820 protein-coding genes, 2 pseudogenes, 4 riboswitches and 3 other annotated features (2 of these 829 only partly in view) are annotated in these 922,746 nt (G+C 45.5%); of the genes and pseudogenes, 298 read left to right on the forward strand and 524 right to left on the reverse strand.

Going from position 1 to position 922,746, the window contains the following annotated elements; all coding sequences use genetic code 11:
- The 9 genes from MKZ12_RS15415 to MKZ12_RS15455 form a co-directional block, all read left to right on the forward strand.
- A protein-coding gene (locus tag MKZ12_RS15415) for an ABC transporter permease subunit (RefSeq protein ID WP_091018885.1) crosses the window boundary here: on the forward strand, nt 1–739 show its 3' portion. The gene continues 209 nt to the left of window position 1, outside the view; the window shows 739 of its 948 coding nt (coding positions 210–948); its start codon lies beyond the left edge, outside the window; it ends in the stop codon at nt 737–739.
- A 13-nt stretch (nt 740–752) separates the two neighbouring features.
- Nucleotides 753–1,622, forward strand: a complete 870-nt coding sequence (locus MKZ12_RS15420; protein WP_339255251.1) for a carbohydrate ABC transporter permease — start codon at nt 753–755, stop codon at nt 1,620–1,622.
- A 65-nt stretch (nt 1,623–1,687) separates the two neighbouring features.
- The gene (locus MKZ12_RS15425) at nt 1,688–3,274 is read left to right on the forward strand and encodes an extracellular solute-binding protein (RefSeq protein WP_339255252.1); all 1,587 of its coding nucleotides are present in this window, start codon (nt 1,688–1,690) and stop codon (nt 3,272–3,274) included.
- A gap of 93 nt (nt 3,275–3,367) precedes the next feature.
- Complete coding sequence (locus tag MKZ12_RS15430; RefSeq protein ID WP_339242842.1) at nt 3,368–5,107, forward strand: histidine kinase; 1,740 nt, start codon at nt 3,368–3,370, stop codon at nt 5,105–5,107.
- Entirely contained in the window at nt 5,107–6,717 is a 1,611-nt protein-coding gene (locus MKZ12_RS15435) for a response regulator (protein WP_339255254.1), read from the forward strand. Before MKZ12_RS15430 ends, MKZ12_RS15435 begins: the two co-directional genes overlap by 1 nt.
- Nucleotides 6,718–6,828: 111 nt before the next feature.
- Nucleotides 6,829–9,045 carry an FAD-dependent oxidoreductase gene (locus MKZ12_RS15440; RefSeq protein ID WP_339255256.1) on the forward strand — a complete coding sequence of 739 codons (2,217 nt, stop codon included), beginning with the start codon at nt 6,829–6,831 and terminating at the stop codon, nt 9,043–9,045.
- Nucleotides 9,046–9,062: 17 nt separating this feature from the next.
- A complete protein-coding gene (locus MKZ12_RS15445) occupies nt 9,063–10,271 on the forward strand; it encodes a GDSL-type esterase/lipase family protein (RefSeq protein ID WP_339255258.1) in 1,209 nt (402 codons plus the stop codon).
- A gap of 264 nt (nt 10,272–10,535) precedes the next feature.
- Nucleotides 10,536–15,611: a hypothetical protein gene (locus MKZ12_RS15450; RefSeq protein ID WP_339255259.1), complete on the forward strand. Its 5,076-nt coding sequence runs from the start codon at nt 10,536–10,538 to the stop codon at nt 15,609–15,611.
- A gap of 333 nt (nt 15,612–15,944) precedes the next feature.
- The gene (locus MKZ12_RS15455; protein ID WP_339255261.1) at nt 15,945–16,832 is read left to right on the forward strand and encodes a cation diffusion facilitator family transporter; all 888 of its coding nucleotides are present in this window, start codon (nt 15,945–15,947) and stop codon (nt 16,830–16,832) included.
- 128 nt (nt 16,833–16,960) lie between these two features.
- On the opposite strand, the gene MKZ12_RS15460 is transcribed toward MKZ12_RS15455, so the two are convergent.
- The 3 genes from MKZ12_RS15460 to MKZ12_RS15470 form a co-directional block, all read right to left on the reverse strand.
- Nucleotides 16,961–17,431, reverse strand: a complete 471-nt coding sequence (locus tag MKZ12_RS15460; protein ID WP_339255263.1) for a ferritin-like domain-containing protein — start codon at nt 17,429–17,431, stop codon at nt 16,961–16,963.
- A 93-nt stretch (nt 17,432–17,524) separates the two neighbouring features.
- Nucleotides 17,525–17,983 (reverse strand): hypothetical protein, encoded by a 459-nt coding sequence (locus tag MKZ12_RS15465; RefSeq protein ID WP_339255265.1) that lies wholly within the window; start codon nt 17,981–17,983, stop codon nt 17,525–17,527.
- A 53-nt stretch (nt 17,984–18,036) separates the two neighbouring features.
- A complete protein-coding gene (locus tag MKZ12_RS15470; RefSeq protein WP_124114832.1) occupies nt 18,037–18,222 on the reverse strand; it encodes a hypothetical protein in 186 nt (61 codons plus the stop codon).
- Between the two features lie 288 nt (nt 18,223–18,510).
- Between MKZ12_RS15470 and MKZ12_RS15475 the strand changes: the two genes are divergently transcribed.
- Nucleotides 18,511–19,233, forward strand: a complete 723-nt coding sequence (locus tag MKZ12_RS15475; protein ID WP_339243087.1) for a DUF421 domain-containing protein — start codon at nt 18,511–18,513, stop codon at nt 19,231–19,233.
- An 83-nt stretch (nt 19,234–19,316) separates the two neighbouring features.
- Here MKZ12_RS15475 and MKZ12_RS15480 read toward each other — a convergent pair whose 3' ends face one another.
- Nucleotides 19,317–20,678, reverse strand: coding sequence for an alkaline phosphatase (locus MKZ12_RS15480; RefSeq protein ID WP_339261431.1), 1,362 nt, complete (start codon nt 20,676–20,678; stop codon nt 19,317–19,319).
- A gap of 316 nt (nt 20,679–20,994) precedes the next feature.
- Between MKZ12_RS15480 and MKZ12_RS15485 the strand changes: the two genes are divergently transcribed.
- The 6 genes from MKZ12_RS15485 (at nt 20,995) to MKZ12_RS15510 (ending at nt 27,493) form a co-directional block, all read left to right on the forward strand.
- Nucleotides 20,995–22,809: a family 43 glycosylhydrolase gene (locus tag MKZ12_RS15485; protein WP_339255266.1), complete on the forward strand. Its 1,815-nt coding sequence runs from the start codon at nt 20,995–20,997 to the stop codon at nt 22,807–22,809.
- 265 nt (nt 22,810–23,074) lie between these two features.
- Entirely contained in the window at nt 23,075–23,401 is a 327-nt protein-coding gene (locus tag MKZ12_RS15490) for a metalloregulator ArsR/SmtB family transcription factor (protein WP_339255268.1), read from the forward strand.
- 75 nt (nt 23,402–23,476) lie between these two features.
- Nucleotides 23,477–24,772, forward strand: coding sequence for an arsenic transporter (locus MKZ12_RS15495; protein WP_339255270.1), 1,296 nt, complete (start codon nt 23,477–23,479; stop codon nt 24,770–24,772).
- Nucleotides 24,773–24,797: 25 nt separating this feature from the next.
- Entirely contained in the window at nt 24,798–25,217 is a 420-nt protein-coding gene (gene arsC, locus MKZ12_RS15500) for an arsenate reductase (thioredoxin) (protein WP_339255272.1), read from the forward strand.
- Between the two features lie 260 nt (nt 25,218–25,477).
- Complete coding sequence (locus MKZ12_RS15505; protein WP_339261434.1) at nt 25,478–26,296, forward strand: helix-turn-helix domain-containing protein; 819 nt, start codon at nt 25,478–25,480, stop codon at nt 26,294–26,296.
- A 24-nt stretch (nt 26,297–26,320) separates the two neighbouring features.
- Nucleotides 26,321–27,493, forward strand: a complete 1,173-nt coding sequence (locus tag MKZ12_RS15510) for an MFS transporter (protein WP_339255274.1) — start codon at nt 26,321–26,323, stop codon at nt 27,491–27,493.
- 202 nt (nt 27,494–27,695) lie between these two features.
- On the opposite strand, the gene MKZ12_RS15515 is transcribed toward MKZ12_RS15510, so the two are convergent.
- Nucleotides 27,696–28,181, reverse strand: a complete 486-nt coding sequence (locus MKZ12_RS15515; protein ID WP_339255276.1) for a hypothetical protein — start codon at nt 28,179–28,181, stop codon at nt 27,696–27,698.
- Nucleotides 28,182–28,334: 153 nt separating this feature from the next.
- On the opposite strand from MKZ12_RS15515, the gene MKZ12_RS15520 reads away from it, so the two are divergent.
- The 5 genes from MKZ12_RS15520 (at nt 28,335) to MKZ12_RS15540 (ending at nt 33,273) form a co-directional block, all read left to right on the forward strand.
- Complete coding sequence (locus MKZ12_RS15520; RefSeq protein WP_339255279.1) at nt 28,335–28,919, forward strand: TetR/AcrR family transcriptional regulator; 585 nt, start codon at nt 28,335–28,337, stop codon at nt 28,917–28,919.
- A 150-nt stretch (nt 28,920–29,069) separates the two neighbouring features.
- Nucleotides 29,070–29,948, forward strand: coding sequence for an NAD(P)-dependent oxidoreductase (locus MKZ12_RS15525; RefSeq protein WP_339261436.1), 879 nt, complete (start codon nt 29,070–29,072; stop codon nt 29,946–29,948).
- 29 nt (nt 29,949–29,977) lie between these two features.
- A complete protein-coding gene (locus MKZ12_RS15530) occupies nt 29,978–31,030 on the forward strand; it encodes an LLM class flavin-dependent oxidoreductase (protein ID WP_339255281.1) in 1,053 nt (350 codons plus the stop codon).
- Between the two features lie 62 nt (nt 31,031–31,092).
- The gene (locus MKZ12_RS15535) at nt 31,093–32,046 is read left to right on the forward strand and encodes an alpha/beta hydrolase (RefSeq protein ID WP_339255282.1); all 954 of its coding nucleotides are present in this window, start codon (nt 31,093–31,095) and stop codon (nt 32,044–32,046) included.
- Nucleotides 32,047–32,304: 258 nt separating this feature from the next.
- Nucleotides 32,305–33,273 (forward strand): ROK family protein, encoded by a 969-nt coding sequence (locus MKZ12_RS15540; protein WP_339255284.1) that lies wholly within the window; start codon nt 32,305–32,307, stop codon nt 33,271–33,273.
- A 184-nt stretch (nt 33,274–33,457) separates the two neighbouring features.
- Here the strand turns inward: MKZ12_RS15540 and MKZ12_RS15545 are convergent, their stop codons facing one another.
- Nucleotides 33,458–34,243, reverse strand: coding sequence for an AraC family transcriptional regulator (locus MKZ12_RS15545; protein WP_339255286.1), 786 nt, complete (start codon nt 34,241–34,243; stop codon nt 33,458–33,460).
- A 135-nt stretch (nt 34,244–34,378) separates the two neighbouring features.
- On the opposite strand from MKZ12_RS15545, the gene MKZ12_RS15550 reads away from it, so the two are divergent.
- Nucleotides 34,379–35,800: a family 43 glycosylhydrolase gene (locus MKZ12_RS15550; RefSeq protein ID WP_339255289.1), complete on the forward strand. Its 1,422-nt coding sequence runs from the start codon at nt 34,379–34,381 to the stop codon at nt 35,798–35,800.
- Nucleotides 35,801–35,908: 108 nt separating this feature from the next.
- Here the strand turns inward: MKZ12_RS15550 and MKZ12_RS15555 are convergent, their stop codons facing one another.
- Entirely contained in the window at nt 35,909–36,823 is a 915-nt protein-coding gene (locus MKZ12_RS15555) for an AraC family transcriptional regulator (RefSeq protein ID WP_339255292.1), read from the reverse strand.
- Nucleotides 36,824–37,073: 250 nt separating this feature from the next.
- On the opposite strand from MKZ12_RS15555, the gene MKZ12_RS15560 reads away from it, so the two are divergent.
- From MKZ12_RS15560 to MKZ12_RS15580, 5 genes are all read left to right on the forward strand, one after another.
- Nucleotides 37,074–37,949 carry a fumarylacetoacetate hydrolase family protein gene (locus MKZ12_RS15560; protein ID WP_339255294.1) on the forward strand — a complete coding sequence of 292 codons (876 nt, stop codon included), beginning with the start codon at nt 37,074–37,076 and terminating at the stop codon, nt 37,947–37,949.
- Between the two features lie 20 nt (nt 37,950–37,969).
- Nucleotides 37,970–39,436, forward strand: coding sequence for an alpha-ketoglutaric semialdehyde dehydrogenase GucD (gene gucD, locus MKZ12_RS15565; RefSeq protein ID WP_339255296.1), 1,467 nt, complete (start codon nt 37,970–37,972; stop codon nt 39,434–39,436).
- Between the two features lie 17 nt (nt 39,437–39,453).
- Entirely contained in the window at nt 39,454–41,430 is a 1,977-nt protein-coding gene (locus MKZ12_RS15570; RefSeq protein ID WP_339255297.1) for a YjhG/YagF family D-xylonate dehydratase, read from the forward strand.
- 62 nt (nt 41,431–41,492) lie between these two features.
- Nucleotides 41,493–43,148, forward strand: coding sequence for a glycoside hydrolase family 43 protein (locus tag MKZ12_RS15575; RefSeq protein ID WP_339255299.1), 1,656 nt, complete (start codon nt 41,493–41,495; stop codon nt 43,146–43,148).
- A gap of 182 nt (nt 43,149–43,330) precedes the next feature.
- On the forward strand, nt 43,331–43,681 hold the full coding sequence (locus MKZ12_RS15580) for an SH3 domain-containing protein (protein ID WP_339255301.1): 351 nt from the start codon (nt 43,331–43,333) through the stop codon (nt 43,679–43,681).
- Here MKZ12_RS15580 and MKZ12_RS15585 read toward each other — a convergent pair.
- Together MKZ12_RS15585 and MKZ12_RS15590 are read right to left on the reverse strand one after the other, a co-directional pair.
- The gene (locus MKZ12_RS15585) at nt 43,649–43,918 is read right to left on the reverse strand and encodes a hypothetical protein (RefSeq protein ID WP_339255304.1); all 270 of its coding nucleotides are present in this window, start codon (nt 43,916–43,918) and stop codon (nt 43,649–43,651) included. The two genes, MKZ12_RS15580 and MKZ12_RS15585, sit on opposite strands and share 33 nt — an antisense overlap.
- A gap of 333 nt (nt 43,919–44,251) precedes the next feature.
- The gene (locus tag MKZ12_RS15590; protein WP_339233600.1) at nt 44,252–44,866 is read right to left on the reverse strand and encodes a TetR/AcrR family transcriptional regulator; all 615 of its coding nucleotides are present in this window, start codon (nt 44,864–44,866) and stop codon (nt 44,252–44,254) included.
- A gap of 176 nt (nt 44,867–45,042) precedes the next feature.
- Between MKZ12_RS15590 and MKZ12_RS15595 the strand changes: the two genes are divergently transcribed.
- Nucleotides 45,043–45,780: an SDR family NAD(P)-dependent oxidoreductase gene (locus MKZ12_RS15595; RefSeq protein ID WP_339255306.1), complete on the forward strand. Its 738-nt coding sequence runs from the start codon at nt 45,043–45,045 to the stop codon at nt 45,778–45,780.
- 131 nt (nt 45,781–45,911) lie between these two features.
- Here the strand turns inward: MKZ12_RS15595 and MKZ12_RS15600 are convergent, their stop codons facing one another.
- Nucleotides 45,912–46,784 carry an AraC family transcriptional regulator gene (locus MKZ12_RS15600; protein WP_339255308.1) on the reverse strand — a complete coding sequence of 291 codons (873 nt, stop codon included), beginning with the start codon at nt 46,782–46,784 and terminating at the stop codon, nt 45,912–45,914.
- 208 nt (nt 46,785–46,992) lie between these two features.
- Here MKZ12_RS15600 and MKZ12_RS15605 point away from each other — a divergent pair, with 208 nt between their 5' ends.
- From MKZ12_RS15605 to MKZ12_RS15645, 9 genes are all read left to right on the forward strand, one after another.
- A complete protein-coding gene (locus MKZ12_RS15605) occupies nt 46,993–53,379 on the forward strand; it encodes a GDSL-type esterase/lipase family protein (RefSeq protein WP_339255309.1) in 6,387 nt (2,128 codons plus the stop codon).
- A gap of 155 nt (nt 53,380–53,534) precedes the next feature.
- Complete coding sequence (locus tag MKZ12_RS15610; protein ID WP_339255311.1) at nt 53,535–54,032, forward strand: SMI1/KNR4 family protein; 498 nt, start codon at nt 53,535–53,537, stop codon at nt 54,030–54,032.
- Between the two features lie 179 nt (nt 54,033–54,211).
- Nucleotides 54,212–55,924, forward strand: a complete 1,713-nt coding sequence (locus MKZ12_RS15615; RefSeq protein WP_339233611.1) for a histidine kinase — start codon at nt 54,212–54,214, stop codon at nt 55,922–55,924.
- Nucleotides 55,921–57,327, forward strand: coding sequence for a response regulator (locus MKZ12_RS15620; RefSeq protein WP_339255313.1), 1,407 nt, complete (start codon nt 55,921–55,923; stop codon nt 57,325–57,327). The genes MKZ12_RS15615 and MKZ12_RS15620 overlap by 4 nt, the downstream gene beginning before the upstream one ends.
- Before the next feature lie 252 nt (nt 57,328–57,579).
- Nucleotides 57,580–59,316 carry an extracellular solute-binding protein gene (locus tag MKZ12_RS15625; RefSeq protein WP_339255315.1) on the forward strand — a complete coding sequence of 579 codons (1,737 nt, stop codon included), beginning with the start codon at nt 57,580–57,582 and terminating at the stop codon, nt 59,314–59,316.
- Nucleotides 59,317–59,377: 61 nt separating this feature from the next.
- Nucleotides 59,378–60,292 (forward strand): ABC transporter permease subunit, encoded by a 915-nt coding sequence (locus MKZ12_RS15630; protein WP_339233618.1) that lies wholly within the window; start codon nt 59,378–59,380, stop codon nt 60,290–60,292.
- Nucleotides 60,293–60,368: 76 nt separating this feature from the next.
- Nucleotides 60,369–61,199 (forward strand): carbohydrate ABC transporter permease, encoded by an 831-nt coding sequence (locus tag MKZ12_RS15635; protein ID WP_339261438.1) that lies wholly within the window; start codon nt 60,369–60,371, stop codon nt 61,197–61,199.
- 21 nt (nt 61,200–61,220) lie between these two features.
- Nucleotides 61,221–62,849, forward strand: coding sequence for an alpha-glucosidase (locus MKZ12_RS15640; RefSeq protein WP_339255317.1), 1,629 nt, complete (start codon nt 61,221–61,223; stop codon nt 62,847–62,849).
- 59 nt (nt 62,850–62,908) lie between these two features.
- Complete coding sequence (locus MKZ12_RS15645) at nt 62,909–64,576, forward strand: alpha-glucosidase (protein ID WP_339255318.1); 1,668 nt, start codon at nt 62,909–62,911, stop codon at nt 64,574–64,576.
- 142 nt (nt 64,577–64,718) lie between these two features.
- Here MKZ12_RS15645 and MKZ12_RS15650 read toward each other — a convergent pair whose 3' ends face one another.
- The 3 genes from MKZ12_RS15650 to MKZ12_RS15660 all read right to left on the reverse strand — a co-directional run bounded on the left by MKZ12_RS15650 (nt 64,719) and on the right by MKZ12_RS15660 (nt 67,154).
- Complete coding sequence (locus MKZ12_RS15650; protein WP_339255320.1) at nt 64,719–65,000, reverse strand: GNAT family N-acetyltransferase; 282 nt, start codon at nt 64,998–65,000, stop codon at nt 64,719–64,721.
- Entirely contained in the window at nt 64,993–65,244 is a 252-nt protein-coding gene (locus MKZ12_RS15655) for a (4Fe-4S)-binding protein (RefSeq protein ID WP_339255322.1), read from the reverse strand. The genes MKZ12_RS15650 and MKZ12_RS15655 overlap by 8 nt, the downstream gene beginning before the upstream one ends.
- Before the next feature lie 140 nt (nt 65,245–65,384).
- Nucleotides 65,385–67,154, reverse strand: a complete 1,770-nt coding sequence (locus tag MKZ12_RS15660) for a methyl-accepting chemotaxis protein (RefSeq protein WP_339255323.1) — start codon at nt 67,152–67,154, stop codon at nt 65,385–65,387.
- Nucleotides 67,155–67,475: 321 nt separating this feature from the next.
- On the opposite strand from MKZ12_RS15660, the gene MKZ12_RS15665 reads away from it, so the two are divergent.
- Nucleotides 67,476–69,215: an ATP-binding cassette domain-containing protein gene (locus MKZ12_RS15665; RefSeq protein ID WP_339261440.1), complete on the forward strand. Its 1,740-nt coding sequence runs from the start codon at nt 67,476–67,478 to the stop codon at nt 69,213–69,215.
- 67 nt (nt 69,216–69,282) lie between these two features.
- On the opposite strand, the gene MKZ12_RS15670 is transcribed toward MKZ12_RS15665, so the two are convergent.
- Together MKZ12_RS15670 and MKZ12_RS15675 are read right to left on the reverse strand one after the other, a co-directional pair.
- On the reverse strand, nt 69,283–69,675 hold the full coding sequence (locus MKZ12_RS15670) for a collagen-like protein (RefSeq protein ID WP_339233633.1): 393 nt from the start codon (nt 69,673–69,675) through the stop codon (nt 69,283–69,285).
- 129 nt (nt 69,676–69,804) lie between these two features.
- The gene (locus tag MKZ12_RS15675) at nt 69,805–70,686 is read right to left on the reverse strand and encodes an alpha/beta hydrolase (RefSeq protein WP_339255325.1); all 882 of its coding nucleotides are present in this window, start codon (nt 70,684–70,686) and stop codon (nt 69,805–69,807) included.
- A gap of 102 nt (nt 70,687–70,788) precedes the next feature.
- Between MKZ12_RS15675 and MKZ12_RS15680 the strand changes: the two genes are divergently transcribed.
- The 14 genes from MKZ12_RS15680 (at nt 70,789) to MKZ12_RS15745 (ending at nt 80,215) form a co-directional block, all read left to right on the forward strand.
- Nucleotides 70,789–71,703 carry a LysR family transcriptional regulator gene (locus tag MKZ12_RS15680; protein ID WP_339255326.1) on the forward strand — a complete coding sequence of 305 codons (915 nt, stop codon included), beginning with the start codon at nt 70,789–70,791 and terminating at the stop codon, nt 71,701–71,703.
- 152 nt (nt 71,704–71,855) lie between these two features.
- Nucleotides 71,856–72,707 (forward strand): DegV family protein, encoded by an 852-nt coding sequence (locus tag MKZ12_RS15685; protein WP_339255328.1) that lies wholly within the window; start codon nt 71,856–71,858, stop codon nt 72,705–72,707.
- A 251-nt stretch (nt 72,708–72,958) separates the two neighbouring features.
- Nucleotides 72,959–73,570, forward strand: coding sequence for a sulfurtransferase TusA family protein (locus tag MKZ12_RS15690; RefSeq protein ID WP_339255329.1), 612 nt, complete (start codon nt 72,959–72,961; stop codon nt 73,568–73,570).
- Between the two features lie 30 nt (nt 73,571–73,600).
- On the forward strand, nt 73,601–73,996 hold the full coding sequence (locus tag MKZ12_RS15695; protein WP_339233646.1) for a DsrE/DsrF/DrsH-like family protein: 396 nt from the start codon (nt 73,601–73,603) through the stop codon (nt 73,994–73,996).
- Between the two features lie 31 nt (nt 73,997–74,027).
- Nucleotides 74,028–75,164, forward strand: a complete 1,137-nt coding sequence (locus MKZ12_RS15700) for an MBL fold metallo-hydrolase (RefSeq protein ID WP_339255331.1) — start codon at nt 74,028–74,030, stop codon at nt 75,162–75,164.
- A gap of 15 nt (nt 75,165–75,179) precedes the next feature.
- Nucleotides 75,180–75,407 (forward strand): sulfurtransferase TusA family protein, encoded by a 228-nt coding sequence (locus MKZ12_RS15705; RefSeq protein ID WP_339233650.1) that lies wholly within the window; start codon nt 75,180–75,182, stop codon nt 75,405–75,407.
- A gap of 98 nt (nt 75,408–75,505) precedes the next feature.
- Nucleotides 75,506–76,300 carry a sulfite exporter TauE/SafE family protein gene (locus MKZ12_RS15710; protein ID WP_339233652.1) on the forward strand — a complete coding sequence of 265 codons (795 nt, stop codon included), beginning with the start codon at nt 75,506–75,508 and terminating at the stop codon, nt 76,298–76,300.
- 64 nt (nt 76,301–76,364) lie between these two features.
- On the forward strand, nt 76,365–76,838 hold the full coding sequence (locus MKZ12_RS15715) for a DsrE/DsrF/DrsH-like family protein (RefSeq protein ID WP_339255333.1): 474 nt from the start codon (nt 76,365–76,367) through the stop codon (nt 76,836–76,838).
- A gap of 71 nt (nt 76,839–76,909) precedes the next feature.
- On the forward strand, nt 76,910–77,179 hold the full coding sequence (locus MKZ12_RS15720) for a metal-sensitive transcriptional regulator (protein WP_339233656.1): 270 nt from the start codon (nt 76,910–76,912) through the stop codon (nt 77,177–77,179).
- 198 nt (nt 77,180–77,377) lie between these two features.
- Nucleotides 77,378–77,698, forward strand: a complete 321-nt coding sequence (locus MKZ12_RS15725) for a rhodanese-like domain-containing protein (RefSeq protein WP_339233658.1) — start codon at nt 77,378–77,380, stop codon at nt 77,696–77,698.
- A gap of 49 nt (nt 77,699–77,747) precedes the next feature.
- Nucleotides 77,748–78,146, forward strand: a complete 399-nt coding sequence (locus tag MKZ12_RS15730) for a rhodanese-like domain-containing protein (protein WP_339233660.1) — start codon at nt 77,748–77,750, stop codon at nt 78,144–78,146.
- Nucleotides 78,124–78,516 carry a rhodanese-like domain-containing protein gene (locus MKZ12_RS15735; protein WP_339255334.1) on the forward strand — a complete coding sequence of 131 codons (393 nt, stop codon included), beginning with the start codon at nt 78,124–78,126 and terminating at the stop codon, nt 78,514–78,516. The genes MKZ12_RS15730 and MKZ12_RS15735 overlap by 23 nt, the downstream gene beginning before the upstream one ends.
- A gap of 158 nt (nt 78,517–78,674) precedes the next feature.
- On the forward strand, nt 78,675–79,295 hold the full coding sequence (locus tag MKZ12_RS15740) for a DUF2239 family protein (RefSeq protein WP_339255336.1): 621 nt from the start codon (nt 78,675–78,677) through the stop codon (nt 79,293–79,295).
- 20 nt (nt 79,296–79,315) lie between these two features.
- Nucleotides 79,316–80,215 (forward strand): alpha/beta hydrolase, encoded by a 900-nt coding sequence (locus MKZ12_RS15745; protein WP_339255338.1) that lies wholly within the window; start codon nt 79,316–79,318, stop codon nt 80,213–80,215.
- Between the two features lie 65 nt (nt 80,216–80,280).
- Here MKZ12_RS15745 and MKZ12_RS15750 read toward each other — a convergent pair whose 3' ends face one another.
- Nucleotides 80,281–80,622, reverse strand: coding sequence for a nuclear transport factor 2 family protein (locus MKZ12_RS15750; protein WP_339233669.1), 342 nt, complete (start codon nt 80,620–80,622; stop codon nt 80,281–80,283).
- Nucleotides 80,623–80,648: 26 nt separating this feature from the next.
- Nucleotides 80,649–81,443, reverse strand: coding sequence for an SDR family oxidoreductase (locus MKZ12_RS15755; protein ID WP_339255339.1), 795 nt, complete (start codon nt 81,441–81,443; stop codon nt 80,649–80,651).
- Between the two features lie 167 nt (nt 81,444–81,610).
- Here MKZ12_RS15755 and MKZ12_RS15760 point away from each other — a divergent pair, with 167 nt between their 5' ends.
- From MKZ12_RS15760 to MKZ12_RS15770, 3 genes are all read left to right on the forward strand, one after another.
- A complete protein-coding gene (locus MKZ12_RS15760; RefSeq protein ID WP_339233673.1) occupies nt 81,611–82,492 on the forward strand; it encodes a LysR family transcriptional regulator in 882 nt (293 codons plus the stop codon).
- A 199-nt stretch (nt 82,493–82,691) separates the two neighbouring features.
- On the forward strand, nt 82,692–83,441 hold the full coding sequence (locus MKZ12_RS15765) for a pentapeptide repeat-containing protein (RefSeq protein ID WP_339255340.1): 750 nt from the start codon (nt 82,692–82,694) through the stop codon (nt 83,439–83,441).
- Between the two features lie 323 nt (nt 83,442–83,764).
- Nucleotides 83,765–83,926: a hypothetical protein gene (locus MKZ12_RS15770; RefSeq protein ID WP_339233675.1), complete on the forward strand. Its 162-nt coding sequence runs from the start codon at nt 83,765–83,767 to the stop codon at nt 83,924–83,926.
- Nucleotides 83,927–84,050: 124 nt separating this feature from the next.
- Here MKZ12_RS15770 and MKZ12_RS15775 read toward each other — a convergent pair whose 3' ends face one another.
- Nucleotides 84,051–85,607 carry a BCCT family transporter gene (locus tag MKZ12_RS15775; protein ID WP_339233677.1) on the reverse strand — a complete coding sequence of 519 codons (1,557 nt, stop codon included), beginning with the start codon at nt 85,605–85,607 and terminating at the stop codon, nt 84,051–84,053.
- A 247-nt stretch (nt 85,608–85,854) separates the two neighbouring features.
- Here MKZ12_RS15775 and MKZ12_RS15780 point away from each other — a divergent pair, with 247 nt between their 5' ends.
- The 6 genes from MKZ12_RS15780 to MKZ12_RS15805 all read left to right on the forward strand — a co-directional run bounded on the left by MKZ12_RS15780 (nt 85,855) and on the right by MKZ12_RS15805 (nt 91,817).
- On the forward strand, nt 85,855–86,484 hold the full coding sequence (locus tag MKZ12_RS15780; protein ID WP_339255342.1) for a histidine phosphatase family protein: 630 nt from the start codon (nt 85,855–85,857) through the stop codon (nt 86,482–86,484).
- A 242-nt stretch (nt 86,485–86,726) separates the two neighbouring features.
- The gene (locus MKZ12_RS15785) at nt 86,727–86,885 is read left to right on the forward strand and encodes a hypothetical protein (RefSeq protein WP_339255343.1); all 159 of its coding nucleotides are present in this window, start codon (nt 86,727–86,729) and stop codon (nt 86,883–86,885) included.
- Complete coding sequence (locus MKZ12_RS15790; RefSeq protein ID WP_339255345.1) at nt 86,845–87,627, forward strand: ABC transporter ATP-binding protein; 783 nt, start codon at nt 86,845–86,847, stop codon at nt 87,625–87,627. Before MKZ12_RS15785 ends, MKZ12_RS15790 begins: the two co-directional genes overlap by 41 nt.
- On the forward strand, nt 87,611–89,239 hold the full coding sequence (locus MKZ12_RS15795) for a hypothetical protein (RefSeq protein WP_339255347.1): 1,629 nt from the start codon (nt 87,611–87,613) through the stop codon (nt 89,237–89,239). Before MKZ12_RS15790 ends, MKZ12_RS15795 begins: the two co-directional genes overlap by 17 nt.
- A 154-nt stretch (nt 89,240–89,393) precedes the next feature.
- Nucleotides 89,394–89,798 carry a VOC family protein gene (locus tag MKZ12_RS15800; protein WP_339233681.1) on the forward strand — a complete coding sequence of 135 codons (405 nt, stop codon included), beginning with the start codon at nt 89,394–89,396 and terminating at the stop codon, nt 89,796–89,798.
- 87 nt (nt 89,799–89,885) lie between these two features.
- Nucleotides 89,886–91,817 carry a fructose-1,6-bisphosphatase gene (locus MKZ12_RS15805; RefSeq protein ID WP_339255349.1) on the forward strand — a complete coding sequence of 644 codons (1,932 nt, stop codon included), beginning with the start codon at nt 89,886–89,888 and terminating at the stop codon, nt 91,815–91,817.
- Between the two features lie 321 nt (nt 91,818–92,138).
- On the opposite strand, the gene MKZ12_RS15810 is transcribed toward MKZ12_RS15805, so the two are convergent.
- On the reverse strand, nt 92,139–92,348 hold the full coding sequence (locus tag MKZ12_RS15810; RefSeq protein WP_339255351.1) for a TetR/AcrR family transcriptional regulator: 210 nt from the start codon (nt 92,346–92,348) through the stop codon (nt 92,139–92,141).
- A 147-nt stretch (nt 92,349–92,495) separates the two neighbouring features.
- Between MKZ12_RS15810 and MKZ12_RS15815 the strand changes: the two genes are divergently transcribed.
- Together MKZ12_RS15815 and MKZ12_RS15820 are read left to right on the forward strand one after the other, a co-directional pair.
- Nucleotides 92,496–93,437, forward strand: coding sequence for a 2-dehydropantoate 2-reductase N-terminal domain-containing protein (locus MKZ12_RS15815; protein WP_339255353.1), 942 nt, complete (start codon nt 92,496–92,498; stop codon nt 93,435–93,437).
- Between the two features lie 266 nt (nt 93,438–93,703).
- Complete coding sequence (locus tag MKZ12_RS15820; protein WP_339255355.1) at nt 93,704–94,504, forward strand: Cof-type HAD-IIB family hydrolase; 801 nt, start codon at nt 93,704–93,706, stop codon at nt 94,502–94,504.
- Nucleotides 94,505–94,583: 79 nt separating this feature from the next.
- Here MKZ12_RS15820 and MKZ12_RS15825 read toward each other — a convergent pair whose 3' ends face one another.
- Complete coding sequence (locus tag MKZ12_RS15825) at nt 94,584–95,480, reverse strand: AraC family transcriptional regulator (protein WP_339255356.1); 897 nt, start codon at nt 95,478–95,480, stop codon at nt 94,584–94,586.
- A 123-nt stretch (nt 95,481–95,603) separates the two neighbouring features.
- Between MKZ12_RS15825 and MKZ12_RS15830 the strand changes: the two genes are divergently transcribed.
- Nucleotides 95,604–96,980 (forward strand): MATE family efflux transporter, encoded by a 1,377-nt coding sequence (locus MKZ12_RS15830; RefSeq protein ID WP_339255358.1) that lies wholly within the window; start codon nt 95,604–95,606, stop codon nt 96,978–96,980.
- A 69-nt stretch (nt 96,981–97,049) separates the two neighbouring features.
- The gene (locus MKZ12_RS15835; protein ID WP_339255359.1) at nt 97,050–97,679 is read left to right on the forward strand and encodes a sugar O-acetyltransferase; all 630 of its coding nucleotides are present in this window, start codon (nt 97,050–97,052) and stop codon (nt 97,677–97,679) included.
- Nucleotides 97,680–98,230: 551 nt separating this feature from the next.
- Here MKZ12_RS15835 and MKZ12_RS15840 read toward each other — a convergent pair.
- Nucleotides 98,231–99,805: an FAD-dependent monooxygenase gene (locus tag MKZ12_RS15840; protein ID WP_339255361.1), complete on the reverse strand. Its 1,575-nt coding sequence runs from the start codon at nt 99,803–99,805 to the stop codon at nt 98,231–98,233.
- A 128-nt stretch (nt 99,806–99,933) separates the two neighbouring features.
- Between MKZ12_RS15840 and MKZ12_RS15845 the strand changes: the two genes are divergently transcribed.
- A complete protein-coding gene (locus tag MKZ12_RS15845) occupies nt 99,934–100,569 on the forward strand; it encodes a TetR/AcrR family transcriptional regulator (RefSeq protein WP_339255363.1) in 636 nt (211 codons plus the stop codon).
- A gap of 157 nt (nt 100,570–100,726) precedes the next feature.
- On the opposite strand, the gene MKZ12_RS15850 is transcribed toward MKZ12_RS15845, so the two are convergent.
- Nucleotides 100,727–101,701 (reverse strand): NAD(P)-dependent oxidoreductase, encoded by a 975-nt coding sequence (locus MKZ12_RS15850; RefSeq protein ID WP_339255365.1) that lies wholly within the window; start codon nt 101,699–101,701, stop codon nt 100,727–100,729.
- Nucleotides 101,702–101,849: 148 nt separating this feature from the next.
- On the opposite strand from MKZ12_RS15850, the gene MKZ12_RS15855 reads away from it, so the two are divergent.
- The 4 genes from MKZ12_RS15855 to MKZ12_RS15870 all read left to right on the forward strand — a co-directional run bounded on the left by MKZ12_RS15855 (nt 101,850) and on the right by MKZ12_RS15870 (nt 105,427).
- Nucleotides 101,850–102,410, forward strand: a complete 561-nt coding sequence (locus tag MKZ12_RS15855; RefSeq protein ID WP_339255367.1) for an XRE family transcriptional regulator — start codon at nt 101,850–101,852, stop codon at nt 102,408–102,410.
- Between the two features lie 215 nt (nt 102,411–102,625).
- Nucleotides 102,626–103,858 (forward strand): MFS transporter, encoded by a 1,233-nt coding sequence (locus MKZ12_RS15860; RefSeq protein ID WP_339255369.1) that lies wholly within the window; start codon nt 102,626–102,628, stop codon nt 103,856–103,858.
- Between the two features lie 5 nt (nt 103,859–103,863).
- A complete protein-coding gene (locus tag MKZ12_RS15865) occupies nt 103,864–104,295 on the forward strand; it encodes a universal stress protein (RefSeq protein WP_339233773.1) in 432 nt (143 codons plus the stop codon).
- A 190-nt stretch (nt 104,296–104,485) separates the two neighbouring features.
- Nucleotides 104,486–105,427 (forward strand): VanZ family protein, encoded by a 942-nt coding sequence (locus MKZ12_RS15870; RefSeq protein WP_339261442.1) that lies wholly within the window; start codon nt 104,486–104,488, stop codon nt 105,425–105,427.
- A 143-nt stretch (nt 105,428–105,570) separates the two neighbouring features.
- Here the strand turns inward: MKZ12_RS15870 and MKZ12_RS15875 are convergent, their stop codons facing one another.
- Nucleotides 105,571–105,828, reverse strand: coding sequence for a GlsB/YeaQ/YmgE family stress response membrane protein (locus MKZ12_RS15875; RefSeq protein ID WP_091029919.1), 258 nt, complete (start codon nt 105,826–105,828; stop codon nt 105,571–105,573).
- 154 nt (nt 105,829–105,982) lie between these two features.
- Here MKZ12_RS15875 and MKZ12_RS15880 point away from each other — a divergent pair, with 154 nt between their 5' ends.
- The 3 genes from MKZ12_RS15880 (at nt 105,983) to MKZ12_RS15890 (ending at nt 108,954) form a co-directional block, all read left to right on the forward strand.
- Complete coding sequence (locus MKZ12_RS15880) at nt 105,983–106,699, forward strand: response regulator transcription factor (protein ID WP_253436246.1); 717 nt, start codon at nt 105,983–105,985, stop codon at nt 106,697–106,699.
- Between the two features lie 71 nt (nt 106,700–106,770).
- A complete protein-coding gene (locus tag MKZ12_RS15885; protein ID WP_339255370.1) occupies nt 106,771–108,123 on the forward strand; it encodes a HAMP domain-containing sensor histidine kinase in 1,353 nt (450 codons plus the stop codon).
- Nucleotides 108,124–108,249: 126 nt separating this feature from the next.
- Nucleotides 108,250–108,954: a hypothetical protein gene (locus MKZ12_RS15890; protein WP_339255371.1), complete on the forward strand. Its 705-nt coding sequence runs from the start codon at nt 108,250–108,252 to the stop codon at nt 108,952–108,954.
- Nucleotides 108,955–109,078: 124 nt separating this feature from the next.
- Here MKZ12_RS15890 and MKZ12_RS15895 read toward each other — a convergent pair whose 3' ends face one another.
- From MKZ12_RS15895 to MKZ12_RS15930, 8 genes are all read right to left on the reverse strand, one after another.
- Nucleotides 109,079–110,395 (reverse strand): HAMP domain-containing sensor histidine kinase, encoded by a 1,317-nt coding sequence (locus MKZ12_RS15895; protein ID WP_339255372.1) that lies wholly within the window; start codon nt 110,393–110,395, stop codon nt 109,079–109,081.
- Nucleotides 110,370–111,068, reverse strand: coding sequence for a response regulator transcription factor (locus tag MKZ12_RS15900; protein ID WP_339255373.1), 699 nt, complete (start codon nt 111,066–111,068; stop codon nt 110,370–110,372). Before MKZ12_RS15900 ends, MKZ12_RS15895 begins: the two co-directional genes overlap by 26 nt.
- Nucleotides 111,055–112,017 (reverse strand): phosphatidylinositol-specific phospholipase C/glycerophosphodiester phosphodiesterase family protein, encoded by a 963-nt coding sequence (locus tag MKZ12_RS15905; protein WP_339255375.1) that lies wholly within the window; start codon nt 112,015–112,017, stop codon nt 111,055–111,057. The genes MKZ12_RS15900 and MKZ12_RS15905 overlap by 14 nt, the downstream gene beginning before the upstream one ends.
- Before the next feature lie 375 nt (nt 112,018–112,392).
- The gene (locus MKZ12_RS15910) at nt 112,393–112,689 is read right to left on the reverse strand and encodes a spore coat protein (RefSeq protein WP_339255376.1); all 297 of its coding nucleotides are present in this window, start codon (nt 112,687–112,689) and stop codon (nt 112,393–112,395) included.
- An 11-nt stretch (nt 112,690–112,700) separates the two neighbouring features.
- Nucleotides 112,701–112,901, reverse strand: coding sequence for a hypothetical protein (locus tag MKZ12_RS15915; RefSeq protein WP_253436282.1), 201 nt, complete (start codon nt 112,899–112,901; stop codon nt 112,701–112,703).
- A gap of 31 nt (nt 112,902–112,932) precedes the next feature.
- Complete coding sequence (locus MKZ12_RS15920) at nt 112,933–114,069, reverse strand: zinc-dependent alcohol dehydrogenase (RefSeq protein WP_339255379.1); 1,137 nt, start codon at nt 114,067–114,069, stop codon at nt 112,933–112,935.
- Entirely contained in the window at nt 114,066–114,452 is a 387-nt protein-coding gene (locus tag MKZ12_RS15925; RefSeq protein ID WP_339255381.1) for a spore coat protein, read from the reverse strand. The genes MKZ12_RS15920 and MKZ12_RS15925 overlap by 4 nt, the downstream gene beginning before the upstream one ends.
- A gap of 11 nt (nt 114,453–114,463) precedes the next feature.
- Nucleotides 114,464–114,706 carry a spore gernimation protein GerQ gene (locus MKZ12_RS15930; protein ID WP_253436288.1) on the reverse strand — a complete coding sequence of 81 codons (243 nt, stop codon included), beginning with the start codon at nt 114,704–114,706 and terminating at the stop codon, nt 114,464–114,466.
- An 82-nt stretch (nt 114,707–114,788) separates the two neighbouring features.
- Here MKZ12_RS15930 and MKZ12_RS15935 point away from each other — a divergent pair, with 82 nt between their 5' ends.
- From MKZ12_RS15935 to MKZ12_RS15965, 7 genes are all read left to right on the forward strand, one after another.
- On the forward strand, nt 114,789–115,175 hold the full coding sequence (locus MKZ12_RS15935) for a hypothetical protein (RefSeq protein ID WP_339255383.1): 387 nt from the start codon (nt 114,789–114,791) through the stop codon (nt 115,173–115,175).
- Between the two features lie 291 nt (nt 115,176–115,466).
- Complete coding sequence (locus MKZ12_RS15940; protein ID WP_339261444.1) at nt 115,467–116,567, forward strand: L-dopachrome tautomerase-related protein; 1,101 nt, start codon at nt 115,467–115,469, stop codon at nt 116,565–116,567.
- A gap of 121 nt (nt 116,568–116,688) precedes the next feature.
- Nucleotides 116,689–117,264, forward strand: a complete 576-nt coding sequence (locus MKZ12_RS15945; RefSeq protein ID WP_339255385.1) for a TetR/AcrR family transcriptional regulator — start codon at nt 116,689–116,691, stop codon at nt 117,262–117,264.
- A gap of 359 nt (nt 117,265–117,623) precedes the next feature.
- On the forward strand, nt 117,624–118,475 hold the full coding sequence (locus MKZ12_RS15950) for an SDR family oxidoreductase (protein WP_339255386.1): 852 nt from the start codon (nt 117,624–117,626) through the stop codon (nt 118,473–118,475).
- A gap of 67 nt (nt 118,476–118,542) precedes the next feature.
- Nucleotides 118,543–118,866: a putative quinol monooxygenase gene (locus MKZ12_RS15955; protein ID WP_339255388.1), complete on the forward strand. Its 324-nt coding sequence runs from the start codon at nt 118,543–118,545 to the stop codon at nt 118,864–118,866.
- Nucleotides 118,867–118,891: 25 nt separating this feature from the next.
- Nucleotides 118,892–119,224: a chaperone CsaA gene (gene csaA / locus MKZ12_RS15960; protein ID WP_339255390.1), complete on the forward strand. Its 333-nt coding sequence runs from the start codon at nt 118,892–118,894 to the stop codon at nt 119,222–119,224.
- A 334-nt stretch (nt 119,225–119,558) separates the two neighbouring features.
- Nucleotides 119,559–121,805 carry a glycoside hydrolase family 3 C-terminal domain-containing protein gene (locus MKZ12_RS15965; RefSeq protein WP_339255392.1) on the forward strand — a complete coding sequence of 749 codons (2,247 nt, stop codon included), beginning with the start codon at nt 119,559–119,561 and terminating at the stop codon, nt 121,803–121,805.
- A gap of 38 nt (nt 121,806–121,843) precedes the next feature.
- Here the strand turns inward: MKZ12_RS15965 and MKZ12_RS15970 are convergent, their stop codons facing one another.
- The gene (locus MKZ12_RS15970; protein ID WP_339255394.1) at nt 121,844–123,067 is read right to left on the reverse strand and encodes a helix-turn-helix domain-containing protein; all 1,224 of its coding nucleotides are present in this window, start codon (nt 123,065–123,067) and stop codon (nt 121,844–121,846) included.
- A gap of 153 nt (nt 123,068–123,220) precedes the next feature.
- Between MKZ12_RS15970 and MKZ12_RS15975 the strand changes: the two genes are divergently transcribed.
- The 7 genes from MKZ12_RS15975 to MKZ12_RS16005 all read left to right on the forward strand — a co-directional run bounded on the left by MKZ12_RS15975 (nt 123,221) and on the right by MKZ12_RS16005 (nt 134,540).
- Nucleotides 123,221–125,950, forward strand: a complete 2,730-nt coding sequence (locus MKZ12_RS15975; RefSeq protein WP_339255396.1) for a glycoside hydrolase family 78 protein — start codon at nt 123,221–123,223, stop codon at nt 125,948–125,950.
- 229 nt (nt 125,951–126,179) lie between these two features.
- The gene (locus tag MKZ12_RS15980; RefSeq protein WP_339255398.1) at nt 126,180–127,607 is read left to right on the forward strand and encodes a glycoside-pentoside-hexuronide (GPH):cation symporter; all 1,428 of its coding nucleotides are present in this window, start codon (nt 126,180–126,182) and stop codon (nt 127,605–127,607) included.
- A gap of 119 nt (nt 127,608–127,726) precedes the next feature.
- Entirely contained in the window at nt 127,727–128,959 is a 1,233-nt protein-coding gene (locus MKZ12_RS15985) for a cytochrome P450 (protein ID WP_339255400.1), read from the forward strand.
- Nucleotides 128,960–129,247: 288 nt separating this feature from the next.
- Nucleotides 129,248–130,006, forward strand: coding sequence for a glucose 1-dehydrogenase (locus MKZ12_RS15990; protein ID WP_339261446.1), 759 nt, complete (start codon nt 129,248–129,250; stop codon nt 130,004–130,006).
- 217 nt (nt 130,007–130,223) lie between these two features.
- Entirely contained in the window at nt 130,224–131,435 is a 1,212-nt protein-coding gene (locus MKZ12_RS15995) for a sensor histidine kinase (RefSeq protein WP_339255402.1), read from the forward strand.
- Nucleotides 131,436–132,107 (forward strand): response regulator transcription factor, encoded by a 672-nt coding sequence (locus MKZ12_RS16000; RefSeq protein ID WP_339255404.1) that lies wholly within the window; start codon nt 131,436–131,438, stop codon nt 132,105–132,107.
- Nucleotides 132,108–132,314: 207 nt separating this feature from the next.
- Nucleotides 132,315–134,540 carry an MMPL family transporter gene (locus tag MKZ12_RS16005; protein WP_339255406.1) on the forward strand — a complete coding sequence of 742 codons (2,226 nt, stop codon included), beginning with the start codon at nt 132,315–132,317 and terminating at the stop codon, nt 134,538–134,540.
- Nucleotides 134,541–134,615: 75 nt separating this feature from the next.
- Here the strand turns inward: MKZ12_RS16005 and MKZ12_RS16010 are convergent, their stop codons facing one another.
- On the reverse strand, nt 134,616–135,272 hold the full coding sequence (locus MKZ12_RS16010) for a TetR/AcrR family transcriptional regulator (protein WP_339261447.1): 657 nt from the start codon (nt 135,270–135,272) through the stop codon (nt 134,616–134,618).
- Between the two features lie 438 nt (nt 135,273–135,710).
- Between MKZ12_RS16010 and MKZ12_RS16015 the strand changes: the two genes are divergently transcribed.
- The 4 genes from MKZ12_RS16015 to MKZ12_RS16030 all read left to right on the forward strand — a co-directional run bounded on the left by MKZ12_RS16015 (nt 135,711) and on the right by MKZ12_RS16030 (nt 142,205).
- The gene (locus MKZ12_RS16015; RefSeq protein WP_339255407.1) at nt 135,711–138,377 is read left to right on the forward strand and encodes an endo-1,4-beta-xylanase; all 2,667 of its coding nucleotides are present in this window, start codon (nt 135,711–135,713) and stop codon (nt 138,375–138,377) included.
- Nucleotides 138,378–138,719: 342 nt separating this feature from the next.
- The gene (locus tag MKZ12_RS16020) at nt 138,720–139,577 is read left to right on the forward strand and encodes an ABC transporter permease subunit (protein ID WP_339261449.1); all 858 of its coding nucleotides are present in this window, start codon (nt 138,720–138,722) and stop codon (nt 139,575–139,577) included.
- A 17-nt stretch (nt 139,578–139,594) separates the two neighbouring features.
- Nucleotides 139,595–140,473: a carbohydrate ABC transporter permease gene (locus MKZ12_RS16025; RefSeq protein ID WP_339255409.1), complete on the forward strand. Its 879-nt coding sequence runs from the start codon at nt 139,595–139,597 to the stop codon at nt 140,471–140,473.
- A gap of 46 nt (nt 140,474–140,519) precedes the next feature.
- On the forward strand, nt 140,520–142,205 hold the full coding sequence (locus MKZ12_RS16030) for an extracellular solute-binding protein (RefSeq protein ID WP_339255411.1): 1,686 nt from the start codon (nt 140,520–140,522) through the stop codon (nt 142,203–142,205).
- A 103-nt stretch (nt 142,206–142,308) separates the two neighbouring features.
- On the opposite strand, the gene MKZ12_RS16035 is transcribed toward MKZ12_RS16030, so the two are convergent.
- The 6 genes from MKZ12_RS16035 to lpdA (MKZ12_RS16060) all read right to left on the reverse strand — a co-directional run bounded on the left by MKZ12_RS16035 (nt 142,309) and on the right by lpdA (MKZ12_RS16060) (nt 149,386).
- Entirely contained in the window at nt 142,309–143,925 is a 1,617-nt protein-coding gene (locus tag MKZ12_RS16035; RefSeq protein ID WP_339255413.1) for a response regulator, read from the reverse strand.
- Nucleotides 143,903–145,633, reverse strand: a complete 1,731-nt coding sequence (locus MKZ12_RS16040; protein ID WP_339255416.1) for a histidine kinase — start codon at nt 145,631–145,633, stop codon at nt 143,903–143,905. Before MKZ12_RS16040 ends, MKZ12_RS16035 begins: the two co-directional genes overlap by 23 nt.
- 43 nt (nt 145,634–145,676) lie before the next feature.
- Entirely contained in the window at nt 145,677–146,237 is a 561-nt protein-coding gene (locus MKZ12_RS16045; protein WP_339255418.1) for a GNAT family protein, read from the reverse strand.
- A gap of 124 nt (nt 146,238–146,361) precedes the next feature.
- A complete protein-coding gene (locus tag MKZ12_RS16050) occupies nt 146,362–147,510 on the reverse strand; it encodes an ABC transporter permease (RefSeq protein ID WP_339255420.1) in 1,149 nt (382 codons plus the stop codon).
- On the reverse strand, nt 147,494–147,916 hold the full coding sequence (locus tag MKZ12_RS16055; protein ID WP_339255422.1) for an HlyD family efflux transporter periplasmic adaptor subunit: 423 nt from the start codon (nt 147,914–147,916) through the stop codon (nt 147,494–147,496). Before MKZ12_RS16055 ends, MKZ12_RS16050 begins: the two co-directional genes overlap by 17 nt.
- 84 nt (nt 147,917–148,000) lie before the next feature.
- Complete coding sequence (gene lpdA / locus MKZ12_RS16060) at nt 148,001–149,386, reverse strand: dihydrolipoyl dehydrogenase (RefSeq protein ID WP_339255424.1); 1,386 nt, start codon at nt 149,384–149,386, stop codon at nt 148,001–148,003.
- Between the two features lie 199 nt (nt 149,387–149,585).
- Here lpdA (MKZ12_RS16060) and MKZ12_RS16065 point away from each other — a divergent pair, with 199 nt between their 5' ends.
- The 8 genes from MKZ12_RS16065 (at nt 149,586) to MKZ12_RS16100 (ending at nt 155,112) form a co-directional block, all read left to right on the forward strand.
- Nucleotides 149,586–150,167 carry a TetR/AcrR family transcriptional regulator gene (locus tag MKZ12_RS16065; protein ID WP_339233814.1) on the forward strand — a complete coding sequence of 194 codons (582 nt, stop codon included), beginning with the start codon at nt 149,586–149,588 and terminating at the stop codon, nt 150,165–150,167.
- 41 nt (nt 150,168–150,208) lie between these two features.
- A complete protein-coding gene (locus MKZ12_RS16070) occupies nt 150,209–150,631 on the forward strand; it encodes a GNAT family N-acetyltransferase (protein ID WP_339255426.1) in 423 nt (140 codons plus the stop codon).
- Nucleotides 150,632–150,644: 13 nt separating this feature from the next.
- Nucleotides 150,645–151,013, forward strand: a complete 369-nt coding sequence (locus MKZ12_RS16075; protein ID WP_339255428.1) for a DUF4180 domain-containing protein — start codon at nt 150,645–150,647, stop codon at nt 151,011–151,013.
- Between the two features lie 191 nt (nt 151,014–151,204).
- Nucleotides 151,205–151,651: an acetyltransferase gene (locus tag MKZ12_RS16080; RefSeq protein ID WP_339261451.1), complete on the forward strand. Its 447-nt coding sequence runs from the start codon at nt 151,205–151,207 to the stop codon at nt 151,649–151,651.
- A 209-nt stretch (nt 151,652–151,860) separates the two neighbouring features.
- Complete coding sequence (locus MKZ12_RS16085; protein ID WP_253442607.1) at nt 151,861–153,078, forward strand: DNA polymerase IV; 1,218 nt, start codon at nt 151,861–151,863, stop codon at nt 153,076–153,078.
- A complete protein-coding gene (locus MKZ12_RS16090; protein WP_339255430.1) occupies nt 153,075–153,443 on the forward strand; it encodes a YolD-like family protein in 369 nt (122 codons plus the stop codon). The genes MKZ12_RS16085 and MKZ12_RS16090 overlap by 4 nt, the downstream gene beginning before the upstream one ends.
- On the forward strand, nt 153,427–153,795 hold the full coding sequence (locus tag MKZ12_RS16095) for a hypothetical protein (protein ID WP_339255432.1): 369 nt from the start codon (nt 153,427–153,429) through the stop codon (nt 153,793–153,795). The genes MKZ12_RS16090 and MKZ12_RS16095 overlap by 17 nt, the downstream gene beginning before the upstream one ends.
- Nucleotides 153,796–154,200: 405 nt before the next feature.
- Nucleotides 154,201–155,112: a chromosome condensation regulator gene (locus MKZ12_RS16100; protein ID WP_339261453.1), complete on the forward strand. Its 912-nt coding sequence runs from the start codon at nt 154,201–154,203 to the stop codon at nt 155,110–155,112.
- 225 nt (nt 155,113–155,337) lie between these two features.
- Here the strand turns inward: MKZ12_RS16100 and MKZ12_RS16105 are convergent, their stop codons facing one another.
- The gene (locus tag MKZ12_RS16105; protein ID WP_339243099.1) at nt 155,338–156,648 is read right to left on the reverse strand and encodes an amidohydrolase family protein; all 1,311 of its coding nucleotides are present in this window, start codon (nt 156,646–156,648) and stop codon (nt 155,338–155,340) included.
- A 166-nt stretch (nt 156,649–156,814) separates the two neighbouring features.
- Between MKZ12_RS16105 and MKZ12_RS16110 the strand changes: the two genes are divergently transcribed.
- From MKZ12_RS16110 to MKZ12_RS16125, 4 genes are all read left to right on the forward strand, one after another.
- Nucleotides 156,815–157,243 (forward strand): MarR family transcriptional regulator, encoded by a 429-nt coding sequence (locus MKZ12_RS16110; protein WP_047843226.1) that lies wholly within the window; start codon nt 156,815–156,817, stop codon nt 157,241–157,243.
- Nucleotides 157,244–157,748: 505 nt separating this feature from the next.
- Nucleotides 157,749–158,195, forward strand: a complete 447-nt coding sequence (locus tag MKZ12_RS16115) for a GNAT family N-acetyltransferase (protein ID WP_339255434.1) — start codon at nt 157,749–157,751, stop codon at nt 158,193–158,195.
- Between the two features lie 409 nt (nt 158,196–158,604).
- Nucleotides 158,605–159,399 carry an SDR family oxidoreductase gene (locus MKZ12_RS16120; protein ID WP_339255436.1) on the forward strand — a complete coding sequence of 265 codons (795 nt, stop codon included), beginning with the start codon at nt 158,605–158,607 and terminating at the stop codon, nt 159,397–159,399.
- Between the two features lie 190 nt (nt 159,400–159,589).
- Nucleotides 159,590–160,564 (forward strand): phosphotransferase, encoded by a 975-nt coding sequence (locus tag MKZ12_RS16125; protein ID WP_339255438.1) that lies wholly within the window; start codon nt 159,590–159,592, stop codon nt 160,562–160,564.
- Between the two features lie 368 nt (nt 160,565–160,932).
- On the opposite strand, the gene MKZ12_RS16130 is transcribed toward MKZ12_RS16125, so the two are convergent.
- Complete coding sequence (locus MKZ12_RS16130) at nt 160,933–161,190, reverse strand: GlsB/YeaQ/YmgE family stress response membrane protein (RefSeq protein ID WP_074095306.1); 258 nt, start codon at nt 161,188–161,190, stop codon at nt 160,933–160,935.
- 194 nt (nt 161,191–161,384) lie between these two features.
- Here MKZ12_RS16130 and MKZ12_RS16135 point away from each other — a divergent pair, with 194 nt between their 5' ends.
- The 8 genes from MKZ12_RS16135 to MKZ12_RS16170 all read left to right on the forward strand — a co-directional run bounded on the left by MKZ12_RS16135 (nt 161,385) and on the right by MKZ12_RS16170 (nt 171,120).
- On the forward strand, nt 161,385–163,043 hold the full coding sequence (locus tag MKZ12_RS16135; protein WP_339255440.1) for an extracellular solute-binding protein: 1,659 nt from the start codon (nt 161,385–161,387) through the stop codon (nt 163,041–163,043).
- A gap of 74 nt (nt 163,044–163,117) precedes the next feature.
- Nucleotides 163,118–164,956, forward strand: a complete 1,839-nt coding sequence (locus MKZ12_RS16140; RefSeq protein ID WP_339255442.1) for a histidine kinase — start codon at nt 163,118–163,120, stop codon at nt 164,954–164,956.
- 3 nt (nt 164,957–164,959) lie between these two features.
- On the forward strand, nt 164,960–166,501 hold the full coding sequence (locus MKZ12_RS16145; RefSeq protein ID WP_339255444.1) for a response regulator: 1,542 nt from the start codon (nt 164,960–164,962) through the stop codon (nt 166,499–166,501).
- Between the two features lie 152 nt (nt 166,502–166,653).
- A complete protein-coding gene (locus MKZ12_RS16150) occupies nt 166,654–168,702 on the forward strand; it encodes a glycoside hydrolase family 16 protein (RefSeq protein WP_339255446.1) in 2,049 nt (682 codons plus the stop codon).
- Nucleotides 168,703–169,005: 303 nt separating this feature from the next.
- The gene (locus tag MKZ12_RS16155) at nt 169,006–169,503 is read left to right on the forward strand and encodes a MarR family transcriptional regulator (protein WP_339255448.1); all 498 of its coding nucleotides are present in this window, start codon (nt 169,006–169,008) and stop codon (nt 169,501–169,503) included.
- Nucleotides 169,500–170,084, forward strand: coding sequence for a nitroreductase (locus tag MKZ12_RS16160; RefSeq protein WP_339255450.1), 585 nt, complete (start codon nt 169,500–169,502; stop codon nt 170,082–170,084). Before MKZ12_RS16155 ends, MKZ12_RS16160 begins: the two co-directional genes overlap by 4 nt.
- 19 nt (nt 170,085–170,103) lie before the next feature.
- Nucleotides 170,104–170,589, forward strand: a complete 486-nt coding sequence (locus tag MKZ12_RS16165) for a nitroreductase family protein (RefSeq protein WP_339255452.1) — start codon at nt 170,104–170,106, stop codon at nt 170,587–170,589.
- A gap of 168 nt (nt 170,590–170,757) precedes the next feature.
- A complete protein-coding gene (locus tag MKZ12_RS16170; protein WP_339255454.1) occupies nt 170,758–171,120 on the forward strand; it encodes a VOC family protein in 363 nt (120 codons plus the stop codon).
- A gap of 53 nt (nt 171,121–171,173) precedes the next feature.
- On the opposite strand, the gene MKZ12_RS16175 is transcribed toward MKZ12_RS16170, so the two are convergent.
- The 3 genes from MKZ12_RS16175 to MKZ12_RS16185 form a co-directional block, all read right to left on the reverse strand.
- Nucleotides 171,174–171,617: an Rrf2 family transcriptional regulator gene (locus MKZ12_RS16175; RefSeq protein WP_339233881.1), complete on the reverse strand. Its 444-nt coding sequence runs from the start codon at nt 171,615–171,617 to the stop codon at nt 171,174–171,176.
- Nucleotides 171,618–171,837: 220 nt separating this feature from the next.
- Nucleotides 171,838–172,746, reverse strand: a complete 909-nt coding sequence (locus MKZ12_RS16180; RefSeq protein ID WP_339255456.1) for a carbohydrate-binding protein — start codon at nt 172,744–172,746, stop codon at nt 171,838–171,840.
- Nucleotides 172,719–175,439: a chitobiase/beta-hexosaminidase C-terminal domain-containing protein gene (locus tag MKZ12_RS16185; RefSeq protein ID WP_339255458.1), complete on the reverse strand. Its 2,721-nt coding sequence runs from the start codon at nt 175,437–175,439 to the stop codon at nt 172,719–172,721. Before MKZ12_RS16185 ends, MKZ12_RS16180 begins: the two co-directional genes overlap by 28 nt.
- 312 nt (nt 175,440–175,751) lie before the next feature.
- On the opposite strand from MKZ12_RS16185, the gene MKZ12_RS16190 reads away from it, so the two are divergent.
- The 12 genes and pseudogenes from MKZ12_RS16190 to MKZ12_RS16245 form a co-directional block, all read left to right on the forward strand.
- Complete coding sequence (locus MKZ12_RS16190; RefSeq protein WP_339255460.1) at nt 175,752–177,104, forward strand: glycoside hydrolase family 140 protein; 1,353 nt, start codon at nt 175,752–175,754, stop codon at nt 177,102–177,104.
- A 3-nt stretch (nt 177,105–177,107) separates the two neighbouring features.
- Entirely contained in the window at nt 177,108–178,718 is a 1,611-nt protein-coding gene (locus MKZ12_RS16195; RefSeq protein WP_339255462.1) for a response regulator, read from the forward strand.
- Between the two features lie 5 nt (nt 178,719–178,723).
- Nucleotides 178,724–180,544 (forward strand): sensor histidine kinase, encoded by a 1,821-nt coding sequence (locus MKZ12_RS16200; protein WP_339255464.1) that lies wholly within the window; start codon nt 178,724–178,726, stop codon nt 180,542–180,544.
- Between the two features lie 254 nt (nt 180,545–180,798).
- A complete protein-coding gene (locus tag MKZ12_RS16205; RefSeq protein WP_253436441.1) occupies nt 180,799–181,740 on the forward strand; it encodes an ABC transporter permease subunit in 942 nt (313 codons plus the stop codon).
- A 25-nt stretch (nt 181,741–181,765) separates the two neighbouring features.
- Nucleotides 181,766–182,686, forward strand: coding sequence for a carbohydrate ABC transporter permease (locus MKZ12_RS16210; protein WP_253436444.1), 921 nt, complete (start codon nt 181,766–181,768; stop codon nt 182,684–182,686).
- 78 nt (nt 182,687–182,764) lie between these two features.
- The gene (locus MKZ12_RS16215; protein ID WP_339255466.1) at nt 182,765–184,510 is read left to right on the forward strand and encodes an extracellular solute-binding protein; all 1,746 of its coding nucleotides are present in this window, start codon (nt 182,765–182,767) and stop codon (nt 184,508–184,510) included.
- Between the two features lie 105 nt (nt 184,511–184,615).
- On the forward strand, nt 184,616–187,666 hold the full coding sequence (locus tag MKZ12_RS16220) for a family 78 glycoside hydrolase catalytic domain (RefSeq protein ID WP_339255468.1): 3,051 nt from the start codon (nt 184,616–184,618) through the stop codon (nt 187,664–187,666).
- Nucleotides 187,667–187,711: 45 nt separating this feature from the next.
- Nucleotides 187,712–190,696: a sugar-binding domain-containing protein gene (locus MKZ12_RS16225; RefSeq protein WP_339255470.1), complete on the forward strand. Its 2,985-nt coding sequence runs from the start codon at nt 187,712–187,714 to the stop codon at nt 190,694–190,696.
- Nucleotides 190,697–190,717: 21 nt separating this feature from the next.
- Nucleotides 190,718–193,435, forward strand: coding sequence for a family 78 glycoside hydrolase catalytic domain (locus tag MKZ12_RS16230; protein WP_339255472.1), 2,718 nt, complete (start codon nt 190,718–190,720; stop codon nt 193,433–193,435).
- Between the two features lie 25 nt (nt 193,436–193,460).
- A complete protein-coding gene (locus MKZ12_RS16235) occupies nt 193,461–195,251 on the forward strand; it encodes an L-fucose isomerase (protein WP_339255474.1) in 1,791 nt (596 codons plus the stop codon).
- 698 nt (nt 195,252–195,949) lie between these two features.
- Nucleotides 195,950–197,233, forward strand: coding sequence for a DUF2961 domain-containing protein (locus MKZ12_RS16240; RefSeq protein ID WP_339261455.1), 1,284 nt, complete (start codon nt 195,950–195,952; stop codon nt 197,231–197,233).
- Nucleotides 197,227–197,382, forward strand: a pseudogene (locus tag MKZ12_RS16245) (LysR family transcriptional regulator); the annotation flags it as partial. The gene MKZ12_RS16240 and the pseudogene MKZ12_RS16245, both read left to right, overlap by 7 nt.
- 94 nt (nt 197,383–197,476) lie before the next feature.
- Here the strand turns inward: MKZ12_RS16245 and MKZ12_RS16250 are convergent.
- A pseudogene (locus MKZ12_RS16250) lies at nt 197,477–197,680 on the reverse strand (amidohydrolase family protein); the annotation flags it as partial.
- A 706-nt stretch (nt 197,681–198,386) separates the two neighbouring features.
- Between MKZ12_RS16250 and MKZ12_RS16255 the strand changes: the two are divergent.
- From MKZ12_RS16255 to MKZ12_RS16280, 6 genes are all read left to right on the forward strand, one after another.
- Nucleotides 198,387–200,762: a glycoside hydrolase family 95 protein gene (locus MKZ12_RS16255; RefSeq protein WP_339255476.1), complete on the forward strand. Its 2,376-nt coding sequence runs from the start codon at nt 198,387–198,389 to the stop codon at nt 200,760–200,762.
- A gap of 132 nt (nt 200,763–200,894) precedes the next feature.
- Nucleotides 200,895–202,949: an alpha-galactosidase gene (locus MKZ12_RS16260; RefSeq protein WP_339255478.1), complete on the forward strand. Its 2,055-nt coding sequence runs from the start codon at nt 200,895–200,897 to the stop codon at nt 202,947–202,949.
- A gap of 152 nt (nt 202,950–203,101) precedes the next feature.
- Entirely contained in the window at nt 203,102–205,432 is a 2,331-nt protein-coding gene (locus MKZ12_RS16265) for a glycoside hydrolase family 95 protein (RefSeq protein WP_339255480.1), read from the forward strand.
- 100 nt (nt 205,433–205,532) lie between these two features.
- Nucleotides 205,533–207,065, forward strand: coding sequence for a response regulator (locus MKZ12_RS16270; protein WP_339255482.1), 1,533 nt, complete (start codon nt 205,533–205,535; stop codon nt 207,063–207,065).
- Nucleotides 207,066–207,302: 237 nt separating this feature from the next.
- Nucleotides 207,303–211,883, forward strand: coding sequence for an S-layer homology domain-containing protein (locus MKZ12_RS16275; RefSeq protein ID WP_339255484.1), 4,581 nt, complete (start codon nt 207,303–207,305; stop codon nt 211,881–211,883).
- Nucleotides 211,884–212,050: 167 nt separating this feature from the next.
- Complete coding sequence (locus MKZ12_RS16280) at nt 212,051–214,171, forward strand: alpha-galactosidase (RefSeq protein WP_339255486.1); 2,121 nt, start codon at nt 212,051–212,053, stop codon at nt 214,169–214,171.
- Between the two features lie 65 nt (nt 214,172–214,236).
- Here MKZ12_RS16280 and MKZ12_RS16285 read toward each other — a convergent pair whose 3' ends face one another.
- Nucleotides 214,237–215,994, reverse strand: coding sequence for a sensor histidine kinase (locus tag MKZ12_RS16285; protein ID WP_339255488.1), 1,758 nt, complete (start codon nt 215,992–215,994; stop codon nt 214,237–214,239).
- 223 nt (nt 215,995–216,217) lie between these two features.
- On the opposite strand from MKZ12_RS16285, the gene MKZ12_RS16290 reads away from it, so the two are divergent.
- The 6 genes from MKZ12_RS16290 to MKZ12_RS16315 all read left to right on the forward strand — a co-directional run bounded on the left by MKZ12_RS16290 (nt 216,218) and on the right by MKZ12_RS16315 (nt 224,235).
- Nucleotides 216,218–217,174 (forward strand): ABC transporter permease subunit, encoded by a 957-nt coding sequence (locus MKZ12_RS16290; protein ID WP_339255490.1) that lies wholly within the window; start codon nt 216,218–216,220, stop codon nt 217,172–217,174.
- 28 nt (nt 217,175–217,202) lie between these two features.
- Nucleotides 217,203–218,093, forward strand: coding sequence for a carbohydrate ABC transporter permease (locus tag MKZ12_RS16295; RefSeq protein WP_339255492.1), 891 nt, complete (start codon nt 217,203–217,205; stop codon nt 218,091–218,093).
- A gap of 133 nt (nt 218,094–218,226) precedes the next feature.
- Nucleotides 218,227–219,831: an extracellular solute-binding protein gene (locus tag MKZ12_RS16300; RefSeq protein ID WP_339255494.1), complete on the forward strand. Its 1,605-nt coding sequence runs from the start codon at nt 218,227–218,229 to the stop codon at nt 219,829–219,831.
- A 466-nt stretch (nt 219,832–220,297) separates the two neighbouring features.
- Complete coding sequence (locus MKZ12_RS16305; protein ID WP_339255496.1) at nt 220,298–221,461, forward strand: monovalent cation:proton antiporter-2 (CPA2) family protein; 1,164 nt, start codon at nt 220,298–220,300, stop codon at nt 221,459–221,461.
- A 586-nt stretch (nt 221,462–222,047) separates the two neighbouring features.
- Nucleotides 222,048–223,238: a glycine C-acetyltransferase gene (locus MKZ12_RS16310; RefSeq protein ID WP_339255498.1), complete on the forward strand. Its 1,191-nt coding sequence runs from the start codon at nt 222,048–222,050 to the stop codon at nt 223,236–223,238.
- Nucleotides 223,239–223,275: 37 nt separating this feature from the next.
- Nucleotides 223,276–224,235 (forward strand): L-threonine 3-dehydrogenase, encoded by a 960-nt coding sequence (locus MKZ12_RS16315; protein WP_339255500.1) that lies wholly within the window; start codon nt 223,276–223,278, stop codon nt 224,233–224,235.
- 253 nt (nt 224,236–224,488) lie between these two features.
- On the opposite strand, the gene MKZ12_RS16320 is transcribed toward MKZ12_RS16315, so the two are convergent.
- Nucleotides 224,489–225,085, reverse strand: a complete 597-nt coding sequence (locus MKZ12_RS16320; RefSeq protein ID WP_339233937.1) for a TetR/AcrR family transcriptional regulator — start codon at nt 225,083–225,085, stop codon at nt 224,489–224,491.
- Between the two features lie 197 nt (nt 225,086–225,282).
- On the opposite strand from MKZ12_RS16320, the gene MKZ12_RS16325 reads away from it, so the two are divergent.
- The 6 genes from MKZ12_RS16325 (at nt 225,283) to MKZ12_RS16350 (ending at nt 231,240) form a co-directional block, all read left to right on the forward strand.
- Complete coding sequence (locus MKZ12_RS16325) at nt 225,283–225,942, forward strand: SDR family oxidoreductase (protein WP_339255502.1); 660 nt, start codon at nt 225,283–225,285, stop codon at nt 225,940–225,942.
- A 38-nt stretch (nt 225,943–225,980) separates the two neighbouring features.
- Nucleotides 225,981–226,625 carry an NAD(P)H-binding protein gene (locus MKZ12_RS16330; RefSeq protein WP_339233942.1) on the forward strand — a complete coding sequence of 215 codons (645 nt, stop codon included), beginning with the start codon at nt 225,981–225,983 and terminating at the stop codon, nt 226,623–226,625.
- A gap of 56 nt (nt 226,626–226,681) precedes the next feature.
- Nucleotides 226,682–227,314: a DsbA family oxidoreductase gene (locus MKZ12_RS16335; RefSeq protein ID WP_339233945.1), complete on the forward strand. Its 633-nt coding sequence runs from the start codon at nt 226,682–226,684 to the stop codon at nt 227,312–227,314.
- 239 nt (nt 227,315–227,553) lie between these two features.
- Complete coding sequence (locus tag MKZ12_RS16340) at nt 227,554–228,219, forward strand: GntR family transcriptional regulator (protein ID WP_339255503.1); 666 nt, start codon at nt 227,554–227,556, stop codon at nt 228,217–228,219.
- A 17-nt stretch (nt 228,220–228,236) separates the two neighbouring features.
- On the forward strand, nt 228,237–229,928 hold the full coding sequence (ilvD, locus tag MKZ12_RS16345) for a dihydroxy-acid dehydratase (RefSeq protein ID WP_339255505.1): 1,692 nt from the start codon (nt 228,237–228,239) through the stop codon (nt 229,926–229,928).
- Nucleotides 229,929–230,244: 316 nt separating this feature from the next.
- A complete protein-coding gene (locus tag MKZ12_RS16350) occupies nt 230,245–231,240 on the forward strand; it encodes a glycoside hydrolase family 43 protein (protein WP_339233951.1) in 996 nt (331 codons plus the stop codon).
- Nucleotides 231,241–231,511: 271 nt separating this feature from the next.
- Here MKZ12_RS16350 and MKZ12_RS16355 read toward each other — a convergent pair whose 3' ends face one another.
- The 5 genes from MKZ12_RS16355 to MKZ12_RS16375 all read right to left on the reverse strand — a co-directional run bounded on the left by MKZ12_RS16355 (nt 231,512) and on the right by MKZ12_RS16375 (nt 235,246).
- Nucleotides 231,512–231,982 (reverse strand): DinB family protein, encoded by a 471-nt coding sequence (locus MKZ12_RS16355; RefSeq protein WP_339255506.1) that lies wholly within the window; start codon nt 231,980–231,982, stop codon nt 231,512–231,514.
- A 30-nt stretch (nt 231,983–232,012) separates the two neighbouring features.
- A complete protein-coding gene (locus tag MKZ12_RS16360) occupies nt 232,013–232,594 on the reverse strand; it encodes a TetR/AcrR family transcriptional regulator (RefSeq protein WP_339255509.1) in 582 nt (193 codons plus the stop codon).
- Nucleotides 232,591–233,052, reverse strand: coding sequence for a nuclear transport factor 2 family protein (locus MKZ12_RS16365; RefSeq protein ID WP_339255511.1), 462 nt, complete (start codon nt 233,050–233,052; stop codon nt 232,591–232,593). Before MKZ12_RS16365 ends, MKZ12_RS16360 begins: the two co-directional genes overlap by 4 nt.
- Nucleotides 233,053–233,351: 299 nt before the next feature.
- The gene (locus tag MKZ12_RS16370) at nt 233,352–234,188 is read right to left on the reverse strand and encodes an alpha/beta hydrolase (protein WP_339255513.1); all 837 of its coding nucleotides are present in this window, start codon (nt 234,186–234,188) and stop codon (nt 233,352–233,354) included.
- Between the two features lie 482 nt (nt 234,189–234,670).
- Nucleotides 234,671–235,246: a TetR/AcrR family transcriptional regulator gene (locus tag MKZ12_RS16375; protein WP_339255515.1), complete on the reverse strand. Its 576-nt coding sequence runs from the start codon at nt 235,244–235,246 to the stop codon at nt 234,671–234,673.
- A 260-nt stretch (nt 235,247–235,506) separates the two neighbouring features.
- Here MKZ12_RS16375 and MKZ12_RS16380 point away from each other — a divergent pair, with 260 nt between their 5' ends.
- From MKZ12_RS16380 to MKZ12_RS16390, 3 genes are all read left to right on the forward strand, one after another.
- Nucleotides 235,507–236,139, forward strand: coding sequence for an FMN-dependent NADH-azoreductase (locus MKZ12_RS16380; protein ID WP_339233964.1), 633 nt, complete (start codon nt 235,507–235,509; stop codon nt 236,137–236,139).
- 128 nt (nt 236,140–236,267) lie between these two features.
- Complete coding sequence (locus MKZ12_RS16385; protein ID WP_339255517.1) at nt 236,268–236,738, forward strand: VOC family protein; 471 nt, start codon at nt 236,268–236,270, stop codon at nt 236,736–236,738.
- 372 nt (nt 236,739–237,110) lie between these two features.
- Nucleotides 237,111–238,058 (forward strand): oxidoreductase, encoded by a 948-nt coding sequence (locus tag MKZ12_RS16390; protein WP_339255519.1) that lies wholly within the window; start codon nt 237,111–237,113, stop codon nt 238,056–238,058.
- A gap of 734 nt (nt 238,059–238,792) precedes the next feature.
- Here the strand turns inward: MKZ12_RS16390 and MKZ12_RS16395 are convergent.
- Complete coding sequence (locus MKZ12_RS16395) at nt 238,793–240,382, reverse strand: PucR family transcriptional regulator (RefSeq protein WP_339255521.1); 1,590 nt, start codon at nt 240,380–240,382, stop codon at nt 238,793–238,795.
- A 273-nt stretch (nt 240,383–240,655) separates the two neighbouring features.
- Between MKZ12_RS16395 and MKZ12_RS16400 the strand changes: the two genes are divergently transcribed.
- The 13 genes from MKZ12_RS16400 to ggt (MKZ12_RS16460) all read left to right on the forward strand — a co-directional run bounded on the left by MKZ12_RS16400 (nt 240,656) and on the right by ggt (MKZ12_RS16460) (nt 254,960).
- Nucleotides 240,656–241,453 (forward strand): ABC transporter ATP-binding protein, encoded by a 798-nt coding sequence (locus MKZ12_RS16400; RefSeq protein ID WP_339255523.1) that lies wholly within the window; start codon nt 240,656–240,658, stop codon nt 241,451–241,453.
- 43 nt (nt 241,454–241,496) lie between these two features.
- Nucleotides 241,497–242,375, forward strand: a complete 879-nt coding sequence (locus tag MKZ12_RS16405; RefSeq protein ID WP_339233977.1) for an ABC transporter permease — start codon at nt 241,497–241,499, stop codon at nt 242,373–242,375.
- Nucleotides 242,376–242,402: 27 nt separating this feature from the next.
- Entirely contained in the window at nt 242,403–243,431 is a 1,029-nt protein-coding gene (locus tag MKZ12_RS16410) for an ABC transporter substrate-binding protein (RefSeq protein ID WP_339255525.1), read from the forward strand.
- Between the two features lie 64 nt (nt 243,432–243,495).
- Nucleotides 243,496–244,308, forward strand: a complete 813-nt coding sequence (locus tag MKZ12_RS16415; protein ID WP_339255527.1) for a cysteine hydrolase family protein — start codon at nt 243,496–243,498, stop codon at nt 244,306–244,308.
- 21 nt (nt 244,309–244,329) lie between these two features.
- On the forward strand, nt 244,330–245,517 hold the full coding sequence (locus MKZ12_RS16420) for an amidase (protein WP_339255529.1): 1,188 nt from the start codon (nt 244,330–244,332) through the stop codon (nt 245,515–245,517).
- Nucleotides 245,518–245,589: 72 nt separating this feature from the next.
- Entirely contained in the window at nt 245,590–246,432 is an 843-nt protein-coding gene (locus tag MKZ12_RS16425; RefSeq protein WP_339255531.1) for a creatininase family protein, read from the forward strand.
- Nucleotides 246,429–247,295, forward strand: coding sequence for a fumarylacetoacetate hydrolase family protein (locus tag MKZ12_RS16430; protein WP_339255533.1), 867 nt, complete (start codon nt 246,429–246,431; stop codon nt 247,293–247,295). The genes MKZ12_RS16425 and MKZ12_RS16430 overlap by 4 nt, the downstream gene beginning before the upstream one ends.
- A gap of 35 nt (nt 247,296–247,330) precedes the next feature.
- A complete protein-coding gene (locus MKZ12_RS16435) occupies nt 247,331–248,347 on the forward strand; it encodes an ABC transporter substrate-binding protein (RefSeq protein WP_339255535.1) in 1,017 nt (338 codons plus the stop codon).
- Between the two features lie 49 nt (nt 248,348–248,396).
- A complete protein-coding gene (locus MKZ12_RS16440; protein WP_339255537.1) occupies nt 248,397–249,731 on the forward strand; it encodes an FAD-binding oxidoreductase in 1,335 nt (444 codons plus the stop codon).
- Nucleotides 249,732–249,827: 96 nt separating this feature from the next.
- Entirely contained in the window at nt 249,828–251,510 is a 1,683-nt protein-coding gene (locus MKZ12_RS16445) for a CocE/NonD family hydrolase (protein ID WP_339255539.1), read from the forward strand.
- A 46-nt stretch (nt 251,511–251,556) separates the two neighbouring features.
- Nucleotides 251,557–251,997 (forward strand): cupin domain-containing protein, encoded by a 441-nt coding sequence (locus MKZ12_RS16450; protein ID WP_339255541.1) that lies wholly within the window; start codon nt 251,557–251,559, stop codon nt 251,995–251,997.
- The gene (locus tag MKZ12_RS16455; protein WP_339255543.1) at nt 251,994–253,322 is read left to right on the forward strand and encodes an amidohydrolase family protein; all 1,329 of its coding nucleotides are present in this window, start codon (nt 251,994–251,996) and stop codon (nt 253,320–253,322) included. The genes MKZ12_RS16450 and MKZ12_RS16455 overlap by 4 nt, the downstream gene beginning before the upstream one ends.
- Before the next feature lie 57 nt (nt 253,323–253,379).
- Entirely contained in the window at nt 253,380–254,960 is a 1,581-nt protein-coding gene (ggt, locus tag MKZ12_RS16460) for a gamma-glutamyltransferase (RefSeq protein WP_339261456.1), read from the forward strand.
- 332 nt (nt 254,961–255,292) lie between these two features.
- On the opposite strand, the gene MKZ12_RS16465 is transcribed toward ggt (MKZ12_RS16460), so the two are convergent.
- Entirely contained in the window at nt 255,293–256,021 is a 729-nt protein-coding gene (locus tag MKZ12_RS16465; RefSeq protein WP_339255545.1) for an SDR family oxidoreductase, read from the reverse strand.
- Nucleotides 256,022–256,219: 198 nt separating this feature from the next.
- Here MKZ12_RS16465 and MKZ12_RS16470 point away from each other — a divergent pair, with 198 nt between their 5' ends.
- From MKZ12_RS16470 to MKZ12_RS16525, 12 genes are all read left to right on the forward strand, one after another.
- Nucleotides 256,220–256,564 carry a helix-turn-helix domain-containing protein gene (locus MKZ12_RS16470; RefSeq protein ID WP_307534208.1) on the forward strand — a complete coding sequence of 115 codons (345 nt, stop codon included), beginning with the start codon at nt 256,220–256,222 and terminating at the stop codon, nt 256,562–256,564.
- 391 nt (nt 256,565–256,955) lie between these two features.
- Nucleotides 256,956–258,092 (forward strand): GntR family transcriptional regulator, encoded by a 1,137-nt coding sequence (locus MKZ12_RS16475; RefSeq protein WP_339255547.1) that lies wholly within the window; start codon nt 256,956–256,958, stop codon nt 258,090–258,092.
- Nucleotides 258,093–258,261: 169 nt separating this feature from the next.
- Entirely contained in the window at nt 258,262–260,487 is a 2,226-nt protein-coding gene (locus MKZ12_RS16480; RefSeq protein WP_339255549.1) for a hypothetical protein, read from the forward strand.
- Nucleotides 260,488–260,514: 27 nt separating this feature from the next.
- Nucleotides 260,515–263,589, forward strand: a complete 3,075-nt coding sequence (locus MKZ12_RS16485) for a glycoside hydrolase family 38 C-terminal domain-containing protein (protein WP_339255551.1) — start codon at nt 260,515–260,517, stop codon at nt 263,587–263,589.
- A 25-nt stretch (nt 263,590–263,614) separates the two neighbouring features.
- The gene (locus tag MKZ12_RS16490; RefSeq protein WP_339255553.1) at nt 263,615–264,529 is read left to right on the forward strand and encodes an ABC transporter permease subunit; all 915 of its coding nucleotides are present in this window, start codon (nt 263,615–263,617) and stop codon (nt 264,527–264,529) included.
- A gap of 12 nt (nt 264,530–264,541) precedes the next feature.
- Entirely contained in the window at nt 264,542–265,438 is an 897-nt protein-coding gene (locus tag MKZ12_RS16495; protein WP_091020055.1) for a carbohydrate ABC transporter permease, read from the forward strand.
- A gap of 80 nt (nt 265,439–265,518) precedes the next feature.
- A complete protein-coding gene (locus tag MKZ12_RS16500) occupies nt 265,519–267,174 on the forward strand; it encodes an extracellular solute-binding protein (RefSeq protein ID WP_339255555.1) in 1,656 nt (551 codons plus the stop codon).
- Between the two features lie 47 nt (nt 267,175–267,221).
- Nucleotides 267,222–269,228: a DUF4965 domain-containing protein gene (locus MKZ12_RS16505; protein ID WP_339255557.1), complete on the forward strand. Its 2,007-nt coding sequence runs from the start codon at nt 267,222–267,224 to the stop codon at nt 269,226–269,228.
- Nucleotides 269,229–269,252: 24 nt separating this feature from the next.
- On the forward strand, nt 269,253–272,534 hold the full coding sequence (locus MKZ12_RS16510; protein ID WP_339255559.1) for a glycosyl hydrolase: 3,282 nt from the start codon (nt 269,253–269,255) through the stop codon (nt 272,532–272,534).
- A gap of 280 nt (nt 272,535–272,814) precedes the next feature.
- Nucleotides 272,815–274,851: a GxGYxYP domain-containing protein gene (locus tag MKZ12_RS16515; RefSeq protein ID WP_339255561.1), complete on the forward strand. Its 2,037-nt coding sequence runs from the start codon at nt 272,815–272,817 to the stop codon at nt 274,849–274,851.
- 289 nt (nt 274,852–275,140) lie between these two features.
- Entirely contained in the window at nt 275,141–275,872 is a 732-nt protein-coding gene (locus MKZ12_RS16520; RefSeq protein WP_339255563.1) for a hypothetical protein, read from the forward strand.
- A gap of 171 nt (nt 275,873–276,043) precedes the next feature.
- The gene (locus tag MKZ12_RS16525; RefSeq protein ID WP_339255565.1) at nt 276,044–276,328 is read left to right on the forward strand and encodes an immunity 53 family protein; all 285 of its coding nucleotides are present in this window, start codon (nt 276,044–276,046) and stop codon (nt 276,326–276,328) included.
- A gap of 663 nt (nt 276,329–276,991) precedes the next feature.
- Here MKZ12_RS16525 and MKZ12_RS16530 read toward each other — a convergent pair.
- Entirely contained in the window at nt 276,992–277,951 is a 960-nt protein-coding gene (locus tag MKZ12_RS16530; protein ID WP_339255566.1) for a carotenoid biosynthesis protein, read from the reverse strand.
- Nucleotides 277,952–278,106: 155 nt separating this feature from the next.
- Here MKZ12_RS16530 and MKZ12_RS16535 point away from each other — a divergent pair, with 155 nt between their 5' ends.
- From MKZ12_RS16535 to MKZ12_RS16550, 4 genes are all read left to right on the forward strand, one after another.
- Complete coding sequence (locus MKZ12_RS16535) at nt 278,107–278,676, forward strand: TetR/AcrR family transcriptional regulator (protein ID WP_339255568.1); 570 nt, start codon at nt 278,107–278,109, stop codon at nt 278,674–278,676.
- 271 nt (nt 278,677–278,947) lie between these two features.
- Nucleotides 278,948–279,118 carry a hypothetical protein gene (locus tag MKZ12_RS16540; RefSeq protein WP_339255570.1) on the forward strand — a complete coding sequence of 57 codons (171 nt, stop codon included), beginning with the start codon at nt 278,948–278,950 and terminating at the stop codon, nt 279,116–279,118.
- A gap of 509 nt (nt 279,119–279,627) precedes the next feature.
- A complete protein-coding gene (locus MKZ12_RS16545) occupies nt 279,628–279,957 on the forward strand; it encodes a hypothetical protein (RefSeq protein WP_339255572.1) in 330 nt (109 codons plus the stop codon).
- A complete protein-coding gene (locus tag MKZ12_RS16550; protein ID WP_339255574.1) occupies nt 279,917–280,396 on the forward strand; it encodes a hypothetical protein in 480 nt (159 codons plus the stop codon). The genes MKZ12_RS16545 and MKZ12_RS16550 overlap by 41 nt, the downstream gene beginning before the upstream one ends.
- Nucleotides 280,397–280,987: 591 nt before the next feature.
- Here MKZ12_RS16550 and MKZ12_RS16555 read toward each other — a convergent pair.
- Nucleotides 280,988–281,977: a YhdH/YhfP family quinone oxidoreductase gene (locus MKZ12_RS16555; RefSeq protein WP_339255576.1), complete on the reverse strand. Its 990-nt coding sequence runs from the start codon at nt 281,975–281,977 to the stop codon at nt 280,988–280,990.
- A 112-nt stretch (nt 281,978–282,089) separates the two neighbouring features.
- Here MKZ12_RS16555 and MKZ12_RS16560 point away from each other — a divergent pair, with 112 nt between their 5' ends.
- From MKZ12_RS16560 to MKZ12_RS16595, 8 genes are all read left to right on the forward strand, one after another.
- Nucleotides 282,090–282,509, forward strand: coding sequence for a MarR family transcriptional regulator (locus MKZ12_RS16560; RefSeq protein WP_105598965.1), 420 nt, complete (start codon nt 282,090–282,092; stop codon nt 282,507–282,509).
- Between the two features lie 671 nt (nt 282,510–283,180).
- A complete protein-coding gene (locus MKZ12_RS16565) occupies nt 283,181–283,849 on the forward strand; it encodes a Type 1 glutamine amidotransferase-like domain-containing protein (RefSeq protein WP_339255578.1) in 669 nt (222 codons plus the stop codon).
- 521 nt (nt 283,850–284,370) lie between these two features.
- Nucleotides 284,371–285,708, forward strand: coding sequence for an extracellular solute-binding protein (locus tag MKZ12_RS16570; protein WP_339255580.1), 1,338 nt, complete (start codon nt 284,371–284,373; stop codon nt 285,706–285,708).
- A gap of 83 nt (nt 285,709–285,791) precedes the next feature.
- Nucleotides 285,792–286,688 carry a sugar ABC transporter permease gene (locus MKZ12_RS16575; protein WP_339255582.1) on the forward strand — a complete coding sequence of 299 codons (897 nt, stop codon included), beginning with the start codon at nt 285,792–285,794 and terminating at the stop codon, nt 286,686–286,688.
- A gap of 1 nt (nt 286,689) precedes the next feature.
- Nucleotides 286,690–287,538 carry a carbohydrate ABC transporter permease gene (locus tag MKZ12_RS16580; RefSeq protein WP_278294900.1) on the forward strand — a complete coding sequence of 283 codons (849 nt, stop codon included), beginning with the start codon at nt 286,690–286,692 and terminating at the stop codon, nt 287,536–287,538.
- A gap of 208 nt (nt 287,539–287,746) precedes the next feature.
- The gene (locus tag MKZ12_RS16585) at nt 287,747–287,893 is read left to right on the forward strand and encodes a paeninodin family lasso peptide (protein ID WP_278299214.1); all 147 of its coding nucleotides are present in this window, start codon (nt 287,747–287,749) and stop codon (nt 287,891–287,893) included.
- Between the two features lie 402 nt (nt 287,894–288,295).
- Complete coding sequence (locus MKZ12_RS16590) at nt 288,296–289,132, forward strand: class I SAM-dependent methyltransferase (protein ID WP_339255584.1); 837 nt, start codon at nt 288,296–288,298, stop codon at nt 289,130–289,132.
- A 497-nt stretch (nt 289,133–289,629) separates the two neighbouring features.
- Nucleotides 289,630–290,568: a VanZ family protein gene (locus tag MKZ12_RS16595; RefSeq protein WP_339255586.1), complete on the forward strand. Its 939-nt coding sequence runs from the start codon at nt 289,630–289,632 to the stop codon at nt 290,566–290,568.
- Between the two features lie 266 nt (nt 290,569–290,834).
- Here the strand turns inward: MKZ12_RS16595 and MKZ12_RS16600 are convergent, their stop codons facing one another.
- Nucleotides 290,835–291,413 carry an isochorismatase family protein gene (locus MKZ12_RS16600; RefSeq protein WP_339255587.1) on the reverse strand — a complete coding sequence of 193 codons (579 nt, stop codon included), beginning with the start codon at nt 291,411–291,413 and terminating at the stop codon, nt 290,835–290,837.
- Between the two features lie 130 nt (nt 291,414–291,543).
- On the opposite strand from MKZ12_RS16600, the gene MKZ12_RS16605 reads away from it, so the two are divergent.
- Complete coding sequence (locus tag MKZ12_RS16605; RefSeq protein ID WP_339255589.1) at nt 291,544–292,425, forward strand: TetR/AcrR family transcriptional regulator; 882 nt, start codon at nt 291,544–291,546, stop codon at nt 292,423–292,425.
- A gap of 222 nt (nt 292,426–292,647) precedes the next feature.
- Here the strand turns inward: MKZ12_RS16605 and MKZ12_RS16610 are convergent, their stop codons facing one another.
- The 3 genes from MKZ12_RS16610 to MKZ12_RS16620 form a co-directional block, all read right to left on the reverse strand.
- A complete protein-coding gene (locus MKZ12_RS16610; RefSeq protein WP_339255590.1) occupies nt 292,648–293,538 on the reverse strand; it encodes an alpha/beta hydrolase in 891 nt (296 codons plus the stop codon).
- A gap of 274 nt (nt 293,539–293,812) precedes the next feature.
- Nucleotides 293,813–294,424, reverse strand: a complete 612-nt coding sequence (locus MKZ12_RS16615) for a DUF2239 family protein (protein WP_339255592.1) — start codon at nt 294,422–294,424, stop codon at nt 293,813–293,815.
- Nucleotides 294,425–295,791: 1,367 nt separating this feature from the next.
- Complete coding sequence (locus tag MKZ12_RS16620; protein WP_339255594.1) at nt 295,792–296,391, reverse strand: TetR/AcrR family transcriptional regulator; 600 nt, start codon at nt 296,389–296,391, stop codon at nt 295,792–295,794.
- Between the two features lie 205 nt (nt 296,392–296,596).
- Here MKZ12_RS16620 and MKZ12_RS16625 point away from each other — a divergent pair, with 205 nt between their 5' ends.
- Nucleotides 296,597–297,283, forward strand: a complete 687-nt coding sequence (locus MKZ12_RS16625; protein WP_339255596.1) for an NAD(P)-binding oxidoreductase — start codon at nt 296,597–296,599, stop codon at nt 297,281–297,283.
- 736 nt (nt 297,284–298,019) lie between these two features.
- Here MKZ12_RS16625 and MKZ12_RS16630 read toward each other — a convergent pair.
- Entirely contained in the window at nt 298,020–298,715 is a 696-nt protein-coding gene (locus tag MKZ12_RS16630) for an ABC transporter permease (RefSeq protein ID WP_339255598.1), read from the reverse strand.
- Between the two features lie 277 nt (nt 298,716–298,992).
- Between MKZ12_RS16630 and MKZ12_RS16635 the strand changes: the two genes are divergently transcribed.
- Nucleotides 298,993–300,462 carry an amidohydrolase family protein gene (locus tag MKZ12_RS16635; RefSeq protein WP_339255600.1) on the forward strand — a complete coding sequence of 490 codons (1,470 nt, stop codon included), beginning with the start codon at nt 298,993–298,995 and terminating at the stop codon, nt 300,460–300,462.
- 163 nt (nt 300,463–300,625) lie between these two features.
- Here the strand turns inward: MKZ12_RS16635 and MKZ12_RS16640 are convergent, their stop codons facing one another.
- The gene (locus MKZ12_RS16640; protein ID WP_339255602.1) at nt 300,626–301,519 is read right to left on the reverse strand and encodes a LysR family transcriptional regulator; all 894 of its coding nucleotides are present in this window, start codon (nt 301,517–301,519) and stop codon (nt 300,626–300,628) included.
- Nucleotides 301,520–301,620: 101 nt separating this feature from the next.
- Here MKZ12_RS16640 and MKZ12_RS16645 point away from each other — a divergent pair, with 101 nt between their 5' ends.
- Complete coding sequence (locus MKZ12_RS16645) at nt 301,621–302,520, forward strand: DMT family transporter (protein WP_339255604.1); 900 nt, start codon at nt 301,621–301,623, stop codon at nt 302,518–302,520.
- 86 nt (nt 302,521–302,606) lie between these two features.
- Here the strand turns inward: MKZ12_RS16645 and MKZ12_RS16650 are convergent, their stop codons facing one another.
- Nucleotides 302,607–303,143, reverse strand: a complete 537-nt coding sequence (locus tag MKZ12_RS16650; protein ID WP_339255605.1) for a galactosyltransferase-related protein — start codon at nt 303,141–303,143, stop codon at nt 302,607–302,609.
- A 392-nt stretch (nt 303,144–303,535) separates the two neighbouring features.
- Between MKZ12_RS16650 and MKZ12_RS16655 the strand changes: the two genes are divergently transcribed.
- Entirely contained in the window at nt 303,536–303,775 is a 240-nt protein-coding gene (locus MKZ12_RS16655; protein WP_339255608.1) for an EthD domain-containing protein, read from the forward strand.
- Between the two features lie 879 nt (nt 303,776–304,654).
- Entirely contained in the window at nt 304,655–305,638 is a 984-nt protein-coding gene (locus tag MKZ12_RS16660) for an LLM class flavin-dependent oxidoreductase (protein WP_339255610.1), read from the forward strand.
- A 1,654-nt stretch (nt 305,639–307,292) separates the two neighbouring features.
- On the opposite strand, the gene MKZ12_RS16665 is transcribed toward MKZ12_RS16660, so the two are convergent.
- Nucleotides 307,293–308,033, reverse strand: coding sequence for an SDR family NAD(P)-dependent oxidoreductase (locus MKZ12_RS16665; RefSeq protein WP_339255612.1), 741 nt, complete (start codon nt 308,031–308,033; stop codon nt 307,293–307,295).
- 142 nt (nt 308,034–308,175) lie between these two features.
- Here MKZ12_RS16665 and MKZ12_RS16670 point away from each other — a divergent pair, with 142 nt between their 5' ends.
- The 3 genes from MKZ12_RS16670 (at nt 308,176) to MKZ12_RS16680 (ending at nt 310,981) form a co-directional block, all read left to right on the forward strand.
- Nucleotides 308,176–309,072 (forward strand): helix-turn-helix transcriptional regulator, encoded by an 897-nt coding sequence (locus MKZ12_RS16670; RefSeq protein ID WP_339255614.1) that lies wholly within the window; start codon nt 308,176–308,178, stop codon nt 309,070–309,072.
- Nucleotides 309,073–309,495: 423 nt separating this feature from the next.
- The gene (locus MKZ12_RS16675; protein WP_339255616.1) at nt 309,496–309,987 is read left to right on the forward strand and encodes a MarR family transcriptional regulator; all 492 of its coding nucleotides are present in this window, start codon (nt 309,496–309,498) and stop codon (nt 309,985–309,987) included.
- Nucleotides 309,988–310,162: 175 nt separating this feature from the next.
- The gene (locus MKZ12_RS16680) at nt 310,163–310,981 is read left to right on the forward strand and encodes an NAD(P)H-binding protein (protein WP_339255618.1); all 819 of its coding nucleotides are present in this window, start codon (nt 310,163–310,165) and stop codon (nt 310,979–310,981) included.
- Between the two features lie 435 nt (nt 310,982–311,416).
- On the opposite strand, the gene MKZ12_RS16685 is transcribed toward MKZ12_RS16680, so the two are convergent.
- Entirely contained in the window at nt 311,417–311,872 is a 456-nt protein-coding gene (locus MKZ12_RS16685; RefSeq protein ID WP_339261458.1) for an arsinothricin resistance N-acetyltransferase ArsN1 family A, read from the reverse strand.
- 627 nt (nt 311,873–312,499) lie between these two features.
- Here MKZ12_RS16685 and MKZ12_RS16690 point away from each other — a divergent pair.
- Genes MKZ12_RS16690 through MKZ12_RS16705 form a run of 4 tightly spaced genes read left to right on the forward strand, consistent with a single transcriptional unit; the run spans nt 312,500 to nt 315,133 of the window.
- Entirely contained in the window at nt 312,500–312,829 is a 330-nt protein-coding gene (locus MKZ12_RS16690; RefSeq protein ID WP_339255620.1) for a metalloregulator ArsR/SmtB family transcription factor, read from the forward strand.
- Entirely contained in the window at nt 312,826–314,253 is a 1,428-nt protein-coding gene (locus MKZ12_RS16695) for an arsenic transporter (RefSeq protein ID WP_339255622.1), read from the forward strand. Before MKZ12_RS16690 ends, MKZ12_RS16695 begins: the two co-directional genes overlap by 4 nt.
- 15 nt (nt 314,254–314,268) lie before the next feature.
- The gene (arsC, locus tag MKZ12_RS16700) at nt 314,269–314,694 is read left to right on the forward strand and encodes an arsenate reductase (thioredoxin) (protein ID WP_339255624.1); all 426 of its coding nucleotides are present in this window, start codon (nt 314,269–314,271) and stop codon (nt 314,692–314,694) included.
- Between the two features lies 1 nt (nt 314,695).
- Nucleotides 314,696–315,133, forward strand: a complete 438-nt coding sequence (locus tag MKZ12_RS16705) for a dual specificity protein phosphatase family protein (RefSeq protein WP_339255626.1) — start codon at nt 314,696–314,698, stop codon at nt 315,131–315,133.
- 334 nt (nt 315,134–315,467) lie between these two features.
- Here the strand turns inward: MKZ12_RS16705 and MKZ12_RS16710 are convergent, their stop codons facing one another.
- From MKZ12_RS16710 to MKZ12_RS16720, 3 genes are all read right to left on the reverse strand, one after another.
- On the reverse strand, nt 315,468–315,866 hold the full coding sequence (locus tag MKZ12_RS16710) for an RDD family protein (RefSeq protein ID WP_339255628.1): 399 nt from the start codon (nt 315,864–315,866) through the stop codon (nt 315,468–315,470).
- 300 nt (nt 315,867–316,166) lie between these two features.
- Nucleotides 316,167–316,376 carry a hypothetical protein gene (locus MKZ12_RS16715; protein ID WP_339255630.1) on the reverse strand — a complete coding sequence of 70 codons (210 nt, stop codon included), beginning with the start codon at nt 316,374–316,376 and terminating at the stop codon, nt 316,167–316,169.
- 745 nt (nt 316,377–317,121) lie between these two features.
- Nucleotides 317,122–317,268, reverse strand: coding sequence for a hypothetical protein (locus MKZ12_RS16720; RefSeq protein ID WP_339255633.1), 147 nt, complete (start codon nt 317,266–317,268; stop codon nt 317,122–317,124).
- A gap of 304 nt (nt 317,269–317,572) precedes the next feature.
- Here MKZ12_RS16720 and MKZ12_RS16725 point away from each other — a divergent pair, with 304 nt between their 5' ends.
- A complete protein-coding gene (locus MKZ12_RS16725; RefSeq protein ID WP_339255634.1) occupies nt 317,573–318,130 on the forward strand; it encodes an XRE family transcriptional regulator in 558 nt (185 codons plus the stop codon).
- A gap of 53 nt (nt 318,131–318,183) precedes the next feature.
- Complete coding sequence (locus MKZ12_RS16730) at nt 318,184–318,657, forward strand: YbaK/EbsC family protein (protein WP_339255635.1); 474 nt, start codon at nt 318,184–318,186, stop codon at nt 318,655–318,657.
- Between the two features lie 154 nt (nt 318,658–318,811).
- Here MKZ12_RS16730 and MKZ12_RS16735 read toward each other — a convergent pair whose 3' ends face one another.
- The 10 genes from MKZ12_RS16735 to MKZ12_RS16780 form a co-directional block, all read right to left on the reverse strand.
- Nucleotides 318,812–321,319 carry a WG repeat-containing protein gene (locus MKZ12_RS16735; protein ID WP_339255637.1) on the reverse strand — a complete coding sequence of 836 codons (2,508 nt, stop codon included), beginning with the start codon at nt 321,317–321,319 and terminating at the stop codon, nt 318,812–318,814.
- Nucleotides 321,320–321,480: 161 nt separating this feature from the next.
- Entirely contained in the window at nt 321,481–322,881 is a 1,401-nt protein-coding gene (locus MKZ12_RS16740) for a hypothetical protein (RefSeq protein WP_339255639.1), read from the reverse strand.
- A 13-nt stretch (nt 322,882–322,894) separates the two neighbouring features.
- Nucleotides 322,895–323,437 carry a sigma-70 family RNA polymerase sigma factor gene (locus MKZ12_RS16745; protein WP_339255640.1) on the reverse strand — a complete coding sequence of 181 codons (543 nt, stop codon included), beginning with the start codon at nt 323,435–323,437 and terminating at the stop codon, nt 322,895–322,897.
- Between the two features lie 225 nt (nt 323,438–323,662).
- Nucleotides 323,663–323,941, reverse strand: a complete 279-nt coding sequence (locus MKZ12_RS16750; protein WP_339255642.1) for a hypothetical protein — start codon at nt 323,939–323,941, stop codon at nt 323,663–323,665.
- Nucleotides 323,928–325,760 (reverse strand): hypothetical protein, encoded by a 1,833-nt coding sequence (locus MKZ12_RS16755; RefSeq protein ID WP_339255644.1) that lies wholly within the window; start codon nt 325,758–325,760, stop codon nt 323,928–323,930. Before MKZ12_RS16755 ends, MKZ12_RS16750 begins: the two co-directional genes overlap by 14 nt.
- A 4-nt stretch (nt 325,761–325,764) precedes the next feature.
- The gene (locus MKZ12_RS16760) at nt 325,765–329,319 is read right to left on the reverse strand and encodes a DUF4132 domain-containing protein (protein WP_339255646.1); all 3,555 of its coding nucleotides are present in this window, start codon (nt 329,317–329,319) and stop codon (nt 325,765–325,767) included.
- Between the two features lie 19 nt (nt 329,320–329,338).
- Nucleotides 329,339–330,562: a VWA domain-containing protein gene (locus MKZ12_RS16765; protein ID WP_339255648.1), complete on the reverse strand. Its 1,224-nt coding sequence runs from the start codon at nt 330,560–330,562 to the stop codon at nt 329,339–329,341.
- Nucleotides 330,547–333,015 carry a DUF5682 family protein gene (locus MKZ12_RS16770; protein ID WP_339255650.1) on the reverse strand — a complete coding sequence of 823 codons (2,469 nt, stop codon included), beginning with the start codon at nt 333,013–333,015 and terminating at the stop codon, nt 330,547–330,549. Before MKZ12_RS16770 ends, MKZ12_RS16765 begins: the two co-directional genes overlap by 16 nt.
- Nucleotides 333,003–334,103, reverse strand: coding sequence for an AAA family ATPase (locus MKZ12_RS16775; protein ID WP_339234181.1), 1,101 nt, complete (start codon nt 334,101–334,103; stop codon nt 333,003–333,005). Before MKZ12_RS16775 ends, MKZ12_RS16770 begins: the two co-directional genes overlap by 13 nt.
- A gap of 417 nt (nt 334,104–334,520) precedes the next feature.
- Nucleotides 334,521–335,498, reverse strand: a complete 978-nt coding sequence (locus tag MKZ12_RS16780) for an aldo/keto reductase (protein ID WP_339255652.1) — start codon at nt 335,496–335,498, stop codon at nt 334,521–334,523.
- A gap of 188 nt (nt 335,499–335,686) precedes the next feature.
- On the opposite strand from MKZ12_RS16780, the gene MKZ12_RS16785 reads away from it, so the two are divergent.
- From MKZ12_RS16785 to MKZ12_RS16800, 4 genes are all read left to right on the forward strand, one after another.
- The gene (locus tag MKZ12_RS16785) at nt 335,687–336,886 is read left to right on the forward strand and encodes a cytochrome P450 (RefSeq protein WP_339255654.1); all 1,200 of its coding nucleotides are present in this window, start codon (nt 335,687–335,689) and stop codon (nt 336,884–336,886) included.
- A 40-nt stretch (nt 336,887–336,926) separates the two neighbouring features.
- On the forward strand, nt 336,927–337,274 hold the full coding sequence (locus MKZ12_RS16790) for a ribosomal protein L7/L12 (RefSeq protein WP_339255656.1): 348 nt from the start codon (nt 336,927–336,929) through the stop codon (nt 337,272–337,274).
- A 140-nt stretch (nt 337,275–337,414) separates the two neighbouring features.
- The gene (locus MKZ12_RS16795; protein ID WP_339261460.1) at nt 337,415–337,702 is read left to right on the forward strand and encodes a metalloregulator ArsR/SmtB family transcription factor; all 288 of its coding nucleotides are present in this window, start codon (nt 337,415–337,417) and stop codon (nt 337,700–337,702) included.
- 245 nt (nt 337,703–337,947) lie between these two features.
- Entirely contained in the window at nt 337,948–339,132 is a 1,185-nt protein-coding gene (locus MKZ12_RS16800; protein ID WP_339255658.1) for an MFS transporter, read from the forward strand.
- A 120-nt stretch (nt 339,133–339,252) separates the two neighbouring features.
- Here the strand turns inward: MKZ12_RS16800 and MKZ12_RS16805 are convergent, their stop codons facing one another.
- From MKZ12_RS16805 to MKZ12_RS16845, 9 genes are all read right to left on the reverse strand, one after another.
- A complete protein-coding gene (locus MKZ12_RS16805) occupies nt 339,253–340,008 on the reverse strand; it encodes an SDR family NAD(P)-dependent oxidoreductase (protein ID WP_278294762.1) in 756 nt (251 codons plus the stop codon).
- Between the two features lie 322 nt (nt 340,009–340,330).
- Entirely contained in the window at nt 340,331–342,058 is a 1,728-nt protein-coding gene (gene poxB, locus MKZ12_RS16810; RefSeq protein WP_339255660.1) for a ubiquinone-dependent pyruvate dehydrogenase, read from the reverse strand.
- Nucleotides 342,059–342,556: 498 nt separating this feature from the next.
- On the reverse strand, nt 342,557–343,318 hold the full coding sequence (locus tag MKZ12_RS16815; RefSeq protein ID WP_339234201.1) for an SDR family oxidoreductase: 762 nt from the start codon (nt 343,316–343,318) through the stop codon (nt 342,557–342,559).
- 151 nt (nt 343,319–343,469) lie between these two features.
- The gene (locus tag MKZ12_RS16820; protein ID WP_339234203.1) at nt 343,470–343,775 is read right to left on the reverse strand and encodes a Dabb family protein; all 306 of its coding nucleotides are present in this window, start codon (nt 343,773–343,775) and stop codon (nt 343,470–343,472) included.
- Nucleotides 343,776–343,925: 150 nt separating this feature from the next.
- A complete protein-coding gene (locus tag MKZ12_RS16825; RefSeq protein WP_278294759.1) occupies nt 343,926–344,177 on the reverse strand; it encodes a type B 50S ribosomal protein L31 in 252 nt (83 codons plus the stop codon).
- 144 nt (nt 344,178–344,321) lie between these two features.
- The gene (locus MKZ12_RS16830) at nt 344,322–344,597 is read right to left on the reverse strand and encodes an HPr family phosphocarrier protein (protein ID WP_339234207.1); all 276 of its coding nucleotides are present in this window, start codon (nt 344,595–344,597) and stop codon (nt 344,322–344,324) included.
- A gap of 171 nt (nt 344,598–344,768) precedes the next feature.
- Nucleotides 344,769–345,842, reverse strand: coding sequence for an NAD(P)-dependent alcohol dehydrogenase (locus tag MKZ12_RS16835; RefSeq protein ID WP_339255662.1), 1,074 nt, complete (start codon nt 345,840–345,842; stop codon nt 344,769–344,771).
- Nucleotides 345,843–345,917: 75 nt separating this feature from the next.
- A complete protein-coding gene (locus MKZ12_RS16840; RefSeq protein ID WP_339255664.1) occupies nt 345,918–348,059 on the reverse strand; it encodes an alpha-glucuronidase family glycosyl hydrolase in 2,142 nt (713 codons plus the stop codon).
- Entirely contained in the window at nt 348,056–350,245 is a 2,190-nt protein-coding gene (locus MKZ12_RS16845; protein WP_339255665.1) for a glycoside hydrolase family 52 protein, read from the reverse strand. The genes MKZ12_RS16840 and MKZ12_RS16845 overlap by 4 nt, the downstream gene beginning before the upstream one ends.
- A gap of 219 nt (nt 350,246–350,464) precedes the next feature.
- On the opposite strand from MKZ12_RS16845, the gene MKZ12_RS16850 reads away from it, so the two are divergent.
- Entirely contained in the window at nt 350,465–351,376 is a 912-nt protein-coding gene (locus MKZ12_RS16850; RefSeq protein WP_339234216.1) for an AraC family transcriptional regulator, read from the forward strand.
- A gap of 41 nt (nt 351,377–351,417) precedes the next feature.
- Here the strand turns inward: MKZ12_RS16850 and MKZ12_RS16855 are convergent, their stop codons facing one another.
- Together MKZ12_RS16855 and MKZ12_RS16860 are read right to left on the reverse strand one after the other, a co-directional pair.
- Complete coding sequence (locus MKZ12_RS16855) at nt 351,418–352,821, reverse strand: aldehyde dehydrogenase (RefSeq protein ID WP_339255668.1); 1,404 nt, start codon at nt 352,819–352,821, stop codon at nt 351,418–351,420.
- A 90-nt stretch (nt 352,822–352,911) separates the two neighbouring features.
- Complete coding sequence (locus tag MKZ12_RS16860; protein WP_076331658.1) at nt 352,912–353,214, reverse strand: metalloregulator ArsR/SmtB family transcription factor; 303 nt, start codon at nt 353,212–353,214, stop codon at nt 352,912–352,914.
- A gap of 285 nt (nt 353,215–353,499) precedes the next feature.
- Between MKZ12_RS16860 and MKZ12_RS16865 the strand changes: the two genes are divergently transcribed.
- The 5 genes from MKZ12_RS16865 to MKZ12_RS16885 all read left to right on the forward strand — a co-directional run bounded on the left by MKZ12_RS16865 (nt 353,500) and on the right by MKZ12_RS16885 (nt 357,482).
- Nucleotides 353,500–354,174, forward strand: a complete 675-nt coding sequence (locus MKZ12_RS16865; protein ID WP_339261461.1) for a GntR family transcriptional regulator — start codon at nt 353,500–353,502, stop codon at nt 354,172–354,174.
- Between the two features lie 40 nt (nt 354,175–354,214).
- The gene (gene uxuA / locus MKZ12_RS16870) at nt 354,215–355,282 is read left to right on the forward strand and encodes a mannonate dehydratase (RefSeq protein WP_339234221.1); all 1,068 of its coding nucleotides are present in this window, start codon (nt 354,215–354,217) and stop codon (nt 355,280–355,282) included.
- Entirely contained in the window at nt 355,279–356,142 is an 864-nt protein-coding gene (locus MKZ12_RS16875; RefSeq protein WP_339255670.1) for an SDR family oxidoreductase, read from the forward strand. The genes uxuA and MKZ12_RS16875 overlap by 4 nt, the downstream gene beginning before the upstream one ends.
- A 213-nt stretch (nt 356,143–356,355) precedes the next feature.
- The gene (locus MKZ12_RS16880) at nt 356,356–357,084 is read left to right on the forward strand and encodes a DUF421 domain-containing protein (RefSeq protein ID WP_339234224.1); all 729 of its coding nucleotides are present in this window, start codon (nt 356,356–356,358) and stop codon (nt 357,082–357,084) included.
- A 26-nt stretch (nt 357,085–357,110) separates the two neighbouring features.
- A complete protein-coding gene (locus MKZ12_RS16885; RefSeq protein WP_339234225.1) occupies nt 357,111–357,482 on the forward strand; it encodes a DUF4363 family protein in 372 nt (123 codons plus the stop codon).
- Nucleotides 357,483–357,583: 101 nt separating this feature from the next.
- Here the strand turns inward: MKZ12_RS16885 and MKZ12_RS16890 are convergent, their stop codons facing one another.
- The 7 genes from MKZ12_RS16890 to MKZ12_RS16920 all read right to left on the reverse strand — a co-directional run bounded on the left by MKZ12_RS16890 (nt 357,584) and on the right by MKZ12_RS16920 (nt 363,100).
- On the reverse strand, nt 357,584–358,285 hold the full coding sequence (locus MKZ12_RS16890; RefSeq protein ID WP_339234226.1) for a M50 family metallopeptidase: 702 nt from the start codon (nt 358,283–358,285) through the stop codon (nt 357,584–357,586).
- A gap of 43 nt (nt 358,286–358,328) precedes the next feature.
- Nucleotides 358,329–358,811: a hypothetical protein gene (locus MKZ12_RS16895; protein WP_339234228.1), complete on the reverse strand. Its 483-nt coding sequence runs from the start codon at nt 358,809–358,811 to the stop codon at nt 358,329–358,331.
- 165 nt (nt 358,812–358,976) lie between these two features.
- Entirely contained in the window at nt 358,977–360,098 is a 1,122-nt protein-coding gene (locus MKZ12_RS16900) for a zinc ABC transporter substrate-binding protein (protein WP_339255672.1), read from the reverse strand.
- On the reverse strand, nt 360,085–360,978 hold the full coding sequence (locus tag MKZ12_RS16905) for a metal ABC transporter permease (RefSeq protein ID WP_339255675.1): 894 nt from the start codon (nt 360,976–360,978) through the stop codon (nt 360,085–360,087). The genes MKZ12_RS16900 and MKZ12_RS16905 overlap by 14 nt, the downstream gene beginning before the upstream one ends.
- Complete coding sequence (locus MKZ12_RS16910) at nt 360,924–361,631, reverse strand: metal ABC transporter ATP-binding protein (protein WP_339255676.1); 708 nt, start codon at nt 361,629–361,631, stop codon at nt 360,924–360,926. The genes MKZ12_RS16905 and MKZ12_RS16910 overlap by 55 nt, the downstream gene beginning before the upstream one ends.
- 49 nt (nt 361,632–361,680) lie before the next feature.
- Nucleotides 361,681–361,830: a 50S ribosomal protein L33 gene (rpmG, locus tag MKZ12_RS16915; protein WP_339255678.1), complete on the reverse strand. Its 150-nt coding sequence runs from the start codon at nt 361,828–361,830 to the stop codon at nt 361,681–361,683.
- A 70-nt stretch (nt 361,831–361,900) separates the two neighbouring features.
- Entirely contained in the window at nt 361,901–363,100 is a 1,200-nt protein-coding gene (locus MKZ12_RS16920; protein ID WP_339255679.1) for a GTP-binding protein, read from the reverse strand.
- 223 nt (nt 363,101–363,323) lie between these two features.
- On the opposite strand from MKZ12_RS16920, the gene MKZ12_RS16925 reads away from it, so the two are divergent.
- Both MKZ12_RS16925 and MKZ12_RS16930 read left to right on the forward strand, forming a co-directional pair.
- Nucleotides 363,324–364,358 (forward strand): permease, encoded by a 1,035-nt coding sequence (locus MKZ12_RS16925; protein WP_339255682.1) that lies wholly within the window; start codon nt 363,324–363,326, stop codon nt 364,356–364,358.
- Nucleotides 364,359–364,441: 83 nt separating this feature from the next.
- A complete protein-coding gene (locus MKZ12_RS16930; protein ID WP_339255684.1) occupies nt 364,442–365,431 on the forward strand; it encodes a TIGR03943 family protein in 990 nt (329 codons plus the stop codon).
- Between the two features lie 122 nt (nt 365,432–365,553).
- Here MKZ12_RS16930 and MKZ12_RS16935 read toward each other — a convergent pair whose 3' ends face one another.
- The 6 genes from MKZ12_RS16935 to MKZ12_RS16960 form a co-directional block, all read right to left on the reverse strand.
- The gene (locus MKZ12_RS16935; RefSeq protein WP_339255686.1) at nt 365,554–366,855 is read right to left on the reverse strand and encodes a pyrimidine-nucleoside phosphorylase; all 1,302 of its coding nucleotides are present in this window, start codon (nt 366,853–366,855) and stop codon (nt 365,554–365,556) included.
- A gap of 245 nt (nt 366,856–367,100) precedes the next feature.
- Nucleotides 367,101–367,808, reverse strand: coding sequence for a purine-nucleoside phosphorylase (gene deoD / locus MKZ12_RS16940; protein ID WP_017688193.1), 708 nt, complete (start codon nt 367,806–367,808; stop codon nt 367,101–367,103).
- Nucleotides 367,809–367,906: 98 nt separating this feature from the next.
- A complete protein-coding gene (gene deoB / locus MKZ12_RS16945; RefSeq protein WP_339255688.1) occupies nt 367,907–369,085 on the reverse strand; it encodes a phosphopentomutase in 1,179 nt (392 codons plus the stop codon).
- Between the two features lie 30 nt (nt 369,086–369,115).
- Complete coding sequence (locus MKZ12_RS16950; protein ID WP_339255690.1) at nt 369,116–370,303, reverse strand: nucleoside transporter C-terminal domain-containing protein; 1,188 nt, start codon at nt 370,301–370,303, stop codon at nt 369,116–369,118.
- A 228-nt stretch (nt 370,304–370,531) separates the two neighbouring features.
- Nucleotides 370,532–371,182 carry a deoxyribose-phosphate aldolase gene (gene deoC, locus MKZ12_RS16955; RefSeq protein ID WP_339243108.1) on the reverse strand — a complete coding sequence of 217 codons (651 nt, stop codon included), beginning with the start codon at nt 371,180–371,182 and terminating at the stop codon, nt 370,532–370,534.
- Nucleotides 371,183–371,396: 214 nt separating this feature from the next.
- A complete protein-coding gene (locus tag MKZ12_RS16960) occupies nt 371,397–372,335 on the reverse strand; it encodes a sugar-binding transcriptional regulator (RefSeq protein WP_062836066.1) in 939 nt (312 codons plus the stop codon).
- A gap of 234 nt (nt 372,336–372,569) precedes the next feature.
- On the opposite strand from MKZ12_RS16960, the gene MKZ12_RS16965 reads away from it, so the two are divergent.
- Nucleotides 372,570–373,196 carry an FMN-dependent NADH-azoreductase gene (locus MKZ12_RS16965; protein ID WP_339255692.1) on the forward strand — a complete coding sequence of 209 codons (627 nt, stop codon included), beginning with the start codon at nt 372,570–372,572 and terminating at the stop codon, nt 373,194–373,196.
- Between the two features lie 160 nt (nt 373,197–373,356).
- On the opposite strand, the gene MKZ12_RS16970 is transcribed toward MKZ12_RS16965, so the two are convergent.
- From MKZ12_RS16970 to MKZ12_RS16985, 4 genes are all read right to left on the reverse strand, one after another.
- Complete coding sequence (locus MKZ12_RS16970; protein ID WP_339255693.1) at nt 373,357–373,707, reverse strand: hypothetical protein; 351 nt, start codon at nt 373,705–373,707, stop codon at nt 373,357–373,359.
- A 358-nt stretch (nt 373,708–374,065) separates the two neighbouring features.
- On the reverse strand, nt 374,066–374,728 hold the full coding sequence (locus MKZ12_RS16975) for a class II aldolase/adducin family protein (protein ID WP_339255695.1): 663 nt from the start codon (nt 374,726–374,728) through the stop codon (nt 374,066–374,068).
- Between the two features lie 71 nt (nt 374,729–374,799).
- Entirely contained in the window at nt 374,800–376,290 is a 1,491-nt protein-coding gene (locus MKZ12_RS16980; RefSeq protein WP_339255697.1) for a rhamnulokinase family protein, read from the reverse strand.
- 125 nt (nt 376,291–376,415) lie between these two features.
- Nucleotides 376,416–378,206: an L-fucose isomerase gene (locus tag MKZ12_RS16985; protein WP_339255699.1), complete on the reverse strand. Its 1,791-nt coding sequence runs from the start codon at nt 378,204–378,206 to the stop codon at nt 376,416–376,418.
- A gap of 410 nt (nt 378,207–378,616) precedes the next feature.
- Here MKZ12_RS16985 and MKZ12_RS16990 point away from each other — a divergent pair, with 410 nt between their 5' ends.
- Nucleotides 378,617–379,633 carry a LacI family DNA-binding transcriptional regulator gene (locus tag MKZ12_RS16990; protein WP_339255701.1) on the forward strand — a complete coding sequence of 339 codons (1,017 nt, stop codon included), beginning with the start codon at nt 378,617–378,619 and terminating at the stop codon, nt 379,631–379,633.
- 185 nt (nt 379,634–379,818) lie between these two features.
- Here MKZ12_RS16990 and MKZ12_RS16995 read toward each other — a convergent pair whose 3' ends face one another.
- Genes MKZ12_RS16995 through MKZ12_RS17005 form a run of 3 tightly spaced genes read right to left on the reverse strand, consistent with a single transcriptional unit; the run spans nt 379,819 to nt 382,485 of the window.
- Nucleotides 379,819–380,712: an NAD-dependent epimerase/dehydratase family protein gene (locus tag MKZ12_RS16995; RefSeq protein ID WP_339234262.1), complete on the reverse strand. Its 894-nt coding sequence runs from the start codon at nt 380,710–380,712 to the stop codon at nt 379,819–379,821.
- Between the two features lie 27 nt (nt 380,713–380,739).
- Complete coding sequence (locus MKZ12_RS17000; RefSeq protein ID WP_339255703.1) at nt 380,740–381,474, reverse strand: SAM-dependent methyltransferase; 735 nt, start codon at nt 381,472–381,474, stop codon at nt 380,740–380,742.
- Nucleotides 381,475–381,504: 30 nt separating this feature from the next.
- On the reverse strand, nt 381,505–382,485 hold the full coding sequence (locus tag MKZ12_RS17005; RefSeq protein ID WP_339255705.1) for a Gfo/Idh/MocA family oxidoreductase: 981 nt from the start codon (nt 382,483–382,485) through the stop codon (nt 381,505–381,507).
- Nucleotides 382,486–382,866: 381 nt separating this feature from the next.
- Between MKZ12_RS17005 and MKZ12_RS17010 the strand changes: the two genes are divergently transcribed.
- Both MKZ12_RS17010 and MKZ12_RS17015 read left to right on the forward strand, forming a co-directional pair.
- Nucleotides 382,867–383,451, forward strand: a complete 585-nt coding sequence (locus tag MKZ12_RS17010; RefSeq protein WP_339255707.1) for a bifunctional transcriptional activator/DNA repair enzyme AdaA — start codon at nt 382,867–382,869, stop codon at nt 383,449–383,451.
- On the forward strand, nt 383,448–384,266 hold the full coding sequence (locus tag MKZ12_RS17015; RefSeq protein WP_339234271.1) for a radical SAM protein: 819 nt from the start codon (nt 383,448–383,450) through the stop codon (nt 384,264–384,266). The genes MKZ12_RS17010 and MKZ12_RS17015 overlap by 4 nt, the downstream gene beginning before the upstream one ends.
- Before the next feature lie 167 nt (nt 384,267–384,433).
- On the opposite strand, the gene MKZ12_RS17020 is transcribed toward MKZ12_RS17015, so the two are convergent.
- From MKZ12_RS17020 to MKZ12_RS17045, 6 genes are all read right to left on the reverse strand, one after another.
- On the reverse strand, nt 384,434–385,540 hold the full coding sequence (locus MKZ12_RS17020) for a Gfo/Idh/MocA family oxidoreductase (protein WP_339255710.1): 1,107 nt from the start codon (nt 385,538–385,540) through the stop codon (nt 384,434–384,436).
- Between the two features lie 96 nt (nt 385,541–385,636).
- Nucleotides 385,637–386,362 (reverse strand): ThuA domain-containing protein, encoded by a 726-nt coding sequence (locus MKZ12_RS17025; protein ID WP_339255712.1) that lies wholly within the window; start codon nt 386,360–386,362, stop codon nt 385,637–385,639.
- A gap of 79 nt (nt 386,363–386,441) precedes the next feature.
- Nucleotides 386,442–387,614 (reverse strand): Gfo/Idh/MocA family oxidoreductase, encoded by a 1,173-nt coding sequence (locus MKZ12_RS17030; RefSeq protein ID WP_339234277.1) that lies wholly within the window; start codon nt 387,612–387,614, stop codon nt 386,442–386,444.
- Nucleotides 387,615–387,669: 55 nt separating this feature from the next.
- Nucleotides 387,670–388,719, reverse strand: a complete 1,050-nt coding sequence (locus tag MKZ12_RS17035; protein WP_339255714.1) for a LacI family DNA-binding transcriptional regulator — start codon at nt 388,717–388,719, stop codon at nt 387,670–387,672.
- A gap of 280 nt (nt 388,720–388,999) precedes the next feature.
- Nucleotides 389,000–390,082, reverse strand: a complete 1,083-nt coding sequence (glpX, locus tag MKZ12_RS17040) for a class II fructose-bisphosphatase (RefSeq protein WP_339255716.1) — start codon at nt 390,080–390,082, stop codon at nt 389,000–389,002.
- A 693-nt stretch (nt 390,083–390,775) separates the two neighbouring features.
- Nucleotides 390,776–391,294, reverse strand: coding sequence for a GNAT family N-acetyltransferase (locus tag MKZ12_RS17045; RefSeq protein ID WP_339255718.1), 519 nt, complete (start codon nt 391,292–391,294; stop codon nt 390,776–390,778).
- A gap of 131 nt (nt 391,295–391,425) precedes the next feature.
- On the opposite strand from MKZ12_RS17045, the gene MKZ12_RS17050 reads away from it, so the two are divergent.
- A complete protein-coding gene (locus MKZ12_RS17050) occupies nt 391,426–392,016 on the forward strand; it encodes a YitT family protein (RefSeq protein ID WP_339255719.1) in 591 nt (196 codons plus the stop codon).
- Between the two features lie 133 nt (nt 392,017–392,149).
- Here the strand turns inward: MKZ12_RS17050 and MKZ12_RS17055 are convergent, their stop codons facing one another.
- From MKZ12_RS17055 to MKZ12_RS17145, 19 genes are all read right to left on the reverse strand, one after another.
- Nucleotides 392,150–394,729, reverse strand: a complete 2,580-nt coding sequence (locus MKZ12_RS17055) for a X2-like carbohydrate binding domain-containing protein (protein WP_339255721.1) — start codon at nt 394,727–394,729, stop codon at nt 392,150–392,152.
- 382 nt (nt 394,730–395,111) lie between these two features.
- Complete coding sequence (locus MKZ12_RS17060) at nt 395,112–395,630, reverse strand: (2Fe-2S)-binding protein (RefSeq protein WP_339255723.1); 519 nt, start codon at nt 395,628–395,630, stop codon at nt 395,112–395,114.
- Nucleotides 395,627–398,152 carry a molybdopterin cofactor-binding domain-containing protein gene (locus MKZ12_RS17065; protein WP_339255725.1) on the reverse strand — a complete coding sequence of 842 codons (2,526 nt, stop codon included), beginning with the start codon at nt 398,150–398,152 and terminating at the stop codon, nt 395,627–395,629. Before MKZ12_RS17065 ends, MKZ12_RS17060 begins: the two co-directional genes overlap by 4 nt.
- 32 nt (nt 398,153–398,184) lie before the next feature.
- Entirely contained in the window at nt 398,185–399,099 is a 915-nt protein-coding gene (locus MKZ12_RS17070) for an FAD binding domain-containing protein (RefSeq protein WP_339255727.1), read from the reverse strand.
- A 286-nt stretch (nt 399,100–399,385) separates the two neighbouring features.
- On the reverse strand, nt 399,386–400,036 hold the full coding sequence (locus tag MKZ12_RS17075; protein WP_339255729.1) for a nucleotidyltransferase family protein: 651 nt from the start codon (nt 400,034–400,036) through the stop codon (nt 399,386–399,388).
- On the reverse strand, nt 400,002–401,276 hold the full coding sequence (locus MKZ12_RS17080) for an XdhC family protein (protein WP_339255731.1): 1,275 nt from the start codon (nt 401,274–401,276) through the stop codon (nt 400,002–400,004). Before MKZ12_RS17080 ends, MKZ12_RS17075 begins: the two co-directional genes overlap by 35 nt.
- Before the next feature lie 41 nt (nt 401,277–401,317).
- Nucleotides 401,318–402,640, reverse strand: a complete 1,323-nt coding sequence (locus tag MKZ12_RS17085; protein ID WP_339255733.1) for a 5'-deoxyadenosine deaminase — start codon at nt 402,638–402,640, stop codon at nt 401,318–401,320.
- A 95-nt stretch (nt 402,641–402,735) separates the two neighbouring features.
- A complete protein-coding gene (gene ggt, locus MKZ12_RS17090) occupies nt 402,736–404,331 on the reverse strand; it encodes a gamma-glutamyltransferase (RefSeq protein ID WP_339255735.1) in 1,596 nt (531 codons plus the stop codon).
- The gene (locus MKZ12_RS17095) at nt 404,325–405,566 is read right to left on the reverse strand and encodes an alanine--glyoxylate aminotransferase family protein (RefSeq protein WP_339255737.1); all 1,242 of its coding nucleotides are present in this window, start codon (nt 405,564–405,566) and stop codon (nt 404,325–404,327) included. Before MKZ12_RS17095 ends, ggt (MKZ12_RS17090) begins: the two co-directional genes overlap by 7 nt.
- A 6-nt stretch (nt 405,567–405,572) precedes the next feature.
- The gene (locus tag MKZ12_RS17100) at nt 405,573–406,880 is read right to left on the reverse strand and encodes a M20 family metallo-hydrolase (RefSeq protein ID WP_339255739.1); all 1,308 of its coding nucleotides are present in this window, start codon (nt 406,878–406,880) and stop codon (nt 405,573–405,575) included.
- Nucleotides 406,877–408,280: an allantoinase AllB gene (allB, locus tag MKZ12_RS17105; protein WP_339255741.1), complete on the reverse strand. Its 1,404-nt coding sequence runs from the start codon at nt 408,278–408,280 to the stop codon at nt 406,877–406,879. The genes MKZ12_RS17100 and allB overlap by 4 nt, the downstream gene beginning before the upstream one ends.
- A gap of 43 nt (nt 408,281–408,323) precedes the next feature.
- A complete protein-coding gene (gene uraH, locus MKZ12_RS17110) occupies nt 408,324–408,701 on the reverse strand; it encodes a hydroxyisourate hydrolase (protein ID WP_091019526.1) in 378 nt (125 codons plus the stop codon).
- Nucleotides 408,701–410,206, reverse strand: coding sequence for a factor-independent urate hydroxylase (pucL, locus tag MKZ12_RS17115; protein ID WP_339255743.1), 1,506 nt, complete (start codon nt 410,204–410,206; stop codon nt 408,701–408,703). Before pucL ends, uraH begins: the two co-directional genes overlap by 1 nt.
- Before the next feature lie 238 nt (nt 410,207–410,444).
- Nucleotides 410,445–412,067 carry a PucR family transcriptional regulator gene (locus tag MKZ12_RS17120; protein WP_091019529.1) on the reverse strand — a complete coding sequence of 541 codons (1,623 nt, stop codon included), beginning with the start codon at nt 412,065–412,067 and terminating at the stop codon, nt 410,445–410,447.
- A gap of 427 nt (nt 412,068–412,494) precedes the next feature.
- Entirely contained in the window at nt 412,495–415,239 is a 2,745-nt protein-coding gene (locus MKZ12_RS17125; protein WP_339255746.1) for a CHASE3 domain-containing protein, read from the reverse strand.
- Between the two features lie 178 nt (nt 415,240–415,417).
- Nucleotides 415,418–416,806 carry a class II fumarate hydratase gene (gene fumC / locus MKZ12_RS17130; RefSeq protein ID WP_074095411.1) on the reverse strand — a complete coding sequence of 463 codons (1,389 nt, stop codon included), beginning with the start codon at nt 416,804–416,806 and terminating at the stop codon, nt 415,418–415,420.
- 132 nt (nt 416,807–416,938) lie between these two features.
- On the reverse strand, nt 416,939–417,949 hold the full coding sequence (locus MKZ12_RS17135) for an aldose 1-epimerase (protein ID WP_339255748.1): 1,011 nt from the start codon (nt 417,947–417,949) through the stop codon (nt 416,939–416,941).
- Nucleotides 417,950–418,128: 179 nt separating this feature from the next.
- Nucleotides 418,129–418,938 (reverse strand): MBL fold metallo-hydrolase, encoded by an 810-nt coding sequence (locus MKZ12_RS17140; protein WP_339255750.1) that lies wholly within the window; start codon nt 418,936–418,938, stop codon nt 418,129–418,131.
- Nucleotides 418,939–419,118: 180 nt separating this feature from the next.
- Nucleotides 419,119–419,391, reverse strand: coding sequence for a hypothetical protein (locus MKZ12_RS17145; RefSeq protein ID WP_339255752.1), 273 nt, complete (start codon nt 419,389–419,391; stop codon nt 419,119–419,121).
- A 233-nt stretch (nt 419,392–419,624) separates the two neighbouring features.
- Between MKZ12_RS17145 and MKZ12_RS17150 the strand changes: the two genes are divergently transcribed.
- The 4 genes from MKZ12_RS17150 to MKZ12_RS17165 all read left to right on the forward strand — a co-directional run bounded on the left by MKZ12_RS17150 (nt 419,625) and on the right by MKZ12_RS17165 (nt 423,941).
- A complete protein-coding gene (locus MKZ12_RS17150) occupies nt 419,625–420,857 on the forward strand; it encodes an aminopeptidase (protein ID WP_339255754.1) in 1,233 nt (410 codons plus the stop codon).
- Between the two features lie 85 nt (nt 420,858–420,942).
- Nucleotides 420,943–422,175: an aminopeptidase gene (locus MKZ12_RS17155; protein WP_339255756.1), complete on the forward strand. Its 1,233-nt coding sequence runs from the start codon at nt 420,943–420,945 to the stop codon at nt 422,173–422,175.
- 244 nt (nt 422,176–422,419) lie between these two features.
- Entirely contained in the window at nt 422,420–423,010 is a 591-nt protein-coding gene (locus tag MKZ12_RS17160) for a sigma-70 family RNA polymerase sigma factor (protein WP_339255758.1), read from the forward strand.
- Nucleotides 422,988–423,941 (forward strand): hypothetical protein, encoded by a 954-nt coding sequence (locus MKZ12_RS17165; RefSeq protein ID WP_339255760.1) that lies wholly within the window; start codon nt 422,988–422,990, stop codon nt 423,939–423,941. Before MKZ12_RS17160 ends, MKZ12_RS17165 begins: the two co-directional genes overlap by 23 nt.
- A gap of 2 nt (nt 423,942–423,943) precedes the next feature.
- Here MKZ12_RS17165 and MKZ12_RS17170 read toward each other — a convergent pair whose 3' ends face one another.
- From MKZ12_RS17170 to MKZ12_RS17250, 17 genes are all read right to left on the reverse strand, one after another.
- Nucleotides 423,944–424,456 carry a hypothetical protein gene (locus MKZ12_RS17170; protein ID WP_339255762.1) on the reverse strand — a complete coding sequence of 171 codons (513 nt, stop codon included), beginning with the start codon at nt 424,454–424,456 and terminating at the stop codon, nt 423,944–423,946.
- 283 nt (nt 424,457–424,739) lie between these two features.
- The gene (locus MKZ12_RS17175) at nt 424,740–426,056 is read right to left on the reverse strand and encodes a hemolysin family protein (protein WP_339234336.1); all 1,317 of its coding nucleotides are present in this window, start codon (nt 426,054–426,056) and stop codon (nt 424,740–424,742) included.
- A 372-nt stretch (nt 426,057–426,428) separates the two neighbouring features.
- On the reverse strand, nt 426,429–428,012 hold the full coding sequence (locus MKZ12_RS17180) for a sigma-70 family RNA polymerase sigma factor (RefSeq protein ID WP_339255764.1): 1,584 nt from the start codon (nt 428,010–428,012) through the stop codon (nt 426,429–426,431).
- Between the two features lie 223 nt (nt 428,013–428,235).
- A complete protein-coding gene (gene gerQ / locus MKZ12_RS17185) occupies nt 428,236–428,637 on the reverse strand; it encodes a spore coat protein GerQ (RefSeq protein WP_339243111.1) in 402 nt (133 codons plus the stop codon).
- Nucleotides 428,638–428,796: 159 nt separating this feature from the next.
- Nucleotides 428,797–429,219 (reverse strand): cell wall hydrolase, encoded by a 423-nt coding sequence (locus MKZ12_RS17190; protein WP_278294688.1) that lies wholly within the window; start codon nt 429,217–429,219, stop codon nt 428,797–428,799.
- Nucleotides 429,220–429,379: 160 nt separating this feature from the next.
- Nucleotides 429,380–431,065: a hypothetical protein gene (locus tag MKZ12_RS17195; protein WP_339255766.1), complete on the reverse strand. Its 1,686-nt coding sequence runs from the start codon at nt 431,063–431,065 to the stop codon at nt 429,380–429,382.
- Between the two features lie 204 nt (nt 431,066–431,269).
- Nucleotides 431,270–432,019: a glucose 1-dehydrogenase gene (locus MKZ12_RS17200; RefSeq protein ID WP_339234343.1), complete on the reverse strand. Its 750-nt coding sequence runs from the start codon at nt 432,017–432,019 to the stop codon at nt 431,270–431,272.
- A gap of 147 nt (nt 432,020–432,166) precedes the next feature.
- Nucleotides 432,167–432,559: a DUF2500 domain-containing protein gene (locus MKZ12_RS17205; protein WP_339255769.1), complete on the reverse strand. Its 393-nt coding sequence runs from the start codon at nt 432,557–432,559 to the stop codon at nt 432,167–432,169.
- 355 nt (nt 432,560–432,914) lie between these two features.
- A complete protein-coding gene (locus MKZ12_RS17210) occupies nt 432,915–434,054 on the reverse strand; it encodes a collagen-like protein (RefSeq protein ID WP_339255771.1) in 1,140 nt (379 codons plus the stop codon).
- A 313-nt stretch (nt 434,055–434,367) separates the two neighbouring features.
- Nucleotides 434,368–434,961 carry a C39 family peptidase gene (locus tag MKZ12_RS17215; protein WP_339255773.1) on the reverse strand — a complete coding sequence of 198 codons (594 nt, stop codon included), beginning with the start codon at nt 434,959–434,961 and terminating at the stop codon, nt 434,368–434,370.
- Between the two features lie 41 nt (nt 434,962–435,002).
- Complete coding sequence (locus MKZ12_RS17220; RefSeq protein WP_339255775.1) at nt 435,003–435,545, reverse strand: GNAT family protein; 543 nt, start codon at nt 435,543–435,545, stop codon at nt 435,003–435,005.
- A gap of 43 nt (nt 435,546–435,588) precedes the next feature.
- On the reverse strand, nt 435,589–436,083 hold the full coding sequence (locus MKZ12_RS17225; RefSeq protein ID WP_339255776.1) for an AAA family ATPase: 495 nt from the start codon (nt 436,081–436,083) through the stop codon (nt 435,589–435,591).
- A 29-nt stretch (nt 436,084–436,112) separates the two neighbouring features.
- Complete coding sequence (locus MKZ12_RS17230; protein WP_339255778.1) at nt 436,113–436,859, reverse strand: class I SAM-dependent methyltransferase; 747 nt, start codon at nt 436,857–436,859, stop codon at nt 436,113–436,115.
- A gap of 36 nt (nt 436,860–436,895) precedes the next feature.
- On the reverse strand, nt 436,896–437,318 hold the full coding sequence (locus tag MKZ12_RS17235) for an NUDIX hydrolase (RefSeq protein WP_339255779.1): 423 nt from the start codon (nt 437,316–437,318) through the stop codon (nt 436,896–436,898).
- Between the two features lie 24 nt (nt 437,319–437,342).
- Nucleotides 437,343–437,768, reverse strand: coding sequence for an NUDIX hydrolase (locus MKZ12_RS17240; RefSeq protein WP_339255782.1), 426 nt, complete (start codon nt 437,766–437,768; stop codon nt 437,343–437,345).
- A gap of 59 nt (nt 437,769–437,827) precedes the next feature.
- Nucleotides 437,828–438,607 carry a phosphotransferase gene (locus MKZ12_RS17245; protein ID WP_339255784.1) on the reverse strand — a complete coding sequence of 260 codons (780 nt, stop codon included), beginning with the start codon at nt 438,605–438,607 and terminating at the stop codon, nt 437,828–437,830.
- Nucleotides 438,608–438,666: 59 nt separating this feature from the next.
- Nucleotides 438,667–440,460: a serine hydrolase domain-containing protein gene (locus MKZ12_RS17250; protein ID WP_339255785.1), complete on the reverse strand. Its 1,794-nt coding sequence runs from the start codon at nt 440,458–440,460 to the stop codon at nt 438,667–438,669.
- A 448-nt stretch (nt 440,461–440,908) separates the two neighbouring features.
- Between MKZ12_RS17250 and MKZ12_RS17255 the strand changes: the two genes are divergently transcribed.
- Nucleotides 440,909–441,754, forward strand: a complete 846-nt coding sequence (locus MKZ12_RS17255; RefSeq protein ID WP_339255787.1) for an MBL fold metallo-hydrolase — start codon at nt 440,909–440,911, stop codon at nt 441,752–441,754.
- A gap of 66 nt (nt 441,755–441,820) precedes the next feature.
- On the opposite strand, the gene MKZ12_RS17260 is transcribed toward MKZ12_RS17255, so the two are convergent.
- Complete coding sequence (locus tag MKZ12_RS17260) at nt 441,821–442,030, reverse strand: hypothetical protein (protein ID WP_339234377.1); 210 nt, start codon at nt 442,028–442,030, stop codon at nt 441,821–441,823.
- Nucleotides 442,031–442,178: 148 nt separating this feature from the next.
- Nucleotides 442,179–443,456 carry a YCF48-related protein gene (locus tag MKZ12_RS17265; RefSeq protein WP_339255788.1) on the reverse strand — a complete coding sequence of 426 codons (1,278 nt, stop codon included), beginning with the start codon at nt 443,454–443,456 and terminating at the stop codon, nt 442,179–442,181.
- A gap of 336 nt (nt 443,457–443,792) precedes the next feature.
- Between MKZ12_RS17265 and MKZ12_RS17270 the strand changes: the two genes are divergently transcribed.
- A complete protein-coding gene (locus MKZ12_RS17270; RefSeq protein ID WP_253437053.1) occupies nt 443,793–444,722 on the forward strand; it encodes an L-lactate dehydrogenase in 930 nt (309 codons plus the stop codon).
- Nucleotides 444,723–445,006: 284 nt separating this feature from the next.
- On the opposite strand, the gene MKZ12_RS17275 is transcribed toward MKZ12_RS17270, so the two are convergent.
- From MKZ12_RS17275 to MKZ12_RS17295, 5 genes are all read right to left on the reverse strand, one after another.
- Nucleotides 445,007–445,927 carry a tyrosine-type recombinase/integrase gene (locus MKZ12_RS17275; RefSeq protein ID WP_339255789.1) on the reverse strand — a complete coding sequence of 307 codons (921 nt, stop codon included), beginning with the start codon at nt 445,925–445,927 and terminating at the stop codon, nt 445,007–445,009.
- Between the two features lie 51 nt (nt 445,928–445,978).
- Entirely contained in the window at nt 445,979–447,058 is a 1,080-nt protein-coding gene (locus MKZ12_RS17280) for a hypothetical protein (RefSeq protein WP_339255791.1), read from the reverse strand.
- A 261-nt stretch (nt 447,059–447,319) separates the two neighbouring features.
- The gene (locus MKZ12_RS17285) at nt 447,320–448,756 is read right to left on the reverse strand and encodes an amino acid permease (protein WP_339255793.1); all 1,437 of its coding nucleotides are present in this window, start codon (nt 448,754–448,756) and stop codon (nt 447,320–447,322) included.
- Nucleotides 448,757–449,278: 522 nt separating this feature from the next.
- Nucleotides 449,279–450,655 (reverse strand): amidohydrolase family protein, encoded by a 1,377-nt coding sequence (locus MKZ12_RS17290; protein WP_339234388.1) that lies wholly within the window; start codon nt 450,653–450,655, stop codon nt 449,279–449,281.
- A 111-nt stretch (nt 450,656–450,766) separates the two neighbouring features.
- Entirely contained in the window at nt 450,767–451,318 is a 552-nt protein-coding gene (locus MKZ12_RS17295) for a CGNR zinc finger domain-containing protein (protein ID WP_339255795.1), read from the reverse strand.
- Nucleotides 451,319–451,462: 144 nt separating this feature from the next.
- On the opposite strand from MKZ12_RS17295, the gene MKZ12_RS17300 reads away from it, so the two are divergent.
- The 6 genes from MKZ12_RS17300 (at nt 451,463) to MKZ12_RS17325 (ending at nt 457,425) form a co-directional block, all read left to right on the forward strand.
- The gene (locus MKZ12_RS17300) at nt 451,463–451,963 is read left to right on the forward strand and encodes a DinB family protein (protein ID WP_339255797.1); all 501 of its coding nucleotides are present in this window, start codon (nt 451,463–451,465) and stop codon (nt 451,961–451,963) included.
- 84 nt (nt 451,964–452,047) lie between these two features.
- Nucleotides 452,048–452,201, forward strand: a riboswitch (FMN riboswitch).
- A 144-nt stretch (nt 452,202–452,345) separates the two neighbouring features.
- On the forward strand, nt 452,346–453,326 hold the full coding sequence (locus tag MKZ12_RS17305; RefSeq protein WP_339255799.1) for a DMT family transporter: 981 nt from the start codon (nt 452,346–452,348) through the stop codon (nt 453,324–453,326).
- 330 nt (nt 453,327–453,656) lie between these two features.
- A complete protein-coding gene (locus MKZ12_RS17310; protein WP_339255800.1) occupies nt 453,657–455,153 on the forward strand; it encodes an amidase in 1,497 nt (498 codons plus the stop codon).
- Between the two features lie 54 nt (nt 455,154–455,207).
- On the forward strand, nt 455,208–455,816 hold the full coding sequence (locus MKZ12_RS17315; RefSeq protein ID WP_339255802.1) for an urea carboxylase-associated family protein: 609 nt from the start codon (nt 455,208–455,210) through the stop codon (nt 455,814–455,816).
- Between the two features lie 138 nt (nt 455,817–455,954).
- The gene (locus MKZ12_RS17320) at nt 455,955–456,581 is read left to right on the forward strand and encodes a LysE family transporter (RefSeq protein WP_339255804.1); all 627 of its coding nucleotides are present in this window, start codon (nt 455,955–455,957) and stop codon (nt 456,579–456,581) included.
- 82 nt (nt 456,582–456,663) lie between these two features.
- Nucleotides 456,664–457,425 (forward strand): YqcI/YcgG family protein, encoded by a 762-nt coding sequence (locus MKZ12_RS17325; RefSeq protein ID WP_339255806.1) that lies wholly within the window; start codon nt 456,664–456,666, stop codon nt 457,423–457,425.
- 2 nt (nt 457,426–457,427) lie between these two features.
- Here the strand turns inward: MKZ12_RS17325 and MKZ12_RS17330 are convergent, their stop codons facing one another.
- From MKZ12_RS17330 to MKZ12_RS17345, 4 genes are all read right to left on the reverse strand, one after another.
- Nucleotides 457,428–458,774: an amino acid permease gene (locus tag MKZ12_RS17330; protein ID WP_339255808.1), complete on the reverse strand. Its 1,347-nt coding sequence runs from the start codon at nt 458,772–458,774 to the stop codon at nt 457,428–457,430.
- Between the two features lie 635 nt (nt 458,775–459,409).
- Complete coding sequence (locus MKZ12_RS17335) at nt 459,410–460,300, reverse strand: aldo/keto reductase (RefSeq protein WP_339255810.1); 891 nt, start codon at nt 460,298–460,300, stop codon at nt 459,410–459,412.
- A gap of 128 nt (nt 460,301–460,428) precedes the next feature.
- Nucleotides 460,429–461,202 carry a glucose 1-dehydrogenase gene (locus MKZ12_RS17340; RefSeq protein ID WP_339255812.1) on the reverse strand — a complete coding sequence of 258 codons (774 nt, stop codon included), beginning with the start codon at nt 461,200–461,202 and terminating at the stop codon, nt 460,429–460,431.
- A 70-nt stretch (nt 461,203–461,272) separates the two neighbouring features.
- Nucleotides 461,273–461,761, reverse strand: a complete 489-nt coding sequence (locus tag MKZ12_RS17345; RefSeq protein WP_017688107.1) for a GNAT family N-acetyltransferase — start codon at nt 461,759–461,761, stop codon at nt 461,273–461,275.
- A gap of 177 nt (nt 461,762–461,938) precedes the next feature.
- Here MKZ12_RS17345 and xerS point away from each other — a divergent pair, with 177 nt between their 5' ends.
- Nucleotides 461,939–463,045, forward strand: a complete 1,107-nt coding sequence (gene xerS, locus MKZ12_RS17350; RefSeq protein ID WP_339234415.1) for a tyrosine recombinase XerS — start codon at nt 461,939–461,941, stop codon at nt 463,043–463,045.
- Between the two features lie 189 nt (nt 463,046–463,234).
- Here xerS and mobB read toward each other — a convergent pair whose 3' ends face one another.
- Together mobB and glp are read right to left on the reverse strand one after the other, a co-directional pair.
- Nucleotides 463,235–463,768 carry a molybdopterin-guanine dinucleotide biosynthesis protein B gene (mobB, locus tag MKZ12_RS17355; RefSeq protein WP_339255814.1) on the reverse strand — a complete coding sequence of 178 codons (534 nt, stop codon included), beginning with the start codon at nt 463,766–463,768 and terminating at the stop codon, nt 463,235–463,237.
- A gap of 7 nt (nt 463,769–463,775) precedes the next feature.
- Nucleotides 463,776–465,044: a gephyrin-like molybdotransferase Glp gene (gene glp / locus MKZ12_RS17360; RefSeq protein WP_339243112.1), complete on the reverse strand. Its 1,269-nt coding sequence runs from the start codon at nt 465,042–465,044 to the stop codon at nt 463,776–463,778.
- 225 nt (nt 465,045–465,269) lie between these two features.
- On the opposite strand from glp, the gene MKZ12_RS17365 reads away from it, so the two are divergent.
- On the forward strand, nt 465,270–465,560 hold the full coding sequence (locus MKZ12_RS17365) for an HNH endonuclease (RefSeq protein WP_339234420.1): 291 nt from the start codon (nt 465,270–465,272) through the stop codon (nt 465,558–465,560).
- A 117-nt stretch (nt 465,561–465,677) separates the two neighbouring features.
- On the opposite strand, the gene MKZ12_RS17370 is transcribed toward MKZ12_RS17365, so the two are convergent.
- The 5 genes from MKZ12_RS17370 to MKZ12_RS17390 form a co-directional block, all read right to left on the reverse strand.
- Entirely contained in the window at nt 465,678–466,424 is a 747-nt protein-coding gene (locus MKZ12_RS17370) for a DUF4247 domain-containing protein (RefSeq protein ID WP_253437105.1), read from the reverse strand.
- Nucleotides 466,425–466,435: 11 nt separating this feature from the next.
- Nucleotides 466,436–466,942, reverse strand: coding sequence for a DUF4178 domain-containing protein (locus tag MKZ12_RS17375; protein WP_076317633.1), 507 nt, complete (start codon nt 466,940–466,942; stop codon nt 466,436–466,438).
- 23 nt (nt 466,943–466,965) lie between these two features.
- Complete coding sequence (locus MKZ12_RS17380; RefSeq protein ID WP_017688100.1) at nt 466,966–467,367, reverse strand: DUF350 domain-containing protein; 402 nt, start codon at nt 467,365–467,367, stop codon at nt 466,966–466,968.
- A 95-nt stretch (nt 467,368–467,462) separates the two neighbouring features.
- A complete protein-coding gene (locus tag MKZ12_RS17385; protein WP_124115240.1) occupies nt 467,463–468,134 on the reverse strand; it encodes a PspA/IM30 family protein in 672 nt (223 codons plus the stop codon).
- A 112-nt stretch (nt 468,135–468,246) separates the two neighbouring features.
- The gene (locus MKZ12_RS17390) at nt 468,247–468,588 is read right to left on the reverse strand and encodes a hypothetical protein (protein WP_339234425.1); all 342 of its coding nucleotides are present in this window, start codon (nt 468,586–468,588) and stop codon (nt 468,247–468,249) included.
- 154 nt (nt 468,589–468,742) lie between these two features.
- Between MKZ12_RS17390 and MKZ12_RS17395 the strand changes: the two genes are divergently transcribed.
- Nucleotides 468,743–469,537 carry a polysaccharide deacetylase family protein gene (locus MKZ12_RS17395; RefSeq protein WP_339234428.1) on the forward strand — a complete coding sequence of 265 codons (795 nt, stop codon included), beginning with the start codon at nt 468,743–468,745 and terminating at the stop codon, nt 469,535–469,537.
- Between the two features lie 107 nt (nt 469,538–469,644).
- On the opposite strand, the gene MKZ12_RS17400 is transcribed toward MKZ12_RS17395, so the two are convergent.
- The 3 genes from MKZ12_RS17400 to MKZ12_RS17410 form a co-directional block, all read right to left on the reverse strand.
- A complete protein-coding gene (locus MKZ12_RS17400; protein ID WP_339234429.1) occupies nt 469,645–470,316 on the reverse strand; it encodes a 3D domain-containing protein in 672 nt (223 codons plus the stop codon).
- A gap of 2 nt (nt 470,317–470,318) precedes the next feature.
- Nucleotides 470,319–470,515: riboswitch (cyclic di-AMP (ydaO/yuaA leader) on the reverse strand.
- Nucleotides 470,516–470,736: 221 nt separating this feature from the next.
- The gene (locus MKZ12_RS17405) at nt 470,737–471,459 is read right to left on the reverse strand and encodes an amino acid ABC transporter ATP-binding protein (protein ID WP_339234430.1); all 723 of its coding nucleotides are present in this window, start codon (nt 471,457–471,459) and stop codon (nt 470,737–470,739) included.
- Nucleotides 471,446–472,909 carry an ABC transporter substrate-binding protein/permease gene (locus MKZ12_RS17410; protein WP_339255816.1) on the reverse strand — a complete coding sequence of 488 codons (1,464 nt, stop codon included), beginning with the start codon at nt 472,907–472,909 and terminating at the stop codon, nt 471,446–471,448. Before MKZ12_RS17410 ends, MKZ12_RS17405 begins: the two co-directional genes overlap by 14 nt.
- A 180-nt stretch (nt 472,910–473,089) precedes the next feature.
- Here MKZ12_RS17410 and MKZ12_RS17415 point away from each other — a divergent pair, with 180 nt between their 5' ends.
- Both MKZ12_RS17415 and MKZ12_RS17420 read left to right on the forward strand, forming a co-directional pair.
- Nucleotides 473,090–474,265 carry a M20 family metallopeptidase gene (locus MKZ12_RS17415; RefSeq protein ID WP_339255818.1) on the forward strand — a complete coding sequence of 392 codons (1,176 nt, stop codon included), beginning with the start codon at nt 473,090–473,092 and terminating at the stop codon, nt 474,263–474,265.
- Nucleotides 474,266–474,529: 264 nt separating this feature from the next.
- Nucleotides 474,530–476,296 carry an alpha-glycosidase gene (locus tag MKZ12_RS17420; protein WP_339255819.1) on the forward strand — a complete coding sequence of 589 codons (1,767 nt, stop codon included), beginning with the start codon at nt 474,530–474,532 and terminating at the stop codon, nt 476,294–476,296.
- A gap of 147 nt (nt 476,297–476,443) precedes the next feature.
- On the opposite strand, the gene glgA is transcribed toward MKZ12_RS17420, so the two are convergent.
- Together glgA and glgB are read right to left on the reverse strand one after the other, a co-directional pair.
- Nucleotides 476,444–477,886 (reverse strand): glycogen synthase GlgA, encoded by a 1,443-nt coding sequence (gene glgA, locus MKZ12_RS17425; RefSeq protein WP_339255821.1) that lies wholly within the window; start codon nt 477,884–477,886, stop codon nt 476,444–476,446.
- Nucleotides 477,883–479,889: a 1,4-alpha-glucan branching protein GlgB gene (gene glgB / locus MKZ12_RS17430; RefSeq protein WP_339234439.1), complete on the reverse strand. Its 2,007-nt coding sequence runs from the start codon at nt 479,887–479,889 to the stop codon at nt 477,883–477,885. Before glgB ends, glgA begins: the two co-directional genes overlap by 4 nt.
- Nucleotides 479,890–480,082: 193 nt before the next feature.
- Between glgB and MKZ12_RS17435 the strand changes: the two genes are divergently transcribed.
- On the forward strand, nt 480,083–481,309 hold the full coding sequence (locus MKZ12_RS17435; protein ID WP_339234441.1) for a glucose-1-phosphate adenylyltransferase: 1,227 nt from the start codon (nt 480,083–480,085) through the stop codon (nt 481,307–481,309).
- A 108-nt stretch (nt 481,310–481,417) separates the two neighbouring features.
- Here MKZ12_RS17435 and MKZ12_RS17440 read toward each other — a convergent pair whose 3' ends face one another.
- From MKZ12_RS17440 to MKZ12_RS17460, 5 genes are all read right to left on the reverse strand, one after another.
- Nucleotides 481,418–482,917, reverse strand: coding sequence for a HAMP domain-containing sensor histidine kinase (locus MKZ12_RS17440; protein WP_339234443.1), 1,500 nt, complete (start codon nt 482,915–482,917; stop codon nt 481,418–481,420).
- Nucleotides 482,914–483,612: a response regulator transcription factor gene (locus MKZ12_RS17445; RefSeq protein WP_017688086.1), complete on the reverse strand. Its 699-nt coding sequence runs from the start codon at nt 483,610–483,612 to the stop codon at nt 482,914–482,916. Before MKZ12_RS17445 ends, MKZ12_RS17440 begins: the two co-directional genes overlap by 4 nt.
- The gene (locus tag MKZ12_RS17450; RefSeq protein ID WP_339234445.1) at nt 483,605–484,807 is read right to left on the reverse strand and encodes a hypothetical protein; all 1,203 of its coding nucleotides are present in this window, start codon (nt 484,805–484,807) and stop codon (nt 483,605–483,607) included. Before MKZ12_RS17450 ends, MKZ12_RS17445 begins: the two co-directional genes overlap by 8 nt.
- A 139-nt stretch (nt 484,808–484,946) precedes the next feature.
- A complete protein-coding gene (locus tag MKZ12_RS17455) occupies nt 484,947–485,672 on the reverse strand; it encodes an ATP-binding cassette domain-containing protein (protein ID WP_036613671.1) in 726 nt (241 codons plus the stop codon).
- Between the two features lie 83 nt (nt 485,673–485,755).
- A complete protein-coding gene (locus MKZ12_RS17460; RefSeq protein ID WP_339234451.1) occupies nt 485,756–486,946 on the reverse strand; it encodes an MFS transporter in 1,191 nt (396 codons plus the stop codon).
- A 208-nt stretch (nt 486,947–487,154) separates the two neighbouring features.
- On the opposite strand from MKZ12_RS17460, the gene MKZ12_RS17465 reads away from it, so the two are divergent.
- Both MKZ12_RS17465 and MKZ12_RS17470 read left to right on the forward strand, forming a co-directional pair.
- The gene (locus tag MKZ12_RS17465) at nt 487,155–488,075 is read left to right on the forward strand and encodes a helix-turn-helix domain-containing protein (protein WP_315935822.1); all 921 of its coding nucleotides are present in this window, start codon (nt 487,155–487,157) and stop codon (nt 488,073–488,075) included.
- A 49-nt stretch (nt 488,076–488,124) separates the two neighbouring features.
- Nucleotides 488,125–488,889: an HAD family hydrolase gene (locus MKZ12_RS17470; protein WP_339234454.1), complete on the forward strand. Its 765-nt coding sequence runs from the start codon at nt 488,125–488,127 to the stop codon at nt 488,887–488,889.
- Between the two features lie 28 nt (nt 488,890–488,917).
- Here MKZ12_RS17470 and MKZ12_RS17475 read toward each other — a convergent pair whose 3' ends face one another.
- The 9 genes from MKZ12_RS17475 to pdhA form a co-directional block, all read right to left on the reverse strand.
- Entirely contained in the window at nt 488,918–491,257 is a 2,340-nt protein-coding gene (locus MKZ12_RS17475; protein WP_339255822.1) for a DNA topoisomerase 3, read from the reverse strand.
- A 125-nt stretch (nt 491,258–491,382) separates the two neighbouring features.
- Nucleotides 491,383–491,874: a Fur family transcriptional regulator gene (locus MKZ12_RS17480; RefSeq protein WP_339255825.1), complete on the reverse strand. Its 492-nt coding sequence runs from the start codon at nt 491,872–491,874 to the stop codon at nt 491,383–491,385.
- 232 nt (nt 491,875–492,106) lie between these two features.
- Nucleotides 492,107–493,594, reverse strand: a complete 1,488-nt coding sequence (locus MKZ12_RS17485) for a glutamate synthase subunit beta (RefSeq protein ID WP_339255827.1) — start codon at nt 493,592–493,594, stop codon at nt 492,107–492,109.
- 615 nt (nt 493,595–494,209) lie between these two features.
- Nucleotides 494,210–494,698, reverse strand: a complete 489-nt coding sequence (locus MKZ12_RS17490; RefSeq protein ID WP_339255829.1) for a dihydrofolate reductase — start codon at nt 494,696–494,698, stop codon at nt 494,210–494,212.
- Nucleotides 494,699–494,931: 233 nt separating this feature from the next.
- Complete coding sequence (thyA, locus tag MKZ12_RS17495; RefSeq protein WP_076328531.1) at nt 494,932–495,726, reverse strand: thymidylate synthase; 795 nt, start codon at nt 495,724–495,726, stop codon at nt 494,932–494,934.
- A gap of 274 nt (nt 495,727–496,000) precedes the next feature.
- On the reverse strand, nt 496,001–497,416 hold the full coding sequence (lpdA, locus tag MKZ12_RS17500; RefSeq protein ID WP_024630356.1) for a dihydrolipoyl dehydrogenase: 1,416 nt from the start codon (nt 497,414–497,416) through the stop codon (nt 496,001–496,003).
- A gap of 3 nt (nt 497,417–497,419) precedes the next feature.
- Nucleotides 497,420–498,742 (reverse strand): dihydrolipoamide acetyltransferase family protein, encoded by a 1,323-nt coding sequence (locus tag MKZ12_RS17505; protein WP_339234468.1) that lies wholly within the window; start codon nt 498,740–498,742, stop codon nt 497,420–497,422.
- Nucleotides 498,743–498,918: 176 nt separating this feature from the next.
- Nucleotides 498,919–499,896 carry an alpha-ketoacid dehydrogenase subunit beta gene (locus tag MKZ12_RS17510; protein ID WP_339234470.1) on the reverse strand — a complete coding sequence of 326 codons (978 nt, stop codon included), beginning with the start codon at nt 499,894–499,896 and terminating at the stop codon, nt 498,919–498,921.
- Nucleotides 499,897–499,997: 101 nt separating this feature from the next.
- A complete protein-coding gene (gene pdhA, locus MKZ12_RS17515; RefSeq protein ID WP_017688072.1) occupies nt 499,998–501,065 on the reverse strand; it encodes a pyruvate dehydrogenase (acetyl-transferring) E1 component subunit alpha in 1,068 nt (355 codons plus the stop codon).
- Nucleotides 501,066–501,321: 256 nt separating this feature from the next.
- On the opposite strand from pdhA, the gene MKZ12_RS17520 reads away from it, so the two are divergent.
- The gene (locus MKZ12_RS17520) at nt 501,322–502,056 is read left to right on the forward strand and encodes an alpha/beta hydrolase-fold protein (RefSeq protein ID WP_253437164.1); all 735 of its coding nucleotides are present in this window, start codon (nt 501,322–501,324) and stop codon (nt 502,054–502,056) included.
- A 171-nt stretch (nt 502,057–502,227) separates the two neighbouring features.
- Here MKZ12_RS17520 and MKZ12_RS17525 read toward each other — a convergent pair whose 3' ends face one another.
- Both MKZ12_RS17525 and MKZ12_RS17530 read right to left on the reverse strand, forming a co-directional pair.
- A complete protein-coding gene (locus MKZ12_RS17525) occupies nt 502,228–502,698 on the reverse strand; it encodes a low molecular weight protein-tyrosine-phosphatase (RefSeq protein ID WP_339255831.1) in 471 nt (156 codons plus the stop codon).
- Nucleotide 502,699: 1 nt separating this feature from the next.
- Nucleotides 502,700–503,401 carry a trimeric intracellular cation channel family protein gene (locus MKZ12_RS17530; protein ID WP_339255833.1) on the reverse strand — a complete coding sequence of 234 codons (702 nt, stop codon included), beginning with the start codon at nt 503,399–503,401 and terminating at the stop codon, nt 502,700–502,702.
- A 182-nt stretch (nt 503,402–503,583) separates the two neighbouring features.
- Here MKZ12_RS17530 and MKZ12_RS17535 point away from each other — a divergent pair, with 182 nt between their 5' ends.
- Complete coding sequence (locus MKZ12_RS17535) at nt 503,584–504,225, forward strand: thiamine diphosphokinase (protein ID WP_339255835.1); 642 nt, start codon at nt 503,584–503,586, stop codon at nt 504,223–504,225.
- 293 nt (nt 504,226–504,518) lie between these two features.
- Nucleotides 504,519–505,019, forward strand: a complete 501-nt coding sequence (locus MKZ12_RS17540; RefSeq protein WP_339234482.1) for a C40 family peptidase — start codon at nt 504,519–504,521, stop codon at nt 505,017–505,019.
- 114 nt (nt 505,020–505,133) lie between these two features.
- Here the strand turns inward: MKZ12_RS17540 and MKZ12_RS17545 are convergent, their stop codons facing one another.
- From MKZ12_RS17545 to metH, 26 genes are all read right to left on the reverse strand, one after another.
- On the reverse strand, nt 505,134–505,838 hold the full coding sequence (locus MKZ12_RS17545) for a response regulator transcription factor (RefSeq protein WP_339255837.1): 705 nt from the start codon (nt 505,836–505,838) through the stop codon (nt 505,134–505,136).
- 119 nt (nt 505,839–505,957) lie between these two features.
- The gene (locus tag MKZ12_RS17550; RefSeq protein ID WP_339255839.1) at nt 505,958–507,013 is read right to left on the reverse strand and encodes a ThiF family adenylyltransferase; all 1,056 of its coding nucleotides are present in this window, start codon (nt 507,011–507,013) and stop codon (nt 505,958–505,960) included.
- Nucleotides 507,010–507,777: a thiazole synthase gene (locus MKZ12_RS17555; RefSeq protein ID WP_339261462.1), complete on the reverse strand. Its 768-nt coding sequence runs from the start codon at nt 507,775–507,777 to the stop codon at nt 507,010–507,012. Before MKZ12_RS17555 ends, MKZ12_RS17550 begins: the two co-directional genes overlap by 4 nt.
- 2 nt (nt 507,778–507,779) lie before the next feature.
- Nucleotides 507,780–507,983, reverse strand: a complete 204-nt coding sequence (gene thiS / locus MKZ12_RS17560; protein WP_339255841.1) for a sulfur carrier protein ThiS — start codon at nt 507,981–507,983, stop codon at nt 507,780–507,782.
- Entirely contained in the window at nt 507,980–509,215 is a 1,236-nt protein-coding gene (gene thiO / locus MKZ12_RS17565; protein ID WP_339255843.1) for a glycine oxidase ThiO, read from the reverse strand. The genes thiS and thiO overlap by 4 nt, the downstream gene beginning before the upstream one ends.
- A gap of 14 nt (nt 509,216–509,229) precedes the next feature.
- The gene (locus MKZ12_RS17570; RefSeq protein ID WP_339255845.1) at nt 509,230–509,925 is read right to left on the reverse strand and encodes a thiamine phosphate synthase; all 696 of its coding nucleotides are present in this window, start codon (nt 509,923–509,925) and stop codon (nt 509,230–509,232) included.
- A 193-nt stretch (nt 509,926–510,118) separates the two neighbouring features.
- Nucleotides 510,119–510,228, reverse strand: a riboswitch (TPP riboswitch).
- An 86-nt stretch (nt 510,229–510,314) separates the two neighbouring features.
- Complete coding sequence (locus MKZ12_RS17575; protein ID WP_339255847.1) at nt 510,315–511,865, reverse strand: ABC-F family ATP-binding cassette domain-containing protein; 1,551 nt, start codon at nt 511,863–511,865, stop codon at nt 510,315–510,317.
- A 137-nt stretch (nt 511,866–512,002) separates the two neighbouring features.
- The gene (locus MKZ12_RS17580) at nt 512,003–512,986 is read right to left on the reverse strand and encodes a hypothetical protein (RefSeq protein WP_339255849.1); all 984 of its coding nucleotides are present in this window, start codon (nt 512,984–512,986) and stop codon (nt 512,003–512,005) included.
- On the reverse strand, nt 512,973–513,524 hold the full coding sequence (locus MKZ12_RS17585; RefSeq protein WP_339255850.1) for a hypothetical protein: 552 nt from the start codon (nt 513,522–513,524) through the stop codon (nt 512,973–512,975). The genes MKZ12_RS17580 and MKZ12_RS17585 overlap by 14 nt, the downstream gene beginning before the upstream one ends.
- On the reverse strand, nt 513,521–513,919 hold the full coding sequence (locus MKZ12_RS17590) for a hypothetical protein (protein ID WP_339255852.1): 399 nt from the start codon (nt 513,917–513,919) through the stop codon (nt 513,521–513,523). The genes MKZ12_RS17585 and MKZ12_RS17590 overlap by 4 nt, the downstream gene beginning before the upstream one ends.
- 16 nt (nt 513,920–513,935) lie before the next feature.
- Nucleotides 513,936–514,421, reverse strand: a complete 486-nt coding sequence (locus tag MKZ12_RS17595; RefSeq protein ID WP_062834890.1) for a hypothetical protein — start codon at nt 514,419–514,421, stop codon at nt 513,936–513,938.
- Between the two features lie 60 nt (nt 514,422–514,481).
- On the reverse strand, nt 514,482–516,548 hold the full coding sequence (locus tag MKZ12_RS17600; RefSeq protein ID WP_339255853.1) for a hypothetical protein: 2,067 nt from the start codon (nt 516,546–516,548) through the stop codon (nt 514,482–514,484).
- Nucleotides 516,538–518,364 carry an ATPase, T2SS/T4P/T4SS family gene (locus MKZ12_RS17605; RefSeq protein ID WP_339255854.1) on the reverse strand — a complete coding sequence of 609 codons (1,827 nt, stop codon included), beginning with the start codon at nt 518,362–518,364 and terminating at the stop codon, nt 516,538–516,540. The genes MKZ12_RS17600 and MKZ12_RS17605 overlap by 11 nt, the downstream gene beginning before the upstream one ends.
- Before the next feature lie 7 nt (nt 518,365–518,371).
- Nucleotides 518,372–519,202 (reverse strand): hypothetical protein, encoded by an 831-nt coding sequence (locus tag MKZ12_RS17610; protein ID WP_339234506.1) that lies wholly within the window; start codon nt 519,200–519,202, stop codon nt 518,372–518,374.
- Complete coding sequence (locus MKZ12_RS17615; protein ID WP_339234509.1) at nt 519,199–519,912, reverse strand: hypothetical protein; 714 nt, start codon at nt 519,910–519,912, stop codon at nt 519,199–519,201. The genes MKZ12_RS17610 and MKZ12_RS17615 overlap by 4 nt, the downstream gene beginning before the upstream one ends.
- Before the next feature lie 84 nt (nt 519,913–519,996).
- A complete protein-coding gene (locus tag MKZ12_RS17620; protein WP_339255856.1) occupies nt 519,997–521,016 on the reverse strand; it encodes an SAF domain-containing protein in 1,020 nt (339 codons plus the stop codon).
- A gap of 26 nt (nt 521,017–521,042) precedes the next feature.
- Nucleotides 521,043–522,521 (reverse strand): serine/threonine protein kinase, encoded by a 1,479-nt coding sequence (locus MKZ12_RS17625; protein WP_339255858.1) that lies wholly within the window; start codon nt 522,519–522,521, stop codon nt 521,043–521,045.
- A gap of 226 nt (nt 522,522–522,747) precedes the next feature.
- Entirely contained in the window at nt 522,748–523,797 is a 1,050-nt protein-coding gene (locus tag MKZ12_RS17630) for an SAM-dependent methyltransferase (RefSeq protein ID WP_339234513.1), read from the reverse strand.
- 6 nt (nt 523,798–523,803) lie between these two features.
- Nucleotides 523,804–524,577 (reverse strand): ATP-binding cassette domain-containing protein, encoded by a 774-nt coding sequence (locus tag MKZ12_RS17635; RefSeq protein WP_338594986.1) that lies wholly within the window; start codon nt 524,575–524,577, stop codon nt 523,804–523,806.
- Between the two features lie 2 nt (nt 524,578–524,579).
- Nucleotides 524,580–524,897 (reverse strand): thioredoxin family protein, encoded by a 318-nt coding sequence (locus MKZ12_RS17640; RefSeq protein WP_062834898.1) that lies wholly within the window; start codon nt 524,895–524,897, stop codon nt 524,580–524,582.
- On the reverse strand, nt 524,894–525,235 hold the full coding sequence (locus MKZ12_RS17645; protein WP_339234516.1) for a cyclic-phosphate processing receiver domain-containing protein: 342 nt from the start codon (nt 525,233–525,235) through the stop codon (nt 524,894–524,896). The genes MKZ12_RS17640 and MKZ12_RS17645 overlap by 4 nt, the downstream gene beginning before the upstream one ends.
- 19 nt (nt 525,236–525,254) lie before the next feature.
- Nucleotides 525,255–526,103 carry a deoxyribonuclease IV gene (locus MKZ12_RS17650; protein WP_339261463.1) on the reverse strand — a complete coding sequence of 283 codons (849 nt, stop codon included), beginning with the start codon at nt 526,101–526,103 and terminating at the stop codon, nt 525,255–525,257.
- A complete protein-coding gene (locus MKZ12_RS17655) occupies nt 526,093–526,914 on the reverse strand; it encodes a DNA-formamidopyrimidine glycosylase family protein (protein WP_339234519.1) in 822 nt (273 codons plus the stop codon). The genes MKZ12_RS17650 and MKZ12_RS17655 overlap by 11 nt, the downstream gene beginning before the upstream one ends.
- 6 nt (nt 526,915–526,920) lie before the next feature.
- A complete protein-coding gene (locus tag MKZ12_RS17660; protein WP_339234521.1) occupies nt 526,921–527,730 on the reverse strand; it encodes a TIGR01457 family HAD-type hydrolase in 810 nt (269 codons plus the stop codon).
- 356 nt (nt 527,731–528,086) lie between these two features.
- The gene (gene rnz, locus MKZ12_RS17665) at nt 528,087–529,025 is read right to left on the reverse strand and encodes a ribonuclease Z (protein WP_339255860.1); all 939 of its coding nucleotides are present in this window, start codon (nt 529,023–529,025) and stop codon (nt 528,087–528,089) included.
- Nucleotides 529,026–529,101: 76 nt separating this feature from the next.
- Nucleotides 529,102–532,542: a methionine synthase gene (gene metH / locus MKZ12_RS17670; RefSeq protein WP_339255862.1), complete on the reverse strand. Its 3,441-nt coding sequence runs from the start codon at nt 532,540–532,542 to the stop codon at nt 529,102–529,104.
- A gap of 180 nt (nt 532,543–532,722) precedes the next feature.
- On the opposite strand from metH, the gene MKZ12_RS17675 reads away from it, so the two are divergent.
- On the forward strand, nt 532,723–533,268 hold the full coding sequence (locus MKZ12_RS17675) for a cupin domain-containing protein (protein WP_036613600.1): 546 nt from the start codon (nt 532,723–532,725) through the stop codon (nt 533,266–533,268).
- Nucleotides 533,269–533,364: 96 nt separating this feature from the next.
- On the opposite strand, the gene MKZ12_RS17680 is transcribed toward MKZ12_RS17675, so the two are convergent.
- The 8 genes from MKZ12_RS17680 to MKZ12_RS17715 all read right to left on the reverse strand — a co-directional run bounded on the left by MKZ12_RS17680 (nt 533,365) and on the right by MKZ12_RS17715 (nt 540,411).
- The gene (locus MKZ12_RS17680; protein ID WP_339234531.1) at nt 533,365–534,039 is read right to left on the reverse strand and encodes a GntR family transcriptional regulator; all 675 of its coding nucleotides are present in this window, start codon (nt 534,037–534,039) and stop codon (nt 533,365–533,367) included.
- Nucleotides 534,040–534,141: 102 nt separating this feature from the next.
- A complete protein-coding gene (locus MKZ12_RS17685; protein ID WP_339255864.1) occupies nt 534,142–535,776 on the reverse strand; it encodes an extracellular solute-binding protein in 1,635 nt (544 codons plus the stop codon).
- A gap of 97 nt (nt 535,777–535,873) precedes the next feature.
- Nucleotides 535,874–536,746, reverse strand: a complete 873-nt coding sequence (locus tag MKZ12_RS17690) for a carbohydrate ABC transporter permease (RefSeq protein ID WP_339255866.1) — start codon at nt 536,744–536,746, stop codon at nt 535,874–535,876.
- 12 nt (nt 536,747–536,758) lie between these two features.
- On the reverse strand, nt 536,759–537,721 hold the full coding sequence (locus MKZ12_RS17695; RefSeq protein WP_091029317.1) for an ABC transporter permease subunit: 963 nt from the start codon (nt 537,719–537,721) through the stop codon (nt 536,759–536,761).
- A 553-nt stretch (nt 537,722–538,274) separates the two neighbouring features.
- Nucleotides 538,275–539,066: an HAD family hydrolase gene (locus MKZ12_RS17700; RefSeq protein WP_339255868.1), complete on the reverse strand. Its 792-nt coding sequence runs from the start codon at nt 539,064–539,066 to the stop codon at nt 538,275–538,277.
- A 28-nt stretch (nt 539,067–539,094) separates the two neighbouring features.
- Nucleotides 539,095–539,604 carry a hypothetical protein gene (locus MKZ12_RS17705; RefSeq protein ID WP_339234540.1) on the reverse strand — a complete coding sequence of 170 codons (510 nt, stop codon included), beginning with the start codon at nt 539,602–539,604 and terminating at the stop codon, nt 539,095–539,097.
- 125 nt (nt 539,605–539,729) lie between these two features.
- Entirely contained in the window at nt 539,730–539,939 is a 210-nt protein-coding gene (locus MKZ12_RS17710; protein WP_017688036.1) for a DUF896 domain-containing protein, read from the reverse strand.
- A 94-nt stretch (nt 539,940–540,033) separates the two neighbouring features.
- Complete coding sequence (locus MKZ12_RS17715) at nt 540,034–540,411, reverse strand: LysM peptidoglycan-binding domain-containing protein (protein WP_339234545.1); 378 nt, start codon at nt 540,409–540,411, stop codon at nt 540,034–540,036.
- A 296-nt stretch (nt 540,412–540,707) separates the two neighbouring features.
- Between MKZ12_RS17715 and lexA the strand changes: the two genes are divergently transcribed.
- Complete coding sequence (gene lexA / locus MKZ12_RS17720) at nt 540,708–541,334, forward strand: transcriptional repressor LexA (RefSeq protein WP_017688034.1); 627 nt, start codon at nt 540,708–540,710, stop codon at nt 541,332–541,334.
- Nucleotides 541,335–541,441: 107 nt separating this feature from the next.
- On the opposite strand, the gene MKZ12_RS17725 is transcribed toward lexA, so the two are convergent.
- Nucleotides 541,442–542,743: an aldehyde dehydrogenase gene (locus MKZ12_RS17725; protein ID WP_339255870.1), complete on the reverse strand. Its 1,302-nt coding sequence runs from the start codon at nt 542,741–542,743 to the stop codon at nt 541,442–541,444.
- An 860-nt stretch (nt 542,744–543,603) separates the two neighbouring features.
- Here MKZ12_RS17725 and MKZ12_RS17730 point away from each other — a divergent pair.
- Nucleotides 543,604–544,071 (forward strand): hypothetical protein, encoded by a 468-nt coding sequence (locus tag MKZ12_RS17730; protein ID WP_339255872.1) that lies wholly within the window; start codon nt 543,604–543,606, stop codon nt 544,069–544,071.
- Nucleotides 544,072–544,505: 434 nt separating this feature from the next.
- Here MKZ12_RS17730 and glnA read toward each other — a convergent pair whose 3' ends face one another.
- From glnA to MKZ12_RS17825, 19 genes are all read right to left on the reverse strand, one after another.
- Nucleotides 544,506–545,834 carry a type I glutamate--ammonia ligase gene (gene glnA, locus MKZ12_RS17735; RefSeq protein ID WP_091029299.1) on the reverse strand — a complete coding sequence of 443 codons (1,329 nt, stop codon included), beginning with the start codon at nt 545,832–545,834 and terminating at the stop codon, nt 544,506–544,508.
- Between the two features lie 129 nt (nt 545,835–545,963).
- The gene (locus tag MKZ12_RS17740) at nt 545,964–546,377 is read right to left on the reverse strand and encodes a MerR family transcriptional regulator (protein WP_056689944.1); all 414 of its coding nucleotides are present in this window, start codon (nt 546,375–546,377) and stop codon (nt 545,964–545,966) included.
- An 82-nt stretch (nt 546,378–546,459) separates the two neighbouring features.
- A complete protein-coding gene (locus MKZ12_RS17745; protein WP_339255874.1) occupies nt 546,460–547,713 on the reverse strand; it encodes a methionine gamma-lyase family protein in 1,254 nt (417 codons plus the stop codon).
- Nucleotides 547,714–547,796: 83 nt separating this feature from the next.
- Complete coding sequence (gene hflX / locus MKZ12_RS17750) at nt 547,797–549,083, reverse strand: GTPase HflX (RefSeq protein ID WP_339234679.1); 1,287 nt, start codon at nt 549,081–549,083, stop codon at nt 547,797–547,799.
- Between the two features lie 119 nt (nt 549,084–549,202).
- Nucleotides 549,203–550,174 (reverse strand): AAA family ATPase, encoded by a 972-nt coding sequence (locus tag MKZ12_RS17755; protein WP_062834999.1) that lies wholly within the window; start codon nt 550,172–550,174, stop codon nt 549,203–549,205.
- A 110-nt stretch (nt 550,175–550,284) separates the two neighbouring features.
- Nucleotides 550,285–550,848 (reverse strand): DUF402 domain-containing protein, encoded by a 564-nt coding sequence (locus MKZ12_RS17760; RefSeq protein WP_062835000.1) that lies wholly within the window; start codon nt 550,846–550,848, stop codon nt 550,285–550,287.
- A gap of 287 nt (nt 550,849–551,135) precedes the next feature.
- Complete coding sequence (locus tag MKZ12_RS17765; RefSeq protein WP_339255877.1) at nt 551,136–553,808, reverse strand: PBP1A family penicillin-binding protein; 2,673 nt, start codon at nt 553,806–553,808, stop codon at nt 551,136–551,138.
- A gap of 170 nt (nt 553,809–553,978) precedes the next feature.
- Nucleotides 553,979–554,221, reverse strand: coding sequence for an RNA chaperone Hfq (hfq, locus tag MKZ12_RS17770; protein ID WP_017687918.1), 243 nt, complete (start codon nt 554,219–554,221; stop codon nt 553,979–553,981).
- 373 nt (nt 554,222–554,594) lie between these two features.
- Complete coding sequence (gene miaA, locus MKZ12_RS17775; protein WP_339255879.1) at nt 554,595–555,551, reverse strand: tRNA (adenosine(37)-N6)-dimethylallyltransferase MiaA; 957 nt, start codon at nt 555,549–555,551, stop codon at nt 554,595–554,597.
- Nucleotides 555,532–556,317 carry a class I SAM-dependent methyltransferase gene (locus tag MKZ12_RS17780; protein WP_339255881.1) on the reverse strand — a complete coding sequence of 262 codons (786 nt, stop codon included), beginning with the start codon at nt 556,315–556,317 and terminating at the stop codon, nt 555,532–555,534. Before MKZ12_RS17780 ends, miaA begins: the two co-directional genes overlap by 20 nt.
- 17 nt (nt 556,318–556,334) lie before the next feature.
- A complete protein-coding gene (gene mutL, locus MKZ12_RS17785; protein ID WP_339255882.1) occupies nt 556,335–558,536 on the reverse strand; it encodes a DNA mismatch repair endonuclease MutL in 2,202 nt (733 codons plus the stop codon).
- Between the two features lie 21 nt (nt 558,537–558,557).
- Nucleotides 558,558–561,368: a DNA mismatch repair protein MutS gene (mutS, locus tag MKZ12_RS17790; protein WP_339255884.1), complete on the reverse strand. Its 2,811-nt coding sequence runs from the start codon at nt 561,366–561,368 to the stop codon at nt 558,558–558,560.
- A 203-nt stretch (nt 561,369–561,571) separates the two neighbouring features.
- Nucleotides 561,572–562,822 carry a hypothetical protein gene (locus tag MKZ12_RS17795; protein WP_339255886.1) on the reverse strand — a complete coding sequence of 417 codons (1,251 nt, stop codon included), beginning with the start codon at nt 562,820–562,822 and terminating at the stop codon, nt 561,572–561,574.
- Between the two features lie 201 nt (nt 562,823–563,023).
- Complete coding sequence (locus MKZ12_RS17800; RefSeq protein ID WP_339234691.1) at nt 563,024–563,584, reverse strand: outer spore coat protein CotE; 561 nt, start codon at nt 563,582–563,584, stop codon at nt 563,024–563,026.
- 75 nt (nt 563,585–563,659) lie between these two features.
- On the reverse strand, nt 563,660–564,637 hold the full coding sequence (locus MKZ12_RS17805) for an aromatic acid exporter family protein (protein WP_124116373.1): 978 nt from the start codon (nt 564,635–564,637) through the stop codon (nt 563,660–563,662).
- 347 nt (nt 564,638–564,984) lie between these two features.
- Complete coding sequence (locus MKZ12_RS17810; RefSeq protein ID WP_278299201.1) at nt 564,985–565,776, reverse strand: ABC transporter permease; 792 nt, start codon at nt 565,774–565,776, stop codon at nt 564,985–564,987.
- 38 nt (nt 565,777–565,814) lie between these two features.
- Nucleotides 565,815–566,609 (reverse strand): ABC transporter ATP-binding protein, encoded by a 795-nt coding sequence (locus MKZ12_RS17815; protein WP_339234693.1) that lies wholly within the window; start codon nt 566,607–566,609, stop codon nt 565,815–565,817.
- Nucleotides 566,610–566,637: 28 nt separating this feature from the next.
- Complete coding sequence (locus tag MKZ12_RS17820) at nt 566,638–567,642, reverse strand: ABC transporter substrate-binding protein (RefSeq protein WP_339255888.1); 1,005 nt, start codon at nt 567,640–567,642, stop codon at nt 566,638–566,640.
- Nucleotides 567,643–567,802: 160 nt separating this feature from the next.
- The gene (locus MKZ12_RS17825) at nt 567,803–569,317 is read right to left on the reverse strand and encodes a carboxypeptidase M32 (protein WP_339255890.1); all 1,515 of its coding nucleotides are present in this window, start codon (nt 569,315–569,317) and stop codon (nt 567,803–567,805) included.
- 352 nt (nt 569,318–569,669) lie between these two features.
- Here MKZ12_RS17825 and MKZ12_RS17830 point away from each other — a divergent pair, with 352 nt between their 5' ends.
- From MKZ12_RS17830 to MKZ12_RS17845, 4 genes are all read left to right on the forward strand, one after another.
- A complete protein-coding gene (locus tag MKZ12_RS17830) occupies nt 569,670–570,245 on the forward strand; it encodes a carbonic anhydrase (RefSeq protein WP_339234698.1) in 576 nt (191 codons plus the stop codon).
- A 172-nt stretch (nt 570,246–570,417) separates the two neighbouring features.
- Nucleotides 570,418–570,984: a PadR family transcriptional regulator gene (locus MKZ12_RS17835; protein ID WP_253437997.1), complete on the forward strand. Its 567-nt coding sequence runs from the start codon at nt 570,418–570,420 to the stop codon at nt 570,982–570,984.
- Between the two features lie 98 nt (nt 570,985–571,082).
- On the forward strand, nt 571,083–571,586 hold the full coding sequence (locus MKZ12_RS17840; RefSeq protein ID WP_339234702.1) for a hypothetical protein: 504 nt from the start codon (nt 571,083–571,085) through the stop codon (nt 571,584–571,586).
- 5 nt (nt 571,587–571,591) lie between these two features.
- Nucleotides 571,592–571,870 (forward strand): YxcD family protein, encoded by a 279-nt coding sequence (locus MKZ12_RS17845; RefSeq protein WP_017687903.1) that lies wholly within the window; start codon nt 571,592–571,594, stop codon nt 571,868–571,870.
- A gap of 156 nt (nt 571,871–572,026) precedes the next feature.
- On the opposite strand, the gene tyrS is transcribed toward MKZ12_RS17845, so the two are convergent.
- The 8 genes from tyrS to MKZ12_RS17885 form a co-directional block, all read right to left on the reverse strand.
- Nucleotides 572,027–573,289 (reverse strand): tyrosine--tRNA ligase, encoded by a 1,263-nt coding sequence (gene tyrS / locus MKZ12_RS17850; protein ID WP_091011938.1) that lies wholly within the window; start codon nt 573,287–573,289, stop codon nt 572,027–572,029.
- Between the two features lie 116 nt (nt 573,290–573,405).
- Nucleotides 573,406–573,633 (reverse strand) — a binding site (T-box leader).
- Between the two features lie 99 nt (nt 573,634–573,732).
- Nucleotides 573,733–574,182, reverse strand: a complete 450-nt coding sequence (locus MKZ12_RS17855; RefSeq protein WP_339255894.1) for a DUF4375 domain-containing protein — start codon at nt 574,180–574,182, stop codon at nt 573,733–573,735.
- 20 nt (nt 574,183–574,202) lie between these two features.
- Entirely contained in the window at nt 574,203–574,646 is a 444-nt protein-coding gene (locus MKZ12_RS17860) for an Imm63 family immunity protein (protein ID WP_339255896.1), read from the reverse strand.
- Nucleotides 574,647–574,718: 72 nt separating this feature from the next.
- Nucleotides 574,719–576,188 (reverse strand): YdiU family protein, encoded by a 1,470-nt coding sequence (locus tag MKZ12_RS17865; RefSeq protein WP_339255898.1) that lies wholly within the window; start codon nt 576,186–576,188, stop codon nt 574,719–574,721.
- Between the two features lie 344 nt (nt 576,189–576,532).
- On the reverse strand, nt 576,533–577,846 hold the full coding sequence (locus MKZ12_RS17870; protein ID WP_339255900.1) for a nucleobase:cation symporter-2 family protein: 1,314 nt from the start codon (nt 577,844–577,846) through the stop codon (nt 576,533–576,535).
- A 322-nt stretch (nt 577,847–578,168) separates the two neighbouring features.
- Complete coding sequence (locus tag MKZ12_RS17875; protein ID WP_339255902.1) at nt 578,169–578,945, reverse strand: NRDE family protein; 777 nt, start codon at nt 578,943–578,945, stop codon at nt 578,169–578,171.
- 46 nt (nt 578,946–578,991) lie between these two features.
- A complete protein-coding gene (locus MKZ12_RS17880; RefSeq protein WP_339255904.1) occupies nt 578,992–579,291 on the reverse strand; it encodes a Dabb family protein in 300 nt (99 codons plus the stop codon).
- A 67-nt stretch (nt 579,292–579,358) separates the two neighbouring features.
- A complete protein-coding gene (locus MKZ12_RS17885; protein ID WP_339255906.1) occupies nt 579,359–579,967 on the reverse strand; it encodes a TetR/AcrR family transcriptional regulator in 609 nt (202 codons plus the stop codon).
- Nucleotides 579,968–580,160: 193 nt separating this feature from the next.
- Between MKZ12_RS17885 and MKZ12_RS17890 the strand changes: the two genes are divergently transcribed.
- The 3 genes from MKZ12_RS17890 (at nt 580,161) to MKZ12_RS17900 (ending at nt 583,280) form a co-directional block, all read left to right on the forward strand.
- Nucleotides 580,161–581,279 (forward strand): NADH:flavin oxidoreductase, encoded by a 1,119-nt coding sequence (locus MKZ12_RS17890; RefSeq protein ID WP_339255908.1) that lies wholly within the window; start codon nt 580,161–580,163, stop codon nt 581,277–581,279.
- Nucleotides 581,280–581,502: 223 nt separating this feature from the next.
- A complete protein-coding gene (locus tag MKZ12_RS17895) occupies nt 581,503–582,354 on the forward strand; it encodes an AraC family transcriptional regulator (protein WP_339255910.1) in 852 nt (283 codons plus the stop codon).
- Nucleotides 582,351–583,280: a DMT family transporter gene (locus MKZ12_RS17900; protein ID WP_339255911.1), complete on the forward strand. Its 930-nt coding sequence runs from the start codon at nt 582,351–582,353 to the stop codon at nt 583,278–583,280. Before MKZ12_RS17895 ends, MKZ12_RS17900 begins: the two co-directional genes overlap by 4 nt.
- Nucleotides 583,281–583,350: 70 nt before the next feature.
- On the opposite strand, the gene MKZ12_RS17905 is transcribed toward MKZ12_RS17900, so the two are convergent.
- Nucleotides 583,351–584,052: a pseudouridine synthase gene (locus MKZ12_RS17905; protein WP_339255912.1), complete on the reverse strand. Its 702-nt coding sequence runs from the start codon at nt 584,050–584,052 to the stop codon at nt 583,351–583,353.
- 202 nt (nt 584,053–584,254) lie between these two features.
- Here MKZ12_RS17905 and MKZ12_RS17910 point away from each other — a divergent pair, with 202 nt between their 5' ends.
- From MKZ12_RS17910 to MKZ12_RS17930, 5 genes are all read left to right on the forward strand, one after another.
- Nucleotides 584,255–584,887 carry a DUF1963 domain-containing protein gene (locus tag MKZ12_RS17910; protein ID WP_339255914.1) on the forward strand — a complete coding sequence of 211 codons (633 nt, stop codon included), beginning with the start codon at nt 584,255–584,257 and terminating at the stop codon, nt 584,885–584,887.
- A gap of 330 nt (nt 584,888–585,217) precedes the next feature.
- Nucleotides 585,218–586,426 carry an MFS transporter gene (locus MKZ12_RS17915; RefSeq protein ID WP_339234734.1) on the forward strand — a complete coding sequence of 403 codons (1,209 nt, stop codon included), beginning with the start codon at nt 585,218–585,220 and terminating at the stop codon, nt 586,424–586,426.
- A gap of 93 nt (nt 586,427–586,519) precedes the next feature.
- A complete protein-coding gene (locus MKZ12_RS17920) occupies nt 586,520–587,758 on the forward strand; it encodes an aspartate aminotransferase family protein (RefSeq protein WP_339234737.1) in 1,239 nt (412 codons plus the stop codon).
- A gap of 238 nt (nt 587,759–587,996) precedes the next feature.
- A complete protein-coding gene (locus tag MKZ12_RS17925; protein WP_253438041.1) occupies nt 587,997–589,046 on the forward strand; it encodes an alcohol dehydrogenase catalytic domain-containing protein in 1,050 nt (349 codons plus the stop codon).
- Between the two features lie 75 nt (nt 589,047–589,121).
- Nucleotides 589,122–589,859 (forward strand): HAD family hydrolase, encoded by a 738-nt coding sequence (locus MKZ12_RS17930; protein ID WP_339255916.1) that lies wholly within the window; start codon nt 589,122–589,124, stop codon nt 589,857–589,859.
- Between the two features lie 141 nt (nt 589,860–590,000).
- On the opposite strand, the gene MKZ12_RS17935 is transcribed toward MKZ12_RS17930, so the two are convergent.
- The 4 genes from MKZ12_RS17935 to MKZ12_RS17950 all read right to left on the reverse strand — a co-directional run bounded on the left by MKZ12_RS17935 (nt 590,001) and on the right by MKZ12_RS17950 (nt 592,352).
- The gene (locus MKZ12_RS17935) at nt 590,001–590,183 is read right to left on the reverse strand and encodes a YjfB family protein (RefSeq protein WP_105599263.1); all 183 of its coding nucleotides are present in this window, start codon (nt 590,181–590,183) and stop codon (nt 590,001–590,003) included.
- A 198-nt stretch (nt 590,184–590,381) separates the two neighbouring features.
- Entirely contained in the window at nt 590,382–591,242 is an 861-nt protein-coding gene (locus MKZ12_RS17940; RefSeq protein ID WP_339255918.1) for a Cof-type HAD-IIB family hydrolase, read from the reverse strand.
- Between the two features lie 76 nt (nt 591,243–591,318).
- Nucleotides 591,319–591,777 (reverse strand): SMI1/KNR4 family protein, encoded by a 459-nt coding sequence (locus MKZ12_RS17945; RefSeq protein ID WP_339255920.1) that lies wholly within the window; start codon nt 591,775–591,777, stop codon nt 591,319–591,321.
- Between the two features lie 50 nt (nt 591,778–591,827).
- Entirely contained in the window at nt 591,828–592,352 is a 525-nt protein-coding gene (locus MKZ12_RS17950) for a GNAT family N-acetyltransferase (RefSeq protein WP_339255921.1), read from the reverse strand.
- A 216-nt stretch (nt 592,353–592,568) separates the two neighbouring features.
- Between MKZ12_RS17950 and MKZ12_RS17955 the strand changes: the two genes are divergently transcribed.
- Nucleotides 592,569–593,729, forward strand: coding sequence for a S8 family peptidase (locus MKZ12_RS17955; RefSeq protein ID WP_339255923.1), 1,161 nt, complete (start codon nt 592,569–592,571; stop codon nt 593,727–593,729).
- 228 nt (nt 593,730–593,957) lie between these two features.
- On the opposite strand, the gene MKZ12_RS17960 is transcribed toward MKZ12_RS17955, so the two are convergent.
- The 6 genes from MKZ12_RS17960 to MKZ12_RS17985 form a co-directional block, all read right to left on the reverse strand.
- Entirely contained in the window at nt 593,958–595,400 is a 1,443-nt protein-coding gene (locus MKZ12_RS17960; RefSeq protein ID WP_339255924.1) for a 6-phospho-beta-glucosidase, read from the reverse strand.
- A 34-nt stretch (nt 595,401–595,434) separates the two neighbouring features.
- Nucleotides 595,435–597,348, reverse strand: coding sequence for a beta-glucoside-specific PTS transporter subunit IIABC (locus tag MKZ12_RS17965; protein WP_339255925.1), 1,914 nt, complete (start codon nt 597,346–597,348; stop codon nt 595,435–595,437).
- Between the two features lie 502 nt (nt 597,349–597,850).
- On the reverse strand, nt 597,851–599,791 hold the full coding sequence (locus tag MKZ12_RS17970) for a beta-glucoside-specific PTS transporter subunit IIABC (protein WP_339255926.1): 1,941 nt from the start codon (nt 599,789–599,791) through the stop codon (nt 597,851–597,853).
- A 168-nt stretch (nt 599,792–599,959) separates the two neighbouring features.
- Nucleotides 599,960–600,802 (reverse strand): PRD domain-containing protein, encoded by an 843-nt coding sequence (locus MKZ12_RS17975; RefSeq protein ID WP_253438078.1) that lies wholly within the window; start codon nt 600,800–600,802, stop codon nt 599,960–599,962.
- A 224-nt stretch (nt 600,803–601,026) separates the two neighbouring features.
- Nucleotides 601,027–601,332, reverse strand: coding sequence for a hypothetical protein (locus tag MKZ12_RS17980; protein ID WP_339255928.1), 306 nt, complete (start codon nt 601,330–601,332; stop codon nt 601,027–601,029).
- Between the two features lie 94 nt (nt 601,333–601,426).
- The gene (locus MKZ12_RS17985; RefSeq protein ID WP_339255930.1) at nt 601,427–602,404 is read right to left on the reverse strand and encodes a hypothetical protein; all 978 of its coding nucleotides are present in this window, start codon (nt 602,402–602,404) and stop codon (nt 601,427–601,429) included.
- 358 nt (nt 602,405–602,762) lie between these two features.
- Between MKZ12_RS17985 and MKZ12_RS17990 the strand changes: the two genes are divergently transcribed.
- A complete protein-coding gene (locus tag MKZ12_RS17990) occupies nt 602,763–603,824 on the forward strand; it encodes a hypothetical protein (protein WP_339255932.1) in 1,062 nt (353 codons plus the stop codon).
- On the opposite strand, the gene MKZ12_RS17995 is transcribed toward MKZ12_RS17990, so the two are convergent.
- The 24 genes from MKZ12_RS17995 to MKZ12_RS18110 all read right to left on the reverse strand — a co-directional run bounded on the left by MKZ12_RS17995 (nt 603,810) and on the right by MKZ12_RS18110 (nt 630,078).
- A complete protein-coding gene (locus MKZ12_RS17995) occupies nt 603,810–605,600 on the reverse strand; it encodes an ABC transporter ATP-binding protein (protein ID WP_339255934.1) in 1,791 nt (596 codons plus the stop codon). The two genes, MKZ12_RS17990 and MKZ12_RS17995, sit on opposite strands and share 15 nt — an antisense overlap.
- Nucleotides 605,601–605,602: 2 nt before the next feature.
- Nucleotides 605,603–607,291, reverse strand: coding sequence for an ABC transporter ATP-binding protein (locus tag MKZ12_RS18000; RefSeq protein WP_339255936.1), 1,689 nt, complete (start codon nt 607,289–607,291; stop codon nt 605,603–605,605).
- A 119-nt stretch (nt 607,292–607,410) separates the two neighbouring features.
- Nucleotides 607,411–608,604, reverse strand: a complete 1,194-nt coding sequence (locus MKZ12_RS18005) for an acyl-CoA dehydrogenase family protein (RefSeq protein ID WP_339255938.1) — start codon at nt 608,602–608,604, stop codon at nt 607,411–607,413.
- A gap of 42 nt (nt 608,605–608,646) precedes the next feature.
- A complete protein-coding gene (locus tag MKZ12_RS18010; protein WP_339255940.1) occupies nt 608,647–609,801 on the reverse strand; it encodes a nucleotidyltransferase family protein in 1,155 nt (384 codons plus the stop codon).
- A 31-nt stretch (nt 609,802–609,832) separates the two neighbouring features.
- Entirely contained in the window at nt 609,833–610,666 is an 834-nt protein-coding gene (locus tag MKZ12_RS18015) for a methyltransferase domain-containing protein (RefSeq protein ID WP_339255942.1), read from the reverse strand.
- Entirely contained in the window at nt 610,663–611,175 is a 513-nt protein-coding gene (locus MKZ12_RS18020; protein WP_339255944.1) for an NUDIX domain-containing protein, read from the reverse strand. Before MKZ12_RS18020 ends, MKZ12_RS18015 begins: the two co-directional genes overlap by 4 nt.
- Nucleotides 611,165–611,965 (reverse strand): hypothetical protein, encoded by an 801-nt coding sequence (locus MKZ12_RS18025; protein WP_339255946.1) that lies wholly within the window; start codon nt 611,963–611,965, stop codon nt 611,165–611,167. The genes MKZ12_RS18020 and MKZ12_RS18025 overlap by 11 nt, the downstream gene beginning before the upstream one ends.
- Before the next feature lie 115 nt (nt 611,966–612,080).
- The gene (locus tag MKZ12_RS18030; RefSeq protein WP_339255948.1) at nt 612,081–613,547 is read right to left on the reverse strand and encodes a class I adenylate-forming enzyme family protein; all 1,467 of its coding nucleotides are present in this window, start codon (nt 613,545–613,547) and stop codon (nt 612,081–612,083) included.
- Between the two features lie 28 nt (nt 613,548–613,575).
- Nucleotides 613,576–614,307: an SDR family oxidoreductase gene (locus tag MKZ12_RS18035; protein ID WP_339234790.1), complete on the reverse strand. Its 732-nt coding sequence runs from the start codon at nt 614,305–614,307 to the stop codon at nt 613,576–613,578.
- 13 nt (nt 614,308–614,320) lie between these two features.
- Nucleotides 614,321–614,569, reverse strand: coding sequence for a phosphopantetheine-binding protein (locus MKZ12_RS18040; RefSeq protein WP_253438113.1), 249 nt, complete (start codon nt 614,567–614,569; stop codon nt 614,321–614,323).
- A gap of 44 nt (nt 614,570–614,613) precedes the next feature.
- Entirely contained in the window at nt 614,614–615,831 is a 1,218-nt protein-coding gene (locus tag MKZ12_RS18045; protein WP_339255949.1) for a hypothetical protein, read from the reverse strand.
- 15 nt (nt 615,832–615,846) lie between these two features.
- The gene (locus tag MKZ12_RS18050) at nt 615,847–616,980 is read right to left on the reverse strand and encodes an amino acid--tRNA ligase-related protein (protein WP_339234796.1); all 1,134 of its coding nucleotides are present in this window, start codon (nt 616,978–616,980) and stop codon (nt 615,847–615,849) included.
- A gap of 41 nt (nt 616,981–617,021) precedes the next feature.
- Nucleotides 617,022–617,867, reverse strand: coding sequence for a phytanoyl-CoA dioxygenase family protein (locus tag MKZ12_RS18055; RefSeq protein WP_339234798.1), 846 nt, complete (start codon nt 617,865–617,867; stop codon nt 617,022–617,024).
- Between the two features lie 30 nt (nt 617,868–617,897).
- Nucleotides 617,898–618,854, reverse strand: coding sequence for an aldo/keto reductase (locus MKZ12_RS18060; RefSeq protein ID WP_339255950.1), 957 nt, complete (start codon nt 618,852–618,854; stop codon nt 617,898–617,900).
- A 25-nt stretch (nt 618,855–618,879) separates the two neighbouring features.
- Entirely contained in the window at nt 618,880–619,959 is a 1,080-nt protein-coding gene (locus MKZ12_RS18065) for a phosphotransferase (RefSeq protein WP_339255951.1), read from the reverse strand.
- A gap of 31 nt (nt 619,960–619,990) precedes the next feature.
- Complete coding sequence (locus MKZ12_RS18070) at nt 619,991–620,752, reverse strand: P-loop NTPase (protein WP_339255953.1); 762 nt, start codon at nt 620,750–620,752, stop codon at nt 619,991–619,993.
- Between the two features lie 29 nt (nt 620,753–620,781).
- Nucleotides 620,782–621,024, reverse strand: a complete 243-nt coding sequence (locus MKZ12_RS18075; RefSeq protein WP_339255955.1) for a phosphopantetheine-binding protein — start codon at nt 621,022–621,024, stop codon at nt 620,782–620,784.
- A complete protein-coding gene (locus MKZ12_RS18080; RefSeq protein WP_339255956.1) occupies nt 621,005–622,273 on the reverse strand; it encodes a decarboxylase in 1,269 nt (422 codons plus the stop codon). Before MKZ12_RS18080 ends, MKZ12_RS18075 begins: the two co-directional genes overlap by 20 nt.
- A gap of 5 nt (nt 622,274–622,278) precedes the next feature.
- Entirely contained in the window at nt 622,279–623,769 is a 1,491-nt protein-coding gene (locus MKZ12_RS18085) for an AMP-binding protein (RefSeq protein ID WP_339255958.1), read from the reverse strand.
- A 156-nt stretch (nt 623,770–623,925) separates the two neighbouring features.
- On the reverse strand, nt 623,926–624,183 hold the full coding sequence (locus MKZ12_RS18090) for an acyl carrier protein (protein WP_339255960.1): 258 nt from the start codon (nt 624,181–624,183) through the stop codon (nt 623,926–623,928).
- The gene (locus MKZ12_RS18095) at nt 624,167–624,964 is read right to left on the reverse strand and encodes an AraC family transcriptional regulator (protein ID WP_339255962.1); all 798 of its coding nucleotides are present in this window, start codon (nt 624,962–624,964) and stop codon (nt 624,167–624,169) included. Before MKZ12_RS18095 ends, MKZ12_RS18090 begins: the two co-directional genes overlap by 17 nt.
- A 482-nt stretch (nt 624,965–625,446) precedes the next feature.
- Nucleotides 625,447–626,535 (reverse strand): acyltransferase, encoded by a 1,089-nt coding sequence (locus MKZ12_RS18100; RefSeq protein WP_339255964.1) that lies wholly within the window; start codon nt 626,533–626,535, stop codon nt 625,447–625,449.
- Nucleotides 626,536–626,674: 139 nt separating this feature from the next.
- A complete protein-coding gene (locus MKZ12_RS18105) occupies nt 626,675–627,214 on the reverse strand; it encodes a GNAT family N-acetyltransferase (protein WP_339255966.1) in 540 nt (179 codons plus the stop codon).
- 143 nt (nt 627,215–627,357) lie between these two features.
- Nucleotides 627,358–630,078: a family 78 glycoside hydrolase catalytic domain gene (locus tag MKZ12_RS18110; protein ID WP_339255967.1), complete on the reverse strand. Its 2,721-nt coding sequence runs from the start codon at nt 630,076–630,078 to the stop codon at nt 627,358–627,360.
- Nucleotides 630,079–630,212: 134 nt separating this feature from the next.
- On the opposite strand from MKZ12_RS18110, the gene MKZ12_RS18115 reads away from it, so the two are divergent.
- On the forward strand, nt 630,213–631,097 hold the full coding sequence (locus tag MKZ12_RS18115) for an AraC family transcriptional regulator (protein ID WP_339255968.1): 885 nt from the start codon (nt 630,213–630,215) through the stop codon (nt 631,095–631,097).
- A gap of 13 nt (nt 631,098–631,110) precedes the next feature.
- Here MKZ12_RS18115 and MKZ12_RS18120 read toward each other — a convergent pair whose 3' ends face one another.
- The 4 genes from MKZ12_RS18120 to MKZ12_RS18135 form a co-directional block, all read right to left on the reverse strand.
- Nucleotides 631,111–631,677 carry a hypothetical protein gene (locus MKZ12_RS18120; protein ID WP_339234829.1) on the reverse strand — a complete coding sequence of 189 codons (567 nt, stop codon included), beginning with the start codon at nt 631,675–631,677 and terminating at the stop codon, nt 631,111–631,113.
- Nucleotides 631,678–631,845: 168 nt separating this feature from the next.
- Nucleotides 631,846–633,309 carry a 6-phospho-beta-glucosidase gene (ascB, locus tag MKZ12_RS18125; protein WP_339255970.1) on the reverse strand — a complete coding sequence of 488 codons (1,464 nt, stop codon included), beginning with the start codon at nt 633,307–633,309 and terminating at the stop codon, nt 631,846–631,848.
- A 49-nt stretch (nt 633,310–633,358) separates the two neighbouring features.
- Entirely contained in the window at nt 633,359–635,278 is a 1,920-nt protein-coding gene (locus MKZ12_RS18130; protein WP_339255972.1) for a beta-glucoside-specific PTS transporter subunit IIABC, read from the reverse strand.
- Between the two features lie 146 nt (nt 635,279–635,424).
- A complete protein-coding gene (locus MKZ12_RS18135; RefSeq protein ID WP_339255973.1) occupies nt 635,425–636,267 on the reverse strand; it encodes a PRD domain-containing protein in 843 nt (280 codons plus the stop codon).
- A 261-nt stretch (nt 636,268–636,528) separates the two neighbouring features.
- On the opposite strand from MKZ12_RS18135, the gene MKZ12_RS18140 reads away from it, so the two are divergent.
- Nucleotides 636,529–637,551 carry a hypothetical protein gene (locus MKZ12_RS18140; protein WP_339255974.1) on the forward strand — a complete coding sequence of 341 codons (1,023 nt, stop codon included), beginning with the start codon at nt 636,529–636,531 and terminating at the stop codon, nt 637,549–637,551.
- Between the two features lie 229 nt (nt 637,552–637,780).
- On the opposite strand, the gene MKZ12_RS18145 is transcribed toward MKZ12_RS18140, so the two are convergent.
- The 4 genes from MKZ12_RS18145 to zwf form a co-directional block, all read right to left on the reverse strand.
- A complete protein-coding gene (locus tag MKZ12_RS18145) occupies nt 637,781–638,881 on the reverse strand; it encodes a metallophosphoesterase (RefSeq protein ID WP_339255975.1) in 1,101 nt (366 codons plus the stop codon).
- A gap of 244 nt (nt 638,882–639,125) precedes the next feature.
- Nucleotides 639,126–640,544: an NADP-dependent phosphogluconate dehydrogenase gene (gene gndA / locus MKZ12_RS18150; RefSeq protein ID WP_339255977.1), complete on the reverse strand. Its 1,419-nt coding sequence runs from the start codon at nt 640,542–640,544 to the stop codon at nt 639,126–639,128.
- 68 nt (nt 640,545–640,612) lie between these two features.
- The gene (gene fsa, locus MKZ12_RS18155; RefSeq protein WP_091020607.1) at nt 640,613–641,278 is read right to left on the reverse strand and encodes a fructose-6-phosphate aldolase; all 666 of its coding nucleotides are present in this window, start codon (nt 641,276–641,278) and stop codon (nt 640,613–640,615) included.
- A gap of 36 nt (nt 641,279–641,314) precedes the next feature.
- A complete protein-coding gene (gene zwf / locus MKZ12_RS18160) occupies nt 641,315–642,838 on the reverse strand; it encodes a glucose-6-phosphate dehydrogenase (RefSeq protein WP_339255979.1) in 1,524 nt (507 codons plus the stop codon).
- A gap of 112 nt (nt 642,839–642,950) precedes the next feature.
- On the opposite strand from zwf, the gene MKZ12_RS18165 reads away from it, so the two are divergent.
- Complete coding sequence (locus MKZ12_RS18165) at nt 642,951–643,835, forward strand: LysR family transcriptional regulator (protein ID WP_253438181.1); 885 nt, start codon at nt 642,951–642,953, stop codon at nt 643,833–643,835.
- Nucleotides 643,836–643,931: 96 nt separating this feature from the next.
- Here MKZ12_RS18165 and MKZ12_RS18170 read toward each other — a convergent pair whose 3' ends face one another.
- The 12 genes from MKZ12_RS18170 to MKZ12_RS18225 form a co-directional block, all read right to left on the reverse strand.
- Entirely contained in the window at nt 643,932–645,947 is a 2,016-nt protein-coding gene (locus tag MKZ12_RS18170; RefSeq protein WP_339255981.1) for a chemotaxis protein CheA, read from the reverse strand.
- Between the two features lie 14 nt (nt 645,948–645,961).
- Nucleotides 645,962–646,387 (reverse strand): chemotaxis protein CheW, encoded by a 426-nt coding sequence (locus tag MKZ12_RS18175; RefSeq protein WP_339234855.1) that lies wholly within the window; start codon nt 646,385–646,387, stop codon nt 645,962–645,964.
- Nucleotides 646,388–646,412: 25 nt separating this feature from the next.
- The gene (locus MKZ12_RS18180) at nt 646,413–648,002 is read right to left on the reverse strand and encodes a methyl-accepting chemotaxis protein (protein ID WP_339255983.1); all 1,590 of its coding nucleotides are present in this window, start codon (nt 648,000–648,002) and stop codon (nt 646,413–646,415) included.
- A 547-nt stretch (nt 648,003–648,549) separates the two neighbouring features.
- Nucleotides 648,550–649,230, reverse strand: coding sequence for a hypothetical protein (locus MKZ12_RS18185; RefSeq protein WP_339255985.1), 681 nt, complete (start codon nt 649,228–649,230; stop codon nt 648,550–648,552).
- Nucleotides 649,231–649,446: 216 nt separating this feature from the next.
- Entirely contained in the window at nt 649,447–650,043 is a 597-nt protein-coding gene (locus tag MKZ12_RS18190) for a cupin domain-containing protein (protein ID WP_339255987.1), read from the reverse strand.
- 134 nt (nt 650,044–650,177) lie between these two features.
- Nucleotides 650,178–651,134, reverse strand: a complete 957-nt coding sequence (locus MKZ12_RS18195) for an aldo/keto reductase (protein WP_339255989.1) — start codon at nt 651,132–651,134, stop codon at nt 650,178–650,180.
- 135 nt (nt 651,135–651,269) lie between these two features.
- The gene (locus tag MKZ12_RS18200; protein WP_339255991.1) at nt 651,270–652,064 is read right to left on the reverse strand and encodes a helix-turn-helix transcriptional regulator; all 795 of its coding nucleotides are present in this window, start codon (nt 652,062–652,064) and stop codon (nt 651,270–651,272) included.
- A 412-nt stretch (nt 652,065–652,476) separates the two neighbouring features.
- Complete coding sequence (locus MKZ12_RS18205; protein WP_339234869.1) at nt 652,477–653,199, reverse strand: GntR family transcriptional regulator; 723 nt, start codon at nt 653,197–653,199, stop codon at nt 652,477–652,479.
- Between the two features lie 10 nt (nt 653,200–653,209).
- On the reverse strand, nt 653,210–654,223 hold the full coding sequence (locus MKZ12_RS18210; RefSeq protein WP_339234871.1) for a sugar kinase: 1,014 nt from the start codon (nt 654,221–654,223) through the stop codon (nt 653,210–653,212).
- Nucleotides 654,216–654,971: a KDGP aldolase gene (locus tag MKZ12_RS18215; protein ID WP_339255993.1), complete on the reverse strand. Its 756-nt coding sequence runs from the start codon at nt 654,969–654,971 to the stop codon at nt 654,216–654,218. Before MKZ12_RS18215 ends, MKZ12_RS18210 begins: the two co-directional genes overlap by 8 nt.
- Nucleotides 654,968–656,077 carry a DgaE family pyridoxal phosphate-dependent ammonia lyase gene (locus MKZ12_RS18220; protein WP_339255996.1) on the reverse strand — a complete coding sequence of 370 codons (1,110 nt, stop codon included), beginning with the start codon at nt 656,075–656,077 and terminating at the stop codon, nt 654,968–654,970. Before MKZ12_RS18220 ends, MKZ12_RS18215 begins: the two co-directional genes overlap by 4 nt.
- The gene (locus MKZ12_RS18225) at nt 656,055–657,155 is read right to left on the reverse strand and encodes an amidohydrolase/deacetylase family metallohydrolase (RefSeq protein WP_339255998.1); all 1,101 of its coding nucleotides are present in this window, start codon (nt 657,153–657,155) and stop codon (nt 656,055–656,057) included. The genes MKZ12_RS18220 and MKZ12_RS18225 overlap by 23 nt, the downstream gene beginning before the upstream one ends.
- Nucleotides 657,156–657,376: 221 nt before the next feature.
- Here MKZ12_RS18225 and MKZ12_RS18230 point away from each other — a divergent pair, with 221 nt between their 5' ends.
- Nucleotides 657,377–659,707, forward strand: coding sequence for a helix-turn-helix domain-containing protein (locus MKZ12_RS18230; RefSeq protein ID WP_339255999.1), 2,331 nt, complete (start codon nt 657,377–657,379; stop codon nt 659,705–659,707).
- A gap of 74 nt (nt 659,708–659,781) precedes the next feature.
- Here the strand turns inward: MKZ12_RS18230 and MKZ12_RS18235 are convergent, their stop codons facing one another.
- From MKZ12_RS18235 to MKZ12_RS18250, 4 genes are read right to left on the reverse strand one after another with little or no spacing between them, the layout of a single operon-like run.
- Nucleotides 659,782–660,801, reverse strand: a complete 1,020-nt coding sequence (locus MKZ12_RS18235; protein WP_339256000.1) for a glycosidase — start codon at nt 660,799–660,801, stop codon at nt 659,782–659,784.
- Nucleotides 660,802–660,858: 57 nt separating this feature from the next.
- Complete coding sequence (locus tag MKZ12_RS18240; RefSeq protein ID WP_339256001.1) at nt 660,859–662,469, reverse strand: extracellular solute-binding protein; 1,611 nt, start codon at nt 662,467–662,469, stop codon at nt 660,859–660,861.
- A gap of 38 nt (nt 662,470–662,507) precedes the next feature.
- Nucleotides 662,508–663,419 (reverse strand): carbohydrate ABC transporter permease, encoded by a 912-nt coding sequence (locus tag MKZ12_RS18245; RefSeq protein ID WP_091017811.1) that lies wholly within the window; start codon nt 663,417–663,419, stop codon nt 662,508–662,510.
- Between the two features lie 16 nt (nt 663,420–663,435).
- The gene (locus MKZ12_RS18250) at nt 663,436–664,413 is read right to left on the reverse strand and encodes an ABC transporter permease subunit (protein ID WP_339256002.1); all 978 of its coding nucleotides are present in this window, start codon (nt 664,411–664,413) and stop codon (nt 663,436–663,438) included.
- A 371-nt stretch (nt 664,414–664,784) separates the two neighbouring features.
- On the opposite strand from MKZ12_RS18250, the gene MKZ12_RS18255 reads away from it, so the two are divergent.
- Both MKZ12_RS18255 and MKZ12_RS18260 read left to right on the forward strand, forming a co-directional pair.
- Nucleotides 664,785–665,393, forward strand: coding sequence for a type II CAAX endopeptidase family protein (locus MKZ12_RS18255; RefSeq protein ID WP_339256004.1), 609 nt, complete (start codon nt 664,785–664,787; stop codon nt 665,391–665,393).
- Nucleotides 665,394–665,416: 23 nt separating this feature from the next.
- On the forward strand, nt 665,417–666,163 hold the full coding sequence (locus MKZ12_RS18260; RefSeq protein WP_339256005.1) for a MerR family transcriptional regulator: 747 nt from the start codon (nt 665,417–665,419) through the stop codon (nt 666,161–666,163).
- A 185-nt stretch (nt 666,164–666,348) separates the two neighbouring features.
- On the opposite strand, the gene MKZ12_RS18265 is transcribed toward MKZ12_RS18260, so the two are convergent.
- The 7 genes from MKZ12_RS18265 to MKZ12_RS18295 form a co-directional block, all read right to left on the reverse strand.
- On the reverse strand, nt 666,349–667,701 hold the full coding sequence (locus MKZ12_RS18265) for a glucoamylase family protein (RefSeq protein ID WP_339256006.1): 1,353 nt from the start codon (nt 667,699–667,701) through the stop codon (nt 666,349–666,351).
- Nucleotides 667,702–667,989: 288 nt separating this feature from the next.
- Nucleotides 667,990–668,481, reverse strand: coding sequence for a hypothetical protein (locus MKZ12_RS18270; RefSeq protein ID WP_339256008.1), 492 nt, complete (start codon nt 668,479–668,481; stop codon nt 667,990–667,992).
- A gap of 20 nt (nt 668,482–668,501) precedes the next feature.
- Entirely contained in the window at nt 668,502–668,882 is a 381-nt protein-coding gene (locus MKZ12_RS18275) for a hypothetical protein (protein WP_339256010.1), read from the reverse strand.
- A gap of 18 nt (nt 668,883–668,900) precedes the next feature.
- Complete coding sequence (locus MKZ12_RS18280; protein WP_339256012.1) at nt 668,901–669,644, reverse strand: hypothetical protein; 744 nt, start codon at nt 669,642–669,644, stop codon at nt 668,901–668,903.
- The gene (locus MKZ12_RS18285; protein WP_339256014.1) at nt 669,644–670,951 is read right to left on the reverse strand and encodes an SPFH domain-containing protein; all 1,308 of its coding nucleotides are present in this window, start codon (nt 670,949–670,951) and stop codon (nt 669,644–669,646) included. Before MKZ12_RS18285 ends, MKZ12_RS18280 begins: the two co-directional genes overlap by 1 nt.
- Before the next feature lie 285 nt (nt 670,952–671,236).
- On the reverse strand, nt 671,237–672,304 hold the full coding sequence (locus MKZ12_RS18290) for an ankyrin repeat domain-containing protein (protein WP_339256016.1): 1,068 nt from the start codon (nt 672,302–672,304) through the stop codon (nt 671,237–671,239).
- Between the two features lie 69 nt (nt 672,305–672,373).
- Nucleotides 672,374–672,643 (reverse strand): DUF6809 family protein, encoded by a 270-nt coding sequence (locus MKZ12_RS18295; protein ID WP_339256018.1) that lies wholly within the window; start codon nt 672,641–672,643, stop codon nt 672,374–672,376.
- A gap of 260 nt (nt 672,644–672,903) precedes the next feature.
- On the opposite strand from MKZ12_RS18295, the gene MKZ12_RS18300 reads away from it, so the two are divergent.
- On the forward strand, nt 672,904–673,884 hold the full coding sequence (locus MKZ12_RS18300; RefSeq protein WP_339256020.1) for a serine hydrolase: 981 nt from the start codon (nt 672,904–672,906) through the stop codon (nt 673,882–673,884).
- 97 nt (nt 673,885–673,981) lie between these two features.
- Here MKZ12_RS18300 and MKZ12_RS18305 read toward each other — a convergent pair whose 3' ends face one another.
- Together MKZ12_RS18305 and MKZ12_RS18310 are read right to left on the reverse strand one after the other, a co-directional pair.
- Nucleotides 673,982–675,004: a serine hydrolase gene (locus MKZ12_RS18305; RefSeq protein ID WP_339256022.1), complete on the reverse strand. Its 1,023-nt coding sequence runs from the start codon at nt 675,002–675,004 to the stop codon at nt 673,982–673,984.
- Between the two features lie 179 nt (nt 675,005–675,183).
- The gene (locus MKZ12_RS18310) at nt 675,184–675,915 is read right to left on the reverse strand and encodes a DUF1361 domain-containing protein (RefSeq protein WP_339256024.1); all 732 of its coding nucleotides are present in this window, start codon (nt 675,913–675,915) and stop codon (nt 675,184–675,186) included.
- A 281-nt stretch (nt 675,916–676,196) separates the two neighbouring features.
- Here MKZ12_RS18310 and MKZ12_RS18315 point away from each other — a divergent pair, with 281 nt between their 5' ends.
- Nucleotides 676,197–676,820, forward strand: a complete 624-nt coding sequence (locus MKZ12_RS18315) for a spore coat protein (RefSeq protein ID WP_339261464.1) — start codon at nt 676,197–676,199, stop codon at nt 676,818–676,820.
- Nucleotides 676,821–677,062: 242 nt separating this feature from the next.
- A complete protein-coding gene (locus tag MKZ12_RS18320) occupies nt 677,063–678,016 on the forward strand; it encodes a hypothetical protein (protein WP_339256026.1) in 954 nt (317 codons plus the stop codon).
- Between the two features lie 99 nt (nt 678,017–678,115).
- Here MKZ12_RS18320 and MKZ12_RS18325 read toward each other — a convergent pair whose 3' ends face one another.
- A complete protein-coding gene (locus MKZ12_RS18325; RefSeq protein WP_339256028.1) occupies nt 678,116–679,051 on the reverse strand; it encodes a sigma-70 family RNA polymerase sigma factor in 936 nt (311 codons plus the stop codon).
- Nucleotides 679,052–679,084: 33 nt separating this feature from the next.
- On the reverse strand, nt 679,085–679,531 hold the full coding sequence (locus MKZ12_RS18330; protein WP_339256030.1) for a carboxymuconolactone decarboxylase family protein: 447 nt from the start codon (nt 679,529–679,531) through the stop codon (nt 679,085–679,087).
- Between the two features lie 400 nt (nt 679,532–679,931).
- Here MKZ12_RS18330 and MKZ12_RS18335 point away from each other — a divergent pair, with 400 nt between their 5' ends.
- Nucleotides 679,932–680,975: an aromatic ring-hydroxylating dioxygenase subunit alpha gene (locus MKZ12_RS18335; RefSeq protein ID WP_339256032.1), complete on the forward strand. Its 1,044-nt coding sequence runs from the start codon at nt 679,932–679,934 to the stop codon at nt 680,973–680,975.
- A 223-nt stretch (nt 680,976–681,198) separates the two neighbouring features.
- Here the strand turns inward: MKZ12_RS18335 and MKZ12_RS18340 are convergent, their stop codons facing one another.
- The 3 genes from MKZ12_RS18340 to MKZ12_RS18350 all read right to left on the reverse strand — a co-directional run bounded on the left by MKZ12_RS18340 (nt 681,199) and on the right by MKZ12_RS18350 (nt 683,229).
- On the reverse strand, nt 681,199–682,032 hold the full coding sequence (locus MKZ12_RS18340) for a cupin domain-containing protein (RefSeq protein ID WP_339234934.1): 834 nt from the start codon (nt 682,030–682,032) through the stop codon (nt 681,199–681,201).
- Between the two features lie 151 nt (nt 682,033–682,183).
- Entirely contained in the window at nt 682,184–683,092 is a 909-nt protein-coding gene (locus MKZ12_RS18345; RefSeq protein ID WP_339256033.1) for a leucine-rich repeat domain-containing protein, read from the reverse strand.
- Nucleotides 683,065–683,229 (reverse strand): hypothetical protein, encoded by a 165-nt coding sequence (locus tag MKZ12_RS18350; protein ID WP_339256035.1) that lies wholly within the window; start codon nt 683,227–683,229, stop codon nt 683,065–683,067. The genes MKZ12_RS18345 and MKZ12_RS18350 overlap by 28 nt, the downstream gene beginning before the upstream one ends.
- Before the next feature lie 108 nt (nt 683,230–683,337).
- Between MKZ12_RS18350 and MKZ12_RS18355 the strand changes: the two genes are divergently transcribed.
- Nucleotides 683,338–683,655: a hypothetical protein gene (locus MKZ12_RS18355; protein WP_339234942.1), complete on the forward strand. Its 318-nt coding sequence runs from the start codon at nt 683,338–683,340 to the stop codon at nt 683,653–683,655.
- A 96-nt stretch (nt 683,656–683,751) separates the two neighbouring features.
- Here the strand turns inward: MKZ12_RS18355 and MKZ12_RS18360 are convergent, their stop codons facing one another.
- Genes MKZ12_RS18360 through MKZ12_RS18390 form a run of 7 tightly spaced genes read right to left on the reverse strand, consistent with a single transcriptional unit; the run spans nt 683,752 to nt 688,803 of the window.
- Nucleotides 683,752–684,363: an SMI1/KNR4 family protein gene (locus MKZ12_RS18360; protein ID WP_339256036.1), complete on the reverse strand. Its 612-nt coding sequence runs from the start codon at nt 684,361–684,363 to the stop codon at nt 683,752–683,754.
- Nucleotides 684,363–684,806, reverse strand: coding sequence for a hypothetical protein (locus tag MKZ12_RS18365; RefSeq protein WP_339256038.1), 444 nt, complete (start codon nt 684,804–684,806; stop codon nt 684,363–684,365). Before MKZ12_RS18365 ends, MKZ12_RS18360 begins: the two co-directional genes overlap by 1 nt.
- Nucleotides 684,807–684,838: 32 nt before the next feature.
- The gene (locus MKZ12_RS18370; RefSeq protein ID WP_339256039.1) at nt 684,839–686,140 is read right to left on the reverse strand and encodes a hypothetical protein; all 1,302 of its coding nucleotides are present in this window, start codon (nt 686,138–686,140) and stop codon (nt 684,839–684,841) included.
- Between the two features lie 20 nt (nt 686,141–686,160).
- The gene (locus MKZ12_RS18375; RefSeq protein ID WP_339234955.1) at nt 686,161–686,895 is read right to left on the reverse strand and encodes a hypothetical protein; all 735 of its coding nucleotides are present in this window, start codon (nt 686,893–686,895) and stop codon (nt 686,161–686,163) included.
- 44 nt (nt 686,896–686,939) lie between these two features.
- Nucleotides 686,940–687,500: a hypothetical protein gene (locus MKZ12_RS18380; RefSeq protein ID WP_339234957.1), complete on the reverse strand. Its 561-nt coding sequence runs from the start codon at nt 687,498–687,500 to the stop codon at nt 686,940–686,942.
- Nucleotides 687,497–688,147, reverse strand: coding sequence for a hypothetical protein (locus MKZ12_RS18385; protein WP_339256040.1), 651 nt, complete (start codon nt 688,145–688,147; stop codon nt 687,497–687,499). The genes MKZ12_RS18380 and MKZ12_RS18385 overlap by 4 nt, the downstream gene beginning before the upstream one ends.
- A gap of 47 nt (nt 688,148–688,194) precedes the next feature.
- Nucleotides 688,195–688,803 (reverse strand): hypothetical protein, encoded by a 609-nt coding sequence (locus tag MKZ12_RS18390; RefSeq protein ID WP_339234961.1) that lies wholly within the window; start codon nt 688,801–688,803, stop codon nt 688,195–688,197.
- 279 nt (nt 688,804–689,082) lie between these two features.
- Here MKZ12_RS18390 and MKZ12_RS18395 point away from each other — a divergent pair, with 279 nt between their 5' ends.
- Nucleotides 689,083–690,072, forward strand: a complete 990-nt coding sequence (locus MKZ12_RS18395; protein WP_339256042.1) for a multicopper oxidase domain-containing protein — start codon at nt 689,083–689,085, stop codon at nt 690,070–690,072.
- A 54-nt stretch (nt 690,073–690,126) separates the two neighbouring features.
- A complete protein-coding gene (locus MKZ12_RS18400; RefSeq protein ID WP_339256044.1) occupies nt 690,127–690,831 on the forward strand; it encodes a Crp/Fnr family transcriptional regulator in 705 nt (234 codons plus the stop codon).
- Nucleotides 690,832–690,933: 102 nt separating this feature from the next.
- Here MKZ12_RS18400 and MKZ12_RS18405 read toward each other — a convergent pair whose 3' ends face one another.
- Entirely contained in the window at nt 690,934–691,656 is a 723-nt protein-coding gene (locus MKZ12_RS18405) for a ZIP family metal transporter (protein WP_339234968.1), read from the reverse strand.
- Nucleotides 691,657–691,840: 184 nt separating this feature from the next.
- On the opposite strand from MKZ12_RS18405, the gene MKZ12_RS18410 reads away from it, so the two are divergent.
- From MKZ12_RS18410 to MKZ12_RS18435, 6 genes are all read left to right on the forward strand, one after another.
- A complete protein-coding gene (locus tag MKZ12_RS18410) occupies nt 691,841–692,542 on the forward strand; it encodes a Crp/Fnr family transcriptional regulator (RefSeq protein WP_339256045.1) in 702 nt (233 codons plus the stop codon).
- A 239-nt stretch (nt 692,543–692,781) separates the two neighbouring features.
- Nucleotides 692,782–693,015, forward strand: a complete 234-nt coding sequence (locus tag MKZ12_RS18415) for a DUF2249 domain-containing protein (protein WP_339234973.1) — start codon at nt 692,782–692,784, stop codon at nt 693,013–693,015.
- Between the two features lie 17 nt (nt 693,016–693,032).
- Nucleotides 693,033–693,407: a hypothetical protein gene (locus MKZ12_RS18420; protein ID WP_339256047.1), complete on the forward strand. Its 375-nt coding sequence runs from the start codon at nt 693,033–693,035 to the stop codon at nt 693,405–693,407.
- Complete coding sequence (locus tag MKZ12_RS18425) at nt 693,394–693,999, forward strand: DUF2249 domain-containing protein (protein WP_339256049.1); 606 nt, start codon at nt 693,394–693,396, stop codon at nt 693,997–693,999. The genes MKZ12_RS18420 and MKZ12_RS18425 overlap by 14 nt, the downstream gene beginning before the upstream one ends.
- Nucleotides 694,000–694,012: 13 nt before the next feature.
- On the forward strand, nt 694,013–695,245 hold the full coding sequence (locus tag MKZ12_RS18430; RefSeq protein WP_339256051.1) for a hypothetical protein: 1,233 nt from the start codon (nt 694,013–694,015) through the stop codon (nt 695,243–695,245).
- Between the two features lie 30 nt (nt 695,246–695,275).
- Nucleotides 695,276–695,575 (forward strand): metal-sulfur cluster assembly factor, encoded by a 300-nt coding sequence (locus MKZ12_RS18435; protein WP_339234983.1) that lies wholly within the window; start codon nt 695,276–695,278, stop codon nt 695,573–695,575.
- A 267-nt stretch (nt 695,576–695,842) separates the two neighbouring features.
- Here MKZ12_RS18435 and MKZ12_RS18440 read toward each other — a convergent pair whose 3' ends face one another.
- From MKZ12_RS18440 to MKZ12_RS18480, 9 genes are all read right to left on the reverse strand, one after another.
- Nucleotides 695,843–696,184 (reverse strand): cupin domain-containing protein, encoded by a 342-nt coding sequence (locus tag MKZ12_RS18440; protein ID WP_339256052.1) that lies wholly within the window; start codon nt 696,182–696,184, stop codon nt 695,843–695,845.
- Between the two features lie 143 nt (nt 696,185–696,327).
- Nucleotides 696,328–698,286, reverse strand: a complete 1,959-nt coding sequence (locus MKZ12_RS18445) for an ABC transporter permease (protein WP_339256053.1) — start codon at nt 698,284–698,286, stop codon at nt 696,328–696,330.
- Entirely contained in the window at nt 698,261–699,031 is a 771-nt protein-coding gene (locus MKZ12_RS18450; protein WP_339234990.1) for an ABC transporter ATP-binding protein, read from the reverse strand. Before MKZ12_RS18450 ends, MKZ12_RS18445 begins: the two co-directional genes overlap by 26 nt.
- Nucleotides 699,032–699,223: 192 nt before the next feature.
- The gene (locus MKZ12_RS18455; RefSeq protein WP_339256054.1) at nt 699,224–700,222 is read right to left on the reverse strand and encodes a sensor histidine kinase; all 999 of its coding nucleotides are present in this window, start codon (nt 700,220–700,222) and stop codon (nt 699,224–699,226) included.
- Entirely contained in the window at nt 700,219–700,932 is a 714-nt protein-coding gene (locus MKZ12_RS18460) for a response regulator transcription factor (RefSeq protein WP_339256056.1), read from the reverse strand. The genes MKZ12_RS18455 and MKZ12_RS18460 overlap by 4 nt, the downstream gene beginning before the upstream one ends.
- Nucleotides 700,933–701,015: 83 nt before the next feature.
- A complete protein-coding gene (locus MKZ12_RS18465) occupies nt 701,016–701,990 on the reverse strand; it encodes a sugar kinase (protein ID WP_339261465.1) in 975 nt (324 codons plus the stop codon).
- Nucleotides 701,991–702,061: 71 nt separating this feature from the next.
- Entirely contained in the window at nt 702,062–703,105 is a 1,044-nt protein-coding gene (locus MKZ12_RS18470; RefSeq protein ID WP_339256057.1) for an SPFH domain-containing protein, read from the reverse strand.
- 199 nt (nt 703,106–703,304) lie between these two features.
- Complete coding sequence (locus MKZ12_RS18475; protein ID WP_339256059.1) at nt 703,305–707,681, reverse strand: glycosyl hydrolase 53 family protein; 4,377 nt, start codon at nt 707,679–707,681, stop codon at nt 703,305–703,307.
- A 255-nt stretch (nt 707,682–707,936) separates the two neighbouring features.
- The gene (locus tag MKZ12_RS18480; RefSeq protein WP_339256060.1) at nt 707,937–708,653 is read right to left on the reverse strand and encodes a YceI family protein; all 717 of its coding nucleotides are present in this window, start codon (nt 708,651–708,653) and stop codon (nt 707,937–707,939) included.
- 188 nt (nt 708,654–708,841) lie between these two features.
- Here MKZ12_RS18480 and MKZ12_RS18485 point away from each other — a divergent pair, with 188 nt between their 5' ends.
- Entirely contained in the window at nt 708,842–709,528 is a 687-nt protein-coding gene (locus MKZ12_RS18485; protein WP_339256062.1) for a response regulator transcription factor, read from the forward strand.
- Entirely contained in the window at nt 709,513–710,979 is a 1,467-nt protein-coding gene (locus MKZ12_RS18490) for a HAMP domain-containing sensor histidine kinase (RefSeq protein ID WP_339256064.1), read from the forward strand. Before MKZ12_RS18485 ends, MKZ12_RS18490 begins: the two co-directional genes overlap by 16 nt.
- Before the next feature lie 94 nt (nt 710,980–711,073).
- On the opposite strand, the gene MKZ12_RS18495 is transcribed toward MKZ12_RS18490, so the two are convergent.
- Nucleotides 711,074–711,886: an ATP-binding protein gene (locus tag MKZ12_RS18495; RefSeq protein ID WP_339256066.1), complete on the reverse strand. Its 813-nt coding sequence runs from the start codon at nt 711,884–711,886 to the stop codon at nt 711,074–711,076.
- Nucleotides 711,887–712,222: 336 nt separating this feature from the next.
- Between MKZ12_RS18495 and MKZ12_RS18500 the strand changes: the two genes are divergently transcribed.
- Both MKZ12_RS18500 and MKZ12_RS18505 read left to right on the forward strand, forming a co-directional pair.
- On the forward strand, nt 712,223–712,375 hold the full coding sequence (locus tag MKZ12_RS18500; RefSeq protein ID WP_074095586.1) for a DUF1540 domain-containing protein: 153 nt from the start codon (nt 712,223–712,225) through the stop codon (nt 712,373–712,375).
- Between the two features lie 201 nt (nt 712,376–712,576).
- Entirely contained in the window at nt 712,577–714,034 is a 1,458-nt protein-coding gene (locus tag MKZ12_RS18505) for a 4-hydroxyphenylacetate 3-hydroxylase N-terminal domain-containing protein (protein WP_339256067.1), read from the forward strand.
- A gap of 18 nt (nt 714,035–714,052) precedes the next feature.
- Here the strand turns inward: MKZ12_RS18505 and MKZ12_RS18510 are convergent, their stop codons facing one another.
- Genes MKZ12_RS18510 through MKZ12_RS18520 form a run of 3 tightly spaced genes read right to left on the reverse strand, consistent with a single transcriptional unit; the run spans nt 714,053 to nt 715,936 of the window.
- Complete coding sequence (locus MKZ12_RS18510) at nt 714,053–714,619, reverse strand: nitroreductase family protein (RefSeq protein ID WP_339256068.1); 567 nt, start codon at nt 714,617–714,619, stop codon at nt 714,053–714,055.
- 52 nt (nt 714,620–714,671) lie between these two features.
- On the reverse strand, nt 714,672–715,478 hold the full coding sequence (locus MKZ12_RS18515; RefSeq protein ID WP_339256069.1) for a hypothetical protein: 807 nt from the start codon (nt 715,476–715,478) through the stop codon (nt 714,672–714,674).
- Between the two features lie 5 nt (nt 715,479–715,483).
- Nucleotides 715,484–715,936 (reverse strand): flavodoxin, encoded by a 453-nt coding sequence (locus MKZ12_RS18520; protein WP_339235037.1) that lies wholly within the window; start codon nt 715,934–715,936, stop codon nt 715,484–715,486.
- 292 nt (nt 715,937–716,228) lie between these two features.
- On the opposite strand from MKZ12_RS18520, the gene MKZ12_RS18525 reads away from it, so the two are divergent.
- The 3 genes from MKZ12_RS18525 to MKZ12_RS18535 all read left to right on the forward strand — a co-directional run bounded on the left by MKZ12_RS18525 (nt 716,229) and on the right by MKZ12_RS18535 (nt 718,287).
- The gene (locus MKZ12_RS18525) at nt 716,229–717,092 is read left to right on the forward strand and encodes a class I SAM-dependent methyltransferase (RefSeq protein WP_017687801.1); all 864 of its coding nucleotides are present in this window, start codon (nt 716,229–716,231) and stop codon (nt 717,090–717,092) included.
- Between the two features lie 2 nt (nt 717,093–717,094).
- Complete coding sequence (locus tag MKZ12_RS18530; protein WP_339256070.1) at nt 717,095–717,826, forward strand: RNA pseudouridine synthase; 732 nt, start codon at nt 717,095–717,097, stop codon at nt 717,824–717,826.
- Between the two features lie 116 nt (nt 717,827–717,942).
- Nucleotides 717,943–718,287 carry an MGMT family protein gene (locus MKZ12_RS18535; protein WP_253438335.1) on the forward strand — a complete coding sequence of 115 codons (345 nt, stop codon included), beginning with the start codon at nt 717,943–717,945 and terminating at the stop codon, nt 718,285–718,287.
- A 108-nt stretch (nt 718,288–718,395) separates the two neighbouring features.
- On the opposite strand, the gene MKZ12_RS18540 is transcribed toward MKZ12_RS18535, so the two are convergent.
- The 25 genes from MKZ12_RS18540 to leuC form a co-directional block, all read right to left on the reverse strand.
- On the reverse strand, nt 718,396–719,907 hold the full coding sequence (locus MKZ12_RS18540; RefSeq protein ID WP_124116268.1) for a DHA2 family efflux MFS transporter permease subunit: 1,512 nt from the start codon (nt 719,905–719,907) through the stop codon (nt 718,396–718,398).
- Nucleotides 719,904–720,350 (reverse strand): MarR family transcriptional regulator, encoded by a 447-nt coding sequence (locus MKZ12_RS18545; RefSeq protein WP_062835118.1) that lies wholly within the window; start codon nt 720,348–720,350, stop codon nt 719,904–719,906. Before MKZ12_RS18545 ends, MKZ12_RS18540 begins: the two co-directional genes overlap by 4 nt.
- Nucleotides 720,351–720,628: 278 nt before the next feature.
- Nucleotides 720,629–721,069, reverse strand: a complete 441-nt coding sequence (locus tag MKZ12_RS18550; protein WP_253438342.1) for a MarR family winged helix-turn-helix transcriptional regulator — start codon at nt 721,067–721,069, stop codon at nt 720,629–720,631.
- Nucleotides 721,070–721,301: 232 nt separating this feature from the next.
- Nucleotides 721,302–723,761 (reverse strand): DNA gyrase subunit A, encoded by a 2,460-nt coding sequence (gene gyrA, locus MKZ12_RS18555; RefSeq protein WP_339235046.1) that lies wholly within the window; start codon nt 723,759–723,761, stop codon nt 721,302–721,304.
- Nucleotides 723,762–723,773: 12 nt separating this feature from the next.
- Nucleotides 723,774–725,753, reverse strand: a complete 1,980-nt coding sequence (gene parE / locus MKZ12_RS18560; RefSeq protein ID WP_253438346.1) for a DNA topoisomerase IV subunit B — start codon at nt 725,751–725,753, stop codon at nt 723,774–723,776.
- A gap of 76 nt (nt 725,754–725,829) precedes the next feature.
- Nucleotides 725,830–726,819, reverse strand: a complete 990-nt coding sequence (locus tag MKZ12_RS18565; protein ID WP_253438348.1) for an ABC transporter permease — start codon at nt 726,817–726,819, stop codon at nt 725,830–725,832.
- Nucleotides 726,812–727,777 carry an ABC transporter ATP-binding protein gene (locus tag MKZ12_RS18570; protein WP_339256071.1) on the reverse strand — a complete coding sequence of 322 codons (966 nt, stop codon included), beginning with the start codon at nt 727,775–727,777 and terminating at the stop codon, nt 726,812–726,814. The genes MKZ12_RS18565 and MKZ12_RS18570 overlap by 8 nt, the downstream gene beginning before the upstream one ends.
- The gene (locus MKZ12_RS18575) at nt 727,778–728,650 is read right to left on the reverse strand and encodes a GDSL-type esterase/lipase family protein (RefSeq protein ID WP_339256072.1); all 873 of its coding nucleotides are present in this window, start codon (nt 728,648–728,650) and stop codon (nt 727,778–727,780) included.
- Nucleotides 728,651–728,940: 290 nt separating this feature from the next.
- Nucleotides 728,941–729,735, reverse strand: coding sequence for a CAP domain-containing protein (locus tag MKZ12_RS18580; protein WP_339256075.1), 795 nt, complete (start codon nt 729,733–729,735; stop codon nt 728,941–728,943).
- Nucleotides 729,736–729,993: 258 nt separating this feature from the next.
- On the reverse strand, nt 729,994–730,452 hold the full coding sequence (locus MKZ12_RS18585) for a GNAT family N-acetyltransferase (protein WP_253438357.1): 459 nt from the start codon (nt 730,450–730,452) through the stop codon (nt 729,994–729,996).
- Complete coding sequence (gene purT / locus MKZ12_RS18590) at nt 730,442–731,629, reverse strand: formate-dependent phosphoribosylglycinamide formyltransferase (protein ID WP_339235059.1); 1,188 nt, start codon at nt 731,627–731,629, stop codon at nt 730,442–730,444. Before purT ends, MKZ12_RS18585 begins: the two co-directional genes overlap by 11 nt.
- Before the next feature lie 254 nt (nt 731,630–731,883).
- Entirely contained in the window at nt 731,884–732,906 is a 1,023-nt protein-coding gene (locus MKZ12_RS18595) for an NAD(P)/FAD-dependent oxidoreductase (RefSeq protein WP_339256077.1), read from the reverse strand.
- Between the two features lie 62 nt (nt 732,907–732,968).
- Nucleotides 732,969–733,958 (reverse strand): ABC transporter substrate-binding protein, encoded by a 990-nt coding sequence (locus tag MKZ12_RS18600; protein ID WP_339256079.1) that lies wholly within the window; start codon nt 733,956–733,958, stop codon nt 732,969–732,971.
- A 119-nt stretch (nt 733,959–734,077) separates the two neighbouring features.
- Entirely contained in the window at nt 734,078–735,730 is a 1,653-nt protein-coding gene (locus MKZ12_RS18605) for an AraC family transcriptional regulator (protein WP_339256081.1), read from the reverse strand.
- Nucleotides 735,731–735,947: 217 nt separating this feature from the next.
- Nucleotides 735,948–737,798, reverse strand: coding sequence for an ABC transporter ATP-binding protein (locus MKZ12_RS18610; protein WP_339235068.1), 1,851 nt, complete (start codon nt 737,796–737,798; stop codon nt 735,948–735,950).
- Complete coding sequence (locus MKZ12_RS18615; protein ID WP_339235070.1) at nt 737,795–739,567, reverse strand: ABC transporter ATP-binding protein; 1,773 nt, start codon at nt 739,565–739,567, stop codon at nt 737,795–737,797. The genes MKZ12_RS18610 and MKZ12_RS18615 overlap by 4 nt, the downstream gene beginning before the upstream one ends.
- A 324-nt stretch (nt 739,568–739,891) precedes the next feature.
- Nucleotides 739,892–743,578: a dynamin family protein gene (locus tag MKZ12_RS18620; protein WP_339256083.1), complete on the reverse strand. Its 3,687-nt coding sequence runs from the start codon at nt 743,576–743,578 to the stop codon at nt 739,892–739,894.
- Nucleotides 743,579–743,941: 363 nt separating this feature from the next.
- Nucleotides 743,942–744,214, reverse strand: coding sequence for a hypothetical protein (locus tag MKZ12_RS18625; protein WP_017687779.1), 273 nt, complete (start codon nt 744,212–744,214; stop codon nt 743,942–743,944).
- 23 nt (nt 744,215–744,237) lie between these two features.
- Nucleotides 744,238–744,933 (reverse strand): endonuclease III, encoded by a 696-nt coding sequence (gene nth / locus MKZ12_RS18630; protein WP_339235075.1) that lies wholly within the window; start codon nt 744,931–744,933, stop codon nt 744,238–744,240.
- A gap of 163 nt (nt 744,934–745,096) precedes the next feature.
- Nucleotides 745,097–747,835, reverse strand: a complete 2,739-nt coding sequence (locus MKZ12_RS18635) for an S-layer homology domain-containing protein (RefSeq protein WP_339256085.1) — start codon at nt 747,833–747,835, stop codon at nt 745,097–745,099.
- Nucleotides 747,836–747,907: 72 nt separating this feature from the next.
- Entirely contained in the window at nt 747,908–748,585 is a 678-nt protein-coding gene (locus tag MKZ12_RS18640; RefSeq protein ID WP_339235079.1) for a GerMN domain-containing protein, read from the reverse strand.
- 35 nt (nt 748,586–748,620) lie between these two features.
- Complete coding sequence (locus MKZ12_RS18645; RefSeq protein ID WP_339235081.1) at nt 748,621–750,030, reverse strand: N-acetylmuramoyl-L-alanine amidase family protein; 1,410 nt, start codon at nt 750,028–750,030, stop codon at nt 748,621–748,623.
- A gap of 258 nt (nt 750,031–750,288) precedes the next feature.
- A complete protein-coding gene (locus tag MKZ12_RS18650) occupies nt 750,289–751,695 on the reverse strand; it encodes an N-acetylmuramoyl-L-alanine amidase family protein (RefSeq protein ID WP_339256087.1) in 1,407 nt (468 codons plus the stop codon).
- A 412-nt stretch (nt 751,696–752,107) separates the two neighbouring features.
- Nucleotides 752,108–752,710, reverse strand: a complete 603-nt coding sequence (gene leuD, locus MKZ12_RS18655; RefSeq protein ID WP_091028995.1) for a 3-isopropylmalate dehydratase small subunit — start codon at nt 752,708–752,710, stop codon at nt 752,108–752,110.
- A 31-nt stretch (nt 752,711–752,741) separates the two neighbouring features.
- Nucleotides 752,742–754,163: a 3-isopropylmalate dehydratase large subunit gene (gene leuC, locus MKZ12_RS18660; protein WP_253442662.1), complete on the reverse strand. Its 1,422-nt coding sequence runs from the start codon at nt 754,161–754,163 to the stop codon at nt 752,742–752,744.
- 377 nt (nt 754,164–754,540) lie between these two features.
- On the opposite strand from leuC, the gene MKZ12_RS18665 reads away from it, so the two are divergent.
- Nucleotides 754,541–755,461, forward strand: a complete 921-nt coding sequence (locus MKZ12_RS18665; protein ID WP_339235087.1) for a LysR family transcriptional regulator — start codon at nt 754,541–754,543, stop codon at nt 755,459–755,461.
- Between the two features lie 509 nt (nt 755,462–755,970).
- On the opposite strand, the gene MKZ12_RS18670 is transcribed toward MKZ12_RS18665, so the two are convergent.
- From MKZ12_RS18670 to MKZ12_RS18680, 3 genes are all read right to left on the reverse strand, one after another.
- The gene (locus tag MKZ12_RS18670) at nt 755,971–756,792 is read right to left on the reverse strand and encodes a carbon-nitrogen family hydrolase (RefSeq protein WP_339256088.1); all 822 of its coding nucleotides are present in this window, start codon (nt 756,790–756,792) and stop codon (nt 755,971–755,973) included.
- A gap of 73 nt (nt 756,793–756,865) precedes the next feature.
- Nucleotides 756,866–758,488: an AraC family transcriptional regulator gene (locus tag MKZ12_RS18675; RefSeq protein WP_339256090.1), complete on the reverse strand. Its 1,623-nt coding sequence runs from the start codon at nt 758,486–758,488 to the stop codon at nt 756,866–756,868.
- A 199-nt stretch (nt 758,489–758,687) separates the two neighbouring features.
- The gene (locus MKZ12_RS18680) at nt 758,688–759,707 is read right to left on the reverse strand and encodes an ABC transporter substrate-binding protein (protein WP_339235096.1); all 1,020 of its coding nucleotides are present in this window, start codon (nt 759,705–759,707) and stop codon (nt 758,688–758,690) included.
- A gap of 262 nt (nt 759,708–759,969) precedes the next feature.
- On the opposite strand from MKZ12_RS18680, the gene MKZ12_RS18685 reads away from it, so the two are divergent.
- The 7 genes from MKZ12_RS18685 (at nt 759,970) to MKZ12_RS18715 (ending at nt 767,398) form a co-directional block, all read left to right on the forward strand.
- The gene (locus MKZ12_RS18685) at nt 759,970–761,178 is read left to right on the forward strand and encodes a pyridoxal phosphate-dependent aminotransferase (protein ID WP_339256092.1); all 1,209 of its coding nucleotides are present in this window, start codon (nt 759,970–759,972) and stop codon (nt 761,176–761,178) included.
- A gap of 64 nt (nt 761,179–761,242) precedes the next feature.
- Nucleotides 761,243–761,457, forward strand: a binding site (T-box leader).
- 82 nt (nt 761,458–761,539) lie between these two features.
- On the forward strand, nt 761,540–762,643 hold the full coding sequence (gene proB / locus MKZ12_RS18690) for a glutamate 5-kinase (protein ID WP_339235101.1): 1,104 nt from the start codon (nt 761,540–761,542) through the stop codon (nt 762,641–762,643).
- 57 nt (nt 762,644–762,700) lie between these two features.
- A complete protein-coding gene (locus MKZ12_RS18695) occupies nt 762,701–763,948 on the forward strand; it encodes a glutamate-5-semialdehyde dehydrogenase (protein ID WP_339235104.1) in 1,248 nt (415 codons plus the stop codon).
- Between the two features lie 36 nt (nt 763,949–763,984).
- Complete coding sequence (proC, locus tag MKZ12_RS18700; RefSeq protein WP_339235107.1) at nt 763,985–764,851, forward strand: pyrroline-5-carboxylate reductase; 867 nt, start codon at nt 763,985–763,987, stop codon at nt 764,849–764,851.
- Nucleotides 764,844–766,067, forward strand: coding sequence for a 2,3-diketo-5-methylthiopentyl-1-phosphate enolase (locus tag MKZ12_RS18705; RefSeq protein WP_339256094.1), 1,224 nt, complete (start codon nt 764,844–764,846; stop codon nt 766,065–766,067). The genes proC and MKZ12_RS18705 overlap by 8 nt, the downstream gene beginning before the upstream one ends.
- Complete coding sequence (locus tag MKZ12_RS18710) at nt 766,064–766,741, forward strand: 2-hydroxy-3-keto-5-methylthiopentenyl-1-phosphate phosphatase (protein ID WP_339235113.1); 678 nt, start codon at nt 766,064–766,066, stop codon at nt 766,739–766,741. The genes MKZ12_RS18705 and MKZ12_RS18710 overlap by 4 nt, the downstream gene beginning before the upstream one ends.
- 3 nt (nt 766,742–766,744) lie before the next feature.
- Complete coding sequence (locus MKZ12_RS18715; RefSeq protein WP_339235115.1) at nt 766,745–767,398, forward strand: methylthioribulose 1-phosphate dehydratase; 654 nt, start codon at nt 766,745–766,747, stop codon at nt 767,396–767,398.
- A 163-nt stretch (nt 767,399–767,561) separates the two neighbouring features.
- Here the strand turns inward: MKZ12_RS18715 and MKZ12_RS18720 are convergent, their stop codons facing one another.
- The 25 genes from MKZ12_RS18720 to MKZ12_RS18840 all read right to left on the reverse strand — a co-directional run bounded on the left by MKZ12_RS18720 (nt 767,562) and on the right by MKZ12_RS18840 (nt 792,222).
- Nucleotides 767,562–768,848, reverse strand: a complete 1,287-nt coding sequence (locus MKZ12_RS18720; RefSeq protein WP_339256096.1) for a multi-tm2 domain protein — start codon at nt 768,846–768,848, stop codon at nt 767,562–767,564.
- Between the two features lie 37 nt (nt 768,849–768,885).
- Nucleotides 768,886–769,338, reverse strand: a complete 453-nt coding sequence (locus tag MKZ12_RS18725; RefSeq protein WP_339235121.1) for a hypothetical protein — start codon at nt 769,336–769,338, stop codon at nt 768,886–768,888.
- Nucleotides 769,331–769,831, reverse strand: a complete 501-nt coding sequence (locus tag MKZ12_RS18730; RefSeq protein ID WP_152416945.1) for a sigma-70 family RNA polymerase sigma factor — start codon at nt 769,829–769,831, stop codon at nt 769,331–769,333. Before MKZ12_RS18730 ends, MKZ12_RS18725 begins: the two co-directional genes overlap by 8 nt.
- 248 nt (nt 769,832–770,079) lie before the next feature.
- Nucleotides 770,080–770,784, reverse strand: a complete 705-nt coding sequence (locus tag MKZ12_RS18735; protein WP_339256098.1) for a DnaD domain-containing protein — start codon at nt 770,782–770,784, stop codon at nt 770,080–770,082.
- Between the two features lie 20 nt (nt 770,785–770,804).
- Nucleotides 770,805–772,100, reverse strand: coding sequence for an asparagine--tRNA ligase (gene asnS, locus MKZ12_RS18740; protein ID WP_017687752.1), 1,296 nt, complete (start codon nt 772,098–772,100; stop codon nt 770,805–770,807).
- Nucleotides 772,101–772,201: 101 nt separating this feature from the next.
- Nucleotides 772,202–773,407, reverse strand: a complete 1,206-nt coding sequence (locus MKZ12_RS18745; protein WP_339235126.1) for an acetate kinase — start codon at nt 773,405–773,407, stop codon at nt 772,202–772,204.
- Complete coding sequence (locus MKZ12_RS18750; RefSeq protein WP_253438508.1) at nt 773,404–774,276, reverse strand: 3-hydroxyacyl-CoA dehydrogenase NAD-binding domain-containing protein; 873 nt, start codon at nt 774,274–774,276, stop codon at nt 773,404–773,406. Before MKZ12_RS18750 ends, MKZ12_RS18745 begins: the two co-directional genes overlap by 4 nt.
- A 133-nt stretch (nt 774,277–774,409) precedes the next feature.
- Nucleotides 774,410–775,912, reverse strand: a complete 1,503-nt coding sequence (locus tag MKZ12_RS18755; RefSeq protein WP_339235130.1) for an AAA family ATPase — start codon at nt 775,910–775,912, stop codon at nt 774,410–774,412.
- The gene (locus MKZ12_RS18760; protein WP_253438514.1) at nt 775,905–776,432 is read right to left on the reverse strand and encodes a hypothetical protein; all 528 of its coding nucleotides are present in this window, start codon (nt 776,430–776,432) and stop codon (nt 775,905–775,907) included. Before MKZ12_RS18760 ends, MKZ12_RS18755 begins: the two co-directional genes overlap by 8 nt.
- 300 nt (nt 776,433–776,732) lie before the next feature.
- Nucleotides 776,733–777,263 carry a DUF5590 domain-containing protein gene (locus MKZ12_RS18765; RefSeq protein WP_339235134.1) on the reverse strand — a complete coding sequence of 177 codons (531 nt, stop codon included), beginning with the start codon at nt 777,261–777,263 and terminating at the stop codon, nt 776,733–776,735.
- Nucleotides 777,264–777,302: 39 nt separating this feature from the next.
- Nucleotides 777,303–778,607 carry an amidohydrolase gene (locus MKZ12_RS18770; protein WP_253438520.1) on the reverse strand — a complete coding sequence of 435 codons (1,305 nt, stop codon included), beginning with the start codon at nt 778,605–778,607 and terminating at the stop codon, nt 777,303–777,305.
- A complete protein-coding gene (locus tag MKZ12_RS18775; protein ID WP_253438523.1) occupies nt 778,594–779,247 on the reverse strand; it encodes a redox-sensing transcriptional repressor Rex in 654 nt (217 codons plus the stop codon). The genes MKZ12_RS18770 and MKZ12_RS18775 overlap by 14 nt, the downstream gene beginning before the upstream one ends.
- Before the next feature lie 219 nt (nt 779,248–779,466).
- The gene (dinG, locus tag MKZ12_RS18780) at nt 779,467–782,328 is read right to left on the reverse strand and encodes an ATP-dependent DNA helicase DinG (protein WP_339235139.1); all 2,862 of its coding nucleotides are present in this window, start codon (nt 782,326–782,328) and stop codon (nt 779,467–779,469) included.
- Nucleotides 782,329–782,470: 142 nt separating this feature from the next.
- Nucleotides 782,471–783,118 carry a hypothetical protein gene (locus MKZ12_RS18785; protein ID WP_339256100.1) on the reverse strand — a complete coding sequence of 216 codons (648 nt, stop codon included), beginning with the start codon at nt 783,116–783,118 and terminating at the stop codon, nt 782,471–782,473.
- A gap of 93 nt (nt 783,119–783,211) precedes the next feature.
- On the reverse strand, nt 783,212–783,595 hold the full coding sequence (gene panD / locus MKZ12_RS18790) for an aspartate 1-decarboxylase (protein ID WP_017687742.1): 384 nt from the start codon (nt 783,593–783,595) through the stop codon (nt 783,212–783,214).
- Complete coding sequence (panC, locus tag MKZ12_RS18795; RefSeq protein WP_339256101.1) at nt 783,588–784,484, reverse strand: pantoate--beta-alanine ligase; 897 nt, start codon at nt 784,482–784,484, stop codon at nt 783,588–783,590. Before panC ends, panD begins: the two co-directional genes overlap by 8 nt.
- Nucleotides 784,481–785,356 (reverse strand): 3-methyl-2-oxobutanoate hydroxymethyltransferase, encoded by an 876-nt coding sequence (gene panB, locus MKZ12_RS18800; RefSeq protein WP_339235148.1) that lies wholly within the window; start codon nt 785,354–785,356, stop codon nt 784,481–784,483. The genes panC and panB overlap by 4 nt, the downstream gene beginning before the upstream one ends.
- A 344-nt stretch (nt 785,357–785,700) precedes the next feature.
- Complete coding sequence (locus MKZ12_RS18805) at nt 785,701–786,678, reverse strand: biotin--[acetyl-CoA-carboxylase] ligase (RefSeq protein WP_339256103.1); 978 nt, start codon at nt 786,676–786,678, stop codon at nt 785,701–785,703.
- Nucleotides 786,665–787,963: a CCA tRNA nucleotidyltransferase gene (locus tag MKZ12_RS18810; protein WP_339256105.1), complete on the reverse strand. Its 1,299-nt coding sequence runs from the start codon at nt 787,961–787,963 to the stop codon at nt 786,665–786,667. The genes MKZ12_RS18805 and MKZ12_RS18810 overlap by 14 nt, the downstream gene beginning before the upstream one ends.
- A gap of 62 nt (nt 787,964–788,025) precedes the next feature.
- On the reverse strand, nt 788,026–789,186 hold the full coding sequence (gene bshA / locus MKZ12_RS18815) for an N-acetyl-alpha-D-glucosaminyl L-malate synthase BshA (RefSeq protein WP_339235154.1): 1,161 nt from the start codon (nt 789,184–789,186) through the stop codon (nt 788,026–788,028).
- Nucleotides 789,187–789,286: 100 nt separating this feature from the next.
- The gene (gene bshB1 / locus MKZ12_RS18820) at nt 789,287–789,985 is read right to left on the reverse strand and encodes a bacillithiol biosynthesis deacetylase BshB1 (RefSeq protein WP_339256107.1); all 699 of its coding nucleotides are present in this window, start codon (nt 789,983–789,985) and stop codon (nt 789,287–789,289) included.
- Nucleotides 789,982–790,422 (reverse strand): methylglyoxal synthase, encoded by a 441-nt coding sequence (gene mgsA, locus MKZ12_RS18825; RefSeq protein ID WP_017687735.1) that lies wholly within the window; start codon nt 790,420–790,422, stop codon nt 789,982–789,984. The genes bshB1 and mgsA overlap by 4 nt, the downstream gene beginning before the upstream one ends.
- A 12-nt stretch (nt 790,423–790,434) precedes the next feature.
- Nucleotides 790,435–791,238 carry a 4-hydroxy-tetrahydrodipicolinate reductase gene (dapB, locus tag MKZ12_RS18830; protein WP_339235159.1) on the reverse strand — a complete coding sequence of 268 codons (804 nt, stop codon included), beginning with the start codon at nt 791,236–791,238 and terminating at the stop codon, nt 790,435–790,437.
- A gap of 79 nt (nt 791,239–791,317) precedes the next feature.
- Nucleotides 791,318–791,842 carry a tetratricopeptide repeat protein gene (locus tag MKZ12_RS18835; RefSeq protein ID WP_339256109.1) on the reverse strand — a complete coding sequence of 175 codons (525 nt, stop codon included), beginning with the start codon at nt 791,840–791,842 and terminating at the stop codon, nt 791,318–791,320.
- Between the two features lie 50 nt (nt 791,843–791,892).
- Nucleotides 791,893–792,222, reverse strand: a complete 330-nt coding sequence (locus MKZ12_RS18840) for a nucleotide pyrophosphohydrolase (protein ID WP_339256111.1) — start codon at nt 792,220–792,222, stop codon at nt 791,893–791,895.
- A gap of 173 nt (nt 792,223–792,395) precedes the next feature.
- Here MKZ12_RS18840 and MKZ12_RS18845 point away from each other — a divergent pair, with 173 nt between their 5' ends.
- Complete coding sequence (locus MKZ12_RS18845) at nt 792,396–793,265, forward strand: YitT family protein (RefSeq protein WP_253438555.1); 870 nt, start codon at nt 792,396–792,398, stop codon at nt 793,263–793,265.
- A 116-nt stretch (nt 793,266–793,381) separates the two neighbouring features.
- Here MKZ12_RS18845 and MKZ12_RS18850 read toward each other — a convergent pair whose 3' ends face one another.
- From MKZ12_RS18850 to mtrB, 32 genes are all read right to left on the reverse strand, one after another.
- Nucleotides 793,382–794,251, reverse strand: coding sequence for a sporulation protein YpjB (locus tag MKZ12_RS18850; RefSeq protein WP_339256113.1), 870 nt, complete (start codon nt 794,249–794,251; stop codon nt 793,382–793,384).
- 150 nt (nt 794,252–794,401) lie between these two features.
- Entirely contained in the window at nt 794,402–795,028 is a 627-nt protein-coding gene (locus tag MKZ12_RS18855; protein WP_339256115.1) for a DUF1405 domain-containing protein, read from the reverse strand.
- A 110-nt stretch (nt 795,029–795,138) separates the two neighbouring features.
- Nucleotides 795,139–796,023, reverse strand: a complete 885-nt coding sequence (locus tag MKZ12_RS18860; protein ID WP_339256117.1) for a c-type cytochrome — start codon at nt 796,021–796,023, stop codon at nt 795,139–795,141.
- 22 nt (nt 796,024–796,045) lie between these two features.
- Complete coding sequence (locus MKZ12_RS18865; protein ID WP_017687726.1) at nt 796,046–796,717, reverse strand: cytochrome b6; 672 nt, start codon at nt 796,715–796,717, stop codon at nt 796,046–796,048.
- Between the two features lie 15 nt (nt 796,718–796,732).
- Nucleotides 796,733–797,275, reverse strand: a complete 543-nt coding sequence (locus MKZ12_RS18870; RefSeq protein ID WP_017687725.1) for a ubiquinol-cytochrome c reductase iron-sulfur subunit — start codon at nt 797,273–797,275, stop codon at nt 796,733–796,735.
- A gap of 192 nt (nt 797,276–797,467) precedes the next feature.
- Nucleotides 797,468–797,890, reverse strand: a complete 423-nt coding sequence (locus tag MKZ12_RS18875; RefSeq protein WP_339256119.1) for a DUF2487 family protein — start codon at nt 797,888–797,890, stop codon at nt 797,468–797,470.
- Nucleotides 797,891–798,042: 152 nt separating this feature from the next.
- The gene (locus MKZ12_RS18880; RefSeq protein ID WP_017687723.1) at nt 798,043–798,222 is read right to left on the reverse strand and encodes an IDEAL domain-containing protein; all 180 of its coding nucleotides are present in this window, start codon (nt 798,220–798,222) and stop codon (nt 798,043–798,045) included.
- A 23-nt stretch (nt 798,223–798,245) separates the two neighbouring features.
- Nucleotides 798,246–798,752: a gamma carbonic anhydrase family protein gene (locus MKZ12_RS18885; protein WP_339235180.1), complete on the reverse strand. Its 507-nt coding sequence runs from the start codon at nt 798,750–798,752 to the stop codon at nt 798,246–798,248.
- A 44-nt stretch (nt 798,753–798,796) separates the two neighbouring features.
- Complete coding sequence (locus tag MKZ12_RS18890) at nt 798,797–799,915, reverse strand: hypothetical protein (RefSeq protein ID WP_339256121.1); 1,119 nt, start codon at nt 799,913–799,915, stop codon at nt 798,797–798,799.
- A 276-nt stretch (nt 799,916–800,191) separates the two neighbouring features.
- On the reverse strand, nt 800,192–800,791 hold the full coding sequence (locus MKZ12_RS18895) for a histidine phosphatase family protein (RefSeq protein ID WP_339256123.1): 600 nt from the start codon (nt 800,789–800,791) through the stop codon (nt 800,192–800,194).
- 43 nt (nt 800,792–800,834) lie between these two features.
- Nucleotides 800,835–801,470, reverse strand: a complete 636-nt coding sequence (locus MKZ12_RS18900) for a hypothetical protein (protein WP_339256124.1) — start codon at nt 801,468–801,470, stop codon at nt 800,835–800,837.
- Nucleotides 801,467–802,060: a sigma-70 family RNA polymerase sigma factor gene (locus tag MKZ12_RS18905; RefSeq protein WP_062835180.1), complete on the reverse strand. Its 594-nt coding sequence runs from the start codon at nt 802,058–802,060 to the stop codon at nt 801,467–801,469. The genes MKZ12_RS18900 and MKZ12_RS18905 overlap by 4 nt, the downstream gene beginning before the upstream one ends.
- A 709-nt stretch (nt 802,061–802,769) precedes the next feature.
- Nucleotides 802,770–803,864 carry a prephenate dehydrogenase gene (locus tag MKZ12_RS18910; protein WP_339256126.1) on the reverse strand — a complete coding sequence of 365 codons (1,095 nt, stop codon included), beginning with the start codon at nt 803,862–803,864 and terminating at the stop codon, nt 802,770–802,772.
- 26 nt (nt 803,865–803,890) lie between these two features.
- Nucleotides 803,891–804,991, reverse strand: a complete 1,101-nt coding sequence (gene hisC, locus MKZ12_RS18915) for a histidinol-phosphate transaminase (protein WP_339256128.1) — start codon at nt 804,989–804,991, stop codon at nt 803,891–803,893.
- Between the two features lie 86 nt (nt 804,992–805,077).
- On the reverse strand, nt 805,078–805,884 hold the full coding sequence (trpA, locus tag MKZ12_RS18920) for a tryptophan synthase subunit alpha (RefSeq protein WP_339235196.1): 807 nt from the start codon (nt 805,882–805,884) through the stop codon (nt 805,078–805,080).
- Nucleotides 805,881–807,080: a tryptophan synthase subunit beta gene (trpB, locus tag MKZ12_RS18925; RefSeq protein WP_215076005.1), complete on the reverse strand. Its 1,200-nt coding sequence runs from the start codon at nt 807,078–807,080 to the stop codon at nt 805,881–805,883. Before trpB ends, trpA begins: the two co-directional genes overlap by 4 nt.
- Nucleotides 807,077–807,778 carry a phosphoribosylanthranilate isomerase gene (locus MKZ12_RS18930; RefSeq protein ID WP_339235200.1) on the reverse strand — a complete coding sequence of 234 codons (702 nt, stop codon included), beginning with the start codon at nt 807,776–807,778 and terminating at the stop codon, nt 807,077–807,079. The genes trpB and MKZ12_RS18930 overlap by 4 nt, the downstream gene beginning before the upstream one ends.
- Nucleotides 807,779–807,813: 35 nt before the next feature.
- Nucleotides 807,814–808,602 carry an indole-3-glycerol phosphate synthase TrpC gene (gene trpC / locus MKZ12_RS18935; RefSeq protein ID WP_339256130.1) on the reverse strand — a complete coding sequence of 263 codons (789 nt, stop codon included), beginning with the start codon at nt 808,600–808,602 and terminating at the stop codon, nt 807,814–807,816.
- Nucleotides 808,592–809,632: an anthranilate phosphoribosyltransferase gene (trpD, locus tag MKZ12_RS18940; protein WP_339261467.1), complete on the reverse strand. Its 1,041-nt coding sequence runs from the start codon at nt 809,630–809,632 to the stop codon at nt 808,592–808,594. The genes trpC and trpD overlap by 11 nt, the downstream gene beginning before the upstream one ends.
- A 68-nt stretch (nt 809,633–809,700) precedes the next feature.
- Complete coding sequence (gene trpE / locus MKZ12_RS18945) at nt 809,701–811,269, reverse strand: anthranilate synthase component I (RefSeq protein WP_253438597.1); 1,569 nt, start codon at nt 811,267–811,269, stop codon at nt 809,701–809,703.
- A gap of 690 nt (nt 811,270–811,959) precedes the next feature.
- Complete coding sequence (gene aroH, locus MKZ12_RS18950; protein WP_253438600.1) at nt 811,960–812,337, reverse strand: chorismate mutase; 378 nt, start codon at nt 812,335–812,337, stop codon at nt 811,960–811,962.
- A gap of 5 nt (nt 812,338–812,342) precedes the next feature.
- A complete protein-coding gene (gene aroB, locus MKZ12_RS18955; RefSeq protein ID WP_339256132.1) occupies nt 812,343–813,437 on the reverse strand; it encodes a 3-dehydroquinate synthase in 1,095 nt (364 codons plus the stop codon).
- Between the two features lies 1 nt (nt 813,438).
- The gene (gene aroC, locus MKZ12_RS18960) at nt 813,439–814,608 is read right to left on the reverse strand and encodes a chorismate synthase (protein WP_105599406.1); all 1,170 of its coding nucleotides are present in this window, start codon (nt 814,606–814,608) and stop codon (nt 813,439–813,441) included.
- A gap of 178 nt (nt 814,609–814,786) precedes the next feature.
- Nucleotides 814,787–815,581 carry a protein-glutamate O-methyltransferase CheR gene (locus tag MKZ12_RS18965; RefSeq protein ID WP_062835189.1) on the reverse strand — a complete coding sequence of 265 codons (795 nt, stop codon included), beginning with the start codon at nt 815,579–815,581 and terminating at the stop codon, nt 814,787–814,789.
- Between the two features lie 25 nt (nt 815,582–815,606).
- Nucleotides 815,607–816,050 carry a nucleoside-diphosphate kinase gene (gene ndk / locus MKZ12_RS18970; protein WP_339256134.1) on the reverse strand — a complete coding sequence of 148 codons (444 nt, stop codon included), beginning with the start codon at nt 816,048–816,050 and terminating at the stop codon, nt 815,607–815,609.
- Nucleotides 816,051–816,204: 154 nt separating this feature from the next.
- On the reverse strand, nt 816,205–817,179 hold the full coding sequence (locus MKZ12_RS18975; RefSeq protein WP_017687703.1) for a polyprenyl synthetase family protein: 975 nt from the start codon (nt 817,177–817,179) through the stop codon (nt 816,205–816,207).
- A 340-nt stretch (nt 817,180–817,519) separates the two neighbouring features.
- On the reverse strand, nt 817,520–818,140 hold the full coding sequence (locus MKZ12_RS18980; RefSeq protein WP_339256136.1) for a flavin prenyltransferase UbiX: 621 nt from the start codon (nt 818,138–818,140) through the stop codon (nt 817,520–817,522).
- The gene (locus MKZ12_RS18985) at nt 818,141–819,007 is read right to left on the reverse strand and encodes a UbiA-like polyprenyltransferase (protein WP_339235216.1); all 867 of its coding nucleotides are present in this window, start codon (nt 819,005–819,007) and stop codon (nt 818,141–818,143) included.
- Entirely contained in the window at nt 819,000–819,728 is a 729-nt protein-coding gene (locus MKZ12_RS18990; protein ID WP_339256138.1) for a demethylmenaquinone methyltransferase, read from the reverse strand. Before MKZ12_RS18990 ends, MKZ12_RS18985 begins: the two co-directional genes overlap by 8 nt.
- 15 nt (nt 819,729–819,743) lie before the next feature.
- A complete protein-coding gene (locus tag MKZ12_RS18995; RefSeq protein WP_339256140.1) occupies nt 819,744–820,607 on the reverse strand; it encodes a heptaprenyl diphosphate synthase component 1 in 864 nt (287 codons plus the stop codon).
- 101 nt (nt 820,608–820,708) lie between these two features.
- The gene (locus tag MKZ12_RS19000) at nt 820,709–821,260 is read right to left on the reverse strand and encodes a hypothetical protein (RefSeq protein ID WP_339256142.1); all 552 of its coding nucleotides are present in this window, start codon (nt 821,258–821,260) and stop codon (nt 820,709–820,711) included.
- A 121-nt stretch (nt 821,261–821,381) separates the two neighbouring features.
- A complete protein-coding gene (gene mtrB / locus MKZ12_RS19005) occupies nt 821,382–821,603 on the reverse strand; it encodes a trp RNA-binding attenuation protein MtrB (RefSeq protein WP_017687697.1) in 222 nt (73 codons plus the stop codon).
- A gap of 147 nt (nt 821,604–821,750) precedes the next feature.
- Here mtrB and MKZ12_RS19010 point away from each other — a divergent pair, with 147 nt between their 5' ends.
- Nucleotides 821,751–821,912: a hypothetical protein gene (locus MKZ12_RS19010; protein ID WP_339235225.1), complete on the forward strand. Its 162-nt coding sequence runs from the start codon at nt 821,751–821,753 to the stop codon at nt 821,910–821,912.
- 66 nt (nt 821,913–821,978) lie between these two features.
- On the opposite strand, the gene MKZ12_RS19015 is transcribed toward MKZ12_RS19010, so the two are convergent.
- The 23 genes from MKZ12_RS19015 to MKZ12_RS19125 form a co-directional block, all read right to left on the reverse strand.
- Nucleotides 821,979–822,251: an HU family DNA-binding protein gene (locus MKZ12_RS19015; protein ID WP_024630670.1), complete on the reverse strand. Its 273-nt coding sequence runs from the start codon at nt 822,249–822,251 to the stop codon at nt 821,979–821,981.
- Between the two features lie 217 nt (nt 822,252–822,468).
- Nucleotides 822,469–823,455, reverse strand: a complete 987-nt coding sequence (locus tag MKZ12_RS19020) for an ABC transporter permease (RefSeq protein ID WP_062835197.1) — start codon at nt 823,453–823,455, stop codon at nt 822,469–822,471.
- On the reverse strand, nt 823,452–824,969 hold the full coding sequence (locus tag MKZ12_RS19025; protein WP_339256144.1) for a sugar ABC transporter ATP-binding protein: 1,518 nt from the start codon (nt 824,967–824,969) through the stop codon (nt 823,452–823,454). Before MKZ12_RS19025 ends, MKZ12_RS19020 begins: the two co-directional genes overlap by 4 nt.
- 114 nt (nt 824,970–825,083) lie before the next feature.
- A complete protein-coding gene (locus MKZ12_RS19030; RefSeq protein ID WP_339256146.1) occupies nt 825,084–826,181 on the reverse strand; it encodes a sugar ABC transporter substrate-binding protein in 1,098 nt (365 codons plus the stop codon).
- A gap of 218 nt (nt 826,182–826,399) precedes the next feature.
- Nucleotides 826,400–827,878, reverse strand: a complete 1,479-nt coding sequence (gene spoIVA, locus MKZ12_RS19035; protein ID WP_017687692.1) for a stage IV sporulation protein A — start codon at nt 827,876–827,878, stop codon at nt 826,400–826,402.
- A gap of 454 nt (nt 827,879–828,332) precedes the next feature.
- On the reverse strand, nt 828,333–829,112 hold the full coding sequence (locus MKZ12_RS19040) for a hypothetical protein (protein WP_339256148.1): 780 nt from the start codon (nt 829,110–829,112) through the stop codon (nt 828,333–828,335).
- A 27-nt stretch (nt 829,113–829,139) separates the two neighbouring features.
- Nucleotides 829,140–829,490, reverse strand: a complete 351-nt coding sequence (locus MKZ12_RS19045; RefSeq protein ID WP_339256150.1) for a 2Fe-2S iron-sulfur cluster-binding protein — start codon at nt 829,488–829,490, stop codon at nt 829,140–829,142.
- Nucleotides 829,491–829,501: 11 nt separating this feature from the next.
- Entirely contained in the window at nt 829,502–830,119 is a 618-nt protein-coding gene (locus tag MKZ12_RS19050; protein ID WP_339235238.1) for a hypothetical protein, read from the reverse strand.
- A gap of 83 nt (nt 830,120–830,202) precedes the next feature.
- On the reverse strand, nt 830,203–830,382 hold the full coding sequence (locus tag MKZ12_RS19055) for a DUF2768 family protein (protein WP_278294380.1): 180 nt from the start codon (nt 830,380–830,382) through the stop codon (nt 830,203–830,205).
- A gap of 173 nt (nt 830,383–830,555) precedes the next feature.
- Nucleotides 830,556–830,831: a stage VI sporulation protein F gene (locus MKZ12_RS19060; RefSeq protein WP_017687687.1), complete on the reverse strand. Its 276-nt coding sequence runs from the start codon at nt 830,829–830,831 to the stop codon at nt 830,556–830,558.
- Nucleotides 830,832–830,933: 102 nt separating this feature from the next.
- Nucleotides 830,934–831,974 carry an NAD(P)H-dependent glycerol-3-phosphate dehydrogenase gene (locus MKZ12_RS19065; RefSeq protein ID WP_339235240.1) on the reverse strand — a complete coding sequence of 347 codons (1,041 nt, stop codon included), beginning with the start codon at nt 831,972–831,974 and terminating at the stop codon, nt 830,934–830,936.
- Complete coding sequence (plsY, locus tag MKZ12_RS19070; protein WP_339235242.1) at nt 831,967–832,590, reverse strand: glycerol-3-phosphate 1-O-acyltransferase PlsY; 624 nt, start codon at nt 832,588–832,590, stop codon at nt 831,967–831,969. Before plsY ends, MKZ12_RS19065 begins: the two co-directional genes overlap by 8 nt.
- An 11-nt stretch (nt 832,591–832,601) precedes the next feature.
- Nucleotides 832,602–833,924, reverse strand: coding sequence for a ribosome biogenesis GTPase Der (gene der / locus MKZ12_RS19075; RefSeq protein ID WP_253438644.1), 1,323 nt, complete (start codon nt 833,922–833,924; stop codon nt 832,602–832,604).
- Nucleotides 833,925–834,109: 185 nt separating this feature from the next.
- Entirely contained in the window at nt 834,110–835,324 is a 1,215-nt protein-coding gene (gene rpsA / locus MKZ12_RS19080) for a 30S ribosomal protein S1 (protein WP_062835205.1), read from the reverse strand.
- 142 nt (nt 835,325–835,466) lie between these two features.
- A complete protein-coding gene (locus MKZ12_RS19085; RefSeq protein WP_339235244.1) occupies nt 835,467–836,054 on the reverse strand; it encodes a lysophospholipid acyltransferase family protein in 588 nt (195 codons plus the stop codon).
- Entirely contained in the window at nt 836,051–836,755 is a 705-nt protein-coding gene (gene cmk / locus MKZ12_RS19090; RefSeq protein ID WP_339235246.1) for a (d)CMP kinase, read from the reverse strand. Before cmk ends, MKZ12_RS19085 begins: the two co-directional genes overlap by 4 nt.
- Before the next feature lie 115 nt (nt 836,756–836,870).
- On the reverse strand, nt 836,871–837,083 hold the full coding sequence (locus tag MKZ12_RS19095; RefSeq protein WP_339256152.1) for a hypothetical protein: 213 nt from the start codon (nt 837,081–837,083) through the stop codon (nt 836,871–836,873).
- A 63-nt stretch (nt 837,084–837,146) separates the two neighbouring features.
- Nucleotides 837,147–837,800, reverse strand: coding sequence for a flagellar brake domain-containing protein (locus MKZ12_RS19100; protein WP_339235250.1), 654 nt, complete (start codon nt 837,798–837,800; stop codon nt 837,147–837,149).
- 148 nt (nt 837,801–837,948) lie between these two features.
- Nucleotides 837,949–839,295, reverse strand: a complete 1,347-nt coding sequence (gene ypeB / locus MKZ12_RS19105) for a germination protein YpeB (protein WP_339235252.1) — start codon at nt 839,293–839,295, stop codon at nt 837,949–837,951.
- Nucleotides 839,296–839,416: 121 nt separating this feature from the next.
- The gene (locus MKZ12_RS19110; protein ID WP_167350887.1) at nt 839,417–839,587 is read right to left on the reverse strand and encodes a hypothetical protein; all 171 of its coding nucleotides are present in this window, start codon (nt 839,585–839,587) and stop codon (nt 839,417–839,419) included.
- Nucleotides 839,588–839,702: 115 nt separating this feature from the next.
- A complete protein-coding gene (gene prsW / locus MKZ12_RS19115) occupies nt 839,703–840,398 on the reverse strand; it encodes a glutamic-type intramembrane protease PrsW (RefSeq protein WP_339235254.1) in 696 nt (231 codons plus the stop codon).
- A 43-nt stretch (nt 840,399–840,441) separates the two neighbouring features.
- Entirely contained in the window at nt 840,442–841,056 is a 615-nt protein-coding gene (locus MKZ12_RS19120) for a genetic competence negative regulator (protein WP_076209900.1), read from the reverse strand.
- 187 nt (nt 841,057–841,243) lie between these two features.
- Nucleotides 841,244–841,597, reverse strand: coding sequence for a hypothetical protein (locus tag MKZ12_RS19125; protein WP_339235257.1), 354 nt, complete (start codon nt 841,595–841,597; stop codon nt 841,244–841,246).
- A 94-nt stretch (nt 841,598–841,691) separates the two neighbouring features.
- Between MKZ12_RS19125 and MKZ12_RS19130 the strand changes: the two genes are divergently transcribed.
- Nucleotides 841,692–842,585 (forward strand): polysaccharide deacetylase family protein, encoded by an 894-nt coding sequence (locus tag MKZ12_RS19130; protein WP_339256155.1) that lies wholly within the window; start codon nt 841,692–841,694, stop codon nt 842,583–842,585.
- Between the two features lie 46 nt (nt 842,586–842,631).
- On the opposite strand, the gene MKZ12_RS19135 is transcribed toward MKZ12_RS19130, so the two are convergent.
- The 3 genes from MKZ12_RS19135 to MKZ12_RS19145 are packed head-to-tail and all read right to left on the reverse strand — an operon-like array spanning nt 842,632 to nt 844,501.
- Entirely contained in the window at nt 842,632–843,432 is an 801-nt protein-coding gene (locus tag MKZ12_RS19135; RefSeq protein ID WP_339256156.1) for a metallophosphoesterase, read from the reverse strand.
- A gap of 26 nt (nt 843,433–843,458) precedes the next feature.
- Nucleotides 843,459–843,911 (reverse strand): hypothetical protein, encoded by a 453-nt coding sequence (locus MKZ12_RS19140; protein WP_339235262.1) that lies wholly within the window; start codon nt 843,909–843,911, stop codon nt 843,459–843,461.
- Nucleotides 843,908–844,501: a type II CAAX endopeptidase family protein gene (locus MKZ12_RS19145; protein ID WP_339235264.1), complete on the reverse strand. Its 594-nt coding sequence runs from the start codon at nt 844,499–844,501 to the stop codon at nt 843,908–843,910. The genes MKZ12_RS19140 and MKZ12_RS19145 overlap by 4 nt, the downstream gene beginning before the upstream one ends.
- Before the next feature lie 335 nt (nt 844,502–844,836).
- Nucleotides 844,837–845,067, forward strand: a binding site (T-box leader).
- 199 nt (nt 845,068–845,266) lie between these two features.
- On the opposite strand from MKZ12_RS19145, the gene serA reads away from it, so the two are divergent.
- Nucleotides 845,267–846,862, forward strand: coding sequence for a phosphoglycerate dehydrogenase (gene serA / locus MKZ12_RS19150; protein ID WP_253438670.1), 1,596 nt, complete (start codon nt 845,267–845,269; stop codon nt 846,860–846,862).
- Between the two features lie 304 nt (nt 846,863–847,166).
- Here the strand turns inward: serA and MKZ12_RS19155 are convergent, their stop codons facing one another.
- The 26 genes from MKZ12_RS19155 to MKZ12_RS19280 all read right to left on the reverse strand — a co-directional run bounded on the left by MKZ12_RS19155 (nt 847,167) and on the right by MKZ12_RS19280 (nt 877,579).
- The gene (locus tag MKZ12_RS19155; protein WP_339256158.1) at nt 847,167–851,663 is read right to left on the reverse strand and encodes a collagen-like repeat preface domain-containing protein; all 4,497 of its coding nucleotides are present in this window, start codon (nt 851,661–851,663) and stop codon (nt 847,167–847,169) included.
- A 193-nt stretch (nt 851,664–851,856) separates the two neighbouring features.
- Nucleotides 851,857–853,254: an ATP-binding protein gene (locus MKZ12_RS19160; RefSeq protein WP_339243132.1), complete on the reverse strand. Its 1,398-nt coding sequence runs from the start codon at nt 853,252–853,254 to the stop codon at nt 851,857–851,859.
- A gap of 55 nt (nt 853,255–853,309) precedes the next feature.
- Nucleotides 853,310–854,026 (reverse strand): response regulator transcription factor, encoded by a 717-nt coding sequence (locus tag MKZ12_RS19165; protein ID WP_017687664.1) that lies wholly within the window; start codon nt 854,024–854,026, stop codon nt 853,310–853,312.
- Between the two features lie 139 nt (nt 854,027–854,165).
- Nucleotides 854,166–855,428 carry a cytochrome c biogenesis protein CcsA gene (gene ccsA / locus MKZ12_RS19170; RefSeq protein ID WP_339256160.1) on the reverse strand — a complete coding sequence of 421 codons (1,263 nt, stop codon included), beginning with the start codon at nt 855,426–855,428 and terminating at the stop codon, nt 854,166–854,168.
- The gene (locus tag MKZ12_RS19175; RefSeq protein WP_339235270.1) at nt 855,425–857,098 is read right to left on the reverse strand and encodes a cytochrome c biogenesis protein ResB; all 1,674 of its coding nucleotides are present in this window, start codon (nt 857,096–857,098) and stop codon (nt 855,425–855,427) included. Before MKZ12_RS19175 ends, ccsA begins: the two co-directional genes overlap by 4 nt.
- A gap of 14 nt (nt 857,099–857,112) precedes the next feature.
- Entirely contained in the window at nt 857,113–857,640 is a 528-nt protein-coding gene (locus MKZ12_RS19180) for a redoxin family protein (protein ID WP_339256162.1), read from the reverse strand.
- Between the two features lie 133 nt (nt 857,641–857,773).
- Nucleotides 857,774–858,523 (reverse strand): pseudouridine synthase, encoded by a 750-nt coding sequence (locus MKZ12_RS19185; RefSeq protein WP_124116190.1) that lies wholly within the window; start codon nt 858,521–858,523, stop codon nt 857,774–857,776.
- A 196-nt stretch (nt 858,524–858,719) separates the two neighbouring features.
- Nucleotides 858,720–859,538: a serine protease gene (locus MKZ12_RS19190; protein WP_339235278.1), complete on the reverse strand. Its 819-nt coding sequence runs from the start codon at nt 859,536–859,538 to the stop codon at nt 858,720–858,722.
- A gap of 63 nt (nt 859,539–859,601) precedes the next feature.
- A complete protein-coding gene (locus MKZ12_RS19195) occupies nt 859,602–860,135 on the reverse strand; it encodes a spore maturation protein (protein ID WP_062835224.1) in 534 nt (177 codons plus the stop codon).
- Between the two features lie 6 nt (nt 860,136–860,141).
- Nucleotides 860,142–860,768, reverse strand: a complete 627-nt coding sequence (locus tag MKZ12_RS19200) for a nucleoside recognition domain-containing protein (protein WP_339235281.1) — start codon at nt 860,766–860,768, stop codon at nt 860,142–860,144.
- Between the two features lie 31 nt (nt 860,769–860,799).
- Nucleotides 860,800–861,987: a D-alanyl-D-alanine carboxypeptidase family protein gene (locus MKZ12_RS19205; RefSeq protein WP_339235282.1), complete on the reverse strand. Its 1,188-nt coding sequence runs from the start codon at nt 861,985–861,987 to the stop codon at nt 860,800–860,802.
- Between the two features lie 130 nt (nt 861,988–862,117).
- Complete coding sequence (gene ytfJ, locus MKZ12_RS19210; RefSeq protein WP_307534717.1) at nt 862,118–862,600, reverse strand: GerW family sporulation protein; 483 nt, start codon at nt 862,598–862,600, stop codon at nt 862,118–862,120.
- A gap of 148 nt (nt 862,601–862,748) precedes the next feature.
- On the reverse strand, nt 862,749–863,486 hold the full coding sequence (locus MKZ12_RS19215; protein WP_339256163.1) for a DUF2953 domain-containing protein: 738 nt from the start codon (nt 863,484–863,486) through the stop codon (nt 862,749–862,751).
- 416 nt (nt 863,487–863,902) lie between these two features.
- Nucleotides 863,903–864,559: an SMC-Scp complex subunit ScpB gene (gene scpB, locus MKZ12_RS19220; RefSeq protein WP_339256165.1), complete on the reverse strand. Its 657-nt coding sequence runs from the start codon at nt 864,557–864,559 to the stop codon at nt 863,903–863,905.
- Nucleotides 864,528–865,328 (reverse strand): segregation/condensation protein A, encoded by an 801-nt coding sequence (locus MKZ12_RS19225; RefSeq protein WP_339235375.1) that lies wholly within the window; start codon nt 865,326–865,328, stop codon nt 864,528–864,530. The genes scpB and MKZ12_RS19225 overlap by 32 nt, the downstream gene beginning before the upstream one ends.
- 104 nt (nt 865,329–865,432) lie before the next feature.
- Nucleotides 865,433–865,900, reverse strand: a complete 468-nt coding sequence (ribE, locus tag MKZ12_RS19230) for a 6,7-dimethyl-8-ribityllumazine synthase (protein ID WP_017687651.1) — start codon at nt 865,898–865,900, stop codon at nt 865,433–865,435.
- Between the two features lie 102 nt (nt 865,901–866,002).
- The gene (locus MKZ12_RS19235; protein ID WP_339256167.1) at nt 866,003–867,235 is read right to left on the reverse strand and encodes a bifunctional 3,4-dihydroxy-2-butanone-4-phosphate synthase/GTP cyclohydrolase II; all 1,233 of its coding nucleotides are present in this window, start codon (nt 867,233–867,235) and stop codon (nt 866,003–866,005) included.
- A 31-nt stretch (nt 867,236–867,266) separates the two neighbouring features.
- Nucleotides 867,267–867,935, reverse strand: a complete 669-nt coding sequence (gene ribE / locus MKZ12_RS19240) for a riboflavin synthase (protein WP_339256169.1) — start codon at nt 867,933–867,935, stop codon at nt 867,267–867,269.
- A 26-nt stretch (nt 867,936–867,961) separates the two neighbouring features.
- Entirely contained in the window at nt 867,962–869,065 is a 1,104-nt protein-coding gene (gene ribD, locus MKZ12_RS19245) for a bifunctional diaminohydroxyphosphoribosylaminopyrimidine deaminase/5-amino-6-(5-phosphoribosylamino)uracil reductase RibD (RefSeq protein WP_339235382.1), read from the reverse strand.
- A gap of 320 nt (nt 869,066–869,385) precedes the next feature.
- A riboswitch (FMN riboswitch) is annotated at nt 869,386–869,552 on the reverse strand.
- A gap of 190 nt (nt 869,553–869,742) precedes the next feature.
- Nucleotides 869,743–871,047, reverse strand: coding sequence for a hypothetical protein (locus MKZ12_RS19250; RefSeq protein ID WP_339261468.1), 1,305 nt, complete (start codon nt 871,045–871,047; stop codon nt 869,743–869,745).
- A 183-nt stretch (nt 871,048–871,230) separates the two neighbouring features.
- A complete protein-coding gene (locus tag MKZ12_RS19255) occupies nt 871,231–871,662 on the reverse strand; it encodes a peptidylprolyl isomerase (RefSeq protein WP_253438709.1) in 432 nt (143 codons plus the stop codon).
- Nucleotides 871,663–871,909: 247 nt separating this feature from the next.
- Nucleotides 871,910–873,241 carry a diaminopimelate decarboxylase gene (gene lysA, locus MKZ12_RS19260; protein ID WP_145148860.1) on the reverse strand — a complete coding sequence of 444 codons (1,332 nt, stop codon included), beginning with the start codon at nt 873,239–873,241 and terminating at the stop codon, nt 871,910–871,912.
- Between the two features lie 104 nt (nt 873,242–873,345).
- Nucleotides 873,346–875,013, reverse strand: a complete 1,668-nt coding sequence (locus MKZ12_RS19265; protein ID WP_339235387.1) for a spore germination protein — start codon at nt 875,011–875,013, stop codon at nt 873,346–873,348.
- A 24-nt stretch (nt 875,014–875,037) separates the two neighbouring features.
- Nucleotides 875,038–875,466: a stage V sporulation protein AB gene (locus MKZ12_RS19270; RefSeq protein WP_339235389.1), complete on the reverse strand. Its 429-nt coding sequence runs from the start codon at nt 875,464–875,466 to the stop codon at nt 875,038–875,040.
- On the reverse strand, nt 875,447–876,103 hold the full coding sequence (locus MKZ12_RS19275) for a stage V sporulation protein AA (RefSeq protein ID WP_339235392.1): 657 nt from the start codon (nt 876,101–876,103) through the stop codon (nt 875,447–875,449). The genes MKZ12_RS19270 and MKZ12_RS19275 overlap by 20 nt, the downstream gene beginning before the upstream one ends.
- A gap of 576 nt (nt 876,104–876,679) precedes the next feature.
- Complete coding sequence (locus MKZ12_RS19280) at nt 876,680–877,579, reverse strand: AraC family transcriptional regulator (RefSeq protein WP_339256170.1); 900 nt, start codon at nt 877,577–877,579, stop codon at nt 876,680–876,682.
- Between the two features lie 107 nt (nt 877,580–877,686).
- On the opposite strand from MKZ12_RS19280, the gene MKZ12_RS19285 reads away from it, so the two are divergent.
- Nucleotides 877,687–878,601: an EamA family transporter gene (locus MKZ12_RS19285; protein WP_339256172.1), complete on the forward strand. Its 915-nt coding sequence runs from the start codon at nt 877,687–877,689 to the stop codon at nt 878,599–878,601.
- Between the two features lie 101 nt (nt 878,602–878,702).
- Here MKZ12_RS19285 and sigF read toward each other — a convergent pair whose 3' ends face one another.
- From sigF to MKZ12_RS19340, 11 genes are all read right to left on the reverse strand, one after another.
- A complete protein-coding gene (gene sigF, locus MKZ12_RS19290; protein WP_036607856.1) occupies nt 878,703–879,458 on the reverse strand; it encodes an RNA polymerase sporulation sigma factor SigF in 756 nt (251 codons plus the stop codon).
- Nucleotides 879,459–879,472: 14 nt separating this feature from the next.
- The gene (spoIIAB, locus tag MKZ12_RS19295) at nt 879,473–879,928 is read right to left on the reverse strand and encodes an anti-sigma F factor (RefSeq protein ID WP_036672324.1); all 456 of its coding nucleotides are present in this window, start codon (nt 879,926–879,928) and stop codon (nt 879,473–879,475) included.
- Nucleotides 879,925–880,278 carry an anti-sigma F factor antagonist gene (gene spoIIAA / locus MKZ12_RS19300; RefSeq protein WP_017687636.1) on the reverse strand — a complete coding sequence of 118 codons (354 nt, stop codon included), beginning with the start codon at nt 880,276–880,278 and terminating at the stop codon, nt 879,925–879,927. The genes spoIIAB and spoIIAA overlap by 4 nt, the downstream gene beginning before the upstream one ends.
- A 143-nt stretch (nt 880,279–880,421) precedes the next feature.
- On the reverse strand, nt 880,422–881,543 hold the full coding sequence (locus MKZ12_RS19305; RefSeq protein WP_339243135.1) for a D-alanyl-D-alanine carboxypeptidase family protein: 1,122 nt from the start codon (nt 881,541–881,543) through the stop codon (nt 880,422–880,424).
- A 302-nt stretch (nt 881,544–881,845) separates the two neighbouring features.
- Nucleotides 881,846–882,670 (reverse strand): purine-nucleoside phosphorylase, encoded by an 825-nt coding sequence (locus MKZ12_RS19310; protein WP_062835238.1) that lies wholly within the window; start codon nt 882,668–882,670, stop codon nt 881,846–881,848.
- A gap of 178 nt (nt 882,671–882,848) precedes the next feature.
- Nucleotides 882,849–883,739 (reverse strand): tyrosine recombinase, encoded by an 891-nt coding sequence (locus MKZ12_RS19315; protein ID WP_339256174.1) that lies wholly within the window; start codon nt 883,737–883,739, stop codon nt 882,849–882,851.
- Between the two features lie 75 nt (nt 883,740–883,814).
- Entirely contained in the window at nt 883,815–884,057 is a 243-nt protein-coding gene (locus MKZ12_RS19320; RefSeq protein ID WP_017687632.1) for a DUF4227 family protein, read from the reverse strand.
- 159 nt (nt 884,058–884,216) lie between these two features.
- Nucleotides 884,217–884,684 (reverse strand): Fur family transcriptional regulator, encoded by a 468-nt coding sequence (locus tag MKZ12_RS19325; RefSeq protein ID WP_090922447.1) that lies wholly within the window; start codon nt 884,682–884,684, stop codon nt 884,217–884,219.
- A 107-nt stretch (nt 884,685–884,791) separates the two neighbouring features.
- The gene (gene spoIIM / locus MKZ12_RS19330) at nt 884,792–885,421 is read right to left on the reverse strand and encodes a stage II sporulation protein M (RefSeq protein WP_339256176.1); all 630 of its coding nucleotides are present in this window, start codon (nt 885,419–885,421) and stop codon (nt 884,792–884,794) included.
- A 174-nt stretch (nt 885,422–885,595) separates the two neighbouring features.
- Nucleotides 885,596–886,816 carry an endonuclease Q family protein gene (locus MKZ12_RS19335; protein WP_339256178.1) on the reverse strand — a complete coding sequence of 407 codons (1,221 nt, stop codon included), beginning with the start codon at nt 886,814–886,816 and terminating at the stop codon, nt 885,596–885,598.
- A gap of 2 nt (nt 886,817–886,818) precedes the next feature.
- On the reverse strand, nt 886,819–887,412 hold the full coding sequence (locus MKZ12_RS19340) for an NUDIX hydrolase (RefSeq protein WP_339256180.1): 594 nt from the start codon (nt 887,410–887,412) through the stop codon (nt 886,819–886,821).
- 128 nt (nt 887,413–887,540) lie between these two features.
- Here MKZ12_RS19340 and mciZ point away from each other — a divergent pair, with 128 nt between their 5' ends.
- Nucleotides 887,541–887,687 (forward strand): Z-ring formation inhibitor MciZ, encoded by a 147-nt coding sequence (mciZ, locus tag MKZ12_RS19345; RefSeq protein WP_253438738.1) that lies wholly within the window; start codon nt 887,541–887,543, stop codon nt 887,685–887,687.
- 145 nt (nt 887,688–887,832) lie between these two features.
- On the opposite strand, the gene MKZ12_RS19350 is transcribed toward mciZ, so the two are convergent.
- Complete coding sequence (locus MKZ12_RS19350; protein ID WP_339256182.1) at nt 887,833–888,966, reverse strand: tripeptidase T; 1,134 nt, start codon at nt 888,964–888,966, stop codon at nt 887,833–887,835.
- A 78-nt stretch (nt 888,967–889,044) separates the two neighbouring features.
- On the opposite strand from MKZ12_RS19350, the gene prli42 reads away from it, so the two are divergent.
- Entirely contained in the window at nt 889,045–889,146 is a 102-nt protein-coding gene (gene prli42 / locus MKZ12_RS19355) for a stressosome-associated protein Prli42 (protein WP_017687624.1), read from the forward strand.
- 26 nt (nt 889,147–889,172) lie between these two features.
- Here the strand turns inward: prli42 and lipB are convergent, their stop codons facing one another.
- The 5 genes from lipB to lpdA (MKZ12_RS19380) all read right to left on the reverse strand — a co-directional run bounded on the left by lipB (nt 889,173) and on the right by lpdA (MKZ12_RS19380) (nt 895,081).
- Nucleotides 889,173–889,880 (reverse strand): lipoyl(octanoyl) transferase LipB, encoded by a 708-nt coding sequence (gene lipB, locus MKZ12_RS19360; protein ID WP_339235412.1) that lies wholly within the window; start codon nt 889,878–889,880, stop codon nt 889,173–889,175.
- 111 nt (nt 889,881–889,991) lie between these two features.
- Entirely contained in the window at nt 889,992–891,443 is a 1,452-nt protein-coding gene (locus tag MKZ12_RS19365; protein WP_339256184.1) for a dihydrolipoamide acetyltransferase family protein, read from the reverse strand.
- Nucleotides 891,444–891,499: 56 nt separating this feature from the next.
- The gene (locus MKZ12_RS19370; RefSeq protein ID WP_062835245.1) at nt 891,500–892,486 is read right to left on the reverse strand and encodes an alpha-ketoacid dehydrogenase subunit beta; all 987 of its coding nucleotides are present in this window, start codon (nt 892,484–892,486) and stop codon (nt 891,500–891,502) included.
- A gap of 2 nt (nt 892,487–892,488) precedes the next feature.
- Nucleotides 892,489–893,517, reverse strand: coding sequence for a thiamine pyrophosphate-dependent dehydrogenase E1 component subunit alpha (locus tag MKZ12_RS19375; protein ID WP_339256186.1), 1,029 nt, complete (start codon nt 893,515–893,517; stop codon nt 892,489–892,491).
- A 139-nt stretch (nt 893,518–893,656) separates the two neighbouring features.
- Nucleotides 893,657–895,081 (reverse strand): dihydrolipoyl dehydrogenase, encoded by a 1,425-nt coding sequence (lpdA, locus tag MKZ12_RS19380; protein ID WP_339256188.1) that lies wholly within the window; start codon nt 895,079–895,081, stop codon nt 893,657–893,659.
- A 224-nt stretch (nt 895,082–895,305) separates the two neighbouring features.
- On the opposite strand from lpdA (MKZ12_RS19380), the gene MKZ12_RS19385 reads away from it, so the two are divergent.
- Complete coding sequence (locus tag MKZ12_RS19385; RefSeq protein WP_339256190.1) at nt 895,306–895,623, forward strand: DUF2627 domain-containing protein; 318 nt, start codon at nt 895,306–895,308, stop codon at nt 895,621–895,623.
- Nucleotides 895,624–895,686: 63 nt separating this feature from the next.
- On the forward strand, nt 895,687–896,034 hold the full coding sequence (locus MKZ12_RS19390) for a potassium channel family protein (RefSeq protein WP_192133999.1): 348 nt from the start codon (nt 895,687–895,689) through the stop codon (nt 896,032–896,034).
- Nucleotides 896,035–896,042: 8 nt separating this feature from the next.
- Here the strand turns inward: MKZ12_RS19390 and MKZ12_RS19395 are convergent, their stop codons facing one another.
- The gene (locus MKZ12_RS19395; protein WP_253438764.1) at nt 896,043–896,255 is read right to left on the reverse strand and encodes a hypothetical protein; all 213 of its coding nucleotides are present in this window, start codon (nt 896,253–896,255) and stop codon (nt 896,043–896,045) included.
- Nucleotides 896,256–896,430: 175 nt separating this feature from the next.
- On the opposite strand from MKZ12_RS19395, the gene MKZ12_RS19400 reads away from it, so the two are divergent.
- Nucleotides 896,431–897,030 carry a thymidine kinase gene (locus tag MKZ12_RS19400; RefSeq protein ID WP_339235429.1) on the forward strand — a complete coding sequence of 200 codons (600 nt, stop codon included), beginning with the start codon at nt 896,431–896,433 and terminating at the stop codon, nt 897,028–897,030.
- Nucleotides 897,031–897,149: 119 nt separating this feature from the next.
- On the opposite strand, the gene MKZ12_RS19405 is transcribed toward MKZ12_RS19400, so the two are convergent.
- The 5 genes from MKZ12_RS19405 to MKZ12_RS19425 form a co-directional block, all read right to left on the reverse strand.
- Nucleotides 897,150–897,626, reverse strand: coding sequence for a hypothetical protein (locus MKZ12_RS19405; protein WP_017687614.1), 477 nt, complete (start codon nt 897,624–897,626; stop codon nt 897,150–897,152).
- A gap of 532 nt (nt 897,627–898,158) precedes the next feature.
- Entirely contained in the window at nt 898,159–898,809 is a 651-nt protein-coding gene (locus MKZ12_RS19410; RefSeq protein WP_339256192.1) for a hypothetical protein, read from the reverse strand.
- Nucleotides 898,810–899,131: 322 nt separating this feature from the next.
- Nucleotides 899,132–900,169 (reverse strand): NAD(P)/FAD-dependent oxidoreductase, encoded by a 1,038-nt coding sequence (locus MKZ12_RS19415; protein ID WP_339235435.1) that lies wholly within the window; start codon nt 900,167–900,169, stop codon nt 899,132–899,134.
- A 159-nt stretch (nt 900,170–900,328) separates the two neighbouring features.
- On the reverse strand, nt 900,329–902,299 hold the full coding sequence (locus MKZ12_RS19420; protein WP_339256194.1) for an AraC family transcriptional regulator: 1,971 nt from the start codon (nt 902,297–902,299) through the stop codon (nt 900,329–900,331).
- Nucleotides 902,300–902,490: 191 nt separating this feature from the next.
- On the reverse strand, nt 902,491–904,455 hold the full coding sequence (locus tag MKZ12_RS19425) for an AraC family transcriptional regulator (protein WP_339256195.1): 1,965 nt from the start codon (nt 904,453–904,455) through the stop codon (nt 902,491–902,493).
- A 204-nt stretch (nt 904,456–904,659) separates the two neighbouring features.
- Here MKZ12_RS19425 and MKZ12_RS19430 point away from each other — a divergent pair, with 204 nt between their 5' ends.
- A complete protein-coding gene (locus MKZ12_RS19430) occupies nt 904,660–905,469 on the forward strand; it encodes a FlxA-like family protein (protein ID WP_339256197.1) in 810 nt (269 codons plus the stop codon).
- 263 nt (nt 905,470–905,732) lie between these two features.
- On the opposite strand, the gene MKZ12_RS19435 is transcribed toward MKZ12_RS19430, so the two are convergent.
- From MKZ12_RS19435 to accB, 18 genes are all read right to left on the reverse strand, one after another.
- Nucleotides 905,733–906,689 (reverse strand): GGDEF domain-containing protein, encoded by a 957-nt coding sequence (locus tag MKZ12_RS19435; protein ID WP_339256199.1) that lies wholly within the window; start codon nt 906,687–906,689, stop codon nt 905,733–905,735.
- A gap of 419 nt (nt 906,690–907,108) precedes the next feature.
- Nucleotides 907,109–907,915 carry a sporulation transcription factor Spo0A gene (gene spo0A / locus MKZ12_RS19440; protein WP_062835258.1) on the reverse strand — a complete coding sequence of 269 codons (807 nt, stop codon included), beginning with the start codon at nt 907,913–907,915 and terminating at the stop codon, nt 907,109–907,111.
- 194 nt (nt 907,916–908,109) lie between these two features.
- Nucleotides 908,110–909,438, reverse strand: a complete 1,329-nt coding sequence (gene spoIVB, locus MKZ12_RS19445) for a SpoIVB peptidase (protein ID WP_339235449.1) — start codon at nt 909,436–909,438, stop codon at nt 908,110–908,112.
- Between the two features lie 120 nt (nt 909,439–909,558).
- Nucleotides 909,559–911,277, reverse strand: a complete 1,719-nt coding sequence (gene recN, locus MKZ12_RS19450; RefSeq protein WP_339235453.1) for a DNA repair protein RecN — start codon at nt 911,275–911,277, stop codon at nt 909,559–909,561.
- A gap of 54 nt (nt 911,278–911,331) precedes the next feature.
- A complete protein-coding gene (gene argR / locus MKZ12_RS19455; protein ID WP_017687604.1) occupies nt 911,332–911,781 on the reverse strand; it encodes a transcriptional regulator ArgR in 450 nt (149 codons plus the stop codon).
- An 84-nt stretch (nt 911,782–911,865) separates the two neighbouring features.
- On the reverse strand, nt 911,866–912,351 hold the full coding sequence (locus MKZ12_RS19460) for a hypothetical protein (RefSeq protein WP_339235455.1): 486 nt from the start codon (nt 912,349–912,351) through the stop codon (nt 911,866–911,868).
- 84 nt (nt 912,352–912,435) lie between these two features.
- Nucleotides 912,436–913,281: a TlyA family RNA methyltransferase gene (locus MKZ12_RS19465; protein WP_339256201.1), complete on the reverse strand. Its 846-nt coding sequence runs from the start codon at nt 913,279–913,281 to the stop codon at nt 912,436–912,438.
- Nucleotides 913,282–913,303: 22 nt separating this feature from the next.
- Nucleotides 913,304–915,211: a 1-deoxy-D-xylulose-5-phosphate synthase gene (gene dxs / locus MKZ12_RS19470; RefSeq protein WP_339256202.1), complete on the reverse strand. Its 1,908-nt coding sequence runs from the start codon at nt 915,209–915,211 to the stop codon at nt 913,304–913,306.
- 283 nt (nt 915,212–915,494) lie between these two features.
- Nucleotides 915,495–916,418 (reverse strand): polyprenyl synthetase family protein, encoded by a 924-nt coding sequence (locus tag MKZ12_RS19475; protein ID WP_339235464.1) that lies wholly within the window; start codon nt 916,416–916,418, stop codon nt 915,495–915,497.
- Nucleotides 916,393–916,650, reverse strand: coding sequence for an exodeoxyribonuclease VII small subunit (gene xseB, locus MKZ12_RS19480; RefSeq protein ID WP_017687599.1), 258 nt, complete (start codon nt 916,648–916,650; stop codon nt 916,393–916,395). The genes MKZ12_RS19475 and xseB overlap by 26 nt, the downstream gene beginning before the upstream one ends.
- Complete coding sequence (gene xseA / locus MKZ12_RS19485) at nt 916,640–918,004, reverse strand: exodeoxyribonuclease VII large subunit (RefSeq protein WP_339256204.1); 1,365 nt, start codon at nt 918,002–918,004, stop codon at nt 916,640–916,642. The genes xseB and xseA overlap by 11 nt, the downstream gene beginning before the upstream one ends.
- Before the next feature lie 10 nt (nt 918,005–918,014).
- Complete coding sequence (folD, locus tag MKZ12_RS19490; RefSeq protein WP_339235469.1) at nt 918,015–918,872, reverse strand: bifunctional methylenetetrahydrofolate dehydrogenase/methenyltetrahydrofolate cyclohydrolase FolD; 858 nt, start codon at nt 918,870–918,872, stop codon at nt 918,015–918,017.
- A 117-nt stretch (nt 918,873–918,989) separates the two neighbouring features.
- Entirely contained in the window at nt 918,990–919,442 is a 453-nt protein-coding gene (nusB, locus tag MKZ12_RS19495) for a transcription antitermination factor NusB (protein WP_017687596.1), read from the reverse strand.
- A 221-nt stretch (nt 919,443–919,663) separates the two neighbouring features.
- Entirely contained in the window at nt 919,664–919,897 is a 234-nt protein-coding gene (locus MKZ12_RS19500; RefSeq protein WP_017687595.1) for a DUF2273 domain-containing protein, read from the reverse strand.
- A 14-nt stretch (nt 919,898–919,911) separates the two neighbouring features.
- Complete coding sequence (gene amaP / locus MKZ12_RS19505; protein ID WP_339235472.1) at nt 919,912–920,451, reverse strand: alkaline shock response membrane anchor protein AmaP; 540 nt, start codon at nt 920,449–920,451, stop codon at nt 919,912–919,914.
- Between the two features lie 146 nt (nt 920,452–920,597).
- Nucleotides 920,598–921,008 carry an Asp23/Gls24 family envelope stress response protein gene (locus MKZ12_RS19510; RefSeq protein ID WP_017687593.1) on the reverse strand — a complete coding sequence of 137 codons (411 nt, stop codon included), beginning with the start codon at nt 921,006–921,008 and terminating at the stop codon, nt 920,598–920,600.
- Nucleotides 921,009–921,226: 218 nt separating this feature from the next.
- Nucleotides 921,227–922,570 carry an acetyl-CoA carboxylase biotin carboxylase subunit gene (accC, locus tag MKZ12_RS19515; protein WP_339235475.1) on the reverse strand — a complete coding sequence of 448 codons (1,344 nt, stop codon included), beginning with the start codon at nt 922,568–922,570 and terminating at the stop codon, nt 921,227–921,229.
- Between the two features lie 55 nt (nt 922,571–922,625).
- Nucleotides 922,626–922,746, reverse strand: partial view of an acetyl-CoA carboxylase biotin carboxyl carrier protein gene (gene accB, locus MKZ12_RS19520; protein WP_036614903.1) — the final stretch only. It continues 344 nt past the right edge of the window; the window shows 121 of its 465 coding nt (coding positions 345–465); its start codon lies off the right edge, out of view; it ends in the stop codon at nt 922,626–922,628.

The raw sequence follows: 922,746 nt of genomic DNA on the forward strand, positions 1-922,746 counted from the left end.
GGGATTCAAAAATTTTACGGATTTTATGAATGGCGTTTATTTCTGGGACATCATGAAAAATACGATCATCATATCGCTGTATAAGCTACTGTTCGGTTTCTCCGCTCCCATCGTACTTGCTTTACTCCTCAATGAAGTGTATAGCCAATGGTTTAAGAAAATCGTACAGACCATCACGTATTTGCCCCATTTTCTGTCATGGGTCATTGTGTATGGAATTATGGTGGCATTACTGGCCCCAGGCGATGGTCTCTTTAACATGATTATGAAGGATTTTGGTTTTGAACCCATATCGTTCCTAACGGAACCTGCCTGGGGCAGGTTGCTGATCATCTTATCTGAAGTATGGAAGGATATTGGATGGGGGGCGATATTGTACCTTGCCGCCTTGGCAGGAATCGATCCAAGCTTATATGAAGCTGCTCGAATGGATGGCGCTTCCAAATGGAGACAGCTCTGGCATATCACGTTACCTGGCATTCGAGGCGTCATTATTCTGATGCTGATTCTAAAATTAAGCCATATCCTGGATGCGGGTTTTGACCAAATATTCATGTTTGCCAACACGTTTAACCAGGAGAAGATCGACATTATTGACACATGGGTATACCGGGAAGGGTTGGAGCGTCTCAAGATTGGCTTGGCTACTGCTGTAGGATTGTTTAAAGCGGTCATCGGATTTGCTTTGGTGTTGGCAGCGAATAAGCTCGCCAAAAAATTCGATGGGCAAATTTGGTGAGGTGGTCTTTAGAATGATCCATATGACAATCAGTGAAAAAGTCTGGCAAACCGTCGTTTATGTGATGCTTATTTTGTTATCCCTACTTTGTGTGCTGCCCTTCCTCTATGTGGTTGCTGTCTCCGTAACGCCAGAATCGGAAGTATTAAGAAGAGGGATTGTGATTATACCCGAATCCTTTACTTTTCTGGCCTATAAAGAAGTATTCGTTTCTCACGGGATCTGGCAGGCGTATAAAATTACGTTGTTTCGAACGATTGTAGGCACTGCGTTAAATGTATTTTTTACAGTAATCGCGGCATATCCGTTATCCAAAAAATATTTGCCCGGAAGAAGTCCGTTTTTACTCTTCATTGTATTTACCATGATGTTCAGCGGGGGGTTAATTCCGACCTATCTACTAATTCGTTCTCTCGGATTGTTAAATAGTCCGTGGGTATTGATTATTCCCAATCTCATTAGTGCATTTAATCTGGTGATCATTAAAGGATTTTTTGAGCAACTACCTGGTGAAATCGAGGAATCCGCGAGGGTAGACGGTGCCAGTGAGCTTCAGACGTTATGGCGGATCATTTTACCTCTGTCGTTACCCGTGCTTTCAACCATTTCCTTGTTTTACGCAGTCGGGCATTGGAACAGTTATTTCGATGCCATTGTATATATCAATGATTCCAACTACATGCCACTTCAAGTGATTTTGCGCAATATCCTGCTTAACGTCGCAACGCAAAGCGCTGATTCGCTCGCCAATTCCGGAGCTGTCAGTACGTTCGCTGTGCAAATGGCTACAGTTGTTGTGACTACGGTCCCGATTTTGATCGTTTATCCATTTTTGCAAAAGCATTTTACCAAAGGTGTGCTCCTGGGATCCGTTAAAGGTTAAAAGGTGTTCCAACCTAACTTATTACGGGCAAACCGTGATAATATACAAACAAAGGAGAGGTCAATATGCAGCGTAAAAAGATTTCATTTGCTATTATGTCGGCAATCTTAGGACTTGGAACGCTATTGTCGGGTTGTGGGGGAAATGAAGAAGTTACATCGACAACCTCGAGTAATGTGCAAGACCAGTCTGGCCAGTTTGCAACCAAAATGAAGATCTCCATGTTTAACCAAGGTACGTTCAATGCTGCTGCTCCAGTACCTCCACGGGATGAAGATATTCAACGCCAAATGTTGGAAGAAGAGATGAACATCGACTTGGATATGATGATTCCTCAAGCGGGTCAAGCAACAACCAAACTGAACACGCTCATTGCAGGCGGGGATATTCCAGACTTGATCTTCTTGAAGAGTCGTGCTGATCTTGCACAATATTACGACCAAGGCGTGCTTGCGGATTTGACCCCTTATCTGGATCAGTTTCCTGAATTACAGAAACGGTTTGGCAATGACTCCTGGGAGGCGATGTCCTATCAAGGGAAAACGATCGGAGTTCCAGGCTATGATAATGTAAACGGTATCAGTCGTAGCTTCTTCATCCGTAACGATTGGCTGAAAAAGTTGAATATGGATGTGCCAACGACACCTGACGAGTTGTTCGAAGTTATGAAAGCCTTTACAGAGAAAGATCCGGACGGGAATGGCAAAAACGATACGTACGGATTCATCGGCGGTATGAATAAAGAAGGCAATCTGCAAACCTACGGCTTTGATAGCCTGATGTGGATGTTTGGCGTTAATCCTCCTTCGGCCGTTGAGATAAAAGATAATGAACCGGTATTCCTGTTTATCGATCCCAAAATGAAAGAGGCACTTGCCTACATTAACAAAATGATGGCAGCCAAAGTCGTAGATCCGGATTGGGTGACGATGAATTCACCTGATCTGTTGGATCAAAAGATGTTTAAGGGTAAAGTTGGCTTCATGATCAGAGATGCCCGCAGGCTGGAACCGGATTATCAACAGAAAATGAAAGAAATTAGTGGAGAGGTGCCGGAATGGATCGTTATTCCTCCGATGAAAGGTCCTTACGGCGATCAGATTGTAGAGAGAAAATCGTTCCAGGGCAATTCATGGGCCATATCTGCAAAAGCGGACGAGGACAAAATCATTCGCATCTTGTCCATGCTGAATTATCTCTTTACGGATGAAGAAGCCTATCCGAATTTTGCATACGGAATCAAAGGGATTCATTGGGATGTGGTGGATGGCAAAATCAAAAATAAAACCTCCGAGTTATCGAAGGAAATGAAAGAGAAGTACCTGTGGGTCGATCATTATAGAATGCCGCGGCGCGGTGATGATGCGGAGTACTTCAGCTTCCAGAATCCGAAGACAGCGGAAGCCTTCAAGAACAATCAGCAATATGTGGGGCCAACGTTACCCGGTAATTTATTGACCCCAGACCCGAGCGACACCTTGGATGCTGACCGCCAACGGTTCATTAATGAAAGCTTGGTCAAATTTATGACGGGCAAAGAACCTCTTTCCAACTGGGACAATTTCCTCCAAACGTTGGATACCAAGTTTGATATGCAGAAATATAAGGAAACAGCCATCCAGCAATTTAAAGACGCCGGCCTCATCAAGTAAAAATAAACAAAGAGAGAGTGGCTATTCGTAGCCCCTCTCTTTATTCGCATATGCTATTCTTAGTACAAAACGGAACTAAAAGGAAGATGATCGATGCGAAGAAGAATCAGCTTGCCTTTAAAATTGTTTTTTATCGTGTTTGCATTTGTATTGGGCTGCATCATCTTGATAAGCCAATTATCTTATCGCTATGTCCAAAAAGAAATACGAACCAATGATATTTATTACACCAATCAAATATTAGACAAGGTGGACCAGTATTTCACCGTTAACTTTTCCTCCTTCCAAACGATCCTCTTCTCGGTTGAAACTTCGGTGAAAGCCAATATTAACCATACCGAAGTGATTAAAGAGCAATTAAGAGAACTGTATGAACTCAACAGTAATTATGTTAGTAATATTTATTTGATCAAAAGCGATTTATCCATTCTGGGCGGAAGTGCACCTACACGAATATTCGATGAACCTTTATCGGAAAGAGAATCTTTATATGATGCGGCTGACAAAAATAGAAGGACTACCTTTGTTAGTGAACCATACAAATCAAAGTACTCCGGCTGGACTGTTACGATGGTTCGTTATCTGAACGGTGCTCCGTTTCCTATGGCCATTGCGGTTGATCTGGATCTAAATGCCATTGAAGAAACCTTGTTCAAGATTAATAAACAGGAACAAATGAATCTGGCTCTGATCACCGCCTCAGGTAAGATCATTGCCGGATTTTCTGAAAATAAAGGACCCCTGAGTATTCAAGATCATACGTTTTCGATCGGGGAGACGTCAGCGGAAGAAATTTTGGATACGTCAGAAACAAATCTTCAACTGCATACGAAGGATGGTATTCCCGTCTCTCTTTTGAAGAAACCAACGGAGAAATTCAACTGGACCATTGTCTCCGTTAATGATGAATCCCGTTTGAAAGCAGCTTTGTCCAGATTGGAAACCTATTATATTGAGCTTCTGGCTGCAGGTCTTCTGTTAAGTTTGTTCATTTCTTTCATGGTTGCCAAATTTATAAGAAAACCACTATATACACTCAAAACAAAAATGAAACAGGTCGAACAAGGCATCCTCACAACGACAGTAACCATTAACCGGAACGATGAGTTTGGAGATCTTTCACGCGCATTTGATCGTATGTTACAGCAAATTGTTGAACTGATTCGCCGAGCCGAGCTTCATAATGAACTTGAGCGGAAGCTGGAAATTCAGGTATTACAGTCTCAAATAAACCCACATTTTCTGTATAACACGCTTGGTTCGATCAGCAATGTGATACGTCTTGGACAAATAGAGAAAGTCGATGTGGTAATCGGGTCGCTCATTTCATTATTGGAGTATGGGATAGACGATGCTTCTGAGAAGGTTTCCCTACGCCAGGAATTACGCAATGTAGCGGACTATATCGAGATCCAGAACATTCGGTATAACCGAAACTTCAATTTGATTGAACATATCGAAGCAGGATTAATGGATTTTCCGGTTTTCCGAATGTTGTTGCAGCCCCTTGTGGAGAATAGTATCTTCCATGGTTATAACGGAGGCGAAATTGAGGGACCTATTACGATTCATGCGTACAGGGAGGAAGACTATGTCATCATCGAAGTTGTTGACCAAGGTGAGGGAATTCCGGCCGACCAATTAAAGCATATTTTAATCTCAGAACCGAGTGAAGAGGAAGTAAAAAGAAAAAGAATCGGGTTGAATAATATTCATAGTCGAATAAGACTTCACTACGGAGATCAATTCGGACTGGATATCATTAGCATACCTAAGGAAATAACCCGCATACGCGCATTATTCCCGGCAGAATTGCAAAAAGGAGATGCATAATGGGGAAAGAGTATACCTGCTTCATTGTTGACGATGAAGACCTGATCATTCAACGATTGGAATTGTTTTTTAGTGAGCTATCTCATAGGGATAAGCGATTTGTTCTAGTGGGAAAAGCAAATAATGGGCTGAATGGGATCGAGGAGATCATCAAACTTAAGCCGGATATCGTTATATCCGATATCGTTATGCCGCGAATGGACGGCATCTCCATGATTGAGCAGCTCAAGGCGGAACTCCCCCATACCCAGTACATACTTTTGACCGCCTATTCATCCTTTGAATACGCCCAGCGAGCTATTCAAGCCAACGTATTGGAGTACATTGTAAAGGTTCCGCTAAGGGAAGCCGATCTGAATCGAGCATTGGATAAGGCAGCTGGAATTCTAAATGAGTTTGAGAAAAAAGAAGCGGAATTTCACTCGTTAAACGTATCCGTACTTGAAAATAAATATAGAGTCCGTAAGCAATTTTTTAACGAACTGATCCGAGGTGAAATTCCTTCTCATCGGGCATCGGATTTTGCCAATCGTATGCAGTTTCATTTCTTTCAAGCCAACTATTGCTGCTTCATCGTTGAGATGAATACGTATGAAAGTTTCCGAAACGAATACGCTGCCGCAGATCAAAACATCTTGAAATATGCGATTACGAATATCATCGAAGAAACGGTGATGAGTGGCGGCAGCGGTGTAGCTGCGGATCTGTCCGATAATCGGTTTATTGGCTTTTTATCCTGGGAAAATAACCGCAGTGATATGGAAACGGAATATGCTTGCCTATCCTTGGGAGGGCAGATCATCACTCATTTGCATCAATATTTGAATCAAAGGGTATCCGTCGCTTTTGGAGGTCCACATCGAGGATGGGAATCGATCAAACAGGCGTACACGGAAGCAAAAAATGTGAGTGAGGATTTCTATTATCATACCGAAAAAGTAGTCAAAACACCGATGCATCGGTTCCAATACCATAATGACAAAAAAGCAGACTTTCAGCAAAAGGTGAATGATTTTCTTATACGGCTCAAACGAAAGATTTCCAAGGAAGAGCTGGACAATGCACTTGCCGAACTGTTGCAATTTGTTTCGGACCATAAAATCCACAGATCCATCATGGCGCCCATGATTAGAGACTTGTACAGAGAGATTACCTTAAAGTTTAAATCGGGTAACAAGTTGACCACGGAAGTAGCAGAATTCCCTATGGAATATATGGCATTTCAAGAGCAGCTCGCCTATATTGGCGACTTCACATTCGAATACGTGCATGCAGGCCAACGATTACATCGTGCAGAAATCATGAGTGCTATTCATTTTATAGAGAAAAACCTGAAACAGCGTTTAACGCTGGAGGCCATTGCGGAGGAAGTGAATCTAGCGCCATCGTATTTTAGCAGCTTATTCAAAAAAACAATGAACGAAGGCGTGATTAGCTACATCAACCGTAAAAAAATCAACCTCGCTCTCGAGTTGTTAAATGTCCGGGATTATTCTTTATTGGAATTGTGCGAGGAAGTAGGCATTGTCAATGAAGGTTACTTTTGCAAACTTTTCAAAGAATATACCGGTGATACACCTAAGCAATACCGGATCAAAATGACACGGTAGGAATTCCAATAAGGATGCAAAAAATGTATGATTTTTTCGTGAAATCCTGTAAAAAAAAACGGGCCAAAACCATTACCATGATAGGAGCATCTAATCATGGAGGTTATCAAAATGGAGTCTATAAAAGCTGATGTAACCGTCGTAGGTGGAGGTATTGCAGGGATATGCGCTGCCATTGCAGCTGCACGCCAAGGTCTGAAGGTTTCACTTATTAATGATCGGCCAGTTCTAGGGGGAAATGCGAGCAGCGAGGTCAGAGTGCATATCAACGGGTCGGCTTATCTCGGAAACAGTCCATCCTACTATGCTCGAGAGGGCGGGTTGATAGAAGAACTGAAGCTGAAGATATTTCATTACAATCCGTTATACAACAAGAAGCTGATGCTTTCACTTTCCGATACAGTCTTACTCGACATGGTTTATGATGAGCCCAACATTTCTCTATTCCTGAACACATGCGTACATGAAACGGGTATGGAGAACGGCAGAATCCAATGGGTGGAGGGCCTTCAATTGGCTTCCGAGAGAAAATTTCGTTTTGAAAGCTCAACCTACATCGATTGCTCCGGGGATGGAATTGTTGGATACCAAGCAGGCGCTCACTTCCGATGGGGAAGAGAGGCGAAGCATGAATACCAAGAGGAGCTCGCTCCAGAAGTGGCGGATCATTACACGATGGGCGATACGATTCTGTTTCAAGCCCGTGACGTAGACTATCCCGTTCCTTACAAAAGGCCAGGCTTTGCGTATGATATTACCAAGCTGGACTTTTTTGATAGTATCCGAAAAGGATTAAACCATCGGTCTTTTCCAAGGAAAATCAACGGGCTTGGCGGATTGTGGTGGCTGGAATACGGCGGACATATGGATATTATCAAGAATAATGAAGACATCGCATTGGAACTACGAAAATTGGTGTACGGAATCTGGGATTATATCAAAAATAGCGGTGAATTTGATGATGTAGACAATCTTATCCTGGATTATGTATGCCCGATTCCGGGAAAGCGAGAGTCGAGACGATTTATAGGTGAACACATGTTGTCTCAGAACGATCTTACAGCAAAACCTCATTTCGAGGATGCGGTATCCGTCGGAGGGTGGTATATGGATCTGCATGCAAATAAAGGCATCTACGATGAGGGGCCGGCTACCGCGTGGAATTTTGTGCCTGGATTGTATAATATCCCGTTTCGCAGCTTATTTTCACGCAATATCCCTAATCTCATGTTCGCTGGCCGCAATATAAGCGCTACCCACGTGGCTTTTGGATCTACAAGAGTGATGGCAACCTGTGGTTGTATGGGGCAGGCGGTAGGAACGGCTGCTGCGTTATGCGTAAAATATGAGGCAGACCCTGTGGCTCTCGTCAAAGCCCATATGGGTGAGCTTCAGGCGCAGCTGCTGCGAGACGGACAAACGATTGTAGGGCTTCAAGAACCGTTGGATCGTTATTTCGCAGATGGATTAACCATTCGTGCCTCGTCTCAGCGAAACTATGAACATCTTCATGCAACCGAAGAGATCTCCTTGGAGAAAGCGTTATGTTTGGTCTTGCCGATTCAGACATCCGTGGCTGAAAGTGTGCAGATCAAAATTAAAAACAGATCCGAGCAATCAGAAACGCTGCAAGTGAAGCTGTACGGCGGGGAACGGAAGGAAAACTATATTCCCACCAGCGAGTTTAAAAAATATCCCTTGCTTATTTCAGCGGGTTACGATGACTGGATTACGCTGGACCTGGGCTGTGAGAAACCGGCTGATGACAAGGTCTACATCGTAATGGAAGGTTCAGAGAGCCTTGCGATACACACCAATGATGAGAAAATGACTGGAGCGGTGAGCTTCCTTTATATACCGGAAGAGCCATCCAGGCTGAAGAAGCTTAATAAGAGCATTTGCTTCAAGGGTCTGATACCATCCCAGGATATGTATAATCCCGCGAATGTCGTCAACGGCTTCTCCAGACCTTATGGTCTGCCAAACGGCTGGATTTCGGAACGTACGGAAGGACGGGAATGGTTGAAATTTGGTTTTGCAAGCCCCAAGAATCTGGATGAAATCCATCTTGTCTTCAATTCAGAACTGAGTTTGGAGCATTTCGACGATCCGATCGAACCACTGATCCAGGATTATGATGTGACCTTAACGTTAGAGGACGGAACAAATAGTGAAATTAAAGTCCGCGGAAATTATCTTTCGTTGAATAAACATCAGGTGAATGTGCAAAGTGTAAGCCAGATCCGGTTTGATTTCTGTGCAACGTATGGCTCACCTTATTATGAAGTGTTTGCAGTGAAATTTTTTGCTCCTAAAAATGCGAAGTGAGGTCGGGTGAAGTTGCGATGAAAGAATTTTTTCCTCGGAGAGGGCTTCCTAATGTCATTCAGAAGTTGGAAAATGGGGAACCTGTGACCATCGTTTATTTTGGCGGCAGTAATACACGTTCTGAAGGATACAGAGTCATGACGGCCGATTGGCTGCGAGGGCAATATCCCCATGCCGATATCCGCGCTGTGAACGCAGGCATTGATGGGACAGGATCGGACCTCGGCTGCGCTCGTTTGCAGGCCGATGTACTGCGTCATCAGCCTGATCTCGTTTTTGTTGAATTTGTTGGCAATGATGGGGGAGTCCCCGAATCCAAGGCGCGAATCGAAGGTATTGTCCGACAGATCCGCAAGCACAGCCTATTCACCGATATCCTGTTCGTATATACGATTAAGGAGCGGGATTTGAACTTATTTCAATCCGGAGAGTACCAGAAGGGTGCACTTATGCAAGAGGAAGTTGCCGACTATTACGACATTCCTTCGATTCATCTGGGCGTGGCGGTCAGTCAATTGGTTTCAGGTGGAAAGCTCATTTTCACCTCAAGTGCAGATGTATCCATTCCCGGTGCTATTATTTTTACACATGATTCCATCCATCCAACGATTCCCGAAGGACATCAGATTTACACGGACACCATCACCCGGTCATTTGAGAAAATGAGCGAACTTCGAGATCATGTGGGAAAAGTGGAACATCATTTGCCGCAAGACACTCTGGTTCCGGCCAATCCTTGGGAGTATGCAACCATGCTGCCACTGGATCGTCTTACTCATTTTTCCGCAGGATGGTCTTACATGACTCCCGATGATTTTGCCTTAGTGCGCGAGTATGATTGGTTGTTCCCCGGTCTGTGGCGAGCAGTTGATCCCGGTGAGACGATCATAGTGGAATTTGAGGGAACCCACATCGGCTTATTCGATATCGGGGGGCCGGATTCTGGCAGATTGAAGGTGTCGGTGGATGGAGAGGAACCGATTGTTATCGATCGGTTCACACCCTATAACGATCATAATCGAAATCAATATATTTTCTTGCCAGAACTACCGAATGGAAAACATACCGTTCGCTTCGAGATCGATCACGAGAAGACAGACAAAGCGGCCGTGTTTGTAGCAAGTGGCAATGTAAGAAGTATCGCACATGTTCAGCAGCATCCGGATTGGTATGATCAAACGGTCATTCAGCTTGGAAAGTTGTTATTGGTGCAGCCGCCATTATAATGAATTATTTCACTTGAAACACGTTAAAACCTGCATTCTATCTGACTGCAATAAGCGCTCAGTTAGATGTAGGTTTTTTTACTTAAAATCGTATAAGAAATTCTTAAAATGATAGAAATTTCACGGTGTTGAGACTGCTAAGATAAAAACGACAGAGCGGGAATAGGCAGAAGGATAAGGTTAATAGCTTTTTTACAATCATTTGAGCAAAAGGCAATCTATCATTGAAAGCGTTACCATCTTTGAGGAGAGGCTGTGAATTGTATGGTCAAAAGGAAGCTGTTTTTTTTCATCGTTTTCATGTTGACGATCGTAGTTCCTTTCAGCCTGATTGGAATAAGGACCGCTTATGCGGAGACCTTACCTTATCAGACCATTATCATCGATGACGGGAGTATTAAGATCAATGATGTTCTAGCACCTGATGCGGGTAACGAGAACAATGGATATTCGGCTCCAAATTGGACCACAAGCACAGGGGTGAAGGGGTATGATCTTTCCAGCACCAAATATACGAGTACAGCAGGCAGAACGATCACATGGAATCCACGCTTGGAAGCAGGAACAGCGAAAATTTCGTTCTATAAGCTGGATTGGGCAGATAAAGCAGATAGCAATGTGAAAATTGAGATTGTTCATAATGGGACAACAGATGTAGTCTTTATGGATCTAAGACCCTCATCTGGCGCGCCGGCGGGTTGGGTTGATTTGGGAGAGTATTATTTTTCCGGGGTTGGGGAAGAATTCGTTCAATTGACCCGGTCTACCGGCACCACGAACACGATCCTTACACGAGCTGATGCGGTCAAGTTCGAAGGAAATATTGAGCAAAAAGAGCCACATAAGACGATCATCATTGATGATGGAAGCCTCACGATTGATGATGTCGTCACTGTTGATGCAGGCAATACCAATAACGGATTCTCCGCTCCGTATTGGACCACAAGCGCGGGAGTGAAGGGATACAATAATTCCAGTTCCAAATATACGGATGCTGTAGGCAGAACGATCACATGGAATCCGCGATTGGAAGCAGGGACGGCGAGAATATCGTTCTATAAGCTGGATTGGGCGGACAAAGCAGATAGTAATGTGAAGATTGAAATTGTTCATAACGGGATTACGGATGTGAAGTTTCTGGATCTAAGACCTTCGTCAGGTCCATCGGTTGGATGGGTTGATTTGGGGGAATATGAGTTTAGTGGTGATGATAGCGAATTTGTCAGGCTGACTCGAACGCAACCTTCGACGGGTACCATTATTACGCGGGCTGATGCAGTCAAATTTGAAGGAAATATCCAGCAGAAAGCCCCGCCGTTGCCCCCGCTGCGGAGCCGCACTTTAGGGAATCTCAGTTACACGGAAAAAGGCAGTATCGAGAATGATAGCTATAAAGCAACTTTCTATGAAGCAGCATGGGATGGGGGCAGCTCTATCGTTCGTGACATGTTTTACAAGAACACAGACACTGGAGACTGGATGCCGATCAATACTGTGGCGGAAAGATTAGAGGAACAATGGGTTGTATTGGACGGGAATGCGGGCAGCCGAACCAATTACTACGATACGATGAATAAGCGCTGGATTACATTTGACGGGATCTCTTTTCCAGACAGCCAAACGGCGGTATTAACCGATTCCTCACACGGCAGTGATTACGATTTACAGGTGAACTGGTCCATGGCAGGAGATAAACCCGATGTTTCCTTTGCCTTTACACCTCGCCGCGACGGCAATTATGTGATTGGATATCAGTCTTTCACAACAGAGACAGTCTCGGGCATCAACGAAGTGTTAAATGGATTCCGGTCACATGCCAAAATGGTAGGTACAGTGGAATCTACAAGCTTGAGAGAGCTGAGCGCTCCGATGAGCCTGGTTGAGAAAAATGATGGTTCGGGGAATCCATTGACGTATGGGATATTTGTACCCTCGGGGGAGCTTCCGGTTGAATTTGAACCGACGGGAGGTGTGACCAAACAACGTTTGGGCATGAGCCTTGTTAACAACGAAGGCAGCGTGCAGCCCATCCTGTATGCGCCTCAATTAGGGACCTATTCGCAAATGACCGCAGAAAGCACCTATCAATTTCATATAGGGTTAATCGCGCAAAAAAGTAATCTGTATGAGTCCTACACGGATATTCTTCGCAATGAGTACGATTATTCGGCATATCGTGAAAATGTATCAAATAAGTCGCTTACTGACGCGATGTTTAATATGATCGATTTGCTCAAGATTGAGCCGCAAGGAGACGACTCTGTTAATTATGTCCCGTCACCCAGCGGGTGGTGGAGCCGTGCCAAGGGTTTTATTGATATTGAAAATGAGGATAGCGTTAGAACAAGCTCGAATGCGGTTCTTCTGGGGGCTTACTATTTGACCGGGGATGACCAGCTATACGATACGAGAGCATTGCCGTCCGTCCAGTATGGCGTATCGCGCAATGGTATCGGTTGGTCGCCGACGCAGAAGAAAGTATACGGTGTACCTTCCTTATGGAAAATGGCTACTCTGCCATTCGATGTTTCAAGCGTAGCCGCTGTCAATCAGATGATGGGCACTTCGGCAGGAATTGGGGCACTGGCACAGGAAGAGTACCTCGTACGTGACCCGGACCAGAAAGACCGGGGGCCTGTCATTCAGCCTCTAATGATGTATCGTATGACGGGAGAGGCACAGTACTTGCAGGCTGCGAAGGATGCAGCCGACAATTATATTACACAACATATCGATACGCCTGCATCTGTCGATGTGAGTAAAAATGAGTTCATTTATTATTATAGCAAGCTGTGGATGGAGATTTTGGAGCTGTACGAAGAAACGCAGGATTCCAAATACTTGGATGCCGCCTATAAGGAAGCCAAACGGTATGCAACCATGTTTGTTGCTCGTCCAGTTCCTGAAGGGAACGTTACGATTCCTCAACCAGAGACATATAATTACGCGGAGTCATTCCATTGGCCGGAAAGCGGTAAATTTCAATATCCTCGGCTCAAACTTCCCGAAGATATTGCCGGAGGCGTTCAAGCCGAGCGTTGGCTTGTTTCACCAAGCGGATTGACGTTTGAAGCAGGAAGTACAACCGGCTATTATCGGATGAATGCTCAGGAAGCGCCGTTCATGCTGCGATTGTCGCTCTATACAGGGGATAAACTGTTACAGGACATTGCTCATAATGCGGTTATTGGTCGGTATTCCAGTTATCCAGGTTATTATTATAAAGGATTCGCCGTTAGCCAACTTGAACCGGACTTCCCTCTGGAAGGCCCAAGCGGGGCTACATCCATCTATTATCACCATATTCCGGGGCAGCTCGGGCAAACGATGGATTATTTGATCAGCGAACAATCCTTGAAATCGAACGGAAGCATTACATTTCCTTCCGTATTTGAAACGAATTTTTTATGGTTCAAATATCACCTCTATGGGAATAAACCAGGTCAATTTTATGGCAATTCCGACGTTTGGCTATGGATGCCGAAGGAGATCATTAAGACCAATCATCCTCAATTGAACTGGATCACAGGTGAGAGTGGAGATAAATTCTACATTGGGCTAAGCAACGCATCGTCGGAAGAAATTCAGACTCCGATTGAATTGAATGAACAGATCATTGGGTTCAACCCGGCACAAGATTATACTGTAACGATCATCCGCGACAATGGTACACCTGAGCAAACCGTTATGAGTGGCGGAATCATTCAAGCCACCGTTTCAGGCAAGGGCATCACGGCTATCATTGTAGAAGGACTTGACATTAATGTACCACTCCATCAGGTCAGAACAGCTGAACAATCGGATGCAAGCTATTTCTTTGATACTCACAGTCCAATTGATGCGGTTAAAGGCATGCTGATGGTCAAGCCCGACGAAACGGTCTATGATGCATATGTGCAGGCCAAAACGACAAAACCGGCGACCATTCATTATTCGTTGGATGGTGGCGCTACGTATACGACCATCCCAGATACGATCTATCCGATGGAATGGTCGATACGGGTGAATGATTTATCCCAAACCTTCACGTACTATGTGGAATCGGAGGGGAAACAGACCCGTAAGCGCACACTCTATCTACCGGATCAGGTAACGGAAACGCCAGTCCAGCCCGATGATGGGCAGGATCATTCATCAATCATTGTGGATAATACGGAGGCGGAGACGGAAGGCGTCTGGATAAGGGATACAACAGCTAACGACTATTACTATGATAACTATGTGTATGCCAAATCTACGACTGGTACATCGACAAGCAAAATGAGATGGCGGCCTGATCTACCGGAAAGTGTCACGTACAGTGTGTATTACAAGATTCCGCAAATCACTGCAACGAGTGAAAATTGGGCAACCAATGCTTCGTTTACCGTTTATTATAGCGGAGGCTCCGAGACGGTTACTGTTGATGAGACAATGGCGAACGGTACTTGGGTGCACCTGGGGGATTATCCGTTTGCTGCAGGTGATAGCGGGTACGTGGAACTAACGAACAAGGCCAACAAATCCAGAGTCGTAGCCGATGCAATGATGTGGGTGGACCCGAACAGGATACCGCAATTGGAGTCTGCCATAGTTCAGTCTGATCGGAACGAGCTGCAGATGACTCAAACCGCACAACTAAGCGTAACCGGTTATTTGGATAACGGTTTGATCGGTGATCTGACACAGGCTGATGTTCAGTATTTCGTTGATCGTACGGATCTGGCTGAAGTGAACAGCAGTGGGTTGTTGACTCTTCTCAATCTCGATGGGGACACGGATCACATTGAGGTATGGGCCACGGTAACGATTGACGGAGTGACCTTAACCACACCGCATTTGAACATCACGATTAAGGACCTAACGATTATCGTCGACAGTACAGATACAACAGGGTTATACACAACAGAAGGGTCTTGGAGCCAAAGTAATTTAGCCGGATACAAAATTGGGGTTAAATCCCGCTACTCAACCGTTCAAGGATCATCCGCAACGTGGAAAGGCCAGTTTCCAGAAGGGAAATATACCGTTTCCATCTACAAGCTCGTCCATACAACGGGAAATGATAATAATGTCAAAGTGGAAGTGAAGCATAAGACAGGTACCGAGGTCACCTATATCGATGCAACGGTCGGCTCGTCGGGTTGGCTTAATCTGGGCACGTTTGACTTCGCGGGAGACGGCAGCGAGTATGTTCGTTTAACCAGGGTTACGCCTACAACGGTAGACCCGCCAACGCTTCCTGCGGATATGATCTATACAAGGGCTGACGCAGTTATGTTCGAACGGCATTCCGATGATTCGCAGTTGCTTGCAAATGAGGCGCCAGATGAACCGATACATTCTGAACAAGACCAGTGAATATGAATGAATGGAAATGAAACAACGGTAAGTGATGTTATACAAATTATTGTAAAATAACGCTAAGAGCCGAGTGGATCAATACGATCCATTTGGCTCTTTTGGTTTAGGAGCAAGAAGGTGTGGTCACAGGTAAGGAAGCCAGTAGGCCACCTTCCTCGTACCCATCAAACACTTAAGTTTGCCAAATCCAACTTTTTTGGATTCTCTTAAAAGAATTGCCGCTTACAGATTATGTTTCGTAACACTCAAAACGTTTCTCTAGACCCACACAATTCAGCAATGATACCATCATAGTCGTGCTAGAAATGAAGATTGCAGGAGGATGTCATTGTGGATCAACTAAAATACGATAATCTAAAGCTGGGGGAGCGCGGAGCCATCATTAGCATTATCGCCTACATATGTTTGACCTTATTAAAACTGATCGTTGGCAATATGGCCGGATCAGAAGCGCTTAAGGCGGATGGATTAAACAATGCTACCGATATTGTGGCCTCCATAGCTGTATTGATCGGTTTGAAGCTTGCCCAACGCCCAGCCGACAAAGACCATACATATGGTCACTGGAGAGCAGAGACCGTTGCGTCACTAGTTGCTTCTTTCATTATGATGGCAGTAGGTTTACAAGTTCTGTTTGAAGCCATCAGTTCTGTGTTCCAGGGTACACATGAATCTCCGGATATCATCGCCGCGTACACAGGTATTTTCTGCGCGGTTATTATGTATCTGGTCTATCGATATAACAAGAGACTTGCTACACGTATCAAAAGTCAGGCGGTCATGGCTGCAGCGCGAGATAATATCTCCGATGCTTGGGTGAGTACCGGTGCGGTCATTGGAATCGTGGGTTCCCAGTTCGGACTTCCATGGTTGGACCCCGTAACGGCTGTTATCGTAGGTTTCCTGATCTGCAAGACCGCTTGGGACATTTTCAAAGAAGCCACACATCATCTGACCGATGGTTTTGATGTTGAACTGATTCAGGAATACAAAAAGACGATTGCCGGAATAGACGGTGTAGAGAAGGTCAAAGATGTAAGAGCACGCAATTATGGCAATAATGCTGTCGTGGATGTTGTCATCACCGTACATGCTGAGCTGGATCTTCAACAAGCACACGATATCTGTACAGACGTGGAGAACGAGTTAATGGAGGAGCATGACGTATACACCGTTCACGTTCATGTGGAACCTGATATGTTGAAAGAATGCATATGAGATTTAGATTTTAAATGAGAAATTCAGCAAAACAAAAAACCAGTGAGCTTTAATCAATCACTGGTTTTTTGCTGATTTCAATTGTGTTTCTGGGAAGGAATCCACGCGTTTATTTATCCCATACCTGACTATCTCGGCAGATTGTAAGTAATCAGATTGTTATATTTATCCGCATGTTTCTGTTCGTCCAGAATGATTCCCCAGACCGTGTCTTTATATATGCCATAAGGGAGACCAAACCATATTCTCCGATACTTTTCCACGGCCGCCAATTCACCTTGAAACGCCTGTTGCAGCCCGCCTAGATAAGAAGTGACCTTCTCAACCGGCTCATTACTTACGCCCGAAATCTCCTGACCTGTCAGATCCTTGTACATTTGCCGATACATTTGATTATGTCTACGTTCATCATTACGGATGCTCGTGATGATGGCAGCCTGATTGGCATCAGGTGATAACTGAATCAGTGAATCATAGAACATCTCATCGTTTCGTTCTCCCTGCACAGCGGATTTGATTAATTCAAGTGCTTCGGCTGTTGATGTTGCCCATACCGGAGTAAAAGTGTACCTGTAACCATAAGGATATGCCACATACATTACGAATCCCTCCAAGACGAATATGAGTTAACATATGCACGTATGCCCATCCGCGTTAACCCTTAGCTGTTTTGTATGTACGCGTTTAACTTTTCAGACCGGGTTTTGATCGCTGGGTAGATGTTTCAATAACACGCCGTACCCGTAAGCCAGCACAAATGGCAGGAGATAGGACAAGAAAGTCCAAAAGATGTTCCAACCGTTAAAATAGATCACATGTCCCAGCATTTTAGCAATCCATTCTATGAATGTCAGTGATAAGGAGGCCGCAAATATGGCTGCCCATGGCTTCGCCCCTTTTACTAAAATGGCATACATCATCAGGCATCCGGCAATTGGATAGATACCGAGGTCCATAGGGAGAGCGGCAAAAGACTGGTTGCGAGTGTTCGGCAGTATGTTCCAGAAATAATTAAACCCCACGTTGTTGATACAAGCAGCAATAGCCACACCCAGTGGATAATAAATAACGAGGATTTTAACGTGTCGTCGCAAAACCCACACGCCCAACAGAATGGGAAGAATCATACCCAAAAGCAAATTTCCTAACATTTATTTTTCCTCCAAAGCTAGTTTATTTCAATTATGGATTTTCATGCCTTAAATCAGTCCGTCGTTTTCTTCTCCATAAGACGATCCATTTGATCTGACAGTGCATTTAATTTTTTATCATAATGCTTGTACGTATAGTATCCAATGATTGCTTTGACCGTAAAAAAGAGTATCGCGGCAATAACAATCAATATATAATTGTGGGCAATCTGCCTCAACCAGTCGTTAACCGCATTCATCGGATTTCTCTCCTTCAACACATAGATGGTTAAGTTAGAGTACCCATCTTCATGGGAAATAATGCATGACTATACGGGAGCGAGAACGAACCCAAACGGAAATAAAATCGCCATCCCCTCTATAAAATGCTCCGCGTTTTGTTCCAAACTGATTTCATGTTCATATCATTTTTCTCATATTAACGGATCATGTTGTTTTGTTTCATTTTGTAATGCATAAGGCGACATATTTAAGGACAATTGGGTGAATACTTAAAAGAGTTCCATAATTGTCTAACACGCGAAAGGGTGCTTGTATTGTACGAACATGTCATTATCTTCATCCGTAGTATCTTTGCCTTTATGCTTTTATTGGGAATTGCTCGCATATTGGGAAAACAAACGTTGTCTGATATGAACTTCCATGAATTTGTCACCGCAGTCATCATGGGAGCCATAGCTGCCAATCTCGCTTTTAACGAGAAAATAGAAGTCACACATCTGATTATTTCTCTAATTGTTTTTACCGGAACCTCTTATCTGTTATCTAAATTAAATCTGAAAAGCAGAAAAATCCGTCTACTGGCAGAAGGTTCACCTACCGTATTGATTGAAGGTGGCAAAATCCTTGAAAATAATCTCGCCAAGAATAAACTGACATTGGATTCCTTAAACCAAATGCTAAGACAGAAAGACATTTTCAATATGGAGGAAGTAGAGTACGCCTTACTCGAAGTGAATGGACAAGTTTCAGTCATGAAAAAAAACAAATATAGAACGGCTACGGTTGAGGATGTTCATAGGAAGGTAGAGTCCAAACCTGAACGCATGCCTGTGGAGTTAATTATGGACGGAACGATGTTAAGCAAGAATCTAGAACTAAATGGCATATCAGATAAGCAATTAATGCAACAGCTTGAATCGAAAAGCAAGAACATAAACGATGTATTTTATGCTGTAAAAGGAAGCGACGGCAGGATCTATATCGATTATTATGAGGATCAAATCAAACATCCCATTGATGTCGAGTGACACCATCAGAAATGAAAAAAATTCCCTTCTCTTCAGATGAAAGAAGAGAAGGGATGATCATAAATTACCGAATTATGGTGAAATTATTGGTGCTTGCTGAGGATATCAAATATGATCTTGGCATTGTCTGTGTTGTCGATCAAACCGGCGAAGCGATGACTTGCCGGGCCGTAGGCATATACAGGAACATCCTCCCCTGTGTGTCCACCTGTGGTCCAGCCCGTAAACGAACGGCTATTAATAATGGCTTCAATGGCATTATCAATCTTCGTTACATCTGCACTTTTGGCTGCTTCTTTCACCGATTGAATCTCTTCCGGCTTCAACTCCAGTTTCAGATAACTTTTCAGTGTTTCTTCAACCGAAGCACCTTTCGCAATCTGTGCTGCCATAAAGTCTGGTGTTCGCAGTGCAGCTTTGATCGGGTCTACGAAAAAGTTGTATTCTCCGTCTTTTCCAAGCGTAAGTCCGCCCGTGGAGTGATCGGCAGTAGCGACGACAAGGGTTTCACCATCTTTTTTGGCAAAATCAATAGCTGCCTGAAATGCTGCTGCGAAATCTTCCATTTCACTCATCGCGCCAACGATATCATTATCATGTCCTGCCCAGTCGATCTGGCTGCCTTCAATCATTAGGAAGAACCCTTTATCGTTCGAACTGAGGCGATCAATCGCTGTATTGGTCATCTCAGCCAATGATGGCGTTGCAGCAGTACGATCAATCATCTTGTCCAATCCTCCATCGGCAAACAGTCCAAGAACTTGTTGATTCTTATCAGCGAGGAGAGCGGAACGATCCGTCACATAGCTGAATCCGGCCTTCTGGAACTCCTTCGTCAGGTCCCGACCCTCGCGTACAAAATTGGATTTCCCTCCACCCAGAAGTACATCCACCTTATGCTTGCCATTAATCAACTCATCATAATAATCGTCCGCAATGGCATCCATATTTTTTCGACTGATATCATGGGCACCAAATGCAGCTGGTGTGGCATGAGTGATCTCCGACGTAGCCACGAGTCCGGTGGACTTACCGTTTTCTTTGGCCTGCTCAAGTACGGTTTTGACTTCCTTCTGCTCAGGGTCAACCGCAATGGCCGCATTGTATGTTTTCACGCCCGCCGACATGGCCGTTGCTGCGGAAGCAGAATCCGTCACATTTTGTTTATCATCATCCGGATAGGTCATTTGTGCCCCAACCAGATAAGGGTCAAATACGGTTTTGTCCATGCCCTTCGTTGAAGGATCATCCTTCATATAGCGGTAGGCCGAAGTATAAGAGGTCCCCATGCCATCCCCAATGAGGAAGATGATGTTCTTGATTTGTTTTTTCTCCACACTTACAGCTTGAACGGCACTTGCTTGTCCCGCAGACAAGAGAGTAGAAGCCGATACAGCCAGAGTCAGCGCTACCGCTGGTAATACTTTTTTGGATAATTTCACAATGATTCCTCCTCATCATATCTCGAAAACAAAAATGAATGCATGAATCTATATTCATTTGTTCATCATTAAAAAGGTTAGCATTCAATTGTAAATGAAAACCAAGAATTTTGTATACCTGAGGTAAAATAAACAAAATAAGGCGATGTATTGGACAATAGGTTTCCAGCGAAAGATTCACATGATCTACAACAGACGAGATTATAAAAATATACTCATTCCACTATTTTTGAAGTATGATACAACATAAGTAGAACGCTTTCATTTTTCAGTTAAAGTAAATCATTTAAACTCAATCTCATTTCAGGAGGCTTTTCCATTGACCACATCATCTTCAAATTATAATGGGTATCTATTTGTACATTTTATTGGCGAACAACCAGATGGAGAGCAGGTTTATTTCTCCTATAGCGAGGATGGTCTTCACTGGAAGGATCTTAATGGCGGATCACCTGTGCTGTTTTCTGACCTTGGAGAAAAAGGAGTACGGGACCCGTTTCTGATTCGTTCAGTCAAGGAAAATAAATTCTATCTGATTGCTACAGATCTGCGCATCGCAAGCGGCAAAGGATGGACTCATGCCGTTAATGCCGGGAGCCGGGACGTAATTATATGGGAATCCAGCAATCTCGTGAATTGGTCATCCCCCTGGAACGTTACATTAGGAGTTGAGGGGGCTGGTTGTGTCTGGGCGCCCGAAGCGGTGTATGATGAAACAACAGATGAGTTTCTCGTATTTTGGGCTTCTGCAACCCAAGAGCCTCAGGAGCAAGAACGAAAGCAAAAAATATACAGCGCTCGCACAAAAGACTTTCGTACGTTCTCCGCATCGGAAAAATACATTGAGCGGGATAATCATATTATTGATACAACGATTCTTCCTTCGGGTGGTTGTTACTATCGATACTCCAAGGATGAAACAACCAAAAACATACGGGTAGAAAAAGGTGACTCTCTCGACAAAGAAGCGTTTGTTCCGCTGCAAGCCCCGATTCTGGAGGCTGTGGCAGGTGTGGAGGGACCTCAGATATTTAAATTCAATGACCGGGAAGAATGGTGCCTGATTGTTGATCGATTTGCTGAAGGCAAGGGTTATCTTCCTCTGCTGACTACAGATCTGGGAAGCGGAGAATTCCGAATCGTTCCTGATGATGATTTTGATATGGGAACGAACCAAAAGCGTCATGGAAGTGTCCTGCCCATCACAACTGAGGAGTGCAGCCGGCTTCTCGCGGCTTACGGGGATGGTCATCAGGTGCTTCCTGGACAATATGCCGATCCAGATGTCGCCAAGTTTGAGGATCGTTACTATATGTATCCGACAACAGATGGCTTCGAGGGGTGGTCGGGAACACAGTTCAAGGTGTTTTCTTCTTCAGACCTGAAGCATTGGCAAGACGAAGGTGTGATCCTTGATCTGGGGACAGAGGATGTCACCTGGGCAACCGGTAATGCCTGGGCACCAGCCATTGCCACCCGCAACGGAAAGTTCTATTTTTATTTCTGTGGCAAAATGCTGAATGGAGAGAGTGCCATCGGCGTTGCTGTAGCGGATACACCGATTGGGCCATTCCTGGCCGAGCCGCAGCCTTTGATCACAATGCAGCAGTTAAGACGTCTGAGTATCACCATGGGGCAAGCTATCGACCCTTCTATCTATACTGAAACGGATGGAAAATCGTATTTGCTATTCGGGAATGGACATGCTGCCATTGTGGAGCTTGGTGACGACATGACAAGTGTCTTAGAGGACACCATGAGCAATCTCTCAGGGCTCCATGATTTTCGTGAGGCGGTAACGGTGTTGAAGCGGGGCGGACTATACCACTTTACGTGGTCCTGTGATGATACGGGCAGTGAGAACTATCATGTGAATTACGGTACGTCAGAGCAATTATACGGTCCAATTACCTATCAATACCCGATTCTGAGCAAAAATGTGGAGAAAGGCATGCTGGGCACAGGTCATCACTGTATATTTAATGAGCCCGAAACTGATCAGTACCGGATAGCCTATCACCGTTTTGTCACGCCACTCTCCAGATTTTCCTCTGGAAAGGGTTATCACCGTGAAATATGTATTGATCTGCTTCTTTTCGGCAAGGACGGATTGATTCAGCCTGTTATACTCTAACATAAGACATTCATTTGAATCGTTATTTCATAATTGATCCAATATAAACGCCTGTCAAAAACTCGCTTTTAGCAGTGTTGACAGGCGTTTTTGACAATCATATCAATAAATCATATTTTGGAGGACATATACAGGAGTTGACAGAGCTCGAACTGAGTTAAGCACCTTATTTTTCATGTCAAAGATCCCATGAATTATGTTGACTTCAAATTTTTAATATTATAATATAAGCATGCACTTATGTTTAACGGAAGGAGAAAGTGACATGGATTCCATTCAAAATGCAGCAGAAAAGATTAAATTGTTGGGCGATAAAACACGTCTTACGATCCTTACACTCCTCAAAGAACGTGAATGGTGTGTGTGTGAATTTGTAGAGATTTTAGACATGTCACAACCTGGAATTAGTCAGCATTTACGCAAGCTGAAGGATCAAGGCTTGGTTAAGGAGAATAAGCGTGGCCAGTGGGTATACTACTCTTTAAATGTAGAGAATACACCTTATATTAAATCTGTCTTGGAACTGATGCCGGACACGGCAACGATTCTTAAGTCTTTGAATAAAGAGAACTTTACATCCGGATGTAATTAATTTTTAATCAATATATAAGTATATTGTTATATACAAATATAAATCAGATGGCGGAACTGAAAGGAGGGAAATATATTGTTTTCTACGCTGCTAGCGTGCATGATCTTTTTAATTACGCTAATCCTTGTCATCTGGCAGCCTAAGAACCTGTCCATTGGTTGGTCTGCTTGCGGCGGAGCAATTCTTGCTTTACTTGTGGGCGTGGTCGATCTTCATGACGTCTGGGATGTAACGCAAATCGTTTGGAATGCTACGCTTGCATTTGTCGCAATCATTCTGATTTCGTTAATTCTGGATCGTATCGGCTTTTTTGAATGGGCTGCCTTACATATGGCCAAAGCCGCTCATGGCAATGGTGTACGAATGTTTGTTTACGTCTCCATCCTGGGAGCAGTGGTTTCTGCTTTCTTTGCCAATGATGGAGGTGCACTGATACTGACACCAATTGTTCTAGCCATGGTACGTGCACTGAATTTTGATGAAAAGAGAGTATTTCCATTTATTATCGCCAGCGGATTTATTGCGGATACGACTTCCTTGCCGCTGGTTGTGAGTAACCTGGTTAACATTGTGTCTGCCGATTTCTTTGGTATTACGTTTATGGAGTATGCAGGAAGAATGTTTGTTCCGAATCTGTTCTCACTGGTGGCGAGTATTGGTGTACTGTATCTCTTTTTCCGCAAGAGTATTCCCAAACGATTTGATGCGAGTGAATTGAAACCTCCGGTAACTGCCATTAAGGATATGAAGATGTTTCGGTTGTCGTGGGTGGTATTAGCGGTTCTTCTCATTGGATACTTTACCAGTGAATTTCTCGGAATCCCCGTATCCTTTGTGGCAGGTATTGTCGCGATATTCTTCCTGATCATGGCTTCCCGGAGTTCTGCTGTACCGACCGCATTGGTTGTCAAAGAAGCACCTTGGGCCATCGTATTTTTCTCCATCGGCATGTATGTCGTGATTTATGGTCTACGTAATGTAGGCTTGACCGATCTGTTGGCCGTAGTCATTCAGGCTGTAGCAGATCAAGGATTGTTTGCTGCAACAATGGGTATGGGCTTTATCGCGGCAATCATTTCATCCCTGATGAACAATATGCCTACCGTGTTGATTGATGCACTTGCCATTGATGCAACGACAGCAACAGGGACTGTTCGAGAGGCGCTTATCTATGCCAATATTATTGGCTCGGACTTAGGTCCCAAGATTACCCCGATTGGTTCACTCGCGACCCTGCTCTGGCTTCATGTACTTAGCACCAAAGGTGTCAAAATATCATGGGGCACTTACTTCAAGACAGGTATCATAATCACCATTCCGACTCTGCTTATTACCCTAGTGGGTCTGTATCTGTGGTTAATCATTTTATAACTTTAAATAACGAGGAGAGATAAACATGAGTAAAAAAACATTGTACTTCCTATGCACAGGTAATTCCTGCCGGAGTCAAATGGCCGAAGGCTGGGCCAAGAAATATTTGAGTGAGGACTGGGACATCTATAGCGCAGGAATAGAGGCCCACGGTCTGAATCCAAAAGCGGTTAAAGCCATGAACGAAGTTGATCTGGATATTTCGACTCAAACCTCGGACATCATTGATTCAGAGTTGTTGAACAACGCTGATTTCGTAGTCACATTGTGTGGGGATGCCGCAGATAAATGTCCAATGACGCCTCCTCATGTGAAGCGGGAACACTGGGGATTTGATGATCCTGCCAAAGCGCAAGGTACAGATGAAGAGAAATGGGCCGTATTCCAAAGGGTCCGTGACCAGATCGGGGAACGTATTAAAACATTTGCGGAAACCGGAAAATAAATACAACCCTGCCTGAGCAGGATAATTGAATGAATACCGAGAGAATGCCACGATAAGTGGCATTTTTTTGTTCAAAAAAAATGAACGTTTCATTCAGAAACGGTTCTTTGACTTCCCCATAAGCCCAACATAGAGTGAAGACAAGGATGATAGTTGATTTAGTTGATTTAACTATAAAAATGAGAAGCATATTCCCCTTGACTTTCCCCTGCACGGGAAACTATATACTCGCATTATATTAATAGATTGGAGATGATATGTTGTTCAAAATCAGTGCATTTTCCAGGCTAAGTAGGGTTTCGTTAAAAACACTGCGTTATTATGACCAGATTGGCATACTTAAACCGAGAAAGGTAGATCACGACACGGGTTACCGTTACTATTCCGCAGATCAGCTTCTGGAGCTCAACCGAATCCTCATTTATAAAGAATTGGGGTTTACGTTGCCACAAATCACACAACTGCTACAGGAACATATTACATTGGAGAATATTCAAGGCATGTTTCAACTGAAAAAAAGCGAAATTCAGCAGATTATCGATACAGAACAAGCTAGACTCGTCCGAATTGAGGAACGCTTGCAGCTTATGGAGGAAGAGGGGCACATCGAAACTGGGCAAGAAATCCGAATCAAAGAGGAAAGTGCTCGACAGTTTCTTTTTCAGACTCGGTACGGGGGGGATGAGGATATTCCAAGTTTATTTCGTCATTTTGATCAGTCATTAACCAAAGAAATACGTCAAATGATCCAGGGGCCACAGGTTGTTTTGTGGAGAGAAATCCTTGGACAAGAGGAAAAGTTCGAATTGGAAATAGGTTATTTCTTAACTTGTGAGCTGCAATTACCTCCATATCCATTTCAACTCCGGACTCTTCCTGCAGAGCCCATGATGGCCACCATAGCTTATCGTTCCAATGCCACCTTTGCCTGCAAAGCCTGTGTTCATTTAGCTACATGGATTGAGAAAAATAACTATCAGATCAAGGAAAACGAAGCGGGTAGGGAACTATATTTACCCTTATCCCAAGAACAAGATGCACAATTCATAGAAATACAGATCCCAATACTAAATAGATAACTGAAGAAGACGGAGTGGAGTAAAGTGAAAAATAAATGGATCATATATATCTTGGCGTTAACTGTTTTTCTGATCGGAACGCTTGAGTACATCATTACAGGAGTCATTGAAATGATCGCCTCAGACTTGAGCGTGTCTACTTCCCAAGTGGGGTTACTGGTGACTGTATTCGCTCTGTCAGCCGCCATTATTGCCCCGATTCTCATTGCAATTACAATAAATATGGATCGCAAGAAGTTACTGTTGTCCACCCTCAGTGTGTTTATTGCCAGTAACGGGCTCATGCTTTTTAACCTTTCTTACGAAACTTTACTATGGGTACGAATAGTTCAAGGGGCTAGCGGAGGCATGGTTACTGTAGTAGCGATGGCCGTATCTACACGAATGGTTGAAAAAGAAAAGCGGGGCAATGCCATCGGCATCATTTTGATGGGGCTAAGCAGTTCGTTAGTGCTCGGTGTCCCAGTGGGTACATTTTTTAGTGAAAGGTTTGGATGGAGAGTTCTATTTGTATTGATTGGATTGTTAAGTGTTCTTCCATTACTTATTATCAACAAAAAGGTTCCGGTAATCAAAGAGGAAGAAAAGATCACCCTCAGAATGCAGCTCTCCATTTTAAGAAATCCACTCATTCTGACTGCCTTGCTTATTACGTTATTGTATATCGGCGGCTATTCAACACTGTTCACGTATATCACGCCGTTCTTGCAAGCTACATCCACACTTACCATGACCGAGATCAGCGGTGTTCTGTTTCTCGCGGGAATTTGCAGCTTTGTCGGATCAAAAGTGGGCGGACAATTGGCAGATGCAAGGGGATCAAAGTTTACAATTGGTCTAGGCCTTCTGTTACAAGGCGTAACTCTTCTTTTGTTTGCTCTAGCTGGAGTTAATCTTATGCTTTTAATCTTGGTTTTAATGATTTTTATGTTAGCCACGTGGAGCATATCTCCGGCCCAGCAACTATATCTGGTTACACTGGCACCTCGTAATCCTGATATTGCCCTTAGCGTAAATACATCGTTTATCCAATTTGGTTTTGCACTGGGATCTGGATTAGGCGGGATTGTGATCAGTCGTACATCAGTCCTGTACTTAAATTGGTTGGGTTTTGGAGCTGTAGGCATTGCTTTACTTCTTGTCATATTACGATTTAAGAACTTGAGAAGCAGGACGGAAACAACAGATCCAGTGTAATTTCAGGATGGTAATTGTTGCTTCTAAAGTACTTGGCTTTATTGAGATGCAATCATCCATTATATGTAAAATAAAAAAGATCTCTTCAGCATTTACTGCATAAGAGATCTTTTGGGTGTATGACAAAGTTATAATGAGAATCATAGCACATCATCATGCCAAAATATAGCGCGAATCCATTAAGAAATTGCTGTAATAGTATTTAGCGTCCACCTGTATTCGAAGCCCAGACAGGATACCAGCCCAAGGCCGGATTTTCATTGTTGTACAGTACCAGATTGCCGTCAGTTTGCATAATGAGCACATTGCCTCTAAGATTAGCAGGCACATTGTCTGCTCCGTACCATGCCTTAGCCCATGCCAGGTTATCCGATGTCCAATAAGGTGTGTTTTGAGGATCGGATATGACCAATTTCCCGCTGAAATAATCAATCTGCAGTTTATGTATTCTTGTGTCTTTTGTTTTGCTGTTCCATATCATTGTACGTGACTTGACATCCCAGATCTGCGCATCACCATAATTGTCAAATTGAAATGAGAACCTGTTATTGTTTGAGACTAACCCTCCACCTGCGACATTATACATAATGTCATAAATCAGCCGATCTCCACTGGCAGCGGAAGTCACAGGAACAAATGGAATCAAAAACATAAACATGGCAAGGCAAGATAATAAGGCTTTTTTCATGGAACATCCTCTTTTCCTCAATATGTTTTAAGTTACCTGTCAAATATAGCATATAAATTTCTTTAATGGATAAATTTTCAATACAGTTTTACAATCTGCAATATTCTTTTCTGGACTGATCAGTTCAGATATGTTATATTTCTGAAACGGGAGGTGTTACTTATCGCCAGAACAAAAGAATTTGACAAAAATCAAGCGTTACACCAAGCGATGCTGTTGTTTTGGAAAAAAGGATACGAGGCGGCCAGCATTCCGGATTTACTGGATGTGATGGGCATTAGTCGATCCAGTCTTTATGATACGTTTTCCGACAAGCAAACCTTGTACAGAGATGCCCTGGAGCATTATAAAAATGGGAGTTCCAATAAGCAAACCATTCTTGAACAAGCATCAAACGTTAGAGATGGAATTCTTCAATTTTTTGAGTATCATATTAATTCTGCATACGATACCAGCCTGCCGGGCGGATGTTTTGTAACGAATACAGCTACAACATTGGATTCACCAGATGAACAGATCAATGTCTTGATCCAGACTAGTTTTTCGGATTTGGAACAAGCTTTTTGTGAGCTTCTGGAGAAGGGGCAACAATCGGGAGAGATAGATAAAACAACCGATATCCAAACATTGTCTTATTTATTGCTGAATTTACATCAAAGTATAAATATCATGGCCAAAACGGGTCAGAATCCGGAACGTGCAAAAGAGATGATTAGCTTTGTGATTGCAGGTATATAATTTTTTTTGGCAATATTGGAATGATTGTTCCGTTATTCAGTTCCTTTTATTTTAAAGATGCCATTTGAAGAGTATACGTAAGACTGTCTTTTTTTTAATCATTCTGGAACATTCATTCCGTTATTGAAAGAATCCATCATGAATAAGGAGATGCAACCAATGAAGGTATCGTTTATTGGACTTGGGAATATGGGACTTCCAATGGCACAAAACCTGTTGAAGGCAGTGCATGAATTAGTCATCTTTAATCGGACCGCCGAAAAAGTTGAACCCTTACTAAAACAAGGAGCACGGTACGCCAAAACACCACTAGGAGCAGCGAAAGAAAGCAATCTTGTAATTACTATGTTATCTGATGATGCTGCTTTGGAGGAGATTGTTGAAGGACCCCATGGCGTACTGAACGGATTATCTGAAGATGGAATTCACGTATCTGCCAGTACGATCAGCGTGGATCTGGCTCGGAAATTATCCGCTTTGCATGCGGAGAGACACCAACATTTTGTGTCTGCCACCGTAATGGGGCGCCCGGATGCCGCTAAAGCAGCTACATTACGTATTATCTTAGCTGGTCCGGAACATGTAAGACAACGAGTACTTCCCATTTTAACAGCACTAAGTCAAGAGGTATTTGAGATTGGGGATCATGGCGAAGAAGGTAACATTGTGAAAATAGGCGTCAACTTTCTAATTGCTTCCATGCTAGAAGCTTTGTCGGAAGCGCAGCTCATGGTTGAAAAGCACGGCATTAAGCCGTCACGATATATGGATGTTGTGAATGCTCTTTTTCAATCTCCGGTATATCAGAACTATGGATCGATCATGACCGAACAGCGCTTTGAACCAGCCGGTTTTAAAATGAAGCTCGGGTTAAAGGATGTTGCATTGGCTATCGAAGCAGCAAAGTCCGTTCAAGCTCCTCTACCTTTAGGCCAGCTTATCCATCAACACCTGACTGAAGGAATTGCTCATGGTTATGGTGAGTTGGATTGGACCGCTTTAATTCGTTGTCTTGAGCATTCCTCTTAAGGAGAGAAAAATATAAGGAGAGATTAATTATGGAAATAGGAGTTACTTCATTCGTAGAAACAAAGCCTGATACTGAGACCGGTGTTGTCATGAGTCACGCTCAGCGATTGCGAGAAGTCGTCGAGGAAATCGTTCTTGCAGATCAGGTAGGGCTTGATGTGTTTGGCATAGGTGAGCATCACCGTGAAGATTATGCAGCTTCTTCACCAGCAATGGTGTTGTCCGCTGCGGCGCCCCTCACAAAACGAATTCGATTGACAAGTGCTGTGACGGTGCTTTCTTCAGCAGATCCTGTCCGTGTGTTTCAGGATTTTGCCACGCTTGACGGTCTCTCCAATGGACGTGCCGAGATTATAGCTGGCCGGGGTTCCTTCATTGAATCCTTTCCGCTATTTGGTTATGACCTGAATGACTACGAGGATTTATTTAATGAAAACATTGAACTGCTTCTTAAATTACGGGAATCCGAGAAAGTAACATGGAGTGGGGGCCATCGACCAGCGATACATAATCTGGGGGTGTACCCGCGCCCTGTTCAGAATTCTTTACCTGTCTGGATCGGAAGCGGAGGCACTCAGGAGTCTGCCATACGTGCTGGAATTCTAGGTCTGCCCCTGGTTCTTGCAATTATCGGTGGTAACCCAACAAAATTTGCACCGCTGGTAGAACTGTATAAAAAGGCGGCAGCTCATGCCGGTCATGATGTATCGCAGCTTCGGGTAGGTTCACATTCTATCGGATTTGTTGCTGAAGATACGGAAAAGGCCGCAGAACTCTTTTTCCCGTCCACTCAGTACGGTATGAATAAACTTGGCAAAGAGCGAGGGTGGGCCTATTATGATCGTTCCAGCTATGATGCTGCCCGTAGCTCTGATGGTGCGTTGTATGTAGGTGATCCGGAGACAGTTGCTCAAAAAATTATTCATCTGCGCAAACATGTAGGAATTACACGTTTCATGATGTATGTCCCTTTAAGCACGATGCCACATGAGTTGGTCATGCGGGCTATTGAATTGCTCGGTACAGAGGTTGCACCGCGAGTACGAGAGGAAATTTCCAAATGGGAAGCTGAAATGAGCTAAGAATGAACTGAATAACGTACACGATCAAATTTATTATCAATATTATATTTGGAGGAATTATCATGAGTATTGAGACACGTATATTACCAGAGTTAAGAGAAGTATATTCACAATTTCCAGGGTTTAAATTGGAGGAAAATTTAGAGTGGAGCAGAAGTTTGGTAGCGGCTACCTCTGTGAAGAGCTCAGAGCATGTTACCACAACCAGTCGGCAAATTCCGAGGGAAGGAGGCGAGATGCTGGTCAAAATATATGAGCCGGCCGAACGAACGAATGATTTACTACCAGCCATGTTATGGATTCACGGGGGCGGATACGTGTTAGGACATCCAGATATGGACGACACATTGTGCGAACGTTTTGTTCAGACAGCAGGATGTATTGTCGTATCAGTCGACTATAGGCTTGCTCCCGAGCATCCTTATCCTGCAGCGATTGAAGATTGTTATGCTGGATTAGTATGGATGACGGTGGAGGCAGCAACGCTTGGCATTGATGTGAATCGGGTTGCCATTGCCGGTGCTAGCGGTGGTGGCGGGCTGACAGCAGCGCTGGCGCTGATGGCGCGTGATAAAGGAGGTCCGTCGATTATCTTTCAAATGCCTTTGTACCCGATGTTAGATAATCGTAACATCACGCCATCCAGTCATGAGATTATAGAAGAGGGTTCAATCTGGAACCGAACGGACAACGTGGCTGCTTGGAATATGTATCTTGGTGAGGGGAACGATGGCAGTGGGAGTTCTTCTTACGCAGTACCTTCGAGAACAGAGAACTTGGCCGGATTGCCGCCAGCCTATACTTGTGTAGGTCAGCTCGATCTATTTCGGGACGAGACGATGGACTATGTGGCACGATTAGCACAAGCAGGTGTGGATGTTGAATTCCAACTCTATCCAGGTTGCTTCCATCTTTTCGAAATTTTTGCTCCGGAAACAGAAGTGAGTCAGCGTGCTGTTAAGGGTTATATGGATGCTATGGCCCGTGCACTTCATCCCAGTATCACCCTTGAATAAGGATTAATGCGACAGAACCTATGCACTTAAAGAAAATTGATAATAGTAAACTTTATCTCCTAAGAAGTCACTAATATAGTGACTTCTTTTTGAATAGAGACGCTTGTTCAATTTCGAGCTCGGAACCTATACTATAGAAAGTTACTCTGACAAGACGATTGAGTTATGGAGCAGGTTAAGCATATACAGAGTTGGATGATCAGTGAATCAAGTAGGTTAAGTTCTTTGATATCAAATTAAATGAGAGCGGAGAGTATTATGCGAGAATACATCATCGGAATTGACTTGGGTGGAACCAATATTAAGTCCTCTGTTTTCACCCTGGAGTTTCAAAAAATTCACGAAAGAAGCGACCCTACAGAGGCGGTCAAAGGACCGTTCCATGTATTAAACCGAATTGTACACATTATCCAAGAAATGCTGTCTTCTGAGGGGATTAAGCCAGCTTCTATTCTGTGCATAGGTATGGGCATTCCTGGATTATTAGATCCGGAGCAGGGACTATCCATATTTTCACCTAATTTTCCAGACTGGGAAAACATTCATGTCGTGAACTATATGAAAAAACATTTTGAATTTCCTGTTTACATCGACAATGATGTTCGGGTAAATCTGTATGGTGAATGGCAGTTTGGCACAGGCACAGACTATAAAAACCTGATATTGATAACGTTAGGCACAGGTCTGGGATCTGGTATTGTCAATGACGGAAAGGTTATTTACGGTACTACATCGAGTGCGGGTGAAATAGGTCATATGAATATGTACCGGGAGGGTCGGCCTTGTCGTTGTGGAAGCTCGGGCTGTCTGGGGAGATACGTGTCTGCGGTAGGAATCGTCAAAACCTTTACAGACAAGCTTGAGGAAGGGCGATCAAGTATGATTCTGGAATGGGTAGGAGAGGATTGGACGACAATGACTGCACATATGATCTCGGAAGCATATGATCTTGGCGATTCACTTGCAATTGAAGTTATGCATGAGACAGGTAAGATTCTCGGATTTGGTCTATCCAATGTAATCAATCTGTTCAATCCTGAAATGATTATTATTGGCGGAGGAATGTCGGCAGCCGGTGATCGATTGCTAAATACAGTGCGCAACACTGTTGAGAAACATGCGCTAAAGCTTTCATCCCATGCATGTAAAATAGTGCAAGCGAAATTAGGCGGGCAAGCAGGGATGATTGGTGCGGCTGCATATGCCAAAAACAAGATGTCATTATAAAGTATCACAATATGATAATAGATCAATTATGCTTGAGAATATGTCATTGCATTATACAGGCTAAAACCTTAACTTAAAATGACAGCAGAGAACGCTAACAAACTCGTTGACGTATACCTTTTGGATGGCTAAAAAGTTAAGTGTAACTGCCCATTGGACAGAGCGAGAGAGTGAGATTTATCTCTCATTCTGTTATGTCAGCCGGGTTCTTTATGTCGTTTATGAATCGCTTGGGTGATACACCCGTCATTTGTTTGAATTGCCTGCAAAAATGCTCGACATTACGATACCCGCACCTGTCGGCGATCTCTGCAACCGTATATTGATGATGTCTGAGGTACTCTTTAGCTAACCGAATTCGGCTATGAATTACATCTTCCATACACGACACCCCAAAGGAGTTCTTATATACAAGCTGTAAGTATCCCGGACTAATATTCATGGTTTTGGCCATGGCAGCAACTGTCCATGGGTGACTCGGATTATTGTGAATCTCTGTTCGAAGCTTCATCAGAGGATAATGCTGCGGGCCAATACTCTCTTGAACGCAAGACTCCAACAGCTTGTTGAACAGCGTTCGTAGTAAATAATCTATCGTTGATTCTCGGTTGTTTTTCTGGAAAGAATGCTCAGCAACAAGTAATTGAAACAGCTTGTGACAAAATTCAGGATCATCTAATGGAAATGGTTCGCCCTTCGGTAGGGAAGTTTCGGTTACATACATCTCATCACTTTCGAAACGAATCCAATCATTCACATATTGCTCCGTACAAGAGCGATAATATATTTTCTGATGAGGTGGATAGAGAACGGCACAATGAGGTGGATAATCTATCAATTTCCCGTCCACCCAGAACTGTGCAGGAGTCTGCGTAACAACTAACAGCCAGCAATCATGTCCTTCTGGAATATCAAACACAAACGGATGGTTATGGGCAGCATCATATTCGACGTAAAAAATCGTATTCATTGTTCTTCACCTTTACCATGCAGGTTATGGAATAAATAGAGACACTTATGGAACATTGTAGTTGTTCTCTATTATACGAAAGTAATCGTAAGTGTAATAGATGGTCTATCAAGTTATATAAGGAGTGTGCATTGAATGAATAAACAAGGTTTGAATCCATACCTTCCATCCTGGGAATATGTCCCCGACGGCGAGCCTTATGTATTCAATGAACGAGTGTATGTGTATGGTTCACATGACCGTTTTAACGGACATGCCTTCTGTCTGAACGATTATGTATGCTGGTCTGCACCCGTGAATGACCTTGGGGATTGGCGAAATGAAGGGGTAATCTACCAAAAAACTGATGACCCCCTTAATCCAAATGGTCATATGTGCCTGTATGCGCCAGATGTTACGCGGGGTCCCGATGGACGGTATTATCTGTATTATGTGTTGGACAAGGTACCCGTTGTTTCGGTGGCTGTATGTGCTACACCTGCTGGCAAATATGAATTTTATGGGTATGTACAATATGCTGACGGCACTCGTCTCGGCGAAAGAGATGGGGATGAGCCGCAGTTCGATCCCGGCGTGATGACTGAAGGACCGCATACCTATCTGTATACCGGTTTTTGTGCACCTGGAGACCCATCAAGACATGGCGCGATGGCCACGATGTTAGGTTCAGATATGCTGACGATTGTGGAAGAACCCGTATTCGTAGCACCGAGCGAACCTTACAGTAAGGGCAGCGGTTATGAGGGCCATGAATTTTTCGAAGCGCCTTCCATCCGCAAGAGAGGGGATACCTACTACCTCGTATATTCCTCTATCGTTATGCATGAATTATGTTATGCCACCAGCCTGTTTCCAAATAGAGGATTTACATATCAGGGCGTCATCGTAAGCAACTGTGATCTCCATATCGAATCCTACAAACCTGCTGACAAACCCATGTATTATGGAGGCAATAACCATGGCAGCATTGTAGAGATCAACGGAGACTGGTATGTTTTCTATCACCGTCATACCAATGGTGACGCATTCAACCGCCAGGGCTGTATTGAGAAGATATCATTTGAAGAGGACGGCAGCATTCCTCAGGTGGAAATGACCTCCTGCGGCTCAAACGGTAGACCGTTGGAGGGAAGAGGCGAGTACCCTGCGTATCTTGCATGCAATCTTTTTACCCAAGAGGATCAAAGGTATACTGGGGGTTTCGGGGCAGGAGCCTGGCTGGACAGCCGATTTCCGAAGATCACCCAGGATGGAAGAGATGGTGATGAAGAGATCGGTTATATTGCCAACATGGTTGAATCCGCAACGGCAGGGTTTAAGTATTTTGATTGCAAAGGGATTCGCCAAATCTCGATCAAGGTGCGTGGATATTGTAACGGGGTATTCGAGGTCAAAACAGCATGGGACGGTCCTGCACTGGGTACAATACCGGTACATTTCACTAATCATTGGAAACCCTATACAGCCGAGATTAATATTCCGGATGGTATACAGGCGTTGTATCTTACATATCGGGGTTCGGGAAGTGCGAGCCTCGCTGCATTTATTTTAGCGTGAAAGTTACAACAGAATATCAAATACCTGAGAAAGATAGAGCAGCTTCTGGACATCCAGCAGCTGCTTTTTGTATTGGTTAGCTTCCTGCGGCTCAGAGATTGCTGCATCTCAGGCATCTGAATGTGTGGCTTCACCATTCTGCTGCGAATGACTGCGAAATTCACTTGGCGCGATGCCTGTCCACCGCTTGAACTGGCGGCTGAAGTGCGCATTGGTCTTATACCCCAGCATCATCGCAATATGGTCTATGTTCAGGTCCGTTTGTTTTAACAAGCGCTGTGCTTCATTCAGAAGAGTTTCAGATAGAAACTTGCGCGGAGCGATGCCGTATACCTGCCGAAAAATACGATTAACCTGTGACGGGCTAATGCTCAGCGACTTGGCAATATCTTGAATCCAGGTTCGCTCGCTCTCCTGAATTTCCCCATGAAGATGGATATATCTCACCGAATCCTCAATGTGCTCAGCAATCTGATGGGCAATGGTTTCTTTTCTCGACAACGTAACGGATGCTTGCTGAGATAACTGTCCAACCAGGGAACCGAGCAGTTCGAACACAGCGGCATGCACCTTCATCTGTTTGGAAGAGGATAGCGAACTCGACAAATGCTCTGTGGCCAGATTATATAAGGTAGACAGGGAAGAGGACAGCCCCAGAGCCAAATTCGAATTTGCCGGATAATAGATGTCTTTGCAACGGTTGAGTTCTCTGCAAAAGGACGTATCCTGTACACTGAAATGCACGGAAAAGTATGTGAACCCCTCCGGTCCGGCACCCGTACAGGAATGCGTCATACCAGGGCGAATGAACAGAAGATCGCCTACAGTCTGACTGTATAACTGTCCGTTAACAACCATATTCATCTGGCCGTCCATCATCCAGTGCACTTCATACATTGAATGCTCATGAGATGGATACGTCCAGGTTGAATCCACTTTTCTTGCATGTAGCCCCAATAATTGAAAAGACATGCGAACATCAGGCAGACGACCCAAATACACGGCTTCCGAAAGCTTGGCCACAGCACCCCAACCTCCTTATCCTTCTATACTCCAACATCTTATCATTTCGTTGATATCCACTGAACTGAGAATACACACAGGGACGAGAGATGAGTACATCATCCTTGGTTCATCTAATCTAGATTTATCTTAACAGAAAAAAAATGCGTGAAAAGGGTAATTCGTTGGAGTGATTAGAACATCGTCACGAAACCTGGCTGGTGCTAAGGTAATATTATCAACCCAATAGGGAGAATGGGGGCAAGCTTGAATGCGAATTATTCGATTTCTGGACGGGCAACAAAAGTGGCTGGCAGCCGTTACGGATGATGAAAAAGCCTATCGTTTGCCGCAAGCCGATTTTATGACTTTGATCCATCAAGCAAAAGAACAAGGGATATCACCTGTTCAACTTATTGAAAGCGCTTTTAAACCATTAAACAAGCTGACGGATGATTGGACTACCTTACACCTGATCACACCAGTGGATGCCCCGGAAGTATGGGCGGCAGGTGTTACGTATCAACGAAGCAGGGAAGCGAGAAATTACGAAGCGACGGATGGAAAAATGGATGCAACGACCTTTTACGATAAGGTATACGATGCGGAAAGACCCGAAATCTTCTTTAAATCCACGGCAGCACGAACGGTAGGTCCGAATGATGCCGTCACGCTCCGAAGCGACTCCACGTGGCAGATCCCGGAGCCTGAGCTTGGATTGGTGCTTGCGGGTGACGGAAGTATTGTAGGATACATTGCCGGTAATGACATGAGCTGCCGTGATATTGAAGGGGAGAATCCGCTGTATCTGCCACAAGCCAAAATGTGGCGCAACTCCTGCTCCATCGGTCCGGCTATCCGATTGGCAGAAACGGTGCAGAATCCCTACGCATTCAGCATTGTCTGCGAAATTTATCGCGCAGGTGAACTGGTTGTTAAGAGCGAGGCAAACACAAGTGAATTAAACCGTAAGCTGGATGAATTGGTCTCTTTTTTAGCAAGGGACAATGATTTGTTTGACGGTACGGTTCTTTTGACAGGTACAAATATCGTTCCCCCTAATGAATTTACACTTGAACCCGGAGACCGGATTGAAATATCCATTAGTGATATCGGGACACTCGTGAATTCTGTTATTTCAAACTAATCTATAAGGAGGATAAGGCTATGACCGCATTTCAAGTGGAGCAGACGTACAACAATTATATTAACGGAGAATGGGTGAAGGCCACATCTGGTGAGACCGAACCGAGCATCAATCCTGCGAATCGGAAGGAAGTTGTCGGCTATGTACCCACTTCCGGCGTAGAGGATTTGAACCGGGCTGTCGCAGCGGCGAAGGAAGCAGCAAAAAAATGGCGGAGATTATCGGGTGCAGAACGCGGCAACTATCTATTTCAGGCAGCAAATGTGCTGGAACGTCGGGCCGATGAAGTTGCAGAGGCGATGACCAGGGAAATGGGCAAAACACTTCCTGAAGCCAAAGGAGAGACGATGCGCGGTGTAGCGATCTTAAGGTATTACGCCGGAGAAGGCATGCGAAAAACAGGAGACGTTATCCCCTCGACAGACAGTGAAGCGCTGATGTTTACGACTCGTGTACCCCTTGGCGTAGTAGGAGTTATTGCCCCTTGGAATTTCCCTGTAGCCATTCCGATTTGGAAAATGGCTCCGGCCTTAATCTATGGCAATACAGTTGTGTTGAAGCCGGCTCAGGAAACTGCGGTCACTGCGGCTAAAGTCATGGAATGTTTTGAAGAGGCGGGTATCCCGGCAGGCGTTATTAATCTGATCTGCGGCAGAGGCTCAGTGATCGGTTCAGCACTTGCCGAGCATCCGGATGTGGGAGGAATAACGTTCACGGGTTCCAATGAAGTGGGGAAACGGGTCGGTGCTGCAGCGCTAGCACGTGGGGCCAAGTATCAACTTGAGATGGGTGGCAAAAACCCGATCATCATTGCAGCTGACGCTGACCTGGATTTGGCTGTCGAAGCCACCATCAGTGGTGGATTGAAATCAACAGGGCAAAAATGTACAGCTACCAGTAAGGTCATCATTGAACGAAACGTATACGATGCCTTTAAAGAAAAACTGCTCTCGCAAATCCAGGAAATCCGGCTGGGTGACGGCATGTCTGCTGGAAGCTGGATGGGTCCATGTGCAAGTGAAGGACAACTCAATACGGTGCTGAGTTATATCCAAAAAGGTCAGGATGAAGGTGCCGTTCTGCTTGCTGGCGGAAAAAGAGGAGACGGTCCCGGACTGGAAGAGGGATTCTATGTGCAACCGACTGTATTTGAAGGGGTCGAATCCCATATGTCCATTGCCCGGGAAGAAATCTTCGGTCCGGTTCTGGCCTTAATTGCAGTAGATTCCCTGGAGGAAGCGATTGAAGCGGCGAATGACAGCGACTACGGCTTAAGTGCTTCCATCTATACTCAGAACGTAGGGGCGATGCTGTCCTTCATCCGGGACATGGATGCAGGACTTGTCAGAATTAATGCAGAAACGGCCGGCGTAGAGCTGCAAGCTCCGTTCGGTGGAATGAAAATGTCAAGTTCACATTCCAGAGAACAGGGGCAAGCGGCTATCGAGTTTTTCACCGCCATCAAAACGGTCTTCGTGAAGTCATAAACTGTGGGGGGCCTATCATGCACGAACAGATTACGTCGATTATGGGGGAGAAGGCATCCAACTGCTTCGATATCATAGCACATGCTCCAGGGGCTGCCGGACGTCTGCCTTTAACGGATGATTTACTGCGAAATGCTCCAAGCGGCGACTTGTTCGGCATGTCCCAGAATGTTGGAATGGGATGGAAACCTGGGGAATTGAACGGAAAACAATTTCTGATCTTAAGTACACAAGGCGGCATTCGCAACGAGGATGGTAGTCCCACAGCCCTCGGTTACCATACGGGTCACTGGGAGGTCGGTCTACTGATGAAAGCTGCCGCAGAAGAACTGTCAAGCCGGGGAGGAATCCCGTTTGCCGGCTATGTCAGTGATCCGTGTGACGGCAGATCACAGGGAACGACCGGCATGTTCGACTCGCTTCCTTACCGGAACGATGCTGCCATGGTATTTCGCAGACTGATTCGCTCGCTGCCGACACGTAAAGGGGTGCTGGGTGTCGCTACTTGTGACAAAGGTCTTCCGGCAATGATGCTCGCGCTTGCCGGTATGCCGCAATTGCCTGGTGTAATTGTTCCCGGTGGCGTCACGCTTCCACCTACCGATGGAGAGGACGCCGGTAAAATTCAGACCATCGGTGCACGATACGTCAGCGGGGAACTTTCGCTCGAAATGGCGTCGGATTTGGGATGCCGCGCGTGCGCTACGCCGGGAGGAGGCTGCCAGTTTCTAGGTACCGCCGCAACAGCTCAGGTCGTAGCAGAGGCCATGGGCATGACAGTACCACATGCCGCGCTTGCACCTTCCGGGCAGCCCGTCTGGATTGAAATGGCGCGCCAATCGTCACGCGCACTCATCCATATGGAGTCTCAGGGAATGAGGATGGCAGACATCGTCACGGATGCATCCATTCGCAATGCCATGACCGTGCACGCTGCGTTTGGCGGATCGACCAATCTGCTTCTTCACATACCGGCGATAGCCCATGCGGCTGGTTTAACCGTGCCTACGGTACAGGATTGGATACAAGTCAACAAGAATGTTCCAAGACTGGTTAGTGCCCTGCCTAACGGTCCGATCTTTTACCCGACCATTCGCGTCTTTCAGGCCGGAGGTGTACCAGAGGTTATGCTTCACCTCAGACAGCTTGGTCTGTTGGATGAGTCTGTACCAACGGTTACAGGTACGTCATTGGGGCAGGTGCTGGATTGGTGGGAATCGTCGGAACGCCGTCATCTCATGCGGAAGCAGTTGAAAGAGCAGGACGGCATCGATCCGGACAGTGTCATCATGAGTGTAGAACACGCCCAGCAGCTTGGCATCTCTTCGACCGTAACATTTCCTACCGGAAACATCGCTCCGGAAGGTTCTGTCATCAAATCCACCTCGATTGATCCTGCTGTGCTGGATGAGAATGGCGTGTACCGTCATCGTGGCAGAGCCAAGGTATTTACCACCGAACGGGAGGCGATCCGTGCGATTAAGACCGGAGGTATCTCGGCTGGGGATGTGGTCGTGCTTCTCGGACGAGGTCCATCCGGAACCGGAATGGAGGAGACGTACCAGCTAACCTCTGCGCTTAAGCATTTGTCTTTTGGCAAATACGTGTCACTGATTACGGATGCCCGGTTCTCCGGTGTTTCCACCGGTGCGTGTATTGGTCATGTTGGCCCTGAAGCGCTGGCAGGCGGACCAATTGGCAAGCTGCGGAACGGAGACCTGATTGACATCGTGGTGGATCGGAGCACGCTGGAGGGCAGCATTAACTTTGTCGGAGAAGGAGAGATTGAGGTTTCGCCGGAAGAAGGTGCTCTCATCCTGGCACAAAGGACCTTCCATCCGGATATGCGGCCTGATGAAGCTTTGCCGGACGATACAAAGCTCTGGGCTGCGCTGCAATCTGTCAGCGGCGGAACATGGAGAGGCAATGTATACGATGTAGAGCGAATTGTAACTGCTCTGGAAGCCGGCAAAAAAGCGCTGGGCTGGTACTGATTTCTACCTTTCGTGTATCTGCTGTTGTACAGATTATCACTTTCATACCGGAGGTTTCTTCCATGAACAGTATCAAGAAAATGATCACCAATCCCATCCTCCCCGGATTTCATCCAGATCCGTCCATATGCCGGACGGGAGAAGATTATTATATCGCCACGTCCACCTTCGAGTGGTTCCCCGGTGTACGCATACACCATTCGCGAGATCTGGTTCATTGGCGACCAATCGCTTCACCGCTGACTCGTGCAACGCAGTTGAACATGGAGGGCAACATTAACTCCGGAGGTGTATGGGCACCATGTCTCAGTTATGACAACGGCGTGTTTTACCTGATCTATACCGATGTCAAAAGCCGGGTAGGCGCCTTTAAAGACACTCACAATTACCTTGTGACAGCAACCGATATTGAAGGGCCTTGGTCCGAACCGATATATCTCAACAGTAGCGGTTTTGATCCTTCCTTGTTTCATGATGAGGACGGACGGAAGTGGCTGGTCAATATGATATGGGATCACCGCAAGGGCAAAAACCGGTTTGCAGGCATCGTTCTGCAGGAGTATTCGGTTGGGGAGCAAAAGCTGGTCGGGCCAGCCAAGAACATTTTTGAAGGAACCGCTTTAGGATTAACCGAAGCACCTCATCTGTATAAACACAAGGACTATTATTATCTCATTACGGCTGAAGGGGGAACAGGTTATGAGCATGCGGTTACAGTAGCACGTTCCCGGACACTACAAGGCCCTTACGAGGTTGATCCTGCCAATCCGATCCTTACTTCATATGGCAGAACGGATTTGGCTCTGCAGAAGGCAGGCCACGGCAGTCTTGTTGAAACACATACCGGCGAATGGTACATGGCTCATCTGGTTGGACGACCTGTTCATCAAAAGTATTGTATTCTTGGACGTGAGACCGCACTTCAGCCGTGTACGTGGAGCGAGGACGGCTGGCTGAGGCTTGCGAGCGGTAACCGGTATCCCGAGGTCCAGGTCATTGCACCGAAGATTACGGCACATCCGTTTGAACCGTTAGCTGAAATGGATCATTTTGATCAATCCGAGCTTCGGAATGACTGGAATACTCTTCGCATTCCACCCGACCCGACTTGGCTCAGCTTGTCGGAACGTCCCGGTTACTTGCGCTTGCACGGTATGGAGTCGATGAGTTCAACGCATAGGCAAAGCATGATCGCGCGAAGATTGCAAACGTTTGAGTGTGAAGCCGAAACAGTTCTGGAATTTGCGCCGGATCATCCACAGCAGATGGCAGGATTGATTTTGTACTACGATACCAAGGACTATCTCTATTTACGTGTAACTTATCATGAAGAGAAGGGGCTGTGCTTGGGAATTATTCAGTCCAAGTACGGGGTGTATGACGAACTGTTAGAGGATATTCCGCTAGAGTCGGTGAATACGCTTCGCTTAAAAGCAGTGGTTGATTATGATCGCGCCCGCTTTTACTATGCGTTAAATAAGGATTCATCCTGGAATCATGTAGGCGAGTGGGTTGATATCACACATCTGTGCGATGAATCTCCGGAGTATATTCGGTTTACGGGAACCTACATCGGACTTTGTGTGCAGGATCTCGGTGGAACTCGAAAACATGCCGATTTTGATTACTTTGTGTATAGAGAAACAAAGCATGAAGTGAATGCATTAAGCCATATAGATTCTGCGGATGGTGTGTCTGGAGAGTTATCAAGAAATTAGAAGATTGTGTGATATTGCCCAAATGTTATAAGGTGGACTCGTGATAAAATATTTCTATTCGGATAAAGCAGCGCTCCCTTGTGAAGGGGGCGTTGCTTTATAAAATAGGGATGAATAACTACATAATAATATGATATTATGTTTGTCGGTAACAGGTCGAATATAATAGTTGGAGGCATATTATGAAATTATATAAAGTTGTTCAACCCCATAATTCAAACTATCCTGATCCCATCGTTTTAGCTAAAGGAGATACGGTCCTATATGGGAGAGAAGATACTGAATTCCCCAACTGGATTTTCTGTGAATCCGTACATTCTAAAAAAAGCGGCTGGGTACCGAAGCAAATATTAAGCACTCCCAATGAAGAACAGATCGCGACTGCATTATCAGATTATTCAGCACACGAATTAACCGTAAAACCCGGTATCATCGTTACAAAAGAATTTGAACTAAATGAATGGAGTTTTGTTCATACCGCAGAGGGTGAAAAGGGCTGGTTACCAAATAAGGTATTGATTCCATCGGAATAAATAAGGAAGTTGAAACAGAATCAATGAGCACATCTGAACAAATTCCGGTCGTGACATGTACGCGATATCCAGTGTATACCCGTCAGGTAAAACCAGGCTGGCGTCGGCACCTTGCAGATACTGAAAATCACGAATGGTTTCAGGGCTTAAGGAATCGCGACATGCTTCACGGTTCTCCGGTGTCGGTAAGTGCCAGTACGTCTCCCAGGCTCCCCATGCGTCACTAAATCCCTCCATATATGCATTCCCATTCTGACTAATGATAGCTTAAACCTTTTCCGGATGAGCAACGGCCAATCTATTCCCCACAGGTGCACCGTAATCAAATACATATAGTACATACTTATTGAGAGATAGGGCTTGAGTAAAACCTTCAATCACCTGGAACAGGTTCTCAAATGTAAAGTTGAATGGAAACCCATGTAATAACAATATAACTGGACCATCCTTGGAACCAGCTTCATGATAAAAACATCGACCTCTCCAACTTTTTGCCGCTGATAACTAATTCAGTTGTTATCTAAGGCAGACATATCGTTCATCGTGATTTTCAAATCAACCTACTCGAGATCATGAATCAAACGTCTCACCCACATAATGAAACGAGTGAATATGCGTTTTGGTCAGTTCGATCACATTCTTGATAAAAACATCACGTGATTCATGGTATCCGCTTAATATCCAATTGTTCAATAGTCCAAAAAAACCGTAGGCGGTATAGTACTTGAAATAGTCCATGTTCACCGGGGAGTTATTGATCGTCTCAAAGACAAACTGTTCCTGATAGATTTTGAGTATAGTTTGGGGGAAGCCTGTATGTAGACCGGGTAACGTGTCATCGTATTGAATCAGTTCGAAGAAGTCTCGGTTTTCATAGATATAATCCACGATTTGAAAAGATTCGGCGTCCAGCTTGTTTGTTGAAACCTTTTGACCGTGCCAATAGGGCCTACCTACTGCCCCCCTTAATCCTTGAAGTGTTGTACTCAGCAATTCTTCAGCGAGAAGATATTTGTCCTGGTAGTGTAAATAAAACGTGCTGCGATTGTAACCCGCCTGATCAACGATGTCCTTGACAGACACACCATGGAATCCTTTTTTCTTAATGAGCTGAATCAGAGCGGTTTTTAGGTGCTCCTTGGTTCGATTACGATGTTGAGCAGTCACAATAAGTTCATTATTCATTCAAAAAAACTCCTATAAATATAGACATATTTTTATGAAGTGTCTACGAGGTAGACACTTAGTCATATCTTAATGATTGGAATGTTACAATTTTAAGCATAGAATTAGTTTTGTAAACATCATATAGCACTATTTATATAGGCGCTATTCAAAATATTATACTGGGGGAATTATTCATGGGCAAACTACAGGATAAAGTAGCAATTATTACAGGAGGAGCATCCGGAATCGGCGCAGCAACAGCTCGCCTGTTCGTTTCCGAGGGAGCCAAAGTGGTTTTGGTCGATCTGAATGAAGAAAAAGGCAAGGCGTTCGAACAGGAACTGAAAGCGCTTAATGCGGAAGCTCTCTTTATCAAAGCAAACATCACGAGTGAAGAAGAGGTTGCCGAGATGTTCAAACAAACCGTCCAAGCCTTCGGTCAAGTGGATATCGTATTCAACAATGCGGGAATCGGACGAGTTCATCCAACGCATGAGCTTGACTACGCCGAATGGCGTAATACGGTCAATGTTGATCTGGACGGCGTTTTCTTGGTGGCTCGTGAATCAATTCGCGAAATGCTGAAAATTGGCGGCGGCACAATCGTCAACACGGCATCCATGTACGGATGGGTTGGTTCTCCTGGTTCAGCAGCTTACAATGCAGCTAAAGGTGGCGTTGTGAATCTGACTCGTTCCCTCGCGCTGGAGTATGCTGAGCAGAATATTCGGGTGAACTCCCTTTGCCCAGGCTTCATCGATACACCGATTATCCCGGAAGAGAGCAAACAAGCACTTGCTGCGGCAACCCCAATGAAACGTCTGGGTCAAGCAGAAGAGATGGCGAAAGCCGTTCTGTTCCTCGCTAGCGATGATTCTTCCTATATGACAGGAAACAGCCTGATCATAGACGGAGGATACACTGCTCAATAAGTGTAGCAATTGTCAAAGCATACAAGAAAGAACATAGTTCCATTAAAAGTCGCTAATCTAGCGGCTTTTTTTATTTTATTGGTATAAGAGCAGTTCCCGAGCCAATGACAACTAGCAAATAACCAGTTTAGCTACTCATAATAGATGGCCTCATAAGGAAACTCCAACTTATTCAAGCGATATTCTTTGGGTGACATGGACATATATTGCCGAAAAACTTTGCCGAAATAGCTTGGGCTCTCAAAGCCGCATTGTTGACCAATTTGGGAAATCGGAAGTTCGGTTGTGCGGAGAAGTCTAACTGCTACCTCAATGCGTCTGTCTTTGAGATAGGCGAGCGGTGATGTTTTCTCCGATCTCTGAAATAACCTGCACAAGTAGTGTTTATTGATATCGCAATGACTGGCCAGCAAATCTAACGTTAACGGAGAAGCATAATTCTCCCGGATGAACTTTTTACATTTCTCGATTGTTGTTATGGAAAGGGCACCAATATCCCTCTCCGCATCCCGACTCGTCTGCACCAAGATTAGCAACCAGCGGTAGATTTGCATAGACAAACGATACTTGTCGGTGACTTTATCCTGATGAATCAAATGGATGATTTGCCATAACTCTTGAATCAAGGGAGAATCTGCGTTTCGTCGAATGACATGTCCCTCATTATCATGGATCATATCCCAAATTCGGTTGGCTTCATCCCCGCGAATGTTAATCCATATAAATTCCCATGGTTCGTTATTCTCCTGTTTATAGTAATAGCAATGTTCTCCGGAGATTTTAACAAGCAGGGCATGTCCCTTGGGTAAAGGAATCGTTTGATTATCAATATCCAGATAACCTTGACCATTAAGTGTGTATTGAAAAACAACGTGTCCCGGGTCCGGTCTATCATCACTGGGACAACGATATTCCTCGCTCGAAACGATCTGCCATCCAATAGAGTCCAGTGTCATGATTGATGTATCGTCATTACGAAAAGCGTAAGATACCGTATGAACCATACGTGAATCTCCTTCCTGAAAAAGTCAATTATTTTATATAATACGTCACATTTTTTAGATTGTCTGTCTTTTTTTAGACCTGTAAGATAAATGTAAGCGGTAACATAAAGAGGAGGTGGCTATAAATTGTGTTCCTATGACAACAAGCAGGGCAGGATCGAACTGTTGATTCTAAAAATGAATTTTTAGATAAGGAGGCGTAAATCGAATGATCCGAAGAACTGTTTCCATCCAGAAATCGATGTTTGTATCTTTTTTAGCACTCCTTATGGTTATTTCTCTGGCTGTTCCTCCAGCACCGATGCGTGCAGAGTCATCATCAAACAGCCTGCCGGGTCGCCAAGCAGAATACCTGAACCGGGGGTTGGTTGCGGTTCTTGTAGACAACGGTGTTTTTCTGAGCTGGAGGTATTTAAACAACGATCCAGATGATATCGCTTTCAATATATATAAAAACGGAACCAAAGTGAATACGTCGCCCATAAGCGACGTGACCAACTATGTGGACACCACGGGTTTCGACAGCTCGCAATATCAGATTTCCACTGTTGTTTCAGGCAAGGAGCAGATGCAGCCGGAGGTTGTATCGGTCTGGCATAACGATTATCTGCCTATACCGCTGGATAAACCGGCCGACGGACGGACCAAGGACGGCGGAACCTACTCCTATTATGCAGGGGATGCTTCCGTAGCTGACTTGGACGGGGATGGCGAATATGAAATCGTCTTCTTGTGGAGTCCGAGTAACTCCAAGGACAATTCGCAGGCCGGTTATACGGGCAACGTCTATATCGATGCCATCAAACTGGATGGCACGAAGCTGTGGAGGATTGACCTGGGCGTAAACATCCGTGCCGGAGCGCACTACACACAGTTAATGGTGTATGACCTGGATGGCAACGGAAAGGCCGAGGTTGTTGTTAAGACAGCGGACGGCACGAAGGACGGCCAAGGCACAGTTATTGGTGACGGGACGAAGGATTATCGCAATGACGGCGGATACATACTGTCAGGGCCGGAATATCTCACGCTGTTTGACGGTGAGACTGGCGCAGCCGTATCCACGGTGAATTATGATCCGCCAAGAGGCAACGTAAGTGATTGGGGGGATGGTTATGGCAACCGTGTAGACCGTTTTCTTGGCGCGATTGCTTATCTGGACGGTACGAAACCAGGCGTCGTGATGAGTCGGGGTTACTATACCCGCACTGTGCTTGTTGCTTATGATTATGTTGGTGGAGAACTCGTCAAACGCTGGACGTTCGACACCAACGAAGCAGGATCACAATATCAAGCACAGGGCAACCACAATCTGAGTGTACTGGATGCCGACCATGACGGCAAAGACGAGATTATGTTTGGCGCCCTAGCTATAGACGATGACGGCAGCTTGATGTACAGCACCGGACTTGGACACGGTGATGCCATGCACGCCGGTCAGCTCGACCCGAATCGGGATGGCTATCAGGTCGTCAGTGTTCACGAGCATTCAGATGCGGCGTACGGACTGGAGATGCGCGATGCCTCCACAGGTGAAATCCTCTGGGGTGAGAAAACAGGTTTTGACACCGGTCGCGGGATGTCGGCGGACATCGATCCGAACTATCCGGGCTACGAATCATGGGCCACGACCGTTACCAACGGGCAAAGTGTACCTGTAACCAATACCTATTCTGCTGCAGGAAATGCGATCTACACGGTGGACGAAGGGCCCAAAACTGCCAACTTCGCCATCTGGTGGGACGGAGATCTTCAGCGGGAGCTGTTTGACCATCAGTGGGATAATAGTACCGCCAAAGGAATTCCACTCATTTACAAATGGGATTACGAAAATAAAAAGCTGAATGAAATCTTCCGGGCAACCGGTACGTTAACGAACAATCATACCAAAGGTAATCCGGCGCTTCAGGCGGACATTCTGGGCGACTGGCGTGAAGAAATTCTGCTGCGGAGCGAAGATAGCTCGGAATATCGTCTCTACACAACGACCATTCCTTCGGATTATCGCATCCCTACGCTGATGCAGGACCCTGTGTATCGACTTGGCGTAGCATGGCAAAATGTATCTTACAATCAGCCGCCTCACACCGGCTTTTATCTCGGAGCAGAAGCTACAGCATTCCCGAAAGCCGATCTGGCGCTGACCCGCGAAGCAGAAATGCCGCAACAGGTTTACCGTTTTGATTTTGGCACAGAGACAGCGTCAGGAAGTACGGCTATACAGGACACATTATATACACAAGAGAAGGGATACGGCTTCAAGGATGCAAGCGGGGTTACCGTAGGCACAAACGAGGTTTCGGTTGTAACAGGTACGACATTCGCTGTTGACCTGCCAAATGCCAACTATAAGGTGACGCTGCGATTGGGCAGTGATGCGCATAACTCCAACGTGGGGGTCAAATCCGAATTCGTTCAGAAGCTCGCCGTAACAAATGTGACAGCGGGAGCACCGCTCGAGTATTCCTATGATGTTGCATTGGTGGATGGACAGCTTGATCTGCTCTTCACCGGTACAGCCATAGACATCCAGGATGTCATCATCGAAAAGTATCCAGAGAAAGCGGCTGGTGCGGCAACAACGATCTATATGGCTGGTGATTCAACCATGCAATCTTACAGTGAAGCGCAGGCTCCTCAAGAAGGATGGGGCCAGCAGTTCGGACGTTATTTCTCCAATGGGGCAGTCGTCGTGAACGATGCGATCGGTGGTCGAAGCAGCAAATCCTTCATGGTAGACGGTCGTCTCGATACGATCCTGCAGCGAATCAAGCCGGGGGACTTCTTCTTCATTTCCTTTGGTCATAACGACGCCAGTGCAGGGATACCGGACCGGTACGCATCACCGGAGGACTATAAGATCTACTTGGCTCGTTATGTAAACGGTGCCAAACAGCGCGGCGCTACCCCGGTATTACTCACTCCAGTGGGACGCCGGGATTTCAATACAGTGACTCAGGAGTTCAATGTCAGCTTCCCGGCATATGTGCAGGCAGCGAAAGAAGTGGCGGAGGAACTTGACGTGCCGCTGATTGATCTTAGCAAGTTAAGTATTGCGTACTACGACAAAATTGGTAATACAGCTACAGAAAAAGTATTCCTATATGCTAATCCGGGTGAATATCCAAAATACCCGAATGGAATCAACGATAATACTCATTTTAGCAGTTATGGTGCACAGAAAATTGCCGGTCTCGTTGCTGGTGCGGTCAAAGACATGGGGCTGAGTATCTCATCGCTGGTCATTGACCCTGATATTTCCGAACCAGAACCAGAGCCGGAAACCCAGCTCTATGAGGAGGATTTTGAAGGCGACGCTGCGGGCTACCAGTATGCGATGGTCAATGCCACGGGTATTGCAGGAACCATGGCGGGAACGGTGGTTGAACAGTCCGGGAATAAGGTACTGTCTGTCACAGGGTCTGGATCAGGCAATCGAGCTAAGGTGTTCCGTCTGTTTGATGCCGTAAACGGCGATCAGGTAAAGGTAAACTTTGACTGGCAATCCGGTAATGTGAGTGCCTATCCGTCAGAAGGTCATCTCACGGTCCAGGATTCCAACGAAAATGCCCTGTTCACGTTGTATACCAAAACCGGAAGTACCAAAATTCATTATTATATCGGTGCATATAATCCGGACTACGGCACAGGAGATACAGCTATACCCGAAGGGGGAACGGCTACTGAGATTTCCAAGAACCAGTGGGTCACTGTGGATGCGACCATTAATTTTGCGAAGAAAACGTTGGATCTCACATTAACAGATGTGGCGAATCCGACCGTTACACAAACGATTAAAGATATCCCTATGAGTTCCATCGCATATGCCGACAATGTCAGAGCGATTCGATTCCTCGGAACAAGAAAAGGTGGTGGAGGCACGTTGAACTGGACTACCCAGATCGACAACGTGCGGATTGAAGGCACGCAGCTTCCTTCTGAGGGTGGCGATCAGACGGCATTAATCGCTCTGTACGATGAGATTAAAGCACTGGATCTGTCGGATTATACAGATGCATCAAAGGCCGTGTTGAACCGGGCTTTGACAGCAGCGGAAGCGATATTTAATACCGAAGCCACTCAGGCTCAAGTTGACCATGCGTTTAATATGTTAACTGTGGCAAAGGATTCATTGACAAGTGAACCAAGCGAAGAGATAAGTGAATACCGATTTGACTTTGGTTCCGGCGGTGCTGCCGAAGGATACATCAAGGTAGATGCCAAGAGAGCGTACATCGAAGGCAACGGTTACGGTTTTGCCGATACTGCACTGACCAAAGATGAGAACCGGGAGACCGGGGATGCGCTCAAAGAGGATTTCACACGAGTAAATGGCACCTCCTTCCTGGCGGAGTTGGAGCCGGCCAATTATCGGGTAACAATGACAATCGGGGATGCAGAGGAATCAACTAGCGCAAATGTTGTTGTGGAGCAAATGACCAAGTTGCCGCTCACAACCGTTGCCAAGGGCGAATTCAAAGAAATTACGTACGATATTGCTCTGATTGATGGGGTATTTAACTTCAACTTCACCGGAAATGCACCGAAGATCAATGCGCTGAAGCTAGAGCGTCTGCCAGATCACAGCGCAAGCGATAAACCTGTTATATATTTGGCGAGCGATTCCACGGTGGCCAATTACGCGGAGAGCTACCGTCCACAAGCAGGTTGGGGCGAAACGTTGGGTGAATATTTTGATGCAAATGAAGTCAGCATTGATAACCGGGCAGTTGGCGGTTTGAGCAGCAAGACCTTCTTGGTCGGCGGATATCTCAATGATATTCTGCTCGCCATTCACGAAGGCGATTATCTGTTCATGCAGTGGTCTCATAACGATTCCACACCTTCACGTCCGGAGCGTTATCTTACGCCAGAGCAGTTTAAGGTATATCTGAAAGAATACATTAACGGTGCTCTTCAAAGAGGGGCGATCCCGGTGCTGGTTACGCCAGTGAATCGTCGTGATTTTACCGGAGAAGTGCTGAACAAAAGCTTCCCGGAATACGTACAGGCGATGAAAGAGACGGCGCAGGAAACGGAGACACTCCTCATCGATCTCAATCAGGCCAGTTGGGAGCATTTTCAGGAACTTGGCACTGAAGGAACCAAATCGATATTCATGTGGGTAGGTACAACCGAAGACAACACACATTTGCAGATGAACGGTGCAATCAAGGTGTCTGAACTCGTGGCAGGCCTTGTCAAAGATTTAAATATCCCTTTATCTGATTTTGTCACACTGGAAGGGGAATCACCGGAACAGGAAGCCCCGCATACTAAGGCAACTGTGGAAGGGGAATCGCAGAACGACTGGTATACTTCTCCTGTACAAGTGACCTTTACAGCAACCGATGAAGACTCCGAAATCGAAGGGACCTATTATCAAATTAATGGTGGCGAAACGGTGAGTGGCACGCAGTTGACCCTAACTGAAGAAGGTACACATACGATCACCTACTGGAGCATCGATGTTGACGGTAACAAAGAGAGCGAACAATTGTTGTCCATATCCATTGATCTCGTACCACCAACCATTGAAATTCATGGTCAAACCGAGTACACCATTGATCAGCACGTGGAAATTGGCTATACCGCTTCCGATACGGCATCCGGTGTGGCTGAACCGGAGGGTGTGCTTCTGGACACTCCGGCGTATACACTGGAACCCGGCCTAAATCAGGTTACGGCAACCATCTCCGATGTGGCTGGGTGGGAACAGACGGTAGAATATCGTTTTGCGGTTATTGCTACATTCGACAGCCTGATCAATCTGACCAGCGCCTTTGCAGTTGATTCGATCGATCCGAATGCCGGTGTTCTTGCTGATCAGCTCACAAACACGTTACAGCAGGCCAAACAGGCAGCAAGCGATCGTGAAGGAGCAAAAGCGCGTCAATTGCTTGCATCCTACGGTAATGACGTTCAAGCAGCTAGAGGAACCGTATTTACAGATGAGCAGGCAAGTGTGCTAATCAAGTGGGAGGAATGGCTCCATCAGGCAACGCCACTCGCAAACGGGGCCCCTGGCACTCCGGTCTTGTCTGACAATAATGGTTATGACACGGGTCTCAAAGACGGGGACTATACCGTCACAATGAATCTGTGGTGGGGAAATAACGGCAATCAGTTCAAGCTGTATGAGAATGGTGAATTGATTAAGGAAATTTCCCTGGTGGATCAATCCCCATCTGCCCAATCTGTTCAAGTTGATATTACTGGTAAGAAAAATGGCACCTACATCTATACCGGGGAACTAATCAATGCACTGGGTACAACCATGAGTACGCCGTTGACAGTTGTTGTCACGGATGCTTCCCCGGGGCAAGCCGTTCTGTCGCATGACAACTGGGACGGTGACGGCAACTTTAATGTCACCATGAATCTATGGTGGGGAACAAACGCAACCGAATACGAACTTTACGAAAATGGTGTAAAGATTGACACACAATCGCTGCAATCTCACTCACCTGGCGCACAGTCTGCGGTTACCGCAATCTCTGAAAGGGCACCTGGAATCTATGAGTATGAAGCTGTGCTTCGTAATCCTTCAGGGGAAACCAGATCAACCAAATTAAATGTGACGGTGCGCGAGTAGCTGAGAGGTTTGAGGCATTCCATTATCCACAATGAAATAAAGTAGGTTAGGTTTATAAAAAAGTGCTATTCCTCATCCATTCGAGGAGTAGCACTTTCTACTTATTTTGCGATAAAATTGTAAAGAGAGTCCATTTTGAGGGAAGAAGGTGCACTTTGAGCAGCAAAATCCATGAATTTATGAGTTGGGCTGAGTCAAACGATTGGATCATAACTCAGAAATCGAATTGTCATTTAGATTTAGATGTTAGTTTCATAACTAGATACAAAGTTATTCCTGAAGAATATTTAGATTTTTTACGTGTTATGGAACGATGCATTACTCCTGATGAAAAGACATGGTTCCTTTGTGAGAGTGAATACAAAAATAGCTCAGATGCTGATTTTCAATGGAATGAATTTGAACTGCTCAGCTTGGAAGCAGCAAACGAGGACGATCAATGGAGATCAGAAATAACGACATGGTGGAATCATTATCTACCAATCATGATTTCTGTTAACGGTGTTTATTCCTTCTATGCTATTGACTTATCCAATGAAATAGGAGCCATCGTATATGGAGAAGAACCAGAATTTGAAGAAATTAAAAAAGTGGCTAATCATCTGAATGAGTTTATGGAACTCATTATGTCAAAATCGATAGCACTTTATTGAGCAAATTTTGATCCTTTTAGAGAACTTCATTTATTAATCTCTTAGATCTTACCATCCACTATGAAAGCGTTTGACATATTTGAATATCAATCTATAATGATGAAAGGAAATTGGACTTGGAGCAAGCTTCCATACACAGGAAGCTTGCTGTTTCATTTTCAGAAGGAGAATAGGTTCCCATGACTCTTAAAAAAAGAATATTTTTACTGTTCTTTCTCAGTGCGTTTATCCCTTTTATCAGCATATTTGCAATCTCTTATTATACTATTGACTCCATCTTCGCCAATAAAATTGATGATGGCATCCGTAGCAATTTACAGCAGGTCACGTCCTCATTGGACAATTCAATCACCAATATGAATCACGTTACCCAGCAATTGTCCTACAGGGGAACTTTGGGCAAAAGCATGGATGAATTCTTGAATCCGTCCTCTGATATCTTTCAATTGATTGAGGCCAGGGACGAATTAAAGAGCGAGTTAAGTGTGGTCACATTTACCAATCCCAACATCGGACTGACGCTATATTACTTTGATAAAGAAGGTACAACGCAGTTTAGCAACTTCCCAATCAAGGATCGTTTATCTTTTGACTCTTTACCTGTGCTCTTCCAAACCTATGGCATTAAATACTATGGCCCTCATATCAGTATGAACCGATTCGATGACCAACTCGTTCTGTCCGCTATGCGAAAAGTACAACTCTCCAAAAGGGACGATGTTTACATTTACGTGGAGTCCGGCTTTCGGCTTACACAGGATATCTTGGGTTACAATCAATACAACGGCGCATTATCTCACCTCATCCTGGATGGTACAGGAAACATTGTGTACAGTGAGATACCGGAGGCCATGAAGGTCGGCGAGAATTTCTCCAGCTTAACAGCCGATCCTGCGAAGGACGGAATATCCCGAGGGTATCACTGGTTCAAGGAGGATTCCTCACAGAAATGGAGTGTCGTATCGGTCATTTCGCAGGCTCAATATCAACAGGAGAAAAACCAGTGGTTGCTTCAAATTTTGCTGGTCGCTTTATTTTTCCTCGGCTTTACCGTGTTTCTCGCTTGGCTCCTGTGGAAGATGGTATACAAACCACTCGGGCTGTTCCATTCGGAAATCGATGGGATGTCCAAGAATCCTCAAACGACCGGGAGCCGAGCACGTACTCAGATTCCCGAATTTGATTTTCTGCTCGGTGAATTTTCGAATATGCAGCATCAGATTGGTGACCTCTTCAAGGAAGTTCAGCAGAAAGAGAAGATTCGTGCAGACCTGGAAGTGGAAAAACTGCTCTATCAGATTAACCCGCACTTTCTGATGAATACACTGGATACAGTGCACTGGTTGGCCGTCATGAATGGTCAAGGGGAGATCGACAAGCTGGTGCAATCATTGAACAAGCTGCTTTATTACAATTTGGGCAAATTAGGGCAAGTATCCACGATGGAAGAGGAGATTGATGCGTTAAGACAATATCTGATTTTGCAGCAAATTCGCTATGACTTTGAATTTGACGTCCGCATTACTGCAGATGAACAAGTGCTTCAAATTCCTGTGCCCCGCTTTATTCTGCAACCGCTGGTTGAAAATTCGTTATATCATGGATTGAGTGACGAAGGTTTTATTCAGATTGAAGTGACATGCACTGCAACGCTGAACATTATGATACAAGATAATGGTGCAGGCATGACCGAAGAAACCATTCATAATCTGCTAAACAATCGTGTAGCTGAACAACAAAAAGTAGGGATGGGCATCGGACTCAATTACGTTCACCGCATGTTGAAGGCACAGTACGGGGACCAAGCACAACTGGTGATCGAGAGTGAATTGGGGACAGGGACAAGCATCCTGCTCGTACTGCCTATTAAAGGAGAAGATATCTCGGCATGATTAAGGTATTAATTGTAGATGATGATAAGTTGGTACGCAAAGGCATTAGCTCTGCGATGCCATGGAACGAGTTCAGCATGGAGGTTGTAGGAGAGGCAAGTAACGGGGCGAAAGCACTGGATTTCCTGAAAACCCAACCGGTCGATCTGATGCTGACGGATCTTGCGATGCCCGTTATGTCAGGGATTGAACTGATGCGAGCTGCGAGGCAGCTCTATCCGGAACTTCATATCGTTGTGTTAACCCTGCATCAGGATTTCGATTATATCCAGGAAGCACTTAGACTCGGAGCCATTGACTATATAGCCAAAGTCCAGCTGGAGAAAGAACAATTCGAGCATGTTTTGCAACGAATACATACCCGAATCAACGGGTTGACGACCACGATCAGAAAGATGCCCTCGCAGAATGAAATCAACGTCCATTATCAACATGTGTATGCACTGGTTTCACAGGATCGCAAATCAGAGCCTAAGTGGCCAATGGAGATAACTGCACATGAAGATGAGATTAGGTGGGAGGTTGAGCGTAATAGCTGCATGTGGGCTGTTCATCCATCGGAAGAGGAACAACTCTTTCATCAATTGAAAGAATTGTTGCATCAAGATGCTCATAGTACATTGTTGGTTTTGTCTGATGTACAAGAGCGCACATGGTCACAGATCAAAAACTGGATTATGAATTATACAGATACGTCATTTTTCTATGCGTACAACCCCAATAACCAAGTCATTACCGTTTCGATGAATGAGGACAACACAAGTTTAAAAGAACCGCAGGATGAAGATATCGATCGAATTAAGCAAAGTTGGTTCCAGACACCATGGACCCACAACGACAGTTACTACAATCAACTCATTGATCAGTTTATATCATTACGATTACATAAAGGTCAGTTGATGGGATTGCTGTACTCGATCGTTATGGAATGGAACCACCTTTTTGCCCAAACTACGCTTGGAAGAATCGCCATGATTCATTCTTTTGAGTCCTGGTACGAGGTTGAAGCATGGATCAAGCAGACAGCTGCAAGCATTCAAAAAGCAGATGCCCAGACTTCCTATTCGCAGGAAATCATCGATGCCGTTAAGAAAGCAGTGAGGATCGTGCAAAATGATATGGAGCAGGCCTATACAGCTTCAGGTCTGTCGCAACAACTCAACATCAGCCGAAGTTATTTCAGTCAATGTTTCAAAGATCTGATGGGTAGAACCTTTAATGAGTACTCCCGATATATCCGGATAGAGAAGTCCAAAGAGTATTTGCTCAATACAAATAATACGATTTTCTGGATTGCGGAGCGAGTGGGATATACGGATGAAAAGTATTTCAGCCGCATTTTCCGCGAACTGACAGGTCTGCTGCCAAGCGAATATCGGCAGCTGGGTAGAGGAAATAAATAGCCGACAGCCTCCTGTTTTAGGAGCTGCCGGCTTTTGTTTTTGATTAAAAGTCAGGGTGGTTAGACGAATGTAGATCCGTAAGTAGGGTAAATGCTCACAAGTTAACCATACTTCATCATACGGACTGAAAAATTGTAATCATATCTCTATCCAAACGGACGTGTATTCCCTATCACGATGGGGCTTCACTCCACTTTATAATGAAAGCGCAAACACAAATATTAAACATCAGAAAAAGGGGAATCGAATTAGATGAGAACAAAATGGTCCATGAAAAGCAATCGGTTGACAAAACGTCTGGCCGTGCTGTCCATGTCTGCCTTAATGGTTGCTGTCCTGGCGGCATGTGGAGACTCTTCCACTCCTCCTACTGCAGAAGAAGCAGGCAAATATGAGGTAACGCCGGGAGATCCGTTCAGTGCCTATAAAGACGAAATTACCGTCACCATGGGACGAGTAACCACAGCCAATCCGAAACTGCCGAGTGGTGATACCTATGAGAATAACGCGTATACTCGGCTGGTCAAAGACACGTTTAACGCTCAGATTTCAGATCAATTTGAAGCCAATGGCGAAGATTATAGCCGTCAGGTTTCGCTCGCCATCGCATCTGGGGAATTGCCAGACATGATGCGTGTTGATTCCAAAGATGAATTAAAAGAGCTGGTGGATAATGATCTGATTGAGGATCTGACAACCATATATGATCAATATGCTACGGATAATATCAAGCAGATATACGATTCCTATGATGGCCGTGCATTAGAAAATGCGACGATTGACGGACGTTTGATGGGACTTCCGGCGACTTCTCTGGATTCTGCACCCACGATGGTTTGGGTTCGTCAGGATTGGTTGGATCTGCTCGGGATTCAACTTGATGCAGACGGAGACGGTGCCATCTCGCTCGATGAAGTAGAGAAAACGGCACAGGAATTCCTGGAAAGAGACCCTGGCCAATCCGGAAACCCGGTAGGTATCCCCTTTGTGAACACGATGAATACAACAGATTACAATGGCTCTGCATATACGATGCTGGGTGTGGCCTCAACCGAAGGAGCCTTCCCGCAATATTGGATGAATGGTGAAGACGGCAAAATCGTGTATGGTTCCACGACAGAAGCAACGAAGAAGATGCTCGGTATCATGGCGGATTGGTTCAAGAATGGGATCATTGACCCGCAATTTGGAACCCGCACGTTTGACGATATTACCGCACTCTACGCCAATGGCCAAAGCGGTATTGCTTTTGGACCGTGGCATATCCCTGACTGGGGACTGATCAGTGCCAAACAGATGGATAAAAATGCGAAATTCTCGGCTTATACGTTGGAGGACACAAGTGGCAAAGTTAACGTGGCGCATGCCAATCCATCCAATCAGTTTATCGTGGTGAGAAAGGGATATGAACACCCTGAACTGGCCGTTAAGATTCTTAACCTGTTCTACGATAAACTGGCCAATGATAAAGATGCCGCTACAACCATGCCGGAAGCTGCCAAGTACCAGGAGACCGGGGTAGACGGATCTACGAGACCTTTTAATATCGAAGTCAACTCGGCTACATCGCTACTGGATGATTACTCTGACGTTGTTCGTGGGATCAAAGGTGAGATTGGTTTGGATGAGGTTCGCACAACCGAATCGAAAAACAATATCGGCAGCATCAAAACTTATTTGAGCGACATGGATACGGATGATGTGACTGCTTGGTCCAAATATCATTCACGGATCAACGGTGTTGGACTAATCGACAAACTGACACAGGAAAAGAAATTCGAATGGATGACACCTGCTTTCTCTGGAACCACAGCAAGCATGAAACAGACGTGGGCCAATCTGACGAAGCTCGAACAGGAATCGTTTATCAAAATTATAACGGGTTCAGAACCTTTGGATTACTTCGATACATTCGTGAATAACTGGAAAAAACAAGGCGGTGATCAAGTCATTCAGGAAATTGAGGACGAGATCGCATCCAAACAATAACATCTATGAACAGTAGCGGGGCTGCGATACGCAGCCTTTCTTCAACGAAAGGGGTTCATTCATGAAACAGGGAAATATGAAAGCGAGAGGCCGGCTTGGCCCAGGTGCCATGTACCATATGATGATGCTGCCAGGCATTTTGTTTTTGCTGGTATTCAGCTATGTTCCAATGGTCGGCATCATTACGGCTTTTCAGGACTATATACCGGCCAAAGGCATGTTTGGCTCTGAATTTGTAGGGCTGAAACATTTTACTTATATGTTCAAGCTGCCGGATATCGCGCAAGTCGTCAGCAATACGTTGGTGATAGCGATTGGCAAGATTTTGCTTGGAACGATGATGGCCATCATTTTTTCCGTGTTGTTAAATGAAATTCGTGTCAAATACGTTAAAAAATCGGTGCAGACGATCGTTTATCTACCGCACTTTCTATCCTGGGTTGTACTGGCATCGGTCGTTGTCAACATGTTCAGTTTGGATGGCATTGTGAATCAAATGCTCGCGTTCTTTGGCCTGGAAAATATTAATTTTCTTGGCAGCAACACCTGGTTCCAGCCACTGATTATCGGTACAGATGTATGGAAAGAGTTTGGTTACAGTTCCATCGTGTATTTGGCTGCGATCACGTCGATTGATCCCGGTCTGTATGAAGCGGCAGGTATGGATGGAGCCAGTTGGTGGAGAAAAGTATGGCATATCACCTTACCAGGCATGCTGCCTATTATTCTGCTCATGGGCGTAATGAGCCTGACCAACATTTTGAGCGCCGGTTTCGATCAAGTTTATAATCTGTATAATCCGGTTGTCTATGAGTCGGGCGATATTCTGGACACCTATGTTTATCGAATTGGTCTCGTTGGGCGACAGTATAGCTTCGGTACGGCTGTTGGCTTGTTTAAGTCCGTAATCGGTATTGTTTTGCTGATGTCTGCCAACCAGTTGGCCAAAAAATATACGGATCGAAAAATATTCTAAGGAGGCCAAACCTGTGTCCTATTCAGCAAGCTTCAAAGAACGAACTGGCCGGTTTGTCATCTATGCCATTGTGATTATGCTGGCATTGATCTGCCTTCTTCCGTTATGGAATATCGTTGCCATATCATTCAGCAGCAGCGAGGCGGTATCTGCCAATGCAGTAGGTCTCGTTCCGGTCAATTTTACAACAGCAGCGTATACCAAAATTATCGATGATGCTCAGTTTTGGCGTTCCTTTGGCATATCTGTTCTACGTGTCGCACTTGCCCTTGTGCTTAATATGATTCTGATTATTTTGATGGCTTATCCGTTATCCAAATCGAAGCGGGAATTCAAAGGCAGAAACATTTATATGAATATCATGATTTTTGCCATGTTGTTCAGTGGAGGTATGATTCCGACTTACCTGCTGATCAAAAACCTGGATATGCTAAATACGATATGGGCACTTGTTCTGCCAGGCGCTGTTCCGATTTTCAGTGTCATCCTCGTGATGAACTTCTTCTCTGCTGTACCTAAAGCGCTTGAAGAAGCAGCCTTCATTGATGGAGCCAATCCGCTTCAAGTCTTGTTCAAAGTGTATGTTCCCGTGTCCATTCCAGCGCTGGCGACAGTTGCCTTGTTCAGTATTGTGGGGACGTGGAATGACTTCTTCAGCGGTCTGATCTATATGACCAAAGTCAGCAATTATCCGCTAATGACCTATATTCAATCCCTTAACGTGAATATTGCCGATTTGCTTCAAGCCGGTACGAATTCCAGCGAGCTCAGCAACCTGACTGAAATTTCGAACAAAAACCTGAACGCAGCCAAAATCGTAGTTGCTGTTATCCCGCTGTTGCTGATTTATCCGTTACTGCAAAAATACTTTGTGACTGGTATTGTCGTCGGATCGGTCAAAGAATAACGTTAAGGAGGTTCAATGAACATGGAAAATAAAAAATGGTGGAAAGAAACCGTTGTGTATCAAATATATCCACGGAGTTTTCAAGATAGTAACGGAGATGGCATCGGCGACTTGAAGGGCATTGTATCCCGATTGGATTATTTGCAGGAACTCGGCATTGGTGCGATCTGGTTATCACCTGTGTGCAAGTCCCCTCAGGATGATTACGGTTATGATATTTCAGATTATCAGGATATTGATCCGATGTTTGGGTCTTTGGAAGATATGGAAACGTTAATTCTTGAAGCGAAGAAACGAGATATTCGGATCATCATGGATCTGGTGTTGAACCATACATCGGATGAACACCCCTGGTTCCAAGAAGCCAAAAAAGGCAAAGACAATCCGTACCATGACTATTACGTCTGGAGAGATGGTGTTGAAGGAACGGCTCCGAACGACTTGGGTTCAACCTTCGGTGGTTCAGCTTGGGAATGGGTGCCTGAGATCGGGCAATATTATTTACATCTATTTTCCGTCAAACAGCCAGATCTCAACTGGGAAAACCCGAAAGTCCGGCAGGAGATATACAACATGATCAATTGGTGGATCGACAAGGGTGTTGGTGGTTTCCGATTTGACGTTATCGACTTAATTGGCAAAGAACCGGATGCAAAGATTACGGGCAACGGACCGAATCTGCATAAATATATCAGGGAACTAAGCAAGGAGACGTTCCAAAACGCGGAAGACCTTCTGACCGTAGGCGAGACATGGGGCGCCACTCCGGAAATCGCCAAACTGTACAGCAACCCGGACGGCAGCGAGTTTTCAATGGTATTCCAATTTGAACACATCAGTCTGGATGAACAAGAAGGCAAAGGAAAGTGGGCTCTTAAACCTTTGGATGTGTTGGAATTGAAAAAAGTGCTGTCCAAATGGCAGACGGAGCTAGGGGGCGAAGCCTGGAACAGTTTGTTCTGGAACAACCACGATCTGCCCCGAATTGTCTCACGTTGGGGGAACGATGGCGAATTCAGGATCGAATCGGCTAAAATGTTGGCTACCCTTCTTCATGGCATGCAAGGCACGCCTTATATTTATCAGGGTGAAGAATTGGGTATGACGAATGTACAATATGCGATTGAGGATTATCGAGATATTGAATTGCTGAACTTTTATAAGGAAAGAATGGGGAGAGGTTATCCTGAAAGCAGCGTGATGGAGTCGATCTACGCCAAGGGCCGCGATAACGCACGAACACCCATGCAGTGGGATACTTCTGATAACGCAGGTTTTACACGAGGGGAACCCTGGATTAAGGTAAATCCGAATTATAAGCATATCCATGCCGAGCAAAGTTTGAATAACCCCGCATCCATATTCCATTATTACCGGAAGTTGATTCAACTTAGAAAAGACCATGAAGTCATTGTATATGGTGATTATGAGCTGATCTTTCCAGAAAACCCAGACGTGTTTGCCTATACCCGCACGTTGAATGGTACTACGATTCTGGTGGTGTGCAATTTCGAGGGGGATACAACCGAACTTTCTCTTCAGGAGCATTTAACAAAGTCCAATCAGCTTTTGATATCCAATTATACAGGTGAGCTCTCCGAGAGCATATTACGCCCATATGAAGCAAGAATGTACCTTATTCATAATTAAAGCATACTACGTAATATGTTATATAATTGTCAGTTCTCAAGAAAGAAGGATTATATTCAATGAAAAGAGTATGGTGGAAAGAAGCAGTAGCCTATCAAATCTATCCGAGAAGTTTTATGGATTCCAACGGAGATGGTGTTGGTGATATTCAGGGGATCATATCCAAGCTGGATTATATCCAAGATCTCGGTATTGATCTGATCTGGATCTGCCCAATGTATAAGTCACCCAACGATGATAATGGTTATGATATCAGTGATTATTGTTCCATTATGGATGAATTCGGCACGATGGCAGACTTTGACCAATTACTGCATGAAGTGCATCACCGTGGCATGAAACTTATTATGGACTTGGTGATTAATCATACAAGTGACGAACACCCGTGGTTTATTGAATCCAGAACTTCGCTGGATAACCCCAAACGAGACTGGTACATCTGGCGAGATGGGAAGAACGGAGAGGAACCGAATAACTGGGAGAGCATCTTTGGCGGTTCTGCCTGGGAATATGATGAAGTCTCCGGACAGTACTATCTCCATCTGTTCTCCAAAAAACAACCGGATTTGAATTGGGCTAATAAAGATGTTCGTAAATCCATATATGAAATGATGAATTGGTGGCTGGATAAAGGGATTGATGGGTTCCGTGTGGATGCCATTAGCCATATTCACAAGGAAGAGGGCCTCTTGGACATGCCTGTTAAAGAAGGCTTCAAATACATCTCTTCTTTTGAAAAACATATGAATGTGAAGGGAATCCAGAGTTATCTGCAAGAAATGAAAGAGAATACATTGTCCAGATATGACGTCGTGGCTGTTGGGGAAGCGAACGGAGTAAAGGTAGAGGACCAGGAAGATCTGCTGGATTGGATCTGTGAAGTCAGAGGGAAATTTAATATGGTTTTCCAATTCGAACATCTAGACCTTTGGAAAAACAGTACGGACAGAGAACTGGATATCCCCAAATTGAAAAACGTCTTGACCAAGTGGCAGAAATCCCTGGAAAACGTCGGTTGGAATGCATTGTTTATTGAAAATCATGATCAGCCCCGCAAAGTTTCATCTTGGGGAAATGACAGTGCGTATTGGTATGAAAGTGCCACTGCGCTTGGTGCCATGTACTTCTTCATGCAAGGCACACCTTTCATATATCAAGGGCAAGAAATAGGCATGACCAACGTGGCTTACCCTTCCATAGAAGATTATAACGACATCGCCGATCGGAATATGTATCAGATTAAAAGTGAAGAGGGGATGTCTCATGAAGAGATCATGAACATCATCTGGGCTTCAAGTCGTGATAATTCCAGAACGCCGATGCAGTGGTCTTCGTCCAAAGAGGCCGGGTTTACTACCGGTACGCCATGGTTAAAAGTGAATAACAACTACGTCAATATTAATGTAGAGAAACAACTTCAGGAACCACGTTCCATCCTTCACTTTTATAAACGAATGATTCAGCTGCGAAAAAAACACGATACGTTGACTTACGGTATCTATGAACTTCTTATGCCGGATCATCCGAGTGTATATGCATATACACGTACACTGGCAGACCAACAGGTGCTGGTTGTCATCAATCTAACCGAACATATCGTGGAGCTTGAGGAAGATGAGCTTGGCCTCAACTTCTCGGAGATCTGGCTTACCAACTATGAGAGTGGCATGCTGCCACTGGTGTTGCGACCGTTCGAAACAATCGTTGGTTTAAGCGATAACGTATAAGCAGGAAACGTAAAAAGCGTCTATATCATGTTCTGAATGATATAGACGCTTTTTAATTGTTGTGTGGCGGGAGTATCGGAATTCGCCAATAATTAACCATTACATTGGTTAGCCACATGAAATTCAGCGGAGAAAGTTAGTTTTATTGATGGAGAACATCCGCATATTCGGAGATACGTTCGAAACGTCCCTTGGCAAAAGGGCATAAAGGTAAAATCTTAATACCATTTTCCCGCGCATATTCAACCATAGCTTTGATAAGTTCATCCCCAAGCCCTTGTCCCCGGTATGCATTTTCAACCAATGTGTGATCAATAATGTATAGTTCTGGACTTGAAATTACATACGTCATTACCGCAGCAATGTCGCCGTTATCATGAATAAGAAATCTCTTATTGGCAACTTCATGTTCTACATTATGCATGTTCATCCTCTTTCTTTGTTGAGTCTTCATCGTTCAGAAGCTTGTACGTCAATGCTCCGCTTGGACATGTGTCGATATGACGGGCAATGGCCTCCGAAGTCTCACCATCAGGATCAACCCAAGGACGCTTGCTCAAATCAAACACAGCAGGGAGGCCCTTTACGCAAATACCGGAATGAATGCAGACATCCGAATTAAACATGACCTCGATATCCTTACCGTAGTATACCTTTTGTTTACTCATAATTACTCACATCTTTCACGGTTGAGTTTTGTTTACATATCTATAGTTCAGTCTTACCTGGCAAGCAGTATTCTGCCTGACTTTCGATGTCCGAATTATAAATGAGGAATCCTTAATTAGTCAACGTGACAAAACTCCTATTACGTTGGGGGATTTGATTTAGTGACCTCAATCTGAAATTGATCGGAATAGGATTTGAGGTTGCCAGCAAGGCCAGCGAGCTGCCCGGAGATGTCCGACAGTTCACTCGCGGATCGCTGCTGCTCCACAGCACTGGCCGTGACTTCTTCAGCCATGGCTGAAGTTTCCTCGGTTGCAGACGCGATATAGCTCAGGTGCTGTTCCACCTCCTGTCGAATGGAATGCATATCCATCGTCCGGTTTTCCAAACGCTGAGCAAGCTCATGCACTTCAGTCGATAATTGGCTAACCTGTCGGAACGCCTGAAGGCAATCCGCGATCTGTGCTTCCTGTTCCTTGACCGCCACCATGTTCGCTTCAAAATGACTGCCCATCCGGTGGGTTTCTTGGACAAATGAACTCAGAATCACATCAATCTCCTGGATGGAACGTTCGGACTGTTGAGCAAGCAGTCCCATTTCACCAGCAACGACCGCAAAACCTTTACCTGCCTCACCAGCACGAGCTGCCTCGATTGAAGCATTTAGCGATAGGATCTGGGTTTGTTTCAGGATGTTGTGGATTTGTCCACTAATGGAGGAAGCGAGTTCTGATTGAGTGGTTAGGGACCTGGAAATTTCCTGCTGATGCTCAACCCGCTTGGCATTCTCCCGGCCTTTCTCAAGCAGAACCTCATGTTCACGTGTAACTTGTACTTGTACGGCAGACAGCTGCTCTGAAGTATGAGTAAACTGTTGCACGTAAGAACCTACTTCATCCATAATTTTGCCGAGATTCTCCGAATGCTGGACGGAATGTTCGGTTTCTTCTGCCTGTTTCATGGAGCCTATAGCAATTTCCTCGATTGCTCTGGAGAGTTCTTCAGTCTGACGCTGATTCGTCTGAGCCGTTTCCGCAATATTGGCCGAGGACTGCTGCAGCGTATTCGAACCTTGTTGTATTCCCATCAGGATGTTTGTCAATTGGGCAACCATGACGTTAATCAGATCACTGATATCACCGAGCTGATCGTTGGTCATATGTGTGGATACTACTTTGAGATTCCCATCCGCAACCTGTTCCAGACTTGACTTAATATCCCGTACTTGTCTGAGGATACCTCTTACCACCAATAACATCATGACCAGCGATAGAATCAATACAACCGCGAAAATCGGTATAATGGTTCGATAGGCATTATTCACGGAGATCGAGGAGACTTGATTCACCGCTCCAGCAGATATATCGATTCCCAAATAGCCAATAATCGCACCTTGTGAATCCTTGATTGGTGTAAAAGAGGACAGTAGCTGTCCCCAGGTTGGATCGTCTACAATACCTGTTGTCACGACTTCACCGCTTACTAAACGTTCCTGAATCTGGGGGTTGAATTCCATGGCAGTCCCGTATGGGCTATATTCCGTATCGTCCCAATCCGCTCCATCCACAGTGTAGATCCATCCGTCCGACGTTTTTTCATACATATAAACATATAAGGCTCCCGATTGAAGCCTAACTTTAACAAGTTCGTCTCTAAGACTTTTGTATTCGCTGCTCTCCTCTGAAGCAGTAGAGGATAATGTCTTGAGTAATTCAGATTCCTTGCCTAGTTGAGAGGCAGTATTCACTGCCAACTGTTGATTGTTATGCTGCATGGTCATTAGTGACGCATTTTTACTGGAATCGATCGTGGTCCACATGATTAGACCGCCCATGGTCAGTAGTGGAACCAGAATGATTAAATACAGCTTGAACCTTAAATCCATCTTTTTTTTGCGAGTCTGTCTCACGTTCTGCTCCCCCTTGGATGTAATAAAGCAATATGGTTTATTTGTATAACCCCATACTATTTATCGTAACATTGAAGAGGGAAATGAAGACTAAATCTAAATTTGTATATACATATAGGTTACAGGTGAGAAAACGGGAGCCATATTCATGTTAAGTTTTATTCAATTGAGGTGAACATATAGAAAGTATTCGAATCTGGGAGTGAGAGGAAGGGCTACAAATGGATTGTGCTTGGTGGTAAACAGTGTTACTCTAAAAGTCTGTGTTCGACAAATTATTTAATGATGATCACCAATTTAGGTATAAAGAAAGGTAACATGATGATAAAAGTTGATAACCTATCCTTCTCGTTCCCGCAAAAGGAACTATATCAAGACATTTCATTTACGCTTGAAGAGGCACAACATTGTGCTTTCATAGGAACAAGTGGCAGTGGGAAAAGTACACTGATCGATATATTGATGGATCCGGAAAGATATTTGTTCGATGGCAAGTTAGAGATAGACCCCGATTGCAAAATCGGGTATGTGAGTCAGTTCTCGCAAGTCGATAACACGAAAGAAATGACTGTTTTTGAATATATCGGAGAAGAATTCATCAAGATACAAGATGAAATCACAGCCCTTTATGCGGAAATGGCAACTACATCGGATATGGATTCGCTGATGGATAAAGTTCAATTGGCTTTGGATGCCTTCCAAGCCATGGACGGGGATAATTTCGAAAACACCATTAATAAACAGCTAAATCTGGCTAACCTCATGAAGCTAAAAGATCTTGATGTATCCGAATTAAGCGGCGGGGAATTCAAACTTATTCAAGTAATGAAGGAAATGCTGAATCGTCCAGACTTAATGATCATGGACGAACCCGATGTATTTTTAGACTTTGAAAACCTGAACGCACTTAAAAAATTGATTAATACCCACAAAGGTATGCTGCTCGTTGTTACGCACAATCGCTATCTATTAAATCATTGTTTCAATAAAATAATACACCTTGAAAACACGGAGATCCAAGAGTTTGATGGGCGATACATCGACTATAACTTCTCGCTGCTTCAGACGAAGATCGAGTTACAAGAAATTGCAGTTGCTGAAGCTGAAGAAATTGAGAGATACGATCACATCATTGACAATCTTAGAGAGATCGCCACTTATAATTCGGAAGCCTCGAGAGGCAGAGCGTTAAAAGCCAGAGTCAGGTTTCAAGAGCGCTTGGAAGCACGTCGAATTAAAGAGCCCTTTGTCGATATCAAGCAGCCGAATATCCGTTTTGGCATCGAAAAGGAAATAGAAGACACCGTTGTGGTTAACGTCAATAACTATAGCGTTTCCTTTGACGAGTTGCTTTTGGACCATGTGAACTTTGAGATCAAATCGACAGATAAAGTAGCCCTGATCGGTCCAAACGGTACCGGAAAAACGACCTTACTCCGTGAAATCTTCCAAAACAATCAGGATTCCATTGAAATAAATGCTGATGCTACAGTGGCTTATTTATCTCAGTTTCAAGGTGAAATGCTTAAGGATTCGAATACCATACTAAATGACTTTATTGATGCCGGTTTTCAAACGTATGATGAGATTAGATCGCATCTTGTGCACTATGGCATCGAAGGAGAAATCCTTGATCAGAAGATAGAGTCTTTATCTGGTGGAGAAAAAAACATGCTCCAATTGGCTAAAGTTGCTGCCAGTCAAGCGAGCGTATTGCTTCTTGACGAACCGACAAGCCATTTGGACATCTATAGCCAAATCGCATTGGAGAAAGCTATTGAGGACTACAAAGGTGCGATTCTAATGATTTCTCACGATTTCTATTCGGTTGTAAATGGTATGGATTATGTTTTGATTATCGAGGACAAGACGATTACTAAAATGAGTATTCAAGAATTTAGAGAGATGATATATACGAGTCATTTTAATGAAGACTATCTTGAAACGGAACAAAAGAAAAAGTCTGTTGAACTGAAAATCGAAATGGCTCTGAAAGATACTAATTTTGAACTTGCAAAAAGTCTGGTAGATGAGCTGGAAAAGCTGATTAAGTTGCTTTAGACAGCTAATTAGTTCATAAATTAAATCCCCCTGTATGCGGATTAATCCGTATACAGGGGGATTTCTTCTAGAAACAGCTAAACGAGCTGATTCGCTGCAGATCAATGCCGGTGTATAACCAGAAGAAGCCATTCCAGCGGAACCCAGCCACCGAATTTCTACCTACAAATACCGGGTACATCCAGAAGCCGGGACCACGATCCGGCCAAATATATGTGTAGCGAAACAGACAGCCAGATATGGCTCTTGGATCAACTGCAAATAACGATGCGGGTTGCTGTGGAATGAATGATGGTGGCGGCCCGGTAGGTGCTTGCACGCCTTGTGGTCCACCGCCTCCACCACCGGGGAACGATGGCGGACCAGGCATTCCACCGGGTCCTCCTGGTCCCCCAGGTCCTCCGGGAAACCCAGGTCCACCAAACCCTCCGCCAGGTCCAAAAGGAGGTAAAAATGTCATATCACATCACTCCTGTTCATTAGTCTAATGTATTGTATGTAGGCCATTGAGCAGGGGAATGGGTGGGAGCCTATAGAAGGCCGCTAATTATAATGAAACGATCACAGCCGAAATGCTATTCCAGCAGTTCTAAATTTTAATAATATCTATAATTTGTTTTAGCGCCTTTTTGGCTTCAGGGATGGGGAATACCGGGAATACGTGATTCATTTTTGGATACTCGATATAATTGATATCTACAGATTGCCGGGCCGCTTTTTCTTTAAATTTACGTGCATCCGGAAGGAATAATTCATGGGTCCCGATAAACAGGGAGATTTTACCCAGGTCTTTGATCTCGCCATGAAGCGGGCTGACCAGGTAGTGAGAGAGTGGCAGTTCACCTGCATATAATTTTCCAGCTTCAACAAGCATGTCCCAGTTTAGCATTGGCTCCTCATCAATCATTGCAATGACCTCGGGACTGCTCAATGTAATGTCAAGCCATGGAGATAACAGAATGATATCCTTTGGCTGAGGTAACCCTTGTTCTGCCAAATATTGCGCAAAGGCCAGCGTAAGGCCACCGCCCGCAGAATCACCCATGATGGTGATATTTTGCGGTTTGGTTATTTTCAAGATATGCTGATAGATGTTCAACACACATGCAATTGCATCCCTACACTGATAGTTTGGCGCTTTTGGATACACTGATGCATACACCGTACAATTTAATTGCTCCGTCAATTGATTCAGGAAATGCCAGTGCCATGTCAGTGGCTGCTCAACGTATCCTCCGCCAGGCAAATATAGAACAACCCGTTCATCAGATTGAGTGTTGGATTTCATAATATAAGTATCTACGGGGAGGCTCTGATCCTTGGTAATATTGTATTTGTGTTTAAGCTTCACAGGGACTTCATAGGGGACGCTATTACTCTTTCTACGTTCTTCCATAAATTCATGTACATTCATTTTTCTTTTCGTCATTTTGAGCAACAATTCTACAAGAAAACTTCGAATACTACGCATACTATCGACCTCCTTAGACAAATCATACTTGATTATAAGCATAAAATATATTTAATAATATTTTAGTATCCTAAACAATTAATTAAGGATAGGAAGAATGAGATGAATATTTCCCAGCTTCAATATCTAATATCTGCTGCACAATTCGGTTCATTTACCAAGGCAGCAAGTGTACATCATCTAACCGTGCCAACAATCAGCCAATCCATCAAACAGCTTGAAGAAGAGATGGATACCATCATTTTTCACCGCACCAAAAAGGGTGTTTCTCCGACAACAGAAGGGGAGTTGATCCTGAAACATGCAGCAGCTATTCTAAAAAATATAGACAGTATGCAGCAAGAATTGCTCATGTTAAAGGAAGATCATATGGAGAGCATTACGATTGCAACCATTCCCGGTTTTGTTCCGCAAGTCGTTCAGGCAACGTTAGAGCTAATGCAAAGTTATCCGGCGCTTAAGGTGCAGATGATTGAAGGAGATACTCAGACCGTCATGAAGCAAGTACAGGAAGGTTACGCGAACATGGGTTTATTATCCTACAGTAAAAGTCAACAAAATTCTACGTTTGAATGGTTCCCGATCGTAGAGGGCAGTGCTGTAATCATTATGAATACAAGCTCACCACTGCGTTATTTCAAAATGATATCTCCAGAAACCTTGGAGAACGAAGTTTTTGTTCTATATAAAGATGAACATATCGAAAATATTGCCCATGATCTGATGTCTGCAAGTGCTGGCAATCGAATATCGCTAATTACGAATAACACTGATGCGTTGGGTCAGATGGTTGTTAAGGGCAATGCGATTACAATTGCTCCCGATTTTATCGTTAATGCTTTGGCCTCCACCTATAAGGAACAATTGGTCACGGTTCCAATCCAACAGCTCGGCTCCGATAACAAACCCATACTGGGTAGAATTACAAAAGTGAATGAGCCAATCCCTATAATGGTTGAAGAATTTACAGCCAGACTTACGGATCTGGTTAATCATATTAGTCCCCAGATGAATTGAAGGACATACGGAGATATCGGCATCAACTTTTCTGTGCTTCTCACAGGAAAGTTGACTCACACCATAAAGTGATATACTTTTATATCAAATGATAATTTAAGTTTTTATATTTTCACAAAATACGAAGAGATTGGACGGATGCAGCTATGGAAATGCCTTCGAACATTAAATTAATGGTGGATAGCACTTCAGATTTATCAAAGGATCTGCTCGATCAATACGATATCAGCGTTGTACCTTTATATGTCGTTATGGGCGCTCAATCGTACAAAGATAATATAGATATCATGACTGGAGAATTGTATCATCGCTCAGATGAAGAGGGCATCATTCCCAAAACAGCAGCGCCATCTCCAGCCGATTTCATTCATTATTTTGAAAAATCACTCAAAGAAGGCAAACAAATCTTATATATCAGCATGTCATCCAAGGTGTCTTCCACTAACCAGAATGCACATATTGCAGCATCCGAGCTACCGCATGGGCAGGTTCATATCGTGGATTCCATGCATCTGTCTGCAAGCTATGCCATGCTGGTGGTACGTGCGGCAAGGGCACTTGAAGAGGGTTGTTCGCTTGAACAAGTGATCAAGGATATTGAGAATGTACGAGAGAAGGTTAATATTGAGGTATTCGTGGACCGTCTGGATTATCTGTATAAGGGTGGACGAGTGAGCAGTTTACAGCATTTGATCGGGAATGTCCTTAAAGTCCGTCCTGTGCTGAATATTATTCAGGGAGAAGTGCGCTCTATTCGGAAGTATCGCGGAAAAATGGAAAAGGCTCTGGACGGAGTTGTACAAAAAATTGTTAGCCGTAAAGATGAGATTTGTCCAAACGTACTTATTATCGCTCAAACCTTTGCAGAGAAAATGACGGATAAACTGTATGCATCTCTGATGCAAACGAATCACTTTAAAGATATTATTCTTATTGAGGGCGGGTGTGTTATCGGCTCGCACACAGGTCCTGGTTCAATTGCTGTCAGTTATATCGATTTGTAAAACTCCATGTGACAGCTTTTTTCAGAATATCGGAGTAGAGATTAGCCAACCACCTAAGTGGTTGGTTTTTTTATATTCAGAACCTTTATTCCAGAATTTAAGTGATATCTCCTATCTAGTGAAGTGTTGACAAAAACAAATGATCTTTGTATTATACCCATAGGGGTATACGTATTATAGTTAATCTCCTGTTTATAACGGAGTGCAGAGCCATTTCTGAAGAAAAACATACCCTTCGTTGCTCTGTTCTAATGCTTGTCTTATTCATAATCATATTGGAGGAGGTTGTTACAGTGTCCGAAATTAAAGTAGATCAAACCATTGATTGCAAGGGGCTTGCGTGTCCTATGCCGATCGTAAGAACGAAAAAGGCTATCGATCAACTTGATGCTGGTCAAGTTATTGAAATACAAGCTACAGATAAGGGTTCTCTCGCGGACATCCAAGGCTGGGCCAAAAATACAGGTCATCATTATCTGGGAACATTAGAGGATAATGACGTTCTTAAACATTATGTTCGCAAAGCGAGTGCGACCGAAACCAAAGAAGAGAAGAAACATCCATATGTCATTTCAACTGATGAATTACAGATCAAACTTGCAGATCATGAGAAGGTGACTGTACTGGACGTACGTGAACCTGCTGAATATGCATTTAATCGAATTGCGGGAGCCATTTCTATTCCGCTTGGTGAACTCGAGAACCGAATCCAGGAGCTTAATCAGGAAGATGATATTTATGTTGTATGCCGAACCGGCAACCGTAGTGATCTGGCTTGTCAATTTCTTACCGAAAAAGGATTCAAAAAAGTAAATAATGTAGAGCCAGGCATGACTGGCTGGACAGGGCCAACAGAAAAATAAATAACAATTAAAAAAACGGAGGTAATAACAATGAGTACAAAAGTGGCTATTATTGCAAGCAATGGTGGGATGTTTGATGCATACAAAGTGTTTAATATTGCTACCGCTTCAGCAGCAACTGAAGCAGAGGTTGCCATTTTCTTCACATTTGAAGGATTAAACTTGATTCATAAGCAAGCGCATCACCAGCTGCCTCTCCCGGCAGGAGCTGAACATATTGCTGAAGGCTTTACAAATGCAAATGTTCCATCTATTCCACAGCTCGTAGAAATGGCTCAGGAGTTGGGAGTCAAAATTATAGCTTGTCAAATGACGATGGATGTAATGAACCTGACCAAAGAAGACTTTATCGATGGGATTGAGGTCGGCGGAGCAGTCACTTTTCTAGATTTTGCGAAGGATGCCAATGTTACATTGTCGTTCTAATGAGCTTGCAGGATGAAAGGGGAAACTAGCAATGGAATTAAGAACAATGACGGCAAAGGAACTAACTACTATTGTCTTGGCTAAAGAAGAAATATTTATCCTTGATGTTCGGAATGAAACAGATTTCAACGATTGGAAGATTGAAGGATACGGTGTAAATATCGTGAACATTCCTTATTTTGATCTGTTAGACGGCGTTGATGATGCACTCGACAAGATTCCTGATGGGAAAAAATTGCTTGTTGTATGTGCAAAGGAAGGCTCTTCCAAATTTGTGGCAGAACAAATTGTTGAAGCTGGCAGAAGCAACGTCTATTACCTTGAAGGCGGCATGAAATCATGGAGTGAACATCTGGAACCCGTCAAAGTTGGCGAATTGAAGGATGGAGGTTCATTGTTTCAGTTCGTAAGAGTTGGGAAAGGCTGTTTGTCTTATATGGTTATTTCGGGGGGAGAAGCCGCAGTGATTGACACCCTGCGGATGACGGAAGTGTTTGAACAGTTTGCAAGAGAGCAAGGAGTACAAATTAAACACACACTGGATACACACCTGCATGCCGATCATATTTCAGGCGGACGAAAATTAGCTGAGCATACGGGTGCCACTTATTGGCTGCCTCCAAAAGATGCAACGGAAGTTACTTTTAATTATGAGAGACTTGAAGAAGGGCGTGACATCACGGTCGGCAGCACAACGATTCAAATTCAGCCCATTTACTCTCCCGGACACACCATTGGAAGCACATCCTTTATTATAGATAACCAATATCTGTTGACCGGCGATATCCTGTTCATTGAATCGATTGGTCGTCCTGATCTTGCAGGTCTTGCAGAGGATTGGGTAGGTCATCTTCGTGAAACACTTTATACACGATATAAAGAACTTTCTCCAGAGCTTATCGTCCTGCCTGCACACTTTGGAAAAGTAACGGAGCTCGGGGAAGGCGGCCGGGTTATGGCGAAACTTTCTGATTTGTATCAAAAAAATCCGGGCCTTAACATTGGTGATGAGCAAGATTTCCGTCGCACGGTGACCAAGAATCTTCCACCTCAACCGAATGCGTATCAGGAGATCCGGCAGACAAACATGGGTAAAATTACACCCGATGAAGATAAACAACGTGAGATGGAAATTGGTCCCAACCGCTGTGCCGTGCATGACAATTAAAAGGAGGAACATGAGATGAAAACAGATATGACTGTAGATACGAAAGGATTGGCATGTCCAATGCCGATTGTTAAAGCAAAGAAAGCACTGGATAGTCTGGAAGCCGGACAGATCATGGAAGTCCTGTCTACGGATAAAGGTTCCCTTAATGACTTTCAGGCTTGGGTGAAGCAAACGAAACATGAATTGATTTCTCATGAGGAAAAGGATGGAGTGTATACGTTTTACGTTCGAAAAATCTAAATCACTACAATAAGCGAACACGCAGTAGGAAGCCGGGCAAATGTTCGCGTGTTTAAAACTGGCTTAATTCAGATTAAGCCAGGGAAAGGAGGAGAACTATGGATTTCCTCATGTTGATCATTATGATCACTCTTGGCTTAATCGGGTCCTTTTTCTCAGGGTTGTTAGGGATCGGTGGGGCCATTATTAACTATCCGCTATTGCTGTATGTACCTCCACTATTCGGGGTAGCTCATTTCACAGCTCATGAGGTTTCTTCAATTAGCATGTTTCAGGTTTTCTTTGCTTCGCTTGCAGGAGTTCTGGCATTTCAGAAAAACAGCAAAGGAAAACTGGAGCCACCCGTCATTCATAAGGGACTCGTTGTTTATATGGGAAGCGGGATTCTGGCAGGAAGTCTGATCGGAGGATATATATCGGGATTGCTTCAAGGAGATGTTATTAACCTGATCTACGGCATTCTTGCTTTGTTGGCAGTTATACTGATGCTGATTCCTCGCAGGGGCTCGGATAATATACAAGATCATCTTCAATTTAATAAAATCATCGCGGTTGTGTCAGCGTTTATCGTGGGTATTGTCTCGGGAATTGTCGGTGCGGGCGGGGCGTTCATTCTCATTCCCATCATGCTCACCATTCTTAAAATACCGACACGTACGACCATCGCTTCTTCACTTGCCATCGTCTTTATCTCAGCCATCGGCGGGGTAATTGGAAAGCTTACTGGCGGACATATTCCTTTATGGCCAACTTTATTTACAGTCGTAGGAAGTTTGATCGGTGCTCCTCTAGGATCCAAAATCAGTTCCAAAATCAATGTCAAGGTGCTTCAATATGGGCTCGTTGTATTGATTGCGCTGACAGCCGTGAAAGTTTGGTCAACAATTCTTTAGAGGAGCGAAACACATTCTCAAGATATTGTAATTTATGTATTCAAGAAAGCGGGGATTAAGATTAATGGCAGATAAATCAACGATCGTCTTATTCAGCGGGGAGCTGGATAAAGCAATCGCGGCGTTCATTATTGCAAATGGAGCAGCGGCATATGATCACGAAGTAACGATATTTTTCACGTTCTGGGGGCTGAATGCTCTTCGGAAAGACGAGGTTATCCAGACCAAAAAAGGTTTTCTGGAAAAGGCCTTTGGATGGATGATGCCACGAGGAGCCAACAAACTTGGTCTTTCCAAAATGAATTTTGGCGGTTTGGGTCCGCAAATGATTAAACAGGTTATGAAAAAACACAATGCCTTATCCCTGCCTCAATTGATGGAATTGGCACAAGAACAAGGAGTGAAGCTGGTTGCTTGTACCATGACCATGGATCTTCTAGGTTTAAAACAGGAAGAGTTACTCGATGGTTTGCAATATGCAGGTGTTGCTGCTTATCTGGGTGATGCATCGAACGGAAAGGTAAACTTATTTATTTAAAGGTGTAAGCTAACCTTTTTTGCTCTATAATATACCTATACTGGTATGCTATAAAGGAGAGTAGATTGGATATGGAATATCATTATTCAGATAGCTTAAAAACACGTTTGCGCAAAATTGAAGGACAGGTCCGTGGTGTGCTTCGTCTAATGGAAGAAGATAAACCTTGTAAAGAGGTTGTTGCTCAGTTGTCCGCTGTCCGTAATGCTTCTGACCGGGCTCTAGCACAAATTGTGGCAGATAATCTCCAACAATGTATCAAGGCTGAACAAGAAGCTGGCAATAATGATACGAGTAAGTTAGTGAAGGAAGCGGTGGAGCTTCTTGTGAAAAGCCGATAGGCAAGGTACAAGAATCAGAATTAAAATGGAGAGTCTGGCTAGACTTGAGAAAGTTCTAGTCTGTTGTTACAATACCCATAGGGGTATATGTTTAAAATGATAATGGACGGCATATGGATACATTCAGCATATGTTCGGTTTGAAGATAAATAGAAAGCATCTTGAAAACCATATTTTTTATAAAAGGAGCGGATGTAGATGGCATTTCAAATTCCAAAAGTAATCACCCCTCAAGAGGTATCGTCGCAGTTGAAACAAGGGGAGCAGCTATACCTGCTAGATGTTCGGGAGGATGCTGAGTGGGAAGAAGGACATGTACAGGGGGCAAAACATATTCCGCTAGGCCAGTTGATGGAACGGGTTGAGGAACTGCCAGTCTCACAAGAGATCATTGTGATCTGCCGAAGCGGGAACCGTAGCGGCCTGGCCTGTGAACTTTTACATGAGAAAGGGTTCCAGATTGTGAATATGACAGGCGGTCTTAGCAACTGGACAGATTACGATCAATTGGTTAGATAAGACCTGTTCACTGCAGGAATGAAAGCACGTGGAAGAAAGGATGTTATGAATGACACTGGTGTATATTGCAGCTACAATTGGTATCCTATGGCTAATCATTCAGCTCTGGCCGGTCTCCTCCCTAACCTATGTGAACAGCAAGGAATGGGACCCGTCACAGAAACGGTGGTCTAACGTCAGAATACTGGATATCAGAGACTCAAGCGAGTACTGGCAAGATCATATCCCGGGTTCAATTAATATATCCATTGGCCGATTGTCTGCAGTCTGGATGAAGGAGCTGTCACCCGATCAGGAGGTCATGATCTTTTCACGGAATTGGCTATCCCGCCAAAAAGCAGCCCGCATACTGGCACGCCGTGGATTCAGACAGTTGTATGCAGTGAAGGGTTGTTATTTTGCCATGAATAGAAAGGGAGAGTCCAGTGAACACAAGCACTGTTATTAATATCGCCATTTTGCTTCTGATTGTATGGTTCCTCTATACTCGACTGAAGCCGGTCACCGGCTTGACCAACCTAAAACCGGATGAATTCCGACAGGCCATCAAAACAAACCCTCCAGGCATGGTGGTGGATGTGCGCGAGCCTGCTGAATATAAAAGAGGGTATATTCCGGGAGCAATTAACATCCCCTTGTCGCAACTGCAGCAGCGATTAAGCGAGATTCCACAGAACAAGCGTGTTTTTCTATACTGCCAGAGTGGCATGCGCAGCAAGAGTGCAGCCAAAATATTAAGCAAGCAAGGCTACGCTCAGATCTCTAATCTTCAAGGCGGCGTAAGTGCATGGAGAGAAAAATTGATTTCCAAAAAATAAATTCCCCACCTATATGCTGTATAACAGCAGTCCATTCATCGGGCTGCTGTTTTTTGACGTTTTTCAAAACAAATAATTATACCCGGGTAATATTGACTTTATATTTTTACCCGGGTAATATAAAAGAGTCAAGGTAAGATCAGAGAAGGAGGAGTCATATGCAAGCTTCATCACACCCAATCAGCTACACCGCTTTTGTGGATCGAGCCTGCTTCGCGAAGGGCTCATTACAACATGTTGTTGGTATTGCCAAAGATAATCTGGAGGACAGTCAACTTGCACAAATCCTTATTTTCCATGATGGGACAGGTAAACCGGTTGACGTTGATTTTCGCGGGAGCACCGTTGAAGTGCTTGACCGATTACACGGCGAGGGTATGGAAGGGCCTACTTCGGATACAACAGAAAAAGAAAATGAACAGCCTGCTCGCAAGGTTGGTCGTCCCAAGCTGGGCGTAGTATCTGGCGAAGTTACGCTACTTCCCAGGCAATGGGAATGGTTGAAAGCTCAACCCGGAGGCGCTTCTGTCACATTGAGGAAACTGATTGATGAAGCCCGCCGTGTGGGTGAGAGTGAAAGTAAAGTTCGTGCCGCTCAAGAAGCGACGTATCATTTCATGACTGCAATGGCAGGCGACTTTGACCAGTATGAAGAGGTTCTGAGAGCACTGTATGCCGGCAATGAAGCTCTTTTTTACGAATGGATTGATGACTGGACGCCAGATATCAGAGACTATGTTAAGGATTTGGCCAAAGGTGCGTTCATGCAACCAATATAAATTTGAAGGAGAATATTTTAATGAATAGATTAAACGTTAATGGTATTGATCTTGCTTATGACAGTTATGGCGATGAAAAGCATGAAACCATTCTCTTGATCGCCGGGCTGGGAACACAAATGATCCGATGGACGGCCCCCTTTTGTGAAATGCTGGCAGCCAGAGGATACAGGGTAATTCGTTTTGACAATAGAGACACCGGATTATCTACTCATTTTAGTCATCACGATCCTCTGGATTTTGAAACACTCGCCAGAACACTTATGTCAGGACAACGCCCCCATATACCTTACACGCTTGAGGATATGTCTGATGATACGATTGGATTGTTAGATGCACTGGACATCGCGAAAGCACATATTGTTGGACGTTCCATGGGTGGTATGATAGCCCAACTCACTGCAAGCCGTTATCCCGATAGAGTGATCTCGCTGACTTCAATCATGTCCACTACAGGCAATCCAGAACTTCCACAGACTTCACCAGAGATCATGGCGTTAATGACTCGTCCAGCTCCGAACCCGAGAGAGGATGAGGCAGGATATCTGGCTCAAAGTACGGCTTTTGCCAGACAGATTGCAGGTACGGGTTATGCGTTTAACGAGGAAGAGTATCATTCCATGATTCGTGAAGAACTGCGACGAGCGTATGATCCGGGCAGTATCGGAAGACAAATTGCAGCTATTGCCGTATCCGGAGACCGGCGTCCGCAACTCGCGAAAATAGGTGTGCCCACGTTAGTCATCCATGGAGCGGAAGACTCCATGTTTGTGCCAGCATGCGGAGAAGACACGGCGAAAGCCATCCCGGGCTCCGAATATATGGTGCTTAAAGGCATGGGACATGATTTGCCGGAACAGCTGTTTGGAATGGTCATTGACGGAATTGTTCGAACAGCTCAGCGTAACAAACCGAATTGAAATGATGAATCATAGACATCCAAAGTGGCCTTAGAAAACAATTTCTAAGGCCTTTGTGTTTATCTTTAGATAATAGATAATCTGACGATTTTATCGTCAACAAGTACAAAATGATAATTCAATAATAGTGGATCGGGTAGACCAGTCTTGTCGTAGGTACCATCGAGCTTGCATGTTAGCACAATTTCATCTCCTATTTTTTTTGCTTTTGTTGGCTTTAAGGTTACATTCGCCGCGAAATGGTTTTGATCACTCCATTCCCGAATCGCCTGTTTACCATTTCGCTTTTTTCCTTCATCTAATACAACGGCATTTTCTGAAAAACAATCTACAAATACTGCTGGGTCTGGTTTATTAGATGCATGAATGTATTTGCTAATTACAAACGGTAAATGATTGAGATCCATATTGTTCCTCCTCTTATTAAATCGCTTTAGACGGTAGGGATAGTTCCCCCATCAATGACATATTCACTACCTGTAATAGATGCTGCTCGGTCTGATACCAGAAATGCGGCCAGCTCAGCGACTTCTTCAGGAAACCCTGGCCGTCCAATGGGGATACCTCCGAGTGAAGTCATGAGTTGTTCAAGAGCACTTTCTCGACTTCCAGTTTCCGCTGCGATCCGATCAATTAGTACATCAGCCGCTTCTGTCTGGATAAACCCTGGAGACAATGTATTTATGCGAATTCCTTGAGGGGAAAATTCATTTGATAGTCCTTTGCTATAATTAGCCAGCGCGGCTTTTGCAGATGCATAAGCCAGTGTAGTTTCATATAAAGGCAAACGTCTTTGGATAGAAGTGAAATGAAGAATAACGCCTGAATTATTTTCTAACATAAGTGGAATTAAGCCACGATCAAGTCGAACTGCTGCGAGTAAATTCCAATTTAATGCATGAAGCCAATCGTCATCATTCAATACAAGTGCGCCTCCAGGTGGTGTGGTTGATCCACCTACGCAATGGACAATAATATCGATGCCTCCAAGTTGTTCTTTTACTGCTGTAATTATTTGATCTGTACCTTCAGGTGTGGCGACATCTGCTTGAACAAATTTCACTGAATTGGGCAAGTCAGTGGATACTGAACGGGCAGTAGTAAGGACTGTAGCTCCGGCGTATGCAAGTCTTTTTACAACAGCTTGTCCCATTCCCTTTGTTCCTCCAGTTACCAGCACCTTTTTGCCTTTAAATTCAGATAGAGAGTACTCAAATTCTTTATGCATAATTATTCCTCCTAGTAATAATATTCAATGATTAAAAACTGCTTTGTCTCTTAACATTGTGTTATGAGAGAGGAGCTAGAACTAATACTACACTTGCCACTTTCATAACGTCCAATTTATTATAATAATGAAAATGATGAATAATATTAATATAGGAGGTTGTCCTAATGGAACTTACACAATTAGAATACTTTATGACCGTTGCACGGCTTGAACATATGACATTAGCCTCCAAAAAACTCGGTATTACTCAGCCAGCGTTAAGTCATGCAATTGCCAAGCTTGAAAATGAAATAGGAGCTCCATTATTTGAGCGCAATGGACGCAATATAAAGCTGAACCGAAACGGTACCATGTTCTCTAAATGGATTGGTAGAGCCCTACAAAATATTGAAAATGGGCTCAGGGAAATCGAAGAGTGGTCCAATCCTGATACGGGTGTAATTACGTTGTCTTATCTAAACATTCTTGGTGTTGAATTGATTCCTAACCTAATCCGGAGTTATCAATTGAAGTACCCTAAAGTGCGGTTCGAATTGACACAAGGAAATTTAGGGGATATCGATGAACATCTAGAACAAGGATTTTCGGATGTTATGATTACATCGAGGGAATCTACTTTGGACAATCATCACTGGAAAACGGTTCAAAATGTTCCTTTATATATCGTTGTTTCCTCCCAACATCGTTATGCAGATTGTAATGCTCTTAGTTTGGCAGAGCTATCTGGCGAGCCGTTTATTGGATTGAAAAACAACTGCGGATTAAAAGAAACGATCATGTCCCGTTTTCGACATACCGGTTTTGTTCTTGCTTCGGCTTATGAAGCGGAGGACCTGATCACTGTAGCCGGTTTTATCAAATCGGGTCTTGGTGTATCAGTATTGCCAAAGACATTGGGGTTAATGTTAGATGAATTGGTCTGGATCCCTATCCTTGATGAAGGATGGTACTGGGAAATCGGGTTGAAGTGGAGAGAAGATCATCATATTTCCCCAGCAGCCAAAAGGTTTATTGCATTTGTTGAAACTTTACATCCAAAAGAATGACCGCCAAAATTTAGGATTGAAGAAGTCATGGCAATATGCAAGAACATCTATCTATTAAAGTCGCTTTTTAAGCGACTTTCTTATATTATTGGTACAAGATCATAGTCAATTACCTAGAAGTTATCCAAACGGGGCACCGAATGGGACTTTTTTTTTCTAGCACGGAAGAATATTTCGAAGAAATGATAGGGTGATAGGGATGAGAAGACTGGAGTCTGGCATGACAATAGACAACGAAATATTCACTGATATTGTCAGGTATGAACACGAAACGATCAGCGAAACAACCATAACAAATTCGAATATTGGTTCACCTATATTTTGGAGCTGTAACCTGAAACATCTTGTATTTGATACCTGCGATTTTACCAATGCGAGATTTTTTGCCGGTTGTACGATTGATCATTGTACTTTTATCCGTTCCGACTTACGCTCTGTTGGCATTGCCAGGAACGAAGCTGTTTTCACCAATTGCGAATTTCCCTCCTGCGATCTGAGAGGCATGACATTGGAGAATGCAACGTTTATCGACTGTACTTTTTTTAAATGCCGATTTAATGACCGGATTCTACAAGCGGCGAATATCGTCAATTGTTCCTTTACCGGCAAGCTGGTGGATATTACGTTTGAAGGAGATGGCACACAAAAGCTAATCGCCAATTTTGAAAACTGCATCCTTGACGGAGTTCGTTTTGTAGGCTGTGACCTAACGCAATGTATTCCGCCAAAATCAAAAAACCATGTATATGTTGAACAGGTATCCTCACGTGTGAAAAAGGCTATGAAGAAGATAGACGATGACGCTGATCTATCTGACGATGTTCGGAAAGTACTCGTCCGCAATCTGCGCAAGCTTGAGCATATGGAACAATATATTTTTAACACGGCGCATATGAAGAAAATATATGGTGATGTATTTGTTGAACGATTTTTCAGCAGTCTGGAATAATGCGTAAACAACTCGGCCGCGGAAAAATGTCAAAGGACACGAACATATTTTCATTAAATCGCTATTTCAACGGCTTATTTTTTTTGTACAAGTTCGTGTTTCGATTGAAGAAAAAAGGACTTGTTCTCATGTTGTATCTCCAATTAAACCTTTTACAATCATTGTCAGTAAGCTATAATAAAATAATCGATGGGAATACCGAATATAAAAGTGAAATAATGTAATTGTTCGAGACAAAGTATAAGTAGAAATTGATTACGGGATCGGCACGGCACATTGTGTTGAGTGACGTGAATCCATATAAAAAAATCGGAGGTATCGTTATGATCAAGAAGAAACTTTGCACAGCCGTTAGCGCAGCTTTAATCGTTTCTATGCTGGCTACTGGCGGAATCGTCGTTTTCCAAGGTAAAACAACATTAGAGGTAGCGAAGTCGGCAGGAGATAAAAAGGTTGAAGTTATTAAAGCTATCCAAAGCACCTGATGCAAAAGTCAACAGGAATCAAAAAACTTCAAATGTTACATAAAAAAAACCAAAGTTCCGATTGGAACTTTGGTTTTTTTATGTACTTGCATGTAATAGAAGGAGAAGATTGTACTACATTCCATTACGTGCCCGGAACTTCAGGCTGCAAGTTTTCTTGTTCCTCCAGCAGTCGTTTCAGCTTTTGGCGCTGCCGTTTTTCCTTCTGACGTCGCTCTTTGTCCTCAGCCTGCAGTGCCTTGAGCAGGGAGAAACACATCCCGATAAGGACTACAGCGAACGGCAATGCAGACACGATGGAGGCCGTCTGGAGGCCGTTCAATCCCCCACTAATCAGCAACACTACCGCAATAGCGGACTGCATGATTCCCCAAGTCAATTTCACTCTTGTACTTGGGTTTAGTTTGCCATCTGAAGACAGCATGCCTAACACAAAGGTAGCTGAATCAGCCGACGTAATAAAGAAGGTCATGATGAGGAGTGTTGCGATGAATGCTACGATCGAGCCCAAAGGCAACTGCTCCAACATAAGGAATAGGGCGGTTGTCGCATCTTCCTTGACGGCTTCCGCCAGATGAGCGGCATTGAACAATTCCATGTGAAGTCCGGTTCCGCCGAAGACTGAGAACCATATAAATCCGAAAAGGCTTGGAATAACCATGACGTAAATTACAAATTCCTTGATGGTTCTGCCTCTGGATACTCTTGCGATAAAAGTGCCGACAAAAGGAGCCCATGCGATCCACCAAGCCCAGTAAAATAACGTCCATGCTCCAATCCAGGTTTCTCTTGAGAACGGCGTCAATCTCAAACTCATGTTAATAATATTCTGCATATAACTGCCCAAGGTTGTCGTGAATGTGTCAAATATGAAAGAAGTCGGTCCAGTCGCTAATACAAACACCATCAATAGCACAGCTATAACGAGGTTGGTGTTGCTTAGAATCTTAATCCCTTTATCCAGACCGGAGGTTGCCGAGATTAGAAACAGTACGGTTACAATTGAGATAATGACAATCTGGGACAACGTCGAGTTAGGAATACCGAATAAGTAATTCAGTCCCCCACCAATCTGAAGTGCACCCAATCCAAGAGAGGTTGCAACACCAAAGATGGTGGCAATAACAGCCAGAATATCAATGATCTTACCAAGCCAGCCAGCCGCAAGACGCTCACCGATCAGAGGAATAAAGGTAGAACTGATCAACCCTTTATAACCTTTCCGGAACTGGAAGTAAGCGAGCGCCAAACCGATAACGGTATAAATCGCCCAAGGATGCAGCCCCCAGTGAAAGAAGGAATAACGCATGGAAAGTCTTGCTGCCTGCGCAGTTCCGGCTTCTGCTCCTTCCGGGGCAGATAAATAGTGGGACAGGGGCTCGGCAACTCCCCAGAAAACCAGTCCGATTCCCATACCAGCGCTAAACAGCATGGACAGCCAGGAAATCGTAGAATATTCCGGTTCATCATCGTCATCCCCCAGCCTGATCCCGCCAAATCGGCTGAATGCCAGATAAAAAGCAAAGATCAGGAAGAACAGTGTCGCTAACAAATAAAACCAGCCAAAATTCTGAATAGAGAAGTTGTAGGCAACGTTTGCTGCATCCGCCAGCTGATCAGGAGCGACGCCCCCCCATATTGCAAACAGTGCAACGATGATAATTGTGATGGTAAATACCATGATGAGACCTCCATTATGTAATCTTCATCCAACTTTTCCTTAGTATGTGCTAGTCCGGCTAGTTATCATTCGGAAAGCCAGCTGTTGATAACATAAAACAATTCGACGTGTATTGAAACAGGTGAGGAGAAAGTCCTCTTTTTCAAAGGAGAGGATTTATCGATTTTTGATGTCCCCCAAGGAGAAGAAATGTTGAATAAAAAATGATAAGAAGGGGGAAAGTAGGGAGAAAAAGGGGGGGAAATCCATGTACCGTTTAACCGTTCTAGCCATTAATCTTTTTCTGTTCTTTGGAGCATATCATACTGCCGAAGCATCAGAAATATCCACATCTTCTCTCATTAGTGATCTACAAAAAGGGGGTTACATCCTTTATGTCCGACATGGAGATGCAACAGTTGGAGTTGATCAACCAGATTTTAGTCTGACAGATTGCTCCACACAGAGGAATTTAAGTGCGCTTGGAAAGGAACAGGCAGAAAAATATGGTCATGCTATTCGGAAACTAAATATCCCCGTCCATTTCCCCGTGGAAGCAAGTCCCCTGTGTCGAACTCTCCAAACTGCTCAGATTGCGTTTGGTGCACAAAATGTAAAAGAAAATACATTTTGGTTAAACATATATAAACTCAGTCAAAATCTGGACACAGAAAATATAAACAGTACAATTCAAGCATTTACAAATGAAGTAGAGCAAACCTCTCCAACGAATTCGAACAGGCTTATTGTAGCTCACTCTTTTCCTAGCGGTCTGGGATTAGGAGAACTCTCGAGTATGGAGACAGTCATTATTAAACCACTGGGAGACCATAAAGGGTATCAAGTTGTTGGAAAATTGAAATTAGAAGATGTTTTACAGCAAGCTGGAATGTCTTAGATGTCGAGGGACAAGAAGAACATATGCTCATTCAAGTCGCTATTTTGGCGGCTTTTTTATCGTTTCCTGACGGAAAAATAAGAATCTAGAAATTAATAAGATCATATACTTTATATAAAGTGGTTCAAAGAGAGGGATTCTACGTTCAAAATTGAATACATTATGAAGGATTGTCTATTTTACCAATATTGGCTATATCGATCAAGAAAGACGATTCTCAAAATAATGAGAGGACTGATTATATGAAAACGACACAACTTTTAAATATGTTTGCAAATGAGAACAGTAACTTTGTTGTATCTATGAATGAAGATTCAGGTAAACGACTAACTAATTATGGTGAATGTGAGGAGAAAATAAATGAAATTGGTACTTCAGAATGTAAGGAAGAGTTTTGGTGATCAACACGTATTAAACGATCTCAGTTTTCAATTTGAAAAAGGAAAGATATATGGCCTTTTGGGACGAAATGGTGCTGGAAAAACAACATTATTTAATTGTTTAGGTGGCGAGATACAGGCAGATGGTGGCACTATGAAAGTCGTGGACGAATCCACATCACGTAACATCGAGATAGATGATGTTGGATATGTATATTCCATGCCATTGTTACCGGAGTTTCTAACGGGATATGAGTTTGTACGTTTTTTCATTGATATTAATTTTGAAGTGATTGAAGGTCGAGGAGATGATATTGACGCTCTCTTTGATATGATGCACATGACACAGGAAGACCGGCATAAACTCATTAAGCACTACTCACATGGAATGAAAAACAAAGTGCAAATGATGTTATTTTTACTCACTAAACCAACAGTAATCTTGCTAGATGAACCTCTCACTTCCTTTGATGTCATCGTTGCCAGCGAGATGAAACAATTGCTGCGAAATATGAAAAAGGATCATGTACTCATTTTCTCAACTCATATATTACAATTGGCAACCGATCTGTGTGATGAATTAATTATTCTGAATGATGGCAGTTTGACGCAGATTTCGCCCGATATCCTCACCCAGCCCGATTTTGAAGAGAAGGTCATTAAATTATTGCGAAATAAAAGCGATATTGCTCCTACAGAAACAGAACGGAAACAGATGGAAAACAGAGTTGAGAAGGAGAATGCCGATGCAGGAAATGTTTAGTACGATTTCTCGCATGCGGCAGCTGCAGATTATTACTCTCGTAAACCGCCTCATATATTTCATGCAGAGGATACCCGTTGTAGGCCGTTTAATTAGTGAACAAACCTATGCTGCTTTTCGGACGAAACGTATCCTTGGCGCGATCGCAGTGATTTTGATGTTTGTCGCTGGTCTGTTAGAAAGTTTATTGTATATCGGGGGCATGCTTGCATTGCCCATATTCTTATGGACAGAGGGATATAACACGACAGAGCGGTTTGCACTTCTTCTTCACATGTATTTTTGCATTAGTGGAGTCATGGCCGGAATGACTAGTGCAAAAGTTTTGGAATCAAACAAATTGAAGTATACTGCTGTTCGACTTATGCGAATTGTGCCTACCAAATTTATGCGAGCCGGGCTGTTTTACCGGTATACTACATTCTTTCTGTATCAAGGGATTGCCTTTTCTTTGGTTTCATGGTTCTTTGATTTTTCAATATCTCATGCGCTTCTGATCGTTGGAGTTATGACGATTTGGCGCGTAATGAGCGAAGTTATACATTTGGCCATTTTTCGATGGAAAGGGACTATCCTTATACAGAAAACATGGATTATGGGCTTGGTTATGATACTCACACTAACTGCTGCGTACCTTCCATTGACGTCACTGAGCATTCCTCTTGGGGGAGCGGTGATATTGGATCAACGGTGGCTTGTCACACTCATATTGTTATCGGGGACTGTTGCTGGTTATATCTTACTCAAACATACCGATTACACAGCAGCAGTACGCGCAGTAACGAACCAAGCTGATCCTTTGTTAAATACGGAAATCATGATGGCTAATCTTCAACAGAAAATGGTTCAGTCAAAAGATCATGAGCATAGTAGCGATTCCTCGGCTTACCTGCATGATCGCTTGCAACCTTCATTGGATAAAAGGGGATACGAGCAAATTCACAACCTCCTGTTTACTCGGCACGATCATCTCGTCCATTTGCCTTTTCGCAGACGTTTAACAGCTATTATGATCATCGGATTATTACTATCTTTCTTGGCACTCATCTTCAGAGATCATGTCTCTCTAAACACGGTGGAACGATTTACGCCTATACTCATTATGGCTATGCTAAGCCTGACAATAGGTCGAGAGGTTTGTAAGGGGCTATTTTACCATTGTGATATGCAGCTTATGCGCTACTCCTTTTATCGCAAGCATGCGAAGCAACATTTTCGTCTAAGATTTAGAAGTGTATTATCCTTAAACCTAAAATTAGGTGCGTGTCTAGCAGCCGTACTAAGTATCTCTATACTTGTTTTGTCTGAAGGAAAGGATATAAGTACATTGCTTGCCATCTGGTTTATGACGATGACACTGTCCATATTTTTCTCAGTACATCATCTATTGGTATATTATGTATTCCAACCCTACACAACGGAGTTGGACACCAATAATCCTCTTTTTACATTAGTGAACAGTCTTATTTCATTAGGCTTTGTTATAACGATGTTTTTAGGTCCAACTCTGTGGGTGCTCACTGTTGTCTTAATTGTATTGACTGTAGGCTATCTGTTCAGTGCGGTACCTGTCGTATCCAAATATGCTCAAAATAACTTTAGAGTGAAGTGAAAGAAAGCCCCAATCATTTTAAAACGCTACTGACATAACGTTGTCAGTAGCGTTTTTTTATCATTGGATATGTAAAAGTAAAAGATATGGATAAGTAACATGTCTGTTTTACAAAAAAATAGGACACAGTTAGATTTAGAAAGGATGATATATTGTGAATTTTTCTTCTGTACGCATCATTACTGACGACGTGGATCGTCTCGTTGAGTTCTACGAAAAAGTCTTGGAGGTTACGGCAGAACGACCTGCACCGGTATTTGCCGAACTCGTTGTGCCATCATGTACCCTTGCAATAGGACATACCCAGACGGCACAGTTATTCGGTACGGATGCTGTACTGAGCGCTCATAACCGTACTGTCATTATTGAGTTTCGAGTCGATGATGTAGAAGCCGAATATGAGCGCTTAAAGTCATTTGTCGATCATTGGGTAAAAGAACCGACCATGATGCCGTGGGGAAACCGTTCCATGCTGTTCCGCGATCCCGATGGCAACCTACTTAACCTTTTTGAGCCCGTGACTGAGGATGCGATTAAACGGTTTAAAGATAGACATTAACATACAGTTTCAATGAAATTTGTTCATCTACGACGAATTGGAGTATGATTGGGGAAGACATTACTTCTTTGGAGGGGGACATCTGTTTTGGATGAGCAGTTTCTAGATTTATTGGCCGAAAAATATGATACGGAAGAAAAGATCGTAACCGAGATCATCAACCTTGAAGCGATCTCCAATCTCCCGAAGGGAACCGAGCATTTTGTCAGCGATTTGCATGGGGAGTTCCAGGCATTTCAGCATGTACTAAGAAACGGTTCGGGTACCGTCAGAGAGAAAATCAAAGAATTATTCCGGGAATCTTGGACAGATCAAGAAATCAATGATTTTGCCGCTTTGGTTTATTATCCGGAAGAAAAAATACAGCTGGTCATAGGTGAACTGAGCAATAAACAGGCTCTGAACCAGTGGTATAGACGAACGATTGAACACATGCTTAAGCTTATCTCTTATGCCTCTTCCAAGTATACGCGCTCGAAATTGCGTAAAGCTCTGCCGGAGCAGTATGTATATATTGTAGAAGAGCTTCTATATAAGACGGACTCGACCAACAATAAGGACCCTTATTACGAGGAAATATATCGACAAATTATATCCTTGGGACAGGCGGACAAGCTCATCATCGGCCTTGCTTATACGACCCAACGCCTGGTAGTTGACCATCTTCATGTGGTTGGAGATATCTATGACCGGGGGCCGGACCCTGATAAAATTATGGACACGCTAATCAACTACCATTCTGTAGACATTCAGTGGGGGAACCATGATGTCCTCTGGATCGGTGCTTATGCGGGTTCTCTGGTCTGCCTTGCGAATATTATCCGGATCTGCGCCAGGTACGATAATCTGGACATCATTGAAGATGTGTACGGAATTAATCTGCGCCCACTACTAAATCTGGCGGAGAAATATTACGAAGACAATCTGCCCTTTAGACCTAAACTGCAAGCTGGCCATAACGTATCGGAGCAGGAAATTCTGCAGATCACCAAAATTCACCAGGCCATTGCCATGATCCAGTTTAAACTGGAAATCCCGATTATTAAGAGACGCCCATACTTCAATATGTCTGAAAGACTTTTGCTGGAGAAGATTGATTACGACAACAATGAAATTAATATCTGCGGAAAAACGTACACATTGGAAAACACCTGTTTTAGCACCGTAAATCCGCAGCAGCCTGAGCAATTGCTGGAAGAAGAACGTCAGGTAATGGAAAAGCTCCTGTTCTCCGTTCAGCATTCCGAAAAGCTGGCCAGACATATGAACTTTCTTATGAAGAAGGGTAGTCTTTATTTAAAATACAACGGGAATTTGTTAATCCACGGCTGTATTCCTTTGGATGAAGAAGGAAATATGGAAGAAATGCAGATTGAAGACAAGACATATGCGGGTCGTCAATTGCTTGATGTTTTTGAAGATTATCTACGCTACGCCTTCGCGCATCCGGAGGAGACAGAAGATCTGGCGACGGATATGGTATGGTACATCTGGACAGGGGAATGTTCCTCGCTCTTTGGAAAGAGAGAAATGACTACGTTTGAACGGTATTTTATCCAGGATAAAGAAGCACATAAGGAGAACAAGAATCCCTACTACCATTTACGTGAGAATGAAGAGGTGTGCCGGAAAATCCTGCAGGAGTTTGATTTGAATCCGGATCATGGACATGTCATTAACGGCCACACGCCAGTCAAAGAAATTCGTGGAGAGAGCCCTGTTAAAGCAAACGGTAAAATGATCGTGATTGACGGCGGTTTTTCCAAAGCCTATCAATCCACAACGGGCATTGCCGGATATACGTTGCTGTTTAATTCCTTTGGCATGCAGCTCGTCGCCCATCAGAAATTTAATTCAAAAGAAGATGTGTTATGCAACGGAACGGACGTATTGTCTGTAAAAAGACTGGTGGATAAGGAACTGGAACGAAAACTGGTGAAGGAAACCAATGTTGGAGAGAAGCTACTGCAGAAAATCTCAAATTTGAAGGACCTTCTGGAATATCACTATATGAATTAAAACGATTGCTAAAAACATCCGGATTAAATGTCGGAGTGTAATTAAGCACAGACGCTCGTACAGGCAGGGAAGTAAATACCCTGCCTGTACGAGTTTTTCTTTTTTTAAAGGGAGCGATGTAACAGAAGGCAGGAGCCTATGAGATGCCACCGCCACAGGAATCAATTATCCCTTAGTATTGATTCAGATGGGTAATTCCTCTTGAGTATAGGTTCTGCACTAAATTGAGAAATTCTTCTGATGATAAATCCTTTTCACGCTGGAGCCAAAGACGAAATAAAGCAAGGGAAGTTGTCAGGTAAAACTCAATTAAGTATGGCGTTATATGTCATTCAACAGATCATTTTCAACAGCGTCTAACAATGCGTAAATGTCCGTAAAGTATTGATAAAAGGTGCTGCGGTTATATCCTGAGTTATTTGCAATTTCCTGAACCGAAATTTTTTCAATCGGCTTTTGACTATATAGCTCACAGAAAACTACTATAAACTTTTGTCTTGTTTTCTCCGTTATTTGAGGTTGCTTTTTCATGTTTTCCTCCTGTTATGGAATACGAGTATTATCCGACAAATATTAAAAAACTGCTGGTTGATCAAGGCATAATGAAGATTTATAATCGCATCACACAACATGTTGTCTGATAATCAAAAGGAAATATTATTACCTAGGGGGTGGAACATGTCAACCACACAAGAAAGAATTTTAATTTTTGGTGCAGGTGTTATCGGGAGCATGTACGCAATTAAGTTTATTGAAGCAGGATTTGATGTTACCGTGTTTGCACATTCGAATAGATATAAATCATTGAGAAAAAATGGCCTGCAATATGTAGAAAAAGGGGCAGTTAGATCGATTGAAGTGAATGTCATTGATACACTCGAACATGACGATGTATATGATTTTATTTTCGTTACCGTTCGTTATGATCGATCCGAATCAGCGTTGTTCGCGCTAAAAGATAATCAAAGCAAAAATATAATTACGATGACTAGTAACTCCATTGGATTTTCCTCGTGGCTGGATATCGTAGGAGATAGACTTTTACCAGCTTTTCCAGGCTTCGGAGGACAGATTAAAGATGAAGTATTACATGCTCGATTTTTACCAAGGTTTATAGCTGCAACTGTATTTGGAGAAATTAATGGTGTGGTGACAGAGCGTATAGAGAACCTTGCAAAATTATTTAAGACAGCCAAGCTTCCCTACGTCATTAAAAAGGATATGCAATCGTATCTAATCACACATTCCGTATCAGACATTGCCATGTTGAGCTTTTTGCATTCTGAACATAAGATCATTGATCACAAAACAGCCAGAACCAGAACGACGGCACACCGAATAACAGTCACTTTGAAAACGTATCTAAGGGCAATACAACAAGCTGGCGTTTCACTCGATCCGCCCATTTTTAAAATGGTGCTTAAATTTCCGAACTTATTGTTGGATCTATTTTTTATGACATGGCTGCGAACTAAAATGGTTAGGGATATGATGTTGCCGGATTATGCAAATAATGCGAACAATGAGATTTTACAACTGAACAATGATTTGAGGAGATTTTTAAGTCAAAATGATATTACATCGAGAACGAACTGGATGGATAACCCAAAAGAAATGTGAAATGAAGCGATCACTTGTATCTCTCAGTTACCCTCGGTCCGTCATATTTCTTGAGCCGCTTGCAACTGGAATAAGAAAATAAAAAAATTGACATGAAACCAGTTACATACTTTAATCTTGTTTTGTAGCGAGAGATCACAATCATTCATATAGAACTCATGATGAGTTTATTTAAACACTTATTAAATATACATTATAAAGTGTTTAAATAAAGTGAATTATCTCAAGCACGAGAGCAAACAAATTATACAATGGAGGGCATAAATATGATTAAACTGGTAGTCACTGATTTAGATGGAACGTTTTTGAACAATAAGGGTTCGTACGATGTTGAACTTTTCAAAAAGGTTTATGCCGAGATGCAGCAAAAAGGAGTTACTTTTGTAGCCTGTACCGGGAAACAATGTGAACGTGTAGAAAAACTGTTTGATGAGCATGGCAAAGGAGTCTGGATTCTGGGTGACAGCGCTGCTCGAATCAAAAAAGATGGTGAAGTCATCAAAGAGTTCAGCATGGAAAAGGAACTTGCCATGAAGGCGATTGATCGAATTCAGGATTTCGACAACACGATGACTCTTATCGTATGTGCAAGCGATGCTGCTTACGTTCATTCTTCCATTTCCGAAGAAATGTACGAAGTCGTGAAGGGCTCCTATGAACGTGTAATCAAAACAGATTCCTTCGAAACCATTGAGAGTCATTTTATCAAAATTACGGTCTTTGATACGGAAGGACGCAGTACAGCATTAAGAGCGCATGTGGAGGGTACAATGTTCGGACAGATTTACATTGTTGACTCGGAGGCCAGATGGCTGGATATTACGGCATTACACACACACAAAGGAGAGACCGTGAAGAAGCTGCAAGACATGCTGGGTGTCACATACGAGGAGACGATGTCATTTGGTGACGGTGAGAATGATGTGGAGCTTATGGCCATCGCCAAATATAGCTTTGCAGTAAGTAATGCTTGTGATAATACGAAAAAAGCAGCAAGTTTCATTACGAAATCCAACGAAGAAAAGGGTGTTCTTCTAACGATTCAAAAAATCCTGGATTTGCAGTAATCCTTGTCTGACAAGGTACTACATGTTCGATCTAACGGGGGCAATCTTAGGATTGCCCTATTTTCATTGGATAAAAACGTTACTTGGGGTCCGAGTCGTTGTTGGTAACTTGTTTGCGATAATGCTGTGGAACTACACCCATCTGTTTACGGAAAATGGACGAAAAATAACTGGAGCTTTGAAAACCGCAGGCAAGTGCAATTTCACTTATGGATCTCCGTGTTTCTTTTAACATTTCACAGCTTTTCTGAAGTCGATATTGGGTGACATAGTTGTTTGGCGATTGGCCCACATATTTGTTAAACAATTGGCAACATCGACTTCTGCAAACAGCTCCGGCAGATGCGATCTCCTCAAGTGTTATCTTCTGATCATAGTTCTGGTGAATGAATTGAGTCATTTCCTGAACATGCGTTAATATGCCAGGTTGACCGGAAACAGGCTTCAACTGATCGCCAATTGTAGCGCACAACGACAACGCTTGGGATACCAAACGAAGTGGATTGGGAGGCGTATGTTCCCTATGCATTTCCCGATAGAGTTCCTGAATGGACTGTACGATGTCTTGTTGCCAGGCCATCTGCTCTGTGAGTACAACAAAATCAGCCATATTGGAACTGAACTTCTCTTCCCAGTACGTCTTAAGATATGAAGTTTTCTCTCCAAGGATAGAGGGATGAATAACGACCACCAGGAACGAACAATCGTCGTGATCCGCAGCAGCGTAACCAAAATGCAAACGTTGGCTATTCACAAAAAGTCCGTCTCCTTGATGCAATCGCGTGATACTTCCATTAACCGAGAAATCCATTGATCCCTTTAATATATAGATAAACTCCAGATCCACATGCCAATGTGCAACTGCGGCATGATTATCAAATTGATGAAGGCTTCCTTTGCGGACATAAAGGGGGACATCAGGAAGATTATAATCCAACCGTTCTGATAAATCAGAGAACACCTCTAAATCTGTCATTGAGAATCCCTTCTTTGCACAAATGTATACGATATTAATAAAAGTATAGCCAATATTGATGGAAACAACAACGATTACGTACTATCTTTATATTATTGAGAACAACCGAGAGGACAGATACAGGTGAGAAAACGCATGCAGATTCAAGGGTTCGGCAAACGCGATTTTAATCGAGAGTTAGTCTCGCTTGTAATCCCCATTGCACTACAAAATCTAATATCCGCAACGGTGATATCTGTTGATGTGATCATGCTGGGTATGATCAGTCAATCTGTAATGGCAGCCGTATCACTCGCCGGACAAATCACCTTTACCTTAACATTGTTTTACATGGGATTGTCAGCGGGGGCGAGTATCCTCACTGCCCAGTACTGGGGGAAGAAGGACTCATTAACCATACAGCGCATTCTGAGTATTGCCTGTGTATTCTCCCTAAGCATATCGATTCTGTTTTTCTTGTCTTCCTTCCTGATTCCCGATACACTCATGCGCTTATTCACCAATGATCCTGAATTGATTCAATATGGTTCAAGGTTTTTACAGTTTAATTCCTTTTCTTACCTCGTCATGGGATTATCGCATATGTATCTGAGTGTAGTTCGAAGTATGGAAAATGCAAAACTCAGTGCGTGGGTCAGTTCATTATGCTTGGTCTTAAACATTATATTTAATGCTATTGGCATTTTTGTACTATTCCCATCCAATCCGGAACTTGCGATTGCGGCAGTGGCTCTTGCCACGGTCTTGGCACGTATAATTGAACTGGCATGTTGTGTGATTCATTCCTTTACTAAGGGATCCATTCGCTTTCGTTTACCAGTACGTGACAGTATGCATCGTAATCTATTAAAGGATTTCCTGAGATATACCCTGCCTGTGCAGGGGAATTATATCGTATGGGGAGGAGCACTTACCGCTACGGCTGCCATTATAGGCCATGTGAACTCCGATATGGTAGCGGCAAACTCCATCGCATCTGTAGTCAAGAACTTGGCGGTTGTTCTCTGTGGCGGCATAGCTACCGGGGGCTCTGTACTGATTGGAAAGTATCTGGGGCAGGGTGAAATGGAGAAAGCTAAGTATGCGGGTAACCACATGTGTTATTATGCACTCATTTTTGGAGCCATTGCAGGCTGTACCATTTTGCTTATTAAACCTTTAGTTTACTCCATCGTCAGTCTGAGTCCAGTCGCTCAAAGCGATCTGGATGGCATGTTATACATTAGTGCGTATTATTGTATTGCGAAGTCTTTTAACTCCACAACGATAGCAGGTATATTCCCGGCCGGTGGAGATGCGAAGTTCGGATTATGGTGTGACATGGTTGTCATGTGGCTTATTATTTTACCACTTAGTTACCTGTGCGCTTTTGTTTGGCAAGTATCTCCCATTTTTTTATACGTCATCATCAGCTTAGACGAGTTAATTAAACTACCCATTGCTTTCACCCGTTATCGTCAGTTTAAGTGGCTCAATAACTTAACTAGAAACTTTACATAAACCTGATCTTACCAGGGGTTATGTAACTTACTCTACTAAATAATAGCTTTTCATAAAGGAGAAGATGATATGAATATCCGTGAACGAATGGCAAGCAAACAATTATTTTCAGATGATGATGCAAATTACCCGAAAGAGGCTGCGGAATTAGCCAAAGCACGCCAGCGAGGTAAAGCCTTATGCTATGAAATAAATAATTTGCATCCAGATGATGTTGAAATGCGAAACACGTTAATGAAGCAGCTTTTTGGTAGTATGGGGGAAAATGTGTGGATGGAGCCGCCACTTCGGATGTCCTATGGCTCAAATACGACCCTAGGAAATAATGTATATATTAATTTCAATCTGACCGTGGTGGATGACTATACAGTAACCATTGGGAATGATGTCATGTTTGGCCCAAATGTAACGATTGCTGTAACGAGTCATCCTGTGCACCCGGAGAAGCGCAAAGAAGGCGGAATGTTTGCATTGTCCGTGGTTATTGAAGATGGGACGTGGATTGGAAGCGGAGCGATTATTCTACCAGGCGTCACAATTGGCGAGGGTAGTGTCATTGGTGCCGGCAGTGTTGTAACCAAGGACGTGCCTGCAAACGTAATTGCTGTTGGAAATCCATGCAGAGTGCTTCGTGAGATTACCGAACAGGATCGAGAATTCTACTACAAAGATATGCGTTTTAATCAGGTTGAATGGTAAAAGAAATGACATCTACCTTCTGGAAAGGAGTTCATTGATGATTATGGATATCATATATGCGATTATTACATTGTTAGCTCTGTTTTTTGTCCTTAGAGCCATTGTTCATTCCCGGCGAACCCATTTCATAGCTAGTAAAATGAACAGACATTTTGAACATTACTATAATGAAGATGCCTATCATAACGATATTGCCTCTAAGGATTAACATTGGTATCTCTTCCACGTTGCATTGCTCACCTGGTATGACGGTTTTGCATTCAAATGATCTGGTGAAAACTTATATCAATACAGTCTGGATGGAGAGTCATTTATCAGCTTTGGTGAAGTCTTCCACTTGGATGGGGGCATTATCGAGGAGACCGGGTCGGCGTGTACAACTTGAACCACGAAGCAGAACAAGGCTATGCGGATGTAGAATTCTTCAATTACGATTCTGAAGATGCTATTAAAAATCGTTGATTCATCTTCCTGGAAACTTAGCGGCTATTACTCGGAATATGTTCTTGTCCCAAACCGAAGACAAGACCCATATTCCGATAGTGTCCCAATCAGTTTACGCGATAGATGGAATTCAAGTAATTCGAAATTAATGCGGTATCATCCAGAGAGGTACGCAGTGCGATGTAACCGTCGGGACGAATCAAGACGAGTTCTTTGCTTGCTACATTGTATATTCGATAGGCATTGCCTTCTGTGTCTATGATGCCTTCCGTCCCATCTGCGTTAGATGGCAGGATATAATGCACATGGAGTTCATCGTCGGTGAAGTTATTTAAGGAAGGAACAATACAATCAACGCAGTTTGCAAAAGCCAAAAGCGTCCAGTGTGGGCCGCGCAATAGGTCAAATATACTTCCTGCAAATCCGGTGCCTTGCAGGCCCGTAGCATTAGGAGCACGGTCCCCAGGAAAGGGAGAGGCAGTCTGGGGTAAAGCATACGGGCGAGTAAGAGAACTTGACCGATAGGAAATGAGGAGTCCACTCGTCAGATCGTCGGATATGGTACTCAAAGATTGGGACAACTCTCCGCTTTCTGTCACCGTTGCAACAACCGCTCCCATCTTCTTCGTGCTGTCCTCAAGCACGGCTTGAGCCACAGGACGGCGCTCTTCATCGTACGTGTCGAGTAAGGAGGTATCCGCTCCGCGAATGACAGCAGCGAGCTTCCAGCCCAGGTTGTACGCGTCCTGTATGCCGGTATTCATGCCTTGACCGCCTGCCGGTGAATGAACATGGGCAGCATCGCCAGCAAGGAAAACGCGGTCTTTACGATAACGTTCTACCATTCGAACGTTGACCCGGTAGATGGACAGCCAGGAAGCATCTGTGAGTCGAACACGTCCAGCCCCGGCGCGCCGGTCAAACATGGCTTGATATATCTCTAGCGACGGCTGCTCTGGTTCTTCGTGGTCTGCTGGAATGGTAGCCTGCAGTTGCCAAATATCGGATTTCGGCAGCGGTGTCACTCCGACCATCCCCTCTGAAGATGTCCAAATATAGATACGGTCACGATCTAATCCTTCCAATCGTACATCGCCAAGATACCATCGCTCATGATCGTGTGTTTCTCCAACCAGCGGTAATTGAATAAACTTGCGAATATTGCTTTTGCCCCCGTCAGCGCCGACGACATAACGAGTGCGAATGTGCTCTTCCCCTTGTGAGGAATTTACGGTTACCGTTATACCATCCACATCCTGAACAAGCCCTGCAGCTTCCATGCCCAACTCAACATGCCCGCCAAGCTCTGCATATCGGTCACGCAATGCTTTTTCCACATCAAATTGAGCAATCCAGACCGGATCACGATAGGGGGTTTCAAGTTCGACGCTGGCTGCCACGGTAATAGACGGCTTATCCACACTCCTGCCATCTGCGGTATAATAACGAACAGGCAGATCTACGACACCTGTGTCAACAATGTGATGAACGGCGTCCAAGTCATCGACCACTTCAAGCGAGCGAGGCTGGATTGCTTTAGCACGAGAAGCAACGTTGTATAAGGTGCTTCGTTCAATAATACGATGGGCGACGTTTCGACGGGCAAGATCGCAGGCAAGTGTAAGCCCAGTGGGACCGGCCCCGACAATAAGAACATCAACAAAAGACCGCATGGTATTCATGGTTGAATCCTCCTTGATCATTGTTTTGATAGGTTACAAATGTTATACTACACCGTGCAGTGTAGTTTGTAAACAAAGCTTTCACTCTAAGCGTTTTCTGATAGCATACATATAGGGGGAATAGAGGAATGGAACATACGGAAAACAAGAAAATCCGAAAGGGCTCTTCTGACAAACGAGCTAAAATTATTACAGCAGCAAGAGATCTATTTCTTTCAGATGGTTTTGAGCGTTCCAGTGTCGATGCGATCGCAGCAAAAGCAGGTGTTTCCAAACGGACCGTTTACGATTATTATGGTGACAAACAGAACCTGCTGCTTACCGTTGTGGAAGATTCCAGCTCTGCGGTTCTTGACATGATCGAGCAAGGGATTTCAGACCACCTCTCGGAATTCACAGATCTGAAACAGGCACTCATCTTGTTTTGCGAGCAAATAGTAGCTTCTGCGAACGGCTCATCCGACTATAAGGCTTTGATCCGTTTGGTTATGGTGGAAGCTGCCAACCTGCCAGACTCATTTTTGGAAAGGCTGGATAAGGCAACTGAAGAAAGGCTCATCAGGAGATTTACAGCGTTTGGTCAAGACGGATTGCTTGATGTGCCCGATCCTGAAATGGCTACCAAACATTTCACTGCATTAACGTTTTTATTGGTCTTTAATCAACCTGGACAAACAGGAACATTGGGGGCGGAACAAACCAAACATATCATCACTGAAGGGGTACGTGTCTTTCTTTGCGCATATGCACCCCGTGGCGTTTAAAACGAAAATCAACCTCATCCGTACGAATTGCGATTTCGCTTATCGATAAAACACTGGTGGGGCTGCCAAATTAGCATAAACATATGCTGAAGATATGTAGGCATTCAAAAGCAGAACAGGAAGAAGGTCTGGGCAGATTACACCCAGACCTTTATTCTTACATTAGATTATCCGTGGAGGGAGTGCAAGGTAACTGATTGAGCTTGCTTTCAGGCTCTTCACCATTTTCTACACGTTTTATATTCTTTATAAAAAAATCATATCTTGTTTTATGATATTTCCGACCATCAGGCATTCCCGCTGTATGGGGAGTAAGTATTACATTACTCAGATTCCGGAGCTCACTGTCCAGAGGAAGGGGTTCAGATTCAAACACATCCAGGCATGCACCTGAAATATCCCCGTTTTTTAATGCATCTATTAAGTCCTTTTCGTTGACAATCCCGCCACGGGCTGTGTTGATAAAAAGAGATGTATTCTTCATTTTTTTGAATGTCGCTTTGTTGATCATCTGTTTGGTCTGTTGATTCAAGGGTACATGTACACTGACGATGTCCGATGTGCTTATAAGCGTATCGAAATCCACCATTTTCACCAAATCGTCCGATTGTGCAGTGGCATTTCTGGCATAAGCCAGCACATTCATATCAAAGACCCTGCAAAACGCAGCTACTTTTTTTCCGATCGCGCCCAAACCGATAATCCCAATCGTTTTGTCTTTTAATTCACTCCCTGCATAGTCTAATTGATGTTCATCCATCTTGTTTTTCATGAAAGTATCCAGAAACGGTATGTTTTTATAATAAGACAATATCAGTGCCATTACGTGCTCGGCCACTGCCTGTGCATTTACTCCTGCAGCATTGGCCACCCAAATGCCGAGCTGTGTACAGGCAGGGACATCCACATTATCATATCCCGCACCCGTCTGTACCAATTTCAATTTTTTTGCGATAGAAAGCAGGCTATGATCCACTTTAATATGTTCAGGAATGATTACCTGACAATCTTTAATATGATGCAGCATTTCGTTTCCAGGCGGAACAATTACAACGTTCCAGTCTTGCGGAAAACACCTTGCAATATTTAATTTTGAGGTCTCGCTAAAATAACCAACGATGAGAATCTTCATTTGTCAAACCACCTTTCATAACCTATACCATTTTTCAAATATAACACGTATGATGTTCGTTATTGAGTAACGTCGTTAGGAGAGTATGGAAAAGAATCCAAATAAACAATATACTAGCTATATAGTTTTTTGTAGAGGTGAATATCAAATGGATGAAATGCATGAATCAAAACAAATTGTATTACAAATCGGCATTGCATTGAAAAAGTACAGAAAAGAAAAAAACATGACCTTAGACGACTTATCCGAATTAACAGGCGTAAGCAAACTTACACTGGGAAATATAGAACGTGGCGAGACCAATCCAACTTTGGCCATTATATGGAAAATATCAAAGGGAATATCTTTACCGCTATTGGCTTTGTTCACAGCAGAGAAACCTGTTAGTTTGTATCGGGCAGGCGAGGGACTGCGGTTTTCTAATGATGAAAAAAATTGGATCATTGAACCCGTTTTTAAAAGCAATGATATTGAAATGTGCCGGGCTTATTTACAGCCAAACAGCTCATATTACCCTGAAGGTCATCATGTGAATACAACTGAAATTGCGACAGTAATGACCGGTTCCATTGAGTTACAAGTCAATGGAGAGATTCACATATTGAATCAATATGATACGATCAGTTTCCGTGCAGATTACCCTCACGCTTATACCAATCATACGAATAGCGAAACAGTGCTCCATATATCCTTAAAATATGGTTTCTAAAAGTCGAAAAGCCACTTATTAAATGCAACTCCGAATTCCATGACGGAAACTCGGAGCTGCATTTTTTTAGGTGGTTTTAGTATATCATAAAATATTTATTGTTTAATAAAGTATATTATAATATACTTTATTTATTCGCGCGAATGTTATAGCAAAGTTTTTAAGCAGCAGGAAGGAAATATAATATGCAAGAATTCAGGAAGGAGACATAAAGAATGCCGACTAAACAAAATAAAAAATTCGTGCCATCCTCTATAGCGTTGATCATTCTCGGCATTATCGTTATTGCAGCTAATTTACGCACGCCCTTGACCTCAGTTGGTCCTTTAGTGGGTTTTATAAGGGATGACGTTCATATTTCTAATACATTAGCAGGTCTGATCACAACGGTACCTTTGCTTGCCTTTGCTTTATTATCACCTCTCGTACCCAAATTAGGGAGAAGGTATGGGGTTGAGCGTATCATTTTGATTGCCTTAATCTTGCTGACTGTTGGTATTGTAATACGATCTTTATCTGGTGCAGTTAATCTGTTTATTGGGACAGCAGTTCTTGGATTCGCCATTGCCGTATGTAATGTATTATTGCCGAGTATAATCAAACGGGATTTTCCAAATAAAATCGGATCCATGACAGGAGTTTACTCTATTTCAATGAATTTATCTGGGGCAATCGCTTCGGGAATCAGTGTACCGCTAGCCATAACCGCAGGGCTAAAATGGCAGGGAGCACTGGCGGTATGGGGGATACTAAGCTTTGTATCAATCCTGTGTTGGTTACCTCAATTAAGAAATCAAACGGACCAAACAGCCAAGACGAGTCAACAGATGGCCAGCAACGATGTGAATGTCTGGCGATCCCCGCTTGCCTGGCAAGTAACGATTTTTATGGGGATACAGTCCATGGTTTTCTATGTGTTGATCGCATGGTTGCCCGAAATTTTAAAGCAGCAAGGAATTGAATCCAACCAATCAGGCTGGTATCTCTCCATCATGCAGTTAGCTATGCTTCCATTTACCTTTATTGTGCCTGTGATTGCTGGGCGCATGTCTAGTCAACGCTTGTTAGTCGTCATCACAACCATTTTGCTTTTGACCGGGACGCTCGGACTTCTTTACGGCAGTTCCAATATCATTCTGTTGTGGATCATCATACTCGGAATTGGTGGAGGCTTCGCCTTTAGTTTGGCCATGATGTTTTTCGGGTTACGCACTGAAAATGCGCATCAAGCAGCGGAACTATCTGGTATGGCCCAATCGATCGGATATCTTCTTGCCGCACTCGGTCCAGCTCTTATAGGATATCTGCATGATGCAACAAATAGCTGGAACCTGCCACTTTTCATTCTTCTAGGGGCTTCGATCTTACTCTTTTTAGTGGGTATAGGAGCAGCAAACAACCGCTTTGTGGGTAGTCAAAATAGTTACGAAATGTCACGGAAAGGATGATAACTATGTTTGACAAAATTCTGGTCGCCATTGATAAAGGCGAAATAACGAACAAACTCCTTGATGCAACCGTTGAAATAGCACAAAATAAACAAGCTCAAGTTACCTTGGTTCATGTTAGCCAGAGTTATGTGCCGATCGGCATGACGTTTTTACCAGAGAATTTTCTGGAAGACATAATGAACGAAATGGAGAAAGCGAGTTTGGAACAGTTGCATCAAGCCAAATCTAAATTAAAGTCTGCGGGAATTAACCCGGAAACTGTTCATCTTAAGGGAGATCCTGGGCATGAACTATTGAATTATGCAAGGGATACCGAGCAGCAACTTATTATTATCGGAAGCCGTGGGCTAATAGGCATAAAAGAAATGATGCTTGGAAGTGTCAGCCACAAGGTTTCACAGTTATCAAGTTGCCCAGTCCTCATTGTTCATTAACTCCTCTATACAGCGGCATTTCAGGATATTGTGTCCTACAAATGCCGCTGTTTTTTCTATCCTTTAGTTGCCGAAAATGATGAAGGATCAGAGGTTCCATAACACTATAAGCAGCTTAATTATAATATGTGGTAAAATAGACGGGGCAATAAGCCTAGATAAGCACATGCATCTGGCAAAGGAGTTAACCATGACCAAACAACGTAAAATCATTCTAACCTTAACCATATTCTATACATTGTTTATTCTTTATTTTATGTTCCTCGCCTTCGGTAGAAGAGATGCTTCAGAGACAACGACTGGCTATACCTTTCTTTTCTCCCCAGATAGCTTTTTTAAACTGCCGGCTCTAACTGAACTCCTGCAGCCCAGTCTCATGACTTTAGTTGATTTGGGTAACATTGCCGCCTTTATCCCTTTTGGTATCCTGATGCCATGGTTGTACAGGATTACCTTTGCCCGGTTCTTTACCTTGTTTGTTATAGCGATTCTTGTGCTGGAAACCATCCAGGCCCTTACCTTACTTGGTAGTTTCGATATAAACGATGCCATTCAGAATACGATAGGAGCAACCATTGGTTATGGGGCGTACAAACTTGGTTTCCGTTCCCGGAACCTCTGGCGCAATCTGGTAAGAACGGCTATTTCCGGTATGATTCTTTTATTAGTCGTATGGGGATTATTCGGAGCGATAGATAACGCAGCAACTAAAGTAGAAGGCCCTTTTATGGCAATCAACGAATGGATGGACAGTTCGGGTAATTCATCATCTGCAGACAAACCGGACAGCATCAAAATAAGCGATCAAAATGTAAAGATTCTCTATAATATGTACGGCGCTGAAGGCGGAGATCCTAAAACGTTTACATACACGTCTGAGGGAGAGACGATTTTCTCTTTTTATTACGGAATCCCTGAACCAACAGATTATTCAGGAAAAATTCGTGTTACCCTCAATGGAAACGAGATAATGACCGGCTCTGGAGAAGATCAGCGAAGTGATCCTGAACTATTCCCGTTGATATTCAAGATTCCTCTCGAACCGGGAAGCGAACTGAAGATTACCATCGAAGGGAACGAAAAAGTATGGGATGTAGGCTATAAACGGATGCAATATTTTTGGAGCAGCTAAATGTTTGATCTTCCATGCCTCTTTAGGCTTGAAAAATGGATAAAGCAGTACAAAAAAAGGACCGTAAGTGTTCATCTCCCATCGATGAATGCTTTCGGTCCTTTTATCTAATGAACGACGGTATCGGTCTTCGTCTCTCTTGATTAACGTCTTCGGAAGGCTCCGCCACGTGCGAGAGCGAAGAAGATGAGCAGGGCAATAATGGAGCCAACGATGGCTGGAATAATGTGAAATCCGCCAATCACCGGTCCCCTTGGTCCCAGCAATTCCGTTCCTAACCAGGAACCGATAAAACCCGCAATAACGTTCCCAAGTACACCGCCCGGTACATCTCGCCCAATCAAGTTGCCGCTTAACCAACCAATAAGTCCACCAACAATGAGTACCCAGAGCAGATCCATGGATTGTTCTCCTTTCTTCGGGTTTATTACAAGTTATGTGGGGTTCGTTGGATTATACCTCATCTTCCTGTCGGTGGAGGAATCTAAAGCGTCTGTGCTAAGATGGGTTAATATAGGATTGAAGACGTTGGAGAACAAGGGTAGATAGGGGTGCGTGTACATTTTGAAGAAAATCTTAGTCATTGATGATGAAATCGCTATTCGAGATTTAATTGAGCTGGTGCTAAGGCGAGAAAACTATGATGTGCAGACCGCAGAGGACGGCAAAACGGGCCTGAGGCTGCTCGACTCTTTTCAACCCGATATAGTGGTACTTGATCTGATGCTGCCAGATTGCTCCGGATATGATTTGTGCAAGGAAATTACCGGAAAACGCGCCATTCCTGTGATTATGCTCTCAGCCAAAAATGAGGTAATCGACAAGGTGCTTGGACTAGAACTGGGCGCGGAAGATTATATGACCAAACCCTTTGATAATCGTGAATTGCTCGCTCGCATCAAGGTGATTCTGAGAAGAAACGAGAGCAAGGAGGAATCAAGCGAAGGAACAGAGGTGACATCTACACGCATCATTCATGAAGAGTTGACATTTGACTTGGAAAGCCGAAGAGTGCTGAAAAACGATGTACCTGTGTCTTTAACGGCCAAAGAGTTTAAAATTCTGGAAACGTTACTCAAAAGGCCAGAAAAAATTTTTACCCGGGATGAATTGCTGCAGATTGGGTGGGGATATGACTTTATGGGAGACAGTCGCAGTGTGGATATGACCATCATGCGATTACGGAAAAAGTTGGAGGATAACGCGGACGAACCGAAGTATGTCAGGACAATCTATGGATTTGGCTATCAACTTGGAGGTGGCGAGGCCTGAAGTATGCAACCCGGTTACTGCTGAATTATTTATTTTTCTCCGTGCTGTCCTTTGGCATCATCATTTTTGCGGTGAACAAAGCAATCGATTACTACAGCTTCGTTACCATTGAGAAACAGATGATGGAGAAGGCGGATCTGTCCGAGCTGTCCTTTCGTGAGGTGCTGGCTCAGCATAGATCATCCTCAGGGGAGCCGCAAACGGAGGAGATCGTCAGACTTGCTCTGGAGAAGCTGAAAGCTTCAGGCAAGGAAGTACGTATCTATGATAGCTCCAAGCAATTACTGGGCTTGGCTGTGGATGGCATCATCATTAATGATGGCAAACCGCTTATTTTCGACAAAAATATAGAGAAAGCACTGAGCGGCAGTTATGCCTACACCGTCACGGAAGATCATCAGCTTTATTTTGCAACGCCCATTCAGAATCAATTCTACGAAAACGCTTATGTGTATGAATTCGTGGATGACATTTCCTACTTTTATGCGATCATGAATCAAATCCGTTATATCCTGTTTGCAGGTGCAGGCGGTTTCATTGTGCTGATTACGTTATCCAGTCTGTGGATTGCACGCAATACAACCAAGCCGATTAAGATACTGCTTGGCGCTGTGCAAAGCTTCTCCAGACAGGAGTTTCGGAGAGTTCATCTAAAACGGAAGGATGAGCTGGGCATGCTGGCAGATGGGCTGGATTCCATGGGGCGACAGCTTCATGATTACATTCAGTACCAGAAACAATTTGTCTCCAACGTATCTCACGAGTTAAAAACACCCTTGGCAGCCATTCGTGGTTTCTCTCAATACTTGGTCGAAGGAGAGACTGAGAACAAGGAACTGCAAAAAATCTATGCTCATCTGTTGCAGGAATCGGATCGACTCACCCGCTTGATTAATGAACTGTTATTATTATCCCGATTCGATAAGGCGGGTTCTAATGATTTGGAAGCCCGGAAGACGGAAATGAACGAACTGATTCAGCAAGTTGCAATGAATATGGGAGCCAAGGCTAAGGATAGAGGGATCGAGATCAGAGTTAGTCAGGCGGAGCAAGAACCGGAAGATGACGGTACGACAAGAGTGCAAGCCAACGTGAATCCAATGCTGATGTCCCATGCCATCGCCAATCTTGTGGACAATGCCATCAAATATTCAGGCAGTCCATCGCTGATCGAATTGAAGTTGGAACATACGCCAAGCGAAGTCGTTATACGGATACGTGATCAAGGCATAGGCATCGCGGGCGATGAGCTGGAGCGAGTGCAGGAACGCTTTTACCGAGCGAAAAATGCAAGTACAGCAAATGGGTCGGGTCTTGGACTTTCCATTTGCAAAGAGATTGTAGAGCGGTTTAATGGATATATCGACATTGAAAGTCAACTGGGAAAAGGGACGACCGTTACAATTGTTTTGCCTCGTGCGTAGCCCTGCATTTCAAACCCAAGCCTAAATAGGTAACGTTACAAGATTGGTACATTTCTGTTATAAGACTAACAAATCTTTTATTTATAATCACTTCATAAGAACAAATCACACATTTATGGAGGGATCATGATGAAATTAACAAAGAAAGCTGCAAGTTTTATCGTACTAGGTGCGTTACTAACGGCGGCATTAACGGGCTGTCAATCCAGTGATGCTACATCTCCAGCAACCGGACAGAACACAGCAAACGAACAGAACACAGGCGAAGGTACAACAAATGCTAATACGCCTGCTTCCGAAAGTGCTGAAGAAAAGGGAACTGAAGCTATTAAGGAAGGTTCGATGGAGAAGGAAGGCAATGTGGTACTGAAGGAGCTTGCTTTTGTCTTTAATGAGCATACCATTGCGATTTCGGATACAGCGAATGAAGAACAGATGGAACAGATGCTGGGCAAACCGGATAACCTGAAATCTCATACGTACAGTGCTGACGATGGAACCAATATGGATAACTTAATCGGTTTTACGGAAAAAGTGTACACGTATCCCGGTCTGGCGATTAAAACCATCAGTATACCTGAGGGGAAACAAGACTCCATCTTTCATATCGAAATCACAGATCCTAAGTACGCCACAGTGCGAAACATTAAAGCAGGGGATAGCCTCGATACACTCAAAAACGCCTACCCTGAGGGGAAACTCGTTGGTGATGGCGCTCCAGATGAGGAGGATGACTTCCGTTACGAGCCGTCCAATTATGTGGATGTGATGTCATTTCATATCAAGGATGCCAAGGTCGAGAGCATTCAAATCTACAGTCTTCTGGACTAATAAGTAGTGAGCAATGTTGGTAAGCCATTCATGCAATTCACCTTCAATATCTGAATAAAAATGAAAAGTTAACCCTCATACATCCTGAAAAGGAGCATTGAGGGTTAACTTGGTTTTAGGACTTTTAAATTAAGCGCTGCTTGGGCAAATGCAGAATAACGTTGAATTGATCGCCATGAATTTCGATGTTGATCTCCCCGCCGTGCAGCTCAACGATGCTTTTCACAATGGACAGCCCTAGGCCAGAGCCTTCTGTCTGGCGGGATTCATCTGCTCTTTTGAAACGCTCGAACAACTCTTCCGCAGCAAAATCAATCTCATACGCAGCCGTATTTTGAATTTTGAATTGTACCTGATCATCAGACTCGTCCAAATAAATATAGATTCTGGTTCCTGGAAGCGAATATTTCTGCGCGTTGCCAATTAAATTTTCGAATACACGCCAAATTTTATTGCCGTCCAAATGTGCATGGATGGGGAATTTCGCGATCCTCTCCCGAATCACTGCCGACGCTTGTCCCATACCAGTGTTGGACTCGGCGATCGCCTGTGTCAATAATGTCGCGACATCGACGTACTCAATATCCAGCTCTACTGTACCGCTGGCCATCTTGGAGATTTCGAACAGGTCTTCAATCAACAGCTTCATCCGTAGCGCCTTCCGGTCCAGAGTTTCAATATACGCTCGGGTAGTCTCCGTAGACAGATCTTCTTTTTTTAATAAATCAACATAGTTGATAATAGAAGTAAGCGGGGTTTTCAAATCATGCGATACGTTGGTAATCAGCTCTGTTTTTAACCGTTCACTCTTCATTTGATTCTCCAGCGCGCTTTGATACCCGGCTTTCATATTGTTAATATAGCCAGCAAGCTTGGATAGGGCATCCTTGCCGGTTACCTGAATCGTATTCTGAATATTGCCTTCAGCAATTTCTTTGCTCCCGTTGATGATGGCGATAAAGCGTCCAAGCTTGGAAAGGATATACGGAACCAGGAACAGCACATACAGCAACACATAGAGTATGAGCAAGTCCTGTTCGTATACACCGTAATATGTGGCTGCCTGCCAAATACAAATGCCCGCTATCGGGGTTAGCAGAAACATCATGATGATGCCAAACGTTAATCTCCAGTTCTGCAAACTGGCTCTAAGACCGGTTCTCCAGCTATGAAAGTAATCCATGAGCAGGCTACCATCCCAGAAGGAACGTCCAGCTTGGGGTGCCTTAAAATAAAGAAACAACCTGCTTGCCAGTAAGCAAAGAATAATAAAGGCAAGCAGTGCCTGGATGTAACTTGAAGTTGAATAGCTAATACTCAACCCCGTGTATGAATACGAGTTTATAAGTATGAGGATCCATGAGATCGCGGCGACAATGATGACAATAAGGTCGATTGGAACCTTCCGATCGGCTTTATTTTTTCTCGATTTTGTATCCAATTCCCCATACCACCTTTAAATATTTTGGGTCTTTAGGGTTGATTTCAATTTTTTCACGGATGTTTCTTACATGTACGGCAACCGTATTCTCTGAAGTCAAGATCAGTTCATTCCACACGCGCTCATAAATCTCTTCAATGGAGAAAACTCTGCCTTTGTTCTCCATCAGCAGCTCCAGAATTTTGTATTCCTTCGGGGTTAATCTAACGTCCTCACCATCTATCTCAACAGTCTTCGAGCTTTTGTTCAGCACGAGTCCTCTTACTTGTATAAGCTCATCCCCGTTTGACTGAAAGGAACCTAAATTCGTAAACCGGCGCAGCTGAGATCGGACTCTGGCAATCAGCTCTAGAGGATTGAACGGCTTCGTAATATAGTCATCAGCACCAACGTTGAGTCCTAAAATCTTGTCGCTATCTTCTGACTTGGCGGAAAGCATAATGATCGGTATATTTTTGTTTTCACGAATTTTAAATGTCGTTTTAATTCCATCGAGCTGCGGCATCATGTTGTCCATAATAATAAGATGAATGGTTTCTTGTTCAAGAATTTCCAGCGCCTCCAATCCGTTAGAGGCAGTGAATACATCCACATCTTCGCTTTTCAAATAAATAACGAGCGCTTCTCGAATTTCCGGTTCATCGTCTACAACAAGAATGTTATTGATAGCCATTATTTCTCACCTTCATCACGATATTTCTTATACTTGCTAATCCGGAACTCATGTATCCCGAAAATTCAACATGGCCGGGGGGAGCGTCTGCAAGCATCAGCTCCTCTGGTGATTCTTCCTGATCTGTGTAAAACCCATGTACCCCAAACCTGGACAGAATCTGCATAACCGGTCTGCTGTTGACCGTGTGAACATAACTTTTTACCCCAAACTTATTCAGTGCTGGAACTAAATTGGGGTTTAGATACACGCGGTATGCAGGCATGGCAACGGCTGTCAGTTGTTTGTCCCTTACGAATTCTACAATACTTTCGGCGGAGGCGCCAGTTTTGTAAAGTGAATATATTTTGTTTGGAAAGGGGTAGATTCCCATAACCGTGTCATACATTTTCGGGCTGAAGATTTCAGGTATAACCCGGTTGAGCAGTGCAGGATCCGTACGTCGAACCTCATTGACTAGATGCACAAACTGCTGCTGAATTTGCGCTTTGCTGCCTGCTTTCGTGTCCACAATTAAGTCAAAATCAGGATATTGCTGCATCAGCTGCAGGATGTCCGGCAGGGTAAGAGGGTGGAATCTTCCCATAATAAGCGAGTTCGCAAACTGAAGCTTGGTTACGTTTCGTCCGCGATGAGCAGCCAAGTCGGGCTGTAGCTTCTGCGACCAATCATGTCTGGCTACAAGCTTCCCGTCCGTCGTCTGCACAAGATCAACCTCGAACAAACGGTACCCTCTATTGTAATTGGTTATAAATGCCTCGTAAGAATTGGTGTAGCTGGCACCGTCAACTCCACCAAATGCATGTGCAATAAGCCTGTTTTCCTGCCAGCCGCTAGGACCAGCTATAGAGTGAGGTTGATTCAGACCTGTCCTAACAAGCCCCCAGTTGCACCAGATCATTCCTGCTGTAAAGACTATGAGTAAGCTTAACATCATCGTTTTCTTCATTCGTTCTGCTCCTTCGTTATCCCGATGTAAGTCATACTACAGGACGCAAATGAAGAAGGAGTGGTATAAAAACGAAGGAATTTATGAAGTTTGTATACATTGAAAATCATATAAAAAGAACACAGCGAAGGCTCGGAAACGGCAAGTTGATCCGCTGGTTTGAGACTGGCACTCTATAGATGCATGAGACGTTGTTGGATGGTTGGATTATAAACATGGAGGGTGGAAGGGTGAACAAGTCGAGGACGTTTCTTTAAGTATGTATCGTGACGCAGCAGAAACAAGGGTGGAATGGATCCGCCCTTGTTTCATTACTGGATTATGGACACAGGGTACATTATGCACTTAGAAATCTCCGGCTGTAGTTAGGCGCTGTCAGGACGGAATGTTCATAGCCGTTTGAATGTTTTTCAGGTCGAGCTGAATTTGCTCTGGAATATGGAAAGGATGGTATAACCCATGCTGTACCATATAATTTGATATCTTTTCATGAGAGTCTATCGCTTCATCGAGCTGTTTCATCAGAATTTGCTTGATTTCGGGAGTGGCACATTCGGTCACAGCCATGGCGTAATTTCTGACTCCACTCTTGGCGTTTATCAACAGATCCATTGCGATCACATCATCCGTTAGCGTATGAAGGCCTGACATATGTTCTAATATTGGGTTCATTTGGTTATCTCCTATACAGTCGCTTTAGTCAGCACTCCACCAAGCTCCTGAAGCTGCTGTTGTGATAATATCGCATCTTGTTGCAAAATTTGCTTGAGCTCCGGGTCGGTTACGAGAGCTTGCATGGTCTGGGATTTAGTCAGGCAAACCGTCTTGAATGCTGCAATTTCATGTACCTCGAGCACCTCATGCAATGCGTATTTGGAATTCATTCGAATTGTCCTCCCATGTATCTATCCATATTTAAGGCTTTAAGATGACTTTAATACAATTGTCCGTTTTTGTATCGAACACTTCATAACCACGCTTGGCATCACTGAGGGGAATGACGTGTGTAACAATGTCGCCAGGGTCCACTTTGCCAGACGTAACCAACTCGTACATATATGGCATATAGTGAATGACTGGAGCTTGTCCGGAACGGATATTCACGTTTCGCTGCATGATGTCACCCAGTGGGAATCCGTTATAGCGTCCACCGTATACCCCAGTGACTTGGATGGTTCCGCCTTTGCGGACAGCCTGAGAAGCAATGATAAATGCGCTCATAGTACCGCCTTGCAGTTTCAAACCGCTGGCTAAATACTCAAGATCGCTCATCTTGCCGTCCATTCCTACTGCATCAATGACAACATCGGCGCCGCCTTTGGTCATTTCCTTGAGCGTATTGCCAATGTTCTGATCTTGTTCGAAGTTTACGATTTCGACGTTGTTCGTTCGCTTCGCATGCTGCAAGCGGTAATCGACATAGTCAACGGCAATGACCCGCTTTGCTCCTTTCAGCCAGCAGAATTTCTGGGCCAGGAGTCCAACTGGGCCGCAGCCGAGCACGATGACCGTATCTCCATTTTTTACGCCGGCATTATCTACGCTCCAGAATGCCGTGGTCATGGCATCAGCGATCAAGCTTAGCTTTTCATCTGGTTGTTCGCAGTTTTCAGGAATTTTGAAGTGGGTGAAATTGGCAAATGGAACCCGTAAATACTCCGCTTGACCACCAGGATATCCACCGGTCGTTCCTGAGTAGCCGAAATATGCGCCCATATCCCCGTGTTCGTTGGAGTTGTCACATTGACTTTCCAGCTGATTTTTGCAGAAAAAGCATTCTCCGCATGCGATATTGAACGGGATGATTACACGGTCGCCTTTTTTTAGGTTTGTCACGCCAGGGCCTACTTCTTCTACGATTCCCATCGGCTCATGTCCGATGACATAGTCCTCCTGAAGGTTAGGGATCATCCCGTGAATAAGATGAAGGTCAGAACCGCAAATGGCGGAACTGGTGATCTTTACGATCATATCGTCCGGTTTCACGATCTTCGCATCCGGAACCTCTTTGACCACGACATTTTTAACCCCTTGATACGTTACCGCCTTCATGCGTTATGTCCTCCAATATGTTCATCTGGGGTCCGATCAAACATCCCTTTACGCGACGTATCACCCGGGAACAGATTCATCTGGCCGATCATCACCGTATTGTTCGCCGAAAGCTGGTCGAGTTGGTACTGTTCGTTTAGCTCGTAAGGATGGAACCACTTTTTGCGAATCATGAGCTCCGAGATTTCCTGGTGCATTGCGATTCCTTGTTTAAGCTGAGTGTGCAGAAGGGCTCTTACATCTGGTGAAGCCGTTTCCGTCAGGGCGATGGACAAATTACGCACACCTTCCTTGGCACGAACAAGGAAGTCCATGGCAAAAGTCATATCTGCCATTTCCGGCATATTTAATGAATTAATCGGGTCTAAATAATCGGTATTCATTTGAGCTCCCCTTAATGTGTTATAGGTGTCGGACTACTCGGAACAGGCGCTTGGAAAGGAGCTTTGGCATAAATGGCTTGCAGCTCGGCGATCTGTTGTATGGACTCAGTGACGTCTTTCTGCATTAAAGCTTTTAGCTCTTGGTCAAAGACCAGACCTTGCATCAGTTTTGACTTGGCGATGCACAGTGTTTTGAAGTTTAAAGCTTCATGCAGTTCCATCGATTCGTGCGGCGCTAGTGTTGGGTTGTTCATGGAGAACTGATCACCTCCTTTTTTTTCATCAACGTTAGATTTTCCAACGAATCGGATCTTATACTAAAATGGATTGAGGGGGATGCAAGATCCGAATATTCCCATACCGTTGCAGGAATATAAACAATTTCTTAATCCGATACTTATTTTTGTGTTTTATATGATCTTGCAAAAGGGAGGAGGACTCACTGTGCCCAATAAAAACAAAATTGATCTAGCCACCGAAAATGCAAGAAAACCGGCAGAAGGTGCCCTTAACTCGAGTGGAAATACACTGGAGCAGCATGCATCTAATGCGGTTTCTGAAGTGCAGACAGCTTTAAATCAGGCAATAAGCTCGTTAAATGAATCTAATGCAACAGATTCACAAGCGTTGGAAAAAGCCCGGCAGCAATTGACCCGAGCAGATGAATTTTTAGATCAAGCGCAAACTTCCGCAAACGCATTACGTCTCCCGGACCAACAATAAAACGGTCCTAGAACTGATAAGCTTGTCAGTGTTTTTCCTTCTATTCCGTATTTTCTCCGATACTCTCTGCATGGGGATTTACCCTGCGTTGACGATCGGAGGAAGCAATTTTCCTAGAACACATATAGTTACGGTCACATGCTTCGGCTCACGCCGAAGTTTTTTGTATTTTAGATGTATGGGACAATTTCAAAATCACGGTTGAAAAAGAATGATTAAGGGCCAGGCATTAGAAAAAGTCTTGAACATAATTATAGGTAATATCTATCCAACTATGTTGAGGAGGACATCATACAGCCTATGTTGCCTATGGAAGAATATTTTGGTAAGTTAGAACTCGTTCATTCCTTTTACGGGGCTATGCCTACAGGCGTTAGTGTATCCGAAACCGGGCGTATCTTTGTTTGCTTTCCGAAATGGGGAGATGACGTTAGATTTACGGTAGCGGAAATTGTTGAGGGTCAGTTGCAGCCATATCCTAACTTAGAAACGAACTTGAGTACCCCATCGAATAACGCTATGTCTTTCATTAGTGTGCAAAGTGTTGTTACAGATGGAAGAGGAACCCTGTGGGTACTGGATACGGCTGCACCTAATTTTTCTGAGCCAATTATAGGAGGGGCAAAATTAGTCGCGGTAGATTTAGAAACAAATACAATAAGAAAAGTATATATATTTGCAGATGATGTTGTCTTACCAACAACGTATCTGAATGATGTCCGATTTGACTTTCGTGTAGGTAACGCAGGTTACGCATATATAACAGATTCTTCTTCCAATGGTCCAGGCGCTATTATCGTCGTAAATCTAGAAAACGGCAATGCGTATAGACGGTTGCATGGAGCAAGCTCAACCTCACCCGACCCGTATTTTATACCGAAAGTGGAAGGTAAAATTTTGATGAATCGAAACGCGGATGGTTCGACATCTCCCTTTCGCTTGGCCTCTGATGGGATAGCCATTTCCCCTGATGGGAAAATGTTATTCTATTGTCCATTAACCAGTCGCCAACTATACTCGATCTCAACCGAATCGTTAAGAGACAGAACGATACCGGATTTCAAATTAAGTGATCTTGTGCAGTATTGGGGAGAAAAGGGAGCATCGGATGGGATGATCACGGACGCAATAGGAAACGTGTATGCTGGAGATTATGAGAATGATAGCATTCGCAAGATATTGCCGAATGGAATCATGGAAACCATCGCCCATGATCCCCGAATTTTATGGCCAGATACGTTTTCTATTGGTCCGGATCAATACTTATATGTAATTGTGAATCAATTACATAGGCAGGCAAGATTTCATTATGGAAAAGATCTGCGACAAAAACCGTATAGTTTACTCCGTATGAAAATTGATGAATTACCTGCACTACCTTTTGATCAATAGATTCGATTAAAACTTAAAGAGGCAGAGTTTCACCCTGTTGTGATTTCAAACGGGATTCATAGTCTCAGGAGTACAACATGCGTCATGGACATACGTATATAGCACTGCTATAATAGAAGTTATGAGCACATATGACAAAATATTAGCAGCTGCTCTTAAGGTACTGGAAGAAGAGGGCGGAGCCCAATTTTCGACGCGAGCTGTCACTTCGATCGCGCAGGTTACGGCTCCTACACTCTACCACCATTTCGGTAATGCCGATGGACTCCTGAGTGCAGCTATAGTGGAAGCGTTCAAACAGTTATTCGAAAGCAAAATTGCCGCAGTGGAGTCACCTATTCCAGAGATGGCGCTTCGTCAGGGGTGGGATGACTATGTCCGCTTCGCGGCAGCCCGTCCTCGAATATATGCGGCAATGATGGGGCGGCTGCTAGAGGGCGCCCATATCGAGGCGGCAGATCAGTCACATCAAGCACTGGTGCAAAATGTTCAAAGAGTTGCCGCCGCAGGAAAACTGGCTGTTTCAGCCGAAACTGCGGCAGATCTGGTCTGGGCTTCTGCCAATACGGCCTCATGGCTGTATGTGACGTCCCAAATTCGCAAGGTACCCCCACCCCAGCCCGACGTCGTTGATCTCATTCGAGAAAGCGTGATGCAGATCATCTTGATCCCAATGCCGGATTCTGCTTCAAAATGAGGGATCGATGAAAAAGCTTGGAGACTCCAGACAAAGCCCCTATGTGGGCTTTGTTTTGTTTCATGGTAAAGATGATGAACCACAAACGGTAGCACATAAGAGAGATCGCCTATCCAAGCAGGATGGCGATCTTTTTCATTTTCAAAGGGTTTCGATGAGCTCATTCCTCGCGCTACGGTATGTCGTGAGCGTCGAAGTATATCACGCTGTGCCCGTCATTAATGATGTCAGATCGCAGGAGGATTACAATATGAAAAATATATAGCACCGCTATAGACAGCTCTATATAGCGGTGCTATAATGACCGTATAACAGTGCTATACAGTGATTCATAACTTATCAAACTCGGGAGGTTTACAATGCGATATAAAACTCAAGAAATGGTTGTCGTCACAGGTACTTCAAGTGGAATCGGCAGGGCTACCGCGGAGCAGCTTGCCGCTGAAGGATTCCACGTTTTAGCTGGGGTTCGCCGTCAGGAAGATGCCGACAAAATCAAACAAAAAAATATCGAACCGGTCATTCTCGATATTACTGCTATCGACACACTAAGGACGCTAGCCGAACGAGTGGAGCAAGATCCGCTTGGTCGCCCGTTGCGCGCCGTGGTCAACAATGCTGGCATTGCCGTTAATGCACCTCTTGAGATGGTTCCGCTGGATGAATTACGCCGTCAGATCGAAGTCAGCGTGATCGGGCAAGTTGCGGTTATTCAGGCGCTTACTCCCGCCTTGCTGAAGAGCGGCGGACGCGTAGTGAATATCGGATCCGTTGGCGGCAAAATTTCAATGCCCGGTTTCGGAATTTATTCAGCTGCAAAATACGCGATGGAAGCGATCAATGACAGCCTCCGCAGAGAGATGTCCTCGTTCGGACTCAAAGTTATCATGATTACTCCGGGCGGTGTCAGCACCAGCCTGTCGGAGAAAGGGGTTACGACAGCCAATCGGCTGTCCAAGTTGATGACGCCCGATCAGCACAGACGACATGACCGCCTTTTTGACGCCGTGAAGGCGCAGGCTGAATCGTGGGCAACGAGCGGTATTCCTCCTGAGAAAGTGGCAGAAGTGGTTTCACGAGCCATCCACGCAAGTAATCCGCGCACTCGCTATACGGCTGGCCGAGATTCGGCACTGCTGACCCGACTGGTTCGTATTCTCCCGGATAAACTTCTCGACCGGATGCTCCGCAGCCAGATGAAGCTGCAGTAACGGGAGTATGACTGATGTCACAACAACCGTTTAAACATGCATTATTGATAACATAGGAGGAATCAACATGAACGATACCAATAACCGTTACGTTACTGTACTCTGGGAGGCGAGAGCCAAGGCAGGGAGAGAAGCCGAGATGAAGGCGTTTATGACTGCAGCTGTCACCCCGTCACGGAACGACCAGGGTAACATTGACTATGAGGCTCACGAGGTAGAAGGCCAGCCTGGTACATTCATCATCCACGAGCGCTGGGAAAACCGGGATGCTCTCGATCGACACCTGAACGCCCCGCGGATGCAAGAACTTGTGCCTCAGCTCTTAGAACTGATGGAGGGATCCATTGAGGAAGGGATTCGAATCCTGAAACCGTTTCGTCCAGCGCATTAAACTAGAACATTGGGGAGGTCAAACATTGGCAACGATCGATGATTTTACAGCACTAGATATTCGTGTGGGAACGATTAAGGAAGCGGAGTTTTTTGAAGAAGCAAAGATCCCTGCGATTAAGCTTAAGATTGATTTTGGACCGGAGATCGGGATGAAATCCTCAAGTGCACAAATAACGAAGCGTTACAAGGCTGAGAACATTATAGGAAGACAAATTGTAGGAATCATCAATTTTCCTCCTCGGCGCATTGCTGGATTCAAATCGGAGGTATTAGTTTTGGGCGGAGTCCCGGAAAAAGGAGATGTTATTCTGTTAACGCCGGATACTGAAATCCCTAACGGCACTCCTATTGCATAAGTTAGACGACAAGAACGTTAACTGAATACAAACAAGAAAGCTGCTGACCAAAGTGTGACTGCACCCCAATTGTTAGACACCAACTAACAGATCGGAGGTGCAGTTTTTTTGCCAAAAAATTAATATGGACTCACTCCATTCCTTTAATCTTTGGAGTAATCATGAATTCGTTTATGAAGCAGAAATAAGGTCAGCACTTACGGAGTTCACACATTATAAATAAGATATTATTTTTCCAAAAAGAAAACGATCTTACCATATATTCAGGGTCATTTGCTCTACTCTTATGAAGTAACCGATTACATTATTAACGTTTACCAACGGAGGAGAGCGAATGAATCCTAATTTGAAAGAAATCATCAGTCAAATGACATTGGAAGAAAAAGCAGAACTCTGCTCAGGTAAAGATTTCTGGAACACCATATCCATCGACCGCCTTGGGGTTCCCTCTATTATGATGACAGATGGCCCTCACGGACTTAGAAAACAAGAGGGGAGCGCAGACCACTTAGGCTTAAACAAAAGTATACCGGCTACCTGCTTCCCATCCGGAAGCGGAGTTGCCTCATCATGGAATCGTGAACTTGCCGATACGATGGGGAAAGCAATCGGACAAGAAGCAGTGGCAGCGGATATTTCGATTGTTTTGGGGCCAGGTGTGAATATCAAGCGTTCCCCGCTGTGCGGCCGAAATTTTGAATATTATTCTGAAGATCCTTATTTATCGGGAACTTTGGCAGCCAGCTATATTCAAGGCGTACAAAGCCAAGGCGTGGGTACTTCCATCAAACATTTCGCTGTAAATAACCAGGAATATAAGCGTATGTCTGTCGATGCGGTGGTGGATGAACGGACTCTAAGGGAAATCTACCTGGCTAGCTTTGAATATGCAGTGAAAGAGGGTGAGCCATGGACTGTCATGGCCGCTTATAACAGAGTAAATGGTGATTTTTGTTCCGAAAACAGCCGGTTATTGACTGAGATTCTTCGGGAAGAATGGGGATTTGCAGGCGTAGTGGTGTCGGATTGGGGGGCTGTCAATGAACGGGATCAGGGACTAGCTGCCGGTCTGGACCTTGAGATGCCTTCCAGCAACGGAATAGGATGCAAGAAAATGATTGAGGCTGTTCAATCGGGAAAGCTGAGCGAAGAGGTGCTGGATCAGTCTGTTGAGAGATTGTTGTCACTTGTATTCAAAGCTATAGATAGCCAGCAGAAGTCAGTAACGGTTGATGTAGAGGCACAGCACCAGTTGGCCAGAAAGATTGCAAGTGAATGTATGGTCCTGCTTAAGAATGAAGAGAACATTCTCCCTCTAAAAACTGAAGATTCCATCGCGGTTATCGGAGCATTTGCGCAACAACCACGCTACCAGGGCGGTGGTAGTTCACACATTATGCCGACGAAGCTGGATAACATCTATGAAGAAATCCTTAAAACAGCCACTGACAGTGCAAGCATCTCGTATGCCGCCGGTTATAGATTAGACGAAGATGTTGTAAACGAAGAACTCATTCAAGAAGCAGTAGCTGCCGCAAAGAATGCACGAGTTGCAGTGATATTTGCCGGGCTGCCTGAACGTTATGAGTCCGAAGGTTTCGACCGGAAACACCTTCAATTGCCGGAAAGTCACAGAACTTTAATTGAAGCAGTCGCGGAGGTTCAAGAGAATATTGTTGTTGTATTAAGCAACGGAGGTCCCATTGAAATGCCTTGGCTGGATAAAGTTAAATCTGTATTGGAGGCATACCTTGGAGGACAGGCTTTGGGCGGTGCAATCGTTGATATTCTCTTTGGAAGCGTAAATCCAAGCGGAAAATTGGCTGAGACATTCCCTAAAAAGCTGATTCACAATCCGTCGTACTTGAATTTCCCTGGAGACGGCGAGACTGCCGAATATCGGGAAGGTATTTTTACAGGTTACCGTCATTACGATACAAGAGATGTGGAGCCATTGTTTCCATTTGGCTTCGGTTTGAGTTACACCCAATTTGAATATAGTGATCTACAGGTTAGTCATAAACAGATCAAAGATACCAGCAGTGTAACGGTTACAGCAAAAATTAAAAACACGGGTGAAAGAGCGGGCAAAGAGGCGGTGCAGCTATATGTACATGATGTAGAATCAACGGTGCCACGTCCACTTCAGGAATTGAAGGGGTATACCAAAGTTTCGCTTCAGCCTGGTGAAGAGACCACCGTACATTTTGAACTGGATAAAAGAGCCTTTGCTTACTACGATATTAAGCTAAAAGACTGGCATGTGGAGACAGGTAAATTCGACATTATGGTCGGAAAATCTTCAAGAGAGATTGAACTCGTTGAAACGATCGAGGTAGAATCGAGCGTTATTGTTACCAAACCAATTACCAGGCATTCCACGTTCGGAGAGTTACTGCAACATCCCGTTGGAGCTGAAATTATGGGTGCGATGGGGCAATATGACGGGAATGAAGCAGGACTGGGTGAGGGAATGCAGGAATTAGTTATGGGTACCACATTGCACAATGCAGCACTTATGAGTGGCGGTCAGTTCACAGAAGAAACACTACAGACTATCTTATCCGCTGTTAACCGTTGAATGCATGAATAATTAGAATAAGCCCGTCATAGTCGGGCTTATTCCTGTATCATATGATGCGTTTGTTGATACTGCTTCGGGGTTCTGCCTGTGTGTTTTTTGAAGATTTTGGTGAAATAACTCTGATCCGTAAAACTCAAAAGAGACCCGATTTCAGAAAGTGGAGTGCTCGTAAATTGAATCATATGTTTAGCTTCCTCAATTTTGATCTGTTGAATATATTCATTCACGGGAATCCCAACTTCTTTTTTAAATAGTACAGATAGATAGTTTGGGCTAATACCGGCATGTTCAGCAATTTCTTCGTGTGTAATTTTGGAATAACGGTGGTTATATATATAATTTTTGCAAAGTGTTACGATTTTAGAATGCTGCGATTCTTTAACCTGAGAGACTTTCTCGGTTAACGAAAAAAATGCTTCCAAGCAGCATTGATCGATTTCTTTATCGGTTCGTAGATCCTCAAGGCGCTGTATGTAAATATCACTTACCGAAAAGGCAATCTCCGAATAAAGCCCCCCGTCAATGGCTGCTCTGGCTGCAAGTGCTATACCGATGATGCCAAGATTCTTTTTAGAACGGATATGACTTGATTTGGACAGGACTCCTGTATTTTCATGACCAAGTTGTGTAAAGTGTTTGAGCATATCTAATTTACCTTCCTTGACGATCGTTAACAATTTCTTTTCATTTAGTGGGTTGTGATGGAGCGTCTCATCATAGCCTTTTGAAGAATTTATGGAACCTTGTATTTCTTTTTCCTTGATATACATACCGCGCAAATTGTCCTGTACTACATCCTCAGCTTCGATCAATTCGTGATTAAACATTTGATTAACCAAGATCGTGATGTTGATTAGCCTCTCATGGGTTATCACAGGAACAGACTGATAATAATGATATACTTGTTCCCGGTTCGCAAAGAGATGTGTGTCATTAATGAGCCCATTTATTTTATGTTCAATCAAGCTAAATGGAAGGGAAGGTCCTAAAATGATGGTTCCTTCATCGTTCAGATCATTACCAATACGAATTAAAATGTAGTTCTCAAAAAACATCGTTCTTACAATTGAAGGATCTTCTTTACCCACGGATGGATCAAACCCCAACACTGAAAAAAAGAATTGTTTATCATTTTTATACAGCGGATTAAGTATTCGATTACCCATCAGTTCGAATTGAACCTCTCCGGTGGAGCTTACAAAGAAGATGGACATATCAAAAAGTTCTGCAACGAGTTTACATTGACGTTTTAGATCCATTTTGTGTTCGACTCCTTTTTTCAATCATTTTATCACATCAAAATTATAAAATTACAATGATATTACCATATTGTATGAGGGAAATTCTTTATGATATTTTAGTAAGCGTTAACATTTAGGTGTGTGAGATCTATGTTGAAGGGTGGTCATCTCATGGAATTAAAAGATTTCCGGATTGAATACATGCTTAATCCAATTGGACTGGACACAGTAAACCCAAGATTCTCATGGAAATTAGGTTCTACTGAACAGGACGTAATGCAATCCGCTTACCGAATAAGTGTCACACAAGATTTGCAGAAAATCTGGGATTCTGGAAAGAGGGATGAAGACGTCTCCGTTTTAGTGGAATATGCTGGTCCTCGTTTACAGGCCTCGACTATGTATCAGGTTCAAATCGAAGTTTGGGATAACCAAGGTAATCACGCAGTCATGGAAGGACATTTTGAGACCGGGTTGCTGAACGGCAGCAACTTTCAGGCAGAGTGGATTACACATCCATTCCCGAGCGAAGAAAGTGCTCCACCCGTTTTCTACAAAGAATTCTCTATCGAAAAGGAAATTCAGCAAGCCCGAATCTATACCACTTCCCTCGGTGTCTATGAAATTGCGATCAATGGGACAAGAGTAGGAGAAGACTACTTTGCACCTGGATGGACGAATTACAACGAGCGATTGCAGTATCAGACTTACCGTTTGGACGGGATGCTGGAGAGCCAGAATAAAATAGAGATTACGGTGGGGAATGGCTGGTATAAAGGCATATTTGGTTTTACTTGTACTCCCAACCATTACGGAGATAGAGTTGCTGCACTCGCGGAAATCCACATTGTCTATACGGATGGAACAAAAGAGATCATTGCAACCGACAAAACCTGGCAGGTGACTACCGGACCCATCCGTTCAAGTGAAATTTACATGGGTGAGACTTATGATTCTTGTTCTCATGAAAGTCAGTCCTTCCATGTGGAAACGGCCTCTTTCGATAAAAATCGCCTTGTTGCTCAGGAAAGTGAACCTGTCAAAATCACAAAAAGGCTTCCTGCACTTCAGTTGATTACAACTCCAAAAGGAGAATGTGTCATTGATTTCGGGCAAATCCTTACTGGGTTTGTAGAGCTTCGAACCAAAGGGCGGAAAGGGCAAACGATAACCATACGGCATGCGGAGGTTCTTGATAAGGAGGGAAATTTCTATCCGGATACGTTAAGGCAGGCAGTATCGATTGATCGATTGATCTGTAACGGTAAAGATCAAATTTTCCGCCCTCATTTCACTTTCCATGGATTTCGGTATATCGCCATTGAAGGGGTAGAGGAGATCCAGCTCGATCAATTCTCAGCTTGCGTGCTGCATTCAAGTCTGGAGGAAACAGGCCGTTTCGAGACCTCCAATGCCATGGTGAACCAGCTGCAAAGTAACATTCAGTGGAGCCAAAGAGGTAACTTTCTGGATATACCGACGGACTGCCCTCAAAGAGACGAGCGTCTAGGGTGGACAGGAGATGCACAAGTATTTGCCGGGACCGCTGCGTTTAATATGAATGTTGCCTCCTTCTTCAAGAAATGGCTGCGCGACCTTGCCTCTGAACAGTCGGAGGAATATGGGGTTCCACATGTCGTCCCTAACATTCTTGGAAATCAGGAAGGGGCCGCTGCCTGGAGCGATGCCGCTGTTATTGTCCCTTGGGTCATGTACCAAACCTATGGAGATCTTCGATTGCTGCGTGAACAATACGACAGCATGAAGGGGTGGATTGATTATATTACTGCACGTTGTGGAGCCAATGGATTGTGGCAGACTGGTTATCAATATGGGGACTGGTTAGGGTTGGACAAAGAGGAGATTAGTAACGAAAGAACAGGGGCTACAGATGTTTATCTGGTAGCAAACGCTTATTATGCGTATTCGACCGAACTCGTTGCAAAGACAGCCAAGCTTCTGGACAAAACCGAAGATGCCGTCCGTTACGAAAAATTGCATAGCCAGATCAAACAGGCTTTCAATGCAGAATATATCTCTTCAACCGGCAGACTGGTCAGCGAAACTCAAACGGCCTGCGTGTTAGCGCTACACTTCAACCTTGCCGAGGAAAAATACAAGGATCGAATCCGGAAGACGCTTGAGAGCAATATTGCAAAACATAAAAACCATCTCACGACAGGATTTGTTGGTACTCCATATCTGTGTCATGCCTTATCCGACAATGACCTGCATGACCTTGCTGGTACCTTGTTTCTGAAAGAGGATTTCCCATCTTGGTTGTACGCCGTAAAAAAAGGGGCTACCACGATATGGGAACGATGGAATTCCATTCTGCCTAATGGTGATTTCGATTCATCAGGTATGAACTCCTTGAATCATTACGCCTATGGATCTATTGGTGAATGGATGTATAGAAAACTCGCGGGAATTAATTCAATTGAAGCAGGTTATAAGAAGATTCTAATAAAACCTCAGTTCATCCGAGGAATCAGTTCGGTAGATGCTGCTTTTGATTCGGTCTACGGAGAGATAAAAAGCGCTTGGTCATGCAGGGCGGGTAACATTATTGTAAATGTAACGATACCAGCAAATACAACCGCAATTATTGTACTGCCTGAGAAACCTGTGCCTGTGGAGGTTGGTTCCGGATCTTACAGCTTCGAATATGCGACGCAAACCAGTCTCGAAAGAGAACGGTTTACGTTGGATTCGACACTTAAAGAGATTGTGGAAGAACCCACAGCAGTTCGAATGTTAAACGAGCACGCTCCCGGTATGCTGGATCACCCAATGATCCAATATGCTTATGATTTATCTGTAAGCGAAATGCTGGCCAATACTCCGCCGGAGACTGAACAGTTATTTAGAAGAGTCATTCAAATGCTCAATGCCTCCTAGGTGTGAAGGGAAAGGATAGAATATAGAAGGCGCTGCTGGAAACGAGCAGCGCCATTTTGTATTACGGAAATTCGTTTTTGAATACCGAAATTATAGCGCATAAAAAAAGCGAAGTCCCAACATAAAATTACTAAAAAAAAAATGAAGTTACCATATTTATGTTTTGCGGAGGACTAAAATAATGTTTGAAAGCGGTACCATGAAGCGAATGAAATAAGGGGGAACAGCAATGAAAGCAGAGCGGGAAATCCTTAATCCACCAGTTGTAAAGGGAAGTAAGAAGTCCAGGGCATTGGGCCTTGATGCCCAAGGAATCCAGAAAACAATGCGCCCTTACCATTACTTAGGCGACGGAGCAGCGCAAGTTGCCTTAAACTCCATCAACGGACTGATTGGGATGTTAACTTATTTTTATACAGATAAGGTAGGGATTGCAGCTGCCACAGTGGGTACGATTATGCTCATCACCAAATTTATCAATGCAATAGCAGACTTGCTGATGGGTAGAATCGTTGATGCGACAAAATCCAAATACGGAAAGGCCAGACCTTGGATTCTATGGATGGCTCTACCAACCCTGGCATCTATCATATTACTGTTCACAGTGCCCGCCGAGGCATCATCAACGGTAAAAACCTTCTATGCTTTAGCTACAGTAGCGTTTGCTTCAGCCATTGTGTATACGGGAATTGCGATCCCTTTCGGAAGCTTGATGGCGATCCGTACCAGAAGTGTAGAAGAACGCGGTAAAATGGGCCTTACCCGAACCATCTTTGGATATATTATCGGAATGATTATCGCTATCGCATTAATTCCATTAACCAATATGCTCGGTGGGGATCAAAAAGCATGGATTATCGTTGCGGTTGTTCTGGGTATTGTATCTTTCATTTCCTTGATCCTGACCTTCTTAGCATCCAAAGAAAATAATGCTGGCATAAGTATTGTTGAAAGCGATAACATTCCCTTCTGGGAAAGCATCAAGCTCTTATTCCAGAACAAATACTGGGTCATCATGCTGTTTGCTCAGTTATTAATCAACATGCTATATACACTTAATGGTTCAACAGGAATCTATTACACCAAGTATATTCTCGGGAATGAGAACCTGATCGGAATCATGGGGGCAGTTGGATTAGTCCCGGTTTTTTTGGGATTTGTTATGGTGGGACCCATGATCAAGAAATTCGGACTTACCAGAACTGCACGGATAGGCATGATTCTTGGGATCGTTTCATCACTTATTCGTTGCTTCATGCCATATAACTTTATTGCAGCTATAGTACTTGGCGGTATCGCGACACTGGCAACCATTCCAATGATGGCTGTAGGCGGGGTGTTGGTGAACAACACCGTGGAATACGGTGAATGGAAGACAGGTAAACGATTAGTTGGGATGGTCAATAGCGCAAACAGCTTTGGCGTTAAAATTGGTATGGGCCTGGCTGCCGCGATGATCGGCTGGATCCTTGCCTTGGGCAATTACGATGGAGCGTTAATAACACAGGCGGATTCAGCGATTACCAGCATCCTGGTTCTGACGGTATATCTTCCTTTGGTGATATTCGTTCTTACGTATCTCTGCTTGCGCAAGTACGATTTGGATGAGAAGTATCCTCAAATTGTAAAAGAACTGGAAGAACGCTTAAATCCTTAGGAAGATGCAAGTTATCGCGTATTACTGGGATTAAATGAACTTATTTGAAAGTGAATTGTTAAATATGATAGTCTTTATATTGTAGTGATATTAACACTATCATTTTAAGGAGTGATGTGATGTTTACCAATGAAAATCAAGGTCGTTCCAAGTCCAAAGTAGATTTCATGGATCATTCTTTCATTCAGCAGCCTTTCCCAGTCTACGAAAAGCTGCGTGCCGAAGAGCCTGTCCATCGACTATTACTGCCAAGTGGGCATGCTGCGTGGATGGTTACCCGATATGAGGATGCCGTCAACATTTTGCAGGATAGTCGCTTTGTAACCGGGGTTCTCGATAACAGGAACGTTGAAACGGAGGAGTCACTTCCTCCGCATCAGGCGATTATCTCACGGAATCTGATCAGTGTTGGTCCAGAAGATCATCGTCGACTGCGGCGCTTGATTCAGAAGGCTTTTACTCCCCGCATGATTGAGAGGCTGCGGGGCCGAATTGTGGAAATAAGCGATGAATTGCTGGACAAGATTCAGGCCGGAAACACTCGGGAGTTTGATTTGATCGAGGACTATGCTTTCCCGCTGCCCATTATCGTTATTTGTGAAATGTTAGGTGTTCCGCTGAAGGATCAAGACAAATTCAGAGCCTGGTCCAATACCATTATGGAGAGTGTCAGCAATCCACAGATGAACCAGGAGAGCGATGAAGTGATGAAGGCTTTTGTGAATTACTTACAAGAACTGATCACGCAGCGGCGCAATCATATTCAACAGGACCTCATCAGCGATCTCATCGGGATAGAGGAAGAAGGTGACAAACTAACAGAGCAGGAATTATATGCACTTGTGTTCGTACTCATCATAGCAGGGCATGAAACAACAGTGAATCTGATTGGGAACGGCATGCTGGCGTTGCTGGAACATCCTCAGCAAAAGCAACTACTTATGGATCAACCGGATCTGATTCAAGCGGCGGTTGAGGAAGTGCTGCGATTTAATGGGCCCGCAGAAATTAGCAATGTTCGCTGGGCTACGGAAAACGTTGATTTTCAAGGAATACAAATTCGCCAAGGAGACATGATGCTGGTCGCTTTATCCTCAGCGAATCGGGATTCCAGTCAATATGAAAACCCCGATACGTTTGACATTACTCGCAAAGTTAATGACCACATTGCTTTTGGTAAAGGAATTCATTATTGTCTAGGCGCTCCACTTGCGAGACTTGAAGGCGAGATTGCGATCAACGCTTTACTTCATCGGCTGCCGGAGATCCGGTTAAATACGGATGCGAAGCTGCTGGAGTGGAGGCCAGGAATGATCATCCGGGGACTCAAAGCTTTTCCGGTCGTATACTAATATATTGGAGAGATGAACCTAATGAGTTATAACGAGAATATCAAAATTGGTGAATTATTGAACAACGCAGAATCGTTTGCTGTACTGGAGAAGCATTTGCCAGAATTCGTGAAGGAACCAACGTTCAAGATGGCCACTAACTTTACGTTGGATCAACTAGCTGCATTGCCTCAGGTAGATATTCCTTTGCCTACTCTTCAGAGTTTGAAGCAGGAACTTGCAGCCATTGAGTTTGGAGCAACAGTCCAGAAGCAAGAAATTGGTGCACCGACAGGAAATAAAGAAGGTATTTCTCTGGAAGGTAGAGTGATCGTTGTTACGGGAGCTGGCAGTGGAATTGGAAGAGCCAGCGCGGTGCTTATGGGATCACGCGGAGCGAAGCTTGTTTTGGTTGATTTCAATGAGCAGACAGGGGAAGAAACGTTAGCACTGGTTCGCGAAAATGGCGGCGAAGCTACTTTTGTACAGGCTGACGTATCCAAAGAAAGCGATGTTCAAAACTATATTCAAAAAGCAGTAGATGCCTACGGAAAAATTGACGTGGCATTCAACAACGCGGGCATACTCCAGAAATTCCAACGTTTCCAGGATATCTCCGAGGAAGAATTTACACGGATCATGGATGTGAATGTGAAAGGGATCTTTTTAGGCATGAAATATGCCTTGCAGGTTATGGATAAACAGGGATACGGGCATATCATTAATACGGCGTCCACTACGGCTATTCGTGCTGAACACAGTCTGGCTGCATACACCGCAAGCAAGCATGCCGTTGCAGGTTTGACCAAAGCGGCGGCCCTTGAATATGTACGCAAAGGTATTCGTATCAATGCCATCTGTCCAGGCGGGGTAGCTACTACATTAACTGCAGCGGTTCCCCAATCGCTGCAGGAGAGTGGCTACGTACCTGAAGAGTTTCCGAATATGCGGATTGGGCGTTATGCAGAGCCAGAAGAACTCGCCCAGATCGTTGCGTTTCTTGCATCTGATTATTCCAGTTATATGACAGGATCAATCATCCTCGCAGATGGTGGAATCACACTCTAATCATTGGTGCAAGTTCACCTTCTGAAATGCTATAAATATAGGAACTTTCCGGAGGGAGAACCCTTTGGAGGTTTTACATAATTCTTCAAAGTTATCGTCCATAAGTCTAACTTGTGGACGATTTTCATTACCAAAAGGGATGTACGAAAGGGCATGCACGATCGTACATCTTTTTGGTGGTGATTTGGACTATAATGCTTATACAAGAGGTGATCCCATGAAAATAGTACGGAAGAAGACGAATCCGGCCGGAATAAATGAAGAAACGGACCCGATTGCGTCCTCACGTATTCCGATAATGATCTGGCTTTGGCTTGTTGCCGCGGCTACGTTGATCCTGCAAACCATGTCAGCCCCTATATTAGTACCCAGTATTATCTTTGTAGCTGCAATGTTAATTCATACCATGGTGTACTGGGAAGTAAACAAACTTATACAACGATCCAAATTACTCTACATACTTCTTCAATCAGGGTTGATTTACGGCAGTGCCATGTTAATGCCAGACGGAATGCCTGCCGTGTTGATCGGTTTAATTCCGGTGTTGATTGGACAGACCTTTGCCATTTACTATGAAACGGCAAAAATTGTACTGGTTGCATTTGTATTATATTTATTATTCTGCACGGTAACCCTGTTTACACGTTCGGGTACAGATGTTGCCTTGTTAATTCTATTACTGTTAATGATGATCGTTGTTGTGGTATCCTACGCGGTGCTTTTCTATCGTCAGGTTAATGCTCGTGTTAGAACATTAACATTTCTGCATGAGCTGGAGAAGGCTCATCAAAAAGTAGAGGAATTGACGCTAACAAGCGAGCGACAACGTATGGCAAGAGATCTGCATGATACATTGGCTCAAGGACTCGCCGGTATTATAATGCAGCTGGAGGCCGTCGATGAGCACATGAATCGAGGGAGTTTTCCGCGCGCCCACGAGATTATCCGCAGTTCAATGGGCCAAGCACGCCAAACATTGGCTGATGCACGCAAAGCCATTGATGACCTTCGAACCAAGGCCACACCGGCTATTACCTTTGGAGAAGCAATACAGGAACAGACGCTACGTTTCCAACAGGCGACCGGAATTGAAGTCGTTTTGGACGGGAATGCTCCGAGTTTCATATCCAAAGTAGGCATGGAGCACGTATTGCACATTTTAAGTGAATCGCTAATGAACATAGCCAGGCATGCTCAGGCCACGAGCGTAACCATTCACATGGCTATGGAGAAAGAAGTTTTCCATCTTATTATACGAGATAACGGAAAGGGCTTTAGCGTAGACCGAATCGGAAAACAATCCGGGCACTATGGCTTGATCGGGATGAATGAACGGGCCAGGTTGATCGGTGGCAGCATTGAGATTGAAAGCGGAAAACAAGGGACGACTATTTTGTTTCGTGTTCCACTTGAAAAAGGAGAAATCTGAATGAAATATAACATACTCATCGTCGATGATCATTGGGTGGTGCGTGAAGGACTTAAATTAATATTGGAGACCAGTGACAACTATCTAATTGTCGGAGAGGCTGAGGAAGGAGAAGAAGCTATCCGAATTATGTTAGACAAACAGCCTGATGTCATTCTCCTGGACTTAAATATGCCGGGGGGACTCAGTGGTTTGGATACCTTGAAACGTATGAACGAGCAACACATTCGTATACCTGTGATTATTCTAACGACTTACAACGAAGATGACTTGATGATCGAAGGACTTTCTCTTGGAGCCAAAGGGTACTTGCTCAAGGATACGAGCCGAGAACAATTATTTCGAACGTTGGATTCTGCCATTCGTGGAGAAACACTACTTCAACCTGAAATAACGTCAAGAGTCTTTGCGTTTCATACGAAGTCTGCTCAAGAACCCCAAACACAGCCACAACTATTAATTGACAAGGAGTCAACTCTGATTAGTGAGAGAGAGTTACTCGTTTTACAAGCCGTGGCTCGTGGTTTACGCAGCAGAGATATTGCTTTTGATATGGGTATTGCCGAGAGAACAGTAAAAGCATATCTCACCAACATTTACAACAAACTTGGAGTGAATTCGCGATCAGAAGCTGTTGCAGTAGCTGTCGAGAAGGGGATCTTACACTTGTAAACCTATAACTGTAAGGCACCCTTTCGTAATCAAAGATAAAAAATAGTATGCCCGTTATGACATATCCCTTCTATGCCCCATCGTACATGAAAGGCTTGCCCTTTCGTACGGTTTTTTTTTGGTTTTATTTCGTTAACATGAGGATACAGAGCATTTCCTTAGATAGCTCTTGGATTTTTGTGGAAGTGAAAGGGGAAGAAATAAGTTATGGCAAAATGGTTGTATCGTCTCGGGGTTTGGTCAACGAGAAAACGGAAAATGGTCATTACGATGGGACTAACACTTCTTATTGTGCTTGCATCTTTAGGACTTGGTATGGGTACTTCGTTTACGGGTGAAATGACTATACCAGGGACGAAGTCGGATCAGGCCGCGAAAGTACTAAACTCAGAGTTTCCATCATCAGATGACGGTGGTCAGATCAGGCTCATTTTCAAAGCGAAAAATGATTCATTGACTTCCGAGGCAAACAAAAATTACATTCGGCAAGCCCTGAAAGATGTAAAGACGGATTTATCAGTCAAATCTGTAGCTAGCCCATTTGAGTCAATGACTCTAAGTGCGGATAAAAAGATTGGTTATGCGGACATTACGTATTCTAAACCTGCCAGTGAAGTGGATGAGCACTCGAAAGAGCATGTGTTGAACATTGCAGAGTGGCTCGGTAAGGAAGGGATTCAAACAGAGATAGGAGGCAGTGTTGCCTTTTCTGAAATAGAAGTTGGGGGCATATCCGAAGTCATTGGTATCCTGATTGCCTTCATGATTCTAGCATTTACGTTTACTTCGTTTCTAGCAGCAGGACTACCCATACTTACAGCGGTCATAGGACTCGGAATTGGTCTAATGACTGTCATTATTGGTTCTAATTTCGTATCGATGTCATCATTCTCCATTACGTTAGCAGTCATGCTTGCTTTAGCAGTCGGTATTGATTATGCACTATTTATCATGTCACGGTACCGTCAGCAGTTGGCAGAAGGATATGACAGAGAAACAGCGATCGCTCAGGCTAACGCAACAGCAGGAGGCTCGGTTGTATTTGCAGGACTGACTGTAATTATCGCGCTAGTGGGGTTATCCGTCGTACAAATTCCCTTCATTACGATGATGGGACTTGCGGCTGCTATTAGCGTATTTGTAGCTGTCCTCATTGCGATCATTCTCGTACCTGCTATATTGGCTGCAGCAGGAGACCGCATCAGTCCGTCCCGCGAAAATCGTTGGCTGAGAAAATGGTCCGGGAGCAAAAAAGAGAAAACAAGCGAAAACGCATGGAGTCGAGTTGTCACAAGAAAGCCTTGGCTTACTACCATTCTATGTATTGCAATCTTAACGATGTGTACCTTGCCTTTTCTGCATATGCAACTTGGCTTGCCCGATAATGGCCTGAAATCGACTGAAACGACTGAGCGTCGTGGATATGATCTCATGGCTGAGGGATTCGGTGAAGGGTTCAATGGCCCACTCGTGATTGTCGCCAAAGCTAATCATAGTGACGATCCTCAAGCAGCAATCGCTCAAGCGACGGCTTACATCAGCGATCTGCCGAATGTCTCTAGTGCAACACCCGCAATACCGAGTCCATCGGGAAATGCAGCCATCATTACAGTGTTACCCAAGACAGGCCCGCACGACATTCGAACGACTGAACTGGTGGAGACTATACGCGAAAAATCTGATCAACAAAACAATAAACAGGTCGAGATTATGGTTACGGGTGGGACTGCGGTTAACATTGATATTTCCGAGAAATTGCAACAGGCATTACCTAAGTTCGCTTTATTAATTGTTGGTCTTGCTTTTGTACTGCTTATGCTCGTGTTCCGATCTTTGCTTGTACCGATTAAGGCTGTACTTGGTTTTCTGTTTACACTAGGTTCAACACTCGGCTTTATTGTTTGGGTCATTCAAGATGGTTATCTGGCCAGTATGTTCGGTATTCCTGAACCTGGGCCGGTGCTTAGTTTCCTTCCCATTCTCGTCACTGGAATTCTGTTTGGACTTGCCATGGACTACGAGGTGTTCCTTGTCAGCCGAATGCGTGAAGACTTCACTCATACTGGAGATGCACGACAATCGGTAAAAAGCGGGATAAACCATAGTGGGCCAGTCGTTACTGCTGCTGGCTTGATTATGATTGCCGTGTTTGCCAGCTTTATTTTTGCCGAGGACACCATTATCAAATCCATGGGATTAGCCCTGGCATTTGGCATACTCGTGGATGCTTTCATCGTGCGTATGACACTTGTGCCAGCGATAATGACCCTTCTTGGAAAAAGCGCTTGGTATATCCCGGCATGGCTTGATCGCTTGTTGCCGAACATCGATGTAGAAGGCGAATCGGTTATGAGAGAAAATCATCAAGCCACCAGTGGTTTTGATCAAACTATTAAGGAGAAAAACGTACGAGAAGTAAAAAGTAGAGGATGAGGGGGCTGCCCAAAACTGCAGCGCCTTCTCCGTTGGATGTCATGAATCAGTTTGCAGCGTTCATACGAATTGAAGTCATGGTTTCAAAGACTCTAGAAAAAGAGATTTAAGTAAGTTGAATTGCTCGGATGGGTCTACACGAGTGTTGAATGCATCGATACCTTCTAGCATGGACATTTTCTTCGAAAATGTTCCGAATACATTCATCATCGTAAGTAGAATGTTGACGGAATTTGAACCGGCACGGACAGAATGATCCTGTTCTCCCAACACTGCCAATTCCGTAAAAAGTCCAATGATTTTGTTATATTCGGTTTGATACAGTTCCATATGCTCTACAGGCTCTTTGGAAAGCGCCACGTAACATTCAAAGGCTTCAATCAACTTGGAGTTTTGTTGATGCTCTGTTTTCTGAAAGAAGATCAGGGCATCGAATATTTCGTTTAATTTCTCGTAACAGGTTCCTTCTCCATGCACAATCTTTTCAATGATAATCACTTCGGATTGAACAATATGTGAAGCAACAGCAACAATCAAATGCTCTTTCTTGGGAAAATAGCGGAATACAGTAGCTACGCCAAGGCTCGCAGCCTTGGCAATTTCCTGCATGGTGGCCTTTTCGAATCCTTGCTGTGTGAAAATAGAAATGGCAGCTTCAATGATGCTTAAACGACGTTTTTCTCGCAGCTCGCTACGCTCATTCTCTTGGCGTTCTCGGGGTTGAATAGGGATAACCTCCTGTCTCTGTAACTCAGGTTATGCTAACAATTGCAATTCTATTTGTCAACGAAGTAAGGTATGCAACGGTTATATACTCAAATAACCCTAATCAGATCACTAGCCAAGATTAGCTATAGAGGGAGAATTCATTATAAATGAACAAACTAAAATGGTTATTGCAACATACGAGAACAAGAACAAAGATCATGTTGAATTACCCGTAGTTCTTGAAGCTGGAGGAAATATCCCCGAGGCGATTTCTAAGTAATAACGATCGAAGACATTCTGATGCAGCATAGTTTATGACGCACTACATAGCAGATGATAACATTTTGTTATCATTATTCGATTTTTGTTATATGTAAGCGATGACAAAAGAAATATAATCCATTTATCTGGATGTTTGTTAAATCATCTAGAAATTGGATAATAAATGAAAAGGAGGATCACATGAAACAATTACGTCAATGGAATATTGGTTTTTTAGTTTTACTGCTCGTTTTAACCACCCTTCCATTTTCAAATGTTTCACACGCAGCCAATGAAGTCACAGGTACAGAAGCAGGACAGTTCAGCACCAATTTTGAAGATGGTACACTTCAGGGATGGACTGCACGGATTGGTACGGAAAACCTCACAGTAACAGAAAAGGAAGCATATGAAGGGAAGTCAAGCATGTTGGTTACCAATCGTGAACGCTCCTATCATGGACCCATGTTCTCGATGAAAGAGCTGCTTCAGCGTAATCAATTATATGTAATTACAGCATATGTCAAGCTGACACAAGAGCCAGCTACCGATCAAACGTTGCAGCTCACCGCGTATAAAAAAACGAATGCCGAAAGCTGGAATTCGATCGGCAGCGTGGAGATCGCTAAAGCGCAATGGAATACTTGGCATAAGGTCACTGGAACATTCCAGTACAGCGATGACCCTGCTGAGCTGAAACTATTCATTGAAACGCCTTACATCTCTGAGGATAGCGTAGATACGTTATCGTTCTATGTGGATGATGTATCCTTTGTTCCATCCGAGCAACCGAAGATTGAAGAAGATATTTTATCTCTGAAAGATTTGTATAAAGATGATTTTCCCATTGGTGCAGCGGCATATCGCTGGCAACTGGATGGCGCATATGGACAACTGCTGTCGAAACACTTTAACAGCCTGACTGCAACCTATGAAATGAAACCGAGATACATGTCGCCCTCCGAAGGAGTATATGAATTCGAGGCTGCCGATCAATATGTGAAGTTCGCCGAGGAACATCATATGGGTGTACGCGGACATGCGCTGCTGTGGCATATTGATGCTGCAGAATGGATGCTGAAAGATGCTCAGGGCAAACCTGCAAGCCGGGAGTTATTACTTGCCCGGATTAAGGATTACGTTGAAACCGTCATGACCCGATATAAAGGGAAAATTGATGCCTGGGATGTGGTAAATGAGGCGATTGCCGATAGTAATGGTGATGCCAGTGGTTTACGTAAGAGCCCTTTTTATGAACTCATCGGACCGGATTATATTGAAAAAACCTATGAATTCGCTCGTGCAGCCGATCCGGACGCCAAACTATATTATAACGAATACTTCACAGAAGTCCCTGAGAAAAGAGAGCATATGGTTCAGTTGGTCAAACGACTGAAAGAAAAAGGACTGATCGATGGCGTGGGCTTGCAGTCCCACTATAATCTGGCTTCCCCGCCCGTAGAAGAAATTGAGAAAACCATCAACCTGTTCGCTGGACTTGGACTGGATATTCAGATCACGGAACTGGATGTAGATAGCGGAATCCCGTTTGGTGAAGAGATGCCCGTTGAAGTTGCTGTACAACAGGCTTATCGCTACAAGGAATTAATGGATCTGTATCAAAAACACAAAGATCAGATCTCTTCCGTAACCCTGTGGGGACTTCAGGATGAGAGGTCTTACAACAACCAGGCGATGTTGTTTGATTCAGAACTGAAAGCCAAAAAAGCTTACTGGGGACTTGTGGATGAGTCCAGCTTGCCTGTTTTGACACAGAGAGCCATCTCGCTTTCGGGTAAACCCGATAACAAAAAAACGCTTCATGACCCACTATGGAATAAAGCCGTGTCTACATCATTGAAGGGAGAGTCATCCGGTACAGCCAGCTTCCGTACCTTATGGGACCCCAAAAACCTCTATCTTTTGGTCGATGTACAAGATGCGACAGTTGATGTGAATGACCGTGTAGACATCTTTGTTGATTTTAATAATGGCAAGACCTCCTCCTACGAAGAAGATGACCGACATATTGTGATTACACGTAAAGGCAAATATCAGGGTAAGGATGTGCGTTCTTCTCGTGTAAGAGAAACGAAAGGCGGGTATCAGGTAGAATTGTCCATTCCTTGGAGTCATGTAAAGGTGAATTCTGGCTCTGAAATCGGCTTCGACATCCGTGTGACGGATGGCAGTGCAGGTGAAGAGCAACCGAATCAAGCATTGTATTGGAATGACCGGACACTATCCCAGGATACAGATACTAGCAAATATGGCGTGATTCAACTAGACCCTATGCCAAAATCTGCAGAAGCTGTGCAAGCTCACGTCCAGATTGACGGGATTAAAGAGGTGGTGTGGAATAAGGCCGTTCCTTTTGAAGTAAAACGGTTGAAGAAAGAGCCAAGCGCTGAGGCCGTGGCTCGTGCACTGTGGTCAGATGAGTATCTGTATCTGCTGATCGACGTTACAGACCCAAACATTATCACGGATAGTATTAATCCATGGGATCAGGATTCGGTTGAGATTTTCCTGGACGAAAATCACCAGCGCACACCGTATTTCCAATATGATGACGCCCAATTCAGAGTCAGCGCAGACAACGTGGGAACCTTCGCAGGCAGCGCCTCGCCTGGACGGTTCACAAGTGCGGTGAAGAAAACCAAAAAAGGCTATCTGGTCGAAGCCAGAATCAAGTTGCAGTCCCTGACGCCCAAAGCAGGAGATGTGATCGGTTTCGAGCTTCAAATTAATGATAACCAGGGAGAGGGCAAGCAAAACGTAGCGAAGTGGAATGATACCACGAATGAAAGCTGGAGAAATACGTCCCAGTATGGCATTCTCTCATTTGCAGGAAAAGACAAACATTAAATCTTCGTTAGTAATCACTGTAAAGTCAGAACCCTCATACTTGTGGAGAGAACACTCCATAGGTATGGGGGTTCTTTTCGTGCAAACGACAAGTCATATTAACAATTTGTTATCGAAGCTAGGGTTTTATCATGTTGACTTGGAGGAAGCCAATCTATACTTAAACCTACAGAGATCATACAGAACCTTGGCTGATGTCTCTGAAACCAATAGAGAAAGAGGGGAAGCACACGAATGAGTAATGCAAAAGCCAATACACCGCCCCAAGCCGATGTGATTCGTCCGAGTCCCCGGCGTACCAAACGCAATAAAGGCTCCAGGCGAACGCTGGCACTGGATCTGATGTTATTGCCAGCAGTTATCCTGACGTTCATATTTGCGTACATACCGATGGGTGGATTGGTCATTGCTTTTCAGGATTACAAGCCCTGGCTCGGGTTTGCCAAGTCTTCCTGGATTGGACTTGAGCATTTCCAATTCCTGTTCAGTATGCCGGAGAATGTGCAGGTGATCTGGAACACCCTGATTATTGCGGGGTTGAAACTGATTGGAGGTCTGATTGCACCGCTGATCTTTGCCTTGCTCCTTAACGAAGTACGAAAGGAAACCTTCAAGAAGAGTATACAAACGTTCGTTTATCTGCCGCACTTTCTGTCATGGGTCATTCTAGGCGGAATTTTGCTGGACATGCTTGCAACGAAAGGCATGATCAATCAGTTTCTCGGGGCGGTGTTTGGTATTGAACCGATCTTTTTCCTTGGGGATGGCACTTGGTTTAGAATCGTCGTTGTTACAAGTGATATCTGGAAGGAATTTGGGTTCGGTGCCATTATCTTTCTTGCCTCGCTGGCAGGCATTAATCCAGCACTGTACGAGGCAGCTGAGGTGGACGGTGCAAGTCGCTGGCAGCAAACCTGGTCCATTACGATTCCGGCTCTCATTCCCATCATGATCGTAGTAGGAACGTTGTCCCTCGGGAATATCCTGAACGGAGGATTCGATCAGATTTTCAATCTGTATAACCCGCTCGTTTACGATAAGGGTGATATCATCGACACCTTTGTATATCGGGTAGGTCTCATCGATGGCAAGTTTGGATTCTCGGCTGCAGTCGGACTTTTCAAATCGGTTGTTGGATTCGTGTTGATCGTGATTGCATACCGTGCAGCGTATAAATTTGCGAACTACCGTATTTTCTAGAAAGGAGACCTCACCTCATGTATCACAAAACGAAGCCTTACAAAGTATTCACTGTGTTTAACTATACGTTCTTAATTTTATTATCACTACTCTGTATAGTCCCGTTGATTCACATTCTCGCGGTCTCCTTCAGCGGTAAAGCAGCGGCCAATGCGAATCTGGTTGGACTCTTTCCGGTAGAATTTACGCTTGATGCTTATGAGAAAACATTGGCCAATGAGAACTTCCTTCGTTCCCTATGGATTGCTGTACAGCGAACTGTGCTGGGTACAATCCTGAGTATGGTTATTGTGACGTTGGCGGCCTACCCTTTATCTCGGGAGAATCGCAGCTTCAAGCGGCGTAACATCTACACCTGGTATTTTGTATTTACGATGTTGTTCAGCGGAGGATTAATTCCATTCTACATTCTTATCCAGAAACTCAATTTACTCAACACGATGTGGGTGCTTATTCTTCCCGGAGCGGTATCTGTCTGGAACATGATTCTTTTATTGAATTTCTTCCGCAACGTTCCCAAAGAGCTGGAGGAGGCTGCCTTCATCGATGGTGCGGGTTACTTTCGAACATTGATCTCTGTCTTTTTGCCCGTGTCGATGCCAGCCATCGCTACACTCTCCTTGTTCTCCATGGTAGGGCACTGGAATGCCTGGTTCGATGGGTTGATTTTCCTGACGGATCACGAAAAGTATCCATTAGCCACCTTCCTCCAGACGATCATCGTACAGCAGGACTTCAGTAAGGTTTCCGTGCGGCCCGAAGACCTGGAGAACATCTCACAACGGACGATCAAGGCGGCTCAGATATTCATTGGCATGGCACCGATTTTGGTTGTATACCCCTTACTGCAACGCTTTTTTGTTAAAGGGATTGTTCTTGGTGCTGTTAAAGAGTAAGACGGATTCAGATCTAACCAATTTAGAATGATATGGGGGAGACAACATGTTTAAAACATGGCAAAAACCGCTTCGCATATTGATGGCTGCCACAATGTTATCCGGTGTGCTCGCAGCGTGCAGCAATGAATCGACATCAGAGAACAAGCCTAGCGACAGTAATGAATTTTATTCCGCTCCGTTTGAAAATGGTAAATATGTTGAGCCGGTTACCATCTCGACTGTATTTCCGATCACCAGCAGCTTGAAGTTCAAAAATGGGGAAAATATTGAAAATAACGTTCATACGAAGTGGGCTCACGATACACTGGGGATCGATATTAAATACTTATGGACGGTGAGTGAACAGAATAATGCGTACCAGACCAAACTTCGTCTCATGTTAACCTCGGGACAGAAAATGCCGGATATTATCTCTTTCCGTGGTGACTCCACGCTAATCAGTGATTTGATCGAATCGGGTCAATTCACGGATGCGGGGGAATTATTTGATAAATATGCCTCCGATGTTTACAAAAAAGCGATGGCGGAAGATCCAAACGTATGGAATCCGTATGTCCGTGATGGTAAACGAATGGCTATTCCCATTCTGGAGAACGCTTACAATAATGACCCCGTCATGTACATTCGCGAAGATTGGCTCAAGAAGTTAAACCTGAAAGCACCGACCACCTTAGCCGAGTTGGAGACGGTCATGGATGCCTTCGTCAATCAAGATCCGGATGGCAACGGCAAGAAGGATACCATTGCTTTGTCTGTAGGTTTCAAGAATGACTTGAACACCTGGATGTCGGAATCCGGCTGGATTTTTGGCATGTTTGGAGCGATGCCTAATCAGTGGAACAAAGCCGCAGACGGTTCACTTGCCTACGGCTCCATCCAGCCTGAGATGAAGCCCACACTGACGAAAATGAAAGAATGGATGGAAAAAGGATACATTGATAAGGAAGCGGGGCTTTATGATGAGCCCAAAGCAACGGAGGCGTTTACTGCAGGCAAGTCCGGTATAATCGTTGGCCCTTACTGGATGACAGGCTGGCCGCTCCCGGATCTGCAAAAAAACGTGCCTGATGCCGAGTATAAAGCATATCCACTTCCGGCCGGCCCTGACGGGAAGATGGGACGACATGGAACGCCAATAAGTACAGGAGCCGTTCTCATTAATAAGGATATGGAACATAAAGATGCATTCTTTGTATATCAGAACTATTTGTTTGATCACTGGGCTAATCCGGACAGCACAACGTTCGTGCACGGATTTGCTAAAGGTTATGATTATGACATCGCTCCAGACGGAACCGTTTATAAAGAACTGCAAAGCGATAAAATTCCTGGTGGCTGGATTGATGCGATCCGTTATACGTTGACGTTTGACGGCGCGATTATCCCTAACCTGATGATGAATACCCTGGCAGAGCTTGCAGGTGGGAAAGAACCAACCACTCAGTATGAGAAAAACCTGGCAGACCGCATCCCTGAACAGATTAAGGCCGCCAAGATTGTCATTGACCAGAAGGATATCATCATGCCTGAAATGTTCACGGGTGTTCCCACGAAAACACAAGTTTCCCGAGGCGATATGCTGAGCAAGCTGGAAAAGGAAGTGTTGAATAAAATCATTTATGGCCAAGCACCTGTTGAGGATTTTGATGCATTCGTGCAACAGTACATGTCTTCTGGCGGTAAACAGATCACGGAAGAAGTAAACGCATGGTATGACACGATAAAATAAAAAACGAACCGCACTACATGTATAAGGAGTTTTATTTACCTGTATACATGTAGTGCGTTTTTTTTACTTTGTTTTACGCTAACTTTCTTCATGATAATCTGCTTTATTGCTCCCGGTAATCCTGAGGTGTCATACCGAATTTATCGCGAAACACCTTGATGAAGTATTGGGAATTGGCGTAGCCCAGTTTATCGGAAATCTCATATACCTTATCCTGCGAGTGGTTAAGCAGGTAGAGGGCGAGATCCATTTTGACACTTAAAATGTACTCACTCAAGCTGATGCCTTGAAATTGTTTAAACAGCTTGGAGACGTAAACCGGATGCAGGCATACATGATCTGCGATCGATTGAAGGCTAAGGGAGTGCAGATTGGCGGAAACAAACGTCTTGATCTGATGAATGACGTCATGTTGCTCACCTAAAGACTGTTCTTCCAGCTTCATGCGCAGTCGATCAAGCATGTTCTCGGCCCAATCTGTAAGCTGGGATACGGACCGAAAAGGCACACGCGGAACCCATTCGTTTCCGGCCAGATCGGATAACAGCGCTTGATTTTTGTGGGCAATGTAATGAAAGGCTGACAACAATATAATCTGAATCTCGTCCAGATGTTCTTCGGTTTGTTCAGGCAGCGTGCCATAACCTGCCTCAATTCGGTGCAGACGTTCTTTGAATACTTCCCATTGTCCTGTTTCAAGCAAATGATTGAATGTTGGTGGTTCATATAAAATATGCAAGGAACGAATGGATACGGGACGATAGCTTTCCTGAAGGGAAAGGAAGTACCCTATACCGTTACCTACCTGCTTTTTGAGAGCGGACAGGGCTTGCTCATACATGTCACGGATATCATGCTGGAGTTTACCCTTTTGGCTCAGGATAACGGAAATGCCACCTTTCAGATATTCATTGACGTTATGATGCAGCTGTAGGGAAATATGCGTGAGACCCTGATTCTGATCCTCAATCTGATCCTGTGCCGGCAATTGCTTACAGTGACTTACCTTTAACAAGAAAACCAGATAATCATAACGATCCCTGCAATGCCAGGTATGAAAAGCTGTATTAAATAACTCACATGCAATGTTGGTCACAGCGTATTCAAACAATTGCAGGCTGCTCGTCGTATGCCTGGTGAAATGTTCTTCTAGCCGTACCAGAACGAGTTGAACTTCATCTTCGGCATGGAAGGGCAGATGATAGTGTGCCAACTTGTCGTTCAAAGCATCTTCTGCATAACGATTACCTTCAATCAACTGATTCAGCAGCCTGTCCTTCAACGAAGGCAGATGCTCGCGAAACGAGTTCATCGCCTGTTCATAGGACAAGGCTCTGCGAATGTGCTCCTCAATGGAAAGTACCGTCTTTTCCAGACATGCCGCCAGTTTTTCCACATCTAGCGGTTTTAATAAATACTCAACAACCCCATGTTTGGTCGCTTCTTTCGCATACTCGAACTCGGCATAACCGGTAAGCAAAATACAGGGCAGGTTGGGTTTAGCCGCCTTGATCTGCCGAATTAGCTCAAGTCCGTTCATCACCGGCATTGAAATATCCGTAATCACGATATCTACGGTCTGTTCATCCAGAATGGATAAGGCCTGCATTCCGGAATATGCTTTGTGAATACGCTCAATCCGATATTCATCCCATGGAAATGAGATCTCAAGATCGTCAATCACATAGGATTCATCGTCAACCAACAGAATCTGATGCATCTGCAATATCCTCCTTATGTATCGTAATCATGCACAGGGTACCTTCATATAGGCCAGATTGAACGGACAAGCCCGACCGTTTCCCATATGTGAGTCTGATTCGCTGATTGACATTTCGAACTCCAGTTCCGATCTGTTCCTCCGGGCGGGTTAGTTCATCCATGTGTTTGCAGATCAGCGACAGTCGCTCTTCGGGCATGCCTACCCCATTATCTGCAACGATGATACGGATGACCTCTTGGTCCTGCTCCGCGCGAATCGTAATTTGCCCTGGACCCATGGAGGGTTCAATCCCATGTTTGACCCCATTTTCAACAAGTGGCTGCAAAATCATACGAGGGATACGTACCGAGAGAAGCTCTTTGGGTACATCGATATCAAAAGTAATCGTTTTTTTTCGCATATGAATAATCGACATGTAATGATTCACAAAACGTAGCTCTTCACCTAGCGTGGAATCCATATCTTCAATACGATGAATATAACGGCAGTAGGAAGCCAGTTCCAAGGTCATGGCTGTGACTGATTCATAGTCCTTTACACTCGATTTGCTCTGAATATAGTTGAGACAGTTGTATAGGAAATGGGGATTAATCTGAGCCTGATACTGCTTGAGTCTGGCCTCTTTGACAGAAAGCTCGCCAAGAAGGACTTGCTCAATTAATGTCTGCGTATTCTCAGCCATTCGATTGAACGATCGACCCAGGATTTTGAATTCCAGAATCTGAGTTTCGTCGACCCGGCTGGAGAAATCTCCACGGTCAAACCGGTCGATCGCTTTACGCAACCGAATAATGGGTTGTTGAATCTGATTACGCAGAGCCATGATGTACAAAAGCGAGAGAAGCAGCAGGGCTACAAGTGCCAGCACAAACAACGTATTGTTACGTGAAATGGATTGCTGAAGCTGATTGGTTGGATGATAGTCGATAAAGTATAAATCCAGAATACTTGCTTTCATATACGTGATGAAGTAATTCCTGTCCTGAAAGGCAATTTCAAAGAAACCTCTGTCATTTCTGAGCTGTGGAACAACCTGAGCATCCGCCTGGGCAAGTTCAAGGGAGCCTGAACCTCGAATGGCTGTTTGAAAATGGGAATCATACAGCATCGGTGTTCCGGATGTGTAATCAGACATCATTTTCTGCAAGACGTCTAATGAGATCCTGATCTCGATATACATCGGCCCTCGATGTCCCTTGGTGAGATGTGAATAATAACCTGTGCCATCCTTGTTCATATGTAATATCCATTGATCGAGCGGGTCTTGAGACATGGAGAATGATCGAAACGAGAACTGTGGATCAGAAGATACCGTGTCCTTATGATCCGGATAATACAAAATAATGGTATTGTTCCATGAGGTGGAAGCACTGTTTAAAGCCAGCTTCTCAATGAGCTCCAGCTTGGCCTTGTATTTAGCAAAATCATTTCCGTAATGAAGAACATATGTATAACCTCTGACGGATTGATCCTCTGATAATGTTAGCGCATTCATTAATACCTGTTCAAATTGATTCGATAGCTGGGAGGACATGAATCGCACTTCGCCCAATTTATTCTTTTCCAACTCTCGTTGAATATCTTCCACATTTAATCGATAGATCCACCAGAAGATCAGTACAATCAGCATAAACATCAGTACTAGACCGAGTGCCAGCTTTCGAAAAATAGAGCCGTTCTCTGTGGCATACTTTTCCTTCAACATGTCATTTCCTCCTGTAGAATAAGAACGATCATCTCCAGCTTTATTATTGTTTGTTCAACCACTCCGATTGCAGCATTGCATATTGAAACTCATCTATCCAGAAACCTTTGGACATGTAATTTTCGAGCAGGTGTCCTTCACGTCTCATGCCCAATCGCTCTAACACTTGAATCGACTTGGTGTTCCTTACATCGGCGAAAGCGATCAGCTTATGTTTATTTAGAGCGCCAAATACATAGTCCATCAGGGCACAAAGTGCCTCATTCATGTATCCTTTGCCTTGAAATTCAGGTGCAAGAGTGAATCCGAGCTCGACAATCTGAGGTTCATCTGCAAGTGTATGAATGGCACAATCGCCGATTAATTGATCCGACTCCGTTAGAGCAATGGCGTATTGGAACCAGGTCCCGGGCTGGTTAGGGGAATGTACTATTTGTTTGCTGATAAATGCTTCAGCTTCTTGGAGCGTATAATTTTCCCAGGATTGAAAACGGGAAACATCTGGATTAGCCCGGTAGTGATAGAACGAATGTACATCCTGCAAAATGAAATTGCGAATAACAAGGCGCTCAGTCACGCAATATACTTCGTTTGATTTCTTCATATCATAAACCTCACTTTTTCTGTGTAATGTTCTCTTGCAGGTGGTGGCTTCATTACTCTGGTTTTGATTCTAACATAAATCGCCGCAGCCTATTATTTTCACAGGCTTACGGCGATTGTCCAATCTAAACTGCTTTTGCTTCAAGTGTTGACGTTAGCACCTGTGATTCTCTTCGCAGGAATAATCCTATACCTAATGAAGCCAAACCGATAATCAGTATACAGGCTCCTAGCTCTACACTATAAAAAGTCAACTCACCGTGTCTAAAGGCCATTCCACGAATCATACGATTGAGCCAATTCATAGGCAAACCCCATGCTGTAACCTGAAAAAATGTTGGAAATGCAAGCGGCGTCAGTTGAATACCTGTTACCAGAAATGATGGATATAGGATCAAGCTCATTCTGGCACCAACCCTGGACACGTTTTGAACAGAATAACCGAGTAACATCGCGAGCAAACATAATGCCATCGAATACAGCAATAAAGGAATGATAAAGACATACGGTGCCGCTTCAAATCGCATATGTCCCACTTGTTTTAACATCCCATAACTGAGCAGGGAAGAGCAGGTGCTTAATATCACATAGGGCAAGACACGAATCCACAGCTGGAAGGGGGAACTCCCCTCAGATATAAGCTTACCCTCTTGCCGAAGACGGGGAGCGATCGCGCCAGCTGCACCCGTCGTGAGCATCAGTATAATGATATTTACAAATCCGATCACCATGGTACCAATATAACTTGAATTGGGATTATATAACATGCGCTGCGCTTGAGACAGCGGGGATACCAGAGCTTTTGCTGATTCGATGTCCATGCCGGTTTGAGCAAGACGTGATACAGCAAGCGTCATATTTTCGGTTGTTATTATTTCTTGAATTGCAGGCCGAATACCACTCAGGCTAGAAGGCATGGTGTTGTCCATCCATACCCCGATACTTGAGGGCAATCCCTGGTCTTTACGTTGCTCTATTCCTTCCGGCAAGAAAATGACTGCCACTGCCTTCTCGTTCGCCAGCAGCGTATCCGGAGAGAGGCGATTGGCAAACACATTTGTGACTTTCATATATTGAGAAGCATTGATTTCTTCAATAAGTTGCCTTGAATATGAAGAGTGATCCTCATCCATAACGACAACCGGTGTTTCGCTCAACTGATTGCGGGAGAACATAAGCCCGAAAAATACAGCGGCAATTAGAGGGGCAGCAAAAATAATAATGATCCACTTACTCCCGCGTATGTGCTTCCATTCATCAGCCAGTGATTTCATCAAGCTGCACCTCCGCAGTCATTCCCGGAAGCAAATCTGTACTTGTTGGAATAGAGATCCGGATCAGAAACATACTTAGATCTGCTTGGCCTTTTTCCCGCGTCATACGCAGATTGGCGAATTGAGGAGAGGGGGCGATCGACGTAACCACACCTTCCTTTACAAGAAGATTCTCCAGATATGGAAAACGAACGTTTACCTTTTGATCTGCTTGAAGCTGGTTAATCTGTGATTCTGGAATATACAGATCAACATAAAACCCTTCAGTGTTAGGTTCCGTATTCAATATTCCCTGCTTTTTACTTTCAGCCTGACTCACGGCGTCTGTCCCCTTCGCGATCAACAAACCGCCTGCCAAAATAATAATCAAAGTTATGATGATATATAATCTCCATTTAGTCTTCAAGATAATCTCTCCCTATCTAATTACTCTCTTTATGATATGAATTCGTTCACATACAACTTTCCAACCGTAATCAAACGACTCCGGTTACCTTCTTTCCATTCTCTGATGGGCCTGTTCTGCGGCCTCCATGATGATTTCGCCTAGCGTTGGATGCGGATGAATGGTCATGGTTATATCTTCTACCGTTGCTCCCATCTCAATTGCAAGGGAAAGCTCAGATATAAGAGTAGATGCTTCAGCCCCGACAATCTGTGCACCCAATACAAGGCCAGACTCAGCGTGAGCAACGATTTTGACATATCCTTCGGTTTCCTTCAGAGCCAGTGCACGGCCATTAATGGAGAAAACAGATTTGCCAACGACAACAGGAATTGATTTTTGCTTACACGCCGTTTCGCTAAGACCAACGCTCGTAATCTCCGGGTGAGAGAACACAACGAGCGGAATAGCTTTGTAGTCGATGACAGAGGGTTTGCCTGCGATCGCTTCTGCTGCAATTTTTGCTTCATAAGAAGCTTTATGAGCCAAAGCAGGGCCTTGAACAATATCTCCAATGGCATAGATATGCGGGATGGATGTTCTGCACTGTTCGTCAATCTCAATCAAGCCTTGTGGAGTAGGGGACAGACCTATATGTTCAAGACCCAAGGCTCCATCTGTGTTCGGTTTTCTGCCTACCGTAATTAATGCATATTCAGCTTGAACAACATGGTGTTCATTCTGACGCATATAGTGGAGATCGATATGACTCGTATTTTGATCTGCTCCTGTAACCTTAGCTTCGGTTAAGATGGTTATCCCGTCCTTTTTCAGTTGACGAACGACAGGTGCAACAGGCTCTGCTTCGAATCCGGGCAAAATCTGTTCACCGCCCTCGAGCATCGTAACGTTAGTTCCAAATCTCGCAAACATCTGACCCAGTTCCACCCCAATATAACCGCCGCCAACCACAACGAGACTCTTTGGAATGTGCGGCAGCGATAGCGCCTCAGTGGAAGAGAGAATCCGTCCGCCGTAAGGAAGAGAGCTTATTTCAATCGGACGGGAACCGGTAGCCAGGATGAGATGCTTAAAGCTTATTCGACGCGCACCCTGTTCAGCGTGATATATTTCAGCGATATTCGCATCAGTTAATCTAGCTTCTCCTTCGATAACAGTCACACCCGCCGTTTTGAGTAAAAACCGAACCCCTCCAGACTGCTTATCCACCACAGCTTGCTTGAACACCTGAGCCTCCTGATAAGAAGAAGCTCCGTCAACAGCTCCCCATTGTCTGCGCATATGAAGACGCTCCGCTTCAGCAATGAGCGCTTTGGAAGGAATACAGCCTACATGCGTACAGACACCTCCGATCTGTTGGCGCTCTACAATGGCTGTTTTCATGCCTAGTTGTGACGAACGTAAAGCAGCCACATAACCGCCAGGCCCTGATCCAATGACCAGCGTATCTACGACTTCTAATAAATTCATGATTCGTACCTCCAAACTTAAAATATGATGATCGTAATATATTATAGTCATCATATTTTAAGGGAGTCAATACTCCATTTATAATCACTCTCTCATTGCTGAAGATGGTGATATATGAATTGACATTAAATAATATGATAACTATAATATTTTAAAATACACTCACAGATACAGACTTATATAAGGGGGAGAAGTAGGGATGCCTTATCCAAAAGGGCACAAGCTCAAAGTTCGGAACCATATTATTACCAGTGCGGCCAAAGCATTTCGAACCCATGGCGTGCGGAATATTAGTCTTCCACATATTATGAAAGGTGCTGGACTGACACATGGGGGATTTTACTCCCATTTTGAAAATAAAGATCAGCTTGTGATGGAGACCTGTCATTTCGCCATTAGTGATACCATTGCAATGCTACAGAGCATTGCAGACAAAAACAAAAACGAAGATCAGACGTCGATTGAGGCTGTCATTGATTTTTATTTAAGCTCCCTGCACCGAGATCAGACAGAAGTCGGTTGTATCTTACCAGCTTTATCGGGAGAGATTTCCCAACTATCGGAGGATATTCGACAAGCTTACACGCAGGAGTTGCAACGTTTTATCGCGTTTATTACAACTATGGCTGGGATGAATACCGCTGATGGTTATGCATTGGTAAGCAGTATGGTAGGTACCGTTGCACTGGCACGGGCAGTTAGTGATGCGAAGTTCAGTGATGACTTGTTACAGGCAGGTCGTGTGCAGGCCAAACAAATGGTAAAGATCGGCTCTAGGTAACAACGACATTGATGACACAGAGGAAATGGGGGATTGATCGGATGATCATTAGAGAAGCCCGTATTGCAGACTATCCACAATTGAGACATATTTATTTGGATTCCCGGCGGGAGAGCTTTCACTGGGCCAGTGCCGATGAGATGAGACTAGACGATTTTGACCGGGATACATCGGAAGAACAGATTCTTTTGGCAGAGGACAACGATCAAGTACTTGGATTTGCGTCACTATATGTACCTGACCGCTTTATTCATAATTTGTTTGTGCACCCAAGTGCTGCCGGCAAAGGGGTGGGAAAACAGTTACTTCAGCAATCCGTGGTCGAACTGGGAATGCCTGTCACATTAAAATGTGTCTCGGATAATCATAAAGCACTCACATTTTATAAAAAACAAGGCTGGAAAGCTATTGTAGAAGAAGGTGAACCTGGATCAAGATATTGGGTTCTTCAATATAAGGAATGAGGGAAAAGAAGACATGAATATCAGAAAAATAAATGAAAATGGAGTATCTATTGCTTACGTTACGAGTGATGAAGAATTAATTACCGATGTTCAATCCGCTATCGATCTTATGGCTACGGTTCAATATGAAGCCGATTGTCACCGTATTATAGTTAACAAATCTGCTGTCAGTGAAGTGTTTTTTGATCTGAAAACACGGCTGGCAGGTGAAGTGTTGCAAAAGTTCATCAATTACCAGACCAAAATTGCGATCATTGGTGATTTTTCCGGTTATACCAGCAAAAGTCTTCGAGATTTTATCTATGAAAGCAACATGGGGAACGATATATTCTTCGTAACAGAGGAAGAACTGGCTATTGAAAAGCTAAGCAAGAAACAGTGATTTAAATTAACTAGGGCGTGTCTGAAAACTCCGAAGGGAGCAGATTTTGCCGAATTTTCGTTCCAAGCAAGAAAGTTTTCTGCAGGCGTGCCGGGGCACGTCAAGGGAAAGTGACGCAGCAGGGGGCGAAAAGGCGGTGAAAGATGCACTTCAGCGAGTTTTGAGACACGCCCTAAAGAAAGACTGGAGAGATTGAGATGGATATTGTATCATATCGGGAGCAAGATCAGGAACGACTGGTTCAGATTTGGGAGAGAGCTGTTCGAGCAACACATACATTTTTGGAGGAACAACACATTCAATTCTATCGGGATGTGGTAAACAAAGTATTACAGGAACGGCAAGTCGAGGTGTGGGAAACTCTAGATAAAGAACATCAGCCTGTCGGTTTTATCGGGTTGCAAGATAACTTTATTGAGATGTTATTCGTCGATCCAAGTCAGCATGGACAGGGAGTTGGTCGTCTGCTGATCGAACATACTGTCAAGATCAAAGGACGCCACCTGAAGGTGGATGTCAACGAACAGAATCCTGGAGCTGCACAATTCTATAGCAAAATGGGGTTTGTACAGATCGGACGCTCCGAATTCGATGGTTCTGGTAATCCGTTCCCGCTATTGCATCTGGAAATTTCATAAAGGATAAGAATGTTCCCGTTGAAGTCGCTAATTTAGCGACTTTTTTTGCGAGCGTAACCTAGTATGATCTGAATCCTTCACTTGGTCCTATGCCAAATATAAATATTTACCTCTTGCATAAAGAACACATGTTCGGTTTATAATATATACAAACATACGTTCTTAAATGTACAGGAGTGATTTCAGTGTGGACTAAGCAGCGAACCATCATGCTCATTGATATGCAGAGTTTTTATGCTTCAGTCGAAAAGGCAAAAATGCCCCAATACAAAAATAGACCTCTCGCCGTTGCAGGCGATCCAGCAAGACGTTCTGGCATTATTCTTGCCGCTTGTCCATTAGCCAAAGCTAAGGGGGTATCTACCGCAGAACCACTCTGGCAGTCTCTTCAGAAGTGCCCTGAACTGATCATTGTCAGACCTCACATGCAAGAATACATTGAAGTTTCCACCCAAATCATGTCCATTATTGAGGAATTCACCGATCTGGTTGAGCCATACAGTATAGACGAATTATTCGCTGATTTTACAGGGTCTATGCATTTATTTGGTAATGATCCAATCGATTTGGCCAAACAAATTCAAGACAAAATCTATAACGAAACAGGGGTTTACGCCAGAGCGGGCATTGGTGAAAACAAAATTATCAGTAAATTGTGCTGCGATATGATTGCTAAAAAAGCGGAAGGTGGCATTTTTCACTTAAAGAAAGAGGAGTTACATCTTCACATTGGAGATAAGCCCATCCGCGATATGTGGGGGATTGGCTCAAGAATGGAAAAACATCTCTGGAAGATGGGTATCCGAACCATTAAAGACCTGGCGAATACGCCTCTTTCCAAATTAAGAAGCAAATGGGGTGTTAATGGAGAAGTCATCTGGAGGGTTGCCAATGGACTCGACAATTCGCCGGTAACGGTCAACACACACAATACACAAAAGGATATCGGAAACGGAATGACCCTGCCCAGAGATTTCACAGAAGCATGGGAGATTGAAGTGGTTATTCTCGATATCTGTACAGAAGTGTGCAGAAGAGCCCGTAAAAAAGGGCTGATGGGTAGTGTCATATCTGTGAGTGTATCGGGAGCAGATTTTGATCACCCAACGGGTTTTCACAGGCAGGTTAAACTGTCTGATCCTACAAACATAACCGTTGATGTGTGCAAAATAGCCAAACGCATATTCCATCAACATTGGGATGGGCAACCTGTGCGCCGTGTAGGCGTATCCCTATCTCAATTATCCAATGCGGATACATATCAACTATCTTTCTTCGATGATCAAGAGCAGAAACGAGCCATTGATCAGGTGATGGACAACATCAAGGATCGATATGGCGACATTGCCATTCTTCGAGCGAGCTCCATTACGGCTGCGGGCCAAGCGATCGATCGAGCTTCTAAAATTGGGGGGCATTACAAATGAGCAAAAAACTGGAGGCCAATGGATTATGGGAATCGAGCCGCATGATGCTTCCACAACATAAAGAACGAATTATACAGCATCGTACTCAAATTCATGTTCAAGCGAAACCTCTGATTCATGAAGATGAGTGGGAGATTATTGCTCAACATATAGATATGTCCCTCAACTATACGTTGCAAGCCACCTTTGAAGTATTTCATGAGTCAGGCAACCGGTATATACACGGGATCGTCACTTCAGTCAGTGCCTTTGGAAAAAAAATAAAAATTGAAATGGATAATGGATTTGAATGGGTCGATTTTGATCAACTGGTCACTGTAAAGTTTGAAGAAGGAGGAGGTGTGTACGGTGAGACAAACTTCTGAGGAACTTGCACTCGTCAAGAGGCTGGTTGAGCTTCCGTATCTTTTAGGTGCTCTGGAGGTAGATAAGCATAAAATATACGCTTCAAACTTTAAGATGAAATCGGTGTATATTGATTACCTGGACGGTACCCAAAAGAAAATTGCTTTAGAGATGTACAAGTCAAAACAAAGTTTAAAGGAACATCATATAAAAATCATTGAAGGGGAGAGATCCGAGCTGAGTTTAACAGTAAATTATTCGGTAAGAGGTTACCTTCACAAAATGACTCTATTGTGGAGCAAAGTGAAAGTGGATGTGACCTTAATGCTTACTGAACATATGAGCGTTGATATTACTGATATGCCAAGATAAACATAGAGTTAGAGCAGAATACGGTATATAACGGCATAGGGTGGATATAATACAGCTATAACCATTGTTTTCTTCTCCCGATTTGGGTAAACCGACCTTTGAAATTGAAGGGTCGGTATTTTTTGTCTCAAATTTTGTGATTGGCATACTAACCATATAAAATGAGAGAACTCACGATTCAGTTACATACAGATACATACAGATAGACACATTTATCCATATTGTTCCGTCCCGAAACAAGAATTTATCCTTCAGAGGAATGGTATCAACATATCTGGATAGCATGGCATGGTTCCGTTATCTTGACAGCCAGGAGTATTATAATACAACGTTGAATAAGAGTAGTACGTTGGTGACTCACCGTTGAACAACGGAGGATTTTAATGGGTGGAGGGGAGGAAAGTTATGGACTACAATTCACGGAAGGTAGCAGTGTTTAAGACAAAAGGGTTCCGTAACTGTACTGTAGCGGCAGGTCGCCGTCATACCGTCGCTCTTAAATCTGACGGAACAGTCATAGCCGTGGGTGATAATAAATACGGTCAATGTGATGTAAGCGATTGGTCCCATATCGTCGCCGTTGATGCCGGTAATGTTCATATGGCTACGAACACAGGTAATGCTCATACCGTTGGTCTTAAATCTGATGGTACGGTAACAGCTATAGGTTGGAATAAGCATGATCAATGCAATGTAAGCGAATGGCGCGATATCATAACCATTTCAGCAGGTTGGTGCCGTACTGTTGGGGTTAAATCAGATGGCACCGTGGTTGCGGTGGGGCGAAATAATGAAGGGGAATGCAACGTGAGCAGCTGGCATGATATTATATCGGTCACGACGGGGGACTGGCATACAGTTGGTCTAAAAATAGACGGTACGGTAACAGCAATTGGTAACAATAAATATAACCAATGTAGCGTAAACGACTGGGGCGACATGTTGGCTGTTTCGGCAGGGTATCTTCATACGGTTGGGCTTAGATCGGATGGCAAGGTAGTGGCTACGGGTAGAACTCATGAAGGGGAATGCGACGTAAGCGGTTGGCTCGATATTGTCGCAGTTGCAGCGGGAAGTTATCATACCGTGGGTCTTAAGTCTGATGGTACAATGGTTGCTGTGGGTTCTAATAAACATCAACAATGCGACGTAAGGGGCTGGCATGACATTAGAGCTATTTCAGCGGGCTGTGCCCATACAATTGGATTGAAATCGGATGGTACGATGGTTGCTGTGGGTGATAATGATTATGCACAATGTGATGTAAGCGGATGGAGTAACATCCAACAATATCATTTCAACAAGGAAACGAATTGAACAACTCTCAGGACCCATGCTGTCTTTTAAGATAACATGGGTTTTCTATTTATACTGCAAAATAAGATAGCCATCTCAGTAGGAGACAAACCAAAGTCCCGTTGAATCCAAAGCTGTATGCTCCTTAAGTAGAGGGGGAGGGTAGATTAAAGTCGAAGAGGGACTGCATTTTGCATTCCCTCTTCTTAGTGATTTTACAATTAGGAAGATATAATCTTCTAGTTTTTAGCCTAGTTTTCGCGAACCGTTGAACCATACGGATTGGATTGACAATGTATCTGAAATATTAGTGATCGGATCACCGTTTATGAGAATAAGATCAGCACGTGCACCTTCGGTAATCCGGCCACGATCATGTAGACCAAAGCAACGGGCCGGTTTGGAAGTAGCCGACTGAAGAGCTTCGATCGGAGTGAACCCAGCCTTCACCAGCAGCTGCATTTCGTGGTGAACACTGGCCCCATGAGCAAGGCCACCAAGGTTCGGAACGGGAACCGGTGCGACATCCGTCCCTACAAGAATATCAACTCCGGCACGGTGAAGATCCATCACATTTTTAAAGCTGTTCTCCATATTGCCATGCGGGAACGTATTGAAGCTTGAGTTCAAGATATCGATCCAATCTGGACTTAATTTGGAATGAACTCGTGGATCATTAGCCAATTCCGATGCCGGATTACCTATAATCGATGAATTCAACACCAAGCACGGTGTAACAAAAGCTCCAGAATCAGCTATGGATTTGACCAATTCGGACGTGTACTCGGGTCTGTCGATAAACAAGTGCCCCAAACCGTCGACTCCAAAATCGATGGCTGCTTTCGATGAAAGAGCCGTCAAAACGTGGGCAATAACCAACTTATCGAATTTGTGGGCTTCAGTAACGGCTGTTTTTAGGATCTCATCACTTAGAACAGGCAGGCCAGGTGCACCCATAACCGTTCCTTCTTCAATCATGATCTTAATATAGTCGGATCCATTCTCCACTTGGGTATGCACATGTTTGATCGCTTCTTCAACCGTCGTCACTTGAGGTATTTCGTCGTGATCGTGAGCGTAGGCGGCCAACATGGCTTCCCGGTCTTCCTCCGATAACTTCTCCAGTTCCTTTAATACGAATTCAGGTATTTCATCTCCATCAGGCAGTAATTCATCTGGGTGCCCACCAGGAGCGGTAATCGCCGTACCAGCAGATCGGACGTCTGCGATGTCATCGACATTTTTTAGCTGAATTTCGCGCCCTCTTTTAGTAAAGTCGCCGTTCATTTCGAGTTCTGTTGTAACGCCGAATTTTAAGGCATCCCGTAATCCGCCAATTGAGGTATGGACATGTGCATCAATCAGGCCAGGTATTAATGTCGCATTTTCTCCATCGATAATTGTTGCGTCGCTTGGAATGTCTCCGCCCACTGAAATAATGGACACCCCTTTAATGACAATATGTCTGGGAGCAATGATTTGATATCCATCAAAGATCCGTACATTCGTAATCGCAGTAATTTTTTCTAACCCAGCATTCTGATTTAATTTCTCCATCATAAATCCTCCTAATGTGTTTGTGACTGAACACTTCGCAGTATAACTGTTAGATAACTAACAGTCAACAGTCTAACAATCGTTTGACAAGCCTACTGGGATCACTGTATATTTTAGCTACTTACAATTAGATTCCTAACAATTAGAGAGGAGACGATGGACGGTCATGCATTCCCGAGAAGATACGCCTTATATGGAGTTGTTTCAAATTATCGGTCTTAAGTTAAAGAAAAGAGCGGATGAAAGTATAAAAGAGTTAGGATTAAGTTCTCAACAAGGAAAAGTAATCGATTATATTTATGAGAATCAAGATAATCATATTATTCAAAAGGATCTTGCAGATCGGTTTCATTTGCGTGGGGCAAGTGTTACAAGCATGCTTCAAGGTCTAGAGCAAAAAGGTTTCATCGAACGGAAAATCCCGGCCAATAATGAACGGCAAAAAAATATTTATGTATTACCAAAAGCGGTTGACTTGATTGAAGACTTTAATAACTCATTTCAAAAAGTAGAGGATGAAATCGTTCAAGCCCTAAATGACGAGGAGAAGCAAATCTTAAAGAAATTATTGATCAGAATTAATGAACGCATATAACAGATGAGCATGCAGAGGTAACTGGGGGCCATAGAACACTGATTTAATATAATCTTTAGAAAAAATTGGATAAGGACAAGAACATTAGTTCAGTAAAAGTCACTATTTATGATCATTACCCTGTCAAAGTAGACAAAAAGGCGAGATTTAAGCTACGACCGTTACTCGGTATTCCACCGGGGGGTGGTCGTTTGGATTATGAGACATACAAAAACTGCAATATTTAAAACAAAAGTGAGAGGAGCATAATTCATGTTTGATGAAATTGCTTTCTCACCAGGAATTATTCTTACAATGGAATGGAAATCTTGGATCAAAAAGATATTTTTCAAATCAGGTATAATTATAGAATGAATATTATTGATGTTTAGACTCGAATAATTTACATAACTTAGTCCAAGAGTGCTATAAATATGTAAAGGAAATAATAGGATGAAGATAGTTGGCACTGAATAGAGTAAATACTTCATCATTTGAAAATCTTTGTATTTAAGGCGGTATATTGATGAAAAAACTTGAAATTAAAGTAACTAACTATAATCCCAAGTATGCTGAACATACCGTGAAAATGTGGAGAGATAGCAAGGAACGGGCAATTGGTCAGGCTGAAACCCATAACTTCGAAAACCATCTATATTTTTTAAATCATATCCTATCTAAACAGTATCAAATAGATTTAGCGTTAATTGATGAAAATGTTGTTGGAATGATTGCCTATAGTGAAACTGAGATAAGCCAACTTTATATTCATATTGATTATCAAGGGAATGGAATAGGGCGAACCTTGCTTAATAAAGCAAAAGCACAAGCAAATGGAAACTTAACTTTATATACATTTGAAATTAATAAAAATGCCCAAAGATTTTATGAGAATAATGGTTTTGAAATCACTGGTAGAGGACAAGAAAATGAAGAGAATTTACCTGATATACGATATGAATTGAAGTTGTAAAAATCGAATATCAATTTACAGTCCAAAAAGAAACAGTCTGCAGGTTAGCTGGGTGCTTGACCACCCAACCATATTCACTGGAACTGTAATCCCAAGTATTTATTATCTTGACAGTAATTGAGTCTGACTCGTAATATTTGAAGTGGAGATGTAGGAAAGGGGACTCGCTGGACAATGTGGACTTCCTTGTAATGATTATCTAAACTGGATCGCTCGACTTGGTGTTTTGGTTATAACCACACGCCTCGTTTGTGATGCCGATCTGCAATCATTCAAGGGACGCGAGGAACCGTTTGATCAAACCCGGGCGCGGATACTTGATGTATCCGTTTTTTGTTATACCCAGGATAATTCCATCTCCAACGAAAAATGGATTTCTCCCTCCCTTATTAAACGGAGGAAATAAAATATGAGCAAACTATATGGAAAAACGGCTATCGTGACAGGCACAAGCCGCCCTAGTGGGATCGGAACCGCCGTCTGCCGCACGTTGGCGCAAGAAGGCGCTAATGTGTTCTATACCCATCTGTACGATTACGATAAGACAGAGAATCCGGGAGATGCCGACAAGAACTGGCCGGATCTCTTCGCTGAAGAACTTCGCTCGTATGGCATTAAGGCAGCGCATATGGAGGTCGATCTTACCGATCCCGCTTCTCCGGCGCGAGTGCTTGATGCGTGCCGGTCGGCTGTCGGGCTGCCGACCATTCTCGTCAACAACGCTACGTACAGCGTATCAGCTGATTTCCGTCAATTGAATGCATCACTGATCGATGCGCACTGCGCTATGAACATTCGAGGCACGTTCATGCTATCGGCCGAATTTGCGCGTATGCTGGAGGCTGAACTGGCCGGCCGGCAGGTCCTTTGCGGTGGCCGGATCATCAACCTTACATCCGGTCAGGGTAAGGGGCCGATGCCTGGCAATCTCGCTTATGCCGCAACAAAAGGCGCTGTCTCCACCTTTACCGAATGTCTGTCTGCTGAGCTGGCTCCGTTTCACATTACTGTGAATGCGGTTGATCCCGGTCCTACTGATACGGGTTGGATGTCAGAAGAAGTGAAAAAAGCCTTGCTACCGGGATTTCCGATGGGCAGGATCGGTCTTCCTGAAGATGTATCCCGCCTGATTGCTTTTCTGGCAAGCGATGACTCCCAATGGATCACCGGACAAATCATCCATTCTCGAGGTGGGTTTAATTAGGCAGACGGTTCATTAACTCAAGGGAAACAATAGTTCCATAAAATCAAAGAAGGCCGCCGATCAACAGGATCGGCGGCTTTATTCAATTACTGAGCAGTAAAGTTTAGTTATAATCAATTTTTATCACCAGAAAATAAAGTCTGCTTGGTAGAATTGTGGAGTAAAAATCACATCAACTGGAGTGGATACTATGCTTTCTGAGGAAGATTATGCGAAGGTAGCGAAAGAAGCTTTACATCGATACCCAATCATTTGGGAAAAACTTGTGTATCTCGGAAAGAATGATAATGTTACATTTCAAGTTCAGACCAACGATGATAATCAAAAGTATCTTATCAAAATCCATATCTTAACGATTTCCATTCATCCAAAAGGGAATGTGGCATCAGAGCTTATTTGGCTTGAAGCTTTGGTTAAAGATACAAATCTCGTCGTACCTGCCCCTGTCAGAAATTTTCAAGGTGATCTGGTAACAGAAATATCAACTGATCTTAGCGAAAATACAATCATGGTGACTATTCATCATTGGATTCATGGAAGTGTGCTTAGAAGAGAGCCAACAAGTAATGAAACTGAAAATTTGGCTCTCTTAATGGCGGCTCTCCATAAACATTCTATGCAGTGGAATCCACCTAAAGGCTTTAATAGACCAATATACAATTCTGATCATTTATATTCATCACTTAATCAATTAAAACAGTTGGTAAATTTGGAGCTTATCTCAAGTGAGGTATTTGTTTATGTGGAAGAGTCAGCCCATAAAATAGCAAATGTGATACAAAATCATAAACGTTTGCCAAGTAACTGGGGAATTATCCATTCTGACCTTCATGAGAGTAACTATGTTTTTTATGAGGATACTCCTCGACCCATAGATTTTTCCAATTGTGGCTATGGTTTTTATTTATTTGATATGGCTGAAACATTTATGCATCTTTCATCTGAGAATAGGAAAGTCTTTATTTCAACGTATAGCAAAGTAAATCAACTACAAGAGAATTATTTCGAGTTATTAGAAGCATTTTTTATATGGTCAATAATTAGGACTTTTGCATTCCACTCTCTAAATTCAAATGAACAACCATCCTTAGCGGAAAATTTCCCATCGGTTATTCAGAACTATTTTAGGAAATATCTTAAAGGTGAAAATTTTTTATTGAACTGACGGCGAAATTATAGTTTAACAAAAAACTAAGAAGCAGCCGACCAAATTAATCGGCTGCCCTCACGACTAATTTACTCAAACCGATCCGGATGACTTCTTCATTAATACGCTAGCAAACGTGAGGGGGGGCATAATTATGTTTGATGACATAGATTTTTGACCAGGAATTATTGCTTTCAAACGGAATTCTTGGATCAAGAAGATATTTTTCAAGTCAGCTATAACGATGGAAGGATTATTATTGATGTTGGCCCGAATCGGTAATCATTCTAAGATTATCGGTTCGGGCCTTTTTGATGAAAGTCGCTGATGTCGCAGCATCTCTGATCAGGATTATCCAATATACAACAGGTTTACGTCTCCGCCTGTTAACGTCTTCGGAACGCTCCACCACGGGCCAGAGCATAGAAAATCAAAAGAGCAATGATTGAGCCAACGATCGCGGGTATGATATGAAATCCACCCACCACCGGCCCCCTCGGTCCCAACAGTTCATACCCTAACCAAGATCCCACAAAACCAGCAATGATATTCCCGAGTACGCCTCCCGGCACGTCCCGTCCAATCAGATTTCCACTTAACCAGCCAATTAGCCCACCGACAATAAGTATCCAGATTAGATACACGCATTGGTCTCCCTTCCATTGAATTATTACAAGTTATGTTTCATTAGGGGGAATGTTGCGGATGATCCGAGAATCGATCATGAAAGCATTTCCATTTTAATCCAATGATAGTAAAATCGGTTGTACCACCACTAGGTATGAATGCTGGTGCAGATAGGGATTGAAGATGACTAGTACAGAAAGGAGGCAGTTAGGTGTTCTTATTTCGAAGTCCTTTTATTATAGCCTTGTTGATGATGTGTCTGATGTCGGGCTTGGCTGCTTGTTCCAAGTCAGAGCATGCGGAAGATAGGGGTGTTACGACAAATGCTGACTTCACAGAGCAGAGCCAGCATTTTAATCTGAATGTGCAAGAACCGTCATGGAAGCTGGATACCACCCCCGTCAATCTAACGTGGTTCGTTGGAGCCGAATGGTACGGGCACACTTGGGGTGAGAGTCTGACTTCCAAATATGTCACCAAAAAAACAGGGGTCAATATCGAATTTGAAGTATTAACTGGTGAACCAAGCGAGAGGTTATCACGGATGTTGACGACCGATCGTCTGCCGGATTTGATAACCATCGGCTCCTGGGAGAGTGCGGTTATCAAACTTCGGGAGAGTCATCTCATCTATGCCCTGGATGAGCTGGCCAACCAGTATGATCCTTACTTTTTCAAGGTAGCAGATGATGGTGCTCTACAATGGTATCGGCAGGAGGACGGTCATACCTATGTCATTCCAAATGATGCGTACAGTCCCGAACAGATGCGTTCAACCGGCTTGACGGGAGCAAACCAAACCTTTCTCGTACGTAAAGATCTGTATGAGTCGATGGGCAAACCGGACCTTAGCACGCCGACAGGTTTTCTTAATGCATTGCGATTGTTGAAGAATCAATATTCGGTTTATAAAGGCCAACTAATCAGTCCGTTTTGGGCACAGGGAAATGCATCCTATGGAATGACCGAATACTTGCAAAATTTGCTTGCGATCCCCCATGAACAGAACGGAAAGGTATACGACCGAATGACAGATCCCGATTATATCGAGTGGCTGAAAACATTTCGTACTGCATACGAGCAGGGCTTGATTAATGTTGATTTTCTGGTCGACTCCAGTGCACAGGTGCAGGAAAAAACCAGCCATGCCCAATATTTTATGATGATTCGGGAATGGACAGACATATCGGACCTCAATTCGAAATTGGAAGTCCTTACGAATCAAAATTCAACCTATATTGCTGTAGATGGACCCCGGAACAGCAGGGGAGAATCCGCCAAACTGTTCCCTGGCAGCATGGATGGCTGGATGGTTACGATGATCAGCAAATCCACGAAAAACCCTGAACGAGCCATCCGTTTTTTGACCTATCTGGCCAGCGAAGAAGGCCAAAGAGATTTATTTTTGGGCAAAGAAGGTGAAACTTGGACGATGGAGAATGGCAAACCCCGATTGACAGCGGCAATGGTCCAGTTGTATGACACGGATCGGGAGCGGCTGGAAAAGGAATATGGCATTATGGATACCTACTGGATGCTGCGAAACCCTGCTTTCGTCAACCCGTGGAGACCCGAGCATACTCCGTCCATTAAGCAAATGGAGGCGTTCGCTAACCAACACGCCGATCTGGACAGCGGCATCTATAAGGGACTCGATCCTGTAGGGGATTCCGATATAGCATTAGCCTGGTCACGTATTTCTCAGAATTGGGAAGAGGTGCTGCCAGAACTGATTACAGCGAAGGATGAAGCTGCCTTTGACAAAATTTTCGAAAATTTTCTGATACGTCGTGTGAACTACGGCTTTAACCAGGTAATGGAATATCGCCAAGCTGAACTGGAACTGCGAAAATCCAAGATAGCCAGATAACCATTCCCTAATACATTGTTACCGACATAATAACTAGTAATATACGGTATAACAAAGGTGGTGAATACATCCGAATGAAATACCTACTGACGAGATTGAGGAAGCTTTATCGCAATGCCCGTATATCCCAAAAGCTGTTTCTCGCATTTAGCCTGATGATTGCCATACCTGTTATTTTGATATCCTTTGTGTATATCCGCATGCAAGAAACCCAGCTATATAAGGACGCTATGGCGGCAGGCAACAGCCACGTTACATGGCTGAATGAACAATTGCGCAGAAGAATGGACATGATTGAGAACGCTTCCAATACAGCCCTCACTCAAAAGTCCTTTGTGGATTTTATTCATTCCAATATGCTTGTGGATGGACTGCGCCTGGTGAAGTTTAAGCAAAACCAGTTTGAGCAAATGCTCAATATCATTCAAAGTAATGCGATGATCAGTGAACTTAGTTTTTACGTCGATAACCCAAACTTGTATGAAATCTGGCCTGAAATCTATCATTACAAGAAATTTTCACCGCAGGATTATTGGGTAAGGCTTCGGGATGAAGGCGGTGCGGCATACCGCTTATTTTCTTTTAGGGATGGTGAGCACACCTTATCCTACTATCGTCTGGTTCGCCTTCAAGGGCAGGAACAAAAACGCCCTAGCATTATGGAAGTGCGCGTTCCCCACAGCATGTTTTTCAGCGACCTGCTACAAGAGAACAAGGGGGACTTCTTTTCGGTGTTGATGAACGCAAGCGATTCTCCCCAGTATGTTTACAATCCCCAGCATGAGTTTTCGGAGAAGTACGGGCTGGGGCTGGAGGAGATCCTCGGCAGTATCCATCGTCAGCTCGATATATCGCCGCAGGAAAGCCCGCTTCAGGTCAGGGTGGGAGATCAGAGTTACTATGTATTGTATCGATACATCGCTCCGTTGAACACTTATGTGGTCGATATCGCTTCTCATCAGGCATTGATGAAGGGACCACGCAGTTGGTATGCATATGTGGTGACGATTACATTATGTGTATTGCTGCTGATTATGCTACTTGTATCCCAAACGACGCGGCGTATTTTCCGGCGGTTGGACAGCGTACTCATTTCAATGCGTCAGGTACGGAAAGGGGAGCTGGATGCAATGATTGATACAGGCCTTGATGAGAACGAAAGAGGAGATGAAATCGATGAGGTGGCGGTGAATTATAATAAAATGTTACATGAAGTCAAACGCCTGATGACACAGGTCGTGGATAAGCAGTTAATTGCCAAAAACGCACAGTTACACTCTCTGCATTCGCAGATCAATTCCCATTTTTTATATAATGCGCTGGAATCCATTCGAATGGTGGCAGAGGTACAGCGGCAACCTGCTATAGCCAATTCATTGGTGTCGCTCGGCTCCCAGCTACGTTACAGCATGCAGTGGCGCAGCGATACTGTTGCTTTTCGTGACGAGCTTGCCAACATCCAAAGTTATATTGAATTTATCAACTTCATGGAAGGTGGCAATATCATTATGACGGCAGATCTTCCGCAGGAGATACTTCGCTACGCCATTCCCAAGATGTGTATGCAGCCCATCGTTGAAAATGCAGTTCATCACGGAGCACCTTCAGGCGGTAGCGTATCTATAGAAATTACGTTTTCTGTGGAGAATGACTGTCTACTATTCATTAATATAAAAGATGACGGAGAAGGGTTAGAGCCTGCGATGTTACAACGTCTTCAGGCAGTACTGCGAAGCGAATCGGATACGCCAATGGTTACCCGCAGGAGCGGACTTGGTTTGGAAAACGTGAATAAGCGGTTGCAGCTTCATTATGGCAAGAATTGCGGTCTTTGGATTGATAGTGTGCAAGGCGAATATACCTGTGTAACGATACGCTTGCCTTGGGAAAATGAAAATCTTGGAGGGTGGTAGAGCATGATTAATATCCTGATTGTGGACGATCAAAAACACATTCGTGACGGCCTGCAGGCCATGCTGCATCAATTTCCTCTGAAGCTGAACAACATTTACTGTGCCGCGAGCGGGATGGAGGCGCTGTGCCTATTGCGGCAGCATTGCATTCACATCGTTATTACCGATATCAGGATGCCGGATATGGATGGGTTGGCACTCATGGCTCAAAGCAAAGGGGAATACATGGATGTGGAATACCTCATTATCAGCGGTTATAGTGAATTTACATATGCTCAAAAAGCGATCGGACTTGGGGCAAAGGGCTACTTGCTAAAACCTTTGAAACGAGAGGATCTGCACAATTCCCTTGAGCATATATGGCAAGAGATCCAGACACGGCAGGCACTTACGCATAATATGCAGCATGTATCCCGTCTCGCCCAAGAGACCGAGAGTAAAGAATTAAGAATGTTTATGCAAGGTGCGTTAAGTGATGATACATGGATTCTTCAGATTGAGGAACAAAATGATGTATTATGGCGTAATTATCGCCTAGCCCTGCTGAGGGAAGAAGTTGGCATTAAGCAGCCCGGAGCCAGCAGCGTCCATAGCATGGAAGCCATTGCTTATCGTGTGTTCGGCAGACAAGGTTGTATTTGCCTGCAACATCGCCCATACCTGATCCTTGCGGTGGATGCGTCCATAGATCCAAGTGTTTTTTCTGCAGCACTCAAGGAAGGAAAGATCGATGCCATAACGGCCATGACTAACCCGATTCAGGGATTAAAAGAACTACCACACAGCTATACCCAAGTGCTTGAGCTCTATCGCCATAGTTACCTGTTTCCTGATCAGTATAGTATCTTCCCAGCACATATTGAGCATATGGAGCAGCAGTGGCAACTTCCCTATGAAGACTTATATGAACTCTTCCAGTCAATCGGAACAGATAACAGTGGAATAATGACTCAGGGTATTTCTGCACTATTTCACAAAAAGGTATTGCAACGCTATCCTATTCGCTATACCCAGCAGCTCTGCGCCGCCACCGTTCAGATGATGGAGGAATACGAACGAGTTATCCGCCCTTATATGGGGGAGGAAGCGCTGGACCTTAAATCATTGCGTAATCTCTTTGATTATCCAGGGATGCGTGATTATATACAAGCACTGCAACAGCAGCTGCTTCGGCTGAATCAGTTCTATTATGACTATAAATGCAGCTATCGCCATTCGAACGATCTTAATGAAGCCATTCGTTTTATACACGAGAGTTACCATAAACCCCTGGATCTTGCGATGGTATCCAATCATGTATCGCTTAATTATGCTTATTTTTCAAATCTGTTTAAGAAGAATATGGGTAAAGGTTTTGCTGAATACCTACGGGATGTACGTCTGGATAAAGCGCGGCGGCTTCTCGCCGAAACTGATCATAAAATTGTTGAGGTGGCTGCTATGGTTGGATATGAAAGCTATAAAAGCTTTACACGTGCGTTCCGACATGTGATGCAGATCCAACCCACTGAGTACCGACAGATGATGCGGCAGAAGGCAGATTGAATCAAAAGCCAAAAAAATGGGATACCACAAAAACAATTGTACCTTTTCAGCAAATTAACCTATTCGATAGAATAAAGATATCCCTTATGTAAGCGATTACCTTAATACGTATGGATTGGGAGAAGCTATTATTCTATTAAAGGAGGGCAATTATGAATCCATCTCACTTTAGGGAGAAACGGTTTATGAAAAAGGTACTCGGTATGTTGCTTGTGGTTGTGATGCTGGCTAGTATTGGCATACTTCCGGCTTCAAAGGTTCAGGCAGCGGGAACTACCGTAACCTCAATGGAGTACTTCTCACCCGCAGACGGACCTGTCATTTCAAAATCAGGGGTTGGCAAGGCCAGCTACGGATTTGTTATGCCTAAGTTCAATGGTGGCTCCGCGACATGGAATGATGTTTACAGTGATGTAGGCGTTAATGTGAAAGTGGGCAACAACTGGGTTGATATCGACCAGGCAGGCGGATATATCTATAACCAAAACTGGGGGCACTGGAGCGATGGCGGATTCAATGGCTATTGGTTCACCCTCTCCGCAACAACCGAGATTCAACTGTACTCCAAAGCAAATGGTGTGAAGCTGGAGTATCAACTTGTATTTCAAAACATCAACAAAACAACCATCACAGCGATGAATGCAACACAAGGTCCACAGATCACAGCAGGCTTCACCGGCGGTGCAGGTTTTACATATCCAACGTTCAACAATAATCCTGCGGTCACTTATGAAGCTGTTGCGGATGATTTGAAGGTATATGTCAAACCTGTAAACAGCAGCACGTGGATTGATATTGACAATAACGCAGCCAGCGGCTGGATCTACGATCAAAATTTTGGCCAATTCACGGATGGCGGCGGTGGGTACTGGTTTAACGTAACGGAGTCGATCAATGTCAAATTGGAATCAAAGACTTCTTCGGCTAACCTTGTTTATACCATTACGTTTAATGAACCTACAAGAAATTCATATGTCATTACGCCATACGAAGGAACAACCTTCACAGCAGATGCGAATGGTTCCATTGGCGTTCCGCTTCCGAAAATTGATGGGGGGGCGCCAATCGCCAAGGAACTGGGCAATTTTGTATACCAAATTAACATCAATGGACAATGGGTTGATTTGAGTAACGCCAGCCAGAGCAAATTTGCATACTCCGGTAATGGGTACAACAATATGTCCGATGCCAACCAGTGGGGATACTGGGCCGATTACGTCTATGGCCTGTGGTTCCAGCCGATCCAGGAAAATATGCAGATTCGTATCGGCTATCCACTGAACGGTCAGGCGGGCGGAAGTATTGGCAACAACTTCGTCAACTATACCTTTATCGGCAATCCCAATGCTCCGCGTCCGGATATATCTGACCAAGAGGATATCTCCATCGGAACGCCAACCAACCCGGCTATCGCAGGCATGAACCTCATCTGGCAGGATGAGTTTAACGGAACTACGCTGGATACAAGTAAATGGAACTATGAAACAGGATATTATCTCAACAACGATCCCGGTACATGGGGGTGGGGTAATGCAGAGCTACAGCACTACACGAACAGCACCCAAAATGTATATGTACAGGACGGAAAGCTGAATATCAAAGCTATGAACGACAGTAAATCTTTCCCGCAGGACCCTAATCGGTATGCACAGTATTCTTCTGGAAAGATTAACACCAAGGATAAACTGTCCTTGAAGTACGGCAGAGTCGATTTTCGTGCCAAACTTCCTACCGGTGATGGCATATGGCCAGCACTGTGGATGCTTCCACAAAACTCGGTATATGGTACTTGGGCTGCATCAGGTGAAATTGATGTGATGGAAGCGAGAGGCCGTCTGCCTGGATCCGTAAGCGGTACCATACACTTTGGTGGACAATGGCCCGCGAACCAGTATTCGGGCGGCGATTATCACTTCCCGGCAGGGCAAACTTTTGCCAATGATTATCATGTATACTCGGTAGTCTGGGAAGAGGACAACATTAAATGGTATGTAGACGGCAAGTTTTACTATAAAGTCACTAACGAGCAGTGGTATTCCGCAGCTGCACCGAACAATCCGAATGCACCTTTCGATGAGCCGTTCTACCTCATTATGAACCTGGCAGTCGGCGGAAACTTTGACGGCGGCCGCACTCCGAACGCATCTGATATCCCGGCGACGATGCAAGTGGATTATGTACGCGTGTATAAAGAACAGTAATAAAACAGCAATTTCCATAATTAATAAGCCGTTGATCTAATTCAGATGATCAACGGTTTTTTTATTGTTCATTTGTCTACAAGAGCTTGAGCATATGAAATTAGTATGTTCAGAAGGATGACAGAGTACAGTTATCTGTCCTAGATTGTAAAGTGATATTGTAATGCCAGAGGAATGCAGTTGATAAACATTATCATTCATGATATATTGTTCACCAATAAACAAAATATAAGTAATTATTTAAAAATACTTTATTATTTAAGAAAAATTTTTGTTTACGAGTAAATAAGGAGCGATCACAAGATGACTTCAAAAGATCGAACAAAACAATTGCTTCATGACCAATTTATCCGTTTTTTACATGTATATGAGAACCACAAGAATACAGAAATTGAGCATTTCCTAAGTGTCGCCCAGCGAGAAAGCATCGAGAACATTCCTCAGCATTTGACCGCCGTTCATATGATAGATTGCATAGGAAAGCATGAGCCTATTAACAACACAGGTATTGCCGAGGCGATGAATTTATCCAAAGCAAGTATCACCAAAATTGGCAACAAACTGCTGGAAGAAGGATTCGTCAAACGTACAAAAATGAATGACAACAAGAAGGAGAGTTATTTCCGGTTGTCACCGCAAGGCAAAAAGATCTTTGAATTGCATGAACGTCTGCATGTACATGAGGCTGAACGCTTCTATCGTACGCTCGACAAATATTCGGAAACAGAGCTAAAAGTCATTCATCAATTTCTTCAAGACAGTAGCATCAATATTGAATCCAGATCAAACGAAGGAGAGTGAGGTATTTGAGTCTGGCGGAATTGATCAGGGAGCGCAGAAGCATTCGTAAATGTAACTCTACGCCGGTGGACCAGGAGTTAGTTGTTGAATTACTACGTAAGGCTAATCGGCTTCAACCATTTGGTGAGGCTGGCTCGTGGCGTGTGGTATATGCCGGAACTCCAGAAGCGCGCAAACGGTTGGTGGACTGCATGCTCGAACAGATGTCGCAGAGCAAACTCGGCAAACTGATTCCCGGGAAACTTCTGGATGTGTTCAAAAAGAGAGTTACCGATATTCCTGCACACGTCATTGTTATGTCGACTGTAGGGCCGGATCGTTTGACCAATGACCGCAATTATGCGGCTGCCTGCGGGATGATGCAGAGTTTCCAACTGATGGGTTGGGAACATGGGTTAGGAATGTTATGGGATACAGAGTCCATGATTCAGCATGAAGGATTTTTCAGAGGAATTGGCATGCGTGATGATGAAAGATTCGTTGGCATTCTTCATATAGGGTATTTCGACAAAGTGCCGAGAAGTCGGAAAAGAACACCAGCCGAGCAGAAGTGGACCGTATTACGAGGTCAATCTACATAGAAAAGGGAGGATGTAAAAAATGAAATTGTCAGATCTGGAAGGAGACATGGGCGGTCCGAGTGAATTTTTGGATCAACCAGTATCGCAGGATCTAATTCTTGAGTTGCTCAATCATGCCGTATGGGCACCAAATGATGGACTCCGAGAGCCGTGGCGATTTATCTTTGTTGATAACCCGTATGGGGACATCATGCAGGGATTACAGGAGCAAGCACCTGCGTATCTTCTGGTCTTGGTGAATGCAGAGTCAGATCAACATAAGCAGGAAGAGGACTTTGCAGCTGTCTGCTGCCTAATTCAAAATTTCCGCTTGCTGGCATATGAGCAGAGTCTGGGTGTACGCTGTACATTGCATGACTGGATGTACGAATCGAGCCGTACTGAAGTGTTTGGTGTACTGAATAACGAGCGTATTGCTGCGGTTCTAGAATTGGGATACGGTGCAAATCAGTCGAAAGGGACTACTGATTTATCTGAAACTCAACTTCATTTTGAACTTCTCTAGAGTGTTTTTCATTAAAGTCGCTTTTTTTAGCGGCTTTTTTTATTTTATCGACCACGTTTTGATCGTGTTGATCTTTTTGAAAGCTTGACAAAGTCAAAATGTTTATATATAACTAAATTAGTTATAACCATTATGGTTATATTTAAAAAATCAAAATTGGAGGTTCATATGAAAATCATAAATCATTTTATACCCGTTTTTACCGAGCAATTGGAGGTAACCGTTGCATATTATGAATCTCTTGCGAATCGATCTATGGATCGTACGTGGAATATTCCCGAGGCAGGCTTATCTTTAGCCACAGTATATCCTTACGTCATTGTGTCTGGAAGTCCTGAGGCGCTGGAACCTGCCAGATCACTTCGGGCAGTGGTGTATGTCGATTCCATGGACGAATTGAAGGTAGAATTAACAAAACAAAATACCCTTATCGTTAGAGATCAGCATGGTCCTATTGGTCCAAGCGTTTTTGTTCAACATCCAGATGGCAGTTTTATTGAATATGTTGAGCCTGAGGCAGCTTCTGTCTGAACTGGTACAACATCAAAACATACAAAATAAGCTACTCCATTAGAGGAGCAGCTTTATTTTGTATTTGCCTTTATCCGTAGTTGCTCCACAATTTGAGCAAGGGTAACAGAAGCGAGTTCATCCTCCATAGCCTTCTGGGCATTAGAGAATTGGGGTAATAGAATGGATTCAATGTTCATTCCTACAGAACAATTGGGGTCAGTATCCTTGTGGATTTTGAAAAGCTGGTCTCCGTCCACCGATTCGACTGCTTGGAAGATATCCAGTAGCGTTAACTTTTCAGGAGATATCAGAAGAGAGGCCCCTGCAACTCCTGGTTTGGTATCGATATAACCCGCTTTCTTGAGCTGGGCCATGATCCTTCTAATGACTACAGGGTTACTATTGATGCTACGCGCAATTCGATCGCCTGTACTGTAAAGCGGGTCCAGCGCGATCATGGAAAGAATATGGACGGCCATCGAAAAGCGACTACTTATTTGTTTCAATCTACTCACCTTCTTTGCTGAATAGTATAGTTTCTTTCATAGAACAGGTCAATCGACGGCTTCGTCACCAGGCAAACAGAGTGGATGTGAGGAATTGTCAAAAACCACCCGCTATGAACTGCACCTCCAATCGTTAGATAGCCTCCAACAATTTAAGATACAGCTCACCGAGCGCGTGGTTACGATTTTCCTTATCCTAATGGAAGGTAATGAATTGGTGCTTATGTTTCTATGGAAGAGCAGTAATCACGATATCATCCACGAAAGCTGTGTTGTCCCCGGTTCCCGAAGTTGCCACAAACCGAATTTGATGTTTTCCGGGCTTGTTGAGCTGAAAGGAGTTCGTGGTGAACTCGGCATAAGCACCGCTTGTCGGTATAAATGAACCGAGCAACTGATCATCCATGTAGACATCAAACGACTGTTGCCCCCCAAAACTGCTCCGCTTCGCAGACTGAAATTGAATGGCGTAGTGGCCTGCTGGGAAAATCAGCGATTGGCTGAACTCGCCCTGCTTGCCATTCAGGGTCTGCAAATACGCAGCTTGCGTGCCTTCCGGTGCGTCGGAAGCACCGAACACACTGCCATTGCGAATGCGGCCTGCATTGTTTTTGAAGCTCCAGCCGTCACCACTTGCCACAGCTACTCCGTTCTGGGACGTGACGGTTGGACTTTCGAATCCGCCATGTTGCAGAGCGGCATAGTCAGGAACGGCAACCTTTTCTATGGAAACCTGATCAATAAAGGTTGCACCTGTGCCTGTACCCGTTGCGGAAAATAGGATCGTATGCGAGCCAGGTTCAACGGTAAACCAATCCGTTGTAAAGGATGCATAGGTGCTGCCGGACGGCGTAATCGTTGCGACCGTTTGCCCATCCACTTCAATCTGCACTGGTTGAGCTGGCCCTGCATTCTGAGCAGCAGCTTTCAGATTAATGACGTAGCTGCCTGCAGGAAACGTCAGCGACTGTTGAAATGAACCATGAGCGCCATCTTGTATTCGAACAAATGCAGCCTGAACCCCGGCGGGTGCTGGAGTAGAAGTCATGTTGCTTCCACTTCGCAATATCCCCGCCTGATCATTAAAGCTCCATCCAGCAGTTATGCCGCTCACCGTGCCCGACGGATTAGTAACCACAGTGACTCAAAGCTCGAATTGGTGATATAAGGGTCTTCCGGAGTCTGTGGTAACGTAATCCGTACATCATCGATAAAAGCCGTATTGTCACCTTCCGTCGTTGTGGCTACAAACTTGATCGTGTGTTTGCCCCCAGCGCTCTCGAAGGGCTCTGTTCGGAAAGTTTGGAAATTACCGGATTCAGGCCGAAACGAGCCAATGACCTGATCATCGAAGTAGATGTCAAAGGACTGCGTACCGCCAAAGCTGGTGCGTTTGGCCGCCTTGAACGACATTTGGTATGTTCCCGGCTTGAAATGGATCGACTGTCTTATCGTGCCGGAGACGCCGCCATCCGTTTTCAGATAACCTGTCTGTACACCTTGAGGCGCAGCAGTAGCCTGGAATGGACCGTTGTTATGCTGTACGCCGGAGCGGCTGTCGAACACCCATCCGTTGGTCATGGGTCCCGGTCTGGCCGATGTGGTAGCCGGTTTTTCAAAACCAGCGTTGAAGAACGTGACCACAGGAAGCTCATCCGGTATTTCGGGGTTAACAAAGCATCGCTTGTCTACACCCGGAATCGGATCGCCCAGCATGGCACTTGTACAGGCAACGCCGTTTTCCTGAATGGAATAATTAAATAATCCGTCTGCACCGTAAGCGACAACCGCTTTCCCCTGAAAATAACACTCTCCGCCGTTTTCGATCATGCACAGCTTATACCCGTCCGGAGCGCTGCTGATTTGTCCAATCTGATACAGGGAGGACACCGTGCCGGATGGTTGCAACCCATTTTTGAATGCTTTGGCTTTGTAGAGTGCAAGCGAACCTTCGTTCAGAACAATCGGTCTGACATACAGGGAAGACTGGGCTGTAGGCTCGCTGCCGTCTGTCGTGTACCGTATTTGCGCTCCGCTCGTCGTTGTCTCCAGATAGAGCACTTCGGAGCTAGGGAATATATGCCGATCCAGACTGAATGTTGGAACTTCAACTTTACCCGCCTGTGAAGAAGGCAGGACGCGTACGAGGGCGACACCATACGCCGATGGATCGGCCGTGCTGGTTGCACGAACGGCAATCAACGTTTCATCCGTCACCTGAGGTGCCTGATATACGCCGCTGCTGCTGTTAATGGTGCCGTTGTTTTGTCCAACCACGCTCCAAGTCACACTTCCGGTATTATCAATTACTTCTGCCCCAAGCGTGATGGAGTCACCTGAGCGAACCGTAGGATTAACTTCATCCAGCTTGACCTGGGTCTCGGCTGGTCGGGTCGTGTAGATGATCACATTGTAATCTCCATCCACGTTGGTGTCTGTCAACGAATTCCCTCCTGGAAAAGTTGCTGCAACCGGAGGAAGAACCGCGTTGGCTTCTTGAACAATATCGTTGTTGTATACAAATTTGCGGAACGTTTGATTCACCGCAGTATCGCCAAAATTCAGCTTGATTTCTTTTTCCGTGCCGGCTTTGGTCTCCACAAGCACGGTATAATTGCCGTCGTCGCCTCTGAACGCCGCAGCGCGTACATCGTTCGAACCGCCCGTGTCCACAGCCAGAACCTCGCTATGCTCGGGAATATAACGGTTCAGCATGCCTGCGATATAAAATGTTTTGCGAGGGGTCAGCCCCAGAACAAGCGCATCCCACATCGTATATGTGCCGTTCGTTCCGCCGGTAGGATCATTGGTCCAAACCCCGTTTAACTGCCACATGAGGGCTGATTTCACACCCATATTGGCGGTTTGGATGACCGAGTTCGCATATCCCGCATCCCAATTGCTCGCCTGATCATCTGCCCAGCCGAATTCGGTCAGGTGTAGCGGCTTGTCGCCAACATACCCTTTCCGCAGCGCAAAGGCGTTGCCGAGCCCTTCATACGATTCTCCATATACATGGAAGCTGTATCCATCGATGGCGTCATCCGCATATTGCTTCATGTACTCAATCCAGGCCGGAGCGCCCGTCTCTTCAGGACCCCAGATTTCGATCAGATCGCGCAGACCATCCACAGTCAGCCTGGCACTCGTTTTATTCACCATTTCGGCATAATAGGCTTTCTGGTCACCGGGAGCCTCAAAGTCCCAACTGCCGTTCGGTTCGTTATAAAACGTCAGATATTTCACGTTGTCGTAACCGCGGTTCAGTATCAATTCCTCCAGCAGGGCAGAGGCAGAAGCGGCATAAGCATCCAAATCAGCTGGCGCACTCGTCCATGGATCAATGCCCGGTATTGTGAACCAGTCATGCACAGTCGATCCGACTTTCCAACCAAAGTTTAGCTCAATTTCGGTTCCGGCAGCCTTGAAGGCGTCGAGATATTTGTAGAAAGCTTTCATTTTGGCACTGTCCCATGTATAGGTTCCTTTCGCGGGTTCCATCCAGTCGATCTGAAACCACACTCTGGCCACCTTGGGCTGAATGGTCTGAATTCGCTTGTTGTCTACCTCCCAGTGGGCTTCCGAATAGCCGTATTGAGTTTGCCCGGGCATGAGGGCCGTAGGAATGGTGTTGACGCCGACGCCGAGAAAATCATCCTGAATCACATCACTCGTATCCATCGTAATTGTGTGGCTGGTACGGTTCAGATTCTGGCTCTCGTTCTGATCCGCATAAATGAGGGAAGGAGCGGGAACAAACGAAGCGAGCATGGTGGATATAAGGAACGGAATTGCCCATCGTGAAGCTAAACGACCGGATCTACTTTTCATTTCAGCTCTCCTTTTTCATGTTTTACCGCAAGGGTTACTCCATGAGGTGGTTTATGTCAGTCGACTTGCGGCACTTAAAATGATAGCGTTTACAATATAAGTCAGATTTGAATTATCCATGGAAACAGTTGAAAAAATAACGACTGAGGTTGAACAAAACGAAGCCGGGTTGAACGATTCTGCTTGGTAAAGGCCCTTTACGAATACAAATGTGCATTTTATGCTTTTATTAGAGAGTGTTTCGTCAGAAACATGAAAATGTTCGTCATAGCAATGCCCATGGAACTGTAAAAATAGGGAGGGTCCAATAACATGTCAACTAATCCATACTCTACCATCACTGCGCTTCAGGTTTCCGACACCGGTCGCTATCTGGAAACGTCGGAAGGAGTCCCTTTTTTCTGGCTTGGTGACACGGCTTGGGAACTTCTGCATCGTTTGAACCGGGAAGAGAGTGAACTGTACCTTCGTACAAGGGCCAACCAGCGTTTCACGGTCATTCAAACGGTGCTGCTGGCCGAGTTCAGCGGTACCACAACGGGCAATGCTCAAGGCAGACTGCCTTTTCATATGGACGAGAACGGTCAACCTGAACCAATCCGTCCGGATACCGATGGACCTTATTCCTATTGGGATCATGTAGACGCTATGCTTCAACTTGCAGGCAATCTGGGTCTGTATGTTGCACTGCTCCCGACTTGGGGTGACAAGTTCAACAGGAAGTGGGGGAAAGGCCCAGAAGTATTTTCACCGGAAACGGCCTTTGATTACGGAAAATGGCTGGGAGAGCGATACGCTGAATATCCTCAGATTATCTGGGTACTGGGGGGAGACCGTCCTCTGGAGACAAAGCGTCATTTCGCAATTGTCACGTCCATGGCACAGGGGCTGAAACAAGGCGGTGCCCGGCAGCTAATGACGTTCCATCCACCGGGATGCGATTCATCTTCTCGCCAACTGCATGATGAGCCGTGGCTTGATTTCAACATGATTCAATCCGGACACGGGGAGCGGGAGATTACCAATGATAGACGTGTGCAGCAAGATTATGAACGTAAGCCGGCAAAACCCACGCTGGATGCCGAGCCATGTTACGAGGATATTCCTGTCGGATTTCGGGGGGAACAAGGTTATTTCGATGCAGCGGATGTGAGGAAAGCTGCGTATTACGCTTTATTTGCCGGTGCGCTGGGTCATACGTATGGACACCATTCCATATGGTCAATGTACCAAGGTCCGCATGATCTCATTGAATCGAACAGCCAAGGGGATTATTTCATTATGTCCTGGCGGGAAGCACTGCATCGTCCTGGTGCGGAGCAGATGCGCCATGCGCGTGCATTACTCGAAGGGGAGCTGGGCCCGGATTGGAGACCCAATTCGAATCTGATTCATCAGAACCGTGCAGGCGCAAATCATGCCGTAGCTGCACAGAGTAAATATAACGCTTACATTTATCTAGCCAATGGCTTGTACGTCGATGTCGTCATGGGGTATATTGAGGGCAAGAAAACAAATGCCATGTGGTTTTGCCCCAGAACAGGAGATACAACCAAGGTTTCTTCAGATTCAGATTCTACAATACCGAATCAAGGCATTAAACGTTTTGCAGCCCCAACCAGCGGAAGAGGGAATGACTGGATTTTGATTTTGAAGGGGGTCTAATGCATGTATAAGGTGATGATCGTAGAGGATGAAATGCTCGTTCGCATCGGACTGAAAAATTCCGTCGAATGGAGTAAATTCGGCTTGGAGGTTACGGCCGATTTCCCGGATGGCCTGGCCGCATGGGATTATTATGAGCGCGAGAAACCCGACGTGGTCATTACCGATATCAGTATGCCCAGAATGGATGGAATGGAGCTGATCTCCAACATCCGCAAGCAAGACAAACATACACGCGTCATTGTGCTGTCATGTCTGGAAGAATTTGAATTGGCTCGCAAAGCACTGACACTGGATGTGTCCAGTTATATTCTTAAACTAACCATGACCGAAGAAGAGATTGAGCAGGTACTAACAGGGGTCAGGGAAGAGCTAGATCAGCAGCATATCCCACCCCAATCGCAAAAGACAGGGACGGCGTCTCCGGATATGGAGCTTGTGAAGGAAAAGATGTTTAAAGATTTTATGTTCTATCGCATCTTCTCAACGCAGGAATTCGCCAGATTCGTCTCGGAGAGCGGTCTACGCCTTTCGCCCGTTCGTCTCGTCGTGTGCGTAATGGAAGTGGATCGATATGCCTCGCTCAAGGAACGTTTTCGGGATGAACACGGCCACTTGGTCAAGATGTCGCTGTTAAACATTTTAAGCGAGATTATGTCCGGTTATAAACGGGGAGAGGCGGTTCAGATCAACGATCGGCATTACGCGCTTGTATTGCATTATGCCGATATACTGTCCGAACAATCCATCGTGCAGGAACTTCGGCAGTTGCTCGAACATGTTCAGGATACGATCCGTCATTATTTCAACAGTACTGTTTCGTTCGGGATCAGCAGCATCAACGGGGGATATGACTCGCTGCCGAGACAATATGCCGAGGCACAACGCGCGTTACAGCGTAAATTCATCACCGGCCCCGGACAACATCATCAAGGAATAGGGCGTGCAGACCATTCGGGCGTGCTTGAACGACTTGAACGGCTTCGAAGCCATACACCTCTTCGGGAATTGCTTCCTTCGCTCAAACAGAAAGAATATGACGAATTCCTGGATGAGATTGAACGCGGCATGAACGAAGAGCGAAAATCAATGGAGATCACGATCTACCAGTTTGTGCAATGGATTAATACGAATGTATATGATCATAACAATGAAAAAACGCTGCTGCTTAGCATGACCGAACAGTTGGAAATCTGTGACACGATGCCGGATATGCTTGACCAGGTCGTTATCTATATTGACACGTTGGTTGATTTAATTCGCAAGCGCTTACAAATGAGTGATGAGATTACCCGCGCCATTGAGTATATCAAACGTCATTATACCGAAAACATCAGCCTCCAGATGGTTGCAGACCATGTAGGTCTAAGCATGGGGTATCTCAGCAACCTGTTCCGGAGAGAGCTGCAGATCACTTATATTGATTATGTGAACCGTTATCGGATTGAACGCGCCAAGGACCTGCTTGCCCAAAATCAACTGCGCTCTTCCGATGTGCCGGCTCTGGTCGGCTTTTCGCCCGAGTATACGTATTTTAGCAAGGTATTCAAAAGAATCACGGGTCTTAATCCGAACGAATACCGGCGCCAAACGACGCTCAAAGACAGAGGGTGACATGAATGAGAACATCCGTCAAATCCCTGTTTGTCTCCAGACAGCTCCGAACACAGCTTATTCTGTATATTATGGTCATCAGCCTCGCCGTACTGGCGGGGGCTTCTTATTTTATTTATTCCTTTATGCAGAACATGATCAAAATCCAGAACGAACGGTTGCTCTACCAGCAATTCCAACAGCTTGACCATAACATAGGCGGCCTGGTGAAAGAGATCGATCGCCTATCCATGCTTTTTCTGCGGGATGATCACATTCAGCAGTTTTTGTACAAAATTTCAGAGAAAACGGAAGAGGAATTTCTCGAATCGAAAAACGACGTGCAGCGGGTCATTGCCGATTTCATCGACAACTACAACTATATTGACTCGATTTATATTACGGCGGATAATCTCGGGGCAGTAGGAGGCAGTCAGAAGCGGACGCTCGTTTACGATCGGGACGCATGGCAGCAGAGTTTCTTTACTTCCGAGCCCTTCCGTCAAACGCTCGAACAGTATCCTCATCTGGTTATGCATTCCGGGATCAAAAAATCATTCTACAATCCGTATCTGACCGGAGAGGACGATGGTTACCTGATCAGCCTGATGCGTGGCACGCGTGCCATCTATGATCCAACCACAAGCGCCACCCTGATTTTTAATATCGATGAACGGTATCTATCATCCATCTACGCTACGGCGCTCAATAGTGAAGAAGGCGATATGTATATCGCCAGCGCTGACGGAACAATCATTTCGGCAAGTGAGGCGGATCGGGTAGGGACGCAGAGCCACTTCATACCGGGAGCGGAATTGACGGACGGGGCCTACGGAAGCCTGGATGACGAAAAAGCCGGACGCAGCATGCAGGTTGTATATTACAAACTCCATGACGGCGGGTGGTACCTGCTGAAGGAAATTCCGCTCAGTCAATACGCAGACCAGATTCTGGGCGTTCAACGAATGCTTGTACTCGTGTTCACGATTAGTGTGCTTGCGATATTCATAGCCTCCTATTTCTGGCTTCGCAAAATCATTAAACCCCTCAACCAATTGTCTAGCAAAATGAAAGACATGAGCCGCGGTGAACTCGGGGTTACCGTCGATCACGTTCCGAATAATGAGCTGGGCACGGTCATTCGCCGCTTTAATGAGATGTCGCTCAGCATGGTAGAACTGGTGGACAAAAACAATGAGATTCAGGAGAAAAAGAGGGAGCTGGAACTGGAGGCATTGCAGTATCAGATTAATCCGCATTTTCTGTATAACACCTTGAACATGATCCGCTGGATGGCTGTCATTGTGAAGGCGGACAACATCGTAAATACGATTGTAGCACTGGGCAATATATTGCGCCCCGTATTCTCCAGCAAAGACTCCATGTGTTCTCTGCGGGACGAACTGTCGTATCTGGACAATTATCTGAAGATCATTAATATGCGATTCAACAATAATATTACATTTACAATGGACGTGGATGAAGAGTGGATGGATTGTCAGGTGCCACGTTTTATCCTGCAACCGCTGCTGGAAAATTCCATTGCTTCCGGCAGACAGAGTGAAGATTTTGCCATTCAGATTGGAATTACGGCCTCAGTCAACCAGGAACGTCTGATGCTGAGGGTCACCGATTCCGGCGTCGGAATGGATGCAGAGAGCATCTTAAAGTTAAACGAAAAGCTGGCTAAGGGAGAATCGCCCAAATCCACTGTTGGGGGGAGCGGAATCGGACTGAATAACGTCAATAAACGGATTCGTTTGTATTATGGACCGGACTTCGGCATTCATTTCGTTCCGGCCGATCAGGGCGCAGAGGCCATCGTTACCTTGCCTGTACATCGATGATAGAAGAGGAGCTGCGGCTTCGAATGATCCATGCTCTCGTGAGCTTCGCCGAAAGGCAGCACATGAGGGCGTTTTTTGCATATTAGAGCACTGCTTATTCGTTCAAGCGGAGTCTCAAAATTGTTCAAGTCGGCTCGGAAGGCAGCTTTGTTTTTTTCAAGAAAATCAGGAGATCTTTCATTCAAGGGCCATCAAGAAAGCGTTATCATATGAATAAGCCAATACGAAAGCACACGTACAAAGGAGAAATTCATATGCAACGTACCAAGACCCTGAACAGAGCCGTAACCCAAAGGACCGGCAAGCTGAATCGCAAGGACGGCATACACCTCCTGCTTCTGGCCACACCATTTGTACTGTTTACGCTGGCCTTCAGCTACGTACCTTTATTCGGATGGATCTACGCATTCTTTGATTACAAACCAGGCATCCCACTTCAACAAACCCCTTTTCTGGGGCTGGAAAATTTCCGCAACATGCTGGATGATCCACGGATGGGACCCGTGCTGGCGAACACGCTGGCACTAAGCTTGTTGTCCATTGCAACCGCTCCCGTACCGATGCTGCTTGCCATACTGATCTCGGAAGTCCGCTCCGGCTGGTTCAAAAGGCTGGTGCAGACCGTCTCTACACTACCGAATTATATTAGCTGGATCATCGTATTTTCCCTCGCATTCAGCATGTTCAGCACGGAGGGAGCCGTCAATTCCATCATGATGAAAACGGGGATCGGCAGTCCACCCGTGGATATTCTCGGTAACTATGACCGGGTATGGACGGTGCAAACCTTGCTGTTGCTGTGGAAGTCCGCAGGATGGAGCGCCATCATCTATCTAGCTGCCATCGTTGGCATCGACAGCGAACAGTATGATGCAGCCAAGGTGGATGGCGCCGGGCGCATGCGTACGATCTGGCACATTACGCTACCGAGCATCATGCCGACCTTCATTGTGCTTTTGCTGCTCTCTGTCAGCAACCTGCTGTCCGCAGGGTTTGAGCAATATCTCGTATTCAGCAACGTCATGATTGCAGACCGGATCGAAGTGCTTGACCTCTACGTGTACCGGCTCGGATTGGTGACAGGTGACTACTCGTACTCGACGGCTGTGGGCATTTTCAAAACGGTAATTAGCGTTCTGCTGCTCTTCAGCGTCAACATTCTATCCAAGAAAGTTCGCGGTCAAGGCATCGTCTGACCCCAGGGAAAGGAGCAAAACAAACATGCGCACACAACCCGCAGGACAGACGCTTCGTCCCGTCCGCCATACCGATTGGAAAGACCTTACGTTCACCCTTTTTAATTACATCGTGCTGTCCTTGCTTGTCATCATCACCATCTATCCGTTCTATTATATCTTCATCTATTCGATCAGCGATCCCATCGAGGTTCAGAAAGGGGTATATTTCTGGCCAGCCGGCTTCTCCCTTGAAGCTTACCAAGCGACGGTGAAATTGCCGGGTATCATGGACGCAGCCATTGTCAGTGTCTCCCGGACCGTGCTCGGAACGTTGATTACGGTGTTCAGCTGTTCCTTCTTTGCCTATCTCATTACCAAAGAAGAGATGCCGTTCCGCAAAATCATTTACCGTTTTGTACTGATCACCATGTACTTCAATGCAGGCTTTATCCCATGGTATCTGACGATGAAAACGTATGGATTGCAGAATAATTTCCTGCTGTACATCATTCCAAGCGCGATGTCGGGCTTTAACATCATTTTGATCAAAACGTTCATCGAACAGCTACCCGCATCCCTGGAGGAATCGGCCAAGATCGATGGGGCCGGGTACTTCCGGATCTATCGCAGCATTATTTTCCCGCTGTCGATGCCGATTATCGCCACCATTGCCGTATTCTCCGCCGTAGGTCAGTGGAATACCTGGTTCGACAACTTTTTCCTGGTGGAAAATCCGAAGCTGCAAACGTTGCAACTGGTACTCTACAACTTCCTGAACCAGTCCAGTAACCTGTCCAACATGACGACAGATGAGTTGACCCGCGGCGATGTTGTCCGGACGCTCACACCACAGTCCATTCGCATGACCATTACGATGCTTGTCACGCTGCCGATTGTCCTGGTGTATCCGATGCTGCAGCGGTATTTTGTCAAAGGCATCATGATGGGAGCCGTCAAGGGTTAAGGTTGTATATGGTGCAATCACACCGGATTATCCGGCAATCGCCGATAATTATAGAAGAAGAAACAGGAGGGTTATGACATGAGAACTAAAAAGTCGTTCCGCCAAGTAATTGCACTGCTCATGATGACGTCCTTGCTGCTGGCAGCTTGTACGGGCAGCGGCTCGGGAGGCCAGACCAGCACGGGGGAAACCGGTTCGTCAGATACCGGCTCGGACAAAGACCTCGTGACGCTGCGAGTGCTCATCATGGAAACCGGCTCCAAGTGGAATACGCAGCAGAACAACGAAGTGGCCCAGGCTATTGCCGAGAAGATCGGTATCAAAATTGAATACGTTGAAGCAGACGAAAACAAATTCAATGTATTGCTTGCTGGCGGCGATCTGCCCGACCTGGTACGTACAGACGTGAACAAATATCAAAAACAGTTAATTGAAGGGGATCTAATCGTTCCGCTCGACGATCTGCTCGCTACATCCGGCAAAGACATTACGGCGAACATCGGTACTGTGGTCGAATACAGCAAAAAGAACTGGAGCAACGGCACCGGAAACCTGTATTTCCTGCCTCCCCAAGTGCAATCCAAACCGGGCACTTCCATTGCGCCAATTACCATAGGCCCGACGATTCGTTGGGACTGGTATAAGGAGATCGGCACCCCGGAAATGGCCACAATGGATGACTTGCTGGACGTTGTAGGAAAAATTGTGGAAAAGCACCCGCAGACCGAAGACGGCAAAAAAGTGTACGGCGTGTCCATGTGGCAAGATTGGGGATTATGGCCTTATACGATTCCGCCAATTATCTTTACCGAGAATGTAGGCACGACAAGCGACCTGACTGCAGCCAAAGTTGGCGGTAGCGATTTCATCAGCAACTTGACCGACGAATCCTCCAACTTCTGGACTGCACTTAACTTTTATAACAAGGCTCAACGCAGAGGATTGCTCGATCCGGATTCCCTGACGATGAAGAACAATGACTACATGGCTAAGGCAACTGCAGGACAGATCGTTGTTGGCCCCGCCACCTGGGCGATGGGGGATTTCAATGCACAGCATGCCAAGGATGGCAAAGGTTATCTCGTTGTACCTGCCGGCAAACTGGCCTGGACGGGTGCAGTCAATCCGCTCGGATGGCAGGATAAAGCCTACAGCATATCCAAAACATCCAAACATCCTGAAAAAGCGATGGAATTCCTCAATTATATATACTCCTATGAAGGTGCACGCACCATGTATAACGGCGTAGAAGGAACGCACTGGAAGATGGTAGACGGCAAACCGACACTTACGGACGAAACACTCGCATTGAAAGCAGCAGGCGGAGCTCCATACGAAGCAACTGGACTTTCACTGGATCGCAACATCATCGGTCTGGGCGGCGACATGGTCAATCCCGATGACAAGATGCCAGTCGACCTCTTTACCTCGGAGGAGGCGCTGTCCAAAGCGGCCACCCCGCTTGAGAAAGATTTTGCAGAACACTATGGCGCTTCTTACTCGGGAGAAGTATTCAAAAATTGGATCGATCAAGGCAAACTAAATACGTTCACCACCTGGATGGACGGCATGACGGACGAGGAGATCGTACAGCGGAACACCGTTCCAGGCGTAACCTTGGACGACAAATTGAAGAAACAGGAAGCAGAACTTAAAGAACTGGCAGCGCGCGAAGCGGCCAAAGTGATTCTTTCCAAGGATGAACAGGCATTCGAAGCAAATAAACAGGCTGCACTTGCGGCATTCAAAAAAGCAGGAGCAGATGAGTTTACCGCCTGGTATAACGCCGAAGTGCAGCGGCTTCGTCAAGCTCACGGGCTGTAATACGACTTCGCTCGTAACGACAAGCGTCACGAAGAGGAGCTAAAGCTGTGAAGTTTTAGCTCCTTTTCTTTTAAAACATTCAGTCAAACGGGAGTTGATACAGCCGTGGAGCATATTTTATCGACTGGCGGGAGGGATCTGCCGACGGAACGGAAAGAGAACGCTGTTCAGACGGAAGCATTCACGTGGCATGCCTCATGGATCTGGGGAGAAGGCGAGGACTGGCCGCGCAACGAATGGCGTTGTTTTCGCCGGGAATTCGAATGGCATCATGGGGACCATGGAAGCGCTGAGGTAACCATCACAGCGGATGCCCGATATGTGTTATATGTCAACGGAGTGCTATGCGGAAGAGGACCCAATCGCTCTTGGCCTTTTGAACTTAACTATCACGTGCATGAAGTGGGCCATCTGCTGCATTCCGGTCGTAATACGCTGGCTGTACTTGTTATCAGCTATGGTGTAGCAACGTTTGCGTATTTGCCGGGAAGGGGCGGGCTTCTCGCTCAACTGGAGTCCGTTCACTATGAGGCTGATGGGAGTTACCTGAGAAAAGAACTTATCGTGGGTACGGATGCATCCTGGCAGACCGCTCTGCATGACGGATATGAACGAAGGTCGGCGCGCATGTCTTGTCAGCTTGGCTTTGCCGAACAGATGGATGCGCGCTGCTGGAATGATCGTTGGCAAGAAGTTGACACCTTGCCGCTCGAAGAGCAAGGAATCTGGACTCCTGCCCGCATCATTGGCACGCCTGGCGATGCGCCATGGGAATGCTTGGTCGCAAGTGATATTCCGGAACTGACGGAGCAAGAAGTATGGCCTGTCCGAGTGGAATCATTGAAAGAAGCATCTCTTGTGTCCTGGACGCATGTGCTCGATGTACGCGAAGCGATGGAGCCGACAAGTCGGATGCACGCCAATCCGGTATCCTTTGCCGGTTATGTCGCAGCGGTCATTCGGGCAAGTGGCGAAGCCGAAGCAGTTGTCGGATTTTTCAGCGCGTTCCATGCTCTGCGCGGCATCACGCTTAACGGCTCATATTACCCTGCATCAGATATGGAGGGAGAACGGCCGCGCAGGCTTCAGCGAGTTAGGTTGCGGCAGGGAGAGAATCTGCTGCTAATCGAGCTGGCAGGGCAGGATCATGGCGGAGGACTGCACTTTGGAATCGACTGCGATGTTCCGTTTACGGTTGTATCGCCATTCGATGATGCACCAATGGGCAACACACCGTTTGTCCTGATTGGTCCGTTTGCCACCCTCGTGCATATCGACCACCAGCCGGATCGTGATCCCATCCGTGCATATCAGGGCTTTGGCGGCGGTAGGCCTCTGGACGAGAAGGCATTTCCGGATGCCGAGGTATATCTGCGATGCCGCAGCTTGGCTTCCATCCCTGAGCTTGCTCCATTCCGCAGCTGGATGAAGCCATTTCCCGAGAGGCTTAGCTCGGAAGCTTCAATCTTTGTGTCCAGCATCTGGAAGATGCAGGAGCAGGCGCGTCCCGTTCCTGCGGACTTGCAGCAGGTATGCGTCGCCAATCGGCAGCCGGCAATCGTGCCGACAAGCTCTGGCGGAAGGAGCACGGAGCTGATTCTGGACTTTGGCCGCGAATGGTCGGGCTATCTGCGATTCGAGGTCGATGCGGGGGAAGGCACCGTCATCGACGCGTATGGCTTCGAGTATATGGACGGCGACTGGCGACAGGATACCTTTGGTGTAGATAATACGCTTCGCTACGTATGCCGCGAAGGCAGACAACGCTACGAATCGCCGATTCGGCGCGGACTTCGTTATCTCATGCTTACCATACACGGAAATACGAGACCAGTACGGCTGTTCGGCATTAGCCTTGTACAAAGCAACTATCCGGTGACAGAGATCGGCCGATTCCATAGTTCGGACGCGATCCTGAATGACATTTGGGAGATCAGCAAGCATACTACCCTACTGTGCATGGAAGATACATTTGTGGATTGTCCCACGTATGAACAGGTATTTTGGGTTGGCGACAGCCGTAATGAAGCGCTCGTGAACTACTATGTATTCGGTGCAACAGATATCGTACAACATGGTCTGCAGCTTGTTCCGGGATCAAGCCGGCAATCGCCGCTCTATGTGAATCAGGTACCTAGCGGCTGGAGCAGCGTGATTCCAAACTGGACGTTTTTCTGGGTCTCCGCTTGCCTTGAATATGTCCGACATACAGGAAGCAGGGACTTTGCAGCGAAAATCTGGCCAAAGGTAAAGTTCACGCTTGATCACTATATCTCACATATCGATGCCAGAGGACTATTGTTCATTGAAGCCTGGAATCTGTTGGACTGGGCACCATTGGAGCAGCCGAACGACGGAACGGTCACCCATCAAAATGCGATATTTGCACGCACGCTGGCAGATGCGGCCCAACTGGCCAAATTGGCAGGTTGCGCAGAAGACAGCCCTTACTACTGTTCCGCATCGGAAAGAGTAACCCGCGCCATAAACAATCATCTATGGAGTGAGGAGCGGCAGGCTTATATGGACTGCATTCATGCCGATGGCTCTCTTTCCAGCACCTATAGTATGCAGACGCAGGTCATGGCGCTGGTTACCGGCATTGCAGTTGATGAGCGAAAGGAGAAGCTCAACGCATATTTAACATCGCCACCTGAAGATTTTGTAGCCATAGGCAGTCCGTTCATGACGTTTTTCTATTATGAAGCGCTGGTGATGCACGGCAAGACGGATCTAATGCTCCGGGACATGAGAGAGAAGTTTGGGGAAATGGTGAAACATGAGGCGACCACTTGCTGGGAGATGTATCCGGGATTTGCCGAGAATCGGCCCCATCCGAAATACCTGACACGCAGTCATTGCCACGCCTGGTCGGCAGCACCAGGTTACTTTTTGGGAACATCCGTGCTCGGGGTTCGCCCGATTGCAGACGGTTGGACACAAGTTAAGGTTGCCCCCCAGCCTTGCAATCTGCAATGGGCAAAAGGAGCTGTACCTCTGCCTGGCAACGGAAGGATCGACGTGAAATGGGAGATTCGGGAAGAGGAAGGTAGCGAGTCCACGTTTCATTTGGAGGTATGTGCTCCGAAAGAAATTGCAATTGTGATGGAAGCACCTGAAGGATACCGACCAATACTGGTACACAGGACATTATGAGTGCACATGCAAAGCGAAACTGATCAAGAATGGAGAGTTAGCGCGATGACACACATCTCATATTACCGTTCAGATGAAGGTAAACGCTTTCTGGACGAAGTTCAGGACGAGGCCTACGTCCGTTCCTCGCTGCATGGGGATGCATGGGTGGAGAAGGACAGCCACATTCCAATCCGCTGTACGACAGACAAAGTGCACATTTCAATAGCACCCCGCCATGCCGATGCAGAGCCATCAGCTGATTTCACATATACCAATCACCACAACGCTCGCAATTCTGCCTTCAAAGAAACATTACTTTTGTCCGGAATCTGGCGTATGAAGGGAGGCGAGGCAGCTGATCATGGAGATCCGGCGCCTGCGACAGGCTGGTTTGGACGAAAAGCCCAGGCAAGTGAAGGCATGCGGGAACGCTGGTACGAACCGGATCACGATCGGTGCGATTGGCTGGAAGTTAGCGTGCCCACAACGGTGCAGAAAGCCCTGGTTGATCAGGAACTGCTCGATGATCCACACTGGAATACCAACACGATCGATGAACTGGAGAATCACGGTATGCCTGAAGAGACCCCCGTCTGGTTCCGCAGGACACGCGTGGAATGCAAGGAATGGTGGTTTGCTACGTCATTTGAACTGTCTGAAGAATGGGTGGGAGGCCGACTCTCCTTACAATTCGACGGGATCGACTACTCGGGCACCGTATTTCTTAATGGCGCATCACTGGGACATCATCAGGGCATGTTTGGCGGCCCAATTCATGATATTACAGACTTGGTTCGACATGATAAATCCAATGTGGTTGTTGTTCGACTGGACCCTGCACCTCAAAGTTGGAACGGCCTGATGAAGCCCAGTCCGGGCTTTGGCTGGCATTATGGACACCTGATTTCACTCGGCATCTGGAAGGATGTACGGGTGGTGGCCGAACCGGACATCGCTTTGCTTGATCCGTATGTTGTAACCCTGTCCCACACCTCGGATGAAGCTGTGCTTCACTTGGAGTTTACGGCTGAGAGTAATCTCGTTGAGCAAGTGGAATTATCCATCAAAGGCTGTATCCGATCGAAGAAATCGAAAACGAGTGTGGATTCATTTGACCCTGATAACCAGACACTTTGCCAAAGGGATACCCATTTTACGTATTCCATTGAAGTGCCATATGGCCGCAGCAAATTCAGTACCGTAATCAGACTGACTGATCCCGAGGTTTGGTGGCCGACGGGTTACGGGGAACAGCCTCTCTATGAGCTTGTGTTATCTGGATCTAATTCTGGACCCATTAACGTTGGCGAAGCTCACACGTCTTTTGGCATCCGTACGATTGAAATGCGTCCTCTGAACGATGCAGCACCGGAAACGGAATATCGCTGGCAGTTTGTCATCAATGGCGAGCCCATGTTCATCAAAGGCGCGAACTGGTGTTGGCCTGATGCCATGCTTGACCAGCAGAATGGGCAGTATGAACGACTGCTGGAGCTCGCCCGCAGGGGAAATGTGCAGATGCTCCGGGCATGGGGCGGCGGCTTGGTGGAAAGTGACGAATTTTATAATCTGTGTGATGAAAAAGGCATTATGGTCTATCAGGAATTCCCGCTCTGCTGGGGTCCTCCCGATTCACCACTGACGGACCTTGGCGTTATTGACCGCCAGACCACAATTTCAGTAAAACGGCTCAGAAACCACCCTTCCTTGATCATGTGGGGGGGAGGCAATGAGAACGGCAATCATGGCGGTGCAGATGAAGGATTATTTTTGGTCGGAAAAAGATGCCGTGGATACGATCCATCCCGTCCGTTCCATCGAACCGATCCATGGGGCGGAAGTGTGCATAACTGGAACGTATATCACGGGGGTGAATCCCTGGATGAGGCAACGTTAGCGATGCCATCGGTGTTTTACGGCGAATTCGGCATTCCAAGTCAGACCAATGTTTCAAGCTGTCTGCGCTATATGCCGGAAGAAGCGTTGGCGTCATTTCCTCCAACGGAAGATAGCAGGGGTTGGAAAGCGCATTTTCACCAGTTCGGTCTGAAGGACATCATTAAAGTCATGCGCTACGCGGCGTACGGACCGATCCGCAACTGGCAGGACTACATCACGTATTCTCAGACTGCTCAAGGTGATGCGATTCGACTGACCGCTGATGTACAGAGGGCGGGAACAGGAAGAGATAAGAGCGGCTTCTGGTACTACAAATTCACGGATTGTTTTCCCGGACATTCGTGGGCGGTGATCGATTATTACGGAACAGCCAAGCTTTCCTATTATCGTGCCAAACAGGTCTCACGTCCGCAAAATGCCTTCATCACCTGCACCAAACTGGATGCGTGGCAGCCAGATGAAATATTCCGCGCAGCACTGCACGTCGTGAACGATTCGCGTAACGCCCTTATCAATGCAGCTATCCAAGTCTCGATGTACGACAGTCAATTAAGCGAGGTGAGGAAGTGGAATTATCCGGCGCTAACCGTGAAGACCGGGCTGGCGAGCTGCATCGATCAACTGGAAGTCACGTTGCCGGAAGAATCAGCAATTCGGCCGTTCTTGATTGTCGTCACGCTTCATGAAAGCAATGGAGATCTTGTGTCCGATCAGTGGTATTGGTTCAATGCCCAGCCGAAGACTCCAGAGCTGATCACTTTTGAGAGGGAGCACCGCCATCAAGCAAACGAATATCCTGACGATGAGGCCAAGCAGGCATTTGCATTGTACGCCGAACTCTCCGATGCACCGCTGCGTGAACTTCCGCGCACTGCGCTTGAATGGTCTGTCGAGACCCAAGACCAGAACGGCTTTATTGTCATTCGAAACATGGGAAACGTGCCTGCGATTCGAGTGATGATTCACCATTTTCCAGACGAGTGGAGTTGTTATCTGGATGACAATGATTTTGGATTGCTTGCGGGAGAAGAGAGACGCATCCCGTTTGAAATCGGGCCTGACGTGATCCTGGACGGCATCACGGTAAGTGCCTGGAATGCGTTTGAGATATCCCGAAGTGGCGTGCCCATCACAAGTAAATCGTGCTGACTGACAGGAAGGAGCGACAACATGACATCCATGAAGAACATGGCGGAAACGAAGGAGAAATCAGTATCTGACGAATGGTGTGCCCAGTGGATTACACGCCCGGTAGTCCAGCCTCATGACTGGATTTCATATCAGGCGGAAGTCATTCTCAGCGTGGAAGAAGGCGGTGCAGCATTTCTGTTCGGTTATCGTGACGAAGGCAATCACTGTGGTATTGAACTGCTTGAGCCTGAAGAAGATGCACAGCAGACACACGTGTGCATATACCGCGTTGAAGAAGACGTACGCCAGGTTCTGGGGAAGATGGTTTTACCTGCACTGCACAAACTTCCTCAACGTTTATCACTCAAGATAAGTACGGAAGCCGGGGAATGGCAAGTATCCATCGATGAACATTACACGCATCGCTGCATGGCAGCAGATTATGAAGGAACGATTGCATTCCGGACGACAGTCGGGCAAAAGGCAACCTTCCGTGATCTAAGGCTCAGCGGGAGTGATGGCCGCGTGCTGTACTCCAACCGCTTTTATGATCCGAAGACGACTCATTTTACCACAGATACGATTAGCCCTTCGGGGAATGGGCTTGTGCTTGAGGAAAATATGCTGTCGATCTGTGAGGCACCCCTTCCAGTTGACAGCCCTCTGTTTCGCAAAACATTTGAATTGCCGTCGTCCGCAGTTGAAGCCAGATTGCGCATCTATTCGGTAGGTTGGTATGAGCTCTGCATCAACGGGAACAGGGCGGACAACCGAGTTCTGGCTCCTGCCAATTCGCCGTATTCCCGCAGAATGCTCTATGACACCTATGACGTGACCCATCTGCTTCAAGACAACGATAACGTACTCGGCGTGTGGCTCGGGAATGGTTACCATTTCAATTATTCACGGTGGGGATGGAAATGGAATCAGGATAAAGCCTTTATCATGCAATTGGACCTCCAGTTTGAGGATGGCAGCAAGCGTACCATCATAACGGATGAATCTTGGTCATTCGCGTCAAGCCCGATACTTTCCAATGATATCTATGACGGAGAGTCCTATGATGCACGAGAGGAGTACATCGGTTGGGATCAACCGGGATTTCTTGAAAACGGAAATTGGTCGAGGGCTGTAACTGCCGAACCACCTATCGGCAAGCTTGAAGCGAACATCCAACCTCCTGTTGTACCTCACAACCCGGTCGAGCCCATCGCTGTCTTCAGGCCAAGTCCGGGCGTGGGCGTATACGATTTTGGTCAGAACATGGCAGGGTGGGTTCGCATTCAGGTAACAGGAGCGGAAGGCAGTCAAGTGCGGCTGAGATACAGCGAGCTAGTCGATGAACAAGGCAACATTGATCCCTGGACGAATCGAAATGCCAAAGCAATCGACACATACATTCTCCGTGGAGAGGCGGAAGAACGTTATGAACCTCGCTTTACGTATCACGGCTTCCGTTATGTGGAAGTCAGCGGTGAAACAGATCATCTCTCCATTCAGGCCATTCCCATTCATGCAGACGTAGAGCCGGCAGGCAGCTTTGAATGTTCAGATGAAGGGCTCAATCAGCTCTACAGTAATATTCGCTGGTCATACCTCAACAATCTGGTCAGCATACCCACGGACTGCTGTCAGCGAGATGAACGTACGCCTTGTCTCATGGATTCTGCTGTTGTTGAGGAAGCCGGCATGCACCATTTCAATATGCAGAATTATTATCGCAAATGGCTCGGAGATATTGAAGAAAGCATGACCAACCCGGACTGGAGCGGGGACAAAGTGTTTCTTCCTTGGCGTCTCTATCAGCATTATAACGATCTGGATATCTTGCTCCAGCGTTATCCTTCCATGAAAGCATATATTGACCATCTGCATCAGGAGTGGCCAGACCATCAGGTGAAGGATGGCTTTGGGGACTGGTGTCCTCCCAATGATGATGGTTGGGAGAACTACTTCCACGAAGTCGAACTGGTGAATACAAGTATTTACTACAAAATCACGTCCATTGTTGCCGAAACGGCGATGATCCTGGACATGAGCGCAGATCATGAACATTATTCGACACTGGCTCGGGATATCAACCAGGCCTTTCATCGCCATTGGGACGTGGGGAACGGCGTTTACAGCAGCGGTTCCCAGACTGCTCAGCTGCTGCCGCTCGCTTTTGGCATGGTGCCGGTCAAAGAGCGGGCCTCAGCCGCAAAGCGGCTAGTGGAAGCTATTGAGGAACATGGCGGTCATCTTCATACCGGTATCTATGGCACCAGATATCTGATTGACGTGCTGGCGGACTACGGATACATCGATGTTGCCTATGAGCTTCTGAGCAAGAAGGAATATCCCGGGTTCGGATACCAGATTGAGCGCGGAGCTACGACGCTCTGGGAGCAATGGAGCGAGAAAGGTGGCATGCATTCCCATGACCACGCCATGTTCGGGGGCATCAGTGTTTCTTTTTACACGCGACTGGCTGGTATTAGGCCCGACTCGCCCGGTTACGAAAAAATATGGATTGAGCCGATGATCCCCTCGAAGTTGGAAAGGGTGAGCGCTTCGCTCAGGACGGCACATGGAACCATTGCTGTAGCATGGAAAAAAGACGAGGCAGGTCTGCACATGGAGGTGACGATCCCTGAAGGAACCACAGCCACGTTTGTCGTGCCGGCTGATATGGTAAATGCCGTGAATCTACGCCGTTCTCACACATTGAACCCGGGACAACACATCTTCTCCATCCCAATCGATACGATCCAATAAAATATGCAGAAAAGGGGAAATACAGATGACGGATATGAAGCATCGTTATGAGAGTGGATTTCCAAAGATCGGCATTCGCCCAATCGTGGATCGCCGTAAGCTTGTAAAGGCTTCACTGGCTGAAAGCACGATGGAACTGGCGCACGAAGCTGCTGCTGCGATTACCTCCATTCTCCGAAACCCGGACGGCTCACCCGTGCAGGTTGTCATCTTTGATACATGCATCTCCGGAATGAGCGAAGCAGCCCGTTGTGCCGAGCAATTCAGGAAGGAAGGTGTCGGCGTCCTGGTCACGGTAGCAAACGGTTGGTGTTATCCACTTGAAACGATGGAAACGGACCCAACCCTGCCGCACGCCGTCTGGGGATTCAATGGCACTGAACGCCCCGGTGCGGTCTACCTGGCTGCGCTGCATGCGGCGCATAATCAGAAAGGCCTGCCCATTTTCAAAATCTACGGCAGACATATTCAGGATCTGGAGGAACGCAAACTGCCAGAGGATGTTCGGGATCAACTGGTCCGGTTCACTCGTGCGGGTCTGGCTGCTGCACTGCTGCGAGGAAAATCCTATCTGTCGATCGGCTCCGTCTCCATGGGCATCGCAGGTTGTATTGTAGACGAAGATTTCTACCAGCGTTATCTGGGTATGCGCAATGCCTATTTGGACATGACTGAGGTTACGCGCAGGCTGGAGAAGCAAATCTATGACGAGCAGGAATTCCACTCAGCTATGGCTTGGGCCGATCTTCATTGCAAGAAAGGGCCTGATCCCAATCCGGAGTCGGTTCAAATTGATCCAGAGAGCAAAAAGGAGAACTGGAAAACTTCTATTCGCATGACGTTGATTGTGCGTGATCTGATGATTGGCAATCCCAAACTGGCCGAAATGGGATACGAAGAGGAGGCGTATGGTTATAACGCCATTGCTTCCGGGTTCCAGGGACAGCGTGAATGGACCGATCACCTTCCCAGTGCAGATGTGCTTGAAGCGATTCTATGCAGTTCATTCGACTGGAATGGCATTCGCGAACCCTATATGGTCGCCACCGAAAACGACAATCTGAACGCCATCACCATGTTGTTCAATCACTATTTGTCTCATACTGCCCAGATTTTTGCGGATGTTCGTGCATTCTGGAGCCCGGAAGCCGTGAAACGCGTAACAGACTGGCAGCCGGATGGTCTGGCTGCGGCAGGATTCATACATCTGATCAATTCTGGACCGGCAGCGCTTGATGGAACGGGAGAGCAGCTTCGCGACGGTCATCCCGCGATGAAGCCTCACTGGGAGATTGATGATCAGGAAGTTCATGCCTGCCTCAATGCGGTTAGCTGGCGACCAACCTATATGGACCAATTTGCAGGCGGAGGCTATTCTACCGATTATACAACGCGTGGGGGGATGCCCGTCACCATGGCACGCATTAACCTCATAGCAGGGCTGGGGCCGGTGCTTCAGCTTGCGGAAGGGTATACGTTGGAGTTGCCAGAGGAAGTGCATCAACGACTGGATCTGCGAACGACACCAACGTGGCCAACAACATGGTTTGTCCCGAATCGGGTAGCAGGTGATCCGATATTTGATGACGTCTACAGCGTGATGGAAGCCTGGGGTTCGAACCATTGTGCTGTAAGCTATGGCCATATCGGAGCCGACTTGATTACACTTGCGAGCATACTGCGCATTCCGGTTAACATGCACAACGTTGAAGTAAAGCGCATTTTCCGGCCCAGCGCCTGGACAGCATTTGGCACAAAAGATCATGAGGGTGCAGACTATCGTGCTTGTGCTGCATATGGCCCGTTGTATGGCTGAGCAGAGAGGATGACAGGATTGGAAATGCTTTGTGAATTTGGAAGGTATTCATCTAATGACTCGGAGGTTGCAGACATATGACGACCCATTTACAGCCTAAAGGAATTGGCAATATGGAAAGGTTCGACTTGCTTCCTGTACTAAAAGACCGCGTGCAGGTTCACTATGAAGGAAGCATCGACAAGCAAGGACGCAATGCGGACTGGGATTGGTGGCTTTATAAGGACAAGGAGGAATGGGTGATTTTTGATTATTGCGGTCCAGGATGCATCTATAATTTTGTCCAACACCGTTATCCCGAGAGTCCGGAACCGACCTTTTCTTTTTATTTTGATGGCGAGGATACGCCCCAATTTGTAATTAAGGCCTCCGAATTCGGGAGTAAATTTCCTTTCGTAACTCCACTGGCAGACGTTTATATTGGACCCGAGGACAATGGGCGTGGACCGATACGCGTCGTTCGAAGTTATGTGCCTATGCCTTTCAAGAAATCATGCAGGATTACTTCGGATATTCAACTAAAAGGAGCAGCCAAAGGGGATGGCGGTTGGGGCCATGTCGTTTATCATTCCTATGATGACTCTGATCAAATATCTACGTTCACCGGAAAAGAAAACTATACCCCGCTGATTGAAATATGGTCTCGGGTTGGTGAAGATCCCAAACCAGCCGTAAAATGCAAATCCCGATATTACGAAATGCTGACCGTTAAAGCAGGAGAGAAACGAACCATTCTGGAAGAGGTGGGTCAAGGCAGTATCTCCTCGATAAGCGCTGCATTCAATCCCCACTCCTTTTCATCCGAAGACCTGCAACACCTCTGTATCAAAGCAAGCTGGGATAAACATGAACAACCGGATATTTGGTGCTCCATAGGTGTATTCTTTGGCAACGAGCTTGGATTCAATCCTGTCGGCGTACTGTCGCATGGGAGAAGAGGGGACGGAGTATTCTATAACTATTTCTCCATGCCGTACTGGGAGCATGCGATGATTGAACTGGTGAACAAAGGGAACCGTGACATATTATTATCCGAATTAAACATTGAATGTACAGCAGAGCGAAACGCAGTTTATGAGAAGGGTCAAACCGGTTATTTTCGCACATCGACATATTATGAACGTCAGGCAACAGAAGGGTCGGACAGCATCATCGGTCAACTCAAGGGAAGAGGACATATGGTGGCTGGGCACGTAACAGGTTTTACCCGTAAACCGGGCACAATCAGCTGTGAAGGCGATGTCCGTATCCACATTGACGGCAATGCGACACCACAAGTTGAAAGCGACGGTTCCGAGAGTTGGGTATGTTATGGTTGGGGATTTCCCACGCCGCCTGAATGTAATCCATCCAGCGCCTATGACGGAATCCCTGACAACCCATGGTCCATGGTCAGAATGTGCAGCGGTGACTGGTATCCCTTTCAGACGGAGCTCGTATTTGGTATCGAAGCAGGCGAGTATAACAATCAGTATCTCGAACATTCAGGCATTCTGTTCTACTATGGTGTGGACGAACCGGGAATGGTTCTGACGGACGAAATGGATATTGGCGATCCCTTATCGGAGAGGAACCATGATTACAAAACAGAAGGCAGCCGCGGTTACTATACTCTGGATTCAGCTTATGAAGGGGATCAAGACGATATCATAATTCGTGATAGAGGTCATGAGACAGATGGTTATAGTGAATTCACAATCCGTATCAGGGAGGACAACAGAGGCGTAAGAATGCGGCGGCGGTGTGATCAGATCACAGGCAGACAACGGGCCTTTGTTCATGTAGATGGAGTGAGAGTAACAGAAAGAACGTGGTACACGGCGGACCGAAATCCCTATAAACGATGGCTGGATGATGAGTTTGTAATCCCTGAATCCTATACCAGAGGAAAAAAGGAGCTGCATATTCGAGTCGAATTCATTCAGGACGGCGAGGCCAGAGCATGGAATGAATTCCGTTATTGGGTATATGCGATGAACTAGAGGAACGGAAAGATGAGCTGGGCGTTCGACTCTTTGATCGATTGGGCAAGCAACTCGCTTTTAAAACTGTGGGCAAACGCTTTTTACCGCATGCCCAAGACGTACTTGAAAAATTGGAAGAAGCTCGTAGTGCTGTCCATAACAATGAAAAAACTTAATGGTACCCTAACGAGAAGAGGGACCTCATTTTGAAGTCCCTCTTCTTGGTAATTCTACAATTAGCAACGCCATAATTTACTAGGTTTAACCTAGTTGTTGCGAACCATTGAACCACACGGATTGGATTGACAAGGTATCAGAAATATTAGTGGTCGGATCACCGTTTATGAGAATAAGATCCGCACGCGCACCTTCGGTAATCCGGCCGCGATCATGTAGACCAAAACAACGGGCCGGTTTGGCAATAGCCGACTGAAGAGCTTCGATCGGAGTGAACCCGACCTTCACTCATTCCAAAAAGAAGAGGATGAAATTGCTCAAACCTTTAATGACGAGCAGAAGCAAATCTTAAAGAAATTGCTAATCAAAATTAATGAAAGCATATATGGAAAAGGAAATATATAGATAGTCTAAAGCTAAAAGGAATGTTGCCTTGCAAACACGTTTAAACGAACGGGAAACAAAGTTCCATAAAACCAAAGGAGGCCGCTGATCAACAGGATCAGCGGCCTTATTCGACTACCGGGCTGAAAGACGATGACAATCAAAAGTTTCGCGGGACAAGAACATTGTGCCATTTCCGATTTGTTAGTGATTTATCTGGTGATGAGATCGAATCTGTCCGTTCCGGTTCGTTGACGACCTACACCTCCAACAAAGTGGCTGCTGTTGAGCATTTAAGCGCTCGTGAGCTTTTGCTGGCTTGCTCATCAGGTACCGGATGGTATTGGCAGCCAGGATGTCATTGAGAACATAACCTGGACACCGTTTCGCATCTTGCAGTGATGTCCAGATTCTGAAAGCCAAGTACACTTGTGGGTTGGTTTTCAAGTCGAATAAATAATTGTCCACCACAGAGACAGGAAAGTTATCCTGACTTGAAGAAACAGTTTATGTAAGCGTATGCAGCAAGGTTAACCTTGTCGAAAACACGTTTACGGATGTTCCAAATAGAATTGGCTAGCTAATGAGAGAATTTTAAGGGAGAGTGCACATGAAACTTCAATATGACAAACCTGCAAATGTATGGACGGAAGGGCTTCCCATAGGTAATGGCCGTCTTGGCGGCATGATCTTTGGTGGGGTGGAGCAGGAGAAAATCAGCTTGAATGAGGACACCCTGTGGTCCGGTTATCCGAAGGACGGCAACAATCCTGGGGCAAAGGATGCTCTGCCAAAGGTCCGCGCGCTGTTACAGGAGGAACGTTATACGGAAGCAGACACGCTGACCAGAGAGATGATGGGCCCGTACACCCAATCGTACCTACCCTTCGGAGATTTACTCCTGCATTTTGAACACGGGGATATCTACCATTCCTACAAGCGGACGCTGGATGTAGAAAATGCAGTGCACAGCCTTGAATATCAGATTGGCCATGTGATTTATACCCGCGAAATGTTTGCGTCGCATCCGGATCAGGTACTTGTGCTGCGGCTGGCTGCTAGTGTGGAAGGTGCGCTGAATGTACATGCGTCACTGGATAGCCCGCTTCGGCATGTGACTAGTGCTAGGGAAGAACGTTTGGTTCTGGAAGGAACAGCCCCGGAGCATGTAGATCCGAGCTATTTTGCAAGCGATGAGCCGATTCGATACGATGACCCTGAACATAACAAGGCAATGGTATTTGAAGGACAGCTAGCGGTGAAGACAGAGGACGGACAGGTAACGGTGGATGGCAATGGAATTCATGTATTGGGTGCAACAACGGCAACCTTTTATTTCAGCGCAGCTACAAGTTTTAACGGTATGGATGCCATTCCGGGAGTTGAGGGAAAAGATGCTTCCTTCACTGCAAGTTCATTTCTGGATGAGGCGGTAGCCAAGCAATATGACAGCATGCTTGACTCGCATATTGAAGATTACCGTAGGTTGTTTGATCGGGTGAAGCTCCAGATTGGGAATTCACCTGCTCCGGAGGAGATGTCCACCGAACAGCGGATTACAACCTATGGAGCGGAGGACCCGGGGCTTGTGGAACTGCTCTTTCACTATGGGCGCTACTTGCTGATCTCAAGCTCCCGTCCGGGAACACAAGCCGCGAACCTTCAGGGTATATGGAATGCAGTAACTCGCCCTCCCTGGAGCAGCAATTATACGTTGAACATCAACACGGAGATGAACTATTGGCCTGCTGAAATATGCAATCTGGCGGAATGCCATGAGCCCTTACTGGACTTGATCAGCAATCTGGCGAAGAAGGGCGTTGAAACAGCACAGGTCAATTATGGAACTCGCGGGTGGACCGCGCATCATAACACGGATATCTGGGGACAGACGGCGCCGGTGGGCAATTATGGTGACGGTGATCCAAGCTGGGCCTTCTGGCCGATGGGAGGTGTTTGGCTGACTCAGCATCTATGGGAGCATTATACCTTTAGCGGAGACGAGGCGTATTTGCGTACTTCCGCTTATCCTGTGTTGAAGGAGGCAGCCCTGTTCGCACTGGACTGGCTGATTGACGATGGTAGCGGTCGTCTTGTGACTGCACCTTCGACATCGCCGGAGCATAAATTCAGAACAGCGCAAGGTATAGCAGCGGTCAGTCCGGGTTCAACCATGGATATCTCATTGATCTGGGAATTGTTCACCAACTGTATTGAAGCCTCGGAGATTCTTGGAACGGACCCGGATTTCAGAAACGAACTGGTGAGCATCCGTGAGCGTCTTCACCCGCTGCAAATCGGCAAATACGGCCAATTGCAGGAGTGGTCGAAGGACTTTGAGGATGAGGATATCTATCATCGGCATACCTCACATCTGGTAGGGGTTTATCCGGGTCGCCAGCTTTCGGACGAGGAGACACCAGAGTTGTTTGGCGCTGCCAGAACCTCGCTTGAGCGACGGGGAGATGAAAGCACGGGCTGGAGCCTGGGATGGCGTGTTGCGCTTTGGAGTCGTTTCAGGGAAGGAAACCGTTCCCTGCGTCTGCTATCCAACATGCTACGCCTGGTCAGAGATGGGTCGTCGGAACAATACAACCATGGAGGGGTTTATCCGAATCTTCTGGGAGCACATCCTCCGTTTCAGATCGACGGCAACTTCGCCGCCTCTGCCGGGATAGCCGAGATGCTGCTGCAATCTCACCGTCCTTATATGGAACTGCTTCCCGCACTGCCGGATGCTTGGCAACAAGGCAGCGTTTCCGGTCTGCGTGCCCGAGGCGGATTTGAGGTTAGTATCCAGTGGGACAACGGACAACTTGCAGAAGCGTATATCACTTCACACCTGAGCCGGGACTGCGTGCTTAAAGGTGAAGGTCCAGTTGTGGTAACACTTGACGGCAACGTGATTGAAACGGAGAGCATCGATTTAAATCACATAAGCTTCCCTACATCTGCAGGACGTACTTACAAGGTTAAGTTGAGTTAAATCGCGTTATGTATCGGAAGATCGTTGCATGGCAAATGCTCTATTCGGTCTTTATAATGAGGGCAGACTTGGGCAGGAGAGACATAACCAGCTCCGCTCAGGGCACAGCATGCAACAATAAGGAGGCGCATTATGCTAACTAGCGATACAGCCGTACAAGTGCAGCAACAGAATGATAATCTTGTAAGCATTACAAATGGGCACGTGAGCCTGGAGATTAATCTTGAAAATGGTGAAGTATCCTTTATCGGCAAGCATTCTTCCCATGTAAAAGGCATTCGTAGTGCTTTTCGCTGGCAGGGCCGGGAATACAGCACCGATCATTATCAGAACCATGAGCTGGAGTTACAGGAAGATATTGTTCGAGAAGGTTTTGGAAAAGGTATCCGCTTGGTTGTTCTGCATAAAACCTCGTTGCTGCCGCAACTGGAGCAGCATTTTTATATGTATGAATCCTCACCGTTTGTACTGGTGCAGACCGCTATAGTCAGTGATGAAGAGCTTAAGGCGAATCGCATGGCTGTCATCCAATCCAAAACCATATCCCTCGGCGGAAATTCCGGCCAGGATGAACCGAGCGTTCTGCGTGTACCGTTTGACAACGATAAATGGGTGAGATATACGGTGGTCAAGCCGCCGCTTGATGTGGAGAGCTACGAAGCGACAGCCCTGTTCGCGCCCGATAGCCGCCGGGGAATTGTGATGGGTTCCCTTACGCATAAAGTATGGAAAACAGGGATTCGTATGCAAAGCGAAAAAAGCGGACAGATAGAGGGACTTGATCTGTACGGTGGTGCCGTGAGTGAACTGACTCGCGATTCCCAGCCTCATGGCTATGTGAAGGGAAAAAGAGTGGAATCTCCCCTAGTATTCATCGGGTTCTATGAAGACTACCGTGAAGGTCTTGAAGCCTACGGTCAGGCGAATACCTGGATTGAGGCTCAATTACCTTGGGAGGGCGGCGTTCCGATCGGGTGGAACAGTTGGTCTGCGGCCATGAGTGATCTGGACTATGATCTGTATACAGCAACCAGCGATTTTCTAAAAAAAGAAGTGCAACCACTTGGATTCCAGAATGAAGATACTTTATATATTAACTTTGATGCGTTCTGGGACAATTTCACACCGGAAGAAATGAAGAGTGCGTTGGACCGGGTACGGCAAAACGGACATAGAGCGGGCACGTACTGGACCCCATTTGCCTTCTGGGGAGGGCCTGATCAGTTCGGTCAGACGGTCGAAGGAACTAACGGCAAATACACCTATGCTGATATCCTGCTGCGTGACGGTGAGGGCGAGATCCTGCCGGATGTAGACGGTGGTCTGGCTATTGACCCGACACATCCTGGAAACCTGCAAAGGATTGACTGGTTCACGGACAAATTCATCTCGGAAGGTTTCGAATATATCAAATTGGATTTCTTGGCGCATGGCGCGCTTGAAGGGCAGCACCACAACCCGGATATTACAACAGGAATCGCGGCTTATCATTATGGCATGTCTTATTTGCAGCATAAGCTCTCGCCAGACGTAATCGGACGACCGTTTTTCATTAACTTGTCCATCGCTCCATTATTTCCTTATGCTTTTGCCCACAGCCGCCGTATCTCCTGTGATGTCTTCGGTACACTTGCGGATACGGAATACCTGCTGAACTCATTGACACACGGCTGGTGGATGAGCAATACGCTCTATCGCTACAATGATCCTGACCATTCGGTATTGTACAAAAGCTTCAACCAGGAAGCTACCGGCTGGCATGAAGGACGCAGCCGTCTGACCGCTTCAGTTATTGCCGGTACGGTGCTCCTGCTAGGGGATGACTTCCGTAAAGAGGAAGCTGCCGAACGAGCAAAAGAATGGCTTGGCAACAAGGATATTTTGAGCGTTGTTCGTATGGGCAAAACCTTCCGTCCAGTTGAAGGTGATTATGGGAAGCTGTCTTCTGACGTGTTTGTCTTGGAATCGCCGGAAGAGAACAGTTTCTATCTCGCCGTCTTCAACTTTGATGCTGAACAAGCTGCGGTTAAATCTATCTCGCTGGAGCGGGCCGGACTAAATTCCAATGCTGTATACAGCTTGCAGGATCTGTGGGAAGGCTCACAAGGGGAAACGTCTGGAGGGCTTACTGTCTCACTGGAACCTGCGGAATCCAAAATCTTCAGATTGACTGTGAAGGGAAACTGACCTGAGGCGAAGTGACCATTCAAAGCCTTGTTCAGTTTTAGAATAAAAACAAAGACAAACGCGCGCTTATGTATCTCACAGATCGCGCGTTTGTCTATTTTTGGGAAGGAGTCTATTTCTAGAGATAATCATTTTGGACCGGAGGACATGATATGAATGATTTTACTATGTGGTATTCAACGCCTGCTGCACATTGGTCTCAAGGCCTGCCGCTGGGAAATGGAAGAATAGGGGCAGTTGTTATGGCTTCATCCCATCGAGAGGTATGGAGTATGAGCGAAGTTACCTTCTGGTCGGGTCGGATTGAACAAGAACAGCCTTCTGCAGGAAGCAAGGCTGCACTGGAAGAGATGCGTAGCCATTTCTTCTCCGGCGATTATGATGAAGGAGATCGTCTTGCCAAACAACATTTGCAGCCAAAGAAGGGTAATTTCGGTACCCATCTCGGATTATGTGAAGTTGTTATTGATATGGAGAAGAAGAATTCGAGTTCGGATGAAGCGGGAAGCTTCCAACGTGAGTTGGATCTGACTCAAGCGCTTGCCGGAGCGTTCTGGAAGGATGACAACAGCATGATTCGACGTGAAGTTTTCGCATCCAATGTCGATGATTTAGTGGCCTCCAGAGTCTGGAGCGAAGCTCCGGGTGGAGTAACCTTTACACTTGGCTTACAGGCAGGCACGGAATCATTCAAGGTTGTAGCTTTAGATGACAATACGCTTGAATTCCAAGGACAGGCAACGGAAAATGTACATAGCGATGGGACTTGTGGCGTATGGTCCAAGGGTTTGGTCAAGTTGGTTATTTCCGGGGGGACCATCGCAAGTATTGATGGTCGATTAACTGTGACCAGAGCGGATGAGGCATGGATTTATTTTAGTGTGAGCACAGATTATCGCCGTACAGATCAGGATTGGGAAACAGAGAGCGAGTCTACGCTGTTGAAGGCTTTAAAGAAGGGGTATGCCTCGTTGAGGGAGGAGCATGTCCGCGATTACAGCGAGCAATATGACAAGGTTGATATTCAATTGGGGGGCAAGAGGAAAGCCGATCTGGCTACAGACCAACGCATTCGTTTGTTGGAACAGAATGACAAGAATGAAGATCCGCAGCTTTTCGCTTTATTTTTTCAATATGGACGGTATCTGACCATTGCGGGTTCTCGCAAGAACTCTCCGCTACCGCTCCATCTCCAGGGAATCTGGAATGATGGTGAAGCGTGCCGGATGGGATGGAGCTGTGACTATCACCTGGACGTGAATACCCAGATGAATTATTACCCCACAGAGATTGTGAATCTGGGAGAGAGCCATCTTCCGCTGTTGCGCTACATTGAAGATCTGGCACTGGCGGGCAGAGAAACGGCACGTAACGTATATGGATGCGACGGATGGGTCGCTCATGTGTTCTCCAATGTATGGGGTTTTACGTTACCTGGATGGGAGACCTCGTGGGGGTTGAATGTTACAGGAGGATTATGGCTGGCTACACACCTGATTGAGCATTATGAGTACAGTCAGGATCGTGCTTTCCTAGAGAATGTGGCCTATCCCGTACTTAAAGAATCGGCGGTTTTCTATCTGGACTATATGTGTGAGCATCCTCGGAACGGTTGGCTGGTAACGGGTCCTTCGAATTCGCCGGAGAATCATTTCTATCCTGATAATTCAAGAGAGGGGACACAACAGCTGTCCATGGGAACGACAATGGACCAGATGCTGGTGCGCAGGCTCTTTGAGTTTTGTCTTCATTCAGTTGAACTTCTGAACAAAGACGAGGAACTTGGACGCAAGCTGTATGAAGCAATTAGCAAGCTTCCACCTCTACAGATCGGCAAGAAAGGCCAGTTACAAGAGTGGCTGGAGGATTATGAGGAGGGGCAGCCGGAGCATCGGCATTTGTCCCATATGTATGCTCTGTATCCGGACAGTCAGATTACACCTGAACGTACACCGGAACTCAGTGCGGCAGCACGAGTAACGCTGGAGAACCGCATGGTCCAGGAAGAGCTGGAGGATGTTGAATTTACAGCTGCTTTGTTTGGACTGGGTTTTGCGAGATTGCACGATGGGGAAATGGCATATAAACACCTCTCACATTTGATCGGCGGCTTGTGTTTTGATAATCTGTTCACCTATTCCAAATCCGGAATTGCAGGAGCAGAGAGTAATATTTTCGTCATTGATGGAAATTTCGGCGGTACAGCTGTCTTAGCGGAGATGCTGCTGCAAAGTTATGCGGGCGAGATTCACCTTCTCCCAGCACTGCCACAGGCATGGAGCACAGGATCTATCTCCGGTCTGCGGGCAAAAGGGAATGCTGAGGTTGAGATCGTCTGGGAGAATGGAAAGCTGACCTCTGCGAACATTCACACTTGCTCGTCAGGAACGTTCACCATTGGTTGGGGGAAACAAAGAACAATCCTTCATGCCGAAGCAGGCGAAAGGTACTATTTCAATAGCGAGCTGGAGTTGGTAAAATAACGATCTATACTTGAAAATGACTTTCATTGTTATAAACCATGGTCCCACGGGGGGAAAAACATATAATAGAGACAGAAAGAGACAAAGGGAGGGGACACGGATGTACAGTATTTTTTTGGTAGACGATGAAGAACTGGGACTTGAGATGATGAGGGATTATATCCGTTGGGAAGAGATGGGTATCTATATCATGGGAACAGCGAGTAACGGCAGGGAGGCCTTGGAGAAGATTGAGGCTACCCAGCCGGATATCGTTCTTACCGATGTTCAGATGCCGATAATGAACGGTATTGATCTGGCTAGAAAGATATATGAGAGCTACGACTCGATCCAGGTGATGTTTCTGACCGGACACGACGAATTCCAATATGTAAAATCGGCTATCAACGTAGGGGCCGTGGGGTATATGTTAAAACCTTTGGATATGAACGAAATTGAAAGCGTTATCAGTAAAGTTAAACAGCGTTGTGAAGAGGTTGCAATGAAGAACCGTTCCTTGGAGGCGGCCAAAGCCAATATCCTGAAGGAGTTATCTTACGAAAAAAATGAGGCTCGTGCTAATGATCTTGCTTGTAGTTACAGCCGTCTAACCCGACAACCAGAGACCGACCGATATGCAATGGCCTTGTTCAGTATCGATCCCAAGGAGGCTGAAGAGGAACAGCAAAGTCTGGAGGAATGTACAGGTCGGCTGGTGGCTTTTCTCGACCATTTCTTCAAGGCGAAGAACATGAAAGGGATCTTTGTGGATTACAAGGAAGGAGAGACTGGTGTATTTATGGAAGCTGCCCAACAGCCGGGACATTATGCGTGGGAAGACTTGGCTGAGGCTATTCGTAGTGCACTGGATTTCACGGTGACGGCAGCTGTAGGAGGACAAGAGACCGAGTTAGCCCATATTCACTGTCTGTACGAACAGACGCGTATCGTTTTGAACGAGCGTTTCTATGAAGGTACAGGCACGATTATTCATGCGGAGTCACTTTCGAACCAGTTCTATACGGAGCATATGCCCCCTTTTGAACAAAAGGGATGGTTTGAGGCTATTAACCGACTAGATTTTGAATGGGCGGCACAGAATCTGCACGGGTATATTGAGGGATTGGCGAAACTGCGAGTCAAGAAGAAAATCATCTGCGACTGGTCGATAGATCTCGTGAATGAGCTGCTGGAGCAGCTTCATAAACCTGTTCCGAAGCGGGCTGAGCTATATCATTCCATCTATAATGCACTGACTCTGCATGAGATCGAAGATCTGATTCTCGGTACTGCGGAAGATGCTGTGAGCATGCTGGGTGAACGGTTTATGGACAAAAATGCAAAATTGATTCATAAGGTCCGTACCCTCATCGATCAGAATTACAATCAGCCGATTACCATCAACAGCCTGTCTGATCAGGTCTATCTGTCACCGAACTATTTGAGATCCATTTTTAAGGACAAAACAGGGATGACTATTCATGATTACCTGACACACATCAGACTGGATAAAGCCAAGGAAATGCTGGCAGATGGCTCGCTCAAGATTCACGATATCGCGCAGAACGTGGGCTATGAGAGTACATCCTATTTTATTTCTCTATTCCTTAAGACACAGGGCGTAACACCCAACGAATACAGGAAAAGTATATGACGATAAAGGTAATGATGGTATTGATATGGTAAATGAAAGAGGCTTTCCTGTATGAATAATAACATTGTGGTATGGAACATCCCCCTCCTCCTTTTTACAATTAGGCATATAGGAAAGGAAGGAGGAGAGAGGGGATTTAACAGCTCTTTATGAAAGCGATTACAGATAATAGCTATGAACCACTAAAGGATAGGCATATGGAGATCTAACTCAATCAAAAGAAAATGGAGGCATGATATGTTGGGACGAATTATGAAAAAAGGATTTGTGTTCTTTATCATTATTTGTTTGGTCATAGGCGGGGGCCAGTTCGCCCGAACAGCTCACGCCGATGAGATGAATACCTATGAAGCTGAGGCCGAGGGGAATATTTTGCTTGGTAACGCGACAATCTCTGATAGCCCGACGGCTTCAGGCGGCAAGAAAGTCGGAGGCATGTATCAGGGCAGTTCCTTGCAATTTAATAATATTACTGTAAGTGAGACAGGAAATTATAAGATTTCCGTTTACTACATTTCAGGTGATTCGCGGCCATTCAATATTAGTGCGAATGGCGGGGAGAAGCAATATGAAGAACCGCCCAAGACAGTTGACTGGGATACGGTGGGAATGTTTGACGTGACCCTTCCGTTGAACGCGGGTACCAACGCCATCCTGATCGATGATAACAACTGGTATTCTCCCGACATCGACAAGATCGTGATCCGAGGTTTGGACAGTGGTCATCCTGGAGAAGGTGGCGGAGACGACTGGAAGAAAAATCTGCATGGTGCAGTCATTGAGGCAGAAGCAGCCGACAATATTTTGAAAGGCAATGCCAAGGTGGTGGACAGCAGTATCAGTTCAGGCGGAAAAAAAGTAACGGATCTGAACAAAAACAGCTCACTGCAATTTACGAATGTTACTGTACCGGCAGAGGGTACATATTTGATCCGAATATCTTATATCTCTGGTGACCAGCGACCTGTATATATGCAAGTAAACAATGGCACGGATGAGATGATTGATCTGCCCAAAACGGCAAGTTGGAATACGGTAGGTACGTATGATGCGGAAGTTTCCCTCCATAAGGGAGTTAATACCATTACGTTCTCGGATCATGATTGGTACTCCCCCGATTTGGACCGAATTGAAGTCATCCCGTATACGCTTAGCTATGAAGCCGAAGATTCGGGTAATACGCTGACTGGTGAAGCGCGTGTAACAGAGAGTCCGAATGCTTCCGGCGGCAAAAAGGTCGGCTATCTGAATGGTGGGAGCTCCTTGACGTTCAACAAAATTATAGCCCCCATGACAGGTGATTACCGCGTTAAGGTAGATTATTTTTCCGGTGATCCACGGAGTTTCTATGTCCATGCGAATGGTGGGGAAGAGCAGTTCCATGACCTGCCCAAAACCCCGGATTGGGATACGGTAGGTACGTATGATCTTACACTCCCATTAAATGAAGGCGAGAATACGATAACTTTTTCAGACAATAATGGCTATTCTCCCGATCTGGATCGGATTATCGTTGAGCCTGCAATAGAGACGGAACCCGAAACTCCGGGTGAAGGCGATGATGATCTGGGAACACCGGGTGACTCACAACGATACGGGGATATCACGGTGACCGATTACACCCATGGCCTTCTGGTATCGAACGGAAAATATGAAGTGTCTTATAGTACCCAAACCGGATTTGCCGGGTACAGCTGGGCAGACGGACAGAAGATGCGTGGTATCTTCAGCAGCATTAAAATTGGGGAGAATCTTGTTGAAACCAAAGGGTATGAGAGTCATGTAAGCGGTGGAAAACCGGTGGAAATTCAGGATGGCTTCGGCAAAGGCGTGGAGCTGACTTTTGTTCATACTTCCACTGGCAAGCCAACTCTGAAGCAAGTCTATCGGTTTTATGAAGATCAATCGTATTTCCTCAACCGTCTGGATGCCCTCAGTGATACAGAGATTCAGAGCAATTACATGTCACCCATAACGGTGAAAAATACGGGCGGTGTAGATATCGGCGTCAGCTCAGATAATCGAGTACTGACCGTGCCTTTTGACAATGATGCCTGGATTCGTTACAAATCTCAAACGATGAACCGGGCGGATACCAGCTACGAAATGACGACGGTATTTAATAACTCGTCTCGTCATGGTCTGGTGATCGGTTCAGTAACCCATGACACATGGAAGACTGGTATTGATTGGAAAGGGTCTGCTAATCGTTTGAATGAATTTGCTGTGTACGGTGGCGCAGCGAGTGACGTTACTCGTGACACCCAGCCACATGGCAGCCTGACCGGTACTGAAATATCCTCACCTATGATTATGGTAGGCGGTTTCAGTGATTATCGTACAGGACTTGAAGAATACGGTAAAGCCAATGCGATCATCACACCTCCCCTGGCCTTGAATCCAGAATTGCCGCAAGGTGTTCCAGTTGGATGGAATAGCTGGGGAGCTTATGATAGCGGGCTGTCGTATCAGAACGTAGTGGATGTGTCTAATTATTTTAAGAACAGCCTGAAGAAGTTCAATAATAACGGCAATGTGTTCATTAATATGGATTCCTACTGGGATAATCTGAGTGATGCAGAGCTTGCCCAAGCCGTATCCGTCATTAAGAACAATGGTCAGCATGCGGGCATCTATTGGGGACCATTTGTATATTGGGGCAACGATATGAGCCAAAAAGTGGATGGTACCAATGGGCAATATACGTATGGGGACATTGTACTCAAGGATAGTGCAGGGAAACCTCTGCCTACACTGGATGGAGCGTATGCACTGGATGTGACACATCCGGGGAGTCAATTGCGCATGAATTATTTTCTGGATAAGTTTAAAGCGCTGGGCTTCACATTCATCAAACTGGATTTCTTAACCCATGGCTCGCTGGAAGGCCAACATTATGATACTAATGTGACGACAGGGATTCAGGCGTACAATGAAGGAATGCATTACGTCGAAGAACGATTGGACGGGAAAATGTTTATTAGTGCGTCCATCGCACCAATCTTTCCGAGCCAATACGCGCACAGCAGACGGATCTCCTGTGACACCTATGGCAAAATCAACGAGACGGAGTACATGCTTAATTCATTGACATATGGCTTCTGGCAAAATGGAACGATCTATTCCTACACAGACCCTGATCATCTGGCATTAAGCAGAGCATCCAGCCTGGAGGAAGCCCGTACCCGCGTGAATTCCGGTGTAATTGCCGGTACGGTGATGCTGGATTCCGATGATGTGAATGATCCGAAGGCACAGGAGTACATGACGGCATTGTACAATAACACGGATGTTCTTCAGGTGGCGCTGAAAGGGAAAGTATTCAAACCACTTGAAGGGAATACAAACGCCAACGCCGCAGATACGTTTGTTCTGAAGGAAGGCAATGATTATTACCTTGCTATATTTAATTACAACGGCAACAGTTCAGCAAACAAAACGATCGATCTGGGCCGCGCCGGACTGAATGATTCCAAAACCTATACTTTAAAAGACTTGTGGACAAGTGAATCTTCGTCAGCCACAGGTTCATGGTCCATCTCGCTGGGGCCGGCTGAATCGAAGTTGGTTAAATTGACCGAAAAAAAGAATATCCCTGAAAATCCAGGCAACCCAGGTAACCCAGGTAATCCAAGCAATCCTGGCAACAACGGCAATAACAATACTACTACTAGTGGGAACTCCGGCAACAGCACAGCTCAGGAGAACGATACAGTAACACTGGTCATCACAGCGGATATGCTGAAAGTGGACAGTGGAGCAGGGAAAGCCGTCGTAGACATCAAAGCAGATACTCAGGAAGTAAAACTTTCAACGGCTGTCTTACGCCAGCTCGGCAACTATACACTGGAAGTGAAATCAGGCAAGCTATCCCTGCAAATTCCTTCGAGTTTGTTCAAGCAGCTGTTAAATAAGTTACCGGCAGGGCAACAGGAAGAAAGTACGATTTACTTGAAAATGGTTCCACTTGGCAGCAAGGCCAAGGAGGTCGTTGCAGCAGTGGAATCATCATCTCGGGCAACCGTTGCTCTTAAGGGAGAAATCTATGAATTCAGCCTCTCGGCAACAACCAAATCAGGTACAACCGAAACACTCTCTGTGTTTGATCACCCCATTACGCTGAGCCTGGCAGCAGCCGAGAGCTTCGACCCTTCACAGGGAGGAATGTATTATATTAACGAAAATGACGAACTGAAATTTTTAAAATCGGATTATGCGAATGGTGTATTAACGACTACAGTGAGCCACTTCAGCAAGTATGCCGTGCTGGAACTCGATCGGACTTTTACCGATGTTCCGGCCAGTCATTGGGCCAACTCTGTAATCAAGGAGTTGGCAGCAAAGGGCTATGTCGAAGGTACAAACGAGGATCAATTTGAGCCAGGACGTGCAGTCACCCGCGCTGAATTCACCACCATGCTCGTTCATTCTCTGGGGCTGACCGTAGCTGGAGAAATACAATTTTCAGATGTTGCGACAGATGCCTGGTACGCGGAACCCATCTCGATTGCGACCCAAGCCGGTATTGTGAAGGGACGAAGCGCAGTCAGCTTCCAGCCGGATTCGCAGATTACCCGGGAGGAAATCACGGTGATGCTGATGAAGGCATATGAACTGAATGTTGGGAACGTGCCTGTTGGTTCTACAGATATCTTGTTTACCGATATGGATCAAGTTTCTTCATGGGCAGCTGATTCGGTAAAGGATGCAGCCCGACTAGGACTGGTTCAAGGCCAAAGACGGGGACAGTTTGTGCCGAAAGAGATTGCATCCCGTGCTGAAGCGGCTCAGGTCATCTATAACTTAATTTTGAAGTAGGCTTTAAGGCTGCGAATTCCATCGCAGCCTTATTTTCATACCTTTGAAATGACAGACGATATCCCTTATGGATTGTAAGAATGCGATATGGCTAATGTAACTCCTGCTTCTTACAATAATAAGTATGTTCACAACACACAGCACGAGGGTAACAGGAACTCGAAAGGATGATAAACTTGACGATTCAATATAATGAACAGCTACGTATATTTGCAATACAGACGCAAAATTCGTCCTACATTTTCGGAATTAATGAGAGAGACCACCTCCAACATCTGTATTGGGGTGACCTCGTTGACATTGAGGACAGCGCGCCGTTGCTCCAACTACAATCCCATAGCTCTTTTGACGCGGAAGTGGAGAGAGAGGTGGAGGAGTATAGCTTCTGGGGAGGTGCTTCTTATACAGAGCCATCTCTGAAACTGCGTATGCCAGATGGTGTCCGCGATCTTCAGGTAAGGTATGACCGTCACGAGATCATAGAACAGGATGGCAGACAGACGTTGATAATTACGTTGAAGGATCAGGTATATGCACTTGAGACGCAGCTGATATATCGGGTCATCCCGGAATTCGATCTGGTGGAGCGTTACGCCAACATCATCAATATGGGACAGAAGGATATCGTGCTGGAAAGCATGCAATCCGCAGCCTGGACTTTGCCATATCTCCAGGATTACCGTCTGACGCATGTTACGGGGAAATGGTCGGGTGAATTCCAACTGCGCAATACCATTTTGACAGAGGGGAAAAAGGTGCTTGAATCACGGAGAGGTTTCACTGACGGTCATGCCAACCCATGGTTTGCAATAGATGACGGCCTTTCGACTGAAACAGGCGGCAGGGTATGGTTTGGTGCTCTCGCCTGGAGCGGCAACTGGAAGATGGTCGCTGAGAAGACGCCATTCACGCATGTGCGGGTCACAGGTGGCATCCATGATTTTGACAATGAATGGTTGCTGGGTGCGGGCGAGAGTTTTGAGACACCTGTCTTTGTCGGCGGATTCAGCCCTGAGGGCTTTGGCGGAATGAGCCACCGCTTACATCAATATCAATACAAGTACATATTGCCCCGCAGTAAAATTGGGAAAGTGCTGTACAACTCCTGGGAAGCTACCTACTTCGATGTGAACGCACAGGATCAAATGGCGCTTGCCGAGCGGGCAGCCAGGATGGGTGTGGAGCTATTTGTCGTGGATGACGGCTGGTTTGGGCAGCGACACTCCGACCGTGCAGGGTTGGGTGACTGGAACGTGAATAAGGAGAAATTTCCGAACGGACTTGTGGAGCTGATTGACCGGGTTCACGGACTTGGGATGGAATTCGGCATATGGGTAGAGCCGGAGTCGGTCAACCCGGATAGTGATCTCTATAGAGCACATCCAGACTGGGTATATCATTTTGAAACCCGGGGACGAACGGAGCTTCGCAATCAGCTGCTGCTGAACATTTCCAAGCCTGAGGTTAAGCAATACATTATCCATTTTATGATCGAACTGCTTGGTAACCATGAGATTAAGTTCATTAAATGGGACATGAACCGGACCATCACGGAGCCTGGCATGAAGGGTCACCCCATTAACCGCCAGAAAGAAATATGGGTAAGGCATGTCCAGAGTCTCTATGATATATGGGCACAGCTACGAGCCAAGTTCCCGGATGTCGAGTTTGAGACTTGCGCAGGAGGTGGCTCGCGGATTGATCTGGGTATCTTCCGTTATGCTGACCAATCCTGGCCGAGCGACAATACGGATGCGTTCGACCGTCTGAGCATTCAGGAAGGCTTCTCGTATACGTACGCGCCACGTATGATGACCTGTTGGGTAACCGAGTCACCTACAGGAATGAATGGTCGAAACGTCTCCCTGAAGTATCGTTTCCACAGTGCAATGATGGGCACGCTTGGTATTGGCTCCAACCTGAACGAGTGGAGTAATGAATGGATTGAGCAGTCCCAGGAATTCATCGGTCAGTACAAAGCCATTCGCCACCTGGTACAATTCGGTAGACAATTCCGTTTGACTGCGCTTCGTCATAAGGGAGTTACCGCTGTACAGTACAGCGATGCAGCTGGAAGTGACCATGTGCTGTTCGCCTTTCTTCACTCGCAGAAGCTGGGTGAACCGTTGCCCAGACTCCGTTTGGTAGGTCTCCATGCTGACAAGACCTATATAATTGAAGAGTTGGGGTTATCGGTCCGTGGCCGTGCTCTGATGAACATTGGCGTGGAATTGCCTCTACGCGGTGATTTTGACAGCCTGGTGTATCGTATTCGTGAGCAAGTATAACGTTCTGTAGAATGGTTTAAAGGGAGTGCTTTGCAAGCCAATAGTGGCTGCATCGCACTCCTTTTTTATTGAATCTCTTTTTGAGGCAGACGGATCTGGACCGTGGTTCCCATGCCTAGTTTGCTAAACACTTTGACACCGTAGTATTCACCAAATTTGAGCTTAATTCTCCGATCCACATTTGAAATGCCATAGCCCCGTCCTTCTTTCTCCTCAAACAAAGACTGAAGCGTCTCACGCCGCATGCCCATTCCATCGTCTATAACCGATAAGATGATGCTACTGTTCTCGATGACGCCCTTGATATGGATATTTAGGGGCCGATCCTGATTCCAAAGAGCGTGAATGACTGCATTCTCCACAAAAGGCTGTAACGCTAGCTTCACAGTGGAGTAAGGCAGGATCGATTGATCTATCGTGTAGATGATGTTGAGCTTGCCCTTAAATCGAATAAGCTGAATGGCATTATAGCTCTGCGTCAGTTTCAGTTCCTCATTGATGGTCAGGATGCTCTTTCCTTTATTCAGGGATATCCGATAAAACTTGGCCAGATGAAGGACCATATCCTGAATCTGTGGATCTTGATGCTTTACGGCCAGAGAGGAGATCGAGCCGAGTGTGTTATACAGAAAATGAGGATTGATCTGAGCTTGAAGCAGGTCAAGCTCGGCTTCCTTGCTCTGCAGCTCCTTTTGGTAGACCTCCGTCACCAGGCTTTTCAACCGGGTTGTCATCTGTTCAAATGCAAAGTGAAGCTGTCCGATCTCATCACTGCCCATTTGTTCCTCATGGGTAGGGTTGAAATCTCCTCGTTCAATGCGCCGAATCATCCGTATTAACGTCCTGATGCGTTTGCTGAACAGCGATGCGGTAATATAAATGAGCAGCAGCGCCACGCCGATGAAGCCTAGTGAAATTTTGATAATAAGCTGAGAGAGAGCTTTGGCATCCTTGATAATACTGTCATAAGGGAAGATGGATACTGTTTTCCAGCCGTTTTTGAGCGTGTTATAAACCGCTAGAGCCTTTACCCCTTGATACGTTGTATCAAATCTTCCAGAAGCCGTATCGTCAAAATGTTGATGAAGAAGTTCGGGCAGGCTTGTATTAATTAACTGTTTGTCGGCGGAGGACAGAATCATACCTTTGTCATTAATGATGAAAATATCTTTGCCGCCTGCTTCCTTTTCCATTAAGGAATAGATGACCGACTCCGAGATTTGAAAGACCAGCATCCCATAGGGATACTGATTACTATTGTTGTTCAGCAGCCGGGCGAGTGTAAACATGGCAGGACCGTTCTCTGTCTGCGGCGTTGAGAGATGAATAATGTTCCCATAGGATTGTTTCAATTTGTGGAACAGTTCCGTGTTCTTAACTTCGGGTGTAATCTGCCGGATATAATAATTGTCTTTGGGCAATGATGGATTGTCTGAATAAATGAATGCGCTATCAAAATCAGGGTAGGCAGCCATCACAGTGTCAATTCGATTGCCAATGTAATTATAGACGTCCAGATAGGATGGGTCATCCTGATACTCGTTCGTCAGGTAATTGGCAAGGCGGTTATCCAAATAAATGGAGGCGGAAATGTGTTCGTAGCTATCCAGTTTGTTCTCCAGATTTTTAGTGATCTGAGCTGTTGAGTTCGTCATATTGATGTAGATCTGCTCAGTAAGTTTCGTTTTGGTAAGTTCGTAGGAAAAATAAACCAATAGCATCATTGGAATGATGGTGACCAGAACAAATACCATGAACAATTTGGAACGAAAGTTCAGGTTAACAAAAGGCATGTATATGTATTTTCGATAGAATTGGCGCATCCGGAAGCCCTCTCTTGACTGAATATTCGTTGCACAGTTCATCATAGCAGAGTGAATATGGAAATCCAATCCTCACTTTGCACAAAAACATCTTTAAAAAGCGGTATCTTTCGGAGAATTCAACTATGGCGAGTAATCCGTGTCAAATTTATGATTAATAGGAGAGAAGTTGAATCAAGATATGGCCGACCATGCTGCTGTATAGAAAAAGGGAGGGTACTTAATGCATAAGGTAAGCGCTATCAAAACAGTCAGGAGCAATAACTTGATAAGCAGACTAAAAGAGCAAAAATGGTTATTCGTGCTTATGCTTCCTGCCTTCATTGCGACATTGTTATTTTCCTATGGTCCGATGTTTGGATTGTATATGGCGTTTACGAATTATCAACCGGGTGGGGGATCGTTCTTTTACCAGTTCTTCCATGCCGAATTTGTAGGTTTCCAATGGTTTGAGTATTTCTTTACTACAGGTGATTTCTACCGGGTTATGCGTAATACGCTTGCGACAAGCTTGCTGACACTGTTCTTCGGATTTCCTGCCCCGATCATCCTCGCGCTTGTGCTGAATGAAGCGAGACAGGGATTTTTCAAACGTTTTGTGCAGACGGTTTCTTATCTGCCGCATTTTATCTCATGGGTTATTGCAGCCAACATTGTGATTACGCTGCTGGCTTCGGATGGAATGCTAAACAACATTCTGGTTCTGCTGGGTATTGTCAAAGAACCTGTCGCATTTTTGCAGAACGGCCCTCTATTTTGGTGGATTATCGCATTGTCGAACATGTGGAAAGAGATGGGATTCAGCGCCATTATGTATCTCGCTGCAATCGCTTCCATAAATCCGGAGCTGTATGAAGCTGCCAGGGTGGACGGAGCCAGCAGATTTAAGCAAATGTGGCATATTACGCTGCCATCTATGCGCCCTACCATTGTCATATTGGCTATTCTCGCGGTCGGAGGTATTTTGAATGCAGGATTTGAACAGCAATACCTGCTGCAAAATAACACCGTACTTGAATACTCCGAAGTGATTGACATTTATGCCTACAAATACGGACTACAGAATAGCATGTTCTCCTACGGGGCTGCTGTAGGGATGTTCAAATCCGTTGTTGCCTTTATTCTTGTTCTCATCGTGAACCGGATTTCCAGAAAAGTGAACAACCAGGCGTTGTTCTAACTATAAAAGACAGAGGGGAGCGCTTGTGATGATTCTGAACAGATTCGGGGATCGTACTTTCAAAATAATTGTGTATTTCATTCTTATTCTCGTATTACTGGTTACATTTCTTCCGTTTTGGAATATACTCGTTCTTTCATTGAATAGCGCGGAAGATACGGTACGAGGCGGCGTCTACCTGTGGCCAAGGGATCTGACCTTGGATAGTTATCAGCAGATTCTGAAAGATAGCGAGATATTGAACGGGCTCTGGGTCACCGTCAAGCGAACGCTTATTGGTGCACCGCTGTCGGTTCTGGTCATTACGATGCTTGCGTATCCGCTAAGTCGGCGGAATCTGATTGGACGCAAAGGCTGGAACTTGTACTTTATCTTTACCATGTATTTCAGTGGTGGACTCATTCCATTCTACATGGTGCTTAAGGCACTCAACATGATCGATACATTCTCGGTATTCATTTTGCCAAGTTTGATGAATGTCTTCTATATGATTATCGTCCGTACTTTTATGGAACAGCTGCCCCATGAGATTGAAGAATCGGCGAGGGTGGACGGGGCTAACGATCTGACGATTTTCTTCCGGATTGTGATGCCGCTGACAACACCTGTGCTTGCAACGGTGGGTCTTTTCCAAGCCATTGGGCATTGGAATGCCTGGTTTGATTCCTATGCGTTCACCTACAGCTCGGACCTGAAAACTCTTCAAGCCGTGCTTGTCAAAATATTGAATCAATTTCAGACTGGTGGCATGATTTCCCAAACGCAAATGCTAGCTAACTCTGCCAAACGAAATGCCGTTTCCAGCGATACCATTCGAATGGCTGCTACGATGGTAGCCACTTTACCAATCGTTATGGTGTACCCGTTCCTGCAAAAATACTTTGTTAAAGGCATGACTTTGGGAGCGGTCAAGAGTTAATCTGTTCCATAATCCGGTTACAGGGAAGGCTTGTCCGGTGGCCTCTCCCTGAAAGGGGGTAGGCAAAAATCGTTTTGGAAATGCTCAATCTAGCACGACAGGAATTTATTCATTGGGAGGAATTAGGGTGTCAATGACAAAGACTAAAAAATGGATAATAATGGGGATTACGGCTGCATTAGCGTTTGGTTTACTAGCGGGTTGCTCCTCCAATGATGGGGAGAACAATACAGCAGGTAAAGACGGGGAACAAGGGCCGATTACGCTGACTTGGTTTGATGGCAATACCAAGGGAGAACCTTTTACCGATGCTGTTGCCCAGGAAATTACCAAAAAGACGGGCATAGAGATTTCCATCCAGCAGCCAACGGGTAATCCAACGGAAAAACTGAGCCTAATGCTGGCGAGTGGGGACTATCCCGATGTGGTGGTCATGAGCCGGGGAGATGCTTCCCTTGATAAGTACATTTCAAGCGGCGCATTCATTCCACTGGATGAGTTGATTGAGAAATATGGTTCTGATCTGAAAGAAATGTACGGAGATACCTTGACCAAAACACGTAATACAGACGGCAAGAACTACTATCTGGCAAACTGGTATGGACTCGACAGTGATCCGGTTTTCGGTATGCTGATGAGACAGAGCCTGTTGGAAGAGTTTCTTCCGGACAAAGCAGATGGTTCACAGCCCCTCACAACAGACGAATTCGAAGCACTCCTGAAAAATTTTAAAGAGAAATACAATACGATTGATGGCAAAGAGTCCATTCCGATGACGATGAACGGGGAGAACATGGGTGCGAATCTGGGCACATTCAAAGGCATGTGGGGCTTAAAAACGTATTATGACAACAACGGACGTCTGCAATATGATGTCAAGGACCCCAAATATCGCGAGATGCTGTTATACATGAATCGCTTATATAGAGAAGGTCTGATCGAAAAGGAATTTGCGATTAGCAAAACACAGACCTGGATTCAAAAGCTGACGACTGGTGCGGTATTTACTACCCCAGGTGCATATTGGGATCCGGGGAACGGCAATGCGGCCTTGAAGAAGGATGGCGGGGAAAAGAATCAACTCTTTGCTTACAAAGTTGTTGCTCCAGGTGTAGATCCGGCTCAAACGACGTTTGGCCCAAGAAGTTCGCTTGGATGGGATGCAATCGCCATTACCAAAAACAACAAACACCCGGAAGAAACGATAAAGCTGTTTAATTATCTGGCCAGTGATGAAGGACAGCATTTGCTGCTGTGGGGCAAGGAAGGCGAACAGTACACCATGGTGGATGGCAAGCGACAACCAAAACCTGAATTCCTGCAAAGCTTCAAGGATAATTGGGATGATACGGTGAAGAAAAGCGGCGTTCGCAAATGGTTATGGTTTATCAAAAATGGTCTGGACCCGAACGGACAGCCGTATGACATGGCAGTTAAATTCCAGCGCAGTGAAGTGGATGAACTGGCCATTAAGAGTCTGGGCGATTCCGTATGGGATACAGCGCAGTATGACAACCTGAATCCGGATGGGGGAACACCTCAAGCTCTGACCGCCCAGAAGGTGAAGGATATTATGGATCAGAGCATTACGAGAGCGATAATTGCTCCAAGTGAAGCTGAAGCCAACTCTGTATTTGACAAGATGCTGGAGGATATGAAGAAGGCTGGCGATGAGAAAGTGGAAGATATCATTAACGAGAAATATGCTCAGCGTATGGAACTGTGGTCTTCGAAATAATTGGAAATCAACTCAAGAGTGTCCCGGGTGATTGCTCGGGGCTCTTTTTATTTGTGGACGCATTTAATCATCCTGTTGCTGTCGCGGGAGAAGAGAATTTTTACCGATTAGAGTGTTACCCAATGATTATCATGACAGAAATGATGTGGCGAGATAAAAGCACAATTCGCTTAGTGCTTCACCGAGCAGGTAATGTTGCCTTGGAGTCATACTGTTACCGAAATTATGCGTTGTGTTTCCGTTTCTGGTTATTATGTTTTTTTGTACATATTAAAAAACGTCCCTGATGCTCGTTTTTAGAGTTTTTATCAAAAATACGTATATGGGGATTAATGATGGTTTTCATAAGGGTAACGACCCTGTTTTGTTTCTTAAAAAGCTATATTGACCTATAGTTTTAGGTCTATTATTATGTTGCGGAACGCGTTCGCATTGTTTGAGATATTGTTGTTGAGGAGTAGGTAGAATGGAGTTTATATGGTATTTGGCTTTAATCATTGTTAGTACAAAAATAGCAGGACATGTATCCGTGAAATTGGGGCAACCCTCTGTTCTTGGGAAATTGGTTGTCGGTATTATTTTGGGACCTGCAATTCTGGGGTGGATTGATAATAATGAATTCATTCATTATGTCTCTGAAGTAGGTGTGTTATTACTTATGTTTATTGCTGGATTAGAAACTGACCTAAATCAGTTAAAGAAAAATTGGAGATCAGCAGTTGCTGTTGCTTTTGGTGGGATTATACTTCCTTTTGTAGGTGGATTTGGAGTAGCAGATTTATTTGGATTATCTACGAACTATGCACTTTTTATGGGAGTTTTATTCAGTGCAACATCTGTAAGTATATCAGTACAGGTGCTAAAGGATATGGATCGTTTAAGTTCCAGGGAGGGCACAACCATTCTTGGAGCTGCTGTAGTAGACGATATTTTAGTTGTTATCCTTTTAGCATTTATGATGAGTTTCTTGGGTACAGGTCAGGATGTATCCTTGGGACTTCTAGTAGGAAAGAAAGTGCTGTTCTTCATAGGTGTATTTGTTGCAGGGGCATTTATAGTTCCTCGTGTTATGAAATGGCTCTCAACTCTTAAAGTAACAGAGCCCATAATATCAATCGCACTCTTCATTTGCTTTGGATTTGCATACTTTGCTGATCTGATGGGTATGGCCGGTATAATCGGTTCATTTGCTGCCGGTATTGCAATCTCACAAACAAATTTTAAGAATGTTGTTGAAAAGAAGATCGAGCCCATTGCATATTCAATTTTTGTGCCCGTATTTTTTGTAAGCATTGGTCTCAATGTTTCATTTGAAGGTGTAGGTCAACAGATCGGATTCCTTATCGTTCTAACCGTTGCTGCTGTTTTAACCAAATTACTTGGTGGTGCGTTGGGAGCAAAGATTACAGGATTCAGCAATGTTTCTTCATTTGCTATAGGAGCTGGGATGGTATCACGAGGAGAGGTTGCATTAATTATTGCATCAACTGGTTTACAAGCAGGACTTCTTTTACCTGAATACTTCACTTCAGTTATTATAATGGTCATACTTACAACTTTAATAGCGCCACCATTGTTAAAGGTGTTATTTAATCCACGTCAGGGGATTGCTTCAAAAGAAGCCGGGTAATAAAGTAAAAGGGGGCGACTATTATATCTAAACTTTATTTGTTTTCTTATAAGCCTAAAAATGAAGGATGGACTGAGGAGTGTATTAACTTTCATCTTGAACATCTTTTTGAGGTCAAACATCTTCATGACAGAGTGTATTTAATTAAAACAGCGGATGATATTGATTTGTTAGATAAGTACCTTCTTGAGTGTCTACGTACACACGATAGTTACTTTTTGCTACAAATCAGTGAAATGCCTGTCACACATCGTCAGAATGGTCTTATATCTGAAGATGTGGCTAGATGGCTTCAACTGTAACTAATTTCAACGGACTATCATTAGATAGTTCGTTTTCTTTTTGCTGAAAAAAGGAGGAGTCAACAGTATTGCAACTCCACTCAAGAAGTTGATTTCGGATCTAGGGATGAGGGAATAATTACTATGTTTATTTGCGTATTTTTTTGTTTTTTGTCCTCCACATGTGTACAAAGAATAAAAATGATGCTACATTGAAATTAGTAAAATCCCATTAACAACAAGGTTTTTTCTCATAATGACATGTCTCCTGTACAAGGACAAACGTATATTAAGGAGGGAATCAAATGTCAAGTCAAGCATTGGACCAATTTTTAAGTTCGAACATCGAAGATCTAAAGAATAAAGGTCTATATAACTCCATCGATACACTGCAGGGTGCAAATGGTCCTGTTATTCGTATTGACGAAAAGTCCCTAATCAATTTGTCTTCTAATAACTATTTGGGCTTGGCAACAGATTACCGACTGATTGATGCTTCTGTTAAGGCGGCGCAGACATACGGGGCAGGAGCAGGGGCTGTGAGAACAATTAATGGTACGATGGATCTTCATATTGAGCTGGAAGAAAAACTGGCCCGTTTCAAACAAACGGAAGCCGTTATCGTGTATCAATCGGGATTTAACTGCAATATGGCTGCGATATCCGCGGTAATGGACCAGCATGATGCGATTTTATCCGATGAGCTGAACCACGCTTCCATTATTGATGGCTGCCGCCTGTCGAGAGCCAAGGTAATTCGCTTTAAGCATTCGGATATGAATGATTTAAGACGGCTGGCGAAAGAGGCCAAGGAATCAGGTCAGTACCATAAAATTATGGTTATCACCGACGGTGTTTTCTCCATGGATGGCGATATAGCAAAGTTGCCCGAAATCGTGAAAATAGCAGAAGAATTCGATCTGATTACTTATGTGGATGATGCCCACGGTTCGGGCGTTCTCGGAGCAGGTGCAGGAACCGTGAAGCATTTTGGATTGTCCGACCGTATTGACTTCCAAATTGGTACTCTTTCCAAAGCGATCGGCGTTGTCGGCGGTTATGTCGCGGGTAAAAAGCAATTGATCGAATGGTTGAAGCTGAGAAGCCGCCCGTTTCTGTTCTCCACATCGCTACCTCCGGCTGCAATCGCTTCCTGTAGCGCTTCGATCGACATTTTGATGAATGACAAGGAGCTGATTGAAAAGCTGTGGGAGAACGGCAATCATTTGAAAAATGGCTTGAGCCGGCTTGGATATGATGTAGGCCAAAGCGAAACACCGATCACACCTTGTATCATTGGCGATGAAGTAACCACCCAACAGTTCAGCAAACGGCTCTATGAAGAAGGCGTTTACGCTAAGGCCATCGTGTTTCCGACAGTCCCGAAGGGAACCGGAAGAATACGCAACATGCCGACAGCAGCCCATACTAAGGAGATGCTCGAACAGGTGATCTCCGTTTATGAGAAAGTTGGCACAGAAATGAAGCTGATTTAGCTACATTCGCGGGAGACTATTTCGGGAGGAATGTCTTATGAAGAAGATATTGGTGACCGGAGCACTGGGCCAGATCGGTTCTGAGTTAGTTGTTAAATTACGTGAGATTTATGGTGCGGATCACGTTGTTGCTACGGATCTCAGGTCATCATCCCACGAGATCACCCGATCCGGGCCATTCGAACTGCTGGATGTGACAAATGATAAAGCGATGTTTGAAATCGCCAAGCGGTACGAAGTAGATACCGTCATGCATTTGGCTGCGCTACTCTCGGCTACGGCAGAGGAGAAGCCCCTGCTTGCCTGGAATTTGAATATGGGCGGATTGATGAATGCACTTGAAATATCCAGGGAGCTCAGTTGCCAATTTTTCACTCCGAGCTCCATTGGATCTTTTGGCCCTTCGACTCCGAAAGATAATACCCCGCAGGATACGATCCAGAGGCCTAATACGATGTACGGCGTGAACAAGGTGTCCGGCGAACTGCTTTGTGATTATTATTTTCACAAATATGGTCTTGATACCAGGGGACTGCGATTCCCGGGTTTGATATCTTATATGACGCCTCCCGGCGGAGGAACGACGGATTATGCAGTGGAAATTTACTATGCAGCTGTGACGAGTGGTCGGTATACATCTTATATCGCCAAAGACTCAAATATGGACATGATGTATATGCCGGATGCGCTGAACGCCATCATTGATTTAATGGAAGCGGATTCATCCTGTTTGATACATCGAAACTCATTTAATGTCACCGCAATGAGCGTCGATCCAGAAGCGATCGCTGCCGCGATTCGGGAAGAGATTCCCGGATTCATCCTGGATTATGATGTTGATCCGAAGAGACAGGCAATTGCCGATAGTTGGCCGCACTCCATGGATGCAACAGCTGCGAGAACAGAATGGGGATTTCATGCCCGCTACGACTTAAAGACCATGACGAAAGATATGCTATCACAGTTAAGTGAGAGACAAATGCTTCGCAAAGCTTAATGTTATTGTAAACTTACAGTACAGAGCGAGTAGAAATAAGGCTGGGTTGAAGGTACAGAACATGTTAATTACGAAATTTATCATTTCCATTAAGCTAACGGGCAGGATAGTGGTAAAGCGAAGAGCGGAGATGTTTTGATTTATCTTCAAGCGTACAATATTATTTTTTAAAAGTGCAGTCATAGAAAAGGAGCCGTCATTCGAGGGGCTCCTTTTCTGTGATATCTACCCAGCTACTGTTCGCAAGCATTTATCACTCATCATCTATTGGAATACCTGCGGCTTTTAAGTGTCCGTGAGTGAGAATTTTTCCGAATTGAGAAGCAAGTTCACTTGGGGTATAAGAAAAATCATTTTTAACCCACCATATTACAATGCCCATAAAAGTAGATGCGATATATTGAAGTAATAATTCCTTTGAAATCTGAAGGGGCATATTATCCAAGCCATCTTCCACTGTATTTTTTATAATTTCCTCCATCTTTGATTGAAACCCATAAATTCTATTCTCATCAAGTAACAATGCTTTATAAAAGGGAATATTGCCTTTAATTTTCTCCAGTATGGTTTGCATTAGTTGTTCAAGCATAAAGCCGCTTATAGGAGATTTGCTGCTCGAACAAAGATTGAGTGTACTCTTTAGTTCTTCTAATAATTCGTCCATAGATACGTTTAACAAATCGGGTTTGTTCTGATAATGAAGGTAAAAGGTATTTCGGTTAATCATCGCCTTATCGGCTATATCTTGAATCGTAATTCCTTCGTACCCTTTTTCATTAAGAAGTTCTATAAACGCCTTTTTTATCGAATGTTTGGAGCGAAGGATACGTAAATCGATTTTTTTGCTCATTATGGCTCATTCCCTTAACTTTTTTTGTTAGATATACGACATTTAAGTTGAAACTGTATTTTATCTCTCAAAATTAAAATTATTAAACATTGAATGCTGACCTTTTATTTATCATAATAAACAAAAGATAAATATACAACACATTGACCATTATTTATCTGGTTGATAATTAACTTTAATTAAAGGAGAGATTTTAGATGAAAACGATAGCGATTGTTGGAGCAGGAGCAGGTTTAGGGATGTCCATTGCAAAGAAATTCGGACAAAATGGATTCCGCGTAGCGCTTATTGCACGAAATGAAGAAAAGTTGAACCAACTAGTTATTGAATTAGAACAATTGGGAATCGAAGCTGCTTCATTTCAAGCGGACATATTAAATAAAGAACAAATTGAGATGGCATTTGCTGCTATTAAAGAGAAATACGGATTTATTGATGTTCTTGAATACAGTCCAACGCCGAGCTTTGACTCAGTAGCGCCAACACTAGATGTAACTGAAGAAAATGCATTATACCAATTTCAATATAATGTTTTAGGTGCTTTATCAAGTGTTAAACAAGTGCTTCCGGATATGTTGGATAAGCAAAGCGGTGCTCTGTTATTTACAACGGGAGGTGCTTCAGTACACCCGGTACCGATGATGGGTAATGTCGGCATTGCAATTTCAGGGCTTCGTAATTATATCTTTAATTTGAACAGCGAACTAGCTGACAAAGGAGTTTATGCAGGTCACCTTTCGATCGGAATTTGGATGCAGCCAAATTCAGGAGTTCAAGATAAAATCGCTGATATTTGGTACGACATGTACAGCAAAAGAGACAGAGTAGAAGAGTTTATAACTCAAGATAAAGTGTAAGCTGAATAATTTATATTAGAGGAGACACAGGAAAGAATATGAATATCACTGTTTTTGGTGCAACTGGTGCAATTGGACAGCTTGTGACCCAACAAGCATTAGATCACGGAGATTTCGTTACGGCATACGTTAGAAACCCCCAAAAAATCAGCCTCAAACATCCAAATTTGAGTCTTGTACAAGGGGAACTTTCGAATAGCTCAACCATCGAGAAAGCCGTTGCCGAATCCGATGTCGTAATCAGCACATTGGGGCCAGCCTCCGATATGTCACGAAAGCTTAAAGGCACGCCGATTGCTGACGGACACGAACTGATAATTAAGGCTATGAAGAAACATAACAAAAAAAGGTTCATTACACTTGCGACGCCAGCTTTGCAATCAGATGACGATAAGAAAAACATGTCCACGATACTTCCAGGTGTATTAGCCAAAGTTCTCCTTCCGAACGGTTATGCAGAAATGAAGAAAATAGAAGGAATAATTAAAACATCGAATATGGATTGGACAGTCGTTCGAATTATTAACCCCAATGTTAAATACACAGGGCAGTCTTATGACTATTCATTTGGAGATCAATCGGCTAAAATGTCTGTTTCCAGAGAAAATGTTGCCAAATTCATGTATTCTGCTGCTCGTGACAACCAATTGATTAGAAAAATGCCTATTATTTATAACAAATAAACTCAATAAAAATGAAGTATTCACCGATTAAGGTGGTTAGTGAGGGAGAATTCAAAATGAAAATCGAGATATGGTCGGATTATGTTTGTCCATTTTGTTATATTGGTAAACGACGATTAGAGTCTGCACTGGAGCAATTCGCTCATCCAAATGAAGTGGTCATTGAATATAGAAGCTTTGAACTTAATCCGCAAACATCCATGTACTCAGGCAAAAGTATGCATCAAATACTTTCTGAGAAACATGGTATGAGTATCGAGCAAGCGAAAAAGGCACATGCTGAACTTGAAAAACAAGCAGCAATGATGGGTCTCGTGTATAATATCGACCAAATACAGCCCACCAATACGTTTGATGCGCATCGTTTAACCCAATATGCCAAATCAGTGGGTAAAGATCAGGAATTAGCAGAGAAGTTGTTCTATTCTTATTATACGGACGCCAAGCTAATTAGTGATTATGATACATTAGCAGATATTGCAGAATCAGTTGGAATGAACAGAGATGAGTCCATGGCAGTTCTCCATGACCCCTCCAAATATGCTAGCGAAGTGCGTTCAGATGAAGCTACAGCAAAACAATTAGGGATTACAGGAGCACCTTTCTTTGTCATTGATAGAAAATACGCGATATCCGGCGCACAACCAACAGAGGTATTTTTAAAAGCTCTTAACCAAGCATCTCAATAAATAAATCCAGGTATTGGTAAGACAAAGATACTATGAAAGCATTATCGAGAGAGCAATCACAATGTATTTTAGAACAGCGTGTAGATAGTCAGTTCAAGCGAAATAGGCAAAATCATAAACCGCCCAAACTCCTTATTGGAATTGGACGGTTTTTTCTTTTCGTCATCAAATAATATTTGCTTCTCAATCGTGTATGCGATATATTGCATATAAGATTAATTGTAATGAGGATGAAAACCATGCCAATTCCCAAAGATTTTGCCTTACCCGCCCGTATGTCTGCAAAAGAAAGAGCGTTTTCTCAGATTCAGCGATGGATTATTGATGGAACACTGCAACCAGGTGAAAAGCTTATGGATGCGGAATTGGCTGAATCGCTTGGAGTCAGCCGGACACCGATTCGGGAGGCATTTCAGTTGCTCGAAGTTCAAGGCCTCGTGTCTATGCATCCAGGAAAAGAAACAAAAGTAACGAATATTGAGAAAAACGATATTTTCAAGATGTACTCAACGATGGCTGCTCTTCAGGCTTTAGCTGCTGAAATCACCGCCCAAATTATTGTTTCAGAACAGATCGAGAAACTAAGATCCATAAATTTGGAATTTGCTAGTTCCATTAAAAATGGACAAGTTTATCAGGCTATGGAGGTGGATGAGCAATTTCATAACTATATTGTGGAGCTCTCAGATAATCCTTATGTAGCCACATTTAATGCCTCTCTACAGATTCACATTAGGCGATTTAAGTATGTGTTTTTAAAACAACCTATCACGGCTACACTAGCTTCAGTGGAAGAGCATGATTTGATTATTAAAGCTTTTGAAGGCAAAAATAGCGATCATGCTCACATACTAATGAAACAAAATTTTATCCGACCGATGCAGGAACTGTATGAAATACTTTGAAATGAGGAATAAAAAACATGGAGAATAAAAAAGATCTTCGTATTCGAAGCAAGGTAATCAGTGAAGGTGCTAACCGTGTACCGAACAGAGCCATGCTGCGTGCCGTTGGTTTTCAGGATGATGATTTTAAAAAGCCAATGATTGGAATAGCGAGTACGTGGAGTGAGGTAACGCCGTGTAATATGCACATCAATGATTTGGCGGTACAAGCTAAGCAGGGCGCACGTGATAACGGCGGTGCTCCACTGATTTTTAATACGATTACCGTTTCGGATGGAATTTCGATGGGGCACGGCGGGATGTTGTTCTCGCTACCAAGTCGGGAAGCTATCGCTGATTCGATTGAAATTGTGACCGGAGCGGAGCGATTTGACGGTGTTGTTGCAATCGGTGGCTGTGACAAGAATACACCTGCATGTCTGATGGCTATTGGACGCATGAACATTCCTTCCGTTTATGTATATGGGGGAACCATTCAACCAGGTAATCTCGACGGCAAAAAAGTGGATATCGTTTCCGCTTTTGAAGCCGTTGGTCAATATCAAGATGGCAAAATAACAGATGAACAGTTGCATAAGGTAGAATGCAGTGTTTGCCCAGGTCCAGGCGCTTGCGGAGGCATGTATACCGCTAATACGATGGCAGCCGCTGCAGAAGCAATGGGGATGTGTTTACCTGGTTCTTCTTCGACATCAGCGATTTCAGCGGATAAAGCATCGGAATGCGAAGCAGCCGGTAAACAGGTCATCTCACTGCTTGAACAAGAGATTTATCCAAGAGACATTATGACGAAGAAAGCATTTGAGAATGCGATCACTGTTGTTATGGCTCTGGGGGGATCAACTAACGCATTTCTCCATCTGCTAGCTATTGCGCACTCGGTAGAAGTCGATTTAACTTTGGATGATTTTGAGCGCATTCGCCTGCGTGTTCCTCATTTGGCGGATCTGAAGCCAAGTGGTCAATATGTAATGCAGGATTTGAACGATATCGGTGGCGTTTCAGGGGTAATGAAGCTATTGCTTGCTGAGGGATTACTTCATGGGGATTGCCTCACGGTAACAGGCAAAACGTTGGCGGAGAATTTAGCGGAAGCTGCTCCACTTCCGAATGGTCAAGAGATTATTCGTCCGCTCGATAATCCGCTGAAGCCAGATGGACCATTAGTTGTGCTTCGCGGAAACCTCGCTCCTGAAGGCGCTGTTGCAAAAATGTCAGGTATGAAGATACAACAGTTCTCTGGCCCAACTAAGGTGTATGATAGCGAAGATGAGGCGACAGTAGCGATTATGAATGATGAAATTAAAGAAGGCGATGTCGTGGTCATACGTTACTGTGGTCCGAAGGGTGGACCAGGTATGCCGGAGATGCTTTCCGTAACAGCACTCATCGTAGGCAAAGGACTCGGTGGGAAAGTTGCTCTCATTACAGATGGTCGATTCTCGGGTGGCTCGCATGGATTTGTAGTCGGCCATGTATCACCTGAAGCACAGGTAGGTGGACCGATCGCTTTGCTCCAAAATGGGGATATGATCACCATTAACAGTGACATCCAGGAGATGAAGGTTGAGGTGTCAGAAGAAGAGTTAGCCGCTCGAGCGGAAGCGTGGGTACAACCTCCGCTGAAAGTAAAATCTGGTGTACTGGGCAAATATGCCAAATTAGTTTCATCTGCTTCCAAAGGGGCAGTAACCGATTCGATGGATTAAACCAAATATAATCGATAAATTTTAATGATTGCTTTTTCAAAGTCGCTCCGCTATGCGGGGCGACTTTTTGTTGCTCTCTATCACATGAACGATATATAGATATTGCGATTGAAAAAAGAGTTAATTTCTATGTGGGAATTGTATATTTTATCGGGGGAAGACCTTTAGTATGTGTATAGGAAAAAACTAGCGGGGAGTGTAGAATTACATCATATATTGTAAGCGCTTGCTTTAATTGCTGAGAGAGGGTACGATGCATTCAATGAATTAACTCAACCCCGTAATTCTATTATTCCAATACCAAAGGAGATGCCTTATGAATCAACAACAACTACCTAAGCCTCACCAGCCGCTCGTAACCCACATCTTCACTGCTGACCCGTCCGCCCATGTCTACGAGGGCAAAATCTACATCTATCCTTCCCATGACCTCGATCATGATGAGCCTAGCAACGATAACGGCGACCAGTATAAAATGGAAGACTACCATGTTCTCTCAATGGACAACTTCGATTCCCCGGTGGTCGATCACGGTGAAGCACTGCATCTGAGAGATATTCCATGGGCCTCCAAGCAGCTCTGGGCACCGGACGCCGCTTACAAGAACAATACCTATTACCTGTTCTTCCCGGCACGGGACCATGACGGCATCTTCCGTCTGGGTGTGGCAACATCAGAGTCTCCGGCAGGCCCGTTCACGCCGCAGCCGAATTATATGGAAGGCAGCTTCAGTATCGATCCGGCCGTATTGGTGGATGACGACAATCAGTCATACATCTATTTCGGCGGACTCTGGGGTGGCCAGCTGGAGAAGTGGCAGACTGGCAGCTTCGTGCCAGATGCAGAAGGACCGGCTCCTGACCAGCCGGCGCTTGGACCGCAAGTTGCCGTGCTTAGCGACGACATGCTGTCCTTCCAGGGCAAGCCTGCTGAGATATCAATTGTCGATGAAGACGGGAATCCGATTCTGGCGGGGGATGAGGACCGGAGATATTTTGAAGGACCGTGGATGCATAAATATAACGGATATTACTACCTGTCCTACTCTACAGGCACCACACATAAGCTCGTATATGCGATCGGCAAGAATCCGATGGGACCATTCACGTTCAAGGGCGAGATTCTATCTCCGGTTATCGGCTGGACAACACACCACTCCATTGTGCAAGTTGAAGACAAGTGGTATTTGTTCTATCACGACAGCTCCCTGTCGGAAGGCGTCAACCACAAGCGGTGCGTTAAATATTCCGAGCTGAAATACAACGAAGACGGAACGATTCAGAAGATCAATCCTTATCCGGACGGTGAGTAAGCTGGCCGGTTAGCGGAAACAGATACAATTACAAGATAAGGCATAACATGAGGCAGCTCCTGAAGGAGCTGCTTTTTTGATAGGAGGATCAATTGTGTCACTCAAACTAATTCTTAACTCCTGATCATGTTTAGGCTGCTTAAACTCGTTACATTGAATTTTAACCCAGGTTTGTAATCTACTATCTTTTTGCACTTTATAAACAAACCGACCTTATTCCGATTTAAGTAGAATGTAAGGTCGGTTTGTTTGTTTTAATGAAGGGACATTACTAACTGTCAATAAAGCTCTTGATATTTTTAATTGTTGCAAAGTGCATGGCTTCATGGTAAATCAGAAAACTCAGTAATTGTTCTACATTTGTAAAGGTAAGTCCTGTAGAAGACTTGTAATGGGGATTGATTTCTTCTTTCAATTTGCCTGAAAGTATCGTTTCAACCCTTTCAATTTGTTCAGTTAACAAGTCGATTAGCTGTGCCATCGTTGGAGGCTCTATATTCCAGTCAGACGGTTTAGTTCCTGGATCAAACAACTTGCTAAAATGAGCAGGATATTTGGTTTCTTCCCCAGAAAGTTGGAACGCGAACTTCTCATGTATTACATACATGTGGCCTAGATTCCATTTTATATTGTTTTTCAAACCAGTTGGAATGATTTCCGAGGCAGAGTCAACTATATCCCTCACATAATCAACTGCCTGACGGCGAACAAATCCCAATTGATCAGCGACAAAATTGCTCATGATATTGACCTCCTATTAAACAATTTTGTGTCAGTTAGCAGAGTTGCTTTTGGAAACATGAGTTGACACTCGTTGTGACAGATTTGCCAACGTACGTTCAAAAAAGGATTCATCATTAAGAGCTCTACTCAGAACTAATCCCCCTTGAATACTGGCAATGGTTTCCTCTGAAATTTGGTCAGCAGTCTCTTTAGAGATACCTGTTTGAACTAGTGCCGCGCTGAAGGCTTCAATCCATCTTATAAAATATTGCCGAATTACAGCAGCGAATCGATCTCTTGTTTCGTCCAAAGCGAATGCACCAATAAGGCATATACGCTGACCGGATTGAAAATAAGTATCGACCTCTTGCCACATATGATCAATGGCTGCCCGGGGTTCATTCTTTTCGAGCGGTTCAAAAATGTTCTTGATAAACCATTGATCAATATGTGCAAGAATTTCAGCAGCCATCTCATCTTTTCCACCCGGAAAGAAATAATACAAGCTTCCTTTAGATAGACGCGTACGGGCTGTAATTTTACTCAAAGATGCACCCTCATAACCTAATTCACGAAATACCTCAGCAACGAGAGGGATGACATCCGCTTTTTCAAAAACAGTACGAGTCATAGGTTTAACTCACTTAGGCTTGGATGATCAGCGGGGCGCGTGCCGAGAGGCCAATGAAATTTACGTTCCTCTTCCTTAATCGGCATGTCATTAATCGAAGCAAATCTGCGCTGCATCAAGCCGTCCTCAGCAAATTCCCAATTCTCATTTCCATACGATCTGAACCAATTGCCACTATCATCACGCCATTCATATGCAAATCTAACGGCAATACGGTTATCCGTAAATGACCAAAGTTCCTTGATCAGGCGGTATTCCAGTTCTTTGGCCCATTTCCGAGTTAGTAAAGATACAATATCTTGGCGGCCTGTTATAAATTCGCTCCGATTTCTCCAATAACAATCCTCAGTATACACAAGTGAGACGCGCTGAGGATCTCGGCTATTCCAGCTGTCTTCAGCCATACGCGTTTTTTGGATTGCTGTCTCAAGAGTGAATGGGGGAGTTAAATTATTCATTAGACTTCCTCGCTTTCTAAACTGTTTGTATCAGTATAAACCGATCGGTTTATAAGTGCAAGTTTACATCCGAAATTCAATACAAATTTCGAATCGGTTCAGATTCATAATGTACCAAGTAGCCGTCAATCTTATGCGTAGTGGCACTTTTGGTGTATTACCAATGATCACGAGAGTGTTCATTCTTCATATGCATATCCTATGAAAATATTGAACAAGCAGGACGTTCTCCTCTATAGGAGGCGTTCTGCTTGTTCTCTCATTTTGTTCTTTTAGCTAAATGATCAGTCGAATTAACTTTAATCTTGCAAAAATTCGATCAATGCTACATTAAATTGTTCAGAATGGGTCGCATTGAAACCGTGTGGTCCACCTTCAACAACGACCAGACGGCTGCCAGGGATGGATTCATGAGTACGTTGTCCGCTCACCTCCAAAGGCACGATGGCATCGGAATCACCATGGATAACCAGTGTAGGAATGTTGAACTTCTCCAGATCCTGACGGAAATCCGTAAGGGCAAAGGCAGCAATACAATCCAGTGTGCCTTTAGGTGAAGCCAGAGCTGCAATATCACGGTTATAAATACGGAATGGTTCGCTCACAAGATCTGTGCGGTCTCCAGCAGCGAAAAAGTTGCTTGTAAAACCATCCAGGAATGCTAGCCGATCCGCTTTTACCCCGTTTTGGAACTCTGCAATCGTTGCATCATCCAATCCGCCTTGAGGATTGTCTTCGGTTATATAGAGATAGGGAGGAACCGCTCCCGCGAATACGGCTTTAGAAACGCGTTCTGTTCCGTAGGTTCCCACATAACGTGCAACTTCGCCGCCACCCATGGAGAATCCGACTAATGTGGCATCACGCAGATCAAGGTGAAGTATCAATTTATGCAAATCCGAAGCAAATGAATCATAGTCATAACCATCCCAAGGTTGAGAAGACTGACCGAATCCACGACGGTCATATGTGATAACACGGTAGCCTGCTTCAATTAGGGCAGGAACTTGCTTCTCCCAGGATCGCCCACTCAAAGGCCAGCCATGAATCAGAATAATTGGTTTTCCCGCACCATGATCTTCATAATAGAGTTCAATTGCTTGTTCATTCTCAGCGCCTACATTCACTTTTGCCATGGAAAATACCTCCATTAGTTGTTATATTTTGTTTATACACAAGCTATTTGGATCAGACATACGAAAGGGGACTTGTTCATGAATCGCCTCACTCTCTATACCGTTTGTTTTATTATAAACCGATCGGTTTATAATTGCAAGTTCATATCTTAGTGTGGGTACTCAGTTGAGTTACCACGATAATTGAGAATCTGAGATGTTAACGCTTCAATTTATTGAATCCATTATTTAATATAGGAGTGTATTTTATCGATATTCAATTACGTTTAACTGTCAAAGAGAATATTGAACAACGAATTGAAGAGCAAAAAAAAGAGGCTGATCAAATGGACAAGTGGTTGATGACTTATTTCAACATATCCAATAGCCTTACTTACAGATCATCTGCTTTTAAAATCTGTACAATTAGAGGGAACAGCAACAAGTTCGAAATCTCGAGTTTCAGTTTGTAACTCGAGATTTCGAACTTGTTTTTTTGGTGTTCATCTTGAATGAAGGAAATCAAGTCCGTGCATAACGTAAGGAATAGCCGTTTTTATATATTCTTCTGGTGGCACAGTGTTATTGTGTTGCCAATCAACTGAAGCCCCGAAAATTCCCCAGCTTAACATGACTGCTGCAACTCTCAGTGATTCATCGCTGTCTGTGGAATGTTGTTTTAATAACATTTGGTAAAATAAAAGCTCTAGTTCTTTTTGTATTATGACTTCAATTGTTGTCTTAAAAGTCTCGAAGCCGCTTCGACACTGTTTTGATAAATCCACTTGAAAATTTGTGATGGACAGGAAAACATTTATGATCGTTGTTTGATTTAGCTCTCTATACTCAACGATTTCATTATACACAGTGGTCATGAATCCCTCTTTTATTACTTTTTCCAATAAATCATATTTATCAATGAAGTGATAATAGAAGGTGGCACGATTTACTGTTGCTTCTTCCGTAATATCATGGATGGTGATATCCTTAAATTCTTTGTTCTTTAAAACGTGAATAAATCCATCCATGATTAATCTACGTGTTCGAATAATACGTGGATCTATTTTTGTTTCAGCCATAAGAAATCTCCTTTTCTTTTTACTATTTTCTATACATATTTGCTTATTTGTCGGATATCCGACATCGGCTTAAAACTGTTGGTTGAACAATATTTGAATAATAATATAATTCAATTATACAACATGTGTTGTAAAAACAATAGGTGATAAAAAAGCGAGGTGTTTACAGCTAAATATAAGTGACTTGGAATTTAACAAGTTAACTCGCAAATAGATGGAAGCTTGAGATATAAAAAATTATTATTTTGGAGGTTATCCTTATGACAAGTGTATTATTCATCAAAGCTAACAACAGACCAGCAGAACAAGCTGTGAGCGTTCAAATGTACGATACTTTTCTGAAAACATACAAGGAGCGCAATCCGCAGGACACCATCATAGAACTCGACCTTTACAGTGCGGAGCTGCCGTATTACGGCAATGAGACCATCTCGGGACTTTATAAGAATGCTCAGGGATTGGAAGCCACTGCCGAAGAACGGCTGGCTGCGGAAATCGCGAACCGTTACTTGGACGAATTCCTGTCCGTGGACAAAGTCGTTTTTGCATTCCCTTTATGGAACTTAACAGTTCCGGCCCCTCTCATCACTTATCTTTCCTATTTGTTGCAAGCAGGGAAAACGTTCAGATACACGGCAGAAGGGCAACCCGAAGGGCTGATTGGGGACAAAAAATTTGCTCTTCTCAATGCGCGCGGCAGTGACTTCTCATCGGAAGAAGTGGCCCCGTTGGACATGGGTTTAAACTACGTCAAGAATATAATCGGATTATTGTTTGGTATTAAAAATCCAGAGAGCGTCGTTATTGAAGGACATGCTAAATATCGGGACCAAGCTGCGGAGATTATCGAATCCGGATTGAAAAAAACGGCTGAACTGGCGGCAAGATTCTAAAAAAGCAAGCACACGAAAGGGGCGGAACGAATTAAAAGTTAGAGATTTGGGCAGACATCGGCTGCCCCTTTTGTTATATCGGTAAACGCTATTTAACTCAATCTGCTAGCATAAAGGGGCTTAACGATATGAAAAACGCAATTTTCCAAGGCACAATAGAACATTCGGGATTTGTAGTACCCAATATTGAAGTAGCAGTTGAATTCTTCACTAACATTTTGGGTTTTGAAGTCTTGTTCCGGCCAAAAGGAATGCAATTTGAAGACGATAGTTTAAAGAGGTGCTTCGGGGTTCACGAGAATTCCGTTGTAGAAGGGGCAGCATTTTTACAATACGGGGGTAGAAAGATTGAATTGGTTCAATGGTCGACGCCAGATCAACAGAATGTTCACCTAAAACCCAGTGATATCGGTGTAGCTCATCTAGCTATTACAGTTACCAATTTAGAAGAGGCTTTGAAGTATTTTGCAGAACAGTCTGATGTTAAAGTTAGAGAGCTGAGCCCTCTTGGATTTTTCTATATAACAACTTCATGGGGGATGGAGATTCAAATAATGAAACAGATGCCAGGCACAGGAAGTATTCTTGAACACTCTTAACTATAAGTTCCACTAAACCGGAAGAAGCAGTACTTTCGCTGACGTCTCAAGAGGTACGTGTGTCGGTGCTTCGTCTTTCAGCAACGGGTCATGGCGGTGGTGAACACAATTTTATTAAGAAGCTAAATCACATCGCACGTGATAAAGGTGTTTCAGCGTATATAGGCGACGGGACTAACCGTTGGGCGTCTGGGAGCAAGAGTTGTTTGTGATCATGCTGGAGCTCTTCAAGCGCATCGACAATTTGGTTCAGCGGAATATATGCCATGACAATCACTTCCTAGCATTAGTTCTCATCAAAGAATACAAGTAAGAAATGTTCCTAACTAACAAAGACGCTGAACTCGCCGAAAAATTAGAGGAGTGATTTATTTGACACGCCAAACGGGCAAAAGCGGAGAAATCGGTCACACAGGATTTACGGATGCCAATGTACCTGACCAGTCGGGCAAATGCTTCATCGTCACCGGGGCCAATACTGGAATTGGCTTCGAAGTATCGCAAGTACTGGCAGCGCGAGGTGCACGGGTGCTGCTGGCCTGCCGCAACGAAACGAAGGCGAAAGAAGCCATGGATCGGATTCGGATGAAGACCCCCGGAGCTGACCTAGCTTTCCTGCCGCTCGACCTGGCGGACCTGGAGAGTGTGCGGAGTGCAGCCGAATTGGCTTCCAAGGAGCCGCGCGTCGATGTATTGATCAACAATGCCGGCGTACAGGGTTCGAAGCTGAGGCATACAGTGCAAGGCTTCGAGCTGACGTTCGGTGTCAATCACCTCGGTTGCTTCGCGCTCACCACACTGTTGCTGCCCAAGCTCATGGAAACGCCTGGGTCGCGCATCGTCGTCACAAGTAGCGGTCAACACAAAGACGCGAAAATCGAATGGGACGATCTTAATGCAGAAAAGAGCTACAAATGGCTCCCACGCTATGGCGCCAGTAAGCTCGCGAATATGCTCTTCGTCTTCGAGTTGGACCGGCGGCTGCGGGCTGCGGGATCACCAGTAACAGTCGTGGCCTGTCACCCGGGCCTTGTGGGAACGGACCTTGGACGCGATAACATGGCTGGCAAAGTAATGATGCCGTTGATCGGCCTATTCTTTGCCAAACCTGCCATGGGTGCCTGGGGCGCGTTGCACGCAGCCTCAGGGAAGATAAAGCCAGGCGGCTATTACGGGCCGTCAGGATTAGGCGAGTTGCGGGGACCTTCCCGTGAATGCTCCTGCTCCGAGCAGGCGCGAGATCCGAAGCTTGCCAAGCGACTGTGGGATATATCCGTCGACATGACAGGGATCGATCCCGGCTTGCCTCCTGTAAACTGAAAGTGCACTTTTGTTTATAACAAGAAAAAGTTCTCCTATGGCGTCATCCGCGGGACGAACCGATTCCTGGTACCGGCGTTGGAATTGAGGGAGCTTTCGATCGAACGGATGAGAATTGTCATGGAGCAGGTGGTGCGTCATACCTCCTCACTGGGACTTGGCACCTGCTGGCCGGGAGGCACATTTAACCCCTTCGGCAAAATGATGGGGGCTCGAGAGAAGGAATAACATTCGCGCAATCGGCTATCCGAAGGACGGTCTGGTGTCGTGGGACAAGAACACGCTCCCATTGAAGTCGCTATTTTAGCGGCTTTTTTGATTTTACCGATTACCGTATTGGACAAGAATCTGTTCCAATTCATGATTAGATATATATCTAATTTAAATATTACGGATTAGATTAGAGTAGCCTCCCCCTTTTTAAAGCTAAACGATATCATTTGCTAAATGGAAGTGTACATTATGAAGAAAATAAAAATAGAAGAAGGAATTTACCTCGAAATGATTTACTTCGGCGAAGTCTGCGCGACCTCCAGTCATTGCTGATTGATATCCAAAAGTTCCAGTACTGTGATTGGATCAATTTTGTTAGCTAGGGCAATTGTATGGTACGTTTTTGGATCACTGAGGCTCATATCCTCATCGTAGAATGCTTGTTGCATGGCGGACGTTAGATATAAAGCAAAGAAATTGAGGTTCCTAGGTATACCCTAGACCTTTTTTTAAAAAATTTGTCACTCGGAAGACATTAAATGCCTAAACATAAGTCCCAGCTTTAAGAGCAGCAGATGATCGGTATTCTTCAAATCCAGATTCAGCAGCCCCGAAATTTTCTCCAGTCTGTACAGTACGGTGTTGCGATGGATATATAACTCACGTGCAGTTTCATTCACTTGACCGTTGTTGGCGAAATAGGCTTCAAGTGTGTGCATCATCTCGCTGGTGTATTCCTCTTCTTTGTCCAGTAGAGGACGGAATAAATAAGAGCAATACCTGATCATGACCTCCTGTGGAATATGTTTGAAGAGATAAATAAATTCCAGGTCAGCAAACATGACAATCGGTTCGCTTAAACCAAGCTCCGTACTGATTCTCTCAGCATCCCCGCACTCCCGGAAGCCGTCGATGAACTCCTCCATTCCCGTTCTTACTTTACTGATAAAACATGTCCTTGTTCCGTGGTCCCATGAATGCATCAAATCCGCATATAAACGTACCGAATCCTCATACTTCCTTCGATCCTTGGCCTCTTCTTCTAGAAGGGGGAAGAGTGAATATATGCGATTCATCACATAAAAATGATGGGATTCGAAGGAGGACGTTTTGGGATGATCCTGAAGCCTATTCTGAATCTCCCTCAGTTTGCGCCTCTGACTTTCATGGTCCCAAGCATCCGCTCTTGAGGAAGATACCATGCATACGTAGGGCGTGCTCCAAAATGTGCTTCCCAATGCTTCGGCAAATTCGAGCACCGTTTTCAAAGAGGCGTTCCCCTTTAAGTAACGTTCCATGGCTGCGCCAAGACGACTACCTGCCGCAGTGGCCTCCTGATTCTGGATGACCTCCAGATGATAGGAAAGAATCACGGCAGCTTGGTGAAAAATGCCCTCCATTTCATGTGCTTCGAGCAGGTTTTCAGTTTGTATCAGCAAGTAGCCGTATGACTTTCCGTTTTTCAGCAGGGGCACCCGATACAATAAGTTGCTCGCCGACTTGTAAAACCGATTGTCCTGATTCCAGGGCCAATCGCTCAATAGCTCCATATCGGAACAGCGGGTCATATTATACAAGGTCTGTCCTTCAGAGGTAACAATGGCTAAAGGAACCCCTAAAATGCTTGTGATACTTTGAAAATAATTGGTGTACTCATCCGCCTGCATCGCAAAATCAACCAGCTTCTTCTGTGTTTCAAGCAATTCATTCAGCCGGCGCGTATCGCGTTGGAACTCGGATTGGTAGAGAGCAGTGATCTGCTCGGAAAAGGTGAATTGAAAAGGCAGCTCAATTAGGGGCAGGCCCAGCCGATCAGCTTCCAGCAGGGCTATCTCTGGTATTTCGGCCCAATATCGACCAAGCTTGATGCCAAGTCCGGAGGCCCCACGTTCATTCAGCTTTTGCAGCAAATTAACAAATTCCTCGGGTGAATCCCTAATCGCATACGCTGTAGTCAACAAGAGTTCCCCTTCTTTCATCCAGTTGATCACATCCGGCGCATCCATCAAATTGATGGAGCTAATCGTTCGAGAAATTCCTTTTTTACCGGCTGCCAACTTGCCTTCCGATAACGGGTACACCGCCAACGCATCTTCTATCGTCAATTGCATGTCATTTCATCCTCCTAAAAGATACATATCTGAATCAGGTACCAGACACCATGTAACTTTTTAAGCAATTATATAGGGGCTTGTCGAATTTCTGCAATCCATTTTGTTATATGAATGTAATATAAGTTAACGCAAAACATCAAATGTTCTGTTTTTGAACCAACGTAAAGCGTATACCGTTAGATAAAAAACCAAAATTGTGTAAGGAATATTTACACGAATATTTTTTGCCTATATGATAGGACAAAACTTCAAAGAGAAGAGGGGATTCAGATGCAGCTCACCCAAAATCAACAGGCAGCGGCCCAAAAGGACAGTCGTTCCATGCTTGTAATCGATGATGTCGGCAAAATCTACCCCAATGGCACTGTAGCTGTGCAGCATGCGAATCTGCATGTGGGGGAAGGAGAATTCCTATGTTTTGTCGGTCCTTCCGGTTGCGGGAAATCTACCATTTTCAATATGATTGCCGGTTTGACGGAACCGACCTCCGGTCATCTGACCGTGCTGGGTACTTCCCCAAAGGAAGCACGCAAACAGAATGAAATTGCCTTTGTATTTCAGGAGCATACCCTGCTCCCGTGGGCCAAGCTGATTGATAATGTCACCATGCCTCTTACTTTGCGTGGCTTATCCAAAAAGGAGCGGATTACCGAAGGGGAGCGGGTTCTAGAGTTGGTAGGCCTGAAGGATTATATGAAAGTGCTGCCCCGTGAGTTGTCAGGCGGAATGAAGATGAGAGTATCTATTGCACGAGCGTTGATATCTCGTCCCAAGCTGCTGTTAATGGATGAACCGTTTGGCGCCCTTGATGAAATTACCAGGCAGACGCTGCAGAATGAACTGCTAAATATTTGGGAACAGGACAAGAAGATGTCGGTTCTGTTCATTACGCATAACGTGTTCGAAAGTGTGTTCCTATCAACAAAAGTCGTGGTGATGACGCCTCGTCCCGGTAAAATTTCGGATTTCATTGATATTCCGTTTGCCTATCCGAGGGATGATGAATTCCGGACCCAACCTGAATTCGGTGAATATGTACGCAGCGTGTCCAATGTACTGAATCATTGATAGCCAGAATTGATAGCCAGAAATGAGAGGAGAGGGAAGCAACATGGAAGAGATGGTAGCTAATCCAGCCGTTGAAACGACACCAGGTATCCGAGCTTCTGGGAAGGACAATGCCCGCAGCCATCATCCGGCAGAAGAGAGCCCAATCATTGGACTGCTGAAAAAAATTCTGCCGCCAATCGTCGTGTTTGTCCTGTTTATCGGTGGATGGGAATTAATCGTGCGGATACTCGGAATGCCCCCATATATCTTGCCCAAGCCATCCGATATTGCCGCAGCCGCTGCTGAGAACAGTGCGAATCTGATTACATCAGTAAGCACAACCATTGTTGAGGCGTTGATCGGTTTTACGATCAGTGTCGTGCTCGGTATTTCATTGGCCATTCTACTGGCCCTTTCCAAAACAGTGGAAAAAAGCGTATATCCCTACGCTATTATCCTACAGACTATTCCGGTCGTTGCGGTAGCGCCAATCATAGTGATCTGGTTCGGAGCGGGAATAAATGCCATTGTGATCATTTCATTCTTAATTAGCTTTTTCCCGATTTTATCAAATACGCTGATCGGATTGAATTCAACGGATCAGAACATGAAGAATTTATTCTATTTGTATAATGCAAGCAAGCTGCAAACCATTTGGAGGCTGAGATTTCCAGCGGCACTTCCATACATTATGGCAGGACTGAAAATTTCATGCTCCAGTTCGGTTGTCGGAGCGATCGTGGGTGAATACATTGCAGGCATTGGTGGCGGACAAGGCGGACTCGGTTACGGGATTACTGTTGCGGCAACCCGTCTGCAAACGCCTTATCTGTTCGCCTGCGGTTTAGCGGCATCTGCCCTAGGAATCGCATTTTTCCTGATCATCAACATGGTGTCGAACAAACTTTTAAAGTCCTGGCATGAATCAGCAATGAAATGATACCAGAACCGGGGGAGAAGATCCAACATGTCCAATCATCATATGAACTTTCGTTACAAGAAATGGCTGCTGTCGACTGCTTCTTTGATCCTACTGCTTCTAAGCGCATGCTCCAATTCCTCCGCTCTAGAATCCGCCGCCTCGGCGGGAGGGGAAGCGGGAACAGATTTGAAGCAGGTGAAACTGATCGAGGGCTGGTACGCCAAAGGGGAAGATGGAGGCTATTTTGCGGCATTGCAGCAGAACTTTTATAAGGACAAGGGCATAGACATGACGATTCAGCCAGGAGGCCCCGAGGTGTCAACCATGCAGCTTGTCGCTGCAGGCAAAGCTGAATTCGGTATCTCGTATGCGGATGAAATTCTGAAGGCGCGGGAACAGGGAATCCCTGTTGTCGGTATCCTTGCCGGTTTTCAAAGCACACCGCAGGTTCTGATGTACCACAAGGGGGAGAACATTCAGGATTTCGCAGACCTGAACGGCAAAACCGTATACATCGGCACAGCGGTGCCTTACTGGGAATATATCAAGAGCCAATACAATCTGACAGATGTAAAAGAAATGAAGTATAACGGGCAGCTGGTCAATTTTATCAATGATCCCAGTTCGCTCAATCAGGGTTACATCACGAATGAGCCTTACGCACTTTCTCAGCAGGGGGTTGAGGTGGACTATCTGAAAATCGCCGATTCCGGTTATGCGAACTATGCAGACGTTCTTTTTACGACGGAAGATTACCTTAAAGAGCACCCTGATGTTGTTGAAGCTGTGGTGCAGGCAAGTCAGAAAGGTTGGAGCTACTACCTAGAGAACTATGAAAAGGTAAACCCGTTTATCCAAACCTACAATCCCGATATGACGGTAGAAGCAATGAATTATGAGGCAGTGCAGGAAAAACCCTTTATTCTTAACAAGGATTCCGAAGCAAATGGTGTTGGTTACATGACAAAGGAACGCTGGAGCACCTTGCAGGATCAGATGATCAAGGGCGGAGGATTAACGAAATCACTAGATGTTACCCAGGCGTTTACAACGGAGTATCTGATGAAGCCATAGACCTGAACCAAAAGTAATGTGAAGCTTCAAATCAGAAATTTCAGAAAAAATGAGGGGACTTAATATGTTCAAACTTGGAAATCGAAAGAGCTATTGGCAAGTGTCCGAAACGCTGGTGGATCTGAGGCGAACGCAAAAGTACGGCAAGTCAGTAACCCTCCCTGCACAGCCGCAGGAAGTCATATTTGATCTCGACCATACGGCAGTTATTGTCATCGATATGCAGAATGATTTCTGTACACCGGGTGGATGGCTGGATTCCATTGGGGTCGATACCTCTCCACTCCTTAACCCGGTCAGCCGGCTGAACCGACTGATGCCCGAGCTACGCAAAGCGGGAGTGCCTGTGATATGGGTGAACTGGGGCAATCGGGAAGACCGAATGAACGTGCCGCCATCCGTGCTTCATGTATACAATTCGGATGGGCGAGGCAACGGCATCGGGGACCCGCTGCCGGGGAACGGCTCCAAGGTGCTGGAGAAAGGCAGTTGGGGAACGGCCATTGTCGATGGTCTGGATTCGTCCCCCGATGATATCTATGTGGATAAATATCGCATGAGCGGGTTTTGGGATACACCACTGGACAGTATTCTACGCAATCTCAATATTCAAACGGTATTGTTTGCCGGAGTAAATCTCGATCAGTGTGTCATGCATACACTGCAGGACGCGGCTTGTCTCGGATATGACGGCATACTTCTGGAGGATTGCTCGGCAACAAGCTCCCCGGATTTCTGCATAGAAGCGACATTGTACAATATCAAGCAATGTTATGGCTTCGTTGCGGATTCCACCTGGTTGGTACAAGAGCTGAGCGGGGGAGCGACTCCTATAGAGAGGAATACCTCGGAAGAGCTGGCATCCTTAGAAGGCTGAGCGGAAGGATGGGATGAAGAAATGAAGGACCAATGGAACGCCATTGTCAACCAGGTGATCGTTGAACCGACAGGACAGGGTAGGCTGAACGGACTCAGCTATATGGTCAAGGATGTATATGCCGTCCGTGGCAATACAAATGGCGCGGGTAATCCGTGTTGGCTCCAGACGCATGGACCCGAGGCGGAACACGCGGAAACGCTCAACCTGTTATTGCAGCAAGGAGCAAGGCTAACGGGCATGACGCATACGGATGAGCTGATGTTCAGCTTGAATGGTGAAAATGTTCATTATGGAACACCAGTGAATCCAAGGGCTCCCGATCGCATCCCTGGCGGTTCATCGAGCGGATCGGCGGTTGCCGTCGCCGCTGGGCTTGCTGACTTCTCCCTTGGAACGGATACGGGAGGATCGGTCCGTGTTCCATCTTCGTACTGTGGAATTTATGGAATGCGTCCATCGCATGGCCTTGTCTCCGCGAAAGGCGTTATCCCACTCGCTCCCAGCTTCGACACCATCGGCTGGATGGCACGTGATCTCGAAACGCTGTGCCGGGTAGGAGAAGTGCTTTTGCCGCAGACAGACTCGGGTACAGGCTTCAGCCGGGTGCTCATCGGTGAGGATGCGTGGGAGCTTGCTGACACGGAGAGCAAAGAGGCGCTTACCCCTTACCTGAAGTTGCTGTGCGGCATGGCTGCGAGCCATGAAACTGTTCGCATCGCCCCTCAGGGTCTACCTGAATGGATGACCATGTTCAGGACGATCCAGGGTTATGAAATATGGCAGGAGCACGGGGCGTGGATTGAACGTGAGCAGCCGACCTTCGGACCAGATACGGCCGGGCGATTCTCCTGGGCAAGCACCGTTGAACGTGCCGATCAGGAGAAGGCAGCCAAACGCCGGGTTGAGGTGTGCAAGCACATGGCTGACCTACTCAGAACGGATACGGTGCTTGTGATTCCGACGACGACTGGAGCGGCCCCGAAGTTGGGCTTGGGCGGGCCTTTAATTGAAGAACGAAGAGTGAAAACGATGCGTTTAACCTGCATTTCCGGCTTGTCGGGTCTGCCGCAGCTTACGATTCCCGCTGCGGAGGTACTGGGCTGCCCGGTCGGTATTTCGATCATTGCCGGTCCGGGACAAGATCAACGTCTGCTGGAATGGGCCACATCCTTTCTTTCAGCAATAAATTCAGAAGTAAAAGGATAAGAGCATCATTCGATATATGAACATGAAGTTACACGTATAAACAATAAAGCCTCAGGAGAAAGGGTGTCTGTTATGTTTCAACGATATGAAGGAACAGCGTGGGAGGAACGATTTTTGCCCCGTCTGACAAGCAAACAGGTTCAAGAACTGCCAAAGGATAAGGCGCTGATTATTCTCCCAGTCGGAGCTGTGGAGCAGCATGGCCCCCATCTGCCTGTATATACGGACACTTTGATTGGGGAAGCGACATTATCACAAACGCTGGAGCGGGTGCGGGCGGATAAAGAAATCTGGCTGCTGCCTCCGGTCTCGTATGGCAAAAGCAATGAACATATCGGACTTCCGGGCACGATTTCCTTATCTGCGAGCACACTGCATGCCATCATGCTGGACATTGCAGAAAGTCTGAAGGCTAGTGGTTTTCGCAAGTTACTGTTGTTTAACACCCATGGCGGCAACGCGGATTTGCTAAATACGGTATCACGAGAAATACGGATCAGAACGGGGATGATGGTTTTCTATCTCAGTCCCGGCAGTCTGAATGTGGCAGAGGATCTCCTGTCTTCCGAGGAGCTGGAATACGGTATTCATGGTGGTGATTATGAGACCTCTCTCGTGATGTCCATCAAACCGGACTGGGTGGACAAGGAGTTCCTCGTCAAAGAGCTTCCTGATATGTCCTCTTACCGCTTTCTTACATTAGAAGGGAAAATTCGTTTCGCCTGGAAGATGGCTGATATCTCCGCTACCGGCATTGCTGGTGATGCTACGACGGCCACGCCTGAGAAAGGCAGCATTATTCAGGATAGAATCTCAACGATTTTGTCAGAGGCGCTGGAGGAACTGTGTGATTTTGAAATCACCGATGTCCGCAGGACCGAACCGGTTCAACAGCCAGCAGGAAGCACCCTGTGAAGCTCGTCAGTCTGAAATACGGCGATGGCGAACAGGCCGCGATTGAACATGCGGAACAATTCTTTCTTCTGCATGAGATCAACAGGGCGGAAGGAAGCACATGGGGCACCTCCGTTATGGAGATTTTGCAGCAAGGCCAGCTAGAGGAGCTAATCCAGTGGTATCAGAAGCACGGGGATAGAGCAGTTTCATCAATACCTTTCATACCTTCAGAAGGAGCCATAGCTGCTCCGCTCTTCCGCCACCCTCGTAAAATATGGGGAATTGGCATGAATTATGTGCAAAAAGCAATCGATCTCGCATCCACTCCTCCAGAGCGTGAGCCAGTCTGCTTCATGAAGCCGGACTCAAGCCTGATCGGGCCGGAAGAGTATATCCAGCTGACGGCTCAGGATGTGAATGTGACATCAGAAGCAGAGCTTGGCATTATCATCGGCCGAACCTGCAAAAATGTGCCGGAAGAACGTGCGCAGGAGGTCATTGCAGGTTTTGCCGCAACGCTGGATATGACTAACCAGGACATTCACGCACGGAACCCGAGATTCCTGCAGCGATCCAAGGTATTCGATACATTCTTCAGTCTCGGACCACAACTAATAACACCTGATGAAATAAGTGATCTGCAGAGCCTCGTCGTTGAAACGGTGTTGAATGATGAGGTTATTCATAGCAATACGGTGTCTCGCATGATGTATCATCCATGGTTCATTGTCTCGTATTTTTCACAGATGATGACTCTCTATCCGGGTGATGTGATCATGACAGGCACACCCGGGTCCGTCCGGATTCAGCAAGGAGATGTGGCCGAGTGTAGAATCAGTGGCTTTATGACGCTTCGAAATCCGGTAGGAGAAGTCGTATAAATCATCAGTAATTTTCCTTGGGGAGTGGTAATGAGATGAACAAGTACAGACAAAAGGGAACTGTCGTTTTACTCGCAGCAATACTTTCCTTATCCACATTGCTGGCGGCTTGCGGGAATCAGCCAACGGCTGAGAATGCCTCTGCTGCAGGGGGAAGCGAGGAACTCATGGCAATTACACAGGTGACGAACTGGTTTGCACAAGCAGAGCACGGGGGTCTGTATGCGGCAAAGGAACAAGGATATTACAATGAGGCTGGTCTCGATATGACCATCCAGGCAGGTGGGCCGCAGGTGTCTCCAACACAGATTGTGGCTTCAGGCAAGGCGCAGTTCGGACTGGCAACAGCGGATCAATTGCTGGTCGCTCGTGAAGAAGGAATCCCTCTTGTTGCGATTGCAACGATATTCCAGAAAAGCCCGCAGGGACTTATGGTTCATGCCAATCAGAACATGTCCTCCCTGGCCGATTTGAACAACCGCTCCGTATACGTGGGGACAGGCTCGGTGTTTTGGGATTTTGTGAAGAGTAAATACCAATTGGGTAACGTGAAGGAATTGGCTTATACCGGTTCTTTGGCTCCTTTTGTAGCCGATGAAACGGTTGCCATTCAGGGATATGTAACCAGTGAGCCGTACGAGATGAAGCAGCAGAATGTAGACATTGATTTCCTGCTACTGGCGGATGCCGGTTATAACCCGTATTCCAATGTGCTGTTCACCACGGAGCAGTATATCCAGGATCATCCTGATATTGTGCGTGGTTATGTCGAGGCTTCGATGAAGGGCTGGGATTATTACAAAACCAATTATGATACCGTGAATGACGTCATTTTAAAGGAAAACCCTGATTTTACGAAAGAAAAGCTGAACTATGCCGCAGAAGCGCTTATCCCGTTTGTATATGAAGGTGATGCGGCGACACATGGTGTTGGCTACATGACAGAGGAACGCTGGACGGAGCTCGGAAAGCAGCTTAAGGAGATTGGGGCATTGAAAGAGGAGCCTGATGTCAGCAAAGTATTTACGGATGAGTTCTTGCCGAATTCCTAAGAGATTCCTTTAATGAGATCAGTATTACAACATACGGGAGGGGAACCGAATGAATGAACATTGGATAACCGTATTGAAAGAACGCATGGATCCGGAATTGCTGCATTGGGAGGAGGCGGCGCTTGCCAAATATTCGATGGATTATCATCACTTCTCTCCTGTGCTGGCCAGTCAGCTGCAGGGTAAGGTCGCCGAGTGCATCGCCAGTCCGCGCACCGAGGAAGAACTTGACGATCTGCTCTCCATAGCAGCAGAGCTGGGAGTTCCGCTAACCATCAGGGGGAACGGCACCGGCAACTATGGCCAATGTGTTCCGGTCACAGGCGGAATCGTCCTGAATCTGGCCAAATACAACAAGGTGCTCGAAATGGGAGAAGGCACGATGCGGATCCAGGCCGGGGCCAGACTCGGCAAAATGGAATCTACTGCCCGCAAGGCAGGTTACGAGCTGCGTACGATGCCTTCCACCTTTCAATCCGCGACGATCGGCGGTTTTTTATGCGGCGGTTTTGGCGGCATCGGTTCGATCAGCTGGGGGACGATCTGGGATGGGTTGGTACGATCACTAAAAATCAAGACCGTTGAGGTTCATCCCCGTACCATTGAGCTCCAGGGGGACGAAGTGCTGCCTTACCTGCATACTTACGGTACAATCGGCATTTTTTCCGAAGTGGAAATCAATTTGGCTCCCCGAGTGGAATGGATGCAGTGGGCAGTGACCTTTGACCGTTTTGAACAGGCTTTTCGCTTCGGGCAGTCGGTAGCTGAGGACACTTCCTTGGTGAAAAGGCTAATTTCCATCCATGAATGGCCGGTACCATCCTATTTTCTTCCGCTTGATCTCCCCGCTGACCATGCTGTCGCATTGTTGGAAGTGGATACGGCCAACGAATCCCAGCTTGAACGTATCCTATCGGAGTATGGAGGGCACTTGGCTATGAAGGTCTCTGCCGAACAGTATCACAAAGGTGTAGGTGTCTCCGATTTCACATGGAATCATACAACTTTGTGGGCGCGCAAGGCAGATCCTGACTTGACTTACCTGCAGCTCAATTTTGACCCCTCCAGTGCCCTTGAGCAAATCTCATCAATGAAAAAGGAATATCCGGAAGTGATGAATCATATCGAGTTTGCCCGGCAAAACGGAAATTTGCTGATCTCCGGCTTGCCGCTGGTTCCCTTCACAACGGAGGAAAACCTGAATCAGCTGATGGAATGTTACGAGAAAAACCGCGTTATCGTCAACAATCCGCATACATGGGATTTGAAGGAAGGCGGGCGATCGTACGCCCATGATCGTTTGTGGGAAATCAAACATCGCAATGACCCGAAGGGAATTTTGAATCAGGAGAAATTAAAGCGTTCGGCAGTTAGCGGTATCTGATCAACGGGTGACGGAAGAATGGCGCAGCCTGCAGCAGTTAACGTGACATGCGGATTTTACTAGTCAATCCGTATCTACAGCAAAGGAGCGAGTTGCATGAAATTTGGAAATGTAGTCATCCGCCGAAAGGTCCCTTGCACGATGCGCGACGGCATAACGTTGTATTCAGATATATACCTGCCGGACGAGACAGGAGAATATCCTGTGCTGCTGATGCGCCAGCCCTACGGACGGTCGATTGCTTCTACCGTTACGCATGCCCACCCCGTCTGGTATGCAAGTAAGGGATATATCGTGGTAATCCAGGATGTCAGAGGGCGGGGCGAGTCGGAAGGCGAATTTAATCCGTTTGTTCAAGAAGCAGAGGACGGATTTGATACCATCGAATGGGCAGCCAGTCTGTCCGGCTCGACCGGGAACGTAGGCATGTACGGTTTCTCTTATCAAGGGCTAACACAATGGGCAGCAGCTTCCCTTCACCCTCCTGCGCTCAAGGCGATTGCACCGAGCATGTGTCCGGCAGACATGTATCATGGCTTGTTTTATCCACATGGCTCCTTCGCACTTGGCAACCATCTGCCGTGGGCTTTCCAACTGGCTCGTGACACGGCACAAAGAGCGGGTGACTTCGAAACGGCAGAGCAATGCTCACGACTCATGCGCAGCCCCGATGAGATGCTTTGGAAAATGCCATTGAATGAAAGACATCCAATTCTGGAGCAATACTTTCCCTCATTTTATGATTGGATCGATCATCAAGCGTACGATGAGTACTGGGAGCAGATGAACTGGATCAACGATATCGTAAAGGAACCCGTGCCGGCGCTTCATATTGGGGGATGGTATGACGGTTTCCTCATGGGCACGTTACAGTCGTTCGAAGCTCTGCAAGCTACGGCCACACCGGATTGCTTTCATCGGCTCATTGTCGGCCCGTGGGCCCATATTCCATGGGGGCGAAGAGCGGGCGGAATCGATCATGGCGAGCAGGCGGATGGTGATCATCATCTGGAGCAGCTGCGCTGGTTTGATTATTGGCTGAAGGGCAAGGAAGACATGGAACTGTCTGGTGAACTGCCGATCCGATATTTTGACCAATTGAGTCATGAATGGCATACGGGAGAACAGCTGCCTTCTCTATATGAGGATGGGGCCTCTCCGTCCGAATGGTTTTATCTGTCCGGGTCACAGACACCGGCGAATGGTGCGGCAGGAGGGGGGAGACTCGAAAAGCATAAGGAAGATGTAGAGGAAGCTGTGCCGGATGTATTCGTGTACGACTCACGTCTGCCGATGCGCCTGGACTCTTACCTGCCGTCGGACCGAGCTGCCATTCAGGAACGGCAAGAAATTCTGGTATATACGGGAGGGCCGCTTGCAGAGGATATCCCGATTTTTGGGTCCCCGGAGTTATCCGTGCAGTACCAAACATTGGGAGGTCCGACGGATCTGGTAGCCATCCTCACCACCGTATCCGAGAAAGGAACGGCCCGGCTACTGAGTGTGGGTCGCACGGAAATCTGCAGTGAAGGAGCAGATGCTTCCAATGAATGGAGAACAGCGCAGATCCGGCTGCGTCCCTTGGCGGCCACCCTTCCGGCTGGCTCGTATGTCCGGCTTGAGTTGACAGGCAGCGCCTTCCCGTTATTCGCCCGGCATCCAAACGGTGTTAGAGACGAGATGAACAGCACGGGAACAGGTGGGTTGAAAATTGCTACCACAGCTGTTCGCAGTACAGAACAGGACATATCCTGTTTGAGGCTACCGGTAAAAAGATAAAAAGCGAAGCATAAATTAAAATCAATCAAAGTGAGGTTGAATGTATATGGTGAACATTCCAGGTCTGGTTGCTGGTAACTTTGAGAATTGTCCCGTCCACAAAATTTCCGCACAGGATACGAATAAGTTCATCCTGCTGTGCGACAGGGAGCAGGTTCCTTTCACTTCATTTGTGGAGATCTTCGAGGTTGGAGGCAGAACTCCATCCAATGAACACCGGGAAGCTTATGAATATTTTTATGTGTTAAAAGGGGAGGGGCTAGCCAAAGTTGGCAGCGAGTATGAGACTCCGGTCCGCCAAGGCTCGTTCATTATCATTCCACCGGGCAACCATCACGATATTATTAACACGGGCAGCACACGTCTGTATTGTCTGACGACCATGGTACCGGACGAAATGTTCTCGGATATGATCAAAGCGGGTCCGGCCACCAAGCTTGACGAGGAGGATCTGGCCGTGCTTCAGGCGCTGGCTACCGCACAATGAGTGCAGGGCTGCGTTTCATTAATGTATGCCTTCCGCACCGGAAAGACCTTGGTCTTTATGAACTAAAGGCGGAGGTTGGAAAATGGGTTAGCATCCGTCGGCAAGATGATTTCCTTGATGCATGGGAAAGCGGCGCTTCCCGTCTGATGCTCCCGCATCAGGCTGGATCGGATCTGAAACGGCTCGCAGACGCAGATTGCATCGATCTGCAGGGCGGCATGATGCTTCCTGGCCTGGTTGACTGTCATATGCATCTGGATAAGGCCTTCTCGCTTGAGCAGGTGTCGAATCGATCCGGTACACTTCATGAAGCTATTCTTAATTACAGCCAGGCTGTACAGACATTCAGCAAGGAGCAGTTAGCGGAACGCATGCTGACGGCTGCCAGAATGGCACTGAGCTACGGGACCACGACCATAAGGAGCCACCTCGACTTCCCTGTTCATTTGGGGAGAGAGGTGGCCTTTCGGACAATTGAGGCAGCCTTGGAAGTACGGGAGAAGTTGAAGGGTAATATGGCTATCCAATATGCGCTCATGGTTCCATTCCGTGGCAATCATGAAGCTGCGGATGAGGCCATCGAGGAAGCACTGCGGATGGGAATTGATGTACTTGGCGGAGCCCCTCATCTGGCAGATGACTCTGAAGGAGAGATTAGCAGGATTTTTCGTATAGCAGAACGTTTCGGTGTACCTATTGATCTGCATGCTGATGAAAGTGATCATCCCGGAAAAAAAACCGTGCTGAGCATCGCTGAGCATACGATTCGCTACGGTTATCAGGGCAGAGTGACGGCAGATCATCTGTGCTCATTGTCCGCAATGACGGAAAAAGATGCACAGCATGTGATGGCGAAGATGAAGGAAGCCGGTCTGAACGCGGTAACGCTGCCTGCGGTGAACCTGTATCTTCAAGGACGGGAAGATCGCGGCCTGGTAAGACGGGGCACAACACGCATTCGCGAGCTGCTTGCAGAAGGCATTCCGCTTGCTGCGGCCTCCGACAATATTCAAGACCCATTCCATCCGTTCGGCCGCGGGGATTTGATACAGATCGCCCAAATCACATCATATGCTGCCCATATGGGCAGTGAACGGGATTTCGTACAGCTGCTGCGGATGATCACGGATATACCTGCTGAAATCACGGGCTGCGACGAGTATGGAATAGAAGAAGGGCATGACTGCAACTTTGTTGTCACGGATGCTTCGGATGTGACGCAGCTGTTATCAGGTACAAAAATGAGTCGCTGGGTGTATGCCTCCGGCAGATGGCAGTCTGCTTTGCATACCGCTCAGTCATTCACGTCTGAACTGGTAACATGATTAGCAACAAACAGGAATTACCCTCAGTTGAACATAGAAGAGAAAGAAGGTGGCAAGATGGTTCCACAAGTCACAGGCACACAGACGATGGTCGTCAGCCCTCACTCTTTGGCCAGCGCGGCAGGATCGCGTATTTTGCAGCAGGGAGGTAACGCCTTTGATGCCGCCGTGGCGGTGAGCGCCTGTCTTGCCGTCGTATACCCCCATATGACGGGACTCGGAGGTGATTCCTTCTGGCTGACCTATAGCACCGAAGAGAGAAAGGTCAGGGCATATAACGCGAGTGGACGTTCGGGCAGTCGGATTACCGCGGCCTGCTTTGCCGGCGAATCAGCCATCCCGCAGCGGGGACCCCGAAGCGTCATTACCGTGCCGGGTATGGTGGACGGTTGGGATGCCATATTACAGGAATATGGTACGAAGACGCTGGCGGAGGTGCTTGAGCCCGCGATCCGTTATGCGCTGGAAGGTTTCCCGCTATCGCCGGACCAGCATGTCAATACGGCTGAGCGTTTCGATGTGCTGGCAGCTTATCCACAGACTGCCGCCATCTATCTGCCTGGAGGCAAGGTTCCGGAGCAAGGCAGCCGCTTTGTGCAGTCTGCTTTGGGAAGCAGCCTGCTCCAGGTTGCGGATCAAGGTCGAGATGTATTTTATTCAGGCAGTGTTGGTCAGGAGATTGTTCGCTCACTTAAGGAGCAGGGAGGTCTACTGACACTGGAGGACTTTGCGAGACACAGAGGTGAATGGGTGGAGCCGATCAAAGGGAGTTACCGAGGGCTTGATCTTTATCAAGTCCCACCGAATTCACAGGGCTTTACCGGTATAATGGCGCTTCAAATTATAGAACAGTTTGATTTGGAGAATATAGAGCACGGTTCCTATGAGTACTATCACTTGCTCGTGGAGGCGCTGAAGCTGAGCTTCCGTGACCGTGATCGTTATTTGACAGACCCACAATTTTCCTCCATTCCGTTGGACCGACTGCTATCCAAATCCTATGCTGCGAAGCTGGCGGCCTGCATCGATATGGAGCGAGCTCTGCCCATGGATACCCAGCCGGTAGGTCATGATACGGCATATGCGGCAGTAGTAGACAGCGAGGGGAATGCTGTGTCATTTATCCAAAGTCTCTATTTTGAATTCGGCTCGGCTGTGGTTGGGGGAGACACCGGTATATTGCTGCAGAACCGAGGCTCATTCTTCTCCCTTGATCCGTCGCATGTGAACAGGCTGGAACCGGACAAAAGAACCTTTCATACGCTGATGCCGGCGATGGCTTGCCGTAATGGGAAGCCATATATTTTGTACGGTACCCAGGGAGGAGAAGGTCAGCCCCAGACTCAGACCGCGCTGCTGACTCGCATGGTGGACTATGGTATGACTCCCCAGACCGCTGTGCGTGAACCCCGCTGGGTGTGGGGAAGAACGTGGGGAGAGGCAACACAAGAATTGAGAGTGGAGGGCCGAATCGCGGCAGAAGTGCAGCAGCGTTTAAAGCTAGCCGGACACAAGGTAAACACAGTTGAAGAGTTTGCTAGAGTCATGGGACATGCGCATGCCATTATGATCGATGACAATGGTTTCCTGCTCGGGGGCACAGACCCCCGCTGCGATGGTGCGGCTATCAGATGGTAAAGCAGAACCAAGTGAAAGGTCTGAGTGTATGCCGCCCAGGCTTTTATTATGGCTTTAGCTAGTTGAGTGCGTGAAACGCGCGAAACAAAAACCACCTGCTATGCGGGTGGAGGGATTGAGGGTTTGACCACTAAGATCATTCCGATACAAACCCGCTCTAGGCGCGTTTTTTTCAATTTAAAGGGTCAAGTTCATGTCCTTGGTCAGGCACATGAATTTGACCCTTATAGCCGTTGACTACACAGAGAGTCTACTCCCGCTACTCTGGTGAATGGGACTGGGAAACTGCATGTAACTTACGGAATACTCAGAAATTGCTCGGGTAAAATGGTTTACCAAGGCACAACTCCATTTTCATCAAAAAATCTACCGGTTGGACCATCATTATTGATTGTGGCGAGCTTAACTACACTGGAAGCTGCTTGTTCGACTGTGCGATAGCCACTATTACCATTTAAATCGGTAGCTGTAAATCCAGGGCAAACCGAGTTGATTTTAATAGGAGTATCTCTTAATTCTTTAGCAAAGAAAACAGTTAAAGCATTTACAGCCGTTTTGGAACTATTATAGGCGAGCGAATTCACATTATAAAATTCCGACGTTGGATCTGAATTCAAAGTTAAGGAACCTAATCCGCTGGAAAGATTTACGATTCTTCCGGCAGAAGATTTTTGGAGCAAGGGAAGTAATGCTTTCGTGACAGAAAATACGCCGAAAACGTTTGTCTCATAAGTATTCTTGAGAACGGACAGTTCCAGTTCACTTGGAGATGTGGTGCCTTCAAAAAACACGCCTGCATTATTAATCAAGATATCAAGGTATCCATATTCTTGTTCAATCCATTCTACTGCGGAGAGAATGGAGCTGGGTTTTGTGACATCAAGAACCACCGTTTTAGCTTTAATGTTCTCCGTTTCCAAGTGCGTTACGGCCTCTTGTCCTTTTTCTTCGCTTCTTGCTCCTATTAAAATCTCATACCCCATGTTTCCCAATTGTCTTGCTGTCTCAAAACCAATACCCTTATTGCCACCTGTAATTAATACGATCTTGGATTTATTCATAAGATTGCCTCCCTAATCTGTTTTCTAAAACCTGTACCTACGAAAATATATTTAATTCTTATAGTTGTGACTGCCATTAAGATTCTCTCATTGTACCCATGATATATCTCCTTTCATTTTTGATATAGTTAATATAGTGGAAATGATTGAGACTTATAAGTACGCACATTTTTGTAACTTAATGAATGGAGTGGCAATATGGGATATGGATTAAAAAATTATGGCGATTGCAGTGAAGAGGTTATAAAGGCTTGTCCTGTTGAAATGGTTTTACATATGATAGGAGGAAAATGGAAGGGAATCATTATCGACATTTTATCCGAAAAATCGGTCAGATTTAATGAACTTAAACGATTAATACCAGGGATTACACAACGGATGTTGACTTTACAGCTCAGGGAACTTGAGGCGGATGGAATTGTGAAGAGGATAGTAGATGACACTGTGCCACCCAAAGTAGAATACTCCCTCACTGAACAAGGAAATAAATTGTCGAGTATCATCGATTCTATAAGAGTATGGGGAAAAGAGTTTCAATCCTAAGTCTGCGATCGGGAAGTCTTAATGGATAGCCGCGTCGAAAAAAAATCGTAGGCGTCTCCACTTTTCACCACGCCGCATAGCAAAATTCGATTCAGAAGTTTTGATTCTGGGCGGACTGCAACTCTAATGTTGGAATGCCTGAATCGCTGAACCAATAAGGCTTTTGTGCCCTAAGAGATCACCAAGCACGATTAGTTTATGGCGCACACGAGAGTAGGGGATCAACACCTGATGATCCTGCGCCCAGAAAAATGGTTTGTCTCCCAAATAAAGAAGGTGAGTCAAGGAATGAAGGATTGACAGGCATTATACGGTTGTTTATTGTACTTATATGTGTAAAAATATATTTTATATATAAAAATATAATGAATGAATTGGTGATGTGATTATCATGAGTACGAATGATCGAATACCGTTGTACCAACAAATTCAAGACTATATCCGCAAATTCATTGCTTCCGAAAATATGAAGCCGGGTGATCGAATACCGACAGAGAAGGAACTCATGGAACGATTTAACGTTAGCAAAATTACAGTTGTGAATGCCCTGACAGGCTTGGCTAACGAGAAATTGATTGCACGCGTCCCGGGGAAAGGAAGCTTTGTCGCGGAAGGCACAGATGAAGCAGACACCGCATTTTCTGAATCTCCGGCAGTAAAGGGAGGCAGATCGAGCACAAGAATGATTGGGGTGATCATGCCTACGATTCACGACTACTTTGCGATTCGACTCATCGAAGGAATCGAGCAGTCACTCAATCAGGAAGGTTATCGCAGCATGATCATGCTGACGCATGGCAACATCGAGAAAGAAAAGGATGCGATCAGGGAGTTAAAGGCACTTGGAACTGAGGGGCTCTTAATCTTTCCTGTGGATGAAGGTAACTATAACGAGGAGATTCTCGGCATGAAGTTATCCGGCTTCCCTTTTTTGCTGATTGACCGATATTTGCCTGGCGTCGAAACCCATTACATTGCGGCAGATGGAAGGTTGGGCGTGAAGCTGGCAGTTGAACATCTATGGGAGCTTGGACATCGTGATATAGCGATCTGCTCGGATTCTCCATTGCAAACCGTCACTGTCCAGGAGCGGATTGATGGTTATATTGAAGCACTGAAGGATAAAGAAGCATTGATTAACCCTGCACATATGATTACAGATTTCAAACCGCTGTCTGTTCTGAAAGACGCCGAAGCCCATCCGTTGTACCGATATATCAGCAACAAAATGGTGACTGCTTATATATCGCTGAATGGCAGGCTGGGGGTTCAGATCTATCAAATGGCCAAGCAAGCCGGTCTTCGCATTCCCGAAGATGTATCGATTGTAAGCTTTGATGACCCCACTTCCATCGTGGAGGAATTCAGTATTTTTACACATGTAAAGCAATTTGAGAGAGAGATGGGAATCCGAGCAGGCAACCAGCTTCTAGGAGTCATTCGGAATAGCCGCGAGATTACGGGCTTCAGCAAAATTCTGATTGAACCTGAACTTGTCGTTCGTCAAACGACTGGAAGATGTCCCTAATCATCATATATGAATGCTTAAATTTAAGTCTTTTCCGTAGATGTACGGAAAGGACTTTTTTATTTTTATAAAAACATATTGAATATATTCTTAATATATATTATATTTTGTAAAATGGTGAAAATTTACAACGAAAGACCAATCCAACAGGGGCAGGGAGGTCATAGCTGTGGTTAGAGATCGGAAAGAAGAACGAACCGGATTCCAGGAATCAGCACCCTATCATCCTGATTATGATCTGCAAACGGATTTTGTCATGGTCTATGGAATGGATGATACGATGCCGCAACGTATTCAGGAATGGAAGGATATAGGGTACGTGGTTCATTTAATGACAGGAGTAGCATGGGGGACCTATAACGACTATCTGGACGGGGAAGTAGACGGAGAAACGCATTGGGATGAAGCCCAGATGGATCGCGATGGCGAAATGATTGTCCATGGGAAGGAACCTATTATTCCTTACATGGTCCCAACGGTTTCCTTTGGTAAATATATCGCTGAACGCATCCGTGCAGCTGTTGATTCTGGCGTGGAGGCGATCCATCTGGAGGAGCCTGAATTTTGGGTAAATGGGGGGTACTCTGAATCGTTTAAGAGAGAATGGCAGTTATATTACAAAGAACCCTGGAGTCCGCCTCACTCCTCACCCGATGCACAGTTTCGGGCTTCCAAATTGAAAGCGTATTTATACACACGTGTGTTAGACCGATTGTGTACCGAGATGAAAGATTACGCTCTGAAACGTTACAATCGCATATTGCGATTCTACGTTCCGACCCACAGCCTGATCAATTATACGCAGTGGCGAATTGTTAGCCCGCAGTCTCGATTGATAGAGCTTCCCTCCGTAGATGGATATATTGCACAAATCTGGACCGGGACATCACGAACACCGAACGTGTATGAAGGGGTGCGCAAAGAACGCACTTTTGAAACCGCTTACTTGGAATATGGTGTCATGCAAGAGCTTGTGCGGGGTACAGACAGACGAATGTGGTTTCTGCATGACCCTATCGAGGACAATCCGAATTATACATGGGCCGACTATAAACAGAACTACCTGAAGACCGTTGCTGCTTCCCTGCTTCATCCCGGGGTTTCCCATTACGAGGTCGCACCTTGGCCGCGAAGAATTTTCAAAGGTACTTATCCTTCCGATGAAGGCACGCATAAAGAGCGGATTCCACCTGACTATGCAACGACATTGCTGCATGTCATACACACGCTTGGCAACATGGATCAAGACAATGTCGAAACAGAAGGTCAATCTCCCCGCATTGGTGTATTAATTGCCGACTCAGCGATGTTTCAGCGCATGAAGCCGGAGCTGGGGGCATCGAATGCTGCAAAGTATGACGGCACAGATCCGGAAGGATTCCAAGAGGATGGCGACACGGAGCTGCTGGATTTCTCTCCATTCTATGGGCTTGCCCTGCCATTGCTTAAACACGGAATACCTGTGAGACCCGTCCAGCTTGATAATGTGAGGCGCTATCCACATTACCTGGCTCCATATCGTGTTCTGCTGTTGAGTTATGAGTACATGAAGCCGGAGCACTCCGATATCCATTATGCACTGGCCCAATGGGTACAGGATGGTGGTGCATTGATTTATGTGGGAGACGACAGCGACCCCTATCACAACATCCGGGCTTGGTGGAATGATGACCAGCGCAGGGAAAGCACGAATACCATATATCCCTCACCACGCGAGCACTTGTTTGAAGAGCTAGGGCTTAAGTTAGAACAGGAAGGGATTCATCCTGTGGGCAAAGGGGCGGTGTATTGGCTTCCTGTACATCCGGCTGCATGTGCGTCAAGTAAAGCGAGTGCAGATCAACTTCGCCAGACTGTGAAAGAAACATGGGAGAGACTACAGGATCCCAACTTCCGTTGGGAAGCCAAGCATTATTTTAAAATTAAACGTGGGCCCTACATCATAGCCTCTGTCCTGGAAGAGTCCATATCCGAAGAACCACTGATTATCCCAGGTCCGGTGGTGGACTTGTTCGATCCTGACCTGCATGTTCGGCAAGAAGTAAGGTTAGCTCCTGGTGAGCAAGCACTGTTATACGACATTACGGCAGGAAGGCCACAGCAAGACAAGGTGAGCCTGATCTCTGCCTCTTCCAGAATTGAAGATCTGACGATAACGAATACAGGTTTTCAATGTGTAGCCAAGGGTCCGACTAACATGCAGGCCACCGCCAGATTCTATTGCCCATTTGAACCCATATCCATTTGCAGTATAGATCAACACCAGACTGTGCTTGCCGAATGGAAATGGGATTCAAAATCGAAAACCGTACTGCTGAACTATGAGCATGGCAGCAAGAACAAGGTGGAGATTCAAGTAAGGTGGGATCATGAGAATGCAAAAGCGAAAACTTGATGAACGAGAGGAGAGAACACAACCATTATGCCATATGAACCGATTAGACTCGGACATTTGAATCAAATGCTGTCCAAACTCCGTGAAGCCATATATGAGCCCATTGCCCAGTTGAATGTGAAGGCATGGGTTACCCAGGAGCCTGTTCCATTCGAGGAAAGAATGTCAGGTCAGCAAATCACTCTTTCACAGGGCGAGCATTGGGGGAAGTTATGGGATTGTGCCTGGTTTTGTTTTACAGGGAGCATTCCACCGTCCGGTAGTGACGCCAATGCTGTTCTTCTGCTGGACGTGAACGGCGAACTCTGTCTGGTGGACCACGAAGGAACGCCTGTACAGGGATTGACAACGATCAATTCAGAGTTTGAATTCACACTCGGTCTCCCTGGGAAAAGAGTTGTTGAACTGGACCATTCGTCAATAACGTTGACGGACGGGGCATTCGAGCTGTGGGCTGATGCCGGCAATAACGACTTATTTGGAAAGTATCAGGGCGGTACGGTAAAAGAAGCGATGTTGGCCATTTGTCATGAAGATATACGAAGCTTGTATTACGATACCGAAGTGCTTCTGGAGACGGCAGAACACCTTCCTGTCAACATGGCGCGCAGAGAAAGGATTCTTCAATCCCTGTATGACGCTTCCATAGTATTGACGGAATTAACGCCTGACCGCATACATCGCGCCAAGTTATTATTGAACGAACCAATATCACGTCGTGGCGGCGATCCTGTGCTGAACATAAGTGCGGTTGGGCATGCACATATTGATTTGGCCTGGTTATGGCCGATCCGTGAGACGATCCGAAAAGGCGCAAGAACATTCTCCACGGTGCTTCGCATGATGGAGCGTTATCCCGATTATGTGTTCGGAGCGAGTCAGCCTCAGCTATACGATTGGATGAAGCAGCACTATCCCAAGATGTATGACCAGATCAAGGAACGGGTGCAGGAAGGCAGATGGGAACCGCAAGGAGCCATGTGGGTGGAATCGGATACCAATGTGCCAGGCGGTGAATCTCTTGTACGCCAGATTCTGTATGGCAAACGTTATTTTCAACAGGAATTTGGAATGGAGATGAAGTCGCTGTGGATGCCGGATGTATTTGGCTACTCCGCAAGCTTGCCGCAGTTGTTGAAGAAATCCGGTGTAGATTACATGATGACCCAGAAGCTCTCCTGGAGTGAGTACAACCGCCATCCTCACCATTCCTTTCTGTGGGAAGGGATCGACGGTTCCTCGGTGTTAACACATATGCCACCTGAGGATACGTACAACAGTCCGGCCGCCCCACGTTCCATTGCCAAAGCAGAGCGGGAGTATCTGGACAAAAATGTTTCCAGCCACGCATTGATGCTCTTCGGCATTGGAGACGGCGGCGGCGGGCCGGGAGAAGAGCATTTGGAACGGTTGGAGCGGGAGAAAAACCTGCTCGGTCTGGCACCTGTTGTGCAGGAACCTTCCTGGAAATTTTTTGAACGATTGAATGAAGAAAGAGAGCGATTCCAGACCTGGCGTGGGGAGTTGTATCTCGAAAAGCACCAAGGAACCCTGACCAGTCAGGCACGGAGCAAGTGGTATAACCGCAAGATGGAGAAAGCTCTGCGCGAGCTGGAATTTGCTGCTGTACTGGCTGCCCGCATAGGCAAGTCTTATCCGGCCGAAACATTGGAGACGATCTGGAAGGAAGTGCTTCTGTACCAATTCCATGATATCCTCCCCGGATCTTCGATTAAGCGAGTATATGATGAGTCGTTAATACGGTATGAAGCATTGCTCCAGCAGACGGAAGGCATGATCACCGAAACCTACAGCTATATTACAGATTATATCTCTTCCCAAAAGGAAAGCTCCAATTCAACTGTGGTATTCAACTCACTACCGTGGGAACGTCAGGAGTGGCTGCACCTCCATGGACGATGGCATAAGGTGCAGGTTCCATCCATGGGCTACACCGTGGTATCTAATCATGAATATCAGGAGGTCATGGGGGAGATCGCAACGGGTATTGAAACGGATGTTGCTGCGCTGGAAACAGATTTCCGTGAAACAGCCAAGGAGTACAGTATGGAGAATGACATTCTCATCGTGAAATTTGACCCCAATGGCGGCATTACCTCAATCCTGGATAAGCTGGAGGCACGTGAAGTTATCCTGCAAGGACAGCGGGGGAACGACCTTCGTGTATATCATGATGAAGGCGATGCCTGGGATTTCCGCCATGATTATTCAGCGCAAGTGGGGATGCCATTAATTCTGAATGATATCCGTGAGCTTCGGGATGGTCCGAAAGTTGGGCTGGTTTTTGATTACAGCTACGGAGAATCGTCTCTAACCCAAACCGTTATTTTAACGGAGGGCAATCGGCGTATTGATTTTGAGACGATCGTGGATTGGCGGGAAAACGGTAAAATGTTACGCACTTCGTTCCCGGTGCAGATTCGTACCGATCAGGTACACTGTGAAATCCAGTTTGGCAGCCTGAGCAGGCCGACTCACCGCAATACGATGTGGGACTTTGCCAAGGATGAGATATGCGCTCACCAATGGGTGGATATATCAGAACCGGATTACGGAGTCGCCTTACTCAACGATTGCAAATACGGGCATCGAGCCATTAACAATGTGCTTGACCTTCATTTGCTGCGCAGCAGTTCCTACCCGGATCCGGTGGCGGATCGTGCAGAGCACCAATTCACCTATTCGTTATATCCGCATCAGGGGAACCATGTTCAGGCTGAAATCTATCGAAGAGGCAATGAGCTCAATATTCCGCTGCGCCTGAGTTCCTTGCCTGCACCTTCAATGGATGTCGAAGAGGAAAAGCTGCCTTACATGAAAGCATTCCTGCAGCCAGATCATCCGCACATCATGGTGGAGTCCATCAAAAAAGCCGAGGACAGCAATGACATTATTGTCCGTCTGTATGAGACCTCGGGAACCCAGGTTAAAACGAAACTGTCTATCGGATGGGATACTGCTGAGGTTTGGGCGGCTGATCTCATGGAAAATAACATTTCATCGCTGGAGCTTCAGGATCAATCTGACGTAGTTTTGTCCTTTACACCATTCGAGATCATCTCGCTGCGATTGAAAGGTTAGTTTAAGAGAAAGGAGCGTTGGGAATGTGATTAAGAACAGTGTGTTAATAAAGCGAATCTGGAAGCATAAACTCTTTTACTTGTTCATGTTACCTGGCATTATCTGGTTTTTCTTATTCTCCTATGTTCCCTTATATGGAATCCAGGTTGCCTTCAGGGACTATACCTTCGTTGGCGGTTTTACCGGAAGCCCTTGGGCAGGTTTCAAGTACTTTCAACAGTTCTTTAACTACTATCAATCTGGTGATATCATCCGCAACACGGTGATCATCAGTCTCATGAAGCTGTTAATCGGCTTTCCGATGCCAATCATTCTCGCCATTCTTTTAAACGAAATACGCATGATCAGGTTCAAGAAAACCGTTCAGACACTTTCCTATTTACCCTACTTTGTATCCTGGATTGTGGTTGTCACCCTGATGCAGAGATTGCTCACGCCATACGGTGGACCAGTGAATGATTTGCTGGGGTCGTTCGGAACTGATCCAATCCAATTCCTGAACAATCCCACCTGGTTCTATCAGATGATTGTTGGATCGGATATTTGGAAGAACATCGGCTGGAACTCCATCATATTCATGGCTGCGATTGCCGGAATTGACCAGCAGCAATATGAAGCTGCCAAGATCGATGGTGCAGGGCGTTTCCAACAGATGTGGCATGTGACCCTGCCGGGTATCCGTAATGTCGCCATTATATTATTTATTCTCGCCGTGGGTAACTTGATGAGCGCGGGTTATGAGCAGCTACTTCTTCTGAATGGACCTGCGACCGCTGGCATGGGCAGTGTACTCGACGTGCACGCCATTAACTCGGGTATCCGGGAAGGGCGTCTGAGTTACGCGGCAGCTGTGGGGCTGTTCCAGAGTGTAATTGGGCTTATTTTGGTGCTAACGGTCAACCGGATTGCCCGCAAAGTCAGTGATGTATCCCTGTTCTAAGGAGGTGATGTGATGACACGCAAATGGTCCTTATTTTCAGTTATAAACTATACCATTCTCGCTTTGGTCGGATTCTCCATGATCTACCCGTTTATTTACATCCTGGCGTACTCGCTGAATGACGGCAAAGATTCCATGCAGGGCGCGATCTATTTCCTTCCACGACAATTTACATTGGAGAACTATGCCCAAGTATTTGATAATGCACGCATCTGGAAGGCGTACCAGATCACCATCATGCGAACCGTGCTGGGTACGTTCCTTCATGTGATTCTGTGTACATTGATGGCATACGCGCTCTCGAAGAAATCATTGCCGGGCCGTTCATTTTTCACCTTTTACATCTTTTTGCCTACGATTTTCAGTGCCGGATTCATCCCGTTCTTCATTACGCTTCAGAAGCTGCATCTGATCAATACCTTCTGGGTGTACGTCTTACCGCTGTTATTCAACTTCATGCATATCATCATTATCCGGACCTTTCTGCAAGGAATTCCGGAAGAGCTGGAGGAATCAGCCCACATTGACGGGTATGGGGATTTTCAAATCTTCATTCGCATCATTCTGCCTCTCTCGGGACCCGTACTGGCAACCATCTCCCTCTTCATTGGGGTCGCCCACTGGAATGACTGGTTCTCGGGTGCCTACTATGTATCCAACAAGGATCTGATTCCGGTGCAAACCCTCTTGCAGGAGATGCTGACCGAAGCGGAGTCGCTGTCCAATTCGATGCAGCGCGCAGCACAACAGGGCGGGCAGACGATTGGCAGTTCAGGCGGAGCGGGTGCGACACCCGAATCCCTGCGTATGGCTTTGCTTGTCATTACCGTCTTCCCGATCCTGTGTATCTACCCGTTCCTGCAACGATATTTCGTAAAAGGAGTGATGATCGGTTCGGTGAAAGGTTAGGTGATCCTAACCTGGAATTTGCTGAGTTTTATCAGGCTTGACCCAGATCATTCATCATCATATTTCAGGAGGCGATTGGTTTGAACCGAATTTGGTCGAAAGGCGTATCCGTATTACTCGTGTCCATCTTGGTTGGAGGATCGTTGAGCGGATGCACGGATTCATCAGGAAATGGGAATAGCGGAGAAGCAGCTGATGGTTCATACAAGCTCAAAATATTGCACAACTGGAACGGTTCAGGTGGTTCGGACAACGGAATAACGCCTGTGGAAGAAGTCATCAAGGAGAAGACTGGCGTCACGCTGGATTGGGAGTATACCAAAGGCAGTGAGACCGAGAAGGTAAACCAGATATTTGCCACGCAGGATCTGCCGGATATCTATACCGGACCCGCATGGGGAGGTGAGCTGGATGGCATTATCAAGGCGGCCAAAGAAGGGCAGCTCGTCGATATTTCCGACAAATTGGGGGACTATCCTAACCTCGCGAAATCCATTGCTGAAGAAAATGTACCCCCAGCGCTCTACGAAAAAGCGATTAATGCCTATGACGGCAAAAAATATCTACTCCTGCAAAACCAGCCTGCCCAGAATGAAGATGGCATGGATTGGCTGTACGGCTTCTATGTTCGCAAGGATATCGCGGATAAGGTGGGTATAGACCCTCAATCGGTCGTGACAAAGGAGGAATTCTATAACTTCCTCAAAGCAATCAAGGATGCCAATCTGCAAGAGAACGGGCAGCCGGTCTTTCCATTGGGTGGCTTCAGCAACGGCTGGTCCGTCGGCATCGGCAATACCATGTTCAATTCGGGTGGCAGTTATGTTGACAAAGGTGACGGAACGGTAGAGCATAACTTTTTCACCAAAGGTTATGAAGAATACACCCTGTTCTATCGGAAACTGGTTGAAGAAGGGTTAATGGACCCGGAAGCATTCACCCAGACTGACCCGATCGCCAAGGAGAAAATCAATCAGGGCCGCATCGCCATTCTGGCCGCACACTATCCGGCCATTTTGGATGCCTCCAAAGAGTATGTTACTTCACACCCTGGAAGCGATTACATCCCGATCGGCCCTTTAGAGCGTGCAGATGTTGAAACGAATCGCCCTGCGGATCTGGGCATTCAGGGCAACAACGTAACAGTGATCACCAAAAACTGCAAGGGCGCATGTGTAGATGCGGCGCTGAAGTTCCTCGATTACATGGCTTCTGATGAAGGATTTATGCTGGCAAGATACGGAGTGCAGGGCGTTCATTGGGATATGAAGGAGGGTAAACCTGTTGCCAAAAAGGAGTGGTTCGATAAATTTACGGCAGATCAATCGGGTAAAGTTCGCAAGAACGAAGGCATTTCCATTGGTTTGGAATCCATCACGGGGCCTGATCGAATCAATTCGGTCGCAGGCGGAGATATCTGGGCCGATCAGAAACGGCTTGATGCCATGGAACAAGCCAGAAAAATTCTGCGTCCTAATGGCATTCATGTCATTACAGCCTATAACCCGGGCGATGTGATTACCAAAGCACCGGAATGGGAGATGCTAAAACCTTCCATGGATCGGATGGGTGATGCCTGGAAGGAAGCCATCTTTGCGAAATCGGATGAAGCGGCGTTGGGCATTATCAACGAGCTTCGCGAGCAGCTTCGAAAGACCGGATATAATCAAGCCATGCAGTTTACGAACGAAAACTTGAAAGGGAAAGACGTAGTTACCGTTCAGATGCCGAACTGATCACCCCCCCCATATTCTTAATTTTAATTTGAAGGAGTTGCATTCATATGACGACTGAGTTCAGACCGCCTTCCGTACCTCTGGTTACTGTGGACCCTTATTTTAGCGTATGGTCAGCCGCGGACCATCTGTATGAAGATCATACCCGGCATTGGACGAACAAAACGAATGGCATGGTGGGCTTGGCGGTGATCGATGGAAAGCTTCGACGATTTATGGGGAAAGTGGGATCGGAGGAGCGTACAGCTGTCCAGGAACCTGAAGTGCTGGTGCAGACCAACCTGACTGTCCAGCCTGTAACGACTCGATATACGTTTCAAGGGGAAGGAATTGAACTTCATGTTCAGTTCCATACACCTTTATTGCTGGATGATCTGGACCTGTTATCCAGGCCGGTGACGTATTTGACTTTTCAGGCCAAATCCATCGATGGGGCATCCCATCAAGTCAAAATATATTTTGATGTGACAGGTGAATGGTGTGTAAACACATCCGATCAACACATTACATGGGAACGCCATGTGATTGAGGGGCAATGGAATGTCATGTCCATGGGCACTGTGGATCAGCCCGTATTACAGCTTGCCGGTGATGATACACGAATCGATTGGGGATATATGGTTCTGGCTGTTCCCCAATCTTCCGATATCCAGACGGCCATTCATTCAGTAACAGGCCGTGAGCAGTATGCACGCACTGGACAATTGCCTATCGAAGATGATCATCCTCAGCCGCGAGCTGTATCGGACAACATGCCGGTTATGGCCGCCGAGATCGATCTGGGGGCTGTCCGGGACGAACCGATATCCGAATTTCTCATGCTTGCGTATGACGATATCCATGCGATTGAATATTTTCAACAGCCTTTACATGCCTATTGGAAAAGAAATGGATTAACGTTTCATGAAATGCTATTACTGGCAGCTCAACAATACGAAGAGATTCAGCAGCGCTGTGACAGCTTTAATCTTGAACTCATGGCAGAGAGTCAGGCCGCAGGCGGTGAGAAATACCGGGATATTGTGGCGCTAACCTACAGACAGGCGATTGCAGCGCATAAGCTGGTTGCCGATGAGGAGGGGAATGTTTTATTTTTCTCCAAAGAGAATTTCAGCAACGGATGTATCGCTACGGTGGATGTCAGTTACCCTTCGATCCCATTATTCCTGAGATACAACCCTGAACTGATCAAGGGCATGATGCGTCCAATTTACAAGTATGCGATGAGCCCGGATTGGACGTTTGATTTTGCTCCTCATGATGTAGGAACCTACCCTAGGGCCAACGGTCAGGTGTATGGAGAGAATAAGCTGGAATACCAGATGCCGATTGAGGAATGTGGCAATATGCTGCTGATGGCTGCGGCGGTCAGCAAATATAAGGGAGATATCGAATTTGCTCGGCAGCATTGGGAACCTCTTACGCGATGGGCAGATTATTTGCTGCACAATGGACTCGATCCTGTAAACCAGCTGTGCACGGATGACTTCGCCGGGCATCTGGCGCACAATACCAATTTATCGATCAAGGCCATATTGGGTATTGCTGCGTATTCCTATATGTGTGACAGGCTCGGACTGAAGGAAGGCGCGAAGTACCTGGAGGAAGCTCGGAACATGGCTCAGGAGTGGGCGACCATGGCAGATGCCGGGGACCATTATAAGCTGACGTTTGACAGTCCAACCGAGTCATGGAGCATGAAGTACAATCTGGTGTGGGATCATCTGCTCGACCTGCACCTGTTCCCGAAAGAGATCGCCGCCAAAGAACTTGAATATTACATGCACAAACAAAACCGCTATGGCCTGCCGTTGGATAGTCGTGAAACGTATACCAAATCCGATTGGCTGGTATGGTGTGCCTCCATGAGTGCAACGAAAGCGCAATTTGAGTCTTTCATTTCACCGCTGTGGGATTTCATGAATGAAACTTCGTCTCGTGTTCCCGTAACGGATTGGTATGACACGATCACCGCTAAGCAGATGAATTTTCAGAATCGCTCTGTGGTCGGCGGCTTCTTTATCCAACTACTCATGCAACAGTCTACAGACTAATGGGTGTGAAGGCAGGTGGTGAATATGAAGGCAGACGCAGAGGAAGTCTGTGATCATTTACAGCAGCTCAAGCAGCAATTTGCGAATCCGGATGCAACGTATCGTCCGCAGCCTTTCTGGTTTCTGAATCATGCGCTGGAGAAGACCGAACTGGAGAGTCAGATTCAATCCATGTATGAAGCGGGAGTTGGTGGTGTGGTTCTGCATGCCCGGCACGGAATGCTAATCCCATATCTCTCGCCAGAATTTATGGAGGTGCTGGAGTTTTGCACAGCAGAATGCAAGAAACGGAATATGGCCGTCTGGCTGTACGATGAAGAGAATTGGCCGAGCGGAACCTTGGGCGGCAGACTGACACGGGAACAACCGGAATATCGCATGCGTTATTTGAGAATAGAGGAAAAGCGATATATGCGAGATGCGCCGCCGGAAAGCTTGAAGCTGGATTTTGCCTCCCATGATCACAATGAGCTGATTGCCATCCTGGCCTATCGGGCGTTTAACCGCGATGGAGAGTGGTTGCTTCATGATGAACCGGAAAATATCACGCATTATTGGGGAGAGGAGTGGAGTCCGGGTCACGCCCATGATTCTTATATTGTTCTCGCCTGCTGGTCCTGTGAGATTGCCGAGGGAATCACCTTCGCTCAAGGGTATTACCTGGATACATTGAATCCGGAAGCGGTTCAGTCTTTCATTCAGATGTCTTATGAACCGTTTCTGGCATTAAAGCCCTATTACGGATCAACCATTCAAGGGGTGTTTACTGACGAGCCGGGTCTTATGATTCACGATGGCTTCTTCGGGGTGGAGGCCATCCGAACCGCCGTTCATGATGTAGATGCTACGTTGCCCGGCCTCGTCTTCGCTTGGACCGAGGGAATGGCTGAACGATATCAGCAAGAGAATGGGTATGATCTAATCCCGCGGTTGGGGGCATTGTTGTATCCCATGGCAGACGGCAGCCGATCCGCAAGACAGCAATATTATGATACGATCACCCGCTGGTACGTGGATGGATATCATGCAGCGATTCGTACATGGTGTGAACAATCCGGTCTGCTCTATATCGGTCATACGCTGGAGGAGCCTGTCTGGGGGCAGGCTCGATCTCAGGGCAATCAGACCCGGGTATTGCAGCAATTCCACTATGCAGGCGTGGATTATCTCACTCCCGGCATCGGGTCAAAGGCAAATCCGCATCGCATTGTGTCCGTCAAGACGGCTGCTTCTGTCGCGCAGCTGAACAGGAAGGAGCGGGTGATCTGTGAAGCCTTTGGTGCAAGTGGTCATGGTTATTCCATGCGCCAGCGGCGACTTGATGCCAATTTTATGGCCTTTTTGGGAGTTAATCTGTTTATTCCGCATGCATTCTATTATTCGTTTGCCGGGTATCGGAAGACCGACTTTCCGCCGACTGAATTCAAACATGCACCCCATTGGCTGCATTATCGTGCTTTTGCCGATTATATAGGGCGATTGAGTCTGCTTGGAGCAAAAGGAAAACGAACGCCGGAAGTTCTGCTGTTATCGCCTATCCATACGGTATATGAAACCATGTTCACATCAGGCGAAGCGGATATGCATCCTGCATCAGATGTGCTGTTCTCGCTTTTGTCAGATCGCTTGCTGCGATCATCTATCGACTACGACTATGTGGATGAATGCCAGCTTCGCGAAGCGCTCCTTGTTGAAGGAGAAGGTTTGCAATTTGATGGCCATGGATATTCGATCCTCGTTATGCCGGAAATAGAGGTGCTGTCAAGGGATGTTGCAGCCCGGCTTGTATCCTTTGTTAAGCAGGGCGGAACGTTAATTGCAATAGGTACAATTCCGCAGCATAGTGAATCTTTGCGGCATGATCCGGTGTTGTTGAAGGATATCCAGGAGCTGTTTGGTTCCGACCCGCCGCACGGAAAATTACGTGCTGTTGGCAAGGGTCACAGCCTCTTTTATTCCATGGATGACGCTGTTCATCAAGGCGGTCAGAGTCAGCGTCTGGATCAACTCGAAGCGTTTTGTATTCAATTAGGGGAGTTGATTAGAGAACCACCGGTAATACGATGGGATTGGATTGAAGGTCAGTCTGACGATTTGATTAGTGTCGAACGCAGAATTGGAAATCTGGTGTATGTATGGCTGATGAATTGGTCGGAGCACTCCGTGACCATTAAGCTCATTTGCGATGAAAATAAAGGTGGCTTGCAAGAGTGGGAGTTGGAGAGCGGAAGCGTATGCAGCATTGACGCTGAATCGTTCCTTTCATTCGTACCCGGAGAGCTCCGTGTGCTGTCGGTAAGTCCTCAAAAGAGCTCCTCTATTCCGCAAGAACGTACGGATCATGCGGAGTATACAGAGCAAGCGTGCCTGGGAGATAAATCTTTTTCCATGAATGTGGTAGAGGTCATTCTGGATGAGCAGTGGGAGTTCAGGACCGCAGGCCCCAACGTTCTTCTGCTAGATCAATGGCATGTCACATTGAATGACCGACACTCCAGGATGAACGCGACCATGCCCGGGCAAGTAAATACGTATCGCACGACGTTTGGCATGACGCCAAAATTGATTGAACGGCTTCAATCCCGGTGTGGTTCGGATCGTTCCGGTAAGGCAGGAGAAGAATCATGGGGCAGGATGGAATTGCTTCTGGATGATGTAGATCAGAACATTCCATCCCATATCGGATTTTTGCAGCGTAGGCGTAATCTGGAAATATTCGTCAATGGGGTACGTCAGGAAGCGTTAAGACGCTCTTCGTGGCAGGCTGGTGATGTTGACAGTGTAGATATCACTCCACATTTGTTGGCTGGCGAGAATGAGCTGGAAATTCTGACGGTTTCGTTATTGGAACCGATGCCTGCTATTTCATTCCCAGCATTTCTGATTGGTCCGTTCGCGATAGAAAACGATACGACGTTAAATACCGATGTGGAACAATCGGGTGGATGTTGGAATACTGCTGGCTATCCTTATTATTCAGGTACGGGTGTCTACTCGCAGCAGGTGGATCTGTCTAACGTAAACTTAGCTGCAAATGAGGAGCTATGGCTGGAAGCCGAAGATATAAGGGAGACAGCAAGCCTATATGTGAATGATATTGAAGCAGGTATTCGTTTATGGCCGCCTTACCAATGGAACATAACGCCATATATTCAAGAAGGAATGAATGAAATGAACTTACATGCCGCAAATACACTGGAGAATTTGTATGGAAAATCAGCGCTGACATCAGGAATTAATGGACAGGTGAGGTTGATCCGACGAACGCGAAGAACATCACAGACGCAACATCACAACAAATCATAAAAACATTAAAAATGCGTGTTCAAAAAGTCAGTTTTTCAGCACCGAAGCTTATGCTTCCGAAGTGCGTTTTTTCAAACGCTGGAGTTGGATGAAGCTAGGGACGGAGTAGCCGAGCTACACGTTTTTGGAGAAAACGGCTTCGGAAGCATGTGCTTGAGAACCTACGTGAGCAACGGAAGGCCCGGCTGAATTCAAGATTCGATGTCGAATCCGCTTCTCGAGTTACCTCGTGATCAAAATTTGGCTTTTTGAACAACCTCTAAAAGGAGATATGAACTTTATGATTCGTAAATTAACTGTTTTGTGTGTTGCCCTGGTCTGTACAACCGTGTTATCGGCTAGTGCATTTGCTGCCACAGATGAGTTGAAGCATACCAACTCGTTGAAGTGGCCCCAAAATCAAGCGCTTCCAACTTTCAATAAAGTAGAACGTTTGGATGTGGCGAATGTATATGAGGAATCTGGCGATATCAAATTGCTTTTGACGACGCTTGAAGGGGTAATCAATCGAGAAAAGCCGCGAATCTACATTCAACAGAATAAAGTAGACCCTTGGCTGCAGGACTTGAACGTCCCTTATAAGCAGCATGACAACGTAATGGATGTTTTCAATAAATATGCGAAAGAGATCAAAGGCATTATCGTATATGATCCGCAGCTGCCGGACTCCATTAACGTGGCCACGACACTAGCCGGGCTCAAAAATGCTGTTGTTGCCAGTCCTGAATTGGCTCAACAATTGACTGCTGCACCGTATCACCTGTCGGTAATCGAAGACTTGCAGGGCAAGTTCAAGAATCGTATGGATGCATACAACTGGCAGTATGAGCATCTCTGGAGCCAGTCCACTCAACGAATGTTGGTCGGATTGAGTCCAAACACCTCCATCCCGATTCCGTCCGGAAATTTTGATTCATTCCAAACGGTTGGAGTGGAGAAGGAACAGATTCGTGATGCAAGTAACAGGAAGACCTATGACTATGACTTGTCATCCTATTTGGGAAAAGAAGCGGTCTACCTCCGCTTTAATGATGCCTTTCCTCAGGATGGCTGGGGACCTGCCGTTCATCAAGTGACGGTGAAAGCAGATGGACAGATTATTGCGGATTTCAAAACGGGTTCTACTGAGGAAGAAGCGTTTCTCTATGACCGACATAACTCCAAATTTTTGCCTGGAAGCGATCACCGCTTCGCAGATAATGGAAACTACTTTGTATACGAATTTAAGCCTGCAGCGGACACAAAGCAACTAACCGTATCGATCGAGATGTGGAACCAATACAAGGTATCTGCGAGTAATGTTCAACCACTCTCGTCTGAAGAAAAGGAACCTTATGGCTATCTCCGCGATTATGCTGTAGCGAACAAAGCCATGGTGTTCTGGTTGTCTACCAGTGTGCCAGAGGAAAAGGCGCTATTTGAGAAGATTCTGTCTGATGTAAAGCCAGGGACACCTTATCTCGGTTGGTTCGACAATGATTTTGAGGGCGAAGTTGCTGGCATAGAACTCACATCTCGTCATGGTGTCTATGTTGTTCCTTCCGACTGGTTCCATAACATGACCGTATTTTCAGGAACAAACGTAAAACAACAGCCTGCTCCCAAACCGATAAAATCCAAGCTGGAGAACAAAATCTATGTAACCTATACCTTTGGCGAAGGTGACAACCTGCAATACGATCAGAATCATATGCGCAACCTGTGGGCTGATCCCGCTCGGGGTAAAGTGCCTATCAACTGGACTTCCAGTCCGTTGCTCTACGATGCAGCGCCTGCCATTCTAAACTATTACCGTTCAACCGCGACGCCAAATGATCAGCTTGTTGCAGGCCCATCCGGAGTGGGTTATTTCAATCCAAATGTCTGGCCAACAGACACATTCCCGGCGTATCTGAAACAAACCTTCTCATATCTGAAGAAAACTAACATGTCGTACCCTTTTGTACTCAATCGTGAACTTGGAAAAGACATTCCGCTGAGTGATTCGATTGCAGCTGCGTATGAGAAGAACTATAAACTTCCAGGCCTGTTCCTCGCAGGCGAGGACAAAGCCAATGTTCAGATCATGAATGACAACTTTCCGGTTTCCATTCTGCGAGGCATCTCAACGGTGCAGGATGGTAAAGATATTTTGAATCGTACCAAGACCGAATGGGATGGCAAATCTCCAACGTTTATTTCGGTTGGGATTAATGCATGGAGCATGACCCCATCGGATGTGCTGGCGATTACGGAATCTCTTGGAGCCGAGTTTCAGGTCGTTAAGGCGGACGAATATTTCTCGCTGATCCGAAAAGCGTACGGCTTGTCCAAGTAAGATGACAAAGTGAGCTTAAGGAGCTTTGATCCGTCTTCAAAGCAATCGGAAGCTCGAATCTGGCAAAGCGATCTATAGATATTCAAATATCATTCGGCCAATAAAAGACCTGCCGGATCCTTGCGGATCAGGCGGGTCTTTAGCTTGTGAATACGTTTATTATGGTAGAATTAATGAATGGATTATGTCCAAGGACAATGTACAATGATACCAAGTTACAGCTCAATAGCTTTAAGTCCAGATTTAAATTACATTTTAGACTATGGGAATAAAGGAAGGAAAGAATCAGATGTTTTTAAAAGCATTTGACTTAGACTTACCATATATTGCGAATGATGAAAGCATTGAATCTATAATGAAAACACAAAAATGTGAGTACAACGAGGCAGCAAAATTAGATTATGAATTGAATTGGAAATGGAAAAGACGTTCATTTAGATTGGAAACTCGCTGTATTACAGCAATGTTTGAACGTTTATTCGGGAAATACAAAACGAAAGATTGTTGGAAAGTTCTAATAGAATGTGTAGAAAATATTTCGGACGAAAGAATTGTTAATGATTCAGGTGTTTGTTCGGCGCCAATCCAATTTAATTTGAATGACTTTCGTGCAAAACATGAGTTGGAGAAAAAAAAGGTTACGCTTCGACTACTCATGGACGGGATCGAGAAACTTGCTCTACGTAATGGTTGGAATATTGATCCATTTAGAGAAATAGCATTACAGATAGAAGAGTTAGGTTATGTAAATGAATGGACTTGGAAAAAAACAGTAAGGAGTTCTAATATGAAGTACACTGCTAAAGTCATATGCCATCATAATGTAGAAAGCATGGATATATTCATATCTATTCTACAACGAGATGGTAAGCAAGTGCTTTTAGAAAAGGTCATATCAGAAAAACCAGATGAATTTGCTTATACTAAGCATTTAGGCGAACTTAAATGGGAATCTGATTTTGAAGTTGCTTTAATCAATAAAAAGGCAAATGAAAAGTATTTGGTAGCCATAGAACACTAATTATATTGTCGTTAGAAATAAATTGTATAATGACAATATGCTCACTTGATGGAAAAGGACATATCAACAATTTAACAAAGCAAAATGTACCAACACCTCATGTTAAAAATAAATCAATACCTGGGGAGTTAGACCATAAAGAAAAGATGAAATTCCGCAGAAGAGGTAGAGATGATGAACACATTAAAATGGCTTCAAAACTGGTATCTTGAAAACTGTAATGGTGATTGGGAGCATTCATACGGTGTTAAAATTGATACTGTGGATAATCCCGGTTGGTCTGTCAAAATCGATTTAATAGGTACTTTTTTAGAGGATGTTCCTTTTGATATGATCGAAGAAGAGAGAAATGAAGAAGATTGGTTCTACTGTATCGTGAGTGATAGAGTCTTTCACGGTGCAGGAGGAGCAACAAATTTGGAAGAAGTACTAGACTGCTTTAAAAATTGGGTTTAGAGATAAGTTAATTTTTACACCTATGCGATGAATCGACAGTTTGATATTCGATATCACAATTTAAGGGAAACAAATCGTTGGATATTTCTTTGAAGGTAGTACGGCTCATAAACTAATCGATTTTTTTACATTGAGAATAACGATAAAGAAGGGATTTCGCGTAAAAGTTTTTTTCAAGTCATACTTTTATTTAGAAATCAGCACGAAAGGGATCAGTTTATTGTTCATGTGCAGCGGAATGAAAGTGACTTTAAAAATAAGCTTTGCTCTCTAAGCGAAGATTATTCAGCGCTTGGAACACATTGTTGAGCATATGAAAACACCAAAAAGCAGCTAATCAACTATTACTATCTATTTTTTATCATATCTCCGAAATTGGTAATTAAGAAAAAGTATGTGTTAACATTTCCCATCAGTTAACACTTATTTATGTTCACATTGTTATGGACAACTGAAGAATAAGTAAGGAGCCGTGCTGTAACACGACTCCAGTGTACATTAACTACATTAAGAGCAGTCGGCCGCTAGGTGGTCGCCGGAATAGACTGTTAGATTAGGGTGGACGGTCTATTTCTTTTCATGTAAGCAAGAAGCACCAAAATTAAAATACCGAAAAGGAACAGTAATGAAAGTGTGTCTTTGCCTCAATGCTTGGGTTTATGGTTATTTCGTGATTGGACTTGTTTTTTTACCCATAATGTAAATTCCAATCCAGCCTAGCAATAAGAAGATCTGAGCCAGAGCGACCAGCCACAACACTTCCGTATAACCGCCTATAATGCAAAATATAGTATTGACTAGGGGGAACCCTACGAAAGTAAACATGATAGGAAAATCTTTTTTGGGAGTGATTGAATAATTAACCTTCCGGTCCCAAAACTTTATAAAAGCTAATGCTAAAATTCCGATTGTAATTACAGAAAGTGTAATCAACATCACCCATTGCATATTAGAGGTTCTTTCGAAGAACGGCCCCATATAATTAAGGAAGTTAGATAAAGGTGAGAACATACAGGCTAATGACAGAATGGCCGCCAGAAACGGATAGATATAACCAATTGATTTACTGTAGCCTTTCTTTTTATGCCACCATTCTCCAATTAGAATAAAGACGGTCCAATATCCTGCTATATAAATCCATCCTGTAAAATTCATCACAGGTTCCCCATAGATTTGAGGCTCACCGGCTAGCGGATAATAAGTCCATCTTGCCATGAGTCCATCTGTAGTCTGAAATATCTGTTTAACAGCCACCGGGTCGAGTGAAAAGTCAAAAACCATAGCGCTCAATCCCGTAATAAATGGTTTAGTCCAGGACGGTATATTTACAGACTTTAGAACACGCAAAGTTGAATAAATGATCAGAAACTCAATAATAGGGACAGTAATCGGTATATTAAATAACATTAAAATACTCCGCCCATAGGCGTAAAAGCCTTCCCCAAGCGATGAAGCAGTAATTTCAAAAACGGCTGCGTAAAAAAACACAAAACCTATAAACTGCAGTAGAACCGTTTTGGGATGCGTTTCCTTATCCAGGATATAGAAAACCATCAGAACAGCAGCAATTAAGACTATAAGATCTTGAATTATCCATACAGGTACTACAGTTATATCACCCATATTTTACCTCCATTTCAGTTTAAAACTAGAATTGAACGTTCAAATAAATTATAATTTCACTGTGTTACTTAAACAACAGGCTGTTCGATTGAGATATGTTAGTTATCATACAAACCACCTTAGATTTGTTCATTATTTTAAATTAGGAGGATATTATGACAGACAAAAAAACAGATCACAGAGTGAGATATACAAAAATGGTTATCAAAGAAAGCCTATTGAAGCTGTTGACAGAACGGTCTATCAATAAAGTTACAGTGACCGACATTTGCAGAGAAGCAGGGATTAATCGCAACACCTTTTATACACACTATGCTAATCAGTTTGAGCTTCTTTCAACGATTGAAAATGATCTTTACGAAGACATTAAGCAAGTTGGGATGAGTTCTTCCAACCCTCAAACGTTATCTTATGAATTATGTAAGTACATAAAAGCGAATAAAACGATATGTGAGGTTCTGTTCTCAGAGCATGGCGATAAAGAATTATTAGAACGAATCCTTTATATCAGTCACGATTTAACTATTGAACGATGGAAGACGGAATTAAAATATTTTGATCCACAATTATTTGAGTCCTGGTATACGTTCACCGCTCATGGCAGTATAGCTATTATTAAAAAGTGGGTGAGTAGTGGTCTGAAGGAAAGCCCGAGTAAAATTGCAGCTTTTATTGATAAAGCTACGGAATCCGTATCTAAAGCTTTTTATTCTGAAGAATTGTAGGATTTCCCCGCTTCTCACCAAAAAGCCCGGCAGCTTATACGGCCGAGTAGGCTTTCCCTTTGTCGCGAAAGGTAATCCGGATCTACGCCTCCCGGTGATTGCCGAAATCAAAGATAATATTTTCATAATTTTCCCATTCCTTGGCCATCGGACGACCTTGGCCTGAATCGCAGGCTCTCCGTCCAGAAAGCGGACGCGTAGCGTTCTGCCGTTTCGCCAAAGTTTTCGGACCATAACGGCCATCTCGGGGCTGACTTCATTGCGGGAGGTCATGTTCTCCAAGGCGTCGGCTTCAAGTTCAAGCGAGCCGGCATTACCCGCGCGTTCTTTTATTGCGATGGATACCGCTTCGCTGATTTTGTCGGCAGGTGGCTTCAAGATGACACACATCTTCAATGAGTTCTACGATTCGGTCATTGACGCCGCTCCTTTTCGTGATTAGTATTTTTAACCAATCTATATTATGAACCAAGGATCACCCGGTACCCGGATTAATTTTTGGGAAATCGGCAAATGCGCTGCAGTGGCTTAACACGTTAACAAAAAAAAGGAGGGGATGATATGAAAAGAGGCACAAATAATAACCACGCAGCTAAAAGCTGAAATTTGTTACAAGAGGTTAATCATGTCAACTCGAAACGGTAAGTGTGCGGCAGCATGTGAAAAAAATCCCGAAAGGCATGCAGAGGATCCAAGCCCAGCAATTCTGGAAAATAGTTGTAATCATTGTGGAAGTACCGATGGTTATTACACCAAGGATTACGTGGTCGGGAAAACACAGTACAAGCACACAACTACGATGGATTCTTAAAACAGACAACGGAGATTATTACGAATGCCTGAAGTACAAGTGCGGGAAATTTGCATACTGTTGTGACTCCAACAAAAAACTATTCAAATTGAAAGAGGGGTAAACGGATGAGTGTTAAGCGGGATGAGAATGGTTAAAAGGTGTTCGAATTGATTGATGGAAGACAGTTGCTATGGTCTGAAGAAGACCGGGGGTCGTTCGCTAGACCGAATGAAAACTCCACTCCACTGATTAGTGCCCCTGATCAAATGCCTGTAACTTTAGCTAGGGTCAGTGAAGAAAAAGGCCTAACTTATAAAGATATGGATCTCTTACGTGAACAAGTTAAAGATATCCAACTTCAGTTTTCTTCTCAAGAATCTAAGAACATAATGGATAACTCACTCAACGTTTCAGTTTGTCCTGCAGTATCTAATGGTGTAGAATCTTGTGGAGCGTTTGATAATTATTATAGACACAATGTGGAATAACGGTGATTTCACTGCTCAAGTCTTAGGTTTATCTGGCGAGCCTAATATGTACACCAGCCTGCATGGTAATATCGGTAATGACTCTGGGAAAGCATCAAGACTCTCAACATTTAAATCTTATATTAATACTTACGAAAGATATGTAGTTGATGGCTTGGAATATAATAATAAAATGGAATCACTAAGCTGGGGCGGAACAATTGCATCTATGCTATTATTTTACCTCACATATTCCGGTCCTGCTGGATGGGTAACCATGGTTTTAAACTCTTCTAATGCATTAACTATACTAATTGGAATTACCTCATCAGCTTATAGAACCGCTTCTAGACTTACAATAACTAAAAATACAGCTCAATACCAACAATATGCTATTGATCAGGTTTATAATATGTTCAACGATGCTAATTACGGTATAAACTACAAACCGGGCTCTTAATTTTAAAAAAAGGGGGTGAAATCATTTTTGAAGGATAGGATACGCTGTCCCCCTATTAATTATTATTATAGCAGACATCGGGTTACTCATATTTATCCTTAGAAATGGTAATGAATTATCCGAAAGCGGAATCTTTGGTATGATACTGTTCGTGTTTTGTTTATTGACTGTGCTTATTATAATCTCAATATACCGTTACTATACTTGGATTAGAGACAAAAAATTATTATAAATGTAGTAAAGACCGCCTTGGAGAATACCAGGCGGTCTTTACTACTTAACTGCACTCAAAAAACAAACCCAACGGACATTGGCGAACGCAGTATGCCTTCTTAGTCAAGTTCCGGTTTTGACCTTCGTCCGAATCTGCGGCTTAAGCTGATGTAAAGAGTGAGTATTATCTAAGAAAATAAGAGCATATGAATACATTACATTAATAGATATAAATTACGCCAACAGGAAACGATAGCTCAAATATATAAAGAAAGCAGTTGATCCCTATGATCGGCTGCTTTTTAGTCAACTACTTGAATGTGATGGAGGGGTAATTTATAAGAATAAAAAGTACTTTCATCTGATAAATACCTCTAGCTATGCGTATTTTATAATTGTTCTTCCTAAATGGTTTCCGTGTTTTATAGCTTCAATCGTTTGAGATAGTTCTTCAAGTGTAATTTCTTTCACGAGAGTACTTTGACAGATATTCCATTCATTTGCTAATTTACCCCATATATATCCGCGGTTTTCAATAGGTACATTTACAGAATCAATGCCCAAGAGGCTGATTCCTCTAAGTATAAACGGCAGTACGGTCGAGGTTAGTTTTATGCCGCCCGCATTCCCACACATACTCATACTACCACCATAAAAAATTTGGGGAATTAATATGGAAGCAATATCTCCACCTACAGTATCTAAAACAAAGTCAAACTTTTGCTTATTTAGTGGCTTAATTTGCTCACCTAATGTTTCTGCGTAAACGACATCTGTAGCACCTAAAGATCTTGCCACCTCTAATTGATGTTCTTTTCTAATTAAGGCAGAAATATTTTTGTAACCGATTTTAGATAAAATTTGTAAAGCAATACTACCTACTCCACCAGTTGCACCGGTGACTAGGATTTTAGGATTTTTATTTATGTCCATACCGTTTTTCTCTAAAGCCATTATAGAAAGAGCAGCCGTAAACCCTGCGGTTCCAAAAATCATAGCCTCTTTGGGGGAGAAGTTTTCTGGCATAGGAACAATCCAAGCTGCAGGGACCCTTGCATATTCCGCAAATCCTCCTGTATGACTCATACCAACAGCAAATCCTGTAACAATGACTTCCTGTCCCACATGGTAACGACTATCTGCTGTGTGAACAATCGTTCCACTCAAATCAATTCCTGGAATCATAGGGTAATCTCTTATAACACCACCATTTTTTTGAACAGCCAACATATCCTTAAAGTTTATTGAAGAGTAAGATACCTTAATTAAAATCTCCCCATAGGAGAGACTATCCAAATTAACAATTTCCAAACTGTAACTTACTTGACCGTTATCTTCATTTACGACGATTGCCTTGAAGTTATCCATAAAATCCCCCTTAGTTCTGTTATAAAATATTTCTGTGACAGAAATGTTTTATAACAGAATCTAACATGGTATAATAGGTATTGTCAAGATGGGGGAGAGTGGGACAGGGACTATGGAACTAAATGATTGCATGAACTTTCTATTAAGTGTTAGTCAGAACAAAGTTTTTAAATATTTCAGCAAGCTTTTAGAAGAATATGGAATAACACCGTCTCAATATGGCGTGTTAAATGTTTTATGGAGAGAAGGGCAATTAACCCCAAAACAAATTGGAGAAATGTTATTTTTAGAAGCTTCAACTGTCTCGGGGGTATTGGATAAAATGCACAAGGCAGAATTAATCGAACGTTCTGCAGATCCAAAAAATCGTAGAAATGTCTTCGTGATAGCCACTCAAAAATCTTTAGAAATCAGAAATGGTGTTGAAGCAGCAACTATTAAGTTGAATCAAAAGGTGCTTCTAAACATGACTGATAATGATAAATTAGCACTAAAAAATGCATTAAATACAATAATAATGACTGAATTTTAATATTGCTGTTCAACGAGTTGTATCACTCAATTATTTGTCGAGGGACAAGAACATGGTCCCATTGAAGTCGCTAATTTAGCGGCTTTTTCTTGTTATCGGTACAAGTTCTTGTCCCGAGCCAAGGACAAGAACTTAGTCCGATTGCCGATTACGCGTATATCTAACTATGAGCTCATGCACCAAAACCTCATTAAGTACCATAATACATAAAAGTATTCACATTGTTATGGGACACAATGTAAAGTAAAACACGGGTGGTTAGGTATTAATGAAACGAAATAATGGTACTGGAACTAGCTGTTGAGGACAAGAACTTGAACTGATTACCGATTAGATAAGTATCTAACTATGTTTAAAGCAATATCATTAAGCTAATGGGCAGGATAATTCAATATTTTTAACATTTCGGTAGCTTTAGCTTGTTACTTTCAGCTCTTATCTATATAAGTCAGTTGGATGGCTCATCTTTTTTGTAAACATTGGTGTCGTATTGTACGTAGCATTCGCTAAAAAGTTTGATCCAGATAACGCTAAAGATCATAGCCGTAAGATTCATAGGTTAAACTAACGGGAAACGATAGTCCAATAATACGAAGAAGCAGCTGATCAATATGATCTGCTTTTATTCAGCTAACAGATTTTATTAAGGTCAAATGACTAGGAGTGAGGGTATGAAATTATTACTGACATCTGCAGGTGTTAATAATCAAAGTATACAGAACGCGTTAGTTGGCATGTTGGACAAGCCGATTGCTGACTCCAATGCCCTGTGCATTCCCACGGCGATGTACGGACATCCCTGGGTTGGCCCTGGCGTCAAAACTTGGGAGTTTATCAGCGGGAAATCCGAGAATCCCATGGTAGACCTCGGCTGGAAGTCTGTAGGCGTGCTGGAGCTCACCGCACTGCCAAGCATCAGTAAAGACCACTGGGAGCCTCTGGTCCGGGAAACAGACGTCTTGCTGGTATCGGGTGGCGACGCTCTCTTCCTATACCATTGGATGCGACAATCCGGACTGGCAGAACTCTTGCCTTCACTGAAGGCCGTTTATGTGGGAATGAGCGCCGGCAGTATGGTGATGGCACCTAAGATCGGGGAATACTTTGTGGGGTGGACTTCACCTACCGGTGGCGATGAAACATTGGGATTGGTTGATTTTTCAATTTTTCCGCATCTTGATCACGTCATGCTGCCAGATAACACTATGGCTACAGCTGAGAGCTGGGTCGCAGAGATTCAAGGGCCGGCATATGCAATCGATGATCAGACCGCCATTAAGGTGATCGATGGAGCGGTAGAAGTGGTTTCCGAAGGGAATTGGAGGCATTTTAAGCTCTAAGATTCCTCACTGCTGAGGTAACGGGATACAATAATTCAATATTACCAAGAAAAGCAGCCGATCTACGTGATCAGCTGCTTTTGTTCTGCTAACGGGCATTTGAATTGCTAACGCAGAAAAAGTGGCTGTTCCTATAGAAAAGGCAATTCCTCTTCCAGAGACTACAAAGCTCTTCGGTGGAAGGGTCTTTTTACTTACTCTGAATTCGTCCATTAGTTATTGTTCAGAAGGAATGCGGACCGTTGGCCGAAGCTTTTTCAAAGAGTAGCATCTCACCATAAACTTTATGATTTTATAATCAAATGGTTATATAAAGCCTATTTCATATATATTATAATACGGCATGTTAAGCGCTTACAGTACGGAGTCTAAGAAATTGTTGCGAAGGGGTCTTTTCTTTGAAAGGTTAGAATTATGTTAAGGATGGTGGTGCCAAGATGGATTGTAACCGCTTAAATCAACAGAACTAACTAGTCAGCCGACTTTTCAAATGCATAACAAAAAGAGAGGATGACGAACAAATGAAAAAACGCAGTGCTTTAATCTCCATCGTTACACTCCTTATTATGTCACTTGTTTTTACTGCATGTGGTAATCCTTCTGGTTCAAAAACGGAAACACGTCAATTAGGCGCTAATGCCGGTGAGAATGCAACAGAATTATCATTTTGGACATTTGTAGATTTGCACGGCAAGCATTTGGATAAAATGCTGGGGTTATGGAACCAACAGAATCCAGACAAACAGATTAAGTTAAATGTAACGGTTATGCCTTACGATGATATGCATAACAAGCTCTTACTGGCAGTTACAAGTGGAAAAGGTGCTCCTGATATCGCGGATATTGAGCTAGGTAAATTCCCGAAATTCTTGGAAGGTGACAACGTTCCCCTGGAATCTTTGAATGATGTATATGCACCATACAAAGACGCTGTTGTTCCTTCACGTGTCGAGATTTACTCCAAAGACGATCAGGTTTATGGCTTTGATTATCACGTAGGGGCTACGCTTGCTTTCTACAACACTGAAATTCTCGAACAAGCAGGTGTTGACTACAAGAAAATCATAACGTGGGAAGATTACAAACAAGCAGGTATCCAGGTTTACGAAAAGACTGGCAAGTACTTAGGTACTGCTGATACATCAGCTTCGTTCCAAGCATCGCTGCTACTAGCTCAGCAAAATGCTGATTTTACAGATGAAAATGGTAATCCAAAAGTGAACTCGCCTGAAATGATTAAAGCGTTTGAAATGTTAGTCGATCTGCAGAAGAACAATGTTATTCATACGATCCCTGGCGGACAACCCGACACAGAAGAAGCAAAAGGCGAATATAACAAAGGCAACTACGCAAGTGCATTAATGCCTGAGTGGTACATGTCCCGCTTTGTAAACGAAATGAAAGACCTTAAAGGTAAGTATGCAATAGCTCCATTGCCTGTATTCGAAGAAGGTAATCCTCGTTCTGTTGGCTTAGGCGGTACTGGCACAGTGGTTACCAAGAATGGTAAAGACGTTCAGTTGGCAAAAGAATTTGTAGCCTTTGCTAAGCTTTCAAAAGAAGCTACGACTGAAATCTGGAATACACTTGGATTTGACCCAATCAACATGGAAGTATGGAAAGATGATGCAGTTACGAAAAACCCTGAAAATGAATACGTCCAATACTTTAAAACAAATGCATTTGATACTTTGAATGAGATCAAGGACGAAATTAGAGCGATAAAGTCCGTTAAAGCTTCACCAACCATCGGCAATATATTCAATACGGTTACTTTGAATGCCATCTTTGAAGATGGCCAAGACGTGAAGGAAGCGTTGGATGAAGCACAAGCAGCCATTGAACAAGAATTGAAATAAATATAATAAGTAAATGATTGATTATACCTGTCGGCAGGTATAGTGGTCGGCAGGTTTAACCATAGTCAAGGGAGATTGAGAATATGATAAAGAAATTTGTATACTCTCAAAAAGTTGCACCTTATGTTTTTGTATTGCCATTTATACTCATATTTTTGATGTTCTGGTTTTTTCCGCTTGTAAATTCATTCATAATGAGTTTTCAAGATCGGATGTTGGGGCAGGATCCTAAATGGATTGGTGAAGCAAATTATTCGAAATTGCTTACTGATAAAGTGTTTTTGACATCTATTAAGAATAGCGTTGTGTACATGTTAGGAACCTTAGTGCTGTTAATTCCCTTTCCCATGTTATTCGCCGTTATGATCAACAGTAAGTTAATGATGGGAAGAGAGTTTTTTAAATCTTCGTTCTTTCTCCCTGCATTGACATCTGTCGCAGTTGCGGGTACCATTTTCCGCCTGACATTCGGTGAAATGGAAGGTTCATTAATGAACAGTTTCCTGGGTCTATTTGGTGTAGAACCTATTAAATTTTTGAAAGACGGAAATTGGAGTATGGCAGCACTGTTAATCCTCGCATGTTGGAGATGGACAGGCGTTAATATGCTTTACTATCTATCGGGTTTGAAAAGCATTGACAATGAATATTATGAGGCTGCTTCAATTGACGGTGCATCTGCTTGGCAGAAGTTTAGAATGATCACAATGCCATTATTGAAGCCGACCACGGTATATGTTACCACAATTAGTGTCTATGCAGGTTTAGCCATGTTTACCGAGAGTCTGATGATGTTCAACGGTAATAAATCACCCCAAAATATTGGCTTAACCATTGTTGGATATCTGTATAGACAAGGGATTGAGCAGAATAAGCTGGGTTACGCAGCTGCAGTTGGTATCATTCTGTTAGTCATTGCTATGGTTATCAATTTAACACAGTTGAAATTTAGTGGAATGTTCAAAAAGGAGGAGGATTAAAGTGGGCAGAAGTCAGACGAGAAGTGATTTCATCTCTAGAATAGTAATTATTGGTTTATTCATTATACTATTCGTTATAATTATGATCCCATTCTACGCAGTGGCCCTATCTTCCTTTAAACCAGGTGAATCATTAGTTAGATATGGTCTTAACCTAAGTTTGGATTTTGAAATCATGAGTTTTGATAATTTCATCTTTCTGTTTACTGGAGAACATGATTATTTTGTGTGGTTTTGGAATAGTATGATTTTAACAATCGTTCAAGTGGTTTTAACACTTTTTGTAAGCGCATTTGTTGCATATGGTTTTGCAGCATATCATTTTAAAGGTAAGAACTTCCTCTTCATATGTGTTTTGCTCATTATGATGGTGCCATTCGAAATACTGCTGGTTCCTTTGTACAGCCTAATTAATGATTTGGGAATGGTGAATAGCTATTCGGCAATCATTCTGCCTGGTATAGCCAATGCCGCGACAATATTTTTCTTCAGGCAATATCTACGAAGCATACCCAAAGAGATTATTCAATCTGGCCGGGTTGATGGCGCAAACGAGTATGCGATTTATTTCAGACTAATTATGCCGATTATGAAGCCATCTTTTGCAGCAATGGCTATTTTGAATGGTATGAATAGCTGGAATAATCTATTGTGGCCATTCATGGTGCTCGGAGATCAGAGTAAATATACACTTCCAATCGGTTTGAAAACGTTGTTAACTCCTTATGGCAATAACTATGACCTATTGATCGTGGGCTCCTTCTTCTCCATCGTTCCAATTTTCATACTTTTCATTGCTTTTCAGAAATATTTCATAGACGGTATGACTGCAGGCGCTGTTAAAGGGTAGTATATCTATTAGTAAGGTGAAAGCAATCGGAATGAATTTTGCAGATATTTATAGAAGGAAAGGGATGAAATATTTGTTTACTTAGATACGTATTGTGTCTTATAATTCCCATAAAGATACATATCGTATCTTCAAAAGTTGTATCGCGCAAGTAATGTAAGGGTGCTCGCATCTTGGTTCCAGTTTTGTAGAAAGGAGGAGACGGCCGATGGAAACGAAAAAAACGCCTTGGCAGGCACCGAAATTAGAGGTCCTGGATGTGCGTCAGCAAACGATGGCTGGCCGTGGATACAAGCAAATTGATTGGATCTCCGAACATGATGCAGACCTATATAATCCAGCGTCCTCAAGTTGAAAATCGTATCCTTGCTCAAAAGGTCGCCTGTGGGCGGCTTTTTCGATGCTCAGATGAGGTGTATCAGCCTCCTGTTGATGTAACACTAGTTCGAATACATTGCGAAATTCATTAGGCCGCTCGACAAACATTGTCCAATTGAGGCCTCCACGAAAAAATGATATCAATACATAAGCGATTTCAACAAAATATAGTGATGCATCATCGTAAACGGCTCTTCTTTTGTCAGCTTCAAATGGACGGGGGAGAAGGAGTCAAAAAAATACTCTTCTCTAAATACGATTGAATTGTGCATGATCAGATTCCCTTCGCTTCGTAAGTCATTAAATTGGATTCGTTTGTTATGTTATAACAGGTCAGGTTCTACACCATTTATAGCGTTGTGAGAGGGAAGTGATGCTTTTGAATACTTCTAAACAAATGATGCCTCATAATTCCAATGATCGTTTTAGTAAACTAGGAATTTATAGCGTCCAAAGTGTCTTTATTATTTTGTTCTTGCTGTTAACCCCTGTCTACTATTTGAACAAATGGGACTTTAAACGTCACAAAAACCGGAAACCTTTCTACACCAGTAAATTAGTTCGATTGCAAGAGCGTTATCCGATTTTCTACGAATTGGCCATGTACGTTCAAAATTTCCCTATTCCTCGTAATGTCTACAAAATTTTACCCCCTTTAAAGGGCGATGTTCTTCAGGTGGGCTGTGGTACAGGTTTATTGAACAAGTATCTTCGCAAGCAGAAGGATGTTCGTTTTCTCAACATGGATCCGAATTTAAATGCTCTAAAACTTGGAAAGAAGTGGGGAAGGTTTAATTCTTATATCCATGCTTTCATTGATAAGCCAACTTCTTTACCTGATCATAGCTGCGATATGATTTTGTTTGCAAGAAGCTTTCATCACATTCGCTATCACAAAAAAGCCTTCATAGAGAGCTGCAGACTGTTACGTGACGGTGGATCTATCATTATTGCGGACCCGGTTGTTCTCAAGTCTCTTTCAGGTTCTGTAACAGACCGTGGTTATATGGCGAACTCTTCGATTGATGGTGTAATTTGGAGATTTACCAAAGAAACATTAATTACTCACATAGAGCGCTGTCTTCCTCCTGAATTAAAGATAGAATCCGTAACCGAAACGAGACAAGTGCATGTAACGAATTATAATTTATTTGTACCTCAGACAGATATCGTAGTGGTACTGCGAAAAAGGGAGGCTGTATACAATGACAACTAAATTTATTTATGGTGTTTGAAATCTGCAGCATGATTTAATGCTTATCCGTTGCTAAAGGTACCTCTCCACAGAGGTACCTTTTTTTGTATATGATAACGTTCAGCCACTAAATAATGATTCTGAAATATAACGGGGGTATACCTGTATTTATCGCAGAGTTTTCTTATCCTTCAGGTGAAGTGCAGGGCGGACTCCAAAAGTGATCCTATTGAATTCGCTATATTAGCGGCTATTTTTGTTTTATCGGTACAAGTTCTTGTCTCGAGCCAAGGACAAGAACTTGTACCGATTGCCGATTAGGCTAATATCTTTGCCTAAATGATAACACAAGCAAAAAGTGTACTATGAACGTGGGAACGTAAGGCGACGCTCCGATGAAGGGACACCACAAGGCGGCGTTCTCACCCCTGTTGGCAATTCTAATTAAGCTAAGGAGTGCATGAAATGGGTAAGTAAGTTATAGTAATAGATGGAAAAATAGAGTGGGGGAGTTAACCATGGTCAATCAACGCAAGATTTTAATAACTATAACCGTATTGTACACATTGCTTGTTCTTTATTTTATGTTTTTCGCTTTCGGCAGAGGAGAGGCTTCAGAGCATACTTCAGGCTACACCTTTATTTTTATGCCCGATAACTTCATTAGTTTGCCATCTCCATCCGAACTTCTGCATCCCAGCCTAATGAGTATGGTGGGTTTCGGGAACACTATTGCGTTTATTCCTTTCGGTATATTGATTCCATGGCTGTACCGAGTCAGCTTCGTCCGGTTCATCACCCTATTCTTCATAGCGATTCTTGTGCTGGAGACGATCCAGGCCCTTACATTCCTGGGCAGTTTCGATATCAACGATGCTCTTCAAAATTCTATTGGAGCAGTCCTCGGTTTTGGGGCATACAAGCTTGGTTTCCGTTACCGCAGCCTCGGGCGCAATCTGGTCGCAACGGCTATATCGGGTATGGTTCTTTTTATAGCTTTATGGGGAGTAGGGGCGGCGGTAGACAAAATAACAACAAAAGTAGAGGGCCCTTTTACGGCGATTAACGAATGGACGGATACTTCGGGCCATTCATCCGCCGGAGACAAGCCGGACAGCATCCTAATCAACGGACAGAAGGTGACGCCCGATTCAAACATGTATGGCGCTGAAGGTGGAGATTCCAGAACGTTTACGTATAAGTCTGAGGGGCAGACTATTTTCTCCTTCGATTACGGCATCCCGGAACCAACGAATTATTCCGGAAGCATCAGCATGACCCTGGATGGCCGGGAGATCTTGAGCAGTTCTGGAGAACTTCAGCGTACTGATCCTGATCTGTTCCCGTCGTTATTCGAGATTCCACTTGAGCCGGGAAACGAGCTGAAGCTTACTATTAAGGGAGACTTGAAAGTATGGGATGTCGGGTATAAGAAGATGCAGTATTTCTGGAACTGATAAACTGTCGGGGGACAAGAACATATGCCCATTGAAAGTCGCTATTTTAGCGGCTTTTTTAATTTATCGGTACAAGATCTTGTCCCGAGCCAAGGAGAAGATCTTGTACCTGCCAACAGATTAGAAAAGTAATGCAAAGCAAAGATACCTGGTTGCGTGCCTTTGCTTTAATTTAGAAAGAATGGTTTCGTAAAAATTAACATGGTATCATTCCCGATACGTGCTTGTTATCGGACTTCTAATCTATTAAGTTCTTTTATGTGGATCTATGATTGAAGCGCTGCACAAGCGAGAATCTCGTCGGTAGTGCGGATTCGGCCGATACGTGGAAAGATGACTTTGCTTACGTGCTCATGTTCTGCCTCGCTGAATCCGGTCATTGCGTCTATTGCAAAAATCACCTGATACCCATGAGCAAATGCTTCTCGCGCAGTTGTATCAACCCCAATCCCTGAAGCAATTCCGCAGAGTATGATCGTAGTGATGCCTCTCCGGCGTAACTGCTGATCCAGATCCGTCCCGTAAAATGCACCCCACTGACGCTTAGTAATTAGATGGTCGTTAGTAGTGACTCCAATTTCAGGCACAATTTCATCCCATCCAGGTACCAGATTGATCGCTGGAGTTTCTTGATCCAGCACCGGATGGGGCATATCTTTGAAATCTTTCGAAGAAACACGTACGAGTCCAACGAAGGCACCAACCTCACGGAAAGTTTGGACCATGGCAGCGGCACGTTCGACAACTTGTTCTGCTGAATGAGGGGCATACTGGTTTCCGATCCATTTCTGCAAGTCGATTACGATTAAAGCCGTTTTAGAAAATTGATATAAATGCTCTTTCATGTTAGTCACACTCCAATTTCAATTTGTTCATCCTTAATAGTAAGTTCATAAAATTGAACTTTTGTTCATTGACTTAGTGTTCACAATTTTGTACTATTGGTTCAAAGTTGTCAAGAGGGGATGTCTGAGCATGAGCGTAACGAAGCAAGATATCATTTATTCGGCTTCTAAAATGTTTAAAGAAAAAGGTTACCTGGGAACATCCATTCAGGAAATCGCCCAGGACTGTTCCATAGCAAAGGGCTCCGTTTACAAATATTTCCCTTCTAAAGAGGATTTGTTGTGTGAGGTTTTCGATCATTGCCAAATGGCTTATTTTGATCGGGCTGAACGTTTGAAAGATATCGGAAAGGGAAGCCCCCAGGAGAGACTAGTGGATCAGATTGTATTTCGCTTTCAGTATTTCATGGAATATCGTCATATTATGGTGGATTTCATTGATCTACCAATTACGCAGTACGAAACATTCCGCAAATTGAGGAATCACGTTCGCGAGCGAATGATGGAGTGGCACAGATCATGGCTTTTAGAAGTCTACGGCCCTAGAATTAAGCCGTTTCTCTGGGATTTGATCTTTATTTACCGGTCTTTTATTAAAGATTATCTACAGCGCGTCATCTCCGAAGAGAATCTATTGTCCATTGAGGATACAGCTTGGTTTATCGTTGATAAAATGGAAGCTTTAGTCAACCACATGTCCAAGTTAGGTTCGAATGGGCTGCTCGGGAAAAGCGCATATGATACATTTATTCATTCAGGCTCAAATGACTGGAATGGAGAAAAAAAACGGATCACCGAAGAGTTGCTCAGCAGAGTGATTGCTATCATTGAGGTCTGGAAAGGGGGGATTGAACGCCGTAAGGAATTGCATGAGATTTTTCAATTGTTGAATAGCGAAATTTCTCAGACTAATCCAAAGAGGTCGGTTATTCAAGCGTTGTGTGCTTACCTAGAACAAGAGAAAGAACTAAGAAGTTCAGTTATTCAGTTAAAGCAAACCGTCCTATCATAGGTAAGATATATTGGTGTTGGTTAGAGAAATGTGATGTTGCTTTAACAATTGGACTTGAAAAACAATAACGTTGGAACCCTATAAGTTCAATGTTGCCCATTGGTAGCCATTGTAGACTGAATACTAGCTCAATAATGCTATTAAAGCAGCTGATCATCGTGATCGGCTGCTTTTGTTAAGCTAACGGGCAGGTTAATTAAACCAAAAGAAAAGGAAGACGTGTCAATCACGACGAGCCGTTCGCTCTATGCCATCGGCGATTACTTTGTACAGTTGGTGTGGCAAATCGTGTCCCATGCCGTCAACCAACATTAGCTCGGCGCCCGGGATGGCAGAAGCCGTGTCTCTGCCACATGCTGGGTGAAACAGGGGATCATCCACCCCATGAATGACAAGTACGGGTACTTTTATGGTCGCAAGCCGCGGACGACGGTCACCGGCGACAGCCATAGCAGCAATTTGTCGTCCGACACTGCCTGGATCGTAATCTCGTTGGATTTCCTCGAGAATGAGCGCCCGATAAGAATCCTCTTCAAACGGATAGCCGGTGCCGGCGATGAGTTTGGAAAAGGAGAGCTTTTGCGCCAAGAATCCTGCTTCATCCTCAAATGGGTTCGGCGCCGGTTTAGTCATCATCGCCATAACTTCTGGGGAAGTTTGCGGAAGTGCGGGATTACCAGTACTGGACATAATGGATGTGAGTGATAAAACCCGTTCAGGGTAATCACTGGCTATAATCTGGGCGATCATTCCGCCCATTGACCTGCCAACGAAATGAGCTCGATCAATGGATAGGGCGTCGAGCATTCCGATAGTGTCTTTGGACATGTCATCGAGAGTATAGGGGATATCTGGCCGCTGTCCCGACATGAGAGTAGTCGCAAGTGCGTTGAAATCCAGTGTCGGATAATGGCTAAAGTGCGTCGAGCAACCGACGTCGCGATTATCAAAACGGATTACACGAAAGCCCTTCGCTGCTAATAAACGACAAAACGAATCTGACCATCGGATCATCTGGGTTCCAAGCCCGGCGATTAGGATAATAGCCTCGTCATTTTCGTTACCGAAACTGTCATAGGCCAAATCGATGTAGTTGACTTTCAGGATGTTCATTATAATGTTCTCCTCCTTAATTTTGATATCAGAAGTTCTGTCATAGGTAGTAGGCATGATTCTTCAATTGCTGTAGTGCGATGCCCGATACCGGCCATGTACTCTTTCGGGTCTGATAAGAAACTCCCCGCCATCGCCAAGAAACATGATCTCACCTCCGCTTTCACGGAGAAATGGGAGGGTGTGCTCGATATAGCGAATAGGTTTAAACTCTGTCATAGTGAAACTCCTTTTTGTTCCAAGTTAAATGTTAAACGTCTACACATACTTTCTTTTATAAGTCCCCTTCAGGGAATACATTAGAAGCTAATTTTTTGATATGGTTTCTGATATCAGGTGCCCAGTCATCGATGAAGTGATAAAAACGATCGAGATCATAAGCATACAGTGCGCGCAGAGCTTCTTCATATTGATGAAAGTTCCCAGCCATAGCTGTCATAAAGTTATACGTTGCTTCTTGTGACTCTCGAATCTTACTCTGTTTATCTCCAGCACGGCGCGCCTCACCAACGAGTCTTCGTAATGTTACCGATGCCCCTCCAGGTTGACTCTTTAGCCATTCCCAATCCCGTGGCAATAACGTAACCTCACCGGATACAACCCCCAGTTTAGGCCGACCGACTCGCCGTGTAGGTTGGTTATTCAATTCGGTTCTGGACAAGTCGCCAAACTGTTCTCTTAATCGTAAAAGTACGTCATTGATCTCCCCACGAAAATCAACATCTATCTGTTTCCCCGTGGTATCGTCAAAAATAAACAGCTGTGTTAGGTCTCTGTCACCCAGAGCATCCTTCACTGTAGAAACAACGTGCTGTAACGTACCGCTGGCGACGACTTTCACACCCAAAAATGCCGTGCAGTAAACGCTCGTTTGATCATCTCTCATTCTATGTACAACCTCCTTTAAATACTATCGTTATTTTACCCGGGTAAAAATAAGAAGTCAATATTACCCGGGTAAAATATATTTATTATCGTTATAAAGGGGATAAATGTAAAAGATGCGGCCTAAGTGAAACCGCGCTGTTGAGGGCTAGTGTATGCATTATGTTGTACACACTGTGTTTTGTCGTAAACTGCCCGTTATTTGAGCAACTAAAAACGGCTGTTTCAGCAATCACTGTTCAACTAATGAAGAAACGTTAGCTGGATAAAGTCAGGATTCACATGAGCGGAACGGATAATTCCAGATTCGTCGATCATGAAGGTGGAAGGAATGGGCAAGACCCAGCTGTTCATAGCGTTACATTCGGTTAGATCCATGCCTACTTGTTTCATAATATTCTGGAGGTAGCCTGGAACGTCGTAAAGAATATTATAGAAAGCAGAAACCAATGGTGAGAATGATGAGAAGAGTGGCTTGAGAACCAAGAAGAATTGGTGAATTCAGTTCAGCGACGATGGGGTTTCCATCTGGAACACGGGTCAGGATTTTGGTAACAGTTCGCAACATCAACAGAAACGCGGTCAGGCTGAGGAAGATGGTTAAAAGGTACTTACCGGTTCGCCCAAAGCTTGAAATACGCCCGACACTGTAACCGGCAAGCAAAAGAAAGATCCGTTGCTGTACTAATGATATAGCTTACCGACTGATGAGCGATGGGGAATACCGTGATAGCGCCGACTAACATCAAAATGAAGTAAGAGGATGCCCGACCTTGATCGAGGGACGATCTCTAGAGGCGGGCATTGTCTATGACTAACCGGTAATGATAGTGATAGAAAGCTTCGACATTTAAACCTGAACATCTAATGAAGAATGTACCGGCATAATGAGTCCGCCTTTTCATGGTCATCACAAGGCCATCATTAATGAGCAAATAGTGACCGAAACGTGTTATTGAGAGTTAAAGATGCAAAAGGAGGTATTGTTACTGAGGAATTCCAAGTATCTCCTGGGACCAGCAAGCATTTAGATGGCCTGATTAATGATACAGAATACTTATTTGAGATTAGAGCTGAAGAAGGACAATTCATTCTTAATGCAACATAAATAAGAACGTATTCATATTCGAGCCCCACTTTTAATTATTTCTAGAGGAGAGGGGATTGGAAGTTATATAAGTAAAATATTCATTCAACTAACGGGAAACGATAGCTCAATACAGACAGAAGTAGCCGGCCTTTGGACCGGCTGCTTCTCGTTACGCTAACGGGCAGATTAACACAATGATAAAATGAAACGAAGGCTATTCCTGGGGGGAGAAAATGGGCGATAATGAACATATAGCATCTTACCAGCCATTGCCTGTACTACTGGGCAGGGGCTATCTGATGCTTGTTGTGTTCCAGAAATTCGAGATTCCGTTCAAGCAATGCCCCCAACCGGCACGCCATTAAGGAAGGATGGAGAGGCTTTCCATTCTTAAACCACCATTCCACTACCCCTACGATAGCAGCCCCCAAAAACTGGATGTCAACATTCGCACCGTCAGTTAATCCTTGATTGCTCCTTTCGGGCTTACTGTTGTTCTCTTTCTCTAATTCTTGGAGGAAAAACTCAAGGAATCGATTGCGGAAAAATGGGCTCCCTTTACTCGCTAGCAATGCGGAGAAGAATAATGAATGACCCTCGAAATACTCGAACCATAGCAATACCGCATCTCTATAATCTGTATCATCGTCTGACGAATCGCAGAGTTCCCGTATATTGTCAATGTGTTCCTCGATGAGCTTATCCAGAAGGTCAAATTTGTCCGTGTAGTGAAGATAGATAGTTCTTCGGCTAACATCCGCTCTGTCGGAGATATCTTGTATCGTAATTTGATCAAATTCTTTTTCAATCATCAGTTCAATAACAGCCTTTTTTATTGCTTCTTGGGATTTGCGGATCCTTCGATCCATCTTTAACACTTGAGGATCACCAGCTTTCCTAATAATAAATTCACAATTCCAAAGGATCTGTGAACTAATGCACGGAACCTGTCTTTTTAAGAATTGTAGACTGTTTATTTCTGTATATAATTATACATAGTCGTTCCTTAATATACTAATGTGCATTTTATGAATATACGGGGATGGAGTTAATCATGATCACCAATCGAAGGAGAACATTTCCATGAAAATTGCGATTATTGGAGCCACAGGGGGAACTGGAAGGAAAGTGACGGAGCGGGCACTTGAGCAGGGACATGAGGTTGTAGCCGTGGCTCGCCGGCCGGAAGTCATCGCTCCCGCAAAACGGCTCAGTACCCGGCTGGGGGATGTATTCGACGCGTCGAGTATAGCCAAAGCCATTGCCGGTACTGAGGCCGTAATCAGTTGCATAGGCCCGCCGAGTAACCTCTCACCGGATATGAATAATATTATGGCAGCAAAGAATGTCATGGCTGCAAACTTCTCACCGGGTACCGTCATGTCGGAAGGAATCCCGAATATTCTTGCGGCCTGTCAGCGTGCTGGAGTTAAGCGCCTAGTCATGCAGAGCGGCATTAATTTAAGCGATGGAAAAGAACTTTCCACCGTTAATCGGTGGATGGTAGGCATGATGCGCCGCATCTTTTGGAAGGCGATTGAGGATAAGGGGATTGCCGAGCATGCGGTAATACGGAGTGACCTGGACTGGGTCATTGTACGAGCGTCAGTGCTTAAATACGCGGAGGGCACTCTAAAATATACAGCAGGTCCATTAGCTCGTATCGCTCCACTCCAGGCGCTGCCCTTTGCAGACTGTGCCGACTGCCTTGTGCGGGCGGCGACGAGTGAGCCTACATGGATCAGGAAGATCGTTAATGTTGGACGATGACATGATATATGCTGGGTTTGATCATTTTTTAACGGGAAATTTGTCAATCAGGTTCCAAAACTTCAAGATGTGGAAAGGTCTCGTTAGATTGTTGCGTTAACGCATATAATAATTTCACCCCATCGCGGGCTTGGGAGTTGTTCACTAAGCACGGTTGGTTGCAAGAATTCAGTCATGTGTAATACTATAATGCTTGTTAAGCAACTGCAAATGACACACCCGACCAAGCTGAAGTTGGGGAAAAGGAACACGGGTCCGCCCGCCTTTTACTATAAAGGGATTTGGATAAACGTGAACTGTAACATGATTAATATTCTTATTGTGAAGATGAGAAGAACATATCCGAGCTGATCAAAATCAATTGGGATAGTTATATTAGACATATTTCGAGGGACAAGAACATTGTTCCATTCAAAGTCGCTATTTTAGCGGCTTTTTTGATTTACGGAACCAAGTTAATGTCCCAAGCGGAGGACAAGAACTTGGTTCCTTTGCCGAAAAGGACAAGAACATGTTCCCATTTCCGATTAGAAAACATCTAAGTAGAAGTGGTGGTCTCTATTGAGTAATTAACGGCACGAATGGCTGGAGTTTTTCATGTTGTTTTCAACTCATCAATTTGTTGCATAAATTAATATGTATTAATACCATATCGACACTTATCGACATGTATTGTAGATCCGAATGAAATTCATATAACGTTTCCGAGATATCATATTAAATAAACATCAAATCATTACACGTCCTTCATCTCAAGACGAAGCATTGATAGTAAGGCAATCAACAATCCGGCGGCTCCAAGCGACAAATGGATCGCAATGAAGGAGTTAATGGATACCAGCGGTCCATTAACTCCGGAGCATACGATGATCGTTAGCAGGATGGAGGTAACCATAGTGGCCGTAACCGAATTTTTGTGCATCCCGAATAACAAAGGAATAAGGGACATTGCGGCAGCAGACAGCGAGCTAAAGGTGTACTCGAGCAATAGCATCCCAGCTTGTTCCATCGTCAGCGAATCCCCAATGAAGGGATAGAAGCCATCCATGGCAAACATAACGGAACCCATAAGCACGTCGGTGAGCAGGATCATTCCGGATGTAAAGACGAAGATGATGACCAATTTGGCAGCGATAAACTTGCGGCGTTTGATTGGATATGTGAAGAGCACGCCGAGCGTTTTGTTTCTGTATTCCCCAACAATCATAGTTGAGAGCAGCGCCCCAGCAAATATCATGAAGGTTGCCCTGACAAAAGTATCGATTAGCATGAACGACTCCGAGTAAGTGGCAAAAGCGTAATCCTGTGCCCCATAATCGGTAATACCTATCATCGTCAGGAACAGAAGGATCGCCAGGTTAGCCATGGCGGCATAGCCGATATAACGGGCGAACCGGTACTTCTTTAGTTCCATCGAGATCAGTTTAAGCAACGACTCCATCCCCCTTCCGCAGTTCTCTGGTGACGTTAATACTACGTACAAAAAATGTCATTACTTTTGCTCTCCTCTATGTACAGTCCCTTGCAGTTATTTTATCTATATTATAAAGGGGAAAGCCTTCATTTTTATTACTCGATTCTTACAAAACCCTTAAGCTTCGTGCAAGAGTGTAAGCTTTTTGTAAGAATGAATTAATAAAAAAGCAGGATCCGAACTCTATAATCAAATTATATCGGTTGATATGATTTATTTTACGAGGAGGATAAGGATGAGTTTAAAGAAAGAAATACGCAGCTTCAGAAAGTCCCTGTTAGGGATATTGGCATTATTGATTGCATTAACGGGAGGTACAGATACTGGATATGCAAGCATTGAGCCTGTGACTAAGCAGACGCTGGTGCTTGAGCATGCAACGATCGTGGATGTAAGATCTGGAAAGTTAAGCAATGATCAAACCATTATCATAAAGGATAACAAGATCAGTTATATTGGAAACAGCAAGCAAACGGCTACTCCAGATTATGCGCAAGTACGGGATGCTACAGGCCAATATGTCATTCCCGGTTTGTGGGATATGCATGTCCATGTGGAAGATAACTATAAAGCCGCTTTCCCGTTGTTTCTTGCAAACGGAGTGACCGGGATAAGAGAGATGGGAGCATCTTTGAAGAACGTCGATATATGGAAAACAAGTATACGTGCCGGTATGCCTGCCCCACGTCTTGTCTACGCGGGGTCTACTTTAAATGGAGGTCCGGCTGATGAGGCTCCTCACATGTTTTATTTAAACACAGAGGAACAGGCACGGGAAGCCGTACGTCTTAACGTTGCACATGGAGCGGATCATATCAAGGTATACTCCTGGTTGCCTCGCCCTCTGTTTCTGGCGGTCATAGATGAAGCCCAAAAGTACGGTTTGCCGGTAGTGGGCCATTTGCCGGTTGAGGTACGGGCCACTGAAGGCATTCAACTCGGATTCAAGAGCATAGAACATCTGCACGGTTTGTTTATTGCCACTTCAAGCATTGAAGACGATATTTTCAAGAATGCCGACATGAGCGATTTGCTCGGTTATTCGTTGGCGGAGATCGAGGCGTCTGAATCCTATGATTCTGTTAAGGCCAACAAGCTTTTTCGCAAATTTAAAGAAAAGGGAGTCTGGCCTGTACCGACCGTTGTTACCTATTTGAATATGGCCAAAACCGAAATCGATCAGCGGTCCAAATACGTACCGACGGCCGTGCAGAAGCAATGGGCTGAAGTGATTCGTGCCACTCCTCCGGAACAAACGGAATTAATGGAGGCCATCAATTCCCTAACGCCAGGCATGGTCAAAAAATTGAATGATGCCGGCGTGCCTATGCTTGCAGGTAGTGATTCCAGTTTCGAAATGACTAACTTTATATACGGTATTTCTCTGCATGATGAGCTGGAGTTGCTAGTTAAGAGCGGCCTCACCCCGCTACAGGCTTTACAGGCGGCAACGCTGAATCCGGCGCGATATTTGGAGAGAGAGCAGGAACTGGGCACTGTAGAAAAAGGAAAGCTCGCCGATCTCGTGCTGCTCGACAAGAACCCGCTGGAGGACATTCGAAACACGACAAGCGTCTCCGCAGTTGTCTTGGATGGAAAACTGATGGAGAAGCAGACTTTGGACCGTGCGGTACAAACATACCCGGTGATAAAGGTTGCCGATCTAAAAGATGAACCGGAAGAATCCAAGCCTTCTGTCCAGTAAACACTTTTTAAGTGTAGACCCTTTTATAAAGATAAACCTGGATAAAATAAATTATAAGCTTGGCTCTATATAAAGTTCTGGAATCTCAAACTGAACGAACGAAATGAAGGGGTGTGATTGATGGGATGTGTTGAGAATGTCTATAATACGTAAATAAAATATACTAGTGGATCTGACTCTCAGATAAATACAACTTTCTAGCGGTCCGAAGGAAGAGCTTCACCCCGTGCGATGACTCCTTCAACGAAGGAACAGCTAGGTGAATCTCTCTAACGGGTTGCGGATCAATTGTCCGGATGCGCACATTGGGCGGTATTGATGATAGTGACAAAGAAGTTCTTGAAACAATTGAGACGCCAAGCCCTTCTTGAATCATACTCAACGCCGTGTTTATGTTGTGGCCATTATATTTGGCGTACAAAGTGGTTCCGAATTCTTTGAATATCTCAATAATCGGCGTTACAAAACCACCTTGACACACAATCATAGGCTCATTATCTAAATCTGTGATATGAATGGTTTCACGACTTTGCAATGGATGGTCATCCCGATGAACCAGACATAATTCATCACGAAAGAAAGGAATCGTTTCGAGTTCATTACATGGCGGAATAATCCATCCGACATCGATTATTCTGGATTCCAGCCCATGTTTAATCTCTTCGATGGTTCCTTCAAACAGTTCGAATGCCAGCCCCGGATGTTTCTCCCCAATAATTCGCATTATTTTTGGCAAGAAGTGCGCGGACACCATTGGGAATACACCAACACGAATGGTGCCAACTTCAAACCCTTTTTCAGCAGTAACCTCCTGCTCAACCTTATTAACTCCATTTAAAATCTCTCTGAACATGACAAGCAGACGCGTACCAATATCGGTAAGGTGAATAACCCCATTTCTTCGTTCCCGTATCAGGAGAGTAACTCCTAACTCTGATTCGAGTGTAGAGATGGCACGGCTTACAGCAGGCTGCGACATATGCAGTAGTTCTCCAGCTTTGGTAAAGCTACCCGTCTCAACGATCTTCACAAACAAGTTAAGTTGAGAAATATTCATAACAAATTTGATATCTCCTTAATAATAATAATGCATTTTATTTATTTTTCAGAGCATTGTACCATAAGTAAACATCATTATACAAAGGAGCCTGATCATTCATGCAGCTTTCAAAGACACATACTTTTTTGCTTTTAACGTTTTTAGTAGCGATGTGGGGGGTGAATTGGCCGCTATCTAAATATGCGCTCGAATTTGCAACACCATTGCTCTTCGCCGGTTTGAGGATCACGATTGGTGGTTTTATTTTGCTTCTGTTCGCTTTACCACGTTATAAATACATTAATTTGAAAGATACTTGGCATATTTACCTGATCTCCGCATTGTTAAATATTATTCTCTTTTTTGGTTTCCAAACGTTTGGACTGAATTTGATGCCTGCTGGTTTATTTTCAACGATCGTATTTATGCAACCCGTTTTACTTGGAATCGGAGCATGGTTGTGGTTAGGTGAATCCATGAACAGTTTCAAAATCGTTGGTCTTATTCTAGGCTTCATAGGCGTTGCTGTGATTAGCATAAATGATGGCTCTAGCCAAATTTCCATCCTGGGTATCATACTTGGTTTAGCCAGCACCATTACTTGGACATTCGGTACGATTTATATGAAGAAAACATCTACTAAAGTCGATGCAATCTGGTTGACTACTCTTCAGATGATCTTTGGTGGAATTGTTTTGTTAAGTGCAGGGACAACCGTTGAAACCTGGACTGATATCATATGGAATCAGCAATTCATCACGACGTTATCGATTATTGCGATCTTCTGTACGGCCCTAACCTGGCTCGTTTTCTTTTTGCTTGTCAGATCGGGTGAAGCTGGGAAAATCGGATCATACAATTTTCTGGTTCCACTCATTGCAATAGTGATAAGCGTTATCTTTTTGGGAGAAACGATTACTACGAAGATGGTGGTGGGACTTGTTCTGATTATCATTGGTATTGGACTAGTAAATCTTAAAATAAATTCCCTGAGATATCACAAAGGAAGCGCAGGTTAAAGATGTAGATAGGGGCTTTTTGTTGTATAAAAAAAGTGAATGCAATTGGAGCAGGAGTAGTATGCTTAAGTTATTGATACAGCTAACTACTCCACCAGTTTTTCAGACCTCTGCGCCATATCCTGTAAAACGCGAGCCACCCGACTTTTTCTGCCTTTTGCTTTTCTCTGTATTCTTGCGAGAGATTTTTTATATGCTTCCACATCTGTTTGCAGCATGAAGTGTTTGGCGGCAATCCGTAATGTTTTTTTTAACAATCGTGCGGAAGAACGTGTTGTTCTGGACCGGAAGCCTCTGCGCAAGATTCGCAGCGTTTTTTTGTAGGTTTCGAGGTCAGCTGATGGTGGTACAACGCAGAATAAATTGAGTGCGGAATCATTGAATCCATAGGTTTCGAGCATGATTTTTAGATTCTCTGTATTGAGCACTTCCCCTCGGAAATGAGTGGGATGTTCCTGATGATAACCTACGACCTCTTTCATACAGTAGAAGGGCACTTTCAAACGATGCAGCCTGTAACCCAGATCCCAGTCTTCAAGCCCATAGAGTACAAACCGTTCATTGAAACCACCGACCCGATTCAATAGGTTACGCCGGATGGATACACACCGAGTAACAAGCAATTCTGTAGTAACTATATCTAACCGAAAAAGGAAAAGAACTAGAAATACCAGTTGATGAAAAATGGAGGGAACAGCAAAACCAATTGCTTCAGTCTATTTCTGAGGCAGACCGTTTGATTCTAAGAACGTTAATGCAACAAATGGAAAGGAACTTAACAAAACTCTCTTTGAGACAGCTTCATTGTTGAGAAGTATATAGACGAATCTGTACAATTAAACCAAAAGATGAAGAAGCCACCGATACAGTACAGAGGCTTCTTCGAAATGAATATCGAGCAACAAGGCAAAGTTTCGAGGGAGTTTGTTCAAACTAAAATTAGACAAAAGGAACTGCCAGTGAAAATGGCAGTTCAGTATATATTGCATACAATTTAACTTCAAGAAATAGACTTGTGTGCAGAATAAAGACTCTATGTGTCCGGAAATATGTGGTGTCTCACCCGGTTGCCGCCGAGGGCTATCCGCAACCAGCGTATGATGGGCTTACTGAAATCTGGTTCGACAGTTGGACCGAACATGACGCGTTCTTTACATCGGACAACTACCTGCAAAAAGTTCAACCGGACGAAAAGAAGTTCATTGACTTCAGCTCTGTCGGCATCATGGTCATAGAAGAAAAAACAGTGATTTAACTTTGTGAACCCTTCATAGCATCACCGGTAACGGCATGAAGAGAATCAACTGTTTGACTCCGGGAGCATAGCAGGGAGTCGAGGATGACAGGCCAGAGGTAGAAGTAACAATGCATGAAATTAACAGGTACTAATTGGTCCTGGGATTATCCAAATTCACCTGGAAGAATAAAGCAGGGGCTAAAATACAGATTTGTTTCGTATCCAGTTTTCAAGGGTAGTACTTAAAACGATGAGAAAGTGCAGCAGTGAATTTCTCGCGGGAAACTTTTTTTGAATAACGTTTGCTAGGTGGTGATGTTAGAGCTGTCCCGGGCATACCCATCCTGAACACGACAGCTAAGCATCTAGCACGATCGTACTTCGACCGAAAAGGACGCAGCCAAGCAACGATTCGGCAGTGCTATTTTGTAAGACACAAGAACATACACGCTTAATAGCCGCTTATCATGCGGCTTTTTTTGCTTTAACGAAATCTGTTCTTGTTGAAACCCAACGACAAGAAAGTACATCTTTATCCGAAAAGGCGATTCACAATTATTATGCAGCAGGGTGGTTTGAGGGAATTCTCACTAATCTGAAGGTGCAGGCAGAATAGTCCCGCTGCGGAAAAATGTAATACGGAAAGGAAGGCTGTGTATTAACAGAAGATGATTCCTGTGCTGGCGTCGCAGGGGGCGTCTTTTTTCGTCTTTGGCGGCATGAATCACGGGGCAGGGGGAATAACCGCTAAACGTATTTAAAGGGCGTGGCCTGACGGCATTCTATTCCTCCATTGGACGCCTGGGCATAACATGGATAAACTAAACAGGAATGAATAGAAATCAGTGAGCACCGGCGTCGGAAAGAAGGCGCCTGTTGTCATAGGAGGTATCATAGATGAAGTTGTCGATCCTGGATTATTCGGAAATTGCCGAAGGGGAGACTCCCGAACAGGCTTTAGCTCATTCCGTCCGGCTGGCCCGGCTTGCGGAGGGGTGGGGGTACCACCGGTATTGGGTATCAGAGCATCACGGCAACAATGTGCTTGCAGGCTCTGCGCCGGAAATTCTCGCTGGGGCTATTGCTACCGGCACCCACCGGATCCGGACCGGATCCGGCGGCGTCATGCTGCCGATGCACAGCCCGTTCAAGGTGGCCGAAAGCTTCGCGGTGCTGGCCGCCCTTTACCCGGGGCGGATCGACCTCGGCGTTGGCCGCTCTACCGGAGGCCCGGCGGATGTATCGCGGGTGCTGCTGGACGGGCGCAGCGGCTCGTTCCGGCTCTATCCGGATCAGATTGCCCGGCTGACCGGTTATGTCCGCCGCTCCGGCGAGCAGCCCTTGCCAAGGCCGGTTCCAACGGAGCCGCCGGACTTATGGCTGCTGGGCTCCAGCTCCGGCAGCGCTGAAATTGCCGCGCGGCACGGGATGGGCCTCGCGTTCGGTCATTTCATCAGCGGGCAAGGGGGACCTGAGGCCGTGAAGGCATACCGGGAGCAATTTGTTCCCGCAGCTCCAGGCGGGAAACCGCAGGTGCTGGTGTCCGCTTTTGCCGTCTGCGGGGAGACGGACGAGCAGGCGGAGAAGCTGGCCGGCGTGTTCGACGATTATCTGCTGAACATCCGGGAAGGCGGCGGACTGCTGAGGGTTCCGTCCATCGAGAATGTCGCTGCCAGAGAGTATACGCCGGAGCAGCGGCAGATCATGGCGGCCGGACGCGGACGGATGCTTGTCGGCGGCCCGGAACGGATGAAGCGTCAGCTGATCCGGCTGGCGGACCGGTACAATGCCGATGAGATTATGCTGGCTACGGTATCGCCGGATTTTGGACATAAATGCCGGATGTATGAGCTGCTCGCTGAGGTAATGAGGCAGGCGTGAGCCTTTCTTTGCTGGCTGCGTACGGACTTTGGACATAGGACTTTTCTGCCGAAACGGTTTAACCTCCGGCTGGAATCGATAGCTTCATAACCATTTTTTGGGGGAAGATGTGTTGAAAGTAAACGTTCGGTTTGGAAATGAGGCGGACAGCCTATGTTCCAGCTGTGGATCGGCAAGTCTGGTCCGTTCGCAGGGCGTCTTCACCACGAGCTAACGTATCTCCAACTCAAAGGGGGTGTCTCAAGCAGCCATTTCATGGCTTTTGAGACACCCCCTTCTTATTTAACTTCCAATTACATTGATCTGTAAGTAACCATTGAAAGTGAAGGGTTGCATTCAGCGTTGGTAAGGGTACAGGCAGAGGTAACTAGATACCAAATAGGATATTTAAAATTACGTATGAGGATTTTCATTTAATGCAAAGCCAAGGGGAATAACTTTCTCCAAGAGATAAAAAGAAATTCTTGTATTCATGCCTTATTGCAATTCATAAGGTATAATTTTATTGTAATGATTCTTTGATTTAGCAGTGAAACACAACACCTATAGGAGACTCTTATGACCACTGAACAGTATAGTGATATTTTATTGGACTCGGTTCCAGAGGTGACTCAGGTTAACTACACTTACAGACAAAGTGCGAATGTACTTTTCAATTTCATGCCTAAACTGTACGCATCCTTTGTTAAGGAAGAGCCATTTAGAGAGAATATAAAGTATACTTCGATTTTCATTTGATCCTTTTGAGAATATCAACCTACTTGGGGTAGATCTGGAACTGTTTGAAGTGATGGGCGTATATGATTTGCGTATTACAGATATAATACCCAGTAAAAAAGAGCAAGGAAAGTGGGAATGTATAGTTGAGAATAGGTCTGATCAAAAGAGCTTCAAGTCGATGATTACCTTAAGTCGTATGAAGAGGCTTTGGAGTTTCAAAAGAACATAAAAGCGCTTCATGAGGCTCGAGATTTGTTTAGCACATTTGAAGAAGATAAATAACTTTAAATTATACTGTGATGTGTAGATCCAATTGGTCGATTCTTTCATTAGGGATAAGATCGGTCCAATCCATATGGTGATACAAGAGCGGGTCGTCCAAAAGATGGCTCGCTTTTTTGCGCAAAAAACTTGTTTACGGTTAGAGATAAGAGGTGAATCCTCTCGAAACAAAAGGAGGTTTCGCTCAAGTTTGCACCCCATTTATTACTCGATTTTTCCTAAGCGCATTATAATGGGTGAAATAGCAGTGACACACAGTTTCGTAAAGGCATTCAGACTTTTAAAACTAACACACTGAAGGGATCGTAAGGGAGATACGTGGCTATACTTTAAACGCAGAAAGTCGATCCAGATGACTACCTAAGATACGATAGTACTTCTACAAAAACAGTGAATCCTTCAGTAGACATAGTTACTGAACAAATCAGATTTTACAGCCGGTCTTGTCCCAAGCCAAGGACAAGAACTTGTACCGATTGCCGGAATGGACAAGAACTTGTACCGATTTCCGATTAGATAAGTATCTAACTATGTTCAAAGCAATATCATTAAGCTAACGGGAAGAATAATTCAATATTTTTATGGAATATAACAATAAATGGTATTAGGGACGTCGTTTGTAATTTGCGAAAATAAGGCATAATCACTTTTCTTAGGCATAGTTTTGGGCATTCAGCTGTTTGAAAAGCTCGTCCCGCTCCTGGCGGGAAGCATTCGCGGAAATTTTGGAAAAGTCATAAGTTATTTCTTCTTCGCCTCGTGCCAATCCGGCCATAACTTCGTCCGCAAAGAGGTCCACAGGAACGCCGGTAGTATTTGCCCCGGGAATGCCCAAATCGGTGTTCGTGAGCGTCGGAGAAATCTCGATGACTCTGATTTGACCGTTGAACTGATGTCTCATCGATTGTGTATAGGAATGTAGGGCGGCTTTCGTGGCGCTGTACACAGGGGCTGCAGCCAGCGGTACATGAGCCAGGGCGGAAGTCACATTTAAAATCGCTGCATCCTTTTGCTTAAGCAGATGAGATGTGAACAACCGGGTTAAGTGAATGGGCGCCCCTAAATTAGTTTTTATTTCCAAATCAATATGCGACCATGGCTCCACGCCATCATATTTCAGATAGTGCATGATCCCGGCATTGTTGAGTACAACGTTCAATTGGGGGAAATTACGGGTCACTTTTTCAAAAAGTGCAATGCGCTCCTCCTCTTTAGACACATCGCTAATATAAGTAACCAGTTCAGGATGGATGGCTTTTGCCTCCTGCAGCTTATCGGCTCTTCTGCCGGTGATGATTACTTTGTTGTCTTTTTTCAGGAATCTCGAGGCAAGCGCAAATCCGATACCGGTAGCACCGCCAGTGATCAGGATGGTGTTATTTTGTATATTCATTGAGTATCGCTCCTTTATTGTCTTATACTGTATCTGCTCGAAACCCATTGTATAATCAAGTTGAATGGATATGCAGAGGTGCATTTATTCTAGTATTGTCACTACCAAGCTACGTTGGATGAACATAAGGAGGGGGATGAACATGCCGGAATTACAACCGAATCGCTACAGTGAATTGGCTCAATTCCTGCGCAACCGCAGGGCACGCATATCACCAAAGCAGCTAGGCTTGCCTGAAGGGCGGCGGCGTACGCCGGGTCTTCGCAGGGCTGAGGTAGCGACGCTAGCAGGCATCAGCCTTGAATGGTATACCTATCTGGAGCAGGGGCGGGAAATTCATGTATCCATTGAAGTGCTTGAAAGCTTGGCGAGAGTGCTGCAGCTGGATAAAACGGAACGCAAGCATATGTTTCTGCTGGCTCACCGTCAGCATCCTCCCGAACGCCCCCGTTCTTTGGATGTGCAGGTTAGCCCGGTGATTCAGCGGCATCTTGATAGCCTAGGAACATCTCCCGCTGCGGCTATGGATGTCAGAATGAACATACTCTCCTGGAATGATGCATTCATTGCGCTTCAGGGCGATTTTGTGAACCTGGAGGGCAATTCGGAAAGAGAGCGGAACTTTCTTTGGATTACGTTCACATCGGAATATTTTCGCACATTAAAAGGGGATCAGTGGGAGGCTCACGCCAGACGTACTACTGCCAGATTTCGGGCAGAATATGCAAAGTATGTGGATGATCCTTGGTGGGCTGAACAGGTTGAATTGTTAAGTGAGGCAAGCCCCGAATTCAAAGAGTACTGGCAGAGCTATGAAGTATTGGATGCTTACGATGCACATAAAATCATGTATCATCCAGAGGCAGGCATATTGAACTTTGACCATCTCACACTGCAACCTTTAGAATCCCCAGAGCTTGAAATATCAGTCCAAGTGCCGCTTCCGGATGGCACAGCCGGAAAGATTCAAGCGCTGATGGAGGATCGGAGTAAAAAGAGTTTTGTAAGGGAGAGTGGTTTCGAGGATCTTATTATTTAGCAGATGAGATGTTGCACATTTTTGATTGGAAGTACAAGATTCGTTTACGGCTCAAAGAAAGAGTCCATGTTTTGTTACCCTGTTCAACAAAACATGGACTCTTTCAAACAGTGGGTACAAAAGTAATATCAATTACGTATCTAAGACGTTAAAAATATACCTTTTTATAACATCTCCTTGGGGTTGAATAAGAGGGTAATATTCGGAATATGTATCATTTGGATCCAAAAGCAGCTCCTGCAGCCAGGTTCATTTTGTTGTCTATGGGTCATTTTAAGGAAACGGCTATCTTTAATCGACGAAGTCCAGCATGCGAGCGTTTTGATTTTCATAGAAAAGAAATAATGATTTGACATTTTCTATGGGGTAAGTTATCTTTGCCTATATAGTTAAGCTATTAACTAAATGGAGATGACAGAACACATGGATAATCTGCAAGAAGAGAACTTACTGCCAATTGATCCTAAACGAGATTCGCTACAAGAATATTTGCTTAGTCTGCCACTGCCCAATGAAGCTTTTTTTACGATGGTTGAGGCGACTGCCAATCTGGTGGCCGTGTCGGAGAAATACTGGCAATCCCAAGGACTGAATGGAGCAAGAATTCGCATACTTGTAGAGATTGCAAAAGATGGGGGAACGATGCTGCCTTCAGTGCTTGCCGAAAAAATCGGTGTCACCAAGGCCAACATTAGCTTGCTGCTGACTCCGCTGGAGCGTGATGGATACATTGCGAGGGCTGAGCATGCCCGAGATGGTCGCAAGACGGTGATTTCCATTACCGATGCAGGACAGACATTATTGAGGGAGCATCTGCCGGGTAATCGTGAAGCTGTGGCTTTACAAATGGGCAAGTTGGATGAACAGGAGCAGCATCAGTTGATTGTTCTGTTACAGAAGCTGAACAGGTCTTGATCCTTAATACACTTTAAAATGATACTAAGACCAGTGAATTTTGAGGCAGGACATGTGTTGGAAAGGGATGGGATTGGTTCAGCGAGGAATGTGTTGTAGTCCAGTGAATCATTCTGTTCATTTAGTTAATAACTTAACTACTTGATGCAATTCATTTATAGGAGGGAAAAGCAGGATGTCGATCATGATTACAGGAGCCACAGGACAATTAGGCAATCTGATTATTGCAAATCTTCTAGTCCGGGTCCCCGCTACAGAAATTATCGCAGGTGTCCGTAATGGGGCGATGTCCGAAACTTTAAAAGCTTTAAAGGATCAGGGTGGGGAGGTTCGCAGTATTGACTATGACAGGCCGGAAACGCTACAGAATGCCTTTGCCGGTGTGAGTAAATTGCTGCTGATTTCCAGCTCACATACCGATGATACAGTCCGGCTAACTCAACATACAAGTGTAATCAATACGGCGAAGAACTCTGGAGTTGAACATATCCTTTATACCAGTTTTGCTTTCCCACAGACGAGTCTTAAAGGTTCGAGTAGCGTGCATAGACTTACCGAGCAGGTCATATTTGATTCGGGGATGAAGTATACGATTTTGCGCAATGGGCTGTATATTGATTTTGTGAATGTCCTTGGACTACAGGAAGCGATACAAAGTGGCGTGCTAACAACTTCAGCCGGAGATTGGCGGTTTAATGCGGTTACACGCGGTGATCTTGCATGGGCCATTGCGAACGTGCTTGCAGAGAAAGGGCATGAGCAGAGGATATATGAGTTAGCCGCACCAAAGACTTGGAACTTTGCTGATCTGGCTGAGGTGCTCACAGCATTGGCGGATAAACCTGTCATGCACATCGAGGATGTGTCTGTACAGCATTGGATCTATCCTTTTTTAAGCAGTATTGATACCGGATCTACGTCTAAGGATCTTGAGCAATTGATGGGCAAACCAATAACTTCGTTGGAGGAGAGCATTGCACCTTTTCTGAATTAATCAATTTACATTGGAGTGACGTTAAGCCCGTATGATTGTGAAGACATCAACTTCAAAAAATGAATCATTCGAACAGTATTTTGGCGTACAAGAGGGCAGCAAATTATTCAGCGCGGTTGGACGCAGCGAACCATATGGATCATAACCATGTATTACGCTGGATACGATTGCGGTGGCTGCGCCAACGACAGATTCGGTAATTACCTTTTATTCAGAAGGTTATGACCAGAAATATGTAATCGATCTCACGGATTTGGCACCGGGGTATGGCTGCAGGTGTCGAGGGACAAGAACATGTTCCTATTGCCGATTAGACGTATATTTAAGCGGCGTCTTGCCCTTCAATACATTAAACTAACGGGCAGGATAGTTTATTGTATCGTGTTCAAGTAATTCGAAAACCTAGTATTGTAAGATCAATACGGCTCGCGATGCTTATAATAATTTTTCCATAGCCATCACGTCCACAAATTTCCCCTCTAGAATACCTTGATTCTGAAATACACCTACTTCTCGATATCCAACTTTATGATATAGGCTCTGACCAAGCGTATTAAATGGAAAGGTAAAAAGAACAAACTTATAAAAGTTATTCTGATTACCGATTTCCTCTAATCTCTGAAGTAACTGTTTTCCGACCCCTTTACCGTGATGATCACGATGAATATAAATGGAGAGGTCACCGACACCGTCATATGCGCTTCTAGGGTTATATGAATTGATAGAAGCCCATCCAACCACTTGATCATTCTGTTCGGCTATAAGTACCGAGTAACGTCCCTGGTGCTTGTTAAACCATTCAGACATGTAAGCTTCATCTTTTATATCTGTTTCTAGCGTGGCAATACGGTCTTCAATACCTTGGTTATAAATAGTCAGCACCTTGGTTATAAATAGTCAGCTTATGCTTGATCAATCCAATTTGGGTAAACGATTATTGCAAAAAAGCAGTGACGGTGTCCTTGATACAGGTATATACAAAAATGCTTTCGATCAAGGTAAGCTGGATGCCAAACTGATGTTTAAAGCTTTTACGGAAAACCGTGGCAGACCTCATTTGCGACTGCGACGATTCGAGGTTCTGGGAAAGACGCGAAAAAAGCTGTACAATCGCTTGTGAAAAGAATGTGAGCTATCGAATTTCAGGAGGATGTTATAATTGGTAATTATAACTATTCTCGAGGTGACTAAATGAAGGTACACTTTTGTATACCGCAGCACAACTTAATGATGCAATCATCAAACAATGGCATGTAGAGGTGTATCAGCATGATGAATTATTAGATCAAGGTGGAGTCATTAAGTATCAAACGAACGTTATAGTTAATATGAAAGACGGTCATTATTTTATTAAGTCAAAATGTGAATTTTTAGTTCGAGAGTAAAGTCGGTAATCTTTATTGCCGACTTTTTTGATGCACTAAAATTCCTTATATTCGTATTTGCTTATATAAGTGATTAATAATATGCTTATATCATTAAATGAAGCCGACAAGACTAAGCACAGGGGGTGTACATATGGAACAAAACATTCAGGAGATGGCTGAGGCGTATAAGTTATTAGCTGATAAAACACGTTTGACCATCATTGCGCTACTTCAGGAACAGGAACTTTGTGTATGTGATATCACAGACATTATTGGCATGTCACAACCAAACGCCAGTCAGCATCTTCGAAAACTAAAGGCAGCTGGTCTCCTTAATGAAAAGAAAAAAGGGCAGTGGGTGTACTACTCTCTTAATTCAGATGCAGAAGCATATGTTCAGTGTGTGTATCCGTATCTGCCATCCATGAAAGATAAAATAGCAGGATTGAAAAACTGCTGCGTTCCTCAGGAGGAAGCATGACCATTATCGCTATTCTAATCTTTCTACTTACACTGACTTTTGTGATTTGGCAACCTAAGGGGCTTAATATTGGATGGTCAGCGTCAGCTGGAGCTGTCCTTGCACTTCTTTTTGGAGTCGTCAGTCTATCCGATGTAGGTACGGTCACAGGGATCGTATGGAACGCCACGCTTGCTTTTGTAGCTATTATTTTAATTTCACTGATTTTAGATGAAATCAAATTTTTTGAATGGGCTGCACTACACATGGCAAGGCTCGCAAGAGGTAACGGTAAGTTGATGTTCATTTATGTTGTGCTGCTTGGGGCAGGGGTGGCAGCGTTCTTTGCAAATGACGGTGCCGCACTGATCTTAACGCCTATTGTGCTGGCTATGGTCAGAGCGCTCAAATTTGATCAAAAGATGATTTTACCTTTTATCATCGCAAGTGGTTTTATTGCAGATACAACTTCACTTCCGCTCGTCGTTAGCAACCTCGTCAATATCGTTTCTGCCGATTACTTTGGCATTGGCTTTGTGGAGTATGCAAGTCGTATGATTGTTCCCAATTTCTTTTCAATATTAGCGAGTCTTCTGGTCTTATTCTTGTTCTTTAGAAAGAGTATTCCAGGGAACTACGAAGTCAGTCAGCTCAAAAAGCCAGCCGAAGCGATCAAGGATAAGAAACTGTTCAACATATCTTGGGTGATCTTAGCTGTGCTACTGGTTGCGTACTTGATGAGCGAGTTCATTCAAGTTCCGGTGTCTGTAGTCGCTGGGGTTATTGCAATCTTGTTTATTTTAGCTGCAAGGCGGAGTCACGCTATTCAAACGTGGAGGCTCATTAAAGGAGCTCCATGGGCAGTCGTGATTTTCTCCATTGGTATGTACGTCGTGGTTTACGGACTACGAAATGTGGGATTGACAGTTGAACTTGGGAAGGTCATTCAAGTTATCGCCGACAAGGGACTTTACATCTCCACACTTGGTATGGGTTTTCTGGCTGCTATATTATCTTCGGTTATGAACAATATGCCGACAGTGATGATTGATGCGCTTGCTATTGATGGAACCAATACGCAAGGGGTCATTCGGGAATCGCTGATTTATGCCAATATTATCGGCAGTGACTTGGGTCCAAAAATCACACCGATCGGATCGCTCGCCACACTTTTGTGGCTACATGTACTGTCCCGTAAGGATGTAAAAATCAAGTGGGGAAGTTATTTCAAAATTGGGATTGTGCTCACTATTCCAACACTCTTTATTACGTTAACAGGACTATATTTGTGGCTACACTTGATTCATTCAACAAGCATAAACGTTTGGTTAATGATTGGCGTTATTGCAGTAGCATTGGTTGTTATCGCAATGATCATAAAAACGTTAATTAACTCACTCAAAAATGGGCGAAGCGAAAGTACAAGTAAGCCAAACCAAAGATAAAGGAGATCAGTAATCATGAACAATAAACCACTTGTTTACTTTTTATGTACAGGAAACTCTTGCAGAAGCCAAATCGCCGATGGATTTTTGAAGGCACTTGGTAGTGATAAATACGAGGTGAGAAGCGCAGGATTAGAGGCGCATGGCTTAAATCCTCGTGCTGTTCAAACGATGAAAGAAGCTGAAATCGATATTTCGAGACATACATCAGATGTAATTGATCCTGAGATTTTAAAACAAGCAGACTACATCATCACGCTTTGTGGTCATGCCAACGATAATTGTCCCGTTGTACGTAATGACAAAGCTGAAAGATGGCACTGGGGATTCGATGATCCAGCCAAGGCGACAGGTACAGAGGAAGAAATCACAGCTACATTCGCTGAGGTTCGCGATTCAATTAAAGCTCGTATCGAGCAATTCTTGAAAGAAGGTAAGTAAAATGGATCACGCAGAAAAGAAATATCATGCACTTATTGCTGAAAAAGTTTTTATGGGCGGAGCTGCCGACGTAGAGGCAATGGTTCTTAACGAAGGCATTGAAGTCGTGGTGGATCTTCGAGAAGAAGCAACAGAGTGCGCGTATCCAACAGATCATGTGAAGTGGGTAAAGATTCCGCTTGATGACGATACGAAAGAACATGAAGCCGAGCTTTTCAAACAAGCCATTGATGAGGTTGTTGGAGCGTATAACGCTGGCAAGAAAGTTGCCTTTCACTGTGGAGGAGGCAAGGGAAGAACGGGTACCGTTGCAGCCGGGATATTATTAAAGCTAGGGTTGGCAAATACGTTTGAGGATGCTGAAATAAAGGCAAAAAGCATCAGAAGTATCATTAATATTAAGCCGGTGCAAAAGGATTTATTAAATAAAATATTCTGAAACAAGGCTTTTAATCGTTACGCTAACGAGAAACGATAGTACAATAAAACTAAGAAAGATAGCTGATCGATTTGATCGGCTGCTTTTCTTTAACTAACATAGATTCATGTCATGAGGGAGAGAAGTAATTCAAAGAATCTAAATTACGCATAGCTCCAGTTGGGTGAAATCTATAAGTAACATATTTAGGACATCAAATTAGAGCTAAAGATCTGCATTAAACATATGTACAAAATACGAGTTTTGTGAAACAGTACCAATGATTTAAAAGCTGCGATTTAAAAGCTGCACAGTGATTTTAACCCTGTACAGCCAATTCTTATAAGCATTCAGTTTAATCCCAGACTACTTCTGTTCCTGCAATAAAATCATGAATCGCACGTCGATCCTCACGTAAACCAACCATAAAAGCACTCACAATAACTCCGATACCCAAAGTTATTACATACACAAGTCCAGCCACAACAACTCGCATCAGCATCGTACCAATTTTTGGCGGTTCATGTGTATCGTATTTACGGATTCGAATTCCACATATACGTTTTCCAATGGTTCGGCCATACCAGTAAACTGGTAATAAAATTGAATATATCGCACTAAGTAATTTGGCAATCGGTTCATCCGTATCAAAATTACCCGTAACCACACCTGCAATAATAACTAACGGAATTGAAATAATAAGACTATCCAATACATTTGCTCCTAATCTAATCCAAAAACCTGCTTTATACAAAATGTTTTCCTCCAAACTACAATTTTAAACTAAATTTCTAAATTACTTCCTGAACTCCCTTCATTAAAATATCTAACTTTATGTACACAACTCAAATAGTATAACAGAAAATTTTACCTTTTCACGATAAAACTCCTATTTCATTTTAATTGCAACCTTTGTGAATTTTATAACAAACTTCGAATTAACTTAATTGCTGTTCACACTGCTTACTCTTATCCTTTCTAATATTTAGCTTCTGAGTCTCCAATAAATACACCATAATAATTATGTAAACCAAGAAAATCTACTCAACATTTGTTAAGTAGCCTTCTGTTCGTTCTGCGTCTGCCCTCTTCGCCAAATCTTATACTCCACAATGGCATAGACTAAACCGGCGATGGCAAATATCCATATCGATGTCATTCGGTTCAGATGGTATCCATTCACGAAATATGGATTGTACATGAGATCAAAAACCCACAGCCCGCCCCATCCAAACCCAATCATATAGATGATAGTTCTCATCATAGGAAAGCATACATATTTCCGCAGCATGAGATCGGGATAAGAATAACAACATGAAAAACGACTAAATAGTGACCAAATCCCAGGATAAGCGACAAAATATATATCAAGCCCCCTAGATTACGTAAGCCGTAATACTCTGTCGTTGTAATATGGTACCCTTCAATCCTCTCAAGAACGATAAGTGCTGTAAAGAAGATCCCGATAAATATCAGTCCTAATACCATGTAACGTTGAACCGCGTTCACCAACATCAGATCACCCCAATGTCTAAACGCAGCCAGGATCGTTCAAGTTACATGATTTCGAACAAATTACACAATTACACATATGCGTTATTAGGTTATGTTAATGTTAAAGTTAATCCATCGTAAATTGCTCTCATCCAACGACTACTTCTGACCTTCCAGAATCATCGTATCCAGGCGGTCCATAAGCTCATTTTATAGATCTTTTCATTCTTCACTGCATTCATGTTATTCAACACCTTGCTGTCTACCATTTTATTCTCGCTATTCTCCATCAATAGCAGACGATCCGGATTAAAGGTAGCCAGAGCCTCCAGTGCGATCTGTTTACCGCCCCAGCCCTCTGGATCAGGGATCCCCCTCTGTGCGCTTCAGGCCCCATTCACCGTATAACATCTCAGCTGCCCCTTTATATGAATAGACGACCGGGTTGTTTGGATATGTCTCAATTACGGCAAAGGATCCACCATGTACAGCCCCCTCCAGCTTTTGTTTCCACTCTACAGATTTCGCATCATACTTGGCCAGATATTCATCCTTCTTGCTTTCTTCTCAATTGTAGGTCCCATGATGCCTTCCAACCCAATGGAAGCTGACTTCAATTCATCAAAAGAACGACGCAGCCGTTCAAAACGTTTGCCCCCCATATTGTGGGTATCTTGATCTCACGAATACCACTCAGATATTCATGCAGCCGACTGTCGGCTTCATTTTTGATTCTATTTACAATTCTCGCCAACCAAAAGAAGTGTCGTCGGAGAAAATTTTCGTTTTTTTATTGTATAGACAAATGTGACTTTTTCGATCTTTAACTCCCGTAATATTTTCCATTTATTATGGTTAAATATGAGAAGTAGTTACTTATATCATTAAACTGTCGCCTATTGAATCCAACTGCTGGTATGTTATGATATATTTTAAAATGTTATAACATACAAAAGGAGTGATGCAATGCAATCGCCAGTATTAACTATTGGAGAACGGTTAAAAGAAATACGAGCAACTAGAAATCTTACACTTGAAGATGTTTCTAGACTGACTGATGTAAGTAAGCCTATGCTTGGACAAATTGAAAGAGGACAGTCTTCACCAACGATTACAACTCTTTGGAAAATCGCAGTCGGCTTAAAAGTCCCTTTATCTTTATTATTGGAAGAGCTAGAAGATGAGTGCAGTGTGGTTGATACACGGTCCAAAGACGCTATCGTTGAAAATGATGGAAAAATGAGAGCATTTCCTGTTTTTCCTTTTGACCCTACCCGTAACGTTGAAATATTTTATATCGAATTTGATCCTGGATGTCACCATCCATCTGAAAGACACCTTGATGGTGTGGAAGAATATATTTTTGTGGTACAAGGTATGTTAGAAATGGTAGTCAACACAAAAAAAATTGTTTTAAAAGAAAATCAAGCACTCCGCTTCCGTGCTAATGTTTTTCATTCCTATAATAATCTCTATCAGGAACCATGTATCATTTACAACATGATTTTTTACCCAAGAACATAGGCAAGTTTCATCTGTGATCATCTAGAAAATATTTAAAATGAGGTGTGGTGATTATGGCAATTGAAAAAGTAAAAGATTTTTTCAAACAATATGGTATGAATTCTCAAATTATCGAATTTGAAGTATCTAGTGAAACCGTGGATTTGGCTGCATCTGCATTAGGTTGTGAGCCAAAGAGAATCGCAAAAACACTTTCTTTTATGGTGAATGGACAAGCTGTTTTAGTAGTTGCTGCCGGGGATGCAAAAGTGGATAACAAAAAATTCAAAGAGTATTTCAAAACAAAAGCAAAAATGCTTTCTCCTGATGAAACCATGGATATGGTTGGTCATGCCATTGGAGGTGTTTGTCCATTTGCTATTAAAAATGATGTTTCTGTTTATCTAGACATATCTCTAAAACGTTTTGAGACAATCTATCCAGCTTGCGGGAGTAGCAATAGTGCTATTGAACTTACCATAAAACAATTAGAAAAATACTCTAGTTATTCAGAGTGGATTGATGTGTGTAAAGGATGGAATGTTTGATTTATAGTAGCTCTATATGGGGTAGCGCCAACATTTTGACTGTTTTATACGCTAAGTATCAGCGGACATTTGCTTAAAGCAGGAAAAATTCGCTGTCTTTGCGCCTTAACGTCCTTAGTGTATTTTTTCGTTAAAATGTTGGCTGTACCCTCAATCAACTATGAAAAGATTTCCAGAACGAACCTTCTGTATTAATGATATCCTTGATCTGCACAAACGGAATCGTAAACGTTGGAAACCCTGCTGCATAAGGTGCAATATCATATGGATTGAAATAAAGATGCAGCGCATCCGCTGTGACAAAAAACGGCTGATCCGCACTAATGCCCGTATAAGTGTCTGGAAACACATACGAGTATTGAGGATCATTTTTGATCTGATCCCCCACAATCTGGCTTAACACTTTGACATAGTCACTATTCGGTTTAAATAAATCCTTCAGCTCATACAACTGACCGTTCGTCAGATTAATAATCGCATAGATCATCGTAGGCATACCATGCGCTGCACCCGCCGGATAGTTATAACCTGTGAGTTGCAATTGCAATAATTGCTGCTGATAGAACGTGATATCAAAATCCCCTGTATACGTGTAATCTAGTTGCTGATCGGCAGGGATTGGTTTAACCTGTGAGAGCTCCTTCAACTTGGCATTCAGCGCAATTTGCTCCGCTTGGTTCATTAATCCTTCCACTTGCGGATAATATATGAGGTAGTCCCTGTTCGGTTTGTACTTCTCTTCGCGTACACGGTACGGCGGATGAAGTGGAACGATTGTATTTTGCCGCCAAATGATCTGTCCTGCCCGGTTCACATATGATAAGCGCTGATCTACATAGGCTTTAATCAGATCTGGTGCCACGACCTCCAGCGTACCCGAACCTTCTACATGGGGATATCCAGCAGCAGGTCTTCCACTCAGATCCAGCAGATAGGTCTGTCTTCCATCCGATGCAGAAGCCAGACCGTTTGTATAATTGCCTACATCGCGATATATGAAATCCGTAAGCCTTCTACCATTAATCTCTGCAATCGCGTATACAGAACCAATATAAGGCTGCTCCGGATTAATGGCTTGCCCTAACGCATAACGTTGCTCTCCTAATTCGCGAATATCATTATACGCGGGTTGAATAATAAATGATCCTTGCGTATTAATGACACCATAGTTCGATTTGTAGTCCTCCGCTGTATTAACAATCGCTTGCCCGCCACTAAAAGGAAATGCCGATGAAAACTTGGGCTGAATGCGAATATTCCCCCGTTCGTCGATATACCCATATTTGCCAGAAGCCTCTTTTTGAAAAGCAAGCAGTCCATCCCCCAGTGGTCCCACATAGGCATAGGGATAAGTAGCGAGTCGTTGTCCATTGCGATTAATAAGCGCATATTCATTATCTTTGATCTGCACAACCGCTTTGCCATCTTGAAAATCATTCCCTGATGTGAACTGTGCCGGTATCACCTCATTGCCCGAAGCATCCAGATAACCATAAAGACTCACCGTTCCATCTGTCTGACCAGGATTGGAATCGTAAAACAACGCTCGGCCGTCCTTCATATTCGAGATATACGGGTATGCCCGTTTGGTCAGGACTGTACCTTGTTCATTAATCATCTTAAATCCTTGAGAATCAATGGTTATCGCCCGTTCTTCAGAAAAGGAATTGATGGAATCGTATACAGGTTGAACGACATACTTCCCTTGAAGATCAATTACGCCGGCATGACCATCCTTCACAACGACAGCCAATCCATTGGGCTGGAACGCTTGCGCATCATCCAGAACCGGCTCAAGCCGAATATGTCCTTGGGCATCCATATACCCCCAACGCGTCCCATTCGTGGTTCGAACGGAGATGGGGTATAACCATGTTGTTACCCGAGCATGGCTTATGGGGACCATCGCCTGCTTAATTTTCTTTTCCAGTTCCTGTAGTACTTCCCTGGAAGGATACGCTTCCGGGAAACGGAGTGCCTTCTGAACGGAAACGAGTGCTGCCGGATACTGACCTGCATGGTACTGAGCATCCGCAAGGTAATACCAGTAGAAGATATAATCAGGATATTGTTGGGTTAGTTGCTCGTAATATTGCACCACTTTGGGATAATAGGTTGCATATACGTACGGTGCAGGAACCCATTTCCCGTTCTGCCATCGGATAATCTCTACACGATAGGCTTCACCTGTGTCATGAATCCAGAGTGCAATCTCCACCTTACCATCTCGACCATGCGGACCAGGCATATCTATAATCTCTGCATAGCTATAATATAGATCGTCAGGCGCCAGATCTTTGAGCCCTGATTCAGTCCACTCATATACAGCAAGCTTAGACCAAATAGATCCAATCCGCCAACCAATGATGAGATTGTTCCTTGCCGTTGAAGTTACAGGGGCAGCAGTCATTAAAGTCACCCCATAACCCAATCCCTTAATTAGTGCCATCTTGATCCAATGCCCTTGAACAAATTTCAGAATGAGCAAATACAGCTCACCATTCAACTGATAGACTGCAGCAATCTCCGGCATACCGTCACCGGTAAGATCTGCCGCATAGATTGCTTGATGTTGAACAGGTTTATCAATAGTGACGACCGTTGCACCAGCCGGAATATGTTGATTCACAATCTGCGTTAACAGCGGTTCGCTCATGGACATCTCAGTTTCCTCCCTTATGACCGCATTCGCCTAATGGTATGCGTCATAAATCGGGATATGACATGTAATTCATTTTATATAAGTTGGACTTAAAAATATTCACACTTACAACTCCGGTGACAAAACCGCCTTCCGATCACTGCTTTCCACTTTTTAATTATTTATCTATCTTGCAAAGTCACTTTCTTTCCATTGAGTAACAGGTAGCTCACATCGTTCACCGGAATGGTCTTAGGGGATATCCACTTAATGAGATCCTGATCAAGCTGGAGGAAACCGGATTTGCCAGTCAACTTGGTACCATCCTTCAGGTGAACTTCAATACTCAGATTCTCCATGTGAATCTTGCTCAGTGCCTCACCTGTAAGTGTGACGCCAACTGCGGAAAGGGTTACATTTGCCTGTGAGGCTCCATTTGCATCAAGCTGAACGTTTCCTGTTTTACTCAAACCATTTTGACTCAAGTTAAACGTCGTTTTCCAATTCCCCTTTACAACTTCACTAATACTCGTAAAACTGCCTTGAAGTCTCAACTTATCTAAATCGTCAACAGCAGACAGATCATACACATACTCCTCATAATCTCCTCCATACCCGACCCCATCTTTCATATAATGTCCATAGCTAACGGAATATTCAGGTATATCGAGCTTTTGACCTTGCTCATCAGTGAAGTAGAAGTACCCATGATTGTACTCGCCAATTTCATTATCTGGATTAATCTGAATGTGTAACTTGCCATCCACAAAACCCATATTGGAAATATGCATCCATGCGATGCCCTCAATAGGGATATTCGTTACATCCTGATGCAATACCGGAATTGGATCGGTTTCCATCTGAATATCGGTTTTACCTCCCAAGCCACTTATACGATCTTGATTCAGAATATCATAGTCATTAATTTTCTTATCTTGTAACAATCGATCCCAGTCTACTTGGACATTGTAACCATCTTGACGAGAGGTACCCGACATCAGCGTATTGACCTGAACTGTAATTCGATTTTTGCTGACTTTTCCTTGAATGAGGAATCGGACAATAGCCGTTTTATTAGCATCATCATAATGAATAATCTGAGCGTTGTTTGCATTACCTCCGGTTACCCTGTAATCATATACATCCAATGTATCGTCAATGCGATGACCCGTCAGATCTGATAATGAAACATAGATTTCCGTTGTATCTCCGTCTCTGACAGCACCTATAACCTCCATTCGAATCCCTTGATCTTCACTCACCTGATGAACAGGCTGAAGAATGCCAATCCGATCTGCACCTAGAAAATGAAGAATAGAAGGCAGATCAATGATGCCCACAGATGCAGCTGCACCTGTAACAAGACATAACGATAACGCAGCGGTTACAGGAATATAGATGGCTTTGCGATACTTTCTTCCCCTATTCATGGACTTCTTAGCCTGTGCAGATGGAGCGGATGGATATAATGATGAATCTGATCTCGTAACGGTTGGTGGTTCATTCATCGCCAATTTATCATAGAACAACTTTTTAATATTAAAGAGGTTCTTCTCAGTGAATTCTTTCTCGGATTTTCGCATTTGATCGCCTCCTTTATTTCCTGTTCATCCACCATGTCCTCAATCGTTGCCTGGAGCGATAAAGCTTGTTATGGACTTGCCTAACGTGTAGGGACAATGCTTCCGATATCTCATGGGGTCTCTGTCCTTCGTAAAACCGACGTTTCATAATCTCCCGTTCCGGTTCTGGAAAAGATTCAATCATTTGATTAAGTTCCGTATATGTCTCTTTACTGATCATCTGAACCAACAAATCATCCGTTTGCACCGAATGAATCTCCTCTACATATGTAAGCTCAGTTCTTCGATTAAGTTTCCGGTAGCGATCAATCGCTTTATGTTTTGTGATCGTTGCAAGATAATTTTTCAAGCTACTTCGCCCAGATTGGAATGCATCCGGATTCTGCCAAAAAGCAAAAAATGTATCTGCTACGCATTCTTCAATCTCTTCTGCCGATGCATGATGTAGGATAGAATGAGCAATCTTCCATAACAAACCTGCGTAGTGGTTCATCACCCATTCCATGGCTTCAGGATCACGATTCACTACTGCCTTCCGTATCTGTTCTTCTTCCACGATTATATATCCCTCCCTTCCATGCGCATATGAGTCACAAATGCTGGTGTTGATCCGTGCTTCCTACTTATATTCGTTTGAGAAATGACTTTTACTTACTCCACGATAAAAAAAGATTTGCAGTGACCTCTACGGCCTTCTGCAAATCTTCTTATTTCTATGCTATATCTTATTTTCTACATCATATCGCTTCATGTGCCTTCGCTTCGCGGTTATTATCCAGTATCACGTCTCTTCTTGCACACTAAGCTGTACATATTGCGTGAGACGGCAATACTGAAATAACAGCATCTCTTCATTACCTTGTCCCAGAGCCACGCTACGCCCTTCCTTGATCATGTGATTCAACAACTCATGCAGGAAACTCATCTGCAACCGCATGGATTCAGCTATGAGCTGCTCAAGAACTTCAATATCTCGGATCGCAAACTGGGATAAACCCCGCAGGAGCAGCTCTTCAGACCAGCTGCTGATTCTTTGCATGAACTGATTATATTCTTCCAAGTCTTCCCATCCTTCCATTCCCGATATCCAGTTTAAGACTAAGCACCGTTTGACCCTTCAGGAAACTGATTGGGCTAATCCGTCTTGATTCCACACGCACGAACGCATAGAAGTGTTCAAGGGATTGGGAACCATATCCTGATTCCAGTCTTTGGATCATGGTCTGCCAATCTGTTGAATACGGGAGAGTGAGTGTCAGTAGTTCTCCATCGGCACTCTCAACCTTTAGGACAAGATCTTGCGTTTGTTTGACAAAGCTATGGTCCACAATTCGAGCAACTTTGATCACAGCCAGTCGTTCTCTAGGCGCAGTGAATAAGGCGAATGTTCGCGATTCCTCTTGAAGTACAGACGATGCATCCTGCATGATTTTGCCCATATTCAGCGTTTCCACGCCCGAACGTGGCAAAATGGCAAGCTTGGCACCTTCCCCGGAGGAAATCCGGCGTTCTTCATTCACTTTCACGGATTGGAATTGAACTTCTTCACCCACGAACTGACGAAAGGTCACATGAGGCAGCCATGGTGTAAATGCACCATAATGCTCTGTATATGAGAACTGCTGATCATCATAATACACAGCACGTACATCGCTATAGGTGTAGATTTCCCCATCATCGAAACAATAGAAGTAATAGGTGATTCCACGGAAACCGGATCGTGTTTCCCACGCATCGGCTCCCAGTCCATACAGGTGAAGTGAAGGAACCGTAAAGTATTTACTTCGAAAACTGCCAATGAGCTGACTCTGCTGAATGGTCGATACCTTTTTCTCTTCAAGAACCTGGAGTGCAAGATACAGCTTGCTTACCCGATCCAGCATGGATTGCATGGAGAAACGGATATGTCTGTTGAAAAACAACTGTAGTTCGCCTTGAATCCCTCGCAGACTGCGTTCGATGTCAGGCAGGTTGCCACTATGGGCAGCAATGGCCAGTGTCTCCAATTGTGCCATATAGGACTGCGGAAGACGGGCCAGTCCCGTCTTCAACAATCCTGCCAGCATCATGCGACATTCCTGCACGGTCTGCAAAGAAAACTTGGCTTCGTACACTCGTCCACTTAATGCATCCGTATCATCCAGCCCTTTTAGTGCACGATACCGTAACAATGCTTCAAGCTTGGCCGTCTTTCCGGCTGTCTGCTGCACCTTGCAAAGAGCTTTCGCAAGACTGGCTTCCTCAGTAAAAGACACCTCAATGTTCTGGCTTGTCAGCTGTACCGTAAGAAGTGAATCTTCAATGATCTTCACCTCTTCAGGGTACCTTAAGCGGAATACAACTTCCTCTATCATGGAAGCACTATATGGTTTAATTAACACGCTAAGATCAGACTCCGTCATCCAGCGGAAACGAGACTCCATTTCAAGAGATGGCGAATGCGAAACTACGTCTGAATCATCCCTATTTGATCCTACGTTTGACACAAAGTCTGTTACTGTTAAACCTTTTAATACGTCCAAGGAATTCTTTTCCGATATCCCTGAGTCCTTATCTGGCATTTGCTTCTCGTCAACACTGATCGAATCCTCTAACGAATGTTTCCGTTGATCATATAGAATTGCAATCAGCACATGCTTGCAGATATGCTCTGACGGACAGGAACAATTCCAATGATCCAGCGTATCCTCAAGCGTACATTGTGTCCCATCACTTAACTCGCAGCTCACGGATGATTCATTCCATGTGTATGTTACAGTTACACCATTGTCCAACTCTTTCAAAGACCTTTTGTACAATCCCTTGTTGGCGTAACGGATCAGATAATCCTCTGTACACAGCTTCGAAAAAATCCGGAATTTCTCCTTGAACGCACTCACGTTATCAACGCCCCGTTGCTCTCAAAATATCGTAGATCGTTTCACTGAATACGCGACCTGAAACGTTGCCCAGAGCAATGGGTTTGTTGTCACCGTAGTAATAATATTGCTTGTTATTCGGTTTGAAGAAATGCAGGGATTCCAGGGTAATGTCATCCAATCCCTCGTAATACGTAATACTCGTACCACTGAATTGCAATTCCGCAACAAGATCTCCGTACTCTTTATAAAATTCATGATACCAGCCGCCGTCCTGTGCAGGCCCCTTGATCCAGCCGTATTTCTCCAGTGCTTTGGGGAAAGACGTTGGTGAGAAATCAGACTCAGGTAGACGATCGTATTCATTCTTGGTCTTGTCCTCATCTTCAGGCTGATGAATTTCACGATTCAGTTGCTCAAACGGCTGCTTGATCTCGTAATCCTCCAACTGCGTTATCCAACCTTCAAGCGTCGCCTGATCCAGTTCCAATGGGTGTATAAGTCCCACTTGTGCACCTGAAGGCAGATCAACCTCATCTTCATCCACGGAATTAAAGGTGCCGTCCTCCATATAACGGAACGTGCTGATCAGAACGCCATCCTCATACGTTCCCCAGATCAGACCAACAGCAAATTTTTGCATGATGACATTATCAACAAACAGAGATTTCCACTCATCGGCAGACCACAGACGTTGCTTGGACAATGATTCTTCCAGACGCTGCGCCTGAATATTAACCATGGATTTGAGATCTTTTTTCAGCTGCGTAAAACGTGCCTTGGACTGTGCTGCGAGTTCAGCATCGTCTTTCTGTGCAGGAGCAGGCAGACTCTTCACGGATTTGCCCGTTTCTTCATTGAGTACAACCACTTGCAAGTCTCCATTCACCTTAACCAGGAAGGAGCGCTCCCCGTAACTCAGCTGCATGGTCCCTTTTTCATCAAAACCAAGTGTAGTGACCAGCCGATCTTCCAATTGTTCCGAGGTAAGTCCCATATTATCAGCTGCAAGCTGCAATGCTTCTTCAGCTGCACCTTTCACTTGGCGGTTCTTCACACCACGTTTGATCTTGTCAATCGCCATAAGAGCGGATGGATCTTTCAGATAAGCGAGCACTTTTACAGCATCCGCTGCAATCGCACCACGACTGTTTTCAGTCCATTCCTTAATTTGCGGAGCCAGAATATTTACAATCTGAATATCACCAAAGAGTGCTGAAACATACATCACCCACTTCTCTTTCGCGGGAGCACCTTCCTGAATCCAGACCTGAAGCAATTCACTTGCAAAACGAGCGAGCGATGCCTCACTTACGTAGTCCCGTAATTCATTTAACCTTTCATTGGGACTAGATGTATGATCCAAGGATTGCACCAGCACATAAAGCTTAATTCGGTCATCTACCGGCTGATTATCTTCTGTCCGTATCAGGGATGGGAGATCTTTCAGGGACAACCAGCTTAGTCTGGACAGCTTCTTGCTATCTGCCTGATCAGCAAGCGCAGCATGAGCATACTCCGGGCTCAGATCTGCGGTATCGAGCAGAATTTGAATCAGGTTCTTCCAATCCGCTGCCTTCTCTTTCTTCAAAAGCTCACCGTACAGCTCCTTGCTGTTTTCGAGACTGCGGATTGCAGTCAGAGCCATCTCCTTGATTCCCGCTTTTTTCTCCGAGAGGTATACGAGCGTATACAAGTCCTCATCAGGAATCCGGTTAAATTCGGCTAAAGCCACACCATTGGCCTTCTTGGACGAATCCTGCAATCCGGCACGAATTGCTTCGGACAGTTGTTTCTTCGAGATCTCATCACGTTGTTCAAAAGTAATCTCCAGAATTAAAATGCGCGTATCCGTTGGCAGCTTCTTGTACTGTGTCAGTGCATAGTCCAAGTTCTGCTGAATGATTCGGCGGTATTCGTCATGTGGCATGGCTTTGTATCTGTAGTCGGTCATGCCATTGAGAGAGATCAGGCTGGTCAGCAATTTCTCACGCTGCACTTCAGGATCTTGCCCATAACGTTGAAGCAGTTTCTCTCCACTAAACGCGTATGAATTATACATGTCTGAGACAATATCCAGCGTCCAATCGGGATGAGTGGTCAGGATTGCGAATCTGCGCATTGCTTCCGACTCCAAGGGCAGAAAACTAATACTGATGAGAATATGAACACGCTTCTTGTCCCGATTCAGTTGATTAAACAACGCACGACTATTCGAGTCTTGCCAATATTCCTCAAGGGTGTTTTCCCCACTTAAGTATCTTGCAATCGCAATTCCCTGGCGCCCCCCATCCAATGGATGCCGCAAAGCGCTGAATACCGCTTGCTCCAATGACTCCTCTGCATTGGGCAGCTCCAATCCCTGATCCTCCATGAATTTTTGAATGCAAAGTTTGAGGAATGGCGTTTTGATCAACTCGTAAGCTCGAATTGCTTGTTCAGGATGATTCGTGACCGCGGATCGTAACATGTTCCAGGATATGGTATACATATTAAGCTCGTCTCTCAGCATTTCAACCAACTGATAAGGCTCATCCAGAGGCACAAGTCCAGCAAGCAGATCATTGGGACTCTTTGCTCTCGGGTCCATACTCAGCAAGTAACTTCGAACTTCAAGTGGATAAATCTCATGTAACTGATGCAGGGTGTGAAGCAAAACATTCCCAATCTCACTCTTTGCATCAAGAAACCGTTGTTTGCCTCCACTAATATTAATCAGGTACAACAAGGCACTGCTCACCAGTACCATCGTTTGATGGAATACAGCGTGTGAACATTGCTCTTTAGGAGAGAAAGACGTATTGGGATACAGCTCAGCTATGAGCTGACTACGCTTTTGCTTGAGGAATTCATCTTTTAATTCTTGGGAAGAGCCGTTATGCTTCCCTTGAATGTTACTGACCACTATAGGTTCGATCAACGTATGTAGCTCATTCCGCAACTGATCAGGATCATTCGCCATCACATGTTGAAACAACGCTGGCAACGATTGCGCAGCAGATTCAACCTCTGCATGAGAAGAGGTATCACTTAGCTTCGAATATAGTTGCAGGAGCATTAATGCATTAATGACATCCCGATAATTCCCCTGACTGTCCGCTTTTTTGGAATCAAAAAGCCACTGGGCACGTTTTAATTTGCTCTTCAATTCAGCCAGAATTTCGTTTTCGCCCGCAAACTGTTGGATCTTCTCCAACCTGGCCAACAACCCGCCCATGCGATCAGAACTTTTGCTCTTCCCGCTTAAGCCGTAGGCTTCAGAATCATTTCCCATACAGATGGTAAAGGCATCCGTTCTCCATGTATTTCTTTTTGAATAAGTCGATTCCAGATATATCACAATAGCCCCGGCACGGTAAAAGATGTCTCCGTCCTCTTTTTTGGCGAGCTTCATGAGCAGATCAATCGTCTGATACACATAATGACTCGAATTTCCCAACATATCCGGGAACTTGTCTGTCGTTCCCAAGACATAATCAATAATCTCGGAGCTTCGATCTGTTTTTAATGAATACTCGTTTGAACACGTTACTGCGAATTTCTCCACCAAAGTTTCTACTGCACGATCTGTGGTAAGCATTACACATTCCTCCTTGAATTTAAGTGATGATCTCGCCAATCCAATCCGCAAGCTCGTTTGGGGTAATTGCTGCTACATGTGCGCCCATATTGGTCAACGTCTGTGCTGCATGTTGGTTATAGACTGAATCTCCGTTAAAATCGAGCGCAGTGAGAACCAGCAATTTGCAGCCTGCGTCGATGATATCTTTACAGGCTTTGTACATCTGCGCGATTGGGTAACCTTCCTCCAGGTCACTGACCAGAATAAAGATCGTTTTGCCTGGATTATCGATCAGCGTCTCGCCATAACGCAACGCTTTGGTAATATGTGTGCCCCCGCCGAGTTGTACATTCATAAGCACGTCTACCGGGTCTTCCAGTCTGTCGCTCAGGTCAACCACTTGGGTATCAAATATGAATAGTTTTGTTCGTAGCGCATTCAAGCGATAGAAGATGCTGGCCATTACCGAACTATAGATGACTGAATCCAGCATACTGCCACTTTCATCCACTCCAATGATGATGTTCCACTTGTTATGGGGCTGTATATTCCCGTCAAAATAGAGTCGATCAATCACAAATCTGCGCTTATTTTTATCATAATTTTTCATATTTTTGGTGATGGTTCGTTTGAAATTCAGATTGCGCAAGGATCGTACTGAACTGGAGGTATAACGACTGCGCTTACCCATGATACTGGCTCGAGTCTGAGACTCCAGCTTGCTGCGAAGTTCTTCCACCACCGTTCGCACGATCTCTTTAGCGCTTTTTAACACCTCACCTTTCATCCGTCCTTTGAACTGCATAATGTTCTTGAGCAGATTCATGTTGGGTTCAAGGGACTCAAGCAGCTTTTTGTCTGTTAACAATTCAGTCAGTCCATAGCGGTCGAGTGCCTGCTTCTCCAATATTTCTACCGTTGGTTTGGGGAATAGGTCCCTGACCTTGTGTAACCATTTCGGTACAGTCAGGTTGGACGCACCGCGTCCTCCCTCTTTTCGATAACCTTGTTCTTCACCGTATTCACGGTTATAGAGATAGCCCAGAATCTCATCCATTTCCGTATATTGAAATTCACTCGAAGTGTATTGGTCTGTATTGCACAGCCCTTCTTCGGCCGATTCACCAAGAATCAGACGCCAGCGATTTAAGGTTTCAGCAGAAGGATGCTCCCCTCGTTTGCCTCCATCCAGATTGGAACTTTCATGGTTATCTCTGGATTCGCCCGCTCTCCGATTCGCCTCATTCATATTAGCTTCCATGCGGCAAACTCCTTTCGAAGCGCTTCGTCCCATGCTTTGGACTGGATCAGCATCTGTTCATCAAGCGCAGGTCTTGACATCTCCACTGGTTCAACCTGATGCAGACTTGCCACCCGTTCAGCAATCAAACCTGTTTCCATTGGTGTAAAGTAAGTGAATGCCAGCCTTAATTCCGGTACCATGCTGATGAAGTCGTCGTATGACAGCTTTTCAATCAACACATTCAACTCGGATAAGAGCTGATCTTCATATAAAAAAGCGTCACGTGCGACTGTGAATACGCCCTGTAAAAAAAGTGCCGTTTGACGGGTCTGATCCGGTGTACCATGGATATACCCGCGAGCACGATCAACAATCTCATCTCGGGGCCTGTCGCCGAGACCTGAGGAAATAGCCACACACACACCCTCCAGCTGTGCCGGAAGCTGGTGATCAGACAAAAGCTCATTCAGATGAATTCGGAATGTCTCATCCTGAAAATACGCCTCCGATGACTCCGCGAGCATGGCTAGCAGCTTCAGTCCCTGAATAATGGCTTCATGTTCATCCGGATTGGCTCTGGAGAGCTGCAACAACTTGTCCACGGCGTTCCTATAAGCTTCGGATACCAGGTCAGGGAGATGTTGCTCGTCAGATAATCCCAGCAACCTGCGGTGTTGATGAATTCGGTTCAAGACTTGCAAGCTGTTACATAAGGATAGGAAATTCCCGTCGGTTCTCAGCGCCGAGCGCACCTGTTCATAGAGCTTCATTGCTGTGTTCTGAAGTCCCATGAGCAGTGCTTGAAGCATGAGCCCGGCAAGTTCACCGCTATGATGATCCGGGATCTCCTGCATTTGTTCTTCCATTTTGCGTGTGGCTGCTCCAGCAAGCGTTCCGCCATAGAGGGAGTTCTCTATCAATCTGGCCTCAATACGGGAAGAGTACATATAAACCCAGGTTTCACGAACCAGATTCATGTCACGCTCTGCGATCCAGTCTGGCCCCGATTGCCGTTTTGCGAATTCTGGAACCAGATACGTGATGCATTGAATCAATTGGCTGATCTGACGATGCTCCGGTTTCGCATACAGTTCCAGCACTTTCTTGTGTTGTCCTGTTGTGCGAATCTGCAATTTGTAGACTGTACAACGCGCCTTGAAATCCTCCACGATGGGGATACTGAATGAATTGGGAGCCACGCTTCCAATGACGTCTCCTGTCAATAACTGCTGTAGCTCTTGCAACGGTTTATCGGTAGCCAAGGTAAGCTCCCCCTTCACAAAGGAAGAGAGTGCTGCATCCATCAACTCGTAAACGCCGCCTTCCCTCTTACCCCGAAGACCGGCAAGTCCCTGAATCATACTGTACGCCTCAATTGCATCACTGGTTGATACATGTTCGTGACCGTCCCGTAATTTGCGCATCAGCCGAGATAACAAGTCCAGAGCCGTTAGATTATACGGTGTACTCTTCTTGCGAAGTAGCTGGTTCCAGATCTGATCGTAGTAATTCACATAAGGCATGCCGCTTGCATATCCATTAAGCCGATCCGCTTCAGCAAAAGTATAGACCATCGGATACATCTGTTGGTGAACCGTACTTGGTTCAAACGAACCGTGTTGAGACGTACCTGGCTTACCTTGTGCATCCACATGCTGTTCTGCATGCTGTTTATCCATTTCTGGCTGTTCCAATTCTGATTCATGTTTCTCTGACATCAACAGCCCATACGTATGAAATCCACCGGTAATGACAAGCACACGCTCATGCTCAAGTACCGCTTGTTGAATACGTTGTTTCATATATGCTTCTCTTGCCAAGTCACCTGAAGACTGTAATCGTTCCGTGGAATAACACATTCGGGATAGCGTGCAATACGTGAATACATCCTGCACGAATTCCTCAGTAGATTTCTCCAGTCCACCAATCTCAAACACCTTTTCCCACAATTCATCAAAACTGCGACAGTTTGTTTTTTGGCACAATCGGTTGATAAATTCCGACCCTGCAAGCAAGGTTTCGTCTTGGATGGAGATCTCCTTTTGCTCTATCTGGCCGGATTTGGATGCATGAGTGGAGAAATGTTGGTAGTCCAGGTCAATAAACTTCGCCGGAATGCCCAGTCGTTTTGCTTCTTTCATGGCCACATATTCAGGCGAATAACGAAGCATCGGATAATAGCAGGCTTCTCTCTGCAACTCACTCTCATAGGTGTAGTACAGACTGACAGGAGGCAAGGTTGCCTCATCACTCAGAACCGAAATGAATGGATTACCGCTCTCTGGTCCTTCGATTAGAATGATATCCGGCTTGTACTCTTCGATTAATCGTAACAAATGATATGAACATACGGGACTATGGTGTCGTATTGGGTAATAGACCGTATGATTACTCAGGTTATAGACATGGGACTTGAACAAGGATTGTAACTGATCAACATCAGGGTCCAGAACTGCTGTTAACCGATCCATTTTCTCTCCTCATAATAGTCCTTCCATATTCCCTCTTCCCTGGAACGTTCTTTAACAACCTTGGAGAAGTAGGTTTTGAGAATGGACAGATCCTTGTCGTTTTCCTTCGCAATGGTCCCTAGCATGTTCTGCACTAATCGATCCAGCGCAATAGCCTTATCTTCGTAGTAATAGGAAGTCATCGCACTCTGGACATAGACTGACACCGCTTCTGCTGTACTCATAGAGGCTTGAGGTGTATCAAGCTTGTAGCCCTCCCGTGTCATGCCGGTGCGCAGTTCCATAAAGGTTGTAGCCAGCAATTCAACCACATCCGGGTTAATTTCAATATCAATTCCACTATGTAATAACAGGCTTCTTGCCTGGGATTCAATAATTTTGGCTTCCATCTTCACGTTATGAATGGGCTTGATCGTTTCAAAATTGAACCGCCGTTTCAAGGCACCGCTCATTTCGTTAACACCTTTATCCCGAATATTGGCTGTAGCAATAACGTTAAATCCCGGCTGGGCAAACAGTACACCGCCATCCAGTTCGGGAATGCTCATAACCTTGTCACTGAGTATACTGATCAGACTATCCTGCGCTTCAGCGGGACAACGTGTAATCTCTTCAAATCGGGTAAGAATGCCTTTCTTCATTCCGTTATATAACGGCGATGGTACAAGCGCCGCTTCCGAAGGGCCTTTATCCAGCAACATGGCGTAATTCCATGAATACTTGATCATGTCTTCCGTCGTACCTGCTGTACCTTGAATCGTGTTCAGGCTGGTGCCGGAGATCGCTGCGGTTAATAGTTCGCTAAGCATGGTCTTGGCTGTTCCGGGTTCTCCCACAAGCATTAATCCCCGATTGCCTGCCAGAGTGACTACTGCACGTTCGATCAACACGTCATTGCCATAAAATTTGCGGGTAATCGGGATTTCTTCTCCATTCCATAGCGCTGGCTTATCCCTGCCAATAATAAAATCACGCACATAGGCGGGAGATAACAGCCAGTTCGGGGGACGTTTTCCCTGATCCTCTTCTCGCAGTGCACGTAATTCAACCTCGTATAATGTCTCGGCGGGTGGTTTAAGCATCTCCATCGTCAAGGTGTCTCCTCTCACATAAACAGATCGTATGTTCTTATTCCTATCATTTTATCACAGCACCCTAACATCTACCCGGTAAAACGATAAAAATGGTTGAAACGTCCTTCTTATCAGCACTCTTCCTAAGCCCATGGACATATCCTCTAGCACAAATATGAAGTTGAATTATCCTTATAGTCGTTTCGACACACGGGTTTCGAGCAAAAGAGCATGCTTATGACTAGTACATTCGCAGTGTAGGTCATATGATCATAGGAATCATTACACTTTCCATATTGTGTTTCAACCAAATGAGGCCAGATATCACAAAGAAAGACACAGCTCAGCAACCGTGTCTTCTTCTACAATCATCTTTCACACAATATCTATTAATTTTTCGATCAAAACGAAGCAATCCTCTGATATCTCTAGTTACATCCTACGCCCGCATGAAGCGGAATACAGCTCGTACCACTCATAACGGGTAAGCTCCATATTTGCTGCATCACGACAGGCCAGAATACGTTCTGGTCGAATCGAACCAATGACTGGCTGAATCCCTGCTGGATGCTTCATTAACCAAGCCAGTACAATAGATTCCGGTGTCACCCCACGCTCCTTGGCCATTCGATCAACCAGCCCAGCCGTATGCGCAATCTCCGGGCGTTGCCCTTCGACGACCCTGCCCGTAAATCGACCTTGAGCAAGTGGACCCCAAGCTTGCAGTTGAATATGTTCTGCCAGACAATATTCCATCGTGCCATAGGGAAATACGTTGTCTCTGGCTTGGGGGCGATTCACCGTCACACCAGCTTCTACGAATCCGATTTTGTCCAGACTCATCTCCAACTGATTCACAATCAGAGGTACTTTACTATGAAGTTGAAGAAGGCGAATCTGTTCAGACCCCATATTGGACACACCAAAATGGCGTACCTTACCGGAATGATGCAGCTCAGCCAGTGCTTCTCCAATCTCTTGTGGATGGGCTAGTGGATCAGGACGGTGTAACAGCAAAATGTCCAGATAATCGATGCCAAGCCGTTCCAGGATACCGTCGACACTCGCCAGGATATGTGCACCTGAAGTGTCATAACGCTGCGGTCCTTCATCATCACCCACAAGACGTATACCACACTTCGACTGTATAATGATCTGTTCACGTAAGCCAGGAGTTTCGGATAAGACTCGCCCCAATACATGCTCTGCCTTACCACGTGTGTATATATCCGCCAGATCAAAGTGATTAATCCCTATTTCGATAGCCGCTTCGACCGCTCGATGACCCTCCACGACAAGATCTGAAGTAATGGGAAGCCCGTCCCATTCGCCCCCAAAACGCATACAGCCAAGAACCATTCGACTTGCCGGAATCCGGTGTTGATGCAAAGGAAGTTGTGCGTAAGACATGTCAGCGTTCACCTCGTTTTCATTTTTACCAAGCATAATAACCAATTCTATCTACCATGTCTTCTTCCATCTTCCTCTATTTTCCTGCTCAATCATTCACCTGGACCAAAAACAAGGTTTCAAAAGCCTACGTATTGAATATATAGAAGGTGCAGACATATGAAGGAATATGAGAGGAGATTTTGCATTTGAAACCGAATGAAATAAACGAATCCTCAAAGCCAGCGTTTTTTACCAAAGAATTCACACATAACCCTTACCCGGTGTATGAAAAGTTAAGAAAAGATGAGCCTGTTTTCAGAGTCATGTTTCCACATGGAGAATTCGGTTGGATTATTACCCGATACGAGGATGCAGTCCAGATTTTGAAAGACCCTCGCTTCAGCAAAGACATGGTCCGACGTTATGGCGCTGAAAATCAAAGCATTTTCTCGAATAATATGTTATTCTCCGATCCGCCAGATCATAGACGTCTTCGGGGACTTGTGCAGAAAGCATTCACACCCAAAATGGTCGCTAACATGCGAAGCCATATTCAGGACATCGCTGATGAACTGCTGGATAACCTCCCGTCACAGGAAAAAATGAATCTGATCGATGATTTTGCTTTCCCGCTGCCCATCATTGTTATCAGTGAAATTTTGGGAGTCCCTGCCCAGGATCGTGACCAATTCCGCATATGGTCCAATACGGTAATCGACGCTTCCACAGCGGAGAGCGCTGAGCTGTTTGAGCAGCATTCCAAGGAGTTTACAGATTACCTTACGGCCTGGTTCGCGAAAGTACGCCAAGACCCGGGCACAGATCTGATCAGCCAGCTCGTCATTGCAGAAGAATCCGGGCAGCAGTTAACTGAACAAGAATTGCTTGGCGTGGTCTCTTTATTAATCATTGCCGGTCATGAAACAACCGTTAATCTCATCGGGAACGGCATTCTCGCCCTGCTGGAGCATCCGGAGCAACGCGAACTGCTGATCAAGCAACCCGAGCTTATTCACAATGCCATTGAAGAGATGCTGCGTTATAACGGACCGGTAGAGTTCAGCACATCCCGTTGGGCTCTTGAAGATATTGAATTCCGTGGACAGCATATTGCTCAAGGTGAACTTGTCATCGTTGCGCTTGATTCTGCCAACCGGGACGAACAGCAGTTTAAGGATGCTGATATCTTCGACATTACCCGCGAAAAAAGTTCACACCTGGCTTTTGGCAAAGGCATTCATCTCTGCCTCGGAGCCCCGCTTGCTCGTCTGGAAGGTGAGATTGCAGTCAGCACACTTCTGAATCGTTTTCCAAATATGCAGCTTCAGGCAGATGTGAATGAACTGGAATGGAGACCTGGCATGATTGTTCGTGGTGTCAAGGAAATCCCGGTTCAACTTAAATAATGGCTAATAAGGAATACATGAAAGCGAGGCACATGACATCATGGAAATGAACACCTTGATATGGATCGTTCTGTCGCTTCTGATCCTAGTATTATTGGTCCGAGTTACCAGCCTGCAACGCCAATTGAATGAATTGAAAAGAGATGTGGAGCGTCTGGAGAATGGTTCAACCGCAATTGCCAGCCCACGCTCCGACTACAATTTCACCTTGTCGCCGAAGGAAGCATCTGCTTCACACACAAGCCCACCGGGTCAAACTGATCTGGATTTGGAGCTGCTTGCACTTATACAACAAGGGAAAAAAATTATGGCGATTAAACGACTGCGCGAGGCCAGAGGTCTTTCGTTGAAGGAAGCCAAAGACTATGTTGATTCCCTGGAACGGTAATATACAACTATATACAACTATATACAACTCACATCACTCTCGGGGGAAGAATCTTCGTCCGAGAGTTTACTTTTCAAATGGCATATGATACTGTATTTCTATATTACTAGAAATAAGAAATAAAGACGAAAGGACGGATGATGATGCAACCAAACCCGAATGAACTTGAACAAGTGGTCAAAATTCATAAAGCACTTGGTGAACATACACGCTATAAAATCATTAAGATTCTATCGGGCGAAAGCAACCTGTGTCCTGCCGATCTGGAGAGTCGCCTTGTTACCGTTGCCCTATCAACTCTGTCTCATCACCTGAAACAGCTGTCCGATTGCGGCTTGCTCACCTCACAGAAGAAAGGTACGTATATCTACTACAGCCTGAACACGGAGACCGCACAGAAGTATGTTCCCTATCTTCTAAATAAATAAAAAATTTAAGTTATATTTCTATATAATTAGAAATATCGAAACATTGAACAATTATCATTGTAGAATGAGGTCACATAAGTTTATGCTTATGCCAATCTTCAGGATCTCAATTGTTACATCACCATTCGCAGATGGGTTACATTTCACATATGATTTGCATTCACAGATTCATGCCTTGTTCTCTCGTCTTTATTTCTATATTTCTAGAATTATAATAATTATGAACAGAAAGAGGTTATGTATCCATGTCTTCTACGCTCAAAATCTATGTTCTTGCCTTGGTCAGTTTCCTTGTAGGAACGTCCGAATATGTCATTGCCGGCATTTTGGATCGCATTGCAGATACCATGAATATCTCTTTGATCGCTGCCGGGCAACTCATTACGATTTTTTCGCTCGTATATGCGCTTGGTACACCTGTCATTATTGCACTGACTTCGCGCTGGGATCGTCGCAGGCTGTTGCTGTACTTCCTTGGTCTGTTCGTTCTAGCGAATGTACTTGCTTATCTGTTGCCGGGCTATGGTCTGTTCGTCGCAGCACGTGTCTTGATGGCTCTCGGTGCAGGCGTCGTTGTTGTCACGGCGTTAACAGTCGCTTCCCAAATAGCTGCCGAGGGCAAACAAGCTAGTGCAATTGCCACAGTAATCACTGGCTTTACCGCTTCATTGATTGTGGGCGTTCCGCTAGGAAGGCTTGTAGCTGCATCATGGGATTGGAAGCTTGTTTTCGCAGGTATAGCCGTTCTCGGCATTCTCGCCATGCTGGTTATTGCGGCCACCATTCCGCCTTCAAAAGCGGAAGCATCTGTTCCACTGAAGAAACAACTATCGTTGCTCAAACAGCCACGAATTGGTTTAGCACTGCTCGTGACATTTTTCTGGTTAGGTGGTTATTCCATTGCTTACACGTATATTTCACCTTATCTCGTAACCGTTGCAGGAATGAGCGAAGCACTGCTCAGTTCAGCTTTACTCGCATTCGGCATAGCTAGTCTGATTGGTTCAAAAGTAGGAGGATTCAGTGCTGACAGATGGGGTGTCAAACGGACGTTGATCACAGGCATGACACTGCATATCGTGAGTCTGGTCCTGCTGAATATAACGGCAAGCTCTCATCTCACTGTCTTGCTTGTTCTGATTTTGTGGTCTTTTGCCGCATGGTCTTCGGGTCCAACTCAGCAATATAACCTCGTGACGATGGCTCCCGAATCCTCAGGGATTATGCTTAGTCTGAATAGTTCGGTCATGCAATTAGCCATGGCCGCTGGGGCAGGTATTGGTGGCATCGCGGTCAGCAGTGTATCATTGTCATCGATTACCTGGATTGGGGCTGTCGGGGTCGTTGTGGCCATCATCATTGTTATTGGCTCGTATCGTTCATCATCTAATAAAAGTACACAAACTGATGCATCACACAACGTTGCCTAATATGAATTCGCAATACCATTCGTAGTATAAAAGAGGAATCAAAAAGAGAGGCACTGTACACATACAGTGACCTCTCTTTGACCATCTTAACAACTATTTTATTGCCAATAAGCTTAACGCTTATTGGGCTGTAACTGCACCATCGATCGGATATACTGCACCATTGATATACGGCGCTTCATCTCCCAGAAGGAAGGAAACTAGGTTCGCAATCTCTTCCGGTCTGCCAAGGCGTCCAGATGGAATGCTGTCCACCGTTGCTTTGAACACTTCAGGATTATCTTTACCAAACTGAACAACCATCGGTGTCTCAATCGTGCCTGGCGCAATCGCGTTCACACGAATATTGTCCTTGCCATATTCAATTGCAGCTGTGCGGGTCAAGCCGACCACGCCATGTTTGGTTGCTGCGTAAGGTGCAACCGCGGGTACACCAACAATACCGGCTGTGGAGGCTGTATTCAGAATGGAACCCCCACCTGTCTTGAGCATTTCCGTAATCACATACTTCAACCCGTAGAACACACTTCTCAGGTTAATATCAATAATTTGGTCAAACTGCTCGATCGTATGTTCAATCAACTTGATCCCAGGACCCGCAATACCTGCATTATTAAAGAACATGTCGATTCGTCCGAACTCTTCGACTGCTTTTTTTACATAATTCTCAACTTCAGGTGCTTTACTCACATCTGCTTGTACAAAAATAGCTTTACTTCCCAGCTTCTCAATCTGCTTAACCGTTTCACGACCTGTCTCTTCGACAAGATCCACAACGACAATGGATGCGCCCTTCTCAGCCAGCTTTAGCGCTGCTGCTTGGCCCAATCCACTTCCTGCTCCAGTGATAATGGCTACTTTTCCTGCGTGACTCATGTTGATCTCCTCCATGTGTGTGTGTCATCTTGTGATTGGATCGATGAATACGATATGAAACGTACGTACATGCAATGATGCAATATGTAGGTCAAAAATGGCATAAAACCTTCCTGACTTTACCTATTCTAATAGACTTTCGACATAAAAACAAATTATATAATATGTATCCATACTATATGACATGTCACATTTTCATCATTTCATGGAAGGAGCACGCAACTAGAATGTCTTGTTGCATGCTCTCTTTATTACATAAATAACCCTATTAAAATTAGTGGTTCCACACCTTCAAACGTGCATATCCACTTTAACGTAGCGCCTATCTCAGCAAATTGGTTTTTGCCAATTCAATGATCTCGTCACCGCGTCCGTTCAGCACGGCTTTCATCATCCATAAGGTGAATCCTTCCGCCTGTTTGAACTCAATCTTCGGTGGTAAGGACAATTCCTGACGGTTCACCACCACATCAATCAGTACAGGACCATCATGCTGAAGCGCACGCTGTACAGCCCCTTCCAGTTCACCCGGATCTTCAACGCGAATGCCTTCCATACCCATCGCCTGGGCAACCATCGCAAAGTTCGGATTGACAAGCTCTGTTCCCGACTCCAGGAATCCGGCAGCCTTCATCTCCAGCTCAACAAAACCAAGTGCTCCATTATTAAACACCACAACCTTGATCGGCAGATTATGCTGTTTCAATGTCAACAGATCACCCATCAGCATCGTAATACCACCATCACCCGACAACGAGATGACTTGTCTGCCGGGATCAGCAACCTGGGCACCAATCGCTTGTGGCAAGGCATTCGCCATCGTACCGTGACTGAATGAACCGAGCAGTCTGCGGTTGCGGCTCATCTCAATATAACGGGCCGCCCATACTGTCGGTGTACCGACATCACATGTGAAGATGGCATTTTCTGCGGCGGCATCACTAATGACCTTGGTCAGGTACTGCGGATGGATGGGCTTTTTGCCCGGTTTTCCAACGGCCAGCTCGTCCAGTTCTTTACGTACTTTCACATAACGATCCACACTTTTACGCAAATGTTTGTCACTGTGTTCTTCTGTTAGATATGGAAGCAAGGTTTCAATGGTCGATTTTACATCCCCACACACGCCGTAATCCAGCTTCGTACGACGACCGAGATGGGAAGATTGTATGTCGACCTGAAGTACTTTTGCATCTTCGGGATAGAATTGACGATATGGGAAATCCGTTCCCAGCATCAATAATACATCACAGTCCATCATGGCATGATAACCGGATGAATACCCGATCAGGCCGGTAAGGCCGACGGAATAGGGGTTGTCATACTCCAAATATTCCTTGCCTCTTAACGCAATAACCATGGGGGATTTCAACCGATCACAGAGCTGCATCAGGGGTTCCCGAGCGCCCGCGCAGCCTGCACCGCACAACAATGTAATTTTTTTGCCTTGATTCAGATATTCCGCCAATTTCACGAGTTCAGGCTCAGAAGGATGAACCACAGGATGGGTCGCGTGATATACATGCTCTGGCACAGGCAGGTCCGCCGCATCAAGTCCAGCTACATCCCCCGGCAATACAACGACAGATACACCTGAACGTGCGACTGCTGTCTGGATCGCCATCGTAAGAGAACGTGGCATCTGTTTTGCTGTTGTAATTACTTCACAATAATCACTGCATTCCTGGAACAGATACTCCGGATGAGTCGCCTGGAAATATTCGCTACCAATCTCGTCACTTGGGATATGTGCAGCGATGGCGAGTACAGGCACACGATTGCGATGACAATCGTACAGACCGTTAATCAGATGCATGTTACCAGGACCGCTGCTACCTGCGCAGACGGCGATACTTCCACTGACCTCAGCGTCTGCCCCGGCAGCAAAAGCAGCCACTTCCTCATGCCGCACATGAATCCACTCGATCTTGCCTGAACGACGGATGGAGTCAAGCACCGCATTCAAAGAGTCTCCAACAATGCCATATATTCGTTTGATGCCAGCGTTCAATAAGGATTCAACCAGAACGTCCGCGACTGTTTTTTTCATAAGTGATGGGTCTCCTTTGATAGCTCATTTTGATTATGTTTCCACTCAGGTAATATACCTATTCTTATACCCCAATCTGCTGAAAACCGAACCAAATCATATGTATATCTGGATATATGAATAATTAAGCACCTTATAACGGTTGTTTCATTGTTAGCAAAATTCCAAAAAATTAGGCTTTTCAAAAAGAATACCGCTTCTCTCCAATGACTAACGAACGCTAACGAACCTACCGCACCTTAAAAGGAAGATTATCATCAGTTGCAAGATTTAACGAACCCCAGCAACGCTATATAGTCATAAACGGGCTTCTACACCTAAAAAATCAAGTGAATCGACGAAATAACGTCTCTGTGATTCGTTAGTTCTCAGATCTCGGCAAATGGGGGCGAATAACGTGTGTCAGGTTCATTACAAAAAAAACAAAGCAAAGAGGATGCCCCCGCCATATTCATGACTTATGGGACACCCTCATTAAGGTTGAACTCTTATTCGTATTTAGATGGCAGGCATCACATTTCCACCACTTACCGGGATATAGGCACCTGTGATAAATGAGGACAGATCCGAAGCGAGAAAAGCAACTGCATTGGCAATTTCCTGATCTTCACCCCTGCGCTTCAGTGGCACGGTACGCGTGTATGCTTCATCGTGTCCAGGCTCACTGGAGCGATCACGTTCACTGATTGTCCATCCAGGTGCAACCTGGTTTACGGTAATCTGATACTCGCCAACCTCCTTGGCTAGCACGCGATATACGCCATCCATTCCACGCTTACCAGCGGTGTAGGCCGATTGGTGAGCGAAGTTTTGCATCGCACATTCGGTATTAATGCCAATAAAGCGACCTGCTTTGACGTTTTGCATATGTGGAATGAAAGCTTTGGCAAGATACACACTCTGCATAACACAGGACTCGAACTGACTCAAATAATCTTCAGGAGACTGTTCCAACACCGTTGTCCATTCATATTGAATGACCGCATTGGCAACGACGATATCCACTCCGCCGAGGACAGGCTGAATTTCATCACGAATCCGAAATGCCGTATCCTGCTTCGTAATATCTCCCTGTACAATTACAGCCTTACGACCAAGTGCTTCAATCTCACCCTGGAGCTCCCGAGCTTTGGTATCATTATTAATGTAATGTAAAGCCAGATTGGCGCCACAGTTGGCCAACGTGCGTGCGATGACTCTCCCCAGTTGTCCGGTTGCGCCTGTAACAAGAGCCGTTTTTCCTGTGAGATCCAATTGCATAACAGCAAAAACCTCCTTTAATTTATTTTAACGAAAACGGTTTCGGGAAGTATTGTATTATCTCTACAATCACGCATTATGAAGAGAAGAATACAGCATTGTACAATGCTGTATATGGTAAGTCAGCTTGCTTCCCTATATGTAGAGAATATTAATGATTATGCTGGATCAGATCAATTTCCTGGAAGCGACTGACTTCCTTTTCCCAACGCTCTTCTACATACTGACGGTGAACCGGGTGATTGTTGTATGCATCATACGCAGCCTGATCCGCAAAGACCATCGAAAAGCTGTAGTCAAACTCATTCTTCTCACTTACCTGTCTCAGAACCCGAAATTGCTCTACCCCAGGAATGGCTGCCAGTGCATCCGAACTTTCCTTCAAAAAGGCTTCTGCCTCCGGTGTATCTTTACCTGCGTATAGTGTAAACGTTACCATATGTGTGATGCTGCTCATCTCTATTTCCTCCTTCATATGTTCTTGCTCTGTTTTCTAGTGTACATCCGAATGTGTTGTAAGCGCAATAATTGGTTGAATTAATTTTTATTAATACACAAAAAAACCTCAGGACGAATCCCGAGGTTTTCTTGTAATGTATGGACAAACTTATTTGTTGATGTTGTATTTACGGTTAAATTTATCAACACGACCACCGATATCCACGTTTCTTTGTTTACCAGTGAAGAACGGGTGGGATGCGGAGCTAGTGTCCACACGGATTACCGGGTAAGAGTTACCATCTTCCCATTCCATAGTTTCGTTAGAGGACTTCGTGGAAGAACTCAGGAATTTGTAATCAGCACTTGCATCGTAAAAAATTACGATTTGTGTCTTTGGATGGATGTCAACTTTTGGCATAATCTATTTACACTCCTTTAATATGGGTACTTCTTTAGAATCAAACTAAATTTTATTATACTCTTTTTTTGGACAAAGTACCAGCAGGATTTGAGGAATAGCCAAAAAAAATATGATATCTGTGATTTTGCACCTAATCAGGTGTTACGCCGTCCCTTTCTCCAGTACATTCAGCATGTACTCCAAAGCCTCCAGTTCATCCCTGCCCCTTGTCTGTAATCTGACAACACTACCATATCGAATGGGTAGTAACGCCATTCCAAGCAGGCTTTTGACATCTACACGATGCTCATGCTCAGACTCCATATACGACAAAATAATATCCGAGGAAAAACGTGACGCTTGAGAAGATACCGACATCAGATCATCCCGATGAAAATCAGCGTGAATCATAAATTCATGTACTCTCACAACTTTCATTTCCTTTCGCTAGGTACTTATTCAAGGTACTTATTCACCATGATGGTGTGTATCCTTTTATATATTAAAATCTTCATGAATTATACCATGTTATGGGAGCTTGTCTATCCCTTAATTTTGTGAAAAAAACAAAAAAAGAGTCCTGAACTGCCGGACTCTCTCAAGTTGTGCCTATCTGCCGTTCGGATATACCATGACCTTCAGACTACTGCTCTTATTGTGTAATGCACGTTCCATCGCCTGCTGTGTCTCTTCGAGTGAATAACGATCTGTAATCAGGGACATTACGTCATGCTGGCCGGAGCTCAGGAACTCGATCCCTGCCGGATACGTGTTGGCATAACGGAATATGCCATAGATATCAACTTCATTGTCCGCAATAAATGGAACATTGAGTGCAATCTCATCCTGTGCAGGCAGACCCACAATCGCAAGTTTACCTCCACGTCGAAGGGAATACAGAGCAGATTGTAGCGCCTTTGGATTGCCCGCTGTTTCCCATGCGGTATCGACACCCACACCACCTGTTAAATCGCGAATCACAGCCAGCGCATCTTCATTCCGCACATTAATGGCATGAGTGGCACCCATGCGGCGTGCCGCTTCCAGCCTAACTTCTTCCAGATCCGTTACAATGATCTTCTCTACACCGAAAGATTTGGCAGCAGCCACGGCCATGAGTCCAACTGGACCCATGCCCATAATCGCCAGGGTTGTACCCGGAGCCAATTTGCTCCGGCGTGCAGCGTGAATCCCAACGGAGAATGGCTCGTTCATTGCGGCTTCTTCATAAGACAGATGATCTGGAATCGGGAATACCATATCTTCACGCATCACCATGTATTGTACAAATGCGCCATCCACGGGAGGGGTCGCCAGAAATTGTACATCCGGACACAGGTTATAGCGACCTTCCTTGCATGCCGTGCAACGTCCGCAAGTCACCCCAGGCTCAATAGCAACCCGATCCCCTGTTTTCAAACGTGATACGTTCGAGCCCACAGCAGCAATGATCCCCGCACACTCATGACCCAGAATGATCGGTTTTTCCACGACAAATCTGCCTATGCGCCCATGTTCGAAATAATGCACATCCGAGCCACACACCCCGACAGCCATCACCTGGATTAACACCTCATCCGCTGCTGGTTGGGGAACGGGTTGTTCCTCAATAATAATATGTCCTGGCTTTGTCATGACTGCGGCCTTCATGTTCTCGGGCAGTTGATGTTGTCCCATACGCATCTCCTCCTCAGGTATGTCCATGCTGTCTATTGTACATCAAAGAAAACAAGGTATCTTCCCTCTTTACATCACCAATCAATAGATTGTTCGACCTTGTTCATCCGCAATACCGCTCTTGCGATAGAAATACGTATTGATCATGTCCCGCCATTCCTTGGCATGTTCGGCCTGATTATCCTGTAATGAAGCAACTTTGCTGAAAATGTCCGGGTCGATTTTGCCCTCCAGCTGTCTCCATCTCTCGGCTAACGCCTCCGCCTGCGCTACACCTTCAAAGTGGGTATCATAAATATGCTGAATGACCGTCTTGCCCGAATGCAGAACATGGGTGTATGGCACGTGATGGAAAAATAAGATCAACTCATCCGGACAGGTGTCCAAGGACTCATAGCGATCCGCATTCTCAGGATGATACTGTGAGGTGTATCCTGTACCGCTCTTCACGGTTCGATCTACACCAATGCTATGACAATCGGCAAAGTGATACGTCCCCCATTTGGAATACTCGTATCCATCTACATTCGGTCCATAATGATGTTCGGGATTAACCATCCAACCCACACCGAGAGGCGCCGTATAATTCTCATAGATATCTAGTGATGTCAAAAGCATATCCGTAACCTTCCGCACGACTTCGTCTTCATGTCCAAATGTGAGTCTCACCCACTCATCGGCAATCTCTTCTGCCGACAGCTCCGGATTCCACGCAAGTCTCCCGTATCCATACAGATTCGCCTGCGCGAGTGGGTGTCCTGTCCAACAGGCATCAGCACCAATGTTGGAGACTGCCGCGAAGCCACTGTGAGGTCGTTTATACAGAGAACCATCCGCGATTCTCTTGATCTCTGAACCTTTGCCTTTGGCGTAGGTGTCAAAGTCCAATACTTCTTTCCACTGGGGAACCAGATAACAGAGATGACGCTGTTGCCCGGTATACTCCTGTGTAATCTGGAATTCAATCACCTGATTCGTATGTTCCATGGCTCCGAACAGTGGGGATACCGCCTCCCTCACCTGAAAGTCCATCGGCCCGTTTTTGATCTGCAAAATGACATTTTCGGCAAAACGCCCGTCCAACGGCGTAAAGTGGTCATATGCTGCACGTGCACGGTCAGTGGAACGATCCCGCCAGTCCTGCTTGCAGTTATAGACGAAGCAACGCCAGATCACCAATCCACCGAATGGCCGAAGGGCTTCAGCCAGCATGTTTGCACCATCAGCATGATCACGGTTATACGTGAACGGTCCCGGCCGATTCTCGGAGTCTGCCTTGATCAGGTAACCGCCAAAATCCGGAATGGCTGCGTACACCTTGGCCGTTTGAATGTTCCACCACTCCCGTACCTGTGCATCCAGCGGATCTGCTGTACGTAACCCACCAATCTCGATTGGACTCGCGTAGTTGGCGCTCAGGAACAATCGAATACCATACGCTCTGAATTCAGCAGCAACCTTCGCCACATCGCTAAGATAACGTTCCGTCAAAAACAAGCTCTCACGGCGGTGTACATTGACATTATTGATCGCTATGGCATTGATGCCTGTCGAAGCGAGTAAACGTGCGTAGTCCCTGATGCGGTCCAAGTCCAGTGTGAATTCCCCGTTATCATAGAAAATGGAGTCTCCTGCGTATCCACGTTCAATGCTGCCGTCCACGTTATCCCACTGATTGATCATCCGTAGCGCATTGGTAGGCTGCTCTGTAATGAAGCTCCATTTACTCACAGCGCCATCCGCCTCACTTGCACTTCCTTGATCCATTGTCAGTTCCCGAAGCAGATGGAATGCACCATACAATAATCCTTGGGGAGTCTCTGAACCAATGACCAGCACACCCTCGCTTTCACGAATGATGTACCCTTCTCCTTGAACAGCAGAACGCTCTGTCTCACTGAACGACGCAGCCACCGAATCGCTCCCTGTCCAAGTACCGATTCGTATGGCGGGATCGGAATCGTGATTGTGCCGCTCACTTTGCTGAGCATCAGACAGCTGACTGACTGTCGGTTTCACGCCATACAGCTTCTCCAGTCCCCGTGAAAGTTCGGTCAGCGCTGTTGTGATTACTCCATGCTTCTCTTCCGCCAGTATCAGCTTACTCCACGCAGGAGCCTTCTTACGGGCAATTCCATTCACTTTTGGCAATTCGGAGTGATACCCCAGCCATGCATCATACTGTGGACCTGACAAAGCAGATTGAACGATAGATTGGTTCATTGTACCGCCTCCTTGGTAGCATAGATGTGTGCAAGGTGATTCCCTTTTCCTTCGAGTAGCCATAGAATCGACGTCACACCACGCGGATAGTACTTGCTGCCAACCGCTACGCCAGACAGGATCTGGTCACTCCAGCACCAGTACGATTCCTCCGGATGCAACAGCCAGTTGACATGAGCCGCGTCCGCTGCCTTGCCTGTCTCATTCCATTCCACATCCAGCAGCTCTCTAGCGATGAACTGGGACAGATAGATTTTGCTCAGCCACGAGTTATTGCTTGTTGAGGACAGTTTCCAGCCTCCATCTTCGAACAGGCATGTTCCTGGTACAAGAACCGTCTTCAGATGAGTTTGGAGTGCTTTCAGATAAGGTCCAAAACGACCATTGACATCCAATGCTGCTTCACAGCCTGTAAAGTAAGGGAATACCAGACCTTCAATCGCCGGAATGATTCGGGAATCATTATTTTCTGCAATAACAGCTGGAATGTAGCCGCCATCCGTCAACTGTGCAGCAATACTGGCTGCGCAGCGATCCGCCTGAAGCCCCGCTTGATGTGACAGATCCGCCAACTTCTCCGTTGCGAACAACTTCTCCAATGCAACATAGACCGCCCAACATTTACCCGCCAGATAGATATTATTGCGCGACTGACCCAGTGACACATCCAGGCTGTCATAAGTTGTAATTTCCGCTCCACCTTGGGTACGGCTGCTATCTAGGCCCATCAGACCGTTACGCTGTTCCGCGATAGGATGGTCACGATTAAGCATACTTTCGAAGCAATTTTGGATAACAGGCAGCATGTTTTTCACAAATGCTTGATCCTGTGTCTGTTCAATGTATACTGTCGCGCAGCAGAGCCAGTTCACCAGTTCCTCGTGGCTCATCTGTGAAAAGCAGTCGTCAATGCCAACCAGTTCATATGCCGAGTGTCCAGGGCGTGAGAACACGTTGGCAACACCCATATCATGGGTAAAGGTTATTCCGCCCGGATGTAACTTTTCTTCCCCCGGGAAACGAACCTGATCGGTATAACTGTATCGTTTGACAAACCACTCCAGCTCATTACGCACCGTCCATGGATTCAAGGCAAGCTCGAAGTACAACTGATCGGCCGTCAGATCAAGTGTGTTCATCATCCGATACTCCCCTTCGTTCACCACCCAGAGTGGCTCGCCATCGGCATCCAGCAATTGAGTACTGGCATAATAACTGTGAATGGAATGAGCAAGCATGAATGATTGATCTTCGGTCAAAGCAGTCGTTCCAAGGCGCTGTTCAACCTCTCCACAGGATGCGGTCAACTCACTGAATCGTTGGAGTGCATACGCTCCTGCTGCCTGAATATCGGAGAAGTAGCGCGTATACCAATACGTTGTGTCCATTCCGGTTGTCACAATGCCCCCGCGATAGAAACATACGGCGAATTGATACGTACGTTTCTCTCCAGCCGGCACCTCCATCAGTAGTGCAGCGGTTGAGCCAAGTCCAAATGCCAGATTATCCCGATGTTTCTCCTGCAAGAGCTTCTCCAGCGTGAATCCGCGTGCTGGCCACAGTCCGTCATCTGCCGACATAATCGCTGTAAGTCGACCTTGTCCCACACCTGTGATGGAGCCGCCCTCAGGTCCCCCAATTAGACGCATTGCAGAGTACGGATCATTGCCCTGATAGCCAAAATAGGCTTTACGTGCTTGTTGACCTTGCGTATTGTCAATCGTCATCTCGACCAATACGGCAGGTACGAGTGCATCCATTAAGGCTTCACGATCTCCACTCGTTGGGTCAGGTACTGGACGTACAGGCGAGTAGATGCAAAATGTCAGATCTCCTGCAGTCCATGTATCTGTACCTGAGGTGAATTCACGGGTAATCTCTTCATCACGAAAAGCCGCAATCAGAGGTTGCGGAACTTTGGACGCTGTGGTCAGCGCCGTGTCCCCATTTTCCAACTTCTCTACATCATAACGGCTGCTCTCATCCTCGGAAGCTTCATAAAAAGGAAGCGCCTGATAATTCTCTCCATCGCGAGATTGTAATCCAATATATACATTCTGGTCTGCCGGTTTGCCGAGCTCAAGACCCAGCCCGCCTTTGGCTCCTTTATATCCCAGTGTGAAACTCGCAAAAGCACCAATCGGTGCGTGATGTGCATTATAAAAGATGGATTTCGATGTGCTCACGAATCATAACCCCTCTCTAAATAGTTTGCATACGTTTTCATTAGCCCCATCCTAACACGTGGTTCCACCTCAGACCATGATCAAATCAATCTGATATTTACCCAAATCAAGCTGATAGACTATAATGGATTAAAGCGGTTACACAAAAGCATTCCATTTGAAATAAGTACGTAATCAAAAGCGCTTTTTTGAACAATCTCTATAAAAGGGGGATCTTCCATGTCGTCAACGTTCTTGCCTCCTGCTTTGGGAGAAAGTGTCCATGAAGTTTTTTATCCAGATGTGCAAACAACAGTCAATCTGTTCGCCATTCATTTACGAAGAGTTGGTACGGACTGGGATTATCCGGCGCATGAGCACCCTCAATATGAACTGAATTATGTTACCGAAGGCGAGCAAAGGATGATGGTGAACGGTACCCTATATATTCAAAAGGCTGGCGAACTGCTCCTGATTCCACCGGGAAGCATTCATTCCAGTCAGAGCCATAACGGCAAGGGATTCACGTATTTTTGTATGCACTTTGATATTGATGATCAGTTGTTCCTATCGTTGTTGGCACGCATCAAGCAAATACGATTCAGCGCGGATAGTCCGGTTACACAGCAGATTGAGCCGGTTTTACACAAATTGATGTCATCTGCGGATGATGAAACTGCAAATACGATGGTGCAGCGTATGCAGTTGCAATCTGCGGTATTCGAATTATTTGGTCATCTGTGGGAGGCGGTCTCGCAAGAGGCAGCACAATGGTTTACCGACGGACATGAAAAGATCGAACTCGCCCACCAGATTCGCAATCGACTGCAGGGCCTGATGAGTCAGCAATTCAAACAGGGACACGAATCGAGTGGTCACTATGGCATTGATGATATTGCAGCCGAGCTGGGTATCAGTTCTTCTCACTGTAATCGCGTGTTCAAGCAGGTATTTGGCCAGTCTCCCCGTGCTGTATTGTCCCAGTTGGTTTTGCATGAAGCGAAGCTACTTCTGGGCAATCCGAAGCTATCCGTTCAGAATATTGCCGTCATGCTTGGATACAAGGATATTGCCCATTTCAGTCGTCAATTCAAGCGCTGGTCCGGCATGTCACCATCCCGTTACCGACAGGAAAAGCCTGCTCTGGAATAAGGTCCAGTAGCAGGCTTTCGTCTTTTTTATTGATTTCTTATTTATTTCAACAAACGTTTAATCAGCTTCAGCTTGTTATCATACGGGGGATACAGAATCGGCAGATTCAGTTTGGTGCTTTTTTTCAGTACACTTTTGAGATGGGAGAACGTTTCGAAGCTGTACTTTCCATGATATGAACCAACACCGGAATGACCAACACCGCCAAATGGCAAACGCGGATTCGCAACATGTGTGATGGTATCGTTAATGCAGCCGCCTCCAAAAGAAACTTCACGCAGCACCTTGTCCTGAATCTGTGTGTCGGAAGTAAATAGATACAAGGCGAGTGGTTTCGGCCGCTTTACGATCTCTACAATGGCCTCATCTACGTTACGGTAGCTAATGATCGGCAGAATCGGTCCAAAGATTTCATCTTCCATCGTAGCTGCATCCCAGGATTCAGCATCAATTAATGTAGGTTCAATGAAACGGTCTTCCTCATCCGATGCGCCACCATATATCACTTTGGCCTGATCCCGTTCAATCAACGTCGTCAGACGTTTAAAATGACCCTTGTTCACGATTCGTCCATAGTCCTTGTTGTGCTGGATATCCGATCCAAAGAAGGACACGATCGCTGCTTTCATCTCTGTAATTAACGGTTCCTTCACGCGCTCATGCACGAGCAAATAATCGGGTGCGATACAGGTCTGTCCTGTATTGAGCAGTTTGCCCCATATAATGCGTTGCGCAGCTACTTTGATATCCGCCTGTTCATCAACGATGACCGGACTCTTGCCTCCCAGTTCTAACGTAACGGGAACGAGATTTTTGGCAGCTGCCTCCATCACAATCTTGCCTACCGGTACACTGCCTGTAAAAAAAATATAGTCAAATGGCGCATTAATCAGCGCTGTCGTTGTGTCTTTGGCACCTTCAAGCACTTGTACGTATGCCGGTTCGAACACACTCGCAATCATTTCACGTACAACCGCGGACACTGCCGGTGTATTCTCTGACGCTTTGAGCACGGCTGTGTTACCTGCTGCAATCGCCCCTACCAATGGTTCGATTAAGAGTTGAAATGGATAATTGAATGGTCCAATGATCAGAACAGACCCATAGGGTTCAGGTATAATAACACTTTTGGACCCCAAGAGTGCCATTTGCGTTTTCACTTTAACGGGTTTCACCCATTTTTTCACTTTACGAATGGTGTGTGTAATGCTGTCCATCATAAATCCAATCTCGGTCGTGTAGGATTCGAACTCGCTTTTGCCCAAATCCTGATGTAGAGCTTCTGTCAGTCTGGTCTCATACTTTTGAATCGCCTGCTTGAGTTGGGTCAGACGGGCAATTCGAGCTTCTGCTGATCGTGTGGCCCCGGAATGAAAGAATTGTCGTTGCTGCTCCAAAATTAGTTCAACTTCCTGACTGGTTACTTCCTGCATAATCGTTGTCATATATACATACTCCTCTGTTTAGTTTTGATTAAGCGTTTAAACTTACGAACCTATTAGGTACATGCAAAAGCATGTTACAGCACTATTCCTCTACAGGCACTCTTCTTCCAAAGCAGCTACCAGTTCCTTCAGAAGTTCCACCGATGCATTCAATGAAGCCGAATAATATCGCTGTGTGCCCTTCTGTTCCACTGATATGAGTCCTTTCTCTAACAAAAGCTTGAGATGATGAGATATGGCTGGCCGGGATAGACTGGATTGCTCAGTAATTTCATTCACGGTCATTCTGCCCTTCTCGGTGAGTGTCAGCAAAATGGCTTGACGGTGATTGTCACTTAACACCTGAAATAACGGGATACAGGTTTGAAAAACGCTGATTGCTTTTTGTCCCATGGTTTCACCTCTATACGATTTCTTTATATTTCTTTATCAATATTCCAACGTGTAATTTCTCCGTTATTTGCGTCTGTTGGTTTAAACATTCGAACCTAATAAACTGAATTGTACTCTGCATTTCCTTGAACTGCAAGTGAATCATCAACTAAATTTAATATAATGCCGATAAAGCGCTTCCATACTACCATACAAGTATGGTAGTATGTCAATGAAGGAGTTGAAGTTGTGGAATATACCCCGAAGTTATCATCCAAAACCGATTTGTTACCTGTTGCGAGCAGCATGTTTTCCATGAATAAACAATCTTATTCAACGCGAGATATTCTTTACTTCACGCTGAAACAACTCATTTTAAGTCTGAAAATGCCTCCAGGAACAGCTATTTCTGAGAAGGAAATTTCAATGGAGTTTCAGGTAAGCCGGACACCTGTTCGAGAGAGTTTTGTAAGACTTGCTCAGGAAGGTCTGCTGGAAGTGTATCCACAGCGTGGCACATACGTCTCTCTGATTCAGGTCGATCTCGTTGAGGAAGCACGGTTCATGCGTGAACAGCTCGAACGAGCCGTAATCAGGCTCGCCTGCGAGAACTTTCCAAACGAACAAATGGTAGCTCTTGAACAGAACCTTGCGTGGCAGCAGGAATGCAGGATCAAACCGGATGATGAACGAATGTTTCAATTGGATGAGGAATTCCATAGCACTCTTTTTGCAGGATGCAATAAAAGCAACATCTGGACTGTTATCCAGCAGATGAATGTACACTTGAATCGAAGTCGCATGTTACGCCTGTCCTCGGATCATCAGTGGGATCATTTAATTGAACAACACCTGTCGATGGTCAAGGCCATTCAACAGCATGATGCCGACACAGCAGAGCGACTGATGCAGGAACACTTGCATTTAACTGTTACCGATTTGGCTGTCCTGCAGGATACATATCCTTCCTATTTTCAATGACTGCATTTTTCTTACTACTATTCATGATGAGGTGAACGTGATGAGAATGGTTTTTCGCTGGTTCGGCGAAGGCAATGATACGGTAACGCTGGATCATATCCGGCAGATTCCGGGTGTTGAAGGTATTGTGTGGGCACTGCATGATGTTCCTGCTGGCGAGGAATGGCCGATGGACAAGATACTCGCTGTCAAAACGGCAGCGGACAAGGCCGGGTTACATCTGGATGTCGTTGAGAGTGTGAACATCCACGAAGATATCAAGTTGGGTCTGCCATCAAGGGATAAATACATTGCGAACTATATTAAAACGATGGAGAAACTGGCTCAGGTGGGTGTGAAGGTCATCTGTTACAACTTCATGCCGATCTTCGACTGGCTTCGCACGGATATGCACAAGGAAATGGAGGATGGTTCAACTGCCCTCTTCTATGAGCACAGTAAACTCGCAGATATAGAACCTCTAGAACTCGTTCGACGCATTACGGAAAACTCCGCACTCACCATGCCAGGTTGGGAACCGGAACGATTGCAGTATTTAACAGGTCTGTTCGAAGCCTACAAGGATGTAACCGAGGATCATATGTGGGAGCACGCACGTTATTTCCTGCAAGAGATTATGCCTACAGCCGAACGGCTGGGGATTCGAATGGCCATCCATCCGGATGACCCGCCTTGGCCAATCTTTGGATTGCCGAAGATTATTATAAGTCAGGAGAATGTTCGGAAATATTTGAATCTTTATGATAGCCCTTACAACAGCGTGACACTATGCAGTGGCTCTTTGGGAGCAAATGCGGATAATGACATTATCGGCATGATACACGAGTTCAAGGATCGGATTCCATTTGCCCACATTCGTAATGTCAAAATCTACGAAAACGGCGACTTTATCGAAACTTCACATCGCAGTCAGGATGGCAGTGTTGATATTGCGGGGGTTGTTGAGGCTTATCACGATATCGGTTATGAAGGTTATGCAAGACCCGACCACGGTCGTCATCTCTGGGGAGAACAGTGCCGACCTGGCTATGGACTCTATGACCGGGCTTTGGGAATCATGTATCTCTGGGGCGTCTGGGATTCCCTGCAAAGGAGGGCAAAAGCATGAGTGAACACCAATATGAACGCTCAACTCGTCTCGAAGGCAGAACAGTTGTAATCACCGGAGGTGCTGGGGTATTATGCCGCTCCATGGCGGAAGAACTCGCTCGACATGGTGCAAACGTAGCCATTCTGAACCGTACCGTGTCCAAGGGACAAGAAGTTGTAGCTGCAATTGAAGCTGCAGGTGGCAGAGCGATTGCTGTTGCCTGTGACGTAACCCAGGCTGAGAGCGTGCAAGCGGCGGCAGATGCTGTGCTGGAGCAACTTGGACCCTGTGATATTCTTATTAATGGCGCCGGTGGCAATAACGCCAGTGCCAACACCACGAATGAAATTTTTAGATTGGTAGATCTGGCGCAGAATGATGTCACTACGTTTTTCGATGTATCTGTAGAGGGTTTTCGTCAGGTGATGGATCTGAATTTTGTCGGTTCTCTCATCCCCACTCAGATCTTTGCAAAACATATGATAGAGCGCGATGTTCCTGCCACTGTCATTAATATTTCTTCCATGAGCGCCCCATCGCCCATGACGAAAGTTCCAGCGTATAGTGCTGCGAAGGCCGCAATTAACAACTTCACGCAGTGGCTTGCCGTTCATCTGGCCGAATCGGGTATTCGTGTCAATGCTATTGCACCCGGGTTTTTCCTGACCGAGCAGAACCGTAATCTATTGCTGCAACCAGACGGCTCACCTACGGAGCGTTCCAGTAAAATTATTGCACATACACCCATGCGCCGCTTTGGCAAACCGGAAGACCTGCTTGGCACATTGATGTGGCTTGCGGATGAAAGACAGTCCGGCTTTGTCACTGGCACAGTCATTCCAGTAGATGGTGGATTTATGGCGTACTCGGGTGTATAACGATAAAAGCGAATGCTTCCTTTTCATAGTTTTTTCTTTTATCTTCGTTACATGTAAATGATTCAGTTCAACTCATATAGGTCATTGTTGAAACCGATACTTGGAATACTTATCCATGTGTCGGTTTTTTGCGTTCAAGCATAAGATCACCCAGCCTAGGAAATGCTTGTCATAGAGAATTGGAGAAGTGAAGTAAAGGAAGGTGATACATATATGATGGAAGAAACATGGGTTGTTGCAGTAAGGTCTATTATTGCCTTCCTGACCCTCATCATCTACACAAGGGTGCTGGGCAAACAGCAAATGGGTAACTTAACGTATTTTGATTACATCAACGGCATCACAATTGGTTCCATTGCGGGAACGTTTGCAACTGATCTTTCCTCCAAAGCGTGGATTCATTTTGTGGCCTTGACCATTTTCACAATCATTACGATCATCTTTCAGTATATTACACTGAAGAATCGTACCATCTCCAAACTAATGGACTCTGACCCCACATTGATCATCCAGAACGGTAAAATTCTCGAACAGAACCTGAGCAAAATGCGAGTTAAATTTGACGAGTTGACCATGATGCTTAGGCAAAAAGATGTATTTGATATCACGACGCTAGACTATGCCATTCTTGAACCGGATGGAAGCCTCTCCGTCGTTTTGAAACCTGAGAATCAGCCTGTAACCGCAAAAGACATGCATATGCACCCGCCCAAGAGCAAGCTGATGACAGAAATCATCATTGACGGCCTTCTGATTAAGCAGAATCTGGAGGAACGAAACAAGGATATCAATTGGCTCAGCGAGCAGCTGAAAAAGCAAAAGATCACGATACAGGATATTGCTTTTGCCGCGATATTGCCCAATGACAAATTGTATGTTGATCTGTTCAAGGACAAGATCACCGATAAAATCGATATGGGCGATTATGAGGGGCCTTTCTAAACTCTTTACATCAAGGAGGCGTTTGAATGAAAACGCGTTTCTGGCTGTTATATGTGCTTCCGATCTGCCTCATTCTTGTGTTCGTTGCAATTATGGCTAGCGGAGCCTTTCTTAAAAAGCCATTTGGCACCGATGATCGCTTGCTTGAATCTATACAAACATTAGAGAAACAAGTTGAGGGTAAAAAATGGACTGAAGCCAAGTCTCAAGTTAATTACGCCATGAAGGCCTGGGATAAAATTGTCAACCGCATTCAGTTCAGTGTGGAACGTGAAACCATATATGATATTCTGGGCACCCTTGCGCGGATCAAGGGCGGCGTTGCGGCAGAGGATGATAAGGCGATTATGGAAGAGATTTATTACTTTTATGTGCTATGGGAAAATCTCGGAGATTAAATTCCGTGTAATCTATATCCGATGTAAGTCCAACAGCAAAAGGCACTCTCCCTTCAGGCAGAAAGGAGGTGCCTTCTTTGCTTGATATATCTTCATATTCGTTACGCTCTTCGTAATCCCCGAGAACGTGATGAACGCGAAGTACTTTCTTTGCGGAAAAAGAGTGTCAGCGCACCTTTGGCGCACCACAGTGCAAACAAAGCAAACAGTGTTCCCCAGAATAGCGCCGGAAGGAATGTCTGCTGAGCGAGATTCGCCGCATCGCCTGCCCGAGAAGGTTGAGTCCAGGACATCAGTCCAACGTATACGGCACTAACGACAGACTCTTCCAGTGTAAGAAACGCCAGTAGTAGATAATAGTACTTCACAATCTTGGCACCAAAAATCATAATGACAACGTTAAGTACGATGAACCCGGTCAGCCATAACATGCCGAACTCTCCTCTTACATATAACAGGAGCGACACCAGAGCGACAGCCGTCATAATCCCGAGTCCCCACATATGCAAGCCTTTGCGGTATAAGTAAAACAACAGCCAGGCGAACAAGGATGCACTGATATATCCTGCGAGAGAAACCAATATAGATCTGCCTGGCGTCAGCATGGATGAATACGTTACACCGCTATGATCAGCGTACAATTCAATCCGCAGCACTTTACCCGACAATATTAACGTCATTAGTGCATGGCCGAATTCGTGAATCATCGTATCTAGGTTGCGGAACAGGGACGAGAATGGGATGAATCGTGTGAGAAAGACGGAGCCTAATAGAAAAAGTATCGTTTTGACCCACTTATTCAATCGTGTCATACCTCCTTTACCTTCAAATAAACAAGCCTATCCTTTATACTACGCTTTTTTCACTCGATTCGTTTCGGCTTCCGAACTGTAAAGCACAGTGCTCCATCCACCAGCAGAAGCTCCGATTGTGTCCAATGAAAAAAGAAGATAGATCATAGCGGCCTTTTTCGGCCTCTAGCGTAACGAGTAGTCGATTCCGCATCCGATGGAGCGCGTAGTGCACGAATTGATCGGCAACTTCACTTTGTACCAGAGTAACATAAGCATAGAGGGAATGATCAACAGGTTCATCAAGCGGACTCACCCCTGCACATGAAAATTCCGTCGTTACCCCCGCCTTCTGAAGTATGGACAATGCGTTCACGAGCTCGGCATCAACTTCAACACCGTTCCATATCTCCGTTTTCTTCGCGGAAACCGTATGTTTGTCGCGTTCCGTCCAGTGCATCAGCTCCAGCTTGCGCCGTCTCCACAGATGGGCAGGCTGTTCACTTAGCAGCACTTCATGTTCTTCATTTAAATTCATCCAATGCGTCCTCCTGTTCTCCTTGATCCGGTCACCTCATCAACAAAGAGAGAGCACATCCCTGTGCTCTCTGCTTCGCAAAAAGGCAAAGGAATGGCACTCCCATTCCTCAGCATGTTGTATTATTGTACCTTTTTCATTGAAAGGCATCAAACTGATCTTTTATTATTCGTTCAATGCCAGTTTCAGAGCCTCCAGATTCTGTCTCATCACACTAATGTAGTCCATTCCCGACGCGATCTCTTTCTCGGTGAGCCCCTCAATCGGGTTCAGTACTGCCGTCTTGGCTCCCACTTCACTTGCAATCGTCTCAGACACTTTGGAGGACACTAGTGTTTCGAAGAAAATCGTCTTCACCTGATGCTCTTTTGCAAAGTCAATGACGGATGCCATCTGCGCTGCCGAAGGTTCTTGTTCCGGAGACAATCCTGCGATGGGCACCTGTTGCAATCCATATTCCTGTGCAAGGTAGCCAAATGCAGCGTGTTGTGTGATGAAATCCTTGCGTTTGCTATCCGCCACAGCCGACTTGAAGTCTTGATCCAGTGACTCCAGCTGAGCAACGTAGGCATCTGCATTCTTCTTGAACTGTTCAGCATGTTCCGGGGCAGCCTGTGCCAATCCCGCTTCAATATTACGTACTTCTTTGACAGCCAGTGCAGGTGACAGCCATACGTGGGGATCCAGTCCACCGTGATCGTGATCATGTCCTTCTTCCGCTTCAGCGTCATGATCATGGTCGTGTTCTTCCGTAGTCACTCCAACCGCATGATCGTGGTCGTGTTCATCTGTAGTCGCTCCATTCGCATGGTCATGGTCATGATCGTGTTCTGTTGCCTCAGAATCTCCATGATGGTGATCATGTTCTCCACCTTCAAGCAGGTTGATGCCTTTACTTGCCTCCACCTGAATGAGCGAAGCATTGCTCAAACTTCCAGTGACCTGATCCATCCATGATTCCATACCCGCACCGTTGTATACAAGTACATCCGCTTTTTCAATGCTGGCAATGTCCTGTGGTGTGGGCTCCCAATCATGAGGCTCCATCCCTGCTGGAACGAGCGTATGCACCTCTGCCAGATCCCCTGCCACATTTTTGGTGAACTCGTACATCGGGTAGAAGCTGACCTGTACGTTTAGTTTGGCAGCTTCACTCTCTGTGGGGGCCGTATGACCGGTACCTGCAGAACTTGCATTTGTATTCGAAGCGGATTGTTGTCCGCAGCCTGCAACGATAAGTGTAAGACTGAACAATAATCCGAGCGTAGCTTTTTTACTGAATTTCATGTGATGTTTTCCTCCTTGAATGGTTGACCCGAATGACGTGCTGTGATTTTGTTTCTGTGCGGTGACGCTTGCGATTGTATCGTGCAATCAGCTTTTGCGCTGATATTCCAGTCAATAGAAAGACCAGCAGGATAAGAGCAATTGTTCCTCCTGGAGGTGTATTTAGATGGTAAGATGTTGTGAGTCCGCTAAAAATACCGATTAATCCTGTAATTACCGCGACAATAATCGCTGCTGTAAAACTTCGAGACACTCTCAGTGCCAAGGAAGCGGGCAGTACTATGAGAGCTGATACCAACAACACACCGACAATGGGCATGGCTGAAGCTACAGTCATTCCTGTCAGAATGGCAAAGGCAAACGATAATCCTTTCACCTGAACACCCCCTATGGAAGCTGTCTCTTCATCAAAGGTAAAGCTGTACAAAGGTCTGCGTAACAGAATGAAAAAAAGTAAACCAAACACACATACACTTGCCATCATCCACAACTGTATATCGCTAACTGCGACAATTGATCCGAATAAGTATGAGCTGAATGCCTTCGACAGATTAGTTTGGAGACTCATTAACACTACAGCAAGGGCCAGCCCCGAAGTCATGATGATCGCTACTGGTACCTCACTGTAGGTTCGGTAACTTCGCCGCAGTTGTTCAACCAATAATGCACCGATCAATGCGACAGCGAATCCACAGATGACCGGGTTAAGATTCATGACTGAACCGAGCGCAACCCCTGCGAGTGAGACGTGGGATAACGTGTCTGCCATTAGTACCTGCCGCCTGAGCATCAGATAGACTCCGAGAATTGGAGCGATGACTCCAATCAGTCCCCCTGCCCAGAAGGCACGTTGCATGAATTCGTACTCAAACACTGCCATTCCTCACTTTCTTGCCGCTCCAGAGTTATCGTTCGGTCCAATCGATCTCCCATTTCTTCCAGCCCGTGAGTAACCATAATAATGGTGATCCCATGTTCATCAGCATAGTGGCGCATCAGATTGTAGAATCCTTCACGACTGTGGCGGTCCATTCCTGTTGTAGGCTCATCCAGTACCAGAACCTGCGGTTGCCCAGCCATCGCTCTCGCGATACAGATCCTCTGCTTCTGTCCACCGGACAGTTCACCAACTCGTGTATCCCGATACTCCCACATGCCAACTTCACGCAAACTTCGTTCAACGATGGCATCCTGCTCTACTGTGAATCTGCGGAATAGTCCCAGCCTGGTGTAACACCCTGACCGAACCAGTTCAATTACGGTGCTGGGAAATCCACTATTAAACGATGCCACCTGCTGGGGCACATAACCGATATTGGAGTTGTTCCCACGTTTCAACTGTGGATTCATATGTATCGTGCCGCTCCAGGGCTTGAGCAGCCCCAGCAGCAGCTTTAACAGGGTCGTTTTGGCAGAGCCATTGGGACCTGTAATGCCTATGAACTCTCCCACATGGATATCCAGCGACAGTTGATCAATGACTGGCTCTTTGCCATATCCAAATACAACATCACGCATGGAAGATAGGATCATGCCGCTCCCTCTTTTCGTAAATTTTACGATTTAAAAATATCAAAAAAATTTATCTGGTTTCCCGGTGGATCGTCATTTTCTTCAAACGTGAGGAATACTTTTTCATCTCAAGTCTCTCCGGATGGTTACGCTTATTTTTGGTTGTTGTGTAGTTGCGATCGCCGCACTCGGTGCAGGCTAAGGTTACAATGACTCTCATGGTTGTTGCCTCCTCTTATTTAATCGTAATAATTACTATTTAATGATATTAGCCTATGCCTTTTCTTTTGTCAACTCCACGCCGGAAAAGGATCTTTCAATTCACGCCAGTTCAATTGCATCTCCTCCTCCGTAAGAAGAGTCTCATCCAAAGTACGTTCAATCTCCGCCCTGTTCATGTCAATACCGATGAATACCAATTTCGTTACCCGGTCACCCCACTCATCATCCCAATCCGGTATGTTTGGTAATGTATCGCCAAAGTGAAGTTGCCTTTCCTCCTCACTCATCGCACCTACCCATATTCCTGCTGGCGCAAGTTGCTTCGATGTCCCTGCATGACTGAACGAAATCGCCATATGGTTCCTTGTCGCCAGCCACATCAGACCCTTGGATCGCACGATGCTATCTGGATATTTGGCAATCCAACGCAGCAAGCGTTCCGGGTGGAATGGACGTTTACGATGATAGACAAATGAATGTATTCCATATTCTTCGGTCTCGGGTGTATGCTCCTCTTTCATTAATTCGCGGATCCAACCCGCGGACTGGCTTGCTTTTTCAAAATCAAAACGTCCTGTATTCAATATTTCTCTCGGATCAATCTGCCCATGTGTGGTGCGAATCAGCCTGGCTTCCGGTTGCATGGCGTGTAGTGCCTTCTCAAGCTTCGTCAGTTCTTCCTCCGACACCAGATCACATTTATTCAAAATCAGCACATCACAGAATTCCACTTGGTCCGTCAACAGATGAACAATTCCTCGAACATCGTCCTCGCCGGCTTCCTGTCCGCGGTCCTTCAATGTTTCTTTGGAATAAAAATCACGCCAGAACTGGGCAGCATCAACAACCGTAACCATCGTGTCCAGACGAGTGAATTTCGTCAAATCAATGCCGAGTTCCTCATCAATATACGTAAACGTCTGTGCAACAGGCACCGGCTCTCCAATACCCGTGGATTCAATCAATATGTAGTCAAAAGAACCATCCAGCGCCAGCCGCTCAACTTCTTTCAGCAGATCCTCCCGCAACGTGCAGCAGATGCAACCATTCGACATCTCTACCAGCTTTTCATCAATACGTGATAATCCTCCAGCATCTCGTATTAAGCCTGCATCGATGTTAACCTCACTAAGATCATTCACGATGACAGCAACCCGCATTCCCTCGCGATTATGAAGCACATGATTGAGCAGTGTCGTTTTGCCTGCACCCAAATATCCACTAAGTACGGTTACTGGAACCCGATGTTGAACCTGTTGATCTGACATTTCTACTTCCTCCACTCTGTTTAAGTTGTAGCCTTAATCGTAATTATTACCATTAATCATGATCAATCCGAACTATACCTCAGTTTTCTTTAGATTGTCAACTCTACTATGATAAAGAATCTTGATTAATCGTAAAAATGTTGATTAGAACACAGAAATGATGTATGTTGCTGCACGTACAAGCATATATTTTAGCAAAGTCCTAGTTGTGGAGGTCTGTTTCATGAAAATGGCAGCCAATCTGAAGCTCCTGTCCTTCCTGATCCCTTGTGCATTTCTTGTTCCCGTGTTGATCACGATGGCTCCAGATCTGAAGGAAGCATGGAACAGTGAAGCTTTGCAAAATATGAAAACCGTATTCATAGGTATTTTCCTTGAAGCCGCACCGTTTCTGCTCATGGGTGTGCTATTGTCTTCGCTCATGCAGTGGTTCGTATCCGAAGAAATGGTCCGCAGACTTACGCCTAAGAACCCGATCGGCGGTGTGCTGGTTGCGGGGCTGCTTGGTATTATTTTTCCTATCTGTGAATGTGGAATGATCCTGGTCGTAAGAAGGTTGATGCACAAAGGCATGCCTGCCTATATCGCAGTTACGTTCATCTTGAGTGGGCCTGTAGTGAATCCCATCGTATTTACCGCAACCTTGCTCGCCTTTCCCTCCCATCCTGAGATTACCATTGCCCGCATGGGACTGGCCTTTGCCGTGGCAGCTTCCATAGGTGGATTGGTATATGTGTTCGTTCGTCGAAATCCCCTTCGATTGCCAAAAGTTGCAGTGACAGAGGTCAAGACGCATCCTGGATTTAAAATGGCTCAACCTCATGCTCATGCAAATGCTCATGAACACAACCATGTGAAAAACTGGCGCAGCTTCTTCATTCATGCCGGAGATGAATTTATCGATATGAGCAAATATCTGGTGATCGGTGCCCTGATTACAGCCTGCATCCAGACATTCATTAGCCGCAGCGATCTCATCTCACTTGGCAATGGTCCTGTCGCCTCCTATGTGTTTATGATGGCCTTTGCTTATGTACTGTCTCTCTGCTCCACTTCGGATGCTTTTGTGGCTTCTGCGTTCTCACATACGTTTGCACTGGGGCCGCTGGTATCCTTCCTTGTGTTAGGTCCGATGCTGGATTTTAAAAGCACGCTTATGCTGCTCTCGACCTTCCGTACCCGGTTTGTTATCGGTCTAAGTCTGGCGATTATCACACTCGTCTTTGTCGGCTCTTGGTTGATTAACCTGCTGGTATAAACGTTGAGCAACATACTTCATGACCTGAATGGTTAACCCCATGAACTTTCATCCTAACTATGATATAGAAATGAGGTGATGATATGAACCACACTGTTTATACGATAACCAAATCTCCTGTTCCAAGATCACACTTCATCCAATGGCATAACCTGATCCGTGCAGGATGGATCGGCGGGTTAGCAGTATACATTATTCACTTGAATTCGAGTGATTCTCTTCATTATTATTTGGCACCAACGATGCAAAAACTGCTGTTATGCTGCCCTGTTCCCTTTTTATTTATTGCTGTTATCATGGCTTGGCATGGATTATTCGGCAGAAACGAGGTTCATTGCGACTGTGAACATCCACCGCCTTCCGGTTTGCTACGCAGCTCGTTAGTCTATGGTCTGATTGCTATTCCCTTGTTGCTGGGATTTCTGTTACCTGATCGGGCTCTTGGCAGCTCTATGGCCAGTCAGAAAGGCATGTCTCTCACCTATGCTCCTCCGGAGATTCGTCGTAAAGAGCCTTTACCTGAAACAGTAAAATTAAATGTACAGGATCTTGCACAGCAAAAACAGCAACAAACTGCTGTTACATCTACAACGGCCACTACCGTGCAATTTGTACCGCCGGATGAGTACAGCCGTGAATTCGCAGAACTGGCAGAGAAGTTATATGCCGAACAGGTCATTCGAGTCTATCCTGAAATTTTCTCTGAAACACTCGGCACGATCGATATGTTCCAGCGACAATTTGCAGGCAAAGATATCTCGTTATCCGGGTTTGTTTATCGGGACAAAAGCATGGATCATGAATCACATTTTGCACTCGGACGATTTCTCGTCATGTGCTGTCCTGCTGATGCTGCTCCCTTCGGCGTCATGGTTCACATCCCAGAAGCAAATAATCTCCCTACTGACAGCTGGGTGCAAATCGATGGCACCATCGGCTCTGCACAAGTAGATGGCAAAGATACCATTGAGATTCGTGCAACAAAGGTGACACCTGTATCCGAGCCGTCCACGCCTTACATTTATACAAGTGCCGATTCCGTAATGGCGTATGAACAAATTAAGAGCCGATAATCGCTATCATTAACAGCGGGCTCTTCAACGACAAAAAAGCCCCAAAACTATGGATTTCATAGTCTGGGGCTTTCGTGTTCAGTCAGATATTAGATTAGATTTCATCTGCTCTGATTTGTTTATTATTCCGTAACGATATCATGAACCAATACAGGAGCATCGGCATGATCCGAAATCGTAATGTTTTCTTTGATCTTCGCAATGACATCTGCTACATCTTCACGATTCGCATGGATCGTTACGAGGGACTCACCAGCTTTGACTGGGTCACCGACTTTTTTGTTCAGCATCAGACCAACCGCGAGATCGATTTCAGACTCTTTTGTTGCACGGCCCGCGCCCAGCAGCATTGCAGCAGTTCCGATTTCGTCAGCAACGATTCCGGCAACATATCCGTCTTTGTCTGCTGGTACTTCAATCAGGTACTGTGCTTGTGGCAAACGATCTGGATGATCCACAACCGAAGCGTCTCCGCCTTGGTTTGCCAGGAAATCTTTGAACTTCTCCAGTGCTTTACCGTTCTGGATCACTTCTTTCAATTTCTCCTCAGCATGCTCCAAAGAATCTGCCTTACCAGCAAGGAATACCATCTGACGTCCAAGTGCCAGACACAATTCTTCCAGATCTTTCGGACCTTTCCCTTGCAGGGTGAGGATAGCTTCTTTTACTTCAAGCGCGTTACCAATCGCCAGACCCAGTGGTTGGGACATGTCGGAGATAACCGCCATCGTTTTACGTCCAACATTGTTACCAATGCTAACCATGGCATGTGCCAATTCTTTAGCATCTTCCGTTGTTTTCATGAATGCACCTGCACCCGTCTTAACATCCAATACAATCGCATCTGCACCTGCTGCAATTTTCTTGCTCATGATGGAGCTGGCGATCAGTGGGATGGAGTTAACGGTAGCTGTTACATCACGCAGAGCATAGAGTTTCTTGTCAGCTGGCGTGAGGTTACCACTTTGTCCGATAACGGCAACCTTATGCTCGTTGACGAGACGAATGAACTCTTCTTTTTCAAGCTCTACGTGGAAACCAGCAACGGATTCCAGCTTGTCGGTTGTACCACCTGTGTGACCAAGTCCACGTCCGGACATTTTGGCAACAGGAACATCCAGCGCAGCAACGAGCGGAGCGAGTACCAGTGTTGTTGTATCGCCCACTCCTCCTGTGGAGTGCTTGTCTACTTTGATTCCTTCGATAGCAGACAGGTCGATCGTTTCACCGGAATTCACCATCGACATGGTCAGGTCCGCGCGTTCTTTATCTGTCATATCTTTGAAGAATACCGCCATCGCCCATGCGCTGACTTGATAGTCCGGAATCTCTCCTTGTGTGTATCCTTGAACAACAAAATCAATCTCAGCTGTTGTCAGTTCTTTACCGTCGCGTTTCTTGGCAATAATGTCTACCATTCTCATGATGATCTCTCCTTGTGTGTATTGATTGTATAGAACACTTTGTTATTAGACCGTTGACCGTTCCGGCTCCGGATCGTTCTTTCGATCGCTGTTGTCTCCAAGTTTTTTGATCCATTTGGCAATGGGAAAACTCGGAGACAAAGGCGAACGCTTCGCTTCTTCAGAATCGATTCCGGGTCCTTCACTCCGTGCTTAAAACAAAAGTTTCGATTAAATCAAATGATGATGAATATAAAATACAACAATTACAGTGTGATTGCTGTGTCCAGAGCCACTACCATCATGTCGTTGAACGTTTTTTGACGCTCTTCGGCAGATGTTTCTTCGCCTGTCAGCAAGTGGTCACTTACTGTCAGGATGGTCAGTGCGTTAACACCGAACTTAGCAGCGATGGTGTACAGTGCTGTTGTTTCCATCTCTACGCCGAGTACGCCGTGCTTCATCAATTTCTCAGTGACGGAACGGTCATCACGGTAGAATGAATCGGAGCTGAACACGTTACCGACATGAATCTTCATGCCTTTAGCTGTTGCACGGTCATATGCTTCTTTCAGCAGAGAGAACGTAGCGATTGGCGAGAAGTCATATCCACCAAATACATGTTTGTTCATGCTGGAATCCGTACATGCTGCTTGTGCAAGGATGACGTCACGTACACGTACATGCTCCTGCATACCGCCGCAAGTCCCTACACGAATCAGGTTTTTCACGCCATATTCACTGATTAACTCGTTAGCATAGATTGCAAAAGACGGAATGCCCATCCCTGAACCTTGTACCGAAATCCGGTGTCCTTGATATGTACCTGTGTAACCAAGCATTCCACGAACCTCGTTGTAACATACAACATCTTCGAGGTACGTATCTGCAATATACTTCGCGCGCAAAGGGTCCCCTGGCAATAGGATTGTTTCTGCGATATCTCCGGGTTTTGCTCCAATATGTGTACTCATGAATGAATCTCCTCCAGTTATATATTTAGTCTATTATGATGGCAGGAACCGGAGCAGCAGAGCTACTCCGATATCCCCTATCCAGTTTCAGCAAAAACCTATTTCAGATCCTTCAGGAAGCTGGTGCCGTATTCTGGCATTTTCACGCCAAAGTTCTCGGCTACGGTTGCACCAAGGTCAGCAAAAGTGCTGCGCAGATCAAGCTGTTTGCCCTCGCTGAAGCGCGGAGAGTAGGCAAGCAGCGGAACATATTCACGTGTATGATCTGTTCCACGGTAAGTTGGATCGTTACCATGATCAGCTGTAATCAGCAGCAGGTCATCATTGGTCATTTTGGCAAAAATCTCTGGCAGTCTTGCATCATAGTCTTCAAGCGCCTGAGCATACCCTTGTGGATCACGACGGTGACCATATAGGGCATCAAAGTCAACCAGGTTCAGGAAGCTGAGTCCAGTGAACGCTTCATCCATCGTCTCAGACAACTTGTCCATGCCATCCATGTTAGAGACAGTACGAACAGCCTTGGTTACACCTTCGCCATCATAGATATCTGCGATTTTACCGAGGGCAATCACATCAAATCCGCTATCTTGCAGTTCATTCATTACTGTACGACCAAAAGGTTTGAGCGCGTAGTCATGACGATTCGCAGTACGTTTCCAGTTACCCGCTTCACCGACAAATGGACGGGCAATAATGCGGCCGAGCATGTACGGATCTTCAAGTGTTATTTCACGGCAGAACTCACAGATCTCATACAGTTCTTTCAGTGGAACAACGTCCTCATGTGCTGCAATTTGCAGAACCGAATCCGCGGATGTGTAGACGATGAGCGCGCCAGTTTCGACATGCTCTGCACCCAGTTCATCGAGAATTTCCGTGCCACTAGCCGGTTTGTTACCGATGACCTTCCGGCCCGTTTTCTCTTCAATGCGCTGAATCAACTCATCGGGAAAACCATTCTCGAACACACGGAAAGGTGTATCAATATAAAGACCCATCAGCTCCCAATGACCTGTCATGGTGTCTTTGCCTCTGGAGGCTTCCTGCATCTTGGTGTAATACGCTTTAGGTGCATCCACTACAGGCACACCCTCAATTTCTTTGATATTGGACAGTCCGAGACTGGCCATGTGAGGCATGTTTAGACCTCCGCGTTCACGTGCAATGTGACCAAAGGTATCTACATCAAAATCATCAAATTCTGCTGCATCCGGCGCTTCGCCGATCCCTACAGAATCCATAACAATCAGATGTACTCTTTTAAATGTTGACATAACCTAAGCACTCCTTCCAAATAATCCAGCTTACAAGAACAGTCCAGTAATAATCGCTGACAGCACGCTGACAAGCGATGCACCGTAAAGCAGCTTCAGACCGAAGCGGGCGACCACATTACCTTGCTTCTCATGGAGTCCCTTCACCGCACCAGCAATGATACCGATGGAGGAGAAGTTGGCGAACGACACGAGGAAGACGGATACGATACCCGTTGTTCTGGCAGACATTGCAGTCTCCTTCAAATTAAGCATAGCGACAAATTCGTTGGATACCATTTTGGTTGCCATAATACTTCCTGCCTGAATCGCTTCTTTCCATGGAACACCCATGATGAAGGCAAATGGTGCAAACACATAACCAAGCAGCTCTTGGAACGAAATGCCAAGCACCGAGCTGAAAACTCCGTTAACAAGGGCAATCAAGGCAACAAAACCGATTAACATCGCAGCTACGATGATAGCAACTTTGAATCCATCCAGGATGTACTCGCCGAGCATTTCGAAGAACGATTGTTTCTCTTCATCCTGCACTTCCAATATATCTTCTTCTTCCGTCACCCGATAAGGGTTAACGATCGAAGCAATGATAAAACCGCCAAACAGGTTCAGTACAAGAGCTGTAACCACATATTTCGGCTCGATCATGGTCATATAAGCACCAACGATGGACATCGAGACCGTGGACATCGCCGAAGCACACAAGGTGTACAGCCGATGTTTTGGCAACAACCCAATTTGTTTTTTCACAGAAATGAACACTTCAGATTGCCCCAATACAGCCGAAGCAACCGCGTTATATGATTCCAGTTTGCCCATTCCGTTGATTTTGCTTAATACCAGACCAATATATTTTATAACAAAAGGCAAGATTCGGATATACTGCAATATCCCAATAAGTGCCGAGATGACAACAATCGGCATCAACACATTCAGGAAGAAGGGCGCCCCCCCGCTCTCTGCACCTACGGTAGTTAAACCCCCAAATACAAATGCGATACCTTCATTCGCATAGTCGAGTAAACTTTTAAATACGGTAGCGAAACCGCCAATTAAAAAAGTACCCACTCCTGTATTCAACAGAGCATAAGCTAGTATAACTTGCAAAACAATCATAACGACCAGCGGCCGATATCGAATCTTCTTTTTACCGTTGCTTGCGATATAAGCCAGTCCAAAAACAACGAGTAAACCAAGAAGGGCAATTAGAAATTTCATTTGATCTCTCCTTTGAAGGTAGTTAAGCCGGATGTGAAATTCAGCTCAAAGGGTGCTTAAAGCATTTTTAACAGTAATCTTTCAGAAAACTTATGAAGCGCTTACAATAAGTTCCGTTAATTAAAATATAAGTGTAAATTGTATTCCCTGTACCTGAGACGAACGCTCAAGTACAGAGAACATAACATTACTTTTGTTGGATAAGCTTGTGCTTATTAAACTTTTTGCTTAATAAGAAGATGTAGATTGACCGCCCTGCATAATCTTCACGCCAGAGCTTGCACCGATCCGAGTCGCACCCGCTTCAATCATTTTCTGCATATCTTCCAGGCTACGTACACCACCGGAAGCTTTAACGCCAACATCAGGACCTACAGTACGACGCATCAAAGCGATATCTTCTGGCGTTGCTCCACCTGTAGAGAAACCTGTAGAAGTTTTAACAAAATCAGCTCCAGCTCGTACAGCTGCCTGACAAGCACGTACTTTCTCATCATCCGTCAACAGACAAGTTTCAATAATAACTTTCACCAAAGCTTTACCCGCAGCCGCTTCAACGACAGCACGAATATCTTGTTCAACATAATCATCCTTGCCATCTTTCAAAGCACTGATGTTAATGACCATATCGACTTCAGTTGCACCTTTAGCAATCGCATCCTTGGTTTCGAAAGCTTTTGTCTCCGTTGTGGATGCTCCCAGAGGGAAACCAATAACGGTGCAGATGTCAACGCCAGTACCCTGCAACTGCTCAGCAGCATAAGCAACCCAACCTGGATTAACACATACAGAAGCAAATTGATATTGCTTCGCTTCTTCGGTTAACTTGGCCATTTCACTTTGCGTTGCGTCCGCACGAAGCAACGTATGGTCGATCATTTTAGCTAATTGTGGTGTAGTCAATTGAATCTCTCCCTTATCTGAACTAGTTATTTTCTATACCCTTACACTAACATGAACATATGTAAAAATCAACTTGAACTTTTGTTCACACCTTGACTTACCGTTCTTGCTTCATTATATTTTCTGCCTAACAAAGCAAAACATCCGCCCTTTTTACGTGGCAGATGTTGTCATCCATATCCATTTGAAATTAGAACCGCAGTAATGCCTGGGCTGTGTACTGATCCGTAACCAAAATATTCGCATAATGACCTTTAAGCGCGGCGTGAATCGCTTCAATTTTGCGTTGACCCCCGGCGACCAGGATGGATTTTTCCTTATTTCTCAATTCAGCCAAGTCAATGCCGACGGTTCTGCTGTTAATCTCTTCACTAATCAACTGACCTTCCGCATCGAAAAAGCGTGAACAAATGTCACCTGCACCAGAGTTCATTAATAATTGTTGCTCTTCTTCATTAAAGTAGCCAAGCCTGAACAATAAAGCATCTTCTTTTACAGTACCCACGGTGAACAAAGCGATGTTGGCCTGTCTGCCCAGTTCTACGATTCTGCCGATATGCCGATCGGCCTCCACCATGTTCTTCACTTCGATGTTGTCGAAAATAACGGGCAGTGGCAAATACCTTGGTACCGTGTGGAAAGCTTCAGCGAATAAATGTACAATCTCAGCAGCATACGTATTGACATGGGAGTGGCTTACGCCCCCCTTCAATTGTACAACTTCGACACCTTTAACCTGCTTGGGACGGAGCTGACGTGCTACGGCATGCATGGTTGTTCCCCAAGTCACCCCGATAATATCCGCATCCTGAACCGTCTCCTGAAGGTAGTCTGCTGCTCGTTTGCTGATATGCTTCTGTATTTCCTCATCACTCTTCAACGGGGCAAAACACACAAGTGCCGTATCCAGATCATATTTCGACTTGAGTTCTCCGGCAATGATATCGATATCCTCCAGCGGGTCCATTATTTCAATCCGGACGTATCCCCGATCTTTCGCATACTGAAGTAACCTTGATACGGTTGGACGCGACACGCCCAATCTTGCAGCAATATCCTGCTGGCTGTAATCGGACTGATAATACAATTTCGCTGCTTCAATGCTTAATCGTTGCTTCTCCAGGTCCATTCCCATGTGCGCTCATCTCACTCATCCCTATTATCGTTGGAACACAAATACTCGTCCTGTATATTATACATGGATTTAGTATCTGGTTACTATATAGCATTCAATTCAGTATCGGCTCCATCCATTCAATTCCTTTCTGACGTATAAAACGAGGAAAACGATGCATACTACTGCGGTCGCTTCATTATTGCCAAGATTGGTTCAACCATTAATCGCACAGAGAGGAAGAACTGCATGTCTACCTTATTGTATATTACTGCCCATCCTCATGATCATGAAACCTCCTTCAGCATGGCTACGGGCAAAGCATTTATTGATGCGTATCGTGAAAGTCACCCTTCCGATGAGGTTGTTCACCTCGATCTGTACCGCTCGGATATTCCGCATATCGATGCGGATGTCTTCAGTGGCTGGGGCAAACTGCAATCGGGCAGTGACCTGACTTCGAAAGAGCAGGCGAAAGTAAGCCGTTTGAATGAACTGTCGGATCAATTTGCCTCAGCAGATAAATATGTTTTTGTAACCCCGATGTGGAACTTCTCATTTCCTCCCATTCTGAAGGCATATGTGGACTCTATCTGTGTGGCCGGCAAAACATTCCGGTATACAGAACAAGGTCCTGTTGGACTGTTGTCTGACAAAAAAGCGCTGCATATTCAAGCACGCGGTGGCATTTATTCCGAAGGCCCAGCGGCTCAGATGGAATCCGGTCATCGTTATCTAAGCATTATCATGTCATTCCTCGGTGTGCCGAACCTTGATGGCATCTTTGTAGAGGGACATAATCAATATAAAGATCGTGCAGATGAGATCAAGCAACAAGCCATTGAACAGGCGCGCACTTTCGCAAAACAGTTTTAGAGAGGTAGTTTCATCCCATCTTCTCGGTACTGAAAACCGAACTTTTTGAACACTCACTTAAAGTGTATTAAACAAAACTAAACCAAAAACAAAACCCGCGTGCGACCTAGGGATATTCCCAGGAAACACGCGGGTTTTCAATGTATAATCAACCTGGAGCTTATTGACGTCCAGCGCTGGCACGGCTCATCGTTTCAAGTTTACGTGTAATCGCATGACGGTCCACTTTCAATCCCCATATCATCTCGATAATCTGCTCTTTCTCTTCCGGATTGTCCGCATGCTTCAGTTGCATTAACAGCTCATGCATCTGTTCATTAATGCCTTCAAATTGGTTCCATAGATCCTGTCTTACCTCTGTTGAATCCAGATGATGATTCGCATCGACTTCTTCCTTCAATGCTTGCAGAATGGCATCTTTCCATTCGTCATCACCTAGCTGTTTCGCAATGTTCAGGAGATCCAGATAATCGTCAACAAGAAGTGAGTTCAATTCAGCATGTGTTTTCATCGTTTATTGCATCCCCTTTTCGTCTATTTACCAAGTATTATACTCGGTATTTCAGCATATGCAATAGCTGTCGGAAAAAGTTGCTTTATGTAGCCTGTGCCTATCCATTCAGATAGCTGCATAACAGTCCGCGTTCTGTTCCGCTTACGCCTGAACCAAGGCAGTAGAAAACCAACTACAACGCATTGTTCGGATTTGTGCTGATAGCCACGAATCCAACCTTCGATGCTTTCTAATTCAACAATAAAAAAGAGCATTTTACATCCTTTAGTCCAACGTTTAGCTGGAGGATGCAAACTGCCCTCATGGAAGTAATATTTTGAATCATGAACACACTCACGAAGGAACAAATAAGGTCTCAGGACTTGAGTTGTTGCAGCAACTGCACACGGTATGCTTCACTCTCAAGGGATTGAATTTCCTTGTATTCTTCGGCAGTAAGCACTTTGGGTTCCCCCGCTGCCTTGGCGATCATATACACCTTCGCACTTTCTTCCACGACCTGGGTGCGGTAATAGGCTTCACGGAGGTTTTTACCCGTTGTGACCAATCCGTGATTGACTAGAATGAGTGCCGTATGTTCCTCTACCTTTGCTGAGACTGCATCCGCGAGAAGTTTGGTCGTTGGCAGAACGTAAGGCACGAATCCGATATCACCCACCAATGCGGACTGATCCGGAAACAAGTGTGGCAATTCATTGAAAACGAGACTGAGTGCGATTGTATATGCCGGATGTGTATGTACAATGGCTTGAATATCCGGATTCACACGATAGCTGTACAGATGCATCAAGACTTCAGAGGAAGGGCGTGTTGCTCCGGCACGAGTCTCCCCTGTCTCGATATCAATTGCAATCCATTCTTCAGGCTCCAGATCTTCAAGCGCGTAACCACTCGGAGACAACAACATCGTCCCCTCCGAACGGGCGCTCAGATTACCACCTGGGCCTACGACCAGTCCTTGGGCAACTGCTCTGCGGGCATATTTCGTCAGCTCTTCCCTTATTTGCTGTTCAGACATGTTCCTCACCACTCCTCGAACTTTTCTTTTTTAGCATTTTGCGTTTATGCTCATTACTTTGAATCTGTTCATTACCTTTTGATGTGATTCAGACTTTGGTAGTTTTCATAAGCTTCTTGCCACACCTCTGTATCCTCAGGTTCATAGGTTTCGGGGGAAAAGGAAGCAGCCATGACCTCCCGAACATCGGCCAAGCTACTCACTTCTCCATGAGCAAGGAATTGCAGCATGCAATTCCCGGCTGAAGTCGCCTCTGCGGGGCCTGCCACCACCGGTACACCGGCTGCATTGGCTGTAAACTGACACAATAGTCGATTGTGCACACCGCCACCAACCATATGAATGACACCAGGTCTTGTACCTGTAATCAACTGCAGTTCATCCAGCGTCTGTCTGAATTCCAGAGCAAGACTTTCCAGAATGCAGCGTACAACCGCTCCAGTCGTTTCAGGTACAGTCTGTCCGCTGGCGCTGCATTGTTGTCGTATTCGCTCAGCCATATTCCCTGGCGCCAAATATACGCTATCTCCCGGCGATACGTAACTTTGATGCGGCGTTGCCAAGGCAGCCAGCTGAACCAGTTCTTCATGTGTGAAACGTTGATTCTCCCGTTCCCATTGTCGTTTGCATTCCTGTAGCAGCCACAGACCTGAACGATTTTTCAGGGTACGCACTTTACCACTTACGGTGCCTTCATTGGTGAATCCCAATGCACGGCTTTGGTCATCCAATACAGGTGTATCACGCTCCACACCCATAAGAGACCAGGTTCCACAGCTGATAAAAGCGAAATTCGAATCCATCGCAGGGATGGCTGCCAAGGCAGATGCGGTATCATGTGAGCCCACAGAGACCACCTGCATCGGTCCAGTCCGTAATTCGGCGTACAACTCAGGTGTTAAATTGCCCAGTATGGTACCAGGCTGAACGAGTTTTGGAAATAATGTTTCCGGTAGACCGAGACGCCCGAACAGGTGCTTATTCCATCGCGCCTCACCTGCATGCAACAGCCCGCTGGTACTTGCAATCGTATATTCACAAGCCTGATGACCGGATAGATAATAGTGAAATAAATCAGGCATGAATAACATCCGCACATCCGGACGCAAACCTTCGGCCTGCTCTCGTACACTCCCTACCAGTTGAAATACGGTGTTGATCTGCTGCGGCAGGACACCGGACATGGCATACAGTTCTTCTTCTTTCACCATGTGCAGAACTTCTTCCATCCACTGTGCATTGCGTGCTTCCCTATAGTGACGTGGGTTCGAGCACAATCTTCCCGCACCATCCACCAATCCATAGTCCACCCCCCATGTATCCACTGCTATTGAACGGACCGATGGAGAGATACCTTGCGTCCCTTTCACAATGCCATGTTTTAATTCATGAAAAAGTCGCAGGAAATCCCAATACAATCCGCCCCCCAGCTGCACGGGTTCGTTGTTGAATCGATGTACTTCTTGTAACGAGAGTTTGCTTCCATCAAAAGAACCCCGGACTACACGTCCACTACCAGCACCGTAATCGGCAGCAAGCACATGTGTTGCTTGATCGCCCAATCTACCAAGCCTCCTTAACGCTACGCGATGAGCTGTATTCAAGTTCTGAACACAGCTTTCAAGAGAACGCCATGGTACCTTCATTTCACAAGGAACATGGCGTTTGACAGGAATGGAACTTTATTTTAACGATACAACGGGCCAAACACACTGCAAGCACGGTAGTCTGCACTCTCGGGTTCACTTGTGCCGAATAATCCCCATGCACGTGGCCGGAAAATCTCCGATTCTGGTACATTATGCATATTTACCGGAATGCGAAGCATGGAAGCGAGCGTAATCAGATCAGCACCGATGTGTCCATACGAGATGGAGCCATGGTTCGCACCCCACTGATTCATGACCTCGTATACGGAAGTAAACGCTCCTGCCCCGGTTAGAACAGGTGCAAACCAGGTGGATGGCCAGGTTGGATCTGTCCGTTGATCCAGCGTATCATGCACGGCTTCAGGCAGATCGACCGTGTAACCCTGAGCGATCTGCAGCACTGGTCCCAGTCCTTTGACAAGATTGAGACGTGTCATCGTTACGGGCATACCACCTTTGGTCAGGAAATCCGCAGAATAACCGCCTCCGCGGAAATATTCAACGGATGCCGGTCTCCACGATGTTGCTTTCAGACAGTCCTGAACTTCCTCATCTGTAATTTCCCAGAAAGGCTTAAGGACAGGCTTCCCTTCTCTGGACTGTTGTCCTGTGCCATCCAAAGCTGCGGAACCGGAGTTAATCAGATGCAGAATGCCATCCTTCGCGTTTCCTTCCAACTGATGCCCCGTCACACGCTGTACCGAATCCGGACTCCAATACGTACGCACATCAGCGAAGATCTGTGCTGTATGTGTCAGCAGTGAACCAAACAACATGGACACACCATTCAAGCTATCATTCTCTGTTGCAACCAGATAGGGCGCGCGCTTGCCATTCCAGTCAAAGGAAGAGTTTAATATCGACTCCAGAAAATCTCCGTTCGGAGAATGATCCGTCCACTGCCGTTGTCCCTGGAAGCCGGATACAATCGCGTGGTGGCCCATCGATTCCTCTGTAAACCCAAGCTCTGCCAATCTCGGGTTGCCCGCCATCAAGTCACGCACGATTTGGGTCATTTTCACAACCGTTTCCCATTCGTACTCTTTGCGTTTACGATCCGTTTGCAGATGGGCAGCGTTGTTATCCGGACCTTCGCTACAATTCTCCTTCACCCATGCCAGCGCGAGCTTATACTCCTCGGGGTCGTAGATTTCTTCTTCGATACGGCGAGTAAGTTCGCTCATATCCACGTATTCATTGCGCATACCCAAATACTCCTGGAAAAATGAATCATTCACAATCGAACCCGCAATTCCCATGGATACCGATCCAATGGACAGATACGCTTGCCCTTTCAAGGTAGCGGCTGCAAGACCCGCACGGCTGAACCGGAGCAATTTCTCACGCACATCATCAGGAATCGTTGTATCCCCGCCGTCTTGCACATCCTCTCCATAGATCCCAAAGGCCGGAATCCCCTTCTGTGCGTGGGCAGAGAGTACCGCTGCCAGATATACTGCACCCGGACGTTCAGTCCCGTTAAAACCCCAGATGGCAGTAGGGATGGATGGCGACATATCCATGGTTTCCGTACCATAACACCAGCATGGTGTCACGGTGATCGTTACGCCCACATTGGAACGACTGAACAGTTCAGATGCTGCGGCCGCCTCGGCCACACCGCCAATACAAGTCTCAGCGACAACACATTCCACCGCGGAACCGTCCGGGTAACGCAGTTCGGCTGCAAGCAGCTCGGCAACGGATGTCGCCATCCGCATCGTCTGCTCTTCCAGTGACTCACGGACCCCTTTGCGTCTTCCATCAATCGTTGGACGAATACCAATCTTGGGGAAAGCCTGCTTATAACGATAATCCTGATGTGTCATACTAAAGTGTCCTCCTTCAATTCGTTTCATAGAATTTGGGTTGAATTGAGAAATCTTTTGTCTGATCCATGTGTATTGAATGGCATGAGATAGTGACGGTATTACAACCGATACCCGGGTGGCACACAAGAACTGCATATACAGATTATCAAGAGCTTTCTCGAATATTGAATGCGTTTACAAGTTTGAAAAAATACAATAAACCATTTCATTAATCAGCTATATATGTAGTTCCTCTATTCTAGAAAATGGAACGTGCATGAGCGAATTTAACAAAATGGTTATGTAGTAGTGACGTTCAGAACCCTTAGGGTTATCGGTAACCCTAACATAGCATGAGCCTATCTTGCTGTCAATTGGCATTATCCTATAGAATGGTAAGACTATGTTGCGGAAAGGTTAGATTTCTTATGATTACCATTTACGATATTGCTAAAAAAGCCAACGTCTCCGCCATGACGGTCTCCAAGGTCATTAACCATACAGGCCGCATAAGTTCCGCTACACGTGAACGTGTGCAGCAGGTGATCGACGAACTTGGCTACATCCCGAACTCGAATGCGCGCAGCCTTGTGCTTCAGCGAACCCAGATGCTCTCGCTGCTTATTACGGATATTACCAACCCTTTTTATACAACACTCGCCCGTGGTGCTGAGGATGCAGCCCATCTTCGAGGGTACCGTCTTTTATTTGGCAACAGTGATGAGGATTACAATAAGGAAAAGGACTACATGGATGCGATTCTGTCAACTCGCGTCGATGGTGTACTCTTTGCCCCGGCTGGAGATCGTTCTCTCCCTCATCTGAAACAGTTGCAGGAACGTCACATTCCGTTTGTCTTTCTGGACCGGACCGTCCCTGGCATTACGTCCGATATCATTGCTGGAGATAGCCGGGAAGGCGCAATTGAGCTAATCCGCTATCTGGTGCAATTGGGGCACCGGCGCATTGCTCTGGTTAATGGCTCTTCCGAGGTTTCTACCGCCAGACTGCGGGAGGAAGGTTATATAGAGGGTATACGTGAGGCCGGAGCTGAGATCGATCCCGAGCTTGTGCTTCGAACAGGGTATCGGAATTTCACCGATGAAGAGGGACTGGATCGACTACTCTCACAACCGGAGCAACCAACCGCTATTTTTGCAGCCAACAACATGCTGGCGATTGGGGTCATCCGACTTTTGCGCAAACGTGGACTACGTGTACCAGAAGACATATCTGTCGTGTGCTTCGACGATCTGGATCTGGCTTCTGCCTTTGATCCATTTCTGACCGTAGCGGCACAGCCGGCATATGACTTTGGGTTTCAGGGGGTACAGATGCTGATTGACAGGATTGAGGGAAAAGCCCCTTCCGAGCCCCAAACCATCATTTTACCGTCAGAAATGCGCATAAGGGCTTCTGCCTCTGCTCCACGAGAGCCACACTGACAGAACAACCTACCCATTGCTGTTATCGTTATCGTGTACGTGATTTCTCCCTCCTATCTGGATTGAGTCACGTTCAAATTCTGAAAAAAAGTACAACATAAAGAGGGTGCACCAGAGATTACGCTCTGGTTGCACCCTCTTTATGTTCATTCCGTGATATTTCAGTTCTATCCAATGCGATATGTCTACCGCTCCGACTGTAATGCGAGAGCGACTTCTCGAACAAGTCCCGGGAACCAGTCCATCAGAGGTTCGAACGTATATCCAGCTTGTTCTGCCTTGGTCGTCACCATCGTCCATGATTGCTCAACGCCGAAGGGAGACATATCTTCTTTCACCGTTTCCGTGAGGATCTGGGACTGCATGCCCGTGACCGTCTCGATCAGATGTATCATGGCTGACAGCGTAATTGCACCCTTAGAAGCTGCATTCACCGGACCGGTAATGGAAGAATGTCCCAGCCAAGCAAGAAATCTTGCCGCTTCGGTAGAATTAATGAATCCAATCTCTGCATCCGGATTTGGCATGCCAATCGGTTTTCCTTTTTGCACATGTTCAATATGAAAATGGAGTCTTCTCGTATAATCATCAATCCCGAGTACAATTGGAATACGCATCGCTACGACCGGGAAATCCGCTTCCTGAAAAAAGACAGCCTCTGCAAGCCGTTTACCTTCTCCGTACGAAAAATCCTCCGCACTCCCATACTGTAATGGATATGTATACGGGTCAAAATCCGTTTCCTTAAATCCAGGTCTGGGATCACCGTACACCGAGAGTGTGGATGTCAAAACGTATCTTTTGGTTCGCCCAGCGAATGCCTCGCATGCCGATTTTGCCGCATCTGGTGTATAACAGATATTGTCGTACACGACATCCCACATGTCTGTCTGCGCAACCTCTGCCAGAGATTCCGGGTCTTCACGATCCATCTTGATCCGGTTCACTTCGGGTCCGAAGTCGACATCCGTTTTACCACGAGTGGCGACTGTGATCTGCGACTTCCCTTCCCACAGTAAGTGATCCACGAGACGTTTTCCAAAAAAGCGTGTACCCCCAAGTATAAGGACTTTATTCATCCGAAAAACCTCCTATCTTGTTCAATTCTATTTAACAATGTGAAGCATGGTGTGAGCATTCCGTTGAAACTCATATGACGTTGGTTCTTCGGAAACGGCGTATCCACGCTGTTCGAGTATTAATTTTAATTCATCCATGTGCTTGTAACGTTCGCCAGACAGATCCACTGTTGGGAAAATGCGAACCTCTCGTTTGCTCACACGCAGCAGCTCCATTACGGTTGCAACATGAAAATCAACATGCAATCGATCCGCATACGTAAACAGGAAATGAGCGGATAACGTCAGATCGAATTGTTCATCGGCAAAAGGAAGATCCGGGAGCGCAGACGCCACATAACGGTCAGGGAACATTCTCATATCTGCGATGCAATCTGTGATGGCACGAGTTCGCTCTTCCTTTAACCCCTGGATTGATCCAAATTGATCCCACACATATATGTTTTGCACGGGTTCCATCTGTTTCATCGTATGCTCAATATCCTGATATCCCTTTACTTCAAGCTCGTCGATCCCGTAGTCGTAGGCAATATCTACAGCTATGGGGTCTGCACCCAACTTGCGCGCCTGACTGCTGAACGAACATGCTCCGCCGGGACAATCCAGAATCGACTTGCCAGTAATCTCCTCTACCGTTAAGTTGAACATTTTCATATATTCCTCGAAGGTTCTTCCTATAAAGACAATCTGTGACAATTCCAAACTACCAGAATCATTGGCACGATTATCTTCTCTGCTGTTCTTCTGCTCATCTCTGCTCATCTCGTCTCAGCTACCTTTCTTGTTTTGGAATCAATCGTTAGGGAACACAAGCCCAATCTGCTTCCGAATCTGATCCATGACCTGCATCGTAACATAAGAGCGTTCATACGTGTTCATACTGGACTCCATCTGGCCTTCCTGAACCAGATTCACGAACTCCTCCACTTCATAATACATCGCCGGATGGTTTTGTTCGACTGTGAGTTGCTCCACCGTACCGTCATTGTATCGTATCTCTGCATGTTCTGGTGAACCAATCTTGTCAATGATGATGCTTCCCAGTTCCCCCATGATTTCGCTTGGTACATGAGAGTTGGAGATTTTGGAATAGGTAACGACCGCATCCATCCCATTATAATCCAGAAGCACACTCCCTTGTCCATCCACGCCAGATTCCAGCATCATCGCTTGGGACTGGACACGGTTAGGTGCACCAAACAATGTAATCAACGGATAGAGACAATATACACCGAGATCCATTAACGCACCATTGGCGAGTTCAGGCTTGAACGCGTTCAGGACAATCCCTTCTTTGTACTTGTCGTAACGCGAAGAATACTGAGAGTATCCTGCTACGTATTTGCGGACAGGACCGATTTTATGCAGGTTTTCCTGCACCATTTTGAACTGGGGAACAAGAGTAGATTTCATCGCTTCCATAAGCAGAACCTGATGTTCTTGTGCTGTATCGATCATACTCCGAACTTCGGCGCTATTTGCAGCCAGAGGTTTCTCGCACAATACATGTTTGCCATTTCTCAGAAAAAGTTCAGCCTGCTCTGCATGAACCGTATTCGGTGTTGCAATGTAGACTGCATCGATCACATCACTTGCCGCCAACTCTTCCAGATCGGTGAAGCGATGCTCAACATTATATTTATCTGCAAATGCATTAGCCTTATCTTCAGTTCTTGAATACACGGCGGTTAATTTGAATCCCTCAACCTGTGCTGCGGCTTCCAGAAGCCTTTCTGAAATCCAGTTGGTACCCACTACGCCAAAACGAACCATGCCTACCTACCTCTTTCATCTATAAATTTCATTTGAGTTCTATATGAATCCAACTAAAGTATCTACACTTACCACTCCGATGACAGAATAACCTTCCGATCGCTGTTATCCCCAGATTTTTTTTAATTCCCTTCTTCAAAGGGAAAATCCGGGGATAAAGGCGAACGCTTCGCTTCTTCACGTTATTTCCGTCCTCTCCGTTCTCGTGTAGAAAGTTTAGTTGAACCTATATAACCTTTTATACCATCTTGTATATTGTAGCTCATATTTCATTCAGATTGAAGAAAGGTACGGTATCCCGGTATTGATATCTTGCTTTTTAAGCTGAAACTTCGTCAATCCCTTGGAATCAGGGGTATAATTAGAGATGAGGTGATCACCATGGAAAGTCCGGATCAAGATCGCATACTGCCCAAATCGATAGATGAAAAATACTGGCGTGCCATCATCCACAACGATAATTCTTATGATGGAACGTTCTTTTACGGTGTGCAGACAACAGGCATTTTCTGCCGCCCTTCCTGTAAGTCCAGAGCACCCAAAGCTGAAAATGTGCTGATATTTCAACGTGTTGAAGAAGCGTTGGCACGAAAGTTCAGGCCCTGCAAACGTTGCAAACCTACAGGGGAGCGGGTACCTGATCAGGAGTGGATATATGGGATCACCGATTACATTGAACATCATTACGCCGAACCGCTAACCCTGGATGTCCTTGCCACCGTGAGTCACGGCAGCCCTTATCATCTGCATCGTGTATTCAAGCGGATTACAGGCCGCACACCGGTTCAATATATTCAGGATAAACGAGTGACCGAAGCCCGGAAGTTGCTTGAACATACCAGACTAACCGTCACGGATATTGGACGCCAGGTCGGTATACCTAACTCGGCTTATTTCATTACTGTATTTCGCAAACACACAGGTCTTACACCTGCACATTACCGCGAAAGGTATGACAACTCATGAAAACCAACCTTTCTTACAAAGTACCCAAAACGTTACTGAACAAAGGAACAGGTTTCCTTAATGGATATACACATACGTTGAATCCTTACACAGGCTGTGCCTTCGGTTGTTCCTATTGTTATGTCAGACAGATGCCAGTCTCTCTATTTCGCAAAGAGGATTGGGGGAGCTGGGTTGATGTGAAACAGGAGGCCTCCCGAGTGTTCGCCAAAGAATTGCAGCGTGCCCTGGCGAAAGGCAAAGTCACGCTGTTCATGTCATCCAGTACAGACCCGTATCAACCCGCCGAATACAAGGAATGTATCACGCGTTCATTACTTGAAACGATGGTACAGTATCCGCCCGATTTTGTATTGGTCCAAACCCGCAGTCCCCTCGTTACCCGGGATATAGATCTCTTACTACAGTTAGGAGACCGGGTTCGGGTCAGTATGACTGTCGAGACGGATTTGGACGATATGCGCAAACATTTCAGTCCTTCTGCTCCACCGATTGCAGGCCGATTACGTGCATTGGAACAGTTGCGGGATGCCGGAATACCCACACAGGTTGCGATTGCTCCCGTATTACCCAGCAGTGAGGATTTTGCAGCCATCTTGAGACCTCTCGTTCAGCGTGTATGCATTGACGATTATTTCATGGGCGATGGCAGTGAGGGCAAGCGCACCCGGCGACTCGGCATGGAGTCGCTCTACCAGCAAGTGGGGATGGCGGACTGGTATCATCCAGATGCGTATCAGATCGTCGTTGAGCGGATGAAAGACTATTTTGCCGAGGATGAAATCTGGATCAGTCAGGCTGGATTCGAGCCGTAAATGACTATATAAGTTGTCCAAAGAATATTTACACTGGACACTCCGATGACAGAACAACCTTCCGATCCCAGTTATCCCCAGATTTCTTGGATTTAATAAAAAATAGCCCCTTTCCTGATTTGCAGGAAAAGGGGCTATTCGTTATGACATAAACAATAATGGCTATCTTACTTATCCAATGTATACAATGGCAGATCCGCTGGCAATGCAGCCGGGCGCTGACACGAGCTTTTCATCTGGTAGAAAGTCTGTTCGTCGGATGAATCGTGGAATGCCCACATGGCCTCAAGAACATGGTACGCCAGTTCCCCGCTCGCCCGATGTGCGCGTCCGCTATGAGCTGCATAGGCCATATCTGCCACACCAATGCCGCGAGTATTTTCCTGATACCCTGGTAGAAGCGGAACTTCCGTCCATTCCTGTTCACCCAGCAAGCGGTAACGAACAGGACCGCCGAAGGTGTTGGGATCAGGTACCTGCAAAGTACCGTGCGTGCCATATATCTCGATCGGTGGCAGTGCACTTCCGCCAAATACGTCAAAGCTCGTAATCAGCGTGCCAATGGCACCCTGCTCAAACTGCAACAGACCCGTAACGTGAGTCGGAATTTCAACGGGAACCACCTGACCTCTTTTTTTCTCACTCGTAATCGTGCGTTCTTCCATGGCTTTACCTGTCATGCCCGCAATGGACTTGATCGGCCCCATCAGTTGAACCAATGCCGTGAGGTAGTACGGACCCATGTCGAACATTGGCCCACCGCCTGACGCATAATAAAACTCCGGATCTGGGTGCCAGTGCTCATGACCACGGCTCATCATAAATGCCGTCGCCGCCACTGGCTTGCCGATCACTCCTTCCTCCACCAATTGAAGTGAAGTCTGGATGCCTGATCCAAAGAACGTCTCTGGTGCGCAGCCCACGAGCAGTCCTTTACGCTTCGCTGTTTCGAGCACAGCCTGACCTTCCTCACGGGTAACTGCGAGCGGTTTCTCCACATAGACATGTTTGCCTGATTCGAGTGCCCGCAAGCATACATCCGCATGAACAGAAGGAATCGTCAGGTTGATGATCAGCTCAATCTCGGGATCAGCCAAGATTTCATCCACGCTGTATACGTTTGGCACGTTATAGGCTGCAGCCTGCTCCTCTGCACGTTTCCGATCAATATCCGCAACAGCAACAAGTTCCAGCACCTCGAACCGGTGACAGTTTTCCATATATATACCGCTGATTTTACCGCAGCCAATAATGCCTACTTTCATTGTTTTCATGCCTGGGGCTCCCTTCGCCGTGGATCAGAAATGGTTTATCCATTGAGGATGAATTGTTGACACTGAAGTTACGTTTGCAATCAAACTACGATCTCATTAGTTCTGGTTGTCCGCCATACCTGTATACACTTCGGTTGCTGTACTTACTCGACTCTTGGCAAGCTCTTTGCCTGCTGCTGTCCATTTGAAACCACTGCGCATCATTTCAGTCACAGGTTTCATGTCTACAATGTCTGCATGGTGTCCCAGTGAGTTGTAAAATACCCGTCCTGCTCCCCATCGTTTCGTCCAGACAACAGGCATATCTACCGGTCCATTCGCTGCATGCGGACCACTTACCACTGGAAAACGAGTTGTGGCCAACACTTCCACGGCCGGGTCTACGTGCAGGTAATACTGTTCACTTTTCACCTGAAAATCTTCGATATGATCCAATAACGGGCTGGAGCCACGCTTCATGTTCACCATGTATTCCACACCATCGTTACCTGGATGGGCAACCCATTGTCCACCCGTCATAAACTGCCAGTCCACGTTATTTCGGAAGGCATCACACATCCCGCCGTGAAGACCAGCCAAGCCCACACCGCTCTGAACAGCCGCTGATACGTTATTGACCAGTTCCTGCTCAATCTGCCCCATCGTCCACAATGGGACGATCAGATCCAGACCCAGCAACTTCTCTGCATCTGCATAAGACTCCAACGTATTCGAGACTTCAACCTCGAACTGCTCTTCCTTCAAAATGCGCTCAAAAATCGCTGCTACTTGCTCCGGTTCATGACCATCCCAGCCGCCCCATACAATCAGTGCTTTACTCATCGTTTTATCACTCGCTTTCGGATGTATTAGTTGTGTTCTACTCTAATCCTGACGTCACTGTCTCGCTGTCCATCTTTGCTTACATTTCTTCAAGCGTCACCCAGCGCCGCTCCGTCACCGAACGTTCCACCGCTTCCAGTACAGCCTGACAAGCGACCCCATCGTGGAAACTCGGTGATGGTTGTCGTCCTTCAGAGATCGCTGTCACCAGCTCCAGCATCTCATGTGTGAACGTGTGCTCGAATCCAATCGTATGTCCGGCAGGCCACCAGGCCTCGGCATATTTGTGTGCAGGATCAGTTGCCAGTACACGGCGGAATCCCTGTACGTCCTCTTCATCCTTGGTAAAATACACTTCCAGTTCATTCATCCTTTCAAAATCAAAGCGTACACTGCCGAGACTGCCGTTAATCTCAAACGAGTTCGTACTGCGATGTCCCGCTGCAAAGCGTGTTGCTTCAAAGCTGCCCAATGCACCTCCTGCGAATCGTGCCAGGAACAGCGTCGCGTCGTCAACGGTCACTTCTCCTTTGGGTGCATCCGCATTCGAACTACCTTTTGCACTCAGTCCGGTCATCTCGGCTGCAAGTGGTCGTTCTTTGATAAATGTTTCGCTCATACCGATAACTTCCTGGAATTCACCAACGAGGAAACGAGCCAGATCGATTAAGTGTGCACCCAGATCCCCATGGGAACCGGAGCCAGCCACTTCTTTTTGCAAACGCCATACCAGCGGGAACGAAGGGTCCATGATCCAGTCCTGAAGGAAAAACGCACGGAAATGATAGATTTTGCCCAGTCGTCCGCTCTCCACCAGATCCTTCGCTAATTGCACTGCTGGTGAGAAACGATAGTTGAACCCGACCATATGAGCGACTCCGGCCTCCTCTGCGGCCTGAAGCATCTCACGCGAATCCGCGAGGGACAGAGCAAGTGGTTTCTCACAAAAAAGGTGCTTGCCCTGACGGGCTGCTTCCAACGCAATTTCCTTATGGGCATCACTTGGCGCGTTAATATCAATCAGATCGATATCATCCCGCTTCACCAGTTCGCGCCAATCCGTTACACTTTCGGACCAGCCGAACTGATTCGCTGCCTCCTGCACTCCCTGCTCGTTACGTCCACAGATCACAGACATCTCAGGCTGCAGCGGAGCAGACGGGAAAAACATCGGCAGACTGCGATAGGCATTACTGTGGGCCTTCCCCATAAATTTGTATCCAACCATTCCGACACGAAGACGATTTGACATGGTCATTTCCTCCTTTGGAATAATAAAATTTTTTTTCCATATGTGTACCAATAAACTATTGACGGATAGAAGAAGCACGGATGATCAGTTCGGTAGGCAACAACGCTCTCGCTGATTCGGTTACCGCTACAACAGAGTTATTCGCATTATGTGTGTCACCAACAGAGCCATGCATAAGCTTCGATGCTGCAAGTTCACCCATTTCAAAAAATGGAACCCTGACGCTGCTCAGCGGCGGAACCGCCATCTCGGCGGCATCGGAGTCGTCATAACCCACAAATGCCGGGAAATCCGCAGGCCCTATTCCCCGCACACGCAAACCATGCATCACCCCAATGGCCATCCGGTCATTGGCCGCAAATACAGCATCAATCTCATGTAGCCGATCTGCTACAATCGCTGCTGCATCAATGCCGCTTCGTCTGCTATAATTCCCCTCAAGCAACAGACTCGGGTCCAGTTCCATACCTGCTTCTTGCAGACCAAGACGGACACCTTCCATTCGTTCCTGGCTGTTGGAATAGCTGTCTGGACCATTGAGAAAAGCGATTTTGCGATACCCCTGATCCGTAAGATGTCGTATGGCAAGCCTGCTTCCTTCCACATGATCCGCATCCACTTCCGTGAATGATTGGCCCTCAAAATGCTGATTCATGACACAGAACGGGTGTCCTTCTTGGTGAAGTTGCTGCATGGCTGCCAGTTCTTCATGATCATCTCTGGCACCAAGGATAATGCAAGCGTCCACTTTCTGACGCCGGAACAGATCCGTATAATTCATTACTTCACCGGGTGTCCGGAACATAACCAGCAGATCCATGCCATGGTCTCTGGCTTTGCTTCCAATCCCACTCAGCATTTCCGAGAAAAAATACGCCGAGAACAGATGCGCCTTCGGAACATAAGGTAATACCACGCCAAGGTTCCCGCTTTTACTTCTGGCAAAACTGCGAGCAAGAGCGCTGGGCACATAGCCTAACTGTTCGGAAGCTTCAAGAACCTTGCGGCGTGTCTCTTCTTTAATAGGACCTACCCCATTAAGCACCCGGGAGACCGTTGCCTCGGAAACACCCGCAAGATCAGCCACTTCTTTACGAGATGCCATGAATTTCAACCCTTTCTAGCTCATCATTAAATCATATAATGGTTAAAAATAAATATTTATGTACGCGCGTACATTTTCTCATGCCATGTAACCGTTGTCAATGCTTTTAACACAAAAAATAATGAGGGCTGTGGATTAATCCAAGCCCTCATTATTATCTTACCAGAGATGGTACTTTCAATGATTCAAGCACCTGTAATCTTAGGGGTTCAAGTTACTTATCAACACTCAATACAACGATTTCAGTTGATCCTATTTGTTCAATTATGGAGAGTCCAGCTCACAACGTGGTTGTAACGCCATGATCAACGGAGGATTGACTAAACTCAGCCTGCTCCATCGTTTTCACAAGATTCGGAATGCGGTCCGATGGTTCTGGCGTGGATTGGAGCTGTCTTACCTTGTGCAGCACTTCTTTGTTAGGTAAGAAGTGTTGGGAACGAATAAAACGAATGGTTTTGGTTTTGGCACGCATGACAATCGAATCCGTCTCGGCGCGATCATCTGCAAGATACCGTACCCCTCCCAGAATCTCACCTGGCGTCACTCCCGTTGCGGCAAAAATGACGTCCTCCGTACCGATCATATCCTGCATCGTTAACACTTTGTATGGATTATCAATCCCCATCTGCAGGCAGCGCTGGAATTCGTCGGCGTTGGCAGGCATCAGGCGACCTTGAATCTCGCCCCCAAGGCAAGATAACGCTGCGGCTGCCAGCACTCCTTCTGGCGCTCCTCCAGAACCGACATACAGATCAATGCCTGCCTCCGGGAAGGCCGGTGCCATTGCACCCGCCACATCACCGTCACTGAGGAACTTGATCCGCACGCCTACCTTGCGCAGGGTTTTAATTGTGCTCTCATGGCGCACACGATCCAGAATCATCACCGTTAGATCCGAGATGTTTTTGTTCAATGCGGTAGCGGCTTTCTCCAGTGTGACTTCAACCGGATCTTCAATGCTGACCTTGCCTACAAGTGCAGGTCCTACCGCCAATTTCTCCATATACATGTCCGGTGCGTGGAGCAGGTTACCTTTTCCCGCCACTGCAATAACCGATAGAGCGTTGTTTAGTCCTTTGGCCACGATTTCTGTACCTTCGAGCGGGTCTACAGCCACGTCAACCTCAGGCCCCTCAGCGTTGCCCACTTCCTCGCCGATGTACAACATGGGTGCTTCATCCATTTCTCCTTCACCGATTACCACCGTGCCGCGAATAGACACGGAATCGAACATGGCGCGCATGGCCAAAGTAGCCGCTTCATCTGCACTGTTCTTGTCACCTCGTCCCATCCAGGGTGCTGAAGCTAACGCAGCCAATTCTGTTACTCTGACAATTTCCAACGCCAGTTCGCGTTCCATTTTTCCCACTTCCTTTCCAATTTCCAAAAGCATATCGTGAAAGCGCCACTAAATCCATCGCAAATCTATATGAAATTGATCTGTAATCGGCGCAGCAGCGCCTTTCGAACGATTTATCCCTTATTTATCCAATTAATATTTTGAATGATTTCAGTCCTTTTTTTGGCTCGTTTCAAGAGCCTTATTCGCCTGATTTTCACTTAAAATATTAATTTTATTTTCCATTTTCCGCGTCTAAAACCAAATAGTTTAACATGATGAATTAGCACGCCCTTTTCATGCGCAAGAAGTTCTTTTAACATAGTGTATGTACAACTAACATAGTGATTATTAAGAACGTAACACGATCTATTAGACGACAAACGAAAACGATTTTCAACTGGCTGTCCAAACGCAGAAATAAACTAATACATTGTAATAACATACCTTGAGACCAGCCTGCTCCCTTGAGGGATATTGAGCTAAACAATACTGCCAATTATGTATTAATCAGGACTTTAACTTTTACTAATGCCATAGATGCAGCTTATAATGGTCATCGAAAATAATAAGTTTACATAATATTTATTATGAAATGTTTCTCGTCCATTTCTACATTTTATTATTCAACGGTTCTGGCAAAACATAAAAAAGCCCGAAAGAATTCTGCTTAATTAGCATTTTTTCTCCCAAGCTTTCCCCTCAATGAACCAGTTACAGTATCGTTTTGGTCATTATCAAATCAATTTGTTCATCATCTCCCATGTAAAAAGCATGAGCTCCAGTCTGTACAAACCCCATCTTTTCATAAAAGGCGATGGCATTTTCGTTTTTCTCCCACACCCCTAACCAGATACTCGTTTTGTGATGTTCTGTTGCCATCTCTATGGCTTTATGGAGCAATACTTTACCAAGGCCATGCTTTTGGAACTCTTTTCTGATATATACCCGCTCAATCTCAAGGGATTCAACGCCCATCTTCTCAGATTGCGCATCATTGATATTTACTTTCATATACCCTGCAAGTTCATGGTTGATATAAATAAAAAGAAATTGCGAATCCGCCATGGACAGTTCCGTTTCTAATTGTTCCCGATTAAACGCCTTTTCCAGATAAGCATTTATATTTTCGGATGAATTTTGCGCTTCAAACGTTTCATTAAACGTCTCATAACTAATCTCCTGCAGTTCACATACATGTTCAATGGTACATATGTCTATACGAATCGTCATTTAGGTTCACATTCCTTTAACAAGTTAATCATGAATCATTTGTTGCAAATGCAATAAAAAAGGATTACATTGAATTTATCTTATTTTTGTTGTATTTGCAACAAAAAAATCTCAAAAAGAGGTTGAATGAATTGAAATATGTCATTTTTGTCGCAGGTATTCTCATCTTGACACTTGGCATTTCCCTTACCATCCAATCTGAACTGGGCACCTCACCGTTTGATGCACTTCTGGTGGGGCTTTCCCAACATGTAGGGCTAAGTGTAGGAAGCTGGGAGGTCATCATTGCGTTCCTATTAATTGGATGCAATTCGCTTTTGAAGCAGCAAAAACCCGAGTTTCTGGGGCTCGTCACCGCATTCATTACTGGTGTGGGGATTGATCTATGGCTATATGTATCTGAATCTTTAATCACGCCCGAAGTTTGGTACAGCAAACTGATGACTTTTGTCATTGGATTAGTGATCATAAGTATCGGCACGGCCATCTATTTACAGACCAATTTCGCACCCATTCCAATTGACCGCTTAACCTTAATTCTGCACGAAATCACGCGAACGCCCTTATTTGTATCGAGAACATTGATTTACTTTGTATTTTTGATGCTGGCATTCCTTTTTGGCGGACCGATCGGGCTTGGTACGTTATTAACTGTATGTTGCGCAGGTCTGCTTCTTCAGTTCATCATGGGCCATACGAATAAGATCATAGATCGCATATGAACAGATAGGTATACATTGTCACGTACTGAGCTTTAAAAAGAACATTCCTTCTAACGAATGTACACCGTCTACATCATAAAAGGCTGGATCAGAGGTTAACTCCCTGATCCAGCCCCTCAATGTTCTCTCTTCCTTACGGCTCAATTCCCCATACCAGCTGACCATTCACATACCCGGTAACCTTATCATGGTTTGCAAACTGACTACCGGAGGCCTTGAACGAGTAATCATTAGTCTGAGTGTAATTCGACCAATTGTTTTTGGAGAAGCGAGCTTGAACCTCTGCGCTCTGCCCTGCATTCAATGTTCCCGCTGCACTTGTAAAGCCCACTTCAAGATAATAATCCGCCCCGGCAACTGGCGTCTCCAGTTTAACGAATTGGCTGGTTACATTCGCACTGCCCATACTGGCCCAATCCGACCAGAACGTCTGAGCTTCTTCCCCGTCAATCGTATAGTAATACCGAAGTTTGACCTCACTCAACGGAATGGCCGAATCACCAGAGTTGATCAATTTGAATTTGGGTGATATTCCGTTGGTGGATGCACTTGTATTGCCGTTAAACGCTTGAATCGTCATATCTCCGGCAGGCACAGTAACTGTACTGTCTACTACGTTCACTGTTAATACAGCGTTATTTCCTCCATTGAAGTGAAAGGTCAATACGTTTTGGCCCAGCGGCAGCGTGGCAAGATAGGATTTGTTCAACACAACTGCAGCGCCGGATGCCGTATAATCCTGACCCGCTACAAGCGTCACATTCCCCTTCGTGATGCTTGTAAGCTGACGGCCATTCAAGGTGAGAGACACATTCATATCTTGCGCGTAATTCGTCGCTTTATCGAATGTTGCATTCACAGGTGAAATCACAGCATCGGTACTCGGTGTTGAATCCACGATTTTGACTTTTAACACAGGGTCCTGGCCTTGATTAAAATCCAGAACAATCGAATGCTCGCCAACGGGTAGTGTTGCCAGATAAGCTTTTTTCAGCAGCAGCGTACTTCCGCTCAGGGTATAGTCCGTATTTACGGTCAACACATGGTTGCCGGCCCGAAGAGCGGTTAGCGTATGACCATTTGCATTTACCGTTACGGCTTTGTCAGCTTGATTGGGTGCATATTTATCAAATTCGACGTTTGCAGGTGTAATGGATGCGCTGGGGTTGGGATTGTTAACCTTTAAACTCGGCAGCTCATCCAACGTAATGACATAATCACTTTGATAAAGCGTTTTCAGTGTTGCCGGGTAATTAAATGCAGAACTCATCAGATGCTCGCCATACCAAGGACAGAAGTACAGCCATCCTGATTTCTCCTCTGTCAGATTTTTCACGCTTGGAATCGTGTCATTCTCCGTCATCGCTACCATTTTCGTACCACCTGTCAACTCAACAAGCTTATAGAAAATCGAGGTAATCGCATCCTCATTGGGCACGCCCGACAAACCGTCATCACGGTTGTAGATCGTATTGTATTTGTCGTATCCGACGAGATCCACCTGATCATCACCCGGATACCAGGCCGGAGAAGTACTATATACATAGCTGTTGTACGTCCAGATCAGATTGTGCAAGCCATACGTCTCCGTAAGTTCGGTATAGAGCATATCCCACAGCTCTTTGTACACGTCTGCGCCTGCTGAAGCCCACCAGAACCATGCGCCTTCCCCGTTCAGTCCGCCGTTGCCCTCCGCTTCATGATACGGACGGAACAAAACCGGCACGTTGTTGTCCTGCAAAATCAGCAGTTGTTCTGCCAGATCCTCAATGGTCATCATCACGTATTGATACTCTTTGGTACCAGGAATGACCGCATTCGCTGTATTAAAATTCGTTTCGGTTGGCTTATACGTTGCTTCTTTCCAATCAACAAAGTCCCCTAGTTCATACGTATTGAAATTGCGGGGTACATTGATATGCCAGGAAGCTGTTGCAATACCTTCACGATTATTCACCCAATCAATCATGCGATCGGTTGTACCGTCCTCCCAACCATACAGCGGATTGTAATTCATCAGATCAAAGCCGCGAATAGCCGGATACTTTCCGGTCAGATCATGAATCCATTCGAATTCAAGTTCTGAATCTCCGTCATTCCCTCCTCCGTAGATTTCTTGCTGTCCAGAAATAATATGGTTACCATATACCTCCGTTAAATAGTTCATCAAAATCTGCGTTTCCGGTGTGGCCTCAGGATCACTTAGAATAGGCTGTACATTCAGGGGGTCCAGATCCGCATAATCCACGGTAAAAGTATCAAAATACGCGAAGCCCCAGCCAGCCTTCAGCTCAATCGTATTGCTACCCTGGTTCAGCTTGTGAAAGCCAAAATCGAAGTCTGACCATGTAGTCGTGTACGGCAGCATGTACGCACCTTTTGTAACACCATTTACGATTAGATTTTGAGACCTTCCATCCGCACTGAGCTCCTGCATATATCGTGTGGAGATTGCGTACATGCCGGTTTCCGGGACAGTAACGGTGAACGTTAATGTGCCAGAGTTCTGCATCCAGACAAAGCCAGCCCCTGAGAATCCGGGCTTGGGTTGTCCATAGATCGAAGTGACCACTTGAAGATCCGGGGTGAGCTGCGCATCTTCGCTTTCGATGGTGAACAGTGGGGTGTCTGCATGAACGGGCGCTGTCATTAATCCAAGCAGCAGGGCCAATGCCAGCATCATTGCGGTTGCCTTTTTGAGCAAATTTTTCATCCATTCCATCTTCCTTCCCATGTAAAATATAATAATGAAATGTCAATGAACCCATTCATGATGGCGCTTTCATTTTAAACATATCACGCCCATCAATATTTGTAAATATATGGTTAAAGTAAACATTTGAAATTCCTTTGTACCAGCACTTTGAATGCCATATCCCTATTATTTCACCAATATTGATGACAATCGAAAACGGTTTATTATCTAACCAGAATCGGGCGTACACCTCATCTCCCATTATATGATTGTACTTGGCAGAACACCTAAAAAAACAAAAACAAAAAAAGCATTCCTGGATCGAATGCTTTTCTAAAGAATGATTCTTCAATTCTCCTTGTTTTTGTTTTTATGCCTACGCATACGTCCTTGCACCAACTCAACTAACGGTTTCCTCGGCAGATGTCTCCTTTATCGCACAGCGTTCCCCTGCCTTACGTACCGCCCGAATAATGCCACCATAGCCGGTACAACGACACAGATTCCCGCACAACCCCGACTCAATCTGTTCTTGAGATGGCTCTGGATGTGCATCCAGTAATGCCTTGGTTGAGATCACCATGCCCGGAGTACAGTAGCCGCACTGGAAGCCTCCTTCCTCCACAAAAGCTTGTTGAATCGGATGCAGGGTGCCTTTCTCCTCGCCATGCAGACCTTCAATGGTCACAATGTCACTGCCTTCACATTGATAAGCCATGACAAGACAGGAATTCACCGGCTCTCCATCCATCAGAACCATACATGAGCCGCAGCGACCAACTTCGCAAGATACTTTGGTACCCGTCAGTTGCAAATGAGTCCGAAGCACATCGACAAGTCGGGTCGTTTGCGCAATCTCCAGATGTTTATGTTCACCATTCACAATGGCTGTCCAGTGATTCTCAAGTGGCTTATTCATGATGGGCTCACTCCTTCCTGCAAAGGTACATTTAAAGGTCTGACCAGTTGTTCCCTCGGTACAGGAAGACGGTTAACCCATACACCTGTCGCCTGATGTATTGCGGCAGTAATGGCTGGCGCAAGCGCTACGGAACCAATCTCACCGATCCCCCTCGGTCCAAACACATCACCTTCGGGTAAGTCTTCAATAGCTTCAACCTCCAGTTGGGTATGAATATCCTGAATGGTTGGGATCATATACGTGTCAAGGTTCGTGGTTACATAACGGCTGTCCTGCATGACCGCATCCTCGGTCAACGTGAATCCCAGCGCCATGACACTGCCGCCTTCAATCTGTCCAATATAGCCCATAGGGTTGATAACTGGACCTGCCGCTACAACATGACGTGTATCGAGCAGCTTGGTTTCTCCAGTCAACGTATTGACTTCCACCTCTGCCGCAACCGCCGCATACGTATACAAATAATGCCCGCCTACCACATTGTCCGGCGTAGTTGGATAATCAAACTTTGTATCAAAAATCCATTCATCGGCTTCGCCCTGCGTCGCGAGTTCAGCATACGAGATCACGAAGCCTGATGAAACTCCCTCTTTCGCCAGGTATTGAGATGCACCTAAATAACTTTCAGCAATTTGATCACCTTCATTCCCTCCAGCAACGATCTCAGCCACTTCAATTCTTTCAGCCTTCTCTAGTTTTTCTGCTTCTTCAGACGTTTGAATTATGCCTTCCAGCGCCAATGCTACTTTCTTCTCGCTCTTTCCTGTCCCTTGCACATCTGTTTCTACTTCTGAACTTTCGGCAGGAAGCTGACCTTTGCGCCATATCCCCCCCGGTCCTGTTACCAGTTCATCTGCCGGAATGCCTGAGATTTCAGACGCAACAGCGAGAACACGGGAACGAAATGGAGACTGCAAGCGTTGAAGAGCCATCCAGGCCATCGTTGTTGAACGTGAAGCTGTACTTGATCCGCTGTGTGGCACACGATCCGTATCTCCAATGATAATACTGAGATCCGATGTACTGCATTGGAATAGATCACATAACATAATTTCCAGCGTTGCAACGAGCCCCTGACCGAATTCCTCGTAGCTGAATGCCACCTCAATCTTGCCTTCATTATTCAGGGACAAGCGACCGCCCGCAGGATCTGGAATGCCATAACCGAGCCCTGCACCATGCATGGCAATTGCTGCTCCGACACCACGCTTGATCCATGGTGGCAAAGTAGGATCTGTCGGGGGATGCTGATGTTTTTGCCACAGTTCGGAGCGATCCAATGCCTCCCATACTTGGGACAGTCCATCCGTGACCAAAATGCGTTGATTCAGCGGTCCGGGATCATTCTTTTCCCTCATATTGCGTCTGCGGAACTCCCAAGGGTCCATGTTCATGATTTCTGCAAGCCGATCCATCTGGCCTTCCATGGCAAAAATCGCCTGGTTCCCGCCAAATCCGCGAAACTCACCCGACAATCCATTATTCGTATACACAGACACACCTTCCACATCCACATTCGGAATGGCGTATGGTCCAAGGCAATGTTCGGTACAGAAGTTCAGCACGGGTGCACCCAGTGTGGCATACGCTCCCGTATCTGCTGTAATACGGACACGATGAGCTTGTATGATACCTTCTCGACTCATACCGGTCTGCATTTCAATCTTCATGGGGTGCCGTTTTAGCCCTGCACGCACGGATTCTTTACGTGAATTATGCATTTTCACAGGACGTCCGCATCTCAAGGCCAGCAGTGCACCATAAGGCTGTACGTTGAGTTCATCTTTTCCGCCAAATGAACCACCAATCGGTGAAGACACCACGCGAATATCTTCTTCAGGACAGCCAATAATGCGTGCAAGCTGCATCCGGTCTTTATAGCCATGTTGCGTTGCCGCGTATACATTCAGCCTTCCCTCTTCATCCGGGACAAACAAGCCACCTTCTGTCTCCATGTACGCATGCATCTGGCGTGGCGTATAATAGGTCTCTGTCACGATATGATCACATGTGCCAAAGGCTTGCTCGGCGTCTCCACGTTTGATCTCCGTCCGATGCAGCACATTACCTGGACCATGCTCATGCAGCTCTGGTGCACCGGGAGCCAACGCAGCGTCTGTGCTATTCAGCGGCGTGAGCTCCTCATACTCTACACGAATCGCATCCAGCGCAAGTGCCGCACGTTCCGGGGAATCCGCAGCAACCGCTGCAATGGCATCCCCAACATAACGGACAATATCCTCGCAGAACACGGGCTGATCCGGGGTTGCTATGCCAAAACGATTCAGACCAGGCACATCTTTAGAGGTCAGAACCGCATAGACACCTTCCAGCGCCTCAGCTTCCGAAGTATCTATAGACAATATGCGAGCATAAGGATATTCGCTTCGCAATACTCTGCCATGAATCATGTCAGGCAGCGTCATATCCGTCAGATATTGAAGCTGACCTGTTACTTTGGGTGCCCCATCTGGCCGCAGGTGCCAGCGTTTCCCGCTCTGTTTCCGATTCAGCAGCATAATCCTCTCCCCCTTTGCTTGATCCCTTTTATCTATACGTGAAGTGCCTCCCATAGCCCGGCACCAAGAAGGTTGCCTGCGGTCTGTTTACGATAATGTTCCGTTGCAAATGCATCGCCATAAGTCGTAAATTCGTCAACCACAGCAGTTGTAAGAGTCGCCGCTTGCATGACAGAAGCTTCGCTGTTAAGGAGCTGCTGTTCTGACTCCAGCAGTCTCATCGCCATGCCTGAGCCTCCACCAGCCGCAATCGCAATCTTGGTCCAGCGATGATCCGAATCAATCTCACCGTATAACGCAACCGTCACGAGCGATGCACTGAACGTCTCCCGTCGACCCAGCTTGCGGTAAAAGGAAACCTCTCGTGCAGCAGGCTTGTTCCCACTGTCCACATCAAGCAGAGAAGACGGTCCCATCGGAATATGAATCGAGATTAATACGTCCCCTGGATTACGGCTGCCATCCGGTCCACCCTGAAGCCACGAAGACACACTTCGAATTTCAATTCCGTTGTCCGTTAACCAGTGCAACTTCGCATCATATACGAGCAAAGCAGTCAGGGTATCCCCGACTCCGGACACAATATTCCCGCCAATGGTTGCCACATTTCGAATGGAAGGAGCTGCAATTGCATTTACCGCTTCTTGCAGGATCGGCAGTTGATGCAGCAACACCTGTGAAGCACATTCCTTTAAACGGGTCATTGCGCCAATGACGATCTCATCTTCACGATTCGATATACCGCTCATTTCAGGAATACGAGCCAGGCTAATCATGTGTTCAGGTGCCGGAACCAAGCCGCCCTCCCACTGGGTTCGCAGTAATGTTCCACCTGCTGTGAAACAACATATTCCCTTGAATCTAGTTCTCAACGTTTGCAGTTCTTGCAAGTTCTCAGGCTGCCATACGGATGGCAATGCTCCAGAACCATATGCCGGTGTCACCATCGCCGTATCCCCTTTCTCTCTCTTCCATGGGCAGGACATTCAACCGTCTGATCCAGATAATTCTTCAAATCATATGAGAGTTAAGCAGCAACGTCAATTACCTTCACATCGTTTTGGATAAATGTATAAAACCTGCGTTCTATTTGTGCTTGATGCATTATGATCTATCAAAATCTAACATGAAGTCTCTTTCGCCACTCGTGAAAAGTAAGCAAAAAGGCCAACCAGACTGCCTGGCTGACCTCATCATGTTATAAATTTATACATGGTCATTAATCTTCTCCTGTTATATGGTCTCCTGCCTCGATTCATATACATGATTCAAAATGCGTTCCAATTCCGGTTCTGTATCCGCATCCCAGAAACTCGTCTCAGACAGTGGCACATGCACACCTGAATAGTTAGCGCTGCGCATAATCTTGCGTGCCCCCTCATCTCCATGCAGAGACAACAGAGGTCCGAACATATGGGAGCGAAAAGCAACGGGCGGCTTGCCTCCCTCACCGTCGGTAGCTGCGACATAGTCACTCAGCTTGTGGGTAGCCAGAGCTATGGTCACCCGATTAATATCCTGCACTTTTACTAAAGGCTGATCACCCAGCAACATGAGAATGCCCTCCGGTTGGTACTCCATGGCCGACAATACGCCAGAATGAAGAGAGTTGGCCATACTGCAAGCATAGTCAGCACAGGCTACAATTCGAAGTCGCGCTGTGGGATGATAGGCATACGTGGCAGAATCAATCCATTTTACAGGCAACCAAGCCAATGAATCTTCCGGTTTGACCACACAGATCACCTGATCCAGATCTGAATCCAGCGCAGCTTCCAGTGACCATGCAGCCAGTGACCTCCCGTCTGGCATGACAACCGAGAGTTTATCCCGACCAAGGCGAGAACTCCTACCTGCTGCCAGAACGATGCCCGTCATTCGCATGTGCAACGCTTCCCTTCTGCCCTACCTCAGTACTCAAGGCAGAAACCTTATGTTTACATGCGATCAATTCCGCTGCAATGCTGATGGCGATCTGTTCGGGACCGTCTGCTCCGATGCTCAAACCAACGGGAGAATGTACATTTTTCAACGGTGGTAAACCATCCAGCAGACGGGCTGTTCGTGTTTTGGAACCCATAATGCCAAGATACGCGTACTCACAGTCCACTAACATCTCTAACAGTTCACGTTCGCGGGGGAAATTGTGACTCATTATAATCAAATAATCCCCGTTGTTCACATTTAACAGAGGCATGATCTCACATGGGAAACCCAGTACGAGTTCGGTTCCAGGGAACCGTTCCAATGTGCATAAGGATTCTCGCCAATCGGCTACCACAACACGGAATCCTGCGGACCCGGCGAGTCGGGCAACAGGAATAACATCATTTCCGGCTCCGATGATAATCAGGCGAGGTTTAGGTGTGTACTGCGAAGTAAGTTGCTGCGGGAGATCCCAAGGATTCGTTGAAATCGCATCGTTAGTCGGTATATCAGCCTCAGAGATATGTTGTGAATCACTGGACGGAGGGGAAGAGTGAGATCCGTTTGACGTAGCAGGTACCATTTCAGGCACAAGCGTTAGGCGAGGTATATCGCGAGAATATTGTGTTAATGCGGTATGTTCATGCTTGATATTCTCTCTGCTGTGTTGTACATCAACCTGCAATGAAGTTAGATTATAATTTGTCACACGATCATGAGGAGGGACGAGCGAAGGACGCAAGACCGGATGCCCCTTTGCCGTAGGCTCAACTCGTTTCCAGTCATATTGAACCCTTGTGTAATCATCATGGAATGTTCGGATTAACGTTGTTGCAGCGCCGGATTGCAAACACTCATGCATCTTCTGCAACGTAGATCGGAGTTCACCACACACAGGTTCAAGAAGCACAACAACGAGCCCGCCGCAGCCAATGGTCTCCCCCCAGGACAGATCATCCTCGGGACGCATGTCGTACTCCACGAACTCCATCTGCTTGGTATCCAGCACATGGTTCACCCGGGCCTGAAGATCACTCTCCAGGCATCCCGGACTGATACTGCCATGCATTTGGCCTTCCTCGGTCAACAGCATAGAGACTCCCTGCTTACGGTAAGCATGACCCTCTACCTTAATCGCTGTTGCGAGCACACAGCGCATTTCACGGGCTGCGATTGTACACAGATCATGCATTTCCATATCGGTCTCCATCCTTTCTGAATTGCATACGTTTCCTTCGATCAGATGCGCTTCATCAATCTCGCAATGCTTTTATCCGACTCACGCAGCACAATACCACGATCAATTGTCTGAATCTTGCGATTCTTGACCACAATGCTGCCATCGATAATTACGGTGTCCACACAACTGCGTGTTGCGGAATAGACCACGCGTGAATAGACATCCGTCTCATAGGAAGGGTACGTGTGGAAATCATCGAGATCCAGCAGCAGCATATCTGCCTTTTTGCCCACTTCGAGACTGCCGATTTCCTTCGACAAGCCGAGCACCTCTGCACCACCCATGGTAGCCATGCGCAATACAGTCCGGGCATCCATCACTGTAGGGCCATGAGGAATCTTCTGCATCAGCGCTGTGAGGCGCATCTCCTGAAACATATCCAGATTGTTGTTGCACGCGGCACCATCGGCCCCGATCCCAACTGCGATCTGACGATTCAGCAGATCCGGAATATCCGCTACTCCAGAGGAAAGCTTCATATTCGATCCAGGACAGTGAGTGACTTTGACTCCGCGCTTGCGGATGATCTCTTTCTCTTCCTCGCTCAACCATACACAGTGGGCCAGCACCAATCTTGGGGTCGCCAGACCAATATGATCGAGGTATACGATGTTACGCATTCCACGTTCATGCTCTACCAGTTCAATCTCTCCGCGATTCTCGGAGGCATGGGTGTGGACTTTGACATGATATTTATTGGACAGGTCGCGGACCTCTATCAGCAACTCTTCGGTACACGATACAACAAAGCGTGGACAGAACGCATATTGAATGCGACCTCCGCCAAATCCGTTCCATTTCTCCAGCAGATCCACACTCTGTTGCAGCGAAGTTGCTGTATTCTCACGCAAAGGTTCCGGAACCTCGTCTCCATGATCCATCATCACCTTGCCGGAGATGACCCGGATGCCGCTCTGTGCCATCGCCTGAAACGCCGAGTCTGTGTGATGTACCGTCTCCATATCCAGAATGGTCGTGGTTCCGCTGGAGATCAATTCGCCAAGTCCGAGCATTGCTGAATAATATACGGACTCCTCATCATGCGCTGCTTCCAGCGGCCAGATCCGTTGACGGAGCCAATCCATCAGTTCCAGATCGTCCGCACGTCCACGGAATAAGGTCTGACACAGATGAATATGCGTTTGGATAAAGCCTGGCAACAGCACTTTGCCACGCGCATCAATGACCTGATCAGCCTGAACATCGATGTGCGTTGCAATCTCCTTGATTTTGTTATCCTCGATCAACAGATCTCCAATGAACACTTCTTCCTCTGCATTCATCGTCACAAGCTGTGCGCCTTTCAGCAGGATCGTTCCCATGCCAATCTCCCCTATCTGTATCTGTCTATATCGTTCAACTCATACATACTTACACTTGCACTCCGATGACAAATTAACCTTCCGATCGCTGTCTGTTACCATCCAATAGCTATACCATCACCCCTGGGGTCTGCCGCGCCGCTGATCATGCCGTCCTCACGAATGACAATGCCTTGCGACTGTCCCATAATACCGTCCCACGGTGCTCTGGCTTCAACGTTATGTCCCCACTGGGCGAGGGTTGCACATACGTCATCATGATATCGGTTCTCCACACGCATCGTATCGCCGTCTTCGCCCCATGTACGTCCGTACACCCAACGCGGCAAGCTGATTGCTTCCTGAATGTTCAGCCCGTAATCAAGCACGCCGGTAAGCACCGATAATTGGGTCTGCGGCTGGCCTTCTCCCCCCTGTGTACCCACGAGCATATAGGGTTTGCCATCTCGTGTAACAAGGCCCGGCATGAGCGTGTGGAATGAGCGTTTGTTGGGTTCCAGAACGTTAGCATCCCTCGGGTCCAAGGAGAAAAACGACCCCCGGTTCTGCATGATAACACCCGTATCCCCTGGGACATAGGCTGCACCAAAGTCAAAATACAGGCTTTGAATGAAGGAAACGGCATTACCCTCGCTATCAACAACTGCTGCATACGCCGTGTCCTGACCTATTGTTTTGGACAAAAACGGCTGTGCCACAGGTGGAGCAGACTGAATCTCATTCCACAATTGGTCTCCGTAATCCTTGGATAACAGATGTTCCAGCGGGATGTCCCTGAAATCCGGATCCGTCAGATATTGGTCACGATCACGAAACGCCTTTTTTACCACTTCCGCCATCAGATGATAGAATTCCGGTGAGGTACGTGCAACCGAGGACAGATCAATATGCTCGAGCATATTTAACATCATTAGCATGGAGAAACCCTGCGAATTGGGCGGCATCTGATGAACCTCATACCCACGGTACCCCGTACTGACGGGCTTCACCCATTCTCCCTGATGACCCGCAAAGTCCGCTGGTGCAAGCATGCCCCCATCCTCACGAATAGCCGAAGTCAGACGATCCGCGAGTTCTCCTGTATAAAAAGCATCTCGCCCTTCCGTCTGAATCAGACGAATGGAGGCAGCAAGTTCAGGCTGGATCAGCAGCTCACCTTCCTGCAAAAGTGTACCCCTAGGGGCAAATACCGCTCGCAGCGGTGTATGCCCCATAATGAAATCTTCATCCCTTTCCATCCACAGGCGGAGATTCCGGGATACAGGGCATCCTTTTTCTGCATACTGCGCAGCAGGTTCAAGCAGTTGCCCCCAGGTTAACTTTCCGTACCGGGACCAGACTTCCCACCACGCATCGACCATTCCTGGAACCGTGATAGCACTAAGTACACCGCGCTGAGGAATGGCATTCATACCCATCGCTTTGAACGTATCCGCATGAATGCCTGCGGCTGAGCGGCCACTTCCGTTATAGGCGGTAATCTCACCGCTGGCTCCATCATGAATCAGGAAGAAGGCATCCCCGCCAAGTCCGGTCATATGCGGATATACCACGCCCAGTGCTGCACTGACCGCAACAGCAGCATCATAAGCATTCCCGCCCTGCTGGAGGATGGAGCTTCCCACTGCACTCGCCAGATAATGAGGAGTGGTAACCATGACTTCTCTGGAGATTGGCATCTGGTTTAACATAAGGCACCCTCCTTCCCTGCATACACATCCAAAGCAGCCTGCACTGCTTCACCGGCAGGTAATACGTGTCGATGACGCAATAGAACAGCTTCCAGCGCTCCGAGCACATGAAGTACGTTTTTGCGTTGGCAGCTGAATCCCATGGTACCGATCCGCCAGATTTGCCCTTTCAACGGTCCGAATGAACTGGCAATTTCAATGCTGAAGTCGTTCAGCAACATGCTGCGCACCGACTCACCATCAATTCCTTCCGGGATCGTAATACAGGTAACCACCGGAAGTTTACTGGACATATCCCCGTACAGTTGCAGTCCCATTCCCTGAATTCCGGCGACCAACGCGCGTTCATTCATCAGATGTCTCTGGAACCTGGCTTCCAACCCTTCTTGCAGCAGAATACGTAATCCTTCGTGAAGGCCGTAGAGCATGGAGGTGGCTTCTGTATGGTGATTCAGCCGGGCCGAACTCCAGTAATCCTGCAGCTGGCTCAGGTCAAAATAATTACTGGCAATGGTGCGGCCTTCTGCCCGCGCACTGGTTGCGTCTCGGAGTCCACGTTCAACAGTTTTGCGGCTCATCAGCTTCTGTTCCACACGACTGTTGTACGTGAGAGGTGCCATCCCTGAAGGAACGGACAGGCATTTCTGCGTTCCGCCCATCACCGCATCCAGATACCAGGCATCCGTCTCCACCGGTGTCCCGCCAATGGTTGCTACAGCATCGACGACGAGTAAAATATCAAGGTCGCGACAAGCTTTGCCAATGTCGGCAAGGGGCTGCATCTGGCCAGTGGAAGTCTCACCATGAACCATCGCAACCAGACTCGGTTTATGGGCATGGATCGCCTTGATCACCTCTTCCGGATCAAATACCGTTCCCCATTCCGTTTCAAAAAAGACGACCTCTGCACCACAGCGTTCCGAGATTTCAACCAGCAGATGTCCGAATCGTCCATAGATCGGAACCAGAACTTTGTCACCAGGCTGGATCAGACTGACCAACACCGCTTCAATGCCTGAACGGGATGTGCCATCGACCGGATAACACCACTCGTTATCTGTCATATATAACTCACGCAGCATCGCCATCGTCTCGTTCATCAAGGATGTGAACTCGGGGTCAAACTGCCCCAGGATCGGGAAGGATAATGCTCTGAGTACACGTGGATCAACTTCAACCGGTCCCGGGGTCATAATGGTCCGCAAGGACGGAGATAACTCTTTATAGCTGGACATCTGCATTCAACTCCCGTAACCGTATTTATAGAGTAGCCGAACCAGAACCCGAAAACCGTGCATCAAGTCTGCTTCAGCTGTATATTCAAGTGGATTATGACTGATACCGTCCTGACTCGGCACAAAAATCATGGCTGTCGGACAAGCCGGCTGAAAAATCTGCGAATCATGTCCCGCTCCGCTTGGCATTAGCCAATAGGACAACTGCTCCTGCTCACAGGTATCTTGGATGTCTGAGATCATCTCTGCATTCATAGGAATGGGCGTCACCGACAGATGTTCTTCCCAGTCCAGTCCGAGCTGCTGCTCGGCTGCGATCTTACTAAAAACCTGAAGCATATCCTGCCAGCAGCGATCAATGCTCTCCTGCCGGATATGGCGGATATCCAGTGAAAACACTGCTCGTGCTGCAACCACATTCCCCACACCCGGATCGGCTGTGATTCGCCCAACCGTGGCTACCAGCGGTTCTCCTGCTTGCAATGCAATATCCCTTACTGCAGTAATCATCTCAGCTGCTCCGGCTAATGCATCCTTGCGCCAGGACATCGGTGTCGTTCCCGCGTGATTCGCTTCTCCGCTGACGGTGATACTGAACCGCTTCTGACCTACAATATCGGATACAACGCCAATCGAATGTCCAAGACGTTCCAGAACCTGACCTTGCTCAATATGAAGCTCAATAAAGGCACCATATTTTTTTGCGGCCGGTCTATATGCACTATCGGGTCCAAAGCCCGCATCGCGGATCGCTTGTGCAAAGGTGACGCCGTCTTGATCCTTCAAATGCTCTACATCTTGCAGAGACGTTGTTCCTGTTATACTGCGTGAGCCCCAATATGCAAAAGGGAATCGACTCCCCTCTTCCTCACATAGAGATACCACTTGAAGTGTGCGCTTCGGTACTCCGAAATGCTTCTGCAAATACTCCAAAGCAAGGACACCCGCCACCACACCGTAAGCACCATCATACTTTCCACCATACACCACGGTATCGATATGTGATCCGGTCACGATTGGTAATTCTTCAGTACCAGTCGCTGATCCCTTACCCTCGCCCTCCAGTGTGCCATACAGATTACCGGACTGGTCGAACTCGGGAGACAGCCCTTTTTCCTGCATTTTGGCAGCAAGGGCACCTTGTGCTTCACACCAAGCCGAGTCATACAACAGTCGTGTGACTCCGCCCTGTGCATCCGCACCATATGTCGACAGCCAGTCAAGCATGGCTTGCAGCTCCACCTGTTCCACATTTGGCAAAGGAAGCGGTGCGTTATTGGTACCAGATGACCGGTATACTCCAGACTCCGTCATGGCGTCTCCTCCGTTCCCACTTCAATGGGACTAGAAGAATAAGCCGCAATGTGTTGCCCGACAGGCAAAGGAGATAACCCGGATTCCGAGTTGTAGACGCGCTGACCACGGCAAAATACATCTGCAATCTGACACTTAAAGGTACGTCCCACATAAGGGCTCTGTTTATGCGTGTAGAGCAGATCCTCCGTGTTCAGGGTCGTGCCCTTACCCCAGTCAATCAGAACCAGATCTGCATCCATGCCAATTGCAATCTCCCCTTTATTCTCCAGACCAAGCCTTCTGGCAGGCTGCAGAGAGAGCACTCTTCCGAGCAACGGAAGGTCGATATTTCGCTGAAGATGTCCTTCCTCCAGCATGATTAGCAATGTGCTTTGTGCCCCGGATATACCGCCCCAGATTTCAAAGAAGTTATCCGATTGTTTCATGGATGGTGGGCAAGGAGAATGGTCTGAGGCGATAACATCAATCAATCCTGAAGTCAGTGCATCCCATAACTGCTCCTGTTCGGAAGAGCTGCGAAGAGGTGGAGCGCATTTTGCTACAGCACCCAATCGAACCACATCCTTCTCGGTCAGCGTCAGATAATGAGGGCATGTCTCCGAAGTTACGTCTTGCCCACGCCGTTTGGCTGCTGCAATCAGATCCAGCGCTTCCCGGGTGCTGATATGCACAAAATGCAGCGCACACCCGGTCTGTTCGCCGTATTTCAACGCTCGGGCAACCGCGACGACTTCAGCTTCCACAGGACGAGACCGGATATAATCCATCGGTTCCGTCTTTCCCTCTGCGATGCTTCTCGTAGCAAGTTCGGCAACGATGCCTTCGTCCTCTGCATGAAGTGCCAGCACACGGTTTAATGTTGCAAGTTCTTTCATCCCGTCCAGCAGCGTATGGTCATCAGCTCTGGCAAAGATGTCTTCCCCATCTCCACCCGGCTCGGACATAAATGCCTTGAATCCTGCAGCCCCCAGCCGTGCCAGTGAAGCAAGTTCATCCCGGTTGCCGGGAACCAAACCTCCCCAGAAAGCAAAATCAACATACGATTGGTCTGCGGCTGCTTTCATTTTCATGTCCCATGCTTCCGGCCTTGTGGTTGGTGGTACGCCGTTAAGCGGCATATCGACATAAGTCGTGATTCCCCCTGCGGCAAGGGCTGCCGAGCCAGACCGGAACCCCTCCCAACTGGCGAGTCCGGGTTCATTGAAGTGTACATGAATGTCCACGACACCTGGCATCACTGTCAGACCCTCACCTTCTATGATGCAAGTCGCTTCACCAGCGGTCAGCCGCGTGGATAGTTCCGTAATTTTCTCACCCGTAATGCCAATATCCAGTTGCTCTACCCGATCTCTCAGCACCACCCGGGCCCCCCGGATGATGGTATCAAATGTTGTCATGTGGATGACCCTCCCCCTGAATCAGAACCGGATATGTGCATGCTCAGCTTCCCCGGTATGTACTGTAACCTCCTGGAGCAATTAATAATGGAATATGGTAATGGCTTGAGGCATCAGATACGGCAAACCGTATCGGAACAATCGTCCATAATGCCTGCCCCAGCTCCTCCAATGAACGATGTGCGTAATAACTCTCGACATGGAATTGAAGCTCATATATCGCTGGCTCCAACTTGCCTCCATCCAGCAGCGGTGCATCCAAACGCCCATCCGCATTGGTCACCGACTCAGCTACTTTTGTCTTGTTTTCCTGTTCTCCATCCCTCTTCAGGGTATACAGTTCGATCCGAACACCCGCAGCAGGGACACCTTTGGAGGTATCCAGCACATGTGTTGTAATTCGGCCATCAGACATCGACATTAGACGTCACCTTCTTTCCCGGCGTCACGGCCGCCTGTTCCCAGATCATCCCTTGTCATCGAGAAACCCTGGAATCCATAAGGTGGTCTCGGTTCGGTAAATACTTTGCCTTCTCCCTCTTTCACTTCCTCCAGCACTGTCTCCCAAGTCCGATTGTTGGATTCAAATGAAACCTCACTCAGTTGCTCAAATCGACTTAACAACCTTCGTCCAATCTGGTAGATCAGATGTTGAATGGAAGCAGATCGACACTCATGAAATACCACAGCAGCCAAATCTCTGACCTGTTCCGCCGCTACATACCGTCCACGCTGATCATCCATGCCATCTCTCGGATCTTCATAACGCCAATTGATGTTCAGGAAAATAAATAACGGTCGATCCCATGTCTCTGGAAGAGTGGTATATTCATCCTGCATAAATCCGGCAAATTCACTGCCTTTGACCTTGATCAGTCTTAGATCGGCTACACCACTGAAATGGTTGCTTAATTCGATCGAGTCTCCTGTTCGTTCTGCTTCCACGGCAGCTGTCGCACGATCATTCTGTGAATAACGAAATACGAGCGTACTCGGTCGATAGCTTCCTTCTAATCCAATGGGTATATCTTCAAAAGGAATCTGGTCCGCTGTCATCTGAACCTTGCTCATCTGCGGATACGTCTCCAGGAAACGACGGCTTACCAGCGCAAGAAATCCTTCCACCGTTGCCCCTGTATAATCCGCTGCATGTTTCAGAATGAAATTTTTCATTGAATCAGTTGCGACCACCAGCGAATTATCCCCTTCTGCAAAAGAAGGCAAGAATTCATCACCCTGCACAGCGACCTTAATGTTTAATCCAAACAGAATATTGCTGCGTCCCATGAACGGCGATTCCGGAATGGACTGTATGCCCGTCAACGGTTTGGCGTAGGAACGGTACATCCACACATCCCCTTTGCCGTAATACATGGTCCGCTGCTGCACTGCGGCTGGCTTGCTCACAAACTCATGTTCATGACCGATCTGTGCGAGCCACTGCTCCAAGCGAATGCCCGCAATCTTGAATACTTCCCTCAAGGCAGTCTCGAATTCTTCTTCCCTGCCTCGGCGATGACGTTGCCTCATGGATTCGAGGATGGAGCTTGCGGTATGGCCTTTTACAGCCAGTATGAATGGAAAGCCGAATTGGCTTGTATATGCTTTGTTTAATTGTTGAAGTTCGTTGTATTGCTCTTGTGAGAGTGAATCAAGGCCTGCACCAGCTTGTTCCTGAACGGAATTGCTGCTCATGCTGATTCGCGCTCCAAGATCCGGGTGATTTCGAAGCAATTGCAACTTCACCTGGTCATCCGATGCCTGAACCACGTTCTTCATCACGTTCATCATCTGTTCAAATGAATCAAACGGTCGTAAAAGCCCGGAACGCTCAGCCACCCATGGTGATTCTTCAAATAAGCCGCCAAACGTATGCACGAACTGCGTGATAGACCAGTTGTTAACAAGTTTAATTAAGTCGCTCATGTTAGAACCTCCGGTCTGTTATGGATTATTGTTCTTCATTCTAAGTGTCGTTCAATGTCGCGACAACAATATTTACGCAATTTTGTAATATAACATAACATCAGAGTTTCGATTTGTTTGCTGTGCACGGGAAGTTCAGCTTTTATTGTCCTTAAACATGAAAAAACCGCACTCCATCAAGGGAATGCGGTTCATGGGTCTAAGACCCATTAGCATTGTCATCTTGCACAATGCGCGGTTAGAGTTGCACATTATGCGGTCTTGCAGCTGCTTTGTCCCGCACAAACTTGCGGAAGGTGAATACCAGCTTTAATTTCAGCAGATCATTTGTTTTCTTAAAGTCCATTTGCAGCAAGCTGCCGACTTTCTCCATACGATAAGTGACTGTGTTGCGATGTACAAACAGCTGCTTGGCAGCTTCATTGATCAGTCCATCATTCTCAATAAAGGACTCCAATGTATTCATCAATACCTGATTGGGATCACCGTCTCTGGCAAGTAACGGTTCAAGTACTTTATTGCAGTAATTCTCCATGATGTTATCCGGTACATGTTGGAACACATAGGCAAATTCGAGCATTTCAAATTGCAACGCACGGTCTTTCATGCCGAATCGACGAGCCAGTTGTCGAGTATCTAGACATTCCTGATACGCTTCACGGAGCGATTTGGGTTCATGTTTCATTTTGCTGATCCAGAAACGCGGAGCCGGTGCCCCTTTTGCTTCTTGTGCTGCCAGTACATCACCGAACCGGTTCAACAGAAAACCTGACAGTTCCTCTCCATAGTCTCTCCCTGTTGGACAGGTATAGATGGACAGAATGCCATCTTCGATCTGAAAATGCTGTGAGGCCGTGAATTGCATCAGCGGATTGTATTGTAATTCACGATGAATCTGTTTAAGCAGCTTTCCCTCGGCGAAGAGAGTCGGCTCAAGCGTAATCAGTACGCACTGATACGTTCCCTGGAACAGATGTACACCTTTGTTTTCACTCAAGGTGGTCAATTCCTGAATGGTCATTTTGTTATCCAGATACTGTGAAAGTAGTGTACGCATCTCATCTTGAACGGTTGGATTAATATGCTCGCGATAAGTCATATCCATATAAAATGCCAGTACATCAGCAGCCTGTTGGAACAGCTCCTCCTCTGCCCGAAGCGATAAGGCTGAATCGGTAAACACCAGCAACGATCCGTATTCTTCATCATTTTGCTTGATCGGTACGCGATGACAACTTCCCTGATTCCATTTCACTCGGTGCATAACGGATTTCCATGGCCAGCCTTGGGTTACAGCATCCCCTGCAATGCCCTCACTACCGTAAAGAACATGCCCACGTGAACCAATGACGGCAAGCGGATAGTTCAACACCGTAGCAAGTTCGGCAAACACATTCCGGTGTGGCTGTTGTTGCAGTGCAAACTGCATTAATTTCTTTTGCTTCTGCACAACCTCATGCAGCAATCGGTTACTGCGTTCATGTTCAGCCTTGAACAAGGCATTCATCTGGTCCGAGAAAGTGAATTGAAAAGGAAGCTCCAGCAATGGTAACCGAAGTCGATCCGCTTCCTCGACAATGCCTTGGGGAATGGACTGCCAGAAGCGTCCCAGCTTGATGCCGAGTCCTGCGCAGCCACGTTCATTCAAGCGCCGCATCAAACGCAGTGCGTCTGTTTCACTGTCTTTCATAATAAAAGCGGTGGTGAACAACATTTCTCCGGATTTGATCCAATCCGCGATATCAGGAGCGTCCATGACATTAACGGATTTCATCATCCGTGAAGTCCCTTCTCCACCCGCAACCAGTTTGGCCTCGGATAACGGGTATACCTGTAAAGCCTCTTTAACCGTAAGTTGCATGGACACTACCTCCCATATATATAACACGAAATCATGTTATTTTTGTTTCCACAATATAAATTCTGGTTTATATTCCTAATTAAATCTATATTCATCTATTTAACTTTGTTTGTTGTTAAGTATTATAACATCAATTCATTCAATAAAGCTTACACGACAAAAAAATAAAACCTATGACCTAATTACAGCGCACTTTGCTGTAATCGGCATAGGTTTTATTAAAATTATTATGATCCACATAAGTTGAAGTAATCCATTTACACGATAACGGAGAGGGCAGAAAAAACCTGAAAAAGCGAAGCGTTCGCCTTTATCCCCGGATTTTCCCCTTTAAAAAAGGGAATCGAAAAAATCTGGGGATAACAGCGATTGGAGGGTTGTTCTGTCATCGTAGTGTCAGTGTAAATAACTTTTAGTTCAACTACGATCAGATTTCCATAGTTTCGTGATTCATCCATAATTTCATACGAGATAATACATCTTTGACATTCAGCGGTTTGCTGAGATAGTCTGAAGCACCTGCTGCAATACATTTCTCCCGATCCTCTTTCATGGCCTTGGCTGTGAGTGCAATAATCGGAAGCTGAGTCATGCCAAGCCGTTCACGGATCTGGCGAGTCGTCTCATAACCATCCAGTTCCGGCATCATAATGTCCATCATGATAATATCAGGCTTGACGCCTCCACGCTCCAACAATTCCAGACATTCGTAGCCATTCTGAGCTGATATGACATTCATGCCGTACTGCTCAAGAGCGTTAGCTAGCGCATATACATTTCGAATATCATCATCAACGACAAGCACTTGACGACCGCTGAGCAAAGATTCTTCCAGAGGGGTCAATAAAACATCAGATGGTTCGGAAGTCATTGAAGGGAGCTTATTGATCTCAGGTGTAGTGCTTGCCACCTCATTCAGGAACAACCGCGATGCATTCATGGTCTCCGGTTCATCTCTTCGCAGTGGCAGGAACAACGTGAACACACTGCCATGTCCTTCACGACTTGTTGCCGAGATTGAACCCCCCAGCAAAGTTGCAAGCGATTGAGAGATCGACAGACCAAGTCCTGTCCCGCCATATTTACGTGCCGTAGCTCCATCCGCCTGTTTGAATGCATCAAAGATCTGCAAAAGTTTGTTTTCCGCAATGCCAATCCCTGTATCACTGACGGAGAAAGCAATCACTTCGGTCTCTTGGTCTTTCACTTCAGGATGAGCCAGACTCATTCTGGAGATGGTTAAGGCAACTTCACCCTCACTGGTGAACTTGAAGGCGTTTGAGAGCAGATTTCGGAGAATCTGATGCATTCTCATCTCGTCAGTCACGATGGTTTCCGGTAAAGGACTCTGGAGCTGAATTCGGAAATCTATTTTTTTCTGCTCCGCTGTTTTCAGGAAATACTGATTCATGACTTCAGGCAGGCTGCTCAGATAGACATCATCAAAATCCACTTCCATCTGCCCGGCCTCTACCTTGGATAGATCAAGAATATCATTGATCAGATTCAAAAGGTCCTTGCCTGACTTGTGAATGACCGAAGCATAGTTCTGCTCTTCACTATTCAAGTGTTGGTTTTTATTCTCAGACAATATTTCGGACAGGATCAGCATGCTGTTAAGCGGCGTCCGTAATTCATGGGACATGTTCGCCAGGAATTCGGATTTGTACCCCGAGCTTGTTCGTAACTGATCTGCCACAACTGCAAGTTCATTGGCTGATGTCTCAGCAGCGCTCTTCTGTATTTCCAGACGTTCATTAAGCATATGAAGCTCTTCGGTCTGCATTTGCAGTTCCTCTGTCTGAGACAGCATTTCTTCGGTCTGAGACTGAAGTTTCTCCGATTGTGCCTGTAACTCTTCATTCAGAACTTGTGACTCATCATATAATTGCTGTAATTCCATGCGAGTGACGGTCGAGTGTAAAGAAACACCAAAAATGTCCGTCAGTTCTTGCATCAGCTTCATATTATTCTCTTGCAATGGCTTCATTGAAGCAAGCTCGATGACCGCAATCGTTCTGCCTTCAAAGAGGACCGGTACTACGGTAAGAGAGGTGGCAGATGTATATCCGAGACCCGAAGAGATTCGAATATAGTTCTGGGGCAGATCATTCATGCGCAAGACTCGCTTCTCCACGGCACTTTGACCTACCAGCCCCTCACCGGGGGCAAGCGACACTTTACCGAGCGAACGTTCTTTCTCACCATCCGCAGCATATGCAGCCACACGCAGCAGTCGATTGTCTTTCCAGTAATACAAGACGCTGTAGGGAACTTCAAACAACATGGCAAGCTCGCTCAGGAACAAGCGGGACAATCCCTCCAGATTGGTCGGATTCTGCAAGAGTGTCGCAATGCCTGTAATCTGGTCCTTGACCCGATTCTGTTCCTGTACTTCATCCAGTAATTTGTTGGTTTCGTGGCCCAGATCCCCCACTTCATCATGTGTCCGCACCTGAATTCGCTGCTTCAGGTTCCCACCTTTGGAGATATCACTGATGGTCTGCATAACATCTCGCAACGTTTTGACGATATTTCCGGATATCACAAGAGCCGCTGCAATTGATAACGCCGCGATAATACCCCACAGCGTATACATAATCGTCAACAATGTGGAGCTCCGTGTGGCTAGATCGGTTACCCTTGCCTCAGTCAATGCGATCTCTGTGTTACGGAAGGTAGTAAGTTGGGAGCGTAGTAGATCCATTTCAGTTTTACCCGGATCAGTTTGAAAGAATGCAACAACTTTGGCTTGATCCTCTTGCTTTTTCAACTTTACCAACGGCTCCCCAGCAATCTCAATCCAGCGCGTAATATGAGTTTTGATGCTTTGCAGACTCTGCTGCTGCGAAGGATTGTCACTAATGAGAGCATTCAACTGATCATAGTTGGAACTCCACTGGGATAAACCTTGAGAATAAGGTTCCAAGTAACTCTCATTGCCTGTAATCATGAATCCACGCTGTCCTGTCTCCATGTTCAAGACATTTTTTTCAATCGCGTTGGTCAGATTATGTACTTCCAGATCATGATGAGAGATAAAATCATTTTCCTTCTGTAGTACATTAATTTGGGCCGTAAGCACTAGCAGAACAGCTCCAAACAAAAGCACAACCACAAGATAGCCCAATAAAATTTTGGAGCGTATCGTAAATCTTCTCGTTTTTGACAACGCGGAAACCTCCAAATATATACGAATCCCATTCTATTAAATGAAAACTGGTGCATATGTAGTTTATATGGATACGTATAGTCTGACAAGCTTTAAGTTCATCGGTAAGCATAAGAAAAACGACCTGCTTGTGCAGGTCGCCCTCTTCATTGATCTATATTGCTCTTTTGGTCTGATTTTAGGCCTTTGGAGCGATCATTTTGGCTGGATCGACATATTGATCAAATTGCTCTTCGGTAAGCAGGCCTGTTTGTAACGTCGCCTGTTTCAAAGACAAGCCTTCTTTATGCGCAAGCTTCGCAATTTTGGCTGCATTCTCATAACCAATGTGCGGGTTGAGCGCTGTAACAAGCATGAGCGAATTGTTCAGATTATGTTCAATCTGATCCAGGTTAGGCTCAATGCCTACGGCACACTTGTCATTAAACGCAATAATGGAGTCCGCCAGCAGTTGCACGGATTGCAAGAAGTTATAGATGATAACCGGTTTGAATACATTCAGTTCAAAATTACCCTGACTTGCCGCGAAACCAATCGCTGCATCATTACCCATGACCTGCGTAACCACCATAGTAATGGCCTCGCTTTGAGTTGGGTTGACTTTACCCGGCATAATGGAACTGCCTGGCTCATTCTCAGGAATACGAATCTCGCCCAATCCACTGCGGGGGCCACTGGCCAACCAGCGAACATCATTGGCAATTTTCATCAAATCAGCTGCAAGCGCTTTAACGGCACCGTGCGCATATACAACTTCATCATGACTTGTAAGGGCGTGGAATTTGTTTGGTGCAGATACAAAATCTTTCCCCGTATGTTTACCAATCTCCTTGGCAGTGAAGTCCCCAAAGTCCGGATGAGCATTGATGCCCGTTCCGACAGCTGTACCGCCGATCGCAAGCTCCTTCAGGTACTGTACACTTTCACGGATCATACGCTCACTCTTGCCCAGCATGGCTTCCCAACCACTGATCTCCTGGCCAAGCGTAATTGGTGTTGCGTCCTGAAGGTGAGTACGTCCAATCTTGATAATATCCTTGAATGCCTCCGACTTGTCTGCAAAAGTCGCTTTTAATACCGCAATGGCCGGCAAGAGTTGATCCTCAACAGCCAGAACACCTGCGACATGCAGAGCCGTTGGGAATGTATCGTTGGAGCTCTGGGACATGTTCACGTCATCATTTGGATGCAGACGCTCTTCTTTTCCCTTTTGCTCCAGCAGTTGGTTCCCCAGATTGGCAATCACTTCGTTCACGTTCATATTGGATTGCGTTCCGCTACCAGTCTGCCACACGACCAGTGGGAAATGGTCATCGATACGACCTGCAATAATCTCGTCTGCTGCATAAGCGATGGCATCGGACTTAGCGGCAGATAATTTACCTAATTTATGGTTACTGGCCGCAGCACTTTTTTTCAAAATGGCAAGGGCACGGATAACTTCCATCGGCATATGTTCGCTGCCAATCGGGAAATTCTCCTTGCTGCGCTGCGTCTGAGCTCCCCACAGCCTGTCGGCTGGTACTTTCATTTCGCCTAACGTATCTCTCTCAATGCGGTATTCCACTTGCTTGTCCTCCTCCAAAAAGATGGTTTGGGTCTCTACAAAGCGTGTGTATCTCGTCATATTATACATGATTTACGAGCAGGTTTTCACCTTTTCGACAAAATTGTAAGCGTAGCGCAAAACGAATATCAATTATTTTTGTGCCGCAATTGGATACAATCGGCTGCTCTGTTCGAATAGTTCACCTGGTTCCAGACCGACCAATCCGATTTCTTCTGCCGGGATGCCTTCAACATTAGGAGCGTTAACCAGGTTCATCTGTGGTTCAGGACAGAAGAATTCGCCACCCATGTTATTATTCCAGATCATCCAGTGCTTGTAGGAAGTACCTACATCATAGACCAGTTTGTCTCCAGTACGGTGGTCCGTGAGCTCCATATAGTTACGACCATTCTGCGGTTCTGCAGTGTAATGATTATCCATGGCAGCAAAGAACGGACTAACTCCGTCTTTCTTCAATTGTTCTTCCTCAGGTGTAAGCGGTTGAAATTGTCCTGTTGGCAGAGAACGCTCATTCAATTCACGTCGTTGTCCAATCGTAACTTTGGCCGTGTAATCCGAGGATTGACTATCCGGTGCAAAAGGAACAGCAATTGCCGTGTGGAATGCAAACAGATTAGGCATGTATTCTTGCCCGTTATTACGAACAATTAATTGTTGCTGAAGCCCTTGGCTGCTCAAAGAGTAACGAAGCGTCACGGTGAACGTAAACGGCAGGTACTGATAGAATGTATGTCCTTCTTTCACATCTTGGCTAAGCAACACATAGCTCTCCAGCTGATCAGAACCATATCCTTCGACCTTCCACTCGGCATCATGCAAAAATCCATGTAAATGGTTACCTGTAGCCGGTTCGTTCACAGGCAACTGATAGACTTGACCATTCCAAGGGAAACGTCCATCCTCATAACGATTCGGCGGAGATAGAATCGGAATTCCATAGACCGCTGGTGCAGCCATAAACTCATCCATCTGATCCTGATTAGGCTCTCTTAAGTAACGGAAACCCTTTTCTGTATCACGGAAAGCAACGAGGTTGGCACCCACGCTTGGAATAACAGCCGCTTCAAACTGATTAAAACGAAGCCAAATGGCCGGTATCCCTCCAAATTGTTCTTCAAATGCTGCATTTTGTTGTGTCATCGTTATATGTACCTCCTGCATACTAAGGTTATATTATACGGCTCGACTATATCATGCCCGAGCACAAAATACCAATCTATGAAAGAGAACAAATTCATGATAGAAAAACAAAAAAGACAGGAAAAAGACAGCTGCAATCCCCTGCGGCTGTCTCTGCATACTTTCATATGTTCGTTGAATTAATCCACATATTTGCCGTGATCCGGCACAGTGCTTTCTTCAAAGTCCATATCAAGCCTCTTGAGGGATTCTCTCAGCATATCTCCGCTCAAGGCATGCCCATGCCCGGTAATCGCAAGTTTCGGCTCCAGATGTCTTATATGCTGGACCGATTGATGAGCAGCCTGCCAATCGGTTGTAAAATAGGAAGGCGGGCCATGCAACTGTTTGTCCTGAAGCAACACACTCCACAGCGATTCCTGCTTCACTGTAATGATTGCGTCTCCCGCAATTAACAGACGGTCCGATTCACGAAACAGTGACACATGTCCAGGTGTATGACCTGGCGTGTGCACCCACTCCCATCCTGCTAAGCCTGGAACAGTGTGATCTTTGGGTAAACTGAATATCCGATCATCCAGATTGATTGCCTCATTGGGATACGCGAATGACAACCTGGACATTAAACCTCCACCTACAGAAGGGTCCGCTGGCGGGTAATCTTTCAATCCCGTTAAATACGGAATTTCAAGCGGATGAGCATACACGGGCACACCCCAGAATTGTTCCAGCTCAATAACGGTTCCTACATGGTCGAAGTGACCGTGTGTCAAAATGATCGCAGACGGCGGACCTTGAAATCGTTCTGTTGCAATCTGAACAATATGATCTGTGAACCTCGCCATTCCGGTGTCCACGAGGACCCAGTTCCTGCTTCCTGGCTCTCCGATGAACACGACATTAACGAATAGTGTACGTAAACTGAGAATATCGGGCGCGACTTCTTCAAGTCCCGTCAACCCTTCTGTAATCAGATTGTCAGATGTCATTCACGGTTACCTCCCATTTGGCGGATTATTTCTCTGGTTCCATTCATCTCGTAGACTTCCCTTTTCTGGATCATCTATTCAACATTTCCAATAAAATAGACGGTATACACCCTGTTTCGGGCATACACCGTCTAGTATAGTCATCGACACGACACAATAGAACAAGAACATCTCGGCCAGTTAAGCCGGATATGCCTCCAAAGCAGCATCGAGCAATTGATTGTACAGATCATCATCATTCTCCAGTAACTCGTCCATACGCAGTAACTCTTCTTCATCACCGGATTGCTCCGTGAAATGCAAACTGTAGTCCCAATCTTTTCCGTTCTTGCTCATGAAGGTAATCTCATATACTGACTTTTCACCTTCTGTACGGAAAACGGTATTTCCTACGAAACTTTTTTCATCTTCACGGCGCATTTCAGCACGGATAATTTCAATATTCACAATCATTCTCTCCTTTAATCTTTCATCTACAGTCGGTCTCCAACATTTCTAGTAAACCTAGTTTGGTAATTATTATTGGTTAATTGTACAATATATAACGTAGCAACGTATACCTTATTCAATGAAGGAACCATTTGAGTCCTTACATAGTTGTAATGAGGACTATAATACGTGTTTGACCAACATCTATAATAGCCAACAAGCTACGATATTATTATCACATTGGAGGAAAAAATAGCATGAATACTTTCGAAACGAATCTGCAGCAATATGCTGAACTGGCTGTACAAGTCGGTGTCAATATCCATCCTGGGCAGACGCTAGTGGTTAATGCACCAATCTCGGCAGCACATTTTGTACGACTGATTGTCAAAGCAGCTTACGGTAAAGGTGCCAAATTGGTCAAAGTAAACTGGAGCGACGAAACCGTTACACGTCTTCATTACGATCTTGCACCTGATGAAGCCTTCTCCATTGAACCGAAATGGTTTGCAGCTGAAATGACTGAACTCGTTGAAGAAGGAGCAGCTGTACTGCACGTCATTGCTGAGAACCCGGATCTGCTGAACGGTGTAGCTCAGGAACGCATTATTACGAGTCAAAAAGTGCGCGGTAAAGCGCTCGAAAAATATCGTTCGTATCAGATGGCTGACAAATTCAGCTGGTCTATTGTAGCCGTTCCTTCTCCGGAATGGGCAGCTAAAGTATTCCCGGACCTGCCGGAAGCACAGCAAGTGGACCGCTTGTGGGATGTTATTTTCAAAACCGTACGGATCGGTGAACAGGATGCTGTTGCCGAATGGAAAACCCATTTGCAAAATCTCGATTCCCGCGCTGACCTGCTGAACAACAAAAAATACAAGAAGCTTCACTATACAGCGCCAGGCACAGACTTGACCATTGAACTTCCAGAAGGTCATATCTGGGTATCCGGTGGAAGTGTGAATGAGCAAGGACATGTCTTTATTGCCAATATGCCTACCGAAGAAGTATTCACAGCTCCCCTGAAAACCGGTGTTAACGGTACCGTTCGCAGCACGAAACCACTGAGCTACGGCGGTAATCTGATTGACGGATTCTCCCTGACATTTGAGAATGGTCGAATTGTAGATTATACCGCTGAGCAGGGACTAGACGCACTGAAAAACCTGATCGAGATGGATGAAGGCGCACACTATCTGGGTGAAGTTGCTCTTGTTCCTCATCAGTCACCGATTTCGGATACGAATATTCTGTTCTACAATACGTTGTTTGATGAGAATGCGTCCAATCATTTGGCGATCGGTAATGCCTATGCCTTCTGTCTGGAAGGTGGTAAAACGATGTCCAAAGAAGAGTTGATTGAACGTGGCATGAACTCCAGTCTCACTCATGTGGACTTCATGATTGGATCTGGAGAAATGAACATCCACGGTGTAACCTCCGAAGGTGCGGAAGAGCCGATCTTCCTGCAAGGAAACTGGGCATTTTAATCCCGTTTGATGTGGAGAGAGGAGATTACTCCTCTCTTTTCCTGCGTCAACAGGTCGAAAAATTCAATAACTGGAGGGAATGCATATGTTAAGTTTTGAACAAAAACTGGATCGTTACGCTGAACTGGCTGTAAGAGTAGGTGCCAACGTGCAGCCTGGGCAAGTATTTGTCATTAGTGCGATGATTGATACCGCTGAATTCGTACGCTTGCTTGTGCGTAAGGGATACGAGGCCGGTGCCAAGCAGGTTATTGTAAAATACAGTGATGAAACGGTGAATCGATTGCGGTTTGAGATGGCCCCAGAGGAATCCTTCCAAGAGCCGCCAAAGTGGCATGCAGCGGAGCTTGAAGAACTGGCGGCCAATAATGCAGCCTTCCTGACCGTATTGTCATCCAGCCCGGATCTGATGAAAGGTATTGATCCTGCGCGGATCTCGGCCCATCAGCGTACATTTGGTCAGGCGATGGCCAAGTACCGACAGTATCAACAAGCGGATAAAATGAGCTGGACGGGTGTGGCTTGTCCTTCTCCCGCTTGGGCAGCCAAAGTATTCCCGGATCTCCCGGCAACGGAGCAGGTTAACCAGCTGTGGGGAGCCATTTTTGCTGCGGTGAGAGCCGACCTGGAGGACCCTGTAGCGGCCTGGGAACAGCATATTGAACGACTGGAAACCAAGGCTGTGGCACTCAATAACAAAAAGTATCAAGCACTTCATTTCCTCTCCCCCGGGACGGATCTTACAGTCGAGCTTCCAGAAGGCCATATTTGGGCGCAGGCGGGTAGCGTAAATGAGCAAGGCATCCCTTTTGTTGCCAATATCCCGACAGAGGAAGTATTCACCGCTCCATCCAAACATGGCGTTAATGGTAAGGTGTCCAGCACCAAACCACTCAGCTACGGTGGCAGTATCATTGATCGTTTTTCACTCACATTCGAGAACGGACGCATCGTTGATTTTCATGCTGAAGAAGGTCAGGACACACTGGAAAGACTCATTTCGATGGATGAAGGCTCTCATTACCTCGGCGAAGTCGCATTGGTTCCCTTTCATTCACCGATCTCTGAGAGTGGCATCCTGTATTACACGACATTGTATGATGAGAATGCGTCCTGCCACCTTGCGATTGGCAGTTCCTATGCATTCAATATCGAAGGTGGCAAAACGATGTCTCCTGAAGAGCTTGCAGCCCGTGGCATGAATAGCAGTATCACCCATGTGGACTTCATGATGGGCTCCCCCGAGACGGACATCTACGGTATTACGGCAAACGGTGAACGTGAGCCCATCTTCCTTAAAGGAGACTGGGCATTTTAACTGATTACGGAAAAGTGCTCGAAAGAAACATTCTCACTTTTCGGTCATAAGGCTGTCTTGCAACTATGTATTCATGGTTGCAAGACAGCCTTTTTATTAATTTTCAGCAAACTGTCCGGAGGCTGCACATGCTCTCTTCTTCTGGTTTTTCTCGGACCAACCTCCCATTGTATCGTTTCCATATTATGTTGTAAAATGTAATGATACCAATGTTTGTGGATTGTTCACCAGAAAGGAGAACATCATGGCCAATCGGCTCCAGTTACTACTCGCCTCAGATTTCCATAATTTAGGCTCTGCACTTCAGGAAGAAGTGTATTATGAATATTATAATATGGTACATGGTCTTATCGTTTATATCATCAAGGAGCGTGCTGCAGCAGAAGATATTATTCAGGAAGCTTTTATCAAAATTATTAAAAACAAACCCATTTTCGAAGACGAGGTCAAACTGAAAGCCTGGCTCAAGGTCGTCACACGGAACACCGCTATTAATTATCTGAGAAAAAATAAAAATAACCGTAACCAATTGGATACGGATAGTGTTTTTATAGATATGGAGACGATGAATCAGACAGCAGCTTCCGTGGAAAGTATGGTAGAAACGCAGATGATGGAAGAGTCCATTGAATATTATCTCGGACAGCTCAAACCGGAATACCGTGTACTGGTGGAGTTACGGTGGAAAAATGGTCTCTCCTACCGAGAGATGGCCGAACTGCTGGATACCTCCGAAGAGATTGTGAAGCAACGCTTGTTCAGAGCCCGCAGCAGTATCAAGAAGAAATTACATAAGGAATGGGGTGGAAGCATTGAGCAAAGGCAAGTCCGATAAGCATGTGGAGCAATTCGATTCCGAGCTAGAAGACGAATATTTCGACGCTGCGTTTGAAATGGCTTTTGATGAGGCTTTCCATCAAGCTGTCTCTGCCCCTTCCGCCTCCCATACCGAATCCATGCAGCAATCCTGGCAGAAGGTACAACGGGAAATTAACAGAATCGGTTTACGTAAAAAAAGAATACGTACCTTGCGACTTTCAGTTGTCGTAGCTGCATCCGTGACCATCGGGGCGGTTATTTTCAGCCTGCCATCCGGTACGCAAGCGGTATCCCCATTCGTGCAATCCATCAAGGATTGGGGCAACGGCATGAAATCCATTATCATCGAAGATCGCACGACCCATCTGGGGGCTGATCCGTCAACCGCCAAAACGCCTCCACCACCGGAAACATCATTGGAAGATATTCTTAGAGTACAAGAAGAAGAGGCTCTTAATACACCTTCGTATGAGTTATCGCGCCACGTGCTTCGTCCAGTGCTTGTTACGGAAGAGATTGCACGTGAAGGGTTCATGGGTGACTTTCTGTTATCCAAGGCCATTCCGGAGCGATTCAATAAGGTCAAATTCGAACTTGTGCTTGATACAGAAAACCCTGTGAATCCAGACGATTATTATGAGTCCACCCAAATGAGAGTTCAATATACCAGTGAAGGCAAGAGCATAGAAGATGAGATTATCCAGTTTGATTATGTTTATGTCATGCCTGGGGAGAAAATTGAAGGGGCCATGCTTCGTGATATGAGCACCGTTAAGCTGGCAGACGGTACGGAAGCACTAATGTATATCGGCCCACCCTATAACTCCTTTCAGTGGATGATGGGCTCGAACAATATGAGTCTGTTTGGCACCCTTTCAGAAGAAGAAATGACTGCGATTGCCAACGATTTTCAAGAGCAGAAGTTTCCTGGCAGTACCCGCCGATAATATCAAAACAACACGGTGCCAGAGACATGTTTGCTTGTATCCGTAGTACTTCCATCATACGCTGTATGAATACTGGTAACGCGATAATAATATCCTGGCATAACGGTCCAATCCGATGAGGCATTGAGTAAGTTTGTATTCATTTCATTGTTAGAACCAGCTTTGAAAGTCACCCATGCTGTTCCTGTCCAACGCTCAAGCCGATAATCTACGGAAAGTGTCTTCATTGCTGTATAGGTCGTAGTCTTGGTATTCACGATGGCCGACAGTCCTCCACCAGGGATGACTGCACCGACCGCTTGATAGATATGTCCCCGTTCGCGAGTGTTAGCGAGCGAATGGATGGATGGTTCTGGCGGCGGTGGAGCTGTAAGTGCACCAGAGGACACCTTCATAATCGGGCTTGCAACGGCTGGTTCAGACGTAGGAATAACCAGAAGTGTTGGCACCATGAACAAGGCAACAAGGGGTATTTTTAGTATAGATACTGCACTCTTATTATTCATCTTCCGCATATTGATCCATCCTCCGCTTCTATACTTCATTTTGTGTAAGGGTATAAACGGACGAATCAGGTGACAGGTTTCAAAAAAAATTAGACGCTCCGATTCTATGTCGGCAGCGTCTTTTGTTTTTTTATACATTTTCAAATATGGTGAAACCTAAATTATTCCATCCCGTATGTATTCAGTAATGTAAGGTATTGTTGTTCACACCCCAGGAATCATGAGCATGCAAAGAAGCCGTACGATGACCATTCGTCACCATACAGCTTCATTTGTTCGAATTTCGATCTGGCTAAGCGCCTTCTTCTTCAACCAACAGTTCCAGCTTAATCACATTCACTCGGGAAATCCGCTTATGCTCTGTCTCTTGAATGACAAATACATAACCTCCATACTCAACCGATTGACCGACCTCAGGTGGAATGGCATCCACTCTGGAGTATAGCCAACCTCCGATGGTATCGTAATCGGCACGGTCCATCTCCAGTCCGAATCGTTCACTGACTTCTTCAATCAGCATCATGCCATCAATGGAGTATTCCATCTCATCCACTTGCTCAATGGCAGGACGCTCCTGGTCGAATTCATCCTGAATCTCGCCTACGATCTCTTCCATGATATCTTCAAGTGTGACAAGCCCGGAGGTTCCCCCGTATTCATCAATCAGAATCGCAATCTGCGTTTTACTACGCTGCATACGCTTAAGCAGATCACTGATCAGGGTGGTATCTGGTACAGCCAGGATAGGCCGGATCACGGAGATGGTATCCGTAAGTTGGGATCGCATCAGATCCTTAATGTGAATAAAGCCGATAATATGATCCTTGTCTCCGTTATATACCGGATACCTTGTTCGCATACTCTCACTGGCAATCTCCAGATTTTCCAGCATGGACTGATTGGCATTCAGACAGATCATTTCCGTCCTCGGAATCATAATTTCACGGGCGGTTGTATCCGTAAAATCAAATATATTATCAACAAGTGCTAATTCAGTATTATCAATTAAACCGCTCTTATTGCTTTCTTTCATGAGAATACGTAATTCATCTTCACTATGCGCGTCGTCCATCTCGGAAGCGGGTGCCATTCGGAAAAGTCTCAACAAGCCATTAGCCATACCGTTTAGTGCCCATATGAATGGATACATTAACTTGTAGAAGAACGTTAGCAAGGCTGCAGACCACAGCGTGATCGTTTCAGACTTTCGAATCGCCATCGTCTTGGGAGCTAGTTCCCCCAGTACAATATGCAGGATTGTAATAATTACAAATGCAATGGCAATAGAGATTCCATGAACGTAGACGGGTCCTAGTCCAAATGCGGTAAACATGGGCTCTAACAAGTGTGCAATTGCGGGTTCTCCCAACCATCCAAGTCCCAGTGAAGCGAGCGTTATACCTAATTGGCAAGCTGATAGATATGCATCCATATTACGTATGATATTGGAAGCATATATTGCATTTTTGTTGCCTGTTTCCACCAAAGTCTCAATCCGGCTTCCACGAACTTTCACCATCGCGAATTCCGCCGACACAAAGAAACCATTCATCAATACAAGTAAACCAATTAATACTAAATTTAAAATACTCGGTAAGGGGTCACTCAAATTTTCATCCTATTCGCCGTCATTCTTCGGCAAATAGGTCCACCTCCTTCGAAAATGTAGGATATTAGCCATTCTGCCGTTCATATGCAATTTCAACTTCCCAATGCTTCCACCTCCACCTTGTTCTGTCGAATAACAAAGATATGCTTCTTTTATTATATAATTCTACACTACACAGTCAATCCGTGTCCTATGACAACGAAATGGCACAATCGCCTTTTTTCTTTAACAAAAGTAATGATTACGCTGTTTTTTTTAACATTTCACATACAATCATCTAACCAAACCAAAGAGAGCACCCTCGCTCATGCTTCCGCATGGCTGGATACTCTCTTTTACAATACTGTTCTTTCCCCAGATTCTATCCACTAATTACGATGTAGACTCAATCTCCACTATGGTCTCAGAAGCGGGCTTCCAGCGCCATTTGGCCTGTTCCCCGCTTGCATTATGCAATCCACCGATCCAGAATTCATCCTGCTTGAGCAGTGTCCAATCGACTTCTCCATTCAATACCTGAATTCCGAGTTCCGTTAGCGACAGGACTCCATCCCGGAATGTTTCATCATGCTGCTTGAAATTAGGGAAAGTTGTTGCTCCAATCATATGAAGCAGAGCATGAGGTCCTTCTGTCATCCGCCTCAAATGTGCCCAGTATTCAAGATCACCCATCCCAAGAATATGCAGCTTCTCCCCTACCTCGCGAAACAAAGGATATGGACGATCTACTCCCGCTCTAACGGTCTCCAAGGTCGTCTGTTCAATGACTCCAAGGCCATTGGATACCGACGGTACACGGGACAAATGCGCCTTAAAGGCAGCTTTTGCGAAGGGTAGCGCAGAAGTATCTGCCAGTAAATAATCCAGATGATGCCGTATATCCGTTGACGTATAGGCTTCCCAGAACTGTGCACCTGCTTGTAGCTCCTTTTTCTCAATCAGATGCCAACTCCCGGACAACCGTTCGATCTGCGAGGAAGTAAGCTGACCCAATCCCCTAAAGTGCTCAATCTCTGGATACGAGTCAATACAGAGCAGATTCAGCTTCGTATTCTGGAGCGCTTGTCCGTTGAAATAATGTAACAGGTAAGATAACATCGTCTGGTCATAGAGATCGTATTCAAACCATAGGACAATCTCTTTATATTGTTGAAACGAATGCAACCTGCGTTCTAGCTCCTCAATCTGCAAGTATTCCGTCTGTGGAATGCCTAATTGCCGTTCCAATACGGATGCCCGATTCTTCCGCTCTTCTGCATCTCCCATATCTTGGACTACCGGTCCAAACGTATATAATTCTCTCCATACGAGGATATCCCCCTCGATCCCACTCTCTCTTAAACGATTGGCAGCGTGGTCCCCATTCATAATGTGTAACAATCCTTTTCCTCCTTCATATAAATCATTGAACATCGAGGCAAGATCTCTCACAGGCATAGAGCGCTTGAGTTTGGATCGGGCATCGAACAGTCTTTTCTTTAATGCAGGTACGTTGACTCCGAGGAAATCCGATATTTCCTTGAGCGAGTATCCTTCCAAATAAAACAGTTTAACAGCTATCCGCATCGATGATGGAAGTATTGCAATAGAATCACGCAGCGTACGATTCATTTCGTTTTGCACCGCTTGTTTTTCCGGATTATGCGCCTGATCCTCTTCCTGGAAAACATGCTCCAACTCCTGAACGGGAATCATGGTATGCTGCTTGCGTCGTAGCCAGCGATAACATTGCCTCTCTACGATTACCTTGAACCACCCCGGGAAGGCCTCTGGGTCCTCCAGTTTGGACAGATTGCCAAAGGCCTCCGTAAAGGCCTCCTGCACAACATCTTCTGCCCAGAATGGTTCCCCCAGCCGGTGATGGGCTACAGTAAGAGCCATTCCGCGATATTGCGCCATCAGTTGCGCATAAGCTTCGGGTTCGCCCTTCATTGCTCCTTCAATCCATGACTTCAATGCTATGGACTCCCTTCATATAGGCATGTTGCTTGTTCTGTTCATATATAAGTGCCATCTTTTTATCAAAAGGTTACGTCTGACTCAATTATTTTTGTAACGATTTCGCTTAAATGCTTATGTAAAAAGCTGTCCCGTCCGCGGATCATCTCCACATTCGGGACAGCATAATATATCAGGATGTGTTAGACATATCCAATCAATTGAAACGAAGAACCACCAATTAGAATCTGCTCGGAGCTTGTGGGTAATTGCCTACCACGCCCGGATATTGATACAACAATGGCTCATCAAATGTAGCATAGTCGAAATTGACCATCAACAGCATGATCCGTCTTCCAGTCTTCGGGTCGCTGATAATAATATGGTCACGGCCCGCTGCCTCAATAATACCTTGGAATATGCGAGCATTCCATTCTTTGTTGCCTTCATATGTCATGTAGAACGTGCCGTACTTCCCGAGATTCAGACGCAGAATATTTTCAATGTACGATTGCTCAAATTGAGGAGCCGTTGTCGTAACCACAGCACCCGAGGGAGTCATTGGACTTCCGCTGGATACGAGTGGCGGTACACTAGTTGAGCTAGGGGATACCATTCCTGGCGTTGGTGACATGCTAGGCATGCCGTTACCAATTTTGTAAGATGTACCTTGAACCTGAGAGTTGGCTTGTTGACCCAACACAGAATTCGCTTGCTGGCCCAATACGGAATTCGCTTGCTGACCCATAGTTTGAGTCGTAGGTTGATACGGTTGATTAATCATAGTGATTCCTCCCCAAATTTAATAGACTTCCGGACAGTCGTCGCCTGTCGGACTGAAGAAACAATGTGCTTTGAAACGTCCTGTATTTTGCTGGTTATACCACGTATCCGGACAGTCGCCCACAGGTCGGAAAAACCACAACGAATTGCTGGCTGGCCAAAACCGTTCTCCATTAATTACACGTTGTGCCAGACGAATCTCGGATTGTCTCGCCCGTTGGTAGAAGTAACCCTTCTGTGTTGACTCGAAGCCTCCGGGGTTCTGAAATACCATGCGGTTGATGTCACGAATATCTTTGAAGTCCAGACAATCCACCAGCACCCGGTTCACACCTACATTACCTACAAGCAGCATGCCTTGTTCGCCGTCACCTTCAGCCTCCGCCCTCAGCAGCCTAGCCAGCAGCTTGACGTCCTCTGAGTTGGCTTTAATAACAGCCATAGTCTGTTTCCTCCTTTGTTTCAGCTGTTCATCACCGTACATCGTATTGTGCAGGAGCCCATTCGGTGACACGATTCCATCTTTTTTCCATAAAAAAAAGCCCGGAACCCCACCCAAGGTGAAGTCCCGAAGCAATTCGTTTCTTATAATACTCGCCGGTTTAAGGCTTGGCTTCAATCCAATAATCATAGGCATGTACAATGTTGCCTTGGTAAGCCTGATGCTCAGCCAGCAGATCCGGAAGCTTGGCGAGCTGAAGTTCCATTTCCGCCGCCCCTTTCTCATAAAAAGAAATATGCTGACCTTCATAGTTCTGCTTCATTTCTACCGAAATCATTAACCTTTTGCCCAGACGATCTGCAATCTCCATCTCCTGACTCACAACAGCAGCAATGCCATTGGACCCTTCTGCCTGATTACGGAATGCCATCATCGACACATGATCAAGTGTATCAATCATAAACTCTGTCACAGACATGTCTTTTCCCGGCAACGGGAAGGTATCCAGCCATACAGCAAGGTCTGCACTTGTTTCGAGATCACTGTCCTTCTTCGTTTCTTCCTGGAAAAATGTAATGTTGGCTGCCCATTCGGTCAACAGGGTGTCCCGATTATTCTCCCATTCCGGCAAAGTGTAAGGTTCAATATCCAGATGGATACCTTCAAATCGTTCATCCGGCTCTGATTCCGCATTATAGTTTTTCACATAATCAATCAGGCGCTGAATGCGTGGACGGTTTTCCTTTTTGCCCCAGATCGGATGTCCGCCCATGGCATGGATTTCAATGCCCTGTGCATTGGCCCGTTTTACAAAACTGCGGTAACTCGAATACGGTTGATCCAGATCTAAACGAACATACAACCAGTTAATATTTTGCGCTCTGGCAAACTCTAGTATGTGCTCTCCCCCGTCATTCGTCACCTGAGAGGCCTCCCAGATATACGTCCCCCGAATCTCGGGCTGATTGGCTGGAATCTCCGGTAATGGCAGTTCTGACGGCTCCAGTTGTCCCCAGTATACGATGTCATGTACAGCAGAACCGGCGTATGAAGTATGTTCACTGAATGCGGAGGCAACTTCTTCAATAACGCTTTCCAGCTGCGCTGCACCTTTACCGGCAAAAGTCGTGAATTCCTCGCCAGGCATTGGTTTGGTGTTCAACCCAACCGTGACACTCACATTGCTGGCGTCGGCCCAGTTCATTTCCTGTTCAATTAAACGTATGATACCGTTGTTTCCTTGTGCGTTATCACGGTAAGCGAGTAAAGTGACATGATCCACTTGTTCGATGAACCAACGTGACAATGGTTCGTTATCTGCATCCTCCGAAACTCTATTCCCTGTGATAGTATAGGAATCCAGCCAAAATGGCAGGTCCATATTCACGGCAACCGCGCCATTCTGTCTCACTTGCTCAAATAACAGATTCATATTGGCCACCCAGGATTGTACCAGTGGCTTGGCATCTTCTTGCCAAGCTGATAACACATAGGGCTTGATATCCAGATGTATGGCATCAAATTGCTCGTTGGGCTCAGCAGCCTGATTGTAGTCACTTACCCAGGACGCTAATCTGAGCATGGGGCCTTCACGGCCACTGACTGCCCAGGATGGATCGCCTCCTAGCGCTTCAACCGTGATATCTGCACGGCTGGCTTTGGCTATAAACGTCTGGTATACCTCCTTGGACAGCGTCATGTCTACATTTACGTATAGCCTGTTTATCTTATGTCTAGCTGCATTGGCCAACAGCTCATCTCCGTTGCTAACAGACTGTGCCTGCCATACCCAGGCCGCCCGTATATCCGCGCCGTCAGCTTCAGCAGGTGACTCATTCCCTATCATTATCATCCCTCCGATCAGCAGTAACAGCCAAAATACCTTCCGGGATTGTTTCCCGAACATATACTCCCTCCATTCCTCTACGGTTGTAAAATCACATTTATTATAGCAACCGAGTTATCAAAAACAAATAAGCCCAAGTGCTTAACTTGGGCTTATTACTCTTAAGTTGGTATAGTGGCGGGCTCGCCCGGATCGATCCCGGTTCTAGTCCTCATATATCATTTTTCGGGTCATGCCTCCATCAATAATGAGGTTGGTCCCTGTGACAAAGGTATTGCTTGGATCAGATAAATATAGACAAGCACGGGAGATATCCGAAGGAACACCCACTCGACCGGATGGATGCTGTTCATGATCCTCCTTCTTCAATTTCTCCACGTCACCCGTTTCAATCCATCCCGGACTGATACAATTGACCCGAATTTGGTCTTTACCCAGTGAGACCGCCAGCGCATGCGTTAGAGCTACTATCGCTCCTTTGGATGCGGCATAAGCTTCGGTATCCGGCTCAGACATCAGTGCACGTGTAGAAGCCATGTTGATAATGGCACCCCCGTGCTCATTGCTTTTCATATGTTTGGCTGCTTCCCGACTTGCCAAAAAGCAACTTCTCACATTCGTATTGAGTACATCGTCCCATTCTTCCAGCGTTAGCTCATAGGGGGACTTCCATTTGGCGAGTCCTGCATTATTCACCAACACATCAATTTGATTGAACTCTTCCACGGTTGTGCGAAAAAGGTTCGTAATGTCCCGCTCACTTCGAACATCACATTGGACAAAAATGGCTTCTCCACCTTCATTACGAATGGAAGCCGCAGCTGCCGCACCCTCCGCTTCCTGGTAGTCAGCAAGTACAACTTTGGCACCGGCGACCGCGTAAGCCTCAGCCACACTCCGTCCAATTCCCTGTGCCGCACCGGTTACAACAACAACCTGGTCTGTAAATGACATGTTCATTGCCTCCTCTATGGTAATGATCCTTTGATCATAATCTCAGTATGCCTCTTCTTATATAAATACACGTTAAAGCCATTAAGAAACGCTTGTCCAGCAAATAATCAAAAAAAGCTCACGCCATCCAGGCGCAAGCTGCTTAGTTTAACCCCGTAGGCGTTCGGAATACACACGATTATATCGGTCGAAGCCTACATAACGCGTTCCTTTGAACGAGAGCCGTCCTTCGTCTCCCTCAGCACACAAACCATACTCTTCGCCATTAACTTTGAATTCGAGTCGATCTCCACTCTCCACTTCAAAGGTGACGTAGTATAACGTTCGTGCTGTACTGCCTGGTTCAGATTGCGTCTGGCTCAACTTCATCCGTCTGCTGGTGATTCGTGAAGGCACGGTCAACAACGGCTCCGAGTTGTTGCGTCCCCACCTCCATACCTCTTTTCCCATCGACAGAAGGACTATACCTAAAATCAGAACAAATACAACCGGAAAGACGGTTCCAAACAAATCAAACATCCAGGATGATTCAATGCCCATGTCTCTCCCTCCGTTCATACAACTTAGGACAGCCGGAGTCTTGACCCGTCTCCTGTAATGTATATGCGGACGGACACGGAACTTGTTAACCCGATTAAATATTTGAACAATTAAATCAAAGAAGGAGTGAATGAATAGGTATGCTTCATTGAAGAACTCTTGTCCGCTACCTGCTACCGAAACAGGGCTAATATTATTTTTTGGTCTTCAAATCTAATTAATATGTACAACATCAGCCCCAACGGAGATAACAGCCTGAGTAAAGCACTGAGATCTCCGTTCAAGCACACCAATGTTACATTGGGGATGCCTATTTAATAAAGCAAAGTACACTTAGCCAGGGCTGATAACGGACTCATGCTAATTGTGTGATCACAAGATGTGCCGATACAGGTCTTGTTCCGCCCGCAAGTGGCGTAATTGTTAACGCAGTAGAATTACCAGCCGGGTTTCGAACGGTCAGAATAGAATTAATCACGGTTGTCTGTACCAAGGCCATACCCACAATCTGAGACGTACCCGTAGCTCGCCCAACTACTGTAGGGGCCAAATCTGCCCCATTGAGGGTCAAGATTAATTGACCCGCTTCATTGATGCTCACTTGGAACAAAATCTGATACGTACCAATGGCTGCCAGATTGAATGAACTAGGCCCCGTGCGGGCGATAGTTGTTCCACTTGTTGGCCCATCCTGAGGAAAGCTTACATCCGTACCGGGAGCAACCGTTGCAGCATTATCAGGTGGCATCAGTGCGAAAAAGTCAGCGAATCCCAGCACGCTTCCGGCTGCTCCGGTCGCTCCTGTAGATCCTGTTGCCCCAGCGGGACCAGCTACTCCTGTCGCGCCCACTGCTCCAGCAGGGCCTACCGCTCCTGTTGCACCAGCTGTGCCTGCAGCTCCAGCAGGGCCTGTTGCTCCTGTTGCACCGGCTGGTCCTGCCGGGCCTACTGCTCCAGCAGGGCCTGCCACTCCTGCTGCACCGGCTGTGCCTGCCGGGCCCGTTGCTCCTGTCGCACCCGTCGGCCCAACAGCTCCAGGGGGACCAGGAAAACCTTGAGCTCCAATTGCACCGGCAGGCCCAGGATTACCTTGCGGACCCTGTGGCCCTACAGCCCCTGCTTCTCCCGGAATGCCCTGGGCTCCCATGGGGCCAGCAGGTCCGACCGGACCTTGAGAGCCTACGGCTCCAGCAGGACCAGGCTGTCCCTGAGGTCCTTGTGGTCCAGGCGGCCCTCCCGCTGGTCCTTGAGCTCCAGGTGGCCCTTCTACCCCTTGTTTACCTGGAATACCCTGTACACCCTGCACGCCTTGTATCCCTTGCGGTCCTGTTGGACCAACGACAGTAGGGGTAGATATATTCACTTCTGGAGGCGGACATTTTACGTGAACGAACTTCTTAACCACTTTCAATCGGCGTTCTTTTCTTTTAAGTTTACACGGATATAATGTTGCCTTTTTTCTCTTCATTCGTTTCTTCACTTCTGAATGACTCACCGTGTGGACACCTCCCTATGGACATAGTTTAACGTACGTATGTAGATAAATAGATGCGTGGACGAACAACCAATTAATTAAAAAGCTAAGCCTGATTTACAAGAAAAACTATAAATTCCGTAGCAACTGCCCATACTTTTTATCTATATTTCATAACCAGCGATTAAAACGAACTTGTTTACGTAGGGAGATTTGTTCACAGAAAAACTCATGCCAATTGGGCATGAGTTTCATATTTTGACCATGCAGAATTTTCGAATAATGCCGATTCGTTCGTTCAAAGTAAAAATACCTGTCCCTTGAGCGGGCCTTCTTAAGTCTTCTTCGGATGTACGACGATATATGAGTTCTGACAAAAGGGCAACCATGACCTCCATACCGTGTTGAGTTCATTGATGCTGATTTTTCGGTTGTAATACTCTTCATCACAATTAACCTTGTGATCTAACGATTCTGCCAAGTAAAAATGCGTTTCATCATAACCAACAACGGGAACAAAATGCAAGTAACGTTGTTTGGCATGTACTTTAATAAATAAAATAACAGGCACCCCTTGGCTGATCTGTTGCTTCAACGTATTCACATTACCACGTAAGTACATTGCCTTGTATCCTAGCTTTCTGAAAAAAACAACAACCGCTTTCGGATATACGGTTCCATCCAGTAATTTGCGAGGATAGGATTCATAAAGCTTAGTTCCGTTGGACTCCAAACCGAAATGTCTTAAGACGAACGCACTGGAAAATGCAGCACATTCATTATTCTTTTGCATATCCAGTTGATTGGAAGATTGAATGTAATATGTACTTGGCACATTGATGCTGTTGATGCGATCTTTCTTGGGAAAACTGAAATAGATAGATATCACCCAGAGGATGATCAACCAAAGTAATCCATTGAGAAACAATCCGTGCCCTCCTTCGCTTAGCAGACGATATACTCTACCGTTTAAGTATCCCATTCACCAGATAACAGACTATAAGTCAATATATTCTCGTAATGATCGTAAACCCATTGAGCTTCTCGCGATATACCCTCATTAGTAAATCCGATTTTCTCAGGTATGGCTCTGCTTTTAAAATTGTTTTCTGCACATTGAATGATTACACGATTTAACTTCAACTCGTTGAAGAGATATTGAAGCAATTGTTCTATCGATTTGGTAATAATTCCTTTACCTTGTGCTGACTCAGCTAAAAAATATCCAATGCTCGTTGCTCTATTGTTCCAATCAATATAGTGCAACCCTATCATCCCGACCAATTGTCCATTAAACCATATTCCGGAATCAAAACCGTTTCGCTCTTCATAATTACGTGTCCATAACTCTATTACAGAATCTAAATCTTGGGGCGATTGCCGTTTATCAACCCAGAGTAACCACGTTCTCAAGTGCTTTCTATTCTCATCTATTAATGCATACAACACATCTCGATCTTGAGATTCGATCAGCTTTAATACAATAGATTCATTTACTTGAAAAGGTAACATCTGTTCCTCCCACTCAATCTAACTATAAGGTTATTTTAGGTGTTCATTCCTCGCACCAGTTTTTTAGAACCCATTCTTTAATCTGTTCAGCTACTTCCTCTGCTGTAAGTTCTGCCGTTTCGATTTTTTGCATGGGTGGGTCAAATGCAGTTTCCGAATTCTGGAGTAGCCAATTTGCAAAATCCTTGTGATCTTCGATCGAGTTCTCATCCCACCCACGAGCTCTTAAACGCGTCTCGCGAGTAACGTCGTCACAATGCAAATTCATATATAGAATCTGATCGAATCGATCGATGTAGTCGGACGATGCAATGTTTTCCGGCACCATCGTTCCGCATAAAACGGTTCCTCGTCCACTTAGGGATATGCTATACGCAATCCTCAACCAATTCTCTTTGGCAATCTGCCAATCCACATTATTGATGATATCCATATCAAAGACGTCAATTTCGGGAAGCAGCTTGCGAACAAGCGAAGAGATCGTTGTTTTTCCTGTTCCACTTGCGCCTGTCACTATAAATAAAGGTATTTTGTTCATATAAGTTCCCCCGATAACTAAGTCCGCTTCTAAAGTTTCCTCGCTTTGATCACAAAAGTTACAGGTAACACCTTCACTCTTTTAAGGAGATTATCGCTATTATCATGTAATTGCATGATATCCTCATCGGATTCCTCGATCATGTGTTCAATGACAAATCCCGCTTTTGCCAACGAATTGATATAGGTTGATATTTGCCGATCCGCTAAAGTTAGTTCACCCTGAACAAAGTCAGGAGATACCGCATACCACGATTCATCAGAATATGGCTTATTGAAGACAAATCTATCGTTTTCTTCAACGACACATCTATGAATTGGATGAGACCAACTGAAAATAAAAATGCCATCTTTCTTTAAATAAGAAGCGATTCTGCTGAAAGTACCTTGAAGATCAGTAGTCCAACCGATGGCATAAATTGAATACACAGCGTCAAAATAATTCGTAGGAATTCCACATTCCTCTTCCATGGGTGAACATATCAATGTTGCCGAAATACCGTGTGTCCTCAAGTGTTGTTGTGTCTTTTCTATCTGTTTCTGTGATATATCCATACCCCACAGTTCACCAGCATTGTGATCCCCATGATACTGCAAGGATTGGCCATCTCCACAGCCCACCTCTAACATTTTTAATCCTGAGACATCCCCAAATAGTTGGTGTTTTTCTTCTGATATGAATGCTCCATAATGCGGAAGCACGATTGCTCTCAAATAGTCATTCCCTCTTGTATCCCAATAGAAGCTGTTTGTTTCATAAACACTGTTCTTGTTCATCTGTTAGCCTCCCATTTATACACTACATCCAGAACATCACTTGTTACCTTCGTTGAAATATGTAATCTCATGGCCATTAAGTAAGCTTTTAAAGCCGCTCTTGTAGTACGGCATGAGCTCATCTGCCTGTGTAATATCCAACCATGCCATCTCAGAGATTTCATCTGGTCTTGATATCCCTTCTCCCCCTCCGACAATTTCTGCTCTGAATGTGATAAAAATCGCATGTTCCTGTATTTCTTCAAATTTACACTCGTTGATTGCTACAATACCGTGCACGCTAACATCAAGTCCCGTTTCTTCTTGGGCTTCCCGGATTGCTGCTTGTTCCCATGATTCACCAGCTTCAACAGCTCCGCCAGGCAGCGACCAGCTTGAACGCCCTACATTCTTTACTGCAAGCACTTTAGACTTGGATGGGTTGGTCAGTAGTGAGTAAACTACATCGACTCGTTTCATTGATTGACTTCCTTTCCGGAAACATTAAATATTACTCTTATCACTGAACTCAATACAAAAAGGTTGCATCTCAGGGTTTAAACAAACCTCTATTCTTTCTCTGAAGTTTTTCCATTCGACTTTTAAAATGGCTTCTTCAATTGGAAAGAAACCAGAGTCTAAACTCTCCGATGATGTCGTTAATTCCCCACCTATTGGTTTGGCTAAAAATAATGTGTTACATATTGAATTTTCGATATTCTGAAAGATGCCGCAGAATTTGATAATTTCAATGTCGATGCCAGATTCTTCTTTCGTCTCTCTAATTGCTGCTTGACTAAGAGATTCTCCTTCCTCCACTTGACCACCCGGCATTTCCCATCCTCTTCGTGGGCCTCTAATAAGTAATAATTCATTTTTGACGTTGATCACGATTGCAGCGGCAGATACGATATGTTTTGGAGGGCTCATTTGTTTTACTCCTTCTATAGAGATTGATATACGTTGGAATATAATAATATAAAACCAAACTAAAAGAAGTTATATATCCCGTCTTCAAAATAATTGTATTCTTCATCCGTTATTCTTAACTTTCCATAACCGTTATAAAATATTTCTTTATCTCTTTCATTATCAAACGCATTAGGTTTCGGTCTAATGGCTAATGCTACATCATATCTTGGATCGCCATATGCCGCTCCTGCCCAGTCAATAACTCCAACAATATTGCAATCATTAACTAGCACATTATCTATAGTAAAATCTCCATGAATAAAAGTATTATCTATTGGTCTTGGCCGTGCTTCTTTCAACTGTTGAAGTCGTTCTGCTGAGCCGTCTACCGCAAAATGAGTTAGATTATACTCTGCTTTGCTAAGCATTGTATCTAACCAAGGACTGTCATTGCTCAATAATTCAACAGGACAAGAACATTCATGTATTTTCTTTAAACAACGCCCAAAGTTAAAAATCGCTTTTTCTTTACTTTCAAGGTCAGGCACTGTAGAGAGAAATTCTCTTAAACTTATTCCGTCAATATATTCCATCAGAAGCCATCTCGATGTCTCCTCCATATGAAACGAATATACCTTTGGAACAGGGAGCCCCGTGCGATAAAGGGATTGAAGCACCTGATATTCATCGGATAACCATTCATTATAGAGATCGTTTTCTGTCTTCTTGATGATGTACTTTTGGTCGCACGTATGTAGAATAGCCACAGTAGAAGTATGACCTTGCTTAGGAAAAGTGATTTTCTGAACTTTCCCTATATGTTCTTTTGTTTCAATGGGGAGATCCTGAATATTCATGGTTTCGTCCTTTCTGTTATTTCGTACCCTTTCTGATTGAGTGCACGTTGCATATCGCTCTAAAAGTACAAATCCCATCCCATAATAAAAGTAGCAAACAGGAAAGCAGATATGCCAGACATGATGTATACCGCCTTTTGCTTGTTTCTGTAACTTCTCTTCAGGAGTTTGTAGAACATCAAGACAAGGTACGCCGCTGCTAGAATCACATAAACCAGGTTTAAGATGAGATGTACGCGTAATGAAGAATAGGGGGCAAAGCCTAAGGCTCGCATGAACAATAGGGTCGTATTTAAAATCAATGCTAAACTGGCAATATTAATAGCAATATGATACTTATCAAAGCCTGTACCGGGTCTTTCCCAGTTTTTTAACTTGTATTTGGATAACCTAATAAAATAGCCAATTATCGCTCTCAAACTGAGCAGGATGGCTACTGCAAGCGCAATAAAAGATGCTTTGATCAAGTTTATCGTCAAGTTGGATACGGGCAAAAAGTCATTATAAGGAATGGAGACCTTCTCAATAGTCCCGTTACGCTCAACAACATTTGCAAAGTTACTAAGGTCAAATGTTGTATACTTCTGCAGACTTAACATCGAATATGCCTTCGTAAAACCGGAAACGACCCGTCGCGCAGGCAGATAATATCCTCCACTCTCAGATGTAACCGAATTTGTACTGAAGCTACTTCCAAACACTTTTTGGACAAGACCAACGCTATAAGCCATTTCATTTGACTGGTTTGTCATGACCACTAACCCAAATTTAGACTCCGGGTCAATAACAAATTTACTTGTAAATCCCGCCGTACTTCCAGCGTGTTCAAGTGCAGGCACCCAGTACTCCACTTCAAAGAAGCCATGTGCAATTCGAGGATTAGAAGTTCCATCATAATATAGACTTGGTGACAGCATCTCGTCTAACGTTTCCTTATTCGTGAATAATAAATTGCTATGATCCACCGGCATTAAAGCTGCGAGAAATTTAGCTGCATCCTCTGCTGTGCCAATGGCGGCCCCCGCAGGGTATAAGCTTATGTATGCTCTGTTCTTAGGGATGAGTTTCAGACTCGTAGTGTACCCTTGAATCTCATTTCTCTTTTTCAAGACGTTTAGATTATCATGCTGTGACGGGTGCATCGAAGTTTCTTTCATATTCAGCGGTTTAAATATATGTTCATTTACATATTTATAAAATAGTTGTCCGCTTTGCACTTCAACGATGTAAGCAGCCATAGCCGTACCATAGTTTGAATAAGCAACGACACTCCCAGGTTGATCAATCTGCCTTGGCTCAAATTTTTGTAAAGCTTCACCTAACTCCACAATATCACTCTCGGATGAATACCATAAATCGATCAATCTATCCTCCCACCCTGCGTTATGATGCATTAGGTTCCTTAGGGTGATGGGAGCATCGTATTCAAGCTTCTTAAGAAACCCTTCTGGTAAATATTCCTGAATATCGGTATCCAAATCAAGCTTCCCCTGCTCTACAAGTTGCATAACACTCGTCCAGACCAACAGTTTAGAGGTTGAACCCCATTCAAATACAGTAGAGGTGTCTGCCTGTCTCTTTTGCTCAAAATCTGCGTAACCATAGGCCTTATTCACAATCGTCTCACCGTTCTTGATAGCTACAACCGATACGGCAGCGGTTTTCTTTTGATTCGTGGCCACATATGAATCAATCGTTTCCTCTAGTGAAGATAACGCAATTCTGGAGGGTGTTGTCTCCACCTGCTCTACCTCAGCGCGCACAGATCCCGGACATGTCATTATGATGATTACAAGTACAAGAACAGAAGTGATTGCTTTATTAACATAGGAATATTTTTGATTAATCTTCATTCGCTACCCCCTTATTATCTACTATAGTTTTTGTGCCTTTACCACAAAGGCTACAGAGAGCAGATCCCATAATACTAGCTTACTTTCGCAAAGAGTTACTGAATACCCGGATTGATAAAAGTAACATGTTTCAAAAACAAGTCTGTCTTCTCTTCAGCAACACATTCAATTCCACATTTTGAGAAAATTACCTTAATTATTTCTATAATAACCCATGCTGCAATATTTGCGAAGTACATTTAAAAGCGCATACATTTCACTCCAAATAAAAAAATTTAGTTATAGAACGTATCACTTATATCTGGTTTTATTCGCAGAGATTGTGATCTTTTATAACAAGCTTCCTCCCTGTCGTGGGCAGCGGGAGAGGGTACGGAAATCGGATAATTCTAAACTTCTGGGTATACTACAGCAAGTCAATTTAACATCGATAAGGAGGATGAGCTTAATGAAAGAAGAATTGAATTACGGTACAGATTACAAGTTTATTCCTGTAACTTCAGTGGGAAGTGGTGTGGGGACTGAAATACGACCTGATTTATTTTGCTACACGATTCAAATTGTAAATATCTGTTTAGTAGGTAACCCGAAATCTGACGATTTCGTTTTAGTAGATGCCGGAATGCCAAAGTCAGCAAATGAAATAATTTCTGTCATTGAGGAACGTTTCGGTGCAAACAGCCGGCCCAAAGCAGTAATTTTGACCCATGGACACTTTGATCATGTAGGAGGGGTGATCGAACTCGTAGAACACTGGGGAGTTCCGGTTTATGCACATCCATTGGAGATCCCCTTCCTCACAGGGGTTAAAAGCTACCCGGAACCAGACCCTACGGTTGAAGGTGGTTTGGTAGCAAAGATGTCCCCAGCTTTTCCTAACGAACCAATAAACCTTGGAAGTCATGTACAAACGTTACCTCCGAACGGAACTGTACCCCATATGCCAGGATTTAGGTGGATTCATACCCCAGGACATTCTCCCGGTCATGTTTCGTTGTTTAGGGAAAGTGACGGAGCATTAATCGCAGGTGACGCCTTTGCTACTGTAAAACAAGAGTATATGTATAAAGTATTAAATCAGGAATTGGAGATAAGTGGACCCCCTCGCTATTTAACAACAGATTGGGAAGCTGCAAAGCAATCTGTTGTTAAACTTGAGAGTTTAAAGCCATTGGTTGCTGTAACTGGCCATGGACTACCGATGTCTGGTGAATTACTAACAACAAGTCTGAGAAAACTGGTTAATGAATTTGACCGTATTGCCATACCGGATTATGGAAAGTACGTAAACTAATTAAAAAAGCCCCCAGCAGGGGGCAAAACGTTGATATATCAGCCTTTTTTTGATCAGTTTTGATGACTAAGCGTACATCATATCCATAAACCCGCGAGTTACTTCTCCACCTTCGGCTGGTTCGGGCTGGTCTGCCTTTGCGTGTTCTGCCATGCAAGCCTTCACTGCTTCTTCTGTCGTACAACGATTGGCATCATCACATGTGTAGCATAATTGAAGCATATATCTGGTTAAATCATCCGCCTGCGTGAATTGAGTCTGACCGTTGGTTCTCATCTTCATCACTCCTTCTCTTGTTGAGTTAAATATATCACTTTCTAACAGCTTTATTTGTGATTTATTTCACAAACTAAACAAAAAAAGAAAAGGAACCTTTCGGCTCCTCACTTTCCCTATATTTAATCACATCGATAACACTCTACTTTTAAAGCACTTTCCAATGTACACCGCCGTCCATCGTTTGCAATAACAACGATCTTTTGGCATCTGTATTCTCAACCAATATCCAGCCTAGCTTGGAGGTAATCATCTGAATCTTCACGATCTCGGGATAGTCTTCAAGAATTTTCTCCAGTACACTGCTCGCAGGAAGAGCGCTCCATGTTTTGCCCGCATCCTTGGTGTGGTAGGTTATGCCCTTTTGCATCGCCCAACCTTCTAGAGCGTTCAGAAATACCGGTGAAAGGTTACGATTCGGACCCGTTTGTTTATTCAAAGTAAAATTGGATAGCTTCCAGCTCTTTCCACCATCTGTAGTGAAAAAACCATTAAATGTCGTGCTCTCCCCTTGAGAACAGGACATTGACATCCAGGCTGACTGTGCTTCACGTCCAAAAAATTGGGGTGAACTGACACTAAAATTACCACACCCGTTGAATTTATTCCGATCAAAGAAAGATGGTCCTTTATCCCAGTTCTCTCCACCGTCTGACGTTACGTACAACTTCGGTGTGCCGAACTCAATCGCCGTCAGGAAACCATGCTTCGGATCGGAGAAGGTCATACCTGTTGTGTATCCACGCTGAGAAATCTCTTCTGCTTTCGGTGTACCATCCCCATCACTCGATGACATCCGGTTCCAAGTGATTCCACCATCTTCGGTAAAGTACAGTTTCTTGTCCTGCTTACCAATAGCGGTATCCACCGTAGTGAGAATCCATCCTTTTTCAGGAGATACAAAGGAGATCGCAGTCACTTTATCCGTCTTGGACAGCGATGACAGACTCCAACTTCCCCCCCCATTGTTGGTACGAAGCACCATGGTGTCTGTTCCACCCATGCCTTCGCGAACAATCCAACCGTGCGTACGATCTACAAAATAAATGCTTTGTCCATATTGAGGGTTAGCCGGAAACTGTACATTTTCCGAAGGTGAAATATTGGTCCAGGTCTTTCCTTGATCCTGTGTATAGTACAGACGCAGCGCATTACGCGTCACCCCCCATGCCAATCCTCCATTGTCATTAAGCAACTGAAAATCGGTCAAACGGGTCTGTATTTGATACTTGGCCATATCCGCAGATTCTGTACTGTTGACAGGGGGAACGACAGTTAATGTCTGCCCTGTATTCCCGGAATCCTCCTGCTGCTGCGGAGGTTCTGCTTCCGGAGGTTGATCTGAGTCGGTGCATGCAGCCAGTAAGGCTGCTATACCTATAGACAGCAATGCTGTCTGCGCGATTTTGATCCATTGCAAACGCAAGTGGGTTCCACCTCTCTCATCCAATATACAGGCGCGCATGCCTGTCCTATGGCGTTATATTTACGATTCATTCAGAATCCACTGCTCCTATTCTACCACAAACCTTGTGTAAAAGGCTCATTGCCCCCTCTAGGGCTGCCCACTCCCTTTTTCCAACTGAAGATCTGGGCTAAGTGTTGCACATTAATTACCATTAATTTCATCCTAAACTGTTTTTCGACGGAATAATTGGTAAAAAGACATGTAATGTGAACTATTTTATAGACAACACTCGCTTTCTATTCTGTAATCCCTTAATATGGATGGGAGTATAACCCAAAAGGAGTGGATGTGAACATGACAAATAGTGCAGCATTGAAACCAAGTCGTGTCGTGATTGTAGGCATGGGTGCGGTGGGAACAACAACGGGATACACGCTAATGCTGAGACAGCGTTCGTCCGAGTTGGTATTTGTGGATGTGAATCATGATAAGGCAACCGGCGAAATGCTGGATATGAACCACGGTCTTCCGTTTACGGGAGGCGTGAAAGTATGGGCTGGCGATTATTCCGACTGCAAAGATGCAGATATCATTATTATTACAGCAGGTGCCTCCCAGAAACCAGGCGAAACCCGGATTGATCTGCTGAAGAAAAATGCAAGCATTTTCAAAGAAATTATTGAGCGTATTACTGAAGTGAATTCTCATGGTATTTTGTTGATTGCAACGAATCCTGTAGATATTTTGTCCTATACTTCATGGAAACAAAGCGGATGGCCTGCTTCTCGTGTCATTGGTTCAGGTACATTGCTCGATAGCGCACGTTTCCGTTACCTCATTGGTAAGAATAAAGGGATCGACCCACGTAGTATTCACGCCCACATTATTGGTGAGCATGGTGATTCCGAAGTACCGGTATGGAGCCTGGCTAACGTTGCAGGAACAGATCTGGAATTGGATGAAGAAACACAGCAGGATATCTTCGACCGTACCAAAAATGCAGCGTATGAGATTATTAATGCCAAAGGGGCCACTTCCTATGCAATCGCCCTTGCTCTGGACCGCATTGTAGCTGCAATTCTCGGCAACGAAGGCTCCGTTCTGAACGTGTCCACGTTGCTTGAAGATTACAATGGCGTATCGGATGTATATCTGGGCGTTCCATGTGTTGTTGATCGCAACGGTGTGCGCGAGATCCTTCCTCTTCCGTTGAATGAAACCGAGAAAGTGGCTTTTCAGGCTTCTGCTAACAAATTAAAAGAACAGATCGCTGGCTTGGAATAATCCGACTGCTTATCATTCATGTCGTGAACGATTAAGCACGTTAACCGTTGTGATTTAACATATCTGTCATACCCAAAGGGACCATTGGAGTCTTCCAGAGAGAAGCTTCAGATGGTCCCCTTTGGTTTGATTTTGATTATAATTATGATTATGATTATGATTATTTAAATTATAAGTTAACATAATATATATTATGTTATTAATTCTCCCCTCCACATGAAAACAAATAAAAGCCTGTCCATAGGACAGACTTCTCTTCAGATTAAATAAGCGTTATTTATTTCTTAATATGTCGGAAGTTTAACGTCAAGCAGAGCCATAGCCTCTTCTTTCTCCCTACTGGTGACATGTGTATAGACAGTTGTCGTTTGAATCGATGCGTGACCGAGCAGCTCCTGCACCGTTCGCAAGTCGGCTCCGCGCCGTAACATCATGGTCGCGAAGGAGTGACGCAGCTTATGACTGGAGTAGTTTTGACGCTGATTGGCTGGTGATTCCTGCTGGAAGCGTTCAAAGGTTTCCGTAGATATGAGCTGAATGCTGCGAATCGACAGTCTCTTTCCTTTTTGCGAGACAAACAATGCTTCCTCTTTCGGTCGCCAAGGTTCCAAACGCTCAGCCATAGCTTGAGACAAGACGTTTGCCACGGTCTCCGGTACAGGTAGCGAGCGCCATTTACGACCTTTACCAAATACATCCAATGTACGCCGCTCCGCATTATAGTCTTTGCAATCCAAAGCATGCACTTCTCCAACCCGTAATCCCATATACCCCATCAGCAGAAAAACAGCCAGATTCCGTGTGCGATACTTGCCTTCTACCGACTCCAGAAAACGTGTCAGCCCACTTTCATCCAGGAAAACGGGCGCACGGTTTTTCTCAGTTTTGGATTTTTTAATGCCAAAAGCCGGATTATTCGTTAACAATTCGAGTTCAATGAGGGACTTGTAAAAGCAGTTCACCGCCGCATGTTTGCGATTTCTCGTGGCATCACTAACCCCACGCTCCCGCGCACGGGACAGAAAAGACAGCACATGCAGCTTTTTGACCTGCTCCAGTGACTTTCCTTGAATGGAGATCAGGAATTCCACCACGTCACCCGTGTATGATTTTACCGTATGGCCTGTATAACCGGCGTCCTTCATCCATATGTGAAAAGCTTCTAGCTCGTCCGCATATTGCTCCTGGATCTCCTCAGTCATCATCTGTCTACGTCACCTCGATTCGGTTAAAATTGGCTCTGCTGAACACAAACCCTATGTTTCTTCCACAATAACAACGTCCATCAGCGGAAGGATCACTTCGGGTTTGCCTTGACTGCGCGTAAGTACAAACGATGGCAATGGATTCTCATGCAGCCCATTCACGGATTCACAGATCTGAGTATACAGATCCATATGCAAAGTCTCACCTTCACCTGCCACATCGATAACAGGCCAATCGTTCTGAACACATGCAGGCCAGTAAGCCAGTTCATTCGCTGGCACGATACTTAATTGCTGAATGGACGGGTCCATACAGTAGATCCCTTGCCGTTCAGGTTCATCACCCAGCTTGTCTACAGCTATCATTCGAGCGGACTGCTTGTCTGGTGCAGAATAGAGTGAATAACACCAGGGAGTCACGCCCCAAGCCATCGCCATCAGACCTTCTTCTAATAAAGTATCTGACAGATCCCCTTCCGCAAATTGTTCAATCAGATTATGGTTACCCGGTCCAATCAGTTCTTCTACACGCTTAGCGAGCCGAGGCAGGTCAGCAAGAATAAATCCTGCTCTACCGTAGGAGTCAAATACATGATGGTTTCTGCTCCATACAGCTTGAGATGGTGAATTCAACGACGCTGCTTCTGCCAGGAAAAGCGATATATATACGGTAATCACCTGCGCGTACTTAACCATGGCAATCTGCTCAGGTTCGAGCGTGCCTTCAGCAATACGGGGTGTTTTCATATGCAGGGAGATTCGAAGTTCGTATTCCCCTTCTGTAAATGCTGACCAACCCAGATGAACAGGCTGTTCAACACCTTCAATTGAAGCAATCGAGATCGTGCTATCTGGTTTCAGGTTAACTGCATATTGTACGTATGCCAGCTCCTGACCATAGATGATATGGGCGTCTTGTCGATTGACGGGTGATTCCAACGGTTGTGCAATGACAGATACTTTACGTCCATCCCTCAAAAGGCGCTGTGGATCTATATCCAACTGTAAGGTTTGTGAAGCCTTCGAATCTGAAACAAGCAACTGAGCCTCCGCCAGTACGGTTGAGTCAGCCAAGGCAAATCCAAACGCTGCATTCTGATGCTCTGAATTCGTATGTAATGGTGTGTTCATGATACATCCCCTCTCTTCTGTCTGATGGCATGTCACATCCCCAAATATATTTCATATTTGGCTTAGCCGCAACCCCGGCTCCCTAATTATGTTAATCATGCCCCTTAATACTTACCCATATATGAAGGAAATACCAACCTTCTCCGGCTGTTATCTCCCTTTGTCCTTCTATATAAAAAATCCCCATCCCGTTTCGCCTAAGCGATACAAAATGAGGAAACTAGAAGATATTTCTCGATTTAATCTGTTCTCGACTTTACTTTACTTATCCTTCGCTCTCATAGCACTGGAGATTCGGCGTGCCGGATTCAGATGACTATAATGGCGTCCATACGCAAAGTAGATAATCAACCCGATGATCAACCAGGCAAAAAACGTAATCCATGTCAGAGCCGCAAGGCGTGTCATCAAGTATACACAGCCCAAGGCACTCAGAATCGGAATCAGCGGCACAAGTGGAACGCGGAAGCCTCGTTTGAGATTCGGGTTATTTTTACGCAACACGATAATACCCAGACTTACGACTGCAAAAGCAAACAACGTTCCGATGTTCGTAAGTTCTGCCAAGTGTCCCAGCGAGATGAACCCGGAGAACAGAGCCACGATAATGCCCGCAACCCATGTCCCAACAGCTGGTGTCTGACTCTTGCCACTAACTTTGGAGAAAACGGGAGACAGCAGTCCATCACGAGACATGGAATAGAGCAGACGTGTCTGGCCATACATCATGACCAGCAATACCGTCGTAATGCCCGCAATCGCTCCAAGAGATACAATCCAGGATAATCCCTTTAATTGAACAAATTCAAATGCAAACGCCACCGGATCACTTACATTCAACATGTTATACGGCACGATCCCTGTGAGAATCAATGATACAACGATGTAGAGCACGGTACAGATCGCCAGTGACGCAATAATTCCAATCGGCAAATCCCGTTGTGGCCGCTTAACCTCTTCTGCAGCTGTGGAGACCGCATCAAATCCGATATAAGCAAAGAATACGGTTGCTGCTCCCGCAGTTACGCCTGAGATACCAAAGGGCAAGAATGGCTGCCAGTTGGTTGGCTCTACATAGAAGACACCCACACCAATAAAGATCAACACCACGATAATTTTAATCGCAACCATGATGCCGTTCGCACGAGCCGCCTCCTTCACCCCTCGGGTTAGCAGGAAGGTAATAATTAACGTAATGACCGCAGCCGTAATGTCAAAATAAGTTCCCTTCTCCGGGCTGAACGCACTCGTCAGTACATGTGGTAACTCCAATCCAAATCCGGACAATAACGTTTGGAAATATCCCGACCATCCGCTGGCTACCGCCGCACTGGCGAATCCATACTCCAATATCAGATCCCATCCCAGAATCCAGGCAATCACTTCACCAAAAGCCGTATAACTATACGTGTACGCACTACCCGATGCCGGTATGCTTGAGGCAAACTCCGAGTAACACAATGCAGCGAAGGCACATATGATACCTGCCAGCAAGAATGACAGTACAAGACCCGGGCCAGCATACGTTGCGGCAGCTACACCGGTCAGCACAAAAATCCCGGTACCAATAATTGCACCTACCCCAAGTGTGGTTAAGTCCAAGGGGCCGAGCGCCCGTTTTAATGCACTGCTGTTATCTCCCTCCGAAGCAATTGGTTTTTTACGAAATAATGAAGATCGATGTTTGTTCTCACGCATAGTCATGTTCCTCTCGTCATGAATCTTGAATGTGCTATGGATGCAGCAGAGATTAAATGGTTTCCCATCTGTTCTATGAAAAAGTCATTTGTTCTATCTTATCGATCACCTATAAAAACCTATCGAATTCTACACGTTATCGCGTTGCTTGGTTAAATTTATTTTTAAGGATCTCTTATTTTGTTCTTTTTTCGCGAAAATTATCATGAACTGTTGCACAGGATTGAATATGAAAATCGATTTAAAACAAAACTGCGTATAATTTATATTATGCGCAGTTTTTATGAGCCTTATTTTCTAAGTAAATCATCTATAACCCTCTGTTATATGAATCCAAGAGAATGAGAGCTTTTTTCGTCTTTTTCCGCTGTCCCTTCCTCCGTTATCCTGTCTAATTCGACGATATGCAAGCATGTAAAAGAGCCACATCGCATGATATGGCTCTTCCTTTCCTCTTTATACAGCTAGAGGTGTATATAAAAATACGAAGTAACTATTTCTTGGCTTTTATGAAAAAGCGAATCAGGAAAAAGCAATTCTCTCCGCGTCTGACATCCGGTACTGGGATAACAAATATTCTTGGCTCTGCATCGCGGTATGACGAATGGCGTCCAAATCAACATGGAGCAGCTTACCCTCTCGCTTCACGAGTTTACCTGCTACAAAGACCGTATCCACATTGGAAGGATTGGCGAACTGAACGACAGCGCCGATTGGATCATGGACGGGGAACAGATTCAGATCCGTAGTACGAATCATGATCAGATCTGCTTCCTTTCCTGGGGTCAACGTACCGACCTTCTGCTCCAATCCCAATGCTTGTGCACCAGCCGAAGTTGCAAATCTCAGTACTTGGCTGGACTGCAAGTTCAATTCACCTGGCATCTCACCCTGCTGCAGAAGTTGTTCGTTGGCTCTGGATCGTTCTGCCTGAAGTGCAAACTTCATCTGCGAGAACATATCTCCGCCTGTGGACGTGACAACATCTACACCTAGTGTAGGGGTTCCCCCATGTTCAAGAAAATAGCCGGTGGCCGGGTATCCATGACCCATCATCATTTCAACCTCAGGTGTGACCGACAGGGAAGCACCGCTATCCGCCAACATTTTATATTCATCCATCCCCATGGTGTTACCATGAACAATATTTACTCGAGGACTTAATAACCCCGCTTCATACATGTGACTAACCGAGCGATCTACCGATCCCCAGCTGCCAAATCCGGCGTGCATGGAACAGATGGCATCCAGTTCTTGGGCCAGCTCGATCTCTTTTACCGTTGTATCCCAATGACTGAACTCTGGACCACGAATAGCAAGCCCATAAGTAAGCAATTGATCCCGTGATGAAAAATAACGTTCTTTGACTCTTCGCACATCGTTTGAATATGTCAGTTGACTATCCCGGTTCCAGTAGTTCGTCTCACCAGGAACTCCGTGAGCAAATACTGCCCGAATCCCCGCATCCTGAAGACCACGAATCAGTTCATCCGTATGGTCTGAGGAATACGGCATGCTCCAATCCAACACTGTCGTAACACCTGCATTAAGCGCTTCCAAGGAACCGAGCAGGTTAGCAATATAACTATCCTGTGGGCGGAGCTTGCTTCCCATCGCACCATAATAGAGATTCTGCAAATAAACAGGCAATGACCAATTGGTTCCCGCTGTTTTGACCAGTGATTCCCACATATGCCGATGTGTATCCACCAGCCCAGGCATAATAATCATGGATGAAGCATCGATGACCTCCACATCCGGAATATCCAGATCGGGTTGAATCGCCATGATTAATGAATCCTGAATTAGAACGTCCGCCCTTTTATACTGTCCAATCCGTGCATCCATCGACAACACGCAGCCATTTTTCAACAGATAACTAGTCTTCACAAGACACATCTCCCATCTATTTTGGTTTGAAAGACGATTACATCCTGCATACGAACCCGTACTGCTTCTGACTATTATTTCGCTAGTATATATACATTATATAGCTGTTGTTAATATTTTTCAATTTTGGGTTTTGCGTTTGGCTCGAAATCTTCTGACCTTCATCAGGTTGCCGCACATCTTATCATCACAGTACTTCTGAGTTCTGCTTCGGGTATCATCATAGAACATCCAGCGGCAATCCGAATTATCACAGATCCGAATTCTGCCCCCTTCTCCCTCCACCAACGTTGTTGCAAAGTCAGCAGCTACCTCAGCCATAACCTGTTGCCAATGAGCTTCTACAGCTATTAGTTGGAGTTTCAGTCCCTGATCAATTGTAGTCAATGTTCTTTTTACATACCCTGCTTCCATAACATCATTCAGCCATTGTTGTTCTTCATCCGTTAATGATGCTCCAGAAGACAAGCGGGCTCCAAGAGCCATCAATTCATTCCTGAAGTCTCTCATCAATAACTCATCTTCTGGAGAAGCAGGAACAGAAGCCTGAAGTTGCCATCGATCCAGAAAATCTCGCTGCCAGTTCGCCTTCCCGAGCCTGTCCTCCGATCGATCTCCCCCACGCCAATCGTGATAATCGCTGTTTACAAAATCAGTCCAAAGTCTGTCCATTGTCTACCTCCGTTTAGTGTAACCATCTTAATTCAATAAAGGTGGTTACACTCTGTCTTTGATGTGTTATATTAAGTGTAACCTCATTAATCAGTTTTAGCTAGTTACGTCACACATCACAATAATACTTAAGGAGGAACGGCAATGACGAAAACAACAGCATTAGATGTGTTACTGATTCAAAAGGATGATACATGGGATCAATGCAATTGGATTGTACCTTTGTCGAAGTCTTTGGAAGGTCTTACAGCAGAGCAAGCCGCCTGGATTCCACCCTCAGGAGGATTAAGCATCTGGCAGTTGGTTAACCATATGTATTATTACAATCATCGCTTATTATGTCGCATGCAAGGTAAAGAACCTACCCTTCCTGCTGTAGACTCCAATGAATACACATTTGGCAATCCTGGGGATGCAACGGATGAAGCCGGATGGAATACACTGATGAAGAGTACAACTCGATTAGCCCAACAGTTGCGAGATCAATTGGCTGCACTTGAAGAGTCAGACCTTGAAGCTGCTTATATGGACTCTGAAGAGAAATGGGCACACGAACTTGCCCGCTGGATACTTCACGATGCCTATCACGCAGGACAGATTGTGCTGCTTCGCAGACAGCAAGGAAGCTGGAAAATCGTTTTCTAAAAAAAATGCTTGAACTGCTAGCGCTTACAGGAATAAGATGAACTTATTAATGTTACAGCTTGTTCAACCCACTATATAATTGAATAGGATCTTCGGGGTAGGGTGCGATTCCCAACCGGCGGTGATGTTCTTCGGAACCAGCCCGCGACTCGCTATTTGTTCTTAACAAAGGACATTTAGCGACTGACTTGGTGTGAATCCAAGGCCGACGGTACAGTCCGGATGAGAGAAGATCAACACATTGACATGCCGTTCACGGGAAGGCCTCTTTCCTGACGCATGTCCTTGGATGAGCCCCCGTTTATTTGGTATATACCAAAACGGGGGCTTTTGTCGATTTTGCCAACTGAAGATTCCGTGTTCTGACGAAGGAGTCCTGAATATGGAAAAGACATCAGCAGCATCACCTGTTTACCGCAAGGAACGAAGTAATACCGGATTCTGGCTTGTAGTTCTCGGCGCCGCTTTATGGGGGGTCGACCCACTCTTCCGCATTATTTTGCTAAATACGATGACATCCACGCAGATTGTACTGGTGGAACATATCATTGTCAGTCTGATCGCCATTCCTGTGCTGTGGAAATTTCGGGCTGATCTGAAAAACCTGCGTGCTCGCCACTGGATTGCCGTGATCTTTATCTCATGGGGAGGTTCAGCTCTCGCAACGGTGTTGTTCACCATGGCACTTACTCATAATGATCCGAACACGGTTCTTTTATTGCAAAAAATGCAACCACTCTTCGCTATCGTGCTGGCTAAGCTGTTATTGAAAGAGACGTTACCACGTCGCTTCGGTGGATTGTTCTTCATCGCATTAGCAGGAACGTATCTGCTCACATTCGGCTTCACATTGCCATTAGGTAACTGGGACAACTGGATTCATGCTGGAAGCTTGTTATCCCTTGGGGCTGCTGCCTTATGGGGAGGTTCAACCGTTATGGGACGATTGATGCTGGGACAGGCGAGTTACGAAACCGTCACCTCCCTTCGCTTTGTCGTTGCGCTCCCGCTCCTTATTTTTATGACGTGGAACGAAGGTGCAGCATGGACATTTCCGTCCGGAACGGGTGAACAGACTGCTGTTATCCTCAATATTCTTGGTCAGGCATTGTTACCAGGTCTGCTAAGTCTTCTGCTGTATTACAAAGGTCTGTCGTCAACCAAAGCTTCTGTTGCAACACTCGCAGAGCTTAGCTTCCCGATGGCAGGTGTGTTGGTGAACTGGATTGCTTTCCGTACACTGATTACATGGGAGCAGTTGCTTGGTTTCATCTTGATCTGGGTTGCCCTCTTTGCCATTTCCAAACAGCAAGAAAGATCATCCACTGTGGCCGATGCCGCACCAAAGCTGCGAACAGAGTAAGGTAATATCCGCATCACATATAGATCAATAATTATCAAATATTAAAAGAAAGCCATTGTACATCGGATTAGATGAGCAATGGCTTTTTCATTTCCACTCCATTGATATGACTAGATCATTTTCTCAATGAGTAATACGAGCTACTAACCCCCTATTTTATTCGATATCGCAACTGATATCGAAACTCCTCCCCTCTTTTCCCTTCAACCTCATATCGAATATGCAAATCATTGCACTACGTCTCTTCTATGTTTTGTCTTTTGTCCAATCCGGTGGTACGATGACATATGGAATAAACAGATGAATTATATTCAGAGAGGAACGATCATAATGTCTTCATTCTCATATACCTCCTACGACGCCGTAGGTTTGGCTGAACTGATCCGATCCCGGGAAGTATCCCCGGTTGAATTGCTGGAAGCGGCGTTTGCACGCCTTGAAGAAGTGAATCCGCAACTCAATGCGGTTATTCGTACATACGAAACTCGCGCACGGGAGGAAGCAAGCTTGGTTCGCCCTGGAGAACAACCTTTTGCCGGTGTGCCCCTGCTCCTGAAAGATATCTCGCAATCCTTGGAAGGTGAATTTCTGACTTCAGGCTCCCGTCTGTTCAGCGAGCATCGGGCATTACGCAATTCCAATTTTGTCACTCGACTCCGTGATGCGGGTTTTATCATCATAGGACATACGAACACGCCCGAGTTTGGCTTGAAAAATATTACGGAGCCCCGCCTCCATGGCCCAAGTCGCAATCCCTGGAATATCAATCACTCTCCAGGTGGATCAAGCGGTGGTGCCGCTGCCGCTGTAGCTTCGGGTATTGTTCCCCTGGCTGGAGCCAGTGACGGAGGCGGTTCGATTCGTATCCCGGCTTCCTTTAGCGGATTGTTTGGATTGAAGCCAACCCGCGGGCGCACACCTGTAGGACCGGGAGTTGGTCGTCAATGGCAAGGCGCATCGATTGATTTTGCCCTCTCTCGCTCGGTTCGGGACAGTGCTGCATTGCTGGATACTTTACAAGTCATACAGCCTGAAGCTGCGTTTCATGCGCCACTCTTTCCAGGCAGTTACTTGGCAGATATGAGCTATCCACATCAACGCAAACTGAAAATTGCATACACAACCGATTCGCCCGTAGGTACACCCGTCAGTCCAGAAGCCAAGGAGTCTGTATTCAAGCTCGTTCGCTGGTTGGAAGAACAAGGTCATCATGTTGAAGAAAAGCTGAGTCCAGTCAACGGCGTCAGATTAATGGAGAACTATTACATGATGAACAGTGGAGAGATGGCCGCGATGATCTCTTCCATGGAACGCTCCATGGGCCGTGCTCTGACCTCCGATGATATGGAGATTGAATCCTGGGTTCTGGCTGAAGCTGGCAAAAAGGTGTCCGCAGCAGAATTTGTACATAGTTTAGCTGAATGGGATGTAGCCGCAGCTCAGATGTCTATCTTGTTTGAACGTTATGACTTCTACGTCACACCTGTTAATGCTTTTTCTGCGCCTAAGATTGGAGAATTAACACCTCACGACGAACAGATCCATAATCTGATGCGAATTAGTGAATTGGACAAGACCCAGCAGCAACAACTCATCTATGAAATGTTTGAGCCCAGTCTTACGTATACACCTTTCACCCAGCTTGCGAATCTGACCGGCCAACCTGCGATAAGTGTACCTCTGCATCTCACACCTGAAGGTTTGCCAATGGGTGTTCAAGTGATGGCAACCAAGGGACGTGAAGATTGGTTATTACATCTGGCTGCACAGCTTGAACAATCAGACCTCTGGATCGGGATGAAAGGTAATCCACTTTTTCCAGCATGAAAACTTCATCTGCTCCGCATACTGAAAACAAAAAGTAGCGGAGGAATGTGACGGATGAATACGAATCAGCGCCATAAACAGTCTTATCGTATCCCTGCCAAAACGGGATATGCTCTGAAAGTAAGCAAAGGTTCCTTACTACGCATAACGGATCTTGAGGGACAACAAGTTATTGATTTTGTGGCGTACGATGCTACAGATGCCAACCATCGCTTGGACCCCGGTGTGACCATGGACGTATTGCGTACTTACCGAATTAAACCGGGACAGTATGTGTATTCCAATCAATATCAACCAATACTCAAGATTGTCCGTGACACCGTTGGGGTACATGATTTCTTCAACTCCGCTTGTCGTCCAGAGATGTATGAGGTGTTATACGATAAAAAGGATCACGCCAGTTGTTACCACAATCTGAACACGGCACTGGAACCCTTTGGGATCTTACCACCGGATCAACACTATCCCTTTAATTTGTTTATGAAGTCCGTTGTAGACAGTGAAGGCAAGATTGATGTTGTAGCTCCCGATTCTCGTGCGGGGGATTATATCGAGATGGAGGCATTAATGGATCTCACGATTGGGCTCTCCGCTTGTCCTTGTGAAGAAAGCTCTTGCAACGGCTACAACTGCACCCCAATCCAATTGGATGTGGAACTTTAACAGAATAACAAGGCCTTGATACAATACGATAAAAAGCAGCTTGTTCTAATTCACTCCTTGCGGGAATACGATGACTTGTACCCATGTTCTGTGACGACTGGTACAATTCATCGAACCCGTTAAGGAGTGAACGTGTTTATGTCTGTACTGTTCAGTTATATTATTCTGGGAATATCATTGTCCGCTCCAATCGGTCCGATTAACGCCGCCCAACTCGACCGTGGAGCCCGACATGGATTCATGCATGCATGGATTTTGGGGCTCGGTGCCATGTTTGCGGATCTGGTGTATATGCTGCTGATTTACTTTGGGGTTGCCCATTTTCTGGACACGCCGTTCATGCGCTCTTTTCTCTGGTCATTTGGTAGTTTTATTCTAATTTACACGGGAGTGGAAACGCTCTCGAAGCTGAAACAGGGGATTCAAGGTACATCTACTGCAGAGGCCACTGTTCAGAAATCTTTTATATCCGGCTTTTTGATGGCCCTGTCCAATCCACTAAATATTTTGTTTTGGCTCGGGATCTACGGCTCCATTCTTGCGACGACTGTGAAGCATACCGACACGGCCCATTTGCTGCTCTACAGTTCAGGCATATTCATCGGTATCCTGGTGTGGGATGTCATTATGGCTGGCATGGCCAGCCGATTCCACAAACACAGTAGTGAGAATGTATTGCGCTGGATCTCCATCATTTCGGGAATCTGCCTGATCGGATTTGGTTTGTATTTCGGGTACGAAGCCGTGCGTTCCATTTTTTTCTGACAATAAAATCAGGCTGGACAGTCACCCAACTTCCCCCACATTAATACTGTAACGGTATCATGTGGAATGGAGTTGGGTATTCATGGCGGAGCTGTATAGTGCCGACGAAATAAATAATTTATATGAGCGTCTTCCATCTTGGCAGCAGGACGCTTATTCGCAATTTGCCAAGATGATCGCCGATGAAAATAACACGTATCCGTGTGTACCTGGACGAATGGGATTTCTGTCAGGACATTTGAGATACGGCTTTACGTGTGACCCTCGTTCAGAACAGGCTGCTGTAGATATGGCCGATCTGCTCAGACAGTATGGTCCTATTTCCAGAGATACCGGTCAATACGCTTCGATGGTTGTGATCTGTGATACGCCAAATGATCTGAAAGAGCATACAACGGTAGAGCAATATCAGACGTTATTCTGGCAAATGCTTAATCGGGTAAGTTCACACGATACCGAGCCGTGGCCTGAACATATTTCAACTGATCCTCATGATTCATCATGGGAGTTTTGCTTTGGCGGAGAGCCATATTTTTGTTTCTGTGCGACTCCAGCACATGAACTCCGAGCTAGTCGGCACTTTCCTTATCTCATGTTTGCCTTTCAACCACGATGGGTATTCGAATCCATTAACGACAACACGCCTCTAGGCCGTAAAATGAAAACTTTGATTCGCAAACGTCTCGCTGCGTATGATGCTGTACCTGCTCACCCTTCACTGATGTGGTATGGTCAGCAGGATAATCTGGAATGGAAACAGTATTTCTTGCCTGATGATGAGCAGACACCTTCCAAATGTCCTTTCATGCGGATGAAGCAAGCTTTAGGTAAGTTCACGAAATAATCCTAAGGTCTGGATGGTGAAGATTCTGCCGATTTGGAGCCACGTACTTTGTGAACAATATATGTGATGATCCCAAGAAATACGACAAGTCCCACACTTGCCAGCAGACCCGTTCTGCTGGCTTTTTCCATCGCTGTTCCGGCCACAGCAGCCACAATGAATACCATGGCAATCCATACTTTGATGCGATTCCATTTCACAGGCTTCAATTTCTTAATGTATGTGATGCAGATAAGTAGCCATGTATACATCAAGACCAGACTACCTGCTGTCGTCACATATTCAAAAAGACTTTTGGGCATCCATAATGCCATCAACGTAGACAGAAGCAATCCGGCCGCTGTGCAACACAATGCCTGAAGTGGCATGTCCTTTTTCCCCCAGGTCTTCGTGAACAGCTTAGGTGCATCTCCATCTTCTGCGAGTTTCACCAACATGGACGTAATGGCATATAGCGAAGCCACCATTGTCGAGAATCCGGCAATAATCAGAATTCCGTTGAGAATGTGAACTACTACGGTTAACCCAATGGTTGACATGGCTTTGACCAGAGGACTTTCATCCGGGGTCAATTGAGCAGAAGGCACAATAAATAGGATCAATGCAATGGCAATCACATAGAGTGTACTCACCGATAATAGCATTACTCGGCCTGATTTCACTGCATCTTTTGGTTCTTTCAGGTTGGCTGCCATCAAGCCCATGACCTCGATCCCGGCAAAAGCAAAGAATGCATAGATGAAACCAGTCCATACCCCTTTACCTCCATGAGGGAACCATTCATTCTTTAATTGTTCGGGCGTCACTTTTACAGGTAACCACCCCAGACAAGCTGCTCCTGCTATAGCTATAAATGCAACCGTTGCAGCAATTTTAATTACAGCAAGGATATTCTCCGTTTTGGTTAATCCCTTCGCTCCCAGTGCTGCAATGAACAGACCTATAGCCGCATAGACCGCAACAAATGCCCACAGCGGAATCTTGGGAAACCAGAATTGAGAGAATAGCCCAAGTGCAGTCAATGAGCTGCCCATGATGAGCATTTCAGAAAACCAATACATCCATCCACTACCAAAACCAGCCCAACGTCCGAATGCTTCGCCCGCATAGGTTCGAAAAGCACCTTCCTTTGGATCATCTGCGGTCATCTGTGCCAGCGCACCAAATACAAAGTAAGTCCCTGCCGCCGCCAGCACCAACAATATAAGCACGGATATGCCAGCCCAATGAATCGCGAGACTGGTTCCTAGAAAAAATCCCGTTCCCAGTGTGCAACCCGCGCCAAATAAAGACAGGCTTACCCAACTTAGTTTTTCTTCGTCGTTTTTACGGTGTTGCTGACTTTTCATGAAGCTCCTCCTTCAACCTGTTCCCCTTACGATTTACAGGTCATGGAGGTTTTATGTCCGTATTGCCAAAAGAATTATTATTAGTTTACATAATACTTAATATGTTATTTTAATCTGATGATGAATATAAGCTATATACTTTTAGACAGCATTCTGAAGAATATTTTCAATCCTATTTAAAATTCGCAAAAAATGTTGTTGACTTCTAACGCTTGGAGCGGTTCTCCTTTTAAACATGTTGGAGCGTTAACGAAACTTTATGTGATATGGTAACTAAGGTGAAAAAACGATCTTTCTATTGTGAATTTTTCATATGTTGAAATATTATAATAAAGTTGTTGTTTCATTCGTATCGAACGCAGACTTGATATTTTTCGTTTGATCTCAACAACTCCAGCTTCTTTGAAAAATTTATTTGTTTATCAAACGAAAGGTTCCCATCCCGTTCTTGGACTGATCTCTTTTCTTTTATCCTTTTTCACCTGTTTTCTGACTAGGCTGATCTAAACATGATTGCCTGAAGTTTTCGCAGCCCTGTTCCGAATCTATTGTGAATTTTTCATATGTTGAAAATATTTTTGTAGGGTATAAAAAAAGCCGCCAAACTGGCGACTCCCTAAAATATATGCATTTTATTAAGTCCGGCCAGTCCAATCTGCTCCGGCGATTTCTTTCCATCGTGCTCTAATCTCATCATATAATTCCTGTGGTAGTGGCCCTTTGGCCACAAGGTCAGCATTTTGCTGCCAGCGATTGGGCTTGGCTGTTCCTACAATCGCTGTATCTACGCCTTCCGTACTTAGTGTAAAACGCAGTGCAGTTTCTACCGCTGCCCGGGCATCTTCACCCAGAAAACCATATTTAAGCTCGCTTAAACGCTTCCAATATACATAAGGATATGCTTCTTCGGAGAGCGTTTCAAACGTCCAGGCCACATTAGCTATGGGCCTTTTGGCGATTACCCCCATATTTCTCTTTCTCGCCTCGGGCAATGTCAGTTCAATCGCTTCCTGATCTGCTATATTTAATGAAGTCTCCAGGCTATCAAATACTCCGGTCTGAATTGCATATAACGCATCGGTTGTATCGCCACTATATCCGATAAATCGGGTCTTTCCTGCTTCCTTGGCACGTTGCAGTACTTCGATTACTGCTCCTTGTCGAAGAACTTCTTCAGAACAGCTATGCAAATGGATAACATCCACATAGTCTGTTTTCAACCGCTTCAGACTACGATCAATCGTCTGCGTCAGTACTTTAGCATCCCAATCCGGACCATCAATCCCGGCAGCATGTCCACATTTGGTGAACAAATAGTAGTCACCGCGCCGATGTGACAACACCTCACCAATTAACTCCTCGCTATCACCATAACATTCAGCCGTATCAATCACATTTAATCCCGCATCCAAGGCACTATTCAGCAATTTTTCAACATCGCTTCTGGATGAATCCCGGATCTCCGACCCACCGAATCCAAGTGTGCTTACTTTCATACCTGTGTTTCCGTAATTACGCGTTTCCATGGTTATCTTCCTCCAAGTTCAGTGAATTGGGTACAGATAAATAGAAATATAGGTTAACATCCCTTATGTTATTACCCATGTGTTGGTGATGCCACCCACTTTTTCAGACTCTTACCAACTTAACTCATCTAAAATCCGTAGATCGACATCCCACCGTCAACCAACAACGTTTGACCCGTTATATATCCGGCTGCATCTGATGCTAGGAACACAACCGGCCCTACCACTTCTTCCAGTTCACCCACTCGCTGTAGCGGTGTGCGGCTCACAATTTCCTGTAAATACTGTGGATCATCCAGCAGTTTTTCGGTCAGCGGTGTTCGGAAATACCATGGTCCCACTGAATTGACACGGATGCCATATTTCCCCCATTCCAATGCGAGAACTTTGGTCATATGAATCAATGCAGCTTTGGTCGCACCATATACGACACCTGTTCGTAGAGCTGTGTGGCCGCCTACCGAAGAGATATTGATGATCTTCCCACCCTCGCGCTCCTTCATATGCTGACCCGCCAATTGCGAAGCAAAGAAAGCGGATTTTAAGTTTGTCTGCATGATGGTTTCCCACTGCTCGTCCGTAACTTCAAGTGCTGGTGTCCGTATGTTCATACCTGCGTTATTCACCAGAATGTCAAGACTCCCCATCTCCGAGATCGCCTCTTGAAACGTCTCTTCCATTTGTTCTCTTGAAGTCACGTCTGCAGTTAGAGCGAGCGCTTTACGCCCTGTCTGTTCATAAATGTAAGCGGCTGTGTCCTCAATTTCTTTCATTGTTCGGGATACAAGTACAACGTCACTGCCTGACTGGGCAAGTCCAATCGCAATTGCTTTTCCGATCCCTCTCCCTGCACCTGTCACCAGTGCTGTCTGTCCATCGAGATGGAATTTGGGTACGTTCATGTGACTCACTCCTTCATTAAATTCTTCATTTAAGCAGAATGCTTTATATGTAAGTAAATCCCGATTGGGATCAGGTTACAAAATACTGGCTTGGATTACCCAGTTCCGGATGGAATTTCTCTCGAAAACGGCCTCCCGTATAATCTCCTATAATTTTTCGCCAAAACGCCTGTGCAATGACATTGTTACGAACCTGAGTCACTTTCCACCTTCCTGGAAAACGTTTAAACAACTCATAGGCTGCCCGAGTGCCCACGCCACTGCGCCGATATTTTTGCATCACAAAAAACTCAGTCAAATAGTAGTCATTATCCTTGCTTCCAGGTTCCAATTTCTCCACCAGAGCAAACCCTGCAGGTGCCCCATCACTTGTAATCAAAAAAGGAAATTTGCGGTCTTCTTCTGTCCAGAATGCCTCTAGACCGGGATATTCAGGAAAAATGCCGTTACTGTCCACATCAATATTCAGATATTTGGTAAAATCATAGAGATAAAATTGCATTAAATGCCGAATCACCTGACTGCGTTCACGGGGAACCAGCTCTATTTTCATATTCATCCGGTTCACCTCCTCTGCTCTACGTATACTGATTACTTTAAAGGTTTACGCGCCGAAGGGCAAGGAAGCATCCCATACTTACGCCTACTTTGGTGAACAAGCTGTGAGCATGTAAATTATGGTACACTAGAGAATAGAATACGATTAGATTGAATATTAATTTATATGTTTTTTCACATGGAGGTGTCGAACTTGACCAACGTGCAAAAAGAGATTGATCGACGCAAGCTGGATGATAAACTACCTTCCATGCCTTGGTTCGTTCAGCAATTCATGGACTACAAGCTACCTGACCTGTCCCCCTCTACCCTGCTCGAATATCTGAGAGATTATGAAGCTTTCTTCGGTTGGTTGCGAGCAGAAGGGCTGTCCGAGGCAAGCTCTAATAAAGATGTAACGTTGAATGAACTGGAAGTCCTGCGCATGGATTCGGTTACCGCCTATCGGTTATTTCTCACAACCAAACGGGAAGGAACCAATTCTAGAATCACCGTCTCTCGCAAACTCTCTTCCCTTCGCTCTCTTTTTCATTACCTGAGCCAGATTGCGGAGGATGAAGACTTCTACCCTTTGCTGAAGCGGAACATTATGGCCAAAATCGAGATTAAACGAACCCATAAACCCAAAGACACCGCTGCCAAACTCAAAGGTAAAATTCTGGAGGAAGAGGAACTGCTGGAATTTATCGGATATATCCTTGAAGGTTATGCTGTCGATATGGAGAAGAACAAGCAGGCATTATATTCCCATGAGCTCAACAAAGAACGGGATGCCTGCATCGCCAGCCTGATTCTCAATTCAGGTTTACGGGTATCGGAAGTTGTGAACCTGAACGTCGATGACCTCGATCTGAATAACAAACTCCTGTATGTATATCGTAAAGGTAATAATGATGAGACGTACAAAACACCCGTTTATTTCAGGGAACAGGCCAAGGACGAACTCGCGAACTATATGAACTTGCGGCAATCACGTTACCGTACGCCCAAGCGGGAGAAAGGTCTGTTCATTGCTTTGCGTAACGGAGATTCAGAAGGAAGCCGAATGACCAAAAGAGCGATTCAGGCCATGATCATGAAATATGCCAAACGTTTTGGCAAACCCTACTTGACCGTGCACAAATTGCGACACTCATTCGCAACCGACTATTATTTGCAAAATGATATCTACAAAACCAAGGAGCAGCTTGGACATGCTTCTACGGAAACAACCGAGATCTATGCTCACCTTACTGACAAAACGATGTCCGAAGCCATCGAACGTCGTACGGACGATGGGATGTAACATCTTAAACAACATAAAGCAGCAAAGCGCTTCAAGGATGAGGATCGGAGAAAGGCCTGCTGCTTTTTTGATGAATTCTTCTTTTGCTAATATAGATGTATCTTGATTCGAAGTGACCTTATAAACAATTTTAGTTTACATAATAAATATTACGTTATAATATTTCTCCTACCTTACCCACGTAACTACTCATTCGCTCTTGACCCTCTCTAACAACGATTGAGCTATCTCCTGCGTTTCATGAACGGAGTACCAAGTCATATCTCTGCTTACGATGCTCAGCTCCATAAACTTCTCTGAAGATAACCATGAGATTATACCCACTACCCCTTCAAGCTGATCAACCAAGGTCAGATGCTTCTCTTCCCGAACCATCACGAATTTGGGATAAGATGTATCCTTGAATCCTTCGATCACAATCCAATCATACCCGGACAGATGACTTAACATATCCTCCAACCTGGTTGCTTTTCTTTCCATAATTGCAGTACGTTTCTCTGACATGACAACCACAGCCGCGGCCCCTGCCTCCCCAAATTGATATGAATCCGTTCCTTGTTGATCCATCTCAAAATGATCGTGTCCATCATGCTTAATCGCCGCTACCTTAAGTCCCATGGAAGAAAAGTGCCCGATCAATGCGGCTGCCAGGGTTGTTTTGCCCGTATTTTTGTATCCGACAATCTGTATAATATGTGGTTTGGTATTACTTATTGTCGTCATCGATCAACTACCTCACATGACCTGTGGGCAGTTTGAGAATACGTACCTGCTCACCCGCAGGAATACCTTTTTTCTCAGGTGGAACAACAATCAGGCAATCACTGTCCTTAATGGTGATCATCACACTGGACTCATCTACACGGGAAGCAGCCGGTATCGCGTACACCATTCCGTTGCGGATCTCTGTACGTCCACGTACGAACCGTGTAAAATTGTTCACTTTCGTATATTCTTCTTCCAAAATTGCAGTCCATTCTTCCAAATAAGGATGAGCATCCGCCTGCATGGAACGAATGGTTGGGCGAACAAAGAGACCAAAACCCACAAAGCAAGCCCCCGGGTTACCCGAAAGTGCAAAAAGTAATTTATCTTTATATACAGCAGCTGTGGTTACACTTCCTGGTCGCATCGTCACTTTGTTAAACAACATCTCCACATGTTCTTCCAGCACAAGTTCGCCCATAATATCATAGTCCCCGACAGAGACACCACCTGTGGTCACTACGATATCATTATCTTGAATGGCTTCTTCCAGTTTGGCTCTTGCCGTATTCACATCGTCCGCAATTGAACCATACATCACAGGCTCTCCACCGGCTTCAACGACCAGAGAGCGCAGCATGTAACTGTTACTGTTGCGAATCCGACCTGGTTGTAATGGCTCATCCACATCAAGCAACTCCGTACCTGTTGCGAATATAGCCACCTTTGGACGTTGAAAGACGGGAACTTCTGCTATGCCAAAAGTAGCTAACACGGACTGTTCTCCTGCTCTGATGATTGTTCCTGCTTCCAGCAGATGCTGTCCCTCTTGGACTTCCAGTCCGATTGGTGTGATGTTAGCACCCGACAATATGTGCCGTTTCAATGCAATCCACTGTTCCCCGTTCTCAATCTTGCTCTCCGTCATCTCCATCATAACTACCGCATCTGCACCTTCCGGAACCTGTGCACCCGTCATAATGCGAGCGGTCGTACCTGACACAATGGTGTGGTCCGAGGTGTAGCCGCAAGGAATTTCATCAATTACACGAAACCAAACTTGATGATCACTCGATGCTTCTATGGTATCTGTACTTATAATTGCGAATCCATCCATGCCTGATCTCCGGAAGAATGGATACGGATGAGGTGCCTGAATGCTCTCTGCAAGAGTACGTCCATGGGCAGACTCAAGGTGAACTTTCTCTATAGAGCCTGAATTTACGTGTGCTGCTACTTTGGCTTGAGCATCCGGGACCTGTACAGCTGTACGGTTGAACTTGGCAGTTGTCATATCATGTGAATGTGAGTTCAGTTTCAAAAGTATTCTTACCTCCTAGAGACATATCATCTTTTAAGAAAGTGTAGCCCGAATGCTGTAAGATAACAAGCACATCAGTTAATTGAATCCTGTGACAAAATCTTATTTTCATACAGGTGTAACATTCGTCGACCTTATATTTAACATGAAAGGACTCTTGTCTGCCCATAATATAATTTACAAAAGGAGGTAATCATCATGGATGACCAATGTGAACTATGCGGAAGAGAACCTGTAGACACGACCGTTCATCATCTGACACCCAAAGAAATGGGAGGAACCTTTCTGCCTACGGCCAACTTGTGCATCCCTTGTCACAAACAGATCCATTCGCTATATACCAATCGCGATATTGTAACGCTTGGTCTTACGGATCTGCAGTCCTTGAGACAGGATGAACGAATGGTTCCATTTATCCGCTGGATTCGCAAACAACCTGCTTCAACCATTCCCCGTGTACGTAAATCCAACCATGTTCGCAAATCGTAAACCAAAAAGAACAGCTCCAAGGTAAATGTGCCGGCAGAGATAAATCCGCCTTACCTTTTCACTGTTCTTATGAATTGGACTATTTGAGGGTTGGTTACCACGCTTAGGATTAGATTATTATCTACGCCTCATAATGCGGCCGCCGCCCACTCTAGTTTTCGGTTTTTTGTAGGATTTTTTGGGTGAATCAAACAACCCGCCCAGACCACCACTGCTTTTGTTGCGATCAATGGTTCCCTTGCTCTGATCCTTGTTGCGGTTGAATAATCCTCCGCCAGATCCCACACTTGAATCTTTATCACTTCCGCGCCTTGTAATCGTACCTTTCCGATCGACAGTAATAGGTGGTGCAAGCTTCTTGTCATTACTTGTCGGCGCACGGTAAGATCCTGCACTCGGTTTATACGTATCTTTATTGGTATATCCCCGATAGTTGCCATAACCTCGCCCGCCAAACGAATCAAAAAGATTACCAATTAATGTAGCGGTCAGGTAGCCTTGTAGAAAAGATGAATCGTAGTTCTGTCGAACATATTCTTTGGAGTCCACCTCAACCAAGGTATCCTCCGGCTTGTTCGGGTCTTGTTGCAGGTGATAATACTCGTCCTGATACACGAGGAACATACGCTCTGTGTTCTCTGCCGAGATCTGATCCGGTTGCCTTTGGTCAGACAATTCCTGAGCCACTTCCGGAACGGTGCGGTCCGAAGCCCGGTACACATAAGACGTTGAGTTACCACTGCCGTTAACCGATTCAAGCGGGTATGTGTCCTGAACAGAAGGTGCTCCGCACGCGGACAACAGAGACATCACAAGGCTGAGGACCAGCATTAATTTTAATCCATGTGCCAAGCGTTTTTTCATTGGAACCTCTCCTAGCTCGAACGAATCACTTTGATATCCGCAGGAAGAATGGACTCACCCTCATACAGTGTAAATCTTCTGTCTTGCCACTCCACGCGAAGAAGCATATTATCATCGGACTGATACTGCCATACCAATTGTTCCCCAGCCTGGCCATACGGTGTTCTGCCTGCTGTTGACACCATTCCTCCATACTCTTCCTCCAGATGATATGCGCGTCCATCCAGATCCAACAATGTAGGTACTTCATCAGGTGCATCAAGCCTGCCATCAATGGGTGTATATAGGGCGTAACGTGTGAGTTCCCGTTCTTCGATATGCAAATATCGAAATGCGGTACCATCCTGCAGGGTGAGCACAACTGCATTTCGAGCGCGATTTTGTACCCGACCAACGACTTCATAAGTGACGAGAGAAACCTCACAGATATCACCAGGTGCAAGCTGAAGCATGGTTTTCTCTGCCTGCGGTGGTTCAGGTTTCGTTAGTATTCCTTTAATTCGTTTCCATACACTCATGAGAATTACTCCTGTTCCTTATCTTATAAACAAGCTGCAATAATCAGTGCGCCCACGATATGTAAAGCGCCAGAGAACAACCCGTATCCTGTCTTACCTTGCTGAATTCCTGTATCCAGATCGAGATTGGCCCATCTGCGAATCATAAAGTGAACGACACTCTCCAGAATCAACAAAATGATAAAGGATACCACGGACACCAACAACGCTTCTCCAAGATGACCAGCCGTAGAAATGGACGTAGCAAGTACATAGCCTTGTGCAAATAATTTCATCACCATACGAGTGGTAACCGCCATGTTGCCAGCCTTAACTTCAGCAAAATCCTTATATTTCGTGAACAGTGAATCGACATACATCAAGACAAACAGCAAAACCGAACCAGATACCGTCCAGACCAACATCGCCAAAATGTTCAAATCCATTTACACAGCCCCCACATCTCAACATGAACCGCATTTAAAAGCGAAGGAGAAACATTCTTCTCCTCCGCTAGTTAACCCTGCTGACAACCAAGGTATTAATTCTTGTTATCGTACTGTTTCATCAATGCTGCGAGTTCATCTTCAACAGCCTGATCTTTACCCAACTTCTCGAATTCTTCATCAAGCGATTTGCCTTTGGAAGACATCTCGTTGCTTGCTTCTGCCTGTGCTTCCATCTGCATCATTTTCTCTTCCATGCGCTTCATACCGGCACTTGCAGTATCGGAGCCAAATCCATTCAACGCTTTGTTGATTTCCGTTTGGGCTTTTGCTGCATTGTAGCGCGCTACCAGTGTTTCCCGTTTGTTCTTCATTTGAGTCAGTTGCTTACGCATCTCGTCCAGCTTGCCACGCAGGTTATCTGCTGAAGCCTTGTTTTGATCATAACTGGTTTTGTACTCAGTCATCTTCTCTTCGGCTGCTTTTTTCTCTTCCAAAGCCCTGCGGGCCAGATCCAAGTTTTGAGCACGTGCCGCCGTATGCGCCTGCTCTTCACGTTTTTTCACTAGAGCTTCCTGCTCTTCGAATAACTGCTTGAATTTCTTCTCAATGGCGATCTGTTGCGCTACTGCTTTCTCCGCATCTTCCAGATCCTCTTGCATGTCACGGATGTATTGGTCCGTCATCTTGATTGGGTCTTCTGCCTTGTCAATAATAGCGTTGATGTTAGACATGGTTAGATCACGTAAACGTTTGAAAATGGACATTATGTTATTCCTCCTAGTCGATATTACATCGTATATAAACATACATACGTAACAATCTACAACTCGTTTCAATTTTAGCAAATAAAATTAAAACATGCGATTGCTCTTTATATTAGGAAGATCGTTTATCCTTGCTCAGATGATCCTCCATTAGCCTCTCTGCAGTCTGCACGATTTCATCGATCTGCATCCGTGTAATGGAATCAAAATGGATACCCATAATTACCGTAACGGTCATTTTTAATTGTTGGGCAGCCTTTCGGGCAAGCCGCTCACACAGTTCTTGTTCCTTATGTCCCGGAATATGGACTGTCGTGCCGCTGACCCGCTCATCTTCCACATAGAACGTGGCTACAGCGCCAATATGAGCTTTTCCTCCAGTAACGAGAAAAACCTTATCCTCTCCTGCTTCAATCACCTGTAAACGTATCGATTTCAAATCATATGTACTCATGGCTATTCCACCGCTCCTTTTCTATATGTTATATATGGAGGAATTATGGCTGTCATGAGTTAAATCAGCAATGAAACTTCTCACACTGCGCATATTTTCTCAAGTCCACGGGCATACCATAGAGAACGTCATTTTGGAAAAGGAGGCTGTTATTATGCGCGTACGCCTCATTATGCTGATGGTTATCGTTGTTTTTCTCGGCGGATATCAAGCACCACCAGCTTCATCACGGGATGCTTCAGACCCGCCAAGTGAATCGGTATCCAATACTGATTCCGTGGAAGAAGAACAATTAACATTGGGACAGTTACGTCAGAAATATGCCGATACGTTCAAAACTAATGGTCCTTCAACCAAGCAGGTTGCGTTGACATTTGATGATGTGCCCGATCCACGGTTTACTCCGCAGGTGTTGGATCTGTTGAAAAAGTATAAAGTCAGAGCTACGTTTTTCATCGTTGGTAGTCGTGCTGAGAAGCACCCCGATTTGGTAAAAAGGATTGTTAAGGAAGGGCACATCGTTGGCAATCACAGCTACAATCATCCGGAGTTCAGTAAGCTGTCGATGAATGCCTTCCGCAAACAAATTTTACATACCGGGGATATCATTCGCCATTTGGCGGGATATACGCCCAAGATGATTCGACCTCCGTATGGAGACATTAATGAAGAACAGCTGCAATGGGCTGCCAGACAACATTATAGTATTGTGAACTGGAACGTTGACTCTCTGGACTGGAAAGGTCTTTCCAAGGAAAAGGTGAAAGATAACATCCTGTCTGCTGTAAAACCTGGCTCCATCGTTCTACAACATGCAGGAGGCGGTGTTGGATCGAATCTGAATGGCACGATTGAGGCTTTGCCTGAAATTATTGAGGAACTGCGTAACCGGGGATATGAACTGGTCACCTTGGACGAAATGCTGGGATTACCGAAGGCGAAAGAATAGAATAACCGTGTTAGGTAATCATGGAAATATTAAAAGGGTGCTGTTCAATCGCAAGTTAGCGACTGGCAGACACCCTGTTTGAATTCAGTTTAAATGTAATTTACGCTCTACTTCAGAATGTACAACTCGATATCCTGAAAACCAAATGTGCTTACCGATTGTTTGCTACCAGGGATAAAGATATCAATCCGGTGACCCTTGATTGCACCGCCCACATCACGTGCTGTAGCCACAAAAGCCTGTTTTGGCAAGCCTGGATGGCTGTGACCCGTTACCAGTACTTTGGTTCCAAGTGGAATGACACTAGGATCTACTGCAATCGTACCCAGTTCAAGGTCATTTCCGAAATAATCGACGGCACCCCATCCTCCATTTTCAGACGGATCTGCAGAGTACGCTGTTGCTTTCACGTTCACAGTTTTACTGTAATCAAATGTTTTACCCCACGCTTGAACCACTTTGTTATCTGTGTTAACGTCCAAGCTTGCTGTGGTAACCGTTTTGGCTTGGGTCTTGCTCTCCGTCGCCGCGGCTGCTACATTGTTTGCCTTACCGGGAATCGTAATTTTCAAACCACCATAAATGTTGTAAGGCGAAATGTCATTGTTTGCTTTAACTAATGTGTTCATTGATACTCCGTATTGTTTCGATAAGGTGTAGAAGGTATCTCCCTCTTTGGCCACATGAACTGAATCGGCGTGAGCCGGAACGGCTTGTATGAGCATTGCTGTTGTCATTAATGCTACTGCTGTTTTGGCTATACGTTTCTTGTTAATCATGGTCTTCCTCCCTCATTGTGCCTGCGAAGTTAGTTGTCGGATTCGGATGAGGAGCCCACCCTATAGGTCCATCATTACATTTGAAACGATATGTACCCCTAATTCACCCCAAGCAGTGTGCTGTAGATCTTCCCCCTGCACTATCTGCATCGTTACATCCCCCGCACTCCCTGTCCGGAAGTTTCGGCAGAGTTCAATATATCACAATTTTGTAACCTGAACTTGTAGTAATTCTTACCAAATGGATTCAACATGTATAAGCACGTGTAAGAATATTGAATACACTAAAAGTGTTTGGGCCAGATATCCGCTATATATTTGGTAACAGAATAGTTACTTTTTGAATCCCATATGTAATTATTTTCAACAAAAAAATAGCGTTACCGACTCGAAGTCAGTAACGCTATTTAATCAATTCATTTAGAGTACTTTCGCAAGGAAGTCACGTGTACGTGAATTTTTCGGTGCTCCAAACACCTCATCAGGTGTTCCCTCTTCCACAATAACCCCGCCATCCATGAACAGGATACGGTCTCCCACTTCACGTGCAAACCCCATCTCATGCGTTACGATGACCATGGTCATCCCACCTTCTGCAAGACGTTTCATGACATCCAGCACTTCGCCGACCATCTCGGGGTCCAGTGCCGAGGTAGGCTCGTCAAACAGCATGACATGCGGCTGCATGGCCAGTGCTCTAGCAATGGCGATCCGCTGCTTCTGTCCACCGGACAGCTGATTCGGGAATACATCTTTTTTATCGTACAAGCCCACGGTGTTAAGCAGATCAGCAGCAATTTTTTCCGCTTCCAGCGTGGATTGTTTCTTTACTTTGATCGGAGCGATTGTGATGTTTTGTTCTACCGTTTTGTGTGGGAACAGGTTGAAATGCTGAAACACCATTCCCATTTTCTCACGAGTTGCGTTAATGTTGTGCTTGGGGTCTGTGATTGACACGCCTTCAAAATCAATCTCTCCCGAGGTAGGTTGTTCCAGCAGGTTCAGACAACGCAAGAATGTACTTTTCCCCGAACCGGAAGGACCGATGACCACGACAACCTCACCTTTGCCAATCGTCACGTTAATGCCCTTAAGCACATCGTTATTTCCATAAGATTTGTGTAATTGTCTAACGTCTATCACTTGCACTCAACTTCCTTTCCAGTCGTCCCAGCAGCTTGGACAAAATGAACGTCATTACAAAGTAGATGGCTGCTGCAATCAAAAATGGACTCAAGCCTTGGTACGTAATGTTTTTGACCACACTTGCCTGATACATAATGTCCACCATACCGATAACGGAGATAATGGAGGATTCTTTGATGATGGTTATGAATTCATTACCGATCGCCGGTAATACAGCTTTGAAGGCTTGCGGTAAAATAATATAACGCATTGCTGCCCCTCTACCCATTCCCAGGGAACGAGCTGCTTCCAACTGACCCCGATCCACACCTTGAATACCTGCACGGAAAATCTCTGCCAGATAAGCACCACTATTAATTGAAAGTGTAATGATACCTGCCTGAAGTGCAGTGAAGTTAATGCCAAAGCTTAGGGAAAAACCATAGTAAATGATCATTAATTGTACCAGCATTGGTGTACCACGGATCACTTCAACGTAAGCAGTACCGATCCACCGCAAAATTGCAGCGTCATGCAAACGGAACAAACAGATGATCAATCCAATAATTACCCCGAAGATAACCCCAAGTGCAGACAACAGAAGTGTGTAGCCTATACCTGTAGCATAGAAACTTTTGTACTGCCAGAATACTTGGAAAATATTTTGTGATTTGTTTGCTTTGTCCGCCATCATGAGGCTGGCGTCCGTCACCATCTGATTGATTTTATCTTCGCTTTTCAATCGCTCCAGTGTTCCATTTACGGCTGCTAGCAGCTCGGTATTGCCTTTACGAATCCCGATTGCCGCTTCTGCTTGCTCTTCGTCCGGAACAGCAGCAGCAAGTCCAATGATATCGTCCAGATAACCTGCAGCCACGGTATCTTCTACGATTGCCGCGTCAATACGTTTGGTTTGCAGTTGAAGCACGATATCCGAGATTTTATCAAGCGCAGTAAGCTTCGCTCCTGGAATACTCTGTCCGATCGTTTCCTGAATGGAGCCTTTCTGAACGCCAATCTTCGCATTTTCAAGTTCGGTCATGGTTGGATATTTGTCTTTATCCACATTGCGAACCATGATCACTTGTTTTGATTTATAGTAGGTGTCGGAAAAATCGATACTTTTCTTCCGCTCATCCGTCGGCGTCATACCTGAAATCACCAGATCAACACGCCCGCTCTGCAATGAAGGCAGAAGACCGTCGAAGCCCATATCCTCAATCACAAGCTCAGCGCCAAGATCTTTGGCAATCTCTTTGGCGATCTCAATATCAAAACCAACGATTTCATCTTTACCATTAATCACTTTATGGAATTCATATGGTGCAAAATCGGCACTTGTACCGAGCACCAGCTTTTTACTGCTTGAATTATCTGTAGTTCCACTTGCCAATGCCACAGGAACGGCAGTCGTCAGCAGAATAACAAAGGTCAACAGCATCATGGTGTAACGACTTATCAATTTCAACCTTTTTCTCCCCTTACAGTACATTGTATGCTTCTCATGTTGATGACTGAGTCATTATAAAGTACAATGCATGATTATGCAATGCATTTTGAAATTACAAATCTTGACTTGTTTCTGAAAAAATAAAGCAAACATGATATAATCAATGAATTATTTTCATTACGTATAAGGAGTTTACCAATGACATCTAAAAAATCACAAATTCTTACGATTATTGATCAATATGCTTCCCGTTTTAAAGCCATTTCATCATATATCGGTGCGAATCCCGAACTGGGAAATGAAGAGTATCTCGCTTCTGCCCGTTTGAAAGAAGAACTTCTCTATCATGGTTTCACAGTAGAGGCTCCCATTCTTGGACTGGAGACAGCCTTTATCGGAACGTATTCCGCCGCCAAACCCGGCCCTACCATTGCATTATTGTGCGAATATGACGCGCTGCCGGAGATCGGTCACGCTTGTGGTCACCATCTGATCTGCATGATGAGTCTTGGAGCTGCTGTTGGGCTTAAGGCCATTCTGGATGAAGTAGGTGGAACAATTAAAGTGTTTGGCACACCTGCTGAAGAGACTCGTGGTGCCAAAGTTCCGATGGCGGAAGCAGGCTTGTTCGATGACTGCGATGTTGCCCTTATGGCGCATCCATACTATGCCTACGAAAAGTCAGGCAGCTCGCTGGCGATTGATGCTGTTCAATTTGAATTTCATGGTCGATCTTCACATGCTGCCGCAAGTCCGCATGAAGGCATTAATGCTCTGGATGCCGTCATTCAAACGTTCAACGGAATCAATGCATTCCGGCAACAAGTGAAAAGTACCGTTCGGATTCACGGTGTGATCAATAACGGAGGTCAGGCAGCAAACATCATTCCTGACTACGCTTCTGCACAATTTTATGTGCGTGCTGCAACCCGTAAAGAACTGAATATCCTCACTGAACGTGTGATTCAGATCGCTGAAGGTTCTGCGCTGCAGACAGGTTGCAAGCTCGTGACATCCAACTATGAAACGTCCTATGACGAGATGGTCACCAATGAGGCATTCTCAGCGGCATTTAGTCAAAATCTGATGGAACTCGGTATCCCGCAAGAAGAGATTGTGAGTGGTAACGATCATGGCTCCATGGACATCGGTAACGTTTCCCTGAAATGTCCCGCAATCCACCCCTACATCCGTGTAGTGGATGAAGTTCATACCCTGCACTCCATTGCCTTCCGTGATCTTGCACTTCAGGACCGCGCGCTGGATGGCATGATTCTGGGAGCAAAAGCACTTGCTACAACAGCCTACGACGTACTCAGTCAGCCAGAACTGCTTCAAACCATCCGAACGGAATTCGAGCAAGCTATTCGCTAAGAATCTAATCAACATGTGATATAGGCACCCTAAACAGACTTGAATTCCAAGCTGTTTCAGGGTGCCTTTTTCTTAATTAGCTGTACGTATATTCAGCAAGAAGCTGGAGATGCTGTGAAAGAAACCTTTGAAAACGATGAAAATAATTCATTTTATTACAGTAAATGTGGTTCATTTGCTGGCTAACTTGGTTATTTATTGATATAAGTACGTGTTCAAAAAGACCGGTTTTCATAACTTATCCTATATTGAGGAGGTGCTGTCATGCTGCTAGAAGCCATGTATCATGTTCCTCGTGACAAGTGGGCTTATGCCTATAATTCGTCAACCATACATCTGCGTGTACGAACCAAACGAAATGATGTGCAATACGTGACTGCACTGACCGGAGATAAGTACAATTGGAACGGAACGTATAAGGAAATACAACTGGAGAAGGCTGCTGCGGATAGCATGTTTGATTATTGGGAGGCTGCCGTCAAGCCACAATTCAAACGTCTCACCTATATATTTCGAATAACCGCCGGTTCGGAAGATGTTTTTCTTGCCGATAACGGAATTCATTATGAGCTCCCCTATCCAACCGGAGGATATTATGAGTTTTCGTATATACATGAAATCGATGTGTTTAAGGTACCTGAATGGGCCAAAGAAGCCGTCTTTTATCAGATCATGACTGAACGGTTTGCTAATGGTGATCCCAAGCTGAATCCTCCAGAAACGCATGAATGGGGTGGCAAACCGGAGTTGGACAATTTTTTTGGTGGAGATCTGCAAGGTGTGCTGGATCATTTGCATGACTTGACCGAACTTGGCGTGAACGCCATTTACTTTACCCCGCTATTCCAAGCCAATTCCTATCACAAATACGACACAATAGACTATAAAAAAGTCGACCCTCATTTTGGTGACAATGCCCTGCTCAAACAATTGACAGAAGAATGCCATCGTCTGGGTATCCGAGTGATGCTTGACGCTGTGTTTAACCATTGCAGTGAAGACTTCCCTCCTTTTCAAGACGTTCTCCAGAATGGAAAAAACTCAAAGTATGCCGGCTGGTTCCACATCAATGAATATCCGATTCAGATCAAAGACGGTATCCCTACCTACGATACATTTGGTTTCTATGGCAACATGCCCAAGTTCAATACAGCCAACCCAGAGGTTAAAGCATATCTACTTGATGTAGCAGAGTACTGGATTAAGGAAATCAAGCTGGATGGCTGGCGTCTGGATGTAGCCAATGAAGTGGACAACCATTTCTGGCGTGATTTTCGCAAGGTTGTTAAGGCAGCGAATCCGGAAGCCTATATTGTTGGTGAAGTATGGAGCGACTCGTTGACCTGGCTTATGGGTGATCAATTCGATTCCGTCATGAATTACCCATTTGCCGACAAAGTGCTTCAGTTCTTCTGTGGTTCAATGGATGGTTATAACTTTGCCAATGAGATGGGTTCACTGATTATGCGCTATCCACAACAAACCAACGAAGTCATCTTCAATATGCTGTGCAGCCATGATACCCCACGACTGCTGACCCGGTTAGGAGAAGACAAACGCCGTTTAAAGTTGTCGGTTGTATTTCTTTTCACCTATATCGGTACACCCTGTATTTTCTACGGCGATGAGGTGGGAATTAGTGGTGATGCTGATCCAGATTGTCGAAAATGTATGGAATGGGACCCCGCCAAGCAAGACAGAGAACTGTATGATTTCTATCGTCTGATGATTGATTTACGTAAAAGCAATGAAGCCCTGCGTAAAGGACGCTTCCGTTTCCTTAAGGCGGATCACCATGATCCCTGTATTGTGTACGAGCGTGTGGATGACAACCTTCACTTTACCGTATGGATGAATAATACACCTCAAGATCGAACGCTTTCTCATCCCATGGAAACGAAAGACTGGAAGGATGCATTAACCGAAGAGCCTGTATTTCCAACCGATGGAATGATGAATATTAAACTTGACCCGTATGGGTACCGCATTTTGTATAGACAGCTTGATCAGACAAACATCCAACACTATTGAAGTTTATATTCAAACAGTCATATAAAAAAAGAGAAAACACTTCCACTGTCTCAGATGTTGACTTTCATTCTGAACTTTGGAAGTGTTTTTGTTTATTAGTTTAAAAAAAGCCACAGCATGATATGCTGCGACTCATTCAGGATTACATCAGTTTACAGGCTCATGTGTGATCCGGCGATATATGTCCATATATTCTTCAGCTGAAACGTTCCAGCTGTATTCCCCGCTCATTGCATTTTTCACAATCTTCTTCCAATGTTCTGGCTGTTTGTAGATTTCCTCGGCACGTCGAATGGTATTCATCATGTCATGTGCATTAAAGCTAGTGAATGAGAATCCATTCCCTTCTCCAGTATACTCATTGTATGCCTGCACAGTATCATTCAGCCCCCCTGTTTCCCTTACCAGAGGCACACTCCCATACCGCAGAGCCAGTAACTGACTAATACCACATGGTTCGAACCTCGATGGCATCAGGAAGATATCACTCCCTGCATAGAAGCGGCGGGATAACCCATCGTTAAACGTGATCTGGGCAGACATTTTGAGCGGATAACGATTAGCGGCTTCACGGAACCAGTGTTCATACGTTGGCTCTCCTGTTCCCAGTACAGCGAATTGAATGTCGTCATAGTACAACAATTCATCCAGGATACGGCAGACCAGATCAAGCCCCTTTGAGTCCACGAGCCTTGTCACCATCACCATGAGAGGTACATCGGGACGAACTGGAAGTCCAAGTTCCTTTTGCAGCTCAATTTTGTTCTCCGTTTTCTTGGCCAGACTCGTTCTGTATTTCACTGGAATTTTGGTGTCCGTTGCCGGGTTGTAGCTCTTGGTATCAATCCCGTTCACAATCCCGCTGAAACGATCTCCAAGTGAGCTTAGCAGTCCGTCCAATCCGTATCCATAATAAGAGGTTTGCACCTCCTGAGCATATGTTGGGCTCACAGTTGTCACATGGTCAGCATACACAATTCCTGCTTTCAGGAAATTGACATTACCATAATATTCGGCTCCATCTACGGTGAAATATCGATCGTCCAACTCAAGGATTTCACTGAATAACTCATGCGGGAATACCCCTTGGTACAACAAGTTATGTATGGTGAATACCGTACGAATATCACTGTAGAATGAATCATGTCTGTAATGGGCTTCAAGTACCAAAGGAATCATTCCTGCATGCCAGTCATGACTGTGCAGCACGTCAGGTTTGAACTCAATCTGTGGCAACACTTCGAGAACTGCACGGTTGAAGAAGGCGAAACGCTCGCCGTCATCCATATACCCGTACACTCCATCACGACCAAAATAATACTCATTATCCACAAAATAAACTGGAATTCCATCATAAACCAGCATTTCTATTCCACAATAAGGTCTGCGCCAACCAAGAGGCACATCAGTTGTGATGACTGGTTGCAATGCCTCTTTATATTCATTAGGAATCCCTTTGTATTTAGGCATAATCACCCGCACGTCTGCCCCGTTCTTCTTTAATGCGAAAGGGAGAGCACCGATTACGTCAGCAAGGCCACCTGTTTTGATAAATGGATGTACTTCAGCAGCAGCAAATAGAATATTCATGCCTTTGTCCTCCTCTTCGGCTTTAGCGTGTTGTTTTCTTTCTTATTTTTCGTTGTTGAACTGACGGAAGTAATACTCGCAGGCGATTCATCCGTTTTCCGACGTGTGTTCTTTTTTAGAATCACAATGCTCAGCGGAGGCAAAACTAATTCAAGACTATGCGGATGCCCATGAAAAGGAATCTTTTCGGTAGGCAGTTGCATATCATTAGTAATGCCTGAACCGCCGTAGACGGAATGGTCACTGTTCAGAACTTCGGTATACATACCGGGACGCATGACACCAATCCGGTAACGCTCCCGCTTGACCGGCTGAAAGTTTATGAGCACAAGGAGTGTATCCGCAGGTTTTTTTCCTTTGCGTACATATGAAATGACACTCTGGTCCTGATCATCCGGAGTGATCCATTCATAACCGTCCAAGGAATGATCAAGCTCCCACAAAGCTTTTTCGCTCAAGTACAGGTTAGACAGCTCACGCTCAAACTGATGTAAATTGCGGTGACTGTCATAATCCAGCAAGAACCAGTCCAGTTGATCCTCATCTTTCCATTCGATGAACTGGCCGAATTCTCCACCCATAAACAACAGCTTTTTCCCTGGGAAAGTCATAAAATAGCCCAGAAAAGCACGCATGCCAGCAAATTTCTGCTCATAGGTTCCTGGCATCTTGTCGAGGAGCGACTTTTTGCCATGAACAACCTCGTCATGAGACAGAGGAAGCACATAATTTTCAGCAAAGGAGTATACGACCGGGAAAGTCAGCAAATGATGTTTGGAAGGACGTTCATGAAAATCAGATTCCATGTAATCAAGTGTGTCATTCATCCAGCCCATGTTCCATTTGTAGTTAAAGCCCAGACCACCTTCATGTACTGGTAAAGTCACCATTGGCCATGCACTTGATTCTTCAGCCATCATCAATGCATAAGGGAAATACTTAAACACCGTCTCATTTAGCTGCTGTAAGAAAGCTACAGCCTCTTTGTTTTCAAGACCACCTTCATCATTGGTACGATATTGTCCTGGCTGCTTCTCAAAATCAAGCCGAAGCATACTCGTAACTGCATCAACACGGAGTCCGTCAAAATGATACATCTCCATCCAATATAATGCATTGGAGATCAGAAATGAACGAATTTCAGGTTTCGAGTAGTCAAAGCTGAGTGTACCCCAACCCGGCTTCTCCGCTAACATCGGATCTGCATACTCATACAAAGGCGTACCATCAAACATACGCAGCCCATGAGCGTCTTTGGCAAAATGTGCAGGAACCCAATCCAGCAATACGCCAATCCCAGCCTGATGTAATGTATCCACCAGGTACATCAGATCTTTCGGATGCCCATAACGACTGGTTGGCGCGTAAAATCCTGTGTTTTGGTATCCCCACGAAAGGTCGTATGGATGTTCACTGAGGGGCATCATTTCAACATGTGTATATTTCATTTCTAATAAGTAAGGAACAAGTAAATCAGCCATCTCGCGATAATTATAGAGGCTTCCGTCTTCTTTTCGCCTCCAGGTTCCCATATGCATTTCGTAAATATGTAGAGGTTTGTTATACATGGTACGTTGTTTGCGTCTCCAGGCTCCATCATTCCATTTATACCCTTCGATTGAACTGGTGACAGAAGCTGTCTGAGGTCGAACCTCTGCTTGAAACGCGTATGGGTCCGCTTTGAGCAATTCTGTGCCATCTTCCGTTAATATTCGGAACTTGTATAAAGTTCCTTCACTGATTTCCGGAAAAAAACGACTCCAAAATCCTGATTCGGGTATCTTATATAAAGGTTCCTTTTCGCCTTTCCATTCATTGCGGTCCAGAGCCAGTCCTACTTCTGCGGCATTTGGCGCCCATACGGTAAAGCGATACCCCTGAAGGCCATCGCAAGTCTCAGGCTGTGCGCCCAACATTCGATAACTGTGATGAAGGTTTCCTTCATGAAATAAATAAATATGCTCCGGCAATATATCCGGATGTGCTAACGGTTGAATGGCCAAGAGATCACCTTCTTCTCAAGAAAATAGATATAACAGTTACCATTACCCCATTCTAGCCAAGTTGAAAAGAAAAATGCGGTGCTTTAGAAAATGTTGTATTTTTTCTGAATTTTTACAGCAACAATAGTTTCAATTGTTCTACTTTGCGTTAATGATGTACTACAATGCACAATATTTTGGGAGGGAAACGATTATGTTTAATAAAGATTGCATCGCTATGCTGTTGGCGGGAGGAGAAGGGAAGCGATTAGCCCCTTTAACCTCGAGTATCGCAAAACCCGCTGTACCGTTTGGCGGGCACTACCGGATCATCGATTTTCCTCTCAGTAACTGCGTAAACTCAGGGATCGATACTGTAGGAGTATTGACGCAGTACCAAGCGGAATCGTTACATGATCATATTGGTGGAGGAGAACCATGGGGACATGGCAACTCAAATGAGGCAGGAATTTCCTTACTTCCATCTTATCATACAGGAAATGACGAATACTTGGGAACGGCGGATGCTATTTATAAAAATATTGACTATATTGATCAACAAAACCCCGAAAATGTTCTAATTTTGTCGGGTGACCATATTTATCATATGAATTATCGTGATATGTTGGAGGCTCATCAGGCCAATAATGCCGCAGCAACGATTTCAGTTATGGAAGTTCCTTGGGACGAAGCACATCGTTTTGGCATTATGGCTGCCGATGCTGATCTGCGTGTAACAGAATTTGCCGAGAAGCCGGCTGAACCAAAAAGTAATCTGGCTTCAATGGGCATTTACATGTTCAAATGGGAGTACTTGAAGCGCCATCTATTGGAAGATGCTGCTAACCCTGAGTCCAGCCATGACTTCGGTAAAGATGTTATTCCACAGATGTTGAACGAAAACAATCCCCTTTTTGTCTATAACTTTAATGGGTATTGGAAAGATGTCGGTACAGTTAAGAGTCTGTGGGATGCCCATATGGACCTGCTCTACAACGATGAGAACTGGAGTCTGCAAAAAGAAAACTGGCCGATGTTTACTCGCGGCTGGCGTTCCAAGCCAAGTGCTTACAAAGCCAGAAATGCGAAGATCGAACAGTTAGCTTCCATGATTCATGACTCTTGTGCCATCGAAGGTCGTGCAGAACGTTCCGTTATCTTCTGCGGCGCTGAAGTAGGTAAAGGCTCTGAGGTTAAAGACAGTGTCGTTATGCCTAACGCACGTATAGGCCGTGGGGTTCACATCGAACGCGCCATCATCGGTGAAGGTGCAATTATCAAAGACGGTGCAATTGTGAAGGGTACAGCGGATGAAATTGTTGTCGTTGGACCTAACGAGGTCGTCTCTGCCAAACCGGCTGTCCGTACGCAACCCGTTCGTATGTTGAAAGAAGTATATGAAAAAAGTGGGCGCTTGCGCGCTGGTGAACTTTCTTCATAATGAAATAAACGTTATACAAAAAAGGCGAGCCTTGGATGGCTCGCCTTTTTGATATTGATATGAATATTGTGAAGCAGACCTGGTCGGTGATCGCAAATGGATTCAAGCTTAAGACTTTTCCTGATCCAATTTTACATCACTTGCTGCTCGTTCTTCAGGCAATGCATGATCACCAGACTGCGTTACAGATTCTTCTGTACCCGTCTCATCAGCCACAGCCGGTAACGTCACCGTAACGATTGTACCCGATCCAAGTTCACTCTGCATCGTAATTGTTCCCTCATGCAGTTCAACCAGTTCTTGCGTAATCGCAAGTCCCAGTCCCGTTCCCCCATTTTGATGATTGACCTGGAAGAAGCGATCCCGTACTTTAATCAGGTGTTCTTCACTAATTCCGATACCGGTGTCTTGAACCGCTGCAATAATCTGACCATTCTCTTCTTTAACAGACAAGAAAATCCAGGAATTCTCATGTGAAAATTTGATCGCATTATCTACAATGTTTAAAAAGACTTGTTTCAGTCGATTCCCGTCTCCATGGACATTATAAGCTCGAGTCTCGTCTGTTTCCAGCTTCAGATGAACCTGTTTTTGTTCCGCTTTGGCCCAGACATTCAACATCGTTTCCTGCACAATTTCACGTATGTTGACCGTTCCTTTAACCAGCTTCATCTGATTCTGCTGCAATTTGGAGAAATCCAGCATCTCTTCGACCAGTCCAATCAATCGTTCGGTTTCTTTGGAAATGATACCCATGCCGATACGGGTTTCTTCCGGATCATAACCGCCTGAGTCCAGTGTCTCGCTCCAGCCCTTGATACTGGTCAGCGGTGTTCTTAATTCATGGGAGATCGACGAGATAAAATCATCCTTGATCTGATTGCTGCGCACAATCTCATGTGCCATGAAATTAAGTGTTGATGCCAATTCGCCCAGTTCGTGCTTGTAATTCCCCTTTACCCTGACATCCAGCCGTCCTCTGGCCATTTGGGCAGAGACTGCGGTGATGTTGTTGATTGGACGTACAATGGAATTCGCCATCCCAATACTAATGATCAAAACGATAGCAAGCACGCCAATACCGACCGCAATTGCAAGCATTCCCATATTCAGTAGTTTGGAGTTCACATTTTCAAGCGATGTAAGGTACCGAATAACATACGTATTTTCGCCGCCAAGATCAAACTTATGTGAAACGGCCATGACAGATTCTCCAGTACCTGGTTGTCTTCCAATCCAGCGCCCCATATCCCCGTTCAAAGCCTGCATAATATCACTTGTTTGCAGCACCGCACGGTCGGATTCAAAAGCAGTTGAACTTGCCAATACACGCCCGTTCAGATCCAAAATTTCCAATTCAGTATTGGACAGTGCCAAATTTACAATTAATCTGGACAGATTATTGCCATCTTCCGTGTTATTCTCACGAGCGATCGGCTCGAAAAAGTCCTTTGAATTGGAAATGTGGGTACTAATCGTATTGTAGATACTTTCATAATAATACCTTTGCACTGCTAACATAAATACGAATTCGACCAACAGCAGAGCAAGAAAAACTACAAAGAAATAATGTAGTACGATCTGCCGTGTAATGCCTTTTTTAATCATTGCTCCCGGCCCTTCCATTTGTACCCGTGACCCCATACAGTCTGCAGGTATTCGGGCTCGGAAGGATTGTTCTCAATTTTTTGACGCAAACGACGAATGTTAACATCCACAATTTTGGGATCACCCATGTACTCTTTTCCCCATACATGATCTAACAATACATCGCGGCTGAGCGGTGTATTCTCTTTTTCCAGGAAAAACTGAATCAGGGAAAACTCCGTTGGAGTCAGCTCAATGGCTTCATTTTGTTTCTTAAATTGCTTCGAAATGAGGTCCAGCGAAAATGGTCCGGACTGGAACGTAACCTTCGCCGCAGTTTCCCGATGCACGTTCACACGGCGTAATAACGACTGAATACGTGCAATCAACTCTGTTGGGCTGAAAGGCTTGCTTACGTGATCATCTGCACCAACGGAGAGTGCGTACACTTTATCCTGCTCCTGAACTTTCGCGGTCAAAAAGATGATGCCCAGACGTTCATTTGTTTCACGGATCCGTCGACACACCTCGAATCCATCAATACCTGGTACCATGACATCAAGCAGAGCCAGATCAATATCCGGTACTGTTTGCAGTATGCGAAGCGCTTCATGACCGTCACCCGCTTCAAGCACTTCGAATCCGTTTCTCTTTAAATTAATCACTATAAAACTGCGGATGGATTCTTCATCCTCAAGAATAAGTACTTTACTCATTAAGTTCTCCCTTTCTATTCAGCTGAGAAATATTGCTCAGTGCATCTTTACCCGCCTCTGATTGTGCTACTCGTGAAGCAATAACCCGATCTTTGGTACGCGTAATTTCCTTCCAGCTTTTACCCTTCTCCTGTTCCCACTTGGAAAGGGTGAAATATTTGATCTCTGCCACGGTTTCATCCGTATCAATCATTTTAAATCGAATATATTTTTCCTTTTCCGATTTGGTGTCTATAGTGATCTTACCGTACCACTCTGGCTTGAGATTTAGATGAAATAAATCAGCATCATCCCGGAATTGGAACGAGACAAATTTCTTGCCTTCTTTGCCATCCCATTGATAATAGGTATAGAACCACAACCTGGAGTCAAAAACGTAATGCTCCCAACCTTTTGGAGTCTCTTTAAGTCCAAACTCAATAATACCATCATTATCGACATCACCGCTTAAAATTTTGTCATCTCTATACGTTTGATCCGGTGATTTAAAAGCATTAATTAACTTGTTATCCTTAACATACATGATTTGCGAGAAGGAACTCCGATCATCCAGCTCAATATCCAGTACAATCCCCATTTGTCCTTTGGAGATCTCTCCACCAAGAGCACTATAAACTTCTTTAACCGTATAATCGGTCTGCACCCGATCAACTTCCTTGAAGCTGCCATCTTCATACTGATATAAAGCAGTGGTTGCAAAGCCGCTGTTGTTGAGCGAAATGATAACAAAATCGCTCTTGCCGTCCCCACTCAAATCCAGCGTGTTTCCCTGCGCATCATCAATAATATACTGGTTATATGGTACTCCGCCCAGAACCTGCTCCAGCGCCCCGCCTTTATAAGAGTAGGCAGTCAAAGCTTTCTGCTCCTGTAAACTTACACCAAGAATAATATCCGGATTCCCATCATTCGTAATATCCAATACTTTAAAGGATTGCAGCTCATTTCCCGGCACATCAAATGTAAGCTTTTTAACCCATGCGCCTCCCTGCTCTTCCAAAATCATGCCATGGATTCGCACATTCTCGTTTGGTGTCTCATAAAAGACAATTGCTTCTCGAGTTCCATCCCCATTCAGGTCTTCTACCCGAATCATACTGGTGTTATTCATATCCTTGGGACGGATCAAGGTGCTCTCTGGTGGTAATTTAAGCTGAACCACGTTGTATAGTTTTTCCTTATCTGTGGACATCATTGGTTTTCTCATCAAACCCTTGGGGTCACTTATGACTGTGCATCCGCTCAGAACAGAACCAAGCATAATTGCCATAGTTCCTGCTGCAATGAAGCGTCCCCACCGTGAATTAAACAATCTCATCACTCTTTTCAATAGTTTAAATCTGGTTTTTTTCTTGCTGCGTCAGTCTCCGTCCACGAATATCAAAAGCAATCTTGCCTTCTGCCAATCCCCAGATCCGCGTGGCATGTTTCTCAGCAAGCTCAATAGGCAGTACTGCAATGACTGTAGCACGTTCTTCTTCACATAATTTGCGCAATGTTTCCAGCACCGAATCTGCCGTGTGAGGGTCAAGACCAATCACAGGTTCGTCGGCCAGAACCACTTTGGCACCATGAGCAAGTGCTCTTGCAATGGCAACACGCTGCTTCTCGCCACCACTAAGCTTTTCTGCGATTTGATGTGCCTTATCGAGTAATCCCAATCCTTCGAGATAATCCATAGCACCCATATAATCATCGGAACGTACCATACCGGTTACCATTCTCCATACTGGAGTCTGACCCGATCGCCCGATTAATACATTTTTAAGAGCTGTACGTCTGGGGAATAACTCAGGATTTTGCTCCAAGTATGCCCATTCCCGTTTGATTTTCCGTTTTCCAGACCAGCCTTCTTTCAAGATCTCGGCACCATCCACCGTGAATCGGCCAGAATCCCATTTTTCCATCATGGCCAAACATTTAAGCAACATGCTCTTACCGCTGCCGCTTGAACCAACGACAGCAATCATCTCACCTTGTTGCATATCAAATCGAATATCCCGCAGAACGGGAACGCGGTCCACGCCAACGGATTTACTCAAGTTCTCTACTCTGATCATCGCGATGTCTCCTCTTGTCCATGTTTTTCCCTACCACTAGTGTACTCGGAAATGGACATCAATTTCCATGCGAACACCAGCTTCTATTTTAACACAGATTCGAACTCAGGTTTACGACGAAATAATATACCTGCCACACCAAAAAGAAGGTACATGATTCCAAGCAGTGTGAACATACTTCCGGGTGAGATCCAGTTGATCATCTGACCACCCAGATTCGGTCCGATAATGCTTCCAATCGTGAAATGAAAGGATGCCACCACGTTGGCTGCGGGCAGCAACACTTTAGGCAAAATGTCTGCGGCATAGGCCAAGCCCAATGAGAAAAAGGAACCGACCAGACCACCTGCGATCGTTAACAATACAAGTGTCCACCAGAAGTGCGTACCTGCAACAGGAACCAGCATGAATACAATCCCCCCACTGATGCCCGCAAACATCAATATCTTCTTACGCCCATATCGGTCACTCAACATTCCGAGGGGCAATTGAAGGAACAAACCTCCAATACCGATAAATGGAAGCAACGATGAAATCTGATTGGTATCGAATCCAATCCGAAGGCCGTACACGGGGAAGTTGCTATTCATACCGGCCTCCATATATCCGTATAAGAGTGCTGGTAAAAGTGCATACCAGGCCCATGCCAGACTGCGACGGAAGCGACGTTCCGGCAGTTGGCCATGCTCTGCTTTTTCCGGTTTCGTATCCGGAAGCTTCATTAATACTAGGATAAGTACTGCTGCAATACAGATGAACAAGACCCAGAAAGGGACAGCATCACCGAAGCCAAGCAGCTTTATTCCGAGAGGACCAATACTGAATCCGAGACCGTAGGACATGCCATATAACGATATGTAACGTCCACGCTTTTCAGGTGCAGTAACAAGCAGCACCCAGAGCTGGGCCGCATAATGTAGTGCGCTATCTCCTATTCCAACGACCAGACGTAAAATGAACCATATTTTAATATCCGGTAAATAAGGAAACAGGATCAAAGGAACCATGACCAATAACAGGCCGCCTACAATCAGCTTTTTGAACCCCAATGCACCCAGTAGTCGCTCCGCAACTAACGTCATGGCAAATGAACCAACGTACAAGGCGGCAGCGTTTAATCCGTTTAAACCTGGTGAAACCCCTTTTTGCTCCAAAAAAATCGAAAGCACAGGAAGCAAAAGCCCTTGACTTATGCCCGCCACCACAATAACCGTAATCAGAATCAGATAATTGGCTGTCGAGTGTGATCGTTTGGGACGAGTAATCGATGACACGAATTCATTCCTCCTGCAAGCACACAAAGAAAAATCGCCATCGCTGACGACTTTCGTATGTTATACATATGGTTTTAAACTGCTATTCATAGACCAGGGCTTTGCCCCGGACTTGAACATTATAGTGGACAACGCCCTGCAAAACAAGCCATAATAGTAGTTAAGTCGCTGCGTACATTTAGATGTGACGGGAGGATTCTGCAACATTATGGCTTATCATGTGAAAATTGATGTTTCACCGATATATGAAATGCTTAACAGCTTTCTGGTTTATGTCACGAAAAAATGGATTCAGCATCTGGATATTGGTCCTGAATGGATTCTGGAAGTGGAAGGCAAACTAAGTTCCAATGTACGAGCTGCGCTCGCACCTGCTGCCACTTGGCCTTTTGATGATTTTGATGTTTTGTTTGCATGGGCAGCATATCAAAATGATACATCAGAGAATCGTGATTTCCTGGACATGCTTGCCGGAATGACAGCGGAAGACCTATATGCACGTGTGTCTCCTCTTCTGCCCGCACTTACAATAGAAGAATCTACACGCATTCGGAACAGTTATGTCCCATTATTGCGACTATGGGATGAACACTACTGCCAGAATATGAGCGAAGATCAGCGTGTATGGCTGGAAGAAGATGCCGAGGAAAAACGCATTTTGCTTGATAAAATGGGCTCTGAACTGCTTATTGAATATGCTACAGCGGGCGTTCTTGTTGAACCGATGCCTGGACTGAACGAAGTTATCCTGTTTCCAACGGTGCACAATCGCCCTATTAATATGTACTGCTTCTATGAGGGAATGATGATTATGCAGTATCCGGTAGATGCACCTGAAGAAAATGAAGATCAGCCGCCAACATGCCTTTTACGATTCACCCATGCACTGGCTGATCCCGAAAGACTTCGCCTGCTTCGTTACGTATCGGATGAACCCAAGTCTCTCGCTGAGATGTGTGAAGAATTGGGCAAAGACGAAGATACGGTCAAAGATCAGGTGATGGCGCTGCGCATCGCAGGTCTGCTGCGAACTCATCTGCTCGGAAGCAACCGTAAAGAGAAATACAGTATTCGCCCAGATGGCGTATCTGAATTGAATATGTTTCTGGAATCTTACATTCGCATATAATTCATTTGACCCAATGTGGAGTTGCTGGCTACAAGGAGTGAGTTAGATCATGAAATTAATGAAACAACATATTTTGTTTGACCTTGATGATACACTCGTATACTGCAATAAATATTTCAACCTGATTTTGGGAGAATTCTTTGAGAATATGCAGGAGTGGTTTGATGGACATTCTTTGACAACGCAAGAGATCCGTGAGAAACAGCTGGAGATTGATGTAACCGGAGTGGACAAGCTTGGCTTTGCAAGTCACCATTTCCCGCAATCCCTGATTGATACCTATCGTTACTTTTCTGGGAAGTTTGCCAGATCAACTTCTCCCAGAGAAGAATCTTATCTGAGCAAGTTGGGTATGAGCGTGTACGAACAGGAAGTTGAACCCTATCCTCATATGGTTGAAACGCTTGAGAACCTCAAAGGCGCAGGACATTCCCTCTACTTATATACCGGCGGCGAAACTGTGATCCAGCAGCGTAAGATTGATCAGATGAAACTCTCGGCGTATTTTGATGATCGGATCTATATCCGACAACACAAAAACATAGAGGCACTGGAAGGCATTCTGTCTAACGGTCCGTTTGATCGTCGTGCGACATGGATGATTGGCAACTCACTGCGGACAGACATTATGCCCGCGGTAAAAGCCGGAATACACAGCATATATATCAAACAACCAAATGAATGGCAATACAACATCGTAGAACTTCAACCCAATCCGGAAACATCGATGTATACCATCACTGCACTGGAAGAGGTACCCAAAGTCATACACGAAAATATACAACAGCAGCAACAAAAAAGGACCCTTGGATAAGGGTCCTTTTACTTTATCATGACTAACATCAAGCATCCTGTTTCTCACCAGATAACTTGCCTGTTACCACGTCTTGCAAAATAATACGTGCCTTCACGGTACTCCCGTCTTTTCGTTTGAACGATAGGACCTGGGTACTCCCCTTCTCAATCAGCGATTTTAACATCGTACTGGTGATTTTCTTGCCCGCATACTCTTTCCATACCACAAACGAACATCCTTCCTTGAAACGTGAGCATCCATAACCCTTCTTGCCCTCTATAATCTGACCTGTACAGCCGGGAGAAGGACAAGGTGCCAGTAACTCTCTCACTCCGGTTGGGCTCGCAGTTGAAGATGGCGCCTTGTTGGTGGTGCTTTTCGCACTGCTGGCTCTCGATGAAGATGCCGAAGTCTGACGGGACGTTTTTACAGTTGAACCGCCACTAGCTGTCTTGGCTGATGTCCTTGCATTACCTGCCTGGGTTCTGGCTCCCTTGCCTTTCCCCCTGCCTGCACGCGAATCTTCTCCAAAAGCATCTGCCGGCGCCGGGGCTTGCACACGCACCTTCTCAATGATGGACAACGTAAATTTCTTAACGTTCTCCATGAACTTGTCCTGCCCCGCCTCACCTTTGGAAATCTGATATAATCTTCTTTCCCATTGGCCTGTCATCTCGGGTGAGGTTAACAGATCTACGCCTGCTCGGCGAATCAATTCGATAGCCGTTCTTCCTTTGAGCGTTAACTGCATTTTTTTCCCCTGCATCGTAATGTAACCTACGTTTTTGAGGCGCTCAATTGTAGCAGCACGTGTAGCCGGAGTACCCAAACCACTGTCTTTCATCGCATCTCGCAGCTCTTCATTCTCGATCTGTTTGCCTGCACTTTCCATCGCTTTCAGCAATGTTCCCTCGGTATAACTTTTGGGAGGCTGGGTCGCCTTCTCCTTGAACTCACTCTTCGTACATTGAACAGGCAATTCAGGTTGTACGCTAAAAGCCTTGTCCGTCCACTCTTCAGCTTCCTCTTCTTCATTGCCGTTTTTCTTGGTCTTCTTCTTGCCTGCCCCGCCCTGTTCCTGATCTCCGGAACCGAGAACCACTTTCCATCCGAGGGACAGCAGCTCTTTGACAGATGTCTTAAACTGATGTTTCTCCACTTCGGTGAGCACGGTATGTTGCTTATACTCCGCCGGAGGATAAAAGTGAGACAAGAAACGTCTTACTATCAAATCATAGATGTTCTGCTCATCCTTGGATAAGGTACCTGGTCGCTTCAAAGTAGGTAGGATCGCATGGTGATCTTCAACCCTGCTCGGATTACATACCCCTTTATTATTCTTATGAACAAGCTCTGGCTTAGCCCCTTGCGCAAGCTCACTATAGGTACCATTTTTAAGCAGGTTTAGCGTTTTGTGCATACCTTCAATATTCTGTTCCGTAACATAGTTGGAGTTCGTCCGCGGATACGAAATTACCTTGTGTTTTTCATACAAGGCCTGTGCGATATCCAGTGTTTTTTTGGCACCATATCCGAATTTGGCATTGGCTTCACGCTGTAAAAGGGTCAGGTCATACAAACGATACGGATACTCCTTCGTCTGCTTCGCTTCATATTTGGTAATCTGCCCTGTCTTGCCCTTCACACTGGCTGCAATGGCCTCTGCTGCCTCCGCATCTGTCAACTTATCTCCTTGACGCAGTCCCCGGTACTCGACACCTTCCTGCCGAAACCAGGCGGCCACTTCATAAAAGGTCTGCGACTGGAACGCTTCAATCTCTATTTCCCGATCGTAGATTAGCGCAAGTACCGGGGTCTGCACACGGCCTACAGACAACAATGCATTATGACGGGTTGTAAATGCCCGTGAGGCATTCATACCAATCAGCCAATCGGCTTCACTTCTGGCGCGAGCAGCATGGGTCAAATTTTCAAATTCAGAGGCATCCTTCAGACCATCAAAACCACGCCTAATGCTTTCTGCTGTCAAATCCGATATCCATAAACGCTTTACAGGCTGACGCAGCTTCAATTGCTGTTGTATAAGAGCGAAGATGTACTGCCCTTCTCTCCCTGCATCGCAAGCATTAACGATCGCTGAAGCCCGTTTCGCCAGTTCTCCAATCATTTTGAGCTGATCTTTCGTTCTCGGATTGGGTACAATCTTGAACTGATCGGGTATGATCGGCAGGTCCGCTATATTCCAACGCTTGTACTTCGTATCATAGGCATCCGGTTCAGCCAGTCCAAGCAAATGCCCTATCGCCCATGTGATGATGTAATGCTCACCCTCCAGATAGGTGCGATTGTTCTTGGCCTTTGGTTCTATGACGGCGGCAATGGTTCGACCCATGTCGGGTTTTTCCGCTATAACCAGTGTCTTCATCCGTCCATCTCTCCTCCTTCACCGTCCGCATGACGGCAAAAAGGGGCCTTCCGCCGACGGAAGCCCCTTGCTTCTGATACATATTATATCAGATTTTGGATTCGGGAGCACCCTCCCAGAATGAATTAAACTGCAGCCTGTTCTTTCAGTACATGTTTTTGTCTGCACTCTTTGCATACACCTTGGAAATCCAGACGATGATCCGTGACAGCAAAGCCATACTGACGCTCTATCTGTTGTTCCAAACGAAGCAGACCATCTTCCATGATCTCTTCTACTTTCCCACATTCGGTACAGATCAAGTGATGGTGATGATGAGAACCATCTGTACTTCGCAGATCGAAGCGCGCAGCACCATCCCCAAAGTTAATCTTTTCAACGACCTGAAGATCACTCAGCAGTTCGAGAGTTCGGTATACCGTAGCCAATCCGATCTCAGGGAACTGCTCTTTAACCAAGAGGAAAACTTCCTCTGCACTAAAATGATCCTTTTCATGTTCAAGCAACACACGTACAGTAACTTCCCGTTGTTGTGTTAACTTATATCCTTTTTCAACCAATTGATTTTTAATGTGAAATATCTGTTCTGAAATGGACTTGTCCCGGTTACTTGCCATAGCAGGTCGCACCTCCGGTTTATATTCATTGAAATTTGCTTTTATCGTACGGATTCGTGGTTTCATTCAATCCTTATTTATAATTATTATAATATAATAATAAATCTTTATCATGTAAAAAGCAATGCTATTGCTCACACTTATATGAAATATGTAGTGAAATTGGTTAAAATAACAGCAAACAACCCTCGCTGATCGCGAAGGTTGTCATTGATATCTCGATCTATACTTTTTACACCAGAACCGAAGCACCCATCAAGTATTTGTCCACTTCACGAGCAGCCTCACGGCCTTCATTAATTGCCCATACAACCAAGCTTTGGCCACGACGCATGTCACCTGCTGCGAATACTTTATCCACATTGGTGTTGTATTTGCCGTAACGTGCCTTAACGTTAGTACGACGATCTGTTGCAAGACCCAATTGCTCTACCAACGTTTGTTCCGGTCCATCAAAACCAATGGCAATCATGGCCATCTGAGCCGGGAATACACGCTCTGTACCAGGAATCGGCTGATAAATCTTGCGACCAGTTTCATCCACAATACGCTCGATCTGTACTGTATGCAATTCTTTGAGGTTCCCCTCATCGTCTCCAACAAATTTCGTTGTCATGATGGAGAATTCACGCGGATCTTGACCAAACAATGCTTTGGCTTCCTCTTGTGCATAATCAAGTGTGTATACGTTCGGGAATTGTGGCCAAGGGTTGTTAATGCGATCACGTTCCATAGGTGCTTGGGTATGCGTACCAAATTGAGTGATCGTACGACAACCATGACGCAGCGATGTAGCTACACAGTCAGATCCTGTATCACCGCCACCAATGACGATAATATCTTTGTCCTTAGCGGACAGATATTGACCATCTTCCAGATTGGAGTCGAGATAGCTCTTAATGCTGCCATTCAGGAAATCCATGGCGTAATGAACGCCTTTCAAGTCGCTGCCTTCAATATTGAATTCACGCGGCTTCGTTGCACCACCGCACAATACAACAGCGTCATATTCATCCACCAGTTGTTGTGCTGCAATATCTTTACCGATCTCGGTGTTTGTAATGAATTGGATCCCTTCTGCTTCAAGCAGATCAACACGACGTTGAACGACCTTTTTATCCAATTTCATCGTTGGGATACCGTACATCAGCAATCCGCCAACACGATCCGAACGCTCATATACCGTTACCAAATGTCCCGCTTTATTCAACTGAGCCGCAGTTGCCAAGCCAGCTGGACCTGAACCTACCACAGCTACACGTTTACCCGTACGTTTTTCAGGAGGCTCCGGAACGACCCATCCTTCTTCGAAACCTTTTTCAATAATTGCTTCTTCAATCGTTTTGATGGTTACAGGCTGACCGATTAAGCCAACTGTACAAGATCCTTCACAAGGAGCTGGACAGATGCGACCTGTAAATTCCGGGAAATTATTGGTTTTGTGAAGGCGCTCAAGTGCTTCTCTCCACAGTCCGCGATATACAAGATTATTCCATTCCGGAATCAGGTTATGCACGGGGCAACCTGACGTGCCGCCAGTCATATCTATACCTGTATGGCAATACGGGGTACCACAATCCATGCATCGTGCACCTTGTGTTCTGAGTTCTTCTTCAGCCATGTGTTTATGAAACTCTTCCCAATCCTTGATCCGCTCCGCTGGCTCACGATCCGCTGGCAGTTGACGTTTGTATTCCATAAATCCAGTAGGTGTAGACATCTTACGTTTTCCCCCATCCGTTCTTGTCTTAATCCCTTCATGTGCATGGTTCTATATGAAATGGATTACTCATTACTTGAGTTTTTGTCTATTGTATCACAAAATCTTCTCGAAGATATTTCAATTATAGTAGCATTTACTGTGGTGAATATTAAATGGATTATCCGCATAATTATTTGTATTTTATACATCATATCTTTGAAGTCTACCTATGGTCAATACCCTTATTTTGGCGTTAAATGTGGTCTTGAACTCCGAAATCTGGTGTTTGATAAAGAGTTAATAAGTCGAAACGTCATATAAATGTTAGATAATTTGTCATCAAATTCAACATATTCTGCTAGGAATCGTTCGTATTTCCGAATTCCAGACCTGTTTTAGGGCTTCACAACGTTAAACCCCCAAATCTTTTACACTTTTTTACTATTTAATGCTGAATCGTATGTATAATATACATAAATTTCAATCATTCATGTTATATTAATGTAATAGGGATTCCATTCTAAACAAATGGCTTATTTTTTTATAAAGAAAAGACGCTGTTCACGAATATTTCGCAATCAGCGCCTCCCATCATACAACCACGACCGAAGTCAGGATTCCTATATGCCATATTTACTGTTTACGCTCATAAAATTCAAACGTATATGCGTGAACATTTTTTTCATCCTGTTCGCCTTCAATCTGGTCAATCAGTTCCCATTCAGACCAATCCACGTCGGGGAAAAACGTATCTCCCTCAAAATTCTCATGAATTTTGGTCACCACAAGACGATCTGCAAAGGGCAAGAACTCGCGATACACTTGGGAACCTCCAATTACGCACAGTTCCTCACCTTTGGTTACGCTCAGCCCTTCTTCAATCGTATGAACGATCTCAGCCTGTTCCACCTTGTAGTTCAGATCTCTTGTCACTACGATATTACGGCGCTGAGGAAGCGGCTTACCGCCAAAAGATTCCCACGTGTTACGTCCCATGATAATCGTTTTGTTTAACGTACGTTGTTTGAAAAAGGCCATATCTTTGGGTAACCGCCATGGAATCGTATTATTCAATCCGATCACACCGTTCTCCCCCATTGCCCATACCAATTCAATACTCAAGGGTAATACACTCCTTCAATCCAAGTCTCTTCTAGAGGTTGTTCAAAAAATCCACTTTTGATTACGAATCATGCCTAGCGGCATCATCAGCGTCGAAGTTGAAATTCAACCGAAATGTCCGTTGCTCACGTAGTTTGCCTACGCTCCGCTACTCCATTTCTAGCTTCATTCCATCTTCTTGGTACTGAAAACCAGACTTTTTGAACACGCACTTATCGAGATTGAACACATAATTAGACTGCAATTGGAGCTTTGATGCCCGGATGATGCTGATAGTTCTCAAACTCGAAATCTTCAAACTTATAATCAAAAATAGAATCGGGCTTACGCTTGATTACCAGCTTAGGTAACGCATAAGGTTCACGCTCCAGCTGAGTTTTGACCTGATCAACATGGTTGGAATAGATGTGAACATCCCCACCAGACCAGATGAAATCACCCACCTCAAGGTCACATTGCTGCGCGATCATATGAGTTAAGAGCGCATAACTCGCGATGTTAAAAGGCAGCCCGAGGAATGTATCCACGGAACGCATCGTAAGCATACATGATAATTTACCCTCTGCAACGTAAAACTGAAACGCAAAGTGACAAGGTGGAAGCTTCATATTATTGATCTCTGCCACATTCCATGCGCTGACAAGATGACGTCGTGAATCTGGATTATTTTTAATTGAATCAATGACTGCGGAGATCTGATCGATCTTCTCCCCATTTGGTGCTTCCCAAGTACGCCATTGTGAACCATATACCGGACCCAGATCGCCATTTTCGTCCGCCCAGTCGTCCCAGATCTTCACACCATTTTCTTTCAGATAAGATATATTGGTATCGCCACTCAAAAACCACAACAGTTCATGAATAACCGATTTGAGATGAATTCGTTTGGTTGTTACCAGCGGAAATCCTTCGGAGAGATCATAACGGAGTTGTCTGCCGAATACGGATTGTGTTCCTGTTCCCGTACGATCTCCTTTATGAACGCCATTGTTCAGAATATCCTGTAATAAATCGAGATAGTTTTTCAAGTTGATTTCCCCTCGCATCTCTATATATGTTGCCACTCAGTTCCAGATTGGTCTGAGTTACATCATGTCTGATCATCTTAACAGTTTATCACACTGTGCACGATGGAAAAAGAGTTGAAAACACATTCAATCGGACCTATGTTTTACGACACAAAGTACATGATATAACTCTACGGAAGGTTCTACACTCACAAAAAAGAGGTGAATAACGCGTTAGCGCTATTCACCTCTTGATATACGTATAATGCCGGACGGATCCGAAGCTTAGATGATCTTAACGGGAGATGATGTGGATCGGGTGACCCATAACCAATTCCGCAGCTTCCATCACGATTTCGCCCAAAGTTGGGTGAGCGTGAATTGTGAGAGCCAGATCTTCCAAAGTAGCGCCCATTTCAATTGCCAATCCAAGCTCAGCAATCAAGTTAGAAGCTTCCAGACCTACAATTTGGCAACCCAATACAAGGCCGCTTTCCTCGTCAGCTACGATTTTCACGAAGCCTTCAGCGTGGTTCAAAGATACAGCACGACCGTTACCCGCATAAGGGAATTTGCCTGCTTTAACTTTGTAACCTTTCTCTTTAGCTTCTTTCTCCGTGTAACCTACGCTGGAACACTCTGGATCTGTGAACACAACAGCCGGCATACATTTGTAGTCAACTACAGATGGTTGTCCTGCGATTGCTTCAGCAGCCACTTTACCTTCATAAGAAGCTTTGTGTGCCAGAGCCAAACCAGATACGATGTCACCGATAGCGAAGATATGAGGAATGCTAGTACGACCTTGGTGGTCAACTTTAACGAATCCACGCTCGTCAACGTCTACACCGATCAGGTCCAAACCAAGCTCACCATCTGTGTTTGGACGACGTCCAACCGTTACCAACAGGTAGTCTGCAGTAACTTCTTTGGACTCACCATTTACAGAATATTTAACAGTTACATCTTTATCCGTTTGCTCAGCACTTTCAGCTTTTGCACCCGTTACGATTTCGATGCCTGTTTTCTTCATGTTTTTAGCCACGAGGCTAGTCATGTCTTTATCGAAACCTGGCAGTACTGTATCCAAACCTTCGATGATTGTTACTTTTGCACCGAATTTAGAGTACATTTGACCAAGCTCAGCACCGATATATCCGCCACCGATAACGATCATGCTTTTTGGTACTTCAGGCAAGTTCAGAGCTTCTGTCGAAGACAGAATGCGTCCGCCAAACGGGAAAGGTTTCAGTTCGATTGGACGGGAACCTGTTGCAATAATTGCATTTTTAAATTTGTAACGTGGAGACTCGTGGTCATTGAATACACGAGCTTCGTTTTCGTTGATGAACATGCACTCACCGTTGAAAACTTCAACTTTGTTGCCTTTGAGCAAACCAGCTACGCCGCCAGTCATTTTCTTAACAACGCCGTTTTTGAATTCTTGAGTTTTGCTGAAGTCCACTTTTACGTTCTCAGCAGAGATACCAAAAGCTTCACCGTGAAGTGCAGACTCATATTGGTGTGCAGCAGAGATCAGGGCTTTGGATGGAATACATCCACGGTTCAAACAAACTCCGCCCAGTTCGGATTTGTCTACGATCAATACGCTTTGGCCAAGTTGAGCAGCGCGGATGGCAGCTACATAGCCGCCAGGACCCGCACCAATTACTAATGTGTCGATATTGAGAGAAGCGTCGCCTACTACCATATCTTACACCTCCATAACAAGCAGCTCAGGGTTAGCGAGCAGCTGTTTAATGTAATTCATAAAGTTTTGTGCTGTTGCGCCATCGATGATACGGTGGTCAAAGCTCAGGGAAAGAGCCATTACAGGTGCTGCAACTACTTCGCCGTTTTTGATCACTGCTTTTTCGCTGATGCGTCCTGTTCCGAGAATAGCAACTTCAGGGAAGTTGATGATTGGAGTGAAGAACATACCGCCAGCAGAACCGATGTTACTGATGGAGATTGTGCTTCCTCTCATTTCATTCGCGCTCAATTTGCCGTCACGTCCACGAGCTGCCAGATCACGGATTGAATCAGCGATCATCCAGATGGATTTGCGATCAGCATCTTTGATAACAGGAACGATCAAGCCGTTGTCTGTATCTGTTGCGATACCGATGTTGTAGTATTTTTTGTAGACAATTTCGTTAGCTTCTTCATCAATCATAGCGTTCAGAGCAGGGAATTGGCGGGAAGCCGCAACCAGTGCTTTAACGATGAATGGCAGATAAGTAACTTTTGTTCCTTTTTTCTCTGCAATAGGTTTCATACGAGTACGGAAAGCAACCAGTTCAGTTACGTCCACTTCGTCCATGATTGTAACGTGAGGTGCTGTGTAAGCCGATTTAACCATTGCGTTAGAGATCGCTTTACGGATACCTTTGAATGGTACGCGCTCTTCTTCAAGGTATTGTTCACCTGCAGCCGCTGCTGGTGCTGCGGATTTTTTCTCTTCTTGAGCCGGAGCTTCGGAAGATGCCGCTGCGGAAGAACCGCCACCGTTTTTGAAGGATTCAACATCTTCTTTGGTTACTTTACCGTTGTTGCCAGTACCGTTAACCTGAGCGATGTCTACACCTTGTTCGCGAGCAAATTTGCGCACGCTTGGCGTTGCCAGAACGTCTTTGGCAGGTACTGCCGGAACGCTGTTGTTTCCGCCTTCTTTAGCTGAATCCGAGCTGGAAGCTGCTGCAGAAGAACCGCTAGTATCAGCTCCGCCTTGAGCTGCATCTTTCTCTTGCTCGCCTTGATCGCCAGCAGGAGCGTCTTCTTGCTCAGGAATTTCACCTTCTGCATCAATGATGGCAACAACTTCACCAACGTGGCAGACTTGACCGTCTTTAGCGAATACTTCAGTCACAGTTCCGTTAACCGGACAAGGTACTTCAACTACCGCTTTGTCGTTCTGTACTTCCATGATGATATCATCGTCAGTTACTTTGTCCCCGACTTTGATGTGCATCTTGATGATTTCGCCTTCGTGAAGGCCTTCGCCTAGTTCAGGGAATTTATATTCAAATTTAGCCAACTGAAAAACCTCCTTGATTATGTGCTCAATCCTGAAAACAACCCTTAACTCCAAGAACCAACTGTTACTGCTAATGCAAATAACTGTTACTCAAGGGGCTAATGGCTGTTTACAGTGCAGCCTGCGCTGCGGTGTGAATCACCATACTGCGCCTTGCGGCATGTCAGATGATTAGATTAGAAATTCACGACTTTGTTAACCGCAGCAACGATACGTGCCGGGTTAGGCAGCCATGTATCTTCGATTTGTGCAAAAGGATATACAGTATCCGGACCAGCTACACGCAGAACCGGTGCTTCCAAGTGCAGGATTGCTTTTTCATTGATTTGGGCAATGACTTCAGCTGCAACACCTGCGCTCTTTTGAGCTTCCTGTACAACAATTGCACGGTTTGTTTTCTTAATAGAAGCAACGATGGTATCGATGTCGATCGGACTAACCGTACGAAGGTCGATAACTTCAACGTTGATACCTTGTTTTTCGAGTTCCTCTGCTGCTTTCACAGAAGTATGAACCATCATACCGTAAGTGATGATCGTTACATCGGAACCTTCACGAACAACGTTCGCTTTACCCAATTCAACAACGTAGTCTTCTTCAGGAACTTCTGCACGGAAAGCATGGTACAGGTTCAAGTGCTCCATGAAGAATACAGGGTCATTATCGCGAATAGAAGCGATCATCAGACCTTTTGCATCGTATGGGTTAGAAGGAACAACTACTTTGATACCTGGTGTTTGCGTGAGCAGACCTTCCAGGGAATCTGTATGCAATTCTGCCGCTTTTACACCGCCACCGAATGGTGTACGGAATACGATTGGAGAATTGTATTTTCCACCGGAGCGGAAACGCATACGAGCAGCTTGCACTACCATTTGGTCAAGGGCTTCGAAGATAAAACCAACGAATTGGATCTCAGCAACCGGACGGAAGCCTTGCACACCCAGACCTACAGCCAAACCGCCAATAGCGGACTCCGCCAGTGGTGTATCAAATACACGCTCTTCGCCAAACTCTTTTTGCAGACCTTCCGTTACACGGAAAACGCCGCCTACATTACCTACGTCTTCACCGAAAAGCAGAACGTTAGGATCACGTTTCAACTCCACGCGAAGCGCATCACGGATTGCTTCTTTCATGTTCATTTGTGCCATTTGCTTCATTTCCTCCTTAAACATTGACAGTTCACATTTGAATTCGTACATGTATACCGGGACATTAAAGTCGCGGATGTTTATGCTTTATCGGAAAAAACTTATTGGAAATCAGCTTTTTGCTCTTCCAAGTGCTTAGGCGTTTGTTCGAACATGCTGTCGATCAAGCCCGAAATCGTCATTTTCTCGGTTTTTTCCGCTTTTTTGATTTCTTCATTTACTTTAGCTTTTGCTTCTTCTTTCACACGTGCTGTATCTTCTTCAGTCCAAAGACCTTTTTTCTCCAGATATTTAGCGAAACGTGCGATAGGATCTTTAGCAGACCATTCAGCCTCTTCTTCTTTTGTACGATACTTGGAAGCATCATCCGAAAGGGAGTGAGGGCGGAAACGGTATGTTACTGCTTCGATCAATGTTGCGCCTTCTCCGTTACGTCCGCGTTCAGCAGCTTCCTGAACAGCTTTGATAACAGCGAAGATGTCCATACCGTCAACTTTAACACCTTTGATTCCTGCTGCTACCGCTTTGTGAGCGATGGACAGAGCTGCTGTTTGTTTAGCAAAAGGAGTTGTGATGGCATAACCATTGTTTTGCACGAAGAAAATTACAGGCAGTTTGTATACACCAGCGTAGTTCAGACCTTCATAGAAGTCACCTTCAGAAGAACCGCCATCACCTGTGTACGTGATAACAACTTGTTTTTGTTTCTTCAATTTGTAACCCATAGCGATACCCATTGCGTGCAGAATTTGTGCACCAATGATGATTTGTGGCATCAATACATTAACGCCATCTGGAATTTGTCCACCATGTTGGTGTCCACGGGAGTACAAGAATGCTTGATAAAGAGGAAGTCCATGCCATACGAGTTGCGGAATGTCACGATAGCCAGGACATACAAAGTCTTCTTTTTCAATTGCAAATTCACTACCAACCATTGTAGCTTCTTGACCAGATACTGGAGCATAGAAACCAAGACGACCTTGACGGCCCAGGTTTACTGCACGGTCATCCCAAGTACGGGTAAATACCATGCGGTACATAATTTCTTTTAATTGATCATCGGAAAGTGTAGGCATCATGTCTTTGTTAACAATTTCGCCGTCAGGAGACAGCACGGACAGAGCTTCTACATCCTCTGTATACACTTCATAAGGAACCTTGCTCATTTTTTTCTTCACCTCAACAAAAAATTTGAATATCAAGTTCCGCTGTTATAATATTATTATACACCTGTTTCACTCCATACGTCAAAGAAATCCGTAATTTTTTTATGTTTCCTGTCGGATTGTATGTATAACAGGGGATTAATATTGGTATAACAGCATAATACATGATTGCGTGTTTGACCTAACCCCGCACAAGGGTAATCTTACCGTATTGCGCGGTCGAATGCAAAAAATTAACCGAGAAAGGTGACGTTTTATGACGGATTCCCGCTATTTGAAACGCACGATTGTGAAGGAAGAGATTGAAAGTCGCTATCTCGGAGAGAAGCGAACACTCCGTATTTATCTTCCTCCGGGCTATAACGAATTACTTAGCTACCCTGTCGTATATTGTCAGGATGGTGAAGAGTTTTTCAATTTCGGTCGAATTGCCACAACAGCTAACCGAATTATTTTGGACGAAGGAGCTGAACCTTTCATTATTGTAGGTGTTCAGGTCGATGTGTCTGTAAGAACGCAGGAATATGCTCCATTCGGAGATCGGTTCAAGGCATATACCGCTTGCTTCGCTGAAGAGATTATTCCCTATATAGAAGAGAAATATCCTGTGCGCCGTTCTCCGCAGGAACGTATTCTTGCCGGAGACTCGCTAGGTGGCAGTGTTTCGCTTCATCTTGCTCTGTTATATCCGGATCTGTTCACACGTGTAATCAGCATGTCCGGTGCCTTCTATTCTGCTTCTCAAGAAATCTATGCTGCAGCCGAAGATCTGTCCTGGCTCTCGATCTGGATGATCGTTGGTTTGCAGGAAACTGCATTCAAGGCAGACACCGGTACATATAATTTCGTTCAATTAAACCGGGATACACGTGATTTGCTGGAAAAACGTGGCGCTCTCGTCTCCTATCAGGAGAAAGACGGGAACCACCAATGGGGTTTTTGGCAGAATGAATTGCCAGATGCATTGTTATATTTTCTTCAGGAAAGATAAAAATAAACTGGATCACTTCAACAGGCGGCTGAAATGCCGCTTTTGTTTTGCACCATAATGATATCGCTTACAATTGTAATCTAAAAAAGAAGCAGGATTCCCTGCCTGGTTAAATGCCCACTCCTGCTTCTTTGTCCGATTACAAGTGAAATATCAGTTCACGTTTAGTTACTAGGCTATGGAATGTTCCTTTTTAATCTTACTCAACAGAACGTCGCAGCCTGCGTTAACCAACTCGTACACCTCTTCAAAATTGCCAGTGTAATACGGGTCAGGTACTTCCCTGAGTTTTTCCTCCGGAAGCATGTCCATAAACTTGATGATTTCCGCCTCAGCTCCGCCTGGAACGTTGCGTACATTATCTGCATTCGAATTATCCATACACACAATATAATCAAATTGATCAAAGTCTTCGCTGGCGAATTGTCTCGCTGCCATGTTGGCATAAGAAATCTGGTATGAATCCAGCAATTTTCGAGTCCCTTCATGCGGAGGTTTACCAACGTGCCAGTTCCCCGTACCCGCTGAGTCCACACGAATCTGGTGTTCAAGCCCATTCTCCAGGACTTTGTGGCGAAGAACTGCTTCAGCCATAGGTGATCTACATATATTGCCCAGACATACAAATAAAACGCGAATCATATTAATCCCCCTTGCTTAACGTACCTTGAAGTACCGACGATGTTGGCTGTGTTACAATGCTTTCCGGCTGAGGACCGATGTTTCCCGTCTCGGATGGCACCAGCGAACGGCGTGGCAGTTTCCATTTATAATGTACAGAACACATTCGGAAAAACACAACAGCCGCGAAACATAACAATAATCCGGCATTCGTTGTTAACCAGCCCATACCTATGACAAAACCGGCTGTCATTGCCCATACAGCATAGATTTCATCTCGCAATACAAGCGGCTTGCGCCCTGCAAGCACATCACGAATAACGCCCCCGCCAATCCCTGTCATTACAGCCGCTACAATAACTGCGCTAATAGGATGTCCCATGTTTGCAGCGTACAGTGCACCTTGGATTGCAAATGCTGCAAGTCCGATTGCATCAAACAACGCCTCTGTTCGCTTCCAGTGACTAATCCACTTAAGAGGTAATATAAACGCAATCGCTACAGATACTAAGGCCAACATAATTAGTGATCCCTGGCTCCAGAGTGTAGTTACAGGTATACCTATAAGTACATTCCGAATAATTCCGCCTCCGAATGCCGTGACAAGTCCCAGCACAAGTACACCCAAAATGTCATACTCCTCTTCCATTGCCACGAAAGCACCGGACATTGCAAATGCGATGGTGCCTATAATACTGAATACTTCAAAAATGTGTAAGTCCAACCTGTTCAAACCTCACTTTTCAAGTCATCTCCATGTCGCTCTACCCATTGTATCCGCGAGCACTGAAATTGTGCAACCACATTTTGTGGATTATACTGGTTTGGTGAATATATTTGTACAGTTTCCTACAACATATCTGAACAACGAACTATTTTTCTTTGAACTAGGAAGGATGAAATAAAATGACGGTGAAACGGATTGTTATATTTACAGGCGGAAATCTATCTCCGGAATTACTTCAGGAAATACGTGATGATGACATGATCATTGCGGCTGATCGCGGCGCATTATTTTTAATTGAACACGGCGTTCAGCCTCATATTGCAGTTGGTGATTTCGACTCTATCTCCGAAGAGCAACGTATAATTGTTAGTAACAACAGCACAAAGTTCATTACATGCGACCCTGTTCATAAAGATCTTACAGATACGGAAATGGCTTTTGAAACAGCGTTAGATCACGAACCTTCTCACATTCTGATGTTAGGCGCTACAGGTACTCGGATGGATCATACACTCGCTAATGTACATATTATGGTTCGTGCAATGCAGCATCATATCTCATGTGTAATTCAGGACAAGCATAACTATATGACTCTGACAACTTCCAAAGCTGTAGTTGAACACCGTGACTATAAATATGTTTCTTTACTCCCCTTAACTCATGAAGTTACAGGAATAACACTGGAAGGTTTCATGTATCCGCTGAATCAAGCGACTATTCGCATGGGCCAATCCCTTGGCATAAGCAACCAACTCCTAGGCGCTTTAGGTACCGTCACTATCGATAGCGGCCTACTACTAATCATTCAAAGCAAAGATTAAATGTATCCGCATGGCATTTTAATTATTACGTTTTTGTAACCAGTGATTTCGATCATAAAATAGATTCATACACAACAAAGACCCTTGAGATTCAAGGGTCTTTTCTATTTCATCTTTATTTATTATTCGTCAATGATTAATTTTTTGACATTTTTAATTATATTTTAATAAACATACCCAAACCATTGTGGCGCAAGGGATTACACATGCCCATCCAATTTCTAGGCTGTTACAAAGCTGTTATACTCGCTCTAGCAACTTAACGAAAACGAATTTTGGAGGTACTAACTAATATGAAAACAAACATCTTTGTCCAAAAGGCCGTAACCGTCGGGTTGTGCGCTACACTAGGTTTTGGAGCTGTATTAATGACTAACGCCCCTGTCGCACAGGCAGCAACTGCATCTGTGTCCACAGGTCAACAAATTGTTAACTATGGTAAAAAATTCACTGGAACTCCATATGAATTTGGTGCTTCAACAACAACAACCAGAGTTTTTGATTGCTCTTCCTTTATGAAATATATTTTCAAAAAGTATGGTGTAGACTTGCCACGCACTTCCGTGAAACAATCTAAAGAAGGTAAAGCTGTATCCAAAGCTAATCTGCGTGTTGGTGATCTTGTATTTTTCTCCAGCGGTAGCCGTTCTACAGGCTCCAACGTTACTCATGTAGGCGTATACGCAGGTGACGGAAAGATTCTGCATACGTATGGATCTCCAGGCGTAACGATCTCGGATCTGAACTCCGGTACTTGGAAGAGAACTTACGTTAAAGCTCGTCGTGTACTCTAGAACCATTTATAGTTCATATTTAATCAGTAAGGGCCGGATAATATGATCCGGTCTTTTCTTTTACCCTTTTTTCACCACACTTTAAACTGGAGATTCATGGAATGGTTGAAATTTCTAAATTTTATCATGAAGCATATAGCCGATCCCACGCACAGTATGAATCAGCTTCACACTTCTTCCCTTATCTACCTTAACCCTCAGATGTTTGATGTACACGTCCACAACGTTCGTATCCATGGCATACTCATACCCCCACACTTCCCTTAAAATATCACTCCGGGTACATGCTTCATTCACATGCAACGCCAGAAATTCCAGCAATTCGTACTCTTTTGGCGTTAATGTTAGGTACTCACCCGCACGATTTACCCGCCTTGAACGTAAATTCACTTTAAGATCATGAACTACAATCACTTCTTCACTCTCTTGCGTTGCATTCGCAAAAACACGCAATAGATTTCGTATTCTGGCTAGCATCACGGTCAAGTGAATGGGCTCCTCCATCACGTCATTAGCTCCGTAATCCAGCCATTCCACGATGACCTGAGGAGATGCATTTGAAGTAATAACCAGCAGAGGGATCACCTGTCCGCTCTCTATCCAACGTTTCAACTCTGATTTCTGATCCTGGTTAAGGTGTGCATGCTCCTCTTCCCGGTCTACCAGGATGATCAGGTTAATATGCTGCAACGAAGGCTTGACGGATTGGTTTATTTCAGAACACTCCATTCGTTGCACCTCATACCCTTCAGCACATAAAACGTCGTAAATAAGGCTAGCCTGCTCTCCTGCTCCAATCAGCAAAATGGCTGTTTTCACTGTTTTTCACCCGGCCTGTCTCTATCCCCGCTGCGCGTAGCAGTGGTTGGTACAGTTAGCATGCCGTAAAATGAAAAAGTCCATTCCCTCAAGGGAACAGACTTTGTTTCTTTCTTGCTTTAACCAAAGTAACGATGAACGAGAGTACGCGCTTCAGCTGTATCTTTTGTTCCGTGTACGAGAACACGTCCATCCTGGAATACGACCATTCTATGAGCTCCTGTTGTAAAAGAAACCAGAAACGGATTGGATTCCACTTTTCCTTCTTCAAGTCTGTTCAAGCGATCCGCCGTTTGTTGAAGATTCAAATTCATGCGCCGTGCAGGGCGGATCTGAACGGTATCCCTTCCACACAACACATCGGTTTTTTCCAGATTGGACGCAGAAAGATATGGATACGTTGACGAAGGGCCGCATGAAGGACAGTCTTGCTTTTTCGCACCATCCACATTGATGGATATGTATTCGTTCCTCCACACGTCAAATGACAACAACTTGCGTCTCAATGCATTCGCATTGCCACTAAGCAGCTTCATCGCTTCTGCTGTCTGATTCGCCGTTACCATTTGTACTGCTTGTGGTATGATGCCAGACGTATCACAGGTATCTCCACCCAGGGGGACTTCACCCAGCAAACAATTTAAACATGGCGTTTCTCCAGGCATAAACGTATAGGTGATGCCGTAACTCCCCACGCATCCACCATAAATCCAGGGAATACGATGCTTTTGTGCCATATCATTGATGAGTAGTCGGGTATCAAAATTATCCGTTGCATCCATGATCAAGTCTGCATGCTGAATGAGTTCTTCCAGTTCATCTACCCTGACATCCAATACCTTTCCTTCCACATGAACCGTGGAATTAATGGCAGATAAACGTTTTTCCGCAGCCATCGCTTTCGGCATCCGTTCAATTGCGTCCTGCTCTACATATAATTGTTGCCGCTGCAAATTACTCCACTCCACATAATCACGATCCACGATCGTTATGTGCCCGACGCCTGAACGTACTAACGTTTCGGCAATTCCTGTTCCGAGTGCGCCAGCGCCTACAATTAAAACTCTGCTGTCCTTTAATCTGTCCTGGCCTTCCTTGCCAAGTGGCGCATACCTTTCCTGTCTGGAATACCGGTCGGCCTGCTCGGAGGAAATTGATTGTTGTTGATCTATCATGTATGAACCATTCCTTCCACCGGACTACTGGCCGCTGCATAACGCTTCACAGGAATCATGCCTGCCTCATATGCCAGTCTACCTGCCTCTACACCCATTCGCATCGCTTTAGCCATATTCACCGGATTTCCTGATCCGGATACTGCTGTATTCAACAATACACCATCTGCACCAAGTTCCATGGCATAAGCAGCATCTTTTGGAGAGCGCAACCCTGCATCCACAATCACAGGCACAACGGCCTGCTCAATGATGATCTCAATATTATAGGGATTAATGATGCCTCTACCTGCTCCGATGGGAGAAGCGCCAGGCATTACGGCATGTACGCCAAGCAATTGCAGCCTTTTGGCCAGAATGACATCATCTGAAATATAAGGCAATACGGTGAAGCCCTTTTCAACCAAAATTTCGCAAGCCTTGTACGTTTCAATCGGATCTGGGAGCAATGTCTTTCCATCTCCGATGACTTCGACTTTTATCATATCACAAAGTCCCGAAGCCCGCGCAAGCTCGGCGATCCGCACTGCCTCTTCCGCAGTGGAAGCCCCGGCCGTATTCGGAAGAAGCGTGTATTTATCCAGATCCAATGTATCCAGGAAATGCTTCTGGTTACGTTCCTCAAGATTCAGACGACGAACAGCAAAGGTTAAAACTTCCGTTCCAGAAGCATCCACAGCCTGACTCTGCACTTCAAAATCCGAAAACTTGCCTGTTCCGAGCAATAATCTGGACTCAAACGTATATTTACCAATGTTCAACATCATTAACCGCCTCCTACAAAATGTACAATCTCGATTCGATCGCCTTCTCTTAATGCCGTTGACTCGTGATACTCACGCGTTAAGATATGCCTGTTCAGCTCGACAACTACAGTCTTGACTTGCAGGTCAAACGATTGGAGCAGTTTATCCACACGATTTAATCTGTCTTCAATCTCCATCCGTTGTCCATTAACAATGATATTCACTGCACCACTCCCTTTCTGTTCAAACGCTCTGGATTCAGCACTTCAATTCCGAGTTCTTCTGAGCTTTTGCCAGTGATTAACTCCGCGATAAGCCTGCCTGTTATCGCACTTAGCAAAATACCATTACGGTAATGCCCAAAGGCAGCGAACAGTCCAGGTATACTCTTGCATGCACCTATATAAGGCAGCCCATCTGGCGTTGCCGGTCTTACACCTGCCCACGCTCGCTTAAATTGCGCTTCTTTCATCCCGGGTACCCAGTGGGTAGCCGCTGTTAGCAGCTTCTGAACACCCTGTACAGAAACATTCAAATCCGTTCTGCCCGGCAGACTGGTTGCCCCGAGCCAAACTTCGCCATTGGCTTTGGGAACAATATAGACATCCTCTGCATAAACCGTTCTGTCAGGTCTGTACCCTGCATGTTCATCTGAGAACTGAACGGCAGCTATTTCTCCTTTTACCGACCACACAGGTAAGCTCAGATTCACATGTCTCATCAATGCTTCACTCTGTAATCCAGCCGCTATAACGACATGTTTGCACGTTATCTCACCGATCGATGTGGTGATCCCCTGCACGCCGTGTTCGTTTGTTTGTACACGTATACCCTGTATGTCCTCTATAAACCGAGCTCCCATGGCTTGAGCAGATTCCGCATATGCCCTAGTTAGATGGACAGGAAGGATTTCACTCTCGTATGGCCTGTAGTAGGCTCCGTATGTATCTCTGTTAAGCCACGATGCCTCCTGTTGCACAACCGAACGATCCCACCACACCTCATCAGCAGACAAACCGGAATTTCGATTGTTCTTATAGCGGTTTAATTCACTGTATGATCGAAAAGGGGTCAAGAATCCACGGCGTTGCAGCCCAACCTCTACCCCACTAAGGGTATCCATTAGCACTTGTTGCTCAATAAGTAACTGTCTACTCTGCCTGCCAAGCTTAGCCATCAAAGGATGAGCAAAATCCTCACTATCTGGCGCAAGCATTCCAGCCGCTGCGCAAGAAGTGCCTCCCGCAATTGCGGAATGCTCCAGCAACAAAACATCCTGTCCCCGGGAAGCAAGCTCATACGCAATGGCACAACCAACAACACCTCCGCCTACAATAATGGTTTCTGCATGAATCTTATCCGGATTATCAGTTAAACTTTTGCTTCTTGATTCCGTTTCAGAGTTCAGTTGATGACTGAAATGATTCCTGTTCTGACCCGTTACGATCTCATTCATCCTCTCATCTCCTTTCACCGGCTTAGACTTCCTGTAGCAACGATAGCCTGCCTTAGTGATGCAGCTGCCCGATCCGGGGAATCGCTCGACCATACATTTGAGATCACGGCAACTCCCTGTGCCCCTGTAGCGCGAATCGCTTGAATATTTCCCGGCTCTATGCCTCCGATCGCGATGACAGGAATGGAGACACCTCTGCATACTTCATCAAGAGCATATAATCCTCTTGGTTCTAGATCTGGCTTGCTGTTGGTCGCGAAGACATGCCCAAAGAAAAGGTAATCAGCTCCCTGTTCTTCAGCGATTTTTGCCTCATCGATGGAATGAACAGATACACCCAGACGAAGTCGCTGCATTTTGCTTATGACAGCAGGGTTGTATTTACGTATCGCATCTTGCCCCCAATGAACACCGCCATAGAGATCATTCTGTGAAGGCAGTTCTGAACCATTGATAACGATGCGACAAGATGGAATATTAACATTACGCAGACTTTCAGCCCAGCCGATCTTGTCTTGACATGTAAGTTGTTTCTCTCGTATGTGAATATAGTCCACCCATGGCCAAACGTCCTTGGCTGCTTTTACAAAAGATGCTCGATCTCCTGCCCCCGTAGATACAACATGCAATTCAAATGATTCGTGAACATGCTTATGAAAAATTGCGGTACCCTCCCTCTCCTTCCAGGCGTGAATGCTATGAAAACACAAAAAAAGCCACTCCCGTAGGGGAGTGGCTGCGTATGAATTATAGGATCAGATCACTGACTGATGCATACAGTTCATTTCGTGCAGTACAGCTGTAGACCTATAGCCATAACGTTATACACGCAACTGCATGTTTCAATTCGCTAAGCAGACGGTTGAAATCTTTTCGAGTTGCCGTTTGCTCACGTCATTCACTGAAACGCGCTCGCCACTTCCCTACGCTGGTATGATCCAGATCAGGTGCAAAGGGTCCGGAATCGCATTCTTCCATCTCAGCCGCATCGTGCGGCCCCCCTAGTGTTCATATGAAGTTGTAGCCTATGTTACCATAGACGGATTTTTTTGTCACCGTAATTTCTGTTAAACATGGTCTAAACACGGTCTTGAATCGTCTATTTTTTCTCAGACCATTCTTCGACATTCCATGTTTTGGTGACCCAACCCTCGTAAAAATCAGGTTCATGAGATACCAGTAACACCGTTCCCTTAAATTCTTGCAAGGCACGCTGCAACTCCGCTTTGGCAGTGACATCCAAATGGTTTGTCGGCTCATCGAATAAAATCCAGTTGCTTTCGCGCATCAGGAGTTTGCATAAACGAACCTTGGCTTGTTCTCCACCACTCAGCATGTTGAGTGGACGAGTAATGTGCTCATTCTTTAATCCGCAGCGAGCGAGATGACCCCGGACCTCATTCTGAGTCAAATGTGAGAACTCATTCCAGACATCCTCGATCGGCGTGATATTTCCAGCACGAACCTCCTGTTCAAAATAGGCCGTTTCGAGATAATCTCCCAAAAAGGTCTTTCCACTCAGTGGAGATATTTTCCCGAGGATGGTTTTCAGCAGTGTCGATTTACCCACACCATTACAGCCTACAATGGCAATTTTCTCACCACGTTCAATCGTCATCGTCATTTTGGGCAGCAAAGGATAGGTATATCCAATTTCAAAATCAATGCCCTCAAAGACCGTTTTGCTACTCGCGCGGGCATCCTTGAATTTGAACGTTGGTTTAGCCGCTTCATCCGGGCGATCAATACGTTCAATCTTGTCCAGCTGTTTCTCGCGGCTCTTCGCACGACCTGAAGTTGAAGCCCGCGCCTTGTTACGCTGAATGAAATCTTCCTGTTTCTTGATGTACTCTTGCTGTTTCTCGTATGCATCAATATGCTGGGCTTTATTCATATCAGCCATCTCCAGGAACTTGTTATAGTTCGCTGCATATCTCGTTAATTTGGCAAATTCCAAATGATAAATGACATTTACGACTTCATTCATGAATTCCGTGTCATGGGAAATTAAGAGAAATGCGTGCGGGTAGTCCTTCAGGTAACGTGACAGCCATTCAATATGCTCAACATCCAGATAGTTGGTCGGTTCATCCAGTAACAGAGCTGTAGGTTTTTCGAGCAGAAGCTTGGCAAGCAGTACCTTGGTGCGCTGTCCACCACTTAGAGCTGCGACATCTCGATCAAGACCAATTGCAGACAAACCAAGACCATTGGCCATCTCTTCAACTTTTACGTCAATCAGATAAAAGTCGCCCTGTTCCAGTTGTTCCTGAATATCGCCCATCTCTTCCAGCAACTGCTCCAGCTTATCTGGATCTGCATCTGCCATCTGGTCCGTAATATTCATCATTTCTTTTTCCAATTCAAGCAACGGAAGGAAAGCATCCTTAAGCACATCACGAATCGTTTTGCCTGGCGTAAGCTTTGTGTGCTGATCCAGATATCCATAACGGACCTTCGGTGTCCATTCCACTTTTCCACTGTCTTTAAGCAATTTACCGGTAAGGATGTTCATTAATGTGGATTTACCAACACCATTGGCACCAACAAGTCCTACACGCTCTCCGGCGAGTAAACGAAACGATACATTTTTAAATAACGTGCGATCTCCAAAATTGTGACTCACGTTCTCTACTGACAATAAACTCATAAGATGAGGTTGCTCCTATCTATTAGACATTACTTTTATTATGGTTCCGAACCCCTATTCTAGCACAGGTCTCGTCTTTTCTGAAAGTAATGTAAACAGTTCAGGAACTCCTTCCAAGATTTTGTCATGTACGCAAGCTAACGATTAGAGCAGTTATATTCGAAATAGCCTTGTGCAGCTGCTTGTCTTCCGTCTGTGAACACCTCTTCGGCACGGTAACCATTACCACATGTGGAGGGATAGTAGTACTTGATACCCGTTAAAGGATCTACTCCACCTACGATGGCCGTTTTCTTCACAAGTCTGCCTCCACCAATCGCATAATTGTTGATCTTCTGGTCACCAACACCTATACCTTGGATAAAGGCCATAATCCCTGTATCGTTGACGGAGTTGTACCAATCTTCCTGTGCTATCAGGGGCATCGTAAATGTGTAGGATACACCGTTCTTTCTGGCAAACTCATTATGGCGGTTAATCACATCAGCAAGATCATCCTGCACAGAAGTCACAATCCGGCTTCGTCGAACTTGTTCAAATACGCTGCTATCTTGAAGTAAAGGAATCTGTGTGGTTGAAACCAGTTCTTTTTGAAAGCCCTCCACCCATCTCCCTGCGCTTGCGTCGTAGGCATAGACATAGTCGTCCAATGTAAAGTTAATACTGTTACCGTATGAATCTGAATATGTATAAGGTTTCTTAGGACTCCATACTTGCCTGAAAGAATCTTCCCGGTTACCTGTCAACTCTGTTTCTGTGGACAACATATAATAGCCATCGTAATCCAGAATAACCACGGCAGGAATGTAATTAAACATGTTTCGAATAGCTGCGGCATCATCCTGAATCCCCATATTCAAAGCCATCGTCTGAGTAAACGTCAACAAGGCAAGCTCCTTATCCGCTTTAACAAACTTGGTTGAATCATAACCTGCTTCATCACTTTGTTTCTCATTTTGATGCATAACTGCACCTGCATCCATCACTGCGGTTTGAAGTGTAGATCTGTATCGATGTCCAAGAAAGTTAGCCTCTTCGGCATCTTGGGTATGGAGTGAGATGATCCAGAAGAGCGGGAAGAAGATCAGCACGAATACTATGGATAGCTCAGTAATCTTCATTGAGGACCATACCTCCATAGGTTACAAATACCGCTGAGGCCTGAGCCGTACCACTAAGCCATTCACGAATGAGCATGGAAGGTGTACGGTTTGTATTTTGGAGCGTCACGGTAAAAAAATCTCCTGTTGTCAACGTGTATCTTCGGCCAGGATCAACAACCGGAATCACACTTGAGGTAGGGAATATTCTCTCTCGAATCTGAGCTGCATAATATCCATCCTGTACAACCTCGTACGTCCCAGTAAAACTGTTAATGTCCAACGGGTCCGTATAATGAGGTACATATTTCTTATGTAAATGTTCCATCGACACCTCATACACATTGCCCGTCTGGGCCAGTTGCTCCTCAAACTCAGCCAACATTCGAGGTGAAATATACCCTTTCGTGCGGACTGCATCGACAAAACGTGTTACATTCTGTACAGCCGTCATACGTGCTATATCATCCTGCCGATCGGCTGTTTCAGCAGCTGGATACACATAGAGCAGAAGAACTGCGAGCAATACAGCAAGCAGCTTGGATGCGGCATTAATCAATTCACACTGGCCTCCTTCCAAAAAACAATCTTGAGCAGTTCTCCAGTTTCATCTCGTATCAACTCTGGTCTGTAGGTAGCATCGAGCTGGACAGGAATAGTCGCTGTTTTGCTGACTAGTGTATCAATCACATATGAAGTCCCGTCTACCTCTACAGGTATGCCTGTGCCTGTCATCTGTCTCACGGTATGTAACACTTCCGCACCACTATACTGAGATGGTTTGGTGGTATGCAATGTTGTTGTCAGACGACCTTCCATGCCTGCTGTTGTTCGTACTCTGTCGTTCAATGAAGCTGATAAAATCTTAACATTCTGTTGCCCGTACAGGCAGGCTGTCACAAACAGGACAACCGCCGTACAAAACAACATAAGATGCTGGGTATTCTGGGACATGTTAAACCAACTCCTGTCAGGATTGCTGGAAGATTAGCCCTCTTACCACGTTGGAGCGGTCTTTTACAATAATGGCTTTGAATTTACCACTTGGATTGACATATTGATTGTCCTTTTCACTCATGGTCTGGTTAATAATCCCCACTTTATCGTCAGGAGCAATAACCGAGCCGTAGTCCGCGTTATTGAGATCCTGTGAAATGTTCAATTGGTTGCCATACCATTGACCCGCTTTATTTTTACCTGTAATGACTTGAATACCGAACTGATCCTTGTCCGCGTATTTACGCAGCGCATTAGTTACCTGTGATCCACTGATCGTTGTTCCGTCATACACCGTGAATGCAGCCTGAGACAGCTCGGTCTGAATATCAGCAAAATTGTTCTGCGCCGTCTTGGTTGCTTCCTGAGCCGAAATAAATAACAGAACTACAATTGTGATCAGAGCGATTGTCAAAAATATCCCTGCTGCTACCTTTAAAGCGCTTGATGCATTGTTCATGATAAATCCTCCCAAGTTATAAATTATTAATATATTTCAGACTGTCACACAGAAGAAGTGCTACAGTTTCTGAATTTGTTCATAATAGATGTTCATCTGCAGGAAGCTCATACCGACCAATGGTATGACCAGGTACAAAAAGATTAGGGCATACATGGGAGCAAATCCGATGGTTCTCCCCCAGGATGCTTTAACATCAATCATTTTACTGTACTCCTGCTTGCGTTGTTCAAAATAGAATGCCATCATGCTCTCAAGATCATCAAAGGCTTCACGTATTGAGATTTTGCCAAGGGCAAGCTGCAATTTATCAATCAATCGCTGGAATTCGGGCAAGCCCGCCTCTTCCTTTAATTGATCAAGTGCAAGCTCTGGCCCATGTTCAAAATGCAACAAACACTTTTGCAGCGGACGCTTGAAAATGACGGCAAATCGATTAAGCCATTCCAATATCTCCTCGACTGACATCCGATCCATCTCACGCAGAATGGATATCACTGTCTGAAATTGATAGATTTCATGCCGCATATCCAACTTTCGCATTTTCCGCTGAAATAACATGAGCCATATGGGCATGTAATACCCTGCTACACCGATGAGAATTGCTATAATCATTTCCCACCAGCGTACATATTGCTTGTTATACACCTCAAGTTTCTGCATGATGCGCATGATGGTCTCACTCTGGGTATCATGGTCCAACTGAACGGGAGATAACTGCTGTAACGCGTTGGAGACTTCTTCGTATGTAGCTCCTCGGTTCATCTCTACACTTTCCAGCACGGATTGATCCAATGCTGTTTTTTCCTTGGCTTTCCTGAGATCCGCTTCAGCCATTGCACCAAACATTCGATCATCCCGGCTTGGATCATGCAAGATGTGGTTACGTTCAACCTGGTGCAACAGCAAGATGCAACCCAGTGTAAGGACCAAACAACCTGCGAATAACATCACTCGGCGAATGGCGAGCCATTCGTATTTCAACTCCGAGCTACTCTCCCTCATAAGCCGTATCGTTTGGTTGTACTGTACACTGCCAGGTTTCGCCGCAAACAACATCGCCAATTTCCGGATGAAGGTCTGCCTGTATAGAAACTGATCCAACCATGAATGCTTATGTCCTGAGCGGTAACGAGTTTCATCGTATTGCTGGAGCCTCTGCAGAAGCAAATAAGCAAGAATGATGATGACATAAATTGATATTTTGGTAACAAAACCAATCTTGCTGCGATAAAATTCATCCATCGTTGGAAAACTGACTCTGGCCCAGCGTTCAATTGGAGCGGTGAATAATACCGGGGCAAGCGCGATGATATTAAGTCCTTTAAGCAGGTAATCCAATTTGTCACGCCGCAAAATCTCCAGATGAATCTCCTGTGTCAGGTTCCCCAGTCCCTTAAGATAGATAGACCCTTGTTCTCGGTCCTTATCCCCGAACTCCATGACCATATAGGAAACGCCGGCGAAGCCTTTGAGAAAACGGTTGGGTGCCACTTCATAGTAACGCTCAAGTGCTTCATTCGGATCTGGAGTAGTTAGAGCTTCATAGATCAGTCTAACCTGTTCTGCTGCTTCTCCTGTACCGGCTTCAGCCGCTTCATAAAGTGCTTCCTCAACCATGCCATGCTGGTGATACCGATGTCTTACATCTGCAAAGATATCCAGCATTTGAACCAGCAACCGTTTCTCCATACGACTGAGGCACATATCCAGCACCAAGCTGTTTAGCACCACAGCACAGAGCACGGACAATATTACAAAAGCGATACCCGGCTGCAGAAGGAACAAAATGACACTTATGCCTCCATAGCCTCCCAGAATAATCAGAACCACTGTCATCGTCAGTCTTCGAAGTGAAGGCTCATCCCCTACATGTCGAAATGAAATACGTTTCTGCACTTGTAGAATATAGGTGGATAGCAGTGGAACTTTCATTCCCAGGCGGTAGGACTGCAACAAGAATGATCCCAGTCCCTTGAACCCCTTCGTTCCGGGAGTTAGAATAACGCCGGATGGACTTGTTGGACCCCCTTCTCCGCGACGTAATACATTTAAAACCAGAAGTGTGATCAGCAACCCTCCTGCACAAATACCTAATACGAGGAGCAGAATCCATTTAATTGTCATGCGGATCACCCCAGTGTTGCTTCATAAAATGTCCAAATTTCTCGGCATCCTGCAATGTCATCTGTTCTCGCATATCCAACATGCATTCCGAGGAGATTGGAGCTGTTGCTACATACTCTCCATCTCTGTACTCCACTACATTACGAAATGTAAAACCTGCCCTCTCTTCCACGCTGTCACCTTGATTCGCGCGAGGAAGACATTCCGTAATACGTTCGATATATCTTCGTCCCTCAGCATCTTTCTTCATATGAACATCGAAATTGATGACACTCACAACCTGCTCCTCAGCAATATGCTCATGTTGAAACATGCCTGTCTTGAGTAAGGAATTACGAAGAGAGAAGACCAGATCACGAAACGTTTTGGCATGGTGGGTAAACAGGGTGAACAGACTGGCAACCTGAGACATTTGAATCATCCATGCGGCCACTTCATCACTCGCAACCTCACCAAGAATATTGACGGTACCATCCGTTTTTTTCTGCAAATCTAGCCCTTGTTGACCTGAAATGTGCTCAGTTTCTCGGAAACTCAAAATATTACGTCGGCTATAGATCCGTCTTAATTGAAGTTCGAACGCCATCTCCTGCACACGAAGGGTGTACGATGCATAGATGTGCTTGACCATAGCCATAAGTAATGTCGTTTTACCAGAACCCTGTGCTCCGGTTACCGCTGTGATCCGGCTTCCTTTCATCAAATATTGAAGCAATGTAATTGGCAGATCTGCGTTGTTACCCGTAATCAATTGCTCAAGTGAAGCATTTGGGATATCGAAATTCCGGACGAAGAACGCCCACGATTCTGCAAAAGGAGGTCTGACAACAACCACACGGGAACCGTCTTTCATCTCGTTCACTTTGTATCCACTTGCTTCTGACAACTGTCCCGGATAATTGTATTTGTATATATTCTGGCATACCCTTTTCAGTTCACGGATGCTGCCGAAGGACAGAAAAGGTAGATGAATGGATTTCCCTTTATAAAAAATCCAGACACTCTCCATGCCGCTAAGCGGTTCTTCATGAGTATCATCCTCCAGTCCTTGCTCCAACAGATCATTCCATGATGCCGGTTTCTGAAATCCAATATTATGAGCAGTATCCAACATACCGCTGACACCACCACTAACGCCGTCAATACGTTGGTCCCTTATCTCATCAACAACCGAAAATCCTTTGTAATGCTGATAGATACGCTGCACGATGATATCTGTCTTTTCTCTGAACCCAAGCTCTCGATATTCGCACTCAAAAACATAGTGAATGTCTTCCTCGGAAATATAATAACTCCCTCCGTCCTCCGTTCCTTCCTCCGTTCTCAGCCTTCCCAGATCGTAGGTATCAATCATTCGGGAGAGTGCATCCACACCGAATTGCTGTCGGTACAGATAAAACACAATTTCGAATCGGTCCTGGATCGTCAATAAATCCGGTTCTGCAAACAAAATGACTTCATCTACATTTGATTTGTTCAGTCCTATGCTTCGGATCAGAAGATCCCCTATCAGATTTTTGACATACGTTTTGTCACTGATACTGCCTGAGACACAGCCCTTCAGCGCTTTTCTCATCTCTGCACGTTGATTGATTCTTCGACGATATTCTTCTTCATGCAGACCTGCATCCGCGAGCTGACTATGACTAAGCTCATGAAGTGAGTTCTTCACCTTCTCAATCAACATGTCAATCGTGAAGGATTGCTGTTCAGGAACACGAGCATTCTTTTCACGAAGAAACGCACTATACTTGAACCAGACATAAGTCAGGCACAGAATCAAAATTAAACTTATCCATATGGTATTCCAGAGCATTGGAGGTTCAGGCTCCCCTTTCCAGCCTCTTCAGAACTGTGCGCATACCTGCACCGTCCATAATCAGGCGAGCGAGTTCGCTCATGCTTGCAGCAAAGCTCCCTTTACGAATATCCTTATCCTCAGACAAACTTTCCAACTGCAAGTACCTAGCGACATCTCGCCGATTCATTGCATCCAGGTAACCAGTTGTGTACGGTATCGCAGATATCGTACCTTTGTATCTAAACTGGCGCCGAATATTGGAAAGCGTTGCACGGGAGTGAGAATCGTATTTGTTAATGACAACATGCATATTCTTATTGTTCATTCGTGTTGGCAGAATCTCTTCAAAGAACAACTCCAGATTTCGCATATTTTGATCGAGATTAATGACAACATAGTCCGCTTGTTGCAGCTTGAGCTGCAAATCGACACCAGCATGATCCGCATCCAGAAGAACCAGATCATAATACTCGTTAGCTACTTTCAGCAGCTTTTTCACAGTCTCACCATGTTCCTGCGGGGAACGTTCCATCTCATCAATTCTCCCGGTCAGGAAATCAAGTCTTTCTTTCAAAAGTGGCTTGGTATAATCCCTGAGATTGTGCTTATTCAGACTTCCGCTCGAATGCAGCCGTTCAATCGCATCCCAGCCCCCCTCTTCGAAGGAGAACATAAAATCCGCTGAATCCGAATCTTTGGATGGTAGAGCAGCTTCTGTGCCAGTTCCAGCAAGGCCTGCGTTAACAAGTAACACTCTTGTCCTGTAGTGAAGTGCCATCGCATAGGCACTAATTAATGTGCTTGAAGTGCAGCCTGTTCCTGCAAAAGGGCTCCAAAAGGTAATCGTGCTCATGCTCTCATCCTCTCTGCTTCTTTCATCGCACGGCGACTACGAACACTTTCCCAACCTGTTAGCTGCTCGACCACGCGGCACAACGATTTTTTGTAATTTCGTGATAAAGGTCCAAGATGAACTCGGCGATGATGCTCATTCTCAAGCTTAACCGCCGCTGTTAACTCATCCCACGGAAGCACTAAGGATTCTCCTGTCCACACAAATGGACTGCCCTCCAGATATGCCCACAGATAACGAGCTTCAAGTTTGCAATCAACCCCGTTAATTAAGAGCCGCTGAAATGACAGCTCACCAGGCAATGACTGTTCTTCAAGCAACCGCTTCAACCAACCCTTGCCACGTTCCAGATTATAACGCTCATAATCACTCACCCAGACTCTTACATCAGCGCTTAGCCAGAGATTACGTGAAGCAAAATGTGAGGTCTCCATGTCATATAACACATAGTCATAACTGTCCAATCGTTCTCCGTTTACTTCTAGATGATTCTCTACAGCTGCTGATGTAACAAAATGACAAGCGATATCAAATCCTTCAAATTCCGTAATTCGCAAAGACTGCTGACTGTCACCTACACCGTACCCATACTTTTGTAGTAAGGTTCCATCTACGAGTAAGACCTTGTTACCTGTCGAAGCCAATATCTTGCAAAGATATAACATCAGATCATTCTTCTCACACAAACCTGCAAAGATCCATGATCGCATAGATGTTATCACTCCCTCCCATTTCTCAAAAACCTTGTTATCTGAATTTTATTCAACTGAACACGTGAACATTGCTATCGGTCTCTACTCTCCGCCTGTTAACAAACTCTGCTGTTCTGTCTGTAAAACTTCAACGGGATCATTAACACTTCCAGTATTAGTTTCTGCTCCGTTACCTGAACCATCATTCCACATCACTGCATCCGATGTTGCCGAATTATTCGCTGATGGACGACTGTTATAGGTAACTGAGGATTGTGCCACATCCTGTTCAACGCCTTTTGACGGTGCTGTCACGGAGGCAGCCAGTGAACTTTCAAGCGAACTTCGCACCTGTCTGGATAACTCCTGTTCCGCTCGTCGAACAATATTCTGATCACTCTCCAGCAGTTTTAATACTTCTGAATTGGCAGGATACGTCGCGATTGCAGGTGTCTGAAACTGTGGTTCTACATAGGTTAAGGCATAGATTGAAGCTTTATGTAAATAGGCATCTACAATTGCACTGGAGAGTGACAGAATCTCTTCCTCCGTCATCGTAATCCATAAGGTAGCTGAATTGAGTCGTTCCACTTTTTTCTTCGATAAGAGAACATAATCCTGCCCTGTCGGGAACTGAATACGAACATCAATAATATCTCCCTTAACGAGTGAGGATGGCAATAATACAACTTGCAGCTCTCGATTTCTTAAATCAGGCGGAGCCGGTGTATCCTCATACACCATCTCGGTAGTAATGGCTGTTCCTTTTTTCAACTCTATTTTGGCCACTTGGCCTTCCATTTGCTTGGTACTGGACCAGAGATTTCGTGGTGCTTGTGCATCTGGAACAGCAATGAGCTTCAGATCCTCCGCTAATATCGGTTCACCTGCTTCAATATCCCGAACCGTGACCCATCCTTGTGCTCCCGAATCCCATTGTTGCTTTAATTCAGCTTCCTTTTCCTCATATGCCGATAAATAACGGGCTTCTACAGCTGACCTGACATCACCCATCGTTTTGACATTATAAATAACATATCCTCCGAACACCAACCCTACAGCGCCTGCTCCGATAAGCCCGGCATAGATCAGTTTACGGCTTTGTTTTCTTAATTTAGACAAAAGAGGCTCTCCTTTCGTAATCTCGTCTAATCCTGAACTTTCCTTCTTGAAAAGAACGAACGTTTCTTGGGTTGCTGTCCCATCATATGCGTTAAAATATGAGAAAACACTTTATCCATCTGTGCGTCCTTGTCAAAAGGGTCAATATGTAACGGCAGACCATATACACTCGATGTATCCAGCGTTTTACGAATGCGCTGAACAGCTTCAGTTGCTGCGAGGGGCAGACAATATATCCATTTCTCTCGTGGATACCGATGATGTGATCGAACAAAGGCGCCAATTTCCGCCTGTCTCCATTCGGCACCTGAGCCAATAACAATCGGCAGATCTGCACGCAGAAATTCCTCCAGCCGGTTCTGGTCCTGACCACTACCGAGGTCCATCACGATGAACTGATAGCTCCCCCCAAGCAAAGACAAAATATCTGCTCGCCCGGATTGTTTCCAATAATGCACACCATCCACTGCAAATTGTCTACCTGCCGGCACCGGTTTACCGGCTTGAGCGATTTGTTGGATTCTTGCAAAGGATTGAGAGCGAGGTGACATTTCAATCACAGCCACTTTAAAGTTTTGCCTTTCGAGATAATGACTGATAGCTATAGCGGTGTGGGTAACCCCTACACCAGATGAAGCACCAGTTAAGGCAATAACTCTTGTTCCACCATTCAGGGTCATGGTCGCATCTCCACCAGGCGTTATTCCACCAGGTATGCGTAGCAGTTCCTTCCTCACCTCATCCGCAGATTGGAATCGCTCCTCGGCATTATATCTTAACAGTCTTCTCGCCACAGGGATGTACGTCCGTGGAACATCACTCCGAATAGAGCTTTCTACACCTTGAATCCATTCCGTAAACGCCCCACCAGTCATAAGATATAGCAGCAATGCTCCGAGTCCATATAGATCCGAACGGGCATCGGTTTGACCCGAGCCATATTGTTCTGGAGCGGCGAAACCAGCTGTTCCCAACTTGACGGTATCTTCTGCACTTTGCGGCTTGTAGCTTCTGGCGATGCCAAAATCGATTAATCTTACTTCATGTTCCGGGGTGATCATGATATTGGATGGTTTCAGATCCCTATAGATGACAGGTGGATTCAGACTATGCAGATAACTCAACACATCCAGCAATTGAAGCACCAGCTCCGTTAACTGCTCCATCGGAATTTTCCCGCGGCACTGCTTGAAATACTCACTGAGCGTTAACCCTTCGATGTATTCCATCACCAAGTACGTGTACCCATCTTCATCCGGGACAAAAAAATCAACAATTTGCGGTAATCTTGGATGGCGGAGTGATGTCAGGAGAGCGGCCTCTGTCTCCATGCTGCCTTCATACGGCATAGCCGTTACGCTTTCTTTAATTGCCCATATCTTGCCCGGCAGCTTCAGATCCTCCGCCTCGTATACATGGCTCATTCCGCCTGTTCCCAGAATGGATACGATACGATATCTACCTCCCAGCAGGCTTCCGCGTTCCAGCCTAGCCGGATGTCTCATACCAATTCCTCCTTCAATACACAACAAAAAAGGGAAAACTTCACCGAAGAAGAACAGACCGGATATCCGGTTTCGTTCGCTTCGGGATGCTTTCCCTTAGGTTTGTTATGGTTAATATTGGTATCATTATAGTACAGGCCGGAATAGATTGTAAAGCACAAAATTTAATGTGCTTAATCGAATCAATTTCATAATACATTTAGCTGCTTTAAGCAAGGTGCATCTCTTAATATTTGACCATATAGAGTGTAATCTCTTCCCGGTTATGGAACAACTGCTTGGAACGTTGAATCTGCATTCGCGAACGCTCAAACGTATCGATAACATCCTTAATGAGTGCGAGCGGTTTTTTATGCAATAACTTCACGGTAACAATCGCTGTTCCCCCAGGTTGAAGACTATATAGAAGGTCTGATACAAGTCGGCTCATCAGCTTGGGACTCCAACTCATATCACATACGAGCAGATCAAATTCTCCTTCGCGAAAGCGTACATCGCCTGCATTTTTCTTCAAGAAAGTCAGTTTTGGTGATGCCAACAGCGTTGCATCCATCTTCGCGGGATCTACCGCAGTAACTTCAAGCCCGCGTTCAAGCAGGAACGAGGTCCATCCACCTGGCGCTGCACCGATATCAAGTGCTTTACGAAATGAAGTAAAGTCAATGCCAAACGTTTGCTCGGCTTCAAGCAATTTGAACTTGGCACGCGAGATCTGTCCATCTTCTTTTTGAAAACGTACGGCGCCCCCGTTCCAGTCTGACAGGTTCTGTTCAGGTCTGGATACGCCTGCATACAACATGTCATTCGCAGCAAAAACGGAAATGACATATTCAGCATCACGTACAACCCATTCACAGCCTAGCTCATCCAGTTTTTCTGTCAGCAATTGTTTCAATGAAGCTGCATTTTCTTGCCAAAAGGCCCCGTCTGTCTTCCGTACCTGTAGTACGACAGGGGTACCCGTCAGTTCCTTATGATTCATTACAAATGCAATCAATTTCTCAATAGACTGCTCCGAATCTTCTGTATTCTCCTGAAACTGAACAGGCTGGATATGACGTAAAAACGTTGGATAATCTTCCAGCAGTTTACCTGCAACTTCTTCCTCCGCTACAGGCAGACCCGCAAGCAAAATTTCTCCCGGTACGAGTACTGTGCTCTTCACCGCACCAAACGTACGGCGTAATTCTTCCTGTGCATAAGGGGCAAAGCCATGATTGGCTGTGCAGATAAAACGGGAGAAGTTGCCTTCTTCCCAAGACGATTGTGTACTCAAATTGTGTTACCCTCCAGAACGTACGCGTATCCACGGACGACCGTCATCCCACTGGATATCGACCGGAACATCGTACGTATGCTTAATTGTATCTTGTGTCAAAACTTCATGCTTGGGGCCAGCCGCCGCAATGCGTCCATCGCGGATCAAGGCCACGTGCGTAAATAAAGGTACGATCTCTTCAACATGGTGTGTTACATACACCACTGTAATGTTACGTTGGCGCAAACGATCAATCTCAGCCAGCATTTTCTCACGTTCATATAAGTCCAGCCCGGCACAAGGCTCGTCCATAATCAGCAGTTTTGGCTCAGCCATTAATGAACGAGCTAGCATGACTTTTTTGCGCTCCCCTTGGGATAACGTTCCAAGCGGGTTGTTGGCGAGGTTGGCAAAGCCCATGTCATCTAGTAAACTCATTGCCTTTGCTTTTACTTCATCAGGAATGGTCTGATAAAAACGCAAAAAAGCATAAGCCCCAGTAGCCACGACCTCCCATACCGGATCTCTCGGTGTGAGTTTCTCAATCAATGTTTGGCTAATATAACCGATTTCCTTACGCACTTCCCTGACGTCACATTGTCCATACAGATTGCCGAGTACTTCAATGCGTCCCTGGCTTGGAAACATATATCCGTTCATCATTTCCAGCAACGTTGTTTTGCCAGAACCATTCCGGCCGAGAATAACCCAATGCTCGCCTTGTTCAATGCGTAGATGCACGTTATCCAGAATCTGATTCTCTTCTCGTCTGAGTGAGACATGTTCCATTGAGATTATACTCATTTCAGCACCGCCTTCCGGATCTCCGAGAGTAAATGCTCCACAGAGCTCATCCGATAAACCATTTTTGGAACATCTTGCTGGCCGTCAAACAGCATCACGGCTGGTACGCTTGAAATTTGAAATTGTTGTACAAGTTCAGGAATGTCATGGATGTTCATTTCGGATAAAATACCTTCTGGCAGCATGTGCTCAACAACCTCTAACATACGCCGTGCAGCCGCACATGTCCCACATAAAGGAGTGTATATAAACACAGCCTGTGGCATGCCTTCCCATACGCCGCGCATTAGCATTTTGGATGTAATTGGCTTCATGAACTTTCTTCTCCCGCAGCAACACGCAGCATAACCTCACCCGTCATAGGACCATTATGAATGGTAACCGTATCGGGTTTATTGCTATATAACATCTCGTACATCTGGCGTTTCCCAAACATACTGGACGTATGCAAATAAATTTCACGCGGAAATAAACCTTCTCGTACAATGGATGCCGCAACCTCACCGCCATTCGGCGAATCCGGCCCAAGCTCATAATCCAGAGACAAAATGTCCACGTCACCTTCTCTTAGCAGCATCAGGCACTCTTCTGCATTCGTTGCCAGAACAAATCCTTTTGGACATGCCCGATAGTCGTCCAAAAAAACATGCATACAATCGCTCCTCTCCCCATTATAACCAGGAACGCATGAGCGCTATATCATCACGGTGCGTTCCATCTTCGCCCGTTTCTGTCTCGAGCACAACAACCGCCTTTTGGAACTCAGGCGCATTGATCAATGTTTTCAGTGATTCATTTCCGATATATCCCTGTCCGATCCTCGCATGTCTATCCTTACACGAACCAGACGCATATTTGGAATCATTAAAATGTACAGCAGCAACATCATCCCAGTATCCGAGCACCCTGCCTTGATCAAGCATCTCTGATTCGTTGCCTGACGACCACATTCCAGAAGCAAAAGCATGGCATGTGTCAAAACAAAACGCAATATGCTCTGGATATCGAGACAATTTGCGAATCTGTATCATTTCTTCCATTGTCGTGCCCATGGGGCCATGATCACCTGCCTGATTCTCAAGCAGCACCTTCGAATGACCATTCCAATTCTCCAAGGCGGTATCCAGACAATGAATGAGGTTCTGATAACCCTCCAGCGGATCATTTGTTTTGATATGTCCAAAATGGACCACCGTCCCAACGGAACCGCAAGCGTTCGAAATTTCAAGATCATTGCGAATAGAAGCTATTGTAGCATGAAACCCCGCCTCTCCACGGGTCATGCCCAACGCCGGATTCGTAGGATAGGGTGAATGGCCAATCGAAGCCAGTCCATGCTGTTCACACCAATCCCTGCACTGCTCAGCATCCTTGAGATCCAGACTTTTCAGACCAAGACTACGCGGGTTCTTCGGAAAATACTGAAACGCCGTTGCTCCCATCGCATGTGCTCTCTTGGCTGCCTGTAGAAATCCACCTCTCGTGCTGACATGTGCCCCGATTCCGTTGTTAGGCTTCATGCTGGCATTTCGGACAAAAGAATGCCTTCTTGCCCGTAATTTCCACTCGTTCAATCGTTCCCCCGCAGCGCGGACAAGTCTCGCCTTCCCGATCGTACACCCGACATTGCTCGTCAAAGCTTCCTGTCTTCGTATCCCCTTGCATCAGTGGCATTTCCATATATCCACCTTCAGATGCTGCTTCGCGCAACACGGACTGCATCGAATGGAACAAACGCTCCGTCAGTTCAGGTGAAGTTGCGATGTTCTGCGTTTTGGAGCTTGGTCTCAGACCTGCAGCAAACGCAATCTCATCCGAATAACAGTTGCCAATCCCTGCAATGATATGCTGGTTAACCAACGTTGTCTTGAGTGTCCCCCGACGACCTTTCAACAGAGAAGCAAAACGTTCCACGTTCATCCGTCGATCCAAAGGTTCCGGTCCTAGATCGGACATTGCCGCTTCGGTTTCTTTTGAAGTAAGCAGATGTAAATACCCCAAGCGCAGGCCAATAAAGAATAAAATGTGATCTCCAAACTGGATTTCCACTTGTGTAGAACGATCAGGGCGTTCCTCTTCCGTGCCCCAGAAAATCATACCGCCCAACATGAGGTGCAGCACCAGACGTTTGCCATTAGCCAGGTGGAAAATCAAATGCTTCGCTCGGCGCTCAACAAATATGATGCGATTGCCTGTAAGTTCATTGATGAACAGATCAGGCTCCGTATTTATCGTTTTATCCCGGTTAATTACAACACCTGTAATCGGTAGATCAAGTATTTTCTCGGACAACAAGGTCCGGTAATTTTCCATTTCCGGCAGTTCCGGCATCGTACATTACCCCTTTTTGGAAGTTTGGTCTGTCTCTTGCGACAGCCACTCCATCAATTTATGCAAATCTTCAAACACATGATCAGGTCGAGCCTTGGCTGCTTGAATGTGTCCATCCATATTTTCCCGTGTTGTCACACCGGTAAGTACCAGCAGCGTCTCACATCCTGCTGCGACTCCAGCTGCGATATCGGTTCGCATATTGTCTCCGATCACTGCCACTTCATGAGATGCCAGGTTCAGCCGGCTAATGGCTGACTTCATTATAACACTGGATGGCTTGCCTATGACTGTAGGACGAACTCCGGTTGCGGCTTCAATTGCTGCTCCAATCGTTCCAGCACCAGGCGTCAGTCCATCATCGGAAGGAAGCTGCAGATCCGGGTTGGTCATGATGAACTTTGATCCCGCATTAATCCACCTTAGCGCCTTGGTCAGTTTAGAATAGGAAAATTCACGATCAATCCCCTGTATCACGTAATCAGGTGCATCTTCTGTCAACTGAAGTCCTGCTTCTTCTATGGCTTGCAGCAGTCCTGCTTCACCAATACATGCCACTTTTGCACCCGGAGACTCTTCAGCAACGTATTCAGCAGCTGCCACAGCAGAAGTACATACTTGAGACGCATCGGCAGGTATGCCCATCCCGTTCAGATGATCTGCCACACCTTGTGGTGTGCGAGAAGAATTATTGGTTACGAATAAATACGGCTTTCCTAGCTCTTGCAGTGTTCGAATAAGCTGATCGGCTCCTTCGATACGATGTCTGCCATGATAGAGCGTACCATCCAAGTCAATCAGATAGGCCTTAATCACACACAGCACTTCCTTTCTTTATTCCATTAACGTTTCATGTCCTTAATCATTTACCTTGAACTTGACCGCGAACCTATGTATTCAGGCAAAAAATAATGGCTTGCTGACATGTGCATGTAACAAGTCGAACCGAATCGAACACCGACGGTTTAACTCGCGCGTCTTCTGTACAAGCTTGTCATTTCCTGCGCTTTCCCGGAAAATAATTTGAATCATTTCCCTCTTCATATTGCCCATCCTACACGCTTTCTGACCAGATTGCAAAAGGGACCGCGGGAGTTCCTCTCCCTCAGTCCCGTGCAATTACCCGGTTCATTATATGACGTGTATAGCCGTGCAATGGATCGCAATCCTGGTTAAGATTCTTGCTTGCGATGCACGACAGGAATAAGCTGGTGTTCGTTTGCAAGTCTGGTATTCGGAAATACGGACTGTGCTTCTTCCAAAAGTGGCTGCAGTTGATCCTCATCCTTATAACGTGAGCTAAAGTGAGTCATGATCAATTGGCCTACATTGGCTGCTCTAGCCGCTTCCGCCGCTTGTTTTGAAGTACTATGATAGTACTCATGCGCTGTATCGGCCAGATCATGCATAAATGTAGCTTCATGGACAAGCACATCTGCATTTACGGATAGAGGCTGTACATTGTCACATGGACGTGTATCACCCAATATGGTGATTACCATGCCGCGTTTTGGCGCGCCCAATACATCTTCTGGACGAAGCGAATCACCGTTATCCAGCGTAATGGTTTCTCCACGTTTCAGACGGCCGAACAATGGGCCTGGTTTCAAACCGTATTCCGCCAGTTTGACCGGGTCGAGGCTTCCTGGACGATCTTTTTCTGTAATTCGGTATCCGTAGCTATCAATCCGATGCTCAAGTAAAGCGGCTTCCACGATAAAACTGTCATCCTCGAACAGGACGCCTCCCGTATGTTCCACGATATTCAAATCGTAGTTGACCCGTGATTGGCTAAGCTCCATGGTTGTACTGATCATTCGTTCCGTACCTGGCGGACCATATACCGTTAAAGGTGTAGTGCCACCTTGATAGGCTCTGCTCGAAAGCAGTCCTGGAAGTCCAAATACATGATCACCATGCAGGTGGGTAATGAATATTTTCTCCAATTTGCTAAGTTTAAGCGGAGAACTTAAAATCTGATGCTGCGTTCCTTCCCCGCAGTCAAACAACCACAAAGCTCTGCGCTCATCCAACATGCGTAGCCCAATGGAAGTTACATTCCGTTGAAGCGTAGGTACACCAGCATTAGTTCCCAGGAAATATAGTTCCATTCTGGATCGCACCTCTTTCTGTTGCCAGCAAAAAACCTCCGACAATGCGGAGGGCTTTGCCTGACACTCAACTGATTTATGCCTTTTCTACGTTAAAATACTTGGCTTGTGGATGGCTGAATACCATCGCTGATACGGATGCTTCAGGTTCCATCATGAAACCTTCCGTCAATTCCACACCGATATCCTCAGGCTGTAACAACTTGAACAGCGGTCCTTGGTCTTCCAAATCCGGACAAGCCGGATATCCAAAGGATACCCTGATCCCCTGATAACGTGCACCGTGTCGTTGCTTCATCGTCATCTGCGCAGAATCTGGGAATCCCCAGATATCTCTCATCATATGATGCACACGCTCAGCTAATCCCTCTGCTACTTCGAGCGCTACGGATTGAAGAGCATGCGAGCGAAGATAATCCCCTTGATCTTTCCACGCCGTGGATAGTTCACGCACACCGTGTCCGGCAGTAACAACCATAAAGCCAACGTAATCCATTTGACCGGATTCAACAGGTTTCAGGAAGTCGGACAGACACAGGAACGGCTCGACTTTTTGACGTGGGAACGTAAATGTATGCAAAATATTGCTCGTGTCCTTTGGATCATAGATAATGATGCTGTTACCACTGGACTGAGCCGGGAAGAAACGATACATGGCATGCGCCTGTATAATCCCGTCACGAACAGCCTCTTGCATGATATCATCCACCACTGCTTTCAGGTCGGTAGCCTTTTTGTCACCTGAAGCAAGCAGTTGTTCAACTGAACCGCGCAACCCTAAATGGTGTCCAAGCAGCATCTGCATGTTCACGTATGGCAGAATATGTGATAACGGATAGTTGCGCATCGTATGTCGCTCCAGATCCGGCGGTACAAGAACCGGATGATCTACAGCAATATCCGAACGCTCCACTCGTGTAAGCTCTGGAAGGGCCTGAACAGCTACAGCACCTGAAGCATCCGCTTCTTTCTCCGCATCCATCTCCAATTGCATGGCTTCACGTGTAACGGGATTCATCAATTTGTTCGCCAGATCCAGACCATCCATCGCGTCTTTGGCATATACAACCATTCCATTATACTCAGGTCGGATACGGTTTTTGGTGAATTTACGAGTTAGCGCCGCTCCGCCAACCATAATAGGTACATCAATCCCTGCTGTTCGCAAATCCTGAGCGGTAAGAATCATCTGCTGGGCTGATTTTACCAATAACCCCGAGAGACCGATTGCATCGACTTTCTCTTCTCGGTAAGCCTCAATAATACGTTCTGGTGGTACTTTTATACCCAAATTAATGATCTGGTAACCGTTATTGGACAGGATGATCTCTACCAGGTTCTTCCCGATGTCATGCACATCACCCTTAACCGTGGCCAGAATGATCTTGCCTTTAACCGAAGTCTCGTTCTTCTCCATGAATTGCTCCAGATATGCTACAGAAGCCTTCATAACCTCCGCACTCTGCAACACCTCGGCTACAATCAACTCATTGTTGTTAAAGAGACGACCTACTTCCTCCATCCCCCGCATAAGTGGACCATTAATCACTTGAAGTGCTGTGTATTTGGCAAGGGCCTGTTCGAGATCTGGCAGTAATCCTTCTTTGCTTCCTTCTACAACGTATGAAGCGAGACGCTCTTCTAATGAAAGGTTCGAGATTTTTTCCTTCTTCTCCACCTTCTTGTTACGGAATGCCGCTACGAATGCCGCCAGTGTATCATCATTCGTGTTATATAAAAGCTCTTCTGAGAGCCTGCGTTCTTCTTCAGGAATGGACGCATAACGCTCCAGTTTCTCTGTGTTCACGATGGCATAATCGAGACCTGCTTTGGTACATTCATACAAAAATACAGAGTTCAGCACTTCACGGCCTGCCTCAGGCAGTCCGAATGAAATGTTACTGATCCCAAGTATCGTATGACATTCAGGCATCGCTTCTTTGATCACTCTTATACCTTCAATGGTTTCTTTGGCTGAACCGATGTACTGTTCATCTCCCGTACCTACAGGGAACACCAATGTATCGAAAATAAGGTCTTCTGGTTTGAGTCCATATTTGTTCACCAGCAGATCATAAGAACGCTTGGCTACGTCGAGCTTGTCTTCCCGACTAATCGCCTGACCCCGCTCATCAATCGTTCCGACAACAACCGCACCACCATATTTATGAAGCAACGGCGTGATCAGCTCAAATTTCTCTTCGCCATCCTCAAGGTTAATGGAGTTAATTATCGCTTTACCTTGCGAGTACTGAAGAGCCAAATCAATGACTGAAGCATCTGTCGTATCGATCATGAGAGGAACCTTTACTTTTTTCACAACCAATTCAAGGAACTTCACCATATCTTCTGACTCTTCACGGTCTGGATCTTGTACACACACATCGACAATGTGCGCTCCATTTTTCACTTGAGCACGGGCAATTTCCGAAGCTTCTTCATATTTTCCTTCGACAATGAGTCGTTTGAATTTCCGTGATCCCAGCACATTCGTACGTTCACCGACCATGTAGGGACGATTGTCCTGTTCGATATAGATTGGTTCTATACCAGACAATGCCGGTGGATGTGTTCCGTTCATTTCTCTTGGGGGGTACTGGGCAAGCGTATCACGCATAGCCCGAATATGTGCAGGGGTTGTCCCGCAACATCCACCAGCGATATTCAACCAGCCCTGTTCCGCAAATGCACCTATCTTCTGAGCGAGTGAGTCTGGTGACTCATGGTAATTACCGTTCTCATCCGGAAGACCCGCGTTCGGGTAACAACTAACCGCAACCGATGCCATTCCGGAAAGCGAACGAATGTGATCACGCATGAATTCCGGACCCGTAGCGCAGTTTAGTCCTACCGAAATTGGGTTAAGGTGTTCTAAGGATATATAAAAGGATTCGATGTTCTGGCCCGCAAGGGTTGTTCCCATCGGTTCGATTGTTCCTGAGATCATCAGGGGTAGTGTAACACCGCTCTGTTCGAAGGCCTGCTGAATTCCGATGCTGCCTGCTTTTACATTGAGGGTATCCTGTGAGGTTTCAAGCAGTAGCGCATCAACGCCTCCCTCTATTAAAGCAAGCGCTTGCTCCAAATAACTGTCGATAAGTTCCTGGAACGTTACTCCCCCGGTTACAGACAGTGTTTTGGTTGTTGGTCCCATCGCACCTACCACATAACGTGGAGATTCCGGTGTAGAGAAACGATCAACCGCAGCTTTCGCAATTCTGGCTGCTTCCAGGTTGATTTCGCGTGCCCGATCCTGAATATCGTATTCAGCAAGCACGACCGATGTCGCACCAAATGTATTGGTTTCAATTAAATCGGCGCCAGCCTCCAGATATTCTTCATGAATGCGCTGGATCAGCTCTGGACGAGTAAGCACTAACATTTCATTACATCCATCCAGATCTTCGCCGCCAAAATCTTCGCCAGTCAGATCAACTTGTTGAATCATGGTCCCCATCGCACCGTCGAGGATTAATATTCGTTGTTTTAATGCATCGTGTAGACTAATCTTATCCAATATCTTCACCCCCGCAAAACGTTAAATCTTAGTTTAACAGAAACTAACTTAATGTGAAAGATCGGGTTTTCTCGCGAAAGATGGCGGGTTTACACGAATTATGAACGGAATTTGAGAATCGACAAAAACAGAGGTATCCGATATAATTCAATTAAACCAAGTGGAAAAGAGGGAAAGAACATGGCTGAAATTGTTATCCGAAATACGAACGAACGCATCACTGGTGACGAAAATGTTCGAAATTTCTTGAACAAATACGAAGTATTATATGAGAAGTGGGACGCATCCAAACTGAACACTGATCTGCAAAATAACTTTGGATTAACGGATGAACAGAAAACCGAAGTTTTGGAAACTTACGACTATGAGATCAGAGATTTGGCTGCACGTCGCGGGTACCAAATCTGGGATGTGATCACACTGTCCGAGCAAACACCAGATATCGAAGAAAAGCTGGCCAAGTTCGAAGAGATCCACACCCACGCTGAAGATGAGATCCGTGCGATTGTCGCTGGTAAAGGAATCTTTGTTATCAAAGCTACTGATGATGTAGGTTACTTTAATGTAGAACTGTCTCCTGGAGACGTCATTTCTGTACCCGAGAATACACCGCACTTCTTCACCTTAATGGAGAACAAACAAATTATCGCTGTACGTCTGTTCATCGAAAAAGATGGCTGGATTGCAGATCCATACCCTGATCCTACATTTATCAAGAACGCCTGACACTCTCGTGTTATAACTTGCTTAACCAAAACCCCTGTTCAATTGAACAGGGGTTTTCGCATATGCATATGGAGAGTATTATACATCATCCGTGCATTATATAAAATAATGCGGGTATTTCGCTTTTATCGATTCCTGTTCAATCACAACCAGTCTGAGATGAGCTTCCATCACCTGAACAGCCTGTTCTGTTTTACGCTCTGTGATAAGTCGATATATATCTTTGTGTTGGGAGATAATGACCTCCAGGTTGGAGTCCTCCGCTAGACGTAACAAACGCAACCGATTAAACGGAATATTCAGTTGTTGCAACATTTTCCATGTTCTTAGCTTACCCGTGCCCTGGAACAAAATCTGATGAAACTCTTCATCCAGCTCAAAAAGACGATAGAAATTGTTTTTTCCTATACAAACTTCCTGCATCGCAATGTTGGTTTCAAGTCGAAATCGGAATTCTTCAGGAAAAGAAACACATGCCAAAGTCACGATTTCCTTCTCCATCTTTTCCCTCGTAAACCTGCCTTCTTCCACATGCTCTAGATTAATATGAGAGACGATCGTTCCACTCTGGGGAATAATGTCCAGCAGTTCTTCTTCTGCAAGCTTCATGAATGCTTCTCGCACGGGGGTTCTGCTCACTTGCAATTCATCTGCAATCTCTTTCTCTGAAATTTTAGTACCAGGCTTAAGTTCCAGATGCAGAATTCGTTCCTTTAACAAATTATATGAATATGCCCGGGTCGAGCCTCTAATTTTTTGATTAATTGACATGCCTTGACCTCTTTCTCTCAGCCGTATTCATTCATATTAGCACAAATTACCGTTCCACTTAAATATCGGTGTGAAACGGTAATTTGGCCAACATCAACTATGTTATTGCTTATTTTCTTTGTAGGCTTTGTACGTGTCATTTGCCAGCTTCAGATAATTGGATAGACCCTGACTGTCAAGTTCTTTAACAAAAGTGTCGAATTCAGACAAGTTTCGCTCACCCAAGATAAATTTAAGTGTATTTTGGTCTGAGTAATCTTTCAGTGGAGTACTCAGAAGTGTCACCCGTTCACGGTCCTCAGAAGAGTATGGAATCGGTGGTTCAGCCGGGATCACTTCTTTGGTATCCTTCATGTCTTGCTGGAATTTCAACTCTTCTTCACTAAACATCGATTGCAGCAGATCTGTTGTACCTCCGTAGGCAAATACACCACCCGAGAAGCCAAAGTCAATACGCAGATCCTTCGTTCCTTTTGGATTCAAACCATTATAGTTAACGTCTTCAACCAATTTACGTGTTCCGCCCTCTTTGGTAAATGTTTCGCCTTCAACACCCCATTTGGCAAACTCTTGACCCTCATCACTGTAGTATAACCAATCAATAAATTGCATAATGGCTTTGAAATTTTCGCTTTTTTGAATTTTCCCAGAGATCATGACACCGTTTTCAAGTCTGGAGCCTGACATTAATTGGCCTTTTGGTCCACCAGGAACTGTAATCTTCTCAACTGAGAATTTGCCCTCTCCCAGCGTTTTGTTCATATCATTTCGGTGCAGCACCAGCGTTTGGGAATTGCCGTTAATCATAAAAGATTTGCCGGATACAAATTTCTGTATTGCCTGATCGTCATCCTGTGTAAAACTTTCTTTGTCCAGCAATCCTTCAGATACCAACTTGTTAAAGTAGGTCAACAGCTCTTTGTATTCTGGTGTTGTAGCCGTGTATACGAATTCATCCTGATCTTCTTTATATGTCAATCCATTACCAAAACCCCATCCAGCCTTGGTACCAAAACCGGTAGCAGCGATGTTCAATGTACTATTGAATTTAAATCCATCCGAAAATGGAATGGAATCCGGGTAGATTTCTTTCAGCTTTTTGGCTGCATCATACAATTCGTCCCATGTCGTCGGGATGGCGATGTTATTTTCTTCAAAAACATCTGTTCTTACCAGTAATGTATAATCCGGCCATACTTCTTCATGCAGACCCGGGAGCACATAGTACTTTCCATCTTCTTGCCGAAGTCCTTCCAGTTCATCCTCCAAACCCCATTTTTCCACTTTATCCTTGAAGTTCGGCATCAAATCAATGTAATCACTAATGGGCAAGACCGCACCGGAAGATACAAATGCAGATTCTTCACCAGGATAGGTTTTGGGAATAATCAGCGGTGCATCGCCTGAACTAATTAGAAGGGATCTCTTCTGAGAGTAGTCACTCATGGGAACAATCGTTGGCTCAAGCGTAACACCCGTCAGTTCGGTGATTTTATCGAAAAGTAACCAGTCTTTTTTATAAGGATAAATAGGATGATCACTGTATAGTATGGATAGATTAAATGGCTCGGTCGCCTTGAATGTATCCCCTACATTGTACGTTTCCATCGCTGCCTTGGTTTGAACTTCCGTGATGTCGCCTCCAGCTCCAGTATCGCTGCTACATGCTGCCAGAACGAAGGTCATCATTGTTGCCAACACCATTTTACCAACAAACTTACGTGGCTTTTGATTCATTTAGGTTATCCCCCTGAGTTTGGTTTAGGTTGACTTTGCCTTAAACTTTAAACAACATCTAAAAATTAATCATGTGAATTACTCTAGCTGCTGCTTTTTACTGTTTGACAGAGCCTAACATGATTCCGGTTACAAAGTATCTTTGGACAAATGGATAGATGGTGAGTATCGGCAAAATGGTTAATACCATCGTTACTGATTTAATATTGGCAGCAATCTGTGTCAGGTTATCCGCTGAGGTTGCACCGGCAGACGCCCCACTTGTCGCTCCTGCAATCATATTGCGCAGATAAATGGTGACCGGGAACAGTTCTTTTTTGTCCAAATACAGAAAGGCTGGGAACCAGGAATTCCAATGGCCCACTGCGTAGAACAGTACCATCGTTGCCATAACAGCTTTACTCAGCGGCAAAATAATGCGTAACAAGATTCCGTAGGTGTTCAAACCGTCAATGGAGGCAGCTTCCTCCAGTTCTTCAGGCATATTTTCAAAAAATGATTTCATGATCAGCATGTTGTATATGCTAATTGCGCCAGGAACAACAAGTGCCCACATGGTGTTGTTGAACCCAAGGGAATTAATCAACACATAGTTTGGAATCAATCCACCACTGAAGAACATGGTGAATACGGCGAACATGGTCAGAAATTTGCGACCCATTAATCTCTTTTTGGACAGGGCATATGCGAAAATAGTTGTCATGAACATGGAGATTAGCGTACCTAGCACGGTGTAGATAATCGTATTTTTATAATTCGTCCAGAACATGCTGTCACGCGAGATGGTCTTATACGTCTCCACATTGAATCCTCTTGGGAACAGACTAACCTTGCCCGAATTAATATAGGACTCACTACTGAAGGATTGTGCCACGACATTTAAGAATGGATAGAGCGTTATAAATACTACGAACAGCAGAAAGATAACATTGAATACTTTAAATACCTTGTAAGATCTGGATTCCTGCATGATGCTCCTCCTTTACCATAAGCTTCTTTGTGTCAGTCTGCGTGAGATCGCATTTACGGAGAACACCAGAATCAGACCGATCAGCGATTCGAACAAGCCAATTGCGGTAGCATAACTGAAGTTACTGGATTCCAGTCCGACCCGATACAGGTAAGTCGAGATGACATCAGATGTCTCGTAGATTAGCGGATTGTACAAAAGTAAGATCTTTTCAAATCCAACAGCAAGGAAATTACCCATGTTCAAAATCAATAATGTCACAATCGTTGGCAAGATCCCTGGTATCGTTACATGAATCGTTTGCTTCCACCGGTTGGCACCATCGATACGTGCAGCTTCATACAGTGAATCATCTATGGTTGTCAGTGCAGCCAGATACAGAATCGCTCCCCAACCCATACCCTGCCATACCTCAGAAGTGATATAGATTGTTCGGAACCACTCCGCCCGCTGCATAAAAGGAATATTGTCTCCGGTGAAGAAAGCCACCAATCCATTAATGGAACCATTCACTGCTGTCAGTTGCAGGATCATACCCGCCACGATAACGATGGACAGAAAATGAGGCAGATAAGACGCGGTTTGAACAAACTTTTTGAATCGTTTACTCTTCACTTCGTTAAGCATCAAGGCAAAAATGATTGGAACCGGGAATGTAAAGAGCAACGCGAGTCCGCCCAACATCAGCGTGTTACCAAATACTCTCCAGAAGGTAGGGTCCTCAATGAACATTTTGAAGTATCTTAACCCAACCCACGTTTCTCCAAATATACTTCCTCCGGGAACAAAACGTCTGAACGCAATTACATTTCCGATCATCGGCCCATATTTAAAAATAAGGAGATAGATGATGGGAAGGATTAATAGTGAATACAACTGCCAGTCTTTGCGGAACAAAGTTGCTGCCGTTCGTAATCTGCTTTCTTTACGTAAAGATGTCATGGTTAACGTTGTTTTAGCGGTTTCCGACTCCATGTGTTTTCACTCCAATCCAGGACTTGATAGATATAAACTATTTCATGAGCAATTCCCATCGCTTCTTTGGTAGAAAACAACCAATCCTTCAATTTCACCCCCACCACGAAATAGAGTACAGTCCAATGTAAGCGATATCATTTTGATGTTTTATGTAAAATCACTCAATCCAAGGTGCTTCACATCATGCATTAGCACTTAATAATTGGTGTGATCTCCAGATCGAAAGAAGGTCTTCGAAGTGTATAAAGCGCTTACAACAAATAAGAAATAATTAGCAACAACCCTCGCTTCCATTCAAATGAATTAAGTCAAAAGAAATTGCTCAGGATAATCTAAATACTAGTCATACTAGTATGTTAGTTATATTTTAATCCAGCTCCCCCCTAATTTCAATAACTTTTAGCAAAATAAATGGAAATCTCATTTAACAAGGCAACTTAGTTAATTTACTCAAATTAAAAAAACATTGGTAACTTCAAGAACGATATCATCGTTCATTGAAGCTTCCAATGTTTCAGAGTGCTGAGGAAAGATGTTATGGCTGATTTGCTCAGAACTTAGCAATAAGTTGATCTAATTCGGATAAATGCGTAATTTCATGGTCAGGCGCATACGTTTCATTGTTGGTCTTATGCTCACGGTTAATCCATACGGCTTGGATGCCTGCTGATAGAGCACCACGAATATCCGTCGTCAACTTGTCCCCAACCATCATGCTCTCTTCGGGTTTAACACCCAGTTTACTCAAAGCATGCTCGAATATGGACGGATCTGGTTTTCCTTTTCCAAAGTTACCCGAGATAACAATCTCATCAAAGAAAGGAGTCAATTCAGGTACACCATCCAACTTTTCTTGTTGCAAAGCAGGACAACCGTTCGTTAACAGCAACAGTTTGTATTTCCCTTGTAATTGACGTAAAGTATCCATCGTTTCTTCGTACACATGAGGTCTGGATCTACGTTCTACTCCAAACTGCGCGGCCAGTTGTTCAGCAAGATCTTCCCGATCTATACCCAACTTCAACAAGCCACGACGCCAGGATTCTTTACGGTAAACTGGAGCAAGTTGTTCCAACTGACGGAACTCAGCTTGATCCCCACCAGTAAAGTTGGCCCAAAGGCCTTCAAACGGATTGATTCCAATCATTTTGGTAAAAGGAAAGGTCTCATAAGATTCATATAGTGCACGTGCCTCGTTACGAACAGCTTCTTCAAGTTCCTCCGGTTTGACCCCAGTCTCTTGTGCTGCAATTAGACAAGTCTCACGAAATGCTTCTCGAACACTGCGCTCATCCCACAATAAAGTATCATCCAGGTCGAACAAAATCGCTTTTAACGCCATTCCGATCATCTACCCCTTTATACAATAATTACTTATCGATCGTTTCCACGGTGATCTGGTGTGCTTTTGCAAACTTCAGCAAACGTTCTGCAATCGCATCTGTATCGTAACGGTTCAATAACTTGGTGAACACCCATCTTTTCCCGCGACTTTTATGTTCGATAACAACTGTGCCTGGTTCAATTCTGAATTTGACAATATCTTCAACCCCGATTGAACGTTCACGATTACCCTTTGTTGTTATAATCCGATTACTGCTGATCTTGATGTATGGACGACGAAGCATGAAGATGACTGCCAAAAATACGTAAAGCAGCATCGTCACCCAGTCCCAGGTTGTCATCGGAGCTTGCACAAGGAACGTGCTCATAAACAGATACAAAAAGGCGAGACCGATCAAAAATATAGGGAACAAAAGGCTACGTCCCTTAAAGACTTCTTCACCTGGTGTACCTGTGATTGGCTGACCACTTTTTTTGCGTTGCTGATTTAACTGCTTGGAATTTTTCTTAACCGTTCTCTCGAACGAACGCGACATGAGAATCCCCCTTATGTGTCTTTGTATCGGCTTACATAACTGTAAACCAACATTTCCCCCTATAAATTGCATACTCAGAATAACAGGAAGAAACCTAAATATCATAATGATATCATTAGGTTTCGTTAGTGTTTGAGTTTGCCTTGGTGGCCTTTGTCATTCTCATCATCAACAATCTCAATGGTATCCAGTTGTTGTCTGAAATTGCTGCGAATATTACTCAAATAAATCTCTCTTAGCTCGGCACGTTCAGCAAGTTCTTCCTCCGACAATCCAGTGGACTTTTGCTTACGAGCCAATTCGTTAATACGTGCTACCAGACTATCTATATCCAAGCTTGTCCCCTCCAAAAATACAAAGTCATATTAACTTTGCCATGATAAAGGCTGCTTGTCAAGCTGACACGCGTTAACTCTCATTGATGTGCTTTTATTCTGCGAATTGCGGTAGAGTTAGTACTTGTCCCACTTGGATCGAAGTCGCTTGAAGTTGATTCACTTTCTTAATTGCTTCTATATATATACGTGTATCCATATTAGTCGGTTTATGTTCCAAGGAAATACTCCATAATGTTTCTCCTTGTGAAACGGCTATCTTTCCTCCAGGCAGAACATCATTCTCATTGCCAGCAAATACCGTTAATACAGTGCTACATCCAATAAATATAATCAAAGAAGTGATGGCTACCTTTAATATCCATGAAGAAATCTTGAAACGCGCTAAAACCTTCTTGTAGTTCCCTATGTTAGACTTCACCAGTTCCGAATTCATCGGTTCATAAATACTTTGATAAGTTGAATATCTCATTAAATACCCGCCTCCAAACGTTTGTTCCTATCTATTGAAATCAATATAACACGAACACTTGTTTTGTTCAATAGATTTTTAGAACAATTGTTCGCTTATTTTTTAAAGGAGAAATATCTTAATTCAAACCCTTCTGCGAAGCATTTGCAGTATTTTGCTCTCACTTTTGAACAAATTCGGTTCTATAAGTTAAAAAACACTGATTATATGCCATTTTATTTAGAACTTATGTTTGTACGAACGGAGGTTCTATGTTATAATTTTCCCAAACGTTACTAAAATGGGGTTGATACGGTATGTCGAAGATATCCAGCAGGCAGCAGGCAATTCTGGAATTTATACGAAATGAAGTCCGGTTGAAGGGGTATCCTCCTTCCGTACGGGAAATTGGTGAAGCTGTTGGACTGGCTTCCAGCTCAACAGTACATGGACATTTGGATCGCCTGGAGAAAAAAGGTTTGATCCGACGCGACCCTACCAAGCCAAGAGCCATTGAGCTTTTGAGCCAGGAAGAATCTGAGCATTCTCATCAATTTGCTCATAGCGTTGCACGTATTCCTGTCGTTGGTAAGGTTACAGCCGGGGTTCCAATTACTGCAACCGAGAACATTGAAGACTACTTTCCTCTTCCTACACATTATGTAGGTGAACAGAAAGTGTTTATGCTTTCGGTAGTCGGAGATAGTATGGTGGAAGCAGGAATCGTTAACGGAGATTACGTTATTGTCCGTCAACAGCAAACTGCTGATAACGGTGATATCGTAGTGGCAATGACTGAAGACGATGAAGCTACAGTGAAAACGTTCTATAAAGAGAAAGATCATATTCGCCTTCAACCGGAGAATGCGACCTTCGAGCCTTTACGTTTGAAACACGTTAGTATTCTGGGTAAAGTCATTGGCCTTTTCCGAGATATTCATTAATAACTAACCTGAGTAACAAAACTAGATGCAATACACTGAATACAAAAAGAGGTTGCCCTGATGAACAGGACAACCTCTTTTTATGTTTATATTGTTTTATCTGCTAATTATTCACTGCGTTTCAGAACACTCTTGTGATGTGAGAACACATCAAAGCTCTGTTGTCCGTGATATGAGCCCATACCACTCTCTCCTACACCACCAAACGGAAGATAATGCGAAGTCATATGAGAAAGCGTGTCATTAATACATCCCCCACCGAAGGAAACTTGATTCAACACCTGATCCTGTAGTTGCTCATCCTGTGTGAAGAGATATAGTGCCAATGGTTTTGGCCGGCGAACAATCTCATCCAGCACGGGATTCAGGTCGCTGTACGTAAATACGGGAAGAATCGGACCAAAGATCTCTTCTTGCATGACAGGTGAATCCCAGTTCACATCTCCAAGTACAGTCGGCTCAATCAGCAACTGCTCACGCACAGACCGTCCACCTATCAGCGTTTTGCCATCTGTAAGAAATTTCGACAACCGATCAAAGTTACGCGCGTTGACAATATGCGGGAAATCAGCATTCTGTAACACATCATCCCCAAATTTATCTTTGACCTCTGCGCCAATCAGATTAATTAATTCAGCATGAACTTGTTCATGCACAAGCAAGTAATCCGGAGCAACACATGTTTGCCCTGCATTCAGGAACTTACCACGAACAATACGTTGAGCTACCAGCTTCAGATCTGCGTCACTATGGACAATAGCAGGACTCTTACCACCTAATTCAAGAGTTACAGGAGTCAGGTGCTCCGCAGCCGCCTTCATAACAATGCGACCAACACCCGTACTGCCTGTGAAGAAAATATAATCAAACTTCTCTTTCAACAATGCTGTGCTGGCTTCGACTTCCCCTTCCATAACGGCAATATACTCCTGAGGGAAGATCTCCTGAATAAAATCATACGTCAGACGAGATACGGCTGGTGTTAATTCAGAAGGTTTGATAACTGCACAGTTACCGGCTGCAATTGCTCCAATCAGTGGACCAAACGCCAGTTGGAAAGGATAGTTCCAAGGTGCAATAATAAGAGCCACTCCGTATGGTTCAGGGTAAATGGTGCTCACCCCATCCGGCATAGCTGAATTGGTTGGGACTTGTTTTGGCGCAGCCCATTCCTCCAGATGTTCTAATGCAAAATCCAATTCACCCAGAACAATGCGAATCTCGGAACCGTAAGCTTCGGCCTCGGATTTGTTCAGATCCGCCCGAAGTGCATCTTGAATCCGTTGCTGATACTTTTCGATTCCTTTTCTAAGCTGTTGAAGTGCATTAATCCGATACTCGATATTTTTAGTTTGTCCTGTATAAAAAAATGTACGTTGTTCTGTCACCAATTGTTTTGCCTGATCCATATTAACATCTCCAATTAATTATTTAAAATTAAATTGCTCAAAATTCAATTAAAGTATACCTCTTCTATATGAAACTATCAACATAATATTGAAACATTAATTTGAAAATTTCTGAAATTTGGTAGGCGTTTTCAAGATATGAGAAAGCTACCCTTTTTTTAATGTAAGTGTCCATTGACTATAGCGAATTATTGGGTATTATTAGAATTCATCTTTATTTCTCCAGAAGATTATATGTACTGAGATCTAAAGAGATGGATGTAGCCTTGTAGATCTGACGCAATGTCAACATAGAGATCATATGTCCTAATTGCCGATAACTCTGCGGACGTGGAGAAGTAATTTCTCTAATTCAATGACTTGTGGTTTTGTGTTGGTTTTGTTTGCATAGTAAACAAAGAAGCCGGCCTATTTTTGAATCTTTTACTCGAATGTATCACGAATTTTTCTCTTTTCCATGTTCTTAATGGATAGTGTGCGCTACGCTTCTACTACTCCTCTATAATCAAATACTAGATAGGTACCCGAACCTACATAAGGCTACCGGGAGGAAATCATTTTTCATATCTTAATGTCTTATATGTATATTTATCTTATTATCACCCAAACCTATTAGTTCGATAAAAAGCATGCTAAATAAATCATTTCTATCAATTAGTCAAAATTAGCATTTCAAAAGAATATCCATAAATCCAACATTTTACAACTGTATTATTTACAAATAGTAATCTTATATGGTATATTTAACCATGGTTGGCCGACCTAATTATTTGAACTCTACTCGATATCTTTAATTTTCAAATAACAACTTAAAACAGAATCTTACTCTATTGGTTCTAGTATATTTGGGAGGTTTGAATATGAAAAGATTAAGAAAATTCTCTATTTCTGTTATGGCAACTGCTTGTCTATTAGCATTCGGTTCCAGCTCTGCATTCGCTAAAACTGGTTGGGCTGATTCATTTGAGACAGCAGAAGTGATGTACTCAAGTGTAAACCAGTCTTCTGGATTTAGCGCAACACAGTATTTAGATAGCATGAGCGACAATGATTTTTATGTAGTCGACAACACAAACGGTACATCCGAAATCACATATTCTGTTATAGCCACTCCACCAGCTAACTTCGACATTGTTATGGGTGTTATTAAAATGAATGCAAGCGGTGCGATCCTGTCCATTCAAATGGATAACTGGAATGGACGGGGATACCCTGAGGCGATTAGTTGGAATGCTAAACCTGGTGAGAAGGTTTACTTCAGAATTATGGACAACGGTATCAACAACTATAACGAGCCTTATACAATTCAATTCACAAAAACCAGCTAAATAATATTTTAGTAGATATTCAATGGCTCCCCGCTATATTAATGGGTGGGCCATTTTTTATACTTTGTAGACAAGGATGAGTACAGCGATAATTTATTTTTTGTTTTCCAGAGAGAATGCTCTTTTAATTGTTGAATTATAGCTTAAGAGAATGTTTCATTGAGTCATTATTGCTTATTCAGATTGAAAAGAGCTTTATTAAATCAAATTCTTGAAATAGCTATGCATCATATTTTATCATTTTCAAAGTTTGAACGAAGTTTTTTTACTCATGGTCAGGAAACAAAATTCAATGGAATATTTTGAGGTTCGTTACTGAAGAAATTTTTGAGTAGAAAAATATTTTGGGGGCACTTTGATTTTTCTTTAAATGTTTAGGGATTGCCCACAAAAAGAAAAACCCCTCAGCGCTAGAGCGCCAAGGGATTGAGCTATTAGTACAAAGTGATATATTGATCGCGTTCCCATTGGTGGACTTGTGTTCTATACATATCCCACTCAATTTCTTTCAGCTCATAGAAGTGAGCCAAGGCGTGGTCGCCGAGAGCATCACAGATAACTTCGCTGCGGATCAATTCATTCAGTGCTTCTTTCAGGTCAGCTGGCAAGCTTGGAATGCCTTCTTCCACACGCTCTTCTTCTGACATGATGTAGATGTTACGGTCAATTGGAGCTGGTAAGGAAAGCTCACGTTTGATTCCGTCCAGGCCTGCTTTCAACAGTACAGCCAAAGCCAGATAAGGGTTAGCAGCCGGATCCGGGTTACGAACCTCAACACGTGTGCTTAAACCACGGGAAGCTGGAATACGAATCATTGGGCTACGGTTACTCGCAGACCATGCTACATAACAAGGAGCTTCATAGCCTGGTACAAGACGTTTGTATGAGTTCACAGTTGGATTAGTAATTGCTGCAAACGCACGTGCATGCTTCAGAGTTCCAGCCATGAAGTGACGTGCAGTTTTGCTCAAACCAAGCTCGTCCGACTCGTCAACGAATGCGTTCTCATTGCCTTTGAACAAAGATTGGTTGCAGTGCATACCGGATCCGTTCATACCAAACAGCGGTTTCGGCATGAATGTAGCATGTAAACCATGCTGACGTGCAATCGTTTTAACAACGAGTTTGAACGTTTGGATCTGGTCAGCCGCTTTCAGCGCATCAGCATATTTAAAGTCGATCTCATGCTGACCTGGAGCTACCTCATGGTGGGAAGCTTCGATCTCAAAGCCCATTTCTTCAAGGGTGATAACGATGTCCCGGCGACAGTTTTCACCAAGATCCGTAGGTGCCAAGTCGAAATATCCACCTTGGTCATTCAGCTCGTTGGTCGGGTTTCCTTTTTCGTCTGTTTTGAACAAGAAGAACTCAGGTTCAGGACCGACGTTGAAGGAAGTGAATCCCATATCTTGGGCTTCCTTCAGGTTTCGTTTCAAGATACCACGTGGGTCTCCTGGGAACGGGTTACCATCTGGAAGGTATACGTCACAGATCAGGCGTGCAACACGGTTCTCTGCTACCCATGGGAAAATAAGCCAAGAATCTAGATCTGGATAGAGGTACATGTCGGACTCTTCAATACGTACATAACCTTCAATGGAAGATCCATCGAACATCATTTTGTTATCCAGAGCCTTAGTCAACTGGCTCACAGGAATCTCAACGTTTTTGATAGCTCCAAGCAAATCGGTAAATTGCAATCGAATGAATCGTACGTTTTCTTCTTTCGAAATGCGGAGAATGTCTTCTTTTGTATAGCTCACTATAACCTCTCCCTTTCTTATCTGCGTATTTGGCTTGCCTGTTATATTTGTACATTAGAAAGTTCCACGGGTCAAGGATTCTTACACCATAAGTGCATGATTTCCTCTCACTCGCCAAGTTATGCGAACTTACTTTTTATTAAAGAATCGGGAAAGCTCTCCCTGAATGAGAGATACTTGTCCAGGTCTCTTACCTGACACAAGCTGCTGCTTCAGCAAGCGATGCAACTGCGTATCGGACAGTTCTCTGCGTTTAACTTCTGTATCTGGCGTGATAACTGTAGCTTCCTCGGATTCTTTCGAAACAGGATTCATCACTTGTTTGATCCCTGCGATGTTAACTCCTTTTTCAATCAAAGCCTTGATCTCTAGCAATCTCTCTACGTCATTAAAAGAGAATAACCGCTGATTTCCTGACGTTCTCGCAGGAACGATCAAGCTGTGCTGCTCATAATAACGAATCTGACGTGCAGACAGATCCGTAAGTTTCATTACAATACCAATTGGGAATAAGGCCATATTTCTGCGAATTTCATCACCCATGTTCATCAACCTTCCAGTCATCTATTCTTCACCCTATTGTACATTTAGTTGTTACCAAGTGTCAATGACGTGTTAGATAAACTCACAATAATTTACGATCTTTCATGGTCTGTAATGCCATCAAAACGCCATATTTGACATGAGAGTACGTTAATCCGCCCTGCATATACCCAATATACGGCTCCCGAATAGGCGCGTCGGCTGATAATTCCAGACTTCCGCCCTGAATGAACGTACCTGCCGCCATAATGACAGGATGTTCATAACCAGGCATATCCCACGGTTCAGGAACCACATGACTATCTACAGCTGCTGCACGCTGAATTCCCTGCACAAAGGCAATTAAATGCTCAGCAGAACTAAACTGAACAGCCTGAATCAGATCTGTACGAGCTTCATTCCAAGCGGGCTTGGTTACAAATCCCGATTCAGCAAACATCGCAGCAGCAAACGTACTACCTTTAATAGCTTGTCCTACGATTGTCGGTGCCATGTAAAGTCCTTGGTAGATGCCACGTGTTGTTCCCAGCATTGCTCCAACCTCTCCCCCAATTCCCGGGGCTGTCAGGCGATAAGCTGCCAACTGTACGTATTGTTCCTTCCCACATATGTATCCTCCGGTTTCTGCAATACCTCCACCAGGATTCTTAATAAGTGATCCGGCCATCAGATCAACTCCGACTTCTGTCGGTTCACGTTCCTCCGTGAATTCACCGTAACAATTATCCACGAATACGATGACATCCTCCTTAAGCCCTTTAACACGTGTCACCATCTCGGCAATCTCAGCAACACAGAAGGATGAGCGCCAATCATAACCACGTGAACGTTGAATCCCAATGACTTTTGTAGCCGGTGTAATGCTTTTCTCAACTGCTGCCCAGTCCACGCCACCTTCAGCAGTTAAAGTCGTCTCACGGTAGCCGATTCCAAAATCGCGTAACGAACCTGTACCATCACCGGGTTTGCCAATCACTTTATGCAATGTGTCATAAGGCTTACCCGTGATGTACAATAATTCGTCACCTGGGCGCAATACGCCAAAGAGAGCTGTACTAATCGTATGTGTACCTGAAGCAAAATGAGGACGTACCAACGCGGCTTCCGCGCCGAACACATCAGCATATACTTCATCAAGTACTTCACGCCCACGGTCGTTATACGCATAACCTGTTGAACCTGCAAAATGAAAATCACTTACTTTTCGCTGTTGGAAAGCGTTAATCACTTTCCATTGATTGTGATCTGTGATCCGATCAATCTGTTGAAGTTGTCCTTCAATCTGACGCTCCACTTGTTGCTGAAGTTCAGATATTTCTGAATCAAAGCTTACCATCTTACTTCATTCCCCTTCATAGCACGAATCTGACGTTGAATAGTCATTATCGTGTAACTTATCACATCAATATGTCATGAATGTTACGATTCAATAAAATTTTCGAGCATATAACCAAATTTCTCATATTCACCTTTTTGCAATTCCACTTCATAAATGACATCATTCTCCTCAAAGCTAGTATCCACTACATCACCAATTTTGTAGAGTACCGACGTAAGATCCCCACGTTCTGCCGGAATACGGAAGCGTTTCGTGTCACCTGTCAGCTCGTTCTGAATCAATTCACGGATTTTAAGCAGATCCTCTGAATCTAATGCGCTTACTTTAATATGATCTTTATCCAGTGGAAGCATCTCAAGCTGCTCTGGTGTGCACGCATCTTTTTTGTTATACAGGACTAACTGCGGTTTATCCCCTGCACCAAGTTCTTGCAAAATCGTGTTAACCGTTCTCATCTGATCTTCACGCATAGCTGATGAGGCATCCACAACATGCAGGATGAGATCTGCTTCATTCACTTCTTCCAGTGTTGCCCGGAAAGCCGCAATCAGATCATGCGGGAGATTTTGAATAAATCCAACGGTGTCGGTAAGTACGATTTCTTTACCACTTGGAAGTTCCATCGTGCGTGAAGTTGGGTCCAAAGTAGCAAAAAGCTGATCTTGAATATACACATCTGCCGCAGTCAACTGCTTGAGCAAGGTTGATTTGCCAGCATTGGTATAACCAACAAGGGCCACTTGAACAATACCTGTCTTCTTCCGGCGTTCACGGTGCAACTTGCGATGACGTGTCAATTCTTCCAGATGGCGCTTCAGATCGTCAATGCGGCCACGGATGTGACGACGGTCTGTCTCCAGCTTGCTTTCCCCCGGCCCTCTTGTTCCGATGCCCCCACCGAGTCTGGACAGATTCTTGCCATGACCCGACAAACGTGGCAACAAGTAGCTATGTTGAGCCAACTCCACTTGAATGATACCTTCTCTCGTGTTGGCACGCTGTGCAAAAATGTCCAAAATCAACTGGGTACGATCAATAATTTTGAGATCAAGGGTTTCTTCCAGATTGCGAACCTGTGCTCCTGACAATTCCTGATCAAAAATAGCTGTAGTTGCTCCGAGTTCCTCTGCAATTGCACGAAGCTCTTCTACCTTACCTTTACCAATGAACCATTTGGTATCCCGTTTTTCCCTGTTCTGAGAAAGTACACTTAGCACTTCCACTCCAGCTGTCTCGGCAAGCTTCACCAATTCCTCTAAAGAGTACTCAGGATTGATACCCGTGCGTTTTACATCATCCGTAACAAGACTCACTAAGACGGCGCGATCTTTTTTGACCATATCTGTATCATGCGTGCCATTTGTCATGTATATGTTCACTCCCTCTAATTACTTATTCGTTGATATTCATTACCACAAATATGCCATGGCATGCCTTAAGCCGAACCGGTTGGCCCGGCCGGCTAGTGTAAAAACTATATTATCGCTTACTTTCGCTCAAAGTTCAAATCCTCTGTACGGATTGTCATCAGCTCCAGTTTCCCTGGACTGCCTTCCGAGTATTGTTCCAACAAACGAACCGCCTGATGCCTGATCGAACGCTCAATGGCATTACGAACGTATCTGGCGTTACTGAACGCATGCAGCGAATCATTTTTTTCCTGAAGCAAATGCTGCTTAAGTTTGAGTATGGTCTGAGGCATTAGAATATAATCACGCTCTTTGGCCATAATCTCAGAGATTTGAATCAACTGATCAATGCTATAGTCTGGAAATTCCACTTGAATGGGAAAGCGGGAAGGCAATCCGGGATTCGTCTGCAGAAAAAAATCAATCTCTTCCGAATATCCAGCCAATATAAGGATAAATTGGTTTTTATTGTCCTCCATTGATTTTACAAGTGTATCAATCGCTTCCTTACCAAAATCTTTCTCTCCACCGCGGGCCAAACTGTAAGCTTCATCAATGAACAATATCCCACCGAGTGCCTTCTTGACCAGATCTCTTGTTTTCTGCGCCGTGTGACCGATATATTCTCCAACCAGATCCGCACGCTCAACTTCAATAAGATGACCTTTACTCAACACACCCATCTTCTGAAAAAGTTTGGCAACAATCCTCGCCACGGTTGTTTTACCAGTCCCCGGATTACCTTTGAAGATCATATGATACACGTGCGCACCACTAAGTAAGCCTGCTTCGGTACGCATCTGAGCAATCTGTAAGAAAGCATAGATCTCAAATACCAGGTCTTTGATATTTTCAAGTCCAACCAATTGCTCCAATTCACCCTGTATCTCCTGGAAGTGCGCATGTTTGGTTATGCTCTTGGCCGCCTGTACTGCCGCTGCCTCATCTTTGACCAACATCTGAGGTTCCTGGTTACGCAACACAATATTAATTTGTCTGGATGGTCTGCCTCCTGGTTGCTCTCCTGCAGCCATGACCCGTCCGTTCATTCGCCATCACCTCTATTTTATCGGGCTGAACTCTCCTGATTATTAATGTATTCTATCAGGCGCTCCAATATTAGAAGGATCATGAAGAATTCTACGGTTAGGTACATGTCTTAGATCTGAATGTTTTTTCGAAACTCTCCGTTCTCAAACAAACTCTGCCTATGCTTCAGTGATAACTGAAAGTATGGGAATACATGCGCATCAATGGCATGCAGCAATTCTTTTGCCGTTTTGTTAGCCAAGTCATAATCACCTGTCGTAATATGCTTCCGCGACAATGCATCTTCAAGCTCATCTTCATCCAGCAAAAAGACCTCTCCATCTTTCAGCACAACGACATCCAGATACAGGTCATCAAACCAAGGTACCCCCTGATCGGTTATCCCCTGACTGCGACATGTATCAATATACCATTCCACAATCCGCTCCTGATCATCAAACATCGCTGTAACAACGAAATGCTCTCCCTTCGGGTAGTATTGCAGCCAAGAATACCCTTTATCTGCAATACAGAAGGTACTGCCTCCATATGTTTTCCACAGAGGTTCTTTCAAATCCTGTATGGTGTACAACGTAATATAACCTGTGAAAATTTTGGATTGAACGAACCGGCATGTGAATTGTCGGTTCGTAATCCGGCGCCAGTTCGCGCGGTCCCCGAATTTCCGTTTCATACGAACCCCTCTTTGCCGACTACAGGTCCGTGACCTGCTCTGATGTTATTGGTGAACAATGTAATAACGTCCGCATGATAAATTCCAGCGCTCTGGCCCACCTTGCACAACGTATTACGAATAGTTACAGCTTACCATATTTAAGGTATACACTCAAAATCAAGCTTTGTCCCACCTATTCATTAAATGATCTTCTATTAAAGAAGGTTCGTATAACCAAAAAAAACTGCTTCACCGAAATTCCGGGAAGCAGTTTAATTCATGCAGCTATTTAGTTATTCACTGGTTTAGCCGCCAGTTCCAGCTTGAGAATCTGCAGGTTCGTCTGTTCCTCCAGTGTCACCACTCGTTCCGCTGTCTGGAGTTACAACCTCGCCCGGTGTTGTTACGGCCCCATCATCAGAGCCTTCACCTGTACCGCCTGGCTCTGTTGTCCCCTGACCAGGTGGGCTCGTGTTTCCTCCACCAGGTTGACCGTTACCTTGGCCGGCTCCGCTGTTATTACCATTGTTTCCATTATTGCCGTTATTACCATTCCCATTTCCGTTGTTGCCATTTTCATTCCCATTTCCGTTATTACCGTTCGAGTTGCCATTATCCGGCGAACCATTGTCCGGATTCTCCGTACCTGGCTGCTCAGGATTTGTTTCTGTACCAGGGTCTATACCAGGATCAGGTTCCTCTGGTGGCATTTCCTGCGCTTCAATCATCAGGGAAATGGTGTTCGAAGGATCCGTCTCCTGTCCTGATGCCAAGTCGTAAGCTGTCACATAGTACTCATAGGTCAGGCCAGGCAATGCACTTAAATCTTGTGCACTGGTCGATCCCACTGAATCAATGAGATGCGTAAACTGGCCTTCGGAGGTTTCTTTACGATACACCCGATATGGAGTGCTCGTGTCACCTGTTCCAGTCCAACTCAGTGAGACTGTTTGAGCATTTGGATCGTATGATCCACTCAGACCACTAACGGATAGGGCTGGTTGTTCTGGTTCTTCTACTGGCGGAGGTGCTTGCCCTCCAGCCGGTGTTTTGAATTGCTTCACTGGAACGCCTTTTAACGCATCCCCCATGACTTTGGCAAAGAAAGCTGCTGACAGCTTACTGCTGTTCTTAAGCATATGATTGGCATCCGGATTGTCATAGCCCATCCAGACTGCGGCAGTCCATTCCGGTGTGTATCCAACGAACCATACATCACGGTTGGCACTGTTCCCAGAGATACCACTTTGAACCGTTCCTGTTTTACCCGCTACCGGACGATCCAGACGTGCCGAACGTCCCGTACCATCATTAACAACATTCTGCAGCATCTGTGTAAGCTGATACGCATTTTGCTCGCTCATGACACGCGTGGTGTCCGAGTTATCGTGTTTATACGTGGTTTTGCCTGCGCTATCCTTTATTTCCTTAATCGAATAGGCTTGACGGTATTCTCCGAGGTTGGCAAATGCACTATAGGCTTGCGCCATTTCCAGTGTATTTGTCCCTTTACTCAGACCACCGAGGGCAATTGCCAAGTTTTTGTCTTCATCTGTCAGCTGTATACCTACACTCTTGGCAAAATTAATACCTGTGTTAACGCCGATTTTATCAAGTAACCAAACCGCAGGAATATTTTCCGATTTCGTAATGGCATCTGTCATACTGATCGTCGAAGAATATCCATGCAAGTTACCCGGACAGTAGTTACCAAAACATTGCTTCGCATTGCTCAGCGCCGAGTTGGCACTGTAGTTTCCTGTTTCAAGCGCCGGTGCATAAGACACAATTGGTTTAAAAGCAGAACCCGGCTGTCTTCGACTCTGCGTTACACGGCTATAACCTTTAGTCTGATAATCACGTCCACCCAGGAGGGCAACGAGACTGCCATTCTCGTGGTTCATGATGACCATGGAACCTTGAACCTGTTGATCGTCTTTACTTGCCTCGAACAGACTATCGTCTGTAAAGGCAGTTTCCATGGCTGTTTGAGCCTGTGCATCCATGGTTGTATAAATTTTGTATCCGCCAATATTCAGATCATCTTCCGTTTTACCTGTTACGCGTTCAGCTTCACGGAGCACATAATCAATAAAGGCTTGATACTTCATGTCTTTCTCTGGTCGTTTGTAGTTATAGTTAATCTCTTTTGCTTCATCCATCTCCGCCTTGGTAATGTAGCCTTGTTCATACATCAGCTGTAATACCACACCACGGCGTGCTTTGGAGTCGTTTGGATTGCTTACCGGGTTATAGGCAGAAGGGCCTTTCGGCATGGCTGCCAATGTAGCAATTTGCCACAACTTCAACTTCTTGAGATCGGTAACTCCAAAATAAAATTCAGATGCCGCTTTAATTCCGTAACGCTGATGACCGAAGAAAATCCGGTTCAGATACATCGTCAGGATTTCGTCTTTGGTGTACTTGCGCTCCAATGCCATGGCAATGGATACTTCCGTTGCTTTACGGAAGAACGTTTTGTCACGGGACAAGAACATATTCTTGGCAAGCTGCTGGGTTAGTGTACTACCACCTTCCACCATGGAACGAGCCATGACGTCCTTAACCGCCGCACGCCCGATGGACCAGATATCCACGCCCTGATGATCGTAGAATCGCTTATCCTCTGTTGCAACAAAGGCTTGCTTCACCAGCTCAGGAATATCATCTTCTTTGACGGGTTCCAGCTTCTGAATGGATAGCTCCCCCATTAATTGGCCATTGCGATCATATACTTTTGAAGTTTCATTAATTGTAGTTTTGTCCTTGTTGGCTTTGAGCAGATTTTCACCACTCACCATAATAAATAAATATCCGCCTAGTGCACAGAATATGGCGATTGCCATTGTGAAAAACAGTGTCCATCCAACGCGTTTACCCGTAATTTTTTTCTTTTTAGAGGTCTTTGGCTTCGCTTTTTTGGGTGACTTGTTATTGTTGTTGCGATTATTAGACCTCGACAACGGATCGTTTGGCATGTTACCTCCTGACTCCCTTTCAGTTGCATAATTTCTATTCGTCTGTTGGCTCAAACATATATTAAACATATTTTGCCCGGAATGAAAAGAACAACCCTTTATTCAGGTTGCTCTGTTTCAATACCTATACTTGTAGACGAAATGGTTGGTGAAAAGGTTTCGTAATTTTTTTAAGCTTCGCCGCTATTATCTTGCTGCATCAGCGATACGCTGCGTTGCGGCGTGAACGTGGAGATGGCATGCTTGTAGACCATTTGCTGGCGTCCGTCGCTGTCGATGACGATCGTAAAATTGTCAAATGCCTTGATCGTCCCGCGGATTTGGAAGCCGTTGGTCAGATAGACCGTAGCAGGAATATTTTCTTTCCGCAGTTGGTTCAAGAACGTATCTTGGATGTTGATGGACTTGTTCATTAGCCGTACCCCCATTGGTTCATTTGAATTCGTGTTCAAGTAATATTCAATATCGCTGAGTAGCTTTCGTGCTATTATATCATGAACAGTTTCATATAATCCACAAAAACCCCTTGTCTGCTATTTTACACCCATTCTTGGCAAGGCAAACAAATAGAAGACTTATCCATTATACACCGCTTGCCAGTTTTGCAAAAGAGGGACAAACTCTTCATTTTAAAGCTCATTTATTCATTGTTTGGCGAATCCTCAATCTCTTACACCTATTCTAGTGATACATAAAAACCTCTATCCTTTTGATGACCAAAAGGTAGAGGTTTACATATCTCGATCTATTTGATACCTGTCAGAAGAATACTAATCATCGCTCAAATCAATCAAATTTTTGTGTAATCAATTCACTTATCTGCTTGTATTTCCCTTCAAAATCCTGGGTATCCGTCATGTCTACCCATTCAATATCCTTCATATGGCGGAACCAGGACAGCTGTCTTTTGGCAAACCGACGCGTATCCCTTTTTAACCACTCAACCGCAGCTTCCCAACTCACTTCCCCTTGCAAGAACGCTGCAATTTCCTTATATCCCAGCCCTTGCATGGAAATATGACCTCTCGCCACGCCCCGTTCCAACAAGGATTTCACCTCATCTACCAGACCTTGTTCGATCATCAGATCAATCCGCTCTTCTACCCGGGCGTACAACTTCTGCCGATCCATTGTCAAACCAACAATAAGAAGGTCATAAGGCGACTCTTTCTTCTGTACTGCCAGCTGATCAGACCACTTCTCGCCTGTGAGGTGATGAATCTCAAGCGCACGCACAATTCGCCTTTGGTCATTCGGATGCAGACGATCTGCACTGACCGGATCAACTCTCCTTAGACGATCATGAAGGGCCTGTGCGCCATATTGCTCCGCATAGCTGAATTGTTGCTCCCTGAACGCTTCATCCGAACCACTATCGGAAAATTGGAAGCCGTAACATACCGATTCCACATACAGACCGGTGCCACCTACAATAAAAGGCATTTTACCACGTTCATGGATTTCACTAATCAATCGTGTGCAACTCTCCTGGAACTCGGCCACAGAGTAAGGGTACTCCGGTTCATGAATATCAATGAGATGATGAGGTACACCCTTCATTTCTTCAGAGGTAATTTTAGCAGTTCCGATATCCATTTCACGATATACCTGCATCGAATCCCCTGAGATAATCTCACAATCGAAAGCTTGGGCAAGCTCGATGCTCATTCTTGTTTTGCCTACTGCTGTTGGTCCAACCAGCACAAGCAGTTTGGGTTTTGGTTTAACTTCCACGTTCAACATTAATCACTCCGTACAGGGTTTTTGCATTCGCTCGATCAAGTATTTCAAATCCGAGCCTGTCAAACTCCGCGCTGCCGCGCTTTTCTTTCATCACTACCCTTTTACGGGCGACCCGTCTCGCTTCCATAATGCTCTCTTCATCCAGCGCATGAGCATTCGCATAATCTCGCAAGGGCTGTATCGCACTAGAATCCATCATCGGTTCACGGAACATGGGGTCAAAATATACAGTGTCACAGCTTCGATCTGGCATGGAACGCAGTAAATCAAGATGATCCACATGCCGCAGATCTATGCGCCGAAAAGCCTCATCCACCAAGGGTTGATTGCTCTTATAATGCGACATGCCCTCCAGCAACAGTGTATAGAGTGGTTGAGAACTTTCGCAGGCGATGACCCGTCCACTCAACCCAGCCGCAACCGAAAATACCAGCGCATCAGAACCAAGTCCAGCGGTACAATCAACAATGGTGTCTCCTTCAAGTACCGCACCAGCTTCCAGCATGGGATCAGCTTCCCCTCTTAGAACACGTTTAGCGCGAACAAATCCCATACTGGGGTGAAACTCAAGCTCCGTTGCATCTTTGCGAAACAGACGGGCTCTGCCATTGAGTACCACTAATATTTCATTGATACCATAATGTTCAATCAGTCTGGGTAAAGACGTTCTATTGCGCGGTACGTAGGTACCTCCTGTCGTTTCGGCGAGCTTACGCGCACGCTCCACCTGAGAGGCAATCTCCTTGTCACCGGTTGTAATGTACATAATGTCCCCCTAAATAGCTACATCACTCGTTTAAATAATTTTTCTAGATCATACGTTGAAAATGAAACCACAATCGGCCGCCCATGTGGACAGGTGTAGGGCTGACGACATGAACCCAGACGCTGAATCAGCACTTCTGCTTCCTGATCCGTCAGCTTCTGATTGGCTTTGATAGACGCTTTGCAGGAACACATGATGGATGCAGCTTCTCGCATCTTGGCCACATCTATGCTTCGTTCGCTTAGAACCCATTCGGACATCTCTTCGATAATGTCTTTCTCATCCCCTTTGGGGAACCAGAATGGATGGGAACGAACACGGAACGTCTGTCCACCAAAATGCTCCAAATATACACCGGCCTGCTCGAACCAGGCCAGCCTTGTTTTCAGCTTTTCAGTCTCTGAAGGTGTGAATTCCAAGGTAATCGGTAGCAGTAACTCTTGTGAGGCTTGAGCAGGGTTGCCGAATTTCTCGTAATAATATTCATAATTCACACGTTCATGAGCGGCGTGCTGGTCAATCAAATATAAACCTTGGTCATTTTGCGCGATTAAATACGTACCATGATGCTGTCCAATGAGGCTCAGCTCCGGAAATGCCGGCATGGATGCATCCGATTTAATGGCAGCAGCAAGTTTAGTGGCATCAGGCAAACCTGAAGTTTTCCACGTCCGTTCAGTTCTCGCACTCGAAGACGGATTGTAGGGTGAACGAGCTTCCCTAACCGGCAAAGTTACGGAATCGGACTGGTAGGTAGTCGGTTTGCCATCAGTCAGCGGTTTCTCTGCTGCTACACGATCTTGAGAAGACAGGTCAGACTTTGGAGAAGCTTCGGAAGAACTTGCACTTACCTCTTTAGTAGCTTCCTGCACGTTAGCATTTGTCTGCCCTCCATCATGACTCGACCCCTTCTGCAAAATATGCCCGTTCCAACTTTCTAACTGCTCAGGGGGGTGTGTAACCTCAGGTGGAGCTTCGGGCAGCGGCACTGTCTGTCCGTTTTCAGCTACCGGTTGTACTGCGGAAAGATCCGCCGGAGCATCCAGATCATCATCTTCCGTATTTAACTTTAACAATGCATTAGAAGGTTTCCCGAGTGGACCTTGTTGTCCATAGCCTTCTGCGTCAGACTGGTCTTTCAGCGGACCACGCGGAAAGAGGAATTGTTCCTGGATAAAGGAACTATCATCTCCACGTCGAATCTGCTGCTTCTTGACCTGCGGAATCAATACCTCCTGCCGGAGGATCCCCCTCAACGTCGTCTCCACAAATTCATAGAGTTCTGGTTCCTTGCTAAAACGTACTTCCAACTTGGCCGGATGCACGTTCACATCCACAAGAGAGGGATGCATCTCCAACTGCACCACGACAAGCGGGAAGCGATTGATGGGCAGCAAGGTATGGTAGGCTTTGAGAATCGCCTGATTGAGACCGTAATTGCGAACAAATCGCCCATTAATGATCGTCGACATACCACCACGATTCGCTCGTGTCCATTCTGGCAGGCTGATCAGCCCGCCCACCCGGTAATCCAGACTTTCACCCTGAATAGGAAGCATCGCTTTGGCAGCACTTGTCCCATAGATCGCTGCAACCACTTGCAGCAGATCGCCGTTACCCAGCGTCTGAAGCAACACATTCTCATTATGGCGCAATCTGAACGAAATGTTAGGATGCGACATCGCCATTCGGTATAGAACATCAGATATATGTCCGAGTTCCGTCTGGATCGTTTTCATATATTTGAGTCTGGCTGGTGTATTGTAAAAAAGTTCTTTCACTGCAAAATCTGTACCTTGGGGCGAGGTCGCATCTTCATGAGAGACAAGGTTCCCGCCTTCAATTACAATGCGGCGCCCCCGCCCGTCATTGTTACTTGCCGATAACACCTCCACCTTGGAGACTGCGGCAATACTCGCCAGGGCTTCCCCGCGAAATCCAAGACTTGTGATCTGGAACAGATCTCGTCCATGGGCTATTTTGCTGGTTGCATGACGATAAAAGGCCGTTTCCATATCCTCTGGCTCGATACCTGACCCATTGTCTTTGACACGAATACTGAGGAGTCCGCCCTCTTCCACAGTCACCTCAATCTTGGTGGCGCCTGCATCCACCGAGTTTTCAAGCAACTCCTTGACGACTGAAGCAGGTCGTTCGACCACCTCACCAGCCGCAATCTGGTTGGCAATATGTTCATCTAGCACATGTATTTTCGCCACAGGTTTTCCCCTCCCTTATATTCAGGATAATTGCTGTGCCTTCAATTTGAGATCATTTAATATCTGCATCGCCTGAAGAGGCGTCATGTTCATGACATCGATATCTTTCATCGTCCGTATGAATTCTCGTGCTGGCTTATCTTCCACCACAACTACATCCGTTTTCGTTGCCACGTTCGGCTCATCATCCCCAAAGATGGACAGTTGAACCACATCCGAATGGCTTGCGCTGGACTGTGCTTTGCTGTTAGATTTCTTGGTATGCTGCTTCCCAGCCCCGGTTGAATCTTCAATAGGAGATGTGTAATCTGCACTTTCCGCAGTAACATGCTCCCGGAGTATAGACGCTGAATCCGTGTGTTGGAGCTCTCCATCTTTTAATCTCAAGCCTGCTTCCTGCTTCTCGTTTCCGATGTATTCACTACCCACCGCTACTTGCGCAGCCGCATGTTCGAATCCATGCAACAGTCCATTCGCCCGCTCAATAATGCTATCAGGCAGACCTGCAAGGCGTGCACAATAGATACCATAACTGCTGCTGGCTGCTCCGGCAATCAGTTTGCGCAGGAAATTAACCTTGTCACCGCTCTCCTGTACCGCCATTGAGTAGTTTGCCAGCTTGTCCAGACTCTCCTCCAGATGAGCAAGCTCATGGAAATGTGTGGATACAAGGGCTTTACAGCCGATGATATCATGTACATATTCAATAACAGACTGAGCAATAGCCATGCCTTCACTGGTTGATGTTCCCCGTCCCAATTCATCGATTATAATCAGACTGCGTGGTGTTGCTTTGTCCGTCATGACCTGAATGTCAGCCATCTCCACCATGAATGTGCTTTGTCCGCCAATGAGATCATCCGCTGCACCAATCCGTGTGAAAATGCGATCCATGATCGGCACCTCCGCTTGACCCGCAGGCACAAAACAACCCACTTGCGCCAAAATGGAAATTAAAGCGACCTGTCGCATATATGTGCTCTTACCAGCCATATTCGGTCCAGTAATCAGCAGAATACGTGCCTCTTCCTTGGTCATTGCCGTGTGATTGGCAATAAATGCACCATCTCGCATAACCGCCTCGACGACTGGATGGCGTCCTTCTTCCACAACCAGATCATAACCGTCGGTCAATGTAGGCCGTACAAAGTTTCGCTCAGCACTAATCACCGCAAAAGATTGATACACATCAATTTCGGCTACCTGTTCAGCCAGCTTTTGCAATCTTGCAATCTCTTTGTTCAGCCGCTCGCGCAGTTCTGCGAACAGTCCATACTCAATATCAACCATTTTGTCCTGAGCTTCGAGAATAAGCGTCTCTTTTTCCTTCAACTCCGGCGTAATGTAACGTTCTGCATTGGCAAGTGTCTGTTTACGTTCATAACGTCCCTCCGGCAGTGCGGACAGATTGGACTTGGTGATCTCGATATAATAACCAAACACTTTGTTATATCCAATCTTCAGCGATCGAATGCCTGTCGCCTCGCGTTCTCGCGCTTCAAGCTCCGCAATCCACTGTTTCCCGTTAACCGAAGCCTCACGCAATTCATCCAGACGTTCATGGTACCCTTCACGAATCAGGCCTCCGTCCCTTACGGATACAGGCGGCTCGTCCACAATGGCTTGCCCAATCGCTTCACGCAGATCATTGCAATCATCCATCGTTTCGGCAATATGCTGAAGTGTTGCGGAAGATGATCCTGCGCAATGCTGACGAAGTCCTGGAATTTTCTCCAGTGATGATTTGAGCGCATTCAGGTCACGACCATTGGCATTACCAAACGCAATCCGGCCAACCAAGCGCTCCAGATCATAGATATCTTTGAGTTCTGCCCGCAGGTCCTCACGCAATATAAACTGGTTGTACAACGTATCCACTGCTTCAAGACGCTCATTAATCTTCCCTTTTTGCAATAATGGCTTATCGACCCAGCGACGCAACATTCTTGCACCCATGGACGTCTCGGTCCGATCAAGCAACCAGAGTAATGAACCTTTTTTGGAGCGTTCACGCACGGTTTCAACCAATTCCAGGTTCCGGCGGGTAAACGGGTCCAAGATCATATAATGATCTGGCTCATACGTTGAGATTTGGGTTAATTGTCCCAGAGAGCGTTTCTGTGTCTCACTCAGATAGGAGAAAAGACGTGCAATGCACGCTTGACGTTCAGGTTCTAATCTTGCCCACACAGCCTCACCAAACTGCTGCCGGACCAAATCTTCCTTATTCTTTGTCCATGACGTGTAGACCACAGGGCGACCGATTGGAGATGCCTCGGCTTCTACCGTTTCAAGCAGCGCTGCATCCCCCACCAGCTCCGATGGTTCGTAGATGCCGATTTCGTCTTTAAGCCATTCCTTGGAATAGGGTACGGATGTCACATACAACTCACCCGTTGACAGATCACAGGCTGCGAGCGCGAGCGTATTTTGATTACCAGTAAGACACACCATGTAGTTGTTGGATTTGTCCCCTAGTGTTTTGCCTTCCATTACCGTTCCGGGTGTAACCACACGAACAATTTCACGTCGTACCATGCCTTTGGTTACACTCGCATCTTCCATCTGTTCACATATCGCAACTTTATAGCCTTTTTCAATCAGACGCTGTATGTAATTGTCAGCCGAATGATAAGGTACGCCGCACATCGGAATTTTGTCATCCGTGCCTCCGTTACGTGCAGTCAGCGTGATCTCAAGTTCACGGGCAGCATTAATCGCATCCTCGAAGAACATTTCATAGAAGTCGCCCAGTCTAAAAAATAGAAAAGCATCTTGTGCTTCGGCCTTCACTTGCAAATATTGTTGAATCATTGGCGTATACTGAGCCATGATGAATATCCTCCATCCCGTTCCTATAATGTCAGGAAGAAACGCGTCTTGGAAGGACAATAAGACGGTCAGGCACCGTGTTTGCGCCTCCGCCTTATGTTTTGGCTATTCGCCACTTCCTTCAAAGGTTGCTGCTCCATATCTTCCGTAATTACTACTTATAAAAGACTTGTTTCTTATTATATCAAAAAAACGTCCGTTCTTCATGAACCTGCCCGAATATTCCAGAGTTTACGGATATCCCGGCTCTCATCCCAGGTTCTTCCCAATTTTAATTGAAGGAGTAACGGAGACGCATACCGTTCATAACGTGCATATCCATCCAATCTCTTCAGATCATCTGCCAGAGCTGGAATGTGTTCCTTGATCACTTCACGCTTTCCTTCATAAAAGGCGGTATGAACCTCCGCTTTCTCCAACGGACGCTGCAGTAATTGAGTATACCCGCTTGCGATTAAACCTGCCAATGCCACAACGCCCTTGGCAACAAGGGGTGACACAAGAAAGCTGGGTAACGTACGATACTCAAACCCACCGTAGGATTTCAGGCGAAAATCACCAAGCGCTCCATAACGTGGACGTCTTCCCGATCCACGCGGGTCCTGAAGAAACGCCAGTGGCAATGCCAGATAATTGTCCAGTGTGCGGAGCAGTTCCCCGGTAAGGTTCACGCCGCTAAAATGAATATGACCACCTAGAGGTAACCCCCGCTGTGGCATCCCCCCTGCCTGCCAGATGAGCGAGTGATCGCTTATGCTGCGGGAAGCTGCTGCAAATGCTCTCATCAGATGAGCCAATAGCTCTCTTGGTTCGGAGCTGGGAGCGGGCCGCAATTCGGCAACCGGGTAGATGCGCCGCCCACCCATTGTCACGGAATCACAGCCTGCCATTCCGGTACGTTCCAGAAATCTGGAGGCGGGGACGATTTTGGATTCTGGCATCTGTACCAGAAGAAACTCAGGGTCCATGCCAAGTATGGGAATAGGTCTGCGACGCTGCTCCTCATCCAGCAGTTCCTGATGCTGCTTCCAGCTTTCCCTGTAGATTGCAGCAAGGTTCGTCACCCCTTTCCACGGACTCGGATCGATCGAAATGACTGCACAACCACCGTTCCCTGAGGATTCCATTCGAACGGCTCCATGATCCAGTCCCAGTGTGTACAGCGTTTTGATCGCAAGTCGTTCTATGCGCTTAAACAAGGTTGAATTCGCTTCACGCTCCAACAGCGTTTCCTGCGCCCCTCCCATGCCACTTGTATCCTTGCGTTTGATCCGGATCGCCTGCAGACAACTTATCTCTACATCATAACGTACGCGCAAGCCTGGTTCTCGTTTGCGCCGATCGCGCAGTGACAATACTTCAATGCCTGCCTGTTTCAACCGTTCTGTACGTTCTCCGGAGGTCATCCTTTCATATCGGCGTAATGCCTCCTCCGCTTGTTCCATCACATTCATGACGTCTCCCCCTACCCGATCATGCAACAAAATAAAAATAACCCCGCAATGCGGAGCCTTCCCGTGAAAGGTATTCCATGCGCATTGCGAGGCTCGTTACCACCCATTTTTCAATATTTAAGAAGAAAGAGGGCTTACGCCCTCTTCACCGCGCTTTCTGGCGCATATGATACCTTAGGTTATCAAATACTTGAGTCAATCTCACAGCTCATCGTCGAGCAGGTCGGGATCGAGATCGTCATAATCTCCATCACCACTGCCAAATTCATAATCCTTGTCTTCGTAATCACCGCAACCATCTGTGCAGACCTTCACACAAACTTTGGTTTCGGCAACGAGTTCTACAGCGAATTCCCGTTCTACCCGGATAATTACACTGCTTCCACCCGCCGATACTGTGGCTTCCACACAGCTAGGTTCCTGCGTTGCATCCGCAGATACCTCCACTGTGGAAGTCCGGTGTTTCGGGTCCAGATAGGACAAAGGCACATGTTCTACATACGACACCGTTTCTTTGGCTACATCCGTCTGCGAATTCTTGTCATAGGAATACCAAATGTTGATATCGTAAGTACCAATAACTTCAATTCCGTCACCCGCCGATACGGCTTCATATTGGTGGTTGATAATCCAAGCCCCCAAAATACTTGTCGGACCATTTGGCGGAGTCACGGTATGTGTTACGGTAGAGAACTTACGACCTTTGCCGCAGATCGCCTTCGTGATAATCTCTCTACATTGATGTTTATGACTCAATGACATCTTTAAACCTCCTCCATACAATCATTCACTACAAGTGTATGCAGGGCATTCGTCTAGGGTGACAACTATTTTCTATTATTCGTTTGTAGATTGGGACCGGTCCGATATTGGGGACGGTGCTTTGTCCTTCTTCGCGACTTTCAGATACAGCGCGAGTTCACGGCACAACTGGAGAATTGCGGAACGAATCTCGAATTCTTCCCTTGTATCCGGCAGCTCCATACGTTTGAATTCTTCTTGCACATTCGCAAGAAGTTTTTCAGTTCGTCCGGTGTAGGATTCAGTAAGTACATCCTGACTGAGCTGATCGAACAGTTCCGAGACCATTTCCGCGTGTGGCATCTTCTGATAGATCTGGGACACCAGATGCATCATGTGCTGGATGGAGTCGAGCTGCGTTTTGCGCATATAGAAGTAGACACTCCATTCCTCATTCGGATGAATCACCTGATTCTCCAGAGAACGCTTGGCTGCATCAATACCACCCAGAATCGCTTTATCTGCTTCAATCAGTTCTCTACCCGCCCATGCTTCATTGGGATTACGCAGCGTCGCCGCGAATTCTTTGAAAATCTTCGAAAAGAGTTCATCGATCCGTTTGCGAATGCGCAGCATCTGTGGATCTGCTGCTGGCATATAGGCCAGGTTAACCGCCATTGCGGAACCAAGACCAATCAGTAACAAAGCAATTTGTACGAGGACAACATTCACGTCCATCTCTCCGCCGCTGAACACGCGAAACACAACGACTGAACCTGTTACAATACCTTCCTTGAAGCCCACCCGGACAATAACCGGGAATGCGATCAATATGTATACGGCCAGTACCCAGTAATGGAATCCTAGAAAGTGAAAAAGTACACTTGCAAATAGAAGTCCAACGACTGAAGCAAAGAACCTCGCCGATATGGTGCGAATACTTCGTTTTCTCGTTACATCCACCCCAAGAATGGCAAGCAATCCTGCTGAGGTTGGTCCTGGCAAGCCGCACCAGTCCGCAATCAACACAGCCATTAATGCGGCGATTGCGGTTTTAATTACCCTAAAACCCATTTAACATTCCATCTCCTCTAAGCTGTAAAAAAATTGTTAGCCAGCTCGTCGCCTCATTCATTTATCCTGACTAGTATGTCTCGTCCAAGTGTAAACTAGACGACATCAACCGACATGCGCATGCATGCCGGTCACAGCAATACGCCCCGAATGAGGGACGCTGGCAAGTTAAATCGTTGCGACAGAACCTCAAGGCCCTCTTCTCCAATCATCGCATTCATTCCGGATCAGCGCGGAATATTCATACTAAATATGGTACTTGATTTTACGGTATCGGGCAACGTGACACCCCTTGTGAAATTGTATACATATATAAACGTTCATCAAACGAACAAAACATAGCCACATTATCTGCGCCCAGCCAGCAATTTGCGCTCTGCATAGACAACAAGTTGATACATGGCCGTTGCAACTGCTGCAATAATTAACAGACTTGATAACACAAGCGTGAAGTTGAATACCTGGAATCCATAGATAATGAGATAACCAAGCCCTTGTTTGGCGACCAAAAACTCCCCTACAATTACACCCACCCAGGCCATGCCTACATTCACTTTCAAGGTGGATACAATCGCCGGAAAAGAAGCTGGCAATACAACTTTCGTAAAAATCTCGGAACGGTCTCCACCAAACGTACGAATCACTTTAATATAATTGGGATCCACTTCATTAAAGCTGTTATACACCACCAGTGTTGTAATAATGACGGTGATGGACAACGTGGTCATGACAATGGCTGTAAAACCTGCGCCGAACATAACGATAAAGATTGGGCCGAGTGCTACCTTTGGCATACTATTGAACACAACCATATAGGGGTCCAGCACTTTGGACAAAAAAGGAGACCACCAAATTAAAACCGCAAGCAAAGTTCCAACGAGTGTCCCCAGTAGAAAACCAACGGCCGTTTCCCCTACGGTTACCCCAACATGCGCCCATAATTCGCCACTAGCGATATCCTTGCCAATCTGTGCAAATATCTTGCTTGGATAACTGAATAACAGTACATCGATCCAACGGAGCCTGCCCGCCACTTCCCATAACAAGAACATACATACGAGCATAGATAACTGTACGGCAAGAACTTGATGTCGCCATCTGGCCACCTGCTGAATATGATTCCGATGCAGCTGTCCCATCCATTCGTCACGCTTTTCCTGCTTCGGATTCGTTTGATTCACGCGTCTTTCTCACCTCCCCCGGGCTGATCCAGTTCACTCCATAATGCCTGAAACAATGCATTGAACCCTTCTTGCTCCCTGGCATGGAATGGCTGAGCCTTCCGAATTTCATCGGGAATGATAAATTCACGACGAATGCGCCCAGGATTGCGATCAAGTACAATGACGCGATCACTGACTGCAATGGCTTCAGACAAATCATGGGTGACGAGTACAGAGGTTTTGCCAAACTGTTTTAACGTGTCCGAGACCAGATCTTCCAATTGCAGCTTGGTTTGATAATCGAGTGCCGAGAATGGTTCATCCAACAATAAAATTCCCGGGTCGGTTGCCAGCGTGCGCACCAGAGCTACCCGCTGTCTCATGCCCCCTGAAAGCTCTGAAGGGTACTGATTCTCTGTTCCGGCCAAGCCCATACTGATCAGCAGTTCCCGTACACGCTCACGACTCCGTACATCCAATCTGCCTGTAAGTTCAAGACCAATCAATGCATTATCGAGAATGGTCCGCCATGGAAACAGATAGTCCTGTTGAAGCATATAACCAATCTGTGCGGAGGGACCGCCAACGAGTTTCCCCTTAACCTTAACCTCTCCTCGGGTCGGTGTGAGCAGCCCAGCGATGATCGACAACAATGTCGTTTTCCCGCATCCGCTCGGTCCAACGAGACTGACGAACTCTCCTTTTTGGATCTCCAGACTCAAGTCTTCAATCACCAATGAAGCTTCCCGCTCGCTGACGTATACTTGAGAGATCCCCTCCAGTCGGATCACACTTTCGGATTCAGGCATTCTGCTCACTTCCTTTCCTGAATACCCATTACTTTGAATTTGCAGCTTCTTTCGCATAGACATTATCCACAATTGCATTCATATCCACGCGTTCTTTCAGCTCTCCGGCAGCACTCATAACATCAAGCAGATTGTTCCACTCTTCTTCATCAATGATCGGGTCCGTAGCGTAGCTGCCCTGTTCTTTATAACGATTTACACTGCTGACCAGAATGGCTGGATCAATGTCTTTGAAGAAAGGAGTAATGACTTCTGCAACCTCTTCAGCCGTATGTGAATCTACCCACGCTTGCGCTTTGTGCAGACCGTACGTAAACTTTTGCACGATATCCTTGTTGTCGTTAATATAGCTCTGTTTCGTCATGAAAACCGTGTAGGGCAGATCACCACTTTCTGCTCCAAACGATGCTACAACCTTACCTCGACCTTCTTGTTCAAAGATCGATGCCTGGGGTTCAAATAGTTGAACATAATCTCCCGTGCCTGAGGCGAAAGCAGATGCAATGTTGGCAAAGTCCACATTCTGAATCAGCTCCAGATCACTCTGCGGATTAATGCCATGTTTGTTCAATGCAAACTCCCCTGCCATTTGCGGCATGCCGCCTTTGCGCTGTCCTAAAAATGTGGAATTCCTCAGTTGCTCCCAATCGAAGCTGCCTTCGGGGTTACGTGCGAACAGAAAAGTACCATCCGTCTGGGTGAGTTGAGCAAAGTTAATGACCGGATCTTCCGCTCCCTGCTGATAGACGTATATGGACGTTTCCGCTCCTACCAAGGCGATATCCACCGAACCTGCGAGTAATGCCGCCATTGTTTTGTCACCGCCAGCAGTCGTCTGAATATCCACCTCAAGTCCCTGCTCCTCAAAAAAGCCTTGAGCCACAGCCACATACTCCGGTGCGTAAAATACCGAACGAGTCACTTCGCCAATCGTAATTTTGGCTTCATTCTCTTCCTTATTACAGCTGGTAAGCGCCACAATGATAATCAGCAGAATAACGATGCCCCGGACGAACCATGGCGTGTATTTCATGTTGTTTCCCTCCTTCACTGGTTTGAGCAGTTTCTCTCTATTATGGATATGCTGCTGCCCAACAAAAGGTTAAGAACTTGAATGCAAAAAAAGAGCCGGGCAATGATGCCCGACTCTTCCGCTATTCATAATGCTATTCAATACGTTATATATGTGGTACCTACAGCTTGTAGATCTCGGCGTATTTAGCTTCCAGGTAATCAGCAAGATAATCCGGGTTCAATTCTTCACCCGTTACGGCAACAATCAATTCGGAAGGTGTCCGACTTTTCCCATGCCGGTAGATCTTGTCTGTAAGCCATTCCTTAATCGGAATCAGATTACCTTCGGCAATGAGGGTATCAAACTCCGGCATTTCCTTACGCAATGTATGTAGAATTTGTGCTGCATACATATTGCCCAGAGAATACGAAGCAAAGTATCCAAAGTCGCCACCAGACCAGTGAACATCCTGCAGAACGCCCTCTCCATCATTCGTTGGCATAATACCAAGGTATTCCTTGTATTTCGCATTCCAGGTCTCTGGCAGATCCTTCACTTCCAAGCCATCGTTGAATAACATTTTTTCAATCTCATATCGGATAATAATGTGCAGATTATAGGTCAGTTCATCCGCTTCAATCCGAATGAGTGAACTCTCCACCCGGTTGATTGCACGATAGAAATCTTCCAGTTCAACTTCGCTCAGTTGCGGGAAATGCTGCTGCAAATCTTTGTAATAGCGTTCCCAGAATGGCAGACTGCGACCAATCATGTTCTCCCAAAGACGGGACTGAGACTCATGAATTCCCATGGACGTTCCTTCAGCCAGAAGGGTACCCGCCAGACTGTCATCAATATTTTGCTCGTACAGGGCATGTCCGCCCTCATGCAGTGAACTGAAGACTGCGCTTGCTACATCATCCTGCAGATAATGTGTTGTGATCCGCACATCACCCGGGTTAAGCCCCGTTGCAAAAGGATGCACACTCTCGTCCAAGCGTCCAGCTTCAAAGTCATAGCCCATTTGTTCCAAGATGAACAGACTAAACTTCTCCTGCTGTTTGGTGTCAAACAACTGATTCAGGAACTCTGTATTGGGCTGGTTGTCCGAAGCATTAATTTTCTCTTGCAAAGGCACCAAACGTGCTTTGAGCCGAGCAAATACAGCATCCACTTTTTCAACGGTCAGATCCGGTTCGTACATATCAAGCAGCGTATCGTAACGCGTATCCTTTACACCCCAATAATCAATAAACTCCTGTTTGAGCTTAACGATATCTGTCAGATAAGGGGAAAATCCTGCAAAATCACTGTTATGCTTGGCATCTTCCCAAGCAGTTTCGGATTTGGCCGTGAGTACGGTATAGGCTTGCACTTTCTCAGGTGGTACGGATTGACTGCGATCATACTCTTTCTTGCAATCTTCAACCAGACGACGATCTATATCTTCGAGTTGTCCCAATACTGCTGGAGTAGTCAATGCATCCAGGTAGGTTTTCATGTCAGCCGAGGTTTGCAGCTTGAATGCTTCGGTGGACAACATACCCAGCGTCTCCGAACGAGTCGGAACGCCTTTTTTTGGCGCACCTGTGCGCAGATCCCAGTGAAGCAAACCAATGGCTTCATGATAGCTCTTGATTTTACGAGCCAGATTACGGAAGGATTCCAAATGTTCCTGTGTTTGTTTATCCATTGTTATCGTTCACCTCTTCAAAAAAAGTTTATTCACCTATTGATGATACTTTTCCTATTGCGTATAATCAACTTTTAACAGAGGCAAATCGCATTATCCTCCTCAAGATACGTGTTCCAAAAGTCTGGTTTTCATTACCGAGAAGATAGAAATGAATTTCAACTTCGATGCTGATGATGCCCTTCGGGCATGATTTGTAATCAAAAGTGGACTTTTTGAACAACCTCTATAAGGTTGGAGTAATGCCATTTGCTGACCGTGATACATTATTAAAGCAAAAAGGCGCGTAGGACAAGCTGCATCAATTGCAAGTGGCCGTGCTCGTCGTATTGGATAACAGGAGGCAATGGACATGAATAACATTCAAGAGATTTTGGCTTACAACAAATCATTTGTCGAGACTAAAGAATACGAGAAGTATACGGCTAGCAAGTTTCCAACCAAAAAGATGGTCATCATCACTTGTATGGATACCCGTCTTGTAGAGCTGCTGCCGAAAGCGATGAATCTGAAAAATGGCGATGTAAAAATCATCAAAAACGCAGGTGCCATTATCTCTCAACCTTTTGGTAGTGTTATGCGTTCTGTATTGGTTGCTATCTATGAATTGGGCGCTGATGAGGTATTGGTGGTAGGTCATACAGAATGTGGTATGGCTTCCCTGCATGCTGAAACGATGATTGGTCACATGACAGAACGTGGAGTTTCAGAAGAGGTCATGTCTACGCTTGAAAATTCCGGCATTCGTCTGCAAAAGTGGCTGCGTGGGTTTGACAGTGTTGAAGAAGGGGTAAAAGGAACTGTGGAAGTGATCAAGAAGCATCCATTACTTCCTCCCAATGTACCCGTTCACGGCATGGTTATCGATTCTGCCACAGGTGAGCTTGATGTTGTCGCTGAAGGGTATGGACAACAGGCATCTCTCTAAATGGTTTGGAGTGCGGACCTTATGGTTCGCACTTTTTTTGTCTAAATTAAGGCGGTTGCTCGATCAGGTTGTCAAACCATACAGTTTCAGTGTACACTTTTATGAAAGCGGTCAAAGAAAGCAAAATCAATTGTTTTCTCTGACCCAGCCCTAATATTAAGGAGACATGTGCATGAACATACTTTCCTACGGATTACTCGGGCTGCTTACCCGCGAGGAGTCATCGGGCTATGATCTAATGCTGAAAATCCAGCCGCATTGGCAGGCAAAACACAGCCAGATCTACCCACTCCTGTCCAAGATGGAAAACGATGAGTTATTGGCCTCCCGCTGGGTACAACAGTCTGACAAACCGGATAAGAAAATGTACGCGGTTACGGAAAAAGGCATTGAAAAGCTATTGGAATGGATGATCACTCCGGTTACCGCACCGGTTACACGCGATGAATTTAATTTGCGTATTTTGTGTGTTGGCATAGCGGAAGACGGAAGCATGAGACGCATTCTGAATGAGCGTAAAAGCTGGTTTATGGAACGTATACGGTACTTCGAGGATCTGAAGTCACGTATACCTCTGGATAATCTTCGTGTAGGCAATCGAGATTTTGGAAGCTACATCCTGGTACAAAAAGGGTTAATGCATGCGCAAACAGGTCTGGAATGGTGTCATTGGGTTACCCAATTGCTTGATGGTCAAGCTGCAATTCAAGACCCCAGTCCAAGCGTTTCTGAAATTTAATAAAATTTGAAACGTTCCTGTAGGTTAACCGTATTACTTGAGTAAGGTCCAATTATGGGCGAATCAAACAAATTAATCGGGGGGTTACGATCTTTACAATGAAGAAAAAATTCGGAGTTAAACATCTAATGATGGTATTTATGGCCTTTACATTATTATTCGCAACAGTGGGAGTAACAAATCCGGATTCTGCGGATGCAAGACGTGGTGGCGGATTCAAATCCGGTACAAAAAGTTATACCAACACACCTAAGAAATCCGACTCCAACAGCAACGTGAATCAATCCAATTCCGGTAATAACTCCGGTACTGGTGCAGCTGCAACTCGTGGTGGTGGATTCTTCGGCGGTGGCGGCGGATTCATGAAAGGCATGATGCTAGGTGGTCTTGCGGGTATGATGTTCGGCGGATTGTTCGGTGGCATGGGCGCTCTGGGTAACATCCTTGGATTGCTCGTGAACGTTGCAGCAATCATGTTGATTGTTATGCTGGCTATGGCACTCTTCAGAGCCATTACAAATCGTCGTAAACCTGCAGCGGATGGCCGTTATGACCGCCGCAATGATCGTGATGATGACCGTAACAGAAACGGACGGTACTAATCTCTATGGTTCTGAGCATGGATGAAATTGTGAATGCAATCTGTATTCATATGGCAGAACGTAAGGGTGTACGTCCAACCGATGTGAATGTAGAACTGAGCTGGGAAGAAGATACAGGTTATTCCGCTGAAGTTTGGATTCAAGGCCGTAGTCAATATCTGGTAGAGTCCAATATGATTGAAGCGATTCTTCGTTACCTGCACAGCGAATACAACATTCGGGCGTACCGTGAGAACGTACGACTTGATCTGGATGAAGAGATCACAGCGATTGTTAATCAATAAAATAGGTCAAGCAATGACCCGTGATACAAAAGACCGTCTCCGCTCTGTCGCCTGACAGAGATGGAAGACGGTCTTTTTGTTCCTGTATATGTGGCTCTCATTGTATCTCTATTGCAGTCTCTATACGTGTCTGTGTTACGTTCTACTTCTTGGAAACTACGATTGAAGTTTAACCAGGCTGTAATTCTTTTTACCTTTACGGATAATGATGAATTTACCGCCAATGGCGTGTTCTGCCGACACCGTGAATTCAAGTTCGGTGATTTTCTCACCATTCATGGAAATCGCACCTTTGGTGACATCCTCACGCGCCTGGCGCTTGGATGGCTCCAGACCCAGATCCACGAGCCAGTCCACAATATTTTTGGCTTCGCCATCCGTTTCAAAGGTAGGCATTTCCTTGAAGCCCTGCTCGATTTCGTCTGCCGTCAGGGAACGGATATCTCCACTGAACAGCGCCGCTGTAATACGTTTAGCCTGTTCAAGCATTTCTTCGCCGTGAACGAATTTTGTCATTTCTTCCGCAAGTGCTTTCTGTGCTTCACGTCTGTGTGGCTCTGTCTCTACCTTTTCAGCCAAAGCTTCAATTTCTTCTTTGCTCAGGAAGGTAAAGTATTTCAAGTATTTGATCACATCACGGTCATCTGTATTCGCCCAGAACTGGTAGAATTCAAACGGTGTTGTTTTGTTCGGATCAAGCCAGATTGCGCCGCCAGCTGTTTTACCAAACTTGGTTCCATCGGATTTAAGCATAAGTGGAATGGTCAGACCGTACGCCTTCGCTTCAGATCCTTCTTTTTTACGAATCAGATCAAGACCACTCGTGATATTCCCCCATTGGTCGGAACCGCCGATTTGCAGCTGTACATCTTCGTTCTGGAACAGGTGCAGGTAGTCGAGTGACTGAAGGATCTGGTAGGAAAACTCAGTGAACGAGATGCCGCCTTCCAGTCTGCTCGCCACTACATCCTTAGCCAGCATTGTGTTAAGGTTAAAGTTTTTGCCGTAGTCACGCAAAAATTCAATGACATTGATTTTGTGCGTCCAATCGTAGTTGTTCACCATGCGAACCTGATTATCTCCATCTGTTACAAACAACTTCTTCATCTGCGCTGTCAGTGCATCCACATTCTCCTGCACTTGCTCCATCGTTTGCAATGACCGCTCTGCCTGTCGACCACTCGGATCACCAATCGTACCTGTTGCTCCACCAATCAAAATGACTGGACGATGTCCTGCCAATTGAAAACGTTTCAGCATCATGAAGGGAATTAGATGTCCAATATGCATGCTATCTCCCGTTGGATCAACACCGCAGTACAAAGAAACGGACTTCGTTTCAGTCAATTCACGTAATCCCTCAGCATCCGTCTGCTGATTAATGGCGTCACGCCACTGTAGTTCATCAATAATATTCATTCGTATAACCCCTTTTCTATCCTCAAAATTCAGTCATGATCTACGTTAATTTACGAAATAACACGCTGGAACGGCTTTTTTGGACACAAAAAAATCGCCTCCTTGTCTTCATTAGACACAGGGACGATTATCATAACCGTGGTACCACCCAAATTGCATGGATAACACATAACCTTAACACGCTATCCATACCACTTTTGGCAATATATCGTTTGCCCATCCGCTTGGCATTACCCAAGTACTCCAGAGTGTAATTCGCAGCCCTTGTATGTATCAGGTTCCATCAACCCCTGACTTTCTGTAACAGGGACAAAGCCGCTACTGCGCTCTATCAACGTGATTCATGTATTCAATTTATAGCAAGTATAGCCGAACGTTTCGGTCATTGCAAGACCAAGTATGCAAACCTTAAACAGAACAACGGATGCTTAGTTAAAACCAGATTATATAATCATCATGTTCAATTTTCCGTGATAATAACCATAGGCTTTCTCCGCGATCTGATCCTCATTGTTCCAAAATTGCTGATCCAGCGCATCTAACTGGTGCTCTTGTTCCTTTGTCAGTAATTTAGGAATGTCCCATAATCCAGTAAGCCCTTCATCCTCTTTCAGATGCTCAATGCAGCCGTATGCCGAGGTTATAATCTCCACTACTTGAGTCGCACCAATGTTATGTAATGCCCGTAACGCGTAACGGTATACTTCTTCCCCCCAGTTGCAGAAAAACTGTATAAAACCGGCATTAAAGACATCCGCCTCTAACAGCCATAAAGCAGCAATGTCCTGCTCGTTCGAATTCAACGAAGCCCAGCCCTGTTCAGATTCATTCTTTTTTTCGACAAATAATACAGCATACTCATACCAAATATCATGGATATCTTGCTCGCTCACGTAACACACCTCACTTTTCTTTATTCCAAGCTCTCTAACTCCTGACGTTTACCCGTCTGATACCAATGTAAATACGGATCACCGATCTGCTGGAAAGCTTCCTGAACACCCCTGTTCAGTTCCTTCATCACTTCATCTGTATAGTTCAAATGCGTCTGTTTATTATCGACACCATGTTTTTCCAACAACCCTACATGCGTCGCGGTGAAAATAATATCCTCCAGCAGCCAATAGATGACTTCCTCCGGCTGTTTTACTCGTTTCTCTAACGAGACGAGACCACGTTCGTATATTCGCACGATATACATATCTTTTCCACACTCCACATAGGGTACACCGTCCCATTTAAAGGTCTCATACAGGCGGTTAACATAGTTCTGCATCTGTTCCCTGCGGAAAGAAGTTCGCTCTAAAAGCTGTATAAGGATGTCTGCCAATTGTTGTTTGTTTAACATGTTGGACATGAATGCACCTGCCTATTTTAATAAAAAAATGAAAAAGCTGCCAAAGGCAGCCTCTTCTTCCTTACTGTTCAATCAGGTCCCACAAAAAGTCTGGTACGAAGTATCGCATTGTGCAGGTAGTTCAGCATACTCAGCCTGTTCAGGTGAATGTGCGAACGGATCTGAAAGGACAGCCAAAAGCTTCTCCATCACGCTAAGATCCCCTTGATTCTCTGCTCGCTCAAGGGCTTCCTCGACCCGATGATTACGGGGAATGACCGCTGGATTGCTCGTTCTCATCAACTGCGTAGAGACTTCCTTCCCACCTTGCTGTCTGTCCAATCTGGCTTGCCAACGCTCATGCCATTCAGCAAATTCTGACGTGCCAAACCAGGCTGTTCCTTCCAAAGTATCAAAAGTCAAAGCTAGGAACGTATTCGTGTAATCTGCACTATGCTTCTCCATAAGTTCAAGAAAATCCTTGACCAAGGCTTCATCTTCTGCCTCTTCATCCAACAAGCCCAGTTTGGAACGCATCCCCTTGAGCCAATGATGATGATACAATTCTGAAAATTGTGCGATGGCATCTTGCGCGAGTTGCACCGCCTGCTCTTCATCTTCGTGCAACAGCGGCAGAAGCGTCTCGGCAAATCGAGCCAAATTCCACCCGGCAATATACGGTTGATTGCCATAAGCATAGCGACCTTGTCTGTCAATGGAGCTAAATACGGTTGAAGGATTGTAAGCATCCATAAAGGCACATGGACCATAATCAATGGTCTCACCACTAATAGCCATGTTATCCGTATTCATCACGCCATGAATAAAACCAACTCGCTGCCACTGGGCAATGAGAGCCGCCTGCCGCTTAATCACTTCCTGAAGGAGCAGAAGATAACGATTTTCGGCTTGAGCAACCTCAGGAAAATGTCGATGCAACGTGTAATCAGCCAATGCCCGAAGATCTTCAATAGAACCCCATCTGGCTGCGTACTGGAAGGTTGCTACTCGGATGTGACTGGAAGCCACACGAGTCAAAATAGCCCCAGGCCGCTCTGTTTCGCGAATAATGTTTTCTCCTGTTGCCACCACGGCCAAACTGCGAGTCGTTGGAATACCCAGTGCATGCATCGCTTCGCTAATGATATATTCACGCAACATGGGTCCAACAGCAGCTCGTCCATCCCCTCCACGGGAGTAGGGTGTTCTTCCTGAACCTTTCAGCTGGATATCCACTCGCTCGCCCTGTGGCGTAATCTGTTCTCCCAGCAGCAAAGCCCTTCCATCACCAAGCATGTTAAAATTGCCGAATTGATGTCCTGCGTACGCCTGCGCTAAAGGTTCAGCTCCTTCCGGAACCAGGTTACCTGCAAAAATTTGCGCTCCTTCATCACTGTCTAGTGACTCCACATCCAGTCCCAAACTGGAGGCAAGCAGTCTATTGAATATGATTAGCTTTGGTGATTCAACAGGCACTGCGCTCTGACTTGTAAAAAAAGGTTGTGGTAACTGCGCATAACTGTTGTCCAAATTCCATCCTTTGTTCAACGTTTCTTCTTGCATGGTGATCACAACTCCTTTTCTTTACCAAGGGATCATCCCCAGGTTATATTCTTGCCTTGTGAACCAATGCTCATTTATGTAGTCGCATGGAAATTCAATTCAAGAGGATGTTGACTTAAACGAACATCTAAAATGTTCTTGTTGAAACTTTAGCATATTTGCATTCCTTTTGCATTCTTCATCACTAGTCACTTGGATAAGGGAACTACCACATCGTTGGTTTCGCACAAAAAAATCCAAGAAGTTCCTTGGGCAAGTGGAATCATTCCCTTTCAATCCACTTCCCAGAAGATCCTTCTTGGATCTATTACGTATACCCGATGACAAGTCTGTTATGGCAAGGATTACGTGTGTGCTTCCTGAGCCTGTACCTGTACAGGCAAGCTTTCTTTTTTGAAACCGAGGTTAAAGAAGACATTGAGCAGGATCGCTGACAGGCTTCCCGTGATAATACCATCACTAACAATAATCCGAATACTTTGAGGAAGCTCGGCGAATAGATCGGGTACAGCAGTAACACCAAGCCCAAGTGAGACGGAGCAAGCCACGATCAATAGATTGGATTGTTTGCTGAAGTCGACGTTTTGCAGCATTTTGATCCCGGATGAGACGACCATTCCGAACAGAACCACCGTCGCTCCTCCGAGGACAGCACTTGGAATAATGGTTGCAAAAGCAGCTACCTTCGGAATCAGTCCCAGAAAGACCAGAATGCCTCCGGCTGCAACAACGACATTGGTCGTTTTCACCTTCGAGAGCTGAACCAAACCAACATTCTGTGCAAAGGTATTGTATGGAAAAGCATTAAATATGCCGCCCAGGACAAACGCGAAACCTTCTGCGCGATATCCCCGTGCCAGATCTTTCTCGTTAATAGGTTGATCACAGATTTTGCTCAAAGCCATAAAAACACCTGTTGATTCAATGATGACAACCGTACCTACAATGATCATTGTAATAATGGGACCAATTTCGAAGGTAGGCCATCCGAAGTAAAAGGGTTGAGGTAAATGGAACCAGGAGGCTTCCTGTACAGCGGCAAAATTCACTTTTCCCATGAAAGCTGCGATGAGGGTCCCCGCGATAATACCAAGGAGAACAGCCAGGGATTTAACAAAACCGCGAGCATATCGATTCAGAATCAGAATGAAAAGTAAAACACCAAATGAAAGAGCCAAATTGTCCAAACTTCCAAAATTCTCGCTGTTTGCTCCACCCGCCATGTTTTTAATACCGGTTGGGATTAACGCAAGACCGATGATGGTTACCACTGTACCGATCACAACTGGTGGAAACAATTTGACGATTTTACTGAAAAACACGGCGAAGATGACGATAAATAAACCCGCTGCAATGATCGACCCATATATGGCAGGAATGCCGTATTGCGATCCAATCGCAATCATCGGTGTCACCGCGACAAAGGAACTGCCGAGCACTGCTGGCAAACCGATCCCCAAGTACTTACCTTTCCGAGCCTGAAGCCATGTTGCAATCCCACACGTTAACAGGTCAATGGATACCAGATACGCCAACTGCTCTGCTGTCAGATTTAGCGCTCTGCCCACAAGCAAAGGTACCAGAATTGCTCCCGCATACATTGCGAGTACGTGCTGAATCCCCAGTGAAAAAACTCTCATCTTTTTGGTTTCTTTCATCCCACGTTGCCCCCCTGAAATTAGAATCAACCGAACCGCTGCAAAAATCATGTTATGTTGATTCACATTATATAAACTATTCAGGGAAGTTCCATGATTCATAACATAGAATTGTGATCAGAGATAAAGAGTCCAACTAAAATTGGGCGTGTTATACAAAAGGTACTCTCATACCGATTACGTCGCGTTATATTAATTGACACATAAGGTTGGATAGCCCTCTTTGACACTCGAAAAAAAGAGACATAAATGTGGAATTTAACTTCAGTGTTGCATGTTAATGCGTATTTCTCAACATCACTTGTTTCATATTCTCAGCTTGTCAGTTGAGAAGCTTGATGTCAAAACGTTGCTCCATTATCTCACCGTTCTGGTGAACCCTCTCTGTAAAAAACACTTCTTCTCTGTTCATCAGAACAACGGATGATGCTCTCGTCCCATAGTCAAATTTCTCACTTCTGACGAAGATGGGAGAAAGCAAACGTTCCCACTCCAATGGAACACCGGTATGAGGCAGAAGTTCATCCACTGAAGGATCTGCATTCTGTAGCAGATTTAATATTTGTTCAGTGAGAGTATCCTCGTCCAGGTTCTCCCCTTGAATGATTCTCTCCAGCCCTTCTTTCCCACGTTTCACCTTGGGCCAATCTGTATTGATCAAGTGATTACTAATCCCGTATATTCCCGGTTGCAACTTCATCACGACATTACCCACATTCGAATAATAATAGAGGTTCTCCGGATCACCCACTAACAAGTTGTAGCCAGGATAATCATTGCGACTGTGCTCTGCTTGTTGTATATATTGCTCAGGTGTGGACGTTCCCTTTAAAAAGTCAGCAACCAGATCTCCTCTTGAGCCCTTGGCATGTACCTCTTCATTCGGATCACGATAATTCGTAACAGCAGCCAGACGCCCAGTTGTTGTTACGCCCATCCAGGTTCCCATTTTGGACAAATCCCGGCCAGCCAATATATGAGGATGGTCTTCCCAATAGTGTGCCTGAGCCGTAGGTCTGTGATAGAATTCATCTCTATTTGATCCCAGTATAAGTGGATACTTTGGATGCATGTTGTAAGCAAATAAAATTAAACACATGGGAATCTTCAACTCCTATATTCGTTAAACCTCTAATTTCGCGCCTTTATATCTCATAATCAACTACAATGACATCTTCTACCCAACCATCGAGAGATGCTACAAATGCCTGATGAGCAGGATGTGGACCATAGGCACGCAGTGCGTCCTGATCTTCAAACGTCACTCTCAACCCAATCGTATAACCTTGAATACGGTCCGTTTCTTCCGTTGCATTAGTTCCTGCGGTCAGCGCGGCAATTCCCGGGATTTGTTCCTGTAACGCGAGCAATTGCTCCACCCATTCCTGCTGTTTGGCTAGCGTGGTTTTATCGTTAAATTTGAAAACAACCAAATGTTCAATCATCTTTTCATTTCTCCTTCGTCCATTCGAATAGTAAAGCGGTTTCGTTAAATGAAGTTAATTCATGAAGTTAATTCAACAATTCCAATCCGCCCATCATATAAGGGACAACTCGCTGGGCCAAGTCAGTAGGAGATTCCTCTCTTCCATCCATATTCCATCGATACGTCATTCCGTAGATCGACCAGCTTAGCATCGTTGCAGTTATATTCAGCGTTTTGGGATCTACATCCTTCGCCACTCTGCTCATTAATTCAAGCAAGAATTGCTCTAGCTGTGTCTTAATGTTTTCTTCAATTATCGGTGCAACCGTCTCATATTTCTTGATGCAGTCATTGCTTGAGACGTGATAATCACATAATGAAAAGATAAGTTGCTCTATGGTTTCCGCTGATAACCGGGCATCCGGGTCCACCCTTTTCGTTACATATTCCATAAAAGCATCCGATAACAAGGCTTCAAGCAATGCATATTTATCCTGAAAATGAGCGTAAAAAGTGGCTCTGTTAATTGTGGCTTGTTCCGTAATATTCTGAATCGTAATGCTGTTGAAATTTTTAAGATTCAACTGGTGCAGAAACGCATCAAGAATTAATTGCCGAGTGCGAACTACACGTGGATCGTTCGAGTTTGGAGACAATACACCAGACAAGTCCCAATCCTCCTTTGTGCATAACATATTTGGCGAGACTCCTTTATTATAGATAAGTGCTATTGGTTCAACAAGTGAAAGCAAGTGCAAAGACGCCATACAATAATCCGTGTCTTTCGCTTAAGCAACAAAACAATCAAACTGTTGGTTGAGTAAGCTTGTAGGGATTGCTAACATTGCACTCGTACCCACTGAGAGGTACAACATTATGGAGGTGCATATGTTGAGTAATCCACAATATAACATTATTTCTACAGAGCGTTTGTTTCAACCATACACCGTTGCCAAGCTAACCCTGTCCTCGCGCATCGTCATGTCTCCCATGGCTCGAGCCTTCTCCCCGAATGGTGTCCCCGGCCCCGATGTAGCCGCATATTATCGTCGCCGTGCCGAGCATGGTGTTGGACTCATTATTACCGAAGGTGCGACCATTGATCATCCGTCTGCATCAAGTGAGCCTAGAATCCCTCATATGTACGGAGCAGCAGCTCTTCAAGGCTGGTCTGAAGTGGTCAAACAAGTTCATGATGCTGGCGGCAAAATCTTCCCTCAGATTTTACACATGGGAATCGTTCGTCCTTCAGGATCTGACCCACACCCGGAAGCTGCATCACTTAGTCCATCGGGAATGGATATGGAGGGTAATCAAGTAGGTGCGCCCATGACGGAGGCAGAGATTGCAATGGTGATTCAAGCTTATGCTGATGCAGCAGTTAATGCCCAACGCATCGGTTTTGACGGAATTGAGCTTCACGGTGCACACGGTTTTCTGATCGATCAGTTTTTCTGGAAAACGACGAATAGAAGGACCGACCGCTACGGTGGTGACCTTCGGAAACGAACTCAATTTGCGATTGAACTTGTAATGGCAGTTCGTGCTGCGGTAGGTCCTGATTTTCCTATTGCAATGCGGATTTCCCAATGGAAAATGAATGATTATCAAGCCAGACTGTTCGACACACCGGAACAACTGGAACAATTCCTTGGTTTGCTGATTGACGCAGGTGTAGATATCTTCCACTGCTCCACACGACGCTTCTGGGAACCCGAGTTTGAAGGATCTGATCTTGGATTTGCAGGGTGGGTGCGGAAGCTAAGTGGCCAAACCACGATAACGGTCGGTTCTGTAGGGATGCCGGATGAGTCTGACACAGGAGGAACTAAAGTTGAGCATCCAGGTATGGGCGAACTTATGAAGCGATTCGATCAACAAGAATTTGATCTGGTGGCTGTTGGACGTGCGTTGCTGGGTGACCCAGCATGGGCCGCCAAAGTACGCGAAGGCCGCATATCAGAGATTCAAGGTTTTACACCTGAAGTGCTGGCGACTTTACAGTAAGAAAAGAACCCTTTTTCTTTCCCTGTTTTTCCTCATATCTATAGGTTTGATCTCATGTATCCACTATAATATGCAAAGGGCTCGCTTTCCCTCCGGGATTGCGGGTATTTTGTTTTTGGAGATAACTGTACAATCAAACACTTGGAGCACATAGCAATATCGTTCAAGAAAATTCCTTCTTTGCAACCTATAATGACCTTAACATACAGAAAGAAGGTGCATCATGACTCGGGAAGTCCGGACTGTGGTATTTGATACCGACTTACAGCTAGAAGCCTATCAGTTTGAAGGCATTATGCAGAAGTTTCCCAATCACTTTCATGACTATTACGTCATTGGTTTTATTGAGCAAGGCAAGCGTCACCTCGTCTGCAACAGTGAAGAATACATTTTGAATAGCGGAGACATGATTGTCTTTAATCCACATGATCCTCATGCCTGCGAACAGGTCGATGGCAGAACACTCGATTATCGCTGTATCAACGTCCAGCCTGAGGTGATGCGAGAGTATGCGAGAGAGATTACCGGACAAGCTTACTTGCCACGGTTTACAACCCCCGTTCTCTACCAAAGTGAACTTGTGGGTTCCCTGCACGAGCTGCATCAGATGATTTTGGAGGAGCAATCGGATTTCTGCAAAGAAGAATTGTTACTCTTTCTGCTGGATCAATTGATGCGAGAATATTCAGATGCTGAACCGCCTGTTTCCATTCAGGATGTTACTATGGAGATCAGACGCATATGTGAGTACATCGAAACTCATTACATGGAGAGCATCTCATTAAACGAGTTAGCCGACTTGACGGAGATGAGCAAATATCACCTGCTGCGTTTGTTCACTCGTCAGAAAGGGATATCCCCTTACCGCTATCTGGAAACCATTCGTATTAATCATGCTAAACGGTTCTTGGAACAGGGCCAGCTTCCGATTGAAGTTGCTGCACAAACAGGATTTAGCGATCAGAGCCACTTCACGAATTTTTTCAAAAAACTGATTGGCCTGACGCCTAAGCAATACCGACGTATCTTCAATCATGATACCGAGCCGAAACGAACTACCCAGCACATTGTATGACGAGTCGTCAGAACACCACGGTCTCTACTGGGCATTTACTCGCTTTGTTTACCATATTGATCTGGGGCACTACCTTTGTCTCGACGAAGGTTCTGCTGATTGACTTCACTCCAGTGGAAATTTTATTTTTTCGCTTTTTGATCGGGTATGTGGTACTAATACTGATCTATCCGCGTTCACTGCGGACCGCCTCATTCAGAGAGGAATGCTTATTTATCGGAGCAGGAATATGTGGAGTGACTCTATATTTTCTCATTGAAAATATTGCGCTGCTGTACACAACCGCTTCCAACGTGGGAGTTATTGTCTCCATTGCCCCGTTCTTCACTGCCGTACTCGCACATTTCTTCCTGGATGGTGAGAAGTTAACACGCCGCTTTCTTATCGGATTTGGGATTGCCTTGAGCGGCATCCTACTCATCGCACTGAATGGCAGTTTCGTACTGCAACTGAATCCGGCAGGTGATCTGCTTGCTTTCATAGCACCTGCGGTATGGGCGATTTATTCTGTATTCATGCGTAAAATTGGCCAGCTTCGCTTTCACACGATTGGTGCGACTCGCAAAGTATTTTTCTATGGCCTGATCTTCATGCTGCCAGCTCTTTTCCTGTTTGAATTCCATTGGGAACTCGGGCGCTTCACAAGTATGACCAATCTTTCTAATTTACTTTACCTCGGTCTGGGTGCCTCCGCGTTGTGTTTCGTGACCTGGAACCGGGCTGTGAATCTTCTCGGAGCTATGAAAACAAGTGTATATATCTATCTGGTGCCTGTCATTACTGTCGTGTCATCTGCACTCATTCTTCGGGAACAGATCACCTGGGTGATTGTAATTGGTGCGTTCTTAACCCTATTCGGCTCTTACATTTCAGAGCGCAAGGCACACAATCTTAACAACAAAAACACTAATCCACGGATGGGTTAGTGTTTGCTTCAGTTTTACGGATATAACTGGAACGCTTGGTTGCCCACCGTTGACATGCAGCAGAATTCATTCATGTGATCTCATTCAATTGAGACAGCAGAATCTCCAGTTCCTCTTGCTCCAGATGACGCCATTGCCCCCGCTCCAGTTGATCCAGCGTAATATTCATAATTCGGATGCGCTCCAGCTTCAATACGCGGTACCCCAAAGCTTTGCACATTCTGCGGATCTGCAGATTGAGCCCCTGTGTCAGAATAATACGAAACACATGTTCACTTTGCCTATTCACTTCGCAAGGTTTGGTCACCACGTCCAGAATTTCAACACCTTCAGACATGGACTTTACAAATTCATCTGTAATAGGTTTGTCTACAGTCACTACATATTCCTTATCATGATTATGCTCCGAACGCATCATCTTGTTCACAATGCCTCCATCATTCGTAAGCAAAATCAACCCCTCAGATGCCTTATCCAGCCTGCCTATTGCAAATATGCGAGAAGGATAATTCATATATTGAATGATGTTGCCCTCCACATGTTCTGCTGCTGTGCAGACAATACCGATCGGTTTATTCAGAGCAATGTAGACAGGTTCGCTGTCATTACGAGGAATCTGCTTGCCATCAATGAGTACCACATCGTCAGGTTCAACATTCGCCCCTTTTTCACATACCCTGCCATTGATCGTTATGCGTCCGGCTGCAATTAATCGGTTCGTTTCCCTGCGGGAGCAGAATCCCGTTTCACTTATGTATTTGTTAATTAACATGTGTCACCGCTTCTCATCTGTAATATATCTGATGGTTCATTGAATTAAATGGTGCGTTCTTTCTTCATGCAAGAGTTAGTACCTTGTACTGATTCTCATTCCCCATCATCTCATTTATACTGATACGAAGCAATGAATGGTTGTATGAAAACACATACAACGGTTCATAGAAAAGTCAAAATACACTCTGGAAGGAGTATCCATGAACAAAGTTACTCGACTTACCATTGATCCCGATGATCCAAACCTAGACTCTGGCATATGGATTGGTGGAGAAATCGCATACGTTGCAGACTGGCCGGTCAACCCTGAGGGGCAGCCTTTAATGCATCTGTTCTCCATCCATTGCAATACACTTTCACAGCATGTCGATATCCCTTATTTACCACAAGATAAATATATCTCGGTCTTCTCCACCTACTCCGCCTCCGAATACTTTCTGGACCAGGTAACCTATGCGGGAGATGAGCTGGAATGGAACGAAAATATTCTCGCAGGATATACTTATGTCTCGGTATCTTCGCATCCGCTAACTTCCGTATGTCCCATTCCACCTATTCCGTTAAGTGGCGGACGTTTGATTGAAATGGAGTTGGACGATCAGGAGTTCCCTGCATGTTCGTTTTTCTCTCCGACTTTACCAAACGGTGTGAAGGGAATTGAGCATCTGGTAGAGGAGTATCAACTGGTGTGCCAAATATATTCCGGAGATTTTCCTGATCCTTATCGGGATATATTGGGTCTTTCGGATGCTAACGGTTATTTATTTTTGCGAAAGGGTCTCGCGTCTGCTCACGCACCATTCGATGCAATTTTCTTTGTACAGACTGCTTAATGGCGATTTTTTAAGTCAAATACCATCATATAGAACGGCTAATCAAAACGTTTCTCGTCTACTCAGACAGGGAACGTTTTTTGATATATGCCCAGTTTACAATCCTCGTTCAATTCAAATGCCAACACTGTTAAAAGTTCATATTGATTGGATCGTATCTATCCTTTCGACACGAAATCGTTTTAGAAAAAAATGTAACACGAATATTCAAAACTTAACATTATTTTACAATAAAAAGCATGTACATTTGGGCAATTATGGTATAAGTTATATATGAAATAAACATTAATTACATAATATAAAATTTTAATCCAATTAGGAGGCGGGCTTTTGAAAAGAATATTCGCTCTAAGCTGCGGTTTTTATCTGTTAATCGGCATAACCAGCGTTGTGCTCGGTGCACTTCTCCCTGTTTTATTGTCATATTATGAGCGCGGTTACAGTGATGGCGGATTTTTGTTATTTCTGCAGTTTCTTGGATTTCTTGTCGGTGTACTTGTAGCTCCTGCCCTGACAGCCCGGATTGGAAGAAAAGCGATGCTTACCCTTGCCTTGATCTGTATTGTAGCCGCCTATACATTACTCGGTTTTTTGCCATCCTGGGCTGTAGTTCTCTTTCTCACAATGATCGTAGGTTTCGGTTCAGGTATCATCGAACCCTCTGTAGGTGCATTCACGATCGAATTCACTGAGAATCAGAAGGCAGTCGCCATGTCCAAGCTGGATGTCTTTTTTGCTCTTGGAGCACTTCTCATCCCCGCTGTCGCTGCTTTATTTATCTGGATAGACATGTGGCATCTCACTTTTTATGCGGTGGCCGTGTTGTCACTGGTTCTCATGTTGCTGTGGATCACTATGCCCCGGCCAGCCGCACTATATCTGGAACAAGCTGGTGAGAATACAGTGGCGCATGCCGCAGGTAAAGCCAGATATTCAAAAAAACATCTAGGTCTGCTGACGATCTTCGTCATCTTCTTTTTCATCTACATGGGACTGGAACTGGGACTGATGAACTTCCTGCCCTCCATTCTCGTAGAACGATTGCAGCTTCAGGAATCTGTCGCATCACTGAGTGTCTCCATCCTGTGGATTGCGATGATCATCGGCCGTCTTTTCTCGGGAAAAATAGCGGAAGCGGTCAACTATATGCCTTTCCTGATCTGGAGTACGATCGGCACGCTTATGTTCGCAGTGGCTATGGTATTTGTAACTGGACAGTGGGCAACGTACGTGCTGATCTTCGGTACCGGTTTGTTCATGTCAGGGCTGTTCTGTATCGCACTCGTCTATGCTAATGTTCTGATTCCCGGCATGACCGAACGCACAACCAGTATCCTGATCGCATCGGGTGGTATTGGAGGTGCAGTCTTGCAGTATGTGACTGGATGGAGTATGAGTGCCTGGCCTGTTGTGAATACAATCTGGATTTTGGCCGGATTCTGTCTGATCCTTCTTCTCACATTGATGGTCTCTCATCTATGGACTGTTAAGAATAATGCCGTAAGTGCCGCTCTCGCACAACATAGTAAGGAAATGTAAACTTCTTCATTTCTTAAGGGAGGTGATGCCCGCATCATCCGGAATTGTTGAGCTTCGTTCGAGCTAGTACACCATAATATTGGAGGAAATCGTATGCAAACTTTGACCAACAACCGCTTCGTAGCCGGAAAAGGGATTAAGTTGATTGACGATTCAGGTGTTGAATACCTCGATGGCGTATCAGGTACGTTCAATCTGTCACTGGGCTATAATCACCCCCATGTAGTCAGCAAAATTCAGGAACAAGTCGGCAATCTGACGCATATGTCTTCCTCCTTCACTGAACCATACGTAAATGAAGTACTTGATCACTTAATCGAATATGCTCCAAACGACATTAATGCCGGATGGATGCGGGATATTACCGGTTCAACTGCAAACGAATGTGCAACAAAAATTGCACAGAAGTATACCGAATCGACAGACATCATCAGCCTGTATCTATCCCATCATGGACAGACCCAATTTGCCACCGGAATCTCGGGAAATGCCTTTAGACGGAAACGGTTCCCCAATTCAGCAGCGGCTAACGCTGTTCATGTACCTGCCCCATACTGTTATCGCTGCCCATTCAAATCCTCAAACGGAGACTGCGGCTATCAATGCGTTGAAGCTATCTCTGATGCAATAGAATATGCAAGTTCCGGCTCAGTCGCCTGCATGATCATTGAACCCATTCTTGGGAATGGTGGCAATATCATTCCTCCTGCCGGATATTTCAAACGACTGCGTAAACTGTGTGATGAGTACAACATGCTTCTCATTGCGGACGAAGTACAGACCGGCATCGGTCGGACCGGAACTATGTTTGCCAGCGAACTGTTTGATATCCAGCCTGATATGATTACCCTTGCCAAAGGTCTTGGCGGAATTGGCGTACCTGTTGCTGCTGTATTAATGCAATCCCGATTAAATGTGCTCGAAAAGCACGAACACTCCTTCACCTCTGGAAGCAATCTGATTTCCGTAACCGCTGCCAAATCCACCCTGGAGGTGGTATCTGAACCCGGATTTCTCGATGCCGTGAAACGCAAAGGTGAAATTCTGGGTGAATTACTGCATGAATTGGCTATGAAATACCCAAGTATCGGGGAAGCTCGTGGTGTCGGGTTAATGTGGGGGTTGGAGATCGTAGGTGACGGTAATGAACCGGATACGTTAAAAACAAATGCCATTGTTGACCGTGCTTTTACAGATGAGCATCTGATCTTAAGAAGTTCAAGATATGGCTTCGGTAACGTGGTTAAGGTCCGGCCTTCTCTTACCACAACCGAGGACGAACTGGTAGAGATTGTGGAGCGGCTAGATTCGGTACTTGCCAGCGTTCATTAAAACATTTCAATGCAACTGTTCGAAGTGGTCGTTTCGGTTACGTATCGTTCTTATGATCGCTGTTATCCACGGATTTTCTTGATTTTCCTTTCCCAAGGGAAAAATCCGGTGATAAAGGCGAACGCTTCGCTTCTCCAGAATCGATTTCGTCCCCTTCACTACTTTCGTATCTTGTCAGAAACTGCTTTAAGATCAAACGCTATATTTATATTTTATATAATTACAAGGAGGTTATATCATGCTTGCATTGGTGTATAAATCAGCCTGGGATGTTGCACTTGAGGAACGGCCCGTCCCGGAAATTACAAGAGATAATCAGGTGTTGGTTCGTATTCGAGCGACAGGCGTGTGCGGTACCGATCTCGGTATTGTCAGCGGCAAATATCATGCGGTCCCTTCCGTCATTCTCGGTCATGAGTCTGCCGGGGAAGTCATCGATGTTGGCTCTGCGGTAACGACATTACAACCGGGCGACCGTGTTGTGATTGATCCTACCTACTATTGCGGACAATGTGACATGTGCAGAACAGGCAGACAAAATCATTGTACACATAAGTCTGTTACAGAGACAGGTGTAAGTGCTGACGGGACATTTACGGATTATTATGTGACCGAAGATCGCTTTTTGTACAAATTAAAGGATCATGTGAGCTATGAGGAAGCGACGTTGACGGAACCGCTCAGTTGTATGCTAACGGGGATTAATCAGATCCATCTACTGCCGAATTTCAGAACGATCATCCTCGGCGCAGGCCCGATTGGCATTCTGTACAGCTACGCGCTCGCTTCCAAAGGTGTTACTGGCTGTCTGGTCGACATCTCGGAGGAACGCTTGGCGATTGCCGGTTCCATTGCACCAGATCGCTGGCAGGTTCATTCATCCTTCGAAAATGCAATAGAATCGCTGTCACCTGCAACCCATCAGGTTGATATGATTGTGGATACTACAGGTGTCGTAGGTACACAAGTACTCTCCCAGCTCGCCAGTGGCGGTTATCTGATGCTGGTAGGTCTAAGAGATGGAAATACGTCCTTTAATCCAAAAGAAGTCGTGGACCGTAGTCTGAAAATTATCGGTTCCATCGATTCTCTGGGCACATTCGCAACAGCACATTACATGATCGAACAAGAGATCATTCCGGCTAAAAAAATCATTACCCACTCCTTCCCTTTGGAGGATTACGAAGAAGCATTCCGCACACTTGGCTGCGATATCCAGGGGCGCACACTTCAAGCCTCTTCACATGCAATCAAAGTTGTACTGCAATCCAGCGGTTCCCGTTTCTAAAACGCAAAGCTAACCATGATAAAATAGAGTAGATTAAAGATATATGTTTACACAATCCTGGAGGAGGAATACAACATGGTAGCGAATCAAGAATCTGGCGGACTGGGTGCGGCCGATGATAACATCATTCAAGCAGTCATTTTTGATATGGATGGTGTATTGATTGACAGCGAACCGATATATTTCGAGATTGAGCGCAGCTCTTTTGCCCATTTTGGCGCAGTCATGACCGAAGAAGAACACCATACTTATGTTGGAGTTACGCTGGAGTCCATGTGGCAGCAAGTATTGGACAAACATCAACTGACAGCTACGTTAGATGAAGTATTGGCTTATCATCAGCATAATGTGATGCAAACCATGCTGGCTCATTCCAACTTGACGGCAATGCCTTCCGTGGAACGTTGGTTAAGCTGGCTGCACGAGCAACACATTCCCATAGCCGTTGCTTCTTCCTCTCCACGTGCACTGATTGATTTGATCATGAACAAGACCGGACTTGGGCGGTACTTTGAGGTACGAATGACCGGAGAGGAAGTCGAGAACGGCAAGCCGGCACCGGATATTTTCCTAACCACAGCTGAAATGATTGGCGCATCCCCGTCCAATTGTCTGGTGATTGAGGACTCTCGCAATGGTGTTCAGGCGGCCAAAAGTGCAGGCATGCGCTGCATCGGTTATCACAATCCGGGATCAGGCAACCAAGACTTATCCAAAGCCGATCTTCAGATTTCCAGTTACGATGAGTTATGGACCTTGAAGGATGCACTGCCCTTTGAAGGCAGATTGCCAAGCCTGGCGAAGCTACGCTGAGCAGAAGTAAGTCTGGAAGTAAACGCCTAAACATATCTATGGAAAAAACAACCCGACCCGCTTCCATTCTTTCGAATTGGAGCGGGTCGGGTTTTGCTTGCTGCAATGGGTGTTACATTAAAACACATGCTGTAATATCAATTAAACCGAAAGATCGAGACTTCCACCCAGATTGGGATGAGGAGCAGGCACAGACTTCAACATCTCCGTCATCTGCTGGCCTTGCTGCTGTGCCATGTCTTTTGTAATTGACATCACTTGCAAGCTTGCCGACTGTACGACTGAAGCTTGGCTCATTGCCATTGATAATGCTGCAATATCCATGATCTTCACTCCTTTCTCTATCTTATATATGGGCGTACTTACTTTATATCGGTCAGTAGGATTCAAATGTTGAGTAAGCCACACCACTCTACTTATATGTAAGCAGACTTCATTCGTTTTAGTTGGTATGTTAAACTCATTCGGGAGCGATGATCATGTTGCCTGTCTCATTTCAATTTACATACATAACAAGTCTACTTACCCCTCAATCAATCCATACTTCACAAAACTATGATACAAGCCATCTTCCTCAACTGTGCCAGTAATATCGTCTGCAATGGCTTTCAGACCTGGCTTAGCATTGCCCATGGCAATGCCGACGTTACAAAACTCCAGCATCTCGGCATCATTCATGCCATCACCGATGGCGAATGTATCCTCCTGCGACATGTCCAGATGCTTCAGCAGATCGGCGATTGCAATAGCTTTGTGAATGCCAGGGATCATCAGCTCACCACTTCCTTCACCAAAGATCGGCACCGTGCACTGAATGACTTCAAATTTGCCTTCGAACTCCTGCTTGATTCGCCCAAACGGGATCACTGCGCTCTCCAGGAAACATACTTTGTTCACGTCATCCTTGTACAGGTCGCTCTCTCCATACGTCAATCCGGCAATAAACGGGTGTGGTTTCAATTCCTTCTTCTCTCTGGCTACAGGATCATTCTCCACATCACCATAGATACGGCGTTCTAAGTGAGGTTGCAGATTACTACTCGCATACAATGCCGAATTAGATTCAAGGTAGAAGTCAATGCCGTGTTCATTGAAGAAATCGACCATATGACGAACATCTTCCGCTGTAACCCTTTTGTGATACAACACATCCTTGCCAAACTCCACATAACCTCCACCTGCACCAATCAGGCCATCGAACCCTACATCCCAGATGGAATCATAGATTTCCGCCTTGGACCGGCCTGTACATAAATAGAGCAGATGTCCATTTTCTCTGGCCTGTTTGCAAGCCTTCTGCGCTGACAACGGAATGTTTCCGTCATCATCTACCAATGTGCCATCAATATCAATAAATACAATTTTCCGCTTCATTTCTTGCATCTGCTTATGCCCCTGTCATGTAATGTTGTCTATGTCTAACCTAGCGAGTACCGACAGGCATTTTCCTGATATAAAATCACCTATTTCGTGGTGTTCGCTGATCGATCAACTTCTCCAAAAATCCGGCAAAAGAATCCGCGTATACCTCAGGTTCCCCATTAAAGTAATCCAAACGCATCACTTTAAACTCCCCAAGGTGATCAGCCGTCTGCGTATCAAAATAGTAATATTCATCCTCGTCCGGTACAAACAGCTCCAGCTTCCCTTCCTTCTTTGCGTCTTCATCGGCAAGTCGGTATCTATACAAAATGTCAGCATCGGTATACTCTCGGTGTTCCGAAGACGTAATCGTCAGAATTTCTGTTCCGCTTAACAGCGCTTGACCATAATTCAGAAGCCACCAGCGATAGGATGGGGGTAACGAAAAGCCCAACTCTTGTTCAACTTCAACAATCCAGCTCTCTTGAACTTGATGGTTCGGGAACCAGCGTATAGCCTCGGTATGTTCCAATTTCTCAATCAGACTTGAATACATGGATAGATCTCCTCCAATACCATTGTAATGTCATTGAGTTTTGATTACCTTCATCCCAACTTGTCCATATGTACAGTTTGCCAGTCATCATTTTCCTCAGCAATAACCGTAAACCCTTGACGCTTCCAGAAATCTATGGCTCCTGGCAAGAAGCGATGTGTATGCAAGTAGAGCGTAGTATAGTGCATATCCTTCACCACATTCTCCAGTTCTTTTACCAGCATGGACCCAATGCCATATCTGCGATACGCAGGATCTACATAACATTTCACAATTTCGGCTGCAGATTGGGCTGCATATCGACCGTCTATGGCCTGAATACGTCCATCATATGGTAATATTCCAATCGTTCCGACGATGCCCGCATCCCCCATCATTGCAACAAGAAAAATCGATTCATTGGATACCAGATAATGTTCAGTGAACTGCTCGAAATCCACAGGTAACCTCGTGTGATCCATCATGGGAAACACTTCTCTACGTACACGCATGGCAAAATCAATGGCATCATGAATCTGGTGTGCCTGAACTGGTGTTACTGTCGGTATACTCTGAAGTTGTGTCAAAAGATCCACATTCCTTCTCCTCTATATTGGGAGCGATCTCTAGGCATTTCCTTGATCCTTCTTCATGCCATGTCAGATCGACTCTCTTCATCTCATCTTACCGAATTTGTCCCTCCCTATCAATCTATCTACACTACTAACCAAATTAAAAACATGCCCTCACAGTCTGATAGAGTTCGCATACGATAAGGCGTGTCACAATCCATGTTGGAGGGAGAAACGCTCATGTGGTTATGGTTAGGTGTTTTTGGTTTCATTTCGCTAGCAATAATCGTGTTCGTGTATCGTTTTCTGGACCAACGTGCCGAGAGCAAGTTTCACCCCCATGCTCCCAAGCAGCTCTTAGTCAAATTCAAGGAAGGTACAACACCAGATGAAATGCACACCCTTCACAAAAAAGGGAGATGTAAAGTCGCGGAAACATACGAGGATTTGGGTTGGTACCGTGTGGAATCCCGCAAAAAAATGCACCGGATCCTGAAACATTACAAAGATCATGAGTTGATTGAACATGCAGAGCCAAATTACCTTGTTGAGGCTTCCTTCACCCCTAATGACCCTTTCTTCCCTTACCAGTATAACCTGTCCAAAATCAATGCACCCGCTGCATGGGATATCACTCAAAGTAACAGCTCTGTTAAAATCGCCATTATCGACACTGGTGTACAGCTAAACCACCCAGAATTGGCTTCCAAGCTCATCCCCGGTTACGATTATGTTGATTATGATAATATCCCTGAAGACGGGAACGGACATGGTACCCATGTAGCAGGGATCGCTGCTTCTGTTACCAACAATGGTGTGGGAATCGCAGGCGCTGCACCACTTGCATCCATCGTTCCGCTCCGGGTCTTAGATAACAACGGGCAAGGAACGGTCGGTAATGTCGGTAACGGTCTTGTCTATGCTGCCAATAACGGTGTACAGGTGGTTAACCTGAGCCTTGGTGGTCCGATGGGAGACGCATTCCTCCAAGCTGCTGTGCAGTATGCCTGGGATCGTGGAGCCGTAATTATTGCTGCAGCCGGCAACGACAACACTACATTCCCGATCGTACCCGCATCGTATCCCAACGTCATTGCTGTCGCTTCAACCAATCCTTCCGATCTCAAATCCAATTTCTCCAACTATGGTTCGTGGGTCGATATGGCTGCACCAGGAGATACCATCCTATCCACCTATCTGGGTGGTTCCTATGCCTACCTAAGTGGAACATCCATGGCAGCACCACATGTGGCTGGAGTAGCCGCACTTCTCGCTGCACAAGGTAAAACCAATGCCCAGATTCGGGATGCACTATGCTTCGCTTCTGATCCAGTATCCGGCTCCAGTGTCTACTGGACTTACGGACGATTGAATGCCTATAGGAGCTTACAGGTGCCATAATACACTAACTATCCTCACGATTGCCGGGCATACCTTTCCGCTTTTCACGAATAAAAAGAGAAAGGGCATCTGTATGTAAGATGCTCCTTCTTTTGCTTAAAAAGTATTCGTCTTTTGTTCCCATTTGGCATATAGATGATCCCAATTGATTTTTTCGGTTGCCCAGTCAAAGAGCAATCCCATAATAACGAGACTGCTCTTTGTTTATTCTATAGCGTCGAACACCTATCAGAAATATTGTGCGCCATTACTCGCAATGACATCTTTGTACCAATGAAAACTTTTCTTTTTCACTCTGCGAAGTGTGCCCGTGCCATCATTATTTCTGTCTACATAGATGTAGCCATACCGCTTCTTCATCTCTCCGGTACCCGCACTGACCAGGTCTATCGGTCCCCAGCTTGTGTAACCTATGAGCTCTACACCGTCTTGAATCGCTTCGGCCATCTCGGCAAAATGACTATCTAGATATTCGATGCGATAGTCATCTTCAACGATGTCATTGTCTAACAACACATCGGTTGCCCCAAGTCCATTTTCCACGATAAACAAAGGTTTGCCATAGCGGTCATACAGCTGATTACATGTAATTCGAAGCCCCTTAGGATCAATCGTCCATCCCCATTCGGATGCTTTCAGATACGGGTTCTTCACTGAACCAAACACATTACCCTCAGTCGAATCTTTCAAAATCTCAGGGTCCGTACTTGTACAACGGCTTGCATAGTAGCTAAAACCGATATAATCAACCGTATTCTGCATCAAGATATCTGCATCTTCTGGTTGCATTTCAATCTGAATATCATTTTCTCTGAAAAATCTTTTGGTATAACCCGGATATGCTCCCTTCGACTGCACGTCAATGAAGAAAAATGACTCCCGATCTTTCTCCATAGCCTTCCACACGTCATCCGGATTAGAGCTGTATGGATAGACCATGCCAGCGGCTAACATACAGCCGATCTGTGCGTCAGGAATGATCTCATGACAAGCCTTCACAGCAAGGGCACTGGCTACCAATTCATGATGCGCTGCCTGGTACAGGACCTTCTCTTTGTCTTCACCTTCCTGAAGAACAATGCCTGCTCCGATATAAGGAAGATGCAGTAGCATATTGATCTCATTAAACGTCATCCAATACTTCACTTTATTCCTGTATCGATTGAATAGCGTCATTGCATATTTCTCAAAGAAACCAATCATCTTGCGATTCTTCCACCCGCCGTAAGTCTCGACGAGATGTACAGGTACATCGAAATGACAGATCGTCACAACAGGTTCAATGTTGTATTTCAATAACTCATCAAATACATCATCATAAAATTGCAAGCCTGCTTCATTTGGCTCCGCTTCATCCCCATTAGGGAAAATCCGTGCCCAGGCTACGGAGAGTCTCAGGCACTTGAATCCCATTTCTGCAAATAGCGCAATATCTTCTTTATACCGATGATAGAAGTCTATAGCTTCATGTGAAGGATAGAATTCACCTGCTTTTGGCTCATACGAATCAAGGTTACCCAGAGCAATATTCCATCGATTAGCACCAATCGGAATCAGATCTACCGTTGTTAACCCCTTGCCACCTTCCAGATAGGCACCTTCCAATTGATTCGCTGCGGTTGCTCCTCCCCAGAGAAAATTCTCCGGGAAGGCTGTACACTTTTCATTCATTGAGGAGTTCCTCCTAAACCATCTGTAATTTCAATTAGCTTAATACCGTGATCAATTTGTCTTTCTCATGAACAGATGCATCTTTCGTTCCCACAATGTCCAGATAATTCGAAGTATTCGTGACAATGATCGGTGTTACCGTCTCATATCCAGCATCCTTAATCGCTTGCAGATCAAACTCAACAATCAGGTCACCTGCGTTAACACGGTCTCCATCTTTCACATGGGTTGTAAAATGCTCGCCTTTCAGCTTGACCGTATCCTGTCCAATGTGGATCAGCATCTCTACACCATCATCGCTTACAAGACCAATGGCGTGTTTGGTACGATATACGGTTTGAACAATACCCGTAATTGGAGATACCACTCTACCGCTGGTTGGACGAATCGCAATCCCTTTACCCATGTGCTCTCCTGCGAACGTTACGTCATTAATATCTTTCAGTGCAACGACTTCACCAGCCATTGGGCTTACGATTTCGTATCTGCTGTTCGGATTTGGATCAAGTACTGGTGCTGGTTTAGACGCTTTGTCAACCGGATCTTTGAAACCAACAACATATGTCAAGATGAAACCAAGGATGAATGCAATAATGGTTGCTGCAACAGTCCAGAAGAATACGGAATTCATTCCTTCCGTAGGGCTTACATAGCTCGGATAACCGAAGATTCCAAGACCACCAATGATATAACCTTTAGTTCCGACAAAACCAAGGATACCTCCACCAATACCACCAGCAATACAGCTCATGATAAATGGTTTTTTCAATGGCAATGTTACACCGTAAATCGCTGGCTCAGTGACACCGAAAATACCGGATATAAACGCAGGTGCACCAAGCGTTTTAATTTTTTGACTTTTCGTTTTCAGTGTAACCGCAAGCACTGCACCAATTTGAGCAAAGGAAGCTGCAAAAGACAATGCCAGAATCGAATCGTAGCCAAGCGTTGCAAGGTTAACGAATACCAATGGAACGAGTCCCCAGTGGAGTCCGAACAATACGAATACTTGCCACAAACCGCCGATTACAAGTCCTGTAAGTAAAGGGCTCAGTCCATAAATCGAAGATGTGAATGCACCTAACAGTTGGCCCGCCCATGTCGCAACCGGTCCAATTACCAGAAATGTTACGGGTACAATAACTAGCAAAGTACAAAATGGAACTAGGAAATTGCTGACTACTTTAGGCATAACCTTTTTGAAGAAACGTTCGATTTTAACCGCGAAGAACGTTGCTACGATAATCGGAATAACGGATGAAGCATAATCCATTAAAATAACCGGGATACCTAGAAACTCGATCCGAATCGGTGATTCGAACAAAGTGCCTGCAAACAAAGTGTATAACGGTTCTCCAGCACGAATTCCCGCAAGTGTTGGGTAGACTAACGATGCACCAATAGCCATACCTAGGAATGGACTTCCACCGAATTTTTTAATAGCTGTGTATCCAAGGAAGATCGGGAAGAAGTAGAATAAGCAATCTCCTATGGCATTCAATAAGGCATACGTACCAGCAGTATTGTCGATCCAACCCAGCGACACGAACATCGCCGTGAAACCTTTGATCATCCCTGTGGCTGCTAGTAAACCAAGAACTGGCGTGAACACGCCGGAGATCATGTCTACAAAACGGTTAAAGAGATTTCCTTTAGGAGCAGAGTCTACTTCATTTTCATCAATCTGACCTTCAGCAGACAAATTTCCCGCTTTAACAACTGCTTTATATACATCCGGCACTTCGTTGCCGATAACAACTTGATACTGTCCACCACTCTGCATGACGGTAATAACACCTGGCAGATTTTTAAGTTCTTCCGTTTTGGCTACGCTTTCATTTTTTAGTTTAAACCGCAGCCTTGTTACGCAATGGAATACACTGTTTACATTCTCGCGACCACCTACACGTGACAGAATGTCCTTAGCTAATTGATCGTAGTTGCTCATTGTAATTCTCCCTCTCTAAGTGAACTCCCCATTACTTTTGAAACAAATAAAACCTGAACCACTGAACATACACAACATACCGGATCTTCCGGAAATCAGTCGTGTTATTCAGCAATTCAGGTTTTGCCCTTAACGGTTGCAACCCTGTAAGGCTGTACACATTGGTATTTAATTATTTTACTAGTGAAAGTAATCTGCATGCCATATCCTCTGAACTGAGGATGGTCGGAATTGCCTGATTAAACAGTTACAACCCGATTGATGTATGCGCTTACTTCTTGAACTCATCATAGTACATCTGAACTACGTTTGCAACACTTATTTTAATAAATTATTGAATAATCATCAATGACCTGTCGTTCTAACCACATGAATATATTTACCGGTCAATTCATGACGTTCCATGCATTGTTTCTGATCGGAATAACATAGAAATGACCCGCAAGAGATCACTTTTTTTCAACGTGTGCAGCTTGCAGGTCTTTATAAGATACGGACAGAATTAACCAATAATCGTAATCAATTTATCCTTTTCTTGCACTTCACGATTTGTTGTCGCAACCACGTCCAAATAATCAGCCGTATTGGTTACAATAATCGGTGTGACGGTCTCATATCCCGCCTCAATAATAGCTTGAAGATCGAATTCAACGATCAAATCGCCAACACTCACACGATCCCCGTCTTTTACATGTGCTGTAAAATGCTGACCCTTGAGCTGTACCGTATCCTGACCGATGTGGATTAGAATCTCTATACCTTGATCATCTACAAGTCCAATCGCATGTTTGGTACGGTAAATCGTCTGTACCACACCATTAATCGGGGATACGACTCTTCCACTGGTTGGACGAATCGCAATACCTTTACCCATATGTTCACCAGCAAAAGTAGCATCATCAATTTCTTGCAAAGGAACCACCTCACCCGTCATCGGGCTGGCAATTTCATAACGATTGTTTGGATTAGGTTCAAGTGCAGCCTTCTCTTCTTTTACTGGCTCAGGAGCCTGTTTTGCAGCCTCTGGATTAGCAGGATCTTTGAATCCTACAAAATAAACGAGAACAAAGCCTAATACAAAAGCAATAATCGTAGCCATCATGGCCATCCAGAATTCATAGTTGATCCCTTCTGTGGGACTAATGAGCGCTGGAACACCGAAGATGCCTGAAGCAAATACAAACATTTTGGAACCAGCGAATCCAATAATACCTCCAGCCGTTGCAGAAGCAATGCAGCTCATAATAAATGGTTTCTTCAACGGCAAAGTTAGGCCATAAATTGCAGGTTCCGTTACACCAAAGATACCAGATACAAAGGCAGGAACACCCAGTGATTTCAGTTTGGTATTTTTCGTTTTAAGCATAACGCCAAGAACGGCACCAATCTGAGCAAAGGAAGCAGCAAACATCATAGCCAGAATCGGATCTGCTTTCAGTGTAGACAGATTCAGCAACATGATTGGTACAATTCCCCAGTGTAAACCGAAGATAACCAATACTTGCCACAATCCACCAACAACAATACCGGTTACCAATGGACTCAATCCATAGATGCCTGATACCCCAGCACCAATCAGCTGACTCGCCCATGTCGCAATTGGACCAATCAAGAGGAATGTTACAGGTACAACAATCAGAATGGTAAAGAATGGCGTGAGGAACGTTCTCACAACAGAGGGAATAATCTTTTTGAAGAACGTTTCTACTTTTGCTCCAAAATAGGCAGCTATAAGAATCGGAATTACGGATGAGGAATAACTCATCAGGATAACAGGAATACCCAGGAACGTGATATGAATCGGTGATTCAAACAATGTGCCTGCAAACAACGTATATAACGGTTCCCCGCCACTTAGACCGGTCAAGGCCGGATATACAAGTGATGCTCCGATGGCCATCCCGAGGAATGGAGATCCACCGAATTTTTTCATTGCCGTGTAACCTAAGAAGATAGGGAAGAAATAGAATAGGCAGTCTCCTGCAGCATTCAACAATTGATATGTTCCCGAAGCCGGGTCCAGCCACTCGAGAGAAGTAAACATGGACAAGAAACCTTTGATCATCCCTGTTGCAGCAAGCAAACCGAGAATCGGTGTAAATACACCTGAGATCAAGTCGATAAACTGACCCAGAAGACTTTCTTTTTTGCCGGAAGATTCAGACCCATCATCACTAGAGACTGGTCCATCAGTATTCATATTGCCAACCTGTAGCAAGGCTTTATACACATCAGACACTTCGTTACCCACGACAACCTGATACTGCCCACCGCTTTGCATGACTGTTATGACTCCGGGCAGATTTTTGAGTTCATCTGTTTTGGCATTATTGTCATTTTTTAATTTGAAACGAAGTCTGGTTGCGCAGTGCACCACGCTGTTAATGTTCTGTTTACCACCAACGCCAGACAGAATGTCTTTGGCTAATTGCTCATGTTTCATGAAGTTACTTTCTTCCTTTCTGGTTAGAGACGGATTCGAAACCTATTGGAGAGAATAAAAAAACCTGAACATCTGAATGTACGGAACATCCGGTTAACGGTATGTTCTATCATTCAATCGTTCAGGTTTTGCCCTAGTGGTTGCAACCCTGCAAGCTGATCTATGGGATTATTCAGAAGTTGCATTCACAACTCTCTCAATATGAATCGTTAAGTACATGATTTCTTCGTCAGTTAGTTGATAGGTGTAGTTGCTTTCAATGAACTTCTTGATTTTCTCCGAGCACTTGTGCGCTGCTGGATACTTTTTCTGAATCATCAGGAACAGTTCATCGTCGTTGTTGCTCTTGTAATGTTTTCCCTTCACCAAACGTTGAGCGAAAAACTTCAAATGCGTCACAAAGCGATAGAATGTCAGTGAGTTCTCATCAAAATCAATCTTGAAATGATACTTGATGATCGTCAAGATTTCCTGCATGACCTGCGTCATACTCTTGATGTTGGGCATTTCCTCGTTCAAAGCTGCATTGACAAAGTGAAGTGCCATAAAACCGGCTTCGTCCTCGGGCAGAATTACGCCAAACTGATCACAGATCATGTTGAGCGCTTCCATTCCTACTTCGTATTCCTCTTTGTATAACTGCTTCGTCTCCCAGATCAACCCGTTGCGTATAGGCAGATTCTTGCGATACCGCTCAATGGCAAAGTGAATATGGTCTGTGAGGTGCAAGTAAATACTCTCATTCAGTTTCTTGCCAAGTTTTAATTTGGCATAAGCGATGATTTCCTCGGACACTTTCATGTATTCCAGAGGAATGCTTGAGATTAATGCCTTGAAGTTTTCCTGAATATCTTCATTCTGTAAAGTAAATATCTTATCGATATGCTGCTCGGAAACCATATCACCCGCCCGCTTCTGATAAGCAATCCCCCGGCCAATGATAATAACTTCCTGTTGTTCGTCATTCATGGCAACTACAGCATTATTGTTCAGCACCTTCTCGATTTTCACTTTATCACTCCAATATACAGAAAAAGACAAACCAGTCCCTTTTCTCAAGGTAAACGGCTTTGCCTGATTCAACAGTTACAACCCGATATGTTGTACGCGCTTCCCTCATAATATTACAAAGTTCTACACAGTGCAACAAAAAGATATTATCTTATTAAAATGACTCCCGATCTAGGTAAATATACTCACAAGCGTAAGCAAAACAAGAATCATTTTACAATAATTTACGATTTATTGTTTTTGCTTTCTTTCTCCAGTTCCGCTTCAATTCTTCGATTAATGATATCCATCTGTTCTGAATCCAAACGATCGACTTGCTTGTATTCTTTATTCATCTCGTACTCCTGCGCCTCGCCTTTATTCATTAACCCCAGATGATTCTTGATGTCTCGGATATCATCACGCATATGCATCGTCTGGCGATATTGGTCCACAACAAGTGCAAAAATAATGCCACCTGCCACTATTGGACCAAATGGGAACAAGTAACATAAAACAAGTCCTATGAGCAAAAATATAACAAAATACATGTGTAATGCCCCTCTCTATAAACTATCTTTTCTGCTAAGGTAGCTGGGTCTCAGCTTACAAATTGAATCGTGTCTAAATAAACTTTGCCACTTTTCACTTGGATATTAGCTTTATCATTTCATCCAAAATAAGCTTTTCTTCATACAGGCCATCTAATATTTGATCTCTGATCCTAAATAAAACATCCCGGTCCTTGGTTATGTTATATCTTAAGGACAAGTTTTTTATAATTTCGAATCTTCTTAGGATGTCTTTGTAACTTTCTGAGACATGTTCATATTTTAGTTCGTTTACATGGATTAAGTAATTAATTCGACTCAACATTAGTTTCTTGTGCTCCAAGAATAAATGAAACGCTCTTTTGTCTAGTAGTTTGTTTTCATCCTTTATCATTTTATCTACTGAAAATAATATTGCATTTTGACCAAACAGAGTTTTTTCTTTGAAAGAAACATCCAGTGTAATAACTGAATTGAGATAATTTTCAATGGACAATATAATTTGGGGAAGATTTAAAGTATATTCCTCCTCCTCTTTCTTACTTAATAAGTGAATGTTGAGAAAAAAATGATTACTTACTTCGATTGCGTTATGTCCCTGTGCAATTTCTTCAAATGTACATTCAGTCTGTACATATTTCCCATCAGATAAATTGTCGGCTATCAAAAACTTCTTACTTTCTGAATTGAACCCATAAATAAAGATCTCATGTACATGAGACCATTTTAGATAGGCCTTAGAAGTAGATATGAAATATCGATCAACATACAAGTAAACATAATGACCCAATTTTATTGAGTCCACTATGAAATCTACTATTGAATCCCACTTACTTTCGATAACGAAACGAGGAACTATATGATGATTTAACCAAGGACAATTATCCAATAATAAATGATGGTTATCAAAAAAAAACGTATCCCAATCATACACATATCGAATTTGAATAAAATTATTATAAAACCAGGGGAAGCACTTTTTATTGTTAGATATAATAGATGAAATACTACCATAAACATTAAATGTGTTGATAATAGTATCTTGAATGGGTAATTCAATTTTCACCATCATAACGTCTCTCCCTAGACATTGTTGTTAAACCTTAAGCATTCTTTTAAGCCAGATTATAAAGCAAAAGTTCACATGTTAATATATAAGAACGGGTAAACACTCCCGATCATTTGCATTGAATTTAGTGTTCCTTTCCACGCAACCCTCTCCGGCAAAAATAGCCAGAATACTAATTTTAATTTCAAAAAAAGTAGAAATCTAATGAAATATCGCTATTTTTACAATTTTCACTCACCTTTGATCATTTAAATATTTGAATTTTTAACAAATATATACTAAAATGCAAATAAACAAGCAATAATCTCCCATAATTAAGGTATATGAGTAAAAAATTTATCTAGTGAAGGGAGCACCATTGATGAAAACTTTGCCTCTTTGTGATCCTCTCATTTCAAACTATCCTCAACATGCCTTTTATCTTTCCATTATTTCTGACCATCAGGAGTGCCAACCTTGGATTTACTCGAATTATACGAATCTATTTCTATCCGATTGGAAAAATGACGAGATTTTCCTGGACTTCTACGTACAGACACCGGAACATCACTTTAATCCCTGGTTCAAAGACTCACAGCGACTGCACCGCGATCTAATCCTGGGGTCAATTCCCGATTTCATCTCGTTTATTAAGGATCAGATCGATTCCGGGTATTACGTATGGACTCACGTGGATGAATATTATATTCCTGATACGCCTTCGTTTCGCAATTATCGTTTTGCACATGCGGTTATGATCTATGGATATGATGACACCGCACGGGAGTTCCAGCTTGCTGGATTCTTCAAGTATCGGATTTATTCTCGAACAACCGTCTCTTATGATGATCTGAAGACGGCGTTCGAGCACTGTGATATCTATGATGATTATCTTAACTTCACCCATCTGTTAAAGATTAACCCGGAGTACCACAATGGAAAAATTTATGAGTTTTCTCTCTCCTACTTTGCCGAGTGTATGGAAAACTACTATACCTCTCGTAATGAAACGGAAAACTTCAAGAGCTTTTATACGCCAGCGCTTTATTCGGATCGAACCTTCGGTCTGGATATCTATCATAAACTAATCATGTTTTTTGAAATGATGCTTTCCAAGCAGCGAACCATTGATACACGTTTGTTGTATACGTTGAAAGAACACAAAAAATTTATGAATCTCAAAATTAAATATATAGAACAGGAAGGCCACTATGTTTTTCCCGTAAAGTTTAAAGATAACTATATTCGAGTTGAACAAGAAGCAACGATTATCCTGAACCAGTTTTTAAAATACGGCATGACCCAACGTGAGGATCATATCATCAGCTTGATGGGCAGATTAGGTGCTCTCTACCAACTGGAGAAAGAGTCACTTGAGCTGTTATTAAATGATTTCAACAGTCGGGGTATTCGCAGTGGCAAACCGATATTAAGCCAAAGCTGACGGCCCGCTTTGGTTCAAACTCTGGAGAAGGTCCGTTTGTTGTCCTTCTCCATTCAAGTCCTGTAGACTGACCATATCCCGGTACAATCCCTCTCGATTCAACAGTTGATCATGCGTCCCTGATTCAACCATCTCCCCTTTATGCATGACAAAAATCAGATCCGCATTTTGAATCGTTGATAGACGATGAGCAATAACGATGGTTGTTTTCCCTTTACGGTAACAGTCAATAGCTTGCTGCAGGCGTCTTTCTGTTGTCAAGTCCAGCGCCGAGGTTGCTTCATCCAATATCAGAATGTCTCTGTTTTGAATTAAGGCTCTGGCGATGGCAAGACGCTGACGCTGGCCTCCAGACAAGGTGATCCCCCGATCACCAATAAAAGTATCGTATCCCTCCGGCAGACTCACGATATAATCATTGATTTGTGCTGCCTCGCAAGCGGATCTCATCAAATTGGCAGACTGCTCATCTTCTGTTCCCATTAAAAGATTGTTTTGAATGGTATCCGGAAAAAGATAAGGTTCCTGAAATACAATGCCTGTACGCTCTGTCCAGTCTGAACGGTACAATTGGTTGAGCGGCTTACCATTCACCAGTATACAACCTGCATCCGGATCGAAATAACGGATGAGGAGTTGGGCAATGGTTGACTTTCCGGAACCGCTGGTACCAACAATGGCAATTTTAAGTCCCATAGGAATGTCGAAGGTCAGATTATTCAATATCACATTTCGCCCTGGCTCGTAGCTAAAGTCAACATGGTTAAAAGATATGCTTTGCAACGGCAAAGGTACAGGAGAGTTGCCTTCCTCCATTTGCTCCCCTTCCATCACGTTGAGCAGTCTTTCCACGCTGGCACCGCCTGCGGACCAGTCCATGAATGAATTGAACAAATCCTGTAAGTATTGGATAAACTGGAATCCAAGCTGGAAAAGCACAACGAACATGCCAATGGATAGTTCGCCTTGTAGGACGAGCAAACCTCCATATCCAAGAATGAGCACTCTTACTCCCCAATTCAGGGGTTCGCTAGTGATCATTTTGAGATTCACTTGTTTGCCTTCCTGCATTACTTTCTCATAATACGTATTGTACAGCTTGTCATATCTCTCTTTCTCCCAGTCCAGTCTGTGATAAGCCAGCACTTCTCGGGTGGACGAGATCCCTTGCTCAATATGAACGAGCACATCGGATTTCGCCTTCTGAACATGGCCGGCTGCCTTCTTCAGTTTAACTGCGAAGAATCTGCCAAGAATCACGTATGCCGTACCCAGTACAAAACAGGCAATCAGCATGACTGGACTGACCATGCCAATCATGACAGCTACAAACAGAACAACAAATAGCTGCTGAATACCGCGAGGAATCTGATTTCCGATCATATCGGCAACCTTGTCCAGATCCTGGGTAATGTAATGCACATATGTGGCTATGCGTTCTTTTTGCAATTGACGTATTGGAATTCTGTATACATAGGACATAAAATCATCGGCCATATGGGATTGAATAACGGATTGATTTCGATGCATCATGTGCGGAGCATAGGTAAACAGCACGGCATAAAGAAGGAAAGCCAGCACAAAAAGACAGACGATCTCTGGCACAAGCTCATATTGGCCTTGTAATAAAATATTGTCAATGAGACGCTGCTGGAGGCCGATGATACTCAGGAAAGACAATGACTCCAGGGACATCAGAATGATGGAGATGAGCAGCAATGAGGGACGCGACATGATATATTTTTTCAGAAAGTGAATATGCTGTTTCAGCGACATGCTCACCCCTCCTCTCCCGAATTCAGCTGATAATACGCTCCCTGTCTTCTCATCAATTCCTCGTGGCTTCCCATTTCCCGAATTTGTCCATGTTCGAGTACAACAATTACATCATAATCCTTAATGGTAGATAACCGATGAGCAACGGCAATGGTCGTCCGGCCTAGCAGGAGACGTTCCAGGGCTTGCTGTACTTCTTGTTCACTCGCTGTATCAAGCGCGGACGTTGCCTCATCAAGCAATAGAATAGAAGGTTTCTTGATAAACATACGTGCAATGGATATACGCTGCTTTTGACCTCCGGACAAGTTAACGCCTCTTTCCCCAAGCAGCGTGTCATATCCATCCGGCTGAGCAGAGATGAAATCATGAGCATATGCGGCCTTGGCCGCCTGGATCATGTCTTCCTCTGTCGCATCCGGATGACCAAAAAGAATATTATTGCGAATGGTATCGCCAAAAAGATACGTTTCCTGAGACACATATCCTATACTTTCTCGTAATTGTGCAAATGAAAGTTTTCGTATAGGTACACCGTCCAACAGAATTTCGCCCTGCTGTGGATCATAAAAACGAACCAGAAGCTGAAGCAGGGTAGATTTTCCGTGTCCACTCGGACCTACGATGGCCACTCGTTGACCGGTCTTAATCACCAGATTAAAATCCGCGAGCACTTCCGGACCCTTGTTGTATCGATATGTGACGTGTTCGAACCGAATCTCTCCTCTGATTTCCTTCAAGCAGATAGGTGCGGCCTCTTCGACAACCTGAGGTTCTGTTTGCATGAAGCGATGGATTTTGGAAGCTTGATGCATCAGAACTTTCTGCTCCGTAATAACCGTAATGACCAGAGTTACCGTTTGCATGACCTGAAAATAGTAAAGCAAATATGCAGACATCTCTCCTACGCTCAACGCCTGTTCCTTGACCAAGTGAATGCCGTACAGGATGACTGCCACCCCACCGACGTAATAGGATAATCGGCGTATCGTTCCCCTCCAAAAGGCCATCCATAACATGCGAACCCTTCCATCCAAAAAAGGCTGCATGTGTCCCTTGAACCGTTTCCAATCCCAGTCCTCGGCTCCGTGAGCACGCATTTCGGTCAGAGCTGACACACTCTCGTATACTTTTTGATTATAGGCTATGCGCTGTTCCGTATTCTGCTTGGCCAAGATGGTAGCCTTTCTTTCGATGGATGGTCCGACCAGATAATAGAGAAGCAGGCACGGCACCATGATCAGTGTTAAAGGAATGCTAATGGCACACATCACTGTGACAGATACAATAGAGACTACAATGTTTTGAATCGTATGCGGAAGAAGAAACCGATAGAAGTCCTGCAGAATACTCACTTCCGTGTTCATAAACGACAAGCTTTCACCAACAGGGCGTTGTTGAAAATAAGAATACCCCAGCTTCCTCATATGACTAAAAATATCGTATTGCAGATCTCGTGCCGCCTTCTCCTGAATGGACCTCTGCAACAGATTTTGCCATGCCATCAGACCAAACATCAGAAACATGCCGGCAACCAAAAGTATAATGAGCCATCGGAATCGGATCATGTCTGCGGATGGAACGATGATATCGATGAAGTACTGAACACCCTTGGGAATGGAAACCTGAATGAACGTGACTCCAATACCGCAACACACCAGCAGCCAAAACATGCCATAATATTTTTGCACATAAGAAAGGACCCATCGATAAGTTTTAAATAGTGAGTCTTGGGGAGGTACCGATTGTTTAGATTGTATTGCTGCTGAGACATTATCCTTCATATGTCACCCTCAAACTTTGCGCCCTTTCAAGGCAGCAACCTGTGATCTATTAAATTCAGCTTTCCGTTCGCCAGTAACAGCCGATCATTGTGATACATCAGACTTGCAGAACGCAAATCCCGGAAAGCCCTTTCCAAGGGAAGCTGGTCATTAGCGGTATATCCGTAGGATAGTCCTGCAATGTCTATCATTTGATCCGTTGCCTGAAAAAGAGTCTCTGATGCCAAAATTTTAAGATTATTGATGTGAATATTGAACCGCGGCGCTTCAAGCAGCTTCAAATTCCCCTGATTGGAATGATCTTCATACTGTTTGATCATCTCGTTCAGGTATATGTTAACTGTGTCCAACTGCAGTCGAATCCTTGCAAGCCTTGCATAGAGCAACTCGGACTGCAAATTGAAGCGGGAACGATTTTGCGGATTACGGATGAGTTGTATTAACCCTTCGTATACTCCCTTAGCGGCTCCAAGCCAACAGGCAGACCATAAAATATGTCCCATGGGAATCATCGTCTGTACAGCTAACGGTTTGAAGTCTATCGCTGCACCGATCAGCTGTTCTTCTTCAATTGAGCCACGAATGTGCATGCCCACACTGCCGGTCCCTCTCATCCCCATGGCATGCCAATCGGAGACACTCTCCAGTTCCAGTTGATGTCGTTCGGCAAAAACCAGTTGAACGTCACTGTCGGGACTTTCATCAGAAGGTTTCATTGTGATGAGAAACCAGTCGGCGTACTCACCGCCGGTTACGACTGGAGCATCTCGGTCAATATAGAGCGAGCTTCCATTGGTAACCATCGGACTTTGGGACGAGAGCAAGTGCCCCCCTTTTCCTTTTTCAGTTGTGACTGAGGCGATTAAGGGCTGTTCCTCCTGCAGTCTGGACAGAAGATGATCTGAAAAATCATTCTGTTCTTGACGGATTAATACCTCAACCTGCTGTATGTGCATGGCCCATATCATTCCCGTGGATAAGCACCCGCTTGCCAAAAGTTCTGCCATAGAGGACAAGGAACGGAGTGAAGGCCGTTCACCGACTGACCGGCTAGGGATTGATGCTGACATTAGGCTTGCAGACTTCAAGTCAGCTATATTTTCTTCGGGGAAGGACCCATCCCGGTCGAGGTCACCGGCCCTCTCAGCAAATCGCTTTGCCGCCATTCTTACCTTGGACAATGTGTCCGTGACTTCGGATACTTCATACGAATATCGCATATCAAAATCCCTTTCACTCAAATGGATTTGGTCAGAAATGCTTCATCTTTTCCCTGGAACGATTGGATTGCTCTTCTGAAGTTTGAACGGTCGATTCGTATCAAATAAACGTTCCTCAAAGGAATTCTGCCAACGGATAGCAATATCTTCACTGTTGTACCGATACACCTGATCGAGGAATTCCCGATCTTCAATATTCAGCTTGTCCAGGAATCCTTCCGGTCCGGCCTCGCCATAAAGGATCTGCGTATAATGCAGGGCATAGAATACTTCCTTTTGGAAATTCAAATCCTGAGCCCGCTGCAGTACCTTATCCCAATCCACATTCACTTGAGGGCTGTCCAGGAATCGGTGAATGTCCATGAATTTATAGAGCAGGATATCCTTGTAGGCAATAACATCCAATTCACTTGTTGCTTCGCGGGTAAGATGGATAAGCATGAATAACAGCAGATCTTCCCATTCCAAAGTGCGAACAGGATGTCCTGCAACATCAATAATCTGGCTTCTCTCCAGCATTTGCTGCACTGCCGTATCTGTTCGGCGGCTGGTCATGAGATCAAGCGAAAATTGCAAATCCAGCGCATGATATTCGAGAAACGGACTATTTTCGATATATTTGATCAAAGGGATGACTTCATGGGACACCATCGATCGGATCATAATTTCCCTGCGAGGTAGCGGGGTAACCGAATTCGTTTTATAGTTAATCATCCCCTGCACGTATCCCATTTCCTTCATAATCGCTATCGCTTCATCAATTTGGCTTGAATGTATAAGCATATCATTATCTTTGAAATCCCGGCTTCCTAGATCCCCATAGGCGACTTGGGAAAGTACGATCCCTTTCAGCAAACTGTATTGAATACTTCGCTTGTCCAGCTCATGGCAAATATCAAGGGTGAATCTGCACTGTTGTTCGCCTCGCATTTTTTGCATATGATACATTTGCTTGACCGAACTAACGAATTTGCCGTAGACTGCCTTCTCCGTGCCTTTCACCAAAAAGTAACGCTCGATATTCTGCCATGCGGTTCCCATCACACCATGGGTATGCAGCATGCCGAATACTCGGCTCCAGTCCATGTGAGCAGCCATTAATTGACGAAAATCTTCAACCTCCGCATTCCGAAGAGCAGGTTTTGAACACAATAAAACCAATCTTTCTTCATCGGTTAGGGTAGAATCTGATGACATGGCAAACAGCTCCTTTCGCCTTGGAAGAGAATTACTTCTGCCCGACAATAAAAATATTGTTTCCACGCGATACAAGTTCTTCTACGTCAAGATACTGGGATTCAATCTCCAAAATGCTCTCGAACACAGCCGGATCAGACAAAATCTCGCTTAGGGTTTGGGTGTTACCCTCAATCTGTGTCTCCAGAAATCCGGGATAAATGAAGGCAGGGAAGCCTTTAAGATTTAATACCTTCAGCCCGCATTCAACGTAATATTCTTGAAGCTGCTTGGGAGTAAACATATAAATATCGGGCATTTCAAGCGTGAAGCGCCCTTTGCCGCCCGTTAACTTCCGCGCCTCTTCAATTCTGCCTAGGGAAATATTAAAGTACAGGGCATGGTACAGATTAGGTGTAAACGATACCAAGTATCCCTTGGGTTTAAGCAACTTTACGACTTCATGCAGCATTTTAAGCGGCTCTTCCACAAATCCCAATACGTTATGAAAGTTAAAGCAGACATCCACCGATGCCGGCTGTACGCCTTCAATAGCATGAAGGTCACCTTGCCGGATCGTCCATCTATCCTGAAGATCATTCGCTTCGCGTTTGGCCTTCGCTTGTCTCAACATGTCTTCCGACAGATCATACGTATATCCGGTGCTCTCCGGGTATTCTTGAAGGACTTTAAGCGACCAGCGACCAGTCCCTCCACCCGCGTCAAAAAACGTGAACCCGGCGGGTAATCGATCCAAGACCTCTTTTTTGAAAACGTTCCATAACAGCTGGTCGGAGAGCTGCCAATATGCCTGTTCCTCTACCAAGTCGTACTTGTCCGCTTTATTTTTGAAATACGCAATGGTGTCGTGTGTTGTTTTGCTCATCTTAAATCCCCCTTCTCCAATGGTTGAAATGATTTATTATCTTCCGATTGCAGATACAACTGGATACCCACAGAATCAATCCAGCTGAAGGCTTCCAAATCCTGCTCTGCCATTTGCCTTAATTCTTTGACAGGTATCCAACGTCCGTCACGAGCCTGATCGCCAGACTGCAAGGCTATGCCTTCAGCTTCGCAGCGAAAATACACGCCCATTGAATCGATAGGTCCCTCCAGTGTCTGGTAGACAGCAAAAGGTTGAATGCCCTCCAGTAAACCTGTGCCTGTCCTTACCTGCAAATACGTATCCTTACCTGCAATGCAAGTCAGTTCAAGACCTGTTTCTTCCCTGACCTCCCGTTTCAGTCCATCGATCATGGACTCGTACTCTTCGAGTTGCCCTCCAGGCAATTCCCATGCTTTGGGTTGATTGGGCTTGTCCCGAATCTGTAAATAAAGTTGAAGCTCACCGTTCACCACTCTTTCGATCATAGCGCGTACGTTAACGTACATGTTGCCCCTCCCCAGATAGGAATTCGCCCATCACGTCATCCAGCTTCAACTGCAGATTGAATTGGAGATGATAAGCCTTGTACTGCCTCGTAATTTTACGTGTATACCCCAGCAATCGTTTGGCAATGTCGCCACCTAGTCCGCCGCTGGAGAATGAGAAGATATGAGTGAGATACTGTGTCTCAAAAATTCGTTCCTGCAGAGATTGTACGAACGGTTGTCTGCTGGCCGGTATGACAGTATTAACAGCATCCTTCCCCAACAGAACAAACGCACCGACCGTCCAGAATCCAGGCTGTCCAATAAGACCAGATCGGGAAATATACGGCGTGGCATATACTCTCAATTCATCCTCGACAAACATCAGCAACGCCGTGTCATCAGTAATGACGGAGTACCCTGAATCGATTGCTTTCTGGGCAATCGTCGATTTACCGGCTCCGCTTGTTCCTAGGAAAATAATCGCTTTTCCGTCTTGACCTACAACACATACCGAGTGCAAAAGAAATGCGTTCATGTCCATCAATTTGGGAAAAAGAGAAATCCGTTGAGAGAATTCCCATGACCGATCTTCATATTCGTCATACCCCGTCCGCTGAACGAAATGCAGTCTGCTGTTCCAAGCAGAATCCCAGTCGATGTTATAATTGAACTGAAGGCTGGAACGAATTTCTACCCGGTCTTCGCCCCAAATTACTTCGTCTCGTTCCGGGTTGTTAATCCAAGGGCTTGTGTCCCAAGCTTCAATCCTGCAGTGATGATCCATCTTTTCCGGCTGATCATCTATCAAGACGTGTGAGTACCATTGTCTGGTCCGTTCCTCAAGCGCATGAAGACGAGATGCAAAATCTACTTGTACATGAAAGGGACCGTAACGATAAATATACAGAAGAGTTCCTCCTTCCTTAATCTCTTCGGATCTTTCCGGTAGCGGTTCTCGGAAGGGTTTGCACAATTTCCACCCTTTTAGGTACCTTGTAAGCGGATAACTTGGAACGGCAAAAACGCAAAATGTCCGTAGCTTCAACAAGTGTATCCGACTTGCGAGGAATGATGTAAGCCACCAGTGCTTCGCCGAGCCAGGGGTCGGCCTCTCCTTTGACAATGGCTTGCTCCAGTGGAAAGTGCTCCATGATCAGTCGCTCAATTTCCTCAGGATGTACTTGTTTTCCTGCTGTTTTGATCAACAGTTTGGTTCTTCCCAGTAGCCACAGATTATTTTGTTCGTCCAAGTAACCTCGATCTCCTGTACGAAGCCATCCGTTTTGCAGAACTTTATCCGTCTCTGCTACATTGAGGTAATATCCCTTCATGATGCTGGGACTGTGAATCCATATATCACCAGGTTCATGAACGCCTAAGCGATTCCCTTCTTCATCTCTTATGGAGATTTCAACCCCGCGTATTGCTTGCCCTACATTAGATGGTTCGTATACTCCCGAAATGATCCTGGTTGTAATACGCGGACCAGCCTCCGTTTGGCCGTACGTTTGCACCATTTTCACATGGGAAGGCAGTTTCTTGCGAACAGATTCCAGTATGTTAGGCGTGACTTGTCCTCCCCCAAAGCAGATATAACGCAGATGGGGCAGCGCTTTATAATCGGATTTCAGCAGGCTCAACGCTTGCAGCATGGTGGGTACTGCAGTAACTACGGTAACGTCTTGCTCTTGCATCGTTTTCATGAATGAAGACGGTAGAAATAGACCAGTCATAATGACCAATTCTCCACCCAGGTACAGGTGGCTCAAGAACTGGGAGGTATTGCAATAGCCAAAAGGCATAGGCAGGGTAATCAACACGGTATCTTTCTCCGTCAGTGACAGAGATTCGCAATGAGCCTTCACATTGGTAATTAAGCTATGGTGAGTGTGCTGCACGATTTTGGCATTCCCGGTCGTTCCCGACGTTTGCAGCATTAAGGCAACCTCGTCTGCAAGACGAGGCCTGTATATGGGCTTGGTCTCCTCATCCGGTGCCTGCCAATCTTCCTGGCTCAGGACGGACAAGTTCTGAATACGTAGCTTGGATTTCATCTCGTGAGTAGTGATACAGAGAGCAGCGTCTACCGTGCGGCACGCCAGCCTGATTTCTGCCTCGGAACTGCCGGAATAGAGCGGCATGATTACCGCTCCCAGTAAGGTAACCGCGAAGTAAGCATGGATATAGGCAGGAGAGTTGGGCAAGCAGATCACCACCACTTCGCCTTCCCTAACACGGTCCTCAATCTTTAACTGCAAGGCCGCGGTTGTGGACAAAAGCTGCTTATACGTGCACTTCTCCTCGCCGAATGTTACGGCAATCCGATCCGGACTCCGCGCTGTCTGATGTAACAGTATTTCACCGATACACCGAGGTTCCATATCCTTCATCCACTCGCCTCCTTCGCGTATATTTTGTCTAGCCCCTGCTGTCCATTTGAAAGATTTGCCCGCTGACGTTGGCAACGTGTTCGGACAACAGGTAGAGAATGAAATTCGCTGTCTCCTCCGGTGTGGAAATGCGGGACAAAAGACTCTCATCGAGAGCCTTTTGATATTTTCCAGCATGATGCCGGTTCAGATTGGTTCGCATAAATCCGGGACAGATTGCATTAACGGCAATGCCGAATGAACCCAACTCACGTGCCATTGATTTGGTCAGAGCATTAAGTCCGGCCTTGGAAGCTGCATAATTACTTTGCTGTGCGCTTCCTACAATACCGCGGTAAGAGGACACGTGAATGATTTTCCCCCTGCCTCGTTCCTTCATCACCTTGCTGACCTTCTGAGAGACGAGAAATGCGCCATCCAGGTTAACCTGCATAACATCGCGCCATTGAGCATAACTCATCTCCTCTAAAGACGCATCGTTGATAATTCCGGCATTATATATCAGCCCATCCACCCATTCCAGTCGATCCATCAGTACTTGCAATGATTCATCCAGTAGTTCCGTATTCGTGACATCCAGATGACCGACATGCAGACGATCCTGTATACCCATATGATAATCATTACTATGAATAGGGGTTTGGTTATAGGTGGCAGCAACAATCGCCCCTTCTTGCAGCATTTTTTCAAGAAGACACCCTCCAAGCGTTCCCGAACCCCCAACAAGAAGCAATCGAAGTCCTTGAAGAGAAATGTGCACGAATATTCATCCTTTACGCTGTCTTGGTATCAACGAAGGCCGTTAACACTTCAACATTCTCAAATAGTTGCGGTGTAAGTTCATCATCCTCAATCGTGATTTGAAACTCATCCTCCATCTTGATGATCAACTGAAGAATCATGATGGAGTCCAGTTGCAGATCAGAAACCAGATTTTCTTTTCCCGAAAAGACATAATTCTCTTCAATTCGATCCTCAAGCTCTTCTTTTACGAGCCTGCACACCGTTTCATAATGCGACATATGCTCACCCTCAGATATAGAATGATTTGGTAATATTGCTGACATCATGTATTCGCCTGGCGATAAGGAATAAAATAATCGAACTTGGGACCATCCATACTCAGTCTGTCCTGATGAACAATCGTCAGGTTAACATCGTCAGGCAGTTTGTGCAGCAGTTCTTGCTGCAATAGAAACTCGGATGCTTCCTGAAATCCCTTGCCAGGAACAAGGTAAAACATAAATTGCTTTTCCTGCACCTGCATTACACGAAATTGTCGAACGGCATCCGGGAAATTCCGGTTGACCTTGGTTACCGCATAATGAAACAGAATCGGATTGGCGATCCAATCACCTGATCGAATATATTGGGTTGCCCGCCCACCGGTCACTTCGATAACGGGATATCGCGATCCGCAATCACATTTCTGTTCAGACAGCCTGCCAATATCTCCCGTGTCATACCGGATCAAAGGCCAGATTCGATTGGTCAAGTCAGTAATCACTACGTTTCCATAGCCATCTTTGTCCGAATTCGCAATTTCCACATACAATTGATCACTAGATAAGTGCAGATTACCGCTTCTGCAGCTCATGCCAATACACCAAAATTCGCGGGAACCATAATGGTTATAAACAATGGGACCAAAGGCCTCTTCAATCGTCTTACGCTGATAGTCAAATAACATCTCTCCGTTAATTTCGATATATTTAAACGGAAGTTTGCTCCGATCCAGCTTTCGCTCCAGCAGATGGTTCGCGAATAGATAGAGTGCGGTAGATACGGACAGCATCCACTGCGGACGGTACTTCAGCAACGCTTCATAATAGTCATCCAGTCGTTCCGGGGACAGATCAAGCATGGAGAGATACATGACCTCATGGTAGATGGATATGGGATCCGTTGACAGATCATCTTCATTGAAGGCATAAAACATGGCATACGGATCTTTAGGTCCAATACCTCCTTTAGTGTTTCGAAGGCCCCATAAGAGGCGTGCTTTTTTCCATTTTTCTTCAACTGATTTATAACATTTGAGCGGTTGTCCCGTGGAACCACTGGTATATTCGACATAGAGTTTGGCCTCATTGTCCGTCAGCAGCGATTCTTCTCTGCCGGTCAGCTCAGATTTCTCCAATATGGGTATCTGCTCAAAACGGGCTTGGCTCCAGCCGGCATCGGTAACGCCTTGTAACCTTTGTTTGTAGAATGAAGACTTTGCTGTTGCGTGTTCGATTAAACCTAGTAGCTTGTCCTGAACATGGTCCCACTTGGTTATCATCAATGGTTTCCCACCTTATGGTTTCAAAGTCACATTGGTTCTTGGGAACTGAACGGCACTCCATATATATGGCATCTCCAGCAAACCATGGATCAATCGCTCCCATCCGACGCCAAAACCCGATGTCTCCCTGTAGTTATCGAGCGTTCTGGACTGGAGATAACATGCGTAATCTTCTTCAGGCAGGTTAAACACTTCTGCTTTTTCTTTCAATTGCTCAAGGGTACCCACACGCTGACCGCTCCCGATCGTTTCCCGATACCCTGGCCAGATATAATCCGTGTTGTTTGCAACGCGTCTGTCCCGGCCCTTCATTTCGGCGTGGTAGAACGGTACTTCAAGCAAAGGAAACTCACTAATTGCCAGGAATCCGCCATAAATCTCGGTGAGTCGGACTTCTTCCCAAGAACCGAAGTGTTCAAGTGTGAATTTGTTGTAGATTTCATCTTTTGTATCTTCGTAAAGTGCGGCTAAAGCTTCTTCAAAAGTTAATTCCGTTATTTTTTGACTGCGACTAACTTCGTCAAGTTGATTCAGACGATCCTGGGAAAGGAACACACTCAGATCCGCTTCATTATGTTTGAGCAAATCCTGAATGACTCTAAACAACAATTGACGGATTATCTCCTTATTTGCTACTTGATCAACCGCGCCTTCATATTCGATATGGTGAAACTCGGACAGATGGGATGCATCCACATTTTCCTTGCGGAATGAGTTATACACGGAGTATACATGATCTACCTGGTGCTGGAGCACCGACAATTCCAGATAAATTTGTGAGGACTCTGATAAAAATGCCTTGTTCGGCAGATCAAACCACTCCAATGAAATAGGGCATACATCCGTTGTATAACTGATGGCCTCGCGACCGTATACGGCACCTGGGGAAGAAATCATTCGAGTAGTCAAGGGCAGCAGTGTAAACAGGGCATTCATTTCTCCAAAAAACAGATTGCTTGACATATTGATCTGATGATTAATTCTGGCGATAGCGCCCCAATACTTCTGTTCGCTGAAGCTCTTGACCCGATTTTCAGCTTCTGCCAGCGTGTATTGCCCTGCAAGTACGTTATCCAAGGCATCGTATATGTTGTTCCCGCGATATCCCAACTTCTTGTCTTTTTTTGTAAAATAAGGTCCTAACATAAGCTCATCTCTCCTCATATGGATATTATTTTGGGTTAAAATCAAACCTGGCCGGCGATATACTTTTCCCGTTCGTTCTTGCTTCTTACCTTGCGTAACAACTCCGATGGAGACAGGGGGTGAGATTCATCCCATAGGACAGAATTAATCATCAGTTGCTGAACCGTGGGGTGCATCTGATCCAGATATGCCTTTTCCTTCATCTCCGGATAGGAAGTATGTCCTCCATACGCTTCCTCTTTACCTTGAACGCTGTAATGCAACGTTCTCCTGTAGTCATGAGACGTACATGCTCCGCGATGAAGTGTATGCGCATTCATAAATAGAACGTCTCCGGGTTGACATGTGATTCGAACCTCGTTAGGTAACGGATTAGCCCCGTTATTGTTCACTTCCCATCTCTCCTGATCAGAAAGTGCACGTCGGTGCGAACCAGGAATCGCGATAAAACAAGAGTCTGGGTACAAGGGAATATTGAACTGCACATGGTTGGGAATACCTTCTGGGTGATATAACTCGTTATCCCCGTAATCCCGGTGCCAACGCAATCGATAATTGATCTTCTCCGGCGACCACAGCGCATGAGCTCCCCAAAATCGCAATTCTTCGCCCAATATCTCTTGAAGTACTTCCATCAGACGTTCGTTCCCAAAAACGTCTCCGAAGGCGGGCTCGTACAAGTCCAATTTGAAAATATTATTTACACCCCAAGTGTCGTAATCAGGCTCCTGTTTCAAGGTGTAACGCGTCGTATACCGGAGTGGTTCCTGCTTCACCTTGGTGATCAATTTTTCCATCGCAATCTTTAGCTGATTCACCTCATCCGATACAAAAATTCCTGTAACGACAGCATAACCATCATCTAGAAAGCGCGATTTCAGACCCATGATCAAGCAACTCCTTTCTTGCTATTGGTGTTATGGAACCGCGAACCATTCCTTGTCCATCCGTTCCTTCCAGCGCTCTCGAATGGCCTTATATTGTTCCTCAGCAAGGTTCCCTTTGCTTGCCAATGCATAATTGTCCCGCCAACGATCTGGTTTCGTCGTGCCAATCATGACTGTGTGCACACCGGGAATCGACAGCGCAAACCTCAGTGCCAGTTCTGTCGTAAGCAAAGGATCCTCTTGAAAGGAATACCCCAGCTTGAGCAAACGCTCCTCATAGGTTACTTTTGCTGGCTTGACCATAGATTCCGGCGTCTTGCCCATTCTTTTCCACATAGCAAGCTGGCGTTCATAACGTTTCTTATGCTCCCCTGAATTAACCCAAGCGGCGTTGGCAATCGGACGCTTCACAATGACCCCAAGCTGCTGCTGCTGTGCTAAGGGAATGATTTCGTCTAAGGCGATTTGATCAGCAATATTAACGGTCACCTGCAGCGTATCAAAACATTGCATCTTGATCGCATATTTCGCTTGTTCCCCGTCCCCGCTGTAACCCAAATATCTCGCTTTTCCCGCTGCCTGAATCTTTTTTAGCGTCTGAATGACTTCACCACGTTGTAAAATCTCTTCAGAGCAGCCATGCAGTTGCAAAACATCAATATAATCTGTGCCCAATCTCTTCAGGCTCCGGTCTACACTCAGTTCCAGCCAGTCAGGGTCCCAATCGTGATACTTGTCCTCGTCCGAGTGGCCGCATTTGGTGAATAGATAGAATTCTGCACGCCTTCCCGAAACGGCCTGACCAATTCGTTCCTCGCTATTCGGGTAACACTCAGCAGTATCAATAGCATTAAGTCCATGATCCAGTGCAAGATTCAGTAGGTGGTTCACTGTTTCCTGGCTGGTTTGTTCATAACCGATCTGGGAGCTGCCGAACCCCATGACGCCTACATGCATATCTGTCTTTCCCAGCGTTCTCTTTTCCATGTCCAACCTCCCTCCCCTTGTGGGTTCAGTAATTTTCACTCAAATACGCTCGAGAGCTCTTCACGACATTCCGAATGTTATCGATGTGCATACTCGCCGAGGAAACTGGCCAATCCCCTCGAATGAGACCAAGACTTGCCAGCCTGATGCACGTTGTGCCCATTAACAGCGGAAGTACCGTAATTTCTTCGGCCAGCAGGGAATGATGTTCTTGATAGCCTTCAAGAAATTGCTGGAACGGCTGAGGTTCCAATTCATGAACGGCTTCAAAACGCGAGCTGCCGTACCGGTAAGTTATGCCGGAAAAAGTAAGCAATCCTTCAGCCAGATCCACAAGGGAATCGGTGAAGCATGCATTGTCAAAATCAATCAGCGCCGACACCGAACCGTCGGATGAGAAAATGAAATTCATCGGATTCAAGTCTCCGTGCGCAATCGATGTCACCGCTTCAGCTCTGTCAGCATGCTGAGCAGACCACTCGTCTACCAATTTCTTGCAAACCTGGACAAAACGCTGCACATGCTCCTGATCCTCTTTGCTCATTTCATTGCGTTTCTGCATGTACTTTTTAAGCAAAAGAACAAGTACATCCTTTGTAGAAACATAAGGAGATTGCTCAGGCAACCTCAGTCTCTGTAGTGGATATGCGGACGCAGCCTTTGTCCGAAATTCACCCAATACCGCCCCGGCAGCACGTATCTGTTGAGGCTGGGCATTATACATCGAGCCGTTTGGTATATACGATTGTAGGTACAATGTACTTTGATTACCTGCATGTACAATCAGCTCCCTGGATGTAGTTAACTGAACGGCAGGGACACGAACCCCTTTCAGAGCCAGCTCATGCTGGAGCTTAATTATGCTCACGGCGTGCTCAATGGATCGGATATACCAAGGAATTTCTTTCAAAAAGTAGAGGTTTCCCTCCCGGTCTTCAACAAGGGCTTTTCTGGATGTCTCCGAAACCCGGTTGATCGGAACGACAGTACCATTCATATTGAGATACGGGTACGTTGTGTATTCCATGATGCCGTACTGCTCTAACGCTTGCGATAGCATATCCTCCGGGATAAGTCCTCTGCTCAGCTCTAACGGTTTTAGCAACGGCATCCTCCCCTTTACCAAAGTAAGACCCTTAATGTACACTCCATGTGTTGAACTTTTGTGTGAGTAAAATAACTAGTTGACGTCCAAGTCCGGCCATTCGCACACTAACAGGATGTTCTGGATTCGCAAGTACAAATGGAATGCCAGCGTTCCCCTTTGCACTAAGTTCAGGTATTATAGGAAACGTGTCGAGCACTTGCAGACCGTTCGGAACAGCTAACATGCCTTGGGTATCCCCCGAAAAGATTGCAGTGGAATGCCCGCAGCATTCGCATTGGAATTGAGACATATTTTCGACGATACCAAGCAGCGGAACCTCCATCCGTCGCATCAAGTCGATCCCTTTCTGAGTATCTGCAAAACTTACCGTCTGAGGCGTTGTAATCAGAAGACATCGTCCTTTCAACAGACGAAACAGCTGATGGTGAATCTCGGAAGTCCCTGGAGGCATATCGACGATTAATACATCTACATCCCAGCGGGCTTTTATCAGTAACTGATCCAGCGCACCTTCCAGATATTTGCCTGAAAGAGATCTGCTGAGACCGTTGTTTTCAATCAGCCCAGAGGAAGAGATGCGGATGCCTGCGTAGGTTCCCGGGTTGATTCCAAGTCCTTCTGCTACCATAGACTCGTCTTCAACTCCGGATACCATGGTAGGTATACTTGGCCCTTCAAAATCTGCATCAAACAGTCCTACTCTTAACCCTGGTAATGAATAGGCTAAATTTACAGCGAAAGTGGATTTTCCGACTCCGCCCTTTCCGCTATAGATGAAAAGTACGTCCATGGCATCCTCCCTCGCCCCTAATAGAAAAGCTAAGCATTTTGCTTCAACGTATGGATCATGTTCACAATGTTGCTCATGGAAGCAAACGTATCATTAATCATGTACTCGTCGGGAATAGTCATTTCAAACTTCTCTTCCAGTTCTAGCAGCAAATCGATCGCTTTCATAGAATCGAGACCTGCACTTTTCAGATCGTCCGTCATCTCCAGATCCCGATGAATTTTCTGCTTTACCAGCGCCGTGACTTCATGTTTAATGTATTCCATGCTCATGAATAGTCCTCCCTTCGTGCATTTCATTCACATGCGTTCTTCGTGTTAGAGCAAGCTGTGAGACATGCTTCACGTTACCGTCATCCACGACCAATTCAACGGGAATTTCCCTGCTCAAAAATCCCAATAAACTGGCCGTAATCCCATAAGCCCCAACATTCGGAATGTAGACCTGCTCTTCCAATTGTAAGGAAGGTATAGCTGCTTTTTTGTTAAAAAAATCAAGAGGGGTGCACAGCGGTCCTACAATGTGGGTCGACTCCGGATGAGGGTCGGTCTTCTCTGTGAAAGGCTTGATGTCATACTGAACACGTGGAATGCGTCCGAGCCCCGCCATCCCGCCCAGATGGTGAATGCCGCTGTCCAGAACGATAAAGCGGCTGCCCTTACTTTCCTTGATATCCACAACAGAGCTAACGAGAACACCGCATGCGGCCGAAAGATATCGTCCGGACTCATATGCTATAGCAGGCTCTCCCATTCTCCATCCCGGCATATGCTCATCGAGAGCAGTCTCCAATTGGACCTTGATTTCACTAAAATCCGGAGGGGGGCCTGACACAGCATAAGGATGTCCAAATCCTCCTCCTAAATCCACGAATTGGAGTGGGATTCCAGTCTCCTTGGATATTCTCGCAATCACCTGAATGGAAGAGAGAAAAGATTCCGCAAGTCTCTCTGCATTCGCAGTATTGGTGCCATTGAAAATATGAAAACCGGCAATACGAATTTCGTCGCATTCCTGCATTTCCTTCAGCTCTCGCAAAAGCTTCTGCTCATCCGTTCCAAACTGAGAGGGTGTGCCCGTCATGGCCAATCCAGCATCAGCCAAGCCCTGATCGGGATTGATTCGCATAATGACTTGAATTGGAGGTGTACCAGAAGACACTACAGACCTTAATCTTTCCAGCTCCTTCATTGATTCGACCGAGAACCATTGTACTCCCTGTGCAACAGCCACCTTCAATTCCGATTCGCTCTTTCCAGGACCCGTGTACAATACATCCCGGGGCAATCCTCCAGCTTCTAACACAGAATTCAGCTCACCTAGCGATGAAACTTCAGCCCTGCACCCCAAATCTAACAACTGCTTAACGATTGCCGGGTGAGGATTGGCCTTCAGAGAGTAATACAACATCGAAGGCTCGGGTAATGCATCTCTCAACCTGTGGCAGGATTGGCGAAGAATATTCAAGTCGTATATATATAACGGACTGCCGTATTTCGACCGCAACTCTCCATAGTCCAAACGCTTCACTCCTTTTCCAGGTCTGTTTTCAGCTTGTTTTTATCAATTTTACCGTTCGAAGTTAAAGGTAACTGGTCTGTAACATAGATGTGTGCTGGCATCTTATAATCTTCCAGCCGCATTCGTAATTCGTCGAGAAGGCTATCCGCAGTCCGTGTAGAACTCACCGCAAGAATAGGCACAGCAGTGTCTCCGGTCAGTATCAGCGCGGCTTGTTCGACGCCATCGATGTCGACTGCTGCCAGTTCGATCTCCGTAGGACTTACACGAAAGCCGTTTTGCTTGTACATATCATCCTTGCGAGCGTAGAAATACAAGAAACCTTCATCGTCCATCCAGAAGTAGTCCCCTGTGTGCAAGCTCCGCTCATGAGAAGCCATATTTCGAAAAACGTGCTGTGTTCGTTGCGGATCATTCCAGTAACCCATCATGACATGAGGACCATGCACAACCAATTCGCCAACCTTATTTGGTGGCAGTTGCAATCCTCTCTCATCGATTATGGTGCAACTTGTACCCGGAAGAGATGTTCCGACAGAACCCGGTTTATCAGCGAGAAATTCCGGCTGAAGGATGGAGACCCGTTTACACTCCGTCAGTCCGTACATCAGATGTAGCCGGGCATTCGGGAAAAATGTTTTGAATTCGTTTACATAAGTTTGAGGAAGTGCAGCTCCTGTATTGGTAATGAAACGAATCTCCGGTAATTGCGTCATCTGTCTGCGCATAAGTTTGATCAGCGCTTCTCCCATGCTAGGTACAATTGGTAACCCGGTAATACCCCATTCCCTTATTTTATGAATGAGCGCCGGGCCCACATCAGATCGCTGACCCAAGGCTATCGTTGCATTTTGATTAAACGCCAGAAAAATCTGGTACATCCCGTAATCAAAAGACAATGGAAGAAAATTGCCGATTACGTCGTCTGCTTCTATTTTCAGGCAAGACTGAATGCTCTCCAGTACAAATAGCATGCTGGAGTGGTGTGACACCACAGCCTTCGGCCGGCCTGTACTTCCCGATGTATACAACAGGCAGGCAACTTCATTACCTGAGCGATCTTCGTAATCGGGGTCATCTAATCTGCTATGCTCCACTGCATGTGTGGTCACGTCATTTTCTGATATGACCTTAATCCCTATATAGGATGACATCGCCAACTTTTCAACAAAAGCATCGGTCGTCAGCAGATAGGAAGCTTGCGAATCTTTAACAATGTAGTCCAACTGATACCTTGTTGTACTCTCATGCAAGAGGATATAAGTTGCTCCAAGCCTGGAGGCAGCAAAAATGGATGAGACGAGAAATTTGCCATGAGGCAAAAGCAGTATGATTCGCTCGCCAGTTTTTACACCGCAGGTTTGCAAATAAGTGGATATACGATCCCTCTCCTGAGTTAGTTGACTATAAGTAAAATGGCCTTCGTCTGTGATCAAAGCTGCTTTATGCGGATATCGTTGTTCTGACTGATCTAACAACTCACATAATCGTTTCAATTCAGACCCTCATTCCATGAATGCGCAGTGTTTATCTTGCACGATTTCAGTGATACGTTCATCGCATAAATTGTCGTTAACATGTTGTTTGATGAATATAATTCAATTATAGAGCCTTGAACATAAGTCGCTGTCCATATTTTCCCCAGCTATTTCTTACGCAGAAGATACCATACCTGAGATTCTCCACTCTATCTGCTCGACTGTAGCAAAACATTCATACAACAGGTCCTCGTCGCGGAAAATAATCTCAAACTCCTCTTCTAGTGAAACAATTAGTGAAATATATTTTATTGAGTTAAACCCGAGATTCTCTAATCGCTCATCCAGAGGAATGTCCAAGTGATATCCAAGTATATTGTGAATAATCTGAATGATTTTTCCTTCAATCATCGAGTTAGATACTTGTTCCATCACTGATTCCCTCCCCTGTCTTATTGCACAGATGTTTACGATATTCACTTGGAGAGCGCCCGTAATATTTTTTATAGTACCCGGAGAACTGTGAACTAGAGATATAACCGACAGACTTCGTAATTTCATTGATCGTCAGATCGGTATGCTTAAGCAGTTCGCGTCCTTTTTGTACTCTAATTTTCTGAAGAGATTTAATGGGTGAACAACCGAACACTTTCTTGTATGTGTTACTTAAATAGACCGGATTACAGCTGATTCGTGCGGCCATGTCTTCAAGGGTAAGCGGCTCCGAATATTGACTTCGTATCATGCGATGAACGATAATTAATCGGTTGTCAATCTTACCTTTCAAATTATCGGTGCTCTGGTTCATCACCCGGTACATATTGAAAAATCGTGTGAATTCAAGGGATAGTTGTTTGCTGTACTCAGGTTTGAAAGCGCTCTGTCCGAACATCTCTAAAACGCGTTTTACAAACAACTTGACTCCGTCGTCTTGTCTGGATAATACCATTGGAAAACCAAAGCGCATTTTAGTCATGTTTTCCAAGGTCAGAACGCTGATTACGACAGGTACTGACAATCGGTTTAACAGGATGAGATCGTTGCCCACCAACAAGTCCCTGGAGGAAATATAGTACGAGGTGTCACGATACCTCGTTTCAAAAGACTGTTGGGTAAACGCTACCAAAATTCTATTTGGCTCCGTACATACTGTTTCAGAATAGCCGGGAGCCATGATCATTTTGGGCATCATACTGTACAAATTCCATGTCATCAAAAGTCGCCCCCATTTGAAGAAATTGGAATGTTTTATTAAATTTTAGTTGATTCCTAGACTGAAATCAACAATATTATACATAAATGTGAAATTGATCATAATCTGTAGAAATAAATAAGTGAGGTTGTCGAGGTAGGTTTACTACTAAAATATGCAAAAAAATTATGTAGGTAGACTCTAACTTTTGGAGGTAAAGTTGACTGGCTAGCAATCTTTGGTCAAAATCTTCTTAAGGACGTTCCCATGGAATTCATACATATTACCACAAACAGCAACAGTGGATCCAATACGAACCAATTCATTCATTCCATCTGATAGAACGCTTCCAATTAGTATGAGTCTGATTCCATAGAATTGTTCTAAATAAAGGTACCCATACACTAAACACTGCTTTTATACGTGTTCAGTGTATGGGTACCCGATTACAATGCTTGATGGCTTGAAAACTCTTTTCTTAGATGGCATGGATTTATTTTAACTTAACGTCCTATCAGGACCCATCCCCACTTCATCCGGCGCAATCCCATCGCGCAGATCCATGAGATCAGGAGCGCCACAACATAAGATAGGATGACACCCACGCTGAAGTGCCGAGCCAGGTCATCTGAGAATTCACGTCTCCAGAAGAGCAGTACGAGGGGATGCATTAAAAACACACCGAACGCAACTGTACCCAAGGAATCCAGAACATGCGTAGCTTTACGAACTTCAGTATGTTTTCCTGCGCCCAACCGTTCACTAAAGATCAGCAGGAGCAAGCAGGCTGACAACGTAAACAGATTGCGGAACAGGAACAACACGGTATAGGTTACCACCGGGTATGCAGGAAAAGCGGTTTTGATATAAGCATTACCATATATAAAAATGGCACCTCCGCTCAATAACGCAACTATAAGTGCATAACGGTGAGTATACAGTTTCTTCAATGCCCACTCAAAGTTGAGCCCAACCCATGCGCCAAAACCAATTACAATCAAATAACTGGGTAACAAACTTCCTGTTCGCTCGAAGTGAAACTGCAAATGCAGTGCATAGAAGATTGCTTGGCCCATAATAAAGAATAATGGCAAATACCGAGTAAAAAGAAGATGGCGTGTTAGCGACAGAAGCAATGGAAAAACGATATAGAATTGAAGAATAATCAGAAAAAAGTACAGGTGGGTATGAGCGGTTCCCATCACTAGTTGTTTGGCAAATTGCACACCATGGGTCAAAGGTTCTTTACCCGCAAGCAACTGTTTAACAGTAAAATAGATAAAGGACCATACCACATAGGGTACACATACATAGAATAAACGCTTTTTGTAAAAGGCGAGCATCCAACCCTTCTCATTCACCTTGGAGCTGTAGTTGTAGAACAGAACCAGGGAGGACAAGAACAGGAACGCTGGAACGGCAAATTGCAGGAACGTGTTCCAGAAGTAATACACATCATGATCTAACGTGTGCTTGGGGTAATGCGCAACTGCTGTTGAAGTCGCATGGATGGCTACCACTGCCATGATGGCCAATGCACGATAGAGATCCAGATACTCAATACGCCGGGGCCGATTAACCGGTTGATTCATAAAATAACCTCACTTGTGCCTGATATGGGATGATAGTTTCCGGCCGCAATCCAGATTCTATGCTTCATTTTAATCAGCACGCGAGGGTATTACAATCATAATCTATATTATTTTCGTTAAATTTCACCATCATTCTTCATTATTCGACATTCTCTATCCAGAATCGTTCAACAACATTGCCATTGGACTCCACATAGTTTTCATCCTGAATGCCACCATTTCGAAGAATAACCCTTCTGGATGGCTCATTATTTGCATCACATACGACCAATACTTTGGTGATTCCAAGCTCTCTCGTTTTCTCCAAAGAGAGCCTGAGAATTTCGGAACCATAGCCACTTTGCCGCTCTCCAGGACGAATGCCATATCCAATATGTCCTCCACTGTTGAACAATTTGTCGTTAAGCTCATGCCTTATATTTACAGCACCCACGATTTGTTGACTCTCGGTGAGTAGCCAGTATGTACTGTCTTTTACCCAACCTTCGGGAATATCGATACCTTGTTCATTGCGCTGCAAAAACGCCAACATCTCACCAAATGCAGAAGGATCTTTGGAAATGACCCACGGTACCATCAACTCTCCACTTCTCACCCAGTCTTCATAAAATTCCAAATATGCATCCTTATACGCTCGCGATGGTTTAATTAATCTAACATGTTCTTTCCCCACAGTCATTACACCCTCCCAACAGATATTGAAACTGCCATGCTGCCGCTTCCAGGACACAACATTCTTGCTCTTCCATCAGACAAGTTCGAAAAAGGACCTGCATGTGAGCAGATCCTATTCAAAAGTACATTTTACCGTTTATTCTATTATTATACGGACTCTGTCAATGTAACATCCTGAACATCTCGGTCCTTCTTCATATCCGTGTCCTTGTAATTGAATTGGTAACTTCCTGATCCAAGTGTAACTTCAATATCGTCTCCAATACTTCGAATATCCTGAACTTCATTTACCTGATCCAACGGTTTCCCTTGCTCCAGAACGATCTGTGCACCTGCTCCAGGAAGACGTACCGTACCTCTTGTATTGACAGGAATGTGCACGCATATCTCCATTTCTCCCTCCGCCAGCCGATGCCAACTTGAAGCAACTTGACCATACATCGTCTCCAAGCTCGCTTCCACCCAATCCAGTCCAGGTCCGGGTTGCGGCTCAATATGCACCATTCGGAATCCTGGCTGATGTTCATCGGACTTGATTCCGGCAACATAACGATACAACCATTCCCCAATCGCACCATACGCATAGTGGTTAAATGAGTTCATATCAGCACTCCAGAGACTGCCATCCTCTTTGATGCCATCCCAATGTTCCCAGACTGTCGTTGCGCCTTGAGTCACCTGATATAACCAGGACGGATAATCCTCTTGAAAAAGTAATGTATAAGCCAGATCGTGAAGACCTGCATCACTCAGTACCGGATTCAGATAAGGTGTACCCACAAAGCCTGTAGTAAGATGATTGCCCGCCTCTTTCACGAGTTTTGCCAATTGATCGACAGCGCGAATTCGTGCAGTCGCGTCCAGCAGGTCAAATTGAAGCGCAAGAACATGCGCTGTTTGCGTAGGAACAGCAATTTTGCCGGCTGGAGTGACGAATTCTTTGTTAAACGCAAGAACAATGTTCGTATGCAACATTTTATAGTATTCAGCATCATCTGTCTTACCAAGTACCTCTGCCGCTTTTTGAGTTAACGAAACCGAATAGGCATAGAATGCAGTTGCTACATAGTCCGTGTCCGTTGCGCCAACATAACTATCCGGCTTGGAATCCAGTCCCAGCCAATCGCCAAAGTGGAATCCCGTGTTCCACAGATATGGGTTATCGCCCTGCCCGTGAATGTACTCGATCCACCGCTTCATACTCTCATATTGTTCGGCCAGTAATCTGGCATCCCCATACATCTCATAGATGGTCCAAGGACAGATGACTGCTGCATCACCCCAAGCGGCGGAGGAATGACTGGTGTCTCCCCATCCTTCCGACGTGGAACTTCTCAGATCCGGAACGAAGAATGGAATACCTCCATCTTCTCCCTGATCCGCTTCCAGATCCCGCAACCACTTGGTGAAAAATGGCGCCGTATTCATGAGGTAGGAGGACGTGCGGACAAACATCTGTGCATCACCGGTCCACCCGAGCCGTTCATCCCTCTGTGGGCAGTCTGTCGGCACATCAAGGAAATTCCCCTTTTGCCCCCACAATATATTGTGATGCAGTTGGTTCACCAGGGGACTGGAGCACGAGAACTGACCTGTTTGCTCCATATTTGAGTGCAGCACTATGCCAGTGAAATTATCGAGATGAATGTGTTCAGAAAAGCCAACCAGTTTCACATATCGGAACCCCTGGAACGTAAAATGCGGTTCGAATGTTTCCACTCCATCCCCCTTGCACGTATAGCGAATACACTGCTTGGCGGAGCGAAGATTATTGGTGTAGAAGTTGCCTTCATGATCCAATATCTCAGCATGGTGCAACTCAACCGTCTGACCGACCTCACCTTGAATGCTAAATCTCACCCATCCCACCATATTCTGTCCCATGTCTATTACACGATCTCCCTGTGGGGTTGTTAACAAGGCGATTGGCTGTAGCTGTTCTACTTGGGTGACGGGTACGTTCTCCTGCGCAACGATGATGTCTTTTGGATGTTCCAGTACGTTCACGCGTGACCAATTCACTTCAGATGAATCCGACCAATCAGACTCCATTCGTGCATCATACGTCTCTCCCATATAGATGTCCGACATCCGAATGGCACTTGGACCAGCTGTCCATTCCCCATTGGAAAGAATACATTCCTCTGATCCATCTGCGTATTTCATATGCAGTTCCAGCAGCAATGCGGACGTTGAACCAAATATCTCCCGTTCTTTGTTCCAGCCAAGATATCCCCGATACCAGCCATCTCCAAGATATGCACCCAATATATTCTGTCCATTTTGAAGCAAGTGGGTAACATCATAGGTTTGATATTGTAATCGCTTACGATAAGAAGTCCAGCCAGGTGTAAAATAATCTTCTCCTACTCTTGAGTTGTTGATGTACAACTCGTATAGTCCAAGTGCTGTGACATATATTCTGGCAGACGTAACAGGTTGTTTCACATTAAACTGCTTGCGCATACGCGGGCATGACGTATCTCCATCATCTGATGCTTGAGCTGTGATCCATTCTGCTTGCCACTTGTTATGACGATCCATAAGTCCCATCTCGAAATAAGCCGTTTCGGACCAACCCGAATCACTTCCTGTATCATCCCATGCCCGAACCCGGTAATAGTATCGCGTTTGCGGAGAAGGCTGAAAATGGTTTAGTTCCACATGTATGGATTGATCACTGCTTATCTCGCCAGAATCCCATGTAATCCCTTCAAAATCTTTCGTTAGGGAGAGTTGTACCTGGTAAGCGGATTGCATACAGTTCCGCCGATCGGACTGCAACTGCCAGCTTAATCTCGGTGATTTTACATCGAGGCCTATCGGGTTGACTCTATATTCACAGCGAAGGTGACTAACGTTGAACATTAGCAGATCGTCCTTTCCATCTTGGCTTCCCATTCGGGGTTACGATATAATTATATCGATCCTGCTGTCGTAAATACCCGGTGATCCGGACTATTTCATCCGGTGATTCAGCCATCTATGCGAGGAGGTTGCCTGTGGATTCATCTGTACAACTTATGAAAAGCGAATACTTTCTGCATAATCATCTGCAACTTTTTGTCAATCGTTGCTCTGAAGATTTTATGCTCCCTTTTCACGCACATGATTTTATTGAGTATAGCTATGTTGCTGAAGGAAAGGGCTTTCATCATATCGGTGAAGATGTCATTCCCGTGAAGAAAGGCATGCTGTTTGTCATTCCTGTTGGCGTTCCTCATGTCTTTCGTCCTGCGAGCACAAATGTGACCGAGCATCCGCTAATTATATATAATTGTCTGTTTAATGCTGAGTTAATCAACACGCTGACAGCCATCATTCAGGAGAAAGAAATCATTCAACATCTGATGGACTTGGCACAAAATCAGGTTCCTTATATATCCATTGTGGATCGCAACGATCAGATGGAAGAACTAATGGTGAAGCTGTATCGTGAATCCTCCGTTCCTGGAATCGGCTCGTCTACCATGTTATACACCTTGGTAAGCCAGTTGGTATTGATGACCTACAGACAACTGTATCAAAAGGATCAGGATGAAGAGAATCATTCCACTGGGTTTGATTACATCCTTCACTATATCAAGGAACACGTAAGCAATCGTATTCGGATGTCTGATCTGGTACGCATATCAGGCTGGAGCGAAAAGCAGATTGGGCGAATGTTTCTGCGGCATACCGGACAGACCTTTAGCGGCCACCTGCAACATCTACGCATACAAAAAAGCTGCGAAATTCTAAAGAATTCACAGCACAAAGTCAGCCTGATTGCCGAGCTGGTCGGATATCGGGATATGGATTCATTCTATGCCGCATTCAAAAAAATAACAGGCGAAACACCTCTCGCCTATCGCAAAAAATCCAGAGCACTTCACTCTGGACGATAAGATTACCTATCTTTTAGACACCAACAACCTGTAACATTTCATCTATGTATGCCTTGGCTTCTTTCCATGAAGACATCAACGGAAAGTTGTATCGCTCACGCTCCTGTATATTCCACGGATGCGGGATACAGATAACCTTTTTGCCATCCTCATGCGCGGGAATCAGATTATGTGCTCCATCATCAATGAGCAGATCGAATCCGAGCAAGTTTTTTCGTTTGCATGTAATAAACTGTTCAGCGGTTATAAAAGGCATGTGCTGCTGAAGCCAGTTCCACTTCTCAACCACTGTTTTTGGCTCTGCTGCTGTCACGACAATGACATCATAGGCATCGTTCAGCTTTCGCATCTCATCTACAACATATTCGTCGTATAATTCCAATTCCTCGAACAGACCCGGCCGACCATAAAATACATCGTGCGTGCTCTCTGGATGACGCAAATGGGACGTATCCCAATGAATCATATCCTCATACCGCAACGGATGGGTCGGGAAGTTAAGGTTGTTGTGATATATAGCCCGCTTGACCAGATGACATATCGTGTCATCCATATCTACAGCAATAATAGGCTTCTTCATGGTTATCCCTCCCCCAATACGATCACAGTATACCATCCAGTATGTTATGAAGTCATCCTTTTTACCTTGAAGTGCCATTAGCGTGGATGAAAATCCTGCGAGATGATATTAAAAAGGCACCCCGATGGCGTAACACTAGCTATGCCTGGGGTGCCTTTTTAGATTAATTTATTCCAAGTTTTCGCCATTGGAGGCAATGACCTTTTGGTACCAACCAAAGCTCTTTTTCTTATACCGATTCAATGTGCCTTGTCCGTTGTCGTCCTGATCCACGTAGATCACGCCATAACGCTTGGACATTTCCGAAGTGGATGCGCTGATGATATCAATCGCTCCCCAGTTGGTATAGCCCATGAGGTCCACACCATCCATAATGGCTTCTTTCATTTGTGTAATGTGTTTTCTCAGATAATCAATCCGGTAATCATCGTTAATGGAACCATCTGCTTCAACGGTATCTTTCGCGCCAAGTCCATTCTCCACCACAAATAATGGCAATTGGTAACGATCATACAACTCTTTCAATGCTACACGCAGACCAATCGGATCAAGCTGCCAGCCCCACTCCGTACGCTCCAGATTAGGGTTCTTAATCGTGCTGTACAGGTTGCCTCCAGTCACTCCATATTCTTCTGGATTTACTGCGGACACCAAGGATGTGTAATAACTGAATGAGATGAAGTCAACTGTGTGCTCACGCAGGATCTGCTCATCCCCCGGTTCCATGGCAATGGTAATCCCGTTCTCTGCCCAGTACCGGGCCATGAATGTTGGATAACTACCACGAACTTGTACATCCGTATGCAGCAGGTTCAGCTGGTTATCGATCTGTGCTTGCAGCACATCCTCTGGCTTCGATGTCGCCGGGTAGTGAATCATGCGTGCAAGCATACATCCGATCTGGAAGTTCGGGTTAATCTGACGTGCTTTTTCCGTTACCAGGCTGCTGGCTACAAATTGATGATGAAGTGCCTGATAGGAAGCCTGCATCGTGTTCTCCACCCGGTCTTCAATAATACCTCCGCCTGTAAACGGTTCAATAATGGTCGTGTTAATCTCATTAAACGTCAACCAGTATTTTACCTTGTCCTTGTACCGATTCATCACGGTTTCTGCATATCTTACAAAATGTCCAATCACTTCGCGGCCTGCCCAGCCGTTATATTTCAGCACAAGTGCCATCGGCATCTCATAGTGTGAGAGTGTTACGAGAGGTTCGATATCGTATTTACGGAGTTCATCGAACACTTCGTCATAGAAGCGCAGTCCCTCTTCATTTGGCTCGGTATCATAACCATTCGGGAAAATGCGCGGCCAGTTGATGGACAGACGAAATGTTTTGAAGCCCAGTTCAGCGAACAGCGCAATATCCTCTTTGAAACGGTGGTAGAAATCAATCCCATAACGCTTCGGATAACCTTCCGCACTGCGATGTGCCATTGCTTTCTCAACCGTTGCACTCGTAACATGCATCAGTTCTCTAAGGTTGGTGTAATCCTTTTTCTCAAAATAAGGAACCATGTCGGCCGTCGACCATCCTTTGCCGCCAGCGTCGAATCCACCTTCAGCCTGATTGGCGGCAATAGCGCCGCCCCACAGAAATCCTTCCGGAAACCCTTGTCGATGAATCATCCGTATCTCTCCTTCTTTTTTTGAATTTGTCTATTAGTCCTAAGACGGTTTAGATTTCAGCTTTCAAGACGTCTTCACCCATCGTGATATCGCCCAATTTCACCGGTAGAACCTGCTTGTAATCTGCCGTATTGGTAACAACCATAGCCGTTGTAATGTCGTATTCTTTGGCAATCTCGGCCAGTTCAAATGTGAGTAACTTGTCTCCGGCTTGTACACGTGCTCCTGTAGCCACATGTGCATCGAAGTACTGTCCACGCAGCTTCACCGTGTTGATTCCGACATGAATCAGCAATTCCATTCCGTTATCACTGCGGACAACGATCGCATGTTTCGTTTTGAACACATTCATGATCGTACCCGTCACTGGAGATAGCAATTCGCCCACCGTAGGAACAAATGCCACACCTTTACCCATCAATTCATCACCGAATGTTGGATCATTGACTTCTTTGAGCGGGATCGCTTTACCTGTCATCGGAGCTACGGCTACCGCATCACTCGTTGGTGACGGAGCGCCCATATCGTCCACGTTCACGCTGGCAGCATCACTTGAAGCTACTTTCGCTGGTGCAGAAGAAGCACCTGGTGAGAATTGAGCCAACGCCTCAGCGTCTCCTTCTTCTTCCTTAATACCGAATATCGTAGACATAATCGTACCTACAACAAAGGCCAAGATCATCCCCCCGAAGGAATACCAGAAGGTTTGTCCGATCAGGGAAGGAAGTCCTGGGAGACCACCGTTACCTGCAAGTACGTATGCTTTGGCGCCAAAAGCAAGGGCGAAGCCGCCACCAACTGCGCTACCAATCATCGCTGCGGCAAATGGTTTTTTATACTTCATGTTAACCCCGTACATCGCCGGCTCCGTTACACCCATGAGTGCCGTGAAGCTCGTTGATAATGCCACGGTTTTGAGTTTTTTATCTTTTGCCCGGAAGAATACACCAAGAGTTGCACCAGCCTGACCCATATTGGAGATAAAGGTCAATGGCAAGAATTTATCGAAGCCCAGTGTAGCGATATTACTCAAGATGATCGGCACAAGTGCATAGTGCATTCCTGTCATAATAATGAGCGCCATTGCGCCGCCCAGTACGATACCTGCAATCAATCCGCCTTCATTCAGCAGCCAGTTGATGCCGCCAGACAATCCGCTACCTACAAATGTACCCAATGGACCGATTGCAATCAGTGTCACCGGAACCATCACAAGCAAGGTAATCAAAGGCACAAGCAATAGCTTGAGTGCAGCAGGAATAACACGGTCAACCCATTTCTCAACATAGGACATCAACCATACAGCGAGTAAGATTGGAATAACCGATGAAGCATAACTTACAGCCGTAACCGGAATTCCCAAGAATCCAACCGATTCACCGCTAGATAGCAATGCTGTCATGTCTGGGTACATTAATGCCGTACCTAGTGCAATGGCAACAAACGGATTACTGCCGAATTTGCGAGCAGCGCTGACTGCAATCAGTAAGGGCAGGTAGTGGAATACGCCGTCACCAATGGCTGAGAGAATACGGTACGTATCTGTTCCAGCGGACATCCAACCTATGGACACGAATAGTGCCAGTAACCCTTTGAGCATACCTGCCGCTGTAATCGCTGGAAGCATCGGGGCAAAGACACCTGCGATCGTTTCAAAAATTTTCAGCACGACATTTTGTTTTTTATCCGACTTAGGCTCTTTATTTTCCGTACTTTGCTGGATTGCAGGATGTTCCTTCACCATGGCGTCGAATACTTTCGACACATCATTACCGATAATGACCTGAAATTGATCACCAGAAATATTCGTACCCATGACTTTATCCAGTTTATTGAGTGAACCGTTATCGACTTTGTCGTTGTCTTTCAGATCAAAACGCAAACGTGTAACACAGTGATACACTGAATTGATATTTTTAGTTCCCCCAACGGCTTTGATGATTTCCTGCGCCGCTTCTTGATGTTTCATGATGTTTTCCTCCTCATTTTTCCAATAAAAAATACCCGAATGAATATAGCGCAAAAATGTGGCGCCATCTCATTCGGGTATTGCCTGATTGAACAGTAACAAGCCCATGGGATATCCAGTTGTAATTTCATACGATCGCGTGAACATTATACGTCCCGCTTGGTTTTCATCAGACGTTCCAGATGGAGCGTGAGATATAACTGCTCCGAGTGTGTCATGTCATACTGATAGTTCTTATGGATAAACGTCTCGATCTTGCCAATACATTTGAATGTCTCCGGATAGTTTTTCCGAACCACTTCATACAGATACTCCTCAGCATCATCATGTGAAGAATGGGTAATGACACGCTGACAGAAATACTTCAAATGGGTGATGAAGCGGAAATAATTGACGCTATCTTCATCCAATTCGATATTGAAGTGATATTTGATGATATTCATAATCTCCTGCAGCAGCTGCATTAGATGAGTGACATCATTCATGGAATCATTCACTTCCGCATTGATGAAATGTAGTGCAATATTACAGATCTCATCTTTGGGGAACTCAATATCCAATCTTTCCTTCAGCAAAGTCAATGCTTCTCTGGCCACATCATACTCCGCCTTATAGAAGTGCTGAACTTCCCAAGAAAGTGGATTACGAGTGATCATTCCTTTTTCCAAGCGTTGAACAGCAAAGTGAATGTGATCCGACAGCGAGACATAGATCCCGTCACTGATGGTTTTATTCAATTGTGTTCGTGCCAGTGTCACAATATCATCTGTTGCCTGCAAAATCTCAATCGGCACTTCAGCTACGATGGATTTAAATTTCTCATAGATCGATGTATCCTGAAGACGGAATACCTTCTCAATCCGCTCTTCATCAATCTCATCGCCTGCTTTGAACTTGAATCCGATACCCCGGCCGAGGATCAGTAGTTCCTGATTTTTGTCATCCACGGTACTGACAATATTGTTATTAAATATCTGTTTAATAATCATTCTGGACCCACCTGGTTTTTTTTGAGGAATAAAAAAGGGCAAAACCAAAACAGAAATAATAAAATCATTTCCATAGTGGTTTTGCCCGCATTACCGGTAACAAGCCTCGGATCTAATTTATCATAAGCTGAAAACGGTGTCAACAGAAAACCGATGTTTGCGTTTATATGGTTAGGCAACATTTTACTTTTATGGTACATTGAAAGATATGTGCGTACTGACATTTAATAATATGACCTAAACTTAACAGGAGGATTCATTTTGAAAAAAATCGTTTCATTGACCGCATTTGTCGCCACCATGTCACTATTGTTGTCTGCCCCACTCACCTTGGCCGCAAATTCCAATAACCTCTCATTGATAGAGAGTCAAGAGTCTGCTGAGCACCTAGATTCGGAGACAAAAAAACTTTTAAGTGAAGAACTAGTTAAACTCGTGGGAAAACAGAACATTCAATTCACCACAATAGATTCATCATTTGATCCGTGGGTCATCAACGGAACTATTGATGAAACCGGGTTCGCCTATTTCACACAAACATACGATCCCGATACTAATCGTGTCGCGTCCACCCATATCATGTATGATAACGCTGATCTGGATAAAGTCATGGATAATGCGCTGCTCCTGAAGCTTGATGCCTTCCTAAAAACATTTGAAGATGAAGATATCTTCATTAAGAGTGGTTTCTGGCGTTTCAAAGCCAATGATCCAGAACATGGACATTTACTCCAAAACTACTGGGTCATCTTTGGACCAAGTCAACAACTTTACATCGATGTGGACAAAGGTAATCAAATGTCGGCAATTCTGCAATATAAAATCGATGATTCCTATGCCTGGATGACAAACATAGCACGAAATTCACTCAAAACACTTGGAATTCCCTCAGTAAAAGCTTTTGATTACACCTTATTTACCGTAGAAGGAAAAGATATGCTATGGCAGTATCGGGATGACGACAATCTAAATTATGTACATATCGGCAGCAAGACCGGAAAAGTATGGAAAGTCACTAACGAACTAGGTATTAACTGGAAAAATGATACTGATCTCAAAAAGTCTTTCGCCAAGCCCAAGCTCAGCAAAAACAAAGCACTATCCCTCGCTGCACCTACAGTCAGATCTATATTTGGTATTAAGCTAAACGGTTATTTCGTTCGTATCCAAAACAACGAATACACCTTCACGAAAAAAGGAGCCACAACGCTTATCGGTAAAATCAATACAAAAGGCGCATTTTATTCGTTTGAAGCCCTTCCTGACAACGGGGTAAGAAACTAAACTTACATAATAAAAAACAGGCGGCTTGAACTCCGATTTCCGAGAGATCAAGCCGTCTATATTAGTAAAAACGCCTTAAATAATCAGCGCGCCCATCTAATTTCGCATAAGAAATACTCCGCTTTATAATGACAGTGATCTGAGCTTGTCATCGTAAAGCGGAGCCGGTATCATCAATCTACGGTTGACGTGTTTATAAGCTATCCCTTTTCTCAACGGGCCTTCATCATTACTGGAACGTCACATGAATCTGCACAATCTCCGAACGACTGCTTGTACGAATTGGAGGTCCCCAGAAACCAAATCCGGAGGTTACAATAGAATGCATGGAGCCCTTTTGCAGATAACCCCAATCATTCTCGTAAATAGCCTGTGTGATGAACTGAGCAGGTGCAATCTGACCGCGGTGAGTATGACCGGATACCACCAGATCTACATTGTTCTGTTCCGCAATATCCAGATCATACGGCTGGTGATCCATCATAAGTACCGGTTGGCTCAAGTCCGTATCTTGCATTAATGCGGCTACTTCTGCACGATCCTTCTCTGTCCGGTCTTTCCGTCCAATGAGGGTGATCTTGTCGTCCAGGACAATCTTGTCATCGTACAAAACTTGCATATTGCTCTTCTCCAGCGCAGCGATCAACTCTTCAATTGGACCATCAAACTTGTCGTGATTCCCGAGAGAAGCATAGACACCATATGGAGCCTGAATTCCACTGATAATATCAGCAATTCCGCTATTCAGATACATATCCAGATTGTCATCAATAATATCTCCCGGGTATAGCACCAGGTCCGGCTTCAGCGCATTAATCTCCTCCACCATGCGTTTGGCATGTGCAGGGCCAGACAGTAATCCAAAGTGCATATCGGCAGCCATGACAATGTTAAGCTTGTCCACACCTTCTACTTTTTTATCAATCTGGATATTATACGTTCTCACTACCGGGCTGTAAGCATTGAAAATTCCATAACCCATTGTGGACACTAACAGCACCAGTGTAACGACACCCGCCCATTTCTGTGTGTGATGTCTAGGAATACGGGTTAATCTCAGCAACCACATCGTAAGATGAACGACGGGCAGGATCAGCAATAACAACGAAAAGATCGCCAGCCAGTAAGAACCGATAATACTGAGAAACGAAATACTTCCAAACACACGTGCCAAAATGAAGGAAACAGCAAGGAATACAAGCGCTATAATATAAAACCATCGAAATCTGGCGGACACTATTGGTTTCATCCAACTCCAACCGCTCCAGCCTATGTAGAACACTAATAATCCATATACGACCAAAAACAATATACCCGCTAATACAAACATGCCCGGTCTAACCTCCACGTCAATAAGTTGTATTCTGAATTTTCATCACGGATGTAGTTCCGTCTGAACAAGTATAACGTAGTTGAAGGGTCAGATCATCTGTTTGCCCAAACCAGATTCGTACATTTTATTACAATTTGATGATATTCAAATTCGAACCATTAACGTGAAAAAGCACCCTTGCAGGTGCCATGAAGTTGAATTCATGACCGACTGCAAGAATGCTATATGTTTGAAACGAATATTACTCGTTGGTGTCCATCCATTGGAAGTGGAATGAACCTTCTTTGTCCACACGTTTGAACGTGTGAGCACCGAAGTAGTCACGTTGTGCTTGCAGCAAGTTTGCTGGCAAACGCTCTGTACGGTAGCTGTCGTAGTAAGAAAGAGCGCTGGAGAAGCCTGGTACCGGAATACCTTGTTTTACAGCAGCTGCTATAACTTCACGCCATGCACCTTGATAAGACTCAACGATGTTTTGGAAATATGGATCAAGCAGCAGGTTTTTCAGAGCTGCATCTTTGTCATATGCTTCTTTGATGTTTTGCAGGAACTGCGAACGGATGATACATCCACCGCGGAAGATCATGGCAATGTTGCCGTATTTCAGATCCCAGCCATACTCGTCGGAAGCTGCACGCATTTGTGCAAATCCTTGTGCGTAAGATACGATTTTACTTGCAAACAATGCTTTACGAACGTTCTCGATGAACGCTTTTTTATCGCCAGAGAATGCTTCAGTTGCTGGTCCACTGAGGATTTTGCTTGCTGCTACACGCTCGTCTTTCATCGCAGACAGGAAACGGGAGAATACGGATTCTGTAATCATGGACAATGGGACGCCGAGATCCAGCGCGCTTTGGCTCGTCCATTTACCAGTTCCTTTTTGTCCAGCAGCGTCAAGAATAACGTCAACCATCGGTTTGCCGGTTTCTGGATCGTATTTGGAGAAGATGTCTGCCGTGATTTCGATCAGGTAGCTGTCCAGCTCCCCTTGATTCCACTCTGTGAAGATTTCATGCAATTCTTCAACGGAAACGTTCAATACGGATTTGAGCAAGTGGTACGCTTCACCAATCAACTGCATATCTCCGTACTCGATACCATTATGCACCATTTTTACATAGTGTCCGGCACCATCTGGTCCGATATATGTGCTACAAGCATCATCGCCCACTTTGGCGGAGATTGCTGTAAGGATCGGTTCTACCAATTGATAAGCACTTTCCTGACCGCCTGGCATGATTGCCGGGCCTTTCAGTGCGCCTTCTTCACCACCGGATACACCTGCTCCGATGAAGCGGAAACCTTTTTCTTCCAGCTCTTTACTGCGACGTTGTGTATCAGGGAAGTAAGCATTACCTCCATCAATAATAATGTCGCCTTGATCCAGATGAGGAAGCAGTTGTTCAATCGTTGCATCTGTTGCTTTACCTGCTTGTACCATAATCAAAATTTTACGCGGAGACTCCAGGGATTCCACGAATTCTTCAATAGTGAACGCACCAGTCAGGTTTTTACCTTCTGCTTCTTTCAGAAGATCATGGGTTTTCTCAGGGGAACGGTTAAATACCGATACCGAGAACCCTTTACTTTCAATATTCAAAGCCAGGTTTTTACCCATTACTGCCAATCCAATAACACCGATCTGTTGTTTACTCATTATGTCCTCCCAATGCTCCATGATTTATATAATTCTATTGTAAGTTGAAACGAATAAATGTTCAGTGATTATTGTACTGTTTTTTTCCAGTCCGCTGCAAATTTGTCCATACCTTGATCTGTCAGTGGGTGTTTGGAGATTTGTTCAATAACGGAGAATGGAACAGTCGCGATATGTGCTCCCGCCATTGCTACACGTGTAACATGATCCGGATGTCTTACGGAAGCCGCAATAATCTGTGCATCCAGGTTATGTGTACGGAACAACTCAGCAATTTTGGTAACCAATTGTACGCCATCCTCAGAGATATCATCAAGACGTCCCAGGAATGGAGATACATATGTCGCACCAGCACGAGCAGCCAGAAGCGCCTGGTTCACAGTGAAGATCAACGTTACGTTGGTTTTCACGCCTTTTTTGGTCAAGTAACGGCAAGCTTCAAGTCCTGCAAGTGTCATTGGCAATTTGATCGTAATATTTTTGTCGCTATTGTTTATTTTGATCAATTCGTTTGCTTGTGCAATCATATCTTCAGCAGTAAGGGCATCTGGTGTCACTTCCGCAGATACGGACTCCACTTCAGGTACCAAACGCAAGATTTCTTCAATACGATCTTCGAATTTCACGCCTTCTTTGGCTACCAAAGATGGGTTTGTTGTTACACCAGACAATACACCGATTTTGTATGCTTTTTGGATGTCTTCCACGTTAGCTGTATCGATAAAAAATTTCATGATTTAATTACCTCCAGATATATTTTTTATTATGGTTTAGAGATTCGCATTAACCGCCAAGGGCATGCTATTTGTAACTACAGACTCCTGATCCGCCGGCTCATCAAACCACCAGTGGTGACCATCTTCTTCAAGCATAGCGTCTGATTCAGCTGGTCCATAGCTTCCTGCAGGATACAGGTGAAGTGGCAGCAGATTTTCCTGGAATGCATCCAGAATGGGTTGCACCCATGCCCATGACAATTCTACTTCATCCCAGTGGGCAAAGAAAGTTGGATCTCCCAGCAAAGCATCACGAATCAGATTCTCGTAAGCTTCCGCAAGGTCACCTTTATCCGGAGAAAGATCGATATGAACCGGTTTGAATTCACCTTTATTCTCTGGATCACTTGCATTCAGTTGCAATGTCATGCTCTGATCTGGACTCATCTCAATGACGAGCAGGTTTGGCTTGGATCCTTTGTTTTTCAGCACATTCGTCTGTCCTGACGGTTCTTTGAATTCAATCACGATACGTGTTGATTTCTCCTTCATTCTTTTACCCGTACGAATGTAAAACGGAACACCGCGCCAGAAGAAATCATCGATTTGCAATTTGGCAGCAATGAATGTGTCATTCATCGTATTCTCCGCTACACCCGGTTCAGCAGTATACGCATTGACTGGTTGACCTTGAATGTTGCCTTCTGCATACTGCCCACGAATGATGCTTGCGCCCACGGTTTGCTTTTGTAGCGGCTGGATCGATTCCATGATGTGCTTTTTCTTCAATCCAACTTTTTCGGAAGAACTGTTGTATGGAAGCTGAATCGCCATCATCATAAGCAATTGCAGCATATGATTCTGAAACATGTCTCGTACTGCACCTACATGATCATAATAGGATGCACGTTCTTCGACACCTACAGTCTCATTAGCCGTAATTTGCACATTGGAGATGTAACGGTTGTTCCATAACGCCTTCATGATTGGGTTACTCTGATGTAACGTCTCCAGGCGCTGTACCATCGGTTTGCCCAAATAGTGGTCAATCCGATAAATCTCTTCCTCCGTGAACGATTCGCTTAATTTGCGATTGAGGTCTCGGGCCGACGGCAGATCGTGACCAAATGGTTTCTCAATGACGAGACGCTTCCAGCCCTCTGTGGAACCCAGCCCACTTTGTTGAATGTTCTCGGCAATCGGTTCGAAGAATTCCGGACCAACCGAGAGATAAAACAAGCGATTGGACGGAATGCCAAGTTCAGCTTCTCTTTGTTCAACTAATCCCAACAGCTTTATATAATCTTCCTTATGGCTTATATTCAATACACTGTAGCGAAAAGCTTTCACAAATGACTTCACAACTTCAGGATCAGCCTGGCGTCTGGAAAATTCATTTAATGATTTTTCCACTTGTGCCTGAAAGAATTCATCAGACCACTCTCTACGCCCCAGACCAATCAATGAGAAGGTTTCAGGAAGCTTCTGCTCAAGATATAAGTTATATAAGGCAGGATATATTTTTCTTTTGGCTAAATCGCCAGTAGCACCAAATAAAACAATGGTAGTTGGTTCCATCTCACCGTTCTCCTTCCAAGTAACTCTGGTTTCTTTGTTGTAGTTACACTATAATACGTTTTATAGCCATACAAGTAATTAATATATTTCACAGGAGCTATAGACAACATCTATGACAACAAATTATGAACTATATAAAGTCTTTTATTGGGCGGCCAAAACGGGAAGTTTGACACAGGCTGCGAAAGCACTGTATATCACTCAACCCAGCGTCAGTCATGCCATTAAGCAATTGGAAGAGAGCTTTGGTCTTACCCTGTTTTATCGGAACTCCAAGGGTGTAGCCTTGACACAGGAAGGTGCCAGTCTGTACTCCTATATTGAACAATCCCAGATTCTGATCTCGCTTGCGGAAGAAAAAATGGCCGCACTGAAGAATCTGGACAATGGTGAACTCCGGATTGGTGGCAGCGACTCCCTGTTCAAGCATTACATGCTGGCGTATCTGGAGGAATTCCACACCCTGTATCCTAACATCAAGCTACATCTGAGTCATGGAACCACGCCGGAAGTCATCACTTTTCTAAAAGAAGGCAAGATCGATCTCGGTGTTGTTCGGATGCCCATTGTTGATCCGCAGCTCGAAGTCAGAGAAAGCATTCAGTTGAAAGACTGTTTTGTAGCCGGAGAACGCTATGCTCAGCTGAAGGGTAAAGTCATGACACTTGAGATGCTCCTAGAGCATCAACTGATCCTCTTCTCCCGGAACAGCCGGGTTCGTATGGCTATAACCGAGTTGTTTAACAGCTATAATTACACGTTGAAGCCTGAGATTGAGGTCGGTAGCGTTGATCTGTTGATTGAGTTTGCGCGTCGAGGACTGGGTATTTCCTATGTGACACGAGAATTCATCTCTAAAGAGCTGGAGGAAGGCTCCCTCTTCGAGATTCAGCTTGATGTTCCACTCCCCCCTTCCCATGTGGGGATTATGACCAAGCGCAATATGCCGATTTCTTTGGCTGCCAACCGCTTTATGGATCTTATTTTCCAGTCCTGATTAGTTACCATGTCAAAAAGCACAACGAAGAGCCCCACCATCCCGTTATGGATGATGAGGCTCTTTGGCCTGCATAATTTTTAGTTTATCTAACGATTAGTGACTGACCAGATAGGACGCGTCCAATATAAGGGCAACCTTACCATTCCCAAGGATCGTTGCGCCAGAAAGATGGTTCATCGCGCCCAGATACGTACCAAGTGTCTTAATAACGACTTCCTGATTTCCTATGATCTCATCTACTGCGTAAGCTGCAATTTTATCGACAGAGCGCACAATCACCAGAGGAATGGTTTTGGATTTGCGTTCCGTTCGTGGATAGTTCAATTTATCACACAGGCGGTGAAAGGGTACAATGCGTCCATGGTTCAGGATCGCCTGTTGCCCCTGGATCATCTGAATATCTTCAGGTGAAATCCGAACAATCTCGGACACGTTGTACATCGGCACGATCAGAACACGCCCCGATACTTTGACTAACAGACCTTTAATAATCGCCAAAGTGAGCGGTAGACGAATTGTAAACGTAGTACCCACACCAACCTCCGTATCAATATCAATGATGCCGTTCAGTCGCCCGATCTGGCTGCGCACAATGTCCATTCCAACGCCGCGACCTGATACTTCACTTACAGAAGAAGCTGTGGAGAAACCGGGCTCAAATATGAGATGTACAGCCTCCTGTGTTGATAGGCGTGCAGCCTGTTCCTCACTAATAATGCCTTTGCTCAAGGCGGAAGCCTTGATCTTATCCCCATCAATACCTTTGCCATCATCCGAATACCGGATGACAACATGATTCTCTTCATGGAATGATGTTAAGGTAATACGTCCCTTGGACGGCTTGCCCGACTCTCCACGAACCTCTGCGCTTTCAATACCATGATCTGCACTATTGCGAATGAGATGGATCAGTGGGTCACTCAATTCTTCAATAATCATCCGGTCAAGCTCAGTCTCTCCACCTTGAATAACCAATTCCAGATCTTTACCCAGCTTCTGCGAAAGGTCCCGAACCAACCTCGGGAAGCGACTGAACAGTTGATCAATGGGTAACATCCGGGTCTTCATCACACCGTCTTGGAGCTCCTTGATAACGCTGCCCATATGATCGGATACACCACTAATACTCTGAATCAGTGAAGAAGACTCCTTACGCGCACCCGACGCACTCAGATCTGCAAGGGATGTCTGATCAATTAACAGTTCACCGACCAAATTCATCAAATGATCCAGACGTTCAACACTCACACGAACTGTAGGTTGAGCAGCTTTCGCTTTCTCTTCCGGGCCAGATGTAGCCACGGTAGGCAAGCTTGGTTTTGTCTGCTCTGGTTCATTCATTAATTCAGGTTGTGCAGAAGCCGCTGCAACGTCATTGGATTCCAGCATATATGGATGAATCTCCAGCGTATGAATATCCGAGTCTGTAGACAATTCTGTCTCAAGCTGCTGAGAGTCCTTCGAAGTTGCCGTGATGATGATGAACTGACTGTAATGATCATCTTCATTCTGCGCGCCCGGCTGGATCTCCATGAGAGAAGTTGTAACAACCGTCCCACATATGTCTTCAATGCGTTGGCGCAAAATATGATATCTGGCCGCCTTCATCATACACTTATGCTCAAGCACAATGTGAATGGATAACAGGTGCTTTCCTGACTCAACAGCAACCTGTGCAACATTTGCCTCCGCTGGTTGCAATTGAGGTGCTGCAAGTTTCCCAACTACTGCCGGGGTTTGAATTAGATCCTTAATTTCTCGTACGACCGCTCGAAAGTCTGCATAGGCTTCTCCACGGATATACTGATCACGAAGCACCTTCATGGCGTCTAAAGAGCGGAATAACGTATCAATTAACTCGGAAGTCATCTCCGGTTTTTTCTCCCGAACCCATTCAAGGGCATACTCCACCTCATGAGTGAGGTCGCTTAATTCACGAAAATCCATTGTCGATGCCGATCCCTTGATGGTATGCGCTGCCCGGAACAGCGTTTGAACCAGTTCAACAGAAGGCGAAAGCTCCAACGCCAGCAAAGACTGATCCATCCGTTCCAGTTGATCATTCAGTTCTTCGATAAAGATGTCACGGTAGGCAGACAAATCCATCATTCGTATATACCTCCCTAACCGCCCAATATTTCGTCCAGTTTCAAAATGCCCACAAGCTTGTCTTCCTGTTGACCCACGCCATGGAAAAAGTCTTCACGGTTACGACCGTAACCCCCGGTTGGTGGATGTATTTCCGAATATGTGGTTACCTTGTTCACTCGATCCACAATCAGGCCAATATATTCATCCTGATACCGAACTACGATAATTCGTGTTGTTCTGGTATCCGGTTCATCCGTCATACCCAGCAGGTTGCGCAGACTCATCACACATACAACCTTGCCCCGCAGATTAACTACCCCTTTAATCTCCGGACGGCTAAATGGGATATCCGTAATGCTTAGCATTTTAATAATCTCGTGAATCTCTTCGATTCGAATGGCGCAAGTCTCTGAACCTACAGACAGCTCAATATATTGTTCTTTCTGAAGTGAAGACATCGATTCACCCTCAATTCAATTTGTTTTAATGGGTTTTGAAGGCAGCCGCAGATTTCGCCAGCTCTTCCGCCAGTTGTGCCAAAGACTGACAGGTTGCCGCAGTCTCTTCTGATGCAGCCGCGGATTCTTCACTTGAAGCCGAGATGGCTTCAACAGAACTCATTACTTCTGCCGCTTGCGCCGCCTCTTCCTCACATGCAGCTGCAATTTCGTTTACTTTCTGGGAGGAGTTATTGACCATATCAATGATCTGATCAAACGCCTGTCCAGTCATGGAAGACTGCTCAACACTGGCTGCTACTGCCTGCACACTCTGTCTCGTATTTTCCTGCATCGCTTTGATAATGGCTGTAATTTCTTTCGTCGCCTCGCCGCTTCGTTCTGCAAGCTTCCGGACTTCATCTGCTACTACGGCGAATCCTCGTCCTTGTTCTCCCGCACGTGCCGCTTCAATTGCTGCATTCAGCGCAAGCAGGTTGGTCTGCTCAGCAATATCGTCAATCACTTCAATGATGTCGCCAATCTTACGGGAATCATCTTCAAGCTTGGTCATTTTCGTATTAACAGCTTGCATGCCTTCCAGAGAAGTCTGTACAACAAGCCCACCTTCACGGGCAGTCTTCACAGTATCATTGGACAATTCAGCAGCTTCTTCCGCACTAGCAGCAACAGAGTTAATGGCAAGTGAGAGCTCCTTGAACAATTCGGAGATGTTTCCTGCCTCGCTGGATTGGCTTGTGCTGGTACTTGCTATTTCCTGTGTGCTGGCTGAGATCTGTTCCGAAGAAGCAGCAACACTTTGGGAGTTCAACACGATATTGTTGATTAACTCTTTCAGGTTGTCGACCATACGATTCAGTGCTGCTGCCAGTTGACCCACTTCATCTTTACTAGAGATGTCTGACTTAAGTGTCAGATTTCCCCCGGCGACTTCCTTAGCCAGAACCAACATGGACATGAGTGGTTTTGAAATCGAGCGAGAGATCATGTAACCAATGAGGATACTGAAGAGTACAGACAGAATCACAAGAATAATGGTTACTGCAAAAGAAGTTGTATAGGCTTCTTCGGACTTCGTGTTTGCCTGCTCTGCCAGGGTTACATTAAGGTTTACCAAATCAGAGAGTGTTTTTACCACCTCATCACCCGGAGGTTTCAATGTTGATTTGAGGAATGTAATGAAAGCTGCATCATCATTAGATAACGCCATAGTGACGCCTTGATCAAATAGTTTCATATAACTGTCATACTGGGTATCTAACTTACGAAGCAATTCCGTTTCTTCCGGGGTAGTAGCAAGAGGACGATACGTAGCAATTCGCTCCTCCATGGATTGACGAATTGTAGCCATATTTTCCGTAACTCTGGTCTGTTCTGCTGCTACAGTTTCAAAATTCAAATCTCGCACGTTAACTCGCAATCTCTGATAATCAACCTGAGCTGAGGACAGTTCTCTAACCGAAATCAGATTATTGTTATACATCTCTTGCATTCGTTCATTCGTACTTCTCAATGTTACTACCGAGTAGACGCCAAGTGACGCGAGGATTATCGACACAATTAAAAATGCCGAGATAATCTTTGTTGCTGTTTTCAAGTTTCCAAACCACTTCATGTAATCTCCTCCTAGGCATCGTAGTGTCCAGTTATGTATATAACGCTTGGCAAACCCTTCTCTTGGTCGCGCTCCAGACAACTTACGATTTATTTCGACATAAATATAATAAAACTGAATAGAAGATTTTTATTTATATGAATTTGCGTTATTATGAATTTTTATTTCAGATATAAAGAATCTACTTTTTTATCATTTATATACTTTTTACCTATATAATTGTTTTTTAACATTACATATCTACGCATAACAAAACAATTAGCATCAACTTGCATATACATCTACATACAAATTTTCATGTAATATGGTATTCTTAAATTTACATAAGAAACTATATAGTTCTTACGTCTAACACATACATATTTCTTGTAAAAAAATATATGTATCAAAACATTCCACTTCCAAATTACAAGACTTAAGTCTATTAAATACTCACATATAATGAGTCCAATTTCCCACAAAAAAACCAAACCCGAGTCAAACAAAGTTTGGTTTGAAGCAAAAAAAGACACTTTAATTTAACATATAACCCATTTAAAACTAATTTTCATGTGTTATATAGTTGTTCCAGTTCCACTAAGCGGTCTTTAATCCTATGCGGAATAATACCAAACAGGTTCTCCCACGTCATGAACATCTCCGGTCTTAATATATATTCTTCAAACTCCATGGTAGGAACGAACGCTTTGGTCTTTAGATAACGCTCCACCTGAGCATCGATCTGTTCATTCGTTTCAAAATAACCTTGAAACAACTCATTCACAAGCAGCCCATCACATCCAGCATCTGAACCCGCTGCACTATACAGGTTAGGCAATAACTCAAATACAACCGGAAGCGGTGAGAAAGCATGTTTGCCGGGCTGCGAGTACAGACATACATGATGCCCAACCATATTAACCCGTTCCTTCAATAATCCGCGCAGAACCTTACCATGAAAGCTCGCTTCACAGTCTACTACCTCTCCGTTATGACCCACATATATCCATACATGCTCCATTTCGTACAGATGTCCAATCTCATAATCCCACCAAATTGCATATTCAATCACGTATTGAACGACCTCGCTTGGAAACGCAATTTCCCTTCTGAACGATGGTGAAGGCCCGGATTGAAGCAACACAGAAATACCAACAAAATCAGGATAAAAGGGCTCTGCTCTGTCAAACATCAAAATAGGTGCATAACTCATTGCAGTTTCAAGTGTTTCCATCTCTGACATGTTCATTAAGGAGTCCTCCGTTTTTATTGGATATTCATACTATACTAACAGAGAACGCAAGGCACTGACTCAGGTATTTTGAATTTTTTTCTAATATAATGCTACCCCCTCCATGGACTTCATACGATAATAATGATTACATCGGCACATCAAAAAGCCTGCAACTGTTATTCCCCAGTTACAGGCTCTGTACTTATATAATGATGAATAAGGAATTTTGAATTAAGACTTCTGCTTATCGGATGGTGACACTGAAGTCTTGGAAGGTGAAGTCGATTGATCAGAAACCTCCGTATCACATCCTATTGGAGGGCCCAGAATGGCATCATTTTTAATGGACGCAACGGCTCTGGCATACGCCTCTTCATCCAAGCAGTACGCGCGGTGAGCCACCTCCGGTGGTGTAGCTGCCAAGAAATCCGCTCCAAACACAATATCAGGGGTTGGTTGATCAAAGATCGTTAATACATATACATCATCTGTCTCAGCGACAAACCAGTGAAACCAACCTTTCGGAAATACCACAACTTGACCTGGTTTCAGGCGATATGTCAATCGTTCACGCGTAAACGGATTAAAGACTGACGCTGTAATTTCACCGCTGATAACTACAACCATCTCTGTGACATTGGTGTGCCAGTGTGGCTGTACAATAATTCCTTTGCTTAAGTACACGTTGAAGAAACCATTGGCAATGGTCTGCAGCTGTTCTCCAAACAACTGGGTTACATAGTTGCGTGAATCCCTCTGATAATTGACAACCGCATTGGAATCGGCAGCTAGTGGAGCATTTGGGGCTTGCAAAATCGGATTCATCATACGATCATTTCTCCTCCTTGAGCATACATCTCATTGTTGTACTGTATGCCGGAGAGTAGAAAGATAATACCGTTGACTTGTTATACATTCTTTTCATCCGAAACTGCAGGTTTCATGAATCATGTCTTAAAGAGTTAGACTTGGCCAGGGAATCTGCCTCCAGCTGCGATGCCTTGGGGTGATATGCGATCAATCTGCTTCATCTCATCATCCGTAAGCGAAACTTCTAACGCGCCTAAGTTTTCGTGAACTCTTTCCAGGTTGCGAGTCCCCGGGATCGGAACGATATGCTCTCCCTTTCCAAGTAACCAGGCCAGAACAAGTTGAGAAACGGTGCATCCTTTTTGCTTAGCCATCTCTTGGATCAATCCAACAACCTCCAGATTTTTCTGAAAGTTCTCACCTTGGAAACGCGGATAGTGACGACGATAATCATCTTCCGCCAAATCGTCTATAGATCGGATCTGACCAGTCAGGAAGCCACGTCCCAATGGGCTGTATGGAACCAAGCCGATGTTAAACTCATGCAGGACAGGCATAATCTCATCCTCAAGTTCCCGACTCCACAATGAATATTCCGTCTGCAACGCTGTGATCGGATGAACAGCATGTGCACGCCGAATGATCTCTACTGGCGCCTCGGACAAACCAATATATCGAATCTTTCCCTGTTGAACCAGATCGGCAAGTGTGCCTACCGTCTCTTCAATGGGGGTGTTCGGATCAGGACGATGTTGATAATATAGATCAATATAATCCATTCCCAGGTTGTAGAGACTCGCATCTACTGACTTTTTAATGTAGGCCGGATCTCCCTTGGGGCCCTGCGTGTGCGTAATACCGAATTTGGTGGCAACAACAACGTCGGATCTTCGACCTTGAAGCGCACGACCAAGCAGTTTTTCATTTCCTCCAAATCGCTGTTTTTCATACTCTCCGTACAGATCCGCCGTATCAAACATGGTGACTCCTGCGTCCAGTGCACCCTGAATGGTATGTACCGATTCGTCATTATCCGGCATCATCATCACACCCAGGCCGAGCCCAGATATACGTAATTTGTCTTTGCCTAACGTTCTTGTCTTGAGCATGTGGCTTCCTCTTTTCATCTTAAAATAGAAACGATAAATAGCTACGAGTGAGCTTAAGTTCATTCTATTTTAATACCGAGACACCAACCACACTCCGTGTATGCTAGTAAAGAAATTACTAGTCTAGTCAACCTTCTACATAACAACAGGGACGTAAATACAACAATGAATGCCCGATTGGCTGTTCAGATTATTCATGGAAAAGATATCGTACGCATGTACAACACCATCTGCCCGTTCCGTCGTTTCAAGCAGAACACGATTGACTTGTTTTAATTCGACTTGGTGCAGGTTCCAGATCGTTCGGAAGTCCACACTTTCTTCACTCAGTTGTTTCACGATGCTGCCAAATCCGGGGTCACTCGGATACTTATCATAATACGTACGAAAGACAGCTACCGAGTGCCGTGCGAATTCATCCCAATTGTGCATGCGCTCCTTCAACGTTTCATCCAAGAATAAAATCCGCATCAATAGACGCTCATTCATATTCATCGACGAGAACTTAAAGAGGTTCGTATCCGCTGCTTCATTCCAGGCAAGCACCTCAGAGCGTTCATTGGTAATAAAGGAAGGATGAGTCAACTGACTAATAATACTCTGCCAACCTGGGTCCAGTTGTGAATACGATGCAAGGAATTCATGTTCCGCATTCGGGTCCCATAAGTCAAACAGATGAATCTTCTCTTCCGGGGTTAACCGGAGCGCGTTCGCTATGCTTTGTATTACTTCTCGTGAAGCTGCCAACTCCCTACCTTGTTCAAGCCACGTGTAGTACGTTGCGCTGACACCAGCCAATACCGCTACTTCTTCCCGCCTTAGTCCCGGTGTTCTTCGCTGTCCATAAGATCCTGACAATCCAACTTGTTCCGGTTGAATGCGGCTTCTACGTGATTTCAAAAACTCACCCAGTTTTTTGCTACGGCTCATACCTGCATCCATAGACATCGTTCCTTTTTATAAAAGTATTCAGGCCTATTCGACTCTATCCCAAAATGGTAGTCTCTGAATGACTTGGATATAATCCATTTATTGTTAGTTCTTCAGAATACCTGATTTACAAGTAGCTTAGCATCAAATGGTGCAGAACGAAAATACAAGCAATGTTTGAAGGAAATTCGTCAATTAAGTCAACTAGAGCAGATGCAGCAGAATTAGGAACTGCGTCAAGATGATTCGGTAGAAGTTAATCACGAGGAATTATATGAGGTATTTGACGTTTGAAAGATTTCTAGGGATTTCACCATTAAACCGTTGTTTACGCAAAAAGGGCCCTGTTATCAAAAGTGCAGGACCCTTTTTTGGTATGAATACAATTTCTTTCACGATATGTCCGCCGGCCTCAAGTGTCATAACTAACCAGATAATGATGAAGTTCCGTGTTATAACACCCGATACTGTGCTCAATTAATCTGCCTTCTCCGTCGAAGGAGTTACGAAGGCGCTTTAGCACATGCGTTCCCAGGGAGATCTTCAGTAGTTGGCATACTTCAGGAGTTGCTGGCTCTACAAAGAAACGGTCTTTGAAGTTCTCCAGCAAAATGTCGTTCTCCTCCAGTGATTCATAGAGCGATTGGATGTCTCCATTGATTTCCTCCTTGCCTCCGCCGGGCAATGCAGCTGCTGCCAAGAAGTGTATCAGATGAATATAAGGTTGTCCGTTAAGAATGTAGAGTCTTTCAATCCGCTGACAATATGGCCCGTAGAGATCATACTCCTCCGTACCAGTATCATTGGTCAGTAACCGGGAATTCAGAACTTTCTTTTCCAGCTTATGACCCTCTTCTACGAGCAGTTCCGTAAACCGTTTGCCCTTTGAGAGCTTCTGATGAGAGGTATTGCGCATTACAATTGTTCCAACACCGCTTTTCTTCTGCACATAGCCTTCCTGGGACAGCTCTTGGACCGCACCGCGGACTGTCATTTTACTGACCCCGAATTCCTTCTCCAGCTGTGGTTCGGAGGGAATGATGCTTCCGAGAGGATATACGCCATGTAGAATCCGATCTTTGAGAATTTTTTGGATTTGCTGATATAAAGGACCTTGCTTGCGCTTTAGGGACACTCACTGTTCACTACCTTTCAACATCTGAGGTACGGTCCGACAGCGCTCGGAGTACTTCATTCTCGGTAAAAAGCGCTGTATCACCTTGTGTGGTATGGGCCAGCATCGCTGCCGCCACCGCCATATTAACCGTATGTTCCTGTGGATATCGTTGCAATTCCCCATGGATGATGGCGCTGGCAAACACATCGCCAGCACCAATCCGGTCGTATACCGGGAACGTCAGCTTGCGGGAAAATACGAACGTACCTTGATGATAGATATATCCTGTCAAGGAATGCGTATGGTCCGCATTGATCTCACGGTGGGTTCCTGCTACCGTTCCGATTCCGAAGCGCTGTGCAACTTCAGGAATCGCTTGCTTCATCCGTGTCATTCTATCATATTCTTCGGTACCGATGCCAAGAATGCCCTTCGCATCCATCTCATTCATCAGCACCAGATCTGCCAGCCCCAGCATTTCTTCATAATGCGGGCGGGCCTTGACATAGCCATCCGGCCCCCATAACGCAGGACGGTAATTACAATCAAAGACAACCTTGCCTCCAGCATTCTTCACTTCCTCCGCAAGCTGTTTCATCTGCTTGCGCACGCCATCATTCATAGCCAGCGTAATGCCACATAAATGAAGCACGTCGATCCGGGACGCAAGATCTCTCATATCATAATTGGCCGCACCCGCAGTATTGAAACTGCTGCCCAGCCGGTCTGTGTAAGTGACTCTGCCTGGGCGGGCTCCAAAGCCATTCTCCAGAAAATACATCCCAAGGTGTTTACCGCCCTGTCTAATAAGAGAGGTATCCACCCCAAGCTTGCGCAGATAAGCGATAGCCGCTTCGCCCACCGGAGTTTCCGGCAAAGTCGTAATAAGAGCACCGTTATGGCCGTATCTGGCTAGTGCTGCCGTTACATTCACCCCGCTGCCGGAAAAAGAATACTCCAGCCTGCTGCTCTGGACCAGCGTTTCGTATCCCGGAACCTGCAGCCGCATCATCACTTCGCCAAAAGCAGCAACCCTATGCATACTGGTCCACCAGCGATTTCATTATCTCGAGCAATCTGCGGACATCCTGTACGTTGGTATTCCCGTTCTGTGACTCAATAATTGAAGAATACACATGTGGTATAACTTGAGGTACACCCGCCTGTAGTGCAATCTCTAGAATGGGTTCAAAGTTGTCCAGATCAATTCCGCCTGTGGGCTCCAGAGCAAAACTCGCTTCCCCACATGCCTTGGCAACCGCACGGTACTCCTCCTCCAGCTTCAATCCCTGCATCGGATAATATTTGAGCGCGTTCCCTCCCATGTCACGAACCAGTGCAATGGCGGCATGAACCGGAACAATGGCCTGTGGAGTGGTTACTGAACTAACGGGGCCAGTCGATATATTCACATAGCCTGGTTGCCCGCACGGAGATACCAGGCAGTTAATCCAACTATCTTTAGGTCCCAGATTGGCACGGGTTGCCCCCACTGCCGGGAATACCTGATTGATATGGCTTCCCGGATAGCTCGCGGCAATCTCCGCCACAACTGCAGCCTGACGACTGTCTCCAGCTCCAAGTCCGATGGATACTGCATCTTGAATCGCTTGACCATATTCAGTCATGGCCACTACAGCTTCCTCCGACGTAGCATAGTTTTTGGAGAGCACACCAACAAGTACATAACCTTCCGCAGCCTCGTACACATCTCTAGCGTTCCCGATACTTCCTGCCAGTACATTTATTGCGGCTCTATTCTTATACAGACACTGCTGAATATGACTCATTCTGGTTTGCCTCCCACGATTTCATGTATTCTGCTGACGATGACCTGCAAATCATCCCCTTGCAGCGACCTTGGATCAATATCGAAATAACCCTGCTTGACGCCATAGTCTCGGGTATATACCGCAATAACACCTTCACGCAGCTGGTCATTCACTTTCTTTGCATCCACCCCAGCAAGAGAGGAATCAATCTGAACACGCCCTCGGAAAATCGATCTGCCGGCTTCATCCTGCACAATGCGGACCGAAACACCAGGAAGTTCACCAAGTGGCTGAAGAGCCTCCAGCTTCTGCTTCTCTCGTTCACTATGGTCCGCTTTGTCCTGGTATTCCTCCAAAGCTTGAAGTAACCCAAAGATGGTCTCTTTGCCAACCTTCATACTGCGGCCGATCCCGTGAAGTTGTACCTTTAACCACTCCACATATTTCTTTTTGCCGGCGACAATACCGGAAGTAGGGCCTTCAATAGCTTTTGACCCACTATAAATGGCCAGATCCGAAAATTGGACATATCTGCGCAGATCCTCTTCCGCTGCCGCATCCACAATCAGCGGCACCCCTCTGCGCTGTGCCACCTCCCAGGCCTCTTCCACTGAAATCATGTTTTTCTGCACAGTGTGATGAGATTTAACATAAAGAATGGCTGCCGTGTTTTCACCGATCGCCTGATCGATATGCTCCTTGCGGCCTTCATTCGCATATCCAACTTCCACTACCCGGCCACCTCCAAGGAATACCATGGTTTCTACTGGCGCTCCATATTGCACATTATGGCCCTTTAGCATAATAATTTCATTTTTCAATACCGGCTCCTGATGCAAACGAAGGCTGATACGCGGATTTCCGGCGGTCACAATGGCCGCTACCGAAAGCGCAATACCACTGGATGCAGAGTTCACCACAACTGCGCTTTCCGAACCAAGAAACTGTGTAATATATTCTCCGGATTTGTTCACAAGATCAGCCATTTCCACGTACCGCTGTCCGCCCTGTTTCATCGCATCCATGACTGAATCCGTTGGTGCAGAAACGCCAAGGATGCTCATTCTTCCACTGGCATTAATAACACGCTTCAATCCATATTTAGCCTGTAGTGAGTGACCCATTAGCAAACACTCCTTTAACCTCAATATAGTGTTGTGTGACCCGGACATCTCCTTCCGAGTCCTCAAGCTGCTTTTCGCCTGCTTCCAGGGAAAACAAAGTCAGGTTTGCCTTCTGTCCAACCCTGATCTTCCCGAGCTCCGGCTTACCGAGCCACTCCGCTGGACTTCTTGTAACCGCGCGAATGACCTCTTCCAGACTGTAACCGAGGTACAGAAATTTCGTCAGTACATTCGACATACTGTATACCGGACCATTCATACGGTTGCCTCGGTAAATGTCCGTACTGATTGTATTCAGCGCAATGCCTGCAGCCTTGGCCTGTTCTGCAATTCGGAAGGAGAAGCTCGCTGTACCATGTCCCACATCCAGATGAACTCCCCGAGCAGCCGCGTCCAGTAATTCTTGCAGCGGTGTGCCGTCCGGATGAAACAGATTGTTGGACTTGCCGTTAAGGTAATGGGTGATTACATCGCCAGACTGTAATAACTCCAGCACATCCGAGATCGCGGGCGGAGCAGAACCGATGTGAACCATGAGCGGAAGTTTCGTTTCTTCCGAGAGTGTGCGTGCGAGCTTGAGGGGTTGTATCCCGCTGTCTTTGACGACACTTTCGCTGATGCGGGCTTTCAGACCAACAATGAAATCAGGATAAGCCGCTACCGCCTTCAAGACCTTGGCCCGGTCAATCCATTCCAGCTGTGACAGTTCATCCGTCCGTTCAAGTCCGATCCTTGAAATATTCAACAAAGCAAATACTTGTGTAGCAGCCTGTAGTCTTGCGGTATAAAAAGCTCCTATTCGGTCTGCACCGCAGCTTCCGGCATCTACAAGCGTTGTTACCCCCTGCTTCACACCAATTTCGTCGATATTATCGCCATAGGGGTCAAGGTCCTGGACGGCATGCACATGCAGATCAATCCACCCACTGGACGCATATAACCCTGAACAATCCAACACATTTTCTCCTTCAGCTTGGCCTGGCGGTGTTATGGCGGTGATGATCCCGTCCTGAATGGTGATATCCACGATCCGCCCGTCAACAAGCTGCAAATTGCGCAGCACATTCTCTGTGCCCACTCATCCCATCTCCTTTTTCAACCACGGTATACAGGCAAATTCCAAAAAAATGATTCATGACATGAGATCTGTATTTCCAAATCGTTAAAATAAGCCTGATGAGCTACTTCACTTCAAAGATTATAATGTTATAATGTTTATACTAGCACAAGTGTAATCCAGAAGAGAACAGCGATTTTCAATTCAAAATCCGAATATTTTAACACTGGAGGGACTGCTTCATGGCAAATTCCGCATTCAAGCCATCCTTGCTCGACAGATTCAGGCTCAGCTGGAATCATTTCAAATCAAGGCTTCTGCTGAAATATGCCTTTTCTTACATTCTCATATTTCTTATCCCTCTGACAGGTGTAACTATTTTTGTGTATGAAAACGCTGTCAAGGGATTGCGTGTTGAGATTGAACAATCAAATGTCAATCAACTTAACCAGGTGAAGAGCACTATAGATAACCGGATGAATGAACTTCAGGAAATAGCGGGGAGAATCGCCTATGACAAACACCTGACCCCTTATATGGTAAAGCACCCCTATTACAGCTTGGAGGCGATTCAAGCGCTGGCCAATTACAAAGCTAGCAGCAGCATTGCAGAGGATCTGCTTCTCTATTTCCATAATGATTCCCACATCTATTCGCACCGCGGTTTGGCTAATCTTGATGTCACCTTTGCTAGCCTCTATCAGTTCGAACATTGGAATCTGCAAGAATTGCGGCAGGAGTTAAATGAAACTAGACAGCCGCTGGTCCGTCCCGCTGAGAACGTGAAGGTTAATTCCCGAATGGAGCCGATGCTCGTCATGCTTGTGCCTGTTAAACCGAATGACCCCTTTCCATATGGGACCGTTGTATATTTAATGAAAGAATCCAACCTTACCGGGGTCATGGATTCGATTTTGAGTGATTTTTCAGGAAGCAGCTATATATTCAGTCCCTCCGGACAGGTGTTGACCGCGAACAGCCATGGCATCAGCCTTCCACAGAACGAAATTGAGAACTTAGCTACACTTGCGCCTGGTATCCATAATTTGAAGATGGACGGAGAACAATACTCCGTTGTTTCTGTTCAATCGGAAGAAAATGGCTGGACCTATGTAACCACCATGCCAAGCTTCCAATTCTTCAGCCGTGTCGCCCATGTCCAGACTCTGATCCTGATCGTCTTCTGCATTACTGTCATTACCGGTATAGCTGCTGCGCTGTTGCTAGCCAAACGGCAGTACCATCCAATCAGAGATTTGATGGACAAGATGAGAGGCAACGGCGATGATGCTTCCAAGCTCCACAATGAATGGGAATGGATACGACAGACCCTACACAATTACAGTGCGAAAATTGATTTTCAGGAGCCCTTCGTCCGTAATCAGTGCATGCTGCTGTTACTCAAGCACGGCAAGCCGGATGATCCTGAGATCGAACAAATGATTCTGAACGCCGGATTCCGGCATCCTCAGGGACAAGGCCACTATTTCTCGGCTATATTGTCTTGGGATGATACTTTGCTTGGCGACAAGTGCTGGCAGGAACGCCTTCTGTTGCAGGATATACTTAGCAATGTATGTCTACCAGGCACCGGTGCTCAGATCTTCGGCGTTGAATTCTCGGTCAAAGAGCAGTTTGCTCTAATAATTTCACTTCCCGGTGATATGGAGAAGCCGATTCAAAACCAATTGGAAGAGGTAATTGAAGCCATTCAATTGGTAATCCGCGAGCATTCGCAGCTATCTCTGAGTATCGGTGTCGGCACGGCATACAGGGACTTGGCCCGTCTTAACCAATCCTTCATTGAAGCTGCTACAGCTCTGGAGCACCGGATCATCCAACACAGCGGTCAGGTAACTTATTTCGAACAGCTTGCAGAGCTGAACCCTTCTGCTTCCGAGAGCTTCTGGATTCCACGCAAATCCATGCTGAAACTGGAGCAGAGCCTTAAGCAGGGCAACGAATCAGTAACCGTGCAACTGATTACCGAAACCATTCATATGATCAAAAATGAGCCATTACAGGTTCACCTGCTGCGCTGCATCTGTTTCGATCTGCTAAACGCTTTTCTACGCACCGCCTCCGAGCTTGGTATGAACGAGGTGTTCGCCAATATGTCAGAATTGACTGCCTTTGAAACACTCGAAGAGCTGGAGAGTCGTTTGCTCTGTCTGGCTGCTGACATTTGCGCGCAGGTGGAGCTGAATACGAAGACAAGCGAGTCAACATTAATGGATGATATTCTGGTTTACGTGGATCAACAGTTTGCAGACTACACACTCAGCCTAGAGCATGTGGCACTTAAGTTTGCCATTTCAACTTCATATTTAAGCCGGAGCTTCAAAGAGAAGACCGGCCGCAATTTCTCACAATATATCTGGCAGCGGCGTGTAGATGAAGTCATGCGGCTCCTGGAGAACACTAGCGCACCCCTCAAAGAAATTATCGAACAGGTCGGTTACATGGATGCGCCAAATTTCATCCGCAAGTTCAAAAAAGAAATCGGTTTGACACCAGGTCAGTATCGCAAGGAACATGCCCTGAGAGCAGCCACTATTAAAGGACCTGTTTAAGTTAGTGAAGGTTCCGCCTTTTCTGCACTACATTTTTATATTAAAAGATACGCTTCATCTAAGGTTTATTTTGCTTAGCTACTGCCTTCCTGGAGGATGTGCTCTACCAGTTCGTCCAGCGGAACTGTTGCAAGAGCAATCGCCGTATCTGTTACCCCATAATAGATATAGAGCAGTCCATCTTTGACCACATTTCCAGTCGGAAAGATGACATTTGGGATCTGGAACCCAAATTTCTCATAATACATCTCTGGCTCCATAATAAAATGATGCGTTCGGGCAATGATTTTCTCCGGTTGCTCCAAATCCAGCAGCATGGCTCCCACACGGTAGACAATGTCCTCATCGACGCCATGATAGAGCACCAGCCAGCCCTTGTCCGTACGAATCGGAGGCGTTGAGCCGCCAATCTTCCTTGATTCCCAGGAGAAGTTCTGGGCGGTAGCAAGCAGCTTGGGCTCTTCCCAGTTCACGAGATCCTCGGAGTAGGTAATCCACATGGCCGCCTTATCCGTACCGTAGGCTTCTCCTACATATTCCTCAGGGCGGCGCAACAGTACGAATTTGCCACCTATTTTCTCAGGGAACAGAATGTTGTCCCGGTCATTAATATCAAGAGGTGTCGTGTCCGCCACATACTCCCAATCCAGCAGATTACCTGATTTCAATATGGAGGACCGGGTTAGCCAATGTCCCGCCTCGTCCCCCCACCCGTCCGGATATTCCGGAATAGAGCGAAGGGGGACACCTGCCCCGGTAGGGTAATAACTCATGGCACAGGGACGAAGAGCGTAGTTTAGATAGAAGGTTCCGTCGATTTTGACAATCCGCGGATCCTGCACACTACCATAAGGGAATCCCAGCATGTCTGGCGTCACAATGGGCTCATCCTTCACGTGCGTAAAGTTCACCCCGTCTTCACTCTCTAGCAGACTCAAATAATTTTTGCATGGAGTTAGGGAACCCGCTGTACGCTCAATCATATAAAATTTGCCGTTATCGATGATAACCGCCGGGTTGAAAACCGTAACCTTACGCCATTCATAATCGCCCGGCACAACAATGGGATTATTCGGATGCCTCGTAATTTGCATGTCTATTCCTCCTGCATCTGCATGAATGTTCAGGGACGCGTTTTCGCATGGACCTGATTAGTTGGATTTCCAACGATCATAGGCAGCCTGATTGATTTCAACCATACGCTCTCCGCCCATTTTCTTGACTGTCGCCACATAATTGTCCCAGCCCGTAAGAGGCTCCGCTCCAGTGATGAATTTCGCCTCCATCTGATTCACATATGTCTTCAAATCAGAATTCAGGCCACTGATTTCGGTCTGCTCTTCCACGGTAAGGAACAGGGTCGGAAACGGAATCCGTGCGCCTTTATCGAGAAGCTTCTGCTTGGTCTCCTCTTCGACCCATAGGTCAAAGTCTGTCTTCAGCCCCTTATTAATATCATCCATGGACAGGGTTGGAGCGGGAATGCCGTAGTTAGGTGTCAGAGTTGCCCGATAATCTTCCATTTCCTTACCGTCCGGTACTGGCAAGTAACGTTTGACCCGATTCTCTTTGTCTGTGTACTCCCAGAGAGTGCCCTCTGGACCTTTATTAAAGAACATGGCACCTTCATAAGAATAGAGATAATCCACCCAGCGCATAGAGGCTTCCGGCGCAGGATTACTCTGCGTAATAGCAAAGGCACCGCTTGTAATCCCCCTGTTCTTTGCAATCGCTGGGGCAGCAACTGATTCACTGTGGACAGGTGCAAACATGGGATCTGCCGTCGAAGGCTCTCCACCTTTGCTCATGTAGGCATGCCAGTCCGAAAAGAGGGCGATTTGATTGTTCTGTGCTTTGGCCTTTTTTTGCTCCGCTGTTTGTGAGAAGCTCTCATGATCCAGCAGGTCTTCAGACCACAGTCGGTTCATATAGGTCAAATATTCCTTGTAGCCTTCTTCAAGTGGTGTGTAATGCACCTTGTCCGCATCGTCCACGTAAATTTCTTCTTCATAAATGCCGAAGGCACCCAGCAGCCATGTACGGATATCGCGGAGGTTCGCAGCGGGTGTAGTCACCGAGGAGATCGGAATTTCATCAGCTATGCCATTACCGTTGGGATCTTCCTCTTTCACACGTTTCAGATAGGTATACAGCTCCTCTGTCGTTTCGGGGAGTTTATCGATATTCAGCGCCTTGAGGAAGTCTCCGTTATACCACATCGGATTGCGGTACCAGTGCTGGCTAAGTTCTACTACTGGCAAGGAATAGATATGCCCGTCCGGTGCAGTTATCGATTTGCGGACATCCGGATTCTCCTCCAACAGCGCCTTGAAATTCGGAGCATACTCTTCAATCAGATCCTCCAGTGGAATGAGGATACCCTGCTCTCCGTAATTCATCTGCTCTGCAGTTGTCAAACCGGCAGCATAGAGGATATCCGGGTAATCTCCACTGGCGAGCACCAGATTTTTCTTCGTTTCGAAGCTATCCTTCGGTGCGTTCTTGTATTCCAGCTTAATACCGGTCTTCTCTTGCATCTGCTGAAGCACAGCCATGTTCTCCCAGTTCTGAATCCCTACATCTGGTGCCATAAGCGACAAAGTAACGGGTTCATTAACAATCGGGAAACCTTCATTGTTCACAGCGACTTTTCCGAGATTGTTGTTCGCTTCACCTTCGTTTGTACTGCTGCAGCCTGCCAGTAATGTAATAACTAAAGCCGAAGATAACAGAAGCTTCCATGACCTACGTGTGGTTGGCATTTATAATTCCTCCCTTGATTTCATCACATTTTAGCTGTTTAACCTTTAACAGAGCCTATCATGACCCCTTGGACAAAGTAACGCTGCAGGAACGGATAAATTGCCACGATGGGCAGTGTGGAGACAACAATGACTCCATATTTGATCAGGGATGCCGTTTCTGCCTTATTATTCATGGCGGTCGCCACCTCGCCGTTGATGGAAGAGCCCGTCGTTTCCGCTGTCATTTCCTGAAGAACAAGGATCTGACGCAGAACCATCTGCAGCGGATACTTCGCTTCATCATTTAGATAGATCAGAGACGGGAAGTAGCTGTTCCAGTGGCTAACCCCATAGAACAAGGCCATAACGGCTACAATCGGTGCTGACAGCGGTAGAACAATGCGAATGAACAGCTTTAGATTCGTACAGCCGTCAATATGCGCTGCTTCCTGAAGTTCTTTCGGAATGGTCGTCTGGAAAAAGGTACGGGCTACGACGATATTCCAGACCGAAGCGGCCACTGGCAGGACCAATGCCCACATGCTGTTCATGAGTCCAAGATTCTTGACCAGCAGATACGTCGGCACGATTCCGCCGCTGAAGAACATCGTGAACAGAATGAGGCCCATGAACAATTGGCGCCCGACAAAATCAGATCTGCTGAGCGCATACGAGGCCGGAAGAGTGACGGCGAGATTGAGCAGAGTGCCCACCACTGTGTAGATAATGGTGTTCCAGTAACCACTCCATATCTTTGGGTTCTCAAACACAAGCTTGTATCCGTCCAGTGTTACATTTTTCGGAAACAACCACATCGCTCCCGAATTGACGTCCTGCGGCGAACTGATTGAAGCGCTGAGAATATAGATGAGCGGATAGAGAACAACCAACATTGCCAGACCCAGATAAATATAAGTGCTGATCAGAAAAAGCTTGTCCCCCCGAGATTCTTTCATCGCAGTAACCAAAGACTTCAACTCCTTTCTACCAGAGGCTGTTCTCACTGGTGCGTTTGGCGATCTGGTTGACCGTAACAAGCAAAATAACGTTGACAACCGAATTGAACAATCCGACAGCCGTTGAGAAGCTATACTGAGCGTTCACCAATCCGGCGCGATATACATAGGTGGAAATTACATCGGAAGCTTCCATATTGAGTGAATTCTGCAGCAGCAGAATCTTCTCGAAACCAAGACCCAGTATATTACCCATATTCAAGATCAGCATGATCGTAATCGTGGGTAATATCGTCGGCAGATTGATATGTAGCACCCGTTTCATTCGGCTTGCTCCATCCATAATGGCTGCTTCATGAAGCTGGGGATCTACGCCTGACAGGGCTGCGAGATAAATAATGGTTCCCCACCCGGTGCTCTGCCAGACGCCGGAGAATACATATACCGTCTTAAACCATGCGGGATCAGTCAGAAACTGTGCTGGTTCAAGACCAATGAATTCGATGAACCGGACAATCATTCCGCTTGAGGGTGATAAAAAGGTAATGATCATACCTGCCATGACAACTACAGAAATGAAATGGGGTGCATAGGTGACCGTCTGGACCGATTTCTTGAACGGACCGTTGCGGACTTCATTGAAGGCCAGCGCCAATATGATAGGCAACGGAAATCCGATGACAAGTTCATAGAAGCTGATACTGAATGTGTTCCAGAGCAGATCCCAGAAAAAATAAGAATTGAAAAACCGTTCAAAATGGTCAAAACCAACCCATTCGCTGCCTGTAATTCCTTTTGAAGGTACGAAATTCTTAAAAGCAATCTGAATGCCGTACATCGGGCCATAATGAAAAATAAGGAAATACAACAAAGCGGGAAGCATGAACAGATAAAGCTCCCAGTTTTTCCAAATTCTCTTGCCAAGGGAGTTCTTCTTCAATGAAGGATTTACGGATACTACTATGTGACTCTCCTTCACTCTCTCACTCCTTTCTATGTCTTTCATTACCTACGGTTATGTTACTGCTTTGCATTCTTGCTGACTCTATTTTGGTAACGCTTACAATCCGAAGTATAGAGAAACGAAGATGACACGGTAAATATGTAGGTTCTGCATTGTCACGATAGGGTGTGTAAAACCGCGCTACTGCGGTACTTTTCGTTTAGCCCTGATGTGGATGGTTGCAGATGGAGCAAGGCTGTAAATATGTGAGTTACGAACCTCCTCCTCGTTGCAAAAGAAACATATTGTGATCACCCAGCAAGAATTCAAACGTTTGTTATGAGTATCTGATCATACTTTGATAAAAAAAGCTGTTGCGGAGGACGTTACGTCACAATCTACAATGAAAAAAATGTGATAAAGGAGTTTTCATTATGTCTGAGACCTATGCAAAGGAACATTACAAAATACTGTTGATCGCATTACTAACGCAATCAGCCTTTCTATTTATTGGATTTATTTTTATTGGTTTATTTAAGTGGGGAGAAATGTTGCCATTTATAGCTTCCTTATTCATACCGAACAAGATTAGTTTATTATCCGTAATCATCATTGGTCTTATTGCCAGTCTTTTTATTACTACGATTGTCCTAATTACATTTATCAGAACAAGAACAGAACTCCCTAAAACCGAAGGGTCAGATATGATTAAAAAAATAATGATCCAACCAAGTGGTATAGCTTTAACAGCGATAGGTGGTATATTTGAAGAATTCTTTTTTAGAGGGGTCCTGATCGGATTATTTATTGGATACTCTTTGTTCGTGGATTGGATCGTCATTCTAATAAGCACTTTTCTATTCTGGATAATACACGTTCCTCAATATAGAGGAGCTACGGGTGTCCTTATCGTTGTGTTTGTAAATGGTTTGATTTTTGCTCTACTCTTTTATTTTACGGGGTCGTTAATTCCCCCAATCCTTGCCCATGTCATTTATAATATTTCTATTGGAATTATTCTGGCACGAAAATACAAGAACTGATTATTTGAAAAGAGGGACGTTAGATGCAATTAACAGTGAGTAAATTTGCAAAGCTGGCGGGCACAACAGTCCGTACGTTAAGACATTATCGACAACTTGGCATATTGGTTCCCTCACAAAAGAACGAAAATGATCATCATGTATATATAAATGAGGATTTTAAAAGGCTGCATGAAATTCAATTGTTGCAAAATCTAGGACTTTCATTAAACGAGATTAAAGCCGGTTTGGATAATCCGCAATATTCTTTTGATGAAATAATTAAAGTTCAAGAACAATCGCTTAAACATAGGAGAAAAGCTATTGATTGTTCTTTGGCATTAATTAAACGAATAAAACGGTTAAAGGAAAAAGATCAATTCAATGAATTAAACTCAGAATTGCTCATGCTACTTATGAACTCGATGCGTGTTGAGGAGGACCAAAAAAAGCTACTTCGAAATTATGTTTCTGCGGATATTATTGAAAAGGTGTTCCCAGAGGATATCTCTAAGCAAACTTACTTGGATGAACAATTATCCAATCTGGTATTGCTTGTCCATCGAGCTACCCTACACGATCTTAAACCAGATCATCCTTCCATACAGCAACAGTTGAAGGATATCATTACAAATACCCAATTAAATCAACTGATTCTCCATGACGAAGAAAAGAACGAAGAACTTTATATAAACGTAAAACCCTATGAGTCGTTGATCCCTAAGCATACCATGGATTTTTTGACAGAAGCATTTGAGGTATTAAATACGAAGAAAAATTCTTCTCTATAGGATCTTGATAACGACCAATACAACTCTAAGTCATTGCATCATTCATGAGAGAAACCACTCCTTTCACCCAGCCTAAACATCTCGAGCTGTACCCAGAGACGGTTCGACAAATGCAAATAGAACGAAGCAGAAAACACTCTGCTTCGTTCCGTTCAAACAATCGGTATGGCAAGTTTTCCTCCCGTTCATTGAATAGAAAACACTTCTTTTTTCAACAATTCTTCTGGCGTCTGCCCTATCACATCACTGTGAAAATAATCGCGTATAACGCCGTCTTGAAGATAGTTAGCGATCGACACCATAATCATTCCTTGATCCAGTGCCAGATAAGCTTTTGCGAGTTCTCCCGTTTCAACATTGACTGAGTCATAGAACCCATACTTGCCAAACATTTTGAATTTCTTTAAAGCTTTAATATTCTTTTGAACCGCTTCAGGGGCATAATCCAGGGCAAGGAATGTTGCATGTGCTGTAACCGTTGCTCCATCTTTATAACCTGAGGTCCCCAACGGCGTTGCAGCAAACTCACTGTAACCTGTTGGCGTTGCAGAAGGTGAAAACCCCCATGCGGCATACCCTTTTTCTTTGGCATATTCGATCTGCAATTCAACATGACGCTGGTTGTTCAATCCCAAAGCTTGAGTACCTAGGTCTTTTTCCTTTATAACCATACCGGGCATAAGAGCTTCAAACATACTGCCTCCCCAACTTGGCACGAACTTTTTATCCTTGTATACATAACTTCCTTCAAACACATCCACTCCATCGTACTTAACGGATTTGCCTTGAGGAATCTGAGCTTGCCAATCCCATTCTTGAGGTAATGTGCGATACATCTTCCACCAATGCTCTTGGGGAACATCACCTTTCCCAATGGCAATATAGCTGCCTACACGTGGTTCCGTGTAAAACATTCCATAATGGTGATCCGTCAGTGCACCTTTAGCCACATCATAGCCTCCGCGGAATTGACCGACTTCAGGATCATATAACGGAGTATAATTCATATTTTCGACCAACTCGCTTGTTGCCCCATGAAGTTCTTCATAGGCTTGCCCCACAACAATTAAACCAGCGGATAACCAGCCATTATCGACTTGGGATATAAATTGTCCCCAATCTTTCTTCACTGTACCGTCATCTGTGTTATACCAGTTATAAAATAGGCCGTTCCATTTTTCTAACTTTTCGAGGGAATTGATAGTCGTTTGCAGGCGATGTACTGCTTCTTTCTTCGAAATGATACCCAATTGTTGCGCTGAAACGGTGCTCATCATATACATGGCGATGTTCGTGGGCGAGGTGCGTTTAGCTTCTTCTGTCCCTTTTTCAGTGAGCCGAACTTCATCGTAAGTCAAGCCAGTGTTCTGATCCGTATAATCCTCAAAATACGAATAGGTTTTATATGCAATCGCTTTCAATTCTGCTCGAAATCCAATTAAATTGCTTGATTCACCTGCTGAGGCCATCGGAGTTAAAGCTAGATTAGCGAACAGACAAAAAGTTAAAATGAAGCTGAATAGTTTTACTTTTTTCATGATGTTCTCCCTTCAAATGAATTCGAAACGTTTCGTGTATATGTTATCATAAATTTCCCATTTCCGTAAACAAGAAAATAAAACGCTTACAAATTCTACATATATTATGGATCAACGATAGATATTAACTCGAAACGTTTCATTATTGATGCAACACGAGAGTAGTACACGCAGGATAATATGACGTATTAGTCCATATGAAGGTCTGTTATATTCTAAATTGAAAAGAAAAAAGCCTGACTCCATAGGAATCAGGCCTAATCCTTTCTCGTACCCTTCTGAACCGTCCTATGTTGCTACAACCGTTGTTCCACAATACTCGCAGTCCGTTGATTGCTTGGGAAGCACTTTTGCCTTCGCCCCGCACCCCGGGCAACTTACTGAAACTGGCCTTTGTGGCTCTTCTACTTTTTCTTCGACCCTTACTTCAGTGTTTTCCTTGTCTGAAAAATTGATCTCTGTATAGTTAATTGTATTATGACTGCTGTAACTCACAGTGTTGCTATTGTAGCTTGAATACGTATGCGAATTCGCATTCTCGCGATCAAGATGACCCCCATAATCTCCCCCATAAAACTTTCGTTCAGGGACATGCTTTTTCTTAACACGTTTTTTCCTAAGCAATTTAATACCCCAATATAAAAATAAAAATTCAACGATAATAACTCCAGCCATAGCAATGAGATTTTTAGTACCTATGAAATTATTTGCATTAAACATGGCGATCGGGATCGCAATGGCATATAACATGAAAAAGAGTCCAAATAACTTCCTTAACAACACCATTCCTCCTATGCAGTTTACGAGATCCTCATCGTTGTTCCGCAATACTCACAATCCGCAGACGAGGTAAGATATACCCTTACCTTGGCTCCACACCCTGAACAATTCACGGCTACAGTTTCTTGAGGGGCCTCGTCATATCTCACACGATGCTGATCTTCCTGATCTTGCTTATCATTAGAGTCGTAATGATCGTAATGCTGGTATGGATCAGTCTTAGACTGAGATTTAGGTCGACCACACATTTTTATGCCCGTAACAAGTACGATAACCCCAGGGATAAAAAGAATAATCGTACTGATAATGGCCGTTTCTGTTCCTTCGGATATTAATATTAAAGATAACAGGATCGTCACGGACGAAAGGATAATGAATAAAATGCCAAAAAATTTCTTCACCGCGTTTCCTCCTGCAATTTATGATTTACTTATCAAGATCTGTTGATTGCGCTCTTTTAAACGGTATCTTAATTGGGATAGTTGCGAAGCAATACGTTCACTATTTACCAATTCCCCTGCTTCGTACTGATTTGCAAGTTCACTGTTCATCAATTCAATGTCCATCAAGATCTGGCGGTCATTTTTCTCAAGGGAATCCGGTGTGATCGGGTCACTATACTTCACCAGTTCAATTAATGATTGAACGGTTTGCCGCTCCTCTTCCACAGTTAGAACGGGATGTTGCATCATGGTGTGAAGCAATTGCTGTAACGCTTTTTCGATTAAATGTAAATTTTCGATTTTAGTATGTTCATCCGCCTCATGACTTCGCACACTGTGAATGTAGATCATAATGATTCCACATAAAATAGTTGCGATTGCAATCGTTACCGTATGCAACAATACAAACCAGCGAAGCGCATGATCTGCTGAACCTGACAACAACGTATAGATCATCACACAAATCAAATAACTAACCAACACTACACCTAACGCTGTGTAACCTGGAACAAACCGTTTAAACCGATCCATATTCTGCATGATGAACCGTGCGTAGATCCTAATAGCCGTAATGGCTACATAAGAAGCCACGAGGTTCATCCAAAAAGATAACGATAGTAGCGCATGATTAAACAAAGTAAAAGAAACGATTGTCGATACGAGCATGCATATTAAATAGATGACATCCAAAATCAGAAGATTGCTGCGTTTTACCATCACTATGCCTGTCCTCCTTCTTGCAGATTGTTTCCGCAATCAAGACAGAACTTCTGGCCGGGTTTTACTTCATGTTGGCACCGACTGCATTTCAAGCTTAAACTTGTGCCACAGTTGCCACAGAATTTGGTATGACCGGAATTCATGTGGTTACAGTTCGGGCATGGGCTAGGCATCGGTTGATGACATTGAATACATTCCAATGCGTCCTCAGCATTATCCGCTCCACAGGATGGACACGCATGGTATTTGTCACCACAGTTAGGACAGAATTTGGTTCCCTTTGGCAAAGCATGTCCACAATTATTACAATCTGTTGTTACTGCGGATTTTTCGGCTAATGAATTGCCGCATTTGCTGCAAAAAGAGCTGTTCTCCTGGTTCGGATGATTACACTGTTTACATATGCTTACCGCAGGCGTCTCCTTAGTCGACATCACTTTAGACATCTGGGACATCTCGCTACTGAAAGAACCACCCAGTCCAACCCCCATACCCATACCAAGTCCTGCGCCCATGATGTCTGACTGCATGCTTCCTTCATTTTTGGCTGCACCTTCCAGCGTATCAAACGAACGTTCTTGCTGATATGTGTACCCAATAATATCCATCTCAGCTTTGCGCGCCAACGCTTCTCTTAATCGAATAACGGAAGGATCTTCTTCGGGCAGATTGACGTTGTGAATATACAGGTTGATCAGCTCAATACCAAACTCTTCGAAAGTAGAAGCTATTGTGTCTGCGAAATGCCTTGAAATCTCGGCGATATAGGCATTGATCTCCAAAACACTAACTTTTCTATGTATTAGATAGGATGACAACATCGAGTTAATATTCATGATAATTAGCCCGCGGAAGTAATTAATCATATTAGCTTGGTTAAACTCAGGCAGTGTGCCCACAAGCTTGACCAAAAACTTTCGTGAATCCGAAATTTTAATTCCCATTTGTCCAAATGTTCTTACGGGAACTATAATATTATACTTGGGATCCTGGATCTGAATCGGATTCGCTGTTCCCCATTTAACGTCTAATGCGCTAACCTGATTGACATACCAGACTTCTGCTGCAAAAGGTGACTTTCCTCCAAACGGAAGGTTAACGAGTCGGTTCAAGATCGGGATATTCGCAGTACTCAGCGTATGCCTTCCTGGTCCAAACATGTCAAGCGCTCTTCCATCCTTAAAAAGAATCGCTTGTTGAGATTGATTCACAATCAACTGGGTCCATGTTCCCAACTCAGTCTCGGGATGTTTCCAAGCAAACACATCAGGTGAGCCATCATACTTAATTACGTCAATAATCGCCATGTTCAATTCCTCAATTCAGTATTAGATTACTATAATTTGATAAAAACACTCTTGCTAAAACACTGATTCTACACTATTTCCTATATTAAAAAGCTATAATGATCTTTCATTAACTTGTTTTCATGTTTAGGCATTGATATTTTACCATTTCTAACCTTATTACGCACTAGCATAGTTCATTTTTCATACGAAAATTTTCCTATATTAACATGTTCATAATAGTAAAGAACCTCTTCCATTATGATCATAGGAAAGAGGTTCATGGAATTCTCGTGTATACTCCATCTAATTCAGGATATCCTCTATAGCTGTATCTGGATTTAACATGAACTCTTCAAAGGTAGCTATCGTTCCATGTTCTTGATGTTCAATATCCGCATATCCCATCATTTTTTTGCTCGGATTCCAGACAATCAGGATATGTGAGTATTGATCGATATCCGAGGAAATACGCAGTAGCTTCTGTCTGCCCATTTTCATCTCTACGGTATCGATCAGATGAAAGAATTCTATATATCGGATGCCTGATTCACTATCTGGCAAGTCTATTCTTCTGGGTCCACTAGTTAGAAAATCAATAAGTTGCTGGGGAAGTTTATAAGACTTTAATGCATGCAATTTGTTGCTCATATCATGAAATTCTTGAGGTTCATGCCCCTTTAGGTATTCAGCCATTTCTTCATTTTTCTGACTCACTGCGATCGTGTACGCTCGCTCTCCATCCTTCTCCTGAATGGTCACATCTGCTCCCTGGTCCACCAGATATCGAACCATCTTCATGTTATTAAGTCTTGCAGCTACCGTGAGAGGTGTCGCCTTATACGGGTATACCATATCCGGTTCATTGTAATTGACATCCACTCCTTGATCCAGCAAGTACTGAATTGTCTTCATATCGTGATCAGCTACCGCTTTGCGCAACGTTTTGCCTCCATATTTACGAATATCCAACCCCAGTTCATTCAGCACGGTTATATTCTTTTTGTTACCATAGTAGGCTTCATCATATGCACTGGATTTGACCCGATTAAGTCCATTTAACTTGGCACCTTGCTGGTACAGGTATCGCACCATTTCTTCTCCACAATATCTAACTGCCTTCAGGATCGCCGAATTATTTTTGACATTCAGATTAACTCCATGCTCGACCAACAACTTAACCACTTCCAGCTGATTGCAGATTAAGGCAAGGTCGAGTGGCGTTAATGCTATGTATTTACTGAGTGTAATCTCTTCCTCAAGGTCCATGCCCTGCTTAATGAATTGTTCTACAGCACCGGTGTCTCCCTCATATATTGCCCTAGCTTGATCAGGAAGCGTTTCGAACGATCCTTGATTTCCGATTTTGAACAAGAAAGATTCCCCCTATCACTTTTTACTAACTTCTTCTATATAATCACTTGTTGTGAAAAATCAAAAATATTAGCTTGAGTATCCACTCTCGATCATAATCAACGTCCCAATCTTGAAACCACTCGCAAAAGCCTCTTTTGAATGCATTGAGTGAACTTGATCCATCATTTCAAACAATATCTCCAACTGTTTAAAGTCATCCTCCGAAAGCTTTCTCTGGAATTTTTCGATATAAGTTGAAATTTCCTTATTAATAGATCGATACTCCGCATCTTTAGGAACAATATTCTCTTCTGGTCTCAGATTACCGTAATATAATTCTTCTATTATGTTTCCCACATCACAGCCCCCTTTCTCTTATAAATGTCTTGTGCCCTTCTCCTGACAATTATATAAGATTGACAGACAATACTGGGGTTTTATGCAATATTCGCATGTGATTCTTATCGCCTTCAACGAAAATCATTTTTTATATGCTTGCTTTGAAATAATAATGTAGTGCTTGTTGAGCCCTACCTCAGGAGTATGCTAAGATAATGGACACCTATTTCTACAAAATTCAAAATTCTATTACAAATCAACCGTACAGAAAGGACACTATGAATCCTTCATTACTGTCATCCAAGTTACAACAGATCATTCCACCGCTGGATCTGCGAAGCTGCCTCGTCAGTGTACGCGGTGAGCTTATGTACGAACACTACCGCAACCAAGAGGCTGCGACCGATATTGCAAAAATCAATTCCTGTACCAAGAGTGTGCTATCCGCACTCATCTGTATAGCGATGGATAAAGGCTTGTTGCCAGAGGCATCAGCCCCAATCTCTACCTTTTTCCCACAGTTGACATCCGATCCTGACCCGCGTAAACCTGTGATCACACTGGAACAACTGCTCACCATGACAGCCGGATTCAACTGGGATGAGTTCGGCGGGCAGAATTCATTTCCTCGCATGACCCGCACCGATCATTGGGTGGATTTTGCGTTGGAACAACGGTTAAGTCATGTACCGGGTACACATATGGAGTACAACTCAGGAGTATCACAGATCCTATCCGCTATTCTGATGCAAAATGTAGGTATGAACGTAGCCGCGTTCGCAGAACGTTATCTTTTCGACCCACTGGGAATTAAGGACTATGAATGGGAAAGTGACCCACAAGGTATTCATACTGGCGGATTCGGTATGAAGATGTTGCCCGCAGATCTGCTGAAATTCGGCCAGCTATTTTTACAGCAAGGGATGTGGGAGGGTGAATCTCTCATTTCTAGTCATCTCGTTACCCGTTCAACGCAGCCATTCATTACAGTCAGCCCACCTAATTACGGCAGTTATGCTTGGCATTGGTGGGTCGATGTCTATCCGAATGAAAGGTCTGTTGCCGAAGATAGTGCTTCTGAGAACGACAGACCCAACCTCCATTATTATTACGCACGAGGATTTGGTGGTCAGTATGTATATATTGTCCCTGAGCTGGAACTTGTTACGGTGTTAACCAATGACAAACGAAAGAAAGAGAAACCTCCACTGGATGTTTTCCCTCGATTAATCGCCCCTGAGCTATGGAAAATGCTATAAATGCAGGCCGCTCTTTTATGTTGTTGGACCAATGGTTAGACCAATGAACCCCCAACCTATGAAGGCTTAACCAGCCCATAGGCTGAGGGTTTATTCGTCATACGAATGCCTCTTCGATGGCAACCGTGATTGGATACGGACCAGACTCTTGATTCGAGAGCACAACCAATTGTAGATCATAGTCTGGATACACGGAAGACATGAACGATACCCCTGGATCAAACCCCATGACATGAAATTTCAAAATCCCTTCCCCCTTGCGGTCAATCCAGATGCCCTGCCCATAATACTCTTCATCCTCTTGATGAGCATGTGGAGTTAATAACTGCCGTGTTGTGTCAGCATTCAACAATTGGTGACCCAGCAAAGCATCCCAAAATCGAACCATATCCGGCGCTGTAACATAGGCTCCACCATCTGATCCACCTTTGACAGGAATGGAGAACATATTGGTGTTCCAGGAGCCATCTTCATGATCGATATACCCTAAAGCCGTGTTACGCGGAAGCTGATCTGTTACGAAATAACCGGAGTCCTTCATGCCACACGGTTTGAAAATGTGCTCTTCCACATAATCTGTAAACGACAGTCCTGAGTGTTGTTCCACAATAAGCCCCAGCACAATGAAACCCGCATTGTTGTAGTGAAAACGTTCACCCGGAGCAGACTTCATCGGCAGCTGCTGAAACATGGGCAGAAAGTCACTTAATCGCCGCATCGCGTAGACGGGTGTCTCTTTCCACAATTCCGAAAAGTCTTCCATCACTTCTTCATCGAAATAATCTGGAATACCCGACGTATGTGTTAACAATTGATGAATGGTAATGCCTTCGTCCCACTGCGGAAATTCCACATTCAACACATCCGTAAGCTTGGAATCAACAGATAACTTACCCGCTTCAATGAGCTGGCATATACTCACTGCCGTGAAGATCTTACATCCTGATGCAATACCGAACCGTGTATCCACCTGATTGGCAAGCTCTTCACTGCGATTCGCATAACCACGTTTCATATTCAAAAGGGTTTTCCCGCCTTGTTGGAGTAATACAATACCCGAAAAATTCACGCGTTCCATGGCTTCTTCTACCTTTGTTGTCAGCTCTAATACATTCAACATTTTGTTGTTCACCTACTTGTCTATGTATTCATTACATTCTCATTCTTAATTCTTCGTTATATCATCCTGCATACCTGCCAAATTTCCATAAAAAAAGAAGAGTTACCCCCTTATAAAAGGAAATATCCCTTCTTCATACAAGGTAAGACTAAGTTGAACAAAGTATACCTAAATGCTGTTCAATCACTTGTTCCACTCGTTTTATACCTTGGAATTCCTGCACTACTCTTCATATCACGGAGAGACCTCGTATTAATCAGATAATATAGTGTGGCATAGATTGTGATGATAAACGTGCCAAAGAAAAGGCAAAATGCAAGAGACGGGCGGCTTACACTTTCGTGCATCAGCTCAATCAGCGTCTCGCGATTCGTCAGTGCATCCCAGCTATTCAGTCGATATACACGTCCAAGCAATACTCCATAACTTCCCAAAGCACAGCCTGCGAGTACAAAGATCCAAGATGCCCAGCGTCCGATTCGGTGATAGATCACTTCCTGAAGCTGATACATGGACAAGAAGCCAAGCAGGAGCCCCGTCCAGACAAACATTAAAACAACACTCAAGTCGTACCAATAGGTGTAGTCCACTCCATTTCCACCATAATACCGGGAACTTCTCGCTGTCAGATGAACCAAATCCGTAACAATGTAAGAAGAGTTGGGGAAAAACAATAACCACAGCAGCCCACTTGCGACTGCAAGCCATCCGGCACCTTTCCATTTCACATCAGATAGCAGATAGGATGCATAGGAGAACACAAAAGGAATCCAGCCCAAAAACAGATTCCAGATCAGGAAGCGGAAATAACGCTGATCCAGCCAATCTGCGGCTACATAGTACAAGCCCAGCGTTACGGCTGTGACCATACAAAGGAAAATAAATATGCGAATATAGTTCAGTTTTCTCAATGATTCTGACCTCACTTGATAAGATTTCATTTCATTGCCGAAAAGCGATGAATTCTTCCTTATTCTTTTCAACACGTAAATTCAATCCACAGTTATCCTACTACACCCCAATCGGTCTCCTTCAACTTAATCTCGATCAAACCTGTTCCTATTTGTGCTTACGCTTTTATCCATACGTATTACATAATTTCACTACTCTCCAAGCATACTAGAATCATACCATTTACCAAAGGAGAATCAAATTACCAATGAATCCAAATTCGATGAACCCTCAAAATGCAATGCAGCACAGCTTGAATACAAATCCAAATATCAGCCCTAACATGAATCATGGCGGTCATGAGATGTTCGATGTGCATGAGATCCTGTCCTCCACCATTAACGTGCTGGATCAATATATGATCTTCCGTTCATTCGTGCAAAGCCAGGAACTGATTGGCATTCTGGACCGGCAGTATAACTTCATTTTATCCCAGTACAATCTGACAGCAGAGTGTTTTGCATCCGGACAGAAGCCTCATCAAGAGACGGCAACCTACATGATCCCCAACATCGTACCGCCAGTATATGGCCTTAAGCCCTCAGCACCGAAAAAGCCAAACCAGAGCCTGGCTGATGTAAAGGATGCCGGGATTAGCGGTCATATGCTTGGACTCATTAAATCACATGCGAGTCTGCTCGGCATGTCCTGCAGCGAGATCACGAACGGAACGGTTCGCCGTGTCATCGCTTCACAGATCCAGCATTTTATCGAAATGGCTTATGAAATTTTCATGTTCCAGAATAAAAACGCGTATTATCAAGTGCCTCAACTCACTGCAAGTGATACACAACAGATGCTTCAGGCATATATCCCAGCAACCGGAGCACCTCAGATGCCTAACAGCAATAAACCACTTCATTAAGTTAGAACATAAAGTCTGAAGACCCAGAACAGTCTCTTCAACCCATTTGGGTTTTAGGGGCTGTTTTTTGCTTATTTACAATCATTTTCCTACTGAGGACTCTTGATTCGGTTACCAGAAACTGGTTTAATCAATGACAAACCCGTACTTAGTCAACTTACGGATCATACATATAGAATACGGTGAAATGCCGTTATACGAGAATTCAAATGGCTTTTTCTTATTTATAGGGAGGTATACGAATGGGATGGAAGCAACCTGCTAAACTTGGTTTACTGGCTATGGCTCTCGGCTGTACTGCCATCGGCTCAACACTTGTGACCTCAACAACACTGGCTGCACCCGTTCCGGCTTCCAAAGCGGTGTATCATCAATTCCAAACGTATCGAACGGAAGCAGCGAAATCTACAGCAAGTGTGGCTAAAGCACGTAAATACCTGATGAATCATATCGACAAAGTCGGTCCTTGGCAGGCAACATTAATGACGCTGCAACTGGAGAATATGCAGAATATGAAGCTGGCGGATATGGATCACCAAATGTATACGGAACAGTTTCAACAAGCCCTATCTCAAGCCCATGAACAACTTGGTTACGAAAAGAAGCTTACATATAGTCGTCTGCTGCAAGAAATTAAAGATCCGACAGTGAGGAAGGTTCTGCAAGAAGCATCTGATCTCGGATTCAAACTGGAAACCAGTGAAGGCTTGTATTACCCTATCATCAATTATGAGATCTACCAAAAGTTCAAACCGTTTGTTAAGGCTGATATCGCTGCATACATCGACATTATGGCTACCGAATCCAATCAGATGACCACGTCGGATGGTGGCATTATCATCTCTTGGAATGAATTAATTCAGCGTATATTGGAGAAAGAGGCCTTTCTGAACAACTTCCCGAATTCCAATCGCACCTCAACAGTGAAGCAGTGGTTATTTGTAGAATATGTGTTTTACGGAAGTGACAACACGCCTGTATATGATTGGTACACGGATGAAGAAATCCGCACCATGGACCCTGAGGTGAAAAAAGCTTACGAGAAAGCTTTGGCTAAGCGGGAGCCCAATACGGAGAGTGTTCTTCTCGATACCATGGAAAAGATTTTGCAGGTTCTGAATCAGAACAATGATGAGCTTACACCTGAAGTCCGAGCAATCATTGAACCTGTTCAACAACAATTTGCCCTTGATTAACCCGGATCGAGAAAAGCCAAATACAAATGCAGAAAAGCGGCACACCTTCTGAACGAGGTTGCCGCCTTTTTGCATTACACACCACACCTTACGTTTGGATCAAAGAGTTGAAGTGTCAATTGATGTAAGTTTGTTCGGATTAACGACGAGATAAATGCCCTCAATCCGCTCTCCTGAAGGGTCCAACACCAAACAGAGCACCTCGGACAATTGTCCTTCTTTCATCAATGCAAGTTGAAGCTCACCATTGATCCACATCGGTACCCATTCTCTTTCACGCAATCGTGTAAGGACCCGCCGTGAGGTCAGAAGGGCAAGCACGCCTTTGTGAACGCTCATCGTTCTCATCACAGTATGCACAACGCCACCGCCATCTGCTGTAAATACAGGCTGATCTGCCAGTAACTCGAGCATCGCAGCGACATCATAACGAAGGAAAGCCGTTGTAAAACGGCTGATTAATTCACCCTTAACTATCATATCGGTATCACTCTGCTCGATTGGTGGAAGTTTTTCAGGCAAGTTCCGTCTGGCGCGGCTAAAGATTTGACGGCAGTTACTCTCCGTTTTGCCCAGCCAATCCGCTATTTCAGAATAGTCATACCGGAAAGCTTCACGAAGTACAAAAACAGCCCGTTCAACAGGCGAGAGCCGCTCCAACAAGACCAGATAGGCATAGGAAATCATCTCTTTCTTCTGCATCGTTTCCTCTGGTATGTTTCCCGCCTTACTGTCTGCTATCGGTTCCGGAAGCCACTCTCCAACATAATTCTCCCTCTGGTTGCGGGCAGAATTGAGCAGGTTCAAACTTCGGTTCACCACGAGTCTGGCGATATAAGACTTCGGATTACGAATATCTTGAGTAGCATTGCTCTGAATCCCCGCAAAACAATCTTGAACCATATCTTCAGCTTCTACCACACTGCCAAGCATGCGATAAGCGATTGAAAATGCATAATTTTTATACCGTATATACAGCTCACCAACATCCAGAGAAGACACTTCTGGTTCATTGGCGTGAAGATTGGAATTCATAAGAATGGCCTCCTCTGGCATGGTGCATGTATTTTAGTTAAAGCAGCCCGGATACATCCCTGTTGTAATCGCAATCCGGTTCCAGTTGTTAATTGTGTTAATGGCCAGGATCAGATCCACCAGTTCGGCTTCACTGAAATGTTCACGAACCTTATCGTACAACGCAAGGGGTACACCATGTTCCGAGATACGGGTCACCGCCTCAGCCAGCTCCAGCATAACACGTTCTTGATCCGTGAAGAAAGACACTTCACGCCACACACTCAGCAATAGAATATGATCCGCATAATCACCCAGTTTCATCAGATCTTTGGCATGCATATCTAGACAAAAGGCACAGCCATTGATCTGGGACACACGGATTTTTAACAACTCATACAATACTTTATTTTCGAATTGCCCGGATATATACTGCTCCATCGCCATCATCGCTTTAAAAGCGCCTGGACTCACTGCTCTGTAGTTGGTTCTTAAATTCATTTCATTCGCCTCCATCATTTGGTTTACATACTGTAGACAAACGATGGCCGGGATCTGTGACATACTTTACGAAAATCTTTTTATTCCCACAAGAATGGTTGCTCAACTAACAGATATTACAATGAGATTCTAACAAAACATCTCCATACAGCCATCCATCAGTTAAAGAAAAAACATGCCTAGAAGTTGCCCCCCTACATATAACATCTGATGTAAAGTAAATTCGAAAATTTCCGTGTTCATGTACGGTTTTTGCTGTACCGTTTGTGATTTAAACCAAAAATAGGTTGAATATATTGATACTTTGACTATAAGAGTAGTAACATACGGCTAATAAAGTTAACTTTTCTAACATAATAAAGAGAAATGTTTATTCATATTGGTAAGGAGTGTTTTTACTATGATAACTTCCAACGCAAACCCTAATACGTCCGAATTGCCTAGAGGTTGTACATTCACCGCTGAAGACTGGCATGTATTATCACAATATTGGTATCCGGTAGCACAAGCTACCGAAGTAACAGACAAACCACTTGCTGCTCAATTACTCGATGTGAAGCTGGTTCTCTATCGTAGTAATGATCAGGTTGTCGTAGCCAAGGATCTTTGTTTTCACCGCGGGGCCCCACTTAGCAAAGGCTGGGTAGAAAATGGTGAGATTGTCTGCCCTTATCACGGCTTCCGTTATAATTGTGAGGGTAAATGTACCGCAGTACCTGCACACCCAAGCTCCAAGATCTCGCCTAAGCTCAAACTTATCGTGTATCCCGCAGTTGAACGTTATGGTTTAATCTGGACCACTTTGGCGGGAACGGAAGAACAGATCCCCTCCTTCCCTGGATGGGATGATCCGGAATATATCAATATTTTGCCACCCAACTTTGATATTGCCGGTTCTTCTGGGCGACAAATGGAGGGATTCCTCGATGTATCCCATTTTGCCTATGTGCATACGGAAACGTTTGGTGACAAAAACAACACAGAAGTCCCTCAATACAAAGTGAAACGTGAAGGTAATGAGTTACTGGCCGAGTATTGGAGTACGGTGAGCAACTATGGCAAAGGGCAAGATCTTGTTGCTCCAGAAGGTTTCCAATGGTTGCGTGAGTTTCGGGTATTCCCGCCTTTTGCGGCTTCGCTGACGGTACATTTCCCAGGAGACGACAAGCTGAATATTCTGAATTGTGCTTCGCCAATCTCTGCTCGGTATACCCGTCTATTCTGTCCAATCACACGCAATTTTGACAAAGACGCTCCTATTGAAGACACAATCAAGTTTAATTTGCAGGTATTCGAAGAAGATCGCGAGATGGTCGAGTCACAGAAACCGGAGGATCTGCCCCTTGATCTGCATGCCGAGGCCCACATTCCCGCTGACCGTACTTCAATTGCTTATCGGCAATTATTAACGGAAATTGGTTTGGGACGAAATTACACATCGTAAGTAGATGTCTCAGATTCTTTAGATTTCTGGGCACGCTTTTAATCCTTGATTAAGACGCTACGATTCGTTAGCGCCTCATGCTTAGCTCTAAACACGGCTTTCCGCAAGTATGAAGACACCTGCAATCAAGAAAAAGAAACGTTCGCCAAGGAACGCTTCTTTGTCTATACCTTATTTAACTGAAGTACCTATGTGTACTATATAAACCTTGCCTAAATAACCGTCATCTTCCCTCTTGATTATTGGTATTCACAGGAAGCTCTCTATAATACGGACAACCCGGTTCGTGGATGATACGTGGATCGACCCAAGTACCCCAGTATGGAAGACGGTTTACGTAAGGTTGCATATTGGGCTGAGTATTTGGCGGCATGTTTGGTTGCATGTTGGGCTGTGCATTGGGTTGTGTGTTTGGTTGCATGTTGGGCTGAGCATTGGGCTGCATGTTTGGTTGTACATTAGGCATTACGTACGGCTGATGATTCACATTCGGAGCACTGTTAGAGATAGGGGCAGTGGACGTCATACAATCTGCCGGCGGGCCAATAATCACTGTTTTTTGAATGGGGGCCAGCGCTTCTTGAACTTTTTTCTCGTCCAGACAGTACGTATAAGCCAGAAGTTTGGCAGGTGTAAGTCGCAAGATGTCTGAACCAAATATCGCTTCAGGCACGGGTGCATCGAAGATCGCCAGTAAATGCGTATGATCTGCAGTAGCCACTTCATAATGCCACCAGCCTTGAGGTACATTCGCCACTTGCCCCGGAGTAATTGGGAAATGAAGCAACTCATTGGTGAACGGATTGATGAGGGACACAACGGCAGAACCGCTTATGCAATATACCAGTTCGGTCGCATTCTGATGAATATGTGGTTCAACCACATTGCCTGTGTTAAGGAAAATATCCAGTAAGGAAGTATTGCCCAGTGTGTTTAACTGGTTGATGGAGAGAGAGTTAATATAGTTGTCCTCATCCTTCTTGAATAACGGATTGTTGCTTAAATCGTAAGTAAATTGGGTGGTTGGTAAAGTATAATCCATGGTTGAGGTTGCCAAAATAAAACGCCTGCCCTTCGCTCTCGGTTTAGGTCATAACCTATATATCAGCTTATGCCCAGTGCCCAGAGACGTGAGCCCATTTCTGCCAAGTTTTTATCGCATAACAAATATCCCTGACTCGGATACACGGAGCAGGGATATTTGGCTATTATAATTCTTTTCCGTCGGAGATGTCCTCCCAACTGATCCCTAATGGAGTGCTTTCCAGATTTACACTCTGAAGCCATGTCATCCGCTTGACTATGTCCGGCATTCCTTCGATTAAACTATTCGTTATACTCAGATACCGCAGTTTCTTCAACTGCTCCAGTTCGGGTGGGATTTCACGAATGCCAGAGTAACTTATATCCAGACTCACAAGTTCACTCAATTCGCCAATCTCGGCTGGAATATGTTTCAGACCCAGATCCGACTTCTCCTTCGGCTTCCACCCGGTAGGAACATGATAAGAACTACCGCAATAAATTCTAAGCTCTCGAAGTTGTTTCAATTTTCCAATGTCTTGGTGAATGCCTTCCAAATCCGCTGTCATGATCTCCAATTCTTCCAATGATGTCAGTTCAAAAAGGGCTGGAGGAAGCGTATATACATCCTGCTCAAAAATCGTCAAACGTTTCAAATGTGTCAATTCCCGAATTCGTTCCGGAATCTCTTTCAAGAAATGTGAACTAATATTCAGCACATCAGCCTGATGCATGATGGCATCGTCCAACAGTCGATGAATATCTCTCTGACGATCTAACTCGAAGAACAAGCCTGGAATACGCTCCATTAGCTCAATTGCTTCTTCTTGTGTAATGTGCATGCCATACATATGCTCATGAGCAACCGTGTAGAAGTAATCGCTCCCATCCTCTTTCAGAAAACAAAGATCATCCGGCAATGACGGATATAACCAGTCATGAAAGCGATTGGCTTCCTCCTTAAGGACCTGCCCGGAATCAGGCGTGCACCGATATATGTAATAGATGCCCTCTGAGTACATCGCGCCGCTTAGCATCATCATTTCTTCCATCGTACTCTTTTCAATCAGATACGGCTCAAGTCTTTGTAACACTTTGGCAACCCTCTTGTATCTCCCTCAACATACTTTCGGTCAACCAACATAAAACGATCTGTCTTCTCGATCAATTCGTCAATCAACAGTTCATAGGCAGTTCCACTTGGATCGGTGTGAAAAGCTACAGCTACCATAGGTTCCTCCTCATGACTCTATATTGATTAATCTTCAATCTGCTGTATCACCTGCAACCATTGTGGCATAGGCTGATATCATCAATCCAGTTATTGGAGGCTTGTTACATGGCATACGGCCCTGGTTCAGTATCATCCCCGCAACCTGCGGGTTATCCTTACCCTTATTATCCACCACCACCGGCACCCTACCCTTACCCTTATCCCTATCCATACCCGCCCGTCGTTCCTGTTCCACTGCCATTTCCGATTGGTGGTCCTTGGTGGCATGGTGGCTATCCCGGCGGTGGTTACCCCGGTGGACACCCTGGTCATTTCCCAGGAGGTGGCTATCCCGGCGGACCTCACGGCGGTCCAGGTGGTCCAGGTGGACACGGAGGACCTCCAGGCGGAGGATTTCACGGACATCGTTTTTTTCAGTGGTAAACATGTGATTCATTCAAAGTCCAGGTTCAGATCAGATGAAGAAGCTGCTTCAGCAGCTTCTTTATTCATCTAGAACTATCCTCTAATCGTTTAGAGCTAATATGTGATCTCATCCATCACCTTCAGATTTCGGTTCGAAATGCTGAGGAGATCCGTGAAGGTAGGGGTTAGATAATAGACAAAATCTGGATCATGCACGTACATAATAATCTGCCCATACGTCCCCTCCTCCGTTGGATCGAAATCGAGCATCAGATATAATGAACCTCCTGCGATCGTTGCAAATGGAATCCATGGTTTGTGGAAAAGGTATGGCTTGATCTCCGGGTCCAACTGGCTGATCTCTTCCGCAGAATAATACTCTTCCAGCTTCTCATCCACTTCACAGAAATATTGTTTGGTCTCTCGAATCTCTTCCAATGACATCAGATAAAATGGCGTACAACGCCCAGCCTCAGCATCACCCGGGTACAGCACATGCAACCCGTAGCCACTGCCATCTTTGCCTTTGTAAAATGTACGAAAATCAGCAGGAAATCTAATCCCATACTCCTTTTCGAACAAATCGAGATTTTCTTCGTATGCCCCATCCCGATGCTGATACTCTTCAAACAATTGGCGAATCTCTTGATCCTGTATTTTTTCATCAAGCAATCGATTCAGCTCGTCCATAAGTACGTTTAATGTTACATTCGACTCCGGTTTCACTAGGCCTCCCCTTTCTTAGCTCCGCCATTCCCTTCTTGCACATATTGATGATATTCCCAGAATGCTTCTTCCTCTCCACCACCCTCGATCAGGATCGTGACTGCGTAAGATAACAAATTAAGCCAGTGTTCCATCAACACTACCTGCTCGTCCGAGATGAGATTGTTTCTGCGAAGCATACCCTCAGGTTCAATAGCCCAGGCACGTGCCATATGAGTAATTCCCCATAGACATGCCATGACTTCCCGATCCAATGAAGACCGTGCAAGTTCTGGTGCCAGAACCCGCAGTATCTCCATCAACTCATGAAAATTCTCCTCAATTAAATGTCCACGAAAGGGCCGCAGACTGCGAAGAAAACCGTTCTGCATCTTGGGATGACTCAGATCATCATAGGAAAAAGCATGACATTTTAATAGCATTACAGCCTCTTCACGTTCCATGCATTCACCCCTAACCAGCTCATCATGCTACCTCACCAGCGCAGAGGTTCTTCTCCACGCCACAATACATACCGCTCCAACTCACGCAGTGTACCTGTGCCGATCCCATACTCGTCCATCTCGTTGGAATGAAGATTGAGCACATGCAACATGCCACCATAGGTACCTACTGCCAACTTGGACTGCTCAGGGGATACAGCCAGAGAATAGATCGTACTGCCCACAAAATGACGCCATACTTCCTCACCCTCGCCATTCACACAGTACAGGTAACCATATGCATCTCCAAGCACCATGCCCGCCGCTATTTCCACTGCCGCATACACACGTGCATTCTCATCCATCACTGGCCAATCTTCCTTCGTTTCGTTGCCTGCAATTGATTCCAGCGGGACCTGTATCGTGACCCCGTTATAGAAATGACATGCGTTAAACCAGACGCTCTGCTTAGCACTCATGAATGCGGCATAATGAGGGTAACTCGATTCCGGATAGAGGGAGTAAGTCTTGTTCACCTGACGGTCCATCACCATATGATTGCTCCCTTGGCTACCATAGGCAATCCATCGGCCATCCCGAGATACCGCTGCATGTCCCATATCTATCTGTGTATCCTCTAACTCATACTCTTCGATCTCTGCCAGATCGGGATGAAGCAAGGTCACCTCAGCTTGTGTGACCAGATATATCCCATATCGTGATTGTATGAGTAATACTCTGCCTGCATCCATAGGGATAAGTCCCTCAAGTGTCCGTTCGGGATGCTCACAGTCCGCAAGCGATTCGATCCGAGGAAAGGAAGACTGTATCCGGGCTTGAATATCCTCCCAACGATATGTTGCCAACTCCTGTCCTTCCAACCTTCGATCAGGCTGACGGATGACGCGAATCCCATCCGGTCCTGCAAGCGCATAGTCCAATCCGTCTGATGAACACCCTGCAAAAGTATACGAAGGAATCAACTGCCATCCGTGCTGATCCATCGTATAGACCTGACCCTTCTCCGTGAAGATACCCGTATTACATACACACGTTTCCTCATTCAGATAACCTACAACTTTGACCGCTTGCATGGAAGACTGAAAGGCCTCGCTCAATGGCCATGTTGCTGCGGGCAGCTCACGTCGGAGCACCTCCAAGTCACCGTGGAGATTGGCTTGTCTCACCATATGGAGCACTTTAGTACTCATTCCGCTTCTGGAGTCTCCCTCCAGCTCGGCTTCGTCTGGTTGCTCTCCCTCCATGCTTCTCCGTACAAATGCATTGACATCCCTTGCATAACGCTTGCCTTCATTGCGCCATTGTTCCGCGATGTCTTCCTTTAACCAACTCATCTGTTCCCCTCCACCCTAACCTATTCATATGCCGTGCAATGATGTGCTTGCAAAAACAGACTGATATCGTTATCTGTAGCCTCTTCAGTCCCGCTTTTTTCTTCATAAAATAAGGCAACTTCTCTCCCCGTTGCATAGTTAAAACGTACATATCCGCCCATTGACGCCATAAACAGCTTGCACATGTATTCATTCTCCAACACAGCGTCCCACTCGTATTCCGTTTTACACTTCTCCGCCAGAGCCATCATTGAAATTCCCTGTTCCAGACCTGTAAAGTGGTAAAACGTATGTTTCCGCAGCTCATTCCACGGTTCATAGTATCGAGGCGTTATCGGTGTATCCTGATGGTAATACCCACAATAGATCCGATCCAGCGTTTTGCCAAATTCAGTCTCCGAGCATGTCCATAAGGTGATATTCTCATCATGACGCGGTAGCCATAACAGCCCCTCAACTTCCGGATGAACAGCAAGGAAATCTCCATCTACAGAACTGCCGATGGTAATGCACTGCTCAAGTTGATGCTGACTTATAGGCGATTCATCCGTATGTATCCAAAAATCATATTCAACAAAAGGCTTCAACACTTCCGGGTCCGGTCTTTGCACATTCATCCAGCCCGTGTATGTGCCTTCCCCGTATTGTTCAATCCAGTTACAGTATGACAAAGGTAGTGAGATGGCATGCTGTTGTTCAAAGTGATCCAGTTCCTCTGCTGGAACCGGCTTAAGTGCACGGGATACGATATACATTGTTTTGGCATCTCCCATCTCAATTTGGTTCATTCGTTACAGATCTAAGCCAGTTCTTCCTGTATAATGTCAGTCCATACCCCTTTACGATTCAGAATACGAATAGCAAAGGCATCATATCCATCACGTTTGACCTGATCAAAATGCATGCGCTCTCCCGTAATCAGTTCATATGCACCATTTTCATCTACATCTTCGCCGAACTCTTCATCCCAAGGCACATTGTAGTAGGCCGTCAATTCCACCTCAAAGATGTCCTCTCCTTCAACATCCAGATAAGGGCGAAGAGGTCTGTCACGTAGTGTTTCTTCCGAATAGTTCTCACATAACATGGCATCATATCCGTGCTTAGCGGCATCAATGAGCAGGTAACGTTCACCTGTGACGGTATGCTCCGCATATACAAGAAGCGGTGTCGAATCATGCCAGGTAATCAGATCATCTTCCGTCAAGTCACCATAATAAAAAATATGGAATTTATCATGACCATCACTCGTTAGAAGCTTGCCTTTCCACTCCACTTCCTCGGACTTAACGTCCTCTTCTTTTCTTGTCAAACCTTCCAGATAAACAGGTCCGTGTTGTACACCATACTCATTCATCATCTCGCCTCCGATTTGTTCATTCGAATAGTAACTACTTTGTGCTCATCATCCACCGTCAGTTTCACATCGATGTTTAACTTGTCACGGAATAGCGCCGTAATATTGATATAAGGATCGCGAGCAGCTTCGCTGCCACTCCCACTGGTACGGCTCATTCCCTGATGAATTATGGACTTCACCAATTCGTTATCCGCTTTGCCAGTATTATCGTAGGTATAGACGATCTGCCCATCCTGATCATACAGATTTAAGACCGTTGAGAAGTCATTGGCATTCTCGTACTTTCTCTCGGTCTGCACGTAGTTATGGTCCGTATGTTCATAGTTCACAGTACCATCCAGATATGGATTGTCCCCACCGGGCTTCACTTCATACTCCCGATAGGCCAGATTAAACAGGTATTGGATATGACTCATATCAATCCGGTAATAAAACTGACGGTTATCCTCTTGTTTATCCATCGCTGCAAAACTGTTAATCAGCGGCCAGGCTGCATAGGACTTGCCATTCACATCAACCGCGAGAGCATAGTCAGATAAAACTGTCTGTTTTTGAAATACACCATAAGTCTGTAAAATAAAATAAGCCGGAATCATCAACATACCCAGAATGATTGCAAAAATAGTTAATTTCAATCGTAGTTTCATGTTTTACTCTCCCTTGCAGCGTTAACGCTTCATCTTCGCTTTCAGTCTCATCCAGTCTTGTGCTGAAGCTTCGACAGTGTACGAACAACCACATCCCTGTTCTTCGCATCCTTAATATAAGCTGGGATACTGTGTGAAGCTGTTTTTAAAGGCATATTTCCAGGTTTTTCACGCAGATCTGCGGAAATATATGCGATGAGATAATTTAAGTGCTCCCGATTCACTGCCCATATTATTTTTCCTCTGAACTCATCCAGGAAGTATAACTCCAACCCGAATACAGGATCTTTCCCTGCACGAATCTCGGAAAAACACCTGCCGTACATCGGCTTCGCATGTAATTCAACCTGATTAACAGAACCACAATGTGGACATTCCACATGCGATGATCGGTGGGACGTCTTCTTCTCGTCTGTGACCTCCACGTTAAACCAACGTTCACATACAGCACAATTCCCCTTGGCTCTATATTGATACACTGGTTCTTCAAGAGCTTGAGCGTAGCATTCAAAACACTTCCATCCCAGTTGATTGTTCCGTTGTTCTATAGATGCGTGCCCACCGCATTGGGGACATTTCACATCAACCTGCTCGCCCCGACGAAGTACCGCATAGAAACTGTACTTATACGCACCTTCATCTTCGAAACGTTTCATTCCGTATCCACCCTTCCTTCTGTAACTAAGATATACACAGCCTGAAAATACGTAACATTTACCAATCCATCTCTCTAAAATTATATGTAACTCCGTTCCTCAGCACAAGAATGGAAGCCAGATTGTTGAAAATGGCTCTAATAAGACATACCCAAGTGTGTGCCCCGTCACACCAGCTCCTGCCTCAATAACGTAATCTATAACTAAATAAATACTGGATTGAAAGTATACCTGCTTTTTATATTGTGAAAAACATCACTTAGCAAAGGTTGTGCACCTATGTTTTCCTTCATAAATGTATATAAATGGTCACTCCTATTCGCCATATTCACTGCTACTCTCTCTCACTGTAGTTCCACCGATACGATTAAACCTGTTCACAACGATGAAGTCTCCTCCTCTGCGGCCAGTCAACCCCCGGTGGACCCAATCATTCGCAGAGAAGGAACTACGGTATATATTGAAATGACGGCTCAGGTTACAGACATCGAAATCTCCGAGGGTGTGATCTACAACGCATGGACATTTAATGGTACTGTTCCGGGACCCGTCCTGCGAGTGACCGAGGGGGATACCTTGGTGTTCACACTAAAAAATAAAGATTCTACTCTGCCTCACTCCATGGATTTTCACGCGGTACATGCCGCTCCCAGCAGCAAATTTATAGATGTTATGCCAGGCGAGAAAGGCACGTTCACCTATCCAACCTCCTCACCCGGTGTATTCATGTATCACTGTGGAACCAAACCAGTGCTGGCCCATATTGCGAACGGCATGTATGGCATGATTATTGTGGAGCCCAAGGCTGGATACCCTTCCGATCACTTGGTTGATCGTGAGTATACCCTGGTTCAAAGTGAATGGTATAAAGAGCATGATTACGAAGCTTTTTTGAACGAAGAACCTGAATATGTCGTATTTAACGGCAATGATTATGGATTGACCAAGCACCCCCTGCTAGCCAAAGTTGGCGATACCGTGCGAATCTATGTCAGCAATGCCGGGCCCAATGAAGTCTCATCCTTCCACGTTGTAGGTACAATTATGGACCGTGTATATACCGATGGGAATCCACGCAATATCCAGTATGGAATACAGACGGTTATGCTTCCTGCAAGTGGTGGAGCTGTCGTGGAGTTTACCGTGACCGAAGAAGGCGATTATGCGATCGTAACCCACCAGTTCAATCATGTAGCCAAAGGAGCTGCTGCTGTTCTGCGTGTGACCAAGGATGGTAAAGATCATGGTGGATTCGCCATGTCTCACTAAAGACATAACAATAGGTAATGGCTGTACCCATCCTGAACATTTCGAGGTGATTATATGATGATCTGTGCGCACGAAGCGAAGGATACCTGTTTCTCCAAAGTATCTCTGTTCCAGCATCTGGATGAATCCGAAGCTGCATTGCTGAGCTCCCTTCTGCATACCCGCCGATATAACAAAGGTGAGATGGTTGTCCAGGAGGGCGAACGCTCAGATACGCTTTATGTGATTCATCAGGGATGTGTAAAGTTATCCAAATATAATGAAAATGGCAAAGAACATATTATCCGGTTTCTGTTTCCTGGAGATTTCTTCGGACAAGATTCCCTGTTACACCAAAAACCACATGCCGCGAACGCCGAAGTTCTGGAGCCTTCAGCCATCTGCTCCATCGGCAAGCATGATTTTGACCGGTTACTTGAACATGATCCAAAGCTTGCTTATCATTTCCTGCTTGCCATTTCCAACCTTCTGCGTGAAACCGATGAATGGAACTGCTCGCTTAGTGCCATGACAACGGAACAAAAGATTGCCAAGCTGCTTCTGTTCTTCCACAACCGAAATCATGCAAGGCATGAGATCCGTTTGCCTGTCTTCAAAAAAGATATGGCACTATTACTTGGTATCACACCAGAGACGCTTAGTCGTAAACTCGCCATGATGCAAGCGCAGGGGCTTCTTCAGGTTACAGGGAACTGTATTCTTATTCTTCAATTGGAACAGCTCAGGGAAAGAATTGAACCGCCAGCGTTAAGCCAATGAACGTGGTAAGCAAGCTTGCAGGTGCGAGCAGTCTGTTTATGCCAAAAAGAGTATCCGAACAGAGAGCTTCTGTTCGGATACTCTTTCGTATGGTCCTGTCATTCAGATATCCAACAACAGCGACACAAGCAGTCCCATGGATGCAATCAATCCCACTACAGGCCCGCCCTCTTCAAAGGCTTCCGGCATCATTGTTGAGCAGATCATGGCAATAATTCCGCCACCTGCAAATGCACCAATCGCTGCACCCATCTCTTTGGGAAGCTGCTCCAGAAACAGATAGCCCCCCAGTGCCGCAAGAGCAGAGATCAAAAGGACACTCAGCCACATCAGCATGATTTTACCGCGACTGTACTTGCCCTGTAGCCCAACCGTACTGGACAGACCTTCAGGGATGTTGCTGACAAAGATCGATACCACCAGGACTACACTGACACCGTTGCCAGCCAGCAAGCTGGCTCCAAGCATGATGGATTCCGGGATCGCATCCATTACCGTTCCTGCAAAGATGCCAAGGCCGCTTTGATTGGAGTCTCCCGACTTTGCCGAACGTTTACGCCCTGCCCCTCCCTTTGCAGAAACGAGCAGGTCAAACAGCGTATACACAACAGCCCCCGCTGTAAATCCAATGGCTGTGGGTATAATACCTCCATCATTCAGCGCATCTCCGAGAAGTTCAAAGGTTGCTGCACCAATTAATGTTCCTGTTCCAAATGCCATGATCCAGCCGATGATTCGTTTGGGAATCTTCACAAACAATGCTGCGAGTGCGCCAATGACTACCGCGGAGGCAGAGATGCCGCCCCACATGAATGCAGTCCACATCCGGGTCGACCCCTCTCTTGTTCAATCATATTCTAGCTTCTATCATTCCATTAACCCTGGTTGAACAATCAAAAACAGTGATGTGGCTTTACGGTGATCTATATCACCTGATGTGTTTAAAAATCACGCTATGATAAAATGATGTCGTAGTTCAGAAATATGAGCACAGAGAGGAGAGATTCTCATGAGTAGGGTAAACAAAGATACCACAGCGGAGTTTCTGCAACAGTTCCCCATCTTCCAGGATCTTAGCCCCGAGGAATTAAAGCAAGTCGAAGACATCGCCATTTCCAGAAGCATTCAGAAGAAATCGGTTATTTTCAGCGAAGGAAGCGAAAAAGAAGCTGTTTTTTTCATACGTACCGGCATTGTAAAGGCCTACAAAACCGATGAGAACGGGCATGAACAGATCGTCTCTTTCCTCAAAACAGGAGATATGTTCCCACACACCGGTTTTTTTAACGCGCACCCCTACCCGGCTACTGCGGAAGCAATTACCCCTACCGAGCTACTTGCCATACCTGTGCGGCTTTTCGAACGATTAATGTTGAGTACACCCTCCATTGCGATCAAAATTATGCGTGTGCTCGGTGATAAAATACGAGAATTGCAGGATAAGTTGCAGGTGCTCTCTGGTCAGGATGTACGCAATCGTGTGCTTTCCTTCCTTCTCATGCTCGCAGAGCAGCACGGACACAAACATGAAGAACATATTGTCATCAATCTGCCCATGACCCATCAGGAGTTTGCCAATTCCATTGGTACAACCAGGGAAACAGCAAATCGGCTTTTGAACCAGCTTACAAAAGAGAATCTGCTCGAAGTAGATCGCAACCGGATTATCATTCATGATTTGCAAGCTTTGAAGCAGCAAAGGGATACTTGATCTCCCTGCACCCAGGCTACTTTATTTTTGGCCCACACTCTAACAATAAAACTGTGTTTACACAAAACGACCTTAGCGCCCGTAACCCACGTTAAGGTCTCTTTGTGTATGCAGAATTCAGTCATATTAAGGCGAGACAATGACATTACAAATATGTGAGCAGGCTCACACAGATCCCTCTTCACATTTCCTATAATCAAATTGCAACACCAAACTAACCCTAATTGGAGGAATGACACATGAACACATACACAGCAACCATTAATGCCACGGAGTATGCACCGCATTTGAAACATAAAGTGATTTTCGAAACGTTTGATCAGTTGCGACCACAGGAATCCATGCTGCTCATTAACGATCACGATCCAAAGCCACTTCGATTCCAGTTCCAGTCCACACATCCGGATGGTTTCAACTGGGAATATATTGAGCAGGGCCCTACAACCTTCCAGGTCAAAATCAGCAAACTATAGATTGGAGCTGAACCGCGATGGCACACGTTGAAATCATTGATGATACTACACTTCGCATCACGCTACGGCTGGAAGATGCCATAACCATGGTGAAGATGGCACAGCGTGAACAGGCCGAATATGCGCAAGAGATTATTACCATTTACGAAAAAATGCCAGTGTTCGAATATACTCATTTCTGTTTTTACGCCTATGACAGTGCAAGACTATTTGAACAGATGCTCAGCATAGACCCCAAATCTTATCTGTCCTTCTCCCTCAATGCGCCGGATTCATTCTTCTATGCACTGTACGGTGGGATGGCCGGCCTGTATGAATCATCTCTACAGTTAGTACAGCAGACGGCTGGAACTGGAGCAGGATTGGATGTGAACGCACATGTATCCATCTGATGTTCATGTTGTTGAATTGGATGTGCGTCCTCATCTGAGTAACAAGGTGGAGCCGTTTCAGCTGATTATGGACACGGTCAAAGGTCTTCAGCGTGACGATGTGTTTGTACTACACGCTCCGTTCAAGCCAACACCTCTGCTCGGTATTCTCAAGCTGAAAGGATACTCCAGCACATCGGAACGAAAGGCTTCAGATCACTGGGTCACCACGTTTGTGCACAAAAAAAATAAAACCGGTGCAAAGGCAATTTCTGCAATGGTTTTATCTGGATCAGAAGTTAATTTAGAACCTGATTCAGATGAAGAATCAGCTTCATGCCATGGACATCCAGAGGAGCAACCTGCTGCATTTAAAAACCTAGAATTTCTACAGGCTCCCACCATTATACTGGACAATCGCGGATTGGAACCGCCACAACCCATGGTGAGAACACTCGCAGCTCTGGATCGTTGCAAGTCTGGGGAAGTCGTGCTGATCCACAATGACCGTGTACCTGTATTCCTGATTGAAGAGTTGAATAATCTCGGTTGCACCTACACGGTTGAAGATCAAACCGATGGCACAGCCAAAGTGAGAATTGAAAAAGGGTAAGGAGGCGAAAGCCATGTCCAGGTTGCCGTTTCTTTTTATCATCACGGGCATCTTTGGATTTGTAATGTATCATGTCTTCTCCCTGCTCTCGCTGACAGGCTGGCTTGGTGATGAACTCAGAGGACCCGAAGGCTGGTTTCATGCTCATTTGTTTGTGCTTGGATGGGCAACGATGCTGGCTATGGGTGCCGTATATCAGTTGATACATGTTATTTTGCAATCCAATATCTATAGTCTGTTTCTCGGTTATTGTCATTATTTCTTGTTCAGTATCGGTATCTTGGGCATGTTATATGGCTTCATTCATGCTGATGTCATCTGGATTGCCGGTTCTGCTGCACTCGCGCTCTCTGGCATTCTGTTGTTCGGATGGAATATGGCTATTACCCTCTTCCGGGCTTCACAATGGAATCCGGTAACGATCAGCGCAGCTTGTTCCTGTCTTTATCTGGTTCTTACCGGGTTGTCCGGTATGCTGATGGGTCTGAATTTTGCCTTTGGTGATTGGAATGGCTTGCATGAACGCTTGTTCGGCGCACACATCTGGATGGGTACACTCGGTTGGTTTGGCATGTTAATTACCGGTTTCAGTTACAAAATGCTGCCCATGTTCTACCTGTCCCACAATTATTCCATTCGATTACAGAAAGTGGTCCTGGTTCTGTGGAACGCAGCCGTAATCACAGGCGTTGTTGCATTTCTCACTGGGCTCAAGGGAGGTTGGCTCTGGTTCGCGCTACTTCTCCTTACCGCAGCCGTACTCGTCTATGTGTATCACTTGGAGCAAATTCAGGAGAAACGACACAAAAGCAACCCAGGTCCAGGCATTCGCTGGTCTGCGTATGTAAGCCGTGCATTTGCCGCATATGCTGTCGCCCTACTGATCTATTCCGCACAAGGGACTGAACTGCTGCTCCATCCACGTGTTGTTCTGTTGTCTGGATGGATATATCTCGGGGGCTGGGTGTCTCTCACCATACTTGGCTATGCCTCCAAAATCGTGCCTTTTCTGTGGTGGACCCACAAATATGGCAAGCAGGCAGGCAGACCCGGAACACCGCTGATGGCAGGTATGCTGAGTGAACGGTATGTCAATTGGGGTATGCTCGCCATGGTGGCTGGAAGCCTGCTGCTTGTTAGTGGAATTCTGATTAATCTGGCGGAGGTCATGATGGTTGGTGGAACGATTTTGTCTCTTGTCTCCATCGTTTATATCGCAAATATTGCTTTGGTATTCAGACGTTAAAATTATAAAATCGATCGGAGCGTGGAAAAGGTGGAACAAACGACGCATTTACTCGAATGTCTCAAGGAAGTGTATGACCCTGAATTAGGTGTCAATATCGTTGACTTGGGTCTGGTGTATGAAGTAAGAGAAGAACCTGAACGAGTACATGTGCGGATGACACTGACTACACCAGGTTGTCCGCTGCACGATACCATCGTTGGTGCGGTGAAGTGGGTTTTGCAGGAAAATACGGGCAAGACTGATATTGATGTTCAAGTCGTGTGGGAGCCACAGTGGTCTCCACAGCGGATGTCGAATGAAGCCAAGGAAATGCTGGGATACTTCTAGGTCGAATGACTATAGACCGGATGAATGAACAAGTTGCTGACGGAATATGAAAAAGCATACCTGATATCTGATGTTCTCTCAGACCCAGGTATGCTTTTTGTTTTGCGAAGGATTGACTTGCACTGGATCGTCTCCTACGAAATGGCCTTGTCGGACACATGCAGTGATTTTTGGATAAAAAAATAAATAAGGAAACTCCAGAATAGAGTTCCCCCTTATATTCGTGGCGATCAGTGAATCATTGTATCTATTCCTTGATAATAACTCTTAGATGTCCTTTGCATACGATGCTGCTGGTACTTTATTTAACACCACGAACAAACGAACTTCCTGTTCTCCTGTATTACGGAATGCGAACTCTACCTCGCCGCCGCAATGGATTACATCCTCTTGATTCACCACTTGTTCTTCACCATCCAGAATAAGTGTGCCTGTGCCTTCGACCACCAGCAGAATAACGTCTGTGCCCGGATGTTGATGGACGGGAAGCTCTTGTCCTGGCAGAAAATGAAGGACAAAGGTCACTCCCCCACCCTGTTGGAATAATACCCGTTTCGTAAAACGATCCTCGCTGAATGTTTTGACTTCTTGCAATGACGTAATATTCATGATTAATCTTCCTCCTCAATAATATAATCTGTGAATACGTTCATCTTATCGCAAGAAAGCCCGCATTTCCTTGATCTGAATCAAGGAATGCAGGCAATGAACAGATCATGGTCGGTCCTTACGACCCTTTGTTTTTAAGATGGTTACACCATCATTTTGCGCAGAGAAGCGATATATCTCGAACGTATAACGATGAAATAAAACGTCTGTGCAAGTACAAAGGCACCAAATACAGTCAACACCGGCATCGTATAATTGGTAATACCGAATTCAGTAAGAAATGGCTTAACCACGACCAACGTTTCAATGATAGCTACCCCGATCGGTAAAAAGAACAGAATAGCAATCTGAACGGTGGATGATCGTTTCATCTCCTGGAAACTGAGACCCATTTTCGAAAGAGAATGCACCATCTTTCCATCCGCTTCAAGATCGGTATGCAGTCTGAAATACAGAAAGCTTGCGGAAGAGATGGAGAAGATCAATCCAATAAATATGCCCAAGAAGGTAAATAGTGCTGTCCCCTGTCTAAATCTTTCAAAATCACCGTACCGTGTACTCAGATATCCGGAGTAATTCTCATCCGAAGCATTATCGCTTCGAATGGTATCTGCGGACGAAAGTAACTGATCGCTAACCATGGCTTCCGAGGAGTGCCGGTCAGGTACTGCATGACCCCAGGCAGGAATCTGATACAGAACTTTGCCAGATAACCTATTTTCATGGACCTGTTGTGTGATCTCTTCAAACTTCTCATCCGGGAGGACAACTACACCTGTTGAATAGATTAAGGTTGCAAACCTTGGCTCCACATCTGTAGCTGTAACTCTTGCTTGCATTGGGCCAGCTTCTAGATTCAAGGTCAATGTGTCTCCTTCCGAAAAATTGCGAAACCTGTTGCGATCGATCTGAGCCTGATCCTTCTCATTCCGGGAATCTACGAACAATGCTGAATTTGAATCCAATTGGAATGTCTCTTTTCCTAGAATTGTATTGAATCGGTTGTAGTGACTAAGTGGCATAACCGAGACAGCACTCTGATCCGCATCCGACCAGAAGTACTCTAGATACATTTGCTGATAATCCAAGCCTGCGGCTTCAAGTGCTGAATTAATAGCGCTCATATCCATTTGATCCGTAGGTGTGTACACATTGTACTGGATTGCAAAATCGTTATTGGTAAATTGCTCCCGGTTCTCTTGATCCAGTGACAAAATCACAACTGCACTCATCGAAGCAATCGCAATGACCACGGTCACCATAAAGAGCATGCGAGCATTATCCTTCATTTTGTAACTCATCTCTGAGATCCATAACAGACGAGTACCATGCCATACCGTTTTACGATTACGCTTTAATACCCGTATAATGAGCACGGAAAGTTGTGAGTAGAAAAAATACGTCCCCGCGATGCCTGTTACTGCTGCGAGTAAGATCGTACCGCCGCTCAATTTACTGCGGAGTACTACAAATCCGATTGTAAGTAATGTCAGGCCCAGAAGTGAGAAGAACCACGAAGCTTTGGGTTCTTTTTTAGGTTTGCTGGTCCCTGTCAAAAGCTCTAACGTCCGTTTGTTTCCGATAAATATCAATGTGAAAAGTGAAATGCAGAAAAATAATAACAGAAATGCCCCGATCGTAATCAGAATCGCTTTCACCGGAAAATAGAAGGGCAGATCATCCATCCCGATAAAACGAGTGGTTAACATCAGGAACAGCTTCGACAACAACATGCCTCCGCCGATACCCGCAATAATGGAAAGACAGCCGATCAACATATTTTCCAATATAATTAATTTCCGAATCTGTCCAGGCTCCGCACCAAGTATGGTTAGAATGCCAAACTCCTTGTTCCGTGATTTGAGAAAAGCACTGATGGAATACATGACAAAGAAAAATGCAAACACATATACAATGATCGAAGCCACCTGCATCCCCATAGCAGTTGTGTCACCCATCGGCAACTCTGTCACATACGGATGATAGATGAACACTGCATAAGCGAAGAAAATCATGACCATAAACACACTGCTTAGAAAAAAAGCAATATACGCTCGCCCATTGCGGCGAATGTTATTAAACGCGAACTGAGGAAAGCTCATGTGAATTCCCTCCCCAGAAGGATAACGTATCAATGATCCGCTGGAAGAACGTCTGCCGATTATCTCCGCGGTGTACCTCCGCTGCCAGTTTCCCGTCCTTGATGAATACGATTCGATTGCAATAACTTGCTGCAAGGGGATCGTGTGTCACCAGCATAATGGTCGTTTTCTCCTGCTGATTAATCTGTTCAAGCGACTCCATGACAGCCTGAGATGAAGTAGAATCCAATGCGCCCGTAGGTTCATCCGCCAATACAATTGAAGGCATATTGATCATGGATCTCGCAATGGCTGTGCGCTGTCGTTGACCGCCCGAGATTTCGTACACTCGTTTATCCAGAATATGATCAATCCCAAGCTTGGTTGTAATGCGCTGTAGTCTACTCTCCATCTCCTTCAGTTTGACCTTGTCCAGTGTCAATGGAAGTACAATATTCTCGGCAACCGTCAGCGTGTCCAACAGATTGAAATCCTGAAAGACAAACCCGAGTTCCCGACGCCGGAACATGGCAAGTTCTTTCTTTTTCATATCAAACGGGTTCATGCCATTAATCAGCACCTTGCCTGAGCTGGGTTCATCAATGGTAGAGACCATGTTTAACAATGTGGTTTTGCCACTGCCGGACGGGCCCATAATGCCCACAAACTCACCTTGCTTGATTGTCAGATGAATATCACTAAGGGCTTGAGTCTGCACTTTGCCCTGATATACTTTGCTTAGTGCTGATACTTGTAACATTTCCATGTGTATTCCCCTCCGAATCTATTACTCTTTATATGTTAATCCTATTCTTATCCTAACTGACCTTCCGTAACGGTGCTATCGAATTACCTTAAACTTTCCTTACAGTACGTTTAAGGTTCTGTTCCCCTGCCTCCATAACTTTTGGTATCCATAAAAAAAACACCTCACCCACGGCTGTGGGCAAAGCGCTCTTTACTGCGGAACTTTCGTATGAACCCAGCTGAATCTAACCAATGTTCCCTTATTCAGCTCTGAAAACAACTCTACCCGGTTATCCAGGCGTGCACTAATCTCACGAACCAGATATAATCCCATTCCCGTAGATTCATGGTATTGCCTGCCCCGTTCACCTGTAAAATAGGGATTGAACACACGATGAATATCCTCGGACGAGATGCCGATTCCCTCATCCTGAATATCCAGGATTGTACGCTCTTCCTGTTTATAGCCGGTAATGATCACTTTTTTGCCTGATTTGCTATCGGAATAGTTCACCGCATTGGTCAGGATCTGGGTGAACATGAACCGCAGCCACTTGGAATCACTATAGATCTTAAGATCTTCCTCCATGCGGATATCCGGCTTAATACCTCTGCGTATAAACAAACGTCGGTTCTCTGCAATGCTGCTCCGAAGTACCTCTTGCAGAGACAGCAGCTCCACACGAAAATCTCCTTCGAACTGTTCAAGCCGGGATGAATGTAAGACCATTTCAAGTCCTTTACGCATTTTATCCAGCTCATCCTGAATGCTGCCAGCCGTCTCATCTTCCACGTCTTCCAAGGTCAGTTGGATAATAGACAACGGTGTCTTCATCTGATGAACCCAGCGATTCATAAATACCACCTGCTGTTCCTTGCTAGTACGTAACTGACCCATCTCGTTCTGCCGATTACGCTCCAGTTCGTGTAACAATTCCTGGATAGCCTCAGCTACAACCGAATTTCCAAGGGTCTGAAAAGACTCGTTTACCCATTTACGTGGTTGTTGAAGTAGATGATAATACGCTCGTAGCTGGAAGTAACGTACGACCAGATATACCAGTAACACAACGGTACTAATCAGCATGCCATAGAGGATAATTTTCATCGGGCGATCTTCACCAGAGAGCCAATATACACACGGAACAAGCAGCATCTGCAGCACATAAAATCCAACTAACATCTGGTGGTCTTTCAGAAAAAGTTTCATTTCCCTTGTCCTTGTGCAGAAGCGCCCAGATCCAACACGCGATAACCTGCTCCGCGAACCGTCTCCAAAATCTCTTCTGCTCCCAGTTCCTTCAACTTCCGACGTACACGTGTAATATAGACATTCAACGTATTATCATCAATAAAATGCTGATCTTCCCACATCTGTTCTAGCAATTTTTCCCGGCTGACCACTCGACCTGCCTTCACCATCAGCGCTTGCACCAGTATCGCTTCCTTCTGAGTCAGTTCTGTAGAGCGTTCATCATATTCCAATACGAATCGCTCAGGATAGAGAATCATGGGACCGTTATTCACTTTCACTTCCTGCTGCACAGCAGCGTAAGAACCATAGGCTCTGCGCAGCTGACTGCGGACTTTGGCAAGCACAACTTCATATTGAAAAGGTTTTGTAATATAATCATCCGCTCCATGTTCCAATGCCATAATCTGATCCATGCCGCTATCCCGAGCGGATATGAATAGAATGGGACATATGGAATGTGTACGTATCTGTCTGCACCAATAGTAGCCATCATATTGAGGCAGGTTCACATCCATCAGCACAAGATCCGGTTCCATCTTCACGAACTCATCCAATACATGACGAAAATCGCCGGTGACCTGTACCTGGAATCCATTTCGGCTCAGATAAGCCGCCAGCAATCCTGCAAGCTTGGCATCATCTTCAACCAACAATATCGATTGCATCGTTAACCCTCTTCCCGTTTCCTGACGTCAATGTATCACACCTAGTTACCCATTTTAGTTGGAAACGGCTTGGAAATAAAGGGTCAGACTACGAGACGCCCCCTTCTCTCTGCCAAACCAATGATAGCCTCCACCCCTGAGTTGAACTCAAGAAAGTCCTGCTCCACCCCGTCGCTGAAAATAACTCCATCCTCCGGCATCTGGGATACAATGTGCAATGGTTGCTTCGAATGGATCTGTCCAAACACCAGGTTGGCCGCAGTCGTTCGGCTTGGAAAAGGTTCACGTACTGAGAAATACAAGTACGGCGCATCCCAGTTAAAATGATTCAGCTCCTGCCTGCTTCCATGAATGGATGAGGATGCTGCAGCAACCGCTTCTTCCGAATTCATGTGCTGCCATGCCGCCGATCCTACAATTCCGGTAGCCCCGGCCAGCACACTTTTGAACCAACCTGTCGATCCCATGCCTGTAGATACAATGATACCGCTAGAGGATTGTTGTTCTACGGATGTACCCAAACGCACTTCATAACGTGCCGATACATGTGTCTTCCGACCAATGAACAGATCGTTGACACCATATAGATACTGTCCATCATTGAGTTCCACTTTGGCGAGTGTGACTTCTTTCAACGTTCGTTGTTTTCGAATGACATCCGGGACAATGAAACTTAGATCCTCCACAGTAAAAGGTAATAACACCCCGTCCCATCGCATTGGGTCCGGGTTCACGCCAATGAGTGGCTGCTCGGTTACGTATTTGAGAGTATTGGCTACAAGTCCATCCTGTCCAACCACAACCACGATATCCTGCTCTCCAAAAATAAAGTTCGGCACATGTTCCCGATCAATGGTCTGTACACGGCCCAATTGCCCCAGTTGCTGCTGCGCCTGCTGCACAGATAACCGATAACGACGGTCTTCCTCCATATAATCACTGAAGTCGGCGCCCAGACGTTCAATATAAAACTGAGCTTGCTGCACCGTGTTATATCGAACCACCAACTCTTCCAGTCGGGTCCGACGCTTAACGAGAATGAGCTTGTGTTCGCTCATTCGATCGTCCGGCGCAGCCTGATGACGTACTGATTTCCCTGCTTGCTCTGTCTGCTCTCTTCTTCCTAATCTCATCGCCCTCTACCTCCCTGATCTCTGCCCGGCGCGGGAGACATCAACCCCTGCAACAGATCCGGCGAGATATTAAGCTGTCCAATCTTGCCTGCATTTTCAGCCAGTTCCTGGAATGCGAGTGCGATCAGCTTATCGGAATTCATGCCCATGTTTGCCATCGCTTGCAGTACACTCGGCTGTACATGTTGCAACGAATTCATCACGGCAGCGATCTCATACGCTTTGGCATCGGCTTCCGCATTGTGATTGGCAATGGTTAATTCAATTAACTGCTGCTTGCGTTCTTCCATCACTGTATTGAACTGAAGCTGTTCTTGCTCCATCTCGTTTTGTTTCTGTTTCACCGACCGTTCTGCATGCAATTGGGTCTCACGAATTTGCTGTTTCTTTGTCTCCACGGCAATTTCGGTGTTCAGTTCGTTCTCTTTCACTCGGCGTTCCTGTTCAATTGATGCATTGCGACGAACGTACAGCGCTTCATCAGCCTGACGCAAAATCTCTTCCCGCGCTTGTGCTTCCAATGCACGCATCGTCTCTTTATTGGGCAAAATGGCCAGGATGGATAGGCTCATCAGCTCAACGCCCAGTTTCTCCAACTCTTCACTCTGCACAACTTCGCGTTTCATGCTGCTTGCCAGCCGTTCACTGGATTGAATGGCCTCCTTCAACGGCATTTTCTCCAGATATTTCTTGGTTAGTACTTTCGCTGTGGTAATCACCCGTTGGTCCAGTTTGCCGGGGTCGTCGGAAATATACCGATTCTTGCGCAAATTGTACGTGTAATTCAGGCTCTGGGTTATTTTCAAATAATCTACAATGCGATAGCTCAGTTGTCCCTGCACTGTAACAGTCTGATAGTCCGCCGTAATCTCTTCGAACATGAATGGTACATCCACCGAGGACACGGGCAGCACCACTACCGATGTGGTCGGCTCATAATAATAGAAGGACAATCCCACGCCTTGACGTTGTACCTTACCATTTTTCACCTTCATGACATATTCACTGGGTTGAAACTTCGCAAATCGGAATCCAAACATGGCTCATTCCTCATTTCTTAATATTGTCGTTTTGATATTATTGAAATGATAACAAATGAATTTGATATTGTCAATACGACATTAACAAATGATTCATATGCCTATGTGGCGAAAAGCATTAAGTTCTAAACCTCTTCTTTTCCGCAAAACAAAGAGACCGAATCCGTTGATTCGATCTCCTTACCTGCTTTGTTATTTTCTAATACAGTCGTTCCATCAATCTGGCTACCGCAACAGCCCCTTGTGCACGGTTCGCCGTTTCTTTCGGAGCAAACGTGCCATCAGGCATGCCATTCAGCAGTCCAAGTTGCTGCATCAAGTCTACAGCCTCTTTGGCGTATGGCGCGATCTCGTCGTTGTCTGCAAACACCATATTTCCTTGTACAGAATGGGTCGCATGCTCACGCTGCACAACTTGAAGAGCTCTATTCAGCATAACGGCCATATCTTCTCGTGAAATGCGTTCGTTGGCCCCGAAGCTTCCATCCGCTCGGCCTTGAATAATGTTCATTTCAATGCCAAGTCGTACTGAATCCGCATACCACTGCTCTTCCTTCACATCCGTTGGGAGCGAAATGGATGCATCGGACTGGCGTGCATCACCAATGCCTTTAATAATCATTTGCAAAAATTGTGCTCTGGTCAGTTCACCTTGCGGGGCAAAACGAGTTGCGCTCATCCCCGTAATGATTCCCTTACCGTAGAGGTTCTGCACTTCTTGGAGAGCCCAATTATAATTTTGCAAATCATGTAGTGGCACGTCAACTTCTGCTATGACAAAACTGCCGGATTCCAGCGGTTTGAACGTCATCGTTTTTGTCTTGTCATCGTACTTGGAATACGTAACAGGTTTCATTTCTCCACTTGGAGATATGGAATGTACGATCATAACCACATCATTCAGCTTAGGCTGCTCTACACTTGATAGAGCAACTTCAATAGCTCTGTTTGTCCATGATATTGGCTTATTGTTCATTAATAAATTCACATCAACAACCGTATGATGACCGATTGCTGCTTTTTGAGATGTGGATAGTGCATCTGTTGATCCTTTTGCCACTACAATGTCGAACGTTCCCGCAGTCTCTGCAATGGTTAGCTGCAGTGATTTTAGAGGAACACGAACGGTAGTCTGTCCTACGACTACATCCAGAGATTTTACTTCCTCGGAACGAACCCATGCTGCCAATTGACTTGCAGCCAATTGGAATGTAACTGTGTTGGCTGTATTAGGAACATCTGCAATCAACTTCAATGTACGATTTCCTGCATCCGTGGACTGCAGTGCCTGAGTTAATTGGGATGCATCCGGACGAATCGAATACTTGTCATCCCCGGTTGCTTTTCCTTTTATTGTTATTGAACCCTTCTCTGGTGCAGTGCCCGATCCAACGGGTGGGGTTACAACCGGATTACCCGTCGAAGGAGCTGTGCCCGGGTTGGAAGGTTGTGAAGGTACACTTGGTTGGGATGGCTGACCAGGGCCAGGTGTGCTATCTTGACGCACAAGCTTACTCACAGCATCTTGTAACGACCGATCCGCATTGCTTACATCTTGCGTTGAAGATTCAACATCCAGCATGAACGCCTTCGCTTCAGAAAGCGCCTTACTGAATACATTCCAGCTTGAAGTCGTGTAATCCGTTTGTTTTAATTTCTCAGCGTTATCTACAGTAACTTGCAGTGCAGATTTGTCCGCCGGGAACGTACCGTAGGCTTCAAATTCCATGAATCCTACCCATGTAGGACCTGCTGTAATCGTTACGCGAATATAACGTCCCTCCGTGCCTTCTGGAAGAACATGGCTAGGTGCGGTCGATACAACCACATCATTTGTGGTGTCCACTACTTTCACAAAATTTTGGTTATCATTGGACACTTCAATCTTGTATTTGATGCCGCCACTCCACATCGACATCTCGATCTTGCGAAGGTTAGCAACCTGTCCCAAATCCACTTGCCACCAGCGATCAATACTATTATCTGTTCCCCATGAAGTGTTTGGATTGTTGTCAATCGCACCTTCAGGTGAGTTGGCTTGATTGCCTCCAGTTCCTGCACTGCTTGAAGCCGTTGCCGTTTTACCCGTTGTGAGAGCCTCCAGAGAGACCAGATTAGTAAAGGCCTGTTTCAACGTACTCAGTGCTGAATTCACTTCAGACTGGACAACAGCTTGATTATCTCGGACCTGAATCGCTGCCTGCAAAGATTGTTGCAATACAGACCAGCTCCGGCGTGTATAGGAAGATTCGTTCTGCTGCTGCATTTGTTGAATGTACTGGTGCAGTTGTGTTTTGTCCACATTGGATAGACCTTGAATCGCATCATCTAAACGTTTAACCGCTGTATTCGCATCCGTCTGTGTTGCTCTTGGATCATCCAAGACCTGCTCAGCGCCTTCCAGCGCTTTGGTCAACACCGCCCAAGTGGCCGCAGACCAATCAGCCTGCTGATACGTACGCCCTTCTGCTAATTTGGCTCGAAGCTCGTCAAGCTGCGGAGGGATAACCTGCATTTGCTGCATCACATGTTCTAATGCCGTTGTCGCTGCATCTGTATCTGCTTGAGTCACGCCACCCGGCGTGTATGCCTGTTGGTATATTGCATTCGCTGAGGAGATTGCCGGAGCCAGAGTACCCCAGCTTTCAGGAATAAAATCAGTCTCGACTAATGATTCGGCTCGTGCAAGCGCCGCAGCCAGTTGTTGGCGGTCTGCCGGCAGAAGATTTAATCCGCGTTTGTACACATCAAGGGACCATAATGCTCTGCCTTCATACGAATGGCCGCCGTTAGCCGGAAATTCATCGTAGTCAAACATCGCTTGGTTCTCCCATGCATTGCCTTCAGATGCAATCCAGCCTACACCGGCCGGAATCCACGCTGGCTCCCAGTAGAAGAAACCTGCGCCATGGTTATTCGGCACATTTGCAATCATGTCCATAATGCCGGCGATGGCATCATATTGACCTTGAACGGTTGCGGGGAAGTCTGCTCCCCCTACATGAAGCGCTTCGTCCGACCCGATAATGTTCCAATGAGCGTCCCCGTTTTTGTAGGAAAACGGATAGGATGTCTCGGCAATAATCACGTCTTTTTGGAACTTGTTAGACACTTCATTCATGGTCTTCTGCACATCGGCAAATGTCCCATGCCAGAATGGATAATAGGAAAGTCCGATGATATCGTACTTGAGTTCGCGTTTCTCAAGCTCGCTGAAATACCAGTCGAACATATCCGCCTTGCCGCCTTCAGCCAGATGGATCATGATCTTCACCTTATCCGCGTTATTGGTGATCTCTCCTTCTACTGCACGTACAGCATCAATTCCACTTTTCAGCAATGCAACATTTTTCTCGAAATCGACGTCACTGCTCAAGCCGTTCAGAACACCACTGTTGATCTCATTACCGATCTGCACCATATCTGGCATGGCGCCCTTTGCTTTCATCTCTCCCACAACTTCAACCGTATAATTGTATACGGCTTGCTTCAACTCTTCGTGGGAAAGACCTTCCCAAGCTTTGGGACGAAGCTGCTGACCCGGGTGCGCCCACTCATCCGAATAGTGGAAGTCCAACAGGATTTTCATACCTTTTTCCTTCACCCGCGTAGCCAAACGAATGACATCTTCCTTATCGTTGTAGCCCCCTGATTTCTGTGGATCATTCCACAGACGAAGACGCACGTAATTAACACCGCGATCCTTGAGAATATCGAGCAAATCACGCTCTGTTCCGTTGCTGTCCACGTATTTTCCGCCTTTGTCCTCAATGGCAGTCAATGTGGAAATATCGACACCTCTAACATAGTCTTCACGATATCCCTCAACAATTACAGTGGCCTCCGGTTGAACAGGAGCTCCATATACTTCACCCGTTACGGTAAAGCTGCCCGCATGTGCGTACTCTGAAGGGCTGATACTATTCCATTCCACTGGAACAGAACCCGACTTTTCGATCAGATACTGCGCTGTCACTTTTGTCGGTAGAACGGGAGCAACCCCAGCCACTGTTTTGACCTGTATAGCATCATAGGCCGTAATGGTTGACGGATCAATTTCTTCCTCTTCGCCCCAGACTTTAATCTCGGATATCCCTGGCCACCAATTTGGTCCCGCATAGTACGGAATCGTGACCTTCACATACTGAACCGATGTATTGGTCTGGAATTCCTCACTGGCAACAGTCTGTTTTGTTTCGTTAGTCGTTTTGTCTACTAAAGTTGACCAGTTACTTCCGTCAGTTGATACTTCAATCAAATATTTTATAACTTGGTCTTTGTCCTTCCAAGTCAACTCCGCTCCGGAAAGCTCATATGGCGAACCTAGGTCTATGGTCAACCAATGAGGATTGCTTTCAGAAGATGGTGAGCTCGCACTCCAGTGAGTACTCCCATTGCCATCCACCGCCTTTTCTTTTTGCCCCCCATTCAATAGATCTTCCTCACTTACCGTAACTGCCTTGTTAAGTGCCACGTTCACTTTCGCTTCTTCCGCAGCCGCTGGACGAACCATCAGTCCCAGATCACAGAACAGCATCAGTAAGACCAGACAACCACTTATGTACCTTTTGTTCACTCTTGATCTCCCCCTTTTTGTGTTTGATTGTGCATGGATCAATGAATGTGATGAATCCTTCTCATTGTAAGCGCTTAATAGCGGTGGATAACACGGCATTTTCCAAAGGAAACAGCAGTTATTTTAACAATATGATCCTGTAAAAGTTACATTTGAGCTATAAGAATCACACTTTTTGTAAGAAACAAAAAAATCTGTCCGTGCACCGGAATGCGGATGCAGAACAGATTTTTAGGTATATGATCGTTGCTATACTTATTTGGAGAGTTTTAATTCAAGCTGTACCTGAATATCATTTTCTGTCGAAAGCACAACCGAGTGCGGATTTTCCATTCCGAAATCTTCGAAGGTTACCATCGATGTCGCTGACAACAAAACTTCGTTATTCTCATAAGCCGCTTTTGCATCAAAAGTGACTTCTTTTTCAATACCTCTAACAGTTAAAGTACCCGTCATCTTGATATCAACCGTTTGACCGACAGGCCATTCTGCAGGTACCCCTTCAAATGAAGTCGCTGTAAATGTAGCTTGCGGATATGTAGCAACGTCGAAGAAATCAGCTTGCTTCACGTGACCATCACGCTGTCCATTCCCGGAGTCAATTCCATCCATCTCGATCTGTCCTTCAGCTTTCATCTGAGCAGCATCGTCTACATTAATAGTCCAATTGCCTGTTACCTGCTCGTCCACAAAGTTAACGGTCTCCTGCGAAGTAGTTACAGAGAAGTATACTTTGGAACCTTCACTAATGCTCCAGTCTCCGTTCAATTGCTCTGCTCCCGCAGTTTCATTGGCTACAGCCGTTCCTGTGCTGTCTACCGTAGTTGTGGAAGTCGCTGTGCTCGCAGGAATCACCTGCTCAATCTCCACGTTGTTCCCCAAATAGCTATTGCTGAGATAGTATCCACCGCCACCGATTACGACAACAGTCGCTACACCTGTTATGAGCCATGCCTTTGCTTTCTTGTTCATCTCTATTTCCTCCAGTACATCATTGTTTAAGTTGGTTGTTGAATGGATCATATCAATTGAATGTGTCAGGAAGAAGTCAAGAAAAGACACAGCCCATATTTTTTCGAATCCGTAATACAGGATTGGCTTTACGCTCTGGCTCATGTAAAATCAGTACAAGTTTATGAAATGAAAGGAGAACGCTTTTCTTGAAATCCATACTTATCGTCGAGGATGAACAAGCTATTGCACGAGTACTGGCTGCTTATCTGAGAAAAGCAGAATTCGAAGTTCATCATGCAGCAGATGGACCGACTGCACTTAGCCTTTTTGATACCGTAACGCCTTCCCTTGTATTACTTGATGTGATGCTGCCAGGAATGGATGGATGGGATCTGCTGCGGATTATTCGTGAAAAAAGTGCTTGTCCCGTGATCATGCTAACCGCACTGGATGACATTTCAGACCGTCTTAATGGATTGAATGCCGGTGCTGACGATTATATGAGCAAACCTTTTGTACCGGAAGAAGTGGTCGCCAGAGTGAATGCGGTGTTGCGCCGTAATCCACATTGGACCTCAGGCGGCGAAGAGAAACGTTCCTTTGGAAATCTCGTCATTGATCTTGCTGCCAAGCAGGTGCTGCTGAACGGTGCAGAAGTTGCACTCACACCTCGTGACCTCTCATTACTGTTCTTCCTGTCTGATTATCCGAATCGTACGTTTACCAGGGATCACCTTATTGAACAGGTATGGGGGATGGACTATGATGGCAGTGACCGTGCTGTGGATCTATCGATTAAAAGACTGCGTCAAGCCCTCTCCCACTGGTTGCCAGAGACAGGAGAAATTCGGACGTTGCGAGGAATGGGGTATCAATTTTGGATAGCCAACTGAAACAGAAGAAACCGAAACGAACGATATCCATTCTGTCACACTGGACACTGCGATATTTTCTGATTTTATGTATTGGTTTCACAATTATTGTGGCTGGGGCACTCTACTGGATTCGAACAACTTCCATTGAGAAAAGCCTCAAAACTGCAGAACTGCTGGGTCTAGAGATCGCAGATCATGTGACCAGTGAAAATAATATGCTACGGGTTCCACCCGATCTGGACAGACTGGTAACCAAGCGAGAGAAACTATTTAATACAGATCATTATTTTTGTGTGATGATCTTGGACAACAACAATCAATTGATTTTTTCCCAGCCTAAAATGGAGCAAAAAGATGTACAATATCGACTATCAGACGACTATCTTGAACCGCGAAACAACAAATATGCAGGTGTAACGGTCAACATATCCGAGGGCGATCAAACCTTGGGTAAAGTGTGGGTCATGCAGTCCAAACAATCCATTACATTTGGTCCAGAGACCATATGGCTCGTGGCTCTAATCCTCGGAGGACTAATCCTCTGCGGATGGTTCACAATCTATCTCCTGTCCAATAAGTTATCCAGACCTATTCGTCAGGTAGCCTATGCAGCTGAACAGATTCGAGGTGGCAATTATGATGTGAGTCTTGACTTGAATACACGAGAGCGTGAGATCAATGAACTTGTTAATTCATTCCGCGATATGGCCTCTCGTCTCCAACAACTTGAAGAATGGCGCACACTTTCGCTGGCAGGGGTAAGTCATGAACTCAAGACACCGGTAACTTCCATCAAGGGGCTCGTAATGGCAGTACGTGATGATGTTGTGAGTCCACAGGAAGGAAAAGAATTTTTGGATATCGCTTTGAAGGAATCCGAACGTATGGAGCGTATGGTCGCTGATCTGCTTGATTATAATGCCATGGCTGCAGGAAGTGTTGCCGTTCGCAAGGAACGGACAGATCTGAAGCTGTTGGTCGGCGAGATTATCTATCAGTGGAAGATTGCATATGAGGATAAAATGCCAGAGGTTCAGTTGCATGCCCCTCCAGCCAACTTCTATACCATGGGGGATGCTCTCCGCATTCAGCAGATTATTGTCAATTTACTCAACAACGCACTTCATGCTACAGCTCCTGAACAAAAGGCTGTCTTTGATATTTATCTACGTGCAGAAGAACGGATGCTGCATGTTGATGTGAAGGACAACGGGACTGGCATCGCGGCCGAGGATCAACCTAAGATCTTCGAACGCTTCTATCGTGGAGAACTCAAAAAACGTCGTAACCGCGGCCTGGGTCTTGGATTAACCTATAGCCGGCTACTGGCTCGGGAACAAGGCGGTGAGCTGACACTTGTCTCCAGTAGTCCTGAAGGCAGCATGTTCAGATTAAGCCTGCCACGTTGGACTGCAACACAAGAAGCCATGAATACAGAAAAAGCATACAGAGCAGCCGTTAAAGCGTAACGCACGTTAATATGATAAATAGCCCAGCACTCCACTATTGGAGACTGGGCTATGTGTCATTGTTCCTTATTATTTTTATTCCAAATGGTAGTCGTCAACACTCTAATACACGTGGCCTATATTCATCGTACGCATCCGAGATCAGTTGCTTCTGAAGTGTACTACTGGCAATGATCGCTTTCCTTTTTGCTTTCAACACGATTTGCTCTATATCCGCATAACTGCACCCTGCCAGGCGTTCACATATGTAATCTTCCAGCCGGGTCTCTTGTTCAAATGTCCCAACCAACTTGCTGATATACAATCTGCGACTTGAATCATCAGGCATACCATAGGTCATCTTCGTATCAAAACGCCGCCATATGGCATGATCCAGTTGGGTTTCCAGATTCGTTGCAGCCACCAGAATACTGTCCCCATCGAATTCGTCCAGACACTGCAACAACGTATTGACGACACGAGCCATCTCTTTTACTTCATCATTACTCTCACGCGTGCGACCTATGGCATCAAATTCATCTAGAAATAACACACAGGGATTCAATCGCGCATATTCGAATAACTTGCGAACATTACTGCCCGTCTCCCCAAGATGGCTATGAATAATTGCATCTAATCTCACGAGTACCAGTGGCAAATCAAGCCGCTCTGCCAGATGTGATGCCGTTAATGTTTTTCCTGTACCAGGTGGCCCGAACATGACCATTTTATTGGGGATGGACACATCATGCTCTCTGAATTTCTCTTTCATGCCCAGAATGGTGATGAATTCATTAATGATACGCTCATTTTCAGCGGAAAATACAATATGCTGGGCTTTGCGCCTACACTCTTTGGGTGTGTAAAAAGCAGCCATATCGATCCCTTTTGCTCGGGGAATCCGGTTCATATGGTTCATTTTGCTCATGTAACAAATGCTCCTTCACTTATAGTTTAAGTCCGTGATTCAAGTTATATAGAATCCAATAAATTTTAATCGTAATTATTACTATCAAATAATAACATACTAATGCCTTTTTGCAAATCTAACCAAAGCACGTCCACTATTCTGCCACAGAAGGTAGTCATTGGTTGCAAGCTTCAATAAAATTTGCTATTCTAAATATGCATCGTTGTGTATAACGCAAAAAAGCCCTCCAAATTTCGCGAGAGCAATAATTTTCCATATTCGCAAGCGGCAACTTGCTACATCTGGATTCTTTATACCAACGAATGTAATCCAATTAAAGTGAGGTTAACAATCATGGCAAAAGACGTATTGTGTGAAGTTAATTCCTGTCGTCACTGGGCTCAAGAGAACAAATGTAATGCTTCTTCAATCTACATCGTAAGCCACAGTTCCAAAGAAGCAAGTCAGTCTGCTGAAACAGACTGTAAGACTTTTGAAGTAAAATAAGTAATCTCGTGTAATTCCCTAAAGGAGCCCTTACCGGTTCCTTTTTTCTTTGTCTATTTTAACAAGAATGATAATTATTATCAAGCCCTAATCTGTAAAAATCCTTCTCACCTCTTAAATGCACATTGGACAGATCACCTACGTACACTACGTAAGAAGTCAATCTGCCCATGAACGATTAGAACCAAGAGGTGAATAACAATGCCTGTTAAAAGTGGCACACAGTATCGTGAACGAATTGATGCACAATCCGTCCCTTGCTGGTACAAAGGTAACCTTATTACTGGAAAACGCTCTGAACATGTAGCATTTGCTGGTTTAATGGAGACTCAGATGTACATGTATGATCTGCAATCTGACCCTAAATTTACGGAAATGATGACGTATGCCTCTCCGGCCGATGGAAAACCTGTGGGCATATCCTTCCTTCCCCCAACCAGTGCCGACGACCTCCGCAAACGACGGGAAGGGATGAATATCTGGGCAAATGTCCATCATGGCTTTCTTGGACGCTCACCCGATTACATGAATACAGCCATCATGTCCTTTTACACAGGTGCCGATCTTCTGAACGAATTGTCTCCCCAATATGCAGAAAATCTCAAGAATTATTATGCCTACTGCCGTGATCATGATATTACGCTATCTCATGCCTTCATTCAGCCTTATGCCAGCAAAATGTCAGGGCAATTGGATGCCACTGAGGATGCTATTGCCGCAAAAGTCGTAGATCGTACCGAAGAAGGTCTCATTATTAGCGGAGCATTTATGATGGCTACACAAGCGGCCACTTCGGATGAGATTTTTGTCTATCCGTCACCTTCTCCTGCCCCATTTGATGACGAAAATCCATTTGCTTTCTCTTTTGCTGTCCCCAATGATCTTCCAGGAATCAGTCTGGTATGCAGGGATACCTATGCAGCCGAATCTCACACCAACTATCCACTGAGTTCCAGATATGAAGAAATGGACAATATCGTTATCTTTGACCGGGTACTCGTTCCACATGAACGAATATTTTTTGCAGGAAGTGAGGAGATGTCCTCACGTCTCTTCAGTGGTAGTAACTTTCATATTCACGCAGGTCATCAGGTATTGTGTCGTTATATTGCCAAGACGGAATTTGTCCTCGGTACAATTCAGCTTCTCACGGATACTCTCGATCTGAATACGGAAGCACATGTTATTGAGAAAACTGCACGTCTGTTCGCAGGTCTTGAATCATTAAAAGCATTGGCTTTGGCTGCGGAGGCAGGTGCGATACCAGATGGAAGAGGATTTGTATTACCTGCACCCAAACCATTGATGGCAGCCAATCTTCTTTTCCCGAAACTTTATCCTGAGATGATTGAAACTCTGCAACTTTTGGGTTCGAGTGGGGTAATTATGATCCCTCAGGAAGAAGAGTTTCAATCCGATATCGCCCCTTCATTGAATATCTATCTGAAAGGGAACGATATGGCTTCTTATGAACGCAACGCTCTGTTCCGTCTGATCTGGGAACTTGGGGCTGGATCATTCGGAGGCAGACAGACTCAATTCGAACGATTCTTTTTTGGCAATGTCCTTACCGTATCCAATCGATTATACTCCGTATATAACAAAGATCAGACAAATCGTAAGCTCGTTCGTGATTTTCTAACCAATACCAGCAAATAAGAGAACCAAAGATTCATTTTATACCAGATGGTCATAGACCGTCATCAGTTCAGAGGCCGGTCTGCTTGCATCGACATCCCGCAATCCAGGCTGGTCTCCGTAACCGATATGGAATACACCTAACACCTTCTCTGCACTTGTCAAACCCATCAGATTCATAAATACAGGATGTTGCTGATAATCATTGATCTTCCAGACAGCATTCAACCCCTGTTCCGCAGCCAGAATACTGAAACGTTTGCTCCAGGCTTTGGCCGGCAGAAGATTATCCTCACGGGCATTCACAGGCGCTACCACAACCAGATGGGTAGGGATCGCTTCCGTGTACTGATATGTAGCCCAATCGCCGTAACGATCAGCCAGATGGGGTGGATAGCTCTGTCTGACCGCTTCCAAATATAGCTGTCGCCCTTCGCCTGCAAACAACATAAACCTCCAAGGTTCTGAACTCATCACATATAATGAAGGATCTGCTTCATCAAGCAACTTTCGTATAACCGACTGGGGTACTGGCAACGGACTGAATTCACAAGTTCCTGCACGTCTTTTGCCGCTGCTTATATCTTGACTTAGACCGGTAGACATGGCTACTTTCCCTCCTCTATCTGCATGATATATCTTTATCCTTCAACCGCCTTCACATCAACCATGTTTTCTTCGGTTCAACGGCTTCCGTTCTCCAGCGATCCACCTCTTCGTGTATGCGCACTTTATCACGCGTTGTAAACTGTTCTGACTCCACCACTTCTGCTTGCGGCATGCTATCACGTATCAAGTGAATGTAGTCCATGGAACGAATCAGAGACTGGCGTCCAGGGATGTACCTAATTTTGCGTCCTTCCAACAAGCAGTATATCTCGATCATCCCCGGTAATTTTCCGAAAGCTTCCCAGCAGAATGCACTGACCATATGCTGAAACGCCTCAACTACGTTCGGATCATGGACAACCATATATTTCTGAATAAGCAGCGAATCCCATCCTTCTGGTTGCCAGGCCGCCTGAAATATCATCGACAAATGCATGGATAATGAAGGTAACTCCGTTCTCCACTGTTCAAATAGAATGGCTGGATGCTTCAGATCATCGTTCATTGCAATGGCGAGTGACAATTCATCCGTGATCTTGCTCTTCACATCCCAGTAATGGAGTACCGATTCGAAACCATCTGTCTTTCTGGGCCACCACTTCTCAAGTAAATACTGTACGGGTACTTCTTTGCGAACATCGGGGTCCAGGCTATAAAAGGCATTAACCGCATGGCTCACCGCATATTGTACACGGTGCCTCCATTGCAGTGGAGGACGCTGCTCAGACACGGGTTCAGGGCGGATGAACCGGTCTGGGCTGCGCAGCATTTCTTCCAATCTGTAATCTTCAAGCAAGCGGACAGGAAGGTCATTCCTTCCGACCGGCATCGCCGCCTGAATATTATGTCTTAACATGATCTTTAGGACACCTGTAATCCGGCAGCAGCAAAGCGTTTGCCAAAGTCACGGCATGAATCCTTCTCCTGCTCAAGCGGACTGTATTCTATTTTTAACATCTCTGGAGAAACCTCCGCCCCACGCTCTTGCAGCTTGGCAGCAGCGAGATCAACTGCACCACAGAACTGCTCATACGAGGTATCACCACTTCCGAACACCGCGGCTCTCTTCCCGCTCAAGTCAAGCTCATCCAGCTCTTCATAGAAATCCAGGAATTCATCTGGCAACTCCCCGTCTCCCCAAGTGTAGACGCCAATCATGAATCCGTCATAGTCCAATACATCGGATGCATTACAATCCGTTACGGATTTCAGATCTGCCTCGTGTCCTCCCTGTGTAATTCCTTCCACAATCAGTTCTGCAATTTCTTCTGTATTTCCCGTCATGCTCGCATAAGCCACTAACAATTTAGCCATCTATTTTTCCCTCACTTTAATTGGATCATGTTAATATTCTCTCCGAAGAAAGAATGAATTTGAATTAACAAAATCATATGTGATAATGATTATCATTGTCAAATTAAATTTTGATTATCTCTGTTTTTCAATATATGGCGCACAGTGGATTTCAACACAGCTAAACATCCTTCACCCTTTTAAGGTCCGATGTCATACCTTCCTCCAATGATACCGTCCCCCAACTGGCGTACAAGCCCTTTTTTGTTGTACAATAGTATCCAAATGACTTTTGAAGGATGGATAAATCATTATGTACGTAGCTAAGAATTGGAAGGACTATGAAGTAATCGATACAGGAGGCGGCGAGAAACTGGAGCGTTGGGGAGATGTGATTTTACGCAGACCCGATCCACAGATTATTTGGCCCCTTGAGCAAGAAACCAATGAATGGCGTCAAGTGCATGGTCACTATCATCGCAGCTCTTCCGGTGGCGGTAACTGGGATATGAAAAAGCCCATTCCCGAGCGCTGGACGATCGGATACGAAAACCTGAAATTCCACATTAAACCTACCAGCTTCAAGCATACTGGCCTGTTCCCTGAACAAGCTGCCAACTGGAGCTGGATGATGGATAAAATCTCCAATGCAGGACGCCCTATTTCTGTCTTGAACCTGTTTGCCTATACAGGCGGTGCAACGGTAGCCGCAGCTTACGCAGGCGCTTCTGTCGTGCATGTGGATGCAGCTAAAGGCATGGTTCAATGGGCCAAGGAAAATGTTCAATTATCCGGACTGGCTGATCGCCCTGTTCGTTTTATTACAGATGATGTATTCAAATTCGTACAACGGGAGCAACGGCGTGGAAATCGTTATGACGCCATTATCATGGACCCTCCTTCTTATGGCCGTGGTCCGAATGGAGAGACATGGAAACTGGAAGAGAACCTTTATCCATTCTTGAAATCATGTATGACAATCCTGTCGGATAATCCATTGTTCATGCTGGTTAACTCCTACACCACGGGTATCTCCTCCACGGTTCTGCGTAACATGTTAACCATGACAATGTCTGCTCAGTACGGTGGTGACATTACTGCAGGTGAAATCGGGCTGCCGATCACACGCAGTGGTCTTGATCTGCCTTGTGGTATTCTGGGCCGTTGGGAGTCCTAATCATGTCAGAACATCGGCATGATCATGATGCAATTCCGATTTTGTTTGAAGACAACCATCTATTAGGCATTACGAAGCCGGTCAATGTACCTACCCAGGAAGATGCATCAGGTGATCCGGATTTGCTTACATTGCTGAAACAGGATCTGAAAGAACGATATAACAAACCTGGCAATGTCTATCTGGGGTTAGTACACCGACTTGATCGTCCTGTTGGAGGGGCAATGATCTTTGCCAAGACATCCAAGGCAGCTTCGAGATTGTCCGAGACTGTGCGGGGACGTCATTTCCGTAAAATATATGCGGCAGTTGTACATGGCAAGCTGCCTGCACAACAGGGAACGTTAAAACATACGCTCCTGAAGGATGCACGCACGAATATTGTTACGGTTGTACCTAAGGGTACAGCTGGTGGTAAGGATGCCGTTCTCGATTACCGCGTTATTGGGGAGACAGACCGTTACAGCCTCGTCCATATCGAACTGCACACCGGCAGATCTCATCAGATTCGGGTGCAAATGAAAGAAGTCGGCTGCCCTCTGTACGGGGATCAGAAGTACGGTGCAAGCGTGAATAAACCCGGGCAACAGATTGCGCTATGGTCTGTGATTGCAGCCTTCCCCCATCCAGTTACCAAGGAAGAAGTTATTCTGCAATCCTTGCCTGCAAGAGAATTTCCTTGGGCGGAATGGCCTGCTGCAGTGTACCAAAAAGCTTTTGAACAACCTCTATAAGTACACAGGATCAGGTTAGATCTGTCCATACAACGTGTCGTTCAGATTCTGTATCTGACGACACGTTTTTTAATATTTCCAGCTATAAGTCTAAGATACAGAGAGGAGACATTTTGATGACCCCGTTTACCAAACAAGTCATTGCGATTATTGCGGCGATTCCAGAAGGTAAAGTGATGACTTACGGTCAGATTGCAGCCCATGCCGGTAGTCCAAGAGCCGCGAGACAAGTCGTACGAATCCTGCACTCGATGAGCCGCAAGGAACGTCTGCCCTGGCACCGTGTCGTCAACGCAAAAGGCGAAATCTCCATACCGGATGAACACTCGCGCATGATGCAGGAAACAGAACTGATTAGCGAAGGTGTGGAGTTCCAACTAAACGGAACCATTAATCTCAAACGGTTCGGACATGAGCCCGATCCTGTATTTCTTATCGATCCAACGATCCAGCCAGAATAAGATTCCTCTCTCCATATTTCAGCACACCAAAAAAGAGAACTCAGGCAGTTAGGGGCTACCCCTTTTCAACTGCTAGAGTTCTCTTTTATAGTTTTTATCTGATATTTGTTATGCGGTAGCCGTCGCTTTTTCCTGTTCTACAGTAACAGGTTCAACAGCCGGTTTCGTTTTACGAATAAAGAACGCCATAATTAAAGCAACCACGGTCATTCCGGTAGCCACGATGAATGCATAGTTAACACCATATATTGTTGCATCTGCCGTAGCAGCTATCATCGCTGTCTTATCAGTAGGATCAACCTGACCCGCAGCCACTGCATCGGCCAGATGTGTTTTGAGCTTGCTGCTCATGATGGTAACGAGAATGGCTGTACCGATCGCTCCGGCAACCGTACGCAATGTGTTGGACATCGCTGTACCATGCGCGTTCAGACGTTGAGGCAGTTGATTCAGACCTGCTGTCTGGATCGGCATCATCAGCATCGACATACCGAACATACGAGCCGTGTAGATAAACATCATGTAACCGTAAGTCGTGTCGATGGCCAGACGACTCAGTCCAAATGTTGTAATCGCCGTAATGGCAAGACCTGCAACTGAAAGCCAGCGAGCGCCTACCTTATCAAATATGCGACCCGTGATCGGAGACATGATCCCCATCAATATCGCACCAGGCATCATCAGAAGTCCTGATTCAATTGGTGAGAAACCACGAATGTTTTGCAGGAAAATTGGAAGCAGGATCATACCTGCAAACATCGCCATTGTCACAAGCATATTGATGATTGTCGTTAAAGAATACATATTGTACTTGAAAATACGGAATTCAAGGAGCGGATGATCTGTTGTCAATTGACGAATAACGAACAGAATCAGGGAAATCGCACCTACCACGAGACATCCAATGACAATTGCACTGCCCCATCCATCAGTACCCGCATCACTAAATCCGTAAAGCAAACTACCAAAACCAAGTGTAGATAAAATAACGCCTGGATAATCCAGTTTAGGTCTGGACTGGCGTGTTACGTTTTTGACAAAAGCAATACCAATTGCCGTTGCAATAATAGAGAATGGCAAGATGATGTAGAACAATAATCTCCAGGAATAGTGCTCAACTACATAACCTGAAAGTGTAGGCCCAATCGCAGGAGCCAGAATCATCGCGATCCCCATGGTTCCCATGGCCTGACCACGTTTCTCAATCGGGAAGATGGTCAGGAATACAACGGTCATCAGAGGCATCAGGATACCTGCACCCGCAGCCTGAATGACACGACCCACCATCAGAATCGTAAAGGTTGGACTAAGACCACAGACTAACGTCCCTATGGTAAAGAGAGTCATGGCTGTAATGAAAATTTGACGAGTTGAAAATTTCGCAATCAGATATGCCGTAACCGGAATCAGTACACCGTTGACGAGCATGTAACCCGTGGTTAACCATTGGGCTTTGTTTGCATTGATCGCGAGGTCTTCCATAATTTTAGGAAGAGCTACGTTCATCAGGGTTTGGTTCAGGAATGCCACGAAGGCACCAATTAACAATGCCGCTACAATCGGGCCTTTCTTGATGTTGTCCATCGCGGAGGATGGAGCTGCAGCAGTAGTCGTGCTCATATGTTGTTCATCTCTCTTCCTTGTAACTTTTCAATCATTTGACTATGAATTCTAAGTAGGTGCTCAAGGTCTTCCTTCGATATATCCAGAATGGGTGACACTCTCTCCATCCACAGATGGTGGGTTTCCTGTTGGGCCTGCTCCCCTTTATCCGTGATCTGAAGTTTAACGGATCGGCGGTCAGCATCAGAACGTGTCCGAACGATATACTCGCCCTTGACGAGCCGCTCCACAACAGCACTCATGGAACTGCTACCCATATGGCATAGCTCAGCTACTTCGTTGATGCCGATGGAAGGACGCTCCCTCAAGATGGATAACACCATAAACTGAATCGAAGTCAACTCGATCTCCTTGTTTTCATTCCAGAATGCTCGAAAAAGCATTTGATTCACTTGGCGGAACGAATTGATAATATAGAATACTTCATACGTATCAGTCATTGTTTCACCCTTTTACTTATGGAATATAATATTTCGTACACGAAATATCAGGGGAACAATTATTTATTATAACAAAAATATTTACATAGTCAACTCTTTACATATGAAATCAACAAAATAATATTGGGGCATACTAAAATGTGTGATTTCCTTGCCCCTTTCCTCAACTAACCTGGACACAATGTGTATCATATGTAATTTGTAAATAAAATAACCATAGGGCTCCTGCACGAAACGAGCAGGTACTCCTATGGTTACTCAGAAGAATCAGCATTGTATTATACCGAAGTGGATAATGCAGGCTCTTTCGTTTTAGGTGTTGTCATTTTGCCTAACAGATATACCAGCAATTGTTGATTGTGCATCGATATGTTACTGAGAACAGAGTTCATGAATTCATTGCGGATGGTAATCCCCCGCTCTGTTTCCATTCTTCCTTTATCGGAAAGAGAAACCCAGACAATGCGTCGATCCTGATTATCCCGATTCCTGCGAATCAGATCATTCTTTTCCATCCGATCGAGCAGCATGGTTACGGCAGCTGGCGTAGTCGCCAGATAAGGAATAAGATCCGAAGGTTTCATCTTCTGATGATCCTCAAGCACCTCCAGAACAGCTAGCTGAGCCTCCGTCAATGAGGGGGCCAGCTCTTGATCCATATGCAGTTTATAATCTTTGGTTAGTCTGGACCAGCACTTGGCAAAATCGGAATTATACATCTTGCATCGCTCCTCTCTGCAACCGGTTATCACTTCACCTGCTTAAGTTTTCGCCCTCCAAAGCCGCATTCCTGCTGCCTTTTTTCATTTTCCTAGCGATCGACCGTAATCGACGAAGGTTGTTAAACTTCGCATGGATGTGCTCTTCTAATCCGCCTTCGAACAACAAAAAAAGACTCTTCGCATGACAGGATTAGCTGCGCTGCGAAAAGTCTTTTATGCTTACTCTTTATCAAGTTGATGCTGGCTGATTCTCATTGAAGTCCCTCAGAAGTTCAACGATCTCGTCCTGTTTATCCACAGGAACGAGCAGTTTGCCAATATGTTTGCGTTCCGTAATCGGAACACCTTCCGAAGAGATCGGATGCACGTGGCCTTCCTTGGTCATGACAGTGATGTTGCGTTGCTCTTTGCAATAAAAAGCGCCAACAATACGACTGCCATTCGGTTTCACGCGTTTGCCTTCCTTGAACTCGAATGTGGCAAGTCCCTTGCCTCCACGACTCTGCACAGCATAATCCAGCAGTAATGAACGTTTACCATATCCCAAATCGGACAACACGGCAACTTCACCTTCATCTCCTGCAACCCATAGGGCGGATACAACTTCATCTGTATCTCTCAACTGAATGCCACGAACACCACCGGATACACGTCCCATTGGATTGACCTCATCCTCACGGAAACGAATCGCCATGGCTTCTTTTGTTATCAACATAATATCTTGGTCACCCGTACTCAGATGTACAGATAACACTTCATCGTCCTTACCCACTTTACAAGCTGCAACTGCACCGGAACGTTTGGTAACGTAATCCTTCAGTTCCGTCCGCTTCACCTGTCCTCTTCGTGTAACGAAGACCAGACTGTGATTCGGCTCTTCAAAGGATTTCACAGCAAGCACACTTGCAATACGGTCGTCTTTCGCAAGAGGAATGACGTTCACAATGGCTGTGCCCGGGTCTTTCCACTTGAACTCAGGTACCTGATGAACAGGTAACAGGAAATACTGACCTTTCCTCGTAAAGACAAGCAGATTCTCAAGCGTATTTACTTCCAGAACCTGAGCGATATAATCGCCGTCTTTTACACCACTTCCGCTCCGTTCACCACCAGAACGTGTAAAGGACTGCATGCCTGTACGTTTCACGTATCCTTCTTTGGATAACGTTACAAATACATCTTCTGCATTCACAAGTACTTCGAGATTAACCTTGAGTTCTTCCACTTCACCCTGGATCGCAGAACGACGGTCTATACCGTATTTCTCACGAATCTCCATCAATTCCTTGCGGATGACTCCGATAAGCTTGCGGTCACTATCCAGAATGGATCGTAATTGCGCAATCTTTTTCATCAGATCACCGAGTTCCTTCTCGAGAGAATTAATCTCCAGATTCGTCAAACGATACAATTGCAAAGTAAGGATGGAATCCGCTTGACGTTCCGTGAATCCAAACATCCACATCAGGTTATTTTGAGCATCCTGCCGATTCTTGGACGCTTTGATTGCTGCAATGACCTCGTCAAGGATGTTAAGAGCTTTAACCAAGCCCTCCAGCACATGTGCACGGTCTTCCGCTTTCTCCAGCTCAAACCGGGTACGGAATGTGACTACTTCCCGCTGATGGGCAATGTAAGCCTCCAGAATTGATTTCAATCCCATTTGCTGTGGTGCTTTATTCACAATCGCAACCATATTGAAGTTATAAGTGACCTGAAGGTCGGTTTTCTTCAGCAAATAAGCCAAAATACCTTGTGCGTCAGCTTCTTTTTTCAGCTCAACCACGATCCGCAGCCCTTCACGTCCGCTCTCATCACGCACTTCGGCAATACCTTCGACCTTTTTCTCAAGTCTAATGTTCTCCATCGCTGTAACCAGACGCGACTTCACGACTTGATAAGGAATTTCGGTAATGACGATTTGCTGTTTGCCACCGCGCATGTTTTCAATCTCGGTTTTGGATCGGATATAGATCCGTCCCTTACCTGTGCGATAAGCATCCAGGATGCCGTCACCGCCCATAATCAATCCGCCGGTTGGAAAATCTGGACCCTTCATGAACATCATGATCTCGTCCAGCTCAATCGACGGCTTCTCCATCACAGCGATGGAAGCATCAATGACCTCACGCAAATTGTGTGGAGGAATCTCCGTTGCAAACCCTGAGGAGATACCGCTGACACCATTAACCAGCAAGTTCGGATAACGGGATGGCAATACAACCGGTTCTTTGGCCGTATTATCAAAATTATCCTTAAACAGAACCGTCCGTTTCTCGATATCGCGAAGCATCTCCATCGCGATGGGCGACAAACGGGCCTCCGTATACCGCATCGCCGCTGCCGGGTCATCATCCTGTGATCCCCAGTTACCATGACCGTCCACGAGCATATGGCCCATTTTCCATGGTTGAGCCATCCGCACCATTCCCTCATAGATGGAGGAGTCACCATGTGGATGATAATTACCCATTACGTCCCCAACGGTTTTGGCAGACTTGCGGTAAGTCTTGTCAGGCGTATTACCTGAATCGTACATGGCGTACAGAATACGCCGTTGTACTGGCTTCAATCCATCCCGGACGTCCGGAATGGCTCGATCTTGAATAATATATTTGGAGTAGCGACCGAAACGGTCCCCTACGACCTCTTCGAGAAAGGCCGGCATAAATTGTTCTGATGGACTCATTCCAAGCACCTTCTATTCTTCGTACTCTGTAAAGTCGACGTTCTCTACAATCCAGCGTTTCCGCGGATCAACCTTATCACCCATGAGCGTAGATACACGACGTTCTGCTTTTGCTGCATCAACAATCTGTACCTTCAGCATCGCACGAGTTTCCGGATTCATTGTTGTCTCCCACAGTTGATCCGGATTCATCTCACCAAGACCTTTATAACGTTGAAGCTCAACATTATTACCGAATTCCTTCATATAATTCGCCAGTTCTTCATCCGTCCATGCATATCGAACACTCGCGAGCTTACCAGACTTACGAGTAAGTTTGTACAATGGCGGCTGAGCAATATATACTTTGCCTGCATCAATTAAAGGCTTCATATAACGATAAAAGAAGGTCAACAACAGCACTTGAATATGTGCGCCGTCCGTATCCGCATCGGTCATAATGATAATTTTGGAATAATTGCTGTCTTCAACTGCAAATTCGGTTCCTATGCCCGCCCCGATCGCCGCGGTTATGGCGCGGTACTCTTCATTTTTGAGAATGTCCGCCAGCTTCGATTTTTCCGGATTGAGCGGTTTTCCCTTGAGGGGCAGAATCGCCTGAATCTTCGAGTCGCGTCCCTGTTTGGCAGAACCACCCGCGGAATCACCTTCGACAATAAACAACTCATTTCGGGTAAAATCCTTGGATTGCGCCGGCGTTAACTTGCCGTTCAGGTTGGAACTTTCACTGCGTTTCTTGCCTGTACGCATATCATCACGTGCTTTGCGAGCTGCTTCTCTGGCTCTGGAGGCTTGAACCGCTTTGCGAATTAACGTTTGCGCTACCTGCGGGTTTTCTTCCAGGAACCGCTGAATATTCTCGGACACGACCGAATCCACAGCACTCCGCGCGGTTGCGCTCCCAAGCTGATCCTTCGTCTGACCTACGAACTCAACCTCTGACATTTTGACACTGATGACGGCCATCATGCCTTCACGCAGATCATTACCTTCGAGGTTTTTATCTTTTTCCTTGATCATGCTGGTACGCCGTGCGTAATCATTCATTACACGGGTATACGCAGCCCTGAATCCGGTCTCATGAGTACCGCCGCCCCGAGTAGGGATCGAGTTCACGAACGAAGCCAGTGTTTCCGTATAACCCGCGTTATACTGAATTGCCACTTCGACTTCAATGTCATCCTTCTCCGCATAGAAGTGAATAACATCATGCAGCACATCTTTATTTTCGTTAAGAAAAGCAACAAACTGGCTTGCTCCGCCTTCATACATGTATTCATCCTGATTGCCCGAACGTTCGTCCTTGAGCACAATTTTCAAACCTGAATTCAGAAAAGCAATCTCCTGAAGGCGTTCTGCCAATGTATCATAATTAAATTGAATGCCATTCTGGAACACCCGAATATCCGGTTTGAATGTCACTTTCGTACCTGTCCGATTGGTATTGCCCAACACTTCGAGACCGGAGACCGGTTCACCGACATGTTCAATCCCTTTTTTGTCCTTCCAATACTCGAATCGCTGACGATGAATCTTGCCATCACGGAAAATCTCGACTTCAAGCCACTCGGACAATGCGTTTGTAACTGACGCACCTACACCGTGCAAACCGCCTGATTTTTTGTATCCTGATCCACCGAACTTTCCGCCTGCGTGCAAAATCGTAAACACGACCTGGGGAGTAGGAATCCCTGTTTTATGTATACCTGTCGGAATTCCCCTTCCGTTATCCTGAACCGTAATAGAACCGTCCTTATGCAGCGTGATATCGATTTTGGAGCAGAATTTGGCGAGATGTTCGTCGACAGCGTTGTCGACAATTTCCCATACCAAATGATGTAAACCCGAAGTGCTGGTGCTGCCGATGTACATGCCCGGCCGTTTCCGTACTGCTACCAGCCCTTCAAGTACTTGAATGTCGTCCGCGTCGTAGCCTGAAGACCCCTGTCCTCCGCCTGTCGAACCTGCCGACATATCGATTTGCTCGACCATTCATGCTCCCCCTTCTTAACTTGCAACTAAAAAAATGCTTAAAATGCAAACAGATGTTTTCTTATCCTTGTCCATTTTAATTCAAGATATCCCGTTTCGTAAAGACAAGGAATGACACAATGAGTGAAGCAACGCCCCAAACACTAAGCACAATAAGAGAAAAACCTAAATTCATACCCTCGATTGGCGGTAATCCACCTGACAAATAATCAGGAAGTTCGAGGTTAACCATGAACAGATATTTCGCTGTTTGCCAAGATGCAGCCATACTTGTCAAGATAGTTCCTGCAATCAGAGCGGCCATCATAATAACAATACTTGCAGCTGTACTTCGCACAAGTACGGATACCATAAATGCTAGCATAGCCACGATTACACTCACAAACCAGATCAGTCCTGCCTGCATAAGCATATACAGCCACTGGTCTACAGCATGCACTGCCGACATATCTACATCGGTTCCCACAACTTTGAATCCTGTAAAGATTGGCATGTTGAAGCCTTTGTAGCCAAAGACCGCACCCGATATGACGTAACATATAATGTAGGCTGATACCACGATGATCGAAACAAACATAATCAGTGTAATTAATTTGCTCAGAAGCACTTTCCAGCGCCTAACCGGACGCGTTAAAAGCATTTTAATCGTACCTGTGGTACGTTCACCTGAAACAAGATCTGAAGCAATAGCCATGATTAACAATGGAATAAACAATCCAACTGCATTGTTCATGAACTCCCGTGTAAAGGTAACACCACCCGGTTCTTTGGGATTGATGTCATTTTCGAGATAATACTGCATCTGCTGGATATACACGGTTCTATATTTCTTGTACTCTTCAGGTACCCGATCGCTCCCGAGCGAGTTTTGATTGTCTGTAATGGCCTGTTGCAGTTCAAGCCGCCAATCGCCTCCGAATTTGTCACGATTATTCTCCGCAGATTTCATCTGGGCATACGTAAACATCGGTACCAGGATCGCAAGTACAATAAATATAATATAAAGCCGTTTTTTCTTCACCATCTTAATCGTCTCATTGCGAATCAGCGGCATGATATTACTCAATGGATTCACCTTCTGTCATTTTTAAGAATAGTTGTTCGAGCGTAGGCTGAATCCGCTGTACCCCTTCAACCTGTACACCAGCTTGAACCATCTGCTGTACCATATCAGGAATTCGATCTTCATGCATCTCGGCAACCACAGCGTTGGGACCAAGACCCGCAACAATCGTATCATCCATTACATCCGCAGGTCGACTTACCAGAGCAATGCCTGCATCCTTTAACATTTTTTGACCTTGCTCCAATGGGGATACATGCCATATCGCCAACTTGGAATGATCTTCAATCAGTTCGCTTACGCCTCCAACGGCAAGCACACGTCCCGCACTGATAATTGCGACTCTGTCACAGAGAAGCTGGATCTCACTTAACAAGTGACTGCTGACAAATACAGCCATGCCTTCACTCGCAAGTTGTTTAATAAAGACACGAAGTTCCTTAATTCCTTTTGGATCAAGACCATTCGTCGGTTCATCCAGAATGAGCAGACGAGGCCGCCCAAGTAACGCTTGTGCAATACCGAGCCGCTGACGCATACCAAGCGAGTAGGTTCTGACTTTATCATGAATACGCTGATCCAATCGTACAATATCCACAACTTCCTGGATACGATCATTGTCCACTCCCGGTTGCATGCGAGCAAAATGTTCCAGGTTCTCCCATCCGGTCAGATAGGTATATACCTCAGGATTTTCAACAATGGAGCCTACATACTTCAAAGCGCGCTCAGGGTCCCGATTCACATCATACCCACAGACTTTAATTTTCCCTTCTGTCGGTTTGATCAGGTCCACGAGCATCCGTATTGTTGTTGTTTTCCCAGCACCGTTAGGACCGAGAAATCCAAAGATTTCACCGGGTTTCACGTCAAATGTAACGTCTTTAATGATCCACTTGCGCCCGATCCGCTTCTTCAGATGCTGTACAGACAGGACGGAATCATACTGCTGCTCTGCCATTTATTTTCCGCTCCCTTCTGTCGGTGTATCCGCCTGGAATTCCTGTGCAATCCGAACTGCAATTTGCTCATAACCTTGGCCGTTTGGATGAAAATGATCTGACGAGAGATACTCCCCCAGATGATTCTCAAATAAATCGAATGTAGGGACAAGTGTCATCTTATCCTCATTGTTTAAAATAGCCAGTGCAGCATCGTTCCAAGCGGCAACAACCGCATTCCCTGGCTTCTCCAATTCTTTCACATCACCAAATGGATTGTACAACCCTATGTACGCAATCTGTGCATCGGGATTGATTTCTTTGACTTTCTTCAAAATCTCTTGAAGGCGTTTTGACGTTTCCGGTAAAGCCGCTGCCAGCTGCTCTGCTGTTGGCGGATCTTCCCCCTGTAGAACTTGCCCTCCCTGGAACAGATCATTCGCGCCAATGGATAGCAAAATAAAATTGGACTGCTGTAGGACGTAACGCACCCCTTGCTCATCGAGTTTTTCCAATAAAGCATCCGTTCTCAACCCGTTTACACCCAGATTATTTAGAACCTGAACATCATATCCTTTATCTTTAAGCAAGTTCCCTGCACGTCTCACAAAACCAAGTCCCTCATCATCCCCCGTACCTCTTGCCAAGGAATCACCGATGACGGCCATCCGAATCTTGCCATCTTCCACTACGGCCGGTTCACCTTCCTTATCCTTAGATGGAGCAGTTGCCTCCTGGCCTGTAGTTAACGCTGAATCTCCCTCGGGAAAAATCACGTCTTTTATAGCGTATCCAAATCCAAATAACAACAACAAGGTTGCCAAGATGGATACTGTACTGACGGTTCTCCAGATCCATGGTGCTGAATCAAGGCTTTTTTTCTTTTTCATCATCACATCTCCGCTCATGTACACCAGTCTGGGTGCTTAATAATTTATAATGACTTTACATCAAGGCGTGTCTGAAAATCCGCTTACTTCGGAGTTTTCAAGACACGCCTTGATGATGCTATTCCTAAATAACATAAATGTTCTGTCGTTAATTTGCAAATTTTGCCGCTACATTCGCAGAATTCATTTTCTATATGTCATTTAACGGAAAAAAGGTTATGCCATACACAGATTTCAACTGTGCTGGCATAACCTTTTGATATACAAATTTTTATTTACTTCATTATAATTACTTATTTACCGATAAACTCTTGAGCCCAGTATCCGTTGTAGAACCCTACACCGATATGTGTAAAGTTTTTGCTCAGAATATTGGCACGGTGTCCTGCACTATTCATCCAGGCTGTTACAACTTCCTGAGGTGTTTTTTGTCCTTTGGCAATGTTCTCACCTGCATAGCTGTAAGTTACTCCGAATTGTTTCATCATATCAAACGGAGAACCATACGTCGGTGACTGGTGATCAAAATAGTTATTGTTGCTCATATCTTTTACTTTGGCTACAGCTACTTTGTCCAGAAGAGCATCTGAAGTCAGTGCGCTCAGACCTGCTTTGGCACGCTCAGCGTTCACAAGCTTTACAACTTGCGTAGCAAAGTCGGATTGTGTGCTTTCGCTGCCATTATTACTTGTATTGTTACCGGTATTACCTGTGTTTGAAGAATCTTTAGCTGGCGTGGTTGCCGGTTTTTCTTCTTGTGTTGGTTGTGTTGGTTGTGCTGGTTTAGCCGGTTGCTCAGGCTTAGTTGTCGGCTGAGTTGGCTTTGTAGTCGGCTCAGCAGGTTTGGTCGTTTGATCAGGCTGCGTAGCAGGCTTCTCTACAATTTGTCCCTCGGATACAGTGTATCCGTTTTGTTTGAGCCACTGTTCGATATATGCTTTCAGGCTGTCTGTACTTGTAATTTTATACGTTGTGGTAGTCTTATATGTTGAATCTGCAGCAGACGCGGAAGCAGGGAGCATTACACCTACGGCCAGTACGGCTGTCAGACTACTCGTTACGACAGTTTTCATCCATTTCTTTTTCAAATTCATTCATCTCCTTAAAATTAGTTATTACAACTTTGTAATTAATACTCTAGCAGTATATCAATTCAACAAGAGATTGTGAACCTATAAAATATGGAAAAGTAACTTTTTTGTCATTTTTTAGCCATAAAAAAAAAGACATTCAGACTAACAAAGCTAGTCGAATGTCGCTTCACCATTTATTTATCAGTCACTACATCAGAACATGCAGATCAGGATATCATGAGAATTTAATGTTGTAGGAAAGACCTTTTTATACTATAGAAGAACCTTACTGAACCGATAGCCTCTCTTCTGGAAACCAATGTGCTCATAAAAAGAGTACGTTGTTGAAGTCACTTCACGGTTCGCACCCGTGACAAACAGTTGTTTACCACCTTGCTGTCTGCCCCAATCTTCGGCACGAGCCATCAGACGACGGCCAATACCACCACCACGATGTTCTTGACCTACAATCAGGGAAGTAATTTGTGCGGCAGGTTCTGGATAGGCATGACTTTGCACACATTGCAAGCCAATCACACCAATAATTTGTTCATCCACTTCGGCAACAAGCATGCATGCGTTTGGATTAGTTTCCAAACATTCAATGCGTTCTTTCATGACATTAGCTGTTGTCGGATAGCTGACCTCTCGCATCAATCCTGTTACCGCTTCAGCATCTCGCAGTTCACACTCTCGGATCATCAGTACAGGGGCCTCAACATTATTGGACATGATTTACCTCCACTTTCAGCATATTAGCGGCTTGCACCGCTGTTTTACGAGCTTCTTCCACATCTTGGCCAGCACTTAGCGCTACAGCCATTCGGCGTCCTACCTTCGTCTCAGGTTTGCCAAATACACGAATCTGAGTACGAGGAAGAGCCAGTGCTTCTTCAATCCCGCCTACAGTAAAGTCAGATGTTTCATCATTAGCTTTCAGCGTTGCTGAAGCTCCCGGTGTCAACAGATGTACACCTGTGACCGGAAAACCAAGAATTGCACGTACATGCAGCGCAAACTCGGAACTGTCTTGCGTCACCATTGTAACCATACCTGTGTCGTGCGGACGAGGAGATACCTCGCTGAACACAACACCATCCGATGTTAGGAACAATTCCACTCCAAACAGTCCATAGCCGCCAAGTTCATCCGTAACGGATTTGGCAATATGACAAGCCTGTTTCCATTGCTCAGGCGTCATTGCATGAGGCTGCCACGATTCGACATAATCCCCATCCTTTTGAATATGGCCAATCGGAGGACAAAATACGGTGCCTGATACAGACCTGACGGTAAGTAATGTAATCTCACTATCAAATTGCACAAAGCTCTCCACGATGACACGAACGGATTTGCCACGAGCTCCCGAAAGAGCAATGTTCCAGCAATCCTCCACATCCCCCGGTGTACGGCATACACTCTGGCCTTTGCCGGAAGAACTCATCAATGGTTTAATGACACAAGGTGTGCCAAGCTCACGTACGGCTTCCTGAAGTTGTTCCAGGTTGTCCGCAAAAAGGTAATCAGCTGTCGGAAGTTTCAATTGTTCGGCTGCAAGACGACGGATGCCTTCGCGATCCATCGTTAGACGTGCAGCACGGGCAGTAGGTACTACACAAAATCCCTCTTCCTCAAGCTCCAGTAAAGCTTCTGTTGCAATAGCTTCAATCTCAGGTACGATGTAATGAGGTTTTTCTTTACGGATCAATTGTTTCAAAGCTTCGGCATCCAGCATGTCGATGCAATAAGACCGGTGCGCGACCTGCATTGCAGGTGCGTTCTCATAACGATCAACAGCGATCGTCTCTACTCCCAGTCGTTGGGCCTCAATAACGACCTCTTTTCCCAATTCTCCACTGCCTAATAGCAGCATTTTTTTGGCTTGAGCCGTAAAAGGAGCACCCCACATGTTCTTTCCAATCCTCCCAAAGAGAAATCTTCTATATATCTGTCTCTCTATTTTCGGGGTTTTGGTTAAAGATTGCAAGAGTGCTCCCTATTTTTCTTGTGAATTTTACAAGATTTTTTGTGTTTTTTCGATCAAATTTTACAATTACCGCTCACAGATTCGATACTCTTTCCATTCCTCCCAGAATTAAGGAAAAGTTAAAAGGGAAGATTTTAATATTTCAGAGAATCGGGGTGCACAAACAAATCCCAAATTTAAAATCTTGGGATTTGTCGATTTTTTTCTCTGAAAATTTCATTATGTGAGGAAACGTAAGCCATCTTGGGTGCGTCTGGAGTCATGTATTGCTTCGCACTATTGACTGCAACAATCGCATCATTAAAGGCTCCGGCAATGAGTCTGACTTTGCTCTCGTGGGTCGAACAGTCCCCTGCTGCAAAAACACCTGGATGACTCGTCTGTGCATGGTGGCTCATTCGAACCATTCCATCGTCCATCTTCAGCCCACAACTGGCCAGATCACTTAGATTGCTTTTATATCCGTGACTAACAACGACTTCATCCACTTCCAACACGACATTGGCCTGACTTTCCATATGCGTAATCACAACCTGCTGGATTCGCTTACCATTATTATGAAGCTGCGTGATGCTGTATGGTGTTCTCACATCCGTTATATTGTTCATCTCACTGACATTTCGTTCCATTGCACGGAACTCATTATTCCGGTGAATTACAACTACACTGCGAGCAAGTTGAGCAAGTTCAATTGCCCAGTCTACTGCACTGTTGCCTCCACCCGAAATAAGTACACGCTTCCCGGAAAAATGTTCTGGATTCTGCACGGTGTAATGAAGATTCTCTTGCTCATATTCAATCGGCTTCTGAAGCTCCAGCTTCTGAAGCTCTGCGATACCACGGCCTACTGCAACAATGATCGTACGAGTATAATGTATCTCTCCTCCAGTGGTATACATCCTCCATATTCCGTTATCCATTCGAGTGAACCTTTCCACTTTACAATTCAATTCTACCGTCGGGTTAAACGTATTGGCCTGCTGAACAAGCCACTCGATCAACTTCGAACATTTCATAGGCGGCAGACCGCCTACATCCCAAATTGTTTTTTCCGAATAGGTGTGCAGAAAACCACCAAGCTGGTCTTTACCTTCAATGATCTTTACTTTCATATCACGCATCCCTGCATAAAAAGCCGCATACATGCCGGCAGGTCCGCCTCCAATGATGGTTACATCGTAGATATCTTCTTCATTCATCTTGAACACACCCTGTTAATTTAGTTATGAATTAGAGAGATTCTGGTAACATACGGTTTGCCTTATTTATTTTTTTCTTCAAAAGCAGTTACAATATCATCAATGACATATTCGTCGGCAATCGGGGACATTCCCAGGTTGAACCATTCCTTGCCACCCACCATGTAAACATGGTTCTGCTTAAATGCTTTCAGATTTTTCCATAACGATGACGATAACATATCTTCAAATTTCTTTTTAATTTCCGGATTAGTCTCATCATCCAGCTGAACGATCAGATGGTCTGCGTCGTATTCAGGCAGTACTTCCAAGGATACGGACATGGCCGTTTGATCTTTCGGGAAATTAGGAAGTGGTTTCATTCCCAATCGTTTGTGGACAAAGTTTCCTCGGTCAAGATTCTCTCCATGCAGTACAATTTCTTTTTCCATCACTCTAATGTAGAGAACAGTCTCTTCACCGATCAGCTTATGCAATTTGTCAGCAGCTATCTTCTCCTTAGCGACCAAATCCTGAATAACCTTTTCTGCCTGCTCTTCTTTATCCAGAATTTTGGCCATATCCCGCAGTTCATCACGCCAATCATCACGCTGTGGTAAAAGTACGGTAGGTGCAATCAGCGTAAGCTGATCATAATCCTTTTTGGACCACCAGTCAGGAGCGATAATTAAATCCGGAGCTGCCTCCATGAGGGCTTCAAAATTAGGTGTTCTTCCGATTCCCATTTTCATCGTGTTTGCGAACGGTTCCTGTAAGTAAGAAGGAAACTCCTCATGATAGTTCTGTACAGCAATGGGTACGATCCCAAGTGAATATAAAAATTCTGGATATACCACAGACAGACCCATTATTTTTTGTGGGTTTATCGGGATTTCAATCTCTCCCATTTCCGTGTTCACTTTCTTCACCTGACTTGCTTCTGTCGTTGAAGAATTGGTGGTACCCGCTTCTTGTCCTTCAATCTTGGACGCTTCTTTACCTGCTGCCCCGCAAGCCGAAATAACGAGCATCAACATCATTGTACATATGACGGTTAACCATCTGAATCTCATTCTGTATGTACCCCCTATAGGTCATTAATATATGACAATGTCTAATCAATAATAATTATCATTATCACTACGATATAGGAGTAGTATAATCAAATATGTTCAGGCATGATATTGACTATTCAGACTTTTTGCCATGGACGATCTTGCCATAACTTTAATATTTCATCCAACATAAGCTCGTGGGTAAACGCCGTGTAGTCCAACAGGACGCTCGACAAAAGGACATCTATTACGCCATTCTGTATCGCTAACAGCTCAAGCCACTCTTCAGACTTACGCACAACAGACCATGTCAGCCTGGATGTCTCATCATCACCCACAATCAGTAATATTCTTTCAATGTTAAGAACAGACAACTCCTTAATGCTCACTGTTCCCCGTTCCCAATAAGTTTCAATTCCTTCGGGACCATCCATTTGCATATCAATGTAAAAAACGGAAGCAATGCTCCTTGGGCCTAACACTCGCAACTCTTCGCCACAAAATTTGAGTACAACTAGCTTGTCTTTTCGTATGGAATCCGCAAGCTGATTCTTTATGACCGTTACTTTCTCTTCATATCTTTGAAGCCATACCTCTGCAATATCAGACCTGTCCAAAAAACTTGCAACAACTCTCAAATGCTCTCTCCAATCCCCTTTTTCCCACGGGAGGTCACACACAGGAGCAATGGAATGAAGCTGACTTTGCAAAACCTCAGACTCCGTCCCAATCGTAATAATATAGTCAGGCTTAACTAATCGAAGCTGTTCCAGCCAGGTGGTCTCACTCTCAGCAAGTGGCATAACTTTGTCCGTTTCATATTTACGTCTATAATAATATGTCCATGGATGACTTGCCGGCGCGGCACATGGAATGATCTGCAATGCAAGCAATATACCAATGCTCAGGGAATGAACCGCTGCAATTTTTTGTTTGCTATTACGTATAAACGCTGCCGGTGGAACGCCGGAGATTTGCTTGAATTTACGCCGGAAATACGTCTCATCCTGGTACCCCACGTACGATGCCACATCCTTGAGTCGATAACTGTGATCATTTCTCATTAAGATCTGGGCTTGTTTCATTCGATATAGCGTTAAATAGTCGACTGGACTGTAGCCATACCTTTTCTTGAATAAACGCATGAAGTGTCGAGGGCTCATTCGTGCCACATTTGCTAATTCCTCAATAGTTAATCTCTTGGAATAATTCTGCTCCATGTAGGCTTTAACATGTTCAATCGGTGAAGCCAGATCCGTCTTTTCTGCACAGGCCACGTCGTAAAACAGGGTATACAACAGTTCCTGAAAACGTATCTGACCATAGTACCTTTGCAAGCCATCCTTCTTCATTGTGTGGTGGTAAATCATCTGACAGATCACGCCAACGGCAATGGGAGAAGATGAGCTGACCTCGCCATTCACTTCATTACGTAAAAGTTGCTTCATCATATCAAGGGCTGTTCCACCCTCCTGCTCCAGTGCGTACATGACATCAAAACTCATGTGATACACGCCTCGTTCATCCAACGAATGCACATTTGCCTCAATCAACTGCCCTGGAAAACCTATGTACAGTCCGCCTGCTTTCAATTCAATGAAAGTCCCATCTATCTTTAACCAACCTTGGCCACTCGCTACAAATAATAACATGTAAGTTTCAATAAAGTGTTTCCTCAGAAGCCACTCCGTCGCAGGATCAGTCGTATAATTCACCTGAATGAGCCTAAAATTCATATGATCCAGGTGATCAAAATGTTTTGAGTCTATTTCGTTGTTGTCCATCTGCATTGATCTCCCTCCAGACTTAAACGATTATGCTGATTTCATTCTTAAAAACATAACATACCACACGAACTAAAGATAAAAAAAACACTCCGGCTATCCTTAACCTGTCTTCAATAAATAAAATGCACTTATTATTGAGGATCAGGCTAAAGAACGCCAGAGTATTATACGTTCATATGCGCTCAGACACTTTAACTTTAAAAGCCGTCCGAAGGTCTTATTACAAAAATCTGTATTGAGCTTCTATTAATCCATTATATACGCCTTGTTTTTGGATAAGCTGCTCATGGTTGCCCTCTTCTTTAATTTCACCATGATCCAGGACAATAATGTTATCTGCATTCCGGATGGTGGAGAGACGGTGAGCGACCATAAAGGACGTTCTTCCCTGCAACAATACCTTCAGTGCTTCCTGGATTTTAAGCTCTGTCTCGGTATCAATGCTGGCAGTAGCTTCATCCAGAATCAATATGCGAGGATCGGCAAGCAGCGCACGGGCAAAGGATAACAATTGCCGTTGTCCCATGGATAATACGTTTCCTCGTTCTTCCACTTCGGTATCATATCCGCCAGGCAGCTTCATAATGAACTCATGCGCATTGACTGCTTTGGCGGCCTCTTCCACTTCTTCATTCGTTGCATCCAATCGTCCAAATCGAATATTGTCACGAATCGTACCCGAGAAGATGAAGGTATCCTGCAAGACAATACTGATCTGGCTGCGTAAACTCTCTACCGTTACATCCCGCACATCCTGTCCGTCAATGGTGAGACGTCCACCGGATATATCATAGAAACGACTGATCAGGTTGATGATCGTACTTTTACCTGAACCGGTATGACCAACGAGTGCAATTGATTGTCCCGCAGCCGCCGAGAAGCTGATTCCTTTCAGCGCCTGTCTGCCCTTCTCGTATTCGAACACCACGTTTTCGAATGCGATATCTCCTTTAATAGAAGGAAGTGGCTTGGCACCTGGTTTATCCGCAATACTTGGTTTTTCATCCATGAATTCGAAGATACGCTCCGATGATGCCATCGCAACCAATAGCTGATTGTACATCTGTCCCAGACGGTTGATTGGGTCCCAGAAGTTGCCGACATAGTTGGCAAAAGCGACAAGTAACCCTACGGTTAACTGACCATCCTGAATCAGATAGGCACCAAACCAGAAAAGGATTAATGTCCCGAATCCGCCGGTAATCTCGATCAGTGGTCCGAAGCCCTGGTTCATCGCTGATGCTTTATCCCATGACTTTTTGCTGGACAGATTCATGTTGTCAAAATACTTCATGTTCTCTTTTTCCTGTGTATACGCCTGAGTCACTCGAATCCCTTGAATGGATTCATTCAAGTGAGAGTTAATCCGGGAATTCTTCATGCGAACATCCTGCCAGGCACGACGGATCAGCACCCGCAGTTTGGTCGAGATGATAAACATGATCGGCACCGTAATGATTACGGCAAGACCCAGTTTCCAGTTAATCAACAGCAAGATCACAATGATGCCGAGCAGCTGCACGCAGTCGATCATGACGTTAACTGCACCGTTCGTGAACAGATCCTGCAGGGAGTTAATATCATTCGTCACACGCACCAGTACGGAACCTGCCGGTCTTTTGTCAAAAAAGTTAAAGGACAGCTTCTGGATATGCTTGAACAGATCCGAGCGAAGATCGTAGATAACGCGCTGTCCAATAATGTTCGTCAATTTGATCCGGTACGTATTGGCAGCCCACTGAATGAGATACAACACGAATATGGAGCCTGCGATCAGATAAAGCATCGTCATACTTGGCAGCCCTGTGGCCGGTGCGATGGCCCGGTCAATCGCCAGACTGATCAGAAAAGGTACGGATAATTTCGTAATGGTACCCAGAATCATCATTAGAATAACGAGTGGCAACAGTTGTTTCGCATAAGGTTTCATGTATGCAAATAAACGTCCAAATTCTTTCCAGTTAAACGGTTTTTCAATAATTTCATCATCCTGATACACAAATCGTTCATTCAGTTTCTTCTCGGAGGCCCCTTTGGCCTCGCGCCTGTCTGCTATCGTCTCGGCACTCATGAATTCACCTGCTCCCCAGCCTCCCGCTTACCGCGGGCAATATAATCTGCGTATTGAATTTTATAAACATCCTGGTATGGTCCAGGTACTTCAATAAGTTCGGTATGTTTGCCACGTTGTACCACGCGACCTTCATCCAGCACCAGAATCTCATCTGCATGTCTTAGTGAAGATATCCGGTGTGCAATAATAAATGTAGTTCTACCGCGCATAACTTCCTGGAAACCAGATTGAATCTCATGTTCCGTCTCCATGTCCACGGCGCTTGTTGCGTCATCAAGTACCAGAATTTTCGGATTTTTCAGCAAAGCCCTTGCGATCGCAATCCGCTGTTTCTGTCCACCCGATAATCCCATGCCGCGTTCACCAACCACCGTGTCATATCCGTCCGGGAACTCCATAATGAAGTCATGAGCCTTGGCCAGCTTGGCTGCACGGATAATCTCATCCATGGTGACATTCTTGAGTCCGTAGGAAATATTATTGCGAATGCTGGATGAGAACAGGAATGTCTCCTGGAAAACAGAAGCGATCTGACTCCGCAAACTGCGAATGCCTATATCTTTGATGTTTTTGCCATCCAGCTTAATCGTACCCGAGTTGACGTTATATGCACGCATCAGAAGCTGAATGATCGTCGATTTACCTGACCCTGTGCCCCCGAGGAAACCGATTACAGAACCGGGTGCAGCATCAAAATTAATATCGGTTACCGCTGGCATTTTGTTGCCGTAGGCAAAGGTAACGGAATCAAATGTCACATGACCATTCACTTGGTCTGCTTCCACAATGACCGGATCTTGCGTTTCTTCCACATCCACTGGCGTATTAAGCAGTTCGAGCACCCGTTCACCTGAAGCTTTCGATTGCGTATAGTTGTTGATATGGAACCCCAGATTCCACATTGGACCGATTATGTACCAGATCAAACTGAAAAAGGCAACGAGTTCACCAAGTGTCAGCGTATTCTGTATAACCATTCTTCCACCGATTACCAGCAACAGCACGATGCTCACCGAAGCAAGAATCTCCATGATCGGAAAATAGTGACTCCACAATGTTGCGGCATGAATCTGATTCGTCTTGTAACGCTCATTGCGTGTGGAGAACTTCTCCACTTCATAAGGCTCACGTGCAAAGGATTTTACCGTACGCACGCCAGTAATATTCTCCTGTACCGCTGTCGTCAGTGAACTGAGCGCCAGCCGCATCTCCTGAAACGCAGGGTGAATTTTGGATTCGAATCTCAGCGCAACGAAGGCAAGTAATGGGATGCATATGAGCGTGAACAGTGTAAGCTGCCAACTCATGGTCATCATCATGATTGCGCCGAATACGACCATCAATACCATGTTGAGAATCTGGGCGAAACCAAATCCGATAAAGTTACGGATGGCTTCCAAATCTCCCGTGAGGCGGGACATCAGATCACCTGTCTTGGCCGTATCATAATAACGGAAGGATAAAAATTGAAGCTTTTCATAACATGCGTTACGAAGTCTGTACGCCAGGAAGTTACCCAAGCGTCCTCCAAAAAAGCCATGTAAAAACTGCATTCCTGCTTTTAAAATCACTACACCTAACACAGTTAAGGCAATTATGGGAACGTCTTCAAAAGTGCGCGGAACAATAACATCATCAATCAGTATCCTCAGCATGTACGGATACACCAACCCAAGTGCGGTCGCTAAGGCGAGGAACAAGATTGATACAAATAAATACGTTCGCTTTTCCCAAAAAAAGATTTGCAGTTGCCTAAGAACATCCATGTTTCTCCTCCTCTTATGTCGTTCAAAAATACTATGAACATTTATGAAGTTTATCACCGTACCCCATTCGCGGCAAAGCGAATAACAGACCATATTCTGCCTGCTTTCAGCTTATTGACGCATTAATGAAGGTAAATACCCACCTTTCAATCAAATGTTTGAATATTCTCTTTATTTCAGGTTGTTCGTACCAAAAAAAGGCTCCCTATATGCCTTTTCGGCAGGGGCCTTTTTAGGTTGATTTTCGCAACATTTTCAATGTGTTGCTGTATCATTCATTTTGTTTTACAAAGACTTCCAGAGAATACGCGTTATGCCGCGATTCTAACGGTGTTCAATCTGTTCCAGTTGGTTGGACAAGCTGGTCCATTGCTCCGCCGGAATTCCGCTCTCCAGTGTATCTTGAATTCCGCTCACTGCCTCGTCCAGACGTTCTTCCAACTGACGGGATTGGTGTTGCAATGACTGACTGAGCTGGTTGTCATAAAACTGAATCAGTTTGTCTTGCGCAGCAGGAAGAACTTCAATGATCATCTGTTTGAGGACCGGATCAAGCGCCTCTTGTAACCGCTGACGCCCATCCCCTTCGAAGAACTGTTTCGGATTGCGGAAATAATTCAAATAGCTTTTCCATCCAGACGGTTCTTCCAGACGGACTTCTTCAAGCACAGGTGTACTCCAGCGCTCGGTCAGTGGCAGTGACACATCCACCCCACCTGATAACTGTCTGACGTCATCTATACAATCTGTAACTTGTTTTGTCAGCCAAGTCTGACCTGTCTGTTCAAGTCTGAGGGTGGTCGCAAGCAGTTCCTGCTCAAGTTCTATCGCAATCATGCGCAACAGTTCACGTCCACAGGCCGCAAAAGCCGTCTTCAGATTGCCCCGATCCTCCCGAAGTACGGATGGATGGAATGCTTCTGCCATGAATAGGCCAAGGCGATAGGCAAGTCGCTGCCTCACATGGAAGAGCAGTTCTGCTGTTTCCTGTGACAGTTCTTCCTTCATGGATCGTGCTGCAAGTTGCTGGATGCGCTGGCGTGATTGTCCCTGGATCGTCTCCAGTTCATTCCGCCGCTGCTGCAAAGCTTCCTCTCCCTGAGCCGCATCCTCCGCGCGTTTCTTCAGCCGCTGAATGACACGTGCCATCTCTTCGGAAGCTCCGCCTACGGCAAGATCGGCTAATTCTCTGCCTGCAAACTGGTTGAACTCTTCCTCAAAACGAATAAATCCGGATTGCTCAAGCAGCTTTGAATCACCTGCCATCTTGCCTTCCATCGCCAATATACTGGATACGGGGAAGAGTCGTGGTGCCCGAATTCCATTACTGCGCAATTGGGTGCTCACATGATCGAGAACCTGCTCCAGTTCTTCCTCGGAGGAAGACAAGTCACTAGCATTCACAACAAAGAACATCTGATCCATGGCAGAACTATCCTTAACACGTCCCAACTGATTCAGGAACTGCCGATCGCCTTGTGAGAAAGCATGGTTGTAATACGTCACAAAAATGAGTGCATCCGCATTCTTCATATAATTGAAGGTTACACCCGTATGACGAGCATTCACGGAGTCCGCTCCTGGTGTGTCTACCAATACAATGCCTTGTTCAGTCACATCGCAACTGTAGTACAGATCAATACTGTCTACAAAACAGGACTTCTTCTCGTTTGCGACAAAATTACGGTAACCCTCCAGATCCACCAGTACATCCTGGCCCAACTGGTCCGCTGTTTCTTCCCAGCCGGCTGCTGCCGCCTGCAAAAAGCTGTAATGCGGGCGCCCCGCCGGATGCACATCCTGTGGCGAGAGGGAACGTACTCGCTTCTGCCACTCGGTTCCAGGCTCACCCAGTCCAAGCAAACGGAAGGAATAGGCGAGGTCTTCCTGGAAGGCGTCCCGGGTCTTCATGCGGACCCGGGCTGTTCCATGCTCCGCGCCCCCGGCAGGAGCCATGATCCGGTTAATCGCCGCTGTTGTTGGATGCGGCGAGACGGGTAGTACAGCTTCGCCCAGCAACGCGTTGGCGAAGGAGGATTTGCCGGCGCTGAACGCTCCGAACAGCGCGAGTGTGAACGTGCCGCCCGCAAGCGAAGCCGCGCGTGCACGCAGATCCCGTACCGCCGACCCCATGGCGGGGTACGGCTCTACCAGCGCAGCAGCGGCTTCAAGCCGTGCAGCTGCTGCGTCCAGGCGTCGGCGGCGTTCAGCGCCAGCCGCTGCCGTTGGCCCTGGCACCGCCGCCGCGACTGCGCGCTGCGCTGGCGGTGCCTCTGGCGTCTGTGGCTGCGTAGCCACAGACGCTGACGTGCCCGCATGCGGACCGGGAGCTTCGCCCGGTCCAGGCACCGCGGGCACGTGCCGGCCCTTCACCTCCGGCAATAGCCCGGAGGGGAGGGGGCCCGCATCAGGCAGCAGGCTGCGCAGCCCTGCTGCCTCTGCGGCGGCGCTGCGCTGGAGCGCCGTGTAGCGCGCCGCCGCCGCGGATTGCGCCAGCAGCGCTGCGCGGCTGGCGTCCAGCGCCTGGAGCGCGGCTTCGCCTCGCGCACCCAGCGCTTCAAGCATGCGGTCGGCCAGCATCATGGCCGACCTGCGATAGCGGGCCTCAATCTCGCCCCGCACATCTTTACTGAATTGAATCACATACTCGGGAGATACCTCTGCACTGGCACTGCGTTTCATCTCCAATAGTGCTTCATCCACAGCAGGAAGCTCCGTATTGAGCGCCTGCTCCCACTCCGCTCCCCATATCTGATGGGATTCACCCAGCTGCCTAAGCATCGTACGAATATGTACTTCCACTTGTCCGGAAGTCTGATCCTGTAATAAACGCACCAGTTCAGAAACACGGCGTTGTTTCTCCTGCTCGGTTTTGCCGCCTGAGAACAATAAGCCTACCCTGAAACCCGGTTTGCGGCTCTCCAAATAGGCAGCAGCCGACGCGCGAATATCCGCAGGAGTAAGATTTGCATTCGCCAGAAGAGGCTCAAGCTCTGCCCGGAATTTCTCACGCACTCGCGAAGGCCCGGTACGAATGTCTTCTGCTTGTTGATCGAGAAGCTCCAGCTCCCGTTCCAAGCGTTCAATTCCTTCCTTACCACCGATCTCATCCAGCAGAGATTGTTCTTCATCCTCACGTTTCTCCGCTTCTCTCGTCAGGTGCTGCTCCGTTACATGACTGGCCGAACTTGCCAAACTGTGCGTAATTAACGCTTCCTTTTCTTGCATCATGTGTCCAATGAGTTCCGGCAGCATATCCCACTGGTTGTAGCAATGCTCCTTGTCGCGGAGGGAAGTAAACAACAGTCCGTCATATCTAACTTCCCAGGCTGCAAATATAGCTTCGACCCCTTCGGTATATTGTTCAAAAGAAAGCTCACGTTCCCGATGCTTGTCGATCTGGTTCACGATCAAAAACAAGGGTTTGCCCCAATCCGACAAACTTTTGGCAAATGAAAGGTTCGTCTCGGACTGGACATGATTATAGTCCATGACATAGAAGACCACATCCGCCAGATGGAGCGCGGAATGGGTCGCAAGACTGTGCCCACGATCTGTAGAATCCACACCGGGTGTATCCAGCAGAACAGCATCATCTTTCAGCAAGGGAATATCATCCCATACCTCAATGGAGCTGTACGCTCCCCCATTTTTGCAATACGCCTCCAATTCCTCTGGAGAAACTTCAAGTGTTCCTGCTCCATTGTCAGCGCTTACGTTTGGCGTAGTATAAATCAGCGCTCTCGGCTTACCATTACGTATGGATACCACATTCGCACTTGTTGGCACGGGACTTGAAGGCAGCACCCGCTTACCGCACAAACTGTTGATGAGACTCGATTTGCCTGCAGAGAAATGACCACAGAACGCAATCGTCAGATGTTTCGTTTCCGCCTTGCTGATTAAATCCGTTAAAGCCTGTACAGCCGTATGGTCCCCTGTCTGCTCCATCGCTTCACGCAGCGGAAGCAGAGGTTTGGCCATTTCTTTTGGGTAATCTGTTCTGGACATGACTGGCCTTCCCCCTGGCTCCTCTAATTTGACATCCGTTTCGATGTCTATCTCTTTTACAACATTTATTTTAACATTATCAAGTTTGAATTTGAACGATTGAATGGAATATACCTGAACTATCCTATATATACAAATGCAAATATAAGAAAAACGTTGATCAACGTATTTTCACAGAAGACAGAACGTGTTTAGTGATTGCTATTCTTGCAATTACCGGATTGTTCAGGTGCGCTGTGAACATATAAATCTATAAAAAAATAAAACCGAACAAGTCGGTTTTATCTGTCAGACGTTCTATACTCAGTATTTAGCATACTGCTTACTCTTTAATACAACAGAACCCAATTGTGTAATCACTACTTAGGAAACTGCGTTCTCCATGGAAGGAAGCAAGATTTCAAATACTTGTCCATGCTGAAGAATTGTAATGTCTCTGCCTTTGTCTCTCATAACCACAACTTCTGGTTTAACGGACATACGCTCCAGGTAATGTTCAGGCACGTCGCCAGAATGGCTTACTGTGATGCCTTCTACTTCTTTTTCTTCATTCTCCGCCATTTCCTGTTCAACGATTTGTTCAAAAATATCGGAGAAGGCCTCAAAATTGTCAGTGTACACGGAAATGCATTTCATGATTATTCATCCTTTTCTGCTCATTAATTTATTTTTCGTTTTCGGGTGGTGACACGTTCCTTATCTTTCCTGATTTGGGACGTTTTCATACGTTTTTTCCCTTCCCTGCATATGTCCAGCAATGGACAGATATGACACGCAGGGTTCTGTGCCTTGCAATGGTAGCGTCCAAAAAATATAAACCGGTGGTGAGTTAGTGTCCACTCATCCCGGGGTACGCGCTTCATTAGTTTCTTTTCGACTTCAAGTACGGAGTCATCCCAACCTGCAAGTGCCAGCCGCTTGGATACACGTTCAACATGAGTATCTACCGCAATTGCCGGTACTCCAAACGCATTGGAAACAACTACATTCGCGGTTTTCCGCCCGACACCTGGTAGCGTCACAAGCTGATCATGTTCCTGCGGTACATCACCGCCATACTGCTCTATTAAAATTCGGCACATGTTCTGAATATGCTTGGCCTTGTTCCGATACAAACCGATTCGCCGAATATCCTGTTCCAACTCTTCGAGAGGAACCGCCAGATAATCTGCTGGGCTTTTGTACTTCTGGAACAAATCTGCGGTTACCTTGTTCACCGTTTCATCGGTGCACTGGGCAGACAAAAGGACAGCTACCGTCAATTCAAATGCATTGCTGTGATTTAATTCGCAATGTGCATCAGGAAACATTGCTTCCATCGTTTCGAGTATATGCCTAACCGTCGCTGCATTCATGAAGAGCTACCTCCCACAAAATGACTCCACTCTGCGGAGCCTTACTTCGAAGCTTCATCCGAATACTTTGCGGGGACCTCAAAAAGCTTGCAAAAAAAACGTCTTGATGCGGGAAAGATCCCGTATCAAGACGGTCATTCTTTTGATCCTCGAAAAGAAACGATTACTGTTTTTGAATCTCCAGAATCACATTGTTCAGGAGATACAATACAATATTATCATTATCTCTGAGAGATTGCACGCTTAAAGTATTGTCACCCTGGTGAACAAATACACTTGATCCGAGTGCAAAACGATAGTTTGTGTCTGCTGTCGTTTCCCGTTTAACCAAAATCTGGTTACCCACGCCATCATAAGACCAGAATTGTTTGCTCATGACAGTTAGTACTCTGAAGCGTGTTGAATTATCCGTATCTTTTGTCATTTCAACACGATCACCGACCGTAAGACTAGTCAGCGAAGTTAACGTAGAGCCAGATTTTACGACTTTAACCGAACCGCTAACAGGCACGGTTTCAGTCTGGCCGTTAAACTGCTTGAGTGTTACGGATGAAGCATCCACTGCTGTAACTTCAGCTAGGGTACGCTTCACGACTTGAACCGCTTTTGGCGTAACTCCTTCAAATGTTACATTAATCAGGTTGCCTGCTGTCAGCTGTGAAGGCGTGATCGTCTGACCACTCTCTCCTGTCAGTACCGCTTGATCCACGTAGAACTGACTTGTCAACAGATCTGATTTTACTCGAATACGACTATTTGCTTCCAAGGCAACCACTTCGAATTGAGCCACAGTGTTCAGTGCAATCTTCTGCACTACATCCTGATTTGCTCCAAGTGTTATGGTAACTTTGTCACCAATCTTCAGATCTCCCAGACTTGCGCCGGATTTGTTATACATCTCGACTGTAGGAACCGTAGAATAAGGCACTGTAATCGTCTGATTACCGGACAACAAACTGATTTTCTTGCCAGAAGTATCAATGTTGCTGATTGTACCTTCATACTTGTAAATCACTTTAACGGACAATGCACGTGTTCCCACATATGTCAGATCCAATTTTCGACCATCGTTTAAGAGTGACTCCAGACCAGCCAGTGTAGGTTTGGTCGTATTATAATCCAGCTTTGTTTTCTCATCCAATGTAAATACAAACGGTTTTTTGTTGTTGTCCAGCACGGTAAGTACCTTTGTTTTACTATTGTAAGACACAACTGTTACCCCGTTCATAGGTTCCATTTGGCGTCCAATGACCTGAATACGCGTTACCTGGTCATCAGCGTTTAATGTCAGCTCCACCTGATCCCCGTTCGTAGCATCCGTGATGAGATCATTCAGAGTTGCATCCTGAATGCCATTGATAATGACTTCCGGCTTTTCAGTCAGCAGTTTCGCCTCCAGTGAACCTCCTTCACGTTTGAACGTTAACGTGGATTGGTTACCACCGATCTCAACCAGTGTTCCGCGCACAGATTGCTCCACACCTTGAGTTAATACGATCGTTTGCAGAACACTGTCCTTAACGGTGTATTTTACGGCACTGCCGGCTTTCAGATCAGCCACTGACAGGATACGGTTCTGATATGTGATAAGCAGATTGTCATTGTAAGCAAACTGCTCGGTAGCACCCGCTGCATTGACAAGTTTAATGGTTTTGCCAGAAGTAGATACTTCAGCAACTACGCCATTGTCACTCTTGTTCACAATGCCGGATTTCACACGGATTGCGACTGTTTTTTTGTCAGCCGAGAACGTCTCACGCTGTACTTCGATGACACTATCTGCCGTAATATCGGACAGTTTGATTGCATTACCATTCTGATCGATGAATGCCGTTGCTTCATCATAACTGTACGTTTCGTAATTCTCGCCCACAAAAATACCAATCTTATTGCCAGACAATGAACGTGCAAATGTACCTTCAACGCTTTCCACCTGTGGTGTAGCATCAACGACTTCCACATAGGAAGCCCCGCCAGCCGAACCCACAACCATAACTTTCGTGTATAGTTTCACATCTGTGGATGAAGCACGCGTCTCACTGTCTTTCGTAAAGTAAGGCGTACTGCTGTTCACTGCGAAGTTAACGGCTTTGCCGTCCACAACCAGCGTGATCTGCCCATCTTTCAATCCAGTCACATAACCCGTGGAAGTGTTCGGATACTTCGTATCCGTTAACGATTCGCCACGACTGAAAAAGGTAGCGAGTTGAGCACGGGTTACGGAACCAGTTGGATTGAATTTGTTGCCTTCCACACCTTTGGCCAGATCCAGGCTAACAGCCAGATTGACATAACCTTTACCACTTTCAGAGATATCTGCATTATCAGCAAATCCGGTAGATTGATTGTTTTGTGCCTTTGCTTCCGCATCCTTGTCCAATGAGCGGATTAACAATTTCGTAATCCATTCCCGTGAAGCCGGCTTTTGCCCCCATGGTGTCTTGGATACATCCACAGTTGATTCTTCCGTCTTGTCAATCAGTCCCAGTTGAAGTGCTCGCGCGACATATGGCTTGAAATAATTTCCCACTTCCATGTTTGTCGGTAATGCCGCAGCCGTGTCGGTATTCAACTGGCCCTCTTGATTCATAAAACGGATTGCCATTGTTACAGCTTCTTGCTGTGTTACCGCGTCTCCTGGACGGAACAGGCCGTTATTACCGAGAAGAATGCCTTGATATGCCAGTTTGTACACATGTTTCTCAGCCCAGTATCCGACCTTGATGTCACTGAACAAACCAGTTGGTGCAGCCGTATTCGTTATTGCAGCTGTCTGACCCTGCCCCGTTTCTGTTGATTCTGCTGCCATGGCAGCTCCGCCGGCGCTAAGGGCCATCATGCCTGCAAGCACGGCTGATACTACTTTTTTAGAGTGTGATGGATTGTTATATTTAAAAGTCACCTATGATTCCCCTCTCTCATGTAAAACGACCCATATTCCGTGGATTCACGGTACAACAGCCTGCTGTACAGCCTATTCGGATCTTGTCATTGGATGTTCAAGATCCACATGGCCCATCAGACTCTCAGTCTGCTGACCATCCACCAGTAAATCAAGTGATTTTACTTCATCAAACTGGAAGAACGTTTGTTTCAGAGCATCCATCGCAAAGACTTCCCCGCCTGCTCCAAGACGTGCCGTATCTGGCATATGAATATCCAGCGTAAGAGCTCCATCCTTGAACTGAACAGATTTCAATTCAATTTCTTTAGACCACAGTGGAACAAGTTTATTGTCTTTGCTCTGTTGCAGTGATTCAAAGGCAGCCTTATATTTGGCATCATCCGATGCGTATGAAATCTCTGCCGAAGCTTTATGCAACTCCAGTTCTTCTTCATCCGTATAGAATACAGTGATCGTTTTCTTTTCATTACTTTCGGAAGTTGTTGGCGTGTCCGTAGACGTTTCGCTTGGCGGAGTGGTTGTAGTCGTTCCCTCCGAACTGCCTTCCGTGGATTCTGTTGGTGTTGTGTTCTCTTCTGGTTCAGCAGTTACCGGTTCGGTAATGGTTTCGCCTTCAACCTCGGTCACATTGTTTTCCGTTCCTGCTCCTTGCGTCTGATTCGGAGCAGCTGTTGGCTTGCTTCCACATCCAGCAGCAACTGCCATAACCGTTACCAGCAGGGCTGCAATCCATATTTTCTTGTTCATTCTAACTCCGCCTCCTCAACATAAGGGCTTGTCCCTTATTTAATTCCCAGATACTCCTTGATTCCTGCAACAATCCCTTTGGCAACACTATTCTGGAAACTTTCCGTGAAGAGGGCTGCTTCGTCGCTCTTATTGCTAAGGAATCCACCTTCCAGCAGAACTGCTGGCATTGTCGTTTCACGGGTAACATGGAGACTTGCCGTTTTCACTCCGCGATCTTTCAGTCCGGAAGACTGTAAGAGATACTTGTGCATCACTGTAGCAAGTGCTTTGCTGTTGGAGCGTGTATAGAATGTCTCTACACCGTTCGCAGCAGCAGGGCCACTGTTAGCATGAATGGAGATGAAGATATCCGCTTTTATGTCTTGTGCAATCTTCACACGTTCTTTTAATGCCAAAAATGTATCATCGCTGCGGGTTAACACAACGTCAATTTTGGATTCTTTTTTCAACAAGGCTTCCACTTTCAGAGCCATTGCCAGATTGAAGTCTTTTTCACGTTTACCAGTTACACCAATTGCCCCTGGATCCTGATCTCCGTGACCTGCATCGATAACGACAACTTTTTTGCCATTATTCCCAACGGGAGGAGCAGGTGTACCACTTTGATTGTCGAGGTTAATCATGATCAGTCCGGAATCATTTTGCACACTGTACCCTTTCGAACTGGACAGATCGATCACAAAACGAACTGTGGATGGACTGTTGCTGTATAACGAGTAACGAATCTTAGACACATCCGGATAGCCGCTAACGACGAGTTGTCCATTCTGGTTGCTGTCTAGAGCCTGTCCTTCACTGAATGAATCAGCAAATGCGGTATTCGGCAAGTCTATAACGATTCGATCTGGTCCTGTCATCGTGAAGACGTTCGGCTTCGTACTCCCGCTTGTTGCTATCATGAGGCGGTTGTCGCTGAAGCTGATGCCGTTCACCAGTACAAGACCTTCCTGATCCGATCCTCCGCCTTCATTGCCAGAGTTCGGAGGTGTGGTTGTCCCGTTTCCGGAACCTGAATTCTGGGTAACTAATGTTACCGTCTTCGTGGTATTGTTCCAACCCACCTTAAGACCCATTTCCTCACCAATAAATCGGAGAGGTACGAGCGTAGTACCATTTTTAACGAGTGGCGGGGCATCCAGGTTTACGTTACTGCCGTTCACCGTTGCCGTCTTCTGTCCAACAATCATCTGCATGGCAGTGTTGTCTTTGCTGATAGTCACCGTTTGCGTTTGCTGCTTCCACTCCACGCTATATCCAAGATTTTCGGACACAACCCGGATCGGAACCATCACCTTGCTGTTGATAATTTCCGCTTTTGCATCCGATGGCTGTACGATTTCTTTTCCGTCTAGGATAATTTTCGTGTCTGTTGCTGCGTGACTATAGCCCGGGAATACGAGCCCAAAGACAAATAACAGTACCAAAAAACCGAACTTCTTCATCCTTCACCCCTACCATTCTCATATTTTTTTGCCGCATGTTGTCATTTTCCAACTCCGACTGACCGTTTGGGCATTACCAGACACCTATTAGACGCCCCTCGCTCTCAAAAGTTGCGAATATATTCCAACATATCAGAAAAAAAACGTTGTCAGATCAAGCTTTTTTTACATTTTAATGTCTTATTTTTTCCTTATTTATCAAATATACATCTCTAAACAACGTACTAGCCTAACCTGCATAATTACGCACAATTCATTTTAGAGTCCCAAAAATTCAACAATTCCGTCCACAATCGCCTGAGCACATTTCTCCTGGTATTCTTCTGTGAGCATGACTGCTTCATCTGAAGGATTACTTAAAAAACCTAATTCAAGCAACACAGCAGGCATGGTTGTTTCACGGGTCACATGTAGACTAGCCGTTTTAACCCCACGATCCTTGAGTCCGGTTACCGGCAACACATATTTGTGAAGAGTATCAGCCAAAGTCTTGCTTTCTTTGCGACTATATAGCGTTTCAATCCCGTTTGGCACGGGTGTTGTGAATTTGTTTCCATGAATGGATACAAAAACATCTGCCTGATTCAATTCAGCAATATCCACTCGCTGTTTGAGTGAAAGCTCTGTGTCATCCTGGCGTGTAATGACCGTTTGGATATTTTGGTATTGTTGAAGGATAGCCTGTACCTTCAGCCCTACAGCCAGATTGAAATCCTTCTCATAAGCTCCAGACAAACTTACTGCACCGGATTGACGACCACCATGTCCGGGATCAATGACCACAATGGTTTTGCCATCATTCGTAGGTAATGCCGGTTGGCTTGTGGGTTCTCCACTTGTAGTTGTCAGGTCAACAAGCAAGACATTGTTATCTCCAATTGACCATTTGGCAGTAGCCGGCTGACTCAGATCCAGAACGACACGCACGGTGGAAGGCGATTTACTAAACATGGCATACCGGACTTTCGAAACGAATGATGAATCCGTAACGAGAATCTGTCCACTGCCATCCACGTTAGAGGCTTGTCCCTGAATGAATTCCTGAGAAAATGTGGCTGAAGGCAGATCAACTATAATACGGTCTGGCCCGCCTATACTGGATACTTTGGGACTGATATTCCCATTTGTTGCTACAATCAACCGATCTCCACTGAAGGTGATCCCTTGAAGCTCTGTCAGACCATCCGGGACTGGAGCCTCGACGGGGTCACTGTCACCTTCCGTTCCGACTACAGGAGGAATACTAAATAGGCTTACTGTCTTGGTCCCATTGTCCCAACCAACCCGCAGACCCATGCCTTCCCCGACAAAACGTAACGGAACAAGTGTCGTTCCCTGTTTGATCAGTGGAGGCGAATCCAGATTCACCACGTTTCCATTCACTGTAGCTGCATCTTTGCCAGCCGTCATTTGAATTGTGCTGTTTCCTTTTTGAACCTGGACTGACTGAGTTGCCTTCTCCCACTTCACCTTATAACCCAGATTCTCCGATACAATTCGAATCGGAACCATGACCGTCTTTCCGATATTTTCGGCAGGTGCTCCTGTCTGCTGGTTAATGGTTACACCGTCGAGTACAATCGAGGGAGTGGTGTCTGCATGGGCCATGACTGGAAATAAACATAGGAACAGAAGAAAAACGATTGCTGCGGACCATTTTTTCATACCTCATCCACCATTCTTTTTGTCTTTTGAACATCCGACCTGATTCTCTGCAGCGTAACATCAATGGCGCTATGTAACCTTCCATAATCTACTAATCAGTTTATCAGATATTGTCCCTTCATCCGGTTACAACGTTGTCATATTCAGTCGGAAATAAGATAAAAAAAGCAGCTCACATTCAAAAACATCCTCTCTTTTACATGAATGTACATCGATTCCGTATCAATGATGTCATATATTGAAGATATTACATGTTGAAGTATTCAATCGAGAAAGATCGGGAGTTCTATGTATAGATGATTCATTAAGATATTTTAGCTTCTGAAATTATAAAAAAAGCTTCTGTCTCATCCATAGGAAACAAGGTTCCTTTGGCGAGACAGAAGCTTTCTGCTGTACGCTAATCTAGCGATTAACCGAATAGTTTAGCCGCATGGCGTTGCTCATACGCAGCGATTTCGTCATCATGTTGAAGAGTGAGACCAATATCGTCCAGTCCTTGCAAAAGGAATTGACGACGATGCTCATCCAGATCAAAATCGATATGCAGTCCGTATGCATCGGTAATCGTTTTGTTTTCCAGATTTACATTCATCTCATAGCCTTCATGTGTCGCTGTACGTTGGAACAAGTCTTCCACTTGCTCTTCTGACAACTTGATTGGCAAGATCCCGTTCTTAAAGCAGTTATTATAGAAGATATCTGCAAAAGAGGGAGCGATGACACAACGGAATCCATAGTCCATAATTGCCCATGGCGCATGCTCACGGGAAGATCCACAGCCAAAGTTGGCACGTGAGATCAGGATGGATGCTCCTTCATAACGAGGTTTGTTCATTTCGAAGGAGGCATTGTTGTTACCCTCTTCATCAAAACGCCATTCGTAGAACAAAAATTGTCCAAATCCCGTACGTTCAATCCGTTTCAGGAACTGTTTCGGAATGATTGCGTCTGTATCTACATTGACCCGGTCTACCGGTGCAACAATGCCTTGTAATGTTTTGAATTCTTCCATATTAAACGTTCTCCCTTCTGTCTGTTATAGATTAGATCGCTGCTTCCGTTTTGAAATTCCAATCCCGTACGTCCACAAAGTGACCCTTAACCGCTGCTGCTGCTGCCATTGCTGGAGATACCAGATGTGTACGTCCTCCGCGTCCTTGACGTCCTTCAAAGTTACGGTTGGACGTTGAAGCACAACGTTGTCCTGGCTTCAATACATCCGGGTTCATCGCCAGACACATGCTGCATCCCGCATCACGCCATTCAAATCCGGCTTCCGTAAAGATTTTATCCAAACCTTCTTGTTCTGCTTGGATTTTAACTCGTCCTGAACCTGGTACAACAATTGCTGTAACCTGACTGGATACCGTGTGACCTTTAGCCACTTTTGCAGCTGCACGCAGATCTTCGATCCGACCATTGGTGCAAGAACCGATAAATACATAATCAATTGGAATCTCGGCAATTGGTGTTCCCGGCTCAAGTCCCATATATTCAAGCGCTTTTTCAGCCGCTTTGCGTTCGTTTTCTGTAGGCAATTCAGCCGGAACAGGAACTTTCGAAGAAATGTCGGTTCCCATGCCAGGGCTTGTTCCCCAAGTTACTTGCGGAATCAATGTCTCCACATCGATTTCAACCACATGGTCAAACTCTGCACCTTCATCGGTTACAAGCTGTTTCCAGCCTGCTACAGCCTCATCGAACTTCGCACCCGCTGGTACGTATTCACGTCCACGCAGATATTCAAATGTTGTTTCATCCGGAGCGATCAATCCTGCTCTTGCTCCACCTTCAATGGACATGTTGCAGACCGTCATACGCTCTTCCATGCTCAATTCACGGATGGATTCACCCGTGTACTCAATAACATAACCTGTTGCAAAGTCTGTACCGTATTTGGCGATGACTGCGAGGATCATATCCTTCGCGGTTACACCCGGGTTACGTTTGCCGACAAAACGAACTTCCATCGTTTTGGCTTTCGCTTGTTGCAAACATTGCGTTGCCATAACGTGTTCAACTTCACTTGTTCCGATTCCGAATGCCAGTGCGCCAAACGCACCGTGTGTGGACGTATGACTGTCACCACATACAATCGTTTTACCTGGGTGAGTCAGACCAAGTTCAGGTCCCATAACGTGCACAACGCCTTGATCAACCGTGTCCAGATCATACAACTTCACGCCGAAATCACGACAGTTTTGCGAAAGGGTATCAATTTGTTGTTTGGAGATTGGATCTGTAATGTTGAAGCGGTCTTTGGTTGGAACGTTGTGGTCCATTGTTGCAAATGTCAGCTCAGGGCGACGAACTTTACGTCCACTCAGACGAAGTCCTTCAAATGCCTGCGGAGAAGTTACTTCGTGCACCAGATGCAGATCGATATACAGAATGCTTGGTTTGCCTTCTTCTTGATGAATTACGTGATTTTCCCAAATTTTCTCAAACATCGTTTTTTTACTCATCATTTTCACCTCATCATAAGTTCGGTCCTTGGAAGAGCCTCTGTTTTTCTTTAAAAAGTGAAGCTCTTGAATGACATAAATATATCACCCCGTCCTTCATTGTTCCAAGATATAATATCTATAGATGTAATAGGTTTAACCTATAATAAAAGAAAGGCAAATAAACCACTGCTCATCGCAGAGGTTTCAATTGATAACAATTATCATTATCATGTAAGTCTTATAGTACGTTCCCGCTTCGTCGCTGTCAATGTTTTTATACAAAATAAAGAAGCCGCCTCTTAATAATTGAGTTTACCAGTAGTTCCGGTAATAAGAATGATTTCTTTATCTGTAGTGATATAATGGTGGCATAACGAAAGGAATGACCAATGACGATGGAATTCAGACAACTTCAATATACGCTGCAAATTGCGGCCGAACGCAATTTCTCCAGGGCAGCAGAAAAACTGCATATTGCTCAACCTTCATTAAGCCAGCAATTATCCAAATTAGAAAAAGAATTGGGAGTACTGCTGTTTCAGCGTAATACGAGTACCGTAGAGTTAACCCATGCCGGTGTTACGTTTGTGGAGCAAGCCCAGAAGATCGTAGATGCTATGGAGTTATTACGTCAGGAAATGTCAGACATCTCCCAGCTTCGCAAAGGTAAAGTCGTTGTGGGCAGCATGCCGATCACCGGCTCACACCTGCTCCCACACGTGCTTCCTGCATTCCAACAAGCGTACCCCGAGATTGAAGTCACCTTGTTGGAAGACTCCGGACTTACGCTTGAGAAATTGACAGCAAGCGGCAAAGCTGATCTTAGCCTCTTATCACTTCCTTTACAAGAACCAAGCTTGTCTTATGTAACTATTGGCGAAGAACGGATTGATCTAGCGGTTCCCCCGAATCACCCTCTGGCACGCAGGGCAGATCCGGATAATCCGCTTCCTGTGCGCATTGAAGAGCTTCGGGATGAGCCATTTGTTGTATTGAAAAAAGGACAAGGTTTCCGCAAACTTACATTTGATCTCTGTGAGCAGGCCGGTTTTGATCCCCAGGTTGTGTTCGAGAGCACAAATATTGAAACCGTTCAGTCACTGGTCGCCACAGGGATGGGGATTACACTGGTTCCACGCTTTATTGCCCGTGCGCCGCGCAGTGAATTCGTACCCGTGTATGTGCCACTTGCTGAGCCAACGCCCAGCAGAACACTTGTTGTGGCTTACCGGCAAGGCAGAGTACTGTCGAAGGCAGCCGAAGCATTCATCCATACGTTTCAACAAACGGTGGCCGAATTGTCCAAGGGAGACTAAGGAATTTCTCCTAGGGGTATGGGGACATATAACACAGACCAAAACAAAGGCTTGACCCTAATGGGCCAAGCCTTTGTCATATACTCGTTTCCCGCATAAGCAGGATAGAGTTCTTACAACGCAATCACAGTCACTGGTTAGAGTACAATGTTGCTTGTTAAGTTGTTTAGTTTTATTGCTAATTTATAATGTTAATGTAGAAACGTACATAAGAAAACTTCATGTCTAACGGTTTATTTTCGCAAATTACGATCGCTTGTCAGCCTGTTTTGCTGATTCATTACACGGCCTTCGTCCTGAACAGTTGAATCAGGCGGTGATAGCCCTCCTGCTCCATTCTCTAAGAATGCCCTTAAGTGATCTTCCCTTGTGTTATCCTGTTCCAGTCTCCTGAGCGTATCTTTCACATGGTTGTCCATTGATTGATCATCTCCTTGGTAACGGGATAGTTATCATTACCCGCACGCTGGAAGAATAAACACTTTTTCTGCAGAATTTATTTCATTTTTTTATTTATCACCAAAATAAACGCCAGGTCGACGGTCTTCAAACACGGGAATACGTCCGCGAACCTCATCTACCAGGGAAGGGCGAATGATTCCGGTCACGATCTCTTCCCCTTCGCCACCTTCAGCCACAATCTCACCCCATGGATCAATGATGAGGGAATGTCCGAAAAACTCGGTGTCCCCCCCTTTTCCCACACGGTTACAGGCGATCACATACATCTGATTCTCAATCGCTCTTGCCGTAAGCAATGTACGCCAGTGATGCAGACGAGGATTCGGCCATTCGGCCGGTACAATCAAAGCCTTGGCACCATTTAAAGCAAGGGTGCGGGCGAGTTCCGGAAACCGGATGTCGTAACAGATCGAAGCACCCGCTGTAAGACCATTTTGTAATTCAAAAATTTCAGGTTCCGCACCAGGCTGTAAAAATTTCTCCTCGTCCATCAGGCGGAACAGATGTAATTTATCGTATCGCGTTACCTGTGTTCCTTCACGATCATACGCGTACATTGTATTGTATATTTGACCATCCCGTTTCTCGGCAATGGAACCGCCAACGATGGAAATTTGATGTCTTTGAGCAAAAGCAGACAGCCACTCCCGTGATTTCTGTCCTTCCGGGTCAGCGAGTTCATGAATTTGCGTCAACGCATATCCGGTATTCCACATTTCAGGCAGCACAGCCAGCCCCAGATCCGGATATTGTTCTACCGCACGTTCAAGCAACGACTGCATATGTTTATGATTAGCCTCAGGGTCTCCGAGCTGAATATCCCCCTGAATCAGAGCTACACGCATTTCTCCCTGTTGTTGTTCTGTCATGACAAGCACTCCTCTGAACCGTAATACCTGCTATCATAGCTTGATCCTCTTGAAGACTGCAAGCCTGTTTTTGTTATGAACTTGCACACAATAACTCAGGCAGCAGGGTCAACAATCGATCGCTTGTAAGCGCATCACCCATGTTCCAGATCGACTCCTCCACAGTATACACCCGTCTATTCTGCACAGCCGGAAGGGCTTGCCAACTGGAACTTTTCATCAGCATCTCGGTAGCCTTTCTTGCCACGACTTCCTCAGGCAGCATAACAAATACATGATCCCCCGCATACTGTCGTACCGCTTCTGCTGAAATTTCCTTATAGGCCCTGCCTGCCGCAAGTGCTTCCTTCACTTTGGTAACCGGCCTGAACCCCATTGGATGGTATAACAATGGCGCCAGCCCGATATTGCCCATAACAAATAATCGTGCACCTCGATGGAATGTAAATACGGATGCTGTTTCCCCTTCTTCAATCGCTGTATGGATCTTCACCCACATCTGCTCAGTACGCTCCGCATAGGAGGTTAGCCACTGTTCAGCCTGAGGTTGTTTGCCAAACCAGTTGCCTAAACCGCGCATTCGCTCGTCCAACATGGCGTGTGAATTGTAAGCGAGTGTTGGTGCAATGTGGGAAAGTTGTTCATACTGCTGTTCATTGTTACTATCAACAATTATCAGATCCGGCTTCATGACAACAGCTGCTTCCACTTTAACCGGAGCAACCGCGTCATAAGTCTGATCTCCCAGCACCGGAATACCCAGCATCAGCAGATCTCCCGCGGAATCTCCGTAATACATAATTCGCTCCGGATTTACAGGAATATTCACTTCATGACCCATCCAGTCCTGTACCAACATCTGCTGCTGAATAGATCTGTCATATTGACGAGGAGATAATCCAGTCATTTGGCGAAAACGCCTGCTGAAATAATACTCATCCTTAAACCCCACGCGGCTTGCGATATCCCGAAGAGGCTCATCCGATTTGCGGAGCCATTCCTTGGCATGTTTAATGCGTACGTGGTTTACATAATCAAGTGGCTTGTGACCTGTAAGTTGTCTGAATAGAATCGTGTACTGCACAGGTCTGATCTCTGCAAGACGGGCCAGTTTCTGTACAGTGATTTCTTCAGTATAATGGTCGTCCACATACTGAATTGTACTGCGTAGCCTTGCTTCCATACTCTGCTCCTTCTTTGGAGAAGTGTACCGGGTAATAATTATCTCCATCCATTTTTGGAACTGTGCATTCAGATGACTGTACTCGGCGTCTGTTTTATAGTTCCGAATGACATACATCTGTTCCAATAGCCCATTTAACGGAGCATATGGATAGCCATTCAATTGGTTTCTGTGTGCAAATACAGGGCGGGTATAGAGCTCTGGATCGCTCGTCAACACATGAATAACATCAAAGCTCATCACGATATATTTCAATTCCGAATCCTTGCGATGTTCAATCTGGTAGCCTTCTCCCGGAGAAAGTGGATAAACAAATCCCGTAGTAAACGGATACTGTTCATCTCCAATATATAAACGTCCCTCTCCTTCTTCGCAGATCAGGAACGCATGTTTCTCGCAATCAACTTCTAGCATCACCTGTTCAGGTGGCTCAATTCGTCGTACCAGATGATCCAGCCGAAACATGAATGCTGAAAAGAACAACGCTCCCCCATCGGCATCCAGCGCCTGCATGTCGGTTCACCTCGTCTTTCTAAAATGAGAATGATTATCAATTGTTCTGTATGGTCTGATTATAAGCGAGTGATGGTTAATAATCCAGCTATGACTTTAATCAGCAAAAAAGAGCGCTCAACGAAAAGTTGAAGGCTCCTTTTACTTTTTAATCAACATACTTAAAGGTATTACTGGTGCCTTACTGGCTCATCACCAATTATTGGATCATCTGTTTAGGCAGCTCTTGTAACAGCCACTCCCTGGAAAGGGCATCACTTGAAGCTTTTACGATATCAAAACGATATACTTTTCCTTCCTTCACCGCAGGCAGGTTCTTCCAGATTGAACTATCCAGCAATTCCTTGGTGGATTGCTTGGCATCATCGGTCACAGGGTCCAGAATAAATATCCGATCACCGGCAATTTCAGATAATTTTTCGGTCGAAATCTCTACGAATCCCATGTCTTGATCCAATACTTTCTGAATTTCCGCGGTTGGCTTCAGTCCGTCCTTACCATATAACAACTGTGGCAATCCTGCACCTGCCATGACAAACAGACGATTCCCGGGATACATGGTGAATACCGAAGCCGTCTCCCCTTCTTTCAAGCCGTTCTCATGCAGTTGCTTCCACATCGCATCTGTTGCTTGTTGATGCTTCGTAATCCAATCCTCCGCTTCTTGCTTCTTGTTCAACAAGTCGCCAAGGATACGCAACCGATCTTCTATTGACCCGAATGAGTCAAAAGTAACCGTGGGTGCAACTTTCGCAATCTGATCATATTGCGCCTCATCACTGTTGGAGAAGATGATCAAATCGGGATTCAAGGCTAACGCCTTTTCCACACTAATCGGAAATCCTACATCTTCTGCCTGAGCAACCTGATCATCGTATACGGTTCCCTCCTGATGCAGTATGCCTACTGGTACAACACCTAGCGCGAGCAGGTCCCCGGTAACTTCTCCATGATAGATGACTCGCTTCGGATTTACAGGAACCTCAACCTCATGGCCAGTCCAATCTTTGAATACCCGGGTCTCACCCTCATTCGTTGTCTCTTCCGTTGCAGTTTGTTCCTGATTGGTTGCCTTTCCTTCAGCCTGAGTTTCTGTGGCTGCTTTGGAATCCTCTGCGCCAGCAGCAGGTGTTGCAGCCTGATTTCCACAAGCCAGCATCAACACGGATAACCACGTAATCGTAAATAATACTGCCGTATTTCGTATGCCCTTTTTCATTGCTGTTTCTCCCCCTGTATCATGTGCATAGTGCAATATAATTTAATGATATTGATTATCATTATCGGATATTATCATAAAACATGGCTCCTCTCAGCTCAATGGACAAAACGAAATGAGCACTTTCAATTTTGTACAATCTCCCGCTCTTGGCACCTATGTACTGCATAATTAAGTGTATTTCCCTCTATACAGCTCGGGATTGGCGTGATAAATTAATGAGAACTATTTGCCATTTTTAATAACCGGAGTGATGAAGCTAATGACCCATTCAGATCATATAACTGCTCGTTCAGCATTTACGATACCGACTTCTGATGTAATGACACAGCTGCCAACGCAATTTTTTGCTACCCTTGTTCAAAATGTAAATCGTGAAATCGCAAGTGGACATGATGTGATTAATCTGGGTCAGGGGAACCCGGATACACCTACACCGCCCCATATTGTGAAATCACTGCAAGAGTCGGCTGACAATCCCCTCTACCACAAATACTCCCCTTTTAGAGGGTACTCTTTCCTGAAGGAAGCGGTCACCAAACGTTATAAGGAAGATTACAATGTTGATCTGGACCCCGAGACTGAAGTAGCCATTCTGTTCGGAGGCAAAACAGGACTGGTTCAGTTACCTCAGGTTCTGCTTAACCCCGGTGACACTGTTCTCGTTCCCGATCCAGGCTATCCGGACTACTGGTCTGGTGTTGCACTCGCGAAAGCAAACATGTCCTTTATGCCTTTGCTCGAGTCCAATGCATTCCTGCCGGATTATGAAGCAGTTACAGCCGAAGATCGGGAGAAGGCCAAGCTGATGTTCCTTAACTATCCCAACAATCCAACATCGGCAACGGCTCCACTGTCGTTCTACGAAGATACGGTTGAATTCGCCATTCAAAATCAAATCGTCGTTGCAAGCGACTTTGCTTACGGTGCGATTGGATTTGACGGACATCGTCCAGTAAGTTTCTTACAAGCCCCTGGTGCCAAAGAAGTGGGCATTGAGTTCTATACTTTATCCAAAACGTACAATATGGCTGGATGGCGTGTTGGATTCGCGCTGGGTAATGCGGAGATCGTCTCTAAAATCAATCTGCTGCAGGATCATATCTATGTCAGTCTTTTCGGTGGGATACAAGCTGCGGCAACGGAAGCACTTACTGGATCTCAGGAATGTGTCACTTCGCTGGTTTCACGTTACGAATCCCGTCGTAATGTGTTCTATGACGCTCTTTCTTTTATTGGCTGGCAAGCTTCGAAACCGGCAGGTTCATTCTTCAGCTGGTTACCTGTACCTGCAGGTTATACCTCTGCTTCATTTGCAGACTTGTTACTGCAGGAAGCCAAGGTGGCAGTCGCCCCAGGTGTCGGTTTTGGTTCACATGGTGAAGGCTATGTCCGCGCAGGACTGCTCAGTGATGAAAACCGATTACGCGAAGCTGTTGAACGGATTGGCAAGCTGAACTTATTCAAGTAATTTACAGGACGATAACCCCTTTGCATATGCCAAGTTTCCATGGTATGTTATAAGAAATATTGAACGAAACGTGATGACGGGACCAGTAAGAGAATATCAGTCGTGCCCAGAGAGTAAATTCCACCCTGCTGAAAGAATTTACCGCGGCTCTTCTCTGAAACCTACCCCTGAGCGGCCTGTTACGTACAGGACAGTGCCTTCTGTTACAGGGCATGAAGCCGGATGATTTAATCATCAATAAAGGTGGTACCGCGGAAGTAACGAACTTTCGTCCTTTTTAACTAAAGGGCGGGAGTTTTTTTTGTACCCGCTTAAGCCTCACACAAAATCACTTATTAATCATGTTTAAGGAAGTGAAACCATGACTTCACGTATTGTAGTTAAGATTGGAAGCAGCTCGCTTACCACGGAAGAAGGCGGTCTGGATCGCAGTTCGATCACCTTTTTTGCCGGAGAAATTGCAGCCTTGGCTGACCAGGGTCATGAGGTGCTCTTGGTTACCTCTGGAGCAGTGGCGGCAGGGTTCCGGGAGATCGGTTACCCTCAGCGGCCCAAACTGCTGCATGAGAAACAAGCTGCAGCAGCCGTTGGGCAAGCATTGCTGATGCAGGCATATCAACAGGCTTTTGCAGCGCACCGCGTTACTACGGCACAAATTCTGTTAACCCGCACAGACTTTCACAGTCGTAAACGTATGGGTAATGCGGGAATGACCGTAGAAGAGCTGCTCAAACAGCGAGTGATTCCGATATTCAATGAAAATGATACGGTATCCGTAGACGAATTGAAGTTTGGTGATAATGATCTATTGTCCGCGTTGGTGGCGAACCTGGTAAAAGCACAACATCTGATCATTCTAACGGATACCAACGGGCTGTACACCGCCGATCCACGTAAAGATCCATCAGCCATTCGTTACGACCGCATCCCTGAAATAACGGCTGAGATTTATGCGTTTGCCGGCGGTTCAGGATCATCGGTTGGTACAGGCGGAATGCGATCCAAAGTTGATGCAGCCAAGGTAGCAACCCGTGGTGGTGTCCCTGTATTTGTAGGAAGTGTGAAAGAACCTGGAGATATGCAACAGGCCGTGGACGGAACGGGCAAAGGAACCTATTTTGAGACACGACTCGCTTCGTTATCCCGTAAAAAGCAATGGCTTGGCTTCATGTCCACTCCGCTCGGTACAATTGTTGTGGATGCTGGGGCAGAAGAGGCTCTTGTGCACGGTGGGCATAGTCTGCTGCCTGTAGGGGTTAAAAAGGTGCTGGGAACATTCCACGCCGGAGACGTCGTAGAGGTCATTGGAATGGATGAAACCTTGCTTGGTCGCGGTATTGTCAATTATGATGATGACCAGCTTCGACTCATTGCCGGACTTCCCAGTGGCGAAGTGATGAAACAGCTTGCCAGTATCCACAGACTTGAAGTTATTCATAGAGACGAGTGGATTACGTTAAAATAGACTTGGAGCTATACATTGGTCGAAAAAAAACTCAACTATATATGAGGAGGAATTACGATGAGTGAAGTGAGAGAAAAAGCCAGCAAAGCTCAGGCTACGGTTACACAGCTGAACCGATTGAATACAGATCAGAAAAATGCGGCCCTTCGTGTTATGGCCGATGCATTGATCACGGAGTCGGAATCAATCATCACAGCAAACGCTGAAGATCTCGAACGAGGCAGAGCACAAGGCACGCCGGAATCGATGCTGGATCGACTCGCACTTAATAAGGAACGGATCGCAGGCATTGCCGAAGGACTACGTCAGATTGCAGGTCTGCCTGATCCTGTCGGTGAGGTATTGGAGACATTCACGCGCCCCAACGGATTGCATGTTGAAAAGTTAAGAGTGCCTATTGGTCTAATCGGTATCATCTACGAAGCTCGTCCCAATGTCACTGTAGACGCAGCCGGATTATGTCTCAAAACAGGTAATGCAGTGCTTCTGCGCGGTGGCTCCTCTGCCCTGTCCTCCAATCGCAAAATTGTAGAGGTTCTGCATCATGCACTGGCAACGACAGCCATGCCTGCTGATGCTTTGCAACTGGTTGAAGATGCGGATCGTGCTTCCGTAGATGAAATGCTCAAGTTGAACGGACTGCTGGATGTCATCATTCCACGCGGCGGGGCCTCCCTCATCCGTAATGTGGTTGCCAATGCGACCGTACCTGTTATTGAGACCGGTGCAGGCATCTGTCATACCTATGTGGATGAATCAGCTGATCCCGTCATGGCAGCCGAAATTGCCATCAACGCCAAGGCACAACGCCCATCCGTGTGTAACTCCATGGAGACTTTATTGCTGCATGCCGCATACGCGGAAGAGCATCTTCCTGCTCTTGCCGAGCAATTCCGTGAGGCGAGTGTGGTCTTGAAAGGTTGCGACACGGTGCGCCGTCTTGTCCCTACCGCCCTTGAGGCAACCGAGGAAGACTATGCGACCGAGTACAACGATTATATTTTAAATATCCGTGTGGTTGAGAACCTGGACGAAGCCATGCAGCACATCGCACATTACGGAACCAAACATTCCGAGTGTATCGTAACCCGGGATACAGCCCATGCAGAACGCTTCATGCATGATGTGGATGCAGCAGCAGTCTATCACAATGCCTCCACACGTTTCACGGACGGGTTCGAATTTGGTTATGGAGCCGAGATTGGCATCAGTACCCAAAAACTGCATGCACGTGGACCAATGGGGCTGCCAGCACTGACATCAACCAAATATCGTATTACAGGCAATGGACAGATTCGTCAATAATATCCCAGCACCAGTTATATAGGAGGAACGATTAATATGAGTCAAGAGCAACAGACGTTACTACAACAGAAGATTACTTTCCACGGAGCAGGCGCGATGGCGGAAGCCATCGTGCGCGGACTCATCTCCCGCCTTGTCGTTCGTCCTCAGGATATTACGATGCTGAACCGCAGCAACCAGAAACGTCAGGAGGAGCTCAGCACCCGTTATGCTGTACATACCGGAACTGCCTCGCAATCCTTGGATCATCTCGCTTCCACTCCGGTCATTGTACTCTGTATGAAACCCAAAGATGCTGCCGCAGCGCTGCGCGAACTGGGTCCGCTGTTATCACCTGATCAATTGATCGTGTCTGTCATTGCCGGATTATCGATCCGCACGATGCAATCCTTGCTTGGACGTAAACAGCCTATTGCCAGAACCATGCCGAATACATCCAGTACCATCGGGCTTGGTGCAACCGGACTTGCCTTCTCTGCGGAAATTACGGATGAGCAGCGCAGTACGGTGATGACCATGTTTGAAGCGGTCGGAATCGTAACCATTGTACCTGAGGATAAACTCGAAGTACTCACTGGGATTTCCGGAAGCGGCCCTGCTTATGTATACTATTTAATGGAGGCCATGATTGCCGCGGGCATTCGTGGTGGCTTATCCAGTCAGCAATCTCGTGATCTCACTGTTCAGACGGTGCTCGGCGCGTCACGCATGGTACAGCAAACCGGTATGGAGCCGATGAAGCTTCGCAGTGATGTGACATCCCCGGGAGGGGCAACACAAGCAGCACTGAAGACGCTGGACGAAGGTGATTTCTTTGAAAATGTAATCGCAGCCGTCAACCGCTGTGCAGAGCGCTCACGGGAGATGGGAGCTGCTTTGGAAGGGGATTTAAAAAATGAATAACATGTGCACAGCCACATATCGTCTGCATGATGATCATGCAGACTTCCGCAAGAAGGCCGAGTCCATCGCGATCGGCATGACCGTGGGCAGCTGGACGGAGTTACCACAAGCTCAGCGTGAAGCGATGCAGAAGCATCTGGGTGAAGTCATAAGCGTAGAAGTATATGAAGCTGAAGGAATGGCTGCGGGTGAGCGTTACGCTGACATTACCATCGGCTATCCTGATATCAACTTTAGCCGTGATATCCCTGCCCTGCTCGTAACGGCCTTTGGCAAAATCTCAATGGATGGCCGAATCAAATTGACAAAGCTTGGTTTCTCGGATGGCTTCCTCCGTGCATTCCCGGGACCCAAGTTTGGACTGAATGGTGTTCGTGATCTGCTTGGTGTACATGATCGTCCGCTGTTAATGAGTATCTTCAAATCCGTCATCGGGCTGAACGCTGATGAACTGCGTGAACAGTTTATCCGTCAGGCACTTGGTGGCGTGGATCTGATCAAAGACGATGAAATTCTGTTCGAGAACAAATTAACACCTATCGAAAAAAGAGTCGAGGTCTGCATCAAAGCTGCCGAACAGGCACGCCAAGAGACAGGCAAGAAGCTACTGTATGCAACCAATCTCACAGGACCTACATCTCGTCTGAAAGAGCAGGCTGAACGTGCCATCGGTGCTGGAGCCAATGCCTTGTTGTTCAACGTGTTGTCCTACGGGTATGATGTCCTGCATGAACTCAGCAGTGATCCTGATATTAATGTGCCGATTATGGCTCACCCTGCACTTGCAGGAGCATTGTATCCTTCACCACATTACGGCATCTCGGCTTCGGTTGTACTTGGCCAGTTGATGCGTCTTGCGGGTGCCGATCTGGTGCTCTTCCCTTCTCCTTATGGATCGGTAACGATGCCGAAGGAAGAAAATATGGCAATCACAGAACAATTACTGACAGCTGATCTGCCTGTAAGATCCAGTATGCCAGTACCATCAGCCGGTATCCATCCAGGCCTAGTACCGCTTATTTTGCGAGACTTTGGGACAGATGTTATCGTTAATGCTGGTGGTGGTATTCATGGGCATCCTATGGGAACTGAAGCAGGCGGACGTGCATTCCTGCAAGCGATTGAAGCGGCTCAGCGTTCCATTCCACTCGCTGAATATGCAATCGATCATCCAGAACTGAAAAGCGCACTGGACCTGTGGGGTGGCGAACGATGAGAAGTGATAAAAAAACCGTCATCTTCTGTGACTTTGACGGTACAATTACCCTCTCGGACAATATTGTCGCGATTATGAAACATTTCAAGCCTGAGGGCATTGAAGCAATTATGAAAGATACGATTGAGCAGAACATCTCGCTGCGTGAAGGGGTTGGAGCCATGTTCGCTCTGTTGCCTGCATCGCAAAAAGATGAAATTGTCGAATTTGTACTTGGACAAGCCGGCATCCGTGAAGGGTTCAGCGAATTTCTTGACTATGTTCGCGGCGAAGGGATTGAATTCAATGTGACCAGCGGTGGTATGGACTTCTTTATCGAACCCTTACTCGCGCCCTTCGATATCCCGCAGGATCATGTCTATTGTAACGGCGCTGACTTCTCTGGTGAGACCATCCGCATTGAATGGCCGCATCCCTGCCAGCCTCCTTGTGAGAACGGTTGCGGAATGTGTAAAACGACCGTGATTCGTACATTCCCGGCAGAACAATACAATCGAATCCTCATTGGAGACAGTCTGACAGATTTTGAGGGTGCAAAGATTGCCGATCTCGTCTACTCCCGCTCCATTTTGACGGATAAATGTATTGAACTTGGTGTGGACCATGTGCCATTCGCTACCTTTTACGATATCATCGAAGATATGAAACAGAAGCAAACACAAGGAGTGCTGTAAACGATGGGCTTTGAAAAGATTACATTGGAACACAAACGTCAGGTCCTTGAAGAACTGGCTGATATTAAAGCGTTGTTCGCCAGCCGTAACTGGTTCCCGGGTACAAGTGGCAACTTGTCGATGCGTGTAGGAGATTTTGACCCGGAGCAATTTTATTTTGCGGTTACCGCCTCTGGCAAAGACAAATCTCTTCGCACACCGGAAGACTTCCTTTTTGTGGACAAACATGGCAAAGCAATTGAGACAACAACGTTGAAACCAAGTGCCGAGACGTTGATTCACTGCGAAATCTATCGTTTGACCGGTTGCGGTGCTGTATTCCACGTGCATACCGTGTTTAACAATCTGATTAGTGAATTCTTTGGAGCAGAGGGTCAAGTGCCGATTCAGGGCATCGAACTGATTAAGGCTTTCAACATCTGGGAAGAAAATGCCGAGATTCGTGTCCCTGTCTTGCCTAACTTTGCCGACATCCCATCCATTGCTAAGTTGGTGCCGGATGTTCTGGATGCCAATGTGCCAGGAATCTTGCTTCGTAATCACGGCATATATGCGTGGGGCAAAGATGCTTTTGAAGCAAAACGTCACCTGGAAGCTTTCGAATTCCTATTCGAAGTGATGTACCGTCAACTTCTGCTGAAGGGTGCTACGAAATAGCAATCATTCATCTTGAAATCTAAAATGTAAAACAAAAAACACGCCAAAGGCTGAATTTTCACAGTCCTTGGCGTGTTTCTATGTTGTGGGATGATATGGAATAGAAAATTCCTTTGTCATCGCAGCGTCAGTAAAATCATCTTTGATCCCCTTCGATTACAACTCACAGTCGGTCATCCCGATCCTTGAATAAAAAGAGGCTATCCACTTCTTCGTCATTCCGATGAACCGCATGATTGGTGCCTGTTCCCCGTTGCTTGCCGAACAGCAGCTTCAAGCCGCCAAAAATGAGCAACAAGGAAACAATAACGGTGTTCAAATAGGAACGAATCTCATACGTCATAAATGCATTAGGGAAGAGCTCATTCAGCTGTGGAATGACAAGACGGATCGTCAGGTAATATAGACCCAGCGCAGCAATCCCGAATCCAATCAGTCGCTGATGGCGGGCCCAATCCTTGAAGATCGGCTGATCGATCAATGGCTCGCGTCCATAGCGGCTGGAACACTGTAGCCCGTCAAAGAAGCTGTAGAACCAGATCAACGGTATCATGAAAAGGAACACGGATAGGTGTAGCAGGTCCAGAACATAAATGCTGCCCAGGAATAGGAACATCAATTGCATGCCTCTTTTTTGCAAACCCAGATATAGATGACCCGCACCTGGAAAAGCAGATAAAAGGGTTGCCAGCACTTTACTGCGTCGTCCAGCTACTCTGCCCATCTCCAATTCTTCGAATAACGTCCGATCCTGCAGTACCTCTCCAGCCTGCTTACGGTGGACATGCTGCACCGCATCAAACATGCAGTATACCCATATTACGGGCAGTATGAGCAAGAACATTAGAAACACCGATTCATTGGTGATTGAAGCTACAAAGACCATCATGGCAAAGGAACCAAAAAACGCCATCAGGAAGGACAACCCGCGATGCAACAATCCCAGATGAAGATGTCCCAAACCAGGAACAAATGAAAGTAAAATGGTGAAGAATCGTTCACCCTCACTGCCTTTTTGATACATGGGCTGACCATATCCACCCTCATGGTGACTATATTCACTACCTGGATGCTGATGCTGCTCATCTTCATTCATAGGTTCCATAGGCCCTTGTTGACCCATGTATGCTCCCTGGTATGCTGCTCCTTGTTGTGGCCCATAGTGCGCCGCGTATCCCCTGTAGTGAGCATCCCGGGCAGTAGGTGCACGGAGCAGAACAATAATCATGTCCAGCATACTGATCCCCCAGAAGAAAGCCGAAAAAATGGCACCAATAATCAATAAATCATGTTCAGCAAGCAGCATTGCCAGCATGAATGAACCAACAGCTGTTCCAAAAAAAAGCAATGGATAGATTACAGCCCTTGCCGGCCTACCCCAATACATAAAACCAAGACCGGGTATTAGGTTTAATAGAAATGCGAGTAATTTATTACGATCTGAGTGCACAGTCGTCATCCTTTCTTTTCAGGCAATGTGAAACCATTTATGGTTTAGGCTTGAGGTTATCCAGCCATGAAGTGGCTGCCTCCGTCCATTTCTCCGTAAAAGACCCTCTGTGGTCGCCATCCTGAAACTTGTGATAAGGTGCTACCTTGTCAAAAAGTCCAGACGAGAGGAAGATCAATGTCAAACAGGCCGCTACCGCGTAATGGAACACTTTATGTTCAAGCCAGCGCCGATTTCGTCCAGCACGGGATTTGCGTTGTGCCTTGGAGGAGTGAATCCCCTCAATCCGATGCATGACTGAATCTGCAAACCCTGTCGGGTCAGGCAACGAGGGCAGTTCTCCATGGATGCCGAGTGCTTCCAGATAGCTGTCCATCGCATCCGGGTCTTCCATCAGAAGCTGCTCCATTCGACTCGCTTGAGTTTCACTCATATAGCCTTCAATATAATCCGTCCATTGCTCAGCGGTATACTTTTCCTGTTTACTCACGCCATTCATCCTCCTTCCAATGTTTTCGAATCCACTGCCGGGCACGGTACAAGCGGGATTCCACAGTTTTCACAGCTACCTGTGCATCGCTGGCAATCTGCTCATAATTTTTTTCGCTTAGATAATACGCAGTGATAATGTCACGGTGCTGAGCAGGCAACTGATTGATCCGTTCGCGAAGTTTGTCCTGACGTTCCTCACGAACGAGACGGGTAAGAACGTCTTCATCCCGTCCGGGCATGTTTATTATTTTTTCTTCTCCACCCAGATCCTCGGCCGTTCGTCTGCCCAGCTTACGTTTGGCATCAATCGCTTTGTGAAAGGCAATTCGGGTTAACCACGTTTTGAAACCTTCGGAACGGTAGTCGGGGAGAGACTTATACATCTGTATGAACGCCTCCTGAGCTGCATCCTGTGCTTCCTGATCGTTCCTGAGTACGGAATAGGCAACATGGTATACATGCTGGCTATACTTATCAATCAGAGTACGCATCTGCGATGTATCTCCTTGACGGATTTGTTCGATTACGCGCGCTTCATCAATAACTCTCCCCTCCTCTCCAATACAATAGACGACAGCTTGTGTGTTTACCCCTGCGTGATCTATCAAATTTTTGTATAACAAAGTGAAATCATTGCCTGAAAGGTCGATGTCGCTGATCACTCACCCAATTCATAATTCAAAAAAAGACAGGCACAGAATGACTTCTGGCCTGTCTCTTGTTTTTGCCCACACCTGAATTAACGTCCACCATTACGAAACCGCTGCGTGTATGCCTTCGCGTCTTGAACGGTCTTGACACGATTACGGCTCCACTCAAGCAGTATTCGATCGATATACCGGAAATGTACTTTACCTGCAAAAACCGCTTCCTTCAGAGCCATTAAAATCAATTCCTCTTGGTAACGGTCCTGATCCAACCAGCTGGATATCGTCTCACACTCCATTGGAGAGAGCGGACGTCCGAATTCTTTTTCAAAGATGGAGAACATGTTCCGTTCTTCCTCTTCTTTTTGAACACTGTTCGAATCTTGGCGTGCTGCACTGCTGCTCAGCTGCTCCGCACGCAATGCGGCTACTTCTTCCGCAGTGCACTTTGCAAGTTTGGCATAGAGTCCATGTAAGTCATATCGTTCGTACTGGATGTCATGTTCCTCGTCACGATGCTCGTCAATAGCGATATATCCATCCCTCATCAGACGTTGCAACATTCTGGCAATGCCTTCAGGTGCAAGTCCCATACGCCCCGCAAGCTCTTCAAGCGTCGGAAACTCATTGAACTCCGCCTGACGGAACCCTAGGAGTTGAATCAGAAGAAGCACTTCTGCATCTGATAGGCCAAGCTGGTGATAATAACGTAACAAGGCATAAGGCAGATGGGCTGTACCCGAAGTCATGCCATAAGCTGCTCCATCCAACCAGGCTTTGGATGTGGTATCTTCCATAGACGGTCCTCGGTTAAGCATTAAGGGTACAGACGATAGAGCATACGTGGGAATGCGATTGTTTCACGCACATGATCCAATCCACAGATCCATGCTACCGTCCGCTCCAATCCCAGACCGAAACCGGAGTGAGGAACCGATCCGTATTTACGTAAATCCAGGTACCATTGGTAAGCTTCATCCGAGAGATTGTGCTCCTCAAAACGTTGTTGCATCAATTCCGGATCATCAATACGCTGAGAACCGCCAATAATCTCTCCGTAGCCTTCAGGTGCAATCATATCAGCACAAAGAACAACTTCTGGACGATTTGGATCTGGTTTCATATAGAAAGCTTTGATTCCTGCAGGGTAATGCGTGATAAAGACTGGTGTATTGTACTTCTCGGCAATGGCTGTTTCGTGCGGTGCACCGAAGTCTTCTCCCCAAGGAATATCAAAGCCTTGTCCATGCAGGAATTCAATCGCTTCATCATACGTAATTCGCGGGAATGGCGCTACGATGCCTTCGAGTTTGGATACATCACGACCGATGGATTCCAGTTCTGCACGGCAGTTTTTCACCACGGATTGAACAACATGAGCGATAAATTTCTCTTGTACGCGCAGACTTTCCTCGTGATCTACAAATGCCATTTCCGGCTCAATCATCCAGAATTCAATCAGATGGCGACGTGTTTTGGATTTCTCAGCACGGAATGTAGGACCAAAGGAATATACTTTGCCCAGCGCCATAGCTGCTGCTTCCATATACAATTGACCACTTTGCGTCAGATAAGCATCTTCATCAAAGTATTTGATGTGGAACAGGTTTGTCGTTCCTTCCGCAGAAGACGGTGTCAAAATCGGAGGATCAACTTGTGTGAATCCGTTACCATCAAAGAACTGCTGAACAGCACGAATAATCTCTGCACGAATCACCATAACCGCACGTTGCTTCGTAGAACGGAGCCACAGATGACGATGGTCCATCAAGAAATCAACACCATGCTCTTTAGGCGTGATTGGATAGTTTTCAGTCAGATGTATAATTTCGACCCCAGTCACAGTCATCTCGTAACCGGACGCACTGCGAGGTTCTTCACGAATAATCCCTGTAACATACAAAGAACTTTCTTGAGTCAGGCTCTTCGCATTGTTCCAGATCTCTTCGCTAACTTCACTTTTTACAACAACCCCTTGAATATATCCGGTTCCATCACGCAACTGCAAAAACTGAATTTTGCCGCTGGAACGTTTGTTGTTAATCCAGGCACCGATCGTTACGGTCTCGCCCACATGCTCGTTCACATTACGAATTACACAATTCGTATTCATGCCATATCTCCCCTTGGTTCCTGAAATTTGAAAATGCAGCGGACAGGCTGTTGCCTGTCCTCTGCACTTCCTTGCCACTCTATATTTACTTTACAGTTAGATTACTTAGAATTCAATACGATTCGATGCGTATCGCGCGCAATGACCAATTCTTCATTTGTTGGAACAACGAGAACATCCACTTTCGAGTTCGCTGTTGTGATGCGACGCGGTTCACCAGAACGGACTGCGTTCAGGGCTTCGTCCAGCTCAACGCCAAGATACGTAAGTTGCTCACATACTTTTTGGCGAAGAACAACGGAGTTCTCACCTACACCAGCTGTGAAGACAATCACGTCTACACCGTTCATTGCAGCTGCATATGATCCGATGTATTTACGCAGACGGTATTCGTACATTTCAAAAGCGAGCGTGGAGTTCGCATCGCCATTCTCCATACCTTCTGTAATCTCACGCATGTCGCTGCTGATTCCGGAGATTGCAAGCAATCCACTGTGTTTGTTCAACATGGAGTTCACTTCGCTTACGCTCAGTTCTTCCTTGTTCATGACATAAGGTACGATGGCTGGGTCAAGGTCACCCGAACGCGTTCCCATCATCAGTCCCTCTAGTGGAGTCATACCCATCGAAGTATCAACGGATACGCCACCTTTAACTGCTGTTACACTACCACCGTTACCGACGTGACAAGTGATGATTTTCAGATCTTCCACTGGACGATCCAGATATTCAGCAGCTGCCTTGCTTACGAAATCATGGGAAGTACCATGTGCGCCGTAGCGACGTACTTTATATTTTTTGTAAAGTACACGCGGAATAGCATACAGATATGCTTTTTCCGGCATCGTTTGATGGAACGCTGTATCGAAGACCATTACCTGAGGCACACCTGGCATATTTAATTCAGCCGCACGAATCCCCATCATTGCTGCGGGGTTATGAAGTGGAGCCAAGTCGAACAAACGACGAATTTCAGCTTTGGCAGCATCATCTACCAATGCAGATTCTTTAAATGCTTCACCACCGTGAACAACACGGTGTCCAACAGCTTGAATTTCATTTACAGAATCCAGTACACCATTTTCTTTATGAGTCAAAATATCAATGACTTTACGGATTGCTGTTGTATGCTCCAGAATCTCGCTAACTTCTGTAACATCCTCACGGCCTGTCGGTTTGTGTGTCAGAATGGAGGAATCCATTCCGATCCGCTCTACCAGACCTTTAGCCAGGACAGATTCGTCAGTCATATTATACAGTTGATATTTGAGCGAGGAACTCCCCGCATTAATTACGAGTACTTTCACAGTCGGTCACCATCCTTGTCGTACTTGAAGAATCCTTCGCCTGTTTTGACACCCAGGTGTCCTGCACGCACCATTTTCTTCAGGACCGTGGAAGGACGATATTTCAATTCTCCGAATTCACGGAACATTCTTTCGAGTGCAGCTTCAACAGAGTCCAATCCGAAACGGTCAGCCATTTCGAGTGGTCCATGTTGGAAGTTGTATCCGATACGCATTGCATCATCGATATCTTCAGCAGATGCAACACCTTCCTGTAATACATGCAACGCTTCGTTAATCAACAGACAGATCAAGCGGGAAGTTACGAATCCAGGTGATTCATAGATCATGACTCCTTTTTTGTCTGCCACTTCTTCAACAAAACGTCTGGTCTCTTCGAATGTTGAATCCGACGTTTTCAGTCCACGAATAATCTCTACAAGATCAACCCGGGATACCGGGTGAATAAAGTGCATACCAATAACACGCTCTGGGTATTTGGTCGAGCTTGCAAGCTCGGTCAAACTCAGCGTGGATGTATTACTTGCCAGAATGACATTGCTTGGGCAAACTTGGTCCAGTTGGCTGAATACTGCTTTTTTCGCATCCAGATCCTCTGAAATCGTCTCAATGACCATATCGCAAGTTCCAAGTTCAGCTAAATGAGCTACCTTGGTAATACGGGAAAGAATCAATTTCTTCTCCGCTTTTGTAATCGCCCATTTCTCCAGTTGTTTATCCAGGTTCGTTTCGATCATGTCATAGGCATGATCCAGTTTTTGTGTTGTATGCTCCACGAGAAGCACATCAAGTCCTTTGGCTGCGAGCATTTGGGAAATGCCTTGCCCCATCGTACCGCCGCCGACAACTCCTATTTTTTTGAAAAACATGGTTCTGCTCCATCCTTTCGGTTCTCTATTTCTCTATTGTACCCTGTTCGCCGAAAATTACAAATTTCGACCCAACATATAATAATATCTTAGCACGAGTGAAATGTAAAAAAAAATAACCAGCATAAAGAAATTATGCTGGTAAACGGGCACTGTCACGAAATTGACAACGAAATTGTTCGCCGGACAAAACTTCCTCTCGAATCAGGATGTCGAGTGAATTGTCGAAAATTGTCCGTTGCTCTTCAAGTAAGCGCTTCGTCTGTTCCATGAGTTCTTGCAATATTAATTTATTCTCTCGCATGAGCTCCTCGGTGGTAACCATATCCATGTTCACAATCCCAAGAGAAGTCAATCCGGAAGCCATCATCGTTTGCACGACATTGGTTGCTTGATCAAAGTCATTGCGTGAACCTGTCGAACGTCCACCATAGTACATTTCCTCCGCAGCTGCCCCTCCGAGTGCAATCATGATCTGTTCTTCCAGAAAGCGCTTCGTGTAAAGGAACTGTTCCTGTTGCGGGTTATGACGCACATATCCCAGCGCCTGTCCACGCGGACTGAGTGCCACCTGGCTTACACTGCCCGGACGAACAAGTTCAGCCATAATGGCGTGTCCCAATTCATGAATGGCAACCCTTTTCTTCTCTTCCACACTGGACTCACGGTCTGTTTTCTCGCCCATCATGACTTTATCAATAGCCAGAGACAAGTGCCGTTGTTCTATGTGTAACAGCCCATCCCGCATTGCATATATCGCTGCTTCGTTCATCACACTTTCAAGCTGCGCACCGGAGAAACCATACGATTCTTCCGCTGTCTTCTCCAGATTCACTTCCTTCATCAGAGGTTTATTCACCGCATGCAGTTCCAGAATATGCTTTCTACCCTTCTTGTCAGGCAAGTCTACTTGAATATGGCGGTCAAAACGTCCTGGACGTGTTAGGGCGCTATCCAGCATTTCCTTGCGGTTTGTTGCAGCAATAACCAGTATTCTTGGGGTATCGGAAGAATAAATTCCATCCATTTCCGTCAAGAGCTGGTTCAGCGTCTGATCATACTCCCGCTGTTGTCCACCTTCACGTTTCCCCCCGATGACATCGATCTCATCGATAAATATAATAGCATTTTCTTTATTTTCCTTGGTGGCACGGGTTCTCGCATCCTTGAACAAATCCCGAATTCTGCTGGCACCTACACCAACATACATTTCCACAAACTCACTGCCCGATGCAGCAACGAAAACAGAATCGGTGTAGTGCGCAGCCGCTTTGGCCATCAACGTTTTCCCTGTCCCTGGAGGGCCTGTCAGCAAGATCCCTTTTAACGGGCGAATCCCGAACTTGCGAATTTCTTCATGTTTGATGAGAAAGTCCAGTGCTTCACGCAATTCTTGCTTGGCACTGTCCTGACCACCAATTTCTTCAAAAGTAAGCTTGGAAGGACCTTTTTTCTTCCGTTTACGCTCCTGTGCAGCGCCTACGGTAATCCCGCCACGCATTTGCATCATGAACAACAAAGCTCCAACAAACACCGCTGCAATTAGAATCGGAACAATATTAACACCAGTAAAAGCAAGAAAAATAATCAACACGGGGACAAATCCAATGGCAATTTCTTTGGTCCACTTAGGCATTAGGCCACACTCCTATCTGACCGGGCACACGCGGCAGAATAATAAACTTGCTGGCATCTCCGTCTCTAAGACTAACATATACATTGTTGTCATCCATCGCTGTATTTACCTTTATTCCATTCGTAGCCATCTTGGACAATGTTGGTGTGATCTCGGTGTACTGTTTGTTCTCCATCGCCTGAGCTACGGTAAACATCGCATCACCCCACCAGCTTTCGAGTGCTTCACTGGAATGATCTACAACATCCAACTTTAATGAGCGAGTTCCAATCAAGGTCTGTCCTTCTTTGTGAATATATTGTACCAGTCTGCCCAAATCAACATCAGGTTGCAGATCCAGTTTCAATTGTACGTCATTGCGGTTAATAGTTAATTGAACGTCATTGACTCCATCGTACTGGGTAACCATCTTTTCAATCGGATTCTGCAAAGCCACCTGACGATACACAAACCAACCTCCAAACAACACAACGGCTGAAATGACGGCAGTTAAAGCAATAGGCAATACTTTTAGCTTCAAGTGAATTACCCCTCCCAGATTTTGGCCTAACTTACTGGCCTATTGGTATATACGAATATGTGCACATTGACTCCTGCGAGAATTTCGACAGGTTTATTTGTTATGAATGTAACTTTGAGTACATAACTGAGTATATCACATCGTATATACAATTTCGAAGGCGAAAATATGAATAAATTATTAATTTTAACTATTTAAATCAAAACTGTTCACAGGCAACACAAAGAACCGGTTCAGTCGGATATCCGTCTGCCGGTTCTTTCATTTCTACGATTCTCTAGCTAAGTTACTCTATTTGTTCTAGCTGTTCGGGAGTGTGTAAACCAAGTCTACCTGTTCTCCATTGCTAAAACGATAAAACCGATAGTGGTTATGCGTACCGTCTTTATAATACACTTGCCACACATATATTCCATTCACAACTCCGGGCATGATTCGTTTAATCTCACCGGCTGGAACTTCGGAACTAAAGCGATTGCGTATCTGTGCTTCGGACATGCCATTCTGCAGCAGTTCACTGTGTATAGCGTTAGCACCTGTAGCAGGTTGATTGTTTGCATCGAATTTAACCCAGACCATAACATCCTGGTTATCCTTGTTTTTGCCAAGCAGGGTCCAGTAGATGTTGTCAGAGCCTTCTTTATCACCCCAGATGTACTTACGCAATTCATCATAAGATGTAATGCCCAGTTGCTCCTGTGCTGCCTGTATGGCGAGCGCTTCTTCCTTACGCTGGTCCTGTGTGACATACACGTAATAACGCTGAAGTCCAAACAGAATCAGAACTAGTGCAAGCAGCGAAATCCATATCCACTTCTTTTTTTTCTTCAAAAGCCGAACTTCCTTTCCCTATGATGCTCCGCAATGCAATTAACGAGCAAGCAAACCATCAAATGCCAATTGAGACTCACGCAAAATGCGTTCTTCATCCAGCGTCAGACATTCGCCATGTTTAACCACTTGTTTCCCATCTACCCATACGTGCTCCACATCTTTGGCAGAGGCTGAATAAATCGTATGCGAGATCAGGTCTGTATGTGGGTAGAAGTGTGCCTGTTCAATGTCCAGGGCGATGAAATCAGCCTTCATGCCTACCTGAAGCGCACCGGTATTGTTCAGGAAGATGGATTTAGCACCATATGAAGTTCCGAGTAGTAACGCTTCGCCCGCTGGCACGGCAGTCGGATCACCAGACACACCTTTGTGAATCAATGCAGCCAGTCTCATTTCTTCAAACATATCCAGGTTGTTGTTGCTTGCCGGTCCGTCGGTTCCGAGTGACACGGTAACTCCTGCTTTCAGTAACGCAGGTACCCGCGCAACACCGGAAGCGAGTTTCAGGTTACTTCCCGGGTTATGGGATACAGCCACATCATGGCGGGCCAAAATTTCAATCTCTTCATCATTTAGATGCACCGCATGTGCTACCAGGGATGGACGGGAGAAAAAGCCCAGTTTCTCCAGATGTGCCACAGGACGCAGTCCATAGTCTGTAACGTTCTGCTCCACTTCACGAAGCGTTTCCGACATATGTGTATGCAGAGGAAGGTTAAGATCATTTGCGACTTGTACAAGCTTCTCTATGTAGTCAGGAGGGCATGTATATGGTGCGTGTGGCGAGATTACGGTTGTGATGCGACCATCTGCCTGTCCATTCCACTCACGCGCAAACGCTGCCGACTCCTCCAGCTTCCGCAATTGCTCTTCTTCCGAGCACAGTCCTATTACACCACGTGCCAGTGCTGCTCTAACGCCGGATTGTTCCACAACTTTGGCAACCTGATCCATGTGATCATACATGTCCAGGAAAGCTGTAGTTCCGCCTTTCAACATTTCAAGCACGGATAGCGAAGTTCCCCAATATACGTCTTGAGAAGTCATTTTTGCTTCCATCGGCCACATTTTTTCCTGCAACCATACTTGTAACGCAAGATCGTCCCCGTGTCCTCTGAGCAACGACATCGCTGCATGACCATGCGTATTGATCAGACCCGGCAGGAAGAACAATCCTTTTCCATCCACTTTGGTACAATTTTCGTCTCCATCCGGCAATGTCTCACCAATATGCACAATCTTGTCATTCTCGACAACCATGTATCCATGAACCACGTTCCATGTAGTGCCTTCATTAACGGCAAATTTGCCGTTGTGAATTACCCATCTATTTGTTGTCATCTTCCTCGTCGTCCTTTCCAGTCTCCAAGTAATAGGCCAAACTAAGCAGATCCGTTGTAAAGTCAGCATGGTGAATGCGGATATGTGGCGGTGTTTTTAGAATAGTTGGTGCAAAATTAAGAATCGCTTCGATTCCCGACTCAATAAGTTGATCGGCTACATTTTGAGCTTCCGTATCCGGAACTGTAATAATTCCGATGCGGATGTTATCTGTCTTAACCGCTTCCGTCAATTCATTCATTGGTTTTACCGTCAAACTGTTGATTTGACTACCAATCTTCGGTCCATATGCATCGAATACAGCAACAATCTTCATGTTGTCTTTCAGATATGCGTTGTAGTTGGACAAGGCCTGTCCCAGGTTACCCGCACCTACCAAAGCTACATTAATTTGCTGATCAATTTTGAGAATGTGACGAATTTTCTCGATCAAATAGGATACATCATACCCGATCCCTTTTCGACCAAAATCACCGAAGTAAGCCAGGTCTTTTCGAATTTGGGCCGGATTCAGATCCAGCCTCTGTCCAAGCTCTTGAGAAGAAACAGTAGCCACCTCACGCTGATGCAACTCGTTCAAATAGCGCAAGTATACAGGCAGACGTCGTACCACCGCTTCCGAAATTTTATCCGATTTCATTCTTGCTCCCCCTTACCAATGCCACGATAAAATAATAGATGAAAAGATGAGCATTCTGTATAAACTCAAAGATAGACGTGACATTTTATACAGAATGCTCTTTGTAATTTAGGTTATAAGTTCTTACGTGCAACTGCTTTAATCGGATACGGAAATATCTAATAAAGTTTAACGCCAAACGATAGTGTCATGCAATGATATAACAAACAAAATCAACCATTATTCTTGTTCATTAACAGGTTTTTCTAACCACTCGGTAATCCGTGGAACCATCTGCTCCGTGAGCATATGCTCCATTTTGGGACCAGGTAATGAATATAAAAAGAATTTGCCATAGTACGCTTCGATCACACGTGTATCATAAACAATGACAATACCTCTGTCCTTCGCTGTTCGCACCAATCGGCCAAATCCTTGCTTGAAGCGAATGACCGCTTGCGGCACAGACAGTTTCATGAATGGATTTTTCTTTTGCTCCTGGAGCAATTCACTCTTGGCTTCAACCAACGGATGATTCGGCGGCTGGAAAGGCAGACGCACAATAGCGAGACAGGTCAGTGCTTCTCCCGGGATATCTACACCCTCCCAGAAGCTGCTTGTGCCCAAGAGTACCGTAGCTTTGGCATCCTGGAACCTGCGAGTCAACTTGGAGCGGCTTCCACTGTCCACACCTTGACCCAACAAAGAGATGTCGTTACCAGACAGTGCCTCCTTCAGTGGATCATAGACCTGTCGCAGCATCTTGTATGAAGTAAACAGAACCATCATGCGTCCACGCGTGGCAATTGCGGTCTCTGCGAGTGATTGCACCAGCATATTGACAAAGTGCGCATCACCCACACTGCCTTTCACACTCGGGAAATCACGCGGAATCACTAGAAGTGCCTGATCACGATAATTAAAAGGTGATGGCAGCATCGACGTTAACAGCCGATTATTCTCAGAGGCTTCCTGTAAGCCAAGCTGCTCAATCATGAACTGGAATGACTTATCTACAGAGAGCGTAGCCGATGTAAGCACAACACTTTTCTTTTTATCAAAGAACAAATCCTTCAGTTGTGCACTGACATCGACAGGTACGGCGTACAGTTGAAGAGATTTACTGCGGAACTGACCGCTGGCTTCCATCCAGTACACCGTTTTGGCATCATCCATACGCATGAAGAATCGCAGATTCTCCTTCAATGTGGTCAGATCTTTCAGCAGTCCTGTAATGTCCGTAATCAGACTATCCGATTGATAATCATCCTGATCCTCTTTCACCTCAAGCAGCAATTTGTCCCCTTTGCGAACCAAATCGCCCAGAGTCACATAGATCTGGTTCTCCAGATCCTGCAACTCCTGCCATTTCGCAGGTTTCTGAGATGCCTTCAGGCGCAGGGAAAATTGCCCTGTCTCTCCCGGTGAAGCATCACTTCGTTCAGGCAAAAGACCGAACAGGGCATCGCTCATACGATCCCAAAGCTCCTTCACCTCAACAGCCAGCGGGAACATCTGATCCACCATGGAGCCCCATTGCACCGAATTTTCATGCCCGGATAACTGCGAACGAAGCATAGGCAATTGTCCATTACGACTGTCTTTGAACAGACGGGTCAGGGTATGAACCAACGTGAAGTATTTCATATGCATTCCAAGATGTTTACCCGCTACATCCTCGAGATGATGGGCCTCATCGATCACAAGACTCTCATAGGCTGGCAACAACTGATGTGCTGCTTTGACATCCGTAAACAATTTGGAGTGATTGGTTATTACGATATCAGACAACCCGGCCTCATGTTTGGCGCGATGATAGAAACATTTGCGGAACCATGGGCAGGATCTTCCCAGACAGGACTCGGATTCGCTCTGTACCGTCTCCCAGAAGTCGCCTCCGCGTCCGCTAAGGTTAAGCTCCTCATCATCTCCAGTTTCAGTCTGTGTGAGCCACACGATCATCTGAGCGGCTGTGAAATAATCCTCTTTGGGCGTGGCGAATTCACGTTTATTGATTTTGTGTTCAAATTTGCGCAGGCACAGGTAATGTCCACGTCCTTTGAAGACAGCAGCCTTAAACGGAAACGGAACCACTTGGGTCAACATCGGAATATCTCGCTCTCTCAATTGCTCCTGCAAATTGATCGTATGCGTGCTGACCATGACTTTCTGTTCTTGTTTCACACTTTCGTATATCGCTGGCAGCAGATAACCCAGAGATTTACCGGTACCTGTTCCAGCTTCGATCAAGAGATGTTTCTCTTCATCCAGGGCTTGCCTTACACTGCTGAACATCTGGGTCTGCGCTTCACGCTCTTCGTAATGATCCAGCGTATCCTTCAGGTTCTCCCGAACCTGGTCCATAAACTGTTCGAAGCTTACACCATCGAGGGGGTTACCTTCCCGCTCATCACGTGGTGCACCAATATCGGTCCAATCACTTACATTAAGAGCAAGCTGCCGATAATAGGTATGTCCGTCCAGATCCTGAATCGGCTCTGCTTCCTTCTCACTGCGCATCCCGTCCAAGAACCAACCCAAGTCACTGTCTTCTGGTGCGAACAGGTCACTGAGCCGTTGAATCGTTATGAGCGGTAATTCCTTTAACTCATCCAGACACTTGAGCAGCACATAGGCTGTCGCCAGTGCGTCACTGTCGGCCTGGTGAGGGCGATCATGTTGAAATCCAAATTCAGAAGACACATAACCGAGTTGATAAGAACCCAGTGATGGGAACGTAATCTTCAGAAAATCAATGGTATCCAGAATACGGCCAGTGAACGGCAGATAACCGCAACGGTCAAGAGCATTCTGCAAAAAGTGAAAATCAAAAGCGACGTTGTGTCCAACAAGCACCACATCGTTAAGCAGCGGAACCATCTCCATCATCATCTCTTCGAGTGATGGAGCGTCCGCCACATCTTCATCGGTAATACCCGTTAGCCCCGAGATAAACGGGGGAATCGGGACACCAGGGTTCACATAAGAACTATATATTTGAGTTATGCTGAAGTCATGATCTATGATGGCAAGTCCGGCTTGTATAATCTCACCGTCGGACTGCGTGCCGGTTGTTTCGAAATCCAATACGGCAAATTTCATTGCAATATACGGTCCCTTCCATTCCAGTCTATGTTACAGCATAGCAAAAAAAAGGGGATTTGAAAATTAACTGACAAAAAAGCGGTGTCCCCGCCGCTATGCCAAAGGAGGGAACACCGTTTTTTTGTCGCCGAATTCCCGCTTAATGAAGGGTCGTCAGCTGATTAGCATATTGCAATTTTCCCCTGTTCAACCTGCAAGCTTCCATGTTGTACAGCGGTTCGGTCAATGTCGGGTCATACTGAAGGGCCTGTGCAAAGAGTGAACATGCAGCCTCCGGGTTCGCAAGCTTGGCTTGAATACAGCCCAGAGCGTTACATACAAGCCCTTTCAAGCGAGGTGAGCCCTTAAGATACATGATCTGCTGCAAATGTGTCCCGGCTTCAGCGATTTGTTCCAGATTCAGATATGCGAGTGCCAAGTAAAAACGAGTTAATGCACTCTCCGGATGGTCGGTCACAACCCGGGAGAACTGCAAGATCGCCTGCGAATACATCTGTAATTTGAAATACCCTTGTCCTCGACTGAAACATTCCAGATGGAGTTCAGGCAGAGCGGTGACAGCTTCCTGTTCCGGTTCAAGGGACGCAGGCTTATCCATCTCCCGTTCCCTCACCTGGCTCATCTTTTCTTCAAACATCAGCCATTCATCCAACATTCCGTCACTCATCCGCTTAAGCAAGTTCCACTTTTGCAGCAATTCTTGTTTGTTCAGACCTTCAGCGGAAGGATAGCTCTTGATAATTTCATCTAACATGTCGTTCATTTCTGCGAAAACATGCTGGAACATCGTTGCATCCCCACCCTTGAAAAAATGGATTAGTGCAGTGACCTGTACTCATTTTTTGCTTCAAGGGCCGATTTCATTCTCCTTACCAGTCGATTACATAATTGTTGCGTGAACTTCCTGCTTCATGGTTTGTACAGGTTTATTCTGTCCATCTACAAACACAACGGTTGGTTTGTGAGTATTTGCCTCTTCTTGCGACATCATGGCATAAGAAATGATAATGACGTTGTCTCCAGGCTGCACCAGACGAGCAGCTGCGCCGTTTAGACAGATGACCCCGCTTCCGCGCGGTCCTGGAATCACATAAGTTTCCAGACGTGCACCATTGTTGTTGTTCACAATCTGCACTTTCTCGTTTTCCATCAAGTCGGATGTTTCCATCAAGTCTTCATCTATGGTAATGCTACCCACATAGTTCAAGTTGGCTTCCGTTACCGTAGCCCGGTGAATTTTGGATTTCATGAGTGTTCTAAACATGGGACAGCACCTCCGATTTTTGCAACCTTATATTGTCAATCAATCTTGTTTTTCCGAATTTCACCGCAAGTGCAATGAGCAGATCGTCACGTCCTTGAACTTCTTCCTGATCTGCGAGCGGCTCCAGACTTGGAAAAGCCTGAATCTCAGCATAGTCGATCACTGCAAGCGATGAGGTTGCAATCTGCTCGCGCAGAATACGACGGATATCTGCGGCGCTCCTAGCTATCCCTGTATCTACAGCTTCCTGGGCTGTGCGCAGTGCTTTCGACAGAACTAATGCCTGTGTACGCTGCTCCGAGCTAAGATAGACATTACGTGAACTAAGAGCAAGGCCATCCTCTTCGCGAACTATCGGACAGGGAACAATTTCTACAGGCATATTCAAATCATTCACCATCTGTTGAATAACCGCAACCTGCTGAGCGTCTTTCATACCAAAAAAAGCACGCTGTGGCTGTACGATGTTGAAAAGCTTCGATACTACCGTCGTTACTCCGTTAAAATGTCCTGGTCTGGAAGCGCCACATAAGCGCTCAGTCAATTTTGACACAGATACCGTTGTCTGCGTTGCCTGTGGATACATCTCTTCAACTGAGGGAATAAATACGATATCCACTCCTTGTGAGCGTGCTGTTTCCACATCTCTGGCTTCATCCCGCGGATAGCTGTCAAAATCTTCATTAGGACCAAATTGAATTGGATTAACGAATATGCTTAATACCACGATATCGCTCTGTTGTCTGGCTGCTTGCATCAAGCTTGCATGACCTTGATGTAGATACCCCATTGTCGGTACCAGACCTACAACGGACGCATTGGATCGAATCGCTTGACGCTCCAAGCTCAGCTCCTGTCTTAACTCTGCGATTGTCCGTAATACTTTCATGAGTTACTTCCCACCTTTTCCTTGCGTTGTCCATACAATTGATCCAGAACACCATCCGCAGCATTAAATACATGCTCTTCGGCCGGGAACGAACGATCTTTAACTTCTTTCACGTAAGCTTCGATGCTGGTTCTGATTAATGTACCCACATCTCCATAGGTTTTGACAAAACGTTTTGGCGTATACGGGGAGGCGTATTGAACCACATCGTGGAATACCAGTACCTGTCCGTCACAGCCCCGTCCTGCACCAATCCCAATGGTAGGGATCGACAGTTCCTCCGAGATCGCCCGTGCAACTTCTTCCGTAACCAGTTCAAGCACGATGCCAAATGCACCAGCAGCTTCCAAGGCTTTGGCTTCGTCCATCAAACGTTTCGCATCCGCTGCATCCTTGCCCTGAATGCGATATCCACCAATTTGATTGACCGATTGAGGTGTCAGCCCGATATGTCCAAGAACAGGCACACCTGCTTGCACAACGGCTCTGACGGTGTCCGCAATCTCCACCCCGCCTTCCATCTTAACCGCATGGGCATGCCCCTCTTGCATCAGTCGACGTACACCCTTAAGCGTCTCATCCACGCTGCCATGATAAGTCATAAAAGGCATATCAGCCACGATAAACGTCTTCTCAGCCCCGCGTACGACGGAACGTGTATGGTACACCATATCGTCGATGGTCACCGGAAGTGTTGAGTTATAACCCAGCACTACATTGCCGAGTGAATCACCAACTAGAATCAGATCAATTCCTGCTTCCTCTGCGAGGAGCGCTGTAGGATAATCGTAAGCCGTGATCATCGTAAGCGGCACGCCATCCTGCTTATATTTTTTCATTTTCACAATATTCATCGCTTGTTTGTTTGCCATTTTCTCTCATGGCTCCTTTCTTCTTTTCAAATAAAACGCAACAAAAAAACCTTTTAGTTTTCCACTAAAAAGTCCCGAAAAGTCAAAAAAGAGTCACTTGCGATCGTCCCTTCTGTCTCGGTCCTCTTCGGCTCAGAGCAGAATCCAACAACTCACTTAAACGTATTTCATTCTTGCACTGCGATCTGCTTACATCAAACACATCAAAGCAGAACAAAGGTTACTGTTACGGGAGTGCAATTCGGTCTGCATTAGCCGATATCGCCTCACGAAGACAGTATACCAAAGTTCTGCTCAAACTTCACGTCTTATGTTCATTTTCCCAGTAAAATTCGACATATTGTTTACGATTTCCAGGAAATCTCACCAGAGATGACGTGTACTTGTTCTCCATCGTGTTTTTCCACAAGGAGTGCTCCTGAAGGGGCCAGACCGATTGCTGTCCCTTCAATGACACCCTGAGGATTCGTCACTGTAATCTCTCGATTTATCGATACGGACAAGGCCTCCCATATAGCTGAGATCACACCGAATCCTTCTTTTTGATACAAAAAATATAACTGTTCCAGCTCGGTTAAAATGGCAGCCGTGAGCTTGGTACGATCAACAGGTTGCCCCGTCTCCATCTTGAGTGAAGTAGCTATAGCTGTCAGATCTTCCGGATAATCCTCGGGATCAAAATTCACGTCAACGCCTATACCTGCAATACAGTATCTGACTTCATGATCTTCCACCGTGGATTCAAGCAATATGCCACATACCTTGCGTCCATTAATCATCAGATCATTGGGCCATTTGATGCCTGCATCAGTGCCTGTACAAGCTCGAACGGCACGACACACAGCCACTCCTGTTAATAAAGTAAGCTGTGGCGTATGCTGAAGTGGTAGATCAGGGCGCAACAGGATACTCATCCATATTCCTTTTCCCGGGGGAGAGAACCACTGGCGACCAAAACGTCCTCGTCCTCCTGTTTGTTCCTCCGCAATGACCACAGCACCTTCAGCTTGCCCCTGCTCAGCCAGCTTCAGAACATCCCCTTGTGTAGACAAGGTCGAGGTTAACAGAACAGCCTTACGGCCGAATACGGCCGTATCCAGCGCCAATTGGAGGGCAGTTGCGTCAATACTGTCCGGCTTCGTGACCAGACGATATCCTTTGCGGGATACAGCTTCAAACTCATACCCCATGTCCCGCAACTTGTTCACATGTTTCCACACAGCAGTCCGACTGATGGACAGATGACGGCTAATCTCTTCACCCGATACAAACCGTCCTTCTGCATCTAATAACATATGTAACAGATCTTCATGCTTGGTCATCTTCAACCACCCGCTTCACTTCTGCACTTAGTGCTTCATGCTGATTCGATATCGTTCCAATCGCCGTTTCTCTTAACAAATGTTTCATCAGTTGACCCAGCCAAGGCCCGCCTTTGCGCTGCAGCATTTGTAATACTTGTTCCCCTGTGATGTGCAATTCTTTCAAGTCATGCACAGGGATTGATTGACTCCATTCGACTGCCATTTCTTGAACCAAAACAACCTGCATTTCTGCCTGTTCGGTCTGATTCCGCCACCCTGCTGGCAGTAGAGACTGTATGCGAAGCCAATCATTAGTAGCCTGAACACCACAAGCCAGTACAGTAACAATCCAATCGGAACGGAGACTAACCGTATCCTTCTGCTCCTGAACGGAAGTATAAATCAACTGCTCCACCTGAAGGACCCCTGATATACGAGAACGATGTTCATTAGAGAATGTCCACTGACGTAATAATGCGTCTGCCTCGTCCTTGCTATAACCGCCAGCAAGCAGAATGAGTGACCAACGGAGCAACACATGCTCACCTGACAGCTGTTCCAGATTAGATAACAACGTCTTGTTGAATCGGGCTGAGCTTACCGGCGCTTTGACATGTGCAAGCGCATTACTTCTGTATAACAGTTCCAACCCTCTTAATGGATGCGGCCCAGACATCATTTTTACCATCTCGGTCCGTACCCGTTCCATTGCAATATGTTGAAGCAGGTCTTTCTGCCTTACAAGACCCTTCCACGTGTTATGGGCAATTTTAAAATCAAATACCGAAGCAAATCGCACACAACGGAGCATCCGCAGTGCATCTTCACCAAACCGTTCCATCGCAGAACCTACACATCTGACTCGCTCTTCCTTAATATCTGCCTGTCCACCAAACGGGTCAACGATTGCTCCAGTGACGTCCATCGCAAGAGCGTTCATTGTGAAGTCACGCCGCTGTAGATCTTCCTTGATATCCTGAACAAATTGAACTGCAGCAGGTCTGCGTTTATCCTGATAGTCGGATTCTGTTCGAAACGTGGTCACTTCAAAGTAATAAGCGCCTGAACGCACGGTAATTGTCCCATGTTGCAAACCTGTAGGAATGCAATCGTCGAACAATTCCATGACTTGCTGGGGAGAAGCAGATGTCGTGATATCCATATCGTCTACAACACGTTCCAACAATTCATCACGAACACAACCACCTACCCAATATGCCTTGTAGCCATGTTTGTTTAAAGTTGTGAGTACATTCTCACTTTGAATTGCCATTTCACGATCAACCTGTGTCCATTGAACCACCACATATCACCTCTTCTCTTGCCTGTTGTGGTATGCACAGTATAATTACGTCAAAAAATTGATTAACCGCAAACCGGCTTCAAGTTCGGAACTTCCCTTCCCAACACCCGGTAATAAATCTGCTCGTATTCATGCCGAATGGCATCATTGCAAAAGTCATGATGTGCGCGCTGAAGACACGCTTCCCTGAACTCCGCAGCCAAACGATCGTCCGTTAACAAACGGATGGTGTTCTCGGCCATGGATTGTGTATCCCCAATGGCGGATAAGAATCCCGTCTTGCCATGTAAGACCAGTTCCGGAATTCCTCCAGCCTGTGAACCGATCGTGGGTACGCCGCAAGCCATTGCTTCAAGCGCCACAAGTCCGAAACTTTCCTTCTCCGATGGAAGCATCAACACGTCAGCCATGGAGATCACTTGGGCAATATCATCCTGCTTACCAAGGAAATGAACCTTATCATTTAAGCCGAGATCATTAATCTTCCATTGCATCTTCGGCAAATCGGGCCCTTCTCCTACAAATAACAGTTTTGCCGGAACCTGCTCCTGTACCTGACGGAAGACCTCTACCACATCCTGAGTTCTCTTCACCGGTCGGAAGTTGGAAATGTGCATTAATATTTTTTCTTCAGGCGCAGCAAAGTCTCTTCGCAGACTGGCAGCATCCCGCGGATAATATATTCGTTTGTCAATAAAATTATAGGTTAAATCAATTGGACGTTGAATATCCAGCAATTCGACCGTTTCCCGAATCAAATCTTGTGATACAGCAGTAACCGCGTCACTTTCATTAATGGCAAGTCGAATCAGATCCTTCAGAGATTCATCCTGAGCCAGAACCGTAATATCCGTTCCATGTAACGTGGTAACTACTTTCAAGCCGTCCCCTACCATCTGTTTCGCGAGAAAGGCGCATACGGCGTGTGGCACTGCATAATGAACATGCAGCAGATCCAGCTGCTGTGACTTAGCCACCTGGGCCATCTTCGTTGCCAGTGACAGATCATACGGAGGGTAACGGAAAACATAATAATCATTTACTTCAACTTCGTGATAAAAAATATTTTTCTGGAACGTACCCAGTCTGAACGGGATACTGTTGGCAATAAAATGAACCTGATGCCCCTGTTCGGCAAGCAATTTGCCCAGCTCCGTTGCGACAACGCCAGACCCTCCGAGGGACGGATAACAGGTGATGCCGATTTTTAACTTTTGATCCATCCGGTGGACGCTCCTTTGATCTCCCGCTTCATGCAGGTTGATATAATGCAACGGAATAATGAAACAAATCGTCTCATTAATACGTAGAAAATGAAATCGTTTATTGGGCACTCGGGCCAAATTGATGAACCACGTAAGGCGTAATTGTAGCAAAACCTTCTGCAAACGAGATGAGACTTCGTTGTCCGAGCAACGAATCACGGGCTCTTACACGTTCAATGTACCCCTGATTCAATGGCGTCGAGACCGCTCCGTCTCCCAGTTCGAATTGGGAACGATAAGAGAGCAATGAAGTTTCTTTTTGCTCATAGTGTTCCGTAATATCTACAATCAAATCCGTAGGTCCAATGTCATTAATAAAGTAAAAATAAAGTTCCTTCACCTGCACGGCAGGCATATCTGGCATGTAGTTCCGAAGCTTGGCATTAAAAACAGCCTCCTGCACAAGCTTACTGCAATTGACATGATCCGGATGACGATCTTCCCAATAGGGAGCAAATACCATCCGAGGGGCATGACGGCGGATCTCAGCCGTTACTGCCTGTACATGTTCTGGAGTAAGATACAACCCACGATCAGGAAGCCCCAGATTCGTTCGACACGAAAGACCGAGGACGCGGGAGGCTTGCTCCGCTTCCTCGGTTCTGCGCCCTACTGTTCCGTTGGAGGACATCTCAGCACGAGTCAGATCACACACGCCTACTTTCAAGCCAGCAGCGGTATGTTTGGCAATCGTTCCACCCATACCAATCTCCGCATCATCCGCATGAGCTCCAAAGATGAGAATATCCAGACTCATTCGGAATCACCTGAATTCAATCCAGCCTCCGGCTTGTATTTATGTACCAGCTCTCTCCAGGCAAAATCGCCACGATCCAGTGCCTTAACCAGAATCTCAGCGGTTGCGATATTCGTGGCAAGTGGAATTCCCTGCACATCACAAAGACGTAACAATGCATTGATATCCGGCTCGTGAGGTTGTGCCATCAGTGGATCTCGCAGGAATATAATCAGATCCATCTCATTTTGCGCAACCAAAGCTCCAATCTGCTGATCTCCGCCCAATGGGCCTGATTCAAATCGATGAATCTTCAGAGAGGTTCCTTCCATAATACGAAGGCCTGTGGTTCCTGTAGAATACAATTGATGGTCCGTAAAAACAGGCTCATATGCTGTCACGAAATTAACCATCTCTTCTTTTTTACGATCATGGGCGATAAATGCTATTTTCAACATGACAATCTCCTTTTAGTCGATAAAGTGGTCAAATCCGTAGATCATTCCTGTATATTCCATAACCTTTTGCACACCAATCTTAACACCAGGCATATAACCTGCGCGCTCGTAGGAGTCATGCCGAATTTTGAGTGACTGTCCATAGTCTCCGAAAACAACTTCCTGCTGTGCGAATACGCCAGGCAGTCGTACACTGTGGATTCGGAAGCCGTTGTAATAACCGCCACGTGATCCTTCGATCGTTTCTTCCTCATTAGGGTTACCCTGGCGAAGTTCTTCCCGATTGGCAGCAATCAGTTCAGCCGTTTTGATCGCTGTTCCGGAAGGAGCATCCAGCTTCTGATCCCCGTGATATTCGATAATCTCCACATTCGGCATATGTTTGGCAGCCTGTGCTGCGAATCGCATCATCAGAATGGCACCGATCGAGAAGTTAGGGGCAATAAGCCCTCCAATTCCTTTGTCCTGGCATTGCTTGTCCAACTGTTCAATCTGCTCCGGCGTAAAGCCGGTAACACCCATGACAGGTCTAACCCCATGACGAATCGCGATCTCGGTATGTGCAAATGCATATTGCGGCACTGTAAAATCAACCATAACCTGAGGTTTTGTTTCGGCAAACGCCATTTCGATATCATCAGTCACCAGCACTCCACACTCCGGCAAACCAACAAGGGTTCCTGCATCCGTGCCTGCTCCGGAGCGGTTGACAGCCGCTGCAAGCTCCAATTCCGGGTCCTGAAGTACCAATTTCACAACTTCACGGCCCATTCGGCCAGCCGCTCCGATCACGGCAACTCTAATTACTTCACTCATATTGACTGCATCTCCTCGCTATGTTGGATCATATCGTTGAATCCATTTCAACTCAAAAGAATCTTTGCAAAATGAATTCTTATTGAATGGATTTCATACGTTGCTTGATTTCCTGTAACATCTGATGCAGCTGCCCATTCTGCGGGTCCAGCAAAATTGCCTCACGCAGCACCTGAATGGCATAGTCAAATTCATTCAAATCACTGTAAGCCAGCGCAAGCATAACATGAGCTTCCACGGAGAGCGGATCAAGTTTGACCGCTTCTTGCAGAAGCGTTGACGCTTCCACATAGCGCTCCTTTGTTGCAATACCCGCCTGCTCCAACAGCAACTTCGCTCTGGAGGTCAATTGTTTCGCTTCCAGCGTCTGCAGATGTAATATATACTCTTCTGTTCCTGGCGACAATTCAACCGCCTTACGCGCATATTCAAGCGCCGGAACCAGATGCTTGCTGCGGGCGTGGGTAATGGAACAGCGATAATATAACTCCGCATGTTTGGGATGAGCGTGAATGGCTGACTCGAACCAACGAATCGCCTGCTCAAAATCATTTTGCAATATACAGCGGTAAGCCTGCTGCATATATTCTTCCGGTTTCATCATTAAGCTGACCCTCCCCGATCGGGTGATGGTACAGCATATGTAATCTACGCCTAATCGGTGTTTTTGGGAGTCCACCGATTGGCATCGCGGGTGTTAAATTTATGCATGACTTTGTCGTGCGCCTCAGCCAGATCAATGCCGAGTGAGTTCGCAAAACAAATCGTGATAAATAAAATATCTCCAAGCTCAAGTTCAATGGAATTGTCTGCTTCGGAAGATTTCTTTGGCTTCTCGCCAAACTCATGATTCACTTCCCTGGCAAGCTCCCCAACCTCTTCAGACATCCGGGCCAGCATGGCCAGAGGACTGAAATACCCCTCCTTGAACTGGGAGATATACTGATCAACCTCACGCTGCATTTCTGCGATGCTTTTCTCCATGAGAACGGATTCTCCTTTTGAAATGATGTCGTATTTGTTCCTAATAATATCAGTTATTTAGATTCACTTCCACCATCATCAGCGACAAATCATTTTTAAAGAATCAATAAACAGGTATACTAGGATGGGAATGATTGCTTCTTCATTCTAATTTATATACAGCGAGGGATCTTATGAGCACTGCCAAAACCTGGGTTCAAGTTAAACTGGTACTCCCCATCCTGTTGGGTACAGCCTTATATGCCTTTGGGCTCCTCTATTTTATTATCCCTAACCAGCTTATGGAAGGTGGCCTCACCGGGGTTACCGTGCTGATTAATTATGCTTTCGGCATCTCACCTTCTCTAACGACCTTGATTCTTAATGTCCCCCTCTTTCTGATCGGGCTCAAAATTTTGGGCGGCAGACAGATGATCTATACGGGTATCGGAATCGGGGCTTTGACCGTTTTTCTATGGTTGTTTGAAAAGTTGATTCATCTGGGCTGGATTGAACCATTACATACCGAGAATGACTTGCTGTTAGCTGCACTATATGCAGGTGTCACCCTTGGAGCCGGTCTTGGCATCGTATTTCGTTGGGGTGGAACGACGGGCGGTTCAGACATCATTGCTCGCATTCTAAATCGCAAGTATGGGTGGAGTATGGGACGGGTATTGCTTGGCATCGATTTTGTTATTATCGGTCTCTCTCTCATCTACATCCCCAAAGAAAAAATCCTGTATACGCTCGTAGCTGTATTCATCGCTTCCAAAGTCATCGACTTTATTCAGGAAGGTGCATATTCTGCCCGGGCATTTATGATCATTAGTGACCATGCACCCGAGATTGCGGACCAGATCACACGGGATATGGATCGTGGCGTTACCCTCATTCCAGCCATTGGCGCATACTCTAAACAGGCCAAACACATGGCCTACTGTGTGATCTCCAGGCAAGAGTTCCGGCGTCTGCAGACTATTGTACGTTCCATAGACCCCAGAGCTTTTGTCATCATCAGCGATGTTCACGATGTACATGGAGAAGGTTTCAAAGAAAGCTGACATGCTGTAGAAACTACAAAAAGACCTCTTTTCACATGAAGAGCCGTTACCGTGGCTGTTTATGCGAAAGAGGTCTTTTTGTATAATAAATATACCACGATCACGTTTATATCCAATTAGCGCCGAAAAGGAAAAATCCCCTGCTGCTGTGCACGATATTTACGATATCCGGCGTAACTTAGCGTCGCCACAATGACCGAACTTATCAGCAGCCCGGCTGCCCTTCGATCAGGGCCTTGTACAAACGGTACAAAGGCACTCTCGTCCTTCTCGCGACCAAATAACTGGTTCACCAGTTCCTCACCGTGGCCCACCATGCTCTTTAACTGAGCCAGATCAGGCTGTTTTGCAGCGGTAAGCCCTTTGGTATGAGATAACCAAGCGTCCATCTGAGCAATTTCATACGGTTCACGTCGAATCAGAGCGGCAGGACGTATCGTCTCATAATGCTCCTCCAAAACGGTGTAGCGATTTGCCAGCACAGCCGCAGTTTGCCCTTGATCTGTAGCAGCGGACAAAGCATCCAGATCGTTTTTCACGATTTTATAATACTGAAGCCATAAAGGCTTGGTTGGATTCGCGAGACTATCTGCTGCAAGTCTGAGTTTGGCAGAGGACTGCTGAAGAGAAGCGTCGTCATTTTTCACCTTCACAACGGCTTGTTTCACTTCAACTATGGTTTCGGATAAGGCGTGAATGCCTTCGACTGTCGTTTGTCCCTCAAAGGAGATATGCTCCAGACTTTTACTAATACGCAGAATGCTTCCTCGCACTTCTTCAATATTGTTCTCCAGTGCCTGACGATACAAAATGGCTGCTTCTTCATTAAGTTGTGCAATTGAATTGCTAGTGGACACTTGCTGATCCGAAATGGAATTCAGTCCTTCACTTTGCGCGGATACACGATATGCTAAGTTCGTCCAAAGCAGCAGAGCCATGAACGATACCACCAATAAGCCGGTTTTGATCCCAAACGTTCTCTTCATGGACATCCCTCCCACCACCAATGTATGGCGGGGGACAACTCGTTAGAACAAGCAGAAGAGGATTCCGTAGCTACTGGATTTGTGACATAGAAAAAGCCGCTAAAATAGCGACTCTTCATGAGACTGTTATTCACTCCCCAAAGTATGAGATCAGGTACGTCTTGCCTGTCTTAAGGCTAGCCACGCGCACAGAATGCTCACCAGTGTCAGTCCGAATGTGAAATTACGCACACCATCTACATGATCATAGAGGGAGGCGGGTAACCAAGGGTAAATATCATATGTATAATCCATTGTATCGTTCAACAGCGTCCAGAAACCTGCAACGACAAGGGCAGCCCATCGGAAGCCCAAAAAGCGTACATATATAAGAGCTTCAATCGCCATTGCGCTATGCGAAGCAATCAACATCCAGTCTTGCCAGTGCTGTGTTCCACCTTGCATCCAGCCAGCGAAAATAATGGATACGGCCCACACGCCATATTTCACAGATGTGACCACAGCAAGCGCCTGAATCACATGTCCGATCCGTTTGATAACGATGGACCGTGGTGGGTACAAGATCCATAGCAACGCTAAAGTAAAAAACAAACTCGCTGTTGGACTATCTGGCACAAATACGATCTGCCACACCGGTTGCTCAGCCAGCGTCAATTTCATTTGCTCTCCGTACCAGATGTATCCGTATACCGTTCCTACCGCATTACACCAAAATAATAGCCACAGGAAATAACGATTGGTCAGAAACTCCCTGCTCCAGAAATACGATAAAGCCACATTCCCTGCCCCTTCCTTCATCATATATTGCGCACATACAGTGCTGTCCAAAAAACACTTCAAAAAAACCTGACCGCATAAACGATCAGGTTTCATTGGTTATTTCGATTTTACTGTTCTGCTTTCTGTTTCGCAAGCCATTCGGTCAGATGAGTAATCTCTTCATCCGTTACACCTTGAGCAATCGCTTGATTGTACATCGCAGGCATCTCGTTGTAGCCTTCTTTGATAATGGTCAGAATCTCTTCCTGGCTGTGCTTGTCACCTACACCCCGAAGTGAAGGTCCACTTGCCCCCTTCATATCAGCCGCATGGCAGCCAATACACCCAGCCTTCTTGTACGTTTCCATTGCAGGATCATCCTGTTCCACGATCGCAACTTCTTCTTGCTGTCCAGGTGCATTGGAAACTGGAGGGAGCCCCTGTTCACGCCTCTCCAGTGCTTCTTCTTCACGTTGAATATGTTCAGGCTTCTGTCCACTTGCTTCCAACTCATGCTCGTAGTGTGTCCACGCTACATTCGTCAGATAGAATACAGAAATGACCGACAGAATCATCAGTGATGAAGCAATGGGGCGCTTATAGAAACGCCGCTCCTTACCTGTGTCCAGAAATGGTGCCAGCAGCAACGCTCCAAAAGCGACCCCGCTGACCCCCAGTACCCCGAGCAACACGTAATCGCCCGATGCGTATGGATACTTCAAGTACTGATACAGAAAAAGGAAGTACCAGTCCGGCATAGGTATAACGGATGCGCTTGGATTGGCCGGATACCCCAAAGGTGCAGGTTCTGAGATCGTTAGTACTAAAATCCCCACCAATACAACGACACCAACCATCCATTCTTTCAGCAGGAAGTTAGGAATAAAGGCTTCTGATTTGCCGGGATACGCCGTGTAATCAGGCGGGGTAATGAATCCCGCACCTTTACGAACCCGTGAATCACCGACAAAGATAACCTTTTCCTCATCATGCTTCTTATGTCCGTGAGCCATTGCGATTCCTCCCTTCTTTCGTTTATAGTGGTCCCGAAATGCCCTGTCTGCGGATCATGATAAAGTGTCCGACCAGAAGCACCAGAAGCACAGCGGGGAGGAAGAATACGTGCAGGGCAAAGAATCGGGTTAGTGTCTGTGCACCAACAATCGTACCGCCTTGCAGGAATTCTTTAATAATTGGTCCCAACCAAGGAACCGTATTGGCAATCTCCAGTGTTACTTTTGTTGCGAAATAGGCTTTATTATCCCATGGCAACAAGTACCCTGTCAGACCCAGGCCCAACATGACGAAAAAGATCAGCATGCCGACAACCCAGTTCATTTCACGCGGTGCCTTGTAAGAGCCTGTAAAGAACACACGCATCGTATGTAAGAACATCATTACGATAACCAGACTGGCTCCCCAGTGGTGCATGCCGCGAACAATTTGGCCGAAGGCTACTTTGGTCTGCAAATACTCCACACTTGCGTAGGCATTGATAATATCAGGTACGTAATACATGGTCAGGAACATGCCTGACAGAATCTGAATAACAGTAATAAAGAACGTCAATCCACCAAAGCAGTACACGAATGCGGAAAAGTGATGAGCCGGATTTACATGCTCTGGAACTTCATGATCCGCAACGTCCCGCCATATTGGCGTGATATCGAGACGCTCGTCAATCCAGTCATAGACATTTTTAAACATCTGCGTTCACGCCTCCTAATTCACTCGGGTGTTCGGAACAATGTCGCCCAGATATACCCAACCCTGCTCTTCCTTGACTACGTACTCATCCAGCGGTTTGGGGGCTACGGCAAGATTCTTGCCTTCCTTGTCATAGTGCGCGCCATGGCAGGGGCAATGATACTCGTCAGGGTACTGTTTGTCACTATTCCAGCCTACTGTACATCCCAGATGTTTACAGATAGGTGAAAGTGCATAAATTTTACCCTGCTCGTCTTTGCGAATCCACGCCACTAACGATGCATTACTCAGATACCAACCATCCTGTTGTTTAAGTTCAAAGGTGAATTCTTGAGGCTCATTCGTAATTTTGCTGATTTCAGCTACTTTGACAGAGGTGCCTTCTCCCTTATGTTGCAAAATCGGGTCCACCGCAAAACGGACCATAGGAAGGATTGCACCGGCGGCCATGTAGGCTGTAGCTCCACCAAGCGTGTAGGTCAAAAACTGCCTGCGTGACATCTCCATGCGGCTTGGCAATTTCAATGAAGCTTCGTGGTGGTCATGCTCACTGCTCATACTGTCTCCAACCCCCTTTTTCAGCCAACTCTCTCAACCGTTTTCATTTTCATAAATTCCACGACTTACTAGAACATACATAATCATATAGTAGCCCTAGAACACCGTCAAGAATTTGTCACACATTTTTAAGGTTCATTTGTAAGCGTTATTAAAAAAATGTTGTAAAATTGTCACATTTGTCGCCAAAAACTATTTTTTCCACAACTCTCGTATCTTTCCCCCTACAAATCTCGCAATGCCCTCTTCTCCGACCTCATGAGTTAATACGGACCGACTCAAAACCAGATCAGCAGAAGGAATTTCCACCTCATTTAATTGACCATCTGATGACATAATAACCACATATTTGAATCCGGAAGACTTAAGCTGTGAAGACAAGGAATTTAATGTCATTGACAATTCTGGATTAGCATAGTGAAAGGCTGGATAAGTCATGATTCTCCCTTTGAAAGGAATTTCGACCAGATCCAGAAAATCTCTCAGCCGCTCCAATGCCTCGGTAACTTCAACCGGCGACTGCTCACCGCTAAGAGCTGTATATGGAATAAGGCATGTATCCAGATAGAGTTGCAGTTCAGCCCAGCTGTCTTGAGTCATCTCACTGAATTTCAATTCCCTATATCCCCTCTCTATCCATTTTATTCCCATATTATATATGACCATTTCTTATAAATCCAGACATTCATTTCGTAATTTCACATATCAAAAAAGGAAACACGCATCTGCGCATTCCCTTTTATCTCAGAAAGGAACTATTTTGCCCATCAGTTTATGGTCCTCAGTTCATCCGTCAGACTCCGGAAAGCTACTTCGTCTCCGGTAGCTAACGCTTTATCGATTTCCAAATAGAGCTTCTCGCTGCGCTGTTTGCGAAGCGCTTCGTCCCACACCATCTCAGCTGCTAGCCCCAACATGACTTCATACGTAACTTTCATTTTATCCAATAGGATGCACCTCCAAAACGGATTTAAGAGCTCCTATATTCTTTTCCTTTGGTGACATAACCCAGTGAAGTTCTGGACATCCGCTCCAGATCAGCATCAGTCAACTCACGTATCACTTTGGCAGGTGTCCCCAAAGCAAGAGTATAGGGCGGAATTTTACTATTCTCAGTAACAACAGAACCGGCTCCAATCAGCGTATATTCCCCAATGTCTGCTCCATTCAGCAGAATGGCTCCCATGCCGATTAATGATCCTGTTCCAATACGACAACCATGAATGATCGCTGTGTGTCCTACGGAAACATCATCTCCCACAATTAAAGGTTGATCCGTATTGACATGCCCAACAACATTATCTTGAATATTACAGCGCTTTCCAATGACAATAGGAGCCAAATCAGCCCGCAGGACCGCATTGAACCAGACGGAAGACTCTTCTCCCATTCTCAAATCACCAATTAGTTTCGCACCTTCAGCTATATATACCGAAGAGTGTAACTGAGGTTGTAGGCCTTTGTATGGAATTATCATTATTATCACTCCTTAATTTGGGAGTGATTTTAGCAACTTGTCCTTCACTTGTCAAACATAATAGGTGTAACGTCTCCTGAAATGGAGCGACAGGATGCAGCAAGACGTGAACCCCAAGCTGTCATTTGTATCGTCCGACCTTCCTCATGTTCCCCAATTCGGACCATGCCAAGATGCAACATCATTTTAACAATTCTGTTATCATAGATGGCCTCCGCCGTATCATAATAGAACGGCTGAATGAATGGACCGATCTGACGAAACAGCGACTCGGCGGTCGACCATTCCAAGGCACATTCGCCTGTCCAATACACAATAGAGGACAGATTGGGAATAGCACCTTTATACAATCTTAACCAAAACCTAAATAGCTGTATCATTTCGGCCGTTTTCTCAGCCCCCAGCTTGTCTTCTCCGGTTGGTGACAGCTTCAGCATGCCTTGCTCCTCACGAACCAGCCGGTGGTGAAATGCATAGTCGTAGAGAAGTGCAAAACGATCCGGGTAATCCTTAAATGAACGACCATATCCGAATCTCCAGCCACCTTTGCCCACCAATTCCTCACTAATGTGTAGATGCTCCATAATCTGCTGTTGAGAGCGCCGGTACATCATGCCCTCAGCGTTAAGGGCAATTTCGTGCTGCTGGACAAACTGTAAGAACAACTTGAGATCATCCGCTAAGAGATGATACTCATCCCGATACATGGGCGGTTCCGTTGTTTTGGTGATCCCTGCTCGCAGATGTGTGGATAACACATCCCTGAATCTTAATTTCAGATCCTGTGGCACCTGATACAAATACCTGGTCTGCTGCGTTGTCCCATTGAACAACCATCCACTCTTATTGAAGCGAACGATGAGATCACGTGGACTGGCGCCTGCCTCACTCTCCTTTTTGTCCATCGATTGACGGGCTATGGCAATGAGTTCTTCCATACCATAATACTGGCGAGGATCAAACAACAAGTTGTTCAAAAAGCGCTGATCTGCTTGATTCAGTTGTCGTACCTGCTGCTCAAAAAAGGGTCTGCTGCCCAATGTAGTGAGAATACTCTGGATGAGTTCATGTTTGGAGTTGGGTTTGCATTCACATTGGTAATAGTCTGCAATTCGATTAAGCTGGCCAATATCGGCAAAAGTAAGCATATCCGCTAGATTCATGGGTCCATCGCCTCGCCCGTTAACTACTTCGGCTGCTGATTCGGAGCCTGAAATAGTTTGGTTTTGTAAACATCGTTGACGGAATTCCCATAATCTAAACCTCTTTTTGGAAATCTTTTATGTTTGAATCAATTTCATAATATCTTTAGTGAATTATGAAATTAATTGTTAATCATACTATGCCCCAAGTCGGCCAATCAGAAGAAAAATGAGAGGTTTGAAATCATATAAAGGCTTTATTCCCCCTAAAATGCAAAAAAAACAACCCAAGTTGGATTACTCAGGTTGTTTTGCTGTGTCCAAAGACAGATGTCGTGTGCAATTATATAACAGCGGACTCCAGTCATCACGTTCCTTTTCCAGGATCGTCAGTGACAGGTTTCCAATCCGCTGCGTATACCGATCTTTAAACAAAGCTGTTAACAGGTTGGCCAGAAAAGCTCCGTGAGTGACAATGAGTACGTTTTGGTCCGAATAGGCAGACCATAGATCTTCCAGAAACGCCATTGCACGAAGCTGGATATCCGCAATCTTCTCCTGTCCCAAGTCCAATGTCTCCCAGGATTGGCCCCAACGGGCAAGCCGCTCTTCTGACGTCAGACCTTCAATCTGACCAAAAGCCCTTTCTTTCAACCGTGCGTCCGGCTCAAGCATAGGTACATTTAACAGTTTGGAGATAATCTCCCCTGTTTCCTGTGCCCGCGATAATCCACTTGTGATGATATGGTCCCACAGGTAATCTTCAGTCAACAGACGTCTTCCCAGTCGCTCAGCCTGTTCACGACCTTCCCCATTCAGAGGTATATCAGTCTGCCCCTGTATACGGCCTGCCGCATTCCAGTCTGTAAGACCGTGACGAATAAGCCCGATTCGCACTTACATCCCTCATTTCTCCACACGGCGAACGAAAGGTTATTACCTATGCACTCGCACTTTGTTTACGTTTATTCGTTGTTCGATGCATACGGCCAAGAGAAAATAACGCCATTCCAATTGCAAGTAAAGACAGGGCCATCCAATACTGCGGATAAGCAGGTCCCATACTCACTACAAAAGGTTCGATAATGCTTCCTCTATCCGCTCCAGTCATGTCGTACTGATATAATCCAGATGACGAAGGTGCGCTTCCGGCAACTCCTGTCTCCAGAATACCCGTAGCAACAACTTTGGTTTGCTCAGCTTCTGACACATCTGGCTTAAACATTGCCATGTACAGAAAGCTGCATAAAAAAATAGCCAGGAACGCGGCAATCCACAAAGACATATGCTTGCGGATCGCAGCAGAGAAACGATTAACCTTTGCCTCCTCCGGCAATAACCATGGAGACTCCGCATAAATCCGGTCCATAACGTTACGGTTCACTCTCTCTGCCTGTTGTTCTGTCACTGGAATCGGGATGCTGTGCAGCAAGATCTGGGCTTCTTCCCAAACCTCAAACTGCTCGGAGCAGTCTTCACAACCAGCGAGATGAGCATGAAATGCAATCCGCTGAGGATGATTCTCCGGCAAGTCCCAGACCAGTGCAAACTGTTCCTGGGCATCATTGCAATTCATCGGTTCTTCATCCCTTCATATGGCTCGTACACCGGTTCGAAGAAATAAGGTTCCAATTGAGTTTTTACGCTTGATCTTGCTCTGAATAATAGCGATTTCACAGAACTGACGCTCTGCCCAAGAATATTCGCAATCTCCTGGTAGTCTAGTTGATCATACTCGCGGAGTATAATCGCAGAACGTTGCTTCTCCGGCAAGTTGTTAATCGCATCTCTAACCAGCATCACCCGCTCGCTGCGCAGTACAGCATACTCCGGTGCATTCTCCGAAGGAGCAACGGGAACAATCCCGCTCTCTTCAAGTGGGACATTTCCGCTGCGCTGTTTGCGAAGCTCACTCAGTACCGTATTTCTCGCAATGGTATATAACCAGGTTGAGAATGAGGCATCCACCTCACGGAAAGAGTGCAGACTGCGGAACGCCTTATAGAAAGTCTCAGAACAGAGATCTTCCGCAAGCAGCTCCATATTGGAACTTTTCAACATATGATATACGAAAGCCAGTATTTTACGCTGATAACGACTCATCAGCTCGGAATATAACTCCAGGTTACCTTCCTTGATCTCTCGAATCAACTGGGAATCCGTCATTTGAGTGCGACCCCTCCTCGCCCATCCATGTGCTTCTCCCCGTTCGACTCTATCCATGTATTACCGAACAGGCACAAAAAAGTTGCGGTTTTCACCGCATATAAACAGCGTTCAGCGCCATAACTGGCCTTCCCGCCAAATTCCCCTATGTAATGGCAATTTCCCCAACGTTTCTACATTAACAGTATTTATTGTACAACGGTCTGCATCATCCTGGCAAATCCATTGCTGTCCACAGAACCCGACCTGTCATTCATATGCAGTCATTTTCACGTTCATGACTTCATTTAGAGCCTTTTTGGTAAGCCTTTCATATATAGACGGACGAAGTACTAAAAAGGTTACAAAAATGTGATATTTTTTTGATTTCAGGCCCTCAAAAAAAGGAGTTATTATCCTGAATTACCGAAAGATATAATTAATTCAAACAATTTTATTTAAAGTGTTGACAGAATGAAAACGTATACATATAATAAGGGTACAGTATGGTTTCTCTCCACTCCTATCCAATAACTGTATTGCTCCACGTGAGCAATGGCCGCTTTTGTAAGCGGTCTTTTTTTTGTCTTCAAAAAGGAATTACCTCTAGTTTAGAGGTTAATATTTGCATTCATCTTTTATATATCGCCCTCTTTGATTTCCGAGGAAATTCATATAACAACTCCAATGCAACTCCACAAAAAAGAGGGCTTTCGCCCCCTTTCTCGTCTTATACCCACACTTGATAGCCTAAGGAATCCAACAATGTCTTGGCTCGTTCCATATCCTCTTCCTGACGGAAAGACAGACGCATGATGCCCGGCACATCCACCCGGTTTTCGATAATCTCCAAGTTGCTCAGGTTAATGTCATTCGCCCCAAGCTCAGTTGCGATCTTACCAATCATACCCGGAGCATCCTGGACATCGGTGTACAGATCAAATAACGGTGAGATCATGCCTTTGCGTCGTTCGGGCAATACACTGCGGAACTCACGGGCCTGACGGAATGCTTCCTCTATGCCATCACCGTTCTTATGTTCCAGCATATCCGTAAAGGCCGTCATTTGGCTATTCCAGTCCTTAAGCAAGCCCAGTAGGACATCACGGTTGCTAAGCAAGATATCTCTCCATACAATTGCATCACTGGACGCAATCCGGGTAATATCCCGGAAACCACCTGCAGCCAGCATTTTATACAGCGGATTTGACTCATTATATTCACGCACCTGATTGACCAGCGCAACAGCAATAACATGTGGCAAATGACTAATCGCACCCACGATGTCATCGTGCAGCAGAGGCTCCACACGCACGATCTGTGCGCGCGTATAGGCAAGCAGCTCCGACAACCTGCTGTAAGCTTCTTCAGGTACTTGCTCTGAAGGGGTTAAGACATAATATGCATTCTCAAACAACACGGCTGAGGCCGCATCCACGCCTGCACGCTCCGACCCTGCCATAGGATGACCACCAATGAAGTAAGCGTCAGTCAGCCGCACATGCTCGGCACAAGCGGCAATGGAAGCCTTGGTGCTTCCTACATCCGTGATGATACATCCTTTCTTCAATGGCAGCCTGGAAAGCTTCTCGAAATAGGACTCAAGCAAACCTACGGGAACGCACAAAAAAATAAAGTCGGCATCCTCTACCGCTTCTTCCAGAGAGAGCGTAGCATCATCCACTACACCGCTCGCTATGTACTTGTCCTTCAGTTCATCCAAGTGGGCATAGCCCATCACGGTTACACCTGGCTTGCCTTTGAAGCAGAGCGCAAGTGAACCGCCGATGAGTCCTACACCAATCATTGCAATTTTTAGTTTCATGGGTCCTCACTCTTTCATCGCCAGTATTAAGGGCTTGCTACCGCCTTCTCAGCCAGCGTGTTCTCCAGTGCCGTGACAAATGCACGGTTCTGTTCTGATGTTCCGACGGACACACGAATGTAAGTTGGGTATACGTGGAATCCTGGGCGAACGATAATGCCTTGTTTCAGCAAGGATTGGAACGCCGTTGCCGAAGGCATGTTCAGATCAACCATAATGAAATTACCCTGTGAAGGGAAATACGACAATCCGAGCCGTGTAAATTCATTTTGCAGGAAATCCCGATCCGTTGCATTCCGCTTCGAGCACTCTTGAACAAAATCCTGATCCAGTAGTGCAGCGGTTGCCGCAACCTGTGCAAATCGGGAAGTGTTAAACGGTTCACGTACACGGTTAATCAAATCAATAATTTCGGGACGTGCGATGCCGTATCCGATCCGGAGCGAAGCCAAACCGTAAATTTTGGAGAATGTCCGCAGAATGACCAAGTTCGGATACCGTTCGATCAATGGTATACTTTGCGGATATGCATCATCGGTTACGAATTCATAATAAGCTTCGTCCAGCACAACCATCACATGAGCAGGTACGCGGTCCATAAAGGCTGTAAGTTCCTGCTCAGAGATAATCGTACCTGTCGGATTATTTGGATTACACACCCAGACCGCTTTCGTTTTGTCGTTGATTTGCGCAAGCATCGCGCTCAGATCATGCGTTCCATCTTTAAGAGGCACTTCGATGGTAACGGCTCCTTCAATATCGGCATTGCTTTTGTATACGGAGAATGTCTGATCTGCCATGATGGTCTCGTCACCCGGCAAGAAGAAAGCTCTCGTGATCAAAGCAATAATCTCATCAGAACCACAACCAAATATTAAGTTGTTCCGTTCAATACCAAGATGCTTGGCAAGAACTCCAGTCAGCTCAACCGAGCTACCGTCTGGGTATATGCTTATGTTAGTCATTTCTCTCGTAATGGCTTCCAGGGCGGCAGGAGAACTGCCGTATGGGTTTTCGTTGGAGGCCAGTTTGATGACTTGTTCAAGCCCCAGTTCACGTTTCACTTCTTCAATCGGTTTGCCCGGTTGGTACACAGGCAGATTGACAATCTGGGATTTCGGTTTCAACCCGACCGCCTCCTGTTATTGAAATAATGTTAGACACGAATGAGCGTGCACCTCACGTGTCCAAGGGATGTACTTTCAAGACATCTCTATCCCTTCAATTGTGCCACAAAGTTGCGAATTTGCAACAGTCCCTCTGCACGCGTGTCCGGATTTCCAAGCAGAGGGATCGCGTCTTCCACCTGACGAACGATGGCACTACCTACAACAACGCCATCGCAGATGCGGGAGAAATGTTCCACCTGCTCATGACTAGAAATACCGAAACCTACCGCTACAGGGACGTCTGTCAGACTTTTCACCGTCTCAATGAAGCTTTCTACCCCATCAAAGAAAGAAGCTCTCTCTCCGGTTACTCCAAGGGAAGATACACAATAGATAAAGCCACTTGCTCCATTCACAATCCGCTCAATCCGTGCATTAGATGTAGGTGCAACAAGTGGCACCAGATGTACTCCCGCGCGATTAGCACGTTGTCGCATCTCTTCCGCTTCCTCAATTGGCAAGTCCGGAATGATCATGCCACTAATATCGTGTTTGACCAATTCTTCAAAGAATACATCCAACCCGGTCTGCAAGACCGGATTATAATAGGTGAACAGCACAAACGGCAGTTTCACGCCTGCCTTACGAGCTTTTGCTGCGGTTTCCATAACCGTACGAATGGTAATCTGGCTTTTCAGCGCACGTTCGGAAGCACGCTGAATGACGGGACCATCTGCAAGTGGATCGGAATAAGGAACACCCAATTCCAAAATATCCGCTCCGGCCTGCTCAAGCTCCTTGATGATATCGATCGTTGTATCCACATCCGGGTCTCCCACGGTTAAGAATGGAATAAGTGCCGTTCGGTTCTGTTGCTTCAATTGCTGGAAGGTCTGGTCCATCAGATTCATCCCAAGTCGCCTCCCGTGTATTTCATGATCGATTCAACGTCCTTGTCTCCCCGTCCCGACAGACAAATGACTACAATATCATCTGCTGTGAGTTCAGGCGCCAGTTTGACAACTTGGGCAACCGCATGTGCAGACTCCAGAGCAGGAATAATTCCTTCCGTCCGACATAGGAGTTGCAGAGCATCAAGTGCTTCCTGATCCGTGATCGGTACATATTTTGCCCGTTCAATATCCTTGAGATAGGAATGCTCCGGACCAACACCCGGATAATCAAGTCCGGCCGAGATGGAATGCGCTGGCTGAACCTGTCCATACTCATCCTGCAACAGGTAACTCATAGATCCCTGGAACACACCATGCGTACCTTTGGTCATCGTCGCAGCGTGATACTCGGTATCGACCCCTTTGCCTGCGGCTTCAACGCCAACAAGCTTCACATCCTGGTCACCGATAAATGGATAGAACATGCCGATTGCATTACTTCCTCCTCCGACAGCTGCTACAATTACATCCGGCAAACGTCCTTCGATCTCCTGAATCTGACGACGAGTCTCATCACCAATCACTCGTTGGAAATTCCGTACCATCATCGGATATGGATGAGGTCCAACCACTGATCCAAGCACATAGAACGTATCCTCCACATTGCTGACCCAGTAGCGAAGCGCTTCATTACCAGCATCCTTCAGTGTCCGTGTTCCGGACGTAACCGGAATTACTTCTGCTCCGAGCAGCTTCATCCGAAATACGTTTAACTGCTGGCGCTCTGTATCTTCTTCGCCCATAAATACTTTGCATTCCAGTCCAAGCAATGCGGCTACAGTTGCCGTTGCAACGCCGTGTTGACCTGCACCCGTTTCGGCAATAACTTTCTTTTTGCCCATCCGTTTGGCAAGCAGACCTTGTCCAATGGCGTTATTAATTTTGTGCGCGCCTGTATGATTGAGATCTTCACGTTTCAGATAAATTTTCGGTCCGCCCAATCGGCGTGACAATTGCTCTGCATGATACAATGGGGTTTCACGTCCAGAATACTCGCTCAGCAGATAATTCAGTTCCTTGTTGAATTCCTCATCTTCAGAGAAGTGGCTGTATGCCTCCTCCAACTCAATAAGTGCGTTCATTAGTGTCTCAGGTACAAAGCGGCCTCCGAAGTGACCGAAACGCCCGTGTTGATCCGGCAATTGATGTGTCATGCCTGCTTCACCCTTTCTACGAATGCTGTAATTTTGGCAATATCCTTCACACCTTCAGTCTCAACGCCACTGGATACATCGACGCCGAAAGGTGCATATGTCTGTATTAATTGCTGTACATTGTCCGGCTGCAAACCTCCTGCAACGAACAGAGAGATTTCGCGACTTTTCGCCCATTCCGCATAGGCAGGAATTCGCTCCCAGGCAAACGTTTTCCCGGAGCCCCCTCCATATAGAGGATCATGGGTATCAAGCAATATCGCATCAACGAATTTATCGTAAGCATCAAGAGCCCTTACGGCTACATCATCAGCTTCCGGACCCGTTTCATCTTTGGGAAAAGAAAAAACCTTGAATACTTCGGCATTCCACCGCTGCTTGACCTGATGGCAGAATTCCGCAGACTCCTGTCCATGCAGTTGAATAACATCCAGGTGAGCAATCTCCATAATGTGTTCCAACTCTTCGAGCGTAGGATTCACAAATACACCTGCAAGCTTCGGGCGATCATAGATAGACCATTCGAACAACACGGTTCTTAATGCAGCAGCCTGCTCGGGTTCGATTCGGCGGCGTGATTTGGCAAAAACAACACCAATGTAATCCACAGGCAAGTTTATCATCGATTTTAGCACTTCAACGTCCTGAAGTCCACATATTTTTACGGCCGCTGGCAGCGGGTTTCTCCGTTCAGACATACTGTCACCTGTGCCATCGTGTATGGAAGTATTCATCATTTGGATCCCATCAGATCATATACAGCCGCCTCGACATCATCCTTACGCATGAGATGCTCACCTACTAGAATACCATGAACACCGGCTTGGATCAGAGGCACTGTTGATTCTGGTCCGTCAATACCACTTTCGCTAATCAAAGTGACCCCACTTGGAATCAATTCCATCAAATCCAGTGTCGTGCTCAGACTGGTTTCGAATGTTTTCAAATTACGGTTATTAATGCCTACAAGTGTGGCCTGCGGAATCTCCAATACCTGCTCCAGTTCTGTTCGATCGTGAACTTCAATCAAGGCATCCAGTCCCAAACTTTTGGCAAATTCCAGATATTGACGAATCTGTTCAGGTGTCAGAATACTGGCAATCAGCAGGATCGCATCCGCACCCAGCAATCTTGCCTCGGCAATCTGTCGCTCATCTATAATAAAATCCTTGCGTAATAACGGAATATTCACCGCTTGATGGATCGCCTGCAAGTACTCGTTGCTCCCTTGAAAATACGACACATCCGTTAATACGGAGATGCAGTCTGCACCTGCTCGCTCATAAGCAGCAGCAATCTCTACCGGATGAAAATCCGGGCGAATTAACCCTTTGGATGGTGAAGCCTTCTTCACTTCAGCAATAAGGCCGAGTTTGCGGTTACGTCTGCTTGATAATGCTTGTTCAAATCCCCGGGTTGCGGGTAGTTGTTCGATTTTTTGGATAGCCTCATCCATGCGAAATGTCTGTGCCAATACTTCTACTTCTTTATGTTTGGTTGCAACGATTCGATCAAGATACATGACTGTACGCCTCCGTTGTATGAATTAACTGTTCAAGCTTCCCGGCAGCTTTGCCTGAATCTACCGCTTCAGCGGCAAGTGTGACCCCTTCAGCAATGCTATCTGCAAGACCGGATACGTAGATGCATGCTCCAGCGTTCAACAGTACGACATCACGGTAGGCACTCTGCTCACCCTGGAAGATCCTCTTAATAATTTCGGCATTCTGTGCCGCATCTCCTCCAAGCACCGCTTCGAGCGGATGCAGAGACAAGCCCATATCACGTGGATCAATATCGTAGGTGTGCACTTCACCATTGCGAAGTTCAGATACCTGAGTTGGCGCCGAGATACTGATTTCATCCAAACCATCATGACTGGCTACGACCAACGCTCTTCTGAGACCAAGACGATTCAGCACTTCAGCGATCATCGGCGTCCGGGAACGATCATACAGGCCAAGCAATTGGCGATCTGCTCCCGCAGGATTGGTTAAGGGTCCGAGCATATTGAAAATGGTACGCACACCCAGCTCTTTTCTCGGTCCTGCCGCATGTCGCATGGAAGGGTGATATACTTGGGCAAAACAGAAGCAAATTCCGATATCATCCAGACATTGTCTGGCCTGTTCCCCGTTCAGATGGATATTTACACCGAGTGCCTCTAATACATCTGCACTACCTGCTTTGCCTGAAGCTGAACGGTTGCCATGTTTGGCGACCCGAACCGAGACGGCGGAAGCAATAATGGCAGATGCCGTGGAAATATTGAATTTATGAATTCCCGATCCGCCTGTTCCACAAGTGTCCAACAAGCCGCTGCCATCCGTGAGAATCCGTCCGCCTTGACCACGCATCGCTTCAGCAAAACCGGTGATCTCATCCACCGTTTCGCCCTTCATACGCAGCGCCATTAACAAACCTCCGATTTGAGCCGGCGTTGCCTCACCTCTCATAATCGAATACATCAAATCTCGCGCTTCGGCTTGCTCCAGATGGCTGCCCTCCAAAATCTTCGCTAATCCATTCTTCATGCCATCCTCGCGAGTCATCTCAGTAATTGGGGTTACAGGGTTTTCATTCATAATCGGGTTTATGTTCATCTCCGGTCTCTCCTCTCTTAGTTTTTAGCGGCCGCTGGTGTGACAAAATAATCTGCATTTGCTAGTCTCAACGTGCTGTCCTTTTCTTTGGCAGGAAACATGGCTTCTGCTGTTCGAATCGCCTTAAGCAATGCTTTGGCTTTGTTAACCGTTTCTACATATTCATTCTCAGGCACTGAATCCCACACGATGCCTGCTCCGGCCTGCACATATGCTTTTCCTTTTTTGAAAATAATCGTACGAATCGTAATACAGGAGTCCATGTTACCCGAGAAACCGAGGTATCCAATCGCTCCGGCGTATGCACCGCGTGCCTCTTTCTCCAGTTCCGCTATGATCTCCATTGCACGCAGTTTCGGTGCACCCGATACGGTACCCGCTGGCAAGCATGAGAGGAACGCATCGAAGAAATCCTTGTCTTCTCTTAGCTCGCCCGTAACGTTGGATACCATGTGCATTACGTGAGAATACCGTTCAATCTCCATGAACATGTCACACTTCACACTGCCGAAGCTGGATACCCGACCCAGATCGTTACGGCCCAAATCAACCAGCATGAGATGCTCCGCACGTTCCTTCTCATCCTGGAGCAGATCAGCAGCGAGTGCACGATCTTCCGCTTCGGTTGCCCCCCGTGGACGTGTTCCCGCAATCGGACGTGTCTCCACACGATTTCCGTCCACCTTGACCAGTGCTTCAGGCGAAGTGCCGACGATAATTTCATCATCCATTTTGAGGTAGTACATATAAGGTGATGGATTAAGAGTCCGAAGCACGCGATACACGTGAAGCGGAGAAACCTCTGTATCAATGTGAAAACGTTGGGATAATACCACTTGAAAAATGTCACCTGCGCGAATGTACTCTTTGGCTTGCTCTACATTACCTATGAATTGTTCCTTCGTAAGGTTGGAGCGAATATCTCCCAGCTCCACGTCTCCCGGAATGGAACGCGGATTCAGATTTTCCCCTGGTCCTTGCTGCTGCAACCGTTCAGCGGCCTGCTCCAGCTTCTCCGAAGTCACCGCATATGCTTGCCGTATCTCATCATCCGTTGCACCATCCTTGACGTGTACATTACCGACAAGCAGCATCTGCTGCTTCACATGGTCGAACACGATAATCTGGTCACAGAACATAAAACGGATGTCATCCATATTCAGATCATCCAGCGCGTGGGCTGGAAGCTTCTCATAATAGGACAGCAGATCATATCCGAAGAAACCAATTGCCCCGCCTGTGAATGGTGGCAGTTCATCATCTTTTGGGCTGCGGTACTTACGCAACAGTGCTTTCAGTTCTTCAATCGGTTTGCCTGGCAATTCACGAGTCTGTCCCGCTTCTTCCACTACAATCCGGCCCTTCTTGGCCGAAATCATTAGGAACGGATCTGTACCGATGAACGAGTATCTCGCCCATTGGATTCCCCCCTCTACACTTTCCAACAGGAATGCCCGGTCGTTGTCAGCAAAACGGCGGAATATTCGAATCGGAGTCTCCATATCTGCCAAAATCCGTTTGACTACCGGAATCAGATTATACTCATTTGACATTTTCAGTACTTGATTAACGTTTGGCGTTATCATCAAATCACGTCCTTTCAGATTTAGGTAAGTTCAACTAAAGAGGTTACACTGAGCACTCCGATGACAGAACAACCTTCCGATCGCTGTTATCCCCAGAATTTTTTGACTCCCTTTCTAAAGGGAAAATCCGGTGATAAAGGCGAACGCTCCGCTTCATCAGGTTATTTCTGTCCTCTCCGTTTGTGTAAAAAGCTTAGTTGAACCTATAAGGGTAGAAGAAAAATAATATGTACAAAAAAACCTCTACCATCAGGTAGAGGTTTGGTTATAAGCTGTATTCAACAGGGTGATGCTTCATAAATAACAAGTCCCTATACTTCGCTCTCGGATTATTACAGGTCTCTGGATTGATGCATGGTTACATCATCCAATGCGGGAAAATAAATCAGTTATAACACATCAACTACTCATTCCAATATTTCGTAAAATATGGGAGAGTACATGTTTGTGTTGTACCGATATATATCTACACAAAAGGTGTCCTACGACACATTTGCTGCTTCCCTGTTCCTGTTACAACTTCCGTAGCACGACGTACCGTGAATCAGTTGACCGGTTTCTGTTGCCCCGGTTACCACCCACTGGACTCTGCTATATACTCCACTAGCTCAGCTGCTCTCAGCTCAATCTCTACTCTACTCAACTGGTTCTCACTATACATCATTATGATCGGTTTGACAACCTGCTTCTTTAAGATCCAGAAGGTGCTGCCAGATCCGGACGCAATGCCTGTGCACCGTTCAGATACACATGATGGATTTCGTTCTGAGCTTTGTTTGTATTGACATGTACCATGAATCGAATGCATTGTGCCAAGGCACCTTTAACCGGAACTTCCAGTGCACACATCAGTGGTACGAGTTCCCAACCATCCAGTTGGCGGATAGCTTTTGCCGGGAAAGCAGCATCCAGATCCCCAGTTAACGTAATCCACACACTACAGATATCTTCCGGTTGGATCTCATTACGATCCACAATCTCCTGCAGCAATACAGCCGTTTCTTTCAAAATCTGTTCTTCGTTGTTCTGCGTGACTGTTGTAGCCCCGCGAATTCCCCGTGTGACCATTGCTGTTATTCTCCCTTCCTGAGCAATTCAATGACGTCCCTAACTGCCGACACAGGTACGTCCTTCACAATTCTTGCAGCCCCAATCCGATCAGGAATGATGAACACCATATGACCTTCACGGAATTTTTTGTCATGCATCATCGCTTCCATTAATGCATCCGTGTCCAGATGAGCAGGCATCGTTGTTGGAAGGCGAAGTGAACGCAACATGCGGACCGTATCTTCATACAGCCCTGCTGGCGCACCAAGCTTCTCACCAAGCAATGCCGATCCAGCCATACCGATGGAAATTGCTTCTCCGTGCAGGAATTCTCCATAACCGGCAATCGCTTCAATGGCATGACCAATCGTATGTCCAAGGTTCAACAATGCACGTTCTCCATTTTCACGTTCGTCTCTGGATACGATCTCTGCCTTGATACCACACCCGCGCTCCAAGCCGTATCCCAGTGCTTCGGGATTGAGCGCTAGCAACTCCTCTGCATGTTCCTCACACCAGTGTGCAAAAGCCGCATCACGGATCAGCCCGTGCTTCAGCATCTCTGACAAACCTGCCGAAACATCTCGTGGCGGCAAGGATTGAAGTGTGTCCACATCGTAGAGTACCAGCTCGGGCTGGTGGAATGCACCGATCATATTTTTGGCCAGCGGATGATTGACAGCCACCTTGCCACCTACGCTGCTGTCATGCGCCAAAATCGTTGTAGGTACTTGAACAAACTTGATTCCACGCATATATGTAGCAGCAACAAAGCCTGCCAGATCACCTACGACACCACCACCTAGGGCCAGAATCGCAGAACTCCGATCCAGTTTGCCTTCGATCGCGACGGTCATCATATCCTGATACACCGAAAGGGATTTCGATGTTTCACCAGAGGGTACAACCGCCGATACGACTGTATAACCAGCCGTACGCAGCGTTTGCTCCAAACCTGACAAGTATTTGGGAGCCACATTTTCATCTGTAATGATGAGTAAGGGACTTTTTTTGGTTAGGCCATATTGCTCAAAATATTGAGGGGCTTGTGCCAATAGGCCGCTACCAATCAGAATCGGATATGAGCGTTCCTCCAACTGTACCGTCAGCTGACGCATATTAGTAATTCTCCAGTTGAGCGTTATAGTTAGCAACATTAGCACGGATCTCTTCCATGGAATCCCCGCCGAATTTCTCCAGGAATGCCTTGGCAATTTCCCACGCTACAACATGCTCCATCACAACACTTGCTGCTGGTACAGCACAAGCGTCCGAGCGCTCAACCTGAGCCGTAAATGCTTCTTTCGTATCAATGTCCACACTTTGCAGTGGCTTATACAAGGTTGGGATTGGCTTCATCACACCGCGTACAACCACTGGCATACCGTTCGTCATCCCGCCTTCGAATCCGCCCAAACGGTTGGTCGCACGGTGGTAGCCGCGCTCATCCGTATGCATGATTTCATCATGCACCTGTGATCCACGAATGACTCCGGCTTCGAATCCGATACCAATCTCTACACCTTTGAATGCATTAATGGACATTACGCCTTGAGCGATTCGCGCATCCAGCTTGCGATCGTATTGAACATAGCTACCCAGACCAATTGGCACCCCTTCAACGATACATTCCACGATTCCTCCGATGGAATCGCCTTCTTGTTTAATCTGGTCGATGTAGGCTTCCATCTTCTTCTCTGTCTCAGCATCCGTGACACGTACAGAGGAAGCTTCTGTCACTGCGATCAGTTCATCAATCGGAAGGTCCTGATATGGAGCTTCAATCTCTCCAATACGAAGTACACGTCCAGCTACCTTGATTCCAAATTCCGCCAGGAATTGACGTGCAATGGCACCACATGCCACACGTACTGTTGTTTCACGTGCACTGGAGCGCTCCAATACGTTACGCAAGTCTTTGAGATTATACTTGAGTCCACCGTTCAGATCAGCATGTCCGGGACGAGGACGATGAACGCGACGTTTCTCTTCGTCACTGCCTTCGATCGGCTCAATATTCATAATATTCTGCCAATGTTTCCAGTCATTATTTTGAACAACCAGCGCTACCGGAGCACCTGTTGTATATCCGTGACGGATACCACCAACGAAATTCGCCTGATCCTTCTCGATCTGCATCCGGCGCCCACGACCATACCCCTTTTGGCGGCGGTGAAGCTGGAAATTCAGTTCTTCAAAATCAATCGTCAAATTACTTGGCAATCCTTCAATAATAGCGGTCAGTTGGGGTCCGTGCGTCTCCCCTGCGGTTAAATAGCGTAAACTCATAATACGTTCCCCCTTTAAACTGTTAAACTTCACATTGCTAAAATCCCATAATTTCTTTGCTTATTATAGTATAGCTGACCGGCTTTGACAAGAAAGTCGGCTCTTTCTTGTACTTGGTATACAAATAACCGCCTGAACACATGTACATGTGCTTCAGACGGCTGAACAACCATTATCATTATTTTTTCCGATAGAAAAATGTTTCTGCTGTCTCCAGACCATATTGTCCCGGGGAGAAGATCTGCTCCGTACTGCCCACAAATAAGATACCGCCTGGACGTAAACTTGCTGCAAATTTGTGATACAACAGGTTTTTGGCTTCCTCGGTAAAATAGATCATGACATTTCGGCACACAATCAGATCGTACCCATCGTCAAAACGGTCCACCAGCAAATTTTGTTTCATGAACTTGATCGAATTTTTGAGTTGCTCATCAATACGGTACACCAGGCCATCCTGCTTGAAGTAACGGTTCGCCGTTTCCTTTGGCACATCCTTAAGTGAGCGTTCCATATAACGCCCTTCTTTGGCTTTGGCCAATGCACCTTCATCCAGATCACTTGCCGTAATCGAGCTGTCCTTCAAAATGCCCATCGTGTCCAAAATCATGGCAAGTGTGTATGGTTCTTCACCTGTTGAACAGGCTGCACTCCAGACTTTGACACGACGCTTGGACCCTAGCAGTTCAGGCAGGATCTCGTCCCGCAGCACTTCCCAACGATTGGGATTACGCCAGAATTCAGACACGTTAATGGTCATGCGATCAAGGAACTCGTAGAACAATGATTTATCTTTCTGCATAGCATCAAAAAAGTTAGAAAATGTATGAAACCCGTTTTTGTTGCGAAGTGTGGTCAGCCTTCTTTTCATCTGGCCTTCCTTGTATTGAGCAAGATCAATGCCTGTGCTCTCTTTGATTTTACGAATGAATCCGGTGTAATCCGGGTCTAGTAGTTGTTCTTGCTCCAGCATCGTGTATCACCCTTTTGGCTAATAATTACAACCAGGCTGCGATGCTCTTGTCGTATACCACCAATTCATCTGAAGCAAAGAAATTGGCTGTTTCACGGGAAGCACTTTCCGGTGAATCTGCCCCATGAATCAGATTATGTGGTGTGTGGCTGGCGAAGTCTCCGCGAATGGTACCCGGAGCTGCTTCCTTCACATTGGTTTTTCCGATGACGATGCGCGCAAGCGCCACAATATCGTCCCCTTCCCACACCATGGCAAATACAGGCCCAGATGTGATAAAACGAACCAAATCATCGAAAAACGGTTTGCCCTCATGTTCAGCATAATGGCGTTTTGCCTGTTCCTCAGACATCTGCACCAATTTGCCTGCCACCAACTTAAATCCTTTGTCTTCCAGACGGCTAATAATTCGACCGATCAATCCACGCTGCACACCATCCGGCTTCACCATCAAAAATGTACGATCCATCAGCTCACTCCTCACTCACGGTTCAAAGTTAATCACTATGTAAACGCAATCCCTCTGATTGTAACATACATGTCCAAATCCTCCCAATGAGGAATATCACAAGTCTGTTCATCTTTGGGTATGAGCGGTCTGAGAGTTGAAGGTCATACAAAGTTTAATGCGTACGTTTAACCACAAAATGAGCGATGTCACGCAGGTTTTTGGTCGTCTTGATGTTAGGTAGCTGATCGAGAGCATCGAGCGCTTTCTTCATATATCGGTCAGCAAGGGCTTCTGCTTTAGCGATTCCTTGACTTTGGCGAATCATTCCAATTGCATCCGATGCACTTGCCCGTCCTTCTTCATGCTGGACACGGGAAATCTCCTTAAGCAAAGGTTCCCGCAGATCGGATTCTTCTAGGGCATAAAGTACAGGAAGAGTAATATTTCCTTGCTTCATATCACTGCCTGGTGGCTTACCAAGTTGTTTCTCGGTACCTACCAGATCCAGTACATCATCTTGAATCTGGAAAGCCATCCCCACATTGTATCCGTATGTATACAGCAGGGAAGATACATGCTCAGGCGCGCGTGTGGCCAATGCGCCTAACTGACAGCTAACCGCAATCAGAAGTGCTGTTTTACGGCGAATCCGCAGCAGATAGTTACGAACACTTTGTCCCGTATTGAAAAAGTCGCGAATTTGCTCCATTTCACCAATGGACATCTGTACCATGGCTTTGGCAAGAATACGATGAATAGCTGGATCGGATAATCCGGCAGTCATCTCAAGTGCCTTACCGTAGATATAGTCTCCTGTGTACATGGCAATCCGATTATCCCATTTTGACTTCACCGTGGGTTTGCCTCGGCGTGTCTCCGCATTATCAATCACATCATCGTGAACGAGCGATGCGGAATGAATCAGTTCCAATGGAACCGCGACCAGCTTCAGACGTTCAATGTCATATGTACCAAATTTCCCGCCAAGTAATACAAAAACGGGCCGCAACCGTTTTCCTCCTGCTTTGAGCAAATGAAGCGACGTTTCACTCAGCAGCTTCTGTTCTCCTCGAACACTGCGATAGAGCTCTTTCTCAATGTAATCCATGTCCTTTTTTAACAACCCGAAAATATCCAATAGTTTCATTCGTTCACCCGTGTCAGCGTATTGTCAGTCCACAAATCCATGCTTACCTTCCCCTCCAGCAAGTCGGGCCTGCAGGCATTACGATAAACCCGGCTTACCGTTCTTGCTTGTGTTTTTCCATAAAGATCTAACGTATTCTTCTTCACCGAATGTCATGGCCGACACCCGGGAATTAAACTCTGCGACTTGTTCTGAAACAAAATACAGAAGTTGCCGGAGCATGGGTCAAGACTGTGGTTCATGAAGACTTACCATCAGCACTCACCAATACCCCGGGATTCGGGGGACAAATAAACCGAGCAACACCTTGGCAAAAAACGCCTTGTATCGGACTCAGTCATTATCCCCGTTCATCCGGTTCTCCCCATCTTGTAAAAAGTTGATGTGGGATGCGCAAACTATCCAACACTTTTCCCACCAAAAACAGAATCAACTCATCCATAGTCTGAGGTTTGTAATAAAAAGCAGGCATAGCCGGTATCATACGCACACCAAGACGTGAAAGCTTCAGCATGTTCTCCAGATGAATTGCATGAAGAGGCGTCTCACGTGGTACGAGGATCAATGTTCTTCCCTCTTTCAACATCACATCAGCTGCACGGGACATCAGATTATCCGAGGATCCCTGCGCAATGGACGAAAGAGTTCCCATAGAACATGGCATGATAATCATGCCGTCGGCCAGATAAGAACCACTTGCAATGGAGGCCCCTATATCACTCACAGGATGATAGATCAGAGAACCGGCACGGTTGCCGAATTTTTCTTCCAGCACCGCATCCCGATTCGTCACATCCCAGTCCATTTCTTCTTTCAATACACGCCACCCTGCATTGGATATGACCAGATGAACGTTATATTCCAAATCAAGCAGCGTTTCAATTAATCGAATGCCATATATACTGCCACTCGCTCCGGTAATTCCGACAACCAGTCTTTTATTGTCCGGTTGCTGTACCATTTATTTCACCGCCAGATCAATCAGAGTAAACGTAAATACGATTATACTAAGCAAACTGTTCATGGTAAAAAACGCCGTTTGAACACGGCTCATATCATTAGGCGATACAATATAGTGTTGATAGAACAGAATTCCATACGTCACCAACATGCCTGCGCCATACCACCAGCTCAGATCTGTCATCAACAATAATGCAAGAAAACCAATTGCAGTAATCACATGGAAGAACTTAGCGATCTGCAAGGATTTAACCAGGCCAAAACGGGAAGGTATGGAGTGAAGACCCTCTCCCTGATCAAATTCCAGATCCTGACATGCATAGATAATATCAAAGCCCGCTGTCCAGAACACAATCGTAACGTACAGCACAATCGCTGTCCAATCCATCGTGCCTGTTACAGCTACCCAGCCACCAAGTGGTGCCAAACCAATCGTCATTCCGAGAACGACGTGGCATAACCATGTGAATCGTTTGGTGTACGAATACAGTACCAACATAAACACAGCAATAGGCAACAGCTGCATGGACAATACATTAAGATTGGATGAGGCCCAGAATAACAATATAAATGAGATAATGACAAATATAACAACTTCCCCATTTTTCAAAAGCCCTGCCGGGATGGCTCTCATCGCAGTACGGGGGTTTTTACCATCAATCGCTTGGTCAATAATCCGGTTCAAACCGAATGCTGCACTACGTGCACCGACCATCGCAAGCAATACCCACATGATCTGCATCCAGCTTGGGAAGGTATCATCCACTACCATGGAGCCTAGAATGGCCCCCATAAATGCAAAGGGTAAAGCAAAAAGCGTATGTTCAATCTTGATCATTTCTAAAAAGATGCGAATTTTCCTAAACATGCTGATTCTCCTTGGTTCCAATATGCAATGCCGCGATACCTCCGGTTAGAGGGTAGGCCTGCACTTCTTGTAATCCTGTTTCTGAAAAAATGTCCGCCAGTTCCTTCCTTCCGGGAAAAATCGCCAGAGAGTCGGGCAGCCATTTGTACTGCTCAAAACTTTTAGCAAACACTTTGGCAAGATTCGGTAAAACCTTCTCAAAATAAAAATAATAAATGCCTTTGAACGGCTGCCATGTTGGCTTGGACAATTCCAGACACACAACCATACCGCCCGGTTTGACCACACGTTTCATTTCAGATAACACCTGTCTGAGATCCGGTACATTGCGAAGCCCAAACCCGATTGTCACATAATCAAATGAATTGTCTTCAAAAGGAAGTGACATGGCGTTTCCCTGTGTCAGGGTAATCTGATTCTGACGCTGCACCGCATTGATCTTCGTCTGGCCGACCTCCAGCATGTTGCTGCTGAAATCAAGTCCGTGCATGTGCCCTGTTTCACTTGCTTCTGCCATAGCAAGCGTCCAGTCACACGTGCCGCAGCACAAATCAAGACCGGTGTCGCCTTTGGACATATTCATCTTTTTCATGGTGAATTTGCGCCAAGCCTTATGCCTGCGGAAACTTAGAATATCATTCATGACATCATATTTTCCGGCTATGCTCTGAAAAACCGAATGGACATATTCTTCTTTCGGTTTGGTCTCTCCGCTCCCCATTCGTCTGTCTCCCCCTCAATCTTCCCTTACTGCCGCATGTGAAGGCTGCAAATATGCCAAGTAAGGCTCAAGAATCGCATGGATCTCATGCAAGCCCATTCGCCCTTCCTCGTCTTGCAACAACACTTGAATGCGGTGTGTACAATCGCGAAGCTTGTCCAGCAAAACTTCACCAACCCTATGCTTCAGCATCATAGCGTTCCATGCACGTACATCCGGTTCAGATTGACGCAGCACAGTGCGCTCATCGTCATTACCATGCTCGTATATGTGCCAGTATGCATAGCTGTGGAGATATTGTCTTTCGTCATTCATCCGCTTCAGTTCTTCCACGATCGTTTCGCAGGAGCTGAATTCGGTCAACAGGCTGTTCCATAGTGATTCTTCGTTATCTCGAATCATGCCTGTAAATGAAAGAAACAGCTGCATTCTCAGCTGTACCGTTTCACGCAAGTATTCATCAGCCGAAACGAGAAGCTTCTTCATCCGTTCATACAGCGTCATCTTGCGTGCGTTCACTTCGGATACAGCACCACTGAGTTTGCCAATCATTTCAATTCTGCCCGCTTGGGCAAGCAATTGATAAAAACGGCTACTTAAATAATCTCCGGCGAGTACATTCAACTGGCGTGAACGCATCTCCTGCTCTCTCCGCTCACCGGAAATGGTATCGATTCGATCATGCGTATCCATGGCCAACTGAACGAGCGAAGTTGCAAGAGCATATAACTCTTGATGCAGCTTTTCGTCTGTGCGGCCCACAAATACCTGCAGCAGACGTGCTCGGCTATCCGGAAATGATGGGATTTCCGTATGTTGTCGAATCATGTCGTAATCCGTATATTTCTTTGCTAGTTGGGGTACGCGATATGAATTCATTCTCAGCCTCCGAGCCTTAACATTGTTAAACCATTTCTGCACTACAATCTTATATATTATAGCATATGTTGATCGGGCACGCACTGAATCCTGCTATTCTATTACCCCTGACTTGTCATTTCGAATTGCTTCTTCCAGAGTTCGGTTTCCATCAAATGAAACCAGTCCTTCAATTCCTCTGAAAAGGCCGCACTTTTCCAGTTCCGTAATGTGTCAATCGCATACAGGGGCCACTCACCACGCCGAATATCAGCAGCAAGCAACAGATGTCGTTTATGCATCCATTCATCCTCTGCCATCACACGCAGCAGCACCTGATCCACGTTATCCAGAGCACGAAAGCCCAGATCCGCCACAGCTGCCATGTTCTCATAGATTTCAGTGTAACTTGTACCCGTTCCTTTTACTTTGAGGTCCAGTGTCAAAATGGACTGTTTCCATTCCACTCTTGCGATGGGTGTGGATAGTTGCATGGAGCTTAGCACATCAACCAGATTGTCATTCGTTAGCTGAACAGGATGATGTGATGCAGAGGCAGGTTGTACGTTTTCCCCGCCCCAGGTACGCATATGTAAGGTTTGTATCGCAACAAGCAGAAAGACTGCCGCAACCGTTGCCAGCATTGAAGCAGTAACAATCATCCGCGGATTCATATACGCCTCCCTGCCTTTACCTGTTAGTGTAGTCTGTCCGGTAAAGGCTCATACCTCATTGTACAATGAAAAAAAGCAGGCTATGCCTGCAATCTTCATTTGATTGTATTCAATCTGTACATTACTCCGATTCAATCTGTCCATGCTTGGTAATCAGCGTGGCTTTGCCCCGGATTTTAATAGCTGAGGTATGGGTTGTAAATTGGGCAAACATCACTTCACCCTTGTCCAATTTCTCGGTGTGGTGAAAACGTGTATCCTGACCTCGGGTTAATCCGATCACCTGGACACCATTTTCCTCTGCCTTAATTACAATATAATCATTGCCGGTTGGATGATCCATCACGCATGTCCCCTTCTTAAGTTCGATAGCGTTAATGATGATTAAGATTGTTTCATTTGTCAACCTGCCCCTTATACGAATGCACCGCAAGAATCAGCTACCCCCGGGTCATACTACAGTTGTACCCCCACAGAAAGGAGAATCTACATGAAGTACACCCCTGCCGCACTTACAGACGAGCATATTCATCAGTTAAAAGAAATTGAACAGCATCTGTCTGCAGCTGCTGGCGAAGAACTGATTCTCGTTGCTTATACCGGGCAACCGGATGATCCTGAGCACTCGGATAGCCGCAAGAATCATCGTTAAAGGGCAAAAGAAAAGGCCGTGAACAAGTCACGGTCTTTTTGTCGACATATGGAATATGTAGAAATCTTATTTAATTCCGTCTTTGAGCGCTTTACCTGGTTTGAATGCAGGAATTTTGCTCGCAGGAATTTCGATTTCTTCACCTGTTTGCGGGTTGCGTCCTTTACGTGCGGAGCGCTCGCGAACTTCGAAGTTCCCAAAACCAACTAATTGTACTTTATCTCCGCTTTGAAGAGCCTCAGAGATTGCTTCGAATACGGCATCAACCGCTTTCGTTACATCTTTTTTGGACAATTCAGTCGCTTCAGATACGTGTGTAATCAAGTCTGATTTGTTCATTTGTTTTTCACCTCCTGTATCAATGTCCTGAATGTTATACTGTGTTTCCGTTTTATAGCGAAATATACGTTCATACGCAAAAAATCTACGTACATCTTGAGCGATGAACACAAATCTCCGCTTGCGGTCAACAGTCATTTTCGGCAGAATGTCGTCTGAAACCACGGGCATTTCAGACGCCGAACAAATTTCATACTAATACAGACAGCCCACAATTTCAAGTCCGGTTGCGGTTTAAGACGTAAAATGTAACCGCCAGGGCAAGCACGAGAACTCCACCTTTTACAATATCATGCGTGAAATACTGTACGTTCATCATCGTTAACCCGTTCACAAGAACACCAATCAGAACCGAACCGATGAAGGTTCCGATGACATTCGGTTTACCCGCCCCGAACACAGAGAAACCGACAAATACTGCCGCTACGGATTCCATTAACAACGGTGATCCCGCATCTATTTGCCCAGATCCTACTTTGGAAGCATAGATGATACCACCGATTGCTGCAAACACTCCAGCGGCTACATAGGCGAGTGTACGCACCTTTTTCACCTTGATTCCAGACAATCGTGCAGCTTCCTCATTACCGCCTGTAATGTACATCTGGCGCCCATATTTCGTATACGTCAAAAAGATATGCACACCTATTACCGCAATAAGCAGCAGGATAACCGATATTGGCATCCCCAGCCATTTACCCTGCCCTATAAGCAGGAAGGTCGGGTCCATCTCGCCCGCAGCTTTGCTTCCATCAGGGAACTGCATATGATTGTAAATGGTATATCCCTGTGCATACGTTTTGTGAATACCTCCGATGATGTACATCGTGGCGAGAGTTGCCAGCAAATCCGGAATACGCAATTTTACAATGAGCAAAGCGTTCAACAAACCAATAACAGCACCGATAATTAGTGGCACGATAATGACGATTGCTAGCGGTTGTTGATACCATATCATTAACGAAGCCGTCACGACGGTGGTCAATGAAACAGTCGCCCCTACAGAGAGATCAAATCCATCAACAATGAGAGATAACGTAACACCTATCGCTACAAACGTGACGATTGAAATCGAGCCCAAAATATCGGTCAAGTTACTGTACGTAAAGAAATAAGGCAATTTAATGCCGAAAAATGCGATAACTCCTATAATAACTATAATTGCTCCGTAACGGAACGCAAAATCCAGTGATTTATCCTTCATGATTGCACCTCTTGTCCACCGCTTGCATAGTATAGCAGCTGTTCTTGATTAGTCTCGCCTCGATTGAACTCTTTCACGATAACACCCTCGCACATGACAGCGATTCGGTCGCCAATTCCCATGCCTTCATCCAGTTCACAGGTGAAATAGATGACGCCCTTGCCGGCTAAAGCCAGTTCGTTGATAATGCGGAAAATGTCACTTTTTGCCCCGATATCTACGCCTTTGGTTGGCTCATCAAATATAAATACATCTGCATCCGCGTTAAGCCATTTGCCAATGGCTACCTTCTGCTGATTACCACCGCTTAGATATTTCACTTCCTGCTTCACTGACGATGTTTTGATTCCAAGCTGTTTCACCAATGACTCAGCATTCAGACGTTCCCGTTTGCGGCTTACGAAACCTAATGTACTGAGACGGCTAAGCAAAGGCAGACTTAGATTCCGTTCAACGTTCTCCTGAATCAGGATTCCTTGTTTACGTCGCTCCTCCGGTACAGAAACAATCCCCAGAGCCGCCGCATCCGCAGGCTGAGACAGACGAAGATTACGGTTGTTAAGCCGAATCTCTCCTCCCTCTAGCCGATCTGCACCAATCAGCAAACGAGAGCTTTCCGTTTTACCCGCGCCTACCAAGCCAACCACAGCGAGGACTTCACCTCGGCGTACAGAGAGGTCAACACCTTTGACTTTCACTCCACGACGAAGCCCACGAGCTTCCAACAGCATCTCCCCCACGGGGGCTTCCGTCTTCGGAAACTCTTCTTCAAATGGTTTGCCTAACATCTGAGTAACCAAATCGTTGATTGTCAGTCCCTTTGCTTCGCCGGTAAATACATGTTGCCCATCCCTCATAACCGTAACGCGATCACAGTGACCCGTCACTTCAGCAAGACGATGTGTTATGAAAATGCAGGCTACGCCCCGTTCCTTCAACAGATGAACAATCCGGAAAAATGCATCCGTTTCTTCCTGACTCAGCGGTGCAGTAGGTTCGTCAAAAATGATGACCTTGGCATCCTGAATCAAAATCCGCGCCAGCAGTATCATCTGTTTTTCTGCAAGCGTCAGATCAGCCACTTTTTGGTGAACGGATATGTCCGCCCCTAATTGCTTCAATGCCTCAATCGCACGCTGTTGCAGCTTCCGCGGACTTTTCCACCACCCCCCGGCAGGTGAAGCCAACTGATCCAACATAATGTTCTCCGCAGCCGTCAGCTGTGGCACCAGTGCCGCATCCACTTCCTGATAGACACAGTGAATCCCGCTTGCCTTCGCGTCTCCCGGAGAACTTAAATGAAGCGCTTGTCCACTCAGCTGAATCGTCCCCTGATCCAATGGATAAGCACCAGACAAAATTTTCATTAACGTGCTCTTACCGGCACCATTGGCACCCAGCAGCGCATGAATCTCCCCGCCTTTTACAGAGAAATCCACATCCTTCAGTGCAGGTATGCCTGAAAACTGCTTGTGGATGTGTTCCATTTGAAGCAGAATCGGTGCAGTGCTCATGATGTTAACCTCCAATCGTTCCCTTCCGGGAGCATCCCTTTTTTCATCCAGGCCATACATATCTTCATTATGTTTGAAAAAAGCGCGCCTTACGGCGCGCTTCCTATACGCTGCTTATTTAGCAGTAATACCGTATTCGCTCATCCAGTCCTTGATTCCTTGTGTGCTTCCACCCCATCCTTCAACGAACTCTGAGAGCTCCGAAGTGGAGATTTGTTGATCTTGCAGAGCTTCACGTTGAACATAGACCGGGTTAAGCACAACTGAATCTTCTGTCTCGTCCCCGTTCAGTTTCTGATAAGCATAACGGACTTGGACGCGACCAATATCCGTTGGATCAACAGCAGCAGAAGCAACCCAAGGATTTTTCGGGTCCTGAATCATTTGCAGATCCTCGTCACTCATATCGATACCATACACTTTGATCTCGTCACGTCCAGCTTGTTGAATTGCACGCGCTGCACCTTTGGCGAATTCATCCCATGCAGTCCATACAGCTGTAATCTCACCTTTTGGATATTGCTTGAGAATAGCTTCCATTTTGGCTTGAGTATCCAGCGCAGGATTCTGTGCGGAACCAAATGTAGCTATTTCCTTGATGTCCGGATTTGCTTTCATGAATTCACCGTATGCAATCTGACGACGTTCCATCGGTGCGAAACCAGCTACCCATACTTTCACAATATTTCCTTGTCCATTGATATCTTTTTTCATTTGCTCCAGTGTGAGCTCAGCCATCTTCTGGTCATCCTGTGACAGGACTGTAGCTCCCGGTACAGTAATGGCTGCGTCGAATACAACCACGGGAATGTTCTGTTCTACTGCCTTCTTCACGCCTGGCTCTAATAGGGAATCGCCGTGATCCGTAAGAATGGCATCGAATTTCTGGTTAATTGCGCTATCAAGCAAAGATACCATCTTTGCTTTGTCATTATCGGCAACAAACGTCGTCAGTTCGCCACCGAATTTTTCGATTTCTTGTTTGACTCCTTGTACATATTGCTGCGAGAAGGTACCTGTATTAAATTCCATAATAAGTGCAATTCTTTTACCGCTTAGAGGGCCTGTAACTGCTTCCGTTTTCGGCGTATCAGCTGATGCACCTGAAGCTGGAGTTGCTGCCGGTTCTTTTTTAATTCCGCAAGCGGACAGTGCCAATGTAAATACCAATAACACACTCAACCATACCCATTTTGTCTCTTTTCTTTTCATCTCTGTCTCCCCCTGTCCACTCTCTGTGATCTCGATCACAATAGTTGAATATTAATATAACGGCTAATCCCTAGTATGTAAATGGGTTTTAGCAATTTAAAGCTAAAAATCGCTAAGTTTTTTTTGAAAGCACTATTCTTCCCATCCATTTCATCCAAAATAAAGAAATCACATAAAAAAGACCGCGAGGGGATTTCCCCTTACGGTCTTTTGACGTCTTACAAAATGATAGCGATCAAGCCACCTGAACCTTCGTTAATGATTCTTCCCAGCGTCTCTTGCAGTTTGTATCTTGCATTATCCGGCATCATGGCAATCTTGCCCTGAATCCCTTCTCGCACGATAGAGTGTAGCGAACGGCCGAACATATCTGAATCCCATACCTTGATCGGATCGTTCTCGAAGTCCTGCATCAGGTATCTCACCAGTTCCTCACTTTGCTTCTCCGTACCGATAATTGGAGCGAACTCCGATTCCACATCAACCCGGATCATATGAATGGACGGTGCCGTAGCTTTCAGGCGTACGCCAAATTTGGTGCCCTGACGAATGAGCTCAGGTTCATCCAGAGCCATCTCGGCGAGAGATGGAGCAGCAATGCCGTATCCGGTCGTTTTGACCATCTCCAGCGCTTCTGCGAAGCGATCGTATTCTCTCTTCGCATGTGAGAACTCCTGCATCAATTGCAGCAGATGATCCTTGCCGCGAATCTCGATGCCAACCACTTCTACGAGAATCTGATCATACAGCTCATCCGGCGCATACAGGTCAATTTCAGCTACACCCTGCCCCATGTTCATACCACTCAGGCCTGCGCGATCAATGAATTCATATTCCATGAACTGAGCGACAACCCGATCCACATCGCGAAGTCTGCGAATATCCTTCACGGTATCCCGTACAGAATTTTCGTAGTTGCTTCGCAGCCAGTGAGTCTCGTTCAGCACCATAACCCAGCTCGGCAGGTTTACATTCACTTCATGCACAGGGAACTCATAGAGCACTTCACGAAGTACACCCGTCACATCATCTTCAGTCATTGTGGCTGCACTGAGTGTCATCACCGGAATGTCGTATTTGGCAGCAAGTTCACTACGCAATTGCAGGGCTTCTTCACTGCGTGGGCGAGTGGAGTTGATGACCAAGACAAACGGTTTACCGACTTCTTTCAATTCCGCAATAACCCGTTCTTCGGATTCCACATAGGAACTGCGGGCAATTTCGGCAATTGTGCCGTCTGTTGTGACCACAACACCCAGTGTGGAATGCTCCTGAATGACTTTGCGAGTCCCAATCTCGGCGGCTTCCTGGAACGGAATTGGCTCTTCGAACCAAGGCGTGGAGATCATGCGCGGACCATTTTCATCCTCGTACCCCTTGGCTCCTTCCACCGCGTAACCCACACAATCCACAAGGCGTACATTGACATCAAGCCCTTCGGCCACCTTGATCTGGACTGCGTTATTCGGTACAAATTTCGGCTCGGTTGTCATGATGGTTTTGCCTGCTGCACTTTGTGGAAGTTCATCCACTGCACGGGCACGATCGGCCTCGCTTGCGATGTTGGGCAATACGATCGTTTCCATGAATCGTTTAATAAATGTTGATTTTCCCGTCCGGACTGCGCCGACAACCCCGAGATAAATATCCCCTCCGGTCCGCTCAGCTATGTCCTTAAAAATGTCCACTTTCTCCAATGAAATCCCCTCCCTAAATTACTCCGAAGGAAAAATGCTAAAGAGCATCCGCTTCGTTTTTTCAATCAGAAGACTGAAATCCCTGCAACGGTAGAGCCGCCTTTGTGAGTGCCCGGAAGTCGTCCGCCGCCGAACGTTGCATTCTGATGAAACCGGCGAGAGCGGCGTTAACTCGTACATGCAATTGGACTAGTATCATCTTATGTATCCGTATGCGGCAATATGACGCGTATTTTTGTTTTTTTATCTTATGGTGATGACATTAGGAGAATCCCCCGATCTCGGACTGCGCGTCTTTATTTCAATCTACTTTATGTGATCCGTGAAGTTTTTATGACGGTTATTGCTCATACGCACAAAAGAAAAAGAGATATTCCTGATTTGGAATATCTCTTTTTGAACCCTTAGAGGCATGGGGTGGCATACAGTTAGATCATATGAATGGCAACCAGACTTATTTTGTTGGCTGTGCCACTGGTGCATTATTTTGCCAAGTGTATAAAACAGATTTTACCGGTACGAAGTAGGAGTGTTCCAACAGAAGATCCCGAACATCATCCGTCTCTGCTGGAGACACATCAGACTTTTCCACTGCCTGCATAATGTCAAAAGCATAATCTACATAGACTTTGCCTTCGTCATCCATCATAAAAGGTAATGCCTGACCCGAATACACACTATTCAATGTAGTGGAAGGAGTTCCTGCCTGTGCAGCCTGATCCATATTCACAGCATATAACCCCGGATACAATTCTTCCCCGCTTGGCAGCTTATTGTTATGTACGGATTTATATTGATTAACCATTCGCTGCACATCGTTGACTTTCTGAACGGTCAGGAGGTCCATCACTTTAACGGTGGGATTCACTTCTTCATCCTGGATAAGGAAGTAAGCGCTACCACCGCTTTCAAAAGCGGTTCCCGGTATTTCATCCAGATACCCCAGCTGCTTCAACTTGGGCAGATCCACTCTGAATTTTTCATATTTTGGCGTTTCCATATCTGCATTGAGGATGGGTAAAATCCCCTCATCTTGCTGGAATGCCTCTACCGCACTCTGGATACGGCTCACGCTTTCCCGATAGGCTATTTTAGGGTCCGAATTGCTCTGCGATGGATACATACAACCACTTGCTGTAAAAGCAAACAACAGGAATAACAGCAGACCGCTCATCTGATGCGTCAGACGGTGCCGTCCGCTTCCTTCAACACCTTTTGGCTTGTTCCTAATCATTCGTGTCCTCCTAGAATAACGCTTATCTCAGAACCAGTCGTCTTCCTGTTGCTGACGTTCCAGTTGTTTCCGTATGGCTGCCTTCAGCGGGTCCTCCGGAACATGAACCGATAGAGAACCACACACCTTGGCCTGACAGGACAGTCTTGTACCTGCTTCCAACAATGAACCCAACTTGCGCTTTTCTGCATCCGTTGGCGGATACAGTTCCGCCCGATATTCTTCGCCTACGTTCACCTTGCACATCAAGCAAGCAGCTTTACCATCACATCGGGTCGTAATCTTCACTCCCGCTCGTCGTGCTGCATGCAGAAGTGTCGCCCCTGGTTTAAGCACGATCGATTTGTTCATGGGTAAAAAAGTAACCTTGTAGTCCATTATATTCCTCCCTACTGTGACCAGGCAAAGCCAACAAGTTCTTCCACTTCGGCTCTAAAGCGGCTTGTCCATACATTCTGTTGACTTAAAAGCATCATTATAGGTTGATGGGCATGTGGTTGCTGACGCATCTGTGATGCAATGGGTACATAACGATCTTCTCGACCTCGCAGCATATTAAACAACAGCTCATGCGCAAGCGGCATCAGTCGCAGGGGATATGAACCCACTTGTGCTACTGGTGCATGCGGAGCAAGTACATGTTCAATATCGATGCGGTACCAACTTTTGCGAGCCCATATTTCGAAGCCACCAACCAGTTCTAGCGCACATTCACCAACCTGATAGTGGCTTAGCAGAGAAGCATAAGGTCCAGTTTTATCCACTGTGGGCTCGTCAAGCATTTCCCCTGGAGCACTACGGTGAAGTTCCTTAGCAGCAGCAACATCCGCATAAATATCAATATCTCTGGGAGCCTGTTGCAACTCTACCCCCTGAAGCAGCAACCCACAGCTTCCTCCAAGCAACCATGTCTGTGGCTGTGTGTTCCAGGCTTTGGCCGTTTCCAGCAAAGCCGCGTGTAATTCCGGATAACGCTCTGTCCGACCCTCCGTATCATGCGGCCCCATAGGCTCACACTCCCCTCATCCGTGTTCATTGTGTCAGTTCTTATGATGTGCTTATGCGGATGTTAACCTTCAGGCATAGGAAATCAGGTCAGAGAAGCGATTCCACCGAAAAAGCCAATCAGCATAATCAAAAATGCAATGAAAGAAAGAATCCCTCTTACAATACCTTTTGTTTTGGCACGAGCAAACGTAATCAGGAATACAGATAGTCCCATAATGAGGATGGCGACCAATGACAGCCACATCTTGTCCATTGCGCTCATAATCCAGCAATCTCCCCTTCAGTCCGATATTCATCACTGACACTGTGACAATTGCAACCATTATAACACGAAATTCAGCGCAACTTTCCAAAAAAAAGACAAAAAAGCAAGCCGACAGGAGCCGACTCGTCTTTTTGTCTTACTGGATCACCTGCACAAGCAGGCGTGATCTATTATTTTTTCATCATCATTTTCATTAACGATTCCATACTGCTCGGATTTAATCCGCTTTTCTTGACCGCACTCACAATATCCTTAACCGTATCCTCAGATACCGGAACTTTCGCCATGGCGGATACTTGTTTGATCAATTGGCGCAACTGAGCTTCATTTTGAATCGTCGTTGGTTTCACCGTGCTTGCCAATTTCTTGACGGCACCTTCTGTGATCGTTTTACCCGTTTTCTTGTTGATTGCATTCAGCGCATCTTTGGAAATGTTGTTACCCATTCGTCTCCCCTCCTCCGGCAATACTCATGTGTATAGTATGAGTCCGGAACAGAAAAGGTGAATAAGCTTCTCATTTCACAAATAGGTTTAGGCGGATTACAATCAGGAATGCCACTGCTCCCAGGTTTCAAGCTTCATGACTTCCATTTCAGTCTTCGGGTCACGTCCCATCAAGGCTTCAACTGCATCACGCGGCTGTCTCTCCTGGAATAAAACGTGATACAGCTGATCCGCAATCGGCATTTGCACACCGTATTTTTGCGAGATGAAATAGGCAGCTTGGGTAGTTCGAATGCCTTCTACCACCATGCCCATGGACTTCAGAACATCATCCAGCTTCTGTCCCTGGCCCAACATCGAACCTGCTCTCCAGTTCCGGCTATGCTGACTTGTAGCCGTTACAACCAGATCTCCGATTCCGGCAAGTCCCGAAAACGTTAACGGATTCGCTCCCATCTCTACTCCAATACGTGTGATCTCTGCCAGACCACGTGTTAGCAAAGCGGCTTTGGCATTATCACCGAACTGAAGACCATCGGACATACCTGCACCAAGAGCAATAATGTTTTTGAATGCACCTGCCAGCTCAACACCGAGCATATCCCGATTCGTGTAAACCCGGAAATAGGCATTCATAAACAAAGCTTGAGCAGCCTCGGCAGATGACTTATCCAATGAAGCTACAACCACAGTAGTCGGACAACGCTTCACCACTTCTTCCGCATGGCTTGGGCCAGAAAGAACTACAACACGGCCTTCTTCACATTCAAGTTCTTCTGAAATGACTGTAGACATCCGTTTCAGGCTTTCTGTCTCAAAACCTTTGGTTGCATGAATGACTAACATCTCAGGCTTATAATAAGCCTTAAGCTGGTTCGTAACTGCACGCATGGCTGAAGAAGGCGCAACAATTAACACAGCTATAGCGCCTTCCACCGCTGCTTCCATATCACTTGTTGCCTGAATTCGTGGTGAAAGCTCCGCATCCGGAAGATAGCGAGCATTGGTGTGCTTGCTATTGATTTCGTTAGCTTGGTCTTCACCACGTGTCCACATCATCACGTCCAACTGATTGGCGGCAAGTACACTGGCCAGAGCTGTTCCCCAGCTCCCAGCAACCAGAACAGCAACTTTTTTAGACAACACGTTTACCCCCTCCAGGGTTTTTCGATCCCAATTTATTTTCCTGTCCTTTGGCGAGCTTCGCAATATTGGTACGATGTCTCCAGAACGCAAACAGACAAATAATCAGACTCCCCCAGAAGATATTCATTGAATATCCGGGTAATACCAGAATAAAGATGGGTGTAAATGCTACAAAAATCAGAGACCCCAATGAAACATACCGGGTCAATACAATAGACAGAATAGCGATCACCCCAGCACATAACGCAGGTAGGAAAGCAAGACTCACCAGAACACCAATGGCCGTGGCAATCCCTTTTCCTCCACGAAAATGGAAGTAAAGAGGCCAGTTATGTCCTGCGATGGCTGCTATACCACTGAGTGCAGGAATCCAGGCAGAACCGTTGCCGAGCCAGATTCCAATCCATACAGCTGCAACACCCTTAAGTACATCAAGTAACAGAACAGCAATAGCCGGTCCTTTACCCAATATACGCAACGTATTGGTAGCTCCTGCGTTTCCGCTTCCGTGCTGACGAATATCGATCCCCCGTATCGCTTTTGCAAGGAGGACACTAAAGCTGATCGAACCGAGCAGATAACTCAGCACAATCGCTGCGATTGGTAAAATCACACACTTCTCCCCTAACCTTCGTCGGACTTCCTCCGAGTAAATATACGGATTGGTGTACCTTCAAAGTTAAACGCTGCACGGATCTTGTTCTCCAGATAGCGCTCGTATGAGAAGTGCATCAATTCCGGATCGTTCACAAAAACAACCATGGTCGGTGGCTTAACGGCAACCTGAGTCACATAGTTGATTCTCATTCTCCGTCCTTTATCTGTTGGCGGAGGGTTAATAGCTACCGCATCCGATACGACATCGTTAAGCAGATGCGTCTGAACACGCAACGAGTGTTGTTCCGCCACATGTTTTACAACCGGCAATAATTTTTGTAAGCGTTGTTTTGTCAGGGCTGACAAAAATACGACTGGAGCATACGTCATAAACAGGAAGTGATCCCGAATTTTCGTCTCAAACTCTTTCATCGTTTTGTCATGTTTCTCGACTACATCCCATTTGTTCACGACAAACAAAGACGCTTTGCCCGCTTCAAATGCATATCCAGCAATATGCTTGTCCTGCTCAATAATGCCTTCTTCACCATTAATGACAATCAGAACGACATCTGCACGCTCAATCGCACGCATAGCACGCATTACACTGTATTTCTCAGTTGTTTCATATACTTTACCACGCTTACGCATACCTGCTGTATCAATCAGCACGTAACGTTGGCCGTCTTTTTCAAAAGGTGTATCAATCGCATCCCGGGTCGTTCCAGCCACATCACTTACAATGACACGCTCTTCCCCCAGAATAGCGTTCACCAGTGAAGATTTACCCACATTAGGACGTCCGATCAGAGCTACACGAATGACATCTTCGTCGTAAGTCTCTTCCTCAAGTTCTGGCAACTTCTCCACAATAGCATCAAGCAAATCACCTACACCTGTACCGTGACTTCCGGATACGCCGATGGGATCACCGAAACCGAATCCATAAAACTCATAAATGAGCTCACTTCGTCCGATATTATCCACTTTGTTAACCGCTACAACAATAGGCTTGCCTGAGCGGTATAGCATCTCTGCTACCTCTTCATCCGATTGCGTAATACCTGCTTTTGCATCACACATGAATACAATAACATCTGCTTCTTCAATAGCGAGCTCTGCTTGCATCCGAATCGATTTTAAGATTACATCTTCACCATCAATTTCGATACCACCTGTATCAATAATACTAAATGGTTTACCGTTCCATTCACCGATTCCATATATACGGTCACGGGTAATGCCCGGCTTGTCTTCCACAATGGCCAGTCTGTCGCCGATGATCCGATTGAAAATGGTGGATTTACCCACGTTCGGTCGTCCGACAATTGCCACAACGGGTCTTGCCATACAGTCCACTCCTCCTGTCCATACTTACGATAATCATCATAGCAAAAAAGATAAGTCTTGGCTAACGTTTCATGCCAAATTACTTGCAATAAAAACAATCGGCGAACCCGCCTGGGGCTCGCCGATCTTGCTTTTATTATTCAGCAAAATATGCAGTATATAACTTAGAACCATGCATTGTTAACTTATTTGAATTTGCTGAGTTTGTCACCAAACAGTTCGCCGAGCGTAGTGCTCATACCTTGATTGTTCAAGGAAACGTTTGGATTGTTGATTTCTTCACGTGGAGCGTTGTTTCTTGCTGGACGCTCTGATTTTTGTGGTTGAGCAGGAGCTTCTTCAGTTTCTTTGATGCTCAAGCTTACACGTTGCTCAGAAGGGTTCATGTCCAAGATTTTAACTTGAACTTCTTGTCCTTCTTTCAGCACTTCATGAGGAGTGCCGATGTGTTTGTGGGAGATTTGTGAAATATGCACAAGTCCCTCAACACCAGGAGCGATTTCAACAAATGCACCGAAGTCGACCAGACGTTTTACGACACCTGTTACGATATCGCTGGAATTGAATTTCTCGCTTGCAGTTTCCCAAGGACCTGGTTGAACTGCTTTCATGCTCAGGCTGATTTTGCCTTTTTCAGGGTCAACTTTCAGCACTTTCACACTAACTTTATCGCCTTCAGACAGAACGTCGGATGGTTTTTCAACGTGTGTCCAAGCCAGCTCGGATACGTGAACCAAACCGTCAACTCCGCCCACATCAACAAATGCGCCGAATTGAGTCAAACGTTGTACTGTACCTTCGATCACTTGACCTTCTTGCAAACCAGCCATAACCGTTGCTTTGTTTGCTTCGAATTCTTGCTCCAGTACGTCTTTTTGGGAAAGGATCACTTTGTTGTTCTCACGGTCGATCTCTTTCACTTTAACACGCAGTGTGCGTCCTTTGTAGTCGCTGAAGTCTTCAACGAAATGGCGTTCAACCATGGATGCCGGGATAAATCCACGCACGCCCACGTCTGCTACCAGACCGCCTTTAACAACATCACCTACAACAACTTCGAATACGTCTTGGTCTTCAAAATGCTTTTGCAATTGATCCCAAGCGTTTTCGCTGTCGATTGCACGTTTGGACAGAACGAGTTTTTCTTTCTCGTCGTCGATGCTAAGAACTTTAGCTTCAACTTCTTGTCCAACTTCTACTGCATCAGACGCGCTGTCCACATGTAATGAAGACAGTTCACGAATTGGAATGACACCGTCATATTTATATCCAATGCTCACATAGGCTTGGTTATCTTCCAATTTGACGATGGTTCCTTTTACGGTATCTCCTTTTTTCAAGGAAACGAATTGATCCAACTCATCTTGGGTTGCTTCTTGATTTTTCATTTCTTCCGACATGTCAAATACCCTCCTCAATTCAAAAACCCCATTATATTCAAACCTGCCTGTAGCAGAGTTCAAAACACTTTCATCACTGAGTACTCAAGCTTTAGTCTCCCTCAAAAATATGGAAACATGCACTCAGCTACCGACGAAGCCATTACTTGCTTGGCACGCCCGTTTGCACCATTTCGTTAATCTTGGACATAATCTTTTCGGTCGCCTTCTCCAGAGCTTCTCCAGAGGGGTCTTCCTTGAACTCGTCCAAACTTACTGGTGCTCCATATACAACTTTCATCTTACGAAAAACTTTGTAGTTACCGATAATAGCAGTAGGAATAACTGTAGCGCCACTACGGAGAGCAAAACTCGCTGCTCCTTTTTTGCCGATACCTCCATCATTGTGACGGCTTCCCGAGGGGAAGATCCCAAGCACTTGACCATCACGCAAAATATTAAGTGAGGTTTTGATGGATTCCTTGCTGACACCTCCACGTTTAACGGGGAAAGCGCCCACGGCTTTGATAATTCGGCCGAGTACCGGAATTTCAAACAATTCGCTTTTGGCCATGAAACGCACCTGACGGCGAATTTTGATACCAACAGTTGGAGGATCGAAATTACTAATATGATTGGAACATAAAAGTACGCCGCCTTCTTCCGGAATATTCTCCCGTCCAACGGCCTCCAAGCGGAAAAGAATGGTGTAAATGATCCGCAGTAATGTGCTGCAAAATGTGTAAATCATAGACCGATCTCTCCTCTGACCATTGTGCAATAAGATACGATTTTGTCAACCACTTCATGAATGTTCATCTTTGTTGTATCCAGGACGATAGCATCCTCAGCACAACGCAGTGGGGAAATTTCCCGATTCTCATCCAATCTGTCACGGGTGGCAATGTCTCGCTCCAGCTGTTGCAACGTCAGTCCTTCAGAGGGGTCCAGTTCTTTGAAGCGGCGAAGCGCACGCTCTTCCACACTGGCAGTCATAAAGATTTTCACTTCCGCATCGGGCAATACTGTCGTTCCGATATCGCGTCCATCCATAACGACGCCCTTGCGCAAAGCCATTTGCCGCTGAGTATCCACTAATTGCGTACGCAGCCCCTCGATTTGCGCATATCGGGACACGATTCCCGTCACTTCACGGGAGCGGATTTCCGAGGTTACTTCTTCCCCATTACAGAACACTTTCTGTCCGTCGGGATCCGGTTGTAAATCAATGACCAGCTTTTGGGCTTCCTGAAGTACCTGTGTCACTTCTTCTGGCGCAATATCTTTCCGAAGCATGTGCAAGGTTACCGCACGGTACATTGCGCCTGTATCGACGTATACATACGCGAGCGCCTCTGCAACCAATCGGGCCACCGTGCTTTTCCCGGCACCGGCAGGTCCGTCAATTGCAACGTTCATTTTCCCGTTCTCTGATGTGTTCTGGCTTGCCAACGGGGCATTCCTCCTCAACCGATAAACCTCAATAAAAAAACAGGCATTGCCTGCATCGTGAAAATTATACCACACTCTACACATGGATGCAAAAACAGACAAATCAGCGCTGCCCTTACTCATTCACCGTTTGCAATTGAACTGGCGTTCCTTCCAGACGGTCAATCGTGGTCAAATTCTTTTTGAAGCCTGGTACCAACAGCAGTAATTGATACACCACAAGCAGGATTAAAAGGCCTGTAATCAGAATCGTAACCCTTCGTTCCATTCGTCTGGAGAAAACATAATAAAGTCGTTCATATCTGCGGGTTGCATGACGATGATTCAAGACAATTCCTCCGTTTTTTACATTACAGTGCCCGCAGTTCCCTCTATTTATGCCACAACATTCCTATTTCGTGCGATAGTCCAGTTGCCGTTCGAAACAAAACTTGATAATTTTCTGGCGCTCCGAATCTGAGATCTGCACAAATTTCAGCATGCATAACTGTCTGCCGGTTTCCAGGGTTTTGATCCGCACAACTTCAGCTTCAAAATTCACATGTTCTATGATTGAATTCCGGTATGGAACAAGCAACCAGCATTTCAATTTTTGACCTTCAGCTATTGGAAACCCTGATTCGCCGTAGATGGACAATCCACCGCCACCAATATCTTCAGTCAATCCGACGGCACGGGTCAGATCTTCACTCTGGATGGCCAATTCGAGATTTGCATGAACACGAAGAAAGCTACGCCTTTGTATTTTGGATATATCGCTCGCAAGCGGTTTGCGTATACGAACAAGACGAACCACATCTTCTTCAAATCCTGTGACAAAGGTATTAAAATAATGTCTGACTCCATCTTCCGTAATGTATGAAATGGACAGTTCCTCTCCGAAAAAAAGTCTTTTCAGACGGCTGCTTCCTTGTTGCATTGGGACCTCAATCAGAAAACTGCTGTCATCCATATCTGCAATGCGTGATTTGTACTCTTTGTGTTCCTCTTTTTCATCTGCAGAAGCAATCTGGATGAATAAAATTTCATTTATTTTAGGAAACAAGCTGTTCACCGCCACTTTATGTATTTATCTTCGTATGTACAAGGACTATTATACCATGACCTTTCTCACATTGAACAAGAAAAAAACAGACCACATCGTGGTCTGCCGCAATTATTCGCTCAACTTAAAATTGAGATTATCCATCTTTTTATGAGGTTGCATTGACCGGTTTGATCTCTTCAACCGCTTCTTCTATTCCTGTATTCGCATTAATGTATATCCGGTAACGAGAACCGTTAATTTTCCCTCCGAATTCATAACACAATACTTCTTTGCTGTAATCATTCTCAATCAGAGATTTTCGTACATAATTTTCTTCAAAGTCTGAGTTGAGCTTTTGACGTGCCTGTTGCTCCGTAAGTGTTGCTTTCGGAATTTTGCGCTTGTCATTATGTTCATAGACAAAGTCACTCGCCTGAAATCCGGTTACTTCTCCTGTATCCAGTCCTACACGAACTGACATTTTCTCAGGATAGATCAAGGTGTCCCCTTGCTTACGCACGTAAGTAAGGTTACCCAAATTACCAAATTCATCGTAATTGACGGCTTTCATATCTTTGTAGCCTTTATTCGTTAGAAATTGATCTGCTTTTGCCATGGCATCCTGACGAGATACTTTTTTGGTTCCAATCGGACGTGTATCACTATAAGAGATAAGCATCCCCCCATTACGGGTGAAATCCATCATCAGTTTGCCATTGTTGGCATGATCGACCGTCGCAGTATACGATTCCCAGTCCGTTCCTTTACCGTTTTCCTGCACCTTAATTTTGCTGCTGTCCGCATCAGAGAATTTTGCAGCCTTGCTCTGAATCTGTTCTTTGGTCACCGGCATGCCGTCCAGTTTCTTGACTGTTCGTTTGGCATAGATATTGGATACGGAAGGACCCCAATCAAGCTCCGGGTATTCCTGCACCTTTTTATTCACAGTACGAAAACCGTCAACGATCGTGTTGTCCATGGATTGCTCTTGTGTTGCCATGGCAGTCTCCGCGTCCATCCAGCGCAAACGGTCCGTCAGCACTTTCTGCTGTACATCCTGCAGATTCTTGGTAATTTCGGATGAATTCTGATACAGCTTTTTCAAGTTGCCCATTTCCTTCTCACTGAGCGGCTCGTTCGTCAAGTCACGCATCGACGCCCGATAGGCAAAGTTGGAAATGCGCGAGAGGAATTCCTCTGTCTCGTTAAATGGCAGCATGGTGAGTGGCAGCTGGTTAATCTCATTCTGTGCTTCACTGGTGAGTCGCCATACATTCATCAAACCTTTGCGGTGCATCCCCTGTGATGTGGAGTGAACCGCCAAGGTGTTGCCAATCTCCGAATGCAATTTATCCATATGAAAAGATAAATCGTGAAAGGCACGCTGATATTGGTTCTCTGCCTTGATCAGAATCGCATTCTTCTCCTGATTCTCCTGATAGCCCCACACGAGCGCACCAACCAGCAGAACCGCAAATATCGGAAACATAACTGAACTTAAACGTTTATACATCGGTAGAGTCTCCTTTCTTCTAAACCACTACCTCTATTGTGGATCGAAGAAAGACCTCTTATGCATGCGATTTCCAGTCCTTACACAAGCAGGCTGCTGAAGTACCGTTAGGGTCCTGCTTTTAATTCAACTGAACCCCAGTTGCCATGCCCTCTTCTTCAATTTCGAACTGGTCTCTGTTATCACAAAGGCACTGCTTGAATCCCGTCTCAATTCGGCCCCGTTCTTTCTTGCCACGTAATGTAAAACGTTCACCACATTGTTTGCATCTGATTTTAATTTTAATTCTCATCACAGTTAATCTCCGTTTCTGTTGGTCATTCCCCGGAGTATATTTCGCAAAAATAAAAACACACCGGAGCCATAGGCGCAATATGCGCTTTATGTCCACCAGTGTGTCCGTATTTTTATAATTTAACCTCTTCCTCCCGCTTCACAAAACGAAAAGGAGAACGGTTATTGGCACGTGTGATTTTACCCATTGCCCCATACCACAGTCCCGCCATTAGCGGCGCTATAAACCATAACCAATAATTCACCATGGTGTTCATGATGACATCATATAACGCATGCCAGAAAAAAGGTAACACAAGGGAAAGAACCAGGTACCACCGCTTTTTCTTGCCACCGATAAACTTGGCCTTGCCCATGTAATAACCCATGATTACCGCAAACATAGCGTGCCCTGATACAGGGAGCAACGCCCGGAGAAACATAGCTGAGACGGATGCATTCCCCGCAAAGGCATACAACACATTCTCAACTGTGGCAAATCCAAGCGAGACAGCAACTGCATATAAGATCCCGTCATACGGTTCATCAAATTCGGTGTGATTGTAGATGATATGATAAAGCACGAACCATTTGATGAATTCTTCCACGCCACCTGAGATCAGAATGGACTCAACATAAGGATTATCTCCGAGCCACATCATCATGCCACGCTGAATGATCATCACTGGCAATACCATGAGAATCCCCATAAGGAACACTCGCAATACCATATGAAGTGGCTCATAATCATAACGGTCTTTCAGGTAAAAGTATGTTAACAAGGCGAGACCCGGAGCAACTGCTGCCGCTAAGACCGAAAACAAAAGCACCGAAATTCCCTCCTCTGACTAAAGACGCGATTACAACTAGAGATTAATCCTGGCGTTTGAAGTGGGTGCAGATAACATCAATCGCTTGTGCAGGAATAACAACTTTACCATACTCTTCCATAACTGCCGGAGTCACTGAGGAGCCTTCACCAAATTCAGCAAGCAAGGCAATCAATGCCGCATGTTTGGTGGAATCAACCTCATCTGGCTCCAAATGCAAGAACCACTTGTCTTTATAAGAATAAAGTCTCCCAGCATCCGTAACATGCTGACGCAACATATGTGCAGCTTCAATGAGCACTTCAAAGTCCTTGAACGCATAGACGATGGAATCGCTTTGCTCGAGTGTAACTTCCATTTCATATACTTCTTCAGGAAGATCATCTTCATGACCTGAACCATATTGTTGCGGATCATATTTTCCACGTGTGACAATGACAACCATCCCTTGAGCGGGAAGTGCGAATACTTCGACAGCGAGTGGACCCGTGGCATCAAATCCAAGTTCGGAATAGGCCTGATCCATCATTTCAGTGAACAGTTCATGAACCTTAGGTATTTCCTGCCACATATCTTCTTTTTGTATTCCGCGCTCGCTCAGATCGTCAAAGGTCAGGAAAATCCGTATCTTATCGTGACTTAGTCGTTCTATTTTCATACAGGATCTCCCCTTTATAAGCAAGTCTTATAACAGATTATGAAGCACAAAACAATATGTGCTGAAAATAAATCTATGTAGTTATGTTATCATTTTATACCTCTAAATGCACGAAGTAAAATCGACAAAAAAAGAATCATTCCACAGCCAATCAAGACTGTGGATGATTCTAATTGGAGGTTTTGGTTTATAAACCCGGTACTGTTGTGTTTGTTTGGCTTAAAATTTGCTCAACTTCATGCTTCACATCTGGATTAGTGCGAATAAAATCTTTGAGCATACTCATATTCGCTTCTTTTTCCTGTGGTGTGATTGCTCTTGCGCTCTTTGCCACTGGATTTTTGTGAGATTCACCATGTTGATTTTGCTTGCTTGTGAACCCATCCATACCCGGGAAAGTCATCTCCATCATCTTATGTTTTGCCTGATCCATCATGTTTCGTGATGAACCCGATGACATCATGGGCAATTTGCCTTTGGACAGCCATGAACTGGCTGCAACACCAATCACAATGCCCCAAAAAAAGGATGACGTCTTCATTACACCAACCTCCTTCAAGTGTTAAAATCATATTTAGTGTTTGCGGTAGTGAGCAATCTCATTCCGCATAAATACAGGAAAGCGAGTTGAAATCATGTTCAGACATACAGCCTCCCTGATTATTGCTGCAAGTTTGCTGCTGTCAGCCTGTGGGGTAGCCGAAGAAAAAACATCAGAAAATTCCACATCAGCAGGCGAATCCACCACGATTCAAGAAGAACAAAGTAATTCTAACCCGGCTGAAACAGGAGAATCCGGAACCAGTGCCCCTGAACTCCCAGCGAATGATACAACTGTGACTGAAGAAGAAACCGAATCTTCGGGGAAGGTTTCTTCAGAAGAGAAAGTGGAAAAGACCTATCATATGAATGAAAATTATTATATTAAACCGAACGATGATACAAGCCAAAGCAAAGTGGTCTTGTTAACGTTTGATGATGGACCCAAAGAAGAAAAAATGATTACTTCACTAATCGACACTCTTGATAAACACAACGCCAAAGCGATATTTTTCGTCAATGGATATCGGGTGAAAAGTCATCCGGAATTGCTCAAACTTATCCACGAACGGGGTCAGATTGTAGGCAATCATGCCTGGGATCATGAGGATCTCAAAAAAATGTCTAATGCTGAAGCGGCAAAACAGGTTACAGATGTCCAAAAAATAGTGAAGGATACCATTGGTGAAGAACCGCAATTCTTCCGCCCACCTTTTGGATCGGGTAATGATGCACTGAAAGCTGCTGTGAAGAAAAATGGCATGTTATATATGACATGGTCTAATGGTTCCCTTGATTGGGATAAAAGCACCAAAGACAAACCGGAAAAAGTCATTCAAAATGTAATGGACCAGTTAAATCCAGGAAGTAATATTTTGATGCATGAATTGCCATGGACGGTTGAAGCATTGGATGAGTTGCTGACCAAGCTCGAAAAGAAAGGCTACGCATTTGTCGATCCGCGTGCAATCGAATTGGAAGCTCGTTAAATCCTTATTTCTCGCATCAAAAGTTAAACAGCCTTAATCCAATGGATCAAGGCTGTTTCTCTGTGAGTGCTTTTTCCGCGGGCACTCTTAATGTGATGATATGCATCTCCGCAGGACAACCTAGTCGGAGAGGAAGATGATTCGTACCGTATCCTCTGCTGACCAGCATTTTACCTTCTCGATGAACGTCCTCCGGATTGCGCTTCAGGGAGTACCACCCATTCGATATGGGACGATACGCTTTACTAAGGAAAACGGGTCCAAAAAATGGTAATACCAATTGCCCGCCATGTGTATGACCACTTAAAATAAGATCTGCATTTTGCTCCAAGCGAAGGGCCTGCAAAGGATCATGAACAATCGCAATTTTGCAAAAACTGTCGCCGATCTGCTCTAACAATTCATCGCCCTGTCTGGAACGATAATCTATACCGATCAGGCTTAATCTGTCGTTGCCCCTTTGCAGATATTCCACATTATCCTGCAAGAGCTGAACGCCCGATTGCTGAAGAATACGAGCAAGTTGAGTGGTACCAGCCCGCTTGTCATGGTTGCCATACACGGTAAAAGAAGGAGCAATGTTCGATAAGAGTTTCATATTATGTCTTACTAGAGACCATGAGATTCCTCTTTCCGCAACATCCCCACCGATCAGAACCCAGTCCACCTTGTTTTTAAAGTTTGCCAGATCCTTCTGCTTTAGCTTGCGCTTATGAGTGTCGGATACATACAAAATCATGGCCCCATCAAAGGATGTTGGCAGATGAGGAACTTCGACCTCTTCTTCAATCAATTGATGAACATGGGCTTGACGCCACATATGAGAGAGTAGCAAAATTCCAATCAAAATGACTAATCCTGCGAGTAATAACATTACCACGGCAAGGGAAGGAACGTATTCAGAGCGGGGGCTCCTTTTACTCCCCACCAAACCAGACTAATCGTTAGCATGACAAAAATAAAAATGAGTGAATTGACAAACCTCTTGCTCAATTTTAAACGACGTGAAGGATGTAATTCTGTCCGTGTAGGAAGCGAACCCGCTTCGGGGATCGATTCTTCTGTCGATTTTAGCGTTTTTTTGGAGCGTGATGGTGCCCTTTGAGGAAGTACTGGACTTTCCAGCTTTTCTGTATAAGGCTTGCGCTGTGATCTAGGTAAAGTAACGGAAGTAATTGGTGTAATTCCGCCAACCTCAGCAGCTGCTGCTGTTTCAGCAACGATGCTTACTTGAGAAGCCATCTCTCGCTCGGATGTCTCTTTTTTATCCGATTGACGATGGCGCTGACTGCCATATGTCTTCATTCTACTTAATGGCTGATTCATGATCCCCTCCGAAAACGTATCGCTAATCCGGACACCAAATCAATAATAAAGTGACATAATATAGGCGCCCATAATGTGCCGGATTGCAGGTAAATCCAACCCAATCCATAACTTGAGACAAACACCCAGCCTGTTGGAATCCAGTGGCGCAAATAACGAATGTGGATAACTGCAAATAAAATACTTGTCCAGTAAGGACCGATGGCATGTTGAATGGCTCCACGGAATAATAATTCCTCACACACAGCAACAATGGCTGCTATACATACAATGTGCCAGATCGGACGTCCACGGAACAACATCTCGTTAATTCCACCGTCATCCATGCTTTCCTGAGGTATAACATACGACAGTACCAAGTCCATAACAAGCATAATGCCAGCAAGACCAAGACCCCACCATACAAATTGGTAATTGTCAGGCCATGCGAGTACATCTAACAAGTTTCGTTTTTGCAATAAGATCCACACAACTCCGATAATCAGTGTCAGACCTTGAGTAAAGTATAGATTGATTAAAAGCAAACGCTCGGTGAGCTGCTGTGGCTCAGCCTTCTGAATCTTGAACTTGGGAAACTTGAATTTTTTCATCGGATGCGTCTGTCCTCTTGAGTTAAATTTGATGGATAACAATTACGTTGTCCAATCGGATAGTATACTAAATCATAGCCAAAAAACCAAATAGGTTCAAGGCCTGCCCCAAGTCCTGGTTTTGCGTCAGTGACATTACTTCATTAAAGCAGTAAAATCCGGTTCACCAAACAGCTTACATTCCATCTTCTTGTAGTAGATAGAATAAGGAATGCATTGCTTATGGTGTCTTGGTATAGGTAAGAAGCGAAAGCCATCTGCGAAACAATTTAAAACATTTAAGCCTATTGACATGCTCATGTCAGCCATGATACATTATGAAAAAATTAGTCACGTTAAACACGATGATGGAAAAAAGACGTTGCTTCGTCTTACAGAGAGCCGATGGTTGGTGTGAATCGGTGGCAGGCAAATGGTCTTGAGCGCTCCTGAGTTATTGCATTGAAATTGGAGTAGGTGCAATCGGTTTAGACCCGTTATCCTCTTCGGTCTTCATTGACCGCTAAGACTGTCGTTGCGAAACGGCGGTGAATTAGGGTGGTACCACGACAACTCTCGTCCCTTATTGCGCAAGCAGTATGTGGATTGAGAGTTTTTTGATTTATTTTAATGGATATCTGTGGAATCACTCTATTTGCTTCACCTTCCCCCTCTGTTGCGACACCGCGTTGTTGGGCGGAAGAATCAATCTGGTTTTAAGGAATACCTCTTCCCTGAGGTCAAACCTTGACGATATAGATACACATACCTAAGGAGGAAGAAACCATGTACAAAGTGTTAGTGTCGGACCCAATCAGTGATCTCGGTATCCAGCAACTGGTGGATGCAAATGATGTTGTTGTTGAGAAGAAAACCGGTCTTAGTGAAGATGAACTTGTTGCCATTATTGGTGATTATGATGCCCTCTTGGTTCGTAGCCAGACTCGTGTTACAGATCGTATTATGACGGCGGGTACCAACCTTAAAGTGATTGGACGTGCAGGTGTTGGTGTAGATAACATTGATCTGGAAGCTGCTACACAGCGCGGGATCATCGTTATTAATGCACCTGATGGCAATACCATCACAACCTGTGAGCATACGTTTGCCATGATGATGGCATTGGCACGACACATTCCTCAGGCATACGCCAAGACTATTCAGGGTACGTGGGATCGTAAAACCTTCCTGGGTGTGGAATTAAGAAATAAAACGCTAGGTGTACTGGGTATGGGACGAATCGGTAGTGAAGTTGCCAAACGCGCCAAAGCATTCGGAATGGACATCCTTGCTTACGACCCGTTCCTGACGGAGGAGCGTGCCGAGAAGCTGCAAGTGAAGCTGGCTAGTGTAGATGATATCATTCGTAATGCGGACTTCATGACTGTTCATACGCCATTAACACCGGAAACACGGCACATGATTTCACGTCCACAATTCGAAGTTATGAAAAAAGGCATGCGTATCATCAACTGTGCTCGTGGTGGTGTAGTTGACGAGATGGCACTTGTGGAAGCAATTGACGAAGGCATTGTTGCTGGAGCAGCATTTGATGTATTTGAAAGTGAACCACCTGCTCAGGACCATCCATTCCTGAATCACCCTAGCATCATCGTCACACCTCACTTGGGTGCATCGACTGTTGAGGCACAAGAAAACGTGGCAATTGACGTTTCTGAACAGGTTCTTCACATTCTGCGCAATGAACCTTTCAAGAACGCAGTTAACATGCCGGCTGTTGCACCAACCGTAATGAACAAATTGCAGCCTTATTTCAAATTGGGGGAAACATTGGGAAGTTTTGCAGCACAGATTACACAAAATGCAGTGCAGGAGATCCGAATCGACTATGCTGGCGAACTTTCTGAAGTAGATACATCGCCTCTTACGCGTTACATTGTGAAGGGTATTCTCGCCAGACATTTGGGTGGGGAAGCCAACATCGTCAACTCCATGCATTTGGCCAAAATCCGTGATCTGAATGTGGTTGTAAGCCAAACCTCTGCAACCAAAGGATTCACTAACCTGATTACTGTAACATTGGTTACAACTCAGGATGCTGAGGAACGCCGTGTAGCAGGTACATTGCTTGCAGGTTATGGAGAACGTATCGTTCGTCTGGACAAATTCCCGGTAGATATCGCTCCGGAAAGTCATCAAATCTTGATCTCACATAACGATAAGCCAGGTATTATCGGTCGTGTAGGAACACTGCTTGGACAAAACGATGTCAACATCGCATCCATGCAGGTTGGACGTAAGATTATTGGTGGTGCAGCCATCATGATTCTGACCGTAGATAAAGCTGTGCCAAAAGACGTGCTTGTGCAGCTTGCTGCGCTGCCTGAGATCAATACTGCTGTTGAAATCGTGCTGGAATAATCATACGTATTATAAATGTAAAAGAAAAGACGGGACCATCATGGTTCCGCCTTTTTTTGTCGCGAATTAAATGAAGTTTTCATTTACATTTTCAAGTTAAATTTGATAATGGTGAGTGATACTTCTGGCCGTGCACTTTCGGTTGCCCCAAACACCTGTTGTTTGATTGACCACTATCTGGAAAGAAAGAGAAACCCGAGTTATAAAAACGATTTGGGTTTCTCTGGATTCTGATGCACCAATCCCGTAATGAGTCCCTCTTCTTTTGCCCATTAGTGATTCATCTTAAGACGTTATCAGACGATTAACTTAACTGAATAATATTTAGTGTAGATCCTGGAGGAGAAAGAATAGCTGTGCCAACAAGCCCGAATAATTGTAACTGTATTGTTGAACCAGCTGTAACGGTAACCATAAAGTCAGACTGAAGCTGACTGAGAGAAAGTGCTGGAGATACTACACTCGCTGGAATAGCTGTACCATTAAGTAAAACCCGAGATTGAATAGCAAGTGCAGCTGTCAGATTTATTTTGTATGAGATGTAGTAACGACCTGCATTGGCAAGTGTGAAGGTGTCATTTGTCCCATTGACGGTTATACCTGTGCCGATATTTTGGTTATTCGGCAATGGAACGAGTGTACCTCCCAATATTACAACAATCGTACCATTAGTGTTCTCAGCAAAAGCAGAGTTAGATGTTACAGATGTTCCGGTTGCACCGGTAGCTCCTGTTTCACCAGTCGCACCCGTTGGTCCGGTACTTCCTGTTATGCCGACTCCCGTGGCTCCGGTTATACCTGTCGCTCCTGTTCCCCCAGTCGCGCCCGTTACTCCCGTACTTCCCGTTACGCCGACTCCTGTGGCTCCTGTTTCACCAGTGACACCCGTTGGTCCGGTTGTACCTGTAGCTCCTGTAACCCCAGTCGTTCCGGTCGCCCCTGCAAGACCCGTTACTCCACTTACTCCCGTTTCACCAGTAGCACCCGTTATACCGGTACTTCCTGTTATGCCGACTCCTGTGGCCCCGGTTATCCCTGTCGCTCCTGTTTCCCCTGTCGCACCCGTTGGTCCAGTGCTTCCCGTTATACCAACTCCTGTGGCTCCGGTTATCCCTGTCGCTCCTGTTTCACCAGTGGCACCCGTTGGTCCAATGCTTCCCGTTACACCAACTCCTGTGGCTCCGGTTATCCCTGTTGCTCCTGTTTCACCAGTTGCACCCGTTGGTCCAGTGCTTCCTGTTATGCCAACTCCTGTTGCTCCAGTTAACCCTGTCGCTCCTGTTTCCCCTGTCGCACCCGTTGACCCGGTACTTCCTGTTACACCAACTCCTGTGGTTCCGGTTATCCCTGTTGCTCCTGTTTCACCAGTTGCACCCGTTGGTCCAGTGCTTCCCGTTACACCAACTCCTGTGGCTCCGGTTATCCCTGTCGCTCCTGTTTCCCCTGTCGCTCCTGTTTCACCAGTGGCACCCGTTGGTCCAGTGCTTCCCGTTACACCAACTCCTGTGGCTCCCGTTATCCCTGTCGCTCCTGTTTCCCCTGTCGCACCCGTTGACCCGGTACTTCCTGTTATGCCAACTCCTGTTGCTCCAGTTAACCCTGTCACTCCTGTCTCACCAGTGGCTCCCGTTACTCCCGTACTTCCCGTTATGCCGACTCCCGTTGCTCCAGTCACACCTGTCGCTCCTGTTTCACCAGTGACACCCGTTTCTCCGGTACTTCCTGTTACGCCGACTCCAGTGGCCCCCGTTATACCTGTTGCTCCTGTTCCACCAGTGACTCCGGTTAGCCCTGCCGTTCCCGTCGCTCCTGTTTCCCCGGTTGCACCGGATGCCCCTGTGTCTCCAGTACTGCCGGTTACGCCAACTCCTGTGGCTCCCGTAACACCCGTTGCCCCTGCGCCCGCAAGCAACGTAAAATCCGGTGAAATCCCTGGCGTTCCCGTTGGTGATGCCACATTCGCGATATACGTACTTCCATTAAACGTTACGACCTGACCGACTGGATACGTCGGCGCAACTGCTGGATCGAACGGCACCACTCCCGTGAGTCCTGCACCCGTAACACCCGTTGCTCCGGTATTTCCTGTCACTCCAGCTCCCGTTACACCTGTCACACCTGTTGCTCCCGCACCCGCAATTAATGTGTAATCCGGTGATGTACCCGGTGTGCCCGTTGGAGATGCAAGATTGGATATATACGTACTGCCATTAAACGTTACAACTTGGCCGGCTGGATACGTTGGGGCTAAGGCTGGATCAAATGGCACGAGGCCACTTAAACCTACACCTGTCGCTCCTGTTACACCTGCTGTTCCAGTGGGCCCCGTAGATCCTGCACCTGCAAGCAGTGTATAATCCGGCGATGTGCCCGGCGTTCCTGTTGGTGATGCCACATTCGCGATATACGTACTTCCATTAAACGTTACGATCTGACCGGCTGGATACGTTGGCGCTACCGCCGGATCGAATGGCACAACACCATCTAATCCAATTCCTGTGGCCCCGGTAACTCCCGTTGCTCCTGCGCCGGCAAGCAATGTATAATCCGGTGAAGTCCCCGGCGTTCCCGTTGGTGAGGCTACATTCGTAATATACGTACTGCCGTTGAACGTTACGATCTGACCAGCTGGATACGTTGGGGCTACGGCTGGATCAAATGGCACAAGGCCACTCAAACCTACGCCTGTCGCTCCTGTTACACCTGAAGTCCCTGTAACTCCGGTACTTCCCGTTACCCCGACTCCGGTTGCTCCTGTAACTCCCGTCGCTCCTGCGCCTGCAAGCAACGTATAATCTGGCGACGTGCCCGGCGTGCCCGTTGGTGATGCCACATTCGCGATATACGTACTCCCGTTAAACGTTACAACCTGACCCACTGGGTACGTTGGGGCTACCGCTGGGTCGAATGGTACGATACCACTCAAACCTGCACCTGTCGCTCCCGTTACACCTGAAGTCCCTGTAACTCCGGTACTTCCCGTTACCCCAACTCCGGTGGCTCCGGTAACTCCCGTCGCTCCTGCGCCTGCAAGCAACGTATAATCTGGCGACGTGCCCGGCGTGCCCGTTGGTGAGGCTACATTGGCAATATACGTACTGCCATTAAACGTTACTACTTGACCCACTGGGTACGTTGGGGCTACGGCTGGATCAAATGGTACGATACCACTCAAACCTGCACCTGTCGCTCCCGTTACACCTGATGCACCTGTGGCTCCTGTAGGTCCTGCTCCTGCAAGCAATGTATAGTCTGGCGAAGTCCCTGGAGTACCCGCAGGAGAAGCCACATTTGTTATATACGTACTGCCATTTAAGGTAACAACCTGACCGGTTGGATACGTTGGAGCTACTGCAGGGTCAAACGTAACTGCACCATCAAGGCCTATGCCCGTAGCTCCAGTCGAACCTGTAACTCCAGATCCTGCTAGCAGTGTATAATCTGGTGAACTGCCGGGTGTACCTGTTGGTGATGCCACATTGGTAATATAAGTACTTCCCCCAAATGTGATGATCTGCTCAGCGGGATAGGTTGGTGCTAATGCCGGATCGAATGGCACGATACCACTTAAACCTACGCCTGTGGCCCCGGTTGCTCCTGTCGTTCCTACACCCGTGTCTCCCGCAGCCGCAAGCAGCGTGTAATCCGGGGAGCTTCCTGGTACTCCTCCAGGACTTGCAACATTCGTAATATAAGTACTCCCGTTGTACGTAACAACCTGACCGGTTGGATATGTCGGGGATTGAGCCGGATCAAAAGAAGTTATTCCAGTTAGGCCTACACCAGTTGCACCGGTGTCCCCTGCAGCCGCAATTAATGTATAATCTGACGAAGTTCCCGGTGTTCCTAAAGGACTGGCAACACTTGTAATGTACGTACTCCCGTTATACGTAATTATCTGACCGGCTGGATAACCCGGGGCAAGCGCTGGATCAAATGCTAATGCACCCGTTAAACCAGCTCCGGTTGCTCCTGTAGCTCCGGTCGTTCCTCCCGCCAACAAAAGAGTGTAATCCGGGGAACTCCCAGGTATACCCAACGGACCGTTTACATTAGCAACATAAAGATTCCCCTCATAGCTTACTACCTGACCCTGAGCATATGTCGGTCCAAGTGCTGGATCATATCCGGTAATATTGTTTAAACCTACACCAGGTGCTCCTGCCGGACCCTGTGCTCCCTGTGGGCCAACTGGTCCTACTGGGCCGATTGGTCCAATTCCTCCTGCTGGTCCAGTAGCACCTTTCACCCCGGGAACACCCGGAACACCTGGTACTCCTGGTACTCCTGGTACTCCTGGAACTCCCTGTGGGCCAGTTGGTCCGGTAGCTCCTCCGTTTCCAAGAGTTGTCGTCGCCCGACTTAAGGATAACGATATCGAACGGATTAACCCCACGAATTTATCTTTTTCTACAGGTGGCACTTCAAGAAGTAACGTCACACTCAATAAATCATCTAGTAAATGTTGCAAGTTACCTGCGAGATTAATTAAAGGAACAGGAATAACCTCTGAGCCTGCAATCGTTAATTCCAGTACTGCTTGTAATTCTGCTTTTACCCCGGCACGAAATCCGGATTCATTTACAAATGTAAGTAACGGGCGTAATCCATTCTGTAATGCTAGTATATTGGCTGAAGTCGGCTGGCCGAGTGCAGCTGGAATAGTCACAGCGAGAGAACGCAGTATGAATTCAAATTGCTCCTGTTCTTTAGTGGTTATGGGAATAAACGGAGAGCCCGCTCTAAAAGATCTGCCTTCCAGAAAAGCTTTAATATTGACCCTTTTTCGATCATCGGACATGCTTAACTCAATCCTCCTCTATCTTGCTTGCTTTTCAAGCTTATGTAACATAGGAAGGAAAATTATCTTGGACACTCTTTTTAGTCAAAAATAAAAAAAATCATGTTCCACGTTGAACAAGATTAAACGGTACTCTTCAACAAAAAACACCCTCCGTAAGAGGGTGTTTCCGCACTTTTTGTATGAAATCAGGCTATTTCGATGAATCCAAGGGAAATTGTAAAATAAACTCTGTTCCTTCGCCAAGCACACTGTTGACGGTAATCATGCCTTGATGCGCATCAACAATATTTTTCACAATCGCTAACCCAAGCCCTGTACCTACACTTTCTCCCCGAACACGAGCCTTGTCTGCTTTGTAGAATCGTTCGAAAATAAATGGCAAGTCGGATGAAGGGATACCTACACCCTGATCCTTCACTGAAACTCTAACGAATGGCGCACGAAGATAAGTGACCCGCTCTGCCGAGATCATTACATTTTTGCCAGTCGGCGTATGCCTGAAGGCATTATCCAGCAAATTCGTAAAGACTTGCTCAAGTCGATCCTCATCTGCCTGTTGAAGTTCAATGGTTGGCTGTTCACATTCGAAGTGCAGTTGAATTCCCTGTTCTTTCGACCGCACTGAGAACTTCCGGTATACACGCTCAAGTAGTTCTCCAAGGTCAACTTCCTTCATCACCATGTCCGTGTGTCCAGCTTCCATCCGAGCCAGATCAAGCAGGTCTTTGACCAATCTGCCCATCCGCAGGGACTCATCATGAATAACCTGGATAAGTTCTTCGCTCTCTTCCGGTGAGGTTGCCATACCGTCCAGTAGGGCTTCACTGTAACCTTGCATCATGGATAGCGGAGTTCGTATTTCATGAGATACATTAGCCACAAAATCACGCCGCATTTTCTCCAAGCGCACTTCTTCTGTTACATCTCTCAAGACAGCCACAGCGCCTCTGACAACACTGTCAGCATACAACGGTGCCATCTGGACAGACCAAACGCCTTGCTGTACATGAACATTGGAGTTCTGGTCCCCACCTTGCTCCATCACCATTCTGAACAATGGAAGAAGGGGCTCAGGTACATCACGTGAAGACTTGTCAAACTGTTCAGAATCTTTTCCTTCGTCCACTTTCGCCCAATCCAGATCATACCAAGTCTGCATGATCTTCTCTCCTGGCGGATTCGTCAGAATAACTTTGCCTTCACCATCAAATGTAACCACCGCATCGGTCATGCTTCGAAGCACACTAGCCAAATGTTCCTTCTCATGGTTAAGGTTTCGAATATTATCTTCCAGTTGGGCAGCCATATGATTAAAAGTATTGGCCAATTCACCAATCTCATCACTCGTTACCAGGGAGAGACGTGTTCCGTAGTTGCCTTTGCGAATCGCATTGGCTGCCTGAATCAATTGCTGCATAGGCTGCGTTATTTTGGTGAATAGGAACAATGCAAAAAAGGTAGTTAAACTGAATCCGATAATACAGATATAGGTGAACAACCGTTTAATATCTCTGGACTCGGATTCTGCAAAGTTCGTATCAATGTAGGGCAGCAAAAAAAGACCCAGCGCTATAAGTACACAACCCACAAGGCAGATAATAGTGATCCATAACTTCCCGACCAGCGATCTCCAGAAACTTAAACTACTTCGGTACTTCCAGTTTATAACCGACACCCCACACCGTCGTAATCATGGCCGCCGACTCTGGCGATACCTTGTTAAGTTTCTCGCGAAGACGCTTCACATGCGTATCCACGGTACGAAGATCGCCAAAGAACTCGTAGTTCCATACATCTTTGAGCAATTCTTCTCTGGAGAACACTTTGTCGGGAGATGTTGCCAGGTAGTGCAACAATTCATATTCTTTTGGTGTAAGGCTAATCTCTTCACCACCAGCCGTGACCCGGTGGGCATCATGCTCAATAACCAAATGTGGGAACACGATGTTATTACTCGAATTGCTCTCCTTCGAGAGATAAGCTGTCGCGGAAGATCGACGCAAAATCGCTTTGACACGATAAATCACTTCACGCGGACTGAATGGTTTTACTACGTAGTCATCAGCGCCAACTTCGAAGCCTTGAACCCGGTTAATCTCTTCACCTTTTGCAGTGAGCATCAAAACCGGCGTTGATTTCACCTGACGAAGACGGGTACACACTTCAACTCCATCCATACCCGGTAACATCACATCAAGCAAAATCAGTCCGTAGTCCCCTGCTGTTGCTTTACGCAACGCAGTTTCCCCATCCTCAGCTTCATCAATTTCATAACCTTCTTTTTCGAGATACATTTTCAAAAGTCTGCGGATTCTCTCTTCGTCATCCACGACCAGTATTCGATTCTCATGTTCAGCCATGCCTCTCCAGCCCCTTTGCAATAACTCCTGATCACTTCTATTATGTTCGATCTGGCGAACAATATTTGAATACCCTTCAATAAAAAGGTACGTTTGTGTTTCCCGTTTCTAAATCCAACCTTTGCAAGACGAGTCTGTCCTAGTCCGCTCCAGCGTACGAATGCAATCCGGCAATGATCAGATTCACCCCAACCAGCGTAAACATGACAACCAGGAAACCAAGAACCGCAAGCCATGCAGACTTTTGACCTTGCCAACCTCTGGATAAACGCAAATGCAGATACACACTATAATATAGCCATGTAATTAACGCCCACACCTCTTTGGGGTCCCAACCCCAAAAACGACTCCAGGCAATCTGAGCCCAGATCATGGCAAAGATTAATGCTCCCAGTGTAAATATTGGAAAACCGATGGCAATCGCACGATAACTTATCTCATCCAGATCATCAGCATCGATTCCATCCATCATTGGCTGTAACGCTTGTCCAAGGGGTCTGCGCACAAGAAGTCGTACAATTCCATACAGGATCAGACCTACAATAAGTGACCAAACCACCGTATTCAGCTTACGCCCGGCATTTACGCCGTTCATCCAGGAAGGCGTCTCAAGTAAAGGTTTTTTCATGCCAAGAAACGGTGTCATGCTCTCCACTTCGCTATTATATGGCGCAAAAATTGGAGGCATGCGATAATTCACTTTCTCTATTGTACTATTTTCCTGTACCTGCATGTCAATGCTGACCGTTTTCTGCACAAAAACCGCCTCATAACCAGCTGCACGAAAGGCAAATACAGTCCCTATAAATCCAATAACGACAACGATCGTAACCAGGGTGAATTCAACCCATCCTCGTTGACGTCTTGAAGACTTGTCCTTACCACTAAAATCAACAGTACGGAGCAAATACATGAACCCTGCGGCAAAACCCACGGCGAAGAATGCTTCACCAAGTGCGGCCAACGTCACGTGAATTTTCAGCCAGATGGACTGAAGTGCCGGGATCAACGGTTGTACCTCCTGAGGAAATACAGCAGCATAAGCCATTATAATGATGGTAAGTGGTAAGGCAAACAAACCCAGTAACGACTTCCGATATATCGCGTATACAACGATAAATGCAACCATGATCATCATGGACAGAAAAGACATGAACTCGTACATGTTACTAACAGGAATATGCCCTGCCCCAGCCCATCGGGTTGCAAAGAATACAAGATGTGCCGCCAAAGCGACAGTCGAGGCAATGAAAGCTCGTTTACCCCAGCGATTCATGTGCGCCAGAGGATCACGATTGCTCCATTTTTTGCCCATTACCGCAACACCATATAAAAAGAATGCGGCACAATAGAGAAAGAAAGCTACGATAAATGCGTCGCTGCTGAAATCCAATAAATTCATGCTTGGTTCCCCCCGTTATCCAACGACTTCTCTTCCACTTCCAAATTCATTTGTTTCAAAACAGCCGCCACTTCACGCCTGAAGCCAAACCAGTTTTTGTTGGTATGTCCACCCAAGGTAAGCTGTTGATCATCAAAACGAATCCAGATGCGGCGATGATGCCAATAAAAACCCATGACCAGACCCAACATGACAATGCCGGCTCCTACCCACACAAAAGGCATTGCTTTATCTACGCGTATATTGAGATAACTTACGGATTGAATAATATCAACCTTGTCCATGCTGTCCACTTCCAACTGTAAAGGAATCTCTGTTCCAATTAGCTGTTGGTTAATTGCATCCTGCTGAAACCGTTGTTTATCAATCTGCTTCGCAAAATAAAGATATTGTATCCCCTCTTCCGGCAGATTCGGTCCCTTAATAAGAAAGAGAAAAGCAGGTGCATTAGGTGAAGGCGATATTGATTTGGGCTGTCCATTCTCATCCAATCCAAAGTCCATGAACTTTTCCTTCACGGTCAGTTCATAAGGGCCCGCTTCAAATGTTTTTTGGGTATCGACCATATCAATCTTAATCGCCCCATATACTTCACCAGTCTTTGTATTAACCAGATCCGGCGTTACGGATCGAATGGTGGGTGTTAGATCATAATCAAACTGATATGCTTTCAGACCGTTATAATTTAAGGGATGATTCACACGAACATCATGTCTGGCCACCTCAGCTAATTGAGGTTTTTTTGAAAGATCCGAACAATCTGCTGTACATTCATACAAAACAACTTTTGTTTCGAACAGTTTTGGAACGGTCTTGTTCAGGTTACGGAATTGCTCCGGTACTTCTTCCTCACTGTAAAATTCAACATTAAACTGTTCGTTTTTCAGATACATCGACGTATTCGGTATCTTTTTGATCTCACCTTCCGGAAAAGCAACATGCTCATCCAGATTCAGGCCAGGCAGCCCTCGTGCAAGCACCGCCAGCAGAAATATAATGAGTCCAATATGAATGACATATGGGCCCCATCGACTGAATCGCTGTTTCTCGGCGAGTAAAGCATCACCCTGAGTATGCACGCGGTAGCCTTTCTTTTTCAGCGGCGTAACCGCTTTCTTAATCCAGTCTTCTGGTGCCTCTTCGATAGGACCTTGGTACACCAGACGCTGTCTTGTTAGAAATTGCGTGTGTTTACGTATTTTCTGTTTATTCAGGGCTTTGTAGAGCGGTAGGACGCGATCCAGACTGCATATCACCAATGATGCACCGATCAGCACCAATAGCAAGATAAACCACCAGGATTCGTATGTATGGGATAAACCCAACAGATAATAGATATGACCCAACTGACCGTATGTTTCTTTGTAATACACGGAAGGATCAATATTTAGAAATGTACTTTCTTGCGGATAGATCGTGCCAAGCATAGAGCCTACAAGCGTTAACACAATCATATAGACAGCAATTTTGACGGATGAAAAAAAGTTCCAGATGCGATCAATGATGTTGGGATTACTGCGCTGTGAACGGCGCGCCATGCCATCGTAACGCATTTCCAGCACTTCATTCGATTTAGCTTCAGACTCCAGTAGTGGTTTCCCACATGCTTCACATAGTACAGTGCCAACCGGATTTTGGTGTCCGCACTCACATTTGGTATTTTGGAACACGAATAGACCTCCTGTCAGGGCTGCTTCGCCAGTTGCGAAATTTGAGCGTCAAGTGTGTCCAAATCAAGTTGCCCGATATGAATGGTAGAGATTTTGCCGGTGTCGGATACAAAAAATGTTGTTGGCATCGGAGAGATCCCGAAATCACGAACCGAGTTTTTCTCACGGTCTAACATGATTGGAAATGTAACCCCAACCTGCCGAACAAAATTATCCACGGTCATCTGGTCTTCTCCAACATTAATTCCGACAAATTGTACTCCCTTGTCCTTCCATTTGTCAGCTTGTGCCTGAAGTGCAGGCATTTCTTTAACACAAGGTTCACACCAGGTGCCCCAGAAATTGACCACCAATGCTTTTCCTTTGTACTCGTCAGACGTATGAACTTGACCATCCAGGCCCAGCAGTTCAAAAGAAGGAGACTTGTCCCCTTCCTTTGGCTTGCCGTTCGAGCCGGATACCGATGTCGTAATCGCATATCCGCCCAACACCAGGATCAATGTCAAAATGACGATTTGCACCGTTCTTCTTGATTTCCCCATGTGCTGCTCCCCTTTTAAGTGACTCTAACACTCGCATATTATTGAACTGGACAACTGTGAACATCCTATGAACAATTATAGCGAATTTCGTCACAAAACTGCGGCGGTTTTATGAAAATTATGTGTCCTCACATTACCTTTTTTTCATTTTTCTGGCTGGTTCTGATTGTGCGAGGGTAATCAGGTTGTTAACTTCCTCTTTGGTCAGATTGCGTGTCAAACCACGTTTCAGGTTTTGTAGCAAAATGCCACCAAACGAAATCCGTTTCAACCGGGTTACCGGATGGTTGATCGCCTCGAACATGCGTCTAACCTGACGGTTACGCCCTTCATAGATCGTAATGGAGATCACCGACTCATTGGCCGCTGTATCCACATCTTTGTACTCCACCTCTGCAGGAGCAGTCATGCCATCATCAAGCATAATGCCTGTCTTTAATTTTTCCAGAGCCGAACCATGCGGCACACCTTTGACCGTTGCGTGATACGTTTTGGGTACGTGATGTTTCGGATGCGTCAACAAATGTGCAAACTCACCATCATTGGTCAGAATCAATAAGCCCTCTGTGTCATAATCCAGACGACCCACAGGGTATACACGTTCCTTGACACCTTTCAGGTAGTCGGATACAATTTTCCGACCTTCCGGGTCAGATGCACTTGTGATTACGCCTTTTGGCTTGTTCAACATCAAGTACACTTTTTTCTCACTGCGGATCGGTTTTCCATTAACCGTAATCATATCCTCTTCGGGGTTCGCTTTCGTACCCAGTTCGGTTACGACCTCCCCGTTAACTTCTACTTTGCCGGACAGGATTAGTTCCTCGCTCTTACGGCGGGATGCAATGCCTGCCTGTGCGATAATTTTTTGTAATCTTTCCATGTTTGTCATGTCACCTCACACTAATGATACCCATCACGCAAGGAAATCACAAGGATAATCCAAGGATTTTGTAAACTGACGACACGAATATCCATTTCAGGCTGACTTCCCCTTTGAGATTCACGTAAAAAAAGCCTACCTTTGCACGATCTGTTCAACACAGATAGCGTAAAGATAAGCCTTTACCTCAAACCAATTAATTGGAAACTTTCCCGGCAACTGCAACCTGTTTTTTGGCAGGCGTAGCGCTGTCCTTAATGAAAGACTGCAATGTTTTGGAAGTAATATAATAGGTGCGTCCACCGTATACAAATGTCATCATACCAATGACCCGGTTGTTCTGGTCCAGCACAGGGCCACCTGAATTACCTTGTGCCATGGATTTCACAATACTGCCGATTCCTTTTTTACCCGGAACATCCGAGGCTTGGGAACTGAATACTCTGCTTTTGGCTATCGTATTGTAGGTTGAAGGAAAATCTTCATCCAGGATGACCAGATCACCAGCAGGATTTTTGGGGAATCCAATCGTATAGACAACCTGGTTATCCCTTGCGTTTGCAAATGTGACCGGTTGGGCGTCTATTTCCTTGTCCAACTTCAGCAGCGCCATGTCTGTCACCGGATCAGTCTTCACAATCTTTGCCTTTACAGGTTTACCTAAGGAACCCGGACTCGCAACAGTCAGTGTGCCTTCATCGCCATCAGACAGTTCAGCATAACTCTGAACCACATGGTAATTCGTGAGCACTTCATCCTTCGAGATCAGTATCGAGGTACCAATATCATAATATACCATATCGGGTTCATTCTGCTTGACCAAACGTACATTTACGACGGGGAAAGAATCCGCTGTGACTGCCATTTGTGCACGCAGCTGTTTGTCGAAGTAACCTGTAAAATGTATCGTCTGAACGGCTTGAGCCGCCGCCAGCCCCGTTGAACCAGCGAGCATTGCAATGGCAAGCACACCTGACATTCCAACACGGAGCATTCGTTTCCAACTCTTCTGCATGTCTCACTCTCCTCCGCTATTATTCTAGCATAACTAATATATCGGAAGGAAAGGAGATATCTTTTAACCAAAAACGAGCAAACAAATGGCGAGGGCAGCAATAAAACCAACGACATCGGAAAACAACCCTACTTTGAGTGCATACCGACCGTTCCTTATGCCTACAGCCCCGAAATAGACAGTCAGCACATATAATGTAGTATCTGTACTCCCCTGAATCGTAGATGCCATACGTCCAATCATGGAGTCGGGGCCATGGGTTTTGATCAGATCGGTTGTAAACGCCAGGGAGCCTGTCCCAGTCAAAGGACGCAGTATTCCGAGTGGTAACACTTCGCCTGGAACACCCATCCAGGACACCAATGGAGCCAATAGACTAATTACAAAATCCAGTGCACCCGAGGCACGAAATACGCTGATTGCGACCATCATGCCTACGAGATGCGGGATAATACTGATTGCAGTAGAGAATCCATCCTTGGCCCCATCAACAAAGGATTCATAAACCGGGACCTTTTTGGTAAACGCATATAATGGAACAAACGCGATAATAACCGGGATGGCCCAGACAGAGATCCAGTTGATGAAGGTTAACAAAGCTACTCATCCTTTCATGCCGGGTTTGCCACTTTTCTGTATACGTGGCGGTTTATGTAAAGCCCTATTCCGATACCAGCGATCGGCGATTATAGCAGCAAGTGTAGCGATAATGGTAGCCATTAATGTTGTTCCCACGATCTCTGTAGCATTGGCGGAATGATAGTTTAATCGGATGGCAATTAGCGTTGTTGGAATAATGGTAATGCTGGCCGTATTCAGAGCCAGTAAGGTGCACATGGCTGGAGAAGCTGTTTGTTTATCCGGATTAAGCTCCTGCAGCTGTTGCATGGCTTTGATTCCCATTGGTGTCGCCGCATTTCCTAGCCCCAGTAGATTGGCACTCATATTAGAGAGAATATAACCCATCGCCGGATGATTTTTGGGCACATCGGGGAACAGGAAGCCCACAATGGGACCAAGCAGCTTAGCAATCCGAGACAGGAGACCGGCATCCTCAGCCATTTTCATCATGCCCATCCAGAACACAAGCACACTGATCAGTCCAAAACAGACTGTAACTCCCGTGGCCGCGCCATCAAAAGCGGCTTGCGTGACCACCTCAATATTGCCGTTGATGGCTGCAAAAGCAAATCCGATTAAGATCATTAGCAGCCAAATTAAATTGATCAATGGTTATACCCTCCCTTCAACGATGATTCTACTAAGGAGACAACAGGTGACTTAACACGGCACGCCAAGCTGCTGCCCAGGAAGAAACGTCTCCGATTCCCCCTATCGTTGCCTCATCTGTCTTTGGTTCAGGAGGAATAAAACTGCCTTTGCGATATACCGGAATCGAGCCAACAAGTTTTCCGTCAAGTTGCATATCGATGCGTCCTGCCAATCCAAATGTAGGGTCTGTGGATTGTTTATTCCCTTCCGTTTCAGATTGGGCGCGATTTTCGTGCAAAATCAACTTTTTAGTCAATGAACTTTTCTCACTCTCAGCAAGTGGATACCAAAATCCCCGGCCTGTAACGACATCTGTATTTTGCACAGGCTGTTCTTGCCTCGCAATCTCTACCAATGGGAAGTATTCAAACCCAAAATCAAGCATCCGAGCATGATCATTCCAATCATTTCCATCGTTCAGCGTTACCGCGGCGAGCTGCTGTCCATTGCGTGTAGCCGAGCTGACCAAACATCTGAAAGCTTTCTTTGTATAGCCGGTTTTCACACCATCTGCACCTTCATACATCCGTAGCATTTTATTTTTGTTGTGCCAGGAGTATTCCCAGCTTTCATTGGGGTTCGGTGCGGATTTGTCCTCCGTGGCCACGATGCGTTTGAATACCGGATTGTGCAACGCGTAGGCAGTTAATCTGGCCAAGTCATTGGCTGTAGAATAATGACCTTCTGCATCCAGTCCATGAGGGTTCATAAAGTGGGAGTGCGTCAGACCGATTTGCTCTGCCTTTTTGTTCATTAATAGCACAAATCCTTCTTCCGAACCCCCCACATGCTCTGCGATCGCAGAAGCCGCGTCATTGCCTGAACGGAGCATTAGCCCGTACAACATGTTCTCGAGTGTCATCTCTTCACCTAACTTCAGATAGAGAGACGATCCTTCTTTGGCAAAAGCCGTGGGAGACACTTTCACTTTCTCATCCAGCTTGCTGTGTTCGATCGCTACAATCGCTGTCATGATTTTGGTCAAGCTGGCAATTCGCAGTTCCTTATCCCCATCCTTGCTGTATAAGATCCGGCCTGATGTGACATCGATGAGAGCAGCGCTTTGCGCATGTGTGGACGGACCTTGAATTGTTGCCTGGGCTTGAGTAACCCCTAAGGAAGACAGCAAGAAGACAGGGATAAGCATGCATGCAAGAACTTTCGTTATTTTTCGCATCAATTCATTCCTCCGGGTCACTTGGAATCTTGTACTATCTTATGTTCGGACAACTTGGAGTATGTCCCATAGGGCAAAAACAGCAAAAATCCCTCACGCTTGGATGCGGGAGGGATCATGACCAACTTATTCAGCTATAGGTTGAAGGATCTGGTGTAACCGGTACATCTGTTGTATTCGTTGGTGTTGTATTACGTTGGAACATGCCTTGAATTCGATCAAGAACATAAGGCGTAGAGTCAATGAGTTTCTCAAACAGATGTGTGGAGTTATCAAGTGGCACAATGTGTACCCCCTGTTTACCTACCACCAGGAACGCAATAGGACGTATGGATACGCCGCCGCCGCTACCGCCACCAAATGGAGAAGCCACTTTTGCTGAACTGGCATGTTCAGTAGAAGTCCCCGTGGCACCACTTTTGCCATTACTTTCTCCATTGACGTGAAAATCACTACCACCGGCAGCAAATCCGAATCCCACCTTACTGATTGGCAGAATCACGGTACCATCCGGTGTTTCGACTGCATCGCCAACAATTGTATTGACATCCACCATGGCCTTGATATTCTCCATAGCGGTTTCCATTAAGCCTTGAATTGGATGATCTGACATTTTAATTCCCTCCAGTTTCAATGTAAGCTAGGTTTGATCTAACCATATCATCCCCAAACTTGAAGGGACTTATGTAAATAAGCAATTTAAGTACACTCACTGAACTCCAACCTCACACTCCCAAAAACAGACCGACTAAGATGGACATCTACAGTGCTGTCCCACTAAGTTTTTTCTTTTGCTTTCGCTTCTCCTTACGCTTACGGCGTTGTTCTTGAAGAAGCTGAAGCCACATCCGCCATCCGCCTTCGACTTGGAGCACACGGGTTAGCAGTGTAAATCCAGCGATCAAAAGAGCTGTAATCCGAATCTTTACTCTGCAATCGAGCTCTGTTCTGAACTCCATTTCGTCTGACCACACCGGCATCACCTGAAGCACGGGTGTATCATCGAACCGAATCTGATAGGTGAGAAAACCAACAATAATGGACTTGATACTCCACACCCAGCCCGTCAGCACCGCGGTGTATGCTGCATCGCCAACGCCGATGTGGGTAGACCAGGACAGTTGAGTCATATGCACATGCATGAGTGTTTGCTTGAGCCACAGCTTGAGTGCATCAGTCGCTCTTAGCATAACCTTTACATCTTTGGCCCACTTTTTGACTTTACGTTTGTTCACCCGCTCACTACCCTGGGCTTCCCCTCTGGAATGATTCATGGACTGTTCAGTTTTGACCAGAAAACCTTCCTTCATATTGCGAAAAACAATACTCGGGATCTCATAGTTAATCCGCACAATTCCATAAAGAATACGAACATTAATATTGGCGTAATCATCACTTTTATGCTTACTGAATGTAAAATGTACATGAACATTTGAGATGAGGACTGCGGCAATCAGCAATGCGAACAATAAACCGATTCCTCCAAGCCAAATCCACACAGGCCTTACCTCCAAGCCCTCAATTCTTTTCTCGTCTAGTATGGCACTCTGGATAGGAAAAAATTCACGTCTGACCTAAAAATCCCATTTCAGATTTGTTTGGAACCGGTCCGTAACCTTTTATATAGACAAATTTGGACTTAAGATTAGTTACACTGGTCACTCCGATGACAGAATAACCTTCCGATCGCTGTTATCCCCAGATTTTTTTGATTCCCTTCTCTAAAGGGTAAATCCGGGGATAAGCGTATGCTTCCGATGCAGCTTTCTTTCAGAAAGCTTTTAGGCGAACACTCCGTTTCTTCAGATTATTTCTGTCCTCTCCGTTATGTGTAAAATCTTTAGTTCAATCTATCTAAAACAATGCACAAATAACCGACTCCACTGCTGGGTGTCGGTTATCATGAATTTGCAAATTAGAATGATGAATCCGTATTATCGTCTTCGTTGTCTATTTGACTCCCATCATCTGTCGGATCAGCGCTTTCCGGTTCCAATTGTTGCAAATCCAGTTTGTTGAACAACAGTTGTGTCTCTTCCTCCAGGTTTTCGGAATCTTCAAACAAGCCTGGTTCCGGAAGATCCTTAATTGAAGCCAGTCCGAAATAATCCAGAAATGACTTGGTCGTTCCGTACAAAATGGGGCGTCCAATTGCCTCCGCTCGTCCCACTTCAATGATTAGATCCTTATTCACAAGTGTATGAATAGCCCGTTCCGATTTTACACCCCGAATCTCCTCAATCTCAACCCGGGTAATCGGCTGCCGGTACGCCACGATGGCCAACGTCTCCAGCGCCGCCTGGGATAAGGAGGTTCGTGCTGGTGAATACGCCAGTTTCTCAAAATACACAGCATGCTCAGGCAAGGTACCCAGCTGAACTACGCCAGCAATCTTGAGAATCTGTACACCTCGACCCTGCTGTGAAAATTCATGAATCATCTCCTCAATCGCGTCCGTTACAAGCTCCACTCGCTGGTCGACGATCTCGGCAATTTGTTTGATGCTTAGACCCTCTTCTCCGGACAAAAACAGCAGGCCTTCAATAATCGATTTCAATTTCGGAAAATCCATGATTCTTTGTTTCCCCTCTCCACTCCATAACGATATCCTCAAACAACCGTTCCTGATAACAGACAATCTGCTTCATCTTCATCAGTTCCAGCACCGCCAGAAAAGTGACAACAATCTCATGGCGATAGATATGCTCATCCATCAATTTGGAGAATAACAGTCTGCCTCCCGGCCCCATACTTTCCAAAGCGCCGATGACATCCCGTATCCGGTCCTTAACCGAAATCTCATCCCGTTTGATACGGGTTACGGTTGTACGCTTCTCAGCCTTGCGTAGCGCCTTCTGAAATGCTGCAATCAGGTCAGAGGTATGTAATCCCTCAACCGGGTTCGAAGGAGCTTCTACAGGCATATAAGGGCGCAGATCCTCGGGCTCTTTGGAAAATATAAGGCTGCGTTCCCACTCACGTTCATGAAGATGTCGCGCAATTCCCTTGTACTTGCGATATTCTATCAGACGTGCAATGAGCTCTGCACGTGGATCATAATCTTCTTCTTCCATAAAATCATAATCCTCGAAGTCTTCAATTACCGGTGGTTTGGGCAGTAGAAGTTTGCTCTTGATCGACAGCAGTGTAGCAGCCATGACCAGAAATTCACTTGTAATATCCAGTTCCAGTTCCTGCATCGAATGCAGATACGCCATGTATTGATCGGTAATATCGCTGATGGGAATATCCTGGATATGAATTTCAGCCTTGTCAATCAGGTGAAGCAGCAGATCCAAAGGCCCTTCAAAAGTCTCCAGTTTGTATGTAACTACCGTCACTAGACGAATCCTCCCGCCAGAAAAATACAAAACCCTGCCAAGCCGTCCGAATCCGGTCTCCCGTCTTCGTCTGCGCATAGCAGGGCACTACTATTAAATAAGCACTATTTTAGCTGTTTCGTCAAGTTTGCCATCTCAATTGCCGCCGTAGCTGCATCCCAACCTTTGTTACCCGCCTTGGTTCCGGCACGTTCAATCGCTTGTTCAATATTTTCTGTCGTAACCAATCCGAAGATCGTAGGCACGCCAGTTTTCAGGTTAATTGCTGCTACCCCTTTAGCCATCTCGTTGCACACATAATCGTAATGTGTAGTTGATCCACGGATAACGGTTCCCAGGGTAATCACTGCATCATACTTGCCGCTCTCTGCCATTTTCTGCGCAATCAAAGGGATTTCGAACGCTCCTGGAACCCAGGCTACATCTACTTCATCATCCTGCACACCGTGACGTTTGAATGCATCGAGCGCTGCGCTAAGCAATTTACTGGTGATAAATTCGTTGAAACGTCCAACGACAACTCCATATCTGGATCCTTCTGATACTAAATGTCCTTCGAAAAATTGTGGCATTCAAGTCATCTCCCTAACGGTATAATGTAATGTAAGTAACGGAAATTCCTAAGTAATCAATTCCATAAATTACATGGTGAACGTTGTTCATCTAAAACGCATTTACTGTTCGTTCTGCTCGATATCATCAAACTTGAGCATATGCCCCAGCTTGGCTTGCTTCGTATGAAGATACACCGTATTGTCCTCGTTCTCTTTCATTTCGATCGCAACACGCTCTACGACTTCAAGTCCATATCCTTCAAGACCTTTAATTTTACGAGGATTATTGGTTAGCAGTCTGATCTGACGAACCCCAAGGTCTTTCAGAATTTGGGCGCCAATTCCATAATCACGCAAGTCGGCAGCAAATCCCAGCTTCAGGTTTGCATCCACCGTATCCAGACCTTCCTCTTGCAGCTTGTAGGCTTTGAGTTTGTTGATGAGTCCAATGCCTCGACCTTCCTGTCTCATATAAAGCAGTACGCCGTTGCCTTCTTCATTGATCTGTTTGAGTGCCGCATCAAACTGAGGACCACAGTCACAACGATGGGAATGGAATACATCGCCTGTCAGACATTCAGAGTGTACCCGTACAAGTACAGGTTTGGAACCATCAATTTCACCTTTAACCAGAGCCACATGTTCCTTGTTGTCTACAGCATTTGTATAGGCCACTGCTTGAAACTCGCCAAAGTCTGTTGGCATACGTACAGCCACTTCACGTTGAACCAGCTGTTCTTTTTCATTACGGTAACGAATCATGTCCTGAATACTGATCAGCTTCAGATCATGTTTGCGGGCAATCTCCTGCAGATCCGGAAGTCTGGCCATTGTGCCATCTTCCTTAATCACTTCACAGATAACGCCTGCGGGATACGAACCACACATAATGGCCAAATCTACTGCCGCTTCTGTGTGGCCCGCACGACGAAGTACACCGCCGTCTTTTGCAATCAGCGGGAACATGTGACCAGGCTTACGGAAGTCCCCGGCTTTCGCCTCAGGATCGATCAGACCTTTCACGGTAATAGAGCGTTCATGTGCCGAGATACCGGTTGTAGTATCTTTGTGGTCCACAGAGACCGTGAAGGCAGTTCCGTGGAAATCCGTATTTTGTTGAACCATTGGTTTCAAGTTAAGTTCATCCGCACGTTGTTGTGTAATCGGAACACAGACCAGACCTCTACCTTCAGTAATCATGAAATTAATGACTTCAGGTGTCGCCTTTTCAGCCAAAGCGATAAAATCGCCTTCATTCTCCCGATCTTCATCATCCACAACAATGACGGGTTTGCCACGCATGAGATCATATATGGCTGCTTCTATCGTGTCCAAAATGGATTGTTCTGACATTGTCCCACCTCCAGTTTATTTCTTTCTCTATTTATGCAAATCCGTGATTGGCGAGAAAATCTTCACTGATACTGCGCGGCTTGCCAGCACCCGTCTCTCGATGTCCTCTCCCATACTGGAGCAGATGATCCACATATTTGCCCAAAATATCGCATTCGATATTAATGGTATCCCCTGTCTTTTTCACATTTAGTACAGTTTCACCAATGGTATGCGGGATAATGGAAACCGTGAATGCGGTATCCGATGTATGGACAACGGTCAAGCTAATGCCATCCAGTGTAACCGATCCTTTGGGGATCAGGTATTTGAACAACTGGTGATCATCCGGCTTGATCTCAAACACAATCGCATTCTGATCACGTGTTATACTGCCAATCACTCCAGTACCATCGACATGGCCCTGAACGATATGTCCGCCAAAACGGCCACCGGATTGCATGGCCCGCTCCAGATTAACTTTACTGCCGGATTGCAGCTGACTGAGATTGGAATGGCGATACGTTTCAGGCATGACATCGGCGGTAAAGCCGCCACCTTCCAACGTTGTCGCAGTTAAACATACTCCGTTCACTGCTACACTATCACCTATCTTCAGATCGTCCATGATGGCGGAAGCTCCGATATTCAGGACCATCGCTTCGCCTTTCCGACCAATACGCCGGATCTGACCAACTTCTTCCACCAAACCGGTAAACATGCTGCCGCCTCCCTTGTTTAATTTATTTATTCAGGCCACACCGGAATACCGCCAATGCTGATATTATCTCCAACTTGTTCGATCTCCAACTGATTCAATTGAATTGCCTGATTCATACGTTCCACACCCTCGAAGCGGAAACTGCCAGGTGTATCATAACCGCCTACAATCTTAGGAGCGATAAACATGAGCAGTCGATCGACCAACCGTGCCTCCAGCATCGCTCCATTCAGAGTGCCTCCGCCTTCAAGCAAAATCGAACCAATCTCACGCTCACCCAACTTGCTAAGTCCGTTTAACAGATCCACACGTGGTCCAGGACCACAGCGGATAATTTCAACACCGTAGGCTTCCAAACGTTCAGCAGCTTCAGGACTGGCTTCGTCTGTTGTCAATACCCATGTTGGAGCAAGACCATCCTTAACCATTTTGGAACCTACTGGAAGACGCAACTTGGAATCCACCACGATTCGTACCGGGCTGATGCCTTCCACTTGCAAGCGGGTTGTAAGCTCCGGATTATCTGCGATCACCGTGTCGACACCAACCATAATGCCTTGGTGACGATGACGAAGGGCATGCACAATCTCACGAGCGGACTCGTTGGAGATCCACTTACTGTCTCCGCTGCGAGTGGCAATTTTCCCATCCAAAGTCGTAGCCGTTTTCAGTGTCACGAAAGGAAGGCCTGTTGTAATAAATTTAATGAATTTTTCATTCATGCGTCTTCCACGCTCACGCAGTACGCCAACTTCAACTTCAATGCCTTGTTGACGAAGCATGCTTATGCCTCTGCCGGATACTTGCGGATTTGGATCTTCACAACATACCACAACACGTTTTACCTTTTCATGAATCAGGCGTTCACTGCAAGGTGGCGTCTTGCCATAATGACTGCAGGGCTCAAGTGTAACGTATACCGTACTGCCTTCTGCATCGCTGCCCGCCATGTTCAGTGCATGTACCTCCGCATGACCGGTTCCACGTTTCAGATGGCTCCCAAGGCCTACAATACGCCCCTCTTTCACAACCACACATCCAACAACCGGATTAATTCCCGTCTGTCCCTGTGCTCGTTCCGCCATATCTAGTGCCAGTGCCATATAAAATTCATCATTGATCATTTCCAAATCCGTTCACCCCGCGGTTTAAAGTCTTGTTTATTAAAAAATCCCCGTCGAACAACCGTTCGATGGGGATGATGAGAGACAAATGTCAACAACAGGAGCCAAATGGATACAGCACGCCAACACTTTGCCCAAAACTTCATTTCGGGCAAGTGAAAATAGACACATACCTTAATGAACATCAATTACAGGTAAAGAGCTTTATCGTGTGGCATATGTATGGAACTGTCCGGCCTAACCGGATCTTCCCTGTACAGTGCAAGACAAACACATCGTGACTGTACAGCCAAACTCCTGCTGAATGCAAACCTGTTAGGTCTGCACCTCTCCTTCTCCCATCCAGACTATACTGTCGGTTCTGGAATTACACCAGATCAGCCATCTGCCACAGGCAGACAGGTCACGGACTTTGCATCAAGTGCTGGACATGTGTCCTTACACTCTCTGCATCACCGCCGGTAGGGAATTGCACCCTGCCCTGAAGGATTGCTTTCGTTATTAATTGGATGTTAGCACTTTAATGCCAAAAAATCAATTGTTTTTTGTTCCTTTTTGTCACATACTAACTTTTAATAAGCTAAGATACAGCAAAAAAAAAACCGCATCTCACTAAGAGACACGATTTTAAGTTTTTAGATTTTAGATTTAGTTTACATCCTTCTCAGTTCCATCACAGCATTCTACATATCAGGAAAACACCAACGCACCATATGCTTCAAATCTTTGGCATTGTGAAATGGCAAGCGGTCAGGTTCTGGTAGCGGCGAACTGGGAAGCGGAATACCTCTCGCAACTCTTCTGACCCAACTTGTGGAATCGATCGCGATAGCCGAGCATTGCCAGCGTCCAGTCGTTCTCGGTCGAAACGTTCTCTGCAAATCGGTTTTTCCCGGCATGTCAGGAAAGACACCATCGAGATATTCAACGATAACGCGTTTGTCTCTGACTTCATGACAGTATACCGTCACCCATACACCTTCCTGGACCCGAACAGCATACACATCTCCAGCTTCTGCCTCCCCTGTGCCTGCATCAGGAGATTTCTTTGGCACTTTCCCTCGAACACTTCTCATCTTCTCCAATGCTCCCAGGATCGTTTCCTTTACAGGTGGACTCTCTTCAGGCTTATCCGCAAGAGATATGCTACTCAGATCAAAATCATGGAATATCTTGTTCAGGTTGTTCTCATTGATTCCGACAGATGAGTCCCACCACGCCAGAGGCGCCTGTACCTCAACCCGCACATTGGGGCGCGCGTCACGCTGTATGTAAGAAGTAAATTCCGTGATCATTCCGGGATGTTCCGGCGTATCCAGTATGCCAATCAGAGCTAATGTCTCAAGCAAGTCCCGATAGGCATATTCCTTTTGTGTAGGCAAAAGACGTTCCTTCTTGAGTGCTATTGCTGCTTTGCTGTAGCGTGTTTTTGGAGGTAATTGGCGCAGCACCGTTAACACCGCACGGAGTGTCCAGTGGTCGTAATCATTAGGTATTGGAAGCTCCTGCGCGGAAGCTAGCTCTCGAAGTGCCAGTACATGTCCAAAGGGATTTCCATCCAAAGGTGTTCCATTGGTCATGCGCCAATACCATTGCAACGTCGAGTCGGTTGCTTGATCTACGCTTAATCCGCAGATCTGACAAGTACTCGAAGATGGATATGGCGTGTGTTCATGGCTTGGCATACCGCTTGCAATAAGCTTGCCCGTAATCAGCGAGCGCCAGATCATGGGTGCTGACCACATCGATGCGACAAAGGCCTGTGCTGCTTCATTTATCGTCCATTGATTTGCAAGTTGTTTCAGCTCAGTGATCGTTTCATCATGCCCCGGACGTACAAACCGGTTCGGTTCATGCCCCGCTGTCTCAAGCGCTTCTAAATCCGGTGTGGATATACTCTGAGAAACATCATGTCGGGATGCCTGTAGTTTTTCGTCCCATCGTGTGGGTCCGCTATAGACTTGTTTTAACAAACGTAATTGATCCACTGTATTCAAAGGTTCTTCATCCTCCCTTGTCGCTTCGTCTAACGACAGAATAACCCCATGCCAGAACTTTCGCCAGATCCATTATGCTCATTTTGCACTATTTCATGATGAAAATAAAAAAAGTGCTTCTATAAAAAGAAGCACTCCGAGTTTAAATCAAGTAAGTCAACGTTACAAAGCTTATTAAGCTTCTACAACTTCAACAGTCTCCATTTTGTCTTTACCTTCCAAAGCGTCCACGAACTCCATACCTTTGGTTACTTTACCAAATACAGTATGTTGTCCATCCAAATGTGGTTGTGGTTGGTAGCAGATGTAGAACTGGCTTCCACCTGTGTTACGGCCAGCATGTGCCATAGCCAGTGTTCCACGCTCATGTTTGTTCGGGTTGATTTCACAGTTGATTGTGTAACCTGGGCCACCTGCACCAGTACCGTTAGGGCATCCGCCTTGAGCTACGAAGCCCGGGATAACGCGGTGGAATGTAAGACCATTGTAGAAACCGGAGTTAGCCAGTTTCTCAAAGTTTGCTACTGTGTTGGGAGCTTCTTGATCGAACAGATCGATCAGAACTTCTCCGCCGTTTGCCAATTTAATTTTCGCTTGTTTCGCCATATGTAAATGACTCCTTTCGTATTGACCATCGTTAATGGTGCCAAAACGCATGACCCTGGGTCAAGCATTACAGCACTTTTCTTAGTGTACACCGAAAATGACTGGATCGCAAAAAAAACGGCAACTTTTTTCACAATTTAGTCCGAATACGTAAAAAGCAGACGAAAAAGGAAGTTCCCTTTTCATCTGCTTCAACTATAGAATCTCTATATCCTGAATAATGCAGAAACGCATTATCTTTGACGAATTAGCGAGTTACTGGCTGTTTGCCAATACGCGCTGGTACCAGGTCATTCTGGATGATATCCTGATACGTCTCACGGCGTACCACGACATCTCCTTGACCGTCTTTGACAAACACAACAGCTGGGCGACGAATCCGGTTGTAGTTGCTCGCCATGGAGTAGTTATACGCACCTGTGCAAGCTACAGCGAGCAGATCACCACTTTCCACTTTTGGCAGGTCCAGATCCCAGATCAGCATATCGCCACTCTCACAACATTTACCCGCAACGGATACCGTTTCCTGAGCAGCCTCATTCGCACGGTTAGCAAGCACAGCTTCGTACTTGGATTCATACAAAGCAGGACGAGGGTTATCGGTCATACCACCGTCAACAGCAACGTATTTACGCACGCCCGGAATGTCTTTGCTTGTTCCAACGGTATACAGCGTTGTTCCCGCTTCACCCACGATGCTACGGCCTGGTTCAACCCAGATCTCAGGTACGGCATAGCCAATTTGGGCAAAATGATTTTTAACTGCGTCTGTAATAGCCTTCACGTATTGCGCAACTTCAAGCGGTGTATCTCCGTCGATATAACGGATTCCGAATCCACCACCAAGGTTAACCACTTTGAAAGCAACGTTAAGACGTTCATATACGCTTGCTGCAAATTCAGCAACACGTTGAACAGCCATCTGGAAGCCTTCAACTTCGAAGATCTGGGAACCGATGTGGGAATGCACACCGAGCAATACCAGGTTAGACTGCTTGGAAGCCAGTTCAATCGCTTCAAATGCTGTACCATTGCCGATATCGAATCCAAATTTGGAATCCGTTTGACCAGTGGAAATATATTCATGCGTATGGGCCTCAACACCAGGCGTCACACGAAGCAAAATGTTTACTTTACGATTTTTGTCCGCAGCTACAGCCTGCAACAGATGCAATTCATTGAAGTTATCAACAACAAAGCATCCAATCTCTGCATCAAGAGCCATTTCGATTTCTTCCAGCGTTTTGTTGTTACCGTGGAAATGAATGCGCTCAGCCGGGAATCCTGCTTGCAGTGCAGTGAACAGTTCACCATCAGATACAACATCCAGGGAAAGTCCTTCTTCAGCTGCAAGTGCACACATCGCCATTACACAGAATGCTTTACTTGCATATGCAACCTGGAAACCCAAGCCGGAAGCGCGGAATGCTTCCATGTACTCTCTGCAACGCTCGCGAACCAATTGCTCGTCCACAACATACAGGGGAGTTCCAAATTGTTCTTTCAGATCTGTTGCATCCACTCCGCCAATCTCCAGATGCCCTTGCGCATTTATTTTACTTGTACCATGTAAATACATAATCTGCATTCCTCACTTTTTTGTATACTGGAACAGTTGCTATTCCAATGATTTTACACCAGTATATCAAATTAGGCGGCGAGATGAATGGATTTTTCGGAAGATCATTTGTGTTTTTTACTTTTTCGCAGTTCACCGTCCGGATCATCGGACATTTTGGTGTTGTCACGGGTTTTGTTGAATGATGGACGTTTTTTATTTTCCAGTAAAGGTAGCCGGAATAAAAAGTTGCCCAAGGCCTTTGCATTAAACGGTATAAAAGGCCATAGATACGAAGAATTATACGACCGGTGAACGGTGAGTGCCAATATGAGCAATGTACAGCCAACAACCAATCCCGGAACTTTGAATATCGCTACTGCTATGAGTAAAAACAGTCTGACTAACCTGTTGGCAAGTCCCAACTCGTAACTTGGTGTGGCAAACATTCCAATGGCTGCAATGGCCATATAGAGTACAACCTCATTAACAAAGTATCCTGTTTTCACAGCAATATCTCCAACGAGAATGGCCGCGATTAAACCCATGGCCGATGCCAGAGGTGTAGGCGTATGAACCGCAGCCATCCGCAATAGATCGACACCAAGCTCTATGAGAAGAAACTGCAAAATCAGGGGCAACTTCACATTTTCCTGTGGACCAATGAAGTCCAGCCCCATCGGTTTGAGCGAAGGTTCTATTACCATGAGAAGCCATAGGGGCAGCAAAAACAGCGATATGAGAATCCCTGCAAAACGAACCCATCGTAAATACGTCCCCATCAATGCCGTCTGTCTATTTTCCTCTGCATGTTCACACAGGTCGAAGAACGTCGTTGGCAAAATCATTACACTGGGAGAAGTATCAACGAAAATGACGACTCTGCCCTCCAGCAGATGGGATGCTGTTACATCCGGCCGCTCCGAATATCGAACGAGCGGGAATGGATTCCATCCCTTGTTGATAATCGCTTCCTCCAGCTGTTTATCTGCGGCGGGAATACCATCGATATCCACCCGCTGAATTTTCTCACGGACTGAGTCCACCTGCACTTTATCCACAATATCGTCAATGTATACCACGCAGACATCGGTTTGTGTTCTCCGCCCCACCTGCATGATCTCAAACTTAAGTCCAGGGTCGCGTATTCTGCGGCGCACCAAGGTTACGTTAGTCAGGAGGGTTTCCGTAAAGCCATCTCTGGAACCTCGGACTACCCTTTCCAATGAAGGTTCTTCTGGTGAACGAACCGGGTAACTCCGGGTATCCATTACTAGGACCGAGCGATCCCCTTCAACGAACAATGCACTCATACCTGTAAGAACCTTGTTAATGACCGCACTCATCTTCTCGACTTTTTCCACCTGTATATGGGGAATGTAACAGTCGAAATAAGATTTTAGTGCGTGCTCGGATACCTGATCAGGCGTGAGATAGGTTAACCTTTTTAATACTTCCAGTAGGATCTCATCCTTGGCAAAACCCGTCAAAAGAAGCAATCCCACATGTTTGCCACCCAGCACCATCTCTCTCATATCCACATCAAAGGATTCCCCAAGTCCGAGAACTTGCTTGAGCGTATTTTTGTTTTCACTCATCCGAGGGGAAATATCATCATTTTCCTGCCAATACTGTACGGATTCCTCAATACTGTCGGACATCTCATTTTGTTTTTTCTTATTGTACGCTTTCTCCTCTTCTTCCTTCTGAATCTCATATGCAGACTTGTGCAGCATCTCTTCCGTTATACCTTCACTATGTTCCTGGCCTGTGTGCTCCGTTCGTTCATCCATCTTCCATCCTCCTATGGCCACGAGTTACCGTTGATATATAAAGAAATCAAACAGGGAACCTGTCATTTTACCCAAAATCATGGCGAGCAGTAATCCAAACAAATAAGGTTTCATGCCCAATCGTTTAGCTAGCACGGGCAGTACATTAAGCACCTCGGTGAGTGCTGCGGCGAGCAGACCGATGAACACACCGCAGAACAACCCTACGATCGGGCTAAGCAGCAGCACCCCATGCATTTTCCAATGCCAGAAGTCCGCCACCGTTCCGAGCAGTGAACCACCGATTAGCGCCCCTTCGTACCAGTGAGTCTTGTCATACGTTTGCGTAAGTTGAGCCAACCTGGGAATCATATCGAGCACCAGAATAAGCGCAATTACGCCGCTTCCTACGGCAATTCCTCCGGCAATACCCAATACAATGCTGATTGCTCCATTAAGAACGCTCATCCGCATTCATCTCCCTGCGTTCCTGCTCATGCATCCGTTCGCTTTCCTCGATGACCACATATTGATCTACATTTTGCTGGTATAGGAACATCTCCACTTCCAGCGGGGTAGGCTCCTCATTCCACTTTTTCTTGAACAAGTGATTAAAAAATACTGCCATTCCGAACCCAATGCCAATCGAATATGCCACTTGGAACAGGTAGGGATGTTCGTCACGATGCCCAGTGAGCATCTCCACAATTCGAATCTGAACTTCCTGCATGTTCACATCGGCATGAAAATTCATTATGGTTAAGGCTGATCCGAAGAAAAGCAGTAGCCACACCAAAATGAACAGGGACTTGGAAGGTTGACCATTTCCCGCGATGACTTCAACCAACGTATGACCTGATCCCATCAGTTCAACACTGACCTCCGGCAAGATGTGCCGAATTCGGGGAATAATCTGTAATATATCAATGAGGATCAGATTGCCATCCTCCGGTCCAGGACGCAAAAGTTCAAGCTCCAGTAGCCTGCTCTCCTGATTTTCAGAAGTGGTCAGCACATGTGCAATGTCTCCAAGCTTGACTGCCCTGCCCCTCTGGATGCGAATGCGGCTGCGCAGTCGAACGTAGACCATTGGAGTGGGCGTCTGAGACATCCATAACACTCCTTTGCTGCGTAATTTAGGTTAGTATTTGAAGAATGTGCAAATTTATTACAAACGGGTTGGAAAAAGATCGGGAGGTGGGTGCGGGCGCTGCGGGATAGATCGGTCATTGATCGCTGTTGCTCGGGGGAGGATACACGCAGACACTCCGACGGCAGACCAACCTTCTGATCGCTGTCTTCAAATTCTTCAGATTGATTTCTAAGTGTTAGAAATTTGGAGACAAAGGCGAACGCTTCGCTTCTTCAGGTCTAATCTGCCGCCTGCGTTGCTTGTGTATCATTAGGCAAGCCCTCACGCTTCGCTCCTTTTGACCGATTCCATCCCTCCGCTGCCCATCGTCCTCCCGTTTCCAAACGTTTGTGATAAATATGCTAGGGAGTGGGAAGGAAGGGATTTATAAGATGAGTTTTTGAGGTTATTTTTGCTTAGACGGGGAGCGGCTATTGATCAGGTTGAGGGAAACTGAGTGTGGAGCATTGTATTCCATATCAAAAGAGTCGCCTTATGGGCGACTCTCCGGTGTTGGTTGATAGACTTACAGCTCAAGAATTACTTTAAAAAATATTACGGATTCCTTTGTTGACTCAATTCCCTTTTGAATTGTAAAGGGGTTGCATTCATTGTTTTGCGAAACTGATTAATGTAATAACTTGTGCTGTTAAAACCGACTTCATAGGCAATTTCGGTAATACTTCGTTCGGAGAGTTGTAAAAGTTCAATGCTTCTTTGGATACGGTACTCTATCACATATTGCATGGGTGTTGTTCTCAATATTTGCTTGAAGTAACGACATGTCTCTGATCGACTTAACTGTCCCATCCTCGCAATATCTTCCAGCCTGATCGGGTCAGCATAGTTGAGATGAATCCATTGCAACATGTCTTTCATTCGCTTGTTTCTGCTCATCTCCGATGGATCATGTTCCAGGGAATATCCATTCATAATCAACATTTTCCACATATCCAGCACCGCAGAAGCAACATTCACTTCATAAAACGGAACTTGGTCCACAAACTCTCCTCTAATCCGTGCAATTGTGTCCAGGAACTTTTCTCCCCACACATTCGTTCTTTCGATATACAGAAAAGGCAAATTAGTTGCTGTTACATATGGATGTACATACTTCATATACAAGTCCGAAGGCATGATAACGTGTGGGGACAAATTCAGACATAAATAAATGCAGTTCTCGCTCACACCGTGATCTTCGGCCATATGCATCATACCACTGTTGATAAAAATCCCGTCACCTTTGGGTACTGCTATTTTTTGATCGTTGATATGGAACAATGCCTTACCTTGAAGAACAGCAACAAACTGCAATTCATCATGCCAATGGAGAGGAATATGTCCGTGAACATGTTGAACAATGGTTGTCTCATAACAGGCTACCGATAATGCATCGGTGCGGTGTTCCGTCATTTCTTTCAAATTGTGATCAATGATAAATTCAATATTCTGCATAGGCCTCATCTCAATATTGTTATATTTTTAAGTGCGATATTGATATTAATGTACTGAATTTCTCCTTAATATAACACTATTCTTATATTTAAGGTGAGGCGACAAGCATGATAACTTTTGCAAAATCCAAATATTCAGGTATTTTACTCGTCCTGACGGGAGCAATATGTTGGGGAGTCGGAGGTACGGTATCTCAAAAACTGTTTCAACTGGATGGCATTGAGGTCAACTGGTATGTAACTGTTCGATTGCTGATTGCTGGGCTACTCCTTTTGGTTATTCAATCGTTTACACGTGGAAGAGTTCAGATTTGGGATGTGTGGAGAAATAAGAAAACAGCAATACAGCTGATCATTTTTGGACTGGTGGGCATGCTTGCCGTTCAATATACCTACATGGCATCTATTAAACATGGCAATTCCGCAGTAGCTACACTGCTGCAATACCTGTCCCCTGTTATGATCATGATTTACATCGCCCTCCAGAAACAGTCTGTCCTTACACGAAATGACGTTGCATGCGCCGTACTGGCTCTCGGAGGGTGTTTCCTCCTGCTAACGAACGGCTCGTTTACGCAGTTATCTGTCTCCTGGCTTGCAGTTATATGGGGGTTGTTATCCGGGATTTCCGCTGCATTTTATACGCTGTATGCCGTGCAATTAATTACAAGGTTCGATTCATTTGTTGTGGTTGGCTGGGCTATGATCATCGGTGGTCTGGGAATGAGTTTTATTCACCCGCCCTGGGTCATGAATTTTGCGAGCATCAGTCTTAAAACTTACGGTTATTTGATATTTACGATCCTTTTTGGAACCATGATTGCTTTTTGGTTTTATATCGCAAGTCTCAAAAGGCTTTCTCCTAAAGAGACCAGTCTACTCGGGAGCGCAGAGCCCCTTGCTGCGGTTGGAACAACCGTCATATGGCTTCATGAACCCTTTGGCATCTATCAATGGATCGGTACGGCATGTATTCTTGGCATGATGCTGGTCATGCAGTCCAATCGTTCGGGATCTCACTGAATTAACAACAAATAACCTCCCTCGCCATAACGCGCGATAGAAGGTTGTTAGTTGTCGTATATTGGTGCAAAACCGCCAATAATGTTGTCGCAATCCCCGAATCACTGCGCGATCTGGTCGCGGATGGATTGCAGTATTTTTTTCTCCAAACGGGATACCTGCACCTGAGATATGCCCAGCCTGCTGGCAACCTCGGACTGTGTCTGATCCCGGTAATACCGGAGATAGACGATTAACCGCTCCCGTTCGCTGAGACCACCGATGGCTTCGTTCAGCGCCAGTTTGTCAAACCAACGTTCCTGAGACTCGTCAGCAATCTGATCCATTAATGTAATGGGATCACCGTCATTCTCAAATACCGTCTCATGGATGGAGGTCGGTGGTTTGTTCGCTTCCTGGGCAAATACGACTTCCTCGGGGGTTACCCCCAGCTCTGCGGCAACTTCCTTAATCGTTGGTAAACGATCCAGATGTTTGGACAGTTCGTCCCTTTTTTTGCGGACTTTATTCGCCATCTCTTTCAGTGAACGACTGACCTTTAGGGTACCGTCATCTCGCAGGAATCGCTGGATTTCTCCGATGATCATCGGTACCGCGTAGGTTGAGAACTTCACGTCATAACTGAGATCAAATTTGTCCACTGACTTGAGCAGACCGATACAACCAATCTGGAACAGATCTTCCGGATCATATCCCCTGTTCATAAAACGCTGTACGACGGACCAGACGAGTCTGATGTTGCAGTTCACCAGCGTATCCCGCGAAACATGGTCACCCGACTGACTGAGCGCAATCAGCCGTTTGACCTCGGCATCGTCCAAATAGGTCTGTGAAGATGGTTTCACTTCAGCATCCATAAGAACACCAACCCCTAATTATACAATGCTTTCTTGGATTCAATCCTTTTTTTCATCTTGATGGAGGTGCCTCTGCCGGGCTCACTGCTGACTTCGAATTCATCCATAAAGTTTTCCATAATGGTGAAGCCCATCCCCGACCGCTCAAGTTCGGGTTTGGACGTATATAGCGGCTGCTTGGCGAGTTCAAGATCTTCGATTCCTTCACCGCGGTCTTCCACGATAATTGTGATCATGTCTTCCCGAATCTCGGCCTGGATAGACACCACACCCTCGGAGTTGTTGTTGTATCCGTGGATGATGCTGTTGGTCACGGCTTCCGAAATGACCGTCTTCAGGTCACTGAGCTCGTCCATCGTTGGATCAAGCTGGGAGATAAACGCAGCAACGGTTACCCGTGCAAACGACTCATTCTCTGACTTGGCCGCGAATTGCAGATTCATGAAATTTGTCCCTGTTCCTTCATTCATGAGACGACCTCCAGACCTGAGAGAGCAGTTCCCTCATTTTCGTATATCGGCATTATCTTGAACAGACCCGACATTTCCAGCAAACGGTACACCGGCGAATTGACGTCACAGACCACCATCTTGCCGCCTTTGTTTTTAATGAGCTTGTATCTTCCCAAAATGACACCCAGGCCCGAACTATCCATAAATTGCAGATCTTTCAGGCTGAGTACCAGATGCTCGCTTTGTCTCCGCTGGATGGCTTCATCCATTTGCATCCGTACCATGTCAGCTGTATGGTGATCCAGCTCCCCGGATAATCGTACAATCAGAATCCCGCGATGGTGTTCCATTTCCACATGCAAGTTCACGTTTGCCCACTCTCCTCCCTGTCTTGAACAAGGATTTCTACGTATCCAAAGGCTTTTCCTGCCCCCCGACAAAACTAGAAGAAAACCCCTATTTAACTACAAAATATGTTCGAAGGATGCGAACAACTCGCGTAATTCGCCTTTTAATCAAACAGGTTGGACGTAGTCCGTTTAAACAGCTTCCACCAGCCAGCTTTATTCACGTCCTGTGGAGCCTGAATGTCGAATTCCTTAATGACGTCATTGCCCTGGTACACCACCAGTTTACCTATACTTTGTCCAGCCTTGATCGGAGCTTTCAATTCTTTGGCAACCAGCAATTCATGCCGGATGTCATTGGATTTCGCTCCTTTGCGCATCAGCACACTATAATTTTGCGTGGCATTCAGAGGCAATTCGGCAACTTCACCTTTTTCGATCTTCAGACTGCCCAGCAGATCCCCTGCCTTGTAGAGAGCCTTCATCGTATATTGACTAAAGGCATAATCAAACATCGATGACACTTCGCTATTTCGTGTTTTGGTATTGGGTTCACCAAGTACCACGGAAACGACACGCAGTCCCTCCTTGGACGCTGTTGCGGACAAGCAGAACTTCGCTTCGGATGTATAACCTGTTTTCAAACCATCTGCCCCTTCATAAAAACGAACCAGCTTGTTCGTGTTCACCAGCCAGAATGGCTTTTCCGAGTCTTTGCGAAGATAATCCTGATAGGCACCGGTGTACTTCGTAATCCCGGAATGCTTCAGCAGTTCACGACTCATGACGGCAATGTCGTGGGCTGACGAATAATGATTATCCACCGGCAGACCGTTACAGTTGGCAAAATGAGTATCCTTCATGCCAAGCTCCTTCGCACGCTCATTCATCAGCTGTACAAAGGATTCCTCCGAACCAGCAATCTTCTCAGCCATAGCCACTGAGGCATCATTGCCCGAAGCCATCGCGATCCCTTTTAACATGTCATCAACGGTCATCTCTTCCCCAGGCTCCAGAAAGATCTGCGAACCGCCCATGGAAGCTGCATATTCGCTCGTTCTTACTTTATCTGTCAGCTTCAGCTTGCCGGAGTCGATCGCTTCGATTGTAAGCAGCATGGTCATAATTTTTGTAATGCTCGCCGGAGGCAGCTGATCATGACTGTTTTTCTCATATATGACGGTTCCTGTGTCCGCATCCATTAGGATCGCAGAGCGTGCCGACGGGGCAAGATCCGTCCCTCCCGCTGCCTTCGGTGTTTCTTCAGCCAATGCCGTTGATGCCATAAGGGACAGCAGGATACAAAGGGTCATGAACGATGCCATTATTCTTTTCTTCACAAGGTTACCTCCTCAAATGACTTGCTTACTGCATGTTCCATGCATGTACTGCTAATCATTGTCGGCCCGTTTCCAGTAAATTATTCCATGTAAAGCATGATTTCCCGAACTTTTATTGAAAATGTGATCAAAGCGAAAAAAACGCACTTTACTCAACGCATGAGTAAGCGGACGTTCAACACAACAAAAAAAGGTTACCCCCGATGATTTCTCATTCGAAGAGGTAACCTTCTCTACTCAACTCTTGCTTACATTTGTGGAATAACAGCCAATACCAGCGCCAGGAACGACTCACGAACACGCTCCGTCGTTTCCATCACCTCATCATGTGACAGCGGCTGGTCCAGAATTCCGGCAGCCATGTTACTGATACAGGAAATACCTAGCACTTCTAGACCTGCATGGCGTGCCACGATCACTTCAGATACAGTGGACATGCCCACTGCGTCTGCGCCCAATGTACGCAGCATTTTGATCTCTGCTGGTGTCTCGTAGTTCGGACCAAGCATACCTGCGTATACCCCTTCACGTACGTTAAAACCTTGTGAAGCCGCCGTATCCTTCGCCAGCGCACGCAAACGGCGGCTATAGGCTTCGGACAGATCAGGGAAACGCACGCCCAGGGCAGCGTCATTGGGTCCGATCAGTGGATTTTTGCCTGTAAGATTCAAGTGATCAGAGATCAGCATCAAATCTCCAGCTTCATACGACGTGTTCACGCCGCCCGCTGCATTGGTTACAAGCAAGCTGCTTACACCCAGTTCTTTCATTACTCGTACCGGGAAAGCTGTCAATTCCGGACCATATCCTTCGTACATGTGGAAGCGGCCTTTCATCATCACGACTGGACGGCCTTTAATGGTGCCGACCAATAGCTCACCTTCATGTCCTTCTACTGTGGACACCGGAAAATGTGGAATATCCTGATAAGCGATGCTTACGCCATCTTCAATCAGTTCTGCCAGTACGCCAAGACCCGAACCCAAAATCAAACCGACTTCCGGCTTGATGGAGCTTTTGCTTTGAATATAAGATGCTGCTTCCGAAATCATTTGTTGGTTTAATGCTGTCATGCGATGTATGTTCCTCCTTGAGTTGAAACGATCCGTCTATAGACGCATTTTGCAAAATCTATTCAATCCGAATTTATGCAAACTGCTTATGTATAACGGCGTTTGGATGTATTCAATTTATTTTATCCTAAATTGTCGCGATGTTCCGCATTTATTTGTGAATGCCATGCGTCAAAATCTATTTTGCCCTCGGGTGATGGGTTTCATAGATTTCTTTCATGGTTTTGCGACCATGGTTGCCATATTGTTGCCCCGGCTGCTCTACGTGCCCCAGCATGTCCTGAACCGCACGTGTGTCCGCCCCATTGGCAATCAGGTGTGCCGCAAAGGAATGACGCAGTGTATGCGGTGTAATTTCATCCGAGATTCCTGCATCCACTGCCGCTTTTTTGAGCAGCTTCCAGAAGCCCTGCCGGGTTAAACGTCTGCCAGATACATTCACGAACAGTGCCTGCTCGTCCGAATCGGTTTTGAGCAATTTGTTGCGGAATTCCTCCACATATACACTTGCCCAATGTGCAGCGGGTGCACCGATGGGAAGAATGCGTTCTTTGCCCGCTCCACCGCATCGTATAAAACGCATGCCTGGCTGTACATCCCGAATGTCCAGCGCAATCAGTTCCGAGACCCGAATACCTGTAGCATATAACAGTTCAAGCATCGCTCGATCTCTCACACCCTGCGGTGAACGAATATCAGGCGCTGTCAGCAGTTGTTCGATCTCCTGTATACTTAATACCTGTGGTGGCGACTTGTCCGCCTTGGGAGCTTCCACATCAAACGTAGGGTCCTGTATAATCTCCCCCCGGCGCATCAAAAAGTGAAAGTAGGAGCGCAGAGATACGATGCTGCGGGCAATGGTTGCGTTAGCACGTCCTGCCTGTTTGAGCTGACCTGCAAACAGGACGACATGCGTGCGTCTGACCTGATCGGCTTTGTGTATGCCAAATTCCTTATCTGCAAATTCAATGAACTTGTCCACGTCTCGGAGATACGATTCAAGCGTGCTGCTCGACATCCCTTTATCATCTTCCAAGTATAAGGCATAGGCGTGTATCGTCTGTTTCATGTACAACGCTCCTCAACTGACAGATCTGCCGCTCTGGCAGACTGCTCCCGTATTTGCATCCCTGACTGTTCGAAGCTACTCCCCGTACCAATAGAACAAACGGAGACGCTCTGCCATCGTAGGACGTCCTTCTCCATTACCCGGCCAATCCGTTTCCTGAAATACTTTGATTGCATTGCCAGTCGGCATCTGATACTGGTCCACAGGTGAGATCCAGCCATTGAACAGATCCAGAACATGATAGAACAGATAGACTAGTGCAGCAAAAAATATAATAAATCGAATAAAACGGAGCCCTCTCCGCACTGATATAATCATGGGTATATCCCCCTTCTGATTCAAATCCGGTAATGTCCTTGACTCAGGGTATGTCCATAAACACAAGTTTATGCCATTCGGGGTAAACTCCAGATCACGTCCGGTGCCAAAAAAGCTCTCCCGTCAAAACCGCCGGTGAGAGCTTGAAGATATGCTATGTTATTCTTCATCTTTGGGTTTCTGTTCATTTTTAGCTTTGCAACGATAACAAATTCCATGAAAATCCAGTCGGTGATCTACTACCGAAAAGTTGAATTCCCGCTCCAAACGCTCTTCAAGCGGTCCAAGCCAGTCTTCACGTATTTCATCCATACTTCCGCATTGAACACAGATTAAGTGATGATGGTGATGCTTGGATGTATCTCCGCGCAGATCATAACGCGCTACACCGTCGCCGAAGTTGATTTTCTCTACAACATGCAGCTCACTCAGCAGTTCGAGGGTACGGTACACGGTTGCCAGACCGATTTCGGGAGCCTTTTCTTTAACGAGCATGAATACGTCTTCTGCGCTCAGATGATCTTCTTCATTCTCAAGAAGTACTCTTACGGTGGCTTCCCGCTGGGGCGTTAATTTATATCCTTGGGACTGTAGTTGCTGCTTAATTTTATCAATCCGTGCTTCCATTTTCTCCCTCCCCCTAGGAAATCACTGCACACTGCAACTTAACCCACTCTTTTCATTATAGGGGGAGTGCGTAATTAAAGTCAACATTTTACACTATGCGATGAACGTTATGCCGGTAGTAGCATTGGCGTGACCCAGCGCATCATCGCAGGTGTAACCCATGTTTCAAAAGACGCCACGCCGAGCAGCATTGCAGCCATAACCAAAGTTAACACTATATATGAAGCAAACGGCCTTTGTCGACCAGGTGTTCGCTGCATCAAAACACGATTGCGAATGATGTATAGCGAGAATGTCATCGCCGCCACACTGCAGATCAGAAGGATTGGAATGACAAATAGATTATGTGGTGCCACGGAAACCAGTGCAAACAGCAGCCCTTTCCAAGAATACTGTCCAACCAGGTAACCCACAGTGAATCCAATGAGCACACCTTTCAGAAAATCCAGGACCAGTATACCGGGCAGTCCAACGACGGATAAACCCAGAATAAAGATTAGACCTACCCATTTCAGATGAAGCATGGCGATGTCCCAATAGGCCCCTGTCTCTGTCACCTGCGCACTGTGCTGCACGGTCATGAAGAAATTACCGAGATAACCCTCCAGATCCTGGCGTTGATCAAGAGACAATGCATTCACCATAAGCGCGCCAAAAATGACGCCGACCAGAAACAAGACAGCCACGAATACATATAACGAAGTCTGACCTTTAAATGTAAAGTAGGATGAGCGCATACAGGTACGAGTCCCCTTTCCGGTATCATGCTGCAAGGATTCTCAGTTACATCCTCATAGTCATTCTTATGAACCGGAATGCACCTGTATGACTTCTTGTCCAGATTGGTTCCCTGTATGGTGAAAGCTATATGAGTTGAACCTCGAAATATAACTACAGCAGATTTACACGAGTCACTCCGTGGCTCTTTCCTGAACAGCAACTTTACCGTACGTTCCTCCACCTCCGGAGGACAATTCCAGTTGACCATTCCGTGCAGCCACGATCAAGCCAGCCAGCACAGGTCCAACAACCGCAGCAAGTTCTTCCTCATGCGTACGATGAAGCACATTCATTTCTGTACCAAAATGATCCAGTAACTGGCGCAATTTGGCTTTGCCAAGTCCCGGAATGAACTCCAGTGGTACCTGATAATGATAGGCGGGTCTGTTTGCAGGAACATGAGGACTCTCCCGATCAGAGATGGCCAGAATGCGGTCCAATACCCCTTGAACCAGCTTCAGACTGCCACAGTGAGGGCAACGTTCTGCCGACATCGCTTGCTCATCCATGATACTGCCACACGCTGCACAGTAGGTACGGTGATACTTGCCCAGCCTTGGATTCAGTCCATAATTGGCAGCAATGCTCCTGCCATCTTCTCCTTGAAGTGCCATACGGAATTCATCAAAAGAAGGGGCAGCAACTTGCAATTCGTTATACTCCCGTCCAATTTTACCAAGAGAATGTGCATCCGAATTGGTCAGGAACGGCACATGATCCAACTCTCGAATATAACTGGCCATGGATGAGTCTGAGCTTAACCCCAGCTCTACCGCATCCACAAGACGGGTATCCAGCACATCGCCCATACGGGGGGCTGTACTTCCATAGATGCCTTTATGCGGTGTAAATACATGTGCAGGCACAATTAGTCCACCACGTGCCTTAATCTCGGCCTGCATCTCTAGAGCGGGCACGTATACCCGCTGAGAACTGAGATTCACATTTTTCATATAACGTTTCATCCAGTCCGTGAAGGACTTCATCGTTTTCAGATCACGGAAGTATGCGAGCATATGGAACTCACGCATTTCAGGCTCGCGTAGCTCAATCTCTGTACCCAGCAGAATAGTGGTGTCCTGGTAGGCAATACCGCCTCCCTCAATCTCGGACATTGTACCGTTCTCCAGCAATTGCTCGATATCCATCTGTACAATCGGCGAATGACAATCAATCACACCCAGCAAATGAATTCCTTTGCGATCCGATGCTTCCCGGGCAATATTCTCAAATGTCAGATCGCGACTGCCACTGATTTTTACGGCCTCGCCGCGAGAGGTTCGTCCGATGTGAATATGCAGGTCTGTATAACAGGGCTCCCACATCGTGGACGTTTCCAGTTGGTCATTCATCCCTAGAACCGTCCTGTCGTTCTGTAGAGATCCCACGCGTACACAGCCATCATCGTTTTGGCATCACTAATCCGATTATCGTCCATGAGTGCGTAGGCTTCCTCCAGTGTGATCTCGGATACTTCTAGGAATTCATCTTCGTCAAGTTCCATATCACCGGCTTCCAACTCTTCAGCGATGTATAGATGAATGATCTCATCTGCGAACCCTGGTGAGGTGTAGAACGAACGCAAATGACGCAGCGACTTGGCCACATATCCCGTCTCTTCTCGCAATTCACGTGCTGCAGCCACTTCCGGCTCTTCTCCCGGGTCCAGTTTTCCCGCAGGAATCTCCACTTCGGTGCGTCCCATTGCCTGACGATATTGATCCACTACAAGCATGCGATCCCCATTCAGCGCGAGTACAGCTACTGCTCCTGGGTGCCGGATTATCTCACGTGTAGCCGTCTCACCGTTCGGCAGTTTAACCGTATCGACCTGCAGTGAAATCACTTTCCCCTCGAAGATGGGCTTGGTGGATACGGTCACTTCATCCAACTTCGGATTGGCGGGTTGCGCTGCATGGATGGATTGGGCAGATTGGTTTGATTTCATTCGTTCTTCAACTCCATATCATTGGATTATATATTCGTTTAATGTATAAATCTCTGATTTTGGGCATATGGTGAGCGTATAGAACTCTCACAGCAACAGCAAATATAAACAAATCAGGGGGAATTTTGATGAACAGTTATTTGACGCCTAAATCCGTACACGTGGTAGGACAAGCCCGGCAAGTACAGCTCATCCTTAAGCAATGGTTGCACGAGTGGGGACCGGATGCCAAATTAAGTGATCTGCTCGCTGGACGCAAATCAATGGGGCATTGATCTATTCAGCCATAGACACATGTTTCATCCAATATTAACGAGTCTTCTCCCTTGAAATATAACATGAATTTACAAAAAGTCCGAATCCGTACAGACCGGGTTCGGACTTTTGTCTAAAAACATGTGAGGTAACATGTGCAGTATCTTATTTCTTGCCAGCTGCCGTTTCCTGAATAATTGCCACCACCACTTGGGACAACTTCACAATGTCTTCGGCACGAATACGTTCTTTGGTTGTATGAATATCCTCATACCCTACCGCCAGATTCGCGGTTGGAATACCAAATCCGTTAAAGATGTTGGCATCACTGCCCCCACCAGAAGCGAACGTACGAGTCTCGAGACCCATACTGCGGATGGCGCGCTGTGCAAGCTGCACAACTTCGTGCTCATCATGGAAACCAAATGCCGGATAAAGGATTTCACTTCTGAATTCAGCCGTTGCACCGTATTTGCGACATGTTGTTTCGAGCGCATCACGCATCTGTGCTACCTGCAATTCCACTTTCTCCTGCACAATACTGCGAGCTTCCGCTTCAATCTGTACAAAGTCACATACCACGTTGAGTGCTGATCCACCCTGGAATTTACCAATGTTTGCTGTTGTCTCATCATCAATTCGTCCAAGCTTCATCGCTGCAATGGCTTTGGCAGCAACCTGAATGGCGCTGATCCCGTCTTCCGGGTTCACGCCCGCATGTGCGGACTTCCCATAGATGCTCATTTGGATTTCGGCTCTGGCCGGTGCAGCTACACAGATCGTCCCTACAGCTCCGTTAGAATCCAACGCATAGCCGAATTCGGCATCGATATCCTTCGGATTCATGGCACGTGCGCCCACCAGGCCAGACTCTTCGCCCACCGTAATGACGAATTGAATTTTACCATGTGGAATCTTGTTCTCCTGAATCACACGAATCGCTTCGAACAGTGCCGCAATCCCTGCCTTGTCATCTGCTCCCAGGATCGTTGTTCCATCACTGCGAATCCAGCCATCTTCACCCAGTTCAGGTTTAATGCCCTGTCCAGGCGTTACGGTGTCCATATGACATGTGAAAAAGATCGGTGCAACACCATCTGTTCCTTCGGCCTCCCAGGTAATGACAAGGTTTCCCGCGCCATGTCCGGTTTGTTCCATGGTGTCGTCCTCATATACATGAAGGCCGAGATCTGCAAACTGCTCTTGAAGCACCTTGGAGATGTTCTGTTCATTTTTCGTTTCACTATCAATCTGAACCAGTTCCATGAACTGATCGATAACACGTTGTTGTTTAATCATAGGACTTTCCTCCCTCTCGTGGATACGGTACAATACAATTACTATGGCTTACTTTATGTTGAAAGGAGTTCTCTCGTCATGCAAAAAAAGAAATGGTTCAAAATCATCATCTATCTCATGCTGATCGCCATGATCGGGTCCACCCTTTTCATCGCTCTCGAACCGTTGCTGTTCGGATAGCCGCATGAAGCCTTTTGGCGGTCTGTTTACAGACGTTGAAGGGCTTCTTTTTCGCTAATCCAATTGATTTGATATGGAAAAATGCGATTAAAGTACGGAACAATCTCGCGTGCTACCTGCTCCACTGTATAAGACTTGCCCGTGATATCCTCCAGTGAAGTAACACCATATTGCTCAATTCCACAAGGAACAATCCCCTGAAAACCAGCATGTTGAATGCCTGAGCTGATGTTAAAAGCAAACCCATGACTGGTCACGAAACCGCGGCGATGTTTGCAACGATTAAACTTGATGCCGATCGCAGCAATCTTCATATCGCCGATCCACACACCCGTATACCCCTCTTTGCGTCCGGCTTCGATGCCTTGGTCTGCGAGATAATCTATAAGTACCTGCTCAAGTTTCCGCAAATATCCGTGTAGATCCAAGTCTTCATCCCGACCAAGAATCAATAACGGGTAACCTACCAACTGGCCCGGGCCATGATAAGTAATATCACCGCCCCGATCAATCTGAAACAAAGAAATCCCTTGCTCACGCAATTCTTCCGGACTGAGAAGCAGATGCTCCGGATGATTTTGTGAACCAATCGTATACGTTGGCGGGTGTTGTAAAAGCAGCATCTGCTCGGCTCCCTCGCCCTCGTCCAATCGCTGCACAATCGCTTTCTGGCGGTTCCAAGCCTCTTCATAATCAAGCATCGGTATGTATGCAACATCCAGCGGCTTGCTCATGATTCCCCACACCCTTCTGCTTCAGGTTCAATGTACAATTGAGCACTTGTCCATAGACAACAGGAAAAGTGCACGGCCTCCGGCACATACACTTTCCCGTCTACTATTTACTTAATACACCGTGCTCTCCATGGTATATCCTTCAAGGTTTTCTTTGACACGTTGCAAGAAACGTCCGCTGATTACGCCATCCAGGATTCGGTGATCCAGCGACAGACACAGGTTAGCCATCGAACGAACAGCGATCATATCATTAATAACGACTGGCTTCTTAACAATCGATTCAAATGTAAGAATAGCTGCCTGTGGATAATTAATGATTGGCTGGGACAGGATTGAACCGAATGAACCTGTATTGTTCACCGTGAACGTACCACCCTGCATATGATCAAGCTTCAATGTACCTTCACGTGTTTTGCGAGCCAGTTCATCCACTTCACGGGCCAGACCTGCGATATTACGCTGATCGGCATGTTTGATTACCGGTGTAAGTACGGAATCTTCGGTTCCTACTGCCATGGACAGGTTAATGTCCCGTTTAACGATAATTTTGTCTACTGCCCATACGGAGTTCATGATCGGGTAGTCTTTAATCGCGTTAACGACTCCCTTCATCATGAAGGACAGATATGTCAGATTGATGCCTTCCTTGCGCTTGAACTCATCCTTGAGTTTATTGCGCAGCATTACGAGATTCGTCACGTCTACTTCGATCATCGTCCATGCATGCGGGATTTCCGATACGCTCTGACGCATATTCCGCGCAATCGCATTACGCACAGGGGTAACATCAATGAAATACTCCGATCTTCCCTGGCCGCCACCTTCTACTTCGATCTGTGGAATTTTCGGGCTTTCGGTTAGATGAATACCTGAATGTCTCACAGGAACGCCTGCATCGGACGCTGAGATCGCTTCTCCAGCGGTTAAACCCATGTCTCCATTTCCACGATTTACGCCACTGAATGGAGAAGCAGACGGCACACTAGAAGGTGTATGCTGTGCAACTGGAGATGATGCTTGTGCAGACGCAGACGATCTAGCCACATTACCTCCCTGTGCAACAAATGCCAGCACATCTTTGCGGGTAATACGACCACCTGCTCCAGTACCTTGGATGCTTTGCAAGTTCAAACCATGCTCTGCTGCCAGGGATTGCACTGCCGGGGAATACCGATTACGCATCGGCTGATTAGGGTCATGTGCTGCTGTATTTGAGGCGGCCACAGGAGAATGGCTTACATGTTGCTGTACATGCTCCTGTTGCTGCGATACTTGTGTTACCTGTTCAGCCGCTTCTTCGTCAGAAGCTGCGACCTGCATGCGGCAGATTGCTTCACCAACAGCAATCGTTGTGCCCTCTTCCACCAAAAGATCACCCATAATTCCATCCACCGTGGATGGAATCTCGGCATTGACTTTATCCGTGATTACTTCACAGATCGGCTCGTACTGTTCCACACGGTCGCCCGGTTTTTTCAACCATTTGCCTATGGTAGCCGAGACCAGCGATTCCGCCAATTGCGGCATAATGACCTCGATCCATTTCATACGTTCAGCCATTTGATTATCACTCCAAACTTTACTTTTAAACGATTAAACGATCCAATAAAACGAAATTAAAACTCGGCAAGTGTACGCATTGCTGCTTTGGCTTTGTCCTTGCTCAGCATGTAGAATTTCTCCAATGTTGGGCTAATTGGCATGGCTGGCACGTCAGGTCCACAGAGACGCTGAATCGGTGCATCCAGTTCAAACAGACATTCCTCACTAATAATCGCGGCAACTTCGGCACCTACACCACCCGTTTTGTTATCTTCGTGAACGATCAGCACTTTGCCCGTCAGACGAGCGGAAGCAATAATCGCTTCACGATCCAGCGGTTGCAATGTGCGCAGATCCAGAACGTGTGCTGTAATGCCTTCCTCACGTTCCAGCTCCTCAGCAGCCTGCATGACAAAATGCAGCGGCTGGCTGTAGCCGATCACCGTAATATCCGCACCCTCACGAAGTACGTTGGCTTTACCAATCGGAACGATGTAATCATCTTCAGGCACATCTTCCTTGATAAGTTTGTAGCATTTTTTATTTTCAAAAAAGAGGACCGGGTCTGGGTCGCGAATGGCCGCTTTGAGCAGTCCTTTGGCATCGTATGCCGAATAGGGCGCTATAATTTTAAGACCAGGTGTACCAAAGAAAATCGATTCCGGGCATTGGGAGTGATACAACCCACCGAAGATTCCGCCACCAATCGGCGCGCGGATAACAATCGGACAACTCCAGTCATTGTTGGAACGATAGCGGATTTTGGCCGCTTCACTAATGATCTGGTTTGTTGCCGGCAGCATGAAGTCCGAATATTGCATCTCGGCAATCGGCTTCATGCCATACATCGCTGCACCGATGGCAACACCTGCAATAGCGGATTCGGACAACGGTGTGTCCATGACACGCATCTCGCCAAACTGATCCTGTAAGCCTTTGGTTGTGGTAAACACACCACCTTTGACCCCTACGTCTTCACCGAGGATAAAGACATTCTCATCCCGCTCCATCTCTTCTTTCATCGCGAGACGGATTGCATCAATATATTCCATCACTGCCATACTTACCGTCCCCCTTCTTCGCTGTCCGCATAAACGTGCGTCAGAGTGTCCTCAGGTTTCGGATATGGCGCGTTGTCTGCATATTCAGTCGCTTCTTTCATTTCCAGCGCAAGCTGGGAAGCCAGATCCGCATCCCGGGCTTCGTCCCAGATGCCGCAATCAATCAGATAGTTCTTCATGCGAAGCACGCCGTCCTTCTTCCAGTTCTCTTCAACTTCTTCCTTGGTCCGGTAAGCCAGATCATTGTCAGAAGTGGAGTGTGGAGAGAGACGATACATCATCGCTTCGATTAGTGTGGGGCCTTCGCCTGCTATGGCACGTTGACGTGCTTCCTTCACAGCAGCGTATACTTCGAGCGCATCGTTACCATCTACACGCAGTCCGGGGAAACCGTAACCGAGTGCACGGTCCGATATTTTACCGCTAAGCTGCTTGTGAATTGGAACCGAAATCGCATACTGGTTGTTCTCACACATAATAATGACAGGCAACTTGTGTACACCTGCAAAGTTGGCTCCCTCATGGAAGTCACCCTGATTGCTTGATCCTTCACCAAACGTAACAAAAGAAACAAATTTTTGCTTCTTCATTTTGGCAGCCAGCGCAAACCCGACAGCGTGCGGAACCTGTGTTGTAACCGGGCTGGAGCCCGTCACAATCCGCAGCTTTTTGTGACCGAAGTGACCCGGCATTTGCCGACCGCCACTATTCGGATCTTCGGCTTTTGCAAAAGCAGACAGCATCAACTCACGCGGAGTCATGCCTACCGCCAGTACAAAACCATAATCGCGGTAATACGGCAAATAATAATCGTCATCCCGGTCCAGACCAAAAGCAGCGCCTACTTGCGCAGCCTCCTGCCCTACACCGGATACGTGAAAGTTAATTTTGCCAGCCCGTTGCAAGAGCAGGCAACGCTCGTCAAACTTGCGTGCGAGCAGCATGTATTTGTACATATCCAATACTTCACCATCGCTAAGTCCCAGCTGTTGATGCCGGTGGACCGCGTCTGCAGTACCTTGTGAACTCATATGAGGTACCTCCTTTTAATCAGAGCCTGTGCCACTCTTACTACCCGATCTTATAACCTGGTACTAAGACTTGGCTTAACCTTATTATAATCCCTTTTACCCAAAAAAGGAAAGAACCTTTCTCATAAGCCTCTTTGGCTTACATTCCAATGGCCTTTCCATCGACCGCCAGCATGGCTTCACCCATGATTTCCGACAGAGAAGGGTGTGGATGAATGGTTTGGCCGACTTCCCAAGGTGTCGCATCCAGCATCTGAGCCAGTGAAGCCTCAGCGATCAATTCCGTCACATGGGTGCCAATCATATGTACCCCCAATATATCATTCGTCTTGGCATCTGCGATCACCTTCACGAATCCATCACGACTTCCGTGAATGAGCGATTTGCCAATCGCCTGAAACGGGAACTTTCCTGTTTTAATGTCATAGCCACGTTCTTTGGCTTCACGCTCGGTGAATCCAATGCTGGCTGCTTCCGGACGTGTGTACACACATCGCGGTATACGGTGGGATTCAACGGCATGTACCGTTTCCCCTGCCAAATGATTGACAGCGAGAATGCCTTCATGACTTGCCGCGTGCGCAAGCTGTAGACCACCAATGCAGTCGCCAATGGCGTAGATGTGACCTTCACCGGTCTGTAGCTGTTTGTTCACAGCAATGAAGCCACGCTCCAGCTTGATATCCGTATTTTCGAGTCCGATATTTTCGACATTGGCCTGACGTCCAACCGACACGAGCATTTTCTCCGCTTTCAGCGTTTCCTGCTTTTCGTCACCAAGCTGCACATCAATCTGGATGCCATCTGTATCCGTGCTATAGGTTTCCGTTAGCACTTTGGCTCCTGTCAGGAAACGAACCCCCCGCTTACCAAGCAATCGTTGCATCTCTCTTGCAACATCCTCATCCTCTGCAGGCAGCACGTGAGCAGCAGCTTCTACCACCGTGATGTCTACACCAAAGTCATTCAGCATGGATGCCCACTCCAGTCCAATCACACCACCGCCGACAATAATAAGTGATGCAGGAAGCTCGTCCATACGCAGTGCTTCGTCACTGCTCATAATAAACTTGCCATCCGGTTCCAGCCCTGGCAGCACACGTGGACGTGAACCAGTAGCAATAATGAGATTGGTCGGCACAACCGTATCCATCTCCCCATCTTCAAACTCTACAGCGACCGCTCCGCTCTGCGGGGAGAAGATGGAAGGTCCGATCACGCGACCGTTCGCGTGTACGACCTGGATTTTATTTTTTTTCATCAAATATTGAACGCCCTGATGGAGCTGCTCCACAATCGCATCCTTACGCGCCTGTACTTTGGGAAATACAAGTGTGGCTCCAGCTGTCTCAATACCATACGTCTCGCTCTCCTGAATCTCGGCGTACACTTCCGCGCTTTTCAGCAAAGCTTTGCTCGGAATACACCCACGATGCAGACAGGTTCCGCCGAGCTTGTCCTTCTCAATAATAACCACCTGTTTTCCTAGCTGTGCAGCTCGGATTGCGGCTACATATCCACCAGTTCCTCCTCCAAGAATTGCTACATCACATGTAATTGGCATCTCTCATGCTCTCCTCTATGAATCAAATTTCAGTATCATTTATGATGGCTTGAATCATGGTTTGGAATATACCCTCTATATGCCATTGTACTCTCCTTGAGCAGTCAACTCAAAGTTTGAACCAATCACACATGGACAGCCCATGCATTCCAAGCTATGATGGAATCAGGTATGATCTGTAAGCGTAACCTTTATTTAATGTCGACTTTGGCAGAAAGGGTATAATGCTCATGAATACAAGATTGGTATTTGCGCGATTTTTGGCGATTGTTGTTCTGGTCATCCCCGGTTTAATGGCAATGAAGGGTTTTCTGATGATGAAAGACGCCCTGTTCCTATATTATGCCGAGCACGGGAACGAACTGATTTCACCAGGATTCCAGTGGCTTTCCTTTGGCGGTGGACTTGTCCTTTTTGCCGCAGGTATGAGTTTTCTGGGAGGCTGGATCTTGTTCCGTGACCGCAAGCGTAATTATGTAGGTCCCCGTTTCCGATCCAAAAATGTACCCGAAAAAGCAGAGACGCCCGGAGGGACTCCTTGAGTCCGGGCTTTTTGTGTGTTTTTACAACACACCGCCTACTTTACATAGACAGGATGGATCATCATGGTATCATTTTTAATCACGTTACAACGACTGCTCAAAGGCATTTTCCATGCGTTCAAAGACCCCAAGTTTCTGGCTTTGTTCGCGTTAACGGCAGCAACGTTGCTGTCAGGCACTTTGTTTTACACTCGTGTTGAAGGTTTGCACTGGATCGATGCATTATACTTCTGTGCGGTTACTCTGACTACGGTTGGACATCCTGAATTTGTGCCATCCACCGGATTCAGTAAAGCCTTTACTGTCATCTACATGTTTGCAGGCATAGGTCTCACCTTTGCCATGATTGCCAGAATTACAGCAGGTATTCTATTCCCTCGCAAATTAAAGACAGAAGAGGACCCGGAGTAATCTCCGGGTCATTCGTATAAGGCATCCCGCAGTTTGGTAGACATACGTGATTCTTTGGAAGAAGACTTCAGGATCGTTCTGCGCAGCGTCAGGTTACTTGCCTGCAGTCGCTCCGCTTCTGCGAACAGTTCTGCAAATAAGGCCTGCGCCGCTTCATCTAGTGATGCCTGCTCTTTCAGGCTTTCATATCGTTCTTGAAGTGATGTTAATACTTCACTCATCGTAAACACCTCTTTTCATAACTCCTAGTAACAGCTGCCGGAACCAACGGCTTAACATTCCATATAGTAACACAAAGCTGCACAGATTAGTTCTGGCTCTTACCAAAGATTTTGTGGTACTCTGTAATGGTCGCTTTTTTTGTTGAATCCCGTATGTGAGAGGAGTAGCAGCACCGTGCAAACAGGACGTATTACCGTAATTACTGGACCCATGTTCAGTGAAAAGTCCGGTGAACTCATTCGCCGTTGTCAGAAATTAATTCAATTTGGCCGTAAAAAGGTTGTGGCCTACAAACCAGCCGAGGATGATCGGTTTGCCCAAGATGAAATCGTGAGCCGAATTGGTTATCGATTGCCTGCTCATTCCATTCCCCGGCAATTAACCCCGGAATCCGTAGAAATGATCCTGAATCAAACCATAGATGCTGATGTTGTTGCATTTGATGAAGTACAATTTTTCAGCAGTGCCATCATGGAACTGGTCTCGGAGCTAGCCTATTGTGGCAAACATGTTATTGTGGACGGACTTAATATGGATTACCGTGGTAAGGAATTCGGATATATCGGCGGTTTGCTTGCCATGGCAGATGACATTGAGAAACTCTCGGCTTTCTGTGCCGTATGTGGTAGCCCGGATGCTGCCTTTACGCAACGTATCGTCAATGGGGAACCCGTTACCTTGGGTCCGGTTGTTATGATTGGCGATTCGGAAGCTTACGAGCCGCGCTGTCGTTGCTGCTTCATTCCTCCTCACAAAGTTGAATGCTCATCATAGTTTCTAAATGATCTCTAAGATCCTCCAAAAAGCCCTTTTTGGGCTTTTTTTGATTATCGCAGCGAACTTTTGCACAAAAAAGCACCGCTTTGCAGCGATGCTTACAGGATCACTTCCCGCTAGTCCCGGGAAACAAAATATTTGTTGGTCATGTAGTAAGCGTCACCACGCGACGTTTCCACCATTCCTTTTTTGGCATCCAAAAATACAATCTCTTTACACTTCGTGCAGTACCATTTCGTGCGCTTGTATGGAGATTCCGTCACGTAAGCCGTGCCGCATTTACAATCAATCTTCATTAATAACTCGGTTGATTTATAAGCACTGGACAGGCGTTCCAGGTTATCCTGTTGCTGTGTAGGCATAATGGTCTGCTGATAATCCGATAGATGATTCTGAACCTTAAAGTCTGCTACCAATCCTGCATTCAATCCAAAAAACTCCTTGCCGATTTCGGTCACGAAGCGCTTCTCATTTCTGTAGCAATCCAGCCACTCAATAATCTGCTTATTAGACAGTGGAACCGTACCCTTGATACCGCTGTTTAAGGTGTAGGTCATGATGTATAAAGTATCGTCTTGTCTACCTGAGTACATTAGAATCCTCCTTCGAATACATTTGCTAATGTACTACAAAAACGCGCATAAATCAAAAAATTCTTATTTCCTGAGCGCATCTCTTCTTATTAAATGGGAAACATTCCTCTTTCATCCGCCAAAGACTTACAAGAACTGCATACACCTGAAACATTTCCCTGCGGTGCCGCATAATGCACGACCGATCTGACGTTTTTCTTACATATGGAACAGTAGTGCCTCCTTTCTTTTTTTGGGATATAGTCCGATAGCTTCACTACATTTTGGTTCTGTCGGAATCGTTGTAAGAAGCCCAGCCATTTCATCTCGCTTCACTCTCTCTTGTTCGCTTACCTCGTAGTCGTTTTTCGCTTTTGGTTAAAAATTATCGCGCCTTCTGTTATGTATACGATTCCAAGTTGTGCATGCCTATCTCATAATCTATTCGACGTTTTGGGCGTTTTTCCTGTTTTAATCTCTACACATATAAAAAAAACCGACATAACCTGCTTTCCTTCCTTTTGGAAGAACAGTATTTTAGTCGGTTCCCACCTTATTTATAAAAAGTTCCCAGAACGTCCAGCTCTGGTGAGCGCTCAATTCGAAACGGGTAGATATACCCCTGATTCATTCGGGTAAATTTGCGACTCCACAGATCCAGTCCGGATGTGAACTGATAGGCCTGATATATAAACTTGGAACAGTAATTACGCTCAATACTGCGAAGATTGGTCTGCAAACGGTAGAATTTCACCTGCTTGTAATGGTCCTGTACCCAACCGGCTGCTTTCATGCCTGCCTCACTCAGCCTGGAACGGAATACAATGAAGCGATCTCCTTCATAGAAACGTGTGAGATACCAGTCTAATGAATCAGCAAATACAGGCCCATAAGGATGCACATGATACACTTTGCCGTCGAGCCCAATAATCCCCATATGCCCGGCGTAATACGTTGATTCCGAACTTGGTGTGTACACAATATCTCCAGGCTCCAGCTTCATCTCGCCTAATGCGTTAATGGGCAAGTCTTGATGCAGCCGTTTGGCTGCTGTACGTTCACGCCGTCCTTCAACCAACAAGCGATGAAGTGCCCCGGCAAGTGCAAGATATATTTCAGACCATTTGATCTTTTTTTTATCAGATCGTTTGAACCACCGCTGGATGAAGGTGAAACCTCGCTGTGGCTGTGATCCCTTTTTCATACGCTGCACTCCACTCTCATCTATTTATTGGATCTATATATAAAAATTATTTTCACTGACACTACGATGACAGAATAATCTTCCAATCGCTATAATCCCCAGACTTTTTCTGTCCTCTCCGTTATTGTGTAAATGATTATTTCAGATGATGTTTTTGTCATTCTAATGTATCTCAGGCTTATTATAGACATTTGGTAGCACATGTTCAATTCGGCAACCATTGTGTCTGTTGAAATTATGCCTTCTTATTACCCATTTTATGCAAAAAAGATGACTTCGGGATTAACCCGAAGTCATCTTACTCGTATCCAAATGTAACCCTCTATTCTTCTACAACACCAAGGGCTTTATTTTTCTCCTTAAAGCGACTGTTATGGGAAGAAACATAAGCCACTTTTTCCGCTTCAGGGTCCATGTAAAGCTTTGCACTATTCACCGCAAGAGCAGCATCAGTGAAAGTACCCGCAATCAGATAAAGTTTACTACCATAATCTACAAAATCACCTGCAGCAAATACGCCCGGTATATTCGTTTGTAATCTCTCCGTTGTAGTGACGTGCCATTCGCCAAGGTCAAGTCCCCAATCCCGAATTGGACCAAAGTCACTCTTCATGCCATGGTTCACAATGACAGCATCTACTTCAAGCAGTTCAGTCTCGCCCGTGTCCACATGTGAGATGGTCACTTGTTCAATCACATCGCCACTCATACTATGCAATGTCTCTACCGCATAAGGTGTACGGACATCTACTGAGGATTCTCTCATGCGCAGTACATTACGCTCCAACCCGCCAAAACGGTCACGACGATGCACAACTGTCACTTGCTCTGCCAATGCTTCCAGTTCATTCGCCCAGTCTACAGCAGAGTCGCCTCCACCCGAGATCAGTACCCGTTTACCCCGGAATGGCTCGAGTTCCTGCACGGTATAGTGCAGATTGCTAACCTCATAACGGTCAGCACCTTCAAGCTCCAGCTTGGCCATTTTATATATACCATATCCGATTGCCATAATGACGGTACGTGTCCAGTGTTGTTCACCTGTTGCAGAAGTTAACAGAATTGTGCCATCAGGTTGACGCTCGAATCCTTCGATCTGTTGTTCGAACACAAGCGTTGGATCGAAAGTTCGTGCCTGTTCTTCCAATTGTTTAATCAGATCCTCACACAGGATTGGCGTCACACCCCCGACGTCCCAGATCATTTTCTCCGGATAAAATAACATGCGACCGCCTAATCTGTCCCGTGCCTCAATTAACTTGGTCTTCATATCCCGCATGCCGCTATAAAAGGCAGAGTACATGCCCGCAGGGCCACCGCCGATAATGGTTACATCATAGAGTTCCAACTGCTGATTCATATTAAAAATACCTCCGTTAATTCGATCCAGAACATCGAGTATTTGATATCGATTCTCATTATCACTTAAATCCTAGTGTAATGGTAATCTTATCAAAATACAATGGCTAAAAAACAAACATTTCTTGTACAAAACATTTACGAACTACTCTGTACTCCACTATTGCGCTCTTGGAGCCGCCAACAGCTTTTCAACGACAAAATCAAGTTGTTTATTGATTGAATAGATATCTGAATAGTAGAAGAAATCAAAATCAATCTCAATCAGACGACCTTCCTTGATCGCAGGGATGCTGCTCCAAATTGGATTATCCGTCAAGTTATCTGCCCCATCGTATACAGAGCGGAATACATAGTCACCGATATATTCAGGCAGTACTTCCATGGAAATACTGGAGCCAGCTGCCTCCGAAACCACATCAATTTTTTTCTGTACAACCTCAGGCGCTTTCATTCCCAAGTACTCATATACCGCCTGAGATCCTCGGCCAAACTGTTTGCTCTCTACAATGACCATGCCTTTCAAACCGCCCTCCACAATGGAGATCGTTTTGTCCAGTATGCCTGCATCTGCAAGAGTTTTCTTACTCTCTTCTACTTTGGTTTTGAGATTGAGGAGTAACTTCTCGGCTTCCTGCTCTTTGCCAAAAATACTCGCTATACTATGCAGTCTTTCTTCTGTTGTCATTTTCTCGTACGGAATATATACAGTAGGTGCAATATCCTTTAATAACGTATATGTCTCTTCAGAAGGAACAATGATCAGATCCGGATCAAGATCAATGACAGCTTCAGGATTCGGTTCAAACCAGGTACCCAGTGCATTTACACCTTCAAGCTCACTCTTGTATGCAGCCCCGTCATATACATCTGAGGTAGCGATCGGCTTAACCCCAAGGGCAACGACATCTCCCTGGAGATACAGAACAACAACCCGTTTGGGGTCAGCTGGGACAACGACCTCACCCTTAACCGTCGAGACCGTGCGTGTTTCATTGTCCTTGTTGGTCTGGTTTCCTGTGTCTGATGACACGGTCGTACTGCTGTTATTGGAACTGGCACCCGTTCCTTCGCCAGCTGTTGGTGTGGTTGTACCTGAAGAGCAGGCTGAGAGCAGCATCGTTATGCTCAATAGAGCCACCATAATCATACTTGAACTTGTTTTTCTTCTTTTCATTGGTGTAGACCCTCCGTCTATATATTGATAATGATTCTCATAATCAATATATCCTGACTTCCATCTACGGCCAATGGACGATTCAGATATTTGTAATGGACGATCCTCTGCTCTCGCTTCTTCTCTCCTGTTTCGTTGATACTGGATTGGTGAGATCCCCACATGTTTTTTGAAGATACGACTAAAATAATACACATCCGAATAACCCACTTCTGCTGCAATTTCACCAAGCGTTGCATCAGATCGTACAAGCAGAGTACGAGCCTTGGCAAGTCGAGTCTGAATTAGATAATCAATCGGACTGTAACCCGTTTTTCGTTTGAATTGCATGGATAAATGACGAGAGCTGTAGTTGAATTGTTCAGCCAGAGAATCAAGCGTGACCTGTTCCCTGTAATGGTTCTGTATGTAACGAAGTGTTTGTTTCACCGGATCAGCATGTTCTGTTTTGATCTCTTGCTCTGTTAGCTGAATCAGCATTTCATGAATGAATTGGTAAAATAAACTTTTCGTATGAAGCAGATCCAGACTGCCGGACTGTGCCCATGCATCTTCAAGCTCATCTAGGTAACGTAACAGTCCAAGCGGACTATTCGGCGTAAAACCATATTGCAAAGAGAACGGTGCAACCTCAGGCTGTGTCAACAACCACGTTTTGCGATAACCAGGAAAGGCAAGGAATGCTCTGTAATAGAGCAGTAGATATTCCAAATCTTCATTGGTTTGAATATCCAATGAAGCACCCTTGGCCCCATGAAGCATGAAAAATCGCTCTGCCTTGTATGCTCGTCCATCCAATTGAAGCACAGCCGATCCTCGGATTGTATATATAAAACCATTTGCCGGAAGTGTGTAGGAACTCAGTTGTTCCCCCGCCTCCATAACGATCCGGCGTATATCCAGAACCTTAACAGCGGCAAGATTCCAGCATTTTATCTGTTCATCTATTTGCATCAATTACTCTCCAATCCCAGCCTCATCCGGAACAAAGACCTTACAAGGCATCATTCTGTCACACATCCGACAACATATGCGGAGCAGAGTTTCACTAATAATATACTTTTATTATAAATGATAATAATTTTCATTATCAACTGTAATTTTAGAGTGGAGTTGGATTTCATCTCATCAAGCACTTGTTACGCTTATTTTGGTTCAGAGATCTTCGTAAACCACGCGGCCAATTCCTCTGTTTGATCCAATGTTGCAATGGGATCAAAGTACCACGAACGATCGGGGCTCCAGATAAACACACGATCATTTTTAACCGCATCCAATGAGCTCCAGACCGGTTTTGATTTCAACTCTTCGAGAGTCAGATTATCTGCTGTAAGAATGATGTAGTCACCAGCAAATTCAGGAATTGCTTCTGAGGATACTTCCACTAGTTGATCCTTCATTAAGATCTCTTTTTTATCTGCAGGAGGATTCAAACCAAGCGCGCTGTAGACTGCTTGACCTCCCCGACCAAAATTATCACCAAAAGCTAATGGGCCTTTATCATTGAACTGCATGACCGACACCTCGGCTGCTGGATCAATCGCCTCACCGACACGCTTCTTGGCATCTGCAATTCTTGCATCATAATCGGCTAACCATGCCTCAGCTTCTTTTTCTTTATTCAGCACTTTACCAAAATAGGCAATCTCTTCGTGGGTGTTTTTCAATTCGCCAAATGGAATAACTAACGTAGGTGCAATTTTGCTAAAGGAATCAAATAAATCAGGATTACCTGTCACAATCAGATCCGGCTCAAGTTCCAACACTTTTTCGAGAGAGATGGTTTCGTATTCGCCAATATTTTGCACACCCTCAAGTGACTTGATAAAATAAGGATTCTTGAGGTTCAACTCGGGTGTACCCACAGGCTTGATCCCCAGGGCAATTAGGCTCCCTAGATACAAGTCAACCACAATCCGTTTAGGTTCAGCAGGGATTGTAACATTTCCCTTCACCGTTGAGATTGTACGTGGTTCAGATGTTTTACTTTCACTCTCTCCTGTTGCTGTTTTCGTAGAACTTGACGCACTATTGCTTCCAGATGCATCCACGTTTGAATTACTCGCAGCCCCTGTAGAGCAGGCACTTAACAGTAAAGTAAGACTTAGTAGAATACTCAGCAGCATTCCCGTTCTTGTCTGTCTGTTCATTTTGATTGACCCTCCATGCTTATATTGATAATGATTATCACCATCACTATAAACATACCTTCCACTTCCGCCTCTGAAAATGTCATTTCGCGCCACGCTTGATGTCAGATCAGGCCAATATAAGGGTTCTGAGGTCTTCTCTTTGAATTGCAAAGGAGAAAGACCTGTATGTTTCTTGAACATACGTCCCAAATAATAACCATCCGGATAACCGATACCGGCTGCAATCTCATCCAACGTGGCGTCCGTTTGCAGCAACATCTCCTTGGCTTTGAACAACCGAAACTGAATCAGATAATCGATGGGACTGCTTCCCGTCGACTGCTTGAACTTGCGTGACAAGCTTCTTGGGCTGGTGCCAATCATGTCTGCCAAAACATGAAGTGTAAGTGGCTGGGTATAGGAAGCCTCTACAATTTCAATAACTTTGCTGACTTGATCCATCATACTTGGATAATAACGATTGGATACAAGAGGAACCTGTGACGATATCTGCTCCACAAATGCATAAAACAAACTCTTGACCTGAAAGTGCTGAATGGGGTTCTTTTGCTCCCACAAAAAACGCATCTGCTTCAATTGCTCATATAGAATGGTTGGCATATCGGGGGTAAAGCCATAGTTCAATCGAAACGGATTGATACGCTCCATTAACCTTCCCAGATCGGTTCTTCCTCTGCTAGGTAGGTTAGCTTTGTACATCAAGTAATAGAAGCGCAATCCGGCTTCGCCTGCTTGAATCACCAATTTGCTCCCTTTACCGCCATGGAGAATATAAAAGCGACTCACTTCATACGTTGCGTTGTCAATCATCACTCCAGCTTCACCCTGAATGGTGAGCACAAAGGTACTTGCTGGAAATTTGTATTTCATCTCTTCATATGCCTCTAATTCCATGTAACGGATATCTGCTATACTCACCGCAGCATAGTTCCAGAGGATATAATAATCATTCCACATTTCGCTAACCCAACTCCGTCTTCATGTATTATGTCTTGACTTCCACCCACTTATTGATAACCATTATCAATTATTATGATGAAGTACGCAATACAAGCGAGGTAAATGAGACCATCCTGACTGACATAAAGCTATTCAAATCCTTCTCTTAACATCCGATATATGTAAATAGAACCATGATAAAGAGAGAAGGAGAATGAGGATATGAATTCAATCTCATCTGCAACCAAAAGCAGTTTCACTCCCGGGAATCAAGTCTCCAGTCGGGATAAAGAAATTCAGGGACTTATGCAGCAGAAGGTCCGGCTCAATGAAGAAATACAAGGGGTAAAAACCAATGATGAGTTGGATACCAAAACCAAAGCTCAGCGGATTAAATCCTTAACAAGCTCCATATCCCAGATCGATAGCCAAATTGCTCAGATTAAAGCAGAGGAATTGCAAGAGAAGAACAAATTAAGACAGCCCGAAAAGACTCAACAGCAACAACCCAAACCTAGCGATGAGACACAAGCCCCTTCACTGGATCATCTAATCAAACATAGTCAGACTTATGATCAATTGGGTAAGCTCGTCGGTTTGCGTGATCGCATGCAGGGCTCCATTCAGACCACTGAAGGGGAGACCCGCTTCGACCGACTCGTTCTGGAGATCAATCCTCCTGCAAATAGTTCTGATCTCGGCAAATCAATGATGTTGGAAAACTCAGAGCGCACCGTCTTTCAGGCAAAACGAGAGGTTGTTCAGGACATCACTTCTCAGCTCAGCAAGGTCAATCAAAAGATTGGCGATCTGGTGAAAGAGATCCATCAGCCTGCACCTAAAGAAACAACACAACCTCCGATCTCTGCAACATCTGGAGAAGAAGATCAGGAAGTAAATGAAGGAAAGAAAAAGGAAAGTAAGGAGCCATCAGATGGGGGAGCCACGAATCAGAAATCCGGAAACGGCACGCAAACTCCGGCTTCCGCCTCTCCAGCTACGTCATATCCATCTGTAGATATTCGAATCTGAGTACCATTTGCTCAAACATAACTTATATGTATACATATTAGGGTTGAGGTGTTTTGTTTTCATAGCAAAGTTCTCAACTCGCATCCAATGATAGAAAAACCACTATTACAGGTGACTAACTCCTGATAAGTAGTGGTTTTTCTTCATTTCTGCATATTAATGGTATAGGTTTAAAACGATGCTTCACTTCTTGAGGTTCATTCTGTCCTCTATATTCTCTTATAAATGTATGTTTCAATTTATTTCGTATGCGAATTCCACTTCTAACATGGATTGCTTGTGGTATCATTTGCACAGATGATGCTGCCGGCAATCGCTTTACAGCCTTTTTTGATCCGTGTGGCCTCATCAATAATCTGATCTATGTTTTCATATTTTTGCTTGCTGTTGGTGACAACGGCGATGGATACCGACACCAGAGGAATGGGCCGAGTCTGCCCGGAACGTCCTTCCCCCAGAACATATTGATGATGCCAATCTTGCTCGTTGTAAAACATCTTTTTCATTTCCTCAAAACCTGTGATGACTTCCTCACTAATCTGTTGGTAATCATGGTGGTTCAGGATGATAATAAAATCATCACCACCGATATGTCCAAGAAAAGCTTCAGGGAAAACAAAAAGCTTGCGAAGCAAGTTAGCTGTCGCCTGAATAAGCTGATCCCCCATTTTGAAACCGTAGCTATCATTGTAGGATTTAAATTGATCGAGATCAACGTACAGTACGCTAAAATGGTCCAACTGAAGCGCCTGATATAGCCGTTCGTCGATGATATGGTTCCCTGGAAGGCCTGTCAGCGGGTTCATAAAAATAGCCATCTCAGCCCGCACATCAGCAACAGCAAGCAGCAAACGGCGAATACTCACAGCTCCATAGAAACGTTCGCCTGACGTGACCAGTACAAGGTCATATATCTCGCCTTCATCTCGATCCATGGCTAGAACACTGACATCAGTGATCTGTTCCGAATAATCCACGACCAAAGCCTGTGTGTTCATCACCAGCTCTACAGGACGCCCCATATACAGGTTATAGCCATACTGGGTGCCAATCTGCTGAAAGAATCGCGGGCGCATCATCAATGACACCCCCTTCTCCCCCATAACAGCTATACCTTCGAGACTGGGATCGGACTTGAAAAGATGATAGACGATATCACATTTTGTATCAGATTGTACTACGGGAATCGGTTCAGCAATCTCGCCTATTTGCGTAAACATAGTATTCTACTCCTCTGTTCGTAGCATCTAATCCAAATTTCCCAAATCCATATGTAGGTCTTTGTCAATGGTCACATCGTACCACTTTCTACTCAAAAAAGCGTTAACTGAGGGTAAAAGTTTATGAAAGATTTCCTTCTACTGAAAATTAACTAAATCGTATTACTCTAATACTGAATCTCAAATGCTGGGAATAATTCGTACACAGATCAATTTCATCATTTTGCTTCATAATAGTTTAAAGCAAAAATACCGTCATTTACTGGATGTACTACATCCAATAAATGACGGTATTCGTTAGCATATATCTCAGAAGTTGATCGCCATGAAATGTGCCAATTCAGATATTTATCGCCAAATTCATGCGGCTGGAAACTAATCTGAATACAAGTTTCCTCCCCGCATCACTCCTGATCCTTTCAGGACACCTTATGCTCAATTCTCAGCTTGTCTGCAACCATCGCAATGAATTCCGAGTTCGTTGGTTTCGACTTGCTGATGTTGATCGTATAACCAAACAAGTGGCTGATGCTGTCGATGTTACCACGCGTCCACGCCACTTCAATGGCATGACGAATCGCACGTTCGACGCGAGAAGGCGTTGTTTTGAATTTTTCGGCGATTGCCGGATATAATGTTTTGGTGATAGCTCCCAAAATTTCGATATTGTTATACACCATCGTAATCGCTTCGCGCAAATACTGATATCCCTTAATATGCGCAGGTACACCGATTTCATGTATGATGGACGTAATGCTTGCATCCAGATTTTTGTGTTTGCCCATTGGCACGACATTGGATTTCATAAACATGGATGAACCGCTGCTTGTAGACATCGCAGTCTGTGTTCCCACCAATTGACGTACACGGTTCGCAAGCACTTCCATGTCAAACGGCTTGAGAATGTAATAGGAAGCTCCGAGTTGCACGGCACGCTGTGTGATATTCTCTTGTCCGAATGCCGTCAGCATAATGACTTTAGGCTGTGGAGACAGGTTCAGGTTGCGCAAGCGCTCAAGCACACCCAGACCGTCCAGATGAGGCATGATGATATCCAGAATCAATACATCCGGCACATCCCGAGTTTGCTCCAGCAATTGCAGTACTTCTTCTCCATTGTATGCAATACCGGTTACTTCCATATCTTCCTGCTCAGATATATATTCGGCAAGCAAATTCGTAAATTCACGATTATCATCGGCCAGCAATACCTCAATTTTTTGCAAAACGGTATCCTCCTTTAAATTAAACATCGTTTCGTACATTTCCTTACAGGTTAAATTTTCGACACAGCAAGTTAAATTCCTCCTGTCGAAAATTATTTTTCTTTATTTTTTTTTCTCAATCCTATATAATAAATAATTTATTTCATTATCCGATATATTATGTTTCGTTTCGACAAAAAAGAACCTCAGGCTGATTATCCAGCCTTGAGGTTCTTCGTGTTTTCCTTTTTCATCATCACACCAGCATCTTGTAACATCCATTCAATGAAGCAACCATAACCCGATTTCGGATCATTCACGAATACATGAGTAACTGCACCGATCAACTTACCATTTTGTACGATGGGGCTGCCGCTCATACCTTGAACGATGCCTCCGGTCTTATCCAGCAGTTTCGGGTCCGTAATTCGTAGTACCAGACCTTTCGTTGCTGGCTCCGTTTGATCTGCCACATGGACAATGTCAATGGAGAAGCGTTCAACTTGTTGACCGTCAACCACGGTAAGTATTTCGGCCGGTCCTTCTTTGACTTCATGTGAGAAAGCGACGGGAATACCTTTTGAATACAAACTGTGCTCAGGATTTCCAGACATTTTACCAAAGATACCAAAAGCCGTATTGCGTTCAATATTGCCCAAAATTTTGCTTTCCTTGAGGAAATGAGCACGTTTTTCACCCGGATCACCGGTCTCACTTTTCGAAATGGACGTCACATTGGACTGAACAATCTGACCACTACCCACAACAATAGATGTTTGTGTATTCATATCTGTAATGACATGGCCCAGTGCGCCGTATACGCCCTGATCGGGAGCATAGAAGGTAAGTGTGCCAACGCCGGCTGCGGAATCACGAATGTATAAACCAAGCCTCCACGCTTGATCCTCGGAGTCATAAGCCGGAGTCAATCGAGTCTTGACTGTTTCATTACCACGTTTCAACACAACATCAATACCTTTTTTACTTTTCCCTGCAAGCTCAACGGCTTCAGAGACACCTGCCACGCCATCCAGACGTTTACCATCCATATGCGTGATCAGATCTCCGAGCTTAATGCCTGCGTTTTCTCCTGGCGATACACGCTCATCCTGCCCGGAATGGACTAGATGATGGCCAACCACCAGAATGCCTGCCGATTTCACTTTGACGCCAATCGTTTGACCCCCGGGTACAACACGCAAATCCGGTATCACATTCACATGCACTGTTTTGACCGGAATTTTCCCCCACAACTTCAACGTTAATTTGGCATGTCCCGTCTGTTGTGGGTTAAGATGCAAAGGTTGTTGACTCGTAACATGCATCGCGGCCTGATCATCCAAGCCAACAATATCTGGACGATCTACAACGGCGCTTGAAGCAGCAGGTACAGCGAGCCGGACATCTGCTTGCCTGCCAGCAAACACCTGCAATTCATCCGGCAGTGAAGCATAACTTTGCACAGGCTGAATGGCCTGGCTAATCACACAAAGAAAGAAGGCAAATAAAAGACCTAGCAATTTCTTCCTGAGGGGGGAATTCAATGGCTGTCACACTCCCTTTGCTTCTTTCGCTTGACGAAAGGTGGTCGCCAATTGCGTACCTTTAAGATAACCTTGCCCCCAGGCTTTTATTACTGTCAATCATTACGCCAGCCGTTCGTTTCACCCTTTTTTGGCTTCCGCCAAATTCAGCATTTCCTGTGCGTGGTGCAGTGTTTTTTCTGTAATTTCCACACCACCTAGCATACGTGCCAATTCCTTCACTCTGCCTTCGTCTGACAGCGATTCCACTTGCGTCATCGTCCGTCCATCGTAGACATGTTTCTCAATGAGATACTGATGATCTGCCATACAAGCCACTTGTGGCAAGTGAGTTATTGAGAAAACCTGACAAGTCGAAGAGAGACGGAACAATTTTTCAGCAATGGATTGAGCCGCTCTACCGCTAACTCCAGTATCAACTTCATCAAAAATCAACACAGGTATCCGATCATGTCGTGCAAAGATACTCTTCATCGCCAGCATCATTCGCGACAACTCACCACCTGAAGCAATTTTGCCCAGTGGTCGTAATGGCTCGCCCGGATTCGGTGAGATCAGGAATTCCGCATTGTCAGCACCCTGACGATTCAGACGAATACGGCGTCCATTCCATTCTATACCCTTCGGATCTTCAAATGGGGTAATCTGAACACGCAGTGTTGTGCGTTCCATCTGCAGATCTTTGAGCTCACTTTCCACCTGTGCAGCAAGTTCTTCCGCGCATTGTTTGCGAACCTTGCTGAGTTCTTCAGCAGACTCCATCACAAGGTTAAGCATTTTGTCACGTTCAGCTCGCAATTTCTCCAGCCGTTCGTCCTTGTTCTCCAGTTGATCGGTTTCATGGCTAATCTGCTCATAATAACTCAGAATAAGTTCAACACTGTCCCCGTATTTCCGTCTGAGGCCAGAAATCAGATTCAGCCGTTGCTCCACTTCTTCCAGTCTTGCCGGATTGAATTCAATCTTCTCCCGATAATCCCTTAACTGGAATGTCGCATCTTCCAATTGATAAAATGCGGATTGCAGCTGTTCCACAATGGGTTGTAATCCTTTGCTGTCATATCCAGAAATGTCTTCAATTCTTGAAAGAGCAATGCTCACAGCTTCAAGCCCTCGTTGACCACTGAGCAGATCATATGCACCAGCGACACTGTCCATCATTTTCTCACTATGGGATAGTTTGACCCGTTCTTCCCCGAGTAATTCATCCTCGCCACGTGTAAGGCTTGCAGCTGCGATCTCCTCAAGCTGAAAGCGATACATGTCCAAGAGTTGATATGCCCGCTGACTCGACTCCTGAAGCGCACGAAGTTCTTTTTCCGCCGTGATAAACTTGCTGTAGCGTTCTTGGTACTTCGCTTTGACAGGTCCGATTACTTCCGAGCCATAGGTATCAAGAAGCCCCAGATGGCTCTCTGCACGCAGCAAACTCTGATGTTCATGTTGTCCATGGATATTGATTAACTTCTCGCCTACTTCACGCAGCATGGTCAGATTGACCAATTGTCCATTAATGCGGGACGTACTTTTCCCCTGAGTATTTAACTCACGTCGAATAACCAAATGCTCTTCCGGCTCACAATGGATACCAAGCTTCTCTAATGTCTGCCATACCGGATGACTTTGTTCCATCTCAAACAGAGCTTCCATCTCTGCCTTCTCGCATCCGTACCTAATCAAATCAGCCGAACTGCGTCCACCTGCAATTAAGCCAAGAGCATCTATAATGATCGACTTCCCTGCACCCGTTTCCCCTGAAAGTACATGGAATCCCGGATGGAATACAACGTCCACTTCTTCCACCACAGCCAGATTGCGAATCGATAACGTAACTAACATCTGCAAAAACACCTCCGGATGACTACCTCAGATATTATGTTTTTGAATCATTCATTAAGCAATATAACCCATGATCCGCTCAATAACGGTCACGCTGTTTCCTTCAGTCCTGCAAATAATAAGAATGGTATCATCTCCACAGATTGTGCCCATGACTTCATTCCACTCAATATTATCAAGCAGCGCTGCAATGGAGTTGGCTGTTCCTGGCAGACATTTCATCACAACCAGGTTGTTCGTGTGATCAATGTGCAGGAAGTTGTCAACGAGTGCACGCTTCAATTTTTGAATCGGATTATATCGTTGATCTGTCGGCAAAGAATATTTATACCGTCCGTCATCCATCGGGATCTTGATTAACAGTAGTTCCTTGATATCCCGGGATACCGTCGCTTGAGTCACCTGAAAACCTGATTTCCGCAGTGCTTCAACCAAATCATCCTGAGTCTCGATTTCATTTTGACTAATGATTTCACGAATCTTGATGTGCCTTTGTCCTTTCATACATGCCTCCAGTTAAATGTATTGCAATAAAGCAGCAATTGTAACCCGCCGCAGACTTTGCCCTGCAATGTTTATTCTTTTATATTAGTCCAGATCATCCCCATCATAAACATCTTCCTGATAGTCCATGAGCCTGATTAACTTAATATCGGAATCCTCCAAGTCAACATACAGCAATCCTTCACAGCCAGGATATAACAACAGATAATTGAGAAAGCGATCCCTGAGCGCAGGGCCGGTCATTTCAAGTGGCTGTCTGCGACGTGATGTTTTCACCAGGTATCTGAGATCCTCACGTTCTGCAACATAATCGATAAATAATCTGCTGTAATAAACGGATTCATTGGCTTCAAAAGCCAGAGGGACTTTCATTTTGCCACCGATAACTTCGTAACCCTGTGCTTCAAGCAAATCCAATGCAGGAGAATCCTGAATCTTCACGTTCAGTTGCATTCCAGACAAGCTTACCGGTATCGGTCGGTTTACCCAATTACGCAAGCCGAAGAACAACCACAAGATCAAACAGACAGCAAGTACACCTATAACGATTGTGTCATATTGACCATCCATTATCGCTCACCTCGAAGACATATTCGAGGTTCATTCCCGATTTCCCTTTACACCAATCATCTTTCCAGCGAAAAGAAACCCATCTTATGATGAGTTTCCCGTAAATGTATGAGCTGCTTCCTTGGCAACTTGCTCCGCAAGTGCATCAAGTGAAGCTGGATCGTTCTCTGGTTGTGATGCATCTGGTTCTTCCAGACGCCAATGTGCGAGAAATTCTATATTCCCTTCTCCACCGGTTATCGGGGAAAAAGTTAAACTCTTCAGATGCAAACCAAGTTGACTGGCAAAATGAAGCATCGTCTGCAATACATCCTTGTGCACCTTCGTATCACGTACCACCCCGGACTTGCCTACTTTTTCACGTCCTGCCTCAAATTGAGGTTTGATCAATGCAACGATATCTGCAGGTTGTCTCAGCAGAGCCAGAAGTGGCGGTAATATGATTCGCAGTGAAATGAACGACACATCAATGCTCGCAAAGTTCGGCACTGGTCCCATCAGATCTTCAGGAGTGACATAGCGAAAGTTGGTTCGTTCCATAACCGTCACCCGCTCATCATTACGCAAAGACCAGTCAAGCTGATTATAACCCACATCAATAGCGTAAACGTGAGACGCACCATGCTGTAGTGCACAATCCGTAAATCCACCGGTGGATGAACCAATGTCGAGCATGACAAGTCCATTCATATCAAGGCCGAAATGACGGATCGCTTTTTCGAGCTTCAATCCGCCTCTGCCGACATAGGGATGTACCGAGCCTTTAACTTTCAGCTCGGCTTCCCTTGGAATTTTCATGCCCGCCTTTTCGATCGGCTCATTATTGGCATACACCAGTCCAGCCATGATTGCAGCTTTTGCCTTCTCTCGGCTTTCATAATAGCCCTGCTCAACCAGCAGAACATCAATTCGTTCTTTCGGGAGTGACATGTATTTCTCCTATCATGTAGATTTACGAAGGAAAACGTGTTTTGGGGATGCCGTAAGATGATTGAACGGCCATCTTGCGCAGCTCAGCACATACATTCTCCACGGTAAGACCCACTTCCTCACGTTGTTCCTTAATACTGCCATGCTCAATGAAGCGATCCGGAATCCCCATTAATTGTACATGAACATCATGCAGTCCCTGTTCTGCATAGAACTCCAGCACTGCACTACCCATGCTACCTGCTTGGGATGCTTCTTCAAGTACAATCAATTTGGTTCCGCGAACGGCCAGATCACGCAGCATCTGCTCGTCAAGAGGTTTGAGGAAGCGTGCGTTGATTACGCCTGCTGTGACACCTTCCCGCTTCACCATCTCCGCTGCTTCTTCAGCAAGCTGCACCATCGATCCTGAAGCGATGACAGCATATCCCTCCGATGGACGCAGTTGCTCCCATGATCCGATTGGAATCGGAACAAGTACATCATCCAGAGGTACACCGACCACATTGTTTCGTGGATAACGGTAAGCAATTGGACCTTCATTATAATCAAGCGCCGTTTTCATCATATGGCGCAATTCATTTTCGTCTTTTGGCATCATCAGCACGATATTCGGAATATGACGCATGAATGCCACATCGTATACCCCTTGATGTGTTTCCCCATCCGGTCCAACAAATCCGGCACGGTCAATGGCAAACATCACGTTGGCGTTATGTCGGCATATATCATGTACAATCTGATCATATGCACGTTGCATGAATGTGGAATACACCGCGAAGACCGGCTTCAAGCCTTCCATAGCGAGTGCAGCACACATGGTGGCCGCATGCTGTTCTGCAATCCCTACGTCAATCATGCGATCAGGAAATTCCTTACTAAAAGGAATGAGACCAGATCCCGTAGGCATTGCCGGAGTTACCGCTACAATCCGCTTATCCTGCTTCGCAAGATCAATCAGCGTTTGACCGAACACTTCTGTGTACATCGGTTTTCCGACTGCTTTCAGCACTTGTCCCGATTCAATTTTGTACGGAGAAATCCCGTGCCACTTGTGCGAATCGGCTTCTGCTGGCTGATAACCCTTACCTTTGGTTGTAAGTACATGGACCATGACTGGACCATCCACATTATCCGCCTGTTTAAAGGTTTCAATCAATTTGGGAATATCATGCCCATCAATCGGTCCCAAATATGTGAAGCCCAGTTCTTCAAAAAGAACACCTGGTACCATCATATATTTGACACTGTCTTTAATCCAGCTTGCCGATTTAGCCAAACGATCTCCAATAGCAGGAATTTTTTTAAGCATCCCCTCGACATCATCTTTTGCTTTCAGATAATGACGATCCGAACGAATTTTGCTCAAATATTTATGCATGGCCCCAACGTTTGGAGCAATGGACATTTCATTATCATTCAGAATAACCATCAGTTTTCTCTGCTCATGACCGATATGATTGAGAGCCTCAAAAGCCATACCACCTGTAAGCGCTCCATCACCAATCATCGCGATAACTTGGTTGTCCTCACCCTTCAGATCACGTGCAAGGGCCATCCCCATCGCAGCAGACAATGAAGTACTGCTGTGCCCGGCTTCCCATACATCATGTTCACTTTCGTTGCGTTTGACAAACCCGCACAGTCCGTTATGTTGACGCAATGTATCAAAGCGGTCCATACGTCCTGTCAGAACTTTGTGCACATAAGCCTGATGCCCTACATCAAAAATCATTTTGTCTGCCGGACTGTTATAGCAGTAATGCAGGGCTACCGTGAGCTCAACCACGCCTAAGTTAGGTGCGAGATGCCCCCCTGTAACGGACAGCTTCTCAATCAGAAACTGCCGGATCTCTGCCGACAAAAGGGCAAGATCATCCTGAGACATCGACTTTAGATCACTGGGTTGTTTAATTTGTGGAAGCAGCACGAGAATCTCCCCGCTTTCCTAGATTGTTTAGTTTATTGTTGTAAATCGATATATACATTATGAATCAAATAACATTAAATCATTATAACATAAAAGAATAAGAATCATAATTTCCTGCACTATACTCCCGATAACGAGCATTCTCGCCAGCAAGTTATTTAGAATTCTTCTCCATATGTATTCCCGCATCCACTCGGGACAGACTTATCCCATCCACTCGGAAAAAGGACATTACACTTATTACACGGTTATACAGGGTTTGAAACAGCGCATTTGTCAGAATCTAATGGTCTCGACTCATCAAATAATCTGCAATCTCCAGCAATCTCGATGCATCAGGTAACTCGGCTCTTTCAAGTGCATCTTTAGCAGATTGGGTAAGGGATTTTACTTCGTCTACAGAAGCCTCCATACCAATAAAATAAGGGTATGTTACCTTCTGCTGATTCACATCGCTTTGTGTTTTCTTGCCCATCTTCTGCTCGTCGCCCGTCAGGTCGAGAATATCATCCTGAATCTGGAACGCCAGGCCAAGATCACGGCCAAATACACGCAAGGCTTCCAATTGTCCTTCCGTTGCTCCACCAATTCGTGCTCCGGCAATGAGGGCAAAAACAATCAGGTCACCCGTTTTGTGCAGATGAATATATTGAAGCTGTGCAAGATCAGTCATGCCTTGTTCGCCTTCCATATCCGCAACCTGGCCGCCGACCATGCCTCTTGCTCCAGCGAGTTCGGACATGTCCTCCACGATAGACAGTAACGCATCTGCTGCCACACCACTACGGCGTCCAGCTTGAACAATGCTATAAAAAGCATGAGTTAGCAGTGCATCGCCTGCCAATATGGCTGTTGCTTCACCATAAACCTTATGATTCGTTAATTTTCCCCTGCGGTAATCATCATTATCCATAGCGGGCAGGTCGTCGTGGATCAGTGAATAGGTATGAACCATCTCCACGGCGCAGGCTACCGGCATTGCAGCTGTACGCTGTGCACCGAAGGCTTCCGCCGCAGCAACGACCAGAAGAGGACGAAGGCGTTTGCCTCCGGCCATAAGTGAATACTGCATCGCATCAGTCAGCGATTGGGGTACATCCCAGTGATCAGGAAGCGTCTGTTTCAACGCTTCTGTCACCTCAGCTGTGACCTCTTCGAGGTATGCTTGAAACGAAGGACGATTACTCATGGACTTCACCGCTCTCATCGTCAGCAGTTCCGAAAGGCTTCTTGCGAAGCTCTCCATCTTCTTCTACGATCATCTCGATCTTACGTTCCACTTGTTCCAGCTTCAGACCGCAAAGTTGCGAAAGTTTCATCCCGCGCTGAAATAGATCGATGGCCTGCTCCAACGGAACATCACCATGTTCAAGCTGACCTACGATGTCTTCCAATGCCGCCATTGCTTCTTCAAAATTCAATTCCGGTTCATTCGCCATGGGTATTGTCGTCCTCCTTCATTCCCCAAACCTGACAGTCCAGCTGTCCGTCTGTTAATTTAATCTTAATTGAATCTCCAGGCTGTACATCCTTCGTCGACTTGATCAACTGCTGTTCCTGCTCATCATAGACAAGACTGTATCCTCGAGACATGACTTTAAGCGGGCTAAGCGCATCCAGATGCCGCACAGATGATTTCCACTGTTGCTGCTTCGATCTGGTTATGGATCTGATCGCAAGTTCCAGTTGTCTGCGTGCTGCCGCATTCTCGCGGCGTGCTACATTGACCTGATCACGAGGATTGAATCGTTGCAGTGCCGCCCGAAGACGCTCCTGCTTCTCTCCAGTCCATTTCATACGCGTATCCACTGTTCTCAACAGCCGTTGATGCATCATATCCAGTCGTTCCGTGTGCTGCATCAAGGTACGTCTTGGATGAACAAGCACCGGCGAACGCTGTAATCTTGCGAGCCGTTCACGATTGTGGATAGCACGCTGACGCAAGCTGTGTTGTAACTGGCGCTGACGTTGTGCAATCTGATCCAGCAACTCAGCTCGATTAGGTACAGCCAGCTCCGCAGCAGCTGTTGGCGTCGCCGCACGCAGATCAGCCGCAAAATCCGCAATCGTAAAGTCCGTTTCGTGTCCAACTGCAGAAATAACAGGTATATCCGAAGCGACGATCGCTCTGGCCACTATCTCCTCGTTAAAAGCCCACAATTCCTCTAGTGAGCCGCCTCCACGTCCAACGATGAGTACGTCGGCTTCTCCCATCCGGTTCAAGTTGCCAATCGCCTTAACAATGGAAGGCGCAGCACCTTTGCCTTGAACCAGCACAGGATATAAAACCACTTTAGCAGATGGATACCTGCGCTGAAGTGTAATCATGATGTCCCGTACCGCTGCTCCCGTCGGTGAAGTAACAACACCTATGGTCTGTGGATAACGCGGGATCTCTCTTTTGCGCGAAGGTGAAAATAAGCCTTCATCCTCCAGCTTTTTCTTCAGTTGTTCGTAAGCCAGATACAGACTGCCGATCCCGTCCGGCTGCATATGAGTCGCGTAGAATTGATACTGCCCATCCCTTTCATACACCGAGACATTACCACGGGCAATAACCCTTGCACCCTCCTTCGGTACAAAGGGTAATCGCTGGTTATGGGAGGCAAACATAATCGACTTAATCCGGCTGTCCTTGTCCTTCAATGTAAAATACATATGGCCGCTGGAGTGATGTGTGAAATTGGATATCTCTCCGCGTAACCAAACGTCCGACAGGACCTGATCCGATTCCAGTTTCATCCGAATGTATCGGTTCAGGTCTTTGATGGAGTAGATCTTTTGATCTGCCACAGACAGAGCCCTAGGCCAATCCGTGAGCGCGCTTGGCAGCGATCAGTGTATTTTGCATCAGCATTGTGATTGTCATTGGACCAACACCACCAGGAACCGGTGTAATTGGACCAGATACTGCCTTCACGCTCTCAAAGTCTACATCTCCTGCCAGTTTGCCGTTCTCCAAACGGTTCATGCCGACATCGATGACCACAGCACCCGGTTTAACAAAATCAGCATCCACAAAGTTTGCACGACCGATAGCTACCACCAAAATATCAGCCTGACGCGTGATTTCTTTCATGTTTGCTGTGCGGGAGTGACACATGGTTACCGTTGCATTCTCGCGTTGGAGCAACAGCGATACCGGTTTGCCAACGATATTGCTTCTTCCGATAACTACTGCATGTTTACCAGACATTTCGAGTCCAGTACGCTTGATCAGTTCAATGACACCTGCTGGGGTACATGGAAGCAGACTATCGTCTCCAATCACGAGATTACCAACATTAACTGGATGGAATCCATCTACGTCTTTATCCACAGCAATCGCATCAATGACCGCTTTCTCTTCGATATGTTTCGGCAGTGGGAGTTGAACCAAAATTCCGTTAATGGATTGTTGATTGTTCAGCTTGTCCACCAGCGCGAGCAGATCTTCTTGGGATGTGTCTGCATCCAAACGATGCACTTCGGAGTAGAATCCGAGGTCATGACATGCTTTTTCTTTATTACGCACATATACTTGGGATGCCGGATCTTCCCCGACGAGCACAACAGCCAGACCAGGTACTACCCCCTGTTCGCTAAGCTGTTTTACTTCTGCTGTCATGCTTGCGCGGATCTCTTGGGATACTTCTTTACCGTTAATAATAGATGCTGTCATTGTACTCTCTCTCCCTTATGTGAATATAAAATTAGAGGTTGTTCAAAAAAACCGCTTTTGATTACGAGGAGCACTGAAAACCGGTCCTTTTGAACACGCACTATGGTTAATCATAACTTAAGACAATTTTGCTTTAATGGCATCCACTTCCTGAATCATGCGTCCAAGTACGCCATTGACAAACTTGCCGGATTCTTCTGTACCAAAATATTTGGACAGTTCGATCGCTTCATTGACAGATACCTTTGCCGGAATGTCATCACGGAACACCATTTCATACGTAGACAGTCGTAAAATCTGGCGATCTACACGCGAAAGACGGCTAATCTGCCAACCTTTCAAATAATCCACGAGCAATCCGTCGATGGCTTCCTTATTGTTCCAAGCTCCTTGTACAATCTCAGTAACATAAGTACGCATTACATCTGCATCGCGAATAACCACTTCGGTTTCATTATCTTCAGCAGCTTCATTGATCAACATGTTTACAGCTTCTGCTGCACCCACCTCATTCATTTCCATCTGATACAGACTTTGTACTGCAATTTCCCTTGCCAAACGTCTTTTCATGTCCTGCCTCCTGCAGCGCTCCTTCTGGAGCGTCATCATGCTTATTTTATAATCCATGCAACCATCTCATCAAGTCCTCAAGGGATTAGTCGATGGCTTCCACGGTATTGTTATTGTTATCTCTTTTCACAAAAAAACCTGCAATACGTCTCCTCCAAAAAACGGGCAACCTAAACTACAGCTCTATTTTCGGAAGAAACATATTGCAGGGTTCAGGTAGGTCATTTAAACGGACGCCAGCGATCGCCCAGCCATTGTCCCCACTCCCTCCAGGGAATGGACGAACCCAGCTTCGAATCGCTTCGTCTGCCTAACGTATAACCGATGAACACCAAGAGTGCAAAGAACAACATATCCCAAAAACCGATCCATACATAAAGAAATCCAAAAAAGATGCCGCCGATAATTCCGGTAATTCGGCCTCTATGACTATCCCAAATCTCTTTCCACAGCATCAGTGAAACTCACCTCATTCCACTCGACTCTTGTAGTTAGGCGACTGGGTTACATTGGCGATATACACCGTTACAAAAGAAACCGGGATGCCCGTGATCTCTTGTACATGATCATGTATCGCCTTTTGCAGATCAGAAGTCAGCGCAGGAATAGGTGTCTCACCATCCACTACCGCACGAATCATAATCTCCAGTCCTGACTCAACCACGCGTATGCGTGCCTTGACATCACGTACTCCCCGGAAACGGGAAGTTGCCTTCAAACAGAGATTCTCAATCGTCTCCATCGAAATCTGTACATCACCAAACTCCGTACGTTGATCTACAGACGGCAACGATGCACGCTCACGCCGAACCGAGATGTAGAAAAATCGCAAACTCAGGACAAACAAAATGGCTGCTGCAATAACCGATGCAACAATAACGTTTTGTTCCTGCTGATAATTCAATTCGTAAGGCAGCACACCGCTGATCAGAAGAATGACGGCTGCCGATATTGCTCCAACGCTTATGCTGTATATAAACAACAGAAGCCGATCCAGTATTTTAGCCACGAACTGCACAGCCTCCCTTGCTCACTAACATGACTTAACCTGTTCACTAGCAAAAATGAGATCGTCATCTAGCTTTCACTATAATGAAGACCTGTCCAAGACGGGGATAACCCCCGGCAGAATATGCCGGGGGAATCTGTCTTCTTTTATTTTACGCGCTGACTGTTCAGGTCGATCTCTTCCACTTTCTCGGTGCTCTTGAACTGAACGTCATGAATGTGCACATTCACTTCATTCACATTCAATCCTGTCATGTTCTCAATGGAACGTTTCACGTTCTGTTGAATCTCCGTAGCTACCTGTGGCAGACGGTATCCGTACTCGATAATTACGGAAACATCAACTGCAGCTTCACGTTGGCCCACTTCAACTTTAACACCTTTGGAAAGGTTTTTGCGGCCAAGCAATTCAGCAAATCCGCCAGCGAATCCGCCACTCATGCCTGCAACACCCTTTACTTCAAGGGTTGCCAATCCAGCAATCACTTCAATAACTTCAGGTGCGATTTGGATTTCACCGATATCCGTTCGTTCAAATTCAGTCGGTAGTGTACTCATAACTGTTCAACACACCTTTCGCGAGATAAGTTTGCGGCCATCCGTCAGGGCGCTGGACTCAGGTTAGATAACCTTCAGAACCCTTCCGGTCCGGCTTTACCGGAACTCCTGCAAACATCCGCGAGGTGCGGGCTTATCCTTTGCAGGAGACATGCGCTCTTATTATTACATACTATATCATTTGGGCTACATTATGACAAACAAGCCCAATATACCTATTAAATCTCGTTTTCCTCAAGAAATTTGATATCAAAGTCACCACGAATGAACGTTGGGTGCTCCAGCAATTTCTGATGGAAAGGAATGGTTGTAGATATGCCCTCAATCGCAAATTCCCCAAGTGCACGCTTCATCTTGGCAATCGCCTCTTCACGATTCGCTCCCCACACAATCAATTTTGCGATCATGGAGTCGTAGAAAGGTGAAATGGTATAACCAGGATACGCAGCACTATCTACACGAACGCCAGGTCCTCCCGGTGCAAGGTAGAATCCGATTTTGCCTGGTGATGGCATAAAGTTACGGTCCGGATCTTCTGCATTGATACGACATTCGATGGACCAGCCATTAATAACCACGTCTTCCTGACGGAATGAAAGTGGGTTGCCTTCCGCTACAGAGATCATCTCACGGATCAGATCCACGCCAGTAACCATCTCAGTTACCGGGTGCTCTACCTGAATACGCGTATTCATCTCCATGAAATAGAACTCGCCATTCGGGCTGAGCAGAAACTCCAATGTACCTGCTCCAGAGTAATCCACAGCAAGGGCAGCCCGTACCGCAGCTTCGCCCATAAGTGTACGCACATCTTCGGAGAGAATCGGACATGGAGCTTCTTCTACCAATTTCTGGCGGCGACGCTGAACCGAGCAATCACGCTCTCCCAAATGTGCTGCATTTCCGTGTTTATCAGCAATAATCTGAATTTCCACGTGTTTCATGCCTGTCAGGAATTTCTCCAGATACACACCTGCATTACCAAATGCCTTTTGTGCTTCCTGCTGAGCAGCCGTAATCTGCTTAATCAGCGTCTCTTCATCTTCGGCAATACGAATCCCCTTACCTCCGCCACCGGCAGTAGCTTTGATAATGATAGGATATCCGATATCTCTAGCAATCATGATGGCTTCTTCCATACTTTCAACGAGACCGTCTGATCCAGGAATAACAGGTACTCCTGCATCTTTCATCGTCTGTTTGGCAACAGCCTTGTCCCCCATTTTGGTAATGGCTTCGGGTGAAGGGCCGATGAATGTAATGTTGCAGGAACCACAGATTTCTGCAAAGTCAGCATTCTCCGCCAAAAAACCATAACCAGGGTGGATTGCATCACATTCCGTCAGGGTAGCTACACTCATCAGGTTGGTGAAGTTCAGATAACTGTCCTTGGACAGTGTCGGTCCGATACAGTAAGCCTCATCTGCAAGACGAACATGCAGAGAATCCTTGTCCGCTTCCGAATAGACGGCTACCGTTGAGATGCCGATTTCGCGGCAGGCACGAATAATACGTACCGCAATCTCTCCACGGTTCGCAATCAATATTTTTTGAAATTTCATTTCGTTTTGTCCTCCTTCGAAGCTCATGCGGTTAGCTGTTAACCAGCTATAACGGTCATTCCGGTTTCACCAGGAAAAGGGGCTGCCCATACTCGACCAGCTGTCCGTTCTCAACCAGCACTTCAACGATTTCTCCCTTGATGTCCGCATCAAGCTCGTTCATCAGCTTCATGGCT

It is taken from the genome of Paenibacillus sp. FSL R5-0713 (assembly GCF_037973325.1).
Taxonomy (GTDB): domain Bacteria; phylum Bacillota; class Bacilli; order Paenibacillales; family Paenibacillaceae; genus Paenibacillus.

What these genes read in the sequence shown, in the direction of transcription:
- MKZ12_RS18495 (WP_339256066.1), bottom strand. Translation starts at nt 711,886, where the DNA reads ATGAGCAAAATGAACCATATGAACCGGATTCCCCGAGCAAAAGGGATC.
- MKZ12_RS16085 (WP_253442607.1), top strand. Translation starts at nt 151,861, where the DNA reads ATGCTCATTGATATGCAGAGTTTTTATGCTTCAGTCGAAAAGGCAAAA.
- MKZ12_RS18850 (WP_339256113.1), bottom strand. Translation starts at nt 794,251, where the DNA reads ATGAAGAGAACGTTTGGGATCAAAACCGGCTTATTGGTGGTATCGTTC.
- MKZ12_RS18365 (WP_339256038.1), bottom strand. Translation starts at nt 684,806, where the DNA reads ATGGAACGTGAAGAGGCTGTAATGCTATTAAAATGTCATGCTTTTTCC.
- MKZ12_RS15985 (WP_339255400.1), top strand. Translation starts at nt 127,727, where the DNA reads ATGTTTACCAATGAAAATCAAGGTCGTTCCAAGTCCAAAGTAGATTTC.
- MKZ12_RS19060 (WP_017687687.1), bottom strand. Translation starts at nt 830,831, where the DNA reads ATGGGTAACAACATTTCCAAAGATGCGCTGAATGCAATCAACAAGAAA.
- MKZ12_RS17365 (WP_339234420.1), top strand. Translation starts at nt 465,270, where the DNA reads ATGGATGACCAATGTGAACTATGCGGAAGAGAACCTGTAGACACGACC.
- MKZ12_RS17880 (WP_339255904.1), bottom strand. Translation starts at nt 579,291, where the DNA reads ATGATTGAACATTTGGTTGTTTTCAAATTTAACGATAAAACCACGCTA.
- MKZ12_RS15530 (WP_339255281.1), top strand. Translation starts at nt 29,978, where the DNA reads ATGGAAATAGGAGTTACTTCATTCGTAGAAACAAAGCCTGATACTGAG.
- MKZ12_RS16365 (WP_339255511.1), bottom strand. Translation starts at nt 233,052, where the DNA reads ATGAATAATTTAACTCCCCCATTCACTCTTGAGACAGCAATCCAAAAA.
- MKZ12_RS15900 (WP_339255373.1), bottom strand. Translation starts at nt 111,068, where the DNA reads ATGGCTATCAATAACATTCTTGTTGTAGACGATGAACCGGAAATTCGA.
- zwf (WP_339255979.1), bottom strand. Translation starts at nt 642,838, where the DNA reads ATGGAACCAACTACCATTGTTTTATTTGGTGCTACTGGCGATTTAGCC.
- MKZ12_RS18375 (WP_339234955.1), bottom strand. Translation starts at nt 686,895, where the DNA reads ATGTATATCGTATCCCGTGCACTTAAGCCGGTTCCAGCAGAGGAACTG.
- MKZ12_RS16680 (WP_339255618.1), top strand. Translation starts at nt 310,163, where the DNA reads ATGTCGATCATGATTACAGGAGCCACAGGACAATTAGGCAATCTGATT.
- MKZ12_RS16090 (WP_339255430.1), top strand. Translation starts at nt 153,075, where the DNA reads ATGAGCAAAAAACTGGAGGCCAATGGATTATGGGAATCGAGCCGCATG.
- MKZ12_RS16385 (WP_339255517.1), top strand. Translation starts at nt 236,268, where the DNA reads ATGAAAAACGCAATTTTCCAAGGCACAATAGAACATTCGGGATTTGTA.
- MKZ12_RS16360 (WP_339255509.1), bottom strand. Translation starts at nt 232,594, where the DNA reads ATGACTCGTACTGTTTTTGAAAAAGCGGATGTCATCCCTCTCGTTGCT.
- MKZ12_RS16395 (WP_339255521.1), bottom strand. Translation starts at nt 240,382, where the DNA reads ATGCAATTGACGATAGAAGATGCGTTGGCGGTGTACCCGTTATCGGAA.
- dinG (WP_339235139.1), bottom strand. Translation starts at nt 782,328, where the DNA reads ATGAAATTTGCCGTATTGGATTTCGAAACAACCGGCACGCAGTCCGAC.
- trpE (WP_253438597.1), bottom strand. Translation starts at nt 811,269, where the DNA reads ATGATAACGCCAAACGTTAATCAAGTACTGAAAATGTCAAATGAGTAT.
- MKZ12_RS18300 (WP_339256020.1), top strand. Translation starts at nt 672,904, where the DNA reads ATGAATCCTTCATTACTGTCATCCAAGTTACAACAGATCATTCCACCG.
- MKZ12_RS17900 (WP_339255911.1), top strand. Translation starts at nt 582,351, where the DNA reads ATGACGAGTCGTCAGAACACCACGGTCTCTACTGGGCATTTACTCGCT.
- MKZ12_RS15615 (WP_339233611.1), top strand. Translation starts at nt 54,212, where the DNA reads ATGACTCTTAAAAAAAGAATATTTTTACTGTTCTTTCTCAGTGCGTTT.
- MKZ12_RS16415 (WP_339255527.1), top strand. Translation starts at nt 243,496, where the DNA reads ATGTTCAAACTTGGAAATCGAAAGAGCTATTGGCAAGTGTCCGAAACG.
- MKZ12_RS18355 (WP_339234942.1), top strand. Translation starts at nt 683,338, where the DNA reads ATGGCATACGGCCCTGGTTCAGTATCATCCCCGCAACCTGCGGGTTAT.
- MKZ12_RS16310 (WP_339255498.1), top strand. Translation starts at nt 222,048, where the DNA reads ATGTCAAGTCAAGCATTGGACCAATTTTTAAGTTCGAACATCGAAGAT.
- MKZ12_RS17195 (WP_339255766.1), bottom strand. Translation starts at nt 431,065, where the DNA reads ATGATAGGGAATGAGTCACCTGCTGAAGCTGACGGCGCGGATATACGG.
- MKZ12_RS18705 (WP_339256094.1), top strand. Translation starts at nt 764,844, where the DNA reads ATGAATAACATGTGCACAGCCACATATCGTCTGCATGATGATCATGCA.
- MKZ12_RS18520 (WP_339235037.1), bottom strand. Translation starts at nt 715,936, where the DNA reads ATGGCTAAATTGTTAGTGGCTTATGCGAGCATGACGGGAAATACAGAA.
- MKZ12_RS17075 (WP_339255729.1), bottom strand. Translation starts at nt 400,036, where the DNA reads ATGCGAATGACGGGCATCGTTCTGGCAGCAGGTAGGAGTTCTCGCCTT.
- MKZ12_RS16455 (WP_339255543.1), top strand. Translation starts at nt 251,994, where the DNA reads ATGAGTGCAGGGCTGCGTTTCATTAATGTATGCCTTCCGCACCGGAAA.
- MKZ12_RS16715 (WP_339255630.1), bottom strand. Translation starts at nt 316,376, where the DNA reads ATGATGAGAACTATCATCTATATGATTGGGTTTGGATGGGGCGGGCTG.
- MKZ12_RS18220 (WP_339255996.1), bottom strand. Translation starts at nt 656,077, where the DNA reads ATGGGTCACTCACTACAGGCTAAATATGGATTGAAGCGTGTTATTAAT.
- MKZ12_RS17550 (WP_339255839.1), bottom strand. Translation starts at nt 507,013, where the DNA reads ATGATAGATCAACAACAATCAATTTCCTCCGAGCAGGCCGACCGGTAT.
- MKZ12_RS16405 (WP_339233977.1), top strand. Translation starts at nt 241,497, where the DNA reads ATGGAAGAGATGGTAGCTAATCCAGCCGTTGAAACGACACCAGGTATC.
- MKZ12_RS17285 (WP_339255793.1), bottom strand. Translation starts at nt 448,756, where the DNA reads ATGCGTGAGAACAAACATCGATCTTCATTATTTCGTAAAAAACCAATT.
- MKZ12_RS18045 (WP_339255949.1), bottom strand. Translation starts at nt 615,831, where the DNA reads ATGATAACCAAGTGGGACCATGTTCAGGACAAGCTACTAGGTTTAATC.
- MKZ12_RS18030 (WP_339255948.1), bottom strand. Translation starts at nt 613,547, where the DNA reads ATGAAGGATATGGAACCTCGGTGTATCGGTGAAATACTGTTACATCAG.
- MKZ12_RS17300 (WP_339255797.1), top strand. Translation starts at nt 451,463, where the DNA reads ATGACGAAAACAACAGCATTAGATGTGTTACTGATTCAAAAGGATGAT.
- MKZ12_RS19420 (WP_339256194.1), bottom strand. Translation starts at nt 902,299, where the DNA reads ATGCAAATAGATGAACAGATAAAATGCTGGAATCTTGCCGCTGTTAAG.
- MKZ12_RS18015 (WP_339255942.1), bottom strand. Translation starts at nt 610,666, where the DNA reads ATGAGCAAAACAACACACGACACCATTGCGTATTTCAAAAATAAAGCG.
- MKZ12_RS18210 (WP_339234871.1), bottom strand. Translation starts at nt 654,223, where the DNA reads ATGCATAGGGTTGCTGCTTTTGGCGAAGTGATGATGCGGCTGCAGGTT.
- MKZ12_RS18260 (WP_339256005.1), top strand. Translation starts at nt 665,417, where the DNA reads ATGCAATTAACAGTGAGTAAATTTGCAAAGCTGGCGGGCACAACAGTC.
- MKZ12_RS16110 (WP_047843226.1), top strand. Translation starts at nt 156,815, where the DNA reads ATGCATTCCCGAGAAGATACGCCTTATATGGAGTTGTTTCAAATTATC.
- MKZ12_RS18975 (WP_017687703.1), bottom strand. Translation starts at nt 817,179, where the DNA reads ATGAAACTATTGGATATTTTCGGGTTGTTAAAAAAGGACATGGATTAC.
- MKZ12_RS17220 (WP_339255775.1), bottom strand. Translation starts at nt 435,545, where the DNA reads ATGTTACCTTTTCAAGTAAATGAATCTATTGTATTAAAGCTGATCGAA.
- MKZ12_RS18910 (WP_339256126.1), bottom strand. Translation starts at nt 803,864, where the DNA reads ATGAAACTAAAAATTGCAATGATTGGTGTAGGACTCATCGGCGGTTCA.
- MKZ12_RS17325 (WP_339255806.1), top strand. Translation starts at nt 456,664, where the DNA reads ATGGCGGAGCTGTATAGTGCCGACGAAATAAATAATTTATATGAGCGT.
- MKZ12_RS18105 (WP_339255966.1), bottom strand. Translation starts at nt 627,214, where the DNA reads ATGACTGTGGGGAAAGAACATGTTAGATTAATTAAACCATCGCGAGCG.
- MKZ12_RS18075 (WP_339255955.1), bottom strand. Translation starts at nt 621,024, where the DNA reads ATGAGCATGGAATACATTAAACATGAAGTCACGGCGCTGGTAAAGCAG.
- MKZ12_RS18070 (WP_339255953.1), bottom strand. Translation starts at nt 620,752, where the DNA reads ATGGACGTACTTTTCATCTATAGCGGAAAGGGCGGAGTCGGAAAATCC.
- MKZ12_RS18455 (WP_339256054.1), bottom strand. Translation starts at nt 700,222, where the DNA reads ATGAAACTTTTTCTGAAAGACCACCAGATGTTAGTTGGATTTTATGTG.
- MKZ12_RS18625 (WP_017687779.1), bottom strand. Translation starts at nt 744,214, where the DNA reads ATGAAATGCATTTCCGTGTACACTGACAATTTTGAGGCCTTCTCCGAT.
- MKZ12_RS16125 (WP_339255438.1), top strand. Translation starts at nt 159,590, where the DNA reads ATGCTTTCTGAGGAAGATTATGCGAAGGTAGCGAAAGAAGCTTTACAT.
- MKZ12_RS19205 (WP_339235282.1), bottom strand. Translation starts at nt 861,987, where the DNA reads ATGCGAAAAATAACGAAAGTTCTTGCATGCATGCTTATCCCTGTCTTC.
- MKZ12_RS17990 (WP_339255932.1), top strand. Translation starts at nt 602,763, where the DNA reads ATGAAAACTTTGCCTCTTTGTGATCCTCTCATTTCAAACTATCCTCAA.
- MKZ12_RS16935 (WP_339255686.1), bottom strand. Translation starts at nt 366,855, where the DNA reads ATGAGAATGGTAGACATTATTGCCAAGAAACGCGACGGTAAAGAACTG.
- MKZ12_RS17540 (WP_339234482.1), top strand. Translation starts at nt 504,519, where the DNA reads ATGAAAACAAACATCTTTGTCCAAAAGGCCGTAACCGTCGGGTTGTGC.
- MKZ12_RS18460 (WP_339256056.1), bottom strand. Translation starts at nt 700,932, where the DNA reads ATGCAATCGATATTGTTGGTTGAAGATGATGCCAAGCTTGCAGGATTG.
- MKZ12_RS17275 (WP_339255789.1), bottom strand. Translation starts at nt 445,927, where the DNA reads ATGATGACTGAGGAGATCCAGGAGCAATATGCGGACGAGCTAGAAGCT.
- MKZ12_RS15850 (WP_339255365.1), bottom strand. Translation starts at nt 101,701, where the DNA reads ATGAAGATTCTCATCGTTGGTTATTTTAGCGAGACCTCAAAATTAAAT.
- MKZ12_RS18425 (WP_339256049.1), top strand. Translation starts at nt 693,394, where the DNA reads ATGTATCCATCTGATGTTCATGTTGTTGAATTGGATGTGCGTCCTCAT.
- MKZ12_RS16920 (WP_339255679.1), bottom strand. Translation starts at nt 363,100, where the DNA reads ATGTCAGATCAACAGGTTCAACATCGGGTTCCAGTAACCGTACTTAGT.
- parE (WP_253438346.1), bottom strand. Translation starts at nt 725,753, where the DNA reads ATGGTCGAGCAAATCGATATGTCGGCAGGTTCGACAGGCGGAGGACAG.
- MKZ12_RS16525 (WP_339255565.1), top strand. Translation starts at nt 276,044, where the DNA reads ATGATGAACACATTAAAATGGCTTCAAAACTGGTATCTTGAAAACTGT.
- MKZ12_RS16925 (WP_339255682.1), top strand. Translation starts at nt 363,324, where the DNA reads ATGAAAATGGCAGCCAATCTGAAGCTCCTGTCCTTCCTGATCCCTTGT.
- MKZ12_RS16880 (WP_339234224.1), top strand. Translation starts at nt 356,356, where the DNA reads ATGATGGAAGAAACATGGGTTGTTGCAGTAAGGTCTATTATTGCCTTC.
- MKZ12_RS17340 (WP_339255812.1), bottom strand. Translation starts at nt 461,202, where the DNA reads ATGAACGTACCCAAATTCCATCTCGATGGACAGACAGCACTGGTGACA.
- MKZ12_RS16595 (WP_339255586.1), top strand. Translation starts at nt 289,630, where the DNA reads ATGGTCAATCAACGCAAGATTTTAATAACTATAACCGTATTGTACACA.
- MKZ12_RS18020 (WP_339255944.1), bottom strand. Translation starts at nt 611,175, where the DNA reads ATGTACGTTAACGTACGCGCTATGATCGAAAGAGTGGTGAACGGTGAG.
- MKZ12_RS17060 (WP_339255723.1), bottom strand. Translation starts at nt 395,630, where the DNA reads ATGAATAAGCCACTTGAGAATCACTGGACAGCCATTGTGAATGGTGAA.
- MKZ12_RS18620 (WP_339256083.1), bottom strand. Translation starts at nt 743,578, where the DNA reads ATGTCCAGAACAGATTACCCAAAAGAAATGGCCAAACCTCTGCTTCCG.
- MKZ12_RS17100 (WP_339255739.1), bottom strand. Translation starts at nt 406,880, where the DNA reads ATGACGGAGTCTGGAGTATACCGGTCATCTGGTACCAATAACGCACCG.
- MKZ12_RS19415 (WP_339235435.1), bottom strand. Translation starts at nt 900,169, where the DNA reads ATGAATCAGCAGTTGGAACTCTATGATGTAACCATTATCGGCGGTGGC.
- MKZ12_RS18840 (WP_339256111.1), bottom strand. Translation starts at nt 792,222, where the DNA reads ATGGAGAAAAGCATCGCAGAAATGCAGCGTGAGGTTGATCAGTATATC.
- MKZ12_RS16855 (WP_339255668.1), bottom strand. Translation starts at nt 352,821, where the DNA reads ATGACAACGATTATGCAGGAAGTAACCAGTCAGGAAGTTGAACTAATT.
- MKZ12_RS18595 (WP_339256077.1), bottom strand. Translation starts at nt 732,906, where the DNA reads ATGAATGAAGAAGATATCTACGATGTAACCATCATTGGAGGCGGACCT.
- MKZ12_RS17595 (WP_062834890.1), bottom strand. Translation starts at nt 514,421, where the DNA reads ATGAACAATGCATCAAGCGCTTTAAAGGTAGCAGCAGGGATATTTTTG.
- MKZ12_RS16275 (WP_339255484.1), top strand. Translation starts at nt 207,303, where the DNA reads ATGTTGGGACGAATTATGAAAAAAGGATTTGTGTTCTTTATCATTATT.
- MKZ12_RS16725 (WP_339255634.1), top strand. Translation starts at nt 317,573, where the DNA reads ATGCAATCGCCAGTATTAACTATTGGAGAACGGTTAAAAGAAATACGA.
- MKZ12_RS16645 (WP_339255604.1), top strand. Translation starts at nt 301,621, where the DNA reads ATGCAGCTTTCAAAGACACATACTTTTTTGCTTTTAACGTTTTTAGTA.
- MKZ12_RS16020 (WP_339261449.1), top strand. Translation starts at nt 138,720, where the DNA reads ATGTTATTGCCAGCAGTTATCCTGACGTTCATATTTGCGTACATACCG.
- MKZ12_RS17320 (WP_339255804.1), top strand. Translation starts at nt 455,955, where the DNA reads ATGTCTGTACTGTTCAGTTATATTATTCTGGGAATATCATTGTCCGCT.
- MKZ12_RS16280 (WP_339255486.1), top strand. Translation starts at nt 212,051, where the DNA reads ATGATAAACTTGACGATTCAATATAATGAACAGCTACGTATATTTGCA.
- MKZ12_RS17155 (WP_339255756.1), top strand. Translation starts at nt 420,943, where the DNA reads ATGTTAAGTTTTGAACAAAAACTGGATCGTTACGCTGAACTGGCTGTA.
- spoIIAB (WP_036672324.1), bottom strand. Translation starts at nt 879,928, where the DNA reads ATGAATGAAGGAACAGGGACAAATTTCATGAATCTGCAATTCGCGGCC.
- MKZ12_RS16070 (WP_339255426.1), top strand. Translation starts at nt 150,209, where the DNA reads ATGATCATTAGAGAAGCCCGTATTGCAGACTATCCACAATTGAGACAT.
- MKZ12_RS17380 (WP_017688100.1), bottom strand. Translation starts at nt 467,367, where the DNA reads ATGGATTTGAACATTTTGGCGATGTTGGTCTGGACGGTATCTGGTTCG.
- MKZ12_RS15905 (WP_339255375.1), bottom strand. Translation starts at nt 112,017, where the DNA reads ATGAAGAAAACGATGATGTTAAGCTTACTCATAGTCTTTACAGCAGGA.
- MKZ12_RS17895 (WP_339255910.1), top strand. Translation starts at nt 581,503, where the DNA reads ATGACTCGGGAAGTCCGGACTGTGGTATTTGATACCGACTTACAGCTA.
- deoD (WP_017688193.1), bottom strand. Translation starts at nt 367,808, where the DNA reads ATGAGTACACATATTGGAGCAAAACCCGGAGATATCGCAGAAACAATC.
- MKZ12_RS16115 (WP_339255434.1), top strand. Translation starts at nt 157,749, where the DNA reads ATGAAAAAACTTGAAATTAAAGTAACTAACTATAATCCCAAGTATGCT.
- MKZ12_RS16035 (WP_339255413.1), bottom strand. Translation starts at nt 143,925, where the DNA reads ATGCATCAGATTCTGTTGGTTGACGATGAATCCTATGTGATTGACGAT.
- MKZ12_RS18325 (WP_339256028.1), bottom strand. Translation starts at nt 679,051, where the DNA reads ATGAATTCCAATCTTCACGCCAATGAACCAGAAGTGTCTTCTCTGGAT.
- MKZ12_RS16265 (WP_339255480.1), top strand. Translation starts at nt 203,102, where the DNA reads ATGAATGATTTTACTATGTGGTATTCAACGCCTGCTGCACATTGGTCT.
- MKZ12_RS18180 (WP_339255983.1), bottom strand. Translation starts at nt 648,002, where the DNA reads ATGAAGTGGTTTGGAAACTTGAAAACAGCAACAAAGATTATCTCGGCA.
- MKZ12_RS18055 (WP_339234798.1), bottom strand. Translation starts at nt 617,867, where the DNA reads ATGGGTCTGAAATCGCGCTTTCTAGATGATGGTTATGCTGTCGTTACA.
- ypeB (WP_339235252.1), bottom strand. Translation starts at nt 839,295, where the DNA reads ATGTATAAACGTTTAAGTTCAGTTATGTTTCCGATATTTGCGGTTCTG.
- MKZ12_RS18610 (WP_339235068.1), bottom strand. Translation starts at nt 737,798, where the DNA reads ATGAGTGCCGAGACGATAGCAGACAGGCGCGAGGCCAAAGGGGCCTCC.
- MKZ12_RS16995 (WP_339234262.1), bottom strand. Translation starts at nt 380,712, where the DNA reads ATGAATAAAGTCCTTATACTTGGGGGTACACGCTTTTTTGGAAAACGT.
- MKZ12_RS19435 (WP_339256199.1), bottom strand. Translation starts at nt 906,689, where the DNA reads ATGTTTACGCAAATAGGCGAGATTGCTGAACCGATTCCCGTAGTACAA.
- MKZ12_RS19165 (WP_017687664.1), bottom strand. Translation starts at nt 854,026, where the DNA reads ATGGCTGAACATGAGAATCGAATACTGGTCGTGGATGACGAAGAGAGA.
- MKZ12_RS18390 (WP_339234961.1), bottom strand. Translation starts at nt 688,803, where the DNA reads ATGAAACGTTTCGAAGATGAAGGTGCGTATAAGTACAGTTTCTATGCG.
- mciZ (WP_253438738.1), top strand. Translation starts at nt 887,541, where the DNA reads ATGAACAGTTATTTGACGCCTAAATCCGTACACGTGGTAGGACAAGCC.
- MKZ12_RS17305 (WP_339255799.1), top strand. Translation starts at nt 452,346, where the DNA reads ATGGAAAAGACATCAGCAGCATCACCTGTTTACCGCAAGGAACGAAGT.
- MKZ12_RS19255 (WP_253438709.1), bottom strand. Translation starts at nt 871,662, where the DNA reads ATGGCGAAACAAGCGAAAATTAAATTGGCAAACGGCGGAGAAGTTCTG.
- MKZ12_RS15550 (WP_339255289.1), top strand. Translation starts at nt 34,379, where the DNA reads ATGAATAAACAAGGTTTGAATCCATACCTTCCATCCTGGGAATATGTC.
- der (WP_253438644.1), bottom strand. Translation starts at nt 833,924, where the DNA reads ATGGCAAGACCCGTTGTGGCAATTGTCGGACGACCGAACGTGGGTAAA.
- MKZ12_RS16990 (WP_339255701.1), top strand. Translation starts at nt 378,617, where the DNA reads ATGATTACCATTTACGATATTGCTAAAAAAGCCAACGTCTCCGCCATG.
- MKZ12_RS15725 (WP_339233658.1), top strand. Translation starts at nt 77,378, where the DNA reads ATGGCATTTCAAATTCCAAAAGTAATCACCCCTCAAGAGGTATCGTCG.
- MKZ12_RS17450 (WP_339234445.1), bottom strand. Translation starts at nt 484,807, where the DNA reads ATGATGTCCACAGATAAGGAAAAACTATACAACGTGGTTCAGCTTAAA.
- MKZ12_RS18380 (WP_339234957.1), bottom strand. Translation starts at nt 687,500, where the DNA reads ATGATGAATGAGTATGGTGTACAACACGGACCTGTTTATCTGGAAGGT.
- MKZ12_RS17725 (WP_339255870.1), bottom strand. Translation starts at nt 542,743, where the DNA reads ATGGATCAGGCAAAACAATTGGTGACAGAACAACGTACATTTTTTTAT.
- MKZ12_RS16300 (WP_339255494.1), top strand. Translation starts at nt 218,227, where the DNA reads ATGACAAAGACTAAAAAATGGATAATAATGGGGATTACGGCTGCATTA.
- MKZ12_RS17120 (WP_091019529.1), bottom strand. Translation starts at nt 412,067, where the DNA reads ATGCAACTTACGGTTAAAGAGGCTTTACAGGTATACCCGTTATCCGAG.
- MKZ12_RS15715 (WP_339255333.1), top strand. Translation starts at nt 76,365, where the DNA reads ATGGCAGATAAATCAACGATCGTCTTATTCAGCGGGGAGCTGGATAAA.
- MKZ12_RS17135 (WP_339255748.1), bottom strand. Translation starts at nt 417,949, where the DNA reads ATGACACAACAAAATGCAGCATTTGAAGAACAATTTGGAGGGATACCG.
- argR (WP_017687604.1), bottom strand. Translation starts at nt 911,781, where the DNA reads ATGAAAGGACAAAGGCACATCAAGATTCGTGAAATCATTAGTCAAAAT.
- MKZ12_RS18170 (WP_339255981.1), bottom strand. Translation starts at nt 645,947, where the DNA reads ATGATGGATTTGTCTGCCTACCGTGACATCTTTATCGAAGAACTGAAT.
- MKZ12_RS17825 (WP_339255890.1), bottom strand. Translation starts at nt 569,317, where the DNA reads ATGGATAAACAAACACAGGAACATTTGGAATCCTTCCGTAATCTGGCT.
- MKZ12_RS17940 (WP_339255918.1), bottom strand. Translation starts at nt 591,242, where the DNA reads ATGCAAGAAATGAAGCGGAAAATTGTATTTATTGATATTGATGGCACA.
- MKZ12_RS15515 (WP_339255276.1), bottom strand. Translation starts at nt 28,181, where the DNA reads ATGAAAAAAGCCTTATTATCTTGCCTTGCCATGTTTATGTTTTTGATT.
- MKZ12_RS15890 (WP_339255371.1), top strand. Translation starts at nt 108,250, where the DNA reads ATGATGAAATTAACAAAGAAAGCTGCAAGTTTTATCGTACTAGGTGCG.
- recN (WP_339235453.1), bottom strand. Translation starts at nt 911,277, where the DNA reads ATGTTAGTTACGTTATCGATTCGCAATCTGGCTGTGGTGGAAGAAGTG.
- MKZ12_RS17765 (WP_339255877.1), bottom strand. Translation starts at nt 553,808, where the DNA reads ATGCCAAACGATCCGTTGTCGAGGTCTAATAATCGCAACAACAATAAC.
- MKZ12_RS16230 (WP_339255472.1), top strand. Translation starts at nt 190,718, where the DNA reads ATGACATCCATGAAGAACATGGCGGAAACGAAGGAGAAATCAGTATCT.
- MKZ12_RS16195 (WP_339255462.1), top strand. Translation starts at nt 177,108, where the DNA reads ATGTATAAGGTGATGATCGTAGAGGATGAAATGCTCGTTCGCATCGGA.
- MKZ12_RS19390 (WP_192133999.1), top strand. Translation starts at nt 895,687, where the DNA reads ATGGTATCATTTTTAATCACGTTACAACGACTGCTCAAAGGCATTTTC.
- MKZ12_RS15590 (WP_339233600.1), bottom strand. Translation starts at nt 44,866, where the DNA reads ATGAATAATGAACTTATTGTGACTGCTCAACATCGTAATCGAACCAAG.
- MKZ12_RS18510 (WP_339256068.1), bottom strand. Translation starts at nt 714,619, where the DNA reads ATGTCTACCGGTCTAAGTCAAGATATAAGCAGCGGCAAAAGACGTGCA.
- MKZ12_RS18735 (WP_339256098.1), bottom strand. Translation starts at nt 770,784, where the DNA reads ATGGAAGATACCACATCCAAAGCCTGGTTGGATGGAGCAGCTTATGGC.
- MKZ12_RS18250 (WP_339256002.1), bottom strand. Translation starts at nt 664,413, where the DNA reads ATGAAAGACATAGAAAGGAGTGAGAGAGTGAAGGAGAGTCACATAGTA.
- MKZ12_RS18965 (WP_062835189.1), bottom strand. Translation starts at nt 815,581, where the DNA reads ATGCTGGAGCAAGAACAACTACTAGACCCGGATTACACCGGATTCATT.
- dapB (WP_339235159.1), bottom strand. Translation starts at nt 791,238, where the DNA reads ATGAGTGAAGTAATTAGAGTTGCCGTGATCGGAGCGGCTGGCCGAATG.
- MKZ12_RS17730 (WP_339255872.1), top strand. Translation starts at nt 543,604, where the DNA reads ATGAAAAGATTAAGAAAATTCTCTATTTCTGTTATGGCAACTGCTTGT.
- MKZ12_RS18470 (WP_339256057.1), bottom strand. Translation starts at nt 703,105, where the DNA reads ATGTTTGGATTCCGATTTGCGAAGTTTCAACCCAGTGAATATGTCATG.
- MKZ12_RS18730 (WP_152416945.1), bottom strand. Translation starts at nt 769,831, where the DNA reads ATGCGTACTCTGATTGATAAGTATAGCCAGCATGTATACCATGTTGCC.
- MKZ12_RS16830 (WP_339234207.1), bottom strand. Translation starts at nt 344,597, where the DNA reads ATGAAAGTTGTGAGAGTACATGAATTTATGATTCACGCTGATTTTCAT.
- MKZ12_RS18865 (WP_017687726.1), bottom strand. Translation starts at nt 796,717, where the DNA reads ATGTTTAAAAATGTCTATGACTGGATTGACGAGCGTCTCGATATCACG.
- MKZ12_RS19025 (WP_339256144.1), bottom strand. Translation starts at nt 824,969, where the DNA reads ATGAGCACTGCACCGATTCTGCTTCAAATGGAACACATCCACAAGCAG.
- MKZ12_RS16765 (WP_339255648.1), bottom strand. Translation starts at nt 330,562, where the DNA reads ATGGAAGCTAATATGAATGAGGCGAATCGGAGAGCGGGCGAATCCAGA.
- MKZ12_RS18215 (WP_339255993.1), bottom strand. Translation starts at nt 654,971, where the DNA reads ATGAGTCATATTCAGCAGTGTCTGTATAAGAATAGAGCCGCAATAAAT.
- MKZ12_RS18805 (WP_339256103.1), bottom strand. Translation starts at nt 786,678, where the DNA reads ATGACCAAGCATGAAGATCTGTTACATATGTTATTAGATGCAGAAGGA.
- MKZ12_RS19130 (WP_339256155.1), top strand. Translation starts at nt 841,692, where the DNA reads ATGTTCAGACATACAGCCTCCCTGATTATTGCTGCAAGTTTGCTGCTG.
- MKZ12_RS15920 (WP_339255379.1), bottom strand. Translation starts at nt 114,069, where the DNA reads ATGAAGGCGGTAACGTATCAAGGGGTTAAAAATGTCGTGGTCAAAGAG.
- MKZ12_RS15915 (WP_253436282.1), bottom strand. Translation starts at nt 112,901, where the DNA reads ATGAATTCCAAATACGCATTGCATGAGGTGCTCGAGGTACATGAAATT.
- MKZ12_RS19085 (WP_339235244.1), bottom strand. Translation starts at nt 836,054, where the DNA reads ATGATTTACACATTTTGCAGCACATTACTGCGGATCATTTACACCATT.
- MKZ12_RS17290 (WP_339234388.1), bottom strand. Translation starts at nt 450,655, where the DNA reads ATGTGTCTTGTGAAGACTAGTTATCTGTTGAAAAATGGCTGCGTGTTG.
- MKZ12_RS17870 (WP_339255900.1), bottom strand. Translation starts at nt 577,846, where the DNA reads ATGAAAGAAACCAAAAAGATGAGAGTTTTTTCACTGGGGATTCAGCAC.
- MKZ12_RS18130 (WP_339255972.1), bottom strand. Translation starts at nt 635,278, where the DNA reads ATGAAACATCAAGAAGCGGCGCAGGAAATCATCAAAGCCGTTGGGGGA.
- MKZ12_RS18285 (WP_339256014.1), bottom strand. Translation starts at nt 670,951, where the DNA reads ATGGCGATTATTGACGTAATTAAGTATGATGGCTCACCTGATGTGTTT.
- MKZ12_RS17310 (WP_339255800.1), top strand. Translation starts at nt 453,657, where the DNA reads ATGTCTTCATTCTCATATACCTCCTACGACGCCGTAGGTTTGGCTGAA.
- MKZ12_RS15645 (WP_339255318.1), top strand. Translation starts at nt 62,909, where the DNA reads ATGAAAAGAGTATGGTGGAAAGAAGCAGTAGCCTATCAAATCTATCCG.
- MKZ12_RS16985 (WP_339255699.1), bottom strand. Translation starts at nt 378,206, where the DNA reads ATGACACATCAGGATTATCGTTATAAGCAGGCTTTCCCCAAGATTGGT.
- MKZ12_RS18515 (WP_339256069.1), bottom strand. Translation starts at nt 715,478, where the DNA reads ATGTTAAGACATAATATTCAGGCGGCGATGCCGGTCGGAAGGAATGAC.
- MKZ12_RS16950 (WP_339255690.1), bottom strand. Translation starts at nt 370,303, where the DNA reads ATGAAATTTCTAATTGCCCTTCTTGGTTTACTCGTTGTTTTTGGACTG.
- MKZ12_RS17925 (WP_253438041.1), top strand. Translation starts at nt 587,997, where the DNA reads ATGCTTGCATTGGTGTATAAATCAGCCTGGGATGTTGCACTTGAGGAA.
- serA (WP_253438670.1), top strand. Translation starts at nt 845,267, where the DNA reads ATGTACAAAGTGTTAGTGTCGGACCCAATCAGTGATCTCGGTATCCAG.
- MKZ12_RS16015 (WP_339255407.1), top strand. Translation starts at nt 135,711, where the DNA reads ATGAAACAATTACGTCAATGGAATATTGGTTTTTTAGTTTTACTGCTC.
- MKZ12_RS17070 (WP_339255727.1), bottom strand. Translation starts at nt 399,099, where the DNA reads ATGGTGACACCGGCATATGGTTCTGGAGCATTGCCATCCGTATGGCAG.
- hfq (WP_017687918.1), bottom strand. Translation starts at nt 554,221, where the DNA reads ATGAACAAGTCCATCAACATCCAAGATACGTTCTTGAACCAACTGCGG.
- MKZ12_RS15605 (WP_339255309.1), top strand. Translation starts at nt 46,993, where the DNA reads ATGATCCGAAGAACTGTTTCCATCCAGAAATCGATGTTTGTATCTTTT.
- leuC (WP_253442662.1), bottom strand. Translation starts at nt 754,163, where the DNA reads ATGAGTAAAAAAACGATGTTTGAGAAAATTTGGGAAAATCACGTAATT.
- MKZ12_RS19125 (WP_339235257.1), bottom strand. Translation starts at nt 841,597, where the DNA reads ATGAAGACGTCATCCTTTTTTTGGGGCATTGTGATTGGTGTTGCAGCC.
- MKZ12_RS17695 (WP_091029317.1), bottom strand. Translation starts at nt 537,721, where the DNA reads ATGGAGTCGGAAACCGCTAAAACAACGTTAACCATGACATCTTTACGT.
- lpdA (WP_339256188.1), bottom strand. Translation starts at nt 895,081, where the DNA reads ATGCCAATTACATGTGATGTAGCAATTCTTGGAGGAGGAACTGGTGGA.
- MKZ12_RS15695 (WP_339233646.1), top strand. Translation starts at nt 73,601, where the DNA reads ATGAGTACAAAAGTGGCTATTATTGCAAGCAATGGTGGGATGTTTGAT.
- rpsA (WP_062835205.1), bottom strand. Translation starts at nt 835,324, where the DNA reads ATGTCGGAAGAAATGAAAAATCAAGAAGCAACCCAAGATGAGTTGGAT.
- MKZ12_RS17600 (WP_339255853.1), bottom strand. Translation starts at nt 516,548, where the DNA reads ATGACAATTAAATGGATTCTGCTCCTCGTATTAGGTATTTGTGCAGGA.
- MKZ12_RS16270 (WP_339255482.1), top strand. Translation starts at nt 205,533, where the DNA reads ATGTACAGTATTTTTTTGGTAGACGATGAAGAACTGGGACTTGAGATG.
- MKZ12_RS16835 (WP_339255662.1), bottom strand. Translation starts at nt 345,842, where the DNA reads ATGCGTATGGGACAACATCAACTGCCCGAGAACATGAAGGCCGCAGTC.
- MKZ12_RS16225 (WP_339255470.1), top strand. Translation starts at nt 187,712, where the DNA reads ATGACACACATCTCATATTACCGTTCAGATGAAGGTAAACGCTTTCTG.
- MKZ12_RS18440 (WP_339256052.1), bottom strand. Translation starts at nt 696,184, where the DNA reads ATGAATATTACGTCATTGCAAGAAGTCAAAACATTCAGCGAGGATCGT.
- MKZ12_RS17690 (WP_339255866.1), bottom strand. Translation starts at nt 536,746, where the DNA reads ATGCAGGAATCCAGATCTTACAAGGTATTTAAAGTATTCAATGTTATC.
- MKZ12_RS19140 (WP_339235262.1), bottom strand. Translation starts at nt 843,911, where the DNA reads ATGAATCAGCCATTAAGTAGAATGAAGACATATGGCAGTCAGCGCCAT.
- MKZ12_RS18410 (WP_339256045.1), top strand. Translation starts at nt 691,841, where the DNA reads ATGAGTAGGGTAAACAAAGATACCACAGCGGAGTTTCTGCAACAGTTC.
- MKZ12_RS16440 (WP_339255537.1), top strand. Translation starts at nt 248,397, where the DNA reads ATGAATGAACATTGGATAACCGTATTGAAAGAACGCATGGATCCGGAA.
- MKZ12_RS16800 (WP_339255658.1), top strand. Translation starts at nt 337,948, where the DNA reads ATGTCTTCTACGCTCAAAATCTATGTTCTTGCCTTGGTCAGTTTCCTT.
- MKZ12_RS19280 (WP_339256170.1), bottom strand. Translation starts at nt 877,579, where the DNA reads ATGCAGAATATTGAATTTATCATTGATCACAATTTGAAAGAAATGACG.
- MKZ12_RS16450 (WP_339255541.1), top strand. Translation starts at nt 251,557, where the DNA reads ATGGTGAACATTCCAGGTCTGGTTGCTGGTAACTTTGAGAATTGTCCC.
- nusB (WP_017687596.1), bottom strand. Translation starts at nt 919,442, where the DNA reads ATGAAAAGACGTTTGGCAAGGGAAATTGCAGTACAAAGTCTGTATCAG.
- MKZ12_RS18640 (WP_339235079.1), bottom strand. Translation starts at nt 748,585, where the DNA reads ATGAACAAGAAAATATGGATTGCAGCCCTGCTGGTAACGGTTATGGCA.
- MKZ12_RS16165 (WP_339255452.1), top strand. Translation starts at nt 170,104, where the DNA reads ATGAAATTGTCAGATCTGGAAGGAGACATGGGCGGTCCGAGTGAATTT.
- MKZ12_RS16425 (WP_339255531.1), top strand. Translation starts at nt 245,590, where the DNA reads ATGTTTCAACGATATGAAGGAACAGCGTGGGAGGAACGATTTTTGCCC.
- MKZ12_RS19335 (WP_339256178.1), bottom strand. Translation starts at nt 886,816, where the DNA reads ATGAATGACCAACTGGAAACGTCCACGATGTGGGAGCCCTGTTATACA.
- MKZ12_RS15840 (WP_339255361.1), bottom strand. Translation starts at nt 99,805, where the DNA reads ATGAATACCATGCGGTCTTTTGTTGATGTTCTTATTGTCGGGGCCGGT.
- MKZ12_RS19000 (WP_339256142.1), bottom strand. Translation starts at nt 821,260, where the DNA reads ATGAATCCGCGGATGATTGTTACTGCTTCAATGCTGGCAACGGTTGCG.
- miaA (WP_339255879.1), bottom strand. Translation starts at nt 555,551, where the DNA reads ATGTTGAACGTGGAAGTTAAACCAAAACCCAAACTGCTTGTGCTGGTT.
- MKZ12_RS15875 (WP_091029919.1), bottom strand. Translation starts at nt 105,828, where the DNA reads ATGGATCTGCTCTGGGTACTCATTGTTGGTGGACTTATTGGTTGGTTA.
- MKZ12_RS15440 (WP_339255256.1), top strand. Translation starts at nt 6,829, where the DNA reads ATGGAGTCTATAAAAGCTGATGTAACCGTCGTAGGTGGAGGTATTGCA.
- MKZ12_RS17455 (WP_036613671.1), bottom strand. Translation starts at nt 485,672, where the DNA reads ATGATCAGAGTAGAGAACTTGAGTAAATCCGTTGGCGTGGACCGCGTT.
- MKZ12_RS19180 (WP_339256162.1), bottom strand. Translation starts at nt 857,640, where the DNA reads ATGGGGAAATCAAGAAGAACGGTGCAAATCGTCATTTTGACATTGATC.
- MKZ12_RS17190 (WP_278294688.1), bottom strand. Translation starts at nt 429,219, where the DNA reads ATGGCTGTTATTAAAGCCAACTCAGAGGACGTCAAGCTGCTGGCTAGG.
- MKZ12_RS16255 (WP_339255476.1), top strand. Translation starts at nt 198,387, where the DNA reads ATGAAACTTCAATATGACAAACCTGCAAATGTATGGACGGAAGGGCTT.
- MKZ12_RS17025 (WP_339255712.1), bottom strand. Translation starts at nt 386,362, where the DNA reads ATGAGTAAAGCACTGATTGTATGGGGCGGCTGGGATGGTCATGAACCG.
- thiO (WP_339255843.1), bottom strand. Translation starts at nt 509,215, where the DNA reads ATGAATGAGATCGTAACGGGTCAGAACAGGAATCATTTCAGTCATCAA.
- MKZ12_RS15855 (WP_339255367.1), top strand. Translation starts at nt 101,850, where the DNA reads ATGGATGAAATGCATGAATCAAAACAAATTGTATTACAAATCGGCATT.
- MKZ12_RS16235 (WP_339255474.1), top strand. Translation starts at nt 193,461, where the DNA reads ATGACGGATATGAAGCATCGTTATGAGAGTGGATTTCCAAAGATCGGC.
- MKZ12_RS16975 (WP_339255695.1), bottom strand. Translation starts at nt 374,728, where the DNA reads ATGTCTGAACAGCAAATAAGGGAAGAGCTGACGAAATATGCCCGCAGA.
- MKZ12_RS17860 (WP_339255896.1), bottom strand. Translation starts at nt 574,646, where the DNA reads ATGTCCAACATGTTAAACAAACAACAATTGGCAGACATCCTTATACAG.
- MKZ12_RS16200 (WP_339255464.1), top strand. Translation starts at nt 178,724, where the DNA reads ATGAGAACATCCGTCAAATCCCTGTTTGTCTCCAGACAGCTCCGAACA.
- MKZ12_RS18395 (WP_339256042.1), top strand. Translation starts at nt 689,083, where the DNA reads ATGTTTTCCTTCATAAATGTATATAAATGGTCACTCCTATTCGCCATA.
- glpX (WP_339255716.1), bottom strand. Translation starts at nt 390,082, where the DNA reads ATGGAACGCGAACTGGCGTTGGAAATTGTCAGAGTAACAGAATTGGCT.
- MKZ12_RS17445 (WP_017688086.1), bottom strand. Translation starts at nt 483,612, where the DNA reads ATGAGTAAAGTACTTATTCTTGAGGATGAAGAATCCATCCGCAGTTTT.
- aroB (WP_339256132.1), bottom strand. Translation starts at nt 813,437, where the DNA reads ATGCGTCAGCTGACGGTACAGTTGGAGGAACGCTCATATCCGATTCTG.
- lipB (WP_339235412.1), bottom strand. Translation starts at nt 889,880, where the DNA reads ATGAGCAAGCCGCTGGATGTTGCATACATACCGATGCTTGATTATGAA.
- MKZ12_RS16260 (WP_339255478.1), top strand. Translation starts at nt 200,895, where the DNA reads ATGCTAACTAGCGATACAGCCGTACAAGTGCAGCAACAGAATGATAAT.
- MKZ12_RS17435 (WP_339234441.1), top strand. Translation starts at nt 480,083, where the DNA reads ATGTTTAATAAAGATTGCATCGCTATGCTGTTGGCGGGAGGAGAAGGG.
- leuD (WP_091028995.1), bottom strand. Translation starts at nt 752,710, where the DNA reads ATGGAAGAATTCAAAACATTACAAGGCATTGTTGCACCGGTAGACCGG.
- MKZ12_RS17910 (WP_339255914.1), top strand. Translation starts at nt 584,255, where the DNA reads ATGAACAAAGTTACTCGACTTACCATTGATCCCGATGATCCAAACCTA.
- MKZ12_RS16140 (WP_339255442.1), top strand. Translation starts at nt 163,118, where the DNA reads ATGAAATACCTACTGACGAGATTGAGGAAGCTTTATCGCAATGCCCGT.
- MKZ12_RS17815 (WP_339234693.1), bottom strand. Translation starts at nt 566,609, where the DNA reads ATGCCTGAATCCGAAAGTGTGATCCGACTGGAGGGGATCTCTCAAGTA.
- MKZ12_RS19430 (WP_339256197.1), top strand. Translation starts at nt 904,660, where the DNA reads ATGAATTCAATCTCATCTGCAACCAAAAGCAGTTTCACTCCCGGGAAT.
- MKZ12_RS17400 (WP_339234429.1), bottom strand. Translation starts at nt 470,316, where the DNA reads ATGATTAACAAGAAACGTATAGCCAAAACAGCAGTAGCATTAATGACA.
- MKZ12_RS17330 (WP_339255808.1), bottom strand. Translation starts at nt 458,774, where the DNA reads ATGAAAAGTCAGCAACACCGTAAAAACGACGAAGAAAAACTAAGTTGG.
- gyrA (WP_339235046.1), bottom strand. Translation starts at nt 723,761, where the DNA reads ATGAGTCCATCAGAACAATTTATGCCGGCCTTTCTCGAAGAGGTCGTA.
- MKZ12_RS16705 (WP_339255626.1), top strand. Translation starts at nt 314,696, where the DNA reads ATGGATCACGCAGAAAAGAAATATCATGCACTTATTGCTGAAAAAGTT.
- MKZ12_RS16860 (WP_076331658.1), bottom strand. Translation starts at nt 353,214, where the DNA reads ATGGGACAAAAAGCAATCAGCGTTTTTCAAACCTGTATCCCGTTATTT.
- MKZ12_RS15970 (WP_339255394.1), bottom strand. Translation starts at nt 123,067, where the DNA reads ATGGATCTAAAACGTCAATGTAAACTCGTTGCAGAACTTTTTGATATG.
- MKZ12_RS17885 (WP_339255906.1), bottom strand. Translation starts at nt 579,967, where the DNA reads ATGTTATGCACAAAGGAGGATTGGGACTTGTCTGGTGTATTGTCTCCA.
- MKZ12_RS16675 (WP_339255616.1), top strand. Translation starts at nt 309,496, where the DNA reads ATGGATAATCTGCAAGAAGAGAACTTACTGCCAATTGATCCTAAACGA.
- MKZ12_RS18785 (WP_339256100.1), bottom strand. Translation starts at nt 783,118, where the DNA reads ATGTTCCAGCATGTTTTCGCAGAAATGAACGACATGTTAGATGAAATT.
- MKZ12_RS19510 (WP_017687593.1), bottom strand. Translation starts at nt 921,008, where the DNA reads ATGAGTACACTACCGACTGAATTTGAACGAACGGATATCGGTGAAATC.
- lpdA (WP_339255424.1), bottom strand. Translation starts at nt 149,386, where the DNA reads ATGAATTTATTAGAAGTCGTAGATACGCTGGTCATTGGATCAGGGCCT.
- MKZ12_RS19315 (WP_339256174.1), bottom strand. Translation starts at nt 883,739, where the DNA reads ATGAAACAGACGATACACGCCTATGCCTTATACTTGGAAGATGATAAA.
- MKZ12_RS17395 (WP_339234428.1), top strand. Translation starts at nt 468,743, where the DNA reads ATGCGCGTACGCCTCATTATGCTGATGGTTATCGTTGTTTTTCTCGGC.
- nth (WP_339235075.1), bottom strand. Translation starts at nt 744,933, where the DNA reads ATGAATGCAGCGACGGTTAGGCATATACTCGAAACGATGGAAGCAATG.
- MKZ12_RS16885 (WP_339234225.1), top strand. Translation starts at nt 357,111, where the DNA reads ATGAAAACGCGTTTCTGGCTGTTATATGTGCTTCCGATCTGCCTCATT.
- MKZ12_RS19475 (WP_339235464.1), bottom strand. Translation starts at nt 916,418, where the DNA reads ATGAGAGCGGTGAAGTCCATGAGTAATCGTCCTTCGTTTCAAGCATAC.
- MKZ12_RS17985 (WP_339255930.1), bottom strand. Translation starts at nt 602,404, where the DNA reads ATGATGGTGAAAATTGAATTACCCATTCAAGATACTATTATCAACACA.
- MKZ12_RS15740 (WP_339255336.1), top strand. Translation starts at nt 78,675, where the DNA reads ATGCAAGCTTCATCACACCCAATCAGCTACACCGCTTTTGTGGATCGA.
- MKZ12_RS16820 (WP_339234203.1), bottom strand. Translation starts at nt 343,775, where the DNA reads ATGAGCAGCATCACACATATGGTAACGTTTACACTATACGCAGGTAAA.
- MKZ12_RS18525 (WP_017687801.1), top strand. Translation starts at nt 716,229, where the DNA reads ATGTACGTAGCTAAGAATTGGAAGGACTATGAAGTAATCGATACAGGA.
- MKZ12_RS17065 (WP_339255725.1), bottom strand. Translation starts at nt 398,152, where the DNA reads ATGCTGCTGAATCGGAAACAGAGCGGGAAACGCTGGCACCTGCGGCCA.
- MKZ12_RS18230 (WP_339255999.1), top strand. Translation starts at nt 657,377, where the DNA reads ATGGCAAATTCCGCATTCAAGCCATCCTTGCTCGACAGATTCAGGCTC.
- MKZ12_RS19030 (WP_339256146.1), bottom strand. Translation starts at nt 826,181, where the DNA reads ATGAAAAGAAAAGAGACAAAATGGGTATGGTTGAGTGTGTTATTGGTA.
- tyrS (WP_091011938.1), bottom strand. Translation starts at nt 573,289, where the DNA reads ATGAATATTATTGATGAACTACAGTGGCGTGACGCCATTAATCAGCAG.
- MKZ12_RS16370 (WP_339255513.1), bottom strand. Translation starts at nt 234,188, where the DNA reads ATGGCAAAAGTGAATGTAGGCGCTGAGAATGAACAAGCAATTGAACTC.
- lysA (WP_145148860.1), bottom strand. Translation starts at nt 873,241, where the DNA reads ATGTATTTACATGGTACAAGTAAAATAAATGCGCAAGGGCATCTGGAG.
- MKZ12_RS17740 (WP_056689944.1), bottom strand. Translation starts at nt 546,377, where the DNA reads ATGGGTGATGAAATTCGCAGAAATATGGCCTTATTCCCAATTGGTATT.
- MKZ12_RS15670 (WP_339233633.1), bottom strand. Translation starts at nt 69,675, where the DNA reads ATGACATTTTTACCTCCTTTTGGACCTGGCGGAGGGTTTGGTGGACCT.
- MKZ12_RS15965 (WP_339255392.1), top strand. Translation starts at nt 119,559, where the DNA reads ATGAATCCTAATTTGAAAGAAATCATCAGTCAAATGACATTGGAAGAA.
- MKZ12_RS18335 (WP_339256032.1), top strand. Translation starts at nt 679,932, where the DNA reads ATGATAACTTCCAACGCAAACCCTAATACGTCCGAATTGCCTAGAGGT.
- MKZ12_RS16150 (WP_339255446.1), top strand. Translation starts at nt 166,654, where the DNA reads ATGAATCCATCTCACTTTAGGGAGAAACGGTTTATGAAAAAGGTACTC.
- asnS (WP_017687752.1), bottom strand. Translation starts at nt 772,100, where the DNA reads ATGAATACGAATTGTGTAATTCGTAATGTGAACGAGCATGTGGGCGAG.
- trpC (WP_339256130.1), bottom strand. Translation starts at nt 808,602, where the DNA reads ATGTATCTTGATCGAATCGTTGCAACCAAACATAAAGAAGTAGAAGTA.
- MKZ12_RS17675 (WP_036613600.1), top strand. Translation starts at nt 532,723, where the DNA reads ATGGCTGAAATTGTTATCCGAAATACGAACGAACGCATCACTGGTGAC.
- MKZ12_RS15460 (WP_339255263.1), bottom strand. Translation starts at nt 17,431, where the DNA reads ATGTATGTGGCATATCCTTATGGTTACAGGTACACTTTTACTCCGGTA.
- MKZ12_RS16840 (WP_339255664.1), bottom strand. Translation starts at nt 348,059, where the DNA reads ATGAACCAATCTATCGTTCAATCTGCTTTGTCAGGTCCACAGTATGAT.
- MKZ12_RS16105 (WP_339243099.1), bottom strand. Translation starts at nt 156,648, where the DNA reads ATGGAGAAATTAAATCAGAATGCTGGGTTAGAAAAAATTACTGCGATT.
- MKZ12_RS16670 (WP_339255614.1), top strand. Translation starts at nt 308,176, where the DNA reads ATGCCGGAATTACAACCGAATCGCTACAGTGAATTGGCTCAATTCCTG.
- MKZ12_RS16720 (WP_339255633.1), bottom strand. Translation starts at nt 317,268, where the DNA reads ATGGGGGGCAAACGTTTTGAACGGCTGCGTCGTTCTTTTGATGAATTG.
- MKZ12_RS15935 (WP_339255383.1), top strand. Translation starts at nt 114,789, where the DNA reads ATGCAAGATCCGAATATTCCCATACCGTTGCAGGAATATAAACAATTT.
- MKZ12_RS17010 (WP_339255707.1), top strand. Translation starts at nt 382,867, where the DNA reads ATGGAAAGTCCGGATCAAGATCGCATACTGCCCAAATCGATAGATGAA.
- MKZ12_RS15705 (WP_339233650.1), top strand. Translation starts at nt 75,180, where the DNA reads ATGAAAACAGATATGACTGTAGATACGAAAGGATTGGCATGTCCAATG.
- MKZ12_RS17480 (WP_339255825.1), bottom strand. Translation starts at nt 491,874, where the DNA reads ATGGCAAGTAACCGGGACAAGTCCATTTCAGAACAGATATTTCACATT.
- ribE (WP_017687651.1), bottom strand. Translation starts at nt 865,900, where the DNA reads ATGCCACAATTTTTCGAAGGACATTTAGTATCAGAAGGATCCAGATAT.
- MKZ12_RS19235 (WP_339256167.1), bottom strand. Translation starts at nt 867,235, where the DNA reads ATGTCAGAACAATCCATTTTGGACACGATAGAAGCAGCCATATATGAT.
- MKZ12_RS19155 (WP_339256158.1), bottom strand. Translation starts at nt 851,663, where the DNA reads ATGTCCGATGATCGAAAAAGGGTCAATATTAAAGCTTTTCTGGAAGGC.
- MKZ12_RS19190 (WP_339235278.1), bottom strand. Translation starts at nt 859,538, where the DNA reads ATGCAGAAGAGTTGGAAACGAATGCTCCGTGTTGGAATGTCAGGTGTG.
- MKZ12_RS19305 (WP_339243135.1), bottom strand. Translation starts at nt 881,543, where the DNA reads ATGGCATCAACGGCATTGGCTGAAGAAACACCGAAGGCAGCGGGAGGG.
- MKZ12_RS15640 (WP_339255317.1), top strand. Translation starts at nt 61,221, where the DNA reads ATGGAAAATAAAAAATGGTGGAAAGAAACCGTTGTGTATCAAATATAT.
- MKZ12_RS18190 (WP_339255987.1), bottom strand. Translation starts at nt 650,043, where the DNA reads ATGATGAATCCGATTTTGCAAGCCCCAAATGCTCCACTAGCTGCCGAT.
- MKZ12_RS17085 (WP_339255733.1), bottom strand. Translation starts at nt 402,640, where the DNA reads ATGGGAACGATCCTGCTGAAAGGCGCACAGCTTGTGACGATGAATGCA.
- MKZ12_RS15835 (WP_339255359.1), top strand. Translation starts at nt 97,050, where the DNA reads ATGAATATCCGTGAACGAATGGCAAGCAAACAATTATTTTCAGATGAT.
- MKZ12_RS19265 (WP_339235387.1), bottom strand. Translation starts at nt 875,013, where the DNA reads ATGGATGAACGAACGGAGCACACAGGCCAGGAACATAGTGAAGGTATA.
- MKZ12_RS18265 (WP_339256006.1), bottom strand. Translation starts at nt 667,701, where the DNA reads ATGAAAAAAGTAAAACTATTCAGCTTCATTTTAACTTTTTGTCTGTTC.
- MKZ12_RS15995 (WP_339255402.1), top strand. Translation starts at nt 130,224, where the DNA reads ATGAAAATAGTACGGAAGAAGACGAATCCGGCCGGAATAAATGAAGAA.
- pdhA (WP_017688072.1), bottom strand. Translation starts at nt 501,065, where the DNA reads ATGAGCAAGGTTCCTTATGAAGTGTATACAGAGGATGTAGAAGCTCTG.
- MKZ12_RS16120 (WP_339255436.1), top strand. Translation starts at nt 158,605, where the DNA reads ATGAGCAAACTATATGGAAAAACGGCTATCGTGACAGGCACAAGCCGC.
- MKZ12_RS17485 (WP_339255827.1), bottom strand. Translation starts at nt 493,594, where the DNA reads ATGTCTACACCTACTGGATTTATGGAATACAAACGTCAACTGCCAGCG.
- MKZ12_RS17655 (WP_339234519.1), bottom strand. Translation starts at nt 526,914, where the DNA reads ATGCCGGAACTGCCGGAAATGGAAAATTACCGGACCTTGTTGTCCGAG.
- MKZ12_RS18650 (WP_339256087.1), bottom strand. Translation starts at nt 751,695, where the DNA reads ATGAAAAAATGGTCCGCAGCAATCGTTTTTCTTCTGTTCCTATGTTTA.
- panC (WP_339256101.1), bottom strand. Translation starts at nt 784,484, where the DNA reads ATGAAAGTATTACGGACAATCGCAGAGTTAAGACAGGAGCTGAGCTTG.
- MKZ12_RS16530 (WP_339255566.1), bottom strand. Translation starts at nt 277,951, where the DNA reads ATGGGTGATATAACTGTAGTACCTGTATGGATAATTCAAGATCTTATA.
- MKZ12_RS15620 (WP_339255313.1), top strand. Translation starts at nt 55,921, where the DNA reads ATGATTAAGGTATTAATTGTAGATGATGATAAGTTGGTACGCAAAGGC.
- MKZ12_RS18540 (WP_124116268.1), bottom strand. Translation starts at nt 719,907, where the DNA reads ATGAGCACGACTACTGCTGCAGCTCCATCCTCCGCGATGGACAACATC.
- MKZ12_RS18930 (WP_339235200.1), bottom strand. Translation starts at nt 807,778, where the DNA reads ATGTCTGAACGGAGAAACCCGCTGCCAGCGGCCGTAAAAATATGTGGA.
- MKZ12_RS15700 (WP_339255331.1), top strand. Translation starts at nt 74,028, where the DNA reads ATGGAATTAAGAACAATGACGGCAAAGGAACTAACTACTATTGTCTTG.
- MKZ12_RS18535 (WP_253438335.1), top strand. Translation starts at nt 717,943, where the DNA reads ATGACCCCGTTTACCAAACAAGTCATTGCGATTATTGCGGCGATTCCA.
- MKZ12_RS17205 (WP_339255769.1), bottom strand. Translation starts at nt 432,559, where the DNA reads ATGGGCATTGAATCATCCTGGATGTTTGATTTGTTTGGAACCGTCTTT.
- MKZ12_RS18200 (WP_339255991.1), bottom strand. Translation starts at nt 652,064, where the DNA reads ATGAGCCGTAGCAAAAAACTGGGTGAGTTTTTGAAATCACGTAGAAGC.
- MKZ12_RS16930 (WP_339255684.1), top strand. Translation starts at nt 364,442, where the DNA reads ATGAACCACACTGTTTATACGATAACCAAATCTCCTGTTCCAAGATCA.
- MKZ12_RS16910 (WP_339255676.1), bottom strand. Translation starts at nt 361,631, where the DNA reads ATGATCCTATCTTCCATGCGTGATGTTGTATTTGGATATGGCAAAGAG.
- MKZ12_RS16695 (WP_339255622.1), top strand. Translation starts at nt 312,826, where the DNA reads ATGACCATTATCGCTATTCTAATCTTTCTACTTACACTGACTTTTGTG.
- MKZ12_RS18980 (WP_339256136.1), bottom strand. Translation starts at nt 818,140, where the DNA reads ATGGTACAGCAACCGGACAATAAAAGACTGGTTGTCGGAATTACCGGA.
- xseB (WP_017687599.1), bottom strand. Translation starts at nt 916,650, where the DNA reads ATGGCGAATGAACCGGAATTGAATTTTGAAGAAGCAATGGCGGCATTG.
- MKZ12_RS16865 (WP_339261461.1), top strand. Translation starts at nt 353,500, where the DNA reads ATGTTTTCCATGAATAAACAATCTTATTCAACGCGAGATATTCTTTAC.
- MKZ12_RS19015 (WP_024630670.1), bottom strand. Translation starts at nt 822,251, where the DNA reads ATGAACAAATCAGACTTGATTACACACGTATCTGAAGCGACTGAATTG.
- MKZ12_RS18145 (WP_339255975.1), bottom strand. Translation starts at nt 638,881, where the DNA reads ATGTTTGTATTAGCGGGTATATTGTTTTTGGTCGTATATGGATTATTA.
- MKZ12_RS15955 (WP_339255388.1), top strand. Translation starts at nt 118,543, where the DNA reads ATGAACGATACCAATAACCGTTACGTTACTGTACTCTGGGAGGCGAGA.
- ndk (WP_339256134.1), bottom strand. Translation starts at nt 816,050, where the DNA reads ATGGATCGTACATTTTTGATGGTGAAGCCGGATGGTGTGCAGCGTGGA.
- bshA (WP_339235154.1), bottom strand. Translation starts at nt 789,186, where the DNA reads ATGGATCAAAAGTTAAAAATCGGCATCACCTGTTATCCGTCCCTCGGA.
- gucD (WP_339255296.1), top strand. Translation starts at nt 37,970, where the DNA reads ATGACCGCATTTCAAGTGGAGCAGACGTACAACAATTATATTAACGGA.
- MKZ12_RS19320 (WP_017687632.1), bottom strand. Translation starts at nt 884,057, where the DNA reads ATGATTATATCAGTGCGGAGAGGGCTCCGTTTTATTCGATTTATTATA.
- MKZ12_RS17865 (WP_339255898.1), bottom strand. Translation starts at nt 576,188, where the DNA reads ATGCAAGAAGAAACGTTGAACAAAGGATGGAATTTGGACAACAGTTAT.
- arsC (WP_339255624.1), top strand. Translation starts at nt 314,269, where the DNA reads ATGAACAATAAACCACTTGTTTACTTTTTATGTACAGGAAACTCTTGC.
- MKZ12_RS16510 (WP_339255559.1), top strand. Translation starts at nt 269,253, where the DNA reads ATGAAGGCAGACGCAGAGGAAGTCTGTGATCATTTACAGCAGCTCAAG.
- MKZ12_RS17315 (WP_339255802.1), top strand. Translation starts at nt 455,208, where the DNA reads ATGAATACGAATCAGCGCCATAAACAGTCTTATCGTATCCCTGCCAAA.
- MKZ12_RS17920 (WP_339234737.1), top strand. Translation starts at nt 586,520, where the DNA reads ATGCAAACTTTGACCAACAACCGCTTCGTAGCCGGAAAAGGGATTAAG.
- MKZ12_RS17035 (WP_339255714.1), bottom strand. Translation starts at nt 388,719, where the DNA reads ATGGCATCTCGTAAAGAAGTGGCTGATCTTGCGGGTGTTTCCGAGGCA.
- MKZ12_RS19370 (WP_062835245.1), bottom strand. Translation starts at nt 892,486, where the DNA reads ATGGCAGTGATGGAATATATTGATGCAATCCGTCTCGCGATGAAAGAA.
- MKZ12_RS18420 (WP_339256047.1), top strand. Translation starts at nt 693,033, where the DNA reads ATGGCACACGTTGAAATCATTGATGATACTACACTTCGCATCACGCTA.
- MKZ12_RS15845 (WP_339255363.1), top strand. Translation starts at nt 99,934, where the DNA reads ATGGAACATACGGAAAACAAGAAAATCCGAAAGGGCTCTTCTGACAAA.
- MKZ12_RS15595 (WP_339255306.1), top strand. Translation starts at nt 45,043, where the DNA reads ATGGGCAAACTACAGGATAAAGTAGCAATTATTACAGGAGGAGCATCC.
- deoC (WP_339243108.1), bottom strand. Translation starts at nt 371,182, where the DNA reads ATGATCGACCATACGTTGCTTCGTGCGGACGCAACGCAAAGTGAAATG.
- MKZ12_RS16815 (WP_339234201.1), bottom strand. Translation starts at nt 343,318, where the DNA reads ATGCAATTGGATCTCACAGGAAAAACGGCTCTTGTTACAGGCGCAACC.
- MKZ12_RS18600 (WP_339256079.1), bottom strand. Translation starts at nt 733,958, where the DNA reads ATGAGATTCAGATGGTTAACCGTCATATGTACAATGATGTTGATGCTC.
- MKZ12_RS15465 (WP_339255265.1), bottom strand. Translation starts at nt 17,983, where the DNA reads ATGTTAGGAAATTTGCTTTTGGGTATGATTCTTCCCATTCTGTTGGGC.
- MKZ12_RS17805 (WP_124116373.1), bottom strand. Translation starts at nt 564,637, where the DNA reads ATGGGTTTTAGGGTAATTAAAACCGCAATCGCCGCATTAATGGCTGTG.
- MKZ12_RS17260 (WP_339234377.1), bottom strand. Translation starts at nt 442,030, where the DNA reads ATGAGAACCAACGGTCAGACTCAATTCACGCAGGCGGATGATTTAACC.
- accC (WP_339235475.1), bottom strand. Translation starts at nt 922,570, where the DNA reads ATGAAATTTCAAAAAATATTGATTGCGAACCGTGGAGAGATTGCGGTA.
- MKZ12_RS17280 (WP_339255791.1), bottom strand. Translation starts at nt 447,058, where the DNA reads ATGAACACACCATTACATACGAATTCAGAGCATCAGAATGCAGCGTTT.
- MKZ12_RS16305 (WP_339255496.1), top strand. Translation starts at nt 220,298, where the DNA reads ATGGAGTTTATATGGTATTTGGCTTTAATCATTGTTAGTACAAAAATA.
- MKZ12_RS18605 (WP_339256081.1), bottom strand. Translation starts at nt 735,730, where the DNA reads ATGCAGATGGACAACAACGAAATAGACTCAAAACATTTTGATCACCTG.
- MKZ12_RS15575 (WP_339255299.1), top strand. Translation starts at nt 41,493, where the DNA reads ATGAACAGTATCAAGAAAATGATCACCAATCCCATCCTCCCCGGATTT.
- MKZ12_RS17295 (WP_339255795.1), bottom strand. Translation starts at nt 451,318, where the DNA reads ATGGACAGACTTTGGACTGATTTTGTAAACAGCGATTATCACGATTGG.
- MKZ12_RS16325 (WP_339255502.1), top strand. Translation starts at nt 225,283, where the DNA reads ATGAAAACGATAGCGATTGTTGGAGCAGGAGCAGGTTTAGGGATGTCC.
- MKZ12_RS16660 (WP_339255610.1), top strand. Translation starts at nt 304,655, where the DNA reads ATGAAGTTGTCGATCCTGGATTATTCGGAAATTGCCGAAGGGGAGACT.
- MKZ12_RS16805 (WP_278294762.1), bottom strand. Translation starts at nt 340,008, where the DNA reads ATGAGTCACGCAGGAAAAGTAGCCATTATCACTGGAGCAGGAAGTGGA.
- MKZ12_RS15490 (WP_339255268.1), top strand. Translation starts at nt 23,075, where the DNA reads ATGGATTCCATTCAAAATGCAGCAGAAAAGATTAAATTGTTGGGCGAT.
- MKZ12_RS15430 (WP_339242842.1), top strand. Translation starts at nt 3,368, where the DNA reads ATGCGAAGAAGAATCAGCTTGCCTTTAAAATTGTTTTTTATCGTGTTT.
- MKZ12_RS17555 (WP_339261462.1), bottom strand. Translation starts at nt 507,777, where the DNA reads ATGTTGAACATTGGTAAATATACGTTTGAGTCCAGATTATTGCTCGGA.
- MKZ12_RS15580 (WP_339255301.1), top strand. Translation starts at nt 43,331, where the DNA reads ATGAAATTATATAAAGTTGTTCAACCCCATAATTCAAACTATCCTGAT.
- MKZ12_RS16585 (WP_278299214.1), top strand. Translation starts at nt 287,747, where the DNA reads ATGGAAACGAAAAAAACGCCTTGGCAGGCACCGAAATTAGAGGTCCTG.
- MKZ12_RS17890 (WP_339255908.1), top strand. Translation starts at nt 580,161, where the DNA reads ATGTTGAGTAATCCACAATATAACATTATTTCTACAGAGCGTTTGTTT.
- MKZ12_RS16905 (WP_339255675.1), bottom strand. Translation starts at nt 360,978, where the DNA reads ATGGCAGTGTTTGAGTACGAATTCATGCAACGTGCCTTCTGGGCAGGG.
- MKZ12_RS16400 (WP_339255523.1), top strand. Translation starts at nt 240,656, where the DNA reads ATGCAGCTCACCCAAAATCAACAGGCAGCGGCCCAAAAGGACAGTCGT.
- MKZ12_RS15730 (WP_339233660.1), top strand. Translation starts at nt 77,748, where the DNA reads ATGACACTGGTGTATATTGCAGCTACAATTGGTATCCTATGGCTAATC.
- MKZ12_RS15445 (WP_339255258.1), top strand. Translation starts at nt 9,063, where the DNA reads ATGAAAGAATTTTTTCCTCGGAGAGGGCTTCCTAATGTCATTCAGAAG.
- MKZ12_RS16330 (WP_339233942.1), top strand. Translation starts at nt 225,981, where the DNA reads ATGAATATCACTGTTTTTGGTGCAACTGGTGCAATTGGACAGCTTGTG.
- MKZ12_RS17335 (WP_339255810.1), bottom strand. Translation starts at nt 460,300, where the DNA reads ATGGAAACGCGTAATTACGGAAACACAGGTATGAAAGTAAGCACACTT.
- mtrB (WP_017687697.1), bottom strand. Translation starts at nt 821,603, where the DNA reads ATGGATCATCCAACCGGCAATGATTATATTGTAATTAAGGCAGAGGAA.
- MKZ12_RS19055 (WP_278294380.1), bottom strand. Translation starts at nt 830,382, where the DNA reads ATGAGCGCAATGGACAAGATGTGGCTGTCATTGGTCGCCATCCTCATT.
- MKZ12_RS15925 (WP_339255381.1), bottom strand. Translation starts at nt 114,452, where the DNA reads ATGAATACCGATTATTTAGACCCGATTAATTCATTAAATATGCCGGAA.
- MKZ12_RS17980 (WP_339255928.1), bottom strand. Translation starts at nt 601,332, where the DNA reads ATGTATTTTGTTATATTTTTGCTCATAGGACTTGTTTTATGTTACTTG.
- ascB (WP_339255970.1), bottom strand. Translation starts at nt 633,309, where the DNA reads ATGATTCATCGACAAGGGTTTCCGGAAGGATTTCTGTGGGGCGGCGCT.
- MKZ12_RS18985 (WP_339235216.1), bottom strand. Translation starts at nt 819,007, where the DNA reads ATGTTTAGGAAAATTCGCATCTTTTTAGAAATGATCAAGATTGAACAT.
- MKZ12_RS17440 (WP_339234443.1), bottom strand. Translation starts at nt 482,917, where the DNA reads ATGATTAAAAAAGGCATTACACGGCAGATCGTACTACATTATTTCTTT.
- MKZ12_RS18860 (WP_339256117.1), bottom strand. Translation starts at nt 796,023, where the DNA reads ATGGCTCACGGACATAAGAAGCATGATGAGGAAAAGGTTATCTTTGTC.
- MKZ12_RS15525 (WP_339261436.1), top strand. Translation starts at nt 29,070, where the DNA reads ATGCAACCAATGAAGGTATCGTTTATTGGACTTGGGAATATGGGACTT.
- MKZ12_RS16465 (WP_339255545.1), bottom strand. Translation starts at nt 256,021, where the DNA reads ATGAATAAATCCAAGATCGTATTAATTACAGGTGGCAATAAGGGTATT.
- MKZ12_RS16045 (WP_339255418.1), bottom strand. Translation starts at nt 146,237, where the DNA reads ATGAAGAAATCAAACGAAGTATATTGCGTGACTGAGCGCCTTGTTATT.
- MKZ12_RS15950 (WP_339255386.1), top strand. Translation starts at nt 117,624, where the DNA reads ATGCGATATAAAACTCAAGAAATGGTTGTCGTCACAGGTACTTCAAGT.
- MKZ12_RS16605 (WP_339255589.1), top strand. Translation starts at nt 291,544, where the DNA reads ATGAGCGTAACGAAGCAAGATATCATTTATTCGGCTTCTAAAATGTTT.
- MKZ12_RS16615 (WP_339255592.1), bottom strand. Translation starts at nt 294,424, where the DNA reads ATGAGAGATGATCAAACGAGCGTTTACTGCACGGCATTTTTGGGTGTG.
- MKZ12_RS18685 (WP_339256092.1), top strand. Translation starts at nt 759,970, where the DNA reads ATGACCCATTCAGATCATATAACTGCTCGTTCAGCATTTACGATACCG.
- ribE (WP_339256169.1), bottom strand. Translation starts at nt 867,935, where the DNA reads ATGTTTACCGGTTTGGTGGAAGAAGTTGGTCAGATCCGGCGTATTGGT.
- MKZ12_RS19010 (WP_339235225.1), top strand. Translation starts at nt 821,751, where the DNA reads ATGAAGTACACCCCTGCCGCACTTACAGACGAGCATATTCATCAGTTA.
- MKZ12_RS16155 (WP_339255448.1), top strand. Translation starts at nt 169,006, where the DNA reads ATGACTTCAAAAGATCGAACAAAACAATTGCTTCATGACCAATTTATC.
- MKZ12_RS17745 (WP_339255874.1), bottom strand. Translation starts at nt 547,713, where the DNA reads ATGGTAAGCTTTGATTCAGAAATATCTGAACTTCAGCAACAAGTGGAG.
- fsa (WP_091020607.1), bottom strand. Translation starts at nt 641,278, where the DNA reads ATGAAATTTTTTATCGATACAGCTAACGTGGAAGACATCCAAAAAGCA.
- MKZ12_RS17270 (WP_253437053.1), top strand. Translation starts at nt 443,793, where the DNA reads ATGACAAATAGTGCAGCATTGAAACCAAGTCGTGTCGTGATTGTAGGC.
- MKZ12_RS16540 (WP_339255570.1), top strand. Translation starts at nt 278,948, where the DNA reads ATGTTCTCCAAGGCGTCGGCTTCAAGTTCAAGCGAGCCGGCATTACCC.
- MKZ12_RS15435 (WP_339255254.1), top strand. Translation starts at nt 5,107, where the DNA reads ATGGGGAAAGAGTATACCTGCTTCATTGTTGACGATGAAGACCTGATC.
- panB (WP_339235148.1), bottom strand. Translation starts at nt 785,356, where the DNA reads ATGGCAAACAAACAAGCGATGAATATTGTGAAAATGAAAAAATATAAG.
- MKZ12_RS16025 (WP_339255409.1), top strand. Translation starts at nt 139,595, where the DNA reads ATGTATCACAAAACGAAGCCTTACAAAGTATTCACTGTGTTTAACTAT.
- MKZ12_RS15720 (WP_339233656.1), top strand. Translation starts at nt 76,910, where the DNA reads ATGGAATATCATTATTCAGATAGCTTAAAAACACGTTTGCGCAAAATT.
- spoIIM (WP_339256176.1), bottom strand. Translation starts at nt 885,421, where the DNA reads ATGCGCTCATCCTACTTTACATTTAAAGGTCAGACTTCGTTATATGTA.
- MKZ12_RS17005 (WP_339255705.1), bottom strand. Translation starts at nt 382,485, where the DNA reads ATGGTTCGTTTTGGCGTAGTGGGTACCAACTGGATTTCAGAAAGGCTT.
- MKZ12_RS16690 (WP_339255620.1), top strand. Translation starts at nt 312,500, where the DNA reads ATGGAACAAAACATTCAGGAGATGGCTGAGGCGTATAAGTTATTAGCT.
- uxuA (WP_339234221.1), top strand. Translation starts at nt 354,215, where the DNA reads ATGAGAATGGTTTTTCGCTGGTTCGGCGAAGGCAATGATACGGTAACG.
- MKZ12_RS17800 (WP_339234691.1), bottom strand. Translation starts at nt 563,584, where the DNA reads ATGTCATTGAGTCATAAACATCAATGTAGAGAGATTATCACGAAGGCG.
- MKZ12_RS18665 (WP_339235087.1), top strand. Translation starts at nt 754,541, where the DNA reads ATGGAATTCAGACAACTTCAATATACGCTGCAAATTGCGGCCGAACGC.
- MKZ12_RS16625 (WP_339255596.1), top strand. Translation starts at nt 296,597, where the DNA reads ATGAAAATTGCGATTATTGGAGCCACAGGGGGAACTGGAAGGAAAGTG.
- MKZ12_RS17605 (WP_339255854.1), bottom strand. Translation starts at nt 518,364, where the DNA reads ATGCTCTGGAATACCATATGGATAAGTTTAATTTTGATTCTGTGCCTG.
- MKZ12_RS19285 (WP_339256172.1), top strand. Translation starts at nt 877,687, where the DNA reads ATGATAACTTTTGCAAAATCCAAATATTCAGGTATTTTACTCGTCCTG.
- MKZ12_RS16495 (WP_091020055.1), top strand. Translation starts at nt 264,542, where the DNA reads ATGACACGCAAATGGTCCTTATTTTCAGTTATAAACTATACCATTCTC.
- MKZ12_RS19465 (WP_339256201.1), bottom strand. Translation starts at nt 913,281, where the DNA reads ATGTCACTCCCGAAAGAACGAATTGATGTTCTGCTGGTTGAGCAGGGC.
- MKZ12_RS16640 (WP_339255602.1), bottom strand. Translation starts at nt 301,519, where the DNA reads ATGAATATTTCTCAACTTAACTTGTTTGTGAAGATCGTTGAGACGGGT.
- MKZ12_RS18715 (WP_339235115.1), top strand. Translation starts at nt 766,745, where the DNA reads ATGGGCTTTGAAAAGATTACATTGGAACACAAACGTCAGGTCCTTGAA.
- MKZ12_RS16775 (WP_339234181.1), bottom strand. Translation starts at nt 334,103, where the DNA reads ATGGAGATGCTTAAACCACCCGCCGAGACATTATACGAGGTTGAATTA.
- MKZ12_RS19050 (WP_339235238.1), bottom strand. Translation starts at nt 830,119, where the DNA reads ATGGGGCCGCATGATACGGAGGGTCGGACAGAGCGTTATCCGGAATTA.
- MKZ12_RS16610 (WP_339255590.1), bottom strand. Translation starts at nt 293,538, where the DNA reads ATGAACATCCTGAAAGTCAACTACATCGATTTGGCCTATGACAGTTTC.
- MKZ12_RS17390 (WP_339234425.1), bottom strand. Translation starts at nt 468,588, where the DNA reads ATGAGTACATATGATTTGAAATCGATACGTTTACAGGTGATTGAAGCA.
- MKZ12_RS19310 (WP_062835238.1), bottom strand. Translation starts at nt 882,670, where the DNA reads ATGACAGCATTAAACCAACAAATGATTTCGGAAGCAGCATCTTATATT.
- ytfJ (WP_307534717.1), bottom strand. Translation starts at nt 862,600, where the DNA reads ATGTCAGATCATCCAATTCAAGGCTTAATGGAAACCGCTATGGAGAAT.
- ggt (WP_339261456.1), top strand. Translation starts at nt 253,380, where the DNA reads ATGGTTCCACAAGTCACAGGCACACAGACGATGGTCGTCAGCCCTCAC.
- MKZ12_RS17830 (WP_339234698.1), top strand. Translation starts at nt 569,670, where the DNA reads ATGAATAACATTCAAGAGATTTTGGCTTACAACAAATCATTTGTCGAG.
- MKZ12_RS18550 (WP_253438342.1), bottom strand. Translation starts at nt 721,069, where the DNA reads ATGTATAATTCCGATTTTGCCAAGTGCTGGTCCAGACTAACCAAAGAT.
- MKZ12_RS17150 (WP_339255754.1), top strand. Translation starts at nt 419,625, where the DNA reads ATGAATACTTTCGAAACGAATCTGCAGCAATATGCTGAACTGGCTGTA.
- MKZ12_RS15930 (WP_253436288.1), bottom strand. Translation starts at nt 114,706, where the DNA reads ATGAACAACCCAACACTAGCGCCGCACGAATCGATGGAACTGCATGAA.
- MKZ12_RS17520 (WP_253437164.1), top strand. Translation starts at nt 501,322, where the DNA reads ATGACGGATTCCCGCTATTTGAAACGCACGATTGTGAAGGAAGAGATT.
- MKZ12_RS17645 (WP_339234516.1), bottom strand. Translation starts at nt 525,235, where the DNA reads ATGCATGTTTTTTTGGACGACTATCGGGCATGTCCAAAAGGATTTGTT.
- MKZ12_RS17580 (WP_339255849.1), bottom strand. Translation starts at nt 512,986, where the DNA reads ATGAAGATTACTGAGCTATCCATAGTATTCGTGCTGATCTTCTTCCCG.
- MKZ12_RS17255 (WP_339255787.1), top strand. Translation starts at nt 440,909, where the DNA reads ATGAAAGAAGAATTGAATTACGGTACAGATTACAAGTTTATTCCTGTA.
- MKZ12_RS16900 (WP_339255672.1), bottom strand. Translation starts at nt 360,098, where the DNA reads ATGAAATTCAGTAAAAAAGCTACGCTCGGATTATTGTTCAGTCTTACA.
- MKZ12_RS16290 (WP_339255490.1), top strand. Translation starts at nt 216,218, where the DNA reads ATGCATAAGGTAAGCGCTATCAAAACAGTCAGGAGCAATAACTTGATA.
- MKZ12_RS18905 (WP_062835180.1), bottom strand. Translation starts at nt 802,060, where the DNA reads ATGACGGATTCCCAGTTGATTCGAGAGATCAAGGAAGGTAACCTGGAG.
- MKZ12_RS15870 (WP_339261442.1), top strand. Translation starts at nt 104,486, where the DNA reads ATGACCAAACAACGTAAAATCATTCTAACCTTAACCATATTCTATACA.
- MKZ12_RS17160 (WP_339255758.1), top strand. Translation starts at nt 422,420, where the DNA reads ATGGCCAATCGGCTCCAGTTACTACTCGCCTCAGATTTCCATAATTTA.
- MKZ12_RS18670 (WP_339256088.1), bottom strand. Translation starts at nt 756,792, where the DNA reads ATGACAGAACAACAACAGGGAGAAATGCGTGTAGCTCTGATTCAGGGG.
- MKZ12_RS18450 (WP_339234990.1), bottom strand. Translation starts at nt 699,031, where the DNA reads ATGGAAATGTTACAAGTATCAGCACTAAGCAAAGTATATCAGGGCAAA.
- MKZ12_RS17685 (WP_339255864.1), bottom strand. Translation starts at nt 535,776, where the DNA reads ATGAATCAAAAGCCACGTAAGTTTGTTGGTAAAATGGTGTTGGCAACA.
- MKZ12_RS17960 (WP_339255924.1), bottom strand. Translation starts at nt 595,400, where the DNA reads ATGAATGAAAAGTGTACAGCCTTCCCGGAGAATTTTCTCTGGGGAGGA.
- MKZ12_RS16560 (WP_105598965.1), top strand. Translation starts at nt 282,090, where the DNA reads ATGGAACTAAATGATTGCATGAACTTTCTATTAAGTGTTAGTCAGAAC.
- MKZ12_RS19405 (WP_017687614.1), bottom strand. Translation starts at nt 897,626, where the DNA reads ATGTACTCAGGTAGACAAGACGATACTTTATACATCATGACCTACACC.
- MKZ12_RS16600 (WP_339255587.1), bottom strand. Translation starts at nt 291,413, where the DNA reads ATGAAAGAGCATTTATATCAATTTTCTAAAACGGCTTTAATCGTAATC.
- MKZ12_RS15625 (WP_339255315.1), top strand. Translation starts at nt 57,580, where the DNA reads ATGAGAACAAAATGGTCCATGAAAAGCAATCGGTTGACAAAACGTCTG.
- MKZ12_RS18060 (WP_339255950.1), bottom strand. Translation starts at nt 618,854, where the DNA reads ATGGAAAAGAGAACGCTGGGAAAGACAGATATGCATGTAGGCGTCATG.
- MKZ12_RS19045 (WP_339256150.1), bottom strand. Translation starts at nt 829,490, where the DNA reads ATGGACTACAAGGTTACTTTTTTACCCATGAACAAATCGATCGTGCTT.
- MKZ12_RS17240 (WP_339255782.1), bottom strand. Translation starts at nt 437,768, where the DNA reads ATGAGCCCTCCAAAACATATCGTATCTGCCGCTGCAATCGTGATCAAC.
- MKZ12_RS19185 (WP_124116190.1), bottom strand. Translation starts at nt 858,523, where the DNA reads ATGGAAAGATTACAAAAAATTATCGCACAGGCAGGCATTGCATCCCGC.
- MKZ12_RS15570 (WP_339255297.1), top strand. Translation starts at nt 39,454, where the DNA reads ATGCACGAACAGATTACGTCGATTATGGGGGAGAAGGCATCCAACTGC.
- MKZ12_RS19500 (WP_017687595.1), bottom strand. Translation starts at nt 919,897, where the DNA reads ATGCTGTGGAAAGAGATTTGGGATAGTCATAGAGGCCGAATTACCGGA.
- MKZ12_RS16475 (WP_339255547.1), top strand. Translation starts at nt 256,956, where the DNA reads ATGAGTACGAATGATCGAATACCGTTGTACCAACAAATTCAAGACTAT.
- MKZ12_RS16470 (WP_307534208.1), top strand. Translation starts at nt 256,220, where the DNA reads ATGGGATATGGATTAAAAAATTATGGCGATTGCAGTGAAGAGGTTATA.
- MKZ12_RS15765 (WP_339255340.1), top strand. Translation starts at nt 82,692, where the DNA reads ATGAGAAGACTGGAGTCTGGCATGACAATAGACAACGAAATATTCACT.
- MKZ12_RS19270 (WP_339235389.1), bottom strand. Translation starts at nt 875,466, where the DNA reads ATGCGGATGAGCGTTCTTAATGGAGCAATCAGCATTGTATTGGGTATT.
- MKZ12_RS18320 (WP_339256026.1), top strand. Translation starts at nt 677,063, where the DNA reads ATGGGATGGAAGCAACCTGCTAAACTTGGTTTACTGGCTATGGCTCTC.
- MKZ12_RS17995 (WP_339255934.1), bottom strand. Translation starts at nt 605,600, where the DNA reads ATGTCGCTGAAACAGCATATTCACTTTCTGAAAAAATATATCATGTCG.
- MKZ12_RS18615 (WP_339235070.1), bottom strand. Translation starts at nt 739,567, where the DNA reads ATGGATGTTCTTAGGCAACTGCAAATCTTTTTTTGGGAAAAGCGAACG.
- glp (WP_339243112.1), bottom strand. Translation starts at nt 465,044, where the DNA reads ATGACAACTGCCAAGTTCAACCGTACAGCTGTACAGGTCCCGGATGCT.
- MKZ12_RS15560 (WP_339255294.1), top strand. Translation starts at nt 37,074, where the DNA reads ATGCGAATTATTCGATTTCTGGACGGGCAACAAAAGTGGCTGGCAGCC.
- MKZ12_RS17030 (WP_339234277.1), bottom strand. Translation starts at nt 387,614, where the DNA reads ATGTCAAATCGTCTTCGTGTCGGAATGGTTGGATACAAATTTATGGGG.
- proB (WP_339235101.1), top strand. Translation starts at nt 761,540, where the DNA reads ATGACTTCACGTATTGTAGTTAAGATTGGAAGCAGCTCGCTTACCACG.
- MKZ12_RS16100 (WP_339261453.1), top strand. Translation starts at nt 154,201, where the DNA reads ATGGACTACAATTCACGGAAGGTAGCAGTGTTTAAGACAAAAGGGTTC.
- MKZ12_RS18845 (WP_253438555.1), top strand. Translation starts at nt 792,396, where the DNA reads ATGAGCACTGCCAAAACCTGGGTTCAAGTTAAACTGGTACTCCCCATC.
- MKZ12_RS16970 (WP_339255693.1), bottom strand. Translation starts at nt 373,707, where the DNA reads ATGAAAACACATGCTGAATTGAACTCACTTCTTGTTGACGATTATCTG.
- MKZ12_RS16515 (WP_339255561.1), top strand. Translation starts at nt 272,815, where the DNA reads ATGATTCGTAAATTAACTGTTTTGTGTGTTGCCCTGGTCTGTACAACC.
- MKZ12_RS15980 (WP_339255398.1), top strand. Translation starts at nt 126,180, where the DNA reads ATGAAAGCAGAGCGGGAAATCCTTAATCCACCAGTTGTAAAGGGAAGT.
- MKZ12_RS16850 (WP_339234216.1), top strand. Translation starts at nt 350,465, where the DNA reads ATGTCGTCAACGTTCTTGCCTCCTGCTTTGGGAGAAAGTGTCCATGAA.
- MKZ12_RS16485 (WP_339255551.1), top strand. Translation starts at nt 260,515, where the DNA reads ATGCCATATGAACCGATTAGACTCGGACATTTGAATCAAATGCTGTCC.
- MKZ12_RS15795 (WP_339255347.1), top strand. Translation starts at nt 87,611, where the DNA reads ATGCAGGAAATGTTTAGTACGATTTCTCGCATGCGGCAGCTGCAGATT.
- MKZ12_RS16285 (WP_339255488.1), bottom strand. Translation starts at nt 215,994, where the DNA reads ATGCGCCAATTCTATCGAAAATACATATACATGCCTTTTGTTAACCTG.
- MKZ12_RS18165 (WP_253438181.1), top strand. Translation starts at nt 642,951, where the DNA reads ATGACAACAAATTATGAACTATATAAAGTCTTTTATTGGGCGGCCAAA.
- MKZ12_RS15630 (WP_339233618.1), top strand. Translation starts at nt 59,378, where the DNA reads ATGAAACAGGGAAATATGAAAGCGAGAGGCCGGCTTGGCCCAGGTGCC.
- MKZ12_RS15680 (WP_339255326.1), top strand. Translation starts at nt 70,789, where the DNA reads ATGAATATTTCCCAGCTTCAATATCTAATATCTGCTGCACAATTCGGT.
- MKZ12_RS17820 (WP_339255888.1), bottom strand. Translation starts at nt 567,642, where the DNA reads ATGAAATACACGCCATGGTTCGTCCGGGGCATCGTTATTCTGCTGATT.
- MKZ12_RS18010 (WP_339255940.1), bottom strand. Translation starts at nt 609,801, where the DNA reads ATGTCATCAGATTCTACCCTAACCGATGAAGAAAGATTGGTTTTATTG.
- MKZ12_RS15790 (WP_339255345.1), top strand. Translation starts at nt 86,845, where the DNA reads ATGAAATTGGTACTTCAGAATGTAAGGAAGAGTTTTGGTGATCAACAC.
- MKZ12_RS17235 (WP_339255779.1), bottom strand. Translation starts at nt 437,318, where the DNA reads ATGAAACGAGTCGATGTAGTTTACTCACTACTGACCAACCCATCCAAG.
- MKZ12_RS17610 (WP_339234506.1), bottom strand. Translation starts at nt 519,202, where the DNA reads ATGAGCACGATTACCTTTTGGAGCCCTTTTGCAGGAACAGGCTGCACT.
- MKZ12_RS19410 (WP_339256192.1), bottom strand. Translation starts at nt 898,809, where the DNA reads ATGAAAAAGGGATCACAGCCACAGCGAGGTTTCACCTTCATCCAGCGG.
- MKZ12_RS17760 (WP_062835000.1), bottom strand. Translation starts at nt 550,848, where the DNA reads ATGAAACGGAAATTCGGGGACCGCGCGAACTGGCGCCGGATTACGAAC.
- MKZ12_RS16145 (WP_339255444.1), top strand. Translation starts at nt 164,960, where the DNA reads ATGATTAATATCCTGATTGTGGACGATCAAAAACACATTCGTGACGGC.
- ccsA (WP_339256160.1), bottom strand. Translation starts at nt 855,428, where the DNA reads ATGAATTTATTGGATTTCAGCAGCGACGCATTTATCGTAGCTTTCTTT.
- MKZ12_RS17385 (WP_124115240.1), bottom strand. Translation starts at nt 468,134, where the DNA reads ATGTCCATTTTCAAACGTTTACGTGATCTAACCATGTCTAACATCAAC.
- MKZ12_RS19460 (WP_339235455.1), bottom strand. Translation starts at nt 912,351, where the DNA reads ATGGATGGTCAATATGACACAATCGTTATAGGTGTACTTGCTGTCTGT.
- MKZ12_RS18675 (WP_339256090.1), bottom strand. Translation starts at nt 758,488, where the DNA reads ATGCAGGCGCTGGATGCCGATGGGGGAGCGTTGTTCTTTTCAGCATTC.
- MKZ12_RS17680 (WP_339234531.1), bottom strand. Translation starts at nt 534,039, where the DNA reads ATGTCAATTAATCAAAAAATTAGAGGCTCGACCCGGGCATATTCATAT.
- MKZ12_RS19385 (WP_339256190.1), top strand. Translation starts at nt 895,306, where the DNA reads ATGCTCATGAATACAAGATTGGTATTTGCGCGATTTTTGGCGATTGTT.
- MKZ12_RS18835 (WP_339256109.1), bottom strand. Translation starts at nt 791,842, where the DNA reads ATGATGAAACCGGAAGAATATATGCAGCAGGCTTACCGCTGTATATTG.
- MKZ12_RS18870 (WP_017687725.1), bottom strand. Translation starts at nt 797,275, where the DNA reads ATGAGCAGTGAGCATGACCACCACGAAGCTTCATTGAAATTGCCAAGC.
- MKZ12_RS17875 (WP_339255902.1), bottom strand. Translation starts at nt 578,945, where the DNA reads ATGTGTTTAATTTTATTTGCTTACAACATGCATCCAAAGTATCCACTT.
- arsC (WP_339255272.1), top strand. Translation starts at nt 24,798, where the DNA reads ATGAGTAAAAAAACATTGTACTTCCTATGCACAGGTAATTCCTGCCGG.
- MKZ12_RS18770 (WP_253438520.1), bottom strand. Translation starts at nt 778,607, where the DNA reads ATGACAACAAATAGATGGGTAATTCACAACGGCAAATTTGCCGTTAAT.
- MKZ12_RS18680 (WP_339235096.1), bottom strand. Translation starts at nt 759,707, where the DNA reads ATGAAAAAGGGCATACGAAATACGGCAGTATTATTTACGATTACGTGG.
- MKZ12_RS18090 (WP_339255960.1), bottom strand. Translation starts at nt 624,183, where the DNA reads ATGGAACAAGTATCTAACTCGATGATTGAAGGAAAAATCATTCAGATT.
- MKZ12_RS17140 (WP_339255750.1), bottom strand. Translation starts at nt 418,938, where the DNA reads ATGACATCTGACAATCTGATTACAGAAGGGTTGACGGGACTTGAAGAA.
- MKZ12_RS16000 (WP_339255404.1), top strand. Translation starts at nt 131,436, where the DNA reads ATGAAATATAACATACTCATCGTCGATGATCATTGGGTGGTGCGTGAA.
- MKZ12_RS16005 (WP_339255406.1), top strand. Translation starts at nt 132,315, where the DNA reads ATGGCAAAATGGTTGTATCGTCTCGGGGTTTGGTCAACGAGAAAACGG.
- MKZ12_RS17225 (WP_339255776.1), bottom strand. Translation starts at nt 436,083, where the DNA reads ATGAACAAAATACCTTTATTTATAGTGACAGGCGCAAGTGGAACAGGA.
- MKZ12_RS16960 (WP_062836066.1), bottom strand. Translation starts at nt 372,335, where the DNA reads ATGGACCTGGAGAAGCAACGATTAAGCATTGAAGCAGCGAAATTGTAT.
- MKZ12_RS17930 (WP_339255916.1), top strand. Translation starts at nt 589,122, where the DNA reads ATGGTAGCGAATCAAGAATCTGGCGGACTGGGTGCGGCCGATGATAAC.
- MKZ12_RS16075 (WP_339255428.1), top strand. Translation starts at nt 150,645, where the DNA reads ATGAATATCAGAAAAATAAATGAAAATGGAGTATCTATTGCTTACGTT.
- trpA (WP_339235196.1), bottom strand. Translation starts at nt 805,884, where the DNA reads ATGAATCTGATGGACCAGACCTTCCAGCAATTGAAGCAACAGAACCGA.
- MKZ12_RS18755 (WP_339235130.1), bottom strand. Translation starts at nt 775,912, where the DNA reads ATGCCTAAGTGGACCAAAGAAATTGCCATTGGATTTGTCCCCGTGTTG.
- MKZ12_RS17045 (WP_339255718.1), bottom strand. Translation starts at nt 391,294, where the DNA reads ATGACGATTCGTATAGACATATGTACCATTGAACATGTATGTGAACTG.
- MKZ12_RS17200 (WP_339234343.1), bottom strand. Translation starts at nt 432,019, where the DNA reads ATGTCATTTACAGACCAGGTTGTTGTTGTAACCGGTGCGGCACAGGGA.
- MKZ12_RS16825 (WP_278294759.1), bottom strand. Translation starts at nt 344,177, where the DNA reads ATGCCAAAAGTTGACATCCATCCAAAGACACAAATCGTAATTTTTTAC.
- MKZ12_RS15675 (WP_339255325.1), bottom strand. Translation starts at nt 70,686, where the DNA reads ATGCGTAGTATTCGAAGTTTTCTTGTAGAATTGTTGCTCAAAATGACG.
- MKZ12_RS18445 (WP_339256053.1), bottom strand. Translation starts at nt 698,286, where the DNA reads ATGAGCTTTCCTCAGTTCGCGTTTAATAACATTCGCCGCAATGGGCGA.
- MKZ12_RS15810 (WP_339255351.1), bottom strand. Translation starts at nt 92,348, where the DNA reads ATGAAAAAGCAACCTCAAATAACGGAGAAAACAAGACAAAAGTTTATA.
- MKZ12_RS18195 (WP_339255989.1), bottom strand. Translation starts at nt 651,134, where the DNA reads ATGCTCAAGACAAGAACGTTAGGCAAAGACAAATTACGTATATCTGGG.
- uraH (WP_091019526.1), bottom strand. Translation starts at nt 408,701, where the DNA reads ATGTCGATGTCTGATGGCCGAATTACAACACATGTGCTGGATACCTCC.
- ilvD (WP_339255505.1), top strand. Translation starts at nt 228,237, where the DNA reads ATGGAGAATAAAAAAGATCTTCGTATTCGAAGCAAGGTAATCAGTGAA.
- MKZ12_RS16730 (WP_339255635.1), top strand. Translation starts at nt 318,184, where the DNA reads ATGGCAATTGAAAAAGTAAAAGATTTTTTCAAACAATATGGTATGAAT.
- MKZ12_RS17470 (WP_339234454.1), top strand. Translation starts at nt 488,125, where the DNA reads ATGAAATTAATGAAACAACATATTTTGTTTGACCTTGATGATACACTC.
- MKZ12_RS16190 (WP_339255460.1), top strand. Translation starts at nt 175,752, where the DNA reads ATGTCAACTAATCCATACTCTACCATCACTGCGCTTCAGGTTTCCGAC.
- MKZ12_RS17935 (WP_105599263.1), bottom strand. Translation starts at nt 590,183, where the DNA reads ATGGATATTGCAGCATTATCAATGGCAATGAGCCAAGCTTCAGTCGTA.
- deoB (WP_339255688.1), bottom strand. Translation starts at nt 369,085, where the DNA reads ATGTCAACATTTAAAAGAGTACATCTGATTGTTATGGATTCTGTAGGG.
- MKZ12_RS17055 (WP_339255721.1), bottom strand. Translation starts at nt 394,729, where the DNA reads ATGAAAAATTTGCTCAAAAAGGCAACCGCAATGATGCTGGCATTGGCC.
- MKZ12_RS17510 (WP_339234470.1), bottom strand. Translation starts at nt 499,896, where the DNA reads ATGGCACAAATGAACATGAAAGAAGCAATCCGTGATGCGCTTCGCGTG.
- MKZ12_RS18430 (WP_339256051.1), top strand. Translation starts at nt 694,013, where the DNA reads ATGTCCAGGTTGCCGTTTCTTTTTATCATCACGGGCATCTTTGGATTT.
- MKZ12_RS19325 (WP_090922447.1), bottom strand. Translation starts at nt 884,684, where the DNA reads ATGGAAGCACGGATTGATAAAATTAAGCAGCAACTACAGTCCCAAGGA.
- MKZ12_RS19145 (WP_339235264.1), bottom strand. Translation starts at nt 844,501, where the DNA reads ATGAAAAAATTCAAGTTTCCCAAGTTCAAGATTCAGAAGGCTGAGCCA.
- MKZ12_RS17945 (WP_339255920.1), bottom strand. Translation starts at nt 591,777, where the DNA reads ATGTATTCAAGTCTGATTGAGAAATTGGAACATACCGAGGCTATACGC.
- MKZ12_RS16740 (WP_339255639.1), bottom strand. Translation starts at nt 322,881, where the DNA reads ATGCGAAAATCCGAGAAAGAATTCACTGAGAAGAACCTCTTTAATATT.
- MKZ12_RS18255 (WP_339256004.1), top strand. Translation starts at nt 664,785, where the DNA reads ATGTCTGAGACCTATGCAAAGGAACATTACAAAATACTGTTGATCGCA.
- MKZ12_RS18350 (WP_339256035.1), bottom strand. Translation starts at nt 683,229, where the DNA reads ATGGTAGCTGTAGCTTTTCACACCGATCCAAGTGGAACTGCCTATGAA.
- MKZ12_RS15650 (WP_339255320.1), bottom strand. Translation starts at nt 65,000, where the DNA reads ATGCATAATGTAGAACATGAAGTTGCCAATAAGAGATTTCTTATTCAT.
- MKZ12_RS17795 (WP_339255886.1), bottom strand. Translation starts at nt 562,822, where the DNA reads ATGAATGTGATGGAACAAGCGGAGGAGGCATTACGCCGATATGAAAGG.
- MKZ12_RS15545 (WP_339255286.1), bottom strand. Translation starts at nt 34,243, where the DNA reads ATGAATACGATTTTTTACGTCGAATATGATGCTGCCCATAACCATCCG.
- MKZ12_RS16340 (WP_339255503.1), top strand. Translation starts at nt 227,554, where the DNA reads ATGCCAATTCCCAAAGATTTTGCCTTACCCGCCCGTATGTCTGCAAAA.
- MKZ12_RS18100 (WP_339255964.1), bottom strand. Translation starts at nt 626,535, where the DNA reads ATGAATCAACCGGTTAATCGGCCCCGGCGTATTGAGTATCTGGATCTC.
- MKZ12_RS16760 (WP_339255646.1), bottom strand. Translation starts at nt 329,319, where the DNA reads ATGCTTACCACAGATCGTGCAGTAGAAACTTTGGTGGAGAAATTCGCA.
- MKZ12_RS17955 (WP_339255923.1), top strand. Translation starts at nt 592,569, where the DNA reads ATGTGGTTATGGTTAGGTGTTTTTGGTTTCATTTCGCTAGCAATAATC.
- MKZ12_RS15745 (WP_339255338.1), top strand. Translation starts at nt 79,316, where the DNA reads ATGAATAGATTAAACGTTAATGGTATTGATCTTGCTTATGACAGTTAT.
- MKZ12_RS17000 (WP_339255703.1), bottom strand. Translation starts at nt 381,474, where the DNA reads ATGAGCAGAGATGAGCAGAAGAACAGCAGAGAAGATAATCGTGCCAAT.
- MKZ12_RS18995 (WP_339256140.1), bottom strand. Translation starts at nt 820,607, where the DNA reads ATGAATTCATATCGCGTACCCCAACTAGCAAAGAAATATACGGATTAC.
- MKZ12_RS17245 (WP_339255784.1), bottom strand. Translation starts at nt 438,607, where the DNA reads ATGAATATTCAGGATCTCCCCATTGAAACAAAAGAACATATAGGGAAA.
- MKZ12_RS16795 (WP_339261460.1), top strand. Translation starts at nt 337,415, where the DNA reads ATGATGCAACCAAACCCGAATGAACTTGAACAAGTGGTCAAAATTCAT.
- MKZ12_RS16535 (WP_339255568.1), top strand. Translation starts at nt 278,107, where the DNA reads ATGACAGACAAAAAAACAGATCACAGAGTGAGATATACAAAAATGGTT.
- MKZ12_RS16335 (WP_339233945.1), top strand. Translation starts at nt 226,682, where the DNA reads ATGAAAATCGAGATATGGTCGGATTATGTTTGTCCATTTTGTTATATT.
- MKZ12_RS18415 (WP_339234973.1), top strand. Translation starts at nt 692,782, where the DNA reads ATGAACACATACACAGCAACCATTAATGCCACGGAGTATGCACCGCAT.
- MKZ12_RS16215 (WP_339255466.1), top strand. Translation starts at nt 182,765, where the DNA reads ATGAGAACTAAAAAGTCGTTCCGCCAAGTAATTGCACTGCTCATGATG.
- allB (WP_339255741.1), bottom strand. Translation starts at nt 408,280, where the DNA reads ATGACAACATTTGATACCATCATCCGGGGGGCCCGGGTGGTGCTGAGA.
- MKZ12_RS18645 (WP_339235081.1), bottom strand. Translation starts at nt 750,030, where the DNA reads ATGAAGAAGTTCGGTTTTTTGGTACTGTTATTTGTCTTTGGGCTCGTA.
- MKZ12_RS17095 (WP_339255737.1), bottom strand. Translation starts at nt 405,566, where the DNA reads ATGTCCAGCTATAAAGAGTTATCTCCGTCCTTGCGGACCATTATGACC.
- purT (WP_339235059.1), bottom strand. Translation starts at nt 731,629, where the DNA reads ATGTGGGGTGCTCCTTTTACGGCTCAAGCCAAAAAAATGCTGCTATTA.
- MKZ12_RS16320 (WP_339233937.1), bottom strand. Translation starts at nt 225,085, where the DNA reads ATGAGCAAAAAAATCGATTTACGTATCCTTCGCTCCAAACATTCGATA.
- MKZ12_RS15785 (WP_339255343.1), top strand. Translation starts at nt 86,727, where the DNA reads ATGAAAACGACACAACTTTTAAATATGTTTGCAAATGAGAACAGTAAC.
- MKZ12_RS18505 (WP_339256067.1), top strand. Translation starts at nt 712,577, where the DNA reads ATGCCTGTTAAAAGTGGCACACAGTATCGTGAACGAATTGATGCACAA.
- rnz (WP_339255860.1), bottom strand. Translation starts at nt 529,025, where the DNA reads ATGGAACTATATTTCCTGGGAACTAATGCTGGTGTACCTACGCTTCAA.
- MKZ12_RS15750 (WP_339233669.1), bottom strand. Translation starts at nt 80,622, where the DNA reads ATGGATCTCAATCATTTACCGTTTGTAATTAGCAAATACATTCATGCA.
- MKZ12_RS15470 (WP_124114832.1), bottom strand. Translation starts at nt 18,222, where the DNA reads ATGAATGCGGTTAACGACTGGTTGAGGCAGATTGCCCACAATTATATA.
- MKZ12_RS19020 (WP_062835197.1), bottom strand. Translation starts at nt 823,455, where the DNA reads ATGAAGGATAAATCACTGGATTTTGCGTTCCGTTACGGAGCAATTATA.
- MKZ12_RS15535 (WP_339255282.1), top strand. Translation starts at nt 31,093, where the DNA reads ATGAGTATTGAGACACGTATATTACCAGAGTTAAGAGAAGTATATTCA.
- MKZ12_RS18135 (WP_339255973.1), bottom strand. Translation starts at nt 636,267, where the DNA reads ATGATTATTAAACAGATATTTAATAACAATATTGTCAGTACCGTGGAT.
- MKZ12_RS17525 (WP_339255831.1), bottom strand. Translation starts at nt 502,698, where the DNA reads ATGATTCGCGTTTTATTTGTATGTCTGGGCAATATATGTAGATCACCT.
- MKZ12_RS18370 (WP_339256039.1), bottom strand. Translation starts at nt 686,140, where the DNA reads ATGAGTTGGTTAAAGGAAGACATCGCGGAACAATGGCGCAATGAAGGC.
- MKZ12_RS16210 (WP_253436444.1), top strand. Translation starts at nt 181,766, where the DNA reads ATGCGCACACAACCCGCAGGACAGACGCTTCGTCCCGTCCGCCATACC.
- MKZ12_RS16435 (WP_339255535.1), top strand. Translation starts at nt 247,331, where the DNA reads ATGAACAAGTACAGACAAAAGGGAACTGTCGTTTTACTCGCAGCAATA.
- trpB (WP_215076005.1), bottom strand. Translation starts at nt 807,080, where the DNA reads ATGACACATCAATTGCCGGATCAACACGGGCGTTTCGGTCACTTCGGA.
- MKZ12_RS15655 (WP_339255322.1), bottom strand. Translation starts at nt 65,244, where the DNA reads ATGAGTAAACAAAAGGTATACTACGGTAAGGATATCGAGGTCATGTTT.
- MKZ12_RS17420 (WP_339255819.1), top strand. Translation starts at nt 474,530, where the DNA reads ATGCTGCTAGAAGCCATGTATCATGTTCCTCGTGACAAGTGGGCTTAT.
- MKZ12_RS16445 (WP_339255539.1), top strand. Translation starts at nt 249,828, where the DNA reads ATGAAATTTGGAAATGTAGTCATCCGCCGAAAGGTCCCTTGCACGATG.
- MKZ12_RS15820 (WP_339255355.1), top strand. Translation starts at nt 93,704, where the DNA reads ATGATTAAACTGGTAGTCACTGATTTAGATGGAACGTTTTTGAACAAT.
- MKZ12_RS15665 (WP_339261440.1), top strand. Translation starts at nt 67,476, where the DNA reads ATGATAAAAGTTGATAACCTATCCTTCTCGTTCCCGCAAAAGGAACTA.
- MKZ12_RS16205 (WP_253436441.1), top strand. Translation starts at nt 180,799, where the DNA reads ATGCAACGTACCAAGACCCTGAACAGAGCCGTAACCCAAAGGACCGGC.
- MKZ12_RS16665 (WP_339255612.1), bottom strand. Translation starts at nt 308,033, where the DNA reads ATGAATATACAAAATAACACCATCCTGATCACTGGCGGTGCTACCGGT.
- MKZ12_RS15975 (WP_339255396.1), top strand. Translation starts at nt 123,221, where the DNA reads ATGGAATTAAAAGATTTCCGGATTGAATACATGCTTAATCCAATTGGA.
- MKZ12_RS17705 (WP_339234540.1), bottom strand. Translation starts at nt 539,604, where the DNA reads ATGTCGCGTTCGTTCGAGAGAACGGTTAAGAAAAATTCCAAGCAGTTA.
- MKZ12_RS16635 (WP_339255600.1), top strand. Translation starts at nt 298,993, where the DNA reads ATGAGTTTAAAGAAAGAAATACGCAGCTTCAGAAAGTCCCTGTTAGGG.
- MKZ12_RS16575 (WP_339255582.1), top strand. Translation starts at nt 285,792, where the DNA reads ATGATAAAGAAATTTGTATACTCTCAAAAAGTTGCACCTTATGTTTTT.
- MKZ12_RS17780 (WP_339255881.1), bottom strand. Translation starts at nt 556,317, where the DNA reads ATGTACATTACAACCGGTGACAAGGAGATTGCCTCTCAGGTGGAGCGT.
- lpdA (WP_024630356.1), bottom strand. Translation starts at nt 497,416, where the DNA reads ATGGTAGTAGGCGACGCTTCTCTCAATATCGACACATTAGTAATTGGT.
- MKZ12_RS15780 (WP_339255342.1), top strand. Translation starts at nt 85,855, where the DNA reads ATGTACCGTTTAACCGTTCTAGCCATTAATCTTTTTCTGTTCTTTGGA.
- MKZ12_RS18400 (WP_339256044.1), top strand. Translation starts at nt 690,127, where the DNA reads ATGATGATCTGTGCGCACGAAGCGAAGGATACCTGTTTCTCCAAAGTA.
- MKZ12_RS18110 (WP_339255967.1), bottom strand. Translation starts at nt 630,078, where the DNA reads ATGTTCAACGTTAGTCACCTTCGCTGTGAATATAGAGTCAACCCGATA.
- MKZ12_RS15600 (WP_339255308.1), bottom strand. Translation starts at nt 46,784, where the DNA reads ATGGTTCATACGGTATCTTACGCTTTTCGTAATGACGATACATCAATC.
- MKZ12_RS18330 (WP_339256030.1), bottom strand. Translation starts at nt 679,531, where the DNA reads ATGAATTTAAGAACCAACTACAGAGCAGTGAGTCCAGGCGCTTTTAAA.
- MKZ12_RS15585 (WP_339255304.1), bottom strand. Translation starts at nt 43,918, where the DNA reads ATGGAGGGATTTAGTGACGCATGGGGAGCCTGGGAGACGTACTGGCAC.
- ggt (WP_339255735.1), bottom strand. Translation starts at nt 404,331, where the DNA reads ATGTTAAACCAGATGCCAATCTCCAGAGAAGTCATGGTTACCACTCCT.
- MKZ12_RS18775 (WP_253438523.1), bottom strand. Translation starts at nt 779,247, where the DNA reads ATGAAATCGGATAAAATTTCGGAAGCGGTGGTACGACGTCTGCCTGTA.
- MKZ12_RS17080 (WP_339255731.1), bottom strand. Translation starts at nt 401,276, where the DNA reads ATGGAAATGCATGATCTGTGTACAATCGCAGCCCGTGAAATGCGCTGT.
- MKZ12_RS16565 (WP_339255578.1), top strand. Translation starts at nt 283,181, where the DNA reads ATGAAATTATTACTGACATCTGCAGGTGTTAATAATCAAAGTATACAG.
- MKZ12_RS17845 (WP_017687903.1), top strand. Translation starts at nt 571,592, where the DNA reads ATGGTTCTGAGCATGGATGAAATTGTGAATGCAATCTGTATTCATATG.
- MKZ12_RS18710 (WP_339235113.1), top strand. Translation starts at nt 766,064, where the DNA reads ATGAGAAGTGATAAAAAAACCGTCATCTTCTGTGACTTTGACGGTACA.
- MKZ12_RS18530 (WP_339256070.1), top strand. Translation starts at nt 717,095, where the DNA reads ATGTCAGAACATCGGCATGATCATGATGCAATTCCGATTTTGTTTGAA.
- MKZ12_RS16410 (WP_339255525.1), top strand. Translation starts at nt 242,403, where the DNA reads ATGTCCAATCATCATATGAACTTTCGTTACAAGAAATGGCTGCTGTCG.
- MKZ12_RS17590 (WP_339255852.1), bottom strand. Translation starts at nt 513,919, where the DNA reads ATGTCCCAGAATACCCAGCATCTTATGTTGTTTTGTACGGCGGTTGTC.
- MKZ12_RS19395 (WP_253438764.1), bottom strand. Translation starts at nt 896,255, where the DNA reads ATGAGTGAAGTATTAACATCACTTCAAGAACGATATGAAAGCCTGAAA.
- MKZ12_RS17615 (WP_339234509.1), bottom strand. Translation starts at nt 519,912, where the DNA reads ATGCGATCATGGATCTTTGCAGGTTTGTGTGAGAAGAATGATCTGATG.
- MKZ12_RS15825 (WP_339255356.1), bottom strand. Translation starts at nt 95,480, where the DNA reads ATGACAGATTTAGAGGTGTTCTCTGATTTATCAGAACGGTTGGATTAT.
- MKZ12_RS16420 (WP_339255529.1), top strand. Translation starts at nt 244,330, where the DNA reads ATGAAGGACCAATGGAACGCCATTGTCAACCAGGTGATCGTTGAACCG.
- MKZ12_RS18305 (WP_339256022.1), bottom strand. Translation starts at nt 675,004, where the DNA reads ATGTTGAATGTATTAGAGCTGACAACAAAGGTAGAAGAAGCCATGGAA.
- MKZ12_RS16185 (WP_339255458.1), bottom strand. Translation starts at nt 175,439, where the DNA reads ATGAAAAGTAGATCCGGTCGTTTAGCTTCACGATGGGCAATTCCGTTC.
- MKZ12_RS18585 (WP_253438357.1), bottom strand. Translation starts at nt 730,452, where the DNA reads ATGTCCAATAATGTTGAGGCCCCTGTACTGATGATCCGAGAGTGTGAA.
- MKZ12_RS16875 (WP_339255670.1), top strand. Translation starts at nt 355,279, where the DNA reads ATGAGTGAACACCAATATGAACGCTCAACTCGTCTCGAAGGCAGAACA.
- MKZ12_RS17575 (WP_339255847.1), bottom strand. Translation starts at nt 511,865, where the DNA reads ATGAGTTTATTGTCAGTAGAGAACGTGAGTCACAATTTTGGAGATCGC.
- MKZ12_RS16040 (WP_339255416.1), bottom strand. Translation starts at nt 145,633, where the DNA reads ATGTTGAAGGAAAAGTATGCCACAGAGAACGGCTCTATTTTTCGAAAG.
- scpB (WP_339256165.1), bottom strand. Translation starts at nt 864,559, where the DNA reads ATGGATTTTCCGAAATTGAAATCGATTATTGAAGGCCTGCTGTTTTTG.
- MKZ12_RS17650 (WP_339261463.1), bottom strand. Translation starts at nt 526,103, where the DNA reads ATGAAGCCTAACAACGGAATCGGGGCACATGTCAGCACGAGAGGTGGA.
- aroC (WP_105599406.1), bottom strand. Translation starts at nt 814,608, where the DNA reads ATGAGTTTACGCTATTTAACCGCAGGGGAGACGCACGGACCCCAACTG.
- MKZ12_RS17375 (WP_076317633.1), bottom strand. Translation starts at nt 466,942, where the DNA reads ATGAGTGTATGGAAACGAATTAAAGGAATACTAACGAAACCTGAACCA.
- MKZ12_RS17230 (WP_339255778.1), bottom strand. Translation starts at nt 436,859, where the DNA reads ATGAACAAGAACAGTGTTTATGAAACAAACAGCTTCTATTGGGATACA.
- MKZ12_RS16790 (WP_339255656.1), top strand. Translation starts at nt 336,927, where the DNA reads ATGGAAATGAACACCTTGATATGGATCGTTCTGTCGCTTCTGATCCTA.
- MKZ12_RS18050 (WP_339234796.1), bottom strand. Translation starts at nt 616,980, where the DNA reads ATGTTAGGACCTTATTTTACAAAAAAAGACAAGAAGTTGGGATATCGC.
- MKZ12_RS17715 (WP_339234545.1), bottom strand. Translation starts at nt 540,411, where the DNA reads ATGAGATATTCAACTTATCAAAGTATTTATGAACCGATGAATTCGGAA.
- MKZ12_RS16380 (WP_339233964.1), top strand. Translation starts at nt 235,507, where the DNA reads ATGACAAGTGTATTATTCATCAAAGCTAACAACAGACCAGCAGAACAA.
- MKZ12_RS18480 (WP_339256060.1), bottom strand. Translation starts at nt 708,653, where the DNA reads ATGAACAAGAAAGCAAAGGCATGGCTCATAACAGGTGTAGCGACTGTT.
- bshB1 (WP_339256107.1), bottom strand. Translation starts at nt 789,985, where the DNA reads ATGAGTCTGGATATTCTCATCTTTGGAGCTCATGCGGATGATGCGGAG.
- aroH (WP_253438600.1), bottom strand. Translation starts at nt 812,337, where the DNA reads ATGGTCACACGGGGAATTCGCGGGGCTACAACAGTCACGCAGAACAAC.
- MKZ12_RS17810 (WP_278299201.1), bottom strand. Translation starts at nt 565,776, where the DNA reads ATGGGACAGCTGCATCGGAATCATATTCAGCAGGTGGCCAGATGGCGA.
- MKZ12_RS15945 (WP_339255385.1), top strand. Translation starts at nt 116,689, where the DNA reads ATGAGCACATATGACAAAATATTAGCAGCTGCTCTTAAGGTACTGGAA.
- MKZ12_RS17170 (WP_339255762.1), bottom strand. Translation starts at nt 424,456, where the DNA reads ATGCGGAAGATGAATAATAAGAGTGCAGTATCTATACTAAAAATACCC.
- MKZ12_RS18405 (WP_339234968.1), bottom strand. Translation starts at nt 691,656, where the DNA reads ATGTGGACTGCATTCATGTGGGGCGGCATCTCTGCCTCCGCGGTAGTC.
- MKZ12_RS17345 (WP_017688107.1), bottom strand. Translation starts at nt 461,761, where the DNA reads ATGAATATGAAAATAGAGCTGGTTCCCCGTGAACGCAGTCAGGTGATT.
- MKZ12_RS18185 (WP_339255985.1), bottom strand. Translation starts at nt 649,230, where the DNA reads ATGAACATGTCAGAGATGGAAACACTTGAAACTGCAATGAGTTATGCA.
- MKZ12_RS17970 (WP_339255926.1), bottom strand. Translation starts at nt 599,791, where the DNA reads ATGAAACATGAGCAATTAGCCAAAGACATTCTGTCTGGCGTTGGTGGT.
- MKZ12_RS18500 (WP_074095586.1), top strand. Translation starts at nt 712,223, where the DNA reads ATGGCAAAAGACGTATTGTGTGAAGTTAATTCCTGTCGTCACTGGGCT.
- rpmG (WP_339255678.1), bottom strand. Translation starts at nt 361,830, where the DNA reads ATGAGAGTCATTGTAACCTTAGCCTGCACCGAGTGCGGCGATCGCAAC.
- MKZ12_RS15910 (WP_339255376.1), bottom strand. Translation starts at nt 112,689, where the DNA reads ATGAACCCAATATTAGAACATATGTCAGGCCTTCATACGCTAACGGAT.
- MKZ12_RS17250 (WP_339255785.1), bottom strand. Translation starts at nt 440,460, where the DNA reads ATGAAGATTAATCAAAAATATTCCTATGTTAATAAAGCAATCACTTCT.
- MKZ12_RS19425 (WP_339256195.1), bottom strand. Translation starts at nt 904,455, where the DNA reads ATGTGGAATGATTATTATATCCTCTGGAACTATGCTGCGGTGAGTATA.
- MKZ12_RS18900 (WP_339256124.1), bottom strand. Translation starts at nt 801,470, where the DNA reads ATGAATTGCAATGATGCCCAGGAACAGTTTGCACTGGTCTGGGACTTG.
- MKZ12_RS18990 (WP_339256138.1), bottom strand. Translation starts at nt 819,728, where the DNA reads ATGGGGAGCGGAGAGACCAAACCGAAAGAAGAATATGTCCATTCGGTT.
- MKZ12_RS15865 (WP_339233773.1), top strand. Translation starts at nt 103,864, where the DNA reads ATGTTTGACAAAATTCTGGTCGCCATTGATAAAGGCGAAATAACGAAC.
- pucL (WP_339255743.1), bottom strand. Translation starts at nt 410,206, where the DNA reads ATGAGCGACTTAATTAAACTTGTTAACAACTGGTCTATCACGCAGTTC.
- sigF (WP_036607856.1), bottom strand. Translation starts at nt 879,458, where the DNA reads ATGGATGCTGAAGTGAAACCATCTTCACAGACCTATTTGGACGATGCC.
- MKZ12_RS16770 (WP_339255650.1), bottom strand. Translation starts at nt 333,015, where the DNA reads ATGGATCGGTTAACAGCAGTTCTGGACCCTGATGTTGATCAGTTACAA.
- MKZ12_RS16050 (WP_339255420.1), bottom strand. Translation starts at nt 147,510, where the DNA reads ATGAAATCACTGGCTGATGAATGGAAGCACATACGCGGGAGTAAGTGG.
- MKZ12_RS19350 (WP_339256182.1), bottom strand. Translation starts at nt 888,966, where the DNA reads ATGATTAAACAACAACGTGTTATCGATCAGTTCATGGAACTGGTTCAG.
- MKZ12_RS19040 (WP_339256148.1), bottom strand. Translation starts at nt 829,112, where the DNA reads ATGATTAGGAACAAGCCAAAAGGTGTTGAAGGAAGCGGACGGCACCGT.
- MKZ12_RS18570 (WP_339256071.1), bottom strand. Translation starts at nt 727,777, where the DNA reads ATGGCAGAGCAGCAGTATGATTCCGTCCTGTCTGTACAGCATCTGAAG.
- MKZ12_RS17700 (WP_339255868.1), bottom strand. Translation starts at nt 539,066, where the DNA reads ATGGCGTTAAAAGCGATTTTGTTCGACCTGGATGATACTTTATTGTGG.
- MKZ12_RS18385 (WP_339256040.1), bottom strand. Translation starts at nt 688,147, where the DNA reads ATGAAACTACGATTGAAATTAACTATTTTTGCAATCATTCTGGGTATG.
- MKZ12_RS17965 (WP_339255925.1), bottom strand. Translation starts at nt 597,348, where the DNA reads ATGAGCAACTACGATCAATTAGCTAAGGACATTCTGTCACGTGTAGGT.
- MKZ12_RS18890 (WP_339256121.1), bottom strand. Translation starts at nt 799,915, where the DNA reads ATGAATCTAGCGGATATGCTTACTTTTGCCGATATTGGCCAGCTTAAT.
- MKZ12_RS17835 (WP_253437997.1), top strand. Translation starts at nt 570,418, where the DNA reads ATGAACATACTTTCCTACGGATTACTCGGGCTGCTTACCCGCGAGGAG.
- MKZ12_RS17625 (WP_339255858.1), bottom strand. Translation starts at nt 522,521, where the DNA reads ATGAGACATCCGGCTAGGCTGGAACGCGGAAGCCTGCTGGGAGGTAGA.
- MKZ12_RS18885 (WP_339235180.1), bottom strand. Translation starts at nt 798,752, where the DNA reads ATGATAATTCCATACAAAGGCCTACAACCTCAGTTACACTCTTCGGTA.
- MKZ12_RS18005 (WP_339255938.1), bottom strand. Translation starts at nt 608,604, where the DNA reads ATGCGATATTCGTATGAAGTATCCGAAGTCACGGACACATTGTCCAAG.
- MKZ12_RS16170 (WP_339255454.1), top strand. Translation starts at nt 170,758, where the DNA reads ATGAAAATCATAAATCATTTTATACCCGTTTTTACCGAGCAATTGGAG.
- MKZ12_RS15685 (WP_339255328.1), top strand. Translation starts at nt 71,856, where the DNA reads ATGCCTTCGAACATTAAATTAATGGTGGATAGCACTTCAGATTTATCA.
- MKZ12_RS18465 (WP_339261465.1), bottom strand. Translation starts at nt 701,990, where the DNA reads ATGAGCGAACACAAGCTCATTCTCGTTAAGCGTCGGACCCGACTGGAA.
- MKZ12_RS15755 (WP_339255339.1), bottom strand. Translation starts at nt 81,443, where the DNA reads ATGCATAAAGAATTTGAGTACTCTCTATCTGAATTTAAAGGCAAAAAG.
- poxB (WP_339255660.1), bottom strand. Translation starts at nt 342,058, where the DNA reads ATGAAAAAAACAGTCGCGGACGTTCTGGTTGAATCCTTATTGAACGCT.
- MKZ12_RS17905 (WP_339255912.1), bottom strand. Translation starts at nt 584,052, where the DNA reads ATGTTAATTAACAAATACATAAGTGAAACGGGATTCTGCTCCCGCAGG.
- MKZ12_RS18315 (WP_339261464.1), top strand. Translation starts at nt 676,197, where the DNA reads ATGCAGCACAGCTTGAATACAAATCCAAATATCAGCCCTAACATGAAT.
- MKZ12_RS15690 (WP_339255329.1), top strand. Translation starts at nt 72,959, where the DNA reads ATGCTTGTCTTATTCATAATCATATTGGAGGAGGTTGTTACAGTGTCC.
- MKZ12_RS19365 (WP_339256184.1), bottom strand. Translation starts at nt 891,443, where the DNA reads ATGGCTGAACGTATGAAATGGATCGAGGTCATTATGCCGCAATTGGCG.
- folD (WP_339235469.1), bottom strand. Translation starts at nt 918,872, where the DNA reads ATGACAGCATCTATTATTAACGGTAAAGAAGTATCCCAAGAGATCCGC.
- MKZ12_RS15425 (WP_339255252.1), top strand. Translation starts at nt 1,688, where the DNA reads ATGCAGCGTAAAAAGATTTCATTTGCTATTATGTCGGCAATCTTAGGA.
- MKZ12_RS16555 (WP_339255576.1), bottom strand. Translation starts at nt 281,977, where the DNA reads ATGGATAACTTCAAGGCAATCGTCGTAAATGAAGATAACGGTCAAGTA.
- mutS (WP_339255884.1), bottom strand. Translation starts at nt 561,368, where the DNA reads ATGGCTCAGTATACGCCAATGATTCAACAATATTTGCAAGTGAAGGCC.
- MKZ12_RS16375 (WP_339255515.1), bottom strand. Translation starts at nt 235,246, where the DNA reads ATGGCTGAAACAAAAATAGATCCACGTATTATTCGAACACGTAGATTA.
- MKZ12_RS19340 (WP_339256180.1), bottom strand. Translation starts at nt 887,412, where the DNA reads ATGAAATCAAACCAATCTGCCCAATCCATCCATGCAGCGCAACCCGCC.
- MKZ12_RS19375 (WP_339256186.1), bottom strand. Translation starts at nt 893,517, where the DNA reads ATGAGTTCACAAGGTACTGCAGACGCGGTCCACCGGCATCAACAGCTG.
- MKZ12_RS15710 (WP_339233652.1), top strand. Translation starts at nt 75,506, where the DNA reads ATGGATTTCCTCATGTTGATCATTATGATCACTCTTGGCTTAATCGGG.
- MKZ12_RS19275 (WP_339235392.1), bottom strand. Translation starts at nt 876,103, where the DNA reads ATGTCTCAGACGCCCACTCCAATGGTCTACGTTCGACTGCGCAGCCGC.
- MKZ12_RS18695 (WP_339235104.1), top strand. Translation starts at nt 762,701, where the DNA reads ATGAGTGAAGTGAGAGAAAAAGCCAGCAAAGCTCAGGCTACGGTTACA.
- MKZ12_RS17415 (WP_339255818.1), top strand. Translation starts at nt 473,090, where the DNA reads ATGACATCTAAAAAATCACAAATTCTTACGATTATTGATCAATATGCT.
- MKZ12_RS17840 (WP_339234702.1), top strand. Translation starts at nt 571,083, where the DNA reads ATGAAGAAAAAATTCGGAGTTAAACATCTAATGATGGTATTTATGGCC.
- MKZ12_RS16030 (WP_339255411.1), top strand. Translation starts at nt 140,520, where the DNA reads ATGTTTAAAACATGGCAAAAACCGCTTCGCATATTGATGGCTGCCACA.
- MKZ12_RS15635 (WP_339261438.1), top strand. Translation starts at nt 60,369, where the DNA reads ATGCTGGCATTGATCTGCCTTCTTCCGTTATGGAATATCGTTGCCATA.
- MKZ12_RS18750 (WP_253438508.1), bottom strand. Translation starts at nt 774,276, where the DNA reads ATGTTTTTCAAAAAAATAGGAGTTGTCGGCGGCGGTACGATGGGGCAA.
- panD (WP_017687742.1), bottom strand. Translation starts at nt 783,595, where the DNA reads ATGTTTAGAACACTCATGAAATCCAAAATTCACCGGGCTACGGTAACG.
- mobB (WP_339255814.1), bottom strand. Translation starts at nt 463,768, where the DNA reads ATGACGACAATAAGTAATACCAAACCACATATTATACAGATTGTCGGA.
- MKZ12_RS17535 (WP_339255835.1), top strand. Translation starts at nt 503,584, where the DNA reads ATGACGGTGAAACGGATTGTTATATTTACAGGCGGAAATCTATCTCCG.
- MKZ12_RS17020 (WP_339255710.1), bottom strand. Translation starts at nt 385,540, where the DNA reads ATGAAAACAATGAAAGTAGGCATTATTGGCTGCGGTAAAATCAGCGGT.
- MKZ12_RS16065 (WP_339233814.1), top strand. Translation starts at nt 149,586, where the DNA reads ATGCCTTATCCAAAAGGGCACAAGCTCAAAGTTCGGAACCATATTATT.
- hflX (WP_339234679.1), bottom strand. Translation starts at nt 549,083, where the DNA reads ATGACAAATGGCACGCATGATACAGATATGGTCAAAAAAGATCGCGCC.
- MKZ12_RS15775 (WP_339233677.1), bottom strand. Translation starts at nt 85,607, where the DNA reads ATGGTATTTACCATCACAATTATCATCGTTGCACTGTTTGCAATATGG.
- MKZ12_RS18235 (WP_339256000.1), bottom strand. Translation starts at nt 660,801, where the DNA reads ATGCAAATTACGAGGCATCCGAATAATCCCATTGTTGTGCCGGGCGAT.
- MKZ12_RS18120 (WP_339234829.1), bottom strand. Translation starts at nt 631,677, where the DNA reads ATGAAGAAGCCTATTATTGCTGTAGATATGGATGACACGATATGTCAT.
- MKZ12_RS15760 (WP_339233673.1), top strand. Translation starts at nt 81,611, where the DNA reads ATGGAACTTACACAATTAGAATACTTTATGACCGTTGCACGGCTTGAA.
- MKZ12_RS17640 (WP_062834898.1), bottom strand. Translation starts at nt 524,897, where the DNA reads ATGAAGCCAATTACATCCAAAATGCTAATGCGCGGCGTATGGGAAGGC.
- MKZ12_RS15540 (WP_339255284.1), top strand. Translation starts at nt 32,305, where the DNA reads ATGCGAGAATACATCATCGGAATTGACTTGGGTGGAACCAATATTAAG.
- MKZ12_RS19110 (WP_167350887.1), bottom strand. Translation starts at nt 839,587, where the DNA reads ATGAGAATTAAAATTAAAATCAGATGCAAACAATGTGGTGAACGTTTT.
- MKZ12_RS17475 (WP_339255822.1), bottom strand. Translation starts at nt 491,257, where the DNA reads ATGAAGACACTGGTTATAGCGGAAAAACCCGACATGGGTCGAACCATT.
- mgsA (WP_017687735.1), bottom strand. Translation starts at nt 790,422, where the DNA reads ATGTTGAAAATAGCATTTATCGCCCATGATCGTAAAAAAGAAGAGATG.
- MKZ12_RS18175 (WP_339234855.1), bottom strand. Translation starts at nt 646,387, where the DNA reads ATGTCTTCACTTCAGAAAGAACAATATATTGAGCTGTCTGTAGGTTCA.
- MKZ12_RS18240 (WP_339256001.1), bottom strand. Translation starts at nt 662,469, where the DNA reads ATGCCAACCACACGTAGGTCATGGAAGCTTCTGTTATCTTCGGCTTTA.
- MKZ12_RS16520 (WP_339255563.1), top strand. Translation starts at nt 275,141, where the DNA reads ATGTTTTTAAAAGCATTTGACTTAGACTTACCATATATTGCGAATGAT.
- MKZ12_RS19120 (WP_076209900.1), bottom strand. Translation starts at nt 841,056, where the DNA reads ATGAAAATAGAACGACTAAGTCACGATAAGATACGGATTTTCCTGACC.
- MKZ12_RS18040 (WP_253438113.1), bottom strand. Translation starts at nt 614,569, where the DNA reads ATGTCGCATTATGAAACGGTGTGCAGGCTCGTAAAAGAAGAGCTTGAG.
- MKZ12_RS16895 (WP_339234228.1), bottom strand. Translation starts at nt 358,811, where the DNA reads ATGAATTTAAATGAAGAACATGAAGTGCTGCTAAGTGAACAGCCTGCC.
- MKZ12_RS16965 (WP_339255692.1), top strand. Translation starts at nt 372,570, where the DNA reads ATGTCTACCTTATTGTATATTACTGCCCATCCTCATGATCATGAAACC.
- MKZ12_RS16240 (WP_339261455.1), top strand. Translation starts at nt 195,950, where the DNA reads ATGCTGACCGTTAAAGCAGGAGAGAAACGAACCATTCTGGAAGAGGTG.
- MKZ12_RS16780 (WP_339255652.1), bottom strand. Translation starts at nt 335,498, where the DNA reads ATGTCTTACGCACAACTTCCTTTGCATCAACACCGGATTCCGGCAAGT.
- proC (WP_339235107.1), top strand. Translation starts at nt 763,985, where the DNA reads ATGAGTCAAGAGCAACAGACGTTACTACAACAGAAGATTACTTTCCAC.
- MKZ12_RS17015 (WP_339234271.1), top strand. Translation starts at nt 383,448, where the DNA reads ATGAAAACCAACCTTTCTTACAAAGTACCCAAAACGTTACTGAACAAA.
- MKZ12_RS18575 (WP_339256072.1), bottom strand. Translation starts at nt 728,650, where the DNA reads ATGATGAAAAAGAAAAAAAGCCTTGATTCAGCACCATGGATCTGGAGA.
- gndA (WP_339255977.1), bottom strand. Translation starts at nt 640,544, where the DNA reads ATGAGTAAACAACAGATCGGTGTTATTGGATTGGCAGTAATGGGTAAA.
- MKZ12_RS17370 (WP_253437105.1), bottom strand. Translation starts at nt 466,424, where the DNA reads ATGAAAAAACGCTTGGCACATGGATTAAAATTAATGCTGGTCCTCAGC.
- MKZ12_RS16295 (WP_339255492.1), top strand. Translation starts at nt 217,203, where the DNA reads ATGATTCTGAACAGATTCGGGGATCGTACTTTCAAAATAATTGTGTAT.
- gerQ (WP_339243111.1), bottom strand. Translation starts at nt 428,637, where the DNA reads ATGCCTAGCATGTCACCAACGCCAGGAATGGTATCCCCTAGCTCAACT.
- MKZ12_RS16315 (WP_339255500.1), top strand. Translation starts at nt 223,276, where the DNA reads ATGAAGAAGATATTGGTGACCGGAGCACTGGGCCAGATCGGTTCTGAG.
- xerS (WP_339234415.1), top strand. Translation starts at nt 461,939, where the DNA reads ATGGAGGTGTCGAACTTGACCAACGTGCAAAAAGAGATTGATCGACGC.
- glgA (WP_339255821.1), bottom strand. Translation starts at nt 477,886, where the DNA reads ATGAATATTCTATTTGCTGCTGCTGAAGTACATCCATTTATCAAAACA.
- MKZ12_RS18545 (WP_062835118.1), bottom strand. Translation starts at nt 720,350, where the DNA reads ATGACTGATACGTATGAAGTATTCTATATTATCAATTCGTTCCGCCAA.
- MKZ12_RS18095 (WP_339255962.1), bottom strand. Translation starts at nt 624,964, where the DNA reads ATGACATGGAATTTGTACAGTATGATGCCCAAAATGATCATGGCTCCC.
- MKZ12_RS16355 (WP_339255506.1), bottom strand. Translation starts at nt 231,982, where the DNA reads ATGAGCAATTTTGTCGCTGATCAATTGGGATTTGTTCGCCGTCAGGCA.
- MKZ12_RS17755 (WP_062834999.1), bottom strand. Translation starts at nt 550,174, where the DNA reads ATGAACGGACGGGTCATGGCTGCAGGAGAGCAACCAGGAGGCAGACCA.
- MKZ12_RS15450 (WP_339255259.1), top strand. Translation starts at nt 10,536, where the DNA reads ATGGTCAAAAGGAAGCTGTTTTTTTTCATCGTTTTCATGTTGACGATC.
- MKZ12_RS16570 (WP_339255580.1), top strand. Translation starts at nt 284,371, where the DNA reads ATGAAAAAACGCAGTGCTTTAATCTCCATCGTTACACTCCTTATTATG.
- MKZ12_RS17145 (WP_339255752.1), bottom strand. Translation starts at nt 419,391, where the DNA reads ATGATTGTGAATATTGAAATTATCCGTGCTGAAATGCGCCGTGAAGAT.
- MKZ12_RS16735 (WP_339255637.1), bottom strand. Translation starts at nt 321,319, where the DNA reads ATGTCCATGAGCGAACCGCTGTTAACGCAGATTGTGAATCAACATATT.
- MKZ12_RS15420 (WP_339255251.1), top strand. Translation starts at nt 753, where the DNA reads ATGATCCATATGACAATCAGTGAAAAAGTCTGGCAAACCGTCGTTTAT.
- lexA (WP_017688034.1), top strand. Translation starts at nt 540,708, where the DNA reads ATGTCGAAGATATCCAGCAGGCAGCAGGCAATTCTGGAATTTATACGA.
- MKZ12_RS17465 (WP_315935822.1), top strand. Translation starts at nt 487,155, where the DNA reads ATGGCTTATCATGTGAAAATTGATGTTTCACCGATATATGAAATGCTT.
- prli42 (WP_017687624.1), top strand. Translation starts at nt 889,045, where the DNA reads ATGCAAAAAAAGAAATGGTTCAAAATCATCATCTATCTCATGCTGATC.
- trpD (WP_339261467.1), bottom strand. Translation starts at nt 809,632, where the DNA reads ATGACTCGCGAGGATGGCATGAAGAATGGATTAGCGAAGATTTTGGAG.
- MKZ12_RS15770 (WP_339233675.1), top strand. Translation starts at nt 83,765, where the DNA reads ATGATCAAGAAGAAACTTTGCACAGCCGTTAGCGCAGCTTTAATCGTT.
- MKZ12_RS16505 (WP_339255557.1), top strand. Translation starts at nt 267,222, where the DNA reads ATGACGACTGAGTTCAGACCGCCTTCCGTACCTCTGGTTACTGTGGAC.
- MKZ12_RS16350 (WP_339233951.1), top strand. Translation starts at nt 230,245, where the DNA reads ATGAATCAACAACAACTACCTAAGCCTCACCAGCCGCTCGTAACCCAC.
- MKZ12_RS15815 (WP_339255353.1), top strand. Translation starts at nt 92,496, where the DNA reads ATGTCAACCACACAAGAAAGAATTTTAATTTTTGGTGCAGGTGTTATC.
- MKZ12_RS15860 (WP_339255369.1), top strand. Translation starts at nt 102,626, where the DNA reads ATGCCGACTAAACAAAATAAAAAATTCGTGCCATCCTCTATAGCGTTG.